We start from the raw sequence: 914,521 nt of genomic DNA, 5'->3' as shown, positions 1-914,521 counted from the left end.
GCGACGACGGCAACACCACCACCGAGACGGCCTGCGCCTACGGGCAGGCCAACTGCGTGTTCTGCGACGCGAGCTGCGCCACGGTGCTCAACCTGCACGGCCCCGTCTGCGGCGACAGCATCATCAACGGCCCCGAGGCGTGTGACGACGGCAACACCACCGCCGAGACGTCCTGCCCCTACGGCACCCCCAGCTGCCTGGGCTGCAGCGCCAACTGCCTCCAGGTCATCAGCCTCGCGGGTCCCTACTGCGGTGATGGTCGCACCACGGACAACGAGGTGTGCGACGACGGCAACAACACCAACGAGCTCGAGTGCGCCTACGGCAAGGCCACCTGCACCACCTGCAACTCGGACTGCTCCGCGCTCCTGAACCTGGAGGGCCCCGTGTGCGGCGATGGCGAGATCAACGGCACCGAGGTGTGCGACGACGGCAACACCACCAACGAGGCCACCTGCCCCTACGGCACCGCCAGCTGCAAGACGTGCAACTCCAGCTGCTCGGCCGAGCTCAACCTCACGGGCCCCTTCTGTGGCGACAACGTCACGAGCCACGGCGAGGTGTGCGACGACGGCAACAACACCAACGAGACCTCGTGCGGCTACGGCGTGCCCACCTGCACCCGGTGCAACTCCACGTGCGAGGCGACGCTGCCGCTCACCGGCCCCCACTGCGGCGACGGCCTCGTCACCGACGCGGAGGTGTGCGACGACGGCAACAGCCTGGCGTGCGGCTCGTGCAACGCCACCTGCAAGGCCGTGCAGAACGCCAAGGCCACCGGCCGCATCACCATCGTACTGGGCGCCTACGGCATCGACTTCAAGGACGGCGACACCTTCACCCTCAACGACGGCCTCAACCCCCCGGTCACGTTCGAGTTCGACAACAACAACCGGCACAACCCCGCCCGGGTGCCGGTCCCCATCGAGATCACCTTCTATTCGACCGATGTCGCCCAGGCCATCCGCGAGGCCGTCCAGGGCGCCGCGGGTCCCACCACCCTGCGGCTCACCGCGAGCGCGTCGCTCAACGTCGTCACCCTCACGCACCAGTTGCCCGGGGCCTTCGGCAATCAGTCCATCATCAAGACGCCCTCGAACGACGCGCGCACCAACCGCAACTTCTCCGTGGTGAACATGGCGGGGGGCAGCGGCTTCGACTGCCAGGCGGGCACGGGCTGCAAGAGCGGGGACGACTGCGCCCCGGGTCTGGCGTGCGTGGCCAACGCCTGCGAATAGAATCGGCGCCCACGCGTTGAGGGCCAGGGACAGGGGTCGGGGGTGGGCATCCCCTCCCCCGCCCGCCTCCTTTGTGGACTGATTCCATTGACTTTCCAACCGTGTCGAAGAATGGATGCGGTGCGTCGGCGCGGACGCGCTACGTCCCCCTTTGTCCCACCTTCCCCGGGAACCCCTTCATGACGTCCTTCATCCTCCTGGCCCAGATGGGCAACGAGCAGCTGGGCTGGCTGAGCCGCAAGCTGCTGGGCGTGACGCTCACGAGCGCCGAGTGGGTGCTGTGGCTGCTCGTCATCCTGTCGGTGCTGTCCATCGCGCTGATGCTGGAGCGGGCCGTGTACTTCGCCACGCACCGCCTGCCGGACTCGGAGCTGCTCGCGGTGAAGCTCGCCCGGGGCGAGCTGGACGCGGTGCGCGCCGCGGTGGCGCAGAGGAAGGGCATGGAGGCCGCGGTGCTGCGCGAGGCCCTGGCCTCGGTGGACAAGGGCCCGGACACCGTGGAGCAGGTCATCGCCTCCACCGTGGCGCGCGAGCGGCCCCAGTACGAGCGCTACCTGTCCTTCCTGGGCACGCTCGGCAACAACGCGCCCTTCATCGGCCTGTTCGGCACGGTGCTCGGCATCATCAAGGCCTTCCACGACCTGGGCAACATGGGCGCCAAGGGCGCCGCCATCCAGCAGACGGTGATGGCGGGCATCTCCGAGGCGCTCGTGGCCACGGCCGTGGGCCTGGCGGTGGCCATCCCCGCCGTGGTGGCCTTCAACACCTTCAACCGCCAGCTCAAGACGCTCACCTCGCGCACCAACGCCCTGGGCCACGCGCTCGTGGGCAGCCTCAAGTCGCGCGCGGGAGAGGGGCGCTAGGCCATGGCGGGTGGAGCCCAGGACAACGACGAGGAGATCTCCGGCATCAACGTCACGCCGCTGGTGGACGTGGTGCTGGTGCTGCTCATCATCTTCATGGTGACGGCCAACTTCATCGTGCGCGAGACGGTGGAGGTGGACCTGCCCCGCGCGGCCAACGGCGGCGAGACGGTGCAGGGGCTCGTCAACGTGGTGCTCGACAAGCAGGGCAAGCTCTTCTTCGACGGCGCGGAGGTGAGCGAGGACGAGCTGCGCCGCCGCGTGGTCGAGGCCCTGGGCAAGGACAAGGAGACGCGCGCCATCATCAGCGCGGATCAGACCATCCCCTACGGCCGGGTGATGCGGCTCATCGACGTGGTGAAGGGCGAGGGCATCGCCAAGTTCGCGCTCAACATCGAGAAGGACGTGGCCCCCACCGCCGCCCCCGCGGGGCCGTGAGGAGCGAGGCGAGGACATGAGTCAGGCCGTCCAGACCCTTCCGCCCCTGCCCTCCGCGCGCCCCGCCTGGGTGACGCCCGCGTTCGTGCTGGCGTCGCTCGGCGTGCACGCCGTGGGCTTCTGGATGCTCTCGCGTCTGGAGGACCGGGCCCCGCCCGCGTCCGCGCGGCCCGTGGAGCTGGTCATGGTGGAGGTGCGCAAGCCCCCGCCGCCTCCGCCCCCCGAGGAACCCAAGCCGCCGCCCCCTCCGCCCAAGGCCGCGCCCAAGCCGCCCCCGGTGAAGGTCGCCCGGGCCGAGAAGCCGCCCCCGCCGCCTCCGCCGGACGCACCGCCGCCTCCGCCCAACGACGCGCCGCCCCCCGAGACGCCCAGCAAGCCGGTGCCGCTCGTGGTGGGCCTGTCCATGTCCTCCACCACCAGCGCGGGCGCCTTCGCCGCGCCCGTGGGCAACACGGTCTACGGCAAGACGGGCGAGCGGGCGGTGGATCCCAAGGACGTGAAGGCCTACGCGGCGCCCAAGTACGTGCCCGTGTACCAGGTGGACACCGAGCCCTCCGTGGCCTCGGAGGTGAAGGTGCCCTACCCCGACGAGGCGCGCCGCGCCGGCATCGAGGGCACCGTCACCATGTCCATCACCATCGACACCGAGGGCCGCGTGGTGAAGGTCAGCGTGGTCAAGGGCCTGGGCTACGGCCTGGACGAAGCGGCGCGCGGGGCGCTCCTGCGCTTCCGCTTCAAGCCCGCCATCAAGAATGGCGAGGCCGTGTCCACGGAGATGAAGTACTCCTACACCTTCGTGCTCGACTGAGCCGGGCCCGCGGGGGGCTCACGCCACCTTGGGCTTCTCGCCCGGCGCCAGGTGCACGTTGATGCTCTTGGCGCCCGACACCGACAGGTACGTCTCCACGTTGCCCTTGCCCCCGGGCTCGAAGGCGATGACCGAGTCGTGGGCGCCGAACTTCGCCTCGATGGACAGCTTGCTGCCCTTCACCGTGTACTTCGCGGTGGTGGAGCGCGTGCCGTTGAGGTTGATCTCCGCCGTGCCGTTGTCGAGCAGCTTGAGCGCGAGCGTGAAGTCGCCCTTGTAGAAAACGGTGTCGATCTTCCCCTTGAAGGCGGCCTGCTGGGGCCCCAGATCGATGAACTCGCCGGTGCCCACGTTCAGGTAGGGCAGCAGCACCTGCGCCCAGATGCTCAGCGGAGCGCTCGAGGCGGTTCCCCGCCCGATGAAGTTGCGAAAGTCGACCATGCGGATTCCTGGGGATAAGGGTGAAGGCGGCGAGCGTACCCCAACCCTCACCGGCGCCGGGCGGCGATCAACGCGAGGCGGCCCACGAGCTGTCCCAGATAGCCGAGCCACACCAGCACCAGGCCCCAGACGAAGAGCAGCTTGAGCCCGGTGAACACGGACGAGGCGCGCAGCAGCAGCCCCAGCATCCAACAGCCCACGCCCAGGGCGGTCGCCTTGGAGACGCCCTGCAGGCGGCTGAGCGCATCGGGAAAGCGCACGAGGCCCAGCGCCGCCACGGCGAGGAAGAAGGCCCCACAGACCAGGCACGCGGAGGACAGCAGGAGCCCGAGACTCATGGCGCGCGCTTCTCCAGGGGCTCGGGGGCGCGTTTGTCCGTGGCCTGGGCGCGCAGCGCGGAAGTGGAGACGGCCACCGCGCCCACCACCGCGAGCGCGAGCGCCACGTCGTCCAGCAGGGGCAGCTTCCAGGCCTCCGCCACGAGCAACAGCAGCGACAGGCTCAGCGCCCCGGTGAGGCTCGCGGCCAGCAGGCGATCCGCCGCGCTCACGACGTTGCCCCACAACACCAGCACGCCCAGCAGCGTGACGAGCAGCAACAGCGCCAGGCCCGCGTAGAAGACGTTCATGGCAACCCCCGAGGCGGCGGTGGCAGACCGAAGACGCGCGCCACCCGCCGCTCCAACTCCCGGACCTGGGCGAGCGCGAGGGCGGCCCGCTCGGGATGGATGTCCAGCAGGTGCAGGGTGAGCCGGTCATCGCGGCCCGGTCCCTCCACCGCGAGCAGGCCCGGGAGCACGCCCACCACCCCCTGGAGCAGGCGGCGCGCGGGGCCCGCGGGCAGACGGCAGCGCGTCTCCAGGAAGCCCGGGGTCGACAGGGGTCGGGCACTCAACGCCCGCCGGGCCACGTCCACGCCGCCCCGGACGAGTCGCCCCGCGCAGAAGCACAGCAGGCCCGCCAGACGCAGGGGTCGCACACACGGCGCGCCCGAGGGCTCCAGCGCGGTCGAGCCCCAGAGCGTCAACGGCAGCGCCACGAGGCCCAGGGCGAGCCCCGCCGGACGGCCTTCCACGAGCGCGGCCCACAACAGGGACAAGAGGCCCAGTCGCAGGACCCACGAAACATGACGGCTCGGCATGCGGCGCCCCCCGGCGACGATGGTGTCTAGACATGGCCATCGGGAAACCCGATGGCCATCCGTCCCGCGGGGCAAGGCGCCGTCCACTATTCGGGAATGAGGAAGTCCTTCACCACCGCCATGTGCTGCATGTTGGTGGCGCCGCTGTCACCGCTCTGCGCGGGGGAGATCTCCGACAAGGGCGAGTACACGCGCGTGTCCACCACCAGGCCCCCCGCGAAGGAGCTGCCGCCGATGAGGGTCGCCGTCTGGTAGGCGCGCAGGTTGCTGCTCACCAGCACGTGATCGTACGGCTTGCCCCGGCTCGCGTTGGTGTTGGTGTTGCCGTTCTTGTCCGCCGGGTAGGGGCTCGCCGTGGACACCACCGCGGAGAACGTGGAGAAGAGCGCCTCGCCGCGGCTGTCCGAGTTGTAGTCGCCGCCAATGGCGAGGTAGTCGCCCGCGGGCACCTTGCCCTTGATGTAGTTGACGAGGTTGGTCGCCTCGGTGTTGCGCACGCTGCTGCCCGAGGTGAGCAGATGCACGCTCACCACCCAGAGGTCCTTGGACCCGGGGATGTCGATGCGCGCCCAGGCGAAGTCCCGGTTGCTCACCTGGGTGTCCTTCCACTCGCCCGACTCGAGGATGGGGTAGCGGCTGATGACGCCGTTGGGGATCTGCGCGCCCGTCTCGCGGTAGTAGTAGAAGTTGGAGCCGAAGGCCGTGTTGACGAAGGTGCGGATGTCCGCGGCGGAGTTGGAGCCGTAGTTGAACTCCTGGATCATCACCACGTCCGGCTTGGTGCCCTGGAAGATGCGGGTGCCGTGGCCCGGGTCATAGGCCTGGTAGTTGCCGCTGGAGATGTTGGCCGCCATGAGCCGGACGCGGACCGACGCGAGCCCCGCCTGCTGGGACACGAGCTCCTCCGTGTCAGGTGACGACGTCTCCAGCGCGGGCCCACACGCGAGCGCCAGGGAGAAGAGGGGCAGCAGCAGCGAGGAACCAAGGCGGAACGTCTTCGAAGCGCGGGCGCTCAAGGGCATGGCGTCGTCCTGTCCGGGGAAGAGGAGCGCGCATCAAACGGGCCCTTCGAGCGGCCTGACAAGGCCCCGCCAGGTTTCGGATTATGACTGGAGGTGCAGGCAACCCGCCGGGCCAGGACCCGCTGCACCCGTCCGGAGAGCAGGCGGGCCAGCGAGCGCCATGGGTTGTAGTGCCGCCGGGCAGTGCACATCTCCGAACGCATCGACGGTTGCGCGGGGACGGTGGGGCGGGTGCTCGCTCGCGGCCTCGCGGCCAGGGAGCGACAAGCCATGCGAAGAGCACTCATCGCCGTGGGACTGGTGTTCGGAGTCGTTGGTTGCGCGGGTGCGCAACGCGTGCCCCCCACCGGGCAGCTCGTGGACTCACAGGTCACCATCCGCCAGGCGGAGGAGGCGGGCGCCAGCGCGGTGCCCGATGCCGCCCAGCACCTGCAGTGGGCCCAGGAACAGACGGAGGGTGCGCGGCGGCTGCTCGAGCAGAACCGGCGTGACGAGGCCGCCCTGTTCCTCCAGCGCGCCGCGGCCGATGCGGAGCTGGCCCTGGCCCTGGCCCGCGAGGCGCCCGCCCGCGCGGAAGCGGATCGGGTGCTCCAGCAGGTGCAGCGGCTCCAGCAAAGCACGGTGCAGTGACGGCCAGACGCCACGGCTCGGCGATGCCGCGCCTCCGATAGGAGAAGTCATGCAATGGAAGACACTGACGTGGGGAGTGCTCGGAGCCGCGGTCATCTCGGGGTGCGTGACCAGCACGCCCCGTGAATTGAAGGATGCCCGCTTCGCCTACCAGCAGGCCTCCATCGGGCCCGCGGCGCAGTACAGCCCCGAGGCTCTGGTGCAGGCCCGCGCGGCCCTGGAAGAGGCCAACCGCGCCTTCGAGATCCAGAGCGACTCGGAGCGGACCCGCACGCTCGCCTACGTGGCCCTGCGCAAGACGCAGCTCGCCGAGTCCCTGGCCCGTACCGCCGTCGCCCAGCAGGAGCGGTTCAACGCCGAGCAGCAGCTCGCCGACGCCCGCTCGCTCGACGCGGCCCGGACGCGCGAGGAGCTGGCGCGCACGCGCACGGACCTGGCCGAGGCCCAGCGGCTGCGCGCGGAGGCCGAGCAGCGACAGGCCGAGTTCGAGCAGCAACAGCGCCAGGCGGCCCAGCAGCGCGAGGAGGCCACCAAGCTCCAGGCCGAGCAGCAGCGGCTGGCGCAGGTGGAGCAGCAGGAGCGCGAGCGCCAGGCCCAGCTCGACGCGGCCCAGCAGCGCGCCAACGAGCTCAACAGTCAGCTCGAGCAGGAGCGCCAGGCACGCGCCCAGGCCGAGCAACGCGCCGCCGAGGCCCAGGCCGAGGCGCGTGCCCAGGCCCAGGTGGCCAGCGAGCTGCGCAACATCCGGCAGGTCCAGGTGAAGGAGGAGTCACGAGGCCTGGTCCTCACGCTCTCCGGCAGCGTCCTGTTCCGCTCGGGCAGCTCGGATCTGCTGGCCGCGGCCCGGCGTCGGCTCAACGACGTGGCCAGCGCGCTCAACAAGACGGAGAACCCGCTGCTCATCGAGGGCCACACGGACAGCCAGGGTTCGTCCGAGCTCAACGACGAGCTGTCCTACCTGCGCGCCGAGGCCGTGCGTGACTACCTCGTCGACCAGGGCGTGGACCGGGAGCGCATCCGCATCGACGGCCGGGGCAAGGAAGCGCCCATCGCCTCCAATTCCACCTCCGAGGGCCGCGCGAACAACCGGCGCGTGGAGATCATCATCGAGCGCGGCGTGGGTGGCGGCGGCGGCGGCGGCGGCGCGCAGCCCGCGCCCAAGAAGTAGTCCCGCGCCCGCTGGAAACACGACGGCCCCGCCACCCTCTTGGGGCAGCGGGGCCGTGGTGCGTCGAGACGCCCGACGACTACTTGAGCTCGGAGGGGTGCGCGGGAACCTTCAGCTCCCCCGACACGATGCGGGCGCGCAGCTCCTCCACCTTCTCCAGGGCCTCGGCGCGGTTGGGGAACTCCACGCGCACGGGCGCGTAGGTGACGCCGCCCTCCTTGAGGCCCAGCGACACGTCCCCGCCCTGGAACTTGTTCTGGGTCAGGTCACGCACGGCCTCGTAGACGGCCAGGTCCACGCGCTTGACCATGGAGGTGAGCACCGCGTCGGGCGCCAGGTGCGCCTGGTCCGAGTCCACGCCGATGACGAACACCATCTTGTTCGCGTCGCGCGCCTCCTTCACCGCCTGGATGACGCCCAGGCCGTCCGAGCCGGCCGCCTGGTAGATGACGTCCACGCCCTTGGCCAGCAGGTCCTGCGCCACCTGCTTGCCGGCGGCCACCTTGTCGAAGCTGCCCGTGTAGTTCACCAGCACGGTGGCCTTGGGGTTGGTGGCGGCCACGCCCGCGCGGAAGCCCGCCTCGAACTTCTTGATGAGGGGCACCTCCATGCCGCCCACGAAGCCCAGCTTGCCGCCCTGGGAGGCCAGACCGGCCAGCGCGCCCACCAGGAAGCTGCCCTCCTGCTCCTGGAAGACCACGGCGCGCACGTTGGGCAGGGTGTAGGGCTTGCCATCCGAGCCCACCAGCGGGCTGTCGATGAGCAGGAACTTCGAGTCCGTGTTGCGCTTGGCCACCGTCTCCACGGCGTTCTCGAGCATGAAGCCCACGCCCACGGACAGGGCCGCGTTCTGGTCCACCAGGAGCTGCAGGTTGGGCTCGTAGTCCTCGGCCACCTTGCTCTGCAGCACCACGGGGGTGACGCCCACGGGGGCGATCTCGCGCGAGGCCAGGTCCTGCGTCAGCGACTCCTTGAGCTCCGCGGGCGAGGCGTCCGTGTAGGAGCCTCCCTCCACCTTCTTGCCCGCGCCCCAGAGCTCCAGGCCCCGCAGCGCCGAGTCGTTGAAGGAGTGGTCACCCCGGCCGCCCACGTCCGTCACCAGGCCCACCTTGAGGGCCTTGGCCTGGGGGGCGGTCCCGGCGGCCTGGGGCGCGGTTTGCTTGGCGTCTTCCGGCTTGGCCGTCTCCGACTGCTTCTTGCAGGCGGACACGAGCACCAGGGCGGACATCAGGGACAGTCGCAGCAGGGAGGGACGAGGGGCCATGCCGCCGCGTCTAGCAGAGCCCCACCCCCCCCACAAGTTCAGCGCCGGATCAAGCCAGGAGCGCGGCGCCGATGATGCCGCTGTCGTCGCCCAGCTCCGCCTCGGAGATGAGCAGACCCTCACGCGCCGTGGTGGAGGCGTACTTCTGGACGCCCTCCACCACCCGCCGCCGCAGGCCCGGGCAGTGCGTCAGCACGCCGCCGCCCAGGATGAGCCGCGCCGGGTTGAGCACCGTCACCTGGTTGGCCACCGCCAGCGTGAGCATGAGCGCCACGCGCTCGTACAGCTCGCTCGCCACTGGGTCGCCCTGCTCCGCCGCCTTCTCCAGCGTCACGGGGGTGATCTTCTCGACCACGCCGCCCGTCAGCTCGCGGATGGCCGGGGACTTGCCGCCCTCGAGCAGCTCGCGCGTCTGGGCCATGAGGTTGTGCCCGCCCACGTAGGCCTCCAGGCAGCCCAGCTCGCCGCAGCCGCACTTGCGCCCGTTGGGCACCACCTTGGTGTGGCCCAGCTCGCCCGCCACGCCCCCGCCGCCCGTCACCAGCCGGCCGTTGGCGATGACGGCGCTGCCCACGCCCGAGCCCACGAACACGGTGTACATGTCCTGCGAGCCCCGGCCCGCGCCGGCGTTGAACTCGCCCCAGGCCGCCGCGCGCAGGTCATTCACCACCCGCACGCCATGGCCCAGCTTCTCCGACAGGAGCGCGCCCAGCGGCACGTTGCGCCAGCCCAGGTTGGGCGCCACCGCGAGCACGCCCGACTCGCCGTGGATCTGCCCCGCGGCGCCCACGCCGCACGCGCGCACGTCCAGCGCGCCCGCGGCCGTGATGGCCTGCTGGGCCGCCCGCGCGATGGCCTCCACCACCGCCGAGGGCGAGCGCTCGGAGAGCGCCACCTTGTCCACGGCGAGGATCTTTCCGTGATCATCCACCACCGCGGCGCGCGCGAACGTGCCACCGAGATCGATTCCGAGCCTGGCCATCCTGGGGTCCTCTCCGCGCGACGTCGTGTCGTGTGTCTGGATCATCATCTCAAATGCCCACTTCCCGCTGCATGGTCTCCACCGTGCCCTCGATGAGCTGGCGGATCTCCTCCAGCCGCTCGGGGGTGCGCGCCTCGAAGCGCAGCACGAGGATGGGCTGGGTGTTGGAGGCCCGGATGAGCCCCCAGCCGTCCGGGAACGTCACGCGCACGCCGTCCACGTCCACCAGGGAGTGGCCCGCCTGGCGCAGCCGCTCGGTGGCGCGCTTGACGATCTCGAACTTCTTCTCTTCCTTCGTGTCCACGCGCAGCTCGGGCGTGGCGTAGGTGCGCGGCACGTCGGCGAGCAGCCCGGAGAGCTTCTGCTCCTCGTGGGTGAGGATCTCCAAGAGGCGCGCCGAGGAGTACACCGCGTCGTCGAAGCCGTAGTAGCGGTTCTTGAAGAAGATGTGGCCGCTCATCTCCCCGGCCAGCTCCGCGTGCTCCTCCTTCATCTTCGCCTTGATGAGCGAGTGGCCCGCCTTCCACATGATGGGCCTGCCGCCGTGCTTCACGATGTCGTCATAGAGCGTGTACGAGCACTTCACCTCGCCCACGATGGCGGCGCCGGGGCTCGCCTTGAGCACGTAGCGGCTGAAGAGGATCATCAACTGGTCGCCCCAGAGGATGTTGCCCTGGTCGTCCACCACGCCGATGCGATCGCTGTCCCCGTCGTAGGCGATGCCCACCTCGGCCTTCTCGCGCTTCACCGCGGCGATCAGGTCCTGCAGGTTCTCCACCACCGTGGGGTCCGGGTGGTGGTTGGGGAAGCGCGCATCCATGTCGCAGAACAGCGGCACCACCTCGAAGCCCATGGACTCGAAGAGCGGCACCGCGATGGCCCCGCCCGTGCCGTTGCCCGCGTCGATGACGATCTTCATCCCCCGCCGGCCCATCTTCACCGTCTGGCGGACGAAGTGGTTGTAGGGCGTGATGATGTCGTAGGGGCTCACCGTGCCCGGCCGCTCCGAGCGCTCGAAGTCGCGCGCCTCGATGAGCTGGCGCAGCGCCTGGATCTCCGCGCCGTGAAAGGTCGTCTTGCCCGCGCCGATCTTGAAGCCGTTATACTCGGGCGGGTTGTGGCTGCCGGTGATCATCGCCAGGCCGTCCACCGGAAGGGTGTTGGCGGCGAAGTAGGTCAGGGGCGTGGGCACCACCCCCACGTCGAACACGTCGAGCCCCGTGGAGGTCAGGCCCTTGCACAGCGCGTCCCGGAACACCGTGGAGGACTCGCGACAGTCCCGCCCCACCACCACGGTCCGCCCTCCCTTGCGCCGCACCACGGTGCCCAATCCCTGGCCCAGTAATTCCACCACTTCGGGGGTCAGATCCTTATCCACCAGGCCACGGATGTCGTACTCGCGGAAGATGTGCGCGTTCATGAGACGGTTGGTTTCCCTGAAAAGCCCCCGGCGGAGGTCCCAGCCGAAGGGCGGCGCACTCTACACAAGCCCGAATCGGGCGGATATCCAAGCCGGGGTGCCCCTTCCCTGGAAAAATTGACGCGGCACGAAACCTACAAAATCCCACTTCCGATAACCCAGGACATACAGCTTCACACACCGAGGGCCCCCCCACCATGAGCACGCGCATCCCGGAGCGAATCCCGTCCGCCGTCCCCTCCCGGGCCGCGGGCCCGGCCACCCCCCTCTCGGCGAACACCCCGGCCGCCACGGCGTCCCCCGCCCCCCGCGCGGCCCCGGCGGATCATTTCGAAGCGAGGAGCCCCAACGGCCCGGCGGCCACGCCCGTCCCCCCGCGTCCCGGCGGCACCCCGGTGCCCACGTACACGGACGACGCGGACCCGATGAAGCACATCGCCTACCTGGCCTCGGACGCGCTGCAGGGCCGCGACAGCCCCTCGGACGGCCTGAGCGCCGCGTCCGCCTACGTGCAGCAGCTCGCCCAGAAGTACGGCCTGGAGGGCCCCAACACCCTCAACCCGAGCAACCCCTACCAGCAACGCTTCCCGGTGTTCTCCTTCCTGGACAAGGGCGGGGGCGCGGGGCTCGCCCACGACGATGACGCCTGGTCGCACGGCACGCACAAGGAGTTCGGCCACACGCTCTTCCAGGAGGGCTTCTACCTGGACGAGGCCATGCCGGCGGACACCCGGGAGCTGCTCACCCAGAAGTACGAGGCCACCCAGCAGGCCACGGGCAAGGCGCTCGCGCCGCGCTCGGGCCCCATGAGCGTGGACGAGCTGCGCCAGGCGGCCCAACAGGACGGCAAGGCGGAGAACACCCTGGCCCTGCTCAAGGGCACCGGGCCCCACGCGGACGAGGTCATCGTGGTCATGGCCCACCTGGACCACGTGGGCACCACGCGCGGCCAGGTGAACAACGGCGCGGACGACAACGCCTCGGGCAGCGCCGTGCTGCTCGCCTCCATGCCCGAGCTCGTCGAGGCGCAGAAGGCCGGCAAGCTGGACCGCTCGGTGCTCTTCCTGTGGACGGGCGCCGAGGAGAAGGGCCTGGTCGGCTCGCAGTACTTCGTGGATCACCCCATCCCCGGCCTGGGCCTGGACAAGATCAGCGGCGTCATCAACATGGACATGGTGGGCCGCTGGGACGATCAGCGCCTGTCGGTCGTGGACACCAACACGCGCAACACGCCCAACTACTTCCGCGATCTGCTCGACACGGCCAACCAGCGCATGACGGACCCGTTCGACCGGCTCAACCGCGACATCAACCAGTACCGGGACCGGCAGGACGGCGCCGTCTTCTCGCGCAAGGGCGAGGACGTGCTCTTCATCTTCGAGGGCCTGTCCAACCCCAAGGGCGGCGGCGACCTCATCGAGGAGTACCACCAGCCCACCGACGACATCGAGAAGATCATCGAGGACAACGGGGGCAACAAGCCGCGCCGGGTGAAGGACCTCATGGTGGACATCATCCAGCAGGCGACCAACCGCGCCTGAGCCGCTGGGGCGGGCCGCGGGGGCGCGCACGGGCGCGCGAGCGGGTAGGCTCGCGCGCGCCATGCACCTGCTCCGCGCCGCCAGTCGATTCGTGATCCTCGCCCTCGGGCTGTCGTGGCTCACCGCCGCCGTGCTCCTCACCGGGGGCCACCCCGGCATGGCCCTCGGCGCGCGGATCGCCACCGCCGCCGGGCTGGTGCTCGCCGTGCTGCTCGCCGCGTGGCGCTCGCGGCCCCTGGCGCTCGGGGTGCTCACCGTGCTGTGCGGGGGCGTGCTCGCGTGGACGCACACCGTCCAGCCCTCGCTCACCCGGGATTGGGCGCCGGACCTCGTGCGGGCCCCCCGCGCCGAGGAGCAGGGCACGCGCGTCACCTTCCACGACGTGCGCGACTTCCGCTACCGGAGCACCACGGACTGGGACGCGGCCTGGTACGACGCCACCTACGACACGAAGGACCTGGTGCGCGCCTGGTACATCGTCGAGCCCTTCTCCGGCTTCGAGGGCGCGGCGCACACCATGGTCAGCTTCGAGTTCACCGGGGATCGCTTCCTCGCCTTCTCCGTGGAAATCCGCCGGGAGCGGGGCGAGACGTACTCGGTGCTCGGCGGCCTGTTCCGCCAGTACGAGCTCATCTACGTGGTGGGTGACGAGCGCGACCTCGTGCAGCTGCGCAGCAACCACCGGCGCGACGACGTCTTCCTCTACCCCGTGCGCGCGACCCCGGAGCGCACCACCGCCTTCTTCCTGGACATGGTGCGGCGGATGAACGCGCTCCAGGAGCGGCCCGAGTTCTACCACTCGCTCACCAGCAACTGCACCACCAACCTGGTGCGCCACCTGGAGAAGGTCAGCGCCACGAACGTGCCGTACGACCAGCGCACCCTCTTGCCCGCCTACTCGGACGAGCTGGCCTTCGCGCTCGGGCTCCTCGACACCGACGTGGGGCTCGCCGAGACGCGCGAGCGCCACCGCATCAACGCCCGGGCGCTCGAGGCCCAGGGCCGGGACGACTTCTCGCTGCGCATCCGCGGCCGGGGCCCCGCGGCGCCGCTGAGCGCCACCGGGGAGCCCTGAGCCCGGGCCGGGTGCGTCAGGTGCCCACCGGGTCCGCGGGCAGGGCGGGCGAGGACTCGTCCAGGGGCACGTGGCCCTCGGCGTCCTTGGCCTGGGCGATGCGCTCGTCCAGCTGGGTCACCAGGTGCTCGAAGGCCTCCCGGCTGATGACGCCGCGCTGGTAGGACTTGAGCAGCGAGTCCTTCTCCACGATGAGCACGCGCCGCAGGGCCTCCTGGTGCTCCTCCTCGTGGAAGCGGTTGGTCTGCAGCTTGAGCGCGGACAGCTCGTTCTCCGCCTCGCTGGCCTTCTTCTGGTAGTCCTTCTCCAGCTGCTCCAGCACGTCCGCGGGGATGTCCCGCGTGCGGCGCATGCCCTCCAGGGCCACCAGCGCCGCGTGGATCGCGCCCACCCGGCCGCGCGCCAGCTCGTACTGCTCCTGGTAGATGTCCTTGAGCCCGGTGATGCCCAGGCGCTTGAGCAGGGGCGCCATGGTGAGCCCCTGGACGATGATGGAGAGCACCACCACGCCGAACGTCATGTTCACCAGCAGCTCGCGGTGGGCGAAGTCGTTGGGCAGACCGAGCACGAGCACCATGGAGATGGCGCCGCGCAGGCCGCTCCAGGTGAGGACCGCGCTCCAGCGCCAGGGCATCTTCTCCGAGGTGAAGCGCAAGAGGCCCGACACGCCGTAGACCACCACCGCGCGGCCGATGAGCACCGCCAGGTAGGCCAGCAGCACGGGCTTCCACGACGCCAGGAGCGAGCCGAGCTGCACCTCCAGGCCGATGAGCAGGAAGACCACCGAGTTGAGCGCGAACGCCAGGTACTCCCAGAAGCTCGCCACCGCCACGCGCGTGGTGGGGCTCATGCTCGTGGTCGCCACGCCGTTGCCACACAGCATGCCGGCCGCCACCGTGGCGATCACACCCGAGTAGTGGAACTGCTCGGCCACCACGAACGAGCCATAGGCGGCGATCATCGTGAGGGTGATCTCCACCATGGCGTCGTCGATGCGCTTGATGATCTGGGAGATGCCGTAGCCGATCCCGCAGCCGATGAGCCCACCCATGCCCGCCACGCGGATGAAGTCCCACGCGGCGCCGCCCAGGGTGAACTGGGCCCCGTTGGCCACCGCGACGATGAGCGTGAAGAGCACCACGGCGGTGCCGTCGTTGAGCAGGCTCTCGCCCTCCACGAGGACGGCCAGGCGCTTGGGCACGCCCAGCGCCTTGAACAGGCCCACCACCGCGATGGGATCCGTGGACACGATGACCGCGGCGAACACGCACGCGTGGATGAGGTCGAAGTCCTCCACCAGGTGGAACCCGCCCACCGCCGGCGAGAGGATGAGCGCGGTGATGGCGCCCGAGGCCACCAGGCCTGGAATGGCCAGCGCGTGGATGGCCATCTTGTTCTTCCAGAACTTGCGGAACTCCACGTGGAAGGCCGCCTCGAAGATGAGGCCCGGCAGCAGGATGGCGAAGAGCAGCTCCTTGGTCAGATGCGGCGGCTCGAACAGGTGCACCGCGCCGAGCGTCAACCCCGCCACCACCAGGGCCACCGTGTAGGGAAACTTGAAGTAGCGCGCCACGATCGCCACCGCTGTCGCGATGGAGAAGAGCAGCACGAAGGCCAGTTCGAAATGCATGGTCTTCCGCCCGTTTGGAGTACAAACCACCCATACCCCATGGACCCGCGCTCCGGGAACCCTCCGGACGCCCCCACGCCCACGGGGCAAAATGCCCCACGTCCCGGAGGACGCGCGTTGGCGCCCTGGCGGGAAATACGGCATTGCTGGGTGACATGGCCCCCGACATCTCCGATGCGCTCGCCGCCGGCCTCTTCCAGGCGGCCCATCAGCCCCTCATCCGAGCCATCGTCGACAACCTCTCCGAGGGGGTCATCATCGCGGACGCCGCGGGCACCATCGTGTACTTCAGCCCCTCGGCCCGGGCCTTCCAGCTCTTCGGACTGCCCCGCATGGGCCAGGAGACCTGGCGCACGCGCTTCACCATCACGGACCCCATCACGCAGCGGCCCTTCGATCTGGAGCGGCTGCCGCTCGTGCGGGCCCTGGCGGGCGAGGTCCACGCGGCTGACATGTTCGTCCAGTCGGACTTGCACCCCGAGGGTCAGCACCTGCACGTGAGCGGTCAGCCGGTGAAGAACCCGGAGGGAGAGCTGCTCGGCGCGATGATCTTCATCCGCGACACCACGCGCGAGCGCCAGGCCGAGGCCCGCCAGCGCGAGGCCGAGCAGCGCTTCCGCCTCATCGTGGAGGCCGCCCAGGAAGGCATCTGGACCATCGATCCCGAGGGCAACACCACCTACGTCAACCGCCACCTGGCCCAGCTGCTCGGCTACACGGAGCAGGAGATGATGGGCCGCGACGCCATCGACTTCATCGCCGAGGAGCACCGCGCCCAGGTGCTCGTCAACTTCCGCAAGCGGCGCGAGGGCATCTCCGACGTGCACGAGCTCGCCCTGCGACACAAGAGCGGGCGGACGCTCTGGACCATCATCTCCTCCAACCCCCTGTACGACGCGGCGGGCCACTACACGGGCGCCCTGGGCACGATCACCGACATCACCCAGCGCCGGCAGGCCGAGCAGCGGGTGATCCAGCTCAACGAGGACCTGGAGCGGCGGATCGCCGAGCGCACCGCCCAGCTCGAGTTCTCCAACCGCGAGCTGGAGGCCTTCGCCTACTCGGTGGCCCATGACCTGCGCGCGCCCCTGCGCAGCATCTCCAGCTTCACGCTGGCGCTGAGCGAGGACTGCGCCGACCAGCTGCCGAGCGAGGGACAGGACTCCCTCAAGCGCATCCGCGCCGCCTCGCAGCGCATGTCCGACCTCATCGACGGCATCCTCGCCCTCTCGCGCGTCAACCGCGCCGAGTTCCAGGAGACGGAGGTCAACGTGTCCACCCTGGCGCGCCAGTGCGCCGAGCAGCTCAAGCGCTGGCAGCCCGAGCGCGCGGTGACGTTCCACCTCCAGGAGGGGCTCGTGGACCGGGGAGATGTCCGGCTGCTGCGCTCGGTGCTGGAGAACCTGCTGGGCAACGCCTGGAAGTTCACCCGCGAGCGGCCCCAGGCGGAGATCCACTTTGGCGTGCGGCCGGAGCCCGGCCCCTCGCGCGTCTACTTCGTGCGGGACAACGGCGCCGGCTTCGACATGGAGTACCAGGGCAAGCTCTTCGGTGTCTTCCAGCGCCTGCACACCCAGCAGGAGTTCGAGGGCAACGGGGTGGGCCTGGCCACCGTCCAACGCATCCTCCGCCGCCATGGGGGACGCGTCTGGGGCGAGGGCCAGGTCGACCAGGGCGCCACCTTCTATTTCACGCTGCACGAGCCCCCCCCCAGCGCGATCCCCCCCCCGCGCTGAGCCGCCCAATGGAGCCCCCCCACCCATGGTCGACGTGAGTCAACGTGTCATCCTGCTCGTCGAGGACAACCCCGACGACGAACTGCTGACCCTGCGCGCCCTGCGCCGCGGCAATATGCACAACCCCGTGGTCGTCGTGCGCGATGGCGCCGAGGCGCTCGACTACCTCTTCGTCCAGGGCCGTCACGCCGAGCGCGATCCGGACATCCGGCCCCAGGTCGTGCTGTTGGACCTGCACCTGCCCCGGCTGGATGGACTGGAGGTGCTGCGGCGCCTGCGGGCCCACGTGCGCACGCGCACCCTGCCCGTGGTGGTCCTCACCTCCTCGAAGGAGGAGCGCGACCTGGTGGAGAGCTACCAGCTCGGCGTCAACAGCTTCGTGCACAAGCCCGTGGACGTCACCGCCTTCTTCGAGGCCGTGCGGCAGCTCGGCATGTACTGGCTGGTGCTCAACGAGCTGCCCCCGCCCCGGAGCGTGGGATGACGCCGCTCAAGCTGCTGTTGATCGAGGACGCCGAGGACGACGCCCTGCTCGTGCTGCGCGAGCTGCGGCGCAGCGGCTATGACGTCACCTGCACCCGGGTCGAGACGGCCGAGGCGCTCCTGCAGGCCCTCAAGACGAGCCCCTGGGACGCCATCATCTCCGACTACGCCCTGCCCCGCTTCGACGCCCTGGCCGCCTTCCACCTGGTGCGCCTGCGGGGACTCGACGTGCCCTTCCTCATCGTCTCCGGGCAGATGGGCGAGGACACCGCCGTGGCGGCCATGAAGGCCGGCGTCCACGACTTCATGCTCAAGGATCGGCTCACCCGGCTCGGCCCCGCCCTGACGCGCGAGCTGCGCGAGGCCCGGCTGCGCGCCGAGCGCCGGGAGATGCAGGAGCAGCTGCTGTTGTCCGACCGGCTCGCCTCGCTGGGCCTGCTGTCGGCCAGCGTGGCCCATGAAATCAACAACCCGCTGTCCTCGCTCCTGGCCAACCTGGACTTCCTCCTGGAGACGCGGAGCATGCCGGAGCCGGGAAGCGAGCAGGAGCAGGCGCTGATCGACTCGCGCATGTGCGCCGAGCGCATCCGGGACATCGTGCGCGACATCAAGATCTTCTCGCGGCCCGAGGACAAGCAGCGCGCCGCCCTGGACGTCCACCAGGTGCTCGACTCGTCCCTGCGCCTGGCCCACAACCACGTGGCCCACCGGGCCCGCATCATCAAGGACTACGGCGCCCCGGCGCGGGTGATCGGCGGCGAGGGACCGCTCGGGCAGATCTTCCTCAACCTCATCATCAACGCCGCGGACGCCGTGGCCGAGAGCGAGGGAGCCACACGGGAGATCCGCCTGGTGACGCGGCTGGAGGACGCGGGGCAGGTGCGCGTGGAGATCCACGACACGGGCCGGGGCATTCCCCCCGAGGTGCGCGAGCGCATCTTCGAGCCCTTCTTCACCACCAAACCGGTGGGCCTGGGCACGGGCCTGGGACTGGCCATCTGCCGGCGGCTCGCGCAGGAGCAGGGCGCGCGGCTCGGCCTGGAGCGCACCGGTCCCGAGGGCACGGTGTTCTTCCTCGTGCTGCCCAGGGCGGAGGCGGGCGAGGAGCCCACCCCGAACGAGGCCTTGCCGAAGAGCCCCGAGCGCAACGTGCTCGTGCTGGACGACGAGGCCATGGTGGGCCGGGCCATCCAGCGCGTGCTCGGCGCGCCGTGCGAGGTCCAGGTGCTCGACCATGGCGCCAAGGCGCTCGAGCGGGTGGCCGAGGGCCAGCGCTTCGACGTCATCCTGTGCGACCTGCTGATGCCGGAGATGGACGGCCAGCAGTTCTACGAGCGCTTGCGACGGCTCGCGCCCGAGCAGGCCCAGCGGGTCGTCTTCATGACGGGAGGCGCCTTCTCCGAGCGCGCGCGTGTGTTCCTCGCGGACACGGGCCTGCCCTGCCTGGACAAGCCCCTGGAGCTGCGACGGCTGCGCTCGCTGCTGGCCCACATCGCCCCGCTGAACGCCCGGGCCTAATCGAGGAAGCGGCGCGCCCAGCGCCGCATGTCCTCCTCACTGAAGCCGCTCCACGCCCCGCGCGGCTGGTACATCCAGGGCTCCAGCACCCGCGCCAGCTCACGCCAGGCGGGCAGGTCCCGGCCCTCGTCCAGGTCCCCCGCCTCGGGCCAGGGGCCCAGGGTCACCACGGCGCGTCCGCCCTCCAGCGCCTCCACGGTCGTCCCGGACGTGTGCAGCCGGGCGCGCAGTCCCTCCACGCCGCCCAGGGGGCCGAGGACGTTGGGCCCGAGGAAGTTCATCCAGTGCACGCCCTTGATTTGGTAGCCCAGAACCGAGGCCTCGAAACGCAAATCGGGAATGTCCAGACCCGGGTAGCGGAGGGCGAATGTACGGAGCGCCTCCGTGTAGCCCACGACGCTCTCGGGGAAGTTGAAGCAGAGGCCCACGTAGCCGGAGGCATAGGGAAGCTCCCGAGCCAATCGAAGGGCCAGGTCTCGCACCCATTCGGGACCATGCTCCTCCAGCACCTCCGTGGGGAGGCGGAAGGACACCGCATTGGTTTCATCTACGGCGTGGGCCTCGAACAAGGTCCCCTCGTAGAGGACGTCATACCCGGTCACGGAATCAGGACGCTCGCTCAGCCACATTCCCATGGCAGGGTGTTCCAACATGTGCCCCCACATGATGGCCTGTCCCTTGGCATCGAGGGGATTCCAGTCCTCGATGAAGGGCTCCGCGTACCAACCGAGCGCATCGGGCTTCACCGCTTGACGGTACACCTCCACGGCTTTCAAGACGGCGAGCACCACCTCGCGGTGAAGGTGCTTCATGTGGAAGGTGATGCTCAGCCCCTCTCGAATCCCTATGAGTTCGGGTTCGTGCGCATCTCTCACCTTGAAGATACGGACATGAGGGTAGTGCGTAGGCATCAATAGCTGCCTTTCGGTGTCACGAGATGGACCAACGGCTGTCCTTCCAAGAGCTCCTTCCGATAGACCTGCCCTTGATTCTTGGGGAAGTGGGGATGAGTCGACGCATACCGACCCCACTGGGGCTGGTTGTCCTTCGGACAGGGAAACTTCAGGTCGTACACGCTCTGGACCTTGTTGGGATTGCCCGCCTCATGAACCACCACGTCGGGCGCCAGCGAGCCCACGAGCCGCCCCGTCATCCCGAGCAACACCCACTCCTTTACCTGCTCGGGGTCGAGCCGCGTCCAGCGGCCCGTGTCCAGGTCCTTCTGGTAGCGCGGCTCCAGGCTGAAGTGCTCGGGAAAGTACTTCCCGAGTTGCTGGCGGAGGCAGTCCATCGCCGCCGCGTGCTTCTTGTTTCCCAGGTCCATGGCGCGCGTCACGTCACGCCCGTTCTCCCGGCGCACCACCCGCTGGCACTCCTCCCGGTCCGGGCTTCGTCCGCGCAGTACGTCGTCCGACTGGTCGACCGCGTCACTCGCCCGTTTCGCGCACTGGACCACGAGTTCCTGGACACGTGCCAGTTGCGCCGCGTCCAACAGGCGCATCACCGCGGTCGCCGTGCGGGCCGCCTCCGCCGTGCGCGACAGCCACGGAAGGAGGGCCTCCTCGCCCGGGGCGCGTGTGACACAGGCGGGAGTGCGCAGGCAGACGCTCGTCGCCGAGTCCGTGGTCTGGACGGAAAGTCCCCGATGTCCGAGGCACCCCGTGCCCAGCAGGCTCAGGGCGAGCGGACCCCATAAATGGGCGCGAGTGGCCATGGCGCGCGTCTACCGCCCACGCGCCCCGGCTGTCCAGAATGGGGGCTCAGTGCGCCGCGGCCTGCGACTGCACGGCCGGCAGTCGGACGCTGGACTGCCGCAGCCGCCGCGCCAGCGCGTGGTAGTAGCGGTGCAGCGAGACGTTGAGCGGGTCCATCCGCAGCGCCTCCGTGTAGCGCTCCATCGCGCCGTCCAGCGCGTTCTGCGCCTCCATGAGGATGCCCTTGTCGAAGATCGCTCTCGCGCGGCCCTCCGCCTCGGGACGCGCCGCGAGGAAGGCCTGGCGCAGGCGGTTGACCGACGCGGGCGGCATCCCCGCGGCCAGGCACTGCGCCACCCCGCGGAAGTTGCCCCGCGACGCATCGAAGCGCGCCCGCGCCACCGGCTCGCCCAGCGTGCGCCGGGCCAGCTCCAGCTTGTTGCGCAGGGCCTCGAGCGCCTGGCGCTGCGTCTCCGGGAGGATGCGCTGGCGGAAGGGCTCCAGCCGCCGCTCGGCCTGGGCCACGCGCCGCAGCACCTCGGCGAAGTCCGCATGCGGGTGGATGGCCAGCAGCGAATACGGATCCTGGCTGCACGCCGTGGCGCGCGCGAGCAACTGCGCGAGCTCCGTGTCCGGCTCGGCCTCCACCGGGGCCGGCGCGAGCGCCTGGGCGATGAGCCGCTGGACGTCCTCGGACGGCTCGGAGAAGTGCAGGATGAAGCCCTGACGGCCGCCCCAGGTGCGCGCCTCCTCCGTGGGCAGCAGCCGCACCACGTCCGCGGCGCACGCGAGCACCCAGCCATTGAGCGACAGCTCCACGTCCAGGCGCATGCCCAGGCGCGGCAGGGCCCCGTCCCACGCGATGCGCAGGCCCTCGGCGCTCACGTCGTTGACGAACACCGGCATCAGCCCCCGGCCGAGCGCGTCCTCCACCCGCACCTGGAAGGCCATGGGCGCCATGCACCCGAACGCCGGCCGCCGCAGCGCCTCCTGCAGCGCGGCGCGCAGGGCCCGGGCGCTCGCGAAGCGCTCGTCCGGACGCAGCGACAGGGCCTGCAAGAGCACCGAGGAGAGCGCCGGCGGCACCTGCTCCTCCAGGAGGTGCGGGGCGATCGGCACGGTCGGCTCGTGCACGAGCAGCATCTCGCCCATGCGGCCCCCGCCGCCAAAGGGCAGCCGCCCCGTGAGCAACCGGTAGCCCAGCACCGCGAGCGCGTACAGGTCGGCGCGGCCATCCGGCTCGGAGCGCACCCACAGCTCGGGCGCCAGGTAGGCGGGGCTGCCCACCACCATGCCCGAGGCCACTTCCGCGTCGGACAGGCCCGCCGAGAGCGGCCCCGCCATGCCGAAGTCGAGGATCTTCACGCGCCGCGTCCCGTCGCGGTCCGTGCACAGCACCAGGTTCTCCGGCTTGAGGTCCCGGTGGATGATGCCCTGGGCGTGCGCGGCCTCCAGGCCGTCGAGCACCTGCAGCAGCAGCGCCACGCCCTCCGCGGGCGACAGCGGCAGCGGCAGGTGCGACAGGGCGGTGCCGTCCACGTACTCCATGAGCATGCAGTGGTGGCCGCTCGGCGCCTGGCGCACGTCGAGCACGCGCGCCACGTTGGGGTGCACCAGGTGCTGCTGCAGCGAGCGCCCTTCCGCGTAGAAGCGCTGGAGCACCGCGGGCAGCCGCGCCAGGTGCGGGTGCAGCACCTTCACCGCGAAGTGGGCGCCCGTCGCGCGGTGCTCGGCGAGGTACACGCTCGCCAGCGCACCCGTGCCGAGCTTGCGCGCGAGCACCAGGGGGCCATAGCCCATGCCCGCCAGCGCCTCGTCCGCGAAGTCGTCCCGGGTGCACCCGGCGCCCGCTTCATGCTCGGTGAAACAGTGTTCACAACCCATCGCCGCCCCCGAAGCCACGCCTGCCTGAACGGCGGCGTGCCGGAGGAACTCTGCAACCTTCGTGCACCCCTTGCGCTGGGGGCTATTCGACACGGCAAGTGGAGGCGAAGCGAGAAAGCGCGGAACGCCGGTGAAGCCGCCCCGTCATTTCTACAAATCCGGCCCTGAAAAAACGAAGGCACGCCGGGAAGCGCGCGGGTGCGCGGACTGCTCGAAAGGCTACAGGAACTTCTCGCGCTTGCGGGCCTTGAGCGCCTCCACCACCTTGCGCACGTCCTGGCTCTTGTCCTTGGGGACCACGAGCAGCGCGTCCCCCGAGTCCACCACCACCATGTCCGTGAGGCCCACGAGCGCCAGGGGCCGCTTGTCCCCCACGACCACGCAGCCCTTGCAGTCCACCAGCACCGCCTCCGGTCCGGAGACGACGTTGCCGTGGGCGTCCGCCGGGCGCACCTCGGGCAGCGCGGCGAAGGAGCCCACGTCGGACCAGCCGAAGTCGCCCGGCAGCACCGCCAGGTTCTTGGCCTTCTCCATGACGCCATAGTCGATGGACACCGAGGGCAGCTTCGGGAAGACGCGCTTGAGCACGCCCGCCCAGGTGCGCTTGCCCACCGCCTCACGCAGCGCCTTGAGCCCCTTGCCCATCTCCGGCATGTGCTCGGCGAAGGCCGCCAGGATGGCGTCCGCGCGGAAGACGAAGATGCCCGCGTTCCACAGGTACTCGCCCGACGTCACGTAGCGCTGGGCCGTCTCCGGATCCGGCTTCTCGCGGAAGGCCTTCACCTGGCGGCCCCCGTCCGGCAGCGCCTCGCCCACCTGGATGTAGCCGTAGCCCGTCTCGGCGCGGTGGGGCTTGATGCCCAGGGTGACCAGGTGGCCCCCGGCGGCCACGCGCGCCGCCTCGGCGAGCGTCTGGCGGAAGCCCTTCGTGTCCGCCACGTGGTGGTCCGAGGGCAGCACCACCAGGATGCCCTCCGGGTCGCGGGCGGCCACCGTGAGGGCCGCGAGCGCGATGGCCGGCGCGGTGTTGCGCGCCACGGGCTCCACCAGGAGGTTGCCCTTGGGCAGGCCCTTGACGAGGCGCATCGCCTGCTTCGCGTGCACCGGGCCACAGACCACGAGCGTGTCCTTCACCGAGGCCAGGCCCTTGAGGCGCGACACCGTGTCGGTGATGAGCGGGCTCTTGGAGGCCAGGGGCAGGAACTGCTTGGGGCGCGCCTTGCGCGACAGGGGCCAGAAACGGGTGCCGGAGCCACCGGCCATGATGACGGGATGGAGTGCCATGGGCGGCGCACCATAGCCGCTTGCCCGCCGCCCGCCAGGGGCTCGTCCGTCTGGATGCCCCACGACCTTGAGCCGGAGTTTTGACCCGGCGCTCAAAAGCCAGTCTCATGCCGACCGCGTTGGAGTCCAAGCACACATCGGTCGGGTTGACCCTCGCCCTGTCGCTCGCGCTCGCGGTGGGGTTGTCCCTCGCCCCGGTTCCGGAGGCGTTGCGTCCCATCCCCAGCCTCGGCCGAGGACCGGTGGGGCCGCAGCTGCTCGCGCTCGTCACCACCTCCAGCGCCAGCCGCAAGTCGGTGGGGGTGGAGCCCGACGCGGACACGCACTCGCCCGAGGTGCCAGAGCTGCCCGACGAGGAGCCCGAGGAGGCCGTGGCCGTCGTCGAGCCGCCGAGCCCCGATGCGGGGGGGACGCCCGCGGGAGCGACGGACCCCGGGGCGCCCGTGGATCCCCGGGGGCTCGCGGGCCTCTCGGGCCCGATGCTCGCCTCGGCCCTCAAGCTGGAGGCGCTGGGTGAGAAGATGGGCGCCCGGCAGGTGGACGTGGACCTGGGGTGCCGGCGCATGGGGCCCCAGGGCTGCGAGGAGCATGGCCTCGCGCCCTTCTTCGAGGCACTGCGGGCCCTGCACGAGGGCCGCCGCACCACGCCCGTGCGCGTGGAGCACCTGGGCGACTCGCTCATCGCCTCGGACCACATCACCGACGTGGTGCGCGAGCGGCTGCAGGCGCGCCATGGCTCGGGCGGCAAGGGCTTCCTCTATGTGGACCGGCCCACGCGCTCGGGTCGGGGCGTGCGCGCGGGCGTGGCCTCGCCCGGGTGGGAGTTCATCCGCGTCATCGACCGGGCACCGCCCCGCGACCGCCTGCCCTTCTCCGGCGTGGCCTTCGCCGCGGGCGTCTCGAGCGTGCAGGAGGTGCGCTTCGCGGTGGAGGACGCGCGCACCGCGGAGATCTTCTTCCTCGCCCAGCCCGGAGGCGGCTCGCTGCAGCTGCTCGCGGACGGCAAGCCCCTGCAGCGCGTGCAGATGCGCTGGACGCCCGCCGAGGTGGCCTCCGCCCGGGTGAAGCTGCCCGAGGGCCTGCAGACGCTGACGCTCAGGACGCGCGGCAAGGTGGAGCTGCACGGCGTGTCCCTGGAGAACGGCCAGCCCGGCGTGGTGTACGACACGCTCGGCCTGCCGGGGGCGTACGCGGGCGTCTTCCTGCGCGCGCACGCGCCCTACTTCCGCGCCCAGATGCGCCAGCGCAAGCCCGCGCTCGTGGTGCTCATGTTCGGCGGCAACGAGGCCTTCCGCCTGTCGCGCGACTGGACGAAGCCCGAGGAGATCCGCGAGGAGGCGCGCGAGCTGGTGCGGCGCGTGCGCGAGTCCGTGCCGGATGCCGCGTGCCTCGTCTGGTCCCCCATCGACGCGGCGGTGCGCACGCTGGGCGGCGAGCTGGTGCCGCGCCGGGGCTCGCGCGCCGTGGCGGACATCTTCCACGAGGTGGCGCGCGAGGGCGGCTGCGCCTACTGGGACGCGCTCACCGCCATGGGCGACGAGGGCTCGGCCATCCAGTGGCTGTCGGCCGGCATGCTCAACGCGGACCTCATCCACCCGCGCGCCAAGGGCTCCAACCTGCTCGGGCACCTCTTCGACCTGTCGCTCCAGCGGGCCTATGCCGCGAGCGCGCCGCCCCGCGTGGCGCTCGTGGACCCGCCGGGCCTGCGGGACGCCGACCGCGCGCTGAGCGCCACCTTCACGCGCATGCTCGCCCTGGAGAAGGGCGAGCCCACGCGCCTGGGCATCCTCCAACTGGGCGCCTCGCACACGGCCTCGCACTACTTCACCGACACCCTGCGCGGCGCGCTGAGCCAGCGGCTGGGCGACGCGGGCCGGGGCTTCGTCGCCGCGGGCCGGGCCTCCGATCGGCTGACCCCCTCGGGCGTGTCCCGCGAGCTGCTGGGCGAGTGGACGATGGAGGACGCGCTGGAGACGGCCTCGCCCGGCCAGGCCTGGGGCCTGAGCGGCGTGCGCGCCGTGGGGGCGCCGGGCGCCGAGTGGCGCATCCGCTTCTGCGAGGGCTGTGCCTCGGCCGTCACGCCCACGGCGCGCTTGTCCCTGTACTGGCTGGATGGACCCGGCGCGGGCCGCCTGGACGTGAAGGTGGACGGCGCGGCCATCTCTCCCGAGCCGCCTCCGCCCGAGCCCTTCACCACGCCCACGGTGCGCGTGCGCTCCTTCCCCGTGCCGGGCCCCGCCCACCTGCTCTCGGTGACCAACGCGGGGGGAGGCCCCGTGACGGTGCTCGGCGCGGCGCTGGACCTGGAGCGGCCCGGCGTCACCTACGACGCCGTGGGCCTGCCGGGCGCCACCGCCGCCACCGTGGCCACCCTGGAGCCCCAGGCGCTCGCCGCGCAGCTGTCCTCGCGCAAGCCCCAGCTGCTCGTCTTCTGGTACGGCACCAACGAGAGCGCGCTGCCGACGCTGGACGCCGCCACGCTGCGCGCGGACTACGGCGCCCTCATCGCCCGGCTCAAGCACGACGCGGGCGGCGCCGAGTGCCTCGTGCTGGGCACCACGGACCGGCAACAGCAGCGCGCGGAAGGCACGTGGGAGGAGACCCCGAGCCTGGGCACGGTGGTGACGGTGCTGCCCGAGGTGGCGCGGGAGCAGGGCTGCGCGTACTGGTCCGCCCGGGCCGCCATGGGTGGCGAGCGCGCCATGCTGCGCTGGCAGAAGGAAGGCCTGGGCCACGCGGACGGCACGCACCTGACACCCGAGGGCTATCAGCGGCTGGCGGGCCTGCTGCTCGCGGACCTCCAGTCGGCCTACGAGGCCTTCAAGCAGCACCCGCCCCCCGCCCTCGCCTCGGAAGGCCGCTGACGTGTACTTCCACAGCCTCCAGTTCCTGTTCTTCCTCACCGCCACCTTCGTCCTGTACTGGGCGGTGAGCCAGCACAAGTGGCCGCGGCTGGGCGTGCTGATGGGGGCGAGCCTGCTGTTCTACAGCATGTGGACGCCCCTGCCCCTGCTGCTCTTCGCGGTGGCCACGGGCGTCAACCACCTGTGCATCCGGGGCATGTGGCGCTACCGCTCGGATGGCGTGCGCCGCGCCCTGCTCGTCGTCTCCATCGTCAGCACGCTGGGCGTGCTGTGCACCTTCAAGTACGCGGACCTGTTCCGCGAGTCGGCCCGGGTGCTGCTCGAGCCCCTGGGCGTGCACGTGCGCGCGGAGCCCTTCGGGCTGCTCTTGCCCGTGGGCCTGTCCTTCTTCACCTTCCAGGCGCTCAGCTACGTCATCGACAACTACCGGCGGGAGATCTCCCGTCAGCACACGTACTTCGAGCACCTGCTCTACCTGCTCTTCTTCCCGCACCTGGTGGCGGGCCCCATCGTGCGCGCCTCGCACCTCATCGAGCGCTTCGAGGACGTGCCCACGCTGACCACCGAGCAGGGCGGCCAGGGGCTGTACCGGATCGCCGTGGGCCTGGCCAAGAAGCTCGTCATCGCGGACGTGCTGGGCAGCGGGCTGGTGGATCCGGTGTTCGCCACGCCCGAGGCGTACACCTCGGCCGAGTGCCTGGTGGCGGCGGTGGCCTACAGCTTCGAGCTGTACTTCGACTTCTCGGCGTACTCGGACATCGCCATTGGCACCGCGGCGCTCTTCGGCTTCAAGTTCGAGGAGAACTTCAACCGGCCCTACCTGGCGACCAACCTCTTCGAGTTCTGGAGCCGCTGGCACATCAGCCTGTCCACGTGGCTGCGCGACTACCTGTACCGGCCCATGGGCGGCAACCGGGTGTCCAGGCCCCGGGCGCTCTTCAACCTGATGGTGGTGATGGGGCTGGGCGGCCTGTGGCACGGCGCGGACTGGCGCTTCGCCATCTGGGGGCTGTCCCACGGCGCCATGGAGTGCGTCATCCGCGTGTGGTGGTGGATGACGGGCAAGCCGCCCAAGCACGGCCCGGCGGCGGTGGTGCGCGCGGGCTTCGGCATGCTGGCCACCTTCAGCGTGGTGGTGCTCACGCGGGTCGTCTTCCGCTCGCCCACGCTCGCCCACGCCGGGGAGATGTACGCGCGGATGCTGGAGGGCAGCCTGGGCCTGGCCAACGTGAGCACGCTCGTGTGGGTGATGCTGGCGGTGGCGGTGGTGAGCCACGTGACGCCCCTGCGCTGGTTCCACCAGGCGGGCGAGCTCTTCGTGCGGATGCCGGTGCCGGTGCGCGCGGTGGTGCTCGTGGCGGTGGGCCTGGGGGTGCGCCACCTCGCCTCCGTCGAAACGCGTCCCTACGTGTACTTCCAGTTCTAGGCGCGCCGCTCACATCACCCACTGGCGCACGATGCGGTGCGCGGCCTCGGCCTCGGCGGGACCGGGCCGCAGCTCCATGCCCACGCCGCGCGCGCCCACGAGACGCACCCGCCCCGGCGCCATCGCCGTGCCCGAGGCCACCTCCGCCGCGGGCCACAGCTCCCCTCCCGTGGAGAACACGGCCCGGCGCAGGCACGCATCGAATTGCGGCTCGGGCAGCAGCCGCAGGTGCTCCAGCAGCAGCGCCAGGGATACCTCGGCCTCGGGCGCCTGAACCCGCGCATGCGTCAGTCCCCGGAACACCTCGCCCCGGCGGCGCTCCGGCAGGAACGCGGCGTACCCGGGGCGCAGCACGGCCACCCCCTGCTCGGCCCCCTTCGCGGACATCCGCCGCGCGGGCAGCACGGACACCTCTCCCGCCTGGGACGTGCCATCCACCGTGCCCAGGAAGGGCGCGTCCCGGTGCAGTTCCAACAGCGCCGCCAGGCGGCCCGCCAGGCCCGCATGACGCACCGTGAGCCGCCGCGCGCCCTCCACCCGCACCTCGCCCCACACGGGCCGCGCGGTGATGCCTCCGGACGGGATGGACGCGAGCGGCACCTCCACCGACCCGCCCACGCGCGGCGCCCACACCAGCCGCTCGCAGGTGAGCCAGAAGCGCCCCGCGTACCGCAGGTAGAAGACACCGAGGAAGCTCCCCGCCGCGAACAGCAACAGGAGCGGAGCGGCCAGGAACAGGTGGCGGCCGAGCAGCACGGTCAGCGCGAACACCCAGGTGCCGGGCCAGGTCAGCAGCTGGCGTCCACCCTGCACGCCCTCGAGCAGCACGGGCTCGTCCGGGCCGGGAGGCAGGGCATGCGGCTCGGGCGGGTCGCTCGCGACAGAGGGGGCGGCCAACGGCATGCGGAGCATCCTTCCCGATGGGTTCTCGTCACCAACACCGCCCGCCCGGCTTCACTTCCGACCTCGCGTCCCTCAGGACGGGGAGCCCTGGGCACCCAGGAGCGCTCTCACGTCGGCGATGAGGCGATCATCGTCCCAGGGCTTGCTGATGAAGTGGGAGATGATGCCGGCCTGGGGCCCGCCCGAGGACAGGTCCGCGTGCCCGGAGATGAGCACCCGCACCGTCGAGGGCGCGATGCGCAGCACCTGACCCAGCAGCTCCAGGCCGTTCATGCCCCGCATGCGGAAGTCGGAGATGACGACGTCCGCTGGAAAGGTCGCCAGCTTCTCGATGGCCTCCTCGCCACCGAGGGCGACCTCGATGGAGAAGCCTTCACGCCGCAACAACCGGCGGAGAGCACCGACCACGTGTACTTCGTCATCGACGATGAGAATCCTGGCCATGGGGGCGCTCCGAGCCACACCGGAACGTGGACTCGCGATTCCCCCGGATGCGGGCTCCTCGTGCCGGGAGGGAACGAACCTCCGAGGCACGAGCGCTCAGGACGAAGTCGAGACGACGCACGGCATCCGCACCATCCACGATGTGGCCGGGTGCGAGCAATAGCGAGCACGCGGTACCGGCCGGGAACGTCTCGGGGAGGGCAACCCCGCGCGTCCGAATGGAGGGCGATGTCATAAAATTCTCGTTCTCCAACACTCCAAGGACAACGATCTACACCAGGGGTTCGCCTGGATGCCGGGGCAGCCGGACGACGAAGGTCGTCCCATCCCCCGGTTGAGAATTAACGGAGATGGAACCCCCGTGCCCGTGGATGATCTGCCGGGTAATGAAGAGACCGAGCCCCAGGCTGCCTCCCCGCTCTCCTGTCCCGGTGCCCCGGCGGTAGGGCTCGAAGAGGGTGGGGAGCGCCTCGGCGAGGATGGGTGGGCCCTCGTTGTGGACGTCCAGGCGCACTCCCCCCGGTGAGCCCTGGACGGACACCGTCACGGCGGAGGCGGTCGGGCTGTGCTGCAGGGCGTTACCCACCAGGTTGGTGATGACCTGGGCCAGCCGCCCCTCGTCCCAGGCGCCCTGGCCCTCCCCCTCGGTGGTCACGTGGATGACGCGCCCGGGCCAGGCCAGGCGCACCTCGTCCACCACGCGCCGCACATGCTCGTGGAAGTCCAGGGCGGCGGGCTGGATGGGGATGCCCCCCACGCGGGCCTGGGTGAAGTCGAGCAGGTCGCGGATCAACCGGCTGGCGCGCTCGGCGGCCGCGGAGATGCGCTGGGCGGTCTGGTGGGTGCGCGCGTCCACGTCGACGCGCCGCAGCAAGGACGAGGCGGACAGGGTGATGGCGTTGAGGGGGTTGCGCAGGTCGTGGCTGACGATGGCCACCACGTCCTCGCGCATGCGCACCGCGTCCTGGGCCTCCTGGTACAGCCGGGCGTTGTCGAGCGCCATGGCCGCCCGGTCCGCCACGCCCTGGGCGATCTCCAGCTCCTCGGACAGCCGCGCGGACGGCAGCCGCGTCCAGCCGATGGACATGAGGCCCAGCAGATGACCCCGGGCCTTGAGGGGAAGGATGGCCACCGCCTGGAGTTCCAACGAGCCCAGCAGGGCCCGGTGCGCGGGGTGCTCGGCCACCGCGTCCAGCCACGCGGGGGTGACGGGCGCGAAGAACTCCGCCTCGTGGCCCCGCACCACCCGGGTCACCGGACTGCCCTCCCGCAGCGTGATCGTCCAGGACAGGGTGGCCTCCAGGGCGGCCCGCGGCGACGCGTCCCGCGCCGCCACCTGATGCCGCCGCAGCACTCCGTCCGCCTGCATCAGGTCCACGAGGCAGTAGTCCGACAGGTGGGAGACCACCACCTCGGCCAGGTTCTTCAGGGTGGTGGGCAGATCCAGCGACTGCGCCAGCAGCGTGCCCGTCTCCACGAAGAGCGCCTGAGCCTGCTCGGAGCGCCGGCGCGCGGAGATGTCGCGCACGGTGCCCACGAAGAGCCGCCCCCCCGTCGGCAGCCGCACCTCGCCCACCGACAGCTCCAGGGGAAAGAGCCGGCCGTCCTTGCGCCGCCCGCGCACCTCCCACTCGCGGCCGGGCCCCCGCTCCTCCTCGGACAAGAAGAAGCGCACGAGCTCGCGCCGGTAGGGCCGCGCCAGCAGACGCCGCACGTCCCGCCCCACCAGGGCCTCCGGCACGTAGCCGAAGATGCGGCCCGCGGCCGAATTGGCGCGCTGGATGCGGCCCCGCTCGTCGCAGGTGAAGATGCCATCCACCGCCGTCTCCAGGATGGCCTCCAGGCGCTGGCCCGTCTCGGCCAGCTCCCCCTGGCGCGCCTCGAGCGCGAGCAGTCCCCGCTTGAGGTCCGTGATGTCCATCAGCACGCCGCCCACGAGCGCCACCTCGCCGGTGGGCCCGCGGATCGGGTAGTAGCTGACGCGCCAGTGGCGCCGCTCGCCCGGCGCCGCGGCGGTGACCCCGCTGATCTCCTGGTCCAACAGCGCCTCGCCCGTGGCGAACACCCGCTGGTAGAGCGGCGCGAGCCTGTCGGCCAGCAGCGGGACGACCTCCCACAAGCTGCGCCCGAGCAGTTGTTCCAGGGGGACACCATTCATGTCCGCGAGCACCCGGTTGGCGCGCACGTAGCGCAGCGCGCGATCCATGAAGAACAGCCCCACGGGGATGCTGTCCAGCAGGGCGTCGAGCAGCACGGGCGGCGCGAGCCCCGGCGGGTCCTCCGCCCGCGCCTCTCGCCGGGCCAGCCGCTCGCGCCAGGCGCGCAGCAGCGTCCCGCGCCGGGCCCGCCCCCACGCCCCCAGGGTCCTGCTCATGGAGGGGACAGCTCGCGGGCCAGCCCCACCACGTCCCGGAGGATGCGGCCCGTGGCGCCCCAGATGACGTGGGTCTCCCAGGTGAAGAAGTCCACCTCGTACACGAGCCCCCCGGCCCGGCGTGACTCGGTGCGGTGGACGGAGGGCGCCAGCAGGTGCGCCAGGGGCACCTCGATGATGAACTCCACCTCGGCCGGGTTGGGCTTGAACTCCAGGCCCCGGGGCAGCACGCCCACGAAGGGCCGGATGCGGAAGTTCGAGCCGCCCAGCGTGGGCACCTCGTCCAACCCCCCGAGCACCCGCACGCCCGTCACGTCGATGCCCAGCTCCTCGCGCGTCTCGCGCAGCGCGGTGTGCAGGGGCGTCGAGTCCTCGGGGTCCCGCGAGCCGCCCGGGAACGAGTACTGCCCGGCGTGGTGGCGCAGCGTGGTGGGCCGCTTGGTGAACAACACGTGGGGCCGCTCGTCGCGCAGCAGCAAGGGCACCAGCACCGCCGCCTCGCGCAGCACGAGTCCGGGCAGGTCCACCGCCTGGGCGGGCCGCGTGGCCAGATGGGTCTCGAGCGCGTCGAAGAGCGGGTGCACGCGGGCTACTCCGTGAGCTGCCGCTCCACCGGCGTCTGGAGGGGCCGGGACGCGGTGTCCGTGTTCTCCAGGCCCGACTGGGGGTGGAGGATGCCCGCGCGCAGGAGGCCGAGCAGCAGCAGGCCCAGGGCCACGCGGTAGAAGACGAAGACGAGCGTGGAGCGCTTGCGCAGATAGCTCAAGAGCCACGCGATCGCGGCCCAGCCCGAGCCGAACGCCACCACCGTGCCCACCACGAGCGCCACCGTGGAGGGCCGCTCGGTGGCCTCCAAGAGGTGCTTGAGCTCGAAGAGGCCCGCGAGCGACGTGGCGGGAATGGACAAGAGGAAGGAGTAGCGCGCCGCATCCTCGCGCCGCAGCCCCAGGGACAGGGCGCCGGTGATGGTGGTGCCCGAGCGCGAGGAGCCCGGGATGAGCGCCAGCGCCTGCCACACGCCCACGAGCACGCCATCGCGCCAGGTCATGTCCGCCAGGGTGCGCTTGTGCGAGGCCAGCCGCTCGACGATGAAGAGGATGAGGGCCAGGACGATGAGGCTGCCGGAGATGACGTAGAGCGAGCGCAGCGACGTCTCGATGGTCTTCTTGAAGGCCAGGCCGCACACGCCGATGGGCAGCGTGCCCACGAGCACGAACCAGGCGAGGCGCGACTCCACGGTGGCCATGGGCGCGCGCTTGAGCAGGCCCTCGAAGAAGGCCCGGGCCAGCACGACGAGGTCCTTGCGGAAGTAGAGGATGACCGCCGCCACCGTGCCCAACTGGATGACGGCCGAATAGGCCGCGCCGGGATCCGGCCAGCCGAACAGCTCCGGGACGATGCGCAGGTGAGCGGTGGAGCTGATGGGGAGGAACTCGGTCAGCCCCTGGACGAGCCCGAGGACGATGGCTTGGAGAAGACTCATGCGGTGCACAGGCATCTATGCGCTAGCCTGCGGGGCAGCAAGCGCCATTCCATCGGCCGTGTCGTCCAGGAACACCCCGCCATGCCCCCTGCCCCGCTCTGTCCCTGCACCTCCGGCCTGCGCTACCGCGCCTGCTGTGGCCGCTACCACGCCGGCGAGGCGGAAGCCCCCGACGCCGAGGCCCTCATGCGCTCGCGCTACAGCGCCTTCGCCCTGCGCGAGGTGGCCTACCTCTGGCGCACCCTGCACCCCGAGCACCCGGACCGCGCCCGGCCCGAGGCGGACTTCCTGCGCGAGGTGCGCGCCCGGGCCACCGCCCTCAAATACCCCCGGCTCCACATCCTGGACCGGCGACTCGCGGAGCCCGGGGGCACGGCGGTGGTGCTCTTCCATGCCCGGGTGTTCGAGTCGGGACGGGACGTGTCCTTCGTGGAGCGCTCGGAGTTCCAACATGATGGCACCGGCTGGCGCTACCTGCGCGGCGAGTCCGCCACGCCCCGGGCGCTGTCCGTGCCGCCCGAGTCCCTGACCCTGGAGACCTTCGCCGCCTCAGCTCCCCGCGGGGATGGGTAGCGCGCGCAAGAGGCGGCTCTTGCCCACCTGCACGCGCAAGAGCACCACGGCGCCCGGCTTCTGGCCCTTGAGCAGTTGGGTGAGCGCCTGCGCTCCGCGCACCGGCTTGCCCCCCGCCTCGACGATGGTCATGCCCGGCTGGAGCCCCGCGCGCTCCGCGGGCGAGCCCGGCGCCACGTCCACCAGCAGCGCCCCGCCCTTGACGCCCGGGGTGAGGCGCGGGTCCGCCTCGCGCAGGCTCAGGCCCAGCTCCCGGCCGGAGTCCGCCGCGCGCGCCTCGGGCGGCGGCGCGGACGCGTTGCCCTCCAGATCCGGCCGCTCGCCGAGCTTCGCCTTGAGCTGGCGGGACTTGCCGTCGCGGTAGACGGTGAGGGTCAGGGCCTCCTGGGGCTGGCGGAAGCCCACCTCGCGGGTGAGCGCCCGCGAGGACTCGATGGGCTTGCCGTCGATGGCCGTGAGGATGTCGTCGCGCCGCAGGCCCGCGTCCGCGGACGGCGTGCCCGGCTGCACGTCGGTGACGATGGCGCCCTGGGTCATCGGCACCCGCAGCGCCTGGGCCAGCTCCGGCGTCAGATCCTGCACCGCCACCCCGAGCCAACCGCGGTGGATCTGCCCCTTCTGCAGTTGGGGCAGGAGCTTCTGGGCCATGCTCGAGGGCACCGCGAAGCCGATGCCCGAGCCGCCGCCCACGATGGCGGTGTTGATGCCGATGACCTCGCCCCGATCGTTGAAGAGCGGGCCGCCCGAGTTGCCCGGGTTGATGGCGGCATCCGTCTGCAGGAAGTTGTCGTAGGGGCCGGACTGGATGTCCCGGGCCCGGGCCGAGAGGATGCCCGCGCTGACACTGGAGGTGAGACCGAACGGGTTGCCGATGGCCACCACCGTGTCGCCCACACGCACGGCGTCCGAGTCTCCCAGCCGCGCCACGGGCAGGTTCTTCACGTCGCCCTGGAGCTTGAGCAGCGCCAGGTCCGTGAGCGGATCCCTCCCCAGCACCCGGGCGTCGAACTGGCGCCCGTCATTGAGGCGGATGCGGATGGCGATGGCGTCCTCCACCACGTGGTTGTTGGTGAGGATGAGGCCGTTGGCGTCGATGATGAAACCCGACCCCTCGCCCTGCCGGATGCGCTGGCGCGTCTCGGAGTCCCCCAGCCCTCCCGAGCCCCCCGAGCCGTTGGGCATGCCGAAGAACTTCTCGAAGAAGTCCCCGGAGCCTTCCGCCGACGGCGCGCGGGCCTGGACGTCCACGTTGACGACGGAGTCCTTCACGGCCTCGACCAGGTTCGCGATGGACAGGGCCTCCGACTTCTCCGGAGGTCGGGGCTCACACACGCCCGGTGCGGACCACATCAAGGCGGGCAACAGGGCGACACGCGACAAGACCAACAGGCGGGCGAGCTTCATGAAGGTGATCTCCTCCGGGAACAAGATTGGGAACCCCGAGGAGCGCGACAACCACGGGCCCTGTCGGTGCGGGCGGGAGGATGCCTGCTCGGCTCCCCACCATGACCCCTTCCCTCGGAGGCGAGGGGGGCCTTTACAGGGGTGCGCCGGTTGCGCTTATAAAGATGCCGCCCAGGCCGGCAGGCAAAGCGGGGGAGTGGTCGTTCACGTGACGCGCACGGAGTGGCAGGAATGTCGCCGGTCGCCCGGTCGGGTGCTCGGCGTGCTGGCGCTCGGGTTCTTGGGGCTGACGGCGTGTGAGTCCTACTTCGTGGACCCCCACCCGCCCGAGCTCGAGCAGCTCAAGCGCGAGCAGGTGCTGGGCGCCCAGGACGCGCCGCTCGTCTATGGGCTGATCTTCGATCTCAACATCCCGGACGCCACCGAATGCACCCGGGTGCGCAACCACCTGCGCAACACCCTGCGCGCCGCGCTGCTGCCCTCGGGACGCACGGGCATGGAGCTGTCCCCCCAGGACCTGTCGCCCAACTGCCAGCAGAGCACGAACCGCCAGTTGAACCTCAATGCCCATGGCGCGGAGGTGAACACCGCGGTGCAGCGCTACGGCACGGCCCGCGTCAAGCCGGTGATGTTCTACTTCAACAACGTCAACCTGCCGCTGCCCCCGATCCTCCAGTCCCAGCTCGGCGCGATGCGCTCCTGGAGCACGGGGCCCGCGCTGCTGTGGAGCCTGGCGACCCCGGAGGCCCAACAGGGCCTGGGCGCCGACTTCGCCGCCCTCTGGACCTTCAGCACCGATGCCCGCCTGACCGCCGCCCTGGAGGAGGCCGCCCGGAACCAGTTGCCGCTCGTCCAGCTCGAGCAGCCCCCCGACGCCGGCTATCCCCTCTTCACGTCCCAGGAGCTGGCGTCGGTGCGGGAGTTCAAGGGCTGCGCGGCCCCCTCCGTCCTCTCGGGCATCGACTTCGTGTACGGCAAGCAGGCGGTGAAGGTGGAGCCGACGAAGCCCCCGCGCATCCGCCTGACCCTCACCGTCCCCTCGGCCCCGGTGTCCCGGACCCAGAAGCCCCCCAGCCAGACCCTCCGCTACACGCTCGAGGTGTGCCGCGCGAATTGCGAGCGGCTCTACCCCATGCCTCCGGACGGGGAGCCGCGGGTGTGGAACCAGACGCCCGGGTGCATGCTGACGGAGAGCGGCTCATGATGTTCGCCGGTGTGCTCACCGCCCTGCTGGCCGCGGACCCCACGGCCTCGATTCCCGGCACCGAGGGCGAGCCGGCACGAGTAGAGCGGCGCCTGCTGCTCAAGCGCCACCACGTCTTCACCACGGCGGGCCTGGGCTACCTGTCCCGCGGCGACTACTACAGCAACCCGGGCCTGATGGCCTCGGCCAGCTGGTACCCGGTGGAGTCCGGAGGCGTGGAGCTCAAGCTCGGCCTCTTCGTGTCGAGCCTGGGCGCGGCGGGCACCGAGGTGTTCGAACGCACGGGCCTGGTGCCCGACGCCCACCGTCCCGTGGCCCTGCTCGCCGCCGGGTGGCGGCAGACGCTCGGCTACGGCAAGGCGCTCGTCGGCGAGGGCACGCTCGTGCACTTCGACCTCCAGCTGGCCGGGCACATGGGCTTCGTCTTCACCGATCGGGGCGTGAGCCCCTCGCCCATGGGAGGCCCCGGCGTACTCATGCGCATGGGCCCGCGCTTCCATGCCCAGCTCGACGTGCCGCTCGTGCTCAGCTTCGAGTCGCGCAGCCGGGGCCTGCTGTCGCTCGGGGTACTGCCCACGCTGACGCTCGGGGTGGTGCTGTGATGGGCGCGCTGCTGGCGGGGCTCCTGTCCGCCAACCCCTACGCCGGCCCCTTCTGGGCACGGGACCTGAACGCCCTGGTGGTACAGCTCGCCGAGCCCCTCGCGGACGCCGAGCAGGGAGAGCGGCGTCGGCTCTACGTCGACCTGGTGCACTTCCTCAACTGCGAGCCGCTGGCACCCACGCCCGCCACCGAGGCGCTGTTCGGCCCCCGGACGCTGCTGCGCCTGGAGCAGGCCCGTAGGGGACGGCTCGGGGCGGCCGCGACCAGCGCGCCCACGCTGTGGCGGGACGTGCTGGCCCCGGACTTCTTCCGGCGCGCCGCCCCCCTGCCCCAGGATCAGGCCCTGCGCTGGCCCCTGGAGGACGAGCGCTGGAACCACGAGCGGCTGGAGTTCCGGCTCAAGCCCTCGTCCTGCGGCCAGCCCGTGCCCGCCGCCGACGAGTTGAGCCTGCTCTCGCCCCAGCTCCGGACGGCTCTCCGGGAGACCCTGGAGGACGAGGCGTGGGCGCGGCTGAGTCACCACCAGGCGGCGCGGCTGCTCGTGCTCGGCCAGGCGGACGCGGCCCGGGAGGTGGCGCGCGCGTTCGACCCCGCCGCCCTGGCGCCCGAGGACCGGCCCTTGGATGACATGCTGCGGCTGGCGCTCGGCCTGCTGCCGCCCTCGCACTTCGAGCGCCTCGCCCGCGAGCCCGCGCTCGCCGCGTACCGCCTGCCGCTCGTCGTCCAGGCGGCGGCGTGGCTGGCCCAGGAGGGCCGCTGGGAGGACGTGCTCGCGCTCACGGCGTCCGAGGCCGCCTGGCCCGGCGCCGACACGCCCCCGGCGGAGGTGGCCCCCCGGCGCGAGATCTTCTACCGACGGGCCCTGGCCCACCAGGCGCTCGGCCACCGCGAGACCCTGGCCCAGGGCTGGGCCGCCGTCTTCCCCGCGCTCGCGGGCGCGCAGGACCCCATCGCCGAGGCCCTGCGCGGCCTCGCCCTGGCCTCGCTGACGCGCGGCGGCCTGGGGCCCGAGTCGCTCGCGCTGCTGCGGGACCTGGGGCCCGCGGCGGGGCTCGGTCGGCGGCTGGCCACGCTGGGCGGACTCGCGCTGGAGCAGGGCAACACCCGGCTGGCGCTGGACGTGGCCGAGCGGCTGCTCAAGGAGCCGGGGACCCCGGGCCGGGCACGAGGCCACACGCTGCGCGCCGAGGTGGCGCTCGCCGCGGGCGACGCGGCGGGCTTCACGCGCGCCATCGAGCGACTGCTCACCCTGCGCCGGCAGGACCGCGCCGCGACGAAGGATCTGGACGAGGTGGATCGCATCGTCCTGGCGCTCGCGCAGTCCGTGGTGACCACGAGCGCGGACCTGACCGAGGCGCGCTGGCGCCCGGTGCTCGCCACCCAGTTGGAGGCGATGCGCCAGGGTGTGCACTCGCGCCATGACAAGGTCTTCCCGCCCCTGTTCGCGGCGCTCGAGGATCGCGCGCCCCAGGCGGCGGCCAAGGGCAAGCGCGCGCGGGCCTTCGTGGCGGTGGGCCAGGTGGCCGTGGGCGCGCCCCCGGGCATGCTGCCGCCGCCCGACTTCTCCGTGGCGTGGCCGGAGCCCTACTCGCTGCTCGCCCTGCCGCTGGCGGATGGCACCTCGCGCGCGTGGTTCCCGCGCGGCCCTTCTTCTCCTCCCCCTGTCTCCGCGCCCGCGAAGACGGAGGTTCCGCATGCGCCGTGAAGCCGTCGTCCTCCTCGCCGGGCTCTTCTGGGCCCTGGCCGCGGGGGCCCAATCCCCTCCCGCGGCGAGCCCGCCCGCGGACAATGAAGTCCCCGCGGGCGCCAGCATCTACGCCAGGCCCCGGTCCCCCACGCGCCTGGAGACGCGCGAGGGCCGGCTGGTGCGCCCGGGCGCCGAGGTGGACGCCAACGACGTGCTGGAGGAGATCCTCGACGAGTTCGCCGCGGACATCGCGCGGCTGGGCGCCAACCGCGTCTCACCCATCCTGCTCGAGCGCGTGCGCGTCTCGGACAACATGAACCCCGAGTTCGCGAGCATCATCGAGGCGCGGCTCATCGCGGCCATCTACCGCGCGGCCAACGTGCGCGTGGTGCGCTGCTACGAGTGCTACGCCACGCACGCCCAGGTGGAGGACGGGGCGTGGGTGGTGCGCCGGGGCATCTCGCGCCGCGAGGACCTGCTGCAGTTGATGAAGAAGTACAACACCCAGGTGGTGCTCAACGCGAGCCTCACCCTGCACACCGCGCCCAACGCGCTCGCCTTCGACGTGGAGCTGGTGCGCGCCGAGGACGCCTCCGTCTTCTTCGCCGAGGGCTACCGGGTGCACCCGCACACGGCGCTGCTCTACCGCTCGGCGGACAAGGTGCAGAGCCGGGAGGCGCGGCTCAAGGATTTGCAGGACCGCATCGACGCGCGGCCCCACTTCAACCACGCGCTGCACCTGGGCGCGATGATCATCCCCACCGAGGGCCACCCCGAGGGCTCCGTCTGGGCGCCCTACACGGCCTACCGCTTCACCGAGGCCTTCGGCGAGGAGCGCACCTGGCGGCTGGGCGGCACGGTGGCGGGCATCATCAACCCCTCGCGCCTGGTGGGCGGCATCCTCTCGGCCACGCTGCTCTCGCGGCTCAACCGGGAGAACGTCTACAGCATCAACTGCTTTGGCGGCGGCTCGGTGGGCATGCTCCTCACGGGCGTGCAGGGCAACTCGCCCCTGTTCAACGCCCAGGCCGAGTGCGTGATGGCGCACCGGATCTCCCTCCAGGCGAGCCTCGGCATCCTGGTGCCCTTCGCGAGCAGCACGGACAGCACCTACACGATCGGCGGGCTGACCCCGCAGCTGGGAATGGGATTCACATGGTGAGCGCGCGCTTCTGGGGATTGTTGCTCGTCGCGGCGCTGCCCGCGTGCGAGACCACGGCCACGTCCAAGGTGCTGGTGGTGCCCGACGAGATGCGGCGCACGGCCGCGCCCAGCAGCACGCCCGGGGCGAGCAAGGCCAAGCCGCCGCTCCCGCCGCCGCAGAAGTACATCCTGCGCATGGCGGAGAACGGGCGCGTCTGGGAGATGGAGCTGCCCGAGGCCACCGGCGGCTACGAGGTGCGCCTGCCGCTCGTGGCCGGCGGCCCCGTGGAGATGCTGACGTCCGCGGACGAGGAGATGCTGGCGGAGGCCGTGGTCGGCGCCCAGGCCAAGGCCGGCGAGAAGGACGCGGCGCCCCTCATCGACGCGAACAAGGCGGCGCGCACGCGCAGCTACCTGGGCGGCGTGGCGCGGGTGAAGGAGATGTTCGCCGCGCGCCGCTACGAGCTGGCCCTCATCGAGCTGGTGTCGCTGGAGAAGGAGTACCCCCAGGACGCGCGGCTGCTGGCCATGAAGGGCTCGCTGTACATGAAGCTCGGCCAGCAGAAGCTCGCGCGCCAGGCCTGGGAGAAGGCCCTGAGCATCAACCCCGAGGACGCGGGCGTGGCCGAGGCCCTCCGCGCCACCGCCTCCGCAGGAGAGGAATAGCCCCATGCACTTCATCGTCGGACTCCTGGGGCTCGCCCTGACCCTGGCCTACACGCTCACCCAGGGCCACACCAGTGGCTTCAGCGGCGTCATCCACGTGCCCTCGCTCGTGCTGCTCGGCTGCGCGCCGCTGTGCATGACGGTGGCCTCCTACAAGTTCAGCGAGCTGGCGGGGGCGGCGCGGGCGGTGGCCCGGGCGCTGCGCTTCTCCGCGGCCCGCTCGCGCGCGGAGCTCTACGAGTCGCTCACCCAGTTCGCCGCCGAGGTGCGCCAGCGCCGCCCCGCCCGCGCCCTGGAGATCGCGAGCGCGGCGCGCCATGACGTGCTGCGCCAGCTCGGGCCGCTCGTGGTGCGCCAGTACTCCAGCGAGGACATCGAGAGCACCGCCAGCACCTCGCTCTTCTGCATGGTGAGCGGCATGAAGCGCGCCGAGGACGTGCTGGGCACGCTCTCGCGCGTGGCGCCCGCCACGGGCCTGGTCGGCACGGTGCTCGGCCTCATCGCGCTGCTCAAGGACCTGTCGCGCTTCGACCAGCTCGGCCCGTCCATGGCGCTCGCGCTGCTCTGTACGCTCTACGGCCTCATCCTCGCCAACGCCGTCTACCAGCCGCTCGGCCGCGTCATCCACTCGCACATGACGGTGGCGGTGGAGGAGGCCCGGCTCATCACCCGCGCGCTCGTGCTGGTGCGCGAGGACAAGCCGCTCGCCGACGTGCGCAAGCTCTTCGAGCTGTCCGCCACCGCGCCCGCTGGCGCCACCAGCGCCGTGCCCGAGGTGGCCACCGGCACCGGGGCCGAGCCGTGAGGGAGGATCCGGACCTGCAGGCGCTCCTGCACGGCGGCGGTCAGGACGACGAGCTGTGGCTCATCAGCTACGCGGACCTGCTCACGCTGCTCATCGGCTTCTTCGTGCTGCTGCTCGCCGTGTCCCCGCCCAAGACGGCCCAGTTCGAGCGCATGGCCGCCTCCCTCACCGGCGAGGCCACGCCGCTCGAGGAGCTCAAGGAGAAGGTGGACACCTTCATCACCCAGGAGGGGCTGGAGAAGAAGGTGCTCACGCGCCAGGAGCAGGACGGGCTCGTCATCGAGTTCAAGGACGCGCTCCTGTTCGACTCCGGCTCGGCGGACCTCCGCGCCGAGGGCGCCCAGGCCATCACCCCCATCGCGCGCATGCTGCAGACGCTGCCGCGCCGGGGGCTCGTCATCGAGGGCTACACCGATGACGTGCCCATCCGCACTTCCCGTTTCGCCTCCAACTGGGAGCTGTCCTCCCAGCGCGCCATCAACGTGCGCGCCGCTCTGGAGCAGAGCGGCGTGGGCCGCGAGCGGATGTCCGTGCGCGGCTTCGCCGATACCCGCCGCGTGGACGTCCAGGGCCCTCCCGAGGAACAGCGCGCCGCCAACCGCCGGGTCGTCATCCGGGTGGAATAGTCCATGAATCGCCAGTCACGACATCTCCTCCTCCTTCTCTGCACCCTGCTGGGAGCGGGCGCCGCGCGCGCCGCGGCCACCACGCCCCAGGGCCGTCTGCGCGCCGAAGCCGAGGAGCGCGCGCGCGCCGAGGTCTCCGACCTGTTGCGCACGCTCTGTCCCGAGCAGTGCGTGCTCGTGGCCGTGGAGGCCCGGGTGGAGGACGAGGCCCTCGCCGGCGCGCCCCCGGGCTTCGAGACACTCTCGGGCGGCGCGGCCCTGCCCACCGTGCGCTCGGTGTCCGCGCGCGTGCTGGTGGACAGCCAGTTGCCCGGGCCCTTCCGCACCCGCCTCAAGGACCTGGTGGCGCAGCGGCTCAAGACGGTGGGGCCGCAGCCCGGCGTGGAGGTGGAGACGGTGGCCTTCCCGCCGCGCAACGCCCCGCACCTGGAGGCCCAGCCGCGCGAGCCCAAGCCGTCCCCCCCCACCGCCACGCCGCCGCTCCCGGGCTCACCCGAGTCCGAGGCCAGGCCCGTGCCGTCCGTGCGCGAGCGCGCCGAGGAGCGGCTGCTGGAGGCCGCGCCGCTGCTCGCGGTGGCGGCGCTGCTCGCGCTGACGGTGCTGGTGCTGGGCGTGCTGCTGGTGGTGGCCACGCGCCGCGCGGCCTCGCCTCCGCCGGGCCTGGAGTACGCCCCCGAGCCCCTGCCCGCCCTGGAGCCCGCGCCCCTGCCCCCCACCCCCGCGCCGGACTACCCGGCCGTGCGGGCGCGGCGCCTGGAGCGGACCCTGCGCGAGGAGCGCTCGGTGCGCAACGGCGTGGTGCGCGAGGCCCTGGCCCGGGGAGAGTCCCGGCAGGTGGCCCTGTGGACCCGGGAGATGGGCGAGTTCCTCCTGGAGGACCTGCGCGGAGACCCCGCCCTCACCGCGTCCCTGACGGGCCTGGCCGCCGAGCTGGGCCGGGTGCCCGCCGTGGACGCGGGCGCGCGCGCCGCGGCGCTGTACGACCTGGAGGGCCGGGCCATCGCCGCGCGGCTCGCCCAGGCGGACAGCTCCGTGGAGCAGGCCTTCGCCTTCCTCGAGGCCGTGCGGCCCGAGCGCTTCGCCGCCGCGTGCCAGGCGCTGTCCTCGGGCTCGCGCGAGGTGGCGCTGCGCTTCGCCCCGGCTGGCCTGCGCGCGGTGGCCATCCAGACGTTCACGTCCGCGCAGCGCCGCGAGCTGGCGCTCGGCCTGGCGCGTCAGCCCGAGGTGAGCATCCGCTACGCCCAGGCGGTGGCCGACGAGCTGCGCACCCAACTGGCCGAGACCACCGGCGGCCAGTCCCAGCTCGAGCGCGTGCTGGGCGAGGTGCTCGATACCCTGTCCATGGCGGATCAGGACCGGCTCCTCGAGCGGCTGCGGCAGGAGGGCTCGGAGCGTCTGGCCTCGTCCCTGCTGACGGAGTCGGCGCTGCTGGGCACCCCCGTGGAGGTGCTGGGCGCGGCGATGCTGCGGCTGCCGTCCGCTCAAATCGTTCACTACTTGAACGGCGCCGAGGGCTCCTTGCGCGAGCAACTGTTGGCCGCGTGCCCCACGTCCCTCCAGCGCGAGCTCCGGGAAGAACTGGGAATGCGGGGTGGTGGACGTCCAGAGGAGTTCACTGGCGCGCGAAGGGAGCTGCTTACCTGCGTGAAGGATGAGATGCTCCGCCGAGGATTGAGCTTGAGTCCAAACGGTACGCGCGCCGGGCGTACCAACTGAGGGGGAGCCGCGTGCGCGCTCTGAGCTGGATCATCGTCGCGAGTACGGTCGTCACGGGTTGCATCATCGAGCCGCCCGACATGGTGAAGGACGGAGGCGGCGATGATGCCTCGACGCCCACGCCCTCGATGGATGGCGGCGGCGGCGGCATTCCCATTCCGCTGCCCGATGGCGGCCTCTCCTGGGATGGCGGCTGGAACGGCGGCGGTGGCGATGGAGGAGGAGGGGGCGGTGGTGGCGGCAACGACGGCGGGATGCCGGACGCGGGTCCACCTCCGTCCTCGACCTTCCCGGGCAGTGGCCAGAACGGAGATCGCGGCACGAACGTGCTCTGGCTCGTGCGCGTCGATCGGGGCACGGCCAACATGGCGGACACGTACGCCTCTCTTGTCCAGCGCATGACCCAGCAGCTCGCGGCCAAGGGCTTCGACGTGCGCATGACGGCCATCGGCTCGCTCTACGAGCCCCGGCTGTACTGGGCCGCGCCGGGCAAGGAGCTGTCCAGCCCCGAGATTCAGCTCGCCTTGGAGAAGGCCGCCAACGCCAACGGCGCCACCATCCCCGCGGTGTGCAGCACGCAGGCCCTGGGGCAGCTTGGCGGCCGGTTGAGCCAGGCCCTGGTTCAACCCGCCGACGGCAGCACCCCCAGCCAGGGCTGGCCCTTCACCCAGCCGGCGAGCGCCCTGCTCGTCATCACGCTCGACCATGGCGCCCGCCCGGTGCGCTACGGCGCGTCCGACTGCGGCGCGGGCAGCGCGGAGACGGCGAGCTGGTTCGGTGGCGGCCACGAGGCCACGCGCTGGCTCAACACCGCCAGCGGTGCGTGGAACCTGCCGCGCTCGCAGACGCGCTTCCTCTTCATCTCCACGCCGGAGAACGAGACCTACGCGCAGATGCGTGAGCGCTGCGCGGCCCTCTCGGGCTTCCCGCGCAAGGGACTCGATGCGGCGAGCCCGTCGTCCATCGCGTACTACGATCCCTTCGCCGAGGCCCTCAACCGCCACCAGTCGGGCCTCGCCACGCGGCGGGACCTGTGCGAGGCGGTGGGCAAGGACTGGGACGGCTACGCGGGAGGCTTCGCCACGAGTTGGGCGCGCCTGCTGAGCCTGCCCGAATCCCAGCGATGAGGACCCGGGCCGTGGCACGACGGGCGGGACCGGGTCCACCGGTCCGCGGACAGCGGCGTCCGAGACGTCTCGTCGTGTCCTCCCGGCCCTCGCGCAAGCGGCGGTGGGCGCTCGCCGCGGGGCTGCTGCTGCTCCTGCTGCTCTGGTGGTGGCCGTCCCCGCCCGAGCCCGTCGCCGTCGTCGCGCCGCCCGAGCCTCCGCCCGCGCCGGTGGTGGTGGCCCGGCCGGCCCCGGTGAAGAAGAAGCCCGTGGCGCGCAAGCCCGCGCCCCCGCCCGCCCCCGTGCTGTCCTCCCAGCGCGCGCTGCTGCGCCGGGCCATGGAGGCGCGGGCACCGGACTTGAGGGCCTGTCCCCTGCCCCCGGGCGTGCCGCCCACGGTGGGCGCGCGCATCCAGGTGGCGCAGACGGGCGCCACGCGCGCGGCGGTGCTGTCCTCGGCGCAGCGGCTGCCACGCGAGCTGTCGGACTGCGTGCGCCAGCGCCTGCTCGCCTGGGAGTTCTCCGACGTGGGGCTGACGTCGGACGTGGAGGTATTCGTCGACTTCGCGCTGGGCCGCTGACCGCCTACAGGCCGTCCATGTCGTAGCTGGACGGCACGTCCACGTGGAAGGCGAGGTCGATGGCGCGCGTCTCCGCCGGCTGGAGCTTCACCTTCCAGGTGATGAGGCCATCCACCGCGTTGAGTTCGTGGCCGCCGCTGGTCTTCTCGCCCAGGGAGGCGGTGACGTCCTCCAGCTCGGAGACGGGGATGGGCTCCACCAGCTCCAGCTCCTCGGCGCGCGGCAGGTGGTTGCCCAGGTTGAAGCGGTAGGCGTAGTGGAAGCGGCGCCGCGAGTTGAACAGGCCCTGGTCCCGCGCGACCTCGCGCACCACCACACGCTCCACGCGCAGGGACTCCTCCAGGCCGAAGGTGAGCTGGAAGGGCGCGCCCTGGGGCACCTGCTCCAGCGCCTCCTGCCCGATGAAGCCCGCGCCCCGGAAGAGGTCCACCTTGCCGGGCAGCAGGGGAAAGGGCGCGCCATTGACGAGCCGGGCCACGCGGAACACCAGCGGGCGCAGCTTGGGCACGGTGCGCCAGACGAAGGTGGTGGGCAGCGTCGTGCGCGCCACGCGCAGCCGCACGTCGCTCCCGTCGCCGGGCACCTGGGCCACTTCGGGCACGAGCAGCTGCACGGACACGCCCTGGGAGACGGCGGTCAGCCCGTCCGCGCCGCGCGCCCCGGAGGCCCCCGCCGCCTGGGCATGCTCCACGCGCTCCTCGCGGCGCACCAGCACCTTGCGCTGGGCGGCCTGCTCGTAGGCGCTCAGCGTCAGCGGCTGGAGCTCGGGCGGCGTGGCATTGGCCCGGGGCCGCGCGGTGGACAGCGCCAGGCGCACGCCACTCCACTCCTCGCCGGTGGACTGGCGCACGGAGGCGAAGGTGCTCAGCTCCACGTGGCCGTGGGCTTCGTCGGCCCGCGCCTCATAGGCCGGTGTCCAGCCCGCGCCGCCCACCATGTATTGCAGCTCCACGCGCGCCCGGCCCTCGGCGGTGCACGCGATGCGCACCTCCACCCGCCGCTCCTTCCACGCCGCCGAGGCCGCGAGGAAGGCCGCCTGCTCGCGCAGCGCGCTCAGCTCGCGCTGCACCTCGCGCACACGGGCCTCGCGCGAGGACAGGTCCGCCACGGCGCGCAGGCGCAGGTCCAGCGCGGCGTCGAGGGCCGTCGTCCAGGCCCGGGCGTCCGGACGGGACTCGGTGAGCTCGCGCGTCACGCGCTCCACGGCCACGTCCGAGAGCTTCTCGCTCAACTGGAGCTGGGCATTGGCCCGCGCGCGCGCGTCCATCAACTCGGCCAGCTCGCGCTCGAGCGCCTCGCGCTTCACCCGCACGGCCTCGCTGCGCGCGCCAAAGGCCGCCTCGCGCGAGCGCTCCTCGGCCACCAGGCTCTCCACGGTGGCCTCCTCCGAGCGGGCGCGGAAGCTCGTGGGGTCCGCCGCGGGCGGCACCGACTCGAACACGGCGAGCGCGCCCGGGGCACAAGCCACGGTCTCCACACGCGTGACGAGGGCCCGGTCCGGGTAGACGACCACGGAGGAGATCTTCGTGGGGGCCACGAGCGCCAACATCATCAAGGGCAGGGAGTGCATGCGTGGCGTCCTTCAGGGCGACTGCGTCAGGCGCCAGCCCTTGGGGAGGCGCACGGTGTAGTGGAAGGACACGCTCGTCTTCGCCGAGGGCGGCACCGTCAGGCGCCACACGAGGGTGCCCTTGTCCTTGTCCTGCTCGGCGGAGGGCTCGGTGCGCACCAGCTCCACCTCCACGTCCTGGCTGCGCGACAGGGGCCACTGGTCATGCAGCACCAGGGCGAGCGGCACCGGGTAGGGGTTGGCCACCTCGAGCGTCACGAGGTAGTCGGTGACGTCCTTCTTGCCGAGGAAGCCCTTCTCCTTGGACACCACGCGCACGTTGCGCACCGGGCGCACCGCCGGGTCCACGCCCAAGGGCAGGGTGAAGGGCTCGCCGGGCGCCACCACCGACAGCTTCGCCTGCCCCGCGGGATCCGCCCCCACGAACAGCTGCGCCTCGCCGCCCGGCAGCACCTGCTTGGAGGGGCTGCGCAGCTGCGCCACCAGGAACGCCGTGGGCGTGAGCGCCGGGTACACGTCCCGCTGGAGCTGCACCGGCCAGCTCTCGGTGAGCAGCGGCACGCGCCGCTCGCCCCCGCCGCTGCGCACCGTCTCGCGCCGCTGCGCCGGGAACGTCAGGGCATACCCGCCGGCCAGCGCCGCGGGCGAGTTCGGCGCCACGGGGGGCGGACGCCACGCGGCGGGCGGCGACAGCCCCACGGCCGTGGCGCCCACGTCAGGGGGCGCGCCCCTGAAAGAGCCCTTGTTGGCCCCTGGCGCCAGTTCGGCCAGTGCTTCGTAGTTGCGCGCCTCCACGGAGGGGGCCGGCATGGGCATGCCCGCCGCCACTTCCTCCTCGTCCAGGCTCTCCTCGACCAGGCGCTCCTCGGGCGCCAGGGGACGGGAAGCGCCGCCCGCCGAGAGCGCCAGCAGACGGCCGCGCAGGCGCTCGTCCTCGTCGGGCCGCCGGGGCGAGGGCGGAGGCGGAGGGGGCGGCGCGCGCCACGCGTCCGGCACGGTCGGCGCCGTGGGGATGAAGCGCTCGAGCTGGCCGATCTTCCACGTGGTGGGCTCGGGCACGCGGGTGATGCGCGAGGGCAGCGCCGTGCTCAGCGTGAGCGCCGCGTCCTCCCAGTCCTCCCCCGAGTCCTGGCTCACGCGCCCGGCGAACGCCACCTCCACCCGACTGCTCTCCGGCTCCAGGCGCAGCTCGTAGGTGGGCACCCAGCGCGCGCCCCGCGTGACATAGGTGAGCGTGAGGGTGGCGGCGCCCTGCCCCGTCACCGTGGGCAGCACCTCCAGGCCCCGCTGCTGCGGCGCGCCGCCCAGACGTCGGGCCTCCTGGACCAGGGCCGTCTGCTCGCGCTCCAGCGCGCTCTCGCGCTGGGCGAGCTCGCGCACCTTCGCCTGCAGGCGCGAGGCGCGCTCCGCCACGAAGTCCGCCGCCGCCTTCCACCCCGCCGCATCCAGGCGAGGCGGCGACCGGGTCGCGGAGGCCTCGCCGCTCTCCGAGGACCCCCGCGCGCCCTGGGGCTGGAGCCGCCACACGTGGGCGAGCGCGGCGGTGTGGGCCGCGTGCTCGGCGCGCACCTGGGCGAGCCGGTCATCCAGGCGCTCCAACTCGGTGATGAGCCGACGGGCCTCGCTGCCGGGCAGCGGCTCGGACGTCACCGGGCGCACCTCCACGCGCGTCACCTCGGCGCCCCGTGCCTCCACGCGGAGACTGTCGGGCTCCACCTGGCCGTAGAGCCTCGGCAGCTCCACGCGCTGCGTGCCCGACAGGGTCACCTTCGCCGTGCGCACCACCCGGGCCTGGTCGCCGTAGACCGTGACCGAGGTGACGGGTGCCTCCACCGCGGCGAGCCAGAGCGTGCTCACGACCGAGAGTCCAAGAACGGGCATGCGGGGGGTTGTAGCAAAAAAAACGCGCGCGGGACCGAGGGGGTCCCACGCGCGGGTTCCTCCGCCGCGACTCAGCGGCGAGGGCTCAGACGGCGGCCTTGAGGCGGCTGCTGGGGGTGGACGCGGGCGCGCCCACGACCTCGCGCAGCTGGTCCTTCTTGTCGGTGCGCTCCCAGGTGAACTCCTTCTCGGCGCGCCCGAAGTGACCGTAGGCGGCGGTCTTCTGGTAGATGGGCCGCAGCAGGTCCAGGTGCTCGGTGATCTCGCGCGGCTTGAGGCCGAAGACCTGGCGGATGGCGGCCTGGATCTTCTCCTCGGGCACGGTGGAGGTGCCGAAGGTCTCCACCAGCACGCTCACGGGCTCGGCCACGCCGATGGCGTAGGAGACCTGCACCTCGCAGCGGCGCGCGAGGCCCGCGGCCACCACGTTCTTGGCGATGTAGCGGCCCATGTACGCGGCCGAGCGGTCCACCTTGGAGGGGTCCTTGCCGCTGAACGCGCCGCCACCGTGACGGCCCATGCCGCCGTAGGTGTCCACGATGATCTTGCGGCCCGTGACGCCCGAGTCGCCCATGGGGCCACCGATGACGAAGCGGCCCGTGGGGTTGATGTAGATCTTCGTCTTGTTGTCGATGAGCTTCTTGGGCAGCGCCTTCGCGATGACGTCCTCGCGGATGGCCTCGTGGATCTTCTTGTTGGACACGTCGTCGGAGTGCTGCGTGGACACCACGACGGCGTCGATGCGCACCGGGCGGCCGGCCTTGTACTCCACGGTGACCTGGCTCTTGCCGTCCGGGCGCAGCCAGTCGTGCGTCTTGCGGCGCACGTCGGACAGGCGCTTGGTGAGCGCGTGGGCGTAGTGGATGGGGGCCGGCATGAACTCCGGCGTCTCGTCGCAGGCGAAGCCGAACATCATCCCCTGGTCGCCCGCGCCCTGCTCCTTCTTGTTGTCCACGCCGCGCGCGATGTCCTGGCTCTGGCCCTCGATGGCCACCATGACGCCGCAGGTGTTGCCGTCATAGCCCATGGAGCTGTCGGTGTACCCGATGCGGCAGATGGTGCTGCGCACGATCTTCGGGATGTCGACGTAACAATTGGTGGTCACCTCACCAGCGACGATGGCCAGACCCGTCTTCACCAGGGTCTCCACGGCCACGCGGCCCTGGGGGTCCTTGGAGAGGATGGCGTCCAGCACCCCGTCGGAGATCTGATCGGCGATCTTGTCCGGGTGGCCTTCGGTAACGGATTCGGAGGTGAACAGGTAGTCGGTCGGCATGGGGCTCTAAAGGGGGTGAAGAGCGGGGAGAAAACGAGAAAAACGGGGCACACTAAACACATGGTTCCCCGAGGTCAAACCCTTGAGACCCCTTTGAGAATCCGGCTTCGCCCCTGGGCGGGCGGGCGGCCTGGCCCTTTCGCGCGAGGCAGTCCCGGGCGGGTGTAGCTGGCCGACAGTGACTGAATTTCGTCCGCGCCGGCGCGTTCCACCCTGGACTAGGCAGAGGCCGTCTCTTACCCAGGAAGGAAACGCATGCACGCTCGACTCCGCACTTTGTCCCTGCTGGCCACCCTCGCCCTGTCCCTGCCGGCCGTCGCCGCCCCCGCCGCCAACGAGGCGGCGACCAAGCCCGTGAAGACCGTGGTGCAGTCGGTGCGCTACAGCAAGGACGACCTGGCGCTCAAGCAGCTCGCCAACGACGAGCAGGGCCGCTTCCTGCTCGGCGAGGACTGGGCCAAGGGCACCGACGCCCAGCGCAAGGAGTTCACCCAGCTGTTCCACAGCCTGTTCTCGAAGATCGCCTTCCCCAAGGTGCGCGACAACTTCAAGAACCTGGAATCCATCACCTACACGGAGCCCGCGGTGGAGGGGGACAAGGCGAACGTGAAGTCCACGGTCGTCATCAACCACCCCATGAAGAAGCAGGAGATGAAGCTGCAGTACTCGGTGGTGAAGGAGGGCGGCGGCTGGAAGGTGCTGGACGTGTCGGTGCTCGGCGACTCCATGCTCACCGGCATCCGGGATGATCAGGTGCGCCCCATCCTCAAGCAGGGCGGCTGGGATCACCTGCTCGACCTGATGCGCAAGAAGGACGCCGAGCTTTCCAAGAAGTAGGAAAAAGCACGGGGACTCCGGGACTTATTCCCGGGGTCCCATGGCCCTTCTGGGAGCGGGCCGGAGGCCGGGCGGACGGGCATTTCTGGCCTTCTTCCTTGCTTCTGATGGGGGCGGTTCTCCGATAGGGTCCGCCGCGCATGAGTGACCCGACCCACAAGCCCCCGCGCTTCGCCCTGGCCTACGCGAACCTCATGGTCCGTCGTCCCGGGCTCGTCCTCCTGGTGATTCTCGCGCTCTTTGGCGTGTGCCTGTGGGGGACCACGAAGCTCACCATCAACTCCAATCAGCTCGACCTCATCTCTCAGGACTTGCCCGAGGTGAAGGAGGTCAAGCGCATCATCGACATGGTGGGCGGCAGCGGCCACCTCATGCTCGCGCTGCGCGGGGATGACGAGGCCACGCTCAAGAAGGTGGCCGACAACCTCGGCGCCCAGCTCAAGGCCGACACGAAGAACGTGCGCTCGGTGACGTGGAAGCTGCCGGTGGAGTTCATCCAGCAGAACATGGCCCTCTTCATCAAGACGGAGGACCTGACCGAGGGCAAGCGCCGCATCATGGCGTGGCTCAAGGATCAGCTGCGCCGCAACAACCCCTTCTTCATCGAGATTCAGAAGACCGAGCCGGTGAAGCTGGAGATGGACGATCTCGTCAACAAGTACAGCAGCGTCGGCAAGAAGAGCATCCGGGATGACTACAACATCTCGAACGACAAGAAGATGGTGCTCATGCTCATCAAGCCGATGTGGGACTCCAACCAGATCGGCCTGACGAAGGAGTACATCGACGGGCTGCGCCAGCAGCTCGCCGCCTACCCCACGACGCCCGACTCCGACGGGGTGAAGCTGGTGGAGGACTACCAGCTCATGGGCGACAAGCAGACCGTGGCCTACGGCTTCACCGGCTCGTACAAGACGTCGGTGGATGACTCCTACGCCATCGAGGAGTCGCTGCAGCCGGTGACGCTGCTGGCGCTCGGCGCCATCTTCCTCATCACCATCCTGGCCTTCCGCAAGTGGGTGCCCACCATCATCGTGGTGACGGGCACGGTGATTGGCACCATCATCACCATGGGCTTCACCTACGTGACGGTGGGCGAGCTCAACATGATCACCAGCATCCTCGGTGGCTTGTTGATGGGCTTCGGCATCGACTACGGCATCCACTTCGTCTTCCGCACGCGGCTGGAGCTGGGCGCGGGCAAGCCCTACGACGAGGCCATCCGCGACGCGGTGGTGAACGCGGGCCGCCCGGCGCTCGTGGCCGCGGTGGTGACGTCCGGCTCGTTCTTCGTGCTCATGCGCAGCGAGTTCCGCGGCTTCAGCCAGTTCGGCTTCCTGTCCGGCGTGGGCACCTTCATCATCGGCGTGCTGCTGTTCGCCTGGAGCCCCGCGCTGCTGTCCCTGCTGGGCCGCGTGAATCCCGCCTGGCCGCGCAAGCTCATCGGCGAGATGAAGCCCCCGCCGGTGCGCAACGCCACGGGCCAGGAGGTGCGCGTGCCCAAGCCGGGCCTCGTGCTCGGCATCGGCACGGTGGTGACGGTGCTCCTGTGCCTGTGCTGCGTGAACTGGACGGACCAGGACATCCCCACCGACCGGCCCGCCACCTTCGCCGAGCGCATCAAGGGCGGCATCCGCTTCAACTACAACAGCCGCGCGCTCATCCCCGAGGGCCAGCCCTCGGTGAAGCTCCAGGACGAGATCAGCCAGCGCTTCAACATCTCCAGCGATCCCATCGCCGTGTACTCCAAGACGCTGCCGGAGGCGCGCGCCATCTACGACGAGCTGACCCAGAACCCGAAGAAGTACCCCACCATCGATCAGGTGGTGAGCATCTACACCTTCGTGCCTCCGCCGGAGACGGCCGCGGCCAACGCGAAGATCCTCCAGGAGTGGAAGGAGGAGCTGGCGGACGTGGACGTCAATTCGCTGCCGCCCGAGGCCCAGGACAAGGCGGCCCTGTTCATGAAGATGCTCGAGGCGCGGCCCTTCGACGTGAACGGCGTGCCGGCCAACTACGCCGCGCAGTTCAAGCACCTGCCGGAGAGCAAGCCGGAGAACCACGGCTACCTCACCTTCATCTACCCGGCGGTGGACCTGTGGGACGGCAAGAAGATGCTCGACTTCGCGGACCAGACGAGCGCCATTCCCACCCCGGAGCTCAAGGACGCGTCGGGCCAGGTCATCGCCCCGGCGGAGATCCACCGGGCCGCGGGCGCCGCGCCCCTGTTCGCGCGGCTCGCGCGCATCGTGCTGTCCGACGGCAAGTGGGCCGTGGGGCTCGTCACCATCTGGATCTTGTTCATGCACTTCCTGGACTTCCGCAGCGTGACGCTCGCGCTCGCCTCGGTCATCCCGCTCACGGTGGGCCTGGCCGTGATGCTCGGCATCATGACGCTGGCGGATCTCCACCTGAACTTCATGAACATCATCATCTTGCCCATCTTGCTGGGCTTCGGCGTGAGTCACGGCCTCTACCTGCTTCACCGCTACCTGGAGGGCACATCCCCCATGGTGGCGCTGCGCAGCGTGGGCGCGGCCGTGGCCACCTCCACGCTGACCACGGCCTCGGGCTTCGCCGCGCTGCTGGTGGCGAGCCACAACGGCCTCAAGTCCATGGGCATGGTGGCGTGCATCGGCCTCATCACCACGCTCATCGTGTCCTTCACGGTGCTCGCCGCGGTGATGCAGGTGCTGTGGGATCGGCGCGCGCGCAACTCCGGGGGCACGGGCAGCCAGACGCCGCCCGCCTCGGGCGACAAGCCCGGCCACGCCGCCTGAGTCCCGGGCGCCGGGAGTGGGCCGGAGCCCTCGCGCTCCGGCCCGCCCGGTGCCTCACGGTGGCGACGCTCAGGTGCGGGACGCGGGGCCCGTCGCCTTGCGCCACGCCGACACCAGGTGGTCGATGACCTCCTGGAGTCCCACGCCCTTGGTCACCTGGGTGAAGACGAAGGGACCGTCGCCCCGCATCTTCCTGGCATCGCGATCCATCACCGACAGGTCCGCGCCCACGTGCGGCGCCAGGTCCGTCTTGTTGATGATGAGCAGGTCGGACTGGGTGATGCCCGGCCCGCCCTTGCGCGGCACCTTGTCCCCGCCCGCCACGTCGATGACGTAGACGGTGTAGTCGGCCAGTTCCCGGCTGTACTGGGCCGCCAGGTTGTCGCCGCCGCTCTCCACGATGAGCAGCTCCGGCTTGAGCTCCTCCATCAGCTCCTCGAGCGCCAGGAGGTTGTGGCTGATGTCCTCGCGGATGGCCGCGTGGGGGCAGCCGCCCGTCTCCACCGCCTTGATGCGCTCGGGCGACAGGGCCTGGTTGCGCACGAGGAACTCGGCGTCCTCCTTGGTGAAGATGTCGTTGGTCACCACGCCCAGCCGGTAGGTGTCGCGCAGCGCCTTGCACAGCGCCAGCACCAGCGCCGTCTTGCCGCTGCCCACCGGGCCGCCAATGCCGATGGTGAAGGAGCGCTGGGCGAAGTCCGCGCGGTGGGGCTTGTCCCGCTCGTGGAAGTGCCCCGGGTGTTCCCACTCCTCGTGGGTGTGGTCGGAATCGTCATGGCCATGGTCATGGCCGCGGTGGTCATCGTGCATGGTTCACCTCAAGAGAGAAAAAGTCGGGAGTAGAGCCGGTCGTGCGTGGACCCGAGCAGGTCCAGCAAGGGGGAGGTCTGCGCGAGCGCGTCCGGGCCCAGGTCGGCGCACGCCGCGAGCACTTCGTCCAGCAGGGGCGAACAGGCGTGCTGGAGCTGATGGGACTCGTGCGTGCCGACGATTCCCATGCGCACCGCCGCCGACAGCGCGCCCCGGAGCGACAGGGACAACAGGAGCCGCTGGGCGTCGAGCCGCTCCACGTCCAGCACCCGCAGCACGGCGCCGAACACGGGCGCGTGGTGGTAGCGCAGGCCCGCGTCGCGCGCGGCCTGACGCACGGGGCCCACCGGCTCGGGGAAGATGCGCGCGCACGTGTCCAGGAAGGCCCGGCCCTGGGTGCGGCTCGCGCGGTTGGCCACGTGGTTGGTGAGGAACGCCTCCAGGCGCGCGTCCCACTCGCCCAGCCGCTCGGGCTCGCGGTGCGCCGCCCCGAGCAAGGGCAGGCCGCCCCGCCCCACCTGCCAGAGCAGCTCCCGCGCGAAGCGCTCCAGGCCCTCACGGCCCCGCACCTCGCCGTGCTGCACCGCCGCCTCCAGCCCTCCCGAGTGCGCGAAGCCCCCGGTGGGAAAGCCCGAATCCGCGAGCTGCAACACCCTCCACATGGAGCCCATGGCGCGCGGGCCTCCTAGAACAGCGAGTAGCGCTGGGCGAGCGGCAGGCGGACCGCGGGTTCGCAGACGAGGAGCTGACCGTCCGCGCGCACCTCGTAGGACTCCGAGTCCACGGTGATGACGGGCAGGGCGTCGTTGAGCTTCATGTCGCGCTTGCCGATGCCCCGGCAGTGGCGCACCGCCACGAGCTGCTTGGCGAGCCCCAGGCCCCGCACCGTGCCCTCGGCCAGGGCCCGGCCGGACACGAAGGCGAGGCTGGTGGCGCCCGTGGCCCGTCCGCGCGCGCCGAACATGGGCCGCATGATGTAGGGCTGCGGCGTGGGGATGGACGCGCCCGCGTCCCCCATCTGCGACCAGGCGATGAAGCCGCCCTTGATCACCAGCTCCGGACGCAGGCCGAAGAACGCCGGACGCCAGAGCACCAGGTCCGCGAGCTTGCCCGTCTCCACCGAGCCCACCTCGTGCGAGAGGCCGTGGGCGATGGCCGGGTTGATGGTGTACTTGGCCACGTAGCGGCGGATGCGCAGGTTGTCGTTGTCGCCCTGCTCCTCGCTCAGCCGCCCGCGCTGCTCGCGCATCTTGTGCGCCGTCTGCCACGTGCGGGTGATGACCTCGCCCACCCGGCCCATGGCCTGGCTGTCCGAGGAGATCATGCTGATGGCGCCCAGGTCGTGCAGCACGTCCTCGGCGGCGATGGTGGCGCCCCGGATGCGGCTCTCCGCGAAGGCCACGTCCTCGGGAATCTCGCGGTCCAGGTGGTGACACACCATGAGCATGTCCAGGTGCTCATCCAGCGTGTTCGTCGTGTACGGCCGCGTGGGGTTGGTGGAACTCGGCAGCACGTTGGGCTCGCCGCACACCCGGATGATGTCCGGGGCATGGCCGCCGCCCGCGCCCTCGGAGTGGTAGGTGTGGATGGTGCGGCCCTTGAACGCCGCCATGGAGTCATCCACGAAGCCCGACTCGTTGAGCGTGTCCGTGTGGATGGTGATCTGCACGTCCTCGCCCTCGGCCACGGTGAGGCACGTGTCGATGGTGGAGGGCGTCGTGCCCCAGTCCTCGTGCAGCTTGAGGCCGATGGCCCCCGCGGCGATCTGCTCCAGGAGGCCCTCGGGCCGCGAGCTGTTGCCCTTGCCCGTGAGGCCGATGTTGAGCGGGATGTTGTCGCACGCCTCCAGCATGCGCCGCAGGTTCCACGCGCCCGGCGTACACGTGGTCGCGTTGGTGCCCGTGGCCGGGCCCGTGCCGCCGCCCACCCAGGTGGTGATGCCGCTGGCGATGGCCTCGTCCGCCTGCTGGGGACAGATGAAGTGGATGTGCGAGTCGATGCCGCCCGCCGTGACGATGAGGCCCTCTCCCGCGATGGCCTCGGTGGTGACGCCCACCACCAGGCCCGGCGTCACGCCCGCCATCACGTCCGGGTTGCCCGCCTTGCCGATGCCGACGATGCGCCCCGCCTTGATGCCGATGTCCGCCTTGTAGATGCCCGTCCAGTCGAGGATGAGCGCGTTGGTGATGACACAGTCGAGCGCCTCGGCGTCGCTCGCGCCGGACTTCTGGCCCATGCCGTCGCGCAGCACCTTGCCACCGCCGAACTTGCACTCGTCGCCGTAGACGGTGAAGTCCTTGTCCACCCGCGCCACCAGCCCCGTGTCGCCCAGGCGCACGCGGTCGCCCGTGGTGGGACCGAACATGTCCGCGTAGTGACGGCGATCCATCTTCCGGCTCATGCGCCCTCCTTGTGTCCGAAGCCCCGCGCGGCCCTCTCCGCCAGGGCGCGCTCCCGGTTCTCCGGCGTCACCGGCCCGGAGCCCAACGCGTTGCCCCCGCGCACCACCCGCTCGCCCGCGATGTCCACCAGCGACACCGTCTTGGGGTCTCCCGGCTCGAAGCGCACCGCCGTGCCCGCGGGGATGTCCAGCCGACGCCCGTACGCCTTCGCCCGATCGAAGAGCAGCGCCCGGTTCGTCTCGAAGAAGGGGTAGTGGCTGCCCACCTGGATGGGCCGGTCTCCCCGGTTGACCACCTCCAGGGTGACGGCCTCGCGGCCCTCGTTGAGCACCAGCTCGCCCGGCTCCACCAGCACCTCGCCCGGCCGCACCTCGGTGTCGTTCGCGCGCGAGAAGCGCTCCAGCGCGGGCACCGGCAGGAAGCTGCCGTGGAGCGCGAGCGACAGGTCTCCGTGCTCACCCTCGATGGGGTGGTGCACCGTCACCAGCTTCGAGCCGTCCGGGAAGGTGCCCTCCACCTGCACCTCGGCCACCAGCTCCGGCACGCCCTCCATCACCTGCGCGCGCCCGAGCAGCTTGCGCCCCAGGTCCATCAGCTCCGCCACGCCCCGCCCGTCCCGGATGAACTCGAGCAGCTGCGTGGCGATGAGCGCCACCGCCTCGGGATAGTTGAGCCGTACACCTCGGGCCAGGCGCTTCTGCGCCAGGAAGCCCGCTCCATGCAGCATGAGTTTGTCGATATCGCGCGGCGTCAGGTGCATGCGGCCCTCGGAAGCAATCCCGAGGCGTCACGCTACCGCGACGCGTCAATCCCAGCCAGGGAGACGCGGACTCACGCCCGACGGGCCCAGGGATCGTCCCCCAGGAGCGATGCGAGGAACCCCAACCATTCGCGCGCCGAGCGCAGCAGGGTCTCGGCGGAGGTGGCGGCGGCGCGGAGCACCAGACCCTCGGTGCCGAGCGGGCTCGTCGAGCAGATGAGACCCGCGCGGGGAATGACGGGCAGCTTGCCCACCTGAATGGCCAGGGCCTCGCGGGCCTCGGCGAAGGCGGGCCCCACCAGGAGCACCGTGGCGAGGGCGTCGAAGCGGCCCAGGCGCTCGGGCAGGGCACCGTGGGCGGGATCCAGCAGCCAGCGCTCGTCGAACAGGGCGCGGCCCTCCTGGTGGACCCGGAGCGCGGAGGAGAAGTGGGTGAAGGCCCAGCGCTCGCCATTGGCGCTGCGGCCCGCGTTCACCACGTCCATCAACACGAGCGAGGCACCCGGGGCGAGCTGGATGTCCTGGCGCTGGGTGAAGTGGGCGCCCGCGAAGCACACGGTGGGATCCGGCACGAGCGCGAGCAGACCGCCCTCGCCCACGCGGGCGACGACTTCACTCTGGCAGCCCCGGGGCGAGCGGTAGACGCGCGTGGAGCCCTGGCTCGACAGGAGCGCCGAGGCCCCGGGCGCGACCTCGATGTCCAGGTGGAGTTGGTCTCCATTCACGAGGCCGCCGCCGAGCGAGCTCGTGTACACCCAGGCCGCGTGGCCGTGGTTGCGTGGGGTGAGCAGCCGCAGCGGGCTGTGCGCGAGCGCGGTGCGCACCACCGTGCGCGGACCCACCCGCTCGAACACGAGCCGCGCGCTGCCTTCACGTCGAGGCGAGGAGGGCATTGCCGGAAAGGTGTGCTCCCGCTGAATCATGAGGCTCGCGTTCATCGTCGGCTCTCCCGTTCGCTACATTACCCGGGTGACCCCCTCCGGCAACGCGTCCATCCTGGCCATCGATCTCGGGACCTCGGCCGTGAAGCTGGCCGCCGTGGACCTGCGCGGCCACATCCTCGGTGGCACGGTGGAGCCGCTCGACCTGAAGCTCCTCCCCGAGGGCGGCGCAGAGCAGGACCCCGAGGCCTGGTGGGCCGCCATCGTCCGCGCCGCTCGCCGCCTCCTGGACTCGGGCGCCGTGGCCGCGCGCGACATCATCGCCCTCAACACCAGCGCCCAATGGTCCGGCACCGTCGCCGTCGACGAGCGCGGCGCGCCCCTCACCCCCGCCCTCATCTGGATGGACTCGCGGGGGCGCGCCCACGTGCGGCGCCGCGTCGGCGGTTTCCCCTCCGTCGAGGGGTATGCCCTCCACCGGCTGCTCACCTGGGTGCGCATCTCCGGCGGCGCCCCCACCCTCTCCGGCAAGGATCCGATCGGCCACATCCTCTACCTCCAGGAGGCGCTCCCGGACGTCTACCGCGCCACCTACAAGTTCCTCGAGCCCAAGGACTGGCTCAACCACCGGCTGAGTGGCCGCTTCGTCTCCTCGCACGACACCATCACCCTGCACTGGGTGACGGACAACCGGGACCTCGCGCGCGTCGCCTACGATGACCGACTCCTGCGCCTGGCTGGCCTGCCGCGCGAGAAGCTGCCCGACCTCGTCCCCGCCGCCTCCGTGCTCGGACCCCTCGTGCCCGAGGCCGCCCGGGCGCTCGGCCTGAGCGAGGCCGTGCAGGTCATCTCCGGCGCACCGGACATCCTCGCCGCCGCCGTGGGCTCGGGCGCCGTGCGCGACCACGAGCCCCACCTGTGCGTGGGCACCTCGTCGTGGATCGGCTGTCACGTGCCCTACAAGAAGACGGACGTGCTCCACCAGATGGGCAGCCTGCCCGCCGCGCTCCCCGGCCGCTACCTGCTCACCAACGAGCAGGAGTCCGCCGGCATCTGCCTCACCACCCTCAAGGACCGTGTCCTCTTCGGCCCCGAGTGCACCCTGCCGGAAGCCGAGCGCTTTCCCCTGCTCGAGCGCGAAGCGAGCCAGGTGGCCGCCGGGAGCGACCGGCTGCTCTTCCTGCCCTGGCTCAACGGCGAGCGCAGCCCCGTGGACGACCCCACCCTGCGCGGCGGCTTCGTCAACCAGTCGCTGAGCACGACCCGGGGCCACCTGGTGCGCGCGGTGATGGAGGGCGTGGCGAACAACACGCGCTGGCTCTTCGGCCACGTGGAGAAGTTCACCGGCCGTCGGCTGGACTCGCTGCGCATCATCGGCGGGGGCGCGCGCTCGCGGCTGTGGTGCCAGATTCAGGCGGACGTGCTCGACCGGCGCATCGAGCAGGTGGACGAGCCCGTGCTGGCCAATGCCCGGGGCGCGGCCTTCCAGGCGGCGGTGGCGCTCGGCCGGCTCTCCGTGGAGGAAATCCCCGCGCTCGCGCCCATCCGGGAGACCTTCGAGCCCAACCCCCGCACCCGCGCCCTCTACGACGAGCTCTTCGGCGAATTCCTCCACTTCCACACGCACAACAAGGCCCTCTTCGCGCGGCTCAACCGCCCGCGGAGCGCCTGAACCGAGGCCCCTCCATGGACCTGCCCGATCTGGAAAACTCCCTGCTGCGGCACGTGCCGCCCCGTTGGATCTCCGTCGCCGAGCGCTACCTCAAGCGCGTGCCCGTGCTGCGCGAGCGGCTGGAGAAGGAGACGGACGCGATGCTCGCGGGGCTGGAGAAGGACCTCAAGCCCTACCGCGACCAGGTGCCCACCCACACGACGCTGCCCGCCCAGGGGCTGCCCCGCGCGGAGGTGCTGCGGGAGCTGGGCGTGATGGAGGCCCACGAGCACGCGCGCTGGCAGGAGGGCTACGTCTCGGGCGCCGTGTACCACGGGGACGCCGAGCACATCGGCTTCCTCAACGAGGTCTACGCGCGCAACTCGCAGAGCAACCCCTTGCACGCGGACCTCTGGCCGAGCGCCACCAAGTTCGAGGCCGAGGTGGTGGCCATGACGGCGGACATGCTCGGCGCCGCCGAGGCCAACGCGGGCAAGGCGCCCCGGGAGCACGTGTGCGGCTCGCTGTCCTCGGGCGGCACGGAGAGCATCCTCCTGGCCATGAAGACGTACCGGGACCAGGCGCGCGAGGAGCGGGGCATCACCCAGCCGGAGATGGTGGCGCCCGCGAGCGCCCACCCCGCCTTCGAGAAGGCCGCGCACTACTTCGGCATCCGGATGATCCGCGTGCCCGTGGGGCCGGACTACCGCGCCGACGTGGACGCCACGCGCAAGGCCCTCACGCGCAACACCATCGTGGTCATCGGCTCGGCGCCCTCCTTCCCCCACGGCGTCATCGACCCCATCGAGGCCCTGTCCGAGCTGGCGCGCGAGCGCGGCATCGGCTTCCACACGGACGCGTGCCTGGGCGGCTTCGTGCTGCCGTGGGCGCGTCGGCTGGGCTACCCCGTGCCGCCCTTCGACTTCCGCCTGCCGGGAGTCACCTCCATGTCCGCGGACACGCACAAGTTCGGCTACGCGGCCAAGGGCACGTCGGTGGTGCTCTACCGGGGCCAGGCGCTGCGCTCCCACCAGTATTTCACCTCCACCGAGTGGTCCGGCGGCATCTACTTCTCGCCTGGCTTCGCGGGCAGCCGGCCCGGCGCGCTCATCGCGGCGGCGTGGGCCTCGCTCCTGTCCACCGGCGAGGCGGGCTACCTGGACGCCACCCGGCGCATCCTCGCCACCGCGGACGTCATCAAGCGGGGCATCCGCGCCATTCCCGAGTTGTACGTGCTGGGCGACCCGCTGTTCGTCATCGCCTTCGGGGCCCGGGAGCTGGACATCTACCAGGTGATGGAGCGGCTGGGCACGAAGGGCTGGAATCTCAATGGCTTGCACAGGCCCGCGGCCGTGCACCTGTGTGTGACCCTGCGGCATACCCAGCCGGGCGTGGCCGAGCGCTTCCTCGCGGACCTCCAGGAGGCGGTGGCCCACGTGCGCGCCCACCCGAGCGACAAGGGCACCATGGCGCCGGTCTACGGCATGGCGGGCACGGTGCCCTTCCGGGGCGTCCTGAGCGACCTGCTCAAGAAGTACATGGACCTCATCGCCAAGGTGTAGGCGTGTAGGCCGGGCGTCATCTCCCGTAACGGACGGGCCATGAGGGGTTCACACACCCCCACGAGCCTACATCCCCTCGCATCTTCGTATTTGGCGGTCGCACGCGGGTTGAGGTAGGAGCCTGCCGCGCCGGATGGAGCCTGCGAGGGATGAAGTCCGGACCAGGAGAAGTGCGATGCTCGAGAAGCTGATGCCCAAGTCGGACGAGTTCTTCGACGACTTCGACGCCCAGTGCGCCGTCACCGTGGAGGGCGCCCGCATGCTGCACGCCCTCCTGAGCGACTACAAGGACGTGGCCACCCGGGTGCAGGCCCTCAAGGACGTGGAGCACCGGGGTGACGAGGTCACCCACACCGCCTTCAACCGGTTGCATCAGCAGTTCATCACCCCGTTCGACCGGGGGCAGATCCACAGCCTGTTGTCGCGCATCGACGACGTGCTGGACCTGACGAACGCGGCGGCCGCGCGGCTGCAGTACTACGAGATCGAGAGCAGCCTGCCGGACGCCACGGAGCTGGCGCGCCTGCTGGTGCTGTGCACCGAGAAGGTGCGCGAGGTGGTGGCGGCGCTGCGGCTCATCAAGAAGCCCGAGCAGATCCTCGCGGGCGTCAAGGAGATCAAGCGCCTGGAGTCCGAGGCGGACGAGGCCCTGCGCGCGGGCCTGGGCCGGCTGTTCAAGAGCGGCGTGGATCCGCTCACGGTCATCAAGTGGAAGGAAATCTACGACCTCATCGAGATGGCCACGGACAAGTGCCAGGACGTGGGCAACGTGATCGAAGGCGTGGTCCTGGAGCACTCCTGAGATGTTGCTCACCGCTGTCGTCCTGATCGTCGCGGTCGCCCTGATATTTGACTTCATCAACGGTTTTCACGACGCGGCCAACTCGATCGCCACCGTCGTGGGCACCCGGGTGCTCTCGCCCAACCTGGCGGTGGCCTGGGCGGCCTTCTTCAACTTCATCGCGGCGTTTGGCGGTGGGGTGAAGGTGGCCAACACCATGGGCAAGGGCATCATCGACTTCGAGATGCTGCGGGCCCAGGGCTCGGAGGCGGTGCTCATCGTCATCTTCTCGGCGCTCATGGGCGCCATCGCCTGGAACCTGCTCACCTGGTGGTGGGGCCTGCCGTCCTCGTCGTCCCACGCGCTGGCGGGCGGGATGATCGGCGCGACGCTGCCGGTGCTCGGCTTCAATGGCCTGGTGGGCTCGGGCATCGGGAAGATCGCCGCCTTCATCGTGCTCTCGCCGCTCATCGGCATGACGCTGGGCACGGTGATGATGCTGGCGAGCACCTGGTCGGTGCACCGGCAGACGCCGCTCAAGGTGGACACGTGGTTTCGCCGCCTGCAGCTCGTCTCCTCGGCCATCTTCTCCTACAGCCACGGCACCAACGACGCCCAGAAGGTGATGGGCATCATCGCCGTGGTGCTCTACGGCACCATCTGGAAGGACCGCCCCTTCGAGATCACGACGTGGATGATCCTCTCGTGCCACGCGGCCATCGCGATGGGGACGTTCTTCGGTGGCTGGCGGATCGTCAAGACCATGGGCCACAGCCTCACGAAGCTCGCGCCCATTGGCGGCTTCGCGGCGGAGACGGGCGGCGGCGTCACCATCATCGCGCTGGCCAAGCTGGGCATCCCCGTGTCCACCACGCACACCATCACCGGGGCCATCGTGGGCGTGGGCTCCACCCGGGGCTGGCGCGCGGTGAAGTGGGGCGTGGCCGGCCGCATCATCTGGGCGTGGGTGTTCACCATTCCCGCCGCGGCGCTCATGGCGGTGCTCGTCTACGGCGTGTCCCGGCTGGTCGTCATGGCCTTGAGCTGAGGCCCGGGCTCCGGGCATCTGTCAGCCACTCGGCCTCCGGGGCGAATCCCCTTCCCGGAGTGTGCGCCCGCCCCGGGCGCGTGGTGTACAACCCCGGCCGTGCGTTCCCACGCCGGGAGCCACGCCTGGGAGAGGGACACCGAAGATGAAACGACTCGTGCTGGTGCTGGGACTCGCGCTGCTGTCCGGTTGTGCCACCGTGAAGCGCAGCCAGCTCCGCCCCGACTACGAGAGCGTGGACAAGACGCGGGTCAAGCGGCTGGTGGTGGTCACCCAGCCGCTGCCCGACGGCAAGCAGGCCGTGGGCGAGCTGTGGAGCCTGGTGGCCCGCCGCTACGTCAACCAGAACCGCGACTTCATCGCCAAGGCGAACCTGGCCCTGGTGGGCAACCCCGCGGACACGTCCTTCCGGGGCCTGTGCACGGACGACGCCGAGGGCATCCTCTGGCTGTCGCCGGACATGAAGCCCCAGGGCAAGGGCATGGAGGCGGCGGTGAAGGCGCAGCTGTTGCGCTGCTCGGACGGCCAGGAGGTGTGGAGCGCCGAGGCCGCGGGCAGCTGGGCCTCCGAGGACAAGCGCTACACGGAGCTCACCGAGCAGTACACCGGGGAGCTGGGCGCCGAGGTCGCCCCCTACGTGGCCCCCACCTTCCGGCTCTTGAGCGCCACGCTCGACACCCTGCCCCGCCCCCAGCTCAACGACAAGGACGTCGAGGACAAGATCGAACTGGGGGAGTAGCCACATGCCGCCCATCGACGACAGCATGATCGTGGGGCGGCTGCTGGTCGCGTTCGGGCTGGGGTTCGTCCTCGGCTTCGAGCGGGAGATCCGGGGACAACAGGCGGGCCTGCGCACCCACATGCTCGTGTGTCTGGGGGCCTGCCTCTTCACCCTGTGCAGCATCTTCATCGCCGTGCCACTCGCCGGGGGGGAGTCCGAGGAGATCCGCGCCGACATCGGCCGCATCGCCAGTCAGATCGTCGTGGGCATCAGCTTCCTCGGGGGTGGCGCCATCCTCCGGCAGGACAGCCGCATCCGGGGGCTGACCACCGCGGCCAACCTGTGGCTCACCGCCTCGGTGGGGCTCGCCACGGGGCTCGGGTTCATCCTGGCCGCCGTGCTCACGGTGCTGCTCGCCCTGTTCACCCTGGTGGGGTTGCGGGGGCTGGAGCCCCTCGTCCAGCGGCTGCGGCTGCGCCTGAAGCTCACCGAGGAGGACGCGCCCCCGCCGCCGTCCAGGCCCCGAGACGATTAGATATTTTTCGTCACAAACATGTAACAACCCCGCAACGCACGCGGGGTGACATGCGGCGGACGCGGTCGCAGGGAGGTTGGATGCTCGAGAAACTGATGCCCAGGGCGGATGCGTTCTTCGACGACTTCGACGCCCAGTGCGCCGTCACCGTGGAGGGCACGCGCCTCTTGCACGCCCTGCTCCAGGACTACCGGGACGTGGAGTCCCGGGTCCAGGCGCTCAAGGACTTGGAGCGCCGCGGCGACACCGTCACCCACCAGGCCTTCCAGCGGCTGCACCAGCAGGTCATCACCCCGTTCGATCGCACGCAGATCCACCACCTGCTCTCGCGCATCGACGACGTGCTGGACTTCACCCACGCGGCGGCGGCGCGGCTGCAGTTCTACGAGATTCCGTCCATCCTGCCCGAGGCGGCCGAGCTGGCGCGGCTGCTCGTGCTGTGCGCGGAGAAGGTGCGCGAGGGCGTGGGCACGCTGCGCAGCCTCAAGCGGCCCGAGCAGATCCTCGCCGGCTGCAAGGAGATCCGCCGCCTGGAGGCGCTGGCGGACGAGACGCTGCGCGCGGGGCTCGGCGCGCTCTACAAGAGCGGGGTGGATCCCCTCACCGTCATCAAATGGAAGGAGATCTACGACCTGCTCGAGACCGCCACGGACAAGTGCCAGGACGTGGCGGACATCATCGAGGGCGTGGTGCTGGAGAACGCCTGAGCGGCGGGGGCCCGGCTCGGCCCCCGCCCCCGCTTCGGCCCTCGTCTCAGCCTTCCGAGGCGAAGCGCTTGTCCATCTCGGTGCGGATGAAGCGCTCGATCTCCTCGGCGGTGGTCAACCCCATGGCCTGGGTGAGCAGCTTCTGGGCCTCCTCGCGGCTGGAGTGGCGCAGCACGTTCTTCACCGTGGGAATCTGACCGGCCGTCATGGACAGCTCGTCGAAGCCGAGCGCCAGCAGCACCAGGGAGTAGATGGGATCGCCCGCCATCTCCCCGCACATGGACACGGGGATGTGCGCCTCCTTGGCGGCCGTGACGATGTTGCGCAAGGAGCGCAGCACCGACAGGTGCAGGGGCTTGTAGAGGTAGGCGACCTCGCGGTTCTGCCGGTCGATGGCGAGCGAGTACTGGATGAGATCGTTCGTCCCGATGGAGAAGAAGTCGGCCTCCTGGGCGAGCCGGTCCGCGATGAGCGCCGCGCTGGGCGTCTCCACCATGATGCCCACCGGCACGCGCTTGCCGAGCGGCACGCCCGCGCGGCCCAGCTCCGTGCGGCACGCCTCCAGCTCGGTGCGCGCCTCGCGCAGCTCGCTCATGCCGCTGATGAGCGGGAACATGACGCGCAGGTGCCCGTGCACGCTCGCGCGCAAGAGGGCTCGCAGCTGCACCCGGAACAGCTCCCGGTTGGCCAGGCAGTAGCGGATGGCGCGAAGGCCCATGGCCGGGTTGGGCTCCTTCTCGTGGCGGCCCTTGCCCGGCACCTTGTCCCCGCCCAGGTCCAGCGTGCGGATGGTCACCGGCCGCCCGTCCATGGCCTCGAGCACCTGCCGGTAGGCGCGGTACTGCTCGTCCTCGCCCGGCGGCGTCTTGCGGTCGAGGAACATGAACTCGGTGCGGTACAGGCCGATGCCCTCGGCGCCGTGGGCCAGGAGCGAGGGCAGCTCCTCGGGGAACTCGATGTTGCCCACCAGGCGGATGCGGTAGCCGTCGGTGCTCTGGGCCGGCAAGTCCTTGGCCGCGAGCGCCCGGGTCTCGCTCTCCTGGTGCCGGCGCATGGTCTCCTGGAACAGCGCGAGCTGCTCCTCGGAGGGGTTCACCAGGATGATGCCGCGCGTGCCGTCCAGGGCGACCAGGTCCCCGGGAGAGATCTGCTCGCTGGCGCGCCCCGCGCCGAGCACCGCCGGGGTGGAGCGGGCGCGCGCCACGATGGCCGTGTGGCTCGTGTGGCCGCCCAGGTCCGTGACGAAGCCGGCCACCTGGCCGCCGCGCACGAGCATGGCCGCGTCCGCGGGGGACAGGTCGTGCGCCACCACCACGGCGTGCTCGGGCAGCGCCACCTCCTCGTCCACGACCTGGCCCAGGAGGTTGCGCACCACGCGGTCCGCCACGTACTCCACGTCCGAGCGGCGCTCGCGGAAGTACTCGTCCGGGATGTTGTCGAACAGGTGCTTGAGCTTGCGCGCCACCCGCCGCACCGCCCACTCGGCGTTGATGCGGTCCTCGACGATGAGCCGGTTCACCTCGTCCACGAACATGGGATCGTGGAGCATGAGCCGGTGCGCCTCGAGGATGAGGGCGTGCTCGGGCCCTTCCGTGCGGGAGATTTGATCCTTGAGGTCCGACAACTGCAGGTCGGACTGGTCCAGCGCCGTGCGCATGCGCTGGCGCTCGGGGTCGACCTCCGCCTCGGCCAGACGCAGCTTGGGCGTGCGCACGCGCTTGCGGTCGAGGATGTAGGCGTGGCCCACCGCCACGCCCGGGGAGGCGCCGATGCCCTTGAGACTCAACGTGGGGGAGGCCTGGCTGCTCACGTGTCCTTCTTCGTGCGGGGCGGAGGTCCGCCGTGGGGGGGCTGTCAGTTCGACTCGCCGAAGCGGTCGGCGATGAGCTTCTTGATCTCCAGGAGGCAGGCGTCCGCGTCGTCGCCCTTGCAGGTCACCGTCACCTGCATGCCCAGGCCCGCCGCCAGCATCAACACGCCCATGATGGACTTGGCGTTGGCGCGCTGGCCCTCGCACTCGAGCGACACGTCGCTCTTGAAGCGGTTGGCCACCTTCACCAGTTGCGCCGCCGCCCGGGCATGCAGCCCGAGGGTGTTGACGATCTCGAATGTCCCTTCGGCCACGCTCGCCATTGCCAGTCCCGTTCTCCCGAGTCGTCCTACAAGAAGGCCCCGGCCCCACAGGCCAGGACCGCGGCGACATACAACACCACGTAGCTGGGCACCCGTCGCGCCACCAGCACGTACGATAGCGCCCCGAGGGCCAGACAGCCCACGGATAGCAGCGGCGTGAACCAGCCCCCGGCGCGCAGGCCGAAGGTGACGGCCAGCCAGGCCGCGAGTCCGCCCGCGCACGCCGCGCCCACCATGCGCAGCTTCGCGCCCCGGCCCGGCAGGTTGACGCGCGCCACCGCCTCCACCAGCCGGTCCCCGAGCAGCAGGCCCAGCAGGTAGAGCCGCGCCCGGAGCGTGAAGTGCACCCCGTTGTAGAGCAAGAGGAAGAGGCCCACCGCCCACACGCCCACCAAGGGCACCAGCGCCGCGCTCACCGCGCCGGTGGCTGGTTTGAGTGACAACCAGAAGAAGCCATCCCCCAGGGCCGCCAGCGGGCCCATGAGCGCGGCCTTGAAGGCCACGACCTTGTCCGGGGACTCCTCGCCGCGCGCCACGCGCTGCTCGTGGTGGAGCACGCCGCCCACGATGGCCGCCGCCACGTAGGGGTGGGTGTTGAAGAAGACGAGGTGGCGGCGCACCGCCTCCTCCAGGGCCTTCTTCTCCGGGTAGAGCCGCTCCAGGGCCGGGTAGATGGCGTAGGCCAGTCCCAGGTTCTGCATGCCCTGGGGATTCCACGAGGCCTGCAGGAAGAGCGAGCGCAGGAAGACGCGCAGCAGCACGCCGCGGGAGAGCACGGGCGGGGCCGTCATGCACGCTCCTTGAGCACCGCCAGGAGCACCACCAGGAGCACCGCCAGACACACGGCGCCCGCGCCCAGCAGCGCATAGAACGAGGCGCGCTTGGCGTGGCTGCCGCGCGCGGCGATGGCGGCGCAGACCGCGGCCATGGCGGGGTAGGCCCAGTCGAGCCCCCGCAGCACGGGCAGGGGCAGGCGCGCCACCCAGGGCCCGAGCCCCCAGCCCACCAGCGCGCACGCGGAGGTGATGGCGCCGAAGACGACGAAGTGCGGCCACACGCCCCACAGGTTCTGGCGCATGGCGCGCGTGAGCTCGCCCGCCTCGGCCAGGAGGAGCGCCTTCTTGGCCAGCCGCGCCGCGTAGCGCTCCAGCCGCCGATCCACCCAGCGCCCCACCCGGCCCAGGCCGATGAAGAGCAGCACCGCGGTGGACCAGAAGAAGGGCTCGGAGGAGGGCAGGCCGCCCACGCCGCCCTGGGACAGCCACCACGCGTTGGACATGCCCGCCGCCGCCGCCGAGACGCTCGTGGCCGACAGCGTGTCGTGGTCCGGCAGGGAGGCTCCCAGGTTGGCGCCGCCCAGGTGGAACAGCTCCAGGAGCAGCCCCACGAACAGGCCCGCCTGAACGTCGTCGAGCAGGCCGCCCATGATGGTGGCCGCCACCAGCGGCCGGGAGAACATGGCCTGGAGGAAGGCCTTGCGCTCCACCGCCACGAGGCCGCCCCAGATGCCGGCGAGCGCCACCTGGGTCCAGCCCACGCCCACGCCCTAGCCCGCCCTGGCCCAGCGCTCGCGCAGCTCGCTCAATTCCACCGGCTTCTCCGAGGGCACCGCCCGAGCCTCCACGTGCGTGCCGCCCTCGCCCAGCCGGGTGAGCGTCTGCACCTCCGCCTCGGTGAGGAACACGGACGCGGACACCTGCCGCCGGCCCGTGGCGAAGTGCACGTTGCCCAGGTTCAGGTGCTCGAGCTTGAGCCCGTGGGTCAGGCAGAAGGGCGCCGCGGCCACGTCCCGGAGCAACAGGAGCGTCTTGAGGGCATCGCGGGAGAGGGCCGGGAAGTCCACCTGGGCGAGCGGGAGGATCAGCACCTCGACGGCGCTCGGCACGGCCAGCGCCATGGCGGCGCGGACCAGGGGGCTCTCGGACGCCTCATCGTCGGCCACGACCACCCGGGACACCTTCAGGTGGGGTAGCCAGGCCTCGACGACCTGTCCATGGATGAGGCGATTGTCGACACGGACCAGGGTGATCACAGCACTCTCGAATCGCCCACCCGGCGGGGCCCGTCAAGTTCGCTGAGCGCTCTGTTGCTGCTGCTGACGCTGCTGGGCTTCCCTCAACAGGGCCGAGGCGCAGGTGATGTTGCGCTGGCCATGGGAGGCGAGCTGCGCGGCCATCTCCGCGAGCGGCATCTGCTCCGAGCGCAGCGAGTTGGCCTTGAGCAGCATGGGCAGGTTGACGCCCGCGAGCACCTCGAGCAGCCCCTGACAGCGCTCCGAACACATCATCAGGGATTCCTTGCAGGGAGTGCCGCCGAAGAGATCGGCCATGACGATGACGCCGTCACCCTGATCCACCTCGGTCACCGCCCGGCGCATCTTCGCCCGGAGATCTTCCAGGGAGGTGCCCGGTTCGATGTTGCAGGTAGCCACCGCGGACAATTTGCCCACGATCTGCTCAGCAGTCGTCACCAGCTCGTCCGCCAGACGTCCGTGTGATGCCACTACGAGGCCGACCATGATCACCTCTCACTCAAGCAGCCCCCCGGGGTTGCCTGACTACGCCTGAACGGTTCGACGCGCAACTCCGGACGAAAGTTTCCGCTGATATCCAAGCCGACGCCCTACCCCAACCCACCTGCTCCCCCATCGGCTCCTGAGAAGAAGGTAAGGCCAAATGACCGTCTCCGCCCGAGATTTCACTCGGGAGGCGCGCTCGGGCTGTCGGCTGGCGGACGAGGGGGCGAGGGCCCCTCGTCCGGCGTGGCCCGGCGCGTCATTCCTTCTCGACGTCGCGGTGCCACAGTTGCACGCGCGTCTGATCGCCGGCGAGCCGCTGGCTGAGGGACTCGGCGATGGCGACCGAGCGGTGTTTGCCGCCGGTGCACCCGAGCGCCACGGTGAGGTAGGCCTTGCCCTCCTTCTGGTAGCGCGGGAAGAGGAAGCGGCAGAGGTCCACCACCTTCTCCATGAACTGCTGGGTCTCCTCGCGGTCCATGACGTAGGCGGCCACGCGCGGATCCTTGCCGGTGAGCCCCTTGAGCTCGGGGACGAAGTAGGGGTTGGGCAGGAAGCGCACGTCGAGCACCAGGTCCGCCTGGGGCGGCACCCCGTGGCGGAAGCCGAAGCTCATGACGGACAGGGCGGGCCCGCTGGCGGGCTCGGGGTTGAAGCGCCCCTGCACCATGCGCTTCAAGTCGTGCACGTTGAGCACCGACGAGTCGATGACCTGGTCGGCCAGCTCGCGCAGATCCTTGAGCCGCAGGCGCTCGGCGTGCAGGCCCTCGGCCACGGTGCCCTGGGGCGCGAGCGGATGGCGGCGGCGCGTCTCGCTGAAGCGGCGGATGAGGCTGTCGTCGCTCGCGTCCAGGAAGAGCACCTCCACGTGGTGGCCCACGCGGCGCACGTCATCGAGGATGCGCGGCGCCTCGTGCAGGAAGATGCCCTCGCGCGCGTCCACCACGATGGCCAGGTGCTCGAACTGGCCGCCGCCGGCGAGTTCGGTGAGCTTGGGCAAGAGCAGCACGGGCAGGTTGTCGATGCAGAAGAAGCCCACGTCCTCCAGGGCGCGGATGGCGGTGGACTTGCCCGAGCCGGACATGCCCGTGATGACGACGATGTGCTTGGCCGGGGTGTTGCTCACTCGACTTCCTCCCGCTTGGAGCGGCGCGTCGCCCCCTCGGCGATGGCGCGGTTGAGACGCTCGGCGAACTCGCGCGCCGAGTGGTGGCCCTGCTGCTTGAGCAGCTGGTTGCGCGCGGCCACCTCGATGATGGTCGTCATGTTGCGGCCCGGGCGCACGGGCACCACCGAGAGCGGGACGTCCACGCCCACGATGTTCATGAAGCGGTCCTCCACGCCCAGGCGGTCATACTCCTGGTTCGGATCCCACTCGTGCAGCTCGATGACGAGCTCGATGAGCTTGCGCTCGCGCACCGCGGACACGCCGAACAGGTCCTTCACGTTGATGATGCCCAGGCCGCGGATCTCCATGTGGTGGCGGATGACGGCGTTGCCCGTGCCGTAGACGCCCTGGCGCCGGCGCGTCACGTCCACGATGTCATCGGCCACCAGCCGGTGGCCCCGCATCACCAGGTCCAGGGCGATCTCGCTCTTGCCGATGCCGCTCTTGCCGAGCAGGAGGATGCCCACGCCGAACACGTCGATGAGCACGCCGTGCAGGCTGCTCGACTCGGTGAGCGACTCGTCCAGGAAGGCCTGCACCTGCTGGATGAAGGCGCTGGAGAGCAGCGGGGTGCGCATGAGCGTGAGCCCGGCCTTCTCGCACGCCTCGCTCAGGGCCGGGGGCGGCTCGATGCCCTTGGTCACCACGATGCACGCCAGCTCCTCCTCGAAGAGCGAGTCGAGCACCTCGTGCTGCCGCTCGAGCGGGAGCGTCAGCAGGTAGGACACCTCCGTGTTGCCGAAGACCTGGACGCGGTGGGGGTGCAGGTGCTCGGTGAAGCCCGTGAGCGCCAGTCCGGGCTTCTGGATGCGCGAGGAGTTGATGCGCCGCTGCCGACCGCGCTCGCCGGCCACCAGCGTGAGCTGGAGGTCGAACTCGCGGTCTTCGAGCAGCTGGGATACGCGGATAGAGTTCATCGGCCCCCCGTGGAATATCACCCGACGGGCCTTTTGCGTGGTGAACCCTTCATGCCTGCCTCCTTCCCCCATCCCGACGCCCCCCCCCCGGAGTCCCCCATGGAGGACTCCGTGGAGTCCCCCACGGAGCGGCGCCTCGGCCTCGTGCTGCTCGGGGTGGTGCTGGGGGTGGGCGCCGCGCTCCGGGTGGGCTGGGCCCTGTCCGAGGACGGGCTGTACTGGCCGGACGAGGTGTACCAGAGCCTGGAGCCCGCCCACCGGCTCGTCTTCGGCTACGGCCTGAGGGCCTGGGAGTACATCGAGGGCGCCCGGACGTGGGTGCTGCCGGCGCTGGTGGCCGCGTGCTTCGAGCTGTCCCGGGCGCTGGGGCTGCCCGAGCCCCGGGGCTACCTGGGCCTCACCCGGAGTGTGTTCGGATTGATGGGGGCCGCAACGGCCTGGGGCACCTGGCGGCTGGCGCGGGGGTATGGGGCGTCCACGCTGACGGCCGCGGCGGGGGCGGCGCTCTTCGCGCTGGGGTCGGTGCCGGTGTACTTCGCCCCCCGGGCCCTGAGCGAGAACGCCTCGGCGCTGCCCGTGGTGCTCGGGCTCGCGCTGGCCCTGAGCCCGGGGGCCTCGCGCCGGGCGGTGCTCGGGGGGGCGTCGCTCTTGGGGGTGGCGGTGCTCCTGCGGCTGCAGAACGGCGTCTTCTGCGTGGCGCTGCTCGGGGTGCTGGGCGCCCGGCGCGAGTGGCGCCGGACGGGGGAGGCCCTGGGGGTGCTCGTCGTGTGGGCCGGGGTGCTGGGGCTGATGGACCGGCTCACCTGGGGCCACTGGTTCCAGTCCGCCCGCGTCTACCTGGACTTCAACCTGGTGCGCGGCATGGCGTCCAACTGGGGCACCGCGCCCTTCGCCTACTACCACGTGGTGCTCGCGCGCTCCCTGGGGCCCACGCTGTGCCTCGTGACGCTCGGCCTGGGCGTGCTCGCGGCGCGGCGGGCCCCGGGGCTCTTCCTGCTCGCGCTCGCCTTCTGGCTGCTCCACGCGCTGCAGCCCCACAAGGAGCTGCGCTTCCTTTTGCCCGTGCTGCCCGTGTTCGCGGCGCTCGCGGGGGTGGGGCTGGAGGTGCTCCGCGGCGCCCTGCCCCCCTCGCCGGTGCGGCTCGCCCTGCCGCTCGGGCTCGGGGTGCTCGCGGGCCTGTCCGCCACGCGCACCGGACGGCTCACCTTCGGGGACATCGGCCAGTACGAGCACGAGAAGCCCCGGGCGAGCGCCTGGGACGACTTCGGCACCGTCAACCGGCTGCTCATCGCCGCCGGCCACCAGCCGGACGTGTGTGGCCTCAAGCTCGAGCGCCTGCACGTGGCCTGGAGCGGCGGCTACAGCTACTTCCACCGGGACGTGCCGCTCTACTCCGGCCAGGGGCCCGGGCGCGGCGCGGGCGTCTACAACTACGTCATCACCCCCACGGGCCTGTCCGGCGCGGGCACGGTGGTGGCCACCCAGGGCCCGTTCGCCCTCGTGCGCCTGGGTGACCGGTGCGCGCCGGACCGCGGCTGGAGCTCACGTCTGCCCTGAGTCCGCGCGGCCCCCCTGGAGGAAGCGCCGCAGGTCCTCCCGGGTCACCCGCCCCCGGCGCGCCCCGTCCCGCACGGGCAGCGTGTCCACGCCCCGGATGTCCATGACGCCCAGCGCGTCCACCACGCACGTGCGCACCGGCAGGGGGGCCCCCTCCGCGCCCGGGAGCGTGGCGGCCTCGGGCTCGCCCCAGCGCACCAGGCAGTCGATGGGCCGGCGCCGGAGCCGGGAGGGCTCCACCGCCGCGCGCCGCTCCACGAGCGCATGGCACAGCGCCGAGGCGAGCGTGCACGTCACCATCAGCGGCAGGATGATGGCGTAGTCGCCGCTCAGCTCGTACACCATCATCAGGCCCGTGAGGGGCCCGCGCGTGAGCGCCGCCACCGCGCCGCCCATGCCCACCAGGGCGTAGGCCCCGCTGGGCGCCGTGGCCCCGGGCCAGAGCGCGTGCAGCACCTCGCCGAAGGCCCCGCCCGCCAGGGCCCCCATCACCGTCATGGGGAAGAACGTGCCCCCCGAGCCTCCCGAGCCCAGGGTGATGGTCGTGGCCACCAGCTTGAGCGCGCAGCCCGCCGTCAACAGCCCCAGCGACAGGCCCCGCGCCGCGGCGGCGTTGATGGCCTCGTGCCCGGTGCCCCACACCGCCGGGTGCACGAGCGCGAGGCCCCCCACCACGAGCCCCCCACAGGCCGCGCGCGCCGCCAGGGGCCGCGCCCCCACCCATCCGCTCAGCCGCCCCGGCCCCCGCCCCTGGAAGAAGCCCTCCACCCCGTGCAGCAGCCGGAGGAAGGCATACGCGAGCAGGCCCAGGCCCAGGCCCAGCGCCCCGTAGAGGAGGATCTCCCAGGCGCTCACCAGGCTGTAGGCCCCCGGCAGCACCCGGGGCGCGCCCCCCATGACCCCCCGGCCCACCAGCGTGGCGGTGACGCTCGCGAGGATGATGGGCGACAAGACGCGCAGGTGGAACTCGCGCAGGATGATCTCCAGGGCGAAGAGCGCCCCCGCGATGGGCGCGTTGAAGGACGCGGCGAGGCCCGCCCCCGCCCCACTGGCCAGCAGGATGGACAACTCCCGCCGGGAGAAGCCCAGCGTGCGGCCCACCGCCGAGCCGAACGCGGCCCCTCCGAACACGAGCGGACCCTCGCGGCCCGCCGAGCCCCCCGTGCCAATGGTGAGCGCGCTCGCCACGAGCTTGAGCACCCCGTCCCGGCCCGGCAGGTGCCGCTCGTGCTCCACCGCCTGAACCACCTCGGGCAGCCCGTGGCCGAGCATCCGCGGCCGATCCCTCAACACGTGGCCCACCACCAGGCCCCCCACCATGGGCAAGAGCGGCACCAGCCAGGGCCGCAGCCGCTCCATGTCCCGACCCCCGTCGTGCAGCGGCCCCAACACGGTGTTGGCCGCCGCCAGGGCCACCAGCGGGTAGTAGAGCGCCAGGGCCCCGAGCACGAGCAGGCCCAGCACCCGCAGGCGCCGCCGGAGGTCGTCCCCGCCCGCGCGGCCGCGCAGCCCCCGCGCGAGCACCAGCGCCCCCACCCCCAGCGGCACCCCCACCCACAAGAGCCCGGGCTCCCAGCGCGCGCCCGCCAAGGCCTGGCCCCACTGGCCACGCGTGGCCGAGTGGGGCCTCAGCGCCTCCATCACCCGGGGAAACCCCAGCGCCAGCCCGCTCACCAGCCCGATGAGGTGGACGAACAGCCCCGCCACCAGGCCGCTGTAGAGCCCCACCACGGCCCCCGCCACCGGCAGCACCGACGGCCCCGGCAGCCGCAGCCGCTCCAGCACCGCCAACCCCCTCGCTCCCCACCACTCCCGCTCCCGGGTCGAATCCATGGGCCCACATGCACGTTGATTGATGCTCCAACGGTCTCAACTCCCCCGCGGAAGGGAAGCCCCGGGCCCTCCTGGACTTCCGTCGGTGGACACTCGCCCGACAGTGCCCGACACACCGCCCGAGCGGCCAGGCGAGCCCCCGTGGCGTGGCGGCCTGGGCTCCGGCGCGCACCTACCTTCCATGACAGGTGTGGAATCTTTTCGAGAGGAGTCAGGGCATGAGACGCGGACTGACGTGGGTGGTGGCGGTGGGACTGGGGGGCGCGTTGTTGGCCGGGTGCAAGGAGCAGCCCGAGAACCAGGCGGGCCCGCCCTACGAGCCCCTGAAGCAGAAGTACCAGAGCCCGGCGGCCAGTGAGTCCCAGCCCATGGGGCCGGGCATGGGCGGCTCGGGGGGCTCGGGCACGGGGCGCACCGGCGGGTGGATGCCGCGCGTGCCGGAGCAGGGCTCGTCGGACAGCACGACCAACGCCCAGCAGGGGCCCTACTCCATCGATCGGCCGCAGGCCATGCCGCGTGAGCGTGGCACGGCGCCCTTCGGCGTCGGCGCGGGCACGGACACCTCGCGCCAGATGGCCGAGGAGCAGCTCAAGACGGAGTGAGGGCCGGCCGACGGGCCCGGGGCGCGAACAGGCGCGCGCCCGAGTCCGTCACGGCCACGTCCATGGGCACGCCGTACAGGTGCTCGAGGCGCTCGCGCTGGAGGACCTCCGGCGCGGGCCCCGCGGCCTGCGCGCGCCCCTGACCGAGCAGCAACACGTGGGTGGCGAAGGCCGCCGCGAGGTTGACGTCGTGGAGCACGGCGATGGCGCCCAGCCCCATGTCCACCCGCGCCCGGACCCGCTCGAGCGCGCCCACCTGGTGGGCCACGTCGAGAAAGGCCGTGGGCTCGTCCAACAAGAGCAGCTCCGGTCGCTGCACCAGCGCGCGCGCCAGCAGCACCATGCGCCGCTCGCCGCCCGACATGGCCTCGCAGGCGCGGTGCGCGAGCGCGCCCACCCCCAGCTCGTCCAGGGCCGCGTGCGCCAGGGCCTCGTCCGCCGCCGAGGTGAGGCCCCACAGGCCCAGGTGCGGACCCCGTCCCATCAACACCAGCTCCAGGCCGCTGAAGCCCTCCGCGGGCTCGAAGTCCTGCGGCACCCACGCCACGCGCCGGGCGAGCGCCCGGGACTCCCACGCCGCGCGGGCCTGGCCCGACAGCCGCACCTCGCCCCGCGTCCAGGGCCCGAGCCCCAACACCGCGCGCAGGAGGGTGCTCTTGCCCGCGCCGTTGGGGCCGAGCACCGCCCACAGCTCCCCGGCGCGCACCCGCCAGTCCACGTCCTGGAGCACGGGCGAGGCACCGTAACCGGCGCTCAGGCCGCAGAGCTCCAGCAGCTCGCTCAGGAGCCGTTCCTCTTGTTGCTCAGGTCGCGCTGCAGCGCCCGCACTTCCCGCACGAGATCCTCGTCCTCGCTGTCGGCCGCCTGTTGCACCTCGGACTCGAGGCTGCGGTAGCGCGTGCACAACATCCCGAAGTTCTCGCACCCCGCGTCCTGGGTGAGCTTGAGGTAGAGGCCCCGCGTGCGCGCCCATTCCTTCTGCAGGGTGCCCTGCTTGTTGGAGCGCGGCGGCTTGCGCACGGACTTGGGGGCCGCCGACGCCGAGGCCTGGGCGCGAGGCGCGGCGGCCAGCGGCGCGAGCATGTCATCCTCCTCCAGCGGGGCCGGCGCGGCCGCGAGGCTCCCCGCGTCCGCCACCACGCCCGCATCGGCGGCGGCCGCCGCGGCGATCGCCGAGGCGCTGGGGATGGGCCGCGGCTCGGGGGCCCCGGCCGTCGAGGCATCGGGCGCGTCGAGCCCGGGCGCGGCGGCCAGGTCGGAGGGGGGTTCGGCGGGCTCGAGCTCGGCGGGCTCGAGCTCGGTGGGCGCGGGCACCTCGGGCACGGGCGCCCGCGCGACGACGGCGGGCGGGGCCGACGGGGGAGGCCCGGCGGGCGCGAACATCCCCTGCTGCCAGAGCCACCAGGCGCCCACGCCCGTGCCGAAGCCCAGCACGGCGACGCCCACCCACAAGCCCACCCGCGAGCGGCGCGGCGGCGCGGGCACCCGCGCGGCGGGCACGGAGGGGGGCGTGAGGGACTTGTTCGCGTCCTCGGAGGTGACGTCGTCGTCGACGGCCGCGGGGGGCGAGGCCATGAGCCGCGGCGGCGCGGCGGGCGCGCGGGGCGCCACCGCGGGCAGGCCCGTCGCCGTCACGCGGCGCCGGGGAATCTTCGTGCTCCCGGAGCGGGGCCGCTGGGCCGCGGGCACGTCGTCCTGCTCGCCCTCGCGCATGAGCGAGGCGTCCAGCACCACCCGGGGCTGCGTGTCCTGGTGGTAGACGTCCGAGGACGGCACCGCCCGCACCTTGCCGGACGGCGGACGCGGCATCTGGGCACGCGGCCGCGTGTCCTCCAGGACGTCGCTCTCGCTCAGGTCCAGCGTGCCGACGATGGGCTCGCCGAGTTCCTCCTCCGCCGACTCCTCCTCCGACTCCGACGCGGCCTCCGCGTACCGCGGATCCTCCTCCGGTGGCAGGGGCACCGCCCAGTTCGGCGTGTTCTCGATGGGCGGGGGCGCGTCGGGCTCCTCCTCGTCGAGCAGGGCCTGGGGCACCCGGGGGGCCTCGAGGGTCGGGTGGCTCGTGGGCGCGGGGCCCATGCCATACGCCGGTGCTGGTGGTGGAGGCGGTGGCGGCTCCGGCGCCGGCTCGCGCCGCGTCTCGTCGAGCGACTCCAGGGCGACGGCGGGCCGGGTGGGCTCGTCCATCATCACCCCGGGCCGGGTGGGCTCGTCCACCATCACCCCGGGCCGCGTCTCCTGATCGTTGCCCGCCACGCCGCCCTCGCGCGTGCGCGGCGTGGGCTTGAAGGACAGCGCCTCCACGGGCCCATCCAGACGGATCGTCTTGGGCGGCAGCGAGGCCATGGGCCGGGGCGGCGCCCCCTCCGGCATGCCGATCACCTCGGGCTCCGGCTCGGGCGCGCGGCCCACCTCGCGCAGCATCACCAGGAGCCGCCGCTCGGCCATGTACTCCGAGGAGAACAGCTCGTGCATGAACCGGCCGATGTCCTCCGGCCCCGAGTCGGCGTCGTGCGCCAGCAGGCAGGCGTTGAGCCGGCCGCGCAGCTCCTCGGCGTTCTGGAAGCGCTGGGTCGGGTCCACCGCCAGCGCCTTCATCACCAGGTCGGACACCGCCGCGGGCACCCCGGGCGCCACCTGCGCGAGCGGCGCGATGTTCGGGTGCGCCACCGCCGACATCATCTCGCCGGGCGGCAACAGGTCGAAGGGGTTCTGGCCCGACAGCATCTCGTAGAGGCACAGCCCCACGGCGTACAGGTCGCTCCTGCGGTCCACCGGCAGGTGCCGCGCCTGCTCGGGCGACATGTAGAGGAACTTGCCGAGGATGATGCTCGGGTTCGTCTTGGCCGCGCTCAGCCGGCTCTTGGCCAGGCCGAAGTCGATGACCTTCACCTCCCCCTCGTAGGAGATGAGGATGTTCTGCGGCGAGATGTCCCGGTGCACGAGGTTGAGCTCCCCCTCGTCATCCCCCTTCTTGCGGTGCGCGTAGGCGAGCGCGTCCAGCACCCGGCCCATCACGAAGAGCACGAAGGACAGGGGCAGGGTGCGCTGCTTGTCGCGCGCCCGCGCCGCCACCTTGCGCAGGTCCTTGCCGTCCACGTACTCGAGGGCCATGAAGGCCTCGCCCTCTTGCAGGCCCATGTCCAGCACCTGCGCGATGGAGCCGTGCGACAGCTTCACCAGCGTGCGCGCCTCGCCCACGAAGCGCTCGACGAACTCGGGGTCCGCCGCCAGCTGCGGGAGGATCTTCTTGATGACGCACAGCTTCTCGAAGCCCTGCATCCCCTCCAGGCGGGCGAGGAAGATCTCCCCCATGCCACCCGTGGCCAGTTGGGTCAGCAGCGTGTAGCGACCGAACGGCACGGGCCGGAACGGACGCAGTCGTGCATTCGAGGACGACGGATTCATGCCGGGGGTGGGCTTCTCGGGCTCACGAGCGGGGGGACTCCCATGTTCTCATTGAATGGGGGGCCAGCGCGAGTCTTCCACCCCTCTTGCCCACCCTCCCCCGAACTCCCCTACACCCACCCACCTCACCTCACCCCGGGATTGGTGAGCTGGGGCACGTCCTCGTCGATGACCTCGAAGGCGGCGACCTTGTCGCGCGGGGGCAGCAGGCGCTCGCCCAGGGGCATCACGTCGAAGCGGGCGCCGATCACCGCGAGCGTCTTGCCGGTGACGAGCAGCTGGCCCGGGGTGGCGGTGGTGGCCAGGCGCGAGGCCAGGGTGATGCCCTCGCCCACCGCGGAGAAGCAGGGGCGGGAGTCGGGGCCCACCATGCCCACCAGGGCCTTGGTGGTGTTGATGCCCATGCGCAGCCCGAAGCGCTCCTCCACGGGCAGCCGCGCCACGTAGCGCTCCCAGTCGGCGCGCAGGGCGAGCGCGGCACGCACCGCGCGCACCGCGTCGTCCGTCTTGGCCTGCAGCGCCCCGAAGACGGCGCGCAGGCAGTCGCCGAAGAAGCCCTCCAGCGTGCCCTCGAAGCTGAAGACGAGCCCGCCCAGGCGCGTGTGGAAGTCATTGAGCAGCGCCGAGGTGCGCGTGGCCCCGAGCCGGGCGCTCATGGCGCCGAAGCTGGCGAGCTCCACGTGCAGCACGCTGACGGTGCGCTCCTCCAGGCCGGGCAGCTTCTGCGCGGCGCGCTGCAGCTCGCCCACGCGCCGCTCGGCCACGTCCGGGGCGTGGAAGCGCTCCAGGTGCACGCGCAGGGGCGCGGGCCCGGCGGGCGTGGGCGCCGGCGCGGGCGGCTTGGAGAACTTCTGCACGCCGGCGGCCACCAGGTGCGCCACGGCGGTGCACGCATCGAGCATCACCTCCAGCTCGGTGTCGCTGCGCGCCGGGGCGTTGACGTAGAGCACGCCGGTGAAGTGCGGCTCCTGGCCCACGGGGATGCAGAGCACCCGGCCCACCCCGTAGAGGATGACGCTCTCGCGGCTGGCGAAGCGGCGATCATCCTTCACGTCCCCCACCAGCAGCGCGCGGCCCTGGCGCAGCGCCTCGTCGATGATGGCGTCCGAGACGGGCACCTCGCCCTGGGCCAGCTTGCCGCGGTGGCGCACGGCCGCGGGCACCAGCACGCCCGTCGAGTGGCGCAGGAGCACCACCGCCGTGGTGGCGTCGATGCGCTCGAGCACCCGGTCCATGGTGACCTGGAGGAAGGCCGTCAGGTTGTCCGCGGTGGCGAGCGCCTCGGAGGTGCGGAAGAGCAGGAGCAGCGTCTCGAAGATGCCCCGCGACGGCGCGCCCAGCGGCGCCACCGGCACGGCCACCGGCGCCGCCGGCACGGGCGCGGCCAGCGCGTTCGAGCCCTGGGTGGACGGACCGATGTTGTCCAGCGCCCGCAGCAGGTCCACGTTCTTGATGTTCTTGGCGAGGATGACGGAGGGCCCCACGTCATCCCCATGGCCGAAGCGGCGCACGCCTCCGGCGCTCAGGTCCACCATCTCCGTGGCGGCGTTCTCCAGCTGCTGCGGCTGGCGCACCGACAGGGTGTTCTCCCCGAGCGACAGCGTGTCGCCCACCTTGAGCGGGGTGCCGCCCTGGAAGGACACGCCGTTGATGCGGCTGCCGTTGCGGCTGCCCAGGTCCTCGACCCGCAGCTTGTAGCCTTCCACGACCAGGCGGGCATGGCGCCGGGACACGAGGTCGCCCCCCAGCACGATGTCGTTCTCGTCCGCTCGTCCGAGGTGCGTGATGCCCTCGGGCAGATCGTAGGAAGTGTCGAAATAACCGGGGCCGTTGATGATGATCTGCCACATCGCGCCGCGCAGCCTACACGACCCGCCGCCCGCATTTCTCGGGGGGCCCCAACGATCCTCGCCCGAGTTCCACGTGTTCTCCGGAAGTCCTGGAAACGCACCCACGCGCGAGCGGAAGACAGCCTGGCGGCCAAGGAAAAGACTGGCCGCCAGCTCAGGGCGTCCTCACTCCGTGCAGAGGGGCTCGCCATGCACCACGGCGATCGCATCCAGGTCGAAGCCCCCAGACGCGCCGCTGTAGTAGTTGGCCCCGCTGTCGCGGATGCGCACGAAGCGCGCCCGCGGGACGCCCAGGGTGGCCAGGTCGAAGCCATCGCCGCCCGCCACCGCCGGATCCGTGGCGCTCACGCCCGAGTCCGGCGAGGAGAACACCGGCTTGACGCCCGCACACCCCGGGTAGCCCCCGGCGCGATCCGTGAGCGCGCAGGGAAACTCGTGCCACGTCTGGCCGTCCTCGCTCACCGCGACGAGGCCCGTCTCCACGAAGCTGCCGAAGGGGTTCTCGAAGACGAGCAGGTCCACGCCCGGCCCGTCCACGATGGCCAGCGAGGTCAGCTCGAGGACGATCTCCCCGCGCCGCCCGAGCGACAGCACGTCCAAGGAGCCCATGACGGCGCCGCCCCCTCGGGGAGGGCCGAGCACGATGTCCGGGAAGCGGTCCTGCCCGAAGCCGGCCGCGTCCCCGGGCGTGAAGGACACGACCCGGCCCGCGAAGGGGTTCCGATCGGTGTCACACACCCGGGGCTCGGACTCGGACTCCGGCGCCCCACACCCCGCGACGAGCAGGGCGGGCAGGAGCCAGGCGAAGAGGAAGCGAAGCGCGCGGCTCATGGCGTCGCGTGCAGGCGCACGAGCCTGCGGCCGTTCTTGTCGGACACGCCCACGAGCAGGTCTCCCGCCAGCGGGGCCTGGAGGAGCACGCGGGTGCACGTGTCGGAGGCGGTGAGCACCTTCCTCGACGCGCCCCACGAGGCGCTCTCGCCCGAGGCCGACAGGGGCAGGTAGACCAGGGAGCGGGTGAGCGAGGAGTAGTCCGCGCCATCGTAGAAGCCGCGGCGGATGGCCACGCCCTCGCCGAAGCCCGACACGTCGAGCACGTCCAGCGCCTTGTAGACCAGGGGCGTGTTCGTCCGGCTCAGGTCCAGCGTCCCGAGCGAGTCGACCGCCGCGCGCCAGGTGGACGGGGCCACCGCGTGCAGGAAGTTGCTGGTGGCGTAGGGGTTGTCCGAGGTGGGCGTGCCCTGGGCGTAGCCGAACACGGCGATGTCCGTGCTCGTCCGGGCGTTGTAGCCGCTGTACTCGGCGTTGGCCGGGAACGTGGCCAGCTTCCAGCCCCGGAAGGTCACCTCGCCCGTCGTGAACCCGTAGACGCCGATGGCGTCGTCGAACCCCGAGCCCTCCAGCCCGAAGCCGTTGATGAGGAACACGTCCTTCGTGCCCACGGCGGAGTAGTTGCCCCGGGCGGAGAAGAACGAGGCGGAGCCCGCCCGGAGGGTGTCATGCAGCGCCACGGCGCCCGAGACGTCTGGCCGCGTATAGCCCGTCATCAGCCGCTGGCCATCGCTGGCGATGTAGCCGCCCAGGTACGTGGTCTTCCCCTTGTCCTCCGGGGAGATGACCGACACGAGCAGGGTGGTGCTCGAGGCGAGCGCGGGCCAGGTGCCGAGCGCGTAGAGGCTCGCGTCCGCCCCGTTGAGGCCGTACACGGCGGGCGTGGCCGAGTCCGTCAGGGCGACGACGGCGCCAATGCCCGCGGGCAGCGGCGCGGACTCGGTGGCGGAGAAGCCCGCCTCCAGCCTCAGCGTGCCGAGCTTCGTGTCATGCGGCGCCTGGGCGCAGTCGACCCCCGTGTCCGGCGCGGGATCCGGCGCCGGGAGCACGACCTCCGGCGGTCCGGCGTCCGGCGTGCCCGAGTCGGGCGTTCCGGAATCCGGGGTTCCGGAGTCCGGCGTCCCCGAATCCGGGGTTCCCGAGTCCGGCGTCCCCGCGTCCGGCACGGGCTCGGGCGGGGTGATGTCACGCACCACGCACTGCTCGGCCTCGCAGACGTAGCGCTGGCCGGACAGCGGCCCGTTCTTCTGCGCGCAGTCGTACGCGGTCTCGCACTCCGGTGCGCAGCCCGAGGCCAGCAGGCTCATCAACGCCGCACCCACGGCCCACGGCATCCAGCCCAGCACTCCCGACTTCCTCATGTCCTTCATCATCCAGCTGCTCCTCGCCCCCTCGGGCGTTGGGGCCTCGGCGAGGAGCGGACGGAGGATGCGACGGAGGACACGCCCCGGGGAACGGGACGCAGCGGGACCGCGCATCCGCCGCCTCCCCTCGGAAGCCTCGGTTCGAAGCCGTGCCACGTGGCGGCACGGATCCCAGGTAGGTCTTCGGACTCACGGGCGCGGAAGAGGCAAGCCCCTTCCTCCTAGTGGCCGTCGCTTCCCGGCGCTCGCGATGAGCACCAGTGCATCTGACGGCGGTCGTTCCCGTTCACCGCTGCGGGGCAGTCCCGGACTCGCACCGGGTTCCCTCAAACCCCCATGACGCCATGGAGGAACCAAGGACGAGGGCGGGATATGGCGGCGAGGCTCCTGTTGTCAACACGCGCCTGTCCGCCAGTCGCGGGCGAGCACGCGCGCCCGCGTCGCTATATTGCCCGGTCGCTTGTCGCTGGGGGGAAGACCGTGAAGCCACACATCGCGCTGCTGCCGTTGCTGCTCGTCTGTCTGCATGCCGGACCCGCCGCCGCCCGGACTCCGACGGTGGGCTATTCCAACGAGGGCCTCAAGCTGCTCATGCCCGCGAACATCCGCGTGGCCGAGCAGTTCATCCACGTCACGGTGGACCGCATCCGCATCCACTACACCTTCGAGAATCCGACGACCCAGCCCATCGAGGCCCGCGTCGCCTTCCCCTTCCCCCACATGGACCTGCTGCCGGGCGTGCCGGTGTCCGAGGTGTCCGACTTCCGGCTCTCGGTGGCCGGCAAGCGCCAGGGCACCCGCACCGAGACCGTCTATTGGCTCCAGGGGCAGGAGTACCGGGACCGGACCCAGGTGGACCAGCGCCTGGCGGAGGAGAAGCGCCGGCGGGGCAAGAGCGCCGCGGACGTGGGCGCGAGCCTGCAGCGCTCGGAGGTGTGGGATCAAGTGTTCCCCCCGGGCGAGCGCCTGAGCGTGGACATCACCTACCGGCCCTCGCTCAGCTCGGAAAAGGGCTGGAGCCAGGACACCTACCGCCACCCGCGCATGCGCCAGCGCTTCTGCGTGGACACCGACACCACGAGCACCCTGGACCGCTCCCTGCGGCCCTCGCCCTACATCCCCGTGGGCTTCTTCCAGGGGCCCGAGGTGCACTGGCTGTCCTTCACGCTCGTCACCGGCAACAACTGGGTGGGGCCCATCGGGCTGTTCCACCTCACCGTGGAGAAGCCCAACCCCCAGGCCATCCTCTCCTACTGCATGCGCGGCATGCGGAAGACGAGCCCCACGCGCTTCGAGATGACCCAGAAGAACTACCGGCCGGACCGGGACCTGGACGTCATCTTCTTCCGCCGCTAGCCCGGCACTTCCGGGCGCTCGCGCAGGGCCAGGGACACGAAGCGCTGGTCCGCCTCGTAGACCAGGCCCGCCTCGGCGAGCTCGCCGAGGAACGACGCGACGTCCGCCTCCCCCAGCCCGGTGTGCCCCCGCTCGTTCAGCGCGCGGTGCACCTGGGCCGCGCTCGCGCCCTCCTCGCAGGCGAGCCACGCCTCCGCCTGGGGGCCCTCCAAGAGGTAGCTCGCGTAGCCCACCGCCGCGCGCTCATCCACGATGCGCACGAACCCGGGCCCCCGCCGCCAGGTGAGCCGACCCCGGTCCCGCGCGTGCACCTGGCCCCAGTGCTCCACCGCCCGCCGCAAGCCCCCCACGTAGGCCTCGGGGTCGCGCCCGTCCACGTGCGCGTACTCGAAGTCGTACGCGAGCGCCGCGAGCTGCTCGCCCCGCTGCGGGTATACATGCGGGTAGTGGAAGAGCGGCCCCTCCAGCCGCAGCCCGAAGCGCTCGGGGCTCTGGTGGTAGGGGCTGAAGCGCTGCACGTGCAGGCGCGACAGGCGCGGCGGCTCCAGGTGACTGAGCGCGCCGAGCGACGCGGCCATGCGCGGATACTCCGCCTCGGGCTCCTGGGGAAAGCCGTAGAGGATGTTCCAGCTCACGCGCACGTCGTACTGCGCGCACCACTTGAGCAGCCGCACGTTCTGCCACGCCGCCACGCCCTTGCGCATGAGCTTGAGGATGGGCGTGGACAGGCTCTCGATGCCGGGCTGGATGCGGTGGATGCCCGCGGCGCGCATGTCCCGCACCTGCTGGCGCGTGAGGTTCGCCTTCGTCTCGTAGAAGACGCGCAGGTCCAACCCCCGCTCCTCCAGCCGCGGCAGCAGCTCGCGCAGGTAGCCCAGGTCGATGATGTTGTCCACGGCGACGAAGTCCAGCCACCGGTGGCGCGCCGACAGCTCCTCGAAGTCGCGCAGCGCCCGCTCCACCGACTTGCTGCGAAACGCCATGCTCGAGCCGTTGAGCCCGCAGAACGTGCAGTGCTGCTTCTGCCCCCACCAGCACCCGCGCGCCGTCTCCACCGGCAGCTTCACGTCGGGCACCAGCTCCTGGCGAAAGCCCGTGCGCGAGAGCTCCTCGAAGAAGAAGCCGTAGTCCGGCACGGGCACGTCGTCCATGCGCACCCGGGGCGCCTCGCCCTCCGGCACGGCGACGCCCCGCGCGAGCACTCCCCGCCGGGGCGGGAGCGGCCGCCCGGCGAGAAGGTCCTCCACCAGCTCCACGATGAGCGCCTCCGCCTCGCCCTGCACCACCACGTCCACGCAGTCGAAGGCGTCCAGGAGCCCCTGGCCCATGGGGCCGTCGCAGTTGGCCCCGCCGAACACCACCCGCACGTGCGGGGCGCGCTCCTTGAGCCGCCGCGCGAGCAGCAGCGAGGGCACGTTCTGGTTGAACGTCGTGCTGAACCCCACCAGCGCGGGCGCATGGCCGAGCAGCTCCTCCACGCACGCGTCGATGAAGGCGGGCACCTGCGCGCGCACCGCCTCCAGCCGGCCCAGCAGCCGCGCGGGCAGCACCTCGTCGCGCGCCAGCCGCGCGAGGTAGCGCGCGTCCTCCTCGGGCGCGGACGCGCGGAAGGGCGGCACGGAGAAGAGCCAGTCGCCCAACCCCGCGGACGCCGCGCTGGAGATGGCCCGGTAGTCCAGCAGGCTCAACGCCTCGCCGGGCCCGGTCAGGTGGCGCCGCAACCACTCCATGAAGGTCAGGTTGAAGGACCGCGCCACCGGCACGATGCCTCCGCGCTGGAGCACGCTCGACAACAACCCCAGCGCGATCGAGGGCATCTCCAGGAAGGCCCAGGGCATCGAGACCAGAACGACCCGTCTGTCATGCATGACACACACTCCGGCAACCCCGACACACGGTCACGCGGGGATCCAGCGTGAACCACCCGCCCCTCATTGAGCCGTCCCTGTCAGGAGCGCTATCGTAGCGCGTGGTGCCACAGCGAGGCACGGCCCCCCCCTGCCGGAACTCGTGGCGCCAGGAAGACCGTCATGAACGAGTTGACCGAGACTCCCCCCGCCTCTCCGTCCCCTCTCTCCCTGATTCCCCTGCCCCCGCCGTCGACGCCCGCCGTCGCGCACAAGCCGCTCAAGCTCCAGCGCGAGGACGCGCGCAGGACCGACACGACTCCATCCGACCGCTGGCACGAGATCTTCATCTGAGCGATGGACACGCGGTGGCCCCGGAGCCCCCGCCCCAGGGCCCCGTCTCTCCCGAGCCGAGAGGCGGGCCCTCGCCTGGACCATGACCTCCGCCTCCATCACGCTGGACGACACGCACTGGCCGCTGCTCATCCTGCACTTCGTGGGCAGCCCTTCCCTGGAGCAGTGCCGGGAGTTCTTCGTGCGGAGGACCGCGTACCTGGAGCGCGACGAGGTGCACGTGGGCATCTCGGATGCCACGCACATGAAGCTGCCGCCGGCCGAGTACCGTCAATTGCAGAGCGAGTGGGTGTCCCGGCACCGGGAGCGGCTGGCGCGCACCTTCCTGGGGACCGCGAGCGTCATCGTCGCGCCGGACATCCTCCTGCTCAAGAGCGCGTCCGTGTACCAGCACGCCGCCCTGCCCTACCCGACCATCAACGTCACCACCCTGCGCGCCGGCGTGGCGTGGGCCGCCGACCGGCTCGCGGCGGCCGGCCTCGACGAGGCCACCCGACGGCTGCGGCGGAGCTTCGACCTGGACGGCGAGGCCCCACCGCGCTGAGCGCGCCTAGTCGCCGTTCTCGCTGTCACAGAAGCCCGCGGCCACCGAGCAGATGATGGAGTCGCCGCAGATGATGAGCACGGAGAACACGCAGATGATGCCGGCCGAATCTCCGTTGCCGCCGGCCACCTGATCCAGGCTGTCCTCGGAGAGCGTGCGCACGGTGTTCTTGTTCAGACGGAGCTTGCGGGAGGAGTTCTCGCTCATGGGGGCAGTCCTTGTTGGGGCCCGTCTCAAGTGACGGTGAAGCCAACCTAGGAACGTGCCCCCGAGGGCCCCATCGCCCCCGGGGAGACTCCTACCTTCGACAACCCGCCATTCCAGGAATTCCTGCCGAACAGGCGGACAACGTGGGGGCGGGTCGCAGTCCGCCGCCCTCCGCGCTACCGGCGCCGACTCCGGGTGTGCGGCGACACGTAGGTGCCATCCTTGCGGTGGTAGCCCTTCACATGCACACGCCCGCCGCCCGAGCCCGAGTAGGAGGCGGCCTCGATTTGCGCCGCACGCTCCGCCTGTTCCTCGGCGCGCTTCTTCTCGGCGGCGAGCTGAGCCTCCACCCCTGCGAGGCGCTGCCCGAGGGCCGTGAGCGTGGCCTCGGTGCCATGGCCAGCCTTGAGCAGGCGCCGCAGCCACCCGAGCGCGTCGTCGAGCGCCTGACGCTGCGCGGCCAGGTCCCGGGCGGCGGCGACCCGCGCGAGCGCCTCGTCCCGGCCGGTCTCGAGCGCGGCGAGGTGGGCCGCGCGCGCCGCCGCGAGTTCCTCGGCCGGCGCGCGCGCGGCGGCGGGGCTGGCGAGTTCCTCCTCCACGCAGGGAAAGTCCTGGCCTTTCAGGCACGCCGAGGCCCGGGCGAGCGCCGCGCGGCCATAGAGACCGGGACTCTCCTCGGGCAGCAGGCCCTCGACGGCGCGGGCCATCGCGCCGAGCACGCGCGCATCACCCTCCTTGAACCGGGCATCCGAGGCGGCACGCGTGTTGGCGCGCAGCACGGCGAGGGCCTCCTCGCGCGCGCGCGGGCTGTTCCAGGACTCGCTCACGCGCCGGGCCTGCTCGACCGGGTTCGTCTCCGCGAGGCGAACCTCCACCTGGTGCAGCGCGTCGGCGAGCCGCTCGCTCGCCTCGCGATCGCGTCCCAAGGACACCATCGCGTCGATCTCCTCGCGCGCGCGCAGCCTGTCTCCGGCGTCGAGCGCCGCCTGGGCGCGCTGGGCCGTCGGGCCGCCCAGGCCGAACGCGCCCAGGGCGACGAGCCAACACGCGGCCAGTGCCCCGAACAGCCCCTTCTGCGCGGACGCGGAGCGCGCGGGCGGAGCGAGGAAGCGCTGCCCGGCCGCCTTGAACGCGAAGAAGGCCGCGATCAGCGTCGGCAGCAGGACGAGGGCGGGCTGGCCGTGCTTCGCGAACCACGCATGGCGCGACACGTACAGCCCCCAGAGGAGCAGACCCGCCAGCACCGCGCCGATGCCCACCGCCCAGGACGCCTTCGTCCGCTGGGACAGCGGCGTCCACACCGTCGCGCCCGTGACGGCGAAGCGCACGCCCGCGACCTCCACCACGCCCCGGCCCCGCGCCGTGGCGTAGTTCACCCGGAACACGTCACCCATGAAGGCCTGAACGCGGGTCGACACGAGCCGGTCCTCGACGGCGTTCAGCTGGGGGCGCAGCGCCTCGGGACACGGCTGCGTGGGCGGCTGGACGCCTCCGTCCTCGACGAGCCGGTTCCCCCACGCGCGCGCTGGCGCGTCGAAATCCGCGGGAAGCGTCAGCTTCCCGTGAAGCGCGCTCGCGCGGTTGGCGGGATGGGACTGGACCTGGGTGAGCACCTCCTTCTCGACCGCGAGCCACGCATCCACCCGGCCATCCGCGCCACACGTCACACAGTCGATCTTGCCGGACGTGCACGCGGTGCACTTCACGTCGCCCCGGGCCCGGCACGTGGGGCAGTTCTTCGTGCCGCCCTTGGCCCCCGGCACCCGGCCCGAGCCCGCGCAGCCCCCACACGCGCGGCGGGCCGTGCCCGCGCAGTCGGAGCAGGACCGCTTCTTCTCGCCCTGACAGCCCAGGCACACGGTGACGACCCGGGACTCCCGGGCCAGCTGCTCGGCATCCACCGACCAGGGGTCCACGCGGGAGGGATCCGGCGGCGGCTCGGCATGCGTGGAGCGGGTGGGCGCGCCCGCATCCCAACGAACCACCACCCGCCGCCGCTCGATGACATGCAGCGCGCGCTGGTACGGCTCGGCGGCATGCTCGACCGAGGTGACACTGGCGCGGAACTCGCGCTCCGTGATGCCGTGGCGACTGGCCGCTCGCGCGGCGGCGGCCAGCGCGGACTCCTCGAGGGATGACGGGGATGAGGGAACGACGGGCTCCGGAACCACGGACGAACTCATGCGCGGCATCAAACCCGACGAGCGAGGACAGCCACAATGAGTCGCCCTCCTTGGAGGGAGGAGCTTCCTCGGCTGCTTCCTCGGCGAACGCTCCTGATCATCGGTTCCCCGGGGAGCTCAATGCCCTGAAGCAGGGGTCACTCAGCGCTCTCCCATTTGGAACGATTGCTCAGGATGAGCGGCTTGACGTGTCGCTCCACCTCTTCTCGGCTCCAGGTGCCACCGGGAAAAAAGGACCAGGCGCCCACGGGCGACAACTCCGAGAGTTTCAACCCGAAGGCGGCTCGCAGGTGCTCGATCACGGGCAACCGGATGTCGTTTCCCATCCGCAAGGTGTCACTAATGGCGGCGACCATGTCACAGACGGACGCACCGTTTCTGGCCATCTGGCGAAGTGTCCGCACCAATTCTGGATCCGCCATCAAAAATCCTCCTCGAACAACACGTGCAAGACGGTGTACGCCCCTGGCGTCCCCTGAGCATGCTCGACCCGGGCCTTCTTGAAGCCCCAATCCGCGGCCCACTGACCTGTCTTGGTCTCCTGGATGGCCACTTCCAGGGGCTTGCCGGTGGCCGTGAGCTTGTTGACCTCGCCCAGATTGTCACCGTAGGTCCAGCTCCCGCGGATGGCTTTTATCTTGGAACCATAGTGCTCCACCATCGCCCTGAACATCTTGTACCCATTCAAGGGTGAGTCTTTTCCAGCGGCGACCATGAGTTCGACGATTCCTTTGTCATCGATATCAGCGAGGAGCCCTTTCGAACCGCCCCTGAGCTTGAGTTCGAAAAGGTCCGTTGAGCCCGGAATGGCACGCCGGAGCGCGATTCGCTCAAGCACGCTCTTCGTGGGTTTGCCGAGCTGGTGACCCTCGAGCCGAGCGATGGTCATGACGTCGGCGGCTTCCTGCTCGACCCCCCTCTTGAACGCCGCCTCCAGCTCATCGAGCTGTTTCGCGTCCAACTTGCCGAGGTCGACATGCTCCACGGCCTTTTTCAGGCGCTGTTCCTTCAGGAAGACGTCAAAGCGCCTGATCCCCACCTTGGCGGCGGCATAGCCCAGGTTGACCATGTCACCGAGCAGCTTTGGGTCCACTCCCGCATACGTCGTGACGAGTGTCGCCCGGAGCGACGTGCGGAACTGCTTGATGGCCTTCTGATAGTGGCGCTGGGCACGAGCAGCGGCAGCATGGCTCTGTTTGAGCGCAGCGAGACGAGCGTCGACCTCCTTCCCGGAGGTCGTTGGGAGAGACTCCTTGACCACGGGGCTCCCCACCACCCCCTTGCCGCTCTTGGGTAGGAACTTCTCCGTGGGCAGCTCGTCGGAAGCCCGGGCGATTGCTCGCACAAGCTTGGCCTTCGTGACCGCCGAGACGTGATCCGCAGCGGTCGTCACCTTCCGGGCGAGGTTAAGGACAGTAGGGAACTTCGCGATGAGCTTGCCAAACCTCCCCGCCTTGCCGGCCCACTTCACGAGTGCCGCGGATCCCGTCACCACCGCCATCACGATCTCCGCGATGGCGTAACCCACCACCCACCCTCGAAAATGCCATCTCCGGAGGAGGTCTGGCTCGTACCAGCGCGTACGAAAAGCCTCGAGTCCCACCTCGATCAAGGCATTGAAGTCCAGCGCCTCCACCAGCCCCCAAAGCTTTTCCAGATCCTCGAAGAACGCCCCGGTCAGGAGACTCTTGACGATCTTCCAAAGCAGTTCCACCAACTCGATGATTCCGGTCAACAAGTCCCACAAGGACTCGAGGATGCCGTGGACCACTCCCGCGATGAAGGCCGCGCTCCCCAAGAGAAAATCGCCCACGGACACGGCCGCACGAGTCACATCCCGCCAGAGTTCATGGCTGATGGATCCAGAATGAACCTTTCCCCTCAAGCTCTTGGCGAACTCAGGGCTGGGAACCCAGATGACGTATTTCCCACGTGTCCGCGTCTCGTCCCAAGCAGCATCCTCACTTGATTTGTAGATTCCGCGAAGTTCCTTGCCGCGATTGGATTCAACCAGGACGTTGACATAGTATCTCTCGTCCTGGCCCCAAGAGAGAGCGCTTGCCTTGTAGTGCTTCTTGACGACCTGCAAAGCTCCTTCACCGGGTTGGATTTTATAGAGGATGGCCTGGGGTTCGGGGGGATGGACACTGACGTGCTTTGTATAGACATACCCAAAGCATCCATCATCGAGGGCGACGAAATACCAATCACCCGGGAGTTCATGGCTGACGAAGACGCGGGTGTTGAACGAAAGTCGCTTCTGGATGAAGGCCGCGGGCCCTGGTTTTTCGCGAAGGATCGCCCCCTCTTCATTACGCACCCGGCCAAAACCCATGACCTCCCTTCCAGCGTTGTAGAGAATGGACTCCGCGGCTTGAGTGACAGGTCCCTCGCTTTTGACGACCTGCACTGGCGTGCTGGATGTCTCCGTTTTCGTGGCCTCGATTCTTGCCGCCTGCCAGGCCGAGGGAGGGCGGGCCTGCGACCTTCCACTCGGAATCGTCAGAAGCTGGCCGATGGCGATGCGATTGGCGTCAGCGATTCCGTTCGCCTGCACCAGCGTTTCCACCGAGACACCATGCCGCTCGGCGACCTTGGAGAGCGTGTCTCCCGCACGCACCCGATACGTTGACGACGCCACCACGGGAGGCGGCGCTGACGGTGCTGTCCGGGGGATGCGAAGCACCTGACCACTCCAGAGGCGGTCGACATCGCTGAGTCCATTGAGCCAGGAGAGCTCGGCCAGAGAGACACCATGGCGCCGGGCGATCGCAGACAGGGTGTCGCCAGAGCGAATCCGGTACTCGATGGTGTCCACGAGCTATCCCCCCAATTGGAGCGGGTCGTCTGTCGCTCGACTCCCAGGATAGCGCGGCTCGCCGCCGCTGCGCCATGCCTCCGCCCTGCTCGACACCTACACCTACGTCTCAAGGGGCGCGAGTCAGGGCTGGACGGAGCGGGGCACCGGATCGGGCTTCTTGACGGGCACGTAGCACTTGCCCAGGTACTCGGCCGAGCTGCGAGGACAAGGCGCTGTCTTTGTATGAAGGATCCAGCAACCCCCGCGAAGCTCCACCTCCAGCTCGGGCATACAGGGAGGCTTGCGCTGCTCCTTGAAAGGCGTCTCCGGCATCGGGTAGGCAATGACGTTCTCGGCGAGGTCTTGCCCATTGGTGAAGAGCAAGGACTCACCCAAGGCGCCATCCGCGGTCACCTGATCGAGCACACGCGACCAGAGCAGCAGCGCGAGGCCCGCCGCCAGGGCCGCGCCCGCGAGGCCCCACCGCATCGCCCGGCGGCGGAAGCGAGAGGGCGTCGGCGCCCCGAAGGAGGACCCCTCCCCCCGCTGCTGGTCCAGGAGCGCCAGGGCACCCGCGATGTGGATGTAGGCCAGGGACAGCTCGTGGAAGCTCGGTGCCTGTGCGCCACTCGGCCACCGGGGATGCACGATGAGCAGGTCCGGCTGGAGGACCTGTGTGGTCAGCACCTCCCACGACGAGCGCGGACGCCACGTCATCCCCGGGCCCGGCCGGAGCGCCAGCACGGGCGCGCCCGTCTCGACATGGCGCCCCTCGTGGATCTGCCCGGCATCGCCTGGCAGGTCCTGGCGACGACCCCCTATCTCATACGGCCCGATCCGGCCGCCCTTCCACTCCGAGGACTCACGCATACGTCCGCCTCCTGTCGTTCTGGATTCCTACTCCAGATGTCGGGCCGCTGTATAGACCTGAGTAGTCGTCCCTCCCCCTTGAGAGGGAGAGCCGGAACGGGACGATCCATGCCACGCTCGGCCCGCCCTCCTGGTCCTGGAGTTCCTCGTGCCCCCTCGCCTCCCCGACGCCTGCCGCTCCGGTGTCCCTCTCTTGCTCGCGGCGGCGCTCGCCGCCTGCGCGCACACGCCTCCGCCCCCGGCGTTCGTCCGTCCCGAGCCGCGCATCGACGTGGCCCTGCCGCTCCCCATCCCGGGCCCCTGCACGCTCCCGCCCCCCGAGTCCTTCCCCGCCGGAGGCGCCGAGCCCCGGCCCATCATTCAAGGAGGGATCGAGGTGGTGCGCGTCGACGGGGACGCGCGCTTCTCCATGGGCCAGGAGTCCGACCTGGAGTGGCGCACGGGCAGGTCCGACGTCGCGTGGACCCCGGATGGAACGGTGATGGTGACCGCCTCCCGTCAGGGCGTGCTCGTCTGGGACCTGGTTCGCGGCGAGCTGAGGCGCGCCGTGCCGCTGGCCCTGGACCACGAGGCCCGTGTCGAGGTGAACGCGGACGCGACCTGGGCGGCGCTCTCGACGTATTGGCGCGAGGAGTCCGTCGTCGTGTTCCTCCGGCTGGATGGCCTGCCCGGCATGCACGTGCGCGCCGACGACAAGGCGGCTGGCTTCTCCCCGGACGGCCGCTCGATGGACCTCCCATTCAGAGTCGAGGGCATGCGCATGCGCCGCGACCTCACCACGGGCACGTTGACCTCCCTGCCGGAGCCGCCCACGTCGCACGCCCTCGGCCAGGGCACGCACGCGCTCGTCCAGACGGGGGAAGGCACGTGGGAGGTCCGCGAGGAGGCCAGTGGACGGACCCTCCAGCGCTTCACCTCACCCCGAGCCCCCCTAGTGGCCGCGAAGGCCCCCCGCTTCGCCCTCCTGGGCCCCGAGGGACTGGAAGTGTTCGACGCTCCGAGCGGTCAGCGGCTCCAACTCCTGGCGGCCATTCCCCAGACAGCGGGAGGCCAGCCCCCCCTGCTCGCGCTCTCACCGGACGGCGAGCGCGTGGCGGTGTGGCGGCGCGAGACGTCCGAGCACGTGTCGGGGCCCGACGTCACGTCCCTGTCCGTGTGGAACGTGACCACGGGCCAGCGGCTGTGGAGCCAGCCGCTCCCCTACGAGGAGCTCACCGACGACGCCGAACGCACGGCGATGTTCTGGAGCCTCGGGCGCCTGGACTTCTCGGTCGACGGTCGCCGGGTGCGGGTGGACGCGCAGCTCGGTCCGCTCGAGCAACTCCATGACACGGAGACGGGCGAGCTTCGCGCCCCCATCCAGGGGCTGTCCAGCCCACACCACCTGGCCCCGGACTTCCGCGCCGTCTACCAGAAGGGCGGGCTGGTGGCTCTCCCGGGCGCACCCGACCTCCTGCGCACGGCGCGCCTGGCCCCGGTGCTCGCCCGGAGCGCGGACGGGCGCTGGACGGCGTCGCTCGATGCGTCCCGGCAGGTGCAGCTCGAGGGCCCCCAGGGATGCACGGCCCTGGGGGTGCGCCTCGCGAGCGAGCACGACACGGTCACCTTCTCTCCCGATGGCACGCACGTCTACGCCGTCACGAGCGGCTTCCAGCATGGCCACCAGGACGACCCGCCCCGGGTCTACGCATGGCGGACCACGCCCGTGGAGCCCCTGCGGGTGATGGGCCCGATCTCCGAGGGAACCTACGGCACGGCTCACGTCCTGCCTGGCCCCGGACAGGTGATGTTCTCCAGTGCCTGGGGAGACGAGGGTTGGCGGGTGTTGGACGTGCACTCGGGCGCCGAGGTGCGCCGCGGGGCCCATCCGCCCGTGTACCGCGGGGGCCCGCCCGCCTGGAGCAGGGGGTTGTGCTGCCGCGGCTGCATCTACCAGGCATGGAACCACCGCAAGCCGGGCGACACCCCCGAAAGTCTGGGCCCCGCGCCCATCGTGAGCACCCGGGATGGGCGCTCCTTCTTCGCCCCCGGCGACATCCAGCCGACCCATCCCCATGCCCATCTGGAGCTGTTGGATGAGCCACCGTCGCCGCCCCTGCCTTTCATGGACCGCGGCAAGGTGCGCCAGGCATGGCTGCTGACGCGTTGGGAACTGGAGGCGCCGGGCAGGGTCTCCCAGGCGCGGCTCGGAGCGGAGATGACCACCCTCGCGCTCTCCCCCGACGAGCGGCGGGTGGCGGCGGGCCTCGACAACGGCGACGTGGTCGTGAACCGCACGGACACGCACGAGCGCGGTAGGGTGACGGGGCTGCAGAGCGCGGTGGTCGCCCTCGCGTTCTCCGGAGACGGACGGCGCCTGGTGGCCGCGGATCGCGACGGGGACGTGGTGGTCACGGACCACGAGCGGGGCATCGAGGTGGGACGCCTGCGCTTGCCCGTCGATCACGCCGTCCACCTGTGGCTGTCGCCGGACGGGACCGAGCTGCGCGTGGACACCGCCCGGGGCCTGCGCGTCTCCGCCCGGCTCCCGCCGGAGGTCAGCCCCGCGCCGTGAGGCCCAGCACGTCGCGCTCGGAAGCGCCCATCTTCGCGATCGCATAGAAAATGGGGTTACTCAACCCCGAGGAGGCCCGTCCTTTCTTGAAATCTTCGCGATCGCATGGAAAATGGGCCCACTCCCCTTCCCACCAACGGATGACGCCTCCTCCGCGAGCGTCCCTGAGAATCGGACCTCCATGCCCTTGGATGAAGACCCTGGCGCGGGCGACTCCTGGATACGCGCCCTCGCGCAGGCCGTCCGCAAGCAGCGCAAAGCGCTCGGCCTGACCCAAGAAGACCTCAGTGCGCTCGCGGGATGCGGGACCGTTTTCATCCATGACCTGGAGAGCGGGAGAAAACCCACCTTACGACTCAACAAGCTGGTCGATGTCCTCGAAGTCCTGGGTTTGCAATTGACCTTGGAGCCGGGAAAACAACGCATTCAGGTGAGTGATCACTTGTCATGACACGACCCATCGACGTTCAGGTCGCGGATGTCTGGCGTGAGGAGGCAAAGGTCGGCACGATCAGCCGAACGCAGCATGGCTCGGTGTTCGAGTACGACAGCGAATTCCTCGCCCGACAGTCCGCGCGAACCGGCGGGCTCGCCGTGCATCTGCCCTACTCGCGGCGACGCACGGAGGTCCATGGCACCAACCTGCATCCCTATTTCGCGGGTCTGCTGCCCGAAGGGCTGAGACTGCGCACCTTGGTTCAGAAGGTGAAGACCTCTGAAGATGACCTGCTCAGCCTGCTCGTGGCCGCGGGAGTCGACACGATCGGTGATTTGTCCGTGGTTCCGAGTGGGGAGCCCCTATCGAGCGCCAGTTCACAGGCCCCGCCGCTCCGGCTTGAGCAGGTCCTCTTCACCGAGCTCTTCGCGCAAAGTCTCGCCAGGACGGGAGAGGAGCGCGGCGAGCCCGTGGTCCCGGGCGTCCAGGAAAAGGTTTCCGCCTCGACCATCTCCTTTCCCCTCAGACCCACGGGGCGGCATTCCTTCATCCTGAAGTTGAATCCTCCGGACAAGCCGCGGCTCGTCGAGAACGAGGATTTCTTCAGGGTCATGCCCCTGGCGCTTCCGGAACGGCCGGCTCAGCCCCGCGCCGTGAGGCCCAGCACGTCGCGCTCGGGGTGGGACGCGCGCAGCCAGCACAGCAAGCCGCCCACGCACAGCCCCATCGCCGCCGCGCTCTGGCGCCAGAGGGAGTCGGGGAGTTCGTTCGGCAGACACGGGCCCGAGGAGCACGGCACGCCAAACAGGAAGGCCAGGGCCATCACCGCCACCCAGGCGACGGGCAGGAGCACGAGTCCGGTCAGCGCCCAGTGGCGCGTGGCCTCCAGGAGACACCGGAGCAGACCCGCTGGAACATCTCGTGCCCCACCCAGCACGTCCCGGGCGTCTCGCGCGCCCCGCCGCCGCCACAGGAACAGGCCCACCAGGACGAGCGGTAGCAGCAACAGCGCGTACCCCAGCCCGACAAGCATGGGATCGTAGTAGCCAGACGTGTAGGCCACTTCTTCGTTGAATGTCGTGGACGTCATGGGTGCCTCCCCCTGAGGCGGAGTCTAACCCTCGACCCCCAGGCGCGCACGCGCGTCCTTCAGCGGAAGCGCGAAGAGGTCTTCCAACGGCTCGGCGATGAGACACCGGGCCTGGCGTGCCAGGGCTTCTCCCCGAGCGGAGGCGGCTCGCAGCGCGGCGCGCTGGCGCGGAATGACGAGCGGATAGAGCCACCGGCCCAGCCGGGCGCCGAAGTCGAACGCGGGGCTGTAGTGCTGGGCCGACACGAAGGCCCACACGCCCATCTCCCCCACCAGGCTCGCGTCGAAGCCGAGCAGGACATGGAAGGCATCGTGCAGCAGGGGGTAGCGGACCTCCAGGCACGACGTGGGCGCCAGCTCCTCGGCGATCTCCCGCGAGACGACGAAGGGCATGAGGCCCTCGTCATCCATGAAGCGCGCGTACTCGCGGCCGAAGGTGCCCTCGGGCAGGCGCCGCAGGGCCTCCAGATCGATGGCGGGAAAAGGCGTCGCGAGCCGGGCCAGCTTCTCGCGAACCTCTGGATAGGCCTTGCCTCCCGTCGACGCGCCCTTGAGCGCGGCCGCGTCGCCCATCCGTCCCGCGCGGGCGCACTGGATCGCCCGCCACATCAGTCCCAGCTTCATGCCACCTCCCCGGTTCTCCGTCTCGATGCGCGGCCCCCATGGGACGCGGCGGGCTCAGCCCTCGGGCGCCTCGGGTTGGAAGAGGCCCAACCGCTGGAGACTCCGCCGACCCTGGGCTTCATCCTTCCACGCGCCCTCCTCGAGGAGCTTCAGACACCCCTTGCGAGTCCCGTTGATTTGATACGGCTCCAGCATGTCGGACTGGAGATCTTTCAACAGGGCGGACTCCACGCCGTCGACCAGCTCCGCGTCGGCGGTGTTCGCCGCCAGGGGCAGCAGCAGGGTCAGGGCGTGGACGCGGCCACTCAGTGACTCCACCGTCCTCTGCTCGCGAATCCGAAGCAAGGCGCCGCGGAGGAAGTCCGTGGAGACGGGCTCGCCCTGAGGGGGAAGGTGCTTCCGGAGTTCCGCCGAGAGCACACGCATCTTGCTCGGGGCGGCGGGCCCGGGCTTCCACCCGGAGAAGGGGGTCTTCACGAAGAGGTCCAGCGAGCGGGTGGCACGCCGGACGATTCGCATCAAATCCAGGAAGGTGTCTTTTTCGGGCGGAAGCGCCTTCACCCAACGAACGGCATCGTTGGCCACGAAGAGAAGCTCGTCGGGAGACAACAGCGCGCCATGCGGCAGCAGTTGGGTGAGCATGTCATGCCGGTCCTCGTCGTCGGGCGTCTGCTTCAGCCATTCGATCCCGAGCCTCGCGAGTCTTCGGAGGAGGGCGGGGGGCGCCTGCTTGAAGCGAAGCGCGCGCGCGAGCACGGAGTCGCAATAGGCGACAGACGGGCGGGTCTCGACCCAGACGACCGTGGCGTCGAGGACCTGCTCGACCCGTTCCGCGTCGAGGTGGGGCGATTGCAGGCAGACCCGCAGGACCCAGGAGGCATGCGAATGGTCGTGATGGCGCTTCAGCCAGGCCAGCGCTTCCGTGATCACTTCCCGAGCCACCTCGGGACTCGGCTCCTCCCGCCGGACCAGCGCCGTCAGAACGAAGCTGGCCTCGACATCGCCCCGGAAGGAGCGAAGCCAGACGAGCGCATGGGCACACGCGCTCTCGCACTCCGCGGCCAGCAAGTCCGTGCGCACCAGCAGGGGCGGCAAGACGTAGCAGGCGGAGTGAGTCCTCGCATGGACGGACAACCAGGACAGCGCACGTCGACGAAGCGAGGCCGCGTCCTTGGGCGTGAGGTCCTCGCGCTTGAGCAGCGGCCCCAGGACGTACGGGGCCTGGGGGTGGAGGCCGTGAAGGTCGAGCCAGAGCAATGCCCAGGCGTGCGCGTTCGACACCTGCTCCGGGGAGAGGTGCTCGCGCCCCAGCAGACGCGCGAGCACGAAGCACGCCTTGAACCCCCGACCATTCACGCCGAGCCAGCGCAGGGCGAGCTCCACGAGTTCCTGTCCTCGGTCCTCGAGCTGGCCCAAGCCGATGAAGAACAGGTGCCTCGCGTCGGGATGGGTCGCGTGCCGTTGCAACCACGGGGCGACCAGGGTGTCCCAATGAAGCTCCACGGACGGGGCCCACACGCCGTCGTACAACAGGGTGGCCAGGAGGTAGGACCCCTCGCCCGGTGGACAGTCCGCCAGCAGGGCGCCCAGCTCGGAGACCCAGCGCGTGAGCCACCCGCGCGTGGCCTCGGCGAGCGCCGGGCCGAAGCCCGACGACGCGGTCTCCAGGTCCGCCAGGAGCCGCCGGAAGGAGACCATCAGGCAGGCCAACGTGCGCGCCGAGCGCTTCCCGGGCTCGAGCAACCGCCACAGGAGCTCCTCGCGCAACGCGCCGCTCGCATCGCCCAGCGTCTGGCCCAGGACCTCGTCGACGATGACGTCATGCACGGCGCTGAAGCCGCCCTCGCGCTCCTCCAGCCAGCCGAGCTCCACCAGGGCGGGGACCGCTCTCTGGGCGAGTTGCTCGCCCCGAGGCAGCCCCCGCGTGGCCAGGAGCGCCACGGCCCGGAGCGCCTCCTCTCCCTGGGGTGAGGACGCCAGGATGGCGGCGGTGGCCACGAGCCGGGGGGGAATCTCATCCTCCTCCCAGGGCGAGGCGGCCGGACGAACCAGGAGCTCGTCCTCGGCGAGCCTTCGCCGCAGCCACCCCACGAGATCGCCGCTGCGGATGCCCCGCAGGGAAGACTCCCGCAGCTGTCCCAAGGCGGCGCGGCGCTCGAGCTCACGCAGCACGAGCAGCGCGATGATGGGACGCGTGCCCGCGAGCTCGATCACCGCGCGCTCGCCCAGGAGCGCCGTCGCGGTGGGCGCCACGCACAGCCGCATCTGGCCGAGCAGCCGTCCTGCGTGCGCGTCATCGAGCCGCAGCTCCCGGTGCTCGAAGAACGCGCCCCGGTCGTTGCGCCGCTGCACGTTGCGCCGGGAGCGGGCGGAGGCGAGCACGCCCACCCGCATGCCCCGGCGGGCGGCCTCGGGCAACAGGTGCCGCCGCACGGCGTCGAAGTCGATCGACGCCTCGTCCACGTAGTCGAACAGCAGCAGGGTGTCCCGCTGGCCCTGGAGCACCCGCTCGAACAGCTCCTCGGGGTCGAGCGCGGGCGCTCCGGGCAGCACATGCAGCACCCGCAGGCCGCGCGTGTGCGCGAGCTCTCCCACCTCCACCAGCAGCCGCGTCTTGCCCACGCCGCCAGGGCCCGTCACGAGCACCCCGCCCGTCTGGGCGCGGTCCATGACGCCCTGCAAGAGCGTGTGCGGGTGGGTGGGGCCTCCCGGCTCGGGCGCGCAGAAGGGCAGGTGGTGCGCGAGCAGGAAGCGGCGGAAGTCCGCGGCGAGGACCTCCTTGTGCTCGTCATGCCCGACGACCTTGCGCAGGCCCACGCCCAGCCAGCGGTCCGCGACCCGGGGCCACCGGTCGAGCGCGTCGCGCAGGTCACTCCAGTCCGCGACCCGCACCTGTTCGATCTGGCACTTGCCCTCCGCGCGCAGCGTGTCGAAGAACGCGCTCAGGGTGCGCTCCAGCTGCCGCCGCGCCTCCGTGTCGGGGAAGACCGCGCTCGTCAGGAAGAGGTAGCCGCGCGCCTCGCGCCAGGGCGCGAAGCGGTCCGGCCACCCCTTGTCGGCCTGCTCCGCGAGCTTCGCCTTGACCTTGGTCCAAGCGCCCAGGACGTTCTTCTGCACCTGGGGGAGCGTGTCGTCGTTGTCCTTGCACTCGACGATGACGGGGCCGGGCAGGTGCTGGAACAGCGGCGCGAGGCTCGCGTCCTGGGCGATGAAGGCGTCGATGCTGCCGTCCGGGCCCGAGGTGCGCACGGGAAACGCCCCACCCGGCAGCGCCTCGCGCAGCACGTCCCCCACGAGCTGCTGGAAGGCATCTTCCCGCTTGGGGAACTGCTGGGAACGCGGGCCCTTCCACGTCTCCGGGCGGAAGCTGTTGGGAAAAGGCAGGGCCATGGGAGTCAGCGCTCGATGCGCAGCACGCCGCCCGCGTCGTCCGCGATGTAGGCCCGCCCCGCGCCATCCAGGGCCAGGCCCTCCGCGCGCACGCCCGGAAGGGAGAAGCCGCCCACGCGCTGGCCCTCGCGCGTCACCTCGTGCACGGCGCCCTTCTCCAGGCCGGCCCCGGACTCGGTGATGAGGAAGTGGCCCGTGGCCGCGTCATAGTGCACGTCCGAGGCCTGCTGCCGCACCGCGGAGGACAGGTCCACCGCCTCCAGCGCCTTGGCCTTGCCCTCCTTCTTGTCCAGTGGCACCCGGAGCTTCACCAGCCACGCCGGCGACTGGTTGACGACGTAGAAGGCGTCCTGCTCGGGCACGTAGCACAGGCCCTCGGCGCTCTTGTTGCCCGTCTTGCCCACCACACGCTCGCCCTTGAGCTTCGTGTCCACCTCGTACTCGCCCTTGAGCTTGAGCGTCTCGGGGTCCAGCTCGTGGATGCGCGGCTTCTTGCGCTCCTCGATGGCGAAGAGCCGACCATCCGGCCCCACGGTGATGCCCTCGAAGCCCAGGTTGTCGTGGCGCGTGCGCTGGCGCACCTCGCCCTCGCGGGTGAGCTCGGCCACGTCGCCCTTGTCCCCCACCACGAAGAGCGTGCCCCGCCCCGGGTGGAAGACGATGCCGCTGGGCTCCTTCACCACCTTGGACAGGGCGGGCAAGAGCTGGGACACCCGCTGCTCCGGGCCAAAGGGCAGATCCACCCGCTCGGGGCGGGCATCACGGACCTCGAGGGGGGCGGGCGGCACGGCGCTAGGGGCGGACATGGGACGGAGTGTCCCCCCCGCCTCCCACGAGCGTCAATCCACTCACGGGGAGGCCGCGTCAGCGCGCACGCCGCGCGTCGCTCTCGCGCAGGAAGGCGTCCAGCACCGGGTTGAATTCGTCGGAGATGTTGTGGGGGAAGTGGTGCTCCGAGGCGATGACCCGGTGCTGTCCCCCGCCCAGGGCGGCGGCGGCCTCCGCGGCGGCCTCCAGCGCCGGGCTCCAGCCGCCCGTCACGACCAGCAGGGGAATGCCCTCGCGGCGCACGGTCTCCATCTGACGCCGCAGCACCTCGGACGCGGGGACCTTGAGCTTGAGCAGGGCCTTGCCCACGCGCTCGAGTTCCTCCGGCGAGGCGCCGCTCCCGGACTCGGGGGGCACGCGCATCAGCCGCAAGAAGCGCCGGGCCCGCGTGGTGGCGGAGAACGAGGAGAGCATCGTCCACGCGGCCTGGAGGACGAAGCGCCGCACGCGCGGATCCTTCGGGGCCAGGTTCTGCAGCGCGGGCTCGATGAGCGTCAGCGAGCGCACGGCCTGGGGACGCTTCGCGGCGGCGGCCAGGGCCACGCACCCGCCGAAGGAGTGGCCCACCAGGTGCGCCCCGTCCTCCAGCAGGTCGGCGACCCACGCCCCATCCGCCTCGGCATCATCGGGGCGACCGGGATCCGCGCTCCGCCCGTGGCCGGGACGATCCGGCACCACCAGCCGCCACCCCCGCTCGGCCAGACGCTCCTGGGCGGCGAAGTGGTGGGCCCCGCCCACGGCGCTGCCCTGCATGCTGCCGTGGACCAGGACGACCCGGGGACCGGACGCGCCCCAGCGGGTGATGTGGACCGATGCGTCGCTCACGGTGGACTCCTTCTAGAGGGAAGACGAGGAGAGCCGCCCGCGCCGGTGGAGCAGCGCGAGGAACAGCGGCCCTCCGAGCACGGCCGTCACCACGCCCACGGGCAACTCCTGGCCGAACAGGGGCTGGGCCATGCGCGCGAGCAGATCCGCGAGCAGCAGGAACGCCGCGCCGCCCAGGGCCGACAAGGGCACGAGCAGCCGCTGGTCCGGGCCCAGCGCGAGCCGCAGGACATGCGGGACGATGAGCCCCACGAAGCCGATGAGCCCCGAGAGCACCACGGCGCCCGCCACGCTGGCGCTCGCGGCGAGCAGCAGCCAGCGCCGCGTGCGCGCCACGTCCACGCCGAGCGAGGCCGCGTCCGCGTCCCCCAGGGACAAGAGGTTGAGTCGGCCAGACAGGGCGAGCATCACCCCCACCGCCACCGCCTGGAGCGCGGCGGAGAGCACGAGCGTGCCCGCGCGCTCGTGGCCGAGCGTGCCCGCGAGCCAGAACAGCAACTCGCCCAGGCGGTTGGGGTCCGACAGCGCCTTGAGCAGGGTGATGACCGCGGAGGCGAAGGCATTGAAGACGACGCCGGTGAGCAGCGCGGCGTAGGGCGCGCGGCCCCCCTGCCCCCGGCTCGCGGCGAGCACGAAGAACATGGCCGCCACCGCGCCCGCGAAGGCGAACAGCGCGGGCGCGGACAGGCGTGACAGGCCCCCGCCCAGGCCCCCGCCCAGGCCCCCACCCAGCCCAGAAGTCAGGTCGCCCACGGTGCCCAGCCCCAGGGCCAGCGCCAGCGAGGCCCCCAGCGCCGCGCCGCCGGAGACGCCCAGCACGAAGGGGTCGGCGAGGGGGTTGCGCAGCACGCCCTGGAGCGTGGAGCCCGAGGCGGCGAGCCCCGCGCCCACCAGCGCCGCGAGGCACGCATGGGGCAGGCGCAGGGACCAGAAGATGCGCGCCTCCAGGGAGCCGGGCTCCTCGAGCAGCACGCGGGGGGACACCGCCTGCTCGCCGAGGAAGACGGTCAGCAGGAACACGACGGCGAGTCCCGCGAGGAACACCCCCGAGAGCCCGAGGACCCGGGCGGGCGTGAGCACGTGGGGCGGGGACGTCATGGCGCGCGCGGAGGCGCCGGGTGCAGCAGCGTGAACAGCTCCTCCAGCCCCCGCGCGAGCGAGGGCCCCGGCTGCAACAGGGCCAGCGACGGCACGTCCACCCAGCGGGCCGTGTCGAGCCCGGGCGCCGCCCGCGTCTTGTCCTTGCCCGTGTCCACGTCCGCCGCGTCCACCACCACCTCCGGCCGGGCGCGCACCGCGTGCTCCAGCGAGAGCACGGCATAGGCCGAACCCGCGTCGCCCGCCACATTGAGGGCGCCCGCGTCCTTGAGCAGCTCGTCCGCGAAGGAGCCCGGCCCGGCCACCACCAGCGGCTCGAAGCCGTAGACGAGCAGCACCCGGGGGGAGGGGCGGCCCTTGGCGGCCTGGCGGATGCGGGCGCGGGTGGCCTCGATCCGCTCCACCAGGGCGCGCGCCTCCTTCTTCTTGCCGAGCGCCGCGCCCACCGCCTCGATCGCCGCCTCGGTGTCCGCCACCGAGCGCAGGGGCAGGAGCATCACGGGCGCGCCCAGCTCCGCCAGCGTCTCCACGGGGCGCTGGTTGCCCGGCCCCGGCTGCACCAGCACCAGGTCCGGCTTGAGCCGCAGCACGGCCTCCACGGACGGGTTCACGAAGCCGCCCACCCGGGGCAGCTTCGCCACTTCCTTGGCCTCGTCGAAGCGCGACACGCCCACGAGCGTGCTCCCCGCGCCGAGCGCCAGCACCGTCTCCGTGAGCGAGGGCACGAGCGTCACCACGCGCTTGACGGTGGCGGGCGGCTTGGGGCCCAGCATGCGGATGGCCTCCGCGGGCGGCGACGCGGGGGACTCGGCGGGCGCGGCGGTGGCCAGGCCCAGCGAGAGCAGCAACGAGAGGCGGAGCAGGAGGCGCTTCATGGCGGGGTCTCTCAGGGAAGGGCGACGACGTCGCTGACGAGGGAAGGCCCTTGGGCCCGGGGACAGACGAGGAGCGGAGGCGCGGCGCCGGGGCCCGGCCCCTTGCGCTCCACGAGCGTATCGCCCACCACCTCGATGACGAAGAGCCGGCCCGCGTTGTTGTCGGCCACGTAGGCGCGCGGGCCCACCAGGGCGAAGCGGCCCGCGGACGGCAGCGCGCAGGAGCTGCCCGAGGCGCAGCGCAGCGGCAGCGAGGCCACGACACGCCCGTCCGCCTCGAGCAGCACCAGGCCCGTGCCCCGCACGTCCGTGAGGTTGAAGTCCCGGTCGTACGTCGCCGCGCCTCCGCAGCTCACGAGCAGGCGGCCCTGCACGGGCAGCACCCAGAAGGGGTTGAGGCAGTCGGGGCCCAGCGCGAGCAGGTCCACCGCGCCCGTGGTGGGCTCCACCCGCGCGAGAAAGCCCGGGCCCGCGGGGGCGTAGTCCCGCGCGTCCAGGTTGCCGAGCGCGGCGTACACCCGGCCCCCGAGCGTGGTGACGCCCGCGGGGGCCGGCAGGGGCGAGCGGCCCGGGAAGGGTTGGAGGGCCTCGCCCGTGGGCAGCACGAAGGTGGCGGTGACGGCGGGCGCGGCGGGGTCGGCCAGGGAGACACGCGCCACCCGGCCCCCGGCGGAGGGGTCCGTCTGGAGGTTGCCCAAGAGGGTGACGTAGGCGTCCGGGCCCGCCGCCGTGTCCTCCAAGGTGAAGGCATACGGGTTGGTGTTGGCGCCGAGGTTCACGCTGCCCACGTTGACGAGGGGAATGCCCTGGGGGAAGCGGGGACCCGGTGCCGGGGCGGGCTCGCCGTCGCGCCGGAGCACCTGGAGCGTGTTGCTCGTGGAGTTGAGGACGTAGACGTAGGGCTCGCGCACGCGCACCTGGTTGGGCACGAGCCCCGTGGGCGTGCGCGCGGGCAGCTCGCCATAGTCGGACAGGCGCGCCTGGCGCAGCAGCATGGAGGCGTCCAACACCAAGAGCACGTCCTGCATGGGCGCGAGCGCCTGGGGGCTGGTGCCCACCGCCGCCGAGGGCCCCCGCACGTCCGTGCCCGCCTGGAGCCCCACCACCTGCCCGGTGTTGAAGCACGCGGCCACCACGTCATCCGCGCACACGCCCGCGTGACAGCTCCGCGCGTCCGCGCACACCGTGCCGCACGCGCCACAGTGGAAGGCGTCCGTCTGGAGGTCCACGCACGAGCGCCCGCAGGCCACCGAGGTGTCCAGGGTGCACGCCGCCCGGCACGCCCCGCGCTCGCACACCTCGTCCGCCGCGCAGGCCACGCCCCCCGCGCCCGCGCAGCCGCCACAGTGCGCCGGGTCCGACGCGGTGACGGCGCACACGCCCCCGCAGAGCGCCGCCCCCGCGCGGCACTGGCACGCGCCCTCCACGCAGAGCTCGGCGGCGGCGCAGGCCACGCCACACGCCCCGCACTGGGCCGAGGTGCTGGAGAGGTCCACGCACGCCACGCCGCAGCGGCTCTGGCCCTCGGGGCACAGGGGCTCGGGGTCGGGACAGCCCGCGAGCACCAGGCACAGCAGGGCCACGAGGGCGGGGCTTCGAGACGGCGTCATGGCGGGGCTCCTCCGGGCTCGAACGTGCCCGCCACGGACAGGTACACCGCGCGGCCCGGCAGCGGGTAGCCCACGAAGTCCTCGGCGCGCGCATCCAGCACGTTGCGCACCTCGGCGGACACGGTGAGCTCCGGCCGCGTGCCCCACGTGCTGGACAGGCCCGCGTGCACGAAGGCCCGACCGGCCAGCACCTGGGCCCCATCCCGGGTGAGCGCATGCGCCGACTGCGCCGCCAGCTCCACCCGGCCCGTGAGCCACCGGGGCCCCGCCCCCACCCGCGCGGACACCTTGTGCCCGGGCCGGTAGGGCAGCGCGCGCAGGTAGAAGCGCCCGTCACGCTGCAAGTCCCGGGACACCATCCACGTGTAGGCGAGCGCCCCGGACACGAGCGGATGGGGCCGCCACTCGCCCTCCGCCTCCAGGCCCACCACCCGCGCCCGGGCGACGTTGTAGGGCCGCGCCGCGCCCGGCGGGTAGGCCTCGTAGGAGATGAGGTCCTCGTAGAGGCTCGCGAAGCCCCCCACCGACGCGAGCGACGCGTCCGTGCGGTGCACCAGCGCCGCGTCCGCGTACAGCGCGCGCTCCGGGCGCAGGTTCGCGTTGGGCAGGAGCGTGCCCTGGCGCACGTACAGCTCCAGGAAGGACGGGGCGCGGTGGGCCCGGCCCGCGTTGGCGCGCACCTCGAGCCCCGCCGGCAAGAGGACCGTGGCGCCCAGCTTCGGGGACCACAGGGTGTAGGGCCCCGCGCGCTCCAGGCGCAGCGAGGGCGCGAGCAGCACCCGCTCCCCCCCGAGCCACACCTCGTCCATGGCCATGACACTCGCCCGCGCCCACGTGGGCCGCTCCCCGCCCGCCGCGTTCGTCTCCACCGCGCTCACCGACTCGCCGCCCAGGCCCACGAGCGCGGACACGGTCTGCCACGCGCCCACGCGCGCGCGCCCCTCCACCTCCACCCCGCCGAGCACCTGCACCTGCGCGGGCAAGGCCCCCACGCCCCCGGCGAAGCGCAGCCGGTCCCCGCGCGCGTACGCCCGCGCCTCCAGCCGCGTGCCGCCCGCCCACGCGCCCGCGAGCCGCAGGTTCACCGCGCCCCGTCCCGCGTCCTGCCGTGCGTCCTCGCTCGGGTTCTGCGCCGTGCCCGCCAGGCCCCGCCCGTCCGCGGACAGCTCCCCCAGCACGTCCAGCGTCAGGTGCGCGCCCAGGTCGCGCCGCAGCCGCACGAGCCCCCCCGCCGCCCGGGCATCGTTGTTGACGCGCCGCCGCTCCTCCTGGGGCCCGCCCGGCAGCGTGGGGTTCGGGTTGAAGCGGTAGGGGAAGCGCCCGCTGGACGTGGCCCCGTGCACGAGCACCAGGGCCTCACCGCCGAGCAACGGGCCCGTGGCGGACAGCCACCCCACCGCCGTGTCCCAGCTCCCATAGGACAGCTCGCCCGCGAGCCGCGCGTGGGACCCGGGCCGCCGGGTGACGATGTTGACCACGCCGCCGAGCCCGCCCGAGCCGTAGCGCGCCCCGGCACCGCCGCGCAGCACCTCGAAGCGCTCGGCCAGGGCCACGGGCACCCGCGACACGTCCGCGATGCCCCCCGCGCCATTGAGGGGAATGCCATCCAGCAGCACCAGCGTGGCGTTGGCCGCCGCGCCGCGCACGATCAGGCTCTTGCTCTGGCCGTAGCCGCCCGAGTCCTGCAGCGTGACCCCGGACGCGGTGGACAGGAGCGCCGCCGTGTCGCGGGCCGCGCTGCCTCCAGCCTCCACGGGGATGACGGTGAGGGCGCCCGAGGGATCCCTGCGCGCGGCGGACTCCGGCGCCTCCGGGGCGCTCCGAGCCTCCTGCACCTCCACGGTGGGCACCCGGAAGGGTTCTGACTCCGGCGTCTGGGCGCGCGCGACGGCCGCGGCGAGGGACCACCAGCGCATGCCACCGCCTTCCGCTCTCCCGGTGGGAGAGAAAAGGCCCTCCTTTAAAGGGCTCCGCCCTCGCGCGTCAAGCCGCTCTCCATCAGCGGCAGGCGGGCGGCGCGCGAGTGGCGCGCGAGCCAGTCGAGGATGAACTGGTTGAAGGCGGAGAAGTGCAGGAAGGTCGCCATCACGTCGCCGAAGCGCAGCGACGCGCGATCGAACAGCGGCAGGGGCCGACCCGGGATGAGCAGCGTGCCGTCCTGCCAGGTGCCGTTGTGGCTGCCGGCATCGGACACGTACCAGACGCCCGTCTGCGACTCCTCCCGGAAGGTGGCGTGCACGCGCGACACCGTGGGGTCGTCCACGATGATGTCGCTGTCCGGCGTGCGGCCCAGCGACACCCCCGTGGCGGGCGTCATCAGCTGCGAGCGCTTGCGCACCTCGAGCACCAGCGGCTCGGCCACGGTGGGCCGGTTCAGGGACAGGGCCGTCATCGTGGAGCGGGTGAACAGGGGCCGCACGCCCACCGGCGGCGCCTCCCACACCAGCACCGGCCAGCACACCGCGCGGCGCACCGACTGCGGGTCATCCAGGAACTGGGAGGTCAGGGTGGAGAACTTCAGGTGCACGGGACCGCTCCTGGACAGTGACGTGGGCAACAGACTGTGCACGACCCCTGATCGCGGCTACCCCCCCTGGAGGGTCGATAAGCATCGGAATTTCCTGGGTAATGGCGGTAGGCGGAGACACATCGACGCACCTCGCCATCCATCTGGCGCGTGACACTGCACAGCTACACCCCGTGCGGATCAGCGGCTTGGCTCGCTCCGCGTTTTCTCAAGTCGTGCTAAAACTGGTTTCCACGCCTTCCTGGAAGGCGACCCGTACCCCGTTGTCGTGGAGACACCATGAACCTGTTCTCGAAGAGCCTGCTCGCGGGCGCCGTGGCCCTGGTCCTCGCCCCGCTGTCGGCCCTGGCGCTGCCGGAGTCCTGTGACGTGGTGTGTGACGACGGCACCCCCTGCACCATCCGGTGCGCGGCGGGCAGCCGGGTCGTCACCTGCGGCCAGTACGGCCTGTGCGCGGGCATGGGCTTCACGCACACCGAGGAGGAGACGCTCGCCACGGTGGACCCGCGCGAGGCCACCGGCGAGGCGGAGCCCGTCTGCCGCGAGCCCGCGCGCACCGAGCCCGCTCCTGCCCAGGAGAGCTGAGCGGGGAGAAGGACGAGAGGCATGGAGCGTGATGTGCGAACACGGAAGACCCCTCGCCTCTCCACGGCCTTGCTCACCGGCGTCCTCCTCAGCGCGTGTGCCACCGGCCCCTCGCGCTCCGGGAGGACGCCTCGTCGGGGCTTCCGCCTGGACACGGAGACCGCCGCGCACCTGCGTCATGCCAACGCCCTGGGGACCACGACGTCCCTCTCCAGCGCGAGCGTGAGGGCGACGGCCACGGTGACCCGACTGGCGCCCTTGCTGCTGGTCTTCCTCCGAAGCGATGAGCAAGCCGATGCGTTGCAACAGCGGCTCATCGACTGCGCCCGTCAGGCCGACCAGCGGATCAACGCGGAACACTTCGGAGACCGCGAGCCCACCCGGGAGGAATGCGGCGAGGAGTTGAGCCTCGATGGCTGCGACGAGCCCATCACCCGGGCCATGCACCTGGGCCGACAGAAGCATGCCTTCGCCCTCGCCTGTGCTCGCGAGGTGCTCGAGCGGCTCTGGCCTGCGCCCTTCAGCATCGAACAGCGCTACCGCTACTATCGGAACGCCGCGTTCCTCGAGACCATCAGCCAGGAGCAGGAGCGCCGCCTCATCGAGCAGGGCTGTACGCGCGAATTGTGGCGTACCATCAAGCCCGATGTCGTCCTCCACCCCGACGCCAATCGCCTCAAGGCCGTGCTCATCCTTGACTTCAAGTTTCCGTGTCCTTCCACCAACACCCCGTCCTGGAAGCACTACGGCAAGACGAGTGCCTATGACGGCCTGACCCAGGGTGAGGTCTACCAGGAAGCCCTGGGGGGCGAGGCCCTGCTCCTCTCTCCACGAGGCCTGATCCGGTGAGCACGAGCCTGCCTCCGCTCCGGGTGCGCGCCGACAATGGCCTCCTCGTGGCCCGAGATGGGCTCATCCTCTGCTTCTTCATGCGCCACACCCACGACGAGGTCGCCTCCGCGGTATGGACGACCTTGCGGACATACCGCGCGGCCATCCCTCCGCACACCTTGAGCGCGTACGTCACTCCGGAAGGAGGACTCCTCCCACTCGATGACGAGCGATGGGAGCACACGCGAGAGGAGCTGCTCGCGCGACCTTCCACGTCCTCACTTTCGCTCCAACTGCAGCAGCACTCCACGGAGATGGGCGGGTATCATTTCGAGTATGTCGGCCGGAGACTCGAGGCGCCGCCGTTCAATCGCGACGAGAACGCCACCTGCGCCGTGAGCTTCACCCTGCCCACCGAGTACCTGCGAGAACACGGACCCGCCCGGGTTCGCGACCTCGCCCTCGCGATCGGCCAGGACTTGCCCTTCAGTTTCGGCTACGCCAGCCTGGCACTCGTGACGCCCCACCTGGATTGGTACGCGGCGCGCCGCGCGGTTCGCGAGCTGCGCGACCGCTACCTGGGGCTGGACGTCGCGCACCTCGAGCAGACCAGCCGCGTCCTTGGCACCCGTGCACGCGGCGCCTACTGGCTCACCTTCCTCGGAGAGCGCCTGCTCGACCAACTCGGAGGATGCGCGCACTTGAACCAGCGCCTTGCTCCATCGGGAGTCACGCTCCATGCCCTGGATGACCACCGCGCCTGGCTGTCCCTGGGAGAATGGCCCGAGGCCATTGATACGGCCCGAGGAGAGAGCCCCTCCCCTCGGCTTCTCGCCCTGGCACGAGCGTTGGAGCCCTTCCTCTACGAACAAGAAGTGACGGGCTGGTTCTTTCACGATGACGAGGAAGGGCTGGAAGACATGCGCCGGTGGATCCGGCGTTTCTGTTCACGGACAGGCCGCGAGGCATGAACCGCATCGCCTTCCTCGTGCTCGCGAGCATCGCGGGAGGCCTGTTGGTCTTCCTCGCGTTGATCCTCTTCTGGGGAGGCGTGGCCACGCTGGCCGCGCTCCTGGCGTGGTGGCGCCCCGCCCGCCCTACCTGCCGCCAAGGGGGGTGCCGCGCCAAGGACTACGCCCTGGTGGGCAGCCCGGAGCAAACGCAAGTGGATCGCGAGCGCTGGGATCGCTGGCTCCCGGAGCGCCGGGGACGGCTCGTCCGTTGTCGCTGCGGCGACCATTACCTCCGCGACGCGCGCCACCGGCGCTTCCTGTGGGTGGATGCCCAAGGCACTCCGCATCCCTACCGGTACCACCGGCCCCTTGGCCGCGAGTGGTTGCCGGATCACGACTCGTGAGCCTGTCACTCATCGCTTGGCGAGAATGCGTCCCTCCGCATCCACGGCGTACTCGGCGCCCCCTCCCGAGAGGGTGACCTCGGGCGCGCAGCGAGACAGGTCGGGCGTGAAGCGCACGAAGAAGATGTTGTTGTCGTTCGGCTGCCAGATCGAGACCCGGAAGGACTCGCGAAGGGACAGACACCGCGCGACCCGGTCATCGTCGGTGTGCGCCGAAGTGGAACCTCCAGGCGGCAGGAAATCGTTCAGGGCGGCCTGAAGCGCCACCACGCTCGGCCCCTCGATGTGCGCGCCCAGGTCATAGGACTCCGGGAACCGCACCCGGGCGACGAGCTCCGACGGGGCCCACTCCGCCTTGCGGTACAAACCGTAGCGGAAGAGCGAGCACCCCTGCGAGACGAGTAGGACCATGGCAAGCGCGACCCACCGGCCCATGAGACGCCATCTCCTGCTCAGGTGAAGTACGAGCATTCTTACAGTCCTCGATCGAGGCACAGTCGAACCTACAAATACCCCTCAATCTCAGCCTTTTTCGACAAATCAAGGGAAATCCCAGCCTTCGTATGAATCAGCCCCTTATCCGCCAAAGTCTCAAGCGACAACTCAAACGTAAGCACTCCCTTGCAGTAATGATTCCTCAGAGTATCTACAGACACACTCTTCTTGCCCCAGAAACTCTTGCGAAACAATGTCGCAAGAATTTGTCGGGCACCCACATCCAGATCGATTTTACGTCGAAAACCAACAATCGACGTGTCGAGTGTTTCCAAGATGGTGTCGTACTTTTCTATTCCAAAATAGTGACTATGTGTCTGACGAACGGTCGCCACCTCAGACGACCCAATCAAAACAACCTCAAACCCCGCATCCGCCGGAAAATTCTTCTCATAGCGCACATAAGCATTTACCGCATCAGAAGGACTACGCCCAACAATATCCCAGCTAACGAACGAGCCAGTATTCCAGTCAAAAACAATAACCCAGTTATTCAAGCCACCAGAACTACGCGACTCCTTCTCAGTCAGAGTCTTGATCACCCCCTCATTAACATAGCTATCGAAGACATTTCCAAGCGGAGAACCGCGAATAACAGCTTCACAAGACTCCCTTAGAGAATCGATTTCAATCCGTTGCTCAGTAGACGCCTCTCGCCCCGCTTCCAACTCGTAGAAAGCATCAGAGAGGCATCGAAAATAGCGAAGCACCTGCGGATCGCCTTCCTCCTCTTTTAGATGATACCCGTAAATGACCGACGTACGCTCAATACTCTCCGCCCAGTAGTGTTGCACACGACTTCTAATCTGCAATTCAAGAGCAACGTCCGCCCTACTCAGCACAAGATGCAACGACCGATACCCAGTCTTATCTCTTCCTCTCTCGCGGTAATCGGTCTTTCGCTCGATTTTAAAGTGGCCATTTTTGGCAACCTGCTCTTCAATGTGTCGGAGAACCTTATCGACGTCAGCATTCTTCGGAACAATTATGCGAGCGCCGCCGATGTCCTGCAATTGACTTAGCCGAACGCTCAAACGCTTCAACTTGCGTATTATCTGGGGCTTACGCTTAAGGCGCTGCGCGATATAATAAGGTAAACCAAAACCACCCATCCAACCTTGAAGTTCGAGCGTCGTCTCCGACAAAGGCTGAAGGTGCGCCTTTCGGTAATCATCGAATACTCCCTCAAACTCGACATACTCCTCCGCACTACGATACGTATCCTGCGCAATAGCCTTTCCTACTCGATCTAATTTCGATTTCGACACATGCATCAGTAACCTCACCATGAAAATATCTACGCACTACCGCACGCATAACAACCAAGTAAATAGTGCATCACAAGTACATATTACACGCAAGAGCCAGGGGTAGCCCTCGAAAGACTGAGTTTCGGGAGTAACCCATCCTCTGGGACGCGACCGCTCACCGGTGCGCGAGCCGCTCCTCTTCCCGCCAGCGGCGCAACAGCGTGTAGCCATCCAGCTTGGGATGCTGGTGGTGCAGGCCATGCGTCACGAAGACCGCCGGGAGCGTGAAGCCCGCGCGGGCGAGCCCGCTGGCCAGGGCGAGCAGCACCCGCGGCGGATGATGCGGCAGGAACGCGGCCCACAGCGGCATGGTCGCGTGCAGCGCCAGCATCGTGACCAGGAAGATCCGCCCGGCGGGGAACAGCACGAGGCCCAGGAAGTACACCGCCACCGCGCGCCACTCTCGCCCTTGGAGGTCGCGCTCGTGGGGCGCATGCGCCAGTCCCCAGGCGCGCAGGCCCAGGTAGCACGCGGGGCCGCCCAGGAGCGCCGCCCAGGGCCCCTCGCGCGCCGCCAGGCCTTCCGGGTCATCCACCGCGAACGGCCGCGCGTGATGCACCAGGTGCGCGCGCCGGGCCGCGTGACCGCTCACGCCCATCAGCACCCCGCTCCACGTCAGCACGCGCTCGTTCAGCGCCCGCGGCAGGCCCAGCGCGCCATGGAGCGCGTCGTGGAACAGCGCGAAGATCGCGAAGAAGAGCAGCGCCGCCGCGACAACCTGGAGGACGTTCCGCGGCAGCACCCTCCAGAGGATCAGGGGGAGCAGGACATCCATCAGGTGGCGGGTGAGCGGTCTCATGCCGTCTGTCCAAAGCATCCCGCGTGCCGGAGTCCCCTTCCTCGGGAAGCCCCCGGCGCGCTGTCAACGGCGTGGGCAGAGGGCCCGGCGCCGCTGTCCACGTCGTGGGCAGTCCGGCGCCGCTTCCCTCGGAGAACCGGCCCGGCACGGCCGTTGCTCCACCCGTTGGCATGACCACCGCCACCCTGCTCCTGCTCGTGCTCGGCCTCCTCGGGGCCTTCGACATCGCCTGGTTCCATACCTACAAGGGCCGCCTCGTCACCCGCCCCGAGTGCCAGCGCGAGGCATGGATCCACATCGCGAGGGGCGTCGTGTACGCGGCCCAGTTCCTGTGCGTGCCGAACCTGCGCTTCACCGGCACCGCGTACGCCGTGTGGCTCGTGCTCTTCGGCGCCGACGTGACCGTGGCCTGGCTGGACGCGCGCGAGGAGCCCCGCTCGCGCGCCGCGCAGGGCGGCCTGTCCGGCGGCGAGTACGTGATGCACCTGGTGCTGTCGGTGTGCGTCGGCGCGCTCCTGCACGCCGTGTTCTCCACCACCTGGGGAGATTGGCGGCTGCCCACGGGCGTGCTCGGCTCGGACGTACCGGGGAGCCTCCGCCTGCTCGCGGGTGGCATGGCGGTGGGCTGCCTGGCCGTGTCGGCGCTGGAGGTGCTCGTCCTCGTGGAGCGGCGCCTGGGGCCGCCCGCGCCCCTGCACGTGCGCGTGCGCTTGCCCGCCACGGTGGAGCAGGTGTGGAACCTCACCCAGGACCACCGGCTCCACCCGGACTGGGACCACCGCTTCTCGTCCATCGTGATGCTGCACGAGGACACCCAGGGCGCTTACACCGCGCCCCCGGGCACGCCGGATCCGCGCATCCAGACGGGCACGGTGATGCGGTACGAGAAAACGGTGCTCGGCGCTTCCATCCGGGGCTTTGGCCGATACAAGCTGCACCGTCCCATGCGGCAGTCCACCTTCGAGTTCTGGAGCGACCAGCCCCACTCGCTCATCGCGCGGGGCGTGGGACTGTGGCGCTACACGGCCCTGCCCGCGGGCGGCATGGAGTTCGCCACGTCGTACACCTACGAGGTGCGCTGGGGCGCGTTCGGCCGGGTGGTGGATCGCTTCGCCTTCCGGCCGCTCTTCCAGTGGTACACCGAGCAAAGCTTCGCGCGGCTCGCGCGCCGCTACTTCGGCGTGCGCCGCCCCCGGGTGCTCGGACGCGAGGGCCGCAAGCCGCGTGCCTTCCCCACCCCGCTGGAGACGGCGTGAACCCCTCCGCCACCCTCCTGCTCGCGGGCGCGTGCGTGGCGGGCGCCGTGGCCCTGCAGACGCTGCGGCTGGGACGCCGGGCCGGGCCGGGCGTGGTGCTGCTCGCGGGCTTCCTGGCGCTGTGGATGCTGGGGCTCGTCCTGCTGGAGCAGCGCACGGGGGAGCTCGCCGACCGGGTGCTGCCCCTGGGCATGCTGCTCGCGGCCGCCTTCACTCAGGCGGCCACGGACGTGGTGGGCCGTGCCCCTCGCGGACTGCTGCCGCTCGCGTGGCTCGGCTCGCTCGCCATCGCGCTGCTCGGCCTGCTCGCGCCCCGGTTGCTCTATGGGCCGGGGGCCTTGGGCGCGGGGCCCTTGTTCGCGCTGCTCGCGGGCGTGTGCACCGTGGGCACGGCGGCCATGCTGGCGTGGCTCTTCCACCTGGCGCGCGGGGCCCAGGGACGTGAGCGGCGCCGACGCCTGGCCTTGCTGGGCGCGAACGTCACCGGAGCGCTGGGCGGCGGCGGGCTCATCGGCCTGCACGTGCTCGGGGTGCGGCTCATTGGCGGGGGCGTGCTGTTCCTCGCCCTGAGCCTGTCGCTGGTGGCCTACGCGGCCTGGGCGCCCGAGGAGCCCCGGGAGCGCGAGGGCCTCATCCAGGTCGCCGTGCAGGGCGCGAGCGTCTCGGCGCTGATGGCGCTGGGCGCCGGGGCCCTGAGCCTCGCGCTCGGCACCGGGCCGCTCTGGGCCTATGCGCTCCTGGGCGCCGCCCTCGCGCTGCCGGTGGACGCCGCGCGGCAACTGCTCGGGGAGGCCGTCACGCGCCGGCTGTTCGCGCGGCCCCAGACGGTGCCCCTGCTGGTGGAGGCGGTGGAGCAGCAGACCTCGCGCGCCGAGCACGCGGAGACCCTGGCCGAGGTGGGACGGCTCGCCTCGGCGGTGGCGCACGAGATCCGCAACCCCCTGGGTGTCATCCTCGCCGAGGCGAAGCTCCTGGAGCTGTCCGGCGCGGACGCGGAGAGCGTCCAGGCCCTGCGCGAGCAGGTGGCGCGGGCCAGCCGCTTCGTGGACGACCTGCTCCAGTACAGCCGCCCCCGCCCGCTCCGGCTGGCCGAGGAGGACCTGGCGCGGGTGGTGGGCGAGGCGACGCGGCGCGCGCGCCGGGCCTTCGGCGAGGGCGCGCCCGAGGTGACGCTCGCGCTGGACGCGCTGCGCTGGGACGTAGATGGCGAGGCCCTGGGCGACGTGGTGGTGAACCTGGTGACCAACGCGCTCATCGCCGTGGAGCACCGGCCCGAGGCCCGGGTGCGGGTGAGCCAGCGGCGCGAGGAGGGGGGCGTGCGCATCGAGGTCGAGGACAACGGGCCGGGCGTGCCGGAGGCGATCCTTCCCCGGCTCTTCGAGCCCTTCGTCACCGGCCGGGGCCGGGACGCGGCGCGCCCGGGCACGGGCCTGGGGCTGGCGCTGTGCGCGAAGTGGGCGCGGCGGCAGGGTGGTACGCTCACCCATGCCCGGCCCGCCACCGGCGGCGCGCGCTTCGTGCTGTTCCTGCCCAAGCCATGACCTCCCTCGTACTGCTGGTGGATGACGACGCGGCGCTGCGCCACGCCTGGCGGCGGCTGCTCAAGGGCGTGGGCTACGAGGTGCTCGACGCCCCGGACGCCCCCACCGCGCGCCAGCTCTTCCACGCCCACCCCGTGCGACTGGTGCTGCTGGACCTGATGCTGCCCCCGGAGAACACCCCGGAGGCTGGCACGGCGCTGCTCGGGGAGTTCCTCTCCGCCCGGCCGGACACCAAGGTGGTGGTGGTGTCGGGCACGGGCGAGGCGTCGCTCGCGCTGTCCCTGGTCCAGCGCGGCGCCTACGACTTCTTCGCCAAGCCGGCCGAGCCCGAGCACCTGCTCACGGTGCTCGACCGGGCGCGGGCACGGCTCGGGCTGGAGGCGCGGGTGCGCGAGCTGGAGCAGTCGCTCGCGGCGCGGGAGGACCACCTGCTGGGCCAGGCGCCCGCGTTCCTCGAGGCCAAACAGCTCGCGGCGCGCGCGGCGGCGGCGGACATCCCCGTGCTGCTCACCGGCGCCTCGGGCACGGGCAAGGAGGTGTTCGCGCGCTTCGTGCACGCGCGCAGCCGCCGCGCGGAGCGACCCTTCGTCACGCTCAACTGCGGCGCCATCAGCCCCCACCTCCTGGAGTCCCTGCTCTTCGGCCACAAGAAGGGCGCCTTCACCGGCGCCGTGGCGGACACCAAGGGGCTGTTCGTGGAGGCCCACGGCGGCACGCTCTTCCTCGACGAGATCGGCGACCTGCAGGGCGAGCTCCAGGTGAAGCTGCTGCGCGCCACGGAGAGCGGCGAGGTGCTGCCCGTGGGCGCGTCCCGGCCCGTCCAGGTGGACGTGCGGCTCGTGTCCGCCACCCACCAGCCCCTGCCCGAGCTCGTGGCCGACAAGCGCTTTCGCGAGGACCTGTACTGGCGGCTGCGCGGCATCGAGGTGGCGCTGCCCCGGCTCGCCGAGCGGCCCGGGGACGTGGGGCTGCTCGCGCGCCACTTCCTCCACCACGCGCGCGCCCTGGTGCCCCAGGCGGCCCTGCCCACCCTCGCCCCCGCCACCGTGCGCTGCCTGGAGACCTACGAGTGGCCCGGCAACCTGCGCGAGCTGCGGCACGAGATGCAGCGCGCCCTGGTGCTCGCCGGAGGCCGCGCGGAGGTCCTCCCCGAAGACCTCTCGCCCGCGCTGCGGCGCACCCAGGCCCCGGCGGACGCGGCGTCCGGACCGCTCACGCTGGAGCAGACGATCGAGCGGCTGGAGCGCGAGGAGCTCACGCGCGCGCTCGCCGAGTGCGCGGGCAACCGCTCCCACGCGGCGGAGAAGCTGGGCCTGTCGCGCCAGGGCCTGCTCAACAAGATGGCGCGCCACGGGCTGCGCTGAGCCGTCTGCCCGGCGGGACCCGCGCGCGCGCCCCGTACACCGCCCGGCGGGCCGCCCGAGGGGAGCCCCCCTGGCATGGGGGCTGCTTCGCTCGGGGGGACGACGCCGCCAATGACGGCGGGGTGCGTGAGGCAGGTGAGGTCGTCGATGTTGACTGCGGGCAAGCGGCTGGCGGTGTTCTCCATCCGCGAGGGCAAGGGCGGGAGTGTGTGGGTGCGCGCGGGCAGCGCCTTCGTGAACAAGGACGGCTCGCTCAACGTGCTGCTGGATGTGCTGCCGCTGGACGGCAAGCTCCACGTGCGCGAGGCGGGGGAGAAGCGCGACGGGGCGCAGGCGGCGGGGGGGGGCGGGCGCTACGGCGTGGAGGGCGGAATGGACGCGCTGGCGGCGGGGGGCCACTCGTGAGGCGCTGGGTGTGGCTCGGGGTGGTGGGCCTGGGGCTGATCGGGGGCGCGGCGCACGCGGGCGAGCCCCGCGCGCGGGTGCGCTACACGGGGCAGGTGAACCTCAACGAGGCCACGGCGGCCCAGCTGGACCTCTTGCCCAGCGTGGGACAGAAGGCCGCCGAGCGCATCGTGGCCTGGCGGCAGAAGCGGCCCTTCAAGCGCGTGGACGAGCTCGTGCGGGTGAAAGGCTTTGGCCGCAAGCGCATGCTCCGGCTCAAGCCCTACCTGACGCTCCAGGGCGAGACGACGCTCCAGGCCGAGCGCGTGCCGGTGCCGGCGGCGGACCAGGGCTGAGGGCTCAGGAGCGCTCGGGCACGGGCAGCGCCGGCTGGGCGGCGCCCTCGGTCAGGGCCATGTCGGGGGTGAGCAAGAGGGGCCGCACGGGGGCGGACGCCTGGGTGCGCGCCTCGCGCAGGGCCTGGATGAGCTGCTTGCGCCCGTGGATGTAGGGCGACTCGTAGCCGGTGAGCGTGAGCAACTGCTGGCGCAGCACCTCGGCGGTGGGCGTGCGCTGCTCGCGGTCGTGGCGCAGCAGGCCCATGACGATGGCGTCCAGGGTGGGCGAGATGCCGGGCACGAAGTGCGAGGGCGGGAGGATCTCCTGCCGGGTGGAGGCCAGCATCAGCTCCGCGTCGGTGTCCCCCTGGAGCGCGCGCTGGCCGGTGAGGGCCTCGTGCAGCGTGAGGCCGAGCGCGAACAGGTCCACGCGGCCATCCAGCGCGAGCCCGTAGGCCTGCTCGGGCGCCATGTAGCCCGCCTTGCCCCGCACCTGCTGCAGTTGGGTGACGCCCACCTGGTTGGCCGCGCGCGCGATGCCGAAGTCCGACAGCTTCACCTCGCCGATGCGCGACAGGAGGATGTTGGGCGGGTTCAGGTCGCGGTGCACCAGGCCCAGCGGCTCGCCCTTGGCGCTCGAGCGGTCGTGCATGTACGCGAGCGCCGCGGCCATCTCCGCGCCGATGAAGGCCGCGGCCGCCGGGGTCAGCCGGCGCAGCGCCACGCGCTTGAGCAGCGTGCTCAGCGGCATGCCGTCCACGAACTCCAGGGTGAGGAAGACGGTGCCCTGGTGCCGGCCCAGGTCGAGCACCTGGACGATGTTGGGGTGGATGAGCAGCGAGCCCAGCTCCGCCTCGCGCTTGAACAGGGAGAGGAACTCCTCGTTGTCCGCGAACGCGGGCAGCACGCGCTTGAGCGCCACCTGCTTCTCGAAGCCGCCCTCGGGGCTGTAGGTGGCGCGGAACACCTCCGCCATGCCGCCCACGCCCAGCCGCTCCTGGAGGAAGTACTTGCCCATCACGTCCTTCTCGCGGATGGCGCGCAGCGCGTCGCCCGCCTTGGTGACGATGAGCGTGGCGAGCGTGGCGGCCAGGGGGCCGTAGGAGAAGAGGAACACGGCGCGCAGGAACACCATCGCCGGGCTCAGCGTGTCGAGCGTGTCCGGGGGCAGCCGGGGCACGGCCACCAGGAAGTAGAGCAGCAGGTACTCCACCGCCGCGAGCCCCGCGGCGAAGTACGCGAGCCCCCGTCCCGCCCGGAGCGCGCACACGACGATGAGCGTGCCCCAGGCATAGGCCGGCGGCGTGGTGAGCGCGTACACCGCGCCGTGGAAGTGCACGTCGGTGAGGAACACCACCGCCGGAATGGACACCGTGAGCGCGCTGTCCACCCACTGCATCGCCGGGTGGAAGCCCCCGCGGCCCAGCGCCCGGAGCATGAGCGTGTAGTAGATGGCCAGCACCGCGGTGAGCCCCGAGAGGCTCAGCGCCAGCTTCCAGCCGATCGCCCCGCCCAGGAACAACGCCGCCACGCACCCGAGCACCATCATCCCCCGCATGAAGCGGGCGATGGTCATCTCCCGGGGAACGACGTCCTGGGCCAGGTACTCCTGCAACAGTCCGACGGAATGCGACACGGGCATAAAGTTCCATCCTAACCGACTCCCCCCGGCACCGCCGCGCGGGGACAACCTTTGCGGTTGGTTGAACGCCCGAAGGTTGCGCCCGCCCTCCAAGCAAGGGCTGTCCGCTATAGCGGAGGCATGTCTTGACAAACGGACGGCCCCCGGGCACTTTCCCGCGTGTCCATGCCCCCCCCCCCGCGCTTGCACGGCGCGCGGGACGGCGGGCTTTCGGAACGCACCCGGCCTGTCGTGGGCATCCGAACCGAGGCGCCCAATGAAGGCACGTCATTCTCGCTGGTCCGTCTTTTCCCTGTCCGTCTGGCTCGCGGGCGCGCTGGCGCTCCCGGTGGGCTGCGCCAAGTCCAACGACGCCAAGGCCGAGGCGGTGACGCTGCTCAACGTGTCGTACGATCCCACGCGCGAGCTGTACACGGAGCTCAACGCCGCGTTCGCCCGGCGGTGGGAGGCGAAGACGGGCGTGAAGCCCATCCTCAAGCAGTCCCACGGGGGCTCGGGCAAGCAGGCGCGCGCGGTCATCGACGGCCTGGACGCGGACGTGGTGACGCTGGCGCTCGCCTACGACATCGACATGATCCACGACAAGGCGGGGCTCTTGCCGGCGGACTGGCAGACGCGCCTGCCCGAGCGCAGCACGCCGTACACGTCCACCATCGTCTTCGTGGTGCGCAAGGGCAACCCCCAGAACATCCGGGACTGGGAGGACCTGGTGCGGCCCGGCGTGTCCGTCATCACCCCCAACCCCAAGACGTCCGGGGGGGCGCGCTGGAACTACCTCGCCGCGTGGGGCCACGCCCTGCGCGCGCCCGGGGGCAGCGAGGCCAAGGCGCGCGAGTACATCGCCGCGCTGTTCAAGAACGTGCCGGTGCTGGACTCGGGGGCGCGGGGCGCCACCACCACCTTCGCCGAGCGGGGCCTCGGGGACGTGCTCATCGCCTGGGAGAACGAGGCCTTCCTGCTCAAGGACGAGGTGGGGCCGGAGCGCTTCGACATCATCGTCCCCTCGACGAGCATCCTCGCCGAGCCGCCGGTGGCGCTCGTGGATCAGAACGTGGACCGCAAGGGCACGCGCCAGGTGGCGGAGGCCTACCTCCAGTACCTCTACACCGAGGAGGCGCAGGAGATCGCCGCCCGCCACCACTACCGGCCGCGCTCGGCCCAGGCCCAGGCCAAGGTCGCGGGCCACTTCGCGCCCGTGAAGCTCTTCACCATTCAGGACGTGGTGGGCGGCTGGAAGCAGGCCCAGCAGCGGCACTTCGACGACGGCGGCTCGTTCGACCAGCTCTACGCCCCCCAGGCCCGATGAGCGCGCGTGCCACCTCCGCGTCCCGGCGCGTGCTCCCGGGCTTTGGCCTCACCCTGGGCGTGAGCTGGTTCTACCTCACGCTCATCGTGCTCTTGCCGCTCACGGCGCTCTTCCTCAAGACGTTCAGCCTCACCTGGGCGCAGTTCTGGGAGACGGTGGCCTCGCCGCGCGTGCTCGCGGCGTACCGGCTGAGCTTCAGCGCGGCGTTCTTCGCGGCGCTCGCCAACGCCGTCTTCGGCCTGCTCGTGGCGTGGGTGCTCGTGCGCTACCGCTTCCCCGGCCGGGCGCTGGTGGACGCGCTGGTGGACCTGCCCTTCGCGCTGCCCACGGCGGTGGCGGGCCTCACGCTCACCACGCTCTACGCGCGCAACGGCTGGTATGGCCGGCACCTGGAGGCCTTTGGCATCCAGGTGGCGTTCACCCCGCTGGGCATCGGCGTGGCGCTCACCTTCATCGGGCTGCCCTTCGTGGTGCGCACGGTGCAGCCGGTGCTGGAGTCGCTCGACGCGGACGTGGAGGAGGCCGCCGCGACGCTCGGCGCCTCGCCCTGGCGCACGTTCACGCACGTGCTCTTCCCGAGCGTCTTCCCCGCGCTGCTCAGCGGCTTCACGCTCGCGTTCGCGCGCGCCATCGGCGAGTACGGCTCGGTGGTGTTCATCTCCGGCAACATGCCGCTCAAGACGGAGATCGCCCCCTTGCTCATCATCACCCGGCTGGAGCAGTACGACTACGCGGGCGCCACGGCCATCGCCGGGGTGATGCTCGCCGCGTCGTTCGCGCTGCTGCTCGCCGTCAACCTGTTGCAGCGCTGGAGCCACCGTCGGCTCGAGGCGCGGCACGAGTAGGGAGGAGAGGCGCCCGCCATGCATCCGGTCACCCACGTCCCCCGCCCCGCGCCCGTGCGGCGCGCGCTCGCGAGCCCCGCCCTCGTGCGCGGGGCGCTCATCGGCGCGGCGCTGCTCTTTTTGGGCGTGTTCCTGGTGGTGCCGCTCGTGGCGGTGTTCACCTTCGCGCTGCAGAAGGGCGTGGGCACCTACCTGGCCACGCTCCAGGAGCCGGAGACGCTGGCGGCGGTGCGGCTCACGCTGCTGGCGGCGGCCATCTCCGTGCCCTTCAACCTGGTGTTCGGCCTGGCGGCCGCGTGGCTCATCGCCCACTTCCGCTTCCGGGGGCGGGACGTGCTGCTCACGCTCATCGACCTGCCCTTCAGCGTATCGCCCGTCATCGCCGGCCTCATCTTCGTGCTGCTCTTCGGGCGGCAGGGCTGGCTCGGACCGTGGCTGGCCGAGCGGGGCCTGCGGGTCATCTTCGCCGTGCCCGGCATCGTGCTGGCCACGGTGTTCGTCACCTTCCCGTTCGTGGCGCGCGAGGTGCTGCCCGTCATGCAGGCGCAAGGGCAGGACGAGGAGGAGGCGGCGCTGTCGCTCGGTGCTGGGGGCTGGCGCGTCTTCTGGCACGTGACGCTGCCCAAGGTGAAGTGGGGCGTGCTCTACGGGGTGCTCCTGTGCAACGCGCGGGCGATGGGGGAGTTCGGCGCCGTGTCCGTGGTGTCCGGCCACATCCGCGGCGTCACCAACACCCTGCCCCTGCACGCGGAGATCCTCTACAACGAGTACAACCTCGCGGGGGCCTTCGCCGTGGCGTCGCTGCTCACGGTGCTCGCGCTCGTCACCCTGGCCGTCAAGAAGTACGTCGAGTGGAGGGCCGAGGCCCCATGAGTGTCGTCGTCGAGCACCTCACCAAGCAGTTCACCCAGGGCGGCACGCCCGCCGTGTCGGACGTGTCCTTCACCGCGCCCTCGGGCGCCATCACCACGCTGCTGGGCCCCTCGGGCGCGGGCAAATCCACGCTGCTGCGCCTCATCGCCGGGCTGGAGTTGCCGGACGCGGGCCGCGTGAGCATCGCGGGCGTGGACTGCACGCACGTGCCCGTGCAGGCGCGCGGCATCGGCGTGGTGTTCCAGAGCTACGCGCTCTTCAAGCACATGACGGTGCGGCAGAACCTGGCCTTCGGGCTGGAGACGCGCAAGCTGCCCCGGCGCCAGGTGGCCGAGCGCGTGGAGGAGATGCTCCAGCTCGTGCAACTGGAGGCCCTGGGCGAGCGCTACCCGGCGCAGCTGTCCGGCGGTCAGAAGCAGCGCGTGGCCTTCGCGCGGGCGCTCGCCATCCGGCCCCGGCTCCTGCTGCTCGACGAGCCCTTCGGCGCGCTCGACAGCCGGGTGCGCCTGGAGCTGCGCGAGTGGCTGCAGTCCCTGCACGAGCGCACGGGCGTCACCACGCTGCTCGTCACGCACGATCAGGCGGAGGCGCTGGAGATCTCCCAGCACGTGGTGGTGATGAGCGAGGGCCGCGTGGCGCAGGCGGGCGCGCCCGAGGAGATCTACGACCGGCCGGCCTCGCCCTTCGTGGCGTCCTTCGTGGGCGGCACGAGCGTGCTGCGCGGCCAGGTGCACTCGGGCCGGGCCGAGGTGGGCTCGCTGGTGGTGGAGGCCCCCCAGAGCGCGCGCGAGGGCGAGAAGGTGCACGCCTTCATCCGCCCGCACGACGTGAAGATCGTCAAGCCCGCCCAGGGAGAGGAAGGGCCCACGCCCAGCCGCGTGGAGCGGCTCAAGTCCGTGGGCGGCTACGTGAAGGTGCTGCTCAAGCTGCCCACCGGGGAGGCGGTGTCCGTGGAGGTGCCCCGCGCCGAGTTCGACGACCTGGGGGTCGTCGAGGGGGACAGCGTCCACGCCGACGTGCGCCTGGCCAAGGTGTTCCTCGGCGACTACTCCATCTGACGCTCCACCGCGCCTCCGGGAGGACTTCACTCCGGAGGCGCGACCAGGAGCGGCGCGGCGCGGGAACTACTCGGCGGCCTTGAGGTCCGTGTCGCAGTTCTGCGGGGTGATGACGTAGGTGTAGATGTTGCCGGTGCCGCCGTCCCCCGTGCCCCCGTCGCCGGCGGTGCCGGGCACCACCGAGGCGTTCTTGCGGCAGTCGGACGCGGTGCCGCCGTCCTCGCACGCCGCGAAGGAGTAGGTGTCCCAGACGCCGCGGATGCCGTCGGGGAACGTCACCGTGGCGCCGTCGATCACCTTCTGGCGGTAGTCGCACTTGCCGAAGGTGGCGGCGTTGCGCACGAGGATGCCGCCCGTCACCTCGAAGCCGTAGTAGCGGGTGTCGTCCGGGTTGGACGAGACGCGCTGGAGCGCCTTGGGGCTCGCGTTGGTGATGGTGAGCGGGCCGGCGATGTGCACGCGCGAGCCGGCGTAGTCCGGGTTGGGACGCGCCGAGCCGCCCTTGGCGTCACCGAAGCCGGTGTCCACCGACACCTCGTTGTCCACGGGCGCCGTGCTGGCGACGATGTTGGTGAGCGCCATCTTCGGCTGCTGCGAGCCGTCCACGTAGTACTTGCTCGCCAGCTGCGGCCGGTAGGCGGCCACCTGCTCGAAGGGGCCCTTCACGTGGAGGAAGCCCTCGATGTCGAGCTTGTCGCCGACCTTGGCCCGGTACTGGGTGGGCGTGTCCTGGTAGAACTTGTAGACCCAGAGGCCCTGCTTGGGATTGGCGGGATCCACCAGGTAGAAGTTCGCCGACCAGTCCGCGCCGGTGCCCTGCTTCTCGTAGTCCACCGTCTGGATGACGGCGCCCACGACCTTCACCCAGGTGCCCTTGGCGGCCCGGCGCGCCTCGGTGACCGTCAGCGTGAGCGGGCCGGTCTGCGTGCCGCCGTCGCCCGTGCCGCCATCGCCCGGCGTGCCGCCGCCGTCGCCCGAGCCGCCATCGCGCGTGCCCGCGTCGGCCACCGGCTCACAAGCGCCCGTACAGTCGGGGTCCGTCGTGCCGGGAGCGGCGCCACGGTCGGTGCAGCCCACCATCAAGGAGGAGGCCAGGGTCAGGATCCCAAGGGACTTGTGCAGGAAACTCACGGAGAAACCTCCAGCGTCAGGTTGAAGCACCACTGGCGAGAGAGGTGCCGGGCTCCACCCATACCGGCGCGCTCCAGACGGTGCAAGTTGACGCCCCCATGCTCGCCGACCCTCGCGCGGAGAAGACAGACACGACATGGATTCCTGGTTTGAAAACACGCGGCCAGGACTGGGCGTACACTCGCCTGTGACGCCCAGGCCAGGGTCGCGTCCGGAGCCCGTCACATGAATGCCATTTCCCGCGAGCCCGGGTCGAGCCGCGTCCGGTGCGAGCGTCATCCGGAGCGGGCCGTGCTCGGCGCGTGCGCGCGCTGTGGCACGTTCATCTGCCAGGAGGACCGCCGCCTCGTGAATGGGGTGGACTACTGCGAGACCTGCGCCGCGCGGCCCGAGGTGGACTCCCTGGAGACGATGCGGCGCAAGTACTGGGGCCGACGCGACGGCTGGGCGTGGTTCTTCCTGCTCGGCGCCCTGGCCTGGTTCGTCTTCCTCAGACAAAGGTCCGGGACCCACGAGCCCCCCGGGTTCCCGGCGACGCTGCTGTCGCTCTCGGGCATCGTCCTGGGCCTGTGCTACTGGCTGGGCCTGCCCTTCGCGCGCTGGGGTCCGTGCCTGTTGGCGCTCGTGAACCTGGGCTTCACCGTCATCCAGCGGAACGAGGGCGGGGTGATGCTCGGGCTCGTGCCCCTGACGGTGAGCCTCACGCTCCTGGTGGACACCCGCAGCCGCCTCTTCTTCCAGCAGCCCGTGTCCGACGAGGCGCTCGGGCTGCTCTGGCGCCGACATGTCGGCAACACCCTGGCGCGCACGGGCTTCTGGCTGTCGCTGGTGGGGGTGCTCGTCGTGCCCGTGGCCCCCTTCGCGCTCGTGTTCTCGCTCCTCGCCCTGGCGCGGGTGTCACCCACGGCCGTGCCCCCCATCGGAGGCCGGAACAAGGCCATCGCCGGCATCGTGTGCTCCGCGGGCTCGCTGCTCGCGTGGACGCTCCTGCTCGGGCTCCGGGACTAGCCCGGGCCCGCGGGCCGGTACTCGTGGATCCACACGCGCTCCAGGCCCCAGGTGAAGAGCACCGTGTGGCCCGACAGGCGCACGAAGTCCCCGTCCTCGATGGGGTGGAGCACCGTGAGCACCCGCGTGCCGGGCGCGCACGTGCGCAGGCGCGCCACGAGCCGCGCCTTCGTCTGGGGCGTGAGCGCCAACCAGTTCAGGAAGACGTGGGTGGCGTCCGTCACGTCCGCCTGGGCCGCGTCCCCCTCCACCAGCGAGATGCCCACGGGCGCGAGCCACGGCGCCATGCGCGTGACGTGCTCGGCGAGCAGCTCCACGCCCCGCGCCCGCGCCCCGAGCCAGCGCGCCGCGAGCAGCACCCGCCCCCGCCCCGCTCCCAGGTCCACCACCACGCTCGCCCGCCCCACCCCGGCGCGCCGGAACACCCAGAGCGCCGACAGCAGGGGCGTCTCTCCGTAGATGAGCTCGCGCATGCGCTGGCCCGTGGCCTGGAGCGCGCGCACCACCTCGAAGGAGCGCCGGGCCCGGTAGGGCGAGCGCAGGCGCTCGGCGAGCCACAGCCCCACGTAGGGCCGCGCCAGCACGGGCCGGCCCAGCAGCAGGAGCGCGTCCGTCAGCCGGGTGACGAGCCCCAGCACCAGCGCCCACAGCTGCACCACCAGCCGCGCGGGCCACGGCAGGTCGTACGCCGCCAGGTCCTCCTCGTCCTCCGCTCGGCCCATGCATCGTCCCCTGGCGCTGGCGCTCCACCCGTGGCATGCCGGGCGCGCGGGCAAGGCTAAAAAAGTAGGGAACTCAACGATCCATTGTTCCGTCCTCGTCGCAAACCTATGCGCCGACGGCTCTCGCCCGCCAATTCGATGCCTTTTCAGCAGGTGGTTTCTGGACCCACCCACCGTCCAGATTCTAGACACGCGACAGCGAAACGGAATTCAGGGGACACTGTAGAAATGAAGCCACTCGAAGACATGAGCGAAACTTCCGACCTGAATAAGGACAAGAAGGCGCCGCTGGGCGAGGTGCTGGAGTTCATGCGCCTGCTCTGGGCGGTGGACCATGGACTGCAGTCCACGTCCAAGCGCATGGAGTCCACCCTCGGCCTGACGGGGCCCCAACGGTTGGTGCTGCGACTGGTGGGCCGCTTCCCGGGCATCACGGCCGGTCGGCTCGCGGGCATCATGCACGTGCACCCGAGCACCCTCACCGGCGTGCTCAAGCGCATGGAGAAGCGCGGCCTGCTCGAGCGCAAGTCGGATCCGCTCGATGGGCGCAAGGCGCTCTTCGCCCTGACGGACCAGGGCCGGAGCATGGACGTGCCGGCGGGCGGCACGGTGGAGTCGGCCGTGGAGCGGGTGCTCACGCGTCTGGCGCGCCCGCAGTTGCAGGCCGCCCAGGAGGCCCTCACCGCGCTGGCCGAGGAGCTGGGCGCCGCGGACGCGACGACCGAGTACGCCCAGGCCACCGCCAGCCTGGGCAAGGACGAGGCGGCCAAGGACGAGCACGGGGCGGACGGCACGCCGCGCTGAACACCGCGAGCATCCAGCGGCGGACACGCGCGAGCGCCGCCCGCCCGCTTGGAGAACGGGAAGACACGTCACGGCCCTGGTCCTGCTAGAGATCGGGAAATAGGCGCCCCCGTCGGGGGTTGCCACGCGACCGAGCGGACGTGACAGCGTGAACCTAGACTCCCAGACCCCAGGTCCCGAGCTTCCTCCCCCGTCGCCTCCCGCGCCGTCCCCGGCCGAGCCCCGACCTCCCCCCCGGACCCGGGCGGTGGAGCGACTGCTCGGCGCGGTGCGCGCGCGACAGCGCCGTCAATTGTGGCTGCGCGGCGCGCTCCTGGGCGTGGGGCTCGGGCTGGTGCTCGTCGTGGCGGGGGGCTACGCGGGCCTCGTGTCGCCCGTGGCGGGCCGCTGGTTGATGATGCTCGCGCCGGTGGCGGGCGCGCTGCTGGCCGTGGCCTTCGGCGTGGGCCTGTCGCTGCGCACCGTGGGGGATGACGCGCGCACGGCGCGGCTCATCGGCGAGCGGCACCCCGCGCTGTCCCTGGACGTGCTCGCCGCGGTGGAGCTGGCGCGCGAGGCCCCGCGCGAGGCGCACGACGGCCACTCCCAGGCCCTGACGGACGCCTTCCTGCGGCAGATGGACGCGCGCGCCGAGCGCGTGGACGTGGCCTCGGTGGTGGATGCCCGGCACCTCAAGCGCACGGCGGCCGGACTGGGCGGCGGGGTGCTCGTGCTCGGCGTGCTGCTCGCGCTCACGGGCGCGCGCTGGCGCGTGGGCTTCGCCCAGGCGCTCGAGTCACTCGACCCCACCGCCCAGGCCGAGGTGCGCGAGCCCATCACCGGCGACGTCGAGCTGACGTACCGCTACCCGGCCTACACGGGCCTGGCCCCGCGCACCGTGCCGGGCACCAACGGCGAGGTGAGCGCGCCGGCCGGCACCGAGGTGCAGCTCAAGACGCGCTCGGACCGCGAGGTGGAGCGCGCGGAGATCGTCGTCAATGGCGAGACGCTGCCGCTCGTCGTCACCGGCCGGCGCGAGCTGACGGGCTCCTTCGTGGCCAAGAAGTCCGGCGGCTACCACTTCGTCTTCTACGGCGGCGCGCGCACCGTGCTCGCCACCGGGCCGGACCTGCCGCTCAACGTGGAGAAGGACGCCGCGCCCCAGGTGCAGCTGCTCACCCCCGCCGCCGAGCTGGAGGTGGACCCGGGCCAGCAGGTGACGCTCAAGTACGAGGCCAGCGACGACTACGGCCTGTCCGCCCTCGCGCTCGTCTACCGGATGCCCGGCGCCAAGGAAGAGGCGCGCATCGCCCTGCCCCGGCAGGACGGCCGGCGCGACAAGGGCACCCACACGTGGAACCTGGACGCGCTCAAGGTCCAGCCGGGCGACCGCATCTCCTATTACATCGAGGCCCGGGACAACGACGCCGTGGAGGGGCCCAAGCGGGGCGTGAGCCGCACCCAGGTCCTGCGCATCTACAGCGCCGCCGAGCACCTGCGCGCCGCGCTGCAGAAGGCCGAGGCCCTCTGGGGCCGCATGGTGGACCACCTCGCCGACCGGCTCGAGGGGCCGGACCGGGACAAGACCAAGGACGCCCAGAAGGTGACCAGCGCCCAGGCCGTGGACACCAGCGGCCTCGCGCTCGTGACCGACCTGCGCGCGCTCGTCCAGGAGCTGCGCCGCGAGCGCGACACGCCCGTGGAGCTCGTCACCGCCCTGGCCAACATCTCCGACAAGCTGGGCCAGCGCGTGCGCGCCACCTCCGACTTCCGCCGCGTCTACCTGCGCACCCAGCTGCGCCAGACCGGCAACGACTTCGGCACCGGCGCGCGCCTGAGCGCGCTCGTCACCGAGGAGATCGACGAGCTGGAAAAGGACGTGCTCTACCTGGAGTCGCTCCTGGACCGGCAGAAGCTCGAGGCCCTGCAGGAGCTGGCCAAGCAGCTGGCCAACGAGCGGCGCGAGCTCTCGCGCCTCATCGAGGACTACAAGGCCCGCCCCGACGAGCAGACGCGCGAGCAGGTGATGCAGCAGATCCAGGAGATGCGCGCGCGCATCGACGAGCTGATGCAGCGCATGGCCGAGCTGCGCCAGGGCATCCGCGACGAGCACCTCAACGCCGAGGCGCTCCAGGACATGATGAAGGACCAGGACATGTCCAGCGCCCTGGATGACGTGGAGCGCCTCATGCGCGAGGGCAAGGCGGACGAGGCCCTGGCCAAGCTGCAGGAGCTGTCCATGCAGATGGACGACATGCTCAACGGCCTCAACGACGCCCAGGAGGAGTTCGGCGGCGAGCAGTACCCGGAGCTGGCGCAGAAGTTCGGCCAGTTCATGGGCGAGCTGGAGAAGACGGCCCAGGAGCAGAAGCGCGTGGCGGACGCCACCCAGGCCATCCGCGACCAGGCGCGCAAGCAGAACAAGGATCGGCTCAGCGAGCGCGGCCAGGCCATGAAGGAAGAGCTGCAGCGCACGCTCGAGCAGGTGCGCGAGAACTACCAGGCGCTGCGCGAGGACCAGCTCAGCAGCCGCGCCTCGCGCCCGCTGGAGGAGGCCCAGGCGGAGCTGGACAACGCGCGCAACGCGCTCAACGTGGACGACTTCGACCTGGCGGCCGAGGCCACCCAGCGCGCCTCCGAGGCGGCCCAGGAGCTGGCCAGCTACGGCGAGCAGCAGCGCGCCCTGGACGAGATGTACGGCAACCCGCCCCAGGTGCGCCGCCAGTCCGCCAAGCTCGCCGAGCAGCTCGCGGACGACGCGCGCAAGGTGGAGGACGCCAACCGCAAGCTCCAATCGCTCTTCCCGCCTCCCGGCTCGCAGCTCAGCCCCGAGGACAAGCAGCGCCTGCAGCAGCTCGCCGGCGAGCAGGAGGGCCTGGAGCAGCAGGCCAAGGGCCTGCGCCAGCAGATGCAGGAGATGGAGCAGATGGCGCCCCTGTTCGGTCAGGAGGCCGGCGAGCAGATGGAGGAGATCGGCCGGCGCATGGGCGAGGCCGCCCAGCGCATGCAGGGCAAGGACGCCAACCGCGGCCACGGCGAGCAGCAGGCGGCGCTCGAGGGGCTGCGGCAGTTCCAGCAGCAGATGAAGGAGAGCCAGCGCGGCAAGGGCAAGGGCAAGGGCCTGCCGCTGCCCATGGGCATGGGCCGCGGCCAGGGCAACGGCCAGGACCCGCGCGACAAGGTGGAGATCCCCGACGAGGAGGCCTACCAGGCGCCCAAGGAGTTCCGGAAGGACCTGCTCGACGCCATGAAGGAAGGCACGCCGGAGAAGTACCGGGATCAGGTGAAGCGCTACTACGAGGAGTTGGTGAAGTGATGACGTCCCCCGCGAGAGTCCTCCTCGCCCTCGCGCTCGTGTTGGCCCCGAGCGCGTGGGCCGAGCTGTCCAAGACCGAGGTGAAGGAGCGGCTGGCCCGCACCGAGGCCGCCCTGGACGGCTGGGACGTGGCCGCGGCGCGGCAGGAGCTGCAGTCGCTCGAGGGCCAGGTGCCCGACGACATCGAGCCGCTCAAGTACTACCAGGGCCGGGTGGCCTTCGAGGAAGGTCAGTACCCCCAGGCGGTGGAGCTGCTCGAGGCCGCGCGCATCGAGGACAAGCCGGGCAGCTACCTGCGCCTGGCCAAGGACACGCGCGGCATCGTCAAGGATCACGCCCAGGCGGAGAGCGAGCACTTCGTCTTCTACTACCCCAAGGGCAAGGACGAGGTGCTCGTGCCCTATGCCCTGGAGACGCTCGAGTCCATCCACCGCGCGCTCGCCGCGGACCTGGGCTACAGCCCGCCGGGCAAGGTGCGCGTGGAGGTGGTCAACAACGCGCGCGAGCTGTCCAAGGTGAGCACCCTCACCTACCAGCAGATTCAAACCACCGGCACCATCGCCATCTGCAAGTTCAACAAGCTCATGGTGACGAGCCCCAAGGCCGTGGCGCGCGGCTACGACTGGCAGGACACGCTCGCGCACGAGTACATCCACCTGGTCGTCAGCAAGATGAGCCACAACACCGTGCCCATCTGGCTGCACGAGGGCCTGGCCAAGTACCTGGAGTCGCGCTGGCGCGGCAAGCCGGGCCTGGCCATGACGCCCTCCACGCTGGCCCTGCTCGGGCGGCGGGTGAAGCAGGACAAGCTCATCCCCTTCGAGAAGATGCACCCCTCCATCGCCATGCTGCCCACGGCCGAGGACGCCGCCACCGCCTTCGCCGAGGTCTACTTCGCCATCGACTACGTCTACACCACCCGCGGCACCCAGGGCCTGCGCGACATCATCCTCGGGCTGCGCGATGGCAAGACGGACAAGAAGGCCGTGGAGGGCGCCACCGCGCTGAGCTTCCCCCAGTTCGAGAAGAACTGGCTCGCCCACGTCAAGCAGCAGCCCTTCCCCCAGGAGCTCCTGCCGCCCGAGGAAGTGGTGCTCAAGGAGAACGCCCAGAAGCCCGACGAGAAGAAGAAGGGCCGGGAAATCTCCTTCGGGGACTTCGCCGAGGTGAGCGAGGTGCCCGCGCGCAAGTTCGCCCACCTGGGCGAGCTCATGCGCGAGCGCAACCGCACCCGCGCCGCCGCCGAGGAGTACGCCAAGGCGCACAAGCTCGTGGGCGACAAGTACGAGTCCGTGTCCAACAAGTACGCGCTCGCGCTCCTGGAGCTCAAGCGCCTGGACGAGGCCGAGCGGGTGCTGCGCGGCTCGTTGCGCATGCACCCGGGCTCGCCGAGCACCAACGTGCACCTGGGCCGCATCCTCCTGCACCGCAAGGACTACCCCAAGGCGAAGCAGGCCTACCTGGAGGCGCTCGCCGCGGACCCGTTCGATCCGGAGATCCACCTGGCGCTCACCCGCATCCACGGCTCGCTCGGGGAGACGGCGCTCGTGGCCCGCGCCAAGACGGCGAGCGCGAAGCTCACCGGCCTCAAGCCCGAGGACGTGGAGCGGGTGGCGCGCGACTTCCTGAGCGAGGACGCGCAGCTCGTGGGCGAGGGCACCCTGCCCGCCGAGCAGGAGGACGCCGCGGGCAAGCCCCCCGCCGCCGCCGCCCCGAAGCGCACCGACGGCGGACCCTGAACCCCGGTCGGGGCCCCTGGCTGGGTGGGCGCGCGCGGTGGTATGTGCGCCGCCTCTACCCCAAGGAGTCCCCTCATGCGTTCGTCCCTCGTCGCCCTCCTCGCCCTGAGCCTGACGGGCTGCGCCACCTCGGGCCCCAGCGCCGCCCAGCGCCGCGCCGCGCAGGTCGGCGCCTATCGCCAACAGCAGGCCGCCGAGGCCGAGCGCGCCGCCGAGCAGGCCCGCGCCGCCGAGCAGGCCGTCCCCGACGCGCCGCCCGCGCCTCCGGCCCCGCCCGCGCCTCCCGCGCCCCCGGCCCCGCCCGTGTCCGCCCAGCCCGGAGGCCCCCGGGAGGGCCTCTACGGCCTGCGGGCCTCCCTGCTCGGCGGCGGGCTGAACACGCAGCAGGCCACCAGCTCCAGCCTGGGCGCGCGCTACTTCTTCTCCGACGCGGTGGGCGTCAACGTCGACGTCGGCTTCCTCTACACGTCCCTCGCCGCGGCGCCCACCACGGGCGCCTCCCTGGGCCTGGGGCTCAACGTCTACGGCGGGAGCGCGGGCCGGGCCCTGCGGCCCTACTTCACGCTCCAGGGCTCGCTCAGCTACGCGGGCAACAACAGCACGAGCGTCACGCTGCTCGGGGCCTCCGTGGGCGGCGGCCTGGAGTACTGGATCGCCCCGCAGCTCTCCGTCAACACCACCCTGGCCGTGGGCGTCTCCACCGTCACGGACGTGGAGGGGATCGCCCTCGGCACCGTGCAGCCCGGCCTCGGCGTGACGCTCTTCCTGGACTGAGCCCCGGCGGGCGGAGCGCTCCTGGTATCCTCCGCGCCCCGAGGAGGGTGCCCCGTGCTCCAGACGACCGAGAGAGTGGTGAAGTGTCCCCAGTGCCAGGCGCCGCTCGCGCCCCGGCGCTTCGCCCCCTCGGTCGTCTGCGACTACTGCGGCACCACCGTGCAGGTGGATCCCCTGGCCGTCCACGCCTCGCGCTTCCAGCGGGCGTGGGCGGAGTGGAACGACCCGGCGACGCACGGCTACACGCAGTGGTGGACGCTGGGCACGAGCCACTGGGCCCCGGGGCCGCGCGTGGGCCAGGGCGGCATGACGGACGTCTACGTCGCCGAGCGGGCCCGCACGCCCACCGAGCGCGTGCTCATCAAGGTGCTGCGCGACCCCGCGCACCTGCCCCTGCTCGACCACGAGTGGGAGGTGCTGCGCGCGCTCCAGGCCAGCCAGGCGGATGGCGCGCCCACCTTCACCGCGCTGCTGCCCCAGCCGGTGACGCGCGGGGAGCTGAGCGCGGGCCCCCACGCGGGCCGGCACGCCCTGGTGCTGCGCTGGCCTGGCGGCTTCGTGCGCACGCTCGAGGACGCGCGCCGCGTCTACCCCGCGGGCGTGCCCCCCCAGACGTCCGTGTGGATGTGGCGGCGCGTCCTGGAGGCCCTCTCGTTCCTTCACCGCTCGGGCTATGTCCACGGGGCGGTGCTGCCGCCCCACCTGCTCGTGCAGACGGGGGAGCACGGCGTGCGGCTGGTGGGCTTCTCCTGCGCGGAGCGCCTCGGCGAGCCCCTGCGCGCCTTCCACCCGTACTACCGCGACTTCTACCCGGGCGACGTCACGGGCACGCGGCGGCTAAGGCCCGAGGACGACGTGGCCATGAGCGCCCGCTGCCTCGTCGCCGTGCTGGGAGGAGACCCCGAGCGCGGGAGCGTGCCCGGCGCCGTGCCCGCGCCCCTGGCGCTGCTCCTGCGCCAGGTGGCCCGGGGCGAATACACCTCGGAGGGGGGGGACCTGGCCTGGACACTGCGCGAGCGGGTTGGTGAAGTGGGCCGCGCGGTCTTCGGTCCCCCGAGCTTCCAGCCGCTCGTCATGCCGTGAGGCGACGGGCCGGACCCACACAGGAGCAGCGACCATGGGGTATGGCAACTACAGCAGCCAGGCGCACGACGCCATCGTGCAGAAGCGCGCGAAGGAGCCCGTCCAGGAGGTGTTTCAACAGACGGGGTGCCATCCGCTGATGAACCCCAAGGGGCTGCGCCTGCGCGAGGCGCGCGACAGCGCGGAGCACCCGAACTCGCTGGGCATCGTGTTCGCGCTGGACGTGACGGGCTCCATGGGCACCATCCCCAAGCTCATGGCCACGCAGATGCTGCCCAAGTTCATGAAGATCCTCACCGACTGCCACGTGAAGGATCCCCAGCTGCTCTTCATGGCGGTGGGTGACGCGACGAGCGATCAGGCCCCGCTGCAGGTGGGCCAGTTCGAGTCCACCGCGCAGCTCATGGACCAGTGGCTCACCTGGAGCTACCTGGAGGGCCGGGGCGGCGGCAACAACCACGAGAGCTACGAGCTGGCGCTCTACACGCTCGCCCAGCACACGGCGATGGACTGCTGGGAGAAGCGCCAGAAGAAGGGCTACGTCTTCCTCACCGGGGACGAGCTGCCCTTTCCCTCGCTGTCCAAGCACGTGGTGGAGAGCCTCATCGGGGACCGGTTGGACCAGGACCTGACGGCCGAGGAGATCGTCGCCGAGCTGCAGAAGACGTTCGTGCCCTTCTTCGTCATCCCGGACCAGAAGCGCCGCGAGAACTGCGAGGCGCGGTGGCGCGAGCTGTTGGGTGACCACGTGCTGTGCATGAGCAACCCCCAGGACATCTGCTACGTGAGCGCGGGCGCCGTGTGCCTGTACGAGGGCCTGGTGCCGGACATGGACGCGCTGGGCCGCGTCTTCAAGGACATGGGCCTGGAGTACGGCGACCTGAGCTCGGTCATGCGCGCGCTCACGCCCCTGGCCGAGGCCCTGGGCCGCACGGGGGGCCCGGCGATGACGGGCGGCAAGTCCCCCGAGGGCGTGCTCGGGCGGATCGTCCAGCTCTTCAAATGACGCGGGGGGCCCGGCGCGTCTCCATCGTCGTGGACCTGGGCTTCGGGGACGCGGGCAAGGGGCTGGTGACGGACTGGCTCGTGCGGCGCGACGGGGCGGGCCTGGTGGTGCGCTACAACGGCGGCGCCCAGGCCGGCCACAACGTCGTCACCCGCGAGGGCCAGCACCACACCTTCGCCCAGTTCGGCGCGGGCGCGTTCGTGCCCGGCGTGCGCACGTTCCTCGCCCACCCCTTCGTGCTGCACCCCACCGCGCTGCTGCTGGAGGGGGACCTGCTGCGCGCGCGGGGCGTGGGCGACATCTTCGAGCGGCTGCGCGTGAGCGAGCGCGCACGCGTCATCACCCCCTTCCACCAGGCGATGAACCGGCTGCGGGAGCTGGCGCGCGGCGAGGCCCGCCATGGCTCGTGCGGAGTGGGCGTGGGCGAGACGGTCCAGGACGCGCTCGCCTTTCCCGAGGACACCGTCCACGCGGGCGACCTGCTCGCCCCCGCCCGCCTCGCGCTCAAGCTCCAGCGCCTCCGCGAGCGCAAGCACGCCGAGCTGCGCGCCCTGTCCCCGCCCGACACCGAGGCCGTGCGCCAGGAGCGCGCCGTGCTCGAGCACCCGGGCGTCATCGACACCTGGCTCGCGCGGACGGCGCGCGTGGCGGCGCTCGGGCTGGTGGCCCCGGACACGACGCTCGGCGCGTGGATGAGGGACACGCCCGCCACCGTGTTCGAGGGCGCCCAGGGCGTGCTGCTCGACGAATGGCGCGGCTTCCACCCCTTCACCACCTGGTCGTGCTGCACGCCGGACAACGCCCTGGCGCTGCTCGCGGACAGCGGCGTGGAGGCCGAGGTGCGGCGCGTGGGCGTGCTGCGCTGCCACGGGGTGCGGCATGGCGCGGGGCCCCTGCCCACCGAGAGCGCGGAGCTGCGGTCGCTCATCTCCGAGCACAACACGCGCAATGACTGGCAGGGCGGCGTGCGCTACGGCTGGTTCGACGCCGTCCTCGCCCGCTACGCCCTGGACGTCGTGGGCGGCGTGGACACGCTCGTGCTCACCCACGTGGACCTGCTCGCGCGGCTGCGCGTCTGGAAGGCCGCCGCGCGCTACCAGGCCCTCACGCGCCTGGAGCCCGCCGCCGCGCCCTCGCTCGCGCACCAGGAGGCGCTCACCCGCGCGCTGCTCGCCGCCACCCCCGTCCTCGACACCCTCCCGCCCCGCGAGGACCTCGTGCTGGCCCACGTCGCGTCGCTGCTCGGCCGGCGCGTGGACTGGGTGGCCAGAGGTCCACGGGCGGATGATGTCTCGCCCTGGATGCCCGCATAGGTGTTCCGGAATGACACCCTTCCCGACCCGCGAGGCCGTGCAATAGCAGACAGGGATATTGCCCTTCGGGCTTCGCGGGGAAAGCAGACAAAGACCGCATATCCCAGGGTGATAGGTTATCCCGGGATGTCTCGTTCATAGTGCTCCTCGCCTCACCACCAAGGAGCAATGGCGATGAAGACCAACAGCATGAAGCGTCAGACGGCGGGTTTCCGGGCGGCGGCGTTCCTCGCGGTGCTTGGCGCCACGGTGGCGCTGGCCCACTCGCCGGACGAGTCGCGCGTGGCCGGCGACGCCGTGGCGCTCGAGGAAGTGGTGCTCGTCTCCAAGACGACGTCGGCCGAGGGCGTCAGCGGCAACCTGGACCTGCCCCTGCTGGGCGGTGGCGGGGGCGGCGGCCTGCCGCTGGTGGGAGGCCTGCCCCTGCTGGGCAGCCTGCCCCTGCTGGGCAACTGACACGCCCTGCCGCCTCCCTTACCCCCACCCCCGAGCCCTCTTCCGCCCCCGGGAGCGCGGCCCCCGCCGCGCTTCCGGGTGAGCCGGAGCCTCCATGCATCCGACTTCCCTCCTCCCGCCACCGCGGCATGTGCTCGCGGTGGGAGCGGCGCTCGTGCATCTGCTGCTGGTGCTCTGCTCGGTGCTGCACGTGCCCCATCCCGGACGGCCGCTGCGCTTCTATGCCCAGTGGAGCGGCGCCGACCGTCAGTACAAGTTCTTCGCCCCGGACATCACCCCCTCGGTGCGGGTGACCTTCGAGACCACGCTCGAGTCCGGCGAGCGCGTGCGCGAGGAGCTGCGCACCGCGGACGACGTGATGGACGTGCGCATGTATTGCCTGTCCTTGAACTTCCATCTGCTGGGCGGCCAGGACGACATCGCGCGCGCCTGGGCCGCGAAGGTGTTTGGCCGGCACGCCACGGCCCGCTCCGTCTCGCTGCGGATGGAGGAGTTCCGGCTGCCCCCCCTGGCGCGCTACCACGAGGGGCAACGCCCCCACTGGGCCGAGCGCTACCAGGCCTCGTTCGAGCGCCGTCCGGCGTCCGTCGCCCAGGCGGTCCGGCCATGAAGGCCACCCGGCTGGTCGCGTTCTTCCTGGCCCCGTCCTCGCCCCGGCCCCTGGGCGTGTTCCGCATCGGCGTGTCGCTCGTGCTCCTGGCGCAGGCCTGGAGCCTGGCCGGACACATCCAGGAGCTGTTCGGGGACCGGGGCCTGACGCCCTGGAGCATCACCGCGCCCCTGGCCTCGCCGTGGATGCCCCGGGTGGAGACCTGGGTGGCGCTCGCGCGGCCCTGGGGACTCAACGCGCGCGAGAGCATCCAGGCGCTCTGCTGCGCGTACGCGCTGGCGCTCGCGGCGCTGCTCGTGGGCTGGCGCACCCGGCCGGCGGCGACGCTGGCCTGGCTCCTCCACGCGGTGTTGATGAACAGCGCGCCCCTGTTCATCTACGGCGTGGAGGTCTTCGCCCACATCAGCCTCTTCTATTGCGTGGTCCTGCCCGTGGGCGCGGCCTTCGCGCTGGACGTGAGAGCGGGTCGGACCTCGGACGCGCCCTCGGCCATGGCCACCCTGGGCCTGCGCGTGCTGCAGTTGCACCTGTGTCTGGTCTACGTCTCCTCGGGCGTGGAGAAGGCGCTGGGCGCGACGTGGCAGCAGGGCACGGCCGTCTGGGACGCGGTGATGCAACCCCAGTTCTTCCGCTTCGATCTCACGTGGCTGGCGCACCAGCCGTGGGTGTCCATGGCGGCGAGCTGGGGAACGCTGCTCGTCGAGGTGGGGTATGGCGTGTTCATCTGGCCCCGCCAGACGCGGCTGTTCTGGGTGCTGCTCACCCTGGGCCTGCACGCGGGCATCGCGCTGTTCATGGGGCTGTGGCTGTTCAGCGGCATCATGGCGGTGCTCACCTTCGCCGCCTTCGGCTGGGAGGCGCTCGGAGCGGCGCCCCGGCATTTCGCTCGCGCGCGCCAACGGGTCTGACCTACAGTCCGTCGCGCGCCCAGGCCGTGTGAGCGCCTTCACAGGGGGGGACAGGGCATGTCCCGGATCGCCGCTCACGCAGGTCTCGCCGTCGTCCTGGTCTTTCTCGCGGGCTGTGACACGCCCCCGCCCCCGCGGCCGCCCCCCGAGGACGCCGGTCCCGGAACGGTGCAACTGATGGCCACGCTCCCCCCGACGCCCCCGGGATACATCACGCGCGTCACCGCCACCCTCTTCTCCGAGGGCCAGGCGCCCCGCGTGCTCGACCTGACCGCCACGCCCGAGGGCTGGACGGAGGAGCTCGTGGGCCTGCCCGCCCTCGGCGCCTACACCGTGGTCGCCCAGGGCTTCGATGCCGCCCACGTGCTGCATTACGAGAGCGACGACGAGCACTTCACCTTCCCCGCCCGCGGCACGCAGACCAAGCCCATCCCCCTGCGGGACCGGGGGGGACACCCGATTCCGGAGATCACCCGCGCCAGCCAGTCGAGCCCCACGGCCGAGCCGGGCCAGACGCTCACCTTCGAGGTGGAGGCGCGAGACCCCCTGGCCACGCCGCTCGCCCTCTCCTGGACGGCCAACGTGGGCGAGGTGAGCGAGGACAGGACCCGGAACACGTTCACCTGGACGGCGCCCGCGTGCGTCGCCACGACCGCGACGCCGAGCGTCCTCGTCACCGTCACCAACTTCTTCGGCGCCACGGCCACCCGGAGCTTCCCGGTGGCGGGCCTGCCGACGTGCGGCCCGGGAAGGTGGACGCCCACGGGCACGCTGCTCACCGCCCGCGACAACCACACCGCGACGCTGCTGGCCACGGGCCAGGTGCTCGTCGCCGGCGGCTACCGCCAGGGCGCCACCTCCCCGCAGGACCGCTACCTGGCGTCCGCGGAGCTGTATGACCCGGCCACGGGCACCTGGAGCGCCACGGGCTCCTTGCGCTTCGCGCGCGCCACGCATGAGGCGGTCCGGCTCGCCGATGGCCGGGTGCTCGTCGTGGGCGGATGGGCGACCCATGGCACCATCGAGCGGTCCGCGGAGCTGTATGACCCGGCCACGGGCACCTGGAGTCCCACGGGCTCCACGCACTACCCGCGCCGCGGGCATACGCTGACGCCGCTGCGCGATGGCCGGGTGTTCCTCGAGGGCGTGGAGGGGGGGTCGAGCACGTCGGAGGTGTACAGCCCGGCCACGGGCACCTGGAGCAAGGCGGGCACCCCGCCGGGCTCGCGTCGCCGCGCGCACGCCGCGGCGCCGCTGCCCGACGGCACGGTGCTCGTCACGGGCGGCGCCGTCGGCCTCCAGGACTACTTGAGCGTCACGGAGGTGTACGACCCGGTCACGGACACCTTCCGCGACGCGGCCGACCTCCGCGAGGCCCGCGCCTACCTCACGGCGACGTCGCTCTTCGATGGCTCGGTGCTCGTCACGGGCGGCGAGCGCGGCGGGACGCTGGTGGAGCGCTACGAGCCGGCCGCGGACGCCTGGCGGCTGGAGGGAGCGCTGAGCACGCCTCGCGCCAGGCACCGGGCGGCCCGGCTGTCCACGGGCGTGGTGCTCGTCGCGGGGGGCAACACCCCGGACGCCCTCAAGACGGCGGAGCTCTACGACCCGGCCACGGGGCAGTGGAGCCCCACCGTCCCCATGAACTCCGGGCGCGACGACTTCACGATGACGCCGCTCCTCGATGGCCGGGTGCTCGTGATGGGCAACAACGGGAGGAACTCGACCTCGGACACGCCGGAGCTCTACGAACAGGCGCCGCGCCCCTGAGCCCCCGGCTCACGGCGCGTGGAGCGCCTCGGCCGTCCACGTCGCATGGGGCCGCACGCTGAGCGCGGTGTACGCGTCCAGGTAGGCGTCCACCATGCGGCGCGGCGTGAAGGACAGGGCCCGGGCGCGCGCCCGGCCCGCCCGGCACTCGCGCTCGGCCGGATGGTCCATCAACCAGCGCAGGGCACGGGCGAGCCCCTCCGCGTCGTCCGGGTGGACGAAGAGCGCGGCGTCGCCCCACACCTCGCGCAGGCTCGGGATGTCGCCGAGCACCAGCGCGCAGCCGGCCAGCGCCGCCTCCAGGGCGGACAGGCCAAAGGGCTCGTAGCGCGCGGGCATGGCGTAGACGGCCGCCCGGCCCATCCACGCCGCGAGCTCCCACGGCCGCAGGGCCCCGAGCGCGTTCAGGGCCGAGCCGCGCGACAGCTCCCCCGCGACCCGCACGGGAAAGGGCAGCCCGGGCGCGATGGCCTCAAGCACCGCCAGGTTGCCGGCCTCGTCCCACTCCCGGCCCGCGGCGAGCACGAAGGACTCCTTGGCATCCGGCAGGAAGCACTCCGCGCGCCGCGCGTGGGGGATGACCCGGGCGGAGGCGAAGTGGCCATGCCACCGCTCGGCCGCGGCGAGCATCGCCGTGGTGGGCGCCACCACGCAGTCCGCGCCGCGCAGGCCCCGGGCCGCCTCGTGCTGGTAGAGCGTGTAGCGCTCGGGCGCCCGGCTCCCCTTCACGCCCTCCCACCAGACGAGCGGGCAGGTGTGCAGCACCGCCAGCGACGGCGCCCGCCAGGCGAGCGCGCCCAGGGTGTGGTCGTTGAGGTGGACGATGTCGGGAGACAGCCGCGCCTCCAGCTCCAACAACCACGTCTCCTCGTCGAGGGACTCGGCGCGGTCCTGGCTCTCGTGCAACCCCAGCCCGGGAATCTCGCGCACCTCCATCCATTGCGCGACGGACAAGGGCGCCCCCAATGTCGCGAGCTCCACACGGACCCCGCGCTCGACGAGCGCCCGGCTGAGCTCCAGGGCGTACGTCCACACCCCACCCAGTGGCGAGGCGGTCATCAGGACCCGCTGCACCGGAGCAAGCGTGCGAGCACGTGGGCGCTGAGCAAGGGATGTCACGGGCATTTCCTCCTCCCTCGGGAAGCCCGGTCAGGACCGGGCGTGGAGCCCACCGGGGGGAAGGCTCCAACAACGCAAAAACAGTAAGCACCGGGCTCGGGGGCGCGACCCCCGCCTCCGGTCTCCCTTCCCGGGCCGTGAACGTCTCGTGCCTGGCGGCAGTGCCACTGCCCGGAAGGAGGAGGGCGCCCCGAGACGTTCGCTGAAGGACGGGCGGACGGGCGGGTCCACCAAGCGCAACTGACCGGGCTCATCACCCCGGGTCGCGCGACGCGGAGACGCGGGGTGCGCCCGGGGATGACAGCGGGAGGCACGGGGGGCATAACTTCCCCGTGACACCTCCGCCCGAACCCGCCGTGGACGCGCCCCCTGTCTCCGAGCGGGGCACGCGCCTGGCCTCCATCGCCGTGGCGAGCGCCCTGTTCATGGAGTTCGTCGACTCCACGGCGCTGTCCACCGCGCTGCCCTCGCTGGCCACGGCGTTCGGCAGCGATCCGGTGCACCTCAAGCTCGCGCTCACCTCCTATATCCTGGCCCTGGCGGTGGTGGCGCCCGCGAGCGGGTGGATCGCCGACCGCTTCGGCCCCCGGCGCGTGTTCCTCACCGCGATGGTCGTGTTCCTGGTGGGCTCGGTGCTCTGCGGCTTCTCCCAGTCACTCGCCCAGCTCGTGGTGTTCCGCATGGTGCAGGGCGCGGGTGGGGCGCTCATGGTGCCGGTGGGTCGGCTCATCGTGGTGAGCGCCGCGCCGCGCGAGCGGCTCGTGTCGGCGATGAGCTGGTTCACCATGCCCGCGCTGGTGGGCCCGCTGGTGGGCCCGCCCCTGGCCGGCTTCATCCTGGGCATCGCCAGCTGGCCGTGGATCTTCTTCGTCAACGTGCCGGTGGGCGTGCTGGGCATCCTCGCGGTGATGCGCTTCGTGCCGCCGCTGCACCAGCCGGACCCGGGCCGCTTCGACCTCAAGGGCTTCCTTTTGGTGGCCGTGGGCATCACCGCGCTGGTGGGCACCGCGGAGATCGCCGGCGTGGGCCTGGTGCCGCTCGGCGTGCAGGTGGGCACGGCGCTGTTCGCCCTGGGGATGTTCGGCGCGTACGTGCGCCACGCGCTGCGCCACCCGCGGCCGGTGCTCGACCTGCGGCTCTTGCGCGTGGACACGTACCGGGCGAGCCTCGTGGGCGGCACGGTGGTGCGCCTGGGCCTGGGCGCCACGCCCTTCCTGCTGCCCCTGCTCTTCCAGATGGCGCTCGGGTGGGGGCCATTCGAGACGGGCCTCATCACCATCGCCACGGGCCTGGGCGCCATGGCGTGCAAGCCCGTGGCGCCCGGCGTCATCCGCCGCTTCGGCTTCCGCTCCACGCTCATCCTGTCCAACTTCATCACCGCGGGCGTCACGGCGCTGCCCGCCTTCTTCCGGCCGGGCACGCCGGTGGCGCTCATGGCCTTCCTGCTGCTCGCGGCCGGCTTCATGCGCTCCCTGCAGTTCACCGCCCTCAACACGGTGGCCTACGCGGACATCCCCCCGTCCACCGTCAGCGGCGCCTCCACGCTCGCGGTGGTGACGCAGCAGATGGCCCTGAGCGTGGGCATCAGCTTCGGCGGCCTGATGCTGCACCTGGCGCGCGGTGGGAGCGCCGAGGGCACCGCCATGACGCCCCAGCAGTTCATGCTGCCCTTCCTGGCGGTGGGCGTGGTGACGGCGCTGTCCGGCCCCCTGTTCCACCGGCTCTCCCCGGACGCGGGCGCCACCATCGGCGGGCGCCGCCCCGCGCCCCGCGAGGCCTGAGCGGTCGGACTCAGCGCTTGGGTGCGCGCAGGGCCTCGCCCGCGCGCCGCACGAGCGCCTCCTCCGCCACCGGGTCGAACGTGATCTCCCCGCCCTGGAGCGAGGGCATCCGCGCGAGGGCTTCCCGCGCCACCGTGGGCACCTGGATGGCGAAGGGAGGCGCCGGGGCGTACTCGATCATCAACTGGATGGCCTGGGCCATCTCCGGGCCCGCCAGCTCCGCCGCGAGCGTCAGGCCGAAGTCGATGCCCGCCGTGACGCCGCCGCCCGTCAGGACGTTCCCATCCCGCACCACGCGCCCCGTGTCGGGGATGGCGCCGAGGTGCGTGAGCTGCTCGCGCATCGCCCAGTGACACGCCGCCCGCCGCCCCTGCAGCAGCCCCGCCGCCCCGAGGATGAGCGAGCCCGTGCACACCGAGGTGACGAAGCGCGCCGTGGACGCCAGTCGACGCACGCCCTCCATGAAGACGGGGTTCTCCACCGCCGGCCCGATGGGCCCGCCCGGCACGCACAACACATCACACCGCTCCACGTCCTCCAGCCGCGTCAGGGGCTGGAGCGTCAGCGCGCCCTCGCGGATGGGCTGGCCGCCCACGGAGGCGAAGATCTGCCGCGCGCCCGGCAGCGCGCCGAACACCGCCTGCGGCCCCATGAAGTCCAGAAACGACACTCCCGGGTAGAGAAGGAAGACAATGTCGAGCTGCGTGGCCATGGATGAACCTCCGTGTCTGGTTTGACGGGAGGCAGTGTGTCTTGTCAGGCTCATGTCCGAAAGGACGTAGATCCCTCGTTTTCGGACATGGCGCGAGACATTGGCTTCCTCCTCTTCCCGGCGTTCAACATCCTCGACTTCACGGGGCCAGTGGCCGTGTTCGAGGACCCCTGGGACACGCCGGAGTACCGGCTCCGGATGCTGTCCCTGCACGGCGGGCCGGTCCTGAGCTCCTCCGGCGTGACGGTGCTGACGGAGCCATGGGACGCCCCCGTGTTCGACACGCTCGTGGTGGTGGGGGGCCCGGGCACGCGCTGGGCGATGGAGTCCCTGACGTTCTTGAGCTTCGTGCGCGAGGCGGCGGCCCACTCGCGGCGGGTGGCGAGCATCTGCTCGGGCGCGGGCATCCTGGCGGCAGCGGGGCTGCTCGACGACCGCGCGGCCACCACGCACTGGCGCTTCGCCGCGGAATTGCAGCGGTGCTACCCGCGCGTGCGCGTGGACGCCGAGCGCATCTTCATCCAGGACGGCCCCATCTGGACGTCGGCGGGCGTCTCCGCGGGCATCGACCTGGCGCTCGCGATGGTGGAGGAGGACCTGGGCCTGGAGGCCTCGCGCGAGCGGGCGAGGGACCTGGTCGTCTACCACCGCCGTCCGGGAGGCCAGTCCCAGTTCTCCGCCCTGCTCGAGCTGGAGCCGGCCACGGACCGCATCCGCCAGACGCTCACGTTCGCGCGCGAGCACCTGCACGAGTCCTTGTCCGTGGACAGGCTCGCCCAGGTGGCCTGCCTGAGCACGCGGCAGTTCGCCCGGGAGTTCCAGGCGGAGACGGGGCAGACGCCCGCCAAGGCCATCGAGCAGCTGCGCGCGGAGGCGGCCCGGGCACGGCTGGAGGCGGGCTCCGAGTCCATCGAGCAGGTGGCCGAGGCGGTGGGCTTCGGGGATGCCGAGCGCATGCGCCGGGCCTTCGCGCGGGTGTTCGGCCAGACGCCCCAGGCGCTCCGGCGGCTCGTGCGCGGGGCGGCGCTCTGAGAGCGGCTACCCCTTGCCCACGACCTTCTTGAGGAAGCCCCAGAAGCGACCCGAGCGCTCCTTGAGGTCCTGACCGCGGCGCTCCTCGGCGGCCTGGGCGGCGTCCTTGGCCACGCCCAGGCGGTGGCGCAGCTCCTCGGGGGAGTAGCGCGTGGCGAGCGTGGCCTTCATCTCCTTGCGCGTCGAGTACTCCTGGGCGTTGACGTGCAGCACGCATTCGGAGTCCAGCCGCAGCGTCACCGCCACGCGCACCGCGCCCTTGGGGCCCTTGGGCAGCCCCTCGAGCCGTACCGTGCCCAGGTACTCGTTGGCGGAGATGTGCGTGTCCTCGCCCTGGAAGATGGACAGCTCCATCACCTCCTCGTTGTCGCGGGTGGTGGAGATGGCGAAGGAGCGCTGGGCGGGCAGGGGCGTGTTGCGCTCGATGACGCGGGTGAAGGCGCCGCCCGGCATGGCCACGCCGATGGTCATGGGCAGCACGTCGATGAGCACCACGCTGCTCACGCGGTCCACCGCGCTCGAGTAGAGCGCCGCGCCCAGGGCGACGGCCTCGTCGGTGTTGACGCCCGCGTGGGGGGCCCGGCCGAACATCTCCTTGAGCTTCTCGCGCACGAGCGGCATGCGGCTCTGGCCGCCCACGAGCAGGATGTCGTCCACGTCCCCCACGCGCAGCTTGGCGTCCAGGAGCACGTCACCCACCACGTCCAGCGTGCGCAGCACCATGGGCATGCACACCGCTTCCATCTCCGCGCGCGTGAGCGTGACGTGCAGGTCCCGTGGGCGCCCCGCGTCGTCCATCATCAGCATGGGGATGTGGACCTCGTAGCTGTTGGACTCGCTGAGCGCCACCTTGGCGCGCTCGGCCGCGTCCGTCACGCGCGAGAGCGCCACACGGTCCCCCTGGAAGTGGACCTTCTCCTGCTTGAGGAAGCGCTCGAGCATCAGGTCCACGAGCTTGTTGTCGAAGTCCATGCCGCCCAGGAAGATGTCGCCGCCGGTGGCCATGACCTCGAACACGTTCTTGTCGATGCGCAGCACCGTGGCGTCGAAGGTACCGCCGCCCAGGTCATAAACGAGCACCCGCTTGGCCATGTCCCGGTTGAGGCCGTAGGCGAGCGCCGCCGAGGTGGGCTCGTTGAGGATGCGCTCCACCTTGAGGCCCGCCATCCACCCGGCGCGGCGCACCGCCTCGCGCTGCGGCTCGGAGTAGTACGCGGGCACCGTCACCACCGCGCGCTCCACCTTCTGGCCCAGGTGCTGCTCGGCCAGCTCCTTGCACTCGCGAAGGATGATGCCCTGGACTTCCTCCAGGGACAGCACGTGCTCGCCCATGCGCACCGCGGCGCGCCCGCGCGCGTCCGGCATGATCTCGTAGTGGAAGCGCTCGCGCACCTGGTTCACCACGGCGCTGTCGAAGGGCCGGCCCACGAGCCGCTTGGCGCCGTAGATGGTCTGCTCGGGGCGCAAGAGCACCTGGCTCTTGGCGCGGTGGCTCACCAGCAGCTTGCCCTGCGAGGAGAGCGACACCACCGAGGGGATGGTGTTGTAGCCCTCGCGCGAGCGCAGGACGATGGGCTTGTTGTTGGCCATCACCGCCACGCACGAGTTGGAGGTGCCCAGGTCCACGCCGATGACGGGCCCCTTGCCCTCGATGTCGCCCGTGGGCGGCGTGAGGAAGACGGTGCGCACCTGGCCCGGGGACGTCTTGGGCTCGGGCGGCAGGGCGGCGGGCTTCGCCGGGGCGAGCGTGGGCGCGACCGCCGGAGTCGACACGGTGGGCCGGGCCGCGGGCGGGGGCGCGACGGCCGGGGTGGACGCGGTGGGCCGGGCCGCGGGGGGCACGACCACCGGGGTGGACACGGTGGGCCGGGCCACGGGCGCGGGGGGCGGCGGGGCCGGCGCGGGCTTCTTCGCCACGGGCCGCGAGGGCTGATGTCCCGCCACGGGCCGGGCGAACTCCAGGGGCTCGTCGTCCTCGGAGGAGTCCAGCTCCAGCTCCACCGCGCTGCCGCGCTGCGCGGGCGCCGGGGCCGGCGCGGGCGGCGCCACCGGGGCGGGGGCCGCGGGCACCGGCGTGGCCGCCGCCGAGAGGTCCGTCAGGCCGAAGTCCTTGGGCCCCTGGGGCGAGTACTCGTCGTCCGGACCGAGGTCGAAGGGATCGGCCTCGGCCGCGGCGGCGGGCACGGGCGTGAAGGCGAGCAATTCGTCGAGCGAGATGTCGACGGCGCTGGTCGGGCGCGGCGGCGGGGGCGGCTGGGGCGGCGGCGCCACGGGCGCGGCCGGCCGGGGCGGCGGCGCGGCGGCGGCCGGCTTGGGCGCGGGCGTCAGCGCGGGCGCCACCGCGGGGATGTGGACGGCGGAGGCGCGCGGGGGCACGGGCGGAACGATGGGGGCCACGGGCGCCACGACGGGCGCCACGGAGGGCAGCTTCGTCGAGGAGGGGGCCGCGACGGCGGGGGGCGCCGCGCGCTGGGCGATGACGGTGCTCTTGTGCGTGAGCATCCGCTCGACGATGGACTCCGAGGCCGTGTCCAGCTCGGTGAACTGGATGCCCATGCCCGCGGGACCCGTCACGTCCTCCACGGGCCGCGTCCAGCGCACCACCGCCGAGCCCTTGAGCATCCGCTGGCCATCGGCGATGCGCACCTCGAAGCGCACCGGCGTGCCCACCGGCTGGGGCTCGCGCGAGCGGATGAACATGCCCCCGGGGCTGATGTTGACGGCGTACTCCTGGATGAAGCTGACGACGCTCGTGTGCTTGAGCTTCACCAACAGGCCCACGGCCTTGCGTTCCGCGTTGCGCCGACCCTGATCCATCCTCGGACTGTCGCGGGTCCGACCGCCTCGCTCAAGTGTTTCCGCTGGGACTGGCCCGCCAGAGCAAGGCAGTGGGCACCCGGCGTCCGGGAAGTTGCCCGTCAAGCAACCGATTGACGGCCTGGGGGTGAGGCCGGTGTCACGGGGCGAGAAGCCGCACGAAGGCGTCCTGGTCCCCCGAGGCCACATCGCCCCGGCGCTGCAGGCCGGTGAGCACGTAGCCGCCGCGAGGGAGCACGGCCAGGCCCGTCCCGGTCACCTCGCAGGTCTCCCCCTCGCACGCCCCGGGCGTCACGGGGCGCTGCGCGTACACGTCGCCCTCGGCCGAGTAGGTGCTCAGGGTGTCGCCACAGAGGACCACGACCTGACCGGTCGCATCGAGCGCGAGCGCGGGCGCCGTGGGGGACGCGCCGCAGGCGAGCGGTCCGGACCAGCGCTCCTCGGCCTCGGGTCCCAGGGCGAGCACGAAGGCGCCGGGCGGCAGCGTGGTGCCGCCCCAGGGGAAGGACGCGGCGGCCTCGCCCACGAGCTCGACGCCCCCGTCCGCGGCCACCTTCACGCCCGAGACCTGGACGTCCGCGCCGCGCGCCTCCCGGCTCCAGACGAGGCGGCCCTGGGCGTCGAAGGCGAGCACGATCAGGCTCGACACGTCCGGCGCGCCCAGCGTCCGGCCGTCCACGTTCAGCACGCCCTCGAGCCGACCCGCCACCACCCGCTCGCCCGACGGGCCGAGCGCCAGCGCACGCAGGGCCGAGCCCGGCGCCACGGCGTCGAAGCGCCGCGACCAGGAGAGTTCCCCCTCGGCGTCATACCGGGCCAGCAGGGGGGCCCGGCCATTCGTCCAGTCCTCGCCGAGCACGAGCACCCCGCCCTCGGCGTCCGCCACCGACGCGTACACCTTCTGGCCCACGCGCCGCTGCCAGAGCGCCGTGCCGTCCTCCTCGGAGAACTTCACCAGGAAGCCCCGGGAGGCCGCGCCCAGGCCGAAGTCGATGTCGTACAGGAAGGCGTTGCCCGTCACGAAGAGCGCGCCCCCGGGCGAGGCCACCACCCGCAGCGCGTCCACGCGGTTGCGGGGGAACTCGCGCGTCCACAGCCCCGTCCCGTCCGGCGCGTAGTGCGACAGGTGGAGCGCCAGCCGCTCGCCTTCCACGGGCTCGCGCTCCGCGTCCTGCCGGGGCGTGGACACCCACACCACCGACACGTTCCCCGCGCCATCCACGGCCACGCCCGTGCCCACGTCGTCCTGCGGCCCGCCGAAGCCCCGGAACCAGGGGGTGACCACCGGGGACACCGGCCGCGGCGGCACGGACTCCGCGCCCTCCGAGGCCTGCTCGCTCGTGGGCACGGACGCCGGGGGGAGCTCCGCCTCCAGGCCCTCGGCGGGTCCACCGCACGCGGCCGACAGGCCGAGCAGCGCCAGGCAGAAGAGGCCCTTCTTCCACACGGGGGCGTTGGGATGTCCGGACACGCGGTGCATGGGATGGCTCCTTCCGTTCTCCTGGCCAACAGCGGCCCCCGGAGAAACGAAACCGGTGGAAGGTAATGGGCCATGCCCGCGCGTCATCCCCTTCCCGTCCGCGCCCGCCACACTCCCCCGGAGGGCAGGAGGGCGGGCCCGGAGACGGGCCCGGCGGTGGACAAGGAGTCAGGAATAGCCCGGGGGTCCAACCGTTGGCCGCCTACGTTCGAGTCACGGCGCCGTCGCGAAACGCTTGGTCCCCGTGCCTTCCCGCGATTAAGAAAACGGTCCTCATGGAAAGCGCCGCCCCCACCGACCCCTCCGCCGCCCCGGCCCCCACGAACGAGGATCTCCAGGCCGTCGCGGAGCTCGCCCAGGCCAAGGCCCAGATTCAAGCGCAGATCGAGAAGCGCGTCGTGGGGCAGCGCGAGGTGGTGGACCACCTGCTCATCTCGCTCTTCGCCCGCGGCCACTGCCTCTTCGTGGGCGTGCCCGGCCTGGCCAAGACGCTGCTCATCTCCACGCTGGCGGACGTGCTCAACCTGTCCTTCAACCGCATCCAGTTCACCCCGGACCTGATGCCCTCGGACATCACCGGCACGGACATCCTGGAGGAGGACAAGGCCACGGGGCACCGCGCCTTCCGCTTCCTCAAGGGTCCGCTCTTCGCGAACATCATCCTCGCGGACGAGGTGAACCGCACGCCGCCCAAGACGCAGGCCGCCCTGCTCCAGGCCATGCAGGAGTACCGCGTCACCGCCGGTGGCCGCACCTACCCGCTGGAGCTGCCCTTCCTCGTCTTCGCCACGCAGAACCCCATCGAGCAGGAGGGCACCTACCCGCTGCCCGAGGCCCAGCTCGACCGCTTCATGTTCCTGGTGGACGTGGGCTACCCCACGGCCGAGGAAGAGGTGCAGATCGTCAAGGCGACCACGGGCGGCACGCCCCCGCCCTTGGAGAAGATCCTCTCGCCCGAGCGCATCCTCGCGCTGCAGGCGCTGGTGCGGCGGGTGCCGGTGCCGGACCACGTGGTGCGCTACGCGGTGGAGCTCGTGCGCCACACCCGGCCCAAGGAGCCCGGCGTGCCGGACTTCATCCAGAAGAACGTGTCCTGGGGCGCGGGCCCGCGCGCCAGCCAGTACCTGGTGCTCGCGGCCAAGGCGCGCGCCATCCTCCAGGGGCGCTTCGTGGCGTCGGTGGAGGACGTGAAGGCGGTGGCCCGGCCCGTGCTTCGCCACCGCGTGCTGCCCAACTTCACCGCGGAGAGCGAGGGCCTCACGTCCGTGAAGCTCGTGGATCAGCTCCTCGCGCTGGTGAAGGGATAGCGCCCCGGCATGCTGCTGGACGCCCAGACACTCTCGCGGTTGCAGGGCGTGAAGCTGCGCGCCCGCGCGGTGATGGAGGGGGTGCTGTCCGGCCTCCACAAGAGCCCCCACCAGGGCCAGAGCGTGGAGTTCGCCGAGCACAAGGAGTACGCGCCCGGCGACGAGCTGCGCCACCTGGACTGGAAGGCCTACGGCAAGTTCGACAAGTACTACGTCAAGCGCTACGAGCACGAGACGAACCTGCGCGCGATGATGGTGGTGGATGCCTCGGCGTCCATGGGCTACCAGAGCGTGGCCCTGTCCAAGCTGGAGGTGGCCAAGACGCTCGCGGGCGCGCTGTGCTACCTGCTCGTGCGCCAGCAGGACGCCGCGGGCCTGGCCATCATGTCCCACGGGCGCTTCCATGACGTGCCCCCGCGCGCCTCGGCCGGCCACCTCAACATCCTGCTCGACACGCTCGAGGGCGCCCAGGCCCAGGGCGGCACCCACCTGGTGCGCGCCGCGGACCACCTCGCCGAGGTGCTGCCCCGCCGCTCCTCGGTGGTGGTGCTCTCCGACTTCCTCGACGAGGACCAGACGGCGCTCAAGCGCGTGCTCGCGCTGCGCCAGCGCAAGAACGACGTGGCGGTGTTCCACCTGGTGGACCCCGCCGAGCTGACCTTCCCCTTCGAGGACCCCACGCTCTTCCTGGACATGGAGGGCGAGGGCCGCATCGAGGTGAATCCCCGGGAGATCAAGGAGAGCTACCTGGAGGAGTTCGGGGGCTTTCTCGCCGGGGTGCGCTCGGCGTGCGCGGAGGCGGACGTGGACTACGAGATGGTGCGCACCGACGAGCGCCTGGACGATGTGCTGCTGCGCTTCCTGGGCAAGCGCGGGAGGCGGCGGTGAGCTTCGCGCATCCCTGGATGTTGTTGGGCACGCTGGCGGCGCTCATCCCGGTGCTGGTGCACCTGTTCGACCGGCGCCGGCCCCGGCCCCACCCCTTCGGGCCCATGGCCTTCGTGCTGCGCAGCCAGAAGCGCACCGCGAGCCGGCTCAAGCTCAAGCGGCTGCTGCTCTACGCGCTGCGCACGCTCATCCTGCTCGCGCTGCCGCTCGCGCTCGCCATGCCGGAGCTGCGCCAGGACGCCAACGCGGCCCAGGTGGTCAAGGGCCCGGCGGCCACGGCCATCGTCCTGGACGCCTCGCTGTCCATGCGCTGGTCGGACGGCACGTCCCTGTTCGAGCGCGCCCGGGACGAGGCGCGTGACGCGCTCGCGGACCTGCGCCCCGAGGAGCCCGCCACGGTGCTCGTGTGCACGGACACGCCCGAGGCCCCCGGGGCCCCCGCGTTCGACCGCGCCCGGCTGCGCCAGCTCATCGACGAGGCGGCCCCCCGCTACGCCGCGGCGGACCTGTCGCGCTGTCTGGACCTCGCGGCGCGCGCCCTGGAGGACAGCCCGCTCGCGGGCAAGCGCCTGGTGGTGGTGTCGGACCTGACGGTGGGCTCGCTGCGGCTGGAGTCCCCCACCCCCACGGTGAAGGGGCCCACGGGCGAGCAGGTGCGGCCCGAGGTGGTGCTGCGCGACGTGGCCCAGGGCCTGGACGCGCTGCCCAACCACGCCCTGGTGGACCTGAAGGTGGAGCCCGCGCCGCAGGCCGGCCCGCGCGCCTTCCAGTTCACCTTCACGGTGAAGAACTTCTCCCCCACGCCCCTCAAGGACCTGGAGGCGGCGGTGCGCGTGGGCGACACCACGCTCGGCAAGGGCTTCGTGGACGTGCCCGCCAACGGCACCGCCCAGAAGACGCTCACGGTGCGCTTCACTCAAGGGGGCACGCTCACGGGTGAAGGCACGCTCACGCCGGACGGGCTCGCCGAGGACGACCGGCGCGCCTTCGTGCTCGCGGTGCCCCGGCCGCTCAAGGCCTTGGTGGTCAACGGCAACCCCAACGCCACGCGCTACCGCGACGAGGCCTTCTTCGTGGACGCGGCGCTGTCGGCCCCGGGCTCGCCCGTGCAGTCGTCGGTGCGTGACACCTCGGCCGCGTGGCGCGAGGACTTGAAGCAGTACGACCTGGTGCTCCTGCTCAACGTGCCGGCGCCCGAGGAGGCACAGGCCGCGGCGCTCACCGAGTTCGTGCGCGAGGGCGGCGGCCTGTTCATCAGCATGGGCGACCACGTGGATCCGGACGCGTACAACGCCCGGCTCGGCGCGCTCCTGCCGCGCAAGCTGCGCCTGGTGCGCACGAGCGTGGAGCGCGACGACGCCGCGGCCGAGGAGCGCGCCGCCAAGCTCGCGCAGGTGAGCACCGAGCACCCGCTCTTCGCGCCCTTCACCGGCCGGGCCGAGGAGGGCCTCACCGGCGCGCACTTCTACCGCTACATGCTCCTGGAGGCCGACGCGGGCGCGCGGGAGGAGAGCGACCAGGTGCTGGCGGCGTACCAGGACGGCGCGCCGTCCGTGGCGGTGGCGCGGCGCGGCCGGGGCCGGGTGGCGCTCTTCACCAGCACGGTGGACCGCGACTGGACGGACTTCCCCATCCGCACGAGCTTCCTGCCCCTCATGCAGCGCTTCGCCGCCTACCTCACCGGCTCGCTGGAGGAGCGCGAGGAGCAGCGGGTGCGCGTGGGCGAGACGCTCGCCCTGCGGCCCGAGGGCACCCAGAAGGTGTCCGCGGTGAAGTCGCCGGACGGCCAGGAGGTGCCCGTGAAGCCCCAGACGGATGGCGCCCTGGTGGTGGGCCCCGTGCACCAGCCGGGCATCTTCTCGGTGCTCGGCGCGGACAACCAGCCCCTGCCCGCGCTCGCCTTCGCCGCCACCCTGGACCCGGCCGAGAGCGACCTGTCGCGCCTGCCCGCCGACACCCTCTCCGCCCACTTCGGCGAGGAGACGGTGAAGGCCTCCTCCAGCGACGCCGAGCGGCCCCCGGTGCCCCTGTGGACCTGGCTCATCGCCGCCGCCGCGCTCGCCTTCTTCCTGGAGGGCACCCTGCTGCGCAAGTAGCCCCCCGCCCGCGAAGTCAGGAATACATGATTTTACCCGTATTCCTTGATTAATCCCGGGCGGGCGTTCACCCTGCGCCCATGGACATGAGCGGGCATCGGCGGGAAGTGAAGCGGAAGCTGGCGTGGGTGGGCATGGGCGCGGCGCTCGCCGGGTGCGCGGGCGGCGGGGAGCTCGGCGACGAGTCCACGGGCGCGCTCCAGCAGGGCGCGGACTGTGCGTACAGCGTCACGACGAACACCTACAACGGCCCGGACTACTGGGGGACGATCGTCTTCAAGAACACGGGCAGCGCCGCCATGACGAGCCCCACGGTGGCCTTCACCGTGCCCAGCGGCGTGACGTGTGACCACGACGAGGCGGGCTGGACGCACACCCAGAGCGGCACCACGTGCACGTACTCGCGCACCACGGGCCTCACGGTGGGCGCGGGCGCCTCCTACACCTTCTATTACTCGACCACCTCCAGCAGCTCGTTCACCGCGGGCAGTGTGCGCATCAGCGATCCGAGCTGTGGCGGCACCACCCCGCCGCCGAGCACGGGCCTCACCACCGGGCAGCGCAAGGTGGCCGAGGGCCTCACGAGCATCTGGGAGAACGACACCCCGGCGCTCGCCTACGCCTACGCGGAGAACATCGGGGATGGGCGCGGGTACACCAACGGCCGCGCGGGCTTCTGCACCGGCACCGGCGACGCCATCCAGGTCATCGAGTGCTACCGGAGCCTGCGCGCCTCGGGCAACCTGATGTCCAAGTACATGCCGGGCCTCACCACCATCAACAACCGCTTCCTGTCCACGGGCCAGAACCAGGCGGGCACCTCGGAGCTCGACAGCCTCGGCAACTGGCGGAGCGACTGGGCCGCCAGCTACAACAACGCCACCACCCAGGCGGACTTCAAGAGCTGCCAGGATCAGGTGGTCGAGCGGCTGTACTTCACGCCCGCGCTCAACGAGGCCAAGAAGTGGGGCCTCACCTCGGCGCTGTCCAAGGCCGCCTTCTACGACGCGTACATCAACCACGGCTCGCTGAGCGCCTTCATCAAGGCGGCCAACAACGCCCTGGGCAACTCCGCCCAGGTGGCGCCCGCGGTGGGCACCAACGGCATCACCGAGAGCGCCTTCCTCCAGAAGTTCCTCGAGAAGCGCCGGGACGTGCTCTACGCCGACTCGACGTGGCGCGAGGCGGTGGACCGCGTCGCCGTCTACGAGAAGCTGCGCCGCCAGGGCAACTGGAGCTTCTCCACCGCCGTGCGCAACGACGTGCGCGCCCGCGACTGCTGGGGCACCACCTACCCCGCCAGCGGCTACACGGTGCGGCAGATCAACCCGGACGGCACCTGGAGCACCCCGTCGTCGTCCACCTACTCCTGTAATTGAGTGGACGGGCGGCCGGGCGAGCCGCCCCCTTCGCGCCGCCACCACCTCCCCACCCGGGTGGCGGTCATGCGAAGGTGCGGCCCCTATGAGCTCCGCCCTCTACCGCGACTGCGCCCGACTCTTCATGGTGGGCTTTCCCGGCCCCCGGATCGACGACGACTTCGCCGCGCTGATGAAGGAGGGCCTCTTCGGGGCCATCCTCTTCAAGCGCAACGTGGGCACCGCCCAGGAGACGGCCGCCTTGTGCCGGGAGATCAAATCCCGCGCGGGCCGGCCCTTCACCCTCGCCGTGGACCAGGAGGGAGGCCGCGTGGCACGGCTGCGCGGCGCGCCCTTCACCACCCTGCCCACGCTGCGTGAGCTGGGACTCCAGGGAGACCTGGGGGTCGCCGAGCGCGTGGGCCGACTGCTCGCGCACGAGTTGCGCGCGGTGGGCTTCGATTGGAACTTCGCGCCCGTGCTCGACGTGGACACTAACCCCGCCAACCCCGTCATCGGCGACCGCAGCTTCAGCCGGGATCCGGACGAGGTGGGCCGCCTGGGCGTGGCGATGGCCCGGGGACTGGAGGCCGGTGGCGTGGCCTCGTGCGGCAAGCACTTCCCCGGACACGGCGACACCACCACGGACAGCCACCTGACGCTGCCGCGGCTGCCGCATGACCTGGAGCGCCTGCACCGCGTGGAGCTGGTGCCCTTCCGGGCGTTCGCCCAGGCGGGACTCGCGTCCCTGATGACGGCGCACGTGCTCTTCGATGCGTTGGATTCCCAGGTGCCCGCCACCATGAGCCCGCGCGTGCTCCAGGGCCTCTTGCGCCAGGAAATGGGCTTCGACGGCGTGCTGGTGAGCGACGATCTGGAGATGAAGGCCATCGCCGAGCACTACTCCGTGGAGGAGGCGGCGGTGCAGGGCACGCTGGCCGGAGTGGACCTGTTCCTCGTCTGCCACAACGCGGACGTCCAGCGGAACGCCATCGAGGCGCTGGTGCGCGCGGTGGAGTCCGGCCGGGTGCCCCGCTCCCGCATCGAGGAGGCCCACCGCCGTCTGGCCCGACTCGAGGCCCGCTTCACACGGGGCCCCGAGGATCGGGTGGCGACGCTCGGCGACACGGAGCACCAGGCGCTCGCCGCGGGGCTGGCCAGCGGCGTCAGTGGGAAGGATCCCACCGAGGTGATGCTGGCCTCCCGTCCGGTCTAGTCCCCCGACGCGGGCACACCGCCCGAGGGCGTATGGGTTTCCTTGAGCTGCTCGGAGCCCGTCACGCCCTGGCCCATGGTGCCCGTGCTCTGACTGCCCGAGCCACCCGTGCCGGCCTCCACGCCCGGCTCCTGGGCCTCGTGCTCGGGCTGCTGGACGGCCTCGTCGCCGCGAATGGGACCCGAGCCGCCCGTGCCGGAGACGTCGCCCGAGTGGCCCGCGCCCGTCTGGGCGTTGTTGGCGTTGTCGGGGTACGCGCCCACGGGGCCATACTTGCCGCCGCCCACCCGGATGCGGGGAATCTCATCGGGATCGCGCGAGTCGCTCTTGCACCCGGTGAACAGCAGCGCGGCCGACGCCAACGCTCCCACGGCCCACAGCTTGCGGTTGTTTCCACGCATGACGGTCACTCCTCGATGGCGAAGGGTTGAAAGAGGTCCGGCTACTTCTTGAGGCCGCCGGACGGGTGCGTGTTGGCGGGCTCCGGCGTGAGGCCCGGCAGGCTCTGCGACGCGGGCAGTTGGGTGGAGGGCGCGTACATGCTGCCCTCCGCGCCGAGGCTCTTGTAGGGCGTGGCGCCCGGCGTCGGCGCGGGACCACTGCCACCGTAGGCGGGCTCGCCCTGGCGCTCGCGCAGGGCCTTCTCGCCCAGGTCCATGCTCAGGGAGTTGTTCTGAGCGCCCTGCTTGTCGAGCGTGCGGGGATCGATGCTCGTGGGGTTGTCCACGATGGTGCCGTTGTACAGGTGCACGCTCTCGGGCCGCGTGAAGCCCTGGCGGTAGGTGTCGTTGCCCGCGTTGTGCGGCAGATCGCTGCACGCCACGAGACCGCCCATCGCCGCGGTCAGCACTCCCCACGTCATCCACTTCCTCAAGCCACCGTGGCGCATCGTCGTCTCCCAGGTCTCGTGTTGGTTCGGACGCGGCCGGGCGCGCGGCCCGGCGTATCCTCTGTCTCTAGGGATGGGCACCCGTGTGTCCCCCGGCCAGCGAGCGGGTCGCCACCAGGGGCCCGAGCGCCCGGCTGCCCTCCGAGGAGGGAGCCCGGAACAAACTCAGTTCCCGCTGTTGTGCTCGGGGAGGCTGCGCGGCGTGGAGAAGTTGCCGACGGCGCGCTCCTGGGGCTGGAAGGTGGCGCTGGAGGGCGCATCCGAGGTGCGCGCGCCCGAGCCCATCTCCACGGCGTAGGTGCCCTCGACCCAGACCCCCTGGGCGTTGGCGCGCAGGGCCTTGCCGGTGCCTAGGTTGGGCGCCACGAGCGCGGCCATGTCGTCCGGCGCATAGGGCACGCGGAAGTCCTGCTTGAGCCACAGGGACTCGGCGCGCGTGTCCTTCGCCATGCCCGAGCCGCCCGTGCCCTCCGCCTGGGCGTGGTCGGGCAGGTAGTCGTCCTGGGCGGTCATCGCCCACTTGCGGCCGCCGTCGTCCCCACAGGCCGACAGCATCACCGCGCCCGCGAGCGCCCCCAGACCCATCCACTTCCATCCCATCTTGCGCATACGGCCTCCGTCGTCGGTCCATCCCGTGAGAACAGGGATGGCCATGCGGGGGGGCGGCGGGTAGCGGCGGGCGGGCGAGCGAGGGCTGGCTCGCGGCTCAATTCCGGGAAGGCGTCTTTCGCGCGGGGCTCTTGCGCGGGGGGCTCTTGCCCACGGCCTTGGGCTTCGTGGCGGGGGCCTCGGCCTCCTCGCCCCGGAGCACCTGGAGGATCTCCCCCACGTGGCCCGCGACCTTCACCTTGGGCCACACGCGCACCACCTCGCCCTTCGGGCCGATGAGGAAGGTGGCCCGGGTGACGCCCAGGAAGGTGCGGCCATAGAGGGACTTCTCGCCCCAGACGCCGTAGGCCTCGCACACCGCGTGCGCGGGGTCCGCGAGCAGCGAGAAGGGCAGGGAGAACTTCGTGGCGAACTTCTGGTGGCTCTTGAGGTCGTCCGGGGACACGCCCAGCACCACGGCCCCGGCCGCCTGGAGCGCCGAGTGCTCGTCCCGGAAGTCACACGCCTCCTGGGTACAGCCCGGGGTGTTGTCCTTGGGGTAGAAGTAGAGCACCACGTGCCGGCCCCGGAACTGGGCGAGCGTCACGTCGTGGCCGTGCTGATCCTGCAGGCGGAAGTCGGGAGCGGGGCTGTCGGTCGGGGGAAGGGCCATGGCGAGGCCAGTGGATAACCCATCCGCGCGCCGCCGCAAGCCCGACTTTTGAAGTCACCTGGGCGCGTCGGGGCCGTGATCGTGACCGGCATGGTCCTGCCCCAGCGGGCGGCCGTGCTCGTCCAGGGACAGCGAGCCGCCATCGGGCTCCCCGGGCCGGGACAGGGGCCGACGGGGCAGCGGGGTGGCGTGCAGTTGCTTGAGCGTGGCGATGCGCTTTTCCGCCTCGGGCCAGACCGGGGAGTCGCGCGGGACGGCCTCGAACTCGGTGATGATGGCCTCCCAGCGGGGATCCGAGGGGGGAACCCCCTGCTCGACCAGGGCCTGGTAGGAGGCCTGCGCACGCGCGAGCCGCTCCGGGCCCGTGTCGCGCGGACAGCCGGCGCTCAGCAGGGCCAGCAGCAGGAGGGGACGGAATCGAAAGGTCGCGGACACGAACGGATCTCCTCCGAGCCTCCTCACTGGCCTCGGGCGGGACGGACGGTATAGGGTGAACCCTCGTGCCGCCTCTTCTCTTCGCGTTCGTGTTCGGTCTGGGTCAGGGGTTGCTCCACGCGGTCGGGCCGGACCACTGCGCCGCCATGGCCACGCTCGGTACCCTGGGGCCCAACCGGCGCCGGGCCACGCTGATGGTGGCGCTGCGCTTCGCCATCGGCCACGCGGCGGTGCTCGCCAGCCTCGCCACCTTCTGCCTCATGACGGGCGTGGTGCTCTCCGAGGCGTTCGAGCGCTGGGCGGAGATCTTCGGCGGCGCGGTGCTGGTGGCCATCGCCGTGGCCGCCTTCCTGTCGCCCAACGTGCTGCGCCACGGCCACCCCCACCTGCCAGGTCACACCCACGAGCCGCACGATCACCGGCACGAGCGGGTGACGACGGCCGCGGGCGCGCTCATGGCCTTCAGCGGCGTGCGCGCCCTGTTGCTCGCGCTGCCCCCGCTGCTCGTGGGCGGCAGCCTGCGCACGTCCGGGTGGACGTACCTGCCGGGCTTCGCGCTCGGCATCCTGTTGGGCATGGGCGCGGTGGGGCTCGTGTTCGGCGAGGGCCTGGCGCGCGTGGGCTCGCGCGTGGCCGAGCGGCTGCAGCGCTCGGTGGCCGCAGTCTCCGCGGCGCTCGGCCTGTTCTGGATCGTCAGCCGCCTGTCCGGCTAGGCGCGCCGCTCCAGCACGCCCAGGGCGATGAGCGCCACGAGGAAGCCCTGCACCACGGGCTCGGGGCGCTGGGCCAGGGCGAGCAGCTCGCCCACGGTGCGCTGGCCGTCCACGCGGGGCAGCAGCTCCGTCTCCCACTTCTCCAGCTGCAGCTCCGCGAGCGCGTAGGACGGGGCCTCCGCGGGGAACAGCCGCTCCTCGGGGCGGATCATCGTGCGCAGGCGCTCGGGCTTGTAGAGCTTCTTGACGCCGCGGAGGATGAGGCTGCCCGGGTGCACGTCCAGCTTGATGGACTCCGCGCTGGCCTTCTCCTTGAAGCTCATGACGTAGGAGCCGTCCTCCCACGCGAAGAGCGAGTAGATGATGGCCTTGACCTGCTGGCCCACGTAGTACATCCGCTCGGAGTCCTTGAGCAGGCCGCGCTCGATGAGCACGTCGCCCGTGCGCCGTCCGCTCGCGGTGGCCAGGGCGGCGACCTCCTCGAGCTGGGCCGGGGTGATCTTCCCCACGCGCACGAGGAAGGGCCCGAAGCGGTCCGCCATCAGGTTGGACAGGGCGAACACGGGCATGCCCCGCTCGAAGTAGACGACCTTCTTCACCTGGCCGCGCTGCACGCCCAGCTCGCCCGTCTCGCCCGCCAGGTAGAAGGCGGTGACGAGGGCGGGCAGGTTGTCCTTGAGCGCGCCCCGGCGGTGGCCCGCGGGCCGGGCCGAGGCCACGCCCGGAGGCGGCGGCGGCGCGGCCACGGGCGGTCCCGCCACGAACGGCGCGGCCACGGGCGGCGGCGCGGCGACCCGGGGCGCGGCCACGGGCGGCGCGGCCACGGGCGGCGGGGGCGGCTTGGGCAGGGGCGCCGCGGTGAGGTTCGCCCCGCGGATCTCCGTGGTGAGGTTGTCGCCCGTCACCTTGATGTAGCCGGTGAGCTCCAGCGGATCCTCGAAGCCCTCCTCGTCCACGTCGATGTCGAGCTCCACGTCGTCGAAGGAGCCCGTGCGGGGCACGGCCGCCGCGGCGTCCTTGTCCGCGTCGGCGAGCTTGCGCACGGCGTCCAGGAGCCGCGCGGCGTCGAAGGGCTTCTCGAAGTAATCGGCCACGGCGTACTTCTGCCGGGCGTCCATGGCGTGCTTGCCGCCCTTGAACACGCCGGTGATGAAGATGAGCGGCAGGTCGGGCTGGTTCTTGCGCAGGGCATCGGCCAGCTGATGTCCGGTCATGTCGGGCAGCAGCAGATCGATCACCGCGATCGCGGGCGGCTGGTTGCGCGCGGACTCGAGCGCATGTGCGCCCCGGCCCGACCCCACCGCCTCATACCCCGCGTCTTCGAGGAGTTGAACGAGGAGCGAGAGGAACTCCGCATGGTCATCGACAACGAGGATTCGGGGGGCCATCGGGGGCCACACCCTAGCCACAAGCCCGCGGCCCGTGAAGTGCTTGTCTTCCCAATGATGCATCCCAGTCGCCGGACGGATAGGTTGCGGTCGCACTCCCCCCGAGCCCCCATGAAGCCCTCCGTTCGCGTGCCCACGCCCCTCTTCCGTCTCGCGCTCCTCTTCTGCCTGCTGCAGCCCCTCGGGGCGCGGGCGCAGTCCCAGCAGGAGGATGGCGGGTATTCCTTCCCCGATGGCGGCATGGGCGGCGAGGTGCCCAACCTCCCGGAGGACGAGGACAACCTGGGGCGGCCCGGAGGCGCCTGCCGGAGCACGGCGGACTGCACGGCGCGCTTCAGCTGCTCCCAGGGCCGGTGCCGCTACACGGGCATCCGCGAGGCGGAGCGGGTGGGGTGTTTGTTGGGGCCGGTGGATACCCTGGCCCTGGTGGGCGTGGGATTGGTCATGGCGCGTCGGCGCCGGGAGGACGAATGAGGCTCGGGCTCAAGGCGGACAACCTGCTGGAGCGCTTCGCGGACTGGTTCAACCTGGCGCCCCAGCCCCTGGCCCAGGCCTTCTTCGGGATGATGGCGTCGCGCACGCTCATGGCCGGCGAGCGCCTGGGGGTGTTCTCCGCGCTCGCGGACGGCTCGGCCACGGTGGAGGAGCTGGCGGCGCGGCTGTCCTTGTCGCCCGAGGGCACGCGCGCGCTCCTGGAGGCGCTGGAGGCGTGCGAGGCGGTGGAGCGCAAGAAGGGCCGCTACCGGATGGCGGATCGGGCGCGGCGCTGGTTGGATCCCCGCTCGTCCCAGTACGTGGGCGGCTTCCTGGACTTCAACTACACCCAGTGGGAGTGGTGGAGCCAGATGGAGCAGGCCGTGCGCTCGGGCGAGGCGGTGGACATCCACCAGTTCGCCCCCGAGGATCCGCGCTGGCGCTCCTACATCCTCGCCATGTTCCAGATGGCGCGGCTGAGCGCGCCCGAGGTGTCGCGCGCCATTCCCCTGCCCCGAGGCGCCAGCGAGGTGTTGGACCTGGGCGGCGCGCACGGCTGGTTCGCCGCGGAGCTGTGCCGACGCAACCGGGGGCTGCACGCCACGGTGCTGGACCTGGAGGGCAGCGTGCGGGTGGGCCGGGAGATCATCGCCCAGGAGGGGCTCGGACACCTGGTGACGCACCGCGAGGGGGACATCCTCACCGCGGACCTGGGCGGCCCGTATGACGCGGTGCTGCTCTTCCAGGTGGTGCACCACCTGTCGCCCGCGCAGAACGTGGCCCTCTTGCGCCGGGCCCGCGCGGCGCTCAAGCCCAAGGGCACGCTCGCGGTGCTGGAGTACCTGCGCGAGGACGAGGACAAGCCCTCGAGCGCCGCGCCGCTCATTGGCCTGCACTACTTCCTGACCTCGAAGGCGGCGGCCTACACCCCCGCGGCGATGGAGGGCTTCCTCGCGGACGCGGGCTTCCGCATCGAGAGCGCCAAGCCCATGCGCCACGTGCCCCTGCAGACGCTCGTCATCGCCCGGCCGGAGTGAGCGGGCGCCCGCCTCACGGCGCGGGCGCGCCCGCCGCATCGGCGGGGGGCGGAGGCTTCACGCTCCGCTCGACGCGGAGGGGGAGCCGACCCGGGATGTGCCCGCTTTCGGTCCGCAGCCGGAGTTCGCCCGCGAAGCACTCCGGCAGGGCGGGGCCCGTGAAGTGCGTGTCGAACAAGGCGAAGCGTACGTCGGCGCCGTACCAGTAGCCCGGCGTCAACGTGAGCAGTTCGTCCGGCTCGGGCGGCGCGGGGAAGGAATCCACCTCGAGGAACGCGAGCGGCTGACCGTTCGTGCAGTCCACGATGGACTTCAACTCCACCGATACATTCTCCACGAGCCGTCGGTCGAAGGTGATCGAGCCCGTCTCGACGCCCACGAGGAGACGTCCCGACAGGCGCTCACCATCGAACCGCATGTTCTGGAGCTCCAACACCGCGCGAGCGGAAGCGTCCTCTCGCGCGGGCGCCGCGGCGGGGTCCTCCGCGCGGCCCAAGAAGGGAAGGAGCCTGCACGCGGGAAGGCACAGCAGGACCACGAGCCCTCCGGTCGCCAGACGATTCACATGCATCGCAGTCGCCCTCCCTCTCCCGGGACGTTGCCGCCCTCGCCGTGACTCCATCCACACGCGTGCGCCAACTCATGCACCATCGCCTTGGCACGACAGTCTCGTGACATGGGAAGCCGACACCAGCCAATCTCCGCCTTGGGCAGCAGGCACGTCTGGGCGGACCGGACCACGAATCCGCCCACGCGCGCCCCGCGTTGCTCATTCAGCTGCTTGCATTTCTCCTGGACCCGCTCGCCACAATCGACCTGGATTCCCGCGCACTGGGCCACCACGCAGTCGCGAAGACACACATCGTCGATGACGTCCGCCGCGCTCCGGCACTCCTCGACCGTGGGCAGCTCCGAGCAGGTCGTGGTGTTCATCGGGGTGCCGGTCAGCACGCGCGGCGCGGAGCACCCCACACTCCAGAGGGCCAACATCCAGGCGAGCGACCATGATCGGGACAGTCCACGGCTCTTCCTCATCCGTCTGATTCTAGTCTGATTGCTCAGAACGGCGCATACGCTTCAGATGTCCTCGGGAACGCTCCGACTCGCGCGTCCGAGAACACCCGGGCGGGACGAATGCGGCCCTTGCCGGGCCCCGCCTGCGCTACGGTCCGGGCCGCTCCGCCATGGCCATGCCCGCTCCTGTCCCTCCCCCTGCCCCGCTGGTCGTCGAGTTGGAGGGAGTCCTCATGCGCACGGACACCCTCCACGAGGGGCTCGTGCGGCTGCTCAAGCGTCGGCCCCACCTCCTGCCCCGGGCCCTGGGCTGGCGCCTGCGGGGCGAGGCCGTGCTGCGCGCGGAGCTGGCCCGGCACGTGGAACTGGACGTGAGCCGGCTGCCCTATGACGAGGCGCTGGTGTCCCGGCTCACCGAGGCGAAGGCCCAGGGCCGCCGCCTGGTGCTCGCCACGCGGGCGGACCAGCGCGTGGCCGAGGCGGTGGCCGCGCACCTGGGCCTCTTCGACCAAGTGCTGGCCAGCGACGGCGAGCGGCTCCTGAGCGGCGCGCACCGCGCGGCCCGCCTGCGCGAGGCCGTGGGCGAGGCGCACGAGGAGGCGCGGCCCCTCGCCCAGGCCCGACCCCGCGCCCTGCTCAAGGCCCTGCGCGTGCACCAGTGGGCCAAGAACGTGCTCGTCTTCGTGCCGCTGATGGCCGCGCACAAGCTCACCCAGGCGCCGCTGCTCGTGCAGGCGCTCCTGGCCTTCCTCGCGTTCAGCCTGTGCGCCTCCAGCGTCTACGTGCTCAACGACTTGCTGGACCTGGACGCGGACCGTCGGCATCCGACCAAGCGGCGGCGGCCTTTCGCCGCGGGGGACTTGTCGCTCGGGGCCGGACCCTGGCTGGGCCTGGGCCTCCTGGGCACCGGCGTGGCGGTGGCGCTGCTCGTGCCCCGCGAGTTCCTCGCCCTGCTCGGCACCTACTACGCCATCACCCTCGCCTACTCGTTCTATCTCAAGCAGGTGGTGATGATGGACGTGCTGGTGCTCGCCGGGCTGTACACGGTGCGCATCTTCGGCGGCGCGCTCGCGGTGGGCGTGCCCACGTCGAGCTGGCTGCTCACCTTCTCCATGTTCCTCTTCCTGTCGCTCGCGCTCGTCAAGCGGCTGAGCGAGGTGCGGCGGCTGCGCCTGGCCAACGAGACCGCGGCCCCCGGACGCGGCTACATGGCGAGCGACTACGAGCAGTTGTCCTCGCTGGGCGTGGCCAGCGGCTACCTCGCGGTGCTGGTGCTCGCGCTCTACATCACCAGCAAGGAAGTCACGGTGCTCTACCACCACCCCGAGCGCCTGTGGCTGCTCTGCCCGCTGATGATGTACTGGGTGGGCCGGGTGTGGCTGCTCGCGCACCGGGGCGAGGTGAACGAGGACCCGCTCGTGTTCGCGCTCCGGGACAAGGTGAGCTATGCGGTGGGCGGCATCGCCGCGGCCGTGCTGCTGATCGCATCCTGACGGAGGACGGGCCATGAAGAGGGAGCGGACATCCTGGGGACGTCACCCGCGCGTGACGGCGGAGCGGGAGCACCCCGTGTCGTGGGCGAGCGAGGCCCTGCCCGAGCCCCCGCCGGGCGGCTCGCTGCTGCCCCATGGCCTGGGCCGCAGCTACGGCGACGCGTGCCGCAACGAGGGCGGCGCGCTGCTGACCACGGAGCGGCTGGACCACTTCCTCGGCTTCGACCCCGCCACGGGCGTGCTGCGCTGCGAGTCCGGCGTCACGCTGGACGCCATCCTCCGGCTGGTGGTGCCCCAGGGCTGGTTCCTGCCGGTGACGCCGGGCACGAAGTTCGTCACCGTGGGCGGCGCCATCGCCAACGACGTGCACGGCAAGAACCACGTGCGCGAGGGCACCTTCGGCCGGCACCTGCGCCGCTTCGAGCTGTTGCGCTCGGACGGCTCGCGCCGGGAGTGCTCGCCCACGCAGAACGCGGACTGGTTCGGCGCCACCATCGGAGGGCTCGGGCTCACCGGGCTCGTCACCTGGGCGGAGCTGCAGCTGCGGCGCGTGAGCACCCCCTACATCCTCCAGGAGACGGTCCCCTTCGAGAACCTGGAGGGCTTCCTCGCCCTGCTCGAGGCGTCCGAGCGCGACTTCGAGTTCAACGTGGCCTGGGTGGACAGCCTCGCGCGGGGACGCCACCTCGGCCGCGGCCTGTTCTACCGGGGTGATCACGCGCCGCCCCAGCTGGACGCCGTGCCCCGCACGCGCGCGCCCGCCCCTCGGCTCCAGATTCCCTTCGACTTCCCCCAGTTCGCGCTCAACCGCGTGTCCGTGGCGGCCTTCAACGCCCTCCAGTACCGCCTGCGGCCCCAGGGGCTCGTGCACTACGAGCCGTTCTTCTACCCGCTGGACGCGGTGCACGGCTGGAACCGCATCTACGGGCGCCAGGGCTTCCTCCAATTCCAGTGCGGCGTGCCCATGACGCTCGCGGGCACGGACGCCCTGCGCGAGGTGCTCGACCGCAGCGCGCACAGCGGCATGCCCTCCTTTCTCACCGTGCTCAAGGTGTACGGGGCGCTGCCCTCGCCGGGGTGGATGAGCTTTCCCCAGCGGGGCTTCTCGCTCGCGCTGGACTTCGCCCACCGGGGCGAGCGCACCTTGCGCCTCGTGGACGAGCTGGACGCCCTCACCCGCCGGGCCGGGGGCCGCGTGTACCCGGCCAAGGACTCGCGCATGAGCCCGGAGAGCTTCCGCGCCTACTACCCCGAGCACGAGCGCTTCCGGGGTTACGTGGACCCGGCGTTCTCCTCATCCTTCTGGCGCCGGGTGAATGGCGCGCGCTAGATACCGCGCATGATGAAAAAGGTTCTCGTCCTCGGCGCCACGAGCGCCATCGCCCAGGCCACGGTGCGGCTCCTGTCGGCCCGGGGCGTCGCGCTGTACCTGGTGGGCCGGCACGCCGAGCGGCTCGAGGCCGTGGCCCGGGATGCCCGGACCCGGGGCGCCTCGCGCGTGGAGACCGAGGTGCTGGACCTGGACGACCTGTCCCAGCACGAGGCCCTGGTGGCACGCGCCGAGGCGGCGCTCGCGGGTCTGGACGGCGCGCTGCTCGCCCACGGCATCCTCGGGGACCAGGCCCAGGCCCAGGGCTCGTACGCGGAGACGGAGAAGGTGCTGCGCACCAACTTCCTGAGCGCGGTGTCGCTGCTCACGCCGCTGGCCAACCGCTTCGAGTCCCAACGGACGGGCACGCTCGTGGTCATCTCCTCGGTGGCGGGCGACCGCGGGCGGCAGAGCAACTACGTCTATGGCGCCTCCAAGGGCGCGCTGACGGTGTTCCTCCAGGGCCTGCGCAACCGCCTGGCCCCCGCGGGCGTGGCGGTGGTGACGGTGAAGCCGGGCTTCGTGGACACACCGATGACGGCCGCCGTGAAGAAGAACCCCTTGTTCGCCTCGCCCGAGGCCGTGGCGCGCGGCCTGCTCCGGGCCGTGGACGCGGGCCGGGACGAGGTGTATCTGCCCGACTTCTGGCGGCCCATCATGTTCCTCATCCGTGGCATTCCCGAGCGCGTCTTCAAGCGCCTCAAGCTGTGACGGGGCGCGGGTCCACCCGCGACCCGGCGTGAAACCCCTCGGGTGCCCCCCGCTCACGCCGCCGCGTATGGTGATAGCGTCTGGGTGGCCGATGAGGCCTTCATCCGGCGGCCGTGTTGCCCCCTCCCTCGCCGCCCCGCCCCTGGCCCGAAGAACATGGCGTCCTCTCCCCCGTCGACACACACCGCGCGCTCCCTGGCAGGCATCATCGACGCGCGCCTGCGCCTGTGCGCCATGCCTCCGGCGCCCTTCGTCTGCTACATGCTGGGCATGGTGCTGGGCCTGCGCGGCGAGCAGGCCACCCAGTCCGTCCTCTGGTTCGCGCTGCCCACCATCCTCATCTTCGGGGTGACGTACCCGCCCCTGCTCATCCGGGCCCTGTGTCGGCGCGCGATGCACGAGGAGCCCGGGGAGCCCGCGGGCATGCGGCTCGGCCGCCTGTTGCAGCTGCCCTGGCGCATCGCCTTCTACGTGATGGCGGGCTCCTACACCTTCGGGGCCTGCTTCTTCTGCAGCATGGTGTGCCTCGAGTTCGACAAGAGCCCCTGGCTCGTCCTCGGCGGCAGCGCCATTGGCCTGTCCGTGGGCCTCTTGCTCGCCTTCCCCGCGGGGATGATCATCGAGCAGCTCGCCCTGCCCGTGGCGCTCGAGGAGCAGGGGCGTCGGCCCCACCTGCACGTGGTGGGGGGCGGCTTCTTCTGGATGCGCCAGTCCTGGTTCCTGCCCTACGCCTTCGCCGTGTGCGTGCTGTCGCTCATCGTCCTGGGCGGCCTCACCGTGGCGGTGCAGACGGAGAACGTCCAGCGCCACTACATCGAGGACCTCCAGGCCGCGGGCCAGCACCAGGCGGCCTTCATGATCGAGAGCATGGGCACGTCCCTGCTCTCCGAGCTGAGCTTCCCGGTGGCCATGCTCGTCGTCATGCTGCTCGTGCTCGCCACCCTGTCCGCGTGGATGCTCGCGCGCCGGCAGGAGCGCGGCTCGCTCGCGGTGCTGCAGGCCATCGAGGGGCTGAGCGTGGGCCGCGTGCGTCCGCCCCACTGGGTGTCCACCGACGAGGTGGGCGACCTGGCCTTCGGGCTCAACGCCGTGGTGCTGCAATTGAGCGCCCTGCCCCGCGCGCTCCAGCAATCCGCCGCCCAGCTCGGCGAGGCGGGCGCCACCCTGCGCCACGCCAACGAGGCCCAGCGCCTGGCCCTCACCACCCAGGCCACCGCCATCCAGGAGACCAACGTCACCGCCCAGGAGATCAAGCAGACGTCGGACCTCACCGCCCACCGCGCCGAGGCGGTGCTCGACGTGGTGCGCCACGCCGAGGAGCTCAGCCGCGCCGGCACGCTCGCCATCGAGCAGACCATCGAGGGCTTCAGCGCCATCCGCGACTCGGTGTTCGCCATCCGCGGCAAGATGGAGCGCCTGCAGGCGAGCGCCGTGCAGATCGGGGAGATCACCCAGACGGTGAAGGACCTGGCGGACCAGTCCAACATGCTCGCGCTCAACGCCGCCATCGAGGCGGTGCGCTCGGGGGAGCACGGCAAGGGTTTTGGCGTGGTGGCGCGGGAGATCCGCATGCTCGCCGACCAGTCCATCCGCTCCACCAGTCGCATCAGTTCCATCCTGGACGAGGTGGGCAACGCCATTGGTGACGCCGTGGCCATGACGGACGTGAGCACCGCCCAGGTCGAGGGCGGCCTGGACAAGGTGAAGACCTCCGGCAACAGCCTGCGCCAGCTGTCCCTCATGGTGAACGACAGCTCCGAGGCGGTCACGCAGATCACCGCCGCCGTGAGCCAGCAGAACGCCGGCTTCACTCAAATCTTCAACGCCGTGGCCGACCTGTCGCGCAGCATGGACCAGGCCCTGGATCGCCTCGAGTCCACCCAGGAGGCCGCCGACATGCTGCAAAAAGTATCCAATCAGGTCAGTCGGGTAGCGGAGCAGTACCACGTTGAATAAAGTGCCCTGGCATCCGTCAATTTTCCGGCTCCGCTTAAATATTACAGCTTGACCACCCGAGTTACAGGCCTGTACTCTGGGACGCGTGACAGGGGAAGTTCCCCCACCCCGTCGCCGATTGCCCCGAGGCAGGAGATCCACATGCACCGGCAAGAAATTCTGGATCACGTGCGCAACATCGTCCTCGGAACCCATACGGGCCTCTTTCCGGATGACGTCGCGGAGTTCGCCTCGATGACCTACGACCTGGGGATGGACTCGTTCCACCTCGAGTCGATGATCTCCCGGCTGAAGGAAGAAGTGGCCGACATCGAGTTCACCCCCTGGTACATCAAGGCGTCGCGCCGGGGACACGACACGGTGGGCAGCCTCGTGGACTTCATCGACGAGCGCCTGACGGCCCAGCCCTCCGCGGCGCGCACCAGGCCCCAGGCGGAGACGACCTTCAGCGCCGAGTCCACCACGCTCGAGCTGGAGGCCGCGTGACCCGGCAGGCGCCCGCGCGCCGCGCCACGCTGCTGTCCATCGCCTCCGCCGTCCCGCCCCTGGCGCTCTCGCAGCAGGAGTTCTTCGAGGGGGCGCTCAAGCACTGGTACAAGGACATCCCCCACGCCGAGCGCATCGTGTTCAACACGGGCGTGCGCCAGCGGCACTTCACGTGGGATCCCCGCGAGGCGTTCAAGAATGGCGCCCCGGGCGTGGGCGATCGCGTGCGGGTGTACGAGCGCGAGGGCCTGCGCATCACCCAGCAGTCCGTGGAGAAGGCGCTGGGCGAGCTGGACCGCTCGCGCGTGGGCGCCTTCACCATGACGACCAACTCGGGCTACTCGGGGCCGGGGCTGGACCTGTTCGTCGCCAAGAACCTGGGCCTGGCCTCCAGCATCCGCCGCACCTTCGTGGGGCACATGGGCTGCTTCGCGGCCTTCCCGGTGCTGCGCACGGCCATGGACAGCGTCGCCGCGCGCCCGGACGAGCTCGTCATCGCCAATGCCTCCGAGTACAGCTCGCTGCAGTTCCACACCACGCCGGATCCCGAGCAGGTCGTCATCCACGGCCTCTTCGGTGACGCCTCGTGCACGGTGGTCGTCGGCAGCGCGCCGGATGGCGAGGGCGTGCAGTTCCTGCGCTCGCACACCGAACAGCTCTACGACACCAACGAGCTGATGGCGTGGAACATCCACAACGACGGCTTCCGCATGGTGCTCTCGCCCTACGTGCCCTTCGTGCTCGCCGAGCACGTGGATCGCATCCTGGAGCGGCTGCTCGGCCCCGAGGGCCTGACGCAGAAGGACATCACGCGCTGGCTCATCCACCCGGGCGGGCCGAAGATCCTCGAGGGACTGGCGCGGCAGCTCAAGCTGGACAAGGCGAGCATGCGCGCGAGCTGGCACGTGCTGGGCGAGTACGGCAACTGCGGCGCCACCACGGCCCTGCTCGTGCTCGAGGAAGCGCTCAAGACGGACAAGCCCCAGCGCGGCGAGTACGGGGTGATGATGGGCTTTGGTCCCGGCCTCACCGTCGAGTCGATGCTGGTACGCTTCTAGGCGGTACGTTTCCCCCGCGAAGGACATCCCCCCATGAGCCAGGAGCTCCCGCGTCGCCCGTCCCACCCCATCCGCCTGGGACCCGGCGCGGGACGCCACCCGAGCCGGGAGCATGCGCCGCGCGCGCCCACGCGTGCCCAGCCCGCGCCCGTGTCCACCCTGGCCGAGGTGGTGACACACTGGGGCCAGACCCGACCCTCCCAGCCGCTGCTGTCCTTCGTGGACCTGGAGGATCAGCTCACCGTGCTCACCGCGGGCGAGCTGCTCGAGAACGCCTCGCGCCTGGGCGCCCACCTGCGCGCGCGGGGCGTGGGCCGGGGGGACCGGGTGGTGCTCTCCTTCGACACCAGCCCCGAGTTCCTCGAGTGCTTCTTCGCCTGCGGGCTCGTGGGCGCCACGCCCTGCCTCATCGAGCTGCCCTCCTCGAAGGTGTCCGTGCGGACGTGGAGCGAGCGGCTGCGCGTGAAGCTGCGGATGCTCGGCGCGCGCGCCATCCTCATGGATCCGGACTTCGTGGACCTGGCGCACGAGGCGCTCGCGGACTTCGCCCCCGCGCCCGGTGAAGCCCCCGGTGCAGTGCCTTTCGTGGCGACCCCGGCCGACCTCGCCGCGCCCCTGGGGCCCCTCACGCCCGAGCCGATGGACACCGAGGACACGGCCTTCATCCAGTTCACCTCGGGCACCACGGACGCGCCCAAGGGCGTGCAGGTGACGCACCGCGCGCTGCTGGCCAACTGCGCGGCCCTGGGCGAGCACAGCCAGTGGGACACGGATGACCTGATGGTGTCGTGGCTGCCGCTCTTCCACGACATGGGGCTGGTGGCGAGCGTGCTCGCCTCGTTCGTGCACGGCATCCCCACGGTGCTCATGCCGCCGTTCGGCTTCCTGCTCAAGCCCTCGCGCTGGCTGTGGGCCATCCACTGCTTTCGCGCCACCAACAGCTTCGCGCCCAACTTCGCCTACCAGCTGTGCGTCAAGCGCATCAAGGACGCGGAGGTGGAGGGCCTGGAGCTCGGCTCGTGGAAGCGCGCCTACAACGCCGCGGAGTTCATCCACACGGACACGGTGCACCACTTCACCGAGCGCTTCGGCCCGAGCGGCTTCGACGCCGAGGCGTGGATGCCCTCCTACGGCATGGCGGAGATGGTGGTGGCGGTGACGGTGCGCGCGCGCGCCGAGCCCGTGCACCTGGAGTCCATCTCCCGCCCCGCCCTGTCCCTCCAGCGCCAGGCGGTGCTCCAGCCCCGGGGCCACGACTCGCTGCTGGTGGTGGGCGTGGGCAAGCCCATCCGGGGCATCGAGCTGCGCATCGTGGACGAGGAGGGCCGCGACGTGCCCGAGCGCCACGAGGGCGAGGTGCTCCTGCGCGGCACGTCGCTCTTCTCCGGCTACTACCAGAACCCCGAGGCCACCCAGGCCGTGCTGCGCGAGGGCTGGCTGTACACCGGAGACCTGGGCTACCTGGCCGACGGCGAGCTCTACATCTGCGGGCGCAGCAAGGATCTCATCATCAAGGCGGGGGAGAACCACCACCCCTACACCATGGAGAACGCCGCGGCGCGCGTGGCGGGGGTGCGCACCGGGTGCGTGGCCGCGGTGGGCGTGAACAACCCCCAGACGGGCACCGAGGACATCGTCGTGCTGTGCGAGACGACCGAGACCAAGGCGGACGTGCTGCGCCAGCTGTGCAAGCACGTGGAGGACACCGTCTTCCAGGGCGCCGGCGTGCGCCCCAACCGCGTGCTGCCCGTGCCGCCCCAGAGCCTGCCCAAGACGACCAGCGGCAAGCTCAAGCGCGCCTACATCCGCGAGCACATCGAGGCCTTCGACCAGCAGTCCCTGCTCGTCACGCCCGCCCCCCCGCCCACCGTGGTTCACTGAACCCCGGGTTTTGCCCGCCCCCCTCTTTATTCCCTCAAAACGCCAGGGCCCTTGCTGTCCAAGCATTCTCAAAGTATAAGGATATCCAACTTTTCCTTCCCCAAGGAGTTGGAAATGCCCCGCGGCGTGGTCACCAAGAGTGTTCGTTCGGCGATGTTCCTGGGTGCGGTGCTGGCTTTCGGCGGATGTACGGAAATGCCGGAGGCTCCCGTCGAGGAGACCCCCGTGCAGGCCGAGGCGCACGGCCGTGGTTGCGAGACGAAGGACCTGAGCGAGACGGAGCGCCAGGCGGTGGAGGAGGCCATCGCGGGCCGCGTGAGCGCCCAGGCCCGCGCCATCGGCTCGGTCAACATCAAGGTCTACTTCCACGTCATCCGCAAGGGCACGGGCATCTCCAACGGCGACGTGACGGACACGCAGATCGCCCAGCAGATCGCCGTGATGAACAAGGCCTTCGCGAGCACGCCCTACCGCTTCACGCTGGCGGGCACGGACCGCACCACCAACTCCACCTGGTACACCAGCACGGGCGGCAGCAGCGAGACGGCCATGAAGAAGGCCCTGCGCAAGGGCACGGCGGCCGACCTCAACTTCTACACGAACAACATGGGCGGCGGCCTGCTCGGCTGGGCGACCTTCCCCTCCAGCTACAAGTCGGCGCCCACCCAGGACGGCGTGGTCGTCCTCTTCTCGTCCCTGCCCGGCGGCACCGCGGCCCCCTTCAACCTGGGGCAGACGGCCACCCACGAGGTGGGCCACTGGCTCGGCCTGTACCACACGTTCCAGGGCGGCTGCACCGGCTCGGGTGACAGCGTGAGCGACACGCCGGCCGAGGCCTCGCCGGCCTCGGGTTGCCCCGTGGGCCGCGACACCTGCTCCACCGCCGGTCTCGACCCGATCGAGAACTACATGGACTACAGCGACGACGCCTGCATGACCAAGTTCACCACGGGTCAGGTGGACCGCATGGAGTCCATGGTCATCACCTACCGCGGCCTGTGATTCCGGGCCCTCGGGCCTGATGTCGCACCCGACGCCGGCCCCGCGCACCCCGCGGAGCCGGCGTCGTTCATTTACGGGCCGCCCCGGGGCGCCTCAGTCCTCGCGGTGGGCGCGGGCGAAGGCCAGCGCGCTCCGGGCCATCTCCACCACGAGCCCCACCGCGCGGACCTTCTTGGGCGCGGACAGCTCGTCGGCGAGGAAGAGGCGCAGGGCCTCGCTCCGGCGCAGCTTGCCGCTCGAGGTGCGCGGCAGCGTGCCCGGCGCGAGGATGCGCACCGTGTGGGGCCGCACGCCCGTGCCCGCCACCACCGCCTCGCGCACCCGCTCCTCCAGGCCGTCCACCGTGGCGCCCGGGGCGTGCTCGGCGAGGAGGAGCAGCACCTCGTCCTGCTCGCCCTCCGGGGTGAAGCCCAGTGCCACCGCGCAGCCCGCGCGCAAACCGTCCACCGCCTCCAGCGTCTCCTCGAACTCCTGGGGCGCGTGGTTGGCGCCGCGGATGATGACCAGGTCCTTGGCGCGGCCGGTGAGGAACAGCTCGCCGTCCGCCTCGAAGCCCAGGTCTCCCGTGTCCAGCCAGCCCGCCTCGTCCAGCGCGCGCACGGTGGCCTCGGGGTGGCCGAAGTAGCCCTCCATGATGGAGGGGCCCCGGGCGAACACCCGGCCCACGTGGCGCTCGGGCACCTCATGGCCCAGGGAGTCGCGCACCTGCACCTCGAAGCCCGGGAGCGGACGGCCCACGGACACCACCGGGCGCGTGCCCTCCACGGCGCGCCGCTCGGCGGCCAGCACCCGCGCGTCCACGTTCAGCGCGTACGGGCCCCGCCCCGCCACCGGGAAGGTGACCGCGAGCGAGGCCTCGCTCAGGCCGTACACCGGACGCATGGCCCCGGGCTGGAAGCCCCAGCGCCCGAAGCGCTCGGTGAAGCGGCGCAGCGTCTCGAGCGACACCGGCTCGGCCCCGTTGAGCGCGTAGCGCCAGCCCGACAGGTCCACCCCCTCCAGCTCCGCGTCCTTCACCCGCTTGAGGCACAGCCCGTAGGCGAAGTTGGGCGCCGGGGAGACGAAGCCCCGGTGGCGCGACAGCGCGCGCAGCCACAGCGCCGGGCGCGCGAGGAAGACCTCGGGCGGCAGGAGCACCATGCCCCCCGGGTAGTACAGCGCCGAGAGCAGACAGCCGATGAGCCCCATGTCGTGGTAGAGCGGCAGCCACGACACGCCCACGGGCGCCCGGTCCTCGGGCGGCGGCAGCTCCGCCTCCAGCGCCGCGAGCTGCGCCATCAGGTTGTCGTGCCGCAGCGCCACGGGCTTGGGGTCCACCGTGGAGCCCGAGGAGAACTGGATGAGGGCGAGCGCCTGCGGCGAGGCCTCGCGCACCAGGTCCCCCGGCTCGCGCGACACGTCCTCCACCGTGAGGCAGCCCAGCCGGGGCCGCGCCGCCGCCACCGGTGCTCCCAAGAGCAGCCGCACCTTGGAGTCGGTGAGCACCAGCGCCGCGCCGGACATCTCCAGCATGCGCGCCGTGGAGCGGTGGTACTCCTCCAGGCGGCCCAGCCGCACGGGCGGATAGAGCGGCACCGGCACCGCGCCCGCCAGGAGCGTGCCGAAGAAGGCGTCCATGAAGCCCGGGGACGTGGGCAGGAGCAGCGCCACGCGCTCGCCGGGCTTCACCCCCAGGCGCGCGAGCCCCGCGGCGGTGCGGCGCGCGCGCGTGTACACCTGGGCCCAGGGCAGGTGGGTCTCGCGCTCGGAGGCGTCCACGAAGACGAGCCCCAGCTCGGAGCGCGCCGCGGCGTCCAGCGCGTGGGTCAGGGTGGGAAAGCGCACCCGCGGCTGCGCGGGTCCCTTCATGGGGCGCTCTCCAGGTAGGAGGTGCGCGACTCGCCGGCCTGGCGCGCGGCCACCAGCCGGACGAGGTCCGCCACGGTCTCCACCCCCACCGAGTCCTCCACGGACAGGCGGATGCGGAAGCGGTTCTCCAGCTCCACCGCCAGCACCGTCAGCCCCAGGCTGTCCAGTTGGAGATCCCGCGTCAGGTGGAGGGCGGGCTCCACCGGCCCGGCCCACTCCAGCTCCTGCACGAGGATGCGTCGGATTTCCGCGAGGATGATCAACTCGGGCTCAACCACGGCATACCTCCAAGAGAAAACGAGGATGTGAGGGCACGCGCGCGCTCACCATCGCAGCAGCACCAGCTCGGCGCAGAAGCCCGGGCCCATGGCCATCATCACGCCCCAGTCCCCGGGGCGGGCCTCGCCCGACTCCACCATCTCGCCCAGCACGAAGAGCACCGAGGCCGACGAGAGGTTGCCCACCTCCTGCAGGGACTTCCACGAGCGCGCCAGCATGCCCGGCGCCAGCTCCAGCGCCTCCTCGAAGGACTGCAACACCTTGGGGCCGCCCGTGTGGGCCACCCAGTGCTTGATGTCCTTGCGGCTCAGGCCGTGCTCGGCGAGGAAGCCCTCCACGTCGCGGCGGATGTAGTCGCGCACCAGCTGGGGCACCTTGGCGGACAGCACCACCTTGAAGCCCGTGTCCACCACGTCCCAGCCCATGATGCGCTCCGTCTCCGGGTAGAGCACCGAGCGCGTGTCCACCACGCGGGGCCCGGCCACCTCCGCCGCCCGGCGACCGCCCTGCAACACCACACATGCCGCCCCGTCTCCGAAGAGCCCCGAGGCGATGATGTTGGGGATGGACAGGTCCTCGCGCTGCAAGGTGAGCGAGCACAGCTCCACGGCGAGCATCAGCACCGTCTGGTCCGGGAAGGCCCGGAGGTAGTCCGCCGCCCGCGCCGTGCCCGCGGCGCCCGCCACGCACCCCAGGCCGAAGATGGGCGTGCGCTTCATGTCCGAGCGCATGCCCAGGCGGTTCATCAGCCGCGTGTCGATGCTCGGTGTGGAGATGCCCGTCACCGTGACGAAGAAGATGTGGTCCACGTCGCGCGGCGTGAGCCCCGTGCGCGCGAGCGCCTGACGCACCACCTGCTCGCCCAGCTCCAGCGACACCTTGATCCACGCGTCGTTGCGCTGCTGGAACGTGGTGAGCGCGGCGTACTGGTCCACCGGCAGCGCCAGGTAGCGGCCCTTCACCTGCACCGCGCGGTGCAAGTCCTCGAGCCGATCCAGGTTGTAGTGCCGCGTCGCCCACATGTCGCGCAGCGAGCCGATGATTTCATCCTGTGAGGCGTAGTGCGATGGGAGCACGCGCTCCACCGCGCGGACGACGGGAGTGGAGGCCTGGCTGGCTACGGAGTTCATCGACGCCGTCCCTGGTGGTGAAGGAGTGGGGCTCGACGGTTAATCACCCCTTCACGAGGGTGCGACCTGCGGAAGGAAGATTGAACGGCCCAGGCCACCTCCCGCGAGCCGACTTGCCGGGTGGCCGACACCTCGGTCCCGTCCCAGGCGGCCGGAAGTCCGCGACTGTCGGACGTCACACAGGCCCGCGGGCGCCGTGCCCCAGCGCACGGCGCCCGCCAGCTTCCTGGAAATCGAGGATGTCAGTCCAGAGCGGGCGCTTCGGCGGTTTCGGAGGGCACCTGCTGGCGCGGCTCGGTCTGCAGCAAGGCGTCGAACTCGAGGCGCATCTGCTCGCCCAGTTCGGACAGCTCGCCGCGGGTGAGCATCTGGCGCACGCTCTTGAAGAGCTCGCCCTCTTCCTCTTCCACGTGGTGGAGGATCTCCTCCTTGAGCACGCTCATCTTCGCCTTGAACTGGGCGTCCATTGGACTCATGTCCAACAGGTCCGCGATCACCCGCTTGGCGCTCAGGTGCTCCTCCACCGCCTCGCGCAGCTTGTCCTCCGTGTCGTCCACGTAGACGCTGGGGTAGAAGATCTTCTCTTCGATGGCGCAGTGGGCCGCGAGGTTGTCCGCGATGCGCGTGAACAGCTCCAGGCGCACCTCCTCGTCCTGATCGCTCTCGCAGGCCTTCTCGAACTGCTCGAACAGCTCCTCGACCTCGCGGTGCTGCTGCTTCAGCAAGCTGATGGCGTCCATACACCGGCCCCCTGGGTGTGTGTCTGGGTGGGAACAACCGGGGCTAAAGTGCGCTCGGTCGAGGGCGGGTGCCAGGGGCGGCGGCGCGCGGGGACGGACCCCGCAGGACGCACGCCTGCTCCCCGTCTGAGGAGTGGGGACGGGGTGTCAAGGCATGGCGGAGGCCACGCCCGATGACCCCTCGGCCGGTGAGGCCTCGGCGGACACGAGGGCGGGAGCGCGCAGGGTGAGGTGGGCCACCACGGGGTAGTGGTCGGACGCGTTCACGTGGAGCACCTCGCCATGCCGGGGCACGAACTGCCCACACGCCAGCACGTAGTCCAGCCGCAGGCTGGGGATGACGGGGAGTGGGTAGGTGACCGCGGGCCCCACGCCGCGCAGGGCGAACACGTCATGCAACTGGCGCTTGAAGAGCCGCAGCGAGGTGGACTCGGGCGTGTCGTTCAGGTCGCCCATGAGCAGCTTGGGCCGCGCGTCCCGGGCCATGAGCGCCAGGATGGCGGTGCTCTGCTGGATGCGCACGGCGTCGTTGAAGGGCCGACGCGTCAGGTGCGTGACGTAGACGCTCACCTCCTGGCCCTCCACGTCCAGCACCGCGTGGGCCACGGTGCGCGGCTCGGCGCCCTTGGCCACGGGCAGCGGGTGCTGCTCCAGGGAGAGCACGGGGAAGCGCGACAGCAGCCCCACGCCGTAGTCCCCGCCCCACAGCGTCGTGGTGCGGAAGTGCGCGTGGTGCACGAGCCCCGTGAGCGCCGCGAGCCGCTCGGGCTGGTTGGCCCCGCCCGCGCGCACCGAGCCGACATCCACCTCCTGCAGGGCGACGATGTCCGGCCCCGCCGCGCGGATGACCTCCGCCACCTTGTCGAGCCCCCTCAGGCCCGACTGGATGTTGAACGTCATCACCTTCACGTCCACCTCGCCCTGGGCCCGCGCCTCCAGGCGCGACACGGAAGACGAAGACGCAGGGGAAGACGAGGAGGAGGTGGTGACACACGCGAGGGGCATCGCGAGACACAGGCCGGCGAGAAGTCGGTCGAATCGCATGGGAACGGCGGATGATGGCAGCCCCTCCCGGCGCAGTCTTCCCTACCCCGAGGTGTCCGGCCGGAGAGGAAGCGGGCGGGAGATGATTGATTCCTGAATCAGCTCCAGGCAAACCCCCGCCATGCCCAAAGCCTCTAAAACCGAATTCGACGTCATCGTGTGGGGAGCCACTGGCTTCACCGGCCGCCTCGTCGCCGACTATCTCGCCCGGACGCAGGACACCCACCGCGCGCGCTGGGCGCTCGCGGGACGTGACCGCGCGAAGCTCGAGCAGGTGCGCGCGAGCCTGGGCGCGGCCCACGCCGAGCTGCCCCTCGTGCTCGCGGACGCGCGGGACGCGGCGTCCCTGGACGCGCTGGTGGGCCGCACGCGGGTCATCATCAGCACGGTGGGCCCCTACGCGCGCCACGGCAGCGAGCTGGTGGCGGCGTGCGCGCGCAACGGCACGGACTACTGCGACCTGACGGGCGAGGTGCACTGGATGCGCCGGATGATCGACGCGCACCACACCCAGGCGCGCGAGAGCGGCGCGCGCATCGTGCACACCTGTGGCTTCGACTCCATTCCCTCGGACCTGGGCGTGCTCATGATGCAGGAGGCCATGCGCGAGCGGCACGGGAGCCACCTGGACCAGGTGCGCTACTACACGGTGAAGATGAGCGGCGGCGTGAGCGGCGGCACCGCGGCGAGCATGACGCAGATGTTCGACGAGCTGGAGAAGGACCCGTCCCTGCGCCGGGTGATGGGCAACCCGCACGCGCTGGATCCCGAGCCGCGCCGGGGCCGCCCCGAGGAGCGCGACCAGATGGGCCTGCGCTACAGCGAGGAGCTGGGCCAGTGGACGGGCCCCTTCTTCATGGCCTCGGTGAACACGCGCGTGGTGCGCCGCAGCAACGCCCTGCTCGGCTACCCCTGGGGCAAGGACTTCCTGTACTCGGAGGCGTCGGCCTTCGGACGCGGCGTGAAGGGCCTGCTCACCGCGTCGGGCATGGTGGCCGGCCTGGGCGCCTTCTTCGGCGTCGCGAGCGTGCCCGCCCTGCGCCGCCAGTTGGAGAAGCACGTGCTGCCCGCGCCAGGCGAGGGCCCCACCCCGGAGCAGCGCGAGAAGGGCTACTTCGTGGTGAAGCTCCTGGGCGAGGGCACGTCCCAGGCGGGCGCGCGCGTGCGCCTGGAGGGCAAGGTGGCCGCCAAGGGAGACCCGGGCTACGCGGCGACGAGCCGGATGCTCGCCGAGGCCGCGCTCTGCCTCGCCTTCGACGACGTGAAGGCCGAGGGCGGCGTGCTCACCCCCGCCTCCAGCATGGGCACCACGCTCATCGAGCGCCTGCGCCGCGCGGGCATGACGTTCGACGTCCAAGCATAGGCCCGGAACCGGGCCCCGCCCGGGTGGGGTAGACTTCCCCCTCGCACGTCGCTCGGAGAGGAAGGCGGACCCCATGGCGCTGGAGACGAACTGGAAGCGGGTGGCGCTCGGACTGCTGCTGGCGGGCTGTGGAGGCCCGTCCACGCCGGTGCCCGGGACCCAGAACCCAGGCGAGGCGCCCAAGGTGGACGTGGGCGCCCCGCCCTCCCTCGCCTGGGTGGGCGGAGACACGGCCTTCGACGATCGGCTCACCACCCTGGACCTGTCGCGCTGGCGGGCCTCGGATGGCTGGGTGAGCAGCGAGGACTTCAACGCGGGCTGGCGCGCGGACCACGTGCGCCTCACCGAGGGCACGCTCCACCTGACGCTCGACACCGAGTCCTGTCCCGAGGGCTGTGGGGGCCGACCCTATGCCTCGGGGGAGTTCGCCTCCCAGCGCTACCATGGCTACGGCCGCTACGAGGTGCGGCTCAAGCCCGCGCGCGCCCCGGGCACCATGACGGCGTTCGCCCTCACCACGGGCCCCTTCGAGAACACGCGCTGGGACGAGGTGGGCATGGCCTTCCTCGGCAAGAACCCCCAGCAGTTGCGGCTCACCTACATCAGCGAGGGCAAGCGCCACGACGCGGCGACGATCGACCTGCCCTTCGACGCCTCCGAGTCCTTCCACATCTACGGGCTGGAATGGACGCGCGCGGCGCTGCACTGGTACGTGGACGGGCGGCGGGTGCACAGCGAGACGGGCTTCAACGGCCCCCTGCCGGTGACGCCCGGCCGCATCGTGATGAACTTCTGGCCGGGCGTGGGGCCCGCGACCGAGTCCTGGCTCGGCGTGTTCGAGTACCCGGGCGCGCCCCTGACCAGCGGCATCCAGAACATCCGCCACGGGCCGGCCACGCCCACGGACATCCTCGAGGGCTTCGAGGCGGGCAACACGGCGGAGCTCTGGTCCCCGGGGCACGTGGACGACGGGGCGCGCGTCAACCTGTGGCAGACGGACTACGGGCACCAGGGCCGGGCGATGGCGATGGAGTACTCGGTGAAGGCCAACGCGCACGGGGCCGCCGAGCGCACCTTCCCCTCGCCCATGGACTGGCGGGGCGTGCGCTACCTGAACTTCTGGTTCCGGGGCACGGCCACGGGTGACCCGTTCCGGCTGGAGCTGCGCGACAACGGCCCGAGCCCGGACAAGATCGAGCGCTTCGAGTACCGCTTCCAGGACGACTTCGTGGGCTGGAAGTGGGTGAGCGTGCCGATGACGGCCTTCAAGCGGCGCACGGACTGGCAGCCCGCCGGAGCGCCCAACGACGGGCTCACGCTCTCGGCCGTGCGGGGCCTGGCCTTCGAGCCCCTGGGCGGCGATGGCCGCTCGGTGCTGTTCGACGACATCCAGTTGGAGCGCTGAGGCTCACGGGGTTTCTGGAACGGGCGGCGGCGCGAGGGCGGGCATCTCCATGTCCCCGGGAGGGGGCGGTGCCTTGCCCACGACCTCGCCTCGCGCGGTGACGGCATACTCGTACCAACCATCGAGCACGCGCACCGTGGGCCCGCCACATCGGTCGAAGCGTTGGTCCACCAGGACGTAGTACAGGCCCGGTGTGGGGCCCGTGAAGACGGCGACGTCCAAGCCCTGCTCGGGGGTGGAGCACCCCACGAACAAGTCCGGGTACGGGTTCTCCTTCACCATCGCCCGGAGAGCGGCGGCCGCGGCGGCCACGGCCTCGGCGTGGGCGAAGGGAACCAGCTCCTTGCGCGCACCCTCTTCCGGCCATTCGACAGGCCCTTCCCAGGGGGTGCGCGGAAAGAGGGCACAGCCCCCGAGCACCATCGAGAGCATCGCGACAGCATGCGCCTTGAACATCCGTCTCTCCTGACCTGACGCCTACTCACGCAACAAGCGGAGCGGAACATCGCACTGCGGCGAGCGGCGATCCCGCTGGGGAGTACAGCGACCGAGGGTCATCCATTGGCTCCGAGGCTCCTCGACCAGGAAGGAGGGGCCGCAGGACTCATGGTTTCCCGCCCTCGGCTCGGACACCCGCCAGGACAACGCGCCCCGGTCTCCCGCGACATAGACCGTCGAGCAGTACTCCATGGACAGACCGGCGATCGGCCGCCGGGTCGTGGGATCGCAGACCGTGGCACCAGGACGCTTCAGGAGGGCCTCGGCCACGTCTCGGAGCAGATCGATCGGGATGGACGCATCTCCCGTGGGCATCTCGATGGAGGCCACTTCCGCCCAGGGGCCGCGGACCCCTTCGGACGTCCGTGCGCTCGCGACCGATGGACGCGCGGCGCCACAACCTCCGCCCAGGAGGAGGCTCGCGCAGAGCAGGAGGCGTGCGCTTTTCCACGGTGCATCAGTGTATCACAGGACCTCCTCCCCCCTCCGACCCGTCGCGGGGGCATTGCTTTTGGCGGGGGGTCGGCGTAGGCAACGGGCCTCACCCGTTTCCGAAGGATTTCAAGCAGATGGCCGAGAAGCTGGCGCCGCGCGAGAAGGGCTTTTCCGAGTGGTATGTGGACCTGGTCCAGAAGGCGAAGCTCGCCGACTACTCGGACGTGAAGGGCTGCATGGTCATCCGTCCCAATGGCTATGCCATCTGGGAGAACATGCAGCGGGTCCTCGACAAGATGTTCAAGGACCTGGGCCACAAGAACGCCTACTTCCCGCTGCTCATCCCCGAGAGCTACCTCAAGAAGGAAGCCGAGCACGTCGAGGGCTTCAACCCCCAGCTCGCCGTGGTCACCCACGCGGGTGGCTCCAAGCTGGACGAGCCCTACGTCATCCGGCCCACCAGCGAGACCATCATCAACCGCAGCTTCGCCAAGTGGATCCAGAGCTACCGCGACCTGCCGCTCCTGCTCAACCAGTGGGCCAACGTGATGCGCTGGGAGATGCGCACGCGCCTGTTCCTGCGCACCACCGAGTTCCTCTGGCAGGAGGGCCACACCTGCCACGAGACCGAGGCGGACGCGGAGAAGGAGACCCTGCAGATGCTCGAGGTCTACCGGACGTTCGCCGAGGACTACATGGCGATGCCGGTGATGACGGGGCGCAAGTCCGAGTCCGAGCGCTTCGCCGGCGCGCTGCGCACCTACAGCATCGAGGCGATGATGCAGGACAAGAAGGCGCTGCAGGCGGGCACCAGCCACAACCTGGGGCAGAACTTCGCCAAGGCCTTCGACACCCAGTTCCAGGGCCGTGACGGCAAGCAGCACCACGTGTGGCAGACGTCCTGGGGCGTGTCCACGCGCCTCATCGGCGGCCTCATCATGACGCACTCGGATGACGCGGGCCTCATCGTGCCGCCCCGGCTCGCGCCCGTGCACGTGGTCATCATCCCCATCGCCGGCAAGGCGAGCGACGCGGAGAAGGCGCAGGTGCTGGAGAAGTCGCACGCGCTCGCCGCGGACCTCAAGAAGGCCGGCCTGAACGTGGTGGTGGACGACGACGACACCAAGAGCCCGGGCTTCAAGTACAACGAGCACGAGCTGACCGGCACCTGTCTGCGCGTGGAGCTGGGCCCCAAGGACCTGGCCAAGGGCACGTGCGTGATGGTGCGCCGCGACGTGCGCCAGAAGGAGTTCATCCCCCTGGAGCAGGCCGTGGCCAAGGCCCAGGAGATGCTGGACGCCATGCAGAAGGCCCTGTTCGACAAGGCCAAGGCCTACCGCGAGGCGCACACCTTCGAGGTCAACAGCTACGAGGAGCTCAAGGAGAAGGCGGACGCCGGCTTCCTGCTCGCGCACTGGAACCTGGACCCCAAGGTGGAGGCGCGCATCAAGGACGAGACGGGCCTCACCACGCGCAACCGGCCCTTCGCGCTCGCCCAGGAGCCGGGCAAGTGCGTGGTCACCGGCGAGCCGTCCCCCGGCCGCATCGTCTTCTCCAAGGCCTACTGAGCGGGCCCCCGCAGCGGGCCCGGGGCTCCCCCGGGCACGTACGTCACCACCGGCTCCGCCTTGCCCGCCACGGGCAGCGGAGCCGCCTCCACGAAGGACAGCGTGTCGCCGCAGCGCTCCCGGGTGATGCCCGACACGAGCAGCGGCACGCCCACCTTCTTGGTGAGCCCCTCGATGCGGCTGGCCAGGTTCACCGCGTCGCCGATGACGGTGTACTCGCGGCGCTGCTCGGGCCCCACGTCCCCGATGACCACGCGGCCCGTGTGGATGCCGATGCCGATGGACAGGGGCTCCTCGCCCCGCGTCTGGCGCTCCGCGTTGAGCGCGTCGAGCGCCTCGAGCATGGCGAGCCCGCAGGCCACCGCGGCGCGCGGATGGCCGGGCAACTCCAGCGGGGCGCCGAAGTACGCGAGGATGCCGTCGCCGATGAACTTGTCGAGCGTGCCCCCGTGGCGGAACACCACCTCCACCATGCGGCCCAGGTACTCGTTGAGCAGGCGCACCACCTGGGGGCTCTCCATGCGCTCGGACATGGCGGTGAAGCCGCGGATGTCGGCGAACAGCAGCGTCACCTCGCGGTGCTCTCCCTCGCGGGGCGTGGAGTCGTTGCCCGTGTCGAGGATGCGGCGGGCCACCTCGGGGGAGAAGTAGCGGCCCAGGCGCGTGCGGTGCGTCTGCTCGCGCGACACCTCGCGCACCAGCCGGTGCATCTGCCGCCGGGTGTAGCCCGCCACCAGCACCGCGAGCCCGAGCGTCAGGCCGACCCCGGGCAGGGTGAGGTCCACCGCGATGCCCGCGCGATGCAAGAGCGTCGTCTCCAGCACGATGGCCCAGAGGGTCCCCAGCGCCAGGCGCGGCCAGGGGCTGCCCAGGAGGGCCATCAGCATCACCAGGACGATGTAGATGCCCACCGTGAGGCCCGCGATGATCTGCGCCAGGCTGGACAGGGACACCGCCGTGTACTGGATGGCGAACAGGGCGGACATGTCCAGGAGCATCACGCCGACGTCCGGCCAGCGGCGCACCCCGCGCACCAGGCGGCTGCCGGCCCACAGGCCGAGCGCGAACACCGCATACGCCGCCACCCAGCGCCAGGGCGTGAGCCACTCGAACAGCACGATGCAGGCCAGCCACCCGAGCAGCCCCACCACGCGGAAGCGGTAGACCCACCGGCCCATGCGCACGCGCTGCGCATCGAACCGCTGTTGCAGGATGTCGTCGACGGTGGACCCGGTGCTCACGGCGCGGCAGGCTATACCCGCCTCGGCGGCCGCTCCAGATGACGGCCACCCGAGTGCACCGCGGGGTCCTCATGGCGAGCTTCGGTCACGTGGCGGTGGGCATGGCGCTGGCACGAGTGAGCGCGAGGGACACCCCCACGCGGAGTCTGGCCCCGCGCATGCTGGCCTGCGCGGCGCTCGCCCTGCTGCCGGACGCGGACGTCGTCGCCTTCGCGCTGGGCATTCCCTACGCGGCGACCTGGGGACACCGGGGCGCCTCGCACTCGCTCGTCCTCGCCGCGGCGGTGGCGCTCGGCGTGGCGCTGCTCACCCGCGCGGTGGGAGGCCCCGCCCGCTCCGCCGGCCTGCTCACGCTGCTCGCCGTGGGCAGCCACGGCCCCCTGGACGCGATGACCACGGGCGGCCTGGGCCCGGCGCTCCTGTGGCCCTTCGAAGAGGCCCGCCACTTCTTCCCCTGGCGCCCCATCCCCGTGGCCCCCATTGGTGGGGGCATGCTCTCCGCGCGCGGCGCCTACGTGCTCGCCGTGGAGGCGCTGCTCTTCCTTCCCTTCTGGGCCTACGCCCTCTGGCCCCGCCGCCGTCGGCCGACCGTGGCCGGAGAAAGCTGACCCCATGCGCCTCTTCGTCGCCGTCACCCTGGGCCCGGCCCTCGAGGCCACCGTCACGGACGCCCTGCGCGACCTGTCGCGTCACGCCCCTCGCGCGCGGTGGGTGCCGCCCGCCAATCTGCACCTCACCTTGAGCTTCCTCGGAGACGTGGACGCGCCGCGCGCCGCCGAGGTGGAGCGGGTGCTGCGTCCGGTGGGCGCGGCGCACGCGCCCCTGGAGCTCTCCGTCCAGGGAGGGGGCGGCTTCGGCGCTCCGGAGCGGCCCCGGGTCCTCTGGGCGGGCGTGGGCGGGGACACGGCCGCGCTGGGCGCGCTCCAGGCGGACGTGGCGGCGGCGCTCGGGCCCCTGGGCTTCGAGCCCGAGCATCGCGAGTACGTGGCCCACCTCACCCTGGCACGCGCGCGGAGCCCCGGAGGCGACCGGGAGCTGGCCGCGTGCGTCCAGGCGCTCCAGGCGGCCCGCTGGGGCACCGCCCGGGTGGAGCGCGTGGTGCTCTTCGAGAGCCAGGGGGGCCGCTACCACCCGCGCGCCGACTTCCCGCTGGGCACGCCCTGAGCCCTCCGGGCACACTCGCGGTGAAGCGGCCCCGCCGCGCGAGTCGGCCGGGAAGTGGGGCATGATGAAGCCCCATGTCCCCGCGCTCCCTGCTCGTCGTGAGCCTCCTGGCCCTGGTTGCTGCTGGTTGTCGTGACAAGGGCGCCGTCCAGCTCACCGTCGCCTTTCCCGAGTTCAAACCCGGCTGCGTGCGCGTGAGCATCCAGGACGCCAACGGCACCGGCACCGAGCGCGTCAAGGACGTGAAGGACGAGCTCGCGGCGAAGAGCTCGGGCGGGCAGCTCACGGTGGGGGCCTGGCGCGAGGCGGGCTGGAGCACCTCCGTGCGCGTGACCGCGCTCGCCTACGAGCGTGGCTGCGAGGGCACGCCCGTGGAGACCCAGTCCACCACGGTGACCGTGGAGGACGGGCAGATCGTCAAGACCACCCTGAGCCTGACGGCGCGGGACGCGGATGGCGATGGCTACGTCACCGCCGCCATGCGGGGCACGGACTGCGACGACACCCAGGCCACGGTGAACCCCGGGCAACCCGAGCTGTGCAACGGACGGGACGACAACTGCGACGGCACGCGGGACGAGGGCTACAACGTGGGGCAGTCGTGCACGAACGCGTCGCAGTGTGGAGGCGCGATCGCCTGCACGGCGACGGGGGGCGCCGAGTGCAAGCCCACCCAGGCCACCTACCGGCTCTACCTGGACCAGGACGGCGACGGCTATGGAACCGGCCCCGCCGTGGAGTCGTGCACGAGCACGCGCGACGGTTACGCCCAACAGGACGGGGACTGCGATGACACCCAGGCGAAGGTGAAACCCAGCGCCGAGGAGCTCTGCGACGGCCAGGACAACAACTGCGACGGCAACACGGACGAGGGCTACGGCCTGGAGGAGACGTGCGCGCAGCTCAACGGCTGCCGGCAGAAGAAGGCGTGCACGTCCGAGCGCGCCGCGCAGTGCGTCTACGTCGATCAGCCCACGACCTACTACCCGGACGACGACCTGGACTCCTACGGCCGGAGCGATGGCGCCGTGAAGACCTGTCTGGCACCTGTCGAGGGGTACATCACACGCGGCGGGGACTGCAACGACGGCAACCGCTTCACCTTCCCGGGCGCGGACGAGTTGTGCGACCAGGAGGACAACAACTGCAACGACATATCGGACGAGGGCGGCGTGTGCCCCGCGGGCGGGCCCACGTGGAAGGACGAGTCCTCATCGGGAGGGGCCGCGGACGTGTGGCGCTCCGTGTCGCTCTGGAACGACGGCCAGGGCGTGTGGGTCGTGGGCGGCTCGAAATACGAGCTGCGCGCCCCCGGGCAGGCCTCCTTCAGCATCCCCGCGGGCAAGTGCTCGGGCACGCTCGACCTCAACGTGGTCTGGGCCTCGCTCCAGGGAGGTGACGGCTTGTTCGCGGGGGCCAACAGCTTCATCGGTGGACATGCCGTGGCGGGCGCGTGTCTGCAGAACAGTGGCAATCACGCCACGGGCACGAACGTGCAGGGGTTCACGGAAGTCCGCCTGTCGGATGGGAGCCTCGAGGTGCACTTCGGAGGAACGACGAGCTCCGCGGGCCGGATGTTCTGGAGCAACAAGACGAGCAACCTCGGCCAGCAGGATGTCGACAAGCCCGTCTACGACGTGCACGGCCTCTCCCGCGAGGTGCTGTTCGCGGTGGGCGGCAACGAGCCGAACTTCCTGGGTCTCTCCGGTGAAGCGCGCATCTACCGCTACACGGCGGGGGCGCAGCCCTGGGCGAAGGAGACCATCCAGAGCACGGGCACCCTCCCCCTGGTGAACAACCGGCTCCGGGCGGTGTGGGTGGTCAACCCGCGGCTGGCCTACGCCGTGGGGGACGGCGGCTCGGTGCTCATCTGGAATGGCACGAGCTGGAACACGCACAAGTCGCCGACCAGCGAGGACCTGCTGTCCGTGGTCGCCTTCGGCAAGCGCTCCATCTACGTCACCTCGAGCGCGGGCAAAATCTATCGCTACGGCCGGAACGACACCTGGAGCCAGGTGCATCAGGTCAATCCCGGCAAGCCGCTCAACGACATCGCGGGCAACAACCCCGGCAACCTCTGGGTCGTCGGAGAGCAGAGCCGCCGCCTGCACTGGCCCCAGTAGGGCACAGGACGAGGACTCGCGGACCGGAGTCACGCGAGTCCTCGGAGACCGACTACTTCCGGGGACGGGCAGTGCCCGCGTCCGCGCCGGGCGTGCCCGCGTCGGACGAGCCCGCGTCGGGGGACGAGGTGCCACCGTCACCGGCCGTGCCCGCGTCCGCGCCCGGGGTGGAGCGGGGAACCGGGGTGATGGCGGGGGGCGGGTTGATCAGCTCGAGCGAGCCGAGGAACTCGTCCACCTGGGGGGCACCGACGCTCGGGTTGTAGCGGGTGAGCAGGGTGTAGAGCCGGGCGCCGACGAGGTAGTTGCGCGCGCGGACCTCACCGGAGTCGGAGGAGATGGTGAGGGCCTGGCCGGGGTAGCCCTGGAGGGTGATGTTCTCCTCGGACTTGATGGTGCCATTGAGCTTGCTGACGAGCTGCGCCTTGCCGCCGGCGAAGAAGTCCGAGGCGGGACGGGCGGCGACCACGGACTCCGGGTAGTCGAGCGTGCTCACGGAGAAGAGGACGCCCTCGACGTCGGCGGACCAGGCGGCGGTGGACACCTCGCCACCGGGGACTGCCACCTTGCTGCGCTGGGCCTCGGGCGTGCCCGGGAAGAGGACGGTGAAGCCCTCGGGCGCCGTCAGCTTCTGCAGGGGCGTGGGGGTCTTGGTGTCCTCGGAAGCGCCCTCATTGGCGACCTCCTCGACGGAGGACGAGGCGTTGGAGGCCGAGCCCGAGGTCGCGCAGGCGAGACCCACGAGGGACAGCGTGGCGATGGCAACGAACAGCCGAGACAGGGGAGACATGCGTGAGGCTCCAATGTTGTGGAAGGAAGGTACTGCCGGAGACGGCACCCTGACGGCTCCCGCCTCCGTTCACTGCGTTCGACGTGTCGGGAACTGCGGCGCGAGGAGCGAGGTCCTCGTGCATCAAGGACACGGAGGGATGACCGTGTCCGGATTGCCGGTGTTGCGAGCGTCGTGTTGGTACTTGGGCCATTTGGCCGAGGAGTCCAGGCCCGCGCCGTCCACGACGAAGGCATGGAGCTTGCCGCCCGCGGGGACGTAGAGGACGCCGGGAGCCCCGGGGATCGCCGCGCCCGAGGCATCCCGCGAGCAGTCCAGCGTGGGCGAGGAGTTCACGGTCCCCACCCCTGGCGCCAGTTGCCAGATCAGCGAGAGCGAGTCCTTCGCGCGCGCGTCGACGACGCCACCCGTGGACGCGGAGTAGACCGCCCGGGTTCCCACCACCGGCGAGGCCCGCACGTTCACCGTGCTCGTTTCACTCTTCGAAAGACCCTCGGGAGGCACTCGCGTGAACGTCAGCGAACTGACCGCCTGCGTTCCGAAAAAGAGTTCGTCGTTCCCACCCACGGCCAGCCCGTAGACCCTGGCGTCCAAGGCCGTCCCCGCCGGGTAGACAGGAGTCACATTGGACTCCCCGCCAGACTGAGGGATCCGCAGAACCCCACCCCTGATCGAGTCCGTACTCGCGGTCGAAGCGAACACGTTGGTTCCGACGAGCGCCAGACTTCGCGGAATGTAGGACAGTCCCACGGGCCAGTTGGCGCTCGGCGTAGCGGCTCCATACACATAACTGGCCAGTTTCGCGCCCGTGTCGCCCGATGACGGGTAGAACAGGTCTTTTCCCCGAATGGCAACAGGCCCGTCTTGCACCACGGAGCCGATTGCATCACCAGAAGTCACTCCAGAGGAGTAGCAGGCACCACTGGAGTCCACACTGACGATGTTGCTCGGATCACCCGCCGAACTGTCGGTGCCGTTATAGATCGTGACCGCCGTCTCGATAGACGAAGCACCCAGTGCGCCCACTCCGATTCCGCCAATCAGGGTGCCCGTCCCGAAGACCCCGCCTCCGGTTTCCGGGCACTTCTTGAGCGTGCTGCCGTCATTTCCGCGCAAGGCGTAGAGCGACGCACCACTGCTCGTTCTCGCCCCCACGTAGACAAGCTCAGCGCCTGCATTGTTGGCGCCGACGGCGATTCCGCCCTCGACGGCGCCCAACGACGTCTCCCAAGACTTTCGACCGTCCGCCTTGAGGCCAAACACCCTTCCGCTCGGGCCGGTAGACATTCCGAGATAGACAAATCCTGATTGACCAATCGCAGGCGTTGTTCTGATCGTGCCTTGCGCATCAAACACCCACTTCCACCGGGTCACCGCCACCTTGGGCTCCGCGGGGTTGCTAGAGCCCTCGTTGCCCACGGTGTCCCGCCCTTGCACCACGATGGGCATCGAGCCTCGGAACGTGTTGAACGTGGGCTCCCAGAGCTTCAACCGGGCCGTGCCGCAGAACCTGGCATCGCAATCGGTCGTGAAGGGCACCACCTCCACGGGCGTCGTGGCCGCTCCATCCGTGCCCTTGAGTGACACCCTCAACTGGCTCGAATCCAGATGCGGCTCGTCCGTGCGGATCTGCACGGGCAGGATCTGATCCCGCTTCCACGCGCTCGCGTAGGCCACGTCCGGATCCGTGAACGTCGTACCGCCATCCGCGCTGCCCACCTCGGGAGCCGGCACGGTGACCGTGAAGACCGGCCCGGTCGTATCCACCGTCAGGAGGGCCGCCTGGCTCGGGCCGCCCGCTTCCGGATAGGCCACCGTCACGCGGAAGGACCCATCCGAGGGGGGCGTCCAGCGGACGGTATAGACGCCGCCCTCACGCTCCACGCCCGTCAGTTCGACGGCGGCGCTCCCATCTTCCGCGGCCACGGTGAACACCAGCGTCTCCGGATAGACCGCGTTGAAGCCGCTGGCCACCTCCAGGCGCGCCTCGATGACGCGCTCACCGCCGCCCAGCAGGGTGCCGTCCTCAGGGGACAGCGTCAGTCCCGAGTACCGGGCCTCACACTGGCGAGCCCGCGCCGAGCAGGCCTCGTAAGACGCGCAGGCGGGCTGGCATGTCTCGGGAGGCGCCTCCGCCGAGAAGGAGCAGATGCGTTGTTCACAGGTCGCGCCCAGCAAGCACTGAGCGTTCGACTCGCACCCGCCCTCCGGCTGGGTGCACGCGGAGAGTACCCCCAGCAACAGCCATCCGAGGACCTTGCGCAGCATCACAGTCACCTCTCCAAACCTTTTGACGGTCCAACACCGGTGGATAGCATGGGCCTTCCAGTCGCGGAAGGTTGCGTCCCGGGCGTCCCTCTGAGATGACCTGATTCCGTGCACCTCTCGACCTACTGAAAAGAGGAGTCTCTTCGATGAAGCCGCGCGCCCGCTGGTCCACGCTCCTGCTGTCGCTCGCGTTGTGGCTCGCTCCCGCGCAGCGGGCACTGGCCGCCGAGGAGGCCGCGCCGCAGCTCGCCCTGCATCCCTGCGTCATCGTGGGCGAGAAGAACCCGGAGCAGGTGCGCGGCCACCAGCTCGCCTGCACCACGGTGCTCGTCCCGGCGAACGTCCGGCGCGTGCCCGACGAGCAGGTCACCGCCTTCCTCGACAAGGAGCCGCGCAAGACGTGCGCGCCTCCCGCCGCCAAGAAGACGAATGAGTGCCTGGCGCGACTGGCCACGGCCACCCAGGCCGCGCGCGCGGTGCTCATCACCATCACGCCCGGACAAGTCACCCGCGTCTCCGGGCTCGTGGTGGGCGCCGAGGGCGAGGTCATCGACCAGAAGAGCATCCAGTTGCGCAACCGCGGGCAGTCCCAGGACGAGCTGCTGCGCACGGCGCTCGCCCGGCTGAAGGATCAGCTCAACCTGCTTCCCGCGAAGTCCGTCACGGCCGCGCCCGAGCCCACGCCGATCCCGCCGCCCGCGCCTCCCGCCGTGGCCTCGACGCCGCCGTCCGACGCCCCGAGCGCGGCGCCCGCTCCCGACGCCGTCCTCACGGCCACTCCCCCCGCGCCGCGGGAGCGCTCGCCCTTGCTCGGCCAGTCGTGGAAGACCCCCGTCGCCTACTCCGCCGCGGGCGTGGGCCTCGTGGCCATGGGGATCGCGGGCTACCTGGCCCTCAGCGGAGACCAGGCGATGCGGCAGTCCAACCTGCCCTTCGCCAACAACGGCTATCCGCTCGTCACCGAGGTGGGCTCCGTCCTCGCGCTGCGTGAGGAGGCCTCGCGCAAGCGCACGTTCGCCGGCATCGGCGCGGCGGCGGGCGCGGTGCTGATCGGCACGGGCGCCTACCTGTGGTTCACGGATCGTCCGCGCGCGGCCACGCCGGGCCTCTCCGGGGTGTCCGTGGGGCCCGGGGGCGTGAGCGTGTCCGGCGTGCTGCCCTGAGCGGCGCGCGGGCGCGCTACTCGCCCAAGTACGCCTTGCGGATCTCCGGGCTCTCCAGGAGCGCCTTGCCCGCGCCCGCCATCACCACCTCGCCCGTCTCCAGCACGTAGCCGTAGTGGGCGAAGTTGAGCGCCAGGTGCGCGTTCTGCTCCACCAGCAGGATGCTCACCCCCGAGGCGCTCACGTCGCGCAGGTTGCGGAAGATGGTCTCCGTCACCTGGGGCGCGAGGCCCAGCGAGGGCTCGTCCAAGAGGAGCAGCGTGGGGCGGCTGAGCAGGGCGCGGGCGATGGCCAGCATCTGCTGCTCGCCGCCGGACAGCGTCCCCGCGAGCTGCTTGCGCCGGTCCTTGAGGCGCGGAAAGAGCACGTAGCTCTTCTCCAGGTCCGCGGCGATGGCCTCGGTGTCGCGGCGCAGGTACGCCCCGAGCTCCAGGTTCTCCAGCACCGTGAGGTTGGGGAACACGCCGCGGCCCTCGGGCGCGTGCGCCATGCCGCGCGGCACCAGCTGGTGCGCCTTGGCGCCGGTGATGTCCTCGCCCTTGAAGGTGATGCGCCCGCCCACCGGCTTGAGCATGCCGCTCACCGCGCGCAGGGTGCTCGTCTTGCCCGCGCCGTTCGCGCCGATGAGCGCCACCACCTCGCCCTGCCCCACCGTGAGCGTCACGCCCCGCAGCGCCTGGATGGCGCCATAGGACACCTTCACGCCCTCCACCGACAGCAGGGGCGGAAACGCCCGGCGCTCGCCCAGCAACTTCACCCGCTCCTCGCTCACGCCGCGCCTCCGTGGGACTCCAGGTAGCTGTCACCCAGGTAGGCCTCGATGACCTTGCGATCGCCGCGGACCTCGGCCGGCGCGCCCCGGGCGATCGTCTCGCCGTGATCCAGGACCGTGATCTTCTCGCAGATGCCCATCACGAGCTTCATGTCGTGCTCGATGACCAGGATGCCCAGTTGGAACTCATCGCGCAGCCGGCGGATGAGCACCATCAGGTCCGCCTTCTCGCGCGTGTTCATGCCCGCCGCCGGCTCGTCCAGCAGCAGCACCCGGGGCCGGGTCCCCAGCGCGCGGGCGATCTCCAGGCGGCGCTGCTCGCCATAGGGCAGGTTGCGCGCCTCCTCGTCGCGGCGGTGCGACAGGCCCATGACCTCGAGCAGACGCTCCGCCTGGCGCGTCAGCTCGCGCTCCTCCTCCATGAAGCCGGGCGTGAGCAGCATGGCGCGCCACCAGTCGCGGTAGTTGCCCAGCGCCTCGCGCAACTTCGCGCCAGGCCCCACGCTCCCGTCGTTCAGCGCCGTCTGCGCGCGGCACGCCACCTTCACGTTGTCCAAGGCCGTGAGGGCCCGGAACAGGCGGATGTTCTGGAAGGTGCGCGCCAGGCCCGCGTGGTTGATCTGATGGGGCAGCCGGCCGTTCACCCGCTGTCCGCCCACGCGCACGTCGCCCTGGCTGGCCTGGTACACGCCGGTGAGGACGTTGAAGGCGGTCGTCTTCCCCGCGCCATTGGGGCCGATGAGGCCCTGGAGGTCTCCCGCGTGGATGGCGAGGTTGAAGTCCGAGAGCGCCTTGAGGCCTCCGAACTGGATGCTCACTCCCACGGCTTCGAGCAGGGGCCCGCTCATCACATCCCCTTCCGACGACGGGTCAGCCACCGCGGCACGACCTCCCACAACTCCCGCGTCCCGAACAGGCCCTGGGGACGCGCCAGCATCAGCACCACCAGGAGCAGGCCGTAGACGGGCATGCGGATCTGATCCACCTGCTGCGCCAGGTTGCCCTCGGGCGCGAGCGCGCCGAAGAGCGAGCGCAGGCCCTCGGGCAGCAGCGTGAGCACCACCGCGGCCACGATGGCGCCCGTGGTGGAGCCCAGGCCGCCCAGCACCACCATGACCACGATCTCCATGGACTTCACGAAGGTGAAGGAGCCCGGATTGATGATGGGCACGAAGTGGGCGAACAGGCCGCCCGCCACGCCCGCGAAGAACGAGGACACCACGAAGGCGCGCACCTTGTAGCCCGTGGTGTTCACGCCCATGGCCTCGGCGGCCACCTCATCCTCGCGGATGGCCCACAGGCTGCGGCCGTGGCTGGAGCCCGCGATGCGGCGCGCCACCAGCACGCTCAGGAACACCCAGAAGCCCACCATGGCCACCGAGGACGTCTGGGGGATGCCGCTCAGGCCCAGCGCCCGGCCGAAGGCCTGGGTGTTCGTCACGGCCACGCGGATGATCTCCCCGAAGCCGAGCGTCACGATGGCGAGGTAGTCCCCCCGCAGCCGCAGCGAGGGCAGGCCCACGAGGAAGCCCGCCAGGGCCGCGCACAGGCCCGCCACCAGCAGGGACACGAGCAGGAAGACCTGATCGCTCACCGCCACGGGCAGAAAGGAGATGGCCACGTCCTTGAGCGTGAGCGACGTGATGCCCGCGAGGTACGCCCCCACCGCCATGAAGCCCGCGTGGCCGATGGAGAACTGGCCCGTCATGCCGTTCACGATGTTGAGGCTCACCGCGAGGATGATGTTCACCCCGATGACGGACAGCAGGTAGACGGCGAAGGGAGCGTCGCGCAGCGCCCACTCGGCCACGAAGAGCACCGGCAGGGCGAGCACCACGGGAAGGATGCCGCGCAGCGAGGCGGGCACCCGGGAAGCGGTTGGCACGGCGGCGGTTTCCATGCGCGGCGTCAGACCTTCTCCGCCGCGACCCGGCCGAACAGGCCCCCGGGACGCACGAGCAGCACGAGGATGAGGAAGCCGAAGGCCACCGCGTCACGCCAGGTGCTCGCGGCGTAGCCCACCACGAACTCCTCCACCAGACCCAGCAAGAGCCCGCCCACCATGGCGCCCGGCACGTTGCCGATGCCGCCGATGACCGCCGCCACGAAGGCCTTGAGGCCCACGTACAGCCCCATCAGCGGACTGACGGACGTGTCCTTGATGGCGTAGAGCAGACCCGCTCCCGCCGCCAGCGCGCTGCCGATCATGAACGTCACCGAGATGACCCGGTCGGTGGGAATGCCCATCAGCGCCGCCACGCGGTGGTCGAAGGACACCGCCCGCATCGCCCGGCCAAAGCGCGTGCGGTAGACGAGGAACTGCAGGCCCGTCATCAGCCCCACCGCCACCACCAGCGAGATGACCTGCCAGTTCCACAGCACCACGTCCGGGAACTCGGGGTCGCCGAGCGTGAACCACTGCGCGGGCTTGATGATCTGCGGGAACGCCCGGGGCGCCGAGCCCGGCAGGAAGCCGATGTCGAGCTGGAAGCCGTAGGAGAGCGTGAACGAGATGCCGATGGCGGTGATGAGCGCCGTGAGCCGGGGCTTCTCGCGCAGCGGCCGGTAGGCGAAGCGCTCGATGAGGAAGCCGAGCAGCGCGCAGCCGCCCATGGCCACCAGGAAGATGAGCAGCACGCCGCCCAGCGAGCCCCGGGCCTCGCGCCCGAGCGCGAAGGCCGTGGCGTAGCCCATGTACACGCCCACCATCATCACGTCGCCATGGGCGAAGTTGATGAGCTTGAGCACGCCGTACACCATCGTGTAGCCCAGCGCGATGAGCGCGTAGATGGTGCCCGAGGCGATGCCGTTGATGAGATGTTGGAGGAGTTGGGACATCAGGGATTGATCGTGGTGACGAACTCGGTCGTGCCGTTGGCGACCTTGAGGATGGCGGCGGACTTCACGGCGTTGCGCTGCTCGTCGAGCGAGATCTTCCCCGCCACGCCCTCGAAGCCCTGCGTCTGGGCGATGGCGTCCCGGATGGCCGGACCGCTCAGGTCCTTGCTCCGCTCGAGCGCGGCGATCGCCACGCGGGCCGCGTCGTACCCGAGCGCCGCCAGGGCGTCCGGCACCGACTTGTAGGCCGCCTTGTAGTTGGCGATGAAGTTCTTCACGCGGGGATCGGGGTTCTGCGGGGAGTAGTGGTTGGAGAAGTAGCTGCCGTCCAGCGTGTCACCGGCCAGCTCGAACAGCTTCTCCGAGTCCCAGCCGTCGCCGCCCATCATCGGCACCGTCAACCCGAGCTCGCGCGCCTGGCGGGCGATGATGCCCACGTCGTTGTAGTAGCCCGGCACGTAGATGCCCTGGGGCTTGAGCTTCTTGATGCTCGTGAGCTGCGCGCGGAAGTCCGTGTCGCCCTGGGAGTAGCTCTCCGTGGCCAGCAGCGTGCCGCCCATCTCCTTGAACTTGGCGGTGAACACCTCGGTGAGCCCGATGGAGTAGGCGCTCTTGTTGTCCTGGAGGATGGCCACGCGATCCAGCTTGAGGTTCTCGCGCGCGAACTTCGCCATCACGAAGCCCTGGAAGGGATCGATGAAGCACACGCGGAAGATGAAGTCGCCCTTCTGCGTGACCGCGGGGTTGGTGGACGCGGGGGTGATCATCGGCACCCCGGCCGCCTGCGCCTTCTCCGCCATGGCCAGCGAGTTGGAGGACGCCACGTCCCCGAGGATCACCAGCACCTTGTCCTGGGTGATGAGCCGCGTGACGGACTGAGCGGCCTCCTCGGGCTTGCTCTGGTCGTCGAACACCCGCACCGACAGCTTCTTGCCCTTCACCCCACCCGCCTCGTTGGCCTCCTTGATGGCCATCTCCACGCCGTTGCGCGTGGAAACGCCGAAGGTGGCCTGGGCGCCCGTGAGGCTGGTGACCACGCCCAGCAGCAAGGAGTCCGAGCTGGGGGGCGTGCCCGTGGTGCCTGGCTGGGCCGCCTGGCCGCCCGGCGCCTCCCCCGAGGGCTGGGGTTGGGACTTTTTCTCGCACGCGGCGGAGAAGAGGGCGAACGCTGCGAGCAATACCGGGGCGAGACGGCGCATGGAGGGCGTCCTCATGAGGCCAGGGTCACGGCAAAGACCCGGTTTTCTATGGGGACGCGGAAGAGGGGTCAAGCTCGCAACCACTTCCCCCCACGTCGGCCGGGCGATTTCGCGGCGGGTCATGCGCGCCCGTATTGCCCTCACGCCCGGCGACCAGGGCAACGAGCCCGAGTGGAAAACGCGCGGGGAAGGTCCCCACCGACTCAGGAGCCCCCTACCTTCAAGGGGTAGGACACCCCAGAGGAGGCGGACCATGACTCAACGCGACGAAATCAAGGAAGGCATGATCGTTCGCAGCGTCGATGGGCACAAGCTCGGCAAGGTGTACGCCATCGGCGAGGCCGAATTCTATATCGAGAAGGGACTCTTCTTTCCCAAGGACTACTCGGTCCGCTACTCGGAGATCAGCAACATCCGGGACGGCGAGATCGTCCTGACGCACGGCCGCGACAGCCTGAAGAAGTTCTCCCTGGACGACGTCTCCAACGCGGATCCGCTCGACTCGGGCCGGACGGCCGTGGCCCGCGCCAACGTGCCCCCCATCACCGATTGGCGCGAGCTGGATCGCCCCGCGAAGGTGAGCGAGCTGGAGGGCCTGCGCTCCGATGACCTCGGCGTCCAGGGCGTCTCTCCCCACAACACGGAGGGCGCCAGCGCCAGCCCCCTGCTCACGGAGGAAGACCGCCGCATCGGCTCCCGGCCGAGCGCGTCCATGCGTGACATGCCCGGCTATGTGCCGCCGATGCCCGACACCCGGCCAGCGATGCGCGCCTCATCCTCGCTGGATGAGACCGTGGGCGTGGTGTCCCCGGGGGCCCGTGACTCCAGCCTGGATCGCACGATCGAGGAGGACTACCGCGCCGCGCTCGTCGAGGACGACTACCGCGCCGCGCTCGTCGAGGACGAGCTGTACGAGGAGCGTCGCCGCTCCGTGCGTGGGGACTCGGACCTGGAGGGCCAGCGCAGGCTGAGCCTCAGCGGGGACGACTCGTTCATCAAACGAGGCTAGGCGTCCTCACCGGGCCTCGTTCTTCGAGGCCCGACCCGGAGCCGCTCGCGGGGGAACAGCGGGCGGCGTCCCGTTCAGATGAACCCGCTCCAGGCGCTCGAAGCCCTGGAGCCGCTCGGGGAAGTGGTTGCGCATGAGCTGGCCCACTTCCCCGTCTCGTGCCGGAGGGCAGGCGTCCGCCAGGGCGTCGGCCATCTCCTGGGCATGGGCGAAGCGAAGCTCGGGGCGCTTCTGGAGCGCACGGGCGAGCACGCTCCACAACGCGGGCGGGACCTTGGAGGGCCGGGCGAGTTCATCGTCGCAGATGGCCTCCATCGTGGCCATGTCGTCCCCCCGGTCGAACGCGCGCTGACCCGTGAGGGCCTCGTACAGGATGAGGCCCACGGCGAACAGGTCGCTCCGGGCATCCAGCTTCTTGCCCAGCGCCTGCTCCGGAGACATGTAGAGCGGCTTGCCCTTCACGATGCCGGGCAGCGTCACCGTGCGCTGGGCCCGCGCCTTGGCCACGCCGAAGTCCAACACCTTCACCCGCCCGTCGAAGCCCACCATCAGGTTGTGCGGCGACAGGTCCCGATGCACGAGCTGCAGCGGACGCCCGTCCTCGCCAGGCGCCTGGTGGGCGGCGTGCAGGCCTTGAAGGGCCTGCCCCACCACGGCCGACACCACGGACGCGGACGGGCGCACCGTCGTGAGCACCCGATCGAAGTCCACGCCCCGCACCAGCTCCATCACCAGGAAGTAGGCCCCCTGCGACTCGCCGAAGTCGTGGATGGTGACGAGGTTGGCGTGGGACAGGCGCAGGCCGATGCGCGCCTCGTCCAGGAACTGCTTCACCATGACGGGATCCGACACCAGTTGCGGCAGGATGCGCTTGAGCGCCACGAGCCGCCCCAGGCCCTCCGGACCCCGGGTGCGCGCCACCAGCACCTGGGCCATGCCGCCGGTGCCCAGGGGCGTCACCAGCTCGTAGCGGCCGATGCGCGAGCGCGTGCCCGTGAGGGGGTCCTCCTCGGGCGCCAGGTCATCCAGCTTCTCCAGCACGTGCGCGCCGTCCGCCAGGGCGATGAAGGCGAGCACCGCGTTGTCGAGCTGATCCGCCATGGCGGACACGAGCTTCATCACCAGGGCCCCGCCGTCCTCGAAGTGCCCCTCCACCACGAGCCCCATGGTGCCCAGCTCCAGCCGTCCCAGCGCGAGCGGGGCGCAGAAGAGCATCCGGCCCGGCGCCACGGCGCGACAGCCCGACCAGCCCGAGGCCTCGAAGACATCCACGCCGAGGTTGCCCAGCATCCGGGTGAGGACCGGGCCCTGGCTGCCCCGGAGGTTGACGAACCCCGCCGAGGCGCGCACCAGCCGCGCGCATTGCGTGAGGTAGACGTCCACGGCCGCGTCGAGCGCCAGCCCGCGGGCCAGACAGTCCTCGATGATTTCGTCCGCCATGCGCGTCACGGCGGTCAGCCCGCGCAGGAACGCGACCTCGGCTTCCAGGGATGAGAATTCCACGGACGCCATTGAACACCGGCGGGACGGGGCCCGGGAAGGGCCCCCCCGGCCGGTGCGAGAGGCTAGGTGCTCGCCTTGGACTGGTCGGCGTAGAGCGCGTCCGCGATGCGGTAGGCGCTCGACTCCAGCTTCTGGTAGGCCTCCTTGATGGCGGCCGGGTCCGAGCCCTTGAGCAGCTCCTTGAGCGCGTCCAGGTCGGCCTTGATGTCGGTGCGGTCCTTCTCCTGCAGGACGTTGCCGTACTCCTCGAGGCTCTTCTCGGTGGTGTAGAGCAGCGAGTCGGCGTTGTTGCGCAGCTCGGCCAGCTCCTTCTTGAGCTTGTCGCTGGACTGGTTGGCGCTGGCGTCGGCGATCATCGCCTGGATCTCCGCCTCGGACAGGCCGGAGTTGCCCACCACGCGCACCTGCTGGACCTTGCCGGTGCCCAGGTCCTTGGCGCTCACGTGCACGATGCCGTTGGCGTCGATGTCGAAGGAGACCTCGATCTGCGGCACGCCGCGCGGCGCCGGGGGAATGCCCACCAGCTCGAAGCGCGCGAGCGTCTTGTTGTCCGACGCCATCTCGCGCTCGCCCTGGAGCACGTGCACGCTCACCAGGGGCTGGTTGTCCACCGCGGTGGAGAACACCTGGCTCTTCTTGCAGGGGATGGTGGTGTTCTTGTCGATGATCTTCGTGAAGACCCCGCCCGCGGTCTCCACGCCGAGCGACAGCGGCGTCACGTCCAGCAGGAGGACGTCCTTCACCTCGCCCTTGAGCACGCCGCCCTGGATGGCCGCGCCCACGGCGACGACCTCGTCCGGGTTGATGCCCTTGTGCGGCTCCTTGCCGAAGAACTCCTTCACCTTCTGCTGCACCGCGGGCATGCGCGTCATGCCACCCACCAGGAGCACCTGGTGGATCTGCTGCGCGGGCACGCCCGCGTCCTTGAGCGCGATGCGGCACGGCTCGATGGAGCGCTCGACCAGGTCGGACACCAGCGCCTCGAAGGTGGCGCGCTCGACCGTCTCGGTGAGGTGCTTGGGGCCGGTGGCGTCCGCGGTGATGAAGGGCAGGTTCACCTCCGTCTCCGTGGCGCTCGACAGCTCGTGCTTGGCGCGCTCGGCCGCTTCCTTGAGGCGCTGCAGCGCCATGCGGTCCTTGCGCAGGTCCAACCCGTTGTTCTGCTCGGCGAAGCGCTTGGCCAGGAAGTCGATGAGGCGCTGGTCGAAGTCCTCGCCGCCGAGGAACGTGTCGCCGTTGGTGCTCTTGACCTCGAAGACGCCCGAGGTGAGCTCCAGGATGGAGATATCGAACGTGCCGCCGCCCAGGTCGTACACGGCGATGCGCTCGGCGCCCGCCTGGCCGACCTTGTCCAGACCGTAGGCGAGCGCGGCGGCCGTGGGCTCGTTGATGATGCGCAGCACGTTGAGCCCGGCGATGCGGCCCGCGTCCTTCGTCGCCTGGCGCTGGCTGTCGTTGAAGTAGGCCGGCACGGTGATGACCGCCTCGGTGACGGGCTCGCCGAGGTAGTCCTCCGCCGTCTGCTTCATCTTCATCAGCACGATGGCGCTGATCTCCGGCGGGCTGTAGCCCTTGCCGCGGCTCTCCACCCACGCGTCGCCGTTGGGGCTGGCCACCACGCGGAAGGGACTCAGGCTGATGGCCTTCTTGGCCTCGGGCGAGTCGTACTTGCGGCCGATGAGCCGCTTGACGGCGAAGACGGTGTTCTCCGGGTTGGTGATGGCCTGCCGCTTGGCGATCTGCCCCACCAGGCGCTCACCCGAGTCGGTGAAGCCCACCATCGACGGAGTGGTCCGACTGCCCTCGCTGTTGGGGATGACGACCGGCTCGCCGCCTTCCATGACGGCCACGCAGGAGTTCGTCGTCCCCAGATCGATTCCAATCACCTTGCCCATGGCGTCCTACTGATTCTCGCTGGAGGGAGTACCGGTCTGCGCGGAAGGAGCCTCACCCGAGGACTCGCCTTCCGGCGTGGAAGCGGACGTCGGCTCGGGCGCGGCGGCCTCGGGCGCCTTGGCCACCACGACCAGGGCGGGCCGCATGAGCCGCTCGTTGAGCATGTAGCCGCGCACCGCCTCGTAGACGACGTGGCCGACGGGCACCGTGGTGCTCTCCATCTGCTGCATCGCCTCGTGCAGGCGCGGATCGAAGGGCTGGCCCACGGCCGAGAAGCCCTTGACGCCCTGCTTGCCGAACGCGCTGTCGAAGAGCTTGCGCGTCATCTCCACGCCGGTGCGCAGGCTCTCGAAGTCGTTGGACTTCTGGGCCGCCTCCAGGGCGCGATCCAGGTTGTCGAGCACGGGCAGGAAGTCCTTGAGCAGGCGCTCGGCGCCGAACTTCTGGACCTCCTCCTTCTCCTTCTGGGCGCGCTTCTTGTAGTTCTCCAGGTCGGCTGCGGCGCGCAGGGCGCGCTCGTGGCTGTCCTTGAGCCGGTCCATCGTCTCGCGGCTCTTGCTCTGGCTGAACTCGAGCTGGGCGCGCAACTGCTCCACCTCGCGCTCGGCCTGCGCCAGCTTCTGGCGCGTGTCGGCCAGTTCCTGGGAAGAAGCCTCACCTGGAGCCGCGGGCTCGCCGAAGACGGTCGCGGGGACATCCACCTCGAGGGTCATGCCCCCATCGGGAAGGTCCATGTCCAGGGTACGACCCCCCTCGGGGAAGTCGTCCTCCGCCGGAGGCGGTGAGGAGGCACGTCGCTCGACGCTCTTCAGCGCGTCGTTGATGACGTCCTCGGAGATGTTGGTCTGAAAGCTGCCCTTGGAGTCTCGATTGGAGCCGGCCACGGGCGCACTATGTCATGGGGCGCGGGTCGATCCAACGCCCACGACGGTTCTCCCGCGCCCCGGCGGCGTCCTCAGGAGCCCGGGCGAGCGGGCTTCTTGCGGCCCATCGTCTTGGAGGGCCCCGGTTTGGCGGCCTTCTTCGCCGGGGGCGGCGGCGGGGTCGGGCCCTTCTTGGCGGCGGGCTTCTTGCGGCCCATCGTCTTGGAGACCCCGGGCTTGCCCGCCGCCTTCTTGGTGGCCGGAGGCTCGGCGGGGGGCTCGGCGGCCCGGGACGGGGCGGGGGCGGCGGCCGGAGGCGGCTGGGGCGCGGAGGCCGCGTCGCGCTTGTCGAAGGCGCCCTCCACGGTCTCCTCCACCCGGCGCACCGCGGACTCGATCTGATCCGCGGCCTGCTTGCCCGTGGCCACCGCCCAGGTGCGCAGGGTCTGCAGTCCCTCGCGCACCTTGGCCTGCTTGTCGGGGTCCTGCACCTCCTCGAGCAAGCGCTGGGCGTGGGTCTTGAGCTCATCACCCGTGCGCTTGAGCTCGTCGCGCGTGAACTTGAGGACTTCCTTCAGTTGCTTGTCCCACTTCTCGGCCATTGGTCCGTCTCCCGGATGGACAGCGCAAGCCGGGCCATCTGACTGCACGGGGGCGCGGGGCGCAAAGCAATCTTGCTTGCTAGAGTCCGGCGCCACACGTGGGACCGCGCGTCCCCGAGTCCGGAGTTCCGCTCATGTTCGCCCGACTGTGGAGGATGCTCGGCGTCCTCGTCCTGCTTGGTGGCTGCCTTGGAGAGGGCACCTCGACCCCGTCGCATGTGCTCGCGCTGCCGGACCTGGCGCCGCAGGAGACGAGCGTGGGGGTGCCCTTCGAGGTGAGCCTGGGCGCCACCCAGGGCACGCCGCCCCTGCAGTACGGGGTGGGCGAGCTGCCGCCGGGCTTCTCCTTCTATCGGAGCACGGGCCTGCTCAAGGGGCCCGCCACGGCCGAGGGCGCCTACGCCATCTCCGTGCAGGTGAAGGACGCCACGGGCGCCACGGCCACGCGCACGTACCTGCTCCAGGTCTACGCCGTGCCGGGCATCCGCCTGGGTACCGTGACCGCCGCCACCCAGGGCACGACCTACCGCCTGGCCTTCGAGGCCGACGGAGGCAAGCCCCCCCTGCGCTGGGAGCTGGCCGCGGGGGCACCGCCGCCGGGACTCACCCTGGACACGGACGGACAGTTGCGGGGCACACCCACCGTGTCCGGCACCTATGCCTTCACCGTGCGGGTGCGCGACGCCCATGGCGCCCAGAGCGAGCGCGCCTTCGGCATGGAGGTGCGCGCGGGCACCGGGGAAGAGCCAGACACCGGCACCACGCCCCTGGAGCTCAAGGTGGTCAACTGGAACATCGAGTGGTTCGGGCACCCCAGCGAGGGGCCCACCAACGAAGCCCTGCAATTGGCCAACGTGCGCCAGGTCATCAAGACCACGGACGCGGACATCTGGGGCCTGCAGGAGGTGGTGGACACCGCGCACTTCAACAGCCTCAAGCAGCAGCTGCCCGGCTACGACGGCTTCCTCTCCAATGATCCGAGCGTCCCCTCGGGCACCTACTACTACTATGACGAGCTGGCCCCGAAGCTGGCCCTGCTCTTCCGCTCGGACGTGGTGCGCGTGCTCGAGCGCAAGCTCATCCTCACCCAGCGCTCCTACGACTTCGGCTCGCGGCCGCCCCTGCAGGTGAAGCTGCGCGTCACCCGCGATGGCAAGGCCACGGAGCTCACGGTCATCGTGCTGCACATGAAGGCTTTCGCGGACACGGAGTCCTACAATCGCCGCAAGTCGGCGGCCGTGGCGCTCAAGAGCAACCTGGATGCGCTGCCCCCCACCACGCCGGTGCTCGTGCTCGGCGACTGGAACGACGACGTGGACGTCTCCATCCTCCGGGACACCAGCACGGGCAGCTACCAGCCCACGCCCTACCAGAACTTCGTCCAGGACTCCGCGGACTACACCTTCCTCACCCGGCCCCTGTCGCTCGCCCGGCAGAGCAGCACGGTGAAGGCGAACAACACCGAGTTCATCGACCATCAGCTCGCCACGCGCGCGCTCGCCACGAGCTACGTGAACAACTCGGCCCAGGTCCTCCACCCCGAGGCGTACATCGACCGGTACGGCGTGACCACCACCGACCACTACCCCATCCTCAGCCGCTTCGCCTTCGGCCCCGCCGCCCAGACGCCCTGACCCGGGTATGCGCACCGCCCGCCTCTACCTCATCGTCGCCGCCGTGTGCTGGTCCACGGCGGGCGCCGCCGTGAAGCTGTCCACCCTGTCCGGCTGGCAGCTCGCCTCCGGCCGCTCGCTCATCGCCGCGGTGGTGCTCGCGCTCGTGCTTCCCGCCGGGCGCCGGCTGCCCTCGCGCCGGGGCGCCCTGGTCACCCTGGCCTACGCGAGCACGGTGGTGTCCTTCATCGTGGCCACCCGGCTCACCACCTCCGCCAACGCCATCTTCCTGCAGAGCACCGCGCCGCTCTACGTCCTGATGCTCTCGCCGTGGGTGCTCGGCGAGCGCCCCACGCGCGGCGAGCTGCTCGCCGTGCCCGTGTTCCTGCTCGGCCTGAGCCTCTTCTTCCTCGACCAGCTCGACCCCGGCCAGCGCACGGGCAACGCGGTGGCGATGATCTCGGGCATCTGTTTCGCCACGTGCATTCTCGGATTGCGCGCCGTCAAGAACGAGGGCACCTCCGTGCTCGTCTGGGGCAACGTGCTCGCGGGAGGCGTCACCCTGTTCTTGTCCCTGGACGGCCCGCGGCCCACGGCCCTGGACCTGGGACTGGTGGTCTTCCTGGGTGTGTTCCAGCTGGCATTCGCCTACGCCTGCTTCCAGCGAGGCCTGAGGGAAACCCCGGCCGTGGAGGCATCTCTTCTCATCCTCATTGAACCCGTGCTCAACCCTGTGTGGACTTTTCTGCTCGCGGGAGAGCGTCCCGGTGGCTGGGCGCTGGTGGGCGGTACCATCATCCTGGCGGCCACCGCCTGGCGCATCGTGCTCGTCTCCTTCCGGACCAGCGGACCCACGGCCCGTGAAAACGTGTCCTAGGAGATGCCCGCCATGAGGAAGACCCCTCGCGCCCTCGCCGTGACGACGTGCCTGTTGCTCGCGCCCCTCGGGGCCGCCGCCCGCGAGCCGGTGAAGTCCCTGTCCGAGGACCTCAACGGCGATGGCCGCAAGGACGCCGCCACCCTGAAGTGGAAGGAGGGAGACAGCAGCTATGTCCTCCAGTTGGGGACGAGCCGCCTCCAGGGCCGCGGGGACGAGGTCAAGGTCGAGGGGCTGACGGTCATCGACCTGGACACGAGCGACAAGCGCAAGGAATTGCTCGTGCATGTCGAGCTGCCCTGGGACGAGCGCCGCATCGACCTCTACGGCTTCGACGGCGCGCAGCTCAAGCACCTGGGCAGCGTGCCCACGCTCACCCAGGCCCACGGCAACGGCATCTTCCTGTCGGACGACTGGTGGGGCTTCTGGAACCGCCGGGACAAGTACGTGCTCAACCGGGAGAAGTGGAAGGTCGAGCGCGTGCCCCAGGACCTCTATTACGTCGGCGAGGAGGCCCGGGTGACCACGTCCTTCCCCCTCACGTTCGACCGCAGCGGCAAGGACGTGGTGGCCCAGCTGGCGACGAACACGAAGATTCGCGTGCTCGCCGCCGACACCTCCATTCCCGGCAAGCTGCCCTGGTTCCTCGTGAAGTCCTCCACGGGCCTGGTCGGCTGGGCCGAGGGCGAGGCGCTCACCCACTTCACCGACGGCCTGCCCCTGCACGAATGAGGCGGCACCGGATGTGAAGGGGCTCACCACGCCCGGTGAGGTTTTCCGCTATGCGGGGTGGATGCGGACCTCTCCACCCAAACACAAACGCTGGCGAAGAGTATTGGTCGGGGTAGCCGTGCTGCTCGCCCTCGGGGTGCGCGGCGCGCTGACCGTCGTGAACGGGCCCTCGGAGCCCCACCGCGTCACCCTGTTCGTGGCGGAGTGGACCCTGGGAGCCATCGCCTACCTCTCCGGCTCCAGTACCGCGAAGCTCCTGACGGGCGTCGCGGAGGAAGAGGCCGACCGACGGCTCTTCATCAAGGGCGGGGTCTCCCCCGTGGGCCCGGACCTCTACGTCCTCGATGGCAAAGCCCAGAACCAGCTCGGCACCAGGACGGGACGATGGGAGGGCGCACCCGGCGCCCAGTCCGAGCTGGCCCTCCTGGCGGGCGACTCGGTCCTGGGAAGCATCCGCCTGCCCGGGAACCTCTCGCCCCGGGACGTGACCTTCGTCTGGTTCCAGCCCGAGAAGATCTTCGTCTTCAATGGGACGAAGTCCTGGTTCGGCCACGTGCCCCGGACGGAGCGCGACCGGGCCCGGTGACGCGGCTCACCCGGCGCCCAGCCGCCGCCGGAGCTCCGCCTCGAGACGGCGCGCCTCGATGGGCCACTCGCGATGGCCCACGTAGCCATCCGGGCGCACCAGGTAGAAGCACTCCGAGCCCGCGCCGAAGCGACGGTGCACCGCGCCGTCCGTATCGGCCAGGACGTGGGCCGAGGGCGCCTGGGCGCCGGCCACCACCACCCGGACCTGGAGGACCCCCGGGTGGGCCGCCTCCAGCCGCCGCGCGAGCGCCCCCAGGGCCTCCGGGGCGCCCGGCTCGGGGGACAAGCCGGTGAACAGCAGCAGCGTGTGCCGGGGGACATGCAGCACCTGCTGCAGGCGCTCCACGCCCTCGCCCTTCACGGGCATGTCCGGGACCCGGTCTCCCGCCGCGGGGCCGTCCGCCCTGCGCACGCCATTCACGTCCTCGCCCCACAGGCGCTCGGTGGACAGCGGGCTCTTGCGGTAGTGGATGGCGAGCTGGGAGCCGAAGCGCAGCAACCGCCGCTGCACCCGGCCCCCCCGGAACATCCGCCGGGCGACCCGCGGGAAGACATAGGCGCGCAAGAGCCGCGCGGGCAGGCCCCCGCTCGCGACGAAGGTGAAGGCCCGGTCCGTGCCCTGCAAGAGGTGGCGGCCCACGCGTTGCCGCTCGGCCTCATAGGTATCGAGCAGGGACGCCGGCGCGCGGCGCCGGGTGACGAGCGCGAGCTTCCAGGCGAGGTTGAAGGCGTCCTGGATGCCCGTGTTCATGCCCTGGCCACCGATGGGGCTGTGGATGTGGGCGGCATCCCCCGCGAGGAAGACGTGGCCCTGGCGGTAGCTGCGCACACCCCGGCTGTGCAACCGGTAGCGCGACATCCACGTCGGCTCGCTCACGCGGATGGGCACGGGCACCGTGCGGTCCAGGATGGCCTGGAACTCCTCCAGCAATACCGGCGCCGTGTCGGCGGCCTGGTCGGAGGCCTCGTCGCGCGGCCGGATGACGAAGATCCGGTAGCGGTGGTCGCCGGGAATGGGCATGGCGAGCGTCATGCCGTGCACCGAGGGCATGATGCACACCTCCCCCGCGCCCAGCGACCAGTCCACGCGCACGTCCGCCAGCATGCACGAGTCCTCGTAGGTGCCGCCCTCGAAGGGCAGGCCCAGGAGCTTGCGCGTCCGGCTGCGCGCGCCGTCACACCCGATGAGCCAGCGCGCCCGCACCCGCTCGCTCCGGCCATCCGCGTGCTGGAGCGTGGCCAGCACCCCCTCGGCCTCCTGCTGGAGGGTCTCCAGCGCCACGCCGCGCTCCAGCCGACCGCCCAGGGCGTCCAGGTGCTCGGTGAGCAGCGCCTCGGTGGCGTCCTGCGGGAGCATCAGGATGTAGGGGTAGTGCGTCTCCATCCAGTCGAACTGGCCCAGCGGCACCCGCGTGCGCAGCCCGCCCTGCCCCACAACGTTGAGGGCCTCGGGACGACGCCCCCGAGCGACCGCCCGGTCGGCGATGCCCAGGTGCGCGAAGATCTCCAGCGTGCGGGACTGGACCGCCAGCGCCCGCGACAGCGGAGAAGGCGTTTCTAACTGCTCGACGAGCCGACAGCTCAACCCGTGCCGCACGAGCTCCGAGGCCATCGTCAGGCCCGTGGGACCCGCGCCCACCACCAGTGCGTCCAGCATGTGTGTGCCCCCTTCACTTCACCGCGAGGTTCTACTCCAAGGTGACGCCGTGTCCGGCCTCGGTGTGGCCCACGTCCACCCGACCCCCGTCCACCCGCAGGCCCCCCTGGAAGGGGTGCTCGCGGATGAAGAGGTGCGTGTCGAGGTCCGCGTAGTCGAAGCCGCCCAGGCCCGCGGCGAAGTGCACCGCGCTGCTCATGGCCAGGGTGCTCTCCACCATGCCGCCCATCATCAACTCCATGCCGAAGGCGCGCGCCACGTTCCACATGGCCAGGGACTCGCCCACGCCGCTCTTCATGAACTTGAGGTTCACGCCGTGCGCCCCGCCCTCGCGCGCCAGGCGCACCACGTCCTTCACCGTCCGGGCCGACTCGTCCGCGCAGACGGGCACCCGCGAGGAGCGCGTCAGCTCCGCCATGCCCTCCCAGTCCTCGCGCGGCACGGGCTGCTCGAAGAGCGCCAGGGGAATGCCCGCGGCCTCCAGCCCCGAGAGGAACGCGCGCGCCCCCGCCACCGTGTAGCCCCCGTTGGCGTCCGCGAACAGCCGGGCCTCGGGCGCCTCGCGGCGGATGTGCACCATGCGCCGCACGTCCTCCTCCGGCGACAGCGCGCCCACCTTCACCTTGATGGTGCGGATGCCCCGCGCGCGGATGGCCCGCGCCGAGGAGGCCGCGTGGGCCTCGTCCCCGGCCGTCACCGTCATGTCGATGTCCAGGCCCGTGCCCGCCCCGCCGAAGAACGTGGCCAGGGGCATCCGATGGTGGCGGCACAGCGCGTCCAGGAGGGCCAACTCCAGCGCGCACCTCGCGGAGGGCGCCTGGGGCAGGGCCTCGCCCAGCCACGCGCCGATGGGCCGCCACGCGGAGGCGTCCTTGCCCAGCATCGCCGCTTGCACGGACGTCAGGGCCGCGAGCGTGCTCGCCTGGGTTTCCCCGGAGACCGCCGTGAAGGGCGCCGCCTCGCCCAGGCCCACCGTGCCATCCGCCAACGTCAGGCGCACCAGCACGTTGTTGGCCATGTCCGGGGCGCCCGTGGCGATGGCGAAGGGCTCGGTGAGGGAGAGGTCCAGCGGCTCGAAGCGCAGGTCGGTGATGCGGGTCGGGTGCATGACAATCCTCGGGAAGACAGCGGGCTAGCGGGAGGTGCCGAGCGCCGCGAGGGCCGCCGCCATCACCTGCTTGAGGGGAACCCCCGCGGCCTCGGCCACCTGGCGGCAGTCCTCGAACTCCGGGTGGGCGTTGAGCACCTCGCCCTGGCGCAGGCCGCGCTTCACCCGCACCCGGCCCCAGGGCGTCTCCACCTCCACCCAGTCGCGCTCGAGCGCCCGGCGCTCCACGGCGTAGGAGCGCACGCCCAGCGTGGTGGACTCGCGCAGGAGCAGGTCCGTCACCGAGTCCTTCACCCCGCCCTCCACCAGGACACTCAGCACGTGGCCCGGCCGCGCCTTCTTCATCGTCGCGGGGACGACCCAGGCGTCCAGCGCGCCGCGCACCAGCACGTGCTCCAGCAGGTAGCCGAGCAGTTGCGGCGTGCAGTCGTCCAGGTTGGCCTCCAGCACCCAGAGCCCCTCGGCCCGCGCCTCGGCCCGGCCGAGCGACGCGCGCAGCACGTTGGGCCGGTCGCGGAAGTCCTTCGTGCCCACGCCATAGCCGATGCGCTCGGTGATGAAGTCCGGCGGCGGCGGGCCGATGTGGGCGAGCACCTTGAGCAGGGCCGCGCCCGTGGGCGTCGTCAGCTCGCCCACGCCCTCGAAGCGCACGGGCAGGTCGCGCAGCAGCTCCAGCGTGGCGGGCACCGGGATGGGCATGTTGCCGTGGGCCACGCGGATGGTGCCGCTGCCCAGCGGTGGCGGCGCCGCGTACACCTCCGGGTCGCCCAGGAGCTCCAGCACCACCGCCGCGCCGCAGATGTCCACGATGGAGTCCACCGCGCCCACCTCGTGGAAGTGGATGTCGTCGATGGACACGCCGTGCACCTTGGCCTCGGCCTCGCCGATGGCGCGGAACACCGCCAGCGCCCGCTCCTTGGCCCGGGCCGGCAGGGAGGGCGCCGCCTCGATGAGCTGGCGGATGTCCGCGTAGGCCCGGTGGGGGTGCGCCTCGCGCTCGTCGAGCACCACGTCCAGGTGGGTGCCGCTGATGGCGTGGCGCACCGCGCGCTTCACCGCCAGCTTCCAGCCCGGCACACCGAGCCCCGACAGCGCCTGCGTCAGCGCCTCCGGCGAGAGGCCCAGGTCCACGCCGGCCGCGAGGAACATGTCCCCGGCGATGCCGCCCACGGGCTCCAGGTAGAGGACCTTGCGCATGGCCTAACGCTGCCCCTTGGTGCGGGAGATGAGCGCCGCGTAGAAGCCGCCGCCAAAGCCATTGTCGATGTTCATGGTGGCCACGTTGGAGGCGCACGAGTTGACCATGGCCAGCAGCGCGGACACGCCGCCGAAGTTGGCCCCGTAGCCCACGGACGTCGGCACCGCCACCACGGGGATGCCCACCAGGCCGCCCACCGCGCTCGCCAGCGCCCCCTCCATGCCCGCCACCACCACGGCCGCGTGCGCGGATTGAATCTCCTCGCGCCGCCGCAAGAGCCGGTGGATGCCCGCCACGCCCACGTCGTACACCCGGTTCACCGTGGCGCCCATGGCCTCCGCGGTGAGCGCGGCCTCCTCGGCCACGGGGATGTCGCTCGTGCCCGCCGTCACCACCGCCACCCGGCCCGCCTTGGGCTTGCCCTGCTTCACGTGGAAGATGCGCGCCACGGCGTGGTACTCGCCCTTGGGGTGGGCCTTGAGCAGCGCCTCGGCCTTGTCCGGCTGCAGCCGCGTCACCAGCACCGGCTGCTTCACCTCCATCAGCTTGCCCACGATGCCGAGCAGCTGCTCCACCGTCTTCGGCTCGCCCAGCACCACTTCCGGGAAGCCGAAGCGCAGGCTGCGGTGCGTGTCCAGGGTCGCATAGCCCAGCTCGGCGAAGGGCAGGTCCTTGAGTTGCCCCACGGCGGCATCCACGGAAACCTTGCCGCCCTTCACCTGCTCGAGCAGTCGGGTGAGCGTCTTCTCGTCCATGGGCGCACGTCTACTCCACTCCGGAGGGCGCCGCACGCGACAAGCGGCCCCAGGGCCGAAACGACGAGGGCCCCGGACGCGTGCCCGGGGCCCCCGTGTCACCTACCGCACCCCGCCGTTACGCACGGCGGCGCGAGCGCAGGAGGCCCCCCAGCAGCAGCGCGAGGCCCGCGACGGAGCCCCCGCCCGAGCCGGCGCAGCCCCCGCAACCACCCTGGCCCGGCTCCTCGCCCGTCGGCGGCGTCACCGGCGCGCCCGCGTCGGGCACCGGCGTGGTCCCCGCGTCGGCACCCGGCGGCGTGCCCGCATCCGGGCCCGGCTCCGTGCCGCCGTCGTCCTCACCCGGCGAGCCCGCGTCCACGTCGGTCCCGGCGTCCGCCTCGGAGCCACCGTCCACGGGCGTCCCGGCGTCCGAGCCCGGACCCGGCCCCGCGTCGATGCCGCCGTCCGTGCCCGTGCCGCCGTCCGTGCCCGTGCCGCCGTCCGTGGGCATCCCGGCGTCCGAGCCCGGACCCGGCCCCGCGTCGATGCCGCCATCCATGTCCGGCGTCCCCGCGTCCACCGGGGGCGTGTAGGGGTTCATGAACACCGCCGTGGTACGCGCCGGCACGACGAAGTCACCCGACGCCTGGAAGTACGCGTCCTGCAGGGCGATGTCCGACGAGTCGCGCTGCACCGGGTGCAGCTCCATGTCGCGGCCCGCGTAGTCGTCGATGCGGTACACGTGCGACTCGGTGGTGGCGTTGAAGACGATGACGGCGTCCGTGAAGCCGTCGGTGGCGTCCGCGTTCTGGATGTTCATCACCAGCAGGCCCGGAATCTGGGACGGGCCGGTGTTGAAGAAGCGCACGTGCGCCTGGATGTCGGCGGCGGTGCGCAGACGGAACAGGGACGCGCTCTTGCGGATGCGCAGCAGCTCGCCGAAGTGCTCCAGGGAGCGCTGGATGTGGGCCGGACCGGGCTTGAGCGCCGCGTTGCCGAGCAGCGTGCGCATCGCGGGCCAGTTGTCCTTGTTGTCCCCTTCCGGCGGCAGGCCCACGCCCCAGTTGTTCGACGCGTAGGTGAAGTCGAGCTTGTTGAACCAGTCGCCCGAGTTGTAGCTGTTGCGGTCCAGCGACTTGGAGCGCAGCAGCTCGTCACCGGCGTGGAAGAACGGGATGCCCTGCGCGAGCGCCGTCAGGCTCAACCCCATGTTGTGCATGCGCACGCGCGTGTCCATGGACGCCGCGGCGGGCGCCTTGAACTGCACGGCGTCGAACAGCGTCTCGTTGTCGTGCGCGGAGACGTAGGTGATGACCTCCTGCGGATCCAGGGTGTAGCCAGCGGGCTGGCCGTTGTAGTCCACCTCGGCGCCCGTCACGACCGTGCCGTTCCTGTCGGTGAACGTGTAGTCGCGCAGGTTGCCGGCCAGACCCACGCGGATCTGATCCATGTGGTGCAGCAGCCGCTGGCGCTGGTCCTCGGCGCTGCCCGAGGTGGACGAATTGGGGTCGGTCCACAGGCCGCTGATGAAGCCCTGCTCCTGCAGCCCGCTGAAGGGGCCACCGCCGCGGGCCGCGTCGCGCAGCCGGTCGCTGAACGTGCCGATGCCGGTGCCGGCCATGTTGAGCTGGGTGGCGTTGGTGCCCCGGGCGCCGTTGGCCACCTCGCCGAAGTCCCAGCCCTCGCCGTAGAGGTAGATCTTCGAGCCGTCCACGCCGTCCTTCGCCACGGTGAGCGCGGCGAGCCGGGCCTGGACCTTGAGCAGGTTGGCCTTCATGTGGTGGCCCATCAGGTCGAAGCGGAAGCCGTCCACCTTGTAGTGCTTCGCCCACGTGACGAGCGAGTCCACCATGAGCTTCTCGAACATGGCGTGCTCGGAGGCCGTGTTCTGGCAGCAGGTGCTGGTCTCCACGTTGCCGTCGGCGTTGAGGCGCTGGTAGTAGCCGGGCACGATCCGGTCGAGCACCGACTTGTCCGCCTGACCGCCGAAGGCCGTGTGGTTGTAGACCACGTCCATCACCACGCGCAGGCCGCTGTCCGACAGCGCCTTCACCATCTGACGGAACTCGAGGATGCGCGCGTTGCCGTTGGGGTTCACCGCGTAGCTGCCCTCGGGCACGGTGTAGTGGTACGGGTCGTAGCCCCAGTTGAAGCCATCCTGGTCCTTCACCGCGTTGACCGCCGCCTGCTGCATGTCGGAGTCCGGCGCGTAGGAGCCCAGGTCGCCCGAGGGCTCCTGCTGCTGGGTGCGGTCCTCCTCGATGGTGGCGATGTCGAACGCGGGCAGCAGGTGCACGTGGGTGAGGCCCTTGGCGGCCAGGCCCCGCAGGTGCTTCATGCCGTTGGACTCGGACTCGGCGAAGGCCAGGAAGGTGCCGCGCCGGGCGGCGGGCACCGTGGCGTCCTGGATGCTGAAGTCGCGCACGTGCAGCTCGTAGAGGACGATGTCCTCGGGTGCCGCGAGCGCGGGCTTGGCGAACGACGTCCAGCCCGCGGGCGCGAGCGCCGCGTCCGCCAGGTCCACCACCTGGCTGCGTCGGCTGTTCAGCGACAGGCTCAGGGAGTACGGGTCCGTCACCTCGTTCTTCACCACGGCCTTGAGGGCCGGCACGTACACCTCGACCTCGTAGGTGTAGTAGCTGTTCTTGATGAGCGTGCCGCCCACCACGCTCCAGACGCCCGTGGCGGCATCGAGCGTCATCGGCGTCGGGGTGAAGGTCGACGTCGTGTCGGTGGTGTACTGGCGCAGCACCACCCGGCGGGCGGTGGGCGCCCACAGCCGGAAGGTGGGCACGTTGCCGTTCCACACGACGCCCAGGGCCGTGTCATTGGCGTAGAGCTCGTCCAGCACGCCGGGCATCTGCACGCCCGCGGCGTCCAGCAGGTTCCCGTCGGCGTTCACCGCAGTGAGCGCCACCTGGCCCTTGAGGATGTCCTTCACCTTGATGAGGTCCGCGTCCCCGATCCGGAACACGGGCTTGCCCGCCAGGTGGGGGAACTTCTCGCGGATCAGCGTGGGCAGGCCCGCCGGCTCGCGCGTGAGCGCGAGGGACTGTCCGCCGGTGATGCCCGTGGGACCGAGCGCCATGGCGCCCGTGGGGTCGTGGTGCAGCGAGAAGGTCGCCGTCGCGGGAATCGTCCCCGAGGGCTCCCACACCAGCAGTTCCGGGGACACCCAGTGCGCGCGGCGCAGTTGGATGTCGCCCTTGGGCGCGCCCACCACCTCGATGGTCACCATGTGCGAGACGGAATCATAGGTGAAGATCACGGGCAGACCGTTGGACGGCACCGAGAAGCCGAGGTTGGGACCATTCCGCGCGCCCCCCGCGCCGTAGTTCTCGTCCCAGTTCTCGTTGAGGGCGACCTTGCCCTCGTAGCTGCCCGCGGGCAGCGACGTGGTGGAGAAGGTGTAGATGCCATCCCCGTCCGGATCCTTCAGCCACGAGCCCAGACAATCCGGCTGCCAGTCCCCGGGACAACCCAGCTCACTCTGGAAGCTGCCCGGCGCCACGGCGATGACCGCGTTGTACCGGGTGGTGATCCAGTGCGACCGCTCGTCGTAGTAGAACTTCACCGTGGCCGGCGCAGTGAGGTTCAGCGTGAACGCGGCCCCGTCCTTGGCACCCCCCTGGCCGTAGACGGACGTGACGCCCCCTTCCGTCACGGAAGCCTGGAAGGTGTAGGTGCCCTCCTCCAGCGGGAACGAGCCCTGCCAGGCGTTGTCCCCCGGGTCGAAGGTGAGCGCGGAGCACGGCGTGCTCGAGGGACACACGGAGCCGACGAGCGACACGTTCGAGGGCGCCGCGAGCGCGCTGCCCGCCGAGGCGAACACGAGCGCGCCCAGCAGCGCCCGCGCCCGGCGTCGTCCGAGAGGTGGAGAGGAGAGAATCATGGGGACTCACTTGTCGGGGGGAAACCCTCGCGGCGCGGACCCCGTCCTCCGGGGACACGGAAACACCGTGAGGTCCTCTCGCGTATAGCAGACGCGCCCCACCCCTTCACCTGAGGCCACTGGCACGCGGCGGGCGAGCGCTGTTAAGCCTTCCGCCATGCCGCGCTTCTCCCCCTCGCGCCTCCTGCCCCTGGTCGCCTTGACGTCGTGCGTCACCGGCCCCTCGACCCCCACCGACAGCCCGCCCGCGCCCCGAGTGGAACTCGCCGCACCCGCGGGCGACCTCTGGTACCAGCACGCCGTCTTCTACGAGGTCTTCGTGCGCAGCTTCCAGGACTCCAACGGGGACGGGAAGGGCGACCTGGCGGGCCTCATCTCGCGCCTGGATTACCTCAATGACGGGGATCCGAGCACCACGTCCGACCTGGGCGTGGACGCCCTGTGGCTCATGCCCGTGTTCGAGTCGCCGAGCTACCACGGCTACGACACGACGAACTACGAGCGCATCAACCCGGATTACGGCACCAACGCGGACTTCGAGCGGCTGTGCGCCGAGGCCCACCGCCGGGGCATGCGTGTCATCGTGGACCTGGTCATCAACCACACGAGCACCCAGCACCCGTGGTTCCAGGAGGCCGCCGCCTCGCCCGACTCCCCCCGGCGGGACTGGTACCTGTGGAGCGCGACGGACCCGGGTTGGAAGCAGCCCTGGGACGTGTTCGCGCAGGGCTCGACGTGGCACGCACTCCAGGGCGCGTACTACTACGGCGTCTTCTGGGGCGGCATGCCGGACCTCAACATGCGCACCCCCGCGGTGAGAGAGGAGGCCAAACGCCTGGCCACCTTCTGGCTCGACAAGGGGGTGGACGGCTTCCGGCTGGACGCCGTGCGCTACCTCATCGAGACGGGCGGCGGCCTCACCGGCCAGGCCGACACGGCCGAGTCCCACGCCTTCTGGAAGGAGTTCGCCGCGCACGTGCGCAGCGTGAAGCCGGACGCCGCCCTGGTGGGCGAGGCCTGGACGACCACGCCCCTCATCGCTCCGTATTACGGCTCCACGGCCCAGGTGCCCCAGGGCGACGAGCTGCCGCTCAACTTCAACTTCCCGCTCGCCGAGGAGATCATCAAGGCGGCGCGCACGAGCAGCGGCGCCGGCATCGCCCTGAAGCTCGCGGAGATGCGCACGCGCTACCCCGTGGGGGTCGCCGACGCGCCCTTCCTCACCAACCACGACCATGTGCGCGTGGCCACGCAGCTCAACGGCTCGACGAGCCAGCTCACCACCGCGGCGTCGCTGCTGCTCACCCTGCCCGGCGCGCCCTTCCTCTACTACGGCGAGGAGCTGGGCCTGCTCAATGGCACCACGTCGAACGACGAGGCCAAGCGCACGCCCATGCCCTGGGACGCGAGCCCCGGAGGCGGCTTCACCAAGGGCACGCCCTGGTTCGGCTTCGCGCCGGGCCAGCGGACCACCCACGTGGCCGCGCAGACGGCGGCGCCCGGCTCGCTGCTCTCGCGCTACCGCGCGCTCATCCACGCCCGCCACGCCACGCCCGCCCTGGCGCGCGGCGGCCTCGTGCTGCTCACCTCCACCCAGACGCGCGACGCGACGCTGGCCTTCCTGCGCACCCACGAGGGCGAGCGCGTGCTCGTGGTGCACAACCTGGGGGACGCCAGCGCGAGCGCGGGGCCCTTCGAGCTGGAGGGCGACAGCGCCGAGCCGCTATTCCTGGACGCCGCCGTGAATGCCCCCGTGCGGGAAGGCGGCGCCTGGCGCGTCACCCTGCCCGCTCGGAGCCTGGGCGTCTGGCGCCTTCGGTAGCACGCCCCCCGGCCCCGAGCCCCCGCGGTGGCGCGCCGCCTGGGCGAAGAGCCGACGCACGAGGCGCCACAGCCCCGCGTGACTCGCGCGGGGATAGGGCGCCGGCGGGGGCATGAGCGTCGCGAGGCGCCGATGAGCCTCCCCCAGCGCGTGGTAGGGCAGCCCCGGCAACAGGTGGTGCAGGGCGTGGTAGCGCAGCCCCACCGGCGCCCAGAGCGCCGCCGTCCAGCCCGGTGGGGGCACGTTCACCGAGTCCAGGAACTGCGCCGTCATGCTCATGGGCGCGCCGTCGTTCTCCCACAGGTGGGCCACGAGCGTGCGCACCTGGTTGAGCAGGGCCACCGCGCTGGCCATGCCCAGCACCCCGCCCACCGTCGCGAGCGGCACGTGTCCGGTGAGCACGAGCACGACCACCGTCCAGGCCCAGAGCGAGCAGGCCAGCTCCAGCCCCCACCACTCGCGCGCGCGGGGCCCCTCGGGGAGCGGGCGGCGAAAACGCGTCTCGATGATCATCGACGAGGCGCGCTCCACCACCCCGCGTCGCAGGCCCGGCCAGAACCACGACACGGGCCCGAGCAGGGCGAAGCGCACGACCAGCAACAGCGGCGCGAGCGCCGACACGACGAGGAAGGCGAGCAGGAAGCCGGGCCGCATGTGGGCGAGCGGCAGGTACTCGGGATCCCGCGCGGTGCCGTAGCGCGAGGGCACGTGGTGGAGGTTGTGCACGCCCTCGTACAAGAACGAGGGCAGCAGGAGCGGCACGCCGATGAGCGCGTTCCATGCCCACCAGAACCCCGGCACGGCGTTGGCCTTGAGGTGGGTGAGCTCGTGGATGAAGCTGACCCCACGGTACAGGCCGAGCACGCCCACCACGCCCGCGCCCAGCCGCACGCCGAGCGCCAGGGGGCTCAGCGCCAGGAACATGCCGGTGTAGCCCACGGCCACGGACAGCAGCAGATCCGTCCAGTAGAGGACCGGGCGCGCCTGGTGCAGCTCCCGCGTCAGTCGGCCAGCCGTTCGCGCGAGATGTTCATCGAGTTCTTCGGCGGAGAAGGCGGTCATGCCTCGCGCCTGTACCAGGAGTACCCGCGCGCCGGAACTCCAGTGAGGCGCTCACGCGCGGCGACGACACATTCCGAACCCCGCGCGGACATCAGGGTTTTTCATGCGGACTCTCAGGCTCTGAGCGCTCGGGAATCGGCACCACGGCGGGCCAGGGCGGCAGCGCGGGGCCGAGCACGTCTTCCTGTCGCACGCCCTCGGGAACCACCAGGTCCACCACGGGTGACTGCGCGCCGCCGCCCACGCGGCCCCCGCCGAAGCGCTCCTGTGACACGCCCGGCGCAATCCCCATCACCGCCACGCCGCGCTCCGCGGGCGTCGTCACGCCGCCGAGGAACGCGGGCAGCGCCACGCGCTGGTTGAGCGTGGCGCCCGTCACCGCCACCGCGTAGCCCCACGAGGCCCGGGCCGGTCCGCCCAGGAAGGCCTCGGGCACCACGAAGGACACGGTGGCGCCCGCCACCCGCACCCGCGTGGGGAAGAAGACGCGCGTGTCCAGCCGCTGCTCCACCTCGGCCTCCACGGCCTTCACCGCGGCCTCGCCCAGCGAGCCCTGGGTGCGTTGGGCCTCGACGAGGGCCGCCTCGCGCCACAGCTTGCGCAGCATGTCGCGCGCCTCGTAGGGGCGCGGCGTGAGGATGAGCGCCTTCTCCCACGCGCTGTCCGGCGCGAGCACCAACTGGCGGCCCGGCAGCGTGTCCGTGCTCCCCGAGCCCTCGCGCCGATCCTGGTCCACGTACACGTCCAGGTTGAAGGTGTAGAAGCCCAGCCGCGCCTGGTCCGCGAGCGTGGTGCCCGCCGCGTCCACCGTGCGGCGCCAGGGCGCGACGATGGGCCGCGCGAAGGTGGCCTCGAAGCGCGTGCCCCCCTGCTCCGGCCAGACGCGCAGGGACAAGAGGTCCAGCGAGCCGCGCGGCATGTCCTCACGCAGCGGGTAGCTCAGCTGACCATCCCCGTGGTCATCGCCCCGGGGGTCTTCGAGGACGAAGAGAGGCGTGCTCGCGCGGGTGCCTCGGCAGGCACACGCCAGGACGGCGAGCAGGAGCAACGGCGGGAGACGGGCGGACATGACGGCGGCACTCCTTGGGCGCGGCGAACGGACATGAAGAGGGCCCGGCCCCACGCGACTGGCGTGCGGACCGGGCCCCGGGATGCGACGGGAGACGAACGGCTAGAACTGCGCCTTCATGAAGGCCTTGAGGCGCGCCTGGGTGAAGTGGCGCGTCTCCAGGCTGTTCCAGCCACCGTAGCGGTTGGAGAAGCCCAGCGAGCCCACCGGCACCTCGGAGGTCTTGGCGATGGCCTCGTCCGCGCGCTGCGGCACGTAGCCGGTGCCGAAGTCCGGGGTGAAGGTGCCGAAGAGGTACTGGCCCTCGAGACCGAACTCCACGCCGGCCAGGATGTACTTGGCCTTGACCGACACCAGGTTCTTGTCGTGCTTGCCCGACACCATCTCGTGCAGGTTGTACGACTGGAAGGCCGTGTTGCCGTCCTGCAGGTTGGCCAGGAACTTGGTGTAGCTCAGCGAGGCGTAGAAGTCGTCGCTGAACTGGTAGCCCGCGCCCAGGTTGAAGCTCGTGTAGTTGAGCGTGCGGTCGTCATCCGAGATGTCGTTGAACGGCTTGAAGGCGAAGCCCTCGCCGCCCGCGACCAGCCCCGGGTTGCTGTAGTAGTCGCCCGTGGAGAACTTGCCCTCGGGGTCGTAGTAGCGCTTGGTGTCCGCGCAGGGCGCCGAGCCGTCCGTGGGGCAGGCCCCGTCCTCGAAGGGCAGGTACTTGCGGTTGTTCAGGCGCTTGTCGGTCTCGTGGATGTACTTGACCTTGCCGAACACATCCACGCCCTTGCCGAAGTCCAGCACGTAGCGGGCCTTGAGCACGGCGATCTGCGTGCGCTTGTCCTGGAAGGGCTGGTAGGCGGAGCGGAAGTTGTGCAGCACGCCCGAGTCCAGCTCGGCGCCGGGGTAGAGCGTGTCGGTGATGGACCGGGTGTCATCCCCCCAGGCCTGCCAGTTGGTGTTGTAGGTGATGAACGAGTACTCGCCCGCGATGTCCAGCGCGCCGTTGGTGTACACCGGGTTGAGCGTCACGCCCTTCCAGCCGATGACCGTCTGGGCCATGGGCTCGTCGAAGTCGGTGAACTCGTTGTCCACGTTGATCGTGGCCACCTGCTGGGTCTCGTTCGTCCAGCCGCCATAGCCGATGACGGCGGGGTTGCCCGCGAAGACACCGTACTTGCGGTTGTTGGGGCCCGGGAAGGCGAAGGTGCCGTCGGTGCCCTCGGTGAGCAGCACGTCGGACTCACGGCGGGCGGCCATGAGCGCCACGTAGTCCGAGCCGATGCTGAACGCCTGGGCGTTGAGCGACAGGCCAATGTCCAGCGGGTCGCTCAGCGACACGTCCAGCTTCCACGTGTTGTCCACGTGCTTGCCCACCGGCACCGGCGAGGTGCCGTTCAGGCCAAAGCTCTTGGGCACGAAGCGCGGATCATCGGGGTCGGTGCCGAAGTAGTTCGAGTTCTCGGCATGGGCGTAGGAGCGGAAGAAGGAGCCGCGGATGTCCACGCCAGCATCGGTGTGGAAGCCCGCCTTGAGGCCGCCCACGCCGTTGCGGAAGCGCGGGTAGAGGTCCCGGCCGTTGTCCGGATTGGTGTCCGTGATGCTCAGCTCGTTGTCGCGGGCGTACTGGAAGATGCCCCCGACGTCGAACATGTCATTGACGGCGTAGCGCGTCTGGAAGACGTAGGAGGCGTCCGTGGCGTGGTAGTCGCCCGTCTTGAAGCCCGGGCCCGCCCACAAGCGCGGCAGCGCGATGGCCGCCGTGTCCCACGTCAGGCGGCGCTCGAAGGACGAGCCCTGCACCAGCAGGCCCGCCGCGTTGTCGCGATCGATGTAGCGGATGCGGCCCACGATGAAGGGATCGAACTGGCCGAAGTCGTTCGCGCCAATCGTCGCCGAGTCGATGAGGTAGCCGGGCGTGAGCGTGACGGCCATGCCGCGCAGCTTGATGTACTGGTTGGAGCGCGGATCGAACTCGCCGCAGTCGCCCGCGACGCACGGCTCCGACCTGGGACCGAAGCCGCCGAAGTTCGTCCAGAAGTTCTGGCTGAAGCGGCTGTGGATGCGGCCGCGCACCTCGACCTGGCTGGAGAGCCGGGCGTTGAGCAACAGCTCCAGCTCCGTGCCGACGCCGTTGTCACCGAAGCCCTCGCCGGGCACGGTGGTGAAGTTGTAGAGCGACCCCTGGAGGCGCTGACTGCCGGCGAGCCACTTGGTGTAGGTGGTGCCGCCGATCTGGAGGCGGGGGGCCTCCTGGGCGAGCACGGGCACTGCGGGCAACACGATGGCGGTGGCGGCCAGGGCGGCGGCGCCCTTCCGCATGGACTTGATCTTCATGTGGGTGATTCCCCTCCGTTGAAACAACCGGACCGGGGCGCGGCTGCGCCCCGGTCAACGGCGATGCGCGATGCCGTGAACTACTTCTTCTCCGCCGGAGCCGCCTCGCCCACCATGGTGAGCGTGGCCGCCTTCTTGGCCGTGCCATCCTCGGCGCACTCGTAGGCGAGCATGTCGTACTGGGCCTGGGCCTCGGACGCGTCGCCCTTGCCGGCGCCCGCGAGCACGTCCATCACGTGCGGATCGCAGTCGCCGTCCGTGCCGCCGCCAAAGCGGTGCTGGCCCTCGTACTCGTTGACCTTGCGCGTGAGCAGATCATTGCCGGAGGGGAAGCCCTCGCTGGACTGCACGACCACCTGGTAGCGCCACTGCGAGGGCTCGCCCTGCAGGCCCGAGGCGTCGAAGGAGGCGGTGATCTTGCGGCCCGAGCCCTTCACGCGCGAGGGGACGATGATGTTGTCCTTCTGGGCGCTGGCCTTGTTGCCCACCTCGGCCTTCACGCGCGAGGCGTCCTGGGGCGAGATGATGATGGCCTTGTCCCAGGCGTGCGCGGGCGCGAACTTCACGTTCAGGCCGGGCAGGCCGTCAGTGGAGCCGCTGCCTTCCTTCCCGTCCGTGTCGATGAAGACGAAGATCATCTGCACGGAGAAGCCCGCGCCCATCTTCCAGGGGTTCTCCAGGCTCGTGTTCAGCCCGATGGTGAGCTCGCCCTTGTCGCCCTTCTTCTCCAGGGAGAAGTCGGTCAGGTCGAACGAGCCGCGCTTGTAGACGGGGTCGGTGGGGTACGTGTACTTGCCCGGGCCCTTGTCATCCCCGGAGGGGTCCTTGAAGGACACCTTGTTGGCGGCCAGGGCGGGGGCGCCCAGCAGCGCGGCGGCGAGCGTGAACAGCGCGAGACGTGAGGTCTTCATCTGCGACTTCTCCTTCGGGGTAAGACACTTCGGGGACGGGGCCGGACGGCTAGCCCTTGACGCTGCCGGCGGTGAGGCCGGAGACGAGATATTTCTGCAGGAACAGGAAGAGGATGACGACGGGGATGGAGACGATGATCGCGCCGGCGGAGAAGAAGCCCCACTGCTGCGAGTAGCCACCCACGAAGAAGCGCAGGCCCACGGGCGCGGTGTACATCGCCTCCTGGTCCATGAACGTGGCGGCGAGGATGAACTCGTTCCACGACGTCATGAAGGAGAAGAGCGCCGTCACCGCCACCGCCGGCTTGGCCAGGGGCATGATGATGGTCCAGAAGATCTTCCCCACCGTGGCGCCCTCGATGAGCGCCGCCTCCTCCAGGTCCCGGGGGATGGTGTCGAAGTAGCCCTTGAGCATCCACACGCTGAAGGGAATGGACGTGGTGGCGTAGACGATCATCAGGCCCAGGCGCGAGTTGCCCAGCCCCAGCACCTGCACGAGGATGATGTAGAGCGGGATGAGCATCAGCGTGCCCGGGAACATCTGGGACACGAGGAAGGCCATCATGCCCGCGCGCTGGCCCTTGAACTTGAAGCGGCTGAACGCATAGGCCGCCGTGCAGGCGAGGAACACGCCCACCACCGTGGTGCCCAGCGCGATGACGGCGCTGTTGAACAGCCAGTGACCGAAGGGCTGCTCGGTCATCACCGCGGTGAAGTTGGACAGGGACCACGTCTCCGGCCACGGAATCACCGCGCGCACCCGATCGGCGAACGTGGGGTCCTCCGGCAGCGTGGTGATGGCCAGGCTCTGCTTGCCCGAGAACGCGATGGAGACCACCCACAAGAGCGGGTAGAGCGCGAACAGGGTGAAGAACACCAGGAAGAGGTGCAGCGGCCAGTGGGGGAAGCCTTCGCGACGCGAGAACATCAGGCGGCCTCCGTGGCGCGCGAGACCCGGTTCTGGACCATGCTGTAGAGCAAGAGGATGCCGAAGATGACGGTGGAGTACGCCGCCGCGTAGCCGTAGCGGTAGCGCTGGAAGGCGTAGCGGTACGCCTGGGTGATGAGGATCTCCGTCGAGTTGCTCGGCTCACCCTCCGTCACCAGGAAGATGACGTTGAACTGGTTGAAGGTCCACACCACCGACAGGATGATGGCCGGCACCAGCGCGGGCTTGAGCGACGGCAGGGTGATGGCCTTGAACTGCTGCCAGCGTGAGGCGCCGTCCACGCGCGCCGCCTCGTAGAGCTCCAGCGGGATGGACTGCAGCGCGCCGAGCGACACCACCATCATGAACGGGAAGCTCAACCAGCCGTTGGTGGTGAGCACCGTGATGAAGGCGGTGAAGGGCGTGTCGTACCAGGACAGGCCCTGGCCGCCGAACATGCGGATGATGTGGTTGACCACGCCGAACTGCTGGTGGAACAGGCCCTTCCAGATGAGCGCGGTGATGTAGTTGGGCATGGCCCACGGCAGGATGAGCAGCACCCGGTACACCGGCCGCATCGCCAGCTTGTCCACGTTGAGGATGAGCGCGAGGACCAGGCCCAGCGTCACGCCGAGCGCCACGTTGGTGACCGTCCACACCACCGTGAAGAAGAGCGTGTAATAGAAGTTGAGGTAGTTGAAGACGAGCGAGCCGTCCTGCGCCCGCCGGGCGATGTTGAAGTCGCCCAGGATCTCCACGTAGTTGCGCACGCCCACCCAGAGATTCGAGAGCGGCTGGCCCACGTTGTAGAGCGTGGAGTCGGTGAACGACAGCGCGATGCCGTAGAAGAACGGGAAGAAGACGAGCACCAGCATGCCCACCATCGCCGGCGCGATGTAGACGTAGGCGGTGCTGTTCTCGCGGATGGTGGCCACCGTGCGGTGCACGCCCCCGAGTCCGATGAAGAGCAGCAGCGCGAGCGACACCGCGCCCAGCGCGCCCATGGCCTGACCCACGCCCGAGCGCAGCTCCAACAGACGCGAGGACACCACCGCGTCGTTCACCTGGCCCTCGGGCGTCACCAGGCCCAGCGGACGGCGGTAGGCGTCCGAGTCCCAGTCCCCGGGCCGCAGCGCGGGCTCGGTGGCGAGCTGGTGCTCGGCCATCACCGCCCGCGCCCGCTCGGCCATGGTGCGCAGCCGCTCCGCCACGAGCGATTGCGTGCCGCGCACCTCGGCGCCCAGCGTGCCCAGCGAGTAGGAGGCATAGCCCCCCAGGCCCACGAGCAGCGCCACCACCGACACGGCGACGAGCACGCCCTGGCGGCGCACCGCGAAGGCCGCCCCGGCGCACACCGCCAGCGGCAGGAGCCACCAGAGCAGGAGCGAGCCGAGCGAGGGCGCCAGCGGCGCGGCGAGCGGCGCCGTGGCCATCTCCACCATGCCCACCACCGCGCCCTCCACCTCCACGGGCGCGCTCAACAGACGTCCGCCCGCGGGCAGCGCCTCGGCCTCCACCTCCAGCTTGCGCGCCGAGCCCTCCTCGCGGTTGGTGTCCACCGAGGCGCGCAGCCGCTGGCCCCGGTCATAGAGGGGCTTCTCCTCGCGCGACAGGCGGCGCGGCGCGGCGCGCTCCCCCACGTCCTCGGGGAAGGTGGACGCCTCCAGCTTGATGCCCGAGAAGGCGATGACGCGCGCGGCGCTGCCCTCGGGCATCTGCGCCTTCCACGAGCCCACCACGGCGCGCACCGCATCCCCCGTGCCCCCGGCGCGCTGGACCACGTCCTCCAGCGCGCGCAGGGACACGAAGGTCAGCCGGTCCGAGCGCTCCACGGACACGCTCTCCAGGGCGCTGGCGAGCAGCCCCTGGGCGAGCAGCAACGACACCCCCAGCGCGAGGGCGAGTCCCACGAGGACCCGGCCACGGTACAGCGGGCGCTTCTCCGTGGGTGGCGGAGGAAGGGCCGACATCCCAGTGTCGGTGAGCAGGGCGGCCGGGTTGCCGGGTTCACCGCTCGGGGGCTGGGGGACGACGTTGCTCACGCGGTGCCTCTCACTTCTTGCGCAGGTTGGCCACGTCCTTGACGACGCCCTTCTGCGCGGCGTCCAAGGCGGCCTTGGGAGGAGCGGTCTTCTTGAGGATGGAGCTCATGGCCGTGGTGGCGTGGCTCCACACCATCGACATCTCGGGGATGTTGGGCATGGGCACGGCCACCTCCACCTGCTCGCGGAACGCCTTGAGCTGCGCGTCCCCGGACAGCTTCGCGTCCGCGTACACGCCCTGGTTGGCGGGGCTCTGGCGGCCCTCCAGCGCGAGCACCTTGGCCGCGGCGTCCGAGGTGAGGAACTTGGCCAGCTCGAAGGAGGCGTCCTTGTTGCTCGACTTGGAGGACACGTACACGCCCTCCACCGTCATCCACGGACGCATGGGCTTGCCGCCCGCCTCGTCCAGCTTGGGCAGCGGCGCCAGGCCGTAGTCCACGCCCTTGGCGATCTCCCCGAGGAACCACGGGCCGGAGAACACCATGCCCGCCTTGCCCTCGTTGAACAGCGAGCTGATGAGCGCGCTGGTGGGCTCGGCTGGGAGGATGCCGTCCTTGTCCATCCACTTGAGCACCTGCTCGGCGGCCTTCACGTTCTCCGGCGAGTTCATGGTGGGCGCGGCGCCCGGGCCGAACACCCCGCCGCCAAAGCCGTTCATCACCGCCGCGTGGTAGTAGAAGTCCCCGTAGGCGTAGGCCAGACCGAAGCGGCCCGCCTTCTTGTCGGTGAGCTTCTTGGACATCGCCACCATCTCGCCGCTCGTCTTGGGCGGCGTGGGCACGAGCTTCTTGTTGTAGATGAGCGTGATGACCTTGTAGTTGAGCGGCAGGCCGTAGGACGTGCCCCGGTAGGTCATCGCCTCCATCGTGGTGGGGATGAAGCGCTTGCGCAGCGCATCGTCCAGGTAGAAGTCGATGGGCTCGATGTTGCCCGCCTCGATCCAGCCACCCAGCCGGTCCTGCGCGAAGATGAAGACGTCCGGGCCCTTGCCGCGCGGCACCGTGGCGGAGATCTTGTCCGGGTAGGCGTCATACGGCACCGCGAGCGTCGTGACCTTGATGCCCTGGGCGGCGTTGGCCGTGTTGAACTGGTTGACCAGCTTCTCGAGCGCCGCCTTCTCCTCGGCGCGGTAGCCGTGCCACAGGACGATCTCCTTGGGCTCGGCGGCGGAGGCGCGCGTGGACAGCAGGCCGAGCACACACAGGCACGCGGCCGCCAACATCCATCGGGGGGTCTTCATGTCGGGGATCCTGGGGTTGGAATCAAACGAAGGGGGCTCAGGCGGACAGCCGCAGCTCGGTCTCGGCGTCGAAGAGGTGCAGCGCCTCGAGCTCCACCTGCACCTGGAGCTTCGCGCCCGACTCGGGCGAGTGCTGGGGCGGCAACCGGAAGACGAGTGAGTTGTCGGCCAGGCGCGAGTGCACGATGACCTCGTTGCCCAGCGGCTCCACCAGGTCCACGGCCACCTCGATGGGCGCCGACTCGCCGCGCGCCGTCACCGTGGGGGCCACGATGTTGTCCGGGCGGATGCCGACCTTGAGCTTCTTGCCGCCCTTGCCCGCCGTCACCGGGCGCAGGCTCTGGGGCACGGGCAGCCGGAAGCCGTCCCCCTCGAGCACCTCGCCGTTGGCCGACAGCGTGGCCGAGGTGAAGCTCATGGGCGGCGAGCCGATGAACTGCGCCACGAAGACGTTGGCCGGCCGCTCGTAGACCTCCAGCGGCGTGCCGAGCTGCTGCAGCTTGCCTTCCTTCATCACCGCGATGCGGTGGCCCATCGTCATGGCCTCGATCTGGTCGTGCGTGACGTAGACCGAGGTGACGCCCAGGCGCTGCTGGAGCTTCTTGATCTCCGAGCGCATCTGCACGCGCAGCTTGGCGTCCAGGTTGGACAGGGGCTCGTCGAAGAGGAACACGGCGGGCTTGCGCACGATGGCGCGGCCGAGCGCCACGCGCTGGCGCTGACCGCCCGACAGCTGCTTGGGCTTGCGGTCCAAGAGGTGGGTGATGCCGAGGATCTCCGCCGCCTCGTTCACCAGCCGGTCCATCTCCGGCCGGGGCGTCTTCCTGATCTTCAGGCCGAACTCGAGGTTCTCCCGGATCGACATGTGCGGATAGAGGGCATAGTTCTGGAAGACCATGGCCACGTCCCGCTCCTTGGGCGGGAGCTGGTTCACCACCCGGTCGCCAATGGACAGGCTGCCGCCGGTGATCTCCTCCAGGCCGGCGATCATCCGCAACGCCGTGGACTTGCCGCAGCCCGAGGGGCCCACGAGCACCATGAACTCATGGTCCTTGATGTCGAGGTTCAACCCCTCGATGACGGACACATCGCCGTACCGCTTGGCCACATTCTTGAAAACCACACCGGACATTCAGGCTCTCCCTCCGTGGGCGTGACGCGGGGTGCCCACAGGCCTGCTGGTGGAAGACTGCGAGGACTTCATCGGGCTCGTCCCAGGATGCGCACGGACAGCGGCTCGACGGTGACGTCCAGGGTGGGAGCCGCCTTCACTCCTCCCCCTTCGAGCAGGTCTTCCGCGGCCGCGCCGCCCCAGGCCTCGGGCCAGGGGACCGAGACAGCGCCCTTCTTATCACCGCGATTCACGGCCACAACCACGGCGTCACTGGACTCGGGGTCATGGCGGAGGAAGACGTAGACGTCGCCCTCGGTGGACAGCGCCTTGTGCGTGCCCCGCGACAGCGCGGGGTGCGCGCGGCGCACGGCCACGAGCTTCTGGTAGAACTGGCGCAGGGACTCGTCGCGCGGCACGCCCGCCCCGGGCTTCACGGCCCGCTCGCCCCAGGGCATGTCGCTGCGATTGGCCGGCCAGTCGCCGCCCGCGCGGCCCACTTCCTCGCCGTAGTAGATGACGGGGATGCCGGAGGTGGTGAGCTGCAGCGCCGCCGCGAGCCGGAAGCGCGGCTTGTCTCCCTGGAGCTGGAAGAGCGCGCCGGGCACGTCGTGCGACGACAGGAAGTGCGACAGCAGGTGGCCCGGGCGGACCTTGTGGCGCGAGCGCAGGTAGGCGTCGAAGGCCACCGTGCGGCCCCGGCCCTGCACCCACCCGAGCGCGCTGCCCTGGAAGCCGAAGTCGAAGCCCGCGTCCAGCTCGTCCGTGGAGAACCACGGTTCGAGCGACTCGCGGTCCCCGCCCCACACCTCGCCGAGCAGGTAGAAGTCCGGGCCCAGCTCGGCGCGGGTGCGGCGCCGGTGCTCCTGCCAGAAGGCGTGGTCCACGTGCTTGACCGTGTCCAGGCGGAAGCCATCCAGGCCCAGGCGCTTGCCCCAGGCCAGCTGCGCGTCGAGCAGGTATTGGGCCACCTCGGGCCGCTCGGTCTTGAAGTCCGGCAGGCCCGAGACACAGGCCGTCACGTCGTCCTGGCCGCAGGTGCCCGTCTCCTCCGTGCGCAGCCAGTCCCGGGTCTGGGGGTCCTGCTGGTAGCGCGACAGGTAGCCCGCGTGGTTGTAGACCACGTCCAGCAGCACGCGGATGCCCCGCGCGTGGCAGTCATCCACGAGCGCCTTGAGCTCCGCCTCCGAGCCGAAGTGCGGATCCAGCGCGTGGAAGTCATCCGCCCAGTAGCCGTGGTAGCCCCAGTCCGGAAAGCCCGCGCCCGTGACGAAGCCCTCGATCTGCTTGACCACCGGGGTGATCCACAGCGCCGTCACGCCGAGGGACGACAGCTCGTCGAGCTGCTCGCGCAGGCCCTTGAAGTCACCGCCGTGGAACGTGCCCGCGGCCTTCGTGTCCACGTTCAGGTTGTTGGTGGGGTCGCCATCCGCGAAGCGGTCCACCACGACGAAGTAGAGCACCTCGTCCGCCCAGGGGCGGGGGGCCACGGCGGGAGCGGACGGAACGGACTCCACCACGGGAGGGGCGACGGCCGCCTGCGCCTGAACCTCGGAGGTCACATTCTCCGCCGAGGGCCGCGCATGCGCGCAGCCCAGCAACGTCAGCGGGAAGAGCAGCAACGAGGTCGCGACGGGAAGACGACTGTTCGCGCGTTTGCCCAGGGGGCGACAAGGCGACGAATCAACCATTGCGCGGGACTTTTCCACACCCGCTGCGGAAAGTCATTCGTTCGGACCTGGGATGTCACGATTCAACGCCGAATCCCACAGGTCTTATATTGGTCTTCACCGCGAGCACGCCGCGTCGGGACATCCAGTTGGAATCCGGCCCGCCGACCCTCGGAAGTCATGACACGGCGCGCCATGATCCGGGGTCCGCCGGCGGGTGGTTTCCATGAAACCTGATACGTCAGGGAATGGGCGCGCCGGAGCGCGTGGGGAGCTGCACGGGGGCGCTCTCGCCATCGGTGCTCAGGATGTGGATTTCGCGCGCGATCTGCTCGCGGTTGTTGAAGTCGTACGAAGCGCGCACCGTGGAGCCTGGCGCGAGGAACTCGCGGCTCACCTGCTTGCCATCCTGGAAGTAGCGCGTGTTGTTGCCGATGCGCAGGTAGCGCCGCTCGCCCAGGTCATCCTGCATGACGAGGACGTTGTCGTAGTCCTTGTCCACGGTGCCGCGCACGAGCAGGCCCCGCTCGAGCGAACTGGGGTTCTGCGCGGGCTGATCCCGCACCACGGGCGTGTCGCGCAGGGCCACCGCGCCTCCCGTCTGACAGCCCGCGAGCAGCACCGCGCCCAGGACCGCGCCTCCGAAGATGAGCTTCGCCATGAGTGCCTCCCCTGGGACGCGACCGTCACGCCCCTCGGCCTATCAAGCTGGGAACGAGGCGAGGGGGTGGCAACCAGCGGCGAGGCCAGGCGGCCGCCTGGCTGCTCGTCTTCAGACGCCCAGGTGGGCGAGCAGGGCGCTGGTGCTCTTGGCGTCGAGCAGCAGCAGCACCTGGCCGGACACGGCGGGCGTGCCCACCGAGTCGAAGCGCGTCTCCAGGGCCACCACGCGGCCATCGCCCTGGGTCTCGAACACGGCGTCCGCGATGAGCGGGCCGGCGTCACCGCGCTGCAGCGTCGGCACGGTGGGCAGGAGGCGCCAGCCGGTCAGCATCCCGATGGCCGACAGACACGCGCTGGCCACGATGTTGGCCGTCTCCGCCAGGGCGCTCTCGCGCTCCTCGGCGGGCGCGTCCGTGCGGCGCAGCAGCAGGGCCTCCAGCGCCGCGCTGTCCGGCGTGGGCAGCACGAGCAGGAGCAGGCCCCGCAGGGGTCCCAGGATGCCCAGGGACGCGACCACCACGGAGGTCTCGGTCCCGCCGAGCAGCTCCGCCACGCCCGTGGCGTCCGCCAGGAGGGCCCGCGGCACGGACAGGTTCACGGTGCGGCCACCCACCATCTTCGCGAGCGCGCTGATGGCGTGCCCGCAGCCGATGTTGGCCACCTCTCGCAGGGCGTCGAGTTGAATGTCGCTCGGATGAGGGCTCACGCGGATAGCAACCTTGGCACGTCCAGGATGAAGACCGGGCGGCCACTTCCCAGGATGGTCACCCCAGAAAGCCCCGGTAGCAAGTCTAGAGGCCGAGAGAGTGGTTTGAGCACCGCTTCCTCCTGCCCCACCAGGCGGTCCACGGCGAGCGCGACCCGGCCCGTGTCCGCTTCCATCACCACGAAGGGCCGCACCCCCGTGCGCGGCGGCGCCGCCACGCCGAGCAGCTCGTCCAGCGCGTACACCGGCAGCAGGCCCTGGCCATGGGGCAAGAGCGGCACCTGGCGGGTGCGGTCGAGCCGCTCGCCATCCGCCTCCGTGGCGCCCACGACCTTGGCGATGGGCAGGCCGAACACCTCCTCGCCCACGGCCACCAGGAGCAGCTGCACCACCGCCACCGTCAGGGGCAGCTTGAGGACGAAGCGCGAGCCGCGGCCCAGCTCGCTCTCGATCTCCAGCGTGCCGCCCACGTTCTCCACCACGCGCTTGACCGCGTCCATGCCCACGCCCCGGCCGGAGATCTCCGAGATGTCCTTGGCGGTGGAGACACCGGGCAGACACGAGAGCATGAAGGCCTCGCGGTCCGTCATCCGCGCCGCCGCCTCCTGGGAGATGGCGCCCCGCTCGACCGCCGCCGCCTTGAGCCGGGCCGCGTTCATGCCGCGCCCGTCGTCCTCCATCTCCAGCACCACGCGGTCGCGCACGCGGCGCACCGACACCTGCAGCTTGCCCCGGGGCGGCTTGCCCGCGGCCACGCGCTCCTCGGCGGGCTCCAGGCCATGGTCGATGCAGTTGCGCAACAGGTGCAGCAGGGGGTCGGCCAGCTCGTCGAGGATGGCCCGATCCAGCTCGATCTCCGCGCCGGTGATGACCAGGTCCACCTCGCGCTCCTTGCGCCGGGCGATGTCGCGCGCCGCGCGGGGCAGCCGGTCGGTGATGAGCGACAAGGGCGTCATGCGCGCGCTCATCACCTTGTCGTGCAGGTCCTTGACCAGCGTGTGCAGCCGGTAGACGCCCTCCTCGATGGGCGGGCGCGAGCCCTCCGGCAGCACCTTGCCCAGCTCGCGCAGGCGCGCGGTGGCGAGCAGGAGCTCTCCCACGGTGTCCAGGAAGTGGTCGAGCAGCTCCGTGCGCACGCGCACCGTGCGCGAGCCATCCGCGCCCGTGGCGACCGAGCGCGCGGCCTCGCCCTGCGCCAGCGCCGGGGACGACGTGGGCGCGGGCGTCGGCGGGGGCGGCGCCACCGGCGTCAGGGACACCAGCTCCACCTCGGCCACGTTGCGCAGCGCCTTGCGGATGCCCTCCTCGACCTCGGCCGACTCCAGCTCCAGTTGGATGGAGCCCCCGGGGATACGGCCGGCCTTGAGGTCGTCCAGGCCCGGCCGCAGGTCATGCAGCGACCCCAGGCCGACGAGCCGCTTGTGCATCAGGAAGGCGCGCACCCCGGGCGTCTGGCAGCTCGTCGCGATGCGCAGGTGCACGCTCCAGCGCGCCGCGCGCTTGGGCTCCGCGGGCGCGGACGGCTGCGCCTTCACCGCCTGGGCCACGGCGGTGCTCAACTGGGCGGTGGCGGTGCTCGCGGCGACCCGCTCGGGCGGAGCGGGGGCGGCGGGCGGGGGCGCGGGCGACTCGGACGCCATGCGGGGCAACACCCGCGTGGCGGTGGGTGCCTGGCCGGTGAGGCGGCTGACCTTCTCGGCGAGCTGTCCGAGCAGCGCCGAGGCGTCCTCGGGCGGCTTGTTGTCCGCCACGCAGCGCACCTGGGCCATCATCACGTCCGTGGCCGACAGGAGCAGGTCCACCAGCGTGCGCTCCAGGCGGCTGGGATCCTGGCGGATGGCGTCCACCAGGTCCTCCACCCGGTGGGCGAGCACCGCGATGGACTCGAAGCCCATGGACGAGGCCATGCCCTTGACGGAGTGGGCGTGGCGGAACATGGAATCCACCACGGCGGGAGCGCCCTCGCGCTCGAGTTGCACGAGGTCCCGACCCAGTCCTTCCAGATGCTCGCTCGCCTCGGACAGGAACAGGCCGAGGTAGCGGGACATGTCCATGCTCATGCCCGGCCTCCGCCGCGCGTGCTGGAGCGGACCCTCAGCTCTCGCCCAGCACCTTCTTGACGACCGCCAGCACGTCCTCGGCGCGGAACGGCTTGACGATGAAGTCCGAGGCACCCGCCTCGATGGCCTCCATCACCAGGCTCTCCTGACCCAACGCCGAGCACATGATGACCACCGCGCCCGAGTCCGCCTTGATGATCTCGCGCGTGGCCTCGATGCCGCTCTTGAACGGCATGACGATGTCCATCGTCGTGAGATCCGGCTTCAACTCCTTGAACTTCTCCACCGCCTCCAGCCCGTTGGCCGCCTCTCCGACGACCTCGAAGCCACCGGACGCGAAGATGTCCTTGATCATGTTGCGCATGAAGATGGCATCGTCGACGACCAGCACCCGCTTAGCCATGTGAAGCTCCGCCTCCGCAGAAGGCCCCGAAAGGGCCGCGGACACTACCACCCGCACATTTCGGACAGCTACTCACTTCTGAGCCGCGGTGAAGAGTCCAACCACCGCGGAATCCACTCCCTCTGGATCCAACACCGTGACCGCCAGGCCCTTGAGCCGCGCCACCCCTCGAACCGCTGGAATCGCCTTGCCAGGCGCCACGCCCACCCGCTCCACCGCCTCGATCCCCTCCACATCCGTCACCAGCAACCCCAGGTCCCGCCGTCCCCGCTCCAGCAACAGCACCCGCCCGTTGGGCGTGGGCCCCTCGGGCAGCCCCAGCAGCTGCCGCAACTCCACCACCGTCACCACCCGGCCCCTGAGGTTCATCACCCCCGTGACCGGCGCGGGCGCGCGCGGCACCCGGGTGAAGCGCTCCGGGGGCACGACCACTTCCTTCACCGCCGTCAGCGGCAGCCCGTAGCGCTCCTTCTCCACCCGGAAGATGACGTGGCGCACGTTCCACTTTCTATCAGCAAGTGCAGCCGCATGGAAAATCCCTGACGGGCCTCATGCATTGAGCCGGAAGCTGCGCACCACGCTCTGCAACTCGATGGAGAGGTTGGTGAGCTCGCTGGCCAGCGACGTCATGCGCACCATGGCGTCCGTCTGCTCCTGGATGACGGACTGGATGGCCTCGGTGGAGGTGGCGTTGTTGCGCGCCACGCTGGAGATCTCCTCGGTGGCCTTCACCATCTCCTCGCTGCCCTTGAGCTGCTCGCGGGCGCTGTCGGAGATGAGGTGGACCTTCTCGGCCACCTGGCGCACGGTGCCGGTGATGGCGCCCATGGAGCGCACGATGCCGGTGAGATCCTCGCGGCCCTCGGCCAGCTCCTCGATGCCCACCTTCATGGCGCTCACCACCGCCGTGGACTGACCGGAGATGTCGCGCGCCAGGCGGGAGATCTGCTCGGCGGAGCGACCCGCGCTCTCGGCCAGCTTGCGCACCTCGTCGGCCACCACCGCGAAGCCCCGGCCATACTCGCCCGCGCGCGCCGCCTCGATGGTGGCGTTGAGCGCGAGCAGGTTGGTCTGCTGGGCCACCTGGGTGATGGCGTCGACGATCTTGGAGATCTCCTGCGTCTTCTCGCCGAAGGCGAACACCTGCTGGCTCGCCGCCTCGATGCGATTGAAGACCTTCTTGACCTTCTCGCCCGCGAGCAGGGCCGCCTTGCTGCCGTTCTCCGCCGCGCTGCTGGTCTCGGCGGCGGTGCGGGCCGCGTCCTCGGCGCTCGCCGCGGTGCGCTGGATGCTGCCGGCCATCTCGGTGATGACCTTGGACGTCTTGCCGACCAGCTGCGACTGGGTCTCGGCGCCCTGGGCGATCTTGTCCATGGACAAGCCCACCTCTTCGTTCGTCGCGTTGACGTTCTCCGCCGAGCCCTGCAGGTCGCGCGCGGTGTCCGCCACGCTGGTGGCCGTGTCCTGGATCTTGCCCACCAGCGCGCGCAGGTTCTCCTGCATCTTGCGGATGGCCATGGCCAGCTCGTCGATCTCGTCGCGGCGCCAGGCGCGCGGCGGCTCGACCACCATGGGCGTGGACAGGTCACCCTGGGAGATCTCGAAGGCCGAGCGCGACAGGGGCCGCAGGCGCATCACGCGCGGCAGGTAGCGCGGCAGCGTGAGCGACAAGGACAGCGTGATGACCGCCGCCACGAACACCCGCCACCAGTACGACAGCAGCGGCTCGGTGGCGAACAGCGCGACCGTCAACAGGCCCCCGAGAATCAGGTAGCCCACGAAGATCTTCGACTGCAGGGACACTTCATGCCCCCCCGAGCCCGATTGATCCACGGAACGGAGCAGCCGCTGCGCGGTATCGCGGCGAGGGAGGAGGCCGGGAGAGGGATCGTCGCGAAGAGGGCGGCGCACGGGCGGGCTTTGGGAGGAAGACGGCAACTGCGACACCCCGAGGGTTTAGCCCTCCCGTCCGCACCGGTCAATCCGCCCCCCGTCTTCCGCGCCGGAAGTGGTCGAAACCGGCGGGCAGGCGCGGCGCCCGGCCCCGGCCCGTCCGGATGCGCCCCATCGCGTCGGGTGTCAGCCGCCCCACCCGCGTGACGGCCTCCTCGGCCCTCAGGCAGGCCCGCTCGAAGACCGAGGTCCGCTCGGGGGGGACGGCCATCAGCAGCTCGTAGTCCTCCCCGCCCGCCAGGGCCCCCTCGGGCCCCAGGGCGGCCCGTACGGCCGGGGTGAGCGGCAGGGCCTCGAGGTCCAGCTCCGCGCCCACCCGGGAGGCCGCGCACAGGTGGCCCAGGTCCTGGGCCAGCCCATCCGACAGGTCCAGCGCCGCGGACGCATAGCGGGACGCCAGCCGGCCCAGGGCCACGCGGGGCTCGGGGCGCTTCTGGCGGAGGATGGCCGGGGCCCGCCGCCGCCCGGCCTGGAGGAGCGACAGGCCCAGTCGGGCGTCGCCCAGCGTGCCCGACACGTAGAGCACGTCCCCGGGCCTGCCCCCCGCGCGGGTGAGGGGCGCGGTGCCCCGGGGCAGCTCCCCGGCCGCGGTGATGGTGATGGACACCTCGCGCGCGGAGGTGAAGTTGCCGCCCACCAGGGCGATGCCGTGGGTGCGCGCCAGCGCGCTCATGCCCCGCGCGATGCCCCCGAGCGCCGGGCGCGGATAGTCCCGGGGCAGCGCCAGCGCGCAGACGAACCAACGGGGCCGCGCGCCCATGGAGGCCAGGTCCGACAGGTTCACCGCCAGGGCCTTGTGGCCGATGTCCTCGGGGGAGAACCAGGCGCGCGTGAAGTGCACGTCCTCCACCACCGCGTCGGTGGTGATGCACTGCGCGCCCCGCGACGGCGCGAGCACCGCGCAGTCATCCCCGGGCCCCACCGGCACCCGGGGCCGGGGAAAGTGGGACAGGAAGAAGTCGATGAGGGAGAACTCGCCCGCGCGCTTCATCGGCGTCCCGCGGCCCGCCGCGCGCCGTCGATGATGCCCGTGAGGAAGGCGTGGTGTCCGTCGGGCTCGAGCGACAGGATGAAGTCCGCGCTGCCAAAGGACTCCGGCGGGTAGAACACGCCCGGGTTGGCGTTGCAGTCCAGCATGAAGAGCTCGCCCCGCGCGTTCATCCGCACGTCACAGCGGCAGTAGCCCCGGGCCCCCGTCACCTGGAAGGTGCGCTCGCCCAGCTCCGTGAGCCGGGCCACCAGCTCCGCGTCCGTCACGGGCACCGTGTCCATGCCCTGGAAGCCCGTCCACTTGAGCTCGAAGTGCTTGAACGCCTCGTTCGCGGGGAAGCGGACCTCCACCGGGGTGTGGACCCGGGGGCGCGCCTGGCCGGGGGGCGGCTCGCTCACGAGCAGGGTGAACTCCCGCCCCTCGATGAACTCCTCGATGAGCGCGCCGCCGAAGCGCGCGACCGTCCGCCCCACCCGCTCGCCCAGCGCCTCGCGCGTGTCGACCCGCGAGTCCTTCTCGATGCCCACGCTCGCGTACCCCGACAGCGGCTTGACGAAGAGCGGCAAGCGCAGCCGCCCGGCCGCGTGCTCGGCCCCGGCCACGTCCGACACGAACGCATGCCCCGGCGAGGGCACGCCCCCCGCGTCATACGCCTGTTTGAAGGCCTCGCGGCTCATCGCGTAGAACCGGGCGTCCGCGCCGGTGAAGGCCAGGCCCCGGCGCACCAGGTGTTCGATCACCTCCACCCCGGCGAGGTCCTCCTCCGGCGCGCCGTCACACAGGTTCACGAAGACGTCGACGCCCTGCTCCGCCAGCCGGTCGATGGTCGCCTCGGCGTTGGCGCGCGTGAGCAGGGCCCGGCTCCAGGTGTGCTCGGGCATCCAGCGCGCGGGGTCCGGGTACGGATCGATGTCCTTGTAGGGCGAGGTGGAGTCCTCGTAAGAGGAGATCAACGTACACAGGCGCATGAGCCCTCCGGCTGGGGCCCGGGGCGGGTGTCTCGGAGGAGACATCGCCCGGGGCGCGGGGCACTTCCCGGCGAGGATGCCACGGCCCCCTGGGCATGGGGGTGAACTGCTTGGGCATCCCACTGTCCGGGAGGGCGAATTGTTTTCCCACGCCTCCCCGTGAAACGAGCCCGATGCCCCTGCTGGACAAGGAGTCCGCCCTGGCGCGCTGCTTGCTGAGGGATTCCCGCCATGCGAATCCCACTTCTGGCTGGACTGATGTTGCTGACGAGCGCGTGCGGTGGTCCCACGGGGCAGTCGGAGCCCCGCTTTCCGGCCCCGGGCGTCAGCGACGTGGCCCCGGGCACGCCCGGCACGCCGCCCCGCGGCCCGGACGAGACCCGGCCGCCCTCCGGTCCCCAGCAGGAGGAACTGCCGTCCAATCCGGTCACGCCGCCCGAGCCCCGGCCCACGCCCGAATCTCCCCGCTGGCCCGCCCTGCAGACCACCTTACCCGTCTATGAGCTGAACCTGAGCCAAGCGGACTACGACGCCCTTCACGCGCACATCCACGATCCACCGTCCAAGGACTTCAGCGTGAAGGGACGCTTCATCCGCGAGGGCCGCGAGTACACGGCGGAGCTGAGCTTCCGCGGGCGGTCCACCAAGACGGACCCGCGCATCGTGAAGAAGTCCTGGGACGTGAAGTTCGACAAGGCGGACCGCTTCGAGGGCAAGAAGAACATCGAGTTGCTCGCCACGTGGAAGGACAGCGGATACCTCACCGAGAAGCTGTGGTTCGACATGGCGGCGAGCCTCGGCCTGCGCGCGTCCACGGCCCGCTATGCCCACGTGAAGCTCCACCTGCGGCAGCCCGACGGCACCGTCATCACCCGCTACGAGGGCGTGTTCACGGAGCTGGAGTCCGTGAACAAGGACTTCCTCAAGGCCCACGGGTTCGACGCGGACAGCGACCTGTACCGCGCCGGCATGCACGACGGGGAGCTGCGCCCGCCGCCCCAGGAGGAGTACCAGGAGCCCTGGGACAAGAAGACGAACGAGACCCAGCCCTGGACCGAGCTGTGGGCGTTCCTCGAGGAGTTGCAGAAGACGCCGCCGCACGCGCTGCCCGCCCTGCTCGAGCGCACGCTGGAGCTGGACGACTACCTCACCTGGCTCGCCATGGAGACGCTCATCGCCCAGGATCTCCAGGGCGACACCCGGAGCTACCTCGTCTACGACCGCGCGACCCAGAAGTGGACGTTCGTGCCGTGGGACCTGAACAACGCCCTCTCGCTCTACAACCGCACCAACCCCGTCATCCAGGGCGTCAAGCGGGCCCACCCGCTCTTCAGCTTCACGCCCTACGATCCGCGCGTGTACGTGCTCGCCGCCGAGCGCCGTCAGTTCCCCGGCATGGAGGACATGAAGCCCGGCTGGAGCACGCTCTCCACGCGCATCTACGATGACCCCACGCTGCGCGCGCGCTACGCCGCCCGACTGCGCCAGCTCCTGGACACGTGGTTCACCGAGGAGAACATCGGCAAGCGCGTGGAGGCCCAGCACGCCCTGCTCGCGCCCTTCATCACCCCGGACGCCTCCGGCCACACGAAGGATCCCTACGTCAGCCGGGACCACGTCGCGCGCAGCGTCGAGTACCTGCGCCGCTACGTGCGCGAGCGCCGCGCCTGGCTGCTGGAGCACCTGCGCGACCTGGAGCAGCACGGCAACACCGCGCTCGTCATCGACCGCGTGGGCCGCGACGCCTCGGGCACCTTCTGGGTGCAGCTCTACAACCGGAGCACCCAGCCCCAGGAATTGGGCGGCCTGCAGCTCTCCGGATTCACCCGCGTGCCCGGCCAGTGGACCCTGCCCGCGCGCATGCTCGCCCCGGGCGAGGTGGTGACGTTCCACCAGGACGCCGTGGGCCCCGAGCACCTGGGCGCCCTCCTGGATCCCAAGGCCCCCGAGCTCTCGCTGTACGCGGCCGACGGGATGGTGGCGCTGGATCTGCTGTGGCTCGCGCCCCTGGCTCCGGGCGAGGCCTACGGCCGCACGCCCCGGGGGACCGAGCACTTCGGCGTGCAGACGGGCCCCTGAGCCCTCGGCGCCCTCACGGCCGCCGCGCGGTGCGCTGACGCGGCAGCCGGATGGAGAAGCACGTGCCCTGGGCCTCGGAGGACTCCACGTCCACGCGGCCCTCGTGCGCGTCCACCAGGTGCTTGACGATGTACAGCCCCAGCCCCACGCCCCGGCTGACCTGGGCGCCGCGGGAGAGCCCCCGCGTCATGGGCTCGAAGATGCGGGTGCGCAGCTCCAGGGGAATGGGCTCGCCCTGGTTGCGCACCGAGAAGACCACGTGCGTGTCGTCCCCCGAGGAGGTGACCTCGATGGGGGTGTTCTCGGGGCTGTAGTTCACCGCGTTGCACACCAGGTTGGTGATGACCTGGGTGAGGCGATCCGCGTCCCACTCGCCGGTGGCGTCCCCCTCGTGCCGGACGTGGAAGTCGCGGTCCGGACCGAAGCTCAGGCGCACCTCCTGGACCGCCTGCGCGACGAGCGCGTGGAAGTCGAGCGGCCGGGACTCGATGCGGATGCCCCCGCCGAGCTCCGCCTGGGTGTAGTCGAGCAGGTCGCGCACCATGCGATGGCAGCGCTCGGCGCTCGACAGCAGGTGCGTCACCACCTGGCGGGACTTGGCGTCCTCCTTCACCCGGTGCATCAGCATGTGCGCCCCCATGATGATGGCGCTCAGGGGATTGCGCAGGTCGTGCGAGACGATGCCGATGAGCCGCTGATCCAGGTCCGCGTGGACCAGGGCGTCCTGCTCGGCCTGCTTGTCGGCGGAGATGTCCGAGGCCACGCCCGTGAGGTAGCGCGGGGTGCCATCCTCGCCGAACAGCACGCCGCCCCGGTCGCGCATCCAGCGCACCCCGCCGTCGGGCCGGACGATCCGGTAGTCCAGCGAGAAGCCGCTCGCCTCGCGCAGGGCCCGCCGCAGCTCGGCGTCGACCCGGCCCTCGTCCTCGGGGTGCACCCACCGGCGCCACCCGGGCGTGGGCCCCGAGCCGGACACCGCCGGCAGCCCCAGCAATTCGTTGAGCGCGGCGTCCCACGTCACCTGGCCGGTGTACGCGTCCATGCGCCAGGTGCCCATGCGCGCGGCGGCGAGCGTCGCCAGCAGGTTCGCCTCACGCTCGGTGCGTGCCGCGTACTCGCGACCCAGGGCCTGCTCCGCGGCCAGACGCGCCGCCCCCTCACGCCGCAAGGCCGCCTCGAGCTCGTCGGGCGGGACGTCGTCGGTCCGGGTGTCGGCGGGAACCGCGAGGGGCGGAGAGGAAGGAGTCATGCGCGCGTCTGGACGGGTCGATTCGAACGGGGAAAACCTCGCTCATCCCGGATGGAGGACCGGGCGTGGATGAAGGCTCGGGATGGGCCCCTCCGTGTTAACCGCCTATTTTCCTTGATTTCAAGCCCCCAGGCCATCCTTGACCATCCGATCGAACACATGGCCGCCGAGGACCAACGCGCCATCCGCGCGGTAGTCCCTCCGCTCGTACAGCCGCCGGGCCTTCGTGTTCTCCTGGTCCACCAACAAGAGCAACTTCGGGTGGCCCAGGGCCCGGGCCTTTCGTTCAAAGGCATCGAGCAGGAAGGAGCCGAGGCCTCGCCCTTGATAACGCGCGTCCACGGCGAGCGAATCCAGATAGTACTCGTCCGCCCGGGCCTCGGGCACGACGCCGCTCGGATCCTGCCCCCGCGCGAGCAGCCGATCGATGAAGGGCTGGTCCAGCCGGGGGATGTCCGCGCCATGGTAGGCCGACAAGAAGCCGACTACCCGCCCGTCCTCTTCAAGCACCGACACGTGCTCGTGGCTCACGCGGTTGCCCGGCTGGGTGAAGAAGGCCTCGAGCACCCGCAGGGTCTCGGCCTTGTCCCGGGTGCCGGACAGGGTGTGCGCGATGTCGCCGATCGCCGTGCACATGAGGCGCACGACGACGGCGGCATCCGCGGGCGTCGCCGGCCGCATGCTCAGCGCGCGGATCCGCCGCGACGGCGCAGGCCCAGGACGAGCGCGCCCAGCGAGAGCACGAGCAGCGAGCCGTCACGGCCCGTGGCCGAGCACCCGACGCCATCGCCGAACAGCGCGAGGTCCTCCACGGTGACCCGGAAGTTCTGGGTGGTGGGCTGGCCCACGTTGCCGGCGCGGTCCTCGGAGCGCACCTGGAGCGAGTGCGCGCCGTCCCCGAGCCCCGGGAAGACGCCATCGGCCGGACAGGGCGTGAAGGCCGCGCCGTCCAGGCTGCACGTGTAGGCCACGACGTCCTCGCTCGCGCCGAACTCGAACTTCGGGTCGCGCTCGCGGATGGCGCCGTTGGGGCCGGAGATGGTGGTCTTCGGGGGCGTGATGTCCACGAGGAAGGTGTTGGGCGAGCCGTTGAGGCTCTGCGCGGCGTCCACCACGATGGCGGCCTCCACGCGGTGCTCGCGCTCGTCGAGGTCCCGGGGCATGTCGAGCGCATACGCGCCCGTCGCATCGGACATCACCCGGCCGATTTCCACGCCATCCAGGAAGACGATGACCTCGGTGTTGGGCGCGGCCTCCGCGTAGATGCGCGCCGTGCCGGTGATGCGGGGCCGGACATTGTTGGTGATGAGGTTCTTGGCCGGCGTGGCCACCGTGGGAGGCGCGGGAATGATGAAGCCGTACTTCTTCTCGGCGGGCGTGTTGATGGAGCCCGAGATCGCCCCGTAGGACCCATCCGCCGGGACCTGCTGCGTGCCGGCGTTGGCGCCCGTGGCCAGGAGCGCGCAGGCGCCTCCCGGGGCCGCCTGGAACAGCACCTGACCGCCGCCGCCGCCGCCGCCCGGACCCACCCGCGCGGAGGACGAGGTGCCGCCGATGCCGCCGTTGGCGTAGACCGCGCCGCAGACGGCGGACCGGACGATGCGCGCGTGGATGGAGCCGCCGGCCCCGCCCCCGCTGCCGCCCTCGGGGAAGGTGCCCACGGCCCCGCCCAAGGCGGTGATGGAGCCCGCGCCCGAGAGCTGGTTGGCGCGGAAGAAGACGATGCCGCCCCCCGAGCCCGCCGGGCCCACCGACGAGAGGCCATGACCCGCGCCGCCGCCGCCGCCGAAGGTGAAGTGGGTCAGCGCCGGGATGCGGAGCGCGGTGCCGCCCAGGCCCCCCACGTCCCGACCCGCGCCGGGCGTGGATCCCGGGTCCAACGCGCCATCCGAGCGGCCGCCGTGTCCGCCCGCGCCACCATTGCCGCCGCCCCCGCCTCCAGAGCGGTAGCACACCGCGCCGCCCGCGCCATTGGCCACGTTGCCGCGCCCGGCGAAGGCCGCGCCATAGCGCGCGGGCCCGCCCAGTCCCTCGCCCTTCTGGGCGCCGCCAGGGGCCGGCTCGTCCAGTTCGGAGCATCCCCGGGCCCCGTCTCCCGCGGAGAACTGGCCGCCTCGGAAACCCTGGCTGTCCACGGTGATGGTGCCCTGGTTGTTCACCTCGTTCTGGGCCAGGAAGGCGACGACGCCGCCCGTGCTGCCATTCCAGGCGGAGGCCGTGAGGCTGCGCCCCGCGGGAATGCTCACGGAGGTGTACTCCGGCACCCGGATGACCTGGGTGACGTTGGCCGCGAAGGCATTCACGAGCGGCGCGGCCAGCTCCAGCCGCGTGGGGGCGGCCGCGGGCGACACCGACTTGAGGCGCGCCAACTCCCAGCGGCCCGCGGCGCTGCCGGTCAGGTCGATGGGGTCCTCCTTGCCCGACTCGGGCGCGGGCACGAGGCCCGTCGCCTGGTAGACGAGGACGAGGTCCCCGTCCGCGAAGCAGGGGTCGCCCACGCACGTGCCCACGGAGATGGCCGTGGCGTTGCGCGCCAGGGCCGCCGTCACGGGCGCGTAGGCGTTGATGACGGTGTTGGCCGTGGTCACCGCGAGCGGCCCGCTGCGGCCCGAGCCCACCCCGAAGGTGTCCGGCTCCGCCCGGGCCTCGAGCCCGCCCAGGGCCATCACCCCCAGGGCGGTGGCCAGCCATTTCGTCGTGAATGCGTTGCTCATGACCCGTGCCTCCTACGGCGACTGCGGACTGTCGGAATTGACGATGGAGAACACCACGCGGCGGTTGATGGCGCGGCCCTTGGACGTCTTGTTCGTCGCGATGGGCCGGTCCGGGCCGTAGCCCTGGGCGTCCAGGCGCCGCTCGTCCACGCCCCGCTTGACGAGGTACTTGCGCACCGACTCGGCCCGCGCGAGCGACAGCTTGCGGTTGGTCTCCGCCTTGCCCCGGGTGTCCGTGTGGCCCTCGACGACGATCTTCTCGATCTCCGGGTGCTGCTGGATGACGCGCGCCACCTGGTTGAGCAGCTTGTAGGAGCGCGGCCGGATGATGGCCTTGGCGGTGGCGAAGAAGACCGCCTGCTTGATCTTCAGCTCGTTCTTCTGGATGACGACGAACTGCTTCTCCTTGGCCGGGCAGCCCTGGTTGGCCGCGGTGCCCTTCTCCGTGGGGCAGTTGTCCAGGTGGTCCTCCACGCCGTCGCCGTCCGTGTCCTTGGCCGGGCAGCCGCGCAGCTCCACGAGGCCCGCCTCGTTCGGGCAGGCATCGCGCTCGTCCACCACGCCGTCGCCGTCCGTGTCCTTCACCGGGCAGCCCTGGCGCGCCACCGGACCCGCCTCGCGGGGGCACTTGTCCTTGTCGTCCTCGATGCCGTCGCCGTCCGTGTCCTTCACCGGGCAGCCCTGACGCTCGCGCGGGCCGGGCTCCAGGGGGCACTTGTCCTTGTCGTCCTCGAGGCCGTCGCCGTCCCGGTCCTGCACGGGGCAGCCCTGGGTCTCGGGGGGACCGGCCTGCAGGGGGCACTTGTCCTTGGGGTCGAGGATGCCGTCGCCGTCCGTGTCACGCACCGGGCAGCCCTTGAGCTCCACGAGGCCCGGCTCCTGGGGGCACGCGTCGTCGCGGTTGATGATGCCGTCGCCATCGTCATCCAGGCGCGAGGTGTCCGGATCCATGCCGCCAAAGGCCACGCCGAGCAGCACCCGGAAGAAGGGCGTGCCGGGCGCGTTGCCAAACCCCGGGCCGCCCAGCAGGTAGAGCTCCGCGGACTCGCCCGCGGGCAGGCGCAGACCGGCGAGCACCTCCATGGACCGGCCCTGCGCGGTGAGCGGCACGGAGCCGCGCACGTTGAGCTCGCCGCGCAGGCCCCGGTTCGTGGTGGCGAGCACCGCGCCCAGGCGCACCTCGTTGCCCAGCTCGTCCTCGATGTTGAAGTCCTCGTAGAGCACGGTGGCGGGCCGCACCAGGGCGCCCACCTCGAGGCCCGCGCGCAAGAAGCCAAAGCGCCGGCCCAGCGCCAGGCGGGGCGTGAAGCGGAAGGTGCCATCGCGCGACAGCGTCTCCGCGCTGCCCAGGGGCAGCCCCACCCCCAGCTCCAGCGACAGGTCCAGGGGCTGCTGGCGCCGCTGGGCGAGCAGGCCCACGCGCACGGCCGCCGAGGGCGTGCCGAGGCCCGTGGTCGCGGGCGCGCCGAAGCCCCGGCCCGACAGGTCCTCGCCGCGCTGCCAGGCCACCAGGGGCAGGTGGGCATCGAGCTCCAGCCACGTCAGCGGCGTCCAGGCGAGCAGCAGGTGGCCGAGGACCCGGTCCGACACGAGCGTGCCCACGCGATTGCCGTCCGCGTAGAGCACCAGGGGGTTGCGCTGGTAGTGGCCCGCGAGCGACAGGCGGAAGCCTCCGGGCGGCAGCAGCTCACCGGTGCCCACCACCAAGGAGCCCTTGCCATTGGGATTCAACTCCAGACGTTCCAACTCGAAGCCGGGCAGACCCGCGGGTTGAGCGAACGAGACCGTGGCCCACAACACGACGGCCAGGGCGGACAGCGGCGCGTACCCGGCCAGTCGAGGCGAGGGGCACGGCGGGGTGTGACTCATGGCGACTCCGACTCGAGGACTGCACGTCTCCGGCGCCAGGCGCGCGTCCGAGCTTCCACTGTCCGTCGAGCCTCGCCTGACATCCGTTTCAATCAACGGACGGCAAGCGTTGCATGAACGGCTTATGAGTTCAGCGGAATTCCTCTGAGGCGGTGTCCATTCAAGACACAGCGCATCATTCGCCGGTCACGGGAATTCTTCCCCTGTGAGGGATTACAGCGGGGCGGGGATGATCCGGTGGGAGCGCAGCGCGGGGGCGCTCAGAAGCGCTCGGGCTCGGTGTCCACGGGCGGAGGGATGTAGGCCGGGCCCTGGCTGGAGAGGGGCGGCTCCTTGGGCAGCACCACGCGGAAGCACGAGCCGCGGCCCACCTCGCTGCGCACGGAGACCTGACCGCCGTGGCCCTCCACGTAGCTCTTCACGATGGCGAGCCCGAGCCCCGCGCCGCCGTACTCGCGCGTGGGGCTGTCGTCCACCTGGTAGAAGCTCTGGAAGATGCGGTCGCGCTGGCCCTCGGGGATGCCCACGCCGGTGTCCTCCACCTCGATGGCGTAGCCGGTGACGCCCAGCTCCGCGCGCGGGCCCAGGTCCGACAGGCGCACGTCGATGCGGCCCTGGCCCGGGGTGAACTTCACCGCGTTGGCCAGGAGGTTCACCACCACCTGCCGCAGCTTCTCGCGGTCCCCCACCACCCGCGCCTGCACCACCGCGGGCATGCGCTGCTGGAGCGTGAGGCCCTTGCGCTGCGCCTGCGGCATCACGCTGGTGATGGCGCTCTCCACCAGCTCCTGCACGTCCACCCACTCGAAGGCGAGCCGCACCTTGCCCGCCTCGATCTGGCTCATGTCGAGGATGGAGGAGATGAGCTTGAGCAGCGTGTTGCCCTTCTCCATGATGGTGCGCACGAACTGCATCTGCTCGGGGTTGAGCCCGCCCACCAGGCCCTCGGCCAGCATCTCCGAGTAGCCGATGATGGAGGCCAGGGGCGTGCGCAGCTCGTGGCTCACCGTGGACAGGAAGCTGGACTTGCTGCGGTCCGACTCCTTGAGCCGCTGGTTGAGGCGGATGAGCTGCGTGTTCTGCGACTCCAGCTCGCGCTGGGTCTCCAGCATGGCCTCCAGGTGCAGCTGGCCGGTGAGGTAGGACTTCTGACCCGCGGCCAGGAGCGCCGCGAGCACCTGGGCGAGGTGCGTGCGCACCCGCGCCACGTCCGCCTCGGACAGGCGCCGCACGCCCGCGAGCCAGCCGCGCGCGCGCGCCACGTCCAGGCCTTCCACCAGGGCGAGCCCCTCGGCGGCGTCGCCGGCCTCCTCGGCCACGAAGGGCCCGAGTACCACGCGCCCGAGCACGTCGCCGTCCCACACGATGGGCAGGCCCAGGTAGCGCAGGCCCCCCAGGCAGGGGTGCGACCAGGGCTCGGCCGCCAGCGCGCCCGACGAGGCCTCGCCCAGCCGCTCCACCGCGGCGCCCCGGCGCGCGCGGCCCTGGGCCGTGGCGTCCAGCGCGTCACACAGCTCCTGGCCCGGCCCCTCGGTGTCCGCGAGCGTGCGCCCGCGCTCGTCGATGACCCGCACGCCCACGTGGAAGAGCGTGCCCAGGCTGTCCACCACGTCCCCGAAGGTGAGCGGGTCCAGCAGGTCCACGAGCGACAGCTTGCGCTGCAGGGCGAGCCCCGCGTGCTCGGCGCCCCCGTCCACCACGCCCGGCTTGTCGGCGCTCATCGGGACTGCCCCCCGGAGGAGGGCGGGTAGAGGGACGCCAGGTCGGTGCCCGTGAGGTCCATCTGCTGGAAGATGTGGGTGAGGAATTCCTGTTCACGCAGGCCCACGTTGCGCGCCAGGCGCGTGCGCTCGTCCAGGTTGCGCCAGGCGGACTGCAAGAGCGCGTGCAGCGTCTCCATCACACCTTCTCCCCGGAGCGCCACCGCGCCCAGGATGGGCTCCGCGCCCCGCTGGCGCGCCGCCTCCAGCTCCTCGTCCGTCTGGGCGTCGGGCAGGTCGCGCTTGTTGAACTGGATGACCACCGGCACCTGGGAGGCATCCAGACCATTCTCCCGCATGTTGGCGCGCAGGCGCCGCCAGGAGGCGTTGTTCTCCGCCGCGGCGCTGCGGCGGCTGTCGGCGATGAAGGCGACCGCGTCCGCGTTCTGCAGCACCACGCGGCGCGTGGCGTCGTGGACGACCTGTCCGGGCACGGTGAAGAGCTTGAGCTTCACCTTGAAGCCGGAGCTGCTGGTGAAGAACACCGGCAGCAGGTCGAAGAACAGGGTGCGATCCTCGTGCGTCTCCACGCTGAGCAACCGGCCACGAGCTTCCGGCCGGGCACGCGCGTGGATGCAGCGCAGGTTCGTCGTCTTCCCACTGAGCCCGGGCCCGTAGTAGACGATCTTCAAGGTGAGTTCGCGCTGGGCGTGGTTGAGTTGCACGTGCGGAGCTCAGGGCGCCAGGGGGAAGGGGAAGGGTAGGGCCAGCGCGCTCGATGCGGGCGTTTTTTTATAGTGAAAGGTGTTCAGCATTGAAAGCCGTCCCCCCGTTTGTCGCATGGGGGAGCCTCCGGAAGAAGCGGAGAGCGGGCGGCCTTGGAATGCTGGAGCCGCGTGCGCAGTTTGAGGGAGTCTGGCACCCCACCCCCGATGAGGGGAAATGTACGCCAAACCCTGGGACGTGCACGAGCGGTGGCGAAGCGGTTAGGATCCTGAGTGCAATGGAGGAGCAAGGCATGACGATGAAGCAGGTGGAAACGGGCGTGGAGGTGGCTGCGATGCCGGTGCCAGACATGGCCAACCTGCCCAACGATTTGTCGCTGGCGGTGAAGTACAACGCCCCGACCGACGAGGACATGGCGTCCGTGGCCGCGCTGCGCGCCAACTCCGAGCCGTGGCTGGGCCGCGGCGAGAAGCTGGAGGAGAGCATGAAGGCCCTGACGGGGCTCAGGCCGTTCCTCCACGTGGCCAAGGTGCAGAACCAGGTGGTGGGGTACGTGACGGTGGAGCGCGACGGCCCGGTGCCCGGTGCCGCGTACATGCGCAACATCGTCATCAAGCCGGAGCTGCGCCGGCGGGGCCTCGGCAAGGCGGTGCTCACCAAGGGCATCCAGGTGGCCCAGGACATGTACCGCAAGACGATTGCCCTGCGCGTGGACCCCGCCAACTCGGCGGCGGTGAACTTCTACCGCGCCTCGGGGTTCACCACGGTGGCCACCGTGGTGTCCAAGAAGTCCGGCAAGCTGCGCCTGCTCATGTCGCGTGAGCTGTGAGCCGCTGACCCCGCCACCGTCGTGCCGATGACGCCCGGTCCGGCCCCTCTCCCGAGGGTGCCAGGCCGGGCGTCCTCATTCGGGGCCCCCTGCCCCGCCGCCCCCCCGTCCGGCCTGCGGCCACCCGGGGCCCGCCCACGCAGTCAGCCGCGAAAATCCCGGCTATGCTGCACTCCGCCGCCCCGGGAGCGCACTGTCCCGCGGGCCGTGACGAGGGTGAGCCCGAGACATGAAGACCTTCACGGAACTGTTGCGACACCTGAGCCGCCCGGGCGTGCTGGAGCTGGCCCTCATCAGTGGCCGCACCCCCCTGGTGAAGACGGGCGGCGGCTTCGAGTCCGTGGACGACACGCTCATCACCCCCGAGGCCCTGCACGAGGCCCTGCGCGGCCTGGTGGGAGACGCCCGCGTGGCCACGCTCTCCGACAAGCCCAGCCAGTGGGCCGTGCGGCTCGAGGGGCAGGGGCCGCTGATCGTGGGCGCGCTGCGTCGCGGGGACGTCATCAACGTGCGCATCGTGCGCAACGAGCCCGTCCCGGCCCCGGCGCCCGCTCCGGCCCCGGCTCCCGCCCCCGCCGCGCGCGCTCCGGCCGCCGCCGCCGCCGCCACTCCGGCCCGCGCGCCCGCCGCCCCGCCCGCCGCGCGCGCTCCGGCCCCCCCCGCTCCGGCCGCCCCCGCCCCGCCGGCCGCGCCCGCCGCCAAGGGGCCCCGGGCGGGCATGCAGATCCTCCCCACGGCCAAACCCGCCGCGCCCGCGCCCGCCGACACCATCCCCCTGCCCGACGAGCCCGAGCCCGCGCCCGAGCCGCCGCCCGGGCCCCGGCTCGTCGTGCGGCCCGAGTCCACGGGCAACCTGGGCATGCTCCTGGAGGACGCCCGGGCGGTGGGCGCCAGCGACCTGCACATCGTCGCCGGACGGCCCCCGCTCTTCCGGCTCGTGGGGGAGCTGCTGCCCCACGGCGAGGGCCTCCTGCCCGAGATGGTGGAGAAGATGCTCCTGCCCCACGTGCCCGCGCGGCTGCGGCCGGTGCTCGAGCGCGAGGGCAGCTGCGACTTCTCGCTGGACCTGGGCGAGTCCGGCCGCTTCCGCGTCAACATCTCGCGCCAGCGCACCGGCTATAAAGGATGCTTCCGGCTCATCTCGCGCGACATCCCCACGCTCGAGTCGCTCGGGCTGCCCGCGGACATCGCCAAGGCGTGCCACCACCACCAGGGCCTCATCGTCGTCACCGGCCCCTCGGGCCACGGCAAGACGAGCACGCTGGCGGCCATCGTGGACATCATCAACCGCGACACCACGCACCACGTGCTCACCGTGGAGGACCCCGTCGAGTACCTCCACCCGCGCAAGAAGGCGCTCTTGAGCCAGCGCGAGGTGGGCACGCACACCAAGAGCTTCGCGAGCGCCCTCAAGGGCAGCCTGCGCGAGGATCCGGACGTCATCCTGGTGGGCGAGCTGCGCGACACGGAGACGGTGCGCATGGCGCTCGCCGCGAGCGAGACGGGCCACCTGCTGGTGAGCACCATGAACACGCCGAGCGCCGCCAAGACGATCGACCGGCTCATCGACCTGTTCCCCCCGGGCGACCAGGCCCAGGTGCGCATGACGCTCGCCAGCAGCCTGCGCCTCATCGTGAGCCAGCGGCTGATGCCCTCCACGGACGGCCGGAGCCTCGTGGCCGCCGCGGAGCTGCTGCCCGGCTCGGTGGCGCTCGGCAACCTCATCCGCGACAACAAGACGTTCCAGATTCCCTCCCTGCAGCAGCGCGGCAAGAGCCTGGGCATCGTGCGCTTCGACGACTCGCTCGCGGAGCTGGTGCGCTCGGGCCGCACCACCCTGGAGACGGCGCGCCTGTACGCGGAGAGCCCCGACGAGGTGGAGATGATGGTGACGGGCAAGCGCCCGGGGGCCCCGCCGCCCGAGCCCACGCCGGACGCCGGCAAGCAGCTGCTGTCCAAGATGGGCAACCTCCTCAACCGCAAGAGCGCCTGAGCCCCCGATGACCGCCTCGCCCCGCATCGCCGTGTTCTTCGACAAGCTCCTGGAGGCCAAGGGGAGCGACCTGCACCTGAGCGTGGGCCACCCGCCCCTGGGCCGCATCCGCGGGGGCCTGGCGCCCCTGCGCGACACGGTGCTCACCCAGGCGGAGCTGGAGGCCATGCTCTTCGAGCTCACCAGCCCCGAGCAGAAGCGCCACATCACCGAGGAGCTGGACCTCGACTTCGCCTACAGCTACGGCACGCGCGCGCGCTTTCGCGCCAACTACTTCTACAAGACGAGCGGCATCGCGGCCGTCTTCCGCACCATCCCGAGCAAGGTGCTGTCGCTCGCGGACCTCAACACCCCCGAGGTGGTGAAGAAGCTCGCCGAGCGCCGCAGCGGGCTCGTGCTCGTCACCGGCCCCACGGGCAGCGGCAAGTCCACCACGCTCGCGGGGATGATCCACCACATCAACCACACGCGCCCCGCGCACATCCTCACCATCGAGGATCCGGTGGAGTTCGTGCACGAGTCGGTCAAGTGCCAGGTGACGCACCGCGAGGTGGGCATGCACGCCTCGTCCTTCGCCACCGCCATCCGCTCGGCGGGCCGCGAGGACCCGAACGTCATCCTCATCGGCGAGCTGCGCACCAACGAGACGATGAAGCTCGCGCTCCAGCTGGCCAGCTTCGGCGTGCTCGTGTTCGCCACGGTGCACACCAACAGCGCCCCGGCCACCATCGACCGGATGATCAACTCGTTCCCCGCGGACGAGCAGCCCCAGGTGCGCGGCATGCTCGCGGAAGGGCTGGCCGGCATCGTCGCCCAGCAGCTCATCCGCACCGCGGACGGCAAGGGCCGCGTGGCGGCGCTGGAGATCCTCATCGGCACGAGCGCCATCGCCTCCATGATTCGCGAGGGCAAGGTGTTCCAGATCGCCAGCAAGATGCAGGCGAGCCAGAACCTGGGCATGCAGACGCTCGACATGCACCTGGAGCGCCTGGTGGCCGCCAACACCATCACCGCCGAGGCCGCCATGGAGAAAGCCCAGGACAAGGAGGCGCTCGCCAAGGTCATCCAGCGCCTCAAGCCCGAGTTCGACACCACCGCCTTCGAGGGCGCCGAGGCCGGCGGCGGCGGGCACTGAGGCCCTCGAGGCTCAGGGCTCCATGTCGTAGACGGGCTCGCCGAGGAACCACGCCTCCAGCGACTCGGGCGCGTGCGTGCGCCAGGCGGGCGGCAGGCTCGCGAGGAACGCTCGGCCGTAGTTCTTCGTGACGATTCTGCGGTCCAGCAGGGCCACGATGCCCCGGTCCGCCCGCGTGCGGATGAGCCGCCCGAAGCCCTGCCGCAGCGCCAGCGCCGCCTGGGGCAACTGGTAGCCCCCGAAGGGCTCCTCGCCCCGCGCCTCCAACTGCCGGATGCGCGCGGCCACCAGCGGGTCTCCCGGCGAGGCGAAGGGCAGCCGGTCGATGATGACCAGGCTCAGCGCCTCGCCCGGCACGTCCACGCCCTCCCAGAAGCTGTGCGCGGCGAACAGCACGCTGGGCTGCTCGCGGAAGGCCTCCAGGAGCTGCTGCTTGGGCCGCTCGCCTTGCAGGAGCACCTGGTAGGGCAGCCGGTGGCGCGCGAGCGTGTGCGCCCGCTCCATGTTGCGCAGCGAGGTGAAGAGCACGAACGCCCGGCCTCCCGTCACGTCGCACAGGCGGAGGATCTCCTCCACCGCCGCCTCGATGAAGCCCGGGGCCGAGGGGTCCGGCAGGTGCGTGGGCAGGTAGAGCGCCGACTGCCGCTCGAAGTCGAAGGGGCTGGGCACCGCCACCGTGCGCACGCTCGTCACCGGCACGCCGTCCGCGTCGAACAGGCCCAGGCGCCGCGCGTAGAAGTCGAAGCGGCCCTCGGCCGCCAGCGTCGCCGAGGTGAACACCACCGTGTCCACGCTCCCGTACAGCCGCTCGCGCAGCTCGCGCGACACCTCGATGGGGCTCGCCCGGAGGAACACGCCCCGCCCGCGCTGCTCGGCCCAGTACACGTGATCGTTGGACTCCACCTTCTCCAGGAAGGAGAAGTCCGCCACCAGCTCCGCGCACCGCCGCGTGAGCAGCGTCAGCTCCGGCTCGCGCTCGCTCGTGGTGAAGGCCGACAGCGCCGAGAGCGCCCCCTTCACCTGCTCGATGGCCCCCGCGAGCCGCTCCAGGCGCTCGGGCTTGAGCGCCACCGCGCCCTCCTGCTCGGTGAGCCCCAGCACCCGCGGCGCCTGGGAGAAGAGCGCCTCGGAATGCGTGCGCAGCCGCACCACCAGCGAGGACAACATGCCGAAGCGCCCGTCCGTGGGCGCCATGGCCCCCAGCGCGTCGCGCACCAGGTCCTCCAGCCGGAAGCTCGACACCGCGTGCCCGAAGTAGCTGCCCGCCGCGTCCTCCAGCGCGTGCGCCTCGTCGAAGATGACCGCGTCGTACGCGGGCAGCACGCCCTCGCTGCCCTTGCCCCGGCCCCGCAGCGCCAGGTCCGCGAAGAACAGGTGGTGGTTGACCACCAGCAGGTCCGCCTGCTCCGCCGCGCGCCGCGTGCGCGTCACGAAGCAGTTCTCGTACACCGGGCACTTGGAGCCCAGGCACGTGTCCGACGTCGTCGACAGCCGGCCCCACGCGCTGAAGGCCTCGGGCAGGGCCAGCTCGCTGCGGTCCCCCGTCTCCGTGCTGCCCGCCCACGCCTTCAGGTGCGGCCAGTAGCCGCCCTCCTCGCGCGTGACGAACTGCGGATCCTTCTGGAACGCGTCGTAGCGGTGCAGGCACAGGTAGTTGTTGCGCCCCTTGAGGTACGCCGCCTCGAACTGGAGCCCCATGCGCTCGCGCAACAGCGGCAGGTCCTTGAAGAAGATCTGCTCCTGCAGCGTCTTGGTGGCCGTGGACACCACCACGCGCCGGCCCGACAAGAGCGCGGGCACCAGATAGGCGAGCGTCTTGCCCGTGCCCGTGCCCGCCTCGGCCAGCAGATAGCCGTGCTCGTCGAAGGCCCGCTCCACCGCGCGCGCCATCTGCAGCTGCTCTGGCCGGTACTCGTAGGCGTCCAGCGCGGCCTCCAAGGCGCCGCCCGGCCCGAGCAGGGAGTCGACGGAGGGACGGGAGAGCGAAGCGGGCAGGGCCATGGGCGAAGCAGGCTCGGAGCGAGGGGAAACGGACACGGGAAGATAACAGTCCGCCCTCGTGCCGTCGGCTTTTGCACCCGCCCCGGACGCACGCCTGCCTGGAGGGTACGCTCGCTCGAAACCTCGCCGCCTGCGTTCCTCGCGGACGGAGACGTCCTTTCGTGGTCCAAGCGCCCGCGACGCGAGCCCCTGTTACAACGCTTTCGCCTCCATCGCGGGGGCGAAGCACGTGACCGGGGGGATTGCGTGATGAGAAAGCCCAGCTACCTGAAGTGCCTGCTGACGGTTCTCGCGACGACCAGTGGGTGTGCGCCCATGACCGACGGTCCGACCAGCGTCCTCCCCGACAAGGGCACCGCCGACGTCTGGAGCCTGATGCTCGACCAGCCCTCCAGCCCGGGCTGGCGCCAGACCGCGTCCCTGGACGCCTACCGCGTGGACCACACCGCCACCCTGCTCGCGGAGGGCATCGTGCTGGTGGTGGGCGGCTACAGCCCGGCCACCACCGTCTACAACGACGACACCGGCCAGTGGAAGGACGCCCCGCCCTCGCGCTTCACGCACCGGGGCCACAGCGCCACCCGGCTCAAGGATGGCCGCGTGCTCATCGCCGGCGGCGGCGAGGACGAGAGCGGCATCAACTCGGAGCTCTACGATCCCGAGCAGAACGCGTGGGTCAAGGCCGGCGCGCTCAAGACGACGCGCTACCACCACACGGCCACGCGACTGCCGGATGGCAAGGTGCTCGTCACCGGCGGCACCGACTCCGAGCACGGCGGCACGCCGCTCACGAGCGCCGAGCTCTACGATCCCACCACCGACACCTGGAGCGAGGTGGGCCCGCTCGCCGAGGGCCGTGTCCACCACTCCGCCACGCTGCTGCCGGATGGCCGGGTGCTCGTGGTGGGTGGCCAGGGCGCCGACGACCAGAGCCTCGCCACCGCGGAGCTCTTCGCGGCCGAGGCGGGCACCTTCACGTCCGCGGGCACCCTGGGCGACAAGCGCCGCTTCCACTCGGCCACGACCCTGCCCGACGGGCGCGTGCTCATCACCGGCGGCGAGGAGTCGCTCGACTTCGCGGCGGCGCCCTCGGAGCTGTACGACCCCGGCACGGGCACCTGGAGCGCCACCGGGGCGCCCTCCCAGCCGCGGCGCTACCACTCGGCCACGACGCTCGCCGACGGCACGGTGCTGGTGGCCGGCGGCTACCACGAGTCCGCGGGCGTGCTGAGCAACGCGGAGGTGTACGACCCGGCCACCGGCACGTGGGGCCAGACGCCCACCATGAGCACGGACCGCTACCGGCACACCGCCACGCTGCTGCCGAGCGGCGCGGTACTGGTGGTGGGCGGCGTGAGCAACCACGACGCCAAGGCCGCGGAGCTGTACGCCACCCGCGCGCCCCCCGCGCCGCCCCCGGAGCCGTGCGAGACGGGCAACACGTGCAGCACCGGCCTGCTCAACGCGAAGACGGGCGCGTGCGAGGCCCAGGACCGTCCGGCCAACACGGACTGCGGCAACCAGAACGTCTGTGACGGCCAGGGCACGTGCGTGCCCACGGTGCACACCACGGTGGTGACGTGCGGCTCCGGCGCGCTCACCGGGGACCAGCTCTGCCAGAAGCTCGGCTTCGGGGGCGCCGTCAGCGCCAACGGCTACTGGTGGGGCCAGTGCGCGGGCGCCGGCCTCTGCCCCGGCGGCTGGCAGGGCAGCGAGGGCCTGAGCTGCGCCAACTGGAGCCAGGGCGTGGACTGCAACGGCGAGTCCTTCTCCGGAATCCAGGCCGCCCCCTGGGGCCAGGTGCGCGAGCGCCTGGGGGATGGCACCACGCGCTTCGGCGCCGACGAGTTCCTCTCCTGCGGCGACTCCAACCCCGGCTGGACCGTGCGCGTGCGCTGCCACTACTGAGCCCCGCCCGAGCACCTCCTGGCCAAAAGGCCAGGAGCACACAACCAGTGCTGACGTACTTCTCTCTGCGTGAGATAGTCCGTCCTCAATGGTTGCCGTGCATCGAACACTCGCGCGTCCTGGAAGCAGGATTCAAGGGTGGCGCCGAATGTTTCCCGTGGCCCTTCCCTTGATACGGGGAGGGCTGCTCGTCGGCTGGCTCGCCGGAGCCATGGAGGGCGCTCGCGCGGAGGAGCCGCGAGACCCACGGGAGACGACGGTCACCGCATCGGAACCGGGAGACAAGGACCTGCCCGAGGGGCGTGCTTCCACCACCGTCCGCCGTTCCGACATCGACCGCCGTCTGCCCCGTTCCGCGCCTGACGCCCTCCGGTATGAGCCCGGGGTCTTCGTTCAGCAGACAGGCCACGGCCAGGGTTCCGCGTTCATCCGAGGGCTCACGGGCCAACAAACCCTCCTGCTCTTCGACGGCATCCGCCTCAACAACAGCACCTACCGCCAGGGGCCCAACCAGTACTTCTTCACACTCGACGCCTCCACCATCGAGTCCATCGAGGTCCTGCGAGGCGGAGGCTCGACCCGGTTTGGCTCGGACGCGCTTGGCGGCATCCTGCTCACCCACGCCTTGGAAGCGTCGCGCCCCGGGGAGGGCTTCTGGGCTCGCCCGCGCCTGCGACTGCGGGGTACGAGCGCGGACCTCGAACGCGGGGGACGACTTCAACTCGAAACCGGCCTGAGCGATCAGGTGACCTTCATCGGTGGCGTGGGTGGCCGACGGATCTCCCTCCTGGAGAGCGCGGGCCCGGTGCGCAGCCCGCTCAATGGGGCGCTTCCCGACGTGCCTCGCTTCGCCCCGGATCAACGCACGCAGTTGGGGACGGGCTTCGACGAACTCACCGCCGACGGACGGAGCGTGTGGCGGCTCGCGCCGGGCCAGACCCTTACCCTCGCCGGGTACCTCTATCGTCAGTATGACGCCCCCCGCACGGACCAGTGCGCGCCGCCCTACGCCCCCTACGACGAGTGCCTGCGCTACGAGCAGCAGTTCCGCACGCTCGCCTACGCCGCATGGAAGCGCGAGGGCTGGGGCGCCTGGGCCGAACACGTCCGGATGACCCTGTCCTGGCAGCGGCAGCACGAGCGCCGTCGCCATGACCGTCCCGCCTCCTCCGTCTACTCACTCGGCACGGACGACGTGGACACCCTGGGCCTCACTGGCCGGGTCCGGAGCCGGCCCCTCCTCGTGCCCGGAAACCACCCCCTGGTGCTCGACTCCGGCGTGGAGACGTATGTGGACCGGCTGCGCTCCGCGTCCACCACGGGCTTCACCGACGTGGACCTGACGGTGCGGCGCAGCCGAGGACAGTACCTGGAGGGCTCCTGGTACCTGTATGGCGGAGCGTTCCTCGACGGTGAACTCCAACTGCCTTGGAACCTCGTGGCGCGCGCCGGAGCACGCGCCTCCTGGATCTCCGCGCACGCTCCCGGGGATGCCGAATCTGGCTCCTCGCCCGTGGACCGGACCTGGTGGCCCCTCGTGGGACACATGGGCGCCGAATGGACTCCCTGGAGCGGATTCACCTTGCTGGCCAACGTGGATCGCTCCTTCCGCGCCCCCAACCTCGATGACCTCACGTCCCGTCAGCAGACGGGTCCAGGCTTCCAGTTCGAGAACCCCGAGCTCCAGCCGGAAAAGGCCACGACCCTCGAAGTGGGCACGCAGGTGCGCACATCCGCGGTGACCCTCCAGTTCTGGGCATTCACCCTGCTGCTGGAAGACGCCGTGGGCAAACGGCCTCGAGACAGCGCCGATTGTCCCGTGAACACGCCCCAATGTCAGGCGTCCTGGTCGCGTCTCCAACTCGTCAACGCCCGCGCGCTCTCCGAATTGAGAGGACTGGAAGCCTCCGCGCGATGGCGCGTGGTGCCCGGCCTCGCCGCCGCCGCCACCGGCGCCTGGACCTGGGGAGAAGGACCCAACCTGGGTGACCCGCCTTCCGACCCCGCCCTCCCCTTCGAGTACCGGGTGCCGTTGTCCCGCGTGCCGCCGCTCAATGGCACGCTTGAGCTCATCTGGACCCATCCCCTGGGCATGAGCGCGGGCGCCGCCATGCGCTGGGCCACGGCGCAGACCCGGCTCGCGGTCGCGGACCGCTCGGACGCACGCATCCCCCTTGGAGGAACGCCCGGCTTCGCCGTGTTCGATGCCCGCGTCTCCTACAGAAGGAGCAGCCGGTTCATCGCGGCCCTCGTCCTGGAGAACCTGCTGGACACCCCCTACCGCTACCACGGCTCGAGCGTGAATGGCCCGGCCCGTGGAATCACCCTGTCTCTCGAAGGAGCTCTGGAATGAAGACCCCCCGCGGCAAACCGCTGTCCCTCCCCCTCTCCGCGCTGACGCTGGCCGCGGCCCTCCTGGCTTGTGGCGGCGAGGACGCTCCGCCCCCGCCTGAGAATCCAGCACCCATCACCGATGAACAGGGCGAGTGCATCGAGAAGCCCACGTTCACGGAGAACGTGTCCACCTGCGCACCGCTGTCGACCGACTACCAGCCGCGCGGGGCCGGCTCCTCACAAGACACGTGGGCGGCGTGCATCTCGGATGACAACACGTACCACCGGCTCTATCCCAGCATCTCCACCATCGGCCGCGTCGCCGCATTCGAGGCGATCGCCGACGCGCTGTGGCGCAAGACGAAGGTGCCCACCGTGGAGGACTTCACGCAGGCCCGCCTGCGCTACACCGAGTCCGAAGGATTGGGCTCACGTGTGGAGCGGCGCGAGGACGTCCATTACCCATCGGCTCCCGCCGCCTGCAACTCAAGTGCATCCATTCCCACCGAGCATCCGGAGCGCTGCGTGGGTCCGGCGAAGCTGCGGCCCCTCGTGAACGAGGCCTTCGCCTCGGGCATGCGCGGAGAGACCCCGGGAGTCAACGCGGCGCGCATCGAGGCGGCCCTGCTGTGGTTCCTCTATGTGTCGCCGCTGTCCGAGGTGACGAGTTGCACCACCAAGGACGCGGACTGTGACAGCGCCTGGGCCTACTACACGGGCGGAACGACCCGGAACGAGCCCGTGGGCCTGGCCCGCTACGTGAGCGACCTGGCCCCCGAGACACATGCGCGCGCGTATGACGCGACCCTGGCGGTGCGCTGCTGGAGGGACCTGGACCGGGCCGTTCCAGCGACCAACCTCGCGTTGAGGGACCAAGCCCGCGCCCAGCTCGACACGGCCCTGCTGCGGGGCATGGCCGTCATTGTCCGCCAGCGCTTCCAGGAACTGGCGTGCACGTCTGGCGAGGCGAAGGCGGCGCGCTGGGCGTTCCTCCAGGTGCTCGTGCCCCTGATGGATCGCGAGGCACGCGCGAGAAACCCCACTCTGGCCGATGCACTCGTGAACCAGGTGGGCAAGGCCCGGCCGGACGACGTGGACGTTCCGGCCGCGCTCTCCGCCCTGGACACCCTCTTCGCGTGTCCTTGAGGGCTCGCGCCCCTCATTCCTCGACGGAAAAGAGGGGCGCGTCAGGAACTCACGGCGAGAAGATCTCCGAGGACGTCTGCGCCTCCGGAGAGCCGATTCCAGCGATCGCCAGCACCTCACCATTGAGCAGCAAGGTGAGGGAGTGCTCGTAGCGAGGCAGCTTCATCTCTCCGGCCGCGCGCCAGATGCCGGTGGCAGGGTCGTACAGTTCTGCTTCCTTGAGAATCCGCTCGTAGTCGTGATACCCGCCCGACACGAGAACATGACCTGTCTTCAGCAGCACCGCCGCATGCATGGAGCGTTTGTTATGCATGCTGGCCGCAGACGACCACTTGTGCGTGGATGGATCGAAGATCTCCACGGATTCCGCTCCCTCGACCCCCTGCTTGTTGCCGGTCACGAGCACCCGACCATCCGCCAACAGGGTCGCGGTGTGCTCGGTACGGGCCAGGCGCATGGCAAGCGTGTCCACTCCCGACCACGAACCCGTCACAGGGTCGTAAATCTCGGCCGACGCCAAGGACGTTCCTCTGGAATCAACACCCCCCACCACGAGAATCCGACCATCCTTCAGCAACGTGGCCGTGTGATCTTGACGACCCTCTCGCGGACTTCCCGTCTTCATCCAGGCATTGGTGACCGGGTCGTACAACTCCGCCGTGGCGCCCGCCATGCCCGCCCCCCCCACCACGAGAACCCGACCATTCTCCAGCAACGTCGCCGTATGCCGCACCCGAGCCATACCCATGGCCGAGGATGCAACCCACGCATCGCGGACCGGGACATATATTTCCGTGCTCATGTCCGGCCTGTCGCCAGAGCCTCCAGTCACCAGGACGCGGCCATCATTGAGCAAGGTCACCGTATGGTGCCGCCTGTCTGTGGATGGAGGAGCGGTGTCGCTCCACGTCACGGTTGCCGGATTGAATACGCGAGCGGTTTTCGTATAACCACCGACAGTGAACACCCTGCCATCGGGCAATAATGCCGACCTGTGGTATTGCACATGGCTGCACGTGGGGGGGCGGAGTCCCGTCCACCGTTCCTTCACACATGAAGGCGGGGGACTCTCCCCAACTCCAACTGGGAATGATGCTCAGGTCACTCAGTACAGGAGACTGCGTGAGGTTTTTGGTGCGGAGAACGGCTCGCACTCGCAAGTAACGGCCCGTCACACCAGCCCCCGTGAATGACACGCCACGGGTCACCGGAAAGACAGGCTGGGAAGACAAGGCTCGCGAATCATCCGAAGCTTGTACGGAGACTTCGATGGCTGTTTCCGCGGGGACCGAGCCCGCCGACTCACGATTCCAGTGGATGGTTCCCCACTGAGCGCCCAGTCTTTCTCCTTCCTGAACAACCACCCATTCACCCTGGCGGATGGTGGAATTACGGTACTGATAACCTGACATGTCCCAGTATGAGTACGGTATGCCACCTGCTGGACGAGACAACTGCACTCGCCCCGCCCCGGGGTCCACCCGGGTCACCGAATTCGTATCATAATTGGACGTCCAGATACGTTGATGATCGTCGATCGTCACACCCAAGGTGCCGCTATCCGTCGCATAGCTCTTGTTGAAGAACACGCTTCCCGTCACCCGACTGCGCCTGAAATGCAACAACTTATGCGTGCTGTAGCAAGCCACCCAGATATCGCCATTGCCGGCCACGGCCACGCCACGGGTCAATCCCGTGCAATCCGTCGAGGAACTCACGAGTATTTTTTCCTCCTTGCCCGTTTTGAAGTCCACCCGCAGCACGCCGCCTCTTCCAGGAGATTCGTCTGCCCAGCTTCCAAGCCAAGCAACGCCATCCCGGTCGACCGCGAGGCCGTAGGTGGGAGTGGACACTCCTACCTCGGCCACCACACGTCGTCCCACGGGCGCCTTGGGATCGATCTTCCTCAGTCTTTTAGCGGTCAAATCCGACGTGTAGATGAATCCTTCAGGGCCCACCGCGAGTCCATAGATATTGGCGATGGTTCCCTTTTCGGCGTTGAGATCAATCGTCTGAAGCAGGGCGCCAGTTTTGCCATCCAGCTTCCACAACTTGGATGAACTGTACCCACCCAACCAGATGTTCTGATCTCCGTCTATCGCCACGGATCGACCCAAGTCCCCCTTCTCCGCGTAATTCCGCGTCCACAGGATGCACTCATCCGCTTGACCAAGGAATTCAGGCGGCTCACGGCCAATGACGCCATCCCCGTTGACATCCCTGGATGTGTCGATCAACCCATTCCCATTGCGATCCACACAATAACCCAGCGACCCCGCGAACTTGGTGACTGTCGCACGCGTATAGGTCGTACTGTCTGTACAAAATCCGCGATTGGCGACAAAGGCATTGTCATCTCCATCCACGGTCGTGCGCGAGGGAGAATTGCAATCAGCACCAGGGATTGGCAACGTGATCCCCTGCGGGACGGAGCCATCCCAATTACGCATCAGCACAGAATGATACTTGGCCACTTGTCCGCCCGTATCCGTGCTGATCTTGGTGACAGTCCCATCGGCGAAGTTGGCCACCCACATGAAAGGGGGCGGAATCGGATTGTCGCCGAGGGTGATCTGCAACTGGTCGTCGTTTGGCGGCGCATGATCGACCCCTTTCAACTGCCCCCAATCGAAATCCGCATTCTTCGTATAGGTCTGACCCGCCAGGGCCGAGCCCATACCGCCTAACGACAGAACGCAGCTTGCAGCGATTATCTTGACTCGTCGCAGCATCACGAAAGATCCCTCACGCGTTGAATGCCTCGTCGCACCAAGGATCCTACGTACACAAATAACTCTTCAACAGTCAACACCCACAGTGAAGCCTCGCCACCTGAACAGGGCCCTTGCCCGAGTGAGCCCAGAACAGCTACGCAGCTTATGCTTCCAGCGGTTTTTCCTCGGAAAACGCATGACCGCAGACGGAGACCCGAACTGAGCGAAGCGCCATCGCACCGGGACCCGCCGCATTCTCTTGCATGGAATCACAATGTCCTCCGCAACACTTGCGGTGAACTCGCCCCACGCGGTACGCTCACGGGAAGCCACTCTCCCGGATACATGAAACAAACTTCTTTCGTCTCGTCTCTCCGACCCGGCGCCCACTGGCTTCGCATGGCCGTCCTGGCACTCTCCAGTAGTAGCGCGCGAGCCGAGCCCTCGCCCACCCCTCTTCAGGCGAATGACGCCCAAGCCCCTTTCGAGGCGAGGTCCGTGCGGCGGTTGGAGGTGTTCCGAGGCAGCAAGCCCAAGGTGGAGGACATGACCCATGTGGCGACGGGCACGCTCGTCACCGTGCTCTCCTCCGAGGGAGGGAAGAAGTGGGAGGGAAACCCGGAGGAAGTCGTGAAGGTCACGCTGGACAAGCAGAGCATCAACTACGCGTTCCGGTCCCGTCTGGAGCCCCTGGGCACGCAAGCACTGCTCTCAGACGAGGCGGCAGGTGCGATCCTCTTCGCGAAAGCACCCAAAGCCCGGCGCGGCTGGTGTGCGCGATTCACACGTCGCTTGGTCCCCTCGAACAGTTCGCGAATGCTCGTCTACTCCGCGTCCGTGGACCCCGACTGCGCGGGCTATGTGGCGTGGGTGGCGCGTTCTGGCAAGAAGGCGCGCGTCCTGGCCGCGACCCGTCGGGGCGCGATCCAGACCCTGACCGTTCACGAATTCGCCTCGGCGCCGCCGGTGCTGGAGATCACGGACTCGCTCCAAGGCGACGCGCGGCTCAATGGGGTCCGCAAGACCTTCATCCGCCTGGACAACCCCCTCTTCCAGGAGCTGCTCGCGGTGGATATCCGGCGCGATGAACTGGAGGCGACGACCAAGCGCTCGTCGCTCGCGGAGGTCGAGGTCACGCCTTCCGACCAGGGTCTGGACATCGCCGTGCGCCGCACGCGGCTCCAGGTGGACATGAACACAGGCGCCGAGAGCAACATCGAACGCGACACCCAGCACTATCAATACCTGGGGGGCAAGCTCCTGGAGAGGAAGCCCACCCGCGAGGAGTGACGCCGTCAGTCCGGAGACGAGAACTCGCGCATCCGGTCCGGACGCTCGCGGATGAAACGAAGTGTCCGCTCCACGGCCGCGTCGAACCCGGCATTCGACGACTCCTTGCGCGGATCCGCGTGGACATCCGAGGCGATCTGACTCCGGATGTCCCTGGCCCGGGCCTCGAGTCCCGCGGTCGCGAAGGCCCGCGTCACCTCCTCCATCCGCGTGGCCATGGCCATCCGGCAGTCCGCTTCCTCCATGCACCGCGCCGCGAGCAGACCCGCCACATCCCACGGGTCCTGTTCCAGGCCCGCGCCCCGCCCCGAGCGGTGACCAAACGTTTGATCGATCCCGCCCGACAGCAGCGTCCAGAGGCCCGTCGAGGGATCCCGGTACACCCGGTAGTTGTTGCGCGTGTCGAACGAGTACCCATCCCAGTGCGCGAGGACCCCCTCGATGGCCCATGTGGTGAGGAAGCGCTCGTAATCGAGGAACGCGCCCACCTGCGGGTAGAAGCCGCCCGGGGGCAGGGCCGCCAGGCGCCGCGTGAGCTCGCGCAAGGGCGCGTAACCGTCCTCCTCCCCGCCCGAGCCACACACGCCTTCGCCCGAGAGCTTGCGCTCCAGGCAGAAGCCGCTTGGATCCTCGCCCGGCCCCGGCACGTTCTCGGGAAGGAGGTCGCACCAGTACGCGCCCTCGTACAACGCGCCGTCCTTGTCCTCGAACCAGCGCGCCAGGAACCTGCGGTCGATCGACTCCACATGCGTGTAGAGGCCCCAATATTCGCCATTGACGAACATCCGCACCGACGCGACCCGGGGTGCCGGCATACCCAACGCCCGGAAGAACGCGTACCCCAGCCGCGCGTTCATCTGCGTGGGGTCCTGCACGTTGCTGTCGAAGGTGAGGTTCTTCCGTCCGAACAGCTCCCGTGACTTCGGACAGCCGGGCGCCGAGGGATCGTCCCACTCCAAGTCCACCTTGAAGGACGCCTTGCCCTCGAGCGTGCGCGCCGAGCCACAACCGCCCTTCACGTGCACGCCCACGTTCTCGAAGACCCGCTCGCCCAGGCGCAGGGTGGCCCGGTGGTCCTCACGCGTGTGCGGGACACAGTCGGGCGGCACGGCCTCCGCGTTCATCGCGGCCCAGGACGCCGGAGGGATGTCGAGATGGAACTCCAGCACGCGCGTTTCATCGAAGAGTTCTCCGGAGGAGTCATCCGCGCGGAAGAAGCGCCAGGCGCTCCACCCGCCCCAGACCTCGCATGACGCGGGTGCGTAGCCGTAGCGCACCCGCGCCGCGTACCGCTTCCGCTCGGACAGCGTCCCCTTGCCGCCCACGAACGAGCCCTCGGCCAGCCGTGCCTGGGTGAGCGAGGCCGGCGCCTCCCTCGAGGCGGACCAGATAAGCCCCAGCGGCGCGTCACCCTCCATGGACCAGAGCTCGAACCGCGCCCGCGTGGGCACCGCGCTCCCGGAAGCCGACGCCTCCCCCACCTGGAGCGTCAGCGCCTCCGCGGAGACCCACGCCTCCGCCACCGGCCAGGAGAGCGTCGGCGCGGAGGGCAGCGGCGCGGGCACCTCACACGCCGCTCCCACCGGAGGGGGTGGCGGTTGCGCGGGTCCCTTCGGCACGGAGGGCGGCCAGGGCGACACGTCCTCGGAGCGCTCGGAGCCCTCTGGCTTCGGGAGAGAACACGCGGCGAGCACGGTGATCAGACCAGCCAACAGGAGTGTCTTCCTCACGGCGGGCAAGGTGCGCCGCCTCATTCCACCAAGCAGGACGCTCGCCAGGACTGGCCCTCCTCCTGCCGAGCAAGCAGGGGCCGAGGACCCCGCCATGACTGTCTTGTGGATGGGGAAAGGCCCCGACTTCCGAACGAATGAACACTCCAGCCAGGGACCCCACCATGGACCACACACACCCACTTGGAGTGCTTCCACATGTTGTCCTGGTCCACGACCCTGGCGTTGCTGATGCTGTCCACCTCGGGAGCTGCTGGCTCCGATACCCCGGAGCCGCGGGTGGGCGGCAAATGGCTGCCCTGCGGACGGACGGCGGCGCTGCGCGGGGACCTGTTGCCGGGGCTGGCCGGCTCGCACCCGCGCGAGCTGGTGGATGGGCTGCGCGGCCGCATGTTCTTCACCGCGGATGACGGGGAGCACGGCCGCGAGCTGTGGGCGAGCAGCGGGCCCGGCGGGGTGGGCACCCATCTGGTGAAGGACATCCTGCCAGGCGCGGAGAGCTCGGGCGCCCGGGAGCTGGTGCAGATGGGGGGCACCACCTACTTCGTCGCGAACGACGGCGAGCACGGCGCCGAGCTGTGGAAGAGCGATGGCACCGACGTGGGCACGGTGCTGGTGAAGGACGTGTGGCCGGGGCAGGCGGGCGCGGGGCCCCAGGAGCTCCTCGTCGTCAACGGCGTGCTCTACTTCACCGCGGACGACGGGGTGAACGGCCGCGAGCTGTGGCGCAGCGATGGCACCGAGGCGGGCACCGCCCTCCTGCACGAGCTGGTGCCCGGCCCGGGTGACGCGGGCCTCCACCAGCTCACCTCCTGGAGCCGCCAGCTCGTCTTCGTCAGCAACGACGCGCAGGGCCGGCCCACGCTCTGGAAGAGCACCGGCCTCATCAACGGCCTGACGCCGCTGTTCAGCTCCACGATGGAGACGGCCTTCTCGACGCTCACGCCGGTGAACAACCGGCTCTTCTACCTGCACCACCTGGGCCGGGGCGCCACGGACCTGTACGTCACCGACACCAAGACCTGGCGCAGCACCGCCCTGCGGCGCTTCACCGGCACGCCGCCGCATGACCTGACGGCGATGGGCGGCGGGCTGTACTTCGGCGCGGGCGCCGGGGGGTTCGACACGGACAGCCTCGGGGACGAGCTGTGGAAGAGCGATGGCACGGCCCAGGGCACGGTGCTCGTGGCGGACATCGCCCTGGGCCCGGCCGGCTCCTCGCCCGCGTCGCTCGTGGTCGCCGGGGAGCGGCTCTACTTCAGCGCGGACGACCAGGCGCGCGGCCGGGAGCTGTGGACGAGCGACGGCACCGCCGTGGGCACCACGCTCGTGGTGGACCTGCGGCCGGGCGCGGAAGGCGGCGAGCCCCGCGGCCTCGTGGCCCTGCAGAACCACCTGTTCTTCTCCGCGCGGGTGTCGGGCCTCGGCCACCAGGCCTGGACGAGCGACGGCACGGCGGAGAACACCTGGCCGCTCGACGCGGTGGCCATCCACCTGCAGGACGCCGAGCCCCGCCTGTTCGCCCGCTCGAGCTGGGACGTCTTCTTCATCGCCAATGACGGGGTGCACGGCCACGAGCTGTGGTCCCTGCCCTTCCGGCCCCAGGACAGCTGCGCTCCCGCGCCCGCACCCTGAAGACTGGAGAAACTTCTTCCCCGCCCAACGTCCGCCGCCGTAACTCTTACTGCCCTCCGGGGCAGGTTCCGGCCCGGGCCGCGTCCAACCCCTTGAAATCAGGAGCCTCGCCAGGCCCGCGGACCCTGGCACGCGCCCTGCTATAGGACTCACGCAAGAAGTCAGGGCGGGTCGGACGGGGCAAGACGGGCGGGGCGGGGCGGGACGGGCGGGGCAGGACGGGCGGCGGGGTTGGACGGGCGGGACGGGGCGAACATTTTCAGAGCGGGAACCGAGCTGTAACGGGGGCAGGACCACTTCGGGGGAAGTGAGAGCAAAGGGCATCCGTCGGGGAGGGGTCGCTGGGGGCGGCTCCTCCCCGATTCTTTTGCGGGCCGCTCCCGCTCCATCCCCAACGGGAAATTCCAGTCGCGCGCGCACGAACCACCCCTTCCGAACATCCTTCTGGCGAATTCGTCCGGACCCTCGGTGTGGGCCCCGTAAGGTGCGGGGCCTTCCGCAAAGGGGAGCCACGCGGCACCGACCCCGCCGCGTGCACACACCGGATGAACACCAAGAACCTGGGACTCGCAGTTCTGGCGGCGCTGGGCCTCAACGCCTGCAATGGAGATGTCAAACCCACGCCGCCGGCGCCCGCGCCGGAGCCCGTGCGCGAGGACGCGGTGCGCGACCACCTGGAGTCGCTGCGCGGCAACGCCTCGGCGATGCTCAACTTCTTCTACGAGATGCCCAAGGGCGCGGACCTGCACAGCCACACCTCGGGCGCCATCACCACCGAGAAGCTCATCCAGTGGGGCGCCGAGGACGGGGCGTGCGTGAACACGACGACCTACGTCGCCAGCAACCCGTGCGCCGCGGGCACCACGCCCCTGTCGCGCGCGTGGGAGGACGCGGCCTTCCACGACGCCGTGCTGGGCGCCTGGTCCATGGAGAACTTCCAGGGGCCGCTGCTCGACGCCCACCAGCACTTCTTCGACGCCTTCGGCAAGTACGGCGCGGTGCAGCTCGACTCGCGCAACGACGACAGCTACGCGGACATCGTCTCGCGCGCCGGGCACCAGAACCAGGTGTACGTGGAGCTGATGCAGGGCTTTGGCGCGAGCACGGGCGGCCGGCTCGCCGAGGGGCTCTTCCGCCCCGGCGACGCCTGGGACAAGGCGACGCTGCTGGCCAAGCGCGAGCAGCTCATCGCCCTGCCCGACTTCCAGGCCTCCCTCACCCGCCAGGCCGACAGCATCGCCGCCACGATCAAGGGCATGCGCGAGCTGCTCAAGTGTGACACGGCCCAGGCCGACCCCGGCTGTGACGTGGAGCTGCGCCTGCTGTCCTCGGCCAACCGCACCGCGGAGCGCGCCAACGTGTTCGGCCAGTGGGTGCACGCCTACGAGCTGGCCCAGCGCGTGCCCCAGGTGGTGGGCGTCAACCTCGTGTCCCCCGAGGAGAACGAGAAGTCGCTCGCCTACTACGAGGACGAGATGTTCGCCCTGGGCACGCTCGACGACTTCAACGATCAGACGGCGGGCCGCAAGACGGTCCACATCTCGCTGCACGCCGGTGAGCTCATCCCCGCGGTGCTCAAGTCGCAGGACCAGCAGCACCTGCGCTTCCACATCCGCCAGGCCGTGGAGAAGGCCCACGCGGAGCGCATCGGCCACGGCGTGGACGTGCTGGGCGAGACCGCCGGCGATGGCGCGCAGGACCTGCTCAACGACATGCACGAGCTGGGCGTGCTGGTGGAGATCTGCCTGACGTCCAACCGCGTGCTGCTCGGCGCGGCGGGAGACAAGCACCCGCTCGCCTCCTACCTGAACAACAAGGTGCCGGTGGCCCTGGCCACGGATGACTCGGGCATCCTGCGCGGCGACATCACCCAGGAGTACCTGGCGGCCTTCACGGACCAGAAGCTCGACTACACGGTGCTCAAGCACATGGCGCGCGCGAGCCTCCAGCACGCCTTCGTGGAGGGCGACAGCCTCTGGGCCCAGCGCGACGACTTCACCAAGCCGGTGGGCGCCTGCGCCCAGGACACGCTCGGCCAGGAGGCCACGTCGGCCGGCTGCCAGGCGTTCCTCTCGGCCCACAAGCGCGCCGCGCTGCAGTGGAAGCTGGAGACGCAGCTGGTCACCTTCGAGAGTCAGTTCGTGAAGTAGCCCCACCCCGCAGTCGCTCAGGAGGAGTCGCGCCATGCCGCCCCGCCCGTATCGCATCGAGGTCGCTCCGGAGGTCCTCACGGATCTCCACCGCCGTCTGGACGCCACGCGCTATGCGGAGCCGCTGCCTGGCGCCTCCTGGGCCCATGGCGCCGACGTCACCTACGTGCGCGAGCTGTGCGCGCACTGGCGCCACAAGTACGACTGGCGCGTGCACGAGGCGGCGCTCAACCGCTGGCCTCAGTTCCTGTGCGAGGTGGACGGGGTGGACCTCCACTTCTGGCATGTGCGCGGCACGGGGCCCTCGCCCCTGCCGCTGCTGCTCACCCACGGGTGGCCCGGCTCCCTCCTGGAGTTCCACCACCTCATCGGCCCCCTGACGGACCCCGCCGCGCATGGAGGCGACGCGGCGGATGCCTTCGACGTGGTGATTCCCGCCCTGCCCGGCTACGGCTTCGGCGGCAAGCCGCGCGAGCCCGGGTGGAACGCCACGCGCGTGGCGGCGGCGTTCGACCAGCTCATGACGCGGGAGCTCGGCTACGGGCGCTACGGCGCGCAGGGCGGGGACTGGGGCGCCATCGTCACCATGGAGCTGGGCCGCAACCATGGCGCCCACCTGGCGGGCATCCACCTCAACATGCCGCTCGCCGGGCCGCCTCCGGGACAGGAGCGGAGCGCCGAGGCCCAGGCGTATGGCCAGCGCATGGCCGCGCACCAGGCGAACGAGGCCGGCTATTCCCACGTGCAGGGCACCAAGCCGCAGTCGCTCGCCATCGCCCAGGCGGACTCCCCGGCGGGGCTCGCGGCGTGGATCGTCGAGAAGTTCCGCACCTGGAGCGACTGCGACGGCGACGTGGAGCGCCGCTTCACCAAGGACTGGCTGCTGACGAACCTGATGTTCTACTGGGCGCCCAACAGCATCGCGAGCGCCGCCAACCTTTACTACGAGACCTTTGGCGCGGGCCTGCCGGGCCTGACCGAGCCGGTGCGCGTGCCCACGGCCGCCGCCCTCTTCCCCAAGGAAATCCTCCAGGCCCCGCGCTCCTGGCTGGAGCACCGCTACGACCTGCGGCGCTACACGGAAATGCCGCGGGGCGGGCACTTCGCCGCCGTCGAGGAGCCGCAGCTCTTCCTCGACGACGTGCGCGCGTTCTTCCGCGCGCTCCGGTAGGAGAGGACGGCGGGGGCCCCGTCTCCGAGCGGACCCCCGCGTCCCCCTCCCCTCCAACTACCGCAAGTTCCAGGTCTGGTTGCCGCCGCCGTGGCAGGCGTACTGGACCAGCTTGGCGCCGTCGTCGACCGAGGAGTTCTGCACGTCGATGCACTTGCCGCTGTTGACGTTGGCCAGCGCGTAGCCGCCATTGCTGCTGTTCAGGCGGAAGGCCTGGGCGGCGGTGCCGTTGCAGTCCCACTGCTGCACGATGCCGAAGTCCGCCGTGCTGGAGTTGGAGATGTCCAGGCACTTGCCGCTGTTGACGTTGACCAGGCTGAAGGCGCCGTTGCTGGCCGCCTGGAGGCGGAAGGACTGGGCGGTGGTGCCGTTGCAGGCCCACTGCTGCAGCTGCGTGCCGCTGGCGGTGTTGGAGCCCGGCACGTCCATGCACCGGCCGCTGTGCTGCGCGGTCAGGCTCACGATGCTGCCGTCCTGGGGACCCGAGGGCGGAGGCGTCGTGCCGCCGCCGGGCACCGTGCCGTCACTGCACGTGTTGGTGCCGGAGCCGCCGCCCGGGAAGGTGACGCGCACGGAGGCCTTGTCCGCCGACTGCGACAGCACGGAGATGCTCACGCGGCCGTTGGGATCCTGGAAGGTGCGGCCCGCGGTGAGGCGGGGATCGCGGTGGGTGTTGGGGTAGTTGGGCGCCATGTCCAGGAGCAGCGGGTTGCGGTTGCCGGAGGTGGAGCGGAAGTCCTGCGCCACGTCGATGTGCACGCCGGTGTCCTTCTCGGGAGCGCCGCTCGGGCCCGCGTTGAACGAGGCGCGCGCCGGGTTGCGGTACTCCACCCAGAAGTACAGGGGCTTGCCGTCCACCGTGTCGCCCGTGGGGACCTGCAGGGACTGGATGCCGTTGGACGCGCTCTGGATGGGCACCAGGTCATACGTGGCATCGCGCGAGACGCGCACGTTGTTGCACTTGTCCAGCCACAGCATGGTGGACTTCTGGAAGGCGTTCATGTGCCCCAGGCCGCCGCCCATGGTGTTGAAGGCGTTGCCGTACTCGTCCGGAGGACAGGCCGAGTAGGGGTTGGCCTTGTAGGCCGAGCCCGTGCCACAGCGCGCCGTGGACGCGTGCCCCAGGCCGAAGCCGTGGCCGAACTCGTGCGCGAAGGCGTTGGGGTCCGTGCAGGTGTAGAGGCTGCCGTCACCGAACGCGTTGCCCGCCGCCGGGGGCCGGCCCACCCAGGCGAGGCCGCAGGCACAGTCGGTGAAGCCCGGGTTGTTGGGGATGACGAAGCCCACGTGCGCGTAGACGCTGAGGTCCCGGCCCGCGGCCTTGGCCGCCGCCCGCGCGGCGTTGGCGATGGTGTCCAGGTTGCAGTTGGCCGGCTTGGCCACGTTCAGCGGCGCCAGCGCGTCGCCCTGCACCGTCCACGCGCCGTAGGACAGTTCCTTGTAGTACGCGGCCACCGTGTCCAGGCGCTGGCGCGACGTGGTCGTGTCGATGCGCGCCGTGGTGCCGGGGAACACCAGCGGGAGGATGGCCACGCGCACCGTGCGGGGCGTGCCACTCACCAGCGCGTCCTGGGACGTCACCAGGTCCGACGTGGACTTCACCACCTCGAGTGCGTGCACCTGCAGCCGCTCACCCACCTGACCGGGCTGGCCGCTCGCGAGCGCATCCGCGCGCTCGGCCTGGATGATGACGCGGTCGCCGGGGTGGGCCGTCGGCTCGCCGTCGAACGACAGCTCGAAGCTCCGCCCGTCCGCCGTCTGCAGGCCATAGCCCATGCGGTGCGAGCCGTCCGCGTGGTCCACGGAGAACATGCGCAGCTCGCCCTCGTACACCGGCCGCGCCTCCTGCGCGCCCGAGCACCCCAACGCCAGGCCCAACGTCAGCCCCAGGGCCTTCCGGAAGCCCCCAGCAATCCCTCTCACATCCCGAGCAACGCGCATGTCTGTCCCCTTCTCCGCGGAGGGGCGGCCACGCCCCAGGTCCAAGCCGCGGCAAGGTACAGCACGCCTCCTCTCTCAGGAAGAGGAAAACGTGTTTAAACAGTAATTCAAAATTAAACCCGAAAAAGTGTGAGCCGCTCTCGGCCTACCAGAAGCCTTGCGTGAGCAGGATGTCCGACACGCGCTGCATGCGCTTCTCGTACGCGGCGAAGAAGGCACTGGCCTGGGCGTGTGTGGGATTGCGCCAGAGCAGCTGGGTGCCGGAGTCGCCCGAGGCGCGCTCGCACAGGATGAAGGCCCGGCGGACATCTTCCACGCTGTCGAAACGCAGGGCATCGAGCAGCAGGGGATTCTGGCTGGTGAGGAAGGCCTGGCGCTCGCCCACTTCCTGGAGGCAGGCGGGAATCCATTCCGGGTGCAGGCCCGCCACCAGGTCATCCGCGATGATGATGTCCCGCGAGGCGTCCGCGTAGGCGAGGAAGGACAGGAGCCGCTTCTGCCCATGGCCGAGCAGGTCATGGGACACCTCCTCGCCGGGCTTCTTGAAGAAGAAGCGCAGGTTGTTCAAGCGCACCACCTGCTGGCCCGGCGCGGGGCCCAGGCGCTCGACGTCGAAGCGCGCCGCGGCGGACTCGTAGCCAAGGATGGCCGCCGCCCGGTCCAGGAAGGCCAGCGGCGAGGTCTCCGACGTGCCCTCGGGCACCGGGCCCCGGAGGATGGTGAAGAAGGACTGGGGGAATTCCTCGGGACCCCGGGGGGATTTGACGCGGTAGCCCGCGCGCACCAGCTCGAACTCCAGCTCCATCAGGCGCTGCAGGCGCTCGGTGCCCTCGTCCAGCCGGTACGCCCCCACGATGCGCGTGGCGAGGATCTCCTGGGCCAGCGCCTTGGACTCCGCGTCCGGGCGGGCCATCATCAGCGCCAGGCCCAGCGACCAGATGGGATCTCCCGGGAAGACCCGATCCACGCGGCTCTGGGGCTCCTCGCCGTCCAGGAAGATGTCGTTGGGGAGCACCCGGAAGCGCCGCGTCGGCTGGCCCTTTTTCTCGATGAAGAACGTGTCGGCCCGTTGGAGCACCGACAGCGTCTCGCTCACGAACTCGCCGGACACCATGGACACCGAGGGCTGCTCCACGCGCGAGCAGGACAGGGTGTGCTCGACCTCGAGCGCGGTGCCGGCGATGCGGCAGCGCACCTCCAGGGCGTCGTCGCGCAGCCCCTCCTCGGCGCCCAGGGTGGCCGACAGCAGGCGCAGGAGGGTGCTCTTGCCTGTCCCGTTGCGGCCGAGCACCACGTTGAGGCCCGGGCGGAACTCCAGGGTGGTGGGCGCCACGTTGCGGAACTTGTCGATGCTGAGCGTCGTGAGCTTGTTCATCGTCCGACGGACCGCACCACACGCTCCGGGGAGGGTCAAGCGGGGGGACGACCTGTGGCGCGCGAGGGCGGGGCATGATTTCTATCGCCCATGTCGTCCTCGACCCTCGCCGCGCTGGAAGCCTCGATTCGCCGGGACCTGGAGCACCTGGACTACCCCAAGCGCTCCTGGGTCCTCCCCCGCCAGACCCGGGAGGGCCGTGCGGTGCTGGACGTGCTCGTCGTGGGCGGCGGGCAGAGTGGCCTGGCCGCCGCGTTCGGCCTGATGCGCGAGAAGGTGACGAACCTGCTCGTCGTGGACGACAGCCCCGCGGGCCTCGCCGGTCCCTGGAAGACGTTCGCGCGGATGATCACCCTGCGCACCCCCAAGCACGTCACCGGCCCGGACCACAACCTGCCCAACCTCTGCATCCAGAGCTGGTACGAGGCGCAGTACGGCGAGGAGGCCTGGAAGTCGCTCGGCCTCATCCCCAAGGAGCTGTGGGCGGACTACCTGCACTGGTACCACCGCCTGCTGGGCATCCCCGTGCGCCACGAGACGCGGGTGGGCGCGCTCACCTGGCTGCCCGAGGAGGGCTGCTTCGCCGTGCCGGTGAAGCCCTCGCGGGGCGAGGGCGCCGGGGAGACGCTGCTGGCGCGCAAGGTGGTGCTCGCCATGGGCATCGACGGCTCGGGGCGCTGGGAGGCGCCGTCCGCGGTGACGCACCTGCCGCGCGCGCTGTGGGCCCACACCCAGGAGGCCATCGACTTCGAGGCGCTGCGTGGCAAGCGCGTGGGCGTGCTGGGCGCGGGCGCCTCGGCGTTCGACAACGCCTCGGTGGCGCTCGAGCGGGGCGCGGGCGCGGTGCACCTGTTCTACCGCCGCAAGACGCTGCCCACGGTGAACGCCTACCGCTGGGCCGAGTTCGTGGGCTTCCTCAAGCACCACGGCGACCTGCCGGACGCGGACCGCTGGCGCTTCATCCGCCGCATCATGGAGATGGGGCAGTTGCCGCCCACCGACACGTACCGCCGGGCGCGCGCCTTCCCCCAGTTCCACCTGCACCCGGAGAGCCCCTGGCTGAGCACGCGCGCCGTGGGCGACGCCGCCGAGGTGACCACGCCTCAGGGCACCTTCACCTTCGACAAGCTCATCATCGGCAGCGGCACGGTGACGGACCTGCGGCTGCGGCCGGAATTGGCGAACCTGGTGGAGGACATCGCGCTGTGGAAGGACCGCTACACGCCTCCGCCCGCCGAGGCCCATGAGGACCTGGGCCGCCACCCCTACCTGGGCCCGGCGTTCGAGTTCCAGGCGAAGCAGCCCGGCCAGGCGCCCTGGCTCGCGTCGGTCTTCAACTACACCTTTGGCGGCTTCGTCTCGTTGGGCCTGGGCGGCGCGAGCATCTCCGGCATGAAGTACAGCCTGCCGCGGCTCGTGTCGGGCATCACCCGGCAGCTCTACGTCGAGGACAAGGACGCCCACTTCGCTTCCCTGATGAAGTTCGATTTGAAGGAGTTCGAGCCATGAGCCAGGACCAGGTGCTGCGCGGCGAGCGCGTCGTGACGGACACGGGCGTGCGCCCCGCGGCGGTGGTGGTGCGCGGCGGCAAGGTGGCCGCGGTGGTGGGCCCCACGGAGATTCCCTCGGGACTGCCGGTGACGGACGTGGGCCCCAAGGTCCTCATGCCCGGCGTGGTGGACAGCCACGCGCACATCAACGAGCCCGGCCGCACCGAGTGGGAGGGCTTCGAGACGGCTACCCGCGCGGCGGCCGCCGGCGGCATCACCACCGTGGTGGACATGCCGCTCAACTCCATTCCCGCCACCACGTCGCTCGCGGCGCTGCGCACCAAGACCGCCGCCGCCGAGGGCCACTGCGCCATCGACCACGGCTTCTGGGGCGGCGTCATCCCCGGCAACACGGACGAGCTGGAGGCGATGATCGACGCCGGCGTCACCGGCTTCAAGTGCTTCCTCATCCAGTCCGGCGTGGACGAGTTCCCCCACGTGACGCGCGAGGACCTGGAGCGCGCCATGCCGGTGCTCGCGCGCCGGGGCGTGCCGCTCATCGTCCACGCGGAGATGACGGACGCGGAGGGCCAGCCCGAGGGAGACACGCGCACCTACCAGAGCTACCTCGCCTCGCGCCCGCGCCAGTGGGAGGACGACGCCATCCGCATGATGGTGGAGCTGTGCCGCAGGCACCGGGGCCCCGTGCACATCGTGCACCTGTCGTCCTCGGACGCGCTGAAGGACATCGCCGCCGCCAAGGCCGAGGGCCTGCCCTTCACCGTGGAGACGTGCCCGCACTACCTCACCTTCGACGCGGAGCACATCCCCGACGGCGCCACCTGGTTCAAGTGCGCCCCGCCCATCCGCGAGTCGGAGAACCGCGAGCGGCTGTGGGAGGGCCTCGCGCGCGGCCACATCGACATGGTGGTGTCGGATCACTCGCCCTGCACGCCCGCGCTCAAGCACCTGGAGCACGGCGACTTCGGCAAGGCGTGGGGCGGCATCGCCTCGCTCCAGTTCAGCCTGCCCGCGGTGTGGACGGGCATGCGCGCGCGCGGCCACGGGCTGGAGCAGCTCGTGCGCTGGATGTGCCACGCCCCCGCGAAGCTCACCGGCCTCACGGGCCAGAAGGGCTCGCTCACCCCGGGCGCGGACGCGGACTTCCTCGTCTTCGACCCGGACGCCCCCTTCACCCCGGACGCCTCGGGCGTGCTGCACCGCCACAAGCTCACCCCCTACGCCGGTCGGCCACTCGTGGGCGTGGTGGAGCAGACGTGGGTGCGCGGCCAGAAGGTCCACGAGCGCGGCGCCCCCGCCCCCGCCCCCACCGGCCAATGGATTCGCCGCCCCCAGACGGCGCGGCCCGTGAAATAAAGCAGTCCTCCCCAAGGAGAACCCGACCCCATGAACGCACCCGAGGAAGGCAAGGTCCGCGTCGCCTTCGCCGAGCTCATCGACCTGGCCGCCGAGAAGGTGGGTGGCCGCGCCCTGTACGCCAACGACGAGTTCTTCGCCGGCAAGGAGAACCTGCTCAAGCCCGGCCGTGGCGTCTTCATCCCGGACAAGTACACGGAGTTCGGCAAGTGGATGGACGGCTGGGAGACGCGCCGCAAGCGCGCGCTGCCGGGCCATGACTTCTGCATCCTCCAGCTCGGCCTGCCGGGCACCATCCGCGGCGTGAACGTGGACACCAACCACTTCCTCGGCAACTTCCCCGAGTACGCCTCGGTGGATGCCCTGGAGGTCCACGGGGACGTGACGGTGGACTCGCTGCTCGGCGCCACGTGGACGCCCATCGTCCCGCGCACCAGGCTCGTGGGCGGCACGCAGAACTACATCCCCGTGGGCAGCGAGCAGCGCTGGACGCACCTGCGGCTCAACATCTTCCCGGACGGCGGCGTGGCGCGCTTCAAGGTGCACGGCGTGGTGCGGCCAGACCTGGTGAAGCTGCGCGCGGGCCAGCGCGTGGACCTGGCGGCGGCGGAGAACGGCGGCACCGTCGTCACCTGCAACGACTCCTTCTTCGGCCCCAAGGACAACCTCATCCTCCCCGGTCGCGCGGCCACCATGGGTGACGGTTGGGAGACGCGCCGCAAGCGCGTGCCGGGCTTCGACTGGATCGTCGTGAAGCTCGCCGTGCCCGGCCACATCGAGCACCTGGAGGTGGACACCAACCACTTCAAGGGCAACTTCCCCGACATGTGCTCGCTGGAGGGCTGCACCCTCACCGAGGAGGTGCTCGACTTCGCCAACGCGCGCGACATCGCGTGGACGGAGATCCTCCCCAAGACGAAGCTCCAGGCGAGCCATCAACACCACTTCGAGGGCGAGGCGCTGCGTGCCCGGGGCCCCTTCACCCACGTGCGGCTCAACATCTTCCCGGACGGAGGCATCAGCCGCCTGCGGGTGAACGGGCGGGTCGCGTGAGCCGGCTCGCGTGGCTCAACGGGCTGTCCGCCGAGGAGGCCCGGGCGGAGTTCCTGCGCTGCTGTGGCGTGCGCACCTGGGCCGAGGCCATGGCCCGGGCGCGGCCCTTCGCGAGCGACGCCGCGCTGTACCAGCAGGCCGACGCGCACTGGGCCGCCACGGGGCCCGCTGAGTGGCGCGAGGCGATGGAGCACCACCCGCGCATCGGCGACGTGTCGCGGCTGCGCGAGAAGTACAAGGCCACCGGGGCCTGGAGCGAGCAGGAGCAGCGCGGCATGCAGGGCGCGGGCGAGGACGTCATTCAAGCGCTCGCCGACGGCAACCGCGACTACGAGGCGCGCTTCGGCTTCATCTTCCTCGTGTGCGCCACGGGCAAGAGCGCCGGGGAGATGCTCGGCCTGTTGCGCGCGCGGCTGGACAACCCGCCCGAGCAGGAGCTGCGCATCGCGGCGGGCGAGCAGGCGAAAATCACCCGCATCCGACTGGAGAAGCTCCTCGCGCCATGAGCACCCTGTCCACCCACGTCCTCGACACGCAGTGGGGCCGCCCCGCCGCGGGCGTCCCCATCACCCTGGAGCACCAGGCCGCCGACGGCTGGCGGGAGCTGGCCCGGGGCACCACCAACCCGGACGGCCGCGTGCGCGACTTCCTCCCGGCCAGCACGCGCCTGGAGCCCGGCATCTACCGGATGACGTTCCACACCGCCGAGTACTTCCGGGCCCAGCAAACGAAGGGCTTCTACCCGTACGTCGCCGTGGTGTTCGAGCTCGCCGCGCCCGAGGAGCACTACCACGTGCCCCTGCTGCTCAGCCCCTTCGGCTACTCCACTTACCGGGGAAGCTGAGGCCCCCGCCATGACGAGCCCCGCCTTCGGCCCCACGCACCTCGCCACCGTCCGGGCGACCCTGGAGCATGCCCACCGGGAGCTCGCCCGGCACACGCCCCACACCGTGCCGGGCCGCCAGCCCGTGCACACGCTGTACGGCGGGGCCCACCTGTTCAAGGCGGACACGGCGCGCAAGATGGGCCAGCGCGCCCTGGAGGCCATGAGCACGTACGCGCCGGATCCGCACGCGCTCGCCCAGTGCCTGGAACTGGACGAGGCCCTCGCCGCGCGGGTCCACGCCCGGGTCGTCGCCAAGCTGCGGCACGAGCCCGTGGAGGACCTCCGCATCGACTTCGAGGACGGCTATGGCCCTCGGACGGACGCGGAGGAGGACTCCCACGCCGAGGCCGCCGCGCGCGAGGTGGCCCGGGGACTGTCCGACGGCGGCCTGCCGCCCTTCCTCGGCATCCGCGTGAAGCCCCTGCACCCGGCGCGCTTCGAGCGGAGCACCCGCACCCTGGACCGGTTCTTCACCACGCTCATCGCCACCACCGGGGGCCGGCTGCCCCAGCCCTTCATCGTCACCCTGCCCAAGGTGACCACGCCCGAGGAGCCCGCCGCCCTGGCGCACCTGCTCGAGCTCGTGGAGACGCACCACGGCCTGCGCCCGGGCAGCATCCAGGTGGAGCTGATGGTGGAGTCGTCCCACGCGCTGTACGGCCCGGACGGACGGCTGGTGCTGCCCGCGCTGGTGGAGGCGGCCCGGGGCCGGTGCGTGGGCGTGCACCTGGGCCCCTACGACTACACGGCCAGCATGGACATCACCGCCGAGCACCAGCGGCTCACCCACCCGGCGTGCGACTTCGCCCGGGACGTGATGCAGGTGGCGCTTGCGGGCCGGGGCCTGGCGCTGGTGGACGGCCCCACGAGCCTCTTGCCCGTGGGCCCCCACAAGCCGGGCGAGGCGCCCCTCACGGAGGCCCAGCGCGAGAAGAACCGCCAGGCCGTGCACCGCGCGTGGCGGCTGATGCACGCCAACGTCCGCCATGCGCTCGCGCGGGGCTTCTACCAGGGGTGGGACCTGCACCCGGCCCAGCTCCCCATCCGCTACGCGAGCGTGTACGCCTTCTTCCTGGAGGGCCTGGAGGCCGCCACGCTGCGGCTCAAGTCCTTCGTGGCCCAGGCGGCCCAGGCCACGCGCCTGGGCGGAGTGTTCGATGACGCCGCCACGGGACAGGGGCTGCTCAATTCCTTCCTGCGCGGGCTCGCGTGTGGCGCTATCACTGCCGAGGAGGTCCGCGCCACGGACCTGACGGTGGCGGAGCTGCACGAGCGCTCCTTCACCCGCATCATCGAGCAGCGCCGCGGTTGACCCCTTTCCCCTCCCCTGGAGAACCCCCATGGACAAGAACATCGAGAACCTGCCGCTCAAGCGCATCGACGGCTCGGAGACCACGCTGGGCGCCTGGAAGGGCAAGGTGCTCCTGCTCGTCAACGTGGCGTCCAAGTGCGGCCTGACGCCCCAGTACGAGGGCCTGGAGAAGCTGCACGAGCAGTACCAGGGCCAGGGGCTGGTGGTGATGGGCTTTCCCGCCAACGAGTTCGGCGCGCAGGAGCCGGGCAGCGACGCGGAGATCCAGGAGTTCTGCCGCTCGAACTTCGGGGTGGCCTTCCCCATGTTCTCCAAGATTGTCGTGAAGGGCCCGGGCCAGCACCCGCTCTACCACTACCTGACGCACACCCGGCCGGACGCGTGGTTCCCCGAGCACAGCCAGTTCCGCGCGCGCATGGAGAAGTACGGCATGAAGCGCGAGGCGATGCACGAGGTGCACTGGAACTTCGAGAAGTTCCTGGTGAGCCGCGAGGGCGAGGTGGTGGGCCGCTTCTCGCCGGACACCACGCCCGAGGATCCCACTTTCAAGCAGGCCCTCGAGGCGGAGCTGGCCAAGGCCTGAGCGCGCGGACCGCGCTCCCTCAAGCGGCGGGCGTCGGCAGCGTGATGAGGAACTCGGTGAACTGACCGGGCACCGAGGCGACGCGCAGCTCGCCCTGGTGGCGCTTCACGATGTCGTAGCTGATGGAGAGGCCGAGCCCCGTGCCCTCGCCCGGCGATTTGGTCGTGAAGAAGGGATTGAAGATCCGCTCCACGATGTCCGCGGGGATGCCGGTGCCATTGTCGCGGATGCGCACCAGGACGCGCCCGTCCACCCGCTGCGTGCGCACGGTGAGTTCCGGACGGTAGCCCGGCTCCCCGGTGTGGTGCCGCGCGGCCATCGCGTAGAGCGCGTTGTCGACGAGGTTGATGAACACCCGTGTGAGCTCGCTGACGACGAACATCTGCATCCCCACCGCCGGGTCATAGTCCTCGGTGAGCGTCAGGTCGAGGCCCGGCCTCCGGTCGCGCAGGTCGAGGGTCGTGAGCTTCACCGTCTCCGCCACCAACGCGTTCAGGTCGGCATGGGCGCGGTCACCCCCCGCGCCCCAGGAGTGCTGCAGCATGGTGGTGATGATGCCGTCGGCGCGCTGACCATGGACGCGGATGGCAGTGGCGTTCTTGCACAGATTTGCGAGGGCGCTCCGCGCCTCGTCGCCGAGCTGCGCGCGCACCGGCTCGAGTTCCTGGGCGAGCTCGTCCGCGAGCTCCGTCGAGAGTTCGGCGAAGTTGTTGATGAAGTTCAGCGGGTTCTTCAGCTCGTGGGCGATGCCGGCCATGAGCGCGCCCAGCGACGCGAGCTTCTCCTGCGCGACAAGCTGCGCCTGGGTCTCTCGCAAGCGCGCGAGCGTGGCGCCAAGCTCGGCGTTCTTGGCCGAGAGCTCGGCGGTGCGGGCGGTGACCTTCGTCTCCAGGGTCTGGCTGTGCTCAGCGAGGTCCTGGTACAGGAGCGCGTTCTCGATGGAGATGGCCGCTTGGGACGAGAGCATTTGGAGCACTTCAAGGCGCGCGGGGGTGAAGGCGCCCGGCACCGCGTTGTTCTCCAGATAGAGCACGCCCACAAGCGTGCCCTGCTTGAGCAGCGGCGCACACAAGAGGGACCGGGGCCGTCGGCGCCGCACGTAGGGGTCCTCGGTGAAAGAACCCTCGGCGGCGGCGTCCGCGAGGACCACCGGCGCGCGCGCGCGGGCCACGTAGTGCAGGATGGCGGTCGAGAGTTCCTCCTGCGTGTCGAGCGGCGTCTGGGGCTGGATGGTCACCGTGTCGCCGTCGATCGCGGCCTCGATGACCAGCGCGTGGGCCTTGGGCAGGAGGAGAAAGGCCCGCTCGGCGCCCGCGCTCTCCACGACCAGCCGCATGAGGTTCTGGAGGAGGTTGCCAAGCTGGATCTCACCGGAGATGGCCTGCGCGGCCCGGGTGACCGCGGCGAGGTCAAGCGCCTCCGTGGAGGCGAGGTGCGCCTGGGCGCTCGGATCGCGCCGCACCGTCGCACCCGAGGACTCCGCCGGAAAGACGGCAGGGTGAGCGATTTCGAGTGCCCGCACTTTCGCCCGTGCGCCCCAGCGCGCGTAGCCGTCACGCGCGCTGTGCAGGTGGTCGGCGGCGATGCGCTCACGTCCAGCGGCGAGGTGAAAGCGACCCGCGAGTTCGTGGGCGAGCGCCTCAATGTGAGGGAAGCCCGCCGCGCGCGCGGAGCGCTGGGCGCGCTCGTACATCGTGGCGGCCCGATCCGGCTTGCCGAGCGCGCGCGCCAGCTCCGCTTCGACGAGTTCCTGCTTGTGGAGGAAGTTCTCGGGGCAGCCCTTCACCCAGCCACGCAGCTTGAAGAGGTGCTTTTCAATGGCGATGCGCAGCTCGACACGCTCGGTGCCACGCGCGTCGACGAGGAGCCCGGCGCGCGTGAGGGCCGCGTAGAAGTGATAATCCGCAACGACGTACTGGCCGAGAACGCCACCCTGGGTCTCGACGGCGTCATGAGCGGAGGCAAGCGCGCCTTCGCGGTCATCAGCCAGGTAGCACGCCTGCAACTTCAAGAGCGGGTAGAAGGCGCGCAAAACGCTGTTATGGGGCGCTTCGCGGTTGATGCGGTAGGCATCTTCGTCGAAGCCGTCTCCCTCGAAGCGCGTTGACATTGGAGACTCGCCCATCAAGCACCGCAAGAAGCCGATGTACGCGGCCAGGGTGAGGGCATACTCGTTCCACCCCCACCGGCGCACGGTGTTCATCCAATCACCGATGACTTTGCGGAGTTCTTCGAGTGAGTCTCCGAGCGAGAAGCGGATGCTGGTGAGAAACTGGTAGCACCAGGTCGCGTAGGACTGATCGCCCACGTCCAGGCAGTTGCGACAGGCGGCGTTCAGGAGCGTGACGTTCTCACGAAGCGGCGCGCGCCAGTGGTGCAGCGTAGCCGCAGCCGAGAACTGCGCGCGCCCCAAAGCCAGGGTACTGCCCATCGACTCGGCGAGACGAATGCTCGCCTGTCCAAGCTCATAGCCATCCTCGTAGGCGCCAAATCCCTCGACAAGAAGAAGGCCGAAGGGCCCGTAGAGGCCGCAGCTGTCCACCGAGTTGCCGTGCCGAAGAGTGATCCCCATGCCCTTCAAGATCACGAGCGCGAGCAGGTTCTGGCTGGAGTAGTAGGCAGGGGTGCTCATTGTGAGCATCACGCGCAGCGTGAGCGCCGACTCGGGCCGAGTGATGGTACCGAGTTCGGGCAACTCCTGGATGCGCGTCTTGCGCATCAGCCACCGGACCTTCAGCATCTCCGCGGAGACAGCCGCCATCGTGGGCTTCGGAACGAGGTGCACGCCGAGGAACTTGAGCGCCGCGAGCCCCGCGCTGACCGCCTGCTCCATCTGGCCGTGACGCACATGCATCCGGAGTTTGGCATCGTAGACACGTGCGCGCTCCAGGGGCAGGCGCACATGTGCGAGGAGTTCATCGAAGTCGCATTCAGCCTGGGCGAACTGGGCGGTCAGGGCGCCGCACTCGCCCCGCTCTTGGAGGAGCACCGCCGCGAGCTCGGGATGTTCCCAGCGCCGCGCACCGAGCAGTTCGAGACCGACGTCCAGATAGCGGTATGCCGGCGCGAAGGCGACCGAGGCCTTGGCCTTGAGTCCCGCGTGCAGGTTGAGGCGCACGAGGCCAAGGCGCTCTTCTGAGTCGATGATGAGCGCCCGGCCTCGGTCGAGGTGGTCCACGACGTCGAAAAGTCGCTCGCCGAACGCGTCATCGGCCTGTCCACCACGCAGTCGCCGCCCGATGCGCAGGTGAGTGGCCGCGCGAGCTTCCTCGGGGATGAGCGAGTAGGCCGCCTGCTGGACACGGTCATGCAGGAACTGGTACCGCGCGGCCCCCAGGTTGGCGCCCTCAGAAACGGAGGGGAAGGAATTACCCACGGACTGCAGGAGACCCGCCTCCACCGCCTCCCGGAGCGCCGGGAGCAGTTCGGCCGGAAGCCGGGAACAGGCGATGCCGAGCGTCTCCAGGTCGAACGTGTTGTCGATGCACGCGGCTTGCTTGAGCACCTCACGTGTCGCCTCTGAGAGGCGGGCCATTCTGCGGCACACCAGGTCGACCACATTGTCGGTCACCTGCATGGCACCGATGGCGGCAAGGTCCCACCGGAAGCGGCCCGCGACGGCGTCGAAGGTGAGCGCACCCTCCTGATGCAGCGTCTTCAGGAACTCGATGACGAAGAAGGGATTGCCGCCCGTCTTCGCCTGTGCCAACTCGGCCAGCTCGGCGCACTGCTCGGGGACCGCGTGGACCGTGTCGGCGACGAGCCGCGTCACCGGCGCCATATCAAGCGGCGCGAGTTCCACCCGCAGAAGCGGGACGCCCGCGTCGCGGAACGTCTCGAACACGCCCGCCAGTGGGTGAGCGGCGTCGACCTCATTGTCGCGGAAAGCCGCGACAAGGAGCAGGTTATGGGTGTGGCGCTGCGCGATGAACTGCTCGAGGAAGTCGAGCGACGCCGCATCGGCCCATTGCAGATCGTCCAAGAAGAGCGCGAGCGGGCGCCCGGGACGGCAGAACGCGCCAATGAATGCTCCGAGCACGCGGTTGAAACGGTTTTGCGCCTCCACGGGGGGCTGGTTCTGGACGGGAGGCTGCAGCCCGAGGAGTGCTTCCACCTCCGGCGCGATGTCCGTCAGCAAGCGTCCACTGTCGCCGATCGCGTCGTGCAGGCATGCGCGCCATGCAGCGAGCGCATCCTCGTGCTCCGTGAGCACCTGTCGGGTGAGGTCTCGGAGCGCCTCGAGGAGCGCCGAGTACGGGGTGCCACGACGGAGCTGATCGAACTTGCCACTAACGAAATAGCCGCCCCGCGCCGCGACAGGCCGACGCAGTTCGCGCACCAGCGCCGACTTGCCGATTCCCGCATACCCCGCGACAGAGACGACCTCGGTGGTCCCCGACCCCACGCGCTCGCACGCGGCGAGCAACACCTCCACTTCGCGCTCCCGGCCATAGAGCCGCTGTGGGATGTGGAAGCGCGCCACGACATCCTGGAGGCCTGGGGTGAAGTCACGGAGGGGCTCGCCCCCCGTGAGCGCCGCGAGGCAGGAGGAGAGGTCCGCGCGCAGGCCGAGGTGACTCTGGTAGCGCTCCTCGGCGTCCTTGGCGAGCAGCTTGAGCACGACGCTGGACAGGGCGAGCGGCACGCTCTGCGCCACCTCGTGCGGGGGCCGCGGACGGCGCGCAAAGTGCGCATGCACGAGTTCCAACGGATCCCGCGCGACGAATGGCGGCTCGCCGACGAAGAGCTCGTAGAGGAGCACTCCCAGCGAGTAGAAGTCGCTGCGATGGTCGACGCTCCGGTTCATCCTGCCGGTCTGCTCCGGCGCGATGTAGGTGAGCGTACCCCTCAACCCGGTCGCGTCCGGCGAGGGAGTCTCTTGCGACAGGCGCAAAGCGGCGCCAAAGCCCACGAGCTTCACCGCCGAGGTCGCGGGCGCGACGAGCACGTGGCGCGGCTCCAGGCGACAATGGATGAATCCCCGCGCATGGATGGCGGCGAGTGCGTCCACCAAGGAGAGCGCGACACGGAGGAGCGCGGCGAGGTCCGCGCTGGCCGTCCTCGCGAAGGCGTGGAGCGGCACTCCTTCAACGGACCCGTAGAGGATGGCCCGTCCACCCGCCAGGCGCTCGAGTGGCTGGAGGACGTGCTGACCCGCGAGGATGCACGAAAGCTCGAAGTCGTATTGGAGGCGCTCGCGCTCTTCCTCCGAGGGCGACTCGGCGCACAGCACTTGGAGCAGCGCGGGCGTGTCAGAACCCTGCCGGCGGGCGCGCAGCAGCGCGCTCGATTCATCTCCGGACAGGTACTCCAACGCGACAAACCCGGCCGATGTCAGCGTGTCCCAGTTGGAGAGTGCCCTTTGAGCCATGGCCTACGTCGCTGTCTCCGCACCGAGCGCCACACTGGGGACGCGCATCCGTCTCCACAGGGCGTAGATGTACAGGCAGTCGATGCTGGTGGTGAGGATCGAGATGAAATGGAGGAAGTAGTTGTGCGCGTAGGCGGCGTGGATGTTCATGAAGACGGTGTTCATCCCCGTCCCGATCATCTTGCAAAACGCCACGGTGAGGGAGTACCCCGCGACGCTCTCGCGCCGGAGCATGACCAACAGGTACGTAACGGAGAGCGCGAGATTGTTGAGGTACGCCGAGGTCGCACCGATGGGGGTGTCGAGCCCTGACTTCACCATGCAGTAGACCCCCACGGCCCAGGCGACCGCAGTGGCCAGCATGACGGGGACGTAATACCTGCGCACCGCCGCCGTCTGGACCTGGTCCTTTCCGAAGCGGACCACCCTGGAGAAGATGTAGAGGTCGAGCAAGAACCAGATCCGGTAACACCACTGCAAGAGCAAGCCCATGTCGGTCTTGCAGAGCATTCCCCAGGTGAATTCCCAACCGAAGTTCGCGCAGGTACCGAAGAGGGGTGCCTCGGCGAACTTCAGGCGCGCGAGGTTTCGGATGTAGATGATGTAGACGACCACCCAGAGGGAGCAGCCTCCGACGAAGAAGAACAACTCGGTGGGGGTGTAGTCCTTGAGATTGAGGATGTGCTCGAGCATGGCAGGTATCTCTGTTGGAACGCGGTCCGTGTCCGCCCTACGCCTTGGCCAGGACGGCCGCGGCGTTGACCAGCGAGCGCAGATTGTCCAGGTCCATGGGCATCCAGAAGCTTGGGCGGCCGCTGTAGTTGTCGCTGATGAGCTTCTGGACGATGTCCTCGGCGAGTTGCTCGTGCACGATGCGGTCGAGCTGGCCGAGCACGATGAGGTGCCGAAGGGGATTCGGCGGGAGCCGGTGCAGGAGGAGCTTGAGCACTTCGTGTCCCTCAACCATGGGGTAGGTCAGGCGCTCGCAGCGCTCGGGTCCCATGAGGTGGTTGAGGTACATGAGCGGGACGATGTCGTTGCCCAGCAGGTGGCCCCAGGCGCCCATCAGCCGCGTGAACATGTCCAGGTGCGCTCGAGCGAGTTCGACACCGTCCGGATTCTGCTCCGGCGGGGCGGCATGGCGCCGCTCATAGGCCTCGAAGAAGGCCTCGGCGTCCTCGACGTCCGTGGGCAGGTACTCCGGCTTGATGCCCATGACGAGGCCGTACTGGTTCCAGAGGTAGAGGTAGTCCTCCTCCTCCTGAGAACTGAGCCCAGCGCCGAGTTGGCGGAAGCCCTGAATGACCAGCAGGGAGAAGCCCATCAGCGTCGCCAGGAGATCCTCCTGATTCACGGCGACGCCGTAGCGAGGGCGGTAGTCCGGTATGACCTGGTCCGCGATACGACGCAGGCCCGCGTGCAGCAGACGCACCTTCTGCGCGGTGATGACGGCGGCGCCTTTGGGCTTGAAGCTCCCCGGTGAGCAGACATTGAGCAGGAGTTGGGCCACGCCGAGCAGCCGGTGGAAGGGGCGCTTCTTGAGCGCCTCCGACATCATCAGTACCTGGGTGAGGCACGGCATGCAGTAGCCGGTGGGCAGGCCCTTCGTCAGCAGGATGATGACGCCCACCTGGCCGCGGCGCATGAACGCGTCCTGGCCCCGCTGGAGGCGCGCCAGCACGGAAGGGTCCTGCGGCACGTCATGGGTCTCGTCGAAGTACTGATTGAAGGGCGCGAAGGTCGTGGCCGGGGGGACTTCCTGATTGTTGGCCAGCGTCCTGAAGAGCTGGTTGAGCTCCTGCCCCTCGGTATTCTCGAGGATCTGGGCGTAGACTGCGTCGGCGTGAGGGTCCCCCTCTGTCCTCATCTGGTCGAGAAGCCCATCTGTCCAGCGTGTGTTCATCATGCAACAAAGAACACCATTTTCTTCAGGGAAAGGTCAAATTTATGCCCATGGCATAATCACGGCGCGGTGGCGTGTAGCCAGGACAAGGCACACGCCCAGGACTTCACGCCCCGTCACGCTCGCTTTTCCAGCTTCCTGACAGGCTAGGGCAGCGGCGAGGCCTTCATCGCGTCCACCATGTGGCGGATGAAGGCGCGCACGCGGTGGGGCACCTGACCGCCGCCCACATGCACGGCGTGGATCTGCTCCACGTCCCCCGGGTTGTACTTCTCCAGCACGGCGACGAGCCGACCCGCCTTGAGCTCCGCGGCCACGTGCCACATCGCCAGGCGGCCGATGCCCACGCCCTGCAACAGCAGGTGCTTCATCGTCTCGCCGTTGTTCACCTGCACGCCGCCCGAGACGACCCGCGGCGCGATGCCGCCCCCCTCCCGGAAGGGCCAGCCGCTGCGCGCGCGCCGGAAGTTGAACGTCAGGCAGTCGTGTTTCCCCAACTCGTCCGGCGTCCTCGGGGTGCCCCGGGCCTGGAGGTAGGCGGGCGAGGCACAGAGGACGCGCCGGCTCTGCCCGAGCTTGTGCGCGAGCAGCGCGCTGTCGGGCAGGTCTCCGGTGCGGATGGCCACGTCGGTCTTCTGCGCGAGCAGGTCCACCACGTCATCGGTCAAGCTCAGGTCGACGAGGACGTCGGGGTAGCGCGCGAGGAAGCCCGGCAGGGCGGGCACGACGTACTGGGAGCCGAACGGAATGGACGCGTTGACGTGCAGGCGGCCCCGGACCGCGCCGGCGGCGGCGGCCTGATCGGCGTCGTCCAGTTCCCGCAGGATGCGCTGGCCCGCCCGGTGGTAGGCCTCCCCTTCCTCGGTGAGGCTCAGGGCGCGGGTCGTGCGCATGAAGAGGCGGGCCCCGAGCCGCTTCTCCAGCCGGGTGATGAGCTTGCTGACCGCCGAGGGAGTGAGGCCCACGCTCCGGGCCGCCGCGGAGAAGCCTCCCTCCTGGACCACCCGCAGGAAGACCTCCAGCTCACCCGAACGCTCCATGAGGATGCGTGTCATTCGTGAATCCCATTCACAAGGATTGCAACCATCCTGGGGATGTTCCGCCCGACGGGCAAGGGCTATTCCAGTCACGTCACGTCACGGCACGGCGGACGCCGCCCCTTTCCCTCCCGAACGGAGAACGCACATGGACCTGCAACTGACCCAGAAGACCGCGCTCGTCACCAGCGCCACGGCGGGCATCGGCCTGGAGATCGCGCGCACGCTCGCGGTGGAGGGCGCCGAGGTGCTCATCACCGGCCGCGCGCGGGCCAAGCTCGACCAGGCGGTGGCGGACATCCGCGCCTCCGGAGGCCAGCGCATCCGGGGCGTGCTCGCGGACGCGGCGAGCGCCGAGGGCGCGGCCCTCATCCAGAAGGAAGTGGGCGCGGTCGACATCCTGGTGAACAACCTGGGCATCTACGAGAGCAAGCCCTTCGCCGAGATCTCGGATGAGGACTGGCTGTCCTTCTTCAAGGTCAACGTGATGAGCGGGGTGCGGCTGGCGCGCGCCTACTTCCCGGGCATGCTCCAGCGCGACTGGGGCCGCGTCATTTTCATCTCCAGCGAGTCGGCGCTCACCATCCCCTCGGACATGATCCACTACGCGACGACCAAGACGGCGCAGCTGTCCATCTCGCGAGGCCTGGCCAATCTGACCAAGGGCACGAAGGTGACGGTCAACTCGGTGCTGCCGGGCCCCACGCACTCCGAGGGCATCGTGGACTTCCTGCGCAGCGTGTCCAGCGAGCCCCAGGCCCCGGCCGAGAAGATCGTGGCCGAGTTCTTCGCCAAGCACCGCGCGTCCTCGCTCCTGCAGCGGATGATCGAGCCCCAGGAGATCGCGAGCCTGGTGGCCTACCTGGCCAGCCCCCTGGCCGCCGCGACGAACGGGGCGGTGCTCCGGGCCGAGGGCGGCCTCGTCACCACCCTCAGCTAAGGCTCAGGGCGACTTGCCGGGCGGGTGCCGGGGCAGACGGACGGTGAAGGTCGTCCCCTCCTCGTCCGTGGAGCGCACCTCGATGGCGCCGCCGTGGGCGTCCACGATGTGCTTCACGATGTAGAGCCCGAGCCCCACGCTGCGCGCGGCCGACGCGTTCTGGCCCTGGCCGCGCTGCAGGGGTTGGAAGAGCCGCGTCCGGAGCTCCGGGGCGATGGGCATGCCCTGGTTGTGCACCTCGAGCACCATGCCGTCCCCCTCGCCCCGCGTGCTCACCGAGACGGAGGAGGGCGCGGGGCTGTACTTCGCCGCGTTGGTCACCAGGTTGGTGAGCAGCTGGGAGATGCGATCGCCATCCCACTCGCCGCGCCCGTCCCCCCGCTGCTCCAGGCGGAAGTCCCGCTCGGGAAAGCCCATCTGCACCTCGTCGAGCGCCTGACGGGTGAGGACGTGGAAGTCCAGTGTCCGGACCTGGATGGGCAGCCCGCCCCCGAGCCGGGCCTGGGTGAAGTCGAGCAGGTCGCGCACCAGGCGCGTGGCGCGCTCGGAGACGGAGAGGATGCGCACCACGGCCCGCGTGGCCGCCGCGTCCAGCACCTCGCGCCGCAGCAGCGCCTGGGCCCCCAGGGAGATGGCGCCCAGGGGGTTGCGCAGGTCGTGGCTGACGATGCCGATGAGCTGCTTCTCGAAGTCCGAGCGCTGGCGCTGCGCCTCGGCCGCGCGCCGGGCCTCGGTCACGTCCCGGCCCACCGCGGACACCAATTCCTTGTTCGGCTCGGGCGTGACGTTCCAGGACAGCCAGCGGTAGGAGCCATCTACGTGCCGCAGGCGCACGTCCACGTTCATCACCGCCTCGCCCCGGCCCAGCGTGCGCATGTGCTCCGCGCACGTGTCCAGGCTCTCGGGGTGCAGGATGTCCTGGTAGCCCATGCGCAAGAGCTCCGCCTCGCTCCAGCCGAGCACCTGGCTCCACGCGGGGTTGACGCGCCGGAAGAGCCCGGTGAAGTCCACCTCGCACAGCAGATCCCTCGAGCGGTTGAAGATGCGGTCGCGCTCGGCCTCGGCGCGCTTCTGCTCGCTCACGTCGCGGATGAACACGGACAGCCCGCCGTCCGGCGTGGGAAAGCCCCGCGTCTCCGTCCAGATGTCGTGGCCGGCGAAGGCATCGAGGAAGCGCACGGGCACGCGCTCGCGCATGCTCCGCTGGTACTCCGACCAGAAGTTGAGCGGAGGCTGCTCCAGGCCCGGCCAGAGGTCCCACAGCCGCTGGCCCAGCATCCGCTCGCGGTCGAGCTTCGTGAGCCGCTCCAGGTTGGAGTTCACGTGCGTGAGCCGCCAGTCACGGTCCACCGCGAGGAAGGCATCGCCCAGGGACTCGAGGATGTCGGTGGCGCGCTGGTGGGCCGCGCTCCGGGCCTCCTCCGCCACGCACCGCGCGAGCACGGTGGACACCTGCCGGGCCATCAGCCGCAAGTAGTCCTGGTAGGCCGCGTCCAGGCGCAGCCGGGGCGAGGCGCCCAGCACGAGCACCCCCGAGCAACACGACCGCTCGCCATCCCGCAGCGGCAGCACCAGCGCCTCGCGCGGGGTCTCCGGCCAGGGGCCTCCGGGCAAGGGACCCAGCCGGGCCTCCAGGTTTTCCAGACGCACCTCGCCGCCCAGGAGGACATCGGCCAGGGGCCAGGGCTCTCCGGGGGGGGGCGCCTCCAGGGCGACCCGCGCGGGGCTCGCCCGCTCGCCGGGGCTCATCCCCACCGCCAGGGACAGCTCGGCGCTCCGGCCCGCGTCCTCCACGAGGTACAGCAGCGCGAAGGGCACGTCCAAGGGGTTGCGCCCGAGCACCTCGCCCACGCGGCCACGGGCCTCGCTCCAGGTGCGCACGCCCACGGTCTCCGCCGCCAGGTCCTTGAGGGCGCGCAGCCGCCGCTCGGCGAGCAGGGTCTCCGTGTTCTCCACCACGGTGACGAGCACGCCCTCCACCTGGCCGCTCTCGCCCCACAGGGGCGCGTAGGAGTCGGTGAAGTAGCTCTCCTCGAGGAAGCCGTGGCGGTGCAGGAACAGTTGCGTCTGCTGGTGCGTGGCGGAGATGCCCGTGGTGAGCACGCGATCGAAGCGGGGGCCCACCTGGGGCCAGATCTCCGCCCACGTCACGCGGCACGGCTGGGCCAGGTGATGCGGGTGCTTGTCCCCCATGAGCGGGACGTAGGCGTCGTTGTAGAGCTGGAGGAGGTCCGGGCCCCACAACAGGTTCATGGGGAAGTGATTGGCGAGCACCATGCCCACCACGGTGCGCAATTCCCGGGGCCAGGTGCTCACCGGGCCCAGGGGCGTGGCGGACCAGTCGTGGGCACGCATCCGGGCGCCCATCTCGCCGCCGCCCGGAAACATGCGCTCGACGGCCTGCCGTTCCCGCTCTTGCATCATGGTGCGCGCCACTCCTGGCAGCGGACGTATCAACCCCCCCCGCCGGGCACAACCTGTTCTCCCGACGTCCGTGGAGCGCCGGACGCTACTGGGCCGGTGGGTACTTCTGGAGTTTGCGCTGCAAGGACCGGCGGTGCAGGCCCAGGCGCCGGGCGGCCTCGGAGATGTTGCCCCCACAGTCGGTGAGCACGCGCTGGATGTGCTCCCACTCCGCGCGTGCGAGCGAGGGAGGCTGGAAGTCCTCGGTCACCTGGGAGGACTCGCCCGCCCCCCGCGAGAAGGCGAGCAGCAGATCATCCACGTCCGCGGGCTTGGGCAGGTAGTTGAAGGCGCCCAGCTTCACCGCCTCCACCGCCGTGGAGATGCTGCCGTAGCCGGTGAGGACGATGATGCGCGTGGAGCCGTCGAGCGCGTGCAGGTCCCGCACCAGCTCCAGGCCGCCGCGCCCGGGCATGCGCAGGTCCACCACCGCCATCTCCGGCGACTCGCGCGAGGCCAGGGCGAGGCCCTCCTCGTAGGAGCCGGCGGTGGTCACCTCGTAGCCCCGCTCGCGGAAGGCCCGGGCCAGGCGCTCGCGGAACACGCTCTCGTCGTCCACGAGCAGGAGCGTGGGCGCGGAGCCGGATAACGGGCTCGTCATGACGCCACTTGCACCCGGGAGCCCTCCGGAGACAACGTGGCGGATTGTCGCGGCCCTCCGGCCGGCCACGTCAGCACCACGCGCGTGCCCCGGCCCGGCCCGGAGTCGAGCACGAGCTGGCCCCCGAGCTGGTCGAGCAGCGCGCGGGTGAGGAACAGCCCCAGGCCCATGCCCTCGCCGGGCGCCTTGGTCGTGAAGAAGGGCTCGCCCGCGCGCGCGAGCACCTCGGGCGCCATGCCCGGGCCCGCGTCCTCCACCGTGAGCCGCCAGGCCTGGGGCTCGCGCACGAGCCCGAGCCGCACGGGCGCCTCCGCGGGCGAGGCCTGCAGGGCGTTCTTCACCACGCCCCGGATGACCTGGGTGAAGGCGTGCGCCGACACCAGCTCCCGCTCCTGCCGCGCGCGCGCGTCCACCTCCGGGCGCACCCGCTCGCCGCCGGGCAGCCCCTCCAGCGCGCGCGCCACCAGGTCCGCGGGGGCCAGCCACACCAGGGACTCGCCCTGGCTGGCGCCCGCGTCGGAGGCCATGCGCGCGAGGATGTCCCGGCAGCGCGCCACCTGCTCGCGGATGAGCCGCGCGTCCTCCAGGGACGAGGGATCCTGCCCCGCGCGCGCCAGCTGGCGCTCCAGCTCGCGCGCCACCACGGCGATGGTGGACAGGGGCGTGGACAGCTCGTGCGCGGCGCCCGCGGCCAGCGTGGCCAGGGCGGTGAGCTTGTCGTGCCGCGCCGCCGCCGCGCGCGCCTCCACCAGCTCCGCCTCGCGCGCCGCCAGCGCCCGCGTCACCCGCTGCACGAAGTAGACGATGAAGGCCGCGGCCAGCGCGAACGCCGCCCACATGCCCTCCAGGTGCATGCGCATGTCGTGGATGTGGTGGTGCGCCGGCGCGCCCACGAACAGCTCGCCGAAGCACCCGATGGCCAGCACCGTGAGCGCCCAGGACCCCCCCGCGCGCAACACCACCGCCGCGAGCGCGATGTGCACCAGGTACAGCGCACTGAAGGGGTTGGAGGCCCCGCCGCTCAGCTCCAGGAGCACCGTGAGCAGCCCCACGTCCAGCGCCATCACCGCCCAGGTGAGCGCCTCGGGGACGGGCCGCCCGCGCCGCCGCCGCATCCACGGCACGAGCAGCGCGTTGCTCACGGCCCCCACCGCCACGGTGGCGAACAGCGGCCCGAGCCGCAGGGAGAGCCCCAGCCCCAGGTGCACGCCGAGGATGACGGCCACCTGGCCCAGGAGCGCGCCCCAGCGCAGCCGCATGAGCCAGGACAGGTTGATGGCCTGGGCGTCCCGCATGGGAGGCACCGGCCTAGGGCGAGCCCGCCAGCATCTGGCGCACCTTCATGCCAATGCTCACGGCGATGACGAGCAGGACGAGGAAGGCCACGCCCAGACCCGCCATGCGCATCTTCATGCGCTTGTCCGGCGGCGCCGAGGGGATGAGCAGCGAGCCCGCCGAGGCCAGCCGCACCACCTCCTCGCGCCCGCGCTGGGCGATGGGATCCTCCGGGTGGCGCGCCAGGCGGATGCGGTAGAGCCGCCCGAGCGCCGGCAACTCCCCGCGCTCGGACGCCAGCGCCAGCACCTTGTCGTGCGCGCTCCTCGTCTCCCACAGCTCCACCACGCCCAGCCACGTGGAGGCCACGAGCGGCGAGGGCCGCAGCTCGTCCGGCTTGAAGCGCGAGAAGTCCAGGCCGCAGTGCGGGCACACCGCGCTGCCTTCCTTGCGCGTGCCGATGCACTTGGGACAGAAGCCCGAGGGCGGCATGAAGGGATCTTCCGGCCCCGCCGCGGCGGCCGGGGCCACCGTGGGCGCCGAGCCGCTGTCGCGCACCACGCGCAGGTTGGGGCCCGGCGCGCGCTCGGGCTCGGGCGCCGGCGTGGGCTCGGGCGCCGCCGCGACGGGCGCCGGCGTGGGCTCGGCGGCCGGGGCGCCCTCGGGCCAGGGAACGCGCGACTTCGCCTCCGAGAGCTTGAGCACCGTCAGGCTCGGGGCCGCCGCGGGCTCGGCGGCCGCGCGGGGAGACTTCTCCCGCTCGCGCTCGCGCTCGCGCGGCTTCACCGGCTCGGCCGCGCGCACGGGCGCGGGCGTGTACGTGCGCTCGGGGGCCTTGGGGGCCGGCTCCACCACGGCCGGCATCGGCTCGGGCGTCCGCACGGGCTCCGGGGCGCGCTGGGGCTTGGACTCCAGGGCGGGCGTGAGCACCGGCATGGGCGCCTTCTTCTCCTTGGGCCCCTTCTTGACCTCCTTGCTCTTCTTGCGGCTCTCCTCGGCCTCGGCCTGGATGGCGGCGAGCAGCTCCGCGGGCACCACCATGCGCCGGGTGGGCTCGCTCTGGATGGGGTCGAGCTCGGCGTCGTCCAGGGCGAGGGAGATGACGGAGGAGTCCGGCTCGGTCGCCTTGGCGGCCGCCACCGCGGCGGGGGGAGGCGCCCGGCGCTCGTCCGTCTCGGGCTCGCCCCGCATCTCCACCTTGCAGCGCGAGCACTTGACCACGAGCAGGCCATCCTCCATCCGGACGGATGCCGGGGGGACGAGCCGCTCACACGCCTCACAGAAGTACTTCACCAGATCACCATTCGGATGGGCACGGGCATGGCACACCCCGCCAAGGCGAGGAAGCATAGCCCGCATACCAGCTTTCGCCCGAGTCCCAATGGCTCGGATGGCCGGGTGACCTCCGGATGGCCGAAGCCCACCAGCTTGCTGGCCACCAGCAGCCAGACGACCCAGGTGAAGGTGTAGAAGAGGGTGAGGAAAAGCAGCACCAGGGCCATGGCCTGACCGACGCGACGCGCGTGCCGCCCCCACAGGGCGTACGCGAGGTGTCCACCATCGAACTGGCCGACCGGCATGAGGTTGAGCAGGGTCACCAGCAGGCCGAACCAGCCGGCGATGACCACCGGGTGCTCCTGGATGTCGCGACCCGCGGGCAGGGGGCCCAGCACCAGCGCCTTGAGGCCGCGCATGAGCAGGCTGTCGCTGAAGATGAGGGCCTGGTAGCCGAAGAGCCGGGGCTCCTCCCGGGGCGGGTCCACGAGGCCGAGCGACTCCAGGGCCCACCCGCCCGCGTGCCGCCCGAGGTTCCAGAGCGAGGTGTCCCCGGGAAACGACAGCCCGGTGTCCGGGGGCGCGGCCACCCAGGTGGAGTGGCCCAGGCCCCAGACGAGCAGGGGCAGCGCCACCACGAGTCCCGCGAGCGGGCCCGCCGCCCCGATGTCCACCAGGGCGTTGCGCGTGGGGATGCGATCGCGGATGCGGATGACGGCGCCCAGGGTGCCAATGCCCAGGTAGGGCAGCGGGATGAAGTACGGCAGGGACACGTCCACCCCGTGCAGGCGCGCGAGCACGTAGTGCCCCATCTCGTGCGCGCCGAGGATGGCCAGCAGCGCCGCGCTGAAGGCCAGCGCGTGCCGCAGTCGCTCCGGCTCCGGCAGGGGCCCACTGGGAAACGCCTGATCGAAGGTGAAGGACGTCGTCCCCACGGTCAGCACGAAGAGCAGCAGGTGCAGCCAGAGGCGGGGGGCGGAACGAACGGGGGCGCTCTCCATGGGCAGGCCACGGGGTAGCAACGCCCGGGGCGCATTTCAATGGATGCGCGGCGCAAGGGGGCCGCACTGATGACTGCCCCGCACCCGGCGCCATCATTGCTTGACTTGAGGGATGCCTTTGCTACGACCGCCGCGCAACGCGCGGGCCAGACGAGGGGACGAGAGGTTGGTTCTCCGCCTGACGGTCGGCGTCAAACGCTTCTGGGAGGCAACACACTATGAAGAAGGCGATTGTTTCGGCGATTCTGGCGAGCGGTCTCGTGGCGTGCACCAGCGTGGAGACGGCGATCGTCTCCAACAACGAGGTCTCCGCCTCCGGTGGCGACCCCATCGCGGTGATCCAGGGCACGGCGCTCGGCCTGACCGCCATCTTCCACGTGATCGACCTGGTCCAGAGCGACCTGGACACCGTGGTCAACCGCCTGCTGGTGACCGAGGCCAAGGCCATGGGCGGCAACAAGGTGCAGATCCTCACCGCCGGCACCACCCCCCGCCACGGCATCTTCGCGCTGGGCGGCACCATCATCGGCTTCCCCATCTCCCAGGCCACCGGCGTGGCGGTGAAGTAGTCGTCCCCTCCACTTCCCGTGGAGTCCCGAGGGCCCCCTGGCGACAGCGGGGCCTTCGTCGTTTCCAGCCCCCTCGCTCCCCCCGAGTCCCATGCGCCCTCGTGCCCTGCTCCCGCTGTCGCTCGTGCTGCTCACCGGCTGTCCCAAGGGCGAGGATCCCGCCGCCCTGCTCGCGGGCGCCCGGCAGCGCCTGGCGGCGCGGGACACCCGGCTCACCAGCTACGTGCTGGAGGGCAGCGCCCAGGAGGGAGAGCAGACGATGCGCTTCCAGTTCGCCTGGCGCGCCCCCCAGAAGATGCTGGGCACGCTCGGCGCCCCGCTCCAGCGCACCTGGGCCTGGGACGGCACGCGCCTGGTCGAGCGCGATGACGCGGCGCGCGCCTTCTACACCTACCAGGACGACCTCACCCCGGAGCGGCGCGTGGGCGCGCTCACGGCGCTCTTCAACCCCTTCGCGCCCGAGGGCTTCCGCGCCCCGCTGCTGCCCGGGGAGGGCGTGAGCGCCCGCCGCGCCACCCACGCGCTCGCCCCCGAGGCGGTGGAGCTCACGGTGCGCCCCCCGGGCAGCGACGTGGAGGTGACGTACGTGCTGCGCTGGCCCGCCATGGACTTCCTCGCCAAGCGCATGCGCAGCGGCGCGGACACCTCCGAGGTGCGCGTGGAAGCCGAGCACTGCGAGGCCGCCCTGTCGCTGTGTGTCCCCCGCACGCTGACGCAGTGGGCCGGGGGCCAGCGCGTGGCCCAGACGGTGCTCACCCGCACGGAGCTCAACCCCGCGCTGCCCGCGGAGACCTTCACCCTCACGCCGCCCGCGGGCTACACCGTTGGACAGAAGACATTCGCGGGGGAGCAGACGCCCTAGCGAGCCCTTCCGGGTTGAAGCCCGCCCGGACCGTCCACACCTTGGGAAGGAAGGAGTGCGACGGTATGGCGCTGGTTCAGAACGTCATCTTCGATGTGGACGGCACGTTGGTGGACTCCGTGGACGAGCACGCCGAGGCCTGGCGGCGCGCGTTCCTGGAGTTCGGCCGGGATGTGCCCTTCGCCCATGTGCGCAGCCAGATTGGCAAGGGCGCGGATCAACTGCTGCCCGTCTTCTTCACCGAGGACGAGCTGGAGAAGTTCGGCCAGGAGCTGGAGGACTACCGCTCCGCGCTCTTCCAGCGGGAGTTCATGCCCAAGCTGCGCCCCTTCCCGGAGGTGCGCGAGCTGTTCCAGCGCCTGCGCGCGGACGGCATGCGGGTCGCCGTGGCCTCCTCCTGCAAGGACGAGGAGCTGGAGCGCTACCTGCGCCTGTGCCGCATCGAGGGCATGACCGACGGCGAGACCACCAAGGACGACGCCGCCAAGAGCAAGCCCCACCCGGACATCTTCAGCGCGGCCCTGGAGCGGCTCGGCCGCCCGCAGCCGCACACCGTGGTCGTCGTGGGGGACACGCCCTATGACGCCCTGGCGGCCGGCAAGCTCGGCATCATGAGCGTGGGCGTGCGCTGCGGCGGCTTCCCCGAGGACGACCTGCGCACGGCCGGCTGCCGCGCCATCTACCAGGACCCCTCCCAGCTCCTGGCCCAGTACGAGTCCGCGCCCGACACCTGGCCCTGGACGGCCGAGTCGCTCACCTCCAAGGACGACGAGTCGCGCTGAGGGCGGCGGCCATGAATCCCGAACCCATCTCCGACATCGCGCTCCGGGCCACCCCGGAGCGCATCGCCCTCGACGAGGGCCCGGCCCTGGTGCTCATCAACCCCAACTCGCGCATGGGCGCCGAGGCGCTGCCCGCCACGCGCGAGGCGCTCGCCAACCGCGGCATCCCCGTGCTGGAGAGCCACGCCGTCACCGACCCTGAGCACATGGACCGGCTCATCCTCCAGGCGCTCGAGGGTGGCGTGCGGCGCTTCATCCTCGGCGGCGGGGACGGCACGCTCAACCACGCCATCAAGCACCTGCTCGGCCGGGACGTGTCCCTGGGCGTGCTGCCCCTGGGCACGGGCAACGACTTCGCGCGCTCGCTCGGCATCGCGCCCACGCTGGAGGCCGCCTGCGACGCCATCGCCGAGGGCCGCACCGTGCACGTGGACGTGGGGCTCGCCAACGGCCGGCCCTTCCTCAACGCGGTGAGCCTGGGCCTGGCCTCCGCCATCGCCCGCCGCCTCACCCCCGAGCTCAAGCGCCGCGTGGGCAAGCTCGCCTACCCCGTGGCCGCCTTCGCCGAGCTGTGGGAGCACCAGCCCTTCCGCGTGCGCCTGGAGACCGAGCACGAGACGCTGGAGGTGGACGTGCTGCAGCTCGTGGTGGGCAATGGCCGCTACCACGGCGCGGGCAACATGGTGACGCCGGACGCCACGCTGGATGACCAGCTCTTGGACGCCTACACCATCGTCGCCCCCTCGCACGAGTCCGGCCGCGAGGGCACGGGCCTGGGCCACATGCAGGACCTGTCCACGCTCGCGCGCGTGGCGCTCACGCTGCGCTCGGGCGAGCACCTGAGCCACCCGGCCGTCAAGGCGGTGAGCGGCACGCGCATCCGCGTGGACGCCACCCCGCCCCAGGACGTCAACGCGGACGGGGAGATGATCGGCCAGACGCCCGTGCGCTTCGAGCTGCTGCCCGGCGCCCTGCGCGTCTACGCGCCCCTGCGCCAGGCCGAGCCCGAGACGCCCGAGGAGCCCCAGGCCGAGAGCGCCTGAGCCGGGCTAGACCTTGTCGAGCGCCAGGGAGAGGGCCTGCGCGGTGAAGCTCACCAGCGGGATGATGCGCTGGTAGTTCATGCGCGTGGGCCCGATGACGCCCACCGTGCCCAGCACCTGCTCGCGGCTGCCGTAGGGGCTGGCGATGACCGTCACGTCCCCGGCCGAGGAGAAGTCGCTCTCGGTGCCGATGAAGATCTGCATCTCGCGCGCGCGCTGCACCCGGTCCAGCAGGGACAGGAGCTTGTTCTTCTCGCCCAGCGTCTTGAAGAGCGCGCGCATGCGCTCCACGTCGGCGAACTCGGGCTGCTCGAAGAACGAGCCCGTGCCCTCGATGAGCACGCGCTCGCCCGTCTGCAGATCCGTGGCCGCCGCGCCCAGCTTGAGCGCCTTGGACGTGAGCGCGTTGTAGAGCGCCTGCTCCTGGTCCAGCTCGTTGCGGATGCGCTCGCGCGCTTCCTCGAGCGTCACCTCGTGCAACAGCTCGGACAGGTAGTTGCTCGCCTTGAGCAGCTCGTCCGAGGTGATGGGGAAGTCCACGGACAGGAGCTTGTTCTGCACCTGGCCGCTCTGCCCCACGAGGATGGCGAGCACCCGGTCCTCGCGCAGCCGCACGAACTCGATCCGGTGGAACACGGCGGCGTCGGGCCGCGGCGGGACGACCACGCCCGCGTGGCGGCTGAGCGCGTGGAGCAGGCGCGACGCCTCGCCGAGCAGCTCGTCCAGGCCCGCCTCGTGCGTGAGCCCCGCGTGGATGAGCTCCCGGTCCCTCGGCCCCGGGTCCTTGAGCCGCACCAGCGTGTCCACGTAGAAGCGGTAGCCGCGATCCGTGGGCACCCGGCCCGCGGACGTGTGCGGCTTCTCCAGGAAGCCCAGCTCCTCCAGGTCCGCCAGCACGTTGCGCAGCGTGGCGGAGGAGACATCGAACTCGGGCTTGCGCGCCAGGTGGTGGCTGCCCACCGGGCCGCCCGTGGAGATGTACTCCTGCACGACCGCGCGGAGCACTTCCTTCTCTCGCTCTCCCAGCTCCTCGGACATCCGGCCTCACGCTCCGCCGATGGACTTGGCACCGGCGGGGGCGCCGAGAATCCATGGGAGCTGAAATTCTAAAAAGTCGGCGCGGAGGGTTCAATCCCCTCCACCCCGAGGGACGGGGCGCGCGACGCATCCGAGACGCTCACCCCTCGCTCGCACGCCCCCTGACCCTGGCGCGCCGGGTACGCCCACGACGCACATCGCGGGGCGGAGACGGGGACGCTAAAAGCCCGCCGCCTTGTCTCCTTCGATTTCGTCCTCGACGCCCGCCGCGGCGCCGTCCGTGGGCCTCTCCGCGCCCGAGCGCGGCCGCGCCCCCCTGCTCTTCTCCCTCTTCGCGCTGTACATCATTTGGGGCTCCACCTACCTGGCCATCCGCTTCGCGCTGGAGGGGGGTTTTCCCCCGTTGCGCATGGCGGGGGCGCGCTACGGGCTGGCGGGGGCGGTGCTGTACGTCGTGCTGCGCCTGCGCGGCGCGCCCCACCCGAGCGCCCGGCAGTGGCTGGGCGGGGGGGTGCTGGGGCTGCTCCTCTTGGTGCTGGGCAACGGCTCGGTGGTGGTGGCGCAGCAGTGGGTGTCCTCGGGGCTCGTGGCGCTGGCGGTGGGCAGCATGCCGCTGTGGGCGGCGCTCTTCGGGGGGCTCTTCGGCCAGTGGCCGGGGCGCTCGGAGCGCTGGGGGCTGGTGCTGGGCTTCTGTGGCCTGGGGCTGCTCAACGTGGGCGGGAGCTTCGGGGGCAACCCCTGGGCGGCGTTCGCCCTGCTGCTCGGCCCGGTGAGCTGGGCGTTCGGCTCGGTGTGGTCGCGCCGGGTGCCCCAGGCCCCGGGCTTCATGTCCAGCGCCACGCAGATGCTCGTGGCGAGCGGGCTCTTCCTCGCGGCGAGCGCCGTGAAGGGCGAGCACCTGGCGCACCTGCCCACGACGCGCGCCCTGGTGGCGTTCGGCTACCTGGTGACGTTCGGCTCGCTCGTGGCGTTCAGCGCCTATGGCTACCTGCTGCGCAACGCGCGGCCGTCCGTGGCGATGAGCTACGCCTACGTCAACCCGGTGGTGGCGGTGCTCCTGGGCGTCGCGCTGGCGGGCGAGGCCATGAGCCCCGTGGGCCTGCTCGCCATGGGCGCCATCCTGGGCGCGGTGGTGCTCATCACCCGGGCCCGGGGCTGAGACCATGAGCCGCCGCGCGACCCGCCCTGCCCCGGTGACGCCGGATGGCCGCTACCTGGTGGTGGACGGCGTGCTCTGGCGCCGCTCGGATCCCGCGCTCGGCCCCAAGCAGCGCGCGCTCCTGGTGGAGGCGCTCATGCACGCGCGGCGGGACGTGGGCCGGGCCCTGCGCGAGGGCAATGCCCTGGCCGAGCGCGCCGCGCGGGCCCGGGTGCACAAGGCGAAGGTGGCGCTCGGCGAGCGCGGCCCCCCGTGGTGGACCGACGGCGCCCCGGACTTCAATCGCCACAAGGTGCAGAACACCCCCTACGCCGACTGGTTCCGCGCCCTGCCCTGATTCGTCAGCGCGGTGACAAAGAATGTCACCGGGCGCGGATGTCGCGCGCCCCCCGTGCGTGATTCCGCGCGTTTGGCCCCGGGCCCATCCCTGGCACGCCGCATGCTTTGATTTCCCACGACGTGGCGCTCGCGCGGAAGGGAGAAGTCCCCCTGACCGCGTGGGCGCCGCGTCCCACCCTTCCCACCCCACATTCAATCCCAGACAACGCGAGCCCGGCCCGAGGTGTGTCCTCGTCGCGTGCCCGCGTCGTCTCCCACTGCCCCACTCCCGGCCGGCAAGGACACACGTGTATGCGACGACGCACCTTCTCGAGAATGGCCCTGCTGCTCACCCTCTGCTCTCCCCTCGCCTGGGCCTGGCCGCCCGAGGACGCCGGGGCGGACGACCCCGAGCGCCAGGGGCTGCTGCCCAGGTCGTGGAGCACGCTCGCCGCGTCCTCCGAGAATTCCCTGGCGCTGGCGGCGGACGGGACCGTCTGGGGTTGGGGCTCCTCGTTCCAGCTGCTGCTCGGCACGGGCGATGTCCTGGACAGGCGCGCTCCCGTCCAGGTGCCCGGGCTGAAGCACATCGTCTCGGTGTCCATGAGTGACTACCAGAGCCTGGCCCTGGGCGTGGACGGCCGCGTCTGGACGTGTGGCGCCATGGGCTGGATGTTGGGCCTGGGCACCCAAGCGCCCCAATACACCTTCACGCCCATTCCCACCCTCACCCGGATGGTCGCCACCGCGCTGGGCAACTACCACGCGCTGGCCCTGCGCGCGGATGGCCACGTCTGGGGTTGGGGGCTCAACGGCAATGGACAGCTCGGCCCGGGCGAGCCGGTGGTCTCCACGCCCACCGCGATTCCGGGCCTCTCCTCGGTCACGGCCATCGCGGTCGGCGAGGAGCACTCCCTCGCCCTGCGCGAGGACGGGACGGTGTGGAGCTGGGGGAGCAATTGGGTCGGCCAGCTGGGGGATGGCACCCAGGAGGATCGCGCGCTGCCGGCGCCCGTCCCCGGCCTCACGGACATCGTGGCCGTCAAGGCGGGCAAGTTCTCCTCGCTGGCCCTGTCCCGGCAGGGAACGGTCTGGGCCTGGGGCCGGAACACGGAGTGGGGCTGGGGGCCCGACCCCGTGAGCGTGTTGGGCCTGGGGACTGGCATCGACATCCAGACGACGCCCGCGCGCATCCCCGGGCTCACCCAGGTGCGCGCCCTGGCGGTGAGTCCCCTGCGCGTCTTCGCGATGCGGCGCGACGGCTCGGTCTGGGGCTGGGGCGTCACGCAAGCGCCCTCGACCGTGCACGCCACGCCCGTCGAGCTCCCGGCGTTCCGCGGCGCGGTGGACCTCGCGCTCGGCGACGAGCATGGGCTGATGCGCCGCCTGGACGGCGCGGTGTGGAGCTGGGGCAATGACAGCAGTGGCGCCGTGGGCCGCGGGCTCGCCTTCCACCCCGCGCCGGTCCGTCTGCCCGGCCTCCAGGGCGTGACGACCTCCGTGCTCGCCCTCCAGAACACCTTCGCCCTGCGTCAGGACGGCACGGTGTGGGCCTCGGGTGACAACACCCGGGGACAGTTGGGCCGCGACGCGGGACGCTACAGCCCCCAGCCCGCCCCCGTTCCCGGCCTCACGGGCGTCACCTCCCTGGCCTTCACCACGCACCCCTACGCCGTGCGCACCGACGGCTCGCTGTGGACCTGGGGCAACACCACCGGTAACGCCGACGGTCAGCCCAGGGAGGCGCCCCATGCCGTGCCGGGCCTGAGCGCGCTCCGGGCCGTCTCCGGAAACGGCCCGTTCACGCTCGCGCTCGGCCAGGACGGCCGGGTGTGGGCCTGGGGCGACAACACCCAGGGCCAGCTGGGTGATGGCACCACCACCGCCCGCGCCACGCCCGCGCTCGTGCCGGGCCTGAGTGGCATCGTGGCCATCGCGGCGGACAGAGAGTACGCGCTCGCGCTCGGCCAGGACGGCCGCGTCTGGGCCTGGGGCGCCAACTACCGGGGCCTGCTCGGTGATGGCACGACCACGCGCCGCCTCAGCCCCCTGCTCGTGCCGGGCCTCACCGACGTCACCCACATCCATGCGGGCACCACGCTCGCGCTGGCGCGGCGCACGGACGGCACGCTCTGGGGCTGGGGCGTGCGGAGCATCGTCGACCCCCAATTGCCCCCCGGCCCCGACCTGCTCACGAGCCCCGCGCCCATCACCGGCATGACGAACGTGGTGCGGGCCGCGGTCTCCGCCAACCACGTGCTGGCGCTGCGCACGGATGGCCGCCTCTGGGCCTGGGGCATCAACGCCTCGGGGCAACTGGGCCGGGGCACGCAAGACCAAGGCTTCCTGCCCCCCGCCCCCGTGCCGGGCCTGAGCGGCGTGGTGTCCTTCTCCGCGGGAGCGCTGTCGAGCCAGGCGGTGCTCGCGGACGGCTCCGTCTACGCCTGGGGTGCCAATCCGCTGTCCATGCTGGGCGATGGCGTGCCCATCATCGACCCCGTCCCCCGGCGCGTCCTGTCGCTCCTGCCCCGGCCCTGAGCCCTCCGGGGTGAAGCCCCGCCGCGTCCACCGCCCGGCGCTCCCGCGACCGGGTGGGTGGCGCCCCGTCTCCCACGCCGGTGCGCACCCGGGCCCGCTGTGCATCGGCACCTCATTCAAGAAAGGTCTTCATGCGACGAATCCTCCCCTCATGCTGTGTCCTGTTGCTCTCACTCCTGGGCTCCCTGGCCTGGGCCCAACCCCTGGAGGAATTCGAGGCGAACCCCCTCGCGCCAGGGCCTCTCTCTCGCCGAGGCCCGACGCTGGCGGCGGCGGAGACCCATTCCCTCGCGCTCGGGCCCGGAGGCAGTGTCTGGGCCTGGGGAAGCAACGACTGGAGCGAGCTCGGCGTGCCCTCCAGCCAGATGTCCCGCTCCCGGCCCCTGCGGGTCGGACAGCTCACGGGGATGGTCACCGTGGCGGCGGGCAGAGACCACAGCCTCGCCCTGGGCGCGGATGGCCGCGTCTGGGGCTGGGGCGACAACGCAAGCGGGAGCCTGGGCCTGGGGTGGGTCTGGGAGCAGGAGACGCCCACGCTCGTGCCGGGCATCACGGACGTGGTCGCCCTGGCCACCAGTGCGTGGCACACCCTGCTGCTGCGCCGCGATGGCACGGTGTGGGCGGCGGGACAGAACGACAACGGTCAGCTCGGACTCGAGGACTACTTCAACCCCACCTTCACGCAGGTGCCAGGACTCACGGGCATCGTCTCCATCGCCACCGGCGAGACGCACAGCCTGGCGGTGCACCGGGATGGCTCGCTGTGGTCCTGGGGCGCCAACTTCGTGGGACAGCTGGGCCGCGGGTGGAGCGGCGAGCCGAGCCCGGCTCCCGCGCGGGTGCCCGGCATCACCCAGGTGGTGGCGGTGGCCGCGGGCTCGATGCACTCGCTGGCCCTGCGGCGGGATGGGACGCTCTGGGCGTGGGGCGAGAGCATTGGGACGGGGCACGCCGAGACGGAGCCCAGCTACGCCACGCCCCACCGCGTCACGGCGATCTCCGGCGTGGTGTCCATCGGCGCGAGCGACCAGGCCTCGTTCGCGCGGCGGCGGGACGGAACGCTCTGGAGCTGGGGCCTCGACTTCAGCGGGAAGCTCGGCGACGTCCCGTCCCCGATGCCCCTGACGCCCGCCCCGGTGTCCCTGACGATCCGGCCCGTGGAGGTGTCGATGGGCAAGTACCACACCCTGGCCCGCACGAAGGAGGGCACGCTCTGGGCCTGGGGTGACAACGACAGCTGGGCGGCGGGAACGGGCTCCGAGCAGCGCGTCACCCCCGTGCCCTTGCCGCACGGCCAGGGGGAGGTGACGGCGGTCTTCGACTGGGCGAGCGCCCTCGCGCTCCATGCGGATGGCTCCGTCTGGGCCTGGGGCGCCGGCGCGTTCCTGCCGGGCGAACCTCCGGGCGCCGACCACCGTCCGCCCGCCCAGGTGCCGGGCTTCGCGGACGCGGTGTCCGTCACCACCGTGCGCGGCAGCTCCCTCGTCGTGCGCTCGGACGGCTCGGTCTGGGCCTGGGGTACCAATCACGAGGGTCTGCTCGGGGACGGGACGACCACGCCTCGGCTCGCGCCCGCCCCCATCCCGGGCCTCTCGGGCATCGTGGCCGTGGCGAGCGCGCGCTCCTATGGATCCGCGGGCCACGTGCTGGCCCTCGGCGGTGATGGCCGGGTCTGGGCCTGGGGCCACAACCATGCCGGCCAGCTCGGGGATGGGACGACCACGCCCCGACGCACGCCCGCCCCCATCCCGGGCCTCGCGGGCATCGTGGCCGTGGCCACCGGCTCGGCCCAGCGCTCCCAGTCGTTCGCGCTGGACGGCAATGGCCGCGTCTGGGCCTGGGGCGGCAATGCCCAGGGCCAGCTCGGGGATGGAACGAACACCGACCGGCTCATCCCCGTGCTGGTGACGGGCCTCACCCAGGTCGTGGCGCTCGCGACCTCGGCGTCCCATGCCCTGGCCCTGCGCGCCGATGGCACCGTCTGGAGTTGGGGCGAGAGCTTCGCGGGCGTGCTCGGCGTCGACACGCCCGCGTCCCGCAACAGCCCCGCGCCCGTCCCTGGACTGACGGACGTCGTGGCGGTGGCGACGGGCGACCTGCATGCCCTGGCGCTGCGCGACGATGGCACCGTCTGGAGTTGGGGCAATAACATCCGCGGCGAACTGGGACGGCCCGGCGTGGTCTCCTCGTCCACGCCCACGGCCATTCCCGGGCTCACGGGCGTGGTGTCCATCTCGGCGGGCCGGGCGGTGTCCCATGCGAGCCTCGCCCAGGGCGGGACGCGGGCCTGGGGCGGCAACGACGGCTCGCTCCTGGGCGATGGCTGGCTCATCCGGGACCGCAAGCCCCGGCGCGTCCTGATGCCCCAGCCCTGAGCGCCCGAAAACTCCACGACACACCGTCCGCGCTGAGCAGGAGCACTCCTGTTCGCGAGGCGGCGTGTCCCCCCCTTCGCCTCGGAAAGACTCAGGGCTCCGTGGGGTCGTGGGGCGAGGACATCGCCCGGAGCCGAGAACGTTGACTGCCTACCTGAGTGGGTCTGTCGGACGTTGTCACTCAACGGCCCAACCTCGTAGGGTGTATCGCGTCGGTCCGTAAGATCCATGCGGACGAAATGGGCGGAAGAGCAGTCGGCGAGGACAGGGGAGCTGCACATCCGTACAGCCCCCCCCCCCCCCCCCCCCCCCCCCCCCCCCCCCCCCCCCCCCCTCGGCGCTCTAAACCACCGAAATCATTCGGGATTTCACTGGGGATTCGAGAGATGGTTGGAAGGACTGATACCAACCCCATGGGTAGTGGCGGGGTCAGACCCCCTCGTGTCGATGAGGGAGGGGCCCGCCGGCTGCTGGTGCTGCTGAGCGCCGCGATGGTGGCTTGCGCCAGTTGTGGGCATGCGCGACCCGCACGGGACTTGAATGCTCGGGCCTACGTCATTGACGAGGATGCGAGCGGAGTGGGCAGTGCGCTTGGGACAGGCGGCTCCGGGTACGAATGCGATGACGTGCTCAACACGTGCTTTACCCGCTGCTGGGAGTCCATTCAGCAGCCCTACCCGCACGTTGAACACAACGAGTGGTACTACGAGCACTGCACGAGGGAGTGCCGCAAGCAGTACATGCAGTGTGTCGACGCGATGGAGCAGGAGGAAGCGGAGCGGGTGAAGAAACGTCCTCCGCTTGAGTTCTCGAGCTTCGACAAGGCGCGAGACTGGATTCGGTCACACAAAACCGAGCTCGCACTCGGGACGGTCGTCGTCGTCGCGGGCGTCGCCTTCGTCCTCGCCACCGGCGGAAGCGGCGCGCTGATTCTCCTCCCCCTCGCCCTCTAGGCCCTCGCTCCCAATGACATACACCCAGGACTTCGATGCCGATGCCATCCTCCGAACCATGGAGGCCTTGAGCAGACACCATGCCCGAGGAACGTCCGAGGACGAAGCGCTCCGCGTCTGTTCGGCCGCGCTGCTCCTCATCCGCGACGACCCCAAGAAACTCGCGGAGCTGCGCGAATTCTTCCGAAAAATCACAACCCCGGCGACAGAGGGCATCCAGGTCGCCCACACGTTCGCCTCCCGGGAAGAGGCGGACGCGTGGCTTTCGAGCGGAACCGCGAAGGATGGCCAGCTCGTCAGGGTCGCCGGCCAGGGCTTCACGGTGGTGGACCACGGCCTGAAGGGGCTGAAGCTCGTCCGGATACCGCTGCCGGAAGAATTGCTCCTCACCCGCCCAGGCCCCAAGCCCCGGACCTAGATGTTGTCCACGTCCGCCCGGCCGTAGCGGACAGACGCCTCACCAGGCCACGGCGTCCACGTAGACGGTGCCGGACCAGGCGCCGCTGGTGAACAGCTCCAGGCCGAGCTGGGACAGGGCCGCCGCGCCCGGGGGCACCGTCACCCGCACGGGGCTCCACCCACCGGCCTGGAGCGAGCCCACGCCCGCCCACGCGCCCGTCCACCGCCAGTTGCCCGCGGCGCCCTCCTGCACATAGGGCTGCACGCCCGTGAGGCGGCTGCCCGCGGGCACCCACACCTGGAAGGACACCGTCTTGCCGGCGGCCACCGTGGGGTTCGGCACGGACACGCGCGTGAGGCCCGCGCCGCTCGCCGCCACCGCCACCGCGAGCGAGCGGCTGCCCGCGTAGGCCTTGGCGGGGGACGACGCCACGCTGGCGCCCGAGGCGACCCAGCCCTGCGTCCCGTCCTCGAAGTGGTAGGGCGCCGTGTCCCCCGTGGCGGGCGGGGGCGTGGTGGGCGGGGGCGTCGTGGGGGGCGGGGTGCTCCCGCCCGGCAGGGGCAGCCCACCGGCCTGGAGGAAGGCGCCCGCGCGGCTCTTGAGGAAGGGCTGGCCGTCCGAATAGACGTCATTGGTGTGCGAGGCCTGTCGGCCCTCGCCCCGGCCGAAGAGCAGGGCGATGACGCCGGCGCTCGCGAACTTCTCGCGGTGCGCGGCGCTCCCCGTGCCGAAGAAGTACTCGGCGCGGTTGTCCTTGTAGCCCTGGCGCGCCCCGCCCGCGTTGTCCACGTTGAGGTGGTTCGAGTTGCCCTCGGGGATCTGCCAGAGCACCCAGCGCTTGCCGGCCGTCACGTTCCACAGCCGCAGCCACTCGGCGTAGCGGTTGAAGCTCGCCGAGGACACGGAGGCCGAGTCGCTCGCGTTCCACCAGCGGTTCTGCCCCTGCACGCGCGCGTAGAAGTCCGAGTCCCGGTCGAGCGGGTCGCCCACCAGCACGTCGTAGGTGGCGCCGGTGACGTTGGCGCCGAGCCCCAGCGGCTTGAGGAAGGCGTGCACCCGGTCCACCTCCGGCTGGAGGGGATCCGTCACGGAGAAGTAGGCGACGTCCTTGTCGCTCGCCCAGGCGGAGACGTGGATGCCGAGGACGGCGTTGCTCGCGCCCACGGCCTTGCGCAGTTGGAGGAAGGCGAGGCCCCAGCCGGCCACGGTGTTGGGCAGGCCCGCGAGCTCGGGCAGGCCGGTGGAGGCCACGGCCGCGGGGGCGTGGGGGTTGCTCCCCGTCTGTTTTTGCAAGAGCCCATAGCCATCCGCCTCGAGCAGCACGAGCACGGGCTTGCCGTGGTCCTTGGCCCGCTGCATGAGCAGCTTGAAGTCGGAGAAGTAGCCGCGCATGGTGGTGGCGTTCTGGACCTTGGAGAGGAATTGATCCTCGCCCCCGCCCGGCTCGGCGTTGACCTGGTAGAACTGCACCGCGGGCAGGGCGCCCTGGGCGGCGGACTCGTTCATGTACTGCAGCGCGAACGAGCCATCCGCCGGGGACCAGCCCCAGTTGTTCACCCAGCCCTTGGTGAGATAGCGGTAGCGCACGTCCCAGGGCACCCCGCTGTTCTTCATCCACGTCTGGCCATTGTCCTCGAACAGGCCGACGAGCAGGCGGGCGGGCAGCCCTGCGGGAATCGGGCCCTGCGCGGGCGTGACGAGCCCGGAGGCTCGGGAGTCCAGGGAGGTCTGGGATTCTTCCGGCGCGTCCGCACCGGGCATGGCGGGACCACACGCCACGGCCCCCACGAGGGCCAGGGACAGGAGAATGTGTTTCATGGAGGCGCGAAACCCGGAGCCCCCACCCTCGCCATCCCCCTCCACTCCCAGTCCAGCCCGGCCCCCTGCTTCCGCGGGGAAAAATCACACGGAGAGTCGCAACGGGCCCGTGCGGCGGTGGCGGGCATCTGCGAGACTCGCGGGTGCCCGTGCACCTTGAAATGAACCTCCTCATCGGCCTGATGGTGGCCGCCAGCACGCTCGCGATCGCCGCCAAGCGCGTGAGCATCTCCTACAGTGTCGCGCTGGTGGTGGGCGGCCTGCTCATCTCGGTGGGAGGGCTGTTGCCGGGGGTGCCGCCCCTCAATCCGGACGTCGTCTTCCTGGTGTGTCTGCCCCTGCTCCTGTTCGAGGGCGGCATCACCGCGGACGTGGCCAACGTGCGCGCCAACCTGGTGCCCATCGCCACCCTGGCCTCGTTGGGCATGGTGCTGGCCATCACCGCCACCGGCACGGCCCTGCACGTCGCGCTCGCGCTCGCGTGGGGGCCCGCCATGTTGCTGGGCGCCATGCTGTCCGTCACGGACACGGTCTCCATCCTCTATGCCTTCCGCCACGCGCCCGTGCCCCGGCGCCTGTCGGGCATCATGCAGGGCGAGAGCCTCTTCAATGACGGCACCGCCCTGGTGGCCTACGCGGCCATCGCCGGCGTGGTGACGCGCGGGCAGACGTCCTTCTCGCTGCCGCTGCTCGGCGCCCAGGTGGTGATGGCCACCCTCGGAGGGCTGGCCATCGGCCTGGCGCTGGCGCTCGTGGCCGGCGTCATCATCCGCCACACGCGCGATCCGCTCGCGGAGATCATGGTGACGACGGCGCTCGCCTTCTCCGCGTACGTGGTGGGCGAGACGGTGCACATGTCCGGCGCCATCGCCGCGGTGACGGCCGGGCTGAGCATGGGCATCACCCTGCGCCGGCACGTGGCGGCGCAGAGCCAGGTGGCCATCCACACCTTCTGGGAGTACGCCACCTTCGGGGTGAACACCTTCCTGTTCCTGTCGGTGGGGCTCGCCACCAAGCCGGGCTCGCTCGTGCGCCACCTGCCGCTCACGCTGCTCGCCGTGGCGTGTGTCTTCCTCGGGCGCGCGGTGGCCATCTACGTGCCCTTCCTGCTGTTGCGCTGGGTGCGCCCTTCCGAGTCCGTGCCCTTCCGCTGGCAGCACGTCTTCATCTTCGGCAACATCAAGGGCGCGCTGTCCATCGGCCTGGCCCTGGGCCTGCCCGAGAGCACGCCCGCGCGCGAGCAGCTGGTGTCCATCGCCTTCGGGGTGACGTTCCTGTCGCTCGTGGGCCAGGGGCTCCTGCTCACCGGCTTCCTCAAGCGCCTGGGCCTGTTCCGGGACGATCCGGTGGCGCACGCGGTGGGCGAGCAGCAGGCGCGGCTCATCGCCAGCCGCGCGGCGCGCCAGGAGTTGGAGCGGCTGCACGAGCAGGGCGTCATCCCCCGCGCGGCCTACGAGCACCTGCGCAGCGACTACCAGGTGGGCATCGCGCACGCCGAGCGCGAGCTGCGCCGCTTGAGCGAGCAGCACCTGGCGCAGGCGGCGCGGCTGGTGCTGACCACGCGGCGGCACCTGGTGGACGCCGAGCGCACCGCGCTCCTGTCGGCCCGGCGCGCGGGCCTCATCCCCGACGCCACGGCCGAGGCCCAGCTCGCGCGGCTGGACGAGCGCACGCTCGAGCTGGAACACGTGTTGTCGGACGTGCCCGACGCCGATACGGGCAGCGGGAGGAAGGTGTCATGAAGATTGTCATCGCCGGAGGCGGACGGGTGGGCGGCACGCTGGCGGCGCGGCTCGTGAGCGAGCAGCACCAGGTGACGGTGGTGGAGCGAGATCCGCTCATCTGCCACAAGCTCTTCGAGGAGATTGGCGTGGTGACGGTGTGCGGGGACGCCACGGACCCCCGGGTGCTGGAGACCGCGGGCATCACCCAGGCGGACGTGGCGGCGGGGGTGCTCGCGCGCGACGCGGAGAACCTGGCGTTCGCCACGCTGGTGCGCGCGGTGAGCCCCGCGCGCGTCATGGTGCGCATGCTGGACAGCCGCTACCGCGAGCCCTACCGCCTGGCCGGTGTGCGCGAACTGGTGGAGGAGGCCGAGGTGGTGGTGGCCAAGATGACCACGGCCATCGACTTCCCCGAGGTGGCGGGCTCGCTGCCCCTGGCCGCCGGGGACGCCATCCTCTTCGAGCTCAAGGTGAGCCCCCAGGCGCTCGTGGCCGGCCGCACCGTGGCCCAGGTGCGCTCGCTGCCCGGCTTCCCCCGCGAGTGCGTCTTCATCGGCATCCTGGATCCCGAGGGCCGCATCACCCTGCCGGACGGCAACACGCAGCTGCGCGCCGAGCACACGCTCATCCTCGTGGCGCGCCGCGCGGAGCTCGCCCGCGCCGTGGAGTGCCTCACCGAGGAGCCGCCCCAGGACTCCGAGACGCCACTCGCGGAGCTGCTGCGCAAGCTGGACTTCCTGGCGCCCCTGAGCGGCGAGGAGCTGCGCAAGGTGGCGCACGGCGCCGAGTACCTGCGCAAGCAGGCCGGCGAGCCCATCTTCAAGAAGGGCGACGCGGGCGAGACGTTCTACGTCGTCGTCTCCGGCCAGGTGAACCTGAAGGCGGACGGGGGCCGCGTCGTGGAGACGGTGGGCCCCGGGGGCTTCTTCGGGGAGATCGCCCTGCTCACCGGCGAGCCGCGCGCCACCCACGCCTCGGCCGCCACCGCGTGCGAGCTGGCGAGCGTGGGCCGCGAGGACTTCCGCGGGGTGGTGATGGCCAACCCCGCCATCGCCCTGGAGATGAGCCGCATCCTCGGCCAGCGCCTCTCGCGCATGGCCAAGCAGGACACCCCGCCGCAGAAGCGCAAGGGCCTCTTCAGCCGCTAGCGATCGAAGTCCACGCCCACGCCCAGGCCGGCGGTGAAGCCGCGCACGAGCCGCACCGACGCCCCGTCCACCACGGGGAAGTGCACCGTGCCCACCGAGGCCACGCCGTAGAGCGCGGGCAGGATGCGCTGGCGCAGCTCGGTGGCCACCGCGTAGCGCGGCCGGCCGGTGACGTCGGTGAGGATGACGCGCAGCTCGCCCACCGTCTGCTTGCCGGGCAGCGTCACCTGCACCGCGGCGTCCGCGTCCACCCGGCCCGTGGCGACGAAGTACTCGCCGCTGGCGCTCGCGCTCAGGTTCAGGTCCCCGTCCGCCAGGGGGCGCACGCTCGCCGCCACCTCGCCATAGCCGGAGAACGTCGCGGGCAAGAGCTCCTCGGCCAGCGGCGCCTCGCGCAGGCCCACGCCGGAGAAGCGCGCCAGCTCGTAGCTCGGGCCGAAGAAGCCGAAGCGGAAGCGGCCGCCCTGGCGCCGCGCCTCCAGCCGCCCGGTGATGTCCACGTTCTCCGAGGGCAGGCCCCGGGCCACCACACCAAAGGCCGCGCCGAAGTCCGGCACCGACTCGATGAGCGTGTCCGCGCGCGCGCCCGCGGCCGCCTGCAACCACAATTGCAGCGTGTCCGAGCGCACCACCCCCGCCTGGAAGCCGATGCTCGCCGCGGACAACTCCTGGGCGCGCAGGCCCGCGCGGCCGAAGTCGTGCGCCACGTCCAGCGACAAGAGGAAGCGGTCCGAGGCCTCCGGGTCGTCACTGAGCACCCGGCCCAGGTCCAGGCGGAACTCGCCCGCGAACAGGCGTCCGGCCAGCACGTCGCTGGCGAACAGCTCCACGCGCGTGGGCCCGAGGTACGCCACGACGTTGGCGCCCGCCGGGTGGTAGTCCGGGTTGAGGTTGTTGTTGTAGCGGTTGACGAGCCAGCCCGCGCCGAGCGACCAGGTGGAGTACGCCCCGGCGCGCAGCAGGAAGGCGCCGTCGTCGCGGCCCACCCGGAGCGTGCGCACGAGCTGACCCAGATCACTGCGCTCGTCCCAGTCCTGGTAGCGCAGGAAGCCGCCGAAGTCCGACGTGTCCGCCACCGGCTCGCGATCCAGCAGCCTCAGCCGCAGGGGCGCACCCAGTTCGAACTCGAATTCACTCCCACCGCGCACACCCATGCGGGGGAACACCACGGCATAGCCATCCATCCCGTTGGCGCCCAGGGAGCCCGAGGGCAGCGCGAGCGCCTCGACTTCCAGGGCGGCATGGAAATGGATGCCTTCTTCCGCCAGAGCGGGGTTTTCAACGAAGGCCCGAGGGGCCTGATGGAGCACGGAGGCAAGGAGAAGGGCACCGATCATGGCCCGTCATTTTAATCCCCTCCGGGCGCTTCGTCCGGCAGGACCTGCTCGGACAGAAGTGCACCTTGTCTCCACGAACAGCGAACAACCGACCCTGCACACCGTTGGCGTGTGGGCCTTCAGCCGACGACGACGATGTGGCGGCCGGTGAGCTGCTCCATGGAGCGCGAGGCCACCAGCTTGGCGGCGGCCTTCGTCTCCCCGGCGACGTCGAACGCCGCGGCGATGAGGTCTCCCAGCGTCACCTGCACCTGCTCCACCGGCTTGCGGGCCTTGGCCACCGCGCGGTTCGCCGACTTCTTCACCTGACCCGCCACCCGCACCACCCGACCACCACTCCGCTGGGCCTTCGCCATGATCCACCCCGTCCCTTGTGCCGCTGTGTCGTTCGTTCCCGCCAACCGCCGCCGCCGCCCGTGCCTGATCCCTTAGCAACCGGCGTGCCTGGACGTAACCCCTTGGAATTCCTTACAGCGGGGGGGAGGGGGGAGGGGAAAAGGCCATGCCAGGGACTGACATTTCTACCGCTCGGGAGGGAAAACCCCCCGGAACGAATGACCGGATGACCGGGTGGGGCCTGAGACGCGACGTGCCCGCCGGGCGGGGCCAGGCGGGCACGAGGAGGACGTGGAGTGAAACCGGGCGCTACTTCCCGGGAGGCGAGGAGAGCACGAGGATGAGCTCGCCCCCCTGGTGCTTGCCGGCGCGCTGGTAGACGGCGCCCTCGCGGCCCAGCTGCACGGAGGCGGCGGTCTGCTGGGGCACGTCCACCCGCAGGGTGGCGGTGCCGGCCTGCAGGGACTGGAGCTTGATCGAGGCCGTCACGCCGTTGGGCAGCTTCACCTCGGTGGGCGACTGGTTGCTCACCACCACGGACTGCTGCGAGAGGCTCTTGAAGGAGGTGAAGTTCAGGTTCTGCTTGCTGAACGTGTCCTTCATCTTCTGCAGCCGCGCGGGGGACACCTCGTTGCCCTCGCGGGAGACGAGCACCACCTCCACCTCCACGTTGAGCTTCTGGGGCCCCGCGGGTGCCTGGGCCCTCACCCCTCCGGGAAGCAGCAACCCCAGCACCAGGAGCACCGGGATCATCGGCGTGCGCGTCATCATCGTCACAGCTCTCCTCCCTTGGGGGGCTTGTCCGGCGTCGCGGGCTTCACCGGCCGACGACCCGGCACGTCCTGGGGCGACTCCCCGTCGAGCTCGTCCGCGTCCTCGCCCCGGTCCCCCGCCGCGGAGCCGGCCGGCGTGGCATCGTGCGGCGTGGACGCGTCCTGGTCCACCGTCCAGATGATGGTGTTTCCGTCATCGGACTCCAGGACCAGGGGCCGGGTCTTGGCGCCCTCGCTGGCCACCACCTGCTGCACGCGCATCCGCTCCGCCCCGTAGCCCAGGGGTGCGGCGCGCTGGTTGTTGAGCACCACGGGCACGGCCACCAGCACCACCAGGGCCGCGGTGGCCAGCGACGAGACCATGGCGGTGCGGTGGTAGAGGAACATCTCCGAGAGCGTGATGCGCACGCGCTCCCAGAGCGGCGGGCGGTCCGGCGTGACCCGGGCCATCACCTTCTGGGTGAAGTCCTTGAAGTCCACGTCGTCCACGGCCATCTCGAGGCCCACGCGCAGGAGCGCGGACTCGGCCCTCAGGTCCGCCGCCCGGCTGGCGCAGTCCCGGCAGGCGGCCATGTGCCGCTCCACGTTGACCCGGTCCGCGGGCGACACCTCCCCGTCGATGTACGGGGACAACAACGGGATGAAACGCTCACATGCGGAGTTCGTGGCCATGTTCTACCCGTTGCGGAAAAGGGTGTCTGCGGGCTTGGACGGAAAGGGAAAAGCAATATTCCAGCCGCCCTCACTCACTGCCCACTCCGCTCTTGGCCTCGTCCAACTCCAGGTATTCACTGAGGATTTTCTGCACCTTGGCCCGGGCGTGGAAGAGCCGGCTCATGACGGTGCCCTTGGGAATGTCCAGGGTGCGGGACAGGTCCTCGTAGGACATGCCCTCCACCTCGCGCAGCAGGAGGATGGCGCGGTGCTTCTCCGGCACGGTGGCCAGGGCTTCCTGGATCTTCTCCGCCAGCTCGCGGCGCAGGGCGCTCTTCTGGGGGTTGGTCCCCAGGCGGCTGCCCAGGGCGCCAATCCGGGTCTCGGACAGGTCCGTCATGGACTCGTCGAACTCCTCCATGGGCCCGCCCGCGGTGCCCCGGCGGCGGATCACGTCGATGCAGATGTTCGTCGTGATGCGGTAGAGCCACGTATAGAAGGAAGAGTCGCCCTTGAAGTGGTCCAGGTACTTGTAGACCTTGACGAACGCCTCCTGCGAGACGTCCATCGCCTCCTCCTTGTCCTTGAGCATGCCGAGCGCGACCGCGTACACCTTGCGCTGGTAGCGCTCGACGAGGAGCTTGAAGGCGCGCTGATCTCCATCACGCACGCGTTTGACGAGAGTGAGGTCGTCGGTGGCCAAGGGGGCGCTACCCTAACACGCCGCCCCGTCGTCCCAAGCATTCTTGAGTGCTACAGGCTGGCGAGCATGGCCACCAGCAGCGCCGCGCCCACCAGGGCCACGATGGAGCCGAATGCGAGCTGGCTCCATTTTTCCTTGAGCACCGCACTGTCCTCGGCCGGGTCGCGCAGGCCGTGCAGGGCGTTCCACAACATGTGGGGCCCCAGGCGCTTGTTCGTGCCGCCGCGGCGATCGACCACCGGCTCCGCGCCGTCCTTGAGCGCGTCGCGCGGGGACAGGGCCACCCGGGGAGGCACCAGCGCCGGGTTGGGCACGCTCGCGCTCAGGCCCTGGGGCACCACGGCCTTGGGCTCCTGCTGATCGAAGGGCGCCGCCTCCGCCCCGGCCGGACGCGCCTTGGCCTCGGCGGCGGTCTTGGCCTCGGCGGGGGCCTTGGCGGGCGTGCCCGGAAGCTCCTCGGGCTGGGTGATGTCGTCCGGATCCACGGCCGGCTCGGCCTTCCTGGCCACGGGGGCCTCGGGCGCGGCGGCCTTGGCGGGCTTCTCCGGCGCCGCCTTGGCGGGCTTCTCCGGCGCGCGCTCGTCGACGACGGGCAGGAAGACCTCCGAGGGCAGGTGCTCGGGACCCGGCTCGATGCGGACCTCGGCGAGCCGCGACTGCAGCTCCTCCGGCGAGCGCGACGCCAGCATCACCAGCGCCGTCTCCACGCCATTCTTGCCGGTGGCCGCGTCACGCAGGCCCCCGAAGCCGTTCTTCACGAGGGCCTGCTCAAAGCGGGCGCGTCCGGCGGGCGACTGCCCCTCGGGATCCTTCGCGTTCGCCCGGGCATAGGCGGCGAAGAAGGCCCAGAGCCGCAGGGCCCGCTCCCCCGGCGGCATCCGCGAGGGCCGCAGCTCCGCGCCCAGGAAGGCGACCTCTTCCGAGAAGTGGTGGGCGAGCGACTCCTGGCCGATGGACTCGTCGAACTTCGGCAGCAGGTCCTCGATCCGCCGGGGCGGGCCGGGAACACCCGGCGGCACGGGGTGGCCGGCGACGGGCGGCTCGGCGTCGGTGGGAGGAGGCGGCGGCTCGAAGCGCGTCTCGCCCCGGGGCTCCTGCGGCCTCGGCGCGCGCGACGGGAGCGGCTTGCCCTCGGGCGTCTCGAAGCCGGTGTCCGCGGGCGTCTCGCCCTCGGTGGGCGCGGGCCGCTCGGCCTGCTCCGGCGCCCGGGTCTCCAGCGCGTCGGGCGTGGGCTTGCCCTCGGTGCGCGGGGCGGACGGCGCGCGGGACGGCGTCGGCGCGGGCTCCTCGAACGAGACGTCGGGCGCGTCCGGCCGGGTCTCGGCCCGCTCCACCGGCGCGGAGGAGGTCGGGGACGGGACCTCGAGGGAGTCCGCCGGGGAGGACGCCCGCTCCGGGGCCGGGGCCGGCTCCAGGTCGGGGGTCTCGAAGTTGCTGGACGCCGCGCCCTCGGTGCCCTGCGGGCGGGGCCGCTCGCTCGTGGGACGCGGGGCGGCGGGCTTCTCGAAGAGCTCGGCGGACGTCACGGCCTCCCGGGTCCGCACGGGCCGCTGCGGCTCGCGCGTCTCCAGTCCGTCCTGGGCGAAGCGCATCCGGTTGGGCTTCACGGTGTCGCGCGGGGTGCTGTCGCGCGGGCCCCCGGGAAGCGTCTGCGGCTCGCCTCGGCCGGAGGGCGCCGCCGGCGCGGGCTCCTGGGGCGAGCGGCCGATGCGCGGGCGCTCCTCGCGCTCCATGCCCGGACCCCTGCCCGCGCCACCGGGCCGGGTGTCCAGGGGCGAGCGGCCGATGCGCGTGCGCTCCTCGCGCTCCATGCCATCGCCCCCGCCCTGCTGCCGATCGCCGCGGCCCTGCACGCCTCCGTCGGAAACACGTGTCGGGACGAACCCGATGGCTCCCCCAGGCGGCCCCTTGATGTTTCCGGATTGACTCATCACCCGGGATTGTCGCCCATCTGGCCGGGGAGTTGCGAGACCTCCCCCGGATCACTCGCCCTCGCGCTCCGCTTTGACCTCCGACGTCATGCCATTGGCGTCCAGGGTGACGCTGTACACCGACACCTGGCCGTCTCCGTCCAGGTCGCCGCGCGCGAAGCAGGTGACCTCCGCCTCGCCCAGGGGCGACTCGTGCACGCGGACCTCGTACTGGCAGCGCACGCGCTCGCCCGGCGCGAAGCCGATCTTCCCCAGGTTCTCATCCGGCACGAACGCCACCGCCTCGCCCCCGCGTGGCACCTGGGCCGGCACCGGGCCCGCCGCGAGGAACTGGCCATGCTCGTCCCGCCAGGCCTGGACGTCCCCGCACAGGCGCAGCACGTTGACCCGGGCCTCGCGCGCGAGCTCCTGGGCCACGAGCGCGGGATCCGGCCGGGACCCCGCGGCGAGGAACAGGCCGCCGCCCACGAGGCCCACCAGGGCCCCCGCGCCCGCGAGCACGCCCCAGCGCGGCCCCCGCTTGCCACCCGGGGCCATCAGACCCCCGCCCAGGCGCGGGGATGGCGGAGCACCTCGATCAGGCGCGCCTCCTCGGTCCCCGGCTGGGGGTGGTAGTCGTAGCGCCAGCGCACCCGCGGCGGCAGCGACATGAGGATGGACTCGGTGCGCCCCTTGGTCTCCAGGCCGAAGGTGGTGCCCCGGTCCCAGACGAGGTTGAACTCCACGTAGCGCCCGCGCCGCACCTCCTGCCAGTCGCGCTGGGCCTCGGTGTAGGGCGTGTCCTTGCGCCGCTCGGCGATGGGCAGGTAGGCGGGCAGGAAGGCCTGGCTCACGTCGCGCACGAAGGCGAACTCGCGCTCCAGGTCGCCGCCCATGTTCTCGAAGAAGATGCCGCCCACGCCCCGGGCCTCGTCGCGGTGGCGCAGGTGGAAGTACGTGTCGCACGCCGGCTTGAAGCGCGGGTAGTACGTGGGGTCGTGCCGGTCACACGCCTCCTTGTGCACGCGGTGGAAGTGCTCCGCGTCCGCGTCCACCAGGTAGTAGGGCGTCAGGTCCGCGCCGCCGCCGAACCACGCCTTGCCGCCCTGATGGATGAAGCGGTAGTTGGCGTGCACCGTGGGCACGTGGGGGTTGCGCGGGTGGAGCACCAGCGACAGGCCCCCGGCCCAGAACGTCCGCCCCTCGCCCTGGAGCTTGCCCGCGAAGGCCTCGTCGAGCTCGCCGAACACCACCGACGTGCTCACCCCGCCCTTCTCCAGGACGGCGCCCTCCTCCATCACCCGGCTGCGACCCCCGCCCCCGCCCGGACGCTGCCAGGGGTCCTCGCGGAAGCGCCCCTGGCCGTCCAGCCGCTCCAGCGCTCCGCAAATCTCGTCCTGCAGCGCGTGCAGGTGCGTCACCATCCGCTGCTTCAACGACTCCACGTCCACCGTCATCGGTTCTCCAGGGGGGCCACGGGCGCCTCGAATATCAGAGGAGGGACCGCGGGCGCCGTGTTCCCCGCGGCATCGAAGACCTCGAGCTGGGCCCGGTAGCTCTTGCCCTCCTCCAGGGCGAACGCCCCGCCGCAGGCGTCATGCCCCACCAGGGCCACGCCGTTCTGCAGGGGGGTCACGTAGTGCTGCGCCGCCATGTCGCCCTGCCGGTGGGACAGGGTCACCAGCACATAGGCCGGACTGTCCTCCAGCAGTGACATGCTCAACTTCACGAACCGCTCACTTCCATCCCGGGTCCGGCGCGACAGGCCCTCGCGCACCGCGGGACGCTTGAGCCAGCGCGGGCGCGCCACGTCCTGCCCCCGGCCGCTGATCCACTCCGGCGTGGAGCCACCCCCGCCGTTGAGCACCTTCACGCCGGGCAACACGTCATCCAGCCGCAGGGTGTAGGACAGGCCGGCCCTCAGGGGCCCCGCCAGCTTGAGGATGACGGTGCTGCGGCCCAGGGCGCTCGTCCAGCCGCGCTGGATGCGCACCTCCACCTCGTGCCCGCGGCCCTGCATGCGCAGGATGCGCCCGGGCAGCGTGCCCACCTTGCTGGCCAGGTCGCCCACCCCCTCGAGCAGGAAGCGCGTGTTGGTGGGAACGACCGAGCCCGGAGCCGGGAAGACGTTGACGCCCTCCGACGGACAGGCCGCGTGGACGCGCGGCACGAAGAGCCAGGAGAGGACGAGGAGCAGGACGGCGGAGCGCACGAAACCCGCGAGTGTGCGACGACCCGGGCCGAGAGGCCAGCCTTCCCGTCATTCCCGCGAACCTTCTCAATTCATGGAGGAGCCATCATCCGACATGGTGATGGGGCCATAGCGCGCCTCGTAATTGGCCACGCCGGCCTGGAGCGCCACCAGCAGGCGCTTGAGGTGCTTGGGGTTGAGGATGACGCGCGAGCGCACCTTGGCGCGCGGCTGGTGCGGGGGCACGTGGATGAAGTCCAGGGTGAACTCCGTCTCCGTGTGGTTCACGAGGGCCATGTTCACGTACTGACCGTTGGCCACATCGTCATCCAGTTGAATCTCCAGGGAGGCTTCCGGGGGTTTGGGGGCATCCGCCATGGGGGAGGCATACCGCCGCGCGGCCCGCGTGACTAGACTGGTCAGCACATGCACGCGCGGATGGATGCCCTGAAGACAGCGCCATTCGACCTGGGCTCGGGCGAGGATGCCTGTCTGCTCCTGCATGGCTTCACGGGAAGTCCCTGGGAGATCCGCCCCCTGGGCGAGGCGCTCGCGGCGCGGGGGCTGTTCGTGCGCGCCATCCAGCTGCCGGGACACTGCACCACCCCGGAGGCCCTGCTGGACGTCACCCACGAGGACTGGACCCGGGCGGCGAGCGAGGCCCTGCTGTCGCTGCGCGGCCACCGGCGCGTCTTCGTGGCGGGCCTGTCCATGGGCGCCCTGCTCTCGCTGCTGCTCGCGGCGAGCCACCCCGCGCACGTGCACGGCCTGGCGCTCATGGCCCCGGCCATCCACTTCACCGGCGCGCACATGTGGCTGCTCAAGCGGCTGCGGCGCCACGGCCTGCTCGAGCGCTTCAAGCCGTGGATCCTCAAGGAGAGCACGGACCTGTCGGACCCGGCGGCGCTCGCCGAGGCGCCCATCCTGCCCGCCTTCCCGTCCGCGCGCCTGCAGGACCTGTGGTCCTTGCAGGACCTGGCCCTGGCGGCCCTGGCCCGGGTGCGCTGCCCCACGCTCGTGGCCATGTCCCAGCAGGACCACGTGGTGGACCCCGCGGGCGGACGGCTCGTGGCCGAGGGCCTCACCGCCGCGCCCAAGGTGCGGCTGCTGTCCATGGCCACGGGCTACCACATCATGCCGAGGGACGTGGAAGCGCCCCGGCTGCTCGCGGAGATCGGCGACTTCTTCGATGGCGTGCGCCAGGAAGACGACGCCCACGCGGCCGCCGCGGCCCAGGCGCTCTGAGCCGCGGGCCGTCCGTCAGGCGAACACGTCCGCCACCAGCCGCCCCTGCTTCTCCATCTCCCCGAGCCAGTGCGCGGCCTCCTCGGGCGAGCCGTTCACCGTCTCCTGGCGGATGCGCGCCAGCGTCTCGCGCACCGCGGGCGCCATGCGCCGGCCATCCCCGCACAGGAACACCGTGGCGCCCTGGGCCAGCAGCGCCTTCACCTGCTCGCGCTCCCGCCACAGCCGGTGCTGCACGAACAGCACCTCGCCCTCCGGCTGGCGGAAGAAGGCCGGCAGCACCTTCACCACGCCCTCGCGCTCCCAGGTGGCCAGCTCCTCGCGGTAGAGGAAGTCCACGTCCGGGTGATCGCAGCCGAAGAAGAACAGCGCCGGGCCGCACGGCTCGCCGCTCGCGTGCCGCAGGGCGCGCTCCTGGATGAAGCCCCGGAAGGGCGCGAGCCCCGTGCCCGCGCCGATCATCACCACGGGCGTGGCGTTGGAGGCCGGCGGGTGGAAGGGCGCGTTGGGCGTGCGCACCGCCACGGCCACCGCGTCGCCCGGCCGCAGCCGCGCCAGGTAGCTCGAGCACGTGCCGTGGAAGCGCCCCTGGCCGCTCCAGGCCTCCGCGTCCACCACCGCCACCGTGAGCGAGCACTGGGTGGGGTCCGCCCGCGGAGAGGAGGACACCGAGTACTGGCGCACGCGCATGGCGGGCAAGAGTTCGAGGAAGTCCGCGAAGGGCAGCAGGCAGGACGCGTACTGCTCCAACAGGTCCAACACGCTCACGCGCTTGTCGAGCACCTCGGCCGTGTAGCGCGCGGGGTCCCGGGCGAGCGCGAGCAGGTGCTGGGCGTGCGGCGGGCACGGGTTCACCGCCGCGAGCCGCTCCAGGTCCTTGCGCGTGGCGGGGGCGGACAGCTCCACGTGGCGGCCCAGCAATTCCTGCACGGACACGGGGCGCTCGGTGGGCAGGGACGCCGCCATGGCCCCGCGCGTGGAGCGCAGCACCACGGCCGCGTCCGGACGCACGCCGAAGCGCCGCGCCGCGCGCTCCACGAGCGCCGGGGGGTTCTCCGGCAGCACCGCCAGGTAGTCCCCGGCCGCGTACGTCACGCCCTCGGGCAGGCGGAACGTCAGGTGGCGCTTGGAGCGGCCGAGCGGCGACGTCATGTCCACCAGCTCCCGGTTCTCCAGCAGCGTGGACATGCCGAGCTGGTTCTGCGCCACCAGCTCCAGGCTCGCCGAGGGCACCACCTCCACGTGGTAGAGCGGGCCCGCGTCCACCGTGCCCGCGCTCACCCCGAGCGCCTCGCCCACCCGGGTCCAGAAGGGCGCGTACCACTGCTCGAAGTCGCCGAAGAAGTCCCCCCGCGCGTCCGCCTCGCCCCGCGCGAGCAGCGCCTCGGCGCCGGCCGCGTGCAGCCGCTCGTCGAAGTGCGTGGGAATGGCCTGGTAGGTGGCCGCCCAGTCCCGGTTGCCGCAGCCGAACACCGCGTAGCGCACGCCGAGCAGCGAGCCCGCGGGCACGTGGGAGATCCAGGCGTGGAAGCCCCGCGCGTTGTCCGGCGGCTGGCCATTGTAGGAGGCCGTCACCAGCACCACCGCGCCCTCCTTGGGCAGCTTGCCCGTGGCCTCGTCCAGCGGCGCCACCCGGGCGGCGTACCCGCGCGCGAGCCCGTCACTCGCGATGCGCCGGGCGAAGGCCTCCGAGGCCCCCGAGTTGGAGCCGTAGAGCAGGAGCAGCGGCGTGCCGTGCGCGGCCCCGCGCCCGGGGCCCTGGGCGGGCGTCGCCGCGGGCGCGGGCGCGGCCCTCGTGGTGAGCGAGCGCGAGACGTTCTGGCGCACGCGCGCGCGGATCCTCAGGCCCTCGGGCTTGAGCGTGAGCGTCTCGCGCACGTGCAGCGCGTAGGGCGCGGGCTCGGTGACGTGGAAGCGCTGCAGGAGCATGCCCAGCACCAGCGTGGCCTCCTGGAGCGCGAACGCCCGGCCGATGCACGAGCGCTGGCCATTGCCGAACGGCTTCCACGCATGCGTGGGGATGCGGTCGCGCACCTCGGGGGCGAAGCGCTCGGGGTCGAAGCGCTCGGGGTCGCGCCACACCGCGGGGTCGCGGTGCAGCGAGGGGCTCAGCACGATGAGCATGTCCTCCGGCCCCACCGGGTAGAGGCCCCCGAGCAGCGTGTCCTCCTTGGCTTGGAGGGTGAAGGCGGGCGCGGTGGGCCACAGGCGCAGGGTCTCGCGCAAAATCTGATCGATGTAGCGCAGCTGGGTCACCTGCTCGAAGCGCGGCGTCTCCGTGCCCAGCACCCGGTCCACCTCCGCGGTGGCCTTCTCGAGCACCTCCGGGTGGCGCAGGAGGAAGTAGAGCGCGAAGGACAAGAGGCCGCTCGTGGTCTCGTGCCCCGCGATGAGGAACGTCACCAGCTGGTTGCGGATGTTGTCGTCGTCCAGGCCCTCGCCCGTGAGCGGATCCTTCGCGGTGAGCATCAGCCCGAGCAGATCCCTCGGCGCCTGCTCGGGGGGCAGCTTGCGGCGCTGGGCGATGAGCTCGCGCGTCACCTCGTGCATGTGGTGGGCGTCCGCCTTGAACTGGCGCTGGGTGCGCAGCATCAGCTGGTTCTGCAGGGGCACGCGGCGCGTGCGGGCCCCCGCCTCGGCCAGCGCGCGCACCATGGACTCGACGAAGGGGTGCTGCTCCTCGCGGTAGAAGGAATTGAAGCGGTAGCCGAAGCCACACAGCGCGATGGTGTCCAGCGTGAGCCGCGTCATGTTGTCCGGCACGTCGAGCACCTCGTCGGGGCCGAAGCGCTCCCAGCGCGTGAGCATCTGGTCCGCCACGTCGAGCATCGCGTCGTGGTAGTCGCGCATCGCCGCGGGGCCGAAGGCCGGCATCAGCAGCCGGTGCGCCTTGCCCCAGTTGGGCTCGCTCGTGTGCGCGGTGAAGAGGCCGTCCCCGGCGAACTCGCGGATCTGCGTGAGCGAGGCGCTCACCTTCTTGTCGAAGCGGCTCTCGTCGCACGCGTCGGCCACCAGCTCGTGGGAGCTGATCACCAGCACGTCGCGGCCCCCCGGCATCGACAGCCGGAAGATGGAGCCGAGCTCGCGCGCCAGCTTCATCAGGTTCTGCATGGGCGTCTCGAAGCCCAGGTCCGGCGCGTTGCCCACGATGGGACGCACACGGGGCTGAGGGATGATCACTTCGGGTGAACGCTGGGGCTTGCTCATCGCTTCTCCTGCGGGCTCGGATCCGGGGAGAATCATGGGAACGCCCCACCCAGAACTCTGTCGCCGTCGCGACAGAGTCGTCAAACAGTGCCCGGAAAGGCCGCCGTCCGACATGAAGCCCGAACGCTCGGCAATCGACTACCTGGAGCTGTTCCGCACCGGCAGCTGGTTTCGCGCCATGCCCCCGCCGCTCCAGGAGAAGCTGCTGCGCGCGGCGGGGGTCCGGACCCTCAAGGCGGGCCAGCACCTGTTCTCCCGGGGAGACGCGCCCAACGGCCTGCACGGCATGGTGGACGGGGCGCTGCAACTGCGCAGCGTGGGGCCCTCGGGCAAGGAGGCCCTGCTCCTGCTGTTGGAGCCGCCCTCGTGGAGCGGGGAGATCTCCCTGTTCGACAACCTGCCCCGCACGCATGACGCCATCGCGGACGGGCCCTGTGTCGTCGTGCACGTGCCGAAGCCCGCGCTGGACACGCTGCTCCAGCAGGAGCCCGCCTATTGGTTCGAGTTCGGCCGGCTCATGGCCCAGCAGATGCGCACGGTGCTCCTGGGAGTGGACGAGACGGCGCTCCTGCCCGTGTCCATCCGGCTCTCCCGACGCCTGCTACACATCCTCCAGAACTACGGGGACCGGCACGGCCCCGGCAGCCGGGTCATCGGGGTGAGCCAGGAGCAGCTCGCGATGATGCTCGGCATCTCCCGGCAGACGACCAACCAGCTCCTCAAGAACCTGGAGGCCCAGGGAGCCATCCAGCTGCGCTACGGGGAGATCGAGATCCTCGACGTGGAGAAGCTGCGCGCGCTGAGCACGCCCCCGGAGGCCTGAATCCCACACGGCGCGTGCATGCGGCGGGCATCCGCGTTAGCACTTCCCGGAATGTCCGCCTCCGCCCCCGTCGTCGAGCTCCACGAGGTCTCCAAGTCCTACGCCGAGGGTGATGCCGTGCGCGAGGTGCTCGCGGGCACGAACCTCACCCTGCGCGAGGGAGAATTCACCGTGCTGCTCGGCCGAAGTGGCTCGGGCAAGTCCACCCTGCTCAACCTCATCAGCGGCATCGACTCGCCCACGCGCGGCACGGTGAAGGTGGCGGGGCGGGACCTGGGCGGCATGAGCGAGCACGCGCGCACGCTGCTGCGCCGTGAGCGCGTCGGCTTCATCTTCCAGGCCTTCAACCTGCTGCCCACGCTCACGGTGGAGGAGAACATCCTCCTGCCCTTGGAGCTCACGGGGCGCACGGGCCCGGACGCGCGCGAGCGGGTGCGCGCGCTCTTGACCACGGTGGGCCTGGACACCCGCGCCGCGAGCTTCCCGGACCGGCTGTCCGGCGGCGAGCAGCAGCGCGTGGCGGTGGCGCGCGCGCTCGCCCATGCCCCGCCCCTGCTGCTGGCGGACGAGCCCACGGGCAACCTCGACGAGGTCACGGGGCGCAAGGTGTTGGACCTCCTGGAGGACCTCACGCGCCGCGAGCGGGTGTGCGCGCTCATCGTCACCCATGATCCGGGCCTGATGGCGCGCGCCCACCGGGTGCTGCGGCTGGAGGCGGGGCGGCTCGTGGAGCAGGCGGTGCGCCCGTGAGCCGGCGGCTGCTCGCGCGCGCGAGCCTGCGCCACCTGGGCGCCCACCCGTGGCTCACCGCGCTGTCGCTGTTGGGCATCGCGCTGGGCGTGGCGGTGGTGGTGTCCATCGACCTGGCCAACGCGAGCGCGCTCCGGGCCTTCGAGCGCTCCACGGACACGGTGACGGGCCGGGCCACGCACCAGCTCATCGGCGGCCCCACGGGACTGCCCGAGTCGGTGTACCGCGACCTGCGGCTGCGGCCCGACGCCCCCGTGGCCGCGCCCGTGCTGGAGGGCAGCGTGCGCGCGCTTGGCGGGGACCGGCGCTCGCTCACGGTGCTGGGCGTGGATCCGCTCGCCGAGGCGCCCTTCCGCGCCTACGTGCCCCAGTCCCAGGCCCAGGTGGACCTGGGCGCCTTCCTCACCGAGCCCGGCGCCACCCTGCTCACCCAACGCACCGCGCGGGCCCTCGAGGTGAAGGCCGGCGACGCGCTGGAGGTGAGCGTGGAGGGCGTGGCGAAGCGGCTGCGGGTGCTCGCCGTGCTGGAGCCCGGGGACGAGGGCACCGCGCGGGCCATGGAGGGCCTCATCCTCACGGACGTGTCCACCGCGCAGGAACTGCTCGGACAGGAGGGGCGCCTCACGCGCATCGACCTCCTCCTGCCGGAGGCCACGGCCGAGGCCACGCTCGCGGGCCTCCGGCTGCCCGAGGGCGTGGAGGTCGCCCGCGCCCAGGCGCGGGGCAACGCCGTGGCGCAGATGACCCGCGCGTTTCGCACCAACCTCACGGCCTTGTCGCTGCTGGCGCTCGTGGTGGGCACCTTCCTCATCTACAACACCATGACGTTCTCCGTGGTGCAGCGGCGCGAGCAGCTCGGTCGACTGCGCGCGCTCGGCGTCACCCGGGGCGAGCTGTTCACGCTGGTGCTCGGCGAGGCCGGCGTGCTGGGCCTGGTGGGCACCGTGGGCGGCCTGCTCTTGGGCATCCTGCTCGGGCGGGGCCTGGTGGTGCTCGTCACCCAGACGATCAACGACCTCTACATGGCCGTGAGCGTGCGCGGGCTCGCCCTGGAGCCCTTCACCCTGGGCAAGGGGCTGCTGCTCGGCCTGGGCGCCACGCTCGCCGCCGCGTTGCGGCCCGCGTGGGAGGCGGCCCGCTCCGCCCCCGCCATCACCCTGCGCCGCTCCACCCTGGAGGACGTGACGCGCGGCCGGGCGCCCCGCCTCGCGCTCGCGGGCGGGCTCGTGCTGCTCGTCGGCACGGGCTTGTTGCTGCTGCCCACGCCCGAGCTGCTTCCCGCCTACGCGGGCCTCTTCTCCGTGTTGCTCGGCGCGTCGCTCCTGGTGCCCGGGCTCACGGCGCTCCTGGCCCACGGCGCGGCCGGGCCGCTGGGCCGGGCCTTCGGGCTGCTCGGGCGCATGGCGGCGCGGGGCGTGACGGCGAGCCTGAGCCGCACCGCCGTGGCGCTCGCGGCGCTGATGGTGGCGGTGGCCACCACCGTGGGCGTGGGGCTGATGGTGACGAGCTTCCGGGGCACGGTGGCGGACTGGCTCGGCTCGTCGCTCATGGCGGACGTGTACGTGTCCCCGCCCTCGCTCGTGGCCCGGCGCGGGGGCGCGGCCTTCCTGCCCGGCCTGGCCGAGCGCGTGCGCGACACCCCGGGCGTGGCCAGCAGCAGCACGCTGCGCTCGGCCCAGGTGCGCGTGGGCGGCATCCTCACGGACGTGCGCGCGGTGGACTTCGGGGGCACGACGGCGCGGCCCTACCGCTTCAAGGCGGGCGACCCCGCCACCGTGTGGAAGGAATTGGACGCACCCGACGCCGTCATCGTCTCCGAGCCCTTCTCCTTCCATCGCCGCGTGGGTGTGGGGGGCCGGGTGGAGCTGGCCACGGACAAAGGCCCCGCGTCCTTCCGGGTGGTGGGCGTGTACTACGACTATGGCTCGGACGCGGGCACGGTGCTGATGACGCGCGCCACGTGGCTCGCGCACTTCGAGGACGGGCGCGTGAGTGGCGTGGCCCTGTACGCCGCGCCGGGCGAGGACGTGGATGCGCTGATCGCCCGGGTGCGCGAGCGCGTCGCGGGCGAGCAGGAGCTCACCCTGCGCTCCAACCGCGCGCTGCTCGCCACGAGCCTGGAGGTGTTCGATCGCACCTTCACCATCACCCACGTGCTGCGGCTGCTCGCCATCGGCGTGGCCTTCGTGGGCGTGCTCAGCGCGCTCATGGCCCTGCAGCTCGAGCGCGCCCGGGAGTTCGCCGTGCTGCGCGCCACCGGGCTCACCCCGCGCCAGCTCTGGGCGCTCGTGTCCTTGCAGACGGGCCTGCTCGGGGTGCTCGCGGGCCTGTTCGCGCTGCCCCTGGGCGTGGCGCTCGCGTACGTGCTCGTGCACGTCATCAACCAGCGCTCCTTCGGCTGGTCCTTGCAGTTGGTGGTCGCCCCCGAGGTGCTGCTCCAGGCGCTGGGCCTCGCCCTGCTGGCCGCGGCGCTCGCGGGCCTGTACCCGTCCTGGAAGATGTCGCGCGCCAACCCCGCGCGGGCGTTGAGGGAGGAGTGATGCGACAAGGCCTCGGTCTGATTCTCGGCGTGGGGATGGTGCTCGGCGCGCTCGGCGCGGGCGCCGCCTGGGTGACGCGGGAGGCCGCCCCGCCCCCCGCTCCGGCCCCGACGATGACGGTGGCGGACGCGCTCGGCGACCCCGCGCTCGCGCTGGAAGGCTACGCGCGCGCCCTCGGGCCCCGGACGTTCCACTTCCCCGAGGACCACGGCCCCCACCCGGACTTCCGCACCGAGTGGTGGTACTGGACGGGCCACCTGGCCACGGCGGACGGCCACGGCTTCGGCTACCAGTTCACCCTGTTCCGCACCGCGCTGGCCCCCGGCGCGCCCCAGGGAAGCTCCGCGTGGAGCGCGCGGCAGATCTACATGGGGCACCTGACGCTGTCGGACCTCGCCACCGGGCGCTTTCACGCCTTCGAGCGCTTCAGCCGGAGCGCCCTGGGGCTCGCGGGCGCGCGGGCCGAGCCCTTCCGGGTGTGGCTGGAGGACTGGAGCGCGGAGGCCGTGGGCGAGGGCACCCCGCCCCTGCGGCTCACCGCACGGCGTGGGGACATCGCGCTGTCGCTCGTGCTGGAGCCGGGCAAGCCGCCCGTGCTTCAGGGCGACCGGGGGTTGAGCCAGAAGGGCGCCAGGCCGGGCCAGGCCTCCTACTACTACTCGCTCACCCGCATGCCCACGCACGGACAGGTGACGGTGGAGGGCCGCGCGTACGACGTCACCGGCGAGAGCTGGATGGACCGCGAGTGGAGCACGTCGTCGCTCGGCCGGGAGCAGGTGGGCTGGGACTGGTTCTCGCTCCAGCTCTCGGACGGGAGCGAGCTCATGTACTACCAACTGCGCCACCGGGACGGCACGGTGGACCCCTTCACCGCGGGCACCTATGTCCCCGCCCGGGGCGAGCCCGTGCACCTGACCCGGGAGGACGTGCGCCTGGAGGTGAAGGGCACGTGGAAGAGTCCGCGCAGCGCGGTGGAGTACCCCGCGCGCTGGCGGCTCGAGGTGCCCGCCCAGGGGCTGGCCCTCGACGTCGTGCCCGCGCTCGCCGACCAGGAGCTGCCGGTGAGCGTGCGCTACTGGGAGGGCGCGGTGGGCCTCACGGGCACGCACGGCGGCGCGCCCGTGAAGGGCCAGGGCTACGTGGAGCTGACGGGCTACGGCGACACGCCGCTGCGCGAGCGCTAGTCGCGGCGCATGAGGACGGTCCCCTGGCCCCCGGCGAACAGGTGATCTTCCGCGCCCCAGACGCCGAGCAGACTCTGGCGGGTGCCGCTCGGCACCCGGGTCCACGCCTGCCCGTCCCAATGGGCGATGACCCCCAGCTCGCCCACGGCCCAGAGGTCCGTGGGGCTCCGCCCGAAGAAGGCGGTCACGAAGAGGGGCTCCGCCGTGTCCACGCGGCGCACCCGCTGCCCGTCCCAATGCCAGAGGGAGCGGTCCAGACCCGCGACCCACACGTCCTCCGGACCGAATGCCCAGACGGCCCGGAGGTCGGGGCCCTCGAAGCCGTGGTCCACCCAGCGCTGGCCGTTCCAGTGGAACAGCGCTCCGGAGTCGCCCACGGCCCAGACATCGTCCTCGCTGGAGCCGTGCACGGCCTGGAGCCTCCGGTCGAGCTTCAGGACCTCGCTCCAGGACTGTCCATTCCAGCGCAGGACGGTTCCCAGGTCCTTCAGGGCCCAGGCCGCGTGGGCGTGGTGCGCCCAGACCTTCCGGACAATCCCCTCCCACGCACCGGGCACGGAGGTCTGGGTCCACTGCTGCCCGTCGAAGCGCGCGAGCACGGGCGTGGAGTTGGGGGCACGTCCCGCCACCCAGACATCCGTGGGCGAGCTGCCCGAGATCGCTTGCATGGACATCCACGGCGTCCCCGGCACCACGCTCCACTCGACGCCATCCCACCGAAGCACCGTGCCATCGTCGCGCGCGACCCAGGCCTCCGTCGGCGAGTGGGCCCAGACGCCCACCACGGTCGGCGAGAGGATCCGTCCCTCGGCGGACGCCTGGATGGCCCACTGGTCGTTGCCCTGGTAGCGCATGAAGGCGCCCGCGGTGCCCACGGCGAGCACGGGGCCCTGACTCCCGAGCGCGATGGCGTTGAACGAGCGCGTGCGATCGGAGTCATACGCCTGGCGCCGCAGCGTCTCGCCGTCGAGCCGCCACAGCAGGTCTCCCGCCACCCAGAGCTGCCCGGGCACCCGGCCCCGCACCCGGCCAAAGAAGTCGTTCGAGCTCGTGCCCGGTACCTGGTGCCAGGCCGTTCCCGTCCAATGCCGGAGCAGACCGCGGGCGCCCGCCACCCAGACATCGTCGGGGCCAAAGCCCCAGAGGCTCCACGGCTGGGACGTCGTGGACAACACGGTGGACCAGGTCTGGCCATTCCAGCGCCGGACCAGGTTCGGCGCATCCTCCCCGGGCGGAAACACCAGGGTCCACACGTCCGAGCCGCCGCTCGCCCAGAGGGAGTAGATCGCCCCGTCCGTTCCGCTCGACAGCTCGTGCCAGCGCACCCCGTCCCAGTGCAGCAGGGTGCCCGCGCTCCCGCCCGCCCACACGTTGTCCGGACCCGTGCCGAACACGGTGTACAGGTGCGCGCCGCCCGTGCGCACCTGCGTCCAGACGAACCCATTCCAGTGGACGATGGTGCCCTCCAGGCCCACCGCCCACGCATCCGTGGGGCCCGAGCCCCAGACGGCGAACAGGGGATGGGACGTGCCGCTGGGCAGGTAGCGCCAGTCCTGTCCCCACCAATGCAGCACGAAGCCCGGGGCGCCCACCGCCAGTGCGTTCGTGTCGCCCAGCGCCCACGCATCCACCAGGGTGTCCGTGGGCAGGCGGGGGCTCGTCCAGCACCAGCCTCCGGCGCTACAGACGTCGGCGGGGGGAACGAACACCTCGCCACACGCGGCCACGAGCCCCGGGCAGGGCGCCTCGCCCGGCGTCTTCCGGGCCGGGTCCACGACGGCTTCCGGGCGCGCGAGCGCGGGAGGGGTACGGGCCTCGGGGGTCTGCTCCCCGTGGCAGTGGGGCAACAACGTCAGGACGGCGAGCACGCCCGCCAGTCGCCAGGGCTTCGTCACGATGCGCATCACGGTCTCCTCCAAGCTCATCGGAGGAGAAGCACGGCGCCCACCCCGGGCATGTGAAGCGCGTCACACCGGGCCTCGGCGCGTCCAACGGAGGACACGCCGAGGCGGGCGTGCTCAGTACGGAATCTGCGAGACGGCCAGGCCGGGAGAGGACTCCCAGGACGTGACGTAGTTGTCCGGGGTGCGCCGCCACCACTGGCCCCACATCAGGCCGGAGGAGTTGCGGTAGGACCAGGCGGTGTTGGAGTTGTTGGCCAGCCACGTCTTGATGCCCGAGTCGTTGGCCGCGCCGGCCCACCGGCTCGCCCAGCGCACGAACACGCCCTTGAAGCCGGCGGTGTCGCCGCTGCCGCCGTTGGCGTCGTACTCGTCGTTGAGGATGTCGGCGATGTGCTGGCCGGTGAGGTTGCTCCGGGTCCACCGCACCGCCTGTCCGCCCACGTCGCGGTAGCTCGTATTGCCCGTGGCCTGGTAGAGCAGCGCCGAGGCGCCCGCGAAGGTGCCCTGGTTGTAGGTGAAGGCCCACCAGACCTTGGTGCCGTTGGCCTGGATGTGGTCGGCCACCTGGCCCGTGGAGGAATTGACCAGCGTGGCGCGCAGCCAGTTGTAGATCTGATCCGCCTGCGCCCGGTAGCCGGTGTTCACCGTGTTGCGCGCGAGCAGCATCGCCGCGATGGTGGCCGGACCGTTCACGCACGCGTTCTTGGTCTGGTTGTCCGTGCGCCACCACAGGCCGCCGCCCAGCTTGCTGTCCCAGGCCCGGTCCCAGACCTTGTTGAACTGCCACTGCGCCTGGTCCAGGAACGGACGGTGGCCGGTGATCTCATAGCCCCGCGTCAGGGCGATGACCGCCCACATGACGTCGTCGTTGTACTCGTTCCACGAGGCGAAGTCCGTGGTGCCACTGACCACGTTGTTCAGGCCGTTGAGCAGGGAGAAGACCAGGTCGCGGTGGCCCGCGCTGCGCGTGCGATCAAAGGCGTCCTCGGCCGCCTCGATCTGCTCGCAGACACGCCAGAAGTCGAACCGGGTCGGCACCCTGCGGGCCGTGTCGAGCACGTAATAGCCGTTGCCGTTGTTCGCGACGTAGAAGGCGTTGTTGTAGGAGCTGAACGCTAGGTCCTTCTCCGCCGGCGTGAGCGCGAAGGCGCTCGGCGCGGACGCCACGACCACGGCGGCCACCACGCCATTCAAGAATCGCGAGTTCATGTAGGCTTCCTCCTGGGAAGTCAGGACCTCCTATTCTGGAGGCGAATACCAACTAAACCACTTTTCCAGGAAATAAAAGGAAAAGTGAACCACGGGTCGCGAGGGTGCACACATGGAGCGGATGAATCGACGGGAGCGGGCGCGGCGGGTGCTCGTGGGCATGGGCGGAGCGCTCGTGCTCGCCTGTGGCGTGGAGGAGGCGGGTGGCCCGCTCGACGCACCGGTCCAAGTCCGCCAGGCGGCGAGCACCTGTGAGACGCGGGCCCTGTCCGGCGGCGTGCGGACGATCCTCCACTTCAACAACCCGCTCGCGCCCTGCGTGGCCGCCGGGGACGGGACGCGAGACCTCACCCTGCGCAACGAGCTCGTGCGCCTCATCGACAACGTGCCCGCGGGCTCGTACATCCGGGGCACGTGGTACGCGCTGGCGGACGCCGAGTCGGCCATCCCCGCCGCGCTCGTGCGGGCCCAGAAGCGCGGCGCCGTCGTGCAGGTGAGCATCGACGGGGGCGCGGGCGTTCCCGCCGCGGGCAGCGCCGCGCGCGCCCAGCTCGACCAGCTCACCCAGAAGAAGGTCTGCCCCACCTCCACGGGCTGCATCAGCTCCAACGGCGGCGCCGCGCACACCAAGGCGTGGACCTTCAGTCGCACCACCTACCCGGGCGAGACGGCCACCACGACGTACGTGGTCTGGGTGGGCTCGTACAACATGACCAACGGGCCGGACGGCAACGCGGGCTTCAACAACTCCGCCACGCTCTACGGCAACCAGGACCTCTACAACTTCATGCGGGACTACCTGGAGAACATGTATGCCATGAGCCCGCGCTACTCGGACTACTACAACACCGACCTGTCCCCGGCGCGCGGCTTCTACATGGACGCCTCGGCGAGTGTGTATGCCTCACCCGAGCTCACCAGCGATCTCGTGGTCCAGCGCATCGACGCGGACGTGTGGACGCCGTCCGCGGGCTGCGTGGTGCGTGTCATCAACCCGCACTTCACCTACGAGCGCCGCGCGGTGACGCAGCAGTTGGCCAAGATGAAGAGTGGCGGCTGCGACGTGGCCATCATCGGCAACCACGTGGAGCAGACGGAGTACGACCGGCTCAAGGCCGCGGGCATCCCCCTCAAGGCGCTGAAGATCTCCGGCACGGATCGCGTGCACGACAAGCTCATCGCCATCTCCGCGAAGAAGGCGGGCACTTCGTCCTGGGCGTACCGGGTCTACACCGGCTCGCACAACTTCAGCCCGGGCAGCCTCACCGGCGGCGACGACCTCTTCGTGCGCCTGGGCGAGGAGAGCGGCACGAGCCACCCGATGTACGACGCCGTGCTCGCGCACTTCGACGACGGGTGGAAGAGCCCTTACGCGGTGACGCTCACCGGCGCGAACTGAGCGCCGCGCGTCCTGTCTGGTGTTGCCCTGGAGGCAACTCGCCTCGTGAAGACAGCCATGTCACTCCCGGAACGTAGGGTGTCCGTTCCGGGCCAGGGTTTTCCGGGCCGTGGTGGACGGACCCGCTCCCGGTGGACAAGGCGTGATGATGACGATGGGCTTCAAGACATCCAGGGGTTGGGCCGCGAGCATGCTCGTGGCGTGTGTTCTCTCGGGCTGTGGGCATGACACGCCCCCGCCCCCCGCCGCGCCCGTGGAGGCAGGCGCGCCTCAGGCCCCCTTCGACGTGCAGAAGATCATGGACCGGGTGCACTTCACCTTCCGCGCCGACGGCTCGGCCTGGCGGGCCAGCCATGACACCTACGCGGTGCGCGCGGATGTGCGCGGCCTGAGCTTCACGCCCTACCACCATCCGCGCACGGCGGAGCCCGCGGAGCACGCTCGGGGGGCCGCGACGGCGGCCGTGGAAGGCACGCCGCTGCACCTGGGCGCGGCCCGGGTGAGCCGGGGCGGCGAGGTGCTCTCCGGCCTGGCGGGCCAGGGCTTCGTGGAGGAGTCGGGCGAGCTGCGCATCTCGCGCGGCGCGGTGGTGGAGCACCTGCGCAACGGAGCGGACGGCGTCGAGCAGAGCTGGCACTTCGCGCGGCGGCCCGCGGGCACGGACGCGCTCGAGGTCCGCGTCCCCGTGGAGGGCGGGCGGTTCCTCGGCGAGACGGACGGCGGCCTGCACTTCGCCGAGGGCAGCACGGGCCCGGGCGTGCGCTATGGCCATGGCACCTGGGTGGACGCGCGCGGTGAGCGCACCCCCGTGCCCGCCCGCTTCGAGGGCGACGCCATCGTGCTGCGTGTCCCCGCGTCCGTCGTGGACGCCTCCGCCTATCCCACGGTGCTCGACCCCATCGTCTCCCCAGAGTTCGGCATGGACACGCCGGTCACGGGAATCGCGTGGAACTCCCAGGACAACCCCACCGTGGCCCACGATGGGACGAACTACTTCGTCGTCTGGCGGGACGGCCGCCACATCTCGAATACGCTCTACGGCGTGCGGGTGAACAGCGCGGGCACCCTGCTGGACCCGGTGGGCATCCGCCTGTCCCCCACCTCCGACGGCATGTCCTCCCCCACCGTGGCCCACGACGGGACGAACTTCCTCGTCGTCTGGGTCAACAACGCGTTCACCCTGCGTGGCACCCGGGTGAGCGGCGCGGGCACGGTGCTCGACCCCACGGGCATCGCCATCTCCACGACCACCAGCCTCAAGTACGCGCCCGCTCTCGCCCATGACGGCACGAACTTCCTCGTCGTCTGGCAGGACCACCGCAACAACAACGCCGACATCTATGGCGCGCGGGTGGATGGCTCGGGCGCGGTGCTGGACCCCTCGGGCATTCCCATCTCCACCGCCGCCAGTGACCAGATGGCCCCCGCGGTGGCCCACAACGGCACGAACTTCCTCGTCGTCTGGCAGGACGCGCGCAGCGGCGTCTTCGACATCTACGGCGCGCGGGTGAACGGCGCGGGCACGGTGCTCAACACCAACGGCATCCTCATCTCCGTGGCCGTCGGGGCGCAGGAGCGTCCCTCGGTGGCCTACAACGGCTCGGACTTCGTGGTGGTCTGGGAGGACGCGCGCCATGGCAACGCCGACATCTATGGCGCGCGGGTGAGCGCCACGGGCGTGGTGCGCAACCCCAGCGGCATTGCCCTCGACGTCAGCAGCGGCCCCCAGCGTCGGCCCCGCGTGGCCCGTGTGGGCACGGACTGCGTCGTGGTGTGGCAGGACTTCCTGTTCTACACCATCTCCGGGGCCCGGTTGAGCAACACGGGCACCGTGCTCAACTCGAGCACGCTGAACCTTGGCACCTTCTTCAGTTTCATGAACGATGTCGCGCTGGCCAGCGATGGAACGAACCTCCTGGCCGTGTGGAGCAGCTACGGCATCGCCAACGGCACCGACATCATGGCCACGCGGGTGACCGGGCTGGGTGTGCCGCTGGACACCCCCGCCCTGCCGCTGTCCAAGGCCGCCAACACGCAGGAGGCCCCCGTGTTGGCCCACGATGGGACGAACTTCCTCGTCGTCTGGCAGGATGACCGCCACACCGGCTCGGACATCTACGCCACCCGCGTGAGTGAGACGGGCACGGTGCTCGACCCGAGCGGCCTGCGCCTCTCGACCGTCAGCAATGCCTACGCCATGTTCCCCGCCGTGGCGAACGACGGCACGAACTTCCTGGTCGTCTGGCAGGAGTACTACGGCGGCACGTCCCAGGGCATCCGGGGCGCGCGGGTGAGCGCCACGGGCAGCGTGGTGGACACCACGCCCATCGACCTCGCCAGCCAGGACGCGAACCTGACGTATCCCGCCGTGGCCCACGACGGGGCGAACTTCCTGGTCGTCTGGGAGGATGGCCGCAACGGGCAAGACAACATCTACGGCACGCGCGTGAGTGGCGCGGGCGCGGTGCTCGACACGAGCGGCATCGCCCTCTCCACCGCGACCGGCCTCAAGCGCAGGCCCCAGGTCGCCCACAACGGCACCAACTTCCTGGTCGTCTGGCAGGACGGTCGCAACGCGGACAACGACATCTACGCGGCCCGGGTGAGCAGCACGGGCACGGTGCTCGACACGAGCGGCATCGCCCTCTCCACCGCCACGGGCCCCCAGGAGTACCCCGCCCTCACCCACAACGGGATGCACTTCCTGGTGGTGTGGGAGGACTCGCGCGTGGGCCGCCCGGAGATCTACGGGGCCCGGGTGGACAGCACGGGCACGGTGCTCGACACGAGCGGCATCGCCCTCTCCCCCCTCACGATGCCCACCCCGGACTTCAAGTCCAGCCCCACGGTGACCCATGACGGGGACAGCTTCCTCGTGGCCTGGGAGGACCACCGCACGGGCCAGTACCTGAGCGACATCTATGGGGCGCGGGTGAGCAATACCGGCACGCTGATGGACCCCCAGGGCTTCGCCATCGCGGCCGGGCCGCTCGGGGAGAGTTCGCCCGCGCTGACCTCCATGGGCGGACAGAACTCGCTCGTGGTCTACCGGAGCACCGACCTCTCGGCGACCACGAACAGCGAGCGCATCAAGGCGCGCATCGTCCAGACGCCGTGACGCGCGCCGGAGCGCGCTGAGCACCGCGTGCCCTGTCTGGTGTTGCCCCGGAGGCAACGCATCGGTTGTTGCCTCCGGGTCGACTTGCGGGGAGAAGACAGACATGTCACTCCCGGAACGTAGGGTGTCCGTTCCGGGCCAGGGTGTTCCGGGCCGTGGTGGACGGACCCGTTCCCGGCGGACAAGACATCATGACGATGGGTTTCAAGACATACATGGGTTGGGCCGCGAGCATGCTCGTGGCCTGTGTTCTCTCGGGCTGTGGGCATGACACGCCCCCGCCGCCCGCCGCGCCCGTGGAGGCCGGCGCGCCGCAAGTCCCCTTCGACGTGCAGGCGCTCATGGACCGGGTGCACTTCGCCTTCCGCGCCGAGGGCTCGGCCTGGCGGGCCAGCCATGACACCTACGCGGTCCGCGCGGACGCGCTCGGCCTGAGCTTCACGCCCTACCACCACCCGACGTCATCACCCGAGCAGGCGGAGCGCCCGCGCGCGGCCCGGTCGGCCCCCGTGGAGGGAGCGCCCGTGCACCTGGGCGCGGCGCGGGTGAGCCGGGGCGGCACGGTGCTCTCGGGGCTCGCCAGCCAGGGCATCGTGGAGGAGTCGGGCGCGCTGCGCATCCCGCGCGGCGAGGTGGTGGAGCACCTGCACAACGGCGCGGATGGCGTCGAGCAGAGCTGGCGCTTCGAGCGGCGGCCCGTGGGCACGGACGCGCTCGAGGTCCGCGTCCCCGTGGAGGGTGGGCGCTTCCTGGGCGAGACGGACGGCGGCCTGCACTTCGCCGAGGGCGCCACCGGCCTGGGCGTGCGCTATGGCCATGGCACCTGGGTGGACGCGCGCGGTGAGCGCACCCCCGTGCCCGCCCGCTTCGAGGGGGATGCCATCGTGCTGCGCGTCCCCGCGGCCGTGGTGGAGGCCTCCGCCTATCCCGCGGTGCTCGACCCCATCGTCTCGCCCGAGTTCGGCATGGACACGCCGGTCACGGGATTCGCGGGGCGCTACCAGTCCAGTCCCGCCATCGCCCATGATGGCACGAACTACTTCGTCGTCTGGCGGGACGGCCGCCATTCGGCGAACGACATCTACGGCGCGCGGGTGAACAGCGCCGGGACCCTGCTGGACCCGGTGGGCGTGCTGCTCTCCGGCGCCCCCAGCGACAGTGACCTTCCCGCCGTGGCCCACGACGGGACGAACTTCCTCGTCGTCTGGACGCACTTGTTTCAAGGCACGGCCACGCTGCGTGGCACCCGGGTGAGCAGCGCCGGCATGGTGCTCGACCCCGCGGGTATCGACCTCTCCACCACCGCCCACGTCGGCTCCGCGCCGGCCCTCGCCCATGATGGCACGAACTTCCTCGTCGTCTGGCAGGACACGCGCAACAGCAGCCAGGACATCTATGGCGCGCGGGTCAACGGCGCGGGCACGGTGCTGGACCCCTCGGGCATTCCCATCTCCACCGCCGTCAACGATCAGATGGCCCCCGCGGTGGCCCACAACGGCACGAACTTCCTGGTCGTCTGGCAGGACGCGCGCACCGGCGTTTTCGACATCTACGGCGCGCGGGTGAACGGCGCGGGCACGGTGCTCAACGCCAACGGCATCCTCATCTCCGTGGCCGCCGGGGCGCAGGAGCGTCCCTCGGTGGCCTACAACGGCTCGGACTTCGTGGTGGTCTGGGAGGACTCGCGCGGCGGCAACGCCGACATCTACGGCGCGCGGGTGAGCGCCACGGGCGTGGTGCGCAACCCCAGCGGCATTCCCATCAGCGTCAACGGCAACAACCAGCGTCGGCCCCGCGTGGCCCGCGCGGGCACGGACAGCGTGGTGGTGTGGCAGGACCACCCGGCCTACAAGGTCTACGGTGCCCGGTTGAGCAACACGGGCACCGTGCTCAACTCCAGCGACCTGCTCATCGCTTCCTACTCCCACTTCTACTTCGAGGTCACGCTGGCCAGCGATGGGACGAACCTCCTGGCGGCCTGGAGCACCTTCTCCGCGGGACACGCCAACGCCAAGATCGTGGCCACGCGGGTGACCGGGCTGGGTGCGCCGCTGGACACGCCCGCCCTGCTCATCTCCCGGTCCAGCAACATGCAGGAGACCCCCGTGGTGGCGCACGATGGGAGGAACTTCCTGGTCGCCTGGACGGATGACCGCCACACCGGCTCGGACATCTACGCGACCCGGGTGAGCGAGACGGGCACGGTGCTCGATCCGAGCGGTCTGCGCCTCTCGGCCGCCAGCAACGTCTACGCCATGTTCCCCTCCGTGGCGCACGACGGCACGAACTTCCTGGTCGTCTGGCAGGAGTCCTACGGCCTGTCCTATGGCATCCGGGGCGCGCGGGTGGGCTCCACGGGCAGCGTGGTGGACACCACGCCCATCGACCTCTTCACCCAGAGCGGGCACCTGGGGCGCCCCGCGGTGGCGCACGACGGCAGCAACTTCCTGGTCGTCTGGGAGGATGGCCGCAACTCGGCCATCGACTACGACACCTACGGCACGCGCGTGAGTGGCGCGGGCACGGTGCTCGACACGGGCGGCATCGCCATCGCCACCGGGACGGGCTACAAGCGCTTCCCCAAGGTCGCCCACAACGGCACCAACTTCCTGGTCGTCTGGCAGGACGACCGCAACACCGTCAGCAACAGCGCCGTGAACAACGACATCTATGGGGCGCGGGTGAGCGGCACGGGCACGGTGCTCGACCCGAGTGGCATCGCCATCAGCACCGCCCCAGGCGTCCAGTCGCACCCCGCCCTCACCCACAACGGGCTGCACTTCCTGGTGGTGTGGGAGGACAGCCGCGCGGGCCGGTTCTCGATCCACGGCGCCCGGGTGGACAGCACGGGCACGGTGGTCGACCCGAGCAGCATCGCCATCGCCACCGTCCCGGTGCCCACCTCCCAGGACTACAAGTACAGCCCCACCGTGACGCATGACGGGGACAGCTTCCTGGTCGCCTGGGAGGACCACCGCACGGGCCTGTACCTGCACGACATCTACGGGATCCGGGTGAGCGACACCGGCACGCTGCTGGACGCGCAGAGCTTCGCACTCACGACCGAGTCGCGCGGGGAGCGAGAGCCCGCGCTGGTCTCCATGGGCGGACAGAGCTCGCTCCTGGTCTACCGGAGCGCGGACCTCTCCGCGACCACGAACAGCGATCGCATCAAGGCGCGCATCATCCAGACGCCCTGAGCCTCCGGGAAGAGTGCCAGGAACACTCCACCTGCCTGGCACCCGCCCCAACCCCAACCCACCGCTCACGGCAGGTGTTCTGCTAGGCTGGTTTCGCAAGAAACCGCTGGCGGGGGAGAATCAATGCCTGAGCGCTGGAGTCTGCCTGGAGGTCACGTCTCCTATCTTGTCGTCCAAGGCAGCGACCCATCAGCACGGAGCAATCGTGTGGCCGTGCCGCTCTCGTCCGTCATGATGCGTCTGGACGAATGGAGCCAGTCGACCCATCCGAACATCCATCGCATCTACCGGTTCCTCGTCGGACAGAGCGCGACCTCCTCCCGAGCGGCGACTCCGGAACAGGTGAAGCACGCCTTCCGGCGCGCCTTTGAAACCGGCCGGTTGGTCGTCCTCGAGAACAAAATCCACTTGCCGGTCGTCGCCGTGGTGGGAACGAGCGTCCATGGCGTCCCCGTGGGTCTCCAGGGGCTGGAGCTTCGGGTATGGCTCGCCATGACGATGGGCCACCGGACACGGGCGCAAGCACTCGCACTCATCCAAAGCGGTCGAGTGTCGGAGTTGGCGGAGGCCAAAAACCCGGGGACGGGAACCGTGGACCTCACCCTCGCGCAAGAGACGTACAATCACCTCAAGGGTTTTTCGGGCGGAGACTCCACTCCAGGCACGAAGTCCGGCACTTCCTCGGGGACGTCCAGCGCGAAGCACGGAGGCGCCCCGACCTCCTCTTCGCCCTGGTCGACACTGACCCCAGTCACTCCAGAGCAGAGAAAGCGCGACGCCATTCTCCGGGAGCGGCTCAAGACCCGGCTCTACGGCCTCGAGCCTGTATACCGCAAATACAAGTTCTATCTGTCGTTGAAGGGCTCGCTCGCGTCGATCCCTTCCCGAGACGAGTTCGGCGTTCGCGATCCGAACCATGAGTTCATCCTGAAGCGCCTCACCGCCGCGCGGGATGAATTGCTCGTCCTGCTGCGAAGGTACGGCTTCGCCGCCATTGAGGATTTCGAGAGCACGATTCAAGCGTATGCCGCAGCCTTCCAGGAGGAGACGGTCGCCATCGCCATGGAGATGATGTTCAAGTACGACCAACTCCTTCACCTCGAGGACCAGAAGTACCAGGACAGCGCCCAGATCACCCAGTTGCACCGGGAGCTCGGAGCCACCGGCGCACGGAAGAACTACGAACACGCCAGAGAGAACAAGATCGTGGCGCAGAGCATTCAAACCGACCCGGAACTTCATCGGTACATGCCTGGCGACTGGGAGCGGAAGCAGGAAGCACGACAGAAGGAAGCGGAATACCGGGCCCTAGGAAACTCCGCCATCAACCAGGTCGCCAAGAACCATCCCTTGCTCGCCCAGAGTGACTTCGGCCGGGAAGAGCTGTCGGCGTCTTCTCCAGGCACGGTCCGGCACCTGATGCGGAGCTACATCCAGTCCCGTCGCAGCGACATCCGGACCGCATGGGCCGAACTCCTCCAACATCCCGAGTGCGTCTTCGCCCTGGACAAGCTCCTCCAGGTTTCACGGAGCGTCCAGGACATCCCGACCGGCAGCATCTACGACCTCATCCTCCTGGATCGCACCGCGGAGATCAGCGCCCGGCGGTTGGCTTCCAACCTGCTCCTCGCAGCGCTCGCGCTGGTGGTGGGGCTGTTCACGTTTGGCCAGGGCACTGTCGCCGTCGTCGCCGCGACGGTTAGCCTGGGGCTCAGCACCTACGCGGCGCTGGAGGAGTTCCGACAGTACGAGGTGGAGTCCGCCCAGTATGGCGCGCAACTCCTGTCGGACGATCCATCGCTCGGGTGGGTCATCGCCGCGATTCTCGGGTTGGGTCTTGACCTGGCTGCAACCGCCTCCGCCGTCAAGGGACTGGCCACGGCTGCCGGGAAGTTCAACCGAACGAGCAACCTCGCCGATTTCAAGACAAGCCTCCAAACACTGTCCCGGTTCGGCGATAAGGTCCGTGCGAACGTCCTCAAGGCCGCCGAAGCGGAGTTGCGCTACCGGGCCGCCGTCAAACGGCTCCTCGCGCCCCAGGGTCAGCTCCGGATCAGCCTCCTCGGTGCCGAACAGACGGGAGGACTCCTGGTCGTGATCTACCATCTGGCCCGGCGAGGCGTGCTGGCCTTCGAGCACTTCCTGCTCGAGCTGAAGGCGCTGAACATCCTCGCCGACCTGAGCAGACTGTCACCGGAGGAGCTGACACGCCTCAAGTCGTTGTTCGAACAAGACCAGAAGCTCCTGGAGGAGCTCGTCCAGCACGGCAAGGCGCTCGGCCTCACCGATGAGCAGGTGGACGGGTTCATCACGCAGCTCAGGCGCGAGGAGCGGCTCACGCTTCCCCAACTCAAGGAGAGGATTAAGCCCCGGGGCGACGATGCCCTCCCACCAGGGAGCCCCCCGCCAAGGCCGCCGCGGGCACGAACCAAGCGCTCAAGGGTTCACGCGTCTCCTGGAGGGCCGCGCTCGGAGAGGAGGCGGACACCATCATCCAGCAGATCATGAAGCGCAGCCATCAGACGACGGAGTCCCTGGGCGAACTCGCCTTGGAAGTCACCATGAAACGACTCGGAATCCAGTCCGATCCCCGCTTCATCTCCCGGTATCATGGACTCGACTCCATGGGGGTCGAGGCACTTCCACTTGGGGAGAGGATTGGCCTGGACAGTGAGCGCCAGCTCGTCGGCCTAGAGGCCAAGGCCACCACGATGGATTCCAAATCCCTCAATACGCACGTGGATGGCTCTCGACAACTTTCCTGGAAGGCCAACAAGAAGTTGGCGAAGAAGATGCTCGGCAAGAGGCACAAGGTGAATCAACCCTCGACGCGACAGGGTGGCGCCTATACCCAAGGGGAGATGGCGCTGTATGGAGCCATTGATGTGCTCGAGGGGAGGAAGCGCCTGATCTCCACACACCTCAATGTCACGACGGGACAGGTCTGGGTGATCGAGCGGAATGGCTTCGGCGACATCCAGAAGACGAGCGCCGCGGGCGCGCACGACTTTGTCCTCGACGATCTCCCCGCACTCACCCAACTCTTCAAGGAGCGGCACGGCCCATGAAATCCCTCGACGCCCACACGGTGGAGGCCTGGGTCGGGCTCGCCCGGGAGCGCATCGCGCTCCGTCAGCCACTCCTGGAGGCGGGAACGGCCTCCCAGGCGACCTGGGAGGGCTGGAGCGAATGGACGATGTTCCACGGACGGGCCTTGTCGCTCGCCAACGCGTCACCCGCCCAGGTCCGTGAGACCTTCCAGGACGCGGCCCGGGGGATCGAGCGACTCTTTCAGATGTCCTACGCGCCCACCTCCCCCTATTTCCTGGGGAACCAAGCGGATCCGACCACCGTCACGGACACGACCGCCATCGATGGCATGAACGCCGCATTGATCGCGGGGGAGTTCGAGCTGGCCCAGCGGCTGGCCCGCCTTGTCCCCGCCGAGCCCAGCGACCCATCAACGCCCCTGGAGCAGAAGTGCTACACCCGTGGACTTCAACACCTGATCCTGTCACGCACGGACCCGGCGAAACGCTGGCTGGAAAAGGGGCTGCAAAAGCACAAGGGCGGCGCTCCCAAGAAAGGGTATGCGCGCAACTACTACACCTTGATGCTCGCGCTCTCGGGAATCATGGAAGCCAATGACGCGACCCTCCAGGAGGGCCTGCGCCAACAGGCGGAGTTCCACCGGCTCCTCGCGCGAGGAGAGAACGCCGACACACCCGAGGAGCATTTCTGTGATCACCTGATCGCATTGAGCAACCTGGGGTTGCATCACGGACGGAAGGTGAGCCAGACCCTCCCATTCCTGCCCCGCGCGCTGTTGCTGAGCGATGTGCTTCAACCCCACTGAGGCACGTCGCGCGAGGCGGTGCGCCCTCAGATGAGGAACTGGGCTTCCTCGGGAGCGGGCGTCTCGAGGGCCTCGCCCGGCCGGGAGTTGTAGGCGAGCGCCTCCTCCAGGCGCGCGGGCTTGTCCGCGCGCGGCCGGCTCATCAGCTCCACGAAGGCGGCGCGGTCCATGCGCAGGCGCGGGTTGGTGACGCGCTCGTGGCCCATGGTGCTGAACGTGCGCCCACCGTAGTCATGCGCGGGGTACACGAGCATGTGCGAGGGCAGCGTGAGCAGGCGCTCCAGGCTGTCGTAGGCGGCCTCGGGGTCTCCCGAGGGCAGGTCCGTCCGGCCCGAGGCGCCGATGAGCAGCGTGTCCCCGGTGAGCACCCGGTCCTCCAGGAGCAGCACCAGGCCGTCGGCCGTGTGGCCGGGGCTCGCCCAGACCTTCACGTGGATGTCGCCCACGTTCATGTACTCGCCATCGCGCAGGGTGCGCTCCACCGCCGCCATGGGGGCGCCCACGTACAGGGTGCCCAGCATGCGCGCCAGCTCCCGCCCGCCCGACAGGTGGTCCGCGTGCGTGTGTGTGTCCACCGCGGCGAGCAGCTGCAACCGGTCCCTCCCCAGCCGCTGGAGGTAGGAGGGCACCAGCTCCAGCACCGGATCCACGATGATGGCCTCGCGCGTGCGCGCACAGGCGATGAGATAGGTGCGGCAGCTCGCGCCACCGTTGAGTTCCTCGAAGATCAATCCCTTCACGCCCGCCTCCCCGTCGCGTGCCTCGCGTGGCACGCGCCACAAGGTAGGCACGCCCCCGGGGGCGCAAGGTCCAGCCCCCCGCGGGGGCGCTCGGGACGCCGGGAAGTCGACGATCCGGGCGCCCGGGCTCAGCGCACCGACGTGGGCACGGCCGTGTTCAGGTGGGCGTGGAGTGTCTGGGTGCTGACATAGAGGAACTGGGCGTCGCCGAAGGCCAGCCCGTCCCCGTCCCACAACTGCTGCTCCTCTTCCCCCAGTTGCACCGTGTTGACGTAGGTGCCGTTCATGGAGCCCGAGTCGCGCACGTAGCAGGTGTTGTCCGCGGCGCTCCAGCGCAAGAGCGCGTGGAACTTGGACACGGACGGGTCATGCACCACGAGCGAGCTCGTCTCCAGGCGGCCCACGGCGAACACCTGGCCCTCCGAGGAGGGCTGGAGGAAGAGCACCTGCAAGTGCTCGAAGCCCTGGAGCATGGACACGAGCCGGTCGGCCAGCCGCGAGCGGTGGGCCATGAAGACGGTCCGCGAGCGGCCCATCTGCTGGGCCACCTTCTGGAACACGAGGGAGGGAGGCTGTTGGATGAGGGCCACGGGGCCGTACTCCGCCTGGAACGTCCCCACGTCCACCCGGGCCCGCGCCCGTAATTCCTTCACCGAGGGCATGGCCCGCCACCCTATGCGCCTCGTGCCATGCGTGCCAAGGGCCCCGGCTCGGCTATGGTGCGCCCGCGCACACCCACACCCCGACGAGGAGAGTCACCCCATGGCGAAGGCGAAGTACGTGCTGGCAGTAGACCAGGGAACCACCGGAACGCACGTCTCCATCCTGGACGACAAACTCCGCGTCGTGGGCGACGCCTACCGGGAGTTCACCCAGCACTTTCCCAAGCCTTCCTGGGTGGAGCACGACCTGGAGGAGATCTGGACCACGGTGGAGGCCTGCATCCGCACGGCGCTCAAACAGGCGGGGCTCGCGGGCAAGGACCTGGCGGCGGTGGGCATCACCAACCAGCGCGAGACGACAGGGCTGTGGATGCGCGAGGGGGGCAAGCCCCTGGCGAACGCCATCGTGTGGCAGGACCGGCGCACCTCCGGGCGCTGCGCCGAGCTGCGTGAAAAGGGCGAGGAGGCCCGGGTGCGCGAGACGACGGGCCTGGTGCTGGACCCCTACTTCTCCGGCACCAAGCTCGCCTGGCTCCTGGACAACGTGAAGGGGGCGCGCAAGCGCGCGGAGAAGGGCGAGGCGTGCTTTGGCACCGTGGACACCTGGCTCGTCTACAAGATGACCGGGGGCCAGTCGCACGTGACGGACGTCACCAACGCCAGCCGCACCCTGCTCATGGACGTGAAGACGCAGGCCTGGGACGGCGCCATGGGGGAGCTGCTCGACATCCCCGCCGCGTGCCTGCCGGAGATCCGCGCCTCGGTGGACACCTACGGCACCACGAAGGGCATGCGCTCGCTGCCGGATGGCCTTCCCATCACCGGCATGGCGGGCGACCAGCAGGCGGCGCTCTTCGGCCAGGCGTGCTTCGCGCCGGGCGAGGCCAAGTGCACCTATGGCACGGGCGCCTTCCTGCTGATGAACACGGGCAAGACGCCGGTGACGTCCAAGTCGGGGCTGCTCACCACGGTGGCGTGGAAGATTGGCGAGGAGACGACGTACGCGCTGGAGGGCTCGTCCTTCATCGCCGGCGCCGCGGTGCAGTGGCTGCGCGACGGGCTCAAGGTCATCAAGAAGTCCGGGGACGTGGAGCCCCTGGCGGCGAGCGTGAAGGAGAGCGGGGACGTGGTGTTCGTGCCGGCGCTGGCGGGCCTGGGCGCGCCGCACTGGCGGCCCGAGGCGCGCGGCCTGTTCGGCGGCATCGACCGCTCCACCACGGCGGCGCACCTGGCGCGCGCGGCGCTCGAGGGCGTGGCGATGCAGATCCACGACCTGGCGGAGACGATGCGGCGCGACAGCGGCCAGGAGATTCCGTCCTTCAAGGTGGACGGGGGCGCGTCGGCCAATGATCTGATGATGCAGTTCCAGGCGGACATGCTGGGCACCGAGGTGGTGCGCCCGCAGAACCTGCAGACCACGAGCCTGGGGGCGGCGTTCCTCGCGGGCCTGGGCGCGGGGGTGTGGACGAGCACGGACGCCATCAAGAAGGCGTGGAAGAAGGGCAAGGTCTTCAAGCCCAAGATGAAGGCGGACGCGCGCGAGCGGCACCTGACCAAGTGGCGGCGCGCGGTGGAGCGCGCGTAAGGCGCGAGCACAACCCCGAGCGGAGGCACCATGACACAAGACCTGAAGAAGCTCTCGGACGAGGAGCTCCAGCACTTCCTCGCGCGGCACCCCCAGTGGAAGCACGCGGACGGGATGCTGCGCCGCACATACGAGGCGCGCACGTTCCTGGGCGGCATCGAGTTCGTGCGCCGGCTGGGCCAGGCGGCCGAGACGGCCGACCACCACCCGGACATCGACATCCGCTGGCGCAAGGTGACGCTGGCGCTGGTGACGCACGACGCGGGCGGGCTGACCGGACGGGACACGGGCCTGGCCGCCGAGGCGGATCGGCTGTTCGCCCAGGTGGAAGCCGCGGGCTGACATGCGCGCGGGCCTGCTCGTGGCGGCGGTGCTGCTCGCGGGCGCGGGCGCCCGGGCACAGGACGAGGTGCCCGAGGCCACGCGTGCCGAGCGGCTCTACCTCAACTCGGGGCTGCTCATGGGCTCCTCCCGGGTGGTGGGGCTCGGGGGCGCCTACGTGGGCATCGCCGAGGGCGTGGTGGGCTTCGCGAGCAACCTGGCGGCGCTCGCCCACCGCTCGCCCCAGCTGGACAAGGACTGGGACGTGGGCGTCACGCTGTCCTGGTTGGACCTGCCGCTGGCCAAGGTGCAGGACAAGGACCTGGACAACGACGGCCAGCCGGACAACGCGCCCGAGACGCTGCAGCTCATCGGCTCGTTCACGCTGCAGTACCGCAACGTGGGCTTCGGCTTCTCGCTGCGCAACTACCGCATCGGCTACTGCAACACGCCCGCGTGCGACCCGAACGATCTCATCCGCGTGTCGCTGCTGCACGCCTCGCTCGCGGGGGCCATCGCGCTGGGGCGCGACGACTTCATCCTCGGCTTCGGCATCTACAGCGGGCAGGCCATCTTCAGCTACAAGCCCGAGGGCAACTGGTTCTACGGCAACACGGGCGTGGCGCTGGACGTGCTCTACCGTCCCTATGGTCGGCCCTACCGGCTGGGCCTGTCGGTGCGGCCGGAGCTCCTGGGTGACTGGCAGCGCGCGCTGGGCCAGCCGGCCACCATCGCGGGCCGGCGCATCTACGCCGCCGTGGTGTCGCCCTCCTCGGTGTCCCTGGGGGTGAGCTGGCGGCTGGGTCGGGGCGCGGAGCTGTACAACCGGCTGTCGCCCGCGACGCGTCGGCAGATGCTCGAGGGGGCGCACTTCGCCGAGGTGCCCACCGAGGACGACCCCCAGGCGATTCCGGGCCGGTGGCTCGTCAGCACGCAGGTGGACCTCATCTCCCCGGTGGAGAACGCGGTGTCGGTGCACTCCTTCACGTCGCTCTCGAGCCCGGAGTTCGTGGGCGCGCGCGCCATGCTCCAGCCGCGCCTGGGCGTGGAGCACGAGTCCTTCCCGCACCGGCTGCGCTCGCGCCTGGGGGCCTTCCTGGAGCCCTCGCCCTACCCGGACCGGCCCGTGCGCCCCCACCTCACCGGCGGCTTCGAGCTGTTCCTCTTCCGCTACCTCGACGACTGGGCCCTGACGGCCTCCTTCGACGTCGCGCGGCGCTACTCCAACTTCGGCGTCTCCGTGGGTTTCTGGCGGTAAGCCCGGGCCCCAAGGCCAGGGAGGCACTAGAGTCGGCGCGCTCCATGAGTCTTCTGCCTCCGCGTCAATCGCCTCCTGAAAGTGCCGTGACCTTTCCCCTCTCGACGCAGCAGCGCGAGATGTGGCTCGACCAGGCCCTGCACCCCGACTCGCCGCTCTACAACGCCGGGGGGCATCTCCATATCGAGGGGGCCTTGGAGGTGGAGCTCCTCGAGCGGGCGCTGGAACATGTGCTCCAGACGAACGAGGCGCTCCGGTTGGAGCTCGTCGAGGCCGAGCCCCTGGCCCGCCAGTATGTCGCCGCGCGGTGCGACCCCGCCCTGGCACGGCTGGACTTCTCGGGAGAAGACGGCGCGGAGCAGCGCGCGCTGGCGTGGATGGACGCACGCATGGCCGAGCCCATGCCCTTGTATTCGCGAAGCCTGTTCCGCTTCGCCCTCCTGAAGGTCGCGCCCGAGCGCCATTACCTGCTCGCGCGGTTCCACCACCTGATCGTGGACGGGTTTTCCATCGCCCTCGTCCTCCAGCGGTTGGCCCAGGCCTACAACACGCTGCGCGCGGGTCACGCCCTCGCCCCGGAATCCGAGCCCTCCTATCTGGACATCGTCGCCGCGCAGCGGGCCTACGAAAGCTCCGAGGACCATGCGCGCGACGCGGCCTACTGGCGCGAGTACTTCTCGTCGATCCCCGAGCCCCTCGCCCAACCCGTCTCCGGTGGAGCACTCGCCCAGGACGCCCAGCGGACCGTCGAGCTGCTGTTGAGCCGGGAGTTCATCACCCGCCTGGCGTCCTTCGCTCGGCGGCATGACGTCACCGCCGCGCATGTCCTCATGGGCGTGCTGTATGGCTATTTCACGAGGACGGGTCAACGTGACGACCTGGCGCTGGGACTGGCGACACGCAACCGGTTCGGTGAGCGGGCCTCGCGCACGGTGGGCATGTGCAGCAACACCATCGTGGCCTGGTACCGCTTCGGCACGCGGCTGTCCTTCTCCCAGTTGCTCCGCGCCATCCGGGAGGACAGCACACGAGGCGCCCCGCATCGGCGCTTTCCCCACAGCGAGATCAACCGGCAGGTGAAGGTGACCCAGACGGGTCGCTCGCAGCTGGCCGATGTCTTCGTGTCGTACGTGGGAGGCGCGAGCGACGTGCTCCTGGGGGAAGCCCGGGCCCGGTTCCACTACGTGGTGCAGCCGCATGAGAGCGCGGGCCTCACCGTCTACATGGAGGACATTCATGCCGAGGGCGCCGTACGGGTCGCCTTCGTCGCGGGCCCGTCCTTTCACGCGGAGGATCTCACGCGGCTGAGGCAGGGTTTCCAGTGCCTGCTGGAAGACGCGCTGGAACGTCCCGAGGTGCCCCTCCGGGAGCTGCGGCTCATGACGGACGCCGAGCGACAGAGGCTGTTGGGGGACTTCAACGCCAGCGCCATGCCCGTGCCCGAGCAGTGCGTGCACCAGCTCTTCGAGGCCCAGGTGGCCCGCACGCCCCACGCCCCCGCCCTGTGCTTCGAGGACGGCCCCCACTCCGTCACCCTCACCTACCGCGAGCTCGACTCCCGCGCCAACCAGCTCGCCCACGCCCTGCGCTCGCGCGGCGTCGGCCCCGAGCGTCTCGTCGCCGTGCTGCTCGAGCGCTCCGTCGAGCTCATCGTCTCCCTGCTCGCCATCCACAAGGCCGGCGGCGCCTACCTGCCCCTGCTGCCCTCCACCCCCCGGGCCCGCCTGGACTTCCTGCTCCAGGACGCCCAGCCCCACCTGCTGCTCACCCAGTCCTCCCTCTCCGCCCACTTCCAGCTGCCCCCCGCGCGCTGCCTGCTCCTGGACGCCGAGCGCTCCGCCCTCGCCCTCCTGCCCTCCCACGCCCCCGCCTGCGACGTCTCCCCGGACCACCTCGCCTACGTCATCTACACCTCGGGCTCCACCGGCCTGCCCAAGGGCGTGCTCGTCCCCCATCGCGGCCTGCACAACACCGCCCTCGCCCAGCTGCTCCACCTGGGCCTCCAGCCCTCCGACCGCGTCCTGCAGTTCGCCTCCATCTCCTTCGACGCCGCCACGGGCGACGTGTGGCTGGCCTTCGCCGCCGGGGCCACGCTCTGCCTGGGCTCGCGCGACGCCCTGGCCCCTGGCGAGCCCCTGCTCGACTTCCTCCAGCGCCAGCGCATCTCCGCGCTCGCGCTCACGCCCTCGTCCCTCGCCGCGCTCCCCGCACAGGCCCTGCCCGCCCTGCGCACGCTCATCGTCGGGGGCGAGGCGTGCCCGGCCGAGCTGGTGCGCCAGTGGGCTCCCGACCGCCGCTTCTTCAACATCTACGGCCCCACGGAAGTCACCATCAGCTCCACCCTGGCCCGCTGCGATCCCTCGCCGCAGCCGCCCGCCATCGGCCGACCCCTCGCCAACACCCGGGCCTACGTGCTCGACCGCCACCTGCGACCCGTCCCCCTGGGCGTCGCGGGCGAGCTGTACCTCGGAGGCGTGGGCGTCTCTCGCGGCTACCTCCACCGCCCCGACCTCACCGCCGAGCGTTTCATCCCCAATCCCTTCGAGGAGGGCCGCCTCTATCGCACCGGCGACCTCGCCCGCTGGCGCGGGGACGGCCAGCTCGACTACCTCGGCCGCGCCGATGACCAGGTGAAGCTGCGCGGCTTCCGCATCGAGCTGGGCGAGGTGGAGCAGGCCCTGCGCGAGCTGCCCGGCGTGCGCGAGGCCTGTGTCCTGCTGCGCTCCGACGCCCGGGGGGAGCCCGGCCTCGCCGCCTACCTCGTGGCCCACGCGGACCCGCCACCCCACGAGCTTCAGTCCTGGTTGCACGGCCTGCGTCAGGCCCTCGCCTCCCGTCTGCCCGACTACATGCTGCCCTCCTCCTGGGTCACCCTGGAGGCCCTTCCCCTGACGGCCCACGGCAAGGTGGACCGCTCGGCCCTGCCCGCCCCTTCCTTCCTCTCCCACGCCGACTTCGTCCCTCCCCGCACCGCCCTGGAGCACACCGTGTCCACCCTGTGGCAGCAGGTGTTGGACCTGCCTCAGGTGAGCGTGCACGACGACTTCTTCACCCTGGGCGGCCACTCCCTGCTGGCCACCCGGGTGGCGGCGCACATGGGCCAACAGTTGGGCCAGGAGGTGCCCCTGCGCCTGCTCTTCGAGACGCGCACCCTGGCCTCCTTCGCGGAGCGGCTCCAAGCCCTGGCGGGAGACACGGACGCCCTGGACGCCGGTTTGCAGACCATCGCCCGCGCCGAGCGCACCGGCCCGCTTCCCCTGTCCTTCGCCCAGCAGCGCCTGTGGTTCCTCGACCAGCTCGGCGCGGGTTCCGCCTACAACATGCCCCTGGCCCAGCGCCTGACGGGCGCGCTGGACGCCTCGGCCCTCCAGTCCGCCCTGGCGGAGCTGGTGCGTCGCCACGAGAGCCTGCGCACGATCATCCAGGAGCAGGACGGCGAGGCCTCCCAGCACCTCCTGCCCGCCTCGGGCTTCGCGCTCTCGCATGTGGACGTGCGCGACCTGCCGCTTGGGCAGCGTGAGGACGAGGTGCTGCGCCTCGCGCTCGAGGACAGCCAGCGGCCCTTCGACCTCACGCGGGATTACATGCTGCGCGCCTTGCTCGTGCGGGTGGACGAACACGCGCACGTGCTGCTGCTGTGCCTGCACCACATCGCCTCCGATGGCTGGTCCATGGGCGTGTTGCAGCGCGAGCTGGGGGCGCTCTACGCCGCGTTCCACCAGGGTCACGCCTCGCCGCTGCCCGAGCTACCCCTTCAGTACGCCGACTTCGCCGTCTGGCAGCGCGAGTGGCTGCGGGGCGAGCGGCTGGAGCGACAGGTGGACTACTGGAAGCGGCGGTTGGCCGGCGCCCCGCCCCTGCTGCAACTGCCCATCGACCGCCCCCGCCCCGGGGTCCTGACCTTCGAGGCCGGGGTGCTGCACTTCGAGGTCCCACCCGCGCTGGTGAGCGCCGTACGCGCCGTGGGCCAGCAGGCGGGGGCCACGCTCTTCATGACGCTGCTGACGGCCTTCCAGGTGTTGATGTCACGCTGGAGCGGCCAGCGGGACGTGGTGGTGGGCTCGCCCATCGCGGGCCGCACCCGCGCCGAGCTCGAGCCCCTCATCGGCTTCTTCGTCAATACCCTCGCCCTGCGCGCGGACCTGTCCGCCCACCCTTCCTTCCGCGAGCTGCTGGCCCAGGTGAAGCACACGACACAGGAGGCCTTCGCCCACCAGGAGCTGCCCTTCGAGCGCCTCGTGGAGGAGCTCGCCCCCGAGCGCCACCAGGACTTCACCCCCCTCGTCCAGGTGGTGCTCGCCCTGCAGAACGCGCCCCAGGCCCCCCTGCACCTGCCGGGGCTCGCGCACCAGCCGCTGCCACCACGGCGGTTGCAGGTGCGCACGGACCTGGAGGTGCACCTGTGGGAGCAAGCGGGGGGCCTGTCAGGTGCGTGGGTCTACAACAGCGCGCTGTTCGACGCCTCCACCCTCGAGCGCATGAAGGAGCACTTCCTCTCCCTGCTCGACGACGCGGCCCGGCGGCCCGACTGCCCCGTGGATCAGTTGTCCCTGCTCTCCGACGCCGAGCGACGGAAGATGCTGGTGGACTTCAACGCCAGCGCCGCGCCCGTGCCCGAGCAGTGCGTGCACCAGCTCTTCGAGGCCCAGGTGGCCCGCACGCCCCACGCCCCCGCCCTGTGCTTCGAGGACGGCCCCCACTCCGTCACCCTCACCTACCGCGAGCTCGACTCCCGCGCCAACCAGCTCGCCCACGCCCTGCGCTCGCGCGGCGTCGGCCCCGAGCGTCTCGTCGCCGTGCTGCTCGAGCGCTCCGTCGAGCTCATCGTCTCCCTGCTCGCCATCCACAAGGCCGGCGGCGCCTACCTGCCCCTGTTGCCCTCCACCCCCCAGGCCCGCCTGGACTTCCTGCTCCAGGACGCCCAGCCCCACCTGGTGCTCACCCAGGCCTCCCTCTCCGCCCACTTCCAGCTGCCCCCCGCGCGCTGCCTGCTCCTGGACGCCGAGCGCTCCGCCCTCGCCCTCCTGCCCTCCCACGCCCCCGCCTGCGACGTCTCCCCGGACCACCTCGCCTACGTCATCTACACCTCGGGCTCCACCGGCCTGCCCAAGGGCGTGCTCGTCCCCCACCGCGGCCTGCACAACACCGCCCTCGCCCAGCTGCTCCACCTGGGCCTCCAGCCCTCCGACCGCGTCCTGCAGTTCGCCTCCATCTCCTTCGACGCCGCCACGGGCGACGTGTGGCTGGCCTTCGCCGCGGGCGCCACGCTCTGCCTGGGCTCCCGCGATGCCCTGGCCCCTGGCGAGCCCCTGCTCGACTTCCTCCAGCGCCAGCGCATCTCCGCGCTCGTGCTCACGCCCTCGTCCCTCGCCGCGCTCCCCACGCATGACCTGCCCATGCTCCGCACGGTCATCGTCGCGGGCGAGGCGTGCCCGGCCGAGCTGGTGCGCCAGTGGGCTCCCGGTCGCCGCTTCTTCAACATCTACGGCCCCACCGAGGCCTCCATCGACGCGACCTTCGCGCGGTGTGAGCCGGACATGAACCCCGTGCCCATCGGCCGGCCCATCGCCAACGCCCAGGCCTACGTGCTCGACCGCCACCTGCGACCCGTCCCCCTGGGCGTCGCGGGCGAGCTGTACCTCGGAGGCGTGGGCGTCTCTCGCGGCTACCTCCACCGCCCCGACCTCACCGCCGAGCGTTTCATCCCCAATCCCTTCGAGGAGGGCCGCCTCTATCGCACCGGCGACCTCGCCCGCTGGCGCGGGGACGGCCAGCTCGACTACCTCGGCCGCACCGATGACCAGGTGAAGCTGCGCGGCTTCCGCATCGAGCTGGGCGAGGTGGAGCAGGCCCTGCGCGAGCTGCCCGGCGTGCGCGAGGCCTGTGTCCTGCTGCGCTCCGACGCCCGGGGGGAGCCCGGCCTCGCCGCCTACCTCGTGGCCCACACGGGCCCCGCTCCTCACGAGTCCCAGTCCTGGTTGCATAGCCTGCGTCAGGCGCTCGCCTCCCGCTTGCCCGACTACATGCTGCCCTCCTCCTGGGTCACCCTGGAGGCCCTTCCCCTGACGGCCCACGGCAAGGTGGACCGCGCGGCCCTGCCCGCCCCCTCCTTCCTCTCCCACGCCGACTTCGTCCCGCCCCGCACCGCCCTGGAGCACGCCGTGGCGCGGGTCTGGTGCGACGTGCTCGGCGTGTCCGAGGTGGGCGTGCACGACGACTTCTTTTCCCTGGGCGGCCACTCCCTGCTCGCGCTGCGGCTGCTGTCGCAGCTCAAGAAGGTGTTTGGCCAGCCCATCTCCCTCGGCGGCCTGTTCCAGAATCCCACCGTCGCGGCACTCGCCGTCCTCCTCGCGTCCTCCGAGGGGGCGGAGCCCTGGGCACCGCTCGTGCTCATGCAGCCGCGGGGCTCCCAGCCCCCCTTCTTCTGCGTTCCCGGTGTGGGGGGGGACGTGTTCTCCCTGTACGCGCTGGCCCGGCACCTGGGCCCCGAGCGACCCGTCTATGCCCTGCAGGCCGTGGGCCTCGACAGCCACACCCCGCCCGACACGAGCCTGCACGCCATGGCCGAGCGCTACGAGCGCGAACTGCTGCGCGTCCGGCCCCACGGGCCCTACCACCTCGGTGGACATTCGCTCGGCGGTTGGGTGGCCTTCCACCTCGCGCGACGACTGCGCGCCCGAGGCGAGAAGGTGAGCCTGTCGCTCTTCGACGCCATCGCCCACCGGCATGCCCGGGCGCGCGCGCCTCGCGACCAGGCCGAGGTGATGGACATGATGTTGGAGTTCCACGGCGCCGAGATGGACGGGGACGTGAGCGCCGAGCGCGCCCGACTGGCGCACCTCGACTCGGACGAGGAGCGGCTCCAGGTGCTGCGCGAGGGCATGGAGCGCTTGAAGGTGATTCCCCCGGGAATGGAGCTCGCGCTGCTGCGCGGCCGGGTGCGGGTCTTCCACGCGGGTCTGCGGATGGAGGACCTGCCGGAGGAGCCCCTGGACGCTCCGGTGCGGTTGTTCGCCGCGCACAGCGAGGAGATGACGCGCCAGGAGAAGGAAGCGGGTTGGTCACGGCTGTGCACGCGGCTCACGGTGGAGCAGGCCGCGGGGCAGCACACCACGCTCGTGAAGCCGCCCCATGCCGAGTCCCTGGCGCGTCAGCTCGCGCCCTGGCTGGACGCGCTGGACGCGGAGGTCTGAGCGCCGTCCAAGGCTCACTCGAGCGGCAGCCGCCGCCGCGCCGCTTGACGCGGGCCTCGTGTCGCGCGCTGAGGGAGGGCCCGGGTGGCGCGCGCCGCCGGAGTGGCCACGCCCTCCGGGTCCTCGGGCAGGGGCCGATCTTCCTGGCGCCGCCGCGCGGGCTCGCTGAGCAGCCGGGCATCCGGATGCCAGTCGAAGACCAACAGGGCGATCAACACGAGCACCACCACCAGGCGCCGCAAGGAGGGACTCATCGCGGGACTCATCACCCTCTGCAACACCGGGCGGCGCCCGTCTCAGCCCGCCTCGGTGAGGAAGCGCGCCAGCTTCTCGTGGGCCACGGCCAGGGCGGCAATGGGGGCGCTCTCGTTGGCCTGATGGGCCTGGGCCGTCTCCCCGGGGCCGAAGTTCACCGCGTCCACGCCGAGTTCGGAGAAGCGCGCCACGTCCGTCCACGCCTGCTTGGAGGCCGCGGGCAGGCCCGTGAGCGCCAGGAGCCGCTGGAAGAGCGGGTTGTCCGCGCACACCCGGCCGCTCGGGGCCAGGTCCGTGAAGCTCACCTCCGCCGCGTCCCCCACCAGCGCGTGCACGTCCGCCTGGGCCTGGGCCACCGTCTTGCCCGGGGCGAAGCGGTAGTTGAGGTTGAGCTCGAAGGCCTCGGGCACCACGTTGCGCGCGCGCCCGCCGGAGGCCTTGGTGATGCTCATGACCTCGTAGAAGGTGAAGTCGCCGTGCACCACCTCGCGCCTCGGCCGCGTGAGCAGGTGCGCGAGCAGCGGCCCCGCCTTGTGGATGGCGTTCTCCCCCTGCCACGGCCGCGCCGAGTGCGCGCTGCGGCCCTGGAAGCGCAGGCTCGCGTGCAGCGTGCCCACACACCCCACCTGCACCACCCCGTCCGTGGGCTCCATGGCGATGCCGAAGCGCACCCGCCGCAATTCCTCGCGCGCCTCGAACAGGGGCCCGAGGCCGCTCTCCAGGTAGGGCCCCTCCTCGCGCTCGTAGAGCACCCAGACGAGGTTGACCGGCAGCCGCGCGCGGGGCAGGTCCTCGGCCAGCGCGAGCATCACCGCGAGGCCCCCCTTCATGTCCGAGGCACCCAGGCCGAACACCCGCTCGCCCTCGATGCGCGGCGCGCGGTCCTCGGGGTGGGCGGGCACCGTGTCCAGGTGGCCCACGAGCGCCACCGTGGGCCTCGGGTCCAGGAGGTTGCCCAGCACCAGCGAGTGCCCCAGGCGGAACACCTCGGCGGGCGGGAAGTGGGCGCGGGCCCAGGTCTCCACGTGGTCGGCGAGGGCCTTCTCCTCGCCGATGGGGCTGGGGATGCGGCACAGGGCCAGGGTGGACTGCGCGAGGCGGTGGGCGAGGTCGGACATGCGGAGGGCTCCCGGCGGGAGCCCCCTCAGTAGAGCAGTCCGTCCTTGGGCTGCAAGGGGGGCGGCAGCTCCTTCTCGCCGAGCATCTGCCGCAGGTTGATCTCGATGGTGCGGCAGAGCGCCGTCATGGGCGTGTCGCTGTAGCCGTCCTCGAAGGGCGTCTCCACGTCGCGGCCCACCGCGTCCATGGCGATGAAGAGGAAGGCGATGACGGCGGTGACCAGCGGGGTGAGCATGCCGAGCTCGGCCACCACGCCCAGGGGCAGCATCACCAGGTAGGCGCGCACCATCACGCGCGGCAACAGGTCGTACTGGAGCGGAATGGGCGTGTTCTTGATGCGCTCGCACGCGCCGAGGATGTTCACCAGCTCGGTGAGCGAGTTGTCCAGGAGCGTCAGCCGCAGCATGGCCTCGGGGCCGGGCGTCTCGGAGAAGATGCGGCGCAGCCGGGCCGACACCCACACGGCGATGGCCGTGGGCACGTTCTGCTCCTCGCGCAGGGCGTCCAGCACGGCGGGGCGGAAGAAGGGCGCGAGGGTGGGGAACGGGTCCTGGCGGCGCAGGTGGTGGCGCAGGGCGTTCACGAAGCCGATCTGCGCGTACACCAGCTCGCGCGCATCCGCGGTGATGCCCTCGCTGGGCGCCCGGAAGGGCCGCGCGGCATCCATCCCGGAGGGGGTGTCCGTGTGCTCGGGCGCGGAGAGGAAGGCGCCGCGGGCCTTGCCGAAGCGGTCGCGCACGGCCCCGTCACTGGAGCCGAGCGTGACGGTGGGCTTGGGCTCCCCGGCCGTCTTGAGCAGCGCCGTGGTGGACGGGGCGGTGGCCTCGCCGGGCGGCGCGCCGTCGGGGATGGGCAGGTAGGTGATGAGCTGACGGGCGAACGTGCGCGAGGTGTTCACCAGCGCGCCCCACAGGGTGCGCGCCTCCCACCAGCGGTCGTAGGCGTTGTTGTTGCGGAAGGTCAGCAGGATGCCGATGCTCGCGGCGAGCACGGTGACGGGCAGCGCCGGCACCGCCAGGGCGCTGATCTCGAACTCCTGGTAGGCCAGGGCCACGCAGGTGGCCAGCAGCACGTGCACGACCACCGGTCGGCCCGTGTATTTGAGAACGATGCGCCAGGAGATCTTCCCACCGACAATCATCACCACACTCCCCGGGTGGCCGCGCCACCCCGCCATCCCGCGTGAGCCGACAGGGCGCTAGACCGACACCGCGAAGTCGCGCAGCGCCGCGTTGAGACTCGTCTTCTTGTCGGTGCTCTCCTTGCGCTGCCCGATGATGAGCGCGCACGGCACCATGTAGCGGCCCGCCGGGAACTGCTTCTCCTTCATGCCGGGAATCACCACGCTGCGCGCCGGCACACGGCCCTTGTGGACCTTCTCCTCGGGGCCCGAGACGTCGATGATGGGCGTGGAGGCCGTGAGCACCACGTTGGCGCCGAGCACCGCCTCCTCCTCCACCACCACGCCCTCCACCACGATGCAGCGGCTGCCGATGAAGGCGCCGTCCTCGATGATGACGGGCGAGGCCGTGGGCGGCTCGAGCACGCCCCCGAGGCCCACGCCGCCGGACAGGTGCACGTTGCGGCCCACCTGGGCGCAGCTGCCCACCGTGGCCCAGGTGTCCACCATGGTGCCCGCGCCCACGTGCGCGCCGATGTTCACGTAGCCGGGCATCACCACCGCGCCCTTCTCCACGTGCGCCCCGTAGCGCACCACGCCCGGGGGCACCACCCGCACGCCCGCCGCCTCCAGGCCCTTCTTGAGCGGAATCTTGTCGAAGAACTCGAAGGGCCCCACCTCCATCACCTTCATCTCGGACAGGGCGAAGTACAGGAGGATGGCTTCCTTGACCCAGGCGTGCACCGTCCAGCCGGTGGCCGTCTTCTCCGCCACCCGCAGGGCACCCGAGTCGAGCAGCGCGAGCGTCTCGCGCACCGCGGCCGCGTGGTCCGCGTCCTTCAGCTTCGTCCGGTCGGCGAAGGCCGCGGACACCCTCTGGGACAGATTCTCGATGGAGGACATGGGCCGTGCTTCAAGCATGAAAAGGCCCGGGGCGCACCATCCTCATGACGCGTCGTGCGCGGGCTCGGTGAGCGGATGAATGGCGGTCACCACTTCGGTCCGCAGCCGGTCCCCCACGGGCTCCAGGGCCTCCAGGGCCTTGCCCGACACGAACACGCCCTCGCCCGTCACGCGCAGGACATGGGACAGGGGCACGGCCCACAGCTCGCGCGAGAAGCGCTTGCGCATGAACACCACCGTCTCGCCAATGCCCGCCACCCGCCCGAGCACGTGGCCATCCTCGTCCCGCACCTTCATGGCATGTTGGATGGACCGCCGCTCGAACGGGGAATCCCACCAGTGCGTTTCCATGAGCACACCTCCCTGGAAGCAAAGGTGGGGCGCCCCGGGCGCAATGGGGAGCGGCACGCGGAGCGGCCGTTCCCCTCGCCCGCCCGCCTAGTGGAGGCCGGGGGCCTCGGTGTCCATGGGCAGCACCTGGCGCAAGCCCTCCACGGCCACGTTCAAGACGAGCGTGTCCCCCACGGACTGCACCAGGCTGACGGGCACCTCGATGACGCCCGGGCGGAAGAGGCTGTGCGGGGTGCCGAGCAGCTCGGCGATGGGCTTGTCCAGCTTCACCTGGAAGGACTCCACCCGGAAGCTCGTGCTGTCGAGGAACAAGGTCCCCACCTCCCCGATGACCTTGCCGTCCGCGCCGATGATGGTCCGTCCCCGTAGGTTCTCGTCCGAAAGGCGCATCGCACCGCTCCCTGTGGAAGTCCGACTGTGGGTTGTCTCCCTGGAGGGTGCGCCCCCGAGGGGCCGGGAACATCCCCACGGGAGGCCCCGCCCTCGCCGCTCCCCCGGGAAGCGGGCGGGAAGACGGGCCCCGGGGTGCCCGCGCCCCTCCGCCCGAGCCCATTGACGGCCCGCGCCCCGCTGGCGCATGCAGCGGGGCCATGATTGCTCCGCGCACCGACCTGGCCGCCTACGATCCCGAGACCTTCCGCCGCCTGGGTCATCAGGTGGTGGACCTGCTCGCCGACCACCTGGCCCGCTCCCAGCGGCGCGAGGGCCCCGTGCTGCCCTGGGCGCCCCCGGAGCGGCTGCTCGCGGACTTCCCGGCGACCTTCGGCGCGGAGCCCTCGGCGGAGGCCGCGGAGCTGCTCGGCCGGGTGGTGACGGCCTCCCACCACCTGCACCACCCCCACTACGTGGGCCACCAGGTCTCCGCGCCCCTGCCGCTCGCGGCCCTGAGCGACTTCGTCTCCTCGCTGCTCAACAACGGCATGGCCGTCTACGAGATGGGGCCCGTGGCCACCGCCATGGAGCGCCACGTGCTCGGGTGGATGGCGGGGCTCTTGGGCCTGCCCGCCGGGGCCCATGGCGTGCTCACCTCGGGGGGCTCGGTGGGCAACCTCACCGCCCTGCTCGCCGCGCGCCAGGCCCGGGCGGGCCATGACGTCTGGAAGCAGGGCTCGGCCGCCGGCCCCCCGCTCACCGTGCTCGTGCCGGAGACGGCCCACTACTGCCTGGCGCGCGCCACCCGGGTGATGGGCTGGGGCGAGGGGGGCGTGACGCCGGTGCCCGTGGACGCCCACTTCCGCCTGCGCCCGGACGCGCTCGGCGAGGCGCTCGCCGCGGCCCGGCGCGCCGGCCGCCACCCCCTGGCCGTGGTGGCCAGCGCCGGCTCCACGTCCACCGGCGCGGTGGACCCGCTGGAGGCGGTGGCGGACTTCTGCGAGCGCGAGGGCCTGTGGTTCCACGTGGATGGGGCCCACGGCGCCTCCATGGTGCTCAGCGAGCGCTACCGGTCCCAGGTCCGGGGCATCGAGCGCGCGGACTCGGTGGTGTGGGACGCGCACAAGATGATGCTGATGCCCGCGCTCATCACCGCGGTGCTCTTTCGCGAGGGCCACCGCTCCTTCGAGGCCTTCTCCCAGGAGGCCTCCTACCTCTTCCACGGCGAGGGGACGCGCGACTGGAACGACGTGGCGCAGCGCACCCTGGAGTGCACCAAGGAGATGATGGCGCTCAAGCTGTACACGTGCCTGCGGGTGCTGGGCACCCGGGTGTTCGCCGACGCCCTCACCGCCAGCTTCGACCTGGCGCGCCGCTTCGCCGACCGGCTGGAGGCCGCCCCGGACTTCCAGTTGGCGCTGCGGCCCGACTGCAACATCGTCTGCTTCCGGCACACCCCCCCGGGCGTGCCCGAGGCGGCGCTCGACGCGCTCCAGGCCCGGCTGCGCGAGCGCCTCGTCACCCAGGGGGACTTCTACCTGGTGCGCACCACCCTGGGCGGACGGGTGTGGCTGCGCACCACCCTCATCAACCCCCTCACCACGGACGTGGACCTGGAGGGGCTCCTGGAGGCCCTGCGACGGGCCGTCTGAGAAAGGGAGCACCGGAAGAGTCGCGCGGGGCGTCAAAATCGGCTAGAGCCCCGTCCCGCCATGCTCGTCTCGGTCATCATCCCCGTCTACAACGAGATTCCCACGCTCGCCGAAATCATCCGCCGCGTCTCCGCGGTGGACTTCCCCAAGGAGCTCGTCCTCGTGGATGACTGCTCGCGGGACGGCAGCCGCGAGTTCCTCCAGCGTCTGGCCTCCGAAGGGCTGGGCGTCGCGGGCGCCAGCCCCGCCAACCGCAACGAGGTCCGCGTCGTCCTGCAGGAGAAGAACCAGGGCAAGGGCGCCGCCCTGCGCCGGGGCTTCGCCGAGGCCACCGGCGACATCATCATCGTCCAGGACGCGGACCTCGAGTACGACCCGCGCGACATCCCCCGCGTCATCCAGCCCATCCTGGACGGCTCGGCCGACGTCGTCTTCGGCAGCCGCTTCACCGGCACGCCCCGGCGCGTGTTGTACTTCTGGCACTCGGTGCTCAACCACTTCCTGACCACCCTGTCCAACATGGCCAGCAACCTGAACCTCACGGACATGGAGACCTGTTACAAGGCCTTCCGCACCGAGGTCATCCGCTCCGTGAAGGTGGAGGAGAACCGCTTCGGCTTCGAGCCGGAGATCACCGCCAAGGTCGCGCGCGGCGGCTGGCGCATCTTCGAGGTCCCCATCAGCTACCACGGGCGCACCTTCGAGGAGGGCAAGAAGATTGGCTGGAAGGACGGCGTGCGCGCGCTCTATGTGATTGGCAAATACGCCCTCAAGCGTTGACGCATCGGGGCACCTACACGCCCCCGTGTCCCCAGTGTTGGATGGCGCGCGCGCGCCGGTTCCCCGGACCCGGGGCCCAGGTGCTCCGCGCGCGAAGCATTCCTAGGTTCGCGGTGTGCTACCGCGATTCGTCCTCTATGGGTGTGCCGGCTGGGTGATGGAGGTGTGCTTCACCGGAATGAGCGCGGCCCTGTTCCAGGGCGACGGTCATGCCACGGCGAAGACCTACCTCTGGATGCACCCCATCTACGGGGCCACGGCCCTGGGCCTGGAATTCCTCCACGACCGGCTGCGCTTCCTGCCCCGGCCGCTGCGGGCCCTCGCCTACACCGCCGTCATCTTCGGCGCGGAGTTCGCCACCGGGTGGCTCCTGCGCAAGGCGCTCGGCCGCTGCCCCTGGGACTACGAGAAGCAGGGGTGGAACGTGAGCGGGCTCATCCGCCTGGACTACGCCCCCTTCTGGTACGCGGCCGGGCTCCTGTTCGAGCCGGCGCGCGAGGCCCTGCTGCGCGTCACCAGCGAGGCCCTGCGCCAGACGCCCGAGTACCGCCATGCCGTGGAGGCCGGCAGCGTCAGCCCCCCGCCCCGGCCCCCGGCCGTCTCCACCGAGCAGAACGCCGGCGAGACCGCGGAGAACTTCCTCCGGGCCGAGGAGGCCGAGCACAAGGCGGCCAGCTAGGCCCCCGGATTCCCTCGGATTCCAAGGATGTGGCTCTTAGCCCGTGAGTCCAGCCCGGGGGTGTGTGCGGGGCCGGACGCCCAGCGGGCGGGCCCACCTCTTGACAGTTGCCTTTTCTTCCGGCATCGGGCGCCCCGTAGTAGCTTGCCGCGCGCCCCTGACGTGTGAGGGGAATTGACGCCGTACTCCGGAAAGTTCCCGCCCCCGTATGTTCGACTGGCTCCACACTCTTTTCTCGCGTGACCTCGCCATCGACCTGGGCACGGCCAACACGCTCATCTACATCCGCGGTCAGGGCATCGTGTCCAACGAGCCCTCCGTGGTGGCCGTCCAGCAGGACGCGCGCGGCGGCAAGAAGGTGCTCGCCGTGGGCAAGGAGGCCAAGGAGATGCTCGGCCGCACGCCGGGCAACATCGTGGCCATCCGCCCCATGAAGGACGGCGTCATCGCCGACTTCGAGATCACCGCGGCGATGCTGCGCTACTTCATCCAGACGGCGCACAACCGCAAGTCGCTCGTCAGCCCGCGCATCGTCATCGGCATTCCCTCGGGCATCACCGAGGTGGAGCGCCGCGCCGTGCGCGAGGCCGCCGCCAACGCGGGCGCCCGCGAGGTGTACCTCATCGAGCAGCCCATGGCGGCCGCCATCGGCGCGGGCCTGCCGGTCACCGAGCCCAGCGGCAACATGATCGTCGACATCGGCGGTGGCACGTCCGACGTGGCCGTCATCAGCCTGGCCGGCATCGTGTTCGCCAAGAGCGTGCGCATCGGCGGCGACAAGCTGGACGAGGCCATCATCCAGTACGTCAAGCGCAAGTACAACCTGCTCATCGGCGAGCGCACCGCGGAGCTCATCAAGATGGGCATCGGCACCGCCTACCCCACCGAGGAGGTCATGACCATGGAGATCAAGGGTCGCGACCTGGTGGCCGGTGTGCCGCGCACGCTCACCGTGAGCAGCGACGAGGTGCGCGACGCGCTCGCCGAGCCCGTCAACGGCATCGTCGAGGCGGTGAAGCTCACGCTCGAGCGCACGCCGCCGGAGCTCGCCGGTGACATCGCCGACCGCGGCATCGTGCTGGCCGGCGGTGGCGCGCTGCTCAAGAACCTGGACACGCTCCTGCGCGAGGAGACGGGCCTGCCGGTGTTCCTCGCCGAGGACCCCCTGTCCGCGGTGGTGATGGGCGCCGGCAAGGCGCTCGAGACGCTCGACATCCTCCGGCAGGTCTGCCAGCCGGGCTAGCGGGCGGCTCGGGGCTCCCACCCGCGCCCGGGTGGGTCCCGGCAGGACGGGGATTCCCAGGCTGTTGATCTCCTTGGACCCGCAGCACACCCAAGGAAAGGCAGCACATGATCGACCCGGGAGACATCCACGAGGGCATGACGGTGAGGGACCCGACCGGCCGCAAGCTGGGCACGGTGGCGAACGTGGGGGACACCCACTTCGAACTCGGCCAGGGCTCTCCCGCACGCAAGGACTACATGGTGCGCTTCCACCGGATCCAACGGGTCCAGGGCCTGGACGTGTACCTCGTTCCCACGCGGACCACCCTGCCCCCCGAGGATGAGACCCGGAGCTGACACCCGGAGCCGAGGCGCGCTCACGCGGGCCGGAGCGTCGGGTGCCCCCGCGCCCAGAAGAGCAGCACGGCCGCCAGGCTCGGGCCCAGCACCGCCACGCCCATGACGAGCCAGTCGCCCAGGCCCCGTGCGCGCGGCACGTTGTAGAGCAGGGCCTCGAGCAGCGTCACGCAGGCGTCCGTGCTGATGGCGCAGCCGAGCAGCAGGGCGAGCCCCGGACGCCAGCGCCGCACCAGGGAGAAGAGGCCCACCGTCAGCCCCACGTCGAAGAGCACCCACGCCCCCTGCACGAGCCGGGAGGGGAAGTAGGGCGTGGTGCCCGGCAGGGCCAGCAGGAGCGTCCAGGGTACGAGCAGGAACGCGAGCAGCCACACGAGCAGCAGCGGACGGCCCAGGAGCGTGTCGGCGCCAAAGCGCAGGAGGCCGCCCTGGGCGAAGGCGGACAGGGCGTCGTACACCGACAGCAGCGCGCCGGAGCCCGTCTCGGGCCGGGCCAGGTGGATGCGGTCCCACGCATGGGGCCGCAGCCGGCCCTTGAAGGCCCGCAGGCCCTCGAAGTCGTAGAGGGGCTTGCCCAGCCGCCGCGCCAGGCGCAGCCAGCCCGGCACCGCCCCCGCCAGCGGCGCCAGCCCCAGCGTCAGGTATCGCCGCCCCTCCCGCGCCGCCTCGCGCATGAGCGCGTCCACCAGCGACTCCACGCTCCCGTTGGGGGCCCGCCGGTCGCGCAGCAGGTGCTGCACGAACCAGCCCTCGCGCGCGTACACCGGCACCGCCGACAGGAAGGCCACCACCTGCCCGTCCCGCTCGGCCACGAAGGAGCGCCGCTCATGGGCCTGCTCGTAGGGCGCCAGTTGCACGAGGAAGCCCATGGGCGCCATCCGCCGCGACTCCAACCAGCCCGCCATCAGCCCATCCACCCCCCGCCGCACGGGCGAATCGGGCGCGCCGAGCTCCTCCGCGGACACCTCGCGCACCCGCACGCCCTTGGCCCGCGCCCGGCGCAGCTGCTCGCGCAAGGGGCGGCTGTCGCGCACGCTCTCCTCCCAGCGCCGCGGATCCCACACCGGCTGCTCGCCAATGGCCACGGCCTGGAGGGGCACCGCCTCGAGCAGCCGCCGCTCGACGGCGAAGAAGCACACCCGCCGGCCCGCCTCGGCCGCCCGGGCCTGGAAGCGCGTGAGCACCTCCCCGAGCCGCTCCCGGGGCGCGATGGGCCCGCCCGCCGTCACCCACGCCCGCCCCGTGTCCACGTACGCCACGCAGGCGTCCTCCCCGTCGAACCAGTACGAGAAGCCCGGCTCCACCACCTGGAAGGACGTGGCGTTCCACCCGTGGCGCTTGAGCAGCGCCAGCACCCGCGCCTGGAGCGATTCGTTGCTTTCCCTCATGTCCCCCTGTCGCTACGCCCCCGCCCGGACGGGTGCAACCCGCATCGACGTCACGGAGCGGACGGCCGACACCTCGGACGGCCGGTGTGGGTGGCACGGACGCGCCCGGGCGCGATACACCGGGGCCCTCCCCTCCCAAGGAGCAGGTGGTTGAAACCTCGACGCATGTTCCTCCGTTCGTGCCTCACCCCGGCCGCCGGACTTCTGCTGTGCGCGCTCACCGGGGCCGCGGCCGCCGCCCCGAGCCAGGACCCGACCTTCGCCCACGCGGGCAACGCGCGGCTGCTGTCCACCGATGAAGCCGCCCCCATCCAACACGCCGTCATCGGCCTGCAGCGCACCGCCCTGCCCCTGGCCCTGGGCATCGTGGTGGACACCTCGCTGCTCGCGGACGCGGCGCTCGCGGCCAACGTGGGCGCGCGCTGGGGCGCCGAGTGGGGCCGCCACCGCTTCGTGCTCGGCGCGCGCTACACCCAGTTCCTCGGCAACTCCCTCATCGCCGACGCCATCGCCGGCCAGGAGAACTCCCCCGTCAAGCGCTTCGACGTGTCCTTCGGCGGCCCCAGCGCCTACGCCCTCTATGGCGTGGTGCTCGGACCGCTGCTCGTGCAGGCGGAGGTGCGCCACGCGCGCTACCAGACGGTGTCCACCACCGCCACCGCCGCGGCGGTGTTCAACTTCGCCCACCGCTTCGCCGTGGTGGGGGAGCTGGGCGTGCGCGTGAGCCATCAGGGCGAGCGGACGGCCACCGACAACCCGACGGGCTACCCGCTGCGCGGCGCCCTGGGCCTGCGCTACGCGGGCGAGAACCTCGGCGCCTCGCTCGGCGTGGCCTACGTGGACCTGACCGAGCCCATGCTGCCCTACAACAACGGCCGCGTTCCCTTCGTGCCCGCCCTCGACCTGTCCTGGACCTTCCAATGAAACGCTTCCTGGCCCCGCTCTGCGCGTCGCTGCTCGCCGCCTGCTCCGCCGAAGTCGCCGTGGACACGCCGCCCACCGACGCCAACATCCCCATCACCTCCATCGGCAACCCCGTCTACGTCGAGGTCGCCATCGACCTGCCCGCCGAGACCCAGGGCCTGGACGTCATCGTCAAGGACGTGAGCGCCAGCCTCTCCGTGGTCAATCCCTCCGCGGTGTTCACCCTGGAGACGTCCGGGAAGGTGTCCCTCGTGGGCACCGCCGAGCCGGGCACGCCCATCTTCTACTACAGCGATCGCGAGCTGCCCGCGTACTACGCCACCGCGGGGGATCTGCTCTACCCCCCGCGCGTCTTCAAGCCGCGCGAGACCGCGGACGTCAGCGTCACCTCGCCCCTGCTCGCCCAGGCCATCGGCAAGCAGCGCCTGTGGGTCATCGTGAGCAACACCATCACCCGCGCGGGCATCGGCACCCAGCCCCTGCCGCTGGAAATCCAGCTCAAGAACATCGTCATCCACGCCACGGTGACCAAGGAGTTCCGGGGCCTGGAGGGCCTGTTGGGCGTGGGCGGGCTCTGACGGACGCGGGTGCGGGGAGCCGCTGGGCCCGAGTCCCGCCCGGACCCGGGCTCCCCGCTCGCCTCCGCGCCCACGGTTCTAGCGCGGGGGTCCGACATGCCGCCGCGCCACGAGCGAGCGGTAGGCGCGGGACTCGGCGAAGGTGGGCAGGTCCGTGGGGCGCTTGTCCCACCAGTTCATCACCAGCGTCACGCGCAGGCGCGAGGTGCCCGGCAGCTTGCCGTCGGGCACCTGGTTGTTGGCGTCCAGCACGCCGTGGGTGAGGTCCCCCCGGAAGCAGACGAAGCGGTTGGGCCGGGGGGTGGCCAGGTCGAAGTCGTCCGTGTCCGGCACGAGCGAGGGGTTGTCCTCGCACGGCAGGGCCTGGGTCACCGCGAGCGCCCCGCCCCGCACGCGGTTCATGAAGAGCAGCGAGGTGAACACGGGGTGCACGAGCGGCCCGCCGCGCTGGGCCAGCTTCTCGTCCCGGTCCTGGTGGAAGTCCACCTGGACGTCCGTGGTGCGCATGCGCGACAGCCACCACTCCACGCCCGCGAGCCGGCCCCTCACGGGCACGCGCGGACGCAGCGCGAGGATGGTGTCCTCCACCACGTTGGAGGACGTGCCCAGGTCGAACCAGAACGTCGTCTGGTACGTCTGACGCAGGCGCTCGGAGCCCAGGGCGCGCACCCGGCGCCACAGCCGGCGGAAGTCCGCTTCCGGCAGGGCGGTGTCATGCAGCTGAAGAAGACGCGCGTGCGGCGGCATGTCCCGGGTTGTACCCCGATTGCGTTCCCCCGGGGGGATGACGAGCTTGCCCGCTCACGGACCCAACCCCCGGCCGGGAGGCCCCATGGCGGACACGCGCGGCACCAGGACACTCCGGAGGGGGCCCGCCCTCGCGCTCGCCCTCGTCGCGCTCGGGGCCGAGGCCGCGCCCGCCGACTACGCCGACGTGCGCGGCTACATCGCCCGGAACTGGGACGTGCTCACGCGCTCCATCGACACGTGCGCGGTGCTCCAGGATCCCAAGGTGCCCCGGCGCGCGGTGCTCTACCTGCCGCAGGATCTGCCCGAGCCCGCGGCCGTCCAGAAGCTGCGCCAGGCGTGTCCCCAGGCGCGCATCGAGCGGCTGCCCGCGGACATCACCGGCCCCGGCCAGGTGGACGTGCGCGCGCTGCCCTCCCAGGGCCTGCTCTACCTGGAGCACCCCTACGTGGTGCCCGGGGGCCGCTTCAACGAGATGTACGGCTGGGACAGCTACTTCATCGTCCGGGGGCTCTTGCGTGACGGGCGGCGGGAGCTGGCCCAGGGCATGGTGCGCAACTTCTTCTTCGAGATCGAACACTACGGCGCGGTGCTCAACGCCAACCGCACCTACTACCTGACGCGCTCGCAGCCGCCCTTCCTCACCTCCATGGCGCTGGCGGTGCACGCCGAGCTGGACGAGGCGGAGGGCCGCGCCTGGCTCGCCGAGGCCTACCCCTACCTGGTGCGGGACTACGGCCTGTGGAAGGAACGGGCGCACCTGGCGGGGGACACGGGGCTGTCGCGCTACTTCGACTACGGGCAGGGGCCGGTGCCGGAGATCGAGGACGACCAGGCGCGCTACTACCGGGACGTGGTGAGCTACTTCGCGAGCCATCCGGCGGAGGGAAAGCCCTTCGTGCACGAGGTGCCCCAGGCCACCGCGCCGGCGGGCGACACGGCCCCGGTGTTCATCACCCAGGTGTGCCAGCGCAACGTGGGCGCCACGGTGTGCACGACGGGCCAGAGCCTCACCCTGACGCCGGACTTCTACCTGGGCGACCGCGCCATGCGCGAGTCCGGCTTCGACATCTCCTTTCGCTTCGGCCCCTTCAGCGCGCGCACGCACCACTTCGCGGCGGTGGACCTCAACAGCCTGCTCTACAAGACGGAGACGGACCTCGAGTCCATCGCCACCCGGCTCGGCCAGGACCAGGACGCGAGCACCTGGAAGGAGCGTGCCCGCCAGCGCAAGGCGCTCGTGGACCGCTACCTGTGGGACGCCGAGCGGGGGCTCTACTTCGACTACGACACCCAGGCGGGCAAACGCTCCACCTACGAGTACGCGACGACCTTCTACCCCTTGTGGGCGGGGCTGGCCTCGCCGGCGCAGGCCCGGGCGGTGGTGGCGAGCCTGGCGCGCTTCGAGCAGCCGGGAGGACTCGCCATGAGCACGCGGGAGACGTCGTCGCAGTGGGACCTGCCCTACGGGTGGGCCCCGCTGCAACTGCTCACCGTCGAGGGCCTGCGCCGCTATGGCCATGGCGCGGAGGCGGACCGGCTGTCGCGCGAGTTCCTCGACATGGTGGCCGAGGACTTCCGCCGCGATGGCACCCTGCGCGAGAAGTACGACGTGGTGAAGCGCACCAGCGAGACCCAGGTGACCGCGGGCTACGCGGAGAACGTCGTGGGCTTTGGCTGGACCAACGGCGTCTTCCTGGAGCTGTGGCGGGGCCTCACGCCCAAGCCTCCCCGGTGAGGCCCCGGCCTCGCGTCAGGCGGCGAGGAACGCGCGGTTCTCCTGGATGAGGGTCTTGGCCGGGCGCGTGTCGTAGTTGATGCCATTCATGCGCGACTGGAACTCGGCCACGGCCATGCGCTCTTCCTGGCCCCAGGGGTTGATGTACTTCACGTACTCCTTGCCCTGGCTCTTCTCCAGGCCGGTGACGAGCAGCTGGTGGCCGCCGTTGCGGTACTTGATGCCGGCCAGCACGTTCTGTCCCTCGGCCAGCTCCGAGCGGATGCGGTCCATGAGCTTCGCGCGGTCCTTGGTGTTGGTGTCGTAGGACATGTTGTGGTCGTAGACGGCGTCGTAGAGGGCATCGAGGCCCCGGGCGGTGGCGCCCGCGTTGCGGTTCTCCTTGGAGGCCGAGTCGCGGTAGTCCCGGTCGCCGTTGGAGGCCTCCATGAAGATGGGGGCGAGCAGCCGCTGGGTGAGGGCCCGGCCCGAGCCGTCATCCTTGAAGGCCGTGTCCTTCTCGCGCGGCAGCGTGGTGCCGTTGGCGAGCTTGACGTTGCCCGAGGTGCTGGCGGCGGCCTTGATGAGGCGCGCGTACTCGGCGGGCCGCTCGATGTTCAGGCCGATGGTCATGGCCGTGGGGGCGCAGGTGCCACGCGCGCCCTGGTTGATGGCGCTCGGGGTGGCCAGCTCCTGCACCAGGTCGGTGAGCAGCGTCTGTCGGTCCACACGCCGCTCGATGTCGTTGCCTTGCGCGATGTCCGACAGGTGCTGGAGGACGGAGCCCTCGTTGAGGAAGTCCGAGCCCTTCTCCAGGCGGCCGCTGACGAGCAGCTTCTGGAGGGCGAGCGTGGCCACGGGGTTGTTGGCGGCGGCGAGCTCCTGGCGCACCGTCGCATAGCGCGCGCGCTCCTGGGGCGAGAGGCGGGCGAGCTGCTGCTGCTCGAGGGCCTCGTGCGACTTCACCTGGGCCTGGGCGGCCTTGTAGCGCGAGGACTTGGGGTTGGTGTTGGTGGAGCGCTCGACGTTGAAGGCGTCCTGCACGACGACGGCGCCGTTGTAACCCTGCTTGCGGTTGGCCTGCTCGTTGAGCAGCGCGTCCATCTGGCTCACGGCCTGCGCGCGCACCTTGTCGCTGGCCGAGGGAGCCGAGGGCTTGGAGGGCTCGAACACCGAGCCGCCGCCGTGCCCCTTGCCGGGCGCGGGCGCCGGAGCGGGCGCGGAGGGCTTGGTGCACACGGGCGCCTTGGGCGGGGTCTTGGTGCAGGAGGACGAGGAGGAAACGCGAACGGTGGTGGAGGAGGAGAAGGAAGAAGAGCAGCGCATGGGAGCCTCGGGGGTGCGGCGAGTGGATGCCGAGACATTGAGCAAGCGTTGGGCCAACCCTGAGCGCCGGGGCCTTCCCTCGGGAGCGCCCGGCGGATTGCTGTCTTCAGACATCAATCCGCCGCCGCACCTGCCGTCTGCATCCCTCAATCGGAGCCGCGCGCCCCGCACGGGAGGTCCTGGGTCCTGTGCGCGGGGTTACTTCCGCCGTCACCTCGTGGTAGGGAGCGCCAGGGAGGTGCACGCATGTCCACGAGTCAGGGAGAGGGGCCGCCTCGGCCAGGAGCCTTGAGGCCGGGCACGCAGGTGGGCGCCTGGCGCGTGGTGGAGGCACTGGGCGTGGGCGGACAGGGCGCGGTCTACCGGGTGGAGGACGTCGCCCGTCCAGGCGAGTTCTACGCCCTCAAGCTCTCCCTGCACGCGCGAGACAAGCGGGCCGAGCGCGAGGTGGCGCTGATGATGAGCCAGGCGGCCCATCCTCACGTGGTGCGCTTCCATGGCTGTGCCCGCTGGCCGCACCCGAGCGAGGGCTGGCTGGGCATCGTCATGGACTGGGTTCCTGGCCAGGCATTGGATGCGTGGGCGGAGTCGGGCGCCACCTTCCGGCGACTGGCCCTCGTGGGCGCCACGGTGGCGCGGACGCTGGGCGAGTTGCATGCGCGCGGGGTGCTGCACCGAGACCTCAAGCCCGAGCACATCCGGGTGCGCGCCTCGGACGGGCAGCCAGTGCTGCTCGACTTCGGCGCGGGCTGGTACGAGGGCGCCCCGCCCCTCACCACCGGCCCCCTGCCGCCCGCCACGCCCTACCTCATCAGCCCCGAGGCGGCCTACGCCCTGTGGCGCAGCGCGAAGCAGGCCGGGGTCCGCCACGTCTTCCAACCCACCGATGACCTGTACGCCCTGGGCATCTGCCTCTACCGGGCCACCACCGGGCATTATCCCTTTCCCGAGGGGTGGCCTCCAGAGGTGTTGCTGTTGGCCTCCGTGCACGTACTGCCGCTCGCGCCCGCGCGCGTCAACCCGCGTGTCCCCCGGGCCTTGAGTGACATCGTCATGCGGCTGCTGGAGAAGGACCCCCGGGCGCGCTATCCGAACGGCGCGGCGCTCGAGGCGGCCCTGCTCGCGGCCACCGAGGAGACGGATGCGGAATGGGACGCGCCCATCTTCGAGTGGGATGAACAGGAGCACGAGATCGTCCGGCCGCCAAGGCCCCGGCCCACGGGGTCCACCGCGCCGCCTGTCGCCAGAACGCGAAGACACGGGTCCCACGCCATCGGATGGGCCGCGGCGGCACTGCTGATGCTGTTGCCCGTGGTGTGCCTCGCACCAGCAGGCCACATTCCCCGCCCGGCGTGGTTCACGGAGGTGCACGTGGAGCCCACGTCCGTGCAGCCCGAACAAGCCCCGCTGCCCGCACGCAATCAGAAGCAGGCGCCCTGCAAGCAAGGATTGGAAGTGGAGCTGTCCGGAGTGTGCTGGCTGCGGCTCTGGCAACAGCCTCCAAACTGTCCGTCCGAGACCGTCGCGTACAAGGGACAATGCCTGTTGCCCGTGGCGAAGTCCCGCCCGCTTCCAACGAGCGTCGACGCGGGGACGCCCGGGGCGCGATGATGACGGACCATGTCCGAAAAGGAGGGATGTTGGTGAAAACGGACACGGTGCCAACGATTGGCCCCGGACCGGAGGGACCCTGGCCGCCGAACGCCCGAAGCCCGGTGACACGGAGCGTGTCCCGGGCGGGGCTGGAGTCTTCAATCGGAGGGGGTTCCCCGAGGGCTCAGGCGGCGAGGAAGACGCGGCGCTCTTGGAGGAGCGCCTTGGCCGGACGGGTGTCGTAGTTGACGTTGTTCACCCGCGACTGGAACTCGGCGACGGCCATGCGCTCTTCCTGGCCCCAGGGGTTGATGTACTTCACGTACTCCTGACCCTGGCGCTTCTCCAGACCCGTGACGAGCAGCTTGTGGCCGCCGTCGCGGTAGGTGATGCCGGTCAGCACACTCTGTCCTTCGGCCAGCTCCGAGCGGATGCGCGCCATGAGCTTCGCGCGGTCCTTGTTGTTGGAGTCGTAGCCCATGTCGTGGTTGTAGACGGCGTCGTAGAGGGCATCGACACCGCTGGCGCTGGCGCCCGCGTTGCGTTTGTCCTTGGAAGCCGAGTCCTGGTAGTCGCGGCTGCCGTTGGAGGCCTCCATGAAGATGGGGGCGAGCAGCCGCTGGGTGAGGGCGCGGCCCGAGCGGTCGTCCTCGAAGGCGGTGTCCTTCTCGCGCGGCAGGACGGTGCCGTTGGCGAGCGTGACGTCCCCCGAGGTGCTGGCGGCGGCCTTGATGAGGCGCGCGTACTCGGCGGGGCGCTCGATGTTCACGCCGATGGTGAGGGCGGTGGGAGCGCAGGTGCCGCGGCTGCCCTGGTTGATGGCGCTCGGAGTGGCCAGCTCCTGCACCAGGTCGGTGAGCAGCGTCCGGCGGTCCACCCGCGCGTCGATGTCGTGGCCCTGGGCGATGTCCGAGAGGTGCTGGAGGACGGAGCCCTGGTCGAGGAAGTCCGAGCCCTTCTCCAAGCGGCCGCTGACGAGCAGCTTCTGGAGCGCGAGCGTGGCCACGGGGTTGTTGGCGGCCACCAGTTCCTGCTTCACGGTCTCGTAGCGCGAGCGCTCCTGGGGCGAGAGCTGGGCGAGCTGCTGCTGCTCGAGGGCCTGGTGCTGCTGCACCTGGGCCTGGGCGGCCTTGTAGCGCGAGGACTTGGGGTTGGCGTTGTCGGACTTCTGCACGGGCGCGGCGTCCTGGACGACGACGGCGCCGTTGTAGCCCTGCTTGCGCTCGATCTGGGGGTTGAGCAGCGCGTCCATGGTGCTCACGGCCTGGGCGCGCACCGCCTCACTGGCCGAGGGGACCGAGGGCCTGGCGGGCGGAGCCGGCACGGGCGTGGGGGCGGGCTTGGAGGGCTCGAACACCGAGCCGCCGCCGTGGCCCGTGGCGGGCGGGGTGGGCTTCGTGCCGGACGGCTTGGAGCAGGAGGCCGTCTTCGGGGTGGAGGTCTTGGTGCAGGAGGAGGAGACGCGAACGGGGGTGGAGGAAGCGCAGCGCATGGGAGCCTCGGGAGTGCATCGAGTGGATGCCGAGACCTTGAGCAAGCGTTGAGCCAACCCAATGCGCGCGGGCCTTCCCTCGGAAGGGCCCCAGGGAGTGCTGTCTCCAGACAGCACTCCGCCCCCTCACCTGCCGTCTGAGCCCCTCAACCGGCTCCATGCGCCGGGGGCGTGGCGAGGGCCTCGGGGGTCTCGGGCGGCAGCGGCTCGCGTGCCGCGTCCTCCAGCTGGTCCACGCGCCGCAGCTCGGGGAAGGCCCAGGCCCACAGGCCCACCACGATGATCGTCCCCACCGCGCCGGACACCACCGCCGACACCGCGCCCACGTGCTCGGCGAAGGCGCCGGCCCGGAACTCGCCCAGCTCGTTGGAGGCGCCCACGCACATCATGTTCACCGCGCCCACGCGGCCGCGCATCTCGTCCGGCGTGGCCACCATCTCCAGCGTGCCGCGCACCACCACGCTCACCATGTCCGCCGCGCCCGCCACCGCCAGCGCCACCACCGACAGGGGCAACGAGTGGCTCAAGCCGAACACGAGCGTCGCCACGCCGAAGATGGCCACCGAGACGAACATCTTCCATCCCGCCCGGCCGCCCAGGGGCCGCGACGCCAGGAGCACGGCCACCACCGCCGCGCCCGCCGCCGGGGCGCTGCGCAACAGCCCCATGCCCCAGGGCCCGGTGTGCAGCACGTCCCGCGCGTAGATGGGCAGCAGGGCCACCGCGCCCCCGAGCAGCACGGCGAACAGGTCCAGGGTGATGCTGCCGAGCAGCAGCCGCTGCCGGCGCACGAAGCGGAAGCCCGCGAGCAGGGTGTCGAGCGAGAGCGGCTCGCGGGACACGGGGCCCGTGCGCACCCGCAGGGACAGCATCCACACCACCGTGAGCGCGCACAGCGCGGCCGAGCCGATATAGGCCCCGGTGGCGCCCCCCCAGCCATAGAGCAGGCCGCCCAGGGCGGGCCCGGCGATCGTCGCCACCTGCCACGTGGTGGAGTTGATGGCCACCGCGCGCGTGAGCTCCTCGGGGGGCACCAGGCGCGGCACCAGGGCGGAGCTCGCGGGCGAGTAGAAGGCCCGCGCGGTGCCGAAGAGCACCAGCACGCCGTAGACGAAGCGCACGTCCTGGATGTGGCCCAGGGAGAAGGCCAGCAAGAGCAGACTGCACAGCAGCATCACGCCCTGGCACACGATGAGGATGGCGCGGCGATCCACCCGGTCCGCCACCTGTCCGCCCACGAGCGCGAAGGACACGAAGGGCAGGAACTGCGCGAGCCCCGTGTAGCCCAGGGCCAGCGCGCTGCCGGTCATCTCGTACACCTGCCAGCCAATGGCCACCGACTCCACCTGCATGGCGAGCACGGCGCACAGGCGCACCAGTTGGTAGAGGCGGAAGTCGCGGTGACGGAAGACGGAGGGCGCGGAAGCGGGGGCGTCGGATGGAACCATGCGTGCTTCCGGCTCTAACGCAACGACCCCCCCACCGCCAGCCCGCACCGGGCGAGCGAGCGGCCCCCGGACGCGTCGCCCCGAGCCCACACGAGGCGGTCAAGCGAATGCTCGACGGGCCCAGGGGTGCCCGGTACACTCGGTGTCATTGTCGTCGGCGTGCGGGGTCCGTCACGCCTCTCCTCTTCATCGCGCTGCTTGCATCCGCAAGGATCGACGTCCGCTCCCATGACTGAAATTGTCTTCACCCGTGGTGTGCCGCCTCCGGAGGCTTTTCCCACCCAGCAGCTCGCCGAGTGCTTCACGGCCGGGTTGAGCGGGGACACCGCCGTGGTGCTCCAGTACGGCCAGCAGCAGGGCTACCTGCCCCTGCGCCGGGAGATCGCCCGGGAGTACGGCGTCACCGAGGCCGAGGTGCTCATCGGCAACGGCTCGTTGCACCTGCAGGACCTGGTCTCCGCCTACCTCATCCGTCCCGGCGCCGTCGTCTACACGGAGCAGCCGAGCTATGACCGCGCCATCACCACGTTCCGCCGGCGGGGGGCCCGGGTGGTGGGCCTGCCCTTGGAGTCCGATGGCATCAGCGTGGACGCGCTGGAGGCCGCGCTGAAGAAGGAGGTGCCGGCCTTCCTGTACCTCGTGCCCGACTTCCAGAACCCCGCGGGCGCCACGCTCTCCAAGGAGAAGCGCCAGCGGGTGGTGGAGCTCGCCACGCGCCACGGCTTCTACGTCATCGAGGACGTGCCCTACCGCAAGCTGCGCTACGCGGGCGAGGAGCACCCGCTGCTGCGCGCGTTCGATCCCACGCGCATCCTCACCATGAGCTCCTTCAGCAAGCTGCTCAGCCCGGGCCTGCGCGTGGGCTTCATGATCGGCCCCGCGGACCTGGTGAAGGGCCTGACCAAGCTGGGCGAGGACACCTACCTGTCGCCCGTGCTGCCCAGCCAGGCGGCCGTGGCCGAGTACCTCAAGCGCGGCTGGCTCCAGCCCAACATCGACCGGCTCAAGACGCTCTACAAGCCGAGGTGGCAGGCCCTGGCGGACGCGGTGCGGAGCAAGCTGTCCGGCGCCCAGGCCTTCATCCCCGACGGCGGCTTCTTCGTGAGCGTCATCCTGCCCGAGAGCGCCCACACGCATGACCTGGTGGGCCGCGCCAAGGCGAAGGGCCTGGTGCTCACGCCGGGCGCGCCGTTCTTCGCGGACCCCCACGATGGCGGTGAAATCCCGAGCGAGCGCTTCGTGCGGCTGCCCTTCTGCGCCGTCACGCCCGAGCAGATCACCGAGGGCGTGAGCCGGCTGGCCCAGCTGCTCTAGCCCCGTCGGCCTTCGCCGGCCCGTCGTCCCCCTTGTCCAAGCGTCACTGGCTCCGCCCAGTCGACGCCTGTGTCGTTTCGAGCCCGAGGAGACCGCACATGACGCATCCCTGGTGGAAGGACGCCGTCGTCTATCAAATCTACCCGCGCAGCTTTCAGGACAGCGATGGAGATGGCGTGGGGGACTTGCGCGGCATCATCCGGCGGCTGGACTACCTCAAGCGCCTGGGCGTGGACGTGCTGTGGCTCTCGCCCATCTACGCCTCGCCCAACGACGACAACGGCTACGACATCTCCGACTACCGCGCCATCATGACCGAGTTCGGCACCATGGCCGACTTCGAGGAGCTCTTGCGCGAGGCGCATGCGCGGGGCCTGAAGATCATGCTCGACCTGGTGGTGAACCACACGAGCGACGAGCACCCCTGGTTCATCGAGTCCCGCCAGGGCCCGGACTCCGCCAAGCGCGACTACTACGTCTGGAGGAAGGGCGCGGATGGCCAGCCGCCCAACCGCTGGCAGTCCTTCTTCAGCGGCTCCGTCTGGGAGAAGGACGCGGCGAGCGGCGAGTACTACCTGCACCTCTTCAGCCGGCGGCAGCCGGACCTCAACTGGGAGAACCCCCAGGTGCGGCGCGAGGTGTACGACATGATGCGCTTCTGGCTCGACAAGGGCGTGGATGGCTGGCGCATGGACACGGTCAACATGTTCAGCAAGCCCCAGGACTTCCCCGAGGGCCAGCCCATCCCCGGCACGAGCCTCACCGAGGGCCAGCCGCTGTTCCTCAACGGCCCGCGCATCCACGAGTTCCTCCAGGAGATGCACCGCGAGGTGCTCGCGCACTACGACGTGATGACGGTGGGCGAGACGCCCGGCGTGTCCCCCACCGAGGGCGCGCTGTACTGCGGCGCCGAGCGCGGCGAGCTCAACATGGTGTTCCATTTCGAGCACGTGTTCCTCGGCGACGAGCAGGCCGAGCGCGGCAAGTGGAGCAACCCCCCGCTGGCCCTGCCGGACATCAAGCGCGTGCTGGCGCGCTGGCAGACAGGGCTGCACGGCCGGGGGTGGAACAGCCTGTACTGGGACAACCATGATCAGCCGCGCGCCGTGTCGCGCTTCGGGGATGACCGCCAGTACCGCGTGGAGAGCGCGAAGATGCTCTGCACGGTGCTCCTGTTCATGCAGGGCACGCCCTACATCTACCAGGGGCAGGAGCTGGGGATGACGAACGTGTCCTTCGAGAGCATGCACCACTACAAGGACATCGAGACGCTCAACGCCTCCAAGGTGCTGCGCGAGGAGCACGGCTGGGACGAGGCGCGCATCCTCGCCGGGGTGTATGCCCGGGGCCGGGACAACGCGCGCACGCCCATGCACTGGAGCGCGGGGACGAACGCGGGCTTCACCACGGGCACGCCGTGGATTGGCCTCAACCCCAACTACCCGGACATCAACGCCGAGGCGGCCGAGGCGGACCCGGGCTCCGTCTGGCACCACTACCGGGACGTCATCGCCCTGCGCAAGGCGCTGCCCGTCGTGCGGGAGGGCGCCTTCACGCTCCTGGACGCCGAGCACCCCACCGTCTTCGCCTACGTCCGGGACGACGCGCACACGCGGCTGCTCGTGGTGGGCCACTTCCACGGCCAGCCCGGCACGTACCCGATTCCCCGCGAGTTCGTCGGCGGGGAGGTGCTCAGCAACAACTACCCCGGGCTCGAGGGCGAGCGCGAGCTGAAGCTGCGGCCCTACCAGGCCGTGGTCCTCCGCGCGCGCTGAGCGCCCAGGCCCCCCGCATTAACTGGTTATTCTTGATTTTCTCGTTCAAAGGCGTAGCAATGACAGCCCCGCGAGGAAGGCCCGGCGCGCGACCGTTCAATGCCTGACAGGGCCTCCTCCCCGACTCCGGAGCGTGTCCCCCATGCATCCCCCCCGAAGCCGTCGTCTGGCGCTCTCCTCCCTGCTGGCGCTCGCCGCGTCGGGGCTGGGCGCCGCGTCCCCGTCCGCCCAGGCCGCGGGCATCTCCTGGCCGAATGGACAGGTCCTCCCCTCGTTCTCCGCGCCCGCGACGACGTTGGACCTGGTGGACCTGACCACCGGCGAGTCCAGGGAGTACCGCTACGAGGCGGAAGGCCCGCACGTCCGTCACGGCACCGGGCGGCTGGAGGGCAATGGCTGGCTCGCGCAGGTGGGCATCGACGCGGCCAACCACTACATGATCACCGGCCCGTACGCGGCCGACATCCCGGTGGGCGGCAACACGGCCTTCTTCGATCTCACCGTCGACAACAACACGGCCAACAGCGACGTCGTGGTGACCGTGGACGTGCGGGACAACACCACGGGGGCGCTCCTCGCGCAGCGGGACATCACCCGGACCGACTTCAAGGTCGCCGGCTCCTACCAGCGCTTCGAGTTGCCCTTCACCAACCCGGAGGCCGGCCATGGCCTGGAGTTCCGGGTGTATTGGTATGGCCGCGCCTACACGAAGATCGACTGCGTGGGGACCCGGGCCTCCGTCTGGGATGACGAGGTGGTGCTGTTCACCACCCTCAAGGGCCTGGTCAACCGGACGCAGCCACGCATCTTCACCTACGACGTCACGATGCGCGGGCAGGATGGCAAGACGGGCTGGTTGAACTCCCTGGGCCTGGGCTACACGGAGGTGGCCGACCGGTGGAGCCTGGTGAGCAAGTACCGCAGCGAGCTCAAGGGCCTCGTCGTCTACGACCCGGCGCTCCCCGACACGGTGAACCTGGCCACCACCATCGCGGGCCTGCGCGGCGCCGTGGCCGCCTCGCCCGCGCTGGTGGGCAAGCTGACGGCCGCCCCCTACTCCCTGCCCATCCTGGTGGACCTGCGCGGCGCGTTCAGCAACAAGCTCCAGGTGTACCAGTCGCTGTATGACAACTACTGGCCCCAGCTGTCCCACAAGGTCCTCATCGGCCTGTCGCCCGGCCTCAAGGGCTTCATCCGGGACTACGCCGCGGCGACCCCGCTGGCCATGGTGTGGTTGGATCCCAAGAACGCCGCCGAGGACGCCCTCTTGCGCAAATTCCTCGCGGCCATGCCGTACGGCAGTGGCATCTACATGGGCTGGTGGCCGGAGGAGGCCGCCGGGGTCCAGCGCGTCTCCGAGTACGGCATCTCCACCGTGGCCAGTGACTTCGCCTCGAACCTGACGGTGTTCGGCGGCATGTCCCGCACGGTGAACCTCAAGCCGCTGCCCAACAAGCCGCCGCTGCGCGACAAGATCTACGTCTCCCTCATCCTGAGCGACGGCGACAACCTCCAGTTCGTGGAGCACCTGTTCAAGAAGCTCTGGGACTCGCCCAACCGGGGCCAGGTGCCGCTGGGCTGGACCATTTCCCCGGCCATGGTGGACGCCATGCCCGGCGTGCTCAACTACCTGCACACCACCGCCACGCCCAATGACAACCTCATCTCGGGCCCGACGGGACTCGGCTACACGTACCCCAACTACTGGGGCAATGCCACGCACCTGGACAACTACGTGGCGCTGACCAATGACTACATGAACCGCGCGGGCCTGAAGGTCCTCACCGTGTGGAACAAGATCGACGGCGCCACGGACACCCACGTGGGCAACAGCTTCGCCGCCTTCGCGCCCTCGCTGCTGGGTCTCACCGCGCAGAACGCCGGCGGCGGCATCACCGTCTACAACAACCTCATGCCCAGCCAGGGCCTCAACGCCACCTACTGCCCCACCGAGGCCTCCATGGTCTCGGAGATCAACCGCGCCATCTCTGGCTGGAATGGCACCTCGCCCCGCTTCGTCAGCATCCAGGCCAACCCGTGGGAGGGCAATTCCTACCAGAGCTTCGTCAACGTGGTGAATGCCTTCAGCGCCAACCCGAACATCGTCTTCGTGCGGCCGGACACCTACTTCCAGCTCCTGCGCGAGTCCTCCCTCCTGGCCCCGGATCCCGCCGCGCTGGTGAAAGTGTACGAGGCCGAGCCGACGACCTACGCGAGCTCGCCCTTCTCCCACGCCGTGGGCCGCGCGAGCGACAACGGGTGGACGGCCAACGTGGCCCAGGACAACGAGGGGATGATGCTCTATGGCCCCTACGTCACCACGTTCCCCGCGGGGCAGCTCACCACCACGTTCAAGATCAAGATCGACGCCCTCACCGGCACCAACGATCCCATCGTGACGCTGGATGTCCGCGATGCCACCACGGGCCAGGTGCTGACGGCGTTCGACGTCACCCGCCACCAGTTCAAGGCCGCCAACGCCTACCAGGACTTCAGCCTGACCTACCCGAACGTCGCCGGCCACTCGCTCGAGTTCCGCGCCCACTACCGCGACCGGGCCACGGTCAACATCGACAAGGTCACCACCACCACGCGCCTCGGGCTGTACGAGGCGGAGGGCGCCGGGGTGGGGCACCATGCCGGCCGCGCGCTCGGGGAGGGCTGGCAGGCGACGCCGTCCTACGACCCGGCCGGGCACATGCTCTACGGGCCCTACGACGGCAACCTGCCCCTCGGCACGCACAAGGTGACGTTCCGGCTGAAGACCGACAACAACACCCTGGGCACCCAGCCGCTCGCGCGCATCGACGTGCGGGAGGAGACCACGGGCTCCTCACTCGCCCAGGCGGAGCTCACGTCCCAGCAGTTCACCAGCACCACCCAGTACCAGGACTTCAGCCTGAGCTTCTCGCAGACGGCCCCCAAGCGCCCGCTGGAGTACCGGGTCTACTTCCACGCCAAGGCGTCCGTCGTCGTCGACCGCGTGACCGTGCACTGAGCCCAGGGCCGGGCGGGCGTTCAGGGGCGCGACTTCCTCGGAGCCGCCTTCCTGACCGCCCGCTTGCGCGCGGGCGCCCGGACCCGCCGCGTGGACGGCGTGGGCGCCTCGGGCTCGGCGTCGTCCGCGCCCAGGGGAAGCTGGCGGGAGTCGAGCAGGGCCAGGGTGCGCTCCAGGGGATCCAGCGCCCGGCCCAGCAGCGACAGCTCCTCGTCCGAGGCCTGGAAGTGCGAGGCCAGCTCCCGCGTCAGGGCCTGCTGGACCGCGTCACTCACCGCGATGCCCGTCTTGGTCAGCACCAGACGCAGCCGGCGGCGATCGTCCGCCTCCATCTCCCGCCGCACGTAGCCCTGGCGCTCCAGCCGGTCGAGCAGCCCGGTGATGACCGCCGGCGTCACCATGAGCCGCCGCGCCAGCACCCCGGGAGAGGACACCCCGGAGCGCATGGCGGAGACCACGCTCAACTGGCGCATGCTCAGCCCCTGCCCCCAATGCTTCGCCTGCACGCTCGCCGCCGCCCAGCGGTGCAGGGGGGGCAACAATCGCAGGACCCGGAGCGCGAGCGCCTCGGTGGAGGGGGTGGGAGTCGGCATCCGGGAATCCTATGCGCGACGCCGGGAAAAACGTCGGGCTTCGCGCGGGTGGACCCGGCGTCAATGACAGTCGTACGTGTAGTCGACGGACGTGGCCCGCTGGGGATTCGCGGGGAGGCTGAAGCACTCGGTGCGCAGCCGCGCGCCCCGGGCATCCCGCGAATAGGTGCAGCGCGCATCCACGAGGCCGTCCCCATCCTCGTCCGTGTCCTCGTGGTGCGCCAGGGACGTGCCGCACAGGTAGGTGGTGCGCCAGGTCGACAGCCGCGTGACGGAGCCGGCGCGGGAGGACTGCTCGGAGAGGTTCCACATCACCCCCAGCCGGCCATCGCCGTCGTAGACGTGCGTCAGGGTGTCGCTCTCGCGGCCCGCCAGGGAGTTGGCGCCCGAGCGGGTCTGCAGGAGCCGTCCCGCCGTGTCGTAGGACCACGACGCGTAGGTCGACCGTTCATCGCCGCTCTGGTGGTTGTTCCAGTCCGTACGGATGCGGCGGCCCTGGGCGTCGAACTCGTCCACGGTCCGGCCCGAGTCCTCGTGGTAGCGCGAGGCGCGCTGCATGTGACCGTTCGCGTGGTAGGTGAAGCTCTCGCTCCGAGGGGTGTAGGAGTCCTGGTCGACGCGGTCGTACTCGCGCAGCAGGCGGCCCGCGTCGTCGTACGCGAAGAAGGTGGAGCGCCACACGGTGCCCGCGGTGTCTTCCAGGTCGATGCGCGCGAGCCGCTCGCCCACGTAGAAGTAGCGCAGCGAGGCCCGCACCTCGCCCGAGCGCTCCTGGTCCACCCGGATGAGCCGCGTGTCCGCGTAGACGTAGCGCGAGAGGGTTCCCTCCGGATCCGAGGAGCTCGTGAGCGTGCGCGAGAGCAGCCGGCGCTGGGCGTCGTAGGTGGACTCCGTCTGGGACCACTTCCCCTGGGCCAGCTCGTCCAGGCGCTCGAACACCTGGAGCCCCTGCGCCCACCGCCAGGTCTCCACCTGGGTGGACACGCCCTGGGCGTTCACGCGCCGGTCCTCCACCGGGCGGCCCTCGGCGTCATAACGCTGGAGCCGGGAGCCCTGGCTGGACGTGGTCCGCACCTCACAGGCGCTGGCCTCCTGGGGCGGCGAGGTGCCGGTCCAGACCACGCAGTCCTCGGGGGGCAGGGAGCCCGCGAAGCCGCCATCCGTGCCAGGAGTGCCGGCGTCCAGGTTCGGGATCCCCGCGTCCGTGCCCGGCGGGAGTCCCGCGTCCGTGTCCGGTGTCCCCGCGTCGGACCCAGGGGTCCCCGCGTCCGTGTCCGGCGGGAGCCCCCCGTCCGTGTCCGGCGCGCCCGCGTCCGGGGTCGGCGCGCCCGCGTCGGTCGTGCCCCCGTCGGCGCCGGGCGTCTGGGGATCCGTCGGGGAGCCCGACGGCGGCGCGGGCTGGATGGGCACCTCCGTGGGCTCCTCGGACGAGCCACATGCCGTGAGCGTCAGCAATGACACCGATACGCACCCCAGAAGCCGCCGCCACGTCATGCCCATGCCTCCCGGTCAGGAAGGGGCAACGTAGGCACACACGAAGGGGCCGCCAGTGGCCCGCCGGGGAACGGCTGGACTCACCGTCCGCTTCGTGCACTTTTCATCCGATACGCCCCCGGAAGCTCACGCCGGTGACGACAGGCGGATGACCAGCACGTGGGCCTCGGAGACGCCCTGGAGGCGCAGGACCCCAGGGGCGTCCCACTCCAGCAGGTCCTCCGCGGCGAGCAGGTCGTCCCCCACCCGGGCCTGGCCGGACAGGCCATACAGCCACAGCGTGCCCGCCTCCGGCCCGAGGTCCCGGCGCTCCCCCGCCGCCAGGAGCACCCGCTCCACCACGGCCGAGCCCAGGCTCCGGTCCACCATCACGTTGAAGTCCCGCACGGGCCCGCCCAGCAGACGGCAGTCGCACGCGACGTCCCCCGGGAAGGCGAAGGGCGGGCTCGTCGGCCGCAGCGCCACCTCCCCCGCGCCGTCCGCCAGGGTGAGCCCCAGGCCCGTGCCCTCCAGCACCACCAGCGTCCGGTCCACGCCGGCAAAGAGCGAGAAGGGGCCGGACGTGGCGACCGTGGCGATCGACAAGCGCACCCGGAAGTCCTGGGGATGCCGGGGGTGCGGCCAGCGCAAGAGCTCCCGCGTCACCCCGCCCCCGTTCTTCCAGGGCATGTCCTGATAGTCCTCCACGCCTCGCCGTCGCATGCGCGCCTCCCGTCCGGGTGTGTGTGGGCCATTCAACCACACCCGGGAGGGGGACGCTCCACTGGCCGTTGCCCGGTGGACGGCGGCACGTCATCGCGCCCGGCAAGCGCTCGCACTGCCGTTAGAGTCGCGCCCCCTATGACTCACGTCACAGAAGACAAGAACTTCCGGCTGCCCCTCTCCGTCCGCCCCCACCGCTACATGGCGACCCTGACGCTCGACATGGAGGCGCGCGCCTTCACGGGCGTGCAGACCATCGAGCTGGCGCTGGACAAGCCCACCGACGAAATCATCCTGCACGCCATCGCGCTCAAGCTGGGCGAGGTGCTCTTTCGCACCGAGGACGGGCGCATCATCCTGCCCAGCGACTCGCGCGAGGTGACCCAGAGCGAGACGGTGGTGGTGCGCTTCGCCGAGCAACTGCCCGCGGGCAAGGGCGCGCTGGACGTGGCGTGGACGGGCCGCTTCACCGAGGGCCTGCGCGGCCTGTACATGGCGGGCAAGGTGGCGGCCACCCAGTTCGAGGCGGCGGATGCCCGGCGGCTCTTTCCCTGCTTCGACGAGCCGTCCTTCAAGGCGCGCTGGGCGCTCACCGTGCAGGTGCCCTCGGGGCTCACCGCGCTGAGCAACGGCGCCATCGAGCGCGAGGAGTCCGACGGCCACGTGCGCAAGCTCACCTTCAAGGAGACGGAGGTGCTCAGCTCCTACCTCATCGCGCTCGTGGTGGGGCCGCTGGTGGGCACGCCCGAGGAGCACGTGGAGGGCATTCCGGTGCGCACCTGGGCGCTGCCGGAGAAGGCGCACCTCACGCGCTTCGGCCAGGACGCGGCGCTCGCCGCCCTGCCCCGGCTCCAGGCCTACTTCGGCCTGCCCTACGCCTTTGGCAAGGTGGACCAGGTGGGCATCCCGGACTTCGAGGCCGGCGCCATGGAGAACGCGGGCCTCATCACCTACCGGGAGATCGCGCTCCTCTTGGACCCGGCCACCGCGCCCCTGTCCGTGCAGAAGCGCGTGGCGGAGGTGGTGACGCACGAGCTGGCGCACCAGTGGTTCGGCAACTGGGTGACCATGGTGTGGTGGGACGACCTGTGGCTCAACGAGGCCTTCGCCACGTGGATGGCGTACAAGATCGTCGACGACTGGAAGCCCGAGTGGCGGGTGTGGCTGGACTTCGACGCGGGCAAGGCCGCGGCGCTGCACCTGGACGCGCTGCGCTCCACGCACCCCATCCGCGGGGAGGTGCGCAACGCGCACGAGGCCGGTGAGAGCTTCGACCTCATCACCTACGAGAAGGGCGGCGCGGTGCTGCGCATGATCGAGGGCTTCCTCGGCCAGGACGCCTTCCGCGAGGGCATGCGCCAGTACATGCGCACGCACGCGCGCGCCAACGCCGTGGCGGATGACCTGTGGCGCGCGCTCGCCAACGCCTCGTCGCAGCCGGTGCTGGAGCTGGCCAACGCGTGGATCGGCCAGAACGGCTACCCGCTGGTGGGCGTGGCGGTGCAGGGGCGCAAGGTGACGCTCACCCAGCAGCGCTACTACTCCGAGCCCGGGGTGAAGAGCGGCGAGCGCTGGCCGGTGCCCATGGTGCTGCGCTACGCGGACGCGGGCGGGGTGCGCGAGCAGCGGGTGCTCCTGCGCGAGAGCACGGCCGAGGTGACGCTGGAGGGCACGGGCGAGGTGAAGTGGCTGTGCGCCAACGCGGGCTCCACGGGCTTCTACCGCGTGCGCTACGACGCCTCGGGGCTCGAGCGGCTGTCGGCGAACGTGGACGCGCTGGAGCCCAGCGAGCGCATCTCCCTGCTCGCGGACCAGTGGGCGCTCGCGCGCAGCGGCCAGGCGACGCTGGCGGCCTACCTGGAGCTGGCGGGCCGCTTCGGCCACGAGGAGGACGACGCGGTGCTCGACGAGCTGGTGGGTCGGCTCGCCTACGTGGAGAACCGGCTCGTGGAGGGCGAGGACCAGGAGCACTTCCGCCGCTGGGTGGAGAAGCTGCTCGGCGCGGGCCTCAAGACGCTCGGCTGGAACGCGGCGCCCGGGGAGACGGACCGGGTGAAGCTCCGGCGCGCGGTGCTCGTGCGGGCGCTGGGCGGCGTGGCGCGCAGCCCCGAGGTCATCGCCGAGGCGCGGCCCCGCGTGCTGCGCGCGCTGGACGGCGACACGTCCGCGCTCGAGCCCAACCTGCTCGACGCGGCGGTGGGCATGGTGGCGCGCGGCGGCGACCGGGCGCTCTACGAGAAGATCTTGGAGAAGATGCCCGGCGAGCCGGACCCCGCCACCCAGCGCCGCTACCTCATGGCGCTCACCGCCTTCGAGGAGCCCCAGCTCGCCGAGGCGGCGCAGCAGCTCTTCTTCACCGAGAAGGTGAAGATGCAGGACGTGGCGAGCTTCCTGTCCGGGCTCATCAACAACCGCACGGGCCGCGACGCCTGGTGGTCCCAGAAGCAGAAGCGCTGGAAGGACGTGCTCGCGCGCACCGGCATGGCGCCCATGCTGCTGCGCCGGGTGGTGGAGTCCCTGGGCGCGCTGCGCGAGCGCTCGCAGCTCGACGAGGTGCGCCGGCTGCTCTCGGCCCACCCCGTGGAGGAGGCCAAGCAGGCCACGGGCCAGACGCTGGAGCGGCTCGAGCAGGACGTGGTGCTGCGCGAGCGCGCCCTGCCCGAGGTACGCACCTGGCTCAAGGGCCAGAAGTAGGCGGCCGGGCCGCCCGGGCTCAGCCCTGGTAGTCCAGGTCCGGGGGAGGCTCCTCGTCCGAGGCGGGCGGGGCCTCCTCGGGCTTGGGGCGCGCCGGAATCAAGTGGCGCGCGATGGCGGCGTCGATCGCCAGCACCCCGAAGAGATAGACCCAGGGGCCCGGGCTGTAGACGTTGTTCATGAGCACCAGCCACATGGACAGCCACAGCGCCATGAGGATGAGGAACATGGGGTGCAGCCCGCCCAGCCCCCGGTGCTTCACCGCGTAGCACCCGAGCCCGAGCAGCACCGTCTGGGTGAGCACCGCCAGGGGCAGCTCGCCGCCGGACAGGCTCGGCACATGGCCGAAGGCCCGCACCCACGGCAGCAGCAGCGAAAAGGAGCAGAGCACCACCCCGAGCACCGTCCAGCGGTGCAGGCCGGGGTGTGTCGCCTCCGCCTCCGCCCGCAGGTCCTCGTCCCGGGGCAGCAGGAAGAAGAAGCGGCGGCCCTGCTCGTAGCCGAGCACGCCCGCGGCCAGCATCCACAACAGGGACACGGGCCCGTAGCCCACCATCAACAGGGCATAGGCGCAGGTGACCAGGGTGAAGGCCAGGACACTCTCCGGCCGCCAGAGCGCCCCGGGCAGACTGTCGAGCGCGGCGGGATAGGCCTCCACGAAGCGGCCCTCGTCCCGGGTCGGCGCCTCGCTCACCTCGCGCCACTCGCGCAGGCCCACCAGCACGCCCCACCCCAGCATCACCCCCGAGCCCAGCCAGCCAATGCCCGACACGAAGGGCGCGCACGAGAGCAGCAGCGCCAGCCCCACCAGGCCCAGGCCCAGGAAGGTCAACGAGCCCCCGGGCAGCTGCCCATGGAGGGCCGGGCTCTCCAGGAGGTTCACGAAGACGTCGCCCACCTGCCCCGCCCCCGCGCGCACCGGCGCGAGCACCTGCTCCACGCGCTCCCACACGGAGGGCTGAGGTTGCCAGTCGCCGTCGGCGTCCTGGCCCCCATCGGGCGAGACGCCGAACGTCTCGCCGCACTCCACGCAATAGCCGAGCGACTCATCGGCGATGATCAGACCGCAGTTCGAGCAGTTCATGGGACTCCGCGCACGCGGGACGAGCTTACGTCAGCCCCTCGGCCTCCCACCAACGCCCGCTCGCCCGCCCGCTCCGGGGACGGGCCCGCGCCTCACCAGAGCATGTCCTGATCCTCGGTGACGCCGGGGACGTCGGTCAGCGCGTACGTGCGGCCCTCGGCGCGCAGGGTGCCCGAGAAGAGGCCGATGGGCTGGGCGAACTGGCTCACCACCACCTTGAAGTCGTGGTGCTCGCGGTGCACGTGCAGGGGCTGGAAGGACAGGTCCACGGCCCGGTCGTCCGTCCACAGCCGCCAGGTCCCCATGAGATCCTCGCGGTTGTACTCGAAGTGCGCGCGCCCCAGGGGGATGAGCCGGTCGCCCAGCCACAGCGCGTTCTCGTTCACCTGGGAGCTCTCGTTGAAGCCCTCCACCAGGTTGAGCCCCACGGGCGTGCCATCCGGCAGCCGCCCGGCCATGAAGGCCCAGCGCCACGCGGTGTGCCGGGCCAGGTAGCCCTGGGTGTAGTCCGTGCCCGCCACGCCCCCGTCCAACTGGAAGCGCTTGCCACCCGCCTCCAGCGTGCCCGAGGTGAGCATGCCCGCGCGCTTCTGGGTGACGTTGACGAAGCCGTCCTCCGGCACCGGGGCGATCACCGTGAGCGCCGGCGGCCCCCCGGCCACCATCATCGTCCCATTCCACTGGAAGGACTGGAGGCTGCCCGTGCGCAGCCGGCTCACGTCCACGTGGATTTGATAGTGCTCGTCCTCGAGCCCCCGGCGGGCGGACATGCGGCCCCCGAGCGTGCGGAACGAGGCCGCCAGGCCCGCGCCCGGCTTGTTGCTCACCTCCACCAGGGGCCCCGGCACGCCCAGGAAGCTCACGTCGCAGAGCGCCTTGCGGGTCTTCAAGTCCAGCGCTACCGCGAAGGCATTGGACGAGTAGCCCACATCCACCACCGCGAACAGCGCCACCACCTCCTGGGTAGCCGCCAGGGTGTAATGCCAGCGCTTGCGCTTGAGCAGCCGGTCCCGCGCCGCCGCCGGCGCCCACCGGCCCGCCAGGCGTTGCAGGTCCACCTCGGGCAATTCGCCCTGGTAGGTGCCAAACCGCGGTTCTCCCGTCGCCGTGGCCACGGAGGCCGGCACGGGCAACAAGGTGACTTCTCGCTCCGGTGTCATGGTGCCTCCCAGGGTGAGGCCATTCGCTTCCACCTGTCACGTTGGCCAGGGGAACGAGTGGGCACTCGCGCACGGAAAATCCAGTCGAAGTGTGCGCCACTGGTTGGAATCCGGGAAGCCTGGAGGGCCGAACGGGATAGAACCCGCCCCCACCGCCCACTCCCCGGGCGCACGGAGGTCGCACATGGCGCGCGTCGCACTCATCACGGGAACCTCTTCCGGCATTGGCCTCGACACGGCCGTCCACCTGGCCCAGGCCGGCTTCCACACCGTCGCCACCCTGCGCGACCCCGCCCGGGCCAGGGCCCTCCAGGAGCGCGCCCGGGCCGCCGGGGTCTCCCTGGACATCCAGCCCCTGGACGTGGCGAGCGACGCGTCCGTGAGCGCCTGCGTGCGCGGGGTGCTCGAGCGCCACGGGCGCATCGACGTGCTCGTCAACAACGCGGGCGCGGGCTTCCTCGGCACGCTGGAGCAGACGTCGCTGGAGGCGCTGCGCTCGGTGATGGAGGTGAACTTCTTTGGCGTGTGGCGCATGACGCAGGCCGTCTTCCCCGTCATGCGCGAGGCGAAGTCCGGCCGCATCATCACCGTGACGAGCGTGGGCGGCCTCGTGGGCCAGCCCTTCAACGACGCCTACTGCGCGGCCAAGTTCGCCTGTGAGGGTTTCCTGGAGAGCCTCGCCCCCGTGGCGCGCACGCTCGGCATCCACCTGTCCAACATCGAGCCGGGCCCGGTGAACACCGAGTTCGTCACCCACGTGAAGGCGAAGATCAGCGGCCAGCCCTCGCCCGGGGACGCGCACTACCAGCCCCTGCTGGAGCGCTACATGGCCGGCTCCGCGGCGGTCTACCAGCATGCGCAGACAGGCGAGGACATCGCGCGCATCATCGTGGAGGCGGCCACCGTCCCCGAGCCCCACTTCCGCTACGCCACGTCCGACCTGGTGCGACAGGTGGCGGGCCGCAAGTACACGGACCTGACCGGCGACGCGCTGGTGAACATGATGGGCGCCCGGCTGAAGTGACATGATGGCGGCATGACCTCGCCGCGCGCCGCCTTGCCCTGGCTCGTGCTCGCCCTGAGCACGAGCGGCTGTCTCTTCTCCGCCCCCACCTGGAAGGGCACCCCAAGCGACCACTTCGACGGCGAGCGCTTCGTCAACCGCGAGCCCCGCCCCCGGACGATGAGCGCCCTGGAGTGGGTGGCCACACGCAAGCCCGGCGCGTGGAAGGAGCGGCTGGACGCGCTCCACGGCCCGCCGCCCCCCCAGCGCGTGGGCCGGGGCGACCTGCGCGTGACGTTCATCAACCACGCCACGGTGCTCCTGCAGTTCGACGGGCTCAACGTCCTCACGGACCCCATCTACAGCGAGCGCTGCAGCCCGGTGTCCTTCGCGGGCCCCAAGCGCATGCGCCCCCCGGGCATCCGCTTCGAGGATCTGCCCCCCATCGACGTGGTGGTCATCAGCCACAACCACTACGACCACATGGACGTGCCCACGCTGCTGCGGCTCCAGGAGCGCTTCCCCGAGGTGCGCGTCTTCGCGGGCCTGGGCAACCGCGCGTTCCTCCTGGGCGAGGGCCTGCGCCACGTCACCGACGTGGACTGGTGGCAGGAGTTCCCCCTCGCGCCGGAGGTGACGCTGGTGAGCGCGCGCACCCAGCACTTCTCCAACCGGGGGCTCGGGGACGCCAACGGCACGCTGTGGACGGGCTACGTCTTCCGGGGGCCACACGGGCGCACCTACTTCGCGGGAGACACGGCCGCGGGCGGCCAGTTCACCGAGGCCCGGGAGAAGCTGGGCCCCATGCGGCTCGCGGTGCTGCCCATCGGCGCCTACAAGCCCGAGGGCATCATGTCCCCGGTGCACGTGTCCCCCCGCGAGGCGGTGCAGGCCAGCGTGGACCTGGGCGCCCGCTACAGCGTGCCCATGCACTACGGGACGTTCCGGCTCGCGGACGATGGTGAGACGGAGCCCTTGTGGGACCTGGCCGGCGCGCTCGTCGAGCGGGGCGCCCAGGCCCCCGAGTGGTGGGTGCTGGCGTTCGGCGAGGGCCGGGACGTGCCCCCCATGGCGCGGGAGGAATAAGGAGCAGCCAGGCAGGCGAGCCCTGGTGTGGGGAATGGTCGCTCGCGAGGTCCATCCGCATCCTGTTGGGAAGACCAGCGCAGGCAGCCGAGGGGTGGACACATGAAGCGCAGCGACGTGGTGACGGCCGCGGGAATGGGAGCGATGGCGGGGATGCGGGTGCTGAGCGCTCCGGCGTTCATGAGCCAGCAGATGGCCGAGGACGGCGTCCCGCCCAAGGCGAGCCCGGTGGAGGAGATCCTGGCCTCGTCCACGGTGGCGCGCGCCCTGCCGCTGCTCGCGTTCGGCGAGTTCATCCTCGACAAGCTGCCGGGCATGCCGCCCCGACTCGGCACGCCGGGCCTGCTGGTGCGCGGCATCTCCGGTGCGCTGGTGGGCATGGCCCTGGCGCGGCACAAGAAGGTCCCGGTGGTGGGCCTGGCCGTGGTGGGCGCGGCGGCGTCGCTGGTGTCCTCGTTCGTTCTCTATTCGGCGCGTCGGCTCGCCACCGAGCGGATGCACGTGCCCAACGTCATCGCGGGCTTCCTCGAGGACGCGCTGGTGACCTCGGTCGGCATGCGCCTGGCGACGAAGCTGGGCTGAACCGACGGCGCCCTCGGGCGGGAGGACGGTGGAACCCATGGGTGAACCGCGCCCGCCGGAGGACCGCCACCAGGCGGTCATGAAGTCCCTGCGCGAGTATGGCCGGGGGCTCGCCGGAGGGCTGCTCTTCAGTCTTCCCCTGCTCTACACCATGGAAGTCTGGTGGGCGGGCTTCATCGCCCGCCCCGGGCACCTGCTGCTGTACCTGGCGGCCACGTTCGTGCTGCTGCTCGGCTACAACCGCTATGGGGGCTTTCGCCAGGACGTGACCTGGAGCGAGGTGCTCACCGACTCGGTGGAGGAGCTGGGCCTGGGACTGCTCGTGTCCGCGGCCGTGCTCTTCCTCATTGGCCAGCTGACCGTGGACAGCTCGTGGCAGGAAGTGGTGGGCAAGGTGACGGTGGAGGCGGGCACCGTGGCCATTGGCGTCTCCGTGGGCACCGCGCAGCTCGGCGGCGGCGGGGGCGAGGACGCGAAGGAGAAGAAGCGCGACGCGGCGGACCATGTCCCCGGGCAGCTCGTCATCGGCTTCTGTGGCGCGGTGCTCTTCGCGAGCAACGTGGCGCCCACCGAGGAGATCCTGAAGATCGCCGTGGAGGACTCGCCCTGGAAGCTGCTCGGCACGGCGGTCCTGTCACTGCTGTTGGGGGGCCTCATCCTCTATCACGTCGACTTCAAGCGGGCCCATCGCCTCACCCGTCGGCACGTGGCCTGGGACATGGTGTGGGGCACCCTCGTCACCTATGCGCTGGCGCTGGTGTCGAGCGCGCTGGTGTTGTGGTTCTTCGGGCGCTTCAAGGACACGGGCCTGTTCGTCTGCGTGGCGCAGGTGGTGGTGCTGGGCCTGGCGGGGACCCTGGGCGCTTCGGCGGGAAGGCTGCTCATCCAATCATGAGAGCGAACCGGAACTGGCTGGAGAGGAGTGTCTTCACGGGGAGCACCCTGCTCGTGGTGGCGGTGCTGGGCTTGCTGGCCGTGGACGCGTGGAGCGGGAAGGACGCGCCGCCGGACCTGAGCATCCACCTGGGAACGCCGCTGAAAGGAGCGCACGGCTGGCGCGTTCCCGTCCGGGTGATGAACCAGGGAGACGAGACGGCCGAGCAGGTGCGCGTGGCGGTGGTCTGGACCCAGGGAGGCCAGGTGCGGGAGCGCGCGGAGCTCCAGCTGGACTACGTGCCCCGGCACTCGCGCAGGAACGGCTGGGTTTCATTCACCCAGGAGCCTGGCCCCGCCGAGTTGAAGGCCCACTCGCTCGGCTACGCGACACCTTGAGTTGAGTCACGGATGGCTCACGCCGTGTTCACCCGCCGGCGGGCTTCCTTCAGAACGACAGCCATTGGGCCGCTGACGTCTCGTCCCCGAAGCCCCAGTTGTTGAGGTTGACCGACGTGGGCGCGCCCGTCCCCACCAGGTCCTTGGTCTTCCCGCTGTAGTTCGAGTCCTTGTAGAGCCGGACGCGATAGCCGGGAGGAATGCAGTAGCGGACCGCCGAGGCCTTGTCGTTGAAGTTGTCGACGTTGCTGAATCGGGCCCAGTTTTTCTGGAAGCGATCCGCGTAGTCGAAGATGAAGCCCCGGTCACTGAAGTTGGAGTCGTCGTAGAAGTCGACGAAAGCCTGGTTGATGTCGTAACCACAGGCGGCGTTGGGGAAGATGCTCCGGTACTCCATCATCTTCACCGAGCCCCCAGGACCATCATCCGCGTGCTCGGTGACATAAAGCAGCAGATTGCGATCCCGGTCCACGAAGGCGCCCCCCGCGGCGTCGAAGTTGCACTGCCGCGAGCCATCATTGCTGCAATAGAAGTGCTTGGAGGCGACACTCCGGATGGTCACGTTGGGAGTGAGCGTGATCTCGTAGAGGTGGGCATAGTCATCGCTCACCGCGCCCCAGCGCAGCCCTCCGAGCCGCGTGCCGATCAAATACAGCCGCCCCTCGCCGCAATCCGTGACGAAGTTCAGGCTCTGAAAGGCGCCCCACTCCCCCGACGCGATCTCCGCTTGGGTCCAGGTGTCGTAGGGCTCCCAGGTGGTGGAGGGGGAGAGCACCGGGGTGGACGAGCGATAGAATTCGAGCGTCTTCGCATCCCCCTGTCCAATGACGAGCATGAAGTGTCCGTCGTCGAGCTTCGTCAAGGATGCGGTCCCCGCGGCGTTGCTGGCTCCGGGAACCGTGCCAAGCCAGACCGGGTTGGAGGGATCGCCGTAGTCGTAGAGCACCACCTTGCCACCGCCCGGACCCTCCTCCAGGGGAAGGGCGACGATGTTGCCGGAAGCCTGGAGCCCACCGCCATACTTGTACCCATCTCCCGCCCCCAATCCAGCCACCACCCGATCCACCGAGAAGGGTGAGGTGTCCTCGGGTTGGGAGGTCCCATAGGACAGTCGGTTGGAACGCAGGCGTTGGCCCGCCGTATCACGCGACTCCATGAACACGGAGTGAGCCACATAGGCGGACGAGGCACTCCGGCCATCCCGCTTGGACACGACGAAGTAGCGCCCCTGGCCACTCTTCAACCGCTGGATGCCCTCCAGGTGATCGCTGCTCGGATAGGCCAGGTTGAGGTCGTAGCCCCCCGCGTGGAAACCCAGGGGCTCGCCATGGTCCCGCAGGTTGTTGAACGCCGAGACGACCCCGTTGACGCACAGGTTGCAATCCGTGTCGCCCCAGCCACACCGGGTGTCACCCGCGAGCCCGGTGAGCGCGAACGTCCGCTGCTCGGGTCCGGCGCTCTCTTCCGCTCGGGGGTCGCACCCGGCTCCAGAGAAGAGGGCCGCGAGCCCCGCCAGGACCACCCCTCGTCCCCACCACGTCCGCTCATCGTGCTTCATGATTCGCTCCCACGGGAAAATCCTATTCATGGGAGAATGCACGAAAAACCGGTTTTTATTCAAGACCGCCCGAAGATGATGCGCTCGTCGGCGAGCAGGCGCGCCGTCCACGCGAGGAATACCCCCGCGAGCGCGGCACAGCTCGCCAATCCCAGCAGGAAGGGCAACACCCCCAGGGGCTCACCCCGAATTACCTCCTGGATGATCATCTCCTGGCCCAGCACCGGCACCGCGAACATCCACGTCTGGCTTTGCACGGGCGAGAGCACCAGCACCATGCCGGGAATCATCGGCAGGAGCATCAGCACCTGGATGTAGGTCTGGGCTTCCTTGAAGGAGCGCGCGAAGGTGGACAGGAGCATCTGCACCGCCGAGGCCATGAGCGCGAGCGGCAGCACGCCCGCCCACAGACACAGCACCGCCACGGCATCCAGCCGCACCTTCACGCCCAGGTCCTGCAGGGGCACCTGGGTCATCACCCCCACGAAGCCGAGCAGACACACCGTGGCCGCCACCACCGCGAACACCACCGCCGTCATCCACTTGCCCATCACCAGCGCCTCGCGCCGCACGGGGTTGAGCAGCAGGGACTCCAGCGAGCCGCGCTCGCGCTCGCCCGCCATGGCGTCGATGGCCACGTTCATCCCGCCCGAGAACGTCGCGAACACCAGGAAGATGGGGATGATGGTGAGCAGGGTCGCCGCCAGCCGCTCGGGCGTGGACAGGTCCACCTCCTCGACCTTCAAGGGCGCGGCCAGCTCCGGCGCCACGCCGCGCGCCAGCAGGCGCTGCGAGCCCAGCATCCCCGAGTACGCCGCGAGCAACTGCCGCGCGCGTTGCACCGTCTTGCGCGCCTGGTTGCGCGAGTTGTCCATCACCAGGTGCACCGCCGCCGAGTGACCCTCGGAGAAGTCCTTGCCGTAGGTGTCGGGGATGACGAGCACCGTGTCCACCTTGCCCGCCTGGATGAGCGCCTCGTAGTCCTGGGGCGCCTCGGACAGCTTCGCCCCCGCGCGCTCCAGGAACGCCACCAGGCTCGGCGCGTGCGTGCGGCCCACCACCGGCAGCTCCAGCGGCTTGTCCTCGCGCACCCAGGAGGCCATCACCGTGAACATCATCCCGAACAGGAGCGGCCCCATCAGCGTGAAGCCCACCGCGCTCGCCACCGAGCGCCGGTCGCGCAGATGGTCGCGCAGTTCCTTCTTGAAGACCGTGGAGAAGAGCGCCTTCACTGCATCAACCCCTGCTCACTGCCGATGACCGTCACGAAGGCCTCCTCGAGGCTGTCCTTGCCCGTGCGCGCGCGCAACTCGTCCGCCGTGCCGTCCGCCACCACCCGTCCCCGCGCCACCACGACGATGCGGTCGCACAGCGCCGCCACCTCCTGCATCACGTGGCTGGAGAACACGATGCAGTGCCCCCGCTCGCGCAGCCGCTGGATGAGCGTGCGCACCGCGCGGGTGCTCATCACGTCCAGACCGTTGGTGGGCTCGTCGAGCAGCACGTTGCGCGGCCCGTGCACCAGCGCCCGCGCCAGCGCCACCTTCATGCGCTCGCCCTGGCTGAAGCCCTCCGTGCGCCGGTCCGCGATCTCCCTCATGTCCAACAGCTCCACCAGCTCGCCGATGCGCTGGTCCAGTGCCGCGCCGGACAGGCCGTGCAGCTCACCCGCGTAGCGCACGTGCTCGCGCGCGGTGAGGCGCGGATAGAGGCCGCGCGCGTCCGGCAGCACGCCGATGGCCTGGCGCACCTCCAGGGGACGCTCGGCCACGTCCAACCCATCCACCGTGGCCTGGCCCCGATCCGGGCGGATGAGCGTGTAGAGCATGCGCAGGGTGGTCGTCTTGCCCGCGCCGTTGGGCCCGAGCAGCCCCGTCACCACGCCGTCCTCGGCGCGGAACGTCACGTCCTCCACGGCCGTCACCTGGCCAAAGCGCTTGTGCAGGTGCTTCACGTCGATCATGGCACCGGTCCCGCGAAGGAGGTGAAGAAGGGGGGCCGCACGAGCCCCTGGCCGCACTTGGCCTCGAGGCCGTCCACGCTCCCGCGCTGGAGGACGTCCGCCATCAAGGCCCGCGCGCAGCCAATGGAGCTGGTGCCATGGCCCACGCCGGGCAGCACCACGTGCAGGCTGTGCGGGAGCGTCTTCTGGGCGTCCTCGGCCCACGCGGGCGGCGTCACCGGATCCAGCTCCCCGGAGAGCAGGAGCACGGGCACGTCGGACGTCACCGGGTCGCGGTAGCCCTCGGGCACGCGGCCCCGGGGCCAGAAGTCGCACGGCCGGAGCATGTCGCGCAGGGCGCGCTCGCCCATCCACGTGTCCTTGGACTCGCGGGTGATGGCCGCGTCGGAGATGAGCGGCGCGTCCTCGGTGCACACCACGGACAGGAACAGGCCCTGGGCGAGGTTGCTGTCGTAGCCCCCGCTCATGTTGGCGTGGATGGCGACGAAGGGCCGCCAGTCCCCCTGGGTGGCCCGGTCGATGATGAGCGGCAGCATCGCCGCCGCCTCGGGCGAGTAGAGCAGGCCGCGCAGCGCCGCGGTGACGCCCGCGTGGGTGAGCGTCACGTCCTCGGGCGCGCCGGACAGGGGGTGGTCCACCCGCGTCTTCAAGGGCTCGCGCGAAAGCCGCGCGAGCAGCTCCTGGAAGCGGCCCCGCAGGTTCGGGTAGCGCTTCGTGCACACCGCGTCCTCCTCGCAGCTCGCGAAGAGCAGGTCCAACGAGCGCTGGCTGTCGCGCGCGACGTAGAGCGGCAGCAGGAGGGACATGGGCGCCACGCCGTCGAGGATGACCGAGCGCACGTGCTCCGGGTGCTGGCGCATGTACACGAGCGCGGCGCGCGTGCCGTAGGACACGCCCCAGAGGTTGAGCGTCTGGTAGCCGAGGGCCTGTCGCACCTCGTCCAGGTCATCCATGGCGATGGGCGTGGTGTACAGCCGCACGTCCGCGTCATAGCCCTTCAGGCACTCGCGGAAGGCCTGCTCCGGGAAGGTGTCGTCGAACTGGGCGGTGAGCGGCGCGTCGGGCGGCACGGGCTCGCACTTGAGCGGCCCCGAGTCACCCGTGCCCCGCTGGTCCACGAAGACGAGGTCGCGCTGGCGCTGGATGCGCTCGAGCAGGGGCATGACATGCCGGGCCAGCTTCGCGGCGCCCTGGCCGGGGCCTCCCGCCAGCAGCACCAGGGGATCCGGCCGCGGCGACGAGGCGAGCGCCGGCACCACGACGACCTTCAGGGGCACCTTGCGCCCCTGCTTCGCCACGCGGTCCTCCCACACCTCCAGGGTGCCGCACAGGGCCTGGCGGCCCACCCCCTCCAGCCGGCACGGTGTGAGCGCGAGCGTGCGCACCGGCTCGGCCTCCGCGCCCCGCTTGCACGCGGGCAGCCACAACAGGACCCACAGCAGCGCGGGCCACCACCGGAATTCGTACGGTTTCACGATGCTCAAGACTTACCATCCCCCTCCGGCCCGCGCACTGCTCGGGTGACGGCCCGTTCCTTTCGCCGTTGAATCGCACGCCGCCCATGCCCATGAAGACTCCCCGCTCCCGCCTCCTCGTCGCCACGGCCTGTCTGCTGATGCTCACCGGCTGCGCCGCCCTGCAGAACCTCTTCAAGAAGGCCTTCCAGAAGCCGCGCTTCACCTTCAAGACGGCGCGCCTGTCCCAGGCCTCGCTGTCCGACGCCACGGTGGACCTCGTCTACCAGCTCGACAACCCCAACCCCCTCGGCCTGAGCCTGGCCTCGGTGAACTACGCCTTCTTCGTCGAGGACAAGCAGGTGGTGGCCGGCACCCCGCCCACCGGGCTCAGCATCGCCGCCAAGGGCAAGTCGGACCTCGTCTTCCCCGCCAACGTGCGCTTCGCGGACCTGGTCCCCGTGGTGTCCACCTTCCTCAACAAGGACGCCGCGCGCTACCGGGCCCAGGGCTCCATCGGCGTGAAGACGCCCCTGGGCGTGCTCAGCTTCCCCCTGCAGCACGAGGGCACCTTCGAGATCCCCAAGGTGCCCCAGGTGCAGTTCAACGCCCCGCGCATCACCACCATGTCCCTGCAGGGCGCCACGGTGGAGTTCCCCCTGGTGGTGAAGAACCGCAACAGCTTCGCCCTGCCGGTGGCGGGCATCACCGGCGCCATGAAGATCGCCGGCGCCAACGTGGGCAACCTCTCCACCGGCAACCTCGGCATGCTCGAGCCCGGCGCCTCGCGCGAGCTCAAGCTGCCGCTCACCATCAACTTCGCCAGCGCCCTGTCCGCGGCCAACGCCCTGCGCTCGGGCAGCAGCGCCCAGGTGAAGATGGACGGCCAGCTGGTGTCCGGGTCCGAGCGCGTGCCGCTGGATATCTCTCAAGTCCTGAATTTCCTGCGTTGAGGGAGCCCGAGGGGGGCGCGAGCAGGCGGGCGGGCCATCCATTGTCCGTTGTCCGCTGGCGCGTCCCCCGTTACGGTTGCGCGGCAATCTTCCGGGAACCCCCGACATCCCCATGCGCCGAATCCTCTTCAAGTCCAAGATCCACCGCGCGACCGTGACCCAGGCCGACCTGGATTACGAAGGCTCGGTCACCATCGACCGCGACCTGCTGCACGCCGCCGACATCCTGCCCTTCGAGAAGGTGGCGGTGTGGAACGTGACGCAGGGCACCCGCCTGGAGACCTACGCGCTGGAGGGCGAGGCGGGCAGCGGCGTCATCTGCATCAACGGCGCGGCGGCGCACCTGAACAAGCCGGGCGACCTGGTCATCATCGCCACCTTCGCGGAGGTGGAGGAGAACGAGGCGCGCGGCTGGAAGCCCACGGTGGTGTTCGTGGACGCGGCCAACCGCGTCGTGCCCGGCATCCAAGAGGAGATCCCGGGCCCGGCCCGGCGCATCGCCTGAGCGCGGAGGGCCGGGCGTGGCTCGGCTTTACGCCCCCCTCCGGGCTTGCGATGCTCGGCGCCCATTCTGGCTCCCGCGAGGGAGCGGGGGGCGCCTGGAGCGTCCCCGAGGCGAGGGACGTGATGAAGCGGACGTGGGCATGTGGTGCCCTGCTCTGGGTGTGGGCGGGCTGTGGCACCGGCCGGGAGGCCTTCCGGCCCAACCCCAATGACGAGGACGTGTTCGTGGGGGCCATCCCCATCGTGCGCGCGCCCTTGCGCGAGCGGTGCGCCGGACACACGGGCCGCACGGCCCGCGCCGCCTGTGACGAGGCCCGCTACCTGGGCACCGAGTACACCCGCCGGCTGTCCGTGGGCGACGACGTGTGCCTGGAAGGCATGTACGGCGAGGAGCCGGGCGGGGCCTGCAAGGCGCGCGCGGCCGTCATCGACACGGCGCCCAATCAGATCAAGCTCGAGGTGCGCACGGCCAAGCCGGACTCGCGCTGGTTCCACTCCGAGATGCGCCATGCCTGGTACGAAGAGGGCGCGCTCGTGGACCTGTACCTCGCGGAGCGGGGTTACTAGCTCTCAACCATTCACGACTCGAGGGGAGGCCGCACGCACATGGCGTTCTACGATCCCATCACCGACGGGGTGAAGAAGCTCACTCCCGCGGAGCTCAAGAAGCTCGCGGACACGAAGCTCACGGATTTGGTGCGCCAGGAGGTGCCGCGCGCGCGCAAGCGCATCCTGGAGCTCGAGCAGCGCTACCCCTCGGCCAAGACGCGCGAGCGCGCCCAGCGGCTCATCGACGAGAAGAAGAGCGTGGCGAGCATGACCGGGGGGGTCTTCGGCGCGTTTGGCCTCGTGGGTCTGCCCATGGACCTCACGGTGATGGCCTGGTTGCAGCTCACCCTGCTCGTGGACCTGGCCACGCTCTACAAGGTCAACCTCAAGGGCGCGCGGGCGACCCACGAGCTCTTGGACCTGTATGGCTATTCCACCGGCGTGGGGCCCATGCAGCGCTCCGGGCCCCGGGTGCTCGGCAAGGTGGCCGAGGTGCTGCTCAAGAAGGGCGGCCTGGGGACGATCGGCCGGGCGATGCCCCTCGTGGCGGCGCCGGTGACGGCCTACCTCAACAACCAGCACATGCAGAAGGTGGGCGAGCACGCGGTGCGCTTCTACGAGGGCTTCGACAAGGCCCATGCCAAGACACGCGCCGCCTCGAGCAAGTCCGACTGACGTGTCCAGGCCAGAGCCATGAGCGAGCGCGCCCTCCAGGTATGTCTTCAGACCGGGGCCTACCTGCGGCCCCACTTCGAGCACCTGCTGGCCCGCGGCGTCTCCGACGCGCACGGCACCCGGATGCCGCTCACGCTGCTGTGGGTGGACCTGGACGAGACCCAGGAAGGCAATGACACCCACGGCCGCGAGGCCATGGACGTGGCCCTGGGCGCGCTGGTGGAGGAGTTCGCCGCGGCGCTGGATGGCCGGGGCCCCATCGGCCGGGTGGAGGGTGACGCCTTCGCCGCGAGCCTCTACGGGGTGACGGCGGACATGGGCGTGCGGCTGGCCGAGCGGGTGCGGCGGCGCTTCGCCGACCGGCGCTTCGCCTCGGAGGCGGGCGACTTCCAGGGCAGTGTGTCAGTGGGCGTGGCCATGCTGCGTCCCCATGAGCCCTATGGAAACTTGTTGGATGCGGCCGAGGCGGCCTGCATCCAGGCGAAGCAGGCCGGCCGGGGCCGCGTGGTGGCGCGTTAGATTTCCCGGGTGATTGGAAATCAGGAGACCCGGACCCCCGGGCGCTTCACACCCAGACAACACGGGAAGTCTTTGACGTCACGGTATAAACCTGGGAAAGCAGCCCTGGCATGCGTCGTGCTTGGAAGTCATAACGGCAGCCGGATGAACTGGCCCTCCTCCACCCAGGAGCACGCGTGTTCAACATCACTGTCGGGCTCATCGGAGATCGCAACACCCAGACGGGGACCCTGGCGGCGCGGGAAATCGCCATTGGCCGGGACCCGGGGAACGATCTCGTCCTCGATAACGGGAGCGTCTCGCGCACCCACTGCCGACTGGTCGCCATTGAAGGAGCCACCATTGTGCTGGATGAGAACTCGAAGAACGGAACCTGGCTCAACGGCAAACCCGTGGACCATCCGTGTGTCGTCCACTTCGAGGATGAACTGGTGATTGGCCCCTACACGCTGCGGGTCCAATCGCTCGTGGGACAGAACGCCTCGGGCGACAAGGGCTGGGGGGTCCAAATCCACCCGCGTCTGGGCACGTCCGGGGCCTCGGCGCGGGAGGGAACCGTGTTGTCGCGGGGATTGTCGACGCTCGAACAGAGGCGTCAGGAGCTGCGCTGGCTCATGCGCGAGCCGACCGCGCACCCGCATGTGGAGGGGCTGCTGCGGGCGGCCTTGCGCGACGCCGACCTGGAGGTGCGCATGACGGGGGCGCTGGCGGCCGCGCGGCTGCGCGCCCGCGAGCTCTTGCCCCTCTTGCAGGGCTCGGACACCCCCTCCCTGCTGCAGGAGGTGGACGCGCCGCGCGAGCGCCGGCTGCTGGAGCAGGTCTGGTACGGGGTCATCCGCTACCTCCAGGAGCGTCGGCAACCCACCGACACGGTGCCCGGGAGGGATCCGCTCAAGCCGCTGTGGCAGGTGCTGGTGGGCGCCCCGACCGTGACGGACGCGGCCTCCCTGCTCCTGCACGCGCTCAGCACGCCCCTGGAGACCGGCCCGGGCCCGGAGCGGCTCCCCGACGGCGTGGTGGAGGAGCAGGGCGAGTATGTCCTGGCCCGCTCGGGCCTGCCGCTGCGCTGGGTGGCGCCCGTGGAGCACCTGGTGGGCCCGCCCCCCAGCCGCCGCGTGCGGGCCCGGGGCTTCTTCGTCGCCCGGGTTCCGGTGGATCGCCTCCTGGTGAAGTGGATGGGTCAGCCGCAACCCAGCCGTGTCGCCCTTGACCATGAGCAGGTGTGGTTGGGTGCCTACAAGGAAGCCCAGCGCCTGTGTGTGCAATTGTCGCAGGTGGAGGGGGTGACGCTGCGGCTGCCCACGGCGGACGAGTGGGAGATGGCGGCGCGGGGGCCGGACGGCCGGCGCTACCCGTGGGGCAACCTGTCCCAGGAGAACTGGGAGGACTGCGCCTCGCCGTGGGGCGTGGAGCACCTGGTGGGGGACGTGCCCGAGTGGACGGTGGAGCCCGAGAGCGGCGCCCACCTGCTGCGCGGCGGCGTGGAGGCGCGCACGTGGGTGCGCCACCCCGTCTATCCCGGCGAGGAGGAGTTCGCCGCGGCCCTCAGGCCCGTGCTCGCCTGCGACTGAGGCGGCTCAGGGCAGGACGTCGCGCTGGCCGGGACACAGCCCATGCCGCAGGGCGTGGGCCCGGGCCCCGGGACTGGCGGTGAGCCACTCGCGCACCGCCGTCACCTGGGTGGCCAGCGTGGCGCTGTCCGCCGCGTGCCGCAGCCGGGTGGTGTCCTGCTTCGTCAGGGCCCAGCTCAAGGGCGCGGTCTCATTGAACTCGAAGGTGGCTGTGGTGAAGAAGCACGGCTCGGACACGTTGAGCTCGTCCTGCACCACGCTGAGCACCTCGTCGTTGCGAAACGACATGCTCGACTCGCGCGCCCGGAGCACCGCCTCCACCGGAGACGTCAGCCCGCCCCCTCGCGGCGAGTCCTCCAACCACGAGGGCAGCGTGGCGCGCCGGCCGTTGCCCAGGTGATCGCGGATTTGAATCAGCAGCACCCCGGAGGTGCACGTGCGGATCCACTCCCGGTGGGCGTGCAGCCACATGACGGCCAAGTCCACGCCATAGTTGTCGTAGTAGCCCGCGTCCACGATCCGCACCCGGGGCGCGGTGGGCAGGGTGCTCGCCGGGCTCATGAAGGGGAAGGACGCGCTCATGCGCGCCGCGGAGGCCACGGTGAAGCGCGGCTGGGCCTGGGGGAAGAGCTGGAAGAGCTGCACGCTGGAGAGGGACAGCCGGGAGCGCGTCTCCGCCGGGCGCTGGTCGCCCCCATGCTCCACCGTCAGCAGGCTCCCCTCCGACGAGGTGAGCCCCATCAGGTCCAGGTTGCTCACCAGCAGGCGCCGACCGTCCTCCACGATCATCGGCGAGTACACGAGCGAGGGCAGCCACCCGGCGCGCTCCCCGGGCTGGAGGGACGCGAAGGAGCGTCCGAGTCGCCCGTCCGTGAAGTCCACCCAGGCCCGCTCCAAGGAGCGCCCCCGGTCCAACCCGAAGGGCAAGAGCAGCGCGATGGCCGCCGCCGAGAGGCTGTCCCGCTCCATCATCTCCGGCAGGGACTCCGGCCGGGGCAGGCCCTCGCGCTCCAGGCCCGTCACCCAGGTGCCCGCCCCCACCATGCCACCCGAGGCCCCCGTGACCAGGCGCACATAGCGGTGGAAGTCGGGCACGCCCTCGGGGCCCTGGAGCCGCGCGAGCACATGCGCCGTCCACGCCGCGGCGCGAATGCCGCCCCCGCTCGTGGCCACCAGCGCCAGCCGGGGCCGGGCCTCCCCACCGCCGCAGCGCGCCTCCACCGTCGGCGGGGCCTCGTCCGGCGTGCGCCACGGCGCCCCCGCGGGCGGCGCCTCCCACATGCCCGCGAGCCAGGCGTCGAGCACCGCCTCGTCGCCCAGCAGCCCCGCCTCGGCGGGCGGCTTCAGGCTCGAGACGGCGTAGGCGGGCGTGTGGGGCTGGGTCAGCTCGTCGTAGACGGAGATGTCCGCGCAGGCGCGCCCGAAGAACAACACCGCCGTGCCCACCAAGAGGACGGAGCCCAGGTAGCGCTCGGCGAAGAAGAAGCGCAGGGCCCCATAGGAGGCGCCCACCAGGCCCATGGCCACGCAGATGACCACCGCGGGTGACACCCACCCCGGGTAGCCGGTGATCGCCACGGTCAGCGCCACCACCAGGTAGCCGGCCACGAAGAGCCCCAAGAGCCACGCCTGCAACACGTGCAGCACCACGATGTGGGTGGGCCGACGGCGGAACAGCAGCGCCCGGATGCGCCGCAGCCGACGGTGCGAGGACCAGCCCGTCGTGCTCCAGCGCTGCAGGGCCTCGGTGCCCCGGGTGATGAGCACCATGGTGCCCAGCGCCGCCAGGATTCCGAAGAGGAAGGCGAAGTGCCGTCGGGTGAAGCCCGGCACGCTCAACACGGCGAGCAGCACGGGGTAGATGCCCGTGCGGAACAGGTACCACCCCAACGTGGGGGGCTGTCCGGCGCGCTTCACGCCTCGCGCGGCCAGGGCCCAGGACTCGTCCGCGTCGAGCAGATAGCCGACGAAGCACAACTGGCCGAGCACCATCGCCGCCATGAACCCCGCGACGAACGTCACCCGGGGCACGTCATGGAAGAAGAGGCTCGAGAGGCCCAGCACGTCGAACGTGCCCCACACCAGGCACAGCACCAGGAGCTGGAGCACGAGCAGCAACGGACTGCGGCTCAACCACTCGAGGAAAGGACGCAGGGGCTGAGCCGTCCTGCCTCGCCACCAGTCGCGCACCCGGGCCCACGTCATGCGCCGAGCCTGCCCCAGAACGGCCCCGCGTGCATCGGGGTTGAGGCGGGTCTCGCCCCGCCCCCGGGTCCGTCAGGTCAGGCCTGAGGCTCCTTGGCGGCCCGCTGCGCCTCGACTTCCTTGCGCACCGTGTCCATGTCCAGCGCCCGCACCTGCTTGATGAGGTCGTCCAGGGCCGGAGCCGGCAGCGCCCCGGGCTGGTTGAACAGCATGATGCCGTCGCGGAAGACCATGAGCGTGGGGATGGAGCGGATCTCGAACGCACCGGACAGCTCGGGCTGCGCGTCCGTGTCGATCTTCCCGAAGACGATGTCCGCGTGGGTGCCCGCCGCCTTCTCGAAGGTGGGCGCGAAGGCGCGGCAGGGACCACACCAGGCCGCCCACCAGTCGAGAATGACGATGCCCTGCTTGGACACCATGTCCTTGAAATTGTCCTTGGTGATTTCTTGAGTGGCCATGGGTGTCCTCCTAACGGACGTCCAGCAGTTCCACCTCGAAAACGAGCGTGGAGTTGGGCGGAATGACCGGCGGGTAACCCCGGGCCCCATAGCCCAGCTCCGGCGGGATGGTGAGCTTGCGCACCCCGCCCACCTTCATGCCGGCCACGCCCTGGTCCCACCCCTGGATGACCTGACCGGCCCCCAGGCGGAAGGTGAAGCCCTGACCGCGATCCCGGCTGCTGTCGAACTTCGCGCCCGTGGTGAGCGTGCCCACGTAGTGCACCGTCACCGACTTGCCCGCCGTGGCCTCGGCCCCGGTGCCCACCTTCGTGTCCTCGGTCTTCAAGCTCATGTGCCTGCTCCTGGAGAAAAGGCGCCCACCTTAATGCCCGGGCTCGCCTCACGCCGCATGGGAACCGGCGAAAAAGACGCGGCGCGATGCTCGAGTGGAGCACCGCGCCGCGGAGTGTCCTGCCCTCGTCAGTCCGGGAGAGGCCTAGAAGGTACCGCCCAGGTTGATGGTGCCCGTGTAGCGGCCCGTCCACGTGTCCGCGGCCACCGGCGCGAAGTCGTTGTTCACGAGGAAGTTGTAGTTGATGCGGGCGTCGGCGGTGAAATCACCGATGTGCGTGCGCAGACCGCCACCCACCGGCACGTTGGCGTTGGTGTCGCTGCGGAAGCCCAGCGCGTCGCCGTTGCGGACGTTGTAGCGGTTCAGGCCGATGCCGCCCAGCACGTAGGGCTGCACGGGGCTGGCCGTCAGGCCGAGCGTCAGGGCCGCCTGGCCACCGTTGCGGATGATGTCCGGGCCGCTGCCGCCCGCGTCCTCACGCAGGTTGTTCACCGCGCCGGAGTAGCCCACCTCGATGCCGAGCACCTTCGAGGGCTTGAGCGCCGCCGTCACGCCGAGCGCCGCGCCGGGACGCACCTCGGGAGCCAGACCGCCGGTGTAGCCCTCGACGCCGCCGCCGATGAGCACCGTGAGGCCGCGCATGTCACCCTTGCGCTGGCCCTGATCCTTGGGCGCCTTCTCCTTGTCCGTCTCGCGCCACCGCTCGCTCTCCTTCACGTCGTAGCCGGAGCCCCCGATGGCGGCCCGCTCGTCGAAGTCGCGCTGGAGCGACGAGTGCTCATGCTCGTGCAGCGGCGGGGGAGGAGGCGGCAGCGGCGCCTGCTCCTGGAAGCCCGCGCCGCCCGTGCCTTGGACCGGCGTGCAGAACAGGGTCTGGCCCTGGGCCGCGGGCGCGCCCGGCGGCGGAGGCTTCACGGCCGGGGCGACCGCCTGGCCCGAGCCCCCAATCCCCACCTGGTCGGGCGGCAGGATGCGCGAGTCCCCGAGCTCCTTGTGCTGGAAGTCCGCGCCGTTCATTCCGTCCGGCGACGCCTGCAAATCCCCCTGCTGCTGCTTCATCACGTCATCACCGGCCAGGGCGGCGCCGCTGTAGAAAATCGCCGTCACGAGCCCCGCCAGAATCTTGCCTTTCATCCGAACCTCCAACCGTCGTGTGGGTGACGGGAAGTTCGTTCCGGGCTGGACACGCGGCAAGGCTCCGCGGGTCCCCCGGAAGGCAGGTCGCCTCCCCTCTCGGGAGGCATGCGGCCACTCAGCCGCGCGTCCAATCGCTGCTGGTGACGACCGGCAGTTGCAGGGCGCGCTCGCGATCCAGGTCCAGGTTGCCGATGTGCAGGGAGAGCGGCGCCTGCACCCACTTGTAGATGGACTGGAGGAAGAGGCGGCTGAACTTCTCCACGTAGCCCCGGAGCCGTTCGGGCTCCACCTGGGGGAACATGGCCGCGAGCGCGTCGAACATCTCCGCGGGCACGAGCTTCTCGCCCGCGAAGAGGAAGAAGCACGCGTCGAGGATGGGAAAGGGCATCAGCTCCTCCTCGCCCACCTGGTTGTGCGCCAGCTCCGGCCCGGCCGGCTTGGCCAGCACCTTGCGGATGCCCTCGTAGCCGGTCTGCTCGAGCAGGTAGTCCAAGAGGAACATGACCACCGTCTTGGGCACGTTGGCGATGACGGCGAGCGCGCCCATCAGGTCCCCGCCGATGGTGGTGTAGCCCACGGCGCGCTCGCTCATGTTGCCCGTCTGCAGGAACAGGCCGCTGCTCGAGTTGGACCAGTTCCACATGCGCTGGGCGCGCAGCCGCGCCTGGATGTTCTGCTCGGTGATGGGCGTCACCTCGCCGCCGGCGAGCATGGTGCGCGCGATCTCCAACTCCCGGTCGAACGCCTCCTCGATGGGCACCACCTGGAAGGGCACGCCCAGGTCGCGCGCGATGCTCTCCGCGGCATCGCGCGTGGCGTCGCTGGAGTAGCGGCTGGGCATGTAGAAGGCGCGCAGGAGGCTGCCGGGGTCCTCGGGCCGGGCGCGTTTGGCGTAGCGGTGCGCCACGAGCAGCGTGAGCAGCGAGTCCCGGCCGCCGGACAGCGCGATGCCAATCACCTTGAAGGCGCGCGTCTTCTCGAAGTAGTCGCCCACGCCCAGGCTCAGCGCGTCGAGGATGTCCTCGCACAGCGCCACGCGGGCGGTGCGGCGCGTGTCGGGCGAGGGCAGGAAGAAGCTGCCGTGCGAGGGCACGGGGTAGCGCAGGCCCTCGCGCCGGGTAGTGACCACCGGGGTGCAGTCGAGGACGGGCACGCGCGTGCCGTGCGCGTTCACCCAGGACTCGTGGTCACTCCGCCAGGTGGTGTTCTCCGTGCGCAGGCGCAGCGTGCGGTCCAGGTCCACCACCGCCGTGGCGTAGCCCTCCCGGAAGCGCGTCTCCTCGGCCACGGGCTTGCCGTTCTGGTTGATGTAGCCGCCGCCGTCGAAGATGAGGCCGTCGTTGCTGCCCAGCGCGTTGGAGTAGGCGATGGTGCACTGGAAGTCGGCCGCGCGCGTGGCGATCTGCTCGCGGCGCGTGTCCGACTGCCCCACCCGGAAGGGCGAGGCGGACAGGTTCACCACCACCTCCGCGCCCGAGTAGGTGCGCCGGCGCATGGGCCCATCCGGGCTCCAGATGTCCTCGCACACCTCGGCGGCGAGCACGCCGAAGTCGAAGCGGAAGAGGAAGTCGCCCAGGGGGACGCCCCGGTAGGACTCGTTCATGCCGGGCGTGCCGCGCGAGAACGTGCGCCCGTCGTAGAAGACGCCGTAGGTGGGCAGCTTCTCCTTGGGGATGAGCCCCAGCACCCGGCCGCCCGCGACGATGGCCGCGCAGTTGTAGCGCAGGCCCTGGTGCGCCACCGCCACGCCGATCACGAACACGGTGGGCAAGGCGGCCGTCTCCCGGGCGAAGCGCTCGAGCTGGGGCCACTGGTTCTCCACGAAGCCGCGCCACTGCACCAGGTCCTCGGGGGGATAGCCCCCGATGAGCGCTTCCTGGAAGACGCCCAGGGTGACGTCCTCGGCGGCCATCTTGCGCGCCTGCTCCAGCGCGCGGTCCACGTTGCGGGCGAAGGCGCCCACGGTGACATTGACGCTGGCCAGCCCCATCTTCACGAGCCGCATGGAACGCTTTCCTCCCGGGCGAGACGTTGAGGCGCGCTAGCAGACGCCCCCCACGTTCCGGGTGCAAGCGCCTAATTCAGCGGACCCACCGGCTTGACCGGACTCAAACGCGCGACGAGCTCGCCCACGTCCTCCATCACCGCCGCCAGGCGCAGGCCCACGTCCAGCTCGCACAGCAATTCCTGGCGCCGCTCGGGCTCGGGCACGATCGCCGCGGCCACCACGTCCGCCAGCGCCCCACCCCGCGAGCGCGCCGCCACGGGCAGCAGGTTCTCCGCGAACGAGGCGGGCACCCGCCCCGCCAGGTCGAACACCGCCTGCCGCAGCCGCTCCTCCCCGGGCCCCTGGTAGGCCGGATCCGGCAGCAGTTGCACCCGCACCTGGCGGTAGGACGCGTGGGCCGGCAGCTCCTCGAGCAGCCGGGCACGGCAGACCCCCTGCAGGAGGATGTTGTAGCGGCCGTCGGGCAGCTCCTCGTGCCAGATGATGAGGCCCGCGCACATCATGGGCTGCATGGGTGGCCGCTCGCCGTACTGGCCCTCCCAGCCGGACTCGAGCTGGGCGAGCGCCATCACCTTGTCGCCCGCCAGCGCGTCCTTCACGAGCGCCCGGTAGCGCGGCTCGAAGATGTGCAGGGGCAGGACGGCATGCGGGAAGAGGACCGCGGAGGGCAGCGGGAAGACCTTCAGCGCCTGGGAGGTGAGCTCGATGCGTTCGAGGGCCGTCGTCATGACCGGGCACCGTACCCGCTTCGGCCCGTGGGGCGGAAGTCGCTCCGCCCCGAGGCGTCAGCCAGGCGTCGCTCGGGGGACGGACGGCTGCCAAAGTCCCGACTTTCCGCTAGGGTCCGCGCCCTCGATGAACCCATCCCCGCCCGTGGCCGTCCCTCCCGAGAAGCTCTCCTGGTACCGCCGGCTGTACCTGCGGGTGGAGGCCCTCGCCTCCACGCGCTACGCCGTGATCGCGCTCATCGTCGTGTCGGTGATCGACGCCTCGGTGTTCCCCGTGCCGCCCTTCGTGCTGCTCGTGCCCATGGTGCTCGCCCAGCCGCGCCGGTGGCTGCCGTACTCGCTGGCCGGCACCGTGGCGAGCATCCTCGGCGGCTTTCTCGGCTACTACCTGGGCACGCTCATCCACCAGGGCGCCCTGACGTTCCTGGACATCAACCTGGATGCGCGCATCGAGCGCTTCGGCGTCAACGCCACCGTGGGCGAGCTGCTGGGGCAGAACTTCTGGGTGCTCGCGCTCTTGTGCTCGGTGCTGCCCACGCCCTTCAAGGTGGTGGCCATTGGCAGCGGCATGGTGGCGGTGCCGCTGGATCGCTTCTTCCTCGCGGCGGTGCTGGGCCGCTCGGCGCGCTTTCTCGCCGTGGGCGGGGTGATGCGCTTCTTCGGGCCCACCGCGCGCAAGTGGCTGCGCGTGTGAGCCCGGGCGCTCAGGCCGCCGTGGAGGTGGCCAGCGCCTCGTCGATGGTGGCCAGCAGCTCGTCCGGCCGCACGGGCTTCTCCAGGATGCGGTTGCGCACCGAGCGCACGAAGTCGCGCGTGGCCTGGGTGTAGGCCCCGCCGGAGATGAACACCAGGCGCTCGAGCAGCTCGGGCGCGTGCGCGGTCAGGTGCGAGTAGACGTCCATGCCCGTCGTGCCCGGCATCTGCAAATCACACAGCACCAGATCGAAGCGCTGACCGGCGCTCACCCACGCCAGCGCCTCGGCGCCGCGCGTGGTGACCACCACGTCGTGCGAGGGCTCGATGAGCATGCGCATGGACTGGGCCAGGCGCGGCTCGTCGTCGATGACGAGGATGCGCCGGCGCCGCGGGGACTCGGCCACGTGGGCCGCCGCCTCGTCGGCCTCCGGGGCCACCATGTCCGTGGGCGGGGCCGCGGGCAGCACGAGCGTGAAGACGCTGCCCTTGCCCTGCTCGCTGCGCACCTGGAGCTCGCCGCCGTGGGACTGGACGATCTGCTGGCAGATGGCGAGTCCCAGGCCGGTGCCCTCCCCCGAGGGCTTCGTGGTGAAGAAGGGATCGAAGATGCGCTCGAGGACATGGGGGGCCATGCCGCAGCCCGTGTCGGAGATCTCCACCAGGGCGCGGCCGAGCGAGTCCACGCCCGTGCGCACGCGCACCTCGTGCCGATCGGGGTGGCCCTCGGGGATGGACTGCAGGGCGTTGACGAGGAGGTTGAGCAGCACCTGCCCGAGCCGGGACTCATTGGCGGACACCAGGGGCGGCGAGCCGAAGTCCTCCACCAGCCGGGCCCGGGCCCGCACGGCATGCGCCGCCATGCGCAGCGCGGGCACCACGACCTCATTGACGTCCAGCATCTCCCGCTCCTCACCTTCCTGCCGGCTGAAGACCTTCAGGTCCCGGGCGATGACCCGGATCCGCTCGGCGCCCTCGCGGACACACTCCAGACGGGTTCTCGCCTCCATCATGTGCTCGGGGCCTTTCTTGAGACTGCGCATGGCGCCCTCCAGGTTCAGCAGCAGGTAGGCCAGGGGGTTGTTGATTTCGTGTCCCACGCCCGCGGCGAGCGTGCCCACCGCGGCGATGCGCTCGGCCGAGACGAGCTGCGCCTGCAGCCGCTTCTGCGTGGTGATGTCGCGGTGGGTGGACACGAGGAAGGTGCTGGCGCCCCCCGCGGACCGCACGAACGACAGCTGCATCTGGCTGTACACCCGCGAGCCATCGCGGTGGGTCATCACCACCTCGGCCTGCAGGGGCGTGCGCTCGCGCAGCGCGTCCGCCAGGCGCTCGCGCAGCGCGGGGTCCAGCGTGTCCCCCCAGAGCGCGAAGGGCGATTGGCCCAGGAGCTCCTCGATGCGCCAGCCGCCCATCTCCAGCAGGGAGGCATTGGCGAACACGAGCCGGGGCTCGCGCCCCGGGAGCTGCTCGGCGACGAGCACGCCCTCCTGCACGCCCTTGAGCGCGGTGGTGAGCACTTCCAGCTGGGTATGGGACAGGCCCCGCTCGGCGCGGGCCGCCAGCAGCAGCAGGCCCCCGAAGGCGGCGATGACGAGGAAGAGCCGGGGCTCGAGCAGCCTGCCCGCCCCCGCCACGCTGGTGAACACCGCGGCGGGCTCGGGCACCCGCGTCCACGCGGAGGCCCCCGCGAACAGCACGAGGCAGCACGCCGCCAGCCGGGAGCCAAACCGCCAGGCCACCCAGACCCCCACGGGCAGCAGGAAGAACACCCACGTGGACAGGTAGACGGGCGTCTGGGAACGGGCGAGCAGCGCGCCGCCGCACATGGCGAAGGTGATGAACGCGAGCACCAGTCCCTCGCGACCCGAGGGCTCCGGCCGACGCTGGGCGCACCACATCAACACCGAGCCCACGCCGAGCACCCCCAGCGTCCGCCCCAGCCACTCGACCCCCAGGGCCATGCCCCCCGCGGCCCAGCCGCCGGAGGCGCCGAGCGCGCCGCTCAACACCCCGCCGAGCACCCCGCCCAACACGCCCACCGAGGGGCTCGCGGCGGCGACCAGGGCCAGGCCCCACACGTCCCGGACGCGGGAGAGCGCGGCGGAGAACCCCCACCGCTTCAACAACCAGGCGCCCAGGAGCGCCGACAGGGTGTCGCCCGTGGCGACGAGGAGCACCGCGGCGGGCGACAGGGACGAGGACACCGCCTGGACGAGCACGGAGGCCACGAAGAGGGCGGGCCAGCGCGCGGGCCCCAGGCGGTACAGGCCCGCGAGCGCCACGCCCGCGGAGACGCAGACCACGCTCGCCCCGCCGGACAGGGCCGCCTGCGTCAGGCTCAGCCACGTGGACGCGAGATACACGAGCGCGAGCGCGAGCACCTCGGCGAGTTCACCCGGCCCGGAGGCGCCAGGGCGGTCGAGCGACTGTGCTTGCGTCGAAATGGCGGAGCCCCCCCACATACGCCAGCGATTGGACGCTCGCGCGGTCAGTCCATGTTAACCGGGCCGATGCGTCTGAGAAAACGTGAAACGTGAATTGCTGTTCATCTATCCAACACAGCGGGCACGAGGGCGCCGAGCAGCGCCTGGACCGTGGGGGCGACCACCTGTGCACCATGCGACACGAGCTCCTCGGCGTCCCGGAAACCCCAGCTCACGCCCACCGCCACCATGCCCGCGGCGCGCGCGGTGTCCACGTCCACCGCCGTGTCCCCGATGAACGCGCATTCAGCGGGCGCCACGCCCAGCTCCGCCGCCACGCCGAGCGCCGCGGTGGGATCGGGCTTGCGCGGCACGCCCGCGCGCTCGCCGTACACCGCCGCGAAGGGCACCTGGGGAAACAGCGCGGTCACGAGCGCGCGGGTGGCCGCGTCGGGCTTGTTGCTCAACACGGCCAGCTTCACCCCCTCGGCCTGGAGCCGGGCGAGCAGCTCGGGGATGCCGACGAAGGGGCGGGTGTGGTCGAGCATGTGCTCGGCGTAGCGGGCGCGGTAGGAGGCGACCACGGCCGCGTGCGCGTCCTCCCGGCCCGGCGGCAGCGCCCGGGACACGAGCACGCTCACGCCCTCGCCCACGAACGAGCGGCAGGCCTCGAGCGGATGCGGGGGCAGGCCGTGCGTGACGAGCGCGTGGTTGAGCGCCGCGCCGATGTCGTGCAGCGAGTCCAGCAGCGTTCCATCCAGATCGAAGATCGCGGCGCGAGGAGGCAGGGTCATGCCTCCCCGCAAACACCAACGCCCCGGCCCGGACAAGTCCGAGGCACGGGGCGCGGTGATTTTTCCGGACCCTGGGGGCCGGTGACGGCTACGGGGTGGCGGCCGCGGTGGACTCACCCGGCGCGCCGGCCTCGCCCTTCTGCAGCGTGGCGAAGTTGATGTTGTTGTAGCCCGCGCTGGCGCAGCTGAACATCACGCGCTTGATGATGGAGAACTCCACGTCCTTGTGACCCTGGATGTTCACGTCACCCTTGAAGGCGTTGGTGTTGCCGTCGGCCATGGCGTGGAGGTCCTCGAACTGCTTCTTCATGTCCCGCAGCTTCTCCTCCAGCGCGGGAATGTTGAGGTACTCCTCCTTGACCAGGTCCTGCACGCGGCCCACCACGTTGCCGGAAATGGAGACCTCGTCGCCGGACACCATGACGACCGGGTTCATCTCCACTTCCTTGACGTTGACCGCCTCGGGCAGCTGGATGTCCTTGGTCATCATCAGCACCTCGCCCGTCGCCGAGAAGTTGGCGATGAGGAAGAGCACGATGATCACGAACATGTCCACCAGCGGGGTGATGAGCACGTCGGCGTTGCCGCTCTTGTGCCCATGCGTGCCGTGGCCGAACACCTTGGAGTGCTGCAGCCGCTTGCAATAGCGCTTTCCGGGAGCCTTGATGGCCATGCGTCCGCCTTCCTATACGCCCACGATGGCGGACACGGAGACCTGGGGCAGTCCCGCGCCGATGCATTGATCGATGATCCGGACCAGGTCCTCGTAGCGGACCTTGTCGTCGGTCTGCAGCGTGATGGCCGACTGATCCGGGAACGTCGACTTGATTTCCTTGAAGCGCAGGAGCAACGGCGCCAGGTCCAGCTTGCCGTTGGCCCCACGCTTGGCCTCGATGGCCGGATAATCACTCTGGTCCGCCACGAGCTTGAGCTCCGTGGGGGTCACGAACAGGGTGAGCAGGACCGTCTTGGTCTGCTCCTCCTGCTTCTGCTCCTCCTCGGTGGCGGGGCCTCCGGCCTGCGCCACCTGGAGGCGGCCGATCTGTGTCCAGACCGCCGTCATGATGAGGAAGCTGATGGTCACCGCCATCAGGTCGATAAAGGGGGTGAGGTTGATGGCAACGTCGAGCGACTTCTTGCCTTTGCCTCCCCCCAGGTCCATTCCGCCGGCCATGGGGCTCTCCTTTCAAGAGGGGGCGCGCTACCGCGACAGACACCGCGCCCCCTGTTCTGGTTCTCGTGAGAGGAGAACTACTCTTCGTCCCGGCCCGCCGACACCGCGACGGTGGCGTTCTTGAACTTGTCGCGGTTGTTGACGATCAGGTTGAGCACCGCGACGCTCGTCTCGTTGATGTCGTTCACGATGGACGTGGCGCGGCCGGAGAGGATGGAGAAGGCCACGACGGCGGGGATCGCCGTGAGCAGCCCGAAGCCCGTGCAGTTCATGGCTTCCGAGATGCCGTTGGCGAGAATGGTCGCCTTGTCGGCCGGGTTCACGTTCGCCACCGCCTCGAAGCAGGCGATCAGACCGGACACCGTTCCGAGCAGACCGGCGAGCATCGCCGCGTTGCCGAGCATGGCCAGGTAGCCCGTGCGCGCCTCGATGCGGGGCGTCTCGCGCAGGCTGGCCTCGTCGAGCGCCGCCTGGACCTCCTCCTCGCCCTTGGGCACGTTCATGAGGCCCGCCTTGATGACCTCCGTCAGCGGGGTCTTCTTCTGGCCGGACACGTAGTTGATGGCCTTGTCCAGGTCACCCGCGTAGATGTGCTTCTTGAGGCCGCGCAGGAACGCGTCCTTGTTGATGGACGCCTTGCCGAAGAGCACGATGCCGCGCTCGATCATGATGGCCAGCGCGAACACCAGGCAGACGGCGATGGGGTACATACCCCACTGACCCGCCTCCCAGCGCTTGGCCACTTCCTCGAAAAACGAGCGCTCCGCACCGTGGCCGGTGTTGGCGAGGATGGTCAGATTCGTCACGAAACCCAGGTTCATCGCTTATGGCCTCCAAAAAGGGGCGGACCCGGCATGGCGGGTCTTCACCATCCGGGCAGCCCCCCTGCGACCTTCCGCACGGGGCCCTGGCCGGGATTGGCATTCATGGACGCCGGACTTTAGGAACGGCTCTTGAATAGTGTCAAGGCATGGCCTGCTCTCTTAGTTGCTGAAATCTCACGGGAATTTTGCGATTGGACATTGGCCGCACGGCAGGTCGGATGGCGAACGGACAGGGTTTGACGCACCGGGTCGGGGGCTTGACGTGGCGTCCGGGGTAGGACTAAGGCGGCGCCCATGGCCCGAAAGCGGATCGGTGAGTTGCTCCTGGAGCGGGGGGCGATCAGCGTGGCCCAGTTGGACGCGGCCTTGCAGGCCCAGCAGCGCACCCGGCAGCGTCTGGGCGCGACCCTGGTGGCCCAGGGCGCCATCACCGAGAAGACCCTGGCCCATGCGCTGAGCGAGGCCCTGGGCGTGCCGGTGATGGACCTGAACAACCGTCCCCCGGACTGGGGCGCCATCCACCTGGTGCGCGCGCGCTTCTGCGAGCAGCACGACCTGTTTCCGGTGTCCCTGGAAAATGCCGGCGGGCGCAAGCTGCTGGTGGTGGCCATGGCGGACCCGCTCGACTCGGCAGCCCTGCAGGAGTTGGAGTTCACCACCGGACTCAAGGTGAACGCGCGCGTGGCGCCCCTGTCCGCCGTGCGCGCCGCCCTCCAGCGCTACTACCACCGGCCCGCCCCCACCCCCGCGCCCCTGGCGCCGGCCATCCCCGAGGCGGACGCCGAGGACGTGGAGGAGATCATCGTCGGCGAGGAGCTGCCTCCCGGGGAGATGACCCGGCGCGTCACCCTGGAGCAGCTCATCCAGGAGCGCGAGAAGCGCCAGCGGCTCAAGCGCGGCCAGTCCCGGCCCGCCACGGGGGACGTCAGCGCGGACCTGGACTCGCTGTTCGGCGACACGCGGACGGCGACCGCCGCGGAGCCGGTGGAGGAGCTGGAACGCAAGTTCTGGGCCCTCATGCGCATCATGGCGCGCAAGGGCCTGCTCACCAACGAGGAGTTCACGCGCGAGCTGGACGACGAGTCCAACTCCTGAGCGCGGCGGGTGAGCGCGGCTAGCGCCGCAGGTCCAGTTGGTAGACCTGGGGGGCGCTGCCCAGGACGCGGTAGGCGCGCTCCTCGCGGCGCGTGCCGTGCTGGGGGTGGATGAAGGTGAGGGCGTGGGTGCCCTCGTAGACCTCGATGGGCGGCAGGGGCGTGACGCCCAGGGGCTTGCCATCCAGCAGCACGGTGGTGGCGTCGGGCCGCACGTAGAACAGGATGGAGCCCTTGGCCACGGTGACGCGCACGGGCGGATTGCGGCCCGCGCCGAGCTCCACCGTGTGCCGCGTGGAGAACGCGCCCTCGGGGTCGAAGACCTCCACGTCCACGGCGCCCGGCGGCAGACCCCACACGAGCCGAGGCGTCCACCCCCAGACCCGGCCATTCACGCGGACCTGACCCCTCAGGTTGGACTCGATGCGGACCGAGGCGCTCGCCGCCGCGCGGGACCTCCGGCCGGGCAACACCCGGCCCTGGACCTCGCCCAGGGACTCGGAGGACAGCCCCGCCTGCTCCAGCGGGGTGGCCTCTGGCGCGGGGACGGCGGAGCCCTCGGGGGAGGAGGGCGGCGCGAGGGCGCGCGTGCGGGATGCCTCGTGCGGGCGCACGGACCGGTCGCTCCGCGGCCCGGCGCCTCCGGCGTGGAGCCAGCCCCAGAGACCCAGGCCCGTCAGCGCCAGACCGCCCACGCCCCCCAGGGCCAGACGCCACGCCCGGGGCTGTCGGCCCGGGGCCACGCGGGGCACGCGCGCGGCGGAGCGCACGGGCGGCCGTGGCTCCGGCGGCGGGGGCACGGCCCAGGGCATCACGGCGATCTGCGTCAGGGACGGTTTGGAGGGCGCGGGCGCGACCCGCGTCTCGGCCGGGGGCGTGCTGGGACGGACGGTGGGACCGGCCAGCGGGGCCATCCACTGGGCGAGCTGGAAGGACCCGACGGGCTCTCCCTGGGTCCCCAGGTAGCGCTCCAGGTCCTGGTGCAGCTCGCGGCACGTCGCGTAGCGGGCCTCCCGGTCCTTGGCGAGGGCGCGCTCGAGGATGCGCTGGAGCGCGACGGGCACATCCGCGCGGTGCGTGGTCACCGGCGGGAGCGGCTGGGAGACGATGGCGCGCAGCAGGCCCGCGTCGCTCTCGGCCGCGAAGGGCTTGCGGCCCCCCAGCAGCTCGTAGAACACCATGCCCAGGGCGAACAGGTCCGCGCGCGCGTCGAGGGGACGCCCCTGGATCTGCTCAGGCGGCATGTACGCCACCTTGCCCTTGAGCCGCCCCGCTTCCGTCCCGGCGCCCTGGCTGGACACCTTGACGACGCCGAAGTCCACCACCTTCACCACGCCGCTCCAGGACACCAGGATGTTGTCGGGGCTGATGTCCCGGTGGACCAGGCCCATGGGCTTGCCCGTGGCGGGATCCACGAAGCCGTGGGCATGGGCGAGGCCCTCGCACACCTGCGCGATGATGCGGGCGCACAGCGCGAAGGGCGGCCGCCGTCCCGCCGCGTGCGCCCGCTTGAGCAGCACGCGCAGGTTGAGCCCGTCCACGTACTCCATGGCGAGGAAGTAGGCGCCGTCCGCCTCGCCGAAGTCGAAGGTCTGGCCCAGGTGGGGGTGGTCCAGCAGCGCGGCGACCTTCGCCTCGGCCAGGAACATGCGGGTGAAGGCGGGGTCCTCGGCCAGGTGGGGCAGCACGCGCTTGATCACCACCGTCTTCTGGAAGCCCATGGGCCCCTCGGCGCGGGCGAGGAACACCTCCGCCATGCCACCCGAGGCGAGCTTGCGCACCAGTTCGTACCGGCCCAGCTTCATCGCGAAGACGGCTCCTTGCCGAGGCCGAGGGGTCGGCTCGACCGCCCGAACACGCCTGGGAGCGTTGGGCATTCCGCACGCCCCGCACGAGCGGACGGCCGAGCGAGCCCCTGACTCAGTCCGCGAGGGGCAGGCGCACGGTGAAGGTGGTGCCCTGGCCCTTCTCGCTCGCGACCTCGAGCCGTCCGCCGTGCTTCTCCACGATGCGCTGCACGATGGACAGGCCGAGGCCCGTGCCCCGCCCCTCCGTCTTGGTGGTGAAGAAGGGCTCGAAGATGCGCGAGAGGTGCTCCGGGTCGATGCCGCTGCCCGTGTCCGTCACCCACACCACGGCCTCGCGGCCCTCGGCGCGGGTGCGCAGGGACATCTGCCCCCCGGGCTGCATCGCATGGCACGCGTTGGTGATGAGGTTGACGAACACCTGCTCCAGGTTGGCCGGCACCGCGGACAGGGGCGGCACCTCGCCGTAGTCGCGCGCCACGGACACCCGGGTCTGCGACACCACGTGCTCGCAGAAGCCCACCGCCTTGTCGAGCAGCGCGTTGAGCAGGACCCGTTCGGGCTTGTTCTTCGACGGCCGCGCGTAGGAGGTGAGGTCGCGCGTGAAGCGCAGGATGCGCTGGCCGTTCTCCAAAATCTTCCGGAGCTTCTCCGCGTCGCCACTGGCCGCGCCGCCCACCGGCACCATGCGCTGGAGCATGGCGTCCGCGTACGTCACCACCGCCGTCATGGGGTTGTTGATTTCATGCGCCACGCTCGCGGCGAGCTGGCCCAGGGACGCGAGCTTCTCCGCGTGGATGATGCGCTGCTCGAGCTGCGCCACCACCGTCACGTCCTGGCCAATGGCCATGACGCCCTCCACCTCGCCCTGGGGCGTGAGCGTCGTGGACGTGGCGAAGGACACCCGCGCCTCGCCCGTGCGCGTGCGCAGCCGCAGCTCGAAGTTGGGCACCTGCTCGCCCCTCAGCGACGCCCAGAGGGCGGGCCCCATGCGCAGGTGCTCGTCGCGGTGCACCACGAAGCCCACGTCCTTGCCCAGCACCTCCTCCTTGCTGAAGCCCGTGAGGCGGCTGATGGCCTGGTTGAAGACCACGATCTTCCCCTCGCGGTTGGACACCACGATGAGGGCGTTGGCCTTCTCCAGCAGATCCTCCAGGTACTTGCGCACGAACGTCAGCTCGTCGATGAGCTTGGCGTTCTTCACCGCCACCGCCACCTGGTTGGCCAGCTGCACGAGCACCCGCTCGTCCTGGAAGTAGGTGGACTCGCCTCGGCGGGGCGCCGTGTACTCCAGGTTGATGGCGCCATAGAGCTGACCGCTCGCCACCAGCGGCGCGCTCACCCCGTCCACGCTGCCCTCGAAGAGCAAGGGCACCCGGGGCGCCACCACCACCCCCGCGGGCAGGCTCGCCACCGACAGGTGCAGCTTCTCCGTCGCGCTGCGCTTGAGCACCAGCGGCTCGCGCGAGCCTTCCTTGAGCCGCCCCTCCGCGTAGAGGCTCGTGAGCACGCCGGTGCGCGCGTCCGTGATGCGGATGCAAAAGGCGCGGCCCGGAAACAGCTCCTTGACCCCGCGCGCCACCGCCGCCACCAGCTCCTCCTCGCTGCCCGCCTCCGCCACGCTGCGGCTCAGGTCCAGCAGCACGCCCTCGGTGCGCGCCTGCTCGAGCAGGGCCTGCTCCACCATCACCAGGTGGCCCCGGATGTTGTCCGACGCGTGCCGGCCCACCACCGACACGCAGTCGCCCCGCCGGGACAGCTCCACCAACACCGAGCCGCCCTGGGGCAGCATCACCTCCAGCTCGCGCGTGCCCCAGTCATCGGGCACCGCCGCCAGGTCCAGCCCCTCGAGCAGCTGGTCCACCGACAGGCCATGGTCGAAGCAGAAGCGCGTGAAGGCGGGGTTGCCCGCACGCAGGCGCAGCTCCAGGTCACACAGCGCCGCGGGCACCTCCACCAGGTCGAAGAAGGTCCGGAAGTCCTCGGCGGACGGCTCCGAGGGGGCACTCAAGCGGCGGGACTCAGTCGTCATGAGAGCTCGCCTTGTCGAGGTCCAGGATCTGCTGCGTGCCCACGTAGGTCTTCGTCTCGAAGCGGGTGATGCGACCAATCTTGCGCACGATCTCCGCCATGCGCTCGGCCTCGCGGTAGATGATGTCCACGGGCTTGTAGGCGGCGTCCTCCTCGCGCAGCTTGCGCTTGAGCAGCTCCGCGTAGCCCATCACCGAGGTGAGCGGCTGGTTGAGTTCGTGCGCGGCGGTGCCCGCCAGGGCGACGATGACGGCGCTCTTCTCGCTCTCCTCCAGGCGGTTCTCCACGTCCGACAGCTTGCGCTCCAGCTCCATGCGGTCGCGCAGGTCGGTGAAGATGCCCACGCTGGCCACCTCCCGGCCGCCCTCGTAGACGATGGAGGCCGTCATGTTCACCGGAACGCGCTGGCCCTCCTTGTGGATGACCTCCTGGCGGTTGACCCCGAGCCGGCCCCGGCCCCCGGAGTCCGGAGCGCGCAGCTGACGCATGATCTGCCGCGCCACGCCCGCGGGGTAGAGCGTGTCCACGTGCAGCCCGCCGAGCGCCTGGGGCGCGCCGTAGCCGAAGAGCGCCTCGGCCCCCTTGTTGAAGAGGATGATGCGGCCCTGCATGTCCGCGGCGACGATGGCGTCCACCGAGGAGTCGATGAGGCGCTCGAGGAAGTCCTTGGTGTGGCGCAGCTCGTCGGCGAGGTGGCGGGCCTGGGTGACGTCCCGGAAGGACAGGATGATGGCGCGCAGTCCGTCCTCCAGCGGCGCCGCCGAGAAGCTCAGCGTGACGCGGCGGCCCCCGGGCGTGCGCACCATCAAGTCCACGTCCGAGCGCGACTCCCCCCGCCGGGCCGAGGTGACCAGCTCCATCAACACCGTCTCGTCCACCGGCTGGGCCAGGTCCACCAGGTGCTGGCCGGTGGCGGCCTCCGACGTCGTCTCCAGGATGGACTCGCCCGAGGGGTTGAGGCTGAGCACGCACGCGCGGTCATCGAGGATGGCCACGCCCTCGCGCAGGTTGGCGAAGAAGAGGTGGTAGGTCTCCAGCGACGCGGCCTTGGCCTCGGCGGCGATGCGCGCGGAGATCTCCTTCTCGTTCTGTCCGCGCACCAGTTGCAGCAGCGAGGCGTTGCGCAGGGCCACGGCCGTGGCGTGCGCCACCGTGTGCAGGAAGTCGATCTCGTGGGCCGCGAAGGTGCGCCGGTCCCCGCCCGCGGCGCGCAGCAGCAGCACCCCGCGCACCTCCCCCGCGATGTGCAGCGGCAGGGCCACGAGCGTATGGATGCCCCGCGCGGCCACCTCGCTCTGCACGCCCTCGAGCAGCGGATGGTGGGAGGCATCCTCCACGAGCACGATGCGGCCGGTGCGCACCGCCTCGCGCACCTCCGGGTAGCGCTCCAGCTCGAGGGGGGTGTCCTGGGTGCCCGAGGTGTCGCTGGCGGCCACCACCCGGGCGCTCTCCATGCCCCGGTCCACCACCACCAGCGCCGCCCGGTTGATGCCCAGGCGCTCGGCGAGCCGGCGGGTGACGTCGTGCAGGAGCGCCTCCACGTTCAGGTGCTCGGCGTAGTCCGCGGTGAGCTCCACCAGGAGCGACAGGTCCTGCTGACGGCGCCACAGCTCCTGGCGCTTGTGGTGGCGCTCGGTGACGCGCTTGAGCCGCCAGCCCAGCTCACACGAGCGCAGGCCCCCGCTCATCACCTCCGCGGGCTGCAGGGCGTCCAGGGTGAGGAAGATGGACTCGGAGGGCTCCACCATGACGAGCAGCGAGAGCGAGGCCCCCTGGGAGGTGGCCATCAGCGCGCCGAGCGCGGCGGAGCCGCCGGGGTGGGTCAAATCCACGACCGCGATGGAGGCCTCGTCCAGGCGCTCCACCACCCGGACTCCGGCCCGCTCCGCCGTGAACAGGAGCGGCTCGCGCGCGGAGGAGGCCGCGGGAACAAGGAGAACGCCAAGGCAAGGCTCAGGGGCGGACACGCGGCCGACTCTACCCTGGCTCCCGCGCGGGCGGCAGTTACGCGCCCGCCAGCGTCCAGAAACGCGAAACGCCCCGGCTCCCATCGAGCCGAGGCGTCCCCCGCGTTCCCGTCATGTCCCTCGGGGCGCTAGCCCCGGCCGTGGTGGTGGCGGGGGAAGGAGACCCACACCCACTCCTGGTAGGCCTCCGTGTAGCCCGGCACCCACTGCTGCTCGTAGCGGCCCGGCTCACAGCGCTGGGCGCCGCGGCGGCCCACCGGCTGGCAGCGCTCGGGGATCCACACCCGCTCGTAGCGGCCCGGCACCTGACGCTCCACCGTGCGCAGCTCGTAGCGGCCATCCCGGCGCGTGGTGTGCGGCCGGGGCGGGGGCGGCGCGTGGTGCCGACCGCGTCCCGCCGGAGCCTGGATCTGCGTCACCGGCGCGGCGTCGTGGTGCGACCCGCGGGCGAAGTCCTGGGCCTGGGCGGCCACGGGGATGAAGAGCAGTGCGGAGAAAGCCAGAGCGAAGAAGCCGGTCTTGAGCGCCATTGTCGTGTCCTCCCAATCGTTCTTGCTCCTTCTGACGAGGCCCCCCGCCATTCATTCAATCCCCAACGGGATTTCCCCACCCCACCCCGCGTCCAGCACCGGTCCCGCTAGGGTGCGCGTCGGCAACCCGACCCCAGACCCCCGGAGCGGACACATGGCACACGAGGCGAAGCTGAGCGGCGCGAACGGACACGCGTTCCCCGGGTATTTGAAGGAGCCCGAGGGCGGTAAGAGCCGGGGCGCCGTGGTGGTCATCCACGAGTTCTGGGGCCTGACGGACCAGGTGCGCGGCGTGGCGGACCGGCTGGCGCGCGAGGGCTTCACGGCGTTCGCGCCGGACCTCTACCAGGGCCAGGTGACCACGGACGCCGACAAGGCCCTGCAGTTGATGCAGGCGCTGGACATGAAGAAGGCCGCCCGGGAGCTCGCCCAGGCCGCCGAGGCCCTGCGCCAGCGCGCCCCGGGCACCCGCGTCGCGGTGCTGGGCTTCTGCATGGGCGGCGCCCTGGCGCTCGCGGCCGCGGCCACGGACGATACCTTCGCGGCCGCCGTGCCCTTCTACGGCATTCCGCCCGAGCAGGTGGCGGACGTGAGCCGCATCCGCTGCCCCGTGCTCGGGCACTTCGCGACCCAGGACGATTGGTGCACCCCCGAGCGCGTGGACGCCCTGGAGAAGACGCTCCAGGCCGCCCAGGTGCCCGCGCGCCTGCACCGCTATGACGCGAACCACGCCTTCGCCAACGAGCGGCGGCCCGAGGTCTACTCGCCCGCGAACGCCGAGCAGGCGTGGAAGCGCTCCATCGAGTTCCTCCACGAGAAGCTCGGCTGAGCCCGGCTCACTCCGGCTTCACGGCCTCGAAGGCGTAGCCCGTGGCGCCCGCCGGCAGGAAGACCTCCACCAGGGGGTTTTCCTGCAACAGGTGGGGCGTCACCGGCAGCTTCACGAGGCCCTGGGCATCACTCACGGAGGCCGAGCGGCCCTGGCTCGTCCCCAGGTACACCTTCACGCCGGGCAGCGGCCGGTTCGTTCCGGGCTCCACCAGGCGCAGCGTCACGTCCTCGTGGTTGCGCGCCTGCACGGGCGCGAGGTTGCTCACGTCCGGCGGCAGGATCTGCCGGTAGTTCGGGCGCAGGGCACAAGCGGACAGCAATCCAGCGGACAGCACGGCGAGGGACATCCAACGGCGCATGTGATGCTCCATCCAGGCAGGCGGGGGCACGAGGGAGGCGCAGCATAGCGGTCGGCAAGGGGCAGCCAAGTCCCGGCATGCCTCCCTGGATGCCCGGCCTCCAGTGGAACCCCGCCCCCTGCCTCCCGGGGGGAGACGTCCCATGTTCAACGCAGCTGGTTCCACGCGGGGGAATTCCACCCCCAGTCCGGGAGGACAACGCATGCCCGAGATCATCGAGTCCCCGAATGGCCCGCTGTCGGTCCGGCGTGACGTCATCGTCACGCCCCCCGACGCGCCCCTGCCCAACGCCCGCTTCACCTACGTGGACGACTCGCCCGTCATCGTGCGCGCCGGAGGCGACGTGCCCCTCGAGAACCGCGGCCTCGTCATCGCGGTGATGAGCATGGTGGCCATCAGCTTCCTCACCTTCTGGGTGCCCCTGTTCGGCGCGCTGCTGGCGGGCGCGGTGGGTGGCTTCTTCGCCCGGCGCTGGGGACGCGCCTTCACCGCGGCGGCCGTCGCCTCCGTGGCCGTGCCCGCGATGCTCTTCGTCCTCAACGGCTTCAAGCCCGGCGGCAGCATGGCCTTCCTGCTGGGCCTGACGTTCGCGCAGTGGATCGTCATGCACGTGGTCAGCCTCTTCGTGGGCGCGGCCACGGGCGTGTACTCGCGGCCCCTGTCCGAGCGCGGTCTGCCGGAGAAGCCCCTCACCGACGCGTAGTCCTCAAGCGGGGAGTCCTCAACGCAAACCCTTCCGCCCCGCCCCGGAGCCCTTCCGCAGGTGCTCCCGGGCGGGCGTAGGATGCGGGCGTGAGTTCTCCCCGCATCGAGGCCGCCCTCCGACTCGCCGAAGCCGCCGCTCTCCGGGACCCCTTCTCCCTGCCTCCCGATGGACGGCCGCGCACGCGCCACGTCGCCATCGGAGATCCCCAGGCGGACATCACCCGCTTCCTCGCCCTCCTCGACCGCCATGGCCTGCTCGCGCCGGACGGGTTGCTCGCGCCCGAGGTGCGGCTCGTCTCCGTGGGCGACCACTTCGACTGGGGCAAGGCGCCCGAGCGCGAGGCCGTGGCCACGAGCGCGGTGCGGCTGCTGGCCTGGATGGCCTCGCACCCGGCGGATCAACTCCTGCCCCTGCTCGGCAACCATGACCTGAGCCGCGTGAGCGAGCTGGCCGGCTTCACCGATGCGCGCTTCGCCGCGGCCCAGCGGGAAGCGGATCGCATCTACCGGGGCGAGGCCACGGACGCGGCCGAGGAGCGGGACTTCCTCGCGCGCCATCCCGACGTGCCCAACGTGGAACTCATCGCCCGGGACTTCAGCACCTTTCGCGAGGTACAGCGCGACTGGGTGGCGCACCTGCTGCGCGCGGGACGCTTCCGCGCCGCCCACGCCGCCTCCGAGCGGTGGCTCGTCCTGCACGCGGGCGTGACCCGGGAGGACCTCCGCGCCCTGGGCCTGCCCGAGGACCGCCAGGGCCACGCGCCCTCGGTGGCGGAGGCGCTCAACGGCGCCCTCGACGCGGCCGTGCGCGCCTGGGACGGACACGGCCCCTTCACCGTTCCCCACCTGCACCACCCCGGCACGGCCGACTACGGCGAAGGCCGCGGCATCTTCTACCAACGCCCCAGCCTCTTGCCCGAGGAGGCCCCCCTGCGCGCCCTCACGCCCCGCCGCCGCTTCGATCCGCGCCGCCTTCCGCCGGGCCTCGTCCAGGTGGTGGGCCACACGCGGGACAAGCGCTGTCGGGAGCTGCTCGCCCTGCCTCCCGGCGCCCATGACGGCGTGCTGCGCCACCTCGTCACGGACGGCACCACCGTCGACTACCAACTCGGGCCCCCCGGGGACACCGACCCCACCCGGGCGGTGCTCGTCTTCACGGACGGAGGCATGCGCGAGTCGCCCCTGGACTCGTTCGAGCTGCTCGACCTCGACACCGGCCGCGCGGCCCGGCCCGTGGCGGAGCGGGGAGCCCGGACATGAGCCGAGCCCCGTGGATGAGCGCCTGGGTGCTGCTCGGCATGCTCGGTGGGAGCGGCTGCGCGACGCCCGTCCGCCCCGTGATTCAGCAGGCCCCCGCCCCGCCCGCTCCGGTCGAGGCCGAGCAGGCCCGGCGCACCGAGGCCCGACTCGCCGAGCACGTCGACGGCGAGGCCCCGGCGACCCCCGACGAGGCCGTGCGGGACCGTGACGCGTTCGCCCAGCAGGCGCTCACGGCCCTGCGGGACGCGGGCGAGCAGCGTGAGATCCGCTACGACTCGGAGCACTTCCTCCTCGAGCTGGGCACGGCGGAGGACGCCCGCACGCTGCCACTGTCCGACTTCTTCGACGAGTACCTCGATGCCAGCACGCCCGAGCAACGCATGGACGTGCTGCGGCGGCTCGCGCAGGTGCGCTTCAGCCCCTCGGTGCCCGAGTCCTTCTCCGTGGCCCGTCCCAAGCTGATGCCCGTGGTGCGCGGCCGGGCCTTCTTCGAGAAGATGTGGCTGTTGATGGGCCGGGACAGTCCCCAGCAGGCCCCGGCGTCCTTCAAGGCCGTGGGCGGCCACCTCGCCGTGGGGCTCGCCCTCGACAGCGTGGACACGCTGCGCTACCTCGGGCCGGAGGAGCTCGGCCGCTGGGGCGTGTCCTTCAGCCAGGCGCTCGCCATCGCCGAGGAGAACCTGCGCCAGCGCAGCACGGGGCCCCTCGAGTCGCTCGCGCCCGGCACCTGTCAGTCCCCGTGGAACGACACCTATGGCGCGTCCCGGCTGGTGCTCGACGAGGTGGTGCGCCGCTGCCCGGTGAAGGGCGCGCCCGTGGTGATGGTGCCCCACCGCGATCTGCTGCTCATCACCGGCGCGGAGGACGAGGACGGCCTGCGCCTCGTGGGCGCGCGGGCCTTGAAGGCCATCCTCACCCCGCGAGGCGTGGACGGCCGGGCCCTGCGGCGCACGCCCCAGGGGTGGGTGCCCTTCATGCCCGAGCGGCTCAGCGAGGCGTGGGCGGACTTCCGCAAGCTGGAGCTCTTCACCCAGGCGCGCGACTACGACGAGCAGTTGCAGCAGCTCGAGAAGCACCACACCCGCACGGGGGAGGCGCGCTTCGTGGCGACCTTCACGCCCTATCAAGACGAGCGGGGCCGCAGCCTGAGCTACGCCGTGTGGCAGAAGGGCCTGACGACGCTGCTGCCGCGCACCGAGGTCATCTTCTTCATGGACCCCTCGCGCGGCCAGGGCGACCGCCCCGTCGGCATCGCGCGCTGGGAGGACGTGGTGGGCCGGGACAACGGCCTGCTCGAGCCCGTTCCCGGCCTCTACCCCGAGCGCTACCTCACCCGGGACTTCCCCACCGAGGCCCAGCTCGCCGGGTGGCAGAACGACCCCGGCGACCTGTTCGACGAGCGAGAGCCGTGAGGCGGCTCACTTCGCCTGGAGCTCCGCGAGCTTCTTCTCCAGGCGCGCCACCGAGGCGGGCGGCGCCTGCGCCGGGGAGAGCGTCCGCGCGTACGCGATGGCGTCCTGAAGCGTGCGGAGCGCCGCGTCCCGCTCGCCCCGGGCCAGTTGGATGTCGGCGCGCTCGGACATGACCCGCAGGCGCCGGCCGCCCTCGACCTTCTCGAGGGCCCGGGTGCTCGCGGCGAGCGCGTCATCCAGGCGACCCAGTTGCCGGTACAGGTTGGCCAGGCGCGCGGGCGGGTTGTAGTCGCCGGGCAGGTCCTTCTCGCTCTGCTCGAGCGCCGGCACCGCGCGCATCGGCTCGCCGAGCACCAGGGCCGCCAGCATGCGGTGCGAGTCGAACACGGTGCGGGCCTCGGGCGTGGGAGCCCGCGCGGCCTCCGCCTCCAGGAAGGACAGCCACCGCGCGGCGAGCGCCTTCGCGCCCTCCGGGTCCTTGGCCTGCTGACGCGCCTCCACCAACAGCTCGTACACCCCCGAGCGATCATCCGCCGGCATGGCGATGTCCGGGGAGAGCGCTTGCTGGCCGCGCTCCTCCAGGGAGGCCATCAGCTCGCGGGCGCCCGGCGTCTCCGGCGGCAGCCGCAGGCCGCACAACAGGCCCAGGCCCGCCGCGTTCGCCCACGACGCGGAGTGCGGCACCCGGGGCAGCTCGGCCAGGGCGGTGCGCGCGCAGGCCTCGTAGCGCTTCGCCCCGTACTGCGCGACGAGCAGCGACTCCAGGGCCCGGCCCCGGCGGGACCAGTCGGCGGGGGCCTCGGCGAGCGCCTGGGTGAGGACGTCGGCCGCCTCGGCCGCCTTGCTCGCGCCATAGAGGGCGTCGCCGCGGGCCAGCAGGGCCTCGGGACCCTGGGCCCCGCCCTGGTACGCGCGCTCGCCGTCCTCGAAGAGCTTCTCCAGTTGGGGCACGGTCGCGCTGCCCGCGAAGCGCACCAAGGGCTTCTCCTCGCGCGGGTCGAGGATGAAGAAGGTGGGCCAGCTCTCCACGGGGTACTTCTCCAGGAAGTCCGCGTTGCGCGGCTGGTCCGTGTCCACCTCCAGCCAGACGAAGCGGCCCGCGTGCTTGGCGAGCGCCGGATCCGTGAAGACGTAGGCCTTCATCGAGCGACAGGTGTGACACCAGGGCGCCCACGTGTCGACGAAGAGCGGCACGCCGCGGCTCTTGGCCTCGGCGAGGGCGCGCGCGTAATCGTTCTCGATGAACGGCAGGGGACTCGGGGCATGCGCGGCGGAGGGCTCGGACACAGCCGGGCCTCGCGTCGCGGCGCACCCCCACAATCCCACGACCAGCAGGCAGGAGAGGGGCAATCGCATGGCCCGGCACCCTACCCTGGGAACGAGCGAGGGAGGAAGGCGACCGGCGGGGAGGGGCCGGGTAGGCTATGGTGGAGCCCCTCTCCCCACCTCGCCCCCATGAGCTTCGCGGAAAGTACCCGTCTCCAGGTCCTTCGCCGATACGCGGCGCTCGACAATCCCACCGAGCAGGAGTTCGACGACCTCGCGGCGCTGGCGGGCACGCTCTGCCAGGCGCCCATCGCCCTGGTGAGCCGCGTGGAGCAGGATCAGCAGCGGCTGCTGGCCCGCATCGGCGACCTGACACCCGCGCAGTGGGGCCACTCGCTCGCCTTCTGCGAGCAGGCGCTCTTGAGCGGCCAGGACCTGTTCGTGCTGCGGGACGCCCGGCAGGAGCCGCTGCTCGCCACGCTTCCGCTCGTCCTGGAGGCGCCCGCCCTCCGGGCCTGTTTCGGCGTGCCCCTGTTCGACGCGGAGGGCACCGCCCTGGGCGCGCTGTGCGTGCTCATGCCCGAGGTGCGGGTCCCCACCGCGGTGCAGGAGCAGGCGCTGCGCACGCTCGGGCGGCAGGTCGTGGCGCAGATCGAATTGCGGCGGCGCGTGGCGGCGGCGGCGCGCTCGTCCCTGGAGCGCGACCAGGAGCGCCAGGAGATGCTCGACGCCCTCATCCAGCAGACAGGGGACGGCCTCCTGGTGGTGGACCCGCAGGGGCGGCCCCAGCTCATCAACCCGGCGGCGCGCGAGCAGTTCGGCATCGCCGAGGAGGACGGCGCGCTGCTCTTGATGAAGCCCGAGGCGTGGCTGTCCCTGGAGAGCCAGAAGCCCATCGAGCGGCGCTACCGGCCGCTGGAGCGGGCGCTGCGGGGCGAGGTGGTGCGCGGCATCGGGTGGGGCGTGCGGCACGCGAACGGGGGCACGCGGGTGCTCACGGGCACGGCCTCGCCGCTGCTCCGGGCGGATGGCTCGCGCTGGGGCGCGGTGCTCATCACCCGCGACGAGACCGAGCGCATGCGCGCCGACCTGGAGCTGCGCGCCCTGGCCGGCTCGCTCCAGGAGGCCAACCAGAAGCTGGAGGCGGAGATGGCCGCGCGCGTGGCGGCGCTCGAGCAGTTGCGGCACGCGGACCGGCTCAACACGGTGGGCAAGCTCGGCAGTGGCATCGCGCACGAGCTGGGCACGCCCATGGCCGTCATCTCCGGCCACGCGGCGATGATCGCCGATGCGGAGGTGGAGGGCGAGGCGGCGCGGCAGAGCGCGCGCACCATCCGCCTCCAGGCCGATCGCATGGCGCGCATCATCCGCCAGCTGCTCGACTTCGCCCGGCGCCGCCAGCCCCAGAAGAGCGAGGTGGACCTGCGCGCGGTGCTCAAGCAGGTGCTCGCGCTGCTCGCGCCCCTGACCCAGCGCCGCATGCAGCGGCTCGAGCTGGAGGAGCCCGCCGAGCCGGTGCGCGCCCAGGTGGACCCGGGCCAGTTGCAGCAGGCGCTCACGAACCTGGTGGTCAACGCCCTGCACGCCTCGCCGGAGAAGGGGCTCGTGACGCTGCGCCTGTCCACCCCGGACGCCGTGCCACCCAAGGCCGGGCCCACGGCCACCGCCGCCCCGTGTGCCCTCATCGAGGTCATCGACCGGGGCGGTGGCATCGGCCCGGAGAACCTGCAGAAGATCTTCGAGCCCTTCTTCACCACCAAGCCCGTGGGCGAGGGCACCGGCCTCGGCCTGCCGGTGTCGCTGGAAATCGTCCGCGAGCACGGCGGCTGGCTGGACGTGCGCAGCACGCCCGGCGAGGGCACCCACTTCAGCCTCTTTCTCCCCCTGTGAAGGACACATGAGCGGACGCGTCCTGCTTGTCGACGATGACCCGAGCATGGTGGAGCTGCTCCAGGCGCGCCTCACGCGCCGCGGCTTCACCGTCACGGCCCTGACGGACCCCCAGGCCGCCCTGCCGCTGGTGCGCCAGGAGCCCTTCGACGTGGTGCTCACGGACCTGAACATGCAGGGCCTGAGCGGCACGGAGCTGTGCGAGCGCGTGGTGGCCAACCTGCCCGACCTGCCCGTGGTGGTGGTGACGGCCTTTGGCAGCATGGAGACGGCCGTGGCCGCCATCCGCGCGGGCGCCTACGACTTCATCACCAAGCCGGTGGAGATGGACGCGCTCGTGCACACGCTCACGCGCGCCGTGCAGCACCACCAGCTCAAGGGCGAGCTGGTGCGCCTGACCAAGGTGGTCGCCGACTCGCAGCGCCTGGGCGGCCTGCTCGGCTCCAGCCCCGCGATGCTCAAGGTGTACGACCTGCTCACGCGCGTGGCGGACTCGGACGCCACGGTCATCATCCACGGCGAGAGCGGCACGGGAAAGGAGCTGGTGGCGCGGGCGCTGCACGACAAGAGCCGGCGCGCCTCCGGGCCCTTCGTGGCCGTCAACTGCGCGGCCATGCCCGAGGCCCTGCTGGAGAGCGAGCTGTTCGGCCATGCCCGGGGCGCCTTCACCGACGCCAAGGCGGCGCGCGCGGGCCTCTTCGCCCAGGCGCACGGGGGCACGCTCCTGCTCGACGAGGTGGGCGAGATGCCGCTCGGCCTGCAGCCCAAGCTCCTGCGCGCCCTGCAGGAGCGCCGGGCCCGTCCGGTGGGTGGAGACCACGAGGTGCCCTTCGACGTGCGGGTGGTGGCCGCCACCCACCGCGACCTGGAGGGCATGGTGGAGGAGAACCGCTTCCGCGAGGACCTCTTCTACCGGCTCAACGTGGTGCAGATGGAGCTGCCGCCGCTCAGGGCCCGGGGTGGGGACTGCCTGCTGCTCGCCCAGCACTTCATCGAGCACTTCGCCGCGCGCGCCAACAAGCGGGTGATGGGGCTCAACGAGGCCGTGGCCGAGCGGCTGATGAACTACAGCTGGCCGGGCAACGTGCGCGAGCTGCGCAACTGCATCGAGCGCGCGGTGGCCGTGACGCACACCGAGCGCCTCGCGGTGGATGACCTGCCGGAGAAGATCCGCGCCTGGCGCGCCTCGCACGTGGTGGTGGCCAGCGGAGACCCCTCCGAGTTCACCACGCTGGAGGAGGTGGAGCGGCGCTACATCCTGCGCGTGCTTGAGGAAGTGAAGGGCAACAAGTCCCTGGCCGCGCAGGTGCTGGGCCTGGACCGCAAGACGCTCTACCGCAAGCTCGACCGGTACAAGGCCGGAGGGGACTAGGCGGATGGCGCGCAAGCAGGACCCGTGGGTGGGCAAGGTCGTCGCCGGGCGCTACCAGGTGACGGGAATGCTCGGCAGTGGCGGCATGGGCACGGTGTACGAGGCCGAGCAGCTGGGGCTCGGCCGCGTCGTGGCGCTGAAGATCCTCCACCCGCACGTGGCCCAGACCCCGGGCGCCACGGCCCGCTTCCAGCGCGAGGGCCAGCTCATGGCCCGGCTCAAGCACCCGGGCGCCGTCCAGGTCTTCGACCATGGGCAGGAGGGAGACGACCTCTACCTCGCCATGGAGCGCGTGGAGGGCTTTCCCCTCGACGAGCTGCTGGACTCCTACGGCCTGCTCGAGGTGACGACCGCCGTGGAGCTGGCCGCGCGGGTGCTGGAGGTGTTGGACGCCGCGCACGGCGTGGGGCTCGTGCACCGGGACCTCAAGCCCTCCAACGTGATGATGGTGGGCGAGGTGTCCGCGCCCCGGGTGAAGGTGCTCGACTTCGGGCTCGCCGCGCTCGTGCACGAGGACAAGTCCACCCGGCTCACGGAGAAGGGCGAGGTGCTGGGCACGCCCGCGTACATGTCCCCCGAGAGCTGCCGCGGCGAGTCCGTGGACGCCCGCGCGGACCTGTACGCCGTGGGCTGCCTGCTGCACGAGCTGCTCGTGGGCCGGCCCCCCTTCGGCGATGGCGCCGACGCGGAGGTGATGAGCGGCCACCTCTACCGGCCCCCCACGCCCGTGCGTCAGCTCGTGCCCGAGCGGAACATCCCCGAGGCGGTGGAGTCCCTGGTGCTCGCGAGCCTCGCCAAGGCGAAGACCCAGCGGCCCGCGAGCGCGCGGGAGCTGGCCGCCCGGCTGCGCGAGGCCCTCCGGCCTCCCGTGCCCTCGACCCCTCCCGCCACGAGCGCGCCCCCCGTCGTCCCCGTGAAGGCGGCCCGGCCCGTGGGCGTCATCGAACCGGAGGGGGCCGGGCCCACGCACGGCGTCGGCACCGCGCTGGCGGTGGCCGGCTATCCGGTCGTCTTGCGACGCGCGGAGGACTCGCTGGAGGGCCTGGGCGCGCTGGTGGTGGTGCCCCGGGGCACCCACGCCCTGGAGGAAGCCCTGGCCCTGGCGAGCGCCCTGGCGAGCAGGCCCCAGGCGCCGCCCATCCTGCTGTGTGGCGGAGGGGATGACTTCTCGGTGGTGTCGCGGGCCATCGCCAGCGGCGTGTACGACTACGTCCCCCTCCCCCTGGATCCCACGGACCTGGCGCGCAAGGTGGGCCGGGCCCTGCGCGCGCGCCGCTGAGGCCCGCTTTCCGTAGGCATCCCGCCCGGGCCGTGGTGTCCTCCGGCGCTCCGGATGAACGACCTCACGCCCCTGCGCCCCGCGCTCGAAGCCGCACTCGGTGTCCTGCCGACCCTGGAGCCCCTCGTCCACGGTGACGACGCCGAGGTGGCGCGCCGTGTCCAGGAGCGGCTGCGGCGCGACCTGCTGCCCCGGCTCGGGGGAGGGGACACCCCGCTGTTGCTCGTGGCCATCGCCGGGCCGAACAACGTGGGCAAGTCCACGCTCTTCAACACCCTGGTGGGCGCCACGCTCTCGCCCGCGCGTCCCGAGGGAGGCCTCACCAAGCAGTGCCTCGCCGCCGCGCATCCGGAGACGTGGGCGGGCTCGCTGCGCGAGGTGCTCACCCGGCGCTACGACATCGTCCTCGTGGCCCCGGGAGACAGCGCCCCGGTGGACCAGGCGGGGCCCGCGGGCCGGCTCTACCTCGTGCTCGCCGAGGCCGTGCCGCGAGGCCTCGTGGTCATGGACACGCCGGACTTCGACAGCGTCTACCGGGACAACCGGGAGCGCGCCGAGGCGCTGCTCGTCACCGTGGACGTGCTCGTCTTCGTGGTGAGCCGGCAGACGTACCAGAACGCCGCCCTGGTGGACTTCCTGCGCAAGGCGGTGGGCCATGGCCACCCCTACCTGCTCGTCTACAACGAGGCCTCGCGCGAGGAGACCGCGCGGGGCCACCTGGAGAAGCTGGCCCAGGACGTGGGCCATCCGCCCCTCGCACGCTACCTCGCGCCGCACCAGCCCGAGGTGGAGGCCGGGGAGAAGCCGCTGGCCACGCACCCGCTCGACGAGGGCCCTCCGCTGTCGTCGCTGCTCGGTGACCCCGTGCACACGCGCGCCCTCCAGGCCCGGGCCCTCCAGGCCTCGCTGCGCGACGCGCGCGCGGAACTGGAGCAACTCACGCGCGCCACCCTCGCCCTCACCCAGGAGCCCGAGCGGCTCCGCGGTCGGCTGCGCCACGAGCTGCACGCGGCGGGCCGCGCCGCCGCGCTCCGGGCCATTCCCGCGGACGTGATGGTGGAGGCCTTCCGGGACGAGCTGGACGCGCGCAGCACCTTCCACCGCTACGTGCGCCTGCCCTTCCGGGGGCTCGCCACGGCCCTCACCTTCGTGTCGCGCCAGGTGCACCGCGCCTTCACCGGCCCCGAGCCCACCGTGCCGCCCGTGGAGCAATCCACCGAGGCCACGCTGCGCGATGGCGTGCGGCGGCTGGTGGAGGGGCTCGCCCCGGAGGTGGCCACGTGGACGGGCGATGCCCCCACGCGAGAGGTGCTGCGCGAGGTGCTGGGACCGGCCACCCTGGAGCGCCTGGAGGAGCCCCTGGGCTTCGAGACGCTCCAGGCGCAGGCGGGGGACCGGGAGGCGCTCTACCAGTTCTGCCGGGAGCTCGTCGGCACCGAGCTCACGGGAGGCCCCCGCGAGGAGCTGCTGCAGTCGCTCGCCACGCTCGTGTACTCGGTGCCCGCGGGCGCCGCCGCCGTGGTGACGGTGGTGACGGGCGGCCTGGGCCAGGACGCCGTCATCTGGGCGGGCACGCTCCTGTCCACGCCGCTGCTCGAGCGCTTCGTGGACCTGCTGGGCGCGGACGTGCGCGAGCGCGTCATCAACCGCTGGGCCGACTCGCACGGGGCCACCCTCGCCCGCGCCCTCGAGTCCCGCTTCTTCACGCCCCTGCTGACCCGGCTCGACGCCCAGGTCGAACAGGGCGAGCGCACCTCGCGAATCCTCGCCGAGACGACCTCGCGGATCGCCTCCTGAATTCCCGCCGTGTCAGACCGGTCGGGCATTCTGTGTTTCGCCGCGACACGCGGACCACGAGGCGGGTGGGAGTGCTTCGCACATGGGTTGTTCCGCGCGGTGGCGAGGGGGAGGCGGGGAGGGAACGGGCTCCGGAGGTGGAGTGAGCACGCGGGGACTGACTTCGGAAATAGGGTCGAGGAAATGACCTTTGCAGTCCTGTTCCAACAACCTGATGCGTCGTATTCCGCCGTGCCTACACTGTAGGGTGGGTTCAGGTATGGACAAGAAACTGGCGAAGACGATTGGAGAAGCCGCGCGGTCGGCCCGTCTGCGTGCGCAGCTCACCCAGGCGGATGTAGCCGAGATGGTGGACCTGGTGACCGAGGTCTACGGCCGCATCGAGCGTGGCGGCATGGTGCCGAGCGTTCCGACACTGCTGCGGTTGTGCCGGGCGCTGCGCATCTCCGCGGACGAGTTGTTGGGCCTGGCGGGTCCGGATGGCGCGCTCAAGTTGACCGAGCCGCCGAACGAACAGGGCGAGAAGCCCGAGGTGCGCGCGGTCCTGCGGGTGCTGCGACAGCTGGATTCCGGGCAAATCAAGCTGCTGGGTCGGCTCGCGGTGGCCTTGAAGAAGGAGTAGAGCGTCGACGAGTGGAGACCGGACCGCACGCAGGGTAAGCTTCCGTACCGCCCCCCATCAGTGACCCCGGCCGTTACTTGACCACAGAGGTTGGCCGGGGAATCCTGCGCCCCCGTGTCCGAGATCCTCTTCCGAAGATTGGCCCCCCTGGTGGCGATGGCGCTGGTGGCCCTCGCCCCGGCGGTACACGCCCAGGAGCCCGAGGACATTCCCCTCGACCCCGTGGTCGTCACTGGAGATCCGGTCGCCGCGTCACCCGACCAGCCCGGAACCGGTCTGTGCTCGACGTCGCGCTTCTCGACGCGCATCTCCACGGACTTCTCGCAGAGGCGCACCAGCTTCATCGGCAACCTCAACGACTTCCTGGACGCGGTCCCCAACGCGTCCAATCCGAACGTGCGCACCACCGCGGTGCTCCGCACGCTGCTGGATTTGTCGAACAACAACATCGACACCACCCGGACGAGCTACGGCGATTTCGCGAACGCCGTGCCAGGATGTCCGGAGGGCGGCTGCGGTTTCGCGCTGAATGGCAACAACTTCGGTTCTCGTCTGCGCGGTTACCTGAACGTCACCCCGGCCATGGTGGGGCGCCCAATCCACTTCGGCATCTACGCGGATGACGCCGTCGCGCTCACGCTCTACGACCGGCTGGCAGTCCCCTACGCCGTCATCAATCGACCTCCGAAGCTGGGCGAGGCCACGTGGCGCATCACCAACAGCGTCACCTTCCTGAAGTCCGGTCTCTACGGCGTCGAGTTGCTCTACGTGTCGTTGACTGAGAACGCCGCGCTCGAGATGTCCGTGTTCGTCGGCGATTTCTCCGACTTCCAACGAGGGGCGAACACCTCGCCCATCGTCCGGCTCAAGGAAGCGGGTTTCTCGCTCGTCGCCCCCACCTCGCTCTACCAGACGGAGAGCGGACGCCCGTCCTACCCGGACCTGAACCAGTGCCAGCAATGCAACCGGGAGGCGGCCAACAAACCTAGCAACAGCAGCTGCGGCCCGAGCTACTACTGCAATGGCGCGGCGCTGTGCGCGCCGTGTGACTCGGCCGTCTTCTGCGGTCCCAGTTGCTCGCCCTGTGGCCAATCCACGCCCGCGTGCGTCAACCGCAACGGCACCTTCACCTGCGCCGAGTGCACCAAGGACTCGGACTGCAAGAACGGCCGCTGCGACCCGGAGACCAACCAGTGCCGGGGCTGCAACACCGACGCGCAGTGCTCCAATGGCCAGCACTGCGACACCGAGGCGCACGAGTGCCGCGACTGCGTCACCAACGACCACTGCGGGCGCGGTCAGACGTGCGTCGACAACACCTGCCAGGCCTGCTCCGCCCAGGACAGCTGCGCGGGCACCTCCTGCAACTGCTGCCCCGGTGGACTCAAGTGCGCCTCGCCCACGCCGGGCGCCTCGCCCACCTGCGTGGAGTGCAGCAACGACAACGACTGCGCCGACGGCAAGCGCTGCGACGTGGCCAACGGCCGGTGCGTGACCAGCATCGCCGCCTGCAACACCTCCGAGCGCTGCGGCGAGCAGTGCGCCAAGTGCCCCACCGACCGCCCCTACTGCCTCGATGGGCAGGTGTGCGTCTCCTGCCGCTCGGACCTCGAGTGCGGGGACGGCAAGTTCTGCCTCAGTGGCGAGTGCGCCTCCTGCACCACGGACAAGCGCTGCGGCGCGCGCTGCGGCGCCTGTGACGCCGACAAGCCCTTCTGCCTCACCGACGGCACCACCACGGGCAGCTCCTGCGTGGGCTGCCGGGAGAACGCCGACTGTGGTCCGGGCGGCACCTGCGATACCGCCACCCATACCTGCTCGGCCACCACCTGCACCGTGACGTGTGGCGAGGGCAGCGTGTGCCTCGGCGAGGCGTGCGTGCAGTGCTTCGCCGATGCCCACTGCCCCTGCGGCGGCACCTGCGACACCGCGCTCAACGTCTGCACCACGTCGTGCAACGACAGCAACGACTGCCTCGGCACGGAGTACTGCTCGGCGCTCACCCAGCAGTGCGAGCCCGGCCGCCGCAAGCCCGGCACCGAGGCCGCCGGGGGCCCGCCGTGCTGCGGCGTCACCACCCAGGGCGCGCCCCTGGCGCTCGGCCTGCTGCTGCTCGCCGTGCTCCTCGCCCGGCGCCCCCGAGGCGAGGCATGAGCCGTCTCGCGGTCCTCCTGCTCGGGCTGCTCGTGGCCACCGGAGCCCCGGCCCAGGACACCGGCTTCGACGTCCAGGCCTTCCGCCCCCTTGGCGCGCCCCAGGATCTGGTCGGTGTCGGTCAGTCCCGGCCCCTCTCGCACCTGTCCATCTCCGGCGGCGCCTACCTCAACTTCTCGCTCAATCCGCTGGTGCTCGTCGTCTCGGGCACGGACGCCAAGGCGCTCGGCGTGGTGAACAACCGCCTCCAGTTGGATGTCATGGCCTCGGTGGGCCTGTTCGACTGGCTGGAGTTCGGCATCGACATGCCGCTCGTGCTCCTGCAGAACTCGGACAACCTGGAGGCCATCGGCACCGAGGGTTTCATCCGCTCCTTCACCCCGGCGGACCTGCGGCTCATGGTCAAGGGGGCCATTCCCGGCCTGCGCCGCACCGCGGACGAGACGGGCTTCGGCGCCGCGCTCGGCCTCGGCATGAGCCTTCCCACCGGACTCAAGGACGCCTTCGCCAGCGACGGCTCGGTCACGTGGAACCCCACGCTCATGACCGACTACCGCTTCGAGTCGGGCATCCTCGTGGCGCTCAACGCGGGCCTGTGGCTGCGCCCCGAGGCCCAGTTCGCCGGCGTGCAGTGGGGCAGCTCCGCCACCTTCGGCGCCGGGGCCGAGGTGCCGCTCTTGCGCGGCGCCGGCATCACCGCCGTGGGCATGTTCACCGGCAGCACCCTGCTCAACAACCTCCCCACCCAGCTCAAGCAGCTGCCCTCCGAGGTGCTCGTGGGCCTGCGCTGGTACAGCTCCCTGGGCATCACCCTCACCGTGGGCGGCGGCGCGGGCTGTGGCTGCTCGCTCACCTCGCCCACCCTGCGCTTCTTCACCTCGCTCATCTGGGTGCCCGCCAAGACGCGCGAGTGGGAGGCCATCGAGCGCTTCAAGGATCCGCCCGAGCCGCCCCCGCCGCCCCCGCCCAACGTGGACCCCGATGGTGACTCCGTCATCGGCGAGGCCGACCGCTGCCCGACCGTGGCCGGCACCGTGGAGAACGGCGGCTGTCCCGACACGGACCTGGATGGCGATGGCGTGGTGGACCGGCTCGATCCCTGTCCGGCCGTCGCCGCCGGGCCCCGGGGCCGCAATGGCTGCCCGCTCGCGCGCGTGGAAGGCAACAAGATCATCGTGCTCGACCAGGTCCACTTCGCCACGGACCAGGACGTCATCCTCCCCGAGTCCTTCCCCATCCTCGAGGAGGTGGCCGAGGAGATGCTCCGGCACGAGGAGATCCAGCGCGTGCTCGTCGAGGCCCACACCGACGCGCGCGCCAACGACGCCTACAACTACGACCTGTCGCGCCGCCGCGCCGCGAGCGTGATGAACTTCCTGCTCGACAGCGGCATCGCCGTGGAGCGGTTGTGCTCGGCGGGCTTCGGCCGCAGCCGGCCCCTGGCCGCCAACGACTCCGAGGCGAACTGGGCGCTCAACCGCCGGGTGGAGTTCACCCTGCTGCCGCCCGTGCAGGGCCGGCCGCCGCCGTGCCCCCCGGATCCCGCCGCCGCGAGCCCCTCCCCGCCTTCCCGCGGCAAGGGGGGCAAGGCGTCCCCGCCCTTCACGCCGTGACGGGGCGGCGTCGCCTCCTCCGCCCTCCACCGCTCGTGCCCGCCACCATGCCTTCGGACGCGCTCACCCAGTCCTTGCGACACGCCATTGGAACCGCCGCCCGGGAGTCCCGGTTGCGGCTGGGCCTCACCCAGGAGGACGTGGCCGCCCGGCTCGACATGGCCACCGAGGTGTACGGCCGCCTGGAGCGCGGCACCGTGTCCCCGAGCATCTTCACCCTGCGCAAGCTGTGCGTGACGCTCGACCTGTCCGCGGACCGGATGCTCGGCACCGTGCACGCGGGCGCCCCGGCCCGGCCCCCGACGGCGGGGCTCCAGGCCCCGGAGTCCCGGCACCTGGGCCGCATGCTCGATCGCGCGCGCAAGCTGTCACCCCGCTCGATCCGGGTGCTGATCCAGCTCGCCGCGATGCTTCCCCAGAAGGGCCGCCTGAGGCCCCTGTCCCGCCGGGGCGGCGCGCGCTAGCGGCTGGCCTGCTTCACGTCGAAGACGACCTCGGCGGCCGCCTTGCGCCGGCCCGCGGTGGCCGTCACCACCGTGCGTCCGGGCCCCACCGCCGTCACCTGCCCCGTGGGGGACACCGTCGCCACGGACCAGTCCGAGCTGAACCAGGTGACGGGCACGTCGGTGACCGCCACGCTGCGGTTGTTGAAGGTGCGCGCCCGAAGCTGCTGCTTCTGCCCCACCTTGCCGAACACCAGGTGCGTGGGGTCCACCTCCATGCGCGCGAAGTCCGAGCGCACCACCTGCACCGACAGGTTCCGGCTCAGCGGCGGCACCGTCACGGTGATGGTCGTCTTCCCCGGCGCCACGCCCATCAACCGGCCGTTCTCCACCCGCGCCACGTCCTCGTCCGCCGAGGACCACGTGGGGGGCACGTCCAGCAGGGGCTTGCCCAGCTCGTTGCGCACCACCGCGGAGATGGCGACGGAGTTGCCCGCCAGGAGGAAGTCCGGGCTGTCCACCCGGATGTCCACCAGGCTGGGGATGGACACCTGGACCTCCACCTGGCCCCGGGCCTTGCCCGCCGCCACGGCGATGGTGGTCCGGCCCGAGCGGCGCGCCGTCACCACGCCGTCCTCCACCCAGGCCACCTCCGGCGACGAGCTGATCCACCGCAGCTTGGGCTCCTCGATGCGCTCGCCCTGGGCGTCGAACACGATGGCCTGCACCACCACCGTCTGCCCCGAGGCATGCAGGGGCTGGGTGCTGGGCATGGTCAACGAGAGGGCCTCGGGCGTGGCATGGCAGGCCCCGAGCAGGAGCAGGGACAACAGGAGCGGAAGACGGACAGGCATCAGACGAGGCTCGACGGAGGGGGGGCGGGCGGGCAGCAGGGGCCTCCACACGAACGGCGCGAGGGCGGGATGTATTTCGATACGTCCCCAAAACCCTCCTGGCAAGCCCTCGTCGGCTTCGGAATGCCTCCGCGCCCGCGCGCGGTTTCTCCTCGCGGGAGCTCCCCCCGGGGTGCTCGTGCCACGAGGCCAGCGCCGTGATCCACCATGTCTTCACTCTTCTGTCCCTGCTCCCCACACGGCCGCGCCGCGCCGCGGTCCGGCGGCTGATGGACGCCGTCTGGTCGCGCCGCACCACCGTGGACGTCATCGGACGGGAGCACGTGCCGGACGGCCCCTGCCTCTTCGTCTGCAACCACCTGTCCAACGCGGATGGCTTCACGCTCGACCGGGCGCTGCGGCCCCGGCGGGTGTACTTCCTCGCGGGCATCAAGCTGCGCGACACGGTGATGACCCGGCTGGCCACCGAGGTGGTGCACACCATCTTCATCCGGCCCAACTCGGCGGACATCGAGTCCCTCAAGCGCTCGGTCGAGACGCTCAAGGCGGGGCACTCGGTCCTCATCTTCCCGGAAGGGGGCCGCAGCCGCACGGGGGGGTTGCTGCCCGCCAAGCAGGGCGCCGCGCTCATCGCCCGGCGGGCCCGGGTGCCCCTCGTCCCGGTGGCCCTCACCGGCACCGAGCACTTCATGCCCATCGACGACCAGGACATGGGCCGCGAGCAGGTGCGCCGCGCCCACATCACCCTGCGCTTCGGCCCTCCCTTCCGCGTGGAGGAGTTGGCCGTGGACGCCCCCCACGCCGAGGATCCCCGGCAGGCGCTCGCCGACGCGATGATGCGGCGGGTGGCCGAGCTGCTGCCGCCGGCGTATCGAGGGGTCTACGGCGAGGGGGCGCCCCCCGCTCCGCCCCGGCCGCCCGTGCCGACCGAGCCCCCCGCGGCCCCGCGCTGACGCCTCACGCCTGGACGTACCGCCGGAGCCGACGCTCCCCTCCCGGCGGGGCCAGCTCCATGGGCGGCAGGTAGAGCCCCACCCGCTCGCGCGTCCACCAGGCCCCGGTGCGCCGGCGCGTCTCCCGGTCCGTCATCCGGTACTCGTGCAGCACGCCGCGCACGTAGCGGGGCGGGCGAGGGCCGAAGGGCGTCTGGGCGAAGAGGGCCTCCACCTCGGGCGAGCCCTCGAGCAGCCGCACCACGAGCGCCAGCAACCACCCCGGCGGCGAGCCCAGGGCCGCGAACCACATCTGCCAGTCCAGCCGGGGCTGATAGGGCGCCACCCGGGCAGGCGCCTCGTCCACGGCGTCCACCTTGTAGCGGAAGGTGTAGGGGTGCCACGTGTGGCCGTCGAGGGAGCCCTCCAGGGTGATCTCCGGCCGCCGCACCGTCATCACCGCGAACAGGCCATAGCTGTTCACCGCGCGCAGCGGCCGCGTCCAGGTGTCCACCACGTCCAACCAGCGCGGTGGCGTGGGCGGACGCGGCAGCCGGGCCAACAGCTCGTTCGCGCCCAGGGCCAGCAGGGGCGCCACCGCGACGGCGCCGCCCACGGTGCGCCACACCGGACGGGGACGGGCCCGGGGCGTGGCGGGCCACACCCGGCGCAGCGCCTCGTCATCCAGCAGCCACAGGCCGAGCACCGCCGACTGCACGTTGAAGAAGCCGTAGTTGCCCGTGAGGAAGATGAGGGCCTGCAGCGCGGACAAGAGGCCGAAGCCCGCGAACCGCGCGCGCCTCGGGGCGAGGACGAGCAGCGGCACGAGCGTCTCCAGCACGAGCACGCTCGCCGTGGAGAAGCGCCGCAGCCGGGGCGGCGTCTGGTGCGCGAGCCACCCCACCCGCGTGGGCAGCGGCGCGGTCTCGAAATAGAAGTCGCACGCGGTGAGCTGGCGCCACGTCGGGTCGCCGGACTGGAGCTTGGACAGCCCCGAGCCCAGGTACAGCCGGAACAGGAGCACCCGCCAGGCGGCCACCTCCCACGCGGACGGCTCCCAGCGGCCCGGACCCGGACGCCACCCGGCCGGCGCGGTGAGCGCCGCCAACAGGCCCATCTCCAAGAGCAGCGCGTCCCACTGGAAGGAGAGGAACTCCCGCCCCACCGACACATAGGACAGGTAGAGCGCCCACAGGGCGGCCAGCGCCGGCTGGGGCAGCACGCCCGCCATCACCGCCAGCGCCAGGGCCTGTCCCACGCGGGTGCCCCCGAGGAGTGCCCGGTCCGACGCGCCCCACCAGAACAGCGAGGGCACCTCCAGCCAGCGTCGGCGGCCCACCACCGCCCACCGGGGCGCGTCCACCACGTCCCGCACGGGCCGGATGCCCCGCGCGCCATGCAGCCCGAGCACCTGCCGCCCCAACGACGTGAAGGCGATGAAGTAGATGCCTCCCAGGGCCATGAGGAACGCCTGCCGCACCCGGCGGTGAGGCACGAACCGCTCCAATCCCCGCGTCTGTTTCCAGCCCATGCGCCACCTCCCCTCCCCAAGCTGGACTCGGCTCCGACCCCCGCCAGCCCGGTCGGTCCCCCCGCCTCGGGAGTAGCCAGGCGACCAGGCCGCCCCGGATTCCCTGGAATGGATGCCTATCTTTCCCCACATGAGCCAACCCAAGGAACGAGCCGAGCGAGTCGAGCAGGTAATTCCAGGTCTTTACCGGTGGAGTGTCCGGGATGATCGGATTGGTGGAGTGCGCAGCGAGGCCTATGCCGTGGTGGCCGAGGACGGCGCCGTCACCCTGATCGATCCCCTGCCCATCGAGGAGCGGGCCCTGAAGGAGCTGGGGCCGGTGGAGGCCATCGTGCTCACCGCCGGCAACCACCAGCGCGCGGCGTGGCAGCTGCGCCGCGTCTTCCGGGCACCGGTCTGGGCCCCCCAACACGCCTACGGCCTGGAGGACAACGCGGACATCACCTACGGCGCGGGGGACACGCTGCCCGGAGGCCTCGTGGCCTACCACACGCCGGGCCCCGCCATGTCCATGTACACGCTGTGGTTGGAGCGGCCCCGCAGCGTCGTCTTCGTGTCGGATCTGCTGACCCACGACACGCACGGCACGCCGCGCTTCATCGACAGCCAGTACCAGGACGAGCCCGCCCGGACGCGCACGAGCGTGCGGCGACTGCTCGAGAAGCTGCCCATCGACGTGGTCTGCTTCGCCCACGGCGCGCCCATCGTCGCGGACGCCGAGTCGGTCCTGCGACGGGCCCTGGTGGAGGACACCGAGTTCGCCCTCGAGTCCGACCACGTCTGAGTCGACTCAGGTGAGGCGACTCAGGGCTGGGCCAGACCCAGGCGGCAGCTCACGCCCGCCAGCGACAGCGACACCTCGTTGACGGACAGGGGCTGCTGCTTCACCTCCACGGGAGGCTCGCACCCGATGAGCTCCAGCGGCGCGCGCTCGGACTGCACCTGGCTGATGAACGTCCGGGTGCGCCGCGCCCACTGCTGGATGAGCGCTTCGCGGTAGTGCTCCGGGTCCTTCAATCGCGCGCGGGGATGGCTGAACGCCACGATCAGCCCCGCGTTGGCCCGCTCCGCCTGGCTCACCTCGCCGTCGGCCACGCGCGCCAGGGCCGCCACCAGCATCTCCCGGCCCCAGTAGTCCAGCGACTCGGGCATCGCCACCTCCAGCACGCCGTGCGCCACCACGTCGCTGTAGCCCACCTTGCGCGCCACCCACTCCAGCTCGCCCATGCGCACCACCGCCCCCGCGGGGCTCGCCCCCTTCGCCGCCGCGCCGTAGTGCTCGGCCGCCTGCTTGAGCCGGGGCAGGGCCTCCTCCAGGGACTCCGCCTCCTGGCGAAGCGTGAAGGCCACGAGCAGCACGTCTGGCCGCACCGTCATGCCCTCGGGCAGCGTCGGCTCCCCGGCCGCGTAGGCACCCCGCGAGCCCCCGGCATGCGCCTCCGAGGAGGACGAGCGGCCACACGAGACCCACAGGCAGAGCAGTACGCCACAAGCGGACCAGACTAGAGGACGTCGTTTCATCGCGCGCTTTCCGACGAGGGCCCGGAGGTCCCCCGGGGCCGATGCCGTCTGGAGTGGTACCGGATAGGCTCTCCGTCCGCCATGTCCTTTAACAGTGAAAAATACGCGACTCCCGTCCGCGAGTCGCCGCCGCTCCGGGCCGAACTCACCGTGAAGCCGGATGTCCTCCGCGTGCCCCTTTCGGCCTCGCTCGAGGCCGACGAGGCGGCTCCCCTGCTCGCCTCGCTGCGTCAAGCGTGCGAGCAGTTGCGGCGGCGCGTCCAGGAACGGAGCGGCACCGAGGTGAGCTTCCGGCCGCAGGACCTGCGCTTCGACCGGGGCGGCGGCTCCAAGAAGCTGGCGCTCACCGAGAGCGACACCCACCTGGTCACGCTCGAGGGCTGGCTGGAGCTGCCGCTCGCCGCGGAGCATGACTTCTGGGAGCGCGCCGCGCGCCTGGGCGCCCTGACGCGCGCCTGCCAGGAGGCCGAGGGGGACAGCCGCCAGTCACGCAAGCTGCCGCGATTCAGCTTCGGCGCCGCGCGGGCCCTCGTGGCCCGACCCGAGGCCCACCGCGACGAACTGCTGCGCCGCTACGTCGCCCGGGTGCGCGAGACGGCGGCGGCCCTGGGCTCGGCCGGGGTGCCGCTCACCGTGGTGGAGTGCGTGCCCGCCGGCGCCGTGGAGCAGACGACGCACTCGCTGGAGGAGGTGGGCTTGTCCCTGCCCCTCACCTGTCGCCTGGGCGAGGGCGGCGCCCCGAGCGAGCACCGCCCCCGGGAGTGACTCAGGGCTTCAGCGCGGGCGGCTGGCCGTCCAGCACGCACAGGTTCGTGCTCTCCTCGCAGACGATGGCGAACGCGGGATCCAGCGACGAGCCCGCGCGCGCCTGCTTGCAGATGGCCGGGTCGCGCACCTCGGCGCCGTTCTCCGTGCGCACGCACCGGATGGCGGGGAACACGCCCACGGCCTCGTAGGTGGCCGTGCAGTCGCCTTCCGTGTAGCGCAGCTCGCCCACCCACTGCGTGCCGGGGATGGCCGCCTGGCCCTGGATGCGCAAGCCGCTCCACGCATAGCTCAGCGTCGTGCCGGCATTGGTCTGCCGCGCCGCGGACATCGAGGGCACCTCGCACACGTTGTCCACGGGGTACTCGGTGGTGAAGGCGCCCGAGGAGGTGATGGACGCCGCCGGCTCCGCGCCCGCGAGCAGGAAGGCGGGCTTGAGCGCCAGGGTGGGCGGCTCGCCCGAGCCGGGGACACGGAAGGCCTGCGCGCCGACGATCTCCGCCTTCTTCTGCGCGCACACGCCCGAGCCCGACTTGAGCGTGAAGCGCACGGCATGCTCACCGCGGCCCACGGTGCACTGGGGAGGCGGTTGCTCGGCGCCGCAGGCGGCCAGCAGGGTCGCCAGGCCCAGGGGGAGCGTCCACGTGAGGATTCGTTGGGTCTTCATGGTGTGGTCGACTCCGGCTCAGAACGAGACGCGCGCGCCGATGCGGATGCTGCGCGGCGGCTGGTAGGACAGGGGCTTCTGGTAGTTGGGGTTGAGCGCGGGCGACTGGCCGTTGCGGTTCTTCACGTCCGGCAGGTCCGCGAGCGTGCCACCCACGAGCGCGTCGATGTTGTCCAGCGTGTAGACCTGGTCCTGACTGGTGACGGCCTGGAAGTTGAACATGTTGAAGGCGTCCAGGGTGACGGTGGCCAAGAGGCCCCGGCCCAGCTTGCGGTTGACGCCCAGGTGCGCGTCCACGCCGTGCACCCAGGGCAGCCGCCCGCCGCTGCCGCGCGGCAGGATGAAGGTGAAGCCGCTGCCGTAGATGTAGTGCGAGCCCGTCACGTTGAGCGGCGTGCCGGAGTTGCCCCGGTAGGACAGGCCCAGGTCCAGGCTGGTGTTGGAGTCGATGACGAACTCGCGCGAGCCGAACACCTTGATGTTGTGGGTGCGGTCCAGGGGCAGCACGCCGGACTTGTTCTCCATCATCCCGATGAGGTCGAAGTCGGAGGTGACGTTGGGGGCGAGCTGGTTGTTGTCCGGGCGGTAGAGGCCCGAGTAGTTGCCGCGCAGGTACGAGTACGTGTAGCTCACCTGTGCGAGCCACAGGTCCGCGAACGCCTTGTTCAGGTAGACGGCCACCGCGTCGTAGTCGCGCACGGCCTTGGGGAACGCCGCGCCGATGCCCCGGCCCGGGTTGCCGATGAAGTAGTTGGTCGTCTCGTTGATGGACATGTCCTCGATGACGTCGTTCATCGTGCGGCGGGTGTAGTTGACGCCCAGCGTCGCGCGCGGGAGCACCTCGTACTCGCCGCCCAGGACGAGCTCGTTGGAGGACTGCGGCCTGAGCGAGGGATCCACCGGGCTGTTGATGGCGAAGGTCTGCGTGTACTGGCGGCTGATGCCCGTGCTGGTGCCGGCCGGCACGGGGATGTTCGCCGGGTCGCGGCACTCGGTGTAGGGCGCGGACTGGGTGAGCGGATCACACCCGGGGCCGCCGTTGATGGGCGCGCGGCTGCGCGTGGCCGTCAGGCGGGTGATGTTGGAGAACTGGGAGTTGACCATGGCCAGCACCGAGTTCTGGTAGTAGCGCGCGTAGCTGGCGAACAGCTTGGAGCGGCCCGTGCGGGTGAAGTCGTAGACGAGGCCCACGCGCGGGGAGATCTGGTTGGGCAGCTCGAACGCCACGTTGCCGCCCGTGCCCACCACCGTCTGCGTGTCGTAGCGCAGGCCGGCGTTGAGCGTGACGCGGTCGAGGATGCTCCAGCTGTCCTGGAGGAAGGCGCCCACGGCGTTGGCCCGGGTGGAGGTGGGCACGAACGCCTGGTAGACGGCCTGGTCCGGCCCGGTGAGGTAGCCGAAGGAGCGGAAGTCCACGAAGGAGTTGCCGTCCACCGCCTCGTTGTAGAGCACGCCGCCGGAGTAGGCGCGCGTGTCCACGTTGGTCATGATCTCCACGTCGGCGCCCGCCTTGATGACGTGGTGGCCGAGCGCGTTGAGCAGGTAGGTGCCCACGACGTTGGCCTGGTAGCGGTCCACGGTGCGGTCCAGCAGGAAGCCGGGGCCGCCGAGCAGGTAGCTCGCCACGGGGCAGCGCACGGCGTTGCGCGTGCCGGCGGGGTCACACACGGACGGGTCCGGCAGCACCTCGAAGTCGTTGATGGAGTAGTAGCGCGGGTCGGCGGCGGTGCCGGTGCGGCGCATGTTGAACTGGGCGACGCCCGCCAGGCCCGCGCTGCTGCCCAGGGCGCTGCCGTCCACGGGCAGCGTGTCGTCCGTCTGGTGGTGCCAGCCCGCGTTCACGTCCAGCAGCACGCGCTTGTCCAGGAACGAGGAGGACAGCTTGAGGGCGATGTCGCGCGCGCTCTGGTTGTAGCGGTGGGCGAGCGCCTCGTAGCGGCCGTTGAGGGTGTCCGTCTCGATGAGCCCGCTGTCGATGTTGTAGCCGAAGCGGCCGTTGCCTCCCGAGGCGGACGGCGTGCCCGTCACCGACAGGGTGAGGCCGTGGTCGGGGTGCACCTGCCAGGTGAGCTTGCCGATGTACTGCAGCGAGCGCTGGTCGGCGAAGTAGCGCCGGAAGGTGCCGTCGATGGACTCCGTCTGGGAGAAGCCGTTGGCGTCCTTGACGGGCCGGCCGTCCTCGCCCAGCACGAAGGCGTTGAGGTTGCGGTCGAGCGCGCGGCGGGTGAAGGACGGGGCCACGCCGGCGAAGAACCACAGCTTGTCCTTCACGAGCGGGCCGCCGAGCGTGCCGCCGAAGTCCCCCAGGTTCCACAGCCGCTGGGTGGTGGTGATGACGCTGCCCTGGCTCAGCACGCGCGTGGGAGTGCCCTCGAAGGCGCCCGGCGTCAGGTTGCCGAACACCGAGCCGTGGAACTCGTTGGAGCCGGACTTGGTGACGGCCGTCAGCACGCCGCCCGTGGAGCGCCCGTACTCGGGCAGGAAGCCACCGGTGATGATGTTCACCTCCTGGATGAACTCCACCGACAGCGGCGTGCCGAGGGTGCCGAGCGCCGGGTTGCCCGTGGACAGACCGTCCACCTGGAAGCCGTTCTCCGGCGAGGTCGTGCCATTGAGCGACACGCCGTACGCATCCGTGGTGGCCGTGGGGGCGAAGTCCGCCAGGCTCTCGAAGGAGCGCGACGCGCTGCCCTTGGAGCCGGGGCGCACCGTGGCCAGGCGGTTGATGAGATCCTTGTCCACGCTCACGCCCGTGCGGGTGGAGCCCACGTCCACGGACGGCGGCACGCCCGCGACCTGGATCTCCTCGTTGAAGCCCTCGGGCAGCAGCTCCGCGTTGAGCCGGATGGTGCGGTTGAGGCGCAGGGCCACGTCCGTGCGCTGGAAGGGTTTGAACCCCTCGCTCTCGAAGCGCAGCGTATAGGTGCCGGGAGGCAGCTGCGGGATCCGGTAGAGGCCCGAGGCATCGGTGACGGCGAGCTGCTCACCCTGGACGCTGGGCGAGGTCGCGGTCACCACCACGTCCGGAACGGGTTTCTTCGTCTCGGCGTTGAACACGGTGCCGGTCAACACAGACGTGTTCTGTTGCGCCAGGGCGGAGGACACTCCCAGGCCCACGCCCACCACCAGCGCGGCCATGAGGACGCGCCTCAGGGTACTTTCGAGATGTCGGATCAAAGAACGAGCCCCTCAAATTGCCGGGCACCGCGCGCTCCATGCTCGCCGATGCCGCAGTGCGTCTTGCTAACAGAGACGTTCGACCAAAAACAAGGGAGGGCCTGAAATCCGGCTCCATTGCCATGCTTCGGGGGTGCGTGACATGAAGCAGGCGCCATGTCCTTTCTGCACGAAGCGCTGATCTTCCTCACGGCCGCCGTGGTGTCCGTGCCCTTGTTCAAACGGCTCGGATTGGGCTCGGTGCTCGGCTATCTGGCGGCGGGCGTGGTGATAGGCCCCTGGGGAGTGAAGCTCGTCAGCAACGTGGAGAACATCCTGCACTTCTCCGAGCTGGGGGTGGTGTTCCTCCTGTTCCTCATTGGCTTGGAGTTGCAGCCCTCGCGGCTGTGGGCGCTGCGCCGCTCGGTGTTTGGGTTGGGCGGGGCGCAGGTGATGGGCACGGGCATCCTGCTGATGGGCGTGGGCATGGGGGTGCTCGGGCTGCCCCCGGCCGCGGCGCTCATCGCGGGGTTCGGCCTGTCGCTGTCCTCCACCGCCTTCGCGCTGCAATTGCTCACGGAGAAGAACGAGCTGACCACGGAGCATGGCCAGGCGGCCTTCGGCATCCTGCTGTTCCAGGACCTGGCGGTGATTCCCCTGCTCGCGCTCCTGCCCTTCCTCGGCGAGCCCCTGGCGAATGCGCCCGTGCAGTCCGGCTGGGTGTCCGCCGCCAAGGTGGTGGCGGTGCTGGCGGCGGTGATCATCGGCGGCCGCTACGTGCTGCGGCCGGTGCTGCGCTCCGTGGCGTCCCTGCACAGTCAGGAGCTGTTCACCGCCACGGCGCTGCTCGTGGTGGTGGGCACCGCGCTGCTCATGGCCCAGGTGGGCCTGTCCATGGCGCTCGGCGCGTTCCTCGCCGGCGTGCTGCTGGCCGACTCCGAGTACCGCCACGAGCTGGAGGCCGACATCGAGCCCTTCAAGGGCCTCTTGCTGGGCCTGTTCTTCATCGCCGTGGGCATGTCGGTGAACCTGGGGCTGCTCGCGGAAGCGCCGCTGCGCGTGGCGGCGCTGGTGGTGGGGCTCGTGCTCATCAAGGCGCTGGTGCTCTTCGGCCTGGGCTTCCGTGTCTTCAAGAGCCAGGAGCCCTCGCTGAGCCTCGCGGTGGCCATCTCCCAGGGCGGCGAGTTCGCCTTCGTGCTCTTCGGGCTCGCGGTGGGCTTCCGGGTGATGGACCCGAAGCTGTCCGACCTGCTGGTGGGCGTGGTGAGCGTGTCCATGGCCGTCACGCCGCTGCTCTTCGCCGCCTACGACAAGCTCGTGCGGCCGCGCCTGCGCCGCGCGGAGAAGCAGCGCGCGTTCGACGTGTCCCCCGAGGAGGACCAGCCCGTCATCATCGCGGGGCTGGGGCGCGTGGGCCAGGTGGTGGCGCGGCTCCTGCGCGCGCGCCGCATCGGCTTCACCGCCCTGGACATCAACGCCGAGCACATCCAGTTCATCACCAAGTTCGGCAACACCCACGTCTTCTACGGCGACGCCTCGCGCCTGGAGCTGCTGCGGGCAGCGCGCGCGGACAAGGCGCGCGTCTTCGTGCTGGCCATCGACGACGTGGAGGCCTCGGTGCGCACGGCGGAGACGGTGCGCCAGCACTTCCCCCACCTCGCGCTCTTCGCCCGCGCGCGCAACCGCCAGCACGCCTACCGGCTGCGCGCCCTCGGCATCACCCACATCATGCGCGAGACGTACGCGGGCAGCCTGGAGCTCACCGGCGACGTGCTCGAGGCGCTCGGCTTCTCCTTCAGCGAGAGCAAGAGCACCGTGGAGCGCTTCCGCCAGCACGACGAGGCGCTGCTCGAGTCCACCTACCAGCACCAGGGCGACGTGGAGAAGCTCGCCCAACTGGCGCTCAAGGCCCGCGAGGAGCTGGAGCAGCTCTTCGACCGCGACGCGCGCGAGAAGACGCTCTAGGAGAGCGACTTGCCCTCGAGCGCGGCGTCGAGGGCCGCCTTGTCCAGCCCCCCCTCCCACCGGGCCACCACCACCGTGGCCACGGCGTTGCCGATGAAGTTGGTGAGCGAGCGGCACTCGGACATGAAGCGGTCCACGCCCAGGATGAGCGCCATGCCCGCCACGGGCACGGTGGGCACCACGGACAGCGTGGCCGCCAGGGTGATGAAGCCCGCGCCCGTCACGCCCGCGGCCCCCTTGGAGCTGAGCATCGCCACGAGCAGGAGCAGCACCTGCTGGCCCAGGGTCAGGGGCGTGTTGGTGGCCTGCGCGATGAACAGCGCCGCCAGCGTCATGTAGATGTTGGTGCCATCCAGGTTGAAGGAGTAGCCGGTGGGCACCACCAGCGCCACGATGGGCTGGGGGCAGCCCGCGCGCACCATCTTCTCGATGAGGTTGGGCAGCGCGGACTCGGACGAGCTGGTGCCCAGCACGAGCAGCAGCTCCGCCTTGAGGTAGCGGATGAGCCGCAGGATGGAGAAGCCGTTGAAGCGCGCCACCGCCCCCAGGATGACGAGCACGAACACCGCCGACGTCGCGTAGAAGGTGAGCACCAGCGCCGCCAGGTTCGCGATGGCGCCGATGCCGTACTTGCCGATGGTGAAGGCGAACGCGCCGAACGCGCCCACTGGCGCCACCTTCATCAGGATGCCCACGAGCTTGAAGAAGGCGATGCTCAGCGAGTGCAGGAGGTCCACCACCGGCCGGCCCTTCTCGCCCACGAGCGACAGCGCCACGCCGAACAGGATGGAGACGAAGAGCACCTGGAGGATCTCCCCCTCGGAGAAGGCGCTCACCACCGTGGTGGGGATGATGTTGAGCAGGAAGGACGTCAGGTGCTGCTCGTGCGCCTTGGTCGCGTAGCCGGACACCGACCCGGCATCCAGCGTGGCCGGGTCGATGTTCATCCCCGCCCCCGGCCGCACCACGTTGGCGATGACCATGCCCACCACCAGCGCGAGCGTGGAGAAGGTGAGGAAGTAGGCGAACGCCTTGACGGCCACGCGCCCCACCTTGCCCAGGTCATGCGAGCCCGCGATGCCCGTCACCACCGTGAGGAAGATGACCGGCGCGATGATCATCTTCACCAGCTTGATGAAGCCATCGCCCAGCGGCTTCATGGACGCGCCGAGCGAGGGGAAGAAGTGGCCGAGCAGCGCGCCGAGCGTGATGGCCACCAGCACCTGGACATACAGGTGCCGGTGGAGGCCGACCCGGGGCGCGGGCGCCTGGGACAAGGACGGGAAAGTCATCGCGTCAGCCTAGGAGCGCGCCTGGGAGCACACCACCCTCCCGTCTCCCCCCGTGTACTCCCCAACGCATGACGCGCGGCGTCAGCGCTCGGGGCCATTCCGCGCTGGGCAGGGGCGCGCGGCTTGGCGAGGCTCGGCGCCGTGGACGATACCCTGCCCGACTCCGAGTCCTTGGAGCGCCTCCTTTCCGACGCGCGCCAGTTGCCCGCGCTCCAGCCCCACGCGGCCCGGCTGGAGCGCCTGCGCCAGGACTACGCGCGCGGACATGCACGGCGAGAGGTGCCGCTCACCGTCGCGCTGGTGGGCGCCACGGGCGCGGGCAAGTCCACCCTGCTCAACGCCCTGGCCGGCCAGGCGCTCGCGCGCGAGGGAGAGGATCGGCCCACGAGCACCGCCGCCACCGTGTTCGCCCCCGAGGGGCTCGCGCTGGAGGACCTGGGCCAGGTGGGCGCGCGCGTGGTGCGCTACACGCCGGGGCCTCGGGGCCTGTGGAGCGGCCAGGTGTTCATCGACACGCCGGACCTCAACAGCGTGGCCACGGCGCACCGCGAGGTGGCGCGCGGGGCGCTGGAGCGCGCGGACGTGGCCCTCGTCGTCATGCACCGCGGCAGCGTCGCCGAGTCCTCCCAGGCCGAGTTCCTCGCGGAGTTCGCCCGGCGCCGCGCACTCGTGTTCCTCATCAATTTCGCGGACGAGCTGTCGGCCGAGTCGCGCGAGGCCCTCAAGTCTCAGGCGCGTCGGCTCGCCGCGGAGCGCTACGGGCTGGCGCTGGAGGCCGTGCCCGTCTTCGCCATCAGCGGCCGCGCGGCGCAGCAGGGGCAGGATCCATCCGGCGAGTTCGGCGCCCTGCTCTTCCACCTCCAGTCCCTGGCGAGCGAGACGGTGGCCGAGCGGGTGCGGCGCGACAATGCCCGGGGCGCGCTCACGGAGCTGGGCACGCGGGTGGAGGGCGCGCTGAAGGAGACGGAGGACACGCTCGCGCGGGCGGGCGCCGCGCTGGCCGCGGGCATGGGCCGGGCCGCCACCGCGCTGCGCGAGGACTTCGACGCGCGGCTGGTGCTCGCGCAGGGCCACCTGGCCTCGGAGGTGCGGGAGCAGGCCGCGGGGCGCTTCTGGGGCCCGGCCGCCTGGGGCATGCGGCTGTCCACCGCGGGCGTGGGGGGGCTGGGCGCGGCCACGCTGGTGGCCCGGCGCAACCTGCCGGTGGGGCTCGCGGTGGCGGCCACCACCACGGTGCTGGACGCGGTGCGCGAGCGCACCCGGGCGCGCGCCGCGGAGACGGCGGTGGTGGAGCCCTTCGAGGACGACCTGGCGGTGGAGTCCGCCGCGCGCGCCTCGCTCACCGAGGCGCGGAGCCTCGCGTACGCGGGGGGCCTCACCCCGGAGGCGCTGGGCCTGCCGGACCTGGACACCCTGCTCGCGGAGCTCAAGGCGGCGCGCGCCAGCGCCTGGCGCTACACGCTCACCACCGCGGTGGCCGGGGCCGTGGCCCGTTGGTGGCGCACCGCGCGCTGGCTGCTGCTGCCGCTTATCAACCTGCCCCTCTTCGCGCTGCTCGCGCACGTGGGCTACCGCGTGGTGCGCGCCTACGTGGAGGGGCCCCTGCTCGGCGTGGACTACTTCCTCAACGCGGGCGCGCTCTTCGCGCTGCTCGCGGGCGCGGGCGCGCTCTTGGCCTCGGCGAGCCTCGCCGGCACCACCCGCGCCGTGCGCCGCGCGGGCCTGGAGCGCTTCGGCGTCTTGTTGGAGGCCCTCGGCGCGCGCTTCGGTGAATCGGTCCAGGGCGGGCTGCGCTCCGGCCGCGAGGCGGCGCGCGCCCTGCTCCGGCTGCGCTGACTGGCCGACACCGTGCCTGTCCTGGCGCCCCGGTAGTCAAACCCGCGTCCATGGCCATCATGGAACCGCCGCTGTAGGGGCAGGGGTGGGGAACGGGTGGCGGCCGGAGTGCCAGGCAGGCCCTGTGCGGGAAGGAACGCCTTCCCCCCCCGCGCCCCGCCAGACGGGCACTCCTGACAGACCGACGCCCCGGCCCTCCAGTGGCCGGGGCCCGCGAAGCGGAGAGCGCCCCGTCATGAGCCAGAGCGAGCGTCAGGCCCGACCGCCCGAATCCCCCCGTCTTCCCCAGCCCGCGCGGCCGCCGCCGCTCGTGCCCGGGCTGTGGCTGCGGCACTACGAGCTCATCCGCGAGTTGAGCGGCGAGCGCCGGGGCCGGGCCTTCCTCGCGCGGGACACGCGCATGGGCCGCCGGGTGCTGCTGTTGTTCCCGCGCCTGCCGGACATGGACCTCACCCAGGTCACCGCGCGCCTGGTGCACGAGCACATCGCGGCCCTGCACGAGGTCGGTCAGTACGCGGGCGGCCCCTTCCTGGTGCTCGAGTACCTGCAGGGCCAGACGCTGCGCGCACTCGTCCAGCGCAAGCGCCTGCCCCCGGCGCGCGCCGTGGAGTGGATGGTGCCCGTGGTGCGGGCGCTCGCGTTCGCGCACGCCCAGGGCGTCGTCCACCACGACCTCAAGCCGGAGAACGTCTTCGTGACGGACACGGGCGGCATCAAGGTGCTCGACTTCGGCGTCTCGCGGCTGTTGCGCGGCGAGTCCCTGCCGCGCGACGTGCCCTGGCGCACGAGCGACGGCGGCGGCCTGCTCGACGACAACGGGGAGGACCTCACGCGCCGGGGCGCGCTGCCGGACAGCCTCGCGTACCTGTCCCCGGAGCAGTGGGGCAACGGCGGGGCGGTGGACCACCGCACGGACCTGTGGGCCGTGGGCATCATGCTCTTCCAGATGCTCTCCGGGCAGCACCCGCTGGGGGTGCTCGGCGGCAAGGATCCGTCCGTGACGGGGCGGCTCACCGAGCCCATGCCGCGCCTGCAGACGCTCTTTCCCGCGCTGCCCCGGGGCCTGGCGGCCGTGGTGGACCGCTGCCTCCTGAAGGACCGGGAGGAGCGCATGCCGGACGCGGCCACGCTCCTTGGCGCCCTGGAGCCCTTCCTGCCGGGCCAGGCCGGGCGCGAGCTGTACGTCGACCAGTGTCCCTACCCGGGGCCCTCGGCCTTCCGGGAGGGGGACACGGACCACTTCTTCGGCCGCGCCCGGGAGATCGCCGCGCTCACGCAGCGCCTGCAGGAGCGGCCGCTGCTCGCCGTCGTCGGGGCGCCGGGCACGGGCAAGACGTCGCTCGTGCGCGCGGGGCTCATCCCCGCGCTCGGGCGCTCGGGCGTCGAGTGGGACACGCACGTGCTGCGCCCCGGCGCCCACCCGCTGGCGGCCCTGGCCCGGCTGCTCGAGTCCCTGGAGAACCCGTCCGACCCGCCCGCCCCGGACAGCCCGCGGCAGCGCGAGCTCGTGCGGCGACTGGCCTCCGAGCCCGGCTACGCGGGCAACGCCCTGCGCGCCAACGCCCGGTGCAACCACCGCAAGATGCTCGTCTTCGTGGACCCGTTCGAGGAGCTGTACACGCGCGGGCCGGACGCGCGCGAGCGCCGGGCCTTCCTCGCGTGCCTGGCGGGCATCGCCGATGACGTGTCATCCCCGCTGCGGCTCGTGCTCGCGCTGCGCTCGGAGTGGATGGACCGCGTGGGCGAGGACGAGCGCTTCCTCGCGGAGCTCACCCCGGGGCTGTTCCTGCTGGCGCCCCCCGCGCGGGACGAGCTGCGCGAGGCCCTGCTGCGGCCCGCCGAGCGCGCGGGCCACCTCTTCGAGGCGCCCGAGCAGGTGGAGGACTTGCTGCACGCCCTGGAGGGCGCCCCCGACGCGCTCGCGCTCTTGCAGTTCGCCGCCACCACCGCGTGGGACACGCGTGACCGGGAGGGCCGCCGGCTCACGCTCGGGGCGGCGCGGACCCTGGGCGGGCTCACCACGGCGCTCGGGCGCGCGGCCGACGCCGTGCTCACGGGGCTGTCCACGGCCGACCATGCCCTGGCGCGGATTCTGTGCACCCGGCTGGTGACGGCCGAGCACACCCGGCTCCCGGTCTCCACGGAGGAGCTGGGCGCCCTCACCGGCGCGCCGGGGGAGACGTGGCGACTGGCCGAGGTGCTGGTGCGCACCCGGCTGCTGCGGCTGCGCTCCGGTGGGGACGGGGACCCGGACACGGTGGTGGAGCTCGCCCATGACGCCCTGCTCCAGGACAGCGCCGTGCTGCGCCGCTGGCTGGACGAGCGCCGGGAGGACACGACGTTCCTCGATGACCTGTACCAGGCGGCGCTCACCTGGCGGGAGCACGACTCCATCCCGGGTCTGCTGTGGCGGGACGAGCGGCTGGAGGAGGCCCGGCGCTTCCTCGCGCGGCGCGCCACCGGGGAGCTGCCGCCCCTGCAGCGCGACTTCCTGGACGCCGCGTTCGAGCGGCGGGCGCGGCGGGCGCGGCGGGCGCGCAACCGGCGCCTGCTCGGCGCGCTCTCCCTGGGGGTGTTGGGGCTCGCGACGGCGGTGGCCGGGAGCTTCGCGCACGAGGCCCGTCAGGAAGCCACGCTCCAGGCCGAGCGGGCCCGGATGGCCGAGGAGGAGGCCCGGCGGGCGGAGGAAGGCGCCCGCCGGGTGGAGGCCTCGGCCCGGGCGGAGGGGCTGCGCGCCCACGAGACCCTGCGCACCGCGCGCGTCGAGGAGCGCGAGTGGCTGGAGGCGCGGCGCTCCCGGGAGGAGACGGAGCAGGAGGTGGTGCGGCTCGCCGAGGAACTCCTCCAGCAGAAGGAGACGTTCGTGTCCGAGCTGCGGCGCACCCAGCGGGCGCGGCGGCGGGCCCAGCAGGCGCGCGTGGAGGAGTTGCTGCGGCACGAGCGCGAGCGGGTCCAGGGCTTCAAGGAGCGCCTGGACCCGGTGCTCGAGCGGCTGCGCGAGCGGCCCGTGGAAGCGAGCCGCCCGGCCGAGGAGGACCAGCCCTAGTTCGCGCCGCCCGAGCCGTCGTCGAAGGCCTGGGCGTTGGGCGGCGTGCGCAGCGTGTTGGCCGCCGGGCGCGCCACGCGCTCGAGGATCTCCTTGGCGCCGGGAGGAATACCGCCCGAGGCCTGCTCGCCCTCGTTGGTGGACACCACGGGAGCCAGGGGCTGCGAGGCCCGGCGCTCGTCGTTGGTGGCCATCATCGGCAGCTCGCCCGTGTTGCCGCACACGGGCGCGGCGACGAGGGTGTCGCGCATGGGGTCGCCGTACCCGGCGATGCGCGCCGGCACGGACGGGTTGTTCCACCCCGGGCCCTGGGTGCTGGCCACCTTGAAGTGCAGGTGGGGGCCGCAGGACCAGCCCGTGTTGCCCGAGTACCCGAGCAGCTGACCCTTGCGCACCGTGTCGCCGGGCTTCACCACCACGGCGCTGAAGTGCAGGTACTGGGTCTCCACGTTGCCCGCGTGCTCCACGACGACGTAGTTGGCGAACGAGGCCATCTTCGGATCACACGCGCCCTGGGTGCTGTCACCCCGCGCCATGCGCACCTTGCCGTCCTGTGCCGAGACGATGGGGGTGCCGATGGGCATGCGGAAGTCCCAGGCGTACGTGTCATTCTGCAGGTGACTGCCCGTGTCGTGGCCCTGGCTGACCGGGAAGACCCGGCCACAGGCGAACGGCACGCCCATCTCGGGGGCCACGGTGTTGCGGGTGGGGGGGACGACCGGAGCGGAGGCGAGCAGGAAGATCGTGGAAATGATCATGGGGGCCGCGCGACAACGGAAGGGTGCCTAGGCACTATTCCAGAAACCGCACCCCCTCGCGCCCCGCCGGAAAATCTACAGGCCGCTCCACCTGGAGAGCAGACGGCCGGGCGACGAGGCCCCGCGCCCCGTGCGCAGGAGTCCGCCATGGCCCGCTCGAGCTCCTCCCTCGACGACACGCTGGAGTTGTTGAAGCCCTTCGGGCCGGTGCACGCGCGCGCCATGTTCGGCGGCTGGGGCCTGTTCCAGGCCGGGCGCATGTTCGGGCTCATCCTCGACGGGCGGCTCTACCTGAAGACGGATGACACCTCGCGCGCCGCCTTCGAGGCCGCCGGAGGCGAGCCCTTCGTCTACGACGGCGGCAAGGGCCGCCAGGTCACCCTGTCCTACTGGACGCCGCCGGCGGAGGTCGCGGACGACGCCCATGCGCTGCTGCCCTGGGTCCGCCGCGCCGCCGAGGCCGCCCTGCGCGTGGCGAACCAGAAGGCGGCGAGGAAGACCGTCAGGCGGCCGAAGCGCGCCTGACGGCGGGGGACGGCTCAGGCGGCGCTCTTCTCGCCGCGCTTCTCCGCCTCGCGGTAGAGGGTCTCCACGTCATCGCCGTAGCGCTTGAGCACGCTGCGGCGCTTGAGCTTGAGCGAGGGGGTGAGCATGTCGTTGGCGGTGGTGAAGTCCTCGGACACCAGGAGGAAGTGCTTGGGCTTCTCGTAGCCCTTCACGTCCTTGGTGAACTCGGCGATCTGCTCGCGGTAGAGCTGCTGCACCTCGGGCAGGGTGAGCAGCGCGGGCATGGCGGTGCTCAGGCCCTTCTCCTCGGCCCACTTGGTGAGCGAGCCCATGTCCGGGACGATGATGGCCGTGTTGAAGGGCTTGTTCTGCCCGTGCAGCATCGCGTTGACGATGAACGAGGAGAGCTGGAGCGACTGCTCGATGGGCGCCGGCGACACGTACTTGCCGTTCTCCAGCTTGTACTGCTCCTTGATGCGGCCGGTGATCCACAGGAAGCCGTCGTCATCCAGGTAGCCCATGTCGCCGGTGCGGAAGCCGTGCTCGGCGGTGAAGGCCTTGGAGTCCTCGTCCGGCAGGTTGTAGTAGCCCTGCATGACGTTGTGGCCGTAGGCGACGATCTCCCCCTGCTTCGGGTCACCCGTCTCGGTGCGGTCGATCTCCACGCGCGTGCCGGGCAGGGCCTTGCCCACCGAGCCGATCTTCCGGTTTCCCGGGAAGTTCGCCGTGGCGATGGGGGACGTCTCGGTGAGGCCGTAGCCCTCGTAGACCGTGATGCCCAGGTTGTCGATGAACTCGGCCACCTCGCGCGAGATGGCCGCGCCGCCGCTGAAGGCGTACTTCATCCGGCCGCCGAAGCGCGCGCGCACCTTGGAGAAGACGACCTTGTCGAAGAAGGAGTGCTGCAGGTCGAGCAGCAGGCTCGTGCGCTTCTGCTCGGCGAGCGCCTTGCGCTGCTTGGCCACCTCGATGCCCAGGGTGAACAGCTTCTTCTTGAGCCCGGACTCGGTCGCCATGCGCTTCTGGAGCGCGTCGTAGATGCGGTTGAAGATGCGGGGCACGGAGAAGATGAGCGTGGGCTGCACCTCGGCCAGGTTCTCGATGATCTTCTCGGTGGACTCGGCGATGGCCATGGACGCGCCCATGGAGTACAGGCCGTGCAGTTCCACGGACTGACCGAAGACGTGCGCCCAGGGCAGGAACGCGAGCGACCGGTCGTTGTCCGACATGGGGAAGATCTGATGCATGGCGGCCACGTTGTTGGCGATGTTGCCGTGGCTGAGCTTCACGCCCTTGGGATTGCCCGTGGTGCCCGAGGTGTAGATGAGGCCACAGAGATCCGTGGGCTTGGGCGACGCGGCCTTCTGGGGCGCCGCGGAGCCCTGGGCGAGCACGCCCGCGAAGCTCTGGGGACCTTCACCGGCGAAACAGATGACGTGCTCGAGCGCGGGCAGGGATGATTTGAGCGCCGAAATTTTCTTGGCAATGGCCTCGGTGGCGGCGAACACGACCTTGGCGCCACAGTCGTTGAGGATGTAGTGCCACTCCTTCTCCTGCTGCTGCTCGTACATGGGCACGTAGGCGGCGCCGAGCGTGTACGAGGCATACGCGCCCACCGCCCACTCGTGGCGGTTGTTGGAGATGACGGCCACGCGATCGCCCTCGGTCACGCCGAGCTTCGCCAGACCACCGCGCAGGTCGTCCACCTTCTGCGCGAACTGGATGTACGTCATCTCCACCCAGGCCCCGTTCTTCTTCTCGAGGAAGAGCGGGCGCGGGCCGAAGTGGGCCGTGCTTTGGAGGAAGATGTCGACCATCGTCTCGAACGTGGGGCTCGTCATGGCTCGGCTCCTGGGAAGTGAGCAGGCGGGCGGTATCGAGAGACGCCCCCCTCTGTCTCATCAAGTGCCCGAGACGCTAGCCCAATTCCAGGCCCTACTGGATGGGTCTCCAGGCACATTCGCTCGCTACCCAGGGTGGAACCCGCGCTGACGCAAGGCGTCAGGTTGCATGACGCAAACACGGCGCCCCTTCCGCGAGGAAAAGGGCGCCGGGCGCATGACGCGGTGGCTCAGGAGGGAAGCGTCAGGCGTGGGCCTCGGCCTGGACGAAGCGGACTCCCGGACGGCGGGCGGCCTTCTGGGCGGCGCGCTCCGGCGGGGGCACGAGCGTCTGCACGGCGTTGCGCGCCAGGGCGGTGGCCAGGGCGCCGCCGAAGATGAGCAGCAGCTTGTGGCCCAGCTCGATCGGGAAGGGGCGCTGGGGCGCGCCGGTGGCCACCTGGTCCGGATGCTTCCACGCGCGCCGCATCGCGTGTCCCCGGCGGGCCCAGACCACGCGCTCGCGGCGGCGGCCGCTGAGCACCGACCAGCCCACGCCCACGGCCACGGCCGTGAGGGCGCCCGCGCCGAGCTTGAAGAGCACGTCGCGGTTGCGCTCGAGCAGTTGGCGCAGCTGGAACTTCATGTCGAGGGCGCGCTCGCGGCGCCGATCCAGTTCCTGCAGCGTGAGCATCAGCTCATCGCGGAGCCGGTCCGCGGTGCGCTCCACCTGCTCGCGCTCGCTCAGCCCCGGGGTGATGGCGCGCTTCGTGTCGTCACTCATTGCAGGGTCTCCTTGGTGCGGACGAGGTCCGTCTTCAGGCGCTCCTGGGTATGCGCCAGCGGTTTGGTCGGCAGCCGCTTGGAGCCCATCAGGGCGAGCCCTCCGGCCACGAGGACCAGGAAGATGCCCACGAGCAACACGCCCAGCCACTGGGCCACCGGCAGCGCCAGGCCCGCCGCCACGAGCAATGCCGACAGACCCACCAGGCCGAGCACCCCACTGGCGCCCAGGAAGATGCCCGCGGTCTTCGCCGCCGCGACCTCCTCCTTCAATTCCTTCTTGGCGTGCAGGATCTCCGCGCGCGCCAGCAGCCGCGTCTCCTCGATGGCGTGACGGACCAGCTCCGCGGTGGACAGCGATTCCAGTTGGCTGCGCTCCAGCCGCTCCGATTCGAATTCCACGTGCCGCCTCCCAGGCGTCCCATGAACCCACGACGTGGTCACAGGTGAGTTCCGCTCTCCCAGGAGAAAGTGGAATCGGAAGGACGCCAGGGGAAGTCAGGCGGGCGCGGTGAGGGCTCGGCCGCCTGGTCGCTGCTCGCGGGGACTAACGGCGCCGCTTCTGCTGGGCGAGCGCGGTGGCGAGGGTCTCGCGCACCTGGCGGGCCTGGAAGAGGCGATCCGCGGCGTCCACGAGGGTGTCGGCGTAGAGCACGCTCTTGCGCAGGCGCGGGGGAATGGCGGCGGTGCCCAGGTGCGCGCCGAGCATGGCGCCCACGCAGGCGGCGGCCGCGTCGGCCTCGCCGCCACAGCGCAGGGTGAGCTCCACGGCTTGGCGGAAGTCGTGCGGCGCCTTGAGCGTCGCGTAGATGGCGGTGAGCAGCACCGGCACCACGTGCGGCGGCAGGCCGTCCACGCCGCGCAGCTGGCTCGGGGGCACGCTCACCTTGCGCAGCTGCGTGAGCGCGCGCGACGTGTCCCAGGTGAGCAACCGCGGCAGGTGGCGCAGCTCCTCGGCCAGCTCCTGATCGTGCGCGGCGGCCGCCAGGGCCAGCTCCTCGCAGAAGGCGGCGGGCGTGGGCGGCTCCTTGGTGGTGAGGCCCATGGCCACCGCCTGGGCGAAGGCGGCCGCGGCCCCGGCGCAGGTGGGATCCTTGTGCGTGAGGATGGCGAGCACGCCCGCGTCATGGCGGATGCGCACGCGGCTCTTGCTCTCGAAGAGGCCCACCACCATGGCGCGGCTGAGCACCGAGTGGCACTTGACGCCCAGGGGCGAGCCCGCGCTCATCCACGGCGTGCCCAGCGCGAGCTTCTGCAGCGACTCGGCGAGCGGCTTGGGCGGCTGCAGGATGATGCCCTCCTGCCACAGCCACGCCAGGTGCACCGCGGTGCTGCGCCCGTCCACCTTGCCCTCGCGGATGACGCTCTCCGCGGTGGCGAGCATCAACTGCGTGTCGTCGGAGAACTGGCCCTTGGCGAACTTGCCTCGGGGCCGGGGCGCGAAGTCGTCGGCCAGCCCGCTGAGCCGCGCGAGGTTCAGCGGCGGAATGCCCTTGAGCGGAAACCCCAGGGCATCTCCGATCGCGAGACCCAGGAACGCCGCTTGAAACCTATCCTGGCGCTCGGCGGGAGTCATCGACATGGGGAGCGGCAAGATAACCAAACCGCGTCGCATGACCAGCCCCGACTTACGATCCCTCGCGACTTCGGCTCGCTCCGCATACAGGTTGGGTGAAGGGCGCGCTCCCACCCCAAGCGATCACTCATCTCGCCCCAGGTTGACAACCGCCTGCAGACGCGCCACGACCGCTTGCGCGCCCTGGTGCAGATGAACGCCGTCCCAGAGCGCGGGCGTGGTGTGTCCACCGAGCGCGCGCCACGCGGCCTCCGCCTCCGGGAAGGCGAGGTTGCGAAAGCGCACGCGATCCTCCAGCGCGTGGTCCACGACGTAGAGTCGGGCCTCGGCCGACGGAGGATCCGCGATGAGGTGGAAGAGGTCGAGCATGGGGCACGCGGCGGCGCGGGGAGCCGTCCAGGGCTCGGACCCGCGCGCGCGGGAGTCAAAGACAGACACGCGGGGCACGTGAGGCGCGCCCCGCGCAAACCAGACAGGAACTAGCGGGCCACGGCGTTCACGCGCGCCGTCTCGCGGCGCACGATGGCCTGCTCCACGGTGAAGCGCGCGTCGTCCGAGGACATGCCGCGCAGCCGCTCCTGGGCCTCGGCCAGCCGCTGGCGCGCGGCGTCCACGTCGATGGAGGCCACGGGCTCGACCACGTCCGCGAGCACCAGCACCTTGTCGTTGCTCACCTCGACGAAGCCGCCGGCCACGAAGTAGGCCTCGCGCGGCGCGCCCTCACCCGACAGGGTGAGCAGGCCCGGCTCGATGAGCGAGAGGAACGGGGTGTGGCCCGGCCGCACGCCGAACAGGCCCCGCGCGCCGGGGACGATCGCCTCGTCCGCCTGGACCGACAGGACGCGCTTCTCGGGGGTGACAATCTCGACCGTCAGCTTGGCCATGGGCTTTTCCGTGCTCTCTTCAGAACGTCAACTTCAGAAGGTCAGTTGATGGGTCTTGCCGCCGCCCACCGTCTCGAAATCAATGCGTCCGGCATCCGTCAGGCGGGGGCCCTTGCCCGGCACGCCGAGCATGCCCTCCAGCCACTTGAGGTGCTGCGTCATCTGCCGCACCTCGGGCAGGGCCTGCCGGCTCACGAAGTCCAGCAGGCGCCGCTCCTCCACCTTCGCGCCGTGACGATCATACAGGGCCGCCACGGGGGTGTTGGCCCAGGCGGGCAGCGCCTTGTTCTGCTTGCCGGGCAACTTCTGGGTGCCCTTGGTGGCCAGCGGAAGCAGGACCCACACCTTCTCTCCGTCGTTGGAGACGAAGTAGAGGTCGTCGGCGCTCCCCACGCACTGCGTGAGCTTCCACTCCACGCCGCTCTCGCGAGACACCTCCAGCGTGCATTGGTCGGGACCCGTCACGACCATGCGCACGCTGTAGGCGCCATTGGCGCTCACCCGAGGGCGGCTGGAGCGCTCCGCGGCGAGGCCAGGAGCGGCCAACAAGATGATCCCGAGAACGACGGAACGCAGCATGTGGACACCCCTCCTGGCCGTGTGACGCGAACGTGGGGACTAGCTGGCCGCCATCTTGGCGGCCTTGGCCTTGGCCTCTTCGATGCCGCCCACCATGTAGAAGGCGGACTCGGGCAGGTCGTCGTGCTTGCCGTCGGCGATCTCCTTGAAGCCCTGGACGGTGTCCTGGAGCTTCACGTACTTGCCGGGAGCGCCGGTGAAGATCTGCGCCACGAAGAAGGGCTGGGACAGGAACTTCTGGATCTTCCGGGCGCGCGCCACCGTCAGCTTGTCTTCCTCGGACAGCTCGTCCATGCCGAGGATGGCGATGATGTCCTGCAGCTCCTTGTAGCGCTGGAGGATGCCCTGGACGCGGCGGGCCACGGCGTAGTGCTCGGCGCCCACGACGTCCGGCGAGAGGATGCGGCTCGTCGAGTCGAGCGGATCCACGGCCGGGTAGATGCCCAGCTCGGAGATGGCGCGGTTGAGCACCGTGGTCGCGTCCAGGTGGGCGAACGTGGTGGCGGGCGCCGGGTCCGTCAGGTCGTCGGCGGGCACGTAGATGGCCTGCACGGAGGTGACCGAGCCCTTGGTGGTGGAGGTGATGCGCTCCTGCAGGCTGCCCATCTCCGTGGCGAGCGTGGGCTGGTAACCCACGGCGCTCGGGATGCGGCCCAGGAGGGCGGACACCTCGGAACCGGCCTGGGTGAAGCGGAAGATGTTGTCCACGAAGAGCAGCACGTCGCGGCCTTCCACGTCACGGAAGTACTCGGCGATCGTCAGCGCGGTGAGGGCCACGCGGGCGCGCGCACCGGGCGGCTCGTTCATCTGGCCGTACACCAGCACCACCTGGCTCTCCTCCAGGTTGTCGACCTTGATGACGTTGCTCTCCTGCATCTCGTGGTACAGGTCGTTGCCCTCGCGGGTGCGCTCGCCCACGCCGGCGAACACGGAGAAGCCGCCGCGCTCCACCGCCACGTTGCGGATGAGCTCCTGCAGGAGCACCGTCTTGCCCACGCCGGCGCCGCCGAACAGGCCGATCTTGCCACCACGCGTGTAGGGCGCGAGCAGGTCGATGACCTTGATGCCCGTCTCGAACATCTGCACGCGCACGTCCTGCTCGGTGAACGGGGGCGGCTGGCGGTGGATGGACCAGGACTCCTTGGCGACCACCGGGCCCTTCTCGTCCACGGGATCACCCGTGACGTTGAGGATGCGGCCCAGGGTGGCCTTGCCCACCGGCGCCTGGATGGGCGCGCCCGTGTTCGTCACCGGCTGCCCCCGGCTCAGACCCTCGGTCGAGTCCATGGAGATGCAGCGCACGGTGTTCTCGCCCAGGTGCTGCGCCACCTCGAGCGTGAGGTTGTTCTGCTCGGCGCTGACGTTGGGGTTGGTCAGCTTGAGGGCGGTGTACACCTCGGGGAGACCACCGGGCGGAAACTCCACGTCGACCACAGGACCGAGAACCTGGGTCACCTTGCCTACCGTCGGAACTTGAGCGCTCATGGACTGTCTTCCCGTCACTGCATCGAAAGGGTGGCCCGGGGGCTGCTTGGGCGGGCCCGCTCTACTTGCAGGCGCCCCCGGAGGTCAACATTGGAGGCCGTCTGGCCAGAAGCCCCGCTACTACTTCAACGCCTCGGCGCCGGAGACAATCTCCATGAGCTCGTTGGTGATGACCGCCTGGCGGGTGCGGTTGTAGGTGAGCGTCAGGCTGGAGATCATGTCCGTGGCATTGCTCGTCGCGTTCTCCATGGCGGACATGCGCGCGCCGTGCTCGCTCGCCACGCTCTCCAGCAGCGCGCGGTAGAGCTTGATGGACACGGCCTGGGGCACCAGCCGGTCCAGCACTTCCTGGCGGCCCGGCTCGTACTTGAAGTCCACCAGGTCCGCCGTGGGCTGCGCCTGGGGGGCGACCTGACCCACCTGGGCGGCCGTGGGCGCGCTGACCGACAGCGTCTGCAGGGGCAGCAGCTGGGCCACGGTCACCTTCTGGTTAATGGCCGAGAGGAACTCGTTGTAGATGACGTAGACCGCGTCCACGTCGCCCTTGAGGAAGCGCGCGCTCAGCTCCTCGGCCACGGCGGAGGCCTGGGTGTAGTCGGGCTTCTGGGACAGGTGCCCGAAGTCCTTGCGCATCGACTGCCCGCGCTGGCGGAAGAAGTCGTTGCCCTTGCGGCCCACGGTGGAGAACTCCACCTGCACGCCGTTGTTCTCGTAGAGGAAGCGGGTGGCGCGCCGGATCACGTTGGAGTTGAAACCACCGGCCAGGCCGCGGTCCGACGTCAGCAGCACCACCTCGGCCTTGCGCACCGGGCGCGAGCTGAGGAGCGGATGGGCCAGCTCCTCGCCCTGCGAGCGCACCACGAGGTCGGAGATGATCTGATCGAGGATCTGCGCGTAGGGCCGCGCGGCGGTGATCGCTTCCTGGGCCTTGCGCAGCTTGGCGGCGGCCACCATCTTCATGGCCTTGGTGATCTGCCGCGTGTTCTTCACCGAGCGGATGCGCTTGCGGATGTCGCGAAGAGACGCCATTGAGGCCACCAGCTCCTGTCGAAACGTGGGCCTGAGATGTTCGGCCCGGTCGCGGCCCCCTATATAGGGTGGTGTGGCGGCCGGTCAACCGTGGCCTTCCAACCCCGCGCGCCGTTTTCCGGGAGCCAGGAATCCACCGCCCGAGTCGACGCCGTGGGAGCGGCCAGGAGAGTGCGCTTCCCTGGCAGCCCCGTCGGGACGACAATGCGGGTTCCGGCCGTTGGGCCGGAGTTCATGCGCCCGGAGGGTCAAAAGAATCGGTGGCGGCGAGCAGTCCGCCTGATGGGGCTGGGCGCGGGCCTGGGCATCCTGGCCGTGGGAAGCCTGTCCCTGTACGTCGAGCACCGCTACGCGGATCGCATCCTGCCGCGCGCCGAGGTGCCCCGGGCGCCGGTGGCGCTCGTGTACGGCGCGGGGCTGGCCCGGGGAGGCAAACCCTCGCCGGTGCTCGCCCAGCGGCTGGACGCCGCCCTGGCCCTGTACCGCGCGGGCACCGTGGGCACGCTGCTGCTCAGCGGCGACAACTCGGACCGCTTCCACGACGAGACGCGCGCCATGGTGCGCTACGTGCGCGAGCGGGGCGTGCCCGCCGAGGCCATCCAGGAGGACACCGCGGGCCTGTCCACCTACGACAGCTCCGTGCGGGCCCATGGGGTCTTCGGCGTGCGCCAGGCCGTGCTCGTCACCCAGCGCTTCCACCTGACGCGCGCGCTCTACATCGCCAACTCCGTGGGCATCGACGCCTGGGGCGTGGCCGCCGACGAGGGCAAGCCCTCCACGCGCCGCTACGCCCTGCGCGAGACGCTCTCCCGCGTGCTCGCCCTCGTCATGGTGTGGCTGGAGGCCGAGCCGCGTTACCCCGCGGACGTGACCCCGCCGCGCTGAGCCCCCTGGCGGGCGAGCGACCGAGGGCCGTTGCGAGAAGTCCCTTGGATTCGCACCGTTGGCTCATGCGCCATCCCGGCGTCCTTGGGAGACCAGCCATGCGATTCAAGAATCTCGGAGCCGAGGAAGTCGGCGAGTCCCAGTCCCTGCGCCATCGGGATCCCGTTACCGGGCGCGAGGAGCTCAACTTCACCGACGCGGAGCTGGCCATGACGCCGCCGCTCGAGGAGGAGGCCGACTCGCGCGACATCCTGCCGGATCAGATCCGCGAGTTCCGCGGCGATGACGACGAGGACGAGGAGCGTGAGCTCACCGCCCAGCCCCACGAGCCCCTGCGCCCGATTCGGCCGGACGACCTCGGCAACGACTGAGCCCCCCGCGCGCCGCTCGAGAGGACCCATTCGTGATGCCCTCACCCCGCCGCTCGCAGGTCACGCCCCTCACGGTCTGGACGGTGGGGCTTCACGCCCTGGCGCTCGTCACCCTGCTGTGGCTGCTCACCCAATCCGCCATGGTGCTGTCCTGGGTGATGGTGTCGCTCTTTCTCGCTCTGGCCGCCAACCCGCTGGTGAGCTGGCTGGAGGCGCGAGGACTGCGCCGGGGCCTGGCGGTGCTCGGCGTGGCGCTGCTGGGACTGGGTCTCCTGTCGGCGCTGGTGGTCACCCTGGTGCCCATGCTCGTCGAGCAGGGCCGCGCGCTCGTCCAGGCCGCGCCCGGATTCCTGGATCGGCTGCAGCACCACCCCTGGGTGGAGAAGCTGGACAAGCGCTACGACGTCATCGACCAGGCGGCGCAGCAGCTGCAGCGGCAGGTGTCGGGCATGCCCGGGCCCATGCTCGGGGTGGTGACGGACGTGCTGCGCAACGTCGTGGCCGCGGTCACCGTCGCCGTGCTGACGGTCTTCTTCCTGCTGTTCGGCGATGACCTCTTCCAGGCCCTCTTGCGGTGGGTCCGGCCCACCCAGCGGGAGCGCTACGCGCGGATCGGCCATCGGATGAAGGGGGTGGTGGGCGGCTACGTGGCGGGCTCGTTCCTCATCTCGCTCATCGGCGGCATCACCACGGCCGTGATCACCCTGGTGCTCGGAGTGCCCTACTTCCTGCCCCTGGGCCTCATGATGACGGTGCTGGGACTCATCCCCTTCGTGGGCACCTTCCTTGGCGGCATCCTGGTGACGAGCACCACGATGGCCTCGGTGGGCATGAAGCAGGGGCTCATCGCCCTCGCCCTCTTCGTCGTCTACCAGCAGGTGGAGAGCAACCTGCTGCAGCCGCTCGTGCAGCGGCACACGCTGAAGATGAACCCCCTGATCATCGCCCTGGTGATGTTGGTGGGTACGGGCCTGGCGGGATTGCTCGGCGCCCTGCTCAGCCTGCCCATCGCGGGAGCCCTGCAGGTGTTGATGCAAGAGCGGCTGGCCCGGCTCCACGAGCGCTGGGCCTTCGAGGAGTCCTCGGGGGAAGGCGTCATCCTGCAACCCCATGACGAGGGCCCCCGCGACCCTCCGCCCTCCCAGCCGCCCTCGATCTCGCATTGAGCCGACGGGCGGAGCGGGTCTCACCCGCTCCGTCTCGGGCTTTCGCTCAGCGTCGGCTCCGCCCGGCCGCGCCCTTCTTCGCCGCGCTCTTCTTCGTGGCGGGAGCCTTCTTCGCGGGGCTCTGCTTGCTCGCCCCCTTCTTGGCCGCGCCCTTCTTGGCCGGAGCCTTCTTCGCCGCGCTCTTCTTCGTGGCGGGAGCCTTCTTCGCCGGAGCCTTCTTCGCCGCGGCCTTCGTGCTCGCACCCTTCTTGGCCGGAGCCTTCTTCGCCGCGGCCTTCGTGCTCGCACCCTTCTTGGCCGGAGCCTTCTTCGCCGCGCTCTTCTTCGTGGCGGGAGCCTTCTTCGCTGGAGCATTCTTCGCCGCGGCCTTCGTGCTCGCACCCTTCTTGGCCGGAGCCTTCTTCGCGGCCGGGGCCTTCTGGGCGGACACCTTCTTGGCCGGAGCCTTCTTCGCGGACGACTTCGCGGCGGCCGGTGCGGGCGCCTCGTCCTCGTCCTCGTCCTCGTCCTCGTCCAGCGCGGGCGCCGGTTCCGTCTTCTGGAACTTCACCACGCGGCGCCTGGCCGCGGCCACCACGGGCTGACGCAGGGCCGCGTCGGACTCCGGATCCGCCGCCTCACCGTCCTCGGCCTCGTCCTCGTCGTCGGACACGACCGCCTCGGCCTCGTCCTCCGACTGGGCGGCGGTCGTGACCTGCTCGTCGGCCTCGTCCTCCTCCAGGTCCTCGTCGAGTTCGGCCTGGGCCGCCTCTTCGTCCTCCTCGTCCTCTTCGTCCTCCGCGTCCTCGTCCGCGTCACGGGCGGGGGCCGGAGAGGTGTCGCCCTCCTCGTACTCCACGGACAGGTCGTTCAAGGTGCCCTCCACCATGGAGAGGGCCTGGGCGTAGGTGCGGTCACCGAACTCCTCCACCTCCTTGGGCGGCACGAGCACCTCCAGCATCGCCTGGAGCGAGCGGTACAGGCGCAGCACATTCCCCTGGCCCTCCCAGGTGCCGAAGAGCCAGTCCTCGTCCGAGAGCGGCTCGGCCCAGCCCGGCAGGGGCTGCTCGGCCTGGGCCGGCAAGGCGGACTTGCGCGCGGCGAACAGGTGCCGGTGGGCGCCCTTGGTCCCGATGTGCCAGAGCCCCGTGGCGGCCAGCCCCTCGAGTCCGACCCGCGACCGCCCCGCGCCCCCCTCGGTGTCCCGCAGGGGGAAGAGCACGACGTCACCCTGGAAGGTGCCCCCGTCGAACGTGCGCCAGAGGGTGGCGAGCGCCTCGGGAACCGGCAAGCCCTGTTCCGTCTCCGCCCTCCGCACATCCTCCTGGCCCACTCCAGCCGACGTCTTGACCGCCGACTTCTGAAGACCCTCCAGCCACTCGTGCATGTCCCCTCCGCTTCGAAGGGCCTCAGCTTAGGAGGCCCCAGGCCCGCTGCGCAGTCCACCTCGGCCCCTATTGTGCACCGCCCTACCCCCGCCCGGCAGCCTTTCCGCACATGTCCTCCCGTCCTCCGTCGGGAGACCCGGCTTGAAGCGGCGGGCGGAGGCCGTTACACGCAAGGCGCATGGCACATCCCCGAAGCTATGACGCGACCCCACAGACCTTCGATGCCCTCGTCCTGGAGCCCCGGGACGAGCTGGTGGTGGTGGACTTCTGGGGTCCAGGCTGCCCCAACTGTGACATCTACGCGGCGGCCGAGCCCTCGCTGCTCCGGGAGCTGGAGGGGGCCCGCATGCGCGTGGTCAAGGTGAACGCGTACGAGCACGACGAGCTCGCGCTGCGCTTCGGGCTCCACGGCATCCCCACCTTCCTGCTGTTCCGCGACGGCCAGCGGCTCGGGAAGATGAGTCAGTACTACGGGCGCGAGTACTGGCTGGGCGTCATCCGGGAGCACCTGCCCCCGGCCGCGCCCGCGCCGGCCTAGCGGCGCAGCTCGGGAAAGGGCGACGTGGGCGAGCTGTAGCGCCCCGTCACCAGGGACCAGTGCACGTTGCCGCGGATCCACGCCTTCATCCCCTCCACGTACGCGAGCACCCGCGGGTCGCTCAGCCGCGAGGCCAGCAGCGCCTCCTCGCAGGCGATGAACGCGTCCGTGTCCGAGTTGATGAGCTCGATGCCCGCGAAGATGGCCTCCTCCAGTCCCAGGCCCTGGTTGACCCCCAGCACGTGGATGAAGTTGTTGGGATTGCGGTGCCAGAGCACCTCCTTCTCGAAGGAGAAGAGGTCATTGGTCAGCGCCACCACACGCGTGCACAACTGGCGCATGCGCTGCACGAGCGGCAGGCGGAACAGCTCCTCGGGCAGCTCCTGCCCCGGCTCGGCGAACTCCACCAGATCCAGCGCCGTGTACACGCCCGAGTCCAGGGCGCGCTGCTCGATGTAGGGCTCCAGCGCGGGCACCGTGCCGTCGGTCCAGTGGCGCGCGGCCGGCAGCGTGCCCCGCAGCAGGTAGTCCTCCACGTCGTGGATGAAGCGCTCCATCCACATCTCGCTCGCCAGGCTGCTCATGCGCTGGCGCAGCTGGTACGTGAAGCGCTCCAGGGGCGTGGCGCGCGCGCCCGGCCGCCCTCCGCGGAGCACCCGCAGACAGGCCTCCACGTAGTGCGCCAGGTACTCGGGCCGCTGGCCCACGTCGGCCTGCTCGTCCGCCTCGTCGTCGAACAAGAACAGCCACGCGTGCCAGTCATTGCACACCGCCAGACGCTCCCACCGTCCCTTGGGATAGACATGCGCCGTGAGCAGTCCAAACTGGCCCGCGTCAAAACGCATCACCCGCGCCGGATCGTCTGGCAAGACATTGAACGCGAGCACCTGGCCGCGTGTATGGCGATCCATCGCCCGGGCATACAGGCTCGGCTCCATGGACCAGGACGTGGGCAGGCGCAGCATCGACAGGCGCGGTCCCCTCACGAGGGGCGGCTCTGGGAGGAACGAGACATCAGCGGAGCTCTTCATGGCGGGCTGTTGCATCGGACACCTCGCGGGGTGGCGCTCGAGAACCCCCCCCCTCTCTCGACTTCAAAGACCCAGGCGGAAATTGTGTAGCGGCAACGGACGAATAGCCCACACGTATGCAGGAGTAGTCATAACCGAGAGCCTTCACGGCTCCGCTCCGGCACTGTCGACGACTGTAAATAACAGGCAGAAGAGAATGAACCGTGTTCATCTCGAATCAAGAAATCCGTACGAGAGGCGACACAACGTGGACGCCGACGCAACACGACACGGACGCGAAAGCGCGGAGCGCACATGCGCGGGGTGCGAGTCGCCCCCGACGCGCTCCGCCCCAGCCCTCGCGCGGGCTAGAGTCCGCGCCGTCGCCCCTCACTCGAAGGAGTTGTCTTGAGACCCGCAGCGCTCTGGCTCGCGGCCGTGATGACCTCGGCCGGTTGTACCCATTCCCCGTCGACGACGCCCGCGGAGGCGCCCCTGTCCACAGTCCAGCACGAGAAGGCCACCGCCCGTCCGACCCCGCCGCCGCCCGAGGGCTCCCGTCCCCTGTCCGGCTCGCTCGAGGCCTTCACCGCCGCGTGCACGAGCGACCTCGACACGGCCCGGGCCCGGATTGCCACGCTCAAGACATTACCGACCTCTCAGGAAAAGCGAAGTGTACTGGAGGCGTACGATGACGCCATGGCGGCACTGGGCTCGGCCATCAGCCGCGCGGGGCTGGCGCGCGAGGTGCACCCCCAGGCGGCCTTCCGCGACGCGGCCCGCGAGTGCGAGCAGCAGGCCGATGCGCTCAACGTCGCCATCGCCCAGGACCGCGCCGTGTATGACGCGCTGAGCGCGGCGGACCTCACGGGCGAGGACGCCGCCACGCGCTACTGGATGGAGCGCACGCTCCTGGAGTTCCGCCGCGCCGGCGTGGACCGGGACGACGCCACGCGCGAGCGCGTCAAGGCGCTCAACGAGGAGATCCTCAAGCTCGGCCAGCGCTTCAACCAGAACATCGCCGAGGACGTGCGCCGGGTGGAGCTCGCGCCCCAGGCGCTCAAGGGCCTGCCCGAGGACTTCATCCGCGCGCACGCGCCGGACAAGAAGGGCCAGGTGGTGCTCACCACCAACTACCCCGACTACTTCCCCTTCCTGACGTACGCGCGCGACGCCCGGGCGCGCGAGCAGCTCTGGCGCGCCTACCACCAGCGCGCCTTCCCGAAGAACCAGGAGGTGCTCTCCCAGCTCATCGCCAAACGCCACGAGCTGGCCACGCTCCTGGGCTACCCCACCTGGGCCGCCTACGTCACCGAGACCAAGATGACGCGCACGCCCCAGACCGTGGCGGACTTCATCGGCAAGGTGTCCGCCACCGCCGAGGCCCGCGCGAAGCAGGAGGACGCGGCGCTGCTCGCGCGCAAGCGCAAGGACGAGCCCAAGGCCCAGCGCGTGGAGCCGTGGGACCAGGACTACTACGAGGACCTGCTCAAGGCGGAGACGCTGGGCTTCCAATCCCAGACGCTGCGGCCCTACCTGGAGTACGGCCGCGTGAAGCAGGGTGTGATGGACATCACCGCGCGCATGTGGGGCATCACCTACGTGCCGGTCAAGGACGCGCCCGTGTGGCACGCGGACGTGGAGGCCTACGACGTGCTGGAGAACGGCGCGCTGCTCGGCCGCGTCTTCCTGGACATGCACCCGCGCGAGGACAAATACAAACACGCGGCCCAGTTCGACATCACCACCGGACAGCTCGGCAAGCGCTACCCGGAGGGCGCGCTCGTGTGCAACTTCCCGCGCCCGGGCGAGCTGATGACCCAGGACGAGGTGGAGACGTTCTTCCACGAGTTCGGCCACCTCTTGCACCACGTCTTCGCGGGTCGGCAGAAGTGGAAGGGCATCAGCGGCATCTCCACCGAGTGGGACTTCGTGGAGACGCCCTCCATGCTCCTGCAGCAGTGGGCGCAGAACCCCGCCATCCTCCAGGAGTTCGCCCGCCACCACGAGACGGGTGAGGTCATCCCCACCGCGCTCGTCGAGCGGCTGCGCGCCTCCAAGGAGTCCGGCAAGGGCCTGTGGACGCGCCGGCAGATGTTCCTGGCCGCCGTGTCGCTGGAGTACTACTCGCGCGCGCCGGGCTTCGACACCACCCAGGTCATGGCCCAGCTCCAGGAGAAGTACAGCCCCTTCCGCCACGAGTACCGCGAGGGCACCCACTTCCAGCTGTCCTTCGGCCACCTGGAGGGCTACTCCGCCGCGTACTACACGTACATCTGGTCGCTCGTCATCGCCAAGGACCTGGAGACCGAGTTCCAGAAGCATGGCTACCTGGACAAGGCCACGGCCATGAAATACCGCCAGACGGTGCTCGAGCCCGGCGGCTCCAAGCCCGCGGCCGAGCTGGTGAAGGACTTCCTCGGACGCCCCTCCGGCTTCGAGGCCTACCGCACCTACCTGGACGCGAAGTAATCCCACTCACGCCCCCGACAGGAGCCCCCCCGTGGAAGCCTTCACCCATCCTCACGTCAAGGTCTGCTGCATCTCCAGCGTCCAAGAGGCGTGGAGCGCCATCCACGCGGGGGCCTCCGCCCTCGGGCTCGTCTCCGCCATGCCCAGCGGGCCGGGCGTCATCTCCGAGGCGCTCATCGCGGAGATCACCGCCGCGGTGCCGCCCCCCATCGCCACCTTCCTGCTCACCAGCAGTCAGGACGTGGAGGCGATCATCGCCCAGCAGCGGCGCTGCCGGACCAACACCGTGCAGTTGTGCGACGCCCTCTCCGCCGGAGCGCACGCCCACCTGCGCGCCGCCCTGCCCGGGGTGTCCATCGTCCAGGTCATCCACGTCACGGGCGAGGAGTCCCTGCACGAGGCCCTGCGCGTGGCCCCCTGGGTGGACGCGCTGCTGCTCGACTCGGGCAACCCGGCGCTGGCCGTCAAGCAGCTCGGAGGCACCGGGCGCGTCCACGACTGGAGCCTCAGCCGCCGCATCCGCGAGCACTCCCCGGTGCCGCTGTTCCTCGCCGGAGGGCTGCGGACGGACAACGTGGACGAGGCCGTCCGCCAGGTGGGTCCCTTCGGGCTCGACGTGTGCAGCGGCGTGCGGACGGACGACCGGTTGGATCCGGTCAAGCTCCAGGCCTTCTTCGCCCGGCTCCGCGCGCGCTGAGCCGCCCGCCCTACGCCACGCGCCGCCGCGGCGAGTTGGGCAGGTGGGGACCCTCGGCCGCGAGGCGGTTCGAGGAGCGCCACACCATGGCCGCGTAATCCACGATGGACGCCAGGGACGTCAGGCCCACCGCCACCACCAGGATGCGCACCACGTCGGGCAGCACCAGCACGCACAGCAGCACCGCGAGCTGCAGCGTCGTCACCACCTTGCCCAGCGGGCGCGCCTGGAAGCGCACCAGCCGGAAGCGGGGCAAGAGCCGCGTCACGACGAACGCCACGCCCGTGGACACGTCCCGCATCACCAGCACCGCGAACATCCAGGGCGCCAGCTGGCCCTCCAGCGTGAGGGTCAACAGCGCCACCATCACGAAGGCCCGGTCCGCCAGCGGATCGATGAGGGCCCCCCAATAGGACTCCAGGTGCTTGTGGCGGGCGATCCACCCGTCCAGGAAGTCCGTCAGGGCGGCGATCAGCACCAGGAGCACGCGGGCCAGGGGCGACTCCAGCCACACGAAGAGCGCGACCAGCGGCAGCCGGGACAGCGAGAAGGCATTGAGCAGCACGAGGCTCGTACGACGGCTCATGCGAGGGAAGGTAGGAATGATTCCCTCGGCTCGCATGGCCTCGGGCCTCGCGGGCAATGGCCCCCCACACGGAGGGACAGGTGGGGTCGTTCGAGCATCCACGATGCCCGTGAATATGCCTGCTCGCCCGCCGTATGAGCGAGCGCCGCGAACAGGCGCGGCGTTTCGGGGATTCATTCATGCGGATGCAGTGGAGATGGGCAGGGGCGGCCCTCGCGCTGGGGTTGCTGGGCAGTGGGTGCGTGTCCTTCAGTCAGGTGCAGACGGCGGACACCCTGGGCGCGGGCCGGTTCCAGCTCGGACTGGAGCCCGGGGCGCAACCCGTCGAGGAGACGGAGACCGAGAGCGATGGCACCCGGACGGTGAAGCGGGGGTACGCCCCTCTGGTCGACCTCTCGCTGCGCTATGGCGTCACCGAGCGGCTGGACCTGGGCGCGCGCATCGGGAGTTCCTCGCTCGAACTCCAGAGCAAGATCCTGCTCACCTCTCCGGAGAATGAGTCCCTGGCCATCTCGCTGGCCCCCTCGGCGTCGGGCATCTTCGCGGCGTTCGGTCCGCTCGAGGCGGGCTACCTGCGGGTGTCCCTGCCACTGCTCATCGGCATCAAGACGCGGGGCGGCTCGGAGCTCGTCTTCGGGCCCCGCCTGGATGGCAGACGCTTCCTGGCGGGCGCGGGGGAAGACACGCTCGGCGTCAACATCCTGAACGCGGGCGCCTCCGTGGGCTACGCGCTGCGCGTCAGCGAGGGCTTCCGGCTGCTGCCCGAGGTCGCCTACTCGCGGACGATCGCGGGCAGCGCGGAAGCGAATGGCGCGACGGTGGACCGCGGCGTGGTGAACGCCCCGGGCATCTGGCAGTTCCGGCTGGGCTTCCTGTTCGGTCAGGGCCGCCCCAGCCTCGCGGCGAGCGGCGGCGACACACGCTACGCGGAGTAACCCCGTGACGTCAGGGCGCGGGCTCGCGCTGGAAGGCGCGGGCAATCGCCTGATGGCGCTGGTCGACCCCGGCGAAGGCCTCGGGATGGGTGATGACGTAGAGCTCGCCCTTCTTGATGGCCTCGACCGTCATCCGGCCCACCTCGTCCGGCTCCAGCCACCGCGCATGGGCCGCGAAGTCCATGGACTGGAGATCCACGTCGACCAATCCCCCGCCCTGGAGCGACTCGGGCCGGTTGCGTGAGCTGGACTTGATGTCGCTGTACACGGGCCCAGGGCAGAGCAGCGTCACCCCGACCTTGGAGCCCTCCTCGGCCAGTTCCTGTGCGAGGGTCTCCGAGAGCGCCATCATCCCGAACTTGCTCACGGCGTAGGCGCCGAGGTTCGGGTGGGTGGTGAAGCCGCCGAGCGACGAGGTGTTCACGAAGTGCCCGCCGTCGGGGTTCGCCTTCAAAATGGGCAGGAACACGTTCACCCCGTGGATGCAGCCCCACAGGTTCACGTCCAGCACCCACTTCCAATCATTGACGCTCAGGTCGGCGATGCGCCCGAACGGGCCCACCCCCGCGTTGTTGCAGACGACGTGCACCGTGCCGAAGCGCTCGCACACGGCCCGCGCGAGCGCCCGCACGCTCTCCAGGTCACTCACGTCCGTCTGGATGCCCACCGCGCCAATCTCCCGGGCGGTGGCCTGGAGCGCGTCGTCCCGCTTGGAGGCGATGACCACCTGCATGCCCTCGGCGATCAACTGCTTCGCCAGGCCCTTGCCGATTCCCGAGGTGCCGCCGGTCACCACCGCCACCTTGCCACGAAGGTCCTTCAATCCGCTCATGGCGCGATCTTCCGCCCAGCCGGGGGAGGGCGTCCACTCCGCGTGTGCCACCTTCCTCCCGAACGCGGTGCTCGCATCGGGAGGAAGGCGCCAGACACCACGCCGCGTGGCTCAGTCGCCGCCGCTGCCGTTCTCGTTGTCGCACGCACCCGCGAGCACGGAGCAGACCACCGAGTCGCCGCAGATGATGAGCACGGAGAACACGCAGATGATGCCCGCCGTGTCGCCATTGCCACCCGCGGCCTGGCTCAGGCTCTCATCCGAGAGGTTGACGAGGGTTTCCTTGTGAAGGCTCAGCTTCTTGCCATTCTTCGCGTCGCTCATGGGGGACCGTCCTGTTCGGGGAGCCGTCAGGATTGACGGCGAAACAGACATTGGGTCCGCCCCTGCGCGACCAGTATTACCTCGGGGGGATGTGTTCCTGTGTGTCGCGACTCCCCCGCCCCCTTGAACCACTAGGATGTCCTCTAGCCTCCGTTGTCGTTGTTGCACGAGCCCGCGAGGATGGAGCAGATCACCGAGTCTCCGCACAGGATGAGCGAGTACAGGCAGATGATGCCGCCGGAGTCCCCGTTGCCTCCCACCACGCGCTCCAGGCTCTCCTCGGACAGGTGACGCAGCGTCTCCTTGTGGAGTGACAGCTTTCCCTGCTTCTTGTCGGTCTTCACGGTGGCAAGCCCCCTGTCGTGCCGTCGACTCCGACGGTGACTCGAACAGTACAGTCACTGCTCGGCGACCCTCCATCACCTCCCAGGGCGAGTCCGCGTGTGGTTCTGGCGCTTTGCCCGCGTCCCCGCGGGGTGAGGGGAACGAGCGCAAGCCTCCCTCGCGCTGGATGCCGCGTCGCGTTGGCACGCGGGCTCCACGGGCCATGGCTTTCTTCTATTCCACAAACACCCGCGCGCCGCCGTCATCCTCTATCGACTAGCCGATAGACGCGCTCGGTCCGCGGGGTTCCTCCCGGCACTCCGGAGCGCCCATGCCACATTGAGCGGCCCTCTCCAGGAGAGTGTCCACCATGAGTAAAACCTCACGTGATGCAGGCGCACGACCGGAGCCTTCCGCGAGCGAGTCCTCGACACATCCGATTCGCCTCGAGGTCAATGGCGCGCGCAAGGAGTTGCGGGTCGCGCCCTGGACGACCCTGCTCGACCTGCTTCGGGAATCGCTGGACCTGACGGGAACCAAGAAGGGGTGCGACCACGGTCAGTGTGGCGCCTGCACGGTGCTCGTCGACGGCAAGCGCATCAATTCCTGTCTGACCCTCGCCGTCATGAAGGACGGCGCCCAGGTCACGACCATCGAGGGGCTCGCCTCGGGAGAGACCCTGCATCCGATGCAGCAGGCCTTCGTGGATCAAGACGCCTTCCAGTGTGGCTATTGCACACCGGGACAGATCTGCTCCGCGGTGGGCCTGCTCGCCGAGGGCAAGGCGAAGAGCCTGGACGACGTGCGGGAGTTGATGAGCGGCAACCTCTGCCGTTGCGGTGCCTATCCCAACATCCTCGCCGCCATCGAGCAGGCCCGGCGGCAATCCTCCGGGGGCTCGACGCCATGAACCGCTTCACCTACGAGAAGGCCCAGGACATCCCGAGCGCCGTGGAAGCCGCGGCGAAGTCGCCCGCCGCCCAGTTCATCGCGGGCGGGACCAACCTGGTGGACCTCATCAAGGAGAACGTCGCGCGGCCCGAGCGGCTCATCGACGTGACGCGGCTGCCGCTCAACCAGATCGAGGAGCGTCCCGAGGGCGGCCTGAGCATCGGCGCGCTCGTCACCAACGCCGACACCGCGTACCACGCCCAGGTGGAGCGCCGCTATCCGCTGCTGTCCAAGGCCATTCTCGCGGGCGCCTCGGCGCAGCTGCGCAACATGGCCACCACCGGCGGCAATCTCTTGCAGCGCACCCGCTGCTATTACTTCTACGACACGGGCACGCCCTGCAACAAACGCGAGCCTGGCGCCGGCTGTGGCGCGCTCACGGGCAACAACCGCATCCACGCCATCCTCGGCACGAGCGAGCACTGCATCGCCACCCACCCCTCGGACATGTGCGTGGCCCTGGCGGCGCTCGACGCCCGCATCCACATGACGGGGCCCCAGGGCCAGCGCACCCTGCCCATCGCCGACTTCCACCGGCTGCCCGGAGACACGCCCGAGCGCGACACGAACCTCCAGCCCGGCGAGCTCATCACCGCCGTGGAGCTGCCCCCGGAGGACTTCTCCCAACACCACGCCTACCTCAAGCTGCGGGACCGGCAGTCGTATGCCTTCGCGCTCGTGTCCGTCGCCGCCGCGCTCCAGTTGGACGGCGACACCATCCGCCAGGCCCGCATCGCGCTGGGCGGCGTGGCCCACAAGCCCTGGCGCTCGCCCGAGGCGGAGGCCCTGCTCGTGGGCAAGCCCGCCACGCGCGAGCACTTCCAGACCGTGGCCGACGCCCTCCTCCAGGGCGCCCAGGGCCACGGGGACAACACCTTCAAGATCGAACTGGCCCGGCGCGCCATCGTGCGCGCCCTCTCGCAGGCCGCCGGACTGGAGCCCCATTCATGAGCCCTCCCTCCCCCAAGCACCTGGGTCGGCCCGTCTCGCGCGTGGATGGGCCCCTGAAGGTCACCGGCCGCGCGAAGTACGCCGGGGAGTTCCACACGCCCGACCTCACCTACGGCGTGGTCGTCTCCAGCACCATCGCCCGGGGACGCATCAAGTCCCTCGACACCGCCGCCGCGCTCGCCCTGCCCGGCGTGCTGCATGTCTTCACCCACGAGAACCGGCCGAGCACCGCCTGGTTCGACCGCAACTACAAGGACGACGACGCGCCCGCCGGCTCGCCCTTCCGGCCGCTCGACGGCGCGGACATCGTCTACAGCGGCCAGCCCATCGCGCTCGTCGTCGCCGAGACGTTCGAGCTCGCGCGCCACGCCGCCTCGCTCGTCCGGGTGGAGTACAAGACCCAGGAGCACGAGACCGACCTGCGCGCGCGCAAGCACAAGTCCCACGAGCCCGCCGCCGGCAAGGGCGGCTACCAGCCTCCACCCAAGCCCCGGGGCCACGCGGACAAGGCCCTGGGCCAGGCGCCCGTCCAGGTGGACGCCGAGTACGCCTCGCCCGTGGAGCACCACAACCCCATGGAGCCCCACGCCTCCACGGTCATCCACGAGGACGACGGCACGCTCACGGTCTACGACAAGACGCAGGGCGTGCAGAACTGCCAGCAGTACGTGTCGAAGATCTTCAAGCTCGACCCGGCCACGGTGCGGGTGCGCTCGCCCTTCGTGGGCGGGGCCTTCGGCTCGGGACTGCGGCCGCAATACCAGCTCTTCCTCGCCGTCATGGCGGCGCGCGAGCTCAAGCGCTCGGTGCGCGTGACGCTCACCCGCCAGCAGATGTTCACCTTCGGCCACCGCCCGGAGACCCTGCACCGCGTGGCGCTCGGGGCCCGCGAGGACGGCACGCTCGAGTCCGTCGTCCACGAGGCCACCGCCGAGACCTCGCGCTTCGAGGACTACTGCGAGGTGGTGGTCAACTGGTCCGGCCAGCTCTACCAGTGCGACAACGTGCGGCTGGAGTACAAGGTCGTGCCGCTCGACCAGTACACGCCCCTGGACATGCGCGCGCCCGGCGCGGTGCTCGGCATCTACGCGCTGGAGTCCGCCATGGACGAGCTGGCGCACACGCTGGGCATGTGTCCGCTCGCGCTGCGGCTCAAGAATTACGCCGAGAAGGACCAGAACACGGGCAATGCCTTCTCCAGCAAGGAGCTCAAGGCCTGCTACAGCCAGGGCGCCGAGCGCTTCGGCTGGTCCCGGCGCACCCACGCGCCCCGCTCCATGCGCGAGGGCAAGCAATTGGTGGGCTGGGGCATGGCCACGGGCTCCTGGGAGGTGAATCAGCAGCCCGCCCAGGCCCGGGCCGTGCTGAGCATCGACGGCTCGCTCACGGTGAGCAGCGCCACGTCGGACATCGGCACGGGCACCTACACCGTCATGACCCAGATCGCCGCCGACGTGCTCGGCCTGCCCGTGGAGGCGGTGACGTTCAAGCTCGGGGACTCGTCCCTGCCCATGTCCCCGCTGGAGGGCGGCTCGTGGACGGTGTCCTCGGTGGGCTCGGCGGTGCAGCAGGTGTGTGAGAAGCTGCGCGACCAGCTCTTCACCTGGGCGCGCAAGCTGCCCAAGTCGCCGCTCGCCGGCACGGAGCTGTCCGAGGTGAGCTTCGCGGGCGGCGGCATCTTCGTCACCGAGAATCCCGAACGGAGCGTGTCCCTCACCGAGGCCATGCGCTACGGGGACGTGCTGCACCTGGAGGAGCAGGTGACGTCGCTGCCCAGTCCCGCGCAGAAGAAGTACACGATGGCCTCGCACTCGGCGGTGTTCGTGGAGGTGAAGGTCGACGAGGAGCTGGGCGTGGTGAAGGTCACGCGGGTGGTGAGCGCCATCGCGGGCGGCCGCGTCATCAATCCCAAGACGGCGCGCAGCCAGATCCTCGGCGGCGTGGTCTGGGGCATCGGCATGGCCCTGCACGAGGAGACGTTCCTGGACCAGAACCTGGGCCGGTTCATGAACCACAACCTGGCCGAGTACCACGTGCCCGTGAACGCGGACGTGCCGGACATCGAGGTCCTCTTCGTCGAGGAGGAGGACACGATCGTCAATCCGCTCGGCGCCAAGGGGCTGGGGGAGATTGGCATCGTCGGCGTGGCGGCGGCCGTGGCCAACGCCATCTTCCACGCCACGGGCAAACGCGTGCGGGAGCTGCCCATCACGATCGACAAGCTGCTGTAGGCCGCGTCCCCGGGCTCAGACTGCTTCGTCCGGCAGCAACGTGCGAAGCAGTTCGTCGTCGGGGCCGAGCGGACGCCACCCGGCAGGAGGCGGCGAGGCCCGGAGCGCCGCCCGGGCCTGCCTGACGCGCTCCTTGTGGGTGTCGGGGGTGTAGCTCGTCCAACGCGCGAGGGCATGGGCGAGCTCGAAACGGGTCGAGTCATCTGGCGCCGACGGCCAGCCCGTCGGGAATGCCTGGAACAGCTCACGCACGAATTGCCCACGCACCAGACGCGTCACGCGCCCACTTCGTTCGGCCTCGGCGACCAGGCCGCTGAAGACCTGCACCGCGGCGATGTCCTCCGTGCCCAGCTCGTCCGCCAACTCCACGAGAGACGCCGTGGGGCGCGCGTCGGCGAAGGCGGTGAGCGACTCATGACCGCGCTCGCGGACGCGCTCGTACAGACGGGCCTTCACATCGCCCCGCCACGCCCGGCCGTCACTCATGGTCCGCTCCAGGGGATGAAGCGCATGGGGATTCTGTACTCCTTCATGTACCCCGCGGCGACCCGCAGGATCTCATTCCGGGTCAACGCCCGGCCCACTTCGGCCTCGGCCTCATACATCGAATCCATGAGCATCCGGTTCCATTCTCCTGGCCACGTACGCCCCAGCTTCCAGTTCCCACCTCCGTGGATGGCCTGATGGTGTGACTGCTCCAGCCTGACGCAGAATTGGTCGATGTCCATCTCGCCCGTGAATCCGCGCTTCTCGAACCACGCACGGAACTCCTTGGGCAGCACATGGTGTCGCGGTGGCTCGGCCATTCCCGCGCCCGCCCTGTCCGTCAGGTGAAGGGCGCGCACCTCGGGACCCTCGCCCAGCGCATCACGCACCCCCGAGGGCAGGTCGTCGTGGGCCCGCGTCATCAGCACCAGCGTCGCCTGGGTCCGCACGAGTGCCCCGACGGCGGGAAACGAGAGCACGCCCGCGCGCACCAACCGGCGCATCATCTCCACCCACTCCGCGGACACGACCAGGCGGGTGCCCATCATCACGCCACCACCGCCCATCGAGAGGCCGACGCCCAACACCACGGGCGCCGAGGGTGGCACCGACGGCAGCGAGAGCTTCAGCGCGGGGAGGAAGACGAGCGCTTCGAGCGCCTCCCTGAGAATCAGTGCCTTCGCGACGCGCTCGGCGCCCTGATGAACGAGCCCCAGGGTCGTGGTGAGCTCTCCGGTGAGGTAGCCGACCAAGGCGGGGACATCTCGCGCCGCGGCCTCCGTTGAAGCCGGGTCCCGGGAGGAGAGCGCCGTCAGCACGGGCGAGAGACTCGCCCACCAGCGCCACAGGTCCACGAACATAAGCTCTCGGCTATAGAAGTGCTGCGCGAGCGCGACATCGGCGAGTTGGAGGACATCCAGCCACACCGTCAGGAGGATGGAGCCCAGCAGCGCGGACTCGAGCCGAGCACCGGCGAGACGCAGCACGGCGAGCTGCATGTCCGGATCGTGCACTTCCGAGGCGGCGTTGGCCAGCCCGATGGCGGCAGTGCACTCGGCGTCCATCCATCGCAGATGCCGGACACCGTCATCGAGGGAGTGCGTCAAGACCCCATGTCCTCCGAGGCCTCGTTCATGGGAACGAAGCCGGGAGAAGCCGCTCGAGACACGACGGAGGGAATCCGACACCTGGGCAGCGGCCTGGCGAAAGGCCAGCTGCGCCGCGAGCGCGTCCTGGCGCTCCACTGCCTTCATGTCCCGTGGAGCGACCTGACGTCCGGAGAGCAGCGGCGCCCCCTCGGTCCCGGACATCGGTGAAGCATGCGAAGACACGGGGTGCAGGAGCATCGACGCACAACCGGCGGACAGCAGCGCCAGGGTGAACAGCAAGCAGGTCCGGCCCATCCTGCGAAAGTCAGCGCGCGGGCCACTCCCCATGGGAAGCCACCTCCTGTTCGGCGAACGGCGCGAGGGTACAGTTCCCCTCCGACGCATCGGCCAGGCCAGCGTGAGTCAGCGCTGTCAGGGGACAGCCATCGCCACCAGTCCCGGAGAGTGGGCACTGGAGCCCCCGCATGAGTCCCTCCACCGCCCACGACACGGGCAGGCGCGTACGGGAGCTGCCCATCACGCCCCCGGCCCCAGCCGCTTCGGCGTACAATGGACCATGCACTTCCGCCCCTACGCCAAGATGCCCTCCGCGGGCGAGACACGAGACCAAGCAAGTCCCGGGGGGGTCTGGGTCGCCCTGGAAAAGATTCATGGCGCTCAGCTCGTGATCGGTGTGCATGGGGAGCAGGTCCATTTTGGCAAGCGCAAGGCCTGGCTGTTGGAGGAGGACTCCTTTTTTGGCTGGCAGTTGCTGCGCGTGCAGTTGGCGGCGGCAGCGCGGACGATGGCCCGCGCCGTCGCAGGACCCGAAGACACGGTGTATTTCTATGGGGAACTCTTCGGAGGTGGCTATCCCCACCCGGAGGTGCCAGCCGTGCCCGGGATGTCCCCGGTGCAGACGGGAATCTGGTACGCGCCGGATTCACACTGGTCGCCATTCGATGTCCTCGTGGCTCGGTCGAGCGAAGAGGAGGGGACGCTCCTCGCCCATCATGAGGTGGAGGCACTCGCTCACTCCGCCGGACTGTTGACGCCTCCGGTCATCCGACGCGGCGCTCGCTCCGAGATGAGCGGTGTCCCCACGCGAATGCAGACGCGCGTTCCCGCGCTCTTGGGACTGCCAGTCATTCCGGGCAATACGGCGGAGGGCCTCGTCATCAAGAGCGATCAGCGCGTTTCCCCCGGGCATCGCGCCTCCTTCAAACGCAAGATCGAGGAGTTCAGCGAGGGCCGTTTCGATGAGAGCGCGGCGTGGAATCCCCATCAGCGCTTGTCCGTCCCCGAGCTGGCGCTCTGGGCCGAGCGCATGGTGAATCCGCCACGCATCGCCAGCGCCCTGTCGAAATGTGGTCGCGGCGAGATGGAACCCATCCTCGACGAGGTGATGCTCGACGTCCGTGTCGATCTGGAGCTGGCCTTTCCGCTGGCGTACCGCTCGCTCGACGCATCAGGAGAGGAGCACCTGTCGGCCCACATTCGTGAGCGTGCCCTGCCTCTCATCCTGAGAGAATTACGTCCGCTGGAAAAATGAGGGTGGTGCGCCTGGTGCGCGAGGTCGGCCAGAGCCGGGTCTCCTGGTAGCTTCGGGGCCGTGCGTTTCCTGGGCTGGGACTTGAGTGATCCGTTCGCGCGCCGTCCCCGCGCCGTGGACGTGGCCGTGGTGGAAGAGGATGGCCGGGTCGCCTTCGAGCAATGGGCGTGGCCCGCGCTCGATGCGGCGCGACACCTGACGCCCCAGGCCCTGCTCGCCGCGTGTCCCGTGGGTCCCACGGACGTGGTCGTGGTGGACGGACCGCAGGCGCTCGCCCGACCCGGCGCCCAGGTGCGCGAGGCCGAGCGACTGCTGCGCGCGCCAGGGCGGACGCCCGACACGCTCCCCGTTCCGGGCGCGCCCTTCAGTGGCTTCGTGCGCGGCGGGGTGCTGCTCTTCGCGGCCCTGCATCAGGGCAGCGGGCTGCCACTGCTCGACCTGGACACGCCCCACCCGCACGAGGCCCGGCTGTTCGAGGCGTTTCCCGGCGCCACATGGCGCCAGTTGGGCGGCAAGGCGCTGGGCAAGAAGACCACGCCCGAGGGACGGACGGCCCGGCGCGCGCGACTGGAGGCCGAGGGACTGCGCTTCTCCGGGACCGGGCTGCCCACCCATGACGCGCTCGACGCGGCGCTCTGCGCGTGGCTCGGCTGGCGCACCCGCTCGGCGCCCGAGCGGGTGCACGCCGTGGGCACGCCCTTGTGGAAGGACGCCGAGGGGTGGCTGCGCGAGGGGCGCATCCTCCATGCCGGATAAGCGCTATACGCCCCCTTGGGTGAACGGATTGGCGTAGGGCGGAGGGTTGGGATTGTTGGGGCCGGGGATGATCAGCACGTGCTCATCCGGTCCGCTCGCGTAGTGCAAGGGAAACGGCTCGTTCTTGAGCACGCCCGGGACCCCTGGAATCCTGAGGGTGAGGCCCAAGGGTCTCGTGAAGGGCGCACCCGGAGGGATGTCGAAAGGCAGGGCTCCCGCAAGGTAGATGAAGGGAATGGGCGTCTGGCTGGGCTCCTCCGCGTAGATCTTCCCGGGATCGAAGTGGAAGGTCTTGGCGTGGGTGTCGTTGTTCTGGATCGACACGATGCGGTAGCGCACGAACACGCCGTCCTCGATGGTCCCCTCCTGGTCGAGCAGCTTCCAGTGATTGAAGTTGGCGCGCTGCTCGTAGGTGATGATGACCAGGTCACTGATGAGCGGCGTGGGACAGCCCGCGCAACCGGCGAGCAGCAAGGGCCCACCGAGGACCAGGGTCATCACCAGCATCCACTGTCTTCCGTGCCGTCTCATGAGGCCCTCCCCGGGCAGGGCCCCCGTTCCAGGGCCCTCCCGGAGGAAGGCGGCTCGTCCGGTTCGTGACGCCGCCTCCGGACGAGGCCGGCCGCCTGGCGGGCGTCAGCGCGGCCGCATGTCCTCGCGCACGGCCTTGAGCAGCAGGAAGCCCCGGCGCGAGCCCAGTTCCCGGGTGTTGCTCAGCTCGAGGATGATCTCCCCCGAGCGCAGCTTCCAGTACGTGTCCGCGCGCGCGTAGTCCGTGTCGGTCTCCCGGGGGAAGGCCCGGAACTCCGTCCAGGTCTCGCCATCCAGGCTGTAGAGCACGTGCGCGCTGACATCCCCCGGCGCGTAGACGTCCCCGCCGGTCTCCCGCGTGGTGCCAATCACATACCCGCCTCCGGGCACCTCGACGATGGAGTAGCTCGGCCCGGGCAGGGCATCCAGGCGCACCATGGCGTCATCCCCGCCCACCCGCTGCACCGCGGGCAGGGGCGGCGCGTAGAGGTTGTCCGTGCCGAAGAGCAGCCCCCGGGGCGTCACCACCGCGTCCACCGCCACGCCCGGCGGGCCCTCCAGCACCGCGTGCCACGTCATGCCCTCGTCCTCCGAGCGCAGCAGCCCGCCCTTGAGGTCCCCCATCATCGCCCACAGCACGCCCTGCGCCGGATCCGCCACCAAGCCGTGACCGTGCCGGCGGCCCTCGAAGACATGGCGCACGCGCCACGTCGCGCCACTGTCCTGGCTCACCCACAGGTTGATGGGCGACTCCTCCGTGAACGTCTGGTACTCCAGGAAGAAGACCGTGCCGTGCAGTTCGCGGATGTTGTGCGGCTGGAGCATCTTGAAGCGGCCGAGCGGCAGCACCACCTTCCACGTCGCGCCATGGTCCGTGGAGCGCGAGAGCGCGTAGCCCTCCGGCGAGGTGACGTTCGCCAGGAGCGTGCCGTTGGCCAGGGTCGTCATCTTGAAGAAGCCGTAGCTGCCCGGGTGCACGCCCCGCCGCGTCCAGGTGCGCGCGTTGTCGGTGCTCGCGTAGAGCTTGGAGCTGCCCTGCCCGTCCTCCACCGCGTAGACCGTGCCCGCCGGGTCCACCGCGAGGATTTCATGGGCCCGGTCCCGGTAGGTCTCCCGGAGCGTGAAGCCCGAGGGCGGCACGGGCGGCCGCGCCTCGGAGAGCCGGGACGCCACCGCGTGGCCCACCTGGACCGCGCCGCCCGGCCCCTCCGTGTCCTTCACGCCGTCCAGGTCGATCAGCCGCTCCGCGGGCACCTGCGTGCGCAGCCACGCGTTCACCTGGCTCCGCGGCCCCCTCCAGCGCGAGGACGCCGGCAGCGTGCCGGCGTAGACGCTCCCGCACACCGGCAGCAGCGCCACGAGCGCGCGGCCCAGCGTGCCCTGCAGCGACGCCACCGAGGCCCCATCCACCGCCTCCGCCTCGGGCAGCACCACACACGTCACCTGGCCACAGGCGCGCAAGGCCGCCAGGCGCCCCGCGAGCTCGGTGCCCTCCACGGCCCCCAGGTCCAGCACGGGCACGCCCAGTTGCCGCTCGGCCACCGCGGGCCACGTCTCGCGGATGTCCCCCGTGGCGCTGCCCGCGCGCGTGCCTCCGCCCACCACCGCCACGCACCGCCCCGGCTCCGCTTCCACCTCGATGGCGCTCAGCCCCACCAGCGCCGTGCCAGGCGTGCCGAAGCCCTTGCGCACCCGCGAGAAGCTTCCCTCGGCCATGACGCCGTGGGGAAACAGCGCCCGCTCCCCCATGGCCACCGCGCCCTCCACTTCGAAGGACACCGCCAGCTCCTCGCGGAACTCCACGGGCAGCAGCAGGGGATCACTGCGCAGCGACTCCCCCGCCGCGACCCGCGCGCCCGCCAGGCCCGCGAAGGTCAAGGACAGGGGTTCGGAGGCCAGCGCGCCCCGCGTCTCCGCCCGCGCCACGCTGGCCTCGTGCACCTGCAAGGGCCCGTTGCCCGCGCGGAACACGAAGCGCAGCCGCGAGCCCGCGCGCGCCACCGGCACCCGGAAGCGGTACGTCGTCCGCCGGGACACCGTGCGCGAGCCCCCGAGCGGCTGCAGGAAGGTGGGCCGGAAGCTCTCCACCGGCGTCTCCGGGCGCGGCTGGCTCTCCGTTCCCTTGTCCGGCCCCGCCGGAGGGGACGCCGGAACTTCCTGGACGGGCACCTCGAGCTCCGGCTCGAACTCCGGGGCTCCTGCTTTTCCGCACCCCAGGGCCCACACTCCACACACCACGACCCACGCCACCCGACCCCACGACCCCCGACCCATCGAACCGCCTCCCCCCCACCCAATGATTCCGCGCGAATCTGGGGACGGCCCCCGCGCGTGCCAACGACAGGCGTCGACCCGCGGAAGGCGCATGGTTGGACGCGCCCTGTCTTCGTTGGCGCACGACGGCGGTGTCCGTCCCGGGGGCGGGTGTGCACGGGGGTTTACGCCCGGTCCGGTTTGAAGTACGGGGCGGGCATGCCCATCCTCGCCCTCGTCCGACATGGACAGTCCCTGTGGAACCAAGAGAACCGCTTCACCGGCTTCGTGGACGTGCCCCTGACCGAGCAGGGTCGCGCCGAGGCCCGCAAGGCGGCCGAGCACTTCCAAGGCGTGAAGTTCGACGTGGCGTACACCTCGGCGCTCACGCGCGCGCAGGAGACGCTCGCCATCATCCTGGAGGCCACCGGGCAGCGCATCCCCGTCATCCGGGACGCCGCGCTCAACGAGCGGCACTACGGTGACCTGCAGGGCCTGAACAAGGCGGACGCGGCCAAGGAGTTCGGCGAGAAGCAGGTGCACATCTGGCGCCGCTCCTATGACGTGCCGCCGCCCAACGGCGAGTCCCTGGAGCTCACCGCCAAGCGCGTGCTGCCCTTCTACGAGCGCGCCATCAGCGGCGACCTGCGCCAGGGCAAGAACGTGCTCGTGGTGGCCCACGGCAACTCCAACCGCTCGCTGGTGATGAAGCTGGACAAGCTCACCGGGGAGCAGGTGCTCAACCTGGAGCTCGCCACCGGCGTGCCGCTCGTCTACGAGATGTCCAAGGACCTCGAGGTCCTCAGCAAGCGCACCCACGGCTAGCGGGTGCCCGCGGCCCGGCGTCTTCCCTCCCGCGTGGGGGGAAGACGCCTGCGAGGCCCGCCCCGCGGCCGCTCAGCCCATCAGCGCGAGCAGCCCGAGCAGTCCCACCACGAGGAAGTACAGGGACTCGCCCGCGATGAGGCCGCCGCCCACGAGCGACATCGTGCTCATGTCCTCGGGCAGCGTCTCGCCCTCGCCCGGAGTGCCCGCCGCCTGGGGCGCGCCCCGTCCCGACCAGGTGTTCCACAGCGAGGACAGGATGCCGCCCACGCCGAACCAGAGGGACAGCGACAGGTTCACGAAGCCGCCGAAGGACGAGGCGTAGGGGCTCGCGAGCACCACCGCGTCCAGGGTCCAGCCCACCGCGAAGCCCGCGCGCGAGCCATTCACGAAGCGCACGTAGCCCGCGTGGCGCTTGAGCAGCTTGCGCGCCACCTCGATGGTGAAGCCGAGCACGAGGCCGAACAGGAGCGCCTGGACCGTGTGGTCCGACAGCGAGCCCAGGCTGCGGATGGCACCCACGAACTTGTATGTCATCGCCGAGCCCCACTGGCCCACGGGCGCCTTGGGGTCGTCCAGCTGGTTGATGGCCAGCACCGGGTAGGCGCTCATGAAGACGCGCGCCAGGCCCACGCACAGCACCGCGCCCATGACGATGCCCACCACCTGGTAGCGGAACTGGAGGGTGCGGTCCGTGCCCAGGCGCCAGCCGGTGGAGCGGTCCTGCTGCATGTCACAGCCCACCGAGGTGCTGATGAGCAGGATGCTCGCGGCCATCAGGCCCACCAGCGGGTTGTCGAGCCCCAGCAGCGACATGATCATCACCGACACGACGAAGGCGCTGGAGATGGGGTTCTGGTCGGTGATGCCATAGGCGATGCCGTTGATGAGCACGAAGAGCAGGGAGAGCCCCATGCCCAGCAGGATGAAGCCCAGCGGCTGGTGCAGCACCTGGGTGGCCACGCCCACCACGGCCAGGCCCCAGAAGACGACCCAGGCGAAGAGCTTGGGCAGGCTCACCTTCTTCCACGCGGGCTCGTTGTCCGGCGGCAGCTTCGCCCGGTCGCGCACGCGCGCCGCCGCCTGCACGGCGAGCAGCGACAGGTCCACCACCGCCGCGCCGAGGATCATCGCCAGACCCACCAGGAAGCCCACCTTGCGGAAGGGCTCGTCCGGACCGAGCCAGCCCCAGGCGCGCAGGGTGGGCGTCATCGCCGCGCCCGCGAGGCCGCCCACGATGGCCGGCACGGTGATGCGGCTGCCCACCACCATGCCCGCGCCCACCGAGGACGCGCTCACGCCCGTGGCCGCGAGCCGCGCCACGTGCTCGGTGAGCGCCGCCACCACGCCGCCCGCCGCCGCGCCGCCGCCCAGCTTGGCGATGGAGGCCTTGAGCAGACGGGGGTCGGTGAGCGCCCGGAGGATGTTGGCCACCGCGTAGCCGGACGGATAGTCCAGCTGCAGCCGGTCCACGAGCAGCGGCGTGTAGAGCATGCCCACGCCCACGCCGAACATGCCCACGCACCCCACGAAGAGCATCAGGTGCCAGGCGGGCGGCTGGGGCATGCCCAGCCACACCATGGCCTGGATGAGCACGGACATGGCGCACATGGAGGCCACCGAGGCGGCCATGGTCTGCATGTAGTTGGCGCCGTGCTTGCCCTCGGGTCCGTAGCCGTAGGTGACGGCGCTGCCGAGAATGCCCGCCAGCACCTGCCCGCCCACGAAGAAACCCAGGCTGAAGTTCATGTACGAGGCGGCGATGCCCCCGAGCGGCCCGAGCACGAAGATGGCCACCAGACTCAAGAGCAGGTGGAACTTCCACGTGCCCGGGGTGGGCAGCCACTCAAACCGCACGCCCGCGCGGGGCGGCGGCGGCACCTTCAACGGCGGAAAGACGGGACGAGCCATGGGGGGCGCACGCTAGCGCACTCCCCCTAGATGCGCGTGAACGACCAGCTCACCGCCCGCCCGCCCTCGTAGGGCATGACGCCGTGAAAGGCGCGCGCGTCCCCGTCGAACACGAGCGGCAGGAAGTGCCGGTCCCCGTCCCAGAGCGGCAGGTCCATGATGTCCTTCACCGGCACCCACGACAGCTCGCCCTCGGGGTTGCGCTCGAGCGGCGTGCCCGTGAAGCCGTCGATGCGGAAGACGAAGCCCAGCCAGTCCTCACCCTTGGGACCGAAGCCCGGCCAGCTGATGGTGCCGCGCAGCGTGAGGTGCGTGCACTCGATGCCCGCCTCCTCGCGAATCTCCCGGCGCATGCACGCGACGACGTCCTCGTCCGGCTGCATCTTGCCCCCGAGCCCGTTGTACTTGCCCAGGTGCGCGTCGTCCGGACGCGCGTTGCGGTGGATGAGCAGCACCTTCGTGCCGTCCGGGGACATCACGTAACCAAGCGTGCCGATGATGGGCGTGTAGCGCATGCGGCGGCTCTTAATGCTCCCTCGCCCCCCGGCCAAGGAGTCCGTGAGTAGGGAAAGACATACGCATCGTGAAAAGGGTGTGTGTGGTTTCCCTTCTGGAACCGACCGATCGTCGCCGCCGAGGGCCAGGGCCCTGGTTCCACCGAGAGGGAGCCACTAGGCTTCGCCCGTATGACCCCCGTGTTTCCGGAGAGCGAGCCCCCTCTCCCCGACGCGCCGGGCGCCCCCGCGCCCTGGCCGATCCTCCTGGTGCTGAATTATCTGAAGGAAACACTCGCGGCGGATCCGCTCGCGCCCCTGGTGATGGGACTCAAGCGCAGCCTGAAGGCGGGCGCGGCGCTGCACACCGGCCTGGAGCGCGTGGCGCCCGGCCCCGTGCGCCTCCAGTCCGGACGCTACGTGCTCTTCGCGTGCCTCCAGCTGGACACGCTCGTGGACGCGCTGCCGGACTTCGAGCGGGCGAGCCAGGTGCACGCGTTCGTGCGGGCGTGCGTGGAGGGCTCGGTCCCCCGGCGCACGCTGTGGCGCCAGGTGCTCGCCTGCCGCGGGCTCACCCTGGGCCAGCGGCTCAAGGCGCTGCGCATCCTGCAGAACCTGGATCGGCTCGTGCGCGACACCGAGGCCCTGCTGGACACGCCCGAGCGGCGGCGCTTCTTCCGCGACACGCTCGGCGCCCTCATCACCGCGGTGGTGGAGGACATGAACCTGGAGGCCCGCGCGCGCGACACCCTGGTGGCGCTCGCCCCCGAGTACCCCGCCATGGGCCTGTCCGGCCTGGAGGTGCTCTGGCTGCTGCAGGGCCGCCCGCTGGAGGAGATCCTCGCCTACCGGCAGGTGCTCGGCCAGGGCGAGCAGCTCGCGCGCCTGGAGGACGACGTGCTCGAGGTGTGGAAGGCCTTCCAGGAGCTGCCGGACGAGGCGGCCGTGGAGGCGCGCGTCGACCGGCGCAACCTCATCCTCCGCCACGCGAAGAACCTGGGCTGGACGATGCGCGCGTCCCTGACCGAGGCGTGCCGCATCGCCGGCTTCGTCGAGCAGCGGCTGGAGGGGGCGCTCGGGGGTATCGAGGACGCGGCCACCGCGCGCGAGCTGCGCCGGGTGGTGACGTTCTTCCCCACCTACGTGGACATGATGATCGGCCAGCACCGCGTGGCGGCGCCCGCGCGCGCGGAAGCGGCCGAGCCCCCGTCCGCCCCGCGCCTGGCGGTGTAGGGCCTCAGTCCCGGTAGCCACGCGCCTGGAGGTTGAACAGGTGCGCGTAGCGGCCGCCACGCGCCATGAGCTCCGCGTGGCTGCCCAGCTCCTCCACCTGCCCGTCGTGCAGCACGGCGATGCGGTCCGCCATGCGCACCGTGGAGAAGCGGTGGGAGATGACGAGCGCGATGCGATCGGCCGCCAGCTCCTGGAAGCGCTCGAAGAGGGCGTGCTCGGACTCGGCGTCGATGCTCGCCGTGGGCTCGTCCAGGATGAGCACCTCCGCGTCCTCGCGCATGAAGGCCCGGGCCACGCCCAGCTTCTGCCACTGGCCTCCGCTCAGCTCCAGGCCCTTCTCGAACCAGCCGCCCAGCATGGTGTCGTAGCGCTGGGGCAGGGCCTCGATGACGTGGCTCGCGCCGCCCTGCTCCGCCGCGCGCACGATGCGCGGCCGGTCCTCCAGGGCCCCCACGTGCCCCAGGCCGATGTTCTCCGCCACGTTGAACTGGTAGCGCACGAAGTCCTGGAACACGGCGCCAAAGCGCGAGCGCAGGTCCGCCGGCTCCATGTCCTTGAGGTTCACGCCGCCGTAGAAGATGTCGCCCTCGGTGGGCTCGTACAGCCGCAAGAGCAGCTTCACGAGCGTGCTCTTGCCCGCGCCGTTCTCGCCCACCAGCGCCAGCTTCTCCCCGGGCTCCAGCCGCAGGTTCAGGTGGCGCAGCGCCCACGCGTCCTTGCCCGGGTAGCGGAAGGACACGTCGCGCAGCTCGATGGCGTTGTGCCGGCCCCGGGGCACCGTGAGCGCCGGACGCGCGCGCGAGGCCTCCTGGCCCGTGGGGATGTCGAAGTAGGCGAAGAGGTTGCTCATGAAGAGCGCGCCCTCGTACATGCTGCCCACGCTGGAGAGGATGCCCTGGAAGGCCGCCTGGCCCTGCCGGAACACGCCCAGGTAGAGCACCATGTCGCCCACCGTGATGGCGCCGCGCGCCGCGCGCCCCGCCACGAAGGCATAGCAGCCGTAGAACGCCGCGAGCGAGACGAGCCCCAGGCCCAGGCCCCACCCCATGCGCCGCATCGCCAGGGCCCGGTCCTCCTGGAAGAACTTCTGGAAGAGCGTGCGGTAGCGCCCGAGCACCAGCCCGCCCAGGTCGAAGACCTTCACCTCCTTCACGTGGCTGTCGCGCGTGAGGATCCACTCCAGGTAGTTGAGCTTGCGGCCCTCGGGCGCGCGCCAGGAGTAGAGCCGGAAGCCCTCCTCGGCCAGGCGCGCCTCGGCGATGAAGGCGGGCACGCTCGCGGCCACCAGCACCACCACGCTCCAGGGCGACAGGTGCACGAGCAGCACCGCGTACGTGGACAGCGTCACGAGGTTGCGCACGATGGAGAAGGCATCCATCACCAGCGCCAGCGGGCGGCTGTTCGCCTCGCGCCGGGCGTTCTGCATCTTGTCGTAGGTGTCCGAGTCCTCGAAGTGCCGCAGCTCCAGCGCCAGCGCCTTGTGCAGGATGCGCTCGTTGAGCAGGTTGCCCAGGTTGGCCCGGCCCAGCTCGCGCACGAGCGACAGCGAGCGGTCCACGGTGATGGAGCCCACCATCAGCGCGAACTCCAGCACCACCAGGTGCAGCACCCGCGAGACCCCCGCCTCGCCGCCCCCGCTGGCCGTGGCCACGACGCCGTCCACGATGAGCTTGCCCACCCAGGCCATGGCCGCCGGGAACACCGCGGCCACCAGCGTGAGCACCGCGAGCGTCACCGCGAGCCGGGGACTGGCCTCCCAGAACAGACGGAAGGTGCCCGGCAGTTGCCGGAAGAGGCTGCCCGCGTTCTTCAACCGGGCCTTGAGCGAGGGGGGCGGCGTGCGAGGGGTCGGAGGGGACACGCACCCTGTCTAACCCGGCCCCCCGTCATTCGCCGCATGCTCGTCTGTCTTCTCGCCAGACAGGGGGACTATGATGCCCTCCAACCCTTGCCTGCCTGGAGAGACCTCCCGATGAAGCGCTTCGTCATCGTCTTCGACAACGAGCCCGCGACGCCCGCCCCGTGGATCGCCACCGCCTGCGCCGCGACCCAGCTCCACTTCGTGGACAACGACGCCATCATCGAGGTGATGTCCAAGAACAAGGAGGCCCAGAAGGTGCTGCTCGAGGGCCCCTCGCCGGACAAGAACCCCAAGGCCGCGGCCTTCTACAAGGAGGCGCTCGAGCAGGTGGCCGGCGACAAGACGCGCGTGGGCCTCTACAGCACCAACTGGCTGCAGTACCTGGACAAGGGCGCGGTGAACGGCTGCGTCATCGACTTCTCCGGCCTGGAGGAGCAGCGCGCGCAGGGGCTCGCCCAGGGGCTGACCCAGAAGCAGGTGGACGACTACGTGAAGACCTACAGCGCCCAGTTGCAGAACAAGGCGCTCAAGGCCCTGCCCGCCGACCGCGTGCTCACGCTGCCCGTCAAGGAGCCCGTGGCGAAGAAGGCGGAGCTGGCCACCGCCTTCATCAAGAAGCTTGGCTGAGCGTCACCCGGTCCCCTCCGCCGCGCGGGCGGAGGGGCGGGAGGCGGGCATCAGGCCACCAGGCTGCGCTGGAACTCGGTGATGTCCCCGATGAGGTCCGAGGCGCCCTTGACGACCTTGGCCGTGCCGAGCACCACCTTGAGCGGACCGGTGATGCTGTTGAGGCCCGGGAACACACCCGCGACGTCCAGACCGAGCTGACCGGCCGCCAGCGCGATGTCCAGCGCGTCCTTGGGGTCCGCCTGGATGGCGTCCCACAGGTCCTTGGCGCTGCCGACGGCGCTCACGCCGCTGACGACGTTGCCGATGAAGGGCACCGACTGGAGGCCCGCCCGGGCCGCCATCTTCGCGGACTCCTCGGCGATCTTCGTCTTGAGCTTCTCGGGCAGCGCGTCGACGAACCGGCCGAACATGCGCGAGAGGTTCTCGATGCCCTGCTGGCCGAAGGGCAGCTCCTGACCGGCGACCTTGAAGTGCTCGCCCTGGGTGAGCAGCGCGCCACCGGCCTCGGCGATCTCCGCCATGGCCCCGCCCACGTCACCGCGGCCCAGCTTCTCGGCGGCCTCGAACAGGTTGGTCGCCGCGCCCGAGTCCACCACCGCCGCGTTCAGCTCGCGGTCCTGGAAGAGCTTGCCCAGGCTGCCGGGGATCTTGCCCAGCGAGTTGAGGAAGGCCTTGGCCGCCTCGGGGGCCGTCTCGCAGATGGCCTTGCCCGTGGTGGCGATGCCCGCGAGGAAGCCCGGCACGTCGCCGCGCTTGAGGGCGGCGAACGCGTCGCCCATCGCCTTGCCCACGTCCTCGTTGCCCAGGAGGCTGGCCACCGCGGTGAGCGTGTCGCGCGCCCAGTCCGGCACGCCGAGCTTGTCGGCCAGCGCGCCCACCATGCGGCCGCGCAGCTCGGGCGGCACGTCGCCGAGCGCCTTGCCCAGGGTGTGCAGCGCCTCGCCCGGCTTGCCCTCGGCGAGCTGACCCGCGGCCTGGAGCACGTCGAAGGCGGCGCCACCCAGGGCCGCGATGTCCGCGCCGCTCTGGATGCCGAACGGACGCAGCTTCTCCATGAAGTCCGCGTTCTTCGCCAGCGCGTTGCCGGCGGCCTCGCGCAGCTTGTCGTTGCCGAGCAGCTCCTTGGCGCCCTGGATGAACTCGCCGTTCATCATCTTGGTGAACGAGGCGTGCACGTCCTTGTTCGTCACCAGCTCATGGACGAAGGCGGGGTCCGTGAGCATCGAGCGGATCATGCCCGAGTCACCCACCTCGGGCAGCTTGGCCGCCGTGGTGGTGATGGCCTTCTCGATGAGGGCCGGGGGGATCTTGCCCGCGGCGTCCCGGAGGCTGGAGAGCGCCACGCGGAAGTCGCCCTGGCCCAGCGCCTGGCCCGCGCGCAGCAGGTCCGGCAGCGCCTTGCCCGCCTGGAGCAGATCCGACGGGGTGATGCCCAGCTCGCTGATGCTGTTGCGCAGGCCCTCGGGCAGCTGGGCCACGATCTTCTGGCCGATCTTGTCGAGCAGCTGCGGCGCCGCCTCGGCCGCCTTGCCCAGCGCGGCGATGCCCGCGTCGATGTCACCGTTGGCGAACGCCTGGACCGAGTCGAACAGGTGCGGCGCCGCGGCGCCCGCCTCCACCAGATCCTGCGGCGTCAGGCCCGCCTTGCCCAGCAGCTCGGTGACGCCCGGGTCGTTGCCCACCGCCTTGAGCGCCGCGTCGCGCGCCGCGTCGTTGCCGAGCAGGCCGCGCAGGCCCTCCATGCGGGTCTCGGGGTTGAAGAGCTTGCCGACCTGGTCATGCAGGTCCCGGTTGCTCACCACCTGCGAGAGGAAGGCGTCGTCCGTCAGCAGCGTCTTGACCGCGCCCATCTCCGCGGGCAGCTGCTGCGCGAGACCCTTGAGGGCCTGCTTGGACAGGTCCTTGGCCGTGATGGCCGCTTCCTTCAGGCTGTCGAACGCCTCGCCCCACTTGCCCTCGCTGGCCGACTGCGCCGCCTGGAACAGGTGCGGCAAGGCCGGGCCCGCGTCACGCAGCTGCTGCTCGGTGATGCCCAGCTTGGCGATCTGGTCCTTCACGCCCTGGGGCACCGCGTCCAGCAGCTTCTGGCCAATCTTGCCCGCCAGCTCCGGCGCCGCCTCGATCGCCGTCTGGATGGACTCCAGGCCGCCCTTCACGTCGCCGGCCTTGATCTTCTCGAAGGCCTCCAGCAGCCGGGGGGCCGCCGCGCCCGCCTCCACCAGGTCCTGCGGCGTCAGGCCCACATTGGCCAGCTGCGCCTTCACGCCCGGGTCGTTGCCAATGGCCTTGAGCGCCGCGTCGCGCACCGGCGCGTTGTCCAGGAGGCCGCGCAGACCCTCCATGCGGGTCTCGGGGTTGAAGAGCTTGCCGACCTGGTCATGCAGGTCCCGGTTGCTCACCACCTGCGAGAGGAACGCGTCGTCCGTCAGCAGCGTCTTGACCGCGCCCATCTCGGCGGGCAGCTGCTGCGCGAGACCCTTCAGGGCCTGCTTGGACAGGTCCTTGGCCGTGATGGCCGCTTCCTTCAGGCTGTCGAACGCCTCGCCCCACTTGCCCTCGCTGGCCGACTGCGCCGCCTGGAACAGGTGCGGCAGCGCCGGGCCCGCGTCACGCAGCTGCTGCTCGGTGATGCCCAGCTTGGCGATCTGGTCCTTCACGCCCTGGGGCACCGCGTCCAGCAGCTTCTGGCCAATCTTGCCCGCCAGCTCCGGCGCCGCCTCGATCGCCGTCTGGATGGACTCCAGGCCGCCCTTCACGTCGCCGGCCTTGATCTTCTCGAAGGCCTCCAGCAGCCGGGGGGCCGCCGCGCCCGCCTCCACCAGGTCCTGCGGCGTCAGGCCCACATTGGCCAGCTGCGCCTTCACGCCCGGGTCGTTGCCGATGGCCTTGAGCGCCGCGTCGCGCACCGGCGCGTTGTCCAGGAGGCCACGCAGGCCTTCCAGGCGCGTCTCGGGGTTGAAGAGCTTGCCGACCTGGTCGTGCAGGTCGCCGTTGCTCACCACCTGCGAGAGGAAGGCGTCGTCCGTCAGCAGCGTCTTGACCGCGCCCAGCTCCGCGGGCAGCTGCTGCGCGAGGCCCTTGAGGGCCTGCGTGGACAGATCCTTGGCCGTGACGGCCGCTTCCTTGAGGCTGTTGAACGCCTCGCCCCAGTTGCCCTTGCTGGCCGCGTCCGCCGCCGCGTACAGGTGCGGCAGGGCCGGGCCCGCGTCGCGCAGCTGCTGCTCGGTGATGCCCAGCTTGGCGATCTGGTCCTTCACGCCCTGGGGCAGCGCGTCGACGAGCTTCCCGCCGATCTTGCCCGCCAGCTCCGGCGCCGCCTCGATGGCGCCCTGGATGGACTCGAGGCCGCCCTTCACGTCGCCGGCGGAGATCTTCTCGATGGCGTCCAGCACGTGCGGCGCCGCGGCGCCCACTTCCACGAGGTCCTGCGGCGTCAGGCCCACCTTGTCCAGCTGCGCCTTCACCGTGGGATCGTTGCCCAGCGCGCCCAGGACCGCGTCGCGCGCCGAGTCGTTGGAGACGAGCTCGCGCAGGGCCGTGGTGTCGGCCGGGTTCTGCAGCAGCTTGCCCACCGAGGCGTGCAGATCGCTGTTGGTGACGAGCTGCTTGACCACCGCGTCATTGGTCAGCAGCGTCTTGGCGGTGCCCTCGGGCAGGTTCTGGGCGAGCCCCTTGATGGCCTTCTGGGCCACCTCGGGCGAGGCGAACGCCGCGCTGCGCAGGTGACCGATCGCCTCCTCGGGACGGCCCTGGACGACGGACTCGGCCGCGCGCTGCAGGTGGGGCAGCGCCTCGGAGCCCGCCTTGCGCACGTCCTCGGTCGTCAGGCCCAGCTTGTCCAGCACGTTGCGGTTCTGGTCGGCCGTGGGCGCCTGGGTCTGGGTGGCCGCGGTGGTGGAGCCCAGCTTGGCCTGCTGCTGGTTGCGCTGCGCGGACGAGGGCGCCGTGCCCCGATCGAAGCCGTCCGAGGGGGGACGGGCGGTCTGGGGACGCGCCGGCGTGGCCGGGGTGCCCGTCGCCGCGTTCCGGGTCGTGGCCGGAGTGCCCGTCGCCGTGTTCCGGGGGGGGGCCGGGGGCGCCGCGGGCTTGGGCTCGGGCTGCCGCTGGATTTGGGGCTTGGAACCACCGGTCTTGTCGATCGCCATGGTGCAACCTCGGGAAGGAACGGGCGCCCCGGGGGAAAGGGGCACGAATTAGGGGAAGGGGTGGTGCTTGTGATGCCGATTATCGGGATCTGAGGATCTGGAGTTGCGCGTCAGGCGCACAAGGCCCGTCCGGGCCGGGCCCGCTCAGCGCTTGGGCTCGGCGGCCATGGCCTTGTTGATCTCCTCGACGGCCTTCTCGGTCAGCTCGATGGCCTTCTGGCGGTGGCCGCCCTTGTCCGCCGGCGCCTTGTTGAGCGCGCCGAGCGCGTAGCGCAGGTGCACCAGCGCCTGGCCCAGCTTCGGCGGATCCTCGGCGAGGGCCTGCTGGGCGAAGCCCCCCAGGACGAAGGCGGAGGCGAGGGCGAGGACGACGGCGGCACGACGCATCGGGAACTCCGGAGAAGAAGGAAAATGACAGCGGCATCATGCCCCATGTAGGAACTTCAGTGTTCCAGGCCGCCGCTCCCACCTTGGGGCAGAAGTACGTCCACGGGCCAATGGGGGACAGCGGACTTGGGGCGTCCAGGGCACAACAGCACCCGCCGCGAGGGAGGGACGTGGCCCGGCAAAGCGCTTGCAGAAGCAAGCGGCACACTGAAGGAGTGTGCCATGCGTGGTGTGATTACTGGGCGTGAGGTGATGGAGAACCTCGGTCTCATCTACCGGGAGTTCGGAGCATCCTGCGTCCTGCGCTGCCTGTGGGTGTTGGCCCGGGGCCGCACGACCACCTTTCTCGAGGTGGCGTGCCAGCCGACCAAACCCGCGCGCTACTCCTGAGTCAGGACTCGTCCTCGGGCGTGCCCGACGCGCCCTTCTGCACGTAGGACACCTGAGGACCGCGAGGGCCCCCCGGGCCCCGGCGCTCCTGGGGCGGACGTCCCCGAGGGCCCTGGCCGCCCGAGGCCTCCGCGGACCTCGGTCCGGGTTCTGCCCCCTGGCGCGGAGCGTCCCGGCCCCCACGCGGCGGCGGACGATCGCCCCGGGGAGGACGTTGCTCCCTGAAACCCCGAGGTCCTCCTGGCCGGGGCTCGCGCGGCGGCCCCTGGGGCTCGCGCGGCGCCTGGGGCGGCGGCGGGGCGGAGGGAGGCGCGGCACGGGCCTCGCCCCGAGGCGCACCGCGGACGTCGCCACGAGGCTCGCCCCGAGGCGCACCCCGGACGTCGCCGCGAGGCTCGCCCCGAGTCTCACCACGAGCGTCGCCGCGAGCCTCGTTGCGCCAGGGACGACCGCCCGGACCCTGGGACGGCGCGCCGTCCTGGCGGGGAGGACGATCGCCCGGGGGGCGGTTGCCGTTGGGCGGACGGTTGCCGTTGGGCGGGCGGTTGCCGTTGGGCGGACGGGGGGCGCGGTTGTCGCCGCCGCCTCGCGGGCCCCCGGAGAAGCGGCGCTCGCGCGAGGCCTCGCCCTGGAAGCGGCCCGTGGGCTCGAAGTCCGGGGTGAGCTCGCGCCGCACGTAGGCGCGCCAGATCTCGAACGCGTCTCCGGAGCGCGCGCTCAGGCCCGGGTCCACCGACTCGAAGTAGCGGCGCAGGTTCTCCACGTCGCGCTTGAAGAAGAACTCGGCCTGGCTGTTGGCCGCCGCGTCCACCACCTGGGGCAGATCGATGATGGTGGCGCCCCGGTTGCCCAGGAGGATGTTGAACGCGGACAGGTCGCCGTGGATGAGGTCACAGCAGAGCATCCGGATGGCCTGGTTGCGCAGGTCGAAGTAGAGCGCCGAGGCCTCCTCCGCCGTGAGCTGCGCCTCCTCGAGGCGCGGCGCCGGGTGGCCCTCCAGGTCCAGCACCAGTTCCATGAGGAGCACGCCCTCGTAGAACATCACCGGGCGGGGCACGCACACGCCCGCGGCGTGGAGCTTGAACAGCGCCTCCACCTCGGCGGTCTTCCAGGCATCCTCGGCCGCCGCGACGCCAAAGCGACTGCCCTTGGCGATGGCGCGCGCCGTGCGGCTGTTGCGCACCTGGCGACCCTCGCGGTAGCCCGAGTTGTTGCGGAAGTTGCGGTGCTCGCGTTCCTTGTAGATCTTGGCCGCGACGATCTCGCCGCCGTGGCGCACGAGGTACACGTCCGCCTCCTTGCCACTCTTGAGGCGGCCCACGACTTCTTCAATCACACCGTCGGTCAGCAGGACTTGGAGCGCTTCGTTCATGCGTTTTCGTGTTCGAAGGTTCCCCCGTTCTAGCACGCCTCTCCGGGAGTCTCAGCCCACACCTGCACGGGGCGTCTTGCCTGCTTGCCCCAGGAGGGGTCCTGGATGTGGTCGGGGCTGCGCCCCCTTCGCACCTTGGCCCCCTGTCCGCCCGTCCAAGAGCGTGGATTGGGTGGGGCAAATCCGTCACCATGAGCCGCCCCCGTGACCCGCCCCCGGTCGTTCCACTTCGATGACGCGCTCTGGCCGCTGCTGATCGTGCGTCCGCGGGGCACCCCCACGGACGCGGAGTACCGGGACTACCTCGACCGGATGACGGGCTACCTCGGACGGGGCGAGGCCTTCACGTCCCTCATCGACCTGAGCCAGGCGGGCATGACGGCGCGCCACCGCCACATGGCCGCGGCCTGGTGCCAGGAGAACGACCGCCTGCTGCGCGAGCGGCTGCTCGGCACGGCGTTCATCGTGACCTCGCCCTTCCAGCGGCTGTGCGTGAGCGTGGTGTTCCACCTCAAGCCGCCCACCCAGCCCCACGTGGTGGTGGCCCGCTGGGAGCCGGCGCTCGCCTGGGCGGCGCTCCGGCTCGAGGCGGTGGGCCAGTGGGAGGCGGCGCTCCGGGTGCGGGGCGCTCAGCCCACGCGGGCCTGGGGCTCGGAGGGCGACTCCTCGACGGCGGGCACGTAGGGCCAGAGCGGCAGGGGCCCCTTGCCGGCCTCGCGCGACAGGTAGTCCGCGGCGATGTTGGCGCTCTCCATGATGGTGAGCAGGCCGCTGCCCGGGTGCGTGCCCCCGCCCACCCAGTACAGCCCCTCCGTGCTGGGGCTCTTCACGTGGGGCCGCAGGGGGCCGAGCTGCATCCAGGTGTGGGCCAGGTTGAACACCGCGCCCCGGAAGACGTTGAAGTCGTCCCGCCACGTCTCCGCCGTGAAGTAGCGCTCGGCGCGGATGTGCTCGCGCACGCCCTTGAGGCCCACCTTCTCCAGCATGGTGGGGATGCGCTCGCGCAGGGCGCGCTCGGTGGCGGCCCAGTCCACGTCCTGCGACGTGTTGGGCGAGGGCACCAGGACATACAGCGTGGAGTGGCCCTGGGGCGCGCCGCTCGGGTCCGTCACGCACGGGTTGCAGACGTAGAAGGGCGGATCCTCCAGGTCCATGGCGCGGTCCTCGAGCGCCGCGGCGTCCGTGCGCCGCGCGCTGCCCGACAGGTAGATGAGGTGGTGGGGCAGCTCGTCCCAGACCTTGTCCACGCCGTAGTAGGCCATGAAGGTGCTGCACGAATACTTCGCGCGCCCGAGCGCCGCGTCCGTGAGCCGCGTGCCCTCGCGGGCCTCGGCGGGCACCAGGTTCTGGGCCGCGTAGGGCAGGTCCGCGTTGATGACCACCGCGTCGGCCTCCAGGCGCTCGCCGCCCGCCAGCCGCACGCCCACCGCCCGGCCACAGTCCACCAGCACCTGCTCCACCGGGGCGTTGAGGCGGAAGGTGGCGCCCAGATCCTCGGCGCACTTCATCATGCCCTGGGCGAGCGCGCGGAAGCCCCCCTCCACGTGCCACACGCCGAAGGCCAGCTCCAGGTAGGGGATGACGCCGAACACCGAGGAGCAATTGGTGGGGTGCAGGCCCAGGTACTTGGAGGGGTAGGCGAGCGCGTAGGTGATGCGGTCGTCGTGGAAGAAGCCATCCAGGTGCGAGTAGAGCGTCTGCCAGGGCTTGAAGCGCAGCGTGGGAAAGAGCCGCCAGGGCGCGTAGTAGCCGAAGCCGTCCGCCTGGGTGGCCATGAACTTCGCGTACGCGAGCGGGTACTTCTCCCGGCCCTCGGCGAGCCAGCGGCGCAGGGCGGGCACCTTGTCGGGGCCGAACTTCGCCACCTCGCGCTCCATGCGCGCCACGTCCCGCGTGGTGTCCAGGTGGGTGCCGTCCCAGAAGTGCACCCGGGTGTTGGTGTCCAAGGGCTGGAGCTTCACGTAGTCCGCGATGCGCTTGCCCGCGCGCGTGAAGATGCTCTCGAGCACCCCGGGCAACTGGAGGATGGAGGGCCCGGTGTCCACGGCGTACTCGCCGGACGCACCCAGGGTGAGCCCCTTCATGCGCCCACCGGGCCGCGCGTCCTTCTCCACCACCGTGACCTTCAACCCCAACCCCGCCAGGTTGATGGCCGCCGACAAGCCTCCGGGTCCCGCGCCCACGACGATGACGTGACGTACCATGAGGCCGCACCTTGCCTGGAATGCCCGGCCTTTCCAGCGTCACGTGCGGGCCCCGCCCCCTCCCCGCCCGCCAGTTGACACCGGCCCGGCACCGTCCCCCCCACCCCCGCGGCGGGTTGACGCGCCGAAGCCCCGGCTGATAAGCGGTTACTTAACGCACCTGCCCGGAGGCTTCTTGATGCATCACGGCATGACGCTCAGTGCGGTCGGTCTGCTGCTCGTGCAGTTCATCGTCATCATCGGGCTGTCCCGGCTGCTCGGGCGGGGCATGCGGTGGATGGGCCAGCCGCTGGTCATCGCGGAGGTGCTCGCGGGCATCCTCCTGGGCCCGTCGCTGCTCGGCTGGCTGTGGCCGGAGGCGATGGACACGCTCTTCCCGGCGAGTTCCACGCCGGTGCTCAAGATGATCAGCCAGGTGGGCCTCATCCTCTTCATGTTCCTCATCGGACTGGAGCTGGATCCCCGGCTGCTGCGGGGCCGGGGGCACGCGTCGGTGGTCATCAGCCACACGAGCATCGTGGCGCCGTTCGCGCTGGGCGCGGGGGCCGCCTACTGGTTCTACCCGCGGCTGAGCGAGGCGTCGGTGCCCTTCTCCTCGTTCGTGCTGTTCATGGGCGTGGCGATGAGCATCACGGCGTTCCCGGTGCTCGCGCGCATCCTCACCGAGCGGCGGCTGATGCACTCCAAGGTGGGGGCGCTCGCCATCACCTGCGCGGCGGTGGACGACGTGACGGCGTGGTGCCTGCTCGCGTTCGTGGTGTCCATCGTGCGCGCCACCCACCCGATGCAGGCGGCGCTCACCACGCTCATCGCCCTGGGCTACATCGCCTTCATGCTCGCGGGGGTGCGCCCGTTCCTCGCCCGGCTGGGCGCGCGCGTGGCCAGCCGCGAGGGGCTCAATCAGGGCGTCATGGCGCTCACGCTGCTCATGCTGCTCGCCTCGGCGCTGGCCACGGAGATGATCGGCATCCACGCGCTGTTCGGCTCGTTCCTCTTTGGCGCCATCATCCCCAAGGAGGGCGGCCTGGCCGAGGCGCTGGCGGAGAAGCTGGAGGACGTGGCGGTGGTGCTGCTCTTGCCGCTGTTCTTCGCCTTCAGCGGCCTGCGCACCCAGATTGGCCTGCTCAACACGCCGGAGAACTGGGCCATGTGCGGGCTCATCATCCTGCTGGCGTGCCTGGGCAAGTTCGGCGGCAGCGCCCTGGCGGCGCGCTACACCGGCTCGAGCTGGCGCGAGGCGGGCGCCATCGGCGTGCTGATGAACACGCGCGGGCTCATGGAGCTCATCGTGCTCAACCTGGGCCTGGACCTGGGCGTCATCTCGCCCACGCTCTTCACCATGATGGTGGTGATGGCGCTCGTCACCACGTTCCTCACCACGCCGCTCCTGCGCGTCATCTACCCGCCCGAGGAGCTGGCCCTGGAGCGCGCCGTGCCGGTGCCGCTCACGCCCGACGCCCCCGCGCCCTTCCGGCTGCTGTTCTGCGTGTCCCACGGGCAGACGGGCCCGGGCATGGTGACGCTCGGCCAGGCGCTCACCGGGGGGGCCCAGTACCCCTCGGAGCTCTACGCCCTGCACCTCATCCCGCCCTCCGAGCGCGCCTCCTTCCTGCTGCGCAACACGCCCGAGTCCCGGGGCCAGCCGCGCGCGGACGAGCCCGGCCCCATGGCGCCCATCGTGGAGCAGGCGCGCAAGACGGGCCTGGAGGTGCGGCCCCTGTCCTTCATGTCCGCCGAGCCCGCGCTCGACATCTGCCGCACCGCCGAGGCCAAGAAGGCGGACCTCATCGTGCTCGGCTGGCACAAGCCGCTCTTCGGCCAGACGGTGCTCGGCGGCACCGTGCACGAGGTGATGCGCGAGGCGAGCGCGGACGTGGCGGTGCTGGTGGACCGGGGCCTGCGCGCGGTGCGCCGGGTGCTCGTGCCCTTCAACGGCAGCCGGCATGACCGGGCGGCGCTGGGGCTCGCGCGGCGGCTGCGCTCGTGCGCCGGCGTGGAGGTGACGGTGCTGCACGTGACGTCGCCCGCGCTGCCCCACGGCCGGCCCACCTCGCTCACGCTCGTGCAGGAGCTCTTCCCCGAGTCCTCCGGCGGCGTGCACTTCAAGGTCGTGGCGCATGCCTCGCCCGAGGACGCCGTGCTCGCCGAGGCGGCCACGGGCGGCTACGAGCTGGTGGTGGTGGGCGTGGGCGCCGAGTGGGGCCTCGAGGGCCACCTCTTCGGGCTGCACCGCGAGCGCATCGTGCGCGACTCCAAGCTGTCCCTGCTCGTCGTGCGCCAGCCCCGGCCCGAGGAGGCCGTGGTGCCCGCGGACGAGTCCGCGGGGGCCTCGCCCGCCTTGCGCCAGGCCAGCGGCACCCCGTCCTGAAGCCCCCTGAACGCCTTTCCTCCGCGCCGTCCCACCCCGCCGTCCCCCACCACCGCCCATGCACCTGGGAGCCACCCTTCGACTGCTGCGTGTGGACGCGGGCCTGAGCCTGAGGGACCTGGCGCGCCGCATCGGCGTGTCCAGCGCCTACCTCAGCCGGGTGGAGAACGGCGTGGACGCCGCGCCCACGCCCGAGCGGCTCGCCGCCATCGCGCGCGAGCTGGACGTGCCCGCCCCGCTGCTCATGGACGTGGCGCACCGGCTCAGCCCCTTCGTGGCCCACTACCTGGAGGAGGAGCCCGCCGCGGGCGCGCTCCTCTTGGAGCTGGCGCGCCGGCGGCTCACCGCGGCCCAGCTCACGCGGGTGCGCGTCTGGCTCGACACCGAGTTCCCCGCGCGCGCGCCCTGGCCGGACACGCCCGTGCCGGCGCTCTCGCCGGTGCTCTCACCGGATCGCATGGTGCTGCGCATGACGTGCGGGGCGCTCGAGGATGCCCTGGACGTGGCGGCCGGACGGCTCGCGGCGGCCCTGCCCGAGGTGAGCGCGTCGCGGCTCGTGGCGGAGCTGCGGCGGCGCGAGGCCGAGTCCTCCAACGCCGTGGGCAACGGCGTGGCGGTGCCTCACGCCCACGTGGAGAACACCCCGCCCCTGGCCGCCCTGGTGACGCTCGCGCGGCCCCTGGCGGCGGAGACCCCGGACGACATCCCCTTGCGCCTGTTGGTGGTGCTCGTGGGCGGGGAGCGGGGCCCCACCTGGCTCGCCCGGCTCGCGCACGTGGCGCGGCTGGCCAGCCACGGCCTCGCCGAGCGGCTGGGCGACGTCGAGCAGGCCAGCGAGGTGCAGGCGCGGCTCGCGCAGCTCGAGGCCTCGCGCTGAAGTCCTAGTGCAGGCACTGCGCCTCGACGACGTCGATGAGCGCGTCGAGCTGGAAGGGCTTGCGCAAGATGGCCTGCACGCCCAACACCCGCGACGCCGGGCCCCCCACGGACAAGAGCACGATGGGCACCCGGCGCAGGGACTGGTGCGTGCGCACGTGCAGGATGAAGTGCTCCAGCTCCCCGTCCGCCAGGAGCTCGTCCAAGAGGATGAGGCCCGGCCGCTCCATCCACTCCAGGGCGCGCAGCGCCTTCTGGGTGCTGGGCGCCGGGACCGACAGGTAGCCTTCGTGCTCCAGGGCCGCGTGGATGACGGTGCGCACGTCCGGGTGCTGCTCCACCACGAGGATGGGACTGGGACATGGGTGCATAGGGCCGGCACCTCTTTCGTTGGTTCACCCGTGTCCGAGTCAACCTAGGGACACGCTCCCCGCGTGCAATGGGTTGCACACGCGAAAGACTCGCACTCCCCCCGGACAATTGCCGTGTCCGCGGTTCCCGTCCAGTGTCTGTCCAAGCTCCTTGAACCAGCTGTATGGCTTCAGCCCCACTCCGGACGGACCCTGGACAAGCACTCCGGACAAACTCAGGCGGCGAGCGAGGCGTGATCCTCCGGGGGCCGGGTGAGCGCCCGGGCCGGGCCATGGGCGGCCACGGTGGCGTAGAGCTCCTCCAGGTTGAAGGGCTTGGGCAGCACGGCCCGGATGCCCGACGTCTCGCCCGGCACCCGCGAGGTGAGCAGCACCAGCGGCACGCCCGCGGCCCGCAGCCGCCGCCGCAGCTCCTCGCCCTCGCTCGCCTCCCGGCACGAATCCAGCAGCGCCAGCGCGGGCCGACCCGGCTCGTCCAGGCGCGCCAGGGCCTCCCGCGCGTCCTCCGCGGTCACCACCCGGTAGCCCACGAACTCCAACGACATGCGCAGGGCCAACCGGACATCCGGATCTTTGTCCACGACGAGCAGGGAGGGCGAGGTGACGGGCATGGCGGAACCAGGGGCAAAACTAGGATGTGTCCTCCGGGGCGCAAGCAAGGCTGTCGGCCGGTGGACACTCCCGCCGCGCCCGAGCGGGACGCCGCGCCCATCCTTATTCTCTCCCCGGGGGCATACAGCACCACGGCATGAATCCACCCAGCGGCACACCCACCGGTCCTCCGGAGGTCTCGGAGTGGCGGCAGAACCAATGGCGCCTCGTGGAGGCGTTGAGCATTGGCACCTGGCGATGGGACCTGGCCAGCGGCACGGTCACCCGGGACGCCACCCTGATGGGCCTGCTGGGGGTGTCCACGGGCGAACAGACGGCGCGCGGGGTGGACCTGCTCGAGGAGCTGCACCCCTCGGACCGGGAGTTCGTGCGCGCCACGATGCACCAGGCCATCCCCAAGGGCCGGTATGTCGTGGACTACCGCGTCATCCGCCGGGACGGGCAGGTGCGCTGGCTCAGGGACCGGGGCGCGGTGATCACGGACGCGCAGGGGCAGCCCACCGGCCTCATCGGCATGGTGATGGACACCACGGAGGACGCCTCCAACGAGGAGCGCGAGCGCTTCTTCCGCCTGGCCCCGGACATGTTCTGCGTGGCGGGGATGGATGGCTACTTCCGGCGCGTCAACGCCGCCTTCATGCGCACGCTCGGCTGGAGCGAGGAGGAGCTGCTCGGCCAGCCCTTCTTCGAGTTCGTCCACGCCGAGGACCGCGCCGCCACGCACGGCGAGCTCGGGCGGCTGACGCGGGGCGAGTCCACGCTGCGCTTCGAGAACCGCTACCGCTGCAAGGACGGCGGCTACCGGTGGCTCGCCTGGGCCACCAGCCCCCTGCCCGCCCAGGGCCTCATCTACGCGGCCGCGCGCGACATCACCGAGAACAAGCGCCTGGAGGAGCAGGCGCGCCTGCGCGCGGACTTCGAGCAGAAGCTCATCGGCATCGTGTCCCACGACCTGCGCGCCCCCCTGGGCATCATCCACCTGGGCACCACCCAGCTGCTGCGCCGCATGGAGCTCGAGCCCCGGGTGCGCGAGGTGGTGGGCCGCATCGAGACGGGCGTCTCGCGCTGCATCCGCCTGGTGCGCGACCTGCTCGACTTCACCCAGGCGCGCCTGGGCACCGGCATCCCCCTCGATCCCCGGCCCATGGACCTGGAGGTCCTGGTGCGCCAGGCCCTGGAGGAAGCGCGCGCGGGCGCCCCGGAGCGGCGCTTCGAGCTGCGCGTGCGGGGCCATCCGCACGGACAGTGGGACCCCGACCGGCTCTTCCAGGTGCTCAGCAACCTGCTGTCCAACGCCGTGCGCTACAGCCCCGCGTCCACCCCCATCACCCTCGCCCTGGACGACACGGGCCCCGAGGTGACCCTGGAGGTCCACAACCAGGGCGACCCCATCCCCCCCCACGTCCAGGACCGGCTCTTCGAGCCCATGCAGCGCGGGAGCGCCGGCATGGACACCGTCCACCGCAGCGTGGGGCTCGGATTGTACATCGTTCAACACCTCGTCCAGGCCCATGGGGGAAGCGTCACGGTGCGCTCCGCCCAGGGGGAAGGCACCCGCATCACCGTGAAGCTGCCGCGCGCCCCCCCGCCCGCGCGCCCGGGCGACGCGTCGCGGTAGGCAGGCGCCCGTGGGGGTGCATAGGATGCCGGGCCGATGGTCACCCCGAGCCCCCGCGAGGTCCTGCTCTTCACGCTGGAAGCGCAACGCTATGCGTTGCCCGTGGAGGACGTGCGCGAGCTGGTGCGGGCCGTGCGCCTCACCCCCCTGCCCCAGGCCCCGGACGTCGTGGAGGGTCTGTTCAACCTGCGCGGGGAGCTCATCCCGGTGCTCGACATGCGCCGGCGCTTCCGGCTGCCGGCCCGCCGCCTCTCGCCCATGGACCACTTCATCATCGCCCAGGCGGGCGCGCGCGCCGTGGCGCTGCGCGTGGACCGGGCCGAGGGGCTCATCCCCGTGGAGGCGGACCTGATGGACGCCACGCCCCGGCACCTGCCCGGGGTGGGCTACGTGGCCGGCGCCCTGAAGCTGCCCGACGGGCTCGTGCTGCTGCATGACTTGCGCACCTTCCTGTCCGCCGCCGAGGCGATGACGCTCGACGCGGCGCTCGTGAAGGAGGAAGCCTCGCGGTGAGTGATCAGGCGCCGCCCTGGCGGCACCCGGGATACGTCGCGGTGCTGGACCTGGTCTCCGCGCGTGCCGGACTGCTGCCCCCGAGCTGTCCGCCCGCCGCCATGGAGGGCATCGACCGGGCCATGGCCCGCGCGGGCCTGGGCGGCGACTTCGCCACGTACCTCACGCGGCTGGAGGACCCGGCCGCCTTCGACGACCTCATGGTGGAGCTCACCGTGGGGGAGACGTACTTCTTTCGCAACCCCGAGCACTACGAGTTCATCCGCCAGGAGGTGCTGCCGGACCTGGAGCAGCGCCGGGGCCCGGAGCACGTGGTGCGCGGCTGGAGCGCCGGGTGCGCCTCGGGCGAGGAGCCCTACTCGCTCGCGGTGCTGCTGATGAAGGAGGGCTATGGCGCGCGCATGCTCGTGCAGGGCACGGACGTGTCGCGCGCGGCGCTCTCGCGCTGCGAGGTGGCGAGCTACGGCGACTGGTCCCTGCGCGGCCCGTGGACGGAGCAGATGCGCCCCTACCTCCGGGCACACGGCAAGCGCTACACGCTGGCGCCCGAGGTGCGCGACCACGTGCGCTTCAGCTACCTGAACCTGGCGGACAGCACCTGGCCCACCCAGGGCGCGGGCATCTGGAACCAGGACATCATCTTCTGCCGCAACGTCCTCATCTACTTCAACCGCGCCACCATCGAGGAGGTGGCGCGGCGGCTGTACGCCTCGCTCGCCGAGGGCGGCTTCCTCATCACCGGGCCGTCGGATCCGCCGCTCATGGGCCTGGCGCCCTTCGAGACGCTCGTCACCGCGTGGGGCATCGTCTACCACCGCCCCGACGCCGCCCGGCCCCACCAGCGCCTCGTCTTCCACTCGCCCATCCAGGTGGTGCCCCCGTCGGTCCCGCCGCCCGCCGTGCCGTTCACCCCGCCGCCCCCCGCCGTGCCCTTCACCCCGCCGCCGCCGCCCGCCGTGCCGTTCACCCGGCCGACGCCGCCACCGCCGCCCGCCGTGCCCGTGCCCGCGCTCCCGGAGAGCCCGGGGCTGGAGCAGGCCCGGCGCGCGCTCGCCCGGGGGGACTGGCCCGAGGCGGCCCGGCTCGCCGGCGCGCTGCCCACCGAGCCCCTGGCCGCGGAGGTGCACATCCGCGCCCTGGCCAACTATGACCCGCGCGGCGCGCTGCGCGCCTGCGCCGAGGCGAGCGCGCGCCATCCGCTCGCCGTGGAGCCGCGCTACCTGGAGGCCGTGGTGCAGCTCGGCCTGGGCCGGCTGGAGGAGTCCGAGCGGGCCGCGCGGCAGGCGCTCTACCTGGAGCCGGGCCTGGCCGTGGCGCACCTGATGCTCGGCCACCTGTTGCGACGCCGGGGAGACCTGGCGGGCGCGCGGCGCGCCTTCACCACCGCGGCCACGCTGTGCGCCACGCTGCCGCCCGAGGAGGCCGTGCCCCTGGGGGATGGCGAGCGCGCCGCGCGGCTCATGGCGGTGGCCCGCGAGGAGCTCGAGCGGCTAGAAGCCGCCATGGAGAATGAGTGATGGTGGGTGACGAGGAGCCCAAGACGGGCGGGCTGGACTGGACCGCGGCCTACCGCCGCCTGCGGCAGCTGGAGGACACCACGCGCGAGGCCGCCACGGCCGACCCCGCCCAGGAGCGCGCGCTCCTGGACGAGCGCGCGCTCCGGCTCGCCCGCGCCACCGCGCCCCACGCCGAGCCCGGGCGCCTGTTGGAAATCGTCCACTTCCACGCGGGCGAGCAGGACTACGCGCTGGAGACGCGCTTCGTGCGCGAGGTGTTGCGCACCTCCGAGCAGCGCGTCACCCTGCCGGGCTCGCCCGAGCAGCTGCGCGGCGTGGTGCTGCTGCACGGCGAGGTGCTGGCGGTGGTGGAGCTGGCGCCCTTGTTCGGCCGGCCCGCCTCCACCCAGCACGGCCCCGTGCTGGTGGTGGGGCAGGGCCGCGCGGAGCTGGGCGTGTGCGCCGAGCGCGTGGAAGAAGTGCTCAGCGTGTCGCGCGACACGCTGATGCCTCCGCCCGCGGCGCTCGGGGCGCAGGAGCGGGGACTCGTCGCGGGGCTCACCCGCGAGGGAATCATCGTGCTGGAGGGCGAGGCCCTCTTGAGGGATGGTCGGCTCTTCTTCGACCTGTCCGAGGAAAGGGTTTCATGAGTATCGGCAAGAAGATCGCCATGGGCTTTGGCCTGTCGCTGATGGTGCTGCTCATCGTGGCCTTCGTCGCCTTCCAGGGCGCGCAGCAGCTCGTGCAGACGACGGGCAAGCTCTTCGAGAGCCGGGAGCAGGCGCGGCTCATGCGCGAGGTGTACGCGAGCCTGGTGAACGCGGAGACGGGCCAGCGCGGCTACATGCTCACGGGCGAGGAGGCCTACCTGGCCCCCTACGCCGAGGCGCGCAAGAACCTGGACCTCAACCTGGCGAGCCTGCGCGAGTACCTCATGGACGAGCCCAGCCAGGCCGCGCGGCTCTCCCAGATGGAGCCCCTGCTCAAGGCCAAGCTCGACGAGATGGCGGAGACCATCCGGCTGCGCCAGTCGGGCCAGGTGGACACCGCGCTCACGCTCGTGCGCACCGGCCAGGGCAAGCGGGAGATGGACCGCATCCGCACGCTGCTCGACGAGATGCTCACCCTGGAGGAGCAGCGCTGGGCGGAAAACGAGCGCGAGGCCCGGGACAACTCCCAGAGCACCAAGCTGGTGCTCGGCCTGGGCACGCTCGTGGGCCTGCTCATCGTGAGCATGGGCAGCTACCTCATCACCCGCGGCATCACCGGCCCCATGGACAAGCTGGTGACGGGGGCGGATCAGATCGGCCGGGGCAACTTCGCCCACCGCATCGACGTGGTGAACGACGACGAGACGGGCGAGCTGGCCACCGCCTTCAACACCATGGCCGAGCGGCGCCAGCAGGCCGAGGCCCAGCTCGCCCAGCAGGCCCAGGAGCGCGAGCACACCCTCAAGACGGTGGCCGAGTTCGTCAACCAGCTCGCGGGCACCACGTCGGAGATCCTCGTGAGCACCACCGAGCAGGTGGCCGGCGCCCAGGAGCAGGGCAGCGCCGTGGCCCAGACGGTGAGCACCATCGAGGAGATCGCCCAGACGTCCGAGGAGGCCGCGGGGCGGGCCAAGGCCGTGAGCGACTCGGCGCGCCACTCCGAGGAGGTGGGCAAGAGCGGCCGACGCGCGGTGGACGAGGCCGTGGGCGCCATGACGAGCGTGCGCGAGCAGGTGGAGTCCATCGCCTCGCGGATTCTCGCCCTGGCCGAGCAGGCCCAGGCCATCGGCGACATCATCACCACCGTCAACGACATCTCCGAGCAGACGCACATGCTCGCGCTCAACGCCTCCATCGAGGCGAGCCGCGCGGGCGAGCACGGCCGGGGCTTCGCCGTGGTGGCCACCGAGGTCAAGGCGCTCGCCGACCAGTCCAAGAAAGCCACCTCCCAGGTGCGGCAGATCCTGGGGCAGATCCAGAAGGCCACCCAGGGCGCGGTGATGACCACCGAGGAGGGCACCAAGAGCGTGGCCTCGGCCACCCGCGTGGTGAGCCAGGCGGGCGGCGTCATCCAGACGCTCGGGGACCTGCTCAGCCAGGCGTCGCTCACCGCGGCGCAGATCTCCGCCAGCGCCAACCAGCAGGCCACGGGCATCGGGCAGATCCGCCAGGCCATGCGCGACGTGAGCCAGGCCACCCAGCAGACCCTCACCAGCACCCGGCAGACCGAGCGCGCCATGCAGGACCTGAACGGCATGGGACAGAAGCTCAAGGGCCTGCTGAAAGAATACGGACGCACCGCGTGACGATGGACCGGGATCGGCTCGCCCAGGCGCTGATGGCCACGTTCCTCGAGGAACTCGAGGGACACGTGGCCGCGCTCAACCGCGACCTGCTCGCGCTGGAGAAGGCGACCTCGCCCGTGCGCGCGGGCGAGCTGATGCACTCGCTCCTGCGCACGGTGCACAGCGTGAAGGGGGCCTCGCGCGCGGTGAGCGTGGGCCTCATCGAGGAGGTGTGCCACCGGCTGGAGGAGGTGCTGCTGGAGGTGGAGCGGCAGGGCGCCGCCACCAACCCGGACCTGATGGAGCTGTGCTTCACCGCCGCGGACGCGCTGGACGACGCGGGCCGACGCCTGGCGCGCAAGGAGGACATGAAGGGCTCGCCCCTGGAGGACCTGCTGCCCCGGCTGGTGGAGGCGGCCCACCCCGCCCCCGCGCCGAGCAAGCCCGCGCCCAAGTCCCCCGCACCCGCGCCCTCACCCGCCCCCCCGCCGCCCAGGGCCGCCCCCCGCGCCGAAGCGCCTCCGGCCCCCGCGGCGCCCCCGGCCCCCGCGGTGCCCGTGCCCGCCGAGCCCCCCGCCGCCGCGGCCCCCGCGCTCTCCGAGGGGCTGCCCGTGCGGGTGTCCGCGCAGAAGCTGGACGCGCTGCTGGCCCGCAGCGGGGAGCTGCGCGTGGCGGGCCTGCGCATGGAAGGGCGCGTGGAGTCGCTGGAGGCCGTCAACGAGGAGCTGTCCCAGTTGCGCCAGCGGCTGGAGGGCCCCGAGGCGCTCGTGGCGCGGCGGCTGGAGACGCGCCTGGCGCAGCTCGGCCGGGCGCTCGCGGCCGATCGCCGCACGCTGCTGCAGGCCTCGGGCGGCCTGGACGAGGAGGTGCGGCGCGCGCGCACCCTGCCCTTCGCCGAGGGGTGCGCGGGCCTGGAGCGCGGCGCGAGGGATCTGGCGCGCGCGGCGGGCAAGCAGGTGCGGCTGGACGTGGTCGGCGGCGCGCTGGAGCTGGATCGCTCGCTCTTGCAGGGCCTGCGCGAGCCCCTGTTGCACCTCATGCGCAACGCCGTGTCGCACGGGCTGGAAACGCCCGAGGAGCGCCTGGCGGCGGGCAAGCCCGAGGAGGGCCGGGTGGTGCTGTCGGCCCGGCTGCGCGGCGGACGCGTGCAGGTGGTGGTGGAGGACGACGGCCGGGGACTGCACCTGGAGTCCATCCGCCACAAGGCGCGCGAGCGCGGGCTGCCGGTGCTCGAGGACGCGGGCGACGTGCGGCTCATCTTCATGCCGGGCCTGTCCACGGCCAGCACGGTGACGAACGTGTCGGGCCGGGGCGTGGGCCTGGACGTGGTGCGCTCGCAGGTGGAGGCGCTGCGCGGCAACGTGGACGTGGCCTTCCGCCCGGGCCAGGGCACGCGCTTCGTGATGGACGTGCCGCTCACCCTGAGCACCCTGCGCGTGCTGCTGGTGATGGTGACGGGGCAGACGTTCGCGGTGGCCAGCGAGAGCGTGGAGCGGCTGGTGCGCCTGGATCCCGGGGACGTGCGGCGCGTGGAGGGCCGGCAGTTGTGGGCCGGCCCCGACGCCCTCGTCCCCCTGGCCACGCTCGCCGAGGTGCTGGGCCTGCCGGCGAGCGCCCCCCGGCCGCACCCGAGCGCCCTCGTGCTGGGCGCGGGCGAACTGCACGCGGTCCTGGGCGTGGACGAGGTCGTGGCCGAGCAGGAGGTGCTCATCCGCGGCCTGGGCGCGCGCATCCGCCGTGCCCGCCATGTCTCCGGGGTGGCGGTGCTGCCCGACGGGCGCGTGGCCCCGCTGCTCAACGCCCCGTCGCTCGTGCGCGCCGCCGAGGGCCGCACCACCGCCGCGGGCCTCTTCCCCGCCCCGGTGGCCGCCTCCGCGCGCCTGCGCGTGCTGCTCGCCGACGACTCCATGACCACCCGCGCCCTGGAGCAGAGCATCCTGGAGGCCGCGGGCTACCAGGTGCTCGTGTGCTCGGACGGACAGGAGGCCTGGGAGCGGCTGCAGCGCGAGGGCGCGGACGTGCTCGTCTCCGACGTGGAGATGCCGCGCATGGACGGCTTCAGCCTCACCGAGGCGGTGCGCGGCTCCCCGCGCTTTGGCCGCCTGCCCGTGGTACTCGTCACCGCGCGCTCCACGCCCGAGGACAAGGCGCGGGGGCTCCAGGTGGGCGCCAGCGCCTACCTGGTCAAGAGCGCCTTCGATCAGACCCACCTGCTGGAGACGTTGCGACAGCTCTTATGAGGCAGCTCTTAGTGAGGCAGCTCCTATGAAGTCGGACAAGCTCCGTGTCGTCGTCGCCGAGGACTCCCCCACCGCCCGCCGGCTGCTGGTGGAGATCCTCCGGGGAGACCCCACCCACGCCTTCGAGGTGGTGGGCGAGGCCCGGGATGGCGTGGAAGCCCTGGACATGACCCGGCGCCTGCGGCCGGACCTGGTCACCATGGACATCCAGATGCCGAACATGGACGGCCTGGAGGCCACCAAGCGCATCATGACGGAGGTGCCCACCCCCGTGGTGGTGGTGAGCACGCTCGTGGAGCGCGACATCCAGACGTCCATGGCGGCCCTGCGCTCCGGGGCGCTCGCGGTGTTGCAGAAGCTCGTGGGCCCCCAGGCCCCGGACTTCGACGACGAGGCGCGGCGCCTGCGCGACACGGTGAAGGCCATGGCCGAGGTGAAGGTCATCCGCCACTGGCCCACGCGCGATGGCGCGCCCACCGTGCGCGCCCCCGTGTCCACCGCGCGCCGGGGCAAGCCGGAGATCATCGTCATCGCCGCCTCCACCGGCGGCCCCGCCGCCCTGCACCGCATCCTCTCCGAGCTCCCGGCCAACTTCCCCCTGCCCATCCTCGTGGTGCAGCACATCGCCCTGGGCTTCGCCAAGGGCATGGCCACCTGGCTGCACAGCGTGTGCCCCATGGAGGTGAAGGTGGCCGAGGACGGCGAGCCCCTCAGGCCGGGCGTCGTCTACATCGCGCCGGACGACCGGCACCTGGGCGTGCGGCCCGACAGGCTCGTGGAGGTGACGAACGCGGCCCCCGTGGGCGGCTTCCGGCCCTCGGGCACGTGGTTGTTCCGCTCGGCCGCCCGGGTGTTCGGCTCGGCCACCACCGCCGTGGTGCTCACGGGCATGGGCCAGGACGGCCTGGACGGGCTCCGGGAGGTGCACGAGATCGGCGGCTGGGTGCTCGCCCAGGACGAGGCCACCAGCGTCGTCTACGGCATGCCCGGCGTGGCGGTGAGCGCGGGGGTCACCGACGACGTGCTCGCCCTCGGGGATTTCTCCCGCCGCTTCCGCGAGCTCGCGGGGCTCGAGACCCGGAGCGAGTAGCGCGCGAAACAACAAGCGGCACCGGGGAGAGGGGGGTTGCCGATCCAACAGACCGGCTCTATCTCCCACGCGACGTCTGCCTGACGACTCCGTCCGCACTGGACGGAACCCCGCTCGCGTGAAATGAACTCCTTCTCCCCCTCGTTGATCGCGGCCCGCCCCATGAGCCTCCCGCCCTCCGGATTCGAACTGGCCTTCAAGGCCCAACCGGAACCCGCCTACATCCTGGATGAGGCGGGTCGGGTGCTGGCGTGCAGCGATGCGGGCGCCACCGTGCTGGGCATGCCCGCCGAGCTGCTGCTCGGGCAGCCCTGGGCCCGTCTGGCCCCGGTGCTCGAGGACGGGGTCCGCCTGGAATCCGGCTGCGGCCAGGCCCTGTCCGCCCCGCTCCCTTATTCGGTGGACGCGCTCTGGCCGGCCGCCGGGGGCCCCCGCGCCCACACCTTCACCTTCATGGCCATGCGCGAGGCGCTCAAGCCGCCGCGCGTCCTCGTGCAGGTGCGGCCGCTCACCGAGGCGGAGACGGTCTACGCGCGCGCCCTGGGCCTGGAGCAGGCCGCGCGCGCCGAGGTCGAGGCCGCCGAGCGCCGCCAGTCCTTCCTCTATCAGGCGATGACGACGCTCTTCGCCCACGCGCCCGACCCCCAGGGCATGTACACGCTGCTGGCCCACCTGGCGGTGCCGGACCTGGCCGACTGGTGCCTGGTGGACGCGGTGGAGCAGGGGCCGTGGGTGTCGCGCATGGCCGTGGCCCACCTGGATCCCACCCAGGCCGAGTCCGCGCGCGCGCTCGCCTCGCGCGTGGAGCGGCGCCCGGCGCTCGTGGGCATGCTGCGGGTGCTGCAGACGGGCGAGCCGGAGCTGGTGTCGGCGGTGACGGACTCGCTCCTGCGCGCCGCCGCGAGCGAGCCCGAGCACCCGGAGCTGCTGCAGCGGCTGCAGGCGCGCTCGTACATGATCGTCCCGCTCAAGGCGCGCGGCCACACGCTGGGCGCGGTGACGTTCGTCTCCAGCACCTCGGGGCGGCGCTACGGCCCGAGCGACCTGGCGCTGGCCGAGGACCTGTGCGTGCGCGCGAGCCTCGCCATCGACAACGCGCGGCTGTTCGGCGAGTCGCGCCGGGCCACGCGCGCGCGCGAGGACCTGCTCGCGGTGGTGTCGCACGACCTGAAGAACCCGCTGGGCGTGGTGCAGCTCGCCTCGGCGCTGCTGCTACGCGGCGCGCAGGGCAAGCCCGGCGCCGAGCAGGTGCAGAAGCAGGCCGGGCGCATCCAGTCCGCGGGCGAGCGCATGGCGCGGCTCATCTCTGACCTGCTCGACTGGGGCCGCATCGAGGCGGGCGGCCTGCCGCTGGAGCCCAGCGTGCAGGACGTGGCGTCGCTGGCGCACGAGGCGCTCGAGAGCGTGCGGCCGCTGGCCGAGGCGCGCGGGCTCAAGGTGGTGGCGGAGCTGCCCGAGGGCGACGTGCGGGTGCAGTGCGACCGCACGCGCGTGCTCCAGGTGCTCGGCAACCTCCTGGGCAACGCCGTGAAGTTCACCCCCGAGGGTGGGGAGCTCACGGTGGGCGCGCGGCTGAGCCGCGGCGAGGTGCACATGTGGGTGCGCGACACGGGCGCGGGCATCCGCCCCGAGGCCCTGCCCCACGTCTTCGAGCGCTACTGGCAGGCCAAGGAGGCGGAGAGCCGGGGCACGGGCCTGGGGCTCTACATCGCCAAGGGCATCGTCCAGGCGCACGGCGGCCGCATCTGGGCGCAGAGCGAGTGGGGCCAGGGGAGCACCTTCTCCTTCACCCTGCCCGCGGTGAGCCACGGGGCGCGCTCCGGCAACTATCCCGCCGTCTGAGCCGCCCCTCGGCCGGATATACTCGCGCGCCCTCATGCGCGCGCGCTCCGTCCCCGTCCCCGCCTCCGTCCTGGCCCTGCTCGTGGCCCTCGCGCCTCCGGGCGCCTCCGCCGCCGCGCCCCGGGCGCTGCCCGCCGTGCAGGTGCGCGGCGAGGTGGGCGTGCTCTCCAGCGGCCTGACGGACGTGGGCCCGGGCTGGGCGGACACCTTCGCCGCCCAGGCCCTCTCGGGCCACGTGCTGCTCGGCGGCCTCACCCTGGAAGCGGACGTGCTGTCGCTGCTGCCGGTGCACGCGGGGGGCGCGGGCGCGAGCCTCTCGCTCATCCCCCGCGTGGGCTACACCGGCGAGCGCTGGAGCCTCGTGGCCGGCCCCGTGCTGGGCCTCGGCTACACGGCCCGCCCCCGGCTCCAGGTGCTGCCCTCCCTGCGGGTGCTGCGGCACGTGGGGCCTGTCACCGTGCACGCGGGCCTCCTGGACTTCCATGGCCTCGTGCCCGCGCACCTGGGCGTGTCGTGGAAGCAGGTGGGGCTCGCCTGGGTGGCGCCGCTCGGGGCGCGTGCCTGGGCCCGGCTGCCCCTGTCCTCCGACGTGGCGCTGCGGCTGGAGGGCTACGCCTTCCGCCTCGCGGGCACCCAGTCCGCCTGGCTCTCCCTGGGAATGGACGTGTCGCCATGAACGCGCGGGTCGTCGTCGTCGCACTGGTGCTGCTCGCGGGCTGCGAGCGGCGGCCCTCCTTCGAGGAGGCCACCATCAACGCCACGCCCGTGGGCAAGGGCCTGCCGCGCGGCTTCCTCCTGGGCACCGCCACCGCCAGCCACCAGGTGGAGGGCGGCAACACCAACGACTGGGCGGACTGGGAGCGCACGCGCTACCCGGACGGCCGGCCCCACATCCACGAGGAGACGCGGTCCGGCCCCGCCACCGACTCGTGGAACCGCTTCGCCGAGGACGTGAACCTCATGCGGCGGCTGGGCACCAACGCCTACCGCTTCAGCGTGGAGTGGAGCCGCCTGGAGCCCGAGCCGGGCGTCTGGAACACCGAGGCGCTCGAGCGCTACCGCCAGTGGGCGCGCCTCTTGCGCGCCGCGGGCATCGAGCCCGTGGTGACGCTGCACCACTTCACCCTGCCGCGCTGGGTGGCCGCCCAGGGCGGCTGGGAGAACCCCGCCACGGTGGACGCCTTCGAGCGCTTCTCGGGCCGCATGGCCGAGGCGCTCGGCGCCGAGGTGGACTGGTGGTGCACCCTCAACGAGCCCAACGTGCTCGTCGTCTTCGGCTACCTGGAGGGCACCTGGCCCCCGGGCCAGCAGGACCCGCGCGCCATGGCCACCGCGCTCGCCCACCTCCTGGAGGCCCATGCCCGCTCCGCGCGCCAGCTGCGCGCGCGGGACACCACGGACGCGGACGGCGACGGACGTGCCACGTGGATCGGCCTCGCACACCACGTGCGGGTCTTCCAGCCCGCCACCGGCGCCCCCAGTGACTCCATCGTCACGGGCCTCACCGACGCCTTCTTCAACGAGAGCCTGCCGTCCGCCCTGCGCACCGGCCACGTGTCGCTCGTCGTCCCCGGCTCCGTGTCCCTGCAGCGCGACGTGCCCGGCCTGAAGGACTCGGTGGACTGGCTCGGCATCAACTACTACACGCGCGACCACGTGCGGCAGGACGCCTCCCCCTCCTTCTCGCACAAATACGTACCCGCCGGCCGCCCCACCAATGACCTGGGTTGGGACATCTACCCCGAGGGGCTCTACCTCTTCCTCAAGCGCTATGCCGCGCTGGGCGTGCCGCTGGTGGTGACGGAGAACGGCCTGGATGATCGCACGGGTGAGCGTCGGCCCTACTTCCTGCGCAGCCACCTCTACGCCGTGGAGCGCGCGGTGGCCGAGGGCGTGCCGGTGCACGGCTACTTCCACTGGAGTCTGCTCGACAACTTCGAGTGGTCCGAGGGCTACGCGCCCCGCTTCGGACTGTTCCGCGTGGAGCGGGACTTCGGCCTGACGCGTCGGGACACGCCCGCGGTGGAAACCTTCCGCGAAGTGGCGCGCAACCTGGGGCTCACCCCCACTCCTTGATAGCGGGAGCGCGAAAATCTCAGTAAGAACGAGGAGCACAGGAGCGACACCATGGGCGTGATCCAGTTCATCGACGAGTTCCGCGAACTTCACACCAAGGCACGGCGGGGGAAACTGGAAGTGGGTGAGCGGCCCGCCTACATGGCCGCACGCGAGCAGTTCGCCCGGGCGTTGCTCAACGCCCAGGGACTGATGCTCGACGGGGCCGAGGCGCGTCGCCACTACCGCGTGGCGCACCAGCTGCCGCTGGAGCTGCAGATGGCCTACGGCAACGTGTGGACGAACACGCTGGACCTGTCGGCCGGTGGCTTCTCCGTGATGCTGCCGCACGCGGTGGACGTCAACGAGCGGCCCAGCGCGCTGCTCTACCTGCCGGACGGCACGACGCTGGCGGGCGTGGTGCGCGTGGTGTCCCAGTTCCAGCGCGCCGACAAGCACCGCGCCTCGTTCGCCTTCCTGGACCTGACCGAGCGCGAGTGCGAGCTGCTCGAGGGCTTCCTCATCGACTTCGCCCTGGAACGGGTGGGCATCACTCCTCCGTGAAGCGAGGAGCGAGCCGATGAGCGCCAACCGGTGGGTGGAGCATTTCCGGCAGCTGCATACCCGCGCGCGCAAGAACCAGCTCGACGCGAGTGAGCAGCGCGAGTACCAGGCGGCGCGCGAGTACTTCGCCCGGGCGCTCACGGCGGCCCAGGGCCTGAGCGTGCCGGAGAACCAGTCCGCGCGGCGCATGTTCCGCGTCGCCCAGGGGCTGCAGGTGGACCTGACGTTCCAGACGGGCCCCTTGCGCGCCATGACGTTGGACGTGTCGGTGGGGGGCTTCTCGGTGCTCATGCACAAGCCGCCGCCGGAGGACGAGCAGCCGGAGTTCTCGCTGCGTCTGCCGGGCATCCAGGAGCCCATCGTGGCCCGGGCCCGTCAGGTGTCGGTGCAGCGCAAGATCGCCACCCACCGGGTGTCCTTCTCCATCGAGGGCCTGGAGGCCAAGGACGCCGAGCGGCTGGAGACGGCGCTGTTCGACCTGGCGCTCGAGCGCATCAAGTAGACGGGCGCGCGTAGATGTTGGGCGCCACGCAGCGCACGCCGCCCGTGCCGCCGGTGAGGCTCTCGGCATGGCCGAGGAAGAGGTGGCCCGTGGGCCTGAGCCGGGCGAGCAGCGCCGAGAGGGTGCGCGCGCGCGCCGGGGCGGCGAAGTAGATGAGCACGTTGCGGCAGAAGACGAGCTCGAAGGGCCCCGGGGGCCAGCCGCGCTCGTCGTTGAGGTTGACCTGGGCGAAGCGCAGCACGTCGCGCACCTCGGGCCCCGCCTTCATCCACCCCTCCTGGGAGCGCGTGCCCTTGAGCATGAAGGCGCGCAGGAGCGGCGGCGGAATCCGCCCGGCCTTCTCCACGGGCCACAGCCCCTCGCGCGCGCGCGCCAGGGCCCAGGTGGACAGGTCCGTGGCCAGCACCTCCACGTCCCAGCCCGACTCCGGGGGAAAGCGCTCGAGCAGCAGCATCGCCAGCGAGTAGGGCTCCTCGCCCGTCGAGCACCCCGCGCTCCACACCCGCACGCGCCGCGCCATGCGGCCCCGCTCCGCCCGCCGCGTCCACTCGGGGAAGACGTGCTCGCGCAGGAACTCGAAGTGCGCCGGCTCGCGGAAGAACTGCGTCTCGTTCGTGCAGAGGCAGTCGAGCATCCGCGTGCGCTCCGCCTCCTGGCCCCGCGTGGTGACGAGTGCGTGGTAGGCGTCGAAGGACGGCAGGCCCAGGGCCCGCACCCGGTGCGACAGCCGGCTCACGAGCAGCGCCTGTTTGGTGGGGCCCAGGTGGAGGCCCGCCACGTCCTCCACCAGGGACTGGAAGAGGGCGAACTCCCGCGAGGAGAGCGGCAGCGGACCCAGGTCCTTCACGTCCCGACACCGGCGAGCGCGCCCAGCAGCTCGCGCGTGGACAGCACCCGGTCCAGGTCCAGCAGGAGGATGAACGTCTGCTCGCGCCGGCCCAGGCCCCGCAGGAAGTCCACGGGCGCGCGCGTGCCGAAGGTGGGCGGCGGCTCGATGTCCTCCGGGCCCAGGTCGAGCACCTCGTTGACCGTGTCGGCCAGCACGCCGATCGCCGTGGGCTCGCCCTCCAGCAGCACCTCGACGATGACGAAGCAGGTCCAGCGGGTGAGGGGGCGCGGCTCCAGGCCGAAGCGCACCGCCAGGTCCACCACCGGCACCACCCGGCCCCGCAGGCTGATGACGCCCAGCACCGTGGGCGGCATGCCCGGCACCCGGGTGATGGGCACGTGCTCGATGATCTCCCGGATGCGCAGCAGCTCGATGGCATACGTCTCGCCCGCCAGCGAGAAGCCCAGGAACTGCGACACCCGCGCGGGCTCCCGGGGCGCGCGTGAGAGGGGGCTCATGACAGGTTCCTCCGGGAGGTCGGGCGCGGCGCGGGGGCCTCGGGCGGGGGCGGCGCGGGCGCCACCGGCTCGTCCCGCCACGCCACCGCCACGTCCCGCACCCGGCGGCCCCAGTCCAGCTCCCGGCGCGCCGAGTCACCCGTCAGCTTGAAGAACAACATCATGCGGCGCAGGGACTCGGCCTGGGCCGCCAGCTCCTCCGCCGTCGACGACAGCTCCTCGGCCGCCGAGGCGTTGCGCTGCGTCACCTGGTCCACCTGCTCCATCGCCCGGCTGATCTGCACCACCCCGGCCGCCTGCTCCCGCATCACCTCGGACTGGTGCTGCATCAGCTCCGCCGTCTTGCGGATGGAGGGCACCAGCTCCTCCAGCAGCGAGCCCGAGCGCTCGGCCACCTTCACGCTGCGCTTGGCCAACGTCCCTATCTCCTTGGCCGCCTTCTGGCTGCGCTCGGCCAGCTTCCTCACCTCCGAGGCCACCACCGCGAAGCCCCGCCCGTGCTCCCCCGCCCTCGCCGCCTCCACCGCCGCGTTGAGCGCCAGCAGGTTGGTCTGGTAGGCGATCTCCTCCACGATGCCGATGCGCTCGGCGATGTCCTCCATCGCCTCCACCGTCTCCTTCACCGCCTGGCCGCTCTGCACCGCCTCCTCCGCGCCCCGCACCGCCAGCACCTCCAACTGCCGCCCCGTCTCCGCGTTCTGCCGGATGGTGTTGCTCAGCTGCTCCAGGCTCGTGGTCGTCTCCTCCACCGACGCCGCCTGCGTGCTCGTGCCCTGCGACAGCGCCTGCGCCGCCGATGACACCTGCAGCGACGCCCCCGACAGCGAGCCCACCGCGCCCCGCACCTCGCTCAGCACCCCCACGAACCGCTCCACCATGTCCCGCATGGCGGCCATCATCCGCCCCACCTCGTCCGCGCTCCGCACCTCCACGCGCGCCGTGAGGTCTCCCGAGGCGAGCGTGGCCGTGAGGCCCATCACCTCGCGCAGGGGGCGCACGATGCCGCGGCTCAACGACCAGGCGAGCACGATCGCCATCAACGGACCCAGGAGCGCGGCGGTGCCCAGCATCCGGTAGACCGCGCGCCGCATCGCATCGCGGGACGCCTCGGTGCGCTCCCGGACCAGCGCGTTCTCCCGTTCGAGCAGCGCCTGCTTCTCCTGGATCGCCGCGAAGAGGCGTCGCCCCTTGCCGAGCTTCACGTAGTCCACGAGCGCCTGGGGCGGACCCCGGCCCGCGTCCAGGTCCCGGCGCAGCGACACCTGGTGGTCGAGGTGGGGGACGAACTCGCGCTCGAACAGGTCCACCAACTGGCGCAGGTGCGCCAGGGCCTCGGGGTCGAGCACCGCGCGCGCCTCCACCTGCGCGACGAGCTCGAGGACGCGTCCGCGCAGCGTGTCCTGCGTTGCGAGGAACGCCTCGTCCCCGGAGAGGGAGAAGCCCCGGACGCGGTCCTCCATCTCCAGCAGCGTGGCGCGCAGGGCTTGCAGATCGGCCAGGTGCTTGAGCGCGCTCTGGCTCTCGTCCGAGGCGCGCGCCAGCCGGGTCACGAAGAAGTAGGAGTTGCCCATCAACACGAACAGCACGAGGACGAGCAGCGAGATGCCGAACCACAGCTTCCGGGAAATATCGAGATGAACGGGCATGGATGAAGCGCGGCTCAGAAACGTTTGAAGTCCCCGTCCGAGCTCACCACGGCGCGCTCGGGGACCTCGGGAAAGGAAGAAGAAAGAGCGACCGGCGCCGGTGTCCCCTCACGCACCAGGGCGCTCACGTTCGCCTCCAGGGCGGCCCCGCGCGCGGGATCCCACTCCCGCCCGTCGCCGGCCCGCCCCTCGTCCAGCTTGAAGAACAACATCATGCGGCGCAGGGACTCGGCCTGGGCCGCCAGCTCCTCCGCCGTCGACGACAGCTCCTCGGCCGCCGAGGCGTTGCGCTGCGTCACCTGGTCCACCTGCTCCATCGCCCGGCTGATCTGCACCACCCCGGCCGCCTGCTCCCGCATCACCTCGGACTGGTGCTGCATCAACTCCGCCGTCTTGCGGATGGAGGGCACCAGCTCCTCCAGCAGCGAGCCCGAGCGCTCGGCCACCTTCACGCTGCGCTTGGCCAACGTCCCTATCTCCTTGGCCGCCTTCTGGCTGCGCTCGGCCAGCTTCCTCACCTCCGAGGCCACCACCGCGAAGCCCCGCCCGTGCTCCCCCGCCCTCGCCGCCTCCACCGCCGCGTTGAGCGCCAACAGGTTGGTCTGGTAGGCGATCTCCTCCACGATGCCGATGCGCTCGGCGATGTCCTCCATCGCCTCCACCGTCTCCTTCACCGCCTGGCCGCTCTGCACCGCCTCCTCCGCGCCCCGCACCGCCAGCACCTCCAACTGCCGCCCCGTCTCCGCGTTCTGCCGGATGGTGTTGCTCAGCTGCTCCAGGCTCGTGGTCGTCTCCTCCACCGACGCCGCCTGCGTGCTCGTGCCCTGCGACAGCGCCTGCGCCGCCGATGACACCTGCAGCGACGCCCCCGACAGCGAGCCCACCGCGCCCCGCACCTCGCTCAGCACCCCCACGAACCGCTCCACCATGTCCCGCAGGCCCAGGAGCACCCGCGCCGTCTCGTCCCGCCCGCGCACCACCACGGGCCGGGTGAGGTCCCCCGAGGCGAGCGCGGCGGTGAGCTCCATGGCCTCGCGCAGAGGGCGCACGATGCCCCGCGACAGCACGAGCGTGAGCACGAGCATGGCCAGGGGTCCGACCACGCCCACCACCAGCAAGAGCTTGCGCACGAGCCCCACCCGTCCGGAGAACTCCGCCACGAAGGCCTCGTGGATGCGCCGCTCCTCCTCGAGCACGTCGTCCAGCGCGCGCCCCTGGGCCTCGAGCAGCGGACGTCCGGTGTCCTCGCGCACGTGGCGGAAGAGCGCCTCCAGCGAGCCGCGGCCCGCGTCCGCCTCGCGGCGCAGCGACTCCAGGCGCTCCAGGTGCGTGAGGAAGGCGCCGTGGTACGCGTCGCGCACCCGCGTGAGCGCCGCCTGCGCCCGGGGGCTGTCCCGCGTGGTCTCGCGCAGCAGCTCCAGGGACTCGCCGAACTCCAGGCGCCGCGCGGCCAGGGGCTCGAGCCAGGACGCCTCGCCGCTCAGGGCGAAGCCCTGGGTGCGGGCCTCCAGCGCCAGCAGGGCGCCGCGCATGGCGGACAGGCGCAGCTGGTTGTCGCGGAAGCGGTCGTAGCCGTTCTCCGCCGACAGGGACACGAAGGCGAAATAGCTGGCCCAGGTGAGGCCGGTGAGCGCGATGACGACGCTGCCCAACCCGAACAGCAGCCTGCGGGAGATGGTGATGTTCTCGAGCATGGTCTTCTCTACCGTCGGGGACGGGTGGCGGAGCGCAGCAGCGAGGGAACGTCCAACACGAGACCCACGCGGCCATCGCCGAGCAGGGTGGAGCCCGACACCCCGGGCAGGTGGCGGAAGAGGGGGCCCAGGGGCTTGAGGACACACGGGCCCTCGCCGTACAGCGCGTCCACCACCAGCCCCGCGCGCGTGCCGCCCTCGCTGAGCACGACGACGCTCTCGCGCCCGTCCGGCGCGCCCGCCACGCCCAGCGCCTCGCGCAGCCGCAGGAAGGGCAGCCCCCGGCCGCGCAGGTTCAACACGCCGCTGCCCCCCAGGCCCTGGCTCTCCGAGGGCAGGGCGAGGCACTCCTGCACCGCGTCCAGGGGCAGCACGTACGTCTCCGCGCCCACGCCCACGGCGAAGCCCTGGATGGTGGCCAGCGTCAGGGGCACCCGCAGCGTCACCGTGGTGCCCTGGCCGGGCGTGCTGCGCACGGACACCTGCCCGCGCAGCGCGCGCACGCTCTGGCGCACCACGTCCATGCCCACCCCGCGCCCCGACAGCTCCGTCACCGCGTCCGCCGTGGACAGCCCGGGCAGGAAGACGAGCTCCTCCAGCGCCTCCACCGTCAAGAGCTCGGGCTCCAGTCCGAAGGCGCGGGCCCGCGCGCGCAGCCGCTCGTGGTCCAGCCCCCGGCCGTCGTCGGCCAGCTCCACGAGCAGCACGCCCGGCTCGTGCCAGGCGCGCAGGCGCAGCGAGCCACAGGCCTCCTTGCCGAGCGCGCGCCGCTCGTCCGGCGTCTCCAGGCCATGGTCCACGGCGTTGCGCACCAGGTGCAGCAGGGGCTCGCGCAGGCCCTCCACGAGCGCCGTGTCCACCTCCACGTCCTCGCCCTCCAGCACGAGCCGCGCCCACTTGCGCCGCACGCGGGTGAGGTCACGCACCGTGCGCAGGTGTTGGCGGAACAGGGGGCCCACCGGCACCATGCGCACGTGCATCACCTCCTCGCGCAGCGCCTCGTGCAGCCGGTCCGACTCCTCGTGCACCGCGCGCGCCTGCTCGGCCTCGCCCAGCGCCAGCATGCGCGCGAGCCGCGCGTGGGCGATGGCCAGCTCGCCGGTGAGCGTGGCGATGCGGTCCAGCTTGTCCACGTCCACGCGCAGCGTGCGGCCGCGCCGGCCCGTCGCGGGCAGCTCCTCCAGGTGCGGGGCCTGGGCGGGCCGCGCCACCTCCAGGCGCAGCACGTCGCAGCACGCGCGCATCCGCTCGAGCAGCGCCTCGTGCGCCGCGTCCGCCAGCTCCTGCCCGGTGAGGATGCCCGCCATCAGCGCGCGCAGCCGGTCCACCGCGCTCAACAGCAGCGTCACGTGCTCGTCCACCACGGGCAGCCGCCGCACCAGCAAGAGCTCGAGCACGTCCTCCAGGAGGTGCGCCACGTCCGACATGCCGGAGAAGCTCAACGCCACCGCGGCGCCCTTGACGGTGTGGGCGGCGCGGAAGATGGACCGCAGCCGCTCCTCGTCCGGGTGCTCCTCCAGCGCGACGAGCGCCTCCTCGATCTCCGACAGGAGGTCACCCACCTCCTCCGCGAAGGTGGCGAGCAGGGACTCTCGCTCCAGTTCCACGCGCCATCCTCTCCCCCACCCTCGCGGGGGCGGGGACGGGGCTACCGGGCAGGAGTATCACCCGGATCTGGGGGCTCCTAATTACCGGCGGGGCCGCCGGGCCGCACGGCCACCAGCCAGACACGGTGGCCCGGGACTGCACACCCGTGAAGCGCGCTGCACACTCCGCGCCCCGCCTCCCGAGGGCGTCCGAGGGCGCGCGCCTGGGCCGCGGTCTTGCATTGCCCTCCCGGCATGAATCGCACCCAGGTCCCCTTGCTGTTCACCCTCGTGTCGCTCCTCGTCCTGCCCCAGGCGGGTGTCGCCGCCCCCTCCCTCGTCGGCCCCGACGCCGCCACGCCCCGGGCGGCGCGCCTGCTGGCCCCCGCGCCCGAGGCGGGCCCGGCCGGTGCCCCCGCGGTGGAAGAGGCGCAGGGCTCCGGACGTGTGCCGGCGGAGCTGGGCCTGGGCCTGCTGGTGGGCGCGGTGGGCGGCGTGGTGGGCTACATCGGCCCGGGCGGCGCCGCGTGCTCCAGCAGTGGCACGGGGCTGTCCGGCTGCGTCACGGGGTTGCTCATCGGAACCCTCGCGGGTGTGGGCGTGGGCGTGTCCGCGGGCGTCACCTGGGGCGGCATGCTCTCGGATGGCCAGGGCGAGTGGTTCACGGGCGCGCTGCCCGGCATGCTGGTGGGCGCCGCGGTGGGCAGCGGCGCGGGGCTCATCGCGGACAACGCCCTCGTCGCCCTGATCGCCGCGCCGCCGCTGATGCTCGTGGGCGCCTCCATCGGCTACGAGCTGTCCCACAAGGCCCACGTGTCCGCCCAGCGCGTCCAGCCCCTGGTGAGCGTCACCCCGCGCGGCGCCACCTTCGGCCTCATGGGCCACTTCTGAGGCCCCGGCCGCCCTCCCCTTGCGTCCCCTTCTCGCGCTCTTCCTCAGAGGCCCTCGCCATGAACCGCGTCTTCTCGCCCTCCGTCCTGCTCCTCGTGCTCGTGCTCACCCTGCCCCGGGTGGGGGCCGCCGCGCCCTCGCTGCTCGGCCCGGAGGCGGCGCCGTCCCGCTCGGCGCGCCTGCTGTCGACGTCCAGTGAGGCCTCTCCGGAGGACCTCCCCGTGGTGGGCATGCAGGACGTGAAGGACACCGGCCAGGTGCTCACGGAGGTGGTCCTGGGCGCGGTGGGCGGCGCGGTGGGGCTCGCCGCGGGCTACGCGGTCGGCCTCGGCGTGTTCTACACGCTGTGTGGACCCAGCGACATCGAGGCCTGCTTCACGACGGGCGTCGTCACCACGCTGCTGGGCGGGGCCCTGGGCGTGAGCGGAGGCGTCACCCTGGGCGGCGCGCTCGTGGGCCGACAGGGCCACTGGCTCACGGGCGGGCTGCCCGGCGCGCTGGTGGGCGGCGCCGCGGGCGTGGGCCTGGGCCTGGCCATCACGGAGCAGGGCGACAGCCGCTTCACCATGCTCCTCGTGGCGCCGCCCCTGATGTTGCTCGGCGCCCTCATCGGCCATGAAATCTCCCACGCCGCCCTCCTGGAGGAGCAGCGGCTGCAGCCCGTGGTGAGCGTCACCCCGCGCGGCGCCACCTTCGGCCTCGCGGGCCGGTTCTGAGCCGTCCGGACCCATACCGCGGGCGAAAAGCGGCGCCCGGGCGCGCACTAGGCGACACTTGCTCGGGCACCCGGCCCCCCATCCCCGGCGCGCGACGTCCCGACGGGGTGCTAAGAACCGGGGCAGATTGATTTCCGCAATTCACGGAAAGGCCCGCTCATGACGCTCGCCCGCCGCGAGGCGCCCCATGGCTCCTGGAAGTCCCCCATCACCGCCGAGCTGCTCGCCGCCCACACGCTGAGCCTGGGCGAGGTGGCGGTGGATGGGGATGACGTGTACTGGCTGGAGTCGCGCCCGGGAGAGGCGGGGCGCAACACCATCGTGCGGCGCACGGCGGATGGGACGCTGACGGACGTGCTGCCCACGCCGGTGGAGGGCCGCGCGAGCTACAGCGCCCGCGGGCTCGTGTATGGCCAGGGCGGCGGCTCGTTCGCCGTGTCCGAGGGCCTGGTCGTCTTCGTCAACCACGCGCGCGGGGGCGCGCACCCGGACCAGCGCCTCTACCGCGTCAACCCGGGCCGCACCCCGGTGGCGCTCACCCCGGACACGGGCGGCAAGCACCGCTACGGGGACCTGAGCATCGACCGGGCGCGCAACCGCGTGCTGTGCGTGCGCGAGGACTGGCGCAACCTCCAGGAGGGCCAGCCGCGCATCGCGCTCGTGGCGGTGGACATCGACGGCCAGAAGCAGACGGTGCTCGCGCAGGGCCGGGACTTCTACTCCTCGCCGGTGCTCAGCCCCAACGGCCGGCGCATGGCGTGGCTCGCGTGGGACGCGCCCAGCATGCCCTGGGACGGGTGCGAGCTGTGGGTGGCGGACGTGGACGAGGAGGGCCTCTTGCACCACGCGCGGCTCGTCGCCGGCGGCTCCACCGAGTCCATCTTCCAGCCCGAGTGGAGCCCCCAGGGCGAGCTGTACTTCGTGAGCGACCGCAACAACTGGTGGAACCTCTACCGGTTGCAGGGGCGCAGCGTGGTGCCGGTGCTCGAGCACAAGGCGGAGTTCGGCGCGGCGCAGTGGTGCCTGGGCATGTCCACCTACTGCTTCGTGTCGCCGCGCCACGTGGTGTGCGCCTTCAACGAGCAGGGCCAGTGGAGGCTCGGGCGGCTGGACGTGGTGCTCGGCCAGTTCTCCGAGCTGGAGACGCCCTACACGGACATCCGTCAGGTGCGCGGCGGCTTCGCCACGGCCTACTTCGTGGGCGGCGGGCCGGACGAGTCCGCCAGCGTGGTGCGGCTGGACATGGAGTCCAGCAAGACGCACGTCGTCAAGGCCGCGGGCCCGGTGCCCGAGGAGCTGCGCCCCTACCTGTCGCGCCCCGAGCCCCTGCACTACCCCACCAGCGAGCTGGGCGAGGCCCATGCCTGGTACTACCCGCCCACCCACCCCGGCTTCCAGGGCCCAGCGGGCGAGAAGCCGCCCCTGCTCCTGGTGAGCCACGGCGGCCCCACGGGCTCGGCCTCCACGCAGCTGGACTGGACGGTGCAGTACTTCACCAGCCGGGGCTTCGGCGTGGTGGACGTCAACCACCGGGGCAGCACCGGCTACGGCCGCGAGTACCGCCTGTCGCTCTACGGCAACTGGGGCGTCATGGACGTGGACGACCTGGCCAACGCCGCGCTGCGCCTGGTGCAGAACGGCAAGGCGGACGCCAAGCGGCTCATCGCGCGGGGCTCGGGCAGCGCCGGCTACACCACCCTGTCCCTGCTCGCCTTCCGCGACATCCTGCGCTGCGGCACGAGCATCGCGAGCATCGCCCACCTGGACACCCTGCTCGACAGCTCCAACAAGCTCGAGGCGCACTACCTCGACCAGGTGCTCGGGCCCCAGCCGGAGTTCAAGCAACTGCTGCAGGACCGCTCGCCCGGCGTGCACATCGACAACATCAAGCGCAGCCCCCTGCTCTTCATCCAGGGCCTCAAGGACACGCGCGTGCCGCCGCAACAGACGGATGACCTCGTGCGCAGGCTGCGCGCCAACGGCGTGCCCACCGCGCTGCTGCTGCTGGAGGGCGAGACCCTGGCGCCCCAGGAGCCCGCGGCGCTCGCCCGCGCCCTGGAGACCGAGTTCGCCTTCTACGTCCGGGTGATGGGCCTGGGCGTGGCCGAGCCGCTCGTGCCCGTGGCCCTGGAGCCCGAGGCCGCCGCCCGGCGCTGAGCCCCTGTCCAGGGAGCGGGCGGGCATACGGGCCCACCGCTCCCCGCCAGGAGGCACAGCCCTGTCGGCCATTGTGGGTGGAACTGGGAATAAGCAGCTTGCCAGGGATGCCAGCCACCATGTCAGCCAACAGTGTGTCGCCGTGGGAGTGGGGCCTGTTCGGGGTCATCGTCGTGGCGATGCTGCTCGTGGACCTGCTCGCCCACCGCAAGACCCAGCACGAGTCGCGCAAACGCGCCTATGCCTGGAGCGCGGCGTGGATCGGCGTGGGGCTGGCGTTCGCGGGTTTCGTCGCGGTGAGGCACGGGGGCACGGCGGCGCAGGAGTACCTGGGCGCCTACCTCATCGAGAAGAGCCTGAGCCTGGACAACCTGTTCGTCTTCCTCGTCATCTTCTCCAGCCTCAACGTGCCCGAGGACAGCCAGCGGCGGGTGCTCTTCTGGGGCATCCTCGGCGCGCTCGGCTTCCGGGCCCTGTTCATCTTCCTGGGCCTGCAGGCGCTCGAGCGCTGGCACTGGGTCGTCTACGTGTTCGCGGCGCTCCTGCTCGTGGCGGCCGTGCGCGTGGCGCGCAGCCCCCCCAACAAACCCTCCGAGGGGAAGAACAAGCTGGTGGGCTTCCTGGAGAAGCACCTGCCGGTGACGCGCGAGTTCGACGGCAAGCGATTCTTCGTGCGCGAGGACGGCCACTGGCGCGCCACGCCGCTCCTGCTCGCGCTCATCACCATCGAGCTGTCGGACGTGGCGTTCGCCATCGACTCGGTGCCGGCGGCCATGTCGGTGAGCCGCAACATGTTCGTCGTGTACACCTCCAACATCCTCGCCATCCTCGGCCTGCGCGCGCTCTACATCGCCCTGGCCAAGACGGTGCACGCGCTGCGCTACCTGCACTGGGGGCTCGCCGCGGTGCTGGCGTTCGCCGCGGCGAAGATGCTCCTGTCGCACTGGGTGGAGGTGCCCCCCCTGCTCTCGGTCGCCATCATCGTGGTGCTCATCGGCGCCTCGGTGGCGTGGAGCCTCCGGTACAAGGCCCGGCATCCCCAGGCCCCCGCGTCCCAGCGCTCCGAGCCCCGGCCTCCCGCGCCCGGCGGCCGCCGGGAGGCCCGGGCCTGAGCGGCGCTACCCGGAGACGTCCCGCCGCCGGGTGGCGCTCCGGCTGAGCAGCACGAGCAGCGCCATCCAGCCCAGCCCCGCGGGCGTCCCCATCCCCGCGCCACAGCCGCACCCCGCCTCGGGCGTCGGCTCCGGCTTGGGCTCCGGAACGACGACCGGCGGCGCCTCGCGCGGGGCCACCCGCACCTGGAAGTCGCAGGTGGAGGCGTGGCCCGCCTCGTCCGTGGCCGTGACCGTCACCCGCGTCGTGCCCACGGGGAAGTGCGCGCCCGCGGGGTGGCTGTAGGCCAGCACGGGCTCGGAGCCCAGGTCCGTCGCGGTGGCCGCCGGGTAGTCCACGGACACTCCGCCCTCGGGCGCGTCGCGCACCTCGACGTCCGCCGGGCAGGTGAGCACGGGCGCGGTGGTGTCCCGCACGGTGACGGTGAAGGCGCAGGTGTCCTCGCGACCCAGGCCATCGCGCACCCCGGCGGAGACGGGGCTCGTGCCCAGGGGGAAGCGCGTCCCCGAGTCCTGGGTATAGAAGAGCACGAGCGGCTCGGTCCCCGTGGCGGTCGCGGGCGGGTACTCGACGGTGGCGCTCCGGGGCGCATTGGCCTCGGCCACCACGTCCGCGGGACACGTCACCTCGGGCGCGGGCGGCAGGCGCACCGTCACCGTGAACGCGCACTCGGACAGATTGCCCGCCAGGTCCCGGGCGACGGCCCTCACCCGCGTGGTGCCCACGTTGAAGTGCGTCCCCGAGGATGGCACGTAGCCGATGGACACGGGGGACACCGCGTCGGTGGCCGTGGCGGGCGGATAGGTGACGAGGGCGCCCGCGGTGCTCGTGGCGTCCACGGTGAGCGACTCGGGGCAGACGAGCGTGGGCGGCGTGGTGTCCTCCACGGTGACGAAGAAGCCGCACGAGGCCTCCCGGCCCAGTCCGTCGCGCGCCGTGGCGGTGGCGGCGGTGAGGCCCAGGGCGAAGCGCGACCCGGACGCCGGGCGGGACGTCACCGTGAGCGGCTCGGTGCCCGAGCCGGTGGCGGGCGGATACGTCACGAGCGCGCCGTCGGCGTCCGTGGCCTCGGCCACCACGTCCGAGGGACAGGTGACTTGGGGCTCGGGCGGCAGGGTCACGGTCACCGGGAACTGGCAGGTGGACGTGTTGCCCGCCGCGTCCGTGGCCCGCACCGAGACGTCCGTGGTGCCCACCGGGAAGCGGCTGCCCGAGGGCGGCGTGGCCTCCAGCGTCACGGCGGACACCGCGTCACTGGCCGTCGCGGACGGATAGGTGACGAGCGCGCCATCCAGGCCCGTGGCCTCCACCTCGCGCGCCGCGGGGCACACGAGCGTGGGCGCGGTGGTGTCGCTCACGGTGACAGCGAAGGCACAGGACCGGGTCTCGCCCGCGCCGTCGGTGACCGTGGCCGTGACGGAGGTGGGGCCCAGGGGGAAGTCCGTCCCGGACGCCTGGCTGTACGTCACCGCGAGCGGCGGCCGACCCGTGGCGGTGGCCGGCGGGTAGTCGACGCGGGCGCCCGCGGCGCTCGTGGCCTCGGCCACCACGTCCGAGGGACAGGTGATGCCGGGCGGCGGGTACTCGCACGTGCCCGAGCCACAGGTGCCGCCCTCGCAGGCGGTGGCGCAGCAGACGCCCTCCACGCACTGGCCACTCTCGCACTCCGCCGCGCCCGCGCAGGCCTCTCCATCCGGGACGATCACGCCCCGCCACAGCACGACACGCTGGGTCCGCGTGACCGTGTCCGTGGGCGCCGCCGCGAAGAGGTAGCGGCCCGGCCCCGACGCCGCGGCGGGGGGCGGCGTGGAGAACGAGACGCCCGGGGCAATGAGGAAGCCCGTGCCATCCAGCGCGGTGCCCTCCGGCTTCAACCGCAGGCCATTGAGGCGGACCGAGCCGCTCCGGGTGTCCGACCACACCAGCAGGTAGTTCCTCCCATCGAAGAGGAGCGAGGACACGTTCTGGAGGCTGGGCTCGAGGAGCAGCGCGAGCCCCGCCGGATCGAGCACCTGGCCCGTGGCGGCCTCCACCCGGCTCCCATAGAAATCGCCCGTGCCCGTGCGCTGGTCGCGCCAGGCCACCAGGAAGCGGGTGCCATCGGAGGCCACGACCGGATCCGTCCGGTAGGTCGAACCGGTGGAGATCGCCAGGCCCGCGGGATCCAGCACCTCGCCGTCCGCCGCTCTGATCCGCGCGCCATAGATTTCATTGCGGCCCGCGCGCGCGTCCAGCCAGGTCACGAAGAACGAGCCCGCGCCAAACGCGACCGCGGGGGAGTTCTGGGTCCCAGAAGCCCCCGAGACGAGGAGGGCGGACGCGTCCAGCACCTGGCCATCCGAGGGCCGCAGCCGCACGCCGTACACGTTGGTGTCGTTGGTGACGCGCTGGTCGGTCCAGGCCACGAAGTAGTGCCCGCCGCCGAAAGCCAACCGCGGCGCGCCGATGAGACTCTGGGTGCCGGAGATGGGGAGGGCCGTGGGATCGAGCACGACGCCATCGGCGCCCCGCACGCGCGCGCCTTGAATGCTCGAGCCGACGTTCCACGCCACGAGGAAGTCGGCGCCATCGGACACCACCTGGGGCGAGGTCTTCACGGCGGCGGTCGTGGAGAGGGGGATGGCCGTGGTGTCGAGCGGCTGGCCGTCCACCCCGAGCCGCACGCCGTAGAGGTCCTCACCGCTGGCGCGCTGGCGCGAGTCCAGCCATGCCACGAGGTACTTGCCCCCGCCCCAGGCCACGACGGGCGAGGACTGGCGGTTGGCCTGCGCGGACAGCAGCGTCCCCGCGGGCTCGAGCAGGCCCAGGTCCGAGGGGCGCACGCGCGCGCCGTAGATGTTCTGGGACGCATCGCTGGACTCGCGGCGCATCCAGGCCAGCAGGTAGTGCGTCCCGTCGAAGGCCAGCGCGGGCGAATAGGCCCCGCTCGTGGAGGATTTGGCGAGCACCACGGGCGAGGGCTCCACCACGGCCCCCGCGGTCGTCACCCGCCGGGCGTGGAGCTCGTACAGGGAGCCGACCATGCTCTGCCACGCCACCAGGAACTGGGTGCCATCGGTGCCCACGGCCACCTCGGCGGGCTTGTCCGAGGAGGACGCGATGAGGAGGCCCGAGGGGTCGAGCACCGCGCCATCCGAGGCCCGCACCCGCGAGCCGTAGAGGCCGGTGGAGGTGGTGAGACGGGTGTCGGACCACACCACGAGGAAGTGACCCGAGGTGAAGGCGATGGCGGGCGCGTTCTGGATGTCGGCGGCGGTGGAGATGAGCAGGGGGGAGGAATCGAGAATCAAGCCGCTGGCGGCCCGGAACCGCACACCCTGGATGTCCTGATTCCGGGTGCCGGTCCCGACCGTCACGGACCAGGCCACGAGGAACTGGGACTCATCGGCGGCCACCGCGAGATCGCCCTGGGCGGCCATGGCCTTGGTGGAGAGGGTCGAGGTGCCCAGCACGACCCCATCCGAGAGCCGCACCCGCGCGGAGAGGATGCCCGACGACTCACCCCACACCACGGCGCACACGTCCGTGCCGCAGGCGGCGGCGGGCGAGTGCGCGGTGGAGCCGCTGATCGAGAACTTCACCGGCGCGGCGTCGAGCACCTGGCCGGTGGAGGCCCGCACGCGCGTGCGGTAGATGCCCCCATTCAACTGCCGCCAGGCCACCAGGAAGACGCCGCCCTGGGCCGCCACGGTGGGCTGGTGTTCCTCCACGGAGCTGGAGGCCAGGACGATGCCCGTGGGGTCGAGCACCGCGCCATCCGAGGCCCGCACGCGCGTGCCGACGATGTCGCGCTGGGTGCCCACGAGGACGTCCCACACCACGAGCAGGGTTCCCTCCGCATGGGCCGTCACGGGGGCCGCCTCATTGAGCGAGGTTGGCGCGAAGACGGGCGTGTCCGGACGGATCTCCGGGGAGAGGAGGGGCGCCAGGCGCGCGGGCCACGTGGACGACTCCAGCACCGCCTCCGGCACGACGAGGCGCAGCGCGCCCTCCGTGTACTCGGTCCGCACGGCGGTCTCCACGCCCCGGGCATCCACCCAGGTGGCCTGGCCGTAGCGCACGCCCAGTCCCGTGGCCGGGTCCGTGAAGTGCTGCCCGCCCGCGGTCTCGCCCGCGTACGCGAGCCCCGCCACCACCACCCGCACCTCCAGGTCACCCGCGCCCCGGGGCTTGCCAGCCAGCTCCCAGCGCTGCGCGAGCCCGCCGTCGGCGTTCTCCAGCACCTCCACCACCGCGCCCCGGTCCAGGGCGAGCGCGCCGTCCTCGCGCACCGTGGTCCGGACGGCGCTCGTCAGGGCCTGTCCACCCCGGGCGAGGGACGCGGTGCGCAACACCAGGGCCTCCGCGGACAGGGCGGCCTGACGCGCCGCGAAGCGCACCGTGCCCTCGGGCGCGACCTGGACCGCGTAGGTCCCCTGCATGCTCGAGAAGCGGCCTGACTCGGAGTGGAACGTCCGGGTCACCCGGCGGATGACGGCCTGGACATCGAAGGACGGCGAGACACTCTCGGCCGGCGCGGGCGCCGTGACGTCCGGCTCGGGCGTGGTGGAGGAACAGGCGAAGAGGAACCCCGCCGCGAGCGCGGCGAGGCGGGACGGCACGGAAAAGCGAGGCATGACGGGGGAGGATAGACCTCTTCGGTGCCTCCCGCGCGCGCGCGGAAATCCGTACGGACAGTGTGTATGTGTCTTCGAGGGGCGGGTGACGCGCGGCCCGTACCCAGCCAATCGGGCAGACGTGCCGACCCAACAAAGCGCTTGTGGGTGGACCCGCGCGCCTCTGACTATATCCGGCACCGTGATCGCGCCTTCCGCCAGGGAGTCCTTCGTCAAGGAACTCCAGACCATCAAGAGCCAGTTGGAGTCCACCCCAGGCGAAGAGGATCTCCGCCACCTCCAGAAGATGAGCCGGTGGGGTCGGCTGAGCGCGGTGCTGGGGTATGCGACCGCCTGGCTGGCGCCCAACCCCCTCAGCGCGTGGCTCATCGCCCAGGGCATGACGGCGCGCTGGACGATCGTGGCCCACCACGTGCTGCACCGGGGCTACGAGCGCGTGGCCCAGGCCCCGGACGGCGCGCGGGAGAAGACCTTCGCCCGGGGCTGGCGCCGCGCCATCGACTGGCTGGATTGGATCCACCCCCAGGCGTGGAGCCACGAGCACAACGTCCTGCACCACGGGCACACCGGCGAGACGAAGGATCCCGACCTGGTGGAGCGGCGCATGAAGTGGCTGCGCACCTCCCGGATTCCCATGGCGCTGCGCTACGTGATCGTGGCGATCCTGGCGTGCACCTGGCGGTTGACCTACTACGCGCCCAGCACCTTCCTGGAATGGCGGTGGGCCAAGAAGCGCCTGCCGGAGATGGACGACGAGGACGGGCCCTTCTGGATGCACAAGGCCTTCGACCCGCGCACGGCCGACGGGCGGGCCTTCTGGTGGATGTGCCTGCTGCCCTACGCCAGCGTCCGGTTCGTGCTCGCGCCCCTGCTGTTCCTGCCCCTGGGCCGCGCGGCGGCGCTCGCGGTCCTGTTCAACTCGCTGCTCGCCGAGGTCTTCGCCAACCTCCAGAGCTTCGTGCTCATCGCCCCCAATCACGCGGGCGAGGACATCTACCGCTTCGAGGAGCGCACCCAGGGCCGCGCGGACTACTGCGTCCGGCAGATCCTGGGCTCCACGAACTACACGACGGGAGGCGACGTGCTGGCCTTCCTGCACGGTGGGCTCAACTACCAGATCGAGCACCACCTGTGGCCGGGGCTGTCCCTGCTCCAGTTGCAGCGCTCGCAGGCCCGGGTCCAGGCGCTGTGCGAGCGCTACGGCCTGCCCTACGTGCAGGAGAACGTCTTTCGCCGCACGCGCAAGGCGGTCCACATCATGGTGGGCCGCCACTCGATGCTGCGCCTGGAGGGCGCGGCGGAAGAGGACCGCGCACGCCTGGGACGCGTCGGGACCTAGCTCGCCTTGGCGCGCTGGGTGGCGCGGGCGCGCTTGACCTGCGTGCGGCCCGTGCGCTTGGGCGCGGCGGCGCGCTTCTTCGCCTTGGCGGTGGCACGGCTCGGGGCGCGCTTCTTGGCGGGCGTGTCGCTCGCCGCCGCGCGGGCCGCCTTGCGCGTGCGGCGTTTGGCCGGGGCCGACTTCGCCTTCGCGCGGGCCTTCTTGCTCACGCGGGCGGAAGAGCGGGTGCTGGCGCGGCGGCGCTTGGGCGCCGCCTTCTCGGAGGAGCCCGCGGAGGCCGGGGCCTCGGGCTCGGTGTGCGCGGCGCGGAGGGAGGGCGACGCGTGGTCGGAAGACGTCTCGGGTTGCTCCTGGCGCGCACGGTCGACGGTCTGCTTGTCCGGCATTTCCCTGGTCCTTTCGTGGGGCGGGGAAGACGAAACTGGACCTCACCGGGAAGGCTGACAAGAGAGGGGGACCCCCCGCGTGTCGCGGGTGGAACAGGCCCTCCGCTCGCATGGGGCCTCCCACCTCCCCTGGGGACAGGGCCCGTGTTGGCCCGCCACCATCCAGGCGGAGGCGACGTGCGTGCAACCCCAAGCGAGTTGGGTTATTCGAGGGGACATGGCGGCCCGCAAGAACCTCCCTCCCCCGAGCCTCGGTGACTATCAGGAGCGCCTGCGCGCGGCCGGACTGCGCAGCACCACCGCCCGGGTGGCGGTCCTGCGCGAGCTCGAGGCGGCCAAGGCCCCCTTGAGCCACGCGGAGCTGGTGGACGCCCTGCAGGACGAGGGCTACGACCGCGTCACCCTGTACCGCAACTTGACGGACCTGACCGAGGCGGGCCTCGTCATGCGCGCGGACCTGGGGGACCACGTCTGGCGCTTCGAGCTCAAGGGCGACACCCAGGCCGAGCACGGCCCCCACCCACACTTCACCTGCACGGACTGTGGCAGCGTGGCCTGCCTGCCCGCCGAGTCCGTGCACGTGAAGCCCGCCAAGGGCGCCCCCAAGGCGCTGGCGGCCAAGAGCGTGGACATCCAGCTGCGCGGCCGCTGCGATCGCTGCGGCCAGTGACCGGCGCGCAGGGAGGCGCTCCCCGCCCCCGACCCCCGGAGCAATCGTCCCCCCGTCCCCCTCGTGCCGCGTTCCGGCGATGACTACCTCTGCTCCAGGCCAGTCCTGATCCGGAGGAGTACATGCGGCACCGGCATGGAGTGAGGGCGGAGGGCAGACCCCCCGGAGCACCGCGCGCCGCTCGGCTCCGCGAGCGCTGGCGCGAGTTCGCCTCCCCCGAGTTCGTCGAGGTGGTGCCCTTGGAGGACGACACGCCCGGGCCCACCCCACGCCGACTCCAACTCTTGAGCGCCGAGGACGGCCCGCTCGACCCCGGCCCCTGAGCACGGAGCCACACGCCACGGCCATGCACATGCAACCGTGTTGCATTTCATGGGATATCCGTTAAGGATGATCCTGGACAACTCCGCGCGCCGAGGCGTGGCGCGCGCCAGGAGCACCCGACATGAGCACTTCGCAGAAGCGGCCGCCCGCCGAGGGCGGCTCCCGTTCCGTGGGCGGTGAGGACGATCGCCGCGCGGGTCGACTCGGATTCGGACGGCGAAAGCCCAACCCCCTGGGCGCGGCGCGCACGGTGGACTTCAAGGACGTGACCCTGCTCAAGCACTTCATCACCGAGCGCGGGCGCATCATCCCCCGCCGCATCACCGGGGTGACGGCGCAGCAGCAGCGGCAGGTGGCCCAGGCCATCAAGCGCGCGCGCCAGCTCGGACTGCTGCCCTACGTCGCCACGGGCACCTGAGCCCCACGGTTCCCCCCACCCCCCACCCTTTCTCGAGGAGTTCCCCATGCCCAAGGGCCATCGCGCCATCATCCAGCTCGTGTCCACGGCCGGCACCGGCACCGTCTCCACGACGACGAAGAACAAGCGGAAGTCGCAGGACAAGCTCCAGCTCAAGAAGTACGACCCGCGCGTGCGCAAGCACGTGCTGTTCGTCGAAGGCAAGCCGTGAGCCGCCGGCGCGCGTGCTTGCCGCGCGGGCCCCGGCCCGAGGCCGCCCGCTTCCGGGAACGGGAGCGGGCGTTCGCGCCCCCCGAGCTCATCGACGTGGGGGGCGCGCTAGACGACGCCTCCGCGCCGGAGGACGAGGGTGAGCCCTCCCGGGCCCTGCGGCTGGTGCGCGCGGGCGAGTGCGCCTCGGAGCCCGCGGGGGGATGAAGCGCGAGGGGGCAGGGCCTTCACCGGCCCCGCCCCCTTTTGATTTCCAGCGGCTCAGAACTTCTCGCCGCGCGCCTGCAACTCCTTGAGCACCCGCTCGATGCCGCGCTTGTTGATGATGCGGATGCCGTGGGCGCTCACCCGCAGGCGCACGAAGCGCCCGAGGCTCTCCACCCAGAAGCGGTGGTACTGGAGATTGGGCACCGAGCGCGTCTTCGTCTTGTTGTTGGCGTGGCTGACGACGTTGCCCACCAGCGGCCGCTTCCCCGTGACCTGACAGACCTTGGACATGTGCGCCTCTCCTACCAGCTGGACTTGGTGACGCCGGTGACGTGGCCGGCCAGGGCCTTCTCGCGAAAGGCGATGCGCGACATGCCGAAGCGCCTGAGGTAGCCGCGCGGCCGGCCCGTGATGGCGCACCGGTGGGTGACGCGGATGGAGTTGGAGTCGCGCGGCAGCTTCGCGAGCGCCGTCTGGGCCCGCATCCGCTCCTCCACCGTGCCCGCCGTGCGGATGGCTTCCTTCAGGGCCGCCCGCCGCTCGGCGTACCGGCGCACCAGCGCCTTGCGCTGCTCGTTCTTGTGAATCTTGCTCGTCTTGGCCATGGGACCGGGGACATACCGCGAACGTCCCACAATCGCAACACAGTTGCATTTGATATTCCGTGGCACTTGACTGGAACGCAATTCGGTTGCATTTGCGGGGAATGGATTCGCCCTCCCGCCAGACCGACACCCGCCTGCCCGTCACCGTGCTCTCCGGCTTCCTGGGCGCGGGGAAGACGACGCTGCTCAACCACGTGCTGGGCAACCGCGAGGGACGGCGCGTGGCGGTCATCGTCAACGACATGAGCGAGGTGAACATCGACGCGCGCCTGGTCCAGCACGGGGGCGCGGCGCTGTCGCGGGTGGACGAGCATCTGGTGGAGCTGCAGAACGGGTGCATCTGCTGCACGCTGCGCGAGGATCTGCTGCGCGAGGTGGCGCGGCTGGCGGGACAGGGCCGCTTCGACTACCTGCTCATCGAGTCCACGGGCATCTCCGAGCCGCTGCCGGTGGCCGAGACGTTCACCTTCGAGGCGGAGGACGGCCAGAGCCTGTCCCGGGTGGCGCGGCTGGACACGCTGGTGACGGTGGTGGACGCGAAGAACTTCCTCGCGGACTGGAGGAGCGAGGAGGACCTGCGCGCGCGCAAGCTCGCCCTGGGCGAGGAGGACGAGCGCACGGTGGCGGACCTGCTCGTGGAGCAGGTGGAGTTCGCCAACGTGCTGGTCGTCTCCAAGGGGGATCTGGTCACCCCGGAGGAGAGCGCGCGCCTGGAGGCCCTGCTGCGCCACCTCAACCCGGACGCGCGCATCCACCCCGCGCACCGGGGCCACCTGCCGCTCGCGGCCATCCTCGACACGCGGCTGTTCGACATGGAGCGGGCGGCCCAGGCACCGGGCTGGCTCCAGCGGATGCGCGACGAGGTCGTCTCCGAGCGCGACACCTACGGCGTGACGAGCTTCGTCTACCGGGCCCGCCGCCCCTTCCACCCCGGCCGCTTCTGGACGCTGCTCTACGAGGACGGCGCGCTCTGGACCAACGTGCTGCGCTCCAAGGGCTTCTTCTGGCTCGCCTCGCGCATGGAGGAGACGGGGCTCTGGTCCCAGGCCGGCGGCGCGGCCACCTGCGAGTACGCCGGCCCCTGGTACGCCACGCCCACCGCCCAGGAGTGGCGCGAGGACCCCGAGCTGCGCGCCCAGGTGGAGCGCGAGTGGCGGGAGCCCTTCGGTGATCGCCGCCAGGAGCTCGTCTTCATCGGCGTGGAGCTCGACGAGGCCGGACTGCGCCGAAAGCTGGAGGCCGCGCTCCTCACGGACCAGGAAATGGCACGCGGGCCCCGGGCCTGGCGCCGCCTGCGTGACCCCTTCCCCGCCTGGGTCGACGTCCAGGACGCCGCCCCCGACGCGAGTCCTTCGTCCAGGTAGGGGACTTCACGCGCGCCGGGCGGAGCGGGTGGTAGCGCGGCTCACTCGCTCCAGACCAGGGCCAGGTCCAGGGCGATGGCGTCGAACGGCTCGATGCGCACGAGGCCCTGCTCCCCCGTGAAGCGCTCGGGGGCGCTCCACCCGTCCGACCCGAGCCGGAACAGCTCGATCGTCCGCGTGAGGGGGTCCACGTGCCACAGGTGGCGCACGCCCTCACGCGCGTAGATGCGCTGCTTCACGCCCTGATCCCGGTGCCGCGTGCGCCGCGAGAAGATCTCGCACACCCAGTCCGGAGGCAGCTCGTAGTGGGCGGGCGCCTCGGAACCTCCGACGGCGCGGGGCAGGCGCTCGCGCCGCCACCCGGCCAGGTCTGGCGCCACCTTGTCCGGACGCGGCCCGAGGTGGAGCTGGGGCTCGGCGAGCAGCACCCATCCGCCCGGCCCGTCCTGCCCGAACTTGAAGGGCCGTCCCAGGAGCATCCCGAGGTTGATGTGGACGTTGGCGTGGGGCCGCGCCGGCCGGGGACTCAGGAACAGCTCCCCCTCGAGGATCTCCGCCACGAGTTCCGAGGGGGCGGACTCATAGGCGTCCTCGACGGATGGGTCATTGCGCGGGCTCATGAGGGAGGATCTTCGCATACCCGACGTGTCGTGCAACGTCGGGGCCATGACTTCGCAGGTCATCCCACGGGGGAGCCAGTGGCTCGTCCGCCCGCCTGGTCCATGCGGTTTCAAGACTTGGCGGCGCCCTACCGCGACCCCAGCTTTTTCCACGGACGCCGTCATGGGCGTCGCCACTCAACCGGGAGGGAATCCACATGAAGAAGCTTCTGACCGCGCTTGTCGTGACCCTGAGCACCGCCGCCATCGCCGAGCAGCCGATGCCCCAGAGCCAGGCGGAGCAACAGAACGAGAAGAACCAGACCAGCCGCGTCTCCACGGGCGTGGACGCCACGCAGGTGGGCCCCGCCATCAAGGACACGGCCAAGGACGTGGGCCAGAAGGTCTCCGGCACCGCCGAGGAGGCCAAGGAGGGCACCGAGCGCACCGCCGAGCGCGCCAAGGAGGGCGTGGAGAACACGGCCGACAAGGCCGCCCACAAGGCGGGCCTCGCCCTGGCCTCGGACGGCACCTTCAAGCGCGAGCACGCCTTCAGCGCCCGCGGCACCCTGAAGAACACCGGCGGCGGTGGCGTGACGCTCGTGCGCCAGGGCCTGCCCGACGCCAACCTGGACGTGCGCCCGGAGACGATCGTGATGCTCGACGGCAAGAAGGTCGAGTCGAACGCCATCCCCGAGGGCTCGCAGGTGCGCGCCCGCTTCCAGCTCGAGGGCGAGGAGATCGTCGCCGTGGAGCTCAACGCCACCAGCCCCAAGGCGCACAAGTAATCGCGCCGCTCGGATTCCATCCCGCACTCACCGACAGGAGACAGACCCATGAAGAAGCTTCTCACCGCGATGGTCCTCACCCTCGGCACCGTGGCCATGGCCGAGCAGCCGCCCGCCCAGACGAACCGCCCCTCCACGGGCGTGGACGCCACCCAGGTGGGGCCCGCCATCACGAACACGGCCAAGGACGTCAAGGACGCCATCACCGAGGGCTCGTCCGACAGCGTCAAGACCGAGAAGACCTACAGCGCCAACGGCACGCTCAAGAGCGTGGACGGCGACAGCCTGGTCCTCTCGCGCTCCAACCGGAAGGACTCCAGCTTCGAGCTGCGTCCGGACACGGTGGTGATGCTCAATGACCGCAAGGTCGAGGCGAGCGCCCTGCCCGAGGGCTCGCAGATCCGCGCCCGCTTCCACCGCGACGGGCAGAAGATGATCGTCACCGAGATCAACGCCACGCATCCGAGCAAGTAGCGCCCGGACGCCCGCGGCACCCTTCGGGCCCGCTTCCCTCACGGGAGGCGGGCCCGGTTGCTTTGCGGGCCTCAGGCAGGGCACCGCGCCCGCCCAGCGAGTGAAGGATTTTTCCCTCTCCGGGGGGCTTGCCCGGCGCGCGGAGAGGAGCGGGCCGCCTCGTCCCGTCGGGCATGGTGCTTGCTCTACGCAGGACGACCGTCACGAGACGGCTCGACGAGGCGAGGGACAAGCATGCGCGGATGGTGGGGAGCGTGGGCGGTAGGGGCGATGGTGGTGAGCGGGTGTGGCGGCATGGACGGCTCGCCGCCGACGGGGAGCGACGACGCGGCCGTGTCCACGGACCCCTCGACGGATCACCCGCCGCCCGTTCAGGTGACGCCGGCCCCGGAGACGCCCGTGGAGCCGCCGCCCACGAACAACCCGCCCGCCCCGCCGCAGAGCGAGCCCCCGGCCCCGCCGCCCGAGGCCTCCGTGGGCCCGTGGCCCGACGAGCCCGTGGTGCACTACTCCGCCCGGTACGGGCTCGGCACCGGCATGCAGGGCGTGGCGGTGGATGACGCCTACAACATCTGGATGCTGGATGGAGACCGCATCGGCGTGCTGCGCCCGGGCGACAGCGCACCCCGGTGGGTGAGCGGCGTCGGCCAGGCGTCCCAGGGCTTCGGCTCCGACAAGCTCGCCCTGGGCTCCAGCGTCATCTGCGGCGGCAGCGCGGGCCGCGTCTACGTGGGCTACCTGGCCGCGGAGCTGGACAACGCCTTCATCTACAGCCCGGATGGCCGCGACTTCCCGGCCTACGACAACCCGGACTCCACGCGCTTCGACGCCGCGCGCTACCAGGAGTACCAGAAGGGCGACCTGGACGCCGTGAAGCTCACCGCCGACGGGAACATCGTGCTCGAGGAGCACCTGAGCCGCTCGGCGCGCAGCAACGGGCCCCAGGACGTGGGCATCCGCAACACGAACGACCACCACTTCGACGAGGACCGCTCCGTCTTCTCGTGCACCAAGGTGATGCGCGGCGAGCACAAGGGGCAGATCTACATCGGCACCAACCACGGCGTGACGCGCATCCAGGGGCTCGTCTACAACAGCCACCGCCACCCGGTGTGGTTCAAGCCCAAGCCCCCGCCGAGCACCGGCACGACGCAGATGGCGGGCTACACCTACGCGCTGGGCATCGCGCAGAACGGCGACGTGCTCATCGGCAACGACTGGCAGCTCGGCGTGGTGACGCCCTCCCCGAAGCTCGCGGACTGGGACCGGGTGGACACCGCGCTCAACCAGGATCGGCTCAACTCCTACCTGCCCGAACTCAACAGCCAGGAGGACAAGGACCTGTGGCGCGGCGTGCAGCAGACGACCGACGGCAAGTACTACGCGGCCAGCCGGGACTTCGGCCTGTGGAACTATGAAATCCTCCGGCCCTCCACCGCGCGCGGCACCAAGGTGAGCGGCGTGCCCACCGACAAGCTCACGTCGCTGGCCGCCACGGATGACGGCTCGCTCTTCATCGGCACCACGGGCTTTGGCCTGTGGCGGCTGGATGCCCAGAAGCAGCTCACCCACGTGGAGGGCGTGGAGGGCGTGGCCATCAAGCAGCTCGTGTACGACCCCACGGTGAAGCCCGCCATGCTGTACGTGCTCACCGACCGGGGCCTCACGGTGCTGCGCGGCTACTGAGCCCGCCCGGCCGCTCGCCGGGGGAGGCGCTCAACAGCGGGAGGGCGGCGGAATTTCCCGCCGCCCTTCGGGCTTTTTTCCCAGCCCGCCCCCTCACCGGCAGGTCCCCCGACGGGCGAGCGCCGCGCGCCCGATCGGGTGGTGGGGTGGGGGTGCTCTACACTTCGTCCCGTTCCTCGACGGAAGGATTCGCATGGCCCCTCGATTCGCCCGCCGCCGCTCCGCCTCCTCGAACGTCCAGCTGGCCTCGAACGCGGCCCCCGCGCTGCACCGCGAGACCATGCGCCGCAACGAGTTGAAGGCTCCGGGGCCGGATCCGCTGCGGCCCGAGGCGCGGCTGCGCTGGAGGGACCACTTCACGCTGTCGGAGAACGTGCTGCACGTGCCGGGCATGCACCGCGAGCACGAGGGCCTGGTGGTGGCCCACCTGTCGGACATCCACGTGGGCATGGCGACGAGCGCGGTGCGCATCCGCCGCGCGGTGGCCGAGGTCAACGCGCGCAACCCCGACGTCATCTTCCTCACCGGCGACTACGTCACCCACAGCGCCAAGCCCCTGCCGCGTGTCATCGAGCTGCTCGCGGGCTTCAACCGGCCGGTGTTCGCGGTGCTCGGCAACCACGACCACTGGGTGAACGCGCACTACCTGCGCTCGGGCTTCGAGCGGCTGGGCTACACGGTGCTGCAGAACGAGCACCGCGTGCTCGACGTGCGGGGCGCGCCGCTCACGGTGCTGGGCATCGACGACGGGCGCACGCACCGCGACGACGTGGAGGCCACCTTCCGGGGCGCGCCCGAGTCCGGCACGCGGCTGGTGCTCACCCACTCGCCGCCCACGGTGGACAAGCTGCCCCCCAACGCCAACCTGGTGCAGTTCTCCGGGCACACCCACGGCGGCCAGTTCGTGGTGCGCGGCCTCACCGAGGCCATCTTCCGCCGCGCCGGCCAGCCCTACATCCAGGGCCACTACCATGTGCGCGGCAACCAGCTGTACGTGAACATGGGCCTGGGCTTCGGCTTCGGTGGCATGTACCTGCGCCGGGGCACCTATCCCGAGGTGGCCTTCTTCACCCTGCGCCACGCCGAGACGGCGCCCACGGCCTGAGTCAGCGGGGCACGACGGCCGGCTCCAGCGGGGGCCGGGTCGCGCTCGAGTCGAGGGGCAGCACGATGCGGAACGCCGTGCCCGCCCCATCCTCGGAGCGCACCGTCACCTCGCCCCCGTGCGCCCGGACGAGCTCGCGCACGATGAACAGCCCGAGCCCCAGGCCACTGCCCCGCCCGGTGCGCACCGAGCGGCCCTGCCCGAAGGGGCTGAAGAGCGTGCGCAACAGCTCGGGGGGAATGGGCGGCCCGGGGTTGGAGATCTCCAGCCACTGCCGTCCCGCCTCCTGCCAGCAGCGCACGAAGATGGGATCGTCGTGCGAGGCATGTGACAGGGCGTTGCCCACCAGGTTGCTCACCACCTGCGCGAGCCGCTCCCAGTCCCAGATGCCCTCGCAGTGGCCCTCGGACTCCACGACGACCAGGCGCGTCGGGTAGAGCGCCTCCAGCTCCTGCACCACCTGCCGGCACACCCGGGGCAGGCTCGTGGGGGACAGGTGCAGGGGGATGCCCCCGCCGAGCCGGGCCCGCGTCAGGTCGAGGATGTCGGAGATCATGTTGCCCATGCGCGACGCGCTCGACTCGATGCGCCGCACCATGCCCTCCTGCCGGGGCGGCAGCTCGCGGCGGCTCAGCTCCCGCGCCGACAGGGCGATGGCGTGCAGGGGGCTGCGCAGGTCGTGGCCGAGGATGCCGATGAAGCGCTCGCGAAAGCGCGCCTCCTCCTCCATGTGGGCGAGCATCCGCTTGCGCTCGGTGATGTCCATCATCGAGCCGATCATCCGCACCAGCCGGCCCCGGACGTCGCGCGCCGCGCGGCCCCGGTCCAACACGTCCATGTACGCGCCGTCCTTGCCGCGCAGGCGGTACTCGGCGCTCCAGGCCTCGTCCCGCGAGTCGTGCAGCAGCCGCAGGCCGTCGCGCACGCGCTCGCGATCCTCGGGGTGGATGCGCTCCATCCACCCATCGAAGTCCCCCATCTCCTCGGGCAGGAAGCCGAGCACCCGCGTGCAGGCCTCGCCCCAGAGGATGCGGCCATCGCGCACGCACCACTCCCAGAGCACGTCATTGGTGGCGAGCGACGCCAGGCGGTAGCGCTCCTCGGCCTCGCGCAGGGCCTCGTGGGCCCGCTCGCGCTCGGTGCACTCCAGGGCCACGCCCAGCACCCGCACGGGCTGCCCCTCCTCGTGGAAGGAGCGGCCCACCACCTCGTAGATGTGCACCGAGCCGTCCGGCCATTCGCCATGGAAGAAGAAGGAGTGGGGGCCGGGCAGGTAGCGCATCCGCTCGAAGGCCTCGGCGATCTGGGCGCGCTCCTCGGGCCGCACGTTGCGCAGCAGCTGGTCGAGCGAGTTGCCCACGTCGTCCCGCGGCTGGCCGAAGAAGGACGCCGCGTTGTCCGACAGCGTGAAGGCGCCCCGGGCCTCGGACCACTCCCACGTCACCATGCGCGCCGTCTCCAGCGCCAGGCCCAGGTACGCCTCGCGCTCGCGCGCCAGCCGCTCGCGCGCCAGGGCCTCGCGCAGCGACCGCCGCTCCGCGAAGGCCTCGGTGACGTCCGACAGCCACAGCTCGACGCCATCCTCCCGCTTGACGGCCCGCGCCAGGAACCACCGCTCCAGGGCCTCGCCGCGACGCAGCCCCACCTCGAAGGTGAGCGAGGGCTCGCCGTCCACCACCCGGCCCAGCGCGCCCAGGCTCGGCACGCCCTCCAGGGCGCTCCACGTCGACAGGGCCGGTCCCCACCCCGACACCAGGCGCGTGGCGGCCTCGTTGAAGACCCGCCCGTGGAAGTCCAGCAGCCGGCCCGTGCCATCCCTCACGCTCTGCAAGAAGATGTACGGGTCGGGATACTCGCCGCTCGGTCCCCACCGGTCCGCGGATGCGACGTGCCTGGTTGATGTCACGAGAACCCCCAATCGCGCCGTGCACCCCGGCTCTCCTCTTCGGGGGAGCCCGCACGTGAAGCACGAAGCCGCGATTCTTCCACGGGGCCCTCCGCCGCACCCCTGGACCCGAGGACAATGCCACGCCCCAGGCGGCCCCCCGGTGGATGGGACGAGCGGTGGAGTGCGCGAGAAGGAGCGCCCCACCTCACTCGGCGTGCGGCCCGGCCAGCGCCGCCTCCACCTCCTGGGAAAGGCGCTGGAGTTGCTCGCGCTCCCGCCAGGCATGGGTGGACGGAAGGAGCGACGCTTCCACCTCCAGCGCCTCGCGTGCCTGGAGCAGCAGGCGCACGCGCTCCTCCCCCGAGCCGAGCCGGGCCAGGCCCCACAAGGCATGGGGATTGTCGGGCAACAGCCGCAACCCCCGCGCATGGGCCTCTCGTGCGGCGGCCGTGTTTCCCCGCGCCGCCTCGCACTCGCCGAGCAGGAACAACAGCCGGGTGGAGCGCGGCAGGTGGTGCAGTCCGCCCCGAGCGACCTGGACACACCGGTTCATGTCTCCCGCCAGGAACGACACCTCCGCCAGCCGTGCATGGACGGCGACGTCACGGGCCTGGGCCATCGCCTCGCTCAAACCCTCGGTCGCGCTGCGCAGAAGACCCCGCGCCGCGGCCTCCTCCCCTTTCCTCCAGGCGATGGACGCCCGCGTGAGGGGGACGTCCATCCAGAGCACCAGGCCCAGCAGGGAGGCCGCCGCGAGCGAAACCCCGACGGGCCGCCCTCGGAAACGCCGGTGGCTCCGGGTCCGGGCCAACAGTCCCGCCACGCAGGTGGCCAGCAGGAGCGTGGGCGGGGCCACGAACGTCAGAGACACACACGAGGAGAGCACCAGGGCCCCGCCGGCCCCCAGGAGCGCGGCCGTACGGCGTCCTGGACGACGGGGCACGCCCCGAAGCAGCACCCCGCCCAGGAGCAGCACGAGCCCGACTCCCGGCAATCCACTCTCCACAGCGACCCGCAGCAGTTCGTGGTGGGGCTCCTCGATCTGCTGACCCGCGCTGAAGGCCTCATCCCGCACCACCGCCCGGTGATAGGCCGGGTAGACCCCCGAGAAGCCACCGGGCCCAACGCCCAACCCGGGATGGTCCATCACCAGCGCCCACGTGTTGCGCCAGGTGACCCACCGCCCGCTCAGTTCCAGACGGGACAGGGACCCCAGGGAGTCGGCATACGGATTTGGGGCCTGCCACGCCAGGCGGGGGCCCGGAGTGAACAGCACGGCCAGCCCGGCGCTCAACCCCACCACGGCCGCGAGTGAGTGCCGCCGGGGACCGTCCAGATGCCACCCCATCCACAGCAAACCCACGGCCGCGACCGCCCAGCCCGTACGGCTGCGCGTGGAGACCAGGAAGGCCACCTGCACGCCCACAAGCACGAGCGCCCAGGGCCTCCCCCGCCCCAGGAGGAAGCCCACCGCCAGGAGCAGCGAGGCCGCCACGAACTCCCCCGCCACCGCCCGGCTGACGAAGAAGGCCGCGGGGCGGGTGGCCTGGAGCAACCAGGGCAGGTCTACCCATTGCTGCACGAGACCCAGGAGCGCGCCCGCCCCGCCCAGGGCCATGAGCGGCACCAAGAGGAACCGGCGCGGAAGCCGCCCTCCCGCCACGCTGCTCAGGAGCACCAGCGCGACGAGACCGTCCAACCACCGGGGAGCCCCCCACCACGGGGACTCCCCGAGCCGCCACGTCACGGTCCACCAGGCCCCCAGCGCGCCGGCCACGAGGGCCACCGCGCCCCACCGCGGACGGCGCGCCGCATGCAGCAGCACGCCGACCGTCAGCAGATGCAGCGCGAGACGCCGGGGCAGCACCGCCGCGCTCTGCGTCCACGGCACCTGAGCCGCGACCGCGAGGCAGACCAGGACCGCACAAAGCACCACCACCGCGCGGCCCTGGAGCCAGGGTTTGTGAACGTTCTCACCCAAGACCCGAAGCACTCACTTCTGCTTCCAGCACTGGTCCACCACGTCTTGCGTATCCGTCGTCCAAGGACTGTTCAAACTCAAAGGCCGATCATCCAGTGTTTCCTCGCTCACAATCCCCGAAGCCATGCACATATGAATCGACTCATGGAGCATCGCCATCGCGAGATTCTCCAGATTGTCTTTTCCAATGTACTCGGACCCCTTGACTGGCTTATTGCAAAGACTCTTCTTGAACGCGACTGTGTAGTGGTATCCCTCCTCCATTCCCGGCCAGATTCCTCTGGCAAACGAGTTCAACTCCTCCGTCTGCGGATAAATAATAGGACTCATCTGCTTCCAATAATCCGTATGCGCCTGGATGGTAACTCGACCTTTGACCCGAGTATCGTTTACGTGTTCGGTATTCTGGAGAACCTCAATCAGGTAAACGATGGGGTATGTATCGCTTTGAAGCATCTGGCAGACGTCACACGGCGTCTTGCACTTCTTGCATCCACCGTCACAACCCGCCTTTTTTCTCGCGAGTTTGAGCGCCTCATCCCAGTTGTTGCAGATTGGGGCGCCAGGTGACAGCGTGAAGAGCCCCGTTGGATCAACAGCACCTAGGGGGTTGTTGTCGGCGTACCCATATGTGGAGCCGAGGGACATGCCCGGGACCACCGACGCCAACGGCTCGGGCTGCATGTACCGTCCCGTACCAGGCTCATAGACACGGAACCAGTTCTCCAGCAGATCCGCCTCGGGCTCCATGAACGCGCCCCGGCGGGTATTGGCCGCGGCGACGAGCTTGCGCTGTCCCGGGTAGTGCAGGTTGGAGGCAGCACCCGGGGATTGCCGCGTGTACTGACGGAGCACGGCGAAGCCCGCTTGCTGCTGGCCCTGGTTGCAGCCCGCGCTGCTCCAGATGCCCACGTCCACGCTCCCGGACAGTTCGGGCGTCCAGGCGGTGCGCAGTACACCGCCATCGTGCGGCCAGGTCCACAAGACCTCACCCGTGACGCTCCGGCGCACCTCGAGGCTGTCACAATCCGCCAGGTGGCTCTCCACGAGCAGGTGCGAGGGAGACGACAGCGAGAGCGTGGTCGTGGACCCCGCCGCGGGATAGGGATGGGGAGAGGCATGGCCCGTCAGGACCGTTTCCGAGGCACGGCCCCAGGTCGGCTTGACCTCCGCGAGGGTGAAGGAGGACGGACCCGCGCACGCTCCCGGCTCCAACACCACCTGGATCGAGGCCCCCTGCGCCGGCAGGCTCGCCGTCTCGAATTGAGCCGACTGACTCGCGGACAACCGCTTGAGCAGGTGTCCCTCCGCATCCACCACCGCCACGCTGTCACAGGACGCCAGGGCGTAGTTGGTGAAGCGCAACACCGCCGAGGCGGAGGCAGGCAACACCACCTGGGTCGACGGAGCCGCGCGGCTCAGGACGACGTTCGACGGCACCGCGGGCGTCGGCCGCGCCGTGCGGGCACCGAACGACGAATAATCGTAGTTGCGGATCACGTGACCGTCGGCGTCCGCCTCCACCAACAGCTCACCCAGGTGACCTCCGAACAGCCAGGTGACTCCCTGGTACGTGGTGGTGCCATTCACGGCCTCCACCGAGTCCACGCGGGCCACGGGCATGCCATTCAGGTAGACGTACTCCCAGACAGGCCGGGGGTATTGGGTGGTGAGACTCGCCGCGCCCGTCTCCACAAGCAGCGACCCACCGCTGTCCACCCAGTAATCCGTCACCAACTCGTTGAGCGGCCACACCTCGCGGACACGCTGCCGCCGGTAGTTGAAGTGCTGCCGACTGTACTGGCCGCCCGGCCCCACCACGGCGCCTACCTGCTCGCGACTGTCGTAGCACATGGCCGCCAGCCTGCCGCCCGTGTTCACCTGGGTGACCATGCCACTCGTGGAGTAAGTGAACGTTCGAGTGGTGGTGGGACCGGACGGGCTTTCCGTGGTGCTGACACTCGACAGACGAGAGTTGTTGCTGTTGTTGTACGTGTACGACGAGGTCCTGCTCATGCCCGAATTCTGGGGGAAAGAGCCGAAGGAGAAGGAACGGTTGTCATCCGTCGTGTAGAGGTACTGCTCCACGTAATCCGGACTGCTGTCGATCATCAGGCGTCCCGTCCCGGGCTCGTACGTGTAGCCTCGAGTCCAAGCCGGAACGTTCTCCTCGATGCGATTGGGACTGCCGCGTCCGTTCACGCGAGGCTCGAGCGTACCGTTCACCTCTTCGCCAAAGACACGGTTGCGGACCAACGCACCGCCAGGGCCCTGGGTGAGCTTCCACTCACGCGGAGCACCATCCATCCAGCGCGACAGACTCCACATGAGACCATTGCCCGCGGAGTAGGCCCTGAGTCCCCCACCCGACCAGACCAGGCCCGTCGTGAGAGGAATGGACGAGGCTCCCACCTCCAGCACCATCGCGGAGAGCTCACGGGCATGCAGCACACCCGTGGGGTAGTCGTAACGGATGCGCGCACCACTGGGGTAGCGCAAGGCGGCGAAGGTACCGTTGGTATTGTATTCCCATCGCATGGTCTTCGCGCAGGTGGCGCCTGGAGCAACCCTCGCCTCGAAGCGCGGCCGCCCTCCCACGGTGTACCCGAAGTAGGTGTTGCCCGAAGGCTCCGTCACCGCCGTGAGGCGACCCATTCCCTGGCTGGCCCCGAGCGCCGTGCCCGTCGCGCAATCGAGGATCATACTGGCCGCATCCGTGTCGTGGGTGAAGCTCACGGAGTAGTCCGGCCCCGTGATGGACAGGGCCCGGCCACGCGCATCATACGCCGTGGTCAGGACCTCTCCGGTCGGCACGAGTTCCTGCACCCGATTGCCCGCTTCGTCATAGACATAGCGCCGGGTCCCCAGGGTGATGCTCGTCACCTCCACGAGCCGACCGAAGTCATCGTACTTGTACCGCATCCGCGGAGTGCCCGAGCCAAACACACTCGTCTCGTTCACCTCCGCGAGGTTGTGATGCACATCGTAGAGCAGGTTCTGGGTGACGTAGTCGCCCCGGGTCACCTGGGACAGCCGCTGGAGCTGGTCATAGATGTGATTGGTGGGTGCGTCCGTCTCGCTCCCCTCGGTCACCGAGGACACGCCCACCTCCGTGGTGGTGAGGTGCCCGTCTTCGTCGAAGGTCGAGAGGTGCACGGCGGCCCGCTCGTTGTCCTGTCCATCCGTCCGCATGTAGCGGATCTCCGCCTTGCGACCTTGGTCGTCGTACCCATAGCGGGTGGTGCGCACCACGGCGCCGTCGCGCGAGTAGCTCTCGCTCAGCATGCGGCCCGCTTCGACAAGGGCCGTCCCCCACTCGTACGTGATCTCCTCATCGAAGACCGGAGGCGTCCCCGAAGGGGTGCTCGTCACGCCCACGGAGGTCATCTGACCGAGGGTGTTGTGGCTGTAGATCAAGCGAGCGCCGCTGGGCAGTTTGACTTCCTGCTGCTTTCCCGCCGCCGTGTAGGTGAGGACGGTCGGCTGCGTGTCATCCGGCCCCTGCGCCGTGAGAATCCGGCCCATGGCGTCGAAGGTCTGGACCGTGGCCTGGCCGCTCTCGTTCAGGATCCGCTGGGCACGCCCCAGGGCATCGTAATCCTGGTACTCGGTGAGCACCCGGGTGCCGTGGAGGATCCTCTTGAGCCGACCCGCCGACGCCTGGGGGCCCAGCACGTCGTAGTACTCATAGGTCAAGGTATCCGCCGTGCCAGGCAGAGGCCCGTCCTTCTGCGTCAGCAGTCCCTGGCTGTTGTAGGTGAACTTCGTCACCTCCATGCGGTTGACCCAGGTGCCATTGGTGTTGCCCAGGGTGCGACCGAACCGGACTCGCTGCTGCACCTGCGAGGTGAGCGCGGAAGCGGGCGTGTTGTAGGCCGTGGGGACCTGGCAGGAGGCATTGCCGCAGAGGGGGTCCACCGCGGCGCTGTGCGCCGTGTAGTCGTTCACCGAGAACGTCTGGGTTCCCACCGTCGTGTCCACGCTCTTGCGAGCGGTGTAGGCGTCACGGTTCGAGTTGGCCACGTACCCCTTGAACACCTCGTGGGCGAGTTCCTGATCCGTCGGGCTAGCGCAGCTCGCGAGCCCTCGGAGCGTCGAGGTGCGGCGGCCCAGCGCGTCGCGCAGGTAGCGCGTGTAGAAGCCATCGAAGCCTCGCTCGCAGGTCGCGGCCTGGATGCCCGTGGCGGGCACCGTGACTTCCTTGATGCGGCTCGAATCACAGCCCTGGGCATTGCTGTGACAGACCGTCTTCAGCTTTCCTCCCTCCCAGGTGTAGTCCAGGTTCTCGCGGGTCGACCGCACATGCGTGGTGCGGACGCTCGACGTCGAGAGCACCCGGCCCGCCGAGAACGTGTAGCGACCCTCGGGGTTCTCGTGGACCGTCACCCGGCTCTGCCCCAGGACTTCCTGGTGGTAGGTGAAGGACTCCACCAGCGCCCCCACCCCGTCCGTGGCCGACGTCAACAGCTTCACCGTGGCACCGGGGTACCGGGGGAAGGCATGGGTGAAGGCGTAGGCGTAGTGCTCCTGCCGGTTGTCCGGCTGGGTCACCGTCACCAGGTAGCCGCCGGTGTTGTACGCGTACTGCACGAGCGGCTGGGTGCCCGCGGCGTCCCGGGACACCGCGGCCAGTCGGGTCGCGCCCGGCCACGCGGTGGCGTGATAGCTGAACCACAGCTGATGGCCGAAGAGGAAGTCCACCCGGCACAGCACGCCCGCCGGTCGGGCCGCGGTCACCGGACAGCTGAGCCCATCGGCATACACCAGTTGCGCCTCGCCCCCATCCGGAGCGCGAAGCAGCACGAGTTGTCCGAGCGCATCGAACACCTCGGTGCTGGCATCGAACTTCTCCATCACCCAGCGCTGCGTCCCCGAGTCATAGACGAGACGCCGCCCAGGCATCCGGCCCGCGTAGGAGCCATCCTGCTGCCGGGTGAAGTTCTCCGTGCCGGTGTCCGCCTTGCGGTACGTCACGACCTGGGGTGGGGAGTTGCCATCGAAGACCAGTCGGGCGCCATAGGTGTCCGTCCAGCCCGGGCCGAGTCGGCCAATCTCATCCCGCCCCCCCTTCGATTGCGCCCAGTGGGTGGAGTACGTCCGGCCCATCAGCAGGGCGGGCCCATTGGGCATGGCGAGGTGGGTATCTGTCCGCTCCAGCCAGGCGAACTGATTCAGCACGTCCACCGGACGACCGATGTTTCGCTCCGCGGGCTCATCCCCACACTCGGCACACCGGCAGGGACCACAGCCTTCATCGGTGGCCTCGCCATCACAGCAGGCCGCCACGTCGGCCATGCGGCCGCCCGAGGAGACGTTCGACGCGGGAATGGCGTCGAACGGACTGCAGAGCTGCTGCGCCGCGGCGCCCACGGGGAACAACGCATACAGCGCGGAACAAAGACTCAACACACGAATCCGAAGGGGTCTCATCAATTTCTTCCCGTGGGCACGCAGTACCCGAGCAATCCCGCACCTGTCTGCCGCATCTCGCATTCCTTCCCCGTGGCACAGGGCTGGGTGTCACTGCACGCGGTCGTGCAAATCCGTCCGGAGTGTCGCTGCAAGCACAGGCCGGACGCGCAGCCCTGGCAATTCGCCGTGCTGGTGGGGTTACAAGCGACGACTCCCGTCAGTAAGGCCTTCGCCGACTCACTGGCGGTGGGCTCCTCGATGGTGGCCTCGGGTCCCGCGTTCAAACAGGCGCTGGCCAGACAGCACCAGGCCCACATCCACAAGGGCAAAGCTCTTGATTTCATTCGCATGTGAAACACATCCAGGTTCAGCGTCCAGGTGTCCGTACGTGTTGAACAGCAGTACCGCGGGCGAGAGAAGACAGCCTTCTCTCAAGAGCGTGAGGTCTTGGTGGGAGGGATGAGTTGGGTGGATCCGCGCACACGTGTGACGTTCGCGCGCCCGCGATGTCGAAACGTCCATTCACTCGGGAGAGCGCCCCGTGGGCCGAGAACACAGACGGCCCCAGGCCCAAGGCCCTGGCTCAGACCCCGTCTTCAGGATTCATGGGGACTGTCTACCAGTCCACTCACAGGAAAACTGTGAAGCGGCTCACTCCGGCGATGTGACGCACCTCACTCGCCAGGCCACGGCTTCGCTACCTTCCCAACGTCACTGAGCGTGCTTACCCATTCGACCACGCTGGCTTCACGGGTGAAGCCAGGGCTCGGAAAGGACCTTCAGCTCGTGAAGAAATTTCTCTTGGGATTGGCCGCGACCGTGTCGCTCATCGCCTGTGGTGGCACCGAGCAGGACATGCAGCAGTCCACGCTGACCGAGGAGAGTCCCTCGGCGCTGGTGGTGGAAGGCGACGGCATGTCCGAGTCGCCCATCGCGTCCTACGAGGAGCCCTCCACCGACGCCATGAACCCCGCCGCCACCTGCTGGGTGGTGCTCGAGTACTGTAAGAGCCCGTCCACGGGCGGTCCGGTGTGTACCTTCAAGAACTGCACGCCCCAGCGCGCGGTCCGCGAGTGCAACAACCTCATCCAGAAGAACTGCTGAGCCCCTGGCGTCGCCGCTCCTCGCGGGTGGCGACGATGTGGCGGAAGGGCACCACGCGGGTCAGCTCGTCCAGCGTGGTCAGCCCCGCGCCAATCTTGTCCAGCGCGTCCTCGACCATCGACCGGAAGCCGTGCTGGCGCGCGTGCTCGCGCAGCCGCGCGTTGTGGGCCCCGGTGACGATCAGGTCCTGGAGGCCTGGCTCCACCATGAGCAGCTCGTAGATGCCGACACGGCCGCGATAGCCCGTGTGGTGGCAGTGCGCGCACCCCTGGCCCTTGCGCGGGCGCAGGCCGTCCAACAGGCCGCCGAAGAGCGCCGTCTGCGCCTCGGTGAGCACCGCCTCCGTGGAGCACTTCTCGCAGACGCGGCGCGCGAGCCGCTGCGCCAGCACCGCCAGGAGCGCATCCGCGATGTCCGTGTCGTCCAGCTCCAGGCCGCGCAGGCGGCCGATGGCGCCCACCGCGTCCGCCGTGTGCAGCGTGCTCAGCACGAGGTGACCCGTGCGCGCCGCGTTGAGCGCCGTGTTCCCCGTCTCCAGGTCGCGCACCTCGCCCATGAGGATGACGTTGGGGTCCTGGCGCATCAGGGCGCGCAGCAGCAGCGGATAGGACATCTGCTCGCTGACCTGCTTCTGGTTGACCTTGGGGACGAAGTACTCGATGGGGTCCTCGGCGGTGATGATCTTCCGCCGCCCGTCATTGAGCTGGGACAGGGCCGAGTAGAGCGTGGTCGTCTTGCCGCTGCCGGTGGGACCGGTCACCAGCACGAGCCCCTCGGGGTTGGAGAGCAGTTGCAGGAAGACACGCTGCATCTCGGCGGTCATGCCGAGCTTGTCCACCGGGACGAGCCCCGCCTGCGCGTCCAGGATGCGGATGACGACATCCTCGCCCGCGGGGCTGGGCACCACGCTCACGCGGAAGTCGATGAGCTTGCGCTTGTCCTCGCGCAGCTCGATGAGCGCCCGGATGCGGCCGTCCTGGGGCCGACGGCGCTCGGCGATGTCCAGCTCGGCGAGGATCTTGATGCGGCTGACCACCTCGCGCACGGACTCGGGATCCATGTCCGTGTACATCTGGTGGAGGATGCCGTCGATGCGCAGGCGCACGTCCACGTCCTGGGCATAGCTCTCGATGTGGATGTCCGAGGCCTTCTTGTCCACCGCCTGCGCGAGGATGTGATTGACCATCTCCACGGCGGACGGAGGCCCTCGGGACGGCGGCGCCGGGCGGATGACGAGCTGGGCCTCCGTGCGCGGCCCCTGCCCGAAGCCCGTCTGGAGGGCGGACTCGATCTCGTAGCGGTTGAGCCGCACCGGCTGGATGGGCCGCTCGAGCAGGTCCCCGATGCGCAGGAGGATGTGCTCGTCGTCCGGCTGCACCATGCCGATGGTCACCGGGGCGTTGGACTGCGTCGGGTCGACCTTGCCCAGCACCACCACGAGCAGCCGACGGCAGAGGGACTCCGGCAGGAGCCGCATGGAGTGACGATCGAGTGGGAACTGCGAGAGCTCGGAGAAGCCTTCGGGGCCGGTCGGCATGGAGGCTTCTTACTTGAAGGAGGCCCGCCCCTCGAACGCCTGGAGCTCCAAATAGTGCCGCGCGAAGGGACGCCGAGCGAGGGGGCGCGCGAAGAACGGCAGGCGTCTGAACAGGCGGAAGCGGCCCTCGGGGTGGACGCTCACACGCAGGGGCCTGTCCGTGAAGAAGTCGAACCGGAGCGCGTGCGGCCCCAGGGGTTCGAGCCCGCTCAGGATGCCGGGCGTGTAGATCCAGCCCACCGAGAGCCCATCCAGGAGCTGGAAGCGCGCGTCGAGCAGGAGGATCTGGAGCCGCTCCTCATAAGGACAGTCGTCGGTGAGGAAGAGCAGGAAGAGCCCCGAGGGAAGCCGGAACTGGGCCTCCAGGAGGGCGGCGGAGACGCGGAGGCCCGTCTCCCGTCCGTCGTGGCGGAGGTGGCCCGACTGGAGCGAGAAGACCGCCACCGGGGTCATGGGGCGCACTCCGTCGTCGAGCGACGCTCTTCGTGTGAACGCTCACAGATTTCGAGGAAGCCCACCGCTTCGCCTCGCAGTGAGGGGTGCGATGGGTCCGCGAGAGTGCCAGCCCGCGCCAATGCCGTCGGCGAAGTCGTCAAGCAACGCCCGCACGTCACATTCACGATCCACTCGCGCCGTCACCTCGGACCAGACATCAAGCCACAACCGGTAGGCTGGAACATCCACCGCGAAGACCTCCGTGCCGCATCCGGCCACGTCGAACGAGGACACGGCATTGGCGCCAGCGACGGCGAGTGCTGCGGGCGCCGCATGGAAGTACGCGGCTGGCATGGGGACGAAGAGGTGGAATGACGCGCGGTGGCGAAGGAGTTCGCGCACTCGGGTTGCCTGCGCAAGCAAAAACCCCTGTAACCGTTCACCGCATCAGGCGGCCAATCACTCCCCTTCCCGAATGACAACGGTCTTCAGCCCCGCGACGTTCCCATCGACGTCTAGGCCCACGATGTACAAGGTGCCGCCTTCAACCCTGTTGTCGAATCTCCTGGAGTCTTCGGAGGCCCCCGCCTCGCCCCTCTTGTCCTTGTCGATGTCGACAATCACCTTATGGATCTCGCGCAGGTTGTCCTTCATCAGCTGAACGATCTCCTGTGCCCGCCCCCGGTCGTAATCCTCTTGCTGCGCCTTGCAGAGGGCCTGGAGGCTATCCTCCCCGGGTTCGAAAGTGACGATCTTATAGTGCGATTCTGCCGTCAAACGGATGAGCGGGCGGAAGGCGTCGGCGGTGAGGTGGGCAAGCTTCGCTTCGGCGAAGAAGGACTCGATGCTCGTGGCTTGCTCAGGATTGTATCGGCCGTCGTACACGATTCCATTGGAGATTCCACTGATCTCCGCACTGAGCTTCCGGCCATTGAATTGGGTCGGCTTGAGCGACTTGGCGAATTCGACGGCGAGCTTGCCAAGCTCGGACATGAGCGCGACTTCGTCCTCGGAGAGGCCATTTTTGTCGAGATCGACACGGTCGACGAGCTCGGCCACGGCGTAGGTGACCGCGGCGTGGATGTCCTTCTTCGTCATCCGGGCGGAGCGCTTGGTGTCACGGTGAACCACGAAGCGATAGAACGCGTCGACGAAATCACGCTCGTTTCCCTGCAGCGAGACCAGCTTGGTGCGGATGTCCTTTTGACTGACGATGCCGTCGGGCCCCGCGGCATCCAGGAGTTGCCTCGCCGCATGCCAGAAGGCGTCATGCACTTTTGAGGTGTCGAGGTTGCTCATCTTTCTATCCCTTCCTTGGTGAGAGTGGCGGGGAAGTGACGCTCCCCCAATACAATGCAGTGGAACTTCCAATGTCCGCGACCGAGGTCGACCGGGGCCTTGTTTCCATGTCTCGGCGTCAACCACATGCATGAAGCACCGAATCAATTCACCGCCCCTCGCGGGCGGCGAAAGATTAGGGAAACACTCGTGCGGAACAATCTCCGAACAACGCAATCAACACGAAGCTGTTGCGTAATCAACTACTCAGCACGCGGAAGGCAGTACGCCCATCTGAGATAAACCAAACGCTCGTATCCTCTTTCGAGCCCTCTTGTTTCAGTTGCCAGAAGGCGTCGAAACCATAGAGGCCAAACTCATCATCGTGCTCAACAGGGAATGCAAACCTCCGACTGGCTCATCAGAAAGCGCGCTCTCCACGAAGTACAGAAACCCTCGATCAGCAGAAGGATGAGTTCGTCTTCAGCTCGGAACCTCGCGTCACCGGCGCGTCGCTCCGCTAAGACTTTTCCCCGATGATGAGACGCTCTGGACAGGAATGGCGATGCCCGGACCACTCGGTGAAGGTTCACATTCCCAGCGAGCGTCATCAACAGTCAGCGCGAACCTAGTGTATTCAACGGCCGTTGCTTGCTGATGCCGGAAGAAGGCGGGGCCGCGAATCCGAACCCGTGTTCCGACGCCTCTGACAGGACGCTCAACACGCTTAACAGGGTCGTCTTGCCGCTGCCGTTGGGGCCTACGAGCGCACAGACACCGTCCGCCTTCCACCGCTCCGGCGCAAGGCGCGATGGTTGTCGACCTCGAGTTCAAAACCCATGACTCGCCAATGCGGAAGAGACCCGCGACGGCACGTCACAGCGGCCCTAGTAGCGCCCCTTGAGGCCCAGGATGGGCAGGGCGATGGGCAGGCCCACCGCCGTCTTGGTGAGCTGGCCCGTGGGTATGCCGCTCGGGGTGTACCCGTAGGCGTAGTCGAAGCTGATGGTCTCCCGGTTGATCGTCACGTTGAGCATGTCCAGGTACAGCTCCAGCGAGAACGTCTCGTACGCCCACGCCTTGGCCAGCCGCACGTCGAACCGGAAGAAGGCCGGCAGCCGGTCCACCTGGTCCAGGTCCACCCGCCTCCAGCGCGGCAGGCCGTCGCGGTCCGTGCCCTCCACCAGCGTGCGGCTCGTGAGGTGGCCGGACTCGGGCCGGCCGGTGTTGAAGTGCAGCACCCCGCCCAGGGTGATGTTGTTGGCGAACTTGTAGTTGAGCACCAGGTTGGCCACGTGCGTCTGGTCGAACACGTAGGGCAGGTACGCCTGGGCCTCGCCCACCGGCTCGTCGTTGGTGTCGTAGCGGGTGAAGCGCGTGAGGCGCGTGCTGCGCTGCAACGAGTACGACAGCCAGCCGAACCAGTTGCCCCCCAGCGGCTTGCGGATGAGCAGCTCCAGGCCGTAGGACAGGCCCCGGCTGCGGAAGTTGCCCAGGTCGCTCAGGTCCGGCGGCGGAGGCGGCCCGCCCTCCTCCTGGAAGCTCCGGCGCACGCGCCCCGTGGGGCCCGGCGGTCCACGCGGGTCCGTCGGATCCACGGGCACGGGCACGTCCGGGAAGGACGGCGCCGTGTCCTCCTCACCGAACGGCGTCAGCTCCACCGTGCGCAGGAGCGGATTCACGTACCCGTCCAGGCTCACGTCGAAGCCCCCGAGGTTCCGGTACTCCACGCCCGCGGAGATCTGGAGCGCCCGCTGCAGGCCCTGCCCCAGCGCCGCGATGTCCACGATGGGCAGGCTGATGAGCGTCGTGGGCGGCTGGTGGTACAGGCCCACCCCGCCCTTGAGCGTCAGCGCCTCGCTCATCTGGCGGCGCACGCTCACCCGGGGCTCGGCCACGAACGCGTTCACGCCGCCGGACAGGTGGTAGTTGTCCAGGCGCAGGCCGGGCACCACCGTCCAGGGTGAGCCCTCCTCGTGCCAGGTGGCCTCGCCCCACAGGCCGCTGAACGTGGCGAGCGCCACCGGCAGCTCCACGCGCAGGTCCTGGAAGGAGCCCCGGCCCGAGGGCGTCCGCTCCGTGAGCGCGATGATGGCGCGCTTGCTCTCCACGTCCAGGCCGCTCGTGAACGACAAGCCCCGGCCCAGCGAGCGCGAGTAGCCCAGGCGCGCGGTGACGTTGCGCTGGTCCACGTCGATGAGGTTGCCGCCCGCGCGCGGGTCCAGGTTGGACAAGGCGAAGCGGTCCAGGCCCGCGGTGACCCCCCCCTCCAGCTCGCCGCCCGCCACCGGGTGGCGGTAGCGCAGGTCCACGCGGTGGAAGAGCACCGACTGCAAGGCCGTGGTGCCCGCGTTCGTCACCGCCTGGGTGCCGAAGGTGTCCGAGGAACCGAAGGCGAACAGGCGCAGCCGCCCGGGGCCAATCGTCTGCTCCACGCGCGCCTGGTAGTCGAAGAAGTCGAGCACCAGCTTGGAGCTGTCCGCGCCGGGCGGGCTCAGGGCGTTGGCCGCGAGCGCGATGAGCCACGGCGTGTACGACAGCCGGCCCGCCACCGAGACGTTGGTGCCCGTGGACTGGAAGGGGTACTCGATGAAGAGGCCCGCGTTGATGAAGTCCGCGTAGGCGCTGCCGTGCACCCGGTCATCGCGGGGGCGCGTGAGCCGCCCCTCCACCGCGCCGCCCGTGAGCCGCCCGTACGGGGTGGGCGGGTTGCCCGGGTAGAAGTCGATGGTGTCGATGAAGTCCGGGTGGATGACGGCCGGACCGAGGAACAGGTGGAAGAGGATGGGGACGCGGATGCCGTCCAGGAAGTAGCCCGTGGCGGCCGGCTGGCTGCCGCGCACCACCGGGTAGGACACCCCCGAGAGCATGCTGCCCACGCCCGGCAGCAGCATCACCACCCGGAAGGGGTCGCCCTGCGTGCCCGGAATCTCGCGCAGCTCGTTCTCGTGCAGCGTGACGCGCGACACCTCCGTGCGCTCGCGGTCTCCCCGGATCACCGTCTCGTAGGGGTTCACCACCAGCGGCTCCAGGCCGTACACCACCTCCAGGGCCTCGCCCGCGCGCACCAGCTCCCGGAAGAAGCCCGGCTTGTGGCCCGGCGCGGTGACCCGCACCGTGTGCGAGCCCGTGCCCAGCCGCGCCTCGAAGCGTCCGTCCCCGTCCGTCTCCCCGGGCGCGCCCTCGGCCGAGTCGAACACGAGGATGGCGCCCACGATGGGGGCACGGTTGCCCTTGGTGCGCACCCGGCCGCGCAGGGTGACGGGCGCGAGCGGCGCGCCGGACTCGGACACCTCGACGGGCGCGGGGGCCTGGAAGTGGTACTCGAAGGCGAGGCGCACCGGCACCGCCACCCCGTCCACCCGCGCCGGCGTGAAGCGCAGGCCCGTGGCGGCGTGCAGCGCGGCCTCGTCGAGCAGGGGGTGGGTGCCCTGCTGGAGCTTCACCTCGGCCACCTCGCCCTCGGCGTCCACCAGCAGCTCCAGCCGCACCGTGCCGGGCACGGGCTGGGCGGCGAGCGCCTCGGGGTAGCGCGCGGGCGAGTCCGTCACCAGCGTGGGCGGCTCGAAGCGGGGCGAGCCCCCGTCCGCCTCCGGCGCGCCCACCTGGAAGCCCGCGTCCCCGCGCTGGACGTCCAGCTCGCGCTCCACCGTGCCCGCGTCCGCGGCGCCCCGGCCCCGAGGCCCCTGGAGCTGCTCCTGGAGGCTGCCCGGCGGCGTGGTGGGCGTGGGCAGCTGGGCATGCGCCGTCAGCGCCCCCAGGCACAGCACGAGCCCCAGGACCTCCAGCGGCCTCCTCCAGCGACCCCATGCGACTGTCATGAGCGAACCCACCCCCTCCGAGAGGAAGGCCCATGACGCCGGGAGCCCCGCCAGAAGACAAGCCCCGTGTGCGCCGACTGTGCGCTCAGCGCTTGTGCAGCGCCGAGGCCACCAGGCCAATGAGCTTGAGCTGGGCCCCGTCCAGCTTGCGCAGCGTGCGCATGAGCCGACGCAGCTCGGGCACCTCGTCGAGCTCCTCCGGCGAGGCCTCGGCGGCCCACGTGGGCACCTCACCCGTGTTGAGCCCCAACAGGGAGTCCGACGGCATCCGCAGCGCGATGCACAGCCGCCGCAGGGACGGCACGCTGGGCAGCATCCGGCCGCGCTCCAGCCGGCCGTACACCTCGGTCGCCAACCCCACCCGCTCGGCCACGTCCGCTTGTGTCAGCCCCGCGCGCACCCGGGCCTCGCGCGCCAGCTCGCCCACGTTCGCCGCCAGCTTGCTGGTCGAAGGTTGTCCCATCGCGTGTCCCTGGCCCTCGGTAAGGCGACCCATCAGGCGGGTTGATTAGGGTCGGACAGGCGGTCCGCGACAGGACAGGAGGGGTAGTTCAGCGCACCGAGAACTCTAAGAGTGCTCGCGCGCGCGGGGGTTTGCCTCCGGCCGTCGTCCTCAGGCGCCCGCCCCAGCGCTCCGAGGTGAACCCGACGTTCCAGGTGGTCCAAAGGGCCCAAGCCAACAGGTGAGGGGATGACCATTCACATCCCCCATTCGATTCAGGACCTGTTGCCTCCTGCGCGAAATCACGGCGGACAACCCAATCCGGCGGACCCCACCGTCCGGGCTCCCAGAAAGTGGGGGTCGAAATCACCCCACCCCCTTTCCGCACCCCGTCAGCGGGGGATGATCCGGTGGAGCACGTGGGCGTTCTCCATGTGGAGAAGCCAGCCCCGGGCATCGAAGAACACCAGCTGGTTGCCCACCCGGCGCACCCGGGCCTCCGGATGGGCGCCCTCCAGCGACACCCGCGCGAGCAGCTGCCCCCGGGACCGATCCCAGAGGCCCAGGACGAGCCCCTCGGCGGGAGCCGGGCGCGCCTCCAGCGTCGCGATCCACGGGATGCCCAGGTGCACCCGCAGCAGGTCGCCCTCCTCCGGCGGCTTCGGCGGAACGAGCTGGGGGTTGTCGGCCGGGGCCAGCCACGACAGCCGCGCGCCGGGAATCCCCGTCACCGCCAGCTCCCCGTTCGCCAGCAGGGACAGGTGCGGGAACACCGGCCACTTGGGCGCGGCGGACACGACGTGCCGGGCCCGGAGGGTGGGCCCTTCCCGCAGCTCATAGGCCCAGCGCTCGAGCAGGAGCGGGCCCGCGAAGGACTCGTGCGCGCACACGAAGCTCATCCGGTGGGTCCCCGCGGTGAGGGCCACCACCGGCCCGCCCACGTCCGTCACCCGCCACAGCGCCCGGGGCTCGTCGGCGAGCGCGTCCAGGGCCAGCACCGTGTCGCGCTCGGCCACGAACCACAGGCTCCCGTCGTACTCGGGCGAGAAGGCGTCCACGCGCAGGTCGCACCAGGTCGTGGCCCGGCGCCGCACCAGGTCCAGCCGGGACACGCGGTGCAGTCCGCCCCGGGGCGCGAGCGCCAACGCCCGGTCCCCCTCCCACGAGAGCACCAGCGAGAAGGCCGGCACGTCGAAGTGCGCCACGCACCGGCCCTCGGGCGAGAGCAGCCGGGCCCCCCGCTCCCCCAGCGCCACCAGCACGCGCCCCTCCGCCAAGGGCACCGCGTCATGGAGGGGCCAGGGTCCGCCCGTCTCCTCGGCGAAGGACAGGAACATCGGCTGGGAGGGCACCGGCACCCGGGGGGACAGCGCGGGCAGCTCCGCCGCGAGCACCGGATCCTTCATGGCCTGCACGAGGCGCTCGAACTCCCGGGGTTCGAAGAGCACCCACTCCGCGGCGACGTCGCGCATGAACCCGCGCAGCGACTCGCGCAAGAGCAGCGTGCGCACCTCGCCGCCCTCGCTCGAGTCCGCGAGCGCGCGCAGGAAGCGCAGCCGCGCCTGGGCCTCGTGGCGGCCCTCGCCCTCCCAGAGCGCGTGCAGCCGCGGGCGCAGGTCCTCCAGGCGCTCGGGGAAGGCGAGCAGCAACCGCGCCAGCGCCTGGGCCCCGTCACCGCCGCCCGCCTCCACGGCCCGCTCCAACCACACCCGGGCGAGGCCCCGCGACTCCACCACCGGCCACACCACGTCCGCCGCGCGGCCGTAGGCCCCCGCGCTCGCGAGCACCTCGCCCCAGAGCAGCCGCAGGGCGCGCGCGTCGGTGGGGTGGGTGCACGCGAGCCGGCCGATGGCGTCCTCGAAGGCACCCGTGCGCCGGGCCACGTCCACCGCGCGCGCCACGTCCCGCGCCAGCAGCCACTGGCGCACCACCAGCCCGGGCGCCAGGCCCCGGCCCTCGGCCAGCTCCGCCGCGAGCCGCGGTCGGCCATGCCGCTCCAGCAGGGACACGGCCTCCTCCGCCTCGTGCAGCAGCTCGGCGAGGACGAACGCCGCCTCCTCGATGCGCCCCTCGCGCTCCAGCTTGCGCAGGGCCCCGCGGTAGCGCTCGCGCAGGGCGTCGTAGAGCGCCTCGCCGCCCCCGAACACCGTCCGCCCGCCGCCCGCCAGGGGCTGGACGGCCAGTGTCTCGCGCGGCCCGGGCAGGTCGAGCGACACCCGCGTGGACTCCGACAGCTCCCCCTTGCCCAGGGGAATGGCGTAGCGCAGCGCCTCCTCCAGCGCGCCTTCGTCGAAGAGGTCGAAGAGCCGCCGCACGTAGGCCGCCTTGCGACGGCCGAGCCAGGTGCCCAGCGGCGTGGCGGTGGCGAGCCAGCGGGAGAGCCCCGCGGTGAGCCGGGACCACGCCCCTTCCGACGAGGCGGCGGGAGCGGCGGAAGGAGGACGGGAGGAGGCCGGGGTCTCGTGCCGGGCGCGCCACCACCCGAGGAGCCGCGCGAGCAGGCCCGGTGGCGCCGTGGCGGGGACGAGCGCGTGGGGCTCCGGAGCGGCACGGCCCTCCAGGCGGGCCCGCAGAGCCTCGGCCTCGGGCGCGGCGGCGCCCACGCCGAAGGTGGCCCGCGAGGGCGGTGGCACGGGCACGGGCACCGCCACGGGGAGCGGTGGTGCGCCCAGCCCCTCGACGGCCACCACCGTCCAGCCCGACGTGTCGAGCCAGGCCGACACGTCCACGCGCTCGGCGGCCCCGAGGGCATGCACCTGCGCGACGCCCGCGCGCACCCACACCACCGACCCGGGCGGAGGCGACAGCCGCTCGCGCTCGGAGGGGGACAGGGGCGCGGCGCACCACACGCCCTGCTCGTGCGTGAAGACGAGCCCCGGCGCCGTGGCGCAGTCCATGCGCACGGGCTCGGGCAGCCGCCAGAGCAGGCCTCCGCCCAGCGCGAACACCTCGCCGCCCGGCGTCCACGCCGCCAGCACCCGCCGCCGGGCCTCGCGCTCGCCGAGCCACGGGGCATCGAACCAGAGCGCCGCCGCGGTCACCCGGCCCCGGTGCACCTGCTCGCGCGGACGCACGGGGCTCATGGCGTGCCTCCCGGCGGGTTGTCGATGACGAGGGCCCGGTACTGAAGGCTCCACACGCCCATCCGCCCCGACTCCGTGAGCCACGCCAGCAGGGGGACCCCGGGGCTGACGCAGCAAGAGCGCACCCGCTCCGGCGCCACCACCAACCGCTCCGTGCGCTCCGCGGTGACACACTGGAAGGTGCGCTGGTCCTCGGCGAGCACCACCAGCCCCACCGTGCTCGACTCCGAGGGCCCGTGCGCGAGCCCCACGACCCGCGCTCCGGCGGGCACGTCGAGCCGCTGGTCCTCCGGCACATGCGAGCCCCGGCCCAGCCTCCATCCGCCGGACGCATCGCGCCACGCGAGCCGGGGTCCGGCGTGTTCGTCCCACCCGAGCCCCTCGATCATGAAGTGGGCCTCGAAGGGCAGGGCATCCTCGATCCGCCGCGACCAGTAACCCAGGCAGCCCGTGAAGAACGCGCGCTCGGGGCGCACGTCCTCCCCCAGGGTGCCGCACACGAAGAAGAAGCGGCCCCGGAACTCGGTGAGCGCGGTGACGGACTGGAGCAGGACCCGGTCCGCGGAGGGCGTCGGCCCCTCGGGTTGAAGCGCGACGAGCCGGCCCCCGTCATCCAGCAGCAGGGGCGTCTCGCGGCCCTCCGCGTCGCGCTGGGACATGAGCAGGCAGGGCGCTCCGCTCCGAGGGCGCATGAACTGGGAGGGCTCCAGCGCCCAGGCGAGCCCGGACGGGCGTCCCTGGAGCTGCCCCCGGATCCGGAGCTTGCCGGCGTGCAGGGTCAGCACCAACAGGCCGCCGGTGGGCCGCCAGCCGAAGGCCAGGACCCGCTCGTCCGGCCGGGACAGGAAGCGCCGGGGCCTGGCCAGGGTGGCGCGTGGGGAATGGGGCGGCGCCAGGACGGACACGCTCCCATCCGCGTGGGACAGCAGGAGCCGCAGCCCCTCCGGGGAGAAGCGCAGGGAGCGCACGGGGCTGTCGAACCCCGACCGGGGCGCGGCGGTGGCGGTGCCGAAGGGATCGCGCAACAGCCGCACGCATTGGGCCACGGGGGGCAGGTCCAACACCACGGGCCGCACGGGGCCTCGCGCGGGCCGCACCTCCACGGCGAGCCGCCGCGGTCCCGGTGCCACCACCTCGTCCACGGCCACCCGGGACAGGCCCTCGGTGCCCCGCAGGCGGCCGAGCCGCGCGCTTCCCACCAGCCAGACCTCCTCGGCGGCGCCCGCGCCCCGAAGGCCCTCGCGCCAGGCGCCGAGCCGTGCCTCGTCGGGAGGCTCGGCGCGGCGGCGTTTGAGCCAGGTGTCCAGCGTGGCGGCGGTCACGCCCGGGGTCGTGCCCTCTTCCGGAGACGCCTGGAGCACGCCCCAGAGGAAGTCGGCGCCCGCGGCCTCGGCGCGCCGGGCGAGCACCACGAGCAGCGCCAGGTGCGCGATGCGTGGGGCGCCCAGTTGATCCGGCCCCGCGTCCAACAGCACCACGCACCGGCGACCTTCCCGGGGGGCCCGGAAGGCGGGCCGCAGATAGGCCTGCTCACCGAAGGCGGCGCGGCGCACGAACTCGTCCGGGGCCTCCATCGCCAGGAGCCACTCGCTCACGAGCAGACGGTCGGGCGTTCCGCGCCGGGTGAGGCCGTCATAGCCCTGGGGCTCGCCCCCGGAGGCATCCCCCCGGATGCGCGGAGGCCCGAGCGCCGCGGCCAGCCGGGCCACGGCGCCGCCCAGCGCGAGCGCCAGCTCCTCCGGAAAGAGGGACAGGTGCGCCGCCCAGGGACGCAGGGCCTCGGGCAGCACGGTCATGGCGGCTCCTGCCGGGCACACCAGGCCCTCAAGGCCTCGCGGGACAGGGGCCGCGCGGGCCCCACGGGCACGAGCTGCCCCGAGCGCGGCAGCACGGCGAGCGGCGTGGTGCCTCCGGCCCGCGAGACGAGCGCGCGCTCGAGCAGGGCGGGCGCCACGTCCGGCGCGAGCGTGCAGGGCAGGAGCAGCGCGGGCGCCCGCGCATCGCGGCCGAGGTAGAGCACGCCCTCGGCCCAGGGCAGCGTGTCCGGGTCTCCCAGGAGCACGAGCACGCCCGCGCCCGCCACGCCGCGCCAGAGCCCCAGGCGCGTGTCGTCCTCGCGCAGCACCCGCCGCGCGAGCCCGAGCGCCACCGGCCCCACGCCCGCCACGGCGAGCGCGGGCAGGGGCTCGGCGCGGGGAGACCAGAGGAGGGCGGTGGCGGTGTCCATGCTCAGTACGAGGAGATGTCCACGTCCTCGAGGTACGCCTTCTTCACGGGCACCTGGCTCTTCTTGGAGGACACGGGCACCTCCTTGTCCTTCTTCGGATCGTAGCGGAGGTTGTCCGTGACGCGCTGGCCGGTGAGCAGGTTGGTGCTCACCTTCTCGGTGGTGCCCTCGAGCCGGTCCGTGCGCGTCACGTCCTCGCCGATGAAGGCGAAGCGGTCCGCCTTGGCGTCGTAGCGGAAGCGCAGGAGCGTGCCGGTGCTCTCCCGCGAGCCGCTGAGCTGATCCACGAGCACCACGCCCTTGGCGATCTTCACCAGGCCCTCGCCCGTGCCGCCCAGCGTGCCCGTGCACGTGGTGCAGTAGAGCACCTTGTTGCTCGCGCCCGCGAGCCGCAGCTTGCCGCCCTCGGCCAGCAGCGCCAGCAGCGCGCGCGTGCGCTCGTTGGGCACCCCGTCCGCGGACTCGGCGGGCTTGTCCTCGACGAGTTGCAGGAGCGTGTCCGCCCCCCCCTTCTTGTCCAGGTCGCCCTGGACGGTCTGCTCGATCTTCCAACCGGCGGGCACGAAGTCCTTGGCCGTGGCGCCCTGCTTGGGCACGCGCGACAGGTCCAGGGGCGCGGCGTCCTGGGCGAGCGCGGGAAGGGACAGGGACACCGACAGGGACACGGCGAGCAGGGTCATTCGCATGGGCGGAGAGCTTGCCTCGTTTCAGGGAAGCGCGGCGCGCACTTCCTCGCGCAGGGCCCGCAGGTCCTCGGGCAGGGCCTCGGGCGCGAAGCCCGCGTCCACCTCGCGCACCACGCCCTCCAGCTTGAGCCGCCACGCCGCGAGCGCCTCCCCCTCCGCGTCCCCGGGCCGCGCCGCGAGCACCCCGCGCGCGGCGTGGATGAGCCGCTGGGCGCGCGCGAGCGGCCCCGCGCTGGCCTCCAGGGCCGCGGCGGCGAGCGCGGGGTTCTCCGAGCGCGCGAGCACGTCGCGCAGCACCTCGCGCGCCAGGGCCTGTCCCGCCTGCGTGGGCACCGCGTAGACGAGCGGCCACAAATCCCCCCCGTCCGGCTCCCGGCGTCCGGCGAGCACCGCGGCCGCAGCCACCAGGCGCTGGGTCTTCACCATGCGCCGGTCGCTCAGCGCGAGCCCCGCGCCCCGGAGCAGGCGCAGCGCCTGGGCCAGGTGGGGGCGCACGCGCGTGAGGTCCGCCTCGCGCGCGGCCCGGGCCAGCACGTCCAGCGCCTCGAGCGACGCGGTGCGCGTCTCGCCCTCGAGGGCGAGCGCGGCGCCTCCGGCCAACAGTTCCTCCAGGCGCGGGTCGGGCACGGGCTCCACGAAGATGCGCGCGAGGAAGCGGTCGGCGAACGCGGCGAGCGCCTCGTCCTCGGGCAGGGCGTTGGAGGCGCCCACGCACACGCGCAGCGGACAGGCGAGCCGCGTGTGGCCCCGGCGGAACACCCGCTCGTTGAGCACGCCCAGCAGCGTGTTGAGGATGGCGGTGGAGCCGAGGAACACCTCGTCGAGGAAGGCCACCTCCGCCTCGGGCAACATGCCCGCCGTCTCCGTCTCCACGAGCCCCTCGCGCAGCTTGCGCAGGTCCACCGGGCCGAACACCTCCGAGGGCTCGGTGAAGCGGCCCAGCAGGTACTCGAAGTAGGAGCCCCCGAGCGCGCGCGCGGTGCGGCGCACGGCCTCGCTCTTGGCGGTGCCCGGCGGGCCGATGACGAGCAGGTGCTCGCCGGCCACGGCGCACAGCGTCACCACCTCCACCATCGCCTCGCGCTCCACGAGCCCCCGGCCCGCATCGGCCAGGGCCTCACGGACACGTGAGCAGGACTCATCGAAGGAAAAAGCCATGGAGTGCACTCTATCCGGTGAGTCCCCGGCATCGAATGCCCGCCCGGGAACGAACACGGACCGTGGGTGGACCTGACAGGGCGGGTCTGCGTTAAGCTCCGCCCCACATGCGACACGTGACGAGTCTCGGAAGCCTGATGGTCGTGTTGTGGGCGGGGAGCTCGGCGGCGGGTCCGTGGCGTGGGTATGCCTCCGTCACCACGGGCGCCATTCTCGACCACACCTCGGGCCTGAGGGCCCGGGGCGGCGCCCTGCAAGCCTACGTGGGCGGGGAAACCCCTTTCGGACTGTCGCTCGGACTGGTGGGCGAGGGCGTGCAGACGTGGGGCGCGAAGTTCTCGGGACAGCAGGCGGAGCTGGACTACCTGTCGCTGGGCCTGGAGCTGCGGCTGCGCTTCCTGCGCGAGGGCGGCGTGAACCCGTGGGTGGGCCTGCGCGTGTCCCAGAGCCGCTCCACCCCCCTGGCCTTCCCCACGGACGGCGAGGATCTGCGGCGGATGCTGCACGCGGGGTTGAGCACCGCGCTGCGCCTGGGCGTGGACGCCTGGTTCGGCGAGCACCTGGGCCTCACGGCCTCCACCGCCTGGCAGTGGTGCGACGTGCGCGTGGACGACCCCACCACGGGCGCGGCGGGGGCCTGCACCAACCCCCTGCACTCGCTGCTCATCGGCCCCACGCTGCGCTTCTAGGGGCCCCCCAGCGGCTCAGGACTCCAGGGGCCGCAGCGGGCCCGTGCTCAGGCGCAGGAAGCGCCAGAGCAGCGCGAGCGCCACGCAGGTGAGCCCCAGGCACAGCCCCCACCAGATGCCCACCACGCCCCAGCCGAGCACGAAGCCGAGCAGGAGCGCCACGGGCAGTCCGACGAGGTAGTGGCCCACCATGTTGGCCACGAAGGTGAAGCGCGTCTCGCCGGCGCCGCGCAGCACGCCCGCGCCCACGCCCTGCACGCCGTCGGACAACTGGAAGACGGCGCACACCATGAGCAGGGGCACCACCAGGGGCCGCACCTCGAGCGGCGCGCCCATGAGGCCCGCGAGCTGGGGCGCCATCGTCGCGTAGAAGAGCGCGCACAGCGCCATGAAGCCCGCGCCCGAGGCGAACGCCACCAAGCCGCTGCGCCGGGCCCGGGGCGTGTCGAGCGCGCCCACCGCCCAGCCCACGCGCACGCTGCCCGCGTTGCCGATGCCCAGCGCCATGGCGAAGGACAGGCTGCCGTAGGACAGGGCGATCTGATGCGCGCTCATGCTCTCCGGGCCCAACCACCGCGCGAGCATGCCCGTGAGCGAGAAGACGCCCACCTCGGCCGCGATGTGCGCTCCGATGGGCACGCCCACCCGCGCCGCCTGGACGATGTCCGCCCTCACCGGCCGCACCCAACCCTGGCCCTGGGACGCGGTCGTCTGGCGCACCACCCACGCGACGATGGCCCACTGCACCACGCACGCGAGCAGCGTGGCGATGGCCGAGCCCTTCACCCCCAGTGCGGGCAGGGCGCGCAAGGGGCCCAGCCACGCGGGCAGGCCCTCGCCTCCAAAGACGAACAGGACGTTGGCGCCCAGGTTGACGAGGTTGGCGATGACCGTGGACACCACCAGCACCTGGGGACGCCCCGTGGCCTGGAGGTAGGAGCGCGCGGTGATGAACAGCAAGAGCAGGGGCAGGCTCAGCGCGCGCCAGGTGAGGTAGTCCCGCACCTCCGGCAGCCCCTCGAAGGCCACCCCGCCGCCGAGCAGCATCCGGGGGATGACGAGCATCGGCACCGCCAGCACTCCGCCCACCATCAGCGCCAGGTAGCTGCCCTGCCAGAGCAGCTCCCGGGCCCGTCCGCTGTTCCTCGCCCCGAAGGCCTGGGACACCAGGGGATCCACGCCCATCATCAATCCGATGGCGAAGCTGCTCACGGCGAAGAAGATGGCGGTGGACAGGCCCACCGCGGCGAGCGCCTGGGTGCCCACGCGGCCCACCACGGCCGTGTCCACGAAGGACATGAGGGACTGGCCCGCCTGGGCCACGGCGATGGGCAGGGCGAGCTTCCAGAGGGCTCGGAATTCCTCGGCACGACTGGGCAGGGACGGGGACGTCAGCGGCGGAGACGACATGGCGGGGTGCCTATAGCGCGTTCGCGCGGACGCCGCGCGAGTCTCCTCACGCGGACGTCCCGGCCCCCCCGCCGCCTGACGCGCTACGGCGTCGGCGCGCCGAAGCGCACGGTCGCCAGGGGCTCGGTGAGCTGCTCCACTCGCGACACGCGCACCCCGGCATCGGTGATGGCGTACACGTAGTCATCCGCCATCACGCTGCGTCTCACATAGGGCACGTAGGAGTAGCTCCACTGCGGGGTGCTGACCGTCTGGTACAGGTCCTTCATGCTCAGCGCGCCCACGGGCACGAAGCCGGTGGCGGGGTTCACCCGGAAGACGCGCAGCTCGCTCGTGAAGTTGGACCAGTAGTCGCCCGTCCCGTTCGTCCAGTTCCAGTCCACGAAGGGAATGGCGAGCAGTCCCTTGGCCGCGAACCAGGTGAAGGCCTTGTGGTCGTAGAGCGCCTCGCTGTAGCTGGAGAGCGAGCCCACCTGCTGGGTGAAGGCCTCGCGCGGATGGGCCAGGTCGCTCACGTCGAAGAGCGTGAGCTTGAGCGAGCGCGAGCTCCAGTTGCCGTCCTCCGCGCGGTGCTCCCCGATGGCCAAGAGGTGCGTGTCGCCCAGCGGGTGCAGGTACGTGGAGAAGCCCGGCACCTTGAGTTCGCCCACCTTGTGCGGGTTCGTGGGGTCCGACAGGTCGAAGGTGAAGAGCGGATCCGTCTGGCGGAACGTCACCACGTAGCCCTTGGTGCCCAGGAAGCGCGCGCTGAAGATGCGCTCGCCCTCGGCCAGCTCCGCGCTCTGGCCCAGCAGCGCCAGCCGATCGCCCTGCTGGCCGTAGGTGGACACGCGGCTGGACGTCTCCGTGCGGCCCCAGCGCGACGCGGGGTCCTTCACCCGGCGCGTGAGCGTGGTGGCCACGCGCAGCACGCCCTCGTGCTCATCGAAGCTGAACTGGTTGAGCGGCTGGCCCTCCACGGTGGCGCTGGCCACGTAGTGGGCGCGGTGCGGCTGGGTGAGCTCCAGTTTGTGCACGTACGAGTAGTCCGACTGGCCCGCCTCCTCCCACCACCACCAGTGGCGCGCGCTCAGGTAGAGCGACGTGGCGGTGGCGTAGACGAGGTTCGTGTCGGCCACCAGCGTGGTGAGGCCCGGGGCCTGGACCACGGGCGCGTCCAGGTCCAGCGAGGCCACGGTGACGAAGCCCAGGCGCGTGGGCGCGTTGGTGCGGTGGAAGCCCTGGCAGTCGCGCGTCCACGTCTCCAGGGTGCCGTCGGCCCGGCGCCGGCCAGGCTGCTGGAGCCAGTCGGACAGGGAGCGCGCGCGGATGAGGCGCTCGTTCTCCACCATCAGCGCGTCGAGCGCCGCCTCCATCCGCTTCGTGTCCTTCCAGAGCGAGCCGTCATTGGACTCCGGGTACCAGCGCACGCCCGAGGGCCACTCGAACGACTCGCGCAGCACCACACGCGCCGCGCCCCCCGCGAGCCGCGCGTCGTCGTAAACGCCGGGCAGGAACAGCTCGCCCACCACCTGGGGCGAGGCCAACTGGGACACGTCCACCGTCGTCACCTTGGTGCGCGGCGCGCCGCCATACCCACAGGGGCCAAAGGGGGAGCACCCGATGTCGGGGGCGTCACCCTTGCCCTGCCCCTGCCCCGGCGCGGGCGCGTACACCGAGGAGAAGACCACCACCCGGTCGCCGTGCAGGAACATCTGCCGCGGCCAGCCCTCCAGCACCAGCGAGGACTCGGCGCGCAGCGACGCGGCGGGCCACGAGCGGTGCAGGTAGAGCTTCTGGCCGGCGAGGACGAACAGGCGCGTGCCGTCGGTCTTCACGAAGTCCGCCTCGTCCACGCCCTCCACCTGGTTGTTGGTGCCGGTGTGGTCGCTCGGAGCGTCCCCACCCGCCCCCGTCCCCGCGCCACTGTCCGGCGAGGGCGAGGCCGGCGGCGCCGTGCCGCCCCGGTCGATGCCCCCTCCCCAATAGGAGGGCTTGCTGCGCTCCAGGGACGCGCGCATGTCGAGCACGGCGGCATCCTCGATATAGGACTCGAGCGCCTCGCACCCCTCGAAGGCCTCCAGCCGCGCCTGCATCTGCACGGGCTGGTTCTCGGGGACGCCGTCGGACTCCCGCGACGAGCACCCCACGACGCCCACCAACGAGACCACGCCCCACATCCATCTGTTGCCACCGTGCATGTCCTGGCTCCTCGGCTCCGGATCGACTCCGCTGCGCGGCGGGCATTGCCATGGCTGTGCCAACCCTCGCACGGACAGGGATTCCGCGAGGTTGTCTTGCGCGCCGGGGCCCCCGGAGCCTCGGAAAACCGAGGCGCCTCGGGAGAAATCTACGCCGGACGACCCGCGAGCAACGCGTTGAGCTCCCGCGCCACCTCGGCGCACTGGGCGGCGTCCTGCGACTCGAGCGCGCCGCGGCCCGAGTCCAGCAGGGAGCGCACGTGGGCCACGGCCTCCTGGGACTGCGCGCCGGGGTTCTCCTCGGCCGAGCGCTGCAGGAGCCGGGCGAGCTTCTCGCCGCGCTCGAGCAGCTTGCGGAACTTGTCCTCGGACTTGCGCGCGTCCACCTGGGACTGCTTCTGGGAGTAGGCGGCCTGCTCCTTGACGAGCCGGTCCGCCTCCAGCGCGGGCAGGTGGGGGCGGGCCTCCACGCGCACCTGCTCGCTCAGGCCCGTCTGCAGGTCCACGGCGCGCACCGCGAGCATGCCCTCGTTGGACAACTCGAACGTCACCTCCAGGGGCGTCTCGCCGCGGGAGCCCGCCTGGAGGTTGCGCAGCACGAGCTCGCCGAGCTTGCGGTTCTCGTCCTGCAGCTCGCTCTCGCCCTGGTAGATGGGGATGCGCGCCTCCTTCTGGCCGTGGCTGCCCGGGTGGAACAGCTCGCGGGCCACCACCGGCACCGAGCGGTTGCGGGCGATGAGCCGGCGCACCTTGCCCCCGAGCACGCCCACACCCAGGGAGTTGCTCACCACGTCCAGGAGCAGCGCGGCGCCGGCCTGGCTCGTGAGTTCCTGGGCGTGGATGGCGGCGCCCAGGGCCACGGCCTCGTCGGGGTTGACCTCGGTGGAGGGCGCCTTGCCGAAGAAGTCCGACACCAGCTGGCGGATGAAGGGCACGCGCGTCATGCCGCCCACCAGCAGCACCGCGTCCACCTGGCCCGGATCCATGCGCGCATCGCGCATCACCGCTTCGCACACCGCGAGGCAGCGCTTGCTGAGCGCCTCGCACAGCTGCTCGAAGAAGCCGCGCGTGAGGGCCGTCTCCAGCCCCGTGTGCTTGCGCGTGGGCTGCGAGTGGTCCCCGAGCCCGCCCACCGAGATGAGCGTCTCCTCGTACTCGGACAGCTCGCGCTTGGCCTGCTCGGCGGCCACCTTGAGCTTGTGCATGGAGGTGGCGTCGCGGTGCACCTGCTCGCGGTAGGGCTCCTCCACCTGGGCGAGCAGCCACTCCACGATGCGCAGGTCGAAGTCCTCGCCGCCCAGCGCGGGGTCTCCCCCGGTGGCCTTCACCTCGTAGACGCCGTCGGTGACCTCCAGCACGGTGACGTCGAAGGTGCCGCCGCCCAGGTCGAACACGAGCGCATGGCCCTCGAAGCCCCGGGACAGGCCGTAGGCGAGCGCCGCGGCGGTGGGCTCGTTGATGAGGCGCAGCACCTCCAGGCCGGCGATGGCCGCCGCCTCGCGCGTGGCCTGACGCTGGCCGTCATCGAAGTTGGCGGGCACGGTGATGACGCACTTCTTCACGCCCTGGCCGAAGTACGCCTCGGCGTCCAGCTTGAGCTCGCCGAGCACCATGGCGGCCACCTGGGTGACGGGCACGGTGCGCCCGGAGAGCTTCACGCGCACGTCCCCCGTGGTGCCGCCCACCAGGGGATAGGGCACCAGGGCACGCGCCGCCTGGACGAGCTCCGGGGTGAAGCGCCGCCCGATGAAGCGCTTGGTGGCCCACACCACGCAGTCCGGGTGCTCCTCGGCGAGCGCCTGGGCCTGGGTGCCCACGACCCGCTCGGCGGTGCGCGGGGTGAGCCCCACCACGGAAGGCGTGAGGCGGCCTCCCGCGCGGGATGGAATGAGGCGCGGCTGGCCGCCCTCCACGGTGCCCACCGCGCTGTTGGTGGTGCCCAGATCGATGCCGATGACGGGGTCGCCCATGGTCCGAGAGTCCATGATACGCCGGGGATGCCGGGCTCCGGGCGAGGTGTTTCACCCCCACCCCAACCCGCGTGTGCAAGAGAACTTATGGCACACCCGGGGTGGGTCATTCACCCATCGTTGCCCTGGACCCGGGGGGCGTGCTAAGCGCGCCGCGCCATGGTGAACGTGTCTATTGCCCGCCGCTACGCCCGCGCTCTTCTCGACGTCGCCACCGAGGCGGGGCGTGCCGACGCCGTGTCCGAGCAGCTGTCGACCTTCGCCAGCCTGCTGGCCGACAACCGCGACCTCTCCAACGTGCTGCTCAACCCGGCCTTCACCGCCTCCCAGCGCACCCGCGTGGTCGAGGGACTCATCCAGGCCAGCGGCCAGATGGAGCCCGTGCTCGCCAACACCCTGCGCCTGCTGGTGGATCGCAACCGGCTCGGCTACCTGCCGGACATCGCCCGCCTCTACCGCGACATGGCGGATGCCCAGGCCGGCCGGGTGCGGGGCCACGTGACCAGCGCCGTGCCCCTCACGCTGGACGCGGTGCAGAAGATCTCCGAGAGCCTGCGCGCCCTCACCCAGCGCAACGTGGTGCTCGAGCCGCGCGTGGACCCGAGCGTGCTCGGCGGCGTGGCCGCCCAGGTGGGCAGCACCCTGTACGACGGGACGCTGCGCACCCAGCTCGAGCAGATGCGCCGCGAACTCAAGCAGCACTGAGCGTCCGAGCGGCACCACGGGAAGAGGCCGGGCTGTCGGTTTCCGTCCACTTCCCGGCAAGTCCGGTATTTCCAGCGCGTCAGGGACAGGCTATGGTGGCCCCACGGGCCCCGCCCGTCCTTTCCCAGCCATGGCGCAGCCCGTCCCCCACCGTCCGTCCGCCTCGAATCGGACCGCCTCCATTCCGGAAGAGGCGATGTCCTGTCTGGCGGCGCTCCTTCAGGCGCCCGGACTGGGCCTGGCCTTCCTGGACGCGGGGCTGTGCTTCCGCTTCGTCAACACCACGCTCATCACCCAGAGCACGCTGCCGGGCAGCGCCTATGAGGGCCGCACCGTGGGCGAGGTGTGGCCGATGCTGGCCGCCGCGCTCGCCCCGCTGCTGCAGCAGGCGCTGGCGGGCGAGCCCATCCTGGGCGCGCGCGTCACCGGCTCGCTGGGGGCACCGGGCGGCCCGCGGCACCTGCGCGTGTCGCTCATGCCGGCGAGCCTGGGCGGGCTGCGCTCGGGCGTGAGCCTGATGGTGGAGGACGAGACGGCGCGCGTCACCCAGGAGGTGATGCTGCGCGAGAGCGAGGCGCGGCTGCGCGACCTGGCCTCGGTGTCCTGTGACGGCTACTGCCTGCACGAGGGCGGCGTCATCCTCGAGGCGAGCCAGGCGATGGCGAGCCTGCTGGGCACCTCTCCCGAGGAGATGGTGGGACAGTCCGTGGTGCGGTGGATCGCCCCCGAGTCGCGCGAGGCGGTGCAGCGCGCCACGGCCCGGCAGGTGGTGGCGCCCTACGAGGCCACGGGCCTGCGCGCGGACGGCAAGCGGCTCTTCCTGGAGGTGCTCGGACGGCCCACCGTCTACAAGGGCCGGGACGTGCGCATGGTGACGGTGTGGGACATCAGCGCCCGCAAGGCGGCCGAGGAGGCCGCGACCCGCGCCGACAGCTTCCGCGAGCAGCTCCTGGGCGTGGTGGGCCATGACCTGCGCTCGCCGCTCTACACCATGCAGCTGAGCCTGGGCGCGCTCGAGCGCAACGGGGAGCTCAACGAGAGCCAGGGCCGGCAGGTGAGCCACGTGGCCGCGGCGGCCCGGCGCATGGAGCGGATGATCCACGAGCTCCTGGACTACACGCGCGCCCGGCTCGCCGGCGGCATCCCGGTGCTGGCCACGCCGCAGAGCATGGACAAGCTGCTCGGGCGCGTGGTGGAGCAGTACCGGGTGTCCCACCCCCACCGCCAGGTCATCTCCAAGGTGGAAGGGGAGATGCACGGCACCTGGGACGAGTCGCGCATCGTGCAGTTGCTGGACAACCTCGTGGGCAACGGCCTGCGGCACAGCCCCGCGGAGAGCGCGGTGGAGGTGCGGCTGGCGGGCTCGGCGGACGGCATGACGCTGTCGGTGCGCAACGAGGGCATCCCGGTGCCCCTGGAGGACCGCGCCACCCTGTTCGAGCCCTTCAAGCGCGGCAAGCACGCCGCCGGGGACGGGCTGGGCCTGGGGCTCTACATCGTCCGGCAGATCGCCACCGCGCACGGGGGCCGCATCTCGGTGGAGTCCGGTGTGGGACTGGGCACGCGCTTCGTCGTCTGGCTGCCCCGCCACGCCCCCGGCACCTGAGACGCGCAGTCTGGCTTACCGGCGGGATGATCCCCACCCGTGCCCCGACCCCTTGCGCGTTGCGGTGGCCCGGGAGCGCGTGCTAAGGGGCCCCCCGACGAGTTTTCAAGGTATCCCCGGCGGCCCATCACCAGCCGCCCCGTGCCAAGGACGCAAGATGGAAATCCGCGCCGACGAGATCAGCAGAATCATCCGCGAGCAGATCAAGGACTACGGCAAGAAGGTCACCGTGGCCGAGACCGGGACCGTGCTGTCCGTGGGCGACGGTATCGCCCGCATCTACGGCCTGGAGGGCGTGCTGTCGGGTGAGCTGGTGGAGTTCGCCAACGGGGTCAAGGGCCTGGTGCTCAACCTCGAGGAGGACAACGTCGGCGTCGCCATCATGGGTGACTTCAAGGACATCCGCGAGGGTGACACCGTGAAGCGCACCGCGCAGATCGCCTCCGTGCCCGTGGGCAAGGGTTTGCTCGGCCGCGTGGTCAGCCCCCTGGGCGAGCCGCTGGACGGCAAGGGCCCCATCCAGGCCACCGAGACGCGCAAGCTGGAGGTGAAGGCCCCCGGCATCGTCAAGCGCAAGAGCGTGCACGAGCCCCTGCAGACGGGCATCAAGGCCCTGGACGCGCTCGTGCCCGTGGGCCGTGGCCAGCGCGAGCTCATCATCGGTGACCGTCAGACGGGCAAGACCGCCGTCGCCATCGACGCCATCATCAACCAGCGCGGCCTCAACGTGTACTGCGTGTACGTGGCCATCGGCCAGAAGCAGTCCACGGTGGCCCAGGTGGTGGAGAAGCTCCGGGCCTCCGGCGCGCTCGAGTACACCGTGGTCGTGACGGCCAACGCCTCGGACCCGGCGCCCATGCAGTTCTTCGCCCCGTACGCGGGCGTGGCCATCGGCGAGTACTTCCGCGACAACAAGATGCACGCGCTCATCGTGTACGACGACCTGTCCAAGCAGGCCGTGGCGTACCGCCAGCTGTCGCTGCTCCTGCGCCGGCCGCCGGGACGCGAGGCCTACCCGGGCGACGTGTTCTTCATCCACAGCCGCCTGCTCGAGCGCGCCGCCAAGCTGTCGGACGCCGAGGGCGCCGGCTCGCTCACCGCGCTGCCCATCATCGAGACGCAGGCGGGTGACGTGTCCGCCTACATCCCGACGAACGTCATCTCCATCACCGACGGGCAGATCTTCCTCGAGACGGACCTGTTCTTCTCGGGCGTGCGTCCCGCCATCAACGTGGGCCTCTCCGTGTCCCGCGTGGGCAGCGCCGCACAGATCAAGGCCATGAAGCAGGTGGCCGGCACGCTCAAGCTGGACCTGGCGCAGTACCGCGAGCTGGCCGCCTTCGCCCAGTTCGGCTCGGACCTCGACAAGGCCACCCAGGAGACGCTGGCGCGCGGCGCCCGCCTCGTGGAGGTGCTCAAGCAGGGCCAGTACGAGCCCATGCCCGTCGAGAAGCAGGTCATGCAGCTGTACGCCGCCACCAACCGCGATGACGCGGGCAAGCGCGGGTGGATCCGCCAGGTGCCGGTGGCCGACGTGGTGCGCTGGATGAAGGAGTTCATCGAGTACACCGACAGCCGCCACCCGAGCCTCGCCGCCGACATCCAGTCCAAGCGCGAGCTCACCAACGACATCAAGGCCACGCTCAACAAGGCCATCGGCGAGTTCAACGACCTGTTCCAGGCCACGCCTGGCGCCCGCGTCTAATCCCCGCCTCCCACCGTACCGCCCGGCCCCGCGCCCCTTCCCAGGGACCGCGGGGCCGCCGCGTTTCAGGACCGCGGTGTCAGGACAAGGCCGTCAGGACAAGACCTTGCCCGCCACCGCCAGGGCCTTGTCCAGGTAGCCGGCGAGTTCCCCCAGGCGCTTGACGGCCAGGGTCGCCGACTCCAGGTCCTTCGCGGAGCGCTCGAGCGCCGCGTTCGTCTCCGTCAGGGCCTCGCTCGCCTGGTGGAATTCGGCCGAGTCCGCCGCGAAGCGCGCCCCGAGCAGCCGCATGAGCTGCGCGCGCAGCCGCTTGCCCTGGGCGAGGTACTCGGCGCGCGCCTGGGCGGGCACCGCGCCGCTCATCGACAGGTCGAAACAGCGCTCGATGAGCTGGGTCAACGTCTGGGTGTCGAAGTGCATGGGGCTCACTCCCTCTAGACTCACTCTGGGGACTGACTCCGGAGACTACGGGGCGGGGGGAGGCCGCAGGGCCTGGACGGCGGCGGAGGCGACATCCACCCGGCCCTGGAAGGCCTGCATGGCGCCGGACAGCTCCTCGAAGGACTCCAGGCGCCGCTCGGCGCGGGCGAAGCGCACCAGGGCCGCGTGCGCGTCGCGCAGGGCGCGCGCCAGCTCCACGGGGTTGGCCACCACCAGGGCCTCGTAGTGCGTGGCCGCCTGGCGGATGTCCTCGAGCACCGCGCGGCGCTCGGCCAGCGACAGCGTGTCGCGCCGCAGGTTGTAGTAGAGCACCCGCGAGGCCACCGCCTGCTTGGCGCCCGTGAGCCGCTGCGGCCCGAGCACCTCCGTCAGGTCCGCCTCCAACAGGTCCAGGATGGCCGTCACCTGGGGGGCGCCCTGCTCGATGCCCTCCTGCAGCGCCTGGCCCTGCCGCTCCTCCAGGAAGAGCGACGTCACCACGCCCACCAGCGTCGTCACCGGCGCCACGTAGCGCGCCGCGGTGGCGTCCCCCTTGCCCGACAGCGTCTGCAACTGCGTGCCCAGCGTGCCCAGGCGCGTGCCCAGGGCCTGGGCGCCCTCGGGCAGCTTGCCCGCGTCCTCCGCGCCCGCCAGCGTGGCCAGCCGCTCGGCGTAGGTGCCCAACAGCGCGATGGCCTCCATGCGCGCCTGGATGGACTCGGGCGAGAAGAGCTTGCCGAGCAGGGGCGTGGCCTGACCATCCGCCTCCGAGGCCAGCACCTCCAGCCCCGGGTCATACAGGCGCTCGTCGAGGTACAGGTCCCGCTCGAAGCGGTTGAGCTCGGCGTAGTAGGTGCCCAGGGCGACGCTGGCCGTGGTGTGGCCCTCCTTGAAGCGGGCCACCGGCTCGCGGAAGCCCGCGGCCGTCCTGCACCCGGGCAGGAGCCCGAGCCCGAGCGCGAGCCCCAGTCCGGCGAGGCGCCGCCCCGGTCTCATGCGTCCCTCAGCCGCGGGAGGATGGCGCGCAGGCTCGGGTCCATGCCGCCCTGGGCCCCGAGCGCCGCGATGCCCCGGCGCTCGTACTCCAGCGCGTTGGGGCGCATGACGTACTGCACCCGGGCCCCGAGCGCCGCGGGCATGGCCAGGTCCAGCTCGTAGATGTCGCCGGCCACCAGCGTCTGCTCCGGCGTGGTGCCCGTCTCCCGCCAGATGTGGGACAGGGCGTCGTAGTAGCGGCCCCGGCGCAGGTAGATGGGGCGCACGAGCGAGTCCACGCGCGCCGTCTCGGGCAGGGCGTCGAAGCGCGCGTCAGGCTGGGTGGGCGGCTCGATGAGGAACTTGCGCGCGTTGCCCGACACCCGCAGGCGCTCGCGGCCCCTCGGCGCGAGCTTGGTGAGCTTGGCCTCCACCGTGTCCGTGTGGGCGTTGGTCACCACCGTCACCGGCAGCCCCGTCTCCAGGAGCGCCTCCAGCACCTCCTTCGCCTCGGGCTTGAAGGCCACGGCCACCTGGGCGTAGGCCTCGCGGTAGAGCGTGTCCAGCAGCGCCACGCGCTCGGCCTTGTCCGGCAGCACCCCCAGCCGGTCGCACAGCCGCCGCGCCACGAAGTTGGACAAGAGGAAGGGGTCGGCCGTGGCCGGAGCCACCGTGCGCCCGCCCACCTCCCACCCGTGCTCCTCGTTGCTGGAGGACACCTCGCGCTCCACCTCGTCCCAGCCCGCCTCCCCCACGTCACGGCCCAGCACCTCGGACAGGCGTCCGCGGAAGTGCTTCACGAAGGGCGCCCCCTCGGCCGCCACGTCCGTGAACGTCCCATCGAAATCCAGCACCACGCATCGAATCGCCATCGTTCCGCGTCCCTCTCGCCGTCTGCCGCCGTGGGCGAACGCCCAGTGTGCCCCATGGCCGGGGGACGGGCCAAGGCCGGCCCGGCGTGACGAGGCATGTCAGACCCGTCCGATAGAAACACTCGCGGATGCCCCGGCGGTCCCCTGGGAAGGCAACCGGGGCGTTCTTCAGACACACCGCCACACGTCCGTCCGGGATCCCCCGGGCGGTGGAGGCGGCGCGCCCGGTCCCCTCCCCGGACGCGCCGCCTTTACTTTTTGCTGGCCAACGCCCCCGGCGCCGCTCCCATCGACTGAGCGACACGCCCACCCACTTCTCCTTGAGACCCACCCCAAGGGCCCGAATACATTCGGCGCTCCAACAATCGACGGGTGGAGGCCCATGGACATCACAGCCGACGAGCTCGAGGAACGCCGGAGCCCCCGATGGACGGGGTGGCTCGTCCTGGGGACGGTGGGCCTGGTGACGGCCGGGGCCTGGGGGGCCACGCGCTCCCTGTCCGCCCTGGCCACCCGCACCGAGCAGCTCGAGCGCGAGGCGGCCGAGTCCGAGGCCCGGGTGGCCGAGCTGCAACTGGAGCGCGAGGGCCTCGCCCGGCGGGTGCGCCAGTTGGAGCAGGAGCAGCAGCGCGCCCAGGCCTCGCGGCGCGCGCCCCCCGCCCGGCGCGTGGGCGAGCTCGGGGCGCGGCGGGACGCGGCGCGGCTGGCGCTGGAGACGACCCTCAAGGAGGAGCGGGAGCGCGGCACGGTGTACCTGGAAGAGGCCGAGGGCGAGCTGCGGGTGGGGCTGATGGATCCCCTGCTCTTCGCCCCGCGCGACACGGCGCTCTCGCCCCAGGGCGAGGCCCTGCTGCAGCGGCTGGCCGCGGCGCTCAACGTGGAGGGGCACCTGGTGGAGGTGGCCTCCTACCCGGACACCTCGCCCTCGGACCTGGCGCTGGAGCTGTCCACGGCCCGGGCGGTGCGGGTGGCGCACCAGCTCGAGCGCACGTCGAAGTTGCCGCCGGAGCGGCTGGTGGCCCTCGGCTATGGGCCCCTCAAACCGCGGGGACTCGAGCCGGCCGCCACGCCCCGGCTGGAGCTGCGGCTGGTGCCCGCGCCCGTTGCCGTCCGGGCGCGGGCTGTTGTCGCCCGGCCCTGAGCGGCCCCGGCCGGGCTCACCTCACGAGCCCGACAGGCCGTCCGTCGCTGGTTCCCCGGAGCCCGGGGCGGGTGCCGCCGTGCCGGCCTCGGCCTTCTTGCCCCGGCGCTTGGGCGGCGGCGCGAGCTTGGGCGCCGAGCCGAACAGCCGCTCGTACGTCTCCGGCGTGTTGATGTTCACCACGACGCCTGGATCCTTCACCGCGATGCGGCGCGGGGACAGGCCCCGGAGCACCGCCTCCAGCTGCTTGTCTCCGGAGGTGCTCTCGCGCAGCCGCTCGGCCGCCGCGCGCGACAGGAGCACCGGGTAGCCCAGGGCCCCCTCGAACTCCGGACGCAGGCCCTCCACGGACTCGCCAAAGGACTTGAGCAGGGACTTGAGCGTGCTGGCGCGCACCGCGGGCATGTCCACCGGCTGCAGCAGCACCACGTCCGCGCCCTCCTCGAGCGCCGCGTCCAGGCCCACCTTCACCGAGCCGAACTGCCCCTCGCTCCAGCGCTCGTTCTCCACGAGGTGCACCGCCGGGTGCTGCTCGCGCACCGCCTCCGCGTCCTTGCCCAGCACCGCCAGCACCGCGCAGCCCGCCTTGCCGAACGTGGACGCCAGCGACTGCAGGAAGCTCTTGCCCCCCTCGTGCTCGACGAGTGCCTTGGAATGCCCCATGTGTCTGGCCTCGCCCGCCGCGAGGATGATCGCCACAGCCTTCATGTCCCACCACCTCCCTGCCCCCACCGGTTGGCGTGGGAGCGACCCTTTACACCCTGGCAAGCCCCGCCGCTTCTGGCCGTGTCCTGGAGGGCAGCCCGTCGGGAAGACGGCATTTGGCGGTGACACGGTGTTCACCAGAGAGCCCCCCGCTCTCCCGGCCCGGACTCGCCGTCACATTCCTAGTGCAGCCAGACCTCGGGCCGCGCCCGCTCCACGTGTTCGGCATTTCCTTCCGAAACGAGCCCCGCGCGGGCAGTCAGAATTTCAGTCATGCGGACCAGGGGGAAGGCCTGGCCCAGCCGCGCCAGCTCCTCCTCCGACACGTGGCCCAGCACTTCGCCCTGCCGCTCGTCCACCACGGGTAGAAGGAACACGCCATGGCGGTGCATGACCTCGAGCGCGCGCATCACCGTATCCCGAGGATAGAGGATGATGTCGGGCATCGTGTCGATCTGGAACTGCGCCGTGTCGTGCGTCATGGAGACCCCCGGTGTGAAAGCCATCAGCGGGCTGATGCCTTAGCAATCTCCTTGCCGCGCGCCGCGGCGGCCATCACCCTCCGGGGAGCCTCCGGACGGGGAGCCGGACGACCCGCTCGGCCGCCCGCTCCACCCGTCCACCGGCGGACAGCTACGGCTTCTTCACCGACTCCACGAGCTTGCGGAACGTCTTCTCCGCGCCGCCCACGGTGCGCTCGCCGCCGGTGAGCTTGAAGAAGAGCGGACCCTCGGGGCCCTCGACGATGGCGCCCAAGAGCCGCGCGTTGGGCTTGGGCGAGCTGGGGCCCATCATCGGGCCGCCGCCGGTGTAGGTGCCCTTCACGTCCACGGTGGTGACGGCCAGGCCGTTGAGCTTCTCCTGCTTGGTGCGCACCTCCTTGTCCGTCACCGCCGTGCCGTCCGGCTTCTGGAACTGGCCCACCCAGCGCTTCACGTTGGCGTCCACCGCGCCGCCCTGGCCCGCGCCGAAGTAGAAGATGGCCAGCTCCGCCGGCTCCGTGTCCCCCTTGGCCGGGGCGATGCGGTAGGTGGCCGCGCGCATGGGCCGCGCCGGCTGCGCCTCCCAGTCCTTGGGCGCCGTCCAGGTGAGGCCGCCCGCGCTCGGGGCCGAGGCGTCGGCGGCCGGGGCGGCGGGCACGGGCGCCGCGGCTTGCGGCTTGGGCGACTGGGCCTGGGCCACGCCCACGGCCGCGAGGAGCGACATCACACCGAGAAGTCTTTTCATGGGCACAACCTAACGCGCCTCCAGGCCGGGGGCATGCTCCCCGTGCTAGAGGGGCCCCGAGGAGGTGGACGTGAGCCGCCAGAAGCCCGGACGCAACGAGCCCTGCCCGTGTGGCAGTGGAAAGAAGTACAAGGCCTGCCACGCGGCGGAGGATCGGCTGCGCGAGTCGGCGGCCCCCGCCCCCCGCGCGGGCCACCCGCTGGCGGACGAGCTCCAGAAGGCCATGGCGCTCCTGCGCGGCGAGGACCTGGAGGGCGTGTCGCGCACGCTGGAGCACCTGGGCGGCCTGCTCACCCAGTGGGGCCCCGTGCCCGGCCTGCGCTTCGACGCCGCGCTCTTCCATACCCACGTGTCGCGCCAGCTCGACCGGATGGAGGAGGCCGTGGAGCGCGACCCCGCCCAGGCGCGCAACGCGCTGCGGCTGTCCACCGTGCGCGAGCTGGGCACGCGCGCCTTCCTGGACAAGCTGCGCGCCACCCTGCTCGCGCGCGCCACCGCCGCGGGGTTGAGCGCCGAGGACCGTCAGGCGCTGTGCCTCGGCGCGCTCCTGGCCTCCACGCCCAAGGACGGCCGGGTGCGGCCCGAGGACCGGCCGGTGCTGGACGTGGTGTTCAGCGCCCAGTTCCGCGAGTGGGGGGCCAGGCACGGCCAGGCGCTCGCGGCGAGCGTGGACACCGGGGACGCCGCCCTGTCCGACGAGGCGCGCGAGGCCCTGCGCCAGGCGGGCGAGGGCGACATGGACGCGCTGGTGAAGTACGTGGAGAGCGACCCGGGCCTCGCGCAGCGCATCGCCCAGGAGGCCAAGGAGCGCGCCGGGCGCGTGGAGGCGGCCATGCGCCAGCCCACCACGCCCTCGCTGCTCGCCCCCGAGGAGCAGGTGTGGCTCACCAGCGTGCTCTGGGCGCCGCTCACCGCGCTCAAGGACCCCGCCCTGGACGCCCCCGCCCGGAGCGCCGCCGTGTCGGGCTTCCTCGGCGCCATGAAGCGGGCGCTGGCGGACGACCCGGACTTCCAGACGCACCTGCTCGAGCGCCTGCGCACGCGGGCCCAGGACCCGGCGCTCGACGAGGCGACCCGGGGCTTCTTCACCGACGCCGCCGTGGCCGTGCAGGCCGAGCCCGTGCGCATGGTGCTCGCCGCCGTGCTCACCGCACGCGGCGAGCCCGAAGCCCGCTCGGCCGAGGAGCAGGTGGTGCGCGCGGACCTCGAGGCCAAGAGCGAGTGGACGGCGGACGACCTGGAGCCCTACCGCGCGCTGCTCGCGGACATGAAGCTGCCCGCCTCCGTCGAGCGCATCCAGCGCGCCCAGGCCTGGCTGCGCGCGCACCCCATCGCCCAGACCCCGGCCCCGTGAACGACTTCGCGGGCCGGGTGGCGCTCGTCACGGGGGCCGGCTCGGGCCTGGGCGAGGCGATCGCGCGGCGACTGCTCGCGGGCGGCGCGCGTGTGGCGCTCGTGGACAACCGGGCCGAGCGCGTCCAGGCGGTGGCCGCGCGGTACGACCCCACGGGCGGCAGCACCCTCTCGGTGACGGCGGATGTCTCCGACGCCCGCGCGATGGAGCAGGCCGTGGCCCGCACGTGCGCCCACTTCGGCGCGCTGCACCTGGCCGTGAACAACGCGGGCTTCACGGGCGAGCGCGGCGTGAACACCGGGGAGTATTCCGTGGAGGAGTGGCGCCGGGTGCTCGCCACGAACCTGGATGGCGTCTTCCACGGCCTGCGCCACGAGCTGCCCGCGCTGCTGGCCTCGGGCGGGGGCGCCATCGTCAACATGACGTCGGCGGCGGGCATCGTCGGCGTGGAGGGCGAGCCCGCCTACGTCGCGGCCAAGCACGGCATCGTGGGGCTCACCCGCGCGGCGGCGCTCGAGTACGCGACGCGGGGCATCCGGGTGAACGCCCTCGCGCCGGGCTTCATCGCCACGCCGGACCTCCTCGCCAGCCCGCCGGAGGAGCGCGAGGCCCTGGCCGCGCTGCACCCCATGGGCCGCCTGGGCCAGCCCCACGAGGTGGCGGAGTTCGCCGCCTTCCTGCTGTCCGAGCGCGCCGCCTTCATCACCGGCGGCGTGCACGTGATCGACGGGGGCTACTCGGCGCGGTGAAGGGCGGCGGGAAGCTCGCGCGAGCACTCCAAAACCGTCAGGAGACGATGCAGTCGAACTTCTCGATGACGGCCCGAAGTTCCTCCGGCGTGGTCTCGAAACGCCTGGCCGCGGCCGAAGCGTCGTAGGTCAAGGCCTGGGTGGATGACGGGTGGGTGTGCAGGTTGTCCACGACGATCTCGCCAAAGCTTCCCGGCCATTTGACGCCGCGGAGTTCAAGGGCTCGACCCACGGGGTCCAGGAAGGTGAAGCAGGGCCACCTGGGCAAGCGCAGGGTGTCGGTATGGCCGCCGTGAAATCGACACCCATCCAGCCGGGCCTCGGTGAAGTCGCAGTCTTCAATGGAACCGTGCTCCGCCCTGTCTGAGTAATCAGGCCAGTACCCGAAGTCACAGCCCGACAGGCGACCCTTGAATCGACATCCCTTCAATGAGGCGAACACCCACTGCTGGTGGTTCTTCAGTTCCTGTTTCACCTCGAAGGTGCAGTCGATGAACCGCGTGCCTTCATCGATCAGTAGATTTCTGGCCGAGACCTTGAGGACCAGCGTGCACTTCTTGAAGGTGACATTGGCTCCGAGGAAGTAGAGCGCTCCCTTGTCGGTCAGCTCCAGTCGCTCGTTTTCAATTTCCTGGTCCTCGTAGAAGACCTTGTCGTAGAGCATCCGCCCGTCCCTCAGAACGTGAGCATCCGGAAGAACTCGCCCGCCATGCGCCGCCCATGCCGCGCCAGGTTCGAGTCCGTGCCGGTGAGAATCTCGTACTTGAAGCCCCCTGGGACTTCCACATCGACGCCCTTGTTTCGGCTGAAGTTGTAGAGATGCTTGAACTGCTTGCCGACTTCGTCTTCCACGAAGCGTCCCCGCGCCTCGCGCTCCAGTAGCCGCGCCAGCCAGGCCTCGCCCTTCTTCATGGCCCGGGCGATGGCGTCTTTTTCGTTCGGAGTGAGCTTGTCGGGTCTCCATTTCTGGGCCGCCTGGGTGACAGCCTCCTGGAGAATGTCGCCCACCTTGTCCTCGGTGGGAATGTCCACGACCGACTTGCCGCGCGGCAAGTGCCAGCGCTGACCGTCCCCGAGCGTCACCTGCCGGTTGCCACCTCGGTGGCGGATGACGGTCTCGGCACCCCGGCCGCCTGGAACCGTCTCCGATCCACCGCCCATCTTCCTCTTGAACATCACCACGGCCATGGGGCCCTGGGGGGAGGTGGCCACCCCCTCCACAACCGCTACGGCCTTGGCCAGGGCCTCTGCCGAAGAGAGCGACGCCTCCGTGGCCTCCAGGCGTCCCAAGGCAGCGGCGCCGCCCTGCGCTTCGAACCGCGTGCCCGCGAGGTTGATGGCTGGAAGCGACTTCACCCGCGAGAACACCTGACCCAGCGTGTGACCACTGAGCGCCGCCACCGCGAGAATCATGGCCCGCGCGGCGTCCTCGCCCAGCACCTGACCGAATTCATCACCCGCCGCGCGCAGCTCCTCGAAGGTGGTGGCGTGATGCGCCGTATCCGCCATGCGGGCCCATCCATCCATCAACCCGTACACCGTGGTGAGGCCCAGGTAACCCACCAGGAGTAGCGTCATCCCGGCGGCAACGGCCTTGGTCGTTGGCTCGGGCACCACCCACATCATGCAATAGAGGGCCACCGTCCAGATGACCATGCCGAGGAGGGCTCGCACCTCCAGCAGTTCGCGCTGGAGGGCTTGGCGGGTCTCATCGAGCACCGAACCCAAAGCCAGCGCCAGAGCGAACGCGCGCCGGTCATCCGCGCGGAGGGAAATCCCATCGTCCAACAAGCCCAAGCAGTCGCCGCCGCCCCGTCGCGCACACCAGGTGAGGTACTTCTCTTTCAGGGCGTCTTCGGCGTGTGGGGTGAGGGTAACGGGACCCTCCTGACGCTCGGATATCCAGGTGAGGGCTTCACCTCGGTGGTGCTCCAGCGTCCAGTAGCCCGTCACGGCCACGCGCGGAATGTCTGACCGCGTGGGCATGAGCTTCAGCAATGCGTGGGCGGCCTGACGTGGCGTCTCCGCGCCCACCCGCACGTCCCGAGCCAGACGCTGGAAGGCTTGCTGGAACTCGGCGATGGAGATGGGCAGGGGCCGGGTGGCGGCGGCGCCAGGATCCATGACGTCCACGACATATACGGCGGCGGACTCGAGACCGGGCTCCGCCGCTGGCACCAAGGCAAGTGCGGGTGAATCGTGACGAGTCGCCATGGGACGACCGCGATGGGCGGCCCCCGTGGCGCAGGCCGACTGCAGCACCAGGACAAGAAGAAACCAGCCGCCCAGAAAGGAACTCAGCTGGGCGCTGGGCGTACGCGAGCCATCAAGACGGGTGGACACAGCGCTCCTCGGGACACGACATCGTACAAATCGTCGCCCTCGAATGACAGGGAGAGAAGGTTGCACCCGTCAGAGCGACAGGTCGGAAGCCCTCCTCATGCCACGCGCGTCCCGGCAATCGGCGGACGCGCGCCCCCCTGACCGAGCCCCCCGCCTACGGGTGCGTCTGGACGAAGACGTGCGAGCCGCAGGGATGGTCACCCGTGGCCACGTCCGCGAAGGTGATGTTCGCGCCCAGCGAGTTCTTCGGGTAGCCCACGAAGCTGAGCGTGCCCGAGTTGAAGCGCGTGCGCCCGCCCGTGCTCCAGAACTGGGGATAGGGCGCGATCGCCCCCGGCGTGGACGTGAGCGACAGGTTGCCCGCGCACCAGGCCGGCGCGCCCGGCGGGAACTCCACGGACAGGTCCAGCGGCGTGTTGCCGCGCAGGTTGTAGAGCACGGTGAACGCCGCGCTGGAGCGCACCGTCGCGCTCTTGCCGAAGGGCACGTTGCCCGACGTCATCTGCTCGAAGCCCATCTCGAGGCCCGGCTCCACGCTCGCGGCGGGCGGCGGGTTGTAGCAATCCAGCGGCACGTTGACGAACTCGATGATGGTGCACGCGGGGTTGCGGTGCTCGATGTCCGCGTTCCACGTGCCCAGACCGTCCGCCGGATCGATGGTGCTCTTGCGGATGCCCACGATCTTCAGGGACGAGCCCGTGGTGTTGAATTGCGCCGACGCGACCGCCTGACCCGGCTCGCTCCACTGGCCCGTCTTCGGCTCGAAGCGCCAGACCGTGGTGCGGCACGTGGCGTTGAGCACGCACGCGGGCATCCGCCCCCCCAGCTCCGTCGGCACCGGGAGCTGCACGTCCAGCACCTTGCCCACCGCCAGCGTCAACGAGTTGCCCGCGGCATCCGTGGCCGCCAGCGTCACCGCGCCCACGGTCTCGAGCGCCACCGGGGTTCCGGCGGCGTTGCGCGCCGTCCAGTCTCCCGGCATGTCGCGCGGCCCATGTCCGACGATGGTGAAGGTCACCGAGCCCGTCGCGGCCACGCCCGAGGCCGTCACCAGGCTGCCCACGGGAATCTTCACGGTGATGTTCCGGGTGGGGTCGCGCAGGGTCGTCTCGCGCTGGGGATCGAACTTCGCGGTGTAGCCGAGCGCGAGCACATGCTTCTGATTGAGCAGCCCCTCGGTCTTGAGCTCATTCACCGGGGAATACCCATCCTTGCGGATGTCGAGCACATAGCCTGTCTTGGATTCCGCCACGGAGACGGAGTACGCGCCCGCGCTGTTCGTGAGACGCAGGATGTTGTTGATGGTCACGCGTGCGTTGGCCACGGGGACGCCGCGGTTGTCGAGCACCGTGCCCGAGAAGACGGCCGAGGCCACGGCGGCGGACGCGGACGCGACCTCGTCGGGGGCGGGCACTTCCGGCGCGGGCTGACCACAGGCGAGGCCCAACAGGGCGGGCATCAACATCCAAGCGGGGGTCTTCATGGGTTTCTCCTGATGGGGGTTCTTTCAGGAATTGCACGACCCATACCAAGCCCCGCTCACGCCGCGTTCCGAGGAGCGGAAGCACCCACGCCCCCTCGAATGTCGACGTGACGACAACACCCGCTTCCAGGCACGTGGCCCGAGCGGCTACGCGCTCAACCCAGACACACCCCGGTCAGGGCGTCTGGCGCTGGAACACGAGAAAATACTGGTCCGGGAGGAAGTCGAAGGACTGCGTCGGCACATAGCCCGCGGCGCGCAGTTCCTCCGTCACCTGTGCGGACGACAGCTTGTGCTTCGCCGGCGGACCCTTGGGCGAATCGGGTCGGAAGTCCACGATGGCCACCCGCCCGCCCGGCGTGAGCGAGCCCCCCAGCTTCTGGAGCCAGGCCACGCGCTCGCCCACGTGGTGGTACGTGTCCACGATGAGGGCCAGGTCCACGGGCGCGGGCAGCTTCGGGTCGTCCGGCGTGGCCTGCACCGCCTCCAGGTTGCCGAGCCCCTCCTTCCGGGCGCGCTCCCCGAGATAGCGCGTCATGTCGGGCTCGACGTCCACGCCATACACGCGTCCCTGGGGCACCGCGCGCGCCAGCCGCACCGCGAAGTAGCCCGTCCCCGAGCCGATGTCCGCCACCTTCGCGTCCGCCGCCAGGCCCAGCGCCCGCACCACCTCGTCGGGCTTCTGCCATGCGTCCCGCCCGGGCTCCTCGAAGCGCTTCGCCCACTCCTCGGCGTTCTCGAAGCGGTGCGGCATCGTCGGCGAGACGTGCTCCCGGTGGTGGTGCGCGGACGCGGCGTCGGGCGCGGGGGCGTGCGCGCAGGCGGACAGCCCCACGAGCGCGGCGGTGGACAGCGGCAGCAGGGCGCGGCGGATGGACAGCATGGCGGTCTCCAGTCGGGACATCGGGCCGCCGCCCTGCCTAGCACGCGCGCTCAGGGCTCGGGGAAGATGAGCATCCCGCGCGAGGTGTCGATGACATACACGTGGCCGTCCCCCGGCACGCGGATGCCGATCGCCCCGTCGTAGAAGCCCTCGCCCCGGTGCGGCTCGCCGCCCTTCACCGTGTTGAAGTAGGCCACCTCCCGGGGCGACTCGGGCACCGACACGTCCAGCACCCGCACGCCGTGCTGGTAGTGCGCGATGTACAGCCGCTGGCCCACCAGCACCATGTTGTGGATGGAGACGTTCTCCGAGAGCTTGTACTCCCCGATGCGCCGGGGATTCGCCGGGTCCGTCACGTCCAGCACGCGCAGGTGCGCGCCCCAGCTCTCGCCGCCCTCGAAGGCGATGAGCCGGTCGCCGAAGCGGCCCACCGCGTTCGCGTGGCTCGTGGCGTAGGGGTAGGTGAACGCGCCCAGCTTCTTGGGCTCGCGCGGGTCGCTCACGTCCACCACCAGGTAGCCCGCGCGCCAGTGGTTGATGTACAGCCGCCCCTCGAACGCCAGCGCATCGTGGGGAAAGCCCACCGTCCAGTCCACGCCCGCGCCCGGCTCCACGTACTCGCCCAGCGGCGCGGGCTCGGTGGGCTGGCGGATGTCGAAAATGAGCGTCTTGGGCACGGGCCCCACCGACATGGCGTAGAGCCGCTCGCCCTCCACGAAGACGGTGTGCACGTCGATGGCGCCCACGCCCGAGGGCAGACTGCGCAGCAGCCGGGGCGCCGCCGGATTGGAGATGTCGAACGTGATGACACCCGTGTTCGCGCTGGCCACGTAGAGCGCGTTGCCCTGGGCCCACACGCCGTTCCAATAGTTGTCCTTGGGCAGGCTGATCTCCGTCTTCAGCACCGGCGCGGCCGGATCGCGCACGTCGAAGACAGACAGGCCACCCGGCGTGCTGCCCAGGGGCAGGGACACCACGTAGGCATGCCCCTGGGTGACATAGACATCCGCCGCCAGGCCATGGGACACGGGGGACTCGGACACGAGCGTCAACCCGGAGGCCTCCGCCTCGCCCGGGCGCCGCGACACGCGCTGGGCCAGGAAGGTGCCGTAGTTGATGAACTGCCCATTGCGGCACCCCGCGTAGCAGCCATACAGCCGGTCCCCCTCGGCGCGGCAGCCCCGCAGGGAGTAGCGCGTGGTGACCCCGGCGTCGTTCGTGCTCGTGCTCGACAGGAAGAAGTCCCGGTCGTCGAGCCGGGCCTGCGAGGGCGCGACGCCCCGGTACGAGTGCCCCGCGGGCGAGAGCCGGAAGGCATCCGCCGCGATGGTGGGCGGCGCGCGCTCGGCCCGGTACACCACGGTGTAGGCGGCCTCGCGCGCCAGGCCCGCGAGCGAGCCCGTGTCACAGGACTTGAGGTCGAAGACCTCCGGCTCCCCACACGCCACGCCCTGGACGGAATACACCTGACACGCGGCGTAGCGCCCCGGGTCCTCCCAGTCGCCCTGGGCGTCGGTGGGCGGGGGCTTGGGGGTGGGCGCCGGGGTCGGCACGGGCTCGGGGCCACAGGCCGACACCATCCACGCGGCGACCACGGTCGCGCGCGCCCATCGCGGGCTCTTCATTCGGGAACTCCTCGGCTCCAGGGTGTTGGAGCGCGGAGTCGAACCCGGACGCCCTCCCGATGCAAATCGAGGGGCCCCGTGTCCTTGGATGTCCGAGCCGCACCCAAACGTACGACAAGAATCACATACGTCGATTTCGACGCACGTCAAACGTGGGCCTGTCAGCTTCGGTTCGCTTCCCTGTCAGACCGTGTCGTCGGGCAGAAGCACGCGCAGGAGCTCGTCGTCGGGGCCAAGGGGGCGCCAGCCAATGGGAGGGGGGGTGGCGAGGAGCGCATCGCTCGCCCGGTCGACGCGCTCCTGGTGCGTCTCGGGAGCGTAGGCGAACCATCGCCCCAGCATCTTGGCGACCTTGAACCGGTGGGCATCATCCAGCACGGCCGGCCAGCCCTCGGGAAGCGCTTGGGAGTACATGCGCACGAGCACACCCCGCACGAAGCGGGTGACGCGTCTCGCACGCTCCGCCTCCGCGAGCAGACCGCTCAAGACCTGGACGCCCGCGATGTCTTCCTCGCCCAGTTGCCTGGCCAAGGCCACGAGGGTGTCGGTGGGTCGCGCTTCCGCGAACGCGGTGAGTGAGTCGTAGCCCCGCTCGCGAACCCGCGCATGGAGGCGGGCCCTCCAATCTCCGTCCCAGGGACGTCCATCACTCATCGCCCCCTCCAGGAAACGAAATTCATGGGGAGTTGATCGTCCTCCAGGGCCTCCGCCGCGATGTCCAGGATCTCGTTGCGTGACAGCGTCCGGCCCGCCCGGGTCTCGGCCCTCCGCAGGGTATCCATGAGCCGCCGATTCCATTCTCCGGCCCACGCGCGACCCCGCTTCCAGTCGCCCCCACCATGGATGGCCTCGCCCCCCATCATCAGACCCAGTCCCACCAAGGCGGGACCATCCGCCCCTCGGCGAGTGAGCCTTCATCGCGGCTCAATAGAACAAGGTGGGGCGCACACCCATGTCGACTCGCACGGGGAGTGGGCGAGCGCCATCGGCGGTGGTCCCCGCTTCTCGACGGGTCTATCGTGGAGGTCCCCCGGAGGCCCCATTGAGACCGTCCACCTCGCTCCGCCTCGTGGGGCGTCTGCTGCCCCTCGCGCTGCTCGCCCCGCCCGCCCTGGCGCACAACGGCTACCCCGACACCACCAGCCTCACCATCCGCCGCGATCACCCCGAGGACCTGCTGCTCGGGGCCACCTTCGGCGCCATCGTCTCCCACGACCGCGGCAAGAGCTGGAGCTGGCTCTGCCCCGAGGCCCTCTCCTACGGCGGCTGGCGTCCGGAGACCTACCTCTGGCAGCCCGAGGGCACCCTGCTCGCCGTCACCGGCTCGGACCTCATCGTCTCCAAGGACCAGGGCTGCACCTGGAACAAGCACCCCTTCTTCACCCCCCCACGCGCCCGCGACAAGGTGCTCTGGCCCATCGGCCTCGCCTCGCCCGCCTCCCACCCCCAGCGCCTCTGGGTCACCACCGGCCGCTCCGGCACCACCAACGGCCTGTACCGCAGCGACGACAACGGCGAGACGTTCACCCTCACCTCCCTCGCGAGCGACACGGACGTCTACCCGAGCGTGAAGGTGGCGCCCTCGGACCCCACGCGCCTCTACGTGTCCGCGAGCACCCCGGACGGCCTGCGCATCCACCGCAGCGACGACGAGGGCCTCACCTGGACGACCTACCCCCACCCCTTCGCGGACCTCCCCACCAACTCGCGCCCGTATGACCTGTTCGTCCTTCGCGTGGCCGACCACGACCCCGACCGGCTCTGGGCGCGCGTCACCTCCACGGACAGCGCCGGCATCTGGACGTACATCCTGGAGAGCCGCGACGGCGGCCGGACGTTCCGCTCCATCATCCACCCCAGCGGTCAGGCCCATGACGGCCTGGACGAGCCCTTCATCAACATGGAGGTCTCCGCGGACGGCGACACGGCGTGGGCCGCCACCCAGACGCGCCTGTTCCGCGTGCGCGTCGGGGAGACGCGCGCCACCATGCTCGCCCTGCCCGACGGCAACGCCTGCGCCGAGCGCCACGACGGCACGCTCTACGTCTGCGGCGCCTCGCGACTGCACGACTGGGCCCTGGCCACCACGTCTGATGACGGCGACTCGTACACGCCCCTCTTCAACCTGCCCGACATGAAGCCCCCGGCCTGTCCCGCCGGCACACCGGGGCATGACATCTGCCGGAGCCGCTGGCCCCAGTTCGCCCCCACCATCGAGGCCGACCCCACCCTGCCCTCCGAGCCCCCGCCCGACGCGGGCGTGCCGGACGCGGGCCCCTCGGAGCCCCCGGACGCGGGCGGCCCGGACATTCCCGGGGAGCCGCCCCCCGCCCCGACCCCGCCCCCGAAGAAGGGCTGCGCCGCCACGGACGGGGCGCCGCTGCTGCTGCTCGCCCCGCTCGTCCTCGGCCTGTCGCGCCGCTTCCGCCGCACCCACCCGGAGCCCACCCCATGAACGTGAAAGCCTCCAGCACCGTCGGCCTGGCCCTGCTGGCCCTCGTCACCGCCGCCTGCGGGGAGAAGGAACCCGAGGTCACCGCCTGCGCCGAGCCGCTCTACGGCGGCAAGGCCACCGACGAGGCCTGGCACTCCATGGTGGACGTGCGGAACAAGCCCCTGGACACCTCGGGCGCCGTGTACCTGGCGAGCCCCACCGAGGGCGAGGCCTACGCCGCCGACGCGCCCCCGCCCACCTGGGCCTGGGCCCTCCCCGAGGCCTCGCGTACGCCCGCCTCCCCGCCCACGCGCCCCTTCCGGCCCCTCGCGTGGCTCGGCGAGTGGCTCGTCCCCTCGGCCCACGCGCACCTGCCGCCCTACACGGGCGAGCTGTACTGGGTGGAGGTGTTCGCGGGCGGCACCTGCCCCGTGGCGCAGATCCTCACCTCGGAGACCACGTGGACGCCGGACGCCGAGTCCTGGGCCGTCATCGGCCGGCAAGCGGGCCAGCCGCTCACCCTCCAGGTGACGCGCGCCTACCTGCTGCAGAACACCGTCACCGAGGGGCCCTACCGCCTCGACCCGCCCCGGGGCTTCCGCCGGAGCGCGCCATGAAGTCCTTCCTGCTCGCGCGGCTGCTCGCGCCGCTCCTGCTCGGGGCCTGCGCGGACACCGAGCCCACGCTCGACTACGGCCACCCGAACGCCTGGCCCGAGCCCCCCGTCCTGCCGGAACTCGGCGCGGGGCGCATCGTCGTCACCAACAGCATGGACGACACAGTGAGCCTCTTGCCCCTGGACGGCATGGACACGCCGGACTGGGGCGAGCTCGCGCGCGTGCCCGTGGGGCTCAACCCCGTGGAGATGGAGGGGCCGCACCACGCCGCCTTCTCGCCCGCCGGGGACTTCTATTACGTGGGCCTGTCCTACTCGGTGCCCGGCGCGGGCTCGGGGCCGCACGGCGCGCACGGCACCGGCACCGCGGACGGCTACTGCCTCAAGCTGGACGCGCGCACCAACCGGCTCGTGGCCTCCACGCGCGTGGACAGGAACCCCGGCGACCTCGTCATCAGCCGCGACGGGCGCACGCTCTACCAGACCCACTTCGACCTGCTGCGGGTGCAGGAGGTGGCGCGCACGGGCGGCACACGCGCGCAGATGAACGCCACGCTGGTGCTCATCGACACGGACACCATGAAGGTGAAGAAGAAGGTGTCCGTGTGCCCCGCGCCCCACGCGGTGCGCCTGTCCCCGGACGAGACGCGGGCCTATGTCGCCTGCCTCTCGGACGAAATCGCCGTGGTGCGGCTGGACGACCCCGCCTACCCCGTCACGCTCGTGCCCCTGCCCCAGGCCGGCACGCCCGTGTCCCCGCGCCACTCCCCCTATGCGCTCACCGCGTCCCACACGGACGGCCGGGTGTGGGTGAGCACCCTCAATGGATCCACGGTGTACGCCCTGGATCCCGCCACGGGAGGCCTGGTGGCGGAGGGCGCGGTGGTGCCCGAGGGAACGAGCCCCCTGCGGCAGGGGATTCCGATGTTCGGTGACCTGAGCGCGGACGGGAAGACACTGTTCATGCCCTACCAGCGCGTGGAGGCCGTGGCCATCATCGACGTGACCGGCGCCAGGCCTGTCATTAAAGGAACGATCGACCTGGCACCCGAGGGCTGTCTCAACGTGCATCAGGTGACGCTGCTGCCCGAGGGCGACAAGGCCCTGGCGGTGTGCGAGGGAGATCACGTGGGACCGGGAACGCTGCACGTGTTGGCGCTGAAGACGGGCGAGGTCACGAAGACGGTGCGGGTGGGCATCTACCCGGACTCGGTGGGCATCTTGAGGAGAAGGCCATGAGGGCGTGGGCGTGGGTAGCGGTCCTGGGGGTGGGGGTGGGGTGTGGAGGGCCCACGCCGGCACGGGATTTCGGGGAAGCGCTCTTCAAGGATCCCAAGCTCTCGGACAGCCAGTACAACGCCTTCTCGTGCGCCACGTGCCACGCGACGAGCGCGGCCGAGGCCGAGGCGAAGCTGTACACGGGCCTGTCCTTGGAGGGTGCCGCGTCGCGGCCCAACTGGTGGGGCGGCTACGAGGTGCGGCTCATCGACGCGGTGAACTTCTGCTACACGGCCTTCATGCGGGGCACCACGCCCCTGGAGGACGAGGACCCCAAGAGCCGCGCGCTCTACGAGTACCTGGTGAGCCTGAGCCCCCAGAGCACCGCGCCCGCCCAGCCCTTCACGCTCGTGCGCGACATCACCGAGGTGCCGCGCGGGGACAAGACGCGGGGCGAGGAGGTGTACCGCGCCGCGTGCCAGGACTGTCACGGCACGCGCAGCACCGGCGACGGGCGGCTGACCCCGCTGGCGCCCGTGCTGCCCGAGGTGGCCCGGGACTACGCCCAGCTCTTCCCCAACGCCACGCCGGGGCTCGTCTTCATCGAGAAGGTGCGACACGGCCGCTTCTTCGGCGTGGGCGGGAACATGCCGCCCTACAGCCTGGAAGCCCTGTCGGATGCCGACCTGGGCGCACTGCTCTCCTACCTCGGTCTGTGATGCCAACGGCGAGTGCGAGGCCTCGGGCACTCGCGCGCCGTCAGTGTTCACCCCTGTTGTCTGTCTTCCGCGCCCAGCGGCCGGACTGAAGCCAGTCATGTTAGAAAATCCCGGACACCACGTTACCGGGGGGAAGACAGACATGATGGGCACGTCCATGGAGCAGTACGCGGAGCCGTCGTTCAACGCCGCCCAGGAATTGCAGCGGCGGCAGGCCCTGGTGGGGCCGCGCGACACCACGCGGGGCTTTCTCTTCCTCACCGCGCTGGACGTGGTGAAGACGCAGTTGGGCAAACACGCCCACGAGCGGTGCCTCCGGGCGGTGGGCCACACCGCCTTCACCGCCTTCTTCAGCTACCCGGTGTCCGCCTTGCTCGCGTTGAGCTACGCGGCGGCGCAGGAGTTGAGCCTGGAGCAGGGCGGCTTCACCCAGGCCCTGCAGCACCTGGGCTTCCGCGTGGCGCCGCGCTTCCTCGAGTCCACCACGGGCAAGATGTTGATGTCGCTGGTGGGGCGCGACCCCCGGCGCCTGCTGGAGAGCCTGCCCACGGCGTACAAGACGGCGTGGGACCATGGCGGCTGCGCGCTCAAGTGGCTCGGGCCCAAGAGCGGCCGGCTCACGTACACCAACGCCCTGCCGGCGCCCTACTTCGCGGGCTCGGTGCAGCAGATCCTCTTCTCCGCGCGCCTGCGGGGCCAGGTGCTCAGCCGCCAGGTGACCCTGACGGAGAGCACGGTGGACTTCGCCTGGGAGTAGCGCGCCCGGGCGGACCCAGGCGGCGCCGGGGGGCTCACGCCACGCGCGAGTGCCCCGCGCCCGGGGAGGCATGCGGGTAGCGGCCCGAGGCGAGGGACCAGTCGATGTTGGCGCGCATCCACCGGCGCAGGCCCAGCACCAGCCGGGACACGGCGGCGTCGTGCTCGCCGAACGAGGGCAGGCTCGTCTCGCGCACGAGGAAGCAGCGCACGGAGGTGTCGTGCATGCGCACCGCCAGGTCCAGCGCGTCGCGCAGCGTGAGTCCGCGCTCCTCGCGCAGCGAGGACACCAGGTTCGGGTGGAAGGCGTCGCGCGTGTCCTGGGGGAAGGAGAACAAGTCGTTGGCCCAGGCGATGGCGTCCGTGGCCGTGGTCATCAGCCGCGCGAGCGCCGGGTGGGCGAGCACCTCGTCGGGCAGCACGAAGCCCTCCACGGCCTCCACCTGGGTGAACACCATGGACGTGCCCACCGACAGGCGGCGCAGCGCGATGTACGACGCCACGTCCAGGTGCCGCTGCTCGCCGCGCGCCTGGGCCTCGCGCCAGGTGCCGTGGAAGTAGGCGCGGCACGCCTCCACGAAGCGCCACAGCCACGCGCGCGGCATGCGCTCGGCCATGCGCGCGCGCAGGTCCCCGAGCAGCCCCAACAGCGGCGGCGCGTCCGCCGCGGGCACGGCCCCCTGCAACACCGCCAGGGCCCGCCAGTTCTGCTCGCGCACCCAGGCCGCGCACACCTCGCCCTCGTCCACCGCGTCGTCCCAGGCGAAGTTCCAGATGAGGAAGTCGAGCGCCACCCGCAGCCGCTCGGGGCAGGCCGAGGGGTGGCAGCGCGCCAGGAGCTCCGGGAAGCGCGCCGCGCGCAGCTTCTCCAGGAAGGCGGGCCGGGCCTGCGCGCCCAGGTACAGCGCCCAGCGCGCCAGCGCCTCCTCCTCGAGCCGCGGCAGGAGCGGATGCGTTTCCTGGGGAAAGGGACAGAACAACGTGGGTGGCGAATAGGCGATCATCGTGGCTCCCCCCGACTGCGCGTCTGTTGAGGGAAGGCGCGTTCTGCAAGGAGTGGTCCCCCCGCGTGTACCCGCCTCATCCCTCCCCCGGGGACGGGGGTGGACGTCTGGCTTCGTGGGATATCCGTCGCGGCCGGGCTCGCCAGCGGGAGGTGGCCGTGACCCGGCGGGGCCCCCGCCACCCGCCCGGCCCCAGGGCCGGGTCTCCGCCCACTCCTGGACGCCCGCGTCCGGCGCGAGGCGCGAGCGAGGCCCCACCGCTGTCCGGGAGTGAAAGGGCCATCACCCCCCGGCCGGAGCCCGGCGGATTCCGGAGGCCCGGGGGGCGGTTCACCAGCGACCCGGGGCCGCGTGCCTCCTCCTCGGCCAGCGGGCCAGGGCGGGCAGGGCTCGTCCGCCCGCTCGCCGCCCGCCCGTTCTCCTTTGGAAGGGACGACCTACCTTGGGGGAATTCATCAACGAGCGCTCAGGCGCGAGGAGCACCACCATGACCAAGACCATTCGCACCCCGACCTTCGTCGTGTCCGAGCCTGGCCAGTCCGATCGCCGCGAGGAAGAGGCGCGCCAGGACAAGAAGTTGCCGGTGAAGAGCGAGCTGCCCACCACCGGCGTGCGCTACGGCCACGCCCATTCGCAGACCGAGGAGCGCTACCAGCAGCGCCGCGCCGAGTTCGAGATGAAGAAGCGCCTGCAGGCCCAGGAGGAGCAGCAGGCCCAGGTCCAGGCGAAGGAGGAGGTGGAGGAGCGGCAGGCCCAGGAGGTCCCCGAGCAGGAGGCCGCCGAGGTCTCCGCGCCCGAGCGCGTGAAGGAGCTGGCGCTCGAGGCCGTGCGCAGCGTGGTGGACGCCGCCAAGGAGGCCGTGCACGGCCACCCCATCGCCGGGGCGCGCAAGCTCGCCGGGGACGCGGTCAACGGGGCGCGCAAGGTGGCGCGCGAGGTGACCAATCGCTCGGGCGGCAAGCAGTAGGCCCCTGGTCGGCGGGCCCTCGCCCGCCGCCCACACCGTGAGCACCTTGGAGAGACCTGTCTGGAGGAATCATACATGTCCCGTCGACTCACGGTGTTGGTGACCGGCGCCACTGGAAACCAAGGTGGCGCGGTGTCCCGTCTCCTGCTGCAGCGTGGACACCACGTGCTCGCGCTCACCCGCCACCCCCAGGAGCTGGCGGCCCGGGAGCTCGGGAAGCTGGGCGCGGAGGTGGTGCAAGGGGACTTCGATGAGCCCGAAGCGCTGGAGCAGGTGATGTCGGGCGTGGACGCGGTGTTCGCCATGGCCACGCCCGCCGCGGGCCTGGAGGACGAGGTCCGGCACGGGCGGCACCTGGTGGACGCGGCCAAGTTCGCGCGCGTGCCCCACTTCGTCTACTCGTCCGTCGCGGGGGCGGATCAATCCACGGGCGTGCCGCACTTCGAGACGAAGCACGTGGTGGAGCAGCACCTGCGCGCCAGCGCCCTGCCCTACACCATCCTGGCGCCCGTCTTCTTCATGGAGAACTTCGTGGGCCCGCTGTTCGCCCAGCGCATGCACGAGGGCGTGCTGTCCCTGCCGCTGCCGCCCCACCGGGGTTTGCAGATGGTGGCGCTCAAGGACCTGGCCGCGCTGTGCGTGCAGGTGATGGAGCTGGGCGAGGAGTACTTCGGCCGGCGCATCGAGGTCGCCTCGGACGAGGTGACGGGCGAGCAGGCCGCGGCGCTCATCTCCTATATCGCCGAGCGGCGCCTGCGCTACGAGGAGGTGCCGCTGGAGGCGGTGCGCTCGCGCAGCGAGGACCTGATGCGCATGTATGAGTGGTTCGCGCACGAGGGCTACCACGTGCCCATTCCACTGCTGCGCCAGGACTACCCGCGGGTGGGCTGGCACACCTTCGAGGACTGGGCGCGCACGCAGGACTGGAACGCGCTGCTGGGCACCACTTGGCGGGGCGGCACCGCGGCCGAGCCCGCCCTCACCTGACGGCAAGGAAAGCACCCATGTCTCGTCCCATGTCCCCGCGTCCACTCCGTCCCCTGCTCGCGCTGACGGCCCTGGCCGTGGGATGCGTCACCACGCCCACCCTGCGCCCCACCGCCGAGGCGTCCACCACGGCCCAGGGCGTACCCGTGTCCCAGGAGGAGGGGGTGCGGCTGGTGGCGCGGGGAGACGCCTGGAGGGGCGTGCCCTCGGACCTGGGGCGCGTGATGACCCCGGTGCAGGTGCGCCTGGAGAACCACGGCGAGCGCCCCCTGCGCATCGACCCCGCGGACTTCACGCTCGTGGGGGGCTCGCGCTTCGAGTACGCCGCGCTCCAGGGCGAGCAGATCCGGGACGAGAGCCTGACGGGCGTGGGCGGCTCAGGGGACGCGGGGACGCAGAACGGCGTCACCGCGCGGCCCGGGACGGCCTTCGCCTGGGGACCGTGGTTCCGGGGCACCGGCTGGTACAGCCCCATGTACGATCCCTTCTTCAGCCCGTACTCCTATTGGGGCATGGCGCCGCCCGAGCCCCTGCCCACGCGGGACATGCTGCGCGAGGCGCTGCCCCAGGGCACGCTGCCACCGGGCGGCAGCCTCACGGGCTTCCTCTACTTCCAGGGCGTGGGGGAGCGGGAGCGCCAGGTCACCCTGCGCGCGCGCCTCGTGGATGCCCGCACGGGCGAGGCGTTCGGCACGCTCGAGATTCCCTTCGACGTCCGGTCCTGAGTCGCCGGTCCGAGCGTCTCCACTCCGAGCTTCTCCTCGGGGCGCCCCCCGCGCCCCGGTCCTGCCTTCCGCGCGCCTAGTGCAGCAGCGCGGGGCGTTCCATGAACAGCGGCGGATGCGGCAGGAGCGAGTCCTCGCCGATGCGGCCCAGCTTGCGGCGCAGCGCCTCGCCCTTGAACGGCAGACCGAAGGCGGGGGCCACCAGGCACAGATCGAACGCCCCCTCCACGAGCGGCACCAGGCCCACCAGCGCCACCCACCGTCCCGGTCCGGAACTGCGCGCCAGCCCGCCCACCACCAGCGAGGCGCCCGTCAGAATCCGCGTCCAGCGCCCCGATCTCGAAGCCAGCCATCCCATCAGCATTCACACACCTCCCGTATGTCTCGAAAGATGGGCATGCGCCTGGAGGGACGGCACCCGAGACCCGCGCCTCGCGCCCTCCGTGCACCGGTCAACGCCGGTGCCTCGCCCGGCTGCCCTCCCAGTGCCCGAAGCCCCGGGGCGTCCCTATTTTGAGACGGGCGGGAACAAACGGGAGGAGGGCACGGCCTATGGTGGAACCCTCGGAGCTGCGCACGGGCATGCCGGTGTTCACCCATCGCGGGGAGAAGCTCGGCTACGTCGTCGAGGTGACGGACGCGGAGTTCATCGTCGAGCGGGGCATGCTCGTCTGGCGCAAGGGCTACGCGGTGCCCCTGGATGACGTGCGGGAGATCGTCGCCGACGAGGTGTACCTCCACCACGGCCCGGACAGCCTGCTGTCGGGCCCCCGGGAGATCGCGCCCACGGCGCGCCGCACCACGCACTGAGCCGCGGCTCAGGCCTCGAGGTCCAGGCGCCGCGCGGCGTCGTCTCCCCGCACGCCCTGGTACACGTGCCACGCGGCCACCAGATCCTGCCAGGCGGGCCGCATGCCGCCGAAGATGGTGACCTCGGCCACGTCCCGGCGGCCCGGCGCCGCGCCGGCCAGCACCGCGCCGAGCGCCGTGGGCACGGGCGCCTCGCCCAGCACGGCGGCACGCGCGGGCGCGTCACAGAAGAAGGAGGACTGGCGCAGGAGCCCCGGCGCCACCTCGGCCCGACCCGGCCCCTGCGCGCCCAGGGCGGAGATGTGCGTCCCCGCGCGCACCATGCCGGGAAACAGCAGGGGCTCGGCCGAGCCGGTGGCGGTGATGACGACGTCCGCGTCCTCCACCGCCTCCTCCACGGACATGGCGGGCCGCACCGGCAGGTTGAGCGCCTTGTACATGCGGGCGGCGAAGTCCACCCCCCGCACGGGCTGCGCGTCGTACACGCGCACGTGTTGCAGGCCGCGCACCAGCCGCAGGCTCTTGAGCTGCATGGACGCCGAGGGCCCCGCGCCAATCAACGCCACGCGCGAGGCATCCGGCCGGGCGAGCACGTCCGCGGCCAGCGCCCCCACCACGCCCTGGGCCAGGGCCGCCAGGTGCCCGGCCTCCATCACCGCCAGGAGCGCCCCGGTGTCCCGCGCGTACAGGTGCACCACGCCCCGTCCGTCTCCATGCTCGACCTTCACGCTGCACGCGGGAATCCCCGGCAGCGCGCCGGGCAGGGACACCTGGAGCCCCCCCGCGAGCCCCGTGGCGACGGAGGCGGGCGGCGGCTCGTCTCCCGGGCGCGTGGAGTCGGCGCGGAACGCCGCGCGCATCTCCTCCAGGAGGGTGAGGGCATCCATGGCGTGCTGCACATCGGTGCGGGTCAAAAGAAGCGTGCTCATCGCGGGCCACCCTAGCCGGTTTCCCCCCGCCACCGGGGCCCACTGTTCACCCGTGAGCGGATGGACCCGCGAGGGGAACGGCCGGGCGCCCACGGGCGTCGCGTCCGGTAGGGCCGGAAGAGGCCGGAGCGTTCCCCCATGGACATCTTAGGGCCGGGGGGGCCCACTCCGGGGGAGTGCGCGCATGCAGGAGCAGGAATCATTGGCGGCCCGCCCGCCGCATGGCATGGGCGGCCAGGCAAGCACCGCGCTGGGGCGCTTTCTGCGGACGCACGGGGACGCCGTGCGGGCGGAGTGGGCCTCCACCTTGAGCGAGCGCGCACCGGACCTGGCCCTCGAACGCACGCTCTTGTACGACGCCCTGCCCGGCTTCCTCGCGCGCCTGGCGGACGCGACGCCCGCGCCGGGCGATGGCGCCCCCGAGCCCCAGCCCTGCTCCGACGAGCACGCCCTTCAGCGGCTGGAGCAGGGCCTGAGCCTGGAGCACGTCGTCCTGGAGTACACGCTGCTGCGCCGCGCCCTGCACCGGGGCATGCTGCGCGTGGGGCTCCAGCCCGGCCTGGACGAGTTGGAGTGGCTCCACGAGGTGCTGGACCGGGGGCTGGCGCGGGCCACCGCCCTCTACACCCATGTCCACGAGCGCATGCTCGAGGCGCTCGAGCGCGTGTCCGAGGCCACCCTGGCGAGCGAGGACCTCGACGGCTTCCTCCCCAAGTTGCTGCGGGTGCTCCAGGACGCGGTGCCGCCGGTGGACGGCGCCTCCATCCTCCTGCGCGAGGGGGACGGACTGCGGCTGCGCGCGGCGGTGGGCGTGGGCGCCAACGAGGCCCTGGCCATGGGCGTGCAGCTGGGCCTGGACGAGGGGGTGAGCGGCCATGTGGCCCACGCGCGCCGGCCGCTGCTCGTGCACGAGGCCGCGCGGCATCCGGAGCTGCGCTCGGAGCTGGTGCGCCAGTTGGGCGTGCGCGCCGCCTACAGCGTGCCCCTGGAGCACGAGGGCGCGCTCGTGGGGGTGGCGCACATGTGCTCGCGCACCGTGTTCGACTTCAGCCCGTCGGATCAGCTGCTCTTCCGCGTGATCCTGACACGCGCCACCAACTTCATCGTGCAGGCGGAGCTGGCCGGGCGCGAGCGTCAGGCCCGCGCCTCCGCCCAGCGCTCGCTGGCCCAGCTGGCCACGCTGCTCGAGGCCTCCCCGGTGGGCATTGGCCTCCTGGACCGGGAGCTGCGCGTGCAGCACGTCAACGAGGCGCTGGCCCGGCTCAATGGCCCGCCCGTGGCCGAGCACCTGGGCCGCACGCTGCGCGAGGTGGCGCCGCCCTGGGCCGCCGAGCTGCTCGAGCCCCTGTTCCACCAGGTGCTGGACACGGGCCAGCCGGTGTCCAACCACGAGTTCTCACGTCCCCCGCGGCCCGGCGTGGCCGCGTCCCACTGGCTGGGCAACTACTACCCGGTGCGCGGCGGGGAGGGCGCGGTGGTGGGCCTGAGCTGCGTGGTGGTGGACATCACCCGCCAGAAGGAGGTGGAGACGGCCCTGCGCCGCTCGGGCGAGCTGCGCGAGCAGCTCATCGGCGTGGTGGGGCATGACCTGCGCAACCCCCTCAGCGCCATCAGCGCCTCGGCCACGCTCCTGCGGCGCGACGGGACCCTGAGCGCCGCCTCCCAGCGGGGCGTGGAGCGCATCCGCACCAGCGCGGCGCGCATGGCGCGCATGCTCAATGACCTGCTCGACTTCGCGCGCAGCACCCACGGCGGCCTGCCCGTGCAGCGCGAGCGGGTGGATCTGCACGAGCTCTGCCGGGGCGCGCTGGAGGAGCTTCAGGTGGCCCATCCCCGGCGGCGCCTGGAGCTGGAGACCCGGGGCCATGGCGGGGGGTGGTGGGACCCGGACCGGCTCGTCCAGGTGGTGGGCAACCTGGTGGGCAACGCCCTGCACCACGGCGACCCGGACGCGGCGGTCCACGTGCGCGTCCAGGACCTGGGCGATGACGTGGCCCTGTCCGTGCACAACGAGGGCGAGCCCATTCCGGCCGCGCTCCAGGCCACGCTCTTCCAGCCCTTCCGGCCGGGCACCACGGGCAAGGCCGCGCGGCGCAGCGTGGGGCTGGGGCTCTACATCGTGCAGCAGGTGGCGCGAGCGCACGGCGGCGCGGTGGAGGTCCACTCCGCGCCGGGTGAGGGCACCACCTTCACGGTCCGACTGCCGCGGGGCACCGACCCCGCGGGGACCTGACTAACGGCCGTGCCGGCGATGCTGGGAGCGCACGGGCACCGGTACCGGCTGGAGGTGCCCGCCCGACTGATCGTCCTCGTCCCGCACCCCGGCGCGCGCCAGGTGCTTGTCCAGCCGGCCCAGGAGCATGAGCCCCGCCATGCGGAAGTCCGACACGAACGACCACAGCGGGTACTTGAAGGACGCCGGGCGGTTCTTCTCCACGAAGAAGTGGCTCACCCAGGCGAAGCCGTAGCCCGCGAGCGTCGCCGGGAACAGCAGCCCCGCGTTGCCCGTGGCCACCGCCGACCCCGCGGTCAGCACCGCGAGCGACGTGCCGAGGAAGTGCAACCAGCGCGTGCTCGGCAGGGCATGCTCGCGCAGATAGAACGGCCAGAACTCAGCGTAGGTCGGGATTCGCTCAGTCATAGATGGATTCTGCTTCCGGATCCGCCCCGTTCGTCAACCCTCGACGCTCGGACTTTGGCGCTTCGGCATCATTCGTCCTAGGCTGGAAAGGGCCTCGGGGGAGATGCAACGTGAACGACTGGACGCCCAAGCCCATTCCCGCCGCCTCGCTCTCCCGGCTCTCCCTGACCCCCGAGGAAGGTTTCGTCCTGTCCCGGCTGGACGGCAGCACCCCGGTGCGCCACCTCACGGCCCTCACGGGCCTGCCCGCCGAGCGCATCCAGGCCATCCTCGCGCGGCTCATCGCCCAGGGCGCGCTGCTCGACCCGCCCCCGCCCCCCTCCCCGGTGCGTCCCCCGACCGCCGAGGTCATGCCCCCGCCCGAGCTCGCCTGCCCACCCGAGGCGGCCGAGGCGGCCCCCGAGGCGGCCGAGGACCCGGGCGAGGCCGAGGACGAGGCCGCCATGGGCACCTTCCGGCAGCTCTTCGAGCGGCGGCTGCACCCCCTGGCGGCCGATGAGCGGGCGCGGCTCGCCCGGGAGTCCGCGGACCCCGAGCTGTCCGCGCTGTGCTTCGACCCCGTGCCCGCCGTCATCCACTCGGTGATGGAGAACACACGGGTGGGGCTCGCGCACGCGCGGCTCATCGCCCGGCACCACGCCAACCCCGTGGGCCTGGAGGCCCTGTGCGGCCGCGCCGCCTTCGCCGCGGACGCGGGGGTGCGCCGCTGGCTCGTGCGCAACCCCCAGCTGCCCGCGAGCCTCTTCCGGCGCCTGTGGGCCGGGCGTCGGCTGATGGAGCAGTTCAAGGTGGCGGGGGACCGGGACGTGCCCGAGGGCACCCGCCGCACGGCCCGCGAGGTGCTGCGCGCGCGCTTCACCACCGCGCCCGCCGAGGAGCGCGTGGAGCTCATCCTCCTGACCGAGGGCCGCGTGCTCACCGCGCTCTCGGGCCTGCCGGTGGACGGCAAGACGGCCTCGCTGCTCTGTGGCCGCGTCTACCGCTCGCCTGGCCTCATCCAGAACCTCGCGCGCTGGAGCGCCGCGCCCCCCGTGCTCATCGCCCACCTGCTCAAGCAGGAGGCGGTGCGCCGTCAGCCCCAGCTGCGCCTGCTCCTGCAGCGCCACCCCAACGCCCCGGCCGACGCCCGCCGGGAGTAGAGCCCCCTTCCCCGAGTCCGTCATGAAGAAGCCGAAGCCCGCCACCATCGACGCCTACATCGCCGCGCTGCCCGAGGCGGTCCGACCCATCGCCACCCAGGTGCGCGAGGCCATCCGCGAGGCCGCGCCCGACAGCGAGGAGACCATGAAGTACGACATGCCGACGTTCAAGCTCGCCGGCGAGTCACTCATGTACTTCGCCGTCTGGAAGAAGCACGTGGGCCTCTATGCCATCTACCCCGGGGCGGAGGACTTCGAGGCCCGGGTCGGGCCCTACCGCGCCGAGAAGGACACGCTGCAGTTCCCCCTGAACCAGCCCCTGCCGCGCGAGCTCATCACCTACGTGGTGCACGCCCAGCGCGCCCGGCTCGCGCTCAAGAAGTGAACGCGCGGCCCTCGAGCGCCTCGATGGCGGCGCGCACATCCGGGGGCACGGGCACCTTGGCGTGGTCCGTGTAGCGCAGCACCACGAGCACCGTGCCGCCGCGCGCGTAGCGCACGCCCGTGTTCACGTCGTCCACCGCGTACTCCATGGTGATGCTGGTGGTGCCGATGCGGGTGACCCGCACCCCCGCCTCCAACTCCGCCGGGAAGGTGACCGGGCGCAGGTAGTCCACGTTCGCCGTGGCGATGATGGGCCCCAGCCCGTCGTCCAACCGCCGCATGTCGGGCCGCACCAGCCCCACGCGGATCATGTACGCGATACGGGGCGCCTCGAACCAGGTGAGGTAGCGCGCGTTGTTCACGTGGCCGTAGGCATCCAGGTCCACCCAATGGATGGGAAAGCGCACGGAGACGGGGAAGTCGTTCATGGGGCCCATGCACCACGGGCCGACCCGGCGAGGCAACCCGAAACCGCTCCCTCGCTCGCCTGCTCTTCAAACCTGACCCGGGGGAGTTGACCCGGACGCGGCGCCTGCGAGAGCGTGCCCGCACCGTGACAGCACCCGAGCCCGCGCCGCCCGCTTCGAGCCCGCAAGAAGACCCCTCCCGCACGGAGCCCGTGCTCTTCGTGCCCTCGGGCACATCCTCGGGGACGCCTTCGGGCACCACGACGCGGCCCAAGCGGCACGCGGACATGGTGAAGTGGCTGCACCCCGCGCAGCTCATCCGCACGGGCCTGGACGCGCTGGTGGCCGCCGTGTTCGGCGCCCGCGCGGACCACCGCCTCATCGAGGCCGTGGTGCGACCCCAGCCGCTCTACTTCGACTACTCGTCGGAATCCGAGCAGGCCGCGGGCGAGGACTTCTGGCTCGACTACGTCTCGGACACCGGCGACGGGTGGAACCCCACGTACGCCGTGGCGCGACTGCTCGCCCAGCCCTCGCTGTCGCTGGAGGATGGCACGGGCCAGACGCATGCCCTCCCGCGCGGCCGCATCCTCGTGCTCGGCGGCGACCAAGTGTACCCCGGCGCCAGCCGCGACACCTACGAGGAGCGCCTCGTGCAGCCCTATGAGGAGGCCATGGCGCGCTCGCCCGCGCCCAGTCCGGACCTGTTCGCCATTCCCGGCAACCACGACTGGTACGACGGCCTGTCCTCCTTCATGCGGCTGTTCTGCGCCAACCGCTGGCTGGCCGGGCGGCGCACGCGCCAAAGCCGCAGCTACTTCGCGCTCAAGCTGCCCCAGGGCTGGTGGCTCGTAGGCACCGACGTGCAGTTGGAGAACGACATCGACGTGCCCCAGGTGGAGTACTTCCGCCAGCTCGCCACGCACATGGGGCCCACCGACCGCGTCATCCTCTGCAACGCCGAGCCGGCGTGGATCCTCGCCGCCACGAGCCACCGTCCCCGCGGCTACCTGGAGAACAACCTGGACTACCTCCAGGAGAAGGTGTTCGGCCGCCGCATCAGCCTGTTCCTCGCGGGCGACCTGCACCACTACCGGCGGCACGAGGACCCCGACGGCCGGCAGAAGATCACCGCCGGGGGCGGCGGGGCCTTCATGCACCCCACCCACACGCCCAAGGCGGACCAGCTCCGCGACGGCTACACGCTGCGGAAGAGCTTCCCGGACGAGCGGACGTCTCGGAAGCTCGCGCGGCAGAACCTGCTGCTCATCCGCCACAGCCCGCTGTTCGGCTTGCTCACCGGCGCGCTCTACCTGCTGCTCGCGCTGGCCACGTTCACCGAGCTGGGCCACCACGGCCTGGACCGCGTCCCCGACGCCGTGCGCATGGTGGCCGCCTCCATCGTGCACCGGCCCTGGTCGCTCGTGCTGGGCCTGGGCACCCTGGGCGGGATGATCGCCCTGGCGGATCCCGCCTTCGGCCGCCACCGCATGCTCGCGGGCCTGCTGCATGGGAGCGCGCACATCGCCGCGGCCTTCGGCGTGGCGTGGACCTCGCTCTACTTCATCGTCAGCGGGCTGGGCATCTGCGCCGGGGGGCCGGAGATGGGCGTCGCGTTCCTCGACCCCACCGAGGCGGGCTGCGCGGGCTGGGTGCCCCTGTGGACCAAGTTCTTCCTCGGCTGCGGGCTCACCTTCCTGGGCGGCTTCCTCGTGGGCCCGTTCATCATGGGGCTCTATCTCACCGTGAGCGTGAACGTCTTCGGCACGCACTCCAACGAGGCCTTCATCTCGCTGGCCATTCCCGACTGGAAGAACTTCCTGCGCCTGCGCATCGAGCGCTCGGGCCAGCTCACGGTGTACCCCGTGGGCCTGGAGCGGGTGCCGCGCCAGTGGCGCGAGACGGACGCCGGCCCCTACGCCCCCGCCTACGAGCCGGACGACCCCAAGGCCACCGCCCCCGTGCTCATCGAGCCCCCCATCCGGGTGCGTCCCCGGGGCTGAGCCTCCGCGCCGCTCCTCCGCTCGGAGGGCGAGCCGCCTTTTCGCGCAACGCCCGCCCCCGCCCGGCATCCCACGGGTTTCAACGCGCGGAGGAGGTCGGCATGGAGACGCGGAAGATTGGCGCGCTCGAGGCGTCGGTGGTGGGACTGGGCTGCAACAACTTCGGCTGGCGCCTGGACGCCGGGGCCACGAAGACGGTGGTGGACACCGCGCTCGACGCGGGCATCACCTTCTTCGACACGGCGGAGATCTACGGCAACGGCCTGAGCGAGGAGTTCCTCGGCCGGGCGCTCGGCGCGCGTCGGAGCCAGGTGGTGATCGCCACCAAGTTCGGCGCCCGCCGCGACGCGCCTCCCGGCAAGGGCGCGCGCCCCGAGGCCATCCGCGCCGCTGTCGAGGGCAGCCTCCAGCGCCTGGGCACGGACCACATCGACCTGTACCAGCTGCACGTGCCGGACCCCGAGACGCCCATCGCGGACACGCTGGGCGCGCTGGACGAGCTGGTGCGCGCGGGCAAGGTGCGGGAGATCGGCTGCTCGAACTTCTCGGCGGCGCAGCTGCGCGAGACCGCCGCGGGGGTGAAGCCGGGCGCGGCGCGCTTCGTGAGCGTGCAGAACGAGTACAACGTCCTGCACCGCGAGCCCGAGCCCGAGGTGATTCCCGAGATGCAGCGCACGCACCTGGCGCTGCTGCCCTACTTCCCGCTGGCCAGCGGTCTGCTCACGGGCAAGTACCGCCCGGGCCAGGTGGCGCCCGCGGGCAGCCGCCTGAGCGAGGGCGGACTCGCCGACCGCTTCCGCACCGAGGCGAACGTCGCGCGGGTGGAGGCGCTGCACCGCTTCGTGGAGTCGCGCGGGCACACGCTCCTGGAGCTGGCCTTCTCGTGGCTGGTCGCCCGGCCCACGGTGGCGTCGGTGATCGCGGGCGCCACCTCGGCCGAACAGGTGCGCGCCAACGTGGCCGCGGCGGGCTGGCGGCTCACCGCCGACGACCTGGCCCAGGTGGACGCCCTCATCCGGGCTTGAGACGAGAGGACACACACATGGCCAAGGGTTCTGTTTTCGGGGGCAAGGCCCAGGGGCTCCGGCTGGAGCGCATGGCCGCCTCACGCCTGTTCCGCGAGGGCTTCTTCCACAACACCACGGGCGTGGGCTCGGGGCTCAAGCCCGGCACGACGTTCTCCACGCTGGGCGAGTTCTTCCGCGGCGGCACCGCGCGCACGCCCCCGGGGCTCCTGCCCACGGACAGCCCGCTCGCGGCCTGGACGCGCCCCGCGGAGACGGGCCTGAGGGCCACGTGGCTCGGCCACTCCACGGTGCTCCTGGAGGTGGACGGCCTGCGCGTGCTGACGGATCCCGTCTGGGGCGAGCGCGCCTCGCCCTCGGCCTTCATGGGGCCCCGGCGCTTCCAACCCATGCCGGTGACGCTCGCCGAGCTGCCGCCCCTGGACGCGGTCATCGTCTCGCACGACCACTACGACCACCTGGACCACCCCACCATCCTGGAGCTGGCGCGCACGCCGGTGCCCTTCTTCACGTCCCTGGGCGTGGGCGCGCACCTGGAGGCCTGGGGCGTGCCCCCCGAGCGCATCACCGAGCTGGACTGGTGGGAGTCCGCCGAGATTGGTGGGGGCCGCATCACCGCCGCGCCCTCGCAGCACTTCTCCGGACGGGGCCTGGAGCGCAACCGCACCCTCTGGTCCTCCTTCGTCGTGGAGGGCCCGCGCCACAAGGTCTTCTTCAGCGGGGACACGGGGCTCACCGAGGAGTACGCGGAGATCCGCCAGCGGCTCGGCCCGTTCGACCTGGTGATGCTGGAGGTGGGCGCCTGGCACCCGTCCTGGGGCGACATCCACCTGGGGCCGGAGAACGCGCTCCAGGCGCTGGAGCTGCTCGGGGGCGGCCTGCTGCTGCCGGTGCACTGGGGCACCTTCAACCTGGCGCTTCACGCCTGGGACGAGCCGGCCGAGACCCTGGTGCGCCTGGGCGCCGAGCGCGGCACCCGCCTGGTGATGCCGCGCGCGGGCACCGCGGTCGAGCCCTCGCGGGTGGAGGGCGTCGACCCGTGGTGGCGCACCGTCACGCGACGGTGAGGATCTCCGCGCCCGTGTCCGTCACGAGCAGCGTGTGCTCGAACTGGGCCGTGCGGCTGCCGTCCGCCGTGACGGCCGTCCACCCGTCGTCCCACTGGCGGTGGTGCCAGTGGCCCAGGGTGATCATCGGCTCCACGGTGAACGTCATGCCCGGCTCCATGATCGTCTTGGCCTCCGGGTCGTAGTGGTGGGGAATCTGCAGCGAGCTGTGGAAGCGCTCGCCGATGCCGTGGCCGCAGTAGGCGCGCACCACGCCCATCTTGTGCGCGGTGGCGTGCGCCTCGATCGCCCGGCCAATGTCGTTGATGGGCCGGCCCGGCTTCACCGCCTCGATGCCGCGCATGAGGCACTCGCGCGTCACCTGCACCAGCCGCTGGCTGTCCTCGTCCACGTTGCCGACGAAGTACGTGGCCGAGCAGTCCCCGTGCACCCCATCCAGGTAGATGGTGATGTCCAGGTTGACGATGTCCCCGTCCTCCAGCGCCCGGTTGTCCGGGATGCCGTGGCAGATGACCTCGTTGACCGAGGTGCACAGGGACTTGGGGAAGCCGTGGTAGTTGAGCGGGCTCGGGTAGCCGCCGCGCTTGATGTACTCCTCGTGCGCGAGGGCGTCGATCTCGTCGGTGGTGATGCCGGGGCGCAGGAAGGTGCTCGTCACGTTCAGCACCTCGGCGGCGGCCTTGCAGGCGCGGCGCATGCGGGCGATGACGTCCGCGTTCTTCACCTCGGGCGGCAGCGGGCCCCGGGCGGGACGGCCCGTGGCGGCGTAGTCCGGACGCGGGATGTGGGCGGGGACCGGCCGCATGGGGCTGATGATGCCCGGCCGCACGCCCCGCGCGGGCGCGTCGGGACCGCGCCGACGGGCTTCCACGGTGTCCGCGCCCCGATGGCACTTCTTGTACTTGGAGCCACTGCCGCACCAACACACGTCGTTGGGCTTGGGCAGGACAGCGGGTGGGACTCGGGCGGTGGAGACGTCGGTCATGACAGGGAGCTATAACCGCTGGCTCCGGGCGAAACCACCCCCTGTGTGGGCCGCGTCCGCCCGCCCGCGGGTCAGTGGGGCACCCCTCCGGGGACGCACGGGGAGGACGTGCACCCGGGGACGGGGACCTCGAGTCCGGTGTCCGCGTCGTCTCCCGTGCCTCCCGGCAGCCCGTCCGCCCCGAGGCTCTCGACCCTGGCTCCTCCCTCGTGGAGCGAATAGGCGTAGGGGCGCCCCCAGGAGTCGACGAGGTGCTCGGCCCCCACCTGGTGCGCCGCGACGAGTGCCTGGAGCCCCTCCTGGAGGGTCGGGAAACGCTGGTGGGCCTCGTGGTAGCGCCGCAAGGCGTGCTGGAGGTTCTTGAGCCCGAGTCCGGTGGAGTCCTTGGCGAGGTCGGAGTGGTAGCGCTCCATGACCTGGATCATCCCGACGGCGAAGGCCGACCCGAGCAGCATGAGCACGCCCACCACGACGAGAAGGGGCCGGAGGTTCCGGCGGAGCCAGGGAGTCATTCTTGGAGGCTTATCAAGCCACGTGCCAACCCCTACCCTCCCGGGTATGCCACCGCGCCCCTACCGCATCGAGGTTCTCGACCCGGTCCTCGCCGACCTGCACCGTCGGCTCGACACGACCCGCTTCCCCGAGCCCCTGCCGGGAGCCCCCTGGGCCCACGGCGCCGACGTCACGTACGTGCGCGAGCTGTGCGCGCACTGGCGCCACAAGTACGACTGGCGCGTGCACGAAGCGGCGCTCAACCGCTGGCCGCAGTTCCTGTGCGAGGTGGACGGCGTGGACCTCCACTTCTGGCATGTCCGGGGCCAGGGGCCCGCGCCCGTGCCCCTGTTGCTCAGCCATGGCTGGCCCGGGTCCATCTACGAGTTCCACCACCTCATCGGCCCCCTGACGAACCCCGCCGGGCACGGCGGCGACGCGGCGGACGCCTTCGACGTGGTGATTCCCGCGCTGCCCGGCTTCGGCTTTGGCGGCAAGCCCCGGGACGAGGGCTGGAGTCCCAAGCGCATCGCGGCGGCGTTCGACCAGCTCATGACGCGGGAGCTGGGCTACGCGCGCTACGGCGCCCAGGGCGGGGACTGGGGCAGCCACATCACCATGGAGTTGGGCGTGAACCATGCCCCGCACCTGCTGGGCATCCACCTCAACATGGCCATGGCCACGCCGCCCGAAGGCCAGGAGGACACCGAGGAGTCGCGGGCCGCGCTGAAGGCGGGCGCGGAATGGGAGAAAGCCGAGGCCGCCTACAAACACCAGCAGGGCACCAAGCCGATGTCGGTCGCGCTCGGCCAGGCGGACTCCCCGGCGGGGCTCGCCGCGTGGATCGTCGAGAAGTTCCGGAGGTGGAGCGACTGCGACGGGGACGTGGAGCGCGTCTTCACCAAGGACTGGCTGCTCACGAACCTGATGTTCTACTGGGCGCCCAACAGCATCGCGAGCGCGGCCAACATCTACTTCGAGGCGAACCGGCGCGGGCCGGACCTGAGCTCGCCGGTGCGGGTGCCCACGGCGGTGGCGAACTTCCCCAAGGAGCTGCGGCCCATGCCCCGGAGTTGGCTGGAGGCGCGGTTCGACCTGCGGCGCTACACGAAGATGCCACGAGGTGGCCACTTCGCCGCCGTGGAGGCGCCGGAGCTGTTGCTCGAGGACGTGCGCGCGTTCTTCCGCACGCTCCGTTAGCCCTCGCTGAAGAGGTCCGCGTCCTCCGCCTCGCCGCCGGAGAGGCCGTCCGCGCCGAGGGTCCAAAGCAGGGGGCCCCACGGGTGGAGGGTATGCCCATAGGGATTCCCCCAGGGGTCGACGGGGAGCCGCTCGAGGAGTCCGGCCTTCACGAGCGGCTGGAAGCCCTCGGCCGTGGTGGGGTAGCGCTGATGGGTCGTGTGGTGTTGCTTCAAGGCATTCCGGAGGGTTCGGATGTCCATGCGCGCCCTGTCCACCTTCGCCTCGACGAGCATGGGGAAGGGATGGACGGAGAGCCAGGCAGCGAGGCACAGCAGGCCGCCCAGCACGAGGCAGGTCAGGAGGGCCAGGGTGGCCAGGACAAAGCGCACCACATCGCGCGCCCACGCCGTCCAGTTCGGCTTCGGGTGACTGGAGATCATGCCCCATGTTTTTCAAGCCCCAGGCCAGCGGCTCGTTCGAGAGACGTGCCTCCCGCGAGCCGCCGCATCTGTCCGGCGCCCCCGGAGCACCGATGACAATCCGTCAACGCGCGCGCGGGAGTGCCGTGGGCATGGGCGTGACAGTGCTTTTGGGAGCGTGGCTCACGGCGTGTTACGCATGGGACTCGGCCACGAGCGCCTGTCAGCGCACGCCCGCCTACTGCGCCACTCTCGCGGGCGAGGAGAGCGTGGTGCCGCTCGTGCGCGGCGGCGCCGAAGTCGCCTCGCTCTCGGCCGTCCACCGCCTGCTGTCTCGCGACACCCTCTCCCACGTGGAAGAGGCCCTCGTCGCCTGCGCCGAGTCCGCCAACGCCGAGGTCAACCTCCAGCACTTCGGTGGCCAGAGCCCGTCACGCCCACAGTGCCAGGAAGTCCTGCATGTCGACCCGTGCGGCGTCTCCGTGACGCGCGCCATGCGTCTGGGTCAGGAGAAGCACCACCTGGCGCTCCTGTGCGCCCAGGAGCAACTGGGCGCGCTCATCCCCGGACGCTTCGCCCTGGAGCCGCGCTACCGCCAGGACCCGGCCACCGGCCGCACCCACCTCGTCTCCGAGCAGGAGGCCCGCCGCCTCCTGCAGACGGGCTGCGGCGAGGACATCAAGGGCACCCTCCGCCCAGACGTCGTCCTCCACTCCGGCGACCCCCTTCTCGTCCAAGCCGTCTACGACTTCAAGTTCCCCTGTCCTTCGACCAATGAACCGTTTTGGCGGGAGTACATTGAAGGACCCCATCAGGGCGCCCATCAAGGTGCGGTATACGCCCGTCGGCTCCAGACAGAGGCGGCCCTCATCTCGCCCAGGTGGGGCGTGCATCGGAGAGTGCGACGACCATGACGCCCAACCTTCCGTACCTCCGCGTCCAGGCACGCAACGGAGAGTTCCTCGTCCGAGACGGCCTGAGCCTCTGCTTCTACATGCGACAGCCGCATGAGGACATCGCCGCGGCGGTCATGGAGGCGCTGGCGCACTACCTTCGCGCGGTGGGCGAGTCCGCGCTCGGCTGGTACGTGGACCCGGAAGGCGATTGGCAGGAGCTCGATGCCGCGGGCTGGGCGTACATCCATCAGCACATGAGGGACAGCAGTCCGCTCCTCACGCTCAAGGACACGCCAGGCGGCGCGGGTCCCTACCGCTTCGAGTACCACGGCAAATCACCCCACACGCCCCTCGTCCTCCAGGAGCCCGATGCGGTCAGCGCCGTCGAGTTCTGGCTGCCCACGGAGATCCTGCACGAGCGCGGTTCGCCCTGGGTGCGGGAGTTGGCGCTGGAGCTGGGTGCCCGCCTGCCGTTCACCTCGGGACACGTGGGACTGTCGTTCAACGCCTTGGATCAACTCGCGGGCGTGTCGCGCGAACTCCTGCCGTGGTGCTTCCGCCATCCCGGCATGAGTCCGAGAGAGAGTGAACGGCTCTCCTGGAAACTCGGCACGCGAGTGCCGGGCGTGCACTGGCTCACATTCCTGAGCCAGCCCGTGCTCGGCGAACTGGGCGGCGCCTCGGGGCTGCGCGCCCGCCTCGTCTCTCCCGGCATCTCCGTGCACGAGCTCGACCCCCAGCGTGTCCTGCTCACCCTGGGCGCCGAGCCCGACGCCGGTGACACCTCCTCGGGCCACCCCCTCCCCTTGCATCGAGAGGTCGCTCGCCTCCTGGAGCCCTGGCTCTTCCACCGCCCACTTCCCTGGGGTGGCTTCTCCCCCGAGGACCTGCGCCGCTGGGAGCGCCGCTTCCTCGACTGAGCATGCGCTCGACCCTTTCGCCAAGACGTCGTTGGTTTTGGAAGACATGGGCTCTGAGCACCCTGGTGACGGGGTGTTACGCGTGGGACTCGGCCACGAGCGCCTGTCAGCGCACGCCCACCTGGTGCGCCAGCGTCGCGGGCGAGGAGAGCGTGGTGCCCCTCGTGCGCGGCGGCGCCGAAGTCGCCTCGCTCTCGGCCGTCCACCGCCTGCTGTCTCACGCCACCCTCGCCCAGGTGGAAGAAGCCCTCGTCGCCTGCGCCGAGTCCGCCCACGCCCAGGTCAACCTCCAGCACTTCGGCGGCCAGAGCCCGTCACGCCCACAGTGCCAGGAAGTCCTCCACGTCGACCCGTGCGGCGTCTCCGTGACGCGCGCCATGCGCCTGGGACAGGAGAAGCACCACCTGGCCCTCCTGTGCGCCCAGGAGAAGTTGAGTTCGCTCATTCCGGGACGCTTCGCCCTGGAGCCCCGCTACCGCCAGGACCCGGCCACCGGCCGCCCCCACCTCGTCTCCGAGCAGGAAGCCCGCCGCCTCCTACACACGGGCTGCGGCGAGGACCTCAAGGGCACCCTGCGCCCCGATGTCGTCCTCCACTCCGGCGACCCGCTCCTCGTCCAGGCCCTCTACGACTTCAAGTTCCCCTGCGACGCGAGTACCACCCCTTCATGGAGGCGGTACCCCCCAGGGCATGTTCACGCGGGAAAGAGCCAGGGCGACGTCTACCGTGCCATGTTCGCTGCCCCGACGGCGCTTGTCGCTCCTCGATGGGGAGTCCTCCCATGAATCCCATTCCCCAGATCAGATGCCATGCGAAGAATGGCGCGCTCGTCGTCAGGGAAGGCGTGAGCATCTGCTTCTATCTGCGCCAGCACCATCGGGACCTCCGCCCGGCGATCCTCCAGTCGTTGGACACCTACCTGCGCGCGGTGGGGCACGGCTCACTCGGTTGGTACACGGACGCCGAGGGTGATTGGCAAGAACTCGATCCGACGGGCTGGGCGGCCGTCCACCAAGAACTGGACCAGGACACGGCCTTCCTCCACCTGACCGACACGCCGAACGGAGCCAGCCAATACGCTGTCGACTACCGAGGAATGGAGGTCCATGACACGGACGCGGTCTGTGCGCTCTGCTTCTGGCTGCCCACCGAACAGCTCGTTCAACGCGGAGCCCCTTGGCTGAGAGCGCTGGCGCTGGCATTGGCCGCGCCATTGCCCTTCAACTCCGGTCATGCGGGTCTCGCCTTCAGCGCATTGACCCAGCTCGCCGGAGTCTCCTCGACCCTTCGTCCGTGGTGCTTCCAGCATCCAGGCATGGATGTGCCCGATCCGGGAGGGCTGGCGCATCGGCTCGGCACGCGGGTGCCGGGCGTGCATTGGCTCACCTTCCTGGGCCCGCCCGTGCTCGGCGAACTGGGCGGCGCCTCGGGGCTGCGTGCCCGCCTCGTCTCTCCCGACATCTCCGTGCACGAGTTGGACCCCCAGCGCGTCCTGCTCACCCTGGGCGCCGAGCCCGACGCCGGTGACACCTCCGTGGGCCACCACCTCCCCCTGCACCGCGAGGTCGCTCGCCTCCTGGAGCCCTGGCTCTTCCACCGCCCACTTCCCTGGGGTGGCTTCTCCCCCGAGGACCTGCGCCGCTGGGAGCGCCGCTTCCTCGACTAGCCCGTGACGGGGGCCTCACACAGCATCCGCGCGACCAGCCACGTCGCCGCGAGTCCGCCCACCCCCCACCCCACGAGGCCGAACCACCGCCCCTCCCCCACGTCTTCCCGGGGAGTGGCCGACACGGGCGGGGCGGCGGCCCAGTCGGGCACCTCCAGCGGCTCCACCCCCTCGGGCAACAGGGCCATGCGGTCCCGCTCGGAGGGCCGCGGCCCCGGCTCCCGCCACGGCCCCACCTCCGGCGCCTCGGCCAGCCAGCGCTCCAACGCCTCGCGCACCACCCCCGCGTGGGCGGGCCTCGCGAAGGGCGACTTGTCCAGCAAGCGCAGACACAACCCGGCCAGCGCCTCCGGAACGAACGGCTCGAGCCGACGCGGATCCACCGGCGGCGTGCGCAGGACCTGGTCGCGCAGCCGCTCCAGGGACAGCCGGTTGTCGAAGGGGCGGCAGTGGGTGAGCGTCTCGTAGAGCAGGACCCCGAACGCATACAGGTCCTCGGAGGGGTGCGGGGGTCGGCGCGTGCCGGACTCCAGCGGCTCGGAGAACAGGAAGGCGACGAGCTCGGGCGGCTGGCGGTACAGCGACTCCGGGAACACCCCCTCCATCGGGCCCCAGTCCCCCGAGACATGCGACTCCATGAAGCCGGTGAGGAAGGGCACGCCGGAGGGCTCCTCCACCAGGACGTTGTCCGCCCGGAGATCGCGGTGGCACAGGCCGCGCGCGTGCAGCAATTCGAGCGAGCGCGCCAGCAGCGCCAGCGACCCCACCGCACGGTGCAGGGACACCCGGTAGCGCCACCGCCACTCATGGAAGGTGTGGCCCCGGGTATGGGACGTGACGAAGTAGGTATGGCCCGTGCGCGCGTCGGGCCACCGGCCCCACTCGAGCACCCGGGGGAACGCCGGATGGTCCAGCCGCTCGAAGGTGGCCAGGTCGCGCCGCAGCCGCGCCTCCACCCGGTCCACGTCCTCGGGGGCCAAGGGGCGCGCCGCCATCTTCAGCGCGAACTGCCGCCCGTCCCGCTCCACCAGGAAGGCGAAGCCGAACGCGCCCAGCTCCAGCCGCTCCACGATGCGGTAGGGCCCCACCCAATCGCCGGGCCCCAGTTGCTCCGGATGACGGGGGGGACTCATGGCCACGTCCCGAGGCGGGAAGCGGACGGCGGGCGGATCGGGCGAAGGCGGGCTCCAGGGCGCACGCCGGGGACAGTAGGGGGCCGCCCCGCCCCCACGCAAGCCCAAAACCACTTCTCCCGTCACCTCGCGCCAGGTGACGTCCGCCGTCACGTCCCTAGGGCGCGGGCGCGGGCGTCTCCTGGGCGAGCGCGAGCGCGCGCTTCTCCAGGGCGCGCACCGTCTCCACCACGGCGTCCATCTGCCCCACGCTCGCGAGGAAGCTCGGCACGGAGCCGCCGGCCTCCACGGTGAAGCGGTAGACGAAGTGCACGCCGCCCTCGGGTTTGGCGGTGAAGTGCCAGCTGCCCATGTTGCGCAAGAGCCGCACCACGCCCCGGCGCTCGGGCACCACCCCGTGGGCGGGCGCCCAGCGCTGCAGGAAGGTGGCCCGGCCCTCGGCGTCCTGGCCCTCCTCCTCGGAGACCCGCAGGACGTAGTCCCGGTTGGAGACGATGGGCAGGTCCAGCTGCGTGTACGTCACGCGCGAGCCCCCGGGCTCCTGGGCCAGCACGCGCGACTCCGTCACGTGCGGCATCCACCGGCGGAACTGTTCATGGTCCTTCAGGGCGGCCCGGAGCGCGTCCAGGTCCGCGGCCAGCTCGCCCTCGGCCCAGAAGTCCTTGCCCCCGGGAATGTCCGCCCGTGGACGCGTGCGGATGACCATGCCGTCGCGCCGCTCCGTGCTCCAGTCCTTGGATTCCGCCGCCTGGGCCGTGCCCATGAGACACGCCATCAGCAGCACCCACCGACCCATCGCCCGCGTCACGCTTGCCTCCCCGCCCCGCCAACGCCCCGTGTCCAACGGGCCCGTGCGAGAACCATCGACTTTTCGCACAGTCCAGGGCACGAAGATGCTCATGATTGGCCATCCGGCAGCCCCTCCTCCCGAGCGCGGGCTCTTCTGCAACCGCACCCTCAACCTGAGGGCCATCAAGGCCATCGGGTACGACATGGACTACACCCTCATCCACTACAAGGTGGAGGTGTGGGAGCAACGCGCCTACGAGCACATGCGCGACCGGCTCGTCGCCCAGGGCTGGCCCGTGGCCCACTTGCGCTTCGATCCGGCCTTGGCCATGCGCGGGCTCATCATCGACACCGACAAGGGCAACCTGCTCAAGGCCAACCGCTTCGGCATCGTGAAGAAGGCGCTGCACGGCACGCGGCCCCTGAGCTTCGAGGCCCAGCGCGACGAGTACGTGCACACGCTGGTGGACCTGCACGAGCGGCGCTGGGTGTTCCTCAACACGCTCTTCTCGCTGTCCGAGGCGTGTCTCTACGCGCAGGTGGTGGACCTGCTGGACGAGGGCAAGCTGGGCGGGCCCATGGGCTACAACGACCTCTACGAGCACGTGCGCCGCAGCCTGGACGCCACGCACATGGAGGGGGCGCTCAAGGCGGAGATCATCGCCGACCCGGCGCGCTACGTGCAGCAGGATCCGGACACGGCGCTCGCCTTGCTGGACCAGAAGAACGCGGGCAAGAAGCTCCTGCTCATCACCAACAGCGAGTGGGCCTACACCCTGCCCATGATGCACGCCGCGTTCGACCCCTACCTGCCCCCGGGCATGACGTGGCGCGAGCTGTTCGACGTGGTCATCGTCAGCGCGCGCAAGCCCGAGTTCTTCACCTCGCGCGCCTCGCTGTTCGAGGTGGTGACGGTCGAGGGCCAGGAGGGGCTCCTGCGGCCGCACACCGGGCCGCTCAAGCCGGGGGTGCCCTACTTCGGGGGCAGCGCCATCGAGGTGGAGCGCTCGCTGCGCATGAGCGGGGATGAAATCCTGTACGTGGGCGACCACATGTTCGGCGACGTGCACGTGAGCAAGAACGAGCTGCGCTGGCGCACGGCGCTCATCCTGCGCGAGCTGGAGGACGAGGTGCGCGCCATCAGCGCGTTCCGGGCCACCGAGGCGCGGCTGGCCGAGCGCATGGAGCAGAAGGAGCGGCTGGAGGCGGAGGCCTGCCAGGTGCGGCTGGAGCTGCAGCGGCGGCGGCTGGGGTACACCGCGCGCGACGAGAGCCTGCCCGGGGACGAGCAGTTGCACGCGCGCGCGGCGGAATTGCGTGCCCAGCAGGAGGCGCTGGACGTGGAGCTGGGGCCCATGGCGCGCGCCGCGAGCGAGCTGTCCAACCCCCTGTGGGGCCTGCTCACCCGGGCGGGCAACGACAAGAGCCACCTGGCGCGGCAGGTGGAGCGCTACGCGGACATCTATACGTCGCGCGTGAGCAACTTCCTGTTCGCCACGCCCTTCGTCTACCTGCGCAGCCCGCGCGGCAGCCTGCCGCACGACCCGACCCTGCCCGGCGGCACGCCCGTGTTCCCCACGTCGCCCCAGGGCGGCGAGGGCGGGGCGCCCTGAACGGCTCCACCCGGGCGGCGGCCCAGGGCTACTGGGTGCGCCGCCACAGGTGTTGCAGGTCCCAGGACAAGAGGCGCTCCAGCTCCTGGGCCTCGGCCTCGGTGAGGTACTCGCGCAGGCCCTGGAAGACGGCGCGCACGAGCGGCTCCACCGCGTCGGCGTCCTGACCCACGGCGCGCGCCACGTCGGGCAGAAGGGTATCGGAGGGCACCTCCGGCTCGGCGGACGCCTGGACTTGGACCAAGGGCCGCGAGACCGGCAGGAGCTCCAGGAGCTTGAGCGCCAGCGGGTCCGGCGCATCCGCGTCGTCACCGGGCTCGAACTGCCGGAGCAGCCCGGTGAGGACGGCCACGGCGGCCTTCTCGGCCACCTGGGAGTCCACGCCACGGGCCTCGGACAGGTGGGTGAGGAAGGAGGCGGACTGGGCTCCGGGACGCGTGGGACGACGCTTGTCGCCCCGGCTCTGCGGGTTGCCCGGGGGGGTGTCGGACATCGAACGCTCCTCACGAGGTGGGTGTCCCGGAAAGGTGCGCATCCCGGACGCGGAGCGGAGGTGTCGCCGGGCCACCCGCCGCCGGGAAGGGGCGGCCCACCTGGAGAGCAGGCGAGTCACCAGGGGGATCGGCAAGCCATGTCAGACTCGGTTAGTATGCATGGGGCCGTGAGTGATTCGACCAACGGCGCATTGCGAATCCTGGGACAGGAAGACCTTCTCGGGGAGGCGTATCGGATGCCTGTCCTCAATGGGGGCGGACGAAAGAAGCGGGCCCGCAAGCAGGACGCGGAGGCCAAGCCCGGTTTCGCCACGGCTCTGAAGCTGGTGGTGAAGCTCGGTCGCGAGCGCGCCAAGGAAGTGGGGAAGACGGCGCTCTCGCGCTGCCCCCGCTGTGGTCACGTCGGGCCCACCGAGCAGGACTTCGGCACCCGCGTCATGAAGGGCGGCGAGCGTCGGCCCCAGTCCTGGTGCCGCAATTGCCGCAAGGTGAACCTGCCCCCGCTCAAGGCCCTGCCCCACGCCGCCAACCGCAAGGTGAAGGCCACGCTGGTGAGCACGGCCAACGAGACCCCCGAGCCCAAGACGTCGGCCTCGCCCTCGCCCCAGGACGGCTGGCTCTTCCCGCCCGAGGTCGTCGGCAAGCGCAAGCGCCGCAAGTCCTGAGCCGCCCGGGCGGACGGCCATGGGGTTGGCGCCTCCAGGGGTGCCGCGCTCCCGTCGCGTTCCCACCTCTTCCTTACGGGGAGGGGGACAACGACGGAGGCAGCGCACATGGCGGTTCGGACCGACATCGTGGGAATCAAGAACAGGCGGCAGGTGGACGCGAGCGCGGCTCAGCCCAACCAGCAGGCGAGCAAGGGCTGCCTCATGCCCTTCCATGACGAGATCCCCCTGCTGCGGCGGGATCGGCTCCTGGCGCGGGCCACCCTGGGCCCCGCGGCGGAGCCCGCCCAACACAAGGCCCCCCGCGGGGAGTCCACGGTGCGGGGACGCAAGAAGCCGCCCAGTGAGATGCACATCCGGCGCGTCGGCGGATGAGCCGTGAGCCCGTGAACGGCGCGGCGCGACAAATCCGGGACGGCTCGGGCGAGCGGTCTATGGTGGGGGAGCATGAGTGACATGCTGTTCTCCTCCGAAGTCGAAACCGTCGACACCCGCCACCTGGGGCGCCTGTGGGTGGCGGATGTGCTGGATCTCGCGCTCTCGGCCCTGCTGGGCTGGGGCGCGTTGCGCGCGCTGGAGGTGGATCGCACCCCGGTGACGCTCGTCGCCGCCGGGTGTGGCGTCTGGTTCTTCATGAGTGCGCTGGGCGCGCTGAGCGGCTGGAGTCTGGGCCGGGGCCTCGTGGGCCTGCGATTGATCCGCGAGGGCGGCGCGCCGGGCCTGGGCCGGGGCGTGCTGCGGGCCCCGCTGGTGCCCGTGGACCTGCTCTTGAGTCTGCCCTTGCAGCGGCGGCCGTTGGACCGGCTGTTGGGGGTGTTCCCGGAGGCGGTGCCCCTGGAGCCGAGGGCCTGGCGGGGAGGGCTCGGGTGGATGGGGTTGTGGCTCGTGCTGGGGGGACTCGCGGGGGTGTTCCTGGTGAAGCCCACGCGGGGCGAGTCCCTCAAGTACCTCAAGACGCTGGATGGCTGGCGGTGCTGCCATGGGCAGTGGGCCCCCACGGTGGACAAGTGCGCGCCCGCGCTGGCCCGCGCGGTGAGCGAGGCCCGGAGCGGACACGCGCGGGCCCAGGCCGTCGTGGCGGACTGCCCGAAGGCGGCCGAGGTCCTGCGCTGACGCCTCCCGGGGTGGAAAACTGGCGGGGGCGTCCCCACCGTTCCTTTCACACCCCTTCACACGCGAGGAGGCAGCGATGGCCGTCAGGACGCGAATGGCAGGCACGAAGAACAAGCGCCGGGTGACGAGCGCCGCGCAGGCGGTGAGCAGTCCCCAGCCCAGCAAGGGCCGCAAGACGGTCCCGCGGGATCAAGCCGCGGCGCTGCGCCGCCAGAAGCTGATGCGCAAGGCCACGCCCGGTCCGGCCATGACCGAGCCCCCGGCGCTGGGCCCCGCGACCACCGAGGTCCACCCCACCCGGAAGAGCGCCAGCCGGCGCAAGGTCAAACGCGGCAACGCCCCGTGAGGCGCGCCCAGGGGCCCGTCCTCCGGCGCCCCCCGCGCCAGGCTCCGGCGGCCACGGCCCACGGCAGCAGGCCCGACGCCGCCGCGCAGCCTCGGGGCGCGTCGTCTCCGGGAGGCGGCTCACAGGCGGTGAAGCACCGGCAGGCCTCCGGGCCCTTCGGCTCCAGGCGGACACAGGGGCCCGCCTCGCCACAGGTGTCATCCCCGGTGCAGCGGGCGCCGTAGTCGCCGGCCTGCAGCGCGTGCAGCAGGCACTGGCCCGGGGCACCCGCCTCGGGCACCTCGCAGGACAGGCCCGAGGGACACTCCGCGTCGCGCGTACACGGCGCGGCGCACAACCCGCCCGGCGCGAGCACCGGCCCGGCGGGCGCGGGCGGCTCGGCGAGGAAGGGCGCGAGGAAGCCCTCACGCAGCGCGGCCACGCGGACCTGGACGGCCTCGCGCTGGCAGGCGAAGTCCCCGCTCACCGTGATGCCCACCAGCACCTCCCGGCCTCGGGCATCGCGGGCCAGGACGGGCCCACCGCTGTCCCCCACGCAGCTCATCGCCGGGGCCGGACCCGCGCGGAAGGACGCGGCGTCCACCTGCGTCACCCGCAGGTCGCCCTGACGCCGTGTGCCCCCGGCGAGCGTGGGGTCCTTCGTGGCCCCGAAGCCCACCACCCGCGCGAGGCCCCCCGGCATGAGGCCCTCGTCCTCGGGGGCGGGCAGGGCCAGGGGCGGCACGTCCACGGGCGAGGCCAGGCGCAGCAGCGCCACGTCCCAGGCATGCGTCGCGGGCACATAAGCCGGGTGCCGCACGGCCCGCGCCACCCGCACGAAGCGCCCCTCCGCGCCCGAGTCCTCCGGCAGCCGCTCGCCGAGGAAGACTTCGTAGGCGCCCTCGGGACCGAACACCTCCAGGCAGTGCGCCGCCGTGAGCACCACGTCCGGAGCGACGAGCGCCCCCGAGCACAGGAGCGTCAGCGGCTCGCCCGAGCAGCGCACGCGCCGGGCGAGGAGCGCCACCACCGCGTCGTCCGCGGGCGCCGCCGTGCCGTCCACCACCGCGGCCACCTGGCGCGCGGGCACGTCTCCGGGCGTCACGGGGGCGCAGGCGCCCAGCAGACCCAGGCCCAGCGCCCCGAGCCCCGACCTCAAGGCTCCCGCGCGTCCGCGTGGGCCGCCCGCGCCAGGGCGTCCCGCTCCTCCCGCAGGGCGCCGAGCCGGGCGCGGTGCCGGGAGAGCTGTACCTCCAGGCGTCGGGCCTCCACGTCATCGCCCCGGGCCTGGGCGCTCTTGCGCTCGAGTTCCAGCCGCGTCACGTCCCGGCCCAACAAATCGGTGATGCGCGCCAGCTTGCCGTGCCGCCACTCCGGCGTCTGGGGCAGCTCCGGCGCGGGGGCCTCGTTCTCCCCGGGCGCCACGCCGTCCTCCGTGTCCACGGGCGCGGGCACCGCGCGCATCGCCTCCCGGGGCATCGCGGCGAGCGCGGGCGCGGGCGGCATGAGGCGCACCGTGCCCGGCTCCCAGGCGACGGCGGGAGGCGGCGCGGGCGTGCTCCGGACCCGGGACGGCGCGCTGGAGGAAGGCAGCACCTCGGGCGCCGTTCCCAGGGCGAGCATCAACCATGCGGCCCCCAACAGGCCGCCCACGAGCGGAACGGCGATTCGGGCGCGGGGAGTCATCTCACGGTCCATCATCGGGAAACACAGCGGAAAACACAGCGGGAAACACAGCTAGAAACGCAGCCTCCACCCCTCGGAGCGCCGCTCCACGCGCAGCAGCAGGGGCTGCGCGTGCACGGCACCACCGCGGGCCACCCGCGTGCGCACCAGCAGCGCATCCGGATCCCGCCCATCCGCCTTCACCTCCAGCACCGCCACCAGGGACAACCCCTGGGCGCCCAGGTCCGTCACCAGCCCCGGGCAGGCCCCGGGCGCGGTCAACAGCGGGCCCAGCACCGCGCAATCTCCGGAGGGCAGGGCCGCGAAGAAGCGCCCCACCACGTCCCGGGCCGCCGCGTGCCGCTCCGCGTCCGGGGACGCGCAGGCCAGCAGTCCCCCCAGCACTCCCGCGCATGCGAGCCCGCGTCTCATCTAGTAGCAGTCGGGCGCGTACAGCTCATCGTCGCTCGCGGCGGTGAACTGGTCGTTGCAGTAGGCGCTGGTGAGCGCGTGGCCGTTGCGCACGCAGCCGTCGTGGTTGGTGGCGTCCACGGTGTACTGGGTATCGCCGCCACAGCCGGGCCCGCAGCGGCCAAAGCAGTTGCCCTGCACCTTGGGGCGGCTCTGGTGGTCGGGCTCGCCGCACACCCACTTGCCGCCGCTCATGTACAGCTCGTCCCCGTCACACGTGGCGTGGTCGCCGAGCTGGGCGAGCTGCTGGTTGGCCGCCAGGTCGAAGCCTCCGTGCTGGCAGTCGTGCTTCGCGTACGAGTACCAGTTGAACGTGGTGCCGCAGCTGCCCGTGAACTTGCCGTTGCACTTCGCGTAGCCGCACAACATCGTGTAGCCCCGGCCCTGCTCGCCCATCACCGTGCGCTGCAGCTCGACGGCCGGCGGGTGCTCGGCCCACAGGCCCACCGCGCGCCGCAGGTACTTGAGCTCGGGCGCGAGCGCGGGGCCCGCGGGCAGCTCGGCGCCGAGCGCCGCGTACAGGCCCGCGAGCAGCTCCCGGTCCCCGTCCAGCATCTGCGTGTCCTGGCCGTTGTCCTCCGCGAAGCCGTCCAGCGACGACACGCCCTGCTCCGCGTCCACCAGGCCCGTGAGCGACATGCCGTTCTGCCGCACCTCGATCCGGTAGACGCCGGACTCCACGCGCCGCGAGGCGAAGCGCACCCGGGCCTCGCCCTGGCCCCAGGCGCCCGAGGCCGCGCCGTCGGCCTCGCGCGTCAGCTCCAGCGCGCCCGGCGCCGAGGACGCCTCCGTCCCTCCCGGCTCGCCACAGGCCGCCAGACACACCGCCGCGATCGCACCCACGTAGTTCCGCATCACGCGTCCCCTCGCCCCGGTTTCCTGGAGATCCAGAAACGGGGAGAGGTTCGACTTAATGGAACTGTCCGATTGTGGCAAGTCGCGCCGGGTCAGGGCTTGCCGGGGCCGAGCCAGCGCCATACCGGCGCCTCGGGACCGGCGGCGCGCACGAGGCCCTCGGGGGGCGCGGGCAGGGCCTCCTGGGCGCCGATGACGAGCAGGCCCCCGGGAACGAGCCGGTGCAGCAGGCCCGCCAGCACGCGCCGCTGCACGGGCGGGGCGAAGTAGGTGAAGGCCACGTTGCGGCAGAGCACGAGGTGGAAGGGGCCCTCGGGCATGTGCTCGCGCAGGTCCTGAGGGCGGAAGTCCAGGCCCTCGCGCCAGGCGGGGCGCACGCACCACAGGGGGCCCTCGGCGGCGAGGGCCTCCTCGCTCCACGCGGCGGGCACCTCGCGCAGCGTGGCCCGGGCGTAGCAGCCCCGCCGGGCCCGGGCCAGCAGCGCGACATCCGCGTCCGTGGCCACCAGGTCCAGGTGGAACTCCGGGAAGCGCGGCGCGAGGCCCCGCCGGAAGAGGACGGACACCGAATAGGGCTCCTCGCCCGAGGCGCAGCCGGCGCTCCACACCCGCAGGCACGACCCGCCCCGGGCCCGCGCCTCCGCCAAGACGCCCGGCAACAGCACGTCGCCCAGCACGTCGAAGACGGCCCGGTCCCGGAAGAAGCGGGACACGGTGACACGACACAGCGCGTCCAGCACGGCGCGCTCGGCGGCATCCCCCTCCAGCCGCACGAGGTAGGCGGCCAGCCCCGGCACGCCGAGCGCCGTCATCCGCCGGGTGACGCGCTTGCCCACCTGGCCCCGCACCCGGCGAAACCCCTCCAGCCGCAAGCCCAGACGGGGCGCGGCCCAGCGCAGCAACTCCTGGCACTCGGCGTCCGTCATGACGGCCCTCTCCCCCCGCGTGGCGGGCGAGACTTGCCACGGATCGGCCCCCCCTCCAAAGTTCCAGCAACCCTGGGCCCCGAGAGGAGCCGTTGCATGAACCGACTGCTCGCCCTGTGCATGTCCTGTCTGACGCTGAGCGCCACGGGCTGTGGCGAGAGCGAACCGGTCCCCACCCCTCACGCCGAGAGCGCCGACAGCCCCCTGGCCACCGAGATGGTCGCCGCCCACAACGCGGCGCGCGCCGGGGCCACCCCCCCGCCCCAACCCGCCCTGGCCGGCCTCACCTGGTCGACCGAGGCCGCCGCGGTGGCCCAGGCCTACGCGGCGCGGTGCGAGTTCGAGCACAACAAGAACCGCGGCCCCTATGGCGAGAACCTGGCCGCGGCGGCGCCGCCGGGCACGAAGACGGACGCCCAGGTGGTGGAGGATTGGGTGTCCGAGGCCGCCGATTATTCGTACACCAAGAATACCTGCGCCTCGGGCAAGGTCTGTGGCCACTACACGCAGGTGGTGTGGCGCAAGACGACCGAGGTGGGGTGCGCCACGGTCATCTGCACGGAGAATTCTCCCTTCGGCGCGCGCTTCCCCACGTGGCAGCTCTGGGTGTGCAACTACGCGCCCCCGGGCAACTACGCGGGCCAGCGGCCCTACTGACGCCTCGAATCGAATCCCCCGAAAACGACTCCGGGCCACCGGCCGCCCCGAGACGACGGGGGAGCGCGATGGCCCGGGAGACGACCCGCGACGCGACGCGGCGCCAGAGCTACTTCTTGGCGGGCGGGGGCGTCGTCGGGGCCGGGGTCGGGGGCGCCGGCGGGGCGGGAGGCGGCGCCGCGGGGGGCACGATCTCCAGCAGCTCCACCTCGAACACCAGCGCCGAGCCGCCCGGGATGCCCGGGGTGCCGCGGTCGCCGTAGGCCAGGTCGGACGGGCACACGAGCTTGGCCTTGCCGCCCACCTTCATCTTCGCCACACCCTCGGTCCAGCAACGGATGACGCCGTTGAGCGGGAACTGGGCCGGCTCGTTGCGCTTGTACGAGCTGTCGAACTCCTTGCCGCTCGGCAGCGTGCCCCGGTAGTTCACCTTCACCACGTCACTGGCCGTGGGGCTCGGGCCGGTGCCCTCGGTGAGGCTCTTGTAGATGAGGCCGGACTCGGCGCGCTGGGCGCCGTCCTCCTTGGCCGCCTCCTCCAGGAAGGCCTTGGACTTCTCCTTCTCCTTCTCCGCGCGCGCCGTGGAACGGGTGCGCGCCAGCTCCTGCAGCTTGGGGCCGTAGGTCTGCATGTCGACCTCGGACTCCTTGCCGGTCAGCTGCGCCGTGAGGCCGGCCTTCACGAACTCGACCTCCTCGGGCGACATGTCGAACACCTGGATCTGACGGCCCAGGGACGAGCCCAGCACGTAGAACGTCTTCTGGTCGTCCGTCTGGGGCGTCGGACCCGCGCCACCGGCGCTCCCGCTGGAGCCCTGCTGCTGACAGCCCGTCGCGACGAGCAGCGTCGCCACCATAAGAAACTTCCGCATGTGTCCTGCCTTTCTCACCAAGGCGGCAAGCGCCACCCGTCCGGGCGCCCTTATACAGAAAAATCGCCAGTCGGCGGGGGCCCACACCGCGCTTATCTTCCCCCGGATGCCGGGATGCTCCCGGGCCGCGCCCCCCGCCACCCCGGATCCGCCCCATGCCCGGCGCGCGGTGCGATCCAGGGCCTTCCCCTGGCGCCAAGTGGGAACGTGCGGGTCCTGTTGTTTGCGAAACGTCCGGGCGGCCGCCGGGTGACATCTCTTCTCGAAGTGGTCGGCGCCGTCTGGTACGGACGCCAGGAATCGGACGGAGGCGCCGTGCAAGCAAGGCAGAGCCCGCGCACCAGCGTCCTGCTGGTGGATGACCAGCCAGCCGACCTGGCGATGCTCGAGCGCCATCTCCAGCCCTTCACCCTGCATGTGGTCAAATGCGCCTCGGGCGAAGAGGCCCTCGCCCGCTGGGAGGACGAGGACTTCGCCCTGGTGCTCATGGACGTGCGCCTGCCTGGACTCGACGGCATTGAGACGGCCCGGTGCCTGCGCGCCCAGTCCATGCTGCGCCCCGTGCCGCTCATCTTCCTCACCGGCGGTGACAGCGAGGAGGATCGCGTCGCCCGGGGCTACGAGACCGGGGGCGCCGACTGGCTGCGCAAGCCCGTGGACCCCCGCGTCCTGCGCGCCAAGGTGGCCGTCTTCGTGGAGCTGCACCGCGAGCGCGAGGACCTGCGCCACCAGCAGGCGGCCATGCGCGAGCGGGCGCGCGAGGTGCTGGAGGCCAAGCGCGAGCGCGCCGAGACGCGGCGCCTGCGCGCCGAGAGCGAGCGCGAGCGCCTGGTGGTGGAGCTGCGCGAGGCGGTGCGCCTGCGCGACGAGTTCCTCTCCGTGGCGAGCCACGAGCTGCGCACCCCCATGACGCCCCTGTCCCTGCGCCTGCAGCTCATGCGCCAGGAGCTCAAGAAACAGCCCCTGCCGCTCGAGCGGCTGATGAGCCACCTGGACTCGGCCGACGCCCAGGTCAAGCGCATGACGAGCCTCATGGACAGCCTGCTGGACGCCACGCGCATCACCAGCGGCCGGCTGTCCCTGCGCCGCGAGCAGGACGTCAACCTGGCGGCCATCGTGCGCGACGTGGTCACCGGCTTCGAGGCCCAGGCGGCGCGCGCCGGGTGCGCGCTGGAGCTGGACCTGCCCCCCCGCGTGCTCGGCGAGTGGGACGTGCTCCGGCTCGAGCAGATCATCACCAACCTGGTGTCCAACGCCCTCAAGTTCGGCGCCGGCCACACGGTGAGCCTGCGGCTGGAGGATCTCGGGGACTGGGTGCGCCTGAGCGTGCGCGACGAGGGCATCGGCATGGACGACTCCGTGCGCGCGCGGCTCTTCGGCCGCTTCGAGCGCGGCGTGTCCGAGCGGCACTACGGCGGCCTGGGCCTGGGCCTGTTCATCACCCGCCAGGTGGTGGAGGCCCTGGGCGGGCGCATCCTCGTGGACAGCACGCCCGGCCAGGGCTCGCGCTTCACCGTCGAGCTGCCCCGCACCCCTCCGCCGATGACCGGCGTGGCCGGAGGAGGCGCGGGCGCATGAGAGGCGACCCGTCAGAGACGCTCGGGCCGCTGCGCGTGCTCGTCGTCGATGACAGCCCCGCGGACCGCATGATGGCGGCGCGCGTGCTGCGGCGTGCCTTCCCCGGCATCCACATCCTGGAGGTGGGCGAGGAGGAGCAGTGGCAGCGCGCGCTCGAGCAGCCGCGCTTCGACGCCGTGCTCGTGGACTTCATGCTGCCGTGGACCACGGGGCTGGATCTCCTGCACGACGTGCAGCGCGTCTGGCCGGGCATCCCCGTGCTCATGCTCACCGGCACGGCCGAGGAGTGGCAGGCGCTCCAGGCCGTGCAGGAGGGGCTCGAGGAGTACCTGCCCAAGACGAGCGAGTCCTACGCCCTCCTGCCGCGCTCCATGCGCTTCGCCCTGGAGCGCACCCGCCAGCGCCAGGCCCTCAAGGAGTCCAACGAGACGCTGCACCTGGTCATCGAGGGCGTCTACGGCCACGCCATCTTCCTGCTCGACGCCCAGCGCCGCATCATCACCTGGAGCGCGAGCGCCGAGGCCATCACCGGCTACAGCGAGCACGAGGTGCTGGGCCGGCCCTACGGCGCGCTGCTGATGCCCGAGGAGCTGCGCGGCGCGTCCTTCTCCCAGGAGATGGACCAGGCCGAGCGGCGCGGCGTGTACTCGGGCGAGGGCTGGCGCCTGCGCCGCGACGGCCGCCGCTTCTGGGCGGACATCACCGTGAGCGCCCTGCACAAGGAAGGCGGCGCGCTGCGCGGCCACGTGGTGGTGCTGCGCGACGCCACCGAGCGCCGCCAGCACATGGAGGAGCAGCAGCGCGCCGTGGACTTCCGCGAGCGGCTGCTCGGCATCGTGAGCCACGATCTGCGCAGCCCCCTGCAGGCCATCCTCCTGCAGTCCCAGCTGCTGGCGCGCCAGGTGCCGGACCCCAAGGTGAAGGCGTCCACCGCCCGCATCAACCAGGGCGCCGAGCGCATGACACGCATGATCGGCGACCTGCTCGACTTCACCCGGGGCCGCCTGGGCGGCGGCATTCCGGTGGACCGCCGACCGGGAGACTTCTTCGCCCTGGCCGCCGAGGTCACCGAGGAGCTGCAGCTCACCTCCACCCAGAACCCGCTCATCCTGCGCACGGTGGGCGACGGCCAGGGCGAGTGGGACCGCGACCGCCTCACCCAGGTCATCCAGAACCTGGTGACCAACGCGCTCAAGCACGGCGCCGCGGGCACGCCGGTGCAGGTGGTGCTGGAGGGCGAGAAGGACGCGGTGGTGATGCGCGTGCGCAACCAGGGCCAGCCCATCCCCGCCGAGTTCGTCCCCCTGCTGTTCGATCCGTTCCGGCGCGCGGGCCGGCCGGACAAGCCGAGCGATCCCCTCTCCGGCCTGGGCCTGGGGCTCTACATCGCGCAGGAGATCGTGACCGCCCATGGTGGCACCATCTCCGTGCAGTCGGACGCGGAGGCGGGCACGCTCTTCACCGTGTGGATGCCACGCCGTGCGCCGCCCGAGGAGGGCGCCGTCCACCGGGAGTCCTCGCACCGGGAGGGCCTGGAGGCCCCCTCGGAGAAAGAGCACTCCTGACCGGAGGCCGGTCCCGGAGCCTGGCGCCCGGCCGCCCGCCCGCTTCCAGGACGTTCGCCCGCCTGGTGGGGATGGCGGGTGCGGCCGGGGGTGGCCACCCTAGCCGCGAGGTCTCATGACGGGGCCCGCGAGGGGTTCCAAGGGGGGCGGGCGTGAACAGGGCGATGAGGACGGCCGTGGGCGGTGCGCTCCTGGGGCTCCTGGGTGGCTCGGCCGCGTGGGGCCAGGGTCAGCCGATCCCTGAGGAGACCCCCCGCTGGCGCGCCACGGTGGAGGCGAACACGGACCTGCCCCTCTCGGTGGGCGGACGCCTGGGCATCGAGTCTCCGTGGCACCGATTGGGCCTGTCGACCTCGCTGGGCTACCAGCCCCTGGCGTACGTGCGGGCCATCAACAGCGCCGCGGTGCTGGTGGGCGCGTATGACCGGAACGCGGCGGACCTCATCGAGGACACCCTGCAGGGCTCGGTCGTCTGGCGCACGCACGTGAGCTGGCGGCCGGTGGCGCGCGCGGGCCTGTACGTGGAAGCGGGCTATGGCCGGGTGACCCTGGGAGGCAACACGCGCCCGGAGTCGCTCCTGGCGAGCCTGACGGGGCTGGAGGCGCCCTCGGACGGAGGCGCGGACGGGCGGGACTACCACCTCCGCACGGTGCTGCACCTGTTGGACGTGGAGGTCGGCTGGCGCTGGCGGCTCGGAGGTGGATGGACGGCGCGCACGGGGCTCGGCGGAGCGGTGGCGCTGGATGCCAGCAGCAAGGTGGAGCCGCGCTTCACGCCCGCCGAGGGGGAAGAGGTCGCCACGTTCTCGCGCGAGGCCGAGGCCGTGCTGGACCGGACCTTCGAGCGCGCCATGCGACTGCCCGTGCTGTCCTTCTCCGTGGGCTACGCCTTCTGACGAGGGTGCACGGGGACGCGCGCCCAGCCACACGGCGGAGCAATGGCCGCTGATCGGCTATGTCTGTTCTGGCTCGTCAGCGCTCTTCCTCGCCAGTTCGTCGGGCAAGGGGGTCCGAAGGAATCGAAAACCCTGCGCTCCTCTCCGAGGAATGACTTGAAAACCTTGTCCTGAGATCCTGACCAGTTCGCCATCCCGGGGCGTGGCACGGGCGAGCCACGTATCCGCCTCCGCTCGTGTCGCGAACACATGAGAAACGACGACGTGTTCGGCGGCAGGAGTATAGAAGGCCCTGAAGAACTCGCGATAGTCGTCCAGGTTCTGCTTCTCCCGGACATAGATCAGCGCCACGGCGGCCACACGGATGGCCTCGTCTTCTGGAGAGCCCTCCGGGCACTTCTCATTCAAGACGCCCAGCGTCTGCAGAACCGAGTCGACATCGAATCTTGGATTGTATTTGACCGACATGATCAGCTCAAGAGGCAGCAGCAACAGGAACCAGGACCAGCCACCCTACAGGGCTTACTGTCAACACGAAAGCAGCTCCCGCGACCAGAACCACGGTCCCAATCGCCAACTCGTCACGGTGACCATCAATCCATTTGAGCGCACGCTCCATGTCGGAGAAATCCAGCTTTTTCTCCTTATCCCTCAAGGCTCGTTCCTGAGCCTCTTCGCATTCCGCGAACTGCTCCCGGCAGAGCGTCATGCACCGCTCATAAGAGAGCCTAACTCAACCGCCGGACGAGGATGAGGCAACAGGCGAGCTGGAGGAAGGCGAAGTGGATGTCGTCGCGCACTTCGTAGCGGATGACGAGGCGGCGGAAGAACTTCAACCAGGCGAAGGTCCGTTCCACCACCCACCGGTGGCGACCCAGGCGAGTGGAGGACTCCACGCCCCGGCGAGCAATTCTCGGTTGGATGTGCCGCTGACGAAGACCCTGGCGCACACGCGGATAATCGTAACCCTTGTCCGCGTGCAATTTACCGGGCCGCCTGCGCGACGCGCCCCGCGGCGACTTCACGCGAGGAATCTCGTCCACGAGCGGCAGCGCCTCGCGACTGTCATGCGTGTTGGCTGGAGTGAGCGACTCGGCCAGCGGCAGGCCCGCTCCGTCGGTCACCAGGTGGTGCTTGCTGCCCGGACGCCCTCGGTCCGTCGGGTTGGGGCCGGTGAGTAGACCCCCCTTTTTGCCGGCACCGACGTGGAGTCGATGGCGGCTCGTTTCCAGTCAATCAGCTCCTGGCCTCCCAACTCCGCCTCCAGCAGTCGCTGGAGGCGTTCCCACACTCCCGCTTCGGCCCAGTCGCGTAGGCGTCGCCAGCACGTCATGCCGCACACGCCGAACACCTCGGCGGGCAGCGACTCCCAGGGGATGTTGACCTTGAGGACGAAGATGATGCCGCGCAGCGCGAGCCGGTCCTCCTTCCAGGGCCGTCCGCCCTTGGGTTGCGGAGGATGGACGGGCAGCAGGTCCTTCACTCGGACCCACAGGGCGTCCGGCAGCAGTTCTCGGGTCATACCTCCAAGGTGGTTACGCCCGGGCTACTCCGCAAGTTAAGTTAGGCTCTCTAATACCACCCGCTTTGCTCTTCGCTGTGTGGCCACGGGTAGCGTTTATTCCAACAGTGCTGCATGCACTCCACGTGCTCTTGTTGGCAATCATGGCCACCCGATCCCCCAGTCGCGAGCGAGGCTCCCAATCCTCGCGCGTCCTTGGAAACGACATGGACGCTGGTCTCCAGACGCCGCGGATGCACGCATCCAACGCACACCATGGCAATCGACGTTGCCAGGGCAACCATTCTCATCGGCCCTCCCTTGAGCCCGACTTCCATTTCCTGAAGGATACATCGACGACCCGGTCGGCCTGAATCACCCCCTCGGCCGTGGGCATGATCCGCTCAATCACCAGCCGGGATGGAGACTCACGGATCATCTTCCAAAGGCGCGCTCGCCAGGGTCAAACGCCCTGAAAGCTGGACGACCATGAAGCATTCTCCAGCGCTCCTGATCCGCTCAGCGTTCTTCGCGCCGCCAGTCCCAACTCCTCGAGGCCGCCTTTCTCCGACACGCCTGGTGGTCCGCGTCAGTGCCAGCAGCCCACGGGCAGAAGTCCCGGCGGACAGCCCGGCCACAGCAAGCATGAGCGAGCGCTGCTGCGGCCCGAGCAGGCGCAACGCGTCGTCGAGGTGGATCACAAAGACGGGTTCCATCGTAGAGTGGAACCCACATGGGACCGGTCGCTTTCGCGCGGAGGGCCATGGCCGTAGGCCTCGCCCTCATCCTCATTTCCTGCGGCACCACGCGCCACACGGACGCCGGGCCTCCTGGTCCCGAGGACCTGGCCAGATGCGCGCTCATCATCAAGCCACGAGCGGACGGGCAGGTGACCCACGAGTGGCTCCCCCTCGAGGCCTTCGACATGGCGACGCTCCAGCCCGCGATGAGCCGAGCCATGGCCCACCGCGATATCGTGCGCGTCTCCACCTCGGACTCGGCGTTGGAGGAGTACTGCGAGGGTCGGCGCCTCCAGTGTGAGCAGGATTGCCTCACGAGCAGCAGACCTTTCCTGGTGGATTGGCGCAAAAACACTGACACCAAGGCACGACCCTGGCGCGTGGCCAGATACGCGTGGTGCCCGAGCAACTGCTTGGACGCCAAGGTGGACTGCACGAGGAGGCGCGGCCAGTGGAATGAAGAGTATTCGCCCAGCTTCCAGGCGATAGCGCCCGCCATCCACTGGCTCAAGGAACACCGTACGGAGCTCCTCGTGGGGACCGTCGTTGTCATCGCCGGTGTTGCCTTCACGGTCGTGGTCGTTGGCTCGGGAGGAGGGGCACTGGCACTGGCGCCACTCGTGGTCTTCGCCGAGAACACCCCGGGGACTCCCCATGAATTTCAACTCACGGAGGTCGGCGGGTGACCATCCTCGAAACACTTGCGTCCGCCGCGAGGTTCGCCGGTTCGCGCTGGCAGGCCGCGCGGGCTCGAGGCCCTGAAGACGAAAAGCGACTCTGGCGGTATGTGGGCGAAAGCAGGAACTTCATTCACGTGACCGGGCAGCTCTACCGCTTCGAGGACTATCTCGCGGGGCTGGCGCCTGGAGGTCCCTCCAGGACGAGTCCGGTCTTGAACGCGAGCACGGGTGCATTCTCGCGACCCGCGACCGAGATGCTCCTCGCGGTCCTCGACGAAGTATCCGAGCCCCAGCAGAAGCAACACGTCCGCGTCCTCATCGCACTGCTCGACTTCATCGCTGACACGGGCCAAATCGAGGAGGTCGAGGACTTCTTCATCCATCATCATCAATATGCGCCCATCGCCGTGGCGCGGTTCACCCGCCGCGAGGATGCGGAGCGCTGGTTGAAGGACACCGCGGAACCACCGAGCCCAGCCCACATCCTCATTGGGGATGACTATTACCAATGCGGGTACATGCGCGAGGACGACACCCGCGGCCTGGAGCGCGAGTACGTCATGGAAGCGGCCATCGCGGCGCTCACCGCGAAGGGAATCCCGCCGGGAGCCCCCTCATTCTCCTCTCGAACGGAAGCGGAGGAATGGCTGAAGCGCCACCCCGCCCATCCCGAGTGCTTCGTGGTCATCGCCGGGGAACACTACCTGGCGGTGCACCACAAGAGGCTGAAGCTCCACACACTCCACCCCGTGGCGTCCGCATTGAGCGCGTGGGAAGAACACAAGAAGAAGCTCGCGCTCGAAGAATCCGAGGAAGCAGAAGCCCCGCCCGTGGAAGACGGTGGGTAGCCCATTGCAATCGCACCGTCAGTGCCTGATTTTCAGGGCATGGACGTGGGCGTGAGGGCGGCAAGCTCCAGGCGCGGTCCCAACACGGCCCTCCCCGAGCATGCAAGACAAGATCGACCGTCGGCGTGGCCCCCCTTCCGCCACAAGGTCTAGGATTGAGGACCCATGAGCTCGTTGCGCCGCGCCACGCGAGAGGATGCCCCCCAGTTGTTGGACCTGTTCGGCGCCGTGCCCATGCAAGGCGAGCTGGTGCTGGCCACGCGGCGCGAGCCGGACTTCTTCCGCCTCTATGACATGCAGCGGGGCCTCGCGGAGCCCTGGGTGCACGAGGTGGAGGGGCAACTGGACGGCCTGGGGACGATCCTCGTGCGGGACGGCTGGCTCGAGGGCCGGGCCTGCCGGGTGGGCTATCTCGGGGACCTGCGCACGCGCTTCTCGGCCCGCCGCAGTCGGGGACTGTCGCGCTTCTACGGACCCGTGCTGGAGGAGACCGCCGAGCGGCTGGGCGTGGAGGCCTTCCTCACGGCGGTGATGGCGAGCAACGCGACCGCCCTCAATGCCCTGGTGAAGCGCAAGCCGGGCCGGGTGTCCCAGCCGCGCTACACCTTGCTGCGCCGCTTCGGGTCGGTGTCCGTGCATTTCACGCGTCGGCGCACGCCCCGCCCGGGCCGCTACCGGGTCCGCCGGGCCACGCCCGAGGACATTCCCACCATGGCCGCGCGGCTGGACGCGGACCACCGCGCACGGGCCTTTGGCTACCGCTACGACCTGGGCGAGCTGGAACACCGCCTGGCGGACTGGCCCGGGCTGCGCGTGGACGGCTGCTATCTGGCGTTCGACCCGGACGGCGCGCTCGTGGGCTGCACCTCGGTCTGGGATCCCCAGGCGGTCAAACGCTATCAGGTGCTGGCCTACCGGGGCTCGATGCGCTGGGTGAAGTGGGGTTACGACGCGATGGCCACGGTGCTGCGCGCGCCCCGACTGCCCGCGCCGGGCAATGCCTTCAACTACTTCTACCTGTGCAACACCAGCATCCAGGACGAAAACCCAGACATCCTGCGCGCGCTCGTGGAGCAGGTGTACGCGGACCATCAGGGCCAGGGCTATCACTTCTTCACGCTGTATCTCGACGAGGGAGATCCGCTCCAGCCCGCGTTGAAGGGCTTCTTCCAACGACGTCTGGATTTCCACCTGTACGCGGTGACGCCCGCCAGCCGGCCCCGAGACCACTTCCCCGAGGGACGCACGGGCTTCGAAATGGCCCTGGCGTGAGTATGCTCCCGGGATGTCCCGACCCTCCGTCCCGGTGGCCCTGCTCGCCCTGCTCCTGTTGGGCGCCGGCTGCACCTCGCGCCAGGGCGCGCATCCGCTGACCTCCGTCGAGCGCGACACCTACGAGGAGCGTCTGGAGAAGGCCCAGCCCTTCCTCGTCGGGCCTCGGGGCACCCCGGAGTTGGAGGCCCTCGCCCGGGAGTTGGAGGCGCGGCTCGAGCACCACCCCCGGGACGCCGCGCTCCATGCCCTGCTCGCGCGCACCGCCCTGGCGCTCAAGCGCGACGACCAGGCCCGGGCCGAGGCCCAGCGGGTCGAGGCGCTCGCCCCGGACTCCGCCGAGGCCCACTTCCTGCGCGCCTTCTTCCTCGGCGGACGCGATCCAGAGAAGCTCGCCACCGCCCTCGCCGAGGCCCAACGTGCCACCGAACTGGACCCCCAGCGCGGTCGCTCCTGGCGACTGCTCGGCACGCTCCACCTGCAACGCCAACAGCCCGCCGAGGCCCGTGCCGCGCTCGAGCGCGCCCTCGCCCTGGAGCCCGACAACGCCCAGGCGCTCTTCCTGTCCGGCCTGCTCGCCGAGGACGAGGGCCGGGCCGACGCGGCCCTGCTCGCCTTCGAGAAGGCGAGCCGCGTCGCCCCGGACTTCGTGCTCGCCCATACCCATGCCGGGCGGCACCTCCAGGACGCGCGCCGGAACGAGGCCGCGCTCGAGCACTTCCAGCGCGCGGCGGCGCTCGCCCCCCGGGACTGGCGGATCCGCGAGCGGCTCGTCCAGGTGCACCAGGCGCTCGGGAACACGGCCCGGCGCGACGCCGAGCGCGAGGCCCTGCTCGCGCTGCACCGCGAGGGCGGGATGGATCAGGACTTCTACATCCGCGAGCAGTGGCACGAGGGACCGTGGCTCATCGCGGTGGTGGAGAACCTGGAGCTCAAGGGCGACTGGGCGCGGCGCTACGAGTTCCAGGTGTTCGGCGCCAGCGGCGAGCGGCCCGAGCGGGTCATCTCGCTCGGCTCGTATGCCTTCACCAACGACTTCGCCCGCGAGAAGAACCCGTCCGCGCCGCGCCTGTTCCACCTGGACGCCTATGGCGCGGACGACTCGCACGAAACGTATGGGCTCTTCGAGGGCGAGCCCTCCTATGACGACACCCGGGCGCGGGTGCTCGCCATCCTGCGCGGTGAGCTGCCCCCCTCCTCGAGCTCGAAGCGCTAGACTGCGCGCTCCCAGCCAGGAGAGCCGAATGGGGGCATCCCCCTACTTCACCGACGCCGCCCGGGCCCAGGCCGCCACGACGGTCCAGGCCATCGAGTCCCGCACCGCCGCCGAGGTCGTCATCGCCGTGAATGCCCGCTCGGGCCACTACCGCCACACCGACTACCTGGTGGGCTTTGGCGTGTCGCTCGCGGCGCTCGTGGCCATGCTCTACCTGCCGCAGGAGTTCCCCCTGGAGACCTTCCCCGTGGGCGTGGCGCTGGCCTTCGTGGCGGGCGTGCTCGTGCTCCAGCTCGTGCCCGGCGTGCGCCGTCGGCTGACCGCGAGCGCCCTGCTGGACGAGGCCGTGCGCACCACGGCGCGCGCCGCCTTCGTGGACCAGGGCATCACGCGCACCACCGGCCGCACCGGCATCCTCGTCTTCGTCTCCCTCTATGAGCGCCGGGTGGAGGTCGTCACGGACCTCGGCGTGGACCCCGCGGCGCTCGGTGAGGAGTGGACCCGGGCGCTCGCCGGCGTGGCCTCCGCCGTGGCCGGCTCCAAGGATCCGGCGCCCTTCTTCCAGGCCCTGCTCGCCCTCACGCCGCCCCTGGAGCGCGTGCTGCCCCGCTCCCCCGACGACGTCAACGAACTCCCCGACGCCCCCCTGCACGTCTCATGAACCGCACGAAGCGCCTTTTGTCCCTCGGGGTCCTCGCCGCCTGTCTGTCCCTGCTCCTGCTGCCCGCGATCGACAGCGAGGCACGTCCGGGCGGCGGCAGCACCTACCGCGGCTCCTCGTCCTCGCGCGGCTCCTCGTCCTCGTCCTCCCGGGGCTCGTCGTCCTCCCGAGGCTCGTCGTCCTCGTCCTGGAGCGGCTCGTCCTCGTCCTCGTCGTACCGCTCCTCGGGCACGAGCTATTCGAACAGCTCAAGCTGCGGCGGCGGCGGCATGCTCTGCGCCATCTTCAGCGTCATCATCCTGCTGCTGATCCTCCAGCGGGTGTTCAGCTCGGTGCAGGAGCAGAACGAGGAGCAGGCGTGGAGCACCGTCCTGCCGCCCGGGCGCACGTCCGGACCCCGGCCCTCCACCACCGCCTCGGCGCGCGATCGGCTCACCTCGCTGCGCCGGGTGGGCCCCCCGGGCCCCAATGGCCGGCCCCGGCCCTTCGATCCGGACTTCTCGCTCATTCCCTTCGAGGACTTCCTCTACGCCCTGTATGCCCAGGCCCATGAGGCGCGCGGGGGCAACCGGTTGCAGACGCTCAGCGCCTACCTCTCCCCGGAGGCGCGCGAGACCCTGGCGGCCCTGGGCGACACGCCCCGGCAGGTGCACTCGGTGGTGGTGGGCGCCATGCAGTACCTCGAGGCCACCCAGGTGCGGCCCACCAGCACCCACGTGAGTGTCACGGTGCGCTTCGAGGCCAACTACACGGAGGTGGAGGCCTCGGGCCAGGAGCGCGCCTACTACGTGGCCGAGGAGTGGCGGCTGTCGCGCGCCACCGCGGTGCAGTCGCGCCCGCCGGATCAGGCGCGCGTCTTCAAGTGTCCGCACTGCGGCGCGCCCCTGGACGGCATGCGTGGCGGCGTCTGCTCGTACTGCGAGCAGCAGGTGAACACGGGGCAGTTCGACTGGGTGGTGAGCGAGATTTCCCCTCAGGAGCGCGAGCGGCGCGGCCCGCAGCTCGGCGGCGAGACGCCCGAGCAGGGCACGAACCTGCCCACGCTCGTGCAGTCCAACCTGGACATGCACTGGAGCAAGGCCCAGGAGGAGGATCCCGACCTGAGCTGGGAGACGTTCTCGCACCGGCTGGAGACCATCTTCCAGGAGATGCAGGTGGCCTGGAGCAACCGCCAGTGGGAGCGGGTGCGCCCGTACGTGAGCGACAGCCTCTTCCAGATGCAGCTGTACTGGATGGACACCTACGCGCGGCAGGGCCTGCGCAACATCACCCAGAATGCCCGCATCACGGACGTGCAGATGGCGCGCGTGGTGAGCGACAAGTACTTCCACGCCGTCACCGTGCGCGTGTACGCCACGAGCCTGGACTTCACGGTGCGCGACGCGGATGGCTCGCTCGTGAGCGGCAGCAAGTCGCGCGAGCGCGCGTACAGCGAGTACTGGACGCTCATCCGGGGGCGGGGCGCCAAGGGCCAGCCCGGCTCGGACAAGAACTGTCCCTCGTGCGGCGCGCCACTCGCGCTCAACATGGCGGGCAACTGCACGCACTGCGAGGCCCGGGTGGCCTCGGGGGACTTCGACTGGGTGCTCAGCCGCATCGAGCAGGACGAGTCCTACCAGGGCTGACGCCCCCGTCCGCCGTCCGGGCCCCTCAGGAGGCCAGGGCGGCGGAGGGCTCGGCGGCGCCCCGCGGCAGCAGCAGGGAGAAGGTGGTGCCGCGGCCCGGCTCGCTGCTCACGCGCAGCTCGCCGCCCATCTTGCGCACGAGGGCGTGGCTGATGGACAGCCCCAGCCCCGTGCCGGTGCCAGCGGGCTTGGTGGTGAAGAAGGGGTCGAAGATGCGCGGCAGCACCTCGGGGGGGATGCCGTGGCCCGTGTCCGAGACGTCCACGCGGACGACGTCCGCCTCCTGGCGCGAGCTCACCCGCAGGACGTTGTGCTGGGGCGAGCTGGAGCCCATGGCCTGCAGTGCGTTGACGATGAGGTTGAGGAACACCTGCGTCAGCCGGCTCTCGCTGGCGAGCACGGGCGGCAGCGCCGCGTCGCACGCCTTCTCCAACCGGGCGGTGCCCCGGCACTGGGCCTCGGCCATGCGCAGCGCGAAGTCGAGGCTCGCGTTGACGTCCACCGACTCGAGCGACTCGTCCGAGGCGTGCGAGAAGAAGCGCATGTCGCGCACGATGTCGCGGATGCGGCGGCAGCCGACGATGGACTCGCTCAGCACCTGCCGGGCCTCCCCGAGGAACTGCCGGGCATGGGCCGTGGGGCCCGGCAGGCGCAGCAGGCGCTGCTCCAGCTCGTCCATCCACTCGCGCAACAGGCCCATGTTGGTGAGCAGGTAGGCGATGGGGTTGTTGATTTCGTGGGCGATGCCCGCCGCGAGCACGCCCAGGGACGCGAGCCGATCATTCTGCAGGCTCGCGCGCTCCAGCATCCGCTTCTCGGTGAGGTCCTGCGCCACCACGAGCAGGCGCCGGGCGTCGGTGCCCTCCTGGAGCGCGCCGGTGAGGTCCAGGGACAGCCGCTCGCCTCGGGCCGAGCGCAGCCCCACGTCCAGCGCCCGGACCGAGCCCTGGGCGAGCAGCTCCCCCAGGGCCTCGCGCACGCGGCCCCGCTCGCCGTCGAGCGCGAGCGCCTCCAGGCGCGTGCCCAGCACCTCCCGCGCCTCGCGGCCGATCAGCCGGGAGGCCACCGGGTTGAGCTCCAGCACCCGTCCCGCCTCGTCCAGCAGGAACACCGCGTCGCCCGAGGACTCCAGGAGCTGGCGGTTGCGTGCCTCGGCCTGACGCACCCGCAGGCGCAAGCGCAGCAGCAGCTCCACCTGCCGCTTGAGCGCGAGCAGATCCCGCCGCTGCCGGTCGCTCAGGGCGCGCGGCACCGTGTCGATGACGCACAGGGTGCCCAGCGGGTAGCCCTCCTCGGAGTGGATGGACGCGCCGGCGTAGAAGCGGATGTGGGGCGCCTCCAGCACGAGCGGGTTGGCGGCGAAGCGCGCGTCCTGGAGGGCATCCTCCACGACGAACAGCTCCGCCGTCTGCTCGATGGCGTAGGTGCAGAAGGACAGACAGCGCGCCGTCTCGCTCACGTCCGGCAGGCCCACCTGGGCCTTGAACCATTGCCGCTCGCGATCCACCAGGCTGATGAGCGCCAGGGGCACGTCACACAGACTGGCCGCCAGACGCACGATGTCCTCGTACTCGGACTCGGCGGGCGTATCGAGAATGCCGTGGCGCGCGAGGGCGCACAGGCGATCCTCCTCATACTGAAGGCCAGGGGAGAGCATGCCGGCGATATGGGTTCGACCCTCCCCGGGTGGCAGTACACCCAGTGCGTTGCGTGTAGAAAGAAACACTGTCAACGTTCCCACGGCGACAGGCGCCCGCCCCGACGCCCCGCGCACGCCCCTGACGCACCGCGACATGCCGACCTGTAGCAACTCCGCCCCGGCATGTACGACAATATAGACAAATTAAGCATTTCATCCCCCTTTTCGCCCGACCGAGACGCCCATGACCGTCATCAATCCCAACCGGAGCGCGCAGCCCAAGAGCCCCCCCGCGACCAGCGCGTCGGCCCCGGGCGTCGCGGCGCAGAAGTCGCTGCTCAACCCGCTCGACCTGGGCAAGGCGATCCTCGACGGCATCAAGGACATCCCGAAGAACCTCGAGATGGGCAAGGACGTCTTCGAGGCCACGACGATGCGCGAGCTGGGGCGCATCTTCGGCGGGGACGCCAAGCCGGACCGCATGGCGGATGGCGCGCTGCTGGGCGCGCGGGGGCAGCAGTACCCGGCGGGCACGCCGCTCGGGCAGATCCCCGGCGTGACGCCCAAGAACAACCCGAACCCGAACAAGACCATCCTCTACACCAACGGCATCATGACGCCGGCCGAGGGCCAGCTGCGCGAGATGCAGTCCATCGCGGACCGCTCGGGCGCCAAGGTGGTGGGCGTGCACAACGCCACGCAGGGGCTGGTGGCGGACCTGGCCCAGTGCGTGACGGACAAGCTGGACAAGGGCAAGAACCCGGCCGTGGATTCGCTGGCGGACACCGTCTACAGCGAGCTCAAGGCGGGCCGGGAAGTGCACCTGATGGGCTACAGCCAGGGCGGCCTCATCACCGCGCGCGCGCTCAATGACGTGCAGCAGCGGCTGCGGCTGGAGGACGGCATGTCCCAGGGCCAGGCCGAGCAGCTCATGAGCAAGCTGAGCGTGGAGACGTTCGGCGCGGCGTCCACGCGCTACCCGAACGGCCCCCAGTACGTGCACTACATCAACGACGCGGACGCGGTGCCCACGCTCACGGGCCTGGGCGGCAGCGTGGACCCCCTGGCCTTCCTCAAGGACGCGGGCCGGGGCGCCGTGGTGCACCGCTTCACCGACGGCAACGCCAACCTCATCAGCAACCACATGCTCGACACCATGTACATGAAGCACCGGGTGCCCTTCGAGCAGGCGCGCCAGAACCAGTTCTGATTCCCCTCCCCTCCGGAGGGATGGCCGCTTTCCAACATCGCGGCCGGCAACCGTCGCTGGAGGGAGCGCGGGCGGGGGGGGTGGAGAGACTCCCCGCTGGCGGTCACGAGGCGCACCTCGTATGAGCGGCACCGCGGCGTTCATCCACGCCGTGGTTTCACCCCGCTTTCCGAGGACCGCCGGCTCCAGCACGCATGATCTCCGACTGCTTCCGTGACCCCGCTTCGCTCCCGCCTCGGCTGCGCTTCCTCGCCGGCGGGGGTGAGGCCACCCGCCTCATCCTGGCGCGCGACTGGACGAACCATCCCCTCGGCCCGCCGCAGGACTGGCCGGAGAGCTTGAAGTCCACCCTGAGCACCGTGCTCAACTCCCCCGAGTCGATGATTCTCGCGTGGGGACGCGAGGCGCTGACCTTCTTCTTCAACGAGACCTACTTCCCGCTGCTCGGGCCTCGGCTCTCGTGGGCCATGGGCTCGCCCTTCCACGAGGTGTGGGCGGACGCGTGGGCCCAGGCCAGACCCATCATCGACGATGCGTTCGCCGGCCAGAGCCAGCGCTTCAATGACTTGCCGTGGAAGCTCGCCACCGACCGGGGCGCCGCGGACACCTGGTTCACGTTCTCCTACTCGCGCGTCCTCGACGCGAACGGGGACGTCGCCGGGCTGTTCATCTTCACCAACGAGACCACCGCGCGCGTGCTCGCGGATCGGCGCCTCGTGCGGGAGATGGAGCGGCAGCGGCTGAGCCTCCAGCAGATGCCCGGGTTCGTGGGCCTGCTGGCCGGCCCCACCCACGTCTACGAGTACGTGAACGACGCCTACATCACCATCTCCGGCCCGCGCCAGTTCCTCGGCCGGACGGTGCGACAGGTGTTTCCAGAGCTGGAGGGCCAGGGGTTCTACGAGCTGCTGGACGGGGTCTACACCTCGGGCAAGCCCTTCTCCGGTCAGGCCCTCCCCATCCAGCTCGCGGGCGAGCGCGAGCCGCGCTACATCGATCTGCTCTACCAGCCGCTGCGCGCCGACAGCGGCGAGGTCGTGGGCATCTTCGTGGGCGGCTACGACGTCACCGAGCGCGTGCGCGCCCAGCAGGCGCTCGCGCAGGCCAACAACACGCTCGAGCAGCGGATCGCCCAGGCCCTGCGCGAGCGGGAGAAGGCCGAGGAGGCGCTGCGCCAGGCCCAGAAGATGGAGGCGGTGGGGCAGCTCACCGGCGGCATCGCGCACGACTTCAACAACATGCTCACCGGCGTGCTTGGCCCGCTCGAGCTGCTCCAGCACCATCTGGCCCAGGGGCGCATGGACCGGGTCCCGCGCTACATCGAGGCCGCGAGGAGCTCGGCGCAGCGCGCCGCCGGGCTCACCCAGCGCCTGCTCGCGTTCTCGCGGCGGCAGTCGCTCGACGTGAGGCCGGTCGACGTCAACGCGCTCGTCGCGAGCATGGAGGACATGCTCCGGCGCACGCTCGGGGAGAGCATCGGGCTGGAGGTGGTGCGGCACGCGGACGCCTGGCCCGCCATGACCGACCACAACCAGCTGGAGAGCGCGCTGCTCAACCTCGCCATCAACGCGCGGGACGCGATGCCCGGCGGGGGACGCCTCACCATCGAGACGACGAACACGCGCCTGGACGAGGCCTACGTGCAGCACGTCGACGGCCTCCGGGCGGGCGACTTCGTCGTCATCTCCGTGTCGGACACGGGCACGGGCATGAGCGAGGACGTGATCGCCAAGGCCTTCGAGCCCTTCTTCACCACCAAGCCCATCGGCGCGGGCACGGGGCTCGGCCTGTCGATGATCTACGGCTTCGCCCGGCAGTCCGGCGGCCACGTCCGCATCTACTCGGAGCTCGGGCGGGGGACGACCCTCAAGCTGTACCTGCCGCGGCACCGGGGGCAGGTGGTTGACGAGCAGAAGCAGACCCTCGAGGTGAAGAAGGCACAGCCCGGGGAGCATGTCCTGCTGGTGGAGGACGATCCGGCGGTGCGCATGCTCGTCCACGACGTGCTGACGGACCTGGGCTACGGCGTGCGGCAGGCGGAGGACGGACGCGCGGCCCTGCCGTTGCTCGCGGACATGGAGCGCATCGATCTGCTCATCACGGACGTGGGCCTGCCGGGCCTCAACGGGCGCCAGTTGGCGGAGATCGCCCGCCAGAAGCTGCCCGGCCTCAAGGTGCTCTTCATCACCGGCTATGCCGAGCGCGCCGCCGTGCGCGGCGAGTTCCTCGACGAGGGCATGGAGATGCTCACCAAGCCCTTCGCCATCGACGTGCTGTCCGCGAAGATCCGCGAGATGATCGAGTAGCGCCCGTCAGGCGTCCTCGGGCGCGAAGCGGTGCTGCCGGGAGGTGTCGCGCATGAAGGCGTACACGAGCAGTGAGCAGAAGATGCAGCCGGTCACGTACCAGAAGAACCACGTCTCGTGCCCGGCCACCTTGAGCCGGGTGCCCACGTACTCGGCCGTGCCGCCGAACACGGACACGGTGAGGGCGTAGGGCAGGCCCACGCCCAGCGCGCGCACGTTCGCGGGGAACAGCTCCGCCTTCACCACCGCGTTGATGGAGGTGTAGCCGGAGACGATGACGAGCGCCGCCATCACCAGCAGGAAGGCGGTGAAGGCATCGCGCGTGTGCATGAGCGCCGTGAGCAGGGGCACGGTGAAGAGCGTGCCCAGGACGCCAAAGCCCAGGAGCACCGGCCGGCGGCCCACCTTGTCCGAGACGAAGCCCAGCACCGGCTGCAGGAGCATGTAGAGGAACAGGGAGCCCGCGGAGATGAGCGTGGCCTCGCCGCGCGAGAGCCCCACGGTGCCCACCAGGAACTTCGGCATGTAGACGGTGTACGTGTAGAAGGCGAGCGTGCCGCCCATGGTGAGGCCCACCACCAGGGCGATCTCCCGCGGGTGGCGCAGGAGCTCGCGCATGGGGTTGGGCACCGGGCCCCGGGCCGCCTCGCGCCGGAAGGCCTCCGTCTCCACCATGTTGCGCCGCATGTAGAAGCCGAACACCGCCAGGCCCGCGCCCAGGAGGAAGGGCAGGCGCCAGCCCCAGGCCACCAGCTGCGCCTCGGTGAGCACCAGCCGCTGCAGCACCAGCAAGGTCAGCGTGGCGAGCAACTGCCCCATGATGAGCGTGACGTACTGGAAGGAGCTGTAGAAGCCCCGGTGGCGCGAGGTGGCCACCTCGGTGAGATAGGTGGCGCTGGTGCCATACTCCCCGCCGAGCGACAGGCCCTGCAGCAGCCGCGCGAGGATGAGCACCGCGGGCGCCAGCAGGCCCACCTGGGCATAGGTGGGACACAGCGCGATGACGAGCGAGCCCAGGCACATGAGCGACACGGACAGCGTCAGCGCGGCGCGGCGCCCGCGCACGTCCGCGTACATGCCCATGAGCCAGCCGCCGATGGGGCGGATGAGGAAGCCGAGCGCGAAGACCCCCGCCGTGTTGAGCTGCTCGACCAGGGGGTTGTCGTTGGGGAAGAACGAGCGCGCGAAGTACGGCGAGAAGGCCGAGTAGATGTAGAAGTCGAACCACTCGATGAGGTTGCCCACCGAGCCGCCGAAGATGGACAGCAGGCGCTGGCGGACACCGGTGGGGGCATCGGAGGGAGAGGGAGGCGGAGGCACCCGCCGCTTGTAACCCAAACCCCCTCCCCCGACGCGCCAGGCCCCCTACTTGCGGCCGGGCTTCTTGGCGGGCGCGGCGGGCGCGGCCTTCTCGGCGGCCTCGCGCCGCGCCTCGTCACGCTCCTGCAGGGCCGACTCCACCTCCGCCCGCAGGTCCTTGACGCGGCCCTTGAGCGTGGCGTTCTCCGTGCGCAGGGCCTTGAGCTCCCCGCGCGCCTCTTCCGTCTCCGTGCGGGCCTCCCGGACCTCCGCCCGCGCCCGGATGACTTCCTTGGAAGGCCCACATCCCACCAGCGGACCCACTCCGAGCACCATGACCGCGACCCACGCCTTCATCGCCACGAGACTCCTCACCGGGAGCGGAACCAGGGACCGCTCCCTGGGCGTCCATCGGGGTACGGCCCCCGGGAGCAAGGCCCATGCCCGGCCTCGCCGTCCTCGGGGCGCGGCGCCAGCCGAGCGTCCATCCTGGCAAGACGCCAGAGTCGCCCAGGCACATTGCCAGCCCGGCTGGCCTCCGCTCGCACGACCTTGAATAATTCCGGGAAGCCCTCGTCTTGAGGAACAACTACGCAGCACGAAGGAACCCGCCCCATGGCCTCCCTCTTCTCCTCGCGCATCCTCCGCACGGTGTCCCTGTTCGCTTCCGTCGCCGCCCTCCCGGGCTGCATCATCGAGGGGGGACACACCCCGCGGAACAACCTGGTCGACACGCCGGTCTACGCGGGCTGCCCCTCGCTCCAGGGCGTGGGCAACTCGGGCCTCGTCGGGCTGACGGCGGAGCGCGGCGGCTACTACTCCTTCGCCTCCTTCTCCTACCCCAACGAGTACATCCGCCACTACCAGGGCCGCGGCATCGTCGCCCCCGTGTACTCCGCGCTCGACGGTGACAACGCCACGTTCCGCATTGTCCCGGGCCTGGCCGACAACCGCTGCATCTCGTTCGAGTCCGCCAACTACCCGGGCCACTACCTCAACGACGACGGCGGCGAGGTCTTCCTGGACGCCGCGGCGCCCGGCCTCACGTTCGCCGAGGACGCGACGTTCTGCCCCCGGCCCGGCCTGGCGGACGCCTACGAGCTGAGCTTCGAGTCCTGCGCCTACCCCGGCTCCTTCCTGCGCCAGGACGATGGCGACCTCTTCGTGGAAGGCGGCGCGGGCCTCATCTACGAGGACGACGCCACGTTCCTCATGGACGCCCCCTTCTAGATCCAGAAGGCGATGTCCCGCTCCGCGTCCGGGGGGCCCGCTCCCTGCCCCCCCTCCCGGAGCCAGCGGCGGTACGCCTCGATGTCCGAGTGCAGGAGGTCCGCCTCGGTTCCCGAGAACACGCCCCCGCCCGGACCGTTGAGCAGGCCCTCGCGCTGCACCCGCATGATGTCCACGTCCTGGGTGATGACCTGCGTGGTGTACCAGCGCACCAGCGGCTGGAGCGCGTGGCCCACGAGCGAGCGCGGCAGATCATACGGCAGCCGGTAGCTGATGGCCGTGTAGACGAGGCTGTCCATCGGCCCGATGGGCGTGATCTGCGAGTTGATGACGAAGCCGCTGCGCTCGCCCCAGAGGTAGTCCACGCGCGTGACGTTGGGCGAGATGAAGTGGTCCGTGTGCACCATGGGCATGCCGCTCGGGTTGAAGAGGCGGCCCAGGCCCGACACCGTGTCCTGCGCCTGCTTGTAGGTGACGAGCACACGGCCCTCCGAGCGCTTCACCGTGGCGGGCACGCGCTTGCGCGCCGTGTCGCGAAACCACCCGGCATGGACGAAGACCGTGTGCGGCACGTCCATGAAGTTCTCCACCAGGTTGGTCACCCCGTTGGGAAAGCGCGTCACCATGAAGTAGACGCTCCACTCGGGCTGGCCCCAGAACGGCACCCGGAAGGCGGGCCGGCGGGCACGCTGGGAGTCGCCGCCCGGGAAGACGAAGACCAGGCCGTCCTGCTCCAGGGTGTCGAAGCGCTGGAGCCGGCCCAGGTCGCACGGCCGCACCTGGAGCCCCGCGCGCGCATGGCCCCGGGCGTCGAGCGACTCGCCGCACTGGGACGGGCCCAGGCTGGGCACCTCCACCACCGCGCCCGAGCCGTCATACACCCAGCCGTGGTACGGGCAGCCCAGGCGGCCGTCGAACACGGCCCCGGCGGACAGGCGCGCGTTGCGGTGCAGGCACCGGTCGCGCAGGGCCACGGGCTGGCCGCGCTCGTCCCGGAAGAGCACCACGTTCGTGCCGAAGAACGTCCGCGCCAGGGGCGCGCGCCGGGTGAGCTCCGAGGACAGGCACGCCACGTACCAGTGGTCCTTGAGCGCGCCACAGCGGGCGAGGTCCGCCTCGGCCTCCAGATCCACGGTGGGCACGGGCGCCGGGGCGAGCGCCGGCACGTCGGCGGGATTCCTCATGACAGGCACGTCCTCACAGAGCGAACCAGTTCGTCCAGCCGGGCTGCCGGTGGAGGTCCGCGGGTTTGATGTCGCCGGCCCGCTGGCCGAGCGCGATGCAGCGGGCCTCGTAGCGGCGCGCGCCCCCGGAGACGCGCAGCACGCGCAAGGGGCCGAGCTGCCCGAGTTCCCGGGCGTAGCGGTAGTGGAAGCCCTCGCACAGGACACGCTCCAGCGCGTGGGCGGCCTCCTCCAGCCGCGCGGGGGGCGCGTCGGTGTCGAGGAAGAGCCGGTACTCGGGGGGCGCGGCGGGCGGCTCCCACTCGGGCGCCATCATGGCGAAGGCGGGCCGCTGGCCGAGCAGCGCCGGCAGCGTGGTGGCGAGCACGTGGGACACGCGGGAGGACGACAGCTTCTCGCCCACCAGATCGCACACCGCATCCGCCCGCCCGAGGAAGCGCAGGCAGGGCGTGGCCTGGTGGAAGCCCTCCACCCGGACCCGATCGCCCAACTGGTAGCGCACGAGCCCCCCGGACGTGGACAGCACCACGGCGTACTCCCGCCCTTGCTCCAACTCGTGGGCGAGCCGGGGGCGGGCCTCGGGGTGCGCGGGGTCGAGGAACTCGAAGAAGTGGCTGCGCACGGCGAGCACCGGCGCGGGCGCCGAGACGAGCGGCAGCGTGACGATGCCCTCGGTGGCGAGCAGCCCCTTGCCCTGCACCTCCACGCCGGGGAAGTGACGGCACGCGGGCGCCACGGCCCGCTCCGCCTGGGCCTCCGTCCACATGCTCAGGAGCGCGAGCCGGGGCCAGAGCACGGGGCCTCGCACGTCCGCGCGCAGCGCCTCGCGCAGCACCCGGGCCCGCTCCGGATGCGGCGAGAAGCGCATCCGGGCCAGCGCCGCGCGCACCTCTTCACGCTCGGCGCCCGGTGGCCGGCAGAAGCCCCGCGCCAGATCCTCCGCGAGGCGCTCGCCGTGCCGCTCCAGCGCGTCCATGAGCAGGGTGAGGAAGCTCGGGTTCCACACGCTCAAGAGCGCCAGGTCCCCGCGCGCCACGAGGAACCACAGCGTCACGTACCGGCACGACTCCACGTCCGGCAGATGGGCCACGGCGCCGGGCACGGCGAAGACGCGCGCGAGCAGTGGCTGGAGGGGCCGGGGGAAATAGGCCGAGTCCTCCACGCTGCCCACGGGCGTGCCGCCGGCGGTGCGCCCCTGCTTGCGCCCGATGGGGGAGATGGACCAGTAGCTCGGGCCCGCGCGCACCCCGGGCCGCGTGGCGAACATGTCGAAGAGCATGGGCGCGAGCCCCTCGTGGAACTCGCGCGAGAGGCCCCGGGTCATGGGGATGAACTTGGACGCGCCCGAGGAGCCCCCCGAGGGCTCGAAGCGCACCACGGGCTCGCGGGTGAGCACGCGCGACGCGCCGCCCTTGAGGGCCTCGATGTCCGCGAGCACCGAGTCCGGCGTGGTCAGGGGGAAGGCGTCCTGGAACTCGCGCGCGGTGCGCACGCGGGAGAAGCCCGGCACCCGGGCCGCCTGGGCGCTGCCGGAGACGGCGTCGAGCACCCGCGCGAGACACCCGGCCTGGGCGCGCTCGGGCCGCGCGAGCGCCCGATGGAAGCGCAGGGCCGACCAGGCCTGCGCCGCCATCAACCCCGAGACGATCATGCCCGCGCCCCCACGCCCATCCACTTGAGGCCTCGGCGTGTCCACAGCCGTGCCTGCTTCACCAGGAAGCCCGTGAGGGCCCACGCCACGTCCCGCGCGCGCAGCTCCGCGAGGACCACCAGCTCCTCGCCCTCCACGTGCCCGGGGTTCTTTCGCGCGAAGTAGGCGATGTGCGGGTGCTGCGCCGCCTCCCGATCGATGGGGGACACGCCCTCGCGCACCCGGTAGTGCGTGTCCGCGAAGCGCACCGTGCCCTTGTCCGCGTCGAACTGCTCGCCGAACCACCGCCCCGTCAGCGCGTTCAGGAAGTCCCGCCGCTCGGCCGGGGGCTCCCAGTCATGGCGCGGCACCGTGCGGGGGAAGTGGTTCACCGCCAGGAGGTACGTCTTGTAGCCCCCGCTGAGCAGCAGCCAGAACAGCGGCCTGAGCGGCTGGCGCAGCTTCCGCTGGAGGAGGAAGCGCGTGAAGCGCACCTGCAGCTCCTTCTGGCCCCAGTAGTCCGGGTGGATGACGGTGTCGCCGGAGAAGACGATCTCCACCGCCCGGCCCCCCATGCGCTCCTCCACGACGCGCAGGGTGCTGAAGCCCACCAGCTCGCCCGTGCGGCTCGCGGACAACAGGATGACGTACTGCTTGTCGTCCAGGTCCCGGGCGAAGCGCTCGGCGCTCACGCCCGCGTAGCACACCTGCATCAGGGACAACATCTGGGCGCGCTGCCGCTCGGTGAGCGCGTCCCGGGCCACCGTGGCCCCCTTCAAGGCGGAGAGCATGACGTGGACTTTCTTCCTCTAGGGGGCGTCGAGCAGGTTCGCCGTGGCCGAGGCCTGGCGGACGACATGGTAGCGATCGGCCTCGAGTTGCACCCGCTGCACCTCGCCGCCGTACCAGTGGATGGAGGCCGTCACCGGCCCGGTGTGGCGCCCCAGGCCGAAGTGCAGACGGGGATCCGCCGACGCGCCCAGGCCCCCGAGCAGCCCCACCTCCTGGACCTGTTCCACGCGCTGGCCCGCGTCCTCGTAGGACACGACGACGCGCGTGCCCACGGCGGGGCGGCTCGTGCTCGTGCCATTGCCCTCGAGGGACAGGCCCACGAAGTGCGCCGTGTCCCGACCCGCGCCCTGCATCAGCGTGTTGCGGTAAACAGACACCGGCCCGTGCTGGTTGGTGATGACGGCATCCAGGTCCCCATCGTCGTCCAGGTCCGCGAGCAGCACGCCGCGCGAGTTGTCCGGATCATCGAGGCCCAGCTCGCGCGCCACGTCCACGAAGTGGCCGGGCTTGGCGTCGCCCAGGTTCAGGTACGCGCGCCGCGCCTCGTTCGGGTAGACGGTGCGCCCGCGGATGTCGCCCCACTTGTCCGCGTACGTGTGCATCTCGGGGCCGGACTGCATCAGCTTGTGGTTGACGTACCAGTAGTCCTTGTTGCCCGTGTCGATGAGGTGATCCAACCGATCGTCCACATGGCCATTGGCCTGCACCAGGTCCGGCCACCCGTCGTTGTCCAGGTCCCCGGCCGCCGCGCCCCAGCCGAAGCGCTTCTCGTTGAGCGCGCCCCGGAACGTGGCCTCGTCCTTGAACGAGGGCACGAAGGCGTCCTCCCCGCGCGACAGCATCCACAGGAGGCTGCCCTCGGCCTGCAGCGCGTGGTGCACGTTGGACACGTAGACGTCCAGCCAGCCATTGCGGTCGAAGTCCGCCACGGACGCGTTCATGCCCTTGTAGGTGTCCTTGCCCACCTCGCCGAACAGCGAGCCCCGGACGCGGCGGAAGTGGCGGCCCTGCTCGTTGAGGTACACCTCGTCCGGCCCGAAGTCGTTGGCGATGTACAGGTCCGTCCACCCGTCCTGGTTCAGGTCCACCGTGCTCACGGCGAGCGACCAGCGCGTCTCGGTGAGGCCCAGGGTCGTGGGGTCCATGCGCTCGAAGGTGCCATCGCCCCGGTTGCGGTAGAGCGCGTTGAGCCCGCCGTTGTTGGCGTCGTGCCAGCCGTTGTGCATGAAGCGCAGCATGCGGCGGTCACCGGGGTACTCGGGCGCGGGCAATTGGAAGAGGTTGAAGGGCGTGGGCGTGGCATAGCCCGGCAGGTGCGTGGTGAGGGCATTGGCCACGAAGAGGTCCAGGTGCCCGTCCCGGTCGAAGTCGAGCATCGTCGCGGCGATGCTCACCGAGTGGTCCCCGACGCCGGCCTTCTGGGTCACGTCCTCGAAGGTGGCCTGACCCGTCTCGCGCAGGAGGTTGCGCAAGAGCCGCGAGGGCCCGAAGGCCACCGCGACGAGGAGGTCCTGATCCCCATCCCCGTCGTAGTCCACGAAGGTGCCACCGGAGGCGGAGCCCTCGCGGGTGAAGTTCGCGGCGATGGCGTCGAGCACGGGCAGCCGCACGCGCTCGAAGCGCAGGTCCCCCAGGTTGCGGTAGAGCGCCGCGCGATCCCCGTCGGCCTTGAGCGGGTTGGCCAGGAACAGGTCCAGCTTGCCATCGCCGTCATAGTCCCCGGCGGCCACGGCGTCCCCCACGCTCAGCACCCACTTGGACACGTGCAGCACCCGGGGGTCCACCCGCGTGAGCACGTCCCCCATGGTGGAGCCGAGCCCCGTGTGCGCGGCCTCCAGGCGCTCCATGTGGAAGGGCAAGGGCCGGGCCTGCTCGGCGGGGGCCACCACGAACACGTAGCCCGCCACGAGCGCCGCGCCCAGGCCCCCCACCGCGCCCAGGCGCTGGAGCGGCCCCGGGGACAAGAGGCCCGCCAGGTACGCCCGGCCGCCCTTGCGCCACAGGGAGCGGCCATGCAGGAAGAGGAAGCGCGCCGTGGCGCAGGTGAGCGCCGCGTAGAAGAACGTGAAGACGCTCTCCTTGAGGTGGAGCACCAGGTCCACCAGCGTGAGCGCGAAGGCGAGGAGGACCTGATCCCGGGGCCGCGCGGGCGACGTGCCGGGATCCGTGATCATGTAGAAGGTGAAGATGAAGAAGGGCGGCGAGCCGAGCGTGCCGAGGAAGAGCACTTCCGGGGGCAGGTGGTGCCGCATGATGTAGGCGCGCAGGGCCGTCTGCAGCGCGTAGAACGTGAGGAAGCTCACCACGAGCCAGCCCCGGCCCACGCGGAAGAAGAAGAGCACCAGCGCCGCCATGACGATGAAGGCGCTGAGCGCCACCTCGCCATTGGCCCACTGGTAGGCGGGCGCCGCGGTGATGAGCTCGCGCGTGAACAAGAGCGACGTGGCCACCCCGAACATGGAGGGGTTGAAGACGTGGCGGCCCTCGAACGTGAGCACGTACTTGGAGCCGATGGTGAGCCACACCGGCAAGAGCAAGAGCCAGCTCGAGTGCGAGTAGTTGAGCAGGAGCGCCAGCGAGCAGCACGAGATGTAGCCGCTCAGCGGGAACACCTTCTCCCGGCGCAAGAGCCACGTGAGCCCCGCGTCCAGCACCCCGCCGCTCACCACGATGGCGGCCATCTGCCAGGGGCTGCGGTTGAAGCCGAAGAAGGAAAAGCCCAGCACGCCATACAGGGTGAGGATGGCGGCGAAGGGGATGCGGGGATCGTTCCATCTCGGAAAGACCCATCCCCAGCGGAGGGCCTGGGGCCGCACCGGGCGTGCTGTCGGCTGTTCTGCGTTCATGTCGGGGTGTCTCCGAGGCGCGCGGCGAGCCTGCCGTGGCCCCGCTTCCCTGTCCAGGGCGCCCGGGGGCTTGCATCCAACCTCGCGAGCCTGCTCACCATGGGGCCACGCATGCTCTCTCCGCTCTCCCGCGTCCTGCTCGTGTGTCTCGTTGGCCTGTGCTCGCTCGTGGGGCTGCTCTTCTGGCGCCGACAGAACGTGAACAAGGCCCAGGGGGGCCGCATCTCCCCGCCCAAGCTCGCATGGCTGCTCTACGCCGTGTTCGTCTGGTTCCTGCTCTGCCCGCTCGTGGCGAGCGAGGCCGGCCTGCACCCCCACCTGCGCTGGGTGCTCGGCGGCTTCGCGGCCTTCATGTGGGCGCGCGGCGGGGCGGAGCTCTACATGCTCTACGTCACGCGCAACTGGCGCCCGCCCTACGGCATCACCCATGACGCGCTCAGCCTCGCGCTCGTGCTGGGCGGCCTCGGCGGCTACGCCCTGCGCCGCGACGCCCCGCCCACGTCCCTGGACCTGTGGGCCCTGTGCCTGCTCGGGCTCGTCACGGTGACGCTCGTCATCGAGATCCTCTACGCGGCGCTCTTCTTCCATGCCGTGGAGGGCCGCACCACCGGCGAGGACGGCATCTGGTTCGCCGACGAGGAGCAGGCGCGCTTCCAGCGCATCAACCGCATCACGTTCGCCTGCAATGTCCCGCTCTACGCGAGCCTCGCCGGCCTGCTCGCGGTGGGGTGGGGAGTCGGGGGCTGAGCGCGTGCCGACGTTCAGTCCTGGAAAACCCGATCAGGCCGTCATGTTTCCTTAGCGTCAAATTTCTGATAACAAGGCGTGCCTTTCCGCTCCAGTAATCCGAGGAGCCGGGGAGGTCCCCGGCCCTCGTCCCCGCAACGTTTCGCAAGGATGGATGATGAAGGCCACCTGTCTTGACTCCCTCATGGCGCGCGCGATGGTGTTGGGCGCGTGTCTGCTCGCGGCGCCCGCCCTGGGGGCCAGTGGCGTCAAGGTCCTGGAACCCCGGCTGTCCACGGTGAAGCCCACGAGCCCCGAGCTCGACGCGGAGACGCCCGTGGAGCGCGTGGTGGTGAAGTTCCAGGAGGGCACGCGCGTGCGGCTGCGCCAGGGCCTCATCCGCGCCATGAGCGGCGAGCGCAGCCAGGACGAGCGCGGCCGCATGGCGCGCCACGGGCTGAACGATCAGCGGCTGGACCGCGACCTGGGCGACGCCCAGCGGGAGATGAAGCGCTCGCGGCGCTGGGGCACTCCGGGGCGGCTCTTCCGTCAGGAAGAGACGGACCTGGCCCAGCGCAAGCAGCAGGCCGAGGAGCGCAGCGGCAAGGAGATGGCGGACCTGGACCTCTACTACGAGGTGCCGGTGGAGCCGGGCATGACGGCCGCCGAGGTGCAGGAGCTGGTGGACCGGCTCAACGCCATGGACAGCGTGGAGATCGCCTACGCCGAGCCCGTCATGTGGGCGGCGAGCGTGGCGGGCGAGGACAGCCGCGTGCCCGCCAGCGCGCGCCATGACACGCGCCAGGGCTACCTGGACGGGGCGCCCGCGGGCATCGACGCGCGCTACGCCTGGACGGTGCCCGGCGGCCGGGGCGCGGGCGTGAAGCTCGTGGACGTGGAGGGCGCGTGGAACACCCGCCACGAGGACCTGCCCACCTTCTTCCACCAGGGGGGCACGACCTTCGCGGACACCGAGTGGCGTGACCACGGCACGGCGGTGCTCGGCGTGGTGGCCAGCCAGGCCAACGGCTACGGCGTCACCGGCATCGCCCACGAGGCGTGGGTGGGCAGCCAGGGCATCGCCACCCAGAGCATGGCGAGCGCCATCCACCAGGCGGCGCGCGCGGTGGGCCGCGGCGGCGTGGTGCTCGTGGAGTTGCAGGCCCCCGGCCCGCGCGCGGTGAAGACGTGCGCGTGCAACCAGAGCCAGTGCAACTCCGTGCCCCTGGAGTACTGGCGCGCCAACTTCGACGCCATCGCCCAGGCCACCGCGCACGGGGTGCACGTGGTGGAGGCGGCCGGCAACGGCGGGGTGGATCTGGATGACCCCGTCTACCGCGGCGCCTTCGACCGCTCACAGCGCGACTCGGGCGCCATCCTGGTGGGCGCGAGCGCCTCCACCAACCACGCCCCCACCTGCTGGACCAACCACGGCAGCCGCGTGGACGTGCACAGCTGGGGCGAGAAGGTGGTGACGCTCGGCTATGGCGACCTGGCCGGCGCGAACGAGAACCGCGCCTACACCGCCACGTTCAGCGGCACCTCCAGCGCCGCCCCCATCGTGGCCGGCGCGGTGGCCTCGCTGCAGGGCGCCGCCCTGGCCTCGGGCCAGGGTCCCGTGCGCCCGCGCGTGATGCGCGAGCTCTTGCGCGCCACGGGCACGCCCCAGACGGGCACCCGGCACATCGGGCCCCAGCCGGACCTGCGCCGGGCCCTGCCCCGCCTGCTCGCGCGTTAGCGGCGCCGCCGCCCGCCGCCCACGGCGATGAGCAGCACGCCGCCCACCACCCCAGCGCCTCCGATGGCCAGGTCGCGCTGGGTCCGGTCCGAGTAGCGCCCGGTCACCTTCTGCGTGGCCTGCTCCAGGAACGAGTCGGTGGCGCGCCAGGCGCTCACCAGGAACACGGTGCTGGCGACGACGAGCATGAAGCCCAGGATGCGCACGATCCCCACGGTGTCTGTCCTCCTCGGTGATGACGGCATGAAGTCCCGGCACCGGGGGACGACAACTTCCCCGCCCTCGAGACTGTCGGGGACCCTACACTCCCTGGACTGTTCGGGCACCTTTCGACACTCCCAACGGAAAGGGTCCCTGGGTATGGCGCGACCCGTTAGTGTGCGCGCGCGAGAGGAGTCGGGTGAGGTGACGTGAGCCAGATCGACACCAGTGAAGAGGCCCCCCGCCGGGTCGCCACGGGCTGCGCCGGGCTGGACACGCTGCTGCATGGCGGCTGGCTGCACGGCGGCACGTACATGGTGACGGGCGCGCCGGGCACGGGCAAGACGGTGCTGGGCAACCAGCTGTGCTTCTCGCACGTGGCGGGCGGTGGACGCGCCGTGTTCGTCACCATGCTGTCCGAGTCCCACGGCCGGATGATGTCGCACCTGCGCGGCATGACGTTCTTCCAGCGCGAGGTGATCGGCCAGTCGCTGCACTACGTGAGCGGCTACGCCACGCTCAAGGCCGAGGGCCTGGAGGGCCTCTCGCGCCTGCTCTACCGCGCGGTGCGCGAGCACCAGGCCTCGGTGCTGGTGGTGGACGGGCTGCTCGCCGCCCAGGAGGTGGCCGCCTCGGTGCTCGTCTTCCGCGAGTTCCTCCACGCCCTGGGGGTGCACAACGCGCTGGCCGGCTGCACCACGCTGGTACTGACCAACCGCACCTCCAACGCGGCCGATCCCCAGTTCGCCATGGTGGATGGCGTGGTGGTGCTGGAGATGCACCGCGAGGGCCTCCAGGCGGTGCGCGAGGTGGAGGTCACCAAGCTCCGGGGCGACGCCCAGCTCACCGGCCGCCACGGCTTCGAGATCACCCCGCGGGGGCTCGTGGTGTATCCGCGCGTGGAGGCGCTCTACCCCGAGCCGCCCGAGGAGCCCGAGGCGCCGCCCGCGCGGTTGGGCTTCGGGCTGGGTCCGCTGGACACCATGCTCGATGGCGGGCTGCCCCCGCACTCCACCACCCTGCTGTGCGGCGTGCCCGGCTCGGGCAAGACGATGCTCGGGCTGCACTTCCTCGCCGAGGGCGTGCGCCAGGGCGAGCCCAGCCTCTACTACGGCTTCATGGAGACGCGCGCGCGGCTGCTCGCCAAGGCGCGCGGCGTGGACCTGCTGCCCGAGCCCGCGCTCGCGCAGGGGCTGCTCGCCGTGGAGACGCGCTCGTCGGTGGAGGTGCTCGCCGATGCCCGCGCCCACGAACTGCTCGCGATCGTGGAGCGCCAGCGCACCCGCCGCCTCTTCCTGGATGGGCTCAGCCCCATCCTGGCGCCGATGCCGCCCGCGCGCGCCTTCGCCTTCATCACGGCGCTGCTCTCGGTGTTGCGCGGGCACGGCGTCACCACGATCCTCACCCAACGCACGCCCCTGCTCTTCGAGCGGACCTCCCCGGGGCCTCCCGAGGGGCTGGAAGCACTCATCGACAACCTCGTGCTGCTCCGCTATGTGGAACAGCGCCCTCCGGTGCACCGCTTGCTGTCCATCCTCAAGATGCGTGAGAGCGACTACGACTCCTCCCAGCGAGAATTCACCATCTCCTCGGCGGGCATCGCCATGACCCGGCAAGGAGAGCGCCCATGAGCAAGCTGCTCATCGTGGACGACGAGGTGGCCATCCTCGAGGCCCTCACGGACATCCTCTCCGTGGAAGGCTACGACGTGACCACCGCCGCCAACGGCGTGGAGGGACTCAAGCACGTGGCCCAGGCCCGGCCGGACCTCATCCTGCTGGACCTGATGATGCCGTTGATGGACGGCCACGAGATGCTGCGCCGGCTCAAGGACGACCCGTCCCTGCGCACCATCCCCGTGGTGGTGATGAGCGCGGGACGCGTGAGCAAGTCGGAGCTGCACGGCAGCCGCTTCCTGGCCAAGCCCTTCGAGCTGGACGACCTGCTCGACACCGTGACGGCCGAGCTCGGCAAGACGCCCGCCTGAGGCCTCAGGCCCCGCCGGTCGGCGGGGGAACGAAGAGATGGGTGCGGTAGTGCGAGAGCTCGGCGATGCTCGCGCGCAGGTCGGACAGCGCCGTGTGGCCCGAGGCCATCTTGCGCTGCGCCACCTTGTCCGGATACCAGGCGTTGGCCAGCACCTTGAGGCTCGACACGTCCACCTGCCGGTAGTGCAGGTAGCGCTCGAGCATCGGCATGTACTTCACCAGGAAGCGCCGGTCGGTGTGGATGGAGTTGCCGCAGAGGATGCCCTCGCCCACGTCGCAGTACTGCGACACGAGCGCGGTGACCTCCCGCTCGGCCACCCTCAGGGACATCTGGGACTCGCGCACGCGCTTGGCCAGGCCGTTGCGCGTGTGCATCTCGCGCACGATGGGCTCCATGCGCGCGAGCGCCTCGTCCGGCTGCCAGATGACGCGCTCGATCTCCGCCTTGGGCACCAGATCCGGGCCGGTGATGATGACACCAATCTCGATGATGGCGCAGTCGTCGGGGTCCAGTCCGGTCATTTCCAGATCGAGCCAGACGAAGCACGGGGGAACGGAAGAGGAAGGCATGTGCCGGGCACTCTACCCCGAGCCCGGCGGATTGAGAGATGATGTGCGGCCATGGAACTCACCATCCTCAGTGGCGGTGCCAACCTTCCCCTGGGTGAAGCCCTCGCCCGCGCGCTCGGACGGCCCCTGGGCCGGGTGCACCTGGAGCGCTTTCCCGATGGCGAGCAATACGTGGAGATCCAGGAGGACGTGCGAGGCCGCAACGTGTGCCTCGTGCAGCCCACGGTGCCGCCGGTGGGGGAGAACCTGCTGGAGCTCTTGTTGATGGCGGACGCGTGCTGGCGCGCGGGCGCGGCGCGGCTCATGGCGGTGGTGCCCTACTTCGGCTACGCGCGGCAGGACCGGCGCCCGCACCCCGGCGCGGCCCTGGGCGGCAAGCTGGTGGTGGAGCTCCTCGAGCGCGGCCGCTTCGAGCGCATGGTGGCGGTGCACCTGCACACGCCCTCCCTGGAGGGCTGCTTCGGCATGCCGCTGGAGCACCTGGACCCCTCGCACCTCCTGGCCGAGGCGGCGCGGCCCCACGCGGGCCCGGGCGCGGTGGTGGTGTCGCCGGACCTGGGCGCGGTGAAGCTCGCCGAGCGCTACGCGCGTCAGCTCGGGCTGCCGCTGGCCATCGTGCACAAGAGCCGCACCAGCGGCTCGGAGGTGAGCGTGCGGGGCCTCGTCGGCGAGGTGGAGGGCCTGCGCCCCATCATCGTGGACGACATGATCTCCACCGCGGGCACCATCGCCGCCACGGCGGAGACGGTGCTCAAGGCGGGCTGCGCCCCGGACATCACCGTGGTGACGACCCACGCGCTCCTGGTGGGCCCCGCCGTGGAGCGGCTGCACCAGGTGCCCATCCGCCGCCTCATCTCCACGGACAGCGTGCCGCTCACGCGCGCCCTGCCCTTCCAGCATCAGGTGGTGAGCCTGGCCCCCCTGCTCGCCGACGCCATCTGCCGCGTCACTTCCGAGCGGCGCTGAGCCACGCGCGCCACGCCGCCACGTCCTCGCCCAGGTCCTGGCCCGCGAGCAGGGCCAGCACGTCGTGCGCGGGCTCGTGGTCCACGGCGTTCTTCATCTGGAACATCTGCAAGAGCGCCTCGCCCGAGCGCTCGAGGATGAGCTCGCGCCGCGCGGGCCCCTCCGCCTGAACGAGCGCCACGAGCGCCCAGCCCGCCTTGTTGCGGTCGCTCGTCACCGGATACCAGAGCGCCTCCAGCACGGGCTCCAGAGGGATGAGGGCGCGCGACTGGCCCTTCTGGATCGCGCCCAGGATGCGCAGCGCCTCGTTGCGCACCCCGGAGTCCGCGTCCTTCACCGAGGGCAGCACCGCCTGGAGGAGCCACTCGGGTGAGGTGACGTAGGGCAGCAGGAAGAGGGCGGTGGAGCGCTTGCCCGCGTCCCGGTCCTCGCGCAGCACGCGCACCAGGGCCTCGGCCTGACGGGGCACGCCCTCCACGAAGCGCGGCTCCCGCGGGGCCAGGTCCGGGTGCGCGAAGCCCGCGTGGCACACCTGGGCCCGGCACGCGCCCGTGCCGAACTGGGGCAGCGCCCCCTCGCGCTGGAGCGCCCAGACCCGCGTCTGGTAGTCCTTCCAGGCCGCGAGCAGGCCCTCCGGATCCGGCACGTCGCCCTCGGGCGCGGGGAGGAAGGGCATGCGCCAGGCGTCCCCCGCCTCGACCACGTCCGCGGTGACGAACATCTCGTGCGTGTCCAGCTGGGTCATGGACACCGTGCACAGCCGCCAGGGATGGGCCGCGAGCAGGCGCTGCTTGCTCGCGATGAGCGGCTCGATGAACGCGGGCTGGCTGGGGTCGAGCGCGGTGCCCGGCGCGGGCAGGGAGAACAGCGCGAGCAGCTCCTCGCGGGGCAGCGTGCGCACGCCGAAGAGGTCCACGCCCTGGAAGACGTAGAGGGGGCTGGACGCGGGGGGCGCGGTCGGGGACCCGGGGCGCACCTCCGGGTGGACCAGGGGGACACGGCGGGACGCGGTGCCACACGCGGCGCACAGGAGCACGAGACCGAGGAGCAGACGCTTCATGGGGGCCTCCGGAGGGATGAGGGCAGCATACGGGGCGCGGCGCGTTAGAGTCCCCGCCATGTCCGACACGCTGCTGACCCACCTGGAAGCCGGAGTCCTCACCCTCACCTTCAACCGGCCGCAGAAGAAGAACGCCTTCACGGGCGAGATGTACGAAGCGGCGACCCAGGCCCTGCTCGACGCCGACGCCAACGCCGACGTGCGCGTGGTGGTGCTCGCGGGCGCGGGCGGCGCCTTCACCGCGGGCAACGACCTCAAGGACTTCCTGGAGCACCCGCCCACGGGCGAGTCGAGCCCCGTCTTCCGCTTCCTCAAGGCGCTCGCGCACCACACCCGCCCGGTGGTGGCCGGCGTGGACGGCGTGGCGGTGGGCATCGGCACCACGCTGCTCCTGCACTGCGACTACGTGGCCGCCAGCGAGCGCGCCGCCTTCAGCATGCCCTTCATCAACCTGGGCCTGAGCCCCGAGGGCGCCTCCAGTGTCCTGCTGCCGCGCATCGCCGGCACCGCGCTCGCCGCGGAGCTGCTCATGTTCGGCGAGCCCTTCGACGCGGCCACCGCCCTGCGCGCCGGCCTCATCAACAAGGTCGTCCCCTCGGCCGAGCTCGACGCCTGGGTGAAGGGCCGCGCCGCCGCGCTCGCCGCCAAGCCCCAGGAGTCCCTGCGCCTCACCAAGCAGCTCTTGCGCGAGCCCCTGCGCGCCCAGGTCGACGACGCGCTCTCGCGCGAGGGCCAGCTCTTCATCCAGCGGCTGTCCTCCACCGAGGCCCGCGAGGCCTTCAGCGCCTTCCTCAACAAGAAGAAGTAGCCGCTCCCCCACAGCCGCACGGCAAAACTACAGCGCGCCTGCGCGGGCTGTTGGCCAGCGCGCCTCTACGCTTGGGAAATTGTGTCGGATTCACATCCTTGCGCGGCGCGCGCCGGGGAACACTGCTTTTCCAGTATTTGAGCGCTCCCTATGATGTCAGGTGCGTCAAACCTCCTCGGGAGGAGTGACGCGCCCGGGGGGGTTGAGGACATGCGAAGCGTTGGATGGACGGCCGCCGTGCTGTTGCTGCTCTCCGCGTGTACACGCGTGCCGGACCGGCCCTTGAAGGTGGGCACCTACCCGTGGGCGGGCAGCGAGCCGCTCTACCTGGCGCGGCAGCTCGAGCTCTACCCCCCGCAGAGCATCCACCTGGTGGAGTTCACCTCCACGCACCAGCTCGCGCGCGCCTTTCGCAATGGCGTCATCGACGCGGCGACGGTGCCGCTGCTCGAGGCGCTGCGCTTCGAGAACATGGGCCAGCGCCCCCAGGTGGTGCTCATGCTCGACTCCTCCAACAGCGCCGACTGCCTCATCGCGCGCGCCGAGGTGGAGTCCATCTCCGGGCTCAAGGGCAAGCGCGTGGCCCACGCGGGCGTGGCCTCGAGCAACTACCTGCTCGCGCGGCTGGCCGAGCGCGGCGGCCTGGAGCCGGGGGACCTGCGCGAGCAGATCCTCTCCGAGGCCGCCCAGGAGACCGCGCTCAAGCGGGGCCGGGTGGACGCGGTCCTCACCTCGGGTCCCCACTGCACGCGGCTGCTCGCGGGCGGGGCCATGCGCCAGCTCTTCGACAGCTCGCAGCTGCCCGGCGAGTTCGTGGACGTGCTCGTGGTGCGGCAGGAGGCGCTGGAGACCTGGCCCCGGCAGGTGGACACGCTCCTGCGGGGCTGGTTCGCCGCCCTCGCCCACTACCAACGCGAGCCCGACAGCGCCAGCCAGCACCTGGTGCCGCGCCTGGGGCTCGACGCGGAGCGCTTCCAGCGCACGCTCGACGGCATCCAGCTGGCCGGGGTGCACGAGCAGCGCCTGCACCTCATGGGGCACAAGCCCCGGCTGCAGGAGATGATCCGCCAGTTGGGCACCACCATGGTGCGCAACCAGTTGCTCACCGAGCCCCCCGACTCCGTGGGCCTGCTCAACGCCGAGCCGCTCGCCCGGGTGCTGCCATGAACCGCCACGCCCCCATGGCCTTCTGGCACCGCTTCCTCTCGGTTCGCTGGCTCATCCCCATCCTGCTCGTCATCGCCGCCACCAGCTTCGGCCTCTTCACGCTCAAGAGCGACGTGGCCCAGGGAGACCACCAGACCGAGCAGCAGGCCGTGGCGGAGATGACACTGCAGATGACGTACCTGCAGGGCACGCTCGAGCGGCTCCTGCGCATCGGCGAGCTGGCCGCGGTGCACGAGGAGGTGGCCGCCCTGGGCTCCAACTCCGCGCTGCAGCAGGGCCTGCTCATCGACGACGAGCACGCGGTGATGGCCTCCATCCGGCTCGCGCAGATCGGCCACCCGGTGCGCGAGGCCTGGACGGAGCTCACCCGGCCCCATCACCTGCAGCGCATGCAGCACGCGCGGCAGCGCATGGCGGGCAGCGTGCAGGTCAGCGAGGACGGCCAGCAGGTGGTGGGCTACTACCCCGTCACCCTGCACTCGGGCCAGCGCGGGGACAAGGTGGGCCTGCTGGTGCTGCAGCAGGACCTGACGAGCAACAAGCTCGCGCGGCGCGTGGCCGCCGAGCGCTGGGCGGCGCGCTCGTGCGTGGTGATGGGCTCGCTCGCGGCGCTCATGGGGCTGGTGGTGCACGTGGTGCTCGGCCGGCGCATCCAACGCCTGGTGTCCACCGCGCACCGGCTCGCCCAGGGCGAGTTGCACGCGCGCGCGGGCCTGAGGGGCGTGGACGAGGTGGGCCTGCTCGGCCGCGCCTTCGACGACATGGCCGAGCAGATGGACCGCAGCAACCAGCAGCTCCAGGAGAGCCAGGAGCGCATCCGCTCGCTCCTGGACTCCACCGCCGAGGCCATCTTCGGACTGGACCTGGAGGGCCACTGCACCTTCTGCAACCGCGCCGCGCTGCGGCTGTCCGGCCACGAGCACGCCGAGGCGCTCCTGGGCCGCTCGCTGCACGCCATCATCCACCCGGACAGCCCCGAGGACGCCGGGGACTGCCGCGTGTGCGCGGCCTTCCGCGAGGAGGACGCCATGCACGGCGACGACGAGCTCATCCGCCGGAGCCAGGGCGGCGACGTGCCCGTGGAGTACTGGAGCCACCCGGTGAGCCGCGGGGGCGAGCGCGTGGGCAGCGTGGTGACGTTCGTGGACATCGGCGAGCGCAAGCGCGCCGAGTCCACCCGCCGGCGCATGGAGGAGGGCTTCCGCACCCTCATCGACCACTCGCCGGACGCCATCTTCCTGCACCGCGCCGGCACGCTCCTGTTCGCCAACCGCGCCGCCGCCACGCTCCTGGGCCACGCGAGCCCCGAGTCGCTGCGCGGACTGCCCGTGTCCGAGCTCGTCCTGCCCGGCGAGGAGGGCGCCCTCACGGTGACGAGCCACGCGGGTGTGCCGCGCGAGGCCCGCTTCCGCCACCTGGAGGGCCGTCAGGCCGTGGGCGAGGTGATGACGGTGTCGCTCGTGTTCGAGGGCCTGCCCACCATCGCCTCCATCACCCGCGACATCACCGAGCGCCGCTCGGTGCAGGAGCGCATGCTCGCCACCGAGCGCATGGTGTCCCTGGGCACGCTCGCCGCGGGCGTGGCCCATGAAATCAACAACCCGCTGGCCTACATGCTCAGCAACCTGCACTTCGTGGACACCGAGGTGCGCGCCCTCTGCCCGAGCGTGGAGGTGATGTCCGGGGAGCAGGGCCGGGAAATCCAACAGGCGCTGCGCGAGGCCATCGACGGCGGCAACCGGGTGCGCGACATCGTGCGCGACCTGAAGACGTTCTCGCGCGGGGGCGACGACAAGCGCAGCTCCGTGGACATCCACACCGTGCTGGACTCGTGCGCGAACATGGCCCGGAGCGAGATCCGCCACCGGGCGCGGCTGGTGAAGAACTACGGCACCGTGCCGCCCGTCTACGCCAATGACTCACGGCTCGGACAGCTCTTCCTCAACCTGCTCGTCAACGCCGCCCAGGCCATTCCCCACGGCAACGCCACCCAGAACGAAATCCGCGTCACCACGACGATGAGCGCGGGCCAGGTGCTGGTGGAGATTCAAGACACGGGCGTGGGCATTCCCCCGGAGAACCTCACCCGCCTGTTCGACCCCTTCTTCACCACCAAGCCGGTGGGCGTGGGCACGGGGCTGGGCCTGTCCATCTGCCACGGCATCGTCACCGCCCAGGGCGGGCGCATCTCCGTGGAGAGCCACCCCAACCAGGGCAGCGTCTTCCGCGTCCTCCTGCCCGCCATCGAGCAGCCGATGGAGGGCTTCGCTCACGCGCAGCCCGAGCGCGTCGCGTCCTGAGCCTGGTCGCGCCGCAGCCGGCGCACCACCCGACCCACGTCCGCCTGCGACACCTGGGGCCACACCCGCGGCGGCGTGCGCGTCACGGGCGGACGCGCCGCCCGCGCGCGCTCCTCGCGCGCCTCCTCCTCCGACGACGCCCCCACCACCTCGAGGCTCCACGGCCGCTGCTCTTTCACGTGCGCCATCGCCACCTCCCGGAGGGGACGTCGTCCCTCGCTCCAACCACCTCCCAACCTAAAGAAGACTTCCCATACAGGTCAAGTTATCCAGGTTTTCAAGGGAGTCACTGTTTTGAACTGGAAAGGGACCCCACCCCGAGGGGAGGGGTCCCGCGGGGAGGCTCAGCGATGCGTGGCTTTGGCGGGACGGCGCGTGGCGAGGAAGGCCTCGATGCCGGGGCCCTGGGCCGCCTTGAAGGCGATGCACAGGTCCATCTGCTCCAGGCCCCGGGCGTAGGTGCGCGGGCCGCCGGGCGCGTGCGCCATGCGCTGCTCGAAGAAGGCGGCGAACTCCTGGCGGTGGACGGGGTCGCAGAAGGAGGAGAGGGCCGCGGCGAGCATGTCCACGCGATCCTCGGGCAGACGCCGCACGAGCGCGTCGTAGTGCTGCTTCACGAAGTCGAACGTCAGGTCCCGGGCGCCCGGCTCCATGCCCGCGAAGTACAGCAGCCAGCCCACCTCGCGCATGTCCAACGCGGGGTCCAAGAGGAGCTGGAGGTTCTCCTTCACCAGCGCGGGCTCCGAGAAGGCACGCAGCGCGCCGAGGTACTGCTCGCGTCGCTTGCGGTCCGGCTCGGCGCGCATGGCCTGGACGAGGCGCGTGTGCAGCGCCGCGTCACCGTTCGCGCTGGCCACGTCCAAGAGCGTCTCCAGCAGGTTCTCGTCCCGCGTGGGCGTCTGGCCCGCCAGCCATTGCTCGGTCAGCTTCCGGGCCTCGGCCACGAGCGTGGGCTCTCCGCCCTCCTCGCCCGCGAGCCGCAAGAGTTGCAGCCGCAAGAGCCGCGTGTCCTCGTCCTCGCCCGCGCGGGGCGCCACGCCGAGCGCCCGGGCGCGCGCGCCGTAGGTCTCGCGCAGGAAGCGCGCGCGGTCCTCGCGGCTCTTCTCGGAGAGCATGCCGGGGTTGAGCAGCCCCAGCAGCTCGCGCGACGCCTCGAACACCTGCCGATCCTTCTCCCCGGCCAGTCCCGGGATCAGGCCCAGCGCGTCCGCCGCCGGCATGGCGCCGTTGTTCACCAGGGCCCGCACGTCGCCGAGCAGGGCCACGCGCTCGGTGCGCGAGAGGGCGCGGGCGTCGGTGGACAACAGGCGCCCGAGCATCCGCGCGTCCAGGGCGGTGCGGAAGTACCCGGCCCCGTCCGCGTTGGGCATGATCCACGCGGGACAGCCCTGGGCCTTGGGCAGGGGCAGCACGGCCTGCTCGGCCTCGAGCACCGTGCAGGCGCGCTCGGGCTGCCCCGGGGTGGGGTAGCGCACGCACAGGGGCACCTTCCAGCGCCGCGCGCTGTCGCCCTGGGAGCCCAGGGGCAGGAAGCGGCTCTGGGAGAGCGCCACCTGGGGCGTCTTGCCCGCGCAGTCCAGCCGCGCGGTGACGAGCGGCGCGCCGCCCTGCTCCAGGAAGGAGGAGAGCACGCCGGACACGTCCTGGCCCGCCTCGGCGGACAGCGCCGAGAGGAAGTCCTCGGCGGTGGCGTTGCCGTGGGCATGGGCGGCGAGGTAGCGCCGCACGCCGCGCTGGAAGACGTCCGGGCCCAGCCACGCCTCCGTCATGAACAACACCGCCGAGCCCTTGCCGTAGGTGATGCCGTCAAAGGCGTTGAAGACGTCGTTCTCGCTCTGGATGGGCTGGCGGACGCGGCGCGCGGACACCAGGGAGTCCGTGCCGAGCGCGAAGGAGCGGCCCCGCACGCGCCCCACGGGCTCGTCCCAGGAGGGCTGGGCCTCGGACACGATGCGCACCGTGGCCCAGGAGGCGAAGGACTCGTTGAGCCACAGGTCATCCCACCACGCCATGGTGACCAGGTCGCCGAACCACTGGTGCGCCAGCTCGTGCACCTGCGTGTGGTAGAAGCCGCGCCGGAACTCCACCGAGTCCTCGGCGGACGGCGAGAGCAGGGACTCCGAGTTGAAGGTCACCAGGCCCGGGTGCTCCATGGCGCCGCCGAGCAGCGACACCGAGAGCACGTCCAGCTTCTCGTACGGGTACGGGATGCCGAAGTAGCGCTCCAGGTGGGCGAGGATCTCCGGCGTCACCTGGGCGGCATAGGCCGCCTGGGCGCCGCGGCCCTTGGGGGTGATGATGCGCGTGCGCACGGCCTTCTGCCCCGAGGGCTTGGCCTCCACGAAGTCGAACGTGCCCACGCCGAAGGCGATGAGGTAGCTGGGCAGGGGCTGGGTGCGCGCGAAGCGCCACGTGGTGGTGCCCGAGGGGCCGGGCTCCTCGGCCACCTGCGGCGTGTTGGTGACGGCGGTGTAGCCCTTCGGCGTGTGGAAGGTGAGCTGCCAGGGCACCTTGAAGCCCGGCTCGTCGAAGCACGGGAAGACGCGCCGCGCCCCGAGCGCCTCGAACTGGGTGAAGGCATACCAGGCGCCGGCCTCCTGGCTGCGAAAGGCGCCCATCGTCTCGCGCGTGGAGAGGTTGCCCTCGTACACGAGCCGCAGCCGCGCGGCGCCGGGCCCGAGCGCCCGCTCGGGCACGAAGCCGAGGAAGTCCCCCTCGCCCTTCGTCTGGCGCACCGGCACCGAGGCCCCGCCCACGCTCAGCGTGGCCTCCTTCACCGTGAGATCATGGCCGTGCAGCCACACCACGTCCGTGCCCTGCTTCACGTCCAGGTCGATGTCGAGCACGCCCTGGAAGGTCGGCTGGGCCGGGTCGAGGGTGAGCTCGGCCGTGTAGCCCGTGGGCCGCACGTGGGTGGGCAGGCGCAGCGTGGGGGACACGGGCGCCTTCGCCTCGGCGGCGGAGGGCGGCGGGGACTCGGAAGGAGGGGACTGACGGGAGGCACACGCCAACAAGGCGGCCAGCAAGGCGAGCGGCGGACACCAGCGGAGTCGGGGCATGGGTGGGATCTAGCCCAGGACGCCCGCGCGGTGTAGCAAAGCACCGGTGAGCCCCCGGACCCTCTTCATCGGTGACGTGCATGGCTGCGCCGACGAGCTCGACGCGCTGCTCGAGGTGTGTGCGTACCGTCCCGGAGAGCGCGTGGTGCTGGTGGGCGATCTCGTGGCCAAGGGGCCGGACTCGGCGGGCGTGCTGCGCCGCGCGCGCGAGCGGGGCATGCTCGCGGTGCGGGGCAACCACGACGAGCACGTGCTGCGCTGGCACCAGGGGTTGATGCCCAAGGGCAAGAAGCTCAAACCCGAGCACAAGCAGGTGCTGGAGACGCTCACGGCCAAGGACTGGGCTTTTCTGGAATCCCTGCCGCTGCACCTGCACTTTCCCGAGCTCAACGTCCGCGTGGTGCACGGGGGCTTCGTGCCGGGTGTGCCGGTGGAGCAGCAGGAGCCGGCGCTGTTGCTCAACCTGCGCAGCATCACGCCCGAGGGCGAGCCCTCCAAGAAGCTGGAGGCGGGCTACCCGTGGGCGAGCCTGTGGAAGGGCCCGGAGCTCGTCATCTTCGGCCACGACGCCCTGCGCGGCGTGCAGCGCTACCCGTTCGCCATCGGCCTGGACTCGGGCTGCGTCTACGGGCGGCGGCTCACCGCCTATGTCCTGCCGGACGACCGGCTCTACTCGGTCGAGGCCAGGCGCGCCTACATGAGCATGGACGACTAGCCAGGCGGGCGCTCACCGGGCACGCCCGTTCCCGCCGTCCGCCGCGTTCCTACCTTTGCGGAACGAGACTCCGGGAGGCGTCCATGTTCCGCTGCTTGTCGTGTGGTGCGTTCAACCGTGTGCCCCACCCCGCGCCCGAGGGCCGGCCCACCTGTGGCCGCTGCCAGCACGCGCTCGACCTGACGGGCGAGCCCCAGGAGGTGAAGGGCGAGGCCCTGTGGCAGGCCGTGAACGGCTCGCCGGTGCCCGTGCTGCTCGACCTGTGGGCGCCCTGGTGCGCTCCGTGCCGCGCCGCCGCGCCCCTGCTCGATTCCCTGGGGCGGACCCACGCGGGCCAGCTCCTCGTGCTCAAGCTCAACACGGATCAGGACGCCCCCACGGCCCGCCAGCTCGGCATCCAGGGCATCCCCACCTTCATCGTCTTCTCGGGGGGCCAGGAAGTCGCCCGGCGCAGCGGCGTGCTGCCGCGCGCCCAGATGGAGAGCTGGCTCGCCTCGGTGCTTCCCGGCGGCGTGGGCGCGCCGGCCTGAGAACTCAGGGCGCCTTGAAGATGGCCACCGAGGGGGTGCCCTCGGGGCCCATGTACCCGCGGTACATGCCCGAGGAGTTGAAGGGCATGGCCACATTGCCCTGGGCGTCCATGGCGATGACGCCGCCCTCCCCGCCCGCCTGCACCAGCACCTCCAGGACGACCTGGTTGGCGGACTCCAGCACCGGCAGGTCCAGCAGCTCCACGCGGGCGCAGATGTCGCGCGCCACGGTGTAGCGGATGAAGTACTCGCCATGGCCGGTGGCCGAGACGGCGCAGCGGGGATCCGCGTAGGTGCCCGCGCCGATGATGGGCGAGTCGCCAATGCGGCCAAACCGCTTGTTCGTCATGCCACCCGTGGAGGTGCCCGCGGCGAGATGGCCCGCCTGGTCCAGCGCCACCGCGCCCACGGTGCCGAACTTGTGGTCCTCCAGGGCCGAGGGGCCGCGCGTCTGGGGCTGTCCGGGCGTGGGCTGGGTGGGCGCTTGCGGCTGGCCCGACTCCTCCGGCGCGGCCGTGCCCTTCTTCTCCGCCTCCAGCGCGCGCTGCAGGGACTGCCAGCGCTCCTCGGTGCGGAAGTAGTCCGCCGCCACGAGCTCCACGCCCTGCTCGCGCGCGAAGGCCTCGGCGCCCTCGCCGGACAGCATCACGTGGGCGGACTTCTCCATCACCGCGCGCGCCAGACGGATGGGGTTCTTCACGTGGCGCACACCCGCCACCGCGCCCGCCTCGCGGGTGCGCCCGTCCATGATGGCCGCGTCCAGTTCGTTCTTCCCCTCGTGGGTGAAGACGGCGCCCTTGCCGGCGTTGAAGTAGGGCGAGTCCTCCAGCACGCGGATGGCGGCGGTGACGGCCTCCACGCTCGAGCCGCCCCGGGCGAGCACCGCATGGCCCGCCTGGAGGGACTCGGTGAGCGCGGCGCGCACGGCGGCCTCGCGCTCGGGCGTGAGGGACTCGCGCGAGATGACGCCCGCGCCCCCGTGGATGACGAGGCCCCAGCGCGGGGCGGGCCGGGTGCTGTCGTCGTCGGATGCGCGCAAGCGCCGCTCCTCTTCCTTCTGTGAGACGAGACTGGTGGCGCAGCCCAGGGGCTGCACCAGCACCGCCAGCAGGGCGGCGTGGAGGACACGGCGGAGGGAAGCGGGCATGGCGTGGGTTCTACCGCACCCGCCCTCCGGCCGCGCGGGGGGGGGGGCTACTTCGCGCAGTAGGCGTCGGCCGTGGTGTAGCCGATCACCTCGACCTCGTTGCCCGTGAGCACGACGTACTCGCTGGCGCCCACGTGGGTCGTCTCGCCGCTGCACCAGTCATAGGTGTAGCCCAGGCCCGTGAAGGGGTACTGCTGGCTCGCCCAGGGGTTGTAGCTGCCGCCCCAGTAGTTGGAGAGCCAGTTGCGGTGGGCGCTCGTCACGTCCGCGGGAAAGGTCAGCCCACACGTGGCGTCGTCGATCTGCGCGTCCGGGCAGGGCCGGAACAGGGCCGCGGGCTTCACCCAAATCTCCACGAGCTTGCGGTTGGCATAGTCGCCCTCCGAGGCGGGGGGCAGGCCGAGGTACTGGTTGATGCGCGCCACGCGCTCGTTGCCCGTCTGGCTCCAGGCCTTGCACGCCTCCTGGAGCTGGGGCGCGGGCGTGAGGAACAGGTCGCGCGTGAGCTTGTTGACGCCCGGCGTGTAGCCGCCGAACGTCGTCCACACCACCATGCGCACCGCGGTGTGCTCGGCGTTCCAGACCACCTTCGGGTTGGCATCCGAGATGGCGAACAGGTTGGTGCTCACCTCGGCCTGGGTGGGGGACTGGGCGTCGGCGTTGGCCAGCCGGTACGTGTCCGCGTCACAGGCGCTCGAGCGCGGGGGGTTGGAGTCGATGGGGGTGTTGTTCTGCTCCTCGGGCTCGCCACCACAGGCGGACAGGGACAGCGCGACGAGGGCGGACGGGAGCCAGCGGCTGAGGGACGTCTTCATGGACTTCACACTCCTGTGAGGTTGGGGGCCCACACAGTCGCGCAAAGGTGTCGCCGTCGTCGAGTCCGAGGTGCGGGAAAATACCCGTCAGTGCACGGAACCCGAGGGATCCGGCGGCTCGGGCTTCGCCTCGGGCTCGGGGGTGTCCTGCTCCGCGCGGGACAGCGGCAGGCGGACGCGGAACGTGGAGCCCCGTCCCGGCTGACTCTCCACCTCGATGCGGCCGCCGTGCGCCTCCACGATGCGCCGGGCCACCGACAGGCCAATGCCCACCCCGGGCGCCTTCTCGCGCGCGCGGCCGGTGCGCTGGAAGGGCGCGAACAGCCCGGTCAGCTCCTCGGGGGAGATGCCGATGCCCTGGTCCACCACGCACAGCCACGCCTCGTCGCCCTCGTGGCGCACCTGCACCTCCACCCCGCTGCTCTCGGGCGAGTACTTGAGCGCGTTGCTCACCAGGTTGTGCAGCACCTGCTCCACGCGCGTGGCGTCGCAGCGCAGGCGCACGGGCTCCTCGGGCATCACCAGGCGCAGCTCGCGCGAGCCGCCTCCGGACTCGTACAGCTCCACCACGGAGGCCACCAGCTCGCGCACGTCGCGATCCTCCAGGCTCAGCTCGAAGCGGCCCGCCTCGATGCGCGTGGCGTCCAACAGGTCGCCCACCATGCGGTCCAGCCGCGACACCTGCCGGCGCACCAGGCCCATCGTCTTCTGCATCCGCTCCTCGGTCACCCGCCCGGAGGTGACGAGCGCGGCGGACATGCGCAGCGCGGACAGGGGGTTGCGCAGGTCGTGCGCCACACCGGCCAGGAACGCGAGCTGGGCGTCGCGCTGGTGGTCCAGCGTGTCGGCCATCTCGTTGAAGGTGCGCGCCATCTCGCACAGCTCGGTGGGGCCCTCCAGCGGGGCGCGCAGCGCGCGGTCCCCGGTGCCATAGCGGTGGATGGCGCGGCTGAGCCCGAGCAGCGGGCGGAACACCGAGCGGCGCATCCACACGAGCAGCACGCCCCCGCCCAGCACCAGCAGGAACGCCACCCCCACGCCCACCTCGTTGGCCATCTGGTCCCACCGGTCCGCCTCGGCCTGGTCCGCGCGGGCCTCGTTGATGTTGAGGGCGATGAGGTGGTTGAGCGGGGTGAGCGTGGCCTCCAGGCGGGTGTTGAGCTCCAGGTTCGTCATCCCCGGGGGCGTGTTGTCCGGGGCCCGCGACTGGGCCGCCAGGTACGCGTTGAAGGTCGTCTGCACGGAGGCCAGCAGCGCCTGCTCCTCCTCCGACTGCGACTCGCCCAGGGCCTTCTCCAGTTGCAAGAGCAGGGTGCTCTCCGCGGCACGCACCTGCGACTCCACCACGGGCTCGCCCCGGCGGCGCGAGGCCTGGAGCCGGTGGAAGGTGAGCAGCGAGACCTCGAAGTCCTCGGCGGCTCGCACGCCCTCGACGGCCTCGCCCATCTTGACCGTGGTGCGGTGCAGGTACGTGGTCAGGACGATGAGCGCCGAGGCCGCCGCCAGCGAGAGCGCGGCCAGCAGGGCGACGGCCGCGGTGATGACCCATTTGAGGCTCATGGCAAGGGCTCCGTGGGAAGCAGGATGTCCCTCGACCGCGGCCGGGTCCCGCTCCGCGTGAAAAGATGCACCCGGCGGGGGCTGGTTGCCCTGGCCCCCGCCCTGGGGGGACCCGGAGGGAGAGCGGCGCGACGAGCGCTCGCCCTCCCGTCACGGGCCCTCACGACCGGGCCTTACGGGCCCAGGTAGACGACGCGCTTGTCCTCGGCGCGCGCGGTGTCCGCCACGCCGTAGCCCGGACCCGTCTTGGGGTAGGTCGCGGCCATGTAGCTGGCGAACACGTTCTGCTCGCGGCCCTTGCTCGTGAACGACGCGGGGCTGCTGTCGGTCAGCTCCACGCGGTTGAGCGTGGCGGTGTAGGCGTTGAACGGGTAGCCGTCACCGCCACCGGCGAGGAAGGTGCTCGTCACCATGCGGAAGGTGCGGCTGGCGGTGCCCACCACGGCGCCGTTGTCCACCACCACGTCCTCGGTGCCGTCGGCCTTGGTGACCACGACCTTGCGCACGCGCTGCCCCGCCGTGGTGACCTTGCCGTCGTTGCCCGTCACCTGGCCGGTCTTGCTCGCGTCGTACTCGAAGCGCAGGCCGCCCACCTGGGGGAAGCGGCCCTCGGTCGCGCCCGGGGCCACGCGGGACACGCCGTTCTCCAGCACTTCCTTGAGCTGCGTGGCCGTCACCGTGACGAGCACCAGCGGGTTGTTGAAGCGCAGGCTGTTCTCGATGTCCAGCTGGCTGATGTCCCCCGTCTCCTTCTTGGCCGAGGGGTTGGCCGCGGGCGGGCCGTAGGTGGGCGTGGCGCCCGTGCCCACCGTGCCGATGGCGTCACGGAAGGTGCCGCCGTTGGCCAGGGAGATGACCGTGGTGGCGTCCACCGTCTTGCCGTACCAGACGCACGCGTCGGCGAAGAGGTTGCCCATGTTGGTCTCCTCGGTGCGCACCGAGGGGCGCAGGCCGTTGAGGTACACGGTCGTCTTGCCGAACAGCGCGCCGTCCTTGGAGTTGACCACCGCCTTCACCGCGTCGGCGACCGTCTTCACGCCGGCGTTCACCTTGGACTCGGCGCCCAGCTGCTTGACGACCGCGTCGGTCGAGGCATAGGCGCCGTTCTTGGTCACGTCGTGCCGCGCGCGGATGAGCAGGCCCTTGTCGTCGAACAGGGCGTTGAAGCGGCCCACGTAGCGCCAGTTGGAGGCCACGTTCACCACGGCCACCGGCTCGTTCGTCTTGGACGTCTTCCACACCGGGTACTCGCCCTCGCGCACGTCACCGGGGAAGAGCGTGTCGTTGGAGTCCGTCCACACCGCGTGGTTGCCGCCCGCCACGATGACGTCCACGCCGTCCAGGCGCTTGGGCAGCTCGTCCACCTCGATGGTGTACTGCTGCATGTGCGACATGAGGACGACCTTGTTCAGGTCCGGGTTCGCCGTGCGCAGCGCGTTCACCTCGGCCTGGATGATGCTCGCCAGCTCGTCGTAGTTCGCCGAGTCGGTCGGCGCGGTGACGACCGTGCCCGGCGAGGAGATGCGCGGCAGCTGGGGCGTGGTGGCGCCCACCACGCCAATCTTCTGGCCGTCCACGGTGAAGATGACGCTCTTGGTCACCTTGTTGTGCAGGCTCGTGCCCGGGTTGGCCGCGTCGAGCGTCTGCCCCGACGCCACGACCGCCCCCTTGAGGTCGCTGTTGCTGAAGTCCAGGTTGGCGCTCAGGTAGGGGAACTTCGTGCCGGACCAGGCCCCCGAGGCGGTGATGATGTTGCTGATCTCCCGCGGACCGCTGTCGAACTCGTGGTTGCCGAACGAGGCCGCGTGGAAGCCGATCTCGTTGAACATGGCGATGTCCGCCCGACCCGGGCTGGCCACGCCCACGCTGGCGACCTTGGCCAGCTCCGGATCACCGCCCGCGTTGTAGAACACGCCGGGCAGCCACAAGTCGCCGCTGGCGAGCTTGAGGGTGTGCGTGGGGTCCTGCTCCTCGAGCGCGCGGATGACCGCGGAGAAGAGCGGCGCGGTGTCCGTGGCGGGCACGCCCGACTCCATGTCCGAGCCGTGCAGCACCTGGAGCGTGAAGGCCACGGGCGGCACGTTCACCGGGGGCAGCGGCGTCTCGGGATCGCGCGTGGGCGGGGTGTACGGCGTGTCCTCACCACACGAGGCGGTCAGGGCCAGCGCCGCGAGGGCGCCAGCGAGGGTCAGGTGTCGGGTCTTCAGATGCATGCTGGTTCCAGTGCTGTGGCCAGACAGGCCGGGAAGGGCGCGCATGCTACCGACATCCCGGCCATCAGGTGAGTCACTGAATGCGAAGAAAGACCCGGGCTCGCTGTGTCACGCCCCAAAGCCGCCAAGCGAGCAGGCGTTGAACGTGGCGGCGCCCTGACTCACGCGAACCGCTGATTGACTGAAAACCTGGAAGGCCGCGCGAATCTCCTGGGCACTCTGACCCGGAGTGAGGATCCATTTGTCCTCGATGCCCATCTCCCGGAAGACACGGCGGAAGTCCGTGGTGCCGTCATCGATGCCCATGCCGGCGACGATGTGGCCCTCGGCGCGGCGCAGGTCGTTCACCAGCGCGGCCACCTCGCGGGCCCGGGCGCGCTGCGAGTGGCAGTCCGCGCCGTCGGTGATGAGCAGGGTGACGGTGCGCGCGGCCACGCCGTTGCGGGTGAATTCCTGCGCCTTGGCGAGAACCGTGCCCAAGAGCACCACGGCCTGGTCATAGAGGGGCGTGCCCTGGTCCGGGTCGTAGTTCTTGCCGTGCATGCGCACCACGTCCACCAGGGGCCGGAAGGGGTTGAGCACCGTGCCGTTGAGGTAGCGGGTGTGGAACAGGATGCCGTCCTTCTGCTGGCTCGCGAGCAGCGCGTCGAGCACGAGGTTGTGGCCCTCGCACACGGTGCGCGCGTGCCCGGCCTGGCGGATGGAGCCCGAGTCGTCGGGCATGACGGTGACGAGCACCACCTCGCTCGCCTGCACGTCGTCCACTCCCACGCCGAGTCCGGCCTGGATCTGCGCGCCCAGGTCCACCACGGTGAGGGCCTGGAGGCTGGAAGGACTGAGGACCCCTTCGGCGTGGGCGTCCTCGAGGAGCTGCGTGATGTGAGGAGAACTCATGGCGGGCATTCCTTTCGGGCTTCGGGACGTCAGGCGAGGTGCAGGTCGGGCCAGGCGGCGAGGGGGTCGGTGGACTTCACCAGGTGCATGCCGGCGTCGGCGAAGCGCTGGAGCGCGGCGTCCGCCTGGGGGGTGAAGTCCGCGTGGAAGCCACCCTTGCCGTCGGGCACGGTGACGGCGGACATGCAGTCGGTGAGCAGGTAGACCTTGCGCGCGAGCGCGGCGTCCTGGGCGAGGATCTCCCCGAGCAGGTCGTCGATGGAGCTCTTCACGCAGTGGCTCGCCGCCTGGCCCGCGATGACCACCGCGTCCGAGGTGAGCAGCGTCTTGAGGAACTGGGTGTTGCGCTGGGCGAGCGGCTGGCCGTCATGGCGCGTGAGCACCTCGGGCCGCAGCACCGAGTAGTTCTCCGTGAAGGGGTTGCCGCCCTTCACCTCGGCCCAGGACTGGGCGCCGCGCACGAACGAGTGGAAGAGCCGCGCCTCCTGCACCACGCCAGCGAGCGCGTGGCCGTCCCCGCCGAGCAGGCAGTGCGGCGGCCACAGGTAGAGCGTGTACTTGCCCGCGCGCTCCAGCTCCTCGCAGTAGAACTTCACCTGCTTGAGCAGCCAGGGGTAGTTGCCGCCGCACAGCCACTTGGCCATGGCGGGGTTGGGGCGCACCTGACCGCGCTCGAGCTGCTCGCGGGTGATTTCCCGGTGGGCGGTGAGGGGCTGGTCGTCCTGGTCCACCCAGAACGAGGGGAAGAAGATCTGGTAGGCGAAGTGCGTGTCCAGCGTGGTGGTGATGTTCGTGAGCGCGCCGAGGTTCTTGTAGATGAACTCGGCGATGCGGCGGTTGTCCTCGAGGGCGCCCCGGCCGCTGCGGCCTCCCACGTAGAGAGAGCCCTCGGGGAAGCAGAAGTCCTTCTGCACGTCGATGAGCAGCAGGTGCAGGTTGAAGCGGTCCGTCGCGGCGGCCGAGAGCCCGTGCGCGCCCCGCCAGGCGCCCGCCTCGGTGTGCAGCCGCCCGGCATCGGGCCCGTACCCGAACGACGCCGCGTTCGCGGGCTGGAAGAACGACGGCAGCGGCAACGGCTGGAGCTTCGTGACGGTCTTCATCGTGGCGACCTCCGCTTCGTGTTTCGACAACACCAACATAGTGTCCAAGTTACACATTGTCAAACCGGACGAGGCCCTGTCCGAGGAGGACACGGCCCGGGAAGACCTCAGGACATGCGCAAGAGCGTGACCGCCTGGCGGCCCACGGCCACGAGCCCCTGAGTCGTGAGCAACAGCCGGGTGTCGGCGTCGACGAAGGGCTCGGTGTCGGGAAACTCCCGCACGGGCACGAGCTGCCCCTGCTGGAGCGCCACCCGGACGAGCCCCGTGTCCGTGGCGGCGAACAGGGCCTCGCCCGCGGCGCACTTGCCCCGGAGCGTGCCCAGCCACGAGCCGTCTCCCGCCAGGGCCGTGGCGCTCGCCTTCACGCCTCCGTCCGCGCCCACCACCACGCAGTGGTGCACCGTCCTGCCCGCCGTCTCCTCCGCGAGCAGCAGCCAGCACAGCGCGCCCTCGAAGACGGCCTCCGCGTCCACCAGCCGCCCCGAGGGCCATGGCAGCTTGAGCCCATCCTTGAGGCCCGGCCGCTCGGCGTCGAAGACGAAGGCGTCCCTGAGCGCCCCCGCCCGGTGGAAGCCCAGCCCGAAGCGCGGCCCCACGAAGAGCCGCGTCTGCCCCTCGAGCACGTCCCCCAGGCGCTCGGGCCCGTAGGTCCCGTCCCGCCACAGCACGCCCGCGTGGGCCCAGTAGCGGTGACGCGCGTTGGCCGCGAAGGCCGGTCGTCCCTCGGGCGCATCCACCCCCAGCCGCTCGGGGCGCCGTCCCGGCGCGAGCACCGTGAACTCCGGCCCCTGCCCCACCAGCGTGGACGCCCCGTGGATCGCCCACGTCAGCGAGGCCTGGAGCGGCCCCTGGAGCACGACCGCGCCGTCCTCGCGCCGCCAGGCCCCGCGCTCGTGGACGAGCCACCGGAGCACGCCCTCCTCGACGCTCGCGTGCACCACGACGCCCTCGGTGGAGAACAGGCGCGTGGCCACCACCTGTCCGCGCACGGTGGTGACGGGCGTGGGCGTGTGCACCGCGCTCGGCCGGCAGGTGGGACACGTGGCCCGCGCGTGCTCCACGCCGCACGACGCGCAGACGTGGAAGCGCAGGGACTCGAGCAGCGGCCACGGAAAGGGCCCCCGGGCATCCTCCACGAAGACCCGGTGCAGGCCGTGCAACAAGTCATCCGGGAGGACCCCGAGCGGCGTGGCGGGCTTCGGGTAGCGCACGTCCGGGTGGAACACCGTGAGCCGCCGCAGCACGCGCTCGGTGGGCGTCACCTTGGGCAGGACGCCGCCATAGGGCCCCACGCACACGAGGCTCTGCATCAGCGCCACCCCGAAGGCATACCAGTCACTGTCCATGGACGCGGGCCGCGCGGGCACCAGGGCCCCGGCGCTCCCCAGCCGCAGGGGATCCAGGAAACGCTCGGTGAAGACGGAGGCCAGGTAGGGCCCGAACTGGAAGCTGTCCGCGTCGATGAGCCAGGCCTCGTCCCCGATGACGAGCACGTTCAAGTCGTTGAAGTCCCCCACCACCACGCCGCTCCCGTGGAGCGCGCCGAGCGTGCGGTGCAGGTCCTGGAAGAGCGTGACGACCCGCGAGGACGGCACGCCCGCGCGGCGGAAGGACGGCTCGCCGAAGCGGCGCAGGGGCTCGGCCGCGTCGAGCTTGCGCATGGCATAGCCCACCACCTTGCCCCCTCCCTTGTCCGTCGCGAGCGCCTGGGGCGACACCACGCGCGGCGGCAGGTGCTTGGGGAACGCGGGCAGCTTGCGCTGGTGCTCGACGAGCCGGGCCCGCGCGGCGTCCTGCTCCGCCACGAGCGCGCCATGGTCCGGGTGCTCGGGGGGCTTGAAGAGCTTGAGCACACGCCCATCGCCCAGATCGAAGACATCCGCCTCGCCGCCCTTGCCCAGGGCCTTGGAGGGGTTGAGCCGCAGCCGCTTGCCCTCGAGATAGACGTCCATGAGGTCAGGCCCGCCCCGGGACACGGCGCAGGACGACGAGCGTGGTGTCATCCCCGAGCCGTCCGGTCTCACGCACGAGCCGCCGACCCGGGAAATCCGCGCGCACGGTCTCGCGGTTGAGCAGCGCCAGGTGGCGCCGCAGCGCGTCCGGATTGGCGAAGTACCGGTCCTCGCGCCAGAACCGGGAAAGGGGTCCCCCGGGCTCGTCCAGCAGGTCCACCGCCCCGTCCGTGCCGAGCAGCAGGGACTCCACCGCCTCCGTGGGCCGCAGGGCCAGGGGCTTCAAGCCCACGAGGCCCGGCCGCAGCACGCCATAACCGAGGTAGGGCGGCGCATTGCCGGGAAAGGGCCCGAGCCGGTGGACCTCGCCGTTGAGCGCCCAGAGCCCGTCTCCCGCGGCGAACACGAGGACGCACGACGGCGTGCAGACGGCCCCCACCAGGGTGAAGAGCAGCGCCTCGCCCACGGCCTCGGGACCGAGCTGCCCCGCGAGCCCCTTGAGGAAGCCCACCAGGTCCGCCTCCAGGCGCGAGAGGAAGCCAGGCGCGTCCGGGCCCACGCCCTCGGCGAGCAGCGTGAGCGCCGTGTCCACCGCGCGCCACGCGCCCAGCCGCGCGCCCACCTCGCTCGCGGCCCCGCTGCCACACCCGTCCGTCACCACGGCCACGAGGCCATGCGCGCTCGCGCGGGTATGGAAGGCATCCTGGCTGTTGCGCCCCACCCGGGCGTGCTCCCGACCCAGGACGGTGGCGGCGGCGGACTCGAAGGGCAACGAGGACATGGCGCTCCTCGCCCGGAAGGACACCGGGCATCCGTGTTCCACGGACACCAACTTAGTGTCACTTCAACACCATGTCAACGCGGGGCTCACAACTCGAAGTTGAAGCCCGCCTTCTCCAGCTGCTTGTACTTCTTGTGGTCGAAGCGGTAGAGGCGCGCGGCGCGGTGGGACACGCCCTGCTCCACCTCGTCGAGTTCCTCCAAGAGGTCCATGGCGAGCAGCTTCTTGCGGAAGTTGCGCTTGTCCAGCGCGCGCTCGAGGATGGTCTCGTACAGGCGCTGCAGCTGGGTGAGGGTGAACTTGGGCGGCAACAGCTCGAAGCCCACCGGCTGGTAGCGCACCTTGCCCTTGAGCCGCGCGAGCGCGGTGTCGAGGATCTCCGCGTGGTCGAAGGCCAGCTTGGGCGTCTTCTGCACGGGGAACCAATCGGCCTCGCGCGCGTCGGTGGCGGCGTGGACGCGGTGGTCCGACAGCTTCACCAGCGCGAAGTAGGCCACGCTCACCACCCGGCCGCGCGGATCGCGCTCCGGCGCGCCGAAGGTGTAGAGCTGCTCGAGCAGGCCCGGCCGGATACCCGCCTCCTCGTGGAGCTCGCGGCGCGCGGCGTCCTCCAGGGACTCGTCCATGCGCACGAAACCACCCGGCAGCGCCCAGCGGCCCTGGAAGGGCTCCACGCCCCGGCGGATGAGCAGCACCTTGAGGGCTTCGTCGTCCAGGCCGAACACCACGCAGTCCACCGTCAACGCGGGACGCGGGTATTCGTAGGTATGGCTCATGCGCGGGCTTCGCCTTTCGGGGGAGGGGGCGTCCGCCCATCGTGTCCCGGGGACACCCCCTCGCGCCAGCGGCGAATCACTCCGCCCGGCCGAGCCTCCGCCAGTCCACCAGCCGCACCGACTCCTCGGCCAGGGAGAACTCCAGCGAGCGGCGCATGCCCATGATGTCGCCCCCCATCTGGAAGGGCACCTCGCGGTTGAAGTCCATGCGCAGCCGCTCGACGAAGTAGTCGTGCATGTTGGGCAGGGGGTGCTCGCCGCGCCACAGCTTGAACATGTTGCGCGTGGCTTCCGACACGCTCGCGCCGTACACGCGCACGGACAGGCGGTGGGGCGCGGCCTGGGCGAAGGGGAAGGCCTTGAAGCCGAAGCCGAACTCGGGCGTGGTGGCCGCCCCGGCGATGCCCACCGGGCCGTCATAGAGCAGCGCGCCGGTCTCGCCTCGGGGCAGGGGCACCACGTTGCCACGCAGGTCCACGGTGAGCGCGGGCGCCCCCAGGTTGTACACCTTCACCCGCAGGTCCGAGTCGCCGAACAGGTGCCGGGGAATGGTGCGCGAGAACAGGGCGCCCATGTAGCCGCGCAGGCCCGCGTTCGCCTGGCGCAGGGGGCCGGGGGGAAACTTCGACAGCTGGTCCTTGAAGTCCTGCAACACCTCGGAGTCCCAGCCCGTGCCCGCGAACGGGGCCAGCCGTCCGTCCAGGCTCACGAGCGAGAAGGGCCGCAGGGGCGGCGGGGCCCCGCCCAGCGCGGCGAGCCGGCGCAGCGCCACCGACGGCTTGGGCGCCCCGGTGACGCGCGCCCACGCGTTGCCCGTGCCCAGCGGCAGCACCCCGATGGCCGGCAGCGCCAGCCCCTGCTCGCGCATGGCGTTGATGAGGCCCGTGATGGTGCCATCCCCGCCGCCCGCCAGGAGCAGCGTGGGGGGGTTGGGGCGCAACTGCTGGTCGATCCACGTCCGGGCCTCTTCCAGCGAGTGGGTGAGGGCCAGCCGCGCCCGGGGAAACAGGCGCTGGACCAGGGCCCCGACCCGCTCGGAGCCACGGCGCGCATGCAGGTTGACCATCACGGCGAGGTTCATGACGTCCCACTCTTCTCGTTCCATGTCATGGCTGTGTCATGGAGGCCGAGTCCCACCCTCCCCTCCTCCAGGAAGATGGGGATGCGCCGCGCCCCCGTGACCCGACGGCCAGGGCCTCCTCGCCGGGCAGACGGGATGGCGCCGTCCAGGAATGAGACGCCCGTCGGGGGGACACCGTGGCGGGTAGGGTGCGCCGGACCCGCCCAAGGTCTTGGAATGACGGCGTTTGGGTCCCGCCCGGTGGGTGTTATGGGCGGTGGGAACACCCCCTGCATTCCGGCCCGTCACCATGACCTTTTCTTCCCTGTCGTCTTCGATGGTGTGGGCCCTCGCCTTCCTCCTGGGGGGCACGGCGTTGGCCGCGCCGCGCCGCGCCGTGTTCGCCAGTGGCGATTGCAAGGACGCGACCCTGAGCAGTCAGACCCAGGCCCTCGCGCAGGCGCTGGCCGCCCGGCCGGGCCAGGAGGTGCTGACGGCGGCGGAGGTCACCGCGCGGCTCCTGCCGCAGCCCACGGGGAGCCTGGAGGACATCCGGCGACGGTTCGAGGCCGCCCAGGGCCAGTTCTACGAGGCGCAGTACACCCGGAGCGCGCTGACGCTCGACGACGTGCTGCGTCAGGTGGCGCGGCTGCCCGGGGGCGAGGCCCGGTGGCGGCTCGCGGTGGATGCCTGGCTGTTGCAGGGCATGACGCTGCGCTCGCTCGGGCGGGTGAAGGAGAGCGACGACGCCTTCCGCCACGTGCTGAGCCTGGACCCCCTGCACCCGTTGGATCCCGACTACTACACGCCGTCCACGCGGCAGGCCTTCGAGAAGCTGCGCAAGGAGCTGGCGCGCGCGCCCAAGGTACGGCTGTCGGTGCAGAGCACCCTGCCCGCCTCGGAGGTCTTCCTGGACGGGCGGAGCGTGGGCCCCACGCCGCTCGTGCTGGAGGTGCCGCCGGGCACCTACTCGCTCACGCTCCAGAAGGACGGGGCGCGCAGCTTCCCGCGCCAGCTCGTGGCCCAGGGCGAGGAGTTGCCCCTGCTGGTGGACCTGGCGCACGAGGGCGCCTTCTCCGCCGAGCCCCTGCCCTGCATCGCCACGGCCGGAGAGGGCGAGCGGGGCCTGTCGCACGCGGTGCGCCTGGGCGGCACGCTGGGCGCCGAGGAGGTCATCGTGGTGCGGCTGGAGGGCGCCAGCAGTGGACCCAAGTGGCTCGCCGCCACGGTGATGAACGTGGAGGGGGGCCAGAAGCTGCGCGAGGGGGGCTTCAAGACCCAGGGGCTGGAGGCACCCGCGGAGGCGCTCGGCGCGCTCGTGGACTTCATCACCACGGGCAAGACCCAGCCCAGCCTCGTCGTCGCCCGGCCGGATCTCCAGCCGCCCTGGGAGAAGACGGCCGAGGCCCGTCCGCCCTCGCCCCTGGAGGTGAAGGCCGCCCCGGGCGTGTCCGGCGCGCGCGTGGCGTCCTACGTGGCGCTGGGCACGGGCGTGGCGGCGCTCGCGGGCGCGGGCGTGGTGCGGCTGTCGGCCGAGGCGGACTGGCGCCAACTCCAGCGCGGCCACCTCAATGCCCAGGGCCGGGTCGAGGCCGGGGACGTGGAGGGCCGGGCGCTCGTGCGCCAGTTGGAGACCAAGGGCCAGTGGCTCACGGGGCTGCTCGTCGGCTCGGGGGTGGCGCTCGCCACGGGGGCGGTGTTGTCCCTGGCCGCGCCCACGCCCGAGCCCCTGACGGTGGGCGTCCTGGCGGGGCCGGAGGGCGTGGGGGCCTCGCTGTCCGGACGGTTCTGAGGGGGCGGGGCATCGGGTAGCGTGCCGGGCCATGAACCTCCTGCTGGCCCTGCTGCTGGCCGCGAGCCCTCCGAGCCCGCCCGGCCCCCGTACCTTCCGCGTCGACTACTTCCACACCGGCAACGCCACCGAGGAGCGCTTCAGCCCCGACCGGCTGGTGGTGGAGCCCCTGCCCTGGCCGGGCAGCCCCCAGCGCGCCGTCGACGAGACCAACCTCGGCAAGTACCTCTTCGAGGTGCGGGACCGGCAGAGCAACCGGCTCCTGTTCTCCCGGGGCTTCGCGTCCATCTACGGCGAGTGGGAGAGCACGCCCGAGGCGCGCGAGATGAACCGCACCTTCCACGAGTCCCTGCGCTTTCCCGCGCCGGAGAAGCCCGTGCAGGTGCTGCTCAAGAAGCGCGCCAAGGACAACACCTTTCGCGAGGTGTGGAGCTTCACGGTGGACCCCGCGGACATGTTCGTGGACCCCACGCCCCCGGCCTCGCCCGGCCCGCTCGTGAAGCTGCTGGAGAGCGGCGCCCCGGCGGACAAGGTGGACCTGCTCATCCTCGGGGACGGGTACACGGAGAAGGAGCGCGCGAAGTTCGAGAAGGACGCCCGGCGGCTCGTGGACATGCTCTTCACCTACGCGCCCTTCAAGGAGCGCAAGCGCGACTTCAACGTCTGGGGGCTCATGCCGGCGGCGCGCCAGTCCGGCATCTCCCGGCCCTCCACGGGCGTGCACCGGGACTCGCCCGTGGGCGCCACCTATGACGCCTTCGGCAGCGAGCGCTACGTGCTCACCTTCGAGAACCGCCGCTTCCGGGACATCGCCGCGTTCGCCCCGTACGAGTTCGTGGAGATCCTCGTCAACGGCAACACCTACGGCGGGGGCGGCATCTTCGGGCTGTACAGCACGGTGGCCGCCGACAGCCTCTGGTCCCCCTACGTCTTCGTGCACGAGTTCGGGCACCACTTCGCGGGGCTCGCCGACGAGTACTACACCTCCGAGACCGCCTACGCCCCGAGCGAGGAGCGCGTGGAGCCGTGGGAGAAGAACGTCACCGCGCTCAACGACCCCGCGGCCCTCAAGTGGAAGGACCTGGTGGCGGCGGGCACGGCCCTGCCCACGCCCTGGAAGAAGGACGAGTACGAGGCCCATGCGCGCGAGGTGCAGACCCAGCGCCGCCGCATCCGCGCCGAGCGTCGGCCCGAGGCGGACATGGACGCGCTCTTCACCGCCCAGCGCGACTGGGAGGAGCGCTTCTTCAAGGAGGACCCCGCCGCGGGCAAGACGGGCGCGTTCGAGGGCGCCATGTACGAGGCGCGCGGGTACTACCGGCCCCAGCTCGACTGCGTGATGTTCACCCGGGACCGGGTGCCCTTCTGCTCGGTGTGCCAGCGGGCACTGACCGAGGTCATCGACCTGTACGCCGGTCCGCCGCCCGGACAGCGGCCAGGCGGCCTCCCGGCCAAATAGGGCCCGCCCGCTGCCGTCCGGGGTCCACGTCTCCAATCTGACAAGGACAGGAGGCGGACAGACCGATGACACATACTCAGGTGACGGAGTCCTGGTCGGGTGAGGGCGTGGGCACGAGCGCGGAGTCCTTCTTCGCGCGCATCAACCGCGATGTCCCCGAATACCCGCCGACCGACGCGGCGGAGGCGATCATCTGCGCGCTGTGCGAGCGGCTTCCCGGCGGGCTCGTGCAGGAGATGAAGGAGCAGTTGCCCGAGGCGTTGCGTCAGCAGTTCCAGCACTGCTGGAAGGAGCGGAGCGCCAACGCGCGCCGCTTCGAGAAGGACGATTTCTACCTGGACGTGGCCGAGCACCTGCAGGTGGATGCGGAGAAGGTGCGGCTGGTGCTGCACGTGGTCTTCTCCGCCATCCACTCGCAGATCACCGAGCGGCTGGCGGAGCGCATCGGCCGGGAGATGCCGCCCAACGTGGCCGGCACCTGGGACGCCGCGCGCCGGGGCGCGGACCTGCCGCAGTAGGCGCTACTTCCCCGCGTCGATGGCGAAGATGACGGTCACCGTCGCCTCCACCGTCTGCTCCTTGGGCTGGATGGGCGTGGAGGCGGCGGAGTCCTCGGCGCTCTGGGGCATGGCGCTGCGCATGAGCGGGAAGACACGCACGGGCTCGGAGATGGTGCTGGCGTCCAGCACCGCGCCCAGCTTCACGCCCAGCGCCGCCGCGAGCACCTGGCCGGACTGCCGCGCCCGCTCCACCGCGTCGCGCAGGGCGGCGTCCCGCACCACCTCCGGCTTGCTCAACCCGAAGCTCACCGAGTCCACGCGGTTGGCGCCCGCCTTGAGCGCCACGTCCAGGAACGGGCCCACGCGGTTCAGGTCGCGCACGTGCACGTGCACGTTGTTGCTCACCCGGTAGCCCACCTGCTTGGGCGCCGCGTCCCCGCGCGGGTTGGGTGCGTAGTCCGGGTACACCGCGTAGTTGTTCGTCTCGATGTCCTTGCGCACCAGGCCCGCCTGCACGAGCGCGGCGAGCACCTTCTCCATCTTCTTCGCGTTGGCGTCGGAGGCCGCCTGGGCCGTGGGCGCCTGGGTCTCCACCGCCAAGTCGATGAAGGCCTCGTCCGGCGCCGCCTTGGCCTCGCCACGGCCCTCGACGCGGATGGTGCGCTCCTGCGTCGTGGCCGCGGGCGTGGCGGCGGGGGGCGGACGCGGCTGGGCTCCGGCGGTGAGCGGCAGGCCGAGCAACAGCGCGGAGAGCAGGGCGGCGCGGCGGGACGACAACATGGCGGTGACTCCTCGTTCCACGGGGTGGGGTGCTGCACGTCGGAGGCACACCTACACTCATCCCGAGCCGGGAAGAGGCCTCATGCGGTGGGACGTGCCCGGCGTGTCGGCCATTCATCGCGGACCGTGTCCGCCGTTCGATTGCGGTGGGGGGGTGGGACTTCCCATCCTGCTCGCGGCTGGACGTCGTGCCCGAAAAGGGGCGACGAGGCCTTGCACACGTGAAGGAATCCCACATCCATGTCTCAAGACACCCTGCGCTTGCGCGTCCACCGCATCACGTCCGAGGCGGAAGGCATCCGCTCGTATGAGCTCGTCTCGCCGGACGGCGCCGCCCTGCCCGCCTTCGAGGCGGGCGCGCATGTGGACGTCCAGGTGCCCGGGGGGTTCACGCGGCAGTACTCGCTCTGCAACGATCCGGCGGAGCGGCACCGCTACGTGATCGCCGTGCAGAAGGACGCGGGCGGCCGGGGCGGCTCGCGGGCCATGCACGAGCAGGTGCACGAGGGGGACGAACTCACGGTGGGCCCGCCGCGCTGCGCCTTCCCACTGATGTACGCGCGCGGCTACGTGCTGGTGGGGGGCGGCATCGGCATCACGCCGCTGGTGTCCATGGCCCATGCGCTCCAGCGCCAGGGCGCGCCCTGGCACCTGCACTACTGCACCCGCTCGCCCGAGCGCACGGCGTTCCGCGAGCTGCTCACCTCGCCCGCGTTCGCCGGACACGTCACGCTGCACCACGACCTGGGCGACCCGGCGCGGCGCCTGGACCTCAAGGCCCTGCTCACCCGGCGCCCGGGCGGCCACCGCGTCTACTGCTGCGGGCCCGCGCCACTGATGCGCGCGGTGCGCGAGGCCACCCAACATCACGAGTGGCCGCGCGAGAAGGTGCACTTCGAGGCCTTCTCCGCCGACGGCGTGGGGGCCGTGGGGACCGAGGCGGAGCAGGAGTTCCAGGTGGTGGTGCGCAGCTCGGGCGCCACCTATCCGGTGCCGCCGGGCAACTCGGTGCTCCAGGTGCTGCGAGAGAACGGCATGCGCGTGCCGAGCGACTGCGAGGCGGGCAGTTGCGGCGCCTGCCTCACCCGCGTGCTCGAGGGCGAGCCCGAGCACCGCGACACCTTCCTGTCCGAGGCCCGGCGCGCGGCGCGCTGCGACATGCTGGTGTGTGTGTCGCGGGCCCGCTCGCGCCAGCTCGTGCTGGACCTGTGACGCCTACTCCGCGCGCGCCTTGACGACCCACTCGCGCACCTGCTCGCGCAGTTGCTGCGAATCGAAGGGCTTGTCCACGCGCGCGTTCTTCACCTGATCCATGAAGGCCCGCGCCTCGGACGTGAACGCCCCGCCCGTGACGAACACCATGCGGCGCGCCACCGTGGGCGCCGACTTGGACAGCTCCTTGTGCAGGTCCATGCCCGTGAGGTCCGGCATCATCAGGTCGCAGAGCACGACGTCGATCTCCGCGCCCTTGGGTCCCGACAACAGCTCCAGCGCCGAGCGCGAGCTCGTCATGACCTCCACGTCGTGCTCGCGCGCCAGCGTCCGGCGCAGCGCCGAACTCACCATCACATCATCGTCCACGATCATTACCCGGCCGCGCACGCGCGCACCCTCCTGCTTGTCTTGCATCGGACGCCCTCTTCCGCGAAGCGGGGATTCGGGCGCCGCCACCAAGAGGCCCAGTGTCCCACGAAACCGGTCCCTCCCGCCTGGAACGCCGCCCCCCATGCTCCCTCTCCGCGCGGGCCCTGACCAGTTGGCGACACAACTCCTACCTCGGGACGGCTACATCCCGGGCCACTTCACGACACGCACGTACCTCGGGTGAAGATGCGCCGGAGCAGGGCCTCACCCTCGGAGCGGGGCGGCGCGGAGGAGACGAAGGGGGGCAGGGGCCGGGGCTCCCCGGCGTGCGCGCCCGCCACCGGGGCCGAGGCGCACACGGACGCCCTCCGGAAGGCCGGAGCGGAAGGAATCGGGCGGATGGGATTGCACATGCGAGCCTCCGGGGAACGGCGCACCCGGACGCAGTGTCCCTCTCCGGTCTGACACCCGCTTCACGGGAAGCGGGCGAGGAAGACGCCCAGCCGGGCTCCCGCCTCGCGCGTGGCGGGCGCGCCCGGCCGGGGACCCGACGCGGGGAGCTCGCGCGCCAGTTCCACCAGCGCGGGCCGCATCTCGGCCCAGGCGGCCTCGGCCTCGGCCTCGGTGGAGAAGAAGCGGCGGTGCAGGAGCCACCCCGTCACCCCACAGGTGAGGGCGTGGAAGGCGCGCGAGAGGTCCTCCTCCAGGATGAGCCGCGCGCCGCACGGATGGGACTCGTCCCGGACGACGGTGCCGCCCTCCGCGCCCATCCGGCCCAACGTGTGTCCGCCCTCGGTGAGGCTCCACTCCTGCTCGTCGCCCATGCGCCCCACCCTGCCCCGTCCGGACGCCGGGAGGCAATGGCTCAGCGCTCCGAGCCCAGGTGGCACTTCTTGTACTTCACCCCACTGCCACACCAGCAGGGCGTGTTGCGGCCGGGCCGCTCGCCCGTCATGCGCCGGAGCCGCGCCCGCAGGGGCTCGCCGAGCCGCCACGCCTGCTCGACCTTCTCGCTCTGGGCGTCGCTCAGCGTGCCCCCGAGCGAGAGCAGGCCCGAGGCCAATTCGCGCACCTCCTGCTGGGCGAACAGGTCCTCCACCGCGTCATTCAAGACGTAGTCGTCCAGCATGCGCGACAGGGGCGCGCGGGCCGCGGGGTCCCCGTAGCGCACCAGGTTGATGACCGCGGGGATGACGTCGTTGCTGGCGAGGTCCGCGAGCAGCGCGGCGAGGATGCGCTCGTCCCGCGCGCCACACTCCGCCAGCACCCGCAGCAGGCTCAGGCGCGCGTCCGCGTCCGGGGCCGTGTCGAGCACCTCCAGGACGGCGGGGGCCACCGCCGTGCCCCAGGAGCTCAAATTCTCCACGAGGGCCTCCTGCAGGGGCGAGCCAATCTCCGTGCGCATCAGCCGACGCGCCATGGGGCCCACGGAGCGGGGCAGACTCAAGCGCGAGAGCAGGATCGCCGCCTGGTAGGTGGCGATGGCGTCCTCGTCCCCCTCCTCCAGGATGCGCTCCAGGGGCGCCGCGGCCGCCTCGCCGCGCGCGAGCACCTCCACCCACGCGCCCTCGGGCGACACGGCCCCCGAACACATGCGCAGGCCCCACCGCGCCTCCGCGTCCTCCACTTCACCCGTGACGTCACCCATGACCGTGCGCGCCTCCTCGAAAGAACCGGTGCACCTCATCCACGAGCGGGCCATCCCCCGCCGTGGCGAACTGCTCGGGCAGGACCGCGAGCACCTCCCAGGCCGCCGCCCACCAGTCCGCCCACGCCTCGGCCCCGAGCAGCCCGAGCCCACACAGGTACTCGCCCCAGGGGCGCAGCGAGAGCGTCAGGGCGGCGTGCACGTGCGGATGCAGGGCCCGCTCCTCGGCCTGGCCCCACACCCATTGCTCCAGGTCACGCAGCACGGGCAGCAGCACATGCTCGGGCCGGGGATCCCTCCCGCCCTCGCCATACGGGCCGGGCAGCAGGTGGAAGAGCTCCGGGAACAGCAGCTGCGTGCGGCCCCACGGCCAGCCCTGGCGCAGCCGCAACTCCGGCTCGAAGGACATCACCAGGGCGCGCTGCGCGTCGATGAAGCGCTCCACGGGCAGGGCCAGCACCTCGTGGCCCGAGCGCCGTCGCCACGCCTCGCGGCCGGTGCGCAGCGCCAGGGCCTCGCCCAGCCAGTGCGGCACCGCCCGCTCGAAGGGCGCGAGCAGCGAGGCCAGCACGGGCTCGCCCAGCGCGGGCTCCCGGAACAGCGCCGCGTCCATGCCGGTGAGCACCGCGCGCGTCACGTAGTCCACCCGCGTCCACTCGGGCAGGGACTCGTCCTCGCGCACCCGGGGCCACGCCTCGCGCAGGCCCGCCCACGCCTCCTCCACGCGGCCCCGGTAGAGACACCACTCGGCCAGTCGGGTCACCAGCGCGCAGTCGCCCGTGCGCCGCGCCAGCGCCACCAGCGCGCCCTTCACGTCCCCGCCCGGCCGCCGCAAGGCCAGCTCCACCCGCCACGTGTACACGGCGGGCTCGGCGTCGTGCACCCGGGGCGCGCGCCGCCGCCACTCGTCCAGCACGGCCTCCAGCTCCGCGTGGCGGCCCGCCTCCTCCAGCGCCTCCTCCAGACGGCCGCCCACCTCGAAGGCGTCCTCCGCGTCGAAGCCCGGATGGCTCGCGGCCTCGCGCGCCAGGGCCAGCTTCTCGTCCACGGTGGAGGCGTCCCACCGCGCGTAGAAGCTCAGCGGCAGTCCCTCGGCGCGCCCTCCCTCCTGTTCCTCGGTCTCCATGCGAGTCCCAGTCTAGACATGACGGGAGAAGTCAGCACGGAAATGTGACCTCCGGTGTCACCCCATGGTGCGCGGGCCGTCCGGCAGTGGACCGAGCGGCGAGGAGTCCCATCTGGTGGACGCCCTCGCAAGAGCGCGCCGTTCGGTCTGAACGGATTACGCGGTAGAACCCGGCCTCATGTTGACCCGACTTCGCATCCAGAACTTCAAGGCATGGCAGGACACCGGCGACATCCGGCTCGCGCCGTTGACGGTGTTCTTCGGGACGAACAGTTCCGGCAAGACGAGCCTGCTTCAGTTCCTGCTCATGCTGAAGCAGACGGTCCAATCAACCGATCGCAGGCGCGCGCTGAACTTCGGGGACAGTCGCAGTCTCGTGGACCTGGGGGTCTGGCCGGAGATGGTGTTCCGTCACGAGCCCAGCCGGACCATCGAATTCTCCCTGGAACTCTTCCCTACAAGAAGCATGTGGCTTGACAGATTGATTGGTCGCGATGGAGCAGAATCAATGTCCTTCGCTGCCTCGATCGGCTCGGTGGACTCCGAGAACGAACGCGCGGAGCTGAAATCCTACAATTACCGGCACATGAGTTCGCCGGATGGCCCTCTCGAACTTGGTGCACAACGCATGGGGCTCAACCAGTACCAAATCCAATTCAGCCCTGCCCCTCCCGCGCCCCCCTACTCACAAGTCATTTCCGCAATTCCCGTCCATTTCAACGGGATTCGCATCAACCCCACTGAAACAAACATCTCCCAATACGGACTAAAGGTATTCATGGAGGACAATTACGACCTCCAGGAAAGCCTAGCGCAAAACCTTGATTCTATCCGATACCTCGCGCCTGTAAGAATCCCTCCTTCTCGGCTATATACATGGGCAGGAGATGCGCCTGAAGACGTGGGGCCTGATGGTGAACTCATCATCGAAGCACTGCTCGCGTCACGTGAGCGCATGTTCACTTCGCCCTCCGAAGAACAGCACTTCCAACTCGAAGTCCTGGTCGCCAAGTGGCTTCAATGCCTGGGACTTCTCGACAGTTTCGATATAAAAAGTATCGCACCGAATCGAAAAGAATATGAGGTCTTGGTTCGAGCAATGGGGATGAAAGACGCCGTCAACCTCACGGACGTGGGGTTTGGCGTTTCCCAGGTGCTCCCTGTCCTCGTGCAGTTACTCTACGTCGAGCGGGGCTCCACGCTCATTTTCGAGCAGCCCGAACTCCATCTTCATCCCCGAGCGCAGTCCGCGCTCGCGGACATCTTCATCGAGGCACTGAAGATGCAAGAGAACACTCAGATGGGGGGCGAAAAGCGCGACATTCAACTCCTCGTGGAAACCCACTCCGAGCATTTCCTGCGTCGACTGCAACGGCGCATCGCCGAGCAGAATCTCTCGCCCTCCGACGTCGCGCTTTATTTCTGCAAGCCGGGGCCCGAAGGATCCACGATCGAGGAACTCAAGCTCGACGACTTCGGCAACATCACCAACTGGCCGGAGAACTTCTTCGGCGATGAAGTGGGTGATCTCGCGGCGATGACCGAGGCCGCCATGAAGCGCCAGTTGGGTTCGGAAGAGTCATGACCGCGCCCGTGAACCCGTGCGTCGTCGACACCAATGTGCCCCTCACCGCGAACGCCGGGGAAGAAGGCGATCCCCACTGCGTCCTGGCATGCACCCGCGCGATCGAAGCGCTGATGCACTCGGGCCACATCGTCATCGACGACAAGTTCCGCGTCTTGAAGGAGTACATGAACAAGCTGTCTCCCAGCGGGCAGCCCGGCGTGGGCGACAAGTTCCTCAAATGGGTGCTGACGAACCAGGCCAACCCCACTCGCTGCACGCACGTGAAGCTCACGCCCAAGGCCTCGGACCCGCGCGACTTCGAGGAGTTCCCCACCGAGGCGGCCCTCTCGTCGTTCGACCCTTCCGACCGGAAGTTCGTCGCCGTCAGCGTGGCCCACCCGGACAAGCCGCCTGTCCTCCAGGCCACGGACAGCAAGTGGTGGGGACTGAGAGACGCACTGGCCGCGAGCGGCGTCTCCGTCCACTTCCTCTGTCCCGAGCACATCGAGGAGCTTCACCAGCGCAAGACCGGCACGAAATGACCGAGCCCTTCTTCAAGTTCCCCTCCACCCCGCACCTGGCCTGGCTCGCCTCCACGTCCGCGCGAGGCGACAAGCTGCTCTCGCCACCCGAGGTCCGTGAGCTACTGGCGTCCGAGGTCCTGGTGGAGGAGAAGGTCGATGGCGCCAACCTGGGTCTGTCCGTCAGCGCGTCCGGAGAACTCCAGGCCCAGAACCGTGGTTCCTACCTCGGCACACACGCCCCGGCCCAGTTCCAACCGCTCTGGGCCTGGCTGGACACCCGGCGAGCCGCCCTGACCCAAGCCCTGGGCTCCCACCTCATCCTCTTTGGAGAGTGGTGCTTCGCCGTCCACAGCATCCACTACGACGCACTTCCGGACTGGTTCCTCGCCTTCGACCTTTATGACCGCCAGGCGGGCCGCTTCTGGTCCTCGCGACGGCGCGACGCCTGGCTCGATGCGCTGGGGCTCGCCCGCGTCCCGGCCATCGCCCGCGGGCGATTCACCCTGGAGGATCTGCGCGGGATGCTCGGCACCTCGCGGCTCACCCAGGCTCCCCTGGAAGGGCTCTATGTCCGCCGGGACGAGGGGGACTTCCTCGCCGCCCGCGCCAAGCTCGTTCGCGCCGACTTCGTCCAGGCCATCGGCGAGCACTGGTCCTCGCGGCCCCTCCAGCGCAATACCCGGCGCTGAGCCGGACGCCCCCTCACTCCGTCCAGCGCAGCGCGCGCGCCGTGGCGGGTCCGATGCCCACCTCGTCCAGCGACCCGGGCAGTCGGCCCTCGGCCTCGCCCAGTGGCACCTCACCCACCATCACCTCCGCCGCGTCCTGCGGGTAGAGCGGTCGGCGCTCGGGCTCCACCAGGCCCTCGGGCACCCGGGCATGGCCCTCGGCGTCGTACGCGTCCTTCACCCCCAGGCAGTGGAAGAACTCGTGCACCACCGCCGTCAGCTCCAGCGTCACCTCCGTGTCCTCGCGCGGCGCGCGGACGAGCCCCACCACGCCCCCCTCCTCGCCCATGCCCTCCACCAGGCGCTGCCCGTCCACGCCGTCCTCCAGCAGCACGTAGATGCGCGCGTCCCACTCGCGCGGCACCACGCCCGCCGCCCGGTCCACCTCGGCCAGCTCCCGCGCGAGCCGCCGCGCCTGGAGCAGTCGGGCCCAGAGGCCTTGCTCGGGCTCCTCGAAGCGCACCGTGCCCGCGTTCACCGGGCCCTCCAGCTCGAAGGAGATGGGCCGCGCCCCCAGGTCCGTCCGGTAGCGCGCCGCCTCGCGGCCCACCCAGTCCTCCAACTGGCCCACGCCCTCGCGCCACGCCTCGCGCACCGGCGCCGGCACCTCGTCCCGCGTGATCAACACCACCGCCACCCGCAGCGTCCGGTCCCACGCCAGGCGCTGGGCCCGCGTGCGCTGCCGGCCCCAGCCCCAGAGCACCACGCCCACCAGCACGGCCAGCAGCACCGACACGCGCACCCACTTGGGCCCCGGGCCGCTCATCCGCCCCCCCGCAGCCGCCGCTCGGCATCGGCGACGAGCGCGCGTGTCAGCTCCCCCGCCGGCACGCGCCGCGCCAGCGTCACGCCCTGGCCGGCCCACATCGCCAGGAAGCGCGCCTCCCCCCGGGCCGCGGCCGCGGCGCGCAGGGGCGTGGTCGCGCCGTGCTGGAGGGGAAAGGGCAGCGGCACCGCCGAGGCCTCCACCTCGCGCGCGAAGTCCGTGACGAGCCCGCGCGCCGGTCGGCCGGAGAAGGCCCGGATCACCCCCGTGCCGTCCTCGCGCGCGCTCCGCAGCGCCGCCTGGTAGGCCTCCGAGGCACCTGACTCGGGGCACAAGAGGAACGCCGTGCCGAGCTGCACCCCCGCCGCTCCGAGCAGCCGCGCCGCGGCGATGCCCCGGCCATCCATCAGCCCGCCACTGGCCACCACGGGCAGGCCCACCGCGTCCACCATCTGCGGCACCAGCGCGAGCGTGCCCACCATTGCGTCCTCGAAGGGGCCGGCGAACGTGCCCCGGTGGCCCCCGGCCTCGCTGCCCTGGGCGACGATGCCGTCCACCCCCGCGGCCTCGAGCAGCCGCGCCTCGTGCACCGTCGTCGCCGTGCCCAGCAGCACCCGGCCCGCCGCACGCAGCCGCGCGAGCACCGACGCCGGGGGAATCCCGAAGGTGAAGCTGAACACCCGCGCATCGCTCTCCAGCACCGCGTCCACCTGTTCGTCGAACGGAGGAAGCGACCAGGCGGACGGGCGCGGGGGCTCCAATCCGAGCGCGGCGTGGGCCCGCGCGAGCACGCCCCACATGGGGCTGTCCGCGTCCAGCGCGGGCGCGGGCTGGGGCGCGAACAGGTTGAGGGCGAAGGGGCGATCCGTCAGCTCGCGCACGCGCCGCGCGAGCTGACGCACCGCGTCCGGCGGGAGGTAGCCCACGCCGAGCGAGCCCAGGCCGCCCGCGTTGGACACGGCGGCGGCCATCTCCGGCGTGGACACTCCGGCCATGGGCGCCTGGAGGAAGGCGTGCTCCACCCCGAGCCGCGCGGCGAGCCGCGCACTGGCCAGGGCGGAGGACTGCGGCGAAGAGGTCATCCCGATGGACTCCGGTGAAGAATTTCCGAGACCCTACACACCTCTCGCACTCCGCGCGTGGGGGAAGACAGACACGAGTGTTCGCCGCCAGCACCCGTGGCCCCCCCGGCTGGACGAAAACCCGAATCCTGTCTTTGATGGAGGCCGATCCAACACAACGAAGGAGAGACCCGATGAGTCTCGTCAAGGCATTCGCGGCCCTGGCCGCGGGCATGGCCGTGGCGTGGAGTGGCAGTGCCTCCGCGCGCACGGTGAACCTGTCGTACGTCTGGGGGGGCAACGGCGGCGGCACCACGGTCTTCATCCACGGCCATGGCAACTGCGTGGGCGGAAAGGGCGCGGACGAGCGCTGCGTCAATTCGTCCTTCGGCTACTGGCTCAACTCGGTGGAGGACGGCGGAGACGGCCATGACTTCATGGTCGAGTCCACGTCGCGCTGCGCCGGCGCGGGCTGCACCATGTCGTGCGGCGGCGCGGGCTGCTCCACGGTGAACTACACGGGCCCGTGGTCGTACGCGGAGGCCTTCGCCGTGCGCTACGACCTGGTCAACCAGAGCGTGCCCTCGGCCACCAACGACGTGGCCAACTGCCTGCTCGACCTGCGCAACGGCACCAACACCACCGGCTGCAACCCGAGCCTCTACCAGCGCACGCGCTTTCGCGTGGTGGGGCACAGCGCGGGCGGCGCCGTGCTCGATCGCATCCTCTCCACGGGCGCGTGGCCGGACCTCACCGGCACCAACGGCGCCATCACCGGCACGCCCGTCGTCTCCGCGGGCGCGCTCGCCGGCTCGCGCGCCGCCAGCGCCCTGTACGGCACGGACGGCGCCTCGAACTTCTGCACCACCCTGGTGAGCTGGGTGGCGAGCTGGGCGCTCAAGGATCCCGGCACCGCCAGCCTCACGCGCGCCACCCTGCTCGGCGAGGCCAACAACGGCCGCGCGGGCAAGTCCCCCCGATGGATCTACAAGGTCACCACCACCGGCGGCGCGGGCTCCACCAACAACAACTCCAAGGAGAGCGTCCAGGAGTCCACCAACGACGCCAAGATGGGCGTGCTCGTGGGCTGCGTGGGCTACTCCGCCGACGACGACTCGGACGGCGTGCTGTGGCAGTACGACAGCGATCCCACCTCCAACCCCAGCGGCTCCAACGGCGGCAAGTACCGCGCGCAGTACACCGGCTATTACTGGCGCTGGCTCCAGTCCTGGTCCAATCACTCCCACAACCGCAATGACGCGTATGTGAAGAAGTACGGCTTCCAGAGCGCCACCGGTTGTTATTACATCTCCCCGGGGACGTGCATTGGCCAGTACGCCCAGTAAGCCCCGGCCGTCGCGGTGGCGCTGGGGGGGCCCGGCCGTGCTGCTCGCCGCGCTCGCCGCGCTCGTGTGGTACGGCCAGACGCCGCCCGACGTCTCCGTCACCCACGTCGAGCCCTCCGCGCCGCCGCCCCCGCCCGCGCCGGCTCCGGTGCGCGCGGCGACGCCCGTGCGCGCCGCCGTGCCCGTGCCGTCGTCCGCGGGCCTCGCCGCGCTGGAGGCCCCGCCGCCCGGCACCACCCCCGAGCAGCCGCCGGACGCGCCCGCCATCGAGCTGCCCCCCACGACGCAGGTGCTCGCCGAGGAGTTCTACCCGGGCACCACCGAGTGGGAGGACATCCCGCTGGACGACGCGCACCAGTACCGCCTGCGCATCCTGCCCACGCGCTACAACGTGGTGGCGCCCCGGCCCCTCGCCCTGTGGCTGGAGCTGACGGACGCCCAGGGCCGGCGCCAGCCCCTGTCCTCGCCCCGCGTGCGCGCGCGCCTGCTCGACGACGCGTCCCGGCCGTGGCTCGACGTGCCCGTGGGCGATGACGGCACCGGCGAGGACGAGCGCGCGGGTGACCGGCGCTACACCGCCCAACTGCGCCCCACGCGCGAGCAGCAGAAGCAGCTGCTCGGGCGGGTGCTCGTCGAGGCCACCGTGGACGTGCCCGGCGGCGGCGTGCGCACCATCCCCTCGGTGGTCATCTACACGCGGGGCCCGCGCGCGGCCCTCACCGGCCGCTGGACGGACGCGGTGCGCGACGGCGGCCTCGCGCTGGAAGCCGAGCTGCGCGTGGAAGAGGCGGGCCTGTTCACGCTCATGGCCCAGGTGTTCGGGCCCCACCAGGAGCCGATCGCCTGGGTGAAGCAGACGGCGAAGCTGGAGGCGGGCACCCAGCGCATGACGCTGCACGTGTTCGGCAAGGTGCTGCACGACATGGGCGTGGATGGGCCCTACCGCGTGCGCCAGGTGCTGCTCACGCGCGATCAGGAGAACTCCGGCGACTACGACCCGGGCGAGACCGTGGAGGAGGCGCACCAGACGAAGCCCTACGCCGCGAGCGCGTTCTCCTCCGCGCCCTACGTGCCGCCCCCCCGGACGCTCCGGGAGATCACCGCCGAGCACCCCTCGCAGCGCGACAAGCCGCCGCCCGAGCGCACGCGCGAGATGGCCCCCGCGCCGAGCACCGCGTCCCCGTCGTCCGACCCGAACGCCCCACCCGCCCAGGCCACGGACCTGGCCCCCTGAGCCTCACGAGGCGAGCTGGCCGCGCACGTCGCGCAAGAGCGCCTCGGTCTCGGGGTCGGGGGTGGCGCGCCGCCGCTCGGTCTCCAGCAGCAGGCCGAGGGCATGGCCCAGCCGGTGGGCCACGCCCTCCGTGTCGCCCTGGCGCCGGAGGATGTCCGCCTCCGCGATCACCAGCTTCGCCAGGGCCTGGATCTTCGCCGGGTGCCCGAGCAACTCCGCCACCGAGCCCGCGTCCACGGTGATGAGCATGCGGTACTCCATGCCGAAGAGCGTGAGGCTCGCCTCATGCACCAGGGCCAGCGCGTCCTCGGGCTTCTTGCCCGTGGCGGCCCCGAGGATGGCGGCGAGCGCGGCGGCCAGCTGCTCGATCATCCGGGTGATGTAGTCCTGACGGATTCCGGCCATGGGGGACTCCTTCCAGGGGTGGCTCCTCCCACCGTAACAGGGCCCCGTCAGGAATCCCTCCTCCGCCCGTTACAGTGGGGCCATGACCCGCCTCGACCACCTGCGCGAAGCGCACGCCCGGCCGCTGCTCCAGGCCTTCCTCGCCCGCGAGCACGGCCCCGAGCGCGCTTGGGCCGACGCGGGCGCCCCGGCCCTCTTCGCCCGCTTCGCCGAGGCCGACCCCACCGTGGGCAAGCCCCACCTCGCCTGGGTGCTCCGACTCTACCTCGCGGGACGACTCCCCGCCGAGGACCTCTACAAAGTCCCCGAGACCCTCCAGCTCTTCCGCCGGGCGCGCCGCCACCTGCCCCCCGCCGCCCGTCAGCTCGACACCTACGCGGACCTTCCCGCGCTCTGGCGCGCCGTGGCCCCCTTCGCCCAGGTGCCCTCCAAGCGCGAGCGGGTCGCCGACGCATGCGAGCGCGCCCGCGCGGAGAGCCACATCCTCTTCGAGGACGACACGTTGACCGTCGTGGTACCCCACACCGAGTTCGCCGCCACCTGGTGGGGCCGGGGCACGCGCTGGTGTACGGCGGCCGAGAAGCACAACGCCTTCGCCCGCTATGCCCAGATCGGGCCCCTGGTCGTCTTCATCGTCCGAGGCGTGAAGTTCCAGTTCCACGCCCCCACTGACAGCTTCCACGACGACGCGGACGGCGTGGCGGACGTGCTCGCGGTGCTCGGCCCGTTCTTCCCTCGGCTGGAGTCCGCGGGGCTCACGGGCCTCGTCTTCGCGCTCGACCCCCTGGCCCGCTCGCCCGACGAGGCGGGTGAAGAGACGGTCCGCTCGGCCCTGGCCGACTGGGGCCTGCCCCTGTACGGCCTGCCCGAGCCGCACCGGGACGCACGGTGGTGTCAGCTCGCCGTGGAGCGCTCGGCCGACAACCTCGCTCATGTCCCCGAGCCCCTGCGCACCCACGCCCTCTTCGTCGAGGCCGTGCGCCAGGACGGCCGGGCGTTGAGCCTCGTGCCCCACGCCATGAGGGACCGGACGATCTGCCTCACCGCCCTCCAATCGGGAACGTGTCGGTTCGAGGACGTGCCCGACTCCCTGCGCGATCGGGAGCTGTGCCTGGAAATGATGCGGCGCTACCGCGCTCCTCACGACCTTCCCCAGGCCCTGTTGAGGGACGCGGCGTTCTGCCGTCGGGCCATCGCGGCGCGCCACATCTCCTTGGAGCAGGTGCCGCGCGCCCTGCGCGACCGGGAGCTGTGCCAGCGCGCGGTCGAGGCGGACGGCGCCATGCTGGCCTTCGTCCCCGAGCCGTTTCGCGACCGGGCGCTGTACCTCTCGGCGGTCAGCACCTCGGGCCTCTCCCTGAGTCTCGTGCCCCTGGCGATGCGCGACCACGCGACATGCACCGCGGCGGCGCGCGCGGACCCCCTCGCGTTGGTCATCTGCCCGCCGGAGCGGCGCACGGAGATCGCCGCCGCCGCGGGCGTGGACCTGAACGATGAATACCTCCAAGCCCAGCTCAAGGGCCTGGCGCTCGTGCCCTTCGCGGAACGGACCCCCGCGCGGTGTCTGCGCGAAGCGGCCGAGCGGGGCTTTTTCAACGCGGGGCTCTCGCCCGATGTCCTGCGGGACCGGGAAACGTGTCTGGCCCTCGCGGCGTATGGCGTCGCTCTGGAGGCCATTCCCGAGGCCTTCCGCACCCGCGAGGTCTGCCTGCGCAACCTGCGCACCGACCCCATGTACGGCATCGGGCATGTTCCCGAGGACGTGCTCGACCTCGAGCTCTGTCTGGAGGCGATGCGCGTGGACGCGGAGCAGTTCTATCTCGTCCCCGAGCCCCTGCGGACCGAGGCGGTCTGCCTCGCCGCCGTCACCTGGGATGGCGACATGCTCGGCCACATCCCCTGGGCGGACCGCACGCGTGAGATCTGCCTGGAAGCCCTTCGCCAAGGCGGCTCGCTCGAGCACGTCCCCGAGGCGCTGCGCGACGAAGAGATGTGCCGCGTCGCGGTCGAGGAGAACAACACCCTGGACCATGTCCCCCTCGCCCTGCGCACCGAAACGCTGTGCCGGGAGCTGGTCACGCGCCAGCCCCGGGCGCTCGTCGATGTGCCGCATGTCCTGCGCGACGCGGCGATGTGCGCGTCCGCCGTGGACCAGGACCCCAGCCTGCGCCGCCACGTCCCCGCCTCCGTCCGCCCGTGACCCCCACGCCATGACCCGCCTCGACCACCTGCGCGAAGCGCACGCCCGGCCGCTGCTCCAGGCCTTCCTCGCCCGCGAGCATGGCCCCGAGCGCGCCTGGGCCGACGCGGGCGCTGAGGCCCTCTTCGCCCGCTTCGCCGAGGCCGACCCCACCGTGGGCAAGCCCCACCTGGCCTGGGTGCTCCGGCTCTACCTCGCCGGACGACTCCCCGCCGAGGACCTCTACAAAGTCCCCGAGACCCTCCAGCTCTTCCGCCGGGCGCGCCGCCACCTCGCCCCCGCCGCCCGTCAGCTCGACACCTACGTGGACCTTCCCGCGCTCTGGCGCGCCGTGGCTCCCTTCGCCCAGGTGCCCTCCAAGCGCGAGCGGGTCGCCGAGGAACGTGAGCGGGCCCGTGCGGAGAGCCGGATGCTCCACGAAGACGCGGAGCTGCTCGTCGCGGTGCCCCACACCGAGTTCGCCGCCACCTGGTGGGGCCGGGGCACGCGCTGGTGCACGGCGGCCGAGGAGCACAACGCCTTCGCCGAGTACGATCGCGCGGGCCCCCTGGTCGTCTTCATCGTCCGGGGCGCGAAGTTCCAGTTCCACGCCCCCACCGACAGCTTCCACGACGACGCGGATGGCGCGGCGGACGTGCTCGCGGTGCTCGGCCCGTTCTTCTCCCAGCTGGAGGCGGCGGGGCTCGCGGGCCTCGTCTTCGCGCTCGACCCCCTGGCCCGCCCACCCGAGGCGGTCGGCGAGGAAGCCCTCCGCTCGGCCCTCGCTGACTGGGGCCTGCCCCTGTACGGCCTGCCCGAGCCGCACCGGGACGCCCGGCGGTGTCAGCTCGCCGTGGAGCGCTCGGCCGCCAACCTCGCCCATGTCCCCGAGCCCCTGCGCACCCAGGCCCTCTGCCTCCAGGCCGTGCGCCGGGACGGAGCGGCCCTGGTCCACGTGCCCCATGCCCTGCGGGACAGGGCGCTCTGTCTCGCCGCCCTCCAGTCGGGCGCCTCGCTCAAGGACGTGCCCGACCCCCTGCGAGACCGGGCGCTGTGTCTGGAGGCCGTCCGACGCCCCAGGCAGTTGAATGACGTCCCCTGGACCCTGCGGGACGCGGAGCTGTGCCACCGCGCCTTCGAGGGCCAACAGGTCTTCCTGGACCAGGTGCCGCGCGCATTCCGAGACCGTGAGCTGTGCCAGCGCGCCATGGCGGAGGACGGGGACCTGCTTTCCTTCGTGCCCGAGGCCTTCCGGGATCGGGCGCTGTGCCTCTCCGCCGTCAGCTCCCAGGGCATCTCCTTGTTGCTCGTGCCCCTGGCGATGCGGGACCTCGAGCTGTGCACCGCGGCGGCGCGCTCGGAACCGCTCTCGTTGTTCCTCGCGCCTCCGGAGCTGCGCGCGGAGATCGCCGCCGCGGCGGGCGTGGACCTGAACGAGGCGCGCGTCCAAGCCTTGCTCACCGGGCTGGCCCTCGTGCCCTTCGCGGAGCGGACCCCCGAGCGGTGCTTGCGGGAAGCCGCCCGGGGCGCCTCCATCGCGGAAGTCGCGCCCGACGTGTTGCGGGACCGGGAGACGTGTCTGGCCATCGCGGCGCAAGGCGTCTTGCTGGATGCCGTGCCCGAGGCCTTCCGCACCCGCGAGGTCTGTCTGCGCAACCTATGCACCTCGCCCCGGTATGGCCTGGGTTACGTTCCCGAGGACGTGCTCGACGTCGAGCTGTGTCTGGAGGCGATGCGCGTGGGCGCGGAGCAGTTGTACCTCGTCCCCGAGCCCCTGCGGACCGAGGCGGTCTGCCTCGCCGCCGTCAAACAATGGGGCTTCCTGCTCCCCCAGGTGCCCTGGGCGGTCCGCACGCGCGCGGTCTGCCTGGAGGCCCTTCGCCGAGGAGGCGCGCTCGAGGATGTCCCCGAGGCGCTGCGCGACGAGGAACTGTGTCGTGTCGCGGTCGACGAGGACGGCCCGCTGAACGCCCTCCCCTCCGTTCCCTTCGCCCTGCGCACCGAGGCGCTGTGCCGGGAGATGGTCGCGCGCCAGCCCCGGGCGCTCGCCGCCGTGCCGCACGCCCTGCGCGACGCGGCGATGTGCATGGCCGCCGTGGCCCAGGTCCCCAGCCTGCGCCGCCATGTCCCGGCCTCCGTCCGCCCGACCCTCTGAGCCCGGCGAGCGGGCGGCCAGGCGGACTTCCTGGCGGAGCCGATCGGCCATGCCCAATGTGGGAATCACACGCCTGAAAGGAGCAAGACATGGACCCGAAGCAACCCAATGAGAAGAAGGCGCCCCAGCAGGGCGCGGACGAGAACGCGCCCCTCCGCCACAAGGGCGCGGATCGCCGGACCGAGGAAGAGCGCGAGGCGGGGCCACAGCCCGAGGGCAATGGCGGCACGGGCCAGCCCGCGGCCTTCCCTCCGCACAACTGAGCGGGAAGACGGGCTCCGGGCGGAGGACGCCCGGCCCGCCGACTCGACCGCTCCACGACGCTCCGCGCGCGCGCCGTCGCCCCCTTCGTCCATATGACATCCACGAACGAGCAGACCACCCGTCAACGGGAGCGCGCCCGCGCGCAGAGCCGCATTCTCTTCGAGGACGCGGAATTGCTCGTCGCCTTGCCGCTCACCGAGGTCGCGGCCGTCTGTTGGGACCGGGCGCTTCGCACCAGCGCAGAGTGGCGCGTGGAGGGCGTGGACGACGTGGAGTACATCGGATTCACCGAGCACACCCAGGCCGGGCCCCTGGTCATCTTCCTCGTGCGGGGCGAGAAGTTCGAGTTCCACGCGCCCACCGACAGCTTCCTGCACGAAACGGATGACGCGGCGGATGTCCTCGAGGTGCTCGGCCCGTTCCTGCCTCGGCTGGAGGCGGCGGGGCTCGCGGGCCTCGTCTTCGCGCTCGACCCGCTGGCGCGCTCGCCCTCGGAGGTGGGCGAGGAGGTTGTCCGCTCGGCGATCGTCGATTGGGGCCTGCCCCTGCGCTGCCTGCCCGAGTCATACCGGGACGCCCGGTGGTGCCAGCTCGCCGTGGAGCGCTCGGCCGACAACCTCGCCCATGTGCCCGAGTCCCTGTGCACCCCCGCCCTCTGTCTCCAGGCCGTGCAACAGGACGGCGAGGCCCTGGTCCACGTCCCCACGGCCCTGCGAGACCGGACCCTCTGCCTCACCGCCCTCCAGGAGGGCGCCTCGCTCAAGGACGTGCCCGACGCCCTCCGGGACCGGGAGCTGTGCCTGGAGGCCATGCGCTGGCCCGACATGCTGTACCACGTCCCCTGGGCCCTGCGAGACGCGGAGCTGTGCCGCCGCGCCTTCGCGGGCCGACGACGGATCAGCCTTGCCCACGTCCCGCACGCCCTGCGCGACCCGGCGCTGTGCCGCCGTGCGATCGAGCAACATGGCACCGCGCTCCGTCACGTGCCCGAGCGGCTGCGGGACCGGGCGCTGTACCTCCAGGCCGTCAGCTCCTGGGGCGTCACCCTGGGACTCGTACCCCTGGCGATGCGGGATCTGGAGCTGTGCACCACGGCGGTGCGCCAGAACCGCCACGCGTTGCACCTCGTGCCTCCGGAGTCGCGCGCGGAGATCGCCGCGGCCGCTGGCGTGGAGCCGAGGGAGGACGACCTCCGGGCGCCGACTCCGGGACTGGCCCTCGTGCCCTTCGCGGAGCGGACCCCGAAGCGCTGCCTGCGGGAGGCCACGGCGGAGGGCTTCTTCCACGCGGACCTCGCGCCGGAGGTCCTGCGAGACCGCGAGACGTGTCTGGCCCTCGCGGCGCGGGGCGTCGCCTTGGAAGCCGTGCCCGAGGCCTTCCGCACCCGCGAGGTCTGTCTGCACAACCTCCGCCATGAGCTCCACGAGGGCCTCGCGTATGTCCCCGAGCCCCTGCTCGACCCCGAGCTCTGTCTGACCGCGGTGCGCATCCACGCGGAGCAGCTGTACTTCGTTCCCGAGCCCCTGCGGGACGAGGCGCTCTGCCGCGCCGTCCTCGAGCAGGACGGAAGCATGCTCCTCTTCGTGCCCTGGGCGCTCCGCACGCCCGACCTCTGCCTGGAGGCGCGTCGCCACGGGGGCCTGCTCGAGGACGTGCCCAGGGAACTGCGCGACGAGGCGCTGTGTCGCGTCGCGGACGAGCCGCACGACACCCTGGTCCAGGTGCCCCTCTACCTGCGCACCGAGGCGCTGTGCCGGGCATGGGTCGCGCGTCAGCCCCGGGCGCTCGTCGACGTGCCGCACGCGCTGCGCGACGCGGCGATGTGCGCGGCGGCCGTGGCCCGGGACCCGAGCCTGAGCCGACACGTCCCGGCCGCCGTCCGCTCGCGCACCTGACCTCGGAGGACAGGCACCTGACTTGACTTCCAAGGTCATCTCCTGTTCCCTGCGCGCCGACGGGGAGGGACGACGCACGTCCTCCCGAAAGGGTCGGCCGTGGAGGAAGAGAAGAGCGCCGAGGGCACCCGGATCGGGGCCTTCGTGCTGGGCAAGTGCGTCCAGGCGGTGCCGGGCGTGGGCGACATCTACGTGGCCCACCACGTGGACACGGGCGCGCCGGCCCTGGTGATGCTGCGCGCCCGGGGCACGACGTGGCACACCCAGGGCGCCTGGAAGCTGGAGCTCTCCGGGGGAGGCCCTCAGCGCGGCGTGCGGCTGCGCATCCACGAGGCCCCCGCTACGGCCACGCGCGCGGACCTGATGATCCTGCTGCACCTGATGGAGGAGCTGGTGCGCGGCGTGGAGCACAACGCCCGGGTGCGCGCGCACTGGCGGGCGCGGAGGCCCCGTCGCTCGCTGGCCGCATGGCTCGCGCTCGCCTGGCGCACCGGGTGGCTCGCCGCCGCCGTGTTGCTCGTCCTGGTCGTCCTGATGGCGCTGCGTCACTTCCCGCGTCAATAGGACAAGGGCAGCACATCACCCGCCACCGGCGCCTCTCACGGCGTGAGGTAACGCTCGAGGTGCTGCACCACGGCGGTCGCGAAGGGAGCGAGTCGTCCGTTGGCATCTGGTGCCGAGTACGCCACGAGCAGCCGCTGGACCTCGGCCAGCAAAAGGGCTTTCGCCTCGGGTGTGGCTCCGGGCGGAGGCAACTGCGCCTCGATGTCCGCGATGGCCACTCGCCGCAAAGCGACGATGCGCGCGCTGTCGCGACCGAGGATCGAGATGGAGCCGAGCGCCGGAGCATGCCGGGCCGCCTCTGGGGAAGGCCCGACGGTCCCCGAGGAACTGAACACGAAATACGCACTGCAATCCGGCATCAGCGGGTGGATGGGCAGCGCCCGCGTGCCCTTGAGATGACCGCACGTCTCGGGCGCGCGACCCTTGCCCTTCTCGCCTTCACACGAGGCCAGCAGATTCGCGTAGTCGTACGTCAGCGCCGAGGCCAAGGACTTGGGCATCAGATGCTCGATGTGCGCGCCCCCCGTGAGGTCACGCTCGCAGTAACAACACACGCCGAACTGCTCTTGGACGAGTGCCGCCTTCAGCGCGCTCTTGATGGTGGGAAACCGCTTCGAGAACGCCTCCCAGTCGGGCAGAGCGACCTGGGAGTGGGAGGACGTCCACGTCGCGAAAGAGGCGGGAGCGACGCCTTTATGAATGGGGCGCACGCGTCAGCAACTCCTTGCGCCGGAGGAGCAGCTCGGCCCGAAACAGCTCCGGGTCGTCGTCACCAATCTCGCTCGCGAGCGCGTCCTTCTCCCGCCGGGCCTCCGCGAGCCGCCCTTCGTCGATGAGTTGAAAACAGCCCCGCAGGCGCATCTCCACTCGATGCGGACGCTCGTCAACGCCCATGACGGTCTTGAGAATCCAGTTCGAGTCCCGCCCGAACGAACTCTCCGCCCCCTGGACCTCGACCGCTCCGTCCCGCTGGCGCATCAAGAGGATGTTCTCCGGATGGACCTCGCTCAAGACCTGGGGCGAATGCGTGGTGATGACGAACTGGCAGCCCGTGAACGTCCGAAGCAAGGCGGTGATGACACCTCGCTGCCACGCCGGATGGAGATGCAATTCGATTTCGTCGATGAGCACCAATGCCGGAGCGTCCAAGGGCTTGGGGGCGTTTGGGTGGGCCAGCGCCAATCGACGCGCCAGGTCCCCCGCGAGCGCGAGGAGGCATTTCTCTCCAGCCGAGAGCTGATCCACCGCCAGGACTTCCTCTCCCTTCTTCACCGTCATGGCCAGCGTGGGCTGTCGCCGGATGCGCAAATCCGTGAAGCCGGGCAGCAAGGAGCCCACGGCGTCACGGACGGCCTCCAGTTGGGCATCTCGCCGGAGCGGGTCATCTCGCCGTGCCTCGTTCTCGACATCCTCCCGCGCTCGGAACCACTCGAAGAACAGCCGGAAGTTGCTGGAGTTCTCCTCGAGGTTGTTGTCGTACGCCGCGAGCTGGTCGAACACGTGCGGCGTCCGGATCCGCTGGGGAATGTCCAGCACGGCCCGGTTGGTCGGAAAGTAGACCGTGAGGGGCACATCGACGCCCGCCTCCTTGTGCTGGCGTGCGAGCAGGTCATGCGCGAAGCGGTGGATGGCCGCGGCATCTTCCGCGACCGCCACTTGGGAGAAGTTTCGACGCACCACCAAGCCCCAGGACAGCGGCGTCGTGTCCACGTCCGCCCGCAGGGCGAGCCGCGCCTCTGGCACCTGCGCGTTGACATCGGAGGGCGCGAGCCGGGAGGTCCACTTCTTCTTGATTCCCATGATGCGGTCTTGAAGCGGCATCATGAGCAGGGCGAGCGCGTCCAGGATCGTCGTCTTGCCCGAGCCATTCACCCCGACCAGCACCGTCAGGGAAGGCCCCAGGTGAAGGTCCAGCTGTCCGATTCCACGGAATCCCGTGATGGTGAGTTGTCGCGCCCGCATCGTGTGATGGCTCCCGCAGGGAGGAGACCCCGACCGCTCCAGGCTCGTCAAATTTCCGCTCGCCACGACCCAACAGCCTTTTCCGAGAGCATCCATCCCAGTGAGTTGACCTGACCTCGGAGGACCTGTGCACGACTTGACTTCAAAGGTCAGATCCGGTTCCCTACGCGCGCAGTGGGGGAAGGTTTGGTCACGCCCTCGCGAAGGGAACGCGCGTGGAGGATGAGAAGCGAGAGGAGGGCACCCAGCACGGGCCGTTCCTCCTGCAGGAGTGTGTCGAGACGACGCCCGGGGTGGGCAGCGTCTATCTGGCGCAGCACGTGGACACGGGGGCGCCGGCGCTCGTGCTGCTGGGCGCCAAGGGCGTGCGCTGGGAGGCCGAGGGCGTGCGCGACCTGGAGGTCATCCGCGACGGGCCCAACGGCGCGCTGGTGACCCGGGTGCACAAGATTCCGGCCACGCTGAGCCGCGAGGAACTCGACCTGGTGCTCCAGCGCATGACGGAGATGCTGCTCAAGTGGGACGACGTGCCCAGCCTGCGCGTCTACTTCGAGGACGCGCGCAGTCGGCAGCTCTCGTGGCGGTGGTACGTGCAGCACGGGTGGAAGTCGCCGTGGATCCGCGTGCTCGTCTTCCTGTCCATGCTGGGGCTCGCCTTCGCGCTCAACGCGGTCGTGAAGGACTGGTGGGCCGCGTCGCACAAGCAACCCGCGCCCGCGCCGGTCCAGTACGATGAGGAGGCACCCGGCACCGACGCGGAGGCTCCCCTCTACCTCGAATAGCCGGGAGGAGGCCCCCGTGGCGGACGACCAGGAGCGGGAGGGCGGTGTGGTGGGCGGGTACCGGCTCGGGCGGGCCTACGACGAGGTGGGCCCGGACCTGGGGCGGCTCCACGAGGCGAGGCACGTGGACACGGGCAAGCCCGTGTTGATGTTCCTCCCCGGCGACCGCGTGCACTGGCGACCCCAGGGCGAGTGGGCGCTGAAGATCTCCTGCCGCACGGAGCCCACGGTCATCACGCTGGAGGTGGACCGGGCGCCCCCCGGTTCACCTCGGGCGACCAACCTGGCCGATGTGCTCACCCTGGGCACCGCCGCGTTCCAGCGCGTGGAGGACAACCCCGAGTTGGAAGCCCACCTCTTCGGGCCGCCACCGGCTCCGGAGCAAGAACAACCCAAGGCCGCCCACCCGTGGAGGTGGGCGGCAGCAGGCGTCGCCATGCTCACGGTGGGCGTGGGCCTGTGGGCGCTGACCCTCCAGCCGAAGCCAGACCCAACCCTGTCACCGATTCTCGGCAACCGGGCGCCCGTCAAGGCGGCCATCGCCTATCCCCTGCCGTCCAAGCCCTTCAGTGATCAGGCCGCCACGCCGTGCGTGCCGGCACTGGGTGAGGTGGAGATCAACGGCGGGTGCTGGATGGAACTCGCCCAGAAGGCGCCCTGCATCGTCGCGAGCCAGGCCGAGCACAAGGGCAAGTGCTACCTGCCCGTCTCCAAGGAGCGCCCCCTCCGGCCGCCGACCTCCCTCGACCCGTGAGTCACGATCGGACGGACGCGGTCTCCAGCACCTGGCGCACGCAGGCGCCGAAGTCCTCCACCGTGAAGGGCTTGGCGAGGTAGCCCGTGGCCCCCGCCTGCTCGGCGCGGGCCTTGGCCTCGGGCTCGTGGCGCGAACTCACCACCAGCACCGGCAGGTGCTCGAGCCCCGGCGTCGCCCGGATGTGCTCGCACACCCCGAAGCCCGACACGTCCGGCAGCACCAGGTCCACGCACACGAGGTCCGGCCTCCCCTCGCGCAGGTACTGCATCGCGTCCCAGCCCGTAGGCATCTCCACGATCTCGGCCACCCCGAGGTCCCGGAACAGGTCCCCGAGCAGCTTGCGGAACATCAAGGAGTCATCGACGAGCAATACCGAGCGCAGGAGGGGCGGCCCCATGGCCTCGGACGCTATCAGCCCGGCTTGCGGTTGAACCACGGCATCATCGCCCGCAGCCGCCGTCCCACCGCCTCGATGGGATGATTCCGACACTCCTCCAGCAGTCGTTTGAACCTCGGCCTTCCCGCCGCGTTCTCCGCCATCCACTCGCGCGCGAAGCGGCCGTCCTGAATCTCCCCCAATATCTCCTTCAGCCGCGCGCGCACCCCCGCGTCCACCACCCGCGGCCCCCGCGTCAAATCCCCATACACCGCCGTCTCGCTGATGCGCGCGCGCATGCCTGAAATCCCGTGCGCGTACATCAGGTCCACCACCAGCTTCAGCTCGTGCAGCACCTCGAAGTAGGCCACTTCCGGCGCGTACCCCGCCTCCACCAGCGTCTCGTAGCTCGCGCGCACCAGCTCCGTCGTGCCGCCGCACAGCACCGCCTGCTCGCCGAACAGGTCCGTCTCCGTCTCTTCCCGAAAGCTCGTCTCGATGAGCCCCGCGCGCGTCGCGCCCAGCGCCTTGCCGTAGCCGAGCGCCCGCTCCCACGCGTGGCCCGAGGCGTCCTGGTGCACCGCCACGAGGCATGGCACGCCCTCGCCGTCCACAAAGCTCTGGCGGAGCAGGTCCCCCGGGCCCTTGGGGGCGATCATCACCACGTCCACATCCGCGGGCGGCCGCACCCGGCCGTAGTGCAGCGCGAAGCCATGGTAGAAGAGCAGCATCTTGCCCGGCGACAGCTCGGGGGCGATGGCCTCGCGGAACAGCGCCTCCTGCGCCAAGTCCGGCACCAGCAGCGCCAGCACGTCGCCCCGCCGCGCCGCCTCGTGCGCCTCCACGCACTCGAAGCCCTCGTCCGCCGCGCGCCGCGCCTCGGGCGAGTCCGCGTGCTCGCACACCAGCACGTGCACCCCCGAGTCCCGCAGGTTCAACGCCTGCGCCCGGCCCACGCTCCCGTAGTCGAACACGGACACCGTCAGCCCGTGCAGCGCCTCCACGTCCGCGTCCGCGTCGTAGAACACCCGTGTCATCGTCTGGCTCCCCGTGTCAAAGCGGGTAGACGAGCAGCCCCGGAATCCGGAACGTCTCGTACACCACGTCCATGCGCGTGAAGCACGGCACCGGTTCGAGCCGCACCCGCGCCAGCACCCGCCCCACGCTCAGCAGCTGCGTCTCCCCGTCCCCCATCGTCCGGTAGACGGCGTAGTTGGCCCGCGCGTGCCACGCGTCCTCGCCCGACTCGGGATCCGGCGCCACGCGCACGTTGGTGTAGAGGTGCCGGCACACGTGCGGCGAGAAGACGCTCGCCTCGCGGATGGCCACCACCCGGTCTTCCATCATCCCCCGGCCCACGCACTGCATCAGGCACACGGGCAGGCCATGCGCGTGGTTCTCGCGCGGGATGAGCCGGTACTCGCCCGCGTCGGTGAAGAGCGCCGGCCAGTCCTCGAGCGCGCCGTCGTCCAGCGCCTCGGCGTAGCGGTAGAGCAGGTCTTCCACTCGGGAACGCGCGGAGGCCTCGCCCATGTCGTTCACTCCTCGAGCTCCATCAACCCCCGCCACGTCTTCCAGAAGCCGCGCAGGGCCGTCTCGTTGGCCAGGTCCCGCTCCGGCTCGCCGAGCAGCACCCGCGTGCCGCCCAGGCCCACGAAGGCCGCGTCCCCGCGCTCGCCCTGGATGCCCCGCTGCACCACCTCCAGGGCCTCCACGTCCTCCAGGGAGATGTAGCCCGAGGGCCCCACCAGGTTCGCCTGGAGGATGCGCTGCTGGCGCAGCGCCGTCGGTTCGCCCGCGTAGCCGAACAACGTCCACACCAGGTCGAACTCGTCCACGCTCCTCGGCAGCACCTGGCGCGTGGCCAGGCTGTTGGAGATGCGGTGGATGACGAGGCTCGGGAACACCGTCTGGATGGACACCGCCACGTCGTCGTCCAGGTCCGGCAGCTTGCGCATGAGCTCCGGCGCCCGCAGCCGGTAGCCCTTGCGGTACGTGGACAGACCCTGCTGCTCGTACTGTTCGGTCTTCTCCTGGGCCCCGGACTGGTAGGACACCAGGTGGCCGCAGCCGCTCGGCTCCGCCAGCGTCTCGCCGCGCTGGGTGGAGCGGAACAGGCCGAAGGTGGCCACGAACAGGTGCAGCAGGCCCGCGTGGTACGGGTCCTTCACGTTCTCGAAGTAGAGCTTCCAGTTGGCCTTCACGCGCTGGCGCAGGTAGCCGAGCACCTCCAGCGGGCGCCCGTCGAACACGCGCGTGAGCTGGGGCCACACCCCCCCGAGGTAGTCGCGCAGGGGCGGCGTGTCGTCGCGGAAGGTGGCGAAGACGAGGCCGTTGAGCACCTCCACGCGCAGCGCGCGCAGGCCCCGCGCCTTCATGTCCAGGGGCGAGTCGCGGTAGCCGCCGTGGCCCTCCACGCCCTGCTTGAAGGGCACCGCGCGCAGGGTACCGTCCGGGTCATAGCCCCACTGGTGGTAGATGCAGTTGAAGCGCTTCTTCTGGCCGCACGCCTCGCGCAAGACGAGGGCGCCCCGGTGGGCGCACCGGTTGACGAGCACGTGCACCCGCCCGTCCGCGCTCCGCGAGAGGATGACGGGCACCTCGCCGATGTGCGTGGTGCGGAAGCTCCCCTCCCCGGGCACCTCGGCCTCCAGGCCCACGTAGCTCCACGTGGGCCCCTGGAAGATGCGCGCCTGCTCGCGCTGGAAGAGCGCCGCGTCGGTGAAGACGCGGTAGGGCACGTGGGCCGTGTCCTCGGCGGGCCAGGGCCAGAACGACTCGGTGGGAGCGGTCATGGGCGCCCTCGGGGTGGACTCAACGGGCGGCGGGCGCGGGTCCCCGGAAGGCATCCAGCTTGCCCGGGGCCTCCAGCTTCTGGGGCGTGCGCTCGGCGGCCGAGCGGTAGAGCGCCTCGATGATGCGCATGTCCTGCAGGCCCTCCTCGCCGGGGGTGTGGGGCGTGCGGTCGTTCTTCACGCAGTCGGCGAAGTGGTCCATCTCCCGGGCGAACTGGCTCTTCTGCGGCAAGGAGCGCTCGGTGGTGTCCGAGGCGCGCGGATCCTCCGGGGACTTGCGCGAGAGGCGCATGCGCAGGCCGCTGTAGGAGAAGGCGGGATCCAGGTCCACCCACGCCTCCGAGCCCATGAGGCGCAGGCGGCGGCTGTCGTGGTGGCCGTAGCCGGTGGTGCACTGGGCGATGAGGCCCGAGGGAAAGCGCAGGGTGAAGAGGAAGTTCTCCTCCACCTCCTTGAAGCGCGCGTCGCCGGGGGTGCTGAACATGGAGCCCGAGACTTCCACGGGCTCCTCGCCGCTCAAGTAGCGCGCGGCGGACAGGCAGTAGATGCCCACGTCCGGCAGCGCGCCGCCCCCGGCCAGGGCCTTCTTGTGGCGCCACTGGGCGTCCGGCGCCTGGTTCTGTCCGTTGTCCGCGCTGAAGAGCTTGAGCGCGCCGAGCTTCTTGCTCCGCGCGAGCTGGATGGCGGCGCGGTGGTGCGGCTCGTACTGGAGCCGGTAGGCCACCATGAGCTGCTTCTTGGCGGCACGGCACGCGTCGATCATCTGCTGGCACTCGGCCACCGAGTTGGCCATGGGCTTCTCGCACAGCACGTGCTTGCCCGCCTTGGCGGCGCGCACGGTGTACTCGGCGTGCATGCTGTTGGGCAGCACGATGTAGACGACCTGCACCTCGGGGTTGTCCGCGAGCGTGTCGTAGCTCTTGTAGTCGTAGAGGTTCTTCTCCAGGACGCCGTACTGGCGCGCCACGGTGCGCGCCTTGTCCTTGTCCCCGCTCACCAGCGCCACCAGGCGGCACTTCTCCGTCTGGGCGAACGCGGGCAGCAGCTCCTCGAGCGACAGCCGGCCGAGGCCCACGATGGCGAAGCCCACGCGCTGGTCGGGAGCGAGCGGCTCGGGGAGGGGTGACTCCACCTCGGTGGAGGCCTTCATGGGCGGCAGCTTCACCTCGCCCTTGCCACCGCCCGCGGCGGCCAGGGCGGCCCGGGGCAGCCACAGCCCGGCGCCGAGCACACCGCCCGCGGTGCCCAACAGGCCCCGGCGCGTCCAGCCCGTGGTGTCGTCGCGCTTCATGTGACCCTCGCCTCCCGATGTGGCGCACGGCACGCGGAGCACTCACGGCGTGTCATGCGAGCGTGAGGGGACACAGGACCCGATAAAGCCGCGCCCCTCCAGCGACAAGTGCCGGAAGGGCGCGCGAGCGTGGCATGAGCGACACCCCCGAGCCCGTCACTGTTGGCTCGTGGGCTGAACCCGGAAGGGGCCGTTCAGCTCTTGTACTTCACCGAGCAGCCGTAGGGCTCGGAGGTGGCCGTGGGCACGTCCTTGCCGGACAGGAGCGCGTCCACCGCGCCCTTCACGTAGTTGGTGGGGGTGCCCGTCTTGTTGCCGCGCGCGTCGTCGTCGATGGCGCCCGCGTAGCGCACCACGCCCTTGTCATCGATGACGTACATGTGCGGCGTGGTCCGGGCGCCGTACTCCTTGCCCACCTTGCCGCTGGGGTCCTGGAGCACGGGGAAGGCGAAGCCCTTCTCCTTCTTCCAGGCGGCGGACTTGTCCGGCGCGTTGCTCGCGGTGGAGTCCACCGCGAGCCACACGACCTTGGAGGCGTCATAGCCGCTGGCCGTCTTCTGCATGGTGTTGGCGGTGTAGTGGCGCTGCACGAAGGGGCAGCCGGGGTTGGTCCACTCGAGGACGACGATCTTGCCCTTGTACTGGGCGAGCGAGTGCTCCTTGCCGGCCTCGTCCTTGAGGGTGAAGGCCGGGGCGGGCTTGCCCACCTGGGCGGAGTCGGCGGCGAGGGCCGACAGGGGCAACAGCACGGAGAGGGCCACGGCGGAGAAGAGGGACTTCATGGCGATCGATGCTCCTGGGTGAGTACCGCGGAAAGCTAGAGGGGGCGCGCGTCCGCCACGCGGCCAGAGGCGCGGCGCACGGCGTCGATGAGGCCGTCCTGGGTGAGCAGCTCGTTGAGGACCTCGGGCTTGTTCGGGGCCGAGGGGCTCACGAGCAGGTACATGGGCACGCCGGCGCGGCCGAACTCGGCCAGCTTGGCGCTGATGCGCGCGTCACGCCGCGTCCAGTCCGCCACCAGGAAGGCCACGCGGTGGCGGGCGAAGGCGGCGCGCACGTCGTCGGACTGGAGCACGGTGCGCTCGTTGAACTTGCAGGTGAGGCACCAGTCGGCGGTGAAGTCGATGAAGACGGGCTGGCCGGCGGCGAGCGCGGTGGCCACGGCCTCGTCGCTCCAGGCCTGGGCCTCGGACACGCGGGGCGCCTGGGCGTGGGCCTCCTCGAAGCGCAGGCTCCACAAGGCCCCGGCGCCCACGAGCGCCACCACCGTCAGCACGCCCACGAGCTTGCGCGGGCCCGTGCTGCCCTGCACCAGGCCATACAGCCACGCGCCCAGGGCCACCACCGCGAGGAACGCGAGCGTGCGCGCCATGCCGTCCACGCCGGTGAGCCCGCCCATCACCCACACGAGCCACACGGTGGTGCCCAGGAGCGCGAAGCCGAGCAGCTGCTTGAAGCGCTCCATCCACGCGCCCGGCCGGGGCAGGCGCTGGGCCAGGCCCGGCACGAGCACCAGCAGGCAGAAGGGAAGCGCGAGCCCCAGGCCCATGAGCACGAAGGTGAGGAGGACGGTGGCCGCGCCCGAGGTGAGCGCGAAGCCCACCGCCGTGCCCAGCAGCGGCGCCGAGCAGGGCGTGGCCAGCACCACCGCGAGCACGCCCTCGCCCACGCTGCGGCCCAGGCCATGGCTCGCGTCCACCTTCTCCACGAGCGCGGTGCCGTCCGTGCCCACGTTGAAGACGCCAAAGAGGTTGAGGCTGAAGGCCACGAGCACCGCGGCCACCGCCGCCACGAAGAGCGGCTCCTGGAACTGGAAGCCCCAGCCCACGCCGTGGCCCGCGGCGCGCAGGCCCAGCACCGTGAGCGCCAGCGCCAGGAGCGAGCCGATGATGCCGCCCGTGTAGGCCAACGCGTGCGCGCCCACCCGGCCCCGCTCCTCGCCCACCGTGCGGGTGAAGCCATAGGCCTTGAGCGCGAGCACCGGGAAGACGCACGGCATGAGGTTGAGCAACAGGCCGCCGAGGAAGGCGAACACCAGCACGAGCCCCAGGGACAGGCCCGAGGCGTCCGCGGGCCCCGCCCCGCCCGGCACCGGCGCCGCGACCGGCGTCGGCACGCCCGGCGCGCCCGAAGGGGCCTTCACCACGGGCGCGAGCGGCAGGTCCAGGCTCAGCGACTGGTAGCCCGAGGCCGCCGTGCCCAGGCGCATGACGCCCAGGAAGCGCGGCTCCACCGCGGGCACCTCCAGCGCCGTCTTGCCCTCGAGCTTGAAGGTGCCGGGCTTGCCCTCCACGGGCGTGAGCGCCAGGTGCCGCAGGCCCTTGACCCGCTCGGGCACGAAGAAGTCCTTCTCCACCGCGGGCACCTTGCCGTCGGCCCCCGTCAGGGTGACGGTGCCCGTGAAGGTGCCCCCCGTGGCGAGCGACGGCCCGTCCAGCGCGAGCGCCGCCGTGTAGCGGGCCTGCTCGGGCGCCACCGGCACCTGGGCCCACGCCGCGTCGAAGGCCGGCGCGTGCTCGGCGTCCCCGAGCGTCTCGGGGCCCACCGGCAGCGCGCGGGAGAGCACCACCTGCGCGGGCAGGCAATTCACCTCGCACACCAGCACGTCCGCCGCGGCCGACAGGTGCAGCACGCCCTGGGCCTGCTCGGACGCCCGGGCCTGGGCCGACAGCAGCACCTCGCCCTCGTAGCCGTAGGTGGTGATGAAGCCGTCTGGCGTGCGCAGCGTGGCCGGCATGGGCCAGCGCAGCGCCTCCACGGTGGTGCCCGGCGTGTCCCAGGCGACGTCCGACGCCAGGCCCGAGTCCCCGGGGTTCTTCCAGTAGATGTGCCAGCCGGGGTGCATCTTGAAGCGCACGCCCACCCGGAAGGTGTCCCCGGGCTTCACCTGGGTCACGTCCGTGAGCAGGGTGGCCTCCATCCGGGGCACGCCCTCGTCCAGGCCGCCCGAGGCCACCGCCGAGGCGGGTGGCGGCACCGCCAGGGCACTCGCGGCCGTCAGCCACGCCCCCAGCCCCGCCAGCCAGAAGAGCCCCCCGCCGCCTGTACGTCGTACCCGTGGACGCGTCATGTGCCTCCCGTTAACCCACCGGCTCGGCGCGCGCCATCCTTCCACCGGGTATTTGGCGCCCATCAACCCTCCGGGCGGGCGCTCATTCCCCAGCGAGCGGGCTCGAACGGGGGGCTTTGGACGAGAGCGCTACGTACGGGCCTTGCGGGACACGGGCAGGGCCTGGACGATGCTCAGGCCCGTGCGGGCGTCCTCGGCGCGAGCGCGGCGCACCAGCAGCGCGGGCAGCTCGCCCACCTTGCGCTCCACCGCGTGGCGCAGGTCCTTGAGCCGCTCCTCGTGCCGACGCGCGGGCACCTGCTCGGCGTCGAGCGACACCAGCTCGCGCAAGGCGGCCTCGGCGGTGGCCAGGGCCTGCTCGGCGCCCGGGGGGTTCTTGCGCAAGAGCGCCTTCCACGAGGCGGACTCGGCCGCCACCAGGTCCAGCTCCACGCCCACCGCGCGGATCATCCGGCCCTCGGTGCTCTCGGGCAGCACGCGCTGCAGCGGCACCGTCACCCGGCGCGTGTCCCCGTTCTCCATCCACGTCGTCGTCACGCCGAGCGACCAGTCGGCCGACTCCAGCCGCCCGCTGAAGAGCGCCCGCCGGGCGAAGGCGTGCGAGAGCGAGCCCAGGCCCACGCTCAGCGCGTCCCCGTCGGCGCGCGCCGGGTAGCGGTGGCGGCAGAGCAGTTCGGCGAAGCCCGAGGGACGCACGAACAGGCGCGCGTAGGTGCCCACCTCGCCGAAGAGCTCGGCCACCAGCGCCGCGGTCGCCAGGGGCAGGCCCTCCGCGTCGTCCACGTGGGTGAAGCCCGTGCCCGAGGGGCCGGTGAGCGCCTCCAGGATTTCCGGCAGGTAGTGCCGCCCGAGCCCCAGCGCGTGCACGGAGATGCCCGACTCGGCCACCTGCGAGCCCAGGGTGCGGAAGTCCGCGAGGGCGCGCGGGCCCACGGAGGGCTCGCCGTCGGTGAGCACCAACATCTTCGGGCGGGCGCCGGGCACGAACAGCCGGCGCATGGCGGCCGCCGACGTCTCCACCGCCTCGTGCAGGGCGGTGCCCGAGCCCGTCTTCATGGCGGTGAGCCGCTCGGACAGGTGCGCGCGGGCGCTCGCGTCCATGATGCGCAGGGGCGCGAGCTGCTCGGGCACGCCGTCGAAGGCGATGAGGCCCAGGTAGTCCTTGGGCCCGGCGCGCTCCACGAGCAGCTGCGCGGCCTCCACCGCCGCGGCCAGGGGCGCGCCGCGCATGGACGCGCTGCGGTCCAGCACCAGGTTCACCGCCACCGGCGCCCGGGGCGCGTCCGCCGAGGCCTCCACGGTCACGAGCAGGTTCACGTCCCGCCCCCCGCTCCCATCGCGCTCGACCGCCCAGGCCGTCAGGTTCATCGACACGTCCTCCGTGCGGGCCCGGCCACGCGAACTCGCGCGACGGACCGCACTCCCCCCAGTATCACCTACCTCCCCCGCCGGGGAAACCCGCGCCCGGGGGGCCGGGCCCGATCAGGCCTCCGGGGACAGCATGGCGCGCAGCCGCGCGGCGAGCACGTCCACCGCGAAGGGCTTGGTGATCATCTCCATGCCCTCGGCCAGGAAGCCGCCGCGCACGGCCGCCCCCTCCGCGTAGCCCGTGGCGAAGAGCACCTTGAGGCCCGGCCGCTTCTGGCGCGCCACCTCCGCGAGTTGCCGACCGTTCATCCCCGGCAGGCCCACGTCCGTGACGAGCAGGTCGATGCGGGAGCGACCCTCCAGGTGGGGCATGGCCTCCTTGGCGTCCCCCGCCTCCAGGGCCCGGTAGCCCAGGTCCTCCAGCACGTCCACCACCACCATGCGCACGGACGGGTCGTCCTCCACCACCAGCACCGTCTCGCCCTCGAGCGCCCGCTGCGCCTCGCCCCGGACCTTGTCCTGGGCCACGGCCTCCGCGCCATGACGCGGCAGGTAGAGCTTCACCGTCGTCCCCTGGCCCAGCTCGCTGTAGATGCGCACGTGGCCGCCGGACTGACGCACGAAGCCGTAGATCATCGACAGGCCCAGGCCGGTGCCCTGGCCGATGGGCTTGGTGGTGAAGAACGGGTCGAACGCCTTGGCCACCACGTCCGCGGACATGCCGGTGCCGGTGTCGCTCACGCACATGACCACGTACTCGCCCGGGCTCAGACCCTCGAAGGCGCGGGTGTAGGACTCGTCGAGCCGGGTGTTGCTCGTCTCGATGGTGAGCTTGCCCCCGTCGGGCATGGCGTCCCGGGCGTTGATGACCAGGTTGAGCAGCGCGCTCTCGAACTGGTTGGCGTCCGTGCGCGCCGTCCACAGGTCGCCCTTGAGCTGCGTCTTGAGCGAGACGTTCTCCCCGAGCGTGCGGTGCAGCAGATCCTCCATGGACAGCACCAGGGCGTTGATGTCCGTGGGCTTGACGTCCAAGGACTGCCGGCGCGCGAAGGCGAGCAGCCGGTGGGTGAGCGCCGCGGCGCGGTTGGCCGAGGCCGTGGCCGCGTCGATGTAGCGCTGCACGTTGTCCAGCTTGCCGCTCTTGAGGCGCCGGGCGAGCAGGTCCAGAGCCCCCACGATGCCGGCCAGCAGGTTGTTGAAGTCGTGGGCGATGCCGCCCGTCAGCTGCCCCACGGCCTCCATCTTCTGGGACTGGCGCAGCTGCTCCTGGATGCGCGCGAGCTCCGCCTCGCGCTGCTTGTCCTCGGTGATGTCGCGCGCCACGCAGTAGAGCAGGCCCTCGCTGGGCACGGCCATCCAGGCGAACCACCGGTAGGAGCCGTCCTTGTGGCGGAAGCGGTTCTCGAAGCGCAGCGTGCGCTCGCCCTCGGCCAGGTGCCGCACCTCCGAGCGCGTCGCGTTCCGGTCCTCCGGGTGCTCCATCCACTCGGACGTCCGCCCGATCAGCTCCTCCTCGCTCCAGCCGAGCACCTTGGACCAGGCGGGGCTCACGCGCACCCAGCGGCCCTGCAGGTCCGCGATGAGGAAGGGCGCCTGGGACAGCTCCCAGAGCCGGTTGCGCTCGCGCGTGCGCTCCTCGATGCGCCGCTCCAAGGTGGCGTTGAGCTCGCGCAGCTCCTTCTCCGCGAGCGCCCGCTCCAGGGCCTCCCAGGTGCGCGAGGCCACCTCCTCGAGCAGGGACAGCTCGTCGGGCGGCCAGGCCCGCACCTCGCGGTGGTTGAGGTAGAGCACCCCGCGCAGCACCCGCGCGCGCATGAGCGGCACCACCACGGCGGCGCGCGCGCCCAGGGCGTCGGACACCTCGGCGGCGCCCTCGTCCTGCGTCATGTCCTCGAAGGCCACGGTGGTGCCCGCGGACAGCGCCGCCACGATGGGCTCGCCGAAGAGCGCCAACGGGTAGCGCCCCTCCAGGAACGGCAGCACGCCCTCGCTCCAGCTGGTGATGAACTCCACCATGGGCTGGTTCATGTCGAACTCGGCGTAGCCCGCGCGGTGGATGGCCAGGCGCCGGCCGAGCAGCTCGGCCGACAGGCCCATGATGGCGCGCGGCTCGGACAAGGGGCGCAGCCGGTCGGACAGGTCCAGGAGGAAGGCCTCGCGCGACTCGGCCCGCTTGCGCGCGTCGATGTCCAGGAGCACGCCGGGAAAACGCAGCGCCCGGCCCTGGGCGTCCAGCTCGCAGTGGCCGTTGGCCTCGATCCACAGCCACGAGCCATCCCACTGCCGCACCCGGTACTCGGCCCGGTAGGGGCCCCCGAGGCGAATCGCCCGGCCGATGGCCTCCTCGATCCGCGCCGTGTCCTCGGGATGGATGGACTGCACCACCTGGGAGAGCGGGCGACCCTCGCGCAGGTGCTCGGCGTTCATCGCGAACGTGCGCGCGAAGCGCGTGTCCGCCGTGAAGTGGTCCTGCGGCACGTCCCACACCCAGGTGCCAATCACCGCGCCCGCGTCCAACGCCAATTGCACGCGCTCGTTGGCCACGAGCAGGTCCCGCTCCGCGTGCAGCCGCCGCCGGGCATCCAACACCCGCTCCGTGGTCTCCACCACGATGGCCCACATGCCCACCGGCTGCTCGTGCTCGTCCACCACCGGCGTGTACGTCAGGTCCAGCCACGTGTCCTCGGGCACCCCGTTGCGGTGCAGCACGAGGTGCTGGTCCTTGAAGGACAGGGACTCGCCCCGGAGGCCCGCCGCGATGACGCCCCGGTTGAAGTCCGCGATCTCCGGCCAGCCCTCCGTCGCGGGCAGGCCCAGCACCCGGGGGTGGTGGCCCGCCGCGATGCGCGCGTACCCGTCGTTGTAGAGCAGGATGCCCTCCTTTCCCCACAGCAGGGCCATGGGCAGGGGGGCGAGCAGCAGGATGTTGACGGTGGTGCGCAGGCTGGCCGGCCAGCGGGCGAGCGGCCCGAGCGGCGTGGTGGACCAGTCGAAGTTTCGGATGCGCTCGCCCATCTCCCCGCCCGCGGGGGTCAGGACCGGTTCCGGAGGAAGGGGGCTCACAAGGGAGGAAGGCATGGACTCTCGAACACGCAACGGGCCACGTTTCACTTAACCCAGATTCCAGGAGCCGGAACAATCACCGCCCGGGCGGAAGTCTGTGGAAACCGCGAGCACCGTTGGATCGAAAACCCCCCGCGTCCAGTCCCGGGACACGGGGGGGCTTTGCTACTCGGCGTCGTAGCCGCCGTACGCCTCGTCCGCGCCCCACAGTTGCCCGCCGGCGCCCAACCGCTTCACCACGCCCGGCGCGTCCGCCTCGTCGTCTTCCTGGCGATGCTCCCGAGCCGGATACTCCAGGCCTTCGTCGTCCAGATACGTCCTGTCGTCGTGCACCATGGCCGCCTCCCGCGCGTTGACCGATTTACTTGCTCAGGGTGAGCATTGCGCTCCGCGTTGTAAAGTCCTTGGCGTCTCAAGCAACCGGGCCCCAATCCCTGTGCCCGTCCGCCCACCTCTGCCCCCAGGGGTGGGAGTCCGGACGCGTCAAACGCACCGCGCCGGGTCGGACCGTGGCGCGGCGGGCGCCGGCGGGGTCCAAGGCGGGCCGGAGGGCGAGCGGGCGGGCCGTCCCGGCGCGGTGTCCAGGGCCGACGTCCAGCCCACCTGAACAGTTGTACGCTGAACGTTGTGCGCCCGAGGGTGAGGTCGAGCGTCGCCGACCGTGAAATGCCTCGAAAACAGGCCCGGCGAGGCGCTTGATTCAAGAATCAACCTTGTTAGGGTTGCGCTGTCTCCCCCGGCGTGCCGCGTCGCGGCATCCCGGGTCCATCACCTACCGCGCGGCGCGCGAGGTCCACCGAACCGACATGAGTGCCATCATCACAGGCCTGCTGCTGACCATCGGCATCTCCGTCTTCGCCATCACCATGTCCGGGCGCATCGGCGCGCTCCTGGCGATGAAGACGGAGAACCGGTTGGATCGCATCCCCCAACGCGCGCTGGCGCTCCTGCGCTTCGGCCTCGGGCAGAAGCGCATGGTGGACCCCGAGGAGCGCACCGCGGGCTTCATGCACGTGCTCATCTTCGCGGCGTTCATGGTGCTCGCGGTGCGCACCCTCATGATGTTCGTGATGGGCTTCTCCGAGACGGCGCTCGTGGTGCTCACGGACCTGCAGGATCCCTTCTGGGCGGACAAGGCGCCGCTCCTGCTCGTCTACAAGCTCTACCTCCTGGTGAAGGACGGGGTGGCGGCGCTGGCGCTCGTGGGCGCGGCGTACTTCGTGTGGCTGCGTGGCAGCGTGAAGCCGGACCGGCTCAGCCCCTCGTGGGAGGCGTTCCTCATCCTGGGCTTCATCTCCGGCCTGATGGTGACCGAGTTCCTCTTCGGCGGCAGCCACATGGTGCCGCGCGAGCAGACCATGCCCCTGGCCACGGGCAACTTCGTGTGGTGGGAGCCCGTCACCAGCGTGTTCGGCATGCTGATGCGCCCCATGGGCTGGACGGTGGCGCACGCGCTGGGCGTGGCGGGCTTCTGGATCCACCTGGCCATCATCCTCGCGTTCCTCAACTTCCTGCCGGTGGGCAAGCACTTCCACGTCATCACCGGCCTGCCCAACGTCTTCTTCCAGCGCCTGGTGCCCCAGGACGAGCCGAGCACCACGCAGAGCTCCAAGCTGAGCACGCCCAACCTGGAGAAGGAGGAGTTCGGCACCGCGACGCTCAAGGATTTGACGTGGAAGCAGGGCCTGGACCTGTACTCGTGCACCGAGTGCGGCCGCTGCCAGACGCACTGCCCCACGTACATCACCGGCAAGCCGCTCACGCACAAGGGCGTCAACCAGGACCTGAAGCACTGGGTGTGGGACCACGAGCAGTGGGTGGAGGAGGGCCGGGGTCCGAGCGGCGCCAAGGAGCCCCTGCCGGAGATCATCGGCAGCGCGCTCAAGGCGGAGACGGTGTGGGCGTGCACGAGCTGCGGCTGGTGCGAGACGGCGTGCCCGGTGTTCATCGAGAACGTGCCGCGGCTCATCGACATGCGCCGCTACCAGGTGCAGGTGAAGGCGGAGTTCCCGGCGGAAATCCAGCGCGTGTTCGAGGGCATGGAGCGCCAGGGCAACCCCTGGGGCATCGGCCAGGACCGGCGCGACGAGTGGGCGGAGGACCTGGCGCTGCCCACCTGGGGTGACGAGGGCGGCCCCTACGAGTACCTGTTCTTCGTGGGCTGCGCGGGCAGCTACGACGACAAGCAGAAGAAGGTGAGCCGCGCGCTGGTGAAGATTTTGCGCGAGGCGGGCGTGAGCTTCGCCACCCTGAGCAAGCAGGAGATGTGCAACGGCGACTCGGCGCGGCGCATGGGCAACGAGTACCTGTACCAGACGCTCGCCAAGACGAACGTGGAGTCGTGGAACGCCATGGGGGTCAAGGCCGTCATCACCCAGTGCCCCCACTGCTTCAACACCATCAAGAACGAGTACCCGGAGTTCGGCGGGGACTACAAGGTCATCAACCACACGCAGCTCATCAACGAGCTGCTCAAGGACAAGCGCATCAAGCTGTCCCAGGTGATGAACCAGAAGCTCACCTACCACGACCCCTGCTACCTCGGCCGGCACAACGGCGTGTACGACGCGCCGCGCGAGGTGCTCAAGGCCATTCCGGGCCTGGAGGTGGTGGAGATGCAGCGCAGCAAGCGCGAGGGCTTCTGCTGCGGCGCGGGCGGCGGCCGCATGTGGATGGAGGAGCACATCGGCACGCGCATCAACCACAACCGCGTCAACGAGGTGGCCCTCACGCTCAAGCACGCCGAGGACCCGAGCACCCCGTACCCCAGCGCCACGGACAAGAAGAAGCCGGGCCTGGTGGGCGAGTACAAGGAGCCGGGCGGCTCGGGCGTGGTGGCGGTGGCCTGCCCCTTCTGCTCCACCATGCTCAACGACGCGGTGAACGACACGGGCCGCGAGCAGAACATCAAGGTGAAGGACATCACCGAGCTCGTGGCCGATGCCCTGGAGGTGCGCGCCCCCACCACCGTGTCCCCCGGCCCCTCGGTGAGCGCCAAGCCGGAGTAGTCCCGAGTCCCTGAAGCACACGAGGCCCGGCGTCCCGAGGGTGGGGCGCCGGGCCTCGTCACGTCTGGAGGGCGCGCCTCAGCGGCCGCCGTAGGACGGCTCGAGCGCGCTGGGGACGACGAGCGTGCCCGTGCCGGTGGTGGCGATGCTGATGCGGTAGATGTTGTCGTTGCCGCCCGCGTTGGACAGGAAGCCCACCTCGGTGCTGCCGCGCCAGCTCGGCCAGGAGTCCGACACGCCGCTCTCCCCGGGGTGGCGGGTGAGCTGCGTCACCCGGCCGAGCGTCTGCCCGAGCGCCGCCACGAAGATGGCGCTGGTGCCGCTGCTCGTCTGCCCGTCGAAGGCCACCTGCGCGCCATCCGGCGACACGGCCACGCGGTTGACCACGCTCTGCGCCTCGTTGCCCAGGTTGAAGCTGTAGACCTGCGCCAGGCCGCTCGTCATGTCCGTGAGCACCAGCTGGTTGTGCAGGTTGAGGCTCGCCCCGCCCGCGGACAGCACCGACTGCCCGTTGGGCAGGAAGGACGCGGCGCCGTGCGAGTTGATGCCGATGTTGCCGTTGTTGAAGCGCACGAAGCCGCGGCCATCCGCGTCCACCCGGGCCAGGGAGGAGCTGCCGCCCTGCGCCACGGTGAAGACGAGCTGGGTGCTGCCGGGGTTGAAGGTGGGATAGCGGATGTCCGTGCAGCCCGGGCAGGTGCTCTGCGTGAGCGCGAACACCGTGGAGGTCTGGCCCTGGCCGGTGGTGGGCACCGAGCGCAGCTCCACGACCCCGCGCGCGCGGTCCCGGTACACGTACGCCACGCTGCGCCCGTTGGGGGCCACGGTGGGCTCGTACGCGTTGCCCTGGGTCGTCAGCCGCAGGGGCGCGTTGGGGTCGCCCTTCTCGTCCACCGCCAGCACGTCGCGCGCGCGCACGAAGACGAAGCCCTGACTGAAGGCCCCACCGCCTCCACCGCCACCGCCGTTGTCCAGGTCGAACCCATCCAGCGACTCACAGCCCGCCGCCAGCCCCGCGACCACCGCCAGTCCGATCATCCGCCGAAACGCCTTCATTCGCTCGTGCTCCCGTGTCTTCCGGCCCAGGGAGCGCCCTTGGAGGGACGCTCCTCGCGGGGAGCGACGTCCCCGCGCGGGCGGCATTCAAACACGGGCCCGGGCCCGGCACACGGCGGCCCCTAGCGGTTGAGCTTGTTCATCTCGTTGCGGCACAGGTTGCACAGCGAGATGTTCTTGCGGTCACAGTCCTGGGGCGACTGGGCGAAGAACATCACACACCGGGCGTCCTCGCAGTAGGACAGGCCCGTCAGGTGCGCCGCCAGGTGCACGGCCTCCACCTGGAGCCGCCGCTTGAGCTGCTCGCCCTCGGCCCCCTGCCGCAGCCGCGCGAGGCTCAGGATGGCGCTGCGCGACTCACGGTCCGCCTCCCCCAGCACGAAGGGCGAGTCCGGCACGAACAGGTCCACGTCCGTGACGCCCAGCACCATGGAGTGCGCGGGCTCCATCAGCGTGGCCAGCCGCCGGAGGATGGCGTTGCAGTGGTACTGGCCCCGGTCCTTGTTGAACGCGTAGGTGGGCGTGGACAGGGCCACTTTTCCCACCGTGCTCTTCAGCCCCAACTGCAACGCGATGGGGTCCTCCAGCTCTCGCAACAACACCGGGGGAGGACTGCCCACCGAGACCAGCAGGAGGACCTTCTGCGGCATCGGCATCGGCGCACCGTCCTGATCATCCCGGCGGCGCCCGTGGGTGCGCTACCCGGAGGGGAAAGAGAGGTGACTGGGGCGCAAGGATTCGAACCTTGATAATCAGATTCAAAGTCTGACGTCCTGCCATTAGACGACGCCCCAGCAAGACCGCTGAAAGATTGTAGGACATATCGCGTGGAGCGGAAACTTTTCTCGACAGAGGTCGCCTGGAAGACAGCGAGGGGTGCTCCCAGGTAGGAAAGAGTGCGCCCGCCCCGAGACGTCCTCCTGGGCTCGCGCGACGAGGAGCCATGAAGGCCGGCATCTACCTGGACCATAAACCCGTGGGCGTCACGAGCTTCACCCGGGTGCACGCCTTCATGCGCGAGGTGGAGGCCGCGGGGCTCACGCGCAAGCAGCTGCCCGTGTGCCACGGGGGCACCCTGGACCCCTTCGCCGAGGGCCTGCTCCTCATGCTCGCCGGCCCGGCCACGCAGCTGATGGACTGGTTGCACTCCGCACCCAAGACGTACGAGGCCGAGGTCGTCTGGGGCGTGGAGACGGACACCGGGGACGGGCTCGGCCAGGCGGTGCACACGGGCGACGCCTCGCACCTGACGGCCCCGGCGCTCGACGCGGCGCTCCCGCCTTTTCTCGGATGGACGGACCAGGTGCCCCCCGCCACCAGCGCGAAGAAGCTCGGCGGCGAGCCCGCGTACAAGAAGGCCCACCGGGGCGAGACAGTGGTGCTGCCGCCCTCGCGCGTCTACCTGCACGAGGCCCGCTGGCTCGCGCACGATCTGCCCCGCACGAGCCGCCTGCGCCTGGTGTGCCGGGGCGGCTACTACGTGCGCGCGCTCGCGCGGGAGCTTGGCCGGGCGCTCGGCTGTGGCGCGCACCTGTCCCGCCTGCACCGCACGTCCATTGGCCCCTGGGCGGATCCCGGCCCCACGGGCGAGCGCGTGGGCGTGCACGGCCCGGCGGTGCTGCCCTGGTGCCCGACGCGCGCCATCGCCGGGGACGAGGTGAACCACCTCAAGCACGGGCGCGGCATCCCGAGGGGTGACGTGCGCCCCGCGCCCTGGTCTCCCCCCGAGGGCTACCCCGACCCCGAGGGCCCCGTGCTCGCCGTGCAGCGCGGCCGGCTCGTGGCGCTGCTCGACGATGATCCGGAAACGCTCCGGGTGCGCACGCACTTGTGGGCGGGGCTCTGACGGCGCGGCTCATGAAGGGCAGGACGCCGCCGACGCGTGATGTCAGGCGCCGCCTGGCGCTGGCGTCTGGCGCGCCATCACCTCGCGCCTGGAGGATGCCCTGCTCCTCACCGTCACCACCACCCACGTGCCCGCCACGGACCTGGGCTACCTGCTGCACAAGAACCCCGCCCGGGCCCAGTCCTTCGAGCTGTCCTTCGGCCAGGCCCACGTCTTCTACCCGGAGGCCACCGCCGAGCGGTGCACCGCCGCGCTCCTCCTCGATGTCGATCCCGTCGCGCTCGTGCGCGATCGCAAGGGTCCCTCGGGTGAGGGCGGCGCGCTGGAGCAGTACGTCAATGACCGGCCCTACGTGGCCTCGTCCTTCATGAGCGTGGCCCTCTCGCGCCTGTTCAACGCGGCGCTCGCCGGCCGCAGCCAGGAGCGGCCCGCGCTGGCCCAACAAGCCCTGCCCCTCGTGGCCCGCCTGTCCGTGCTCCCCTGCCGCGGCGGCGAGGCCTTCCTGCGCCGACTCCTGGAGCCGCTCGGCTACCAGGTCTCCGTCACCCCCCACGTCCTCGACGAGACCGTGCCCGAGTGGGGCCCGAGCCGCTACTTCACCGTGACGCTCGAGGCCCACACGCGCGTGAGCGAGCTGCTCACCCACCTCTACGTCCTCATCCCCGTGTTCGACGACGACAAGCACTACTGGGTGAGCGACGACGAGGTGGAGAAGCTCCTGCGCCATGGCGAGGGCTGGCTCGCGGCCCACCCCGAGCGCGAGTTCATCACCCGCCGCTACCTGCGCCACCAGAAGAGCCTCGCGCGCGAGGCCCTGGAGCAGCTCATCGGCGAGGGCCACTCCTCCACCGAGGAGCAGGAGCGCGAGCGCGTGCGCACCGAGCAGGAGGCCTCGCTCGAGGCGAAGCTCAGCCTCAACGATCAGCGCCTGCGCGCCGTAGTGGACGTGCTCCAGGCCGAGGGCGTCTCGCGCGTGGTGGACCTGGGCTGCGGCGAGGGCAAGCTGCTCCGGGAGCTGCTCAAGGAGCGGCGCTTCACGGACATCCTCGGCATGGACGTCTCCTGGCGCTCGCTGGAGCTGGCCACGGAGCGGCTCCACCTGGACCGGATGTCGGAGCTGCAGCGCAAGCGCATCCAGCTCATCCACGGCTCGCTCATGTACCGGGACCGGCGGCTGGCCGGCTACCAGGCCGCCACCGTCATCGAGGTGGTGGAGCACCTGGATCCCCCCCGGCTCGCGGCCTTCGAGCGCGTGCTGTTCGAGTTCGCCCGGCCCGAGCGCGTGGTGCTGACCACGCCCAACGCCGAGTACAACGTGCGCTTCGAGTCCCTGCCCGAGGGCAAGTTCCGGCACGCGGACCACCGCTTCGAGTGGACCCGGCCCGAGTTCGAGGCCTGGGCTGGGGCGCTCGCCGAGCGCTTCGGCTACGCGGTGCGCTTCGCGCCCGTCGGCCCGGTCGATGACACGGTGGGCGCGCCCACCCAGATGGCGGTGTTCTCCCGATGAAGACCACGATTCCCGAACTGGCGCTCGTCGTGCTCATCGGCCCCTCGGGCTCGGGCAAGTCGAGCTTCGCGCGCGAGCACTTCCAGCCCACGGAGGTGCTGTCCTCGGATGCGTACCGGGGCATCGTCTCGGACGACGAGACGAACCAGGACGCCACGGGGGATGCCTTCGAGGCCCTGCGCTTCGTGGCCGCCAAGCGGCTCTCCCGAGGCCGGCTGACCGTCATCGACGCCACCAACGTGCAGCCCGAGTCGCGCAAGATGCTGGTGGAGCTCGCCCGGCAGTACCACGTGCTCCCCGTGGCGGTGGTGCTCGACGTGCCGGAGAAGGTCTGCCAGGAGCGCAACCGACTGCGCACCGGGCGGAGCATGGGCGCGCATGTCGTGCGCACCCAGCTCCAGCAGATGCACCGCTCGCTCCGGGGCCTCGAGCGCGAGGGCTTCCGCCACATCCACGTGCTCAAGCCCGAGCAGATTGAATCCGCCCACTTCGAGCGGCAGCCGCTGTGGAGCAACCTCAAGCACGACACCGGCCCCTTCGACATCATCGGCGACATCCACGGTTGCCTGGACGAGCTCACGCGGCTGCTCACCCAGCTCGGCTATGACATCCAGCCCCGGGCCGACGGCGCGCCCGGCGTCGACGTGCGCCCGCCCGCGGGCCGCAAGGCCGTCTTCCTCGGGGACCTGGTGGACCGGGGCCCGGACATCCCCGGCGTGCTCCGGCTCGTCATGGGCATGGTGGCGGCGGGCACCGCCCTGTGCGTGCCCGGCAACCACGAGATGAAGCTCCTGCGCAAGCTGCGCGGCAAGGACGTGAAGCCCACCCATGGCCTCGCGCAGACCCTGGAGCAGCTCGAGCGCGAGCCGCCCGAGTTCCGCGCGGCCGTGGCGAGCTTCATCGACGACCTCGTCTCGCACTACGTCCTGGACGGGGGGCGGCTCGTCGTCGCGCACGCGGGCATGAAGGAGTCCATGCAGGGGCGCGGCTCGGGCAAGGTGCGCGAGTTCGCCCTCTATGGCGAGACCACCGGCGAGACGGACGAATACGGCATTCCCGTCCGCCACGACTGGGCGGCGGAGTACCGGGGCAAGGCGGCGGTCGTCTACGGCCACGTGGCCGTGCCCGAGGCCGAGTGGCTCAACAACACCCTGTGCGTGGACACGGGCTGTGTCTACGGCGGCAAGCTCACGGCGCTGCGCTACCCCGAGCGGGAGCTGGTCTCCGTGCCGGCCGCGCGCGTGTACTGCGAGCCCACCCGGCCGCTCGTGCCCGCCGCCCCGGTGTCCTCCGGCCTCAGCGCGCAGCAGCAGCACGATGACCTGCTCGACCTGGCGGACGTGTCGGGCAAGCGCATCATCCCCACCCGCCTGATGAGCCACGTCACCCTGCGCGAGGAGAACACCACCGCCGCGCTCGAGGCCATGAGCCGCTTCGCCATCGATCCCCGGTGGCTCGTCTACCTGCCGCCCACCATGTCCCCCTCGGAGACGAGCACGGCCGAGGGCCTGCTCGAGCACCCCGCCGAGGCGCTCGCCTACTACCGCAAGGAGGGCGTGGCCCAGGTGGTGTGCGAGGAGAAGCACATGGGCTCGCGCGCGGTGGTCATCGTCTGCCGCGACGCCGAGGCGGCCCGCGCGCGCTTCGGGGTGACATCGGGCGAGACGGGCATCTGCTACACCCGCACCGGCCGGCGCTTCTTCTCGGACGCGGCGCTGGAGGCGGCCTTCCTCGCGCGGCTCCGGGCGGCGATGGACGCCACGGGCTTCTGGGAGACCTTCCAGACGGACTGGGCCTGCCTCGACGCCGAGCTGATGCCCTGGTCGCTCAAGGCCCAGGAACTGCTGCGCACCCAGTACGCCGCCGTGGGCGCGGCGTCGCGCGCGGCGCTGACGGACGTCGTGGACGTGCTCGGTCAGGCCCGGGCGCGCGGACTGGACGTGGGCGGGCTCGCCGCGCGCTTCGAGCAGAAGCAGCGGCAGGTGGGCCTCTACGTGGAGGCCTACCGGCGCTACTGCTGGCCGGTGCACTCGCTCGATGACCTGCGTCTCGCGCCCTTCCACCTGCTCGCCACCGAGGGCGCGGTCCACGTGGACAAGGACCATGTCTGGCACATGGAGACCCTGGCCCAGGTGTGCCGCGCGGACGCGCGCTTCCTCGTCGCCACGCCCTACCGGGTCATCGACCTGGCGGACGCGGACGCGGTCCAGGCGGGCCTGCGCTGGTGGGAGGAGCTCACCGGCCGTGGCGGGGAGGGCGTGGTGGTCAAGCCCCTGTCCTTCACGGCGCGCGGGCGCAAGGGCCTGCTCCAGCCCGCCATCAAGTCGCGGGGCCCCGAGTACCTGCGCATCATCTACGGGCCGGAGTACACCACGCCGGAGCACCTGGAGCGCCTGCGCAAGCGGGGCCTGTCCACCAAGCGCTCCCTGGCGCTGCGGGAGTTCGCCCTGGGCGTGGAGGGCCTGGAGCGCTTCGTGCGCCGGGAGCCCCTGCGGCACGTGCACGCGTGTGTCTTTGGCGTGCTGGCGCTGGAGAGCGAGCCCGTCGACCCCCGGCTCTAGCCCCCGCTGCCCTCCAGGTCCCGCTTGAGGCGCGCGAGCAGGTCCACCGCGCCCGTGGCGTAGCGGGAGATCCACCGGTCGTGGATCTCCCGGATGGGCAGCGGGTTGAGGTAGTTCCAGCGCGTGCGGCCCTCGCGCTTGACGATCACCAGGTCCGCCTTCTCCAGCACGCCCAGGTGCTGCATGACCGTGCACCGGTCCAGCCCGGCGAACAGCTCGCACAGGTCCCCCGTCGTCCGGGGCGCGTCGCGCAGCAGGTCCAACATGCGCCGCCGCCGGTGGTCCGCCAGCGCCTTGAAGACCTTGTCCTGTTGCTCCTCGGCCGACATGTTGTAGATTTATAACATGTCGGGCCCACAGGGGAGTGCGTCATGGAGCTGAAATTCCGGGTGCAGGTGAAGATCCAGAAGCCGGTGGCCGAGGTGTTCGACGGGGTCTACAACCCCAAGAAGCTCACCGGGTACTTCGTCTCCGAGGCGAGCGGCCCGCTGGTCGAGGGCACGACGGTCCAGTGGGCGTTCTCCGAGCCGCCGGTGCCGCCCTTCCCGGTACAGGTGCGGCAGGTGATCCCCAACGCGCTCATCCTGCTCACGTGGGATGGCGGCGAGGACAACGCGGAGACGCGCGTGGAGATGCGCTTCGAGTCCGTGGATGCCCAGTCCACGCTCGTCTCCATCGCCGAGTCCGGCTGGAAGGAGACGCCCAAGGGACTGGCGCTGTCCTACGGCAACTGCGGCGGGTGGATGCACATGATCATGTGCCTCAAGGCGTACCTGGAGCACGGCATCAACCTGCGCAAGGGCTGCTTCTAGGCGCCCGCGGCCGGGGGCGCGTTCCGGGCGAACACGGCGAGCTGATCCGCCAGGGCCTTCTGGTAGGCGGGGCGCGCCAGGCATCGGCGCAGGTAGGCCGCGAGCGCCGGCCGCTGGGCCACCAGGTCCGTGTGGCGCGGAATCTCCAGGACCGAGGCCATGAGCAGATCCGCCGCGGTGAAGCGGTCCTCCAGGTACTCGCGCGTCTTCAGGTGCGCCTCCAGGTCATCCAGCCGGAGCGTCGCCCACTGGAGCGCCGCGGGCAGGGCCTGCTTCGACCACTCCGCGTTGCCATTGAAGACGTCCACGAACATCAGCACCTGGAACGCGGGCTCCACCGAGTTGAGCGCCGCGAAGATCCAGCACTTCGTGCGCTCGCGGGCGTGGGGCTCCGTGGGCATGAGCACCTCGTGGCGCTCGGCGATGTGCTGCACGATGGCGCCGGACTCGAACAGCACGAGCCCGTCCTCCTCGTAGGCGGGCACCTGCCCGAAGGGCTGGAAGCGGCGGTAGGCCTCGCTCTTCTGCTCCTCCCCCAGGCCGATCAGCCACACCTCGTAGGGAACCCCCGCCTCCTCCAGCGCCCACCGCACGCGCAGGTCCCGCACCAGGCCCTGGGCCAACGGCGGCACCCACTGAAACGCACTCACTCGAATCTGGCTCATGCCGGCACTGTCGCACGGCACGTGGAGAACCCGCGCCTAGGACGTGCTGGAAGCGAGCTGGGCTTCCACCTGACGCGCCAGGCCCCCGCTGCCCAGTTGGAGGAAGCCCTCCCTCGCCCGGGTGAGGCAGGCGTGCCGCTCCGCGCCCGACGCCAGACGGCCCAATTCCCACCAGGCCAGCGCCTCGTCGTAGGGCATGCCCTGGGCCTGGGCCAGCTTCACACCGCGCCGCATCACCCGCCGCGCCCGCCAGGTGGCCCCCGACAGGCCGGCCAGCCGACCCTCGAAGCGCAGCGCCATGGGCCGGGCCAGGGGGAAGCGCTGGGCGAAGGCCGACAGCCGCGCGCAGACCTCGCGCGCCACCTCGGCCACCGGCGGCACCGAGCCCGGGCTGCTCCGCTCACGCTCCCACAGCGCCAGGTAGGTGGCCGCGGCGCCCTCGTAGCCCTGACCCTCCGTGAAGAGCATGGGCGGGTAGCGCCGCGCGAGCGACATCACCCGGTCCGCCGCGTCCCGCGCCCGATCCCAGTCCCCCTGCTCCCGGTACACCGTCGACAGGAGCCCGTGGGTGATCATGTGCGAGAGCGGATCATGCTTGCCCTCGAGCCGCTCGGCCGAGTCGCGCAACAGCGGCATGGCCTCGTCCCACCGGCCCAGCGCCACCAGCGAGCGCGCGAGCGTGTACGTGGCCCACACGTCGTGCTGGAAGTGGCCCCGCTTGCTCGCCGACTCGCGGACGCGCCCGAAGCGCTCCAGCGTGGGCTCGAACCGGCCCGAGTAGAAGTCCACGTGCCCGAGCAGCACCTCGGTCAGCTCGAACTCGGCCTTGTCTCCCAGGCGGATGAGCAGCCCCTGGGCCTCGCTCGCCTTGAGCGCCGCCTCGGACCAGCGCGCGAAGCCCGCGTGGTACATGGACTCGGTGATGAGGCCGAAGGCCGCGGCGCTCGGATCCGCCACGGACAGGTCCTCGCCCTGGGCCCGGCGGAAGTACGCCCGGGCGAGCGCGTCCAGGCGGCCAAACCCCGCGATGAAGCCGAGCTGGCCGTACAACCGCAGCACGTGCTCGTCCCGCCCGGCGCGCTCGGCCAGGTTCGTCGCCAGGAGCGCCGTGGCCATGGTGCGATACGGGTCGTAGCGCCAGTAGAAGCACTCGGCCAGCCGCAGCGCGGCGAGCGCCGCGGCCCCGTAGTTCTCGCGTGTCTGCCGGTCCCCCTCGCGCCGCCAACGCCGGGGCAGCACCAGGTGCAGCACCTGCCGGGCGGACTGGGCCACGAGGAAGCGGTTCCAGCCGCCGTCCGTGGTGGGCAGGGGCCGGCCCAGCTCCTCCAGCGCGCGCTGACCGTGGTGGATGCAGGCGTCGAAGTCGGACAGGCCATGCACGGCCTCCCCGAGCAGCCGCTCCCAGCGCGCGCGGCGATCCGCGCCCAGCCGCACGCCCGTCACCTGCCCGCGGCGGATCTCCAGCGCCAGGGCCCGGCGCAGGTAGCCGCTGGCCTCCACGTTCGAGCCGGCCGCGAGCGCGTGGGCGCCCGCCTTCTCCAGGTACTCGAACGTCCAGACGTCGTCCTCGGCCTGCTCCCAGTGGTGCGCGAGCACGGGGTAGAGCGCGGGGGACACGCCGCCCCACGGGTCCTGGGCCTCCAGCGCGAGCGCCACGTCCCGGTGCAGCGCGCGGCGGCGCGCGGCGGGCACGCCCTCGTAGGCGATCTCCCGGAGCTTGTCGTGCACGAAGCGCAGGGCTCCGCCGTCCGCGTCCTCCAGCACATGGCGCGCGCGCAGCTCCTCGAGCCCCTCCAGCTCCTGCAAGTCCCCGAGCCCGGCGGCGCCCGCCAGCACGTCTCCGTCCAGCTCGCGGCCCAGCACCGACGCCACTTCCAGGAGCGCGCGCGCCTCGGTGCCCAGACCCTCCAGGCGGCGGCCCACCAGGTCATGCAGCGCGTCGGGCAGGGGCAGCGCCTCGTGCAGGCGCTCCAGCTCGCCGTCGCGCGAGGCCACCTGCCAGCGGCCGACGGCGTCGCGGTAGAGCAGCCGCTCGTCGATGGCGGTGCGCAGGTACTCGGCCACGAAGAAGGGGTTGCCCGCCGAGCGCGTGGTGAGGAAGTGCACGAAGGCGGCCGGCGGCGAGGCCAGGGCCAGCATGTCCTCCACCATGCGCGCCACCACGGGCGCGTCCATCCGCCCGAGCGCCCGATGCTCCACGCCGGGCGCCTCCACGAGCAGCCGCAGCGCGGTGTCCAGCTCCTCGCTGCGGTAGGTGCCCACCACCAGCACGGACGCGGTGGACAGGAAGTTCTCGCGCAGGAAGTCGAGCACGCTCAGCGACAGCTCGTCCGCCCACTGCAGGTCGTCCATCACCAGCAGCAGGGGCTCCTTGGCGCTGAAGGCCGCGAGCGTCTCGACCAGGAAGCGCAGGAGCCGCTCGCGCGCGGCCACGGGCGGCAGGCGCGGCGGCTCGGGCCAGCGCTCCTGGCCGGGCAGGTCCGCGATGGACGGCTCGTAGCGCGACAGCACCCGGCCCCGCGCGCCGAGCAGCCGCTCCGTCTCCTCCAGGCCCCGGTGCCGGCACTCGTCGGCCACGGCCAGCAGGAGCGGCTTGAAGGCGTGCAGCGGCTCGCTGAAGCGCTGCTCGCCGCTGCCTCCACCCGACAGGGGCAGGCTGCCCCCGGTGACGACCCGGAAGGCCCGGCGGCCGGCGGACACCGCGCACTCCATCACCACGCGCGTCTTGCCCGCGCCGCTCTCCCCGCCGATGAACAGACACCCGCCCTGTCCATCCCGGGTGCGATCCAGCAGGGCCTCCATCTCCCCGAGCAGCTCCTGGCGGCCCACGAACTCGGGCCGGTACAGGTAGGGCCGGGGCGCCGTGGGCACCTCGCGCACGAGCCCCTCCGCGCCCAGCTCCGCGAGCCCCGCGCCCACGTCCGCCGCGTAGCCAACGCGCTCGCGCGGCACCTTGGCCAGCATGCGCATCACCAGGGCGTCCAGCGCCGGGGGCACCCCCGTCACCCAACTGGAGGGCGCATGGGGGGTGTCGCGCAGGTGGCGCCGCAGCACGTCCCAGCCCGCGCCGGGGTGGGGCGGCTGGCCCACGAGCAGCTCGTACAGGATGCAGCCCAGGGCGTAGAGGTCGGCCCGCGCGTCCACCAGGCCGCCCTTGATCTGCTCGGGGGCCATGTAGATGTAGGAGCCCTCCATGCTGCCGGAGACGTCGAGCGACTCGCGGCCCAGGGGTCCGCCGAAGTTGGCCGCCAGGCCGAAGTCCACCAGCACCGGGGTGCCGTCGGGGCGGATGAGGATGTTCTCCGGCTTCAAGTCCCGGTGCACCAGGCCCTCGCCGTGGAGGAAGGCCAGGGACTCGCACAGGCGGCGCACCAGGGTGAGCACCTCGTCCAGCCGCTCCTGGGCGGCGGCGCGGCGCTGCGAGGACTCGGGCGGCCCATAGGCGCGGAACGAGGAGTCCACGCTGGCGCCCTCGGCGGGCGCGGGCGCGGACACCGCCTGGGTGGCCACCTCCAGCGAGGGCGCGTCGCGCTTCCACAGCGTGTCGATGTAGCGGCGCAGGGTGAGCCCCTCGAGCAGCTCCATCGCGTACCAGGGCAGCCCCTCGTTCACGCCCTCGGCGAGCACCCGCACCACGCCCGGGTGCTGGATGCGCCGCAGGGCGTGGATCTCCCGACGGATGCCCCGGAGCATGGCCGCCTCGGGCACCTTCACCGTCTTGAGGGCCACCACCGTGCCGCTGTCCGCATGGCGCGCGCGATACACGACGCCCATGCCCCCGGCACTCAGCTTTCCCAGGAGGACATAGGGGCCCAAGCTTCCTTGCTCCACGTCCTGGAGCCGCACGGCCGACATGATCGGAAACACTGGCATGGTTCGCCCCCCCGACCAAGAACGGCCCCCCCCTCGGAGCATCCCCCCGACCGTCTGCCTGCCCCGGATTTCCAGAAGTCACCGCGCACCCGTGAAGTCCGCGCGGGGAGATCCACGTGACGCGGGTGTGACTCGTCGCGCCATCAATTGTCACCGGGGCTGAACGGGTTCGCGACATGCGCTCGCTATACGGCGAGGCGTCATGTTCGAGACCTACGACAGCGCCACCGACACCCAGTCCGCCCGGCGCTTCGCGCTCTCCACCCTCGCCGCCCTGGGCGTGAGCGCCCTCCTGGGCGTGGGCGCGGTGACGCTGGGGCAGCAGGTGCGGCAGGTCATCCGCGAGAAGAAGGTGGACGTGGTGTTCCGCCCGCCCCCGCCGCCCGTGGTGGCCGAGGTGAAGCCGCCGCCCCCGCCTCCGCCGCCCCCCAAGCCCAAGGCGAAGCCGCCCCCGCCGCCCACCGTGGCCGCCCCCGCCGCCCTGGTGGCGCCCCAGGAAATCCCCGTGGAGAAGCCGCCCGAGACGGACGCCGCCAACGCCGTGGCCGCCGCGCCCGTGGCCGTGGGGGGCACGGGCGCGCTCGTGGCGGGTGCCATTGTCACGGGCCTGAACAGCGCGGGGGTGGTGGGGGGCACGGGCACGCCGCGCGCCGCGCCCATCAACCTGCCCGAGAGCGCCACGCCGCCCCGGGAGCTGGACTCGAACGTGGCGCCCGAGTTCCCCGCCGACATGCGCTCGCGGGGCCTGGAGGGGCTCGTCATCCTGAAGATCGTCGTGGACGACGAGGGCCGCGTGGGCGCCGTCAAGGTGATGCGCGGCGAGGAGCCCTTCGTGGGCGCCGCCGTGGCCGCCGTGAAGTCCTGGCGCTACGCCCCCGCGCTCGTCGCCGGGCAGCCCACCGCCGTCTACCGCATCGTGAAGATTCCCTTCCGCCTCACGTAGCGCCCGCCGTCCCCGTCCCGCCGTCCTTCGCCGGAGCCCCCGCCGTGAACTTCAATCTGATCGACATCTACCACCACATGGGCTTCTTCGCCCGGGGCATCGCCTACACGCTGCTGGCCTTCGCGCTGGCGTCGTTGGTGGTGTTCTTCGAGCGGTTGCTCTTCTTCTTGCGCACCCGGGCGGCGGACCGCCGGTTCGCGGCGCGCGCGGGCCGGCTGCTCGAGTCGCAGCAGCACGCGCCGTTCGTCATCGAGGCGGCCCAGGCCCGGGCGAGCAGCCTGGCGAAGCTCCTGGGGGGCGGGGTGAAGGCGTACCTGGCGCGCAAGGAGGCGCCGCAGGGCAAGCTGGGCGCGGTGGAGCTCACGCGGCGCGAGGTGGAGCGACTCCACGAGCGCGTCTCGTCCGAGGTGCGCCGGGGCATGAGCGTGCTCGCGTCGGTGGGCTCGGTGGCGCCGTTCGTGGGGCTGCTCGGCACGGTGGTGGGCATCATCGAGTCCTTCGCGGGCATCGCCAAGACGGGCTCGGGAGGCCTGGGCGCGGTGTCCGCGGGCATCTCCGAGGCGCTCGTGGTCACGGCGCTGGGCCTCTTGGTGGCCATCCCCGCGGTGCTGATGTTCAACCTGCTCAGCACGCGCGCCGACGCGCTGCTCCTGTCGCTGGACCTGGCGCGCCGCGAGTTCATGGACCACCTGGAGGACGTGCACGGCGCGAGCGTGCCGGCGGTGCGCCACGAGGGCGCCCGGGCCCTGGGCGTGGAGCGCTCGGCGCGGAGCGAGGGCCACGATGTCCGCCCGGCGTAGGGGCGCGGGCCTCGTGCCCGAGATGAACGTGACGCCGCTGGTCGACGTGGTGCTGGTGCTGCTCATCATCTTCATGGTCGTCACCCCGCAGCTGGAGGCGGGCGCCGCCGTGGAGCTGCCCGCCGCGCTGAACACCGACAAGGGCGAGGACAACTCCCTCACCCCCACCACCGTGAGCCTCACGACCCAGGGCGCGCTGTTCCTCGACAAGCAGGAAGTCCCCCGCGCCCAGCTCGTGGAGACGCTGCGCGCCCTGCACGCCAAGGACAGTCAGACGCGCGTGGTGCTCAAGGCGGACCGGGCCGCGCGCTACGCCGACGTGCGGAGCGTCTTCAAGACGCTGCAGGACATCGGCTTTCCCGGCATCTCGTTGCAGGTCGTCGAACCCGCGAAGCACTAGGAGCCCGACCGTCATGGCTTTCGATCTCGGTGGTGGCAAGGGGGGCGTGCGGCCGGCGATGAACGTGACGCCGCTCGTGGACGTGGTGCTGGTGTTGCTCATCATCTTCATGGTCGTCACCCCACTGATGACCCAACAGATGTGGCAGGACGTGCCGGGCAAGGCGGACGACACGGCCGTGACGCCGCCGCCCCCCGGAGCCCTGCCCCCGGTGGTGCTCACGCTCACTCGGGCCGGAGTGACGCAGATCAACCGCGAGGACGTGCCTCGCGAGCAGGTGGTGGCGCGGCTGCGACGCATGCTCAACGCGCGCCCGGACAAGATCGTCTTCTTCGACGCGGAGAACGACGTGCCCTACGGCAGTGCCATGGACGTGCTGGACCTGGCGCGCGGCGGCGGCATCACCGTGGCCGTGGTGCCGGACGCGGTGGCCTCGCCCGCGGCGCCGTAACCCCTCGTCTCCCCTTCCCCTTCTTTCTCTCGAGCCGCCACGGACGGCGCGCGCTCCCCGCGCGCGTCCGCTGGTGAGGAGCCCCGTGTTGTCTCTTCGCCCTGATTCCCTCCGCGCCTGCCTGATGGCGCTGCTGCTGCTCGCCGGGCCCGCCTGGGCCCAGGTCCCCCTTTCGGACGCGCCCGGGCTCGCCCCCACGAACGACGTCCTCCCCCTCCAGACCGAGCCGCGCGCGCCGCCCGAGGCCACCACCCCCGCCACGGAGGTCGTGGACGAGGGGATGGACGAGGACCTGGAGGCGTCCGCCACGCCGCCGCCCGGCTTCACCGGCATCTACGGCCAGGTGACGGACGCGCAGACGAAGGAGACCCTCATCGAGGCCACGGTGAAGGTCGTCGCGGGCGCCCAGAAGACGGTGCTCACGGACGTGGATGGCCACTACCGGCTGGCGCTGCCGCCAGGCCGCTACGACCTGCGCGTCTTCTACGACGTCTACGAGGGCCGCCGCATCACCGGCGTCATCGTGGAGGCAGGCAAGGCCGCGCGTCTGGACGTGGGGCTGAGCGCCGACGCGGGCGCCGTGCAGGAGGTGGTGGTCGAGGCGCGCTCGGATCGCCGCGCCGAGGGCGCCCTGCTCCAGGAGCGCAAGAAGGCCGCCACGCTGTCGGACGCCATCAGCGCGCAGGAGATCGCCCGCACGCCGGACTCGAGCGCGTCGGACGCGGTCAAGCGCGTGGTGAGCGCCACGGTGGTGGACGGCCGCTTCGTGCTGCTGCGCGGCCTGGGGGGCCGCTACTCGGTGACGCTGCTCAACGGGGCGCTCTTCCCCAGCCCCGAGCCGGACGAGCCCTCGGTGCCGCTGGACCTGTTCCCCACGACGCTCCTGGCCAACCTCAACGTGGTGAAGAGCTACACGGCGGACCTGCCGGGCACCTTCGGCGGCGGCGCGCTGCTCATCGAGACCAACACCTACCCGAGCCAGTTCGAGTTCAAGCCGCGCCTGACGCTCTCCGGCGACACGATGTCCACCTTCCAGCGGCGCAACACCCAGCCGGGCTCCTTCCTGGAGACGCTGGGCTTCGCGAGCCCCAGCCGGCGCCTGCCCGCGGCCGTGTCCCGGACCGAGCGGCTGGCCCACTCGACGGAGACGTGGAACAGCTTCCCCAACGTCTGGACGCCGCGCACCACCACCTCGCTGCCCAACCTGGGCCTGGGCCTGTCGGTGGGCGACACGCTGCGCTCGGGCCACCAGCGCCTGGGCTACCTGGCCCTGGTCAACTACGGCCACCGCGAGACGAACCGCGTGTCCCAGTTCTCCCGCGCCATCCGCCAGGAGCAGGCGCTGGAGGCGCGCGACCCCGCCACCACGCTGCAGGGCAGCTCCGGCGCGGCGCTCAGCGGCCTGGCCAGTGTGGGCTACCAGTTCAACCGCGACCACGAGCTGACCCTCTTCAGCCTCTACACGCGCGGCGCGGACACGCACTCCTTCAGCTCCACGGGTGTGAACAACGAGCGCTCCGAGCAGTACCAGGGCAGCCGCCTGCAGTTCAGCTCGCGCTCCTTGACCTTCAACCAGCTGCGCGGCTTCCACCGGCTCTCGGGCCTGGGGGACACGGAGCTCGACTGGCAGGCGAACTTCAGCCGCGTGGAGCGCGACGATCCGGACACGCGCGACACCCTCTACGCGGACGACCTGGGCACCCCCACCGGCCGCTACTCCTTCCCCAACCAGCCCAACAGCGGCGACCGCTTCTATTCGGAGCTCGGCGAGAACTCCACCGGCGGCAGCGCGAGCCTCAGCGTGCCCGTGTCGCTCGTGCGGCTCAAGGTGGGCGGCCTCACCCAACTGTCCTTCCGCGACTTCCTCACGCGCCGCTTCCGCTACCTGCGCACCGACGTCCCCGTGGACGCCTCGCTGCCGCCCGAGCAGCTCTTCGGCCCGGACAATCTGGGCACGGGCATCCGCCTGCGCGAGGTGACGCGCGACGACGACGCCTACGACGCCTTCCTGGGCATCTTCGCCGGCTTCGTGTCCGCGGACGTGCGGCCCGTGGAGCCCCTGAGGCTGGTGGGCGGCGTGCGCGTGGAGCAGTCCACCCAGCGGCTCGACGCGGGCAGTCCCCTGGAGCCCGTGCGCTCCCTGCACAACACGGCGAAGTACCTGGACGTGCTGCCGGCCTTCAACGCCGTCTACACGCTCACCCCCCAGGTGAACCTGCGCGCCGGCTACAGCTACACGCTCGCGCGGCCCACCTTCCGCGAGCTCGCGCCCTTCCTCTTCTACGACTTCGTGCGCCGCCGCAACGTGTCCGGCAACCCCGCGCTCAAGGAGACGCGCATCCACAACCTCGACGCGCGCGCCGAGTGGTTCGTCGGGGACAACGAGGTGCTCGCCGCCAGCGCCTTCTACAAACACTTCCGTGACCCGATCGAGCGCGTCATCAACAGCAATCCACAAGGAAGTGACCTGGTGTTTGAAAACGCCGACGGCGCGAGAAGTTATGGAGTGGAGCTGGAAGCACGCGCCTCGCTCGGCCGCCTCACCCCGGCGCTCTCCCGCTTCCGCGCCGCCGCCAACCTCACCCTCATCCAGTCCAACATCGTCCTCACGGATCCTCGAAAGCTGGGTTTACAGACGAACAGCAACCGCCCCATGCAAGGCCAGTCTCCGTATGTCATCAACCTCAACCTCGGCTACGACCGGCCCGAGAGCGGCACCGAGGTGGCCCTGCTCTACAACGTCTCCGGCCCGCGCATCAGCGAGGTGGGCGTGCAGCAGTTGCCGGATGTCTATGAAGTGCCCTTTCACCGGTTGGACCTCACGGTGAGCCAGAAGCTGGGCGGCCGCACCCAGCTCAAGCTCACCGGCTCCAACCTGCTCGACTCCGCCGTCACCCTCTCCCAGGGCGACATCACGATCCTGACGTACCGCCCCGGACTGGCCTTCTCCGCCTCGCTCGGCTGGTCCCTCTAAACCCCCGCTGTCTTTCCTTCCCCGAGGACCCACCCCATGAAGCGTTTCACGCTCGGCCTCACCCTTGGCATGTCCCTGCTCGCCGGCTGCGGCGAGGACCCCGTCACGCCCCCCCCGGGCAACACCAGCACCGGCTCCGCCGTGGAGGTCTCCGAGGTCATCACCCAGGACACCACCTGGACGGCCGACAAGGTCTACACGCTCAAGAAGTACATCTTCGTGGAGGGCGGCACGCTCACCATCGAGCCCGGCACCCAGGTGCGCGGCGAGGACGGCAGCGCGCTCATCGTCACCAAGAACGCGCGGCTCGACGCCGCGGGCACCCGCGAGCGGCCCATCGTCTTCACCAGCGCGGCGGCGGTGGGCGAGCGCGCCGCGGGTGACTGGGGCGGCGTGGTGCTGCTGGGCCGCGCGCGCATCAACTCCTCGGGCGGCGTGGCCGCCATCGAGGGCTTCCTCTCCAACAGCACCGACGAGCGCGTGCGCTACGGCGGCACGGATGACACGCACGACTGCGGCACGCTCACGTTCGCGCGCATCGAGTTCGCCGGCTACCAGCTCGCGCAGGACAACGAGCTCAACGGCCTGACGACGGGCGGCTGCGGCTCGCGCACGCGCATCGACTACGTGCAGGTGCACAAGGGCGCCGACGACGGCGTGGAGATGTTCGGCGGCACGGCGAACCTCCAGCACATCGTCATCACCCAGGCGGACGACGACGGCCTGGACTACGACCTGGGCTACAGCGGCAAGGTGCAGTTCCTGGTGGTGCAGCAGAACAGCACCGTGGGCAACCGCGGCATCGAGGCGAGCGGCAACAAGAGCGACAACTCGGCCTCGCCGCGCTCGGTGCCGGAGATCTGGAACGCGAGCTTCATCGGCTCCAAGCGCGCCCCGGGCGCCTCGGGCACCAAGCAGGAGGGGCTCGTGTTCAACACCGGCGCGGGCGTCAAGCTGCGCAACGCCGTGGTGGCCTGGTTCGCCGACCAGGCGGTGGACGTGGACGGCCGGGCCTCGGTGGCGCTGTTCGAGGCGGGGGACCTGTCCATCTCGACCACCTACTTCTACGGCAACAAGGGCGACACCACGACCCTCCCGTACGCGCCCAACCCGGTGAAGGACAGCGCGGGCAACACCACCCAGGCGGACAGCTCACTGCTCGCCCATGGCGGTGTCTTCCGCGAGCCGGACCAGTTCCTCGCCGCCGCGCTGCGCAACCACGCCTCGGTGGACCCCCAGATTCCGGGCGCCCTGGACCTGAAGGCGCCGGACTTCACACCCGCCGCGGGCTCGCCGCTGCTCGCCGCCGAGAACGCCGCGGTGCCGCCCGCGGATGGCTTCTTCGATGCCTCGGCCCAGTTCGTGGGCGCGGTGGGCAAGGACAACTGGCTGGCCGGCTGGACCGCGTTCCCGGAGAACTGAGCCACCGTCCATCGCACGCGGCACCGGGAGCCGTGCCCACCACGGCCCCATCGCCTGGACGCATGCGCGATCTCACGGAGGGGGCTCCGGGAGAACGCCATGCCTCCGGGCGGTGTTTTGCTCAAGACTGCTCTCGCTCGAGCTGATCACTCCGCGAGAAGACGCAGGTGTTGTTGCAGGTGACCCAGCAATCGCCCCCCACGACCTGATCGAGCAGATCCAGGTCTTCATCGGAAAGAACCCGCAACTCCTCCTTCTTCAGGGACAACTTCACTTTCCCAGGCTCATTCTTATCGTCACTCATGCTCAGAGGGTGAGACTCCAGTCAGGTGATGTAAGCCCACCCTCGAGGGCGAAGGACTCCACTGCCGAAGACGTCGAGCATGCGTCTTCGCGGCAAGGCTCAGACCGCGTCGAAGCGCCCGCCCACGATGCCGGTACGCGCCAACGCGTCCTTGATGGAGGCTTCCACGATGAGAGGAACGGTCCACCCCCACAGACGGAACACACGGGCGGTGTTCACCTTCGATGGGTCGATGCGCAATCCGGCGACCACGCGATACTCGCCGACCCTATCGGGACGCCCATCTCCAGAAGTCCAGAGCCGCACCTCCTCACAAGCCGCGTCGTCGATGCATCGCACCGTCCGCGTCACGTTCAGCAGGAAGTAGGAACCGGGCTGTCCCTCGACCTCCACCGGAAAGAGTTGAACGTCATGGGGCGCCATGTCGAGGAACACCTTCGCCACGCGCTCGCTCACGACCGGCGCCTGTCCCGCCCCGGCGAACTCAAGGTCGAGAGGCCGACCCGCCTGGAAGAGCGGAACATACAGGGGACCCGGGTCCTCGACCTCCCGACCCTCGATGAACTGCCAGATGTCTTCGATGGGCTGTCCATCGAGGCGCCTTGGCTCAGCGAGGGACCAGCGCCCTGGCACATAGACATCCATGCTCAGATCAAAGAATTGACTCGCCATGGCGTCATCCCTCTGGGTTCCGGGTGATCAACTTTCGAAGCCGTGTTCCGGTCGTCGTGAGTTCACGTGCGATCTCCGCCAGTGCTTCGACCAATGCGGCCCGGCACTGGCCTGCCCCCCGACACCCCTTCATCGAGCCGACGAGCCTCCTCAAGATTTCGTGATGGTACTCGGCGGGATGAGGGCCTCTGTGCCCGCGGATGCGTACCATGTTCGCGCTGTCACCCAAGTTCATTCCGGCCTGCGCGAAGAGCTTCTCGAACTGCGGCGTCCACGGCCCCCCCGAGGACTCCGACACCTCGTTCTTGTCCGTGCAGATGTGGTGGAGGTCCCCCTCGGGGTCCCCCTGAATGGCGCTGCCCTGGCCCATCGCCACCGCCGCGACGGCCGTGGGCGCGAGCACCACGTTCAACACTCCCGCCGCTGGCAGGGCGAGCGCGCGCACCTCTCCCGCCAGGGCGCCTGATAACTCCAGGCCCGCCTCGGTCCGAGCCCGCGCGGCCGCCAGGGCGAAGCCTGGCAGACGAGGCCCCTGGGCCGCCAAGGCGCTCTTGCCCCCGAGTGCCGTCAGCGCCACGAGCACCACCACCCGCGCGCCATTCTCGCCAAGCACCCGTCCGAAGCGGTGCCCGGCATCCTCCAGCGCGCCCATGCTCCCGGCCCGCTGGGCTTCCGTCCGCAGTCGCAGGAAGCCCTGGCCCAGGTTCCACACCGGCCCCGTCCCCAGGTAGGCGATGAGCGAGGCCATCAAGCCAATCGCGATGAGCTTGGTGATGGGCTCGGGCGCCACCAGCATGACGAGCGTGGTGCCCACCAGGGACACCACCAGGGCCCGCAGCGCCTCCGGGTCCGCCAACTCCCCCACCGCCGCGCCGACGCCCGTCCACACCATGTCGAAAGCGAACGCGAGCGCCAGCCCCTGTCGGCCCATGGGCATCCACACGCCCCGGCGCGACAACAAGCCCAGACACACCTCCGGAGAAAGCCGTCTCGAACACCTGTCTGGAGAGGCGCGCACGGATGGGCTCCGCACGCCGTCGACGAGCCCTCCCGCGAGCAGGGACAGGCGCTCGTCCCGCCCGGGGCGCGCGAGGCCGAGCTCCCATCGCAGACCGAGCACGAGTTCGACGACCGCGGATGTGAACGCGTCCTCATCCACCCGGACGGGCGCGGACTCCACCGGAGTGTAGGTGAGGGGAGGGCCCTGGCCCGTGTCCAACCGCACCACCCGCCGGGCCGCGCAGCTGGACGCCAGCAGTAGCAGGAACACGGCCACCCCAACGCGCATCACGGCCTCCCCGGATGGACGGGAACACATCCTGCCAGGAACACCACGACCCGGAGCCCCGGCGAAGGGCCTCAAGCGGGTGATTTCAGCTCGCGCGCTCCGGCGTCCGCCCACGTGGGCCGGTGCAGGATGCGCACGGCCATGCAGGCGATGTTCGCACCCGGCCCCGTGCCCAGCAGCAGGAGGGAATCCCCCGCGTTCAGCTCCCCCGACAGGAGCAGGTGATCGAGCGCGAGCACTTGATCGCTCGCGCCGATATGGCCGACGGTGCGACCGTAGTCCCAGGCCAGGCGGGACATGGGCAGACCCAAGGGAACCGCGGCGCGTTGGCGCACCCGCTCCTCGGACCAGTTGACGAAGAGGACCCGGGTGACCTCGGACAGCTCCAGCTCCGCCTCCCGGAGCGTCTTGCCCACGACCTCCAACAAGGCCTGGGACATCGTCGCCTCCAGCTCCCGGGGCTTCACGTCCGAGGCCGCGAACCACTGGCTCTTGGTCGTCTCGAAGTCGACCTTCGTGCCGAGGGTCGCCTCGGGTGGGAACAGGGGCGCCGATCCCCGGTGCCGCTCCTCGAACTGGGGCAGCGTCCGCGCGTTGATGGCCTCCAGGCGCGCGAACCCCGTCCGCCGGGTGAGCAGCAGCGCGCAGCCCCCATCCCCCAGCATCGCGTGCGGACTGGAGCGCCAGCGGTCGAGCATCGGGGCGTTGTAGTTGTCCGCCGAGGTGAGCAGGGCGGCCTCGTGCTCCGGCGCCGCCAGGAGGTGGGCCGCGGCCAGCTCGCAGGCGCTGAACAGGCCCATGCAGCCCTGCCGGACCTCGGCCGCGGTCGCCTGCCCGGAGCCCGTGTGCCGCTGGACGTAGTACTGAGGACACCAGCCGTGAGGCCCCTGGTACCAGGTGCTGACGTACAGCAGCAGGCTCAGCGCCGTGGGGTCCTGACCGCCCCGCTCGAGCGCCTGTCGGCTCGCCCGGAGCGCCATCTCGGGGGCCGGCAGCTCCCCCGCGATCGGGACGCTCAGGATGCCGTAGCGCTCGGCCGTGGCCGGGTCCAGCGAGCCCCGCTCCACGGCCCACGCGATGGGAACCCGCTCGGGAAGCCAGACGCCCGTGGCACCCAGGAAAATGCCGGGGGTCTTCATGGGGACTCCTGCTCCGCCCAGTAGGGGGCGCGCAGCTCGCGTTTGAGCAACTTGCCCGTGGGGGCCTTGGGCAGCGCGGCGACGAACTCCACCGAGCGGGGCTTCTGATAGGAGGCCAGGTGGTCGCGCGTGACGGCGAGAATGTCTTCCGCCGTGGCCGTGTGGTGGGGTTTGAGCACGACGAAGGCCTTCACCGACTCGCCCCACCGCGCGTCGGGCACGCCAATCACGGCGCACTCCAACACCGCGGGATGTCTGCCAATCGCCTCCTCCACCTCGACGCTGTAGATCTTCTCCCCCCCCGAGATGATCATGTCCTTGAGCCGATCGACGATGTAGAGGTAGCGCTCGCTGTCCCAGGTGGCCACGTCCCCGGTCCGCATCCAGCCATTCTGGAAGGTCTTCGCGGTCAGGTCCGGCCGCCGGAAATAGCCGAGCATGTTGGCCTCGCCGCGCACGACGATCTCCCCCGGGGTCTTGCCGTCCCGGGGCACCTCGTGGCCGTCCGCGTCCACGACTCGGATCCGGGTGCCGAAGCCCTCGCGGCCACAGGAGCGCAGCCGGTGCGGGTGGTGGCCCCGGAGCGCGTCGCGATGGTCTTCCTGGGACAGGAAGGACATGGTGGCGCCCTCGGTCTGGCCGTAGCCTTGAATCAGCCCACACGGAAAGGCCTCGGCCACCTCCCGCACGATGGCGCTGGGCATCGGGCCGCCGCCGTACTGGATGTTGCGCAGGCTCGACAGGTCCTGGGCACCGAACCCCGGCGTCGCCATCATCCAGCTGAGCATCGTGGTGATGCCGAGGAACGCCGACACCCGCTCCTGGGCGATGACCTCCAAGGCCTGTCGGGCCTCGAAGTTCATCAGCACCACGGGGCAGCCGTGGGCGAGGTAGTTCATGGAGAGCACCACGGGGATGTGGAACATCTGCCCGGTGAGCAGATAGACATCGGACGGGACGACTCGCTCCGCCACCGTCTGGTTGAGCATGCCGGCGGCCACGCTGCGATGCGAGTGCACCACGCCCTTGGCCATGCCGGTCGTGCCCCCCGTGTAGAGGATGAAGCAGGGGTCGGTGTCCTGGACCTGCTCGCACCAGGGCGGCTCGGAATCCGGCGACGCGGCGATGAGGTCCTCGTAGCTCCCATCCGCCGTGGGGCCGTAATGGAGCAGGCGTTTCAGGTCGACGGCCCGGCCCAGGTCCGCGGCGACGTGCCGGAACTCGTCCGAGGCCACCAGCAGGGCGGGCTCGGCGTCGGTGAGCAGGGTCCGCAGCGCCTCGGGGGACAGCCGCCAGTTGAGGGGCAACAGCACCAGGCCCGCGCGGGCCACCGCGAAGTAGAGTTCCTGGTACTCGATGCCATTGCGGCTGAGGACCGCCACCCGATCCCCGGAGCGCAGGCCGAGGGCCCGCAGGCCATGGGCCAGCCGGCGCACCCGGGCGTCCAGGCTGGCCCAGTCGATGCGCCGTTGATGGGGAATGTCGATCAGCGCGGTTCGCCGGGGCGTGAGCGCCGCCCACTTGGCGGGGATGAGTCCGAGGTTCATCCGCGGCGCCGTCCGTCCGAGGGCAGGTCGAGCTCGAGGTGCCGGGTGCGCAACCGCCAGGCGCCTCCGTAGAGGACCACCTCATCGGTGTAGGTTCCGGTCGACAGCACCTCGAGGTGCCCGTCACGGATGGAGATCAACGTCAGGTACGAGCGCGCGATGGCCCTGTCGGGGCCGGAAGGCTCGACCATCAGGTTCGTGCACAGGTGCCGTCGGCGATCGTCCTGCGCCGCGGCGGAGTCCCGCATCAGCCGCAGGATGTCCGCAGGGCCCTGGAAGGGTCCGACCAGGTCGGACCCCTCGACGCGCAGGGTAAAGGAGGCGTCCAGGGTGAAGCACCCGATGAGCGTGTCCCAATCACGGGTGTCGTAGGCCAACGCATACCGCGCCACGAGGTTGGCGATGGACTCGCGCATGGAGAAGGCAACCGCGTCAGGTGCCTTGGGTTCCGCGACGTGTCGTTCCAGGACTTCCTTGGTCATGGGTCTTCACTCCCTTGCCCACGCGGGGCTGACCACTCATGTACAGAAGACCCCTGACAGACCTCGGCTTGCGTCTTCCTGACCGGATGGCTTGAATCCCGGAGCGCATGAGCACGGTGTTCCCCATCGAGGAAGTGCGCGCGGAGGCCTTGGACGCGGACCTGTCGGCGCTGGCCGACGTCCTCCACGCGAACGTCCTGGAGGGCGCCAGTGTGGGATTCGTCCTGCCCTTCACGCGGGAGGAGGCGCGTGACTTCTGGCACCGGCTGCGGCCCGTGTTCCAGACGGGCGCCCGACGCCTGTTCGTCGCGCGCGGAGAGGGCCGGGTGGTCGGCACCGTGCAGTTGCTGCTCGACATGCCACCGAATGGCCGACATCGCGCGGAGATCGCGAAGATGCTCGTGCATCCGGAGGCGCGACGGCGGGGCCTCGCGCGGGCCCTGATGCTGCGCGCGGAGGAGGAGGCCCGCCGCGCGGGCAGAAGCCTGCTGGTGCTCGACACCGTGCCGGGCAACGCGTCGGAGGCGCTCTACCGCTCGCTGGGATTCCAGAGCACGGGCGTGGTGCCGGGATATGCCCGCTCCATCCACGGCGTGCTGGAGCCCTCCCTGTTCATGCACAAGTCCCTGAGTGACCCGTGAGGCTCAGACCGCGTCGAAACGGCCTCCCACGATGCCCGTGCGCTCCAGCGCGTCCTTGACGGACGCCTCCACGAGGATGGGCGCACTCCAACCCCACGGCCGGAACACCCGCGCATCCCCCACCGTCGACGGGTCGATGCGAAGGCCCGCCACCACGCGGTACTCACCCACCCTGTCGGGACGACCATCCTCGGCGGTCCAGCGACGCACCTCCTCGCAGGCCGCGTCGTCGATGCAGCGCACCGCCCGCGCCACGTTCAACAGGAAGTAGGGTGTGCTCTGACCCTCGACGTCCACGGGGAAGAGTTGGACGTCCTCGGGGGCCATGTCGCGGAACACCCGCGCCACGCGCTCGCTCACGATGGGTGTCAGTCCAACGCCCGCCGTCGTGAAGTCCAATGGGTTGCCAGGACGAGACAACGGAATGAGCAGTTTCCCAGGGGACTCTATTCCTTGCCCGTTCGTGAAGACCCAGGGGTCCTCCACGGGCTGACCATCGGCTCGGGCAGGTGTCTTGAAATACCAGCGGCCCGGAACATAGACGTCGAGACTCAAATCAAAAAAGCGCTTTTCCATGACCTCATGCATCGGGGTTTCTCGTGATGAGCGCTCGCAATCGGGTGCCCGCGGTCGTGAGTTCTCGCGCGATCTTCGCCAATTCCTTCAGCAATTCAGACCGACATTGCGCAACGCCTCGACATCCGCGTGTGGCTCCATCGATACGCCGGAGCACTTCTTGATGGTATTCGGCTGGATGCGGTCCCCTGTGCCCTTTGATGCGCACCATGTTCGCGCTGTCACCCAGGCTCAGTCCCGCCTGTTCGAAGTACTCCTCGAAGATGGGCGTCCACGGGCCCCCCGAGGCCTCCGACACCTCGTTCTTGTCCGTACAGATGTGGTGGACGGTCCCCTCGGGGTCTCCTTGAATGGCGCTGCCCGGGCCCATCGCCACCGCCGCGACGGCCGTGGGAGCGAGCACCACGTTCAACACCCCCGCCGCGGGCAGGGCGAGCGCGCGCACCTCTCCCGCCAGCGCTCCTGACAACTCCAGACCCGCCTCGGTCCGCGCTCGCGCGGCGGCCTGGGCGAAGCCCGGTAGCCGTGGCCCCTGGGCCGCCAGGGCGCTCTTGCCCCCGAGCGCCGTCAACGCCACGAGCACCACCACCCGCGCGCCATTCTCACCAAGCACCTGTCCAACGCGGTGCCCGGCATCCTCCAGCGCGCCCACGCTTCGGGCCGTCCGTGCGTCCTCCCGCAGTCGCAGGAAGCCCTGGCCCAGGTTCCACACCGGTCCCGTCCCCAGGTACGCGATGAGCGAGGCCGTCAGGCCAATCGCGATGAGCTTGGTGATGGGCTCGGGCGCCACCAGCATGACGAGCGCGGTGCCCACCAGGGACACCACCAGGGCTCGCAGCGCCTCCGGGTCCGCCAACTCCCCCACCGCCGCGCCGACGCCCGTCCACACCGTGTCGAAGGCGAAGGCGAGTGCCAGCCCCTGTCGGCCCATGGGCATGCGCGCCCCCTCGCTCGACAACCGGCCCAGGCAGTCTTCCGGCGTGAGCCGTCGCGCGCACATGCGCGGAGAGAAGGCGCGCACGGACGGGCTCCGTACGCCGTCAACGACTCCTCCCGCCAGCAGGGACAGACGATCGTCCCGCCCGGGACTCGCGAGGCCGACGTCCCACCGCAGACCGAGCACGAGCTCGACGACCGCGGACTCGAACGCGTCTTGCTCCACCCGGACCGGTGTGGACGCCACCGGGGTGTAGGTGCGGGGCGGGCCCTGGCCCGTGTCCAGCCACACCACCCGCCGGGCCGCGCAGCCGGACGTCATCAGCAGCAGGAGCACGGCCACTTCAACGCGCATCACGCCTCCCTGGAGTGGCGCATCCTGCCAGAAACACCACGGCCCGGAGCCCCGCGAGGGGCCCCAGGCCGGTGGGGACCACGATGGCGTGAAGCGTGTACCGCTCAGGCCGCCTCGGCCGAGCGCACGGGCACCGGGGGCGGAGGACGGGTGGGCGCGGGCGCCGCGGCCGGCTCGGCGCTCGCGGCGGCCTCGGGCGAGGAGCCATCGGCGAACAGCGGGGCGCTCGGGCGGGACTTCGGCGGACGGCCCCGGCGGCGCGGCGAGGTGTCGTCGTTCTGGGACGCCGTCTCCGTCACGGCCTCCGAGCGCGCGCCCCGCTTGGGCAGGGTGATGGCCTCCACCTTCATGCTCAGGTCGATGTCCTCCTCGGCGAACACCCGCGCGTACGCCAGCGCCCGCTGGCCCTTCTGCAGGAGCGCGTCCTGACCGTCGGCCAGCGCCTGACGCGCCGCCTCCAGCGCCGCCTGCGCGCGCGCCACCGCCTCCGCCTGGGCGCGGACCTTGGCCGCCGCCTCCTCGAGGATTTCCGCGTCCACGTCCGGGAACTTCACCTCGGACAGGTCGGTGGAGAACACCTCGAGCAGCGTGCGCATGGAGGGGGAGATGGGATCGTTTTCCGTCGCGTCGAACATGGTGGGGCAACCCCTTCGGGAACCGCGTGATACCCCTTTATCTGCACGGATGTGCAGTGCCGCGCAAGGGGGTCCGCCCCGAGGCCGATTTGTCGGCCTCGCGCCGCGATCGCCCGCTCGGCCCCCAGGAGCGCCCCCGCCAAAACCACCCCCCACATGAGGCCCGGGCGCCCGACATCTCCGGTCGCCTGGAGGGCGGCCAGGGGGCCTCAGTCCACGCGCACCAGGTCCACGTTCTTCACGCCCTGGGCGGGGTCCACCTCCACCGCGAGGTAGTGCCGGCCGATGCCGTCCAGTTGCTCGGGGATGGCGCCGCCGCCGCCAGAGATGAAGGCGGGGATGCCTCCGTTGCCGTAGGCGTAATACGAGTGCAGGTGGCCGTAGATCGTGAGGTCCACCCCGCCGCGGGCGAGCTTGCCCAGGAGCGCCGCCGCCTCGTTGCGGCTGTTGAAGGAGCCGTTGCGCACGCCGATGGGGTCCACCAGGGGGATGTGCGTGCCGAGGATGTGCACGCTGTCCTTGCCCTCGGCGAGCCAGCCGTCCAGGGCCTCCACGGCGAGCGGGTCCAACGAGCCGTTGCCCGAGTCGAGCATCGTGAAGTGGGCGCCTTGGAAGGTGAAGTGCAGGTTTCCCCGGCCGTAGTAGTCCTGGTAGCGCGGGTCCGGGGTGATGATCTCGTGGTTGCCGAGCGTGGCGAACAGGGGGATGCGCGACTCGAGCAGGCGGGACTCGAACTCCTCGAGCTGCTCCACGGTGCCCGTCTGGGTGAGGTCCCCGGAGAAGAAGATGAAGCGCAGCGTGGGGTCCGCGTTGATGCGCCGGTAGATGTCCCCCACGCGCGGCAAGGCCTCCTGCACGTCCGCGAGCGCCACGAAGCGGAACGGCGCGGCCGTGTCCCAGCCCGGCGGCGCCACGGTGAAGCGCGCCGCGCCCCCGGCGGGCAGCGTCACCCGCCAGGTCTTCACCGTGGACAGGTCACCCGGTGGGGACAGGGACTCCACGAGCAGCGGCGCGCCGCCCGCGTCGGTGGCCGAGAGCGCCGCGTCGGGCATGACGTTGCGCACCTGCACCGTCCACACGGTGAGGGCGTCCTCGGCGGACACCGCGCGCACGTGGAACGCGGGCGCCGAGCCCCACAGGGTGAGCGCGCCGCCCTGGGCCTGGCGCACCACGGCCAGCCCGCCCTCCACGGTGAAGGCCACGCCCCCGGCCTCGCCCCGGCCCACCTCCAGGTCCTTGACGGCGCGCTCCTCGGCCGGACGCATGCAGCCGCCCAGCGCCACGAGCCCCACCACTCCCCATGCCCAGGCCCTCATGAATCGCCTCCCCACGCGTAGAACAGCGCGACGCGGCCCACCAGGGCCGAGCCCGCCTGAGCTTCCACCGAAGCGCCCCAGGGCCCCACGAGCAGCGCCCGCGCCCGCAGGCCCAGGAAGCCCGGCACCCCCGCCCCGCCCCGGATGCCGCCGGCGAAGTCGTCCTTGCGGTGGTCGTAATAGAGCAGGGCCTCGCCCCGGAAGGGGCCGCCGCGTCCCAGGTAGACGCCGAAGCCAAAGGTGAACAGCAGTTGTTGGGACAGCCGGTCGTCGAGGAAGTCCGGGTAGGCGTAGCGCTGGATCGCCAGGCCTCCGCCCATCTCCGCGAAGGAGCCCGCGAGCCGCGCGCCCAGCCGCGCCAGGTCGTACCGGCCGCGCAGGAAGACCTCGCCGCCGCCCAGGGTGAAGGCCTCCTGGGGGAAGCGGTGCACGACGACGGCGGCCTCCACGTCCAGCGCCGAGCCCTCCGCGCCCAGGCGCGCGCCCTCGGGAGCGCCGAGGAGCCGGTACGCGGCCCCCGCGCCCACGCGCACGTTGTCCACCCCGGGCGCCCAGCGCACCCCGGCGTCCAGCCGCACGCGATCCAGGCGGGCCCGCGCCCCCAGGGACGCGAAGTGCCGGTAGGAGAACGAGGGGTCGGTGATGTGCTGGTAGCCCGCCTCCAGTTCCAGGCGGGGCAGCCGGAGCGCGGGAACCCCGGGGTCGAAGGCGGGGGACACGGCCGCGTAGAGGTTGGACAGCATGGACACGGAGAAGACCCCCGTGCCCGCGATGGCCAGGCCGTACAGCGGACCGATGACGTGCTGGGAGGCGCCCGTCAGGGCGATGGGGATGACGCCCGCGGCCAGCAGGCCCAGGCCCGAGCCCTGGAGCAGGAAGAGGCGGCCGGCGAGCGCCGTGTCCCCGGCGGTCAGCGACCCGAGCCCGTGCAGCAGCAGGCCCGGCGCCACCGACACGACCGCGGGCACCCCCTTGAAGGGAGGCCGCGCCTCGGGCTGGAGGGGCGCATCCGAGCCCCCCGGGCCCCCTTCGGGGGTCGACGCCCGGGCCGCCCCCGTGCCCAGGAGACACAGGCCCAGGGCTCCCCACCGTCTCAATCGCCGCAGTGTCATCACGCCGCGCAGGATAGACCGCCCGGCGACCTGGAGCGCTACACTGCCCGCGTGTCACTGCCTCCTTCCGAGCAGGGTCCGCCCACGGGACGCCGGGCGCGCCTGCATGAAATCATCTTCGAATCTGATACGGCCGCGGGCCGGGCCTTCGACGTGGCGCTGCTCTGGGCCATCGTGCTCAGCGTCGTCGCGGTGATGCTCGAGAGCGTGGCGGACATCCGGCAGCGCCACGGCCCGCTCCTGCACGTGCTGGAGTGGTGCTTCACCGGCCTGTTCACGCTGGAGTACCTCCTGCGGCTGGTGTCGGTGCGGCGGCCGTGGCACTACGCCCTGAGCTTCTTCGGACTGGTGGACTTCGTCGCCATCCTGCCCTCGGTCCTGGGCCTGCTCCTGCCGGGCACGCAGTCCCTGTTGGTGGTGCGGGTGCTGCGGCTGCTGCGCATCTTCCGCGTGCTCAAGCTGGCCAGCTTCCTCGGCCAGGCGAACGTGCTGCTCACGGCCCTGCGCGCCAGCCAGCAGAAGATCGTCGTCTTCCTGGGCGCGGTCCTCAGCACCGTCGTCATCATGGGCTCGGTGATGTACCAGGTGGAGGGCGAGGCCAACGGCTTCGACAGCATCCCCCGGGGCATGTACTGGGCCATCGTGACGATGACCACCGTGGGCTATGGCGACCTGACCCCCCACACGGTCGCCGGGCAGCTCATCGCCTCGGTGCTGATGGTGATGGGCTACGGCATCATCGCCGTGCCCACGGGCATCGTGTCCGTGGAGCTCGCCCAGGCGACCCGCCAGGCCATCGACCCGCGTGCCTGCCCGGGCTGTGGCCTCCAGGGCCACGACCTGGACGCCGCCCACTGCAAGCACTGCGGCGACCGCCTGTAGCGGGGGGCGGGGCTGGGGGAGCGCCCGGGCTGGACTCCCAGCGAAATGGCCGCGCCCTCCTCTCCCATGTATGCTGGCGTCTCGTCTCCCCCCTCGACAACGCGACGCGCAACGTGCCCCCCCCCAACGCAGCCCAGGAGTTTGGTCGGTACGAACTGGTGGCGAAGCTCGCCGCGGGTGGAATGGCGATCACCTACCGCGCGCGCATGCGCGGGGCCGCGGGGGTGACCAAGCCGGTGGTCATCAAGCAGATCCTCCCCCACTTCGCCGATGAGCCCGCCTTCGTGGAGATGTTCATCAGCGAGGCGCGCGTGGCCGCGGCGCTCACCCACGGCAACATCGCCCAGGTCTTCGACTTCGGGGAGATCGGCGGCCAGTACTTCCTGGCCATGGAGTTCGTGCACGGCCAGCCCCTGTCCAAGCTCTTGCGCCGCGCGCAGCGCATGGGCCTGCCGGGGCTGCCCGTGCCGCTCGCGCTCTACATCGCCTCGCAGATCTGCGACGGGCTGGACTACGCCCACCGCCACCGGGGCGAGGACGGCGAGCCCCTGGGCCTCGTGCACCGGGACGTGTCCCCGGACAACGTGCTCATCTCCTACGAGGGCCAGGTCAAGGTCATCGACTTCGGCATCGCCAAGGCGACGAGCTTCGTGGAGGCGCGCACCTCGCCCGGCACGCTCAAGGGCAAGTACCCGTACTTCTCCACCGAGCAGGCCCGGGGCGAGCAGGACCTGGACGCGCGCTCGGACACGTTCGCCGTGGGCGTGGTGCTCTACGAGATGCTGTGCGGCCGCCGCCCCTACGAGGGCGAGTTCGCCGCGGTGCTGCCCCGGCTGCTCGCGGGGGACTACCCCGCGCCCTCCGCGCTCAACCCCAGCATCACCCCGGAGCTGGAGGCGGTGCTCGGCACCGCCATGGCGCTCGATCGCGACGAGCGCTACCCCACCGCCCAGGCCTTCTCCGAGGCCCTGCGCGAGCAGCTCTACTCCTCGTGGCCGCGCTTCTCGCCCCACCTGGTGGCGCAGCTGCTCGGCCACCTCTTCGCCGAGGACCTGGCCGTCGAGGGGCATCGGGTGGAGGTCACGCCCGCCTTCCTGGCGCAGTTCTCCGAGTGGAAGAGCTCGGGGGGCATGCCGGGCCTCGGCCCCAGCCCGGTCCCGGGCAGCGAGGGCGGTCGCGCCGGCAGCGGCTCGGGCAGCCGGGGCGGGACGCCGCGCACGCCGGGCGGCGGGGTGCGGCCGCGCAGCAACACCCAGGGCGGCATGCGCGCCGTGTCCCCGTCCTCCCCCGGCCGCCGCTCCGTCTCGAGCACGGGCGTGCCGCGCGTGTCCTCCAACAGCCGGCCCGAGGTGCCTCGGCCCCACGACACGCCCGTGGAGACGCCCGCCCTGCCCGCGCCCTCCGAGCTGCGCGAGTCCCTGCGGCAGACCGAGACGCGCGTCGCCGAGGTGGAGGCCGACAAGCGCAACCAGTGGCTGGTGCTCCTGAGCGTTCCGCTCGTCGCCCTGGGGGTGCTCGGCATCGTCGTGCACCGGGTCTCGGCCTCCCGCTCGGGCGCCGCCGACACCGCGCACGTGAGCACCCAGTGGATCCGCTCCGAGCCGAGCGGCGCCACGGTGAAGCTCGATGGCCGGGAGTTGCCGGACCTCACGCCGCTGATGGTGGCGGACCTGGCCCTCAAGCGGACCTATACCCTGGAGTTCTCCAAGCCCGGCTACCAGACGGCCACCCGGCGCATCATCCCCCGCTCCACCACGGGCGCCGAGCCCGAGCTGAGCGTGCGGCTCGTGCCCGCCTCCGGTGCCCTGGCCGCCGCCCCGCCCGCGGCCGCGCCGCCCGAGGCCGCGCCGCCCACGCCGGAGCCCGAGCCGCTGACGGAGCTCGCGCCCCTGACGCGCCCGGCGCTCGCCCCCACCCTGCACGCGGTGGACTACCCCGCGCGCATGTTCGTGCTGCGCCCCCAGTACAACGCGTTCCCCTTGAGCCAGTACGCCACGGCCTCCATCGAGCTCAACCCCACCCTGAGCTACACCGTCTCCACGGACGGCGGGGTCGCCCTCGCCCGGGGAACGGGCGGAACCTCGGACGCCCTGGCCTATTACCTCGAGGGGGACCAGGTGACGGCGGACGAGTCCTTCGGAGTGCTCGGCGCGGGCAAGCGCACCTTCAAGGGCATCCGCCGCATGCACGTGTTCGCCGTGGATGACGACCTGTCGGACAACAGCGGCGCCGTGCGGGTGAAGTTCCAGCAGGGCCAGTGGCTGGCCCCCCGGGTGTTGACCTTCACCGCCGCCGAGAACGCGCTCGTGCTCAAGCCCGAGCACCAGTTCGTGCTCCGGGGCCTCAACCCCGAGGCCGTCTACCTGCTCACCGTGCGAGACGACGCCGCACAGCTCGGCGAGGGGGCCAACGGGCGCATCCACCATGCGCTCTGCATGGAGGGCAGCCAGCAGTCCGCCCGGCGCACGCCCCGCCTCCTCGAGTCCGGCAAGCGCATCCAGCTGTCCGGCGTGGACACCCTGCGGTGTACCTTCCCCGACACCCGCCTGGAGGACAACCAGGGGGCCTTCGAGGTGGACATCGTCGACGTGACCGAGATGTCCAAGCAGGAACGCGCCGCCGCGCTGCGTGGCGAGACGCGTTGACCTCATAACAGTTGACCTCGAAACAGTAATAGGCGAAGAATCGTTGCCAACGGTACGCGGGAACCCGCTGCCGCACCCCTCCGCTGTCGTCCCCTCAGCAACCGGGCACGGCGCACCGCGAGTCAGGCTCCGGAGGGCGTGGATAACCTTCTGTTGTAAAGGCTTCCTTCCGTAAGGGCTCCGCGCCGACGTGTGACGTCGGGGTTCAACAAGGACGGGAAAGGCCAGTGGGCGCGGCGCCGAGCATGGCACCGGGCCCACTGGTCTTTTAGGGGTCCGAGAAATGAATCGGCCCCCACCTCCCCTCGGGGGGGGAAGCAGGGGCCGGAGGGCGCGGCGGGAAGCCGCGGCGGCTCAGATGTCCAGGTTCTGCACGTCCAGGGCGTTGCGCTCGATGAACTCGCGGCGCGGCTCGACGGCCTCGCCCATGAGCAGGGAGAAGATCTCGTCGCTCTCCACCGCGTCCTCCACGCGCACCTGCAAGAGCGTGCGGGTGGTGGGATTCATGGTCGTGTCCCAGAGCTGCTCCGGGTTCATCTCGCCCAGACCCTTGTAGCGCTGCATGGCCAGGCCCTTCTGCGCGTCCTTGCGCACCACGGCCAGCACCTCCTGCACCGTGAGGGCCCGCACCTCCTCATCGCCCACCTTCACCCGGTAGGGCGCGGGGCCCAGGGCGGAGAAGGCGTCCCGCAGGCCCACCAGCTCCTGGTACTCGGGCGAGGACAGGAAGGCATGGTCGAACACCGACTGGCGCAGGCCGCCGTTGACGTCCGTGCGCACCAGCAGCTTCTTCGTCTGGGTCTCGGGATCCTCCACCAGCGAGGTCTCCATCCGGCCCAGCGCGTCCGGCATGCGCAGCTTGAGGTAGGCGCGCATGCGCTCCACCTGCTCGCCCAGCGCCGCCTCGTCCGAGAGCGTGCCCACGTTGAGCGCGCAGCCCTGCACCAGGGCGTCCACCACGCGCGCGTCGCGGCGGCTGGCCAGCTTCTCCAGCCGCTCCTCGTAGGCGAGCACCTTCTCGAGCAGCACGCGCAGTTCCTGGCCCCCCAGCTCCGCCCCGGCCGTCACCACCCGCGAGTGATCCGAGGCGATGCGCAGGAGGTACTCGTCGAGCCCGCGCTGGTCCTTCACGTACATGTCCTTCTTGTTGCGCGTGACTTTGTAGAGCGGCGGCTGGGCGATGTAGAGGTAGCCGTTCTGGATGAGCTCCGGCATCTGCCGGTAGAAGAACGTGAGCAGCAGCGTGCGGATGTGGCTGCCGTCCACGTCGGCGTCCGTCATCAGGATGATGCGGTGGTAGCGCGCCTTGGTGGGGTCGTAGTCCTCGCGCCCGATGCCCGTGCCCAGCGCGGTGATGAGCGTGACGATCTCCGCGCTGGTGAGCATCTTCTCGAAGCGCGCCTTCTCCACGTTCAGGATTTTTCCGCGCAGCGGGAGGATGGCCTGGTTGCGCCGGTCCCGCCCCTGCTTGGCCGAGCCGCCTGCGGAGTCACCCTCGACGATGTACAGCTCGCTCTCCTCGGGGTTGCGGCTCTGGCAGTCGGCGAGCTTGCCCGGCAGCGAGCCGCCATCGAGGATGCCCTTGCGCCGCACCGTCTCGCGCGCCTTGCGCGCCGCGATGCGCGCGCGCGTGGCGTCGCCAATCTTCATCACGATCTTCTTGGCGACGAGGGGGTTTTCCTCGAGGAAGGTGGCGAGCTGATCGTTCACCATCTGCTCGACCAGACCCTTGACCTCGCTGTTGCCCAGCTTCGTCTTCGTCTGACCCTCGAACTGGGGGTTGGACAGCTTCACGGAGATGACGGCGGACAGCCCCTCGCGCGCGTCCTCGCCCGTGGGCGTCTCCTTGAGGTCCTTCCACACCCCGCTCTTCTCCGCGTAGCTGTTGAGCGTGCGCGTGAGGGCCGACTTGAAGCCGGACAGGTGGCTGCCACCCTCGTGGGTGTTGATGTTGTTGGCGAAGGTGAAGATGCGCTCGTCGTAGCCGTCGTTCCACTGCATGGCGATCTCGAGCGCCAGGCCCTCGCGCTCGGTGCTGAAGTGGATGGGCTTGTCGTGCAGCATCTCCTTGGCCTTGTTGATGTACTCGACGAAGGAGACGATGCCGCCCTCGAACTTGAAGTCGTGCTCCTTGCCGATGCGCATGTCGCGGATGATGATGCGCAGTCCGGCGTTGAGGAACGCGAGCTCGCGCATGCGCTGGCTGAGCGTGTCGAAGTTGAAGTCCACCATCTCCATGACGGTGGGGTCCGGCTTGAACGCGATCATCGTGCCGCGCTTGTCCGTCTCGCCCACGCACTGCACGGGGTGCTGGGGCACCCCGCGACCGTAGGTGTGCTCGTACACCTTGCCCGCGCGCTGCACGCGGACCTTGAACCACTCGGACAGGAAGTTCACGCACGTGACGCCCACGCCGTGCAGACCGCCGGAGACCTTGTAGGCGCCGTTGCCGAACTTGCTGCCGGCGTGCAGCTCCGTGAGCACCACCTCCAGCGTGTCCTTGCCCTTGAACTTGGGGTCCGGGTGCGGCCCCACCGGGATGCCGCGGCCGTTGTCCTGCACGGACAGCGAGCCGTCCACGTGGATGATGACCTCGATCTCCGTGCAGTGGCCGGCCAGGGCCTCGTCCACGGAGTTGTCCACGACCTCGTAGACGAGCTTGTGCAGGCCGTAGGCGACGGTGTCACCGATGTACATGCCGGGACGCTTGCGGACGGCTTCCAGGCCCTCGAGCTTGGTGATGGCGCCCGCGTCGTAATCCCGGGGCGCGTCCGGTGCGGCGGCGCCGGGCTGGGGGAGGTTTTCCATGAGCGAAGGTCCTTCGGAAGATCGGGAAACGGAGACGTCCGGAAGTACCACTGGAACGTACCCCGGACAAGAGAACGGAGAACACGCAAGGCAGCGAAAACATTCACGAAACGCCTTGCTTCACGGGGGCTGGCCCTAGGCGTCCAACCGGGGCGGTGGCTTGCGCTCCTCCAGGAGGGTCGCCAGCTCGGAATAGACGGCCGCCGAGGCGAACAAGTGCCGGGTGATGAGCACCCGGCCGCCCTCTTCCAGGAAGAGCCCCAGCACGTCCCCCTTGCCGCCAAGCCGGCGCACGCAGTCGATCTGCCCCCAGGACAGGGGCAGCGTCGTGCCGGTGAAGGGCCGCGCCAACTCCACGCCGCGGGCACTGACCCGCACGCCCCAGCCGGGCCGGGGACGCAGGCGATGCCAGGCGAAGACGAAGGCGAGCATCAGACCTCCGGTGAGACCCGCCCGGGCCACGGCCAGGGGCGGATCGCCGAGGGTCCGGGCATCGGCCAGGGCCCAGGCGCTGAGAACGGCGAGCACGCACGCGCCCAGGAACAGCGCGCGGCGCGTGGGACGGGGATCGAAGGCGTAGAAGCGGGGCTCCAAGCAACGCCCACCCTACCCTTCCCTTGGGCCCACCGGGTATTTTCCCGCCACGTGCTGTCCACCCGCGAGCGCACGGGCACCGCGAGCCCGGAAGACATGACGAACGCTGAACTCCACGCGCGCTTGCGCCTCAATCTGCTGGAGCTCAAGCGCCTGCAGTGGCGCACGGGTTCACTCGTGGCCTGGGACGCGCCGGGCGTGCTCGCCGTGGGACTTCCGGCGGGAAGCCCCTCGATGCAACAGCAGGTGCTCTACGCCTGGCCCGAGGCGCTCGCCCCCGCGCTCGCCGACGTGGAGGCGTGGTACCTCGCACGAGGGGTGCGCACCTGGCGCGTCGCGGTGACTCCCGGTGACACCGCCGCCGAGCATGCCCTGGGGGCCGCGGGCTACCAGCCCCACGGGGCCATCGGCGCCATGGGCCGCGCGCTCCCGCCGCACGCGCCCGTGTGTCCGCCCGAGGGCATCACCCTGGAGCGTCCGGACGACCTGGACGCCCTGCTGACGCTCAACGCCGGGTGCTACGAGCCCGGGAGCATGGACTACCTGGCCACCTGGCGCCGCGCGCCGCTGCCAGCGTCCGGGGTGCATGCGGTGCTGGCACGAGAAAGCGGACAGCCACTCGCTTGCGCCATGTCGTTCGAGCACGCGGGCTGCGCGGGCCTGTACATGGTCGCCACGCATCCGCGCGCACGCCGCCGGGGGCTCGGGGCCCTGGTCGTCCAGGCGCTGCAGGAGGACGCCCGCGCGCGGGGTTGCACCCACGGCGTGCTCCAGTCCTCGCCGGACGGCGCGAGCCTCTACCCGCGCCTGGGCTACCGGGACCTGGGCGACTGGGTGAACTGGGTGCGCCGCGTGCCCTGACGCGCGGGCGCGCAAACGACAACGCCGGACCCCCACGAGAGGGGCCCGGCGTTGGCACACACCCGACGTGCGCGGAGGACTAGCGGCCCGCGGCGTCCATGCGGGCGATCTGCCCGGCGGTGAACGTGTTCATGCAGGCGTCGTCGCTGTAGTCCATGAAGTTGTTGATGGGATCCAGGCCCGAGGTGGAGCAGGTGTCGCGGCCCGTGGGGCAACCGGAGGCCGGCGAGGCCTCGGCGGGGGTGTCGCTCACGCTGTCGCCGCCGGTGCAGCCGCCCTGGAACGTGTGGTACAGGCCGACCCAGTGGCCGACCTCGTGGGTGCCCGTGTCGCCCAGGTTGAAGGGGGCCGAGGAGCCGCCGGGCAGCGAGCTGTGCAGCACCACCACGCCGTCCATCAGCGGGTTGGACGCGTAGTCCGAGGGGAAGGTCGCCCAGCCGAGCAGACCGCCGCCCATGCCGTTGGTGTAGAAGTTGAGCGTGCTCTTGGTGCCCTTGCGCAGCGCCTTCTTCATCGCGCTCTCGGCGGACGAGCCCGGCTGCGCGGTGAACCAGGTGGAGTTGGTGGTGCGGTCCGTGGCCGCCAGCGTGAAGTAGAAGGGCGTGTTCTTGTACGCCGCGTTGAGCACGCTCATCTGGTTGGCGATCATCGTCGAGGTGATGTCACCGTTGGACACGCCCGTGCCCTTGTTGATCACGTGGAAGTAGACGGGGATGTTCACCGAGCCCGCCGCGCGCATCGCGAAGCGACGGTCGGCGATGTCCGCGTCCACCTGGGCCTGCTCCTCGACGCTCATGCGGCGCGTCGCACAGCCGCGCGCGTCATCCGCGGCGCCCATCGCCGTCTCCTGCGGCGGCTCCACTGGCTCCTTGCTCTCCGGGGCCTGCTGCGCACAGCCGCCCAGGGACACCAGCGCACCCACCACCATGGCGAATCGACCGTTCTTCGACACGAAGCTCCGCGACATTCCTGACTCCTCGGAAAGCAGGGGAGCAAGCGAATAACAAAAAGACAGTCACACCACAAGACAAGGAAATGAGATTTCCAATGCTTGGATTGACATCTGTTTGAGCAGCGATGTCTTTCTTCGACGACCAAGGAGGTGTCTACCGGTGAGCGCCCGACGCACCGCCCCATGGCACCCCGACGCGGAGCGTGACGGACTGAGCCCATGCGTGCCTTTCACCTTCCGCTCCTCTGTCTTTGTCTGACCGCGTCAGGGCTCGCGGGCTGCGCCCCGTCCGCGCCCGTGACCCGCGCCGCCCCGCCCGACCCCGCGCCCACCTCCTGGCTCGCGCCGCTGCACCGCGCGCATCCGCTCGTGGGGAAGATCTGGGACACGCGGGCCGGGCGCTTCGTGGACGCCGCCAGCGTGGACGCGGCGCTCGGAGCGGCGCGCTACGTGCTGCTCGGCGAGACGCACGACAACCCGGACCACCACCGGCTCCAGGCCGAGCGCGTGCGCGCCCTCACCGCCTCCGGCCGTCGGCCCGCGCTCGCCTTCGAGATGCTCGACACGTCGCAGCAGGCCCAGGTCGACGAGACGCGGGCCCGCGCGCCCACGGACCCCGACGCCCTCGCCCAGGCGGTGGACTGGGCCCACAGCGGCTGGCCGGACTGGAGCCTCTACCGGCCCCTGTTCGCCGTGGCGCTCGAGCGCGGCCTGCCCCTCGTCGCCGCCAACCTGCCCCGCGCCCAGGTGCGCGCCCTCGTCCAGAAGGGCCCCGACGCGCTGCCCCCGGAGACCCGGAGCCAGCTCGGCCTGGACGCGCCCGTACCGGAGGACGTCGCCCGGGACCTGCGCGAGGAGATGCGCGCCTCGCACTGCGGCCACCTCCCCGAGTCCCTGCTCGAGCCCATGGCGCTCGCCCAACGCGCGCGCGACGCCACCCTGGCGGACCGGCTCCTCGCCACCGCGCCGGACGCGGGGGGCGTGCTCATCGCCGGCGCGGGCCATGCCCGGACGGATCGCGGCGTGCCCGCGTGGCTCCAGCGGCGCGCGCCCGGGGCCCGCGTGGCGAGCCTCGCCTTCGTGGAGGTGTCCGACGCGCTGCGCGCCCCCCCGGACGAGGCCTTCCCGTACGACTACGTCTGGTTCACCCCGGCCGCCGAGCGCGAGGACCCCTGCGCGTCCTTGCGGAAATAGCCCGCGAAAATCGGCTGTCAGGACGCGCGCGTCCGCTCCGTCCTTCCTCGCATCGGTTCACACGGATGTCGCGCCCGGCCGAGGAAGCCCTACACGCACCCATAGGATCTCGAGGTCGCCGGTTCGAGTCCGGCTCTTCCGACTTCACCGCCGGAAGATGGCTCAGGGGTTAGAGCACGAGATTGGACAATGGCTTCCTCACTCGGGCGCGTTTTTTTTGTCTCCCGGCGGGTAACGTCCCGCCCATGCGCTGGCCCCTGCTGGTCGTCCTCGCCCTCGCCGCCCTCCGCTGCGCCCACGCGCCGGAGGCGGCCGCCGTCCCCCCGGCTTCCGCGACCTCCTGGCCCGAGCCCCAGCCCCCGGCGCTGCGCCTGCCCGACACGGTGCGCCCGGTGCGCTACCTGCTGGACCTGACGCTGCTGCCCAGCGAGCCCACCTACTCGGGCACCGTCACCGTCGACCTGGACGTGCGCGCGCCCACCCAACAACTGTGGCTGCACGCCCAGGACCTCACCCTCACCCAGGCGCGCGTGCGCACGGGCGAGCGCGTGCTCGAGGCGCGCACGGTGGACGGCGGCGAGGGCCGGCTCGGCGTGTTGCTGCCGGAGGAGCTGCCCGTGGGGCCCGCCCAGCTCACGCTCGCCTTCACGGGGCAGCCGGACCGCGAGCGCAGCCAGGGGCTCTACGTCGTGGCGGAGAACGGCGAGCCGGCCTTCTATACGTTCTTCGAGCCCGTGGACGCCCGGCGCGCCTTTCCCTGCTTCGACGAGCCGGGCTTCAAGGTGCCCTGGCGCCTGCGCTTCACCGTGAAGCAAGAGCACGTGGCGCTGGCCAACCACGCCATCGAGTCCGAGGAGCCCCTGCCCGGCGGGCTCAAGCGCGTCACCTTCGCCGACAGCCGGCCCATGCCCAGCTACCTCGTGGCCTTCATGGTGGGCCCCTTCGACATCGTGGAGGCGGGCCGGGTGGGCCGCTCGCCCGTGCCCCTGCGCTTCATCGTGCCGCGCGGCCGGGGCCCCGAGACGGCCTACGCCGCCCGGGTCACCCCCCGCATCGTCACCCTGCTCGAGGACTTCTTCGATCAGCCCTACCCCTACGAGAAGCTCGACGTGGCGGTGGTGCCCCGCTTCTGGGGCACCATGGAGCACCCGGGCCTCGTCGCGCTCGGCCAGCCCCTCACCCTCATCCGTCCCGGCGAGGAGACCCTGGAGCGCCGCAAGCGCTACGTGAACATCGCCATCCACGAGCTGGGCCACTACTGGTTCAGCGCCATGCTCACCTGCCGCTGGTGGGACGACGCCTGGCTCAACGAGTCGCTCACGTCGTGGCTGGACCGGAAGCTCACCGACCAGTTCGACCCGGCGTGGCGCCATGGCGTGGAGGCCCAATCCCAGCTCCGCTCGGCCGCGCTCGGCATCGACGCGCGCACCACCACGCCCCCCGTGCGCAAGCCCATCGCCACCCCCGCCGACATCCACGGGGCCTTCGACAACGCCACCACGTACTTCAAGGGCGCGTCCCTGCTCGGACAGCTCGAGGACTGGGTCGGCGAGGCGCCCCTGCGCGAGGCCCTGCGCCACTACGTGCGCGCGCATGAGTGGGGCAGCGTCACCGCCGAGGACTTCCTGGGCGCCATGGGCAAGGACCTGGGCCCCGACGCGGAGCGCTTCCTGCGCGGCTACCTGGACCAGCCGGGCGCGCCCCGCGTCTCCGCCGAGCTCCAGTGCACGCCAGGCCAGGCCCCTCGGCTGACGCTCGCCCAGGAGCGCTACCTGCCCGAGGGCGTCACGGCCCCCGCGCCCCAGCTCTGGAGCGTTCCCGTGTGCGTGCGCGCGGAGGGGCGGGCCGAGCGGACGTGCACCTTGCTGTCCACGGCCACGGGCGCGCTGGAGCTGCCGGGCACCTCCTGCCCCGCGTGGGTGCTGCTCAATGCCGGAGGCGCGGGCTACTACCGCTCGGGCTACACCGCCGCGCAGCTCTCCCGCCTGGGCGCGCTGCCCCCCGGCGCGCTGAGCCTCCCGGAGCGGCTCACCTTCCTCGCGGACGTGCAGGCGGGCGTGGCCCGAGGGGACCTGCGTCTGGCGGACACGTGGGGGCTCGTGCCCGCCACCGCGCGGGATGCCGATCGGCTCGTCGTCCAACGGGGCAGCTATCTCGCCGGGCTCTCCCTCCAGGCCCTGCCCGAGGACGTCCGACCGCTCTACCGCGCCTGGATGCGCGACCTCTATGGCGCGCGGGCCCGGGAGCTGGGCTGGCTGCCCCGCCCCGGGGAGAGCGATGACACCCAGGCGTTTCGCGGCGAGCTGCTCGATCGCGCCGCCTTCGTGGGCGAGGAGCCCACGCTGGTGCGCGAGGCCCAGACGCTCGCGCGCGCGTGGCTCGCGGACCGGAGCCGCGTGGCCGCGGAGACGGGACCCCGGGCGCTCCAGCTCGCGGCGCGCACCGGGGATGCGGCGCTGTTCGACGCCCTCCTCGACCAGGCGAAGAAGACCCAGAACCCGACCGAGCGCGAGCAGTTGCTGGAGACCCTGGGGAGCTTCCAGGATCCCGCGCTCGTGGACCGGGCGCTGGCCCTGGTGACGGCGGACACGTTCGACCCGCGCGACAGCGTGGGCATCCTGGCGAACGCCCTGACCAACCTCCAGGCGCGTGACAAGGCCTGGCGCTTCTATGTGGCGAACTTCGACCTGCTCACCAGCCGGATGCGCTCGGACGAGGCCAACCAGCTCATCTTCCTCGTGGGCCAGCTCTGTGATGACAGGTGGCGCGCCGAGGCCGAGACCGTGCTCGCCCCGCGCGTCTCCCGCATCGAGGGTGGCGAGCGCGCGCTGCGCCGGGCCCTGGAGTCCCTCCGCCTGTGCGTCGCGTTCAACCGCAAGCAATTGCCCGGCGTGGTGGACTTCCTCAAGAACCGCGCGAAGCCCGCGCGGCGGTGAGCCAATAACCCCCTCACATCACCGCGGCGCCGAAACCCGGGCCACGGCTCTCGCGTGTGCGATCGACTCCAGATGTTCGTGTCGAAGGGGCCGCTCCCGAGGAAGGCGCCGCACTCCGCGCTCCACGTCCTCCAGCATGTCCCAGGCCTCCTGGGCCGCTGGGGGAAGAGGTGGAGCGAATGCACATAGAGACAGGCCACGTGGACACGCATCCCGAGGTCTCGAAAGCCCAGGTGCTGAAGCCGCCGAAGCCACCGACCGAACTCCGCCCAGGGCATGTCGAAACCGAAGGCCTCGGTCAGCAGCGTCTTGGTGATGATGCGCCGCACGGTGAGCCGCCGGGCCGGGGACTCCGCCCTTCGCAACCACCGCCGCTCCAACCCCAACAGTCCGCGCTTCCGATCTGGATAAGACGCCTTGAGCCGGAAGAACTCCATGAAGAGGGCGTCGCGCTCTTCACCGAACGCGGGCGCACAGGGTCGACGAGGAGAGGCCATCGTCAAGCTCCCGGACAGGGTTTCTCGTTCGCACGCAAGAGCCAGAATCCGTAGCGCATGCAGGCATCGTAGCAAGCCTTGCATTGAGACTCGCCCCAGGTCCGACCATCCTGGCCGCCACTCCGGCAGTGCACGTGTCGGGAATGGGAGCGGCCTCGACTTCGGGCAATACGCTCTCGGTTCGCCCCGGAGTCACTCGGCTCGGCGGAGACGGCGCAACCGCCGCGCAGCGCTCATACGCGCCAGGATTCTCCTTCAGACAGCAAGAGACCGTGCTGTCCGTCGGGTTGCACTCGCCGACGTGCGCGCATCCCGTCCCGAGCAGCAGCACAAGCCCCACGAGCCCCTGGCGCATGCATACCTCCGAGTGCCCGCCCCCGCTCTCTCGACTCCGAACGCGGGCGCCAGAACGTCGTGGTCGAGTAGCGCTCCCTCACATGAAAATCCCCGGAGCCGTCTCCAGCGCCGCACGCAGATCCTCAACCGTCGTCTCCATTTTCTCGGCGACGGTGGGCGCGTGCCACGTCGAAGCGACTGAGCCAGTGGGGGACTCGCACGCGACCTCGACCGTTACCTGGCCGAAGTGACCCGGCCAGGAGTGCTTGCGCAACTCCGCCGCGTGCCGAACTGGATCCACGAACGTGAAGCACGGCCACCGGGGCAGGCGGATGGTGCTCATGTCACAGCCGTTGAAGCCAACCCCGTGGAGCTCGGCCTCGGAGAAGTCGCAATCCTCGATCCCGCCCGGCTTCCACTCCCGCGGATCAAACAGGGCCTCGCGGAAACCGAACTCGTTGCCCCTGAAGCGGCCCTTGAATCGGCACCCCTTGAAGGTCATCCGCGCCCACACCACGCCCTTGAGCTGGCCCTTTACCTGGAGGGTGCAGTTGATGAACTCCCCACCCACGGGCACCAGCGAGCGCCCGGCCGCACTGATGATGAGCGTGGAGTCGCGCACCGTGAGGTCCGGGCCGAGCCAGTAAATGGGGCCCGTTTTGAACTCCAGCCGCTCGCTGACAATCTCACGCTTCTCGTGGTGGATGTTGGGAGTCACTCGCGCCTCAGAAGAAGATCATGCGGAAGAAGGTGCTCGCCATCCGACGCCCGTGCAGCGCGAAATTCGACTCGGTGCCGGACAGGATTTCGTAATGGTAACTCTGTCCGCCCGGGCCCGTGATGTCGACCCCCCGGCTGTTCCATGACAGGCGCGGGAATCTCAGCTTCATCTCGGCCTCCACCCAGCGTCCGCGCGCCTGACGCTCAAGCAGATTCGCTCGATGCTCCAGCCCGCGCCGAAGCATCTCCCTGATGGCGTCTCGCTCCTCGTCCCGGAGCTTCGCAGGCGACCACTCCGCCGCCACCTTCTTCACAGCCACCTGCAACTCGTCACCCAGAAGGTCCTCTCCTGGAATGTCCCTGTAGCTTTTCCCTCGCGGCAGGTGCCACCGCGCGCCGCTGCTGAGGATGACCTGCTTGTTGCCGCCACGGTGCTGAATGGCCACGGAGCCTGAGTGCCCTCCACCCGCCCACGAGCTGCCACTCCTCTCCAGGACGTTGATGGCAACCGGCGCCTGGGGGGAGGTGAGCACCACGAGGGCTCGGCTCTGCTCCACCACGACCTCCACCGCGGCGGCCTCCTCCATGGCCACGGCCACGGAGCCCTCCATGCCCTGGGCCACCCACTGCGCCTGCACCTGGTTGAACCTCGGCATCGAGCGCAGGTGCGTGGCCACCTCTCCGAGCGTCCGCCCGGTGAGGGTGGCCACCGCGAGAACGAGGGCCCGGGCCGCGTCCGTGCCTATGCGCGTGCCGAAGGCCTCGCCGGCGTCGCGCAGCTCCTCGAAGGTCGTGGCATCGTGCGCCGCGTGCGCCATGTGGGCCCACCCGTCCACGAGGCCCCACAGGGCATCCACGCCCAGCCAGGCCAGCAGCACCACCGAGAGTGCCGCCGCCGCGGCCTTCGTGCTCGGCTCCGGTAGCAGCCAGAGCGCCAGGTACAGCCCCGCCGCCCACACCAGGGAGGAGAGCAGCGCCCGCGGGCCGAGTTCGCGTCCGAGGGCCGCCCGTGTCTCGTCCAGCACCCCGCCAAAGGCCAGGGCGAGCGCCAGGGTGCGCCTGTCGTCCGTGCGCAGGTAGGGCCCGTCCGTGAAGAGGCCCAGGCAGTCACCACCGCCCCGCGGCTGGCACCACCGCAGGTACTTCGCCTTGAGCGCCGCCTCGGCCTCGGGAACGAGCGAACCCTTGTCGGTGAGGGGCACCAGCGTGAGGACCCTGTCGCGGTACACCTCGGCGAGCAGTTCCTCCTCGGGCATGGCCTGGAGCAGTTCCTGGGCCGCCTCCTGGGGCGTCCCGTGCACCTGGTGGTGCTGGAGCAGTTGCGCCACCGCGCGCTGGTACTCCTCCCGCGTGACGGCCACCACCCGTGTGCCGCGCGCCTCCACTTCGGCCGCGTACACAACAAGCACCGGCCGCAGCGCCCTCGGCGCCGCGCGAGCCTCGCTCTCCGCCGCCTCCTCCCCCGCGCGCCCTTCCCCTGCCCTCCTGCCCGCCGCGGGCCCCTGCGTCGCGCATGCCGCGTGAAGGAAGAGGACGATGAGCCAGAGGGCCCCCGCCGACGCCCACGGTGGCGGCCCCCGCCTCCGGGCCTCGCGCTGTGTTCCGCCGCCCACCCCCACTGCAACCGCGGGACTCGGGTGCTTACCAAACATGACGCTTTCCTCCCCCGGGAACATTGACCCAGGAGGATAGGGATGCGGAACGGCCAACCATACATGGGGGCTCCGCAAGGATTCACAGTCTCAGCGACCTCTCCCGCGGGACCCTGGACGCAGGCCGAAAATCCCATCGCGCCCAAAACGGCACGCCTGACGTTTCAGGTCGTTTTCGGCCCCCTACTCCGAGCATGAGGTAAATCGAAGAAGAAGAGCCCCGACGATGCCTCTCGCGCCAACGACAACCAAGAGCACGAGGTGACGTACTGGTGCGCGAAGTCCGGTTGCACGCCGACGGAGCTGCGCGAGGCCGTCCGGAAGGTCGGCGTGAGTGCCGCCGCCGTGGAGGCGTACCTCAAGAAGAAGTAGGCCTTCCTCGGCAGTCGCACAGGACATTCATCAGCGGAAGGAGAACTCAAGATGGCTCGTATTGATCCCGACAAACGGGAGACCTGCCCCCGAGGTCGCTGAATTCGTGCGTCTCGCGGCTGGCGCAGTCAGCGGCACGGTGCGGCACACCTCTGACCTCTATGCTCACGAGGGCGAGGAGCGATTCCCGCGTGCGCTCCGCGGCCGACAAGGCGCTCGAATGCAAGGCCATCCGTCCTTCGCAACCGCCGCCGCTCCAGCCCCAACAGTCCGCGCTTCCGGTCTGGATAAGATGCCTTTGAGCCGGAAGAACTCCATGAAGAAGGCGTCGAGCTCTTCACCGAACGCGGGCGCACGGGGTCGACGTGGAGGTGCCATCGTCACGCCCCCGGACACGGCTTCTCGTTCGCACGCAAGGCCAAACGCCCCGCTCACATCACCGCGGACGCGCCCTCCATCTCCAGCACGCGCCGGTCGAAGAAGCGCAGGGCCTCGCGCAGGTCGGACGAGGCCGCCTCCACCGGTGCGTTGCGCGCGCTGTGCAGCCGCGACTGCGCCTCGCTGAGCGCCTTGCGTCCCCGCTCGCTGCCGGGCGAGCGCCGCGCCTCCTGCAAGTCCATGGACACGTGCAAGAGCGAGGTGAGCTCGCGCAGCACCACGTCCTCCTGCAGCTCCGGCGTCTTCGCCAGCGCCGCGAAGCCCCGCCGCGAGGACTCCAGGTCCCCCAGCGCCGCCTGCACCGAGGACAGGTGCGCGGTGAAGCGCAGCGCGTGCCAGCGGGACACCCGCTCCAAGAGGCCAATCGCCTCGGAGAGGTTCACCCGCGCCGCCTCCAGCGCCCCGAGCGCCACCAGCGCCCGGCCCCGCTCGCCCAGGGCCACGCCCTCCACCAGGCGCATGCCGAGCTGCCGGCCCATCATCACCGCCTCGCCCAGGTGCTCGCGCGCCTCCGCCGCCCGCCCCGCCGCCAGGAGGAAGCAGCCCAGGTTCACCCGCGCCAGCGCATGCCCCGAGCGGTCTCCCACCCGCGCCGCCTTCTCCATCGCCTCTTCCAGCAGCGTCACCGCCTCGGCCGTGTTGCCCTGCTCGCCAATGGCCATGGCGTAGTTGGCCAGGAAGCCCACCTCGTAGGCCACGTCCCCCATGGCCCGGAACAGCTCCAGCGCCGAGCGCAGGTGCGGCAGGGCCGCCTCCGCCCCGTTGCGGCCCAGCTCCAGGATTCCGAGGTTGCCCACCGCGTACGCGTCCAGCCACCGGTCCCCCGGCGTCGGCAGATCCAACGCCTCCTGGATGAGCGTCCACGCCACGCCCAGGTCGCACTCGTCCCGGGCCACGATGCACAGGTCCACCAGCACGCGCTTGAGCCGGTCCACCGCCTCCAGCTCCGCGAACAGGGTCCGCGCCTCGCCCAGGTCCCCCCACGCGGCCGACAGGCGGCCCTCGCCATGGTGGGTGCGACCCCGGACGGCGAGCGCATCCGCGCGCAACAACGGGTCCACCTCCACCGTCGCCGCCAGCTCCAGCGCCCGGTTGAGCCGCGCGAGCGTGATGCCCACCGGGCCCCGCGTCGTCACGTCCGGATCCAACGCCACCAGCGCGCCCAGGGCCCGCTCGAGCGTGGCCGTGGTGACCGGCGTCACCGACAGGGCGTTGTCGCACGCGGCCAGGAGGTTCTCGCGCTCGAGCGCCAGCCGACGGAAGGCCAGCTCCCCATCCAGGCCGCGGCGGCGCTGGCTCAGGCCCCGGGCCAGCTCCAGGTAGTAGCCCGCGTGGCGCGCCGCGAGCATCGCCCCCTCGCCCCGCTCCGCCAGCCGGGACGAGGCGTACTGCCGGATGCTCTCGTACATGCCCAGCCGCAGCTCGCCCGTGAGCCCGTCCGGCGTGAACGCGCGCAGGAGCGACTTGGAGCGCAGCGAGTGGATGATCTCCAGCACGTCCGGTCCGCCCGGCGGAAAGAGCAGCACGGACTCGGCGGACTCCAGGGTGAAGCCGCCTCGGAACACCGAGCACTGCGCCAGGGCGGCGCGCTCGGCGGGCTCCAGCAGGTTCCACGACCAGTCGATGGCGCCCCACAGCGTGTTCTGCCGCGCCGAGCCGTCCCGCCGGCCCCCGCGCAGGAGCTCGAAGCGGCGCGACAGCCGCTCTTGAATCTGGCTCACGCCCAACAGGTTGGTGCGCGCCGCCGCCAGCTCGATGGCCAGGGGAATCCCGTCCAGCTTGCGCACGATGTCCGCCACCAGCGGGGCCTCGGCCGAGGTGAGCTCGAAGGAGCCTCGCACCGCGCGCGTCCGGTCGATGAACAGCTTCACCGCGCCACACGCGAGCAGCACGTCCAGCCGCGCCTCGTCCTCCTCGGGGATGCCCAGGGGCTCCAGGTCCACCACCCGCTCGGCCGGCAGGCACAAGGCCTCGCGCGAGGTGACGAGGAAGCGGGCCTGGGGCGCCAGTTCCCGCCAGCGGCCCAGGGTGGCCGGCATGTGCTGGATGACGTGCTCCACGTTGTCGAGCAGCACCAGCACGTCCCCGCGTCCGGCCAGGGCGCGCCCGAGCCGATCCGCCGGCGCGCTGTCCTCGCCGCTGCGCGTGAGCGCCACGCCCAGCACCCGGCCCACCGCGTGGCAGATGTCATCCACCGTCGTGGCGTCCGACAGCTCGCACAACCAGACGCCGCCCTCCCACTCCCCGGCCTCCAGGTTGCCAAAGCGCGTGGCCAGGCGGCTCTTGCCCATGCCCCCCGGGCCCAGGAGCGTGACGAGTCGGCAGCCCCCGGTGAAGCACAGCCGCAGCCGCGCCAGCTCCTCGCTCCGGCCGATGAACTCCCCGGACTCGCCGGGCAGGTTGCCGCGCCGGGCACGGGGCGCGCGCAGGGCCTCGAAGCGCCGGTCCGCCAGGGGCGCCGGCAGCACCTCCACGAGCGGCACGGGCTCCTCGATGCCCTTGAGGTGGTAGTCACCCAGCGAGCGCACCGCGGGGCCGCCCAGGGAGTCCCAGGCGTCCGCCACCCGGGACCACGCGCTCGCGCTCACCAGCACCTGGCCGCCATGGCCCGCCGAGGCGACCCGCGCCGCCACGTTCACCATGCGACCAAAGTAGTCCGTCCGCCCGGTGCGCTCATCCTCGCGGCCCTCGGGCTCGCCCAGGTGCACGCCCATGCGCACCCGCAGGCCCCGGTGCAGCAGGACGCCCCGCGCATTGCGCTCCTCGCGCGCATCCGGCTCGCGCAGCACCGTCTCCGGCCAGTCCGCCTCGAGCAGCGCCCGTTGGGACTCCAGGCACCAGCGCACCGCCTCCACCACCGAGGCGAACGCCACCATGAAGGAGTCGCCCTGGGTCTTCACCTCGTAGCCGCCCAGCTCCCCCATCAGCCGCCGCAGCACCTGGTTGTGCACGTCCAGGGCCGCGCCCATGTCGGCGTTGCAGCGCTCCCACAGTCGGGTGGAGCCCTGCACGTCCGTGAAGACGAGGGCCACCGTGCCCGTGGGTGCCTGGATCCGGGGTGCCGTCACCCTCTCCTCCCCCGACGTGCCGATGGCGCTGGTCTGTGGAAACATGCGCAAAACGGTCCCCATCACCCGCTCCCTCGCCTCGGGGCATGATGTGCATGGGGCACGGCATCGGCGCCCCCCGGGCTGACGCATCCGTGCACCAGCGCACGAATCACGACGCCCAGGTAGTCACGGGGGATACACGCGCCAACCCCTGCGGGGCCCGGGCCGGGGTCCGGCGCGGGGGAGGAGCGGCGCGGCGGTCGTCAGCCCGCTCGCTCGTCGCGCAGCAACCCCCGGACCGCGAGCGCCCCGGCCATGAGGGACAAGCCCCGGATGAGGATTTCCACGCCCACGATCAGGCCGAGCACCCAGAACGACGCCGTGGGCAGTCGCAGGAAGAGCAGGGCCCCCAGGGCCACGGACACCGCGCCATAGGCGAGGTCCCACCCCCAGCCCGGGTGGCGGTCCGACACGGCGGTGATGCCACGGAAGAAGCCGCTGGCGAGGAAGTACGCGGCGATCATCAGGCTGAGCGCCACCAGGCCCGCATCGGGTTGGGTCAGCACGAATCCACCCACCAACAACGACAGGATGCCGCTGAGCACGAACAGCAGCGAGGGCCCCGTGTCCCGCGCGCGCACGCCCTGGACGATCTCCAGCACGCCCGCCGCGCCCAGGAGCACACCATAGAAGAGCACGGACACGAGGCTCGTCCAGGCCACCGCGCCCAGGGCCAGCACGCCGAGCAGGGTGACCAGCAGGCCCATCACGAAGGGGCCCTCCCAGATCGCCGTCATGCGGTCACGGCGGGAGGGAGGAGTGGGCGGGAAGTCGGATTGGGCCATCGGACGAGCCTCCAAGGGGACGGTGCGGGTCCCCTTGAAGCTGGGCGTCCGTTGACCACCGGACAAGGGAAGCGGCGGGCCCGACGGGCGCCCGGGCTCCGTGGGCCGGGCGCCGAGCGGGCATGACCGGGCCCGCTAACGCCGCGCGGGTTTGAGGCGCTGGGCGCCCTCGGGCAGCGCCTCCTCGTCCCGGTGGGTCTCGTCCCGCGCGTCGCGCACCACCTGCACGCCTCCGGAGTCCGCGAGCAGGCTGCGCCAGGCGCCCTGGGGCGCGAGGTCATCCGCCTCCCGAGGCCCCCACGTGCCCGGCTCGTATTCGTACACGCGGCTGCCGTCGCCGAGGATGGGGTCCACCACGCGCCACGCCTCTTCCACAGACTCCTGGCGCGCGAAGAGCGAGACGTCCCCGCGCATGGCATCCCCGAGCAGCCGCTCATAGGGCTTCACCGCCACGGCCATGTGCTGGCTGGCCACCAGGTCCACGTCCTCGCCCTCCATGGTGGTGCCGGGCTTCTTGGCCCGGGCGCCGATGGAGATGCGCACGTCCGGCCCGAGCCGGAAGCGCACGAAGTTGGGGGACGTCTGGGTGGGCTCCTCGAAGATGGGCCGGGGCGGGTGGTTGAGCTCCACGAACACCTCGGTGGCGTCGGTGGGCAGGCGCTTGCCGGCGCGGATGTAGAAGGGCACGTCCGCCCAGCGCCACGAGTCGATGAACAGGCGCACCGCGGCGAACGTCTCCACCGTCGAGTCCTTGGCCACGCCGGGCACGTCCCGGTAGCCCCGGAACTGGCCGCGCACCACGTCCTCGGGCGACAGCCCCCGCATGGCCTTGAAGACGCGGGCCTTCTCGTCGCGCAGGGCCTCGGCGGACGAGCAGAAGGGCGCGTCCATGGTGAGCAGCGCCACGATCTGCAAGAGGTGGTTCTGCAGCACGTCGCGCACCGCGCCCACCTCGTCGTAGAAGGCGCCCCGTCCCTTGATGCCGAAGCTCTCCGCGAGCGTCACCTGCACGCTGCGCACGTGCTGCCGGTTCCAGATGGGCTCGAGGAACACGTTGGCGAAGCGGAAGAAGAGCAGGTTCTGCACCGGCTCCTTGCCGAGGAAGTGGTCGATCCGGAAGATGGAGGACTCGGGCAGGAAGCGGTAGAGCGTCTCGTTGAGCGCGCGCGCCGAGGCCAGATCCCTCCCGAAGGGCTTCTCCACCACCACCCGCGCCTCGGACAGACAGCTCGCCTTGGACAGTCCCTCCACCACGGTGCCGAACAGGCTCGGGGGGATGGCCAGGTAGTGCAGGGGCCGCCGTGCGTCGCCCAGCTCCTTCTTCACCCGCGCGAAGGTGTCCGGCTCGCGGTAGTCCCCGTCCACGTAGTGGAGGAGCTCCAGGAGACGCGGCAGCGCGGCCTCATCCTTCTTCTCGCCATGCTCGCGGATGCTGTCCCGGGCGCGCTCCTTGAGCTTGTCCAGGGTCCAGCCCGCCTTGGCCACGCCGATGATGGGGAGGGACAGGTGTTCGCGGGCCACCAACGACAGGAGCGCGGGGAAGATCTGCTTGTAGGCGAGGTCTCCCGTGGCTCCGAAGAAGACCAGCGCGTCCGAACGGGGCTTGTCACCCATGGTGTCATCCGCCTCCCTTCATCTTCTTCTCCAGGTGGCCGCCGAAGGCGAAGCGCATGGCGGACAGCAACTTGTTGGAGAAATCCGCCTCGCCCTGACTGGTGAAGCGCGAGTACAGGGCGCTGGCGAGCACCGGTGTCGGCACGCCCTCGTCGATGGCGGCCTGCTGCGTCCAGCGTCCCTCGCCCGAGTCGGACACCCGGCCGGAGAAGTCGCCCAAGCCCGGGCTCTTGTGCAGCGCCTGGGCGGACAGGTCGAGCAACCACGAGCCGATGACGCTGCCGCGCCGCCACAGCTCGGTCACCTCGGCCAGGTCGAAGTCGTACTGATACGCCTCCGGCTCGCGCAGGGGCGCCGTCTCCGCGTCGGCCGTGGGCGGACTCTTCCCCACGTTCGCGTGGTGCAGGATGTTGAGCCCCTCGGCATAGGCGGCCATGAGGGCGTACTCGATGCCGTTGTGCACCATCTTCACGAAGTGGCCCGCCCCATTGGGACCGCAGTGCAGCCAGCCCTGCTCCGCGGGGCTCGGAGGGCCCTCCCGGCCCGGCGTGCGGGACTCGGCCTCCACGCCTGGCGCCAGCGCGGCGAAGACGGGCTCCAACCGGCGCACCGCCTCCGCCTCGCCGCCAATCATCAGACAGTAGCCGCGGGCCTGGCCCCACACGCCACCACTCACGCCCGCATCCACATAATGGATGCCCCGGCCCTTGAGCTCGGCCGCGCGGCGCAGATCGTCCCGGTAGTGGGAGTTGCCGCCCTCGATGATGGTGTCCCCGGGCTGGAGCAGCGCCGCGAGCTTCTCCAGCGTGCCGTCCACCACGGCCGCGGGCAGCATCAACCACACCGCGCGGGGCGCCGGCATCTGGCGCACCAACTCCTCCAACGCGTGCGCGCCCCGGGCGCCGTCCTTGGCGAGCGAATCGACGCTCTCGGCGCGCGTGTCATGGACGACGCACGTATGCCCGGCCTTGAGCAGCCGCCGCACCATGGCGGCGCCCATGCGGCCCAGTCCGATCATTCCCAGTTCCATCTCCCCGCCTCCATCCCGCCCGGGCCGTGAGTGCGCGCGACGAGCCTGCTCGCCCGTCCGCTCTCCCGAGGACCCGTGCCGCCCGGGAGCCTCTCTCAAGCTGCACATGGCACGCGGCCTGGACAGGCCAGTCCACTGGTCCATGGGCCAGACGGACAAGCGGCCCAGGCTCTCCTGGTTGCCACCCTTCCCACCCGTCTCCAGGTTCAATGCCATATGTCCGGGCCCATCGAGGACTACGCGCTGATCGGAGACACCCAGACAGCGGCCCTGGTGGGCCGGGATGGCTCCATCGATTGGTTGTGCCTGCCCCGCTTCGACTCGGGCGCGTGCTTCGCGGCCCTGCTCGGCAAGCCCGAGCATGGGCGGTGGAAGCTCGCGCCCTCGTGTCCGGGACAGGTGACGGCCACGCGGCGCTACCGTCCGGACAGCCTGGTGCTGGAGACGGAGTACACCACGCCCGAGGGCGTGGTGCGGGTGGTGGACTGCATGCCGCCACGCGATCGCACGCCGGACGTGGTGCGGGTGGTGCAGGGCATCCGGGGGCGGGTGTCCATGAACATGCAGCTCGTCATCCGTTTCGACTACGGCTCGGTGGTGCCCTGGGTGACGCGCGAGACGGGTGAGCTGCGCGCGGTGGCCGGTCCGGACGCGCTCAGCCTGTTCACGCCCGTGGCCGTGCATGGCCACCACCTCACGACGGTGGCGGACTTCACCGTCTCCGAGGGCCAGAGCGTGCCCTTCGTGCTGCGCTGGCACCCCTCGCACGAGCCCGCGCCGCCGCCGCTCGATGGCCTGGAGGCGGTGGAGGACACCGTGGCGTGGTGGAAGGACTGGTTCAGCCACTGCACCTACCAGGGCGCGTGGCCGGAGGCGGTGCGCACCTCGTTGATGACCCTCAAGGCGCTCACCTACGCGCCCACGGGCGGCATCGTGGCGGCGGCCACCACGTCCCTGCCCGAGCGGCTCGGGGGCATGCGCAACTGGGACTACCGCTTCTGCTGGCTGCGCGACGCCACCTTCACGCTCTACGCGCTGACCCTGGGCGGCTTCCGCGAGGAGGCCGAGGCCTGGCGCTCGTGGCTGATGCGCTCGGTGGCGGGGGACCCCGCCAAGCTTCAAATCATGTACGGCGTGGGGGGCGAGCGCCGCCTCACCGAGCGCACCCTGCCGTGGCTGCCCGGGTATGGCGCGTCCAAGCCCGTGCGCACGGGCAACGCGGCCGTGGACCAGTTCCAGCTGGACGTCTACGGCGAGGTGATGGACGCGCTGCACCAGGCCCACCGCATCGGCCTGCGCGATGACCCGCGGGCCTGGGACGTGGCGCTCGTGCTGATGGACTTCCTGGAGTCCGGCTGGCGCAACCCCGACGCGGGCATGTGGGAGGTGCGCGGCGACCTGCAACACTTCACCTATTCCAAGGTGATGGCGTGGGTGGCGTTCGACCGGGCGGTGAAGGCGGTGCAGCGCCAGGGCATGCAGGGCCCGGCGGAGCACTGGATGAAGGTGCGCGACCTCATCCACCAGGAGATCTGCCAGAACGCCTATGACGCCGACCGGGGGTGCTTCACCCAGGCCTACGGCACGAAGAGCCTGGATGCGAGCCTGCTGCTCCTGCCGCTGGTGGGCTTCGTCTCCCCGAGGGATCCGCGCATGGTGGGCACGGTGCGGGCCATCGAGCAGGAGTTGCTGGAGGACGGGCTCGTGCGGCGCTACCACACGCACGAGACGGACGACGGCCTGCCCCCGGGCGAGGGCCGCTTCCTGGCCTGCTCCTTCTGGCTCGCGGACAACTACGTGTTGCAGGGGCGGCGAGACGAGGCCGTGGCGCTCTTCGAGCACCTGCTGAGCCTGCGCAACGACGTGGGGCTCCTGGCCGAGGAGTACGACCCGGTGTCCCGGCGCCAGCTGGGCAACTTCCCCCAGGCCTTCTCCCACGTGGGGCTCATCAACACGGCGTTCAACCTGGAGCGCCACCAGGGCCCGGCCGTCCACCGAAGGGAGAACCACATCGGGGCAGCAGAGCAGCCCGCCCCCCCGCCGTGAGGGCTCCCGGGGTCAGGCCACGTTCCTGAGCTCCAGGGAACGAAGCCAGTCCCGCGCATGCGCCGCGATGATCTCCGCGCAGTTGGAACCATTGACGACGGCGCGAGCCCCCCGGAAGTCCACGCGGGAGCCATTGATGTACGCGGACAGCTTCTTGCCGCTGAAGCTGCCCGTCCGCATGCCATGCACCAGGATGAAGAGTGAGATGTCCGGCCGCAGGACCAGGTCCGGATTCTTCAGCAGGTCCATGCCCAGCAGCTTGGAGTACTTCTCGTAGTTGTAGTTCCAGGTGAGCTGGACGTAGCCACGGCCGTAGTAGGGGTAGTACCGCAGGTTGTTCTTGCGGTGTGCCTCGGCCTTCGAGCCGAGGTACTCGGCCTCGCGCAGCGGCTTGAAGGTATTGCCCGTCTCGTGTTGCACCGTGGCGAGCACGTAGGCGATCTGCGCCGCCATCGTCACGCCCTGACGCACACACTCATCGCGGATGGCCCTCACGGTCCCCGAGCGGTCCGCGCCCGCGAACGTGGGAAGCGCGACCTTGTCCCCCGCCGCCTTGGTTCCCGCCACCTTGGTTCCCGGAGTCGACCCCGTCCGGTTGGGGAAGCCACTGGCCACGAGCGGGGGCGTGACGTCCACGGGCGGCGTCTGGGCGGGCCTGGACTCCGGCGTGTGGACGGCGGGGCCTCGGCTGAAGGTGACGGCGTTGCCCACGGTGACGTACTTCGTGCCGTACTTGGTGACGACATCGCCTTCCAGTCGCCCATCGGCCAACCGGTGCAGGCCCATCATCCGTCCCCCCGCGGGGTCATGCGCGAGGTAGTCGCCCTCCTGGGTCCGGCTCGTCACCAGGACCCAGTGGTCCCCCTTCTTGTCATGTTTGCCCGATCGCCCGGAGTCTGTCTTCGTGTAGTAGTCCACGTGGACGACGACGGGCCGCCCCGCCTTCAGCTCCGCGTCGATCTTGTCCGACTTGGCCTCGAAGATGCGGTACAGGTCGACCGGCGGGCTGACCAGGGTGCCCATCAAATCCCAGTCCTTGATGGAGCCCCCCGACGTGAAGCCGCCCTTCTTCTTCATGAACTGAGCCATCTCGTCCGGAGTGATCGCCCGGCCCGTGATGCCACTGAGCGCCATGGTGACCGCCGTCATGGCGCACCCAATCTGGCTGACGTTCTGCCCCGAATCACTGGCGATGACGATGTTGCCCCAGGTCTCGAGCTTGCCCGTGGTCGAGTTGTTGCCCTGGGCATACAGGGGGTAGCCATCACGCACGGGGAAGCTCCGACCGTTCTTGACGAACGCCCCGCTCCCCGCGGGCGTGCTCGGCGCCACGGAAGGCTGAGTGCCACCGGGAGACGCGGGCGCCTTGAGGGCCTTGAGCGCCTTCCACGTGTTCGGGCCCACGATCCCGTCCGGAGTCAGGTGGTGCGCGCGCTGCCACTCGACCACCGTGGCCTCCGTGATCTGCCCGAACAGGCCATCCGCGCGCACGCGCAACACGGTCTGGACCCACTTGACGTCATTGCCCGCGCTGCCCTCCTTGATGTTGCGCGACCCCAGGGCGATGCCGTCCTTGTAAGGCTCGAAACCAGAGGGCTTGTGCTGGGCCTTGGGTGTGCTCTTGGCCACTGGCAAGGAGGGCACGACAGGCGCGGCTCCTGGCTTGCTCGTGATCTTCGTGAGGCCCCAGGACGCCACCGAGTCATACAAGGACTTCTCGGAGGACACGGACACGTGCGCATGCTTGGTGTGCGCGTTCGCGCCGGTGTAGCGGGTCGGGGCCCAGGCCGCCAGCTTCGGCTTGGCATACGAGCGCCAGATCTGCCGGTTCCAGATGATGTACTTGATGCGAGGGTCCTGGCGTTTCACCAACTGGGCCACGAACGCATCCATGTCCGCGCCGTTGCCCGGGTCATGGGTGAAGTCGCGCGCCGTCACCACGCCCTTGCCCGCGTCTTGGACCCAGGGATTGTGGTCGCTGTCCCGCGAGGCGTGAGCCGCGTCTCCAATCCACCCGTCGCTGAGCTTGTCGCGCTTGGGCGAAAGCGCGTTCAGCTCCGCGAGCAATTGATCGAGCGATTTCGCGATTCTGTAGGACATGGTGCGCGACCCCCTGGTGGCTCCTCGCCATCATGGCGAAGCGTGCACGACTCGTCCAGACACCCGCCTCACTCCCCCGTGTTCTCGGGACGCGCGAATCGCTGGGTATCGTAGCGCTGTGTCTTGGGGTTCCAGGTGTGACGAACGGCGAGCTGCCGGGGTTGGCCCTCGGTCCAGGTCACGAAGGCCTCGATGCGTGACAGATCCGGTGTGGCCTCCCAAGCGACAGCTTCCCCCTGGCTGAACGCGCCCTCCAGTTCCTCCGGCGCCGAGAAGCGACCCTGGGCGTCCATCTTCACCAGGGTGAAAGTGACCTGTGGGCACGCGCCACACGTGCCCGTTCCCAGCAAGGACTGCATGCCCTCGGTCACCTCGAGGAGGTGCAAGCCCGGAGGGCGCTGGGTGTGCATCAACACGCGCGTGCCGCTGTCCCGCGTGTCCAGCAGCGCCTGGTCCCGGCGCGACACGGTCCAGAAGCCCACCCCGCCGGTGACATCCACCCGCGCCGGAACCGACAGGACCTCGATGTCCTCCAGGGCCGCTTGCGATTCCTGACGGGACAGGTCGACGCCCACCTCCACGGGACTGGGCTGGTTGGGCGCATACTGGTAACCCACCGCCGGGTTGAGCCAGACCGCGAAGGTCTGAACGTCCGGGGACGGTTGGTAGGAACCGCGCTCGTTGGCCTTCAGGGCCCGCTCGAACAGATCGGGCCAGGCCCCCCAGCTCACCGGGCGCGCGAGGGTCACCGCATGGAAGGTGCTGGGATCACCGAAGCGTCGGGTTTTCGAGGAAGACAGGAATGTCTCCAGTTTGCCCTTGCCCTCGTCGGCATCGACGACGTCCACGAGCACCCGGAGTGAGCGCAGGGGCGCCTCGGCCGAGCGGGGAAAGGCACTGGCCGGGATGAGCGCCTCGAAGCGGTAGCCGCCCGCCATGGGCTCGTAGCGGACGGTCCCCACCGAGCCCTTCTGCCCGAAGCGCACGAGTGGTCCGGACATCAGTCCGTACTGAGCGAGGAACGGGCGGACGAGCTTCTTGCGCCGCTCCGTCTGGGCCTTCCACCAGGCGCGGCACGCCTCGGGCGAGCCCTCGGTGACGACCTCGGTGTCGCCACACGTCTCGGCGGTGGGCACCGTGTGTTCACCGAACTGATTGACGAAGGCCAGGGGCGGCAGCTCTGGCTGGGGCAGGGCGAGCCAGACCTCCACATGGTCGAGGTTGACCTGCTCGGGCGTCTTGGAGAGCAGCACGCGATCGTCCAGGATCTCTCCCGCCACGGCCAATCCCTCCCGCCCCAGGGCGACCCACACCTTGCCGGAGAAATCCTGGGGAGAGGAGACCTTGGCGCTGCCCGCCACCTGATTGTCCGCGCCCAAAGTGACGGAGGGGGCCGACGTCCACTCGTCGAGCTTTCCGTCCACCTTGAAAGCGGAGGGAAGGCCCTCGTGGAGCAGGAAATCACGGGGCGCGGAGGCGGGAGCCGTCGTGGGCGCGGCGCCCAGAAGAAGCAGGGACGTGGTCGTGAGCAGCAGGGACAAGGTGAACCTCCCGCCTTGTTTTCTAGCACTCTCCTCCACGATATCGATAGGTTGGAGGCACTCCCCTCCGCAGACGTCGAGGTCTTCCCATGCGTCCGTCCCGCTGGTTGCACGCCCCCCTCACCGCAGCGCTCGTGCTGACGGGCTGCAAGTCCAATCCCCCGGCCGCGTCGTCCACCGGGTCCGCGACGGCCCCCACCCCGCCCGGGGCGAGCACCGCGTCCGCCGCGCCCGCCCCCACGCCTCGCGCCGCCGCGACCCCCGCGCTCTGGTATTTCCGGCCCGTGGACACCCAAGTCTGTGAATGGGTGAAGCAGCCCCTGCCCTCGGGCGAGCGCACGTCGGTCACCTTCAACGCCGAGTGCAATGAATCACAGCCGTCCTGGAATCCAGACGGCGGCGAGGGCCTGGTGTTCAGCCCGGGTGGCAGTGACGGCCCTCCCCGCGCCTGGCGGGTGGATTTCACGAGCAAGCGCGTCACGCCCCTGGAACTCGGAGGCCTGCCGGGGGGCAAGACCGCGACGGCGGGCGCCGAGCAGCCGTCCATCAACAGGCTCGCTTTCGATCTCCAGGGCCGGCCCGTGGCAATCATTAGCGACCTGCATGCCCGGCGCGCGCTGGACAAGGGTCCGGACTCGCGGCGCGCCATCACGTTCGAGGGTCAGTCTTACCCCGTTCCCCAGGGCAAGGGCACGCCGGGCCTGGCGGTCGCGTACCGGTGGGAAGACGGCGGATGGAAGAACGTCGAGGCCAAGACCACGCTGTCGGACTCGGAAGACTCGCTCGATACCCGGGTGCTCGACACGGTCAAGACCCTGCCCGAGCAAACGCTCATGATGTTCGGAGAGCTGCCCGGACAGGATGCCCCGCCCGCGGTCGTGAGCACGATGGATGCGGCGTTCGCGCTCGAGGCCGCGCCAGGCCGGTGGCGGGTGTTGACCACACCGGGCGGTCCGCTGGTCTATCGCGGCGTGAGTGATCCGGAGGACGGGTCGCTTCATGCCTCCTCCCCGGTGCGCTGGGTGCAAGAAGACAAACCCGTGGCGGTGGAGGGACTGACCGCGGTCGAGGACGAGCGGCTCGGCTTCCAGCAGCGCGGCCCCCTGCTGCTCGTCTTCTCCCTCGCGGGAGACGCGCGCGCCGCGCACGTGCTCGACACCCGGACGAAGAAGCAGCTCGTGCAGATCAAGGACATCGAGTCGGCGGCCCTCTGGCCCGAGCCCTCCAAGGAGTAAGCCGTGAAGCCAGGCCCCTGGAGTCCCAGAACACTCGCCGTGTGTGCGCTGCTGTCTGGCGGGCCCGCGAGCAGCGCGCCCGCGCCCTTCACCGGCCCCGCGGTCGCCTACCTGAAGGCCTCGGGCGAGGCGACGTGCGCGTGGATGCGCCAGCCCCTGCCCACCGGTCCCGCCACCCCGGTGTTCACCTTCGACGCCGCCTGCGCGCAGTCGGTGTTCGCCTGGAGCCCCGATGGCAAGCAGGGCGTGGTGCTCGACTGGCCCCTGGGCGGCGGGCAGCAGCGCCTCTGGGCGGTGGACTTCGCCACGAGGAGCGGCAAGGCCGTGGACCTCAAGGGTCTGCCCGCGGGCACGGGCAAGCCCGAGGGTTTCATGATCTTCCAGGTGAACTTCAACGTCGAGGGGCAGCTGATCGCCCTGTTGATGGACGCGGAGAACAAGCCCGAGGACGACACGGGCCCCCTGGGCCTCACCTTCGAGGGCAAGCGCTACCCCGTGGCCGAGGCGGAGCGCTGGCGGCGGATGTGCCTGGCGTACCTGTGGGATGGCACCGGGTGGAAGCGCGTCGAGCAGAAGCTGCTCGGCTCGCCGCTCGAGCTGTCCGCGCGGCGCTCCATGTATGACCCCACGCCCGAGCGGACGGAGACGGTGGTGGGCGCGCCCGCCTCGAAGGCCCAGGCCCAGCGGCTCACCGCCGCCCAGAAGCCCACGGACCGCTACGGCAAGTGGATGGCGTTCCCCACGCCGGGCGGCCCCCTGCTCTACCGGGCCCGTCAGGAGGACAAGGACGGCACCCCGACCGCCTCCACCCCGGTGCGCTGGGAGCAGGACACCAAGCTCGTGGCTCCCGAGGGCCTGACGCCGCCGCCCGACACCGACATCTCCGTCCTGCTCAGCGACACGTACCTGATCCTCAATGTCTCGGGCGAGCCCAGCATGGCCGCCGTCTTCGACACCCGGACGAAGAAGAACCTCCACACCCTCCAGGCCCCGGGGGATCGCGCGCTGTTCTGGCCCGCCCCCGCCATGAGCTCGGAGACCCCTGATCCCGACGAGGAGCCCCTCCCGTGAAGACCCGTCTGCTGCTGCTCGCCACGCTCGCCACCACCGCCTGCAAGAAGGACCCGCCCCCGGCGGCCCCTCCCCCCGCGCCTCCGGTCGCCGCCGCGCCGGCGCCCGTCGTCGCGAAGGATCCGCTCACCGTGGTGCCTCCGGGCGACGCCGTGCTCTCCTACCTGGAGCCGCGCGAGGGCAAGTGTCTGTGGATCCGCGAGGACGCCGCCGCCCACCAGCGCGCGACCGTGGCCTCGCTCGAGGGTGACTGCAAGGGCGCCCGGCTGTTCTGGAACAAGGATCTCACCCAGGCGCTCGTCTGGTTCGACCCCGAGCACGTGGCCTCCGGTGGTGTCTCCGGCCCCGACGTGCCCGCCCGGAGCTACACGCCCGAGGAGCCCACGCCCGGTGCGACGTCCAGGCTGTATGAAGTCACGGTGGCCTCCGGCAAGGTGCGGCCCATCGCCGCGCCCACGGTGGACGGGCAGCTGTCCGGCTTCGGCTACAAGGGCGCGGACCTCGTCGCCCTGAGCGTGCGGAGCGTGGACGAGCAGGAGATCGCGAAGGATGCCGTCACCGTCGACGGCAAGTCCCTCCCGCTCGACAAGGACGTGGAGGGCGCGCCCGCGCTGGCCTTCGCCTACCGCCTGGAGGGCGATGGCACCTGGAAGCGCGTGGAGGTGAAGGCCACGGGCGAGGGCTCGGACTACGCCCCGGGCGCCACGGTCCTGGAGCACGCCAAGGGCCTGGGCCTCACCACGGACGAGCTGCTCGACTCGCGCCAGAGCACCGACGGGACGGAGCCCTCCGCCGAGCTGCTCGCCCGACTCCAGCCGCTGCGGCCAGCCTCCGTGCTCCAGGGCAAGGCGGAGGACGGCGACGGGGAGTGGAGCCACGTCACCACCCCCGCGGGGGCCTACGACGTCTGGCGGACCAACGTCGAGTTCTCCTTCCCCACGGGGCACATCGTGCTCGAGCAGGGCGGGGAGCTGAAGCCCGTGAAGGACCTGGGCTTCACGGAGTCGGACTTCGTGGCCGTGGTCGCGCGCGGCCCCTTCCTGCTCGTCTCCGCCGACAGCGTGGGCATCCGTCCCCGGCTCTATGATCTGCGCACCGGGGCACGCGTCTTCCACTCCGACGCCGCGCGCCTGGCCACGTTCTGGCCCACCGCCTCGCGCTGACCCGTCCGGCACCGGGCGGTGGGCTCAGCGGCCCCCGCCCGGAAGCACGCCCAGCCGGGCCAGCTCCTCGGCGGACACGGGCGTCACGTCCTCCCCCCCCGCGCCGCACCGCACGGCCCCGGCGCGCTCCCACTCGCGCGGATCCCTCGGGAACACGAGCAGGCCCGGGGACTCCGGGGTCCCCGGCAGCACGAACCACCGCTCCGCCGCGTCCTGGGTGTCCGGCAGCCCGAGCAGCACCGCCGCCAGGCGCTCGGGCGCCACGCCCGCCTGGGACTGGAGCCCGGCGAACCGGCACAGCCGCTCGGCCTCGTCCCGCTCGCTCGCCCTCTGCTTCATGCGGGCCCAGCTCGATTCCACCAGGGGCTCGCGGGTGGTCAGCAGCCAGCCCACGTGGTGCGCGGCGCCCACCGTCGCCATGGTCGCGGCGAAGAGCAGCACGAGCAGCGCCAGCAGGGACACGCTCCAGCGCACGGGCCACGCGGGCGCCCCTCTGGCATGCCACCGGCGCCAGAGCGCCCGCAGGAACAGGTGCGACCCCACCCCCAGCGCGGCGCCCACGGCGAGCGTCGCGGCGAGCGAGTCCCATCGCCAGTGGACCAGGGGCAGGACCCGGCCGAGGAAGGACAGCCAGCCGAAGGCGAGCGTGAGCAGCGCGCTGAGCCACCACACCTGGCCCAGCGTCAGCCCGAAACACATCAGGAACATCACGCCCAGCCCCAGGCCCGTCCCCAGGAAGCGCTGGCGGCTCATGGGGGGCCCCGCAGCAGCGCGGCGTGAATCTCCTCGATGGGCACCGCGCGGATGTCTCCATCCGTGAACAGCACCCAGCGCGTGGGCCCGAAGAGCCCCGGCTCGTAGGCGAGCGGCGCCCGGGGCCCGTCCGCCTTCTGGCCCCCCACGTAGATGAAGTGCAGGCCGGACGCGCCCACCACCCGCCAGCGCGCCTCGGGCAGCTCCGGGGACAGGTCGCTCGCCGGGAAGGCCTGGCCATTCCGGGCGGCGTGCACCCAGAGCGCCTCGCGCAGCTCCTCCAGGCGCTGCCGCCGGGCCTCGCGCGCCAGTTCGCCCTCCGCGGGGGGCCCCTCGCGCGTGAGCGTGTAGGTGGTGCCCGTCTTCTCCCAGGCCCCGGGCGTCATCAGCTCCCGGCCCCCAGCGATCATCGACAGGACGAGCTGGAAGCCCAGGGCCCAGAGGAACACCAGGGCCAGCGCGGCGCCGAAGCCCAGCCGGGGCAGGCGCGGCACGTCGCGCCCGAGCCGGTTCCACAGCGCCTTCACCCCGAGCGTGACGAGCAGGAACAGGACCAGGAAGAAGGACACCGACTCCAGCCGGGCCTGGGACAGGTCCGTCAGGTGGAAGAACGGCATGCCCGCCAGGAGCACGAGCGCGCGGGGGTCCATGGCCTCAGAGCGTGAAGGGCACGGCGTGCACGGCGGGCCAGAGCACCCGGGGCTCGCCCTCCTCGGGAACCAGGGCGAAGACGCCGCCCTCCAACAAGCCCTCTTCCTCCAGGGACTCGCGCAGGGTGCGCACGGCGATGTCCACGTCCATCACCCGGAAGTAGACGTTCATCCGGCCTGGCTGGGACTCGGCGCCCTCCACCTCGCCGTTGCCCGTCCACCCGAGCGTGTCATTGAGGAGCGACTCCACCTCGTGGCGCTTCTCGAAGTCCTGCCCCGTGCCCTTGCCCTTGAGCGCGTACTGGAGCACGAGCGGGTGCATCTCCTCCAGGTCCGGGTCCTCGTAGCCCTGGTCCACGAGCGGCTCGGCCAGCTGGGCCACGGCCATGTCCGGGTCCTCCTCGTCCGCGGGCACGGGCACCACCTTCTCCTCGCCCGTCTGGCCGACGGTGCCCCAATGCACGGTGATGGACCGCTCGTGCACCCACGCTTCCCAGTAGCGCAGGGTGTCGCCTTCCTTCTTGTAGAGCCTCAGCACGGGCGCACTGTACACGCTCGGCGCTCCGGGAGCGGTCTGTCCGACACCGATCAAACCGATCGCCCCGGGGACCAGGGTTGTCGCCCCGTTCACGAATGACGCGACGAGGCGCCCCGACAGGGAGTGAGGAGCCGAGCGGGCATTCCTACGCTCGGCTCACACCGACGGGGAGCCCGATGACGACGATGTCCACTGCCAGCGACGCTCCAGGGGGGAGCCCTCGCGACAATCCCGTGAACGCCCGGGTGCTGCGCTGGAGCGCCGTGTCGATGCTCACCGTCGAGGCCCTGATGCTCGCGAGCGTCTGGGGAGACTGGGGCCGGATGGGGGCCCTGTTGGGGCTGCTCGGCGTGCGGGTCACCGGCAACCTCTGGGTGCTCGTCTGGGCGCGGTGGACGGGCCGTCCGGACGCCGGGCTGATCATCGCCATGGTGGTCAACATGGTCGTCACCCTGATGGAGGCGCGACAGCTGGAGTGGAGTCTGCTCGCGTGGCTGCACGTGCTCTTCCAGGTGGCGTTCGTCAACGGGCTGGAGGAGCGGGACCACCGCCGCGAGCACCGGCTGGCCATCGCGCTCTACCTGCCGGTGGTGGCCGGGTGGGCCCTGCACGACGGCGTCGAGCCCGTCACGGTGGGCACCGTCAGCCTCCTGGCCTGCCTGCTGTATGGGTATGGCGAGGCGAGCCACCAGATGTTGCTGGCCGCCCTGGAGGACTCGCGCACCCACCTCGACAAGCTCCAGCGCACCCAGGAGCGGCTCCTGGAGCAGGAGACCTTCTCCAGCCTGGGCCGGCTGGCGGCCGGGGTGGCGCACGAAATCAACAACCCCATGGCCTATGTCACCAGCAACATCCGGGGCCTGTGCCGCGACCTGAGCGCGCAGTCCCAGGCGCTGCCGGGGGCGCTGCGCGAGTACGTGGACGAGGTGCTGCCAGAGACACTCGATGGCATCCACCGCGTGAACGCCATCATGGCGGACCTGCGCCGCTTCGCCCAGGGCGACCTGGAGGCGCCCGTGGAGTTCGACCTCAACCGGGAGGTGGCCTCGGTGCTGGACCACTCGCGCGGCGAGCTCGAGGGCCGGGGCCACGTGGTCCTGGATCTGAGTGATCTGCCGCCCCTGGTGGGCCGGCCCCACCAGATTGGCCAGGTCATCGAGAACCTGCTCGACAACGCGGCCCAGGCGCTGCCCCAGCACGGTGGCGTGGTGGAGGTGCGCACCCGGTTCGAGCACGACGAGGCGCTCGTGGAGGTGCGCGACAACGGCGTGGGCATGTCCCCCGAGGTGCGCCGCTCCATCTTCCAGCCCTTCTTCACCACGCGCCCGGTGGGCCAGGGCACGGGCCTGGGGCTCGCCGTGGCCTACGGCATCGTCACCGGCCACGGGGGGCGCATCGACGTCGAGTCGGCGCCCGCCCAGGGCACCTGCGTCACCGTGCGCCTGCCCGCGCGCACCCCGCCGCCCGAGGCCCGCTCCACCCACTGACGCGCGTCACAGGCCGTGCGCGGGGGCGATGACCTTCTCCCACAGCGGCCGGTTGTACTGGTAGCCGTCCCCGACGCCCGAGGCGGGCAGTTGGTAGACGCCGTAGTCCTTGCCCTTGGCGTAGTCGCGGTAGCCCTGGCCCACCTTGAAGAACAGGTCCTGGGCGCCCACGGCGATGCGTTGGGCGAGCGCGGTGGTGGCCGTGCCCGCGGGCATGGCGCCATACGCCACCAGGACGGCGTGGTTGATGAGGTCCGGCTTGAAGCCGTCGTAGGCGTAGAAGGTGGCGCTGCGCTGCCCGGGCGCGTCGTAGGAGTTGAACTCCTTGAGCTGGCCCGTCTTGCCCTTGTTGGGCAACTGCTCGCACCCCTTCACCAGCAGGCCGGAGGGCTCCCCCGTGCTCAGCGCCACGCCCTTGCCGCCGTTCAGGCCGCAGCTCACCGCGCCGCTGAACGTGTCCTCGGCCACCCGCAGGTAGATGTCGAACAGCTGGTCGAGCGCCAGGCCCTTGTAGCGGTAGTTCTGGAGGGCGGCCTGGACCTTCGTGGCGCTCGGGGCGCCCGCGCCGGGCGAGGCGACCGCCGTGTTGAAGACCTTGTGGAGCGTGGTGAGGCCCGCGGCCTGCAACTGCGTCACGAACGCGGCGTGCTGGTAGCCATTGAGGAAGGTGTCCGTGGGCGCGCGCCCGCCCAGGTAGAGCGTGGACACGAGCATCGCGCCCACCATGCCCTCGCGGTAGTTGGGGTTCCAGTCGCGGTGCAGGTTGGTGTCGCCGTCGATGCCCGTGGGCACCGCGCCCCCGAGGTAGCTCGTGTCGGACGTCGTGTACGCCGAGCCCACCAGCGTGGCCTTCATGATGAGGTCGATCTTCTTCACCTCGTCCGCGGTGAGCTGGCTCCACACGCGCGGGGTGAGCTTCGCCAGCGCGAACATGCCCGTCATCATCCGCTCGTGCTGGGCCATGTAGCCGCCGTTGGCGAACGGGTCCCTCCCGCCTCCGAGGACGTGGCGCATCTGCGCCAGCAGCCGCGCATCCGCGCTCGGGTTGCCCTTGAAGGCCGCCACGGCGAGCAGGAAGGACTGGCCCTGGCAGTCCGTGCAGTAGCGCCCGCCGGAGGAATTGGTGCCGAAGCGGCCCAGGGGCGCGGCGAGCGCCAGGTCCACCACCGCCTGGGGCGGGCTCGCGAGCACCGGGGCCGCGAGCGCCTCGGCGCGCGGGCCGGACAGGGGCGGCGCCTCCGCGGCCGACTCGGGGCCACAACCGAGGACGGGAAGCAGGGCGAGCACGGGAAGGACACGGCGCATGGGGCGGCTCCGGGCAAGAGGACCGGGGCGGCATTGAACCATGGAATTCCCGCTCAAATCTCCAGCTCAGGAATTCCGGAGGTCGATGGGCAGGGCGCGGGCCCGGTGGCCGATGGCGTTGTAGACGGCGTTGGCGATGGCGGCGGCCACGCCGGTGATTCCAATCTCCCCTACGGCCTTGGACCCGAGCGGGCCCGCGGCGGGGTCCGGCTCGCCCACGAAGAAGACGTCGATGGGGGGCACGTCCGCCTGCACGGGCACGAGGTACTCGCCCAGGTCCCCGTTGACGAGCTTCGCGGTGCGCGGGTCGACGTGCCCGCCCTCCATCAGGGCCATGCCGAGCCCCATCGTCATGCCGCCGATCATCTGACTGCGCGCCGCCGTCGGGTTGAGGATGCGCCCACAGTCGAACACGCCCACCAGGCGGCGCACGCGGATGCGCCCCAGCTCCTCGTCCACGGCGACCTCGGCGAACTGCGCGCCCCAACTGTGGATGGAGGCGTCCCCCGCGGACTCCGTGCGGATGCCCGCGGGCGAGGTGAAGGCCAGGGCGCCCGTGACGCGGCTGAGGACGGTGGGATGGGTGCGGTGGAAGGCCTCGAGCGGCGTGTCTCCCCGGGCGGCGGCGAGCGCGGCGAAGTCGAGCCCCTCCGAGGGCGCATCCAGGGCCACCACGCGGCCGTCGCGCACCCCGAGCGCCTCGCGCTTGCGGCCGTGCAGGGGCGAGCCCTTGGTGCGGCGGGCGAGGTCCAGCAGCGTGTCACGCAGGGTGGTGGCGGCGCCATGCACGGCGGTGCCCAGCGAGCGCGTGAGCATGGAGCCCCCGGCCATGGCCGAGCGGGGCAGGCGCGTGTCGCCCAGGCGGACGTCGACCTGGGCGGGCGGCACGCCGAGCACCTCGGCGGCGACGATGGCCAGGGCGGTGTAGGTGCCCTGCCCGATGTCCACGCCCCGGCTCTCGACGAAGACGCGGCCCTCCCGGGACACGCCCACCCGGGCCTCGGCGGGCAGCTGACGCGAGGGATACGAGGCCGTCGCCATGCCCAGGCCCACCCATTCGTGCCCCTCGCGCCGGCTCCGGGGCGCGGCGGCGCGCGAGGACCAGCCCATCACCTCGGCGCCCAGGGCGTAGGCCTCGCGCAACTTGCGGCTCGACCAGGGCTTGCCGCTGTGGGGGTCCGTGTCCGCGTGGTTGAGCACGCGCAGCGCGAGCGGATCCACCCCCGCCTTCTCCGCGAGCTCGTCCAGGGCGGACTCGACGGCGAAGCTGCCCGGGGCCTCGCCCGGGGCGCGCATCCACCCGGGCGGGGGGATGTCGAGCGAGGCGACCGAGTTCTCCGCGCGGTAGTTCGGCACGGCATAGGTGGAGAGGGAGGCGCGGGCGCCGGGCTCGCTGTAGATGGAGTCGCGGCTCGTCTCGTTGGCGGACTCATGGACGAGCGCCGTGAGCTTGCCGCTCGGGTCGGCCCCGAGCCGCACCCGCTGGCGAATGGCGGGCCGGTTGCCCACGGCGAGGAAGACCTGGGCGCGCTCGAGGACGAGCTTCACCGGACGGCCCACCTCGCGCGCGGCGAGGGCCGCGAGGGCGGCATGGGGGTACACGGCGATGCGGCTGCCGAAGCCTCCGCCCACGAAGGCCGAGAGCAGCCGGACATGGTCGCGCTTGAGGCCGAACCAGGCCGCCAGCGTGTCCTGGGCCCCGTCCACCCACTGCGAGCCCTCGCGCACGACGAGCCGGTCCTTGCCCTCCCACCAGGCGAGCGTGGCGTGGGGCTCCATGGCGGCGTGGTAGGTGCGCGCGGTGGTGTAGACGGCATCGACGACGAGCGGCGCGGCGGCGAGCGCGGCCTCGGGGTCCCCCCGGTTCGAGTCCCCGCTCATGGCCCGGGACAGGAAGTCCAGGTCGGCCATGCGCTTCGTCTCCCCGGTGGCCAGGGTCCCCTCGGGAGGTGCCTCGTCCTGGTAGGTGACGCGCACGAGCGAGGCCGCGTGACGGGCCGCCTCGCGGGTGGTGGCGACGACGACGGCGATGTGCTGTCCCCGGTAGAGGATGCGGGCGTCCTGCAGGGGCCGACGGCGATGGCCCGCGGCGCCCATCGGGAAGGCCGAGGCCTTCTTGAGCGCGGGGGCGTTCTCGTGGGTCAGCACGGCGAGGACGCCCGGCGCCTTCAGGGCCTCGGTGGCGTCGAGCCGGGAGATCTTCCCCCGGGCGATGGTGGAATCCACGAGGACGGCGTGGGCGAGGCCCTCGGGCACGGCATCGGCGGAGTAGTCGGCGCGGCCCGTCACCTTGGCGATGCCATCGATGCGAGTGGTCGCGGGCCCATCGGTCGGTTGCGCCACGGGAGGGGTCTTCATGAGACCGCGAAAGGTATCACTCGACCTGGGCGCCGGGAGTGGGCCGCTCGATGAGGCCGGAGCGGTCCAACAGTTCGCGCACACGCGCCGTGAAGGCCACGTGCTCGGGGTCCATGGCCGTCATCGCCTCCTCGGAGAGCACGAGCAACCAGCCGAGTTCCCCCACGGGCTCGATGCGCACGGGCGCGGGCAAGGGCGGCAGCCGTCCCTGGCGGCGGGACAGATAGGTCAACCAGCCCACGCGCACCTCGCGTGGACGCTTCTGGATGCGTTCGAGCATCTCATGGGAACCGACCATGGCGAAGTCCGGGTCCCACGCCAGGGCCACGCTCTTGAGCACCTCGACCATCAGCGGAGCGCGCAGCATCCGTTCGCGTTCAGGGCCCTCCTCGGGCGGGTAGATCAAGCACGTGTTTCCTGGTGCATAGGGAGAATACTCACCGCAGTGCAACTCGACACGTGTGCGGAGTTTCTTCGCGTTCCAGACGTTCGCGGAAAAGCCGAGGTCTTCGATGATCCGCTTGGTCGCATCCGTGCGGTTCACCCCGCGAAGGAACATTTTTTCCCAATCCTCGATGCCAGCGGAGACGAGAAAGCCGGGCATCTCTCGCGGGAAGCCCCGTCCCCCGCGATACCATTGAACGAAGGTCGGGTCGCACTCGGCGAGCAGGCGGAAGAAGAACTCCGCGCGCCGGGCACACTCCAGAGCGGTCTCCTTTCGAGGACCCCAGTAGGCCCCCAGGTAATGCCACTCCAACATTCATGCTCCTCACCGCGCAGGCGGCGTATGGCGGATGACGATGTTGTCCCATCCGTTACTCTTGAAGAGTTTGCGAAGAAAATGAACGAACTCTGTTTCAGCCACATGCCAGACCACCGGCACATTCAGCGTCCGAGCGATACCGGATTGGCGTCTGCTCTGCTTGAGTAGATCCTGGAATCCAGAACTCGCCTCGAACCAAGGCTGAATGCTACCGCCCTTCGTGAGGAAGTTCTTGTAGCTGGCGCCCTTGGCCTCGAGCAGTTCTCGGCCGTTGAAGCCATCGAACTCGACCTCCTCCACCATGTACACGTACCAGGAGGGCCTGCCCGTCACCTGCTCCTGGTACTCCCGGGCCTGGAGCGACTCCGTGGTGGGCTTCTTGTATGTCCACGTGCCCGGCCCTCGCGAGGAGGCCGGCGGAGCAGACGCCGCCTGGCCCCTGTCGCGACCCGCCATGTGGAGGACGGACAGGGCACCTGGGCCCATGAGCGCCGGCCGCACCGCCGCCCCTCGAGTCACCCCTCCCGAACTCCAGACAAGCTCACCCCGGGCCGACAGTGACAGCACCGGCGCGCCCAGTCCTCCCAGGCGGCCCACCGTGGCCTCCGCGCTGCCCAGTAGCAGGAGGACATGGGTGGACAGGCGCGCCGCCTCGCGGATCTGCTCCTCGCGAGGCAGGGCCCCATAGCGCGCGAAGTACTCGGGCGAGGAGGCGATGAGGAGCGCCACCGTCTCGGGCAGTTGCGCGAGCCCCTCCACGGTGCGGATGGGATGGAGCATCGTTCGCGCCAGCCCCACCGCCAGCTCGCCCACGGCGTCCTGGGCACCCTCCAGCGCGGCGTTGAGGGGGTCTCGGCCCAGGCCCAACTCCGCCACGGGAGGCCCCTCGGCGCGCCGCAGGGCCCCGGTGACAGGAAAGAAGACGCCCCCGCGTGAGAAGTAGAAGTCCCCCACGCGCAGGGGGCCCACCCGCCATTCGCCCTCGACGAGCGCCACCGGGCCCGCCCGCCCCAGGGATGTGCCGGAGAGCGCATCGGCCCAGTAGCCATCCGGGCGCAGCACCACGAGGAAGTCGAAGCGCTCGGCCCGCCAGCACAGCTCGGCGGCGTCGACCCGCTCACCGCCCTCCAAGCTCTCTCGCAGCAACCACGCGAACACCCGACGCGGTGCGAAGCGCCTCGTGGTGACGGGCGCCTTCGCCAGATGAGACAGGAGCTGGCGCGCCCGCTCCGGCTCGAGCACCCCGCCCACCGGCAGCCGCGCGGAAGCCACCAGTCCACTGGCCTCCTGGACCTCCTGGAAGGCGTCCCGGGTGCGCGAGGGAAAGCCCCCCGCGCCGCCCTCCCCTCGCCCATCCACGCGCACCGGCGCCGTAACGCAGCCCCCGAGCAGCGCGAGCACAAGGAGTAACCCCATTCGGGCCCTCCGGCCCCTTACGGAGGAGCAAGGCATCACTCGACCGGAGCACTGGGCGGAGGCCGCTCGATGAGGCCGGCGCGGTCCAACAGTTCACGCACACGCGCCGTGAAGGCCACGTGCTCGGGGTCCGTGGCCGTCATCGCCTCCTCGGAGAGCACGAGCAACCAGCCGAGTTCCCCCACGGGCTCGATGCGCACGGGCGCGGGCAAGGGCGGCAGCCGTCCCTGGCGGCGGGACAAATAGGTCAACCAGCCCACGCGCACCTCGCGCGGACGCTTCTGGATGAGGTCCACCATCGGGGTCGAGCTGACCATGGCGAAGTCCGGGTCCCACGCCAGGGCCACGCTCTTGAGCACCTCGGACATCAGCGGAGCGCACAGCATCCGCTCGCGCTCAGGGCCCTCCTCGGGCGGGTAGATCAGGCACGTGTTCCCGTTCCCGAAGATCGAATACTCGCCGCAGTGCAGCTCGACACGCGTGCGGAGCTTCTTCGCGTTCCAGACGTTCTCGCGAAAGCCAAGGTCCTCGATGACTCGCTTGGTGGCGTCCGTGCGATTGACGCCACGAAGGAACAACTTCTCCCACTCTTCTGAAGTGGAGGTGACTGGAAAGCCTGGCAGTTCACGAGGAAATCCACGCCCTCCGCGATACCATTGAACGAGGGTCGGGTCACACTCAGCGAGCAGGTGGAAGAAGAACTCCGCGCGCCGGGCGCACTCCAGCGCAGTCTCTTTCCGAGGGCCCCAGTACGCCCCCAGGTAATGCCTCTCGAACATCCATGCTCCTCACCGCGTTGGCGGCGTATGGCGGACGATGATATTGCCCCAACCGTTTTCCTTGAACAGCGTTCGAAGGAAAGCCGCGAACTCCACCTCGGCCACATGCCAAACGACCGGCACATTCAACCTCTTGGCGACTCGTGACTGATTGCCGGCTTGTTCAACCAGCCCATTGAAACCCTTTCCCGCCTCGAACCATGACTGCACCTCGCCATTCTTCGTGAGAAAGTTTTTGTAACTGGCGCCCTTGGCCTCGAGCAGTTCACGGCCGTTGAAGCCATCGAACTCGACCTCCTCCACCATGTACACGTACCAGGAGGGCCTGCCCGTCACCTGCTCCTGATACTCCCGGGCCTGGACCGACTCCGTGGTGGGCTTCTTGTAGGTCCACTTGCCCGGTCCTGGTGAGGAAGCCGGCGGAGCAGACACCGCCTGTCCCTTGTCGCGACTCGCCATGTGGAGGACGGACAGGGCACCTGGGCCCATGAGCGCCGACCGCACCGCCGCCCCTTGCGCCACCCCTCCCGAACTCCAGACGAGTTCGCCCCGGGCCGACAGCGACAGCACCGGCGCACCCAGTCCTCCCAGGCGACCCACCGTGGCCTCCGCGCTCCCCAGCAACAGGAGGACATGCGTGGACAGGCGCGCCGCCTCGCGAACCTGCTCCTCGTGAGGCAGAGCGCCATAGCGCGCGAAGTACTCGGGCGAGGAGGCGATGAGGAGCGCCACCGTCTCGGGCAGTTGCGCGAGCCCCTCCACGGTGCGGATGGGATGGAGAATCGTTTGCGCCAGCCCTACCGCCAGCTCGCTCACGGCGTCCTGGGCACCCTCCAGCGCGGCGTTGAGGGGGTCCCGGCCCAGGCCCAACTCCGCCACCGGAGGTCCCTCGGCGCGCCGCAGGGCCCCGGTGACAGGAAAGAAGACGCCCCCGCGTGAGACGTAGAAATCCCCCACGCGCAGGGGGCCCACCCGCCATTCGCCCTCGACGAGCGCCACCGGGCCCGCGCGGCCCAGGGGTGTGCCGGAGAGTGCATCGGCCCAGTAGCCATCCGGGCGCAACACCACGAGGAAGTCGAAGCGCTCGGCCCGCCAGCACAGCTCGGCGGCGTCGACCCGCTCACCGCCCTCCAAGCTCTCTCGCAGCAACCACGCGAACACCCGACGCGGTGCGAAGCGCCTCGTGGTGACGGGCGCCTTCGCCAAATGAGACAGGAGCTGGCGCGCCCGCTCCGGCTCGAGCACCCCGCCCACCGGCAGCCGCGCGGAAGCCACCAGTCCACTGGCCTCCTGGACCTCCTGGAAGGCGTCCCGGGTGCGCGAGGGAAAGCCCCCCGCGCCGCCCTCCCCTCGCACCGGCACCGTGGCGCAGCCCCCGAGCAGCGCGAGCACGACGAGCCACCCCAGCCGGGCGCGGCTCAGAACGCGCGGCCCTGGGCCCCGTCCACGGGCACGGTGGCGCCCGTTACCCAGCGCGCCCGCTCGGAGCAGAGGAAGACGACCACCTCGGCCACCTCCTCGGGCGTGCCGAAGCGGCCCCAGGGGAACTCCTCGCGCACCATCTTCTCCACCTTCTCCGGGTCCTTCTGCCGCCGCTTGTCCCAGCTCCCACCCGGAAACAGGATGGCGCCCGGGGCCACGCCGTTGACGCGGATGCGGTGGCGCGCCAGGTCCACGGCCATCTCCTTGGTGAGCGCCGTCACCGCCGCCTTGGCCGCCGTGTAGGGCGCGCTCGTGGCGTATTCCCGGCCGAAGATGGAGTTGATGTGCACGATGCAGCCGCCGCCCCGGGCCTTCATGTGCTCCACCGCGTGCTGGCTGCACCACACGGTGGACAGGAGGTTGCGGTCCACCACGTCCTTCCACTGCGCGGCCGTGGCGGCGTCGAAGGCGCCCGCGCCCCCGCTGCCCCCCACGTTGTTCACGAGGATGTCGAGCCCGCCGAAGGCCCGCACCGCCGTCTCCACCGCCGCCTGGGCGCCCTCGGGCGTGGCCACGTCGCCAGCCACCTGGGCCACCTCGGCGCCCGCCGCGCGCAGCTCGGCGGCCACCGCGTCGAGCCCCTCCGCCCCGCGCGCGCTCAGGCACACCTTCACGCCCTCGCGCGCGAGGCCCAGGGCGATCGCCCGTCCGATGCCCCGGCTGCTGCCCGTCACCAGGGCCGTCCTGCCTTTGAGTTCCAGGTCCATGCGGCCGGTTGTACCTCACGGCCCCGGGGCGGGCGTCAGTCCTTGCGCGTGGCGCGGAGAATCTGGATGGGCGGGGTGAGCCGCTGGCCCTCGGCGGGCGCCTTCTGGATGGCGCGCACCACGTCCATGCCGCGCACCACTCGACCGAAGGCGGCGAAGCCCTGGCCATCCGGGTTGCGCTGGCCGCCGAAGTCCAGGGCGGGCTGGTCTCCCACGCAGATGAAGAAGTCGGACTGCGCGGAGTCGGGCGCATCCCGCGCCATGGACACCGTGCCGTCCTGGTGCGTGAGCCCGGTGTCCTTCGTGCGCTCCAGGGCGATGGGCGCGCGTTGCGCGGACGCCTTCCCGGGCGCGATGCCGCCCTGGATGACCTCGATCTTCACCGCCTTGTCCGGCTGGTTGCCGGGCGTCACGGTGCGGTGGAACACGCCGCCCGAGAACAGGCCCGCGTCCACGTAGTGCAGGAAGTTCCTCACGGTGAGGGGCGCGCGGGCGGCGTCCAGCACGAGCTCGATCTCACCCACGTCCGTCTGGAGGATCACCGTCACGGGCCGGGCCTCCGGGGACGCTCGCGCCGGAGCCTCCTTCGGCGCGGCGAGGGAGGACGACGCGAGCAGCAACAGGACACAGCAGGCGGGGAGGAGCGGAGCGCGCATCCCCGCGAGTCTAGGGCACGGGCAGCGGCACCAGCGAGGGCTCACCAGGCGCCAGCGCCGGACCCGAGCCGCCGATGGCCTGACGGGCCGCGGCGTCCTGGGGCGTGAGCGGCCGGCCCACGTACTGGACGTTGTCGTTGTTGTCGATGGCGAAGCGCACGAGCGCGCGCATGACCTTGTTGCGCTTCACGTTGCCCACGACCTGGCGCAGGTCCTCGTAGACGGTGGGGTCCTTGAGGATGGCGCCGAGCGAGCCCTCGCCGCGCGCGACCATGCCGGTGATCTGCTTGATGTCGGCGGCGGCGCTGCCCAGGTCCGAGAGCATGCTGCCCGCGCTGCCGTAGACGAGCTGGTGCACGGCGCCATCGGGGTTCGTCTTCGCGTCGGCGAGCAGCCCGGCGAGCTGTCCGGCGGCGGAGCCCAGCTCCTTGAGGGCGTTGGCGCCGTCCTGGCCGTAGATGAGGGCATGGGCGGTGCCCTGGCCGTGCTCGACCTCGGCGAGCAGGGCGTCCACGTGGGCGATGGCGCGGTCCATGCGGGCGGCGGTGCGCGAGGCGTTGGCCATGAGGGAGCGCACCTCGCGGCCCGTCTCCTTGTCATAGATGAGGGCGTGGAGGACGCCGTCGCCCTTCTCCACCTCCTCGAGCAGCTTGCGCAGGCTGCGCACGCCGGCGGCCACGTCCTCGGCCATGGCGGGGTTGGCGTAGGCCTCGGCGGCCTTGCGCAGGGTGGCGCTCACCACCACCGCGTCCTCGAGCACCTTGGAGGCGCCCTTCATCATCGCGGCCACGTCGCCGCCCGTGGTGCTGGGGATGATGCCGCCCGCGGCCACCACGGGCTGGTCCAGCGAGCCCAGGGTGAGGTTCACCGCCTTGTCCCCGAGCACGCCCAGGCTGGAGAGCTCCGCCACGGTGTCGCCGCGGATGCGCTCCGCGTAGGCGGCGCTCAGCTTGAGCCGCACCTCCATGCGCTTCTCGCCGGGCGTGGTGGGAAAGCCCACCCCGTCCACCCGGCCGATCTCCAGGCCGTTGAGCCACACGGGCGAGTGCTCGGACAACCCCTCCACGCCCGTGAAATAGGTGAGGTAGACGACCTGCTTTTCGAACAGGTGCGTCTTCTTGCCAATGAGCATGACGACGAGCCCCGCCATCACCAGGGCCATCACCACGAAGGCGCCGACCCGCAACGCCAGCCGCCTGTCTCTTGAAGTATGGGTGAACACACTCACGACGCCGCCTCCCGCTCCAATTCCTGTCCACGCGCGTCCAGGAAGGCGCGCACCTCGGGCACCGTGGAGCGCTTCATCTCCTCGGGCGTGCCCACCTGGACGATTCTTCGATTGGCCAACATGGCGATACGATCCGAGACCGTGAAGGCGCTCATCATGTCGTGGGTGACCACGATGGACGTGCAGCCGAGCTCCCGCTGCATCGTGAGGATGAGCTGGTTGATGGTCTCGGTGGTGACGGGATCCAGGCCCGTCGTGGGCTCGTCCCAGAGGATGACCTCGGGGTTGGTGGCGATGGCGCGCGCCAGCCCCACGCGCTTGCGCATGCCGCCGGACAGGTCCGAGGGCCTGAGGTGCTCGGTGTCGCGCAGGCCCACCAGGGCGAGCTTCTCCGCCACGCGCGCGCGCACCTGCTCGGCCTTCATCTCCGGGAAGTGCTCGTGCAGCGGGTAGGAGATGTTCTCCCCCACCGAGAGTGAGTCGAACAGCGCCGCGCCCTGGAATACCATGGCCACGTGCCGGCGCAGCGCGATGAAATCCTCCTCGCGAAAGCCCGTGAGGTCCTGCCCCTGGAAGAGGATGCGCCCCTCGTCCTGACGGAGCAGCCCGATGAGGCACTTGAGCAGCACGCTCTTGCCCGTGCCCGAGCCGCCAATCACCGTGAGCGTCTCGCCCGCGTTCACCGACAGGAGGACGTCGTCGTAGATGCGCTTGGGACCGAATGACTTCTGGAGGTGCTCGAAGCGGATGAGCTCCTCCCCGGCTTGGGGCGGACGGAACTGCAGACGCGGCGAAGGGCGCGAGAACATGGTCAGAGCGAGAGGGTGAGCTTGGTGATGAAGAAGTCGGCCAGGCACACCGTCACCGAGGTGATGGCCACGGTCTCGGTGGTGGCGCGGCCCACGCCCTCGGTGCCGTTCTGCACGGTGAGGCCCTTGAAGCAGCCCACGATGCCGATGATGCCGCCGAAGACGAAGCCCTTGAACACGCCCGAGAGGAAGTCGGACATCAGGATGACGTCGAGCGCGCCCTTGAAGAACAGGTTGAACCCGATGCCGTACTGCACGTTGACCACCAGGGCGCCGGCCCCCATGCCGATGACGTCCGCGAGCACGGTGAGCGCCGGGGTGAGCACCAGACAGGCGAGCACGCGCGGCACCACGAGCTTGCGCAGGGGGTCGGCCCCGAGCGCCCGGATGGCATCCACCTGCTCGGTGACGGTCATGCTGCCCAGCTCCGCGGCGATGCCCGAGCCCACGCGCGCGCCCACGGTGAGGGCGATGAGCACGGGGGACAGCTCGCGAAACAGGGTGAGCACCACGACGCGGCCCACGGTGTACTGCACGCCGAAGCGCGCCAGGAAGAAGCCGAACTGCAGGGAGATGACGAGCCCGGCGAAGGTGGCGGTGAGCAGGGCGATGGGCAGCGAGCGCACGCCCAGGGCCTCGAGTTGGTAGATGAACGCGGAGGGCGAGTATGGCGGGCTCACCGCGCGGGTGACCACCTGCCACGTCATGAGCGCGAGCGAGCCGAGCCGCTCCATGCGCTCCTTCATGCGCGCGCGGAACGAGTCCTCGTCGACGGCGGGCGCCGCGACCGGAGCGGGTCCGACCTGGGCCTCGGGGGTCATGAGGAGGTCTCCTCGGCGTGGAAGCCCAGCACCAGGGCGTCCAGGGCCTCGCGGTGGCTGTCCAGCCGGTCCAGGGGCGCCACGTAGGTGAAGTCGAACAGGCAGCGGTCCTTCTTGAGCACCACCAGCATCAGTTCCACGGGCACGCCGTCCAGCTTGGCCAGGTAGTGCGAGCGCAAGGCCTCGCGCTCGTCGACGACCTCCAGGTGGCGCGTCACCTCCTGGCGCTCGGTGAAGCCCTCGAGCAGGTGGTGGGTGAGCACGTCCAGGGGCGCGTCCGTCTTCTCGCGGCAGGTGGCGTTCACGGACAGGGCATGGCCGGTGTCCTGGAGGAACCAGGCCAGGTCATTCTCGGGGAGCTTCACGCGCGCCCACCCCGGGGGCACCTCGCCCACCCGGTAGCGCACGCCCTCCTTGGACACGACCTGGTTCTCGAAGCGCACGCCGCGGTGACAGCCAGCGAGCGCGGCGAGCCCCAACCCCAATACCCCGATGTAGCGGATCACGCCCGTCCTCACGCCCGACCTCATGGCGCGACGGTAGGCACCCGTCCGCGAGAGGGTGAGTTCCCCGCGGGATGGAAGCGTTCATTCCTGGAAACGAACGAGGGGGAGGCAGGCGGAGCGGGCGCCTCGCTCCCTGGGTGTTCCTCCGGGGGTGGAGATGCGGATGTTGAGACGTGAACCCCTCGACCCCTGACTCAGGAGGAGGCGCCCCATGGATGGCGGCTTGGGCCTGTTTGGATTGGGATTGTTCCTGTTGTCGATCGCCCTGCTCTATGCCCGGGAGGCGCTCGGCCTGGCGGGAGTGCTCCTCGTGCTGTCGGTCGTCTCCATGGGCTTCGCCATGTCGGAGAGCAGCCGACGCCGGGACCTGGCATTGGGCGTCGGGGTCACGTGCCTCGTGTCCTCCCTGGTGAGCGTGGCGTTCGCCGTGTCGTGGTGGTGGGTGCTGGCCACGGCCCTCTTCGGCGTGGCGTACCTGGTGCTGTGGGCGGAGTTCCGCTTCGCCTTCTTCCAGCACATGCCCCAGGAGGCGGGACCCGGCGCGACGCCGCCCTCGCGGCACATCGGCGCGCGCCGGCGCTAGTCACCGGCCCAGCCGCTCGAGCACCCAGAGCGTGGCGGCGATGGGATCCGGGCAGTCATAGACGCGCTGCGCCTCGTTGAGCGAGGCCCAGCGCGCCCCGGCCCGATAGATGTGCCCGTCCTGAATCGTGGCGACGGTGTCCCCATCCACCTCGATGCTGTGGCCGCTCGCCTGCTGGATGACCCGACCCCGGGTGTTGCCCAACCGCTCGATGGAGATCGCCTCGCCCGCGCGGCGCACCGTGTACTCGGTGCTGCCCTTGCGCTCGACGCGGTTGCCCGCGCACTTGGACTCCGCCCCCAGCGCGCTCCCCGCGAGCAGCATCCCCACCACCGCGACTTCCCCCCACATCCCCCTCATCACGCCCACCCCCGGCCCGCCAGTGTCGGAAGGACCAGTTGCACGGTTCGGGCCAGACAGAGCGCCCTCGGAAGGCCGGCCCCGAGAGGAAGAAGTTTTCCCACCTCGGGCAGCGCGGGCCCGTGCGCGGGCTCACGGCTTGGGGGCGAGGGCGAGCAAGGCGTCGACGAGGGGGTTGCGCTGGGGGGAGCGGCGCCAGGCGACGTAGAGGGGGAACTCGCGGGCGGGCTCGGTGAGGGGCAGGGAGGTGACGCCCTCGACCTTGGGCCCCTGGGGCTCCAGGGAGGCCAGGAGCGAGTAGCCGAGCCCCGCGGCCACGAAGCCGAGGATGGTCTCCGAGGAATCGGCGGCGTACATGCGGCGGGGCACGACGCCGAAGTGGGCGAGCGCGGCGAGCTGCAGCTCCCGCAGGTGGGGGTCGGAGCTGTAGGTGATGAAGAGCTCGTCGCGGAAGGGCACGGGGGTGACCAGGCCCCGGGCCGCGCCGCGTGAGCCCGAGGGGAAGACGAGGAAGACGCGCGTCTTGCCCACCTGGCGGGTCTCCAGGTCCGGCGGCACCTCGGGCAGGTGATCCACGAGCAGGTCCGTCTCGCCCGAGCGCACGAGGGGCACGGCGGGCACCTTGGCCTCGAAGAGGGCCACCTCGATGTCGGGCCGTTGGGCGCGCAGGCCGCGCAGCCACGGGGGCAGGAGGTGGCGCAGGACGTGGCCGGAGGCGTGGATGCGCAAGCGGCCGCCCACGTCGCCCGTCTTCAGGACCCGCTCGAGCGCGGGCAGACCCTCGTAGAAAGGCGCCACGGCGTCGTAGAGCACGCGGCCCTGGGGGGTGAGCACGACGCGGTCCTTGCCCACGCGCTCGAAGAGGCGGACCCCCAGCTCGGCCTCCAGACGTTTGATCTGCTGGTGCACGCCGGGCTGGGTGATGGGGTACGGGAAGGCGCGGGCGGCGCGGGCGTAGCCCTCGCAGCGGGCGACCCAGTAGAAGCCCTCGAGGCGCTGGAGCTGAATCATACACTCCAGCTTATCGAAGCCCGACCCCTTCGTTCCAAGCGGTTTACGATGGGCTGGGATATGTTGTGTCTTGTTCAGGCGGCCCCATGCAGGGCGCCGCGCATCCGATCGAGGTTCATCATGTCCCGCCCCACCCACCACAACGCGATCAAGCAGGGCCACAGCGGCGCCTGGATCATTCAGACTTGGCTGTCGTTCGTGCTGGCCATTGGCGTGACGTCGGTGGGGATCTGGAACCTGCCGGTGGACGGCTGGCAGAAGGCTTTCCTGGCCATGGGCATGGTGTTCAGCGTGGGCTCCACGTTCACCCTGTCCAAGACGGTGCGCGACCAGCACGAGCAGGAGAGCATCACGGCGCGCATCGACGAGGCGCGGGTGACCAAGCTGCTGGCCGAGGTGGACCCGGTGTCCCTGAAGTAGTCGCCGCGGGTCGGGGTATGATCGAGGGATGACGTCGGCTCCCTCGCGGTCCACCCCTGCCTCCAGCGCGACGTGGCTGGAGGATCTCGATCTGCTCATCCGCGCCCGCTATCCGCTGCTCTACCTGGTGTCGTGGGAGGAGCACCGGGTGGAGGCGCTCTTGCGCGAGCGGGCGCGGGCGCACGGCAAGGCGCTGGTGAGCTGGTCGGTGCGCAAGGGGTTGAAGCTGGTGGGGACGGGGCGGGGGCCGAACCTGCCCGAGGACACGCGCAACCCGCTGGACGCCCTGACCGCCATCGAGGCGCTCAGCGAGCCGTCGCTGGTGGTGCTCAAGGACTTCCCGCCGTTCCTGGAGGACAAGGTGGTGGTGCGGGCGTTGCGGGAGCTGGCGCATGCGCTCAAGAGCACGTTCACCACGGTCATCCTGCTGTCGCCGACGCTGCAGTTGCCCGCGGAGCTGGAGAAGGAGGTGTCGGTGGTGGACGTGCCGCTGCCGGGCTTCCAGGAACTGCTCAACCTGCTCAAGGAGATCGTGGCGGTGGTGCGCCGGGGCAACAAGGCGAGCGTCGAGCTGTCGCGGGAAGAGGCCGAGCAGCTCATCAAGGCGGCGCAGGGGCTGACGCTGTCGGAGGCGGAGAACGCCTTCGCCAAGGCGATCGCCCACGATGGGCGCTTGAGCGCGGAGGACATCCGGCGGGTGCAGGACGAGAAGCGCCAGGTCATCCGCAAGAGTGGTCTGCTCGAGTACTACCCGCCGGCGGAGAACCTGGGGAGCGTGGGGGGGCTGGGCCATCTCAAGCAGTGGCTGGACCGGCGCACGGCGGCGTTCGGGGAGCGGGCGCGCCAGTTTGGGCTGCCCGAGCCCAGGGGCCTGTTGATGTTGGGGGTGCAGGGGTGCGGCAAGAGCCTGACGGCCAAGGCGATTGCGGCGCACTGGAACCTGCCGCTGCTGCGGCTGGACATGGGGCGCATCTTCAGCGGGCTCGTGGGCTCGTCGGAGGAGAACCTGCGCAAGGCCATCCACGTGGCGGAGAGCATCGCGCCGGTGGTGCTGTGGGTGGACGAGTTGGAGAAGGGGCTGTCGGGAGTGGCGTCCTCGGGGACGACGGATGGAGGCGTCACGGCGCGGGTGTTCGGGGCGCTGCTCACGTGGCTGCAGGAGAAGACGGCGCCGGTGTTCGTGGTGGCCACGGCCAACCGCATCGAGGGCCTGCCGCCGGAGTTGTTGCGCAAGGGCCGCTTCGACGAGATCTTCTTCATCGACCTGCCGGAGGAGGCCGAGCGTCGGGACATCTTCGGCATCCACCTGAAGAAGCGCGGGTGGGAGCCCTCGACGTATGATCTCCCGGCGCTGGCGCGGCTGGCGGCGAACTTCAGTGGCGCGGAGGTGGAGCAGGTGGTGGTGGCCGCGCTCTACGAGGCGTTTGGAGAGAACGCGCAATTGGAGCAGCGGCACCTGACGCGGGCCATCCAGGAGACGTTTCCCCTGGCGGTGACGCTGAAGGACGAAGTGTCGAGGTTGCGCACCTGGGCGAGGGGACGGACCCGGCCAGCCTCCGCGACGAGCGCGAGCAAGGAGTCGCCATGACGAACCGGTTCTCCCGCTTCCAGAACATCGAGCGCACCCGCGAGGACAAGGCGGGGGACGAGGGACGGGTGGCGTTGCACGATGGCCGCCGGTTCGAGTCGGTGGAGGGGCCGCGCCAGGCGGTGCCCGAGGCGCAGGTGCCCGAGGCCCACCTGGAGCGCTTCCGCCTGCACGGACAGACGCCGGTGGTGCTGGACACGGTGCCCGAGGCCCAGCGGTTTCCGCGCTGCATCCGCTGTCAGACGAGCAATGGCCGTTTCAACCAGACCACCTGTGGAGCGGATCTCCAGTCGCCCGAGCAGCGCGCGGACGACGAGGCGCGCTGGCTCGCGGAAGCGGAGGGAGCGGCGCGGATGAAGACGGCCATGGTGGTGCCGCCGGTGGTGGAGCTCGAGCGGGTGGCCGAGGCCGACGCGGCGGGCGAGGAAGGCGTCGACCTGCGCGTGTTCGAGCCGTCCCTGGGACAGGGGCTGTTGCGGAAGATCGCGCAGCCGATGGCGCGCTGGGCGGTGCTGGCGGGAGCGCTGGGCGTGCCGTGGCTGCTCACCCGGGCCCCGGCCGAGCCGGTGCGGGTCTTCGGGGTGATGGTGGGGGTGATGGTGTGCACGAGCTTCGTGCCCAGTTCGTTCTGGACGGGGGCACGCCGACGCTAGGCGCCGTCGCTTCCGGCGGTCGGAGGAGCGACGGAGACCTCACCCGCGTGGACATGCAACCACAGGGTGTCCAGGGCGGCGGCATGGCGCACGAGGCCCGCGTCGGTGGTGGAGAGGAAGACCTGGGCGCCGCTGGCGGACAGGTAGTTCATCAGATAGGCATTGCGCTCGGGGTCGAGCTCACTGGACACGTCATCCAGGAGCAACAGGGGCAGAAAGCCCATGGCGGCCTCGAGGTTCTCGATCTCGGCGATCTTCCAGCCGAGCACGAGGGCGCGCTGCTGCCCCTGGCTCGCATAGGCCCGAGCGCTGCGGCCGCCCAGGGTGACGGAGACATCGTCCACGTGGGGGCCCACCGAGGTGAAACCCCGCTCGATGTCCCGGCGGGAGCGGGTGGCGAGGGCTTCTCTCAGCGCGGTGGCGAGCGCGGCCTCGTCGCCCCCGTCGACATCGACATCGCCGAGGTGGGCGGGATGATAGCCATACACGGCGGGCTCGGGCGTGCGGCCGATGGAGGCGAAGGTGGACTGGGCCCGGGGTGCCAGTTCGGCCATCAGGGCACGGCGGCGGGCATAGACGCGAGCCCCCGCGCGGGCCAGGGTCTCGTCATAGGCATCCAGGTAGGCGGGTTCGACGGGGCCGGCGCGCAGCAAGCGGTTGCGATTCTTCAGGGCCCGTCCGTACTCACGACTCTCGCGCAGGAAGGCGGGGAAACGATTGAAGACGGCGCGGTCCAGGAAGCCGCGGCGGGCATCGGGCCCGCCCTTGATGACCTCCAGATCATCCGGGGTGAAGGCCACCACGGAGACGCCACCAAAGTAGTCCTCGAGGCTGGAGGCCTTCTTGCCGTCCACGAACGCCTGGCGGACCCCTCCGGAGACCTCGACGGAGATCTCCCGCTCGGCCCCCTTGAGCAGGAAGCGACCGGAGACCCGCGCCGTGGAGGTCCCCCACCGGACGAGTTCCGACAGACGCCCCGCCCGCAGGGGCTTGAGCGTGGCGAGGAAGTAGAGGGCCTCGAGCAGGTTCGTCTTGCCCTGGCCGTTCTGACCCACGGCGATGGTCGCGTGAGGACTTGGCGGCAGGGTGACCTGGCGAAGGTTTCGGAAGTCCTGGACGTGGAGTGCCAACAGGCGCACGGGAGACCTTTCTCCCATCCGTTCACGAGAGCGTCCAGGTTAAAGCCCTACCCGGACCCCCTCGACCCGGAGGATTGTCCGGCCACCTGGCGGGCTTGCCGCACGAGGCCTTGAAGGTCATCCGTCGCGGACGTGGACAAGGGCTCGAGCCGAGGACGCAAGGGTTCCGCGCCGCGGGAAAAGAGCCGGGCGGGAGTCTCCGCCTGACCGCGCAGGCGGATGAAGAGTCGGAGGGCGTCCTGGAGCCGGTCCATGTCCGGCCCGGTCTCCGCTCGCGCGCGTTGAGCCGCGGCCCAGAGGCGACCCCACGACAACTCGGCGGACCACGCGCTGTCGGGACGGGCGTGGGAGAGAGACGTCAGCTCCGCGGCAACCTCGAACAGGCCTGCGCGCCCCTCGCTCAGGACAGGTGATTCCGCCAGCCGCGCCTCGACCGAGTGCTCGCGCTCCACCAACCACACCAGGAGCTCGGGCCCCTCTTCCTCGGAAGGAATCACGGGGGAGATCCGACTTTCCAACAAGTCGTGCAGCCGCGAGCAGGCCAGATCCGTCCAGAATACCGCGTGAAGGAAGAGCTCGGGCCCACTCCGAGGAAGACGAAGGGGCGCGCGCCGGGCTCGCTTTTCGAGGAAGGCACGCAGCCTGCCCGTCGCGTCGAAGCGATCCACACGCTCCCACAAGGACTCCATGGCCTTGTCGGACAACAACAGGGCACGACGGACTTCCTCGGCTTCCGAGAGATTGAACGGCAAGGCGCCGCCCGGAACAGGGCAGGCGAACACCCGCTCGAAGATCTCCGCGGACACGCACGCGGCCCGCAGGTCGGGGAGGTTGCGGGGGAGGATATCCACGGCTTGAGCCCACAGATGGCGGCCCAGGAAAGGCCCCGCACGCAAGGCCTCGTCCTCGAGCAACAACAGGGCCTCCTCGAGGGACCTGGGCTTTGTCTTCGAGTGGATCCGTTTGTTGACGCGCCCGGTCAGCGCGGCGCGCAGTCGCAGGGTATCCGTCAGCAACGCCATGGATTCGGAGGTGGCGGGCCAGCCTTCCGCTTCGGCGCGTCGGGAGACCGCGTCGAGCGTGGCATCGACCTGAGCCTGATCGAGCACGACCTCCCGCAGCAGCTCCAGATTGACGCGGAGCTTCTCCTGCCAGAAGAACGAGCGGAGTATGAGGTCCAGCGCCCGGTAGCGGAGGCGAGCCGCTTCCAAGACGTCCGCGCGGTCTTCGAGCCGCGCCCTCAAGCTGTCCGGTGACAGGTCCACAGGGAGAGCATAGGAAACGTCTCCCCAGGAGGCACGTCCTTCGACGCCGCGGGAGGCCACGAGTGAACGCTCCAGCCAGCTTGGCCCGCAAAAGGAGAAGGCCCCGAGCGTCCACGGTGAAGTGGAGGCGCGGGGCCTTCAAGAGAAAAAAATCCGGCAGCGACCTACTCTCCCGCGCGGTTTCCCGCGGAGTACCATCGGCTCTGGAGGGCTTAACTTCCGTGTTCGGGATGGGAACGGGTGGGACCCCTCCGACATTGCCACCGGAAAACTGGTGTACGTCTCAAGTCCATACGAAGGGTAGGGAAATCAACTTCCGGCTGCGAAGTTCGCAAGTGCCGCTTTCCGGGCCCGGCGCTTCCCTCTCGGGAGCTGCTCGGGGCCTCGAACCTGGCCTCGACTCGTCGGACACCTCCCGGTTACCGGGGGCTCCTGAGAGATTGAGGTAAAGTAAGCCTCTCGACCAATTAGTACCGGTTAGCTCAACGTGTTACCACGCTTACACACCCGGCCTATCAACGTCGTCGTCTTCGACGGGTCTTCTGGGGCTTGCGCCCGGGATACCTGTTCTTGAGGTCGGTTTCCCGCTTAGATGCTTTCAGCGGTTATCCAATCGACACATGGCTACCCAGCGATGCCTCTGGCGAGACAACTGGTACACCAGCGGTGTCTCCAACCCGGTCCTCTCGTACTAAGGTCAGAGCCTCTCAAGTATCCTACGCCCACAGCAGATAGGGACCAAACTGTCTCACGACGTTTTGAACCCAGCTCGCGTACCGCTTTAATTGGCGAACAGCCAAACCCTTGGGACCTGCTCCAGCCCCAGGATGCGATGAGCCGACATCGAGGTGCCAAACCTCCCCGTCGATGTGAACTCTTGGGGGAGATAAGCCTGTTATCCCCGGAGTACCTTTTATCCGTTGAGCGATGGCCCTTCCATTCAGGACCACCGGATCACTATGACCTGCTTTCGCACCTGCTCGACGTGTCCGTCTCGCAGTCAAGCTCCCTTATGCCATTGCACTCGCCGCCCGGTTTCCAATCGGGCTGAGGGAACCATCGCGCGCCTCCGTTACGTTTTGGGAGGCGACCGCCCCAGTCAAACTACCCACCAGACAGTGTTCCAACTCCCGATGAGGGAGCATGGTTAGACACCAGAATCCGACAGGGTGGTATTTCACCGTTGCCTCCACCGAACCTAGCGGCCCGGCTTCAAAGGCTCCCACCTATCCTACACAGTCGAACCCTAGTGTCACTGTCAAGTTGTAGTAAAGGTTCACGGGGTCTTTCCGTCTTGCTGCGGGTAAACTGCATCGGCACAGCTATTTCAATTTCGCTGAGTCCCTCTCCGAGACAGCGCGGAAGTCGTTACTCCATTCGTGCAGGTCGGAACTTACCCGACAAGGAATTTCGCTACCTTAGGACCGTTATAGTTACGGCCGCCGTTTACTGGGGCTTCGGATCATCGCTTCACCTTGCGGCTGACGAATCCCCTTAACCTTCCAGCACCGGGCAGGAGTCAGACCCTATACGTCGGCTTCTTGCCTTCGCAGAGTCCTGTGTTTTTGGTAAACAGTCGCTACCGCCATTTCTCTGCAACCCCTCTGGGCTTCGGCTGTACGCCTACACCTACCAGGGGCCCACCTTCTTCCGAAGTTACGGTGGAAATTTGCCTAGTTCCTTGGAGGAGAGTTCTCTCAAGCGCCTTAGGATTTTCTCCTCACCCACCTGTGTCGGTTTGCGGTACGGACACCCTGTAGACTCCCCGCGGAACTTTTCTTGGAAGCCGAGCATCAGCGACTTGCCCCGTGAGGGGGGCCATGGGGTCTCGGGGATAGCTGCCGCGCCTTTATTCGTACGCGACACCCCTACGCCTTTGGACTGACACAACCACCGGTCAGCTCGCCTAGCTTTCTCCGTCCTTCCTCGGTTCAACGTCTACAAGATGGCGCAGGAATATTAACCTGCTTGCCATCACCTACGCCTTTCGGCCTCGGCTTAGGTCCCGGCTAACCCTGGGAAGATTAACTTGACCCAGGAAACCTTGGGTTTACGGCGAGGGGGTTTCCCACCCCCTTTATCGCTACTCATTTCGGCATCAGCACTCGCAACCGCTCCACCAGCCCTTACGGTCTAGCTTCTCCGCTGTTGCAACGCTCCCCTACCACTGCATGCGCCTGACGCATGCAATCCGAAGCTTCGGCGCTAGTCTTGAGCCCCGTTACATTTTCGGCGCGGCCTGTCTCGACCAGTGAGCTATTACGCTTTCTTTAAAGGATGGCTGCTTCTAAGCCAACCTCCTGGTTGTCAATGACCTGCCACATCCTTTCTAGTGTTCACTTAGACTAGACTTGGGGGCCTTAGCTGTCGGTCTGGGTTATTCCCCTCTTGCCAATGGACGTTATCACCCACTGACTGCTTCCCGAGATAACAAGTACTGGCATTCGGAGTTTGGTACGGTTTGGTAATCTGGTGAGACCCCTAGCCGTTCCAGTGCTCTACCTCCAGTATTGAATTCCTCGAGACGATACCTAAATATCTTTCGGGGAGAACCAGCTATCACGGAGTTTGATTGGCCTTTCACCCCTACACACAGCTCATCCCAGAAATTTTCAACTTTCATGAGTTCGGTCCTCCATGAGGTGTTACCCTCACTTCAACCTGGCCATGTGTAGATCACCCCGCTTCGGGTTATAATGCACGCAACTCTGTCGCCCGTTTCGGACTCGCTTTCGCTCCGGCTCCACCTATCGGCTTAGCCTCGCTACGTACATTAAGTCGCCGAATCATGATGCAAAAGGTACGCCCTCGCACTGGGTTGCCCCGTAGTGCTCGGACTGCTTGTAGACATGCGGTTTCAGGTTCTTTTCATTCCCCTCACCGGGGTTCTTTTCACCTTTCCCTCGCGGTACTAGTTCACTATCGGTCGCCAAGGAGTATTTAGCCTTACCGGATGGTCCCGGCAGATTCAGGCAGGATTGCACGTGTCCCGCCCTACTTGGGTAACCCGCTCAGCCTCCGTCCGTTTTCGCGTACGCGACTCTCACGCTCTCTGGTTCACCTTTCCAGGTGATTCCGCTAACAGACAAAGGTCCTACCGCGGACCCGCAACCCCGATGCCACTTGCGTGACACCGGTTTAGGCTCCTCCCATTTCGCTCGCCGCTACTCTGGGAATCACTCGTTGTTTTCTTCTCCTCAGGGTACTGAGATGTTTCACTTCCCCTGGTTCGCTCCTTCGGCCCTATGTATTCAGGCCGAGGTAACGAGGCTTTCACCTCGCTGGGTTTCCCCATTCGGACATCTCCGGCTCAACGTTCGGTTGGCAACTCCCCGGAGCTTTTCGCAGCCACCCACGTCCTTCATCGCCTCTTGGCACCTAGGCATCCACCGCACGCCCTTAGTAGCTTACTTACCTGAATCCCTCAAAAGCCCGCCTCCCGGCGGCACCCAACAACTCGAGTCCAGGTCCCAGGCCCCGACTCTTCGTCGCGGACCCGGAAAACTTACACTTGCTTGAGTGCATGAGCTTCCGGCCCACCCACTGCTCTCGCAGTCGACGGCCTTCCACTTCATGCTGAACTTCTCAGCAGAAATTGATTTCTACCCTTCGTATGCACTTGTCAAAGAACGCTTCCGACGTGTTTCTTCATCGGACAACCGTGTGGAGCTGGACGGGATCGAACCGACGACTTCTAGCTTGCAAAGCTAGCGCTCTCCCAACTGAGCTACAGCCCCAAACCTTCGTCGTAGGTATCCACTTGCCGGCCTTCCTCGCGTCTCCCAGTGCAACCCCTCTCGGGGGACTGGTGGGCCTAGGTGGACTTGAACCACCGACCTCGCGCTTATCAGGCGCGCGCTCTAGCCAGCTGAGCTATAGGCCCAGTGGATTTCCCTCACAGCGTCCAATTCTTTCAAAGAACCGAGCCTCAGCTCGGCCTCTCAAAACCAGACAGCAAGCCCTCGACAGTATTGCAGAAACGTTGACCTGGTCGACCTCGGCCACCGAAGTGGCTGGTACACCCTGTGGCGCCGAAGCGCTCACCGTGTACCCGGTCTCCTTAGAAAGGAGGTGATCCAGCCGCAGGTTCCCCTACGGCTACCTTGTTACGACTTCACCCCAGTTACCGACCACTCCTTGGGCACCTCTTGGTGAGATGACTTCTGGAGCAATCGACTCCCATGGTGTGACGGGCGGTGTGTACAAGGCCCGGGAACGTATTCACCGCAGCGTGCTGATCTGCGATTACTAGCGATTCCGCCTTCATGGAGTCGAGTTGCAGACTCCAATCTGAACTGAGACCGGTTTTATGCGATTAGCTCCCTCTCGCGAGTTGGCAACGCTTTGTACCGGCCATTGTAGCACGTGTGTAGCCCTGGTCATAAAGGCCATGAGGACTTGACGTCATCCCCACCTTCCTCCGGTTTAACACCGGCAGTCCCTCTAGAGATCCACTTGCGTGGCAACTAAAGGCGAGGGTTGCGCTCGTTGCGGGACTTAACCCAACATCTCACGACACGAGCTGACGACAGCCATGCAGCACCTGTCTCTCGGCTCCCTTGCGGGCACCGCCTCATCTCTGAGGCATTCCGAGGATGTCAAGACCAGGTAAGGTTCTGCGCGTTGCGTCGAATTAAACCACATGCTCCACCGCTTGTGCGGGCCCCCGTCAATTCCTTTGAGTTTTAGTCTTGCGACCGTACTTCCCAGGCGGAGAACTTAATGCGTTAGCTACGGCACCGCGGGGGTCAACACCCACGACACCTAGTTCTCATCGTTTACGGCGTGGACTACCAGGGTATCTAATCCTGTTTGCTACCCACGCTTTCGCGTCTCAGCGTCAGTCACCGTCCAGGTGGCCGCCTTCGCCACCGGTGTTCCTCCCCATATCTACGAATTTCACCTCTACTTGGGGAATTCCGCCACCCTCTCCGGCACTCAAGCTCTGCAGTTTCGAACGCACTTCCTCGGTTGAGCCGAGGGCTTTCACATCCGACTTGCAAAGCCGCCTACACGCGCTTTACGCCCAATAATTCCGAACAACGCTTGCACCCTCTGTATTACCGCGGCTGCTGGCACAGAGTTAGCCGGTGCTTCTTCTCCCGGTACCGTCAAGCCCTTGAGTGTTAGCCAAGGGGTTTTCGTCCCGGTCGAAAGTGCTTTACAATCCAAAGACCTTCATCACACACGCGGCGTTGCTGCGTCAGGCTTTCGCCCATTGCGCAAAATTCCCCACTGCTGCCTCCCGTAGGAGTCTGGACCGTGTCTCAGTTCCAGTGTGGCTGATCGTCCTCTCAGACCAGCTACCCGTCGTTGCCTTGGTGGGCCATTACCCCGCCAACTAGCTGATGGGCCGCGGGCTCATCCAGATGTGATAGCTTGTATACAGAGGCCACCTTTTCCCTCGAGAGCCGAAGCTCCTGGGGGCTTATCCGGTATTAGCCAATCTTTCGACTGGTTATCCCAGACATCCGGGCAGATCACCCACGTGTTACGCACCCGTGCGCCGCTCTACTAGGATTGCTCCATTCGCGCTCGACTTGCATGTGTTAGGCACGCCGCCAGCGTTCGTTCTGAGCCAGGATCAAACTCTCCAATTGAATTTGAAGTGTCGAACCGGCTGAGCCAGGTCCCGGCTAAGGGGTTTCCTGACCTTCGCTGTTCTACGGGCACCCGGCCAATCGACTCCCGCCGACTCGCTTCAGGTGCCCGGGACTACAAGAATTGACTGCGGTTTCCGCAATCTGTCTTCTTTGGGCTTGCTATCTGGTTTTCAAAGACCGAACCGCTTGTCGCGGCCCCTGCGCTGTGCTACCGTCGGCTTCACCGTGTCGGTGCCGCCCACCGTGCTGCGCGGGCTGCCTTCTTTACTTCCGAACCGGCTCGACTGTCAAGCAACCGATGTTGCTTCGTCTCACCGCTTCGCTTCGAAGCCAAACCGCCGAGGCGGCTTTTCTTTCGAAGGGGCGCGGAACCTACTGCCGTTCCGCCTTCCCTGTCAACTCGCTTCGTCGACTCGTTTTTTCCTTCGCTGCCCGGCGTTTGCTTCTCGCCGTTCCAGCGGGGCTGCGGCTTCTACCACCACCGCGTTTCGAGTCAACTTCGTTCGCTGACTGCTTATTTCGTCTGCGTCCTGCTCGTCCGGAGGTCCCCGTCGCCAGTGCGACTTCGTCCTTCCCGTCCGTGGGGCGCGGCTTCTAGCCTTTCGCCCTCCCGAGTGTCAACCCGCTTCGTCAACCCTCGTTTTCCTTCCGCCCGACCTTCTGTCACCTGCGCGACAGTCCGTCTTCCGGAGGGACGCGGCTTCTACCACCACCGCGTTTCGAGTCAACCTCGCTGCGTCGACTCTTTATTTCTTCTGGCCTCGAACGACTTGCCCCCGCCAGTGCGGTGACGCCTGCCCGTTCGAAGGGACGCGGCTTCTACCACCACCGCGTTTCGAGTCAACCCCACTGCGTCGACTCCGTATTTCGACTGTCCTCGACCGCGTTCCACCGCCAATGCGGTTTCGCCTGCTGGGTCCAGGGGGCGCGGCTTGTACCACCGCCGCGTCTGGAGTCAACCACTCCGCTTCTCGATTTTCTTCCCGGCCAAGCCGATGCGCTCGCGTCTTCGCTCTTCTAATCGCGCCGCATTCTCACGCGCCACGCCATCCCGCTGTGCCCCCAAGGTGGTGCGCCGCCTTCGTTCTTCAAGGCCCCCCTCAAGAAACGGGCGGACTCCCTCGGAGAGGGGTCCGCCCGTCTGGCACTTGCTCCGTACCTCCGAGAGGAGGCGGTCTGGCTACACCTTCTTGAGCACCACGTAGCCCGCCGACGGGATGTTCACCTTGGTGTTCCCACCATTCAGCGTCGCGCCGTAGTTGCCGAAGTTGTCGCCGCCGTAGATGGCCGCGTCACTGTTGAGCACTTCCTTCCAGTTACCCGGCGGCAGCGGCAGCGTGTAGCCCTCCAGGTTCTTCTTATTCAGGCTGCCCACCACCAGGTACTCCTCGCCGCCCGCCTTGCGCGTGAAGGCCAGGACCGAGTCGTCGTTGTGCGTGTGCACCCGGTTCACCTCCGCCGTCGCGCTGAACGCCGGCGTGGACTGCCTCAACGCGAGCGCGTCCTTGTAGAACTGGAAGCTCTGCCGACGGGTGATGTCCAGCATCGCCCCCCGACGCTGGTCCGCGGGCATCGTCGCCAGGCTGTCGAAGACCTTCCGGTCATCGCGCGACAGGCCCTGGTACGTCTTGTCCTTCGCCCGCGTCGCCTCGGGCAGCTGGAACAGCCGCTCGTACTCCGCCTTGCGCGTGTCGTTGAACGTCAGCTTGTCCCAGTTCCAGTCCTGGCCCACCGACTCCCACGACCAGTCGCTGTCCCACGTGGACGGATTGCCCCACCGGAAGTCGTTCTGCGCCCCGAACTCGTCTCCCTGGAAGAACATCGGGATGCCCGGCCCCGACAAGCCCATGCCCGCCGCGAACCGCGCCGCGCTCCGCGACCACTGCTCCGGGAAGTCCGTGGGCGCATTGCCCTCGGCCGTGTTCATCGTGCGCTGCGCGTTGCCCACCTCGTCATGGTTCGAGATGATCGACAGCGCGTTCTTCCATCTGTCCAGGCCCCGTGGGTTGGTCATCAGCCCCACGAACGCGTCCATGTCCGTCTTCATCCCCCGCGACGCCGCCTGGATGAGGCCCGGCTTGCTGTTGTCGTTCACCAGCTTGTGCTGGAACTCCGTGTACCACTGCGCGTCGAAGCCACCCCCCGTGCCGTCGTTCTGCGCCGGCCTCGAGATGCTCGGGTCGTAGTCGAACTGCTCCGCCACCGTCCACGCGTTGGGGTTGTGGTAGTGGACCTGCCGGTTGATCTCCCGCAGCATCTCCCAGCCGTCCTTGCCCCCCGTGCCCTTGATGGGCTCGGTGAAGTCGAAGCGCAGGCCGTCGAACTGCAGCTCCTGCACCTGCTGCACCGCGTGGTCCACGAAGAACTGCTTCACCTTCGGCTCCGAGTACGCCGGCACCGCGCCCCACGGCGTCTCGCGGATCTCCTGCTTGCCCGGCTCCTCCGCCCAGTTGAAGTACGGGTTGTCCGGACCGCCCATGTTCCACAGCCCGTTGTAGTCGCCGAACACGTGGTTGTAGACCACGTCCGACACCACGTTGAGCCCCTTGCCGTGCGCCTCGTCGATGAAGCGCTTGAGCGCCTCCGTCCCGCTCACCCACCGCCCATCCTTGTCCTCGAAGCCGAACGAGCTCTCCGTGGCCAGGCTGTTCACGCCCAGGTAGCCCCAGTTGCGCGCCCCCTCCACCTCGTTGGTCGGCAGGAGCTCCAGCGTGTTGATGCCCAGCTCCTTGAAGTAGTCCAGCTTCGCCGTCAGGTCCTCGAGCGTCGAGCGGTTGGAGTTGCCCCCCTTGCCCAGGAAGCTGCCCACGTGCAGCTGGTACACCACCCACTTGGAGTGGTCGCGCTCGCGCGGCGCGTCCGTGTTCTTCCACTCGAAGGTCGTCGGGTCCGTGATGACCGAGCCCCGGAACGACACGCCACTGCTCTCCGTGATGAGGTCGCTCCAGGGATCATTCACCGCCGACGCCCGGCGCTCGCCCGCCTCCAGCTTGCCGTTCTGGTTCGCGTCTCCCTTGAGCTTCAGCTGGCCCTGGGCGTCCTTCTCGAAGACCTGGAACTCGTAGCGCAGCCCCACCAGCTTCTTGGGGTCGTCCACCAGCGTCGACCAGGCGCCCTCCTGGTTCGTCATCCGGATGCGGCCGTCCGCCTCGATGTTCTTCGACCAGTGGTCGTTGAACTCGCCGCCCCGCAGCTTGTCCACCAGCGAGGTGTCGAACGTCCCCAGCCGCTTGACCAGCTCGTCCTTGCTCAGCGCCCGGCCACTCTCGTCCTTGAACACCAGGTACGCCTGGTCCGCGCCCTCCATGCCGTCCACGTCGAAGCGCATCAGCTCCTTGGCGCCCGTCGCGTAGCGGTTCACCTCCTGCCCCGACTTCGGATCCAGGAACATCCGGTCCAGGCCCCGCTGCTCGCCCATCATCTCGCGCGCGTACGGGTCCGGGCGCTCGCTCAAGTCTCCCACCGAGTCCACCACCTCGTAGGTGTACGACTTGCCCACCATCTTGTCCCACTGGCCCTCGAGCTTCGTGGACCAGTTGCCCGCCCCATCCCCCTCCATGGGGAAGCGCTCCACCTTGCCCTGCTGGTCCGTCACCTTCACCTGCACGCTCTTGGCTCCCTGCGCCCAGAGCTTGAACGACACGTCCTCGCCCACCCGCGTCGAGCCCATCTCGTGGTACGTCGTCGGCGCGTAGCTCGCCGTGGGCTTCTTCGGGTCGAACTTCAGGTTCCCCTCGCCCATCACCACCCACTTGTCCTTGCCCGTGGGGCCATCCGCCGTCACGCCCCACTGCCAGTCGCGCGGCAGGCCGTCATCCTGCACCTCCACCGTCACCTGCCACTTGCCGTCCCCCACCGGCTTCATCGCCAGCGGCTCGCCACTCCACTCGCCGCTGAACTTGCCCGCCGCGTCCCAGCTCCCCTTCACCTTCAGGTTCTTCATCTGGCTGTGCGGACCCGCGTCGTACGTCAGCGTCACCGAGCGCTTCACCGCCGACCCCGCCGCCACCTGCTTCGACGCCGCCGCGGTCACCGCCGCCGACGCCCCCGCTCCCGCGAGGTTGCCGCGCGCCTGCACCCCGTCGAACGCCGACGCCTGGCCCCGGGCCGCCGCCCGCGCGGGCGCCTCGAAACCATCCGCCTTGCCCGCCGTCTTGCCCGCCACCGGCTGGCCCTTGGCCTCCGGCTTCGGCTCCGCCTTCGTCTCGCGGCTCACCGTGTTCGTCGGCCGCGTCTCCCGGCCCACCACCGGCGCCTCCACCTTCGGACCGGAGAGGGCGCTCTTGGGGCCCTGGTTGATCTTGTTCGTGCTCATCGTCGATCTCCTCCGGCGCGGCTGTCGGATGCCCGCGCACCTTGTGATGAATGGTCGGAGGAACGACGCGAAAGTTTCCTCCGGATGGAGGATCCTAGACCGATTAAAACCCGAGCGGGTCCAACCACCGCCCAGGGTGAGGACGAATCCACCCGGCGTCCGGAACGGTGGGGTTCACTGTCCAAAATGCGAAAGGCCACGAGGACACTGTCCCCGCGGCCCTCGCTCGATTCACGGGGAGAATCCCGCGCTAGATGGCGTCCGGATCCCGGCGGCTGTTGCCCTTGATGGCCTCCACGCCGTCCTTGATGACGCGCTTGGCGTCCTCGGCGACTTCCTTCACCTTGCCCTTCAAGGTGTCGGCCTTGCCTTCGGCCTCGAGCTCGCGGTCACCCGTGGCCACACCGACCGTCTCCTTCACCTTGCCCTTGGCCTTATCCGTCCACTCACCCATGGTCGTCTCCTCTCGTTGGACCGCTTCGCGTTCAGTCGCGCTTGATCCAAAAATAGGGACGTTGTCCTGGAGTGCATGTGGCGCCGAAAGGCCCGCCCTCTTCCCAGTGCGGCAGTCGGGCGGGCAAGCACCCCTCCCAGATAGGGAGTTCACTCCGGGCCTCGGGGTAACGCTGGGCCTGACGGACGGGAAGCCCGACACCTCCCGTCCGCCAGACCAACGCCTCCTTACCCCAAGGAGTCTTGTGGACGATCTCGCAGCGCTTCAGCTGCAGATCGTCTCGAGCATGATGCGGCAGACCTCGTACGGGTCGCAGTTGGCGGCCGGGCGACGGTCCTCGAAGTAGCCCTTGCCGTCGTTCACCGTCCCCATGGGGATGCGGATGGACGAGCCGCGATCGCTGTTGCCATAGCGGAAGACGTTGATGGGCGCCGTCTCGTGCTGGCCCGTCAGGCGCTCCACGTTGTGCGCGCCGTAGACGGCGATGTGCTCCTCGTGCCGCGCGCGCAGCTTCTCGCACGCCGCCTCGATGACCTTCAGGCCGCCCGGCTCGCGCATGGCCTTGGTGCTCACGTTGGTGTGGCAGCCCGTGCCGTTCCAGTCACCCTTGACCGGCTTGGGGTGCAGCGTGGCGCTGATGCCGTAGTCCTCGCCCATCCGGTAGAGCAGCCAGCGCGCCAGCCACAGCTCGTCGCCCATCTCCAGCGCCGGCACCGGGCCAATCTGGAACTCCCACTGCGCGGGCATCACCTCGGCGTTGGTGCCGTTGATGTGCAGGCCCGCGAGCATACACGCCTCGGCGTGCGCCTCGACCAGTTCGCGGCCGAAGACCTCGTCGCTGCCCACACCACAGTAGTAGCCGCCCTGCGGCGCGGGGAAACCCTTGTCCGGCCAGCCCAGGGGACGGTTGCCCTCGAAGAGCGTGTACTCCTGCTCCAGGCCGAACCACGTCTCGTGCGAGGCGTACTTCTCCGCCACGGCGCGCAAGGGGGCGCGCTTGTTGCTCGGGTGCGGCGTGCCGTCCGGCATCAACACCTCGCACATCACGAGCACGTCCGGCGTGCCCGGGCGCAGGGGGTTGGGGATGTAGCGCACCGGGCGCAGGAGCAAGTCGCTCTTCTTGCCCTCGGCCTGGTAGGTGCTCGAGCCGTCGAAGCCCCAATCCGGCAGGTCCGCCAGGCTCTTGATCTCCGCCGTCTCCACCACCTTCATCTTGGAGCGAAGCTTCGCCGTCGGCTTCTGCCCGTCGATCCAGATGTACTCCGCCATCACCTTGCGCATGTCGCCGTCTCCTGGCCCTGTCGGGGGGCCCGTGACTCCATCGGGCCCGTGGGCCTGACGCCAGGACTTCATTGCAGACCGCGTGCCAGGGCCCCCCTTTCCCACCCTCCGGAGCCAACCCCTCGGAATCACGTGAACCCGCCCCGCGCCGGTCCCAGCCTCCTGGGGAGGGGTCCTCCATTTTTGTAGGACCGGGCTCCGCGTCCTACAATTTCGTCGGTTTCTGACCCGCCACCACCCCCTGGAGTCTCCGAGGGAGCCCCGAGGGAGCCTCCTCGGCGTGCCGACAGGACCCACCCCCCGCGACCTGGACCTACCGATCGGTAGGTGCGCGCTTCTCCTGATGATTAGAATCCAACGCCCTGGGTCCTGCTGACGCCCGCTGACGGACAGTCGCGGGGCATCCTGCCCCTCGGGAAGAGGGGGCCGCCCCCTACAATTTTGTCGCTTCGATTCGTGAAACCGACGAAATTGTAGGACGGGGCGCGTTGATTCGAGAGTCACCCCGGAGGGAGGCACACGGCCCATGGCGAAGCGAGTCCAGACCCAGGCGGGAGGGCACCCCGCGCTGGCGAGCTTGTTGGAGGTGAGTCAGGCCCTGGCCGGCGCGGCGGACCTGCGGGCGGCGCTGCACCGGGTGCTCGAGCGGCTCGAGCGCTACCACGGCGTGCAGCGCGGCACGGTGACACTGATGGATCCCACCACGCAGGACCTCTACATCGAGGCCTCCATCGGTTTGAGCGCCGAGGGCCGCAACGTGCGCTACAAGATGGGCGAGGGCATCACCGGGCGCGTGGTGGAGAGCGGCAAGCCGGTGGTGGTGCCGGAGATCAGCCGCGAGCCGCTCTTCCTGCACCGCGCCTTCCGGGGCCGGCAGAACGGGCCCCAGGAGTTCTCCTTCATCTGCGTGCCCATCTCCGTCAACCGCAAGCCCGTGGGCGCCTTCGGCGTGGACCTGCGCCATGACAAGGCGCGCGACTTCGCCGAGGAGACGCGCCTGTTCGGCGTCATCGCGTCCATGATCGGCCAGGCGCTCGCGGCGCACCGGCTGCTGGAGGACGAGCGCAAGCGGCTGCTCGAGGAGAACACCACGCTGCGCCAGGAGCTGCGCGAGCGCTACGACTTCTCCAACATCATCGGGACGAGCGGCCCGATGCGCCAGGTGTACGAGCAGATCCACCAGGTGGCGCGCACCAACACCACGGTGCTCATCCGCGGCGAGTCCGGCACCGGCAAGGAGCTCATCGCCCACGCCCTGCACTACAACTCCACGCGCGCCAAGAAGCCCTTCATCAAGGTCAACTGCGCCGCCCTGCCCGAGACGCTCATCGAGTCCGAGCTCTTCGGCTACGAGAAGGGCGCCTTCACCGGCGCCATGGCCCGAAAGCGCGGCCGCTTCGAGCTGGCCGAGGGCGGCACGCTCTTCCTCGACGAGATTGGAGAGGTGAACCTGGCCACCCAGGTGAAGCTCCTGCGCGTGCTCCAGGAGCGCGAGTTCGAGCGCGTGGGCGGCACCGAGACGCTCAAGAGCAACGTGCGCCTCATCGCCGCCACCAACAAGGACCTGGAGACGGCCATCTCCGAGAAGAGCTTCCGCGAGGACCTCTACTACCGCCTCAACGTCTTCACCCTCTTCATCCCGCCCCTGCGCGAGAGGAAGAGCGACCTGTTGCTGCTCGCCGACCACTTCGTGGCCAAGTACGCGCGCGAGCACGGCAAGAACATCCGCCGCATCTCCACCCCCGCCATCGACATGCTCGTGAGCTACCACTGGCCCGGCAACGTGCGCGAGCTGGAGAACATCATCGAGCGCTCGGTGCTCGTGTGCGACGGCAACGCCATCCACGGCCACCACCTGCCCCCCACCCTGCAGACCGCCGAGGAGGCCTCCGAGGCCAACCCCAACACCTCGCTCGCCGATGCCGTGCAGCAGTTCGAGAAGGACATGCTGCTCGACACGCTCAAGACGACCCGCGGCAACCGCGCCAAGGCCGCGCGCCTCCTGCGCACCACCGAGCGCATCATCAACTACAAGGTCACCAAGTACGAGATCGACTGCTCGCGCTTCCAGACCTGAGGCGCGAACAGGCGCCCCTCAGTCCTGGTTCGCCGGGGGCTCCTCGTCCGACTCCGGCGCGCCCGGCGCTCCGGCCGTCTCCAGCGCCAGCCGGCGTGAGCGCTCGGTGAGCTGCTGGATGCCCGGCGCGTCGCGCTCGTTGGTGGGATCCAACTGGTCCAGGGGCGTCTGCTCCAGGCGCCCGAGCGACAGCCGCTCCACCTGGAAGCCCATGAGCTCCTCCCCCACCACCATGCGCACGTGGTCCACGAAGAGGCCGCGATCGGCCAGGAGCTCCTCGAAGCCGAACGAGCCCACCGCCTCGGCGAGCGCCTCGCCCAGGCGCGCCTCCAAGAGGCCCTGGAGCGCCTCCGCGTCGTTGGCGCGCGCCCCACCCACCTCGCGCGCCACCCGCAGGATGTCCGCCTCGCGCCGCGCCACCTTCACCAGGAACGTGGCCCGCACGTCCACCCGGGTGCCGTCCCGGCACGACAGCCCCCGCGGGCCCCGGCGCTCCACGAGCAGCTTGCGCACCGACAGGTCCAACACCCACGCCCGCTCCAGCAGGGGACACACCCAGCCCAGCCCCAGGCCCACCCGCCAGGGCGCTCCGCCGCGCTCGATGACCAGCGCCTCGCCCTCACGCGCCCGCCGGGGCCCTCGCCAGAGCACGATTCCGCTCAGCACCCCGAGGCACACGCACAGGACGATCAGCGGACCACTCGACACGGGGACGGCTCCTGACAGGTAGGGGGGCGGACGTACAATCCATCACGTCCCCCTGTCACGCGCCAGGGGCGCCCCTCACTCCCCGGACTTCTTGCGGCGCCCGAGCGTCTTCTGCAGCTTGAGCATCTTCTCGCGGATGAGGCTGCGCTTGAGCGGGGCCAAGAGCTCCACGAAGACCTGGCCGTCCAGGTGGCCGATCTCGTGCTGGAAGACGTGGGCGAGCTTGCCCTCGGCCTCCACCTCGTGCCAGGCGCCGGTGCGGTCCTGGTACTTCACCTTCACCTTGTGAAAGCGCGGCGTGGGGGCGAACTGGTCCGGCACCGAGAGGCACCCCTCCTCCAGCGTCACGTCGCCCGAGCGCTCGAGAATCTGGGGGTTGATGATCTCGAAGAAGGTGCCGTCCTCGCGCCCCACCCACGAGCAGCGCAGGGGCACGCCCACCTGGTTGGCCGCGATGCCAATGCCCTCGGCCTTCTTGAGCGCCTCGAACATCTCGTCCAGCAGCGTGGTGAGGTTCTCCCCGAAGTCCGTCACCGGTTGGGTCGGTGTGGTGAGGACCTTGTGGGGCCAGATGACGATGTCCCGAGCCATGGCGGTGTCTCTTCTCCCGTGCGCGTGCGCCGCGCGAGGCGCCTTTGTACACACCGCGCCCGACCCGCCGCCAGCCCTTCTCTACTCCCACGCCACCCCGTACTCGCTGTCCAGCACGTCCAGGCGCAGGCCCCGCACCGACACGCCCCGGGCATGGGTGGCCTCCAGGAGGCCCCCGAGCAGTCCCTCGTGGAACGCGCACGGCATGAAGTCGCGCCGCATGAGGACCCGGCCCCGGCCCGCCCCCTCCCACTGCACCAGGCGCTCGCCGTGGTTCACCGCCACCCGGTACACCGAGGGCAGGTTGCCCATGAGCCGCCGCGTCTCGCCCCGCGACAGGAGCAGCAGCGCCCGGCCCGCCGCGCTCGACAGCAGGTCCACCGCCGCGCGCCGCCCCAGCACCCGCTGCGCGTGGCTCCAGCCCCCGAGCTCCGGCGCCAATTCCGCCACCGCCGCCTCGTTCACCCGCAGGAAGGCGCTCAAGGGATAGTGGAAGAACTCCATGAAGCGCGGCTCGTCCGCCGCCGCCAGGCAGCGCCGCACCCCCGCGGCCCCCACCCCCTCGCGCACCCGCTCCAGCGTCCCCAGGAAGAAGGCGCCGCGCACCGTGTCCCCCGGAATGGACAGCGCCAGCCGCCGCGACAAGGCCTCGAGCGAGTCCCGCCCCTCCGGCTCCTCCACCGCCACCGCATCACCCGTCATCATCATGACTCGCCCCTCTCGCGCACACCGTCCGGCTCTCCGACCCCACGCTAACCACGCCCCTCCCGCCGGGCACCGCGTCCCCGACCCCCGCGCCGTTGGCTCCTCGACGCCTCCCGCCCCCTTCGTGCGCCGCCCCACACCCCCGCCGCTCCCCCCGACCCTCCCGGCTGTGCGTCCTCCTCCCACGTCCACCCGCTTCTCCACCGATCGACACGACCTGAGGGGCCTCTCCACGCCGCGCCTGGACAAAAGCCTCTTTTATTGGTTTCTCCCGAATTCCCACCTGGCTTCACGGCCGACCCACCCGCCTCTGAGATGACGGCCTCCAGCGACTCCGCCCCCACGCCCCCGACCCCCAGCGAGCGCAAACCCCTCTACGTGCAGGTGGTCACCCAGCCGCACCTGCCGGGGTGCTGCGCGGTGAACATCAGCGAGACGGGCATCGGGCTCATCGCCACGCCGAGCGGGCGCGCCCAGGGGCCGCGCGAGGGGGAGGATCTGGAGATGGCCTTCACCCTGCCGGACTCGCGCACGCGCATCCACGTGCGGGGCACGGTGCGCTGGCGGCATGACCCCGCCGAGCGCGACGAGGCGGGGGTGACGGCGCTGGGGGTGAGCTTCCACGCCTTCGAGGGCTCGGATGGGGTGGCGCTCAAGCGCTACCTGCTGGACCACCAGTTGTACGTGGCGGTGGTGTTCGCCGAGGAGGCGGAGCTCAAGTCGCTGCGCACGGCGCTGGACAACCACGTGCGGCTGCGCTTCGTGCAGGCCCCCGAGGACGTGGACACGCTCTTGGGCCGGGGCGACGTGAGCGCGCTGCTCATCTGCGGCCGGGACGAGGCGCGCGCGGTGGCCCTGGTGGAGCGGCTGGCCATGCGGCGCGCCGAGGCGGACCCCTCGGGCGCCGGGCCCGCGAGCGACCTGTCCCCGCGCATCGTCTACTGCGCGCCGGCCATGCCCTCCCGGCTGGTGGAGCTGTTCAACCAGGGGAAGATCTTCCGCGCCCTCTCGCCGCCGTTGGATCCGGTGGCGCTGCGCCAGGCGGTGCTCCAGGCCAGCCGCGAGCTGGGCCTGCGCACCGAGCAGCGGCGGGCGGCGCTGGAGCTCGAGCGCAACCTCTTGCGCGAGCGGGCGCGCGAGGCCCCCCGGCCCACCACCGCGGTGGACGTGGGCGAGGAGCCGGGCTTTCGCAGCGCCGCCATGCGCCGGGTGCTGGAGCTGGTGCGCGTGGCCGCGCCCCACCGGGTGGCGGTGCTGCTCCAGGGTGAGACGGGCACGGGCAAGGAGGTGCTCGCGCGCGTCATCCACCGGCTGAGCGGCCGCAGCAGCCAGCCCCTGGTGGTGCAGGACTGCGGCACCCTCACCGAGACGCTCCTGGAGAGCGAGCTGTTCGGCCACGTGAAGGGCGCCTTCACCGGCGCGGTGGCGGATCACCCGGGCCTGTTCGTGCTCGCCGACGGCGGCACCATCTTCCTGGACGAGATCGAGAACACCACGCCAGCGCTCCAGTCCAAGCTCTTGCGCGTGTTGGAGAGCGGGGACGTGCGCCCGGTGGGCGGCACCCAGGTGCGGCGCGTGGACGTGCGCATCATCGCCGCGAGCAACCGCGACCTGGCCGAGGAGGTGCAGTCGGGGCGCTTTCGCAGCGACCTGTTCTACCGGCTCAACAGCTTCATCGTGGACCTGCCTCCCTTGCGCGAGCGGCCCGAGGACGTGCTGGACCTGGCGCGCTACTTCCTCGACCACTTCAACCGCACGCTGCGGCGCACCGCGGCGGGCCTGGCCGATGACGCCGCCCAGGCGCTCTTGTGGGCCAAGTGGCCGGGCAACGTGCGCGAGCTGCGCAACTGCATGGAGCGCGCCGTGCTCCTGTCCGGCGAGGACGGGTGGGTGCGCGCCTGCCACCTGCCCCCCGCGCTCGCCGGCAACGCCGAGACCATGCGCCGGCAACAGGTGCGCGTGAGCGGCGCGGGCTCCTTGCGCGAGCGCCTGGAGCAGATGGAGAAGGAGATCATCCGCGACGCCCTGGAGCAGCACGGCGGCGTGGTGCGCCGCGCGGCCGCCGCCCTGGAGATGGACCCGGTGACGCTCGGCCGCCGGGTGCGCCGCCACGGGCTGCTCGCCAAGGACTCGTGAGGCCCTAGCCGTTCTTCTTCACGAGCGAGCCCACCACGTCCCGGGTGGCGTCCACCGTCACGCTGATGAGCTTCTGCACCCCGGGCAGGGCCTCGCCCGGGGCGGAGGCGCCCTCCTCGGCGCGCGGCGGAACCGGGCCGCTCCGGCTCGTCAGGAGCTGGGCGATGACCTGCTGCAGCGTGGCCTGGTAGGACGCGTCCGAGGAGATGCGCGCGTAGTCGAGCGCCAGCTCGTAGCGCTCGAGCTCCGCCACGTCCCGCGCGGAGTCCTGATACTGCTCGCGCAGCCGGGTGTCGTGCCGCAGCAGCGCCGTGCCGATGCCCAGGGGCACCGCCGCCAGGCTCAGCCCTCCGAACATGAAGTGCCAGTCGGGCGCCGTGCTGTCGAGCACCAGCACCGCGGCCACCGTGGGCCCCGCGAGTGACAGGAGGAAGAAGGTGCACGCGCCCCGGTAGCTCCAGCTGGAGCGCCGCCACAGGCGATCCGCGTCCCCCCTCATGCTGGTGGCCCGCATGCGCAGCGCGATGCGCGCCAGCTCGATGCGCGCCAGGGCCTTGGTGTCCTCGCCCGCCACCTGCCGCACCCAGGCGCGCTCCTGCACCGCCTGTTGCTGCTCCCGCTCCGCCTGCTCCGAGGCCGAGCGCTGCTTGCGCAGCAGGCCGCCGTATATGGTGGTCAACGCCACGAGCAGCAACAGCAGGCTCGCCGCGAAGATGATGCCCGAGAGGAACGAGGCGTAGAACCCCGAGCGCGAGAAGCGGCTCCAGTTCAGCCCCATCTCGAAGACGAGCATCCCGAAGAACGCCAGGAACACCGTGAGGCCGATGACCATCGGCAGCACCCGGAGCGCCCACGCGCTCGCGCTCCTGCCGGGCCGCTCCGAGGACTCCACCCGTCGCGCGGACCCCTCCGCGCCCGGCCCCGAGAGCGCCGGGACGACGTCACGCCAGAACGCCTCGGCGATGTCCCCGGCGAGCGCGCCCGCGCCCCCCGGCACCCGGATGGTCAGGGTGAGCCGACGGCCCACCCGCGAGGCCGCCAGGACCTCGATGCCCGCGGACACGGCGAGCCGTCCCACATCCGACTCCCACGTGCCCGGAGGCTCCTGCCCCAGCTCATACTTCCCGATGAAGTCGGACATCCCACTCACGCTAGTCCCCCCGAGGATTTCGGCTCAAGCCAGGGGCCTCGCCCCGCGCGTTCCAACATAGACTCCGCTCCCGCGTGCCCGAGTCCAAGCACATCCTCCAGCGTTGGCCCCCGCTCCAGGCGGGGGGACTGTTCCTCCTGCTGTATGGCGTCAGCGCCTGGCTGGGCATGCGGCTGACGCCTCCGGGCGAGCACTTCTCCGCCATCTGGCCGCCCTCGGGTGTGCTGCTCACCGCGCTGCTGCTCGCGCGCGGGCGGCACTGGCCCGCGCTGCTCGCCGCGGCGCTCGTCCTGGAGCCCCTGGCGAGCGCCCCCGGCCACTGGCCCACCCCCGGCACGCTGCTGCTGTCGGCGGACAACGCGCTGGAGGCGCTCGTGGGCGCCTTCCTGTTGCGCCGCTCCGTGGGCCTGCGCCCCTCCTTGCGGCGCATGCGCGACGTGCTCGGGCTGCTCGGCCTCACCGTGCTGCTCTGCCCCATCATCAGCGCCACCCCGGGCGCCACCATCCTCGCCCTGTACGGCAAGGTGGCGTGGGTGGACTGGTGGCGGCAGTGGCGCGTGTTCTGGGTGGGCGATGCCATGGGCGTGCTGCTCGTGGCGCCGCTCCTCTTGTCCTGGGGCGCCGAGGACACCGTGCGCTGGCCGCGCCGACGCGTCGTGGAGCTGGGCGTGCTCCTGCTCGCGCTCGTGCTCACCGTGAACGGGGCCTTCCAGTGGGCCCCGGCCACCCCCAGCCCCCACCACCCCCTGCCCTACGCCGCCTTCCCCTTCATCCTCTGGGCGGCGCTGCGCTTCGAGGCCCGGGGCACCACGCTCGCCCTGCTCGCGCTCGCCGCCGTGTCGGTGGCCCACACGCTCCAGGGCCATGGCCCCTTCGCGCTCGCCGCGAGCGACACCCTGGAGGCCACCTCCGCGGCCGCCACCACCGCGAGCCTGCTCTTCCTCCAGTCCTTCCTCGCGGCGGTGGGCGGCTCGGGGCTGCTCCTGGCCGCGGCCGTGAGCGAGCAGGGGCGCGCGCGCGAGAAGAGCGAGCGGCTCAACGCCGAGCTGAGCCAGTCCCTGCGCGAGCTGGCGGCCACCCAGCGCGAGCTCGTGCGGCGCGAGCGCATGGCCGCCGTGGGCGAGCTGTCCGCCAGCGTGGCCCACGAGGTGCGCAACCCCCTCGCCGTCATCGCCAACTCCGTGGCCGCCCTCATCCGCCTGTCCCGCCCCGAGGCCAACAGCACCGCCTGGGAGCTGCTCGGCGTCATGGGCGAGGAGGTGGAGCGCCTGGACCTGCTCGTCAACGGGTTGCTGGACTTCGCCCGGCCCCTGTCCCCGCGGCTGCTGTTCCAGCCGCTCGGGCCCGTGGTGGAGGGCGCCCTGGACTCCGCGCTGCGCTCGGAGAACCGGCCCGGGCCCTTCCTGGTGACGCGCGCGTTGGATCCCGAGGTGCCCGAGGCCCCGCTCGACGCCCAGCTCCTGCACCGCGCCCTCAACAACCTCTTCCTCAACGCGCTGCAGGCCATGCCCCAGGGCGGCACGCTCCAGGTGGGGCTCGGCCACGCGGAGTCCCCCGAGGGCCCTCCCCAGGCCGTCATCACCATCACCGACACGGGCACCGGCATCTCCCCCGAGGTGATGCGGCGCCTGTTCGAGCCCTTCTTCACCACCAAGGCGCTGGGCACCGGCCTCGGGCTCGCCATCGTGCGCGGCATCATCGAGGCCCACCACGGTCAGGTGGCGGTGAAGAGCACCCCGGGCGAGGGCACCACCTTCACCATCCGCCTGCCCTTGACCGCCGAGGTCCCGCGCGAGCTTCCGCGCGAGTCCCCCCGGGACGCGCCCCGCGCCTGAGCCGGCTCAGAACGGGATGTTCTCGTCGTCGTTGCCGCCGCCGCCGCCACCCCCACCGCCGTAGTCGTCATCCCCGTGAGGAGGCGGCTCGTGGCCTCCGTAGCCACCGCCACCGCCCCCGCCGGAATCGCCCCCGCGCTGCCGGGCGATCTCCGCCTCGATGGACGCCAGGAGCTGACGCTCGCGGTCGTGCCAGCGCGACTTGCTCGGGTCATTGAGGGAGCGCCGCGCGCCGTTGGCGTAGTACTCCAGGTCGCCCATGCTCGCGCCCTGGATAGGGCCGCCCTTGCTGCGGCCGTAGTTGGGGAACACGGAGATCTCTCCGCCGCCGCCCCCGCCTCCACCGCCGCCCCCCCCGCCCCCGTAGGAGGAGGAGGACGCGGCGCGCCGGGGCGCCGGGGCCGCGTCGGGCGTGGAGCCGATGCTCAGCTCCCCCAGGCGCAACGAGAAGCCCTCCCCGTTGCGCACCGCCGTCCCCACCCGCACCTGCTCCGTGCGCCCGTCGGGGCGCCGCACTGCCACCGTCACCGGAAAACCCTGATCGCTCATGCCTGCCGGAAATCACCCCCGGGGCAGCGTGTCAATGACTCCCCGGGGCGAGCGGCCCGCGACAACCCGTGGGGGCTCGGGCTCAGTGCAGGGAAACCCGCTCCTTGGCGCCCTTCTTGCGCACCCAGGCCTTGGGCTTGGGCGGCTCGGGGCGGACAGGCGTGGGAGCGGGCGTCTCCTCGCGGGCCTTGGAGGCCGCGCGGCCCCGCGGCAGCACCACGTCCGCCACCGACTGCGGCGACGCGTCGTCCACCCAGTTGGTCGGCCGGCGCTCGCTCTTCACCAGGAGGCGCAGCTTCTGGTAGTGCGCCGAGCAGTAGCCCTTGGAGCGCGAGGGCCGCTTGCAGCCGATGACGGCGCACAGGCGGTTGCCCTCCACCGCGCGCGCCACGACGGCCTGGCCCGAGGGACGACCCCGGGGCGCGGGCACCGCCGTGCTCGCCGAGGCCTCGCGGGGCGCCGGGGCCGCGCGCGGCGCCGTCTTGCCCCGTCCGGCGGCGGGCTTGGTTTGAGCGACGGGCCTGGCCTGAGCGGCGGGCTTGCCTTGCGCGGCGGCGGGCTTGCCCTGAGCGGCGGGCTTGCTGGAGCCCCGGCCGGGCAGCGAGCCCCGTCCGGAGATGGGCAACGAGAGGCCGGGCAGCGCGAGCTGCAGCGACTGCATGCGCGTGGCCAGGGGCGCCAGGCGGTAGATGATGTCCACGAGCTCCGGAACGATGTCCAGCCGCTCGTCCATCCGCGTGATGGCCTTGTGCATGGGCGACAGGCGCGACTTGAGCTCCGCCTGGACCAGCTCTCGCAACGGTTTCTCGATCGACATCCACCCACCATATGACACCCGCTGGGGTTGTCCACCAGTCCAACCCGCCGTGCGGGGTCACTCTGTCGACCCGGGCACGCGCGCGCGACGAATGCCCGGCCACGGCCCCTCGCTTTGAGGCATGGTCGACCCCGAGAGAGGACTCCTGGACATGACCCACGACAAGACTGACTGGCTTTGCATCAACACCATCCGCACCCTCGCCATGGATGCGGTGGAAAAGGCCCACTCCGGACATCCCGGCGCCCCCATGGCGCTCGCGCCCGTGGCCTACCAGCTCTGGCAGCAGGAGCTGCGCTACGACCCCACCTTCCCCGTCTGGCCCAACCGCGACCGCTTCATCCTGTCCAACGGCCACGCCTCCATGCTGCTCTACGCCCTGTTGCACCTCACGGGCGTGCGCCGCATCGACTCCGAGGACAGCGTGCAGGACCAGGTGGCGGTGTCGATCGAGGACCTCCAGAAGTTCCGCCAGCTGGACAGCTCCACCCCCGGCCACCCCGAGTACCGCTGGACGAGCGGCGTGGAGACCACCACCGGCCCGCTCGGCCAGGGCGTGTCCAACTCCGTGGGCATGGCCATCGCCAGCCGCTGGCTCGCGGACAACTACAACCGCCCGGGCTTCGAGCTGTTCGACTACGACGTCTGGGCCATCTGCGGCGATGGCGACATGATGGAGGGCGTGGCCTCCGAGGCCGCCTCGCTCGCCGGCCACCTCAAGCTGCCCAACCTGTGCTGGGTGTATGACAGCAACCACATCAGCATCGACGGCGGCACGGACCTGGCCTTCACCGAGGACGTGGGCCGCCGCTTCGAGGCCTACGGCTGGCGCGTGCTCAAGGTGGCCGACGCCAACGACCTGAGCGCCCTGTCCCAGGCCTTCCGCACCTTCAAGCAGGAGCGCGGCCTGCCCACGCTCATCATCGTGACGAGCCGCATCGGCTTCGGCGCGCCCAAGAAGGAAGGCACCAAGGAGGCCCACGGCGAGGCCCTGGGCCCGGATGAAATCAAGGGCGCCAAGCGCAACTACGGCTGGCCCGAGGACGCGCAGTTCCTGGTCCCCGAGGGCGTGCGCGAGCGCTTCGCCGAGGGCGTGGGCGCGCGCGGCAAGCAGTTGCGCACCGAGTGGCAGGCCCGTCTGGAGGCCTACGGCAAGCAGTTCCCCGAGCAGGCCGAGCAGCTCAAGCGCATGCAGCGCCACGAGCTGCCGGAGGGCTGGGACAAGGAATTGCCCGTGTTCCCCCCGGACGCCAAGGGCCTGGCCACGCGCGAGTCCAGCGGCAAGGTGCTCAACGCCCTGGCCAAGGGCTACCCGTGGCTCGTGGGCGGCTCGGCGGACCTGAACCCCTCCACCAAGACGTACATCACGGCCTCCAGCCCCTTGCGGCCGGGCGAGTACGCCGGGCGCAACATCCACTACGGGGTGCGCGAGCACGCCATGGGCGCCGTCACCAACGGCCTGACGCTCAGCCGGCTGCGCGGCTACAGCGCCACGTTCCTCATCTTCAGTGACTACGAGCGGCCCGCCATCCGCCTGTCCTCCATCATGGAGATCCCCAGCATCCACATCTTCACCCACGACTCCATCGGCGTGGGCGAGGACGGCCCCACCCACCAGCCCATCGAGCAGCTGGCGAGCCTGCGCGCCATCCCCGGCCTCATCGTGATGCGCCCCGGCGACGCCAACGAGGTGACCGAGGCCTGGCGGGTCATCGCTCCGCTCAAGCACCAGCCGGTGGTGCTCGTGCTCACGCGCCAGCCGCTGCCCACGCTGGACCGCACCAGGTACGCCCCCGCCTCGGGCGTGGCCAAGGGCGCCTACATCCTCGCGGACAGCGAGGGCACCCCGGACGTCATCCTCATCGCCACGGGCAGCGAAGTGCCCCTGTGCGTGGAGGCCTACGAGAAGCTCAAGGCCGAGGGCATCAAGGCGCGCGTGGTGAGCATGCCCTCGTGGGAGCTGTTCGAGCAGCAGGACGAGGCCTACCGCGAGAAGGTGCTGCCCAAGGGCGTCACCGCGCGCGTGTCCGTGGAGCAGGCCGCGGCGTTCGGCTGGGAGCGCTGGGTGGGCCACGCCGGCAAGGTCATCGGCATGCGCACCTTCGGCGCCTCCGCGCCCCTGAAGTCCCTGCTGCAGAAGTTCGGCTTCTCCGTGGACAAGGTCATCGAGGCCGCGCGTGAGGTGATGCAGTCCAACAAGAAGTAAGGACAGACATCAGCGGCGCCGTCCCTGGAAACGGGGGCGGCGCCCGCCGCGCCCAGCCCGAGCCCCGGACCCGGGTATGCTCCTGGGCCTCTCATGACGCCTCCCACCTCGCCCTCGCCGCGTCCCTCGCCCCTCTGGTACAGCCTCGTGGCGGTCGTGGGCCTGCTCTGGGCCCTGGTCGAGATGAACTCCGCGGGGAGCCTCTTTCCCGGACGGCCCTGGTTCGACGGGCGGCGCCTCTTCTGCTTCCTCTATAGCGGGGTGTCGCTCGTGCTGCCCGCCGGGCTGCTGCTGCGCGCGGGGCGCCTGCCGAGCGCGCTCCTGTTCGTCATCGCCATCCTCACGGGCCTGTCCACCGTGCCCACCACCATGGCCCTCGTGCTGTTCAGCGGGCTGCAGGACTCGGCGTCCTTCCCGCCGATCGCCGTGGCGTTCGTGCTCGTGCGCGCCGCGCTCACGGGCACCCTGCTCTCCGCGTTCCGCGCCCGCTACTCCGTCTGACCCCCCGGGCCCGAGGCGACGGTCCGATGCGGTAGGCTGAGGCGCCGCCATGCCGCCACCCAAGGTCCAGCCGGAGACCACCCCATGACGTCCCCGCCTCCCGCCTGGTCTCGCATCGTGGGGGCCCTCGGCCTCGCCTGGGGCGCGCTCGAGGTGGGCGCCCTCGTGTCGTCCGCCCCCGACACGTCGTGGACGCCCGACCTGTACTCCGTCTGGCTCCTGGTGCTGGCGGTCGCCGTCATCGGCCTGAGCCTGGGACTGCCGGGCTGGCTCCTGGTGTCCCGCGGGCGCCCCACGCGCCGCGCGGCCCTCGGCGCCGCCGTGCTCACCACGCTCGGCGCGCTGGTCCTGCTCCTCGTCGCCGCGGTCGCCCACTCTCTGCGCAACAGCCCCAGCATCGAGATGGCGCCCGACTCGTCCGGCCATCGCGTGTGGATCGCCTTCCTCGTGGCCGCGCTCGTGCGCCTGCCGCTGCTGGCCGCCCTGCTCGCGTCCGCCTCCGTGCGTCCCCAGGCAACTCGATGACCCTCCCGCCCTTCCTCCACCTCTGGCGCCAGCATGCGCTCTCCGGCCTGATGACGTGGGCCGCGCTCGAGGTGCTCTACGTCGTCATCGCCGCGACCCGGCATGGCAGCAAGTTCCCCGGCTCGCTGGTCACCGGGGCGATGTGGGCCATCGTCGTGGGCGTCCAGCTGCTGCCCGCCCTGATCATCCTGCGCGCCCGCTCGACGGCCCCCTCCGTGCGCGGCGTCTTCGCGCTCGTGGTCCTGGGCTGGGGAGTCCTGATGATGCTCGGCGGCTCCCAGTTCAGCTTCAGCCCTCCGACCCCCGACCCCACGAAGGAGCGAAACTTCGACTTGCGGTGGCTCGAGTTCCTGATGCTCGTCGGCGGGCTCATGCGCCTCATCCTGGCGGTCCTCGTGAGCATGCCGCGGCCTCCGGACCCGTCCGCGAGGCGCGCACCGCGGATGCGGTAGGCTGCGCCTCCGTCATGCTCCCGCCCGACGCCCTCGCACCCGTGGACCCCTTGGACCCCCTGCGCGAGCGCGCCCGCTCGTCCGAGGCCGGACAGGAGGACATCGACGCGCTGCTCGCCGAGTGCGACCGCGTGCTCGGACCCGAGGAGGACAAGCGCGAGCGCTTCCGGGTGCTGCACCTGATCATCGAGGACTCCTTCCTCGGGGGCTTTCGCGGCGGGGATCAGCGGCGCGTGGACGAGACCGCGGCGCGCGCCGTGCTCGCCCTGGGCGAGCCCTATGCCCAGGAGCTGTCCGCCACGGGCCGGGACGTGCTCCACCCGCCCCCGCCCGAGCCCAAGCCCAAGCCCCCACGGCCCCGTCCTCCCCCTCGCGACGCCGCGCCCGCCGCGCCCGCCGCCACGTCCGCCGACGCGATTCCAGAGGCGCGGCCCGCGCTGAGGCGCTTGTCCCAGTACGGGCTGGTCCTGCTCGGGGTCGAGGCGCTGCTCGTGCTGGGCAATTGCCTGTTCACCGCGGGAATCGTCGGCCTGCTCTTCGGCGCGGTGTTGTGCACGTGTCTGTCGCTGTTTCCCGCCCTGGCCTTGCGGATCGACCCGGAGGAGTCCCGCTCGTATTTCGCCACGGTGCTCGTGCTCAACCTGCTCGGCGCCGGGGCCGTCGCCGCCCTGAGCATCGGCCTGCCGACCTTCGTCTATTTCGCCTACTTCGGCCCCTTCCTCCCCGCCGCGTTGCTCTCGGAGCATCGCGCGAACATGGAGCAGGTCCTGCCCTGGCTCCTGCTGTCGGTGGCGGTGCGGCTGGTCGTGGCGTGCGGGGTGCTCATCGCCCGCTGGCCCCCGCCCGAGGAGCTCCAGGAAACCCACCCGGGCTCCCGCGAATGAACGCTCCCGACCCGCTCGCGCCGGTGGATCCCCTCCACTCCCTGTGCGAGCGCGTGCGCGCGCCCGACGCCGGGCCCGAGGACCTCCGGTCCCTGCTCGCCGAGTGTACCCGTCCGCTCCTGCCCCACGAGGACACGGCCGCGCGCGCCCGGGCCCTGGGCCTGCTGCTCGAGGACCCATTCGTGGGCGGCCTGCGCGACGCGCGCCACCGGCGGGTGGACGAGACCGCCGCCCGGGCGCTCGTGGCGCTCGGCGAGCCCCACCTCCAGGCCCTGTCCCCCGAGGCCCGACGCGTCCTCGACCAACTGGAGGTGAAACCCAGCGCCCCGCCACCTCCGGAGCCCGGGGCCCCCCGCGCCTGGCCCCAGCACCTCGCCCTGGGCGTGCTCGCCTGGGGCGCGATCGAGGCGCTGTGCGCGTCCGGACTGATTGTGTCCTGGAACACGGAATCGGCCCTCTTCGGGGGCGTGCTGGTGCTGCTCGCGCTCGTCCTGGTGGGCGTGACGCTGGGGGTGCCGTGCGACATCCTCCTGTCGCGCCAGCGGCGCTTCTCGCCCTTCGCCTACCTCGCCGCCGCCGTCGACGCCGCCGGCAGCGGCCTGCTGATGCTGTCCGTCAGTGACTTCGGGCTCGCGTTCACCCAGTACGACCCGACGGAGGGCACGTACCTCGAGCAGCACGGGGTGGGCCTCTTCCTGCTGGCCAGCGGGGTCGTGCGCCTCACCCTGGCCCCCGCCCTGTCCGCCGCCTTTCGCGCGCGGCCCCCACCCCGAGAGAAGAGCGCTCCGGCCCCCTGACGGACCGGAGCCGCCCGGGCGGAGACCGGGAGGGCAGCCACCGCCGCGCCCCACCCCGCGTCCCGCGCCGTCCCGTTGACGCCGGGTGTCGCGAAGCCCAGGGGGTGTTCCCACCTCGGGACCTGTCACGCGCGCCCCCATCCACAATCCCCGCGCGCCCGAAATCCGCGCAACCCGTCCCCAGGTGCCAATGGTGGACACAATGTGGATGTTGGTGGTGAGGAGACCGACATTTGGGGCCGCCAGATACACCGTCCGCGAGCAGTGCCCGTGACCCAGACACGGAGTGGAACCGCCCTCCGAAATCCCGTGCGCCCCTTCCGCCCGGAGCCCGCGCATGAGTGCCCTGGCCCACCTGCTCACCATTCGACGTGAGGAATTGCTGCGGCGCTGGAGCGAGGCGCTGCGCGGACGAAGCCCGGCCCTCGACACCGCCCCGCCGCCCCCCCTGGCGGAGTTGCTCACCGCGCTGGCCCGGGCCGTGGGCGAGCGCGCGTCCCCGGGCCCCGCCCCGTCCCCACCGTGGAGCCCCGAGGCGTTGGATCCCGAGAGCCTGGTGCACCTGTACGACGCGCTGGGCGAGACGGTGTCCGCGATGCTCCAGGAGATGGGGGCCACGCCCTCGCCCGGGGACTTGCGGGTGCTCACCCGGTTCATCACCTCGGGGCTCGCCCAGGCGCTGGGCGCGGAGGGCCAGGGGGCGCGGCGCGCGCGTGACGAGCACGAGCGCGAGCGGCTGCTGGCCAGCGAGAAGGCGTCGCGCCAGGAGGCCGAGGAGGCCAACCGGCTCAAGGACGAGTTCCTCGCCACGGTGAGCCACGAGTTGCGCACGCCGCTCACGGCCATGCTCGGCTGGGTGCAGGTGCTGCGCAATGGCAACCTCCCCCCGGAGAAGCACGCCCGGGCGCTGGAGACCATCGAGCGCAACGCCCGGGCCCAGGGCCAGCTCATCGAGGACCTGCTCGACGTGAGCCGCATCATGTCCGGCAAGCTCAAGCTGGACGTGGAGCCGGTAGAGGTGAGCGCCGTGGTGGAGCAGGCGCTCGAGTCGGTGCGGCCCGCGGCGGACGCCAAGGGCCTGCGCATCCAGACGGCCCTGGACTCCACGGGCAACGTGATGGGGGACGCGCACCGGCTGCAGCAGGTGGTGTGGAACCTCCTGTCCAACGCCGTGAAGTTCACCCCCAAGGGCGGGCGGGTGCAGGTGTTCGTCGAGCGGCGCGACTCGTCGGTGGAAATCACGGTGGCGGACACCGGCCCGGGCATCTCCCAGGAATTCCTGCCCCACCTCTTCGAGCGCTTCCGCCAGGCCGAGGGCACGCTCACGCGCCGGGCGGGAGGGCTCGGGCTGGGCCTGTCCATCGTGAAGCAACTGGTGGAGATGCACGGGGGAATCGTGAGCGCCTTCAGCGAGGGCGTGGGCAAGGGCACCACCGTGACGGTGCGGCTGCCCCTGTCCGTGGCGCTGCGACGGGAGGTGGCCGTGCCCGCTTCCCTGCGCAACGCCCATCAGGGCATCCAGTGTCCCCCGGAGCTCAGCGGCCTGCGGGTGCTCATCCTGGACGACGAGCAGGACACGCGCGAGCTGCTCCGCACGCTCCTGGAGGGGTGCAACGCGCGGGTCATCACCACCGCGTCCGTGGACGAGTGCCTGGCGCGCCTGCGCGAGGAGCGCCCGGACGTGCTCGTGTCGGACATCGGCATGCCGGGGGAGGACGGCTACTCGCTCATCGCCCGGGTGCGCGCGCTGCCGCCCACGGAAGGAGGGCGCACGCCAGCCGTGGCGCTCACCGCCTACGCGCGCGTGGAGGATCGGACCCGGGTGCTGCTCGCGGGCTTCCACAGCCACGTGCCCAAACCGGTGGAGCCCGTGGAGCTGCTCGCGGTGCTCGCGTCGCTCTCGGGTCGCTTCGGGGCGGTGCGCACCTGACCCGGGGGCCCCTCCCCTTTGCATCCCGGGCAGGCGGACACACCTTGCCCTCTAGAGGAGGAGTGCACGATGCCCCGTGGAGACAAGAGCAAGTACACCGACAAACAGAAGCGCAAGGCCGAGCACATCGAGGAGGGCTACGTGAAGCGTGGCACGAGCCCCAAGGAGGCGGCGGCCCGGGCCTGGGCCACCGTGAACGCCGAGTCCCACGGCGGCGAGAAGCCGGGGGGCTCGGGCTACGGCAAGCCGGAGACGCACCAGGCCTCCCGCCGCGGCGGGCGCGTCAGCCTGGGCAAGCGCACCCCGGCCCAGCGCTCCCAGGCGGCGAAGAAGGCCGCCGCCACGCGCAAGAGCAAGAGCGTCAAGCGCAGCCAGGCCGCCAAACGCGCCGCGGCCAAGCGCGCGCCGGCCAAGAAGCGCGCCACGACGAAACGGACGAGCGCCCGCAAGCGCTCCTGAACGCGGAAGGACACCCTCATGGCAGCACGCAAGAACAGCCTCGTGGCCAACATCAACCGCCGCAAGAAGGCGGGCACCTCGCGCCCCAAGCGCAAGTCCACGGTGGGCAAGAAGGCCTACAAGAACATGGAGCGGGGCTGGGGCAAGACGGCGCGCAAGAAGACCGCCGCGAAGAAGACGGGCGCCCGGAAGAAGACCGCCGCGCGCAAGAAGACCCCCAGCCGCGCGCGCAAGAGCCGCGGCTAGCGCGGCCCCGACGAGTCTGGCCCCCAGGTGTCCTCGAGCAGGGGACGCCAGAGGGGGCGCCGGGCCTCCCAGTCCGGCCGCACCAGGCCCCACACCTGCTGATCCTTGCGCCGCCCCTCGATGAGGTAGTGCCCGCGCATCACGCCCTCCAGCGAGAAGCCGAGCTTGCGCGCCACGCCCTGCGAGGCGAGGTTGTCCACCGCCGTGGTGAGCCAGACGCGGTGCAGGAAGTCCCAGTCGAACAGCCGCGCCACCACCGCCGCCACCGCGCGCGTGCCCAGCCCGCGCCCGTGCCAGGCCGCGCGCAGCATGTAGCCCACCTCGATGCGGCCGTGGAACCGCGACAACTCCCGCGCGGACACCGTGCCGATGAGCACCCCGTCCGTCTCCACCATCCACCGGAAGCTCGTGGCGCGCGTGTCGTCCAGGTCCGCGCCGGACTCCAGCAATCGCTTGAGCAGGGACTCGCGCGAGGCGGGCTCCAGCGGCATCAGGCTCCGGGCCACCGGCTCCTCCCGCATCGCTCGCCAGTCGTCCACGTGCTCGGGACGGGCCGGGATGAGCCGCAGCGGGAGACGGGTCGTCATGGCCCCACCCTACCCCAGCGTCCGGGCGGGCAGGCGCCCCCTGCACGATCCCCGGGGGCACCCCACTCTTCTGCCACACCACAGGGAGGGTACACACATGACGAAGACCAAGTTCATTCTGGCGGGTCTGATGGCGGGTGCGGTGGCTTTTGGCGCGGGCTGCAAGACGGACACCGCGGCGCGTGGCACCACCGAGCAGAGTGTCCCCGCGCCCGACACGGGCACGGGCGGCACCGGCTTCGACACGCCGCAGTCCATGCCGCAGGACGGCACGATGGCGCCCATCGAGGATGACGCCAGCGTGCGCGAGCGCGAGCCGGGCGTGCACCAGACGCCGCCCATCATCGACGAGCCGGGCACGGGTGGCTCCGGTCTGCCCGACAGCGACGGCCTGGAGCGCCCGGACGGGCTCGGCCAGGACAACCTGGGCCAGGACGATGCCAACACCACCATCGTCCCGGACGCCAATGACGCCCCCGTCAACGACGGGATGATGAACAACGGCACCAGCGTGCCCCAGTAGTCCCGGGACACCCTGTTGCGTGGGACAGGACGGGCCCCCGTGCGATGAGCTCGGGGGCCCGTTCGCGTCTCAGCGCGGCGGCTTGAGCGCGTCCGGCAGACCCGGACCCGCGGGCGGCCGCTCGGACGCGGCGCCGGCCATGCCCGGGGGCCGCAGCTCCGCGGGCAGCCCCGACGCCTCGGCCGGAGGGGTGGGGGGCTCGGGCGGGGCCACGGGCTCCCCCGGACAGGCGCACAGCAGACCCGTGAGCGACAACAGGATGAAGGCACGCATCGCGGAAGTCCTCCTCGCCGTCAGTAGCGCACCCAGATGTCGGTGCCGGGGTGGATCTCCCGGAGCACCTGCGTGCCCGGCTCCTGCGCGATGAGCCCGGAGATGTGGGCGCTGGGGCTGTAGGCGGCGCTGCCCGCCCAGACGATCTGCGCGTCCTTGAAGACGCTCAGGTCATGCACGTGCTCGTTGACCGTGTACTTGTTCCACCCGGGCGTGCGCGCGGGCAGGAGGAAGAGCACCGGCGCGGGCAGGGTCGTCTCCGCGGCCAGGTGGCCCCCGTGGCCGCCCTCGGTCCCCACCCACTCCTGGGTCACCACGGTGCCGTCCGCCTTGCGGCAGCTCTGCACGGTGGGGAAGGCGAGCGAGGTGAAGGGCTTGTCGGGCAGCGCGGCGCGCAGGGTGAACTTGTAGAAGTCGCTGTCGGAGGGCAGCACGTCCGCCTCGGCCTTGGTCCACGTCACGGCCGTCACCCGGCCGCTCGCGTCCTGGGTCACCTGCGCCTTGCCGAACACCGAGGGCACCGGCCGCACCCCGCCCACGCCCTCCGGAATGCGAATCTCCAGGCGGAAGGTGTCGAGCCCCTCGCACCCGTGGCCCACCGCGAAGGACAGCTCCTGCGTGGTGGCCGCCACCGCGGGCGTGCCCGTGGACAGGCCGATGTGCGCCTCGGCTCCGGGCGCGAACAGGCAGGCCGCGAGCGCGGCCCCGGTCAGGACATGAACCTTCATGTGCGGTACCTCCCCAACGGAGAATCGTGGGGTGGCTTGTACGAGCCCCGTCCGGAAGCCGGAATGAGACACGTTGTCGCACCCGGCCCGGGCCGCCTGGAGGGCAGCCAGGAGCGTGCACCCTCGAACAACTCCGGCGTCGAATAATCCGCGCCCCCTCCCGTCTGGAACAGCAACGAGCCGCTGAACGGCTTCCCCATTCAGGAGCACACCCCATGAAGCGCCACACGTCCCTCCTCGTCGCCTCCCTGTTCTTCTGCGCCGGTGCCGCCCAGGCCCAGGGCCGGGACAACCGCGGGCAGAAGCACCAGGAGGCCAAGCAGAACAAGCAGGAGCTGAAGGACGACCGGCGGGACGTGCGCGAGCTGCGCGAGGTGCTGGGGCAGTTCGACCGGGCCCAGGCCCGCCGGGACGAGCGCGCCATGCGCGAGGTGGAGGACCGCCTGCGCCACCTGGTGCGCGCGGAGCTGGCCGAGGGCAGCCGCGAGCTGGACAAGGACCGCCAGGAGATCCGCCGCGACGGCCGCGGCGGAGGCTGGGACGACCGCAAGGACCGCCGCGACGACGTGCGCGACTACCAGCAGGAGCGCGCCATGCAGTCGACCCGGGCCTCCGTCGCCCGCGAGCTGTCGGGGCTCGTGGGCCAGCGGGGCCGGCGCGAGCTGGACCGCACGCGCACCCTCATCGTGCAGCTCATCGACATGGGACAGCACGAGGTGCAGCAGACCCAGCAGGAGATCCGCGAGGATCGCCGTGACGACCGCCGCGATCACCGCCGCTGACCCCGCGCCGCCGGGGCGGGGCTAGCCCGCCTTGCGCGTGCTGGCCTCGTGCACCTGGCCAACGGTGGCGCGCACGCTCTCGCGCGCCTCGAGCCGCTCCACCCACCCCTGCACCAGCGGGAAGCCCTCCAGGGACAGGCCCATGGGGGCGCGGGCGAACAGGCAGGACACGAGCGAGAAGTCCGCGAGGGACAGCCGGCCGCACAGGTACTCCCGGCCCGCGAGCGAGCGCTCCAGCACGCCCAGGTCCCGGCGCACCTTCTCCAGGCCGGCCTGGTAGCGGGCCTCGTCCTTCGCGCGGCCGATGAAACGGACGTAGACCGTCTCCATCATCACCTCGCCGGTGGACGGGCCGAAGGTGGTGGCCTGCCACTGCAGCCACTGGTGCATCTGCGCCTGGGCCCAGGCGTCCTGGGGCACCAGGCCGCTCTCGGGCTTGAGCGACGCCAGGTAACACATGATGGCGTTGGACTCCCAGAGACAGGAGCCGTCGTCGCGCTCCAGCACGGGCACCTTGCCGTTGGGGTTCTTGGCCAGGAAGGCCGGGGACTTGTGCTCGCCCTGGGCCACGTCGACATCGACGGACTCGACGGACAGGCCGAGCTCCTTCACGACGGCGAAGACCTTGTGGGCGGCGGTGGACAGGGAGGGACCAAGCAGCTTCATGTCGGGAGACTCCAAAAGGGGGGTAGGGGGACAGCGGGCGCGGCGCGCCGGCCCCCACATAACGTCCGCCTGCCGGGCAGGCAACGGCCGCGCGCCTCCGGCGAGCAAGCAGGAGGGATTCGGCCCGGGGCCCGCTATGGTGGGGCCCTCGCCCATGGCCTCCAAGAACTCCGTCCTCCAAGTCCTGACCAGTCCTCGCGCGTGGCTGCTCGTCGCGCTCGGCTTCGCCTCCGGCCTGCCGCTGCTCCTGGTGGGTGGCACCCTGTCCGCGTGGATGACGAACGAGGGGGTCAATCTCAAGACGATCGGCGTCTTCACGCTGGTGGCCTTCCCCTACAGCCTCAAGTTCATCTGGGCGCCCCTGCTGGACCGCTACGCGCTGCCCTTCCTGGGCCGGCGCCGCGGGTGGATGCTCGTCACGCAGGTGGCGCTCATGGGCGCCATCGCCTCCATGGGCTTCGTCAACCCGCGCGAGACGCCCTGGGCCATGGCGAGCCTCGCGCTGCTCGTGTCCTTCCTGTCCTCCAGCCAGGACGTGGTGAGCGACGCGTGGCGCACCGACACCCTGTCCGAGGCCGAGCGCGGCTTCGGCGTGGCCACCTTCGTCATGGGCTACCGCTTCGGGATGATCGCCGCCGGGGCGCTCGCGCTCAGCCTGTCGCAGTTCATCGGCTGGTCCCGCACGTACTGGATCATGTCCTCGCTGATGCTCGTGGGCGTGGTGGCCACGCTGCTGGCCCCCGAGCCCCAGGGCCAGCGCCCCCCGCGCACCCTCTTCGACGCCACGGTGGTGCCCTACGTGGACTACTTCCGTCGGGACGGGGCGATGCTCGCGCTGCTCTTCCTCGTGCTCTTCAAGCTCGGTGACGCCATCGCCGGCGGCATGACCACGCCCTTCTTCCTCAAGCTGGGCTTCTCCAACCTGGAGGTGGGCGCCATCACCAAGGGCGTGGGCATGGTGGCCACCATCGGCGGGGCGCTCGTGGGCGGCGCGCTCCTGGCCAAGCTCGGCCTGCGCCGCAGCCTCTTCATCTTCGGCGCGCTCCAGGCCCTCACCAACCTCACCTTCCTGGCGCTCGCGCTGGTGGGCAAGAGCCACGCGGTGCTCGCGCTCGCCATCTGCTCGGACAACGTGTGCGGCGGCATGGCCACCACGGCCTTTGGCGCCTTCACCATGTCGCTGTGCAACAAGAACTTCAGCGCCACGCAGTTCGCCCTGCTCTCGGCCCTGGCCAACTTCGGCAGCCGCGTGCTGGGCGCCTCCTCGGGCTTCCTCGCCGAGTGGATGGGCTGGAGCGGCTTCTTCGGCCTCACCGTGGTGCTCGCCATCCCCGGCCTGGTGGTGCTCGCCTTCCTGCCCGAGGGCGCCGCCACGCCCGTGCAGGCCCCGCCGCTCGAGGAGCCTCCGCCCTCGGCACCGCCCGGCCCCATCTCGGCGACCTCCCGGTAGCCCGCTCGCTCCCCCGCCCGCCTCGACTCCCGGGCGGGAGGCGTGCGCCGGTTGCCGGGTGAACGCCGCATGCCGAGCTTGAAGGTTCGGAGGTGCGCAATGGCAACGCGAGATCGCAAGGATTCCACCCAGCCCGCGGAAGACATGTTCGGCCGTCCCACGAGTCCTCGACATGAGGAGGAATCCTCGGGGCCCTCGCGGGAAGCCCAGACCGAGCACCAGATGCCATCCGAGGAGCGCGGCGCGAAGCGTCACGACAAGGACTCGGATGACGAGGAGGCCTACGGGGGCGTGGGCGAGCTGCCCGACGGCGACGGCGTGCGCAGCGACAAGGGCACCAACCCGCTTCCGTCCAACTACTGGTCCGCCTACCCGTACGACAAGCCCGGCAGTAAGTAGTCCCCTCCGAACCCAGGTTCCAGGACACGACAGGGCGCGCTCCCCTCCTGGGAGTCGCGCCCTGTGCCGTTTGAACCGCCGCGCGCCCAGAGCAGCCATCCAGGCGAGCGGCGTGGTGCCCTGGCGCCCCCACTGACTGTGCACACCTTGCCCTCCATCAGACGAGGGGAATAGGGAATGCGCGACGCGTGGAGCTGGATGCGGTGGGGGGTGTGCGCGGTGCTGGTGGGCTGTGGCGCGACGCGGGAGGAGGAGCCCGTGCCGGAACCCTCGCCGGAACTCTCGGTGCCCACGCCGGACACGCCCGTGCCCGCCGAGCCGCCCGCCTCCACGCCCCCCACGGGCGAGGCGCCGCCCGCGCCGGGCGAGTCCCCCTCCACCGAGCCCGAGGCCCCCAGCCCCGTGCCCACGGTGCCCGTGGTGCAGCCCTCGCCCTCGCCCGGCTATGTACCGCCGGTGAGCGCGGGCCTGGAGGGCCGCCCCACGCTCGCGCCCGTGGCCTGCGTGCTGTGGAAAGGCGCGGTGCCTCCCGTGCGCGCCACCGCATGCGAGGGCACCTCGGTCTTCGCCGATGGCCGCCGCGAGGTGGCGCGCTACGACGCCGACAGCCGCCTGCTGGAGCGGCGCGTCTACAAGCGCAACGGCATCCTGGAGGAAGTGGAGAGCAATGTCTGGCTCAACGGCCGCCAGCGGACGCACCGCGTCGAGCGGCCCGACGCGGGCACCTACACGGTGACCCAGTGGGAGTATGACGCCCAGGGTCGCATCGCGTGGCGGAGCGACTACGCCAGCTCCACCTTCCCGGTCGGCTACGAGTACGTCCGCGATGCGAACGGTCGGCTCCAGCGTATCGAGCGCCGGGACGGACGCGCGCCCATCCTCTACCAATACAACGAGGCGGGGCAGTTGGTGGGCATCGACAGTCGGCCCGACTGCGACATGGACGTCGCCCGGTGCGAGACGTTCACCTACTGGCCCAATGGGCAGGTGCGCGAGAACTCCTGGGACAACGGCGACGTCGATCGCATCACGCATCTGTACGACGACCGGGGCAACCTCGTGGACGAGATGCAGTACGGCTTCGAGTTCTCCCAGCACACCTTCAACTCCTACAACGCGGCCCGCAAGGTGTTCCGTGTCTGGGAGAAGAAGGGCGTCTACGTCTACGACCACGAGTTCGTGCGCGACTTCTATTACGACGCCTCGGGGCTGTTGCTGATGGAGCGGCTCGGCAAGATGTACACCCAGCCCCGGGGCGGTGAGCCGGGCCTCCCGCGGGTGACCACGTACCTGAACACCACGCGTCGGCTCACGTACCTGTGCGGCACGGCGATCGTCTGGCTCGACGAGTGGGACAGCGACATGGACGGGAAGGTGGATGCCCGGCGCACCCACGAGCGCGATGCGAAGGGACGGCTCGTGCACGAGGAGTACTCGGGCACGCCGGGCATGGATGACGGCCCGGTGCGCCGCGACTTCAAGTACACGTGTGACTAGCCCGTCAGCGCCTCGTAGGCCGCGCGCCAGAAGTCCACGAACGCCGCGGGCGCGGTGGGCGAGTCCATGGTCCGCTGCGTGAGCAACACGCCGATGAGCCCCGTCTCGGGGTCCCAGTAGCAGCTCGTGCCATAGCCGCCATCCCAGCCGAAGCCCCGGGGGTCTCCCGGCTCGTGCCGCTTGATGATGGACACGGCGTAGCCCCAGCCGTGCGTGTCCCAGAAGCCCGGGCTGAACGGCGAGCGCGCCTTCTGCTCGGGCGTGACGTGGTCGGTGGTCATCCGCGCCACCGAGCGCTCGGAGAGGATGCGTCCGCCCGGCGTATCGCCCCGCCGGAGCATCATCCGCGCGAAGGCCAGGTAGTCCTCCGCCGTGGAGACGAGGCCTCCGGCGGCCGAGGGGAACCCCGGGGCCTTGCTGAAGCGGCTGTCCTCGCCGGGCGGGTCGAAGACGATGAACTCCTTCGTCTCGGGGTTGCGGAAGTAGGTGGTGGGCAGCCGGTCCAGCTTGTCCGCGGGCACGCTGAAGCCCGTGTCCTTCATGCCCAGGGGCGCGAAGAGGCGCTCGCGCAGGAACGTCTCCAGGGGCTGGCCCGAGGCCCGCTCCAGCAGGGCGCCCAGCACGGTGATGCCGGTGTCATACATCCAGACCTCGCCCGGCTGATGGATGAGCGGCAGCGAGCCCAGGGCCGCGAGCCACGCGTCGGCGTTGGGGGCCTGGGGCAATTCGGGGCCCACGCCCACGCCCTTCGCGTTCATCGCCTGGACGATGGGATAGTCACCCGGGGCCATGAGGGCGCCCGTGCCCAGCCGCAGCGTCAGCAGGTCACTCACGAGGATGGGGCGCTTCGCGGGCTCGGTGTCATCGAGCGGGCCATCGGGTCGCTTGAGCACGCGGCGGTTCGCGAGCTCGGGCAACAGCCGATCCACGGGCTCGTCGAGGCGCAGTGTGCCCTCCTCCACGAGCAGCAGGGTGGCGGCGCCCGCGATGGGCTTGCTCATGGAGGCGATGCGGAAGAGCGTGTCGCGCCGCATGGGCGTCGTGCTCCCGAAGGCATGGGTGCCCACCGCGTCCACGTGCAGCTCATCCCCCCGGGCGAGCAGCGTCACCGCGCCCGGCAGTTCTCCACGCGCCACGAGGGACGTCATGGCCGAGCGCAGGCGCTCGAGCCCCGCGCGGGAGAACGCCGAGGACGCGTCACCCCGCGTGCCCCGGCCACAGCCCGTCAGCGCCGCCACCCCGAGCGCACCCGCGCCCCTGAGCACCTCGCGCCGCCCCATCCGCTCCACGCCGCGACGTCGCATCGTCCGCTCCTGTCGTGCCCCACCGGGGGCGAGAGAAGTCACGCGGCGGACCTTAAGAAGCGCCCCTGACACGTATGCGCGTGTCACCCGACACGGCCCATCACGTCACTTGACTTGAGTGGTCGAAAGACGTCCCCTGCGCCAGGCGTGTGCACACGCCCTCACCGGGGGATGACCTTTGGCGGATGCGAAGAACGAGCTCAAGCCCGAGCACTCGGGACCCTTTCAACTGGGACGGCAGTTCGACGAGGTGGGACCGGAGGTCGGCCGCCTCTATGAGTCCTGGCACCGGCCCACGGGCCAGCCGGCCGTGACGCTGCGGTCTGGCGATCGGATGCACTGGCTGCACCGGGGACCGTGGAAGGTCCTCCTGTCGTGCGAGCGCGACTCGCCGGACGTGTCCCTGCGCATCATGCAGGCGCCGCCCTTCGCCCCGCCCGGGCAGGTGATGGACATGCTCGTGCTCATGAAGAACGCGTACGAGCACGTGGAGGACTCGCCCCGGCTGCTCTCGCTCTTCGCGTCCGGGCCGCGCAAGGCGCTCCAGCGGCTGCGCTCGCGGCGCGTGCTCGCGGGCCTCGCGCTGCTCGCGGGTGGCGTGGGCCTGGGGTTCTACCTCCTGGCCCGGGCACCGGGCGGCGAGGCCCTCCACTGGAACGCGCCCGTGGACGCGCCGGTGCTCATCCACTCCGGCCACCCCATCGGCTATCCGCTGCCGTCCCGGCCCTTCCGCAACCAGGCCAAGGCGCCGTGCAAGACCCAGCGGCAACTGGAGATCGAGCTCAACGGCGGCTGCTGGGTGGAACTCGCGCAGAAGCCGCCGTGCGCCGAGGACCGCGCCGAGCACGAGGGCAAGTGCTACCTGCCCGTGTCCAAGGACCGGGACACGACCCCGAGCGCCCTGGAGCCCTGAGGTTCCAGGGACGCGTCGGGGAGGCCGCGAGCGCTCAGGCCTTGTCGGGCGGAACGCGGCCGTCGGCGATCGCCGCGCGCTTGTAGGCGGGGCGGGCCGTGAGCCGGGCCACGTACTCGGAGATGGGCGACTCCTTCATGCCCGGCGCGCCGAACGACGTGGCCCAGATGAGCTGCGCGCCCACGTACACGTCCGCCGCGCTGAACTGCTCGCCGAGGATGTAGGGCCCGGGCGTGAGCATCTTCTTGAACGCGCCGATCACGTCCTCGTAGGAGCCGTAGCCCAGCGCGCCCTTGCGCTCCACCGGGGGGCGCTTGAACATGGTGTCGATCAGCGCGGGCTCGAAACAGCCCGCGCCGAAGAAGAGCCAGCGCAGATAGGTGCCCCGGCGCGGATCCGTGGCCGCCGGCGCCAGGCCCGCCTCGGGGAAGGCATCGGCCAGGTAGGTGATGATGGCCGCCGTCTCGGTGATGGGGGTGCCGCCGTGGGTGATGGTCGGCAGCTTGCCCATGGGGTTGATGGCCAGGAACTCGGGGCGCTTGTGCTCGCCCTTCTCGAAGTCGAGGCGCACGACGCGGAACGGCGCGCCCACCTCGTGCAGCATCCAATGGACCATCTGCGCCCGCGACTGGGGGTTGTGGTAGAAAACGAGTTCGCTGCTCATTCGGTGTGTCCTCCCGGGGAAGGCGGCGAGCATGCCCCCCGCGCCCCCGTGAAGCGAGTACCGCGTGACCCCCCGCCCGACCGCGTGAATCGACAAACCGGCTCCCACTTGGGGAGTCCGGAAGTCTAGGATATTCCCTGCGTTCCCTGCTTTTTCAGAAAGCCAGTCCCCAAGGAGTCCAGTCCATGAACAAGACGGTCCGGTTGTCGATCGTGCTCGCGAGCATTCTTCCCCTGGCCAGTGGGTGTGGCGCGCCGGAGACGGTTCCGGAGGCGGGCGCCGCGCTGGGCACCTCGCTGGGCACCCACATGGGCGCGGTGGGCACCCAGACCTCCACGTGGACGGAGGGCGCGACGCTGAACACGCCGCGCGAGCACCACACGCTCACCCTGCTCACCTCGGGGCTGGTGCTGGCGGCGGGTGGCACCCCGCAGGGCGGTGGCGGGCTGCGCAGCGCGGAGCTGTATGACCCGTACTCCAACACGTGGAAGGCCACGGGCTCGCTCAACGAGCCCCGGAGCGGCGCGCGGGCGGTGCGGCTCGCCTCGGGCAAGGTGCTCGTGGTGGGCGGCGCCAACAGCGACGGGCCCGGCGTGCGGAGCACGGAGGTGTACGACCCGGAGACGGGCACCTGGAGCACGACGGGCGCGCTCAACACGGGCCGCGCCCAGTTCACCCTGACACTGCTGGACTCCGGCAAGGTGCTCGCCACCGGGGGCATGATCCAGGGCGGTGGCTTCACCAACACGGCCGAGGTGTACGACCCGGAGACGGGCACGTGGAGCTACACGGCCCCCCTGAGCACCGGCGGCTTCTTCCAGGCGTCGGCCCGGCTCTACTCGGGCGAGGTGCTGGTGACGGGCTACATCGGCGGCACGCCCAACACCGAGGTGTACAACCCGGCCACCCACTCCTGGCGCACCGTGGCGAGCATCCCCGGCGCGCGCGCCTTCCAGTCGGCGGTGCGGCTGTACTCGGGCCACGTGCTCGTCACCGGAGGCGGGGACGGCCAGGGCAACACCGCCGCCACGTTCCTGTACGATCCGTTCAACGACGTCTGGACGCGCGGGCCGGACATGAACCGGGCCCGGGGCCAGGACCACTTCCTGACGCTGCTCTACTCGGGCAAGGTGCTGGCGGCCAGCGAGGGCACCGCCGAGGTGTACGACCCCGACACCCACACCTGGACGCTGGAGTCCACGGGCCCCCAGGGCAGCACCTCCCCCATCGGCGCCCTGCTGCACACCGGCCAGGTGCTGTTCGCCAACACGCGCACCGCGCTCTACACGCCCTGAGCGCCCTCGCGGCACGCGGCGTCGAGCAGCTCGGGCCGGTACTCGAAGTGCATCGTGTCGAAGTGGTACCAGCGCCCGCCCCAGATGAACCCCTCGGCCTCGAAGGCCTCCACGATGGCCGGGGGGATGCGGTTCTTCCACCGCACGGGCGCGCCCGCGGGGGCCCAGGCCCAGTAGTCCGAGCGCTCCACGTTCACGTCCAGGGACACCCCGTAGGCGTGCGCGCTCAGGCGTTGGGTGCGGGCGATGTTGCGCCAGACGAACGTGCCGCCCAGGGGCGTGAGGAAGGCGCGCAGCGCGGGCGTCTCGGCCACGAGCCGCTCCAGCCGCGCCGCCACGCGCTGGAAGGCGGGCGCCACCCGGCGGTGCACGCGCAGGCGCTGGCCCAGGATGTCGAGGTCCACCAGGTCCACGCGCTCGGGCGAGTCGCCATACGTGGCGCGAAAGAGCGGATCGAAGCGGATGCGGCCCGGGTCCTCGTTCTCGCGCGTCACCGGGGCGATGGGGCCGGGCGTGTAGGGCTGGGAGAAGGTGTCCTCCAGGTCCGGCGCCGCCAGCTTCTGCTCGAAGGACTTCGCGCGCCCATCGTCCCAGGGGTGGAGCACGCCGCCCACGCGCACCCGCCACGCGTCCCCCTCGCGCACGGGCTCCACGGCATACCAGCGGGACAGACACGCCAGCGCGCGCGGCGGCGCGGCGTCTTCGGCACGGGACAGCGCGGCCCACGGCAGCAGCACCCACCCGGCGAGGCCTGAGAACAAGGAGCGCATCCCCCGAGCCTGCCATGCCATGCTCGCGCGCCATGCGCATTCACCATCTGAACGGGGCCACACTGTGTCCGTGGGGACGCCAGCGGCTGCTCGGCGGGGGAAACCAGCACCTCGTGTGCCACTGCCTGCTGTTGGAGACGGAGGCGGGACTCGTGCTGGTGGACACCGCGCTCGGACTGGAGGATCACCACGCCCCCTCGCGCCAGGGCGTGCGCGACGGCATGCGCGCCATGCGGCCCACCTGGGACGAGGCGGAGACGATGGCCCGGCAGGTGGAGCGCCTCGGCTTCCGGCGCGAGGACGTGCGCCACATCGTGCTCACCCACCTGGACCTGGACCACGCCGGCGGCCTGGCGGACTTCCCGCGGGCGCGGGTGCACGTGTCCGCCACCGAGCACACGGCCGCCATGGAGAAGCGCTCCCTCTTCGAGCGCATGCGCTACCAGGGCGTGCAGTGGGCGCACGCGCCGGACTGGAAGCTGTACGACGCGGCCCGGGGCGAGCGCTGGTTCGGCTTCGACTGCGTGCGCGGGCTGGAGGGCCTGCCCCCGGAAATCCTCCTCGTGCCGCTGGTGGGCCACACGCGCGGCCACTGCGCGGTGGCGGTGGACCGGGGGGACCGCTGGCTGCTGCACGCCGGGGACGCCTACTTCTTCCACGGGGAGATGGCGCCCGAGGACCACTGCTCCCTGGGCCTGCGGGTGATGCAGAACCTGCTCCAGATGAAGGGCCGCGAGCGCCACGAGAACCGGGCCCGGCTGCGCGAGCTCGTGCGCACCCAGTCCGACAAGGTGCGCGTGTTCTGCGCCCACGATCCCGAGGAGCTGCGCCAGCTGGCTACTTCTTCGGGGGCGTAGCCGTGCGCTCCAGGCTCGCGGCGAAGCTCTTGCGCCCGGGGGTGAGCGGCGCGTCGAGCTGGCGCTGCGTGCGCACCGAGGCCACGGGATCCTCCGCGGGCCCCTCCAGGGACTCCTTGTCGAACTGATCCTGGCCCGCGCCCACGCGGCGCAGGGGCTGGGTGCCATAGACACGACGATAGGGGTCTCGGCCAGCCATGGACTGCCTCCGGAAGGGGGGTGCACCCCGAGCATAGGCCGACGCGCGCCCGCCGTACACGGCCCGGCGCCCGCCTCCCCGGCGGGCGGGCGTCATCGGCTTGCACCCGGCCCGTTTCCGGGCGATCACCGTGTCCCGCCCATGTCCCTTCCGTCCGCCGCCCCGCTCGCCTCCGAGTCGGCCCTGCTTCGCGTCGTGCCGCCCCCCGGGGACACCCCGCTGGCCCGGGCCGAGCGGCGCCTGGCCGAGCTGCTCGCGGAGATCGACGCCCTGGACTCGGGCCTGGAGTCGCTCAACCAGGAGCTGGAGCGCTTCGCCCGCGCCTACGAGGACACCCTGGCCGCGCCCTCCGAGGAGGTGGGCCGCGCCGAGCGGCTCCTGCGCCGGCTGCGCTCACTTCAGGACGCGGTCGCCGCGCTCACGCGCCAGCTCGAGCAGCCGCCCCCCGCCGCGCCCCCCAAGCGCCGCCCCGAGGCCACCGCCCCGCGCGCGACCCCCGCGCCCGCGCCGCCCGAGGACGCGGACGAGGACTTCGAGGACTTCGAGGACGACGACGCGCCCGAGGACGCCGGCGCCCGCCCCGCCGGAGCCCCCCGCGCGGCGCTGCCCGAGCCCGGCGCGGAGGACGAAGCGGGGCTGCTCAAGCGGCTGCGCCGGCGGCTCGCGCGGCTGTTGCACCCGGACCTGGCGCAGTCGGACGCCGAGCGCACGCGGCTGGAAGCGCTCATGGTGCGCGTCAACGTCGCCTACGCGGCGGGAGACCGGGCCACGCTGGAGCTGCTCGCGGCCCGGGTGGGCGCGGGCGAGCCGGAGGCGCTGAGCGAGGACGAGCGGCTCGCGCACCTGGAGCGGCGGATCCACGTCCTGTCCACGGCGGCCCACTCGCTGCGCCAGCAGCGCGAGCGCCTGCGCGCCACGGCCACCGCGCGCCTGTACGAGGAGGCCCGGCGCCGCGAGGCCGAGGGCCGGGACTACCTGAGCGAGTCGCGCGGGGAGCTGGACGAGGAGCGGGCCGAGCTGGCGCGCGACGCGCGGGCCCGGATGCGGCAGCTGGAGCGCGCCGCGCGCACGCTCACCCACCTGAGGAACCAACGCATGACCACCCTCCCCGAGCGCGCCAAGGGCCGCAAGCCGCGCGTCTTCGATCCGGTGCTGGAGAGTCCGCTGGTGCGCCAGGGCGTGCTGCGCCTGGAGCGGCAGCGCGCCACGCCCGCCGCGCGCGAGCTGGCGCGGCGGCTGGAGGACACCGTCACCCAGGAGCCCTGGCAGGTGGCGCTCACGCTCATGGCCTTCTTCGCCGAGGCCGCGGGCCGCCCGCCCCCGGGCCTGGACACGAGCGACGCCTGGGCCGAGCGCTACGAGCTGTGGCGCGAGCTGGACATGCCGGGGGCGCCCCCCTACGACCAGGCGCTCACGCGGCTGCCGCGCCACCTGGAGCTGGGCCTGCGGGTGATGAAGAAGGAGGTGCGCTTCGGGCTGCAGCTGCGCGAGGCGGAACTCCTGGCCGCGGTGCCCCTGGCGCTGCAGCGCGCGGACGTGGCCGAGCGGGGCCGCTCGGTGCTGGCGGTGATCGGCCCCCAGGAGCAGTGCAAGGCGTGCGGCGAGGAGGTGCTCCTGCAGCACCTGCTCCGCACGCGAGGGCTCGACGAGCTCAACGGCTTGGTGTGTCCGCTGTGCGCCCACACGCAGAAGAGCTACTGGCTCTACAGCCGCACCGAGGGCCAGGAGGCGCTGCTGCCGCACGCGCTGCGGCTGGGCACGGTGGTGGAGCAGGGGGTGCGCCTGGGCGGCACGAGCGTGGGCTTCCAACTGCTCCCCGAGGAGCGCGAGGCGCTCACGGCGGCCCGGCTGCGCCAGCGCCTGGTGGACCTGTACCTCCAGCCCTACGCGGTGGAGCTGGCCCCCGAGCACGTGCGGCTGGTACAGGGGGGCCGGGAGCTGGAGGACGAGGCCCTGGTGGGCCGGGGCGGCGTCACCGTGCGGCTCGCGCCCGAGGCGGGCACGAGCGAGGCGGAGGTGCTGGAGCTGCTCCGCGCGCGCATCGAGCGGCGCTTCCGCCCCGACACCTCCCGGTAGGGCGTATTTTCATCAAGAATCGAAGGGGTACAGACGCCTCAGCCTGCCAATGGCTGCATCCATATGCCGTGCAGCCGCCTCTCGCTGAGCCTCAACAGCGGCGATCGCGTTGAGTCGCGCCTCAAGATCGAATGGTGCGCTGGCCTCATCACTCTTGACATACAGTTCGACGTTTAAGTTCCAGTTGGCCTTCGCTATTTCATCCAAGGGAACCGCACACGCATAGCGTTTGTCGCCATCGAATTCCCGGAAAATCCTCCCAACCCAATGAATGTCGTCTCGTGACAGTACGCGTCGTCTCGCTTTCGTCGTCCCCAAGTGAGAGGCATCAACGAACAGCACCCGTCCCCTTCGATCTGTAGACTTCCCCCGCCTCAAGATCAAGACAACGGGCGCAATGGGTGTCTCGTAAAGAATGTTCCTCGGCAGACCGATGATGGCTTCAAACCGGTCCTCTTGCAGGAGCTTGCCGCGAATGTGCTCCTCGCCACCTCCACGGAAGAGCACTCCGCGCGGCATCAAGAGCGCGGCCATGCCTTGCTCGGAAAGAGAGGCCAGACAATGTTGTACGAATGCATAGTCCGCTCCATGAGCGGGCGGCACGGGATCAAAGCGTCCAAAGGCATCTTCCGCAGCCCGTTCCGCCCCCCACTCACGCGCTCCCCATGGAGGGTCCGCCAGGATCCTGTCGTATTCGAGCAACTTCCCAGCTGCCCCTGTGAATGGAGACCACAAGGCATCCCCGAGTTTGACGTTGGCATCGGAGATACCGTGCAGCAGCAGGTTTATCCGGCACAAGGCCCACTGTTCCGCGTTCCTCTCGTGGCCATGCAGAACCAGAGAGGCCGCCGCGCGGGGCAGACTCATTTCAGTATGGGAGGCAACCCAGCGCGCTGACTCCAAGAGGAATCCGCCCACGCCGCAAACAGGGTCGTAGAGGCGCATGCCGTCACTTGGAGCCAAGAGTTCGGCCAGGAGCCGCGCCATCGAGGGCGGCGTATAGTACAAACCAACGCCTCGACCGCTTGTCTCCGCCAACCGATGGAGGAACGCGTCGGCAGCTTCTCCCAAATGACCATTCAATACCAATGCTTCGCGCAGCGGAGGGAGAGAGGAAAGCGTATGGACCAATTCGTGCAGCACCTGCCTGCCCAACTCAATGGAATTGAAATCAGCCTTCGTCAGGAGCCTGTCCAGCGAGGGGTTGACCTCCTCCAACACGGCGCACGCATTATTGATACAGTCACCCAAGTCGACGGCAGAAATGCCCAACAGTCGAGACCACCGTGCCGAAGGAGGCACGACGAACCGAGTCCCTCGCGAAGAGGATGAGCCATCCGCAGTATCGCTCAGCATCTTCAAAAGCAGTAATCGGAGGATGTAGCCTGCCGCATCGTGCTGAGTCGAACCATGCGCACGAAGGACGCCCATGGCCTCCCCAAGAGGTCCTTCTATTTCAGCCGTTTTCGGACTCATGTGGCTCCGCCTTCCCTACAGCTGACAACAAGAGCTCCGCGACCATACCGTCCACGAGGTCACGGCGCAGGGCCGCTACCCGTAACGCCGCCTGATGGTGTTCTTGCTCTGCCTCAATGAGTTTGGCGAGTTCCTGCTGCAATGCCAGAGGCGGTACAGGAACGGGCAGGTTCTCGATGTCTTTCACGGTGAGCTGAACCAATCCTGAGGAGGACCGTGCCCGAAGACGCATTTGTCCCTGCCACGCCGAACTTCGAAAAAGTGCCAGCAAGACAGAGGGGAGAATCCGCGTTCCCGGCCTCGCCACGATGAGGTTCGAGCTGACCAGGAGCGAGGCCTCATTCTCAGATACCAGCGCCACCTTCAGGACGGTGCCCCGACAGGAGACGAGCAGATCATCCGGTTGAACACGAAATCGGTCCAGGGAACCCGGGCGCAACGGCACTTGCGGCAATTCAGTTCGAGCGGCAATCCGCCCCGCCTCGATGTCTCCGACACTGAGCACGGGCTCCAGGATCGCCAGTTCGCCTTCTTTGGCTTGGTGCCGGGATACGGGCAAACCCACGAAAAGCGTCTCCACAACGGAGCACAGCGGCCACAAGGGCCACGGAGGACCCGCCCCTTCTTCAAAATGGCTCATGGGCATGACCTTGGCGCGTGGCGCTCATTGCACATCCACCTCAAACGACGCGGGGCCCCTCGAATGAATTTCATCGAAAACGTGCGCACCAGGGAGAATGCGAAGCAACGCGGGTTCGAACCAACCTATGGCCTCTTTCAATTCGGAGTATTTTTGGGGAAGGTCTCTCCATCTCCAGATGGGCTCGTGGTGGAAGACTCGGTTGCGGAGATTGCGCACTTGGTGCATGCGCTCCGCCACGCGATGGCGCGTCCGGAGGCTCCTTGTCATGTGCGGAAACACGGACTTCAGAAGAGCAGGCCAGATGACCTGTTCATAAGAACGGCTCACCAGACTTGTCCAGAATCCGAAATTCAACCCCGCCACGATGCGGCCGGGATCCAATGGTCGGTTGTTCTTTACCAATTCCGCTTTCGCGGCCTTGATCGCATCCAGCTCACGCGACGACAACCACGCGGGGTTGAGGTCGTACCAAGCCGATGTGCCTTTGAGTACGGACAGCCCCTCGTGGAGACTGTTGCGGAAGGCGACCTCCAAGCACCCCAGCGGGGCGTAGAGCGACATGCATAGCGCGTCATTCCACCTGTAACGCCCAACGATCACGCGCGGAGTGTCGTTTGGGTCCAGTCGGTAAGCAGCCAGCCGTGGCGCGGACAACACCTTCGTCAGAGCAACGAAGGAAATGGGTTGCACACCCGAAGGGGTTTGCATAATGTTCCTCCACTGTCCCCGGGTCGTCCTCTCCCAGCGAGTACTTCGCTGGTGATGACCCCGGGGTTTTTTATTTCCGTCTCGCGAGCCTTCGACCGTGAGAGCAGATCGTCTGCTCCGGCTCCCCGCTCTTGAGCAAAGCTCCGCCTACACCCCGCGCTCTGCGGCAGCCCTAGTCGCCCTTCACTTGGCGCCTAATCTTCGACGAACATCGACACGTCTTAACATAGGGAGTGCGTCTTCCTTCGTCAACGCCTAATGCGTGAAGAACAAGTCGCATTGAACTCGCCGTGGGCATCAACAGCCCACGGCGAGGTAGGCACTGCGCTCACCTCGTCGAGGCAAGAGCAGGCGTCCTTGGGCTCGCTACTGCTGGCGGCCCTCGATGGCGCACAGCAGCACCGCCGCCGCGATCCCCATGCGCCGGTCGAGCTGATTGAGGCGGTCCATGGAGAAGTCCAGCGAGATGCGCTGGATGAAGGGGTTGAAGTGCTGGCGGAAGCTGAGCACCTGGGTGGTGCCCACCGTGCCCGAGAACGTCTGCGGCACCAGGTTGGTCAGCAGGCGCCGCACCATGGCGAGCATCAGGCTGTCCTCCTGGAGGAGGCCCACCTCCTGGTCGCGCGCGTCGAGCACCAGCCACTCGTCGCGCAGCATGGACTTGAGGCCCTTGCGACGCAGCGCGCCCAGGCGCTCGCCCGTCTTCGAGTCGGTGATGTCGTACGTGGCGCCGAAGTCGATGATGCTGCGCGCCTTGATGTTGAGCACCTCCTCGCGCATGTCCTCGTCGGTGAAGATGCGCAGGTCCTCCTTGAGCTTGAAGGCCTTCATCTTCGAGTAGAAGGCCAGCCCGCCCGCCTCGTCGTAGATGTGGAAGGCGCCGCCGAAGATCTTGAAGAACTTGCGGCGGATGACGTAGCGCTTCTGACCAAAACGGCCGGCGGCCAGGTCGGAAGGGGAGCGCGGCGCGAGAGCGGTCGACATGGGGTCCTCGGGAGACGACGAGAGCCCGCCCCTTATAGCGCCCGTGGGCTCGAAAAAATGTGGAGCGGGTGAATAACCCGTTTTTCCGGGGCCGGACTCCAGCCGAATGCAGGGCCCATTTCGCCTCCCTGGAGCCACCTCCCCATGAAGACCCCGTCCCGTTCTGTCCCGTCCCTCCGCCTCGCCCTCCTGGGGCTCGCCTCGCTCACCTCCGCCTGTGGCGAGGCCGAGGCCCCCCCGTCCGGAGCGCGCGAGGAGCTGAGCACCCTGAGCCGCGCCCTGCCGCCGCCCTTGCGGCCCGCCACCTGCGCCGAGCTCCGCCAGGCCACGCCGGACGCGCCGGACGGGGAGTACCTGCTGTTCGCCTCGGGCGACGCGATGCGCGCCTGGGCCGCCTGGTGCCACGACATGGCGGGCACCCCCACCGAGTACCTCACGCTCGCCCAGACGGGCCCGGACACCAACGTCTCCGAGTACTTCGCGGGCGGGGTCTCGCCGGGCACCTCCGTGCGCACGGCGTACACCCGGCTGCGCATCAACCCCCACACCCTCACCGTGGACACCGGGGACCAGCGCTTCGCCACCTCCACGGGCCAGCTCACCCACAGCCCCGACACGGTGAAGGCCATGCCCTACGCCACCGCCATGTCCTGCACGGGCGACTACCGCCTGGGCACGGCCGCCATCGACCTGCGCGGCACGGGCTTCATGCTGCTCGGCGGGCAGTTCCAGCCCTCGGGCAACGCGCCGGACGGCTCCACCCAGTATGGCAGCCAGATGCAGACCGCGACGCTCCGGGGCGGGGGGTACTGCGGCTGGAACGCGCCCCAGGGCAGCTACAACCCCTACAACCAGAACGGCGCCCTGCTCCATCTGCGGCACGACACGATGCGCACCCCCGCGAGCTGCGCCGAGGTGCGCCAGGCCTTCCCCGACGCCCGGGACGGCACCTACGTGCTGTACGTGAACCGCCTCGCCGTGCACCCCTGGCTCGCGTACTGCCACGACATGGCGGGCACGCCCACCGAATACCTCCCGCTCGTGCGCACGGGTCCGGACGCCAACTTCTCCGAGTACGTCGCGGGCGGGCCCTCGCAGGGCACCACCGTGCGCACGGCCTACACCCGGCTGCGCCTGGACCCCAGCACGCACACCGTGGACACGGGGGACCAGCGCTTCGCCACCTCCACGGGCGAGCTGATCCACGACCCGGACACGGTGAAGGCCATGCCCTACGCCGTCGCCATGACCTGTGATGGCAGGAGCCAGGCCATGGCCTCCATCGACCTGCGCGGCACGGCCTTCGAGGTGCTCAAGGGCCAGCTCACGCCGGGCGGCTCCGGGGCGTACGGCGACGTGCAGACGCTGCAGGAGCACCAGCACCTGGTGCTCTCGGGCGGCGGCTACTGCGGCTGGGTGGCCCGGGGCGGCAGCTACAACCCGTACAACCAGAGCGGCCTGCCGCTCGCCCTGAACTACCGGGGCTTCTAGTTGACCCGGGCGGCGCGCCGCGCGCTCATGGGCGGACCATGACCGCACTCCCCCTGCTGTGCCTGCTGGCGCTCGGCGCCGCCCCCGAGAAGACGAAGGCCCCCTCCACGCCCCTGGCCGCGGTGAACGCGGTGCTGGACGACTGGCACCGCGCGGCGGCCGAGGCCCACGAGGCGCGCTACTTCGGCCACTTCACGCCGGACGCGGTGTACCTGGGCACGGACGGCACCGAGCGCTGGACGCGCGACGCGTTCCGCGTGTGGGCCCGGCCCTACTTCCAGGCGGGCCAGGCGTGGAACTTCACGCCGAGCGCGCGCCGGGTGACGTTCGCCCCCGGCGGGGCGGTGGCCTGGTTCGACGAGGCCCTGGCGACGACCAACATGGGCCCCGCGCGGGGCTCCGGGGTGCTGGTGAAGCAGGGCGGCGGGTGGAAGATCGCCCAGTACAACCTGTCGGTGCCCATCCCCAACGCGCTCCTGCCGGACTTCAAGGCGCGCATCGAGGCGCACGGCCAGCCGCCCGCGAAGCCCTGAGCCTCAGTCGTCGATGGGGTCGGGGTAGACGTCGTCCTCGTCCTCCTCGATGGCCGCCGCGGCCGCCGCGGCGCGCTTGCCCTTGGAGGAGGGAGGGGGCTCGACGGCGGAATCGGGGGCGACGACGTACCACTGCCGGCCCTGCTGCACGCGCTTGAGCATGCCGTCGTGCTCCATGGCGGCCAGGAGCTTGGCGAAGGTGGAGAAGCCGTGGTCGCGCTCGTCGAAGTCGGGCTCCTTGCGCACGATGGCCTCCTTGATGAGGGAGGGATTCACCGAGCCGGTGGCGCGGCCGAGCAGCCGCTGGACGACCTCCACGGCGATGTCGGGCACCTCGGACTTGCCGCGCGCGGAGGACGCGGACTCCTTGGAGGCCTTGCCGTGCTTGCCGCGGCCGCCCTCCTCCGAGCGCTTGTCCTTCTTGTCCTCCTTCTTGTGCTCCTTGTCCTTCTCCTTGTCCTCCTTGTGGCGGGGGCGCAGGTAGATGAACTCGTCACACGCCTTCACGAAGAGGGGGCTGGTCGCCTCCTTCACGCCCAGGCCGATGAGGGTGCGGCCGTTCTCGCGCAGCTTGTAGGCCAGGGGGCAGAAGTCGCTGTCGCCCGAGGCGATGGCGAAGGTGTCGATGTGCTCGCGCGCGTAGCACAGCTCCAGCGCGTCGATGACCATGCGCATGTCCGCGCCGTTCTTGCCCGAGCGCGTGGAGGGGGGCACGTCGATGAGCTCCACGCCGTAGCCGTGCAGGTTGCCCTTGGCTTCCTTGAAGCGCGACCAGTCGCAGTAGGCGCGGCGGAACACCACCTTGCCGCGCTCGAGCAGCCGGTCCATGGCCGGCTGCAGGTCGAAGTTGTTCGCGGAGATACCGGTGTTCGTCACCAGGTTCTCGAAGTCGAGGAACAGCGCGATCCGGTGCTCGTTGTTGTTCATCCCGAGCGTCTTACACGGCTTCCGGGCCGAAGCCCTACGCATTCCCGCGCCGACCGCTCCCCGCTCAACAGCTGGCGCTCTGGCTCGGAGGTAGACTCGGAGAATGCGTTCGCCTTCCCGATTCGGACTCCTGGTGATGGCCCTGACCTCGGCCGCGGAGGCCAAGGCCCCCGCGCTGCCCGAGGCCGTCCAGGCGGTGAGGACATGCCCGCTGCCCTTCGCGCCCGAGTCGCGGGGATGGCGCGCCACGCGGTTCTTGAACGTCTCGGGCACCCACGCCGCCCATCTCCAGGAGCAACCCGGCCCCGGAGAGGTCTCGGGGTCCACCCAGTGGAAGGACTGGTTGGTCTACCCAGGGACCTGCCGTCACCTGGCGATCTCGGTGGACTGCGCCGCCCTGCCCGGTTGCCAGATGCGCATCCTCCATGTCCCCGGACAGCCGCCCTCGGACGAGGAGCGGGCGCTGCTCCTGTGGGGGACAGGCGGCGACCCGAGCGACTTCCAGCGCCCGGACCATCAATCGGCCCGTCTGGATGCCGAGTCCTGGGGCGCGCGCTTTCCCCTGGTGCCCGACTTCGGGGTGCCATTCCTTCCGGAGCCCGGAGAAGAAGACACTTGGAGCGCGCGGGCCTCCGATGAGGACGAGACGGCCGAGAACGGCGAGGCGCCTCCGCCCCGGGCGCCGCCGCCCGTTTCCGCGAGCGCCGTGGCGCATCCCGAGCCCCGCTGGATGAAGGGCGGCCCGGTGCGACAGACCCGCTCCCGCTACGAGGAGCCCGAGAGGCTCCCCGCCGAGACCGAGCCCGTCGAGGGCCTCGTGAGCACGGGCCCTCGCTACATCCTCCACCGGGCGGACACCTGGCTCTCCGAGTCATCCGCGAGCGAGCCCTGGAGAAGGGCCTGGAAGGTGGGCGATGCGCGGCTCCACCACTTCACCACGGGCCGCCGCTGGACGAAGAAGATGTACCTGGTGTTGGAGCAGCCCGAACGAGACCGCTCGGCCTGGCTGCTCCACGTCCGCGACGCGGTCCTGCTGGGGGTCCACCAGGGCCGAGCCTGGCTGAAGTTGCCTGTCTTCGCGGATCCAGGCTTCTCGCTGCTGGCCATCGACCTGGAGACAGGACGATCCTGGGACGTGACGCTGAATGCCTCGACCACCTTCGATGTCCATGACTACGACGTGGAGAAGACGGCGGAGCAAGGATTGCCGCTCCACCCCAGTGAAACGAACGGTCCCGAGCCGCGCTGGGTGTCCTGGGAGGAATTGGACCGTGCCCTGCGCGAGGCCATTCCCTCCATCCTGAACTGAACAGCGCACGCGGTGGGCCGAGGAGACGTGGACAAGGAGCAACCTCCACGCTTGAATACATCCCATGAGCGTCAAGATTGGATTCGTCGATCACCGTGACGGAACGAACTTGAGATCCCTGCCAGCTGAACTGCCTGGGTCGAAATGCTTGACGAATACACCCCTTCCGCCAGGCACCCGGGTGTGCGTCACCGGCCCTCATGCCCACACGCCGGAGTGGCTGGAGGTCGCCGCCTACCTGGACGGCCTTCTGTTGAGCGGGTACGTGCAGGCGTTTCGCATCAACACGGACCTTCCCGAACCCTGCGCGAAGCTTCATCACATCCAAAGAGGAGACAAGCTCGAGCCCATCGCCGCGCGCATCTACCGACAGGGAATCACGCCCGGGCGCGATTTGAGGTACTACGAGAACGTCGTCCTCCATGTGAATCAGCACTCGCATCGGGCGGGAATCCAAAAGGTCAACGGAGACATCCGACTCGTCGAAGGACACCGGATCTGGTTGGTCAGCGTGGCCTTCGCCCAACGGCTTCAGGGACACGTGGAGAGCGGTTCCCTCACGGGAGGAATGCTCGTCAAGGCCAGGGATGTGGGTCGACATCTGGACGACATCCTCACGTCCGTGACCACCTCGCCTCGGCACTTCGGCTCCGTCGGCGGTCAGTACAAGGACGCGATCCGTGAACATCTGCCTCAAATCGTCAGCATCGTGGTGATCTTCATCACGGCGGAACTCGCCTCCGCCATCCTCGCGGCGGCGCCCACGGGGGTCTCACAACTCGCGGCGGCGCTCATCCAATTGGGCCTGGCGGCCTTTGGCGCCAAGGACATGATCGACGCGGGCGTCGAGGCCGTGAAACACGCCACGGAGTGGCTCACGCACGCATGGACGGCCCACGGGGACAGCAAGCGACTCGAAGCCGCCAGCAAGTCTTTTCTCCAGATGCTGATGAGCATCGCCATGGCCGCGCTGGCGAAGGCGGGAGTGAAGTCGAATTTCACGCGTGGGATGACGCTGGCGAGAGGCGTGAAGATCAGCCCTCCACGACTCGAGTACATGGCCGTGGCGTCCAGCAACGGCCATGCGGTGGCGGTTCCTGTCTTCCGCCCTGGAAGCATCACGTCCACGGCGACGGCCATGGCCATGAGTCCCAAGCCTGGAATCGCCGCGGCGCTCTCTCACGGAACGCGCGGGACTCGTGCGACGGAGACGCCCACGAAGCCCACCGAGAACGTTCCCGACGACGTGGCGCTGGAACAGTTGTTGGAGAAGGCGCCGAATGGCGAGGCGCTCAAGCCTTTCGTGGGGCGTCCCGTTCCGAAGCCAGGCACGCTGGAGTTCCACGTGCTCAAGAAGGAACTGGAGCAAGCGGGGTACGTCCTCGATGTCGTCAAGGACGGGACTCAACCGGTCCGGCTTCGTCGCCTCAAGGGGCAGACCCACGAGCTCGCGCAACTCACGGTCACGGAAAAAGGCCTGATCGCGCTCAAGGCGGATGGCCCCACCCGCATCAGCATGTTCAGCCGGTACCGCAAGAACTACCTGGACCTCCTCCGAGAAACCGCGGGAGAGGCCGCGAGCAAGGGCGCCGAGGCGCGCATCAGTGCCGGCAACCAGTTACACCACCTGATTCCAGATGGTGTCGCCCAGAGCCACCCGCTCATCCTGGAGGCGCTCGAACGGCTCAAGGGGTACACCGTCGATCGTGGGACGAACATCATCGACATGCCCAGCATCCCCAACGCGCAAGGACAGCTCATGCATCTGGGCAACCACCCCAAGTACAGCAACTATGTCCGAAGCAGGCTCACCAACGCGCAACGCGCCCTCGGCCCCCTGGGGAAGGTCACGCCGCAGCACCTGCATCAGACGCTCTTGAAGATCGAGAACGAGCTGCGCCAGGCCATTCAAGACATCCACAGACTCCCGCCTGAAGTGCTCAAGGAGATCGTCGAGGATGGCATCGTGGTGGGCAAGAAGCTCGCCCTGTTGGAGCGCCCATCGACCCCGGAGACCTTCCCGGTATGATCTACGCCCTGACGGCCGACACCTCGCATATCGAGGAAGAAGACGTCCATGACGCGACCTGGATCGACTTCGAGGGCGCGAAGGATGCGACCTTCTTCCGCCCGGGCGTCGACTACCAGCGGGAATGCGGTGCGCCCGAGGTCATCGAGTTCGTCGGCAACCTGGAGAACGCGGCCCGGCTCGACCACCTCTTCACGGTGCCCTTGGACGTCCTGCTCCTCTCCAAGCGGATGGTGCGGGTGCTCGAGTCCGTGCGCGCCTTTCCTCACCGGCTCATTCCCGTGACGCTCTACGCGGAGAAGATCAAACACCTCGTGCAGGATCGCGCCACGGGGCACCGGACGTGGCACCAGGTGAGCGACACGACCCTCCGCAATGACGACTTCGTCATCCTTCAGCTCGCGGATTCGCTCGACTGTCTGGAGCGCGACCAGACCCGGGTGGACGGAGTCCCCTTCCGCCAGAGCGGTCGGGACTTCCTGAGTCCGGAAGAGGCCGAGCACCTCGAACTCCGGCCACCTCCGGAAGGCTTTCCGCCCGTGTTCTTCGTTCCCGAGCTGCTCTTCTACTGCTTTTCCGAGGAAGCGAAGCGCGCGTGTGACCAGGCCGGCTTGAAGGGCCTGTGGTGGCGCCCTCAGCGCTGAGGCAAGGTGTCGCAGAAGCGCTCGAGCCGGGCGAGCGCCTCGGGCAGGTTGGTGCGGCCAAAGCCCAGCCGGAAGTGCTCGCCGGGAAAGTCATACACCCCGCCCGGCAGCAGCAGCACGCCCTCGCGCTCCACCAGGGACTGGCAGAACGCCTCCACCGGGCCCGGGCCCTTCCACCGGGGAAACGCCACGCTGCCCGCCCGGGGACGCACCCAGGAGAACAACTCGCCGCGCCGCGCGAAGAAGTCATCCAGCCGCGTCAGGTTGTCCGCGAGCAGCGCCTGGCTGCGCGCCAGCACCCGCTCCCGCGCGCGCAGGGCGATGAGCGCCAGCACCTCGCTCGGCGCCGCGTTGCACAGGGACGTGTAGTCCTTGAAGGCCGCGCAGCGCGCGAGCAGCCCCGCGTCCCGCGTGGCCAGCCACCCCACGCGCAGCCCCGCCAGCCCGAACGCCTTGGACATCACCCCCACGCTCACGCCCCGCGGGGACAGCTCCGCCGCCGAGGGCAGGGTGTCGCGCGGGTCGTACTCGAGCAGCCGGTACACCTCGTCCGAGAGGACATACACGCCCCGCGCCTCGGCCAGCGCGAAGAGCCCCCGCCAGGTGTCCGCGTCCGGCAGCGCCCCCGTGGGGTTGTGGGGGAAGTTCACCACCAGGGCCTTCGTCTCCGGCCGCAGCGCGCGCTCCACCTCGGCGAGGTCCACCTTCCACCCGTCCTCCTCGCGCAGCCGCAACAGCGTCACGTCCGCCCCCGTGGCCCGCGCCACCTCGTACAGGGACTGGTAGCCCGGCCACGTCACCACCGCGTGGTCCCCCGGCCCCAGGAGTACGTTGAGCGCCGCGAAGAGCGCGTCCTGCGCCCCCGCGAACGTGAGCACCTGGTCCGCCGCCACCCCGGGGTAGAGCCCCGCCAGGGCCTCGCGCAGCGCGGGCAGGCCCGTGGACTCCGTGTAGCCCAGGCCCAGCCGCTCCCAGCGCTCGCGCGCGTCGTCGTCCGCCAGCGCCAACAGGTCCCCCATCCGCCAGCCCTCGAGGTCCGAGGAGCACAACAGATAGGGCGCGTGGAACTCCCACTTCGCGAAGTACCGCTCGAGCTTGAACTCCGGAATGCGCATGCCCAGGGGCTAGCGCGCCCGGGCGTCCGATGCCAGTCCCGCCGCGCGCCCCTTCAACGGAAGAGCAGCACGAGCAACAGCACCCCCAGCAGCACGCCGCCCACCACGGCCATCACCTTGGCCCAGGACACGGGCGTCTCGCCGAGCACCACCGCGGCGTCCTGCCCGTGCACCACCACCCGGTAGGCCTTGTCGCGGTAGCGGTAGGCCAGCACGTAGGCGGGCAGCGCGTAGCGGCGGGTGCGCAGGCTCGCGAGCACCACCGCCACGTGCACGTGGCGGAAGCGGCGGCCCGGGATGTGCGCCTCGCGCAGCCGCGCCTCGGCCTCGCGCTCCACGGCCGCTTGAATCTGCCGCCGCGCGCCCGAGCGCGTCACGTCGAAGCGCTCCACCTGGGCGTCCTCGGGCCCCTGGGGCTGGGCCTGGGCGGTGCCAAGCCGGTAGGCGCCCGCGAGCCCGGTGCACTCCGTGTCGGACAGGCCCCGCGAGGCGGACACGAGCACGTCCTCGAAGGAGAGCTCGGCCTGCCCCGCGTGCGGCGCCCAGTCCGAGCGGCGGCTGCCCGCGTCCGAGTCCGCCGTCCAGCTCACGCGCGCCCCGGCGCTGAAGCCCCACGCCGGCCACCACAGGGCCTGGAGCGAGTCCACCGCCGCGCGCGCCGCCAGGTCCGAGGGCTGGAAGAAGCGCCGCCGCCCGAGGAACTCGCCGAGCGCCGCGCGCGCCGCCGCCGGGTCCACCGCGAAGGGGACCAGGGCCTCGGCCTGCTCCACCGGGTCCGTCATCGTCTCCACGTGCATCACCGAGGTGCAGAACGCGCACTGGGGCGCGCGGGCCTCGACCGAGTACGCCACCGAGGCGCCGCACGTGTCACAGCGGGCCACGCGCGCCTGGACCTTCAGGGCCCGCGGGCCCTCCGTGCCCGACACCGCCAGGCCACACAGGGGACAGCGCAGATCCCCCTGCTCCAGCGCGCCGTCACACCGCGCGCAGCCCACCGCTGCGAGCGCCGTCATGAGCGGCCTCCCAGGAAGAAGTACGCCCCCACGCCCAGCGCCAGCACGGCGAGCACCGTGAGCGCCACCTTCACCCACGACACCGGGGGCTTGCCGTGCACCACGCCCGTCTGGCCATTGACCACCACGCGCAAGGGCGGGGCCTGGGGCGCGTAGCGCACCGCCAGCACCCACACGGGCACCAGGCACACGTCCAGCGACTCCGCCTCCAGCCGCGTGCGAAAGCGCAGCTCGCGGTGCGAGTCCCCCGGCATGAAGGCCGCGAGCCGCCGCGCCACCAGCGCCTGGGCCTCCTCGCGCGCCAGGGTGAGGCACGCCTCGCGCGACAGGGACGGCTCCTCCGACACCCACCCGGCCACCAGCGCGGGCGCGTAGCGCGCCAGGGCCCTCAAATCAAAGGGCTCGATCGCCGCCAGCTCCACGTTGGGCAGGCCCCGCGAGGCCGTCACCAGCACGTCCGGCACGTACTCCGCGTGCGCCCCCGCCAGCGAGCGCCACTCCGTCTTCGTCACCGTGCGCGTCTTGGTGACCGTCTTGCCGTTCTCCGTGGTGGTGTAGGTCTCGGTCTCCTTATAGTCTTCGCCGATGGAGGCCGTGTATTCGGACTCGGCGCGGGCGCTGTAGAGCCAGGCCGGCACGTACACCCCGCGGATGATCTCCAGGGGGGCGCGCTTGAGCCCCGAGTGCGTCCAGGGGTGGCGCGAGCGCGCCCAGGCCCGCACCCGCTCGCCCGCGGCCTGGTGCGTCAAACTAAAGCCCAGGGCGAACGTCGGCGCGGGGCTGTCCACGCTGGGCGGCCGCTCCACCACCGAGGGCGCCGCGCAGTACGGACACACCGTGGTGCGCAGCTCCGCCTCCACCACCAGCTCCGCTCCACAGGACTGGCACCGCAGGTTCATCCCTGACTCCTTTCATTCCGCGCGCTTATACGTCCTGAGATCATCGCCCGTTCCTCAACATCCGGCCAGAAAGGTGGTATGAGTCGTACCCGTGGTCCTATTCCGCGCCTTCCATCCCACAGATGACTCCGAGTCATCCGTTCCCCGGTTTCGAGGGGCTCCCTCCGCCACCACCGAGCCGCTCTCGGTGGACGGGCGGCTCTGGCCGCTACTGCGGGTGAAGTTCGGCCAGGAAGCCCAGGCTGGTGACCTCGAAGACTACCTGGAGGCCCGGGCGCAGTGGCTGCGACGGGCCGAGCCGCACGTGCTGGTGCTCGACGTGCGCGAGGTGCGCCTGGCGCAGGTGTGCGCGAGCGTGCGCCAGCGCTACATCGACTGGCTGCGGGACCACGGGGACACGATGCGCCGCTGGATGGTGGGCTCGGCGTACCTCCTGCGCTCGCCCGAGGGCCGCGTCATGGCGAGCCTCATCCGCCACGGGGCCGGCATGAGCTCGCCCTTCGTCGTCACCCCCTCGCAGACCGAGGCCATGGTGTGGGCCGCCGAGCGCCTGCAGGAGGCGGGGCTCGCCCCGGCCGCCACGCGCGTGCGCGCCGCGTTCGCCATCGCCGAGAGCTAGAGTCGCCCCCCACATGACCTCGACCTCGCCCGTGCTGGGCATCATCGGCGGCAGCGGCCTCTACCAGATCGACGGCCTGCGGGACGTCACCTGGCGCCCGGTGGCCTCGCCCTTCGGCGAGCCCTCGGACGCGCTGTGCTTCGGCACGCTCGGGGACACGCCCGTGGTGTTCCTGCCCCGCCATGGCCGGGGCCACCGCATCGCCCCCTCGGACATCAACTTCCGGGCGAACATCGACGCGCTCAAGCGCGCGGGCGTCACGGACGTGCTGAGCGTGTCCGCGGTGGGCAGCCTGCGCGAGGACCTGCCCCCGGGCACCTTCGTGGTGGTGGACCAGTTCATCGACCGCACCTTCGCCCGGGAGAAGAGCTTCTTTGGCACCGGGTGCGTGGCCCACGTGTCCGTGGCCCGGCCCGTGTGCCGGCGGCTCGGGGACGCGGTGATGGACGCCCTGGGCGCGCTGAGCATCCCCGCGCACCGGGGTGGCACCTACCTGGTCATGGAGGGCCCCCAGTTCTCCTCGCTCGCCGAGAGCGAGCTGTACCGGGCGTGGGGCTGCAGCGTGATCGGCATGACGAACATGCCCGAGGCCAAGCTCGCCCGCGAGGCGGAGCTCTGCTACGCGAGCGTGGCCATGGTGACGGACTTCGACTCCTGGCACCCCGGACACGACGCCGTCACGGTGGACCAGGTGGTGGCGGTGATGCACGCCAACTCGGGCCGGGCGCGCGCGCTGGTGAAGGACGTGGTGCCCCGGCTCTCCGGCCACGCGGGGCCGTGCGTCCACGGCTGCCAGCGGGCGCTCGACCACGCCCTCATCACCGCCCCCGAGGCGCGGGACGCCGCCGTGCTCGCCCGGCTCGACGCCGTGGCGGGCCGTGTGCTGCGCCGCTGACGCCGCGCGGGCCACCCGGTCCGGCACCCGTGTACCGGATCCGGGCGGCCCGGCATTGAACCCCCCCGTGGGAGACCCTGCCCGCGCGCGCCAACCCCCCCGGGCTCGCGGCCCGCGGGAAACAGCGCCCCCCGGAGAAGAAGAGACCCACCCCCGCGCGGTCATGCACGGGCCGTGACAGGTCCTTCTGAATTTCCTGGATTCCGGGACTTCCTCGGGACAGCGTGGCGGGATGACCCTGCGCTCCCGCTTGCTCGCTGCCTGCCTCGTGGTGCCCCTGCTGCTCGGCGCGTCCGCCGCCCGGGCGGACAGCTACGACAACGTCTGGATGGAGACCTACTACATCACCCAGTGCTCCTTCACGGCCGCCAACCCGAACGTGGGCAACCTGTCCTCGGGCGCGGCCGGCTACGGGGCGCTCAATGACTGGCGCATCGGCACGAGCCGCTCGGCGGACGCGGTGGACCCGGGCACCTCGGCCATCGGCGCCATCGGCCTCTTGTATGGCTACAACCGCCTGGTGGCCGCGGGCCGGAGCAACCCGGACCTGGACACGCGCGCGAAGACGGCGCTCAGCGGCTACTTCTGGAGCTGGGTGCGCAACTCGCAGAACCACGTGGTGGAGACGGTCAATGGCGTGAAGCGCGTGGGCTTCATGCAGTCGCCCACCGGGCAGTTCGTCAACTACGACGCCACTGGCAACCGGACCAACGCCTTTCCCGGCGGCGCCGCGGCCACCGCCGAGGTGCTCATCGCCATGCGCAAGTACTGCCTGTACTCGCCCAACGGGGACCGGGCCAACTACCAGTCGCAGGAGTACGCGCTGGCGCAGCAGATGGCCCAGTACGTCGACGCGCACCTGGGCTCGTGGACGGTGGATCGCTCGTACGCGGTGGCCGCCTTCCGGGCCTTCTCGCACTGGGCCACGGCCGTGGGCGACGCGGGCACGGCGACCTATTACGCCAACCGGGCGAACACCATCGCCGGCTGGCTCGTGGCCGCGCAGGACCCGGGCGCGTGGGGCAACTACTTCTCCTACCTGGATGGGGGCGGCAAGGGTGTCTACAACGGCGGCGTGGACCAGACGGGCTTCGCGCCCTACGAGTTCAGCGCGCGCGACCCCGGCGAGGCGTACGCCAAGAAGCTCGCGGACTGGTGGGAGACGGGCACGGCGTACAACAACGAGCCCCTGAGCATCGCGAGCGGTCGCTACGCGGGCGGCGTGCACCAGTGGACGCCGGCGGTGGGGCGGGACACCAAGGTGTACCCGGGCTCGGCGCTGCAGCTCGCGGACGCCGAGTGGAAGATCGCCCGCGCCACGGGCAACTACCATGACCTGTATGCGGCGGCGTGGAGGCACTACAACTTCGCCCTGTCGGCGCTCGGGGCGGGCACGGGCTCGGGCTGCTGGGTGAACAACGGCTCGGTGGACGGCGTGGTGGGCGGCTTCGTGGACTGGGTGGACACGGCCAATGGCGCGCGGCCCGCGGCCTGGCAGCGCTTCGTGGACACGAGCGCCTACGCCATCATCGCCACCGAGCAGCTCGCCTTCTCCAGCCTCGTGGACTGGAGCCACTGAGGGCCCGCCTGACCGCCCGGCCTGAATCCTCCCGCCCACCGCGTGCCGCCGGGCATGATGGAGGGCGCGCCCCACTCGCGGGGCCGGGAGGAGCCCGCCGGATGAAGGTCCAGGGAAGAGCCATGCGCAGCGTCTGGGCCGAGCCGGAGGGCACGGTCGGCATCATCGACCAGACGCACCTGCCGCACGCGCTCGTGACGCCGCGCCTCACCACGCTCGCGGAGGCGGCCCACGCCATCCGCGCCATGCGCGTGCGGGGCGCCCCCCTCATCGGCGTGGTGGCCGCCTACGGCGTGTGCCTCGCCCTGCGCGAGGACACCTCGGACGCGGCGCTCACCCACGCCTGTCAGACCCTCCAGGCCACGCGCCCCACCGCCGTCAACCTGGCCTGGGCGCTCGAGGGCTTGCGCCGGGTACTCCAACCCCTGCCCCCCGCCGAGCGCCTCGCCGCCGCCTGGGCCCACGCCGCCGCCCTGGCGGACGAGGACGTGGCCATCAACCGGGCCATCGGCGAGCACGGGCTCGGGCTGTTGCGCGAGGCGTGGGCGCGCAAGGGCCGCCAGGGCCCACTCAACGTCCTCACCCACTGCAACGCGGGGTGGCTGGCCACGGTGGACTGGGGCACGGCGCTCGCGCCGCTGTACCTGGCGCACGACGAGGGCCTGCCCCTGCACGTCTGGGTGGACGAGACCCGGCCGCGCAACCAGGGCGCGAGCCTCACCGCGTGGGAGCTGGGCCAGCACGGCGTGCCCCACACCGTCATCGCGGACAACGTGGGCGGCCACCTCATGCAGCACGGCCAGGTGGACCTGTGCATCGTGGGCACGGACCGCACCACGGCGCGCGGCGACGTGGCGAACAAGATCGGCACCTACCTCAAGGCGCTCGCGGCGAAGGACAACGGCGTGCCCTTCTACGTGGCCCTGCCCTCGCCCACCATCGACTGGACGATTCACGACGGGGTGCGCGACATCCCCATCGAGCAGCGCGACGGGCGCGAGGTGACGGACGTGAGCGGGCGGCTGCCGGATGGCGCGCTGGCCACGGTGCGGGTGACGCCCGAGGGCAGCCCGGTGGCCAACTACGGCTTCGACGTGACGCCCGCGCGGCTCGTCACGGCGCTCGTCACCGAGCGGGGCGTGTGCGCGGCCTCCGAGGAGGGGCTGCTGTCGCTCTTCCCCGAGCGGCGGGCGGCGAAGGGGACGGGCACGTGAGCGCGGCCGGGCGCGAGGCGCTGGTGGCCCTGGCGCGGCGGATGAACGTCACGGGGCTCAACCAGGGCACGAGCGGCAACCTGAGTGAGCGCGTGGAGGGCGGCTTCCTGCTCACGCCCTCGGGCCTGGACTACGACACGCTCGCGCCCGAGGACATCGTGTTCATGCGCGAGGACGGAACGTGGGAGGGCCGGCGCGAGCCCTCGTCCGAGTGGCGCATCCACCGGGACGTGTACGCCACGCGGCCCGAGGTGGGCGGCGTCTTCCACGCGCACTCCATGTTCAGCACGAGCCTGGCGTGCCTGCGGCGGCCCATTCCGGGGTTCCACTACATGGTGACGCGGGCGGGCGGCGTGGACATCCGCTGCGCGGACTACGCCACGTTCGGCTCGGAGGAGCTGTCCCGGCACGTGCTGCGCGCGCTGGAGGGACGGCGCGCGTGTCTCATGGCCAACCACGGCATGCTCGCGGTCGGCGAGAGCCTCTCGAGCGCCTTCAAGCTGGCGGTGGAGGTGGAGACGCTGGCGGCCATGTATTGGCGGGCGCTCCAGGTGGGCGAGCCCGTGCTGCTCGACGAGGCGGAGCTCTTCCGGGTGCTGGAGAAGTGGAAGACCTACGGGCAGACCGAGAAGCCTCCCAAACACGAGGAATGAACTCGGCCTGACCACACGAGGGGATCGCTCAGGTGCCGAGCCTCAAGGGGTGGAGCGCCCGCCAATCCCTGGGAAGCGCGCGTAAGTCCGTTGGAGCGCGTCGAGGTGCGCGGGGTTGTCCAAGTCGAGCGGGGCCTCCGTGAGTTGTACGATCCATCCCCCCGTCGCGGTGTGTCGTGAGCGCGAGAGGAGATCCGCGTCGCGGGCGGGGTCCGGAAAGCCGATGGCCCGTGCGGCGGCGTCCGACCAATAGTTCAACCACCCCAGCCGTGGAGGAAGCAGCGGAGAACCGAGGTCCTTTGTACGCTTGAGGGCAGGCAAACCCCTGGGTGGAGCATGCGGTTCGAGCGCGGTTGCTGTCTGCTCCGCGATTTCGGCTGTCGCGCGGAAGGGGGTGGCATGTCCCCAGAGAGCGCATGCCCCTTTCGTCATGCCCTCCAGGATGTCCGCCGCGACAGCGAGCACGGATGTTTCCAAAGGCAATTCGGCGTGAACCTCGAACAAAGCATGGCCGCCGGGTCCGAGAATCGCCGGCACCTCCACGCCGAAGAGTGTGACGGGATGACTCTCGTCATGATTGCAGACGAGTGGAAAGCCTCCGTTTCTCGTAGACCGAGCAAGCCACGGGTCGCGTTGTGGCAAGGGGCGGAGTTGATGATCATCGGCAACGGTCCAATCCAGGCGCAGGCCCGGAACCGCTCGCTCCATCGCATGGACCACATCCACGGGACGAGGGTCATCGTCCGTCAGCGCGAGCGCGCGGACTTGAATACTCAAGGCGTTTTGCGCAAATGACATTTCAGCACCAGGTCATGACCATGATATCAAAATCAGGCAGAAGCGCCTTCAGCAATTGTTTGTGCATCTCGGTGCGAACGCCGATGGCGAACTGGTAACCGCAGGCAACCGCGAGCGCGCGCTCTCGATTGGCTTCCTCGACCTGCTTCTGAAGCTCGGACCGTCGAACGAAGGGCGAGTAAGTGTCGATGTCGTTGGTTTTCACCTCCCAAAGGGTGCGCGTGGCCAATTGCAGCGCGTCGAAGTTTTTCCCATTCACGAACACATCCCCGCCGGGGTTGCTGTTGTTCGGAACGTTGTCGGCGCACAGGTCGTGCAGTTTATTGCCACCCAGATGGTAGGGCACCGGGATGGGCTCGCACCTGCGTCGGCGCTCTCGCTCCGTCACTTCCGTTGGGGCCACAGGAGGAAAATCCGGTCCCTTGGGCTCTGGCTTGGGCGTGTTCCTCGGCGGAGCGTGCTTCGTTACAGGCGCGGGCGTTCCCCGAGGACGGCCGCTTCTGGGCTCATATGTATCCAGGGCTTCTTTGATGAGGACGCCCACAGCCACCACGCCCGTCACCACCACCGCTCCCACAACAATCTCCGGTGCCGCCAGGACACACAGTCCGAGCCCCATGGCAGCAGCCCCAGCAGAGGCCACCGCGCATCTTCCCGTGAGGTCGTGAAACTCAACCCGGTCATGATCGAGGGCCTGGTAGCACTTCTCCACCAATACGGGCCAGGGCTGGGAGGCCTCCTGGACCACGCACCGCCCCCCATCCGTCCAGGGCAACGCCGCCGCTCGCTGGAGGGTGGCATACCTTGGGTCCCAGTCCACGGGCTCTTCCGGACTCGGCGCGGACGTCGCGCAGGCAGAGACGTAGAGCAGAAGTGCGAGGCACGCTCGAAGACGCATGGTCGGATCATCCATGCTCCTGTTGCGACGGCACGACAGCGAGCACGGCTCACGCGCTGGGCTGTCCAGAAGCCGAAAACGTGGCTCCTGGAACCGCTGCCCGCCTGCCTGGTGCGACTCGGTCGGCGCAACGGCCTCGCCCTTCCGTAACACCTCTCCGTTCGTCTCCAACGAGCGCCAAGCCCCCACAACTTGTCCGCGTCGCGCGCCATTCCAATCCTGGCCGCATGCACTTGCTCCGCTTGACCCTCGCATCCCTCCTCGCCTCCACGGGCGCCCTCACGTCCCAGGAAGAAGCCCTCCAGTCGGAGGAGCCCCCCGCCGAGCTCATCGAAAGCACCGACTCGGGCGACCTCGACCTGCTCGACATCGTCTGCCGGGGCACCGTGTCCCTCACCTACTCGCCTGGCCTCACCGCCACCCCGCGTCCGGTCACCTCCACCTCCACCGGCTGGCTCACCGGGTGTGTCTCGGCGACCTACCCCACGCTCCTGTCCGCCACGTTCGTCCCCGACACCGGCACGTCCGTCCAGGGCTGCCTGCTCAGCACGCCCCGCTTCGCCCAGACCCTCCGGTGGAACACCGGCCAAACCAGCACCTACGCCGTTACCTCCTTCATCACCCTGGAGCCGGATGGCGCGTCCCTCGTCGTCTCCACGGGCCAGGTCACCGCCGGCCTGTTCGCGGGCGCCCGGGTCGAGCAGATCGTCGTCCTCCCCCCCAGCGCCCTCACCGACTGCCTGAGCGACGCGGGCGCCAGCACGATCTCCGGCGCCGTGACCCTCACCCTCACCCCGAGGCCCTGACACGCCCCGTGACCTCCGAGGTCAACCGGGTATGACTCCGGAGGCCACCCCATTGCACTTGACTCCGGAGGTCAATTCGAGGCCAACTGCGCCTGGGAGGGACATCCGTGGCGGACGAGAAGAAGGGCAGGCGCGGCGGGCCCGAGTGCTTCGAACTCGGCGCGAGTTATGACGAGGTCGGACCCGACCTCGGGCGTCTCTATGACGCCTGGCAGGTGGACACCGGGCAGCCCGCCCTGGAGTTCCAACCCAGTGACCGGGTGCTCTGGAAACCCTCGGCCGACTACGACGTGCGCATCACCTGCCAGCGCTCGTCCAGCGTCTTGCGGCTGCGCATCGAGGGCGCCACCGCGCCCATCTCGGGTCCGGATCTGGCCAACATCTTCGCGTGGATGAAGGCCGTGGCCCAGCGCGTGGAGCACAGCCCGCGCTTCATCGCCCAGCTCACGCCCTCGCCGCTCAGCGCGCGGGTGCTGCTCGCCCGCTACCCGCGGCCCATCGCCTTCGTCCTGCTCATCGCGGGCGTCATCTGGCTCCACCTGTCCCCCACCGCGCCCTCGCGCGGCGAGTCCACCGGGCGCCACGCTCCGCCGGACGCGCCCTTCCTCGTCGACACGGAGACCCCGTCGCCAGACGCGCTTTCCTATCCGCTGCCCGACAAGCCCTTCCGCAATCAGGCCGTGGCGCCCTGCAAGCCCCAGCTCGACGAGGTGGAGATGAACGGCGGGTGTTGGGTCGAGCTGGGCCGACGGCCGCCGTGCAACGCCGTCCAGGCCGAGCACCAGGGCAAGTGCTACCTGCCCGTGTCCAAGGATCGCGGTCGGCTGCCCAGCACGGTGGAGCCATGAGGGCGCGTCACCCGCGCGGGAGCACGGCGAGCATCTGCGCGTGCAGCGAGGGCGCCGCCACGACGATGCTCGCGGCCCCGGCGCGCCAGGGCTGGCCCGCCACGTCCGTCACCCGCGCCCCCGCCTCCTGGGCGATCAACGTCGCGCCGAGCAGGTTCACGTCATCCACGCCGTAGAGCCAGAACGCGTCGATGCGGCCACCGCCCACGTCCGCGACCTGCCACGCGGTGGCGCCCAGGTTGCGCACGGCGGCGCCCGCCCCGAGCACCGCGCTCAGCGAGCGGCCCGCCAGATCCACGTCCCGGGGGAACTTCGCGACGTGCGCGGACTGGCTGGTGATGACATACGCGGCCGACAGTTCGGTCTTGTCCGAGGGCGCGAGGGGTTGGCCATTGAGCGTGGCGCCGTGGCCGCGCAGCGCCGCGTAGGTCTCGTTCAGGGCCGGGTGGTAGAGCACCGTGGCGAGCGGCTCCAGGTCCTTGGCGAGCGTGAGGTTCACGCACCAGTGCGTGTGGCCGTGCATGAACTGCACCGCGCCATCCATGGGGTCGCTCAACCAGACATACCCCGTGCGCGGCAACTCGCCGTCCATCTCGTCCGCCCAGACGGCCTCGGGCTGGAGCGCGCTCAAGCGGTCGCGCAGCCACCGCTGCTGGGGCCCGTCCATGGCCTGGAAGGCCGCGAGCAACTCCCGCCGCGTCCGGAAGCCGCGGGGCCGGGGTTGGGTGCGAAGGGTGTCGCCCAACGCGTGGGCGGCCTGGGTCATCGACGTGAGCAGTTCCTGATTCGACAGGGTGTCCGACATGGTGTCCTCCGTGTCCTTCCTCATGGGGTCCGCAGCGCCACGGCGGTGGCGCCCGGGAACCTCGGGCTCTCGGCTTCGTCCAACATCAGCGCCGCCAGGTCCGCGCGGGAAATCCCCGGCGGGAGCAGGCGCGCGCGCAGCCCCGCCACCGGCACGAGCCGCCCTCCGCCGCGCGCCGGGCCATTGCCCAGGGGGCCCGCGTGGATGACGGATGCTCCGGCGGCGCGCACGAGGTCATCCGCGCGCACCTTGTCGGGAAGCTCCGCGCCCAGCACGAGCGGCAGCAGGGCCGAGACGAGGGGGCCGCCCGCCTGGCGCGAGTCCCCCGTGCCGAGCGCGCCCAGCCACACCACCCGCCGCGCGCCCGCGTCCCGCACCGCCCGGGCGCCCGCCTCCAACGTGCCGCGCGCGTCCCCCTTCGTGAGGCCCAGGCCGCTGACGAGTACGTCGGCGCCGCGCACGGCCGCCTGGAGACTCGGGGGGTCGAACACGTCCGCGCGGACGACCTCGAGCCCGGGGGCGGAGAGCCCCGCGAGGGACTCGGGCCGCCGCGCGAGCGCGACGACGGCGTGTCCCCGGTCCAGGGCCTGACGAACGAGTTGGCGGCCGGTCCGTCCGGTCGCGCCGAGAATGGCGATGCGCATGGAGAGAAAATACGAATGAATGTTCGCGTTGTGTACTCGCGTTCGATTCGCTATCGCGTGCGGTCCATGGCACGTCGCAAGAAGCCGGCCCTGTCGTCGAGGAAGCAGCCCCAGCAGGAGCGCTCGGAGCGGATGGTGGCCGACATCCTCGAGGCCTCTATTCGCGTTCTGCGGCGCGAGGGGGCGCTGCGCTTCACCACCATCCGGGTGGCGGAGGAGGCGGGCATCAGCGTGGGCTCGCTCTACCAGTACTTCCCGAACAAGGGGGCCTTGCTGTTCCGCCTGCAGCGGGACGAGTGGGCGGCGACGTTCACGCTGCTCGACGGGCTCTTGTTCGACCTGACGCGGCCCCCGGTGGAGCGGCTGCGGCGCGCCATCCAGGCGTTCTTCCGGACCGAGCAGGAGGAGGCCGCGCTGCGCCGGGCACTGAGCGACGCCAGCGCGCTGTTCGAGGACGCCCCCGAGGTCCAGGCGCACCAGGCGCGGGCGCAGGCGCGTGTCCAACAGTTCTTCGGCGAGGCCCTCCCCCACCGGGCCCCCACGGAGGTGGCCTTCCTGACGGACTTCTTCCTGCTGGCCCTGGGCGCCATCGCCGAGAAGGTGACCGACCGCAAGCCGAGCCCCCGCGAGCTGGAGCGCTGGACGGCGGCCACCGTGGAGCTGCTGTGCTCGCACCTGGAGCGACTGCAGCGGCCCGCGGACTGAAGCTCAGGACAGCGCGTGCTGTCGCCCCCACGCATGGAGCCACGCGAGGAGATCCGCCGGGCACCCGCCCGACAGGCGATCGAACGCGTCGGGCGCGAGCGCGTCGAGCCGCGCGCGCACCACGGCGGGGTCCGACCAGGATCGGTACGGCGTCGGGTCCTTCAGGTGCGCGAGCGCGTGAGGCAGCTCCCGGGCGAGCATGTCCAGACACGCCTCGCGGGTCGCGCGGGACATTCGCTCGGCGGCTGAGTCCACACGGGAGCGGACCGGCGCGACCCCAGGGCTCCACGCCTCCAACGCCCAGCCACACGCCGCGCGCACGACCTCCTCCAGGGACAGGTCCTCCGAGCGCTCGAGGCCGTAACGTCCCGCCTCCAGGGAGGGCCAGAACCGGGCCAGTGCACGCAGGCGCGAGGCCGTCCGCTCGGCGCTCCTGGGCGCCTCCTGCGCGGCCACCGCGTACAAGGCGCCCCAGGGCGTCTCACGGCAGGCGGCCTCGTAGGCATCGCTCACCGCGAAGCTGTCCCGCCAGTCCAGGGCCTCACACAACCCCTCCAGCACCTCCGCGATCAGATACAGCCGCCAGGCCGGACGGTCCGGGGAGAGCGGGGCTCCAGGATGCAGCACGATGCACGCATCAGGAGGACAGGACCGTGACGCATGCGGCAGGCGAATCACGCCTTCGTTCCGCCAAGCCTCGCCACACCGCGCGCCTTCCACGTGGGCCGCGCGACGGACCTCGCCCTCGGTGCCGTGCAGGAAGGAGGGAAGAAGGAGGGGGGGCGACACGGAAGCCATGCGCCCATTACATGCCGGAAGCGGCGGACCCACACACGGGAGAAGCGGCGGGCGGGGCTCGCGCGGGAAAGGGAATCACCTGCCCTCCGCCGCGAGCCGGGGGCTGCGCGGCGCCTCGCGGGCTTCCGAGAGCGCCTGTGAACGCCCCCACGGCGAGGTCACCCAACACGTCGATGACCACACCTACCGCACCGCTGAAACGGCGCAGACGTTCGCGGCGGTCGACCATGCCCTCCACGGCCTGAGCGACCCATCCTCCGTACTGCCGCAGCTCCTCCTAGGACAGGTCCACCCACTGCCCGGCCCGATACGCCTCCGCCTCCGAGGCGAAGCGCCGCGCGCTCCGGGTCCACCGGTATTGGCTCACCCCCGGGACCAGGGTCCGCCATTCCAGGCGCCAGATGAACTGTCCCTGGGCGAACCGGACCAGGATCTCTCCCTGGAAATCACGTCCTCCCTCGAAAGGAGCCACGGACGCGAGCGCCCGATTGAACGCGGACAAGTAGGTCCGCGCCGCTTGCTGGCCCTCCTCCAGACCTTGCGCGTTCCAGGGTTTGACCTCGAAGACCTGGCGCGCGGTCACATCCGTGATGTCCGGCCGCAGGTTGCGCTCGTTCGAAAGCAATCGTGCGGGGTCTCCCAGCCGCTCCTTGCGCAGGATGCCCACGAGCGTCTCCTTGTTATAGAAGACCCGATGGTGGGGGTGATGGACGCCGTAGAGATAGGCGATGAGCCGATGAGCCGCGTGGCCCAGGAAGAAAGGCCAGGGCACTTCCGAGCCCGCGCTCCGCCCTGGAACGTTGAGCCCGGAGGGCCCCCGGTCGAGCCCAGACCCCCTGGCGAAGAGCCTGTCCCCATGGCGAGGACGCGAGGAAACCCGTCGAGCGGAGTGCGCGGCATGGGAGCCGAGGCACAGCCTGAAAGCAGAACACCGAGCCACACGAGCACACGAGGAGCGAGCACGCGGGGAGCCAGTCACTCCGGGCGTCGATTCGCAAGCGCCACGGCCTGGAGGCCGTTCCGGGTTCTCCACAGTCGCGCGCGCCCGGGCGTCGCATGGGCCACAGTCCTGGCCCGAGGGCCGCGGGGCCGGGTTGTCTCGGGACGGCCCCTCCCCCACCCTCTGGCACCGCGTCCTTCGCCGCCGGAGTGCCACATGCGCCTGAACCGTCTGGGCTGGCTGTCTTCCCTGCTGTCCGTGAGTCTGCTGTCCGGCTGTGTGTATTCGGAGTCGGACGCGTCCGGGGACGTGACCTTCGCCTGGACCTTCGCGGGCCGCAGCTGCGCCCAGGACGGACGGGTCCAGCGCGTGGTCATCACCATTCCCGGCGAGTCACTCGCCAACGGCGGCGAGTACCCGTGCAACGTGAATGGCTATGACGGCATCGTGCTGCGCGACTTCGCGCCCGGCGCGTACGACTACAGCATCGACGCCGTCGACTACGACAACTACTACTCCTACCGCGCCACCGGCACCTTCTACGTGGATGGCAACACCCTGGTGCCCGTGGACCTCGCCCCCACGGACTACTGACGAGCCCCCCGCCCCGGGTTCGGAGCCCCCGCCCGTCTGGAGTAGAGTCGCCGCCTCACGTCTTCTCGAGGAGTGGTGACATGCGTCGACTGCTGTGCGCCGGGGTGGTGCTGTTCGGAATGCTGACGGGCTGTGGCGGAAGCGAGCGGGCGGAGCCCGCCGAGACGCTCGACACCGTGGCGCAGGGACTGGCCTGTGCCTGGCCGGACATGAGCTGTCCGGGCAGCACCATCTGCGTGGACAACGGCATGTGCCGCATGGCGTGCCCGCCCAGCGGGGTGTGTAACAACGGCGGCGCCTGCCGGGTCTCCCCCGGCGGCACGTCCTATTGCCAGTGAGCCCGGCGCCTCACGGCACGTAGGCCGCGCCCGTCCGGGCGTCGTACTGGCACAGCACGCTGTACTCGCGGCCCCGGATGCCGCCCATGAACAGCCGCACCTGCGCGGTGTCCGGTCCCGTCTGGGACACCGTGCCGGCGCGCACGCTCCGGTAGCCCCGGTAGCCGCGCGCCGCCTGCATGCACTCGCTCCGGGCCTCGCGCGGGTTCACGTCCACCGCGTAGCGGCCGGCGGAGCCGCTGCCCCCGTACCCGTAGGCCTCGTGCCGGGGCGAGGAGACGTAGCGTGGGCGCTCGCGCACCGGCACCGCGATGCAGCCCTGCGCCACCAGGCCCAGGGCCACCGTCATCCCCATCCAAGCCCATCCCTGTCGAGCCGACATGCCGTGCCTCCCGCGTTGAAGTCGCGGGATAAAAGTGGCGCGGCGATCCGGGCGCGGCACCGCACGAGCGGGCCGGGAAGCGCCGTCGCGCCGGAGGAGCAGGCGGCCCGCCAGTGGCCCGTTTTCCGAGGGGAATAGGGCCTGGGCGCGCGTCAATCCCATGTCAGACCCGTGCGTTAATCTTTCCCCATTCACGACGCATCAGGGAGAGCGAAAATGACCGGACGCACCGAGTCGTCCCCCCATGTCTCGGAGAGCAAGCTGGGGCGCTACCTCACGGCGACGCCCGCGCTGCGCAAGCAGCTCATCGACACGCAGAAGCACCCGCCGGATCCGCGCTACCTGCGCTACCCCGAGGCCGCGCACGCCATCACCGACTTCCTGTGCCACGGGCAGGACGAGTCCGTGCTGCGCCAGCACCAGCACCGGCTGGCCACCACGGTGTACGCCGACCCGTTCGACGCCCAACGCGCCGAGTCGTGCATCGAGGCGATCGAGGCGTGGCGCCGGGTGTACCCGGGCCTGGGGCTCGGGGGGCTGGTGGTGACGGAGGTGGGACAGGAGCCGCCGCCCCTGCGGCTCGGAGGCGTGGCGGTGCAGGTGCGGCCGCAGGTCGTGCTGCAGGAGGTGGATGCGCAGGGCGAGGCGCACCTGGGCGTGCTCAAGCTGTACTTCGCCAAGCACCACCCGCTGGACGAGCGCTCCGGGCAGTACATCGCCACGCTGCTGGAGGCCTTCTGCGAGCAGCACCTGTCGGTGCTCGGGCCGGTGAGCGCGCGGCGGGTGCTGGTGGTGGACGTGTTCGCGGGCCAGGCCTACAGCGCGCCCCGCGCCCGGGCGCGCCGCCTGTGCGATGTGCGACGCGCGTGTGAGGAGATCGCCGCGCGCTGGGCCGTGCACTAATCGACGCTCTCGCGCCGCCCTTGTGGCCTGGAAGGGCGTCGGACAAGATTGTCGCTCCGCACACATCTGGCGCCCCCCTGGCGCCCCTGGGTGGGAGGAGCGACGGCCTTGGTGGACGGATTGTGGGATCGCAGGGCGTTGCTGATCTCCGGCAAGGGAGGCGTGGGCAAGACGAGTGTCGCGGCGGCGCTCGCGCGCGCGGCCGTGAACGCGGGCCGCCGGGTGCTCCTGGCCGAGGTGGAGCTGGGCACGGAGGCCGAGCAGGGCCCCTCGCCGCTCGCCGAGCTCGTGGGCGCGCGCGCCCCCAGCGCCCAGGTCACCCCCGTGTCCGCGAACCTGTCCTTCGTGCGCCTGTCGGCCATCGAGGGCCAGCGGCTCTTCCTCCAGGAGGTGCTGCCCCTCCGGGTCATGGCCGACGCGGCCCTGCGCACGCGGGCCCTGCGCCGCTTCCTCGAGGCGGCCCCCGCCCTGCGGGAGATGGGCGTGCTCTACCAGATGCTGCACCTCCTCCGGCTCACGCGGTCGGACGGTGGGGCGCAGCACCCGCTGTGCATCCTGGACCTGCCCGCCACGGGCCACGCGCTCGCGCTGGCGGCGCTGCCGGACACCCTGCTCACCGTCATGCCCGCCGGGCCCATTGGCCGCGCGGTGCGCGAGGGCATGGCGCTCCTCAGGGACCCGGCCCGCACGGGCGCGGTGCTCGTCACCCTGCCCGAGCCCTTGCCGGTGAGCGAGACCTTGGAGCTGAGCACGGCCATCGGGCGCCACGGCATTCCCATCGCCGCCGGGGTGCTCAACCGCATGCCGGAGGATCCCTTCTCGCCGGACGGGCGCGCGGCGGTGGAGCAGCTGCTCGGCGCGCACGGGCCGCACCGGGGGCAGCGGGCCCTCGGGCGGTTGGATCGCGCCCGGGGGGCCCAGGCGCGCCTGGTGGCGAACTTCCCCGCGCCGCTGCTCACCCTGCCGGAGCTGCCCGCCTCCGGGCCGCGGCTGGTGGAGCTGCTCGCCACGCACCTGGGGTCGCGCGGGTCCGCGGCCTCGTCCTCGACGGGAGTCCAGCCATGAACCTGAGTCGTCTGCTGGGGGAGAAGCGCGTGCTGGTGCTGTGTGGCGCCGGGGGCGTGGGCAAGACGACGACGGCGGCGGCGCTGGGGGTGGCGGCGGCGCGCGCGGGCCGCCGGGTGCTGGTGCTCACCATCGATCCGGCGCGGCGGCTCGCCGAGGCCATGGGCATGAAGGAAGGCGGCGCGGAGCCCACCCCCATCCCCGCCGAGCGGCTGCATGCCGGGGGCGCGGCGGGCGCGGGCCAGCTGGACGTGTGGATGTTGGACCCGCGCGTGGTGTTCGAGCGCTTCGTGCGGCGGCTGTCGCCCACGCCGGAGGCGGCGCGCACCATCCTCGACAACCGGCTCTACCGCTTCCTGTCGGACCTGGTGGCGGGCATGCAGGAGTACGCGGCGGCCGAGGCCCTGGACCACTTCCTGGACGAGGGGCGCTACGACCTCGTCGTCCTGGACACGCCCCCGAGCCGCCACGCGCTCGACTTCCTGGAGGCGCCCGGGCGCCTCGCGCGCTTCCTGGATGACCGCATCGTGTCGCTCTTCCTGCCCGAGGAGAAGGGGCGCGGGGGGCGGCTGTGGCGCAAGACGTCGCAGCTGCTCGGCAACGTGCTGGGCGGCATCTTCGGCGAGGGCTTCACCCAGGAGATGCGCGCCTTCCTGGGGGCCTTCAGCGGGCTGTTCTCCGGCATCCGCCTGCGCGCGGACCGGCTGCGCGAGCGGCTGTCGGCCGAGGACGCGGCCTTCCTGCTGGTGACGTCGCCGGAGCAGGCGTCGCTCGACGAGGCGGCGTACTTCCGCGACATGCTGCGCGAGCGTCAGCTGCCCTTCGCGGGCTACGTGCTCAACCGCTCGTGGGCGCGCGAGGACGGGCTGGCCGCGCCCGAGGAGCTGCTCCAGCACGTGTCGGACGACACGGCGCGCGGGGGCGTGCGGGCCCTCATGCAGCTGGCCGAGCACGAGCGCGCGCGGGCGGAGGTGCACCGGGGCCTGTTGCAGCGGCTCGCGGAGAAGCTGCCCGCGGGGGCCGTGGCCGTGGCCGCGCCCGAGTCCGGCGGGGAGCTGGAGGACTTCGGGGGCCTCGTGCGCCTGGGCGACGCGCTCGCGACGTCCTGATGTCCACGGCCGGGCAGATGGGCTGACCGGAAGACGACAGCGGAGCGGCGGCGCGCGCCGGCCCCCTTGGAGCGGGCCCGGTCCGTGGCGAGCCTCGCCGTTCCACCCGCGCGAGGAGCCCTCCACATGGCCCAGCAGCCCCCCAACGGTACGCCGTCCCCCGCGGAGCGTGATCGCCGCGCCGCCGAGTCCCCGCCGGGTTCGAGCGAGCGCGTGGGCTCGGACGTCACGGGCTGGAGCATCGAGCGCGACGAGGCGCCGGAAGCGCGCCAGGGCCGCTTCCACCGGGCCGCGCAGCTGCGCATGGCCACCCCGCGCACCGAGGCCACCGGACCGGGTGGACCCTACGGGCGGGACGATCGCTCGCTGGACGAGGCCACGGGACGGGGCACGGGCCCGCTCATGGGCGAGCAGGACTGGGAAGCGCCGCGCGAGACGCAGCGGCCGACGCGCGAGTACCGGCCGTGGAACCGGCAGGGCTCGGGGGCGGAGGGCGAGTCGGCGCGCACGACGCCCCGGCCGCCCATGCCTCCGCCGGCGCCCTCGCGCCGCTGGCCCCGCGAGCCCCTCACGGCGCGCGAGGTGATGACGCGGCAGGTGCGCCCGGTGCGGCCCGACACGGGCCTGCACGAGGTGGCGCGGGTGATGAAGGACGAGGACTGCGGCGTGGTGCCCGTGGTGGACGAGCGCGGGCGGCTGCGCGGCGTCGTCACGGACCGCGACCTGGTGGTGCGGGTGCTGGCCGAGGGCCGCGCGCTCGAGGGCCTCCAGGTCCAGGACGTGATGACGGAGGAGGTGGAGGCGGTGCAGCCCCACGAGACGCTGACCACCGTCATCGCGCTCATGGGGCAGCACCAGGTGCGCCGCGTGCCCGTGGTGGAGCGCGACGACCGGCTCGTGGGGCTCATCTCCATGGCGGACATCGCCACGCGGGCCGAGCACGACGAGGAGTTGCAGGAAGCGCTGCACCGCATCTCGGCGCGGCGCTCCTTCTGGAGCCGACTGTATTAGCGGTCACCGGGAGCGCTATCGTTCCGGGCCATGACGCCCGACTCGATGGATTGGGAAGCGCTGCGCGCGCGAGCCCGTGAGCTCGCCCGCCGCGCGGGAGGCCCCCATGGAGCCACCCCCGACGCGCTCCAGGCGCTCCTTCGCGCCGAGCCCGCTTGGCACGTGGACGAGGCGCTCCTTCAGTCCCTCGACAGCCGCCTGCATGAGCTCGAGCCGCTGCCCCTGCTGGCCCTCTGCATGCACCTGCTGTCCGGACTGAGCGCCACGCCCGCGCTCGCGGACCGGTACGGACCCGGCCTCCTGCTCGTGGCCATCCAGGCGCTGTATGACCTCGGCCGGCTGGAGTTCTTCCCACTCCGGCTCTGGCTGCTCGACCAGATGCTCGCGCTTGAGCCCGCCGAGAGGCTGCGGGCGGAGCTGCTCTTCAAGCGGGGCAACACCCGGCTCGCGCTCGCCATGGAACGGCCCGCGCAGCGCGATGCCGCGCTCCAGGATCTGGAGGACTCCGCGCGGCTCGCGCGCGCATGCGGCGCGACGCACGGGGAACTCATGGCCGAGTGCACCCTGGCGCGCGCCGTGTTCCTCCAGCTCGCCGACCAGCGGGAGCCCCCCTGGGAGACGCTGGGTGCGCGCATCTCCCGGCTCGAGGCGCTCCTGCATCGCACCGAGGAGCCCGCCCTCCAGGCGGACGTGTATGAGATCCTCTCCGAGCTCGAGGTCCGGGGCATCACGCTCGGCCGGGAGGGCGCCACCGCCCGGGCCCTCCAGTACGCGGCCCGCGCCGCCGAATGCAGCACGTCGCCCCTGATTCGCGCCTCGCGCCTGTCCATCCAGGCCCATCTCTGGCTGCTCCACGGAGACGAGGCGCAGCGGGCCGCCTCCGAGGAACTCGCCCGGCGAGCCGTGGCGACGCTCCCCGCCGAAGCGGGCGACATCCATGCCGCCTCGCCCCTCGCCACGCTGGGCGATGTGCTGCGTCGGCGGGGACAGGCGGCGGAGGCCATCGGCCCCCTGGAGCAGGCGCTGCGGCTGATGGCGCGTCAACGGCCCTCGTCCAACCGCAACCTCGTGCGCCTGCACCTGGTCCAGGCCCTGCTCGATGAGGAGCGCCCGAAAGAAGCGTTGCCCCACCTGGAGACCGTCTTCGCCGAGGCCCTCGCGCTCGGAGACGGGCCCAACCTGAGCGATGCCACCCAGTACCTCGTCAACCTTCTCCGGGACGCCGGACGCGAGGCCGACGCCCAGGAGCGGCTGCTCAAAGCAGAGGCGCGTCTGGTCGGAACGCCCGCCCAGACCCGGCTCACGCTCATCCGACTGCGCGGCCCGCATCCCGGAGCTCCGCCCTCCGCGGAGTTCATCGGCTTCGTGCGCCACTACCTCTCCGACCAATGCCCGACGGACACCGAATCCGACGCCCTGCTCCAGGGAGCCCTGGCCAACCAGGCCCGCGTCCTGCCCTCGGACCTCCGTCGGCTCCTGCTCACGAGCGGCCAGCACATCCTGCGCGAGCCCGCGCTCCGCGCCCAGCTCCTGGACGCCGAGGGGCGGAAATCCGACGCGGCCGACGAGCTGCGCCAAGCGCTCCAACACGAGCGCAGACCCGGCGCCCGGCTGAGCGCCGCCGCGCAGCTCATCGCCCTGCTTCCCTCGGACGCGCATGCCGAGCGCCTGCGCTGGTGTGACGAAGTGGAGACCTTGCTTGAGGGGGACGCGGACAACCCCTTCACCCGCACGGATCTGGCCAGCGCGCTGTGGATGGCGGGACGCCGGGACAAGGGCCTGCTCGAGCGCGCCTGGCGGCATGCGGAACGCGCGGCGCGACAGCTCGGCAACGACGCCCGGGCCACCGTCTTCAACATGCGGACGCAGGCGCGCATCCGCATCGATCAGCTCTCCCTCCAGACACGGGAGCACGAGCCCACGGCGGTGGCGTCCGCCCAGTGGTTCACGCGCGACCTGCCCCTGCCCGGCAAGGAGGTCTCCGGCTATCGGGGCCATGCCGTGAAGAGCCTGCTCGCCTTGGGCCCGCTGACCCCACCCGACGCCCTCACGGTGGCCGATCAGCTCCTCGCCCTCGACCCCGCCCCCGAGCGCTCCCTGGAACTCAAGGCCCGGCGTGAGTGGATTCGCGCCTGTCTGGCGTCTCCACGCTCGCCTCCCGCGCCGCCCCACGACACGCCGGAGGATTTGTCCGGAGGATTCGATGCACTGCCCGGCTGGGCCGTGGCGCTCGCCCACGGGGAAGCCCCCGAGCAGACCGGGCCCCTGGGTGCCCAGGAGCGAGGCATCGCCCTGGCCGTCCTCCAGGCCCGTCCCGACCGCGCGGAAGCCGTCCTGGAGTGGCTCTTCTTCCGCGAGTCCGATTCCCGGGGATTCGACACCCTGGCGGATGAGGTGGCCCGCGCCTCGCCCACCGCGATGCTGCACGGGCTGCACGAGGCCCTGGAGAAGGTGCTCGCCCAGAAGCCCACCTTCCACCTGCTCCACCTGAGGGTAGCGCTTCGCCGTCGGCACGCCTCCACGGGAGCGGACGCGGCCCGGGCCTACACCCAGGCGGTGGAGGCGCTGCTCGCCCATGCGCGCACGCCCAAGGAGAAGGCCACCGCGAAGCTGCTCCGAGGCATCGAGCTGCTGGATGCCGAGCGCCACGAGGACGCGCGGCCCATCCTGGAGGAGGGCTTGGCGGAAGCCCGTACCGCGGGCCTGCCCGCGTGGGAGCGTTTTCCCCTGCTGGTGTCGACCGGCAATGCCTACCGAAAAGGTCTCGCGCCCGACCTCGCGCGTGCGCTGGCGCTCTACACCGAGGCGGAGTCCCTCGGGTCGCTCAGCGAGGCGACGGACGCCCAGCTCTTCAAGGTGAAGGCTGACGCACTCCTGGATCGCGGCGCTCGGGGTGATGCCGTCCAGGCACTGGCCCTGCTCACGCGCGCCTTGGAGCTGCGCAAGACGGGGTATCTCCGGGTGGAGACATTGTTCTCCGCCGCCAGGGCCGAGCAGCAGCAACCCGGAGGCACCGAGCTGCTTCGCCTGCGCCGGGCGCTCGACCGGCTCGACGAGGCCGAGGGTCTGGCCGAGGGGGACTACCGACGCATGGTCGCGGGCCTCCAGACCCAGGTCCTGGCCGGGCTCATGCGCCTCGAGCCCCAGGACAGCGCGCTCCAGCGGCGGCTGGAGCGCATCGGCCAGCGGCATCCGGAGCTGACCGACATGGTCCAGCGGGCCCTGCGCGGAAAGCAGGGTCTCGTGTCCGAAGAGGACGCCGAGTCCATCTCCACGCTCATGAGCCACCCCGCGAGCGAGGCATTCTACGAGGCCACGGGGCGCCTGCGTCCGCTGGATCTGGACGCGGTGGAGCGGATGGCACGACAGCTTGGAAAGGATCCCGCCGAAGCGCGTCAAAGCATCGAGCAGGACCACCAGCAACAGGACCGCTCGCCTGGCGCGCTCCGCGCCCTCGCGGAGCGGCTCGCGAACACCGAGGACGCCCAGGCCCGTCCCGGAGCCCTCCTGGCAAGCGCGGTCCTGCTGGCGCATCTGGTGGCACGAGAGCACGCCACGTCCGCGGAGGTCACGCCCCGAGCCCACGAAGCCGAGCGGCTCCTCCGGCAACTCTCCGACACGACTGTCCGTGGGCAGTTGCTGTTGGAACTGGCCCAGCTCTGGGCACCGGCGGATCAGCTTCATCCCGTGAAGGACTTTCCGAGGGCCGTGGAACTCGCCCGCGAGGTCCGTACCGGGAGCCCCGAGCAAGGCTCGCTTGCCCGGCTGGCCTTGCAACAGCAGGCACGCGCGACACGCTATCGCACGGACGGAGACCGCGATGTCCACCTGCGCGAGGCCGAGTCGCTCTACGAGCAGTGCGCGCGGGAGTACGAAGCCGCGGGGGAGCGGGACGTGGCGCTGCATGTCCGGATGACCCTCACCGAGTTGCGGCTCGAGCGGGGCGCGGGCGATCCCCGCGTGACCCTCGAAGAAGGCATCCAGGCCGCGAAGGCCCTGCTCGCCGAGGAGCTCTCCGCGGAGCAGAAGGCCAAGACCTGGCTGACCCTGGCCGTCTACCAGACGATGCTGGGGGGCAAGCACTCCGACCCGGCCCAGGCGAGGGCCACGTACCTGGCGGCTCGGGCGAGCTTCGAGCGCCTCGACCGAAGCCCGCTGTCCGCCTCGGAACGGGACAGCGCGGACAACTACCAGACCATCTGCCTGTCGGGTCTGGCCCACCGGGAAGGCCGACACGAGGACGCGGTCCAGCTCTGGCGCCAGCGGCTGGCCACCCTCCGCGCGGATGCGCCCCGGGACGTGCGGGCCTATACCGTCCACAACCTCGCCGACTCGCTGCTTCGCGGAGACGCGCCTCCCATCCAGCGCATGGAGGGCCTGGCGCTGTCCGAGCAATGCCTCGCGGTCCGCACCCTGGAGCACAACCCCGTGCACCATTGGGAAACGCGCGAGAACATCGGGCGGGGGGTCGCGAGCCTGCTCCTGGGCTCGCCCGGAATGGAGAACCTGGACGTGGCCTTCGCGCTCGCGCTCTGGCGCCAGGGGACGGACGCCCTGAGCGGCGCCTTCGCGGCGGCGCGGAAGCTGGACAGCCCCGTGCGGCTCTTCCGCTCGGCCGCACTGCTGCTCGAGCTGGCCCGGGTCGCGCCCACCCTCGCCGACCTGGAGCGCACCGCCCAGGAGGCCTGGGAAGCGATGGACGAGGCCCGTCCCTTCCTCCTGCTCGACGAGGAGGCGGGAGCCCAGGAGGCCCATCTCGCCGTCGAGCTGGCCACCACCCTGGCGCGCCGGTTGGCGGAGGACGGCGTCGTGGGCGCCTCCGCTGGAGTGGACTTCGTGCTCTCGGGCGCGAGGGCGGAGGCCGTCCTCCGGTGGGTGGTGCGCGCCGTCGGGTCCGCCCAGCGTCGGCTCGCGGGACGCACGGCCCGGCCAGAAGGCGCGCCCCATGACCTCTGGGTGGCGTGGCTCGAGGCGATCCGCTCGGGCGAGGAGCGGCGCATCCAGCGGGCCCTGGAGGGGCTGCGCACGCGGGTGCCCCGGTTCCTGCGTGGAGAGCCGGATCTGGAGGGCACCTGGGCCTGGCTGCACGCACACCCGGGCGCCGCGGCGCTCGCCGTGGTGCAGGGCGCGCGCGGCGTGCTCGCCGCCGTGCTCGTCCCGGGCGAGCCGCGCCAAGTGATGCTCGCCGTCCTGCCCGTGGAAGCGCCCCCGCACGACGAAGCCCAGGTGGCCCGGGGTCTGTCCCATCTAGGCCCTGGCCCCGAGTACTCGGCCGTCCTGGACTGGGCGCGTCGAGGCGTCCTCGCGGCCCTGACACGCCTCTTGCCCACGTCCCTCGCGCACCTGCTGTGGATCCCCTCGGGCGTACTGCGGACGCTCGCCCCCGCGGACCTCTGGCCCGCCGTGCCCGTCACCTGCGCCGTGCGGCTCGACCTGGAAACCCGCGCGCCTCCGCCCCGTCCCCGGCGCACCCTGCTGGCCGTGGCGGATCCCGGCGAGAACACCCCGGCCCTCGCCCTGCCCCACTCCGTCGAGCTCATGGTGCTGCTGGCGCGGACGGCCCAGGAGACCAGCGACCTGCGTGTGCGCATGAGCCGGGGCCCGCGGTGGGGACAAGCCCTGGACGGCACGTGCCCCGGGCTGGTCGAGGGTCCCGCCTCGCCGGATGCGATTTTGCACGACATGGCGGAGGTGGACGTCGCGGTACTGCTGTGCCACGGCGAAGTGGATGGACCCCGGGACGCGCGGCTGATGCTGGTGGATGACACGGGAGCCGTGGCGCCGCTGAGCATGAGCCGCCTCGCCGAGCAACCCCAGCGGGTGGCGGGCGCCAGCATCGTCCTGCTGTCGTGCGAGACCGGGCGCGTGGGGGACTGGCTCCACCAGGCCGCGGGGCTCGCGGGAGCCCTGCTGGCGGGAGGCGCCCGGAGCGTGATCGCCCCGCTGTGGCCCGTGCTGCTCGGCCCCGCGTGGGAGGTGGGGCGGTCCGTCCTCGCGGTCCTGCACCAGCGAGGAGACCCCTCCGAGGCACTCCGGGGCATTCAGGCGCCCGAACAGGGCCCCGCCCTGGGACGGAGCGCGGGAGGTGAGCAGGCCCGGCAGCGGGACTGGTCCCTCAAGGGGTTCATCCACTGGCGGGGTTGAGCAGCACTTCCGCCACCCGGACCTCGGGGGACGCGGCGGCCGAGACCAACAGGGCATCGAGCGACTCGCCCTCGGGCAACGTGGGCGCGGCGAGCACGATGAGCAGCGCGATGTCCTCGGCGTTGTCGAGCAGCCAGCCATCGAGGATCCAGCGGTCCGCCACCCGGTGGAAATTGGCGTCCACGCCTTCCCGCAGGGGCACACCCTGGGGATGGGCCGCGTCCACGAGGAACAGCCGCAATCGCCAGCCAGCAGGGCAGTGCCCCTCGACCCGGACCTGCCATTCGGACGACGCGCGGCCCAACGCGATAACGGGGGTCAGGTCTGGCGGCTCCACGTCGAAGCGCTCCGTGAGCCGTGAGGCCCCCCGCGCCAGGTCGGCGCGCAGGCGATCCAAGCGCGAGAACCACGTCGTGACCACGCCCGGCGGGGCGCTCCGGGACACGCGTGTGGCCGCCTCGGAGACCGTGTCCCAGAGCGCGCGGGCGGAGGGGCCGCGAAGGGCCAGGCGGTCTCGCGCCAGGAGGTCCAGGCCCGCCAGGGCCGCGGGCGCGGGCGCGACGAGTCGGGCCACCTCGGTGAGGATGCGCTGGAGGGGGGCCGACAGGCCCAGCACCTCGGCGCCGACCAGGATCTCCTCGAGCGCGAGGAGTTGATCCAGCGCCGCTTCCGGGTGTCCTTGCTGGAGAGAGGCCGCCCAGTCGGCCAGCAGGGGCTCCACGCGCAGTCCGCTGCTTACCGCCCGCTCCACGTCGTCCCGGTACCGCGCCAGATGTGCCTCGGCGCGTTGGAGCGCCACCTCCACGTCATGCGCCGAGGCACGCGAGGGCCTCGCCTCGCCAATGGCCAGGACCAAGCGCCAGGCGTCATCGGGCGCCGAGGGCGGCCGGGAGGACAGGTCCGCCAGCGCGTGCAGCACCTCCGCCTTCCAGGCATCCGGATCGGTCACGTCAACCGCCTCTCGACAGCGTCTCCGGGCTACTTCTGCATACGCGGCGTCCGTAGCGGGAAAGCTTCCATGGGAAGGCGTGGGCCGGAAGGCGGACAGGACCGCCAGAGGCCGTCGCAATCCCACGGCGACCAGGACGCCGCGAGGCGTACAGCACGACAAACGCTGGTCATTGGCTTTCTGCCGACCGCCCCGTGTGTGCTCATGGGCAAGCTCGCTCAGATAGGCCGGACCGTAGTAGCGCTCGTGGTGCTGCTCGAGCAGCGTGAGGCACGACGGCGACTGGTCCTTCCAGGCCAGCGTCCCTCGGTCACGATGCGGCGGACAGCCACATCGCTCGGAGTCTTGCCGGAGTGCCCGCACGTCGGTGTCCGCGAGGCCATCCCACCGTTGCAGCGGATCGTGGAAGTGTTTCCAGACGTGGGTGGCGCGCTCTTTCCCTTGGAGGGGACGCACCTCCTCACCCCATGCGCGCAGGAAGACGGGTTGGAGCATGGACCCGAGCATAGGCCAGCGCGGGTCCGATGCTCCTCGACGTTCGGCTCAGGCCGGCGTGGTGGCCGGCACTTCCGAGCGCTGCGCGGTGCCGTGCGACAGCTCCTCGCCGAGCAGTCGGGGATCGAAGTACGCGTAGAAGCGCGTGATGACGTCCCCCTCCCACTCGATGATGGAGACGCCCTCGTAGCTCACCGCCGCGCCGTTGTGCGCGGTGCCGGCGGACTCCCACTCGAGCGCCACGCGGTCCCCGGACTCGATCATGTTGCGGAAGGTGGACTTCACCTGCTCCAACATGCCCTTGTATTCCTTCCAGAACTTGCGCGCGCCGTCCTTGCCCTGGAAGGTGCGGTGCGACACCACGTTGCTCACCTGCGCGTCGTCACTGAAGAGGGCCAGCAGCGCGTCCACCTCGCCCGTCTCCTCCAGTCGCGTCAGCGCCTCCACGAAACGTTGTGCTCGCTCCATCGCCATGGAATGTCCCTCGACTCGTTGAAAGGAGTCCTGCTCCCGCGAGGGTGGGCATGGGTGGGAGCCGGTGCCGCGAACGATGGCCGCTCGGCCGCTCGGCGAGCGGGCCCTCGCCCCGGCGCGGCGAAAAAAGAAAGGACCGCGGCCCGGACTGGCGCACGCGGTCCCCCGACCCCACCGCCCGGAGAAGCAGGGGGGTCATGATGGATGGAAGATGTGGACGGCCTAGCGCAGCACGTTGAGCGCGCGGCGGTAGTAGGCCTCGCGGTCGGCCAGGCCGTTGTAGCCGCCGTTGATGCGGCGGGTGACCTCGCGGAAGTTGCCCGCGTCCGCGTAGGTGTTGAGGTTGCGGCTGTTCCAGAACCAGGCGGCGGTGCGGAAGCCCACGTCCGGATCCGCGGCGCGCTTGGGGTTGTTCTCCAGGTCGATGCCCAGCGCCTTGCCCGCGGCGCGGTAGTTGGCGCGGCCGGTGAGCTGGATGGGACCACGGCCCTTGAAGCGCACGCCGTCACCCGGCTGGGTGTTGCCCAGGTCCTTGCGGCCCTCGTAGGCGGCGCCCGAGGCGATCTCCTCCATGTAGCGGAACTGGCCGCTCTCGTGCGCGAGCTGCGCGAGGAAGGCCGCCTTGCGCATGGGGGTGTTGATGCCCGCCTCGGCCATGGCGCGGTTGAGGTGGGGCAGGTACTGCTCGGCCTTGGCCTGGGACAGGTTGGGCATGATCTGCCGCAGCTGCTGCACCGACACCGAGCCCTGGCCCCCACCCGGCGCCGGAGCGGGCGCGGGACCCGTGACGGGACCCGAGCCGCCACCGCCGGAGGGCGGCTTGGACTCGAAGTTGTCCCCACCCGGGATGGTGAGCTTCTGGCCCACCTTGATGTGGTTGGGGTTGGAGATGTTGTTGGCCTTGGCCAGGGCGCTCGTGGTGGTGCCGAAGCGGCTGGCGATGCCGGACAGGGTGTCTCCGGACTTCACCGTGTACTGCTGGGTGGGCTTGGCGGGCGCGGGCGCGGGCGCCTTGGGACCGGAGCTGCCCGGGATGGTGAGCTTCTGGCCGACCTTGATGAGGTTCGGGTTGGAGATGTTGTTGGCCTTGGCCAGGGCGCTGGTGGTGGTGCCGTGGCGCTGGGCGATGCCGGACAGCGTGTCCCCGGACTTCACCGTGTACGTCCCGCCGCTGGCGCGCGGGGCGGCGGCGGTGGCGCCCGCCTTGGTGGACCCGCCCGGCACGGTGAGCTTCTGGCCCGCGCGGATGAGGTTCGGGTTGGAGATGTTGTTGGCCTTGGCCAGGGCGCCCGTGGTGGTGTTGTAGCGGCTGGCGATGCCGGAGAGGGTGTCGCCGCTGCGGACGGAGTAGGTGCTCATGAGCGAGGGCCTCAGAAAGAAGGAAAAAGCGTGAACCGTGCTCCTATTCTCGTAAGGGCTGAGAAAAGGTTGCGGCGGGGGTGACGCTTTTTTCGTCTCCGGCCGCCCAACCCCCTGGAATGACTGGCTTCTTCCTGGCCAGAAAACCTGGAGGCCCACGCATCGGGCTCAGCGCGCGGGCACCTCACGCACGTCGAGATCGTCCAGACCGAGGCGCTCCACGGCGGCCACGAAGCGCTCGGTGCCGATGAGCACGGTCTCGAAGTCGCTCAGGACGAACAGATCCGTGTCCGGGGGCAGCGAGGCCAGGTCCAGCACGGGCTCGTCCGGGAGGCGCAGACGCGCCAGTCCGCAGCGGGAACAAGGAGGCGGACGCGCGGGGGTGCACTCGGGGTGGAGGTGCCCTCGTGGCGGGACTTCGAGCTCCATCAGGTCGGGGGGAGCCGCCTGCGCGACGTGCAGTTGCACGGGAAAGGCCCGCACGCCGCGGAGACCCTCGGCCCGTAAAGACTCCCAGGCCTCGCGCCGCACGAGCTTCGTCCAGAGCGAGTGCAGGAAGAACGAGCCGAAGGAGCCCGTGGCCACGCCCGTCAGCGGCCCCAACCACACGCCTGGAGGCAGGGGCAGATCGCGCGGCACATAGGGCCCGAGCTGTTCGCGCAGTCGCAGGAACTCCTCGGGCGGCACTACCCTGCCCACTGCGAACTCCGCGCGGACAGGGGCCGAGGACAGGTCCACACTGGGATAGGCGGTGAAGCCACCCGATGCGGTGAGCTGGCACTCGGGACAACGAAGGCCCGCCAGTCGCCACCGGAACCCGAACTGGATGTCCCCCGTGTAGCGCGACTCCCGAGCCGCCCGGATCTCGAAGAACCTGGACATCCCCTCACCTCGAAGGCACCGCGCCGTGATACGGCACGATGGGCCCTGTCAGTTGGAACCGATAGAGCCATTCACCCGCGTGTCGGTAGATCTCCGCGGAGCTCGCCGTGGGGTTGGCTCGGATGAAGTTCTTCCACGCCTGGTTCCACAGACCGCCCCGAGCGCCACCGGCATGAACCCGGACGTGCACGGACTCTGGGATGAGGATCGTGTACTGGTGGATGTCGGCAACGCCTTGGGCCTGGAACCACTCCCTCAGTTCCCGCGCCTGGGGAAACAGGTGATGACGTGCCCAGCGGCCCGGGGGCAGGACGAACGGTGGCGGTTTCGGGTCGAAATGGCGATTGGTGCGGAAGGTGAGGACGGCGTGTCCCCAGGAGAATCCTGGAGGTACTCGGCCCCACCAGCGCCTCGGAGCGGGTGACGCGCCGAAGAGAGGAACACCTCCGCCGCCCCGATACGCCAGCAGGACCTCGGGCGCGAACACGTCCCGGCACGAGAAGAGGCCGCACTCCTCTTCGTCCTCGCGGCACACCAGGACCAGACTGCGGGCGTCCTCGCAGCCCGCATCCCAGGACACCAGATGGGGCGTCGCCTGCGTTCGGGAGCCCCCGCTCACGCAGGCCACGAGCAAGCTCCAAAGAAAGACAGCCCCCCATCTCCATCTCATGGAAGGGGACCGTATCACCCGCCCACGCCCTACCCCGCCTGGGCGCCCGGCTCCGCGCGGCCCGCGAGCTTCGCCACCGCCTCCAGGAACGACGCGGGCTCCAAGGGCTTGGCCATGTGCACCTGGAAGCCCGCCCGGTACGCCCGCCGCGCGTCCTCCGCGCCCGCGTACGCCGTCAAGGCGATCGCCGGCACCCACTGGTCCCTCGCCTCGGCCCACGTGCGCGCCTTGCGCAACAGCGCGTGTCCGTCCTCGCCCGGCAGCCCGATGTCCGACACCAGCACGTCCGGCAGCGCCTCCTGCAAGCGCTCCATCGCCTCGCTCGCGGTGTTCGCCGTGCGCACCCGCGCGCCCCGGTCCCGCAGCATCATCGCGATGAGCTCGCGCGCGTCCGGCGAGTCCTCCACCAGCAGCACCTGCACCCCGTCCAGGTTCACCCGCTGCACCGCCTCCACCCCGGGCAGCACCTCGGCCTGCACCTCGGGCAGCACCGCCGGCACCGGCAGCGACACCGTGAACGTGGCCCCCTTGCCCTCGCCCGCGCTCTCCGCGCGCACCGCGCCCCCGTGCAGCGTCACCAGGTGGTGCACGATGGCGAGCCCCAGCCCCAGGCCTCCGTGCTCGCGCGTGGCCGAGCCGTCCGCCTGCCAGAAGCGCTCGAAGAGGTGCGGCACGAAGTCCGCGCGGATGCCCTTGCCCGTGTCCGTCACGCGCAGCACCACCTCGCCCTCGCCGCGCTCCAGCCGCACGTGCACCCGGCCTCCCGCCGGGGTGAACTTCACCGCGTTCACCAGCAGGTTCCAGCACACCTGCTGCAGTCGGCTCGGGTCGCCCACGAGCACCGCGGACCCATTGCCTCCCACCGCCACGTCGAGCGAAAGAGAGACGCCCTTCTGCTCGGCATGCGCTCGAACGACCTCCACCGCCGCCTGCACCACGCCCACCACCTCCACGCCCTTTCGGTGCAGGGTGAGCTTGCCGGTGATGATGCGCGAGACGTCCAGCACATCCTCGATGAGCTGCGCGAGCGCGCGCGCGTTGCGCTCGATGATGGCCAGGCCCTTGTCCATGGCGCGCGCGTCCCCCTGACGCCCGCGCAGCATCTGCGTCCAGCCGAGCACCGCGGTGAGCGGCGTGCGCAATTCGTGGCTCATCACCGCGAGGAACTCGTCCTTGGCGCGGTTGGCCGCCTGGGCCTCCGCCATCAGCCGTGTGTTCTCGATGGCCACCGAGGCCATGCGCGCGAGCTGCACCAGGATGGCCTCGTCCTCGGCGCTGAAGTCGCCCTCGTTGCGGTCGGACAGCTGGATGAGGCCCATGTTGCGCCCGTCCCGGCCCACCAGCGGGGCGCCGAGCCAGCCGCGCAGGGGCGGGGCGCGGGGCGTGGGGTGGCGGTTGAAGCCGCGCCAGGCCGGGTGGGACTCCAGCTCCTGCTGGGACAGGCGCATGGGGAGGTTGAGCCGGCACACCCACGAGTGGATGCCCGTGCCATCCAGCCGCACGTCCCAGTCGCGCCACGTCGCGTACTTGTCCGACACGGACACCGCCCCGCGCGCCAGGGCCCAGTCCCCCTCCAGCACCAGGCTGGTGATGGACTGGTGGGCGCCGATCACCTCGCGCGCCTGCTCGGTGATGGCCTTGAGCATGTGCTCGATGGAGTCCGCCTCGCTGATGACGAGCGCGGCGCTGGCCAGGCCCTGCAACTGGGCGGCGTGGCGCTGCTCGCGCACGAGCGCCCGCTCCAGCTCCGTCTCCGCGCGGCGCTTGCGCGTCACGTCCCGGTAGGCGCCCACCCACTCGCGCACCGAGCCGTCCTTCTCCACCACGGGCACCGCGCGCGCCAGCATGTGGCGGTAGGTGCCGTCCGCGCGCCGCAGCTGGTACTCCTGCTCGAAGGGCAGACACGCCGCGAGCGCCTCGTTCCAGGTGCGCGCCACGCGCCCCCGGTCCTCGGGGTGCACCGCGTCCAGCCAGCCCCAGCCGAGCAGCTCCTCCAGCGTCTGGCCGGTGAAGGCGCGCCAGGCGGGCTGATCCTCCACGAACTCGCCCGAGGGCGGTGAGGCCCAGGTGAGGTCCGTCATGGCGGCCACGAGCGAGCGGAAGCGGGCCTCGCTGTGTCCCAGCTCGCGCGCGAGCGCCTCGGCGGTGCGGCGCGAGCGCACCAGGTCCGTCACGTCATAGGAGAAGATGGCCACGCCCTCCACCCGCTCGGCGCCGTCGCGCTGGGGGTGGTAGGCGATGTCGAAGTACATCTCCTCCGAGCCGCCGCCGTCGCGGGGCACCTTCACCAGCCGCTCGCGGCCCACGTAGGTGCAGCCCGAGGCGTACACCCGATCCATCACCTCGTAGACGCCCTGGCCGGCGAGCTCCGGCAGGGCCTCGCGCAGGGGCAGTCCCACCAGGTCGCGGTTGCCGTGGAAGCGCCGGTGCAGGAGGTTGGAGAAGACGAAGCGGTGCTCGGGGCCGCGGGTGATGCCCACCGCGGTGGGCGCGAGCATGAGCATGTCCTGGGAGCGCGCGCGCTCGCCGTCCACGGCCGTGCGGGCCACGTGCTCGGCGGACAAGAGCCGCACCCGCTCGTTCTCCGCCAGGCGGCGCTCGGACACGTCGCGCACGAAGATGGCCAGGCCCTCGCCCGAGGGGAACGCCCGGGACTCGAGCCACACCCCCGCCGGGGCGAGGAAGTCCTCCAGCGTCACCAGCCGGCCCTCGCTCAGGGCGCGGCGCCACCCGGGGGCGAAGCCGCTGTCGGCCAGCTCCGGCAAGGCCTCCCACAGCAACTGGCCCACCACCCCCTCGCGCGAGCGCCGCACGAGCCGCTCGAACACGGCGTTGAGCCACACGAGCCGCCACGCGGCATCCACCACCAGGATGCCGTCGGTGACGCCGTCGAGCAGGGAACCCACTCCCTCGCAGTAGCGATTCTCCTGCCCGCGGGGGATGACTCTGGATGGTTCGGGAATGGGCATGGGTGAGCCAGACATGGGCTTAGCAGAGCGTGGTGACGGGTGCCCGGCCCGGTGGTCCCGACTGTTGGACGCCCACCGCTCGGACAGTGGGGGAGTGTGCGCGCTGTCCCCCCGGGTCCACCGCCCGTCAGCCGACCACCCCGCCGGGAGGGGCCCTTGTGCCCCCGGGGCGCATCCGTTAGGGACGGGACGAGGCTCCGCCATGTCGACGATTCCCGATCCCTCGCCCGCCGCCCCGTCCGCGCCCCCGCGCCCCGCGCCCACCTTCTTCTGGGTGGCCCTGCTCGCCACCGCCGCCGTGTGCCTGCTCCTGCTCGGCGTGGCGCTGGTCCGCCCGGGGGACAAACCTCCAGAGCGGCTCGGCGCCCTGCCGGACTTCACCTTCACCCGCCAGGACGGCCAGCCCTTCGGGCGCGCGCAGCTGCTCGGGCGCCCCTTCGTGGCCAACTTCATCTTCACCCGCTGCCCCACCATCTGCCCCGTCTTCACCCAGAAGATGGCGCGGCTGCAGAAGCTGACCGAGGGGGAGCGCCTGGCGCTGGTGTCCTTCTCCGTGGACCCGAAGTACGACACGCCCGAGCGGCTCAGCGCGTACGCGACGCGCCACCACGCGGACCCCACGCGCTGGAGCTTCCTCACCGGCGACTACACGCGCCTGCAGGACACGGTGGTGGGGGGGTTCAAGATCGCCATGGGCCGCAACGGCGAGGACGAGAACGACATCCCCAGCATCTTCCACGGCTCGCACTTCGTGCTGGTGGACGGCTCGGGGGAGATCCGCGGCTACTACAACAGCGAGGACGACGACGCGGTGGAGCGGCTGCGGCGGGATGCCGGGTGGCTCTTGCGCGCGGGGGGGTAGAAAGACCGAGGGCCGGTCTCCCCCGGGCGAAGCGCCTCGGGAGAACCGGCCCTGGACCGCGCACGGCCCCTCATCGGGGCGCTGGCGCCCCTCATCGGGGCGGTGCGGCGGGGGACTACTGCGCGCCGACCAGCTTCTGGGCGTGGGCGTGGGCGAAGATGTTCTGCAGGTTGATG

The 914,521-nt window shown here is 71.0% G+C and carries 783 protein-coding genes, 3 tRNA genes, 3 rRNA genes, 5 pseudogenes and 1 riboswitch (2 of these 795 running past the window's edge); of the genes and pseudogenes, 377 read left to right on the top strand and 417 right to left on the bottom strand.

The genetic code is table 11. The features are described from left to right. The 4 genes from I3V78_RS07845 to I3V78_RS07830 form a co-directional block, all read left to right on the top strand. On the top strand, positions 1-1,238 hold the end of the coding sequence (locus I3V78_RS07845; protein WP_204485691.1) for a DUF4215 domain-containing protein. 1,954 nt of this gene lie to the left of the window's left edge; only the last 1,238 of its 3,192 coding nucleotides appear in the window; its start codon lies beyond the left edge, outside the window; its stop codon occupies positions 1,236-1,238. Between the two features lie 179 nt (positions 1,239-1,417). Beyond that, complete coding sequence (locus tag I3V78_RS07840; RefSeq protein WP_204485690.1) at positions 1,418-2,101, top strand: MotA/TolQ/ExbB proton channel family protein; 684 nt, start codon at positions 1,418-1,420, stop codon at positions 2,099-2,101. A gap of 3 nt (positions 2,102-2,104) precedes the next feature. Further along, a complete protein-coding gene (locus I3V78_RS07835) occupies positions 2,105-2,539 on the top strand; it encodes an ExbD/TolR family protein (protein WP_204485689.1) in 435 nt (144 codons plus the stop codon). Positions 2,540-2,555: 16 nt separating this feature from the next. After that, the gene (locus I3V78_RS07830) at positions 2,556-3,347 is read left to right on the top strand and encodes an energy transducer TonB (protein WP_204485688.1); all 792 of its coding nucleotides are present in this window, start codon (positions 2,556-2,558) and stop codon (positions 3,345-3,347) included. A gap of 18 nt (positions 3,348-3,365) precedes the next feature. Here I3V78_RS07830 and I3V78_RS07825 read toward each other — a convergent pair whose 3' ends face one another. The 5 genes and pseudogenes from I3V78_RS07825 to I3V78_RS07805 form a co-directional block, all read right to left on the bottom strand. Then, complete coding sequence (locus I3V78_RS07825; RefSeq protein WP_204485687.1) at positions 3,366-3,788, bottom strand: hypothetical protein; 423 nt, start codon at positions 3,786-3,788, stop codon at positions 3,366-3,368. Between the two features lie 47 nt (positions 3,789-3,835). Further along, positions 3,836-4,126, bottom strand: a complete 291-nt coding sequence (locus tag I3V78_RS07820; RefSeq protein ID WP_204485686.1) for a cation:proton antiporter — start codon at positions 4,124-4,126, stop codon at positions 3,836-3,838. Then, entirely contained in the window at positions 4,123-4,416 is a 294-nt protein-coding gene (locus tag I3V78_RS07815) for a monovalent cation/H+ antiporter complex subunit F (protein ID WP_204485685.1), read from the bottom strand. The genes I3V78_RS07820 and I3V78_RS07815 overlap by 4 nt, the downstream gene beginning before the upstream one ends. Then, positions 4,413-4,928: a Na+/H+ antiporter subunit E gene (locus tag I3V78_RS07810; protein WP_204485684.1), complete on the bottom strand. Its 516-nt coding sequence runs from the start codon at positions 4,926-4,928 to the stop codon at positions 4,413-4,415. The genes I3V78_RS07815 and I3V78_RS07810 overlap by 4 nt, the downstream gene beginning before the upstream one ends. A gap of 92 nt (positions 4,929-5,020) precedes the next feature. After that, positions 5,021-5,950: pseudogene (locus I3V78_RS07805) on the bottom strand (endonuclease/exonuclease/phosphatase family protein); the annotation flags it as partial. 270 nt (positions 5,951-6,220) lie between these two features. On the opposite strand from I3V78_RS07805, the gene I3V78_RS07800 reads away from it, so the two are divergent. Together I3V78_RS07800 and I3V78_RS07795 are read left to right on the top strand one after the other, a co-directional pair. Further along, positions 6,221-6,580, top strand: coding sequence for a DUF4398 domain-containing protein (locus I3V78_RS07800; protein ID WP_204485682.1), 360 nt, complete (start codon positions 6,221-6,223; stop codon positions 6,578-6,580). A gap of 49 nt (positions 6,581-6,629) precedes the next feature. Next, a complete protein-coding gene (locus I3V78_RS07795) occupies positions 6,630-7,748 on the top strand; it encodes an OmpA family protein (RefSeq protein WP_204485681.1) in 1,119 nt (372 codons plus the stop codon). 79 nt (positions 7,749-7,827) lie between these two features. On the opposite strand, the gene I3V78_RS07790 is transcribed toward I3V78_RS07795, so the two are convergent. From I3V78_RS07790 to I3V78_RS07780, 3 genes are read right to left on the bottom strand one after another with little or no spacing between them, the layout of a single operon-like run. Beyond that, positions 7,828-9,012 carry a BMP family lipoprotein gene (locus I3V78_RS07790; protein WP_204485680.1) on the bottom strand — a complete coding sequence of 395 codons (1,185 nt, stop codon included), beginning with the start codon at positions 9,010-9,012 and terminating at the stop codon, positions 7,828-7,830. Between the two features lie 49 nt (positions 9,013-9,061). Beyond that, on the bottom strand, positions 9,062-9,994 hold the full coding sequence (locus tag I3V78_RS07785) for an ROK family protein (protein ID WP_204485679.1): 933 nt from the start codon (positions 9,992-9,994) through the stop codon (positions 9,062-9,064). A 49-nt stretch (positions 9,995-10,043) separates the two neighbouring features. Beyond that, positions 10,044-11,414: a phosphomannomutase/phosphoglucomutase gene (locus I3V78_RS07780; RefSeq protein WP_204485678.1), complete on the bottom strand. Its 1,371-nt coding sequence runs from the start codon at positions 11,412-11,414 to the stop codon at positions 10,044-10,046. Between the two features lie 197 nt (positions 11,415-11,611). On the opposite strand from I3V78_RS07780, the gene I3V78_RS07775 reads away from it, so the two are divergent. After that, a complete protein-coding gene (locus I3V78_RS07775) occupies positions 11,612-12,955 on the top strand; it encodes a M28 family metallopeptidase (protein ID WP_204485677.1) in 1,344 nt (447 codons plus the stop codon). Positions 12,956-13,016: 61 nt separating this feature from the next. Then, positions 13,017-14,030, top strand: a complete 1,014-nt coding sequence (locus tag I3V78_RS07770) for an Lnb N-terminal periplasmic domain-containing protein (RefSeq protein ID WP_204485676.1) — start codon at positions 13,017-13,019, stop codon at positions 14,028-14,030. A 16-nt stretch (positions 14,031-14,046) separates the two neighbouring features. Here I3V78_RS07770 and I3V78_RS07765 read toward each other — a convergent pair whose 3' ends face one another. Then, positions 14,047-15,660 (bottom strand): Na+/H+ antiporter, encoded by a 1,614-nt coding sequence (locus tag I3V78_RS07765; protein ID WP_204485675.1) that lies wholly within the window; start codon positions 15,658-15,660, stop codon positions 14,047-14,049. 155 nt (positions 15,661-15,815) lie between these two features. Here I3V78_RS07765 and I3V78_RS07760 point away from each other — a divergent pair, with 155 nt between their 5' ends. Genes I3V78_RS07760 through I3V78_RS07750 form a run of 3 tightly spaced genes read left to right on the top strand, consistent with a single transcriptional unit; the run spans position 15,816 to position 19,397 of the window. Then, positions 15,816-17,396: a sensor histidine kinase gene (locus tag I3V78_RS07760; RefSeq protein WP_204485674.1), complete on the top strand. Its 1,581-nt coding sequence runs from the start codon at positions 15,816-15,818 to the stop codon at positions 17,394-17,396. A gap of 25 nt (positions 17,397-17,421) precedes the next feature. Further along, on the top strand, positions 17,422-17,880 hold the full coding sequence (locus I3V78_RS07755; RefSeq protein WP_204485673.1) for a response regulator: 459 nt from the start codon (positions 17,422-17,424) through the stop codon (positions 17,878-17,880). Then, positions 17,877-19,397: a hybrid sensor histidine kinase/response regulator gene (locus I3V78_RS07750; RefSeq protein ID WP_204485672.1), complete on the top strand. Its 1,521-nt coding sequence runs from the start codon at positions 17,877-17,879 to the stop codon at positions 19,395-19,397. The genes I3V78_RS07755 and I3V78_RS07750 overlap by 4 nt, the downstream gene beginning before the upstream one ends. Here the strand turns inward: I3V78_RS07750 and I3V78_RS07745 are convergent. The 4 genes from I3V78_RS07745 to I3V78_RS07730 form a co-directional block, all read right to left on the bottom strand. Then, a complete protein-coding gene (locus I3V78_RS07745; RefSeq protein WP_239576339.1) occupies positions 19,394-20,209 on the bottom strand; it encodes a type VI immunity family protein in 816 nt (271 codons plus the stop codon). The genes I3V78_RS07750 and I3V78_RS07745 overlap by 4 nt on opposite strands. Positions 20,210-20,307: 98 nt before the next feature. Next, complete coding sequence (locus tag I3V78_RS07740; protein WP_204485671.1) at positions 20,308-21,111, bottom strand: hypothetical protein; 804 nt, start codon at positions 21,109-21,111, stop codon at positions 20,308-20,310. Positions 21,112-21,157: 46 nt separating this feature from the next. Continuing rightward, positions 21,158-22,975, bottom strand: a complete 1,818-nt coding sequence (locus tag I3V78_RS07735; RefSeq protein WP_204485670.1) for a serine/threonine-protein kinase — start codon at positions 22,973-22,975, stop codon at positions 21,158-21,160. Positions 22,976-23,194: 219 nt separating this feature from the next. Next, positions 23,195-24,259: a mannose-1-phosphate guanylyltransferase gene (locus tag I3V78_RS07730; protein ID WP_204485669.1), complete on the bottom strand. Its 1,065-nt coding sequence runs from the start codon at positions 24,257-24,259 to the stop codon at positions 23,195-23,197. Positions 24,260-24,366: 107 nt separating this feature from the next. Between I3V78_RS07730 and I3V78_RS07725 the strand changes: the two genes are divergently transcribed. Both I3V78_RS07725 and I3V78_RS07720 read left to right on the top strand, forming a co-directional pair. After that, positions 24,367-27,123 (top strand): GDSL-type esterase/lipase family protein, encoded by a 2,757-nt coding sequence (locus I3V78_RS07725; RefSeq protein ID WP_204485668.1) that lies wholly within the window; start codon positions 24,367-24,369, stop codon positions 27,121-27,123. A 1-nt stretch (position 27,124) separates the two neighbouring features. After that, on the top strand, positions 27,125-28,549 hold the full coding sequence (locus I3V78_RS07720) for an MBOAT family protein (RefSeq protein WP_204485667.1): 1,425 nt from the start codon (positions 27,125-27,127) through the stop codon (positions 28,547-28,549). Between the two features lie 9 nt (positions 28,550-28,558). On the opposite strand, the gene I3V78_RS07715 is transcribed toward I3V78_RS07720, so the two are convergent. The 5 genes from I3V78_RS07715 to I3V78_RS07695 form a co-directional block, all read right to left on the bottom strand. Continuing rightward, positions 28,559-29,452, bottom strand: coding sequence for a hypothetical protein (locus I3V78_RS07715; protein ID WP_204485666.1), 894 nt, complete (start codon positions 29,450-29,452; stop codon positions 28,559-28,561). A 72-nt stretch (positions 29,453-29,524) separates the two neighbouring features. Beyond that, positions 29,525-29,896, bottom strand: a complete 372-nt coding sequence (locus tag I3V78_RS07710) for a response regulator (RefSeq protein ID WP_204485665.1) — start codon at positions 29,894-29,896, stop codon at positions 29,525-29,527. Between the two features lie 271 nt (positions 29,897-30,167). Next, positions 30,168-32,270, bottom strand: a complete 2,103-nt coding sequence (locus tag I3V78_RS07705; protein WP_204485664.1) for a PAS domain-containing sensor histidine kinase — start codon at positions 32,268-32,270, stop codon at positions 30,168-30,170. Next, the gene (locus I3V78_RS07700; RefSeq protein WP_204485663.1) at positions 32,267-32,854 is read right to left on the bottom strand and encodes an NUDIX domain-containing protein; all 588 of its coding nucleotides are present in this window, start codon (positions 32,852-32,854) and stop codon (positions 32,267-32,269) included. Before I3V78_RS07700 ends, I3V78_RS07705 begins: the two co-directional genes overlap by 4 nt. 5 nt (positions 32,855-32,859) lie before the next feature. Beyond that, a complete protein-coding gene (locus I3V78_RS07695) occupies positions 32,860-33,753 on the bottom strand; it encodes an undecaprenyl-diphosphate phosphatase (protein ID WP_204485662.1) in 894 nt (297 codons plus the stop codon). A gap of 81 nt (positions 33,754-33,834) precedes the next feature. Here I3V78_RS07695 and I3V78_RS07690 point away from each other — a divergent pair, with 81 nt between their 5' ends. Beyond that, the gene (locus I3V78_RS07690) at positions 33,835-34,326 is read left to right on the top strand and encodes a YchJ family protein (protein ID WP_204485661.1); all 492 of its coding nucleotides are present in this window, start codon (positions 33,835-33,837) and stop codon (positions 34,324-34,326) included. Here the strand turns inward: I3V78_RS07690 and I3V78_RS07685 are convergent. Beyond that, positions 34,303-35,730, bottom strand: a complete 1,428-nt coding sequence (locus tag I3V78_RS07685; protein ID WP_204485660.1) for a Do family serine endopeptidase — start codon at positions 35,728-35,730, stop codon at positions 34,303-34,305. The genes I3V78_RS07690 and I3V78_RS07685 overlap by 24 nt on opposite strands. Before the next feature lie 208 nt (positions 35,731-35,938). Here I3V78_RS07685 and I3V78_RS07680 point away from each other — a divergent pair, with 208 nt between their 5' ends. The 10 genes from I3V78_RS07680 to I3V78_RS07635 all read left to right on the top strand — a co-directional run bounded on the left by I3V78_RS07680 (position 35,939) and on the right by I3V78_RS07635 (position 45,867). Next, positions 35,939-36,934, top strand: coding sequence for a hypothetical protein (locus I3V78_RS07680; RefSeq protein WP_204485659.1), 996 nt, complete (start codon positions 35,939-35,941; stop codon positions 36,932-36,934). Further along, the gene (locus I3V78_RS07675) at positions 36,931-37,536 is read left to right on the top strand and encodes a porin family protein (protein WP_204485658.1); all 606 of its coding nucleotides are present in this window, start codon (positions 36,931-36,933) and stop codon (positions 37,534-37,536) included. Before I3V78_RS07680 ends, I3V78_RS07675 begins: the two co-directional genes overlap by 4 nt. Next, positions 37,536-39,242: a hypothetical protein gene (locus I3V78_RS07670; protein ID WP_204485657.1), complete on the top strand. Its 1,707-nt coding sequence runs from the start codon at positions 37,536-37,538 to the stop codon at positions 39,240-39,242. Before I3V78_RS07675 ends, I3V78_RS07670 begins: the two co-directional genes overlap by 1 nt. Further along, the gene (locus tag I3V78_RS07665) at positions 39,232-40,386 is read left to right on the top strand and encodes a hypothetical protein (RefSeq protein ID WP_204485656.1); all 1,155 of its coding nucleotides are present in this window, start codon (positions 39,232-39,234) and stop codon (positions 40,384-40,386) included. Before I3V78_RS07670 ends, I3V78_RS07665 begins: the two co-directional genes overlap by 11 nt. Further along, positions 40,380-41,033, top strand: a complete 654-nt coding sequence (locus tag I3V78_RS07660; RefSeq protein ID WP_204485655.1) for a tetratricopeptide repeat protein — start codon at positions 40,380-40,382, stop codon at positions 41,031-41,033. The genes I3V78_RS07665 and I3V78_RS07660 overlap by 7 nt, the downstream gene beginning before the upstream one ends. A 4-nt stretch (positions 41,034-41,037) precedes the next feature. Continuing rightward, on the top strand, positions 41,038-41,838 hold the full coding sequence (locus I3V78_RS07655) for a MotA/TolQ/ExbB proton channel family protein (protein WP_204485654.1): 801 nt from the start codon (positions 41,038-41,040) through the stop codon (positions 41,836-41,838). Continuing rightward, positions 41,835-42,464 (top strand): OmpA family protein, encoded by a 630-nt coding sequence (locus I3V78_RS07650; protein WP_204485653.1) that lies wholly within the window; start codon positions 41,835-41,837, stop codon positions 42,462-42,464. The genes I3V78_RS07655 and I3V78_RS07650 overlap by 4 nt, the downstream gene beginning before the upstream one ends. 3 nt (positions 42,465-42,467) lie before the next feature. Beyond that, positions 42,468-44,180 carry a hypothetical protein gene (locus I3V78_RS07645; protein ID WP_204485652.1) on the top strand — a complete coding sequence of 571 codons (1,713 nt, stop codon included), beginning with the start codon at positions 42,468-42,470 and terminating at the stop codon, positions 44,178-44,180. 11 nt (positions 44,181-44,191) lie between these two features. Beyond that, a complete protein-coding gene (locus I3V78_RS07640; protein WP_204485651.1) occupies positions 44,192-45,307 on the top strand; it encodes a hypothetical protein in 1,116 nt (371 codons plus the stop codon). 74 nt (positions 45,308-45,381) lie between these two features. Beyond that, positions 45,382-45,867, top strand: coding sequence for a hypothetical protein (locus tag I3V78_RS07635; protein ID WP_204485650.1), 486 nt, complete (start codon positions 45,382-45,384; stop codon positions 45,865-45,867). A 4-nt stretch (positions 45,868-45,871) separates the two neighbouring features. Here the strand turns inward: I3V78_RS07635 and I3V78_RS07630 are convergent, their stop codons facing one another. From I3V78_RS07630 to metK, 3 genes are all read right to left on the bottom strand, one after another. After that, positions 45,872-47,437, bottom strand: a complete 1,566-nt coding sequence (locus I3V78_RS07630) for a mucoidy inhibitor MuiA family protein (protein WP_204485649.1) — start codon at positions 47,435-47,437, stop codon at positions 45,872-45,874. 12 nt (positions 47,438-47,449) lie between these two features. After that, positions 47,450-49,294, bottom strand: a complete 1,845-nt coding sequence (locus tag I3V78_RS07625; RefSeq protein WP_204485648.1) for a mucoidy inhibitor MuiA family protein — start codon at positions 49,292-49,294, stop codon at positions 47,450-47,452. A gap of 109 nt (positions 49,295-49,403) precedes the next feature. Continuing rightward, the gene (gene metK / locus I3V78_RS07620; protein WP_204485647.1) at positions 49,404-50,594 is read right to left on the bottom strand and encodes a methionine adenosyltransferase; all 1,191 of its coding nucleotides are present in this window, start codon (positions 50,592-50,594) and stop codon (positions 49,404-49,406) included. Positions 50,595-50,849: 255 nt separating this feature from the next. Here metK and I3V78_RS07615 point away from each other — a divergent pair, with 255 nt between their 5' ends. Together I3V78_RS07615 and I3V78_RS07610 are read left to right on the top strand one after the other, a co-directional pair. Beyond that, positions 50,850-51,431, top strand: a complete 582-nt coding sequence (locus I3V78_RS07615; protein WP_204485646.1) for an MlaC/ttg2D family ABC transporter substrate-binding protein — start codon at positions 50,850-50,852, stop codon at positions 51,429-51,431. Positions 51,432-51,571: 140 nt separating this feature from the next. Next, positions 51,572-54,211 (top strand): efflux RND transporter permease subunit, encoded by a 2,640-nt coding sequence (locus I3V78_RS07610; protein ID WP_204485645.1) that lies wholly within the window; start codon positions 51,572-51,574, stop codon positions 54,209-54,211. 69 nt (positions 54,212-54,280) lie between these two features. Here the strand turns inward: I3V78_RS07610 and ureG are convergent, their stop codons facing one another. From ureG to I3V78_RS07585, 5 genes are all read right to left on the bottom strand, one after another. Next, a complete protein-coding gene (ureG, locus tag I3V78_RS07605) occupies positions 54,281-55,021 on the bottom strand; it encodes an urease accessory protein UreG (protein ID WP_204485644.1) in 741 nt (246 codons plus the stop codon). Between the two features lie 8 nt (positions 55,022-55,029). Continuing rightward, the gene (locus I3V78_RS07600) at positions 55,030-55,692 is read right to left on the bottom strand and encodes an urease accessory protein UreF (protein ID WP_204485643.1); all 663 of its coding nucleotides are present in this window, start codon (positions 55,690-55,692) and stop codon (positions 55,030-55,032) included. Between the two features lie 14 nt (positions 55,693-55,706). Further along, positions 55,707-57,422, bottom strand: a complete 1,716-nt coding sequence (gene ureC / locus I3V78_RS07595; protein WP_204485642.1) for an urease subunit alpha — start codon at positions 57,420-57,422, stop codon at positions 55,707-55,709. Further along, positions 57,419-58,183 carry an urease subunit gamma gene (ureA, locus tag I3V78_RS07590; RefSeq protein WP_204485641.1) on the bottom strand — a complete coding sequence of 255 codons (765 nt, stop codon included), beginning with the start codon at positions 58,181-58,183 and terminating at the stop codon, positions 57,419-57,421. Before ureA ends, ureC begins: the two co-directional genes overlap by 4 nt. A gap of 71 nt (positions 58,184-58,254) precedes the next feature. After that, entirely contained in the window at positions 58,255-59,121 is an 867-nt protein-coding gene (locus tag I3V78_RS07585; protein WP_239576337.1) for an urease accessory protein UreD, read from the bottom strand. Between I3V78_RS07585 and I3V78_RS07580 the strand changes: the two genes are divergently transcribed. From I3V78_RS07580 to I3V78_RS07550, 7 genes are all read left to right on the top strand, one after another. After that, positions 59,105-60,736 (top strand): xylulokinase, encoded by a 1,632-nt coding sequence (locus I3V78_RS07580; protein ID WP_204485640.1) that lies wholly within the window; start codon positions 59,105-59,107, stop codon positions 60,734-60,736. The two genes, I3V78_RS07585 and I3V78_RS07580, sit on opposite strands and share 17 nt — an antisense overlap. A gap of 14 nt (positions 60,737-60,750) precedes the next feature. Next, positions 60,751-62,277, top strand: coding sequence for a pyridoxal phosphate-dependent decarboxylase family protein (locus tag I3V78_RS07575; RefSeq protein ID WP_204485639.1), 1,527 nt, complete (start codon positions 60,751-60,753; stop codon positions 62,275-62,277). Positions 62,278-62,452: 175 nt separating this feature from the next. Continuing rightward, positions 62,453-63,079 (top strand): DUF47 domain-containing protein, encoded by a 627-nt coding sequence (locus I3V78_RS07570; protein ID WP_204485638.1) that lies wholly within the window; start codon positions 62,453-62,455, stop codon positions 63,077-63,079. 1 nt (position 63,080) lies between these two features. Then, a complete protein-coding gene (locus I3V78_RS07565) occupies positions 63,081-64,106 on the top strand; it encodes an inorganic phosphate transporter (RefSeq protein WP_204485637.1) in 1,026 nt (341 codons plus the stop codon). A gap of 145 nt (positions 64,107-64,251) precedes the next feature. After that, positions 64,252-64,845 (top strand): MXAN_6521/LA_1396 family lipoprotein, encoded by a 594-nt coding sequence (locus I3V78_RS07560; RefSeq protein WP_204485636.1) that lies wholly within the window; start codon positions 64,252-64,254, stop codon positions 64,843-64,845. Between the two features lie 4 nt (positions 64,846-64,849). Beyond that, on the top strand, positions 64,850-65,362 hold the full coding sequence (locus tag I3V78_RS07555; RefSeq protein ID WP_239576336.1) for an MgtC/SapB family protein: 513 nt from the start codon (positions 64,850-64,852) through the stop codon (positions 65,360-65,362). 80 nt (positions 65,363-65,442) lie between these two features. After that, positions 65,443-66,069: a DUF47 domain-containing protein gene (locus tag I3V78_RS07550; RefSeq protein ID WP_204485635.1), complete on the top strand. Its 627-nt coding sequence runs from the start codon at positions 65,443-65,445 to the stop codon at positions 66,067-66,069. A gap of 46 nt (positions 66,070-66,115) precedes the next feature. On the opposite strand, the gene ptsP is transcribed toward I3V78_RS07550, so the two are convergent. The 8 genes from ptsP to hprK form a co-directional block, all read right to left on the bottom strand. Continuing rightward, on the bottom strand, positions 66,116-67,879 hold the full coding sequence (gene ptsP / locus I3V78_RS07545; protein WP_204485634.1) for a phosphoenolpyruvate--protein phosphotransferase: 1,764 nt from the start codon (positions 67,877-67,879) through the stop codon (positions 66,116-66,118). Positions 67,880-67,923: 44 nt separating this feature from the next. Next, on the bottom strand, positions 67,924-68,202 hold the full coding sequence (locus I3V78_RS07540) for an HPr family phosphocarrier protein (RefSeq protein WP_204485633.1): 279 nt from the start codon (positions 68,200-68,202) through the stop codon (positions 67,924-67,926). A 26-nt stretch (positions 68,203-68,228) separates the two neighbouring features. Next, positions 68,229-68,993, bottom strand: a complete 765-nt coding sequence (locus tag I3V78_RS07535; RefSeq protein ID WP_204485632.1) for a PTS system mannose/fructose/sorbose family transporter subunit IID — start codon at positions 68,991-68,993, stop codon at positions 68,229-68,231. Continuing rightward, positions 68,990-69,745 (bottom strand): PTS sugar transporter subunit IIC, encoded by a 756-nt coding sequence (locus tag I3V78_RS07530; protein ID WP_204485631.1) that lies wholly within the window; start codon positions 69,743-69,745, stop codon positions 68,990-68,992. The genes I3V78_RS07535 and I3V78_RS07530 overlap by 4 nt, the downstream gene beginning before the upstream one ends. Positions 69,746-69,748: 3 nt before the next feature. Then, positions 69,749-70,234 (bottom strand): PTS sugar transporter subunit IIB, encoded by a 486-nt coding sequence (locus I3V78_RS07525; protein ID WP_204485630.1) that lies wholly within the window; start codon positions 70,232-70,234, stop codon positions 69,749-69,751. Positions 70,235-70,267: 33 nt separating this feature from the next. Then, a complete protein-coding gene (locus tag I3V78_RS07520; protein WP_204485629.1) occupies positions 70,268-70,720 on the bottom strand; it encodes a PTS sugar transporter subunit IIA in 453 nt (150 codons plus the stop codon). A 256-nt stretch (positions 70,721-70,976) separates the two neighbouring features. Beyond that, positions 70,977-71,843, bottom strand: coding sequence for an RNase adapter RapZ (gene rapZ, locus I3V78_RS07515; protein ID WP_204485628.1), 867 nt, complete (start codon positions 71,841-71,843; stop codon positions 70,977-70,979). Beyond that, positions 71,840-72,802: an HPr(Ser) kinase/phosphatase gene (hprK, locus tag I3V78_RS07510; protein ID WP_204485627.1), complete on the bottom strand. Its 963-nt coding sequence runs from the start codon at positions 72,800-72,802 to the stop codon at positions 71,840-71,842. The genes rapZ and hprK overlap by 4 nt, the downstream gene beginning before the upstream one ends. A 99-nt stretch (positions 72,803-72,901) precedes the next feature. Between hprK and I3V78_RS07505 the strand changes: the two genes are divergently transcribed. Next, positions 72,902-74,359 carry a glycosyltransferase family protein gene (locus I3V78_RS07505; protein ID WP_204485626.1) on the top strand — a complete coding sequence of 486 codons (1,458 nt, stop codon included), beginning with the start codon at positions 72,902-72,904 and terminating at the stop codon, positions 74,357-74,359. Here the strand turns inward: I3V78_RS07505 and I3V78_RS07500 are convergent. Continuing rightward, positions 74,345-76,192 carry a chloride channel protein gene (locus tag I3V78_RS07500; RefSeq protein WP_204485625.1) on the bottom strand — a complete coding sequence of 616 codons (1,848 nt, stop codon included), beginning with the start codon at positions 76,190-76,192 and terminating at the stop codon, positions 74,345-74,347. The genes I3V78_RS07505 and I3V78_RS07500 overlap by 15 nt on opposite strands. 218 nt (positions 76,193-76,410) lie before the next feature. Between I3V78_RS07500 and I3V78_RS07495 the strand changes: the two genes are divergently transcribed. Then, a complete protein-coding gene (locus I3V78_RS07495) occupies positions 76,411-76,794 on the top strand; it encodes a hypothetical protein (protein ID WP_204485624.1) in 384 nt (127 codons plus the stop codon). Here the strand turns inward: I3V78_RS07495 and I3V78_RS07490 are convergent. The 5 genes from I3V78_RS07490 to I3V78_RS07470 form a co-directional block, all read right to left on the bottom strand. Further along, on the bottom strand, positions 76,781-77,524 hold the full coding sequence (locus tag I3V78_RS07490; protein ID WP_338023490.1) for an ABC transporter ATP-binding protein: 744 nt from the start codon (positions 77,522-77,524) through the stop codon (positions 76,781-76,783). The two genes, I3V78_RS07495 and I3V78_RS07490, sit on opposite strands and share 14 nt — an antisense overlap. A gap of 50 nt (positions 77,525-77,574) precedes the next feature. After that, complete coding sequence (locus tag I3V78_RS07485) at positions 77,575-80,202, bottom strand: serine/threonine protein kinase (RefSeq protein WP_204485623.1); 2,628 nt, start codon at positions 80,200-80,202, stop codon at positions 77,575-77,577. Positions 80,203-80,327: 125 nt separating this feature from the next. Further along, positions 80,328-82,052, bottom strand: a complete 1,725-nt coding sequence (locus I3V78_RS07480) for an FHA domain-containing protein (RefSeq protein ID WP_204485622.1) — start codon at positions 82,050-82,052, stop codon at positions 80,328-80,330. 165 nt (positions 82,053-82,217) lie between these two features. After that, positions 82,218-82,883 carry a cell surface protein gene (locus tag I3V78_RS07475; protein WP_204485621.1) on the bottom strand — a complete coding sequence of 222 codons (666 nt, stop codon included), beginning with the start codon at positions 82,881-82,883 and terminating at the stop codon, positions 82,218-82,220. After that, positions 82,880-84,244 carry a hypothetical protein gene (locus tag I3V78_RS07470; protein ID WP_204496963.1) on the bottom strand — a complete coding sequence of 455 codons (1,365 nt, stop codon included), beginning with the start codon at positions 84,242-84,244 and terminating at the stop codon, positions 82,880-82,882. The genes I3V78_RS07475 and I3V78_RS07470 overlap by 4 nt, the downstream gene beginning before the upstream one ends. Positions 84,245-84,404: 160 nt before the next feature. Next, a riboswitch (cobalamin riboswitch) is annotated at positions 84,405-84,620 on the bottom strand. 107 nt (positions 84,621-84,727) lie between these two features. On the opposite strand from I3V78_RS07470, the gene I3V78_RS07465 reads away from it, so the two are divergent. Continuing rightward, positions 84,728-85,603 carry a DUF4424 family protein gene (locus tag I3V78_RS07465; RefSeq protein ID WP_204485620.1) on the top strand — a complete coding sequence of 292 codons (876 nt, stop codon included), beginning with the start codon at positions 84,728-84,730 and terminating at the stop codon, positions 85,601-85,603. Here the strand turns inward: I3V78_RS07465 and I3V78_RS07460 are convergent. Beyond that, positions 85,600-87,471, bottom strand: a complete 1,872-nt coding sequence (locus I3V78_RS07460; RefSeq protein WP_204485619.1) for a RiPP maturation radical SAM C-methyltransferase — start codon at positions 87,469-87,471, stop codon at positions 85,600-85,602. The genes I3V78_RS07465 and I3V78_RS07460 overlap by 4 nt on opposite strands. Before the next feature lie 162 nt (positions 87,472-87,633). Between I3V78_RS07460 and I3V78_RS07455 the strand changes: the two genes are divergently transcribed. Further along, a complete protein-coding gene (locus tag I3V78_RS07455) occupies positions 87,634-87,804 on the top strand; it encodes a hypothetical protein (protein ID WP_204485618.1) in 171 nt (56 codons plus the stop codon). Between the two features lie 82 nt (positions 87,805-87,886). Beyond that, a complete protein-coding gene (locus I3V78_RS07450; RefSeq protein WP_204485617.1) occupies positions 87,887-88,348 on the top strand; it encodes a hypothetical protein in 462 nt (153 codons plus the stop codon). A gap of 6 nt (positions 88,349-88,354) precedes the next feature. Here the strand turns inward: I3V78_RS07450 and I3V78_RS07445 are convergent, their stop codons facing one another. From I3V78_RS07445 to I3V78_RS07425, 5 genes are all read right to left on the bottom strand, one after another. Beyond that, complete coding sequence (locus tag I3V78_RS07445; RefSeq protein ID WP_204485616.1) at positions 88,355-88,555, bottom strand: class I lanthipeptide; 201 nt, start codon at positions 88,553-88,555, stop codon at positions 88,355-88,357. Positions 88,556-88,731: 176 nt separating this feature from the next. Next, on the bottom strand, positions 88,732-90,738 hold the full coding sequence (locus I3V78_RS07440; RefSeq protein ID WP_204485615.1) for a hypothetical protein: 2,007 nt from the start codon (positions 90,736-90,738) through the stop codon (positions 88,732-88,734). 137 nt (positions 90,739-90,875) lie between these two features. Continuing rightward, a complete protein-coding gene (locus tag I3V78_RS07435; protein WP_204485614.1) occupies positions 90,876-91,160 on the bottom strand; it encodes a hypothetical protein in 285 nt (94 codons plus the stop codon). After that, on the bottom strand, positions 91,160-93,556 hold the full coding sequence (locus I3V78_RS07430) for a LysM peptidoglycan-binding domain-containing protein (protein WP_204485613.1): 2,397 nt from the start codon (positions 93,554-93,556) through the stop codon (positions 91,160-91,162). The genes I3V78_RS07435 and I3V78_RS07430 overlap by 1 nt, the downstream gene beginning before the upstream one ends. Before the next feature lie 123 nt (positions 93,557-93,679). Then, positions 93,680-94,408, bottom strand: a complete 729-nt coding sequence (locus I3V78_RS07425) for a hypothetical protein (RefSeq protein ID WP_204485612.1) — start codon at positions 94,406-94,408, stop codon at positions 93,680-93,682. Between the two features lie 148 nt (positions 94,409-94,556). Between I3V78_RS07425 and I3V78_RS07420 the strand changes: the two genes are divergently transcribed. The 3 genes and pseudogenes from I3V78_RS07420 to I3V78_RS40305 all read left to right on the top strand — a co-directional run. Further along, positions 94,557-96,962, top strand: a complete 2,406-nt coding sequence (locus I3V78_RS07420) for a WD40 repeat domain-containing protein (protein WP_204485611.1) — start codon at positions 94,557-94,559, stop codon at positions 96,960-96,962. Between the two features lie 181 nt (positions 96,963-97,143). Beyond that, positions 97,144-97,413 (top strand): type II toxin-antitoxin system Y4mF family antitoxin, encoded by a 270-nt coding sequence (locus I3V78_RS07415; RefSeq protein ID WP_204485610.1) that lies wholly within the window; start codon positions 97,144-97,146, stop codon positions 97,411-97,413. Next, positions 97,410-97,730 (top strand): annotated as a pseudogene (locus I3V78_RS40305) (HipA N-terminal domain-containing protein); the annotation flags it as partial. The gene I3V78_RS07415 and the pseudogene I3V78_RS40305, both read left to right, overlap by 4 nt. A 308-nt stretch (positions 97,731-98,038) precedes the next feature. Here I3V78_RS40305 and I3V78_RS39060 read toward each other — a convergent pair. From I3V78_RS39060 to I3V78_RS39850, 10 genes are read right to left on the bottom strand one after another with little or no spacing between them, the layout of a single operon-like run. After that, positions 98,039-98,488 (bottom strand): hypothetical protein, encoded by a 450-nt coding sequence (locus I3V78_RS39060; protein ID WP_239576335.1) that lies wholly within the window; start codon positions 98,486-98,488, stop codon positions 98,039-98,041. A 24-nt stretch (positions 98,489-98,512) separates the two neighbouring features. Beyond that, the gene (locus I3V78_RS07405; protein WP_204485608.1) at positions 98,513-99,112 is read right to left on the bottom strand and encodes a Coq4 family protein; all 600 of its coding nucleotides are present in this window, start codon (positions 99,110-99,112) and stop codon (positions 98,513-98,515) included. Positions 99,113-99,166: 54 nt separating this feature from the next. Then, a complete protein-coding gene (locus I3V78_RS07400) occupies positions 99,167-102,502 on the bottom strand; it encodes a hypothetical protein (protein WP_204485607.1) in 3,336 nt (1,111 codons plus the stop codon). A gap of 5 nt (positions 102,503-102,507) precedes the next feature. Then, entirely contained in the window at positions 102,508-103,308 is an 801-nt protein-coding gene (locus I3V78_RS07395; RefSeq protein WP_204485606.1) for an SdiA-regulated domain-containing protein, read from the bottom strand. A 58-nt stretch (positions 103,309-103,366) separates the two neighbouring features. After that, the gene (locus I3V78_RS07390) at positions 103,367-104,155 is read right to left on the bottom strand and encodes an alpha/beta fold hydrolase (protein WP_204485605.1); all 789 of its coding nucleotides are present in this window, start codon (positions 104,153-104,155) and stop codon (positions 103,367-103,369) included. 12 nt (positions 104,156-104,167) lie between these two features. Continuing rightward, on the bottom strand, positions 104,168-105,253 hold the full coding sequence (locus tag I3V78_RS07385; RefSeq protein WP_204485604.1) for a FecCD family ABC transporter permease: 1,086 nt from the start codon (positions 105,251-105,253) through the stop codon (positions 104,168-104,170). Further along, complete coding sequence (locus I3V78_RS07380) at positions 105,250-106,128, bottom strand: ABC transporter substrate-binding protein (RefSeq protein ID WP_204485603.1); 879 nt, start codon at positions 106,126-106,128, stop codon at positions 105,250-105,252. The genes I3V78_RS07385 and I3V78_RS07380 overlap by 4 nt, the downstream gene beginning before the upstream one ends. An 11-nt stretch (positions 106,129-106,139) precedes the next feature. After that, positions 106,140-107,738: an MXAN_6577-like cysteine-rich protein gene (locus I3V78_RS07375; protein WP_204485602.1), complete on the bottom strand. Its 1,599-nt coding sequence runs from the start codon at positions 107,736-107,738 to the stop codon at positions 106,140-106,142. Continuing rightward, positions 107,735-109,654 carry a TonB-dependent receptor plug domain-containing protein gene (locus tag I3V78_RS07370; RefSeq protein ID WP_204485601.1) on the bottom strand — a complete coding sequence of 640 codons (1,920 nt, stop codon included), beginning with the start codon at positions 109,652-109,654 and terminating at the stop codon, positions 107,735-107,737. The genes I3V78_RS07375 and I3V78_RS07370 overlap by 4 nt, the downstream gene beginning before the upstream one ends. A gap of 44 nt (positions 109,655-109,698) precedes the next feature. Continuing rightward, on the bottom strand, positions 109,699-110,265 hold the full coding sequence (locus I3V78_RS39850; protein WP_338023488.1) for an FHA domain-containing protein: 567 nt from the start codon (positions 110,263-110,265) through the stop codon (positions 109,699-109,701). A gap of 279 nt (positions 110,266-110,544) precedes the next feature. Between I3V78_RS39850 and I3V78_RS07360 the strand changes: the two genes are divergently transcribed. The 4 genes from I3V78_RS07360 to I3V78_RS07345 are packed head-to-tail and all read left to right on the top strand — an operon-like array spanning position 110,545 to position 113,038. Beyond that, a complete protein-coding gene (locus I3V78_RS07360) occupies positions 110,545-110,850 on the top strand; it encodes a hypothetical protein (RefSeq protein WP_204485600.1) in 306 nt (101 codons plus the stop codon). Between the two features lie 33 nt (positions 110,851-110,883). Then, complete coding sequence (locus I3V78_RS07355) at positions 110,884-111,699, top strand: hypothetical protein (protein ID WP_338023487.1); 816 nt, start codon at positions 110,884-110,886, stop codon at positions 111,697-111,699. Then, complete coding sequence (locus I3V78_RS07350; RefSeq protein WP_338023486.1) at positions 111,696-112,652, top strand: type VI immunity family protein; 957 nt, start codon at positions 111,696-111,698, stop codon at positions 112,650-112,652. Before I3V78_RS07355 ends, I3V78_RS07350 begins: the two co-directional genes overlap by 4 nt. Next, positions 112,649-113,038, top strand: coding sequence for a hypothetical protein (locus I3V78_RS07345; RefSeq protein ID WP_204485598.1), 390 nt, complete (start codon positions 112,649-112,651; stop codon positions 113,036-113,038). The genes I3V78_RS07350 and I3V78_RS07345 overlap by 4 nt, the downstream gene beginning before the upstream one ends. 9 nt (positions 113,039-113,047) lie before the next feature. Here the strand turns inward: I3V78_RS07345 and I3V78_RS07340 are convergent, their stop codons facing one another. The 3 genes from I3V78_RS07340 to I3V78_RS07330 all read right to left on the bottom strand — a co-directional run bounded on the left by I3V78_RS07340 (position 113,048) and on the right by I3V78_RS07330 (position 115,642). Beyond that, positions 113,048-113,473 carry a hypothetical protein gene (locus I3V78_RS07340; RefSeq protein WP_204485597.1) on the bottom strand — a complete coding sequence of 142 codons (426 nt, stop codon included), beginning with the start codon at positions 113,471-113,473 and terminating at the stop codon, positions 113,048-113,050. 68 nt (positions 113,474-113,541) lie between these two features. Beyond that, entirely contained in the window at positions 113,542-114,822 is a 1,281-nt protein-coding gene (locus I3V78_RS07335; protein ID WP_204485596.1) for a RelA/SpoT domain-containing protein, read from the bottom strand. Positions 114,823-114,958: 136 nt separating this feature from the next. Further along, positions 114,959-115,642 carry a fatty acid desaturase gene (locus tag I3V78_RS07330; RefSeq protein ID WP_204485595.1) on the bottom strand — a complete coding sequence of 228 codons (684 nt, stop codon included), beginning with the start codon at positions 115,640-115,642 and terminating at the stop codon, positions 114,959-114,961. Positions 115,643-115,812: 170 nt separating this feature from the next. Here I3V78_RS07330 and I3V78_RS07325 point away from each other — a divergent pair, with 170 nt between their 5' ends. From I3V78_RS07325 to I3V78_RS07305, 5 genes are all read left to right on the top strand, one after another. Further along, a complete protein-coding gene (locus I3V78_RS07325; protein WP_204485594.1) occupies positions 115,813-116,898 on the top strand; it encodes an SRPBCC family protein in 1,086 nt (361 codons plus the stop codon). After that, positions 116,895-118,439 carry a sensor histidine kinase gene (locus I3V78_RS07320; protein WP_338023485.1) on the top strand — a complete coding sequence of 515 codons (1,545 nt, stop codon included), beginning with the start codon at positions 116,895-116,897 and terminating at the stop codon, positions 118,437-118,439. The genes I3V78_RS07325 and I3V78_RS07320 overlap by 4 nt, the downstream gene beginning before the upstream one ends. Beyond that, the gene (locus I3V78_RS07315; protein ID WP_204485593.1) at positions 118,436-119,803 is read left to right on the top strand and encodes a sigma-54-dependent transcriptional regulator; all 1,368 of its coding nucleotides are present in this window, start codon (positions 118,436-118,438) and stop codon (positions 119,801-119,803) included. The genes I3V78_RS07320 and I3V78_RS07315 overlap by 4 nt, the downstream gene beginning before the upstream one ends. 147 nt (positions 119,804-119,950) lie before the next feature. Further along, the gene (locus I3V78_RS07310; protein ID WP_204485592.1) at positions 119,951-120,208 is read left to right on the top strand and encodes a hypothetical protein; all 258 of its coding nucleotides are present in this window, start codon (positions 119,951-119,953) and stop codon (positions 120,206-120,208) included. Then, entirely contained in the window at positions 120,205-120,543 is a 339-nt protein-coding gene (locus tag I3V78_RS07305; RefSeq protein WP_338023484.1) for a ComEA family DNA-binding protein, read from the top strand. The genes I3V78_RS07310 and I3V78_RS07305 overlap by 4 nt, the downstream gene beginning before the upstream one ends. Before the next feature lie 4 nt (positions 120,544-120,547). Here I3V78_RS07305 and I3V78_RS07300 read toward each other — a convergent pair whose 3' ends face one another. Next, on the bottom strand, positions 120,548-122,167 hold the full coding sequence (locus I3V78_RS07300; protein WP_204485591.1) for a serine/threonine-protein kinase: 1,620 nt from the start codon (positions 122,165-122,167) through the stop codon (positions 120,548-120,550). A 256-nt stretch (positions 122,168-122,423) separates the two neighbouring features. On the opposite strand from I3V78_RS07300, the gene I3V78_RS07295 reads away from it, so the two are divergent. Genes I3V78_RS07295 through I3V78_RS07280 form a run of 4 tightly spaced genes read left to right on the top strand, consistent with a single transcriptional unit; the run spans position 122,424 to position 126,249 of the window. Then, positions 122,424-123,473 carry a sulfate ABC transporter substrate-binding protein gene (locus I3V78_RS07295; RefSeq protein WP_204485590.1) on the top strand — a complete coding sequence of 350 codons (1,050 nt, stop codon included), beginning with the start codon at positions 122,424-122,426 and terminating at the stop codon, positions 123,471-123,473. Continuing rightward, complete coding sequence (gene cysT, locus I3V78_RS07290) at positions 123,470-124,318, top strand: sulfate ABC transporter permease subunit CysT (RefSeq protein WP_204485589.1); 849 nt, start codon at positions 123,470-123,472, stop codon at positions 124,316-124,318. Before I3V78_RS07295 ends, cysT begins: the two co-directional genes overlap by 4 nt. Positions 124,319-124,336: 18 nt before the next feature. Next, a complete protein-coding gene (cysW, locus tag I3V78_RS07285; protein ID WP_204485588.1) occupies positions 124,337-125,191 on the top strand; it encodes a sulfate ABC transporter permease subunit CysW in 855 nt (284 codons plus the stop codon). Continuing rightward, complete coding sequence (locus I3V78_RS07280; RefSeq protein ID WP_204485587.1) at positions 125,188-126,249, top strand: sulfate/molybdate ABC transporter ATP-binding protein; 1,062 nt, start codon at positions 125,188-125,190, stop codon at positions 126,247-126,249. The genes cysW and I3V78_RS07280 overlap by 4 nt, the downstream gene beginning before the upstream one ends. 66 nt (positions 126,250-126,315) lie before the next feature. On the opposite strand, the gene I3V78_RS07275 is transcribed toward I3V78_RS07280, so the two are convergent. Continuing rightward, positions 126,316-127,380, bottom strand: a complete 1,065-nt coding sequence (locus I3V78_RS07275) for a hypothetical protein (protein WP_204485586.1) — start codon at positions 127,378-127,380, stop codon at positions 126,316-126,318. A 225-nt stretch (positions 127,381-127,605) separates the two neighbouring features. Between I3V78_RS07275 and I3V78_RS07270 the strand changes: the two genes are divergently transcribed. Further along, positions 127,606-128,388 (top strand): hypothetical protein, encoded by a 783-nt coding sequence (locus I3V78_RS07270; protein WP_204485585.1) that lies wholly within the window; start codon positions 127,606-127,608, stop codon positions 128,386-128,388. On the opposite strand, the gene I3V78_RS07265 is transcribed toward I3V78_RS07270, so the two are convergent. Next, the gene (locus tag I3V78_RS07265; RefSeq protein WP_239576334.1) at positions 128,385-129,110 is read right to left on the bottom strand and encodes a class I SAM-dependent methyltransferase; all 726 of its coding nucleotides are present in this window, start codon (positions 129,108-129,110) and stop codon (positions 128,385-128,387) included. The genes I3V78_RS07270 and I3V78_RS07265 overlap by 4 nt on opposite strands. Before the next feature lie 246 nt (positions 129,111-129,356). On the opposite strand from I3V78_RS07265, the gene I3V78_RS07260 reads away from it, so the two are divergent. The 11 genes from I3V78_RS07260 (at position 129,357) to I3V78_RS07210 (ending at position 142,868) form a co-directional block, all read left to right on the top strand. After that, a complete protein-coding gene (locus tag I3V78_RS07260) occupies positions 129,357-129,914 on the top strand; it encodes a MarR family winged helix-turn-helix transcriptional regulator (protein ID WP_239576333.1) in 558 nt (185 codons plus the stop codon). A 148-nt stretch (positions 129,915-130,062) separates the two neighbouring features. Beyond that, entirely contained in the window at positions 130,063-133,209 is a 3,147-nt protein-coding gene (locus I3V78_RS07255) for a DUF4175 family protein (RefSeq protein WP_204485583.1), read from the top strand. Continuing rightward, entirely contained in the window at positions 133,209-134,948 is a 1,740-nt protein-coding gene (locus tag I3V78_RS07250; RefSeq protein ID WP_204485582.1) for a peptidase MA family metallohydrolase, read from the top strand. Before I3V78_RS07255 ends, I3V78_RS07250 begins: the two co-directional genes overlap by 1 nt. 75 nt (positions 134,949-135,023) lie before the next feature. Further along, a complete protein-coding gene (locus tag I3V78_RS07245; protein WP_204485581.1) occupies positions 135,024-135,722 on the top strand; it encodes a hypothetical protein in 699 nt (232 codons plus the stop codon). 54 nt (positions 135,723-135,776) lie between these two features. Then, complete coding sequence (locus I3V78_RS07240; RefSeq protein WP_204485580.1) at positions 135,777-136,805, top strand: serine/threonine-protein kinase; 1,029 nt, start codon at positions 135,777-135,779, stop codon at positions 136,803-136,805. A 34-nt stretch (positions 136,806-136,839) separates the two neighbouring features. Then, entirely contained in the window at positions 136,840-137,811 is a 972-nt protein-coding gene (locus I3V78_RS07235; protein ID WP_204485579.1) for a VWA domain-containing protein, read from the top strand. After that, positions 137,808-139,124 (top strand): adenylosuccinate synthetase, encoded by a 1,317-nt coding sequence (locus I3V78_RS07230; RefSeq protein ID WP_204485578.1) that lies wholly within the window; start codon positions 137,808-137,810, stop codon positions 139,122-139,124. Before I3V78_RS07235 ends, I3V78_RS07230 begins: the two co-directional genes overlap by 4 nt. 174 nt (positions 139,125-139,298) lie before the next feature. Further along, positions 139,299-139,580: a hypothetical protein gene (locus I3V78_RS07225; protein WP_204485577.1), complete on the top strand. Its 282-nt coding sequence runs from the start codon at positions 139,299-139,301 to the stop codon at positions 139,578-139,580. A 94-nt stretch (positions 139,581-139,674) separates the two neighbouring features. After that, complete coding sequence (locus I3V78_RS07220) at positions 139,675-140,190, top strand: hypothetical protein (RefSeq protein ID WP_204485576.1); 516 nt, start codon at positions 139,675-139,677, stop codon at positions 140,188-140,190. Continuing rightward, entirely contained in the window at positions 140,187-141,098 is a 912-nt protein-coding gene (locus I3V78_RS07215) for an HTTM domain-containing protein (protein WP_204485575.1), read from the top strand. The genes I3V78_RS07220 and I3V78_RS07215 overlap by 4 nt, the downstream gene beginning before the upstream one ends. A gap of 57 nt (positions 141,099-141,155) precedes the next feature. After that, entirely contained in the window at positions 141,156-142,868 is a 1,713-nt protein-coding gene (locus I3V78_RS07210; protein WP_204485574.1) for a Kelch repeat-containing protein, read from the top strand. Between the two features lie 9 nt (positions 142,869-142,877). Here I3V78_RS07210 and I3V78_RS07205 read toward each other — a convergent pair whose 3' ends face one another. Further along, positions 142,878-143,927, bottom strand: coding sequence for a glycosyltransferase family 4 protein (locus tag I3V78_RS07205; protein WP_204485573.1), 1,050 nt, complete (start codon positions 143,925-143,927; stop codon positions 142,878-142,880). A 416-nt stretch (positions 143,928-144,343) separates the two neighbouring features. Between I3V78_RS07205 and I3V78_RS07200 the strand changes: the two genes are divergently transcribed. After that, positions 144,344-145,768 (top strand): DHA2 family efflux MFS transporter permease subunit, encoded by a 1,425-nt coding sequence (locus tag I3V78_RS07200; protein ID WP_338023483.1) that lies wholly within the window; start codon positions 144,344-144,346, stop codon positions 145,766-145,768. 10 nt (positions 145,769-145,778) lie between these two features. Here I3V78_RS07200 and I3V78_RS07195 read toward each other — a convergent pair whose 3' ends face one another. Beyond that, a complete protein-coding gene (locus I3V78_RS07195) occupies positions 145,779-146,480 on the bottom strand; it encodes a DJ-1/PfpI family protein (RefSeq protein ID WP_204485572.1) in 702 nt (233 codons plus the stop codon). A gap of 87 nt (positions 146,481-146,567) precedes the next feature. Here I3V78_RS07195 and I3V78_RS07190 point away from each other — a divergent pair, with 87 nt between their 5' ends. Continuing rightward, positions 146,568-147,512 carry a GlxA family transcriptional regulator gene (locus I3V78_RS07190; protein ID WP_204485571.1) on the top strand — a complete coding sequence of 315 codons (945 nt, stop codon included), beginning with the start codon at positions 146,568-146,570 and terminating at the stop codon, positions 147,510-147,512. A 6-nt stretch (positions 147,513-147,518) separates the two neighbouring features. On the opposite strand, the gene I3V78_RS07185 is transcribed toward I3V78_RS07190, so the two are convergent. Together I3V78_RS07185 and I3V78_RS07180 are read right to left on the bottom strand one after the other, a co-directional pair. After that, the gene (locus I3V78_RS07185) at positions 147,519-150,329 is read right to left on the bottom strand and encodes a TIGR02266 family protein (RefSeq protein ID WP_204485570.1); all 2,811 of its coding nucleotides are present in this window, start codon (positions 150,327-150,329) and stop codon (positions 147,519-147,521) included. 139 nt (positions 150,330-150,468) lie between these two features. Further along, positions 150,469-151,809, bottom strand: a complete 1,341-nt coding sequence (locus tag I3V78_RS07180) for an outer membrane protein assembly factor BamB family protein (protein ID WP_204485569.1) — start codon at positions 151,807-151,809, stop codon at positions 150,469-150,471. Positions 151,810-152,084: 275 nt separating this feature from the next. Between I3V78_RS07180 and I3V78_RS07175 the strand changes: the two genes are divergently transcribed. The 5 genes from I3V78_RS07175 (at position 152,085) to nagZ (ending at position 158,674) form a co-directional block, all read left to right on the top strand. Continuing rightward, positions 152,085-153,116 carry an AAA family ATPase gene (locus tag I3V78_RS07175; protein ID WP_204485568.1) on the top strand — a complete coding sequence of 344 codons (1,032 nt, stop codon included), beginning with the start codon at positions 152,085-152,087 and terminating at the stop codon, positions 153,114-153,116. 9 nt (positions 153,117-153,125) lie between these two features. After that, the gene (locus I3V78_RS07170; protein ID WP_204485567.1) at positions 153,126-154,004 is read left to right on the top strand and encodes a DUF58 domain-containing protein; all 879 of its coding nucleotides are present in this window, start codon (positions 153,126-153,128) and stop codon (positions 154,002-154,004) included. After that, complete coding sequence (locus tag I3V78_RS07165; protein WP_204485566.1) at positions 154,001-156,100, top strand: BatA domain-containing protein; 2,100 nt, start codon at positions 154,001-154,003, stop codon at positions 156,098-156,100. The genes I3V78_RS07170 and I3V78_RS07165 overlap by 4 nt, the downstream gene beginning before the upstream one ends. Positions 156,101-156,207: 107 nt before the next feature. Then, a complete protein-coding gene (locus I3V78_RS07160; protein WP_338023482.1) occupies positions 156,208-157,479 on the top strand; it encodes a chitosanase in 1,272 nt (423 codons plus the stop codon). An 85-nt stretch (positions 157,480-157,564) separates the two neighbouring features. Beyond that, on the top strand, positions 157,565-158,674 hold the full coding sequence (nagZ, locus tag I3V78_RS07155; protein ID WP_204485564.1) for a beta-N-acetylhexosaminidase: 1,110 nt from the start codon (positions 157,565-157,567) through the stop codon (positions 158,672-158,674). On the opposite strand, the gene I3V78_RS07150 is transcribed toward nagZ, so the two are convergent. The 5 genes from I3V78_RS07150 to I3V78_RS07130 form a co-directional block, all read right to left on the bottom strand. After that, complete coding sequence (locus tag I3V78_RS07150; RefSeq protein WP_204485563.1) at positions 158,671-159,075, bottom strand: hypothetical protein; 405 nt, start codon at positions 159,073-159,075, stop codon at positions 158,671-158,673. The genes nagZ and I3V78_RS07150 overlap by 4 nt on opposite strands. A gap of 41 nt (positions 159,076-159,116) precedes the next feature. Then, entirely contained in the window at positions 159,117-159,536 is a 420-nt protein-coding gene (locus tag I3V78_RS07145) for a hypothetical protein (protein WP_204485562.1), read from the bottom strand. A 192-nt stretch (positions 159,537-159,728) separates the two neighbouring features. Then, the gene (locus tag I3V78_RS07140; protein ID WP_204485561.1) at positions 159,729-160,172 is read right to left on the bottom strand and encodes a hypothetical protein; all 444 of its coding nucleotides are present in this window, start codon (positions 160,170-160,172) and stop codon (positions 159,729-159,731) included. A gap of 97 nt (positions 160,173-160,269) precedes the next feature. Continuing rightward, the gene (gene bcp / locus I3V78_RS07135; RefSeq protein WP_204485560.1) at positions 160,270-160,824 is read right to left on the bottom strand and encodes a thioredoxin-dependent thiol peroxidase; all 555 of its coding nucleotides are present in this window, start codon (positions 160,822-160,824) and stop codon (positions 160,270-160,272) included. Positions 160,825-160,878: 54 nt separating this feature from the next. Then, entirely contained in the window at positions 160,879-161,259 is a 381-nt protein-coding gene (locus I3V78_RS07130) for a hypothetical protein (protein ID WP_204485559.1), read from the bottom strand. 65 nt (positions 161,260-161,324) lie between these two features. Here I3V78_RS07130 and I3V78_RS07125 point away from each other — a divergent pair, with 65 nt between their 5' ends. Next, a complete protein-coding gene (locus I3V78_RS07125; protein WP_204485558.1) occupies positions 161,325-161,972 on the top strand; it encodes a hypothetical protein in 648 nt (215 codons plus the stop codon). Here the strand turns inward: I3V78_RS07125 and I3V78_RS07120 are convergent. Then, positions 161,969-163,360, bottom strand: coding sequence for a response regulator (locus tag I3V78_RS07120; RefSeq protein ID WP_204485557.1), 1,392 nt, complete (start codon positions 163,358-163,360; stop codon positions 161,969-161,971). The genes I3V78_RS07125 and I3V78_RS07120 overlap by 4 nt on opposite strands. A 111-nt stretch (positions 163,361-163,471) precedes the next feature. On the opposite strand from I3V78_RS07120, the gene I3V78_RS07115 reads away from it, so the two are divergent. Both I3V78_RS07115 and I3V78_RS07110 read left to right on the top strand, forming a co-directional pair. Beyond that, positions 163,472-163,834 carry an MXAN_6627.5 family MYXO-CTERM protein gene (locus tag I3V78_RS07115; protein ID WP_204485556.1) on the top strand — a complete coding sequence of 121 codons (363 nt, stop codon included), beginning with the start codon at positions 163,472-163,474 and terminating at the stop codon, positions 163,832-163,834. Further along, complete coding sequence (locus tag I3V78_RS07110; protein WP_204485555.1) at positions 163,831-164,871, top strand: class I SAM-dependent methyltransferase; 1,041 nt, start codon at positions 163,831-163,833, stop codon at positions 164,869-164,871. Before I3V78_RS07115 ends, I3V78_RS07110 begins: the two co-directional genes overlap by 4 nt. A gap of 13 nt (positions 164,872-164,884) precedes the next feature. Here I3V78_RS07110 and I3V78_RS07105 read toward each other — a convergent pair whose 3' ends face one another. Then, positions 164,885-165,289, bottom strand: coding sequence for a hypothetical protein (locus tag I3V78_RS07105; protein WP_204485554.1), 405 nt, complete (start codon positions 165,287-165,289; stop codon positions 164,885-164,887). A gap of 450 nt (positions 165,290-165,739) precedes the next feature. Between I3V78_RS07105 and I3V78_RS07100 the strand changes: the two genes are divergently transcribed. From I3V78_RS07100 to I3V78_RS07060, 9 genes are all read left to right on the top strand, one after another. Continuing rightward, a complete protein-coding gene (locus I3V78_RS07100) occupies positions 165,740-165,925 on the top strand; it encodes a hypothetical protein (protein WP_204485553.1) in 186 nt (61 codons plus the stop codon). Between the two features lie 130 nt (positions 165,926-166,055). Further along, on the top strand, positions 166,056-167,378 hold the full coding sequence (locus I3V78_RS07095; RefSeq protein WP_420840415.1) for a UbiA family prenyltransferase: 1,323 nt from the start codon (positions 166,056-166,058) through the stop codon (positions 167,376-167,378). A 13-nt stretch (positions 167,379-167,391) separates the two neighbouring features. Continuing rightward, positions 167,392-168,708: an FAD-binding oxidoreductase gene (locus I3V78_RS07090; protein WP_204485551.1), complete on the top strand. Its 1,317-nt coding sequence runs from the start codon at positions 167,392-167,394 to the stop codon at positions 168,706-168,708. A gap of 12 nt (positions 168,709-168,720) precedes the next feature. Beyond that, the gene (locus I3V78_RS07085) at positions 168,721-169,458 is read left to right on the top strand and encodes an SDR family oxidoreductase (protein WP_204496532.1); all 738 of its coding nucleotides are present in this window, start codon (positions 168,721-168,723) and stop codon (positions 169,456-169,458) included. A 156-nt stretch (positions 169,459-169,614) separates the two neighbouring features. After that, positions 169,615-171,414: a methyl-accepting chemotaxis protein gene (locus I3V78_RS07080; RefSeq protein ID WP_204485550.1), complete on the top strand. Its 1,800-nt coding sequence runs from the start codon at positions 169,615-169,617 to the stop codon at positions 171,412-171,414. A 141-nt stretch (positions 171,415-171,555) separates the two neighbouring features. Next, on the top strand, positions 171,556-171,900 hold the full coding sequence (locus I3V78_RS07075; RefSeq protein WP_204485549.1) for an acyl carrier protein: 345 nt from the start codon (positions 171,556-171,558) through the stop codon (positions 171,898-171,900). Next, the gene (locus tag I3V78_RS40110; RefSeq protein WP_204485548.1) at positions 171,897-172,958 is read left to right on the top strand and encodes a 3-oxoacyl-[acyl-carrier-protein] synthase III C-terminal domain-containing protein; all 1,062 of its coding nucleotides are present in this window, start codon (positions 171,897-171,899) and stop codon (positions 172,956-172,958) included. The genes I3V78_RS07075 and I3V78_RS40110 overlap by 4 nt, the downstream gene beginning before the upstream one ends. A 33-nt stretch (positions 172,959-172,991) precedes the next feature. Continuing rightward, positions 172,992-174,839: a fatty acyl-AMP ligase gene (locus I3V78_RS07065; RefSeq protein ID WP_204485547.1), complete on the top strand. Its 1,848-nt coding sequence runs from the start codon at positions 172,992-172,994 to the stop codon at positions 174,837-174,839. Positions 174,840-175,034: 195 nt separating this feature from the next. Continuing rightward, the gene (locus I3V78_RS07060; protein WP_239576332.1) at positions 175,035-175,841 is read left to right on the top strand and encodes a zinc metalloprotease; all 807 of its coding nucleotides are present in this window, start codon (positions 175,035-175,037) and stop codon (positions 175,839-175,841) included. A gap of 93 nt (positions 175,842-175,934) precedes the next feature. Here I3V78_RS07060 and I3V78_RS07055 read toward each other — a convergent pair whose 3' ends face one another. The 5 genes from I3V78_RS07055 to I3V78_RS07035 all read right to left on the bottom strand — a co-directional run bounded on the left by I3V78_RS07055 (position 175,935) and on the right by I3V78_RS07035 (position 180,786). Next, positions 175,935-177,689: a fatty acyl-AMP ligase gene (locus I3V78_RS07055; RefSeq protein ID WP_204485546.1), complete on the bottom strand. Its 1,755-nt coding sequence runs from the start codon at positions 177,687-177,689 to the stop codon at positions 175,935-175,937. Then, complete coding sequence (locus I3V78_RS07050; protein ID WP_204485545.1) at positions 177,686-177,967, bottom strand: phosphopantetheine-binding protein; 282 nt, start codon at positions 177,965-177,967, stop codon at positions 177,686-177,688. The genes I3V78_RS07055 and I3V78_RS07050 overlap by 4 nt, the downstream gene beginning before the upstream one ends. Before the next feature lie 45 nt (positions 177,968-178,012). Next, a complete protein-coding gene (locus I3V78_RS07045) occupies positions 178,013-179,098 on the bottom strand; it encodes a type III polyketide synthase (protein WP_204485544.1) in 1,086 nt (361 codons plus the stop codon). 242 nt (positions 179,099-179,340) lie between these two features. Next, entirely contained in the window at positions 179,341-179,838 is a 498-nt protein-coding gene (locus I3V78_RS07040) for a hemerythrin domain-containing protein (RefSeq protein ID WP_204485543.1), read from the bottom strand. Positions 179,839-179,985: 147 nt separating this feature from the next. Then, complete coding sequence (locus I3V78_RS07035; RefSeq protein WP_338023481.1) at positions 179,986-180,786, bottom strand: endonuclease/exonuclease/phosphatase family protein; 801 nt, start codon at positions 180,784-180,786, stop codon at positions 179,986-179,988. A 217-nt stretch (positions 180,787-181,003) separates the two neighbouring features. On the opposite strand from I3V78_RS07035, the gene I3V78_RS07030 reads away from it, so the two are divergent. Both I3V78_RS07030 and I3V78_RS07025 read left to right on the top strand, forming a co-directional pair. Beyond that, positions 181,004-182,245 (top strand): saccharopine dehydrogenase family protein, encoded by a 1,242-nt coding sequence (locus I3V78_RS07030; protein ID WP_204485541.1) that lies wholly within the window; start codon positions 181,004-181,006, stop codon positions 182,243-182,245. A gap of 73 nt (positions 182,246-182,318) precedes the next feature. Beyond that, complete coding sequence (locus tag I3V78_RS07025; protein WP_204485540.1) at positions 182,319-183,650, top strand: family 16 glycosylhydrolase; 1,332 nt, start codon at positions 182,319-182,321, stop codon at positions 183,648-183,650. A 3-nt stretch (positions 183,651-183,653) separates the two neighbouring features. Here I3V78_RS07025 and I3V78_RS07020 read toward each other — a convergent pair whose 3' ends face one another. Continuing rightward, positions 183,654-184,106, bottom strand: a complete 453-nt coding sequence (locus tag I3V78_RS07020; protein ID WP_204485539.1) for a hypothetical protein — start codon at positions 184,104-184,106, stop codon at positions 183,654-183,656. Between the two features lie 611 nt (positions 184,107-184,717). Between I3V78_RS07020 and proS the strand changes: the two genes are divergently transcribed. Then, positions 184,718-186,151: a proline--tRNA ligase gene (proS, locus tag I3V78_RS07015; RefSeq protein ID WP_204485538.1), complete on the top strand. Its 1,434-nt coding sequence runs from the start codon at positions 184,718-184,720 to the stop codon at positions 186,149-186,151. Here proS and I3V78_RS07010 read toward each other — a convergent pair. Continuing rightward, positions 186,145-187,392 carry an adenylate/guanylate cyclase domain-containing protein gene (locus I3V78_RS07010; protein ID WP_338023480.1) on the bottom strand — a complete coding sequence of 416 codons (1,248 nt, stop codon included), beginning with the start codon at positions 187,390-187,392 and terminating at the stop codon, positions 186,145-186,147. The genes proS and I3V78_RS07010 overlap by 7 nt on opposite strands. A 38-nt stretch (positions 187,393-187,430) precedes the next feature. Here I3V78_RS07010 and I3V78_RS07005 point away from each other — a divergent pair, with 38 nt between their 5' ends. From I3V78_RS07005 to I3V78_RS06995, 3 genes are all read left to right on the top strand, one after another. Beyond that, on the top strand, positions 187,431-188,000 hold the full coding sequence (locus I3V78_RS07005; RefSeq protein ID WP_239576331.1) for a metal-dependent hydrolase: 570 nt from the start codon (positions 187,431-187,433) through the stop codon (positions 187,998-188,000). 4 nt (positions 188,001-188,004) lie between these two features. After that, positions 188,005-188,556, top strand: coding sequence for an RNA 2',3'-cyclic phosphodiesterase (gene thpR, locus I3V78_RS07000; protein WP_204485537.1), 552 nt, complete (start codon positions 188,005-188,007; stop codon positions 188,554-188,556). A gap of 74 nt (positions 188,557-188,630) precedes the next feature. Then, positions 188,631-190,679, top strand: coding sequence for a putative metal-binding motif-containing protein (locus tag I3V78_RS06995; protein ID WP_204485536.1), 2,049 nt, complete (start codon positions 188,631-188,633; stop codon positions 190,677-190,679). Positions 190,680-190,731: 52 nt separating this feature from the next. Here I3V78_RS06995 and I3V78_RS06990 read toward each other — a convergent pair whose 3' ends face one another. Continuing rightward, complete coding sequence (locus I3V78_RS06990; protein ID WP_204485535.1) at positions 190,732-191,469, bottom strand: hypothetical protein; 738 nt, start codon at positions 191,467-191,469, stop codon at positions 190,732-190,734. Between the two features lie 123 nt (positions 191,470-191,592). Beyond that, positions 191,593-193,737, bottom strand: coding sequence for a hypothetical protein (locus I3V78_RS06985; RefSeq protein WP_204485534.1), 2,145 nt, complete (start codon positions 193,735-193,737; stop codon positions 191,593-191,595). A 146-nt stretch (positions 193,738-193,883) separates the two neighbouring features. Between I3V78_RS06985 and I3V78_RS06980 the strand changes: the two genes are divergently transcribed. After that, entirely contained in the window at positions 193,884-194,900 is a 1,017-nt protein-coding gene (locus I3V78_RS06980; protein ID WP_204485533.1) for a hypothetical protein, read from the top strand. 16 nt (positions 194,901-194,916) lie between these two features. Here the strand turns inward: I3V78_RS06980 and I3V78_RS06975 are convergent, their stop codons facing one another. From I3V78_RS06975 to I3V78_RS06955, 5 genes are read right to left on the bottom strand one after another with little or no spacing between them, the layout of a single operon-like run. After that, entirely contained in the window at positions 194,917-195,672 is a 756-nt protein-coding gene (locus I3V78_RS06975) for an ABC transporter ATP-binding protein (protein WP_204485532.1), read from the bottom strand. Then, positions 195,669-196,520, bottom strand: a complete 852-nt coding sequence (locus I3V78_RS06970) for an ABC transporter ATP-binding protein (protein ID WP_204485531.1) — start codon at positions 196,518-196,520, stop codon at positions 195,669-195,671. Before I3V78_RS06970 ends, I3V78_RS06975 begins: the two co-directional genes overlap by 4 nt. Continuing rightward, complete coding sequence (locus I3V78_RS06965) at positions 196,520-197,572, bottom strand: branched-chain amino acid ABC transporter permease (protein ID WP_204485530.1); 1,053 nt, start codon at positions 197,570-197,572, stop codon at positions 196,520-196,522. The genes I3V78_RS06970 and I3V78_RS06965 overlap by 1 nt, the downstream gene beginning before the upstream one ends. A gap of 8 nt (positions 197,573-197,580) precedes the next feature. Further along, positions 197,581-198,510: a branched-chain amino acid ABC transporter permease gene (locus I3V78_RS06960; RefSeq protein ID WP_204485529.1), complete on the bottom strand. Its 930-nt coding sequence runs from the start codon at positions 198,508-198,510 to the stop codon at positions 197,581-197,583. Beyond that, positions 198,510-199,709 (bottom strand): ABC transporter substrate-binding protein, encoded by a 1,200-nt coding sequence (locus I3V78_RS06955; RefSeq protein WP_204485528.1) that lies wholly within the window; start codon positions 199,707-199,709, stop codon positions 198,510-198,512. Before I3V78_RS06955 ends, I3V78_RS06960 begins: the two co-directional genes overlap by 1 nt. A gap of 253 nt (positions 199,710-199,962) precedes the next feature. Between I3V78_RS06955 and I3V78_RS06950 the strand changes: the two genes are divergently transcribed. Next, positions 199,963-200,718 carry a hypothetical protein gene (locus I3V78_RS06950; protein ID WP_204485527.1) on the top strand — a complete coding sequence of 252 codons (756 nt, stop codon included), beginning with the start codon at positions 199,963-199,965 and terminating at the stop codon, positions 200,716-200,718. 6 nt (positions 200,719-200,724) lie between these two features. Here the strand turns inward: I3V78_RS06950 and I3V78_RS06945 are convergent, their stop codons facing one another. The 4 genes from I3V78_RS06945 to I3V78_RS06930 form a co-directional block, all read right to left on the bottom strand. After that, entirely contained in the window at positions 200,725-202,230 is a 1,506-nt protein-coding gene (locus tag I3V78_RS06945) for a serine/threonine-protein kinase (RefSeq protein ID WP_204485526.1), read from the bottom strand. Positions 202,231-202,283: 53 nt separating this feature from the next. After that, a complete protein-coding gene (gene dnaK / locus I3V78_RS06940; RefSeq protein ID WP_204485525.1) occupies positions 202,284-204,116 on the bottom strand; it encodes a molecular chaperone DnaK in 1,833 nt (610 codons plus the stop codon). Between the two features lie 6 nt (positions 204,117-204,122). Beyond that, complete coding sequence (gene grpE / locus I3V78_RS06935; protein ID WP_204485524.1) at positions 204,123-205,001, bottom strand: nucleotide exchange factor GrpE; 879 nt, start codon at positions 204,999-205,001, stop codon at positions 204,123-204,125. 71 nt (positions 205,002-205,072) lie between these two features. Then, positions 205,073-205,582, bottom strand: coding sequence for a transcriptional regulator (locus tag I3V78_RS06930; protein ID WP_204485523.1), 510 nt, complete (start codon positions 205,580-205,582; stop codon positions 205,073-205,075). Between the two features lie 134 nt (positions 205,583-205,716). Between I3V78_RS06930 and I3V78_RS06925 the strand changes: the two genes are divergently transcribed. The 4 genes from I3V78_RS06925 (at position 205,717) to I3V78_RS06910 (ending at position 209,390) form a co-directional block, all read left to right on the top strand. Further along, positions 205,717-207,216, top strand: a complete 1,500-nt coding sequence (locus I3V78_RS06925; protein WP_204485522.1) for a putative Ig domain-containing protein — start codon at positions 205,717-205,719, stop codon at positions 207,214-207,216. Between the two features lie 7 nt (positions 207,217-207,223). Beyond that, entirely contained in the window at positions 207,224-208,072 is an 849-nt protein-coding gene (locus I3V78_RS06920; protein ID WP_204485521.1) for a DMT family transporter, read from the top strand. Positions 208,073-208,084: 12 nt separating this feature from the next. Further along, complete coding sequence (locus I3V78_RS06915; protein WP_204485520.1) at positions 208,085-208,804, top strand: hypothetical protein; 720 nt, start codon at positions 208,085-208,087, stop codon at positions 208,802-208,804. Positions 208,805-208,922: 118 nt separating this feature from the next. Further along, complete coding sequence (locus I3V78_RS06910; protein ID WP_204485519.1) at positions 208,923-209,390, top strand: hypothetical protein; 468 nt, start codon at positions 208,923-208,925, stop codon at positions 209,388-209,390. Between the two features lie 6 nt (positions 209,391-209,396). Here I3V78_RS06910 and I3V78_RS06905 read toward each other — a convergent pair whose 3' ends face one another. The 5 genes from I3V78_RS06905 to pulA all read right to left on the bottom strand — a co-directional run bounded on the left by I3V78_RS06905 (position 209,397) and on the right by pulA (position 217,984). Beyond that, positions 209,397-211,049 (bottom strand): FAD-dependent monooxygenase, encoded by a 1,653-nt coding sequence (locus I3V78_RS06905; protein ID WP_239576330.1) that lies wholly within the window; start codon positions 211,047-211,049, stop codon positions 209,397-209,399. Positions 211,050-211,080: 31 nt separating this feature from the next. Continuing rightward, positions 211,081-212,157, bottom strand: coding sequence for a dipeptide epimerase (locus tag I3V78_RS06900; protein ID WP_204485518.1), 1,077 nt, complete (start codon positions 212,155-212,157; stop codon positions 211,081-211,083). 24 nt (positions 212,158-212,181) lie between these two features. Beyond that, entirely contained in the window at positions 212,182-213,354 is a 1,173-nt protein-coding gene (gene larC / locus I3V78_RS06895) for a nickel pincer cofactor biosynthesis protein LarC (RefSeq protein WP_204485517.1), read from the bottom strand. A 3-nt stretch (positions 213,355-213,357) separates the two neighbouring features. After that, positions 213,358-214,110, bottom strand: coding sequence for a nickel pincer cofactor biosynthesis protein LarB (larB, locus tag I3V78_RS06890; protein WP_204485516.1), 753 nt, complete (start codon positions 214,108-214,110; stop codon positions 213,358-213,360). Positions 214,111-214,228: 118 nt separating this feature from the next. Beyond that, positions 214,229-217,984, bottom strand: a complete 3,756-nt coding sequence (gene pulA, locus I3V78_RS06885) for a pullulanase-type alpha-1,6-glucosidase (RefSeq protein WP_204485515.1) — start codon at positions 217,982-217,984, stop codon at positions 214,229-214,231. Between the two features lie 157 nt (positions 217,985-218,141). Between pulA and I3V78_RS06880 the strand changes: the two genes are divergently transcribed. Then, complete coding sequence (locus I3V78_RS06880; RefSeq protein WP_204485514.1) at positions 218,142-219,806, top strand: alpha-amylase family glycosyl hydrolase; 1,665 nt, start codon at positions 218,142-218,144, stop codon at positions 219,804-219,806. Here the strand turns inward: I3V78_RS06880 and I3V78_RS06875 are convergent. The 17 genes from I3V78_RS06875 to I3V78_RS06795 all read right to left on the bottom strand — a co-directional run bounded on the left by I3V78_RS06875 (position 219,708) and on the right by I3V78_RS06795 (position 239,905). Further along, positions 219,708-220,868 carry a fatty acid desaturase family protein gene (locus I3V78_RS06875; RefSeq protein WP_204485513.1) on the bottom strand — a complete coding sequence of 387 codons (1,161 nt, stop codon included), beginning with the start codon at positions 220,866-220,868 and terminating at the stop codon, positions 219,708-219,710. The two genes, I3V78_RS06880 and I3V78_RS06875, sit on opposite strands and share 99 nt — an antisense overlap. A gap of 91 nt (positions 220,869-220,959) precedes the next feature. Then, positions 220,960-221,937: a glucodextranase DOMON-like domain-containing protein gene (locus tag I3V78_RS06870; protein WP_204485512.1), complete on the bottom strand. Its 978-nt coding sequence runs from the start codon at positions 221,935-221,937 to the stop codon at positions 220,960-220,962. 102 nt (positions 221,938-222,039) lie between these two features. Beyond that, positions 222,040-224,259, bottom strand: a complete 2,220-nt coding sequence (locus I3V78_RS06865) for a hypothetical protein (protein ID WP_204485511.1) — start codon at positions 224,257-224,259, stop codon at positions 222,040-222,042. 80 nt (positions 224,260-224,339) lie between these two features. Beyond that, positions 224,340-225,170 carry a glucodextranase DOMON-like domain-containing protein gene (locus tag I3V78_RS06860; RefSeq protein ID WP_204485510.1) on the bottom strand — a complete coding sequence of 277 codons (831 nt, stop codon included), beginning with the start codon at positions 225,168-225,170 and terminating at the stop codon, positions 224,340-224,342. 49 nt (positions 225,171-225,219) lie between these two features. Continuing rightward, complete coding sequence (locus tag I3V78_RS06855) at positions 225,220-226,098, bottom strand: sugar ABC transporter permease (protein WP_204485509.1); 879 nt, start codon at positions 226,096-226,098, stop codon at positions 225,220-225,222. Beyond that, on the bottom strand, positions 226,098-228,140 hold the full coding sequence (locus I3V78_RS06850) for a carbohydrate ABC transporter permease (RefSeq protein WP_338023479.1): 2,043 nt from the start codon (positions 228,138-228,140) through the stop codon (positions 226,098-226,100). The genes I3V78_RS06855 and I3V78_RS06850 overlap by 1 nt, the downstream gene beginning before the upstream one ends. 10 nt (positions 228,141-228,150) lie before the next feature. Continuing rightward, positions 228,151-229,380, bottom strand: a complete 1,230-nt coding sequence (locus I3V78_RS06845; protein WP_204485508.1) for an extracellular solute-binding protein — start codon at positions 229,378-229,380, stop codon at positions 228,151-228,153. A gap of 37 nt (positions 229,381-229,417) precedes the next feature. Next, positions 229,418-230,512 (bottom strand): ABC transporter ATP-binding protein, encoded by a 1,095-nt coding sequence (locus I3V78_RS06840; protein ID WP_204485507.1) that lies wholly within the window; start codon positions 230,510-230,512, stop codon positions 229,418-229,420. 68 nt (positions 230,513-230,580) lie between these two features. Continuing rightward, complete coding sequence (locus tag I3V78_RS06835; protein ID WP_338023478.1) at positions 230,581-232,053, bottom strand: alpha-amylase family glycosyl hydrolase; 1,473 nt, start codon at positions 232,051-232,053, stop codon at positions 230,581-230,583. Positions 232,054-232,402: 349 nt separating this feature from the next. Next, positions 232,403-232,822 (bottom strand): hypothetical protein, encoded by a 420-nt coding sequence (locus I3V78_RS06830; RefSeq protein WP_204485505.1) that lies wholly within the window; start codon positions 232,820-232,822, stop codon positions 232,403-232,405. 111 nt (positions 232,823-232,933) lie between these two features. Beyond that, entirely contained in the window at positions 232,934-233,530 is a 597-nt protein-coding gene (locus I3V78_RS06825) for a chemotaxis protein CheC (RefSeq protein ID WP_204485504.1), read from the bottom strand. Then, entirely contained in the window at positions 233,527-235,590 is a 2,064-nt protein-coding gene (locus tag I3V78_RS06820) for a chemotaxis protein CheA (protein ID WP_204485503.1), read from the bottom strand. The genes I3V78_RS06825 and I3V78_RS06820 overlap by 4 nt, the downstream gene beginning before the upstream one ends. A 34-nt stretch (positions 235,591-235,624) precedes the next feature. Continuing rightward, positions 235,625-235,993 carry a response regulator gene (locus I3V78_RS06815; protein WP_204485502.1) on the bottom strand — a complete coding sequence of 123 codons (369 nt, stop codon included), beginning with the start codon at positions 235,991-235,993 and terminating at the stop codon, positions 235,625-235,627. A gap of 72 nt (positions 235,994-236,065) precedes the next feature. Then, a complete protein-coding gene (locus tag I3V78_RS06810; RefSeq protein WP_204485501.1) occupies positions 236,066-236,491 on the bottom strand; it encodes a chemotaxis protein CheW in 426 nt (141 codons plus the stop codon). Positions 236,492-236,542: 51 nt separating this feature from the next. Then, a complete protein-coding gene (locus I3V78_RS06805; RefSeq protein WP_204485500.1) occupies positions 236,543-237,904 on the bottom strand; it encodes a methyl-accepting chemotaxis protein in 1,362 nt (453 codons plus the stop codon). A gap of 67 nt (positions 237,905-237,971) precedes the next feature. Continuing rightward, positions 237,972-238,937 carry a thiamine-phosphate kinase gene (gene thiL, locus I3V78_RS06800; protein ID WP_204485499.1) on the bottom strand — a complete coding sequence of 322 codons (966 nt, stop codon included), beginning with the start codon at positions 238,935-238,937 and terminating at the stop codon, positions 237,972-237,974. Beyond that, positions 238,934-239,905 (bottom strand): D-alanine--D-alanine ligase family protein, encoded by a 972-nt coding sequence (locus I3V78_RS06795; RefSeq protein WP_204485498.1) that lies wholly within the window; start codon positions 239,903-239,905, stop codon positions 238,934-238,936. Before I3V78_RS06795 ends, thiL begins: the two co-directional genes overlap by 4 nt. Before the next feature lie 231 nt (positions 239,906-240,136). Here I3V78_RS06795 and I3V78_RS06790 point away from each other — a divergent pair, with 231 nt between their 5' ends. Then, positions 240,137-241,984 (top strand): CotH kinase family protein, encoded by a 1,848-nt coding sequence (locus I3V78_RS06790; RefSeq protein WP_204485497.1) that lies wholly within the window; start codon positions 240,137-240,139, stop codon positions 241,982-241,984. A 13-nt stretch (positions 241,985-241,997) separates the two neighbouring features. Here the strand turns inward: I3V78_RS06790 and I3V78_RS06785 are convergent, their stop codons facing one another. The 6 genes from I3V78_RS06785 to I3V78_RS06760 all read right to left on the bottom strand — a co-directional run bounded on the left by I3V78_RS06785 (position 241,998) and on the right by I3V78_RS06760 (position 250,241). Continuing rightward, positions 241,998-243,233, bottom strand: coding sequence for a sensor histidine kinase (locus I3V78_RS06785; RefSeq protein WP_204485496.1), 1,236 nt, complete (start codon positions 243,231-243,233; stop codon positions 241,998-242,000). Positions 243,234-243,353: 120 nt separating this feature from the next. Further along, positions 243,354-243,914, bottom strand: coding sequence for a GNAT family N-acetyltransferase (locus tag I3V78_RS06780; protein WP_204485495.1), 561 nt, complete (start codon positions 243,912-243,914; stop codon positions 243,354-243,356). Between the two features lie 2 nt (positions 243,915-243,916). Then, positions 243,917-245,947, bottom strand: coding sequence for an adventurous gliding motility protein AgmC (agmC, locus tag I3V78_RS06775; RefSeq protein ID WP_204485494.1), 2,031 nt, complete (start codon positions 245,945-245,947; stop codon positions 243,917-243,919). 12 nt (positions 245,948-245,959) lie between these two features. Continuing rightward, a complete protein-coding gene (locus tag I3V78_RS06770; RefSeq protein WP_204485493.1) occupies positions 245,960-247,816 on the bottom strand; it encodes an OmpA family protein in 1,857 nt (618 codons plus the stop codon). A gap of 260 nt (positions 247,817-248,076) precedes the next feature. Further along, positions 248,077-249,537 (bottom strand): ATP-binding protein, encoded by a 1,461-nt coding sequence (locus tag I3V78_RS06765; RefSeq protein ID WP_204485492.1) that lies wholly within the window; start codon positions 249,535-249,537, stop codon positions 248,077-248,079. Continuing rightward, complete coding sequence (locus tag I3V78_RS06760; protein ID WP_204485491.1) at positions 249,534-250,241, bottom strand: GTPase domain-containing protein; 708 nt, start codon at positions 250,239-250,241, stop codon at positions 249,534-249,536. Before I3V78_RS06760 ends, I3V78_RS06765 begins: the two co-directional genes overlap by 4 nt. Positions 250,242-250,534: 293 nt before the next feature. On the opposite strand from I3V78_RS06760, the gene I3V78_RS06755 reads away from it, so the two are divergent. From I3V78_RS06755 to I3V78_RS06745, 3 genes are all read left to right on the top strand, one after another. Then, a complete protein-coding gene (locus tag I3V78_RS06755; RefSeq protein WP_204485490.1) occupies positions 250,535-251,071 on the top strand; it encodes a GNAT family N-acetyltransferase in 537 nt (178 codons plus the stop codon). Between the two features lie 229 nt (positions 251,072-251,300). Beyond that, positions 251,301-253,064: a type IV pilus twitching motility protein PilT gene (locus I3V78_RS06750; protein WP_204485489.1), complete on the top strand. Its 1,764-nt coding sequence runs from the start codon at positions 251,301-251,303 to the stop codon at positions 253,062-253,064. A 7-nt stretch (positions 253,065-253,071) separates the two neighbouring features. Beyond that, positions 253,072-254,199, top strand: a complete 1,128-nt coding sequence (locus I3V78_RS06745) for a type IV pilus twitching motility protein PilT (RefSeq protein WP_204485488.1) — start codon at positions 253,072-253,074, stop codon at positions 254,197-254,199. A 12-nt stretch (positions 254,200-254,211) separates the two neighbouring features. Here I3V78_RS06745 and I3V78_RS06740 read toward each other — a convergent pair whose 3' ends face one another. Next, the gene (locus I3V78_RS06740; RefSeq protein ID WP_204485487.1) at positions 254,212-256,200 is read right to left on the bottom strand and encodes a DNA repair helicase YoaA; all 1,989 of its coding nucleotides are present in this window, start codon (positions 256,198-256,200) and stop codon (positions 254,212-254,214) included. Between the two features lie 315 nt (positions 256,201-256,515). On the opposite strand from I3V78_RS06740, the gene I3V78_RS06735 reads away from it, so the two are divergent. From I3V78_RS06735 to I3V78_RS06725, 3 genes are all read left to right on the top strand, one after another. Beyond that, complete coding sequence (locus I3V78_RS06735; protein ID WP_204485486.1) at positions 256,516-258,108, top strand: Kelch repeat-containing protein; 1,593 nt, start codon at positions 256,516-256,518, stop codon at positions 258,106-258,108. Positions 258,109-258,265: 157 nt separating this feature from the next. Then, on the top strand, positions 258,266-260,461 hold the full coding sequence (locus tag I3V78_RS06730) for a TonB-dependent receptor domain-containing protein (protein ID WP_204485485.1): 2,196 nt from the start codon (positions 258,266-258,268) through the stop codon (positions 260,459-260,461). Then, positions 260,458-261,588, top strand: coding sequence for a hypothetical protein (locus I3V78_RS06725; RefSeq protein ID WP_204485484.1), 1,131 nt, complete (start codon positions 260,458-260,460; stop codon positions 261,586-261,588). Before I3V78_RS06730 ends, I3V78_RS06725 begins: the two co-directional genes overlap by 4 nt. Before the next feature lie 49 nt (positions 261,589-261,637). On the opposite strand, the gene I3V78_RS06720 is transcribed toward I3V78_RS06725, so the two are convergent. Both I3V78_RS06720 and I3V78_RS06715 read right to left on the bottom strand, forming a co-directional pair. Beyond that, positions 261,638-262,450: a Kelch repeat-containing protein gene (locus I3V78_RS06720; protein ID WP_204485483.1), complete on the bottom strand. Its 813-nt coding sequence runs from the start codon at positions 262,448-262,450 to the stop codon at positions 261,638-261,640. Beyond that, positions 262,434-264,323 (bottom strand): Vgb family protein, encoded by a 1,890-nt coding sequence (locus I3V78_RS06715; protein ID WP_204485482.1) that lies wholly within the window; start codon positions 264,321-264,323, stop codon positions 262,434-262,436. Before I3V78_RS06715 ends, I3V78_RS06720 begins: the two co-directional genes overlap by 17 nt. Before the next feature lie 516 nt (positions 264,324-264,839). Between I3V78_RS06715 and I3V78_RS06710 the strand changes: the two genes are divergently transcribed. Beyond that, a complete protein-coding gene (locus I3V78_RS06710; protein ID WP_204485481.1) occupies positions 264,840-265,592 on the top strand; it encodes a hypothetical protein in 753 nt (250 codons plus the stop codon). 5 nt (positions 265,593-265,597) lie between these two features. Here I3V78_RS06710 and I3V78_RS06705 read toward each other — a convergent pair whose 3' ends face one another. Then, positions 265,598-267,304, bottom strand: a complete 1,707-nt coding sequence (locus I3V78_RS06705; protein WP_204485480.1) for a CotH kinase family protein — start codon at positions 267,302-267,304, stop codon at positions 265,598-265,600. A 216-nt stretch (positions 267,305-267,520) separates the two neighbouring features. Here I3V78_RS06705 and I3V78_RS06700 point away from each other — a divergent pair, with 216 nt between their 5' ends. From I3V78_RS06700 to I3V78_RS06690, 3 genes are all read left to right on the top strand, one after another. Continuing rightward, positions 267,521-268,957, top strand: a complete 1,437-nt coding sequence (locus I3V78_RS06700; RefSeq protein ID WP_204485479.1) for an ELWxxDGT repeat protein — start codon at positions 267,521-267,523, stop codon at positions 268,955-268,957. A 545-nt stretch (positions 268,958-269,502) separates the two neighbouring features. Further along, entirely contained in the window at positions 269,503-271,107 is a 1,605-nt protein-coding gene (locus I3V78_RS06695; protein ID WP_204485478.1) for an amidohydrolase family protein, read from the top strand. A 34-nt stretch (positions 271,108-271,141) separates the two neighbouring features. Continuing rightward, positions 271,142-272,278 carry an epoxide hydrolase family protein gene (locus I3V78_RS06690; protein WP_204485477.1) on the top strand — a complete coding sequence of 379 codons (1,137 nt, stop codon included), beginning with the start codon at positions 271,142-271,144 and terminating at the stop codon, positions 272,276-272,278. Between the two features lie 57 nt (positions 272,279-272,335). On the opposite strand, the gene I3V78_RS06685 is transcribed toward I3V78_RS06690, so the two are convergent. Together I3V78_RS06685 and I3V78_RS06680 are read right to left on the bottom strand one after the other, a co-directional pair. After that, positions 272,336-274,219, bottom strand: coding sequence for an RICIN domain-containing protein (locus I3V78_RS06685; protein ID WP_204485476.1), 1,884 nt, complete (start codon positions 274,217-274,219; stop codon positions 272,336-272,338). Positions 274,220-274,364: 145 nt separating this feature from the next. Further along, entirely contained in the window at positions 274,365-275,594 is a 1,230-nt protein-coding gene (locus tag I3V78_RS06680) for an AAA family ATPase (protein ID WP_204485475.1), read from the bottom strand. Between the two features lie 90 nt (positions 275,595-275,684). Here I3V78_RS06680 and I3V78_RS06675 point away from each other — a divergent pair, with 90 nt between their 5' ends. Genes I3V78_RS06675 through I3V78_RS06645 form a run of 7 tightly spaced genes read left to right on the top strand, consistent with a single transcriptional unit; the run spans position 275,685 to position 282,295 of the window. After that, a complete protein-coding gene (locus tag I3V78_RS06675; RefSeq protein ID WP_204485474.1) occupies positions 275,685-277,103 on the top strand; it encodes an FAD/NAD(P)-binding protein in 1,419 nt (472 codons plus the stop codon). Continuing rightward, on the top strand, positions 277,100-278,461 hold the full coding sequence (gene allB, locus I3V78_RS06670) for an allantoinase AllB (protein WP_204485473.1): 1,362 nt from the start codon (positions 277,100-277,102) through the stop codon (positions 278,459-278,461). The genes I3V78_RS06675 and allB overlap by 4 nt, the downstream gene beginning before the upstream one ends. A gap of 30 nt (positions 278,462-278,491) precedes the next feature. After that, on the top strand, positions 278,492-279,514 hold the full coding sequence (alc, locus tag I3V78_RS06665; RefSeq protein ID WP_204485472.1) for an allantoicase: 1,023 nt from the start codon (positions 278,492-278,494) through the stop codon (positions 279,512-279,514). Then, positions 279,511-280,020: a 2-oxo-4-hydroxy-4-carboxy-5-ureidoimidazoline decarboxylase gene (uraD, locus tag I3V78_RS06660; RefSeq protein ID WP_204485471.1), complete on the top strand. Its 510-nt coding sequence runs from the start codon at positions 279,511-279,513 to the stop codon at positions 280,018-280,020. The genes alc and uraD overlap by 4 nt, the downstream gene beginning before the upstream one ends. Beyond that, a complete protein-coding gene (gene uraH, locus I3V78_RS06655; protein ID WP_204485470.1) occupies positions 280,017-280,358 on the top strand; it encodes a hydroxyisourate hydrolase in 342 nt (113 codons plus the stop codon). Before uraD ends, uraH begins: the two co-directional genes overlap by 4 nt. 10 nt (positions 280,359-280,368) lie before the next feature. Continuing rightward, positions 280,369-281,712, top strand: a complete 1,344-nt coding sequence (locus I3V78_RS06650; RefSeq protein WP_204485469.1) for a DUF6986 family protein — start codon at positions 280,369-280,371, stop codon at positions 281,710-281,712. A 28-nt stretch (positions 281,713-281,740) separates the two neighbouring features. Beyond that, positions 281,741-282,295, top strand: a complete 555-nt coding sequence (locus I3V78_RS06645; RefSeq protein WP_204485468.1) for a glutathione peroxidase — start codon at positions 281,741-281,743, stop codon at positions 282,293-282,295. 19 nt (positions 282,296-282,314) lie between these two features. Here the strand turns inward: I3V78_RS06645 and I3V78_RS06640 are convergent, their stop codons facing one another. The 4 genes from I3V78_RS06640 to I3V78_RS06625 form a co-directional block, all read right to left on the bottom strand. Then, positions 282,315-287,666, bottom strand: coding sequence for a trifunctional serine/threonine-protein kinase/ATP-binding protein/sensor histidine kinase (locus I3V78_RS06640; protein WP_204485467.1), 5,352 nt, complete (start codon positions 287,664-287,666; stop codon positions 282,315-282,317). A gap of 3 nt (positions 287,667-287,669) precedes the next feature. Further along, complete coding sequence (locus tag I3V78_RS06635; protein WP_204485466.1) at positions 287,670-288,359, bottom strand: transmembrane-type terpene cyclase; 690 nt, start codon at positions 288,357-288,359, stop codon at positions 287,670-287,672. Between the two features lie 37 nt (positions 288,360-288,396). Beyond that, positions 288,397-289,533: an oxygenase MpaB family protein gene (locus I3V78_RS06630; RefSeq protein ID WP_204485465.1), complete on the bottom strand. Its 1,137-nt coding sequence runs from the start codon at positions 289,531-289,533 to the stop codon at positions 288,397-288,399. A gap of 182 nt (positions 289,534-289,715) precedes the next feature. Beyond that, positions 289,716-290,624: a LysR family transcriptional regulator gene (locus I3V78_RS06625; protein WP_204485464.1), complete on the bottom strand. Its 909-nt coding sequence runs from the start codon at positions 290,622-290,624 to the stop codon at positions 289,716-289,718. 130 nt (positions 290,625-290,754) lie between these two features. Between I3V78_RS06625 and I3V78_RS06620 the strand changes: the two genes are divergently transcribed. After that, on the top strand, positions 290,755-291,546 hold the full coding sequence (locus I3V78_RS06620) for an SDR family NAD(P)-dependent oxidoreductase (RefSeq protein ID WP_204485463.1): 792 nt from the start codon (positions 290,755-290,757) through the stop codon (positions 291,544-291,546). Positions 291,547-291,549: 3 nt separating this feature from the next. On the opposite strand, the gene I3V78_RS06615 is transcribed toward I3V78_RS06620, so the two are convergent. The 5 genes from I3V78_RS06615 to I3V78_RS06595 all read right to left on the bottom strand — a co-directional run bounded on the left by I3V78_RS06615 (position 291,550) and on the right by I3V78_RS06595 (position 298,161). After that, positions 291,550-293,970, bottom strand: coding sequence for a sensor histidine kinase (locus I3V78_RS06615; RefSeq protein ID WP_204485462.1), 2,421 nt, complete (start codon positions 293,968-293,970; stop codon positions 291,550-291,552). Between the two features lie 85 nt (positions 293,971-294,055). Continuing rightward, positions 294,056-294,610, bottom strand: coding sequence for a response regulator transcription factor (locus I3V78_RS06610; RefSeq protein ID WP_204485461.1), 555 nt, complete (start codon positions 294,608-294,610; stop codon positions 294,056-294,058). Continuing rightward, positions 294,607-295,905 (bottom strand): ATP-binding protein, encoded by a 1,299-nt coding sequence (locus I3V78_RS06605; protein ID WP_204485460.1) that lies wholly within the window; start codon positions 295,903-295,905, stop codon positions 294,607-294,609. Before I3V78_RS06605 ends, I3V78_RS06610 begins: the two co-directional genes overlap by 4 nt. A gap of 13 nt (positions 295,906-295,918) precedes the next feature. Further along, positions 295,919-297,178 carry a hypothetical protein gene (locus tag I3V78_RS06600; protein WP_204485459.1) on the bottom strand — a complete coding sequence of 420 codons (1,260 nt, stop codon included), beginning with the start codon at positions 297,176-297,178 and terminating at the stop codon, positions 295,919-295,921. Further along, positions 297,175-298,161 (bottom strand): site-2 protease family protein, encoded by a 987-nt coding sequence (locus tag I3V78_RS06595; RefSeq protein ID WP_204485458.1) that lies wholly within the window; start codon positions 298,159-298,161, stop codon positions 297,175-297,177. Before I3V78_RS06595 ends, I3V78_RS06600 begins: the two co-directional genes overlap by 4 nt. Positions 298,162-298,379: 218 nt before the next feature. Here I3V78_RS06595 and I3V78_RS06590 point away from each other — a divergent pair, with 218 nt between their 5' ends. The 4 genes from I3V78_RS06590 to I3V78_RS06575 all read left to right on the top strand — a co-directional run bounded on the left by I3V78_RS06590 (position 298,380) and on the right by I3V78_RS06575 (position 301,417). After that, positions 298,380-298,730 carry a hypothetical protein gene (locus I3V78_RS06590; protein WP_204485457.1) on the top strand — a complete coding sequence of 117 codons (351 nt, stop codon included), beginning with the start codon at positions 298,380-298,382 and terminating at the stop codon, positions 298,728-298,730. Positions 298,731-298,821: 91 nt separating this feature from the next. Beyond that, the gene (locus I3V78_RS06585) at positions 298,822-299,592 is read left to right on the top strand and encodes a hypothetical protein (protein ID WP_204485456.1); all 771 of its coding nucleotides are present in this window, start codon (positions 298,822-298,824) and stop codon (positions 299,590-299,592) included. A 71-nt stretch (positions 299,593-299,663) separates the two neighbouring features. Beyond that, a complete protein-coding gene (locus I3V78_RS06580) occupies positions 299,664-300,374 on the top strand; it encodes an HAD family hydrolase (RefSeq protein ID WP_204496526.1) in 711 nt (236 codons plus the stop codon). An 11-nt stretch (positions 300,375-300,385) separates the two neighbouring features. Then, on the top strand, positions 300,386-301,417 hold the full coding sequence (locus tag I3V78_RS06575; protein ID WP_204485455.1) for a lipid kinase: 1,032 nt from the start codon (positions 300,386-300,388) through the stop codon (positions 301,415-301,417). A 6-nt stretch (positions 301,418-301,423) separates the two neighbouring features. Here the strand turns inward: I3V78_RS06575 and hrcA are convergent, their stop codons facing one another. After that, the gene (gene hrcA, locus I3V78_RS06570; protein ID WP_204485454.1) at positions 301,424-302,455 is read right to left on the bottom strand and encodes a heat-inducible transcriptional repressor HrcA; all 1,032 of its coding nucleotides are present in this window, start codon (positions 302,453-302,455) and stop codon (positions 301,424-301,426) included. A gap of 235 nt (positions 302,456-302,690) precedes the next feature. On the opposite strand from hrcA, the gene yedA reads away from it, so the two are divergent. The 6 genes from yedA (at position 302,691) to I3V78_RS06540 (ending at position 310,216) form a co-directional block, all read left to right on the top strand. Continuing rightward, on the top strand, positions 302,691-303,614 hold the full coding sequence (gene yedA, locus I3V78_RS06565; protein ID WP_239576329.1) for a drug/metabolite exporter YedA: 924 nt from the start codon (positions 302,691-302,693) through the stop codon (positions 303,612-303,614). 4 nt (positions 303,615-303,618) lie between these two features. After that, entirely contained in the window at positions 303,619-303,951 is a 333-nt protein-coding gene (locus I3V78_RS06560; RefSeq protein WP_204485453.1) for a hypothetical protein, read from the top strand. 293 nt (positions 303,952-304,244) lie between these two features. Further along, complete coding sequence (locus I3V78_RS06555) at positions 304,245-306,470, top strand: RCC1 domain-containing protein (protein WP_204485452.1); 2,226 nt, start codon at positions 304,245-304,247, stop codon at positions 306,468-306,470. A gap of 131 nt (positions 306,471-306,601) precedes the next feature. Next, positions 306,602-308,845 carry an RCC1 domain-containing protein gene (locus I3V78_RS06550; protein ID WP_204485451.1) on the top strand — a complete coding sequence of 748 codons (2,244 nt, stop codon included), beginning with the start codon at positions 306,602-306,604 and terminating at the stop codon, positions 308,843-308,845. Positions 308,846-309,471: 626 nt separating this feature from the next. After that, positions 309,472-309,798: a hypothetical protein gene (locus I3V78_RS39055; RefSeq protein WP_239576328.1), complete on the top strand. Its 327-nt coding sequence runs from the start codon at positions 309,472-309,474 to the stop codon at positions 309,796-309,798. Positions 309,799-309,811: 13 nt separating this feature from the next. Further along, entirely contained in the window at positions 309,812-310,216 is a 405-nt protein-coding gene (locus I3V78_RS06540; protein WP_239576327.1) for a hypothetical protein, read from the top strand. Between the two features lie 39 nt (positions 310,217-310,255). Here I3V78_RS06540 and I3V78_RS06535 read toward each other — a convergent pair whose 3' ends face one another. After that, complete coding sequence (locus tag I3V78_RS06535) at positions 310,256-312,016, bottom strand: hypothetical protein (protein WP_239576326.1); 1,761 nt, start codon at positions 312,014-312,016, stop codon at positions 310,256-310,258. A 161-nt stretch (positions 312,017-312,177) separates the two neighbouring features. Here I3V78_RS06535 and I3V78_RS06530 point away from each other — a divergent pair, with 161 nt between their 5' ends. Then, positions 312,178-313,758 carry a cation:proton antiporter gene (locus I3V78_RS06530; RefSeq protein ID WP_239576325.1) on the top strand — a complete coding sequence of 527 codons (1,581 nt, stop codon included), beginning with the start codon at positions 312,178-312,180 and terminating at the stop codon, positions 313,756-313,758. Next, a complete protein-coding gene (locus I3V78_RS06525) occupies positions 313,755-314,888 on the top strand; it encodes an NAD-binding protein (RefSeq protein WP_204485449.1) in 1,134 nt (377 codons plus the stop codon). Before I3V78_RS06530 ends, I3V78_RS06525 begins: the two co-directional genes overlap by 4 nt. Here I3V78_RS06525 and I3V78_RS06520 read toward each other — a convergent pair. The 10 genes from I3V78_RS06520 to I3V78_RS06475 all read right to left on the bottom strand — a co-directional run bounded on the left by I3V78_RS06520 (position 314,885) and on the right by I3V78_RS06475 (position 323,170). Further along, positions 314,885-316,225 (bottom strand): hypothetical protein, encoded by a 1,341-nt coding sequence (locus tag I3V78_RS06520; RefSeq protein WP_204485448.1) that lies wholly within the window; start codon positions 316,223-316,225, stop codon positions 314,885-314,887. The two genes, I3V78_RS06525 and I3V78_RS06520, sit on opposite strands and share 4 nt — an antisense overlap. Positions 316,226-316,344: 119 nt before the next feature. Continuing rightward, positions 316,345-316,581, bottom strand: coding sequence for a chaperonin (locus tag I3V78_RS06515; protein WP_204485447.1), 237 nt, complete (start codon positions 316,579-316,581; stop codon positions 316,345-316,347). Positions 316,582-316,870: 289 nt separating this feature from the next. Beyond that, on the bottom strand, positions 316,871-317,332 hold the full coding sequence (locus I3V78_RS06510; protein WP_204485446.1) for a hypothetical protein: 462 nt from the start codon (positions 317,330-317,332) through the stop codon (positions 316,871-316,873). Positions 317,333-317,334: 2 nt separating this feature from the next. After that, on the bottom strand, positions 317,335-318,006 hold the full coding sequence (locus tag I3V78_RS06505) for an anti-sigma factor family protein (protein WP_204485445.1): 672 nt from the start codon (positions 318,004-318,006) through the stop codon (positions 317,335-317,337). Between the two features lie 70 nt (positions 318,007-318,076). Further along, a complete protein-coding gene (locus I3V78_RS06500) occupies positions 318,077-318,691 on the bottom strand; it encodes an RNA polymerase sigma factor (protein WP_204485444.1) in 615 nt (204 codons plus the stop codon). A gap of 50 nt (positions 318,692-318,741) precedes the next feature. Beyond that, positions 318,742-320,544, bottom strand: a complete 1,803-nt coding sequence (locus tag I3V78_RS06495) for a hypothetical protein (protein ID WP_204485443.1) — start codon at positions 320,542-320,544, stop codon at positions 318,742-318,744. Between the two features lie 129 nt (positions 320,545-320,673). Beyond that, positions 320,674-321,159, bottom strand: a complete 486-nt coding sequence (locus I3V78_RS06490) for a hypothetical protein (protein WP_204485442.1) — start codon at positions 321,157-321,159, stop codon at positions 320,674-320,676. After that, positions 321,159-322,058: an oxygen-dependent coproporphyrinogen oxidase gene (gene hemF / locus I3V78_RS06485; RefSeq protein ID WP_204485441.1), complete on the bottom strand. Its 900-nt coding sequence runs from the start codon at positions 322,056-322,058 to the stop codon at positions 321,159-321,161. Before hemF ends, I3V78_RS06490 begins: the two co-directional genes overlap by 1 nt. Continuing rightward, a complete protein-coding gene (locus I3V78_RS06480; protein ID WP_204485440.1) occupies positions 322,055-322,813 on the bottom strand; it encodes a hypothetical protein in 759 nt (252 codons plus the stop codon). The genes hemF and I3V78_RS06480 overlap by 4 nt, the downstream gene beginning before the upstream one ends. A 66-nt stretch (positions 322,814-322,879) precedes the next feature. Continuing rightward, on the bottom strand, positions 322,880-323,170 hold the full coding sequence (locus I3V78_RS06475; RefSeq protein ID WP_204485439.1) for a DUF3467 domain-containing protein: 291 nt from the start codon (positions 323,168-323,170) through the stop codon (positions 322,880-322,882). Positions 323,171-323,218: 48 nt separating this feature from the next. Here I3V78_RS06475 and I3V78_RS06470 point away from each other — a divergent pair, with 48 nt between their 5' ends. Further along, positions 323,219-324,037, top strand: a complete 819-nt coding sequence (locus I3V78_RS06470; protein WP_338023477.1) for an alpha/beta hydrolase — start codon at positions 323,219-323,221, stop codon at positions 324,035-324,037. Positions 324,038-324,052: 15 nt separating this feature from the next. On the opposite strand, the gene I3V78_RS06465 is transcribed toward I3V78_RS06470, so the two are convergent. Continuing rightward, positions 324,053-327,244, bottom strand: a complete 3,192-nt coding sequence (locus I3V78_RS06465) for a bifunctional cytochrome P450/NADPH--P450 reductase (RefSeq protein WP_204485438.1) — start codon at positions 327,242-327,244, stop codon at positions 324,053-324,055. 112 nt (positions 327,245-327,356) lie between these two features. On the opposite strand from I3V78_RS06465, the gene I3V78_RS06460 reads away from it, so the two are divergent. The 4 genes from I3V78_RS06460 to I3V78_RS06445 are packed head-to-tail and all read left to right on the top strand — an operon-like array spanning position 327,357 to position 332,541. Continuing rightward, entirely contained in the window at positions 327,357-328,067 is a 711-nt protein-coding gene (locus I3V78_RS06460) for a Crp/Fnr family transcriptional regulator (RefSeq protein ID WP_204485437.1), read from the top strand. A gap of 51 nt (positions 328,068-328,118) precedes the next feature. After that, complete coding sequence (locus tag I3V78_RS06455) at positions 328,119-328,817, top strand: ABC transporter ATP-binding protein (RefSeq protein ID WP_204485436.1); 699 nt, start codon at positions 328,119-328,121, stop codon at positions 328,815-328,817. After that, a complete protein-coding gene (locus I3V78_RS06450) occupies positions 328,814-331,357 on the top strand; it encodes an FtsX-like permease family protein (protein ID WP_204485435.1) in 2,544 nt (847 codons plus the stop codon). The genes I3V78_RS06455 and I3V78_RS06450 overlap by 4 nt, the downstream gene beginning before the upstream one ends. Further along, positions 331,357-332,541 (top strand): lipocalin-like domain-containing protein, encoded by a 1,185-nt coding sequence (locus tag I3V78_RS06445; protein ID WP_204485434.1) that lies wholly within the window; start codon positions 331,357-331,359, stop codon positions 332,539-332,541. Before I3V78_RS06450 ends, I3V78_RS06445 begins: the two co-directional genes overlap by 1 nt. Here I3V78_RS06445 and I3V78_RS06440 read toward each other — a convergent pair. Both I3V78_RS06440 and I3V78_RS06435 read right to left on the bottom strand, forming a co-directional pair. Continuing rightward, positions 332,538-334,445, bottom strand: coding sequence for a beta propeller repeat protein (locus tag I3V78_RS06440; protein WP_204485433.1), 1,908 nt, complete (start codon positions 334,443-334,445; stop codon positions 332,538-332,540). The genes I3V78_RS06445 and I3V78_RS06440 overlap by 4 nt on opposite strands. 114 nt (positions 334,446-334,559) lie before the next feature. Next, positions 334,560-335,654, bottom strand: a complete 1,095-nt coding sequence (locus tag I3V78_RS06435) for a glycoside hydrolase family 76 protein (RefSeq protein WP_204485432.1) — start codon at positions 335,652-335,654, stop codon at positions 334,560-334,562. 121 nt (positions 335,655-335,775) lie between these two features. Here I3V78_RS06435 and I3V78_RS39050 point away from each other — a divergent pair, with 121 nt between their 5' ends. The 6 genes from I3V78_RS39050 to I3V78_RS06400 all read left to right on the top strand — a co-directional run bounded on the left by I3V78_RS39050 (position 335,776) and on the right by I3V78_RS06400 (position 347,227). Next, the gene (locus I3V78_RS39050; RefSeq protein ID WP_239576324.1) at positions 335,776-337,053 is read left to right on the top strand and encodes a phospholipase D-like domain-containing protein; all 1,278 of its coding nucleotides are present in this window, start codon (positions 335,776-335,778) and stop codon (positions 337,051-337,053) included. Between the two features lie 142 nt (positions 337,054-337,195). Continuing rightward, on the top strand, positions 337,196-340,171 hold the full coding sequence (locus I3V78_RS06420) for a TolB family protein (protein ID WP_204485431.1): 2,976 nt from the start codon (positions 337,196-337,198) through the stop codon (positions 340,169-340,171). Positions 340,172-340,368: 197 nt separating this feature from the next. Next, positions 340,369-343,371: a hypothetical protein gene (locus I3V78_RS06415; RefSeq protein WP_204485430.1), complete on the top strand. Its 3,003-nt coding sequence runs from the start codon at positions 340,369-340,371 to the stop codon at positions 343,369-343,371. Between the two features lie 207 nt (positions 343,372-343,578). Beyond that, positions 343,579-345,879 (top strand): hypothetical protein, encoded by a 2,301-nt coding sequence (locus I3V78_RS06410; RefSeq protein WP_204485429.1) that lies wholly within the window; start codon positions 343,579-343,581, stop codon positions 345,877-345,879. Continuing rightward, positions 345,876-346,439 carry a hypothetical protein gene (locus I3V78_RS06405; protein WP_204485428.1) on the top strand — a complete coding sequence of 188 codons (564 nt, stop codon included), beginning with the start codon at positions 345,876-345,878 and terminating at the stop codon, positions 346,437-346,439. Before I3V78_RS06410 ends, I3V78_RS06405 begins: the two co-directional genes overlap by 4 nt. Continuing rightward, complete coding sequence (locus I3V78_RS06400; protein WP_204485427.1) at positions 346,436-347,227, top strand: hypothetical protein; 792 nt, start codon at positions 346,436-346,438, stop codon at positions 347,225-347,227. The genes I3V78_RS06405 and I3V78_RS06400 overlap by 4 nt, the downstream gene beginning before the upstream one ends. 26 nt (positions 347,228-347,253) lie before the next feature. Here the strand turns inward: I3V78_RS06400 and I3V78_RS06395 are convergent, their stop codons facing one another. Both I3V78_RS06395 and I3V78_RS06390 read right to left on the bottom strand, forming a co-directional pair. Beyond that, positions 347,254-347,967, bottom strand: coding sequence for an MBL fold metallo-hydrolase (locus tag I3V78_RS06395; RefSeq protein WP_204485426.1), 714 nt, complete (start codon positions 347,965-347,967; stop codon positions 347,254-347,256). A 128-nt stretch (positions 347,968-348,095) separates the two neighbouring features. Continuing rightward, a complete protein-coding gene (locus I3V78_RS06390) occupies positions 348,096-348,629 on the bottom strand; it encodes an FHA domain-containing protein (protein ID WP_204485425.1) in 534 nt (177 codons plus the stop codon). 100 nt (positions 348,630-348,729) lie between these two features. Between I3V78_RS06390 and glpK the strand changes: the two genes are divergently transcribed. The 4 genes from glpK to I3V78_RS06370 all read left to right on the top strand — a co-directional run bounded on the left by glpK (position 348,730) and on the right by I3V78_RS06370 (position 358,986). Further along, on the top strand, positions 348,730-350,214 hold the full coding sequence (gene glpK, locus I3V78_RS06385) for a glycerol kinase GlpK (RefSeq protein WP_204485424.1): 1,485 nt from the start codon (positions 348,730-348,732) through the stop codon (positions 350,212-350,214). Between the two features lie 30 nt (positions 350,215-350,244). Continuing rightward, positions 350,245-350,556, top strand: coding sequence for a 4a-hydroxytetrahydrobiopterin dehydratase (locus tag I3V78_RS06380; RefSeq protein WP_204485423.1), 312 nt, complete (start codon positions 350,245-350,247; stop codon positions 350,554-350,556). Between the two features lies 1 nt (position 350,557). Continuing rightward, positions 350,558-351,793, top strand: a complete 1,236-nt coding sequence (locus I3V78_RS06375; RefSeq protein WP_204485422.1) for a hypothetical protein — start codon at positions 350,558-350,560, stop codon at positions 351,791-351,793. An 86-nt stretch (positions 351,794-351,879) separates the two neighbouring features. Further along, positions 351,880-358,986 (top strand): amino acid adenylation domain-containing protein, encoded by a 7,107-nt coding sequence (locus I3V78_RS06370; protein ID WP_204485421.1) that lies wholly within the window; start codon positions 351,880-351,882, stop codon positions 358,984-358,986. Between the two features lie 14 nt (positions 358,987-359,000). On the opposite strand, the gene I3V78_RS06365 is transcribed toward I3V78_RS06370, so the two are convergent. The 6 genes from I3V78_RS06365 to I3V78_RS06340 form a co-directional block, all read right to left on the bottom strand. Continuing rightward, positions 359,001-359,240 (bottom strand): hypothetical protein, encoded by a 240-nt coding sequence (locus I3V78_RS06365; RefSeq protein WP_204485420.1) that lies wholly within the window; start codon positions 359,238-359,240, stop codon positions 359,001-359,003. 42 nt (positions 359,241-359,282) lie between these two features. After that, a complete protein-coding gene (dapE, locus tag I3V78_RS06360; RefSeq protein ID WP_204485419.1) occupies positions 359,283-360,359 on the bottom strand; it encodes a succinyl-diaminopimelate desuccinylase in 1,077 nt (358 codons plus the stop codon). Between the two features lie 26 nt (positions 360,360-360,385). After that, positions 360,386-361,501, bottom strand: a complete 1,116-nt coding sequence (locus I3V78_RS06355; protein WP_204485418.1) for a bestrophin family protein — start codon at positions 361,499-361,501, stop codon at positions 360,386-360,388. A 57-nt stretch (positions 361,502-361,558) separates the two neighbouring features. Further along, a complete protein-coding gene (locus I3V78_RS06350; protein WP_204485417.1) occupies positions 361,559-362,383 on the bottom strand; it encodes a 2,3,4,5-tetrahydropyridine-2,6-dicarboxylate N-succinyltransferase in 825 nt (274 codons plus the stop codon). 42 nt (positions 362,384-362,425) lie between these two features. Beyond that, the gene (locus tag I3V78_RS06345) at positions 362,426-362,734 is read right to left on the bottom strand and encodes a PRC-barrel domain containing protein (RefSeq protein ID WP_239576323.1); all 309 of its coding nucleotides are present in this window, start codon (positions 362,732-362,734) and stop codon (positions 362,426-362,428) included. Positions 362,735-362,821: 87 nt separating this feature from the next. After that, positions 362,822-363,124, bottom strand: coding sequence for a PRC-barrel domain-containing protein (locus I3V78_RS06340; protein WP_204485416.1), 303 nt, complete (start codon positions 363,122-363,124; stop codon positions 362,822-362,824). A 200-nt stretch (positions 363,125-363,324) separates the two neighbouring features. Here I3V78_RS06340 and I3V78_RS06335 point away from each other — a divergent pair, with 200 nt between their 5' ends. The 5 genes from I3V78_RS06335 to I3V78_RS06315 all read left to right on the top strand — a co-directional run bounded on the left by I3V78_RS06335 (position 363,325) and on the right by I3V78_RS06315 (position 367,798). Next, complete coding sequence (locus I3V78_RS06335; protein WP_204485415.1) at positions 363,325-364,758, top strand: pyridoxal phosphate-dependent decarboxylase family protein; 1,434 nt, start codon at positions 363,325-363,327, stop codon at positions 364,756-364,758. Between the two features lie 60 nt (positions 364,759-364,818). Further along, positions 364,819-365,538: a glycosyltransferase family 2 protein gene (locus I3V78_RS06330; protein ID WP_204485414.1), complete on the top strand. Its 720-nt coding sequence runs from the start codon at positions 364,819-364,821 to the stop codon at positions 365,536-365,538. Positions 365,539-365,716: 178 nt separating this feature from the next. After that, on the top strand, positions 365,717-366,217 hold the full coding sequence (locus I3V78_RS06325) for a putative ABC transporter permease (RefSeq protein WP_239576322.1): 501 nt from the start codon (positions 365,717-365,719) through the stop codon (positions 366,215-366,217). A gap of 208 nt (positions 366,218-366,425) precedes the next feature. Beyond that, positions 366,426-367,460 carry a rod shape-determining protein gene (locus I3V78_RS06320; protein WP_002621977.1) on the top strand — a complete coding sequence of 345 codons (1,035 nt, stop codon included), beginning with the start codon at positions 366,426-366,428 and terminating at the stop codon, positions 367,458-367,460. A gap of 107 nt (positions 367,461-367,567) precedes the next feature. After that, positions 367,568-367,798, top strand: coding sequence for a DUF2171 domain-containing protein (locus I3V78_RS06315; RefSeq protein WP_204485412.1), 231 nt, complete (start codon positions 367,568-367,570; stop codon positions 367,796-367,798). A 20-nt stretch (positions 367,799-367,818) separates the two neighbouring features. Here the strand turns inward: I3V78_RS06315 and I3V78_RS06310 are convergent, their stop codons facing one another. Beyond that, a complete protein-coding gene (locus I3V78_RS06310; protein ID WP_204485411.1) occupies positions 367,819-369,186 on the bottom strand; it encodes a DUF2156 domain-containing protein in 1,368 nt (455 codons plus the stop codon). Positions 369,187-369,351: 165 nt separating this feature from the next. On the opposite strand from I3V78_RS06310, the gene I3V78_RS06305 reads away from it, so the two are divergent. Then, a complete protein-coding gene (locus I3V78_RS06305) occupies positions 369,352-370,110 on the top strand; it encodes a hypothetical protein (RefSeq protein WP_204485410.1) in 759 nt (252 codons plus the stop codon). After that, positions 370,107-370,688 carry a hypothetical protein gene (locus tag I3V78_RS06300; protein ID WP_204485409.1) on the top strand — a complete coding sequence of 194 codons (582 nt, stop codon included), beginning with the start codon at positions 370,107-370,109 and terminating at the stop codon, positions 370,686-370,688. Before I3V78_RS06305 ends, I3V78_RS06300 begins: the two co-directional genes overlap by 4 nt. Before the next feature lie 78 nt (positions 370,689-370,766). Here I3V78_RS06300 and I3V78_RS06295 read toward each other — a convergent pair whose 3' ends face one another. Next, entirely contained in the window at positions 370,767-371,435 is a 669-nt protein-coding gene (locus I3V78_RS06295; protein WP_204485408.1) for a hypothetical protein, read from the bottom strand. An 85-nt stretch (positions 371,436-371,520) separates the two neighbouring features. Between I3V78_RS06295 and I3V78_RS06290 the strand changes: the two genes are divergently transcribed. After that, positions 371,521-373,173 carry a trehalase family glycosidase gene (locus tag I3V78_RS06290; protein WP_204485407.1) on the top strand — a complete coding sequence of 551 codons (1,653 nt, stop codon included), beginning with the start codon at positions 371,521-371,523 and terminating at the stop codon, positions 373,171-373,173. Positions 373,174-373,188: 15 nt separating this feature from the next. On the opposite strand, the gene I3V78_RS06285 is transcribed toward I3V78_RS06290, so the two are convergent. Further along, positions 373,189-374,478 carry a hypothetical protein gene (locus tag I3V78_RS06285; RefSeq protein WP_204485406.1) on the bottom strand — a complete coding sequence of 430 codons (1,290 nt, stop codon included), beginning with the start codon at positions 374,476-374,478 and terminating at the stop codon, positions 373,189-373,191. A 246-nt stretch (positions 374,479-374,724) separates the two neighbouring features. Between I3V78_RS06285 and I3V78_RS06280 the strand changes: the two genes are divergently transcribed. Further along, positions 374,725-376,089: a serine/threonine protein kinase gene (locus I3V78_RS06280; protein ID WP_204485405.1), complete on the top strand. Its 1,365-nt coding sequence runs from the start codon at positions 374,725-374,727 to the stop codon at positions 376,087-376,089. Positions 376,090-376,255: 166 nt separating this feature from the next. On the opposite strand, the gene I3V78_RS06275 is transcribed toward I3V78_RS06280, so the two are convergent. Then, the gene (locus tag I3V78_RS06275; RefSeq protein ID WP_204485404.1) at positions 376,256-377,563 is read right to left on the bottom strand and encodes a hypothetical protein; all 1,308 of its coding nucleotides are present in this window, start codon (positions 377,561-377,563) and stop codon (positions 376,256-376,258) included. A 146-nt stretch (positions 377,564-377,709) separates the two neighbouring features. Further along, complete coding sequence (locus I3V78_RS06270; protein ID WP_204485403.1) at positions 377,710-379,011, bottom strand: MFS transporter; 1,302 nt, start codon at positions 379,009-379,011, stop codon at positions 377,710-377,712. A gap of 228 nt (positions 379,012-379,239) precedes the next feature. Between I3V78_RS06270 and I3V78_RS06265 the strand changes: the two genes are divergently transcribed. From I3V78_RS06265 to I3V78_RS06255, 3 genes are all read left to right on the top strand, one after another. Then, positions 379,240-380,325 carry an aminotransferase-like domain-containing protein gene (locus I3V78_RS06265; RefSeq protein ID WP_204485402.1) on the top strand — a complete coding sequence of 362 codons (1,086 nt, stop codon included), beginning with the start codon at positions 379,240-379,242 and terminating at the stop codon, positions 380,323-380,325. 98 nt (positions 380,326-380,423) lie between these two features. After that, positions 380,424-382,100, top strand: a complete 1,677-nt coding sequence (locus I3V78_RS06260; RefSeq protein WP_204485401.1) for a glycoside hydrolase family 13 protein — start codon at positions 380,424-380,426, stop codon at positions 382,098-382,100. 142 nt (positions 382,101-382,242) lie between these two features. Further along, positions 382,243-385,098: a GxGYxYP domain-containing protein gene (locus tag I3V78_RS06255; RefSeq protein ID WP_204485400.1), complete on the top strand. Its 2,856-nt coding sequence runs from the start codon at positions 382,243-382,245 to the stop codon at positions 385,096-385,098. A 20-nt stretch (positions 385,099-385,118) separates the two neighbouring features. Here I3V78_RS06255 and I3V78_RS06250 read toward each other — a convergent pair whose 3' ends face one another. From I3V78_RS06250 to I3V78_RS06240, 3 genes are all read right to left on the bottom strand, one after another. Continuing rightward, positions 385,119-385,691 (bottom strand): MarR family winged helix-turn-helix transcriptional regulator, encoded by a 573-nt coding sequence (locus I3V78_RS06250; RefSeq protein ID WP_239576321.1) that lies wholly within the window; start codon positions 385,689-385,691, stop codon positions 385,119-385,121. 60 nt (positions 385,692-385,751) lie between these two features. After that, positions 385,752-387,152 carry an RHS repeat domain-containing protein gene (locus tag I3V78_RS06245; protein ID WP_204485399.1) on the bottom strand — a complete coding sequence of 467 codons (1,401 nt, stop codon included), beginning with the start codon at positions 387,150-387,152 and terminating at the stop codon, positions 385,752-385,754. A gap of 159 nt (positions 387,153-387,311) precedes the next feature. Next, positions 387,312-387,887 (bottom strand): HutD/Ves family protein, encoded by a 576-nt coding sequence (locus tag I3V78_RS06240; protein WP_204485398.1) that lies wholly within the window; start codon positions 387,885-387,887, stop codon positions 387,312-387,314. Positions 387,888-388,025: 138 nt separating this feature from the next. Here I3V78_RS06240 and I3V78_RS06235 point away from each other — a divergent pair, with 138 nt between their 5' ends. Next, a complete protein-coding gene (locus I3V78_RS06235) occupies positions 388,026-390,581 on the top strand; it encodes a M1 family metallopeptidase (protein ID WP_204485397.1) in 2,556 nt (851 codons plus the stop codon). A gap of 19 nt (positions 390,582-390,600) precedes the next feature. Here the strand turns inward: I3V78_RS06235 and I3V78_RS06230 are convergent, their stop codons facing one another. After that, positions 390,601-391,665, bottom strand: a complete 1,065-nt coding sequence (locus tag I3V78_RS06230; protein WP_204485396.1) for a hypothetical protein — start codon at positions 391,663-391,665, stop codon at positions 390,601-390,603. Positions 391,666-391,757: 92 nt separating this feature from the next. Beyond that, positions 391,758-392,825, bottom strand: a complete 1,068-nt coding sequence (locus tag I3V78_RS06225) for a DUF2804 domain-containing protein (RefSeq protein ID WP_204485395.1) — start codon at positions 392,823-392,825, stop codon at positions 391,758-391,760. Positions 392,826-393,009: 184 nt separating this feature from the next. Here I3V78_RS06225 and I3V78_RS06220 point away from each other — a divergent pair, with 184 nt between their 5' ends. The 5 genes from I3V78_RS06220 to I3V78_RS06200 all read left to right on the top strand — a co-directional run bounded on the left by I3V78_RS06220 (position 393,010) and on the right by I3V78_RS06200 (position 396,768). Beyond that, positions 393,010-393,849: an SDR family oxidoreductase gene (locus I3V78_RS06220; RefSeq protein WP_204485394.1), complete on the top strand. Its 840-nt coding sequence runs from the start codon at positions 393,010-393,012 to the stop codon at positions 393,847-393,849. Positions 393,850-393,861: 12 nt separating this feature from the next. Next, positions 393,862-394,914, top strand: coding sequence for an MBL fold metallo-hydrolase (locus tag I3V78_RS06215; protein ID WP_204485393.1), 1,053 nt, complete (start codon positions 393,862-393,864; stop codon positions 394,912-394,914). A gap of 102 nt (positions 394,915-395,016) precedes the next feature. Continuing rightward, complete coding sequence (locus I3V78_RS06210) at positions 395,017-395,496, top strand: DUF4126 family protein (protein ID WP_204485392.1); 480 nt, start codon at positions 395,017-395,019, stop codon at positions 395,494-395,496. A 37-nt stretch (positions 395,497-395,533) separates the two neighbouring features. Further along, positions 395,534-396,391: a TIGR02587 family membrane protein gene (locus tag I3V78_RS06205; RefSeq protein ID WP_204485391.1), complete on the top strand. Its 858-nt coding sequence runs from the start codon at positions 395,534-395,536 to the stop codon at positions 396,389-396,391. Beyond that, positions 396,388-396,768, top strand: coding sequence for a hypothetical protein (locus tag I3V78_RS06200; RefSeq protein WP_204485390.1), 381 nt, complete (start codon positions 396,388-396,390; stop codon positions 396,766-396,768). The genes I3V78_RS06205 and I3V78_RS06200 overlap by 4 nt, the downstream gene beginning before the upstream one ends. Before the next feature lie 49 nt (positions 396,769-396,817). Here the strand turns inward: I3V78_RS06200 and I3V78_RS06195 are convergent, their stop codons facing one another. From I3V78_RS06195 to I3V78_RS06180, 4 genes are read right to left on the bottom strand one after another with little or no spacing between them, the layout of a single operon-like run. Then, positions 396,818-398,326 carry a hypothetical protein gene (locus I3V78_RS06195; RefSeq protein WP_204485389.1) on the bottom strand — a complete coding sequence of 503 codons (1,509 nt, stop codon included), beginning with the start codon at positions 398,324-398,326 and terminating at the stop codon, positions 396,818-396,820. A gap of 59 nt (positions 398,327-398,385) precedes the next feature. Continuing rightward, a complete protein-coding gene (locus I3V78_RS06190) occupies positions 398,386-399,558 on the bottom strand; it encodes an ABC transporter permease (protein WP_204485388.1) in 1,173 nt (390 codons plus the stop codon). Beyond that, positions 399,555-400,289 (bottom strand): ABC transporter ATP-binding protein, encoded by a 735-nt coding sequence (locus tag I3V78_RS06185; RefSeq protein ID WP_204485387.1) that lies wholly within the window; start codon positions 400,287-400,289, stop codon positions 399,555-399,557. The genes I3V78_RS06190 and I3V78_RS06185 overlap by 4 nt, the downstream gene beginning before the upstream one ends. After that, a complete protein-coding gene (locus I3V78_RS06180) occupies positions 400,286-401,764 on the bottom strand; it encodes an alpha/beta hydrolase (RefSeq protein ID WP_338023847.1) in 1,479 nt (492 codons plus the stop codon). The genes I3V78_RS06185 and I3V78_RS06180 overlap by 4 nt, the downstream gene beginning before the upstream one ends. Before the next feature lie 86 nt (positions 401,765-401,850). Here I3V78_RS06180 and I3V78_RS06175 point away from each other — a divergent pair, with 86 nt between their 5' ends. The 6 genes from I3V78_RS06175 (at position 401,851) to I3V78_RS06150 (ending at position 406,514) form a co-directional block, all read left to right on the top strand. Further along, complete coding sequence (locus tag I3V78_RS06175) at positions 401,851-402,696, top strand: LEA/WHy family protein (RefSeq protein WP_204485386.1); 846 nt, start codon at positions 401,851-401,853, stop codon at positions 402,694-402,696. Between the two features lie 112 nt (positions 402,697-402,808). Further along, entirely contained in the window at positions 402,809-403,201 is a 393-nt protein-coding gene (gene panD / locus I3V78_RS06170) for an aspartate 1-decarboxylase (RefSeq protein WP_204485385.1), read from the top strand. A 122-nt stretch (positions 403,202-403,323) separates the two neighbouring features. Next, positions 403,324-403,767, top strand: a complete 444-nt coding sequence (locus I3V78_RS06165; RefSeq protein ID WP_204485384.1) for a hypothetical protein — start codon at positions 403,324-403,326, stop codon at positions 403,765-403,767. Positions 403,768-403,806: 39 nt separating this feature from the next. Further along, positions 403,807-404,424 (top strand): EcsC family protein, encoded by a 618-nt coding sequence (locus I3V78_RS06160; protein ID WP_204485383.1) that lies wholly within the window; start codon positions 403,807-403,809, stop codon positions 404,422-404,424. Between the two features lie 18 nt (positions 404,425-404,442). After that, positions 404,443-404,943, top strand: coding sequence for a GGDEF domain-containing protein (locus I3V78_RS06155; protein WP_204485382.1), 501 nt, complete (start codon positions 404,443-404,445; stop codon positions 404,941-404,943). Between the two features lie 176 nt (positions 404,944-405,119). Next, complete coding sequence (locus tag I3V78_RS06150) at positions 405,120-406,514, top strand: FHA domain-containing protein (RefSeq protein WP_204485381.1); 1,395 nt, start codon at positions 405,120-405,122, stop codon at positions 406,512-406,514. A 6-nt stretch (positions 406,515-406,520) separates the two neighbouring features. On the opposite strand, the gene I3V78_RS06145 is transcribed toward I3V78_RS06150, so the two are convergent. The 6 genes from I3V78_RS06145 to I3V78_RS06120 form a co-directional block, all read right to left on the bottom strand. Next, on the bottom strand, positions 406,521-408,719 hold the full coding sequence (locus I3V78_RS06145; protein WP_204485380.1) for a patatin-like phospholipase family protein: 2,199 nt from the start codon (positions 408,717-408,719) through the stop codon (positions 406,521-406,523). A 77-nt stretch (positions 408,720-408,796) separates the two neighbouring features. Beyond that, complete coding sequence (trxA, locus tag I3V78_RS06140; RefSeq protein ID WP_204485379.1) at positions 408,797-409,177, bottom strand: thioredoxin; 381 nt, start codon at positions 409,175-409,177, stop codon at positions 408,797-408,799. 10 nt (positions 409,178-409,187) lie between these two features. After that, the gene (locus I3V78_RS06135; RefSeq protein ID WP_204485378.1) at positions 409,188-409,511 is read right to left on the bottom strand and encodes an FKBP-type peptidyl-prolyl cis-trans isomerase; all 324 of its coding nucleotides are present in this window, start codon (positions 409,509-409,511) and stop codon (positions 409,188-409,190) included. 144 nt (positions 409,512-409,655) lie between these two features. Further along, entirely contained in the window at positions 409,656-410,645 is a 990-nt protein-coding gene (locus I3V78_RS06130; protein WP_204485377.1) for an outer membrane protein, read from the bottom strand. A 118-nt stretch (positions 410,646-410,763) separates the two neighbouring features. Next, positions 410,764-412,653 (bottom strand): NAD(+) synthase, encoded by a 1,890-nt coding sequence (gene nadE / locus I3V78_RS06125; RefSeq protein ID WP_204485376.1) that lies wholly within the window; start codon positions 412,651-412,653, stop codon positions 410,764-410,766. A 71-nt stretch (positions 412,654-412,724) separates the two neighbouring features. Then, a complete protein-coding gene (locus tag I3V78_RS06120) occupies positions 412,725-413,384 on the bottom strand; it encodes an LON peptidase substrate-binding domain-containing protein (RefSeq protein WP_204485375.1) in 660 nt (219 codons plus the stop codon). 127 nt (positions 413,385-413,511) lie between these two features. On the opposite strand from I3V78_RS06120, the gene I3V78_RS06115 reads away from it, so the two are divergent. Further along, a complete protein-coding gene (locus I3V78_RS06115) occupies positions 413,512-414,078 on the top strand; it encodes a YqaA family protein (protein WP_204485374.1) in 567 nt (188 codons plus the stop codon). A gap of 10 nt (positions 414,079-414,088) precedes the next feature. Here I3V78_RS06115 and I3V78_RS06110 read toward each other — a convergent pair whose 3' ends face one another. From I3V78_RS06110 to I3V78_RS06090, 5 genes are all read right to left on the bottom strand, one after another. Further along, positions 414,089-416,461 (bottom strand): ATP-binding protein, encoded by a 2,373-nt coding sequence (locus tag I3V78_RS06110; protein ID WP_338023476.1) that lies wholly within the window; start codon positions 416,459-416,461, stop codon positions 414,089-414,091. Positions 416,462-416,625: 164 nt separating this feature from the next. Continuing rightward, positions 416,626-417,297 (bottom strand): HAD family hydrolase, encoded by a 672-nt coding sequence (locus tag I3V78_RS06105; protein WP_239576319.1) that lies wholly within the window; start codon positions 417,295-417,297, stop codon positions 416,626-416,628. Positions 417,298-417,385: 88 nt separating this feature from the next. Then, positions 417,386-417,970, bottom strand: a complete 585-nt coding sequence (locus I3V78_RS06100; protein ID WP_204485372.1) for an ExbD/TolR family protein — start codon at positions 417,968-417,970, stop codon at positions 417,386-417,388. Positions 417,971-417,982: 12 nt separating this feature from the next. Continuing rightward, positions 417,983-418,471, bottom strand: a complete 489-nt coding sequence (locus I3V78_RS06095; RefSeq protein ID WP_204485371.1) for a biopolymer transporter ExbD — start codon at positions 418,469-418,471, stop codon at positions 417,983-417,985. Positions 418,472-418,548: 77 nt separating this feature from the next. Beyond that, entirely contained in the window at positions 418,549-419,292 is a 744-nt protein-coding gene (locus I3V78_RS06090; RefSeq protein WP_204485370.1) for a MotA/TolQ/ExbB proton channel family protein, read from the bottom strand. A gap of 297 nt (positions 419,293-419,589) precedes the next feature. Here I3V78_RS06090 and I3V78_RS06085 point away from each other — a divergent pair, with 297 nt between their 5' ends. Next, complete coding sequence (locus I3V78_RS06085; protein ID WP_204485369.1) at positions 419,590-420,390, top strand: GspE/PulE/PilB domain-containing protein; 801 nt, start codon at positions 419,590-419,592, stop codon at positions 420,388-420,390. A gap of 19 nt (positions 420,391-420,409) precedes the next feature. Here the strand turns inward: I3V78_RS06085 and I3V78_RS06080 are convergent, their stop codons facing one another. From I3V78_RS06080 to I3V78_RS06065, 4 genes are all read right to left on the bottom strand, one after another. Next, on the bottom strand, positions 420,410-422,194 hold the full coding sequence (locus I3V78_RS06080; RefSeq protein ID WP_204485368.1) for a serine/threonine protein kinase: 1,785 nt from the start codon (positions 422,192-422,194) through the stop codon (positions 420,410-420,412). A 115-nt stretch (positions 422,195-422,309) separates the two neighbouring features. Further along, positions 422,310-424,226, bottom strand: coding sequence for a sensor histidine kinase (locus I3V78_RS06075; protein WP_204485367.1), 1,917 nt, complete (start codon positions 424,224-424,226; stop codon positions 422,310-422,312). Further along, complete coding sequence (locus I3V78_RS06070) at positions 424,216-426,192, bottom strand: PAS domain S-box protein (RefSeq protein ID WP_338023475.1); 1,977 nt, start codon at positions 426,190-426,192, stop codon at positions 424,216-424,218. Before I3V78_RS06070 ends, I3V78_RS06075 begins: the two co-directional genes overlap by 11 nt. 128 nt (positions 426,193-426,320) lie before the next feature. Continuing rightward, complete coding sequence (locus I3V78_RS06065) at positions 426,321-426,722, bottom strand: hypothetical protein (RefSeq protein WP_204485365.1); 402 nt, start codon at positions 426,720-426,722, stop codon at positions 426,321-426,323. 154 nt (positions 426,723-426,876) lie between these two features. On the opposite strand from I3V78_RS06065, the gene I3V78_RS06060 reads away from it, so the two are divergent. Continuing rightward, a complete protein-coding gene (locus I3V78_RS06060) occupies positions 426,877-427,551 on the top strand; it encodes a dienelactone hydrolase family protein (protein ID WP_204485364.1) in 675 nt (224 codons plus the stop codon). A 7-nt stretch (positions 427,552-427,558) separates the two neighbouring features. Here I3V78_RS06060 and I3V78_RS06055 read toward each other — a convergent pair whose 3' ends face one another. Further along, positions 427,559-427,912, bottom strand: a complete 354-nt coding sequence (locus tag I3V78_RS06055; protein ID WP_204485363.1) for a hypothetical protein — start codon at positions 427,910-427,912, stop codon at positions 427,559-427,561. Between the two features lie 202 nt (positions 427,913-428,114). Between I3V78_RS06055 and I3V78_RS06050 the strand changes: the two genes are divergently transcribed. The 3 genes from I3V78_RS06050 to I3V78_RS06040 all read left to right on the top strand — a co-directional run bounded on the left by I3V78_RS06050 (position 428,115) and on the right by I3V78_RS06040 (position 431,289). Further along, positions 428,115-428,615 (top strand): hypothetical protein, encoded by a 501-nt coding sequence (locus I3V78_RS06050; protein WP_204485362.1) that lies wholly within the window; start codon positions 428,115-428,117, stop codon positions 428,613-428,615. Between the two features lie 89 nt (positions 428,616-428,704). Beyond that, complete coding sequence (locus I3V78_RS06045) at positions 428,705-429,877, top strand: metallophosphoesterase (protein ID WP_204485361.1); 1,173 nt, start codon at positions 428,705-428,707, stop codon at positions 429,875-429,877. After that, entirely contained in the window at positions 429,874-431,289 is a 1,416-nt protein-coding gene (locus tag I3V78_RS06040) for a DUF1444 domain-containing protein (RefSeq protein ID WP_204485360.1), read from the top strand. The genes I3V78_RS06045 and I3V78_RS06040 overlap by 4 nt, the downstream gene beginning before the upstream one ends. A 6-nt stretch (positions 431,290-431,295) precedes the next feature. Here the strand turns inward: I3V78_RS06040 and I3V78_RS06035 are convergent, their stop codons facing one another. Then, on the bottom strand, positions 431,296-432,645 hold the full coding sequence (locus I3V78_RS06035) for a thioredoxin family protein (protein WP_204485359.1): 1,350 nt from the start codon (positions 432,643-432,645) through the stop codon (positions 431,296-431,298). Between the two features lie 99 nt (positions 432,646-432,744). Between I3V78_RS06035 and I3V78_RS06030 the strand changes: the two genes are divergently transcribed. The 8 genes from I3V78_RS06030 (at position 432,745) to I3V78_RS05995 (ending at position 443,746) form a co-directional block, all read left to right on the top strand. Further along, positions 432,745-434,445: an ATP-binding protein gene (locus tag I3V78_RS06030; protein WP_204485358.1), complete on the top strand. Its 1,701-nt coding sequence runs from the start codon at positions 432,745-432,747 to the stop codon at positions 434,443-434,445. A gap of 7 nt (positions 434,446-434,452) precedes the next feature. Continuing rightward, positions 434,453-435,817 (top strand): sigma-54-dependent transcriptional regulator, encoded by a 1,365-nt coding sequence (locus I3V78_RS06025; protein ID WP_204485357.1) that lies wholly within the window; start codon positions 434,453-434,455, stop codon positions 435,815-435,817. 4 nt (positions 435,818-435,821) lie between these two features. After that, positions 435,822-437,096: a serine/threonine-protein kinase gene (locus I3V78_RS39835; RefSeq protein WP_204485356.1), complete on the top strand. Its 1,275-nt coding sequence runs from the start codon at positions 435,822-435,824 to the stop codon at positions 437,094-437,096. A 54-nt stretch (positions 437,097-437,150) separates the two neighbouring features. Then, complete coding sequence (locus I3V78_RS06015) at positions 437,151-438,893, top strand: GTPase (protein ID WP_204485355.1); 1,743 nt, start codon at positions 437,151-437,153, stop codon at positions 438,891-438,893. A 259-nt stretch (positions 438,894-439,152) separates the two neighbouring features. Continuing rightward, entirely contained in the window at positions 439,153-439,515 is a 363-nt protein-coding gene (locus I3V78_RS06010; protein WP_204485354.1) for a helix-turn-helix domain-containing protein, read from the top strand. Positions 439,516-439,629: 114 nt separating this feature from the next. Then, positions 439,630-441,669, top strand: coding sequence for an outer membrane exchange protein TraA (traA, locus tag I3V78_RS06005; RefSeq protein ID WP_338023474.1), 2,040 nt, complete (start codon positions 439,630-439,632; stop codon positions 441,667-441,669). Then, the gene (gene traB / locus I3V78_RS06000) at positions 441,666-443,282 is read left to right on the top strand and encodes an outer membrane exchange protein TraB (protein ID WP_204485353.1); all 1,617 of its coding nucleotides are present in this window, start codon (positions 441,666-441,668) and stop codon (positions 443,280-443,282) included. The genes traA and traB overlap by 4 nt, the downstream gene beginning before the upstream one ends. A gap of 47 nt (positions 443,283-443,329) precedes the next feature. Beyond that, positions 443,330-443,746 (top strand): helix-turn-helix domain-containing protein, encoded by a 417-nt coding sequence (locus I3V78_RS05995; RefSeq protein WP_204485352.1) that lies wholly within the window; start codon positions 443,330-443,332, stop codon positions 443,744-443,746. Here the strand turns inward: I3V78_RS05995 and I3V78_RS05990 are convergent. Beyond that, positions 443,743-444,579, bottom strand: coding sequence for an Ig-like domain-containing protein (locus tag I3V78_RS05990; RefSeq protein ID WP_204485351.1), 837 nt, complete (start codon positions 444,577-444,579; stop codon positions 443,743-443,745). The genes I3V78_RS05995 and I3V78_RS05990 overlap by 4 nt on opposite strands. A 197-nt stretch (positions 444,580-444,776) precedes the next feature. Between I3V78_RS05990 and I3V78_RS05985 the strand changes: the two genes are divergently transcribed. Then, positions 444,777-445,532: a 1-acyl-sn-glycerol-3-phosphate acyltransferase gene (locus I3V78_RS05985; RefSeq protein WP_204485350.1), complete on the top strand. Its 756-nt coding sequence runs from the start codon at positions 444,777-444,779 to the stop codon at positions 445,530-445,532. 4 nt (positions 445,533-445,536) lie between these two features. On the opposite strand, the gene I3V78_RS05980 is transcribed toward I3V78_RS05985, so the two are convergent. Further along, positions 445,537-447,042: a lipase maturation factor family protein gene (locus I3V78_RS05980; RefSeq protein ID WP_239576318.1), complete on the bottom strand. Its 1,506-nt coding sequence runs from the start codon at positions 447,040-447,042 to the stop codon at positions 445,537-445,539. A 112-nt stretch (positions 447,043-447,154) separates the two neighbouring features. On the opposite strand from I3V78_RS05980, the gene I3V78_RS05975 reads away from it, so the two are divergent. After that, positions 447,155-447,826 (top strand): MBL fold metallo-hydrolase, encoded by a 672-nt coding sequence (locus I3V78_RS05975; protein WP_204485348.1) that lies wholly within the window; start codon positions 447,155-447,157, stop codon positions 447,824-447,826. A gap of 20 nt (positions 447,827-447,846) precedes the next feature. Here the strand turns inward: I3V78_RS05975 and I3V78_RS05970 are convergent, their stop codons facing one another. Beyond that, the gene (locus tag I3V78_RS05970) at positions 447,847-448,563 is read right to left on the bottom strand and encodes a hypothetical protein (RefSeq protein ID WP_204485347.1); all 717 of its coding nucleotides are present in this window, start codon (positions 448,561-448,563) and stop codon (positions 447,847-447,849) included. Positions 448,564-448,734: 171 nt separating this feature from the next. Here I3V78_RS05970 and I3V78_RS05965 point away from each other — a divergent pair, with 171 nt between their 5' ends. Further along, positions 448,735-449,328: a hypothetical protein gene (locus I3V78_RS05965; protein ID WP_204485346.1), complete on the top strand. Its 594-nt coding sequence runs from the start codon at positions 448,735-448,737 to the stop codon at positions 449,326-449,328. Between the two features lies 1 nt (position 449,329). Here the strand turns inward: I3V78_RS05965 and I3V78_RS05960 are convergent, their stop codons facing one another. Further along, positions 449,330-449,995, bottom strand: coding sequence for a hypothetical protein (locus tag I3V78_RS05960; RefSeq protein ID WP_204485345.1), 666 nt, complete (start codon positions 449,993-449,995; stop codon positions 449,330-449,332). An 18-nt stretch (positions 449,996-450,013) separates the two neighbouring features. Then, complete coding sequence (locus tag I3V78_RS05955) at positions 450,014-453,133, bottom strand: TonB-dependent receptor (RefSeq protein ID WP_204485344.1); 3,120 nt, start codon at positions 453,131-453,133, stop codon at positions 450,014-450,016. A gap of 195 nt (positions 453,134-453,328) precedes the next feature. Between I3V78_RS05955 and I3V78_RS05950 the strand changes: the two genes are divergently transcribed. Continuing rightward, positions 453,329-455,116 (top strand): monovalent cation:proton antiporter-2 (CPA2) family protein, encoded by a 1,788-nt coding sequence (locus I3V78_RS05950; protein ID WP_204485343.1) that lies wholly within the window; start codon positions 453,329-453,331, stop codon positions 455,114-455,116. On the opposite strand, the gene I3V78_RS05945 is transcribed toward I3V78_RS05950, so the two are convergent. After that, positions 455,113-456,408: a C4-dicarboxylate transporter DctA gene (locus tag I3V78_RS05945; protein ID WP_204485342.1), complete on the bottom strand. Its 1,296-nt coding sequence runs from the start codon at positions 456,406-456,408 to the stop codon at positions 455,113-455,115. The two genes, I3V78_RS05950 and I3V78_RS05945, sit on opposite strands and share 4 nt — an antisense overlap. Positions 456,409-456,549: 141 nt before the next feature. On the opposite strand from I3V78_RS05945, the gene I3V78_RS05940 reads away from it, so the two are divergent. After that, positions 456,550-458,244: a GTPase gene (locus I3V78_RS05940; RefSeq protein ID WP_204496514.1), complete on the top strand. Its 1,695-nt coding sequence runs from the start codon at positions 456,550-456,552 to the stop codon at positions 458,242-458,244. 235 nt (positions 458,245-458,479) lie between these two features. Beyond that, a complete protein-coding gene (locus tag I3V78_RS05935; protein WP_204485341.1) occupies positions 458,480-461,290 on the top strand; it encodes a serine/threonine-protein kinase in 2,811 nt (936 codons plus the stop codon). On the opposite strand, the gene I3V78_RS05930 is transcribed toward I3V78_RS05935, so the two are convergent. Continuing rightward, on the bottom strand, positions 461,287-462,048 hold the full coding sequence (locus tag I3V78_RS05930) for a M23 family metallopeptidase (RefSeq protein ID WP_204485340.1): 762 nt from the start codon (positions 462,046-462,048) through the stop codon (positions 461,287-461,289). The genes I3V78_RS05935 and I3V78_RS05930 overlap by 4 nt on opposite strands. Before the next feature lie 147 nt (positions 462,049-462,195). Between I3V78_RS05930 and I3V78_RS05925 the strand changes: the two genes are divergently transcribed. Then, the gene (locus tag I3V78_RS05925; RefSeq protein WP_204485339.1) at positions 462,196-462,573 is read left to right on the top strand and encodes a TfoX/Sxy family protein; all 378 of its coding nucleotides are present in this window, start codon (positions 462,196-462,198) and stop codon (positions 462,571-462,573) included. A gap of 14 nt (positions 462,574-462,587) precedes the next feature. Here I3V78_RS05925 and I3V78_RS05920 read toward each other — a convergent pair whose 3' ends face one another. The 9 genes from I3V78_RS05920 to atpG all read right to left on the bottom strand — a co-directional run bounded on the left by I3V78_RS05920 (position 462,588) and on the right by atpG (position 470,711). Then, complete coding sequence (locus tag I3V78_RS05920) at positions 462,588-464,396, bottom strand: AMP-dependent synthetase/ligase (RefSeq protein ID WP_204485338.1); 1,809 nt, start codon at positions 464,394-464,396, stop codon at positions 462,588-462,590. A gap of 244 nt (positions 464,397-464,640) precedes the next feature. Further along, positions 464,641-465,159 (bottom strand): hypothetical protein, encoded by a 519-nt coding sequence (locus I3V78_RS05915; RefSeq protein WP_204485337.1) that lies wholly within the window; start codon positions 465,157-465,159, stop codon positions 464,641-464,643. Next, complete coding sequence (locus I3V78_RS05910; protein ID WP_204485336.1) at positions 465,156-465,560, bottom strand: phage holin family protein; 405 nt, start codon at positions 465,558-465,560, stop codon at positions 465,156-465,158. Before I3V78_RS05910 ends, I3V78_RS05915 begins: the two co-directional genes overlap by 4 nt. Positions 465,561-465,705: 145 nt before the next feature. Next, positions 465,706-466,740 carry an ADP-ribosylglycohydrolase family protein gene (locus I3V78_RS05905; protein ID WP_204485335.1) on the bottom strand — a complete coding sequence of 345 codons (1,035 nt, stop codon included), beginning with the start codon at positions 466,738-466,740 and terminating at the stop codon, positions 465,706-465,708. Between the two features lie 117 nt (positions 466,741-466,857). Beyond that, on the bottom strand, positions 466,858-467,103 hold the full coding sequence (locus tag I3V78_RS05900; RefSeq protein WP_204485334.1) for a hypothetical protein: 246 nt from the start codon (positions 467,101-467,103) through the stop codon (positions 466,858-466,860). Positions 467,104-467,213: 110 nt separating this feature from the next. Continuing rightward, positions 467,214-467,618, bottom strand: a complete 405-nt coding sequence (locus I3V78_RS05895) for a F0F1 ATP synthase subunit epsilon (protein ID WP_204485333.1) — start codon at positions 467,616-467,618, stop codon at positions 467,214-467,216. A gap of 33 nt (positions 467,619-467,651) precedes the next feature. Continuing rightward, positions 467,652-468,197 carry a hypothetical protein gene (locus tag I3V78_RS05890; protein ID WP_204485332.1) on the bottom strand — a complete coding sequence of 182 codons (546 nt, stop codon included), beginning with the start codon at positions 468,195-468,197 and terminating at the stop codon, positions 467,652-467,654. Between the two features lie 39 nt (positions 468,198-468,236). Further along, on the bottom strand, positions 468,237-469,682 hold the full coding sequence (gene atpD / locus I3V78_RS05885) for a F0F1 ATP synthase subunit beta (protein WP_204485331.1): 1,446 nt from the start codon (positions 469,680-469,682) through the stop codon (positions 468,237-468,239). 120 nt (positions 469,683-469,802) lie between these two features. Then, positions 469,803-470,711: an ATP synthase F1 subunit gamma gene (atpG, locus tag I3V78_RS05880; protein ID WP_204485330.1), complete on the bottom strand. Its 909-nt coding sequence runs from the start codon at positions 470,709-470,711 to the stop codon at positions 469,803-469,805. A 282-nt stretch (positions 470,712-470,993) separates the two neighbouring features. Between atpG and I3V78_RS05875 the strand changes: the two genes are divergently transcribed. From I3V78_RS05875 to I3V78_RS05865, 3 genes are all read left to right on the top strand, one after another. After that, positions 470,994-471,596 (top strand): SanA/YdcF family protein, encoded by a 603-nt coding sequence (locus tag I3V78_RS05875; protein WP_239576316.1) that lies wholly within the window; start codon positions 470,994-470,996, stop codon positions 471,594-471,596. Positions 471,597-471,694: 98 nt separating this feature from the next. Next, entirely contained in the window at positions 471,695-471,967 is a 273-nt protein-coding gene (locus tag I3V78_RS05870; RefSeq protein ID WP_204485328.1) for a hypothetical protein, read from the top strand. A 35-nt stretch (positions 471,968-472,002) separates the two neighbouring features. Further along, a complete protein-coding gene (locus I3V78_RS05865; RefSeq protein ID WP_204485327.1) occupies positions 472,003-473,133 on the top strand; it encodes an AI-2E family transporter in 1,131 nt (376 codons plus the stop codon). 46 nt (positions 473,134-473,179) lie between these two features. Here the strand turns inward: I3V78_RS05865 and I3V78_RS05860 are convergent, their stop codons facing one another. After that, entirely contained in the window at positions 473,180-474,499 is a 1,320-nt protein-coding gene (locus I3V78_RS05860) for a histone H1-like repetitive region-containing protein (RefSeq protein ID WP_204485326.1), read from the bottom strand. 179 nt (positions 474,500-474,678) lie between these two features. Between I3V78_RS05860 and I3V78_RS05855 the strand changes: the two genes are divergently transcribed. After that, the gene (locus I3V78_RS05855) at positions 474,679-475,038 is read left to right on the top strand and encodes a thioredoxin family protein (protein WP_204485325.1); all 360 of its coding nucleotides are present in this window, start codon (positions 474,679-474,681) and stop codon (positions 475,036-475,038) included. Here the strand turns inward: I3V78_RS05855 and I3V78_RS05850 are convergent. Next, positions 475,035-476,069 carry a terpene synthase family protein gene (locus tag I3V78_RS05850; RefSeq protein ID WP_204485324.1) on the bottom strand — a complete coding sequence of 345 codons (1,035 nt, stop codon included), beginning with the start codon at positions 476,067-476,069 and terminating at the stop codon, positions 475,035-475,037. The two genes, I3V78_RS05855 and I3V78_RS05850, sit on opposite strands and share 4 nt — an antisense overlap. A gap of 420 nt (positions 476,070-476,489) precedes the next feature. Here I3V78_RS05850 and I3V78_RS05845 point away from each other — a divergent pair, with 420 nt between their 5' ends. Together I3V78_RS05845 and I3V78_RS05840 are read left to right on the top strand one after the other, a co-directional pair. Continuing rightward, the gene (locus tag I3V78_RS05845; RefSeq protein WP_204496513.1) at positions 476,490-478,520 is read left to right on the top strand and encodes a M3 family metallopeptidase; all 2,031 of its coding nucleotides are present in this window, start codon (positions 476,490-476,492) and stop codon (positions 478,518-478,520) included. Between the two features lie 31 nt (positions 478,521-478,551). Next, positions 478,552-479,217, top strand: coding sequence for a phosphoribosylanthranilate isomerase (locus I3V78_RS05840; RefSeq protein WP_204485323.1), 666 nt, complete (start codon positions 478,552-478,554; stop codon positions 479,215-479,217). Positions 479,218-479,227: 10 nt separating this feature from the next. Here I3V78_RS05840 and I3V78_RS05835 read toward each other — a convergent pair whose 3' ends face one another. Continuing rightward, the gene (locus I3V78_RS05835; protein WP_239576315.1) at positions 479,228-479,803 is read right to left on the bottom strand and encodes a CDP-alcohol phosphatidyltransferase family protein; all 576 of its coding nucleotides are present in this window, start codon (positions 479,801-479,803) and stop codon (positions 479,228-479,230) included. 179 nt (positions 479,804-479,982) lie between these two features. Here I3V78_RS05835 and I3V78_RS05830 point away from each other — a divergent pair, with 179 nt between their 5' ends. Then, positions 479,983-480,738 carry a hypothetical protein gene (locus I3V78_RS05830; protein ID WP_204485322.1) on the top strand — a complete coding sequence of 252 codons (756 nt, stop codon included), beginning with the start codon at positions 479,983-479,985 and terminating at the stop codon, positions 480,736-480,738. A 10-nt stretch (positions 480,739-480,748) separates the two neighbouring features. On the opposite strand, the gene I3V78_RS05825 is transcribed toward I3V78_RS05830, so the two are convergent. From I3V78_RS05825 to I3V78_RS39830, 3 genes are all read right to left on the bottom strand, one after another. After that, positions 480,749-481,570, bottom strand: coding sequence for an SDR family NAD(P)-dependent oxidoreductase (locus I3V78_RS05825; protein ID WP_204485321.1), 822 nt, complete (start codon positions 481,568-481,570; stop codon positions 480,749-480,751). A 111-nt stretch (positions 481,571-481,681) separates the two neighbouring features. Further along, on the bottom strand, positions 481,682-481,894 hold the full coding sequence (locus tag I3V78_RS05820) for a class I lanthipeptide (RefSeq protein ID WP_204485320.1): 213 nt from the start codon (positions 481,892-481,894) through the stop codon (positions 481,682-481,684). A gap of 143 nt (positions 481,895-482,037) precedes the next feature. Further along, entirely contained in the window at positions 482,038-482,238 is a 201-nt protein-coding gene (locus tag I3V78_RS39830; protein WP_204485319.1) for a class I lanthipeptide, read from the bottom strand. A 350-nt stretch (positions 482,239-482,588) separates the two neighbouring features. Here I3V78_RS39830 and I3V78_RS05810 point away from each other — a divergent pair, with 350 nt between their 5' ends. Genes I3V78_RS05810 through I3V78_RS05800 form a run of 3 tightly spaced genes read left to right on the top strand, consistent with a single transcriptional unit; the run spans position 482,589 to position 486,351 of the window. Continuing rightward, complete coding sequence (locus tag I3V78_RS05810) at positions 482,589-483,128, top strand: (2Fe-2S)-binding protein (RefSeq protein WP_204485318.1); 540 nt, start codon at positions 482,589-482,591, stop codon at positions 483,126-483,128. Continuing rightward, the gene (locus I3V78_RS05805) at positions 483,125-484,120 is read left to right on the top strand and encodes an FAD binding domain-containing protein (RefSeq protein ID WP_204485317.1); all 996 of its coding nucleotides are present in this window, start codon (positions 483,125-483,127) and stop codon (positions 484,118-484,120) included. The genes I3V78_RS05810 and I3V78_RS05805 overlap by 4 nt, the downstream gene beginning before the upstream one ends. Next, on the top strand, positions 484,117-486,351 hold the full coding sequence (locus I3V78_RS05800) for a xanthine dehydrogenase family protein molybdopterin-binding subunit (RefSeq protein ID WP_204485316.1): 2,235 nt from the start codon (positions 484,117-484,119) through the stop codon (positions 486,349-486,351). The genes I3V78_RS05805 and I3V78_RS05800 overlap by 4 nt, the downstream gene beginning before the upstream one ends. Before the next feature lie 15 nt (positions 486,352-486,366). Here I3V78_RS05800 and I3V78_RS05795 read toward each other — a convergent pair whose 3' ends face one another. Further along, positions 486,367-486,837: an NUDIX hydrolase gene (locus I3V78_RS05795; protein WP_204485315.1), complete on the bottom strand. Its 471-nt coding sequence runs from the start codon at positions 486,835-486,837 to the stop codon at positions 486,367-486,369. Beyond that, positions 486,834-488,225, bottom strand: coding sequence for a DUF2380 domain-containing protein (locus tag I3V78_RS05790; RefSeq protein WP_239576314.1), 1,392 nt, complete (start codon positions 488,223-488,225; stop codon positions 486,834-486,836). The genes I3V78_RS05795 and I3V78_RS05790 overlap by 4 nt, the downstream gene beginning before the upstream one ends. Before the next feature lie 277 nt (positions 488,226-488,502). Here I3V78_RS05790 and I3V78_RS05785 point away from each other — a divergent pair, with 277 nt between their 5' ends. Together I3V78_RS05785 and I3V78_RS05780 are read left to right on the top strand one after the other, a co-directional pair. After that, positions 488,503-489,477, top strand: coding sequence for an RNA ligase family protein (locus I3V78_RS05785; RefSeq protein WP_204485313.1), 975 nt, complete (start codon positions 488,503-488,505; stop codon positions 489,475-489,477). A 60-nt stretch (positions 489,478-489,537) separates the two neighbouring features. Beyond that, a complete protein-coding gene (locus I3V78_RS05780) occupies positions 489,538-490,233 on the top strand; it encodes a DUF429 domain-containing protein (RefSeq protein ID WP_204485312.1) in 696 nt (231 codons plus the stop codon). 3 nt (positions 490,234-490,236) lie between these two features. Here I3V78_RS05780 and I3V78_RS05775 read toward each other — a convergent pair whose 3' ends face one another. Together I3V78_RS05775 and I3V78_RS05770 are read right to left on the bottom strand one after the other, a co-directional pair. After that, positions 490,237-490,731 (bottom strand): hypothetical protein, encoded by a 495-nt coding sequence (locus tag I3V78_RS05775; RefSeq protein WP_204485311.1) that lies wholly within the window; start codon positions 490,729-490,731, stop codon positions 490,237-490,239. A gap of 138 nt (positions 490,732-490,869) precedes the next feature. Further along, the gene (locus I3V78_RS05770) at positions 490,870-493,038 is read right to left on the bottom strand and encodes a WD40/YVTN/BNR-like repeat-containing protein (protein WP_204485310.1); all 2,169 of its coding nucleotides are present in this window, start codon (positions 493,036-493,038) and stop codon (positions 490,870-490,872) included. 198 nt (positions 493,039-493,236) lie between these two features. Between I3V78_RS05770 and I3V78_RS05765 the strand changes: the two genes are divergently transcribed. Continuing rightward, entirely contained in the window at positions 493,237-493,842 is a 606-nt protein-coding gene (locus tag I3V78_RS05765; RefSeq protein ID WP_204485309.1) for a 2,3-bisphosphoglycerate-dependent phosphoglycerate mutase, read from the top strand. Positions 493,843-493,914: 72 nt separating this feature from the next. Here I3V78_RS05765 and I3V78_RS05760 read toward each other — a convergent pair whose 3' ends face one another. Together I3V78_RS05760 and I3V78_RS05755 are read right to left on the bottom strand one after the other, a co-directional pair. After that, positions 493,915-495,753 carry an OPT/YSL family transporter gene (locus I3V78_RS05760; protein WP_204485308.1) on the bottom strand — a complete coding sequence of 613 codons (1,839 nt, stop codon included), beginning with the start codon at positions 495,751-495,753 and terminating at the stop codon, positions 493,915-493,917. Between the two features lie 26 nt (positions 495,754-495,779). Then, a complete protein-coding gene (locus I3V78_RS05755) occupies positions 495,780-496,268 on the bottom strand; it encodes an NUDIX hydrolase (protein ID WP_204485307.1) in 489 nt (162 codons plus the stop codon). 171 nt (positions 496,269-496,439) lie between these two features. On the opposite strand from I3V78_RS05755, the gene I3V78_RS05750 reads away from it, so the two are divergent. Further along, positions 496,440-497,480: a hypothetical protein gene (locus I3V78_RS05750; RefSeq protein ID WP_204485306.1), complete on the top strand. Its 1,041-nt coding sequence runs from the start codon at positions 496,440-496,442 to the stop codon at positions 497,478-497,480. A gap of 4 nt (positions 497,481-497,484) precedes the next feature. Here the strand turns inward: I3V78_RS05750 and I3V78_RS05745 are convergent, their stop codons facing one another. Then, positions 497,485-499,341, bottom strand: a complete 1,857-nt coding sequence (locus I3V78_RS05745; RefSeq protein WP_204485305.1) for an ATP-binding cassette domain-containing protein — start codon at positions 499,339-499,341, stop codon at positions 497,485-497,487. A gap of 111 nt (positions 499,342-499,452) precedes the next feature. On the opposite strand from I3V78_RS05745, the gene I3V78_RS05740 reads away from it, so the two are divergent. After that, complete coding sequence (locus I3V78_RS05740; RefSeq protein ID WP_204485304.1) at positions 499,453-499,968, top strand: hypothetical protein; 516 nt, start codon at positions 499,453-499,455, stop codon at positions 499,966-499,968. Positions 499,969-500,018: 50 nt separating this feature from the next. Here the strand turns inward: I3V78_RS05740 and I3V78_RS05735 are convergent, their stop codons facing one another. Both I3V78_RS05735 and I3V78_RS05730 read right to left on the bottom strand, forming a co-directional pair. Further along, positions 500,019-504,116: a hypothetical protein gene (locus tag I3V78_RS05735; RefSeq protein ID WP_204485303.1), complete on the bottom strand. Its 4,098-nt coding sequence runs from the start codon at positions 504,114-504,116 to the stop codon at positions 500,019-500,021. Between the two features lie 144 nt (positions 504,117-504,260). Continuing rightward, positions 504,261-504,503 carry a hypothetical protein gene (locus I3V78_RS05730; RefSeq protein WP_204485302.1) on the bottom strand — a complete coding sequence of 81 codons (243 nt, stop codon included), beginning with the start codon at positions 504,501-504,503 and terminating at the stop codon, positions 504,261-504,263. Between the two features lie 222 nt (positions 504,504-504,725). Here I3V78_RS05730 and I3V78_RS05725 point away from each other — a divergent pair, with 222 nt between their 5' ends. After that, the gene (locus I3V78_RS05725) at positions 504,726-504,893 is read left to right on the top strand and encodes a hypothetical protein (RefSeq protein WP_204485301.1); all 168 of its coding nucleotides are present in this window, start codon (positions 504,726-504,728) and stop codon (positions 504,891-504,893) included. A 1-nt stretch (position 504,894) separates the two neighbouring features. On the opposite strand, the gene I3V78_RS05720 is transcribed toward I3V78_RS05725, so the two are convergent. After that, positions 504,895-506,265 (bottom strand): RIO1 family regulatory kinase/ATPase domain-containing protein, encoded by a 1,371-nt coding sequence (locus I3V78_RS05720; protein ID WP_204485300.1) that lies wholly within the window; start codon positions 506,263-506,265, stop codon positions 504,895-504,897. A 204-nt stretch (positions 506,266-506,469) separates the two neighbouring features. Here I3V78_RS05720 and I3V78_RS05715 point away from each other — a divergent pair, with 204 nt between their 5' ends. Beyond that, the gene (locus I3V78_RS05715; protein ID WP_204485299.1) at positions 506,470-506,949 is read left to right on the top strand and encodes a hypothetical protein; all 480 of its coding nucleotides are present in this window, start codon (positions 506,470-506,472) and stop codon (positions 506,947-506,949) included. Here I3V78_RS05715 and I3V78_RS05710 read toward each other — a convergent pair. After that, positions 506,895-508,469 (bottom strand): phytoene desaturase family protein, encoded by a 1,575-nt coding sequence (locus tag I3V78_RS05710; protein WP_204485298.1) that lies wholly within the window; start codon positions 508,467-508,469, stop codon positions 506,895-506,897. The genes I3V78_RS05715 and I3V78_RS05710 overlap by 55 nt on opposite strands. A gap of 190 nt (positions 508,470-508,659) precedes the next feature. Between I3V78_RS05710 and I3V78_RS05705 the strand changes: the two genes are divergently transcribed. Both I3V78_RS05705 and I3V78_RS05700 read left to right on the top strand, forming a co-directional pair. Then, positions 508,660-510,837 (top strand): cation:proton antiporter domain-containing protein, encoded by a 2,178-nt coding sequence (locus tag I3V78_RS05705; RefSeq protein WP_204485297.1) that lies wholly within the window; start codon positions 508,660-508,662, stop codon positions 510,835-510,837. A 58-nt stretch (positions 510,838-510,895) separates the two neighbouring features. Beyond that, the gene (locus tag I3V78_RS05700) at positions 510,896-511,714 is read left to right on the top strand and encodes a helix-turn-helix domain-containing protein (RefSeq protein WP_204485296.1); all 819 of its coding nucleotides are present in this window, start codon (positions 510,896-510,898) and stop codon (positions 511,712-511,714) included. A gap of 4 nt (positions 511,715-511,718) precedes the next feature. Here I3V78_RS05700 and I3V78_RS05695 read toward each other — a convergent pair whose 3' ends face one another. Next, the gene (locus tag I3V78_RS05695) at positions 511,719-512,084 is read right to left on the bottom strand and encodes a response regulator (protein ID WP_204485295.1); all 366 of its coding nucleotides are present in this window, start codon (positions 512,082-512,084) and stop codon (positions 511,719-511,721) included. A gap of 215 nt (positions 512,085-512,299) precedes the next feature. Continuing rightward, complete coding sequence (locus I3V78_RS05690) at positions 512,300-512,695, bottom strand: response regulator (protein WP_204485294.1); 396 nt, start codon at positions 512,693-512,695, stop codon at positions 512,300-512,302. A gap of 137 nt (positions 512,696-512,832) precedes the next feature. Between I3V78_RS05690 and I3V78_RS05685 the strand changes: the two genes are divergently transcribed. The 12 genes from I3V78_RS05685 to I3V78_RS05630 all read left to right on the top strand — a co-directional run bounded on the left by I3V78_RS05685 (position 512,833) and on the right by I3V78_RS05630 (position 526,891). Then, on the top strand, positions 512,833-514,314 hold the full coding sequence (locus I3V78_RS05685) for a PAS domain-containing sensor histidine kinase (RefSeq protein WP_204485293.1): 1,482 nt from the start codon (positions 512,833-512,835) through the stop codon (positions 514,312-514,314). Positions 514,315-514,350: 36 nt separating this feature from the next. After that, the gene (locus I3V78_RS05680) at positions 514,351-514,827 is read left to right on the top strand and encodes a chemotaxis protein CheW (RefSeq protein ID WP_204485292.1); all 477 of its coding nucleotides are present in this window, start codon (positions 514,351-514,353) and stop codon (positions 514,825-514,827) included. Continuing rightward, on the top strand, positions 514,824-516,344 hold the full coding sequence (locus I3V78_RS05675) for a CheR family methyltransferase (protein ID WP_338023473.1): 1,521 nt from the start codon (positions 514,824-514,826) through the stop codon (positions 516,342-516,344). Before I3V78_RS05680 ends, I3V78_RS05675 begins: the two co-directional genes overlap by 4 nt. After that, the gene (locus tag I3V78_RS05670; RefSeq protein ID WP_204485291.1) at positions 516,344-516,973 is read left to right on the top strand and encodes a chemotaxis protein CheW; all 630 of its coding nucleotides are present in this window, start codon (positions 516,344-516,346) and stop codon (positions 516,971-516,973) included. Before I3V78_RS05675 ends, I3V78_RS05670 begins: the two co-directional genes overlap by 1 nt. After that, entirely contained in the window at positions 516,970-518,619 is a 1,650-nt protein-coding gene (locus tag I3V78_RS05665) for a methyl-accepting chemotaxis protein (protein ID WP_204485290.1), read from the top strand. The genes I3V78_RS05670 and I3V78_RS05665 overlap by 4 nt, the downstream gene beginning before the upstream one ends. A 2-nt stretch (positions 518,620-518,621) precedes the next feature. Further along, positions 518,622-520,838 (top strand): hybrid sensor histidine kinase/response regulator, encoded by a 2,217-nt coding sequence (locus I3V78_RS05660; protein WP_204496510.1) that lies wholly within the window; start codon positions 518,622-518,624, stop codon positions 520,836-520,838. Positions 520,839-520,863: 25 nt separating this feature from the next. After that, positions 520,864-521,928 carry a chemotaxis-specific protein-glutamate methyltransferase CheB gene (gene cheB, locus I3V78_RS05655; RefSeq protein WP_204485289.1) on the top strand — a complete coding sequence of 355 codons (1,065 nt, stop codon included), beginning with the start codon at positions 520,864-520,866 and terminating at the stop codon, positions 521,926-521,928. Between the two features lie 162 nt (positions 521,929-522,090). Further along, positions 522,091-523,770, top strand: a complete 1,680-nt coding sequence (locus tag I3V78_RS05650) for an ATP-binding protein (RefSeq protein WP_204496509.1) — start codon at positions 522,091-522,093, stop codon at positions 523,768-523,770. A 34-nt stretch (positions 523,771-523,804) separates the two neighbouring features. Then, positions 523,805-524,446: a hypothetical protein gene (locus I3V78_RS05645; protein ID WP_204485288.1), complete on the top strand. Its 642-nt coding sequence runs from the start codon at positions 523,805-523,807 to the stop codon at positions 524,444-524,446. Beyond that, positions 524,443-525,846, top strand: a complete 1,404-nt coding sequence (locus I3V78_RS05640; RefSeq protein ID WP_204485287.1) for a glycoside hydrolase family 1 protein — start codon at positions 524,443-524,445, stop codon at positions 525,844-525,846. The genes I3V78_RS05645 and I3V78_RS05640 overlap by 4 nt, the downstream gene beginning before the upstream one ends. A gap of 51 nt (positions 525,847-525,897) precedes the next feature. Further along, positions 525,898-526,389: a PilZ domain-containing protein gene (locus I3V78_RS05635; protein WP_204485286.1), complete on the top strand. Its 492-nt coding sequence runs from the start codon at positions 525,898-525,900 to the stop codon at positions 526,387-526,389. A gap of 16 nt (positions 526,390-526,405) precedes the next feature. Then, positions 526,406-526,891, top strand: a complete 486-nt coding sequence (locus tag I3V78_RS05630; protein ID WP_204485285.1) for a PilZ domain-containing protein — start codon at positions 526,406-526,408, stop codon at positions 526,889-526,891. Here the strand turns inward: I3V78_RS05630 and I3V78_RS05625 are convergent. The 5 genes from I3V78_RS05625 to I3V78_RS05605 are packed head-to-tail and all read right to left on the bottom strand — an operon-like array spanning position 526,884 to position 533,185. Continuing rightward, positions 526,884-527,738: a CheR family methyltransferase gene (locus I3V78_RS05625; protein WP_204485284.1), complete on the bottom strand. Its 855-nt coding sequence runs from the start codon at positions 527,736-527,738 to the stop codon at positions 526,884-526,886. The genes I3V78_RS05630 and I3V78_RS05625 overlap by 8 nt on opposite strands. Beyond that, positions 527,735-528,238 carry a chemotaxis protein CheW gene (locus tag I3V78_RS05620; protein WP_204485283.1) on the bottom strand — a complete coding sequence of 168 codons (504 nt, stop codon included), beginning with the start codon at positions 528,236-528,238 and terminating at the stop codon, positions 527,735-527,737. Before I3V78_RS05620 ends, I3V78_RS05625 begins: the two co-directional genes overlap by 4 nt. After that, positions 528,235-529,884: a methyl-accepting chemotaxis protein gene (locus I3V78_RS05615; RefSeq protein ID WP_204485282.1), complete on the bottom strand. Its 1,650-nt coding sequence runs from the start codon at positions 529,882-529,884 to the stop codon at positions 528,235-528,237. The genes I3V78_RS05620 and I3V78_RS05615 overlap by 4 nt, the downstream gene beginning before the upstream one ends. A 14-nt stretch (positions 529,885-529,898) precedes the next feature. Beyond that, positions 529,899-531,578: a methyl-accepting chemotaxis protein gene (locus I3V78_RS05610; protein WP_204485281.1), complete on the bottom strand. Its 1,680-nt coding sequence runs from the start codon at positions 531,576-531,578 to the stop codon at positions 529,899-529,901. An 8-nt stretch (positions 531,579-531,586) separates the two neighbouring features. Further along, a complete protein-coding gene (locus tag I3V78_RS05605) occupies positions 531,587-533,185 on the bottom strand; it encodes a chemotaxis protein CheW (RefSeq protein WP_204485280.1) in 1,599 nt (532 codons plus the stop codon). Between the two features lie 234 nt (positions 533,186-533,419). On the opposite strand from I3V78_RS05605, the gene I3V78_RS05600 reads away from it, so the two are divergent. The 4 genes from I3V78_RS05600 (at position 533,420) to I3V78_RS05585 (ending at position 538,040) form a co-directional block, all read left to right on the top strand. Continuing rightward, entirely contained in the window at positions 533,420-534,055 is a 636-nt protein-coding gene (locus tag I3V78_RS05600) for a hypothetical protein (RefSeq protein ID WP_204485279.1), read from the top strand. A gap of 59 nt (positions 534,056-534,114) precedes the next feature. Then, complete coding sequence (locus I3V78_RS05595; RefSeq protein WP_204485278.1) at positions 534,115-534,771, top strand: hypothetical protein; 657 nt, start codon at positions 534,115-534,117, stop codon at positions 534,769-534,771. 159 nt (positions 534,772-534,930) lie between these two features. Then, positions 534,931-536,928 (top strand): S9 family peptidase, encoded by a 1,998-nt coding sequence (locus tag I3V78_RS05590; protein WP_204485277.1) that lies wholly within the window; start codon positions 534,931-534,933, stop codon positions 536,926-536,928. Between the two features lie 119 nt (positions 536,929-537,047). Next, a complete protein-coding gene (locus I3V78_RS05585) occupies positions 537,048-538,040 on the top strand; it encodes a TerC/Alx family metal homeostasis membrane protein (RefSeq protein ID WP_204485276.1) in 993 nt (330 codons plus the stop codon). Positions 538,041-538,046: 6 nt separating this feature from the next. On the opposite strand, the gene I3V78_RS39825 is transcribed toward I3V78_RS05585, so the two are convergent. After that, positions 538,047-542,657, bottom strand: a complete 4,611-nt coding sequence (locus I3V78_RS39825) for an HYR domain-containing protein (protein ID WP_204485275.1) — start codon at positions 542,655-542,657, stop codon at positions 538,047-538,049. A 181-nt stretch (positions 542,658-542,838) separates the two neighbouring features. Here I3V78_RS39825 and I3V78_RS05575 point away from each other — a divergent pair, with 181 nt between their 5' ends. Further along, the gene (locus I3V78_RS05575; RefSeq protein ID WP_338023472.1) at positions 542,839-543,996 is read left to right on the top strand and encodes a fatty acid desaturase family protein; all 1,158 of its coding nucleotides are present in this window, start codon (positions 542,839-542,841) and stop codon (positions 543,994-543,996) included. Here the strand turns inward: I3V78_RS05575 and I3V78_RS05570 are convergent. Beyond that, positions 543,993-544,382 (bottom strand): hypothetical protein, encoded by a 390-nt coding sequence (locus tag I3V78_RS05570; RefSeq protein ID WP_204485273.1) that lies wholly within the window; start codon positions 544,380-544,382, stop codon positions 543,993-543,995. The genes I3V78_RS05575 and I3V78_RS05570 overlap by 4 nt on opposite strands. 217 nt (positions 544,383-544,599) lie before the next feature. Here I3V78_RS05570 and I3V78_RS05565 point away from each other — a divergent pair, with 217 nt between their 5' ends. The 4 genes from I3V78_RS05565 to I3V78_RS05550 all read left to right on the top strand — a co-directional run bounded on the left by I3V78_RS05565 (position 544,600) and on the right by I3V78_RS05550 (position 546,211). Beyond that, a complete protein-coding gene (locus I3V78_RS05565; protein ID WP_204485272.1) occupies positions 544,600-545,052 on the top strand; it encodes a Fur family transcriptional regulator in 453 nt (150 codons plus the stop codon). Between the two features lie 445 nt (positions 545,053-545,497). Continuing rightward, a complete protein-coding gene (gene rpsR, locus I3V78_RS05560) occupies positions 545,498-545,794 on the top strand; it encodes a 30S ribosomal protein S18 (RefSeq protein ID WP_204485271.1) in 297 nt (98 codons plus the stop codon). Positions 545,795-545,840: 46 nt separating this feature from the next. Further along, positions 545,841-546,005, top strand: coding sequence for a 50S ribosomal protein L33 (rpmG, locus tag I3V78_RS05555; RefSeq protein ID WP_204485270.1), 165 nt, complete (start codon positions 545,841-545,843; stop codon positions 546,003-546,005). Continuing rightward, on the top strand, positions 546,002-546,211 hold the full coding sequence (locus I3V78_RS05550; protein WP_204485269.1) for a hypothetical protein: 210 nt from the start codon (positions 546,002-546,004) through the stop codon (positions 546,209-546,211). The genes rpmG and I3V78_RS05550 overlap by 4 nt, the downstream gene beginning before the upstream one ends. Positions 546,212-546,265: 54 nt before the next feature. Here I3V78_RS05550 and rpmB read toward each other — a convergent pair whose 3' ends face one another. Next, positions 546,266-546,502 (bottom strand): 50S ribosomal protein L28, encoded by a 237-nt coding sequence (rpmB, locus tag I3V78_RS05545; RefSeq protein WP_204485268.1) that lies wholly within the window; start codon positions 546,500-546,502, stop codon positions 546,266-546,268. 11 nt (positions 546,503-546,513) lie between these two features. Next, on the bottom strand, positions 546,514-546,816 hold the full coding sequence (rpsN, locus tag I3V78_RS05540) for a 30S ribosomal protein S14 (RefSeq protein ID WP_204485267.1): 303 nt from the start codon (positions 546,814-546,816) through the stop codon (positions 546,514-546,516). A 101-nt stretch (positions 546,817-546,917) separates the two neighbouring features. Between rpsN and zigA the strand changes: the two genes are divergently transcribed. Beyond that, positions 546,918-548,180, top strand: a complete 1,263-nt coding sequence (zigA, locus tag I3V78_RS05535; RefSeq protein ID WP_204485266.1) for a zinc metallochaperone GTPase ZigA — start codon at positions 546,918-546,920, stop codon at positions 548,178-548,180. A 41-nt stretch (positions 548,181-548,221) separates the two neighbouring features. Here the strand turns inward: zigA and I3V78_RS05530 are convergent, their stop codons facing one another. Next, entirely contained in the window at positions 548,222-548,800 is a 579-nt protein-coding gene (locus I3V78_RS05530; protein ID WP_239576313.1) for a Uma2 family endonuclease, read from the bottom strand. Positions 548,801-548,997: 197 nt separating this feature from the next. Between I3V78_RS05530 and I3V78_RS05525 the strand changes: the two genes are divergently transcribed. The 4 genes from I3V78_RS05525 to I3V78_RS05510 all read left to right on the top strand — a co-directional run bounded on the left by I3V78_RS05525 (position 548,998) and on the right by I3V78_RS05510 (position 552,832). Then, on the top strand, positions 548,998-549,567 hold the full coding sequence (locus I3V78_RS05525) for a hypothetical protein (protein WP_204485264.1): 570 nt from the start codon (positions 548,998-549,000) through the stop codon (positions 549,565-549,567). Positions 549,568-549,615: 48 nt separating this feature from the next. Next, positions 549,616-550,041 carry a hypothetical protein gene (locus I3V78_RS05520; RefSeq protein WP_204485263.1) on the top strand — a complete coding sequence of 142 codons (426 nt, stop codon included), beginning with the start codon at positions 549,616-549,618 and terminating at the stop codon, positions 550,039-550,041. 234 nt (positions 550,042-550,275) lie between these two features. After that, complete coding sequence (locus I3V78_RS05515) at positions 550,276-551,727, top strand: hypothetical protein (RefSeq protein WP_239576312.1); 1,452 nt, start codon at positions 550,276-550,278, stop codon at positions 551,725-551,727. A 193-nt stretch (positions 551,728-551,920) separates the two neighbouring features. Beyond that, positions 551,921-552,832 (top strand): metallophosphoesterase, encoded by a 912-nt coding sequence (locus tag I3V78_RS05510; RefSeq protein ID WP_204485262.1) that lies wholly within the window; start codon positions 551,921-551,923, stop codon positions 552,830-552,832. Between the two features lies 1 nt (position 552,833). Here the strand turns inward: I3V78_RS05510 and I3V78_RS05505 are convergent, their stop codons facing one another. The 3 genes from I3V78_RS05505 to I3V78_RS05495 form a co-directional block, all read right to left on the bottom strand. After that, positions 552,834-554,738 (bottom strand): ATP-binding protein, encoded by a 1,905-nt coding sequence (locus I3V78_RS05505; protein ID WP_204485261.1) that lies wholly within the window; start codon positions 554,736-554,738, stop codon positions 552,834-552,836. Between the two features lie 187 nt (positions 554,739-554,925). Beyond that, the gene (locus tag I3V78_RS05500) at positions 554,926-556,701 is read right to left on the bottom strand and encodes an O-antigen ligase family protein (RefSeq protein ID WP_204485260.1); all 1,776 of its coding nucleotides are present in this window, start codon (positions 556,699-556,701) and stop codon (positions 554,926-554,928) included. 12 nt (positions 556,702-556,713) lie between these two features. Then, positions 556,714-562,107 (bottom strand): RHS repeat protein, encoded by a 5,394-nt coding sequence (locus I3V78_RS05495; RefSeq protein ID WP_204485259.1) that lies wholly within the window; start codon positions 562,105-562,107, stop codon positions 556,714-556,716. Positions 562,108-562,143: 36 nt separating this feature from the next. Between I3V78_RS05495 and I3V78_RS05490 the strand changes: the two genes are divergently transcribed. Beyond that, positions 562,144-562,467, top strand: a complete 324-nt coding sequence (locus I3V78_RS05490) for a hypothetical protein (protein WP_204485258.1) — start codon at positions 562,144-562,146, stop codon at positions 562,465-562,467. A gap of 432 nt (positions 562,468-562,899) precedes the next feature. After that, positions 562,900-563,217 carry a hypothetical protein gene (locus I3V78_RS05485; RefSeq protein ID WP_204485257.1) on the top strand — a complete coding sequence of 106 codons (318 nt, stop codon included), beginning with the start codon at positions 562,900-562,902 and terminating at the stop codon, positions 563,215-563,217. Here the strand turns inward: I3V78_RS05485 and I3V78_RS05480 are convergent. From I3V78_RS05480 to I3V78_RS05430, 11 genes and pseudogenes are all read right to left on the bottom strand, one after another. Further along, complete coding sequence (locus I3V78_RS05480) at positions 563,198-564,754, bottom strand: GspE/PulE family protein (RefSeq protein WP_204485256.1); 1,557 nt, start codon at positions 564,752-564,754, stop codon at positions 563,198-563,200. The two genes, I3V78_RS05485 and I3V78_RS05480, sit on opposite strands and share 20 nt — an antisense overlap. 9 nt (positions 564,755-564,763) lie before the next feature. Beyond that, positions 564,764-565,207 (bottom strand): hypothetical protein, encoded by a 444-nt coding sequence (locus I3V78_RS05475; protein ID WP_204485255.1) that lies wholly within the window; start codon positions 565,205-565,207, stop codon positions 564,764-564,766. A 441-nt stretch (positions 565,208-565,648) separates the two neighbouring features. After that, a complete protein-coding gene (locus tag I3V78_RS05470) occupies positions 565,649-566,488 on the bottom strand; it encodes a nuclease (RefSeq protein ID WP_204485254.1) in 840 nt (279 codons plus the stop codon). 596 nt (positions 566,489-567,084) lie between these two features. Further along, positions 567,085-567,240, bottom strand: a pseudogene (locus I3V78_RS40300) (AAA family ATPase); the annotation flags it as partial. Between the two features lie 114 nt (positions 567,241-567,354). After that, positions 567,355-570,288, bottom strand: coding sequence for a TonB family protein (locus I3V78_RS05460; protein ID WP_204485253.1), 2,934 nt, complete (start codon positions 570,286-570,288; stop codon positions 567,355-567,357). Positions 570,289-570,373: 85 nt separating this feature from the next. Further along, on the bottom strand, positions 570,374-570,751 hold the full coding sequence (locus I3V78_RS05455; RefSeq protein ID WP_204485252.1) for a helix-turn-helix domain-containing protein: 378 nt from the start codon (positions 570,749-570,751) through the stop codon (positions 570,374-570,376). 371 nt (positions 570,752-571,122) lie between these two features. Next, a complete protein-coding gene (locus I3V78_RS05450; RefSeq protein ID WP_204485251.1) occupies positions 571,123-573,813 on the bottom strand; it encodes a bpX6 domain-containing protein in 2,691 nt (896 codons plus the stop codon). Continuing rightward, positions 573,810-575,609, bottom strand: a complete 1,800-nt coding sequence (locus tag I3V78_RS05445; RefSeq protein WP_204485250.1) for a WD40 repeat domain-containing protein — start codon at positions 575,607-575,609, stop codon at positions 573,810-573,812. Before I3V78_RS05445 ends, I3V78_RS05450 begins: the two co-directional genes overlap by 4 nt. Then, positions 575,606-576,040, bottom strand: coding sequence for a bpX5 domain-containing protein (locus tag I3V78_RS05440; protein WP_204485249.1), 435 nt, complete (start codon positions 576,038-576,040; stop codon positions 575,606-575,608). Before I3V78_RS05440 ends, I3V78_RS05445 begins: the two co-directional genes overlap by 4 nt. A 2-nt stretch (positions 576,041-576,042) precedes the next feature. After that, positions 576,043-576,726: a hypothetical protein gene (locus I3V78_RS05435; protein WP_204485248.1), complete on the bottom strand. Its 684-nt coding sequence runs from the start codon at positions 576,724-576,726 to the stop codon at positions 576,043-576,045. A gap of 21 nt (positions 576,727-576,747) precedes the next feature. After that, entirely contained in the window at positions 576,748-577,884 is a 1,137-nt protein-coding gene (locus I3V78_RS05430; protein ID WP_204485247.1) for an AAA family ATPase, read from the bottom strand. A gap of 137 nt (positions 577,885-578,021) precedes the next feature. On the opposite strand from I3V78_RS05430, the gene I3V78_RS05425 reads away from it, so the two are divergent. Then, positions 578,022-578,573: a hypothetical protein gene (locus I3V78_RS05425; RefSeq protein WP_204485246.1), complete on the top strand. Its 552-nt coding sequence runs from the start codon at positions 578,022-578,024 to the stop codon at positions 578,571-578,573. A 15-nt stretch (positions 578,574-578,588) separates the two neighbouring features. On the opposite strand, the gene I3V78_RS05420 is transcribed toward I3V78_RS05425, so the two are convergent. From I3V78_RS05420 to I3V78_RS05410, 3 genes are all read right to left on the bottom strand, one after another. Continuing rightward, positions 578,589-579,983: an MATE family efflux transporter gene (locus I3V78_RS05420; protein ID WP_204485245.1), complete on the bottom strand. Its 1,395-nt coding sequence runs from the start codon at positions 579,981-579,983 to the stop codon at positions 578,589-578,591. 83 nt (positions 579,984-580,066) lie between these two features. Then, positions 580,067-582,163, bottom strand: a complete 2,097-nt coding sequence (locus I3V78_RS05415) for a beta-propeller domain-containing protein (RefSeq protein WP_204485244.1) — start codon at positions 582,161-582,163, stop codon at positions 580,067-580,069. Between the two features lie 149 nt (positions 582,164-582,312). Further along, on the bottom strand, positions 582,313-584,133 hold the full coding sequence (locus I3V78_RS05410; protein ID WP_204485243.1) for an Hsp70 family protein: 1,821 nt from the start codon (positions 584,131-584,133) through the stop codon (positions 582,313-582,315). A 159-nt stretch (positions 584,134-584,292) separates the two neighbouring features. Between I3V78_RS05410 and atpH the strand changes: the two genes are divergently transcribed. From atpH to atpA, 3 genes are all read left to right on the top strand, one after another. Beyond that, positions 584,293-584,838: an ATP synthase F1 subunit delta gene (gene atpH, locus I3V78_RS05405; RefSeq protein ID WP_204485242.1), complete on the top strand. Its 546-nt coding sequence runs from the start codon at positions 584,293-584,295 to the stop codon at positions 584,836-584,838. Positions 584,839-585,034: 196 nt separating this feature from the next. Continuing rightward, positions 585,035-586,444 carry a PAS domain-containing sensor histidine kinase gene (locus I3V78_RS05400; RefSeq protein ID WP_239576311.1) on the top strand — a complete coding sequence of 470 codons (1,410 nt, stop codon included), beginning with the start codon at positions 585,035-585,037 and terminating at the stop codon, positions 586,442-586,444. Positions 586,445-586,601: 157 nt separating this feature from the next. Next, positions 586,602-588,149, top strand: coding sequence for a F0F1 ATP synthase subunit alpha (atpA, locus tag I3V78_RS05395; RefSeq protein ID WP_204485240.1), 1,548 nt, complete (start codon positions 586,602-586,604; stop codon positions 588,147-588,149). 93 nt (positions 588,150-588,242) lie between these two features. Here atpA and I3V78_RS05390 read toward each other — a convergent pair whose 3' ends face one another. From I3V78_RS05390 to I3V78_RS05380, 3 genes are read right to left on the bottom strand one after another with little or no spacing between them, the layout of a single operon-like run. Continuing rightward, the gene (locus I3V78_RS05390) at positions 588,243-588,569 is read right to left on the bottom strand and encodes a hypothetical protein (RefSeq protein ID WP_204485239.1); all 327 of its coding nucleotides are present in this window, start codon (positions 588,567-588,569) and stop codon (positions 588,243-588,245) included. A 45-nt stretch (positions 588,570-588,614) separates the two neighbouring features. After that, on the bottom strand, positions 588,615-589,565 hold the full coding sequence (locus tag I3V78_RS05385) for a hypothetical protein (RefSeq protein ID WP_204485238.1): 951 nt from the start codon (positions 589,563-589,565) through the stop codon (positions 588,615-588,617). Then, a complete protein-coding gene (locus I3V78_RS05380) occupies positions 589,562-590,416 on the bottom strand; it encodes an HAD family hydrolase (RefSeq protein WP_204485237.1) in 855 nt (284 codons plus the stop codon). The genes I3V78_RS05385 and I3V78_RS05380 overlap by 4 nt, the downstream gene beginning before the upstream one ends. Positions 590,417-590,798: 382 nt before the next feature. On the opposite strand from I3V78_RS05380, the gene I3V78_RS05375 reads away from it, so the two are divergent. Further along, positions 590,799-591,557 (top strand): OmpA family protein, encoded by a 759-nt coding sequence (locus I3V78_RS05375; protein ID WP_204485236.1) that lies wholly within the window; start codon positions 590,799-590,801, stop codon positions 591,555-591,557. Between the two features lie 21 nt (positions 591,558-591,578). On the opposite strand, the gene I3V78_RS05370 is transcribed toward I3V78_RS05375, so the two are convergent. The 3 genes from I3V78_RS05370 to I3V78_RS05360 form a co-directional block, all read right to left on the bottom strand. Continuing rightward, positions 591,579-592,265, bottom strand: a complete 687-nt coding sequence (locus I3V78_RS05370; protein ID WP_204485235.1) for a nucleotidyltransferase family protein — start codon at positions 592,263-592,265, stop codon at positions 591,579-591,581. Positions 592,266-592,444: 179 nt separating this feature from the next. Further along, positions 592,445-592,744 carry a CBS domain-containing protein gene (locus I3V78_RS05365; RefSeq protein WP_239576310.1) on the bottom strand — a complete coding sequence of 100 codons (300 nt, stop codon included), beginning with the start codon at positions 592,742-592,744 and terminating at the stop codon, positions 592,445-592,447. Between the two features lie 151 nt (positions 592,745-592,895). Next, a complete protein-coding gene (locus I3V78_RS05360) occupies positions 592,896-593,489 on the bottom strand; it encodes a hypothetical protein (protein WP_239576309.1) in 594 nt (197 codons plus the stop codon). Between the two features lie 70 nt (positions 593,490-593,559). Here I3V78_RS05360 and I3V78_RS05355 point away from each other — a divergent pair, with 70 nt between their 5' ends. Further along, positions 593,560-594,843, top strand: a complete 1,284-nt coding sequence (locus tag I3V78_RS05355) for an SEC-C metal-binding domain-containing protein (RefSeq protein ID WP_204485234.1) — start codon at positions 593,560-593,562, stop codon at positions 594,841-594,843. Next, positions 594,840-595,592: a glucose 1-dehydrogenase gene (locus tag I3V78_RS05350; protein ID WP_204485233.1), complete on the top strand. Its 753-nt coding sequence runs from the start codon at positions 594,840-594,842 to the stop codon at positions 595,590-595,592. The genes I3V78_RS05355 and I3V78_RS05350 overlap by 4 nt, the downstream gene beginning before the upstream one ends. 37 nt (positions 595,593-595,629) lie before the next feature. On the opposite strand, the gene I3V78_RS05345 is transcribed toward I3V78_RS05350, so the two are convergent. From I3V78_RS05345 to I3V78_RS05320, 6 genes are all read right to left on the bottom strand, one after another. Beyond that, entirely contained in the window at positions 595,630-596,256 is a 627-nt protein-coding gene (locus tag I3V78_RS05345; protein WP_204485232.1) for a hypothetical protein, read from the bottom strand. Positions 596,257-596,267: 11 nt separating this feature from the next. Further along, positions 596,268-597,935, bottom strand: coding sequence for a SitA5 family polymorphic toxin (gene sitA5, locus I3V78_RS05340; RefSeq protein WP_204485231.1), 1,668 nt, complete (start codon positions 597,933-597,935; stop codon positions 596,268-596,270). 154 nt (positions 597,936-598,089) lie between these two features. Beyond that, on the bottom strand, positions 598,090-599,418 hold the full coding sequence (locus I3V78_RS05335) for a carboxypeptidase-like regulatory domain-containing protein (protein ID WP_204485230.1): 1,329 nt from the start codon (positions 599,416-599,418) through the stop codon (positions 598,090-598,092). A gap of 175 nt (positions 599,419-599,593) precedes the next feature. Next, complete coding sequence (locus I3V78_RS05330) at positions 599,594-600,322, bottom strand: class I SAM-dependent methyltransferase (protein WP_239576307.1); 729 nt, start codon at positions 600,320-600,322, stop codon at positions 599,594-599,596. A 29-nt stretch (positions 600,323-600,351) separates the two neighbouring features. Beyond that, entirely contained in the window at positions 600,352-601,926 is a 1,575-nt protein-coding gene (locus tag I3V78_RS05325; RefSeq protein ID WP_204485229.1) for an LVIVD repeat-containing protein, read from the bottom strand. Positions 601,927-602,109: 183 nt separating this feature from the next. Beyond that, positions 602,110-602,580, bottom strand: a complete 471-nt coding sequence (locus tag I3V78_RS05320; RefSeq protein ID WP_204485228.1) for an NUDIX hydrolase — start codon at positions 602,578-602,580, stop codon at positions 602,110-602,112. A gap of 388 nt (positions 602,581-602,968) precedes the next feature. Here I3V78_RS05320 and I3V78_RS05315 point away from each other — a divergent pair, with 388 nt between their 5' ends. The 5 genes from I3V78_RS05315 (at position 602,969) to I3V78_RS05295 (ending at position 607,670) form a co-directional block, all read left to right on the top strand. Beyond that, the gene (locus I3V78_RS05315; RefSeq protein ID WP_204485227.1) at positions 602,969-604,381 is read left to right on the top strand and encodes a WD40/YVTN/BNR-like repeat-containing protein; all 1,413 of its coding nucleotides are present in this window, start codon (positions 602,969-602,971) and stop codon (positions 604,379-604,381) included. Continuing rightward, a complete protein-coding gene (locus I3V78_RS05310) occupies positions 604,378-604,977 on the top strand; it encodes a hypothetical protein (protein WP_204485226.1) in 600 nt (199 codons plus the stop codon). Before I3V78_RS05315 ends, I3V78_RS05310 begins: the two co-directional genes overlap by 4 nt. Then, positions 604,974-606,215 (top strand): YncE family protein, encoded by a 1,242-nt coding sequence (locus I3V78_RS05305; RefSeq protein WP_204485225.1) that lies wholly within the window; start codon positions 604,974-604,976, stop codon positions 606,213-606,215. Before I3V78_RS05310 ends, I3V78_RS05305 begins: the two co-directional genes overlap by 4 nt. Then, positions 606,212-606,913: a c-type cytochrome gene (locus I3V78_RS05300; RefSeq protein ID WP_204485224.1), complete on the top strand. Its 702-nt coding sequence runs from the start codon at positions 606,212-606,214 to the stop codon at positions 606,911-606,913. Before I3V78_RS05305 ends, I3V78_RS05300 begins: the two co-directional genes overlap by 4 nt. 142 nt (positions 606,914-607,055) lie before the next feature. After that, positions 607,056-607,670, top strand: a complete 615-nt coding sequence (locus I3V78_RS05295; protein WP_204485223.1) for a TIGR02265 family protein — start codon at positions 607,056-607,058, stop codon at positions 607,668-607,670. 34 nt (positions 607,671-607,704) lie between these two features. On the opposite strand, the gene I3V78_RS05290 is transcribed toward I3V78_RS05295, so the two are convergent. After that, positions 607,705-608,673 (bottom strand): terpene synthase family protein, encoded by a 969-nt coding sequence (locus I3V78_RS05290; RefSeq protein WP_204485222.1) that lies wholly within the window; start codon positions 608,671-608,673, stop codon positions 607,705-607,707. Positions 608,674-609,160: 487 nt separating this feature from the next. Here I3V78_RS05290 and I3V78_RS05285 point away from each other — a divergent pair, with 487 nt between their 5' ends. From I3V78_RS05285 to I3V78_RS05275, 3 genes are all read left to right on the top strand, one after another. Next, positions 609,161-609,640: a hypothetical protein gene (locus I3V78_RS05285; protein ID WP_204485221.1), complete on the top strand. Its 480-nt coding sequence runs from the start codon at positions 609,161-609,163 to the stop codon at positions 609,638-609,640. Between the two features lie 75 nt (positions 609,641-609,715). Then, a complete protein-coding gene (locus tag I3V78_RS05280) occupies positions 609,716-610,627 on the top strand; it encodes an NmrA/HSCARG family protein (RefSeq protein ID WP_204485220.1) in 912 nt (303 codons plus the stop codon). A 17-nt stretch (positions 610,628-610,644) separates the two neighbouring features. After that, positions 610,645-611,352: a hypothetical protein gene (locus I3V78_RS05275; RefSeq protein WP_239576306.1), complete on the top strand. Its 708-nt coding sequence runs from the start codon at positions 610,645-610,647 to the stop codon at positions 611,350-611,352. 76 nt (positions 611,353-611,428) lie between these two features. On the opposite strand, the gene I3V78_RS05270 is transcribed toward I3V78_RS05275, so the two are convergent. After that, complete coding sequence (locus tag I3V78_RS05270; protein ID WP_204485219.1) at positions 611,429-611,716, bottom strand: YgaP family membrane protein; 288 nt, start codon at positions 611,714-611,716, stop codon at positions 611,429-611,431. A 188-nt stretch (positions 611,717-611,904) separates the two neighbouring features. Between I3V78_RS05270 and I3V78_RS05265 the strand changes: the two genes are divergently transcribed. Next, positions 611,905-612,162, top strand: coding sequence for a PRC-barrel domain-containing protein (locus I3V78_RS05265; protein WP_204485218.1), 258 nt, complete (start codon positions 611,905-611,907; stop codon positions 612,160-612,162). 8 nt (positions 612,163-612,170) lie between these two features. Here I3V78_RS05265 and I3V78_RS05260 read toward each other — a convergent pair whose 3' ends face one another. Then, positions 612,171-613,091: an ornithine cyclodeaminase family protein gene (locus I3V78_RS05260; protein WP_204485217.1), complete on the bottom strand. Its 921-nt coding sequence runs from the start codon at positions 613,089-613,091 to the stop codon at positions 612,171-612,173. 184 nt (positions 613,092-613,275) lie between these two features. Between I3V78_RS05260 and I3V78_RS05255 the strand changes: the two genes are divergently transcribed. Continuing rightward, positions 613,276-615,324, top strand: a complete 2,049-nt coding sequence (locus I3V78_RS05255; protein WP_204485216.1) for a sensor histidine kinase — start codon at positions 613,276-613,278, stop codon at positions 615,322-615,324. Here the strand turns inward: I3V78_RS05255 and I3V78_RS05250 are convergent, their stop codons facing one another. Then, on the bottom strand, positions 615,325-615,732 hold the full coding sequence (locus I3V78_RS05250; RefSeq protein WP_204485215.1) for an Mpo1-like protein: 408 nt from the start codon (positions 615,730-615,732) through the stop codon (positions 615,325-615,327). A gap of 110 nt (positions 615,733-615,842) precedes the next feature. Between I3V78_RS05250 and I3V78_RS05245 the strand changes: the two genes are divergently transcribed. After that, the gene (locus I3V78_RS05245; RefSeq protein WP_204485214.1) at positions 615,843-616,871 is read left to right on the top strand and encodes a hypothetical protein; all 1,029 of its coding nucleotides are present in this window, start codon (positions 615,843-615,845) and stop codon (positions 616,869-616,871) included. Between the two features lie 22 nt (positions 616,872-616,893). After that, complete coding sequence (locus tag I3V78_RS05240; protein ID WP_204485213.1) at positions 616,894-617,256, top strand: iron chaperone; 363 nt, start codon at positions 616,894-616,896, stop codon at positions 617,254-617,256. Here the strand turns inward: I3V78_RS05240 and I3V78_RS05235 are convergent. After that, positions 617,246-617,683: an acyl-CoA thioesterase gene (locus I3V78_RS05235; RefSeq protein WP_204485212.1), complete on the bottom strand. Its 438-nt coding sequence runs from the start codon at positions 617,681-617,683 to the stop codon at positions 617,246-617,248. The two genes, I3V78_RS05240 and I3V78_RS05235, sit on opposite strands and share 11 nt — an antisense overlap. A gap of 266 nt (positions 617,684-617,949) precedes the next feature. Between I3V78_RS05235 and I3V78_RS05230 the strand changes: the two genes are divergently transcribed. From I3V78_RS05230 to I3V78_RS05220, 3 genes are all read left to right on the top strand, one after another. Further along, the gene (locus I3V78_RS05230) at positions 617,950-619,665 is read left to right on the top strand and encodes a metallophosphoesterase (protein WP_204496503.1); all 1,716 of its coding nucleotides are present in this window, start codon (positions 617,950-617,952) and stop codon (positions 619,663-619,665) included. A gap of 101 nt (positions 619,666-619,766) precedes the next feature. Beyond that, a complete protein-coding gene (locus I3V78_RS05225; protein WP_204485211.1) occupies positions 619,767-620,690 on the top strand; it encodes an aldo/keto reductase in 924 nt (307 codons plus the stop codon). Positions 620,691-620,707: 17 nt separating this feature from the next. Next, positions 620,708-621,757, top strand: a complete 1,050-nt coding sequence (locus I3V78_RS05220) for an MBL fold metallo-hydrolase (RefSeq protein WP_204485210.1) — start codon at positions 620,708-620,710, stop codon at positions 621,755-621,757. Here I3V78_RS05220 and map read toward each other — a convergent pair. Both map and I3V78_RS05210 read right to left on the bottom strand, forming a co-directional pair. Further along, positions 621,744-622,742 (bottom strand): type I methionyl aminopeptidase, encoded by a 999-nt coding sequence (map, locus tag I3V78_RS05215; protein WP_204485209.1) that lies wholly within the window; start codon positions 622,740-622,742, stop codon positions 621,744-621,746. The genes I3V78_RS05220 and map overlap by 14 nt on opposite strands. Positions 622,743-622,813: 71 nt before the next feature. After that, a complete protein-coding gene (locus I3V78_RS05210; RefSeq protein ID WP_204485208.1) occupies positions 622,814-623,254 on the bottom strand; it encodes a type II secretion system protein GspG in 441 nt (146 codons plus the stop codon). A 46-nt stretch (positions 623,255-623,300) separates the two neighbouring features. On the opposite strand from I3V78_RS05210, the gene I3V78_RS05205 reads away from it, so the two are divergent. After that, positions 623,301-624,434, top strand: coding sequence for an epoxide hydrolase family protein (locus tag I3V78_RS05205; protein WP_204485207.1), 1,134 nt, complete (start codon positions 623,301-623,303; stop codon positions 624,432-624,434). On the opposite strand, the gene I3V78_RS05200 is transcribed toward I3V78_RS05205, so the two are convergent. Next, positions 624,431-624,856 (bottom strand): type II secretion system protein GspG, encoded by a 426-nt coding sequence (locus tag I3V78_RS05200; RefSeq protein WP_204485206.1) that lies wholly within the window; start codon positions 624,854-624,856, stop codon positions 624,431-624,433. The two genes, I3V78_RS05205 and I3V78_RS05200, sit on opposite strands and share 4 nt — an antisense overlap. Before the next feature lie 131 nt (positions 624,857-624,987). On the opposite strand from I3V78_RS05200, the gene I3V78_RS05195 reads away from it, so the two are divergent. The 4 genes from I3V78_RS05195 (at position 624,988) to I3V78_RS05180 (ending at position 628,317) form a co-directional block, all read left to right on the top strand. Then, positions 624,988-625,749, top strand: a complete 762-nt coding sequence (locus tag I3V78_RS05195) for a hypothetical protein (RefSeq protein WP_204485205.1) — start codon at positions 624,988-624,990, stop codon at positions 625,747-625,749. Further along, the gene (locus I3V78_RS05190; protein WP_204485204.1) at positions 625,746-626,651 is read left to right on the top strand and encodes a type VI immunity family protein; all 906 of its coding nucleotides are present in this window, start codon (positions 625,746-625,748) and stop codon (positions 626,649-626,651) included. Before I3V78_RS05195 ends, I3V78_RS05190 begins: the two co-directional genes overlap by 4 nt. A 65-nt stretch (positions 626,652-626,716) precedes the next feature. After that, entirely contained in the window at positions 626,717-627,436 is a 720-nt protein-coding gene (locus I3V78_RS05185) for a hypothetical protein (RefSeq protein WP_204485203.1), read from the top strand. Then, positions 627,433-628,317, top strand: a complete 885-nt coding sequence (locus I3V78_RS05180) for a type VI immunity family protein (protein WP_204485202.1) — start codon at positions 627,433-627,435, stop codon at positions 628,315-628,317. Before I3V78_RS05185 ends, I3V78_RS05180 begins: the two co-directional genes overlap by 4 nt. Here the strand turns inward: I3V78_RS05180 and I3V78_RS05175 are convergent. Continuing rightward, on the bottom strand, positions 628,314-629,450 hold the full coding sequence (locus I3V78_RS05175; RefSeq protein ID WP_204485201.1) for a serine/threonine protein kinase: 1,137 nt from the start codon (positions 629,448-629,450) through the stop codon (positions 628,314-628,316). The genes I3V78_RS05180 and I3V78_RS05175 overlap by 4 nt on opposite strands. 157 nt (positions 629,451-629,607) lie before the next feature. After that, positions 629,608-630,258: an START domain-containing protein gene (locus tag I3V78_RS05170; protein ID WP_204485200.1), complete on the bottom strand. Its 651-nt coding sequence runs from the start codon at positions 630,256-630,258 to the stop codon at positions 629,608-629,610. 91 nt (positions 630,259-630,349) lie between these two features. Here I3V78_RS05170 and I3V78_RS05165 point away from each other — a divergent pair, with 91 nt between their 5' ends. Further along, positions 630,350-631,852 carry an HAD-IG family 5'-nucleotidase gene (locus I3V78_RS05165; protein WP_204485199.1) on the top strand — a complete coding sequence of 501 codons (1,503 nt, stop codon included), beginning with the start codon at positions 630,350-630,352 and terminating at the stop codon, positions 631,850-631,852. Positions 631,853-631,880: 28 nt separating this feature from the next. On the opposite strand, the gene I3V78_RS05160 is transcribed toward I3V78_RS05165, so the two are convergent. After that, positions 631,881-632,345: a DUF2267 domain-containing protein gene (locus tag I3V78_RS05160; RefSeq protein ID WP_204485198.1), complete on the bottom strand. Its 465-nt coding sequence runs from the start codon at positions 632,343-632,345 to the stop codon at positions 631,881-631,883. 237 nt (positions 632,346-632,582) lie between these two features. Here I3V78_RS05160 and I3V78_RS05155 point away from each other — a divergent pair, with 237 nt between their 5' ends. The 4 genes from I3V78_RS05155 (at position 632,583) to I3V78_RS05140 (ending at position 634,470) form a co-directional block, all read left to right on the top strand. Further along, positions 632,583-633,011 (top strand): hypothetical protein, encoded by a 429-nt coding sequence (locus I3V78_RS05155; protein WP_239576305.1) that lies wholly within the window; start codon positions 632,583-632,585, stop codon positions 633,009-633,011. A gap of 108 nt (positions 633,012-633,119) precedes the next feature. Beyond that, a complete protein-coding gene (locus tag I3V78_RS05150; protein WP_239576304.1) occupies positions 633,120-633,386 on the top strand; it encodes a hypothetical protein in 267 nt (88 codons plus the stop codon). 72 nt (positions 633,387-633,458) lie between these two features. Next, positions 633,459-634,124 (top strand): hypothetical protein, encoded by a 666-nt coding sequence (locus I3V78_RS05145; RefSeq protein ID WP_204485196.1) that lies wholly within the window; start codon positions 633,459-633,461, stop codon positions 634,122-634,124. A gap of 94 nt (positions 634,125-634,218) precedes the next feature. Continuing rightward, positions 634,219-634,470: a hypothetical protein gene (locus I3V78_RS05140; RefSeq protein ID WP_204485195.1), complete on the top strand. Its 252-nt coding sequence runs from the start codon at positions 634,219-634,221 to the stop codon at positions 634,468-634,470. Here the strand turns inward: I3V78_RS05140 and I3V78_RS05135 are convergent. From I3V78_RS05135 to I3V78_RS05115, 5 genes are all read right to left on the bottom strand, one after another. Further along, positions 634,448-635,608 carry a S1 family peptidase gene (locus I3V78_RS05135; protein WP_239576303.1) on the bottom strand — a complete coding sequence of 387 codons (1,161 nt, stop codon included), beginning with the start codon at positions 635,606-635,608 and terminating at the stop codon, positions 634,448-634,450. The two genes, I3V78_RS05140 and I3V78_RS05135, sit on opposite strands and share 23 nt — an antisense overlap. After that, complete coding sequence (locus tag I3V78_RS05130; RefSeq protein ID WP_204485194.1) at positions 635,605-636,135, bottom strand: hypothetical protein; 531 nt, start codon at positions 636,133-636,135, stop codon at positions 635,605-635,607. The genes I3V78_RS05135 and I3V78_RS05130 overlap by 4 nt, the downstream gene beginning before the upstream one ends. Before the next feature lie 51 nt (positions 636,136-636,186). Continuing rightward, on the bottom strand, positions 636,187-636,546 hold the full coding sequence (locus I3V78_RS05125; protein WP_204485193.1) for a hypothetical protein: 360 nt from the start codon (positions 636,544-636,546) through the stop codon (positions 636,187-636,189). Further along, entirely contained in the window at positions 636,547-637,440 is an 894-nt protein-coding gene (locus I3V78_RS05120) for a hypothetical protein (RefSeq protein WP_204485192.1), read from the bottom strand. Between the two features lie 92 nt (positions 637,441-637,532). Beyond that, positions 637,533-638,366 (bottom strand): CheR family methyltransferase, encoded by an 834-nt coding sequence (locus I3V78_RS05115; protein ID WP_204485191.1) that lies wholly within the window; start codon positions 638,364-638,366, stop codon positions 637,533-637,535. Between the two features lie 96 nt (positions 638,367-638,462). Between I3V78_RS05115 and I3V78_RS05110 the strand changes: the two genes are divergently transcribed. Then, on the top strand, positions 638,463-639,023 hold the full coding sequence (locus I3V78_RS05110; RefSeq protein ID WP_204485190.1) for a CAP domain-containing protein: 561 nt from the start codon (positions 638,463-638,465) through the stop codon (positions 639,021-639,023). 109 nt (positions 639,024-639,132) lie between these two features. Here the strand turns inward: I3V78_RS05110 and I3V78_RS05105 are convergent, their stop codons facing one another. After that, entirely contained in the window at positions 639,133-639,894 is a 762-nt protein-coding gene (locus I3V78_RS05105; RefSeq protein ID WP_204485189.1) for an FKBP-type peptidyl-prolyl cis-trans isomerase, read from the bottom strand. Positions 639,895-640,209: 315 nt separating this feature from the next. On the opposite strand from I3V78_RS05105, the gene I3V78_RS05100 reads away from it, so the two are divergent. The 3 genes from I3V78_RS05100 (at position 640,210) to I3V78_RS05090 (ending at position 643,933) form a co-directional block, all read left to right on the top strand. Further along, complete coding sequence (locus tag I3V78_RS05100; RefSeq protein ID WP_204485188.1) at positions 640,210-641,472, top strand: ATP-binding protein; 1,263 nt, start codon at positions 640,210-640,212, stop codon at positions 641,470-641,472. Further along, positions 641,469-643,037, top strand: coding sequence for a sensor histidine kinase (locus I3V78_RS05095; protein ID WP_204485187.1), 1,569 nt, complete (start codon positions 641,469-641,471; stop codon positions 643,035-643,037). Before I3V78_RS05100 ends, I3V78_RS05095 begins: the two co-directional genes overlap by 4 nt. A gap of 176 nt (positions 643,038-643,213) precedes the next feature. Then, positions 643,214-643,933 carry a hypothetical protein gene (locus tag I3V78_RS05090; RefSeq protein WP_204485186.1) on the top strand — a complete coding sequence of 240 codons (720 nt, stop codon included), beginning with the start codon at positions 643,214-643,216 and terminating at the stop codon, positions 643,931-643,933. Between the two features lie 57 nt (positions 643,934-643,990). Here I3V78_RS05090 and I3V78_RS05085 read toward each other — a convergent pair whose 3' ends face one another. The 3 genes from I3V78_RS05085 to I3V78_RS05075 form a co-directional block, all read right to left on the bottom strand. Next, positions 643,991-644,401: a hypothetical protein gene (locus I3V78_RS05085; protein ID WP_204485185.1), complete on the bottom strand. Its 411-nt coding sequence runs from the start codon at positions 644,399-644,401 to the stop codon at positions 643,991-643,993. Between the two features lie 7 nt (positions 644,402-644,408). Beyond that, a complete protein-coding gene (locus I3V78_RS05080) occupies positions 644,409-644,642 on the bottom strand; it encodes a hypothetical protein (protein WP_204485184.1) in 234 nt (77 codons plus the stop codon). Positions 644,643-644,661: 19 nt separating this feature from the next. Further along, a protein-coding gene (locus I3V78_RS05075; RefSeq protein WP_204485183.1) for an IS5 family transposase occupies positions 644,662-645,455 on the bottom strand; the annotation gives its coding sequence in 2 pieces (ribosomal slippage) (positions 644,662-645,119 and positions 645,119-645,455; 795 coding nt in all). 518 nt (positions 645,456-645,973) lie between these two features. Between I3V78_RS05075 and I3V78_RS39030 the strand changes: the two are divergent. The 7 genes and pseudogenes from I3V78_RS39030 to I3V78_RS05045 form a co-directional block, all read left to right on the top strand. Beyond that, positions 645,974-646,129, top strand: a pseudogene (locus I3V78_RS39030) (IS66 family transposase); the annotation flags it as partial. Between the two features lie 68 nt (positions 646,130-646,197). Next, complete coding sequence (locus tag I3V78_RS39025) at positions 646,198-646,860, top strand: hypothetical protein (RefSeq protein ID WP_239576302.1); 663 nt, start codon at positions 646,198-646,200, stop codon at positions 646,858-646,860. Then, entirely contained in the window at positions 646,857-647,702 is an 846-nt protein-coding gene (locus I3V78_RS39020; protein ID WP_239576301.1) for a hypothetical protein, read from the top strand. The genes I3V78_RS39025 and I3V78_RS39020 overlap by 4 nt, the downstream gene beginning before the upstream one ends. A 165-nt stretch (positions 647,703-647,867) precedes the next feature. Then, positions 647,868-648,974, top strand: coding sequence for a hypothetical protein (locus I3V78_RS05060; protein WP_204485182.1), 1,107 nt, complete (start codon positions 647,868-647,870; stop codon positions 648,972-648,974). Positions 648,975-648,987: 13 nt separating this feature from the next. Continuing rightward, a complete protein-coding gene (locus tag I3V78_RS05055) occupies positions 648,988-650,190 on the top strand; it encodes a tetratricopeptide repeat protein (protein WP_204485181.1) in 1,203 nt (400 codons plus the stop codon). Positions 650,191-650,218: 28 nt separating this feature from the next. Continuing rightward, positions 650,219-650,851: a hypothetical protein gene (locus I3V78_RS05050; RefSeq protein ID WP_204485180.1), complete on the top strand. Its 633-nt coding sequence runs from the start codon at positions 650,219-650,221 to the stop codon at positions 650,849-650,851. Then, positions 650,848-652,476, top strand: a complete 1,629-nt coding sequence (locus I3V78_RS05045; protein ID WP_204485179.1) for a TIM44-like domain-containing protein — start codon at positions 650,848-650,850, stop codon at positions 652,474-652,476. The genes I3V78_RS05050 and I3V78_RS05045 overlap by 4 nt, the downstream gene beginning before the upstream one ends. Positions 652,477-652,501: 25 nt before the next feature. Here I3V78_RS05045 and I3V78_RS05040 read toward each other — a convergent pair whose 3' ends face one another. Beyond that, positions 652,502-654,133, bottom strand: coding sequence for a sensor histidine kinase (locus tag I3V78_RS05040; protein WP_204485178.1), 1,632 nt, complete (start codon positions 654,131-654,133; stop codon positions 652,502-652,504). A 226-nt stretch (positions 654,134-654,359) separates the two neighbouring features. Here I3V78_RS05040 and I3V78_RS05035 point away from each other — a divergent pair, with 226 nt between their 5' ends. Further along, positions 654,360-655,325 (top strand): hypothetical protein, encoded by a 966-nt coding sequence (locus tag I3V78_RS05035; protein ID WP_204485177.1) that lies wholly within the window; start codon positions 654,360-654,362, stop codon positions 655,323-655,325. A gap of 194 nt (positions 655,326-655,519) precedes the next feature. Beyond that, positions 655,520-657,631, top strand: a complete 2,112-nt coding sequence (locus tag I3V78_RS05030) for an ATP-binding protein (RefSeq protein ID WP_204485176.1) — start codon at positions 655,520-655,522, stop codon at positions 657,629-657,631. 6 nt (positions 657,632-657,637) lie between these two features. Here the strand turns inward: I3V78_RS05030 and I3V78_RS05025 are convergent, their stop codons facing one another. Both I3V78_RS05025 and I3V78_RS05020 read right to left on the bottom strand, forming a co-directional pair. Next, on the bottom strand, positions 657,638-658,969 hold the full coding sequence (locus I3V78_RS05025) for an MFS transporter (protein WP_239576300.1): 1,332 nt from the start codon (positions 658,967-658,969) through the stop codon (positions 657,638-657,640). Between the two features lie 27 nt (positions 658,970-658,996). Beyond that, the gene (locus I3V78_RS05020; protein ID WP_204485175.1) at positions 658,997-659,287 is read right to left on the bottom strand and encodes a hypothetical protein; all 291 of its coding nucleotides are present in this window, start codon (positions 659,285-659,287) and stop codon (positions 658,997-658,999) included. A 258-nt stretch (positions 659,288-659,545) separates the two neighbouring features. On the opposite strand from I3V78_RS05020, the gene I3V78_RS05015 reads away from it, so the two are divergent. Then, entirely contained in the window at positions 659,546-660,160 is a 615-nt protein-coding gene (locus I3V78_RS05015) for an AbfB domain-containing protein (RefSeq protein ID WP_204485174.1), read from the top strand. Here the strand turns inward: I3V78_RS05015 and I3V78_RS05010 are convergent. From I3V78_RS05010 to I3V78_RS04995, 4 genes are read right to left on the bottom strand one after another with little or no spacing between them, the layout of a single operon-like run. Then, entirely contained in the window at positions 660,157-661,344 is a 1,188-nt protein-coding gene (locus tag I3V78_RS05010) for an aromatic ring-hydroxylating oxygenase subunit alpha (RefSeq protein ID WP_204485173.1), read from the bottom strand. The genes I3V78_RS05015 and I3V78_RS05010 overlap by 4 nt on opposite strands. Before the next feature lie 13 nt (positions 661,345-661,357). Then, positions 661,358-662,995 (bottom strand): GH3 family acyl-acid amido synthetase, encoded by a 1,638-nt coding sequence (locus I3V78_RS05005; protein WP_204485172.1) that lies wholly within the window; start codon positions 662,993-662,995, stop codon positions 661,358-661,360. Next, complete coding sequence (locus I3V78_RS05000; RefSeq protein WP_204485171.1) at positions 662,992-663,765, bottom strand: hypothetical protein; 774 nt, start codon at positions 663,763-663,765, stop codon at positions 662,992-662,994. Before I3V78_RS05000 ends, I3V78_RS05005 begins: the two co-directional genes overlap by 4 nt. A gap of 18 nt (positions 663,766-663,783) precedes the next feature. After that, positions 663,784-666,612 (bottom strand): CRTAC1 family protein, encoded by a 2,829-nt coding sequence (locus I3V78_RS04995; protein WP_204485170.1) that lies wholly within the window; start codon positions 666,610-666,612, stop codon positions 663,784-663,786. A gap of 111 nt (positions 666,613-666,723) precedes the next feature. Between I3V78_RS04995 and I3V78_RS04990 the strand changes: the two genes are divergently transcribed. Both I3V78_RS04990 and I3V78_RS04985 read left to right on the top strand, forming a co-directional pair. After that, positions 666,724-667,359: a hypothetical protein gene (locus tag I3V78_RS04990; RefSeq protein ID WP_204485169.1), complete on the top strand. Its 636-nt coding sequence runs from the start codon at positions 666,724-666,726 to the stop codon at positions 667,357-667,359. A gap of 184 nt (positions 667,360-667,543) precedes the next feature. Beyond that, complete coding sequence (locus I3V78_RS04985) at positions 667,544-669,076, top strand: S8 family peptidase (protein WP_239576299.1); 1,533 nt, start codon at positions 667,544-667,546, stop codon at positions 669,074-669,076. Here the strand turns inward: I3V78_RS04985 and I3V78_RS04980 are convergent. Beyond that, positions 669,073-669,291, bottom strand: a complete 219-nt coding sequence (locus tag I3V78_RS04980) for a DUF3185 family protein (protein ID WP_204485167.1) — start codon at positions 669,289-669,291, stop codon at positions 669,073-669,075. The genes I3V78_RS04985 and I3V78_RS04980 overlap by 4 nt on opposite strands. 195 nt (positions 669,292-669,486) lie before the next feature. On the opposite strand from I3V78_RS04980, the gene I3V78_RS40105 reads away from it, so the two are divergent. Next, positions 669,487-670,908: an ATPase domain-containing protein gene (locus I3V78_RS40105; protein WP_204485166.1), complete on the top strand. Its 1,422-nt coding sequence runs from the start codon at positions 669,487-669,489 to the stop codon at positions 670,906-670,908. Further along, positions 670,905-671,264, top strand: a complete 360-nt coding sequence (locus tag I3V78_RS04970) for a response regulator (protein WP_204485165.1) — start codon at positions 670,905-670,907, stop codon at positions 671,262-671,264. The genes I3V78_RS40105 and I3V78_RS04970 overlap by 4 nt, the downstream gene beginning before the upstream one ends. A 4-nt stretch (positions 671,265-671,268) precedes the next feature. On the opposite strand, the gene orn is transcribed toward I3V78_RS04970, so the two are convergent. After that, positions 671,269-671,835, bottom strand: coding sequence for an oligoribonuclease (orn, locus tag I3V78_RS04965; RefSeq protein ID WP_204485164.1), 567 nt, complete (start codon positions 671,833-671,835; stop codon positions 671,269-671,271). A 51-nt stretch (positions 671,836-671,886) separates the two neighbouring features. Between orn and I3V78_RS04960 the strand changes: the two genes are divergently transcribed. Next, positions 671,887-672,801, top strand: coding sequence for a ribose-phosphate diphosphokinase (locus I3V78_RS04960; protein ID WP_204485163.1), 915 nt, complete (start codon positions 671,887-671,889; stop codon positions 672,799-672,801). Here I3V78_RS04960 and I3V78_RS04955 read toward each other — a convergent pair. Continuing rightward, positions 672,782-673,861, bottom strand: coding sequence for a HEAT repeat domain-containing protein (locus I3V78_RS04955; protein ID WP_204485162.1), 1,080 nt, complete (start codon positions 673,859-673,861; stop codon positions 672,782-672,784). The genes I3V78_RS04960 and I3V78_RS04955 overlap by 20 nt on opposite strands. Positions 673,862-673,919: 58 nt before the next feature. On the opposite strand from I3V78_RS04955, the gene I3V78_RS04950 reads away from it, so the two are divergent. From I3V78_RS04950 to I3V78_RS04940, 3 genes are all read left to right on the top strand, one after another. Further along, positions 673,920-674,669 (top strand): enoyl-CoA hydratase, encoded by a 750-nt coding sequence (locus tag I3V78_RS04950; protein WP_204485161.1) that lies wholly within the window; start codon positions 673,920-673,922, stop codon positions 674,667-674,669. Positions 674,670-674,879: 210 nt separating this feature from the next. After that, entirely contained in the window at positions 674,880-675,836 is a 957-nt protein-coding gene (locus tag I3V78_RS04945) for an ABC transporter substrate-binding protein (protein ID WP_204485160.1), read from the top strand. Beyond that, positions 675,833-678,136 carry a PAS domain S-box protein gene (locus I3V78_RS04940; protein ID WP_204485159.1) on the top strand — a complete coding sequence of 768 codons (2,304 nt, stop codon included), beginning with the start codon at positions 675,833-675,835 and terminating at the stop codon, positions 678,134-678,136. The genes I3V78_RS04945 and I3V78_RS04940 overlap by 4 nt, the downstream gene beginning before the upstream one ends. On the opposite strand, the gene I3V78_RS04935 is transcribed toward I3V78_RS04940, so the two are convergent. Continuing rightward, the gene (locus tag I3V78_RS04935; protein ID WP_204485158.1) at positions 678,106-678,324 is read right to left on the bottom strand and encodes a hypothetical protein; all 219 of its coding nucleotides are present in this window, start codon (positions 678,322-678,324) and stop codon (positions 678,106-678,108) included. The two genes, I3V78_RS04940 and I3V78_RS04935, sit on opposite strands and share 31 nt — an antisense overlap. A gap of 156 nt (positions 678,325-678,480) precedes the next feature. Beyond that, the gene (locus I3V78_RS04930; RefSeq protein WP_204485157.1) at positions 678,481-681,195 is read right to left on the bottom strand and encodes a M1 family metallopeptidase; all 2,715 of its coding nucleotides are present in this window, start codon (positions 681,193-681,195) and stop codon (positions 678,481-678,483) included. Positions 681,196-681,241: 46 nt separating this feature from the next. Here I3V78_RS04930 and I3V78_RS04925 point away from each other — a divergent pair, with 46 nt between their 5' ends. Together I3V78_RS04925 and I3V78_RS04920 are read left to right on the top strand one after the other, a co-directional pair. Beyond that, positions 681,242-681,910 (top strand): metallophosphoesterase, encoded by a 669-nt coding sequence (locus I3V78_RS04925; RefSeq protein WP_204485156.1) that lies wholly within the window; start codon positions 681,242-681,244, stop codon positions 681,908-681,910. Between the two features lie 83 nt (positions 681,911-681,993). Further along, positions 681,994-682,440: a thioredoxin family protein gene (locus I3V78_RS04920; protein WP_204485155.1), complete on the top strand. Its 447-nt coding sequence runs from the start codon at positions 681,994-681,996 to the stop codon at positions 682,438-682,440. Positions 682,441-682,444: 4 nt separating this feature from the next. Here the strand turns inward: I3V78_RS04920 and I3V78_RS04915 are convergent, their stop codons facing one another. From I3V78_RS04915 to I3V78_RS04870, 10 genes are all read right to left on the bottom strand, one after another. Further along, entirely contained in the window at positions 682,445-683,587 is a 1,143-nt protein-coding gene (locus I3V78_RS04915) for an isoaspartyl peptidase/L-asparaginase family protein (RefSeq protein WP_204485154.1), read from the bottom strand. A 47-nt stretch (positions 683,588-683,634) separates the two neighbouring features. Then, complete coding sequence (locus I3V78_RS39015; protein WP_239576298.1) at positions 683,635-684,402, bottom strand: hypothetical protein; 768 nt, start codon at positions 684,400-684,402, stop codon at positions 683,635-683,637. A gap of 87 nt (positions 684,403-684,489) precedes the next feature. Further along, complete coding sequence (locus I3V78_RS04905; RefSeq protein WP_204485153.1) at positions 684,490-685,962, bottom strand: HAMP domain-containing sensor histidine kinase; 1,473 nt, start codon at positions 685,960-685,962, stop codon at positions 684,490-684,492. A 173-nt stretch (positions 685,963-686,135) separates the two neighbouring features. Next, a complete protein-coding gene (locus I3V78_RS04900) occupies positions 686,136-688,175 on the bottom strand; it encodes a bifunctional metallophosphatase/5'-nucleotidase (protein ID WP_204485152.1) in 2,040 nt (679 codons plus the stop codon). A 108-nt stretch (positions 688,176-688,283) separates the two neighbouring features. Next, positions 688,284-689,069, bottom strand: a complete 786-nt coding sequence (locus tag I3V78_RS04895; protein ID WP_204485151.1) for a hypothetical protein — start codon at positions 689,067-689,069, stop codon at positions 688,284-688,286. 29 nt (positions 689,070-689,098) lie between these two features. Next, positions 689,099-690,169 (bottom strand): cysteine hydrolase family protein, encoded by a 1,071-nt coding sequence (locus tag I3V78_RS04890; protein WP_204485150.1) that lies wholly within the window; start codon positions 690,167-690,169, stop codon positions 689,099-689,101. Between the two features lie 107 nt (positions 690,170-690,276). Next, positions 690,277-692,124, bottom strand: a complete 1,848-nt coding sequence (locus I3V78_RS04885; protein WP_204485149.1) for a hypothetical protein — start codon at positions 692,122-692,124, stop codon at positions 690,277-690,279. Positions 692,125-692,128: 4 nt separating this feature from the next. Then, the gene (locus I3V78_RS04880) at positions 692,129-692,905 is read right to left on the bottom strand and encodes a protein phosphatase 2C domain-containing protein (RefSeq protein ID WP_204485148.1); all 777 of its coding nucleotides are present in this window, start codon (positions 692,903-692,905) and stop codon (positions 692,129-692,131) included. Between the two features lie 86 nt (positions 692,906-692,991). Next, on the bottom strand, positions 692,992-693,681 hold the full coding sequence (locus I3V78_RS04875; protein WP_204485147.1) for an NUDIX hydrolase: 690 nt from the start codon (positions 693,679-693,681) through the stop codon (positions 692,992-692,994). 76 nt (positions 693,682-693,757) lie between these two features. After that, a complete protein-coding gene (locus I3V78_RS04870; RefSeq protein WP_239576297.1) occupies positions 693,758-694,762 on the bottom strand; it encodes a diacylglycerol/lipid kinase family protein in 1,005 nt (334 codons plus the stop codon). A gap of 289 nt (positions 694,763-695,051) precedes the next feature. On the opposite strand from I3V78_RS04870, the gene I3V78_RS04865 reads away from it, so the two are divergent. The 3 genes from I3V78_RS04865 (at position 695,052) to I3V78_RS04855 (ending at position 698,510) form a co-directional block, all read left to right on the top strand. Then, the gene (locus tag I3V78_RS04865; RefSeq protein ID WP_204485145.1) at positions 695,052-696,533 is read left to right on the top strand and encodes a PEGA domain-containing protein; all 1,482 of its coding nucleotides are present in this window, start codon (positions 695,052-695,054) and stop codon (positions 696,531-696,533) included. Between the two features lie 31 nt (positions 696,534-696,564). Next, positions 696,565-697,992 (top strand): IgA Peptidase M64, encoded by a 1,428-nt coding sequence (locus I3V78_RS04860; protein WP_204485144.1) that lies wholly within the window; start codon positions 696,565-696,567, stop codon positions 697,990-697,992. 65 nt (positions 697,993-698,057) lie between these two features. Next, positions 698,058-698,510, top strand: coding sequence for a DUF2267 domain-containing protein (locus tag I3V78_RS04855; RefSeq protein ID WP_204485143.1), 453 nt, complete (start codon positions 698,058-698,060; stop codon positions 698,508-698,510). A 3-nt stretch (positions 698,511-698,513) separates the two neighbouring features. Here I3V78_RS04855 and I3V78_RS04850 read toward each other — a convergent pair whose 3' ends face one another. After that, positions 698,514-699,272 (bottom strand): SIMPL domain-containing protein, encoded by a 759-nt coding sequence (locus tag I3V78_RS04850; protein WP_204485142.1) that lies wholly within the window; start codon positions 699,270-699,272, stop codon positions 698,514-698,516. Between the two features lie 240 nt (positions 699,273-699,512). Here I3V78_RS04850 and I3V78_RS04845 point away from each other — a divergent pair, with 240 nt between their 5' ends. Next, positions 699,513-700,484, top strand: coding sequence for a PDR/VanB family oxidoreductase (locus I3V78_RS04845; RefSeq protein WP_204485141.1), 972 nt, complete (start codon positions 699,513-699,515; stop codon positions 700,482-700,484). A 3-nt stretch (positions 700,485-700,487) separates the two neighbouring features. Here the strand turns inward: I3V78_RS04845 and I3V78_RS04840 are convergent, their stop codons facing one another. From I3V78_RS04840 to I3V78_RS04820, 5 genes are all read right to left on the bottom strand, one after another. Then, the gene (locus I3V78_RS04840) at positions 700,488-700,901 is read right to left on the bottom strand and encodes a response regulator (protein WP_204485140.1); all 414 of its coding nucleotides are present in this window, start codon (positions 700,899-700,901) and stop codon (positions 700,488-700,490) included. A 173-nt stretch (positions 700,902-701,074) separates the two neighbouring features. After that, on the bottom strand, positions 701,075-701,269 hold the full coding sequence (locus I3V78_RS04835; RefSeq protein ID WP_204485139.1) for a hypothetical protein: 195 nt from the start codon (positions 701,267-701,269) through the stop codon (positions 701,075-701,077). Positions 701,270-701,329: 60 nt separating this feature from the next. After that, on the bottom strand, positions 701,330-701,680 hold the full coding sequence (locus I3V78_RS04830) for a hypothetical protein (protein ID WP_204485138.1): 351 nt from the start codon (positions 701,678-701,680) through the stop codon (positions 701,330-701,332). 41 nt (positions 701,681-701,721) lie between these two features. Then, complete coding sequence (locus I3V78_RS04825; RefSeq protein WP_204485137.1) at positions 701,722-702,504, bottom strand: YecA family protein; 783 nt, start codon at positions 702,502-702,504, stop codon at positions 701,722-701,724. After that, positions 702,497-703,630 carry a hypothetical protein gene (locus tag I3V78_RS04820; RefSeq protein ID WP_204485136.1) on the bottom strand — a complete coding sequence of 378 codons (1,134 nt, stop codon included), beginning with the start codon at positions 703,628-703,630 and terminating at the stop codon, positions 702,497-702,499. The genes I3V78_RS04825 and I3V78_RS04820 overlap by 8 nt, the downstream gene beginning before the upstream one ends. A gap of 178 nt (positions 703,631-703,808) precedes the next feature. On the opposite strand from I3V78_RS04820, the gene I3V78_RS04815 reads away from it, so the two are divergent. Genes I3V78_RS04815 through I3V78_RS04805 form a run of 3 tightly spaced genes read left to right on the top strand, consistent with a single transcriptional unit; the run spans position 703,809 to position 706,410 of the window. Further along, a complete protein-coding gene (locus tag I3V78_RS04815; RefSeq protein ID WP_204485135.1) occupies positions 703,809-705,215 on the top strand; it encodes a DUF3696 domain-containing protein in 1,407 nt (468 codons plus the stop codon). Then, positions 705,212-705,739 carry a hypothetical protein gene (locus tag I3V78_RS04810; RefSeq protein WP_204485134.1) on the top strand — a complete coding sequence of 176 codons (528 nt, stop codon included), beginning with the start codon at positions 705,212-705,214 and terminating at the stop codon, positions 705,737-705,739. Before I3V78_RS04815 ends, I3V78_RS04810 begins: the two co-directional genes overlap by 4 nt. After that, entirely contained in the window at positions 705,736-706,410 is a 675-nt protein-coding gene (locus I3V78_RS04805) for an RNA ligase family protein (protein WP_204485133.1), read from the top strand. Before I3V78_RS04810 ends, I3V78_RS04805 begins: the two co-directional genes overlap by 4 nt. Before the next feature lie 13 nt (positions 706,411-706,423). Here the strand turns inward: I3V78_RS04805 and I3V78_RS04800 are convergent, their stop codons facing one another. Further along, entirely contained in the window at positions 706,424-707,215 is a 792-nt protein-coding gene (locus I3V78_RS04800) for a hypothetical protein (protein WP_204485132.1), read from the bottom strand. Then, positions 707,212-708,297, bottom strand: coding sequence for an NAD(P)H-dependent flavin oxidoreductase (locus tag I3V78_RS04795; protein ID WP_204485131.1), 1,086 nt, complete (start codon positions 708,295-708,297; stop codon positions 707,212-707,214). The genes I3V78_RS04800 and I3V78_RS04795 overlap by 4 nt, the downstream gene beginning before the upstream one ends. A 173-nt stretch (positions 708,298-708,470) precedes the next feature. On the opposite strand from I3V78_RS04795, the gene I3V78_RS04790 reads away from it, so the two are divergent. Together I3V78_RS04790 and I3V78_RS04785 are read left to right on the top strand one after the other, a co-directional pair. Then, the gene (locus tag I3V78_RS04790) at positions 708,471-709,622 is read left to right on the top strand and encodes a hypothetical protein (protein ID WP_204485130.1); all 1,152 of its coding nucleotides are present in this window, start codon (positions 708,471-708,473) and stop codon (positions 709,620-709,622) included. Between the two features lie 37 nt (positions 709,623-709,659). Beyond that, on the top strand, positions 709,660-710,856 hold the full coding sequence (locus I3V78_RS04785) for a superantigen-like protein SSL4 (RefSeq protein ID WP_204485129.1): 1,197 nt from the start codon (positions 709,660-709,662) through the stop codon (positions 710,854-710,856). A gap of 3 nt (positions 710,857-710,859) precedes the next feature. Here the strand turns inward: I3V78_RS04785 and I3V78_RS04780 are convergent, their stop codons facing one another. Next, positions 710,860-711,261, bottom strand: a complete 402-nt coding sequence (locus I3V78_RS04780) for a hypothetical protein (protein ID WP_204485128.1) — start codon at positions 711,259-711,261, stop codon at positions 710,860-710,862. 82 nt (positions 711,262-711,343) lie between these two features. On the opposite strand from I3V78_RS04780, the gene I3V78_RS04775 reads away from it, so the two are divergent. From I3V78_RS04775 to I3V78_RS04755, 5 genes are all read left to right on the top strand, one after another. Beyond that, positions 711,344-713,461 carry a DUF4116 domain-containing protein gene (locus tag I3V78_RS04775; RefSeq protein ID WP_204485127.1) on the top strand — a complete coding sequence of 706 codons (2,118 nt, stop codon included), beginning with the start codon at positions 711,344-711,346 and terminating at the stop codon, positions 713,459-713,461. Positions 713,462-713,471: 10 nt separating this feature from the next. Continuing rightward, positions 713,472-715,595 carry a DUF4116 domain-containing protein gene (locus I3V78_RS04770; protein WP_204485126.1) on the top strand — a complete coding sequence of 708 codons (2,124 nt, stop codon included), beginning with the start codon at positions 713,472-713,474 and terminating at the stop codon, positions 715,593-715,595. Positions 715,596-715,684: 89 nt separating this feature from the next. Next, complete coding sequence (locus tag I3V78_RS04765) at positions 715,685-715,858, top strand: hypothetical protein (protein WP_204485125.1); 174 nt, start codon at positions 715,685-715,687, stop codon at positions 715,856-715,858. 93 nt (positions 715,859-715,951) lie between these two features. Continuing rightward, the gene (locus I3V78_RS04760) at positions 715,952-717,754 is read left to right on the top strand and encodes a DUF4116 domain-containing protein (RefSeq protein ID WP_204485124.1); all 1,803 of its coding nucleotides are present in this window, start codon (positions 715,952-715,954) and stop codon (positions 717,752-717,754) included. 99 nt (positions 717,755-717,853) lie between these two features. Further along, complete coding sequence (locus I3V78_RS04755; RefSeq protein WP_204485123.1) at positions 717,854-718,318, top strand: hypothetical protein; 465 nt, start codon at positions 717,854-717,856, stop codon at positions 718,316-718,318. Positions 718,319-718,353: 35 nt separating this feature from the next. Here the strand turns inward: I3V78_RS04755 and I3V78_RS04750 are convergent, their stop codons facing one another. Then, positions 718,354-719,028 carry a retron system putative HNH endonuclease gene (locus I3V78_RS04750; RefSeq protein WP_204485122.1) on the bottom strand — a complete coding sequence of 225 codons (675 nt, stop codon included), beginning with the start codon at positions 719,026-719,028 and terminating at the stop codon, positions 718,354-718,356. Continuing rightward, entirely contained in the window at positions 719,012-720,280 is a 1,269-nt protein-coding gene (locus tag I3V78_RS04745; protein ID WP_204485121.1) for an AAA family ATPase, read from the bottom strand. Before I3V78_RS04745 ends, I3V78_RS04750 begins: the two co-directional genes overlap by 17 nt. Positions 720,281-720,495: 215 nt before the next feature. Here I3V78_RS04745 and I3V78_RS04740 point away from each other — a divergent pair, with 215 nt between their 5' ends. Together I3V78_RS04740 and I3V78_RS04735 are read left to right on the top strand one after the other, a co-directional pair. Continuing rightward, entirely contained in the window at positions 720,496-721,062 is a 567-nt protein-coding gene (locus I3V78_RS04740; RefSeq protein ID WP_204485120.1) for a hypothetical protein, read from the top strand. A gap of 16 nt (positions 721,063-721,078) precedes the next feature. After that, on the top strand, positions 721,079-721,816 hold the full coding sequence (locus I3V78_RS04735; RefSeq protein WP_204485119.1) for a hypothetical protein: 738 nt from the start codon (positions 721,079-721,081) through the stop codon (positions 721,814-721,816). Between the two features lies 1 nt (position 721,817). On the opposite strand, the gene I3V78_RS04730 is transcribed toward I3V78_RS04735, so the two are convergent. The 10 genes from I3V78_RS04730 to I3V78_RS04685 all read right to left on the bottom strand — a co-directional run bounded on the left by I3V78_RS04730 (position 721,818) and on the right by I3V78_RS04685 (position 734,118). Continuing rightward, the gene (locus I3V78_RS04730) at positions 721,818-722,216 is read right to left on the bottom strand and encodes a response regulator (protein ID WP_204485118.1); all 399 of its coding nucleotides are present in this window, start codon (positions 722,214-722,216) and stop codon (positions 721,818-721,820) included. A 14-nt stretch (positions 722,217-722,230) separates the two neighbouring features. Further along, positions 722,231-723,232, bottom strand: coding sequence for a ketol-acid reductoisomerase (gene ilvC / locus I3V78_RS04725; RefSeq protein ID WP_204485117.1), 1,002 nt, complete (start codon positions 723,230-723,232; stop codon positions 722,231-722,233). Positions 723,233-723,248: 16 nt separating this feature from the next. Next, a complete protein-coding gene (locus I3V78_RS04720) occupies positions 723,249-723,728 on the bottom strand; it encodes an aromatic-ring-hydroxylating dioxygenase subunit beta (RefSeq protein ID WP_204485116.1) in 480 nt (159 codons plus the stop codon). Positions 723,729-723,733: 5 nt separating this feature from the next. Then, positions 723,734-724,990, bottom strand: a complete 1,257-nt coding sequence (locus I3V78_RS04715; protein ID WP_204485115.1) for an aromatic ring-hydroxylating oxygenase subunit alpha — start codon at positions 724,988-724,990, stop codon at positions 723,734-723,736. 19 nt (positions 724,991-725,009) lie between these two features. Next, complete coding sequence (locus I3V78_RS04710) at positions 725,010-726,281, bottom strand: Gfo/Idh/MocA family protein (protein WP_204485114.1); 1,272 nt, start codon at positions 726,279-726,281, stop codon at positions 725,010-725,012. 194 nt (positions 726,282-726,475) lie between these two features. Beyond that, positions 726,476-727,063: a thioredoxin family protein gene (locus I3V78_RS04705; RefSeq protein WP_204485113.1), complete on the bottom strand. Its 588-nt coding sequence runs from the start codon at positions 727,061-727,063 to the stop codon at positions 726,476-726,478. Positions 727,064-727,098: 35 nt separating this feature from the next. Beyond that, positions 727,099-729,351: a protein-disulfide reductase DsbD family protein gene (locus I3V78_RS04700; protein ID WP_204485112.1), complete on the bottom strand. Its 2,253-nt coding sequence runs from the start codon at positions 729,349-729,351 to the stop codon at positions 727,099-727,101. Positions 729,352-729,480: 129 nt separating this feature from the next. Then, positions 729,481-730,719, bottom strand: coding sequence for a vWA domain-containing protein (locus tag I3V78_RS04695; RefSeq protein WP_204485111.1), 1,239 nt, complete (start codon positions 730,717-730,719; stop codon positions 729,481-729,483). A gap of 114 nt (positions 730,720-730,833) precedes the next feature. After that, positions 730,834-733,797 (bottom strand): PAS domain S-box protein, encoded by a 2,964-nt coding sequence (locus tag I3V78_RS04690; RefSeq protein ID WP_204485110.1) that lies wholly within the window; start codon positions 733,795-733,797, stop codon positions 730,834-730,836. A gap of 150 nt (positions 733,798-733,947) precedes the next feature. After that, the gene (locus I3V78_RS04685) at positions 733,948-734,118 is read right to left on the bottom strand and encodes a hypothetical protein (RefSeq protein ID WP_204485109.1); all 171 of its coding nucleotides are present in this window, start codon (positions 734,116-734,118) and stop codon (positions 733,948-733,950) included. Positions 734,119-734,588: 470 nt separating this feature from the next. Here I3V78_RS04685 and I3V78_RS04680 point away from each other — a divergent pair, with 470 nt between their 5' ends. Continuing rightward, positions 734,589-736,790: a (Fe-S)-binding protein gene (locus tag I3V78_RS04680; RefSeq protein WP_204485108.1), complete on the top strand. Its 2,202-nt coding sequence runs from the start codon at positions 734,589-734,591 to the stop codon at positions 736,788-736,790. A 78-nt stretch (positions 736,791-736,868) separates the two neighbouring features. On the opposite strand, the gene I3V78_RS04675 is transcribed toward I3V78_RS04680, so the two are convergent. The 3 genes from I3V78_RS04675 to I3V78_RS04665 form a co-directional block, all read right to left on the bottom strand. Further along, positions 736,869-737,846, bottom strand: a complete 978-nt coding sequence (locus I3V78_RS04675; protein WP_204485107.1) for a TolB family protein — start codon at positions 737,844-737,846, stop codon at positions 736,869-736,871. Positions 737,847-737,968: 122 nt separating this feature from the next. Beyond that, positions 737,969-738,496, bottom strand: coding sequence for a non-proteolytic archaemetzincin-like protein (locus I3V78_RS04670; protein WP_204496491.1), 528 nt, complete (start codon positions 738,494-738,496; stop codon positions 737,969-737,971). 73 nt (positions 738,497-738,569) lie between these two features. Next, positions 738,570-738,640, bottom strand: a tRNA-Gln gene (locus I3V78_RS04665). 149 nt (positions 738,641-738,789) lie between these two features. On the opposite strand from I3V78_RS04665, the gene truB reads away from it, so the two are divergent. The 3 genes from truB (at position 738,790) to I3V78_RS04650 (ending at position 743,760) form a co-directional block, all read left to right on the top strand. Next, positions 738,790-739,692: a tRNA pseudouridine(55) synthase TruB gene (gene truB, locus I3V78_RS04660; protein WP_204485106.1), complete on the top strand. Its 903-nt coding sequence runs from the start codon at positions 738,790-738,792 to the stop codon at positions 739,690-739,692. A 76-nt stretch (positions 739,693-739,768) separates the two neighbouring features. Beyond that, positions 739,769-741,199 carry a 3' terminal RNA ribose 2'-O-methyltransferase Hen1 gene (locus I3V78_RS04655; RefSeq protein WP_338023846.1) on the top strand — a complete coding sequence of 477 codons (1,431 nt, stop codon included), beginning with the start codon at positions 739,769-739,771 and terminating at the stop codon, positions 741,197-741,199. Beyond that, the gene (locus tag I3V78_RS04650; RefSeq protein WP_204485105.1) at positions 741,196-743,760 is read left to right on the top strand and encodes a polynucleotide kinase-phosphatase; all 2,565 of its coding nucleotides are present in this window, start codon (positions 741,196-741,198) and stop codon (positions 743,758-743,760) included. The genes I3V78_RS04655 and I3V78_RS04650 overlap by 4 nt, the downstream gene beginning before the upstream one ends. Here I3V78_RS04650 and I3V78_RS04645 read toward each other — a convergent pair. Next, entirely contained in the window at positions 743,757-744,089 is a 333-nt protein-coding gene (locus tag I3V78_RS04645) for an ArsR/SmtB family transcription factor (protein WP_204485104.1), read from the bottom strand. The two genes, I3V78_RS04650 and I3V78_RS04645, sit on opposite strands and share 4 nt — an antisense overlap. 42 nt (positions 744,090-744,131) lie before the next feature. Between I3V78_RS04645 and I3V78_RS04640 the strand changes: the two genes are divergently transcribed. Continuing rightward, entirely contained in the window at positions 744,132-744,572 is a 441-nt protein-coding gene (locus I3V78_RS04640) for an SRPBCC domain-containing protein (protein WP_204485103.1), read from the top strand. Here I3V78_RS04640 and I3V78_RS04635 read toward each other — a convergent pair. Both I3V78_RS04635 and I3V78_RS04630 read right to left on the bottom strand, forming a co-directional pair. Further along, positions 744,569-745,237, bottom strand: coding sequence for a glutathione S-transferase family protein (locus I3V78_RS04635; RefSeq protein WP_204485102.1), 669 nt, complete (start codon positions 745,235-745,237; stop codon positions 744,569-744,571). The two genes, I3V78_RS04640 and I3V78_RS04635, sit on opposite strands and share 4 nt — an antisense overlap. 36 nt (positions 745,238-745,273) lie before the next feature. After that, positions 745,274-749,110: a serine/threonine-protein kinase gene (locus I3V78_RS04630; protein ID WP_204485101.1), complete on the bottom strand. Its 3,837-nt coding sequence runs from the start codon at positions 749,108-749,110 to the stop codon at positions 745,274-745,276. 202 nt (positions 749,111-749,312) lie between these two features. On the opposite strand from I3V78_RS04630, the gene I3V78_RS04625 reads away from it, so the two are divergent. The 6 genes from I3V78_RS04625 to I3V78_RS04600 all read left to right on the top strand — a co-directional run bounded on the left by I3V78_RS04625 (position 749,313) and on the right by I3V78_RS04600 (position 756,100). Beyond that, positions 749,313-750,053 (top strand): energy transducer TonB, encoded by a 741-nt coding sequence (locus I3V78_RS04625; RefSeq protein ID WP_204485100.1) that lies wholly within the window; start codon positions 749,313-749,315, stop codon positions 750,051-750,053. A 44-nt stretch (positions 750,054-750,097) separates the two neighbouring features. Beyond that, positions 750,098-750,853 (top strand): MotA/TolQ/ExbB proton channel family protein, encoded by a 756-nt coding sequence (locus tag I3V78_RS04620; RefSeq protein ID WP_204485099.1) that lies wholly within the window; start codon positions 750,098-750,100, stop codon positions 750,851-750,853. Continuing rightward, a complete protein-coding gene (locus I3V78_RS04615; RefSeq protein WP_204485098.1) occupies positions 750,837-751,253 on the top strand; it encodes an ExbD/TolR family protein in 417 nt (138 codons plus the stop codon). Before I3V78_RS04620 ends, I3V78_RS04615 begins: the two co-directional genes overlap by 17 nt. A gap of 13 nt (positions 751,254-751,266) precedes the next feature. Beyond that, positions 751,267-751,704: an ExbD/TolR family protein gene (locus I3V78_RS04610; RefSeq protein WP_204485097.1), complete on the top strand. Its 438-nt coding sequence runs from the start codon at positions 751,267-751,269 to the stop codon at positions 751,702-751,704. An 85-nt stretch (positions 751,705-751,789) separates the two neighbouring features. After that, positions 751,790-754,678: a TonB-dependent receptor gene (locus I3V78_RS04605; protein ID WP_338023470.1), complete on the top strand. Its 2,889-nt coding sequence runs from the start codon at positions 751,790-751,792 to the stop codon at positions 754,676-754,678. Positions 754,679-754,714: 36 nt separating this feature from the next. Next, entirely contained in the window at positions 754,715-756,100 is a 1,386-nt protein-coding gene (locus I3V78_RS04600; protein WP_204485096.1) for a hypothetical protein, read from the top strand. A gap of 121 nt (positions 756,101-756,221) precedes the next feature. Here the strand turns inward: I3V78_RS04600 and I3V78_RS04595 are convergent, their stop codons facing one another. The 6 genes from I3V78_RS04595 to I3V78_RS04570 form a co-directional block, all read right to left on the bottom strand. Further along, a complete protein-coding gene (locus tag I3V78_RS04595) occupies positions 756,222-756,374 on the bottom strand; it encodes a hypothetical protein (RefSeq protein WP_204485095.1) in 153 nt (50 codons plus the stop codon). Between the two features lie 129 nt (positions 756,375-756,503). Beyond that, a complete protein-coding gene (locus tag I3V78_RS04590; protein ID WP_204485094.1) occupies positions 756,504-757,076 on the bottom strand; it encodes an imm11 family protein in 573 nt (190 codons plus the stop codon). A gap of 4 nt (positions 757,077-757,080) precedes the next feature. Further along, positions 757,081-758,364, bottom strand: coding sequence for an AHH domain-containing protein (locus I3V78_RS04585; RefSeq protein WP_204485093.1), 1,284 nt, complete (start codon positions 758,362-758,364; stop codon positions 757,081-757,083). A gap of 71 nt (positions 758,365-758,435) precedes the next feature. Further along, positions 758,436-759,503, bottom strand: a complete 1,068-nt coding sequence (locus I3V78_RS04580) for a ketoacyl-ACP synthase III family protein (RefSeq protein WP_204485092.1) — start codon at positions 759,501-759,503, stop codon at positions 758,436-758,438. Beyond that, positions 759,500-761,050, bottom strand: a complete 1,551-nt coding sequence (locus tag I3V78_RS04575; protein ID WP_204485091.1) for an AMP-binding protein — start codon at positions 761,048-761,050, stop codon at positions 759,500-759,502. Before I3V78_RS04575 ends, I3V78_RS04580 begins: the two co-directional genes overlap by 4 nt. Beyond that, entirely contained in the window at positions 761,047-761,532 is a 486-nt protein-coding gene (locus tag I3V78_RS04570) for a nuclear transport factor 2 family protein (protein WP_204485090.1), read from the bottom strand. The genes I3V78_RS04575 and I3V78_RS04570 overlap by 4 nt, the downstream gene beginning before the upstream one ends. A gap of 107 nt (positions 761,533-761,639) precedes the next feature. On the opposite strand from I3V78_RS04570, the gene I3V78_RS04565 reads away from it, so the two are divergent. Then, complete coding sequence (locus tag I3V78_RS04565) at positions 761,640-762,173, top strand: GNAT family N-acetyltransferase (protein WP_204485089.1); 534 nt, start codon at positions 761,640-761,642, stop codon at positions 762,171-762,173. A 3-nt stretch (positions 762,174-762,176) separates the two neighbouring features. Here I3V78_RS04565 and I3V78_RS04560 read toward each other — a convergent pair whose 3' ends face one another. The 5 genes from I3V78_RS04560 to I3V78_RS04540 all read right to left on the bottom strand — a co-directional run bounded on the left by I3V78_RS04560 (position 762,177) and on the right by I3V78_RS04540 (position 767,088). Next, positions 762,177-762,749: an imm11 family protein gene (locus I3V78_RS04560; RefSeq protein ID WP_204485088.1), complete on the bottom strand. Its 573-nt coding sequence runs from the start codon at positions 762,747-762,749 to the stop codon at positions 762,177-762,179. Positions 762,750-762,753: 4 nt separating this feature from the next. Next, positions 762,754-764,040 (bottom strand): AHH domain-containing protein, encoded by a 1,287-nt coding sequence (locus I3V78_RS04555; RefSeq protein ID WP_204485087.1) that lies wholly within the window; start codon positions 764,038-764,040, stop codon positions 762,754-762,756. 104 nt (positions 764,041-764,144) lie between these two features. Continuing rightward, a complete protein-coding gene (locus tag I3V78_RS04550) occupies positions 764,145-764,675 on the bottom strand; it encodes a hypothetical protein (RefSeq protein ID WP_204485086.1) in 531 nt (176 codons plus the stop codon). A gap of 209 nt (positions 764,676-764,884) precedes the next feature. Then, positions 764,885-765,991, bottom strand: coding sequence for a metallophosphoesterase family protein (locus I3V78_RS04545; protein WP_239576295.1), 1,107 nt, complete (start codon positions 765,989-765,991; stop codon positions 764,885-764,887). After that, positions 765,988-767,088 carry a hypothetical protein gene (locus tag I3V78_RS04540; RefSeq protein WP_239576294.1) on the bottom strand — a complete coding sequence of 367 codons (1,101 nt, stop codon included), beginning with the start codon at positions 767,086-767,088 and terminating at the stop codon, positions 765,988-765,990. The genes I3V78_RS04545 and I3V78_RS04540 overlap by 4 nt, the downstream gene beginning before the upstream one ends. 66 nt (positions 767,089-767,154) lie before the next feature. Here I3V78_RS04540 and I3V78_RS04535 point away from each other — a divergent pair, with 66 nt between their 5' ends. Then, entirely contained in the window at positions 767,155-767,985 is an 831-nt protein-coding gene (locus I3V78_RS04535; protein WP_338023469.1) for an ion transporter, read from the top strand. A gap of 158 nt (positions 767,986-768,143) precedes the next feature. Beyond that, positions 768,144-770,630: a protein kinase domain-containing protein gene (locus I3V78_RS04530; RefSeq protein ID WP_204485084.1), complete on the top strand. Its 2,487-nt coding sequence runs from the start codon at positions 768,144-768,146 to the stop codon at positions 770,628-770,630. Positions 770,631-770,984: 354 nt separating this feature from the next. On the opposite strand, the gene gyrB is transcribed toward I3V78_RS04530, so the two are convergent. Then, positions 770,985-773,438, bottom strand: coding sequence for a DNA topoisomerase (ATP-hydrolyzing) subunit B (gyrB, locus tag I3V78_RS04525; RefSeq protein WP_204485083.1), 2,454 nt, complete (start codon positions 773,436-773,438; stop codon positions 770,985-770,987). A 135-nt stretch (positions 773,439-773,573) separates the two neighbouring features. After that, complete coding sequence (locus tag I3V78_RS04520) at positions 773,574-774,032, bottom strand: hypothetical protein (RefSeq protein WP_204485082.1); 459 nt, start codon at positions 774,030-774,032, stop codon at positions 773,574-773,576. A gap of 96 nt (positions 774,033-774,128) precedes the next feature. Here I3V78_RS04520 and I3V78_RS04515 point away from each other — a divergent pair, with 96 nt between their 5' ends. Further along, positions 774,129-774,893: a GNAT family N-acetyltransferase gene (locus I3V78_RS04515; protein ID WP_204485081.1), complete on the top strand. Its 765-nt coding sequence runs from the start codon at positions 774,129-774,131 to the stop codon at positions 774,891-774,893. A 79-nt stretch (positions 774,894-774,972) separates the two neighbouring features. Here the strand turns inward: I3V78_RS04515 and I3V78_RS04510 are convergent, their stop codons facing one another. Next, positions 774,973-775,860, bottom strand: a complete 888-nt coding sequence (locus tag I3V78_RS04510; protein WP_239576293.1) for a zinc metalloprotease — start codon at positions 775,858-775,860, stop codon at positions 774,973-774,975. 204 nt (positions 775,861-776,064) lie between these two features. On the opposite strand from I3V78_RS04510, the gene I3V78_RS04505 reads away from it, so the two are divergent. Continuing rightward, complete coding sequence (locus tag I3V78_RS04505) at positions 776,065-777,039, top strand: ChaN family lipoprotein (protein ID WP_204485080.1); 975 nt, start codon at positions 776,065-776,067, stop codon at positions 777,037-777,039. Between the two features lie 245 nt (positions 777,040-777,284). Beyond that, on the top strand, positions 777,285-779,975 hold the full coding sequence (locus tag I3V78_RS04500) for a M1 family metallopeptidase (RefSeq protein ID WP_204485079.1): 2,691 nt from the start codon (positions 777,285-777,287) through the stop codon (positions 779,973-779,975). Positions 779,976-780,905: 930 nt separating this feature from the next. Here I3V78_RS04500 and I3V78_RS04495 read toward each other — a convergent pair. Further along, positions 780,906-781,526 (bottom strand): hypothetical protein, encoded by a 621-nt coding sequence (locus I3V78_RS04495; RefSeq protein WP_204485078.1) that lies wholly within the window; start codon positions 781,524-781,526, stop codon positions 780,906-780,908. 7 nt (positions 781,527-781,533) lie between these two features. Next, a complete protein-coding gene (gene sitA5, locus I3V78_RS04490) occupies positions 781,534-783,180 on the bottom strand; it encodes a SitA5 family polymorphic toxin (protein WP_476756483.1) in 1,647 nt (548 codons plus the stop codon). 216 nt (positions 783,181-783,396) lie between these two features. Between sitA5 (I3V78_RS04490) and I3V78_RS04485 the strand changes: the two are divergent. Next, a pseudogene (locus tag I3V78_RS04485) lies at positions 783,397-783,552 on the top strand (DUF3606 domain-containing protein); the annotation flags it as partial. A 431-nt stretch (positions 783,553-783,983) separates the two neighbouring features. Here the strand turns inward: I3V78_RS04485 and I3V78_RS04480 are convergent. From I3V78_RS04480 to gnd, 4 genes are all read right to left on the bottom strand, one after another. Beyond that, positions 783,984-787,058, bottom strand: a complete 3,075-nt coding sequence (locus tag I3V78_RS04480; protein WP_338023468.1) for an ATP-binding protein — start codon at positions 787,056-787,058, stop codon at positions 783,984-783,986. Between the two features lie 245 nt (positions 787,059-787,303). Then, positions 787,304-787,885 carry an HdeD family acid-resistance protein gene (locus tag I3V78_RS04475; RefSeq protein ID WP_239576292.1) on the bottom strand — a complete coding sequence of 194 codons (582 nt, stop codon included), beginning with the start codon at positions 787,883-787,885 and terminating at the stop codon, positions 787,304-787,306. Positions 787,886-788,020: 135 nt separating this feature from the next. After that, entirely contained in the window at positions 788,021-789,499 is a 1,479-nt protein-coding gene (zwf, locus tag I3V78_RS04470; RefSeq protein ID WP_204485075.1) for a glucose-6-phosphate dehydrogenase, read from the bottom strand. A gap of 4 nt (positions 789,500-789,503) precedes the next feature. Next, positions 789,504-790,529 (bottom strand): phosphogluconate dehydrogenase (NAD(+)-dependent, decarboxylating), encoded by a 1,026-nt coding sequence (gene gnd / locus I3V78_RS04465; protein WP_204485074.1) that lies wholly within the window; start codon positions 790,527-790,529, stop codon positions 789,504-789,506. Positions 790,530-790,745: 216 nt separating this feature from the next. On the opposite strand from gnd, the gene I3V78_RS04460 reads away from it, so the two are divergent. Then, the gene (locus I3V78_RS04460; protein ID WP_204485073.1) at positions 790,746-792,575 is read left to right on the top strand and encodes a glycoside hydrolase family 15 protein; all 1,830 of its coding nucleotides are present in this window, start codon (positions 790,746-790,748) and stop codon (positions 792,573-792,575) included. Positions 792,576-792,587: 12 nt separating this feature from the next. On the opposite strand, the gene I3V78_RS04455 is transcribed toward I3V78_RS04460, so the two are convergent. After that, positions 792,588-794,675, bottom strand: coding sequence for a peptidoglycan-binding protein (locus tag I3V78_RS04455; protein ID WP_204485072.1), 2,088 nt, complete (start codon positions 794,673-794,675; stop codon positions 792,588-792,590). Positions 794,676-794,743: 68 nt separating this feature from the next. Next, complete coding sequence (locus I3V78_RS04450) at positions 794,744-796,216, bottom strand: hypothetical protein (protein ID WP_204485071.1); 1,473 nt, start codon at positions 796,214-796,216, stop codon at positions 794,744-794,746. Between the two features lie 89 nt (positions 796,217-796,305). On the opposite strand from I3V78_RS04450, the gene I3V78_RS04445 reads away from it, so the two are divergent. The 3 genes from I3V78_RS04445 to I3V78_RS04435 are packed head-to-tail and all read left to right on the top strand — an operon-like array spanning position 796,306 to position 799,685. Next, entirely contained in the window at positions 796,306-797,451 is a 1,146-nt protein-coding gene (locus I3V78_RS04445) for a hypothetical protein (protein ID WP_204485070.1), read from the top strand. 3 nt (positions 797,452-797,454) lie between these two features. After that, the gene (locus I3V78_RS04440) at positions 797,455-798,522 is read left to right on the top strand and encodes a hypothetical protein (RefSeq protein ID WP_204485069.1); all 1,068 of its coding nucleotides are present in this window, start codon (positions 797,455-797,457) and stop codon (positions 798,520-798,522) included. Then, positions 798,519-799,685 carry a hypothetical protein gene (locus I3V78_RS04435; RefSeq protein ID WP_204485068.1) on the top strand — a complete coding sequence of 389 codons (1,167 nt, stop codon included), beginning with the start codon at positions 798,519-798,521 and terminating at the stop codon, positions 799,683-799,685. The genes I3V78_RS04440 and I3V78_RS04435 overlap by 4 nt, the downstream gene beginning before the upstream one ends. A 24-nt stretch (positions 799,686-799,709) precedes the next feature. Here the strand turns inward: I3V78_RS04435 and I3V78_RS04430 are convergent, their stop codons facing one another. From I3V78_RS04430 to I3V78_RS04420, 3 genes are read right to left on the bottom strand one after another with little or no spacing between them, the layout of a single operon-like run. After that, positions 799,710-800,438 carry a hypothetical protein gene (locus I3V78_RS04430; RefSeq protein WP_204485067.1) on the bottom strand — a complete coding sequence of 243 codons (729 nt, stop codon included), beginning with the start codon at positions 800,436-800,438 and terminating at the stop codon, positions 799,710-799,712. Continuing rightward, complete coding sequence (locus I3V78_RS04425) at positions 800,435-801,088, bottom strand: hypothetical protein (RefSeq protein WP_204485066.1); 654 nt, start codon at positions 801,086-801,088, stop codon at positions 800,435-800,437. Before I3V78_RS04425 ends, I3V78_RS04430 begins: the two co-directional genes overlap by 4 nt. Positions 801,089-801,092: 4 nt before the next feature. Then, positions 801,093-801,641, bottom strand: coding sequence for a hypothetical protein (locus tag I3V78_RS04420; RefSeq protein ID WP_338023467.1), 549 nt, complete (start codon positions 801,639-801,641; stop codon positions 801,093-801,095). Between the two features lie 218 nt (positions 801,642-801,859). Between I3V78_RS04420 and I3V78_RS40100 the strand changes: the two genes are divergently transcribed. Further along, positions 801,860-803,113 carry an ATP-binding protein gene (locus I3V78_RS40100; protein ID WP_204485065.1) on the top strand — a complete coding sequence of 418 codons (1,254 nt, stop codon included), beginning with the start codon at positions 801,860-801,862 and terminating at the stop codon, positions 803,111-803,113. Positions 803,114-803,119: 6 nt separating this feature from the next. Here the strand turns inward: I3V78_RS40100 and I3V78_RS04410 are convergent, their stop codons facing one another. From I3V78_RS04410 to I3V78_RS04355, 12 genes are all read right to left on the bottom strand, one after another. After that, positions 803,120-804,418 (bottom strand): lyase, encoded by a 1,299-nt coding sequence (locus I3V78_RS04410; protein ID WP_204485064.1) that lies wholly within the window; start codon positions 804,416-804,418, stop codon positions 803,120-803,122. Between the two features lie 66 nt (positions 804,419-804,484). Continuing rightward, positions 804,485-806,776 (bottom strand): xanthine dehydrogenase family protein molybdopterin-binding subunit, encoded by a 2,292-nt coding sequence (locus tag I3V78_RS04405; protein ID WP_204485063.1) that lies wholly within the window; start codon positions 806,774-806,776, stop codon positions 804,485-804,487. A gap of 16 nt (positions 806,777-806,792) precedes the next feature. Then, entirely contained in the window at positions 806,793-807,536 is a 744-nt protein-coding gene (locus I3V78_RS40095) for an Imm52 family immunity protein (RefSeq protein ID WP_204485062.1), read from the bottom strand. Between the two features lie 9 nt (positions 807,537-807,545). Further along, positions 807,546-808,955 (bottom strand): Tox-REase-5 domain-containing protein, encoded by a 1,410-nt coding sequence (locus I3V78_RS04395; RefSeq protein WP_204485061.1) that lies wholly within the window; start codon positions 808,953-808,955, stop codon positions 807,546-807,548. 35 nt (positions 808,956-808,990) lie between these two features. After that, positions 808,991-809,734 carry an Imm52 family immunity protein gene (locus tag I3V78_RS04390; protein WP_204485060.1) on the bottom strand — a complete coding sequence of 248 codons (744 nt, stop codon included), beginning with the start codon at positions 809,732-809,734 and terminating at the stop codon, positions 808,991-808,993. Positions 809,735-809,743: 9 nt separating this feature from the next. Continuing rightward, the gene (locus I3V78_RS04385; protein ID WP_338023466.1) at positions 809,744-811,126 is read right to left on the bottom strand and encodes a Tox-REase-5 domain-containing protein; all 1,383 of its coding nucleotides are present in this window, start codon (positions 811,124-811,126) and stop codon (positions 809,744-809,746) included. Positions 811,127-811,152: 26 nt separating this feature from the next. Beyond that, positions 811,153-811,923 carry an SDR family NAD(P)-dependent oxidoreductase gene (locus I3V78_RS04380; protein ID WP_204485059.1) on the bottom strand — a complete coding sequence of 257 codons (771 nt, stop codon included), beginning with the start codon at positions 811,921-811,923 and terminating at the stop codon, positions 811,153-811,155. Between the two features lie 35 nt (positions 811,924-811,958). After that, a complete protein-coding gene (locus I3V78_RS04375; RefSeq protein ID WP_204485058.1) occupies positions 811,959-812,579 on the bottom strand; it encodes a peptidylprolyl isomerase in 621 nt (206 codons plus the stop codon). A 10-nt stretch (positions 812,580-812,589) separates the two neighbouring features. Continuing rightward, positions 812,590-813,765, bottom strand: a complete 1,176-nt coding sequence (locus tag I3V78_RS04370) for an MlaD family protein (protein ID WP_239576289.1) — start codon at positions 813,763-813,765, stop codon at positions 812,590-812,592. A 38-nt stretch (positions 813,766-813,803) separates the two neighbouring features. Beyond that, on the bottom strand, positions 813,804-814,616 hold the full coding sequence (locus I3V78_RS04365) for an ABC transporter ATP-binding protein (RefSeq protein WP_204485056.1): 813 nt from the start codon (positions 814,614-814,616) through the stop codon (positions 813,804-813,806). Between the two features lie 2 nt (positions 814,617-814,618). Next, entirely contained in the window at positions 814,619-815,437 is an 819-nt protein-coding gene (locus tag I3V78_RS04360) for an MlaE family ABC transporter permease (protein ID WP_204485055.1), read from the bottom strand. Further along, complete coding sequence (locus tag I3V78_RS04355; RefSeq protein WP_338023465.1) at positions 815,434-815,955, bottom strand: hypothetical protein; 522 nt, start codon at positions 815,953-815,955, stop codon at positions 815,434-815,436. Before I3V78_RS04355 ends, I3V78_RS04360 begins: the two co-directional genes overlap by 4 nt. Positions 815,956-816,154: 199 nt before the next feature. On the opposite strand from I3V78_RS04355, the gene I3V78_RS04350 reads away from it, so the two are divergent. Next, positions 816,155-816,526 carry a hypothetical protein gene (locus tag I3V78_RS04350; protein WP_204485054.1) on the top strand — a complete coding sequence of 124 codons (372 nt, stop codon included), beginning with the start codon at positions 816,155-816,157 and terminating at the stop codon, positions 816,524-816,526. Here the strand turns inward: I3V78_RS04350 and I3V78_RS04345 are convergent, their stop codons facing one another. Further along, positions 816,527-816,877 (bottom strand): hypothetical protein, encoded by a 351-nt coding sequence (locus I3V78_RS04345; RefSeq protein ID WP_204485053.1) that lies wholly within the window; start codon positions 816,875-816,877, stop codon positions 816,527-816,529. Between the two features lie 141 nt (positions 816,878-817,018). Continuing rightward, positions 817,019-817,897 (bottom strand): LysR family transcriptional regulator, encoded by an 879-nt coding sequence (locus I3V78_RS04340; protein ID WP_204485052.1) that lies wholly within the window; start codon positions 817,895-817,897, stop codon positions 817,019-817,021. A gap of 120 nt (positions 817,898-818,017) precedes the next feature. Between I3V78_RS04340 and I3V78_RS04335 the strand changes: the two genes are divergently transcribed. The 3 genes from I3V78_RS04335 to I3V78_RS04325 are packed head-to-tail and all read left to right on the top strand — an operon-like array spanning position 818,018 to position 820,558. Next, a complete protein-coding gene (locus I3V78_RS04335; protein WP_204485051.1) occupies positions 818,018-818,317 on the top strand; it encodes a YiaA/YiaB family inner membrane protein in 300 nt (99 codons plus the stop codon). A gap of 28 nt (positions 818,318-818,345) precedes the next feature. Beyond that, on the top strand, positions 818,346-819,905 hold the full coding sequence (locus I3V78_RS04330; protein ID WP_204485050.1) for an AAA family ATPase: 1,560 nt from the start codon (positions 818,346-818,348) through the stop codon (positions 819,903-819,905). After that, positions 819,902-820,558 (top strand): hypothetical protein, encoded by a 657-nt coding sequence (locus I3V78_RS04325; protein ID WP_204485049.1) that lies wholly within the window; start codon positions 819,902-819,904, stop codon positions 820,556-820,558. The genes I3V78_RS04330 and I3V78_RS04325 overlap by 4 nt, the downstream gene beginning before the upstream one ends. On the opposite strand, the gene recF is transcribed toward I3V78_RS04325, so the two are convergent. The 10 genes from recF to glnII all read right to left on the bottom strand — a co-directional run bounded on the left by recF (position 820,555) and on the right by glnII (position 834,615). Next, positions 820,555-821,697, bottom strand: a complete 1,143-nt coding sequence (recF, locus tag I3V78_RS04320; RefSeq protein WP_204485048.1) for a DNA replication/repair protein RecF — start codon at positions 821,695-821,697, stop codon at positions 820,555-820,557. The two genes, I3V78_RS04325 and recF, sit on opposite strands and share 4 nt — an antisense overlap. A gap of 47 nt (positions 821,698-821,744) precedes the next feature. Then, positions 821,745-823,022: a hypothetical protein gene (locus tag I3V78_RS04315; RefSeq protein WP_338023464.1), complete on the bottom strand. Its 1,278-nt coding sequence runs from the start codon at positions 823,020-823,022 to the stop codon at positions 821,745-821,747. 91 nt (positions 823,023-823,113) lie between these two features. Next, positions 823,114-823,230, bottom strand: a 5S ribosomal RNA gene (rrf, locus tag I3V78_RS04310). A gap of 178 nt (positions 823,231-823,408) precedes the next feature. Then, positions 823,409-826,375, bottom strand: a 23S ribosomal RNA gene (locus I3V78_RS04305). A gap of 251 nt (positions 826,376-826,626) precedes the next feature. Continuing rightward, positions 826,627-826,699, bottom strand: a tRNA-Ala gene (locus I3V78_RS04300). 69 nt (positions 826,700-826,768) lie between these two features. Beyond that, positions 826,769-826,845: transfer RNA gene (locus I3V78_RS04295), tRNA-Ile, on the bottom strand. Positions 826,846-827,026: 181 nt separating this feature from the next. Further along, a 16S ribosomal RNA gene (locus I3V78_RS04290) occupies positions 827,027-828,562 on the bottom strand. Together the 16S, 23S and 5S rRNA genes with 2 tRNA genes alongside form the textbook arrangement of a ribosomal RNA operon. A gap of 1,183 nt (positions 828,563-829,745) precedes the next feature. Continuing rightward, a complete protein-coding gene (locus I3V78_RS04285; RefSeq protein ID WP_204485047.1) occupies positions 829,746-832,880 on the bottom strand; it encodes an alpha amylase C-terminal domain-containing protein in 3,135 nt (1,044 codons plus the stop codon). Positions 832,881-833,130: 250 nt separating this feature from the next. Next, a complete protein-coding gene (locus I3V78_RS04280; protein ID WP_204485046.1) occupies positions 833,131-833,334 on the bottom strand; it encodes a CsbD family protein in 204 nt (67 codons plus the stop codon). A 264-nt stretch (positions 833,335-833,598) separates the two neighbouring features. Continuing rightward, positions 833,599-834,615, bottom strand: coding sequence for a glutamine synthetase GlnII (gene glnII, locus I3V78_RS04275; RefSeq protein WP_204485045.1), 1,017 nt, complete (start codon positions 834,613-834,615; stop codon positions 833,599-833,601). Positions 834,616-835,141: 526 nt separating this feature from the next. On the opposite strand from glnII, the gene I3V78_RS04270 reads away from it, so the two are divergent. Next, on the top strand, positions 835,142-836,692 hold the full coding sequence (locus I3V78_RS04270; RefSeq protein ID WP_204485044.1) for a sigma-54 interaction domain-containing protein: 1,551 nt from the start codon (positions 835,142-835,144) through the stop codon (positions 836,690-836,692). Positions 836,693-836,710: 18 nt separating this feature from the next. Here the strand turns inward: I3V78_RS04270 and I3V78_RS04265 are convergent, their stop codons facing one another. From I3V78_RS04265 to I3V78_RS04255, 3 genes are all read right to left on the bottom strand, one after another. Next, positions 836,711-837,400 carry an SPFH domain-containing protein gene (locus tag I3V78_RS04265; protein WP_204485043.1) on the bottom strand — a complete coding sequence of 230 codons (690 nt, stop codon included), beginning with the start codon at positions 837,398-837,400 and terminating at the stop codon, positions 836,711-836,713. A gap of 75 nt (positions 837,401-837,475) precedes the next feature. Then, complete coding sequence (def, locus tag I3V78_RS04260) at positions 837,476-837,991, bottom strand: peptide deformylase (RefSeq protein WP_204485042.1); 516 nt, start codon at positions 837,989-837,991, stop codon at positions 837,476-837,478. An 81-nt stretch (positions 837,992-838,072) separates the two neighbouring features. Further along, on the bottom strand, positions 838,073-838,699 hold the full coding sequence (locus I3V78_RS04255; protein ID WP_239576288.1) for a TIGR02265 family protein: 627 nt from the start codon (positions 838,697-838,699) through the stop codon (positions 838,073-838,075). Between the two features lie 312 nt (positions 838,700-839,011). Here I3V78_RS04255 and I3V78_RS04250 point away from each other — a divergent pair, with 312 nt between their 5' ends. Continuing rightward, positions 839,012-840,832 carry a sigma 54-interacting transcriptional regulator gene (locus tag I3V78_RS04250; protein WP_204485041.1) on the top strand — a complete coding sequence of 607 codons (1,821 nt, stop codon included), beginning with the start codon at positions 839,012-839,014 and terminating at the stop codon, positions 840,830-840,832. A 4-nt stretch (positions 840,833-840,836) separates the two neighbouring features. Here I3V78_RS04250 and I3V78_RS04245 read toward each other — a convergent pair whose 3' ends face one another. After that, positions 840,837-841,973, bottom strand: a complete 1,137-nt coding sequence (locus I3V78_RS04245) for a hypothetical protein (RefSeq protein WP_204485040.1) — start codon at positions 841,971-841,973, stop codon at positions 840,837-840,839. Positions 841,974-842,056: 83 nt separating this feature from the next. Between I3V78_RS04245 and I3V78_RS04240 the strand changes: the two genes are divergently transcribed. Then, positions 842,057-843,817, top strand: coding sequence for an MASE1 domain-containing protein (locus I3V78_RS04240; protein ID WP_204485039.1), 1,761 nt, complete (start codon positions 842,057-842,059; stop codon positions 843,815-843,817). A gap of 6 nt (positions 843,818-843,823) precedes the next feature. Here the strand turns inward: I3V78_RS04240 and I3V78_RS04235 are convergent, their stop codons facing one another. Further along, complete coding sequence (locus tag I3V78_RS04235; RefSeq protein WP_204485038.1) at positions 843,824-844,366, bottom strand: hypothetical protein; 543 nt, start codon at positions 844,364-844,366, stop codon at positions 843,824-843,826. An 82-nt stretch (positions 844,367-844,448) separates the two neighbouring features. Further along, positions 844,449-845,183 (bottom strand): cell wall protein, encoded by a 735-nt coding sequence (locus tag I3V78_RS04230; RefSeq protein ID WP_204485037.1) that lies wholly within the window; start codon positions 845,181-845,183, stop codon positions 844,449-844,451. 151 nt (positions 845,184-845,334) lie between these two features. On the opposite strand from I3V78_RS04230, the gene tkt reads away from it, so the two are divergent. The 9 genes from tkt (at position 845,335) to I3V78_RS04185 (ending at position 853,183) form a co-directional block, all read left to right on the top strand. After that, positions 845,335-847,389: a transketolase gene (gene tkt / locus I3V78_RS04225; protein ID WP_204485036.1), complete on the top strand. Its 2,055-nt coding sequence runs from the start codon at positions 845,335-845,337 to the stop codon at positions 847,387-847,389. 93 nt (positions 847,390-847,482) lie between these two features. Beyond that, on the top strand, positions 847,483-847,890 hold the full coding sequence (locus tag I3V78_RS04220; RefSeq protein WP_204485035.1) for a hypothetical protein: 408 nt from the start codon (positions 847,483-847,485) through the stop codon (positions 847,888-847,890). Between the two features lie 84 nt (positions 847,891-847,974). After that, positions 847,975-848,415, top strand: a complete 441-nt coding sequence (locus I3V78_RS04215; protein WP_204485034.1) for a hypothetical protein — start codon at positions 847,975-847,977, stop codon at positions 848,413-848,415. Continuing rightward, complete coding sequence (locus I3V78_RS04210; protein ID WP_204485033.1) at positions 848,412-848,867, top strand: hypothetical protein; 456 nt, start codon at positions 848,412-848,414, stop codon at positions 848,865-848,867. The genes I3V78_RS04215 and I3V78_RS04210 overlap by 4 nt, the downstream gene beginning before the upstream one ends. Positions 848,868-848,881: 14 nt before the next feature. Next, complete coding sequence (locus I3V78_RS04205) at positions 848,882-849,751, top strand: hypothetical protein (RefSeq protein WP_204485032.1); 870 nt, start codon at positions 848,882-848,884, stop codon at positions 849,749-849,751. Next, positions 849,748-850,548 (top strand): hypothetical protein, encoded by an 801-nt coding sequence (locus I3V78_RS04200; RefSeq protein ID WP_204485031.1) that lies wholly within the window; start codon positions 849,748-849,750, stop codon positions 850,546-850,548. Before I3V78_RS04205 ends, I3V78_RS04200 begins: the two co-directional genes overlap by 4 nt. 337 nt (positions 850,549-850,885) lie before the next feature. Next, positions 850,886-852,478 (top strand): ATP-binding response regulator, encoded by a 1,593-nt coding sequence (locus I3V78_RS04195; RefSeq protein WP_204485030.1) that lies wholly within the window; start codon positions 850,886-850,888, stop codon positions 852,476-852,478. 69 nt (positions 852,479-852,547) lie between these two features. Further along, the gene (locus tag I3V78_RS04190; RefSeq protein WP_204485029.1) at positions 852,548-852,937 is read left to right on the top strand and encodes a plasmid stabilization protein; all 390 of its coding nucleotides are present in this window, start codon (positions 852,548-852,550) and stop codon (positions 852,935-852,937) included. Positions 852,938-852,955: 18 nt separating this feature from the next. Continuing rightward, positions 852,956-853,183 carry a hypothetical protein gene (locus I3V78_RS04185; protein WP_204485028.1) on the top strand — a complete coding sequence of 76 codons (228 nt, stop codon included), beginning with the start codon at positions 852,956-852,958 and terminating at the stop codon, positions 853,181-853,183. Here I3V78_RS04185 and I3V78_RS04180 read toward each other — a convergent pair. Next, complete coding sequence (locus tag I3V78_RS04180; RefSeq protein ID WP_204485027.1) at positions 853,180-853,770, bottom strand: GNAT family N-acetyltransferase; 591 nt, start codon at positions 853,768-853,770, stop codon at positions 853,180-853,182. The genes I3V78_RS04185 and I3V78_RS04180 overlap by 4 nt on opposite strands. 97 nt (positions 853,771-853,867) lie before the next feature. Here I3V78_RS04180 and I3V78_RS04175 point away from each other — a divergent pair, with 97 nt between their 5' ends. Beyond that, positions 853,868-854,293: a hypothetical protein gene (locus I3V78_RS04175; protein ID WP_204485026.1), complete on the top strand. Its 426-nt coding sequence runs from the start codon at positions 853,868-853,870 to the stop codon at positions 854,291-854,293. A gap of 69 nt (positions 854,294-854,362) precedes the next feature. On the opposite strand, the gene I3V78_RS04170 is transcribed toward I3V78_RS04175, so the two are convergent. Continuing rightward, entirely contained in the window at positions 854,363-854,566 is a 204-nt protein-coding gene (locus tag I3V78_RS04170) for a hypothetical protein (protein ID WP_204485025.1), read from the bottom strand. Positions 854,567-854,586: 20 nt separating this feature from the next. Further along, positions 854,587-855,294, bottom strand: a complete 708-nt coding sequence (locus I3V78_RS04165) for a YcnI family copper-binding membrane protein (protein ID WP_204485024.1) — start codon at positions 855,292-855,294, stop codon at positions 854,587-854,589. Positions 855,295-855,509: 215 nt separating this feature from the next. Here I3V78_RS04165 and I3V78_RS04160 point away from each other — a divergent pair, with 215 nt between their 5' ends. After that, the gene (locus tag I3V78_RS04160; RefSeq protein ID WP_204485023.1) at positions 855,510-856,076 is read left to right on the top strand and encodes a hypothetical protein; all 567 of its coding nucleotides are present in this window, start codon (positions 855,510-855,512) and stop codon (positions 856,074-856,076) included. 21 nt (positions 856,077-856,097) lie between these two features. On the opposite strand, the gene I3V78_RS04155 is transcribed toward I3V78_RS04160, so the two are convergent. Beyond that, on the bottom strand, positions 856,098-856,742 hold the full coding sequence (locus I3V78_RS04155; RefSeq protein WP_204485022.1) for a glutathione S-transferase family protein: 645 nt from the start codon (positions 856,740-856,742) through the stop codon (positions 856,098-856,100). A 154-nt stretch (positions 856,743-856,896) separates the two neighbouring features. Between I3V78_RS04155 and I3V78_RS04150 the strand changes: the two genes are divergently transcribed. From I3V78_RS04150 to I3V78_RS04140, 3 genes are all read left to right on the top strand, one after another. After that, the gene (locus I3V78_RS04150) at positions 856,897-858,192 is read left to right on the top strand and encodes an AmpG family muropeptide MFS transporter (RefSeq protein ID WP_239576287.1); all 1,296 of its coding nucleotides are present in this window, start codon (positions 856,897-856,899) and stop codon (positions 858,190-858,192) included. A 99-nt stretch (positions 858,193-858,291) separates the two neighbouring features. Next, entirely contained in the window at positions 858,292-858,591 is a 300-nt protein-coding gene (locus I3V78_RS04145; protein WP_204485020.1) for a hypothetical protein, read from the top strand. Between the two features lie 177 nt (positions 858,592-858,768). Continuing rightward, on the top strand, positions 858,769-860,088 hold the full coding sequence (locus I3V78_RS04140; RefSeq protein ID WP_204485019.1) for a hypothetical protein: 1,320 nt from the start codon (positions 858,769-858,771) through the stop codon (positions 860,086-860,088). Here the strand turns inward: I3V78_RS04140 and I3V78_RS04135 are convergent. After that, complete coding sequence (locus I3V78_RS04135) at positions 860,085-861,392, bottom strand: serine hydrolase domain-containing protein (protein ID WP_204485018.1); 1,308 nt, start codon at positions 861,390-861,392, stop codon at positions 860,085-860,087. The genes I3V78_RS04140 and I3V78_RS04135 overlap by 4 nt on opposite strands. A 178-nt stretch (positions 861,393-861,570) precedes the next feature. On the opposite strand from I3V78_RS04135, the gene I3V78_RS04130 reads away from it, so the two are divergent. Beyond that, positions 861,571-862,305, top strand: a complete 735-nt coding sequence (locus I3V78_RS04130; protein ID WP_204485017.1) for a hypothetical protein — start codon at positions 861,571-861,573, stop codon at positions 862,303-862,305. 34 nt (positions 862,306-862,339) lie between these two features. On the opposite strand, the gene I3V78_RS04125 is transcribed toward I3V78_RS04130, so the two are convergent. Further along, the gene (locus I3V78_RS04125; RefSeq protein WP_204485016.1) at positions 862,340-862,969 is read right to left on the bottom strand and encodes a glutathione S-transferase family protein; all 630 of its coding nucleotides are present in this window, start codon (positions 862,967-862,969) and stop codon (positions 862,340-862,342) included. Positions 862,970-863,154: 185 nt separating this feature from the next. On the opposite strand from I3V78_RS04125, the gene I3V78_RS04120 reads away from it, so the two are divergent. Continuing rightward, positions 863,155-864,264 carry a Kelch repeat-containing protein gene (locus I3V78_RS04120; RefSeq protein ID WP_204485015.1) on the top strand — a complete coding sequence of 370 codons (1,110 nt, stop codon included), beginning with the start codon at positions 863,155-863,157 and terminating at the stop codon, positions 864,262-864,264. On the opposite strand, the gene I3V78_RS04115 is transcribed toward I3V78_RS04120, so the two are convergent. Beyond that, positions 864,252-865,025, bottom strand: a complete 774-nt coding sequence (locus I3V78_RS04115) for a M15 family metallopeptidase (protein ID WP_239576286.1) — start codon at positions 865,023-865,025, stop codon at positions 864,252-864,254. The two genes, I3V78_RS04120 and I3V78_RS04115, sit on opposite strands and share 13 nt — an antisense overlap. Positions 865,026-865,066: 41 nt before the next feature. Here I3V78_RS04115 and I3V78_RS04110 point away from each other — a divergent pair, with 41 nt between their 5' ends. Beyond that, complete coding sequence (locus I3V78_RS04110) at positions 865,067-865,891, top strand: MBL fold metallo-hydrolase (RefSeq protein WP_204485014.1); 825 nt, start codon at positions 865,067-865,069, stop codon at positions 865,889-865,891. On the opposite strand, the gene I3V78_RS04105 is transcribed toward I3V78_RS04110, so the two are convergent. Beyond that, positions 865,872-866,090, bottom strand: coding sequence for a hypothetical protein (locus I3V78_RS04105; RefSeq protein ID WP_204485013.1), 219 nt, complete (start codon positions 866,088-866,090; stop codon positions 865,872-865,874). The two genes, I3V78_RS04110 and I3V78_RS04105, sit on opposite strands and share 20 nt — an antisense overlap. A gap of 141 nt (positions 866,091-866,231) precedes the next feature. Between I3V78_RS04105 and I3V78_RS04100 the strand changes: the two genes are divergently transcribed. Then, on the top strand, positions 866,232-868,166 hold the full coding sequence (locus I3V78_RS04100) for a coiled-coil domain-containing protein (RefSeq protein ID WP_204485012.1): 1,935 nt from the start codon (positions 866,232-866,234) through the stop codon (positions 868,164-868,166). 12 nt (positions 868,167-868,178) lie between these two features. Here I3V78_RS04100 and I3V78_RS04095 read toward each other — a convergent pair whose 3' ends face one another. The 4 genes from I3V78_RS04095 to I3V78_RS04080 form a co-directional block, all read right to left on the bottom strand. Then, positions 868,179-869,597 (bottom strand): HsdM family class I SAM-dependent methyltransferase, encoded by a 1,419-nt coding sequence (locus tag I3V78_RS04095; RefSeq protein WP_420840448.1) that lies wholly within the window; start codon positions 869,595-869,597, stop codon positions 868,179-868,181. A gap of 25 nt (positions 869,598-869,622) precedes the next feature. Then, positions 869,623-870,207 carry a restriction endonuclease subunit S gene (locus tag I3V78_RS04090; protein WP_204485010.1) on the bottom strand — a complete coding sequence of 195 codons (585 nt, stop codon included), beginning with the start codon at positions 870,205-870,207 and terminating at the stop codon, positions 869,623-869,625. A 99-nt stretch (positions 870,208-870,306) separates the two neighbouring features. Further along, positions 870,307-870,846, bottom strand: coding sequence for a hypothetical protein (locus I3V78_RS04085; protein WP_204485009.1), 540 nt, complete (start codon positions 870,844-870,846; stop codon positions 870,307-870,309). Positions 870,847-871,359: 513 nt separating this feature from the next. Next, on the bottom strand, positions 871,360-871,977 hold the full coding sequence (locus I3V78_RS04080; protein WP_204485008.1) for an LURP-one-related family protein: 618 nt from the start codon (positions 871,975-871,977) through the stop codon (positions 871,360-871,362). Positions 871,978-872,121: 144 nt separating this feature from the next. Here I3V78_RS04080 and I3V78_RS04075 point away from each other — a divergent pair, with 144 nt between their 5' ends. Continuing rightward, positions 872,122-873,468, top strand: coding sequence for a GON domain-containing protein (locus I3V78_RS04075; protein WP_204485007.1), 1,347 nt, complete (start codon positions 872,122-872,124; stop codon positions 873,466-873,468). A gap of 38 nt (positions 873,469-873,506) precedes the next feature. Further along, on the top strand, positions 873,507-874,001 hold the full coding sequence (locus I3V78_RS04070) for a nuclear transport factor 2 family protein (RefSeq protein ID WP_204485006.1): 495 nt from the start codon (positions 873,507-873,509) through the stop codon (positions 873,999-874,001). Positions 874,002-874,004: 3 nt separating this feature from the next. Here the strand turns inward: I3V78_RS04070 and I3V78_RS04065 are convergent, their stop codons facing one another. After that, positions 874,005-874,928, bottom strand: coding sequence for an NYN domain-containing protein (locus I3V78_RS04065; protein WP_204485005.1), 924 nt, complete (start codon positions 874,926-874,928; stop codon positions 874,005-874,007). Positions 874,929-875,031: 103 nt separating this feature from the next. Here I3V78_RS04065 and I3V78_RS04060 point away from each other — a divergent pair, with 103 nt between their 5' ends. The 3 genes from I3V78_RS04060 to I3V78_RS04050 all read left to right on the top strand — a co-directional run bounded on the left by I3V78_RS04060 (position 875,032) and on the right by I3V78_RS04050 (position 878,910). Then, positions 875,032-876,237, top strand: coding sequence for a hypothetical protein (locus I3V78_RS04060; protein ID WP_204485004.1), 1,206 nt, complete (start codon positions 875,032-875,034; stop codon positions 876,235-876,237). Positions 876,238-876,301: 64 nt separating this feature from the next. Then, positions 876,302-878,266 (top strand): AHH domain-containing protein, encoded by a 1,965-nt coding sequence (locus I3V78_RS04055; protein WP_204485003.1) that lies wholly within the window; start codon positions 876,302-876,304, stop codon positions 878,264-878,266. Further along, positions 878,263-878,910: a hypothetical protein gene (locus I3V78_RS04050; protein WP_204485002.1), complete on the top strand. Its 648-nt coding sequence runs from the start codon at positions 878,263-878,265 to the stop codon at positions 878,908-878,910. The genes I3V78_RS04055 and I3V78_RS04050 overlap by 4 nt, the downstream gene beginning before the upstream one ends. Here I3V78_RS04050 and I3V78_RS04045 read toward each other — a convergent pair. From I3V78_RS04045 to I3V78_RS04035, 3 genes are read right to left on the bottom strand one after another with little or no spacing between them, the layout of a single operon-like run. Continuing rightward, the gene (locus I3V78_RS04045) at positions 878,901-880,025 is read right to left on the bottom strand and encodes an aminotransferase class I/II-fold pyridoxal phosphate-dependent enzyme (RefSeq protein ID WP_204485001.1); all 1,125 of its coding nucleotides are present in this window, start codon (positions 880,023-880,025) and stop codon (positions 878,901-878,903) included. The genes I3V78_RS04050 and I3V78_RS04045 overlap by 10 nt on opposite strands. Before the next feature lie 53 nt (positions 880,026-880,078). Further along, positions 880,079-881,038 carry a zinc ribbon domain-containing protein gene (locus I3V78_RS04040; protein ID WP_204485000.1) on the bottom strand — a complete coding sequence of 320 codons (960 nt, stop codon included), beginning with the start codon at positions 881,036-881,038 and terminating at the stop codon, positions 880,079-880,081. Then, positions 881,035-881,937, bottom strand: coding sequence for a TFIIB-type zinc ribbon-containing protein (locus tag I3V78_RS04035; RefSeq protein WP_204484999.1), 903 nt, complete (start codon positions 881,935-881,937; stop codon positions 881,035-881,037). The genes I3V78_RS04040 and I3V78_RS04035 overlap by 4 nt, the downstream gene beginning before the upstream one ends. A 187-nt stretch (positions 881,938-882,124) precedes the next feature. Between I3V78_RS04035 and I3V78_RS04030 the strand changes: the two genes are divergently transcribed. The 5 genes from I3V78_RS04030 to I3V78_RS04010 all read left to right on the top strand — a co-directional run bounded on the left by I3V78_RS04030 (position 882,125) and on the right by I3V78_RS04010 (position 886,897). Further along, positions 882,125-882,556: a hypothetical protein gene (locus I3V78_RS04030; protein WP_204484998.1), complete on the top strand. Its 432-nt coding sequence runs from the start codon at positions 882,125-882,127 to the stop codon at positions 882,554-882,556. 13 nt (positions 882,557-882,569) lie between these two features. Further along, positions 882,570-883,451, top strand: a complete 882-nt coding sequence (locus I3V78_RS04025) for an S-methyl-5'-thioadenosine phosphorylase (RefSeq protein ID WP_204484997.1) — start codon at positions 882,570-882,572, stop codon at positions 883,449-883,451. Positions 883,452-883,683: 232 nt separating this feature from the next. Further along, entirely contained in the window at positions 883,684-885,030 is a 1,347-nt protein-coding gene (locus I3V78_RS04020; protein WP_204484996.1) for a hypothetical protein, read from the top strand. Positions 885,031-885,131: 101 nt separating this feature from the next. Continuing rightward, positions 885,132-886,244 (top strand): S-methyl-5-thioribose-1-phosphate isomerase, encoded by a 1,113-nt coding sequence (mtnA, locus tag I3V78_RS04015; protein ID WP_204484995.1) that lies wholly within the window; start codon positions 885,132-885,134, stop codon positions 886,242-886,244. Next, a complete protein-coding gene (locus I3V78_RS04010; RefSeq protein WP_204484994.1) occupies positions 886,241-886,897 on the top strand; it encodes a class II aldolase/adducin family protein in 657 nt (218 codons plus the stop codon). The genes mtnA and I3V78_RS04010 overlap by 4 nt, the downstream gene beginning before the upstream one ends. Before the next feature lie 42 nt (positions 886,898-886,939). Here the strand turns inward: I3V78_RS04010 and I3V78_RS39000 are convergent, their stop codons facing one another. Further along, on the bottom strand, positions 886,940-887,605 hold the full coding sequence (locus I3V78_RS39000; RefSeq protein WP_338023845.1) for a DUF5953 family protein: 666 nt from the start codon (positions 887,603-887,605) through the stop codon (positions 886,940-886,942). Positions 887,606-887,696: 91 nt separating this feature from the next. Continuing rightward, on the bottom strand, positions 887,697-888,314 hold the full coding sequence (locus tag I3V78_RS04000) for a DUF6310 domain-containing protein (protein ID WP_338023463.1): 618 nt from the start codon (positions 888,312-888,314) through the stop codon (positions 887,697-887,699). Between the two features lie 521 nt (positions 888,315-888,835). On the opposite strand from I3V78_RS04000, the gene I3V78_RS03995 reads away from it, so the two are divergent. Then, complete coding sequence (locus I3V78_RS03995; protein WP_204484992.1) at positions 888,836-889,399, top strand: hypothetical protein; 564 nt, start codon at positions 888,836-888,838, stop codon at positions 889,397-889,399. A gap of 107 nt (positions 889,400-889,506) precedes the next feature. Next, a complete protein-coding gene (locus tag I3V78_RS03990; RefSeq protein WP_204484991.1) occupies positions 889,507-890,247 on the top strand; it encodes a hypothetical protein in 741 nt (246 codons plus the stop codon). A 7-nt stretch (positions 890,248-890,254) separates the two neighbouring features. Here I3V78_RS03990 and I3V78_RS03985 read toward each other — a convergent pair whose 3' ends face one another. Next, positions 890,255-891,052 carry an inositol monophosphatase family protein gene (locus I3V78_RS03985; RefSeq protein WP_204484990.1) on the bottom strand — a complete coding sequence of 266 codons (798 nt, stop codon included), beginning with the start codon at positions 891,050-891,052 and terminating at the stop codon, positions 890,255-890,257. A gap of 20 nt (positions 891,053-891,072) precedes the next feature. Further along, positions 891,073-891,696 carry an NAD(P)-dependent oxidoreductase gene (locus tag I3V78_RS03980; RefSeq protein ID WP_204484989.1) on the bottom strand — a complete coding sequence of 208 codons (624 nt, stop codon included), beginning with the start codon at positions 891,694-891,696 and terminating at the stop codon, positions 891,073-891,075. Positions 891,697-891,762: 66 nt separating this feature from the next. Between I3V78_RS03980 and I3V78_RS03975 the strand changes: the two genes are divergently transcribed. Then, positions 891,763-892,401, top strand: a complete 639-nt coding sequence (locus I3V78_RS03975; protein ID WP_204484988.1) for a TetR/AcrR family transcriptional regulator — start codon at positions 891,763-891,765, stop codon at positions 892,399-892,401. Positions 892,402-892,404: 3 nt separating this feature from the next. Here I3V78_RS03975 and I3V78_RS03970 read toward each other — a convergent pair whose 3' ends face one another. Next, positions 892,405-893,028 (bottom strand): hypothetical protein, encoded by a 624-nt coding sequence (locus I3V78_RS03970; protein WP_204484987.1) that lies wholly within the window; start codon positions 893,026-893,028, stop codon positions 892,405-892,407. Positions 893,029-893,476: 448 nt separating this feature from the next. After that, a complete protein-coding gene (locus I3V78_RS03965) occupies positions 893,477-893,971 on the bottom strand; it encodes a hypothetical protein (protein ID WP_204484986.1) in 495 nt (164 codons plus the stop codon). Between the two features lie 384 nt (positions 893,972-894,355). On the opposite strand from I3V78_RS03965, the gene I3V78_RS03960 reads away from it, so the two are divergent. Beyond that, on the top strand, positions 894,356-894,733 hold the full coding sequence (locus I3V78_RS03960; protein WP_204484985.1) for a hypothetical protein: 378 nt from the start codon (positions 894,356-894,358) through the stop codon (positions 894,731-894,733). A gap of 80 nt (positions 894,734-894,813) precedes the next feature. Beyond that, entirely contained in the window at positions 894,814-895,071 is a 258-nt protein-coding gene (locus tag I3V78_RS03955) for a hypothetical protein (protein ID WP_204484984.1), read from the top strand. A 10-nt stretch (positions 895,072-895,081) separates the two neighbouring features. Here the strand turns inward: I3V78_RS03955 and I3V78_RS03950 are convergent, their stop codons facing one another. Continuing rightward, on the bottom strand, positions 895,082-895,453 hold the full coding sequence (locus I3V78_RS03950) for a hypothetical protein (protein ID WP_204484983.1): 372 nt from the start codon (positions 895,451-895,453) through the stop codon (positions 895,082-895,084). Positions 895,454-895,669: 216 nt separating this feature from the next. On the opposite strand from I3V78_RS03950, the gene I3V78_RS03945 reads away from it, so the two are divergent. From I3V78_RS03945 to I3V78_RS03925, 5 genes are all read left to right on the top strand, one after another. Then, complete coding sequence (locus I3V78_RS03945) at positions 895,670-896,356, top strand: hypothetical protein (RefSeq protein WP_204484982.1); 687 nt, start codon at positions 895,670-895,672, stop codon at positions 896,354-896,356. Between the two features lie 111 nt (positions 896,357-896,467). Beyond that, positions 896,468-897,421 carry an ArsA-related P-loop ATPase gene (locus I3V78_RS03940; protein ID WP_338023844.1) on the top strand — a complete coding sequence of 318 codons (954 nt, stop codon included), beginning with the start codon at positions 896,468-896,470 and terminating at the stop codon, positions 897,419-897,421. Next, positions 897,418-898,530: an ArsA family ATPase gene (locus tag I3V78_RS03935; protein WP_204484980.1), complete on the top strand. Its 1,113-nt coding sequence runs from the start codon at positions 897,418-897,420 to the stop codon at positions 898,528-898,530. Before I3V78_RS03940 ends, I3V78_RS03935 begins: the two co-directional genes overlap by 4 nt. 126 nt (positions 898,531-898,656) lie before the next feature. Next, positions 898,657-899,541 (top strand): CBS domain-containing protein, encoded by an 885-nt coding sequence (locus I3V78_RS03930; protein WP_204484979.1) that lies wholly within the window; start codon positions 898,657-898,659, stop codon positions 899,539-899,541. Positions 899,542-899,586: 45 nt separating this feature from the next. Continuing rightward, positions 899,587-905,685, top strand: coding sequence for a CHAT domain-containing protein (locus I3V78_RS03925; RefSeq protein WP_204484978.1), 6,099 nt, complete (start codon positions 899,587-899,589; stop codon positions 905,683-905,685). Here I3V78_RS03925 and I3V78_RS03920 read toward each other — a convergent pair. The 6 genes from I3V78_RS03920 to I3V78_RS03895 all read right to left on the bottom strand — a co-directional run bounded on the left by I3V78_RS03920 (position 905,666) and on the right by I3V78_RS03895 (position 913,420). Next, positions 905,666-906,634, bottom strand: a complete 969-nt coding sequence (locus I3V78_RS03920; protein ID WP_204484977.1) for a serine/threonine-protein kinase — start codon at positions 906,632-906,634, stop codon at positions 905,666-905,668. The genes I3V78_RS03925 and I3V78_RS03920 overlap by 20 nt on opposite strands. 543 nt (positions 906,635-907,177) lie before the next feature. Next, positions 907,178-907,603 carry a nuclear transport factor 2 family protein gene (locus I3V78_RS03915; protein ID WP_204484976.1) on the bottom strand — a complete coding sequence of 142 codons (426 nt, stop codon included), beginning with the start codon at positions 907,601-907,603 and terminating at the stop codon, positions 907,178-907,180. 222 nt (positions 907,604-907,825) lie between these two features. After that, on the bottom strand, positions 907,826-908,962 hold the full coding sequence (locus I3V78_RS03910; RefSeq protein ID WP_204484975.1) for a LysM peptidoglycan-binding domain-containing protein: 1,137 nt from the start codon (positions 908,960-908,962) through the stop codon (positions 907,826-907,828). A 168-nt stretch (positions 908,963-909,130) separates the two neighbouring features. Then, positions 909,131-909,844 carry a SitI6 family double-CXXCG motif immunity protein gene (sitI6, locus tag I3V78_RS03905; protein WP_204484974.1) on the bottom strand — a complete coding sequence of 238 codons (714 nt, stop codon included), beginning with the start codon at positions 909,842-909,844 and terminating at the stop codon, positions 909,131-909,133. 4 nt (positions 909,845-909,848) lie between these two features. Then, complete coding sequence (gene sitA6 / locus I3V78_RS03900) at positions 909,849-910,514, bottom strand: SitA6 family polymorphic toxin lipoprotein (RefSeq protein WP_239576284.1); 666 nt, start codon at positions 910,512-910,514, stop codon at positions 909,849-909,851. Positions 910,515-910,543: 29 nt separating this feature from the next. Further along, entirely contained in the window at positions 910,544-913,420 is a 2,877-nt protein-coding gene (locus I3V78_RS03895; protein ID WP_338023462.1) for a hybrid sensor histidine kinase/response regulator, read from the bottom strand. A gap of 265 nt (positions 913,421-913,685) precedes the next feature. Between I3V78_RS03895 and I3V78_RS03890 the strand changes: the two genes are divergently transcribed. Beyond that, positions 913,686-914,345, top strand: coding sequence for an SCO family protein (locus I3V78_RS03890; RefSeq protein WP_204484971.1), 660 nt, complete (start codon positions 913,686-913,688; stop codon positions 914,343-914,345). Between the two features lie 115 nt (positions 914,346-914,460). Here I3V78_RS03890 and I3V78_RS03885 read toward each other — a convergent pair whose 3' ends face one another. Beyond that, positions 914,461-914,521 carry the final stretch of a hypothetical protein gene (locus I3V78_RS03885; RefSeq protein ID WP_204484970.1) on the bottom strand. It continues 362 nt past the right edge of the window, so only the last 61 of its 423 coding nucleotides appear in the window; its start codon lies beyond the right edge, outside the window — the gene reads right to left on this strand; it ends in the stop codon at positions 914,461-914,463.

It is taken from the genome of Archangium primigenium (assembly GCF_016904885.1).
Taxonomy (GTDB): domain Bacteria; phylum Myxococcota; class Myxococcia; order Myxococcales; family Myxococcaceae; genus Cystobacter; species Cystobacter primigenius.
Note: the sequence above shows the minus strand (reverse complement) of the source record. Positions and strands in the feature narration are given on the sequence as shown.

Coding starts and splice junctions, on each gene's coding strand:
- I3V78_RS05295 (WP_204485223.1), top strand. CDS start 607,056: ATGATGGGCACGTCCATGGAGCAGTACGCGGAGCCGTCGTTCAACGCC.
- I3V78_RS06220 (WP_204485394.1), top strand. CDS start 393,010: ATGGCGCGCGTCGCACTCATCACGGGAACCTCTTCCGGCATTGGCCTC.
- rpmG (WP_204485270.1), top strand. CDS start 545,841: ATGCCCAAGGGCCATCGCGCCATCATCCAGCTCGTGTCCACGGCCGGC.
- atpH (WP_204485242.1), top strand. CDS start 584,293: ATGGTGAACGTGTCTATTGCCCGCCGCTACGCCCGCGCTCTTCTCGAC.
- I3V78_RS05200 (WP_204485206.1), bottom strand. CDS start 624,856: ATGATCTCCAGTCACCCGAAGCCGAACTGGACGGCGTGGGCGCGCGAT.
- I3V78_RS04405 (WP_204485063.1), bottom strand. CDS start 806,776: ATGAAGACCCCTCCCGTGGCGCAACCGACCGATGGGCCCGCGACCACT.
- I3V78_RS07485 (WP_204485623.1), bottom strand. CDS start 80,202: ATGAATCCGTCGTCCTCGAATGCACGACTGCGTCCGTTCCGGCCCGTG.
- I3V78_RS06785 (WP_204485496.1), bottom strand. CDS start 243,233: ATGACTCCTTCCTCTCCGCCCCTCGCGGTTCCCGCCGACACCCGGACC.
- I3V78_RS39015 (WP_239576298.1), bottom strand. CDS start 684,402: ATGAAGACGTCCCTCAGCCGCTGGCTCCCGTCCGCCCTCGTCGCGCTG.
- I3V78_RS05060 (WP_204485182.1), top strand. CDS start 647,868: ATGAGCTCGTTGCGCCGCGCCACGCGAGAGGATGCCCCCCAGTTGTTG.
- I3V78_RS05875 (WP_239576316.1), top strand. CDS start 470,994: ATGGGGCTGGGCGCGGGCCTGGGCATCCTGGCCGTGGGAAGCCTGTCC.
- I3V78_RS04235 (WP_204485038.1), bottom strand. CDS start 844,366: ATGAGCGATCAGGGTTTTCCGGTGACGGTGGCAGTGCGGCGCCCCGAC.
- I3V78_RS04425 (WP_204485066.1), bottom strand. CDS start 801,088: ATGGACCCCCGCGCGCTCGTGCTCCTGGCGGGCATGCCGTTCTTCCAC.
- I3V78_RS05900 (WP_204485334.1), bottom strand. CDS start 467,103: ATGCTCGACCTCTTCCACCTCATCGCGGATCCTCCGTCGGCCGAGGCC.
- I3V78_RS06680 (WP_204485475.1), bottom strand. CDS start 275,594: ATGAACAAGCTCACGACGCTCAGCATCGACAAGTTCCGCAACGTGGCG.
- I3V78_RS06925 (WP_204485522.1), top strand. CDS start 205,717: ATGTTCGCCCGACTGTGGAGGATGCTCGGCGTCCTCGTCCTGCTTGGT.
- I3V78_RS05345 (WP_204485232.1), bottom strand. CDS start 596,256: ATGCTCTACGACAAGGTCTTCTACGAGGACCAGGAAATTGAAAACGAG.
- I3V78_RS07730 (WP_204485669.1), bottom strand. CDS start 24,259: ATGGCACTCCATCCCGTCATCATGGCCGGTGGCTCCGGCACCCGTTTC.
- I3V78_RS05515 (WP_239576312.1), top strand. CDS start 550,276: ATGCGCGGATGGTGGGGAGCGTGGGCGGTAGGGGCGATGGTGGTGAGC.
- I3V78_RS06860 (WP_204485510.1), bottom strand. CDS start 225,170: ATGAAGACCTCACGTCTCGCGCTGTTCACGCTCGCCGCCGCGCTGCTG.
- I3V78_RS05925 (WP_204485339.1), top strand. CDS start 462,196: ATGGCCCGCTCGAGCTCCTCCCTCGACGACACGCTGGAGTTGTTGAAG.
- I3V78_RS05845 (WP_204496513.1), top strand. CDS start 476,490: ATGACCTCGGCCGGTTGTACCCATTCCCCGTCGACGACGCCCGCGGAG.
- I3V78_RS06920 (WP_204485521.1), top strand. CDS start 207,224: ATGCGCACCGCCCGCCTCTACCTCATCGTCGCCGCCGTGTGCTGGTCC.
- I3V78_RS07535 (WP_204485632.1), bottom strand. CDS start 68,993: ATGACGGCCCCGCCCGTGCTCTCCCGCGGCGTGCTGCTGCGCGTCTTC.
- I3V78_RS05930 (WP_204485340.1), bottom strand. CDS start 462,048: ATGATCATTTCCACGATCTTCCTGCTCGCCTCCGCTCCGGTCGTCCCC.
- I3V78_RS04900 (WP_204485152.1), bottom strand. CDS start 688,175: ATGCATCTGAAGACCCGACACCTGACCCTCGCTGGCGCCCTCGCGGCG.
- I3V78_RS07765 (WP_204485675.1), bottom strand. CDS start 15,660: ATGCATTTCGAACTGGCCTTCGTGCTGCTCTTCTCCATCGCGACAGCG.
- I3V78_RS05890 (WP_204485332.1), bottom strand. CDS start 468,197: ATGCTGCGTTCCGTCGTTCTCGGGATCATCTTGTTGGCCGCTCCTGGC.
- I3V78_RS06945 (WP_204485526.1), bottom strand. CDS start 202,230: ATGGCGTCCGTGGAATTCTCATCCCTGGAAGCCGAGGTCGCGTTCCTG.
- I3V78_RS04140 (WP_204485019.1), top strand. CDS start 858,769: ATGCGCGACGCGTGGAGCTGGATGCGGTGGGGGGTGTGCGCGGTGCTG.
- I3V78_RS07695 (WP_204485662.1), bottom strand. CDS start 33,753: ATGAGTCTTCTCCAAGCCATCGTCCTCGGGCTCGTCCAGGGGCTGACC.
- I3V78_RS05095 (WP_204485187.1), top strand. CDS start 641,469: ATGAGAGGCGACCCGTCAGAGACGCTCGGGCCGCTGCGCGTGCTCGTC.
- I3V78_RS05810 (WP_204485318.1), top strand. CDS start 482,589: ATGAGTAAAACCTCACGTGATGCAGGCGCACGACCGGAGCCTTCCGCG.
- I3V78_RS05360 (WP_239576309.1), bottom strand. CDS start 593,489: ATGAAAAGACTTCTCGGTGTGATGTCGCTCCTCGCGGCCGTGGGCGTG.
- I3V78_RS05160 (WP_204485198.1), bottom strand. CDS start 632,345: ATGTCCGACACCCCCCCGGGCAACCCGCAGAGCCGGGGCGACAAGCGT.
- I3V78_RS04790 (WP_204485130.1), top strand. CDS start 708,471: ATGAGTCTCGTCAAGGCATTCGCGGCCCTGGCCGCGGGCATGGCCGTG.
- I3V78_RS06210 (WP_204485392.1), top strand. CDS start 395,017: ATGAAGCGCAGCGACGTGGTGACGGCCGCGGGAATGGGAGCGATGGCG.
- I3V78_RS05175 (WP_204485201.1), bottom strand. CDS start 629,450: ATGAGTCCCCCCCGTCATCCGGAGCAACTGGGGCCCGGCGATTGGGTG.
- I3V78_RS06065 (WP_204485365.1), bottom strand. CDS start 426,722: ATGGCGCTCAAGACCGGCTTCTTCGCTCTGGCTTTCTCCGCACTGCTC.
- I3V78_RS07835 (WP_204485689.1), top strand. CDS start 2,105: ATGGCGGGTGGAGCCCAGGACAACGACGAGGAGATCTCCGGCATCAAC.
- I3V78_RS06290 (WP_204485407.1), top strand. CDS start 371,521: ATGGCGGACACGCGCGGCACCAGGACACTCCGGAGGGGGCCCGCCCTC.
- agmC (WP_204485494.1), bottom strand. CDS start 245,947: ATGAGCAACGCATTCACGACGAAATGGCTGGCCACCGCCCTGGGGGTG.
- I3V78_RS04815 (WP_204485135.1), top strand. CDS start 703,809: ATGTTGACCCGACTTCGCATCCAGAACTTCAAGGCATGGCAGGACACC.
- tkt (WP_204485036.1), top strand. CDS start 845,335: ATGACCCACGACAAGACTGACTGGCTTTGCATCAACACCATCCGCACC.
- I3V78_RS05650 (WP_204496509.1), top strand. CDS start 522,091: ATGAGCCTCCCGCCCTCCGGATTCGAACTGGCCTTCAAGGCCCAACCG.
- I3V78_RS04070 (WP_204485006.1), top strand. CDS start 873,507: ATGACCGCACTCCCCCTGCTGTGCCTGCTGGCGCTCGGCGCCGCCCCC.
- I3V78_RS04885 (WP_204485149.1), bottom strand. CDS start 692,124: ATGGACGTCTATCTCGAGGGCAAGCGGCTGCGGCTCAACCCCTCCAAG.
- I3V78_RS05730 (WP_204485302.1), bottom strand. CDS start 504,503: ATGCGTCGTGCCGCCGTCGTCCTCGCCCTCGCCTCCGCCTTCGTCCTG.
- I3V78_RS04165 (WP_204485024.1), bottom strand. CDS start 855,294: ATGAAGGTTCATGTCCTGACCGGGGCCGCGCTCGCGGCCTGCCTGTTC.
- I3V78_RS03945 (WP_204484982.1), top strand. CDS start 895,670: ATGACCGGACGCACCGAGTCGTCCCCCCATGTCTCGGAGAGCAAGCTG.
- I3V78_RS06400 (WP_204485427.1), top strand. CDS start 346,436: ATGAAATCCCTCGACGCCCACACGGTGGAGGCCTGGGTCGGGCTCGCC.
- I3V78_RS04065 (WP_204485005.1), bottom strand. CDS start 874,928: ATGAACAACAACGAGCACCGGATCGCGCTGTTCCTCGACTTCGAGAAC.
- I3V78_RS05150 (WP_239576304.1), top strand. CDS start 633,120: ATGGCGGTTCGGACCGACATCGTGGGAATCAAGAACAGGCGGCAGGTG.
- orn (WP_204485164.1), bottom strand. CDS start 671,835: ATGCCTTCCTCTTCCGTTCCCCCGTGCTTCGTCTGGCTCGATCTGGAA.
- alc (WP_204485472.1), top strand. CDS start 278,492: ATGAACGCACCCGAGGAAGGCAAGGTCCGCGTCGCCTTCGCCGAGCTC.
- I3V78_RS05335 (WP_204485230.1), bottom strand. CDS start 599,418: ATGAAGACCCCCGCTTGGATGTTGATGCCCGCCCTGTTGGGCCTCGCC.
- I3V78_RS07755 (WP_204485673.1), top strand. CDS start 17,422: ATGGTCGACGTGAGTCAACGTGTCATCCTGCTCGTCGAGGACAACCCC.
- I3V78_RS06875 (WP_204485513.1), bottom strand. CDS start 220,868: ATGACCGCCTTCTCCGCCGAAGAACTCGATGAACATCTCGCGCGAACG.
- I3V78_RS06915 (WP_204485520.1), top strand. CDS start 208,085: ATGAGGAAGACCCCTCGCGCCCTCGCCGTGACGACGTGCCTGTTGCTC.
- I3V78_RS05950 (WP_204485343.1), top strand. CDS start 453,329: ATGTCCTTTCTGCACGAAGCGCTGATCTTCCTCACGGCCGCCGTGGTG.
- I3V78_RS07225 (WP_204485577.1), top strand. CDS start 139,299: ATGAAGACCAACAGCATGAAGCGTCAGACGGCGGGTTTCCGGGCGGCG.
- I3V78_RS06635 (WP_204485466.1), bottom strand. CDS start 288,359: ATGCTCGAGCACATCCTCAATCTCAAGGACTACACCCCCACCGAGTTG.
- I3V78_RS04950 (WP_204485161.1), top strand. CDS start 673,920: ATGTCCGACACGCTGCTGACCCACCTGGAAGCCGGAGTCCTCACCCTC.
- I3V78_RS05960 (WP_204485345.1), bottom strand. CDS start 449,995: ATGAAGACCCAACGAATCCTCACGTGGACGCTCCCCCTGGGCCTGGCG.
- I3V78_RS06120 (WP_204485375.1), bottom strand. CDS start 413,384: ATGACGACGGCCCTCGAACGCATCGAGCTCACCTCCCAGGCGCTGAAG.
- atpD (WP_204485331.1), bottom strand. CDS start 469,682: ATGAGCGCTCAAGTTCCGACGGTAGGCAAGGTGACCCAGGTTCTCGGT.
- I3V78_RS04205 (WP_204485032.1), top strand. CDS start 848,882: ATGCTCCCGCCCGACGCCCTCGCACCCGTGGACCCCTTGGACCCCCTG.
- I3V78_RS03955 (WP_204484984.1), top strand. CDS start 894,814: ATGCGTCGACTGCTGTGCGCCGGGGTGGTGCTGTTCGGAATGCTGACG.
- hprK (WP_204485627.1), bottom strand. CDS start 72,802: ATGAACTCTATCCGCGTATCCCAGCTGCTCGAAGACCGCGAGTTCGAC.
- I3V78_RS07685 (WP_204485660.1), bottom strand. CDS start 35,730: ATGAAGCTCGCCCGCCTGTTGGTCTTGTCGCGTGTCGCCCTGTTGCCC.
- I3V78_RS06795 (WP_204485498.1), bottom strand. CDS start 239,905: ATGCGCCTGTGTACGTTGATCTCCTCTTACGAGGACTCCACCTCGCCC.
- I3V78_RS05970 (WP_204485347.1), bottom strand. CDS start 448,563: ATGAAACGACGTCCTCTAGTCTGGTCCGCTTGTGGCGTACTGCTCTGC.
- I3V78_RS05525 (WP_204485264.1), top strand. CDS start 548,998: ATGAAGAAGCTTCTGACCGCGCTTGTCGTGACCCTGAGCACCGCCGCC.
- I3V78_RS04680 (WP_204485108.1), top strand. CDS start 734,589: ATGAGTGCCATCATCACAGGCCTGCTGCTGACCATCGGCATCTCCGTC.
- I3V78_RS07575 (WP_204485639.1), top strand. CDS start 60,751: ATGGACCTGCCCGATCTGGAAAACTCCCTGCTGCGGCACGTGCCGCCC.
- mtnA (WP_204484995.1), top strand. CDS start 885,132: ATGAAGGTCCAGGGAAGAGCCATGCGCAGCGTCTGGGCCGAGCCGGAG.
- hemF (WP_204485441.1), bottom strand. CDS start 322,058: ATGACGGTGGACGTGGAGTCGTTGAAGCAGCGGATGGTGACGCACCTG.
- I3V78_RS05645 (WP_204485288.1), top strand. CDS start 523,805: ATGCGCGCGCGCTCCGTCCCCGTCCCCGCCTCCGTCCTGGCCCTGCTC.
- sitI6 (WP_204484974.1), bottom strand. CDS start 909,844: ATGTCCAGGTTCTTCGAGATCCGGGCGGCTCGGGAGTCGCGCTACACG.
- I3V78_RS06075 (WP_204485367.1), bottom strand. CDS start 424,226: ATGACGACTGAGTCCCGCCGCTTGAGTGCCCCCTCGGAGCCGTCCGCC.
- I3V78_RS05165 (WP_204485199.1), top strand. CDS start 630,350: ATGATTGGCCATCCGGCAGCCCCTCCTCCCGAGCGCGGGCTCTTCTGC.
- I3V78_RS04700 (WP_204485112.1), bottom strand. CDS start 729,351: ATGACGCGTCCACGGGTACGACGTACAGGCGGCGGGGGGCTCTTCTGG.
- I3V78_RS05415 (WP_204485244.1), bottom strand. CDS start 582,163: ATGCACGGTGGCAACAGATGGATGTGGGGCGTGGTCTCGTTGGTGGGC.
- I3V78_RS04095 (WP_420840448.1), bottom strand. CDS start 869,597: ATGGGCGTCCTTCGTGCGCATGGTTCGACTCAGCACGATGCGGCAGGC.
- I3V78_RS03980 (WP_204484989.1), bottom strand. CDS start 891,696: ATGCGCATCGCCATTCTCGGCGCGACCGGACGGACCGGCCGCCAACTC.
- I3V78_RS06625 (WP_204485464.1), bottom strand. CDS start 290,624: ATGACACGCATCCTCATGGAGCGTTCGGGTGAGCTGGAGGTCTTCCTG.
- I3V78_RS06205 (WP_204485391.1), top strand. CDS start 395,534: ATGGGTGAACCGCGCCCGCCGGAGGACCGCCACCAGGCGGTCATGAAG.
- I3V78_RS05860 (WP_204485326.1), bottom strand. CDS start 474,499: ATGCACGAGTGGCTGGAGGGTCTTCAGAAGTCGGCGGTCAAGACGTCG.
- I3V78_RS04365 (WP_204485056.1), bottom strand. CDS start 814,616: ATGTTCTCGCGCCCTTCGCCGCGTCTGCAGTTCCGTCCGCCCCAAGCC.
- I3V78_RS03985 (WP_204484990.1), bottom strand. CDS start 891,052: ATGTCGGACACCCTGTCGAATCAGGAACTGCTCACGTCGATGACCCAG.
- atpA (WP_204485240.1), top strand. CDS start 586,602: ATGGAAATCCGCGCCGACGAGATCAGCAGAATCATCCGCGAGCAGATC.
- I3V78_RS04185 (WP_204485028.1), top strand. CDS start 852,956: ATGGCAGCACGCAAGAACAGCCTCGTGGCCAACATCAACCGCCGCAAG.
- I3V78_RS04650 (WP_204485105.1), top strand. CDS start 741,196: ATGAAGACCACGATTCCCGAACTGGCGCTCGTCGTGCTCATCGGCCCC.
- I3V78_RS04690 (WP_204485110.1), bottom strand. CDS start 733,797: ATGCCTTCCTCCCTTGTGAGCCCCCTTCCTCCGGAACCGGTCCTGACC.
- I3V78_RS04250 (WP_204485041.1), top strand. CDS start 839,012: ATGACGGCCTCCAGCGACTCCGCCCCCACGCCCCCGACCCCCAGCGAG.
- I3V78_RS05290 (WP_204485222.1), bottom strand. CDS start 608,673: ATGATCGCCTATTCGCCACCCACGTTGTTCTGTCCCTTTCCCCAGGAA.
- I3V78_RS05850 (WP_204485324.1), bottom strand. CDS start 476,069: ATGAAGAGCTCCGCTGATGTCTCGTTCCTCCCAGAGCCGCCCCTCGTG.
- I3V78_RS06160 (WP_204485383.1), top strand. CDS start 403,807: ATGGCGTTCTACGATCCCATCACCGACGGGGTGAAGAAGCTCACTCCC.
- I3V78_RS07735 (WP_204485670.1), bottom strand. CDS start 22,975: ATGGGTTGTGAACACTGTTTCACCGAGCATGAAGCGGGCGCCGGGTGC.
- ureC (WP_204485642.1), bottom strand. CDS start 57,422: ATGAGCCGGAAGATGGATCGCCGTCACTACGCGGACATGTTCGGTCCC.
- I3V78_RS06235 (WP_204485397.1), top strand. CDS start 388,026: ATGACTCACGTCACAGAAGACAAGAACTTCCGGCTGCCCCTCTCCGTC.
- I3V78_RS05210 (WP_204485208.1), bottom strand. CDS start 623,254: ATGACTCCCTGGCTCCGCCGGAACCTCCGGCCCCTTCTCGTCGTGGTG.
- I3V78_RS04670 (WP_204496491.1), bottom strand. CDS start 738,496: ATGCCGCAGAAGGTCCTCCTGCTGGTCTCGGTGGGCAGTCCTCCCCCG.
- I3V78_RS05325 (WP_204485229.1), bottom strand. CDS start 601,926: ATGAAGAGCCCGCGATGGGCGCGCGCGACCGTGGTCGCCGCGTGGATG.
- I3V78_RS06320 (WP_002621977.1), top strand. CDS start 366,426: ATGTTCGACTGGCTCCACACTCTTTTCTCGCGTGACCTCGCCATCGAC.
- I3V78_RS06435 (WP_204485432.1), bottom strand. CDS start 335,654: ATGAACTCGCGATTCTTGAATGGCGTGGTGGCCGCCGTGGTCGTGGCG.
- I3V78_RS05695 (WP_204485295.1), bottom strand. CDS start 512,084: ATGCACCCATGTCCCAGTCCCATCCTCGTGGTGGAGCAGCACCCGGAC.
- I3V78_RS39835 (WP_204485356.1), top strand. CDS start 435,822: ATGGCGCGCAAGCAGGACCCGTGGGTGGGCAAGGTCGTCGCCGGGCGC.
- I3V78_RS05225 (WP_204485211.1), top strand. CDS start 619,767: ATGGAGACGCGGAAGATTGGCGCGCTCGAGGCGTCGGTGGTGGGACTG.
- I3V78_RS05220 (WP_204485210.1), top strand. CDS start 620,708: ATGGCCAAGGGTTCTGTTTTCGGGGGCAAGGCCCAGGGGCTCCGGCTG.
- I3V78_RS06640 (WP_204485467.1), bottom strand. CDS start 287,666: ATGGCTCAAAGGGCACTCTCCAACTGGGACACGCTGACATCGGCCGGG.
- I3V78_RS06700 (WP_204485479.1), top strand. CDS start 267,521: ATGTTGTCCTGGTCCACGACCCTGGCGTTGCTGATGCTGTCCACCTCG.
- I3V78_RS05865 (WP_204485327.1), top strand. CDS start 472,003: ATGCCCTCACCCCGCCGCTCGCAGGTCACGCCCCTCACGGTCTGGACG.
- I3V78_RS06375 (WP_204485422.1), top strand. CDS start 350,558: ATGCGCGCGGGCCTGCTCGTGGCGGCGGTGCTGCTCGCGGGCGCGGGC.
- I3V78_RS06250 (WP_239576321.1), bottom strand. CDS start 385,691: ATGCCGACTCCCACCCCCTCCACCGAGGCGCTCGCGCTCCGGGTCCTG.
- I3V78_RS04160 (WP_204485023.1), top strand. CDS start 855,510: ATGAAGCGCCACACGTCCCTCCTCGTCGCCTCCCTGTTCTTCTGCGCC.
- I3V78_RS05010 (WP_204485173.1), bottom strand. CDS start 661,344: ATGAGGAATCCCGCCGACGTGCCGGCGCTCGCCCCGGCGCCCGTGCCC.
- I3V78_RS05300 (WP_204485224.1), top strand. CDS start 606,212: ATGAGGGCGTGGGCGTGGGTAGCGGTCCTGGGGGTGGGGGTGGGGTGT.
- I3V78_RS04000 (WP_338023463.1), bottom strand. CDS start 888,314: ATGGGGCTCGGACTGTGTGTCCTGGCGGCACCGGAGATTGTTGTGGGA.
- I3V78_RS07815 (WP_204485685.1), bottom strand. CDS start 4,416: ATGAACGTCTTCTACGCGGGCCTGGCGCTGTTGCTGCTCGTCACGCTG.
- I3V78_RS03930 (WP_204484979.1), top strand. CDS start 898,657: ATGGCCCAGCAGCCCCCCAACGGTACGCCGTCCCCCGCGGAGCGTGAT.
- I3V78_RS05855 (WP_204485325.1), top strand. CDS start 474,679: ATGGCACATCCCCGAAGCTATGACGCGACCCCACAGACCTTCGATGCC.
- I3V78_RS06855 (WP_204485509.1), bottom strand. CDS start 226,098: ATGTTCTCGCGTCGCGAAGGCTTCCCCCACTGGCCGCTGCACCTCTTC.
- atpG (WP_204485330.1), bottom strand. CDS start 470,711: ATGGCGTCTCTTCGCGACATCCGCAAGCGCATCCGCTCGGTGAAGAAC.
- I3V78_RS07005 (WP_239576331.1), top strand. CDS start 187,431: ATGACGGCCACCCGAGTGCACCGCGGGGTCCTCATGGCGAGCTTCGGT.
- dnaK (WP_204485525.1), bottom strand. CDS start 204,116: ATGGGCAAGGTGATTGGAATCGATCTGGGGACGACGAACTCCTGCGTG.
- I3V78_RS04145 (WP_204485020.1), top strand. CDS start 858,292: ATGGCAACGCGAGATCGCAAGGATTCCACCCAGCCCGCGGAAGACATG.
- I3V78_RS06770 (WP_204485493.1), bottom strand. CDS start 247,816: ATGAGTCACACCCCGCCGTGCCCCTCGCCTCGACTGGCCGGGTACGCG.
- I3V78_RS05145 (WP_204485196.1), top strand. CDS start 633,459: ATGAGTGACATGCTGTTCTCCTCCGAAGTCGAAACCGTCGACACCCGC.
- I3V78_RS07600 (WP_204485643.1), bottom strand. CDS start 55,692: ATGGGCTCCATGTGGAGGGTGTTGCAGCTCGCGGATTCGGGCTTTCCC.
- I3V78_RS07045 (WP_204485544.1), bottom strand. CDS start 179,098: ATGAACTCCGTAGCCAGCCAGGCCTCCACTCCCGTCGTCCGCGCGGTG.
- I3V78_RS04500 (WP_204485079.1), top strand. CDS start 777,285: ATGCGCTGGCCCCTGCTGGTCGTCCTCGCCCTCGCCGCCCTCCGCTGC.
- I3V78_RS05955 (WP_204485344.1), bottom strand. CDS start 453,133: ATGGCCGCGCTGGTGGTGGGCGTGGGCCTGGGAGTGTCCTCCGCCCTG.
- I3V78_RS05240 (WP_204485213.1), top strand. CDS start 616,894: ATGAAGAAGCCGAAGCCCGCCACCATCGACGCCTACATCGCCGCGCTG.
- I3V78_RS04545 (WP_239576295.1), bottom strand. CDS start 765,991: ATGAGGGCCTGGGCATGGGGAGTGGTGGGGCTCGTGGCGCTGGGCGGC.
- I3V78_RS07295 (WP_204485590.1), top strand. CDS start 122,424: ATGAAGGCACGTCATTCTCGCTGGTCCGTCTTTTCCCTGTCCGTCTGG.
- I3V78_RS07065 (WP_204485547.1), top strand. CDS start 172,992: ATGAGCCAGGAGCTCCCGCGTCGCCCGTCCCACCCCATCCGCCTGGGA.
- I3V78_RS07170 (WP_204485567.1), top strand. CDS start 153,126: ATGCTGCTGGACGCCCAGACACTCTCGCGGTTGCAGGGCGTGAAGCTG.
- I3V78_RS05835 (WP_239576315.1), bottom strand. CDS start 479,803: ATGAGCCGTCGTACGAGCCTCGTGCTGCTCAATGCCTTCTCGCTGTCC.
- I3V78_RS04675 (WP_204485107.1), bottom strand. CDS start 737,846: ATGAAGGCGTTTCGGCGGATGATCGGACTGGCGGTGGTCGCGGGGCTG.
- I3V78_RS05140 (WP_204485195.1), top strand. CDS start 634,219: ATGGCAGGCACGAAGAACAAGCGCCGGGTGACGAGCGCCGCGCAGGCG.
- I3V78_RS04745 (WP_204485121.1), bottom strand. CDS start 720,280: ATGCGGGCGCGACAACTCACCATCACGGGATTCCGTGGAATCGGACAG.
- I3V78_RS07380 (WP_204485603.1), bottom strand. CDS start 106,128: ATGAAGCGCCTCCTGCTCCGCCTCTCGTTGCTGCTCTCGCTGGGCCTG.
- thiL (WP_204485499.1), bottom strand. CDS start 238,937: ATGAAGCGCGCGGGCGAGTTCTCCCTCATCGACTTCTTCCTGTCCCAC.
- I3V78_RS07675 (WP_204485658.1), top strand. CDS start 36,931: ATGATGTTCGCCGGTGTGCTCACCGCCCTGCTGGCCGCGGACCCCACG.
- I3V78_RS05180 (WP_204485202.1), top strand. CDS start 627,433: ATGAATCCCATTCCCCAGATCAGATGCCATGCGAAGAATGGCGCGCTC.
- I3V78_RS07505 (WP_204485626.1), top strand. CDS start 72,902: ATGGAGGACTCCGTGGAGTCCCCCACGGAGCGGCGCCTCGGCCTCGTG.
- I3V78_RS06515 (WP_204485447.1), bottom strand. CDS start 316,581: ATGGCGAAGGCCCAGCGGAGTGGTGGTCGGGTGGTGCGGGTGGCGGGT.
- I3V78_RS06175 (WP_204485386.1), top strand. CDS start 401,851: ATGCCCATGAAGACTCCCCGCTCCCGCCTCCTCGTCGCCACGGCCTGT.
- I3V78_RS05330 (WP_239576307.1), bottom strand. CDS start 600,322: ATGTCCCGACTGGAGACCGCCATGCTGTCCATCCGCCGCGCCCTGCTG.
- I3V78_RS07450 (WP_204485617.1), top strand. CDS start 87,887: ATGACCTCCGCCTCCATCACGCTGGACGACACGCACTGGCCGCTGCTC.
- I3V78_RS07230 (WP_204485578.1), top strand. CDS start 137,808: ATGACGCGGGGGGCCCGGCGCGTCTCCATCGTCGTGGACCTGGGCTTC.
- I3V78_RS06335 (WP_204485415.1), top strand. CDS start 363,325: ATGATTGCTCCGCGCACCGACCTGGCCGCCTACGATCCCGAGACCTTC.
- I3V78_RS06090 (WP_204485370.1), bottom strand. CDS start 419,292: ATGAACCTGGGTTTCGTGACGAATCTGACCATCCTCGCCAACACCGGC.
- I3V78_RS05765 (WP_204485309.1), top strand. CDS start 493,237: ATGCCCATCCTCGCCCTCGTCCGACATGGACAGTCCCTGTGGAACCAA.
- I3V78_RS04615 (WP_204485098.1), top strand. CDS start 750,837: ATGTCCGCCCGGCGTAGGGGCGCGGGCCTCGTGCCCGAGATGAACGTG.
- I3V78_RS07055 (WP_204485546.1), bottom strand. CDS start 177,689: ATGAAGGGACCCGCGCAGCCGCGGGTGCGCTTTCCCACCCTGACCCAC.
- I3V78_RS04635 (WP_204485102.1), bottom strand. CDS start 745,237: ATGAGCCAGATTCGAGTGAGTGCGTTTCAGTGGGTGCCGCCGTTGGCC.
- I3V78_RS04855 (WP_204485143.1), top strand. CDS start 698,058: ATGACACATACTCAGGTGACGGAGTCCTGGTCGGGTGAGGGCGTGGGC.
- I3V78_RS07175 (WP_204485568.1), top strand. CDS start 152,085: ATGGAAAGCGCCGCCCCCACCGACCCCTCCGCCGCCCCGGCCCCCACG.
- I3V78_RS05725 (WP_204485301.1), top strand. CDS start 504,726: ATGCGTGGTGTGATTACTGGGCGTGAGGTGATGGAGAACCTCGGTCTC.
- I3V78_RS07550 (WP_204485635.1), top strand. CDS start 65,443: ATGCTCGAGAAACTGATGCCCAGGGCGGATGCGTTCTTCGACGACTTC.
- I3V78_RS05915 (WP_204485337.1), bottom strand. CDS start 465,159: ATGAGTGACGACACGAAGCGCGCCATCACCCCGGGGCTGAGCGAGCGC.
- I3V78_RS06105 (WP_239576319.1), bottom strand. CDS start 417,297: ATGACCCTGCCTCCTCGCGCCGCGATCTTCGATCTGGATGGAACGCTG.
- I3V78_RS04390 (WP_204485060.1), bottom strand. CDS start 809,734: ATGTTCGAGAGGCATTACCTGGGGGCGTACTGGGGCCCTCGGAAAGAG.
- I3V78_RS06185 (WP_204485387.1), bottom strand. CDS start 400,289: ATGATCGACGTGAAGCACCTGCACAAGCGCTTTGGCCAGGTGACGGCC.
- I3V78_RS05400 (WP_239576311.1), top strand. CDS start 585,035: ATGTCCTGTCTGGCGGCGCTCCTTCAGGCGCCCGGACTGGGCCTGGCC.
- I3V78_RS06830 (WP_204485505.1), bottom strand. CDS start 232,822: ATGGCGAAGCTCATCTTCGGAGGCGCGGTCCTGGGCGCGGTGCTGCTC.
- I3V78_RS07710 (WP_204485665.1), bottom strand. CDS start 29,896: ATGGCCAGGATTCTCATCGTCGATGACGAAGTACACGTGGTCGGTGCT.
- I3V78_RS07475 (WP_204485621.1), bottom strand. CDS start 82,883: ATGAGCCGCGCGCTTCGCTTCCTCTTCGCCTGGCTCCTGCCCGCCCTG.
- I3V78_RS06615 (WP_204485462.1), bottom strand. CDS start 293,970: ATGATGCAAGAGCGGGAACGGCAGGCCGTCGAGCGCATGTTTCCGGGC.
- I3V78_RS06675 (WP_204485474.1), top strand. CDS start 275,685: ATGTCGTCCTCGACCCTCGCCGCGCTGGAAGCCTCGATTCGCCGGGAC.
- I3V78_RS05105 (WP_204485189.1), bottom strand. CDS start 639,894: ATGCGGAAGTTTCTTATGGTGGCGACGCTGCTCGTCGCGACGGGCTGT.
- I3V78_RS05130 (WP_204485194.1), bottom strand. CDS start 636,135: ATGACTCCCCGCGCCCGAATCGCCGTTCCGCTCGTGGGCGGCCTGTTG.
- I3V78_RS04335 (WP_204485051.1), top strand. CDS start 818,018: ATGTCCCGCCCCACCCACCACAACGCGATCAAGCAGGGCCACAGCGGC.
- I3V78_RS07800 (WP_204485682.1), top strand. CDS start 6,221: ATGCGAAGAGCACTCATCGCCGTGGGACTGGTGTTCGGAGTCGTTGGT.
- I3V78_RS04695 (WP_204485111.1), bottom strand. CDS start 730,719: ATGAACCTGACGGCCTGGGCGGTCGAGCGCGATGGGAGCGGGGGGCGG.
- I3V78_RS04770 (WP_204485126.1), top strand. CDS start 713,472: ATGACCCGCCTCGACCACCTGCGCGAAGCGCACGCCCGGCCGCTGCTC.
- I3V78_RS05705 (WP_204485297.1), top strand. CDS start 508,660: ATGACGCTCAGTGCGGTCGGTCTGCTGCTCGTGCAGTTCATCGTCATC.
- I3V78_RS05385 (WP_204485238.1), bottom strand. CDS start 589,565: ATGAGACCGGGGCGGCGCCTCGCCGGACTGGGGCTCGCGCTCGGGCTC.
- I3V78_RS05620 (WP_204485283.1), bottom strand. CDS start 528,238: ATGAGCCCCCTCTCACGCGCGCCCCGGGAGCCCGCGCGGGTGTCGCAG.
- I3V78_RS05310 (WP_204485226.1), top strand. CDS start 604,378: ATGAACGTGAAAGCCTCCAGCACCGTCGGCCTGGCCCTGCTGGCCCTC.
- I3V78_RS04705 (WP_204485113.1), bottom strand. CDS start 727,063: ATGAAGTCCCTCTTCTCCGCCGTGGCCCTCTCCGTGCTGTTGCCCCTG.
- I3V78_RS07205 (WP_204485573.1), bottom strand. CDS start 143,927: ATGACCGCCTCGCCACTGGGTGGGGTGTGGACGTACGCCCTGGAGCTC.
- I3V78_RS04325 (WP_204485049.1), top strand. CDS start 819,902: ATGACGAACCGGTTCTCCCGCTTCCAGAACATCGAGCGCACCCGCGAG.
- I3V78_RS07405 (WP_204485608.1), bottom strand. CDS start 99,112: ATGAAGCTGGGACTGATGTGGCGGGCGATCCAGTGCGCCCGCGCGGGA.
- I3V78_RS06745 (WP_204485488.1), top strand. CDS start 253,072: ATGACCGCCTCGCCCCGCATCGCCGTGTTCTTCGACAAGCTCCTGGAG.
- I3V78_RS05445 (WP_204485250.1), bottom strand. CDS start 575,609: ATGACCGTGCTGCCCGAGGCCCTGCGTCCCTGGGCGGCGCACCTGTCC.
- I3V78_RS06815 (WP_204485502.1), bottom strand. CDS start 235,993: ATGGCTAAGCGGGTGCTGGTCGTCGACGATGCCATCTTCATGCGCAAC.
- I3V78_RS07300 (WP_204485591.1), bottom strand. CDS start 122,167: ATGCCCGTGTCGCATTCCGTCGGACTGTTGCAGGAGTACCTGGCCCAG.
- I3V78_RS07370 (WP_204485601.1), bottom strand. CDS start 109,654: ATGCGCTGGTGGTCCCTCGCCGCGGCCGTCGCGCGCGCCCAGACGCCG.
- I3V78_RS05015 (WP_204485174.1), top strand. CDS start 659,546: ATGGCCTCCCTCTTCTCCTCGCGCATCCTCCGCACGGTGTCCCTGTTC.
- I3V78_RS06330 (WP_204485414.1), top strand. CDS start 364,819: ATGCTCGTCTCGGTCATCATCCCCGTCTACAACGAGATTCCCACGCTC.
- ilvC (WP_204485117.1), bottom strand. CDS start 723,232: ATGACACGGGTGTTCTACGACGCGGACGCGGACGTGGAGGCGCTGCAC.
- I3V78_RS39000 (WP_338023845.1), bottom strand. CDS start 887,605: ATGGAGCGAGCGGTTCCGGGCCTGCGCCTGGATTGGACCGTTGCCGAT.
- I3V78_RS04575 (WP_204485091.1), bottom strand. CDS start 761,050: ATGAACCTCGGACTCATCCCCGCCAAGTGGGCGGCGCTCACGCCCCGG.
- I3V78_RS05565 (WP_204485272.1), top strand. CDS start 544,600: ATGGCGGCCCGCAAGAACCTCCCTCCCCCGAGCCTCGGTGACTATCAG.
- I3V78_RS06135 (WP_204485378.1), bottom strand. CDS start 409,511: ATGAGCTTGAAGACCGAGGACACGAAGGTGGGCACCGGGGCCGAGGCC.
- I3V78_RS04720 (WP_204485116.1), bottom strand. CDS start 723,728: ATGGGCGAGGCCTCCGCGCGTTCCCGAGTGGAAGACCTGCTCTACCGC.
- I3V78_RS04215 (WP_204485034.1), top strand. CDS start 847,975: ATGACGTCCCCGCCTCCCGCCTGGTCTCGCATCGTGGGGGCCCTCGGC.
- I3V78_RS04955 (WP_204485162.1), bottom strand. CDS start 673,861: ATGAAGCGTCTGCTCCTCGGTCTCGTGCTCCTGTGCGCCGCGTGTGGC.
- I3V78_RS05110 (WP_204485190.1), top strand. CDS start 638,463: ATGAACCGACTGCTCGCCCTGTGCATGTCCTGTCTGACGCTGAGCGCC.
- I3V78_RS06970 (WP_204485531.1), bottom strand. CDS start 196,520: ATGAGCGGGCCCCTGCTCGAAGCCGTGGGAGTGAGCATCCAGTTCGGA.
- I3V78_RS06525 (WP_204485449.1), top strand. CDS start 313,755: ATGAAGATTGTCATCGCCGGAGGCGGACGGGTGGGCGGCACGCTGGCG.
- I3V78_RS06585 (WP_204485456.1), top strand. CDS start 298,822: ATGCGCCCTCGTGCCCTGCTCCCGCTGTCGCTCGTGCTGCTCACCGGC.
- I3V78_RS07830 (WP_204485688.1), top strand. CDS start 2,556: ATGAGTCAGGCCGTCCAGACCCTTCCGCCCCTGCCCTCCGCGCGCCCC.
- I3V78_RS05235 (WP_204485212.1), bottom strand. CDS start 617,683: ATGAACGACTTCCCCGTCTCCGTGCGCTTTCCCATCCATTGGGTGGAC.
- I3V78_RS06095 (WP_204485371.1), bottom strand. CDS start 418,471: ATGGCCGGCGGAATGGACCTGGGGGGAGGCAAAGGCAAGAAGTCGCTC.
- I3V78_RS07395 (WP_204485606.1), bottom strand. CDS start 103,308: ATGTCCGCCCCTAGCGCCGTGCCGCCCGCCCCCCTCGAGGTCCGTGAT.
- I3V78_RS05630 (WP_204485285.1), top strand. CDS start 526,406: ATGAGCGCCAACCGGTGGGTGGAGCATTTCCGGCAGCTGCATACCCGC.
- I3V78_RS06380 (WP_204485423.1), top strand. CDS start 350,245: ATGACACAAGACCTGAAGAAGCTCTCGGACGAGGAGCTCCAGCACTTC.
- I3V78_RS07760 (WP_204485674.1), top strand. CDS start 15,816: ATGGCCCCCGACATCTCCGATGCGCTCGCCGCCGGCCTCTTCCAGGCG.
- I3V78_RS04195 (WP_204485030.1), top strand. CDS start 850,886: ATGAGTGCCCTGGCCCACCTGCTCACCATTCGACGTGAGGAATTGCTG.
- I3V78_RS05600 (WP_204485279.1), top strand. CDS start 533,420: ATGAATCGCACCCAGGTCCCCTTGCTGTTCACCCTCGTGTCGCTCCTC.
- I3V78_RS05260 (WP_204485217.1), bottom strand. CDS start 613,091: ATGAGCACGCTTCTTTTGACCCGCACCGATGTGCAGCACGCCATGGAT.
- I3V78_RS06230 (WP_204485396.1), bottom strand. CDS start 391,665: ATGAACTGCTCGAACTGCGGTCTGATCATCGCCGATGAGTCGCTCGGC.
- I3V78_RS07185 (WP_204485570.1), bottom strand. CDS start 150,329: ATGGATCAGGGTCGGCGCAACGCGGAACGCAAGGCCGTGGGCCTGTTG.
- I3V78_RS07425 (WP_204485612.1), bottom strand. CDS start 94,408: ATGCGTGAGTCCTCGGAGTGGAAGGGCGGCCGGATCGGGCCGTATGAG.
- I3V78_RS07260 (WP_239576333.1), top strand. CDS start 129,357: ATGAGCGAAACTTCCGACCTGAATAAGGACAAGAAGGCGCCGCTGGGC.
- I3V78_RS07480 (WP_204485622.1), bottom strand. CDS start 82,052: ATGTGGCAGATCATCATCAACGGCCCCGGTTATTTCGACACTTCCTAC.
- I3V78_RS04830 (WP_204485138.1), bottom strand. CDS start 701,680: ATGGGCGACGAGCAGGAGTGGAGCCTCACCGAGGGCGGACACACGTTG.
- I3V78_RS04930 (WP_204485157.1), bottom strand. CDS start 681,195: ATGCCCCGACTCCGCTGGTGTCCGCCGCTCGCCTTGCTGGCCGCCTTG.
- I3V78_RS05590 (WP_204485277.1), top strand. CDS start 534,931: ATGACGCTCGCCCGCCGCGAGGCGCCCCATGGCTCCTGGAAGTCCCCC.
- I3V78_RS07820 (WP_204485686.1), bottom strand. CDS start 4,126: ATGAGTCTCGGGCTCCTGCTGTCCTCCGCGTGCCTGGTCTGTGGGGCC.
- I3V78_RS04375 (WP_204485058.1), bottom strand. CDS start 812,579: ATGCGCGCTCCGCTCCTCCCCGCCTGCTGTGTCCTGTTGCTGCTCGCG.
- I3V78_RS04190 (WP_204485029.1), top strand. CDS start 852,548: ATGCCCCGTGGAGACAAGAGCAAGTACACCGACAAACAGAAGCGCAAG.
- I3V78_RS04080 (WP_204485008.1), bottom strand. CDS start 871,977: ATGTCGACCGCTCTCGCGCCGCGCTCCCCTTCCGACCTGGCCGCCGGC.
- I3V78_RS06630 (WP_204485465.1), bottom strand. CDS start 289,533: ATGAGGACAGAGGGGGACCCTCACGCCGACGCAGTCTACGCCCAGATC.
- I3V78_RS04565 (WP_204485089.1), top strand. CDS start 761,640: ATGAGCACGGTGTTCCCCATCGAGGAAGTGCGCGCGGAGGCCTTGGAC.
- I3V78_RS07615 (WP_204485646.1), top strand. CDS start 50,850: ATGCACGCTCGACTCCGCACTTTGTCCCTGCTGGCCACCCTCGCCCTG.
- I3V78_RS07415 (WP_204485610.1), top strand. CDS start 97,144: ATGCCCTTGGATGAAGACCCTGGCGCGGGCGACTCCTGGATACGCGCC.
- I3V78_RS06735 (WP_204485486.1), top strand. CDS start 256,516: ATGACCGACGGTCCGACCAGCGTCCTCCCCGACAAGGGCACCGCCGAC.
- I3V78_RS06755 (WP_204485490.1), top strand. CDS start 250,535: ATGACGATGAAGCAGGTGGAAACGGGCGTGGAGGTGGCTGCGATGCCG.
- I3V78_RS04445 (WP_204485070.1), top strand. CDS start 796,306: ATGCGTCCGTCCCGCTGGTTGCACGCCCCCCTCACCGCAGCGCTCGTG.
- I3V78_RS06030 (WP_204485358.1), top strand. CDS start 432,745: ATGAGCTTCGCGGAAAGTACCCGTCTCCAGGTCCTTCGCCGATACGCG.
- I3V78_RS04820 (WP_204485136.1), bottom strand. CDS start 703,630: ATGGAGACCGAGGAACAGGAGGGAGGGCGCGCCGAGGGACTGCCGCTG.
- I3V78_RS05040 (WP_204485178.1), bottom strand. CDS start 654,133: ATGCTCTCCCCTGGCCTTCAGTATGAGGAGGATCGCCTGTGCGCCCTC.
- I3V78_RS05585 (WP_204485276.1), top strand. CDS start 537,048: ATGTCAGCCAACAGTGTGTCGCCGTGGGAGTGGGGCCTGTTCGGGGTC.
- I3V78_RS05945 (WP_204485342.1), bottom strand. CDS start 456,408: ATGACTTTCCCGTCCTTGTCCCAGGCGCCCGCGCCCCGGGTCGGCCTC.
- I3V78_RS06415 (WP_204485430.1), top strand. CDS start 340,369: ATGGGTTTCAAGACATACATGGGTTGGGCCGCGAGCATGCTCGTGGCC.
- I3V78_RS04800 (WP_204485132.1), bottom strand. CDS start 707,215: ATGAGCGGCCCGGGGCCCAAGTGGGTGCGCGTGTCGGTGCTGCTGGCC.
- I3V78_RS05370 (WP_204485235.1), bottom strand. CDS start 592,265: ATGAAGGCTGTGGCGATCATCCTCGCGGCGGGCGAGGCCAGACACATG.
- I3V78_RS03915 (WP_204484976.1), bottom strand. CDS start 907,603: ATGGCGATGGAGCGAGCACAACGTTTCGTGGAGGCGCTGACGCGACTG.
- I3V78_RS06780 (WP_204485495.1), bottom strand. CDS start 243,914: ATGCGGCCGGCGACGCCCGCGGATGCCGCCGTCGTCGTGCGCCTCATG.
- I3V78_RS04040 (WP_204485000.1), bottom strand. CDS start 881,038: ATGACGGCGCTCGCAGCGGTGGGCTGCGCGCGGTGTGACGGCGCGCTG.
- I3V78_RS04990 (WP_204485169.1), top strand. CDS start 666,724: ATGCTCTCTCCGCTCTCCCGCGTCCTGCTCGTGTGTCTCGTTGGCCTG.
- I3V78_RS04970 (WP_204485165.1), top strand. CDS start 670,905: ATGAGCAAGCTGCTCATCGTGGACGACGAGGTGGCCATCCTCGAGGCC.
- cysT (WP_204485589.1), top strand. CDS start 123,470: ATGAGCGCGCGTGCCACCTCCGCGTCCCGGCGCGTGCTCCCGGGCTTT.
- I3V78_RS05735 (WP_204485303.1), bottom strand. CDS start 504,116: ATGGCGATCGACAAGACCGGTGGTTCCAAGCCCCAAATCCAGCGGCAG.
- I3V78_RS05230 (WP_204496503.1), top strand. CDS start 617,950: ATGGTGAAGTGGCTGCACCCCGCGCAGCTCATCCGCACGGGCCTGGAC.
- sitA6 (WP_239576284.1), bottom strand. CDS start 910,514: ATGAGATGGAGATGGGGGGCTGTCTTTCTTTGGAGCTTGCTCGTGGCC.
- I3V78_RS05785 (WP_204485313.1), top strand. CDS start 488,503: ATGCACTTCCGCCCCTACGCCAAGATGCCCTCCGCGGGCGAGACACGA.
- I3V78_RS06200 (WP_204485390.1), top strand. CDS start 396,388: ATGAGAGCGAACCGGAACTGGCTGGAGAGGAGTGTCTTCACGGGGAGC.
- I3V78_RS06405 (WP_204485428.1), top strand. CDS start 345,876: ATGAAGCGCAGCCATCAGACGACGGAGTCCCTGGGCGAACTCGCCTTG.
- I3V78_RS04945 (WP_204485160.1), top strand. CDS start 674,880: ATGCGAAGCGTTGGATGGACGGCCGCCGTGCTGTTGCTGCTCTCCGCG.
- I3V78_RS05120 (WP_204485192.1), bottom strand. CDS start 637,440: ATGCGGAACTACGTGGGTGCGATCGCGGCGGTGTGTCTGGCGGCCTGT.
- I3V78_RS05475 (WP_204485255.1), bottom strand. CDS start 565,207: ATGACCCCGGTGGCGGTCTTCTCGCTCCAGTCGGGCCACCTCCGCCAC.
- I3V78_RS04035 (WP_204484999.1), bottom strand. CDS start 881,937: ATGAACCTGCGGTGCCAGTCCTGTGGAGCGGAGCTGGTGGTGGAGGCG.
- I3V78_RS07095 (WP_420840415.1), top strand. CDS start 166,056: ATGGCCATGCCCGCTCCTGTCCCTCCCCCTGCCCCGCTGGTCGTCGAG.
- I3V78_RS04020 (WP_204484996.1), top strand. CDS start 883,684: ATGACCCTGCGCTCCCGCTTGCTCGCTGCCTGCCTCGTGGTGCCCCTG.
- I3V78_RS04210 (WP_204485033.1), top strand. CDS start 848,412: ATGACCCTCCCGCCCTTCCTCCACCTCTGGCGCCAGCATGCGCTCTCC.
- I3V78_RS06300 (WP_204485409.1), top strand. CDS start 370,107: ATGAAACGCTTCCTGGCCCCGCTCTGCGCGTCGCTGCTCGCCGCCTGC.
- I3V78_RS05430 (WP_204485247.1), bottom strand. CDS start 577,884: ATGGCTTTTTCCTTCGATGAGTCCTGCTCACGTGTCCGTGAGGCCCTG.
- I3V78_RS06080 (WP_204485368.1), bottom strand. CDS start 422,194: ATGAAGCTGGGCCGGTACGAACTGGTGCGCAAGCTCGCCTCGGGTGGC.
- I3V78_RS04715 (WP_204485115.1), bottom strand. CDS start 724,990: ATGACCGCTCCCACCGAGTCGTTCTGGCCCTGGCCCGCCGAGGACACG.
- I3V78_RS04155 (WP_204485022.1), bottom strand. CDS start 856,742: ATGAAGCTGCTTGGTCCCTCCCTGTCCACCGCCGCCCACAAGGTCTTC.
- I3V78_RS05255 (WP_204485216.1), top strand. CDS start 613,276: ATGCAGGAGCAGGAATCATTGGCGGCCCGCCCGCCGCATGGCATGGGC.
- I3V78_RS06260 (WP_204485401.1), top strand. CDS start 380,424: ATGACGCATCCCTGGTGGAAGGACGCCGTCGTCTATCAAATCTACCCG.
- I3V78_RS06690 (WP_204485477.1), top strand. CDS start 271,142: ATGCCGCCCCGCCCGTATCGCATCGAGGTCGCTCCGGAGGTCCTCACG.
- I3V78_RS06645 (WP_204485468.1), top strand. CDS start 281,741: ATGGACAAGAACATCGAGAACCTGCCGCTCAAGCGCATCGACGGCTCG.
- I3V78_RS04430 (WP_204485067.1), bottom strand. CDS start 800,438: ATGAGCCGCCAGCGCTTCCTGGGGACGGGCCTGGGGCTGGGCGTGATG.
- I3V78_RS04045 (WP_204485001.1), bottom strand. CDS start 880,025: ATGCGCATTCCGGAGTTCAAGCTCGAGCGGTACTTCGCGAAGTGGGAG.
- I3V78_RS05390 (WP_204485239.1), bottom strand. CDS start 588,569: ATGCACTTCGACACCCAGACGTTGACCCAGCTCATCGAGCGCTGTTTC.
- I3V78_RS07325 (WP_204485594.1), top strand. CDS start 115,813: ATGACCACCGCCACCCTGCTCCTGCTCGTGCTCGGCCTCCTCGGGGCC.
- I3V78_RS06990 (WP_204485535.1), bottom strand. CDS start 191,469: ATGTCTCCCCTGTCTCGGCTGTTCGTTGCCATCGCCACGCTGTCCCTC.
- I3V78_RS06355 (WP_204485418.1), bottom strand. CDS start 361,501: ATGATTGTCGGTGGGAAGATCTCCTGGCGCATCGTTCTCAAATACACG.
- I3V78_RS04345 (WP_204485053.1), bottom strand. CDS start 816,877: ATGTGGGGGGAAGTCGCGGTGGTGGGGATGCTGCTCGCGGGGAGCGCG.
- I3V78_RS06900 (WP_204485518.1), bottom strand. CDS start 212,157: ATGCACCCGACCCGCATCACCGACCTGCGCTTCGAGCCGCTGGACCTC.
- I3V78_RS06225 (WP_204485395.1), bottom strand. CDS start 392,825: ATGACACCGGAGCGAGAAGTCACCTTGTTGCCCGTGCCGGCCTCCGTG.
- I3V78_RS04580 (WP_204485092.1), bottom strand. CDS start 759,503: ATGAAGACCCCCGGCATTTTCCTGGGTGCCACGGGCGTCTGGCTTCCC.
- bcp (WP_204485560.1), bottom strand. CDS start 160,824: ATGGCCCTTCCCCCGACCGACAGCCCCGCTCCCGACTTCCGCCTGCAG.
- I3V78_RS04810 (WP_204485134.1), top strand. CDS start 705,212: ATGACCGCGCCCGTGAACCCGTGCGTCGTCGACACCAATGTGCCCCTC.
- I3V78_RS07495 (WP_204485624.1), top strand. CDS start 76,411: ATGAGACGCGGACTGACGTGGGTGGTGGCGGTGGGACTGGGGGGCGCG.
- I3V78_RS04085 (WP_204485009.1), bottom strand. CDS start 870,846: ATGTCGCTCTACGCCCCGCTGGGGTGCTTGGAGGTCGCCTTCCGCAAC.
- I3V78_RS07100 (WP_204485553.1), top strand. CDS start 165,740: ATGACGTCCGCCGCGCTCCGGCACTCCTCGACCGTGGGCAGCTCCGAG.
- I3V78_RS07795 (WP_204485681.1), top strand. CDS start 6,630: ATGCAATGGAAGACACTGACGTGGGGAGTGCTCGGAGCCGCGGTCATC.
- I3V78_RS07340 (WP_204485597.1), bottom strand. CDS start 113,473: ATGGGCCGGTGGGTCGCGCTTGCCATGGTCCTACTCGTCTCGCAGGGG.
- I3V78_RS05265 (WP_204485218.1), top strand. CDS start 611,905: ATGGTGGAACCCTCGGAGCTGCGCACGGGCATGCCGGTGTTCACCCAT.
- I3V78_RS04730 (WP_204485118.1), bottom strand. CDS start 722,216: ATGGGGCCGCCCCTCCTGCGCTCGGTATTGCTCGTCGATGACTCCTTG.
- I3V78_RS05035 (WP_204485177.1), top strand. CDS start 654,360: ATGACCGTCATCAATCCCAACCGGAGCGCGCAGCCCAAGAGCCCCCCC.
- I3V78_RS06270 (WP_204485403.1), bottom strand. CDS start 379,011: ATGGTTCCATCCGACGCCCCCGCTTCCGCGCCCTCCGTCTTCCGTCAC.
- I3V78_RS05635 (WP_204485286.1), top strand. CDS start 525,898: ATGGGCGTGATCCAGTTCATCGACGAGTTCCGCGAACTTCACACCAAG.
- I3V78_RS06025 (WP_204485357.1), top strand. CDS start 434,453: ATGAGCGGACGCGTCCTGCTTGTCGACGATGACCCGAGCATGGTGGAG.
- I3V78_RS06155 (WP_204485382.1), top strand. CDS start 404,443: ATGAGCGAGCGCGCCCTCCAGGTATGTCTTCAGACCGGGGCCTACCTG.
- I3V78_RS05710 (WP_204485298.1), bottom strand. CDS start 508,469: ATGGTACGTCACGTCATCGTCGTGGGCGCGGGACCCGGAGGCTTGTCG.
- sitA5 (WP_476756483.1), bottom strand. CDS start 783,180: ATGTTTGGTAAGCACCCGAGTCCCGCGGTTGCAGTGGGGGTGGGCGGC.
- I3V78_RS04845 (WP_204485141.1), top strand. CDS start 699,513: ATGTCTCAAGACACCCTGCGCTTGCGCGTCCACCGCATCACGTCCGAG.
- I3V78_RS04360 (WP_204485055.1), bottom strand. CDS start 815,437: ATGACCCCCGAGGCCCAGGTCGGACCCGCTCCGGTCGCGGCGCCCGCC.
- I3V78_RS05595 (WP_204485278.1), top strand. CDS start 534,115: ATGAACCGCGTCTTCTCGCCCTCCGTCCTGCTCCTCGTGCTCGTGCTC.
- I3V78_RS07660 (WP_204485655.1), top strand. CDS start 40,380: ATGGTGAGCGCGCGCTTCTGGGGATTGTTGCTCGTCGCGGCGCTGCCC.
- hrcA (WP_204485454.1), bottom strand. CDS start 302,455: ATGTCCGAGGAGCTGGGAGAGCGAGAGAAGGAAGTGCTCCGCGCGGTC.
- nadE (WP_204485376.1), bottom strand. CDS start 412,653: ATGCGGCTCGTGAAGATGGGGCTGGCCAGCGTCAATGTCACCGTGGGC.
- I3V78_RS04280 (WP_204485046.1), bottom strand. CDS start 833,334: ATGGGTGAGTGGACGGATAAGGCCAAGGGCAAGGTGAAGGAGACGGTC.
- I3V78_RS04100 (WP_204485012.1), top strand. CDS start 866,232: ATGTCCCTTCCGTCCGCCGCCCCGCTCGCCTCCGAGTCGGCCCTGCTT.
- I3V78_RS03950 (WP_204484983.1), bottom strand. CDS start 895,453: ATGTCGGCTCGACAGGGATGGGCTTGGATGGGGATGACGGTGGCCCTG.
- I3V78_RS04600 (WP_204485096.1), top strand. CDS start 754,715: ATGAAGCGTTTCACGCTCGGCCTCACCCTTGGCATGTCCCTGCTCGCC.
- I3V78_RS03960 (WP_204484985.1), top strand. CDS start 894,356: ATGCGCCTGAACCGTCTGGGCTGGCTGTCTTCCCTGCTGTCCGTGAGT.
- I3V78_RS04920 (WP_204485155.1), top strand. CDS start 681,994: ATGTTCCGCTGCTTGTCGTGTGGTGCGTTCAACCGTGTGCCCCACCCC.
- I3V78_RS06765 (WP_204485492.1), bottom strand. CDS start 249,537: ATGAGCGCCGACAAGCCGGGCGTGGTGGACGGGGGCGCCGAGCACGCG.
- I3V78_RS06880 (WP_204485514.1), top strand. CDS start 218,142: ATGCCGCGCTTCTCCCCCTCGCGCCTCCTGCCCCTGGTCGCCTTGACG.
- I3V78_RS07250 (WP_204485582.1), top strand. CDS start 133,209: ATGACGTCCCCCGCGAGAGTCCTCCTCGCCCTCGCGCTCGTGTTGGCC.
- rpsR (WP_204485271.1), top strand. CDS start 545,498: ATGAGCACTTCGCAGAAGCGGCCGCCCGCCGAGGGCGGCTCCCGTTCC.
- gyrB (WP_204485083.1), bottom strand. CDS start 773,438: ATGGAAAACCTCCCCCAGCCCGGCGCCGCCGCACCGGACGCGCCCCGG.
- I3V78_RS07020 (WP_204485539.1), bottom strand. CDS start 184,106: ATGTTCAAGGCGCATGCTGTCGCGATGCTCTCGATGGTGCTCGGGGGC.
- I3V78_RS05080 (WP_204485184.1), bottom strand. CDS start 644,642: ATGACGCTCTGCCGGGAGCAGTTCGCGGAATGCGAAGAGGCTCAGGAA.
- I3V78_RS03910 (WP_204484975.1), bottom strand. CDS start 908,962: ATGAGCACCTACTCCGTCCGCAGCGGCGACACCCTCTCCGGCATCGCC.
- I3V78_RS06540 (WP_239576327.1), top strand. CDS start 309,812: ATGACATACACCCAGGACTTCGATGCCGATGCCATCCTCCGAACCATG.
- I3V78_RS06040 (WP_204485360.1), top strand. CDS start 429,874: ATGAGCCGAGCCCCGTGGATGAGCGCCTGGGTGCTGCTCGGCATGCTC.
- pulA (WP_204485515.1), bottom strand. CDS start 217,984: ATGATTCTCTCCTCTCCACCTCTCGGACGACGCCGGGCGCGGGCGCTG.
- I3V78_RS04555 (WP_204485087.1), bottom strand. CDS start 764,040: ATGCGCGTTGAAGTGGCCGTGCTCCTGCTGCTGATGACGTCCGGCTGC.
- I3V78_RS05770 (WP_204485310.1), bottom strand. CDS start 493,038: ATGGGTCGGGGGTCGTGGGGTCGGGTGGCGTGGGTCGTGGTGTGTGGA.
- I3V78_RS06115 (WP_204485374.1), top strand. CDS start 413,512: ATGAACCCATCCCCGCCCGTGGCCGTCCCTCCCGAGAAGCTCTCCTGG.
- I3V78_RS05990 (WP_204485351.1), bottom strand. CDS start 444,579: ATGCCTGTCCGTCTTCCGCTCCTGTTGTCCCTGCTCCTGCTCGGGGCC.
- I3V78_RS03935 (WP_204484980.1), top strand. CDS start 897,418: ATGAACCTGAGTCGTCTGCTGGGGGAGAAGCGCGTGCTGGTGCTGTGT.
- I3V78_RS05425 (WP_204485246.1), top strand. CDS start 578,022: ATGGTCGTGTTGTGGGCGGGGAGCTCGGCGGCGGGTCCGTGGCGTGGG.
- I3V78_RS05205 (WP_204485207.1), top strand. CDS start 623,301: ATGCCACCGCGCCCCTACCGCATCGAGGTTCTCGACCCGGTCCTCGCC.
- I3V78_RS04330 (WP_204485050.1), top strand. CDS start 818,346: ATGACGTCGGCTCCCTCGCGGTCCACCCCTGCCTCCAGCGCGACGTGG.
- I3V78_RS06060 (WP_204485364.1), top strand. CDS start 426,877: ATGGCACACGAGGCGAAGCTGAGCGGCGCGAACGGACACGCGTTCCCC.
- I3V78_RS04515 (WP_204485081.1), top strand. CDS start 774,129: ATGACGAACGCTGAACTCCACGCGCGCTTGCGCCTCAATCTGCTGGAG.
- I3V78_RS05825 (WP_204485321.1), bottom strand. CDS start 481,570: ATGAGCGGATTGAAGGACCTTCGTGGCAAGGTGGCGGTGGTGACCGGC.
- I3V78_RS05800 (WP_204485316.1), top strand. CDS start 484,117: ATGAGCCCTCCCTCCCCCAAGCACCTGGGTCGGCCCGTCTCGCGCGTG.
- zwf (WP_204485075.1), bottom strand. CDS start 789,499: ATGGGTGACAAGCCCCGTTCGGACGCGCTGGTCTTCTTCGGAGCCACG.
- I3V78_RS07785 (WP_204485679.1), bottom strand. CDS start 9,994: ATGGCCAGGCTCGGAATCGATCTCGGTGGCACGTTCGCGCGCGCCGCG.
- I3V78_RS06870 (WP_204485512.1), bottom strand. CDS start 221,937: ATGTCCGCCCGTCTCCCGCCGTTGCTCCTGCTCGCCGTCCTGGCGTGT.
- I3V78_RS07120 (WP_204485557.1), bottom strand. CDS start 163,360: ATGGCCCCCCGAATCCTCGTTGTCGATGACCATGCGGAGTTCCTCTCG.
- I3V78_RS07580 (WP_204485640.1), top strand. CDS start 59,105: ATGAGGCTCGCGTTCATCGTCGGCTCTCCCGTTCGCTACATTACCCGG.
- I3V78_RS04795 (WP_204485131.1), bottom strand. CDS start 708,297: ATGACCTCTTCGCCGCAGTCCTCCGCCCTGGCCAGTGCGCGGCTCGCC.
- I3V78_RS07690 (WP_204485661.1), top strand. CDS start 33,835: ATGCCCCCTGCCCCGCTCTGTCCCTGCACCTCCGGCCTGCGCTACCGC.
- I3V78_RS05510 (WP_204485262.1), top strand. CDS start 551,921: ATGGCCCCTCGATTCGCCCGCCGCCGCTCCGCCTCCTCGAACGTCCAG.
- larB (WP_204485516.1), bottom strand. CDS start 214,110: ATGGACGAGAAGACGCTCACCCGACTGCTCGAGCAGGTGAAGGGCGGC.
- I3V78_RS05285 (WP_204485221.1), top strand. CDS start 609,161: ATGACCAAGACCATTCGCACCCCGACCTTCGTCGTGTCCGAGCCTGGC.
- I3V78_RS06100 (WP_204485372.1), bottom strand. CDS start 417,970: ATGGCCATCAAGGCTCCCGGAAAGCGCTATTGCAAGCGGCTGCAGCAC.
- I3V78_RS05115 (WP_204485191.1), bottom strand. CDS start 638,366: ATGACGGACGCCGAGTGCCAGGAGTTGCTGCGCTGGGCCGCGCCCCGT.
- I3V78_RS06530 (WP_239576325.1), top strand. CDS start 312,178: ATGAACCTCCTCATCGGCCTGATGGTGGCCGCCAGCACGCTCGCGATC.
- I3V78_RS04825 (WP_204485137.1), bottom strand. CDS start 702,504: ATGGGTGACGTCACGGGTGAAGTGGAGGACGCGGAGGCGCGGTGGGGC.
- zigA (WP_204485266.1), top strand. CDS start 546,918: ATGGATTCGCCCTCCCGCCAGACCGACACCCGCCTGCCCGTCACCGTG.
- I3V78_RS04550 (WP_204485086.1), bottom strand. CDS start 764,675: ATGTTCGACGCGACGGAAAACGATCCCATCTCCCCCTCCATGCGCACG.
- I3V78_RS07075 (WP_204485549.1), top strand. CDS start 171,556: ATGCACCGGCAAGAAATTCTGGATCACGTGCGCAACATCGTCCTCGGA.
- I3V78_RS04350 (WP_204485054.1), top strand. CDS start 816,155: ATGGATGGCGGCTTGGGCCTGTTTGGATTGGGATTGTTCCTGTTGTCG.
- I3V78_RS04805 (WP_204485133.1), top strand. CDS start 705,736: ATGACCGAGCCCTTCTTCAAGTTCCCCTCCACCCCGCACCTGGCCTGG.
- I3V78_RS05670 (WP_204485291.1), top strand. CDS start 516,344: ATGGTGGGTGACGAGGAGCCCAAGACGGGCGGGCTGGACTGGACCGCG.
- I3V78_RS05000 (WP_204485171.1), bottom strand. CDS start 663,765: ATGCTCTCCGCCTTGAAGGGGGCCACGGTGGCCCGGGACGCGCTCACC.
- I3V78_RS06560 (WP_204485453.1), top strand. CDS start 303,619: ATGAGCCGCCGCGCGACCCGCCCTGCCCCGGTGACGCCGGATGGCCGC.
- traB (WP_204485353.1), top strand. CDS start 441,666: ATGAGCCGTCTCGCGGTCCTCCTGCTCGGGCTGCTCGTGGCCACCGGA.
- truB (WP_204485106.1), top strand. CDS start 738,790: ATGAAGGCCGGCATCTACCTGGACCATAAACCCGTGGGCGTCACGAGC.
- dapE (WP_204485419.1), bottom strand. CDS start 360,359: ATGTCCGACCTCGCCCACCGCCTCGCGCAGTCCACCCTGGCCCTGTGC.
- map (WP_204485209.1), bottom strand. CDS start 622,742: ATGACCGACGTCTCCACCGCCCGAGTCCCACCCGCTGTCCTGCCCAAG.
- I3V78_RS07770 (WP_204485676.1), top strand. CDS start 13,017: ATGCACCTGCTCCGCGCCGCCAGTCGATTCGTGATCCTCGCCCTCGGG.
- I3V78_RS04060 (WP_204485004.1), top strand. CDS start 875,032: ATGCGTTCGCCTTCCCGATTCGGACTCCTGGTGATGGCCCTGACCTCG.
- I3V78_RS04960 (WP_204485163.1), top strand. CDS start 671,887: ATGGAACTCACCATCCTCAGTGGCGGTGCCAACCTTCCCCTGGGTGAA.
- I3V78_RS05995 (WP_204485352.1), top strand. CDS start 443,330: ATGCCTTCGGACGCGCTCACCCAGTCCTTGCGACACGCCATTGGAACC.
- I3V78_RS04460 (WP_204485073.1), top strand. CDS start 790,746: ATGTCCGGGCCCATCGAGGACTACGCGCTGATCGGAGACACCCAGACA.
- I3V78_RS06650 (WP_204485469.1), top strand. CDS start 280,369: ATGACGAGCCCCGCCTTCGGCCCCACGCACCTCGCCACCGTCCGGGCG.
- I3V78_RS05615 (WP_204485282.1), bottom strand. CDS start 529,884: ATGCCCGTTCATCTCGATATTTCCCGGAAGCTGTGGTTCGGCATCTCG.
- I3V78_RS04850 (WP_204485142.1), bottom strand. CDS start 699,272: ATGTTGTCGTCCCGCCGCGCCGCCCTGCTCTCCGCGCTGTTGCTCGGC.
- I3V78_RS04270 (WP_204485044.1), top strand. CDS start 835,142: ATGGCGAAGCGAGTCCAGACCCAGGCGGGAGGGCACCCCGCGCTGGCG.
- I3V78_RS07195 (WP_204485572.1), bottom strand. CDS start 146,480: ATGGCCACGCAGCTCGACATTGTCTTCCTTCTCTACCCGGGAGTGTCG.
- I3V78_RS04840 (WP_204485140.1), bottom strand. CDS start 700,901: ATGCAAGACAAGCAGGAGGGTGCGCGCGTGCGCGGCCGGGTAATGATC.
- I3V78_RS07085 (WP_204496532.1), top strand. CDS start 168,721: ATGAAAAAGGTTCTCGTCCTCGGCGCCACGAGCGCCATCGCCCAGGCC.
- I3V78_RS04585 (WP_204485093.1), bottom strand. CDS start 758,364: ATGCGCGTTGGGGTGGCCGTGTTCCTGCTACTGCTGGCGTCCAGCTGC.
- I3V78_RS06725 (WP_204485484.1), top strand. CDS start 260,458: ATGAAGACCCCCCGCGGCAAACCGCTGTCCCTCCCCCTCTCCGCGCTG.
- I3V78_RS04125 (WP_204485016.1), bottom strand. CDS start 862,969: ATGAGCAGCGAACTCGTTTTCTACCACAACCCCCAGTCGCGGGCGCAG.
- I3V78_RS06325 (WP_239576322.1), top strand. CDS start 365,717: ATGAGCGCGGCCCTGTTCCAGGGCGACGGTCATGCCACGGCGAAGACC.
- I3V78_RS04875 (WP_204485147.1), bottom strand. CDS start 693,681: ATGAGCCATACCTACGAATACCCGCGTCCCGCGTTGACGGTGGACTGC.
- I3V78_RS07080 (WP_204485550.1), top strand. CDS start 169,615: ATGGCGTCCTCTCCCCCGTCGACACACACCGCGCGCTCCCTGGCAGGC.
- I3V78_RS07670 (WP_204485657.1), top strand. CDS start 37,536: ATGGGCGCGCTGCTGGCGGGGCTCCTGTCCGCCAACCCCTACGCCGGC.
- I3V78_RS04120 (WP_204485015.1), top strand. CDS start 863,155: ATGAACAAGACGGTCCGGTTGTCGATCGTGCTCGCGAGCATTCTTCCC.
- I3V78_RS05470 (WP_204485254.1), bottom strand. CDS start 566,488: ATGAGCAACCTCGACACCTCAAAAGTGCATGACGCCTTCTGGCATGCG.
- I3V78_RS07705 (WP_204485664.1), bottom strand. CDS start 32,270: ATGAGCAGGACCCTGGGGGCGTGGGGGCGGGCCCGGCGCGGGACGCTG.
- I3V78_RS04075 (WP_204485007.1), top strand. CDS start 872,122: ATGAAGACCCCGTCCCGTTCTGTCCCGTCCCTCCGCCTCGCCCTCCTG.
- I3V78_RS06840 (WP_204485507.1), bottom strand. CDS start 230,512: ATGTCCGGTGTGGTTTTCAAGAATGTGGCCAAGCGGTACGGCGATGTG.
- I3V78_RS06605 (WP_204485460.1), bottom strand. CDS start 295,905: ATGCGGGACGCCCAGGCCATCAACCTGTCCTGGCTCATGCGGCTGCGC.
- I3V78_RS05750 (WP_204485306.1), top strand. CDS start 496,440: ATGACCCCCGTGTTTCCGGAGAGCGAGCCCCCTCTCCCCGACGCGCCG.
- I3V78_RS07145 (WP_204485562.1), bottom strand. CDS start 159,536: ATGACGTGGGGAGTGCTGACCGCGGCGATGGGCGGTCTCGTGGCGTGC.
- I3V78_RS06995 (WP_204485536.1), top strand. CDS start 188,631: ATGTCCCCGCGCTCCCTGCTCGTCGTGAGCCTCCTGGCCCTGGTTGCT.
- I3V78_RS07115 (WP_204485556.1), top strand. CDS start 163,472: ATGAAGCCCTCCGTTCGCGTGCCCACGCCCCTCTTCCGTCTCGCGCTC.
- I3V78_RS07210 (WP_204485574.1), top strand. CDS start 141,156: ATGTCCCGGATCGCCGCTCACGCAGGTCTCGCCGTCGTCCTGGTCTTT.
- I3V78_RS04570 (WP_204485090.1), bottom strand. CDS start 761,532: ATGACCAAGGAAGTCCTGGAACGACACGTCGCGGAACCCAAGGCACCT.
- I3V78_RS07740 (WP_204485671.1), bottom strand. CDS start 21,111: ATGGCCACTCGCGCCCATTTATGGGGTCCGCTCGCCCTGAGCCTGCTG.
- I3V78_RS05905 (WP_204485335.1), bottom strand. CDS start 466,740: ATGTCGATGACTCCCGCCGAGCGCCAGGATAGGTTTCAAGCGGCGTTC.
- I3V78_RS06505 (WP_204485445.1), bottom strand. CDS start 318,006: ATGGCCACGAACTCCGCATGTGAGCGTTTCATCCCGTTGTTGTCCCCG.
- I3V78_RS07030 (WP_204485541.1), top strand. CDS start 181,004: ATGCCCAAAGCCTCTAAAACCGAATTCGACGTCATCGTGTGGGGAGCC.
- I3V78_RS05450 (WP_204485251.1), bottom strand. CDS start 573,813: ATGAGCCCCGTGCGTCCGCGCGAGCAGGTGCACCGGGGCCGGGTGACC.
- I3V78_RS05455 (WP_204485252.1), bottom strand. CDS start 570,751: ATGGGACAACCTTCGACCAGCAAGCTGGCGGCGAACGTGGGCGAGCTG.
- I3V78_RS07400 (WP_204485607.1), bottom strand. CDS start 102,502: ATGGCCCTGCCTTTTCCCAACAGCTTCCGCCCGGAGACGTGGAAGGGC.
- I3V78_RS06145 (WP_204485380.1), bottom strand. CDS start 408,719: ATGACGTGGGCCCGGGTGCGCGACTGGTGGCGAGGCAGGACGGCTCAG.
- I3V78_RS07460 (WP_204485619.1), bottom strand. CDS start 87,471: ATGCATGACAGACGGGTCGTTCTGGTCTCGATGCCCTGGGCCTTCCTG.
- I3V78_RS04895 (WP_204485151.1), bottom strand. CDS start 689,069: ATGAGTTCTCCTCACATCACGCAGCTCCTCGAGGACGCCCACGCCGAA.
- I3V78_RS06555 (WP_204485452.1), top strand. CDS start 304,245: ATGCGACGACGCACCTTCTCGAGAATGGCCCTGCTGCTCACCCTCTGC.
- cysW (WP_204485588.1), top strand. CDS start 124,337: ATGCATCCGGTCACCCACGTCCCCCGCCCCGCGCCCGTGCGGCGCGCG.
- I3V78_RS04775 (WP_204485127.1), top strand. CDS start 711,344: ATGACCCGCCTCGACCACCTGCGCGAAGCGCACGCCCGGCCGCTGCTC.
- I3V78_RS07140 (WP_204485561.1), bottom strand. CDS start 160,172: ATGCGCAAGATGGGATGGAAGTGGATGGGTCTGGGGGCGCTCGCGGGC.
- I3V78_RS07500 (WP_204485625.1), bottom strand. CDS start 76,192: ATGGATTCGACCCGGGAGCGGGAGTGGTGGGGAGCGAGGGGGTTGGCG.
- I3V78_RS05055 (WP_204485181.1), top strand. CDS start 648,988: ATGTCCCGACCCTCCGTCCCGGTGGCCCTGCTCGCCCTGCTCCTGTTG.
- I3V78_RS05375 (WP_204485236.1), top strand. CDS start 590,799: ATGGACATCACAGCCGACGAGCTCGAGGAACGCCGGAGCCCCCGATGG.
- I3V78_RS04395 (WP_204485061.1), bottom strand. CDS start 808,955: ATGGGGTTACTCCTTGTGCTCGCGCTGCTCGGGGGCTGCGTTACGGCG.
- I3V78_RS05050 (WP_204485180.1), top strand. CDS start 650,219: ATGGGGGCATCCCCCTACTTCACCGACGCCGCCCGGGCCCAGGCCGCC.
- I3V78_RS06520 (WP_204485448.1), bottom strand. CDS start 316,225: ATGATCGGTGCCCTTCTCCTTGCCTCCGTGCTCCATCAGGCCCCTCGG.
- I3V78_RS39050 (WP_239576324.1), top strand. CDS start 335,776: ATGAATCGACGGGAGCGGGCGCGGCGGGTGCTCGTGGGCATGGGCGGA.
- I3V78_RS05660 (WP_204496510.1), top strand. CDS start 518,622: ATGGACCGGGATCGGCTCGCCCAGGCGCTGATGGCCACGTTCCTCGAG.
- I3V78_RS07270 (WP_204485585.1), top strand. CDS start 127,606: ATGAATGCCATTTCCCGCGAGCCCGGGTCGAGCCGCGTCCGGTGCGAG.
- I3V78_RS04025 (WP_204484997.1), top strand. CDS start 882,570: ATGACCTCGACCTCGCCCGTGCTGGGCATCATCGGCGGCAGCGGCCTC.
- I3V78_RS06695 (WP_204485478.1), top strand. CDS start 269,503: ATGAACACCAAGAACCTGGGACTCGCAGTTCTGGCGGCGCTGGGCCTC.
- I3V78_RS07090 (WP_204485551.1), top strand. CDS start 167,392: ATGAAGAGGGAGCGGACATCCTGGGGACGTCACCCGCGCGTGACGGCG.
- I3V78_RS05190 (WP_204485204.1), top strand. CDS start 625,746: ATGACGCCCAACCTTCCGTACCTCCGCGTCCAGGCACGCAACGGAGAG.
- I3V78_RS06965 (WP_204485530.1), bottom strand. CDS start 197,572: ATGGAAACCGCCGCCGTGCCAACCGCTTCCCGGGTGCCCGCCTCGCTG.
- I3V78_RS04860 (WP_204485144.1), top strand. CDS start 696,565: ATGAACCTCCTGCTGGCCCTGCTGCTGGCCGCGAGCCCTCCGAGCCCG.
- I3V78_RS06255 (WP_204485400.1), top strand. CDS start 382,243: ATGCATCCCCCCCGAAGCCGTCGTCTGGCGCTCTCCTCCCTGCTGGCG.
- I3V78_RS06610 (WP_204485461.1), bottom strand. CDS start 294,610: ATGACGAGCCCGTTATCCGGCTCCGCGCCCACGCTCCTGCTCGTGGAC.
- I3V78_RS05895 (WP_204485333.1), bottom strand. CDS start 467,618: ATGGCCAAGCTGACGGTCGAGATTGTCACCCCCGAGAAGCGCGTCCTG.
- I3V78_RS04870 (WP_239576297.1), bottom strand. CDS start 694,762: ATGAACCTCGCCGTGATGGTCAACCTGCATGCGCGCCGTGGCTCCGAG.
- glnII (WP_204485045.1), bottom strand. CDS start 834,615: ATGCGCAAGGTGATGGCGGAGTACATCTGGATCGACGGGCAGAAGCCG.
- I3V78_RS07025 (WP_204485540.1), top strand. CDS start 182,319: ATGGCGCTGGAGACGAACTGGAAGCGGGTGGCGCTCGGACTGCTGCTG.
- I3V78_RS07220 (WP_204485576.1), top strand. CDS start 139,675: ATGCATCCGACTTCCCTCCTCCCGCCACCGCGGCATGTGCTCGCGGTG.
- I3V78_RS04915 (WP_204485154.1), bottom strand. CDS start 683,587: ATGCCCGCTTCCCTCCGCCGTGTCCTCCACGCCGCCCTGCTGGCGGTG.
- I3V78_RS07585 (WP_239576337.1), bottom strand. CDS start 59,121: ATGAACGCGAGCCTCATGATTCAGCGGGAGCACACCTTTCCGGCAATG.
- I3V78_RS05775 (WP_204485311.1), bottom strand. CDS start 490,731: ATGACCCTGGTCCTCGGTGGGCCCTTGCTGCTCGCCGGTTGCGCGGGC.
- I3V78_RS07110 (WP_204485555.1), top strand. CDS start 163,831: ATGAGGCTCGGGCTCAAGGCGGACAACCTGCTGGAGCGCTTCGCGGAC.
- I3V78_RS05380 (WP_204485237.1), bottom strand. CDS start 590,416: ATGGCGATTCGATGCGTGGTGCTGGATTTCGATGGGACGTTCACGGAC.
- I3V78_RS07610 (WP_204485645.1), top strand. CDS start 51,572: ATGAGTGACCCGACCCACAAGCCCCCGCGCTTCGCCCTGGCCTACGCG.
- I3V78_RS39025 (WP_239576302.1), top strand. CDS start 646,198: ATGGCCGTAGGCCTCGCCCTCATCCTCATTTCCTGCGGCACCACGCGC.
- I3V78_RS06310 (WP_204485411.1), bottom strand. CDS start 369,186: ATGAGGGAAAGCAACGAATCGCTCCAGGCGCGGGTGCTGGCGCTGCTC.
- I3V78_RS06575 (WP_204485455.1), top strand. CDS start 300,386: ATGAATCCCGAACCCATCTCCGACATCGCGCTCCGGGCCACCCCGGAG.
- I3V78_RS04245 (WP_204485040.1), bottom strand. CDS start 841,973: ATGTCCGACTTCATCGGGAAGTATGAGCTGGGGCAGGAGCCTCCGGGC.
- I3V78_RS06350 (WP_204485417.1), bottom strand. CDS start 362,383: ATGTCCTCCATCGAGAATCTGTCCCAGAGGGTGTCCGCGGCCTTCGCC.
- I3V78_RS04765 (WP_204485125.1), top strand. CDS start 715,685: ATGGACCCGAAGCAACCCAATGAGAAGAAGGCGCCCCAGCAGGGCGCG.
- I3V78_RS06265 (WP_204485402.1), top strand. CDS start 379,240: ATGACTGAAATTGTCTTCACCCGTGGTGTGCCGCCTCCGGAGGCTTTT.
- I3V78_RS39825 (WP_204485275.1), bottom strand. CDS start 542,657: ATGCCTCGCTTTTCCGTGCCGTCCCGCCTCGCCGCGCTCGCGGCGGGG.
- I3V78_RS05740 (WP_204485304.1), top strand. CDS start 499,453: ATGAAGCGCTTCGTCATCGTCTTCGACAACGAGCCCGCGACGCCCGCC.
- I3V78_RS04180 (WP_204485027.1), bottom strand. CDS start 853,770: ATGACGACCCGTCTCCCGCTGCGGCTCATCCCGGCCCGTCCCGAGCAC.
- I3V78_RS05270 (WP_204485219.1), bottom strand. CDS start 611,716: ATGCTGATGGGATGGCTGGCTTCGAGATCGGGGCGCTGGACGCGGATT.
- I3V78_RS05195 (WP_204485205.1), top strand. CDS start 624,988: ATGGGCGTGACAGTGCTTTTGGGAGCGTGGCTCACGGCGTGTTACGCA.
- I3V78_RS03890 (WP_204484971.1), top strand. CDS start 913,686: ATGTCGACGATTCCCGATCCCTCGCCCGCCGCCCCGTCCGCGCCCCCG.
- I3V78_RS06015 (WP_204485355.1), top strand. CDS start 437,151: ATGAACGACCTCACGCCCCTGCGCCCCGCGCTCGAAGCCGCACTCGGT.
- I3V78_RS06285 (WP_204485406.1), bottom strand. CDS start 374,478: ATGCGCTGCTCTTCTTCCTTCTCCTCCTCCACCACCGTTCGCGTTTCC.
- I3V78_RS05435 (WP_204485248.1), bottom strand. CDS start 576,726: ATGCGAATGACCCTGCTCGCCGTGTCCCTGTCGGTGTCCCTGTCCCTT.
- I3V78_RS05085 (WP_204485185.1), bottom strand. CDS start 644,401: ATGTCGGTCAAATACAATCCAAGATTCGATGTCGACTCGGTTCTGCAG.
- I3V78_RS05820 (WP_204485320.1), bottom strand. CDS start 481,894: ATGAGCGACGCGAAGAATGGCAAGAAGCTGAGCCTTCACAAGGAAACC.
- glpK (WP_204485424.1), top strand. CDS start 348,730: ATGGCGAAGGCGAAGTACGTGCTGGCAGTAGACCAGGGAACCACCGGA.
- I3V78_RS06445 (WP_204485434.1), top strand. CDS start 331,357: ATGCGACAAGGCCTCGGTCTGATTCTCGGCGTGGGGATGGTGCTCGGC.
- I3V78_RS05830 (WP_204485322.1), top strand. CDS start 479,983: ATGCGGATGCAGTGGAGATGGGCAGGGGCGGCCCTCGCGCTGGGGTTG.
- I3V78_RS06130 (WP_204485377.1), bottom strand. CDS start 410,645: ATGAAAGGCAAGATTCTGGCGGGGCTCGTGACGGCGATTTTCTACAGC.
- I3V78_RS04175 (WP_204485026.1), top strand. CDS start 853,868: ATGACGAAGACCAAGTTCATTCTGGCGGGTCTGATGGCGGGTGCGGTG.
- I3V78_RS07555 (WP_239576336.1), top strand. CDS start 64,850: ATGCCGCCCATCGACGACAGCATGATCGTGGGGCGGCTGCTGGTCGCG.
- I3V78_RS06280 (WP_204485405.1), top strand. CDS start 374,725: ATGTCCACGAGTCAGGGAGAGGGGCCGCCTCGGCCAGGAGCCTTGAGG.
- I3V78_RS05020 (WP_204485175.1), bottom strand. CDS start 659,287: ATGAAGGCGTGGGTCGCGGTCATGGTGCTCGGAGTGGGTCCGCTGGTG.
- I3V78_RS05005 (WP_204485172.1), bottom strand. CDS start 662,995: ATGATCGTCTCGGGGTTGATGGCGGCGCAGGCCTGGTCGGCCCTGCGC.
- I3V78_RS06240 (WP_204485398.1), bottom strand. CDS start 387,887: ATGCGACGGCGAGGCGTGGAGGACTATCAGGACATGCCCTGGAAGAAC.
- I3V78_RS07665 (WP_204485656.1), top strand. CDS start 39,232: ATGCGCCGTGAAGCCGTCGTCCTCCTCGCCGGGCTCTTCTGGGCCCTG.
- I3V78_RS04380 (WP_204485059.1), bottom strand. CDS start 811,923: ATGGACCTGGAACTCAAAGGCAGGACGGCCCTGGTGACGGGCAGCAGC.
- I3V78_RS07280 (WP_204485587.1), top strand. CDS start 125,188: ATGAGTGTCGTCGTCGAGCACCTCACCAAGCAGTTCACCCAGGGCGGC.
- I3V78_RS06165 (WP_204485384.1), top strand. CDS start 403,324: ATGAAGCGGACGTGGGCATGTGGTGCCCTGCTCTGGGTGTGGGCGGGC.
- I3V78_RS04645 (WP_204485104.1), bottom strand. CDS start 744,089: ATGTCGGCCGAGGAGCAACAGGACAAGGTCTTCAAGGCGCTGGCGGAC.
- I3V78_RS06550 (WP_204485451.1), top strand. CDS start 306,602: ATGCGACGAATCCTCCCCTCATGCTGTGTCCTGTTGCTCTCACTCCTG.
- larC (WP_204485517.1), bottom strand. CDS start 213,354: ATGCGCAAGGTCCTCTACCTGGAGCCCGTGGGCGGCATCGCCGGGGAC.
- I3V78_RS05030 (WP_204485176.1), top strand. CDS start 655,520: ATGATCTCCGACTGCTTCCGTGACCCCGCTTCGCTCCCGCCTCGGCTG.
- I3V78_RS06195 (WP_204485389.1), bottom strand. CDS start 398,326: ATGAAGCACGATGAGCGGACGTGGTGGGGACGAGGGGTGGTCCTGGCG.
- I3V78_RS05440 (WP_204485249.1), bottom strand. CDS start 576,040: ATGGACACCGCCACCGCCCTCCTCTGGTCTCCCCGCGCCGAGCCCCTG.
- I3V78_RS05755 (WP_204485307.1), bottom strand. CDS start 496,268: ATGCGCTACACGCCCATCATCGGCACGCTTGGTTACGTGATGTCCCCG.
- cheB (WP_204485289.1), top strand. CDS start 520,864: ATGAAGTCGGACAAGCTCCGTGTCGTCGTCGCCGAGGACTCCCCCACC.
- I3V78_RS04865 (WP_204485145.1), top strand. CDS start 695,052: ATGACCTTTTCTTCCCTGTCGTCTTCGATGGTGTGGGCCCTCGCCTTC.
- I3V78_RS05870 (WP_204485328.1), top strand. CDS start 471,695: ATGCGATTCAAGAATCTCGGAGCCGAGGAAGTCGGCGAGTCCCAGTCC.
- I3V78_RS06595 (WP_204485458.1), bottom strand. CDS start 298,161: ATGGAGAGCGCCCCCGTTCGTTCCGCCCCCCGCCTCTGGCTGCACCTG.
- I3V78_RS07335 (WP_204485596.1), bottom strand. CDS start 114,822: ATGGTGAGGTTACTGATGCATGTGTCGAAATCGAAATTAGATCGAGTA.
- I3V78_RS04685 (WP_204485109.1), bottom strand. CDS start 734,118: ATGGTGCACGACGACAGGACGTATCTGGACGACGAAGGCCTGGAGTAT.
- I3V78_RS06930 (WP_204485523.1), bottom strand. CDS start 205,582: ATGGCCGAGAAGTGGGACAAGCAACTGAAGGAAGTCCTCAAGTTCACG.
- I3V78_RS04560 (WP_204485088.1), bottom strand. CDS start 762,749: ATGGAAAAGCGCTTTTTTGATTTGAGTCTCGACGTCTATGTTCCGGGC.
- I3V78_RS04935 (WP_204485158.1), bottom strand. CDS start 678,324: ATGGCGCACGTGAAAGAGCAGCGGCCGTGGAGCCTCGAGGTGGTGGGG.
- I3V78_RS04110 (WP_204485014.1), top strand. CDS start 865,067: ATGCGCATTCACCATCTGAACGGGGCCACACTGTGTCCGTGGGGACGC.
- I3V78_RS07040 (WP_204485543.1), bottom strand. CDS start 179,838: ATGGACGCCATCAGCTTGCTGAAGCAGCAGCACCGCGAGGTCGAGGAG.
- I3V78_RS03925 (WP_204484978.1), top strand. CDS start 899,587: ATGGATTGGGAAGCGCTGCGCGCGCGAGCCCGTGAGCTCGCCCGCCGC.
- I3V78_RS07190 (WP_204485571.1), top strand. CDS start 146,568: ATGGCGCGAGACATTGGCTTCCTCCTCTTCCCGGCGTTCAACATCCTC.
- I3V78_RS06820 (WP_204485503.1), bottom strand. CDS start 235,590: ATGAGCATGGACATGTCCCGCTACCTCGGCCTGTTCCTGTCCGAGGCG.
- I3V78_RS06440 (WP_204485433.1), bottom strand. CDS start 334,445: ATGCGCATCGTGACGAAGCCCTGGCGACTGGCGGGCGTGCTCGCCGTC.
- I3V78_RS06590 (WP_204485457.1), top strand. CDS start 298,380: ATGAAGAAGGCGATTGTTTCGGCGATTCTGGCGAGCGGTCTCGTGGCG.
- I3V78_RS06510 (WP_204485446.1), bottom strand. CDS start 317,332: ATGATGACGCGCACGCCGATGATCCCGGTGCTCCTGGTGCTGGGGTTG.
- I3V78_RS07375 (WP_204485602.1), bottom strand. CDS start 107,738: ATGACGCCGTCTCGAAGCCCCGCCCTCGTGGCCCTGCTGTGCCTGGTG.
- I3V78_RS05305 (WP_204485225.1), top strand. CDS start 604,974: ATGAAGTCCTTCCTGCTCGCGCGGCTGCTCGCGCCGCTCCTGCTCGGG.
- I3V78_RS04340 (WP_204485052.1), bottom strand. CDS start 817,897: ATGATTCAGCTCCAGCGCCTCGAGGGCTTCTACTGGGTCGCCCGCTGC.
- I3V78_RS06050 (WP_204485362.1), top strand. CDS start 428,115: ATGCCCGAGATCATCGAGTCCCCGAATGGCCCGCTGTCGGTCCGGCGT.
- allB (WP_204485473.1), top strand. CDS start 277,100: ATGAGCCAGGACCAGGTGCTGCGCGGCGAGCGCGTCGTGACGGACACG.
- I3V78_RS05760 (WP_204485308.1), bottom strand. CDS start 495,753: ATGGCTCGTCCCGTCTTTCCGCCGTTGAAGGTGCCGCCGCCGCCCCGC.
- I3V78_RS05155 (WP_239576305.1), top strand. CDS start 632,583: ATGCCTGTCCTCAATGGGGGCGGACGAAAGAAGCGGGCCCGCAAGCAG.
- gnd (WP_204485074.1), bottom strand. CDS start 790,529: ATGGAACTGGGAATGATCGGACTGGGCCGCATGGGCGCCGCCATGGTG.
- I3V78_RS05680 (WP_204485292.1), top strand. CDS start 514,351: ATGGTCACCCCGAGCCCCCGCGAGGTCCTGCTCTTCACGCTGGAAGCG.
- proS (WP_204485538.1), top strand. CDS start 184,718: ATGGCCGAGAAGCTGGCGCCGCGCGAGAAGGGCTTTTCCGAGTGGTAT.
- I3V78_RS06215 (WP_204485393.1), top strand. CDS start 393,862: ATGACCTCGCCGCGCGCCGCCTTGCCCTGGCTCGTGCTCGCCCTGAGC.
- rpmB (WP_204485268.1), bottom strand. CDS start 546,502: ATGTCCAAGGTCTGTCAGGTCACGGGGAAGCGGCCGCTGGTGGGCAAC.
- I3V78_RS04940 (WP_204485159.1), top strand. CDS start 675,833: ATGAACCGCCACGCCCCCATGGCCTTCTGGCACCGCTTCCTCTCGGTT.
- I3V78_RS06985 (WP_204485534.1), bottom strand. CDS start 193,737: ATGCTGCGCAAGGTCCTCGGATGGCTGTTGCTGGGGGTACTCTCCGCG.
- I3V78_RS04510 (WP_239576293.1), bottom strand. CDS start 775,860: ATGTCGCGGAGCTTCGTGTCGAAGAACGGTCGATTCGCCATGGTGGTG.
- I3V78_RS06455 (WP_204485436.1), top strand. CDS start 328,119: ATGTCCGCCTCCGCCCCCGTCGTCGAGCTCCACGAGGTCTCCAAGTCC.
- I3V78_RS06535 (WP_239576326.1), bottom strand. CDS start 312,016: ATGAAACACATTCTCCTGTCCCTGGCCCTCGTGGGGGCCGTGGCGTGT.
- I3V78_RS05975 (WP_204485348.1), top strand. CDS start 447,155: ATGCCTATCTTTCCCCACATGAGCCAACCCAAGGAACGAGCCGAGCGA.
- I3V78_RS04640 (WP_204485103.1), top strand. CDS start 744,132: ATGGAGCTGAAATTCCGGGTGCAGGTGAAGATCCAGAAGCCGGTGGCC.
- I3V78_RS04200 (WP_204485031.1), top strand. CDS start 849,748: ATGAACGCTCCCGACCCGCTCGCGCCGGTGGATCCCCTCCACTCCCTG.
- I3V78_RS04230 (WP_204485037.1), bottom strand. CDS start 845,183: ATGTCGATCGAGAAACCGTTGCGAGAGCTGGTCCAGGCGGAGCTCAAG.
- I3V78_RS06865 (WP_204485511.1), bottom strand. CDS start 224,259: ATGAAGATCAAGTCCATGCGGAAGGGCGCCGCCGCCCTGGCCGCCACC.
- I3V78_RS05365 (WP_239576310.1), bottom strand. CDS start 592,744: ATGACGCACGACACGGCGCAGTTCCAGATCGACACGATGCCCGACATC.
- I3V78_RS06790 (WP_204485497.1), top strand. CDS start 240,137: ATGCGAATCCCACTTCTGGCTGGACTGATGTTGCTGACGAGCGCGTGC.
- I3V78_RS05460 (WP_204485253.1), bottom strand. CDS start 570,288: ATGACAGTCGCATGGGGTCGCTGGAGGAGGCCGCTGGAGGTCCTGGGG.
- I3V78_RS05420 (WP_204485245.1), bottom strand. CDS start 579,983: ATGTCGTCTCCGCCGCTGACGTCCCCGTCCCTGCCCAGTCGTGCCGAG.
- I3V78_RS07470 (WP_204496963.1), bottom strand. CDS start 84,244: ATGAGGAAGTCGGGAGTGCTGGGCTGGATGCCGTGGGCCGTGGGTGCG.
- I3V78_RS05935 (WP_204485341.1), top strand. CDS start 458,480: ATGAGCCAGAGCGAGCGTCAGGCCCGACCGCCCGAATCCCCCCGTCTT.
- I3V78_RS39060 (WP_239576335.1), bottom strand. CDS start 98,488: ATGACGTCCACGACATTCAACGAAGAAGTGGCCTACACGTCTGGCTAC.
- I3V78_RS06085 (WP_204485369.1), top strand. CDS start 419,590: ATGGCCCGAAAGCGGATCGGTGAGTTGCTCCTGGAGCGGGGGGCGATC.
- rpsN (WP_204485267.1), bottom strand. CDS start 546,816: ATGGCCAAGACGAGCAAGATTCACAAGAACGAGCAGCGCAAGGCGCTG.
- I3V78_RS04890 (WP_204485150.1), bottom strand. CDS start 690,169: ATGAAGACCGTCACGAAGCTCCAGCCGTTGCCGCTGCCGTCGTTCTTC.
- I3V78_RS07775 (WP_204485677.1), top strand. CDS start 11,612: ATGAGCACGCGCATCCCGGAGCGAATCCCGTCCGCCGTCCCCTCCCGG.
- I3V78_RS04285 (WP_204485047.1), bottom strand. CDS start 832,880: ATGAGCACGAACAAGATCAACCAGGGCCCCAAGAGCGCCCTCTCCGGT.
- I3V78_RS06465 (WP_204485438.1), bottom strand. CDS start 327,244: ATGAGCAAGCCCCAGCGTTCACCCGAAGTGATCATCCCTCAGCCCCGT.
- I3V78_RS05795 (WP_204485315.1), bottom strand. CDS start 486,837: ATGAGTGACGGCCGGGCGTGGCGGGGCGATGTGAAGGCCCGTCTGTAC.
- I3V78_RS04135 (WP_204485018.1), bottom strand. CDS start 861,392: ATGCGACGTCGCGGCGTGGAGCGGATGGGGCGGCGCGAGGTGCTCAGG.
- I3V78_RS07105 (WP_204485554.1), bottom strand. CDS start 165,289: ATGCGGTTCGATGGTGAGCGCCTGTCGGGACGTCTCCTCGTGGGCGTC.
- I3V78_RS05665 (WP_204485290.1), top strand. CDS start 516,970: ATGAGTATCGGCAAGAAGATCGCCATGGGCTTTGGCCTGTCGCTGATG.
- I3V78_RS05980 (WP_239576318.1), bottom strand. CDS start 447,042: ATGGGCTGGAAACAGACGCGGGGATTGGAGCGGTTCGTGCCTCACCGC.
- I3V78_RS07315 (WP_204485593.1), top strand. CDS start 118,436: ATGACCTCCCTCGTACTGCTGGTGGATGACGACGCGGCGCTGCGCCAC.
- I3V78_RS07445 (WP_204485616.1), bottom strand. CDS start 88,555: ATGAGCGAGAACTCCTCCCGCAAGCTCCGTCTGAACAAGAACACCGTG.
- I3V78_RS04475 (WP_239576292.1), bottom strand. CDS start 787,885: ATGGCCCAATCCGACTTCCCGCCCACTCCTCCCTCCCGCCGTGACCGC.
- I3V78_RS07780 (WP_204485678.1), bottom strand. CDS start 11,414: ATGAACGCGCACATCTTCCGCGAGTACGACATCCGTGGCCTGGTGGAT.
- I3V78_RS06305 (WP_204485410.1), top strand. CDS start 369,352: ATGTTCCTCCGTTCGTGCCTCACCCCGGCCGCCGGACTTCTGCTGTGC.
- I3V78_RS07060 (WP_239576332.1), top strand. CDS start 175,035: ATGCCGGAGGCTCCCGTCGAGGAGACCCCCGTGCAGGCCGAGGCGCAC.
- nagZ (WP_204485564.1), top strand. CDS start 157,565: ATGAGCTCCGCCCTCTACCGCGACTGCGCCCGACTCTTCATGGTGGGC.
- I3V78_RS04630 (WP_204485101.1), bottom strand. CDS start 749,110: ATGCCAGTGTTTCCGATCATGTCGGCCGTGCGGCTCCAGGACGTGGAG.
- I3V78_RS05480 (WP_204485256.1), bottom strand. CDS start 564,754: ATGCCGACCGGCCCCGAAGGCTTCTCCGAGCTCTCGCAGTTCCCACTC.
- I3V78_RS04455 (WP_204485072.1), bottom strand. CDS start 794,675: ATGTCCTACAGAATCGCGAAATCGCTCGATCAATTGCTCGCGGAGCTG.
- I3V78_RS06955 (WP_204485528.1), bottom strand. CDS start 199,709: ATGCGCCGTCTCGCCCCGGTATTGCTCGCAGCGTTCGCCCTCTTCTCC.
- I3V78_RS05125 (WP_204485193.1), bottom strand. CDS start 636,546: ATGAGACGCGGGCTCGCATGCGCGGGAGTGCTGGGGGGACTGCTGGCC.
- I3V78_RS07825 (WP_204485687.1), bottom strand. CDS start 3,788: ATGGTCGACTTTCGCAACTTCATCGGGCGGGGAACCGCCTCGAGCGCT.
- I3V78_RS07560 (WP_204485636.1), top strand. CDS start 64,252: ATGAAACGACTCGTGCTGGTGCTGGGACTCGCGCTGCTGTCCGGTTGT.
- I3V78_RS03975 (WP_204484988.1), top strand. CDS start 891,763: ATGGCACGTCGCAAGAAGCCGGCCCTGTCGTCGAGGAAGCAGCCCCAG.
- I3V78_RS06685 (WP_204485476.1), bottom strand. CDS start 274,219: ATGCGCGTTGCTCGGGATGTGAGAGGGATTGCTGGGGGCTTCCGGAAG.
- I3V78_RS04220 (WP_204485035.1), top strand. CDS start 847,483: ATGACGCCTCCCACCTCGCCCTCGCCGCGTCCCTCGCCCCTCTGGTAC.
- I3V78_RS06365 (WP_204485420.1), bottom strand. CDS start 359,240: ATGAGTCCCTCCTTGCGGCGCCTGGTGGTGGTGCTCGTGTTGATCGCC.
- def (WP_204485042.1), bottom strand. CDS start 837,991: ATGGCTCGGGACATCGTCATCTGGCCCCACAAGGTCCTCACCACACCG.
- I3V78_RS07840 (WP_204485690.1), top strand. CDS start 1,418: ATGACGTCCTTCATCCTCCTGGCCCAGATGGGCAACGAGCAGCTGGGC.
- I3V78_RS06055 (WP_204485363.1), bottom strand. CDS start 427,912: ATGCGCCGTTGGATGTCCCTCGCCGTGCTGTCCGCTGGATTGCTGTCC.
- I3V78_RS07180 (WP_204485569.1), bottom strand. CDS start 151,809: ATGCACCGCGTGTCCGGACATCCCAACGCCCCCGTGTGGAAGAAGGGC.
- I3V78_RS04760 (WP_204485124.1), top strand. CDS start 715,952: ATGACATCCACGAACGAGCAGACCACCCGTCAACGGGAGCGCGCCCGC.
- I3V78_RS05275 (WP_239576306.1), top strand. CDS start 610,645: ATGTCTCGTCCCATGTCCCCGCGTCCACTCCGTCCCCTGCTCGCGCTG.
- I3V78_RS07245 (WP_204485581.1), top strand. CDS start 135,024: ATGCGTTCGTCCCTCGTCGCCCTCCTCGCCCTGAGCCTGACGGGCTGC.
- trxA (WP_204485379.1), bottom strand. CDS start 409,177: ATGGCCACTCAAGAAATCACCAAGGACAATTTCAAGGACATGGTGTCC.
- I3V78_RS06620 (WP_204485463.1), top strand. CDS start 290,755: ATGGACCTGCAACTGACCCAGAAGACCGCGCTCGTCACCAGCGCCACG.
- I3V78_RS07235 (WP_204485579.1), top strand. CDS start 136,840: ATGGGGTATGGCAACTACAGCAGCCAGGCGCACGACGCCATCGTGCAG.
- I3V78_RS07345 (WP_204485598.1), top strand. CDS start 112,649: ATGAACCGCATCGCCTTCCTCGTGCTCGCGAGCATCGCGGGAGGCCTG.
- I3V78_RS07750 (WP_204485672.1), top strand. CDS start 17,877: ATGACGCCGCTCAAGCTGCTGTTGATCGAGGACGCCGAGGACGACGCC.
- I3V78_RS06035 (WP_204485359.1), bottom strand. CDS start 432,645: ATGCGATTGCCCCTCTCCTGCCTGCTGGTCGTGGGATTGTGGGGGTGC.
- I3V78_RS06470 (WP_338023477.1), top strand. CDS start 323,219: ATGCACGCGCGGATGGATGCCCTGAAGACAGCGCCATTCGACCTGGGC.
- I3V78_RS06740 (WP_204485487.1), bottom strand. CDS start 256,200: ATGGCCCTGCCCGCTTCGCTCTCCCGTCCCTCCGTCGACTCCCTGCTC.
- I3V78_RS07520 (WP_204485629.1), bottom strand. CDS start 70,720: ATGGTCGGCCTCGTAGTGGCATCACACGGACGTCTGGCGGACGAGCTG.
- uraH (WP_204485470.1), top strand. CDS start 280,017: ATGAGCACCCTGTCCACCCACGTCCTCGACACGCAGTGGGGCCGCCCC.
- I3V78_RS04050 (WP_204485002.1), top strand. CDS start 878,263: ATGATCTACGCCCTGACGGCCGACACCTCGCATATCGAGGAAGAAGAC.
- I3V78_RS05320 (WP_204485228.1), bottom strand. CDS start 602,580: ATGAGTGATGGACGTCCCTGGGACGGAGATTGGAGGGCCCGCCTCCAT.
- I3V78_RS06275 (WP_204485404.1), bottom strand. CDS start 377,563: ATGCGCTGCGCTTCCTCCACCCCCGTTCGCGTCTCCTCCTCCTGCACC.
- I3V78_RS07745 (WP_239576339.1), bottom strand. CDS start 20,209: ATGAAGCACCTTCACCGCGAGGTGGTGCTCGCCGTCTTGAAAGCCGTG.
- I3V78_RS40095 (WP_204485062.1), bottom strand. CDS start 807,536: ATGTTGGAGTGGCATTACCTGGGGGCCTACTGGGGTCCTCGAAAGGAG.
- ureA (WP_204485641.1), bottom strand. CDS start 58,183: ATGCACCTGACGCCGCGCGATATCGACAAACTCATGCTGCATGGAGCG.
- I3V78_RS04710 (WP_204485114.1), bottom strand. CDS start 726,281: ATGAAGCGCGACGACACCACGGGCTGGACGCGCCGGGGCCTGTTGGGC.
- metK (WP_204485647.1), bottom strand. CDS start 50,594: ATGCCGACCGACTACCTGTTCACCTCCGAATCCGTTACCGAAGGCCAC.
- I3V78_RS07540 (WP_204485633.1), bottom strand. CDS start 68,202: ATGGCGAGCGTGGCCGAAGGGACATTCGAGATCGTCAACACCCTCGGG.
- I3V78_RS04625 (WP_204485100.1), top strand. CDS start 749,313: ATGTTCGAGACCTACGACAGCGCCACCGACACCCAGTCCGCCCGGCGC.
- I3V78_RS07440 (WP_204485615.1), bottom strand. CDS start 90,738: ATGAGTTCGTCCGTGGTTCCGGAGCCCGTCGTTCCCTCATCCCCGTCA.
- I3V78_RS05610 (WP_204485281.1), bottom strand. CDS start 531,578: ATGCTCGAGAACATCACCATCTCCCGCAGGCTGCTGTTCGGGTTGGGC.
- thpR (WP_204485537.1), top strand. CDS start 188,005: ATGCGCCTCTTCGTCGCCGTCACCCTGGGCCCGGCCCTCGAGGCCACC.
- I3V78_RS04255 (WP_239576288.1), bottom strand. CDS start 838,699: ATGATGATGACGGGTGATGCGGTGGCGGTGGAGGAGCCGGAGGGGCGG.
- I3V78_RS04880 (WP_204485148.1), bottom strand. CDS start 692,905: ATGTCCTCGTTGCCCTTCGAGTCCGCCGCCGCCACCGTCCTGGGTCGG.
- I3V78_RS05250 (WP_204485215.1), bottom strand. CDS start 615,732: ATGACTGAGCGAATCCCGACCTACGCTGAGTTCTGGCCGTTCTATCTG.
- I3V78_RS05520 (WP_204485263.1), top strand. CDS start 549,616: ATGAAGAAGCTTCTCACCGCGATGGTCCTCACCCTCGGCACCGTGGCC.
- I3V78_RS07265 (WP_239576334.1), bottom strand. CDS start 129,110: ATGGGCCGAGCGGAGGACGAGGAGGACCTGGCGGCGTACGACCTGCCG.
- I3V78_RS04105 (WP_204485013.1), bottom strand. CDS start 866,090: ATGGCTGGCCGAGACCCCTATCGTCGTGTCTATGGCACCCAGCCCCTG.
- I3V78_RS07645 (WP_204485652.1), top strand. CDS start 42,468: ATGAATCGCCAGTCACGACATCTCCTCCTCCTTCTCTGCACCCTGCTG.
- I3V78_RS07725 (WP_204485668.1), top strand. CDS start 24,367: ATGCCGACCGCGTTGGAGTCCAAGCACACATCGGTCGGGTTGACCCTC.
- I3V78_RS05920 (WP_204485338.1), bottom strand. CDS start 464,396: ATGACGAGCCCCACGTTCGAGACGATGGTCGACATCTTCCTCCAAAGC.
- I3V78_RS07570 (WP_204485638.1), top strand. CDS start 62,453: ATGCTCGAGAAGCTGATGCCCAAGTCGGACGAGTTCTTCGACGACTTC.
- I3V78_RS04590 (WP_204485094.1), bottom strand. CDS start 757,076: ATGGCGAGTCAATTCTTTGATCTGAGCATGGATGTCTATGTGCCAGGG.
- I3V78_RS07150 (WP_204485563.1), bottom strand. CDS start 159,075: ATGCGTGGAAACAACCGCAAGCTGTGGGCCGTGGGAGCGTTGGCGTCG.
- I3V78_RS06980 (WP_204485533.1), top strand. CDS start 193,884: ATGAAGCCGCGCGCCCGCTGGTCCACGCTCCTGCTGTCGCTCGCGTTG.
- I3V78_RS06295 (WP_204485408.1), bottom strand. CDS start 371,435: ATGCCGCCGCACGCGCGTCTTCTTCAGCTGCATGACACCGCCCTGCCG.
- I3V78_RS04505 (WP_204485080.1), top strand. CDS start 776,065: ATGCGTGCCTTTCACCTTCCGCTCCTCTGTCTTTGTCTGACCGCGTCA.
- I3V78_RS04150 (WP_239576287.1), top strand. CDS start 856,897: ATGGCCTCCAAGAACTCCGTCCTCCAAGTCCTGACCAGTCCTCGCGCG.
- I3V78_RS04780 (WP_204485128.1), bottom strand. CDS start 711,261: ATGGCCGGAATCCGTCAGGACTACATCACCCGGATGATCGAGCAGCTG.
- I3V78_RS07810 (WP_204485684.1), bottom strand. CDS start 4,928: ATGCCGAGCCGTCATGTTTCGTGGGTCCTGCGACTGGGCCTCTTGTCC.
- I3V78_RS05640 (WP_204485287.1), top strand. CDS start 524,443: ATGAACGCGCGGGTCGTCGTCGTCGCACTGGTGCTGCTCGCGGGCTGC.
- I3V78_RS06460 (WP_204485437.1), top strand. CDS start 327,357: ATGAAGCCCGAACGCTCGGCAATCGACTACCTGGAGCTGTTCCGCACC.
- I3V78_RS07310 (WP_204485592.1), top strand. CDS start 119,951: ATGTTGACTGCGGGCAAGCGGCTGGCGGTGTTCTCCATCCGCGAGGGC.
- I3V78_RS07360 (WP_204485600.1), top strand. CDS start 110,545: ATGAACCTGTTCTCGAAGAGCCTGCTCGCGGGCGCCGTGGCCCTGGTC.
- I3V78_RS06950 (WP_204485527.1), top strand. CDS start 199,963: ATGACTCAACGCGACGAAATCAAGGAAGGCATGATCGTTCGCAGCGTC.
- I3V78_RS06490 (WP_204485442.1), bottom strand. CDS start 321,159: ATGGCCCCGGGTGGCAAGCGGGGGCCGCGCTGGGGCGTGCTCGCGGGC.
- panD (WP_204485385.1), top strand. CDS start 402,809: ATGCGCCGAATCCTCTTCAAGTCCAAGATCCACCGCGCGACCGTGACC.
- I3V78_RS07715 (WP_204485666.1), bottom strand. CDS start 29,452: ATGCCGTTGGCCGCCCCCTCTGTCGCGAGCGACCCGCCCGAGCCGCAT.
- I3V78_RS04835 (WP_204485139.1), bottom strand. CDS start 701,269: ATGTGCAATCCCATCCGCCCGATTCCTTCCGCTCCGGCCTTCCGGAGG.
- I3V78_RS06345 (WP_239576323.1), bottom strand. CDS start 362,734: ATGGAAACGCACTGGTGGGATTCCCCGTTCGAGCGGCGGTCCATCCAA.
- I3V78_RS05685 (WP_204485293.1), top strand. CDS start 512,833: ATGAATCCACCCAGCGGCACACCCACCGGTCCTCCGGAGGTCTCGGAG.
- I3V78_RS05280 (WP_204485220.1), top strand. CDS start 609,716: ATGTCCCGTCGACTCACGGTGTTGGTGACCGGCGCCACTGGAAACCAA.
- I3V78_RS07630 (WP_204485649.1), bottom strand. CDS start 47,437: ATGCACTCCCTGCCCTTGATGATGTTGGCGCTCGTGGCCCCCACGAAG.
- I3V78_RS04410 (WP_204485064.1), bottom strand. CDS start 804,418: ATGCGCCGTGTCCTTCCCGTGCTCGCCCTGCTTCCCGTCCTCGGTTGT.
- I3V78_RS07330 (WP_204485595.1), bottom strand. CDS start 115,642: ATGAGACCGCTCACCCGCCACCTGATGGATGTCCTGCTCCCCCTGATC.
- I3V78_RS04995 (WP_204485170.1), bottom strand. CDS start 666,612: ATGAACGCAGAACAGCCGACAGCACGCCCGGTGCGGCCCCAGGCCCTC.
- I3V78_RS07435 (WP_204485614.1), bottom strand. CDS start 91,160: ATGGCGGATCCAGAATTGGTGCGGACACTTCGCCAGATGGCCAGAAAC.
- I3V78_RS04905 (WP_204485153.1), bottom strand. CDS start 685,962: ATGAGCCTCAAATGGGTCATCACCGCGGCCGTCGCCCTGCTGGCCGCG.
- I3V78_RS05805 (WP_204485317.1), top strand. CDS start 483,125: ATGAACCGCTTCACCTACGAGAAGGCCCAGGACATCCCGAGCGCCGTG.
- I3V78_RS06010 (WP_204485354.1), top strand. CDS start 439,153: ATGGACAAGAAACTGGCGAAGACGATTGGAGAAGCCGCGCGGTCGGCC.
- ureG (WP_204485644.1), bottom strand. CDS start 55,021: ATGCACGATGACCACCGCGGCCATGACCATGGCCATGACGATTCCGAC.
- I3V78_RS04985 (WP_239576299.1), top strand. CDS start 667,544: ATGGCGCGCGCGATGGTGTTGGGCGCGTGTCTGCTCGCGGCGCCCGCC.
- I3V78_RS07215 (WP_204485575.1), top strand. CDS start 140,187: ATGAAGGCCACCCGGCTGGTCGCGTTCTTCCTGGCCCCGTCCTCGCCC.
- I3V78_RS05410 (WP_204485243.1), bottom strand. CDS start 584,133: ATGGGCGACCCCGTCATCGGCATCGATCTGGGCACCACCAACAGCGCG.
- I3V78_RS06315 (WP_204485412.1), top strand. CDS start 367,568: ATGATCGACCCGGGAGACATCCACGAGGGCATGACGGTGAGGGACCCG.
- I3V78_RS05045 (WP_204485179.1), top strand. CDS start 650,848: ATGAACCGCACGAAGCGCCTTTTGTCCCTCGGGGTCCTCGCCGCCTGT.
- I3V78_RS05570 (WP_204485273.1), bottom strand. CDS start 544,382: ATGCCGGACAAGCAGACCGTCGACCGTGCGCGCCAGGAGCAACCCGAG.
- I3V78_RS06475 (WP_204485439.1), bottom strand. CDS start 323,170: ATGGCGGATGCCCCCAAACCCCCGGAAGCCTCCCTGGAGATTCAACTG.
- I3V78_RS07790 (WP_204485680.1), bottom strand. CDS start 9,012: ATGGCCCCTCGTCCCTCCCTGCTGCGACTGTCCCTGATGTCCGCCCTG.
- I3V78_RS04170 (WP_204485025.1), bottom strand. CDS start 854,566: ATGCGTGCCTTCATCCTGTTGTCGCTCACGGGTCTGCTGTGCGCCTGT.
- I3V78_RS07565 (WP_204485637.1), top strand. CDS start 63,081: ATGTTGCTCACCGCTGTCGTCCTGATCGTCGCGGTCGCCCTGATATTT.
- I3V78_RS07455 (WP_204485618.1), top strand. CDS start 87,634: ATGAACGAGTTGACCGAGACTCCCCCCGCCTCTCCGTCCCCTCTCTCC.
- I3V78_RS06960 (WP_204485529.1), bottom strand. CDS start 198,510: ATGTCCCAACTCCTCCAACATCTCATCAACGGCATCGCCTCGGGCACC.
- I3V78_RS04610 (WP_204485097.1), top strand. CDS start 751,267: ATGGCTTTCGATCTCGGTGGTGGCAAGGGGGGCGTGCGGCCGGCGATG.
- I3V78_RS06905 (WP_239576330.1), bottom strand. CDS start 211,049: ATGCTGGACGCACTGGTGGTGGGCGCGGGTCCCACGGGCCTGACGATG.
- I3V78_RS05690 (WP_204485294.1), bottom strand. CDS start 512,695: ATGCCCGTCACCTCGCCCTCCCTGCTCGTCGTGGACAAAGATCCGGAT.
- I3V78_RS06750 (WP_204485489.1), top strand. CDS start 251,301: ATGAAGACCTTCACGGAACTGTTGCGACACCTGAGCCGCCCGGGCGTG.
- I3V78_RS06340 (WP_204485416.1), bottom strand. CDS start 363,124: ATGCGCCTTTCGGACGAGAACCTACGGGGACGGACCATCATCGGCGCG.
- I3V78_RS06845 (WP_204485508.1), bottom strand. CDS start 229,380: ATGAAGACCCCCCGATGGATGTTGGCGGCCGCGTGCCTGTGTGTGCTC.
- I3V78_RS05720 (WP_204485300.1), bottom strand. CDS start 506,265: ATGAACGAAGCGCTCCAAGTCCTGCTGACCGACGGTGTGATTGAAGAA.
- I3V78_RS06390 (WP_204485425.1), bottom strand. CDS start 348,629: ATGCCCTCGGTGAAGGAATTACGGGCGCGGGCCCGGGTGGACGTGGGG.
- I3V78_RS07655 (WP_204485654.1), top strand. CDS start 41,038: ATGCACTTCATCGTCGGACTCCTGGGGCTCGCCCTGACCCTGGCCTAC.
- I3V78_RS07385 (WP_204485604.1), bottom strand. CDS start 105,253: ATGACGTCCCCGCCCCACGTGCTCACGCCCGCCCGGGTCCTCGGGCTC.
- I3V78_RS04055 (WP_204485003.1), top strand. CDS start 876,302: ATGAGCGTCAAGATTGGATTCGTCGATCACCGTGACGGAACGAACTTG.
- I3V78_RS05700 (WP_204485296.1), top strand. CDS start 510,896: ATGCACCTGGGAGCCACCCTTCGACTGCTGCGTGTGGACGCGGGCCTG.
- I3V78_RS05530 (WP_239576313.1), bottom strand. CDS start 548,800: ATGAGCCCGCGCAATGACCCATCCGTCGAGGACGCCTATGAGTCCGCC.